This is a genomic window from Bradyrhizobium sp. B120 (assembly GCF_049075665.1).
Taxonomy (GTDB): domain Bacteria; phylum Pseudomonadota; class Alphaproteobacteria; order Rhizobiales; family Xanthobacteraceae; genus Bradyrhizobium.
The window spans coordinates 3,300,326-4,208,732 of sequence record NZ_CP185242.1; the positions used below are offsets into that span (position 1 = coordinate 3,300,326).

At 64.4% G+C, this 908,407-nt stretch carries 810 protein-coding genes, 3 tRNA genes and 6 pseudogenes (2 of these 819 cut by a window edge); 474 read left to right on the forward strand and 345 right to left on the reverse strand.

What is annotated here, in order from left to right:
* The 7 genes from urtA to ACOIX3_RS15010 all read left to right on the forward strand — a co-directional run.
* Positions 1–94, forward strand: the 3' portion of a protein-coding gene (gene urtA / locus ACOIX3_RS14980; protein ID WP_050400067.1) for an urea ABC transporter substrate-binding protein. Its footprint begins 1,169 nt before the window's first position; the window shows 94 of its 1,263 coding nt (coding positions 1,170–1,263); the start codon falls outside the window, past its left edge; the stop codon is at positions 92–94.
* Positions 95–266: 172 nt separating this feature from the next.
* Positions 267–1,193, forward strand: coding sequence for an urea ABC transporter permease subunit UrtB (gene urtB, locus ACOIX3_RS14985; RefSeq protein ID WP_420970578.1), 927 nt, complete (start codon positions 267–269; stop codon positions 1,191–1,193).
* Positions 1,194–1,210: 17 nt separating this feature from the next.
* A complete protein-coding gene (urtC, locus tag ACOIX3_RS14990) occupies positions 1,211–2,347 on the forward strand; it encodes an urea ABC transporter permease subunit UrtC (RefSeq protein WP_375780126.1) in 1,137 nt (378 codons plus the stop codon).
* Between the two features lie 12 nt (positions 2,348–2,359).
* Positions 2,360–3,115 (forward strand): urea ABC transporter ATP-binding protein UrtD, encoded by a 756-nt coding sequence (urtD, locus tag ACOIX3_RS14995; RefSeq protein WP_063695194.1) that lies wholly within the window; start codon positions 2,360–2,362, stop codon positions 3,113–3,115.
* Between the two features lie 11 nt (positions 3,116–3,126).
* Entirely contained in the window at positions 3,127–3,816 is a 690-nt protein-coding gene (gene urtE / locus ACOIX3_RS15000) for an urea ABC transporter ATP-binding subunit UrtE (protein WP_050400072.1), read from the forward strand.
* A 28-nt stretch (positions 3,817–3,844) separates the two neighbouring features.
* Positions 3,845–5,074, forward strand: a complete 1,230-nt coding sequence (gene fmdA / locus ACOIX3_RS15005) for a formamidase (RefSeq protein WP_420970579.1) — start codon at positions 3,845–3,847, stop codon at positions 5,072–5,074.
* A gap of 100 nt (positions 5,075–5,174) precedes the next feature.
* Positions 5,175–5,522, forward strand: coding sequence for an FmdB family zinc ribbon protein (locus ACOIX3_RS15010; RefSeq protein WP_173641971.1), 348 nt, complete (start codon positions 5,175–5,177; stop codon positions 5,520–5,522).
* A 15-nt stretch (positions 5,523–5,537) separates the two neighbouring features.
* Here ACOIX3_RS15010 and ACOIX3_RS15015 read toward each other — a convergent pair whose 3' ends face one another.
* The 5 genes from ACOIX3_RS15015 to ACOIX3_RS15035 form a co-directional block, all read right to left on the reverse strand.
* Positions 5,538–6,323, reverse strand: a complete 786-nt coding sequence (locus ACOIX3_RS15015; RefSeq protein WP_420970581.1) for an ABC transporter ATP-binding protein — start codon at positions 6,321–6,323, stop codon at positions 5,538–5,540.
* The gene (locus ACOIX3_RS15020; RefSeq protein ID WP_420970582.1) at positions 6,320–7,093 is read right to left on the reverse strand and encodes an ABC transporter permease; all 774 of its coding nucleotides are present in this window, start codon (positions 7,091–7,093) and stop codon (positions 6,320–6,322) included. The genes ACOIX3_RS15015 and ACOIX3_RS15020 overlap by 4 nt, the downstream gene beginning before the upstream one ends.
* 78 nt (positions 7,094–7,171) lie before the next feature.
* Complete coding sequence (locus tag ACOIX3_RS15025) at positions 7,172–8,116, reverse strand: ABC transporter substrate-binding protein (RefSeq protein ID WP_420970584.1); 945 nt, start codon at positions 8,114–8,116, stop codon at positions 7,172–7,174.
* A gap of 150 nt (positions 8,117–8,266) precedes the next feature.
* On the reverse strand, positions 8,267–9,010 hold the full coding sequence (gene hutC, locus ACOIX3_RS15030) for a histidine utilization repressor (protein ID WP_420970585.1): 744 nt from the start codon (positions 9,008–9,010) through the stop codon (positions 8,267–8,269).
* Positions 9,007–10,365, reverse strand: a complete 1,359-nt coding sequence (locus ACOIX3_RS15035) for a formimidoylglutamate deiminase (RefSeq protein ID WP_420970586.1) — start codon at positions 10,363–10,365, stop codon at positions 9,007–9,009. The genes hutC and ACOIX3_RS15035 overlap by 4 nt, the downstream gene beginning before the upstream one ends.
* Positions 10,366–10,455: 90 nt before the next feature.
* Between ACOIX3_RS15035 and hutI the strand changes: the two genes are divergently transcribed.
* Genes hutI through hutU form a run of 3 tightly spaced genes read left to right on the forward strand, consistent with a single transcriptional unit; the run spans position 10,456 to position 14,915 of the window.
* Positions 10,456–11,670, forward strand: a complete 1,215-nt coding sequence (gene hutI, locus ACOIX3_RS15040) for an imidazolonepropionase (protein WP_420970587.1) — start codon at positions 10,456–10,458, stop codon at positions 11,668–11,670.
* A complete protein-coding gene (gene hutH, locus ACOIX3_RS15045) occupies positions 11,667–13,226 on the forward strand; it encodes a histidine ammonia-lyase (RefSeq protein ID WP_420970588.1) in 1,560 nt (519 codons plus the stop codon). Before hutI ends, hutH begins: the two co-directional genes overlap by 4 nt.
* Before the next feature lie 18 nt (positions 13,227–13,244).
* Positions 13,245–14,915: a urocanate hydratase gene (hutU, locus tag ACOIX3_RS15050; RefSeq protein WP_420970589.1), complete on the forward strand. Its 1,671-nt coding sequence runs from the start codon at positions 13,245–13,247 to the stop codon at positions 14,913–14,915.
* A gap of 47 nt (positions 14,916–14,962) precedes the next feature.
* Here the strand turns inward: hutU and ACOIX3_RS15055 are convergent, their stop codons facing one another.
* Both ACOIX3_RS15055 and ACOIX3_RS15060 read right to left on the reverse strand, forming a co-directional pair.
* On the reverse strand, positions 14,963–16,165 hold the full coding sequence (locus ACOIX3_RS15055) for an ABC transporter substrate-binding protein (protein WP_420971737.1): 1,203 nt from the start codon (positions 16,163–16,165) through the stop codon (positions 14,963–14,965).
* 54 nt (positions 16,166–16,219) lie between these two features.
* On the reverse strand, positions 16,220–17,359 hold the full coding sequence (locus ACOIX3_RS15060; RefSeq protein ID WP_420970590.1) for an acyl-CoA dehydrogenase family protein: 1,140 nt from the start codon (positions 17,357–17,359) through the stop codon (positions 16,220–16,222).
* An 81-nt stretch (positions 17,360–17,440) separates the two neighbouring features.
* On the opposite strand from ACOIX3_RS15060, the gene ACOIX3_RS15065 reads away from it, so the two are divergent.
* The 4 genes from ACOIX3_RS15065 to ACOIX3_RS15080 are packed head-to-tail and all read left to right on the forward strand — an operon-like array spanning position 17,441 to position 22,623.
* The gene (locus ACOIX3_RS15065; RefSeq protein WP_420970591.1) at positions 17,441–18,307 is read left to right on the forward strand and encodes a FadR/GntR family transcriptional regulator; all 867 of its coding nucleotides are present in this window, start codon (positions 17,441–17,443) and stop codon (positions 18,305–18,307) included.
* Positions 18,308–18,366: 59 nt separating this feature from the next.
* Positions 18,367–19,176: an enoyl-CoA hydratase/isomerase family protein gene (locus ACOIX3_RS15070; protein WP_224924346.1), complete on the forward strand. Its 810-nt coding sequence runs from the start codon at positions 18,367–18,369 to the stop codon at positions 19,174–19,176.
* Between the two features lie 14 nt (positions 19,177–19,190).
* The gene (locus ACOIX3_RS15075) at positions 19,191–21,419 is read left to right on the forward strand and encodes an acyl-CoA dehydrogenase (RefSeq protein ID WP_420970592.1); all 2,229 of its coding nucleotides are present in this window, start codon (positions 19,191–19,193) and stop codon (positions 21,417–21,419) included.
* Positions 21,420–21,429: 10 nt separating this feature from the next.
* Entirely contained in the window at positions 21,430–22,623 is a 1,194-nt protein-coding gene (locus tag ACOIX3_RS15080) for a CaiB/BaiF CoA transferase family protein (protein WP_420970593.1), read from the forward strand.
* Positions 22,624–22,639: 16 nt separating this feature from the next.
* Here the strand turns inward: ACOIX3_RS15080 and ACOIX3_RS15085 are convergent, their stop codons facing one another.
* Complete coding sequence (locus ACOIX3_RS15085) at positions 22,640–23,134, reverse strand: MarR family winged helix-turn-helix transcriptional regulator (protein WP_420970594.1); 495 nt, start codon at positions 23,132–23,134, stop codon at positions 22,640–22,642.
* A 198-nt stretch (positions 23,135–23,332) separates the two neighbouring features.
* Here ACOIX3_RS15085 and ACOIX3_RS15090 point away from each other — a divergent pair, with 198 nt between their 5' ends.
* The 23 genes from ACOIX3_RS15090 (at position 23,333) to ACOIX3_RS15200 (ending at position 58,522) form a co-directional block, all read left to right on the forward strand.
* On the forward strand, positions 23,333–23,659 hold the full coding sequence (locus tag ACOIX3_RS15090; RefSeq protein ID WP_420970595.1) for a hypothetical protein: 327 nt from the start codon (positions 23,333–23,335) through the stop codon (positions 23,657–23,659).
* A 12-nt stretch (positions 23,660–23,671) separates the two neighbouring features.
* Positions 23,672–24,991, forward strand: coding sequence for a Rieske 2Fe-2S domain-containing protein (locus tag ACOIX3_RS15095; RefSeq protein WP_420970596.1), 1,320 nt, complete (start codon positions 23,672–23,674; stop codon positions 24,989–24,991).
* A gap of 12 nt (positions 24,992–25,003) precedes the next feature.
* Complete coding sequence (locus ACOIX3_RS15100) at positions 25,004–25,966, forward strand: PDR/VanB family oxidoreductase (protein WP_420970597.1); 963 nt, start codon at positions 25,004–25,006, stop codon at positions 25,964–25,966.
* 27 nt (positions 25,967–25,993) lie between these two features.
* The gene (locus ACOIX3_RS15105; RefSeq protein ID WP_420970598.1) at positions 25,994–27,217 is read left to right on the forward strand and encodes an ABC transporter substrate-binding protein; all 1,224 of its coding nucleotides are present in this window, start codon (positions 25,994–25,996) and stop codon (positions 27,215–27,217) included.
* A 53-nt stretch (positions 27,218–27,270) separates the two neighbouring features.
* Positions 27,271–28,554, forward strand: coding sequence for a CaiB/BaiF CoA transferase family protein (locus ACOIX3_RS15110; protein WP_420970599.1), 1,284 nt, complete (start codon positions 27,271–27,273; stop codon positions 28,552–28,554).
* On the forward strand, positions 28,551–29,747 hold the full coding sequence (locus tag ACOIX3_RS15115; protein ID WP_420970600.1) for a thiolase C-terminal domain-containing protein: 1,197 nt from the start codon (positions 28,551–28,553) through the stop codon (positions 29,745–29,747). Before ACOIX3_RS15110 ends, ACOIX3_RS15115 begins: the two co-directional genes overlap by 4 nt.
* Positions 29,744–30,193 carry a Zn-ribbon domain-containing OB-fold protein gene (locus ACOIX3_RS15120; RefSeq protein ID WP_420970601.1) on the forward strand — a complete coding sequence of 150 codons (450 nt, stop codon included), beginning with the start codon at positions 29,744–29,746 and terminating at the stop codon, positions 30,191–30,193. The genes ACOIX3_RS15115 and ACOIX3_RS15120 overlap by 4 nt, the downstream gene beginning before the upstream one ends.
* A gap of 274 nt (positions 30,194–30,467) precedes the next feature.
* Positions 30,468–31,622 (forward strand): transporter substrate-binding domain-containing protein, encoded by a 1,155-nt coding sequence (locus ACOIX3_RS15125; protein WP_420970602.1) that lies wholly within the window; start codon positions 30,468–30,470, stop codon positions 31,620–31,622.
* Positions 31,619–32,260 carry an ANTAR domain-containing response regulator gene (locus ACOIX3_RS15130; RefSeq protein WP_092125390.1) on the forward strand — a complete coding sequence of 214 codons (642 nt, stop codon included), beginning with the start codon at positions 31,619–31,621 and terminating at the stop codon, positions 32,258–32,260. The genes ACOIX3_RS15125 and ACOIX3_RS15130 overlap by 4 nt, the downstream gene beginning before the upstream one ends.
* Positions 32,261–32,388: 128 nt before the next feature.
* On the forward strand, positions 32,389–33,639 hold the full coding sequence (locus ACOIX3_RS15135; protein ID WP_420970603.1) for a transporter substrate-binding domain-containing protein: 1,251 nt from the start codon (positions 32,389–32,391) through the stop codon (positions 33,637–33,639).
* A gap of 123 nt (positions 33,640–33,762) precedes the next feature.
* Entirely contained in the window at positions 33,763–34,632 is an 870-nt protein-coding gene (urtB, locus tag ACOIX3_RS15140; protein ID WP_420970604.1) for an urea ABC transporter permease subunit UrtB, read from the forward strand.
* Positions 34,633–34,648: 16 nt separating this feature from the next.
* Positions 34,649–35,788 carry an urea ABC transporter permease subunit UrtC gene (gene urtC, locus ACOIX3_RS15145; RefSeq protein WP_420970606.1) on the forward strand — a complete coding sequence of 380 codons (1,140 nt, stop codon included), beginning with the start codon at positions 34,649–34,651 and terminating at the stop codon, positions 35,786–35,788.
* Positions 35,785–36,537: an urea ABC transporter ATP-binding protein UrtD gene (gene urtD / locus ACOIX3_RS15150; RefSeq protein ID WP_420970607.1), complete on the forward strand. Its 753-nt coding sequence runs from the start codon at positions 35,785–35,787 to the stop codon at positions 36,535–36,537. Before urtC (ACOIX3_RS15145) ends, urtD (ACOIX3_RS15150) begins: the two co-directional genes overlap by 4 nt.
* The gene (gene urtE, locus ACOIX3_RS15155) at positions 36,530–37,222 is read left to right on the forward strand and encodes an urea ABC transporter ATP-binding subunit UrtE (protein WP_298367995.1); all 693 of its coding nucleotides are present in this window, start codon (positions 36,530–36,532) and stop codon (positions 37,220–37,222) included. Before urtD (ACOIX3_RS15150) ends, urtE (ACOIX3_RS15155) begins: the two co-directional genes overlap by 8 nt.
* Before the next feature lie 32 nt (positions 37,223–37,254).
* Positions 37,255–38,292 (forward strand): aliphatic amidase, encoded by a 1,038-nt coding sequence (locus ACOIX3_RS15160; protein ID WP_092125395.1) that lies wholly within the window; start codon positions 37,255–37,257, stop codon positions 38,290–38,292.
* Between the two features lie 80 nt (positions 38,293–38,372).
* On the forward strand, positions 38,373–39,707 hold the full coding sequence (locus ACOIX3_RS15165) for a purine-cytosine permease family protein (RefSeq protein WP_420970608.1): 1,335 nt from the start codon (positions 38,373–38,375) through the stop codon (positions 39,705–39,707).
* Positions 39,708–39,741: 34 nt separating this feature from the next.
* The gene (locus tag ACOIX3_RS15170; RefSeq protein ID WP_420970609.1) at positions 39,742–40,761 is read left to right on the forward strand and encodes an alpha/beta fold hydrolase; all 1,020 of its coding nucleotides are present in this window, start codon (positions 39,742–39,744) and stop codon (positions 40,759–40,761) included.
* A 49-nt stretch (positions 40,762–40,810) separates the two neighbouring features.
* Positions 40,811–41,623 (forward strand): CbbQ/NirQ/NorQ/GpvN family protein, encoded by an 813-nt coding sequence (locus ACOIX3_RS15175; RefSeq protein ID WP_420970610.1) that lies wholly within the window; start codon positions 40,811–40,813, stop codon positions 41,621–41,623.
* Positions 41,624–41,637: 14 nt separating this feature from the next.
* On the forward strand, positions 41,638–43,926 hold the full coding sequence (locus tag ACOIX3_RS15180) for a nitric oxide reductase activation protein NorD (protein ID WP_420970611.1): 2,289 nt from the start codon (positions 41,638–41,640) through the stop codon (positions 43,924–43,926).
* A 207-nt stretch (positions 43,927–44,133) separates the two neighbouring features.
* A complete protein-coding gene (locus ACOIX3_RS15185) occupies positions 44,134–44,808 on the forward strand; it encodes a TonB C-terminal domain-containing protein (protein ID WP_420970612.1) in 675 nt (224 codons plus the stop codon).
* Between the two features lie 10 nt (positions 44,809–44,818).
* Positions 44,819–45,322 carry an RNA polymerase sigma factor gene (locus ACOIX3_RS15190; protein ID WP_420970614.1) on the forward strand — a complete coding sequence of 168 codons (504 nt, stop codon included), beginning with the start codon at positions 44,819–44,821 and terminating at the stop codon, positions 45,320–45,322.
* Between the two features lie 94 nt (positions 45,323–45,416).
* The gene (locus ACOIX3_RS15195; protein WP_420970615.1) at positions 45,417–46,412 is read left to right on the forward strand and encodes a FecR family protein; all 996 of its coding nucleotides are present in this window, start codon (positions 45,417–45,419) and stop codon (positions 46,410–46,412) included.
* 143 nt (positions 46,413–46,555) lie between these two features.
* The gene (locus tag ACOIX3_RS15200; protein ID WP_420970617.1) at positions 46,556–58,522 is read left to right on the forward strand and encodes a filamentous haemagglutinin family protein; all 11,967 of its coding nucleotides are present in this window, start codon (positions 46,556–46,558) and stop codon (positions 58,520–58,522) included.
* A 382-nt stretch (positions 58,523–58,904) separates the two neighbouring features.
* Here the strand turns inward: ACOIX3_RS15200 and ACOIX3_RS15205 are convergent, their stop codons facing one another.
* Both ACOIX3_RS15205 and ACOIX3_RS15210 read right to left on the reverse strand, forming a co-directional pair.
* On the reverse strand, positions 58,905–59,492 hold the full coding sequence (locus ACOIX3_RS15205) for an ANTAR domain-containing response regulator (protein WP_420970618.1): 588 nt from the start codon (positions 59,490–59,492) through the stop codon (positions 58,905–58,907).
* Complete coding sequence (locus ACOIX3_RS15210) at positions 59,489–60,652, reverse strand: transporter substrate-binding domain-containing protein (RefSeq protein ID WP_420970620.1); 1,164 nt, start codon at positions 60,650–60,652, stop codon at positions 59,489–59,491. Before ACOIX3_RS15210 ends, ACOIX3_RS15205 begins: the two co-directional genes overlap by 4 nt.
* Before the next feature lie 418 nt (positions 60,653–61,070).
* Between ACOIX3_RS15210 and ACOIX3_RS15215 the strand changes: the two genes are divergently transcribed.
* The 9 genes from ACOIX3_RS15215 to ACOIX3_RS15255 all read left to right on the forward strand — a co-directional run bounded on the left by ACOIX3_RS15215 (position 61,071) and on the right by ACOIX3_RS15255 (position 70,470).
* Positions 61,071–62,471: an amidase gene (locus ACOIX3_RS15215; protein ID WP_420970621.1), complete on the forward strand. Its 1,401-nt coding sequence runs from the start codon at positions 61,071–61,073 to the stop codon at positions 62,469–62,471.
* 17 nt (positions 62,472–62,488) lie between these two features.
* Positions 62,489–63,484, forward strand: coding sequence for an acetamidase/formamidase family protein (locus tag ACOIX3_RS15220; protein ID WP_420970622.1), 996 nt, complete (start codon positions 62,489–62,491; stop codon positions 63,482–63,484).
* Between the two features lie 55 nt (positions 63,485–63,539).
* A complete protein-coding gene (locus tag ACOIX3_RS15225; protein ID WP_420970623.1) occupies positions 63,540–64,754 on the forward strand; it encodes an urea ABC transporter substrate-binding protein in 1,215 nt (404 codons plus the stop codon).
* A 94-nt stretch (positions 64,755–64,848) separates the two neighbouring features.
* Positions 64,849–65,715: an ABC transporter permease subunit gene (locus tag ACOIX3_RS15230; protein WP_092125405.1), complete on the forward strand. Its 867-nt coding sequence runs from the start codon at positions 64,849–64,851 to the stop codon at positions 65,713–65,715.
* A gap of 13 nt (positions 65,716–65,728) precedes the next feature.
* Positions 65,729–66,802 (forward strand): branched-chain amino acid ABC transporter permease, encoded by a 1,074-nt coding sequence (locus ACOIX3_RS15235; protein WP_420970625.1) that lies wholly within the window; start codon positions 65,729–65,731, stop codon positions 66,800–66,802.
* A 3-nt stretch (positions 66,803–66,805) separates the two neighbouring features.
* A complete protein-coding gene (locus ACOIX3_RS15240) occupies positions 66,806–67,525 on the forward strand; it encodes an ATP-binding cassette domain-containing protein (RefSeq protein WP_420970626.1) in 720 nt (239 codons plus the stop codon).
* Positions 67,515–68,225, forward strand: a complete 711-nt coding sequence (locus tag ACOIX3_RS15245) for an ABC transporter ATP-binding protein (RefSeq protein WP_420970628.1) — start codon at positions 67,515–67,517, stop codon at positions 68,223–68,225. Before ACOIX3_RS15240 ends, ACOIX3_RS15245 begins: the two co-directional genes overlap by 11 nt.
* 63 nt (positions 68,226–68,288) lie before the next feature.
* Positions 68,289–69,050, forward strand: coding sequence for an SDR family NAD(P)-dependent oxidoreductase (locus ACOIX3_RS15250; RefSeq protein WP_420970629.1), 762 nt, complete (start codon positions 68,289–68,291; stop codon positions 69,048–69,050).
* 16 nt (positions 69,051–69,066) lie between these two features.
* On the forward strand, positions 69,067–70,470 hold the full coding sequence (locus ACOIX3_RS15255) for an amidase (RefSeq protein WP_420970630.1): 1,404 nt from the start codon (positions 69,067–69,069) through the stop codon (positions 70,468–70,470).
* A 33-nt stretch (positions 70,471–70,503) separates the two neighbouring features.
* On the opposite strand, the gene ACOIX3_RS15260 is transcribed toward ACOIX3_RS15255, so the two are convergent.
* Positions 70,504–71,706 (reverse strand): serine hydrolase domain-containing protein, encoded by a 1,203-nt coding sequence (locus ACOIX3_RS15260; RefSeq protein ID WP_420970632.1) that lies wholly within the window; start codon positions 71,704–71,706, stop codon positions 70,504–70,506.
* Between the two features lie 223 nt (positions 71,707–71,929).
* Between ACOIX3_RS15260 and ACOIX3_RS15265 the strand changes: the two genes are divergently transcribed.
* Positions 71,930–72,604 carry a response regulator transcription factor gene (locus ACOIX3_RS15265; RefSeq protein WP_420970633.1) on the forward strand — a complete coding sequence of 225 codons (675 nt, stop codon included), beginning with the start codon at positions 71,930–71,932 and terminating at the stop codon, positions 72,602–72,604.
* A gap of 1,056 nt (positions 72,605–73,660) precedes the next feature.
* On the opposite strand, the gene ACOIX3_RS15270 is transcribed toward ACOIX3_RS15265, so the two are convergent.
* Positions 73,661–74,587 (reverse strand): D-alanyl-D-alanine carboxypeptidase family protein, encoded by a 927-nt coding sequence (locus ACOIX3_RS15270; RefSeq protein WP_420970634.1) that lies wholly within the window; start codon positions 74,585–74,587, stop codon positions 73,661–73,663.
* A 491-nt stretch (positions 74,588–75,078) separates the two neighbouring features.
* Between ACOIX3_RS15270 and ACOIX3_RS15275 the strand changes: the two genes are divergently transcribed.
* From ACOIX3_RS15275 to ACOIX3_RS15320, 10 genes are all read left to right on the forward strand, one after another.
* Positions 75,079–76,656 carry a gamma-glutamyltransferase family protein gene (locus tag ACOIX3_RS15275; protein ID WP_420970635.1) on the forward strand — a complete coding sequence of 526 codons (1,578 nt, stop codon included), beginning with the start codon at positions 75,079–75,081 and terminating at the stop codon, positions 76,654–76,656.
* 175 nt (positions 76,657–76,831) lie between these two features.
* On the forward strand, positions 76,832–78,499 hold the full coding sequence (locus tag ACOIX3_RS15280) for an amidohydrolase (protein WP_420970636.1): 1,668 nt from the start codon (positions 76,832–76,834) through the stop codon (positions 78,497–78,499).
* Positions 78,499–79,587 (forward strand): CobW family GTP-binding protein, encoded by a 1,089-nt coding sequence (locus ACOIX3_RS15285; RefSeq protein WP_420970637.1) that lies wholly within the window; start codon positions 78,499–78,501, stop codon positions 79,585–79,587. Before ACOIX3_RS15280 ends, ACOIX3_RS15285 begins: the two co-directional genes overlap by 1 nt.
* A 46-nt stretch (positions 79,588–79,633) precedes the next feature.
* On the forward strand, positions 79,634–80,947 hold the full coding sequence (locus ACOIX3_RS15290; protein WP_420970638.1) for an ABC transporter substrate-binding protein: 1,314 nt from the start codon (positions 79,634–79,636) through the stop codon (positions 80,945–80,947).
* Position 80,948: 1 nt separating this feature from the next.
* The gene (locus ACOIX3_RS15295) at positions 80,949–81,680 is read left to right on the forward strand and encodes an ABC transporter ATP-binding protein (RefSeq protein WP_420970639.1); all 732 of its coding nucleotides are present in this window, start codon (positions 80,949–80,951) and stop codon (positions 81,678–81,680) included.
* A complete protein-coding gene (locus ACOIX3_RS15300; RefSeq protein ID WP_173642024.1) occupies positions 81,667–82,365 on the forward strand; it encodes an ABC transporter ATP-binding protein in 699 nt (232 codons plus the stop codon). The genes ACOIX3_RS15295 and ACOIX3_RS15300 overlap by 14 nt, the downstream gene beginning before the upstream one ends.
* Positions 82,366–82,381: 16 nt before the next feature.
* Positions 82,382–83,248: a branched-chain amino acid ABC transporter permease gene (locus tag ACOIX3_RS15305; protein WP_097676476.1), complete on the forward strand. Its 867-nt coding sequence runs from the start codon at positions 82,382–82,384 to the stop codon at positions 83,246–83,248.
* A gap of 5 nt (positions 83,249–83,253) precedes the next feature.
* Positions 83,254–84,273, forward strand: a complete 1,020-nt coding sequence (locus ACOIX3_RS15310) for a branched-chain amino acid ABC transporter permease (protein WP_420970640.1) — start codon at positions 83,254–83,256, stop codon at positions 84,271–84,273.
* A gap of 65 nt (positions 84,274–84,338) precedes the next feature.
* The gene (locus ACOIX3_RS15315) at positions 84,339–86,363 is read left to right on the forward strand and encodes a tyramine oxidase (RefSeq protein WP_420970641.1); all 2,025 of its coding nucleotides are present in this window, start codon (positions 84,339–84,341) and stop codon (positions 86,361–86,363) included.
* A gap of 26 nt (positions 86,364–86,389) precedes the next feature.
* On the forward strand, positions 86,390–86,677 hold the full coding sequence (locus ACOIX3_RS15320; protein ID WP_420970642.1) for a hypothetical protein: 288 nt from the start codon (positions 86,390–86,392) through the stop codon (positions 86,675–86,677).
* Here ACOIX3_RS15320 and ACOIX3_RS15325 read toward each other — a convergent pair.
* The 3 genes from ACOIX3_RS15325 to ACOIX3_RS15335 form a co-directional block, all read right to left on the reverse strand.
* A complete protein-coding gene (locus tag ACOIX3_RS15325; protein WP_420970644.1) occupies positions 86,663–88,015 on the reverse strand; it encodes an aminotransferase class III-fold pyridoxal phosphate-dependent enzyme in 1,353 nt (450 codons plus the stop codon). The genes ACOIX3_RS15320 and ACOIX3_RS15325 overlap by 15 nt on opposite strands.
* A gap of 62 nt (positions 88,016–88,077) precedes the next feature.
* Entirely contained in the window at positions 88,078–88,743 is a 666-nt protein-coding gene (locus ACOIX3_RS15330; protein ID WP_420970645.1) for an HAD family hydrolase, read from the reverse strand.
* Entirely contained in the window at positions 88,740–90,002 is a 1,263-nt protein-coding gene (locus ACOIX3_RS15335) for a Tm-1-like ATP-binding domain-containing protein (RefSeq protein WP_420970646.1), read from the reverse strand. The genes ACOIX3_RS15330 and ACOIX3_RS15335 overlap by 4 nt, the downstream gene beginning before the upstream one ends.
* 218 nt (positions 90,003–90,220) lie before the next feature.
* On the opposite strand from ACOIX3_RS15335, the gene ACOIX3_RS15340 reads away from it, so the two are divergent.
* From ACOIX3_RS15340 to ACOIX3_RS15360, 5 genes are all read left to right on the forward strand, one after another.
* The gene (locus tag ACOIX3_RS15340; RefSeq protein WP_420970647.1) at positions 90,221–91,705 is read left to right on the forward strand and encodes an aldehyde dehydrogenase; all 1,485 of its coding nucleotides are present in this window, start codon (positions 90,221–90,223) and stop codon (positions 91,703–91,705) included.
* Complete coding sequence (locus ACOIX3_RS15345) at positions 91,702–93,090, forward strand: transaminase (RefSeq protein WP_420970648.1); 1,389 nt, start codon at positions 91,702–91,704, stop codon at positions 93,088–93,090. Before ACOIX3_RS15340 ends, ACOIX3_RS15345 begins: the two co-directional genes overlap by 4 nt.
* Positions 93,090–93,887 (forward strand): SDR family oxidoreductase, encoded by a 798-nt coding sequence (locus ACOIX3_RS15350; RefSeq protein WP_420970649.1) that lies wholly within the window; start codon positions 93,090–93,092, stop codon positions 93,885–93,887. The genes ACOIX3_RS15345 and ACOIX3_RS15350 overlap by 1 nt, the downstream gene beginning before the upstream one ends.
* 53 nt (positions 93,888–93,940) lie before the next feature.
* Positions 93,941–94,711, forward strand: coding sequence for an SDR family NAD(P)-dependent oxidoreductase (locus tag ACOIX3_RS15355; protein WP_420970650.1), 771 nt, complete (start codon positions 93,941–93,943; stop codon positions 94,709–94,711).
* 98 nt (positions 94,712–94,809) lie between these two features.
* Positions 94,810–95,070: a hypothetical protein gene (locus ACOIX3_RS15360; protein ID WP_420970651.1), complete on the forward strand. Its 261-nt coding sequence runs from the start codon at positions 94,810–94,812 to the stop codon at positions 95,068–95,070.
* A gap of 179 nt (positions 95,071–95,249) precedes the next feature.
* On the opposite strand, the gene ACOIX3_RS15365 is transcribed toward ACOIX3_RS15360, so the two are convergent.
* A complete protein-coding gene (locus ACOIX3_RS15365) occupies positions 95,250–95,621 on the reverse strand; it encodes a hypothetical protein (protein ID WP_420970652.1) in 372 nt (123 codons plus the stop codon).
* A gap of 331 nt (positions 95,622–95,952) precedes the next feature.
* Between ACOIX3_RS15365 and ACOIX3_RS15370 the strand changes: the two genes are divergently transcribed.
* On the forward strand, positions 95,953–96,501 hold the full coding sequence (locus ACOIX3_RS15370; protein WP_420970653.1) for a hypothetical protein: 549 nt from the start codon (positions 95,953–95,955) through the stop codon (positions 96,499–96,501).
* 293 nt (positions 96,502–96,794) lie between these two features.
* Positions 96,795–97,352: a DUF3617 domain-containing protein gene (locus tag ACOIX3_RS15375; RefSeq protein ID WP_420970654.1), complete on the forward strand. Its 558-nt coding sequence runs from the start codon at positions 96,795–96,797 to the stop codon at positions 97,350–97,352.
* A 27-nt stretch (positions 97,353–97,379) separates the two neighbouring features.
* Here the strand turns inward: ACOIX3_RS15375 and ACOIX3_RS15380 are convergent, their stop codons facing one another.
* Positions 97,380–97,823 (reverse strand): hypothetical protein, encoded by a 444-nt coding sequence (locus ACOIX3_RS15380; RefSeq protein WP_420970655.1) that lies wholly within the window; start codon positions 97,821–97,823, stop codon positions 97,380–97,382.
* A gap of 235 nt (positions 97,824–98,058) precedes the next feature.
* On the opposite strand from ACOIX3_RS15380, the gene ACOIX3_RS15385 reads away from it, so the two are divergent.
* The gene (locus ACOIX3_RS15385) at positions 98,059–109,734 is read left to right on the forward strand and encodes a DUF5801 repeats-in-toxin domain-containing protein (RefSeq protein ID WP_420970656.1); all 11,676 of its coding nucleotides are present in this window, start codon (positions 98,059–98,061) and stop codon (positions 109,732–109,734) included.
* 20 nt (positions 109,735–109,754) lie between these two features.
* On the opposite strand, the gene ACOIX3_RS15390 is transcribed toward ACOIX3_RS15385, so the two are convergent.
* From ACOIX3_RS15390 to ACOIX3_RS15415, 6 genes are all read right to left on the reverse strand, one after another.
* On the reverse strand, positions 109,755–110,768 hold the full coding sequence (locus ACOIX3_RS15390) for a transglutaminase-like cysteine peptidase (protein ID WP_420970658.1): 1,014 nt from the start codon (positions 110,766–110,768) through the stop codon (positions 109,755–109,757).
* A gap of 220 nt (positions 110,769–110,988) precedes the next feature.
* The gene (locus ACOIX3_RS15395) at positions 110,989–112,239 is read right to left on the reverse strand and encodes an HlyD family type I secretion periplasmic adaptor subunit (protein ID WP_097672650.1); all 1,251 of its coding nucleotides are present in this window, start codon (positions 112,237–112,239) and stop codon (positions 110,989–110,991) included.
* Between the two features lie 12 nt (positions 112,240–112,251).
* Positions 112,252–114,378 (reverse strand): type I secretion system permease/ATPase, encoded by a 2,127-nt coding sequence (locus ACOIX3_RS15400; protein ID WP_420970659.1) that lies wholly within the window; start codon positions 114,376–114,378, stop codon positions 112,252–112,254.
* Between the two features lie 292 nt (positions 114,379–114,670).
* Positions 114,671–116,389, reverse strand: coding sequence for a TolC family outer membrane protein (locus tag ACOIX3_RS15405; protein ID WP_420970660.1), 1,719 nt, complete (start codon positions 116,387–116,389; stop codon positions 114,671–114,673).
* 249 nt (positions 116,390–116,638) lie between these two features.
* Positions 116,639–117,148, reverse strand: coding sequence for a hypothetical protein (locus ACOIX3_RS15410; RefSeq protein ID WP_420970661.1), 510 nt, complete (start codon positions 117,146–117,148; stop codon positions 116,639–116,641).
* A 112-nt stretch (positions 117,149–117,260) separates the two neighbouring features.
* Positions 117,261–117,797, reverse strand: a complete 537-nt coding sequence (locus ACOIX3_RS15415) for an NYN domain-containing protein (RefSeq protein WP_420970662.1) — start codon at positions 117,795–117,797, stop codon at positions 117,261–117,263.
* On the opposite strand from ACOIX3_RS15415, the gene ACOIX3_RS15420 reads away from it, so the two are divergent.
* The 18 genes from ACOIX3_RS15420 to ACOIX3_RS15505 all read left to right on the forward strand — a co-directional run bounded on the left by ACOIX3_RS15420 (position 117,687) and on the right by ACOIX3_RS15505 (position 133,440).
* Positions 117,687–118,367: a hypothetical protein gene (locus ACOIX3_RS15420; protein ID WP_420971992.1), complete on the forward strand. Its 681-nt coding sequence runs from the start codon at positions 117,687–117,689 to the stop codon at positions 118,365–118,367. The genes ACOIX3_RS15415 and ACOIX3_RS15420 overlap by 111 nt on opposite strands.
* A complete protein-coding gene (locus ACOIX3_RS15425; protein ID WP_420970663.1) occupies positions 118,364–118,960 on the forward strand; it encodes a hypothetical protein in 597 nt (198 codons plus the stop codon). Before ACOIX3_RS15420 ends, ACOIX3_RS15425 begins: the two co-directional genes overlap by 4 nt.
* A 373-nt stretch (positions 118,961–119,333) precedes the next feature.
* Positions 119,334–119,549: a hypothetical protein gene (locus ACOIX3_RS15430; protein WP_342722790.1), complete on the forward strand. Its 216-nt coding sequence runs from the start codon at positions 119,334–119,336 to the stop codon at positions 119,547–119,549.
* A gap of 92 nt (positions 119,550–119,641) precedes the next feature.
* The gene (locus ACOIX3_RS15435; protein WP_176532236.1) at positions 119,642–119,857 is read left to right on the forward strand and encodes a hypothetical protein; all 216 of its coding nucleotides are present in this window, start codon (positions 119,642–119,644) and stop codon (positions 119,855–119,857) included.
* A 68-nt stretch (positions 119,858–119,925) separates the two neighbouring features.
* Positions 119,926–120,432 (forward strand): A24 family peptidase, encoded by a 507-nt coding sequence (locus ACOIX3_RS15440; protein WP_420970665.1) that lies wholly within the window; start codon positions 119,926–119,928, stop codon positions 120,430–120,432.
* A 1-nt stretch (position 120,433) separates the two neighbouring features.
* Entirely contained in the window at positions 120,434–121,399 is a 966-nt protein-coding gene (gene cpaB, locus ACOIX3_RS15445; RefSeq protein ID WP_420970666.1) for a Flp pilus assembly protein CpaB, read from the forward strand.
* An 11-nt stretch (positions 121,400–121,410) separates the two neighbouring features.
* Positions 121,411–122,601, forward strand: a complete 1,191-nt coding sequence (locus ACOIX3_RS15450; protein ID WP_420970667.1) for an AAA family ATPase — start codon at positions 121,411–121,413, stop codon at positions 122,599–122,601.
* A complete protein-coding gene (locus ACOIX3_RS15455; protein WP_420970669.1) occupies positions 122,598–124,043 on the forward strand; it encodes a CpaF family protein in 1,446 nt (481 codons plus the stop codon). Before ACOIX3_RS15450 ends, ACOIX3_RS15455 begins: the two co-directional genes overlap by 4 nt.
* Complete coding sequence (locus ACOIX3_RS15460; protein WP_420970670.1) at positions 124,043–124,969, forward strand: type II secretion system F family protein; 927 nt, start codon at positions 124,043–124,045, stop codon at positions 124,967–124,969. The genes ACOIX3_RS15455 and ACOIX3_RS15460 overlap by 1 nt, the downstream gene beginning before the upstream one ends.
* Positions 124,966–125,871: a type II secretion system F family protein gene (locus ACOIX3_RS15465; protein ID WP_420970671.1), complete on the forward strand. Its 906-nt coding sequence runs from the start codon at positions 124,966–124,968 to the stop codon at positions 125,869–125,871. Before ACOIX3_RS15460 ends, ACOIX3_RS15465 begins: the two co-directional genes overlap by 4 nt.
* An 18-nt stretch (positions 125,872–125,889) precedes the next feature.
* The gene (locus tag ACOIX3_RS15470) at positions 125,890–126,528 is read left to right on the forward strand and encodes a methyltransferase family protein (protein WP_420970673.1); all 639 of its coding nucleotides are present in this window, start codon (positions 125,890–125,892) and stop codon (positions 126,526–126,528) included.
* A gap of 6 nt (positions 126,529–126,534) precedes the next feature.
* Positions 126,535–127,008 carry a hypothetical protein gene (locus tag ACOIX3_RS15475; RefSeq protein WP_420970674.1) on the forward strand — a complete coding sequence of 158 codons (474 nt, stop codon included), beginning with the start codon at positions 126,535–126,537 and terminating at the stop codon, positions 127,006–127,008.
* A gap of 8 nt (positions 127,009–127,016) precedes the next feature.
* The gene (locus ACOIX3_RS15480) at positions 127,017–128,333 is read left to right on the forward strand and encodes a pilus assembly protein TadG-related protein (protein ID WP_420970676.1); all 1,317 of its coding nucleotides are present in this window, start codon (positions 127,017–127,019) and stop codon (positions 128,331–128,333) included.
* Entirely contained in the window at positions 128,333–128,743 is a 411-nt protein-coding gene (locus tag ACOIX3_RS15485; RefSeq protein WP_420970677.1) for a TadE/TadG family type IV pilus assembly protein, read from the forward strand. The genes ACOIX3_RS15480 and ACOIX3_RS15485 overlap by 1 nt, the downstream gene beginning before the upstream one ends.
* A 413-nt stretch (positions 128,744–129,156) precedes the next feature.
* A complete protein-coding gene (locus ACOIX3_RS15490; protein WP_420970678.1) occupies positions 129,157–130,890 on the forward strand; it encodes a type II and III secretion system protein family protein in 1,734 nt (577 codons plus the stop codon).
* 12 nt (positions 130,891–130,902) lie between these two features.
* On the forward strand, positions 130,903–131,295 hold the full coding sequence (locus tag ACOIX3_RS15495; RefSeq protein ID WP_420970679.1) for a hypothetical protein: 393 nt from the start codon (positions 130,903–130,905) through the stop codon (positions 131,293–131,295).
* A 173-nt stretch (positions 131,296–131,468) separates the two neighbouring features.
* Complete coding sequence (locus ACOIX3_RS15500; protein WP_420970680.1) at positions 131,469–132,005, forward strand: tetratricopeptide repeat protein; 537 nt, start codon at positions 131,469–131,471, stop codon at positions 132,003–132,005.
* 238 nt (positions 132,006–132,243) lie between these two features.
* Positions 132,244–133,440, forward strand: coding sequence for a glycosyltransferase family 87 protein (locus tag ACOIX3_RS15505; protein ID WP_420970681.1), 1,197 nt, complete (start codon positions 132,244–132,246; stop codon positions 133,438–133,440).
* Positions 133,441–133,550: 110 nt separating this feature from the next.
* Here the strand turns inward: ACOIX3_RS15505 and ACOIX3_RS15510 are convergent, their stop codons facing one another.
* The 3 genes from ACOIX3_RS15510 to ACOIX3_RS15520 form a co-directional block, all read right to left on the reverse strand.
* Positions 133,551–134,642: an acyltransferase family protein gene (locus ACOIX3_RS15510; RefSeq protein WP_420970682.1), complete on the reverse strand. Its 1,092-nt coding sequence runs from the start codon at positions 134,640–134,642 to the stop codon at positions 133,551–133,553.
* A gap of 316 nt (positions 134,643–134,958) precedes the next feature.
* The gene (locus ACOIX3_RS15515; protein WP_420970683.1) at positions 134,959–136,140 is read right to left on the reverse strand and encodes a hypothetical protein; all 1,182 of its coding nucleotides are present in this window, start codon (positions 136,138–136,140) and stop codon (positions 134,959–134,961) included.
* 240 nt (positions 136,141–136,380) lie between these two features.
* Positions 136,381–136,647 (reverse strand): hypothetical protein, encoded by a 267-nt coding sequence (locus tag ACOIX3_RS15520; RefSeq protein ID WP_092125468.1) that lies wholly within the window; start codon positions 136,645–136,647, stop codon positions 136,381–136,383.
* A 346-nt stretch (positions 136,648–136,993) separates the two neighbouring features.
* Between ACOIX3_RS15520 and dinB the strand changes: the two genes are divergently transcribed.
* Positions 136,994–138,241 carry a DNA polymerase IV gene (dinB, locus tag ACOIX3_RS15525; protein WP_420970684.1) on the forward strand — a complete coding sequence of 416 codons (1,248 nt, stop codon included), beginning with the start codon at positions 136,994–136,996 and terminating at the stop codon, positions 138,239–138,241.
* A gap of 114 nt (positions 138,242–138,355) precedes the next feature.
* A complete protein-coding gene (locus ACOIX3_RS15530; RefSeq protein WP_420970685.1) occupies positions 138,356–138,565 on the forward strand; it encodes a hypothetical protein in 210 nt (69 codons plus the stop codon).
* 44 nt (positions 138,566–138,609) lie between these two features.
* Here the strand turns inward: ACOIX3_RS15530 and ACOIX3_RS15535 are convergent, their stop codons facing one another.
* The gene (locus ACOIX3_RS15535; RefSeq protein ID WP_420970686.1) at positions 138,610–139,596 is read right to left on the reverse strand and encodes an SGNH/GDSL hydrolase family protein; all 987 of its coding nucleotides are present in this window, start codon (positions 139,594–139,596) and stop codon (positions 138,610–138,612) included.
* 13 nt (positions 139,597–139,609) lie between these two features.
* Here ACOIX3_RS15535 and ACOIX3_RS15540 point away from each other — a divergent pair, with 13 nt between their 5' ends.
* The 4 genes from ACOIX3_RS15540 (at position 139,610) to ACOIX3_RS15555 (ending at position 145,321) form a co-directional block, all read left to right on the forward strand.
* A complete protein-coding gene (locus tag ACOIX3_RS15540) occupies positions 139,610–140,482 on the forward strand; it encodes a hypothetical protein (protein WP_420970688.1) in 873 nt (290 codons plus the stop codon).
* Between the two features lie 494 nt (positions 140,483–140,976).
* A complete protein-coding gene (locus ACOIX3_RS15545; protein WP_420970689.1) occupies positions 140,977–142,569 on the forward strand; it encodes a polysaccharide biosynthesis/export family protein in 1,593 nt (530 codons plus the stop codon).
* Positions 142,570–143,054: 485 nt separating this feature from the next.
* Complete coding sequence (locus tag ACOIX3_RS15550; RefSeq protein WP_420970690.1) at positions 143,055–144,056, forward strand: GNAT family N-acetyltransferase; 1,002 nt, start codon at positions 143,055–143,057, stop codon at positions 144,054–144,056.
* 20 nt (positions 144,057–144,076) lie between these two features.
* Entirely contained in the window at positions 144,077–145,321 is a 1,245-nt protein-coding gene (locus ACOIX3_RS15555; RefSeq protein ID WP_420970691.1) for a hypothetical protein, read from the forward strand.
* A gap of 47 nt (positions 145,322–145,368) precedes the next feature.
* Here ACOIX3_RS15555 and ACOIX3_RS15560 read toward each other — a convergent pair whose 3' ends face one another.
* From ACOIX3_RS15560 to ACOIX3_RS15595, 8 genes are all read right to left on the reverse strand, one after another.
* A complete protein-coding gene (locus tag ACOIX3_RS15560) occupies positions 145,369–146,703 on the reverse strand; it encodes a hypothetical protein (RefSeq protein ID WP_420970692.1) in 1,335 nt (444 codons plus the stop codon).
* Positions 146,694–147,971: a glycosyltransferase family 4 protein gene (locus tag ACOIX3_RS15565; protein WP_420970693.1), complete on the reverse strand. Its 1,278-nt coding sequence runs from the start codon at positions 147,969–147,971 to the stop codon at positions 146,694–146,696. Before ACOIX3_RS15565 ends, ACOIX3_RS15560 begins: the two co-directional genes overlap by 10 nt.
* A gap of 15 nt (positions 147,972–147,986) precedes the next feature.
* Complete coding sequence (locus tag ACOIX3_RS15570) at positions 147,987–148,745, reverse strand: hypothetical protein (RefSeq protein ID WP_420970694.1); 759 nt, start codon at positions 148,743–148,745, stop codon at positions 147,987–147,989.
* Positions 148,732–150,702 (reverse strand): hypothetical protein, encoded by a 1,971-nt coding sequence (locus ACOIX3_RS15575; protein WP_420970695.1) that lies wholly within the window; start codon positions 150,700–150,702, stop codon positions 148,732–148,734. The genes ACOIX3_RS15570 and ACOIX3_RS15575 overlap by 14 nt, the downstream gene beginning before the upstream one ends.
* Entirely contained in the window at positions 150,699–151,853 is a 1,155-nt protein-coding gene (locus ACOIX3_RS15580; RefSeq protein WP_420970696.1) for a glycosyltransferase family 4 protein, read from the reverse strand. The genes ACOIX3_RS15575 and ACOIX3_RS15580 overlap by 4 nt, the downstream gene beginning before the upstream one ends.
* 46 nt (positions 151,854–151,899) lie before the next feature.
* Entirely contained in the window at positions 151,900–152,691 is a 792-nt protein-coding gene (locus tag ACOIX3_RS15585; RefSeq protein ID WP_420970697.1) for a glycosyltransferase family 2 protein, read from the reverse strand.
* Positions 152,688–153,917, reverse strand: coding sequence for an NAD(P)-binding domain-containing protein (locus tag ACOIX3_RS15590; protein ID WP_420970698.1), 1,230 nt, complete (start codon positions 153,915–153,917; stop codon positions 152,688–152,690). Before ACOIX3_RS15590 ends, ACOIX3_RS15585 begins: the two co-directional genes overlap by 4 nt.
* A 255-nt stretch (positions 153,918–154,172) precedes the next feature.
* Positions 154,173–155,726, reverse strand: coding sequence for a glucosamine inositolphosphorylceramide transferase family protein (locus ACOIX3_RS15595; RefSeq protein WP_420970699.1), 1,554 nt, complete (start codon positions 155,724–155,726; stop codon positions 154,173–154,175).
* 210 nt (positions 155,727–155,936) lie between these two features.
* Between ACOIX3_RS15595 and ACOIX3_RS15600 the strand changes: the two genes are divergently transcribed.
* Entirely contained in the window at positions 155,937–157,073 is a 1,137-nt protein-coding gene (locus ACOIX3_RS15600) for a GNAT family N-acetyltransferase (protein ID WP_420970700.1), read from the forward strand.
* 13 nt (positions 157,074–157,086) lie between these two features.
* Here ACOIX3_RS15600 and ACOIX3_RS15605 read toward each other — a convergent pair whose 3' ends face one another.
* A complete protein-coding gene (locus ACOIX3_RS15605) occupies positions 157,087–158,298 on the reverse strand; it encodes an FAD-dependent oxidoreductase (RefSeq protein ID WP_420970701.1) in 1,212 nt (403 codons plus the stop codon).
* A gap of 170 nt (positions 158,299–158,468) precedes the next feature.
* Between ACOIX3_RS15605 and ACOIX3_RS15610 the strand changes: the two genes are divergently transcribed.
* The 6 genes from ACOIX3_RS15610 to ACOIX3_RS15635 all read left to right on the forward strand — a co-directional run bounded on the left by ACOIX3_RS15610 (position 158,469) and on the right by ACOIX3_RS15635 (position 168,543).
* Positions 158,469–159,728, forward strand: a complete 1,260-nt coding sequence (locus ACOIX3_RS15610; RefSeq protein ID WP_420970702.1) for a glycoside hydrolase 5 family protein — start codon at positions 158,469–158,471, stop codon at positions 159,726–159,728.
* Positions 159,725–160,729 (forward strand): glycosyltransferase family 2 protein, encoded by a 1,005-nt coding sequence (locus tag ACOIX3_RS15615; protein WP_420970703.1) that lies wholly within the window; start codon positions 159,725–159,727, stop codon positions 160,727–160,729. The genes ACOIX3_RS15610 and ACOIX3_RS15615 overlap by 4 nt, the downstream gene beginning before the upstream one ends.
* Before the next feature lie 56 nt (positions 160,730–160,785).
* Complete coding sequence (gene galE, locus ACOIX3_RS15620; protein WP_420971738.1) at positions 160,786–161,796, forward strand: UDP-glucose 4-epimerase GalE; 1,011 nt, start codon at positions 160,786–160,788, stop codon at positions 161,794–161,796.
* A gap of 389 nt (positions 161,797–162,185) precedes the next feature.
* Positions 162,186–164,294: a family 16 glycosylhydrolase gene (locus tag ACOIX3_RS15625; RefSeq protein WP_420970704.1), complete on the forward strand. Its 2,109-nt coding sequence runs from the start codon at positions 162,186–162,188 to the stop codon at positions 164,292–164,294.
* 159 nt (positions 164,295–164,453) lie between these two features.
* Positions 164,454–167,129 carry a type I secretion system permease/ATPase gene (locus ACOIX3_RS15630; protein WP_420970706.1) on the forward strand — a complete coding sequence of 892 codons (2,676 nt, stop codon included), beginning with the start codon at positions 164,454–164,456 and terminating at the stop codon, positions 167,127–167,129.
* On the forward strand, positions 167,116–168,543 hold the full coding sequence (locus ACOIX3_RS15635; RefSeq protein ID WP_420970707.1) for an HlyD family type I secretion periplasmic adaptor subunit: 1,428 nt from the start codon (positions 167,116–167,118) through the stop codon (positions 168,541–168,543). The genes ACOIX3_RS15630 and ACOIX3_RS15635 overlap by 14 nt, the downstream gene beginning before the upstream one ends.
* 115 nt (positions 168,544–168,658) lie before the next feature.
* Here the strand turns inward: ACOIX3_RS15635 and ACOIX3_RS15640 are convergent, their stop codons facing one another.
* Positions 168,659–169,582: a LuxR C-terminal-related transcriptional regulator gene (locus ACOIX3_RS15640; RefSeq protein ID WP_420970708.1), complete on the reverse strand. Its 924-nt coding sequence runs from the start codon at positions 169,580–169,582 to the stop codon at positions 168,659–168,661.
* 512 nt (positions 169,583–170,094) lie between these two features.
* On the opposite strand from ACOIX3_RS15640, the gene ACOIX3_RS15645 reads away from it, so the two are divergent.
* The 6 genes from ACOIX3_RS15645 (at position 170,095) to ACOIX3_RS15670 (ending at position 176,329) form a co-directional block, all read left to right on the forward strand.
* A complete protein-coding gene (locus ACOIX3_RS15645) occupies positions 170,095–170,748 on the forward strand; it encodes a LuxR C-terminal-related transcriptional regulator (protein WP_420970709.1) in 654 nt (217 codons plus the stop codon).
* Positions 170,749–171,191: 443 nt separating this feature from the next.
* Entirely contained in the window at positions 171,192–172,142 is a 951-nt protein-coding gene (locus ACOIX3_RS15650) for a PDR/VanB family oxidoreductase (protein ID WP_420970710.1), read from the forward strand.
* 18 nt (positions 172,143–172,160) lie between these two features.
* Positions 172,161–173,501 (forward strand): aromatic ring-hydroxylating dioxygenase subunit alpha, encoded by a 1,341-nt coding sequence (locus ACOIX3_RS15655; RefSeq protein WP_420970711.1) that lies wholly within the window; start codon positions 172,161–172,163, stop codon positions 173,499–173,501.
* Positions 173,498–173,974: an aromatic-ring-hydroxylating dioxygenase subunit beta gene (locus ACOIX3_RS15660; RefSeq protein ID WP_420970712.1), complete on the forward strand. Its 477-nt coding sequence runs from the start codon at positions 173,498–173,500 to the stop codon at positions 173,972–173,974. The genes ACOIX3_RS15655 and ACOIX3_RS15660 overlap by 4 nt, the downstream gene beginning before the upstream one ends.
* Before the next feature lie 7 nt (positions 173,975–173,981).
* Complete coding sequence (locus tag ACOIX3_RS15665; protein ID WP_420970713.1) at positions 173,982–175,598, forward strand: ATP-dependent acyl-CoA ligase; 1,617 nt, start codon at positions 173,982–173,984, stop codon at positions 175,596–175,598.
* Positions 175,599–175,600: 2 nt separating this feature from the next.
* Positions 175,601–176,329 (forward strand): SDR family NAD(P)-dependent oxidoreductase, encoded by a 729-nt coding sequence (locus ACOIX3_RS15670; protein ID WP_420970714.1) that lies wholly within the window; start codon positions 175,601–175,603, stop codon positions 176,327–176,329.
* 10 nt (positions 176,330–176,339) lie between these two features.
* On the opposite strand, the gene ACOIX3_RS15675 is transcribed toward ACOIX3_RS15670, so the two are convergent.
* Genes ACOIX3_RS15675 through ACOIX3_RS15690 form a run of 4 tightly spaced genes read right to left on the reverse strand, consistent with a single transcriptional unit; the run spans position 176,340 to position 181,051 of the window.
* Positions 176,340–176,822 carry a MarR family winged helix-turn-helix transcriptional regulator gene (locus ACOIX3_RS15675; protein ID WP_420970715.1) on the reverse strand — a complete coding sequence of 161 codons (483 nt, stop codon included), beginning with the start codon at positions 176,820–176,822 and terminating at the stop codon, positions 176,340–176,342.
* Positions 176,822–177,319 carry a MarR family winged helix-turn-helix transcriptional regulator gene (locus ACOIX3_RS15680; RefSeq protein ID WP_420970716.1) on the reverse strand — a complete coding sequence of 166 codons (498 nt, stop codon included), beginning with the start codon at positions 177,317–177,319 and terminating at the stop codon, positions 176,822–176,824. The genes ACOIX3_RS15675 and ACOIX3_RS15680 overlap by 1 nt, the downstream gene beginning before the upstream one ends.
* Positions 177,316–178,881 carry an indolepyruvate oxidoreductase subunit beta family protein gene (locus ACOIX3_RS15685; protein ID WP_420970717.1) on the reverse strand — a complete coding sequence of 522 codons (1,566 nt, stop codon included), beginning with the start codon at positions 178,879–178,881 and terminating at the stop codon, positions 177,316–177,318. Before ACOIX3_RS15685 ends, ACOIX3_RS15680 begins: the two co-directional genes overlap by 4 nt.
* 10 nt (positions 178,882–178,891) lie before the next feature.
* A complete protein-coding gene (locus ACOIX3_RS15690; RefSeq protein WP_420970718.1) occupies positions 178,892–181,051 on the reverse strand; it encodes a thiamine pyrophosphate-dependent enzyme in 2,160 nt (719 codons plus the stop codon).
* Positions 181,052–181,168: 117 nt separating this feature from the next.
* On the opposite strand from ACOIX3_RS15690, the gene ACOIX3_RS15695 reads away from it, so the two are divergent.
* The 5 genes from ACOIX3_RS15695 to ACOIX3_RS15715 all read left to right on the forward strand — a co-directional run bounded on the left by ACOIX3_RS15695 (position 181,169) and on the right by ACOIX3_RS15715 (position 185,619).
* On the forward strand, positions 181,169–182,188 hold the full coding sequence (locus ACOIX3_RS15695; protein ID WP_420970719.1) for a carbon-nitrogen hydrolase family protein: 1,020 nt from the start codon (positions 181,169–181,171) through the stop codon (positions 182,186–182,188).
* A gap of 203 nt (positions 182,189–182,391) precedes the next feature.
* A complete protein-coding gene (locus ACOIX3_RS15700; RefSeq protein ID WP_420970720.1) occupies positions 182,392–183,498 on the forward strand; it encodes a cupin domain-containing protein in 1,107 nt (368 codons plus the stop codon).
* A gap of 44 nt (positions 183,499–183,542) precedes the next feature.
* Complete coding sequence (locus ACOIX3_RS15705; RefSeq protein ID WP_420970721.1) at positions 183,543–184,451, forward strand: fumarylacetoacetate hydrolase family protein; 909 nt, start codon at positions 183,543–183,545, stop codon at positions 184,449–184,451.
* Complete coding sequence (locus ACOIX3_RS15710; RefSeq protein ID WP_420970722.1) at positions 184,451–184,882, forward strand: acyl-CoA thioesterase; 432 nt, start codon at positions 184,451–184,453, stop codon at positions 184,880–184,882. The genes ACOIX3_RS15705 and ACOIX3_RS15710 overlap by 1 nt, the downstream gene beginning before the upstream one ends.
* On the forward strand, positions 184,879–185,619 hold the full coding sequence (locus tag ACOIX3_RS15715) for a hypothetical protein (RefSeq protein ID WP_420970723.1): 741 nt from the start codon (positions 184,879–184,881) through the stop codon (positions 185,617–185,619). Before ACOIX3_RS15710 ends, ACOIX3_RS15715 begins: the two co-directional genes overlap by 4 nt.
* A 30-nt stretch (positions 185,620–185,649) precedes the next feature.
* Here the strand turns inward: ACOIX3_RS15715 and ACOIX3_RS15720 are convergent, their stop codons facing one another.
* Complete coding sequence (locus tag ACOIX3_RS15720) at positions 185,650–186,231, reverse strand: TetR/AcrR family transcriptional regulator (RefSeq protein WP_420970724.1); 582 nt, start codon at positions 186,229–186,231, stop codon at positions 185,650–185,652.
* Positions 186,232–186,479: 248 nt separating this feature from the next.
* Here ACOIX3_RS15720 and ACOIX3_RS15725 point away from each other — a divergent pair, with 248 nt between their 5' ends.
* Positions 186,480–187,670, forward strand: a complete 1,191-nt coding sequence (locus ACOIX3_RS15725) for an alpha/beta fold hydrolase (protein ID WP_420970725.1) — start codon at positions 186,480–186,482, stop codon at positions 187,668–187,670.
* 82 nt (positions 187,671–187,752) lie between these two features.
* Here the strand turns inward: ACOIX3_RS15725 and ACOIX3_RS15730 are convergent, their stop codons facing one another.
* Genes ACOIX3_RS15730 through ACOIX3_RS15745 form a run of 4 tightly spaced genes read right to left on the reverse strand, consistent with a single transcriptional unit; the run spans position 187,753 to position 192,466 of the window.
* A complete protein-coding gene (locus ACOIX3_RS15730; RefSeq protein WP_420970726.1) occupies positions 187,753–188,466 on the reverse strand; it encodes an ABC transporter ATP-binding protein in 714 nt (237 codons plus the stop codon).
* On the reverse strand, positions 188,463–190,232 hold the full coding sequence (locus ACOIX3_RS15735; RefSeq protein ID WP_420970728.1) for an ABC transporter permease subunit: 1,770 nt from the start codon (positions 190,230–190,232) through the stop codon (positions 188,463–188,465). Before ACOIX3_RS15735 ends, ACOIX3_RS15730 begins: the two co-directional genes overlap by 4 nt.
* Positions 190,229–191,272, reverse strand: coding sequence for a branched-chain amino acid ABC transporter permease (locus ACOIX3_RS15740; RefSeq protein WP_420970729.1), 1,044 nt, complete (start codon positions 191,270–191,272; stop codon positions 190,229–190,231). Before ACOIX3_RS15740 ends, ACOIX3_RS15735 begins: the two co-directional genes overlap by 4 nt.
* Positions 191,273–191,314: 42 nt before the next feature.
* A complete protein-coding gene (locus tag ACOIX3_RS15745; protein ID WP_420970730.1) occupies positions 191,315–192,466 on the reverse strand; it encodes an ABC transporter substrate-binding protein in 1,152 nt (383 codons plus the stop codon).
* A gap of 628 nt (positions 192,467–193,094) precedes the next feature.
* Between ACOIX3_RS15745 and ACOIX3_RS15750 the strand changes: the two genes are divergently transcribed.
* The 5 genes from ACOIX3_RS15750 to ACOIX3_RS15770 all read left to right on the forward strand — a co-directional run bounded on the left by ACOIX3_RS15750 (position 193,095) and on the right by ACOIX3_RS15770 (position 198,462).
* On the forward strand, positions 193,095–193,877 hold the full coding sequence (locus ACOIX3_RS15750) for an aspartate/glutamate racemase family protein (protein WP_420970731.1): 783 nt from the start codon (positions 193,095–193,097) through the stop codon (positions 193,875–193,877).
* Positions 193,878–194,013: 136 nt separating this feature from the next.
* Positions 194,014–195,192: a thiolase family protein gene (locus tag ACOIX3_RS15755; RefSeq protein ID WP_420970733.1), complete on the forward strand. Its 1,179-nt coding sequence runs from the start codon at positions 194,014–194,016 to the stop codon at positions 195,190–195,192.
* The gene (locus ACOIX3_RS15760) at positions 195,189–196,430 is read left to right on the forward strand and encodes an SDR family NAD(P)-dependent oxidoreductase (RefSeq protein WP_420970734.1); all 1,242 of its coding nucleotides are present in this window, start codon (positions 195,189–195,191) and stop codon (positions 196,428–196,430) included. Before ACOIX3_RS15755 ends, ACOIX3_RS15760 begins: the two co-directional genes overlap by 4 nt.
* A 34-nt stretch (positions 196,431–196,464) precedes the next feature.
* Positions 196,465–197,247 (forward strand): cyclase family protein, encoded by a 783-nt coding sequence (locus ACOIX3_RS15765; RefSeq protein ID WP_420970735.1) that lies wholly within the window; start codon positions 196,465–196,467, stop codon positions 197,245–197,247.
* Between the two features lie 57 nt (positions 197,248–197,304).
* A complete protein-coding gene (locus ACOIX3_RS15770; RefSeq protein WP_420970736.1) occupies positions 197,305–198,462 on the forward strand; it encodes an ABC transporter substrate-binding protein in 1,158 nt (385 codons plus the stop codon).
* A gap of 195 nt (positions 198,463–198,657) precedes the next feature.
* Here ACOIX3_RS15770 and ACOIX3_RS15775 read toward each other — a convergent pair whose 3' ends face one another.
* Positions 198,658–199,164: a MarR family winged helix-turn-helix transcriptional regulator gene (locus tag ACOIX3_RS15775; RefSeq protein ID WP_420970737.1), complete on the reverse strand. Its 507-nt coding sequence runs from the start codon at positions 199,162–199,164 to the stop codon at positions 198,658–198,660.
* Positions 199,165–199,434: 270 nt separating this feature from the next.
* Between ACOIX3_RS15775 and ACOIX3_RS15780 the strand changes: the two are divergent.
* The 3 genes and pseudogenes from ACOIX3_RS15780 to ACOIX3_RS15790 all read left to right on the forward strand — a co-directional run.
* Positions 199,435–199,756: pseudogene (locus ACOIX3_RS15780) on the forward strand (GMC oxidoreductase); the annotation flags it as partial.
* Between the two features lie 256 nt (positions 199,757–200,012).
* Positions 200,013–200,711: a type 1 glutamine amidotransferase domain-containing protein gene (locus ACOIX3_RS15785; protein WP_420970738.1), complete on the forward strand. Its 699-nt coding sequence runs from the start codon at positions 200,013–200,015 to the stop codon at positions 200,709–200,711.
* A gap of 196 nt (positions 200,712–200,907) precedes the next feature.
* Positions 200,908–201,879: an alpha/beta fold hydrolase gene (locus tag ACOIX3_RS15790; protein ID WP_420970739.1), complete on the forward strand. Its 972-nt coding sequence runs from the start codon at positions 200,908–200,910 to the stop codon at positions 201,877–201,879.
* Positions 201,880–201,954: 75 nt separating this feature from the next.
* Here the strand turns inward: ACOIX3_RS15790 and ACOIX3_RS15795 are convergent, their stop codons facing one another.
* Entirely contained in the window at positions 201,955–202,902 is a 948-nt protein-coding gene (locus ACOIX3_RS15795; RefSeq protein WP_420970740.1) for a GlxA family transcriptional regulator, read from the reverse strand.
* A gap of 723 nt (positions 202,903–203,625) precedes the next feature.
* On the opposite strand from ACOIX3_RS15795, the gene ACOIX3_RS15800 reads away from it, so the two are divergent.
* From ACOIX3_RS15800 to ACOIX3_RS15810, 3 genes are all read left to right on the forward strand, one after another.
* Positions 203,626–203,766: a hypothetical protein gene (locus tag ACOIX3_RS15800; RefSeq protein ID WP_420970741.1), complete on the forward strand. Its 141-nt coding sequence runs from the start codon at positions 203,626–203,628 to the stop codon at positions 203,764–203,766.
* 192 nt (positions 203,767–203,958) lie between these two features.
* Complete coding sequence (locus ACOIX3_RS15805) at positions 203,959–204,798, forward strand: methyltransferase domain-containing protein (protein ID WP_420970742.1); 840 nt, start codon at positions 203,959–203,961, stop codon at positions 204,796–204,798.
* The gene (locus ACOIX3_RS15810; protein ID WP_420970743.1) at positions 204,795–205,364 is read left to right on the forward strand and encodes an acyltransferase; all 570 of its coding nucleotides are present in this window, start codon (positions 204,795–204,797) and stop codon (positions 205,362–205,364) included. The genes ACOIX3_RS15805 and ACOIX3_RS15810 overlap by 4 nt, the downstream gene beginning before the upstream one ends.
* Positions 205,365–205,552: 188 nt before the next feature.
* Here the strand turns inward: ACOIX3_RS15810 and ACOIX3_RS15815 are convergent, their stop codons facing one another.
* Both ACOIX3_RS15815 and ACOIX3_RS15820 read right to left on the reverse strand, forming a co-directional pair.
* A complete protein-coding gene (locus ACOIX3_RS15815) occupies positions 205,553–205,975 on the reverse strand; it encodes an SseB family protein (RefSeq protein ID WP_420970744.1) in 423 nt (140 codons plus the stop codon).
* Between the two features lie 98 nt (positions 205,976–206,073).
* Positions 206,074–207,954, reverse strand: coding sequence for a sigma-54-dependent Fis family transcriptional regulator (locus ACOIX3_RS15820; protein ID WP_420970745.1), 1,881 nt, complete (start codon positions 207,952–207,954; stop codon positions 206,074–206,076).
* Between the two features lie 333 nt (positions 207,955–208,287).
* Here ACOIX3_RS15820 and ACOIX3_RS15825 point away from each other — a divergent pair, with 333 nt between their 5' ends.
* The 10 genes from ACOIX3_RS15825 to groL all read left to right on the forward strand — a co-directional run bounded on the left by ACOIX3_RS15825 (position 208,288) and on the right by groL (position 218,168).
* Positions 208,288–209,331, forward strand: a complete 1,044-nt coding sequence (locus ACOIX3_RS15825) for an NAD(P)-dependent alcohol dehydrogenase (RefSeq protein ID WP_420970746.1) — start codon at positions 208,288–208,290, stop codon at positions 209,329–209,331.
* Positions 209,332–209,346: 15 nt separating this feature from the next.
* Positions 209,347–209,760, forward strand: coding sequence for a hypothetical protein (locus ACOIX3_RS15830; RefSeq protein ID WP_420970747.1), 414 nt, complete (start codon positions 209,347–209,349; stop codon positions 209,758–209,760).
* Positions 209,761–209,822: 62 nt separating this feature from the next.
* On the forward strand, positions 209,823–209,990 hold the full coding sequence (locus ACOIX3_RS15835; protein ID WP_420970748.1) for a hypothetical protein: 168 nt from the start codon (positions 209,823–209,825) through the stop codon (positions 209,988–209,990).
* Between the two features lie 151 nt (positions 209,991–210,141).
* Positions 210,142–211,812, forward strand: a complete 1,671-nt coding sequence (locus ACOIX3_RS15840) for an aromatic/alkene/methane monooxygenase hydroxylase/oxygenase subunit alpha (protein WP_420970749.1) — start codon at positions 210,142–210,144, stop codon at positions 211,810–211,812.
* A 100-nt stretch (positions 211,813–211,912) separates the two neighbouring features.
* Entirely contained in the window at positions 211,913–212,953 is a 1,041-nt protein-coding gene (locus ACOIX3_RS15845; RefSeq protein WP_420970750.1) for an NADH:ubiquinone reductase (Na(+)-transporting) subunit F, read from the forward strand.
* Between the two features lie 49 nt (positions 212,954–213,002).
* On the forward strand, positions 213,003–214,106 hold the full coding sequence (locus ACOIX3_RS15850) for an aromatic/alkene monooxygenase hydroxylase subunit beta (protein ID WP_420970752.1): 1,104 nt from the start codon (positions 213,003–213,005) through the stop codon (positions 214,104–214,106).
* A 47-nt stretch (positions 214,107–214,153) separates the two neighbouring features.
* A complete protein-coding gene (locus ACOIX3_RS15855; RefSeq protein WP_420970754.1) occupies positions 214,154–214,510 on the forward strand; it encodes an MmoB/DmpM family protein in 357 nt (118 codons plus the stop codon).
* Positions 214,511–214,623: 113 nt separating this feature from the next.
* Positions 214,624–215,667 carry an amidohydrolase family protein gene (locus ACOIX3_RS15860; protein ID WP_420970755.1) on the forward strand — a complete coding sequence of 348 codons (1,044 nt, stop codon included), beginning with the start codon at positions 214,624–214,626 and terminating at the stop codon, positions 215,665–215,667.
* A 5-nt stretch (positions 215,668–215,672) separates the two neighbouring features.
* Positions 215,673–216,473, forward strand: coding sequence for a metal-sulfur cluster assembly factor (locus ACOIX3_RS15865; protein WP_420970757.1), 801 nt, complete (start codon positions 215,673–215,675; stop codon positions 216,471–216,473).
* Between the two features lie 66 nt (positions 216,474–216,539).
* The gene (gene groL, locus ACOIX3_RS15870) at positions 216,540–218,168 is read left to right on the forward strand and encodes a chaperonin GroEL (protein WP_420970758.1); all 1,629 of its coding nucleotides are present in this window, start codon (positions 216,540–216,542) and stop codon (positions 218,166–218,168) included.
* Positions 218,169–218,265: 97 nt separating this feature from the next.
* On the opposite strand, the gene ACOIX3_RS15875 is transcribed toward groL, so the two are convergent.
* From ACOIX3_RS15875 to ACOIX3_RS15910, 8 genes are all read right to left on the reverse strand, one after another.
* Positions 218,266–220,191, reverse strand: coding sequence for a sigma-54-dependent Fis family transcriptional regulator (locus ACOIX3_RS15875; RefSeq protein WP_420970760.1), 1,926 nt, complete (start codon positions 220,189–220,191; stop codon positions 218,266–218,268).
* 961 nt (positions 220,192–221,152) lie between these two features.
* Positions 221,153–222,343 (reverse strand): epoxide hydrolase family protein, encoded by a 1,191-nt coding sequence (locus ACOIX3_RS15880; protein WP_420970762.1) that lies wholly within the window; start codon positions 222,341–222,343, stop codon positions 221,153–221,155.
* Between the two features lie 145 nt (positions 222,344–222,488).
* On the reverse strand, positions 222,489–223,133 hold the full coding sequence (locus ACOIX3_RS15885; protein ID WP_420970764.1) for a flavin reductase family protein: 645 nt from the start codon (positions 223,131–223,133) through the stop codon (positions 222,489–222,491).
* 3 nt (positions 223,134–223,136) lie between these two features.
* On the reverse strand, positions 223,137–223,898 hold the full coding sequence (locus ACOIX3_RS15890; protein ID WP_420970766.1) for an enoyl-CoA hydratase/isomerase family protein: 762 nt from the start codon (positions 223,896–223,898) through the stop codon (positions 223,137–223,139).
* A 2-nt stretch (positions 223,899–223,900) separates the two neighbouring features.
* Complete coding sequence (locus tag ACOIX3_RS15895) at positions 223,901–224,359, reverse strand: acyl-CoA thioesterase (RefSeq protein ID WP_420970768.1); 459 nt, start codon at positions 224,357–224,359, stop codon at positions 223,901–223,903.
* A 10-nt stretch (positions 224,360–224,369) separates the two neighbouring features.
* Complete coding sequence (locus ACOIX3_RS15900; protein ID WP_420970770.1) at positions 224,370–225,149, reverse strand: citryl-CoA lyase; 780 nt, start codon at positions 225,147–225,149, stop codon at positions 224,370–224,372.
* 10 nt (positions 225,150–225,159) lie between these two features.
* Positions 225,160–226,695: an AMP-binding protein gene (locus ACOIX3_RS15905; protein WP_420970772.1), complete on the reverse strand. Its 1,536-nt coding sequence runs from the start codon at positions 226,693–226,695 to the stop codon at positions 225,160–225,162.
* Between the two features lie 17 nt (positions 226,696–226,712).
* On the reverse strand, positions 226,713–227,858 hold the full coding sequence (locus ACOIX3_RS15910) for an acyl-CoA dehydrogenase family protein (protein WP_420970773.1): 1,146 nt from the start codon (positions 227,856–227,858) through the stop codon (positions 226,713–226,715).
* Between the two features lie 80 nt (positions 227,859–227,938).
* Between ACOIX3_RS15910 and ACOIX3_RS15915 the strand changes: the two genes are divergently transcribed.
* The 14 genes from ACOIX3_RS15915 to ACOIX3_RS15980 all read left to right on the forward strand — a co-directional run bounded on the left by ACOIX3_RS15915 (position 227,939) and on the right by ACOIX3_RS15980 (position 239,186).
* Entirely contained in the window at positions 227,939–228,979 is a 1,041-nt protein-coding gene (locus ACOIX3_RS15915) for a LacI family DNA-binding transcriptional regulator (protein ID WP_223973561.1), read from the forward strand.
* A 79-nt stretch (positions 228,980–229,058) separates the two neighbouring features.
* Positions 229,059–230,186 carry an ABC transporter substrate-binding protein gene (locus ACOIX3_RS15920; protein ID WP_420970776.1) on the forward strand — a complete coding sequence of 376 codons (1,128 nt, stop codon included), beginning with the start codon at positions 229,059–229,061 and terminating at the stop codon, positions 230,184–230,186.
* 23 nt (positions 230,187–230,209) lie between these two features.
* Positions 230,210–231,082 (forward strand): branched-chain amino acid ABC transporter permease, encoded by an 873-nt coding sequence (locus tag ACOIX3_RS15925; RefSeq protein ID WP_420970777.1) that lies wholly within the window; start codon positions 230,210–230,212, stop codon positions 231,080–231,082.
* A 12-nt stretch (positions 231,083–231,094) separates the two neighbouring features.
* Complete coding sequence (locus ACOIX3_RS15930; protein WP_223973555.1) at positions 231,095–231,973, forward strand: branched-chain amino acid ABC transporter permease; 879 nt, start codon at positions 231,095–231,097, stop codon at positions 231,971–231,973.
* A 10-nt stretch (positions 231,974–231,983) separates the two neighbouring features.
* On the forward strand, positions 231,984–232,748 hold the full coding sequence (locus ACOIX3_RS15935; RefSeq protein WP_420970778.1) for an ABC transporter ATP-binding protein: 765 nt from the start codon (positions 231,984–231,986) through the stop codon (positions 232,746–232,748).
* Complete coding sequence (locus ACOIX3_RS15940; protein ID WP_420970779.1) at positions 232,745–233,458, forward strand: ABC transporter ATP-binding protein; 714 nt, start codon at positions 232,745–232,747, stop codon at positions 233,456–233,458. The genes ACOIX3_RS15935 and ACOIX3_RS15940 overlap by 4 nt, the downstream gene beginning before the upstream one ends.
* Positions 233,459–233,486: 28 nt before the next feature.
* Positions 233,487–233,879, forward strand: coding sequence for a RidA family protein (locus ACOIX3_RS15945; RefSeq protein WP_420970780.1), 393 nt, complete (start codon positions 233,487–233,489; stop codon positions 233,877–233,879).
* Between the two features lie 46 nt (positions 233,880–233,925).
* Positions 233,926–234,870, forward strand: a complete 945-nt coding sequence (locus tag ACOIX3_RS15950) for an ABC transporter substrate-binding protein (RefSeq protein ID WP_420970781.1) — start codon at positions 233,926–233,928, stop codon at positions 234,868–234,870.
* Between the two features lie 22 nt (positions 234,871–234,892).
* The gene (locus ACOIX3_RS15955; RefSeq protein ID WP_420970782.1) at positions 234,893–235,672 is read left to right on the forward strand and encodes an ABC transporter ATP-binding protein; all 780 of its coding nucleotides are present in this window, start codon (positions 234,893–234,895) and stop codon (positions 235,670–235,672) included.
* Positions 235,665–236,441: an ABC transporter permease gene (locus tag ACOIX3_RS15960; RefSeq protein WP_420970783.1), complete on the forward strand. Its 777-nt coding sequence runs from the start codon at positions 235,665–235,667 to the stop codon at positions 236,439–236,441. The genes ACOIX3_RS15955 and ACOIX3_RS15960 overlap by 8 nt, the downstream gene beginning before the upstream one ends.
* A complete protein-coding gene (locus tag ACOIX3_RS15965; protein ID WP_420970784.1) occupies positions 236,438–237,256 on the forward strand; it encodes an ABC transporter permease in 819 nt (272 codons plus the stop codon). Before ACOIX3_RS15960 ends, ACOIX3_RS15965 begins: the two co-directional genes overlap by 4 nt.
* 12 nt (positions 237,257–237,268) lie before the next feature.
* Positions 237,269–238,063, forward strand: a complete 795-nt coding sequence (locus tag ACOIX3_RS15970) for an enoyl-CoA hydratase/isomerase family protein (RefSeq protein WP_420970785.1) — start codon at positions 237,269–237,271, stop codon at positions 238,061–238,063.
* A 74-nt stretch (positions 238,064–238,137) separates the two neighbouring features.
* A complete protein-coding gene (locus ACOIX3_RS15975) occupies positions 238,138–238,470 on the forward strand; it encodes a RidA family protein (protein WP_420970786.1) in 333 nt (110 codons plus the stop codon).
* A gap of 542 nt (positions 238,471–239,012) precedes the next feature.
* Positions 239,013–239,186 (forward strand): hypothetical protein, encoded by a 174-nt coding sequence (locus ACOIX3_RS15980; RefSeq protein ID WP_342722703.1) that lies wholly within the window; start codon positions 239,013–239,015, stop codon positions 239,184–239,186.
* 273 nt (positions 239,187–239,459) lie between these two features.
* Here the strand turns inward: ACOIX3_RS15980 and ACOIX3_RS15985 are convergent, their stop codons facing one another.
* From ACOIX3_RS15985 to ACOIX3_RS15995, 3 genes are read right to left on the reverse strand one after another with little or no spacing between them, the layout of a single operon-like run.
* On the reverse strand, positions 239,460–242,348 hold the full coding sequence (locus ACOIX3_RS15985; RefSeq protein WP_420970787.1) for an NHLP bacteriocin export ABC transporter permease/ATPase subunit: 2,889 nt from the start codon (positions 242,346–242,348) through the stop codon (positions 239,460–239,462).
* Positions 242,345–244,546 carry an NHLP family bacteriocin export ABC transporter peptidase/permease/ATPase subunit gene (locus ACOIX3_RS15990; RefSeq protein WP_420970788.1) on the reverse strand — a complete coding sequence of 734 codons (2,202 nt, stop codon included), beginning with the start codon at positions 244,544–244,546 and terminating at the stop codon, positions 242,345–242,347. The genes ACOIX3_RS15985 and ACOIX3_RS15990 overlap by 4 nt, the downstream gene beginning before the upstream one ends.
* A complete protein-coding gene (locus ACOIX3_RS15995; protein WP_420970789.1) occupies positions 244,539–245,849 on the reverse strand; it encodes an NHLP bacteriocin system secretion protein in 1,311 nt (436 codons plus the stop codon). Before ACOIX3_RS15995 ends, ACOIX3_RS15990 begins: the two co-directional genes overlap by 8 nt.
* A gap of 106 nt (positions 245,850–245,955) precedes the next feature.
* Between ACOIX3_RS15995 and ACOIX3_RS16000 the strand changes: the two genes are divergently transcribed.
* The 3 genes from ACOIX3_RS16000 (at position 245,956) to ACOIX3_RS16010 (ending at position 248,523) form a co-directional block, all read left to right on the forward strand.
* Positions 245,956–246,483 (forward strand): hypothetical protein, encoded by a 528-nt coding sequence (locus tag ACOIX3_RS16000; RefSeq protein ID WP_420970790.1) that lies wholly within the window; start codon positions 245,956–245,958, stop codon positions 246,481–246,483.
* A 376-nt stretch (positions 246,484–246,859) separates the two neighbouring features.
* Complete coding sequence (locus tag ACOIX3_RS16005; protein ID WP_420970791.1) at positions 246,860–247,090, forward strand: hypothetical protein; 231 nt, start codon at positions 246,860–246,862, stop codon at positions 247,088–247,090.
* Positions 247,091–248,043: 953 nt separating this feature from the next.
* Positions 248,044–248,523, forward strand: coding sequence for a Crp/Fnr family transcriptional regulator (locus ACOIX3_RS16010; protein WP_420970792.1), 480 nt, complete (start codon positions 248,044–248,046; stop codon positions 248,521–248,523).
* Positions 248,524–248,928: 405 nt separating this feature from the next.
* On the opposite strand, the gene ACOIX3_RS16015 is transcribed toward ACOIX3_RS16010, so the two are convergent.
* Positions 248,929–249,108, reverse strand: coding sequence for a hypothetical protein (locus tag ACOIX3_RS16015; protein WP_342722695.1), 180 nt, complete (start codon positions 249,106–249,108; stop codon positions 248,929–248,931).
* A gap of 352 nt (positions 249,109–249,460) precedes the next feature.
* Here ACOIX3_RS16015 and ACOIX3_RS16020 point away from each other — a divergent pair, with 352 nt between their 5' ends.
* Complete coding sequence (locus ACOIX3_RS16020) at positions 249,461–250,126, forward strand: invasion associated locus B family protein (protein WP_420970793.1); 666 nt, start codon at positions 249,461–249,463, stop codon at positions 250,124–250,126.
* 355 nt (positions 250,127–250,481) lie between these two features.
* Positions 250,482–262,211 carry a hypothetical protein gene (locus ACOIX3_RS16025; protein ID WP_420970794.1) on the forward strand — a complete coding sequence of 3,910 codons (11,730 nt, stop codon included), beginning with the start codon at positions 250,482–250,484 and terminating at the stop codon, positions 262,209–262,211.
* Positions 262,212–262,324: 113 nt separating this feature from the next.
* Here ACOIX3_RS16025 and ACOIX3_RS16030 read toward each other — a convergent pair whose 3' ends face one another.
* Entirely contained in the window at positions 262,325–263,059 is a 735-nt protein-coding gene (locus ACOIX3_RS16030; protein WP_420970795.1) for a transglycosylase SLT domain-containing protein, read from the reverse strand.
* 331 nt (positions 263,060–263,390) lie between these two features.
* Here ACOIX3_RS16030 and ACOIX3_RS16035 point away from each other — a divergent pair, with 331 nt between their 5' ends.
* Positions 263,391–267,356, forward strand: a complete 3,966-nt coding sequence (locus tag ACOIX3_RS16035) for an autotransporter outer membrane beta-barrel domain-containing protein (protein ID WP_420970796.1) — start codon at positions 263,391–263,393, stop codon at positions 267,354–267,356.
* Between the two features lie 157 nt (positions 267,357–267,513).
* Here ACOIX3_RS16035 and ACOIX3_RS16040 read toward each other — a convergent pair whose 3' ends face one another.
* The 7 genes from ACOIX3_RS16040 to ACOIX3_RS16070 form a co-directional block, all read right to left on the reverse strand.
* Positions 267,514–267,792 carry a hypothetical protein gene (locus ACOIX3_RS16040; RefSeq protein ID WP_342722678.1) on the reverse strand — a complete coding sequence of 93 codons (279 nt, stop codon included), beginning with the start codon at positions 267,790–267,792 and terminating at the stop codon, positions 267,514–267,516.
* A complete protein-coding gene (locus ACOIX3_RS16045) occupies positions 267,776–269,419 on the reverse strand; it encodes a recombinase family protein (protein ID WP_420970797.1) in 1,644 nt (547 codons plus the stop codon). The genes ACOIX3_RS16040 and ACOIX3_RS16045 overlap by 17 nt, the downstream gene beginning before the upstream one ends.
* A gap of 950 nt (positions 269,420–270,369) precedes the next feature.
* Complete coding sequence (locus ACOIX3_RS16050; RefSeq protein WP_420970798.1) at positions 270,370–271,263, reverse strand: 3'-5' exonuclease; 894 nt, start codon at positions 271,261–271,263, stop codon at positions 270,370–270,372.
* 282 nt (positions 271,264–271,545) lie between these two features.
* Positions 271,546–272,754, reverse strand: coding sequence for a group II intron reverse transcriptase/maturase (locus ACOIX3_RS16055; RefSeq protein WP_420965995.1), 1,209 nt, complete (start codon positions 272,752–272,754; stop codon positions 271,546–271,548).
* A complete protein-coding gene (locus ACOIX3_RS16060; protein WP_420970799.1) occupies positions 272,678–274,414 on the reverse strand; it encodes a recombinase family protein in 1,737 nt (578 codons plus the stop codon). The genes ACOIX3_RS16055 and ACOIX3_RS16060 overlap by 77 nt, the downstream gene beginning before the upstream one ends.
* Before the next feature lie 140 nt (positions 274,415–274,554).
* The gene (locus tag ACOIX3_RS16065) at positions 274,555–274,806 is read right to left on the reverse strand and encodes a ribbon-helix-helix protein, CopG family (protein ID WP_420969517.1); all 252 of its coding nucleotides are present in this window, start codon (positions 274,804–274,806) and stop codon (positions 274,555–274,557) included.
* Between the two features lie 172 nt (positions 274,807–274,978).
* Positions 274,979–275,635 (reverse strand): reverse transcriptase domain-containing protein, encoded by a 657-nt coding sequence (locus tag ACOIX3_RS16070; RefSeq protein WP_420970801.1) that lies wholly within the window; start codon positions 275,633–275,635, stop codon positions 274,979–274,981.
* A 759-nt stretch (positions 275,636–276,394) separates the two neighbouring features.
* Between ACOIX3_RS16070 and ACOIX3_RS16075 the strand changes: the two genes are divergently transcribed.
* The 7 genes from ACOIX3_RS16075 (at position 276,395) to ACOIX3_RS16105 (ending at position 296,646) form a co-directional block, all read left to right on the forward strand.
* Positions 276,395–276,604 (forward strand): hypothetical protein, encoded by a 210-nt coding sequence (locus tag ACOIX3_RS16075; protein ID WP_420970802.1) that lies wholly within the window; start codon positions 276,395–276,397, stop codon positions 276,602–276,604.
* Between the two features lie 397 nt (positions 276,605–277,001).
* Complete coding sequence (locus ACOIX3_RS16080; RefSeq protein WP_420970803.1) at positions 277,002–279,128, forward strand: type I secretion system permease/ATPase; 2,127 nt, start codon at positions 277,002–277,004, stop codon at positions 279,126–279,128.
* Positions 279,115–280,572 carry an HlyD family type I secretion periplasmic adaptor subunit gene (locus ACOIX3_RS16085; RefSeq protein WP_420970805.1) on the forward strand — a complete coding sequence of 486 codons (1,458 nt, stop codon included), beginning with the start codon at positions 279,115–279,117 and terminating at the stop codon, positions 280,570–280,572. The genes ACOIX3_RS16080 and ACOIX3_RS16085 overlap by 14 nt, the downstream gene beginning before the upstream one ends.
* A 76-nt stretch (positions 280,573–280,648) precedes the next feature.
* The gene (locus ACOIX3_RS16090) at positions 280,649–281,914 is read left to right on the forward strand and encodes a hypothetical protein (RefSeq protein ID WP_420970807.1); all 1,266 of its coding nucleotides are present in this window, start codon (positions 280,649–280,651) and stop codon (positions 281,912–281,914) included.
* Entirely contained in the window at positions 281,914–294,426 is a 12,513-nt protein-coding gene (locus ACOIX3_RS16095) for a calcium-binding protein (protein ID WP_420970809.1), read from the forward strand. The genes ACOIX3_RS16090 and ACOIX3_RS16095 overlap by 1 nt, the downstream gene beginning before the upstream one ends.
* A 191-nt stretch (positions 294,427–294,617) precedes the next feature.
* Positions 294,618–294,800 (forward strand): hypothetical protein, encoded by a 183-nt coding sequence (locus ACOIX3_RS16100; RefSeq protein WP_420970810.1) that lies wholly within the window; start codon positions 294,618–294,620, stop codon positions 294,798–294,800.
* 649 nt (positions 294,801–295,449) lie between these two features.
* Positions 295,450–296,646 carry a DUF932 domain-containing protein gene (locus ACOIX3_RS16105; RefSeq protein WP_420970811.1) on the forward strand — a complete coding sequence of 399 codons (1,197 nt, stop codon included), beginning with the start codon at positions 295,450–295,452 and terminating at the stop codon, positions 296,644–296,646.
* A 377-nt stretch (positions 296,647–297,023) separates the two neighbouring features.
* On the opposite strand, the gene ACOIX3_RS16110 is transcribed toward ACOIX3_RS16105, so the two are convergent.
* Both ACOIX3_RS16110 and ACOIX3_RS16115 read right to left on the reverse strand, forming a co-directional pair.
* Positions 297,024–298,220 carry a thiolase C-terminal domain-containing protein gene (locus ACOIX3_RS16110; RefSeq protein ID WP_420970812.1) on the reverse strand — a complete coding sequence of 399 codons (1,197 nt, stop codon included), beginning with the start codon at positions 298,218–298,220 and terminating at the stop codon, positions 297,024–297,026.
* A gap of 11 nt (positions 298,221–298,231) precedes the next feature.
* Entirely contained in the window at positions 298,232–299,791 is a 1,560-nt protein-coding gene (locus tag ACOIX3_RS16115) for a class I adenylate-forming enzyme family protein (RefSeq protein WP_420970813.1), read from the reverse strand.
* A gap of 125 nt (positions 299,792–299,916) precedes the next feature.
* Between ACOIX3_RS16115 and ACOIX3_RS16120 the strand changes: the two genes are divergently transcribed.
* The 3 genes from ACOIX3_RS16120 (at position 299,917) to ACOIX3_RS16130 (ending at position 302,367) form a co-directional block, all read left to right on the forward strand.
* The gene (locus tag ACOIX3_RS16120; RefSeq protein ID WP_420970814.1) at positions 299,917–300,549 is read left to right on the forward strand and encodes a TetR/AcrR family transcriptional regulator; all 633 of its coding nucleotides are present in this window, start codon (positions 299,917–299,919) and stop codon (positions 300,547–300,549) included.
* 280 nt (positions 300,550–300,829) lie between these two features.
* The gene (locus tag ACOIX3_RS16125) at positions 300,830–301,360 is read left to right on the forward strand and encodes a cupin domain-containing protein (protein ID WP_420970815.1); all 531 of its coding nucleotides are present in this window, start codon (positions 300,830–300,832) and stop codon (positions 301,358–301,360) included.
* Positions 301,357–302,367: a fumarylacetoacetate hydrolase family protein gene (locus tag ACOIX3_RS16130; RefSeq protein WP_420970816.1), complete on the forward strand. Its 1,011-nt coding sequence runs from the start codon at positions 301,357–301,359 to the stop codon at positions 302,365–302,367. The genes ACOIX3_RS16125 and ACOIX3_RS16130 overlap by 4 nt, the downstream gene beginning before the upstream one ends.
* A gap of 209 nt (positions 302,368–302,576) precedes the next feature.
* On the opposite strand, the gene ACOIX3_RS16135 is transcribed toward ACOIX3_RS16130, so the two are convergent.
* Positions 302,577–302,741 carry a hypothetical protein gene (locus ACOIX3_RS16135; RefSeq protein WP_420970817.1) on the reverse strand — a complete coding sequence of 55 codons (165 nt, stop codon included), beginning with the start codon at positions 302,739–302,741 and terminating at the stop codon, positions 302,577–302,579.
* Here ACOIX3_RS16135 and ACOIX3_RS16140 point away from each other — a divergent pair.
* The 11 genes from ACOIX3_RS16140 (at position 302,736) to rlxS (ending at position 313,922) form a co-directional block, all read left to right on the forward strand.
* On the forward strand, positions 302,736–304,379 hold the full coding sequence (locus tag ACOIX3_RS16140; protein ID WP_420970818.1) for a carbohydrate porin: 1,644 nt from the start codon (positions 302,736–302,738) through the stop codon (positions 304,377–304,379). The two genes, ACOIX3_RS16135 and ACOIX3_RS16140, sit on opposite strands and share 6 nt — an antisense overlap.
* A 233-nt stretch (positions 304,380–304,612) precedes the next feature.
* Positions 304,613–305,335 carry an autoinducer binding domain-containing protein gene (locus ACOIX3_RS16145; RefSeq protein ID WP_420970820.1) on the forward strand — a complete coding sequence of 241 codons (723 nt, stop codon included), beginning with the start codon at positions 304,613–304,615 and terminating at the stop codon, positions 305,333–305,335.
* Positions 305,336–305,544: 209 nt separating this feature from the next.
* Positions 305,545–306,183 (forward strand): acyl-homoserine-lactone synthase, encoded by a 639-nt coding sequence (locus ACOIX3_RS16150; RefSeq protein ID WP_342722658.1) that lies wholly within the window; start codon positions 305,545–305,547, stop codon positions 306,181–306,183.
* 155 nt (positions 306,184–306,338) lie between these two features.
* Positions 306,339–306,785 carry a hypothetical protein gene (locus ACOIX3_RS16155; RefSeq protein ID WP_342722657.1) on the forward strand — a complete coding sequence of 149 codons (447 nt, stop codon included), beginning with the start codon at positions 306,339–306,341 and terminating at the stop codon, positions 306,783–306,785.
* A 362-nt stretch (positions 306,786–307,147) separates the two neighbouring features.
* Positions 307,148–307,294, forward strand: a complete 147-nt coding sequence (locus tag ACOIX3_RS16160; RefSeq protein WP_342722656.1) for a hypothetical protein — start codon at positions 307,148–307,150, stop codon at positions 307,292–307,294.
* A gap of 119 nt (positions 307,295–307,413) precedes the next feature.
* Positions 307,414–307,923 carry a thermonuclease family protein gene (locus ACOIX3_RS16165; protein WP_420970822.1) on the forward strand — a complete coding sequence of 170 codons (510 nt, stop codon included), beginning with the start codon at positions 307,414–307,416 and terminating at the stop codon, positions 307,921–307,923.
* Between the two features lie 681 nt (positions 307,924–308,604).
* Positions 308,605–309,414, forward strand: coding sequence for a DNA -binding domain-containing protein (locus tag ACOIX3_RS16170; protein WP_420970824.1), 810 nt, complete (start codon positions 308,605–308,607; stop codon positions 309,412–309,414).
* A 158-nt stretch (positions 309,415–309,572) separates the two neighbouring features.
* Positions 309,573–309,791 (forward strand): helix-turn-helix domain-containing protein, encoded by a 219-nt coding sequence (locus ACOIX3_RS16175; RefSeq protein WP_420970826.1) that lies wholly within the window; start codon positions 309,573–309,575, stop codon positions 309,789–309,791.
* Positions 309,792–309,831: 40 nt separating this feature from the next.
* Entirely contained in the window at positions 309,832–310,320 is a 489-nt protein-coding gene (locus tag ACOIX3_RS16180) for a S26 family signal peptidase (protein WP_420970828.1), read from the forward strand.
* A 739-nt stretch (positions 310,321–311,059) separates the two neighbouring features.
* Positions 311,060–311,371, forward strand: coding sequence for a DUF736 domain-containing protein (locus tag ACOIX3_RS16185; RefSeq protein ID WP_420970830.1), 312 nt, complete (start codon positions 311,060–311,062; stop codon positions 311,369–311,371).
* 586 nt (positions 311,372–311,957) lie between these two features.
* Positions 311,958–313,922, forward strand: coding sequence for a relaxase/mobilization nuclease RlxS (gene rlxS / locus ACOIX3_RS16190; protein WP_420970832.1), 1,965 nt, complete (start codon positions 311,958–311,960; stop codon positions 313,920–313,922).
* A gap of 10 nt (positions 313,923–313,932) precedes the next feature.
* Here rlxS and ACOIX3_RS16195 read toward each other — a convergent pair whose 3' ends face one another.
* Positions 313,933–314,523, reverse strand: a complete 591-nt coding sequence (locus ACOIX3_RS16195; RefSeq protein WP_342722649.1) for an RES family NAD+ phosphorylase — start codon at positions 314,521–314,523, stop codon at positions 313,933–313,935.
* Positions 314,520–315,185, reverse strand: coding sequence for a hypothetical protein (locus ACOIX3_RS16200; protein ID WP_342722648.1), 666 nt, complete (start codon positions 315,183–315,185; stop codon positions 314,520–314,522). The genes ACOIX3_RS16195 and ACOIX3_RS16200 overlap by 4 nt, the downstream gene beginning before the upstream one ends.
* A 557-nt stretch (positions 315,186–315,742) precedes the next feature.
* Here ACOIX3_RS16200 and ACOIX3_RS16205 point away from each other — a divergent pair.
* From ACOIX3_RS16205 to ACOIX3_RS16260, 12 genes are read left to right on the forward strand one after another with little or no spacing between them, the layout of a single operon-like run.
* Positions 315,743–317,770 carry a conjugal transfer protein TraG gene (locus ACOIX3_RS16205; protein WP_342722647.1) on the forward strand — a complete coding sequence of 676 codons (2,028 nt, stop codon included), beginning with the start codon at positions 315,743–315,745 and terminating at the stop codon, positions 317,768–317,770.
* 12 nt (positions 317,771–317,782) lie between these two features.
* Positions 317,783–318,340, forward strand: coding sequence for a CopG family transcriptional regulator (locus tag ACOIX3_RS16210; protein WP_420970835.1), 558 nt, complete (start codon positions 317,783–317,785; stop codon positions 318,338–318,340).
* A complete protein-coding gene (gene trbB, locus ACOIX3_RS16215; protein ID WP_420970837.1) occupies positions 318,333–319,316 on the forward strand; it encodes a P-type conjugative transfer ATPase TrbB in 984 nt (327 codons plus the stop codon). The genes ACOIX3_RS16210 and trbB overlap by 8 nt, the downstream gene beginning before the upstream one ends.
* A 19-nt stretch (positions 319,317–319,335) precedes the next feature.
* Positions 319,336–319,695 carry a TrbC/VirB2 family protein gene (locus ACOIX3_RS16220; RefSeq protein ID WP_420970839.1) on the forward strand — a complete coding sequence of 120 codons (360 nt, stop codon included), beginning with the start codon at positions 319,336–319,338 and terminating at the stop codon, positions 319,693–319,695.
* Positions 319,695–319,952 carry a VirB3 family type IV secretion system protein gene (locus ACOIX3_RS16225; protein WP_342722644.1) on the forward strand — a complete coding sequence of 86 codons (258 nt, stop codon included), beginning with the start codon at positions 319,695–319,697 and terminating at the stop codon, positions 319,950–319,952. Before ACOIX3_RS16220 ends, ACOIX3_RS16225 begins: the two co-directional genes overlap by 1 nt.
* Positions 319,946–322,531 carry a conjugal transfer protein TrbE gene (gene trbE, locus ACOIX3_RS16230; RefSeq protein WP_420971739.1) on the forward strand — a complete coding sequence of 862 codons (2,586 nt, stop codon included), beginning with the start codon at positions 319,946–319,948 and terminating at the stop codon, positions 322,529–322,531. Before ACOIX3_RS16225 ends, trbE begins: the two co-directional genes overlap by 7 nt.
* 26 nt (positions 322,532–322,557) lie before the next feature.
* The gene (trbJ, locus tag ACOIX3_RS16235) at positions 322,558–323,310 is read left to right on the forward strand and encodes a P-type conjugative transfer protein TrbJ (protein ID WP_342722643.1); all 753 of its coding nucleotides are present in this window, start codon (positions 322,558–322,560) and stop codon (positions 323,308–323,310) included.
* An 11-nt stretch (positions 323,311–323,321) separates the two neighbouring features.
* Positions 323,322–324,476, forward strand: a complete 1,155-nt coding sequence (gene trbL, locus ACOIX3_RS16240) for a P-type conjugative transfer protein TrbL (RefSeq protein WP_342722642.1) — start codon at positions 323,322–323,324, stop codon at positions 324,474–324,476.
* Between the two features lie 3 nt (positions 324,477–324,479).
* Positions 324,480–325,184: a conjugal transfer protein TrbF gene (trbF, locus tag ACOIX3_RS16245; protein ID WP_342722641.1), complete on the forward strand. Its 705-nt coding sequence runs from the start codon at positions 324,480–324,482 to the stop codon at positions 325,182–325,184.
* Positions 325,181–326,206: a P-type conjugative transfer protein TrbG gene (trbG, locus tag ACOIX3_RS16250; protein ID WP_420970842.1), complete on the forward strand. Its 1,026-nt coding sequence runs from the start codon at positions 325,181–325,183 to the stop codon at positions 326,204–326,206. Before trbF ends, trbG begins: the two co-directional genes overlap by 4 nt.
* Positions 326,203–327,492 carry a TrbI/VirB10 family protein gene (locus ACOIX3_RS16255; RefSeq protein WP_342722639.1) on the forward strand — a complete coding sequence of 430 codons (1,290 nt, stop codon included), beginning with the start codon at positions 326,203–326,205 and terminating at the stop codon, positions 327,490–327,492. The genes trbG and ACOIX3_RS16255 overlap by 4 nt, the downstream gene beginning before the upstream one ends.
* A gap of 3 nt (positions 327,493–327,495) precedes the next feature.
* Positions 327,496–327,732, forward strand: coding sequence for a DUF2274 domain-containing protein (locus tag ACOIX3_RS16260; protein ID WP_342722638.1), 237 nt, complete (start codon positions 327,496–327,498; stop codon positions 327,730–327,732).
* Position 327,733: 1 nt separating this feature from the next.
* Here ACOIX3_RS16260 and ACOIX3_RS16265 read toward each other — a convergent pair whose 3' ends face one another.
* Positions 327,734–328,834: a site-specific integrase gene (locus tag ACOIX3_RS16265; RefSeq protein WP_342722637.1), complete on the reverse strand. Its 1,101-nt coding sequence runs from the start codon at positions 328,832–328,834 to the stop codon at positions 327,734–327,736.
* A gap of 170 nt (positions 328,835–329,004) precedes the next feature.
* Between ACOIX3_RS16265 and dusA the strand changes: the two genes are divergently transcribed.
* Positions 329,005–329,964, forward strand: a complete 960-nt coding sequence (gene dusA, locus ACOIX3_RS16270) for a tRNA dihydrouridine(20/20a) synthase DusA (RefSeq protein WP_420970845.1) — start codon at positions 329,005–329,007, stop codon at positions 329,962–329,964.
* A 9-nt stretch (positions 329,965–329,973) separates the two neighbouring features.
* Here the strand turns inward: dusA and ACOIX3_RS16275 are convergent, their stop codons facing one another.
* The 5 genes from ACOIX3_RS16275 to ACOIX3_RS16295 form a co-directional block, all read right to left on the reverse strand.
* Entirely contained in the window at positions 329,974–330,870 is an 897-nt protein-coding gene (locus ACOIX3_RS16275) for a LysR family transcriptional regulator (protein WP_420970847.1), read from the reverse strand.
* 186 nt (positions 330,871–331,056) lie between these two features.
* The gene (locus ACOIX3_RS16280) at positions 331,057–332,235 is read right to left on the reverse strand and encodes a muconate/chloromuconate family cycloisomerase (protein WP_420970849.1); all 1,179 of its coding nucleotides are present in this window, start codon (positions 332,233–332,235) and stop codon (positions 331,057–331,059) included.
* Between the two features lie 68 nt (positions 332,236–332,303).
* Positions 332,304–333,173: an intradiol ring-cleavage dioxygenase gene (locus ACOIX3_RS16285; protein ID WP_176532048.1), complete on the reverse strand. Its 870-nt coding sequence runs from the start codon at positions 333,171–333,173 to the stop codon at positions 332,304–332,306.
* A gap of 72 nt (positions 333,174–333,245) precedes the next feature.
* The gene (locus ACOIX3_RS16290) at positions 333,246–333,770 is read right to left on the reverse strand and encodes a flavin reductase family protein (RefSeq protein ID WP_420970851.1); all 525 of its coding nucleotides are present in this window, start codon (positions 333,768–333,770) and stop codon (positions 333,246–333,248) included.
* A complete protein-coding gene (locus tag ACOIX3_RS16295; RefSeq protein ID WP_420970853.1) occupies positions 333,767–334,333 on the reverse strand; it encodes an FAD synthetase in 567 nt (188 codons plus the stop codon). Before ACOIX3_RS16295 ends, ACOIX3_RS16290 begins: the two co-directional genes overlap by 4 nt.
* A gap of 310 nt (positions 334,334–334,643) precedes the next feature.
* Here ACOIX3_RS16295 and ACOIX3_RS16300 point away from each other — a divergent pair, with 310 nt between their 5' ends.
* Positions 334,644–336,221, forward strand: a complete 1,578-nt coding sequence (locus ACOIX3_RS16300; protein ID WP_420970855.1) for a 4-hydroxyphenylacetate 3-hydroxylase N-terminal domain-containing protein — start codon at positions 334,644–334,646, stop codon at positions 336,219–336,221.
* A 108-nt stretch (positions 336,222–336,329) separates the two neighbouring features.
* Positions 336,330–336,620 (forward strand): muconolactone Delta-isomerase, encoded by a 291-nt coding sequence (catC, locus tag ACOIX3_RS16305; RefSeq protein WP_420970857.1) that lies wholly within the window; start codon positions 336,330–336,332, stop codon positions 336,618–336,620.
* Positions 336,621–336,622: 2 nt separating this feature from the next.
* On the opposite strand, the gene ACOIX3_RS16310 is transcribed toward catC, so the two are convergent.
* The 3 genes from ACOIX3_RS16310 to ACOIX3_RS16320 form a co-directional block, all read right to left on the reverse strand.
* The gene (locus tag ACOIX3_RS16310; RefSeq protein ID WP_420970859.1) at positions 336,623–337,213 is read right to left on the reverse strand and encodes a TIGR02281 family clan AA aspartic protease; all 591 of its coding nucleotides are present in this window, start codon (positions 337,211–337,213) and stop codon (positions 336,623–336,625) included.
* Between the two features lie 25 nt (positions 337,214–337,238).
* Positions 337,239–337,442 carry a DUF1289 domain-containing protein gene (locus ACOIX3_RS16315; protein WP_212315231.1) on the reverse strand — a complete coding sequence of 68 codons (204 nt, stop codon included), beginning with the start codon at positions 337,440–337,442 and terminating at the stop codon, positions 337,239–337,241.
* Between the two features lie 148 nt (positions 337,443–337,590).
* Complete coding sequence (locus tag ACOIX3_RS16320) at positions 337,591–339,195, reverse strand: sensor histidine kinase (RefSeq protein WP_420970861.1); 1,605 nt, start codon at positions 339,193–339,195, stop codon at positions 337,591–337,593.
* 520 nt (positions 339,196–339,715) lie between these two features.
* Between ACOIX3_RS16320 and ACOIX3_RS16325 the strand changes: the two genes are divergently transcribed.
* Positions 339,716–340,534 (forward strand): hypothetical protein, encoded by an 819-nt coding sequence (locus ACOIX3_RS16325; RefSeq protein WP_420970863.1) that lies wholly within the window; start codon positions 339,716–339,718, stop codon positions 340,532–340,534.
* Positions 340,535–340,950: 416 nt separating this feature from the next.
* On the opposite strand, the gene ACOIX3_RS16330 is transcribed toward ACOIX3_RS16325, so the two are convergent.
* Both ACOIX3_RS16330 and ACOIX3_RS16335 read right to left on the reverse strand, forming a co-directional pair.
* The gene (locus tag ACOIX3_RS16330) at positions 340,951–341,832 is read right to left on the reverse strand and encodes a hypothetical protein (protein ID WP_420970864.1); all 882 of its coding nucleotides are present in this window, start codon (positions 341,830–341,832) and stop codon (positions 340,951–340,953) included.
* Between the two features lie 357 nt (positions 341,833–342,189).
* Entirely contained in the window at positions 342,190–343,062 is an 873-nt protein-coding gene (locus tag ACOIX3_RS16335) for an NAD(P)-dependent oxidoreductase (protein WP_420970866.1), read from the reverse strand.
* A 201-nt stretch (positions 343,063–343,263) separates the two neighbouring features.
* On the opposite strand from ACOIX3_RS16335, the gene ACOIX3_RS16340 reads away from it, so the two are divergent.
* The 6 genes from ACOIX3_RS16340 to ACOIX3_RS16365 all read left to right on the forward strand — a co-directional run bounded on the left by ACOIX3_RS16340 (position 343,264) and on the right by ACOIX3_RS16365 (position 348,543).
* Positions 343,264–343,701: a VOC family protein gene (locus tag ACOIX3_RS16340; protein ID WP_420970868.1), complete on the forward strand. Its 438-nt coding sequence runs from the start codon at positions 343,264–343,266 to the stop codon at positions 343,699–343,701.
* 108 nt (positions 343,702–343,809) lie between these two features.
* A complete protein-coding gene (locus tag ACOIX3_RS16345) occupies positions 343,810–344,940 on the forward strand; it encodes a P-loop NTPase (protein ID WP_420970870.1) in 1,131 nt (376 codons plus the stop codon).
* Between the two features lie 209 nt (positions 344,941–345,149).
* Positions 345,150–345,386: a hypothetical protein gene (locus ACOIX3_RS16350; RefSeq protein ID WP_212315494.1), complete on the forward strand. Its 237-nt coding sequence runs from the start codon at positions 345,150–345,152 to the stop codon at positions 345,384–345,386.
* Positions 345,387–345,707: 321 nt separating this feature from the next.
* Positions 345,708–346,796, forward strand: a complete 1,089-nt coding sequence (locus ACOIX3_RS16355; RefSeq protein ID WP_097672506.1) for a TRAP transporter substrate-binding protein — start codon at positions 345,708–345,710, stop codon at positions 346,794–346,796.
* Between the two features lie 245 nt (positions 346,797–347,041).
* Positions 347,042–348,130, forward strand: coding sequence for a TRAP transporter substrate-binding protein (locus ACOIX3_RS16360; RefSeq protein WP_092125553.1), 1,089 nt, complete (start codon positions 347,042–347,044; stop codon positions 348,128–348,130).
* Between the two features lie 83 nt (positions 348,131–348,213).
* Entirely contained in the window at positions 348,214–348,543 is a 330-nt protein-coding gene (locus ACOIX3_RS16365) for a hypothetical protein (RefSeq protein ID WP_420970872.1), read from the forward strand.
* A gap of 51 nt (positions 348,544–348,594) precedes the next feature.
* Here ACOIX3_RS16365 and ACOIX3_RS16370 read toward each other — a convergent pair whose 3' ends face one another.
* The 4 genes from ACOIX3_RS16370 to ACOIX3_RS16385 all read right to left on the reverse strand — a co-directional run bounded on the left by ACOIX3_RS16370 (position 348,595) and on the right by ACOIX3_RS16385 (position 355,339).
* Positions 348,595–348,927, reverse strand: a complete 333-nt coding sequence (locus ACOIX3_RS16370; protein ID WP_420970873.1) for a hypothetical protein — start codon at positions 348,925–348,927, stop codon at positions 348,595–348,597.
* A gap of 303 nt (positions 348,928–349,230) precedes the next feature.
* A complete protein-coding gene (locus ACOIX3_RS16375) occupies positions 349,231–350,769 on the reverse strand; it encodes an efflux transporter outer membrane subunit (protein WP_420970874.1) in 1,539 nt (512 codons plus the stop codon).
* 56 nt (positions 350,770–350,825) lie between these two features.
* Positions 350,826–354,083: an efflux RND transporter permease subunit gene (locus ACOIX3_RS16380; protein WP_420970875.1), complete on the reverse strand. Its 3,258-nt coding sequence runs from the start codon at positions 354,081–354,083 to the stop codon at positions 350,826–350,828.
* A gap of 56 nt (positions 354,084–354,139) precedes the next feature.
* On the reverse strand, positions 354,140–355,339 hold the full coding sequence (locus ACOIX3_RS16385; RefSeq protein WP_420970876.1) for an efflux RND transporter periplasmic adaptor subunit: 1,200 nt from the start codon (positions 355,337–355,339) through the stop codon (positions 354,140–354,142).
* Between the two features lie 390 nt (positions 355,340–355,729).
* Here ACOIX3_RS16385 and ACOIX3_RS16390 point away from each other — a divergent pair, with 390 nt between their 5' ends.
* The gene (locus ACOIX3_RS16390) at positions 355,730–356,404 is read left to right on the forward strand and encodes a response regulator (protein ID WP_092125557.1); all 675 of its coding nucleotides are present in this window, start codon (positions 355,730–355,732) and stop codon (positions 356,402–356,404) included.
* A gap of 2 nt (positions 356,405–356,406) precedes the next feature.
* On the forward strand, positions 356,407–357,741 hold the full coding sequence (locus ACOIX3_RS16395; RefSeq protein WP_420970877.1) for a sensor histidine kinase: 1,335 nt from the start codon (positions 356,407–356,409) through the stop codon (positions 357,739–357,741).
* A 31-nt stretch (positions 357,742–357,772) separates the two neighbouring features.
* Here the strand turns inward: ACOIX3_RS16395 and ACOIX3_RS16400 are convergent, their stop codons facing one another.
* The 6 genes from ACOIX3_RS16400 to ACOIX3_RS16425 all read right to left on the reverse strand — a co-directional run bounded on the left by ACOIX3_RS16400 (position 357,773) and on the right by ACOIX3_RS16425 (position 364,469).
* Positions 357,773–359,077, reverse strand: coding sequence for a M20/M25/M40 family metallo-hydrolase (locus ACOIX3_RS16400; protein WP_420971740.1), 1,305 nt, complete (start codon positions 359,075–359,077; stop codon positions 357,773–357,775).
* Positions 359,078–359,303: 226 nt separating this feature from the next.
* A complete protein-coding gene (locus tag ACOIX3_RS16405) occupies positions 359,304–360,908 on the reverse strand; it encodes a TRAP transporter large permease (RefSeq protein WP_229170963.1) in 1,605 nt (534 codons plus the stop codon).
* The gene (locus ACOIX3_RS16410; protein ID WP_092127299.1) at positions 360,905–361,444 is read right to left on the reverse strand and encodes a TRAP transporter small permease subunit; all 540 of its coding nucleotides are present in this window, start codon (positions 361,442–361,444) and stop codon (positions 360,905–360,907) included. Before ACOIX3_RS16410 ends, ACOIX3_RS16405 begins: the two co-directional genes overlap by 4 nt.
* Before the next feature lie 349 nt (positions 361,445–361,793).
* Positions 361,794–362,828, reverse strand: coding sequence for a GTP 3',8-cyclase MoaA (moaA, locus tag ACOIX3_RS16415; RefSeq protein ID WP_050400281.1), 1,035 nt, complete (start codon positions 362,826–362,828; stop codon positions 361,794–361,796).
* Positions 362,829–363,141: 313 nt separating this feature from the next.
* Positions 363,142–363,627, reverse strand: coding sequence for a hypothetical protein (locus ACOIX3_RS16420; RefSeq protein WP_420970878.1), 486 nt, complete (start codon positions 363,625–363,627; stop codon positions 363,142–363,144).
* Between the two features lie 161 nt (positions 363,628–363,788).
* Positions 363,789–364,469 carry an HAD hydrolase-like protein gene (locus ACOIX3_RS16425; protein WP_375780405.1) on the reverse strand — a complete coding sequence of 227 codons (681 nt, stop codon included), beginning with the start codon at positions 364,467–364,469 and terminating at the stop codon, positions 363,789–363,791.
* Between the two features lie 136 nt (positions 364,470–364,605).
* On the opposite strand from ACOIX3_RS16425, the gene ACOIX3_RS16430 reads away from it, so the two are divergent.
* The 7 genes from ACOIX3_RS16430 to ACOIX3_RS16460 all read left to right on the forward strand — a co-directional run bounded on the left by ACOIX3_RS16430 (position 364,606) and on the right by ACOIX3_RS16460 (position 370,386).
* Positions 364,606–365,376, forward strand: coding sequence for an SDR family NAD(P)-dependent oxidoreductase (locus ACOIX3_RS16430; RefSeq protein WP_420970879.1), 771 nt, complete (start codon positions 364,606–364,608; stop codon positions 365,374–365,376).
* 107 nt (positions 365,377–365,483) lie between these two features.
* Positions 365,484–366,182, forward strand: a complete 699-nt coding sequence (rpiA, locus tag ACOIX3_RS16435; protein WP_420970880.1) for a ribose-5-phosphate isomerase RpiA — start codon at positions 365,484–365,486, stop codon at positions 366,180–366,182.
* A 23-nt stretch (positions 366,183–366,205) separates the two neighbouring features.
* On the forward strand, positions 366,206–366,739 hold the full coding sequence (locus tag ACOIX3_RS16440) for a DUF2059 domain-containing protein (protein ID WP_212315199.1): 534 nt from the start codon (positions 366,206–366,208) through the stop codon (positions 366,737–366,739).
* Between the two features lie 82 nt (positions 366,740–366,821).
* Entirely contained in the window at positions 366,822–368,207 is a 1,386-nt protein-coding gene (gene gor, locus ACOIX3_RS16445; protein ID WP_420970882.1) for a glutathione-disulfide reductase, read from the forward strand.
* 46 nt (positions 368,208–368,253) lie between these two features.
* Entirely contained in the window at positions 368,254–369,339 is a 1,086-nt protein-coding gene (locus tag ACOIX3_RS16450; RefSeq protein ID WP_420970883.1) for an alpha/beta hydrolase family protein, read from the forward strand.
* Positions 369,340–369,765: 426 nt separating this feature from the next.
* Positions 369,766–369,975 (forward strand): DUF2934 domain-containing protein, encoded by a 210-nt coding sequence (locus ACOIX3_RS16455; protein ID WP_420970884.1) that lies wholly within the window; start codon positions 369,766–369,768, stop codon positions 369,973–369,975.
* 57 nt (positions 369,976–370,032) lie between these two features.
* The gene (locus ACOIX3_RS16460; protein ID WP_420970885.1) at positions 370,033–370,386 is read left to right on the forward strand and encodes a cupin domain-containing protein; all 354 of its coding nucleotides are present in this window, start codon (positions 370,033–370,035) and stop codon (positions 370,384–370,386) included.
* Positions 370,387–371,300: 914 nt separating this feature from the next.
* On the opposite strand, the gene ACOIX3_RS16465 is transcribed toward ACOIX3_RS16460, so the two are convergent.
* On the reverse strand, positions 371,301–372,227 hold the full coding sequence (locus ACOIX3_RS16465; RefSeq protein WP_420970886.1) for an alpha/beta fold hydrolase: 927 nt from the start codon (positions 372,225–372,227) through the stop codon (positions 371,301–371,303).
* Between the two features lie 146 nt (positions 372,228–372,373).
* Between ACOIX3_RS16465 and ACOIX3_RS16470 the strand changes: the two genes are divergently transcribed.
* The 4 genes from ACOIX3_RS16470 (at position 372,374) to ACOIX3_RS16485 (ending at position 377,149) form a co-directional block, all read left to right on the forward strand.
* Complete coding sequence (locus tag ACOIX3_RS16470; protein WP_092127197.1) at positions 372,374–373,762, forward strand: class II 3-deoxy-7-phosphoheptulonate synthase; 1,389 nt, start codon at positions 372,374–372,376, stop codon at positions 373,760–373,762.
* Between the two features lie 43 nt (positions 373,763–373,805).
* On the forward strand, positions 373,806–374,165 hold the full coding sequence (locus ACOIX3_RS16475; RefSeq protein ID WP_229170836.1) for a diacylglycerol kinase: 360 nt from the start codon (positions 373,806–373,808) through the stop codon (positions 374,163–374,165).
* Positions 374,162–375,307, forward strand: a complete 1,146-nt coding sequence (locus tag ACOIX3_RS16480) for an NAD(P)/FAD-dependent oxidoreductase (protein WP_420970887.1) — start codon at positions 374,162–374,164, stop codon at positions 375,305–375,307. Before ACOIX3_RS16475 ends, ACOIX3_RS16480 begins: the two co-directional genes overlap by 4 nt.
* A gap of 90 nt (positions 375,308–375,397) precedes the next feature.
* The gene (locus tag ACOIX3_RS16485; RefSeq protein ID WP_420970888.1) at positions 375,398–377,149 is read left to right on the forward strand and encodes an NAD+ synthase; all 1,752 of its coding nucleotides are present in this window, start codon (positions 375,398–375,400) and stop codon (positions 377,147–377,149) included.
* A 3-nt stretch (positions 377,150–377,152) separates the two neighbouring features.
* Here ACOIX3_RS16485 and ACOIX3_RS16490 read toward each other — a convergent pair whose 3' ends face one another.
* On the reverse strand, positions 377,153–378,295 hold the full coding sequence (locus ACOIX3_RS16490) for a DUF2865 domain-containing protein (RefSeq protein ID WP_420970889.1): 1,143 nt from the start codon (positions 378,293–378,295) through the stop codon (positions 377,153–377,155).
* A 143-nt stretch (positions 378,296–378,438) separates the two neighbouring features.
* Positions 378,439–378,747 (reverse strand): hypothetical protein, encoded by a 309-nt coding sequence (locus ACOIX3_RS16495; RefSeq protein WP_420970890.1) that lies wholly within the window; start codon positions 378,745–378,747, stop codon positions 378,439–378,441.
* 295 nt (positions 378,748–379,042) lie between these two features.
* On the opposite strand from ACOIX3_RS16495, the gene cysS reads away from it, so the two are divergent.
* From cysS to ACOIX3_RS16515, 4 genes are all read left to right on the forward strand, one after another.
* Entirely contained in the window at positions 379,043–380,458 is a 1,416-nt protein-coding gene (gene cysS, locus ACOIX3_RS16500; RefSeq protein ID WP_420970891.1) for a cysteine--tRNA ligase, read from the forward strand.
* Entirely contained in the window at positions 380,455–380,961 is a 507-nt protein-coding gene (locus tag ACOIX3_RS16505; protein ID WP_420970892.1) for a GNAT family N-acetyltransferase, read from the forward strand. Before cysS ends, ACOIX3_RS16505 begins: the two co-directional genes overlap by 4 nt.
* Positions 380,958–382,556: a citramalate synthase gene (gene cimA / locus ACOIX3_RS16510; protein WP_420970893.1), complete on the forward strand. Its 1,599-nt coding sequence runs from the start codon at positions 380,958–380,960 to the stop codon at positions 382,554–382,556. Before ACOIX3_RS16505 ends, cimA begins: the two co-directional genes overlap by 4 nt.
* A gap of 127 nt (positions 382,557–382,683) precedes the next feature.
* Positions 382,684–383,061, forward strand: coding sequence for a VOC family protein (locus ACOIX3_RS16515; protein WP_420970895.1), 378 nt, complete (start codon positions 382,684–382,686; stop codon positions 383,059–383,061).
* A 157-nt stretch (positions 383,062–383,218) separates the two neighbouring features.
* Here the strand turns inward: ACOIX3_RS16515 and ACOIX3_RS16520 are convergent, their stop codons facing one another.
* A complete protein-coding gene (locus ACOIX3_RS16520) occupies positions 383,219–383,824 on the reverse strand; it encodes a TIGR00730 family Rossman fold protein (RefSeq protein WP_420970896.1) in 606 nt (201 codons plus the stop codon).
* 213 nt (positions 383,825–384,037) lie between these two features.
* On the opposite strand from ACOIX3_RS16520, the gene ACOIX3_RS16525 reads away from it, so the two are divergent.
* The 4 genes from ACOIX3_RS16525 (at position 384,038) to ACOIX3_RS16540 (ending at position 388,816) form a co-directional block, all read left to right on the forward strand.
* The gene (locus ACOIX3_RS16525) at positions 384,038–386,026 is read left to right on the forward strand and encodes an ABCB family ABC transporter ATP-binding protein/permease (protein ID WP_420970897.1); all 1,989 of its coding nucleotides are present in this window, start codon (positions 384,038–384,040) and stop codon (positions 386,024–386,026) included.
* Positions 386,027–386,077: 51 nt separating this feature from the next.
* Positions 386,078–386,776, forward strand: a complete 699-nt coding sequence (locus ACOIX3_RS16530) for a phosphatidylserine decarboxylase (RefSeq protein ID WP_092127222.1) — start codon at positions 386,078–386,080, stop codon at positions 386,774–386,776.
* A 180-nt stretch (positions 386,777–386,956) separates the two neighbouring features.
* Positions 386,957–387,835 (forward strand): CDP-diacylglycerol--serine O-phosphatidyltransferase, encoded by an 879-nt coding sequence (pssA, locus tag ACOIX3_RS16535; protein ID WP_420970898.1) that lies wholly within the window; start codon positions 386,957–386,959, stop codon positions 387,833–387,835.
* Between the two features lie 345 nt (positions 387,836–388,180).
* Complete coding sequence (locus ACOIX3_RS16540) at positions 388,181–388,816, forward strand: RraA family protein (RefSeq protein ID WP_420971741.1); 636 nt, start codon at positions 388,181–388,183, stop codon at positions 388,814–388,816.
* 120 nt (positions 388,817–388,936) lie between these two features.
* Here the strand turns inward: ACOIX3_RS16540 and ACOIX3_RS16545 are convergent, their stop codons facing one another.
* The 3 genes from ACOIX3_RS16545 to ACOIX3_RS16555 form a co-directional block, all read right to left on the reverse strand.
* Entirely contained in the window at positions 388,937–389,557 is a 621-nt protein-coding gene (locus ACOIX3_RS16545) for a TerC family protein (protein ID WP_420970899.1), read from the reverse strand.
* Between the two features lie 233 nt (positions 389,558–389,790).
* Positions 389,791–390,138 carry a hypothetical protein gene (locus tag ACOIX3_RS16550; protein ID WP_420970900.1) on the reverse strand — a complete coding sequence of 116 codons (348 nt, stop codon included), beginning with the start codon at positions 390,136–390,138 and terminating at the stop codon, positions 389,791–389,793.
* Positions 390,139–390,182: 44 nt separating this feature from the next.
* Complete coding sequence (locus ACOIX3_RS16555) at positions 390,183–390,347, reverse strand: hypothetical protein (RefSeq protein ID WP_420970901.1); 165 nt, start codon at positions 390,345–390,347, stop codon at positions 390,183–390,185.
* Positions 390,348–390,393: 46 nt separating this feature from the next.
* Between ACOIX3_RS16555 and ACOIX3_RS16560 the strand changes: the two genes are divergently transcribed.
* On the forward strand, positions 390,394–391,221 hold the full coding sequence (locus ACOIX3_RS16560; protein ID WP_420971742.1) for an SDR family NAD(P)-dependent oxidoreductase: 828 nt from the start codon (positions 390,394–390,396) through the stop codon (positions 391,219–391,221).
* Here ACOIX3_RS16560 and ACOIX3_RS16565 read toward each other — a convergent pair.
* On the reverse strand, positions 391,199–392,653 hold the full coding sequence (locus ACOIX3_RS16565) for a PLP-dependent aminotransferase family protein (RefSeq protein WP_420970902.1): 1,455 nt from the start codon (positions 392,651–392,653) through the stop codon (positions 391,199–391,201). The genes ACOIX3_RS16560 and ACOIX3_RS16565 overlap by 23 nt on opposite strands.
* A gap of 88 nt (positions 392,654–392,741) precedes the next feature.
* Between ACOIX3_RS16565 and ACOIX3_RS16570 the strand changes: the two genes are divergently transcribed.
* Together ACOIX3_RS16570 and ACOIX3_RS16575 are read left to right on the forward strand one after the other, a co-directional pair.
* Complete coding sequence (locus ACOIX3_RS16570; RefSeq protein ID WP_420970903.1) at positions 392,742–393,149, forward strand: cupin domain-containing protein; 408 nt, start codon at positions 392,742–392,744, stop codon at positions 393,147–393,149.
* The gene (locus ACOIX3_RS16575) at positions 393,146–393,607 is read left to right on the forward strand and encodes a carboxymuconolactone decarboxylase family protein (RefSeq protein ID WP_420970904.1); all 462 of its coding nucleotides are present in this window, start codon (positions 393,146–393,148) and stop codon (positions 393,605–393,607) included. The genes ACOIX3_RS16570 and ACOIX3_RS16575 overlap by 4 nt, the downstream gene beginning before the upstream one ends.
* Here ACOIX3_RS16575 and ACOIX3_RS16580 read toward each other — a convergent pair.
* The 6 genes from ACOIX3_RS16580 to ACOIX3_RS16605 form a co-directional block, all read right to left on the reverse strand.
* Positions 393,604–394,521 carry a DMT family transporter gene (locus ACOIX3_RS16580; RefSeq protein ID WP_420970905.1) on the reverse strand — a complete coding sequence of 306 codons (918 nt, stop codon included), beginning with the start codon at positions 394,519–394,521 and terminating at the stop codon, positions 393,604–393,606. The genes ACOIX3_RS16575 and ACOIX3_RS16580 overlap by 4 nt on opposite strands.
* 81 nt (positions 394,522–394,602) lie before the next feature.
* Positions 394,603–395,154: a GrpB family protein gene (locus ACOIX3_RS16585; RefSeq protein ID WP_420970906.1), complete on the reverse strand. Its 552-nt coding sequence runs from the start codon at positions 395,152–395,154 to the stop codon at positions 394,603–394,605.
* 57 nt (positions 395,155–395,211) lie between these two features.
* Positions 395,212–395,808 carry a DUF2889 domain-containing protein gene (locus tag ACOIX3_RS16590; RefSeq protein WP_420970907.1) on the reverse strand — a complete coding sequence of 199 codons (597 nt, stop codon included), beginning with the start codon at positions 395,806–395,808 and terminating at the stop codon, positions 395,212–395,214.
* Between the two features lie 127 nt (positions 395,809–395,935).
* A complete protein-coding gene (locus ACOIX3_RS16595; RefSeq protein ID WP_420970908.1) occupies positions 395,936–396,805 on the reverse strand; it encodes a dienelactone hydrolase family protein in 870 nt (289 codons plus the stop codon).
* A 174-nt stretch (positions 396,806–396,979) separates the two neighbouring features.
* Complete coding sequence (locus ACOIX3_RS16600; RefSeq protein WP_420970909.1) at positions 396,980–398,536, reverse strand: acyl-CoA synthetase; 1,557 nt, start codon at positions 398,534–398,536, stop codon at positions 396,980–396,982.
* On the reverse strand, positions 398,466–399,311 hold the full coding sequence (locus ACOIX3_RS16605) for a TetR/AcrR family transcriptional regulator (protein ID WP_420970910.1): 846 nt from the start codon (positions 399,309–399,311) through the stop codon (positions 398,466–398,468). Before ACOIX3_RS16605 ends, ACOIX3_RS16600 begins: the two co-directional genes overlap by 71 nt.
* A gap of 42 nt (positions 399,312–399,353) precedes the next feature.
* Between ACOIX3_RS16605 and ACOIX3_RS16610 the strand changes: the two genes are divergently transcribed.
* The 5 genes from ACOIX3_RS16610 to ACOIX3_RS16630 all read left to right on the forward strand — a co-directional run bounded on the left by ACOIX3_RS16610 (position 399,354) and on the right by ACOIX3_RS16630 (position 403,650).
* Complete coding sequence (locus ACOIX3_RS16610; protein WP_420970911.1) at positions 399,354–400,538, forward strand: lipid-transfer protein; 1,185 nt, start codon at positions 399,354–399,356, stop codon at positions 400,536–400,538.
* 8 nt (positions 400,539–400,546) lie between these two features.
* On the forward strand, positions 400,547–400,978 hold the full coding sequence (locus tag ACOIX3_RS16615) for a MaoC family dehydratase N-terminal domain-containing protein (RefSeq protein ID WP_420970912.1): 432 nt from the start codon (positions 400,547–400,549) through the stop codon (positions 400,976–400,978).
* The gene (locus tag ACOIX3_RS16620) at positions 400,975–401,382 is read left to right on the forward strand and encodes a MaoC family dehydratase (protein WP_420970913.1); all 408 of its coding nucleotides are present in this window, start codon (positions 400,975–400,977) and stop codon (positions 401,380–401,382) included. Before ACOIX3_RS16615 ends, ACOIX3_RS16620 begins: the two co-directional genes overlap by 4 nt.
* Before the next feature lie 221 nt (positions 401,383–401,603).
* Positions 401,604–402,431: an SDR family NAD(P)-dependent oxidoreductase gene (locus tag ACOIX3_RS16625; RefSeq protein WP_420970914.1), complete on the forward strand. Its 828-nt coding sequence runs from the start codon at positions 401,604–401,606 to the stop codon at positions 402,429–402,431.
* A 73-nt stretch (positions 402,432–402,504) separates the two neighbouring features.
* Positions 402,505–403,650 (forward strand): acyl-CoA dehydrogenase family protein, encoded by a 1,146-nt coding sequence (locus ACOIX3_RS16630; RefSeq protein ID WP_420971743.1) that lies wholly within the window; start codon positions 402,505–402,507, stop codon positions 403,648–403,650.
* Positions 403,651–403,674: 24 nt separating this feature from the next.
* Here ACOIX3_RS16630 and ACOIX3_RS16635 read toward each other — a convergent pair whose 3' ends face one another.
* Positions 403,675–405,165 (reverse strand): methyl-accepting chemotaxis protein, encoded by a 1,491-nt coding sequence (locus ACOIX3_RS16635; RefSeq protein WP_420970915.1) that lies wholly within the window; start codon positions 405,163–405,165, stop codon positions 403,675–403,677.
* A gap of 863 nt (positions 405,166–406,028) precedes the next feature.
* Between ACOIX3_RS16635 and ACOIX3_RS16640 the strand changes: the two genes are divergently transcribed.
* Both ACOIX3_RS16640 and ACOIX3_RS16645 read left to right on the forward strand, forming a co-directional pair.
* Positions 406,029–407,693, forward strand: a complete 1,665-nt coding sequence (locus ACOIX3_RS16640) for a thiamine pyrophosphate-binding protein (RefSeq protein ID WP_420970916.1) — start codon at positions 406,029–406,031, stop codon at positions 407,691–407,693.
* Positions 407,693–408,964, forward strand: coding sequence for an NAD(P)/FAD-dependent oxidoreductase (locus ACOIX3_RS16645; RefSeq protein WP_420970917.1), 1,272 nt, complete (start codon positions 407,693–407,695; stop codon positions 408,962–408,964). Before ACOIX3_RS16640 ends, ACOIX3_RS16645 begins: the two co-directional genes overlap by 1 nt.
* A 23-nt stretch (positions 408,965–408,987) precedes the next feature.
* On the opposite strand, the gene ACOIX3_RS16650 is transcribed toward ACOIX3_RS16645, so the two are convergent.
* The gene (locus ACOIX3_RS16650) at positions 408,988–409,221 is read right to left on the reverse strand and encodes a hypothetical protein (protein WP_420970918.1); all 234 of its coding nucleotides are present in this window, start codon (positions 409,219–409,221) and stop codon (positions 408,988–408,990) included.
* Positions 409,222–409,837: 616 nt separating this feature from the next.
* On the reverse strand, positions 409,838–410,818 hold the full coding sequence (locus ACOIX3_RS16655; protein ID WP_420970919.1) for an NADPH:quinone oxidoreductase family protein: 981 nt from the start codon (positions 410,816–410,818) through the stop codon (positions 409,838–409,840).
* Positions 410,819–411,090: 272 nt separating this feature from the next.
* Between ACOIX3_RS16655 and ACOIX3_RS16660 the strand changes: the two genes are divergently transcribed.
* The 7 genes from ACOIX3_RS16660 to ACOIX3_RS16690 all read left to right on the forward strand — a co-directional run bounded on the left by ACOIX3_RS16660 (position 411,091) and on the right by ACOIX3_RS16690 (position 419,610).
* The gene (locus ACOIX3_RS16660) at positions 411,091–411,864 is read left to right on the forward strand and encodes a motility protein A (RefSeq protein ID WP_029078588.1); all 774 of its coding nucleotides are present in this window, start codon (positions 411,091–411,093) and stop codon (positions 411,862–411,864) included.
* A gap of 28 nt (positions 411,865–411,892) precedes the next feature.
* A complete protein-coding gene (locus tag ACOIX3_RS16665; protein WP_097672457.1) occupies positions 411,893–412,723 on the forward strand; it encodes an OmpA/MotB family protein in 831 nt (276 codons plus the stop codon).
* A gap of 111 nt (positions 412,724–412,834) precedes the next feature.
* The gene (locus ACOIX3_RS16670) at positions 412,835–414,769 is read left to right on the forward strand and encodes a potassium transporter Kup (protein WP_420970920.1); all 1,935 of its coding nucleotides are present in this window, start codon (positions 412,835–412,837) and stop codon (positions 414,767–414,769) included.
* Positions 414,770–414,923: 154 nt separating this feature from the next.
* On the forward strand, positions 414,924–416,849 hold the full coding sequence (locus tag ACOIX3_RS16675) for a potassium transporter Kup (protein ID WP_420970921.1): 1,926 nt from the start codon (positions 414,924–414,926) through the stop codon (positions 416,847–416,849).
* A 137-nt stretch (positions 416,850–416,986) separates the two neighbouring features.
* On the forward strand, positions 416,987–417,316 hold the full coding sequence (locus tag ACOIX3_RS16680; protein WP_420970922.1) for a rhodanese-like domain-containing protein: 330 nt from the start codon (positions 416,987–416,989) through the stop codon (positions 417,314–417,316).
* Between the two features lie 8 nt (positions 417,317–417,324).
* Entirely contained in the window at positions 417,325–418,494 is a 1,170-nt protein-coding gene (locus tag ACOIX3_RS16685) for an aminotransferase (RefSeq protein ID WP_420970924.1), read from the forward strand.
* Between the two features lie 6 nt (positions 418,495–418,500).
* A complete protein-coding gene (locus ACOIX3_RS16690) occupies positions 418,501–419,610 on the forward strand; it encodes a polyamine ABC transporter substrate-binding protein (RefSeq protein WP_420970925.1) in 1,110 nt (369 codons plus the stop codon).
* A 130-nt stretch (positions 419,611–419,740) separates the two neighbouring features.
* Here the strand turns inward: ACOIX3_RS16690 and ACOIX3_RS16695 are convergent, their stop codons facing one another.
* The 7 genes from ACOIX3_RS16695 to ACOIX3_RS16725 all read right to left on the reverse strand — a co-directional run bounded on the left by ACOIX3_RS16695 (position 419,741) and on the right by ACOIX3_RS16725 (position 425,468).
* Complete coding sequence (locus tag ACOIX3_RS16695; protein WP_420970926.1) at positions 419,741–420,676, reverse strand: lipid A biosynthesis lauroyl acyltransferase; 936 nt, start codon at positions 420,674–420,676, stop codon at positions 419,741–419,743.
* 17 nt (positions 420,677–420,693) lie between these two features.
* Positions 420,694–421,971 carry a beta-ketoacyl-ACP synthase gene (locus ACOIX3_RS16700; protein ID WP_420970927.1) on the reverse strand — a complete coding sequence of 426 codons (1,278 nt, stop codon included), beginning with the start codon at positions 421,969–421,971 and terminating at the stop codon, positions 420,694–420,696.
* Between the two features lie 27 nt (positions 421,972–421,998).
* Positions 421,999–423,183, reverse strand: a complete 1,185-nt coding sequence (locus ACOIX3_RS16705; protein ID WP_420970928.1) for a beta-ketoacyl-ACP synthase — start codon at positions 423,181–423,183, stop codon at positions 421,999–422,001.
* Positions 423,176–423,652: a 3-hydroxyacyl-ACP dehydratase FabZ family protein gene (locus ACOIX3_RS16710; protein ID WP_420970929.1), complete on the reverse strand. Its 477-nt coding sequence runs from the start codon at positions 423,650–423,652 to the stop codon at positions 423,176–423,178. The genes ACOIX3_RS16705 and ACOIX3_RS16710 overlap by 8 nt, the downstream gene beginning before the upstream one ends.
* A gap of 9 nt (positions 423,653–423,661) precedes the next feature.
* Positions 423,662–423,961, reverse strand: a complete 300-nt coding sequence (locus ACOIX3_RS16715) for an acyl carrier protein (protein WP_021081038.1) — start codon at positions 423,959–423,961, stop codon at positions 423,662–423,664.
* A gap of 181 nt (positions 423,962–424,142) precedes the next feature.
* Positions 424,143–424,538: a hypothetical protein gene (locus ACOIX3_RS16720; RefSeq protein ID WP_420970930.1), complete on the reverse strand. Its 396-nt coding sequence runs from the start codon at positions 424,536–424,538 to the stop codon at positions 424,143–424,145.
* Between the two features lie 48 nt (positions 424,539–424,586).
* Positions 424,587–425,468, reverse strand: coding sequence for an ion channel (locus ACOIX3_RS16725; RefSeq protein WP_420970931.1), 882 nt, complete (start codon positions 425,466–425,468; stop codon positions 424,587–424,589).
* Positions 425,469–425,555: 87 nt separating this feature from the next.
* Here ACOIX3_RS16725 and ACOIX3_RS16730 point away from each other — a divergent pair, with 87 nt between their 5' ends.
* Positions 425,556–426,182 (forward strand): ParB-like protein, encoded by a 627-nt coding sequence (locus tag ACOIX3_RS16730; RefSeq protein ID WP_420970932.1) that lies wholly within the window; start codon positions 425,556–425,558, stop codon positions 426,180–426,182.
* Here the strand turns inward: ACOIX3_RS16730 and ACOIX3_RS16735 are convergent.
* From ACOIX3_RS16735 to ACOIX3_RS16745, 3 genes are all read right to left on the reverse strand, one after another.
* On the reverse strand, positions 426,143–426,655 hold the full coding sequence (locus tag ACOIX3_RS16735) for an MgtC/SapB family protein (RefSeq protein ID WP_420970933.1): 513 nt from the start codon (positions 426,653–426,655) through the stop codon (positions 426,143–426,145). The two genes, ACOIX3_RS16730 and ACOIX3_RS16735, sit on opposite strands and share 40 nt — an antisense overlap.
* A gap of 8 nt (positions 426,656–426,663) precedes the next feature.
* A complete protein-coding gene (locus tag ACOIX3_RS16740; protein ID WP_342722564.1) occupies positions 426,664–427,242 on the reverse strand; it encodes a peroxidase-related enzyme in 579 nt (192 codons plus the stop codon).
* Between the two features lie 98 nt (positions 427,243–427,340).
* A complete protein-coding gene (locus ACOIX3_RS16745) occupies positions 427,341–429,086 on the reverse strand; it encodes an ATP-binding protein (protein WP_212315113.1) in 1,746 nt (581 codons plus the stop codon).
* A gap of 514 nt (positions 429,087–429,600) precedes the next feature.
* Here ACOIX3_RS16745 and ACOIX3_RS16750 point away from each other — a divergent pair.
* The 8 genes and pseudogenes from ACOIX3_RS16750 to ACOIX3_RS16785 form a co-directional block, all read left to right on the forward strand.
* Positions 429,601–431,376, forward strand: a pseudogene (locus ACOIX3_RS16750) (putative bifunctional diguanylate cyclase/phosphodiesterase); the annotation flags it as partial.
* 95 nt (positions 431,377–431,471) lie between these two features.
* Complete coding sequence (locus ACOIX3_RS16755; RefSeq protein ID WP_420970934.1) at positions 431,472–431,657, forward strand: hypothetical protein; 186 nt, start codon at positions 431,472–431,474, stop codon at positions 431,655–431,657.
* 161 nt (positions 431,658–431,818) lie between these two features.
* Positions 431,819–432,775: a catechol 2,3-dioxygenase gene (locus ACOIX3_RS16760; RefSeq protein WP_420970935.1), complete on the forward strand. Its 957-nt coding sequence runs from the start codon at positions 431,819–431,821 to the stop codon at positions 432,773–432,775.
* Between the two features lie 156 nt (positions 432,776–432,931).
* Positions 432,932–433,402, forward strand: a complete 471-nt coding sequence (locus ACOIX3_RS16765; protein ID WP_420970936.1) for a DUF1801 domain-containing protein — start codon at positions 432,932–432,934, stop codon at positions 433,400–433,402.
* 222 nt (positions 433,403–433,624) lie between these two features.
* Positions 433,625–434,902 carry a sulfite dehydrogenase gene (gene soxC, locus ACOIX3_RS16770; protein WP_420970937.1) on the forward strand — a complete coding sequence of 426 codons (1,278 nt, stop codon included), beginning with the start codon at positions 433,625–433,627 and terminating at the stop codon, positions 434,900–434,902.
* A 16-nt stretch (positions 434,903–434,918) separates the two neighbouring features.
* The gene (locus tag ACOIX3_RS16775) at positions 434,919–435,434 is read left to right on the forward strand and encodes a c-type cytochrome (RefSeq protein WP_420971744.1); all 516 of its coding nucleotides are present in this window, start codon (positions 434,919–434,921) and stop codon (positions 435,432–435,434) included.
* 191 nt (positions 435,435–435,625) lie between these two features.
* Positions 435,626–435,931 (forward strand): BA14K family protein, encoded by a 306-nt coding sequence (locus ACOIX3_RS16780; protein ID WP_420970938.1) that lies wholly within the window; start codon positions 435,626–435,628, stop codon positions 435,929–435,931.
* 159 nt (positions 435,932–436,090) lie between these two features.
* Entirely contained in the window at positions 436,091–437,578 is a 1,488-nt protein-coding gene (locus ACOIX3_RS16785; protein WP_420971745.1) for an amino acid permease, read from the forward strand.
* A gap of 235 nt (positions 437,579–437,813) precedes the next feature.
* Here the strand turns inward: ACOIX3_RS16785 and ACOIX3_RS16790 are convergent, their stop codons facing one another.
* Positions 437,814–437,939, reverse strand: coding sequence for a hypothetical protein (locus tag ACOIX3_RS16790; protein ID WP_420970939.1), 126 nt, complete (start codon positions 437,937–437,939; stop codon positions 437,814–437,816).
* 145 nt (positions 437,940–438,084) lie between these two features.
* Here ACOIX3_RS16790 and ggt point away from each other — a divergent pair, with 145 nt between their 5' ends.
* Entirely contained in the window at positions 438,085–439,791 is a 1,707-nt protein-coding gene (ggt, locus tag ACOIX3_RS16795) for a gamma-glutamyltransferase (protein WP_420970940.1), read from the forward strand.
* Between the two features lie 65 nt (positions 439,792–439,856).
* On the opposite strand, the gene ACOIX3_RS16800 is transcribed toward ggt, so the two are convergent.
* The gene (locus ACOIX3_RS16800) at positions 439,857–440,285 is read right to left on the reverse strand and encodes a hypothetical protein (protein ID WP_420970941.1); all 429 of its coding nucleotides are present in this window, start codon (positions 440,283–440,285) and stop codon (positions 439,857–439,859) included.
* 473 nt (positions 440,286–440,758) lie between these two features.
* On the opposite strand from ACOIX3_RS16800, the gene ACOIX3_RS16805 reads away from it, so the two are divergent.
* The 4 genes from ACOIX3_RS16805 (at position 440,759) to ACOIX3_RS16820 (ending at position 444,478) form a co-directional block, all read left to right on the forward strand.
* Positions 440,759–443,236: a penicillin-binding protein 1A gene (locus ACOIX3_RS16805; RefSeq protein ID WP_420970942.1), complete on the forward strand. Its 2,478-nt coding sequence runs from the start codon at positions 440,759–440,761 to the stop codon at positions 443,234–443,236.
* Positions 443,237–443,332: 96 nt separating this feature from the next.
* Positions 443,333–443,623, forward strand: coding sequence for a hypothetical protein (locus ACOIX3_RS16810; protein ID WP_420970944.1), 291 nt, complete (start codon positions 443,333–443,335; stop codon positions 443,621–443,623).
* Positions 443,624–443,814: 191 nt separating this feature from the next.
* Positions 443,815–443,888, forward strand: a tRNA-Gln gene (locus ACOIX3_RS16815).
* Between the two features lie 182 nt (positions 443,889–444,070).
* Positions 444,071–444,478, forward strand: a complete 408-nt coding sequence (locus tag ACOIX3_RS16820) for a GNAT family N-acetyltransferase (protein ID WP_420970945.1) — start codon at positions 444,071–444,073, stop codon at positions 444,476–444,478.
* A 22-nt stretch (positions 444,479–444,500) separates the two neighbouring features.
* On the opposite strand, the gene ACOIX3_RS16825 is transcribed toward ACOIX3_RS16820, so the two are convergent.
* The 3 genes from ACOIX3_RS16825 to ACOIX3_RS16835 are packed head-to-tail and all read right to left on the reverse strand — an operon-like array spanning position 444,501 to position 449,432.
* A complete protein-coding gene (locus ACOIX3_RS16825; RefSeq protein ID WP_420970946.1) occupies positions 444,501–445,061 on the reverse strand; it encodes an invasion associated locus B family protein in 561 nt (186 codons plus the stop codon).
* A 58-nt stretch (positions 445,062–445,119) separates the two neighbouring features.
* Positions 445,120–448,266, reverse strand: coding sequence for an efflux RND transporter permease subunit (locus tag ACOIX3_RS16830; protein ID WP_420970947.1), 3,147 nt, complete (start codon positions 448,264–448,266; stop codon positions 445,120–445,122).
* The gene (locus ACOIX3_RS16835) at positions 448,263–449,432 is read right to left on the reverse strand and encodes an efflux RND transporter periplasmic adaptor subunit (protein WP_420970948.1); all 1,170 of its coding nucleotides are present in this window, start codon (positions 449,430–449,432) and stop codon (positions 448,263–448,265) included. Before ACOIX3_RS16835 ends, ACOIX3_RS16830 begins: the two co-directional genes overlap by 4 nt.
* A 182-nt stretch (positions 449,433–449,614) precedes the next feature.
* On the opposite strand from ACOIX3_RS16835, the gene ACOIX3_RS16840 reads away from it, so the two are divergent.
* The 7 genes from ACOIX3_RS16840 to ACOIX3_RS16870 all read left to right on the forward strand — a co-directional run bounded on the left by ACOIX3_RS16840 (position 449,615) and on the right by ACOIX3_RS16870 (position 456,252).
* Positions 449,615–450,076, forward strand: a complete 462-nt coding sequence (locus tag ACOIX3_RS16840; protein WP_212315079.1) for a MarR family winged helix-turn-helix transcriptional regulator — start codon at positions 449,615–449,617, stop codon at positions 450,074–450,076.
* A 127-nt stretch (positions 450,077–450,203) separates the two neighbouring features.
* Positions 450,204–450,443 carry a hypothetical protein gene (locus ACOIX3_RS16845; RefSeq protein ID WP_420970949.1) on the forward strand — a complete coding sequence of 80 codons (240 nt, stop codon included), beginning with the start codon at positions 450,204–450,206 and terminating at the stop codon, positions 450,441–450,443.
* A 227-nt stretch (positions 450,444–450,670) separates the two neighbouring features.
* Positions 450,671–453,229, forward strand: a complete 2,559-nt coding sequence (locus tag ACOIX3_RS16850) for a TonB-dependent receptor (RefSeq protein ID WP_420970950.1) — start codon at positions 450,671–450,673, stop codon at positions 453,227–453,229.
* 20 nt (positions 453,230–453,249) lie between these two features.
* A complete protein-coding gene (locus ACOIX3_RS16855; protein WP_420970952.1) occupies positions 453,250–453,939 on the forward strand; it encodes a Fe2+-dependent dioxygenase in 690 nt (229 codons plus the stop codon).
* A gap of 3 nt (positions 453,940–453,942) precedes the next feature.
* Complete coding sequence (gene exbB, locus ACOIX3_RS16860) at positions 453,943–454,977, forward strand: tonB-system energizer ExbB (protein ID WP_420970953.1); 1,035 nt, start codon at positions 453,943–453,945, stop codon at positions 454,975–454,977.
* 3 nt (positions 454,978–454,980) lie between these two features.
* On the forward strand, positions 454,981–455,445 hold the full coding sequence (exbD, locus tag ACOIX3_RS16865) for a TonB system transport protein ExbD (protein WP_420970954.1): 465 nt from the start codon (positions 454,981–454,983) through the stop codon (positions 455,443–455,445).
* A 12-nt stretch (positions 455,446–455,457) separates the two neighbouring features.
* The gene (locus ACOIX3_RS16870) at positions 455,458–456,252 is read left to right on the forward strand and encodes an energy transducer TonB family protein (RefSeq protein ID WP_420970955.1); all 795 of its coding nucleotides are present in this window, start codon (positions 455,458–455,460) and stop codon (positions 456,250–456,252) included.
* Positions 456,253–456,365: 113 nt separating this feature from the next.
* On the opposite strand, the gene ACOIX3_RS16875 is transcribed toward ACOIX3_RS16870, so the two are convergent.
* The 4 genes from ACOIX3_RS16875 to ACOIX3_RS16890 all read right to left on the reverse strand — a co-directional run bounded on the left by ACOIX3_RS16875 (position 456,366) and on the right by ACOIX3_RS16890 (position 459,991).
* Positions 456,366–457,559, reverse strand: a complete 1,194-nt coding sequence (locus ACOIX3_RS16875) for an ABC transporter substrate-binding protein (RefSeq protein WP_420971746.1) — start codon at positions 457,557–457,559, stop codon at positions 456,366–456,368.
* A 253-nt stretch (positions 457,560–457,812) separates the two neighbouring features.
* A complete protein-coding gene (locus ACOIX3_RS16880; protein WP_420971747.1) occupies positions 457,813–458,220 on the reverse strand; it encodes a hypothetical protein in 408 nt (135 codons plus the stop codon).
* Between the two features lie 101 nt (positions 458,221–458,321).
* Positions 458,322–459,002, reverse strand: coding sequence for a site-2 protease family protein (locus ACOIX3_RS16885; RefSeq protein ID WP_420970956.1), 681 nt, complete (start codon positions 459,000–459,002; stop codon positions 458,322–458,324).
* Positions 459,003–459,088: 86 nt separating this feature from the next.
* Positions 459,089–459,991 carry a DMT family transporter gene (locus ACOIX3_RS16890; protein WP_420970957.1) on the reverse strand — a complete coding sequence of 301 codons (903 nt, stop codon included), beginning with the start codon at positions 459,989–459,991 and terminating at the stop codon, positions 459,089–459,091.
* Between the two features lie 94 nt (positions 459,992–460,085).
* Between ACOIX3_RS16890 and ACOIX3_RS16895 the strand changes: the two genes are divergently transcribed.
* Positions 460,086–460,955 carry a LysR substrate-binding domain-containing protein gene (locus ACOIX3_RS16895; protein ID WP_420970958.1) on the forward strand — a complete coding sequence of 290 codons (870 nt, stop codon included), beginning with the start codon at positions 460,086–460,088 and terminating at the stop codon, positions 460,953–460,955.
* On the opposite strand, the gene ACOIX3_RS16900 is transcribed toward ACOIX3_RS16895, so the two are convergent.
* The 4 genes from ACOIX3_RS16900 to ACOIX3_RS16915 all read right to left on the reverse strand — a co-directional run bounded on the left by ACOIX3_RS16900 (position 460,952) and on the right by ACOIX3_RS16915 (position 465,654).
* On the reverse strand, positions 460,952–461,698 hold the full coding sequence (locus tag ACOIX3_RS16900; RefSeq protein ID WP_420970959.1) for an SDR family NAD(P)-dependent oxidoreductase: 747 nt from the start codon (positions 461,696–461,698) through the stop codon (positions 460,952–460,954). The genes ACOIX3_RS16895 and ACOIX3_RS16900 overlap by 4 nt on opposite strands.
* Before the next feature lie 25 nt (positions 461,699–461,723).
* The gene (locus ACOIX3_RS16905) at positions 461,724–462,455 is read right to left on the reverse strand and encodes an SDR family oxidoreductase (RefSeq protein WP_420970960.1); all 732 of its coding nucleotides are present in this window, start codon (positions 462,453–462,455) and stop codon (positions 461,724–461,726) included.
* 118 nt (positions 462,456–462,573) lie between these two features.
* Positions 462,574–464,412: an IlvD/Edd family dehydratase gene (locus ACOIX3_RS16910; RefSeq protein WP_420970961.1), complete on the reverse strand. Its 1,839-nt coding sequence runs from the start codon at positions 464,410–464,412 to the stop codon at positions 462,574–462,576.
* A gap of 213 nt (positions 464,413–464,625) precedes the next feature.
* The gene (locus tag ACOIX3_RS16915) at positions 464,626–465,654 is read right to left on the reverse strand and encodes a LacI family DNA-binding transcriptional regulator (RefSeq protein WP_420970962.1); all 1,029 of its coding nucleotides are present in this window, start codon (positions 465,652–465,654) and stop codon (positions 464,626–464,628) included.
* Positions 465,655–465,860: 206 nt separating this feature from the next.
* On the opposite strand from ACOIX3_RS16915, the gene ACOIX3_RS16920 reads away from it, so the two are divergent.
* From ACOIX3_RS16920 to ACOIX3_RS16990, 15 genes are all read left to right on the forward strand, one after another.
* Entirely contained in the window at positions 465,861–466,928 is a 1,068-nt protein-coding gene (locus tag ACOIX3_RS16920) for an ABC transporter ATP-binding protein (protein WP_420970964.1), read from the forward strand.
* 78 nt (positions 466,929–467,006) lie between these two features.
* Positions 467,007–468,326, forward strand: coding sequence for an ABC transporter substrate-binding protein (locus ACOIX3_RS16925; RefSeq protein ID WP_420970965.1), 1,320 nt, complete (start codon positions 467,007–467,009; stop codon positions 468,324–468,326).
* Positions 468,327–468,435: 109 nt separating this feature from the next.
* Positions 468,436–469,395, forward strand: coding sequence for a carbohydrate ABC transporter permease (locus tag ACOIX3_RS16930; protein ID WP_212315055.1), 960 nt, complete (start codon positions 468,436–468,438; stop codon positions 469,393–469,395).
* Positions 469,388–470,311, forward strand: a complete 924-nt coding sequence (locus ACOIX3_RS16935; protein WP_420970966.1) for a carbohydrate ABC transporter permease — start codon at positions 469,388–469,390, stop codon at positions 470,309–470,311. The genes ACOIX3_RS16930 and ACOIX3_RS16935 overlap by 8 nt, the downstream gene beginning before the upstream one ends.
* A gap of 52 nt (positions 470,312–470,363) precedes the next feature.
* Complete coding sequence (denD, locus tag ACOIX3_RS16940; RefSeq protein ID WP_420970967.1) at positions 470,364–471,350, forward strand: D-erythronate dehydrogenase; 987 nt, start codon at positions 470,364–470,366, stop codon at positions 471,348–471,350.
* Positions 471,351–471,376: 26 nt separating this feature from the next.
* Positions 471,377–472,333, forward strand: coding sequence for a sugar kinase (locus tag ACOIX3_RS16945; protein ID WP_420970968.1), 957 nt, complete (start codon positions 471,377–471,379; stop codon positions 472,331–472,333).
* Positions 472,330–472,980: a bifunctional 4-hydroxy-2-oxoglutarate aldolase/2-dehydro-3-deoxy-phosphogluconate aldolase gene (eda, locus tag ACOIX3_RS16950; protein WP_420970969.1), complete on the forward strand. Its 651-nt coding sequence runs from the start codon at positions 472,330–472,332 to the stop codon at positions 472,978–472,980. Before ACOIX3_RS16945 ends, eda begins: the two co-directional genes overlap by 4 nt.
* Positions 472,981–473,117: 137 nt before the next feature.
* Positions 473,118–474,290, forward strand: coding sequence for an acetyl-CoA acetyltransferase (locus ACOIX3_RS16955; protein ID WP_092113065.1), 1,173 nt, complete (start codon positions 473,118–473,120; stop codon positions 474,288–474,290).
* Position 474,291: 1 nt separating this feature from the next.
* Positions 474,292–475,824 (forward strand): class I adenylate-forming enzyme family protein, encoded by a 1,533-nt coding sequence (locus ACOIX3_RS16960; protein WP_420970970.1) that lies wholly within the window; start codon positions 474,292–474,294, stop codon positions 475,822–475,824.
* Positions 475,825–475,916: 92 nt separating this feature from the next.
* Positions 475,917–476,117 carry a hypothetical protein gene (locus ACOIX3_RS16965; RefSeq protein ID WP_420970971.1) on the forward strand — a complete coding sequence of 67 codons (201 nt, stop codon included), beginning with the start codon at positions 475,917–475,919 and terminating at the stop codon, positions 476,115–476,117.
* 264 nt (positions 476,118–476,381) lie between these two features.
* The gene (locus ACOIX3_RS16970; RefSeq protein WP_420970972.1) at positions 476,382–477,581 is read left to right on the forward strand and encodes a CaiB/BaiF CoA transferase family protein; all 1,200 of its coding nucleotides are present in this window, start codon (positions 476,382–476,384) and stop codon (positions 477,579–477,581) included.
* Between the two features lie 11 nt (positions 477,582–477,592).
* Positions 477,593–478,759, forward strand: coding sequence for an acyl-CoA dehydrogenase family protein (locus ACOIX3_RS16975; protein WP_420970973.1), 1,167 nt, complete (start codon positions 477,593–477,595; stop codon positions 478,757–478,759).
* A gap of 134 nt (positions 478,760–478,893) precedes the next feature.
* Positions 478,894–480,030, forward strand: a complete 1,137-nt coding sequence (locus ACOIX3_RS16980; RefSeq protein WP_420970974.1) for a thiolase family protein — start codon at positions 478,894–478,896, stop codon at positions 480,028–480,030.
* Complete coding sequence (locus ACOIX3_RS16985) at positions 480,027–480,386, forward strand: Zn-ribbon domain-containing OB-fold protein (protein ID WP_420970975.1); 360 nt, start codon at positions 480,027–480,029, stop codon at positions 480,384–480,386. Before ACOIX3_RS16980 ends, ACOIX3_RS16985 begins: the two co-directional genes overlap by 4 nt.
* Before the next feature lie 475 nt (positions 480,387–480,861).
* Positions 480,862–481,389 (forward strand): carboxymuconolactone decarboxylase family protein, encoded by a 528-nt coding sequence (locus ACOIX3_RS16990; protein ID WP_420970977.1) that lies wholly within the window; start codon positions 480,862–480,864, stop codon positions 481,387–481,389.
* 220 nt (positions 481,390–481,609) lie between these two features.
* Here the strand turns inward: ACOIX3_RS16990 and glsA are convergent, their stop codons facing one another.
* Entirely contained in the window at positions 481,610–483,469 is a 1,860-nt protein-coding gene (gene glsA / locus ACOIX3_RS16995; protein WP_420970978.1) for a glutaminase A, read from the reverse strand.
* 282 nt (positions 483,470–483,751) lie between these two features.
* On the reverse strand, positions 483,752–483,973 hold the full coding sequence (locus tag ACOIX3_RS17000; RefSeq protein ID WP_092113090.1) for an acetyl-CoA carboxylase biotin carboxyl carrier protein subunit: 222 nt from the start codon (positions 483,971–483,973) through the stop codon (positions 483,752–483,754).
* A gap of 130 nt (positions 483,974–484,103) precedes the next feature.
* Between ACOIX3_RS17000 and ACOIX3_RS17005 the strand changes: the two genes are divergently transcribed.
* Together ACOIX3_RS17005 and ACOIX3_RS17010 are read left to right on the forward strand one after the other, a co-directional pair.
* On the forward strand, positions 484,104–485,078 hold the full coding sequence (locus tag ACOIX3_RS17005; RefSeq protein ID WP_212315040.1) for an IclR family transcriptional regulator: 975 nt from the start codon (positions 484,104–484,106) through the stop codon (positions 485,076–485,078).
* Complete coding sequence (locus tag ACOIX3_RS17010) at positions 485,008–486,567, forward strand: acyl-CoA carboxylase subunit beta (RefSeq protein WP_420970979.1); 1,560 nt, start codon at positions 485,008–485,010, stop codon at positions 486,565–486,567. The genes ACOIX3_RS17005 and ACOIX3_RS17010 overlap by 71 nt, the downstream gene beginning before the upstream one ends.
* Before the next feature lie 128 nt (positions 486,568–486,695).
* Here ACOIX3_RS17010 and ACOIX3_RS17015 read toward each other — a convergent pair whose 3' ends face one another.
* Positions 486,696–487,859, reverse strand: a complete 1,164-nt coding sequence (locus tag ACOIX3_RS17015; protein ID WP_420970980.1) for a patatin-like phospholipase family protein — start codon at positions 487,857–487,859, stop codon at positions 486,696–486,698.
* A gap of 240 nt (positions 487,860–488,099) precedes the next feature.
* On the opposite strand from ACOIX3_RS17015, the gene ACOIX3_RS17020 reads away from it, so the two are divergent.
* On the forward strand, positions 488,100–488,882 hold the full coding sequence (locus tag ACOIX3_RS17020) for an acetoacetate decarboxylase (protein ID WP_420970981.1): 783 nt from the start codon (positions 488,100–488,102) through the stop codon (positions 488,880–488,882).
* A gap of 17 nt (positions 488,883–488,899) precedes the next feature.
* Here the strand turns inward: ACOIX3_RS17020 and ACOIX3_RS17025 are convergent, their stop codons facing one another.
* The 3 genes from ACOIX3_RS17025 to ACOIX3_RS17035 all read right to left on the reverse strand — a co-directional run bounded on the left by ACOIX3_RS17025 (position 488,900) and on the right by ACOIX3_RS17035 (position 492,726).
* Positions 488,900–490,204, reverse strand: a complete 1,305-nt coding sequence (locus ACOIX3_RS17025; RefSeq protein ID WP_420970983.1) for an MFS transporter — start codon at positions 490,202–490,204, stop codon at positions 488,900–488,902.
* A 120-nt stretch (positions 490,205–490,324) separates the two neighbouring features.
* Positions 490,325–491,521 (reverse strand): acetyl-CoA C-acyltransferase, encoded by a 1,197-nt coding sequence (locus tag ACOIX3_RS17030; RefSeq protein WP_420970984.1) that lies wholly within the window; start codon positions 491,519–491,521, stop codon positions 490,325–490,327.
* A 1,037-nt stretch (positions 491,522–492,558) separates the two neighbouring features.
* The gene (locus ACOIX3_RS17035) at positions 492,559–492,726 is read right to left on the reverse strand and encodes a hypothetical protein (protein ID WP_420970985.1); all 168 of its coding nucleotides are present in this window, start codon (positions 492,724–492,726) and stop codon (positions 492,559–492,561) included.
* Positions 492,727–493,014: 288 nt separating this feature from the next.
* On the opposite strand from ACOIX3_RS17035, the gene ACOIX3_RS17040 reads away from it, so the two are divergent.
* Complete coding sequence (locus ACOIX3_RS17040; protein WP_420970986.1) at positions 493,015–494,277, forward strand: MFS transporter; 1,263 nt, start codon at positions 493,015–493,017, stop codon at positions 494,275–494,277.
* 103 nt (positions 494,278–494,380) lie between these two features.
* On the opposite strand, the gene ACOIX3_RS17045 is transcribed toward ACOIX3_RS17040, so the two are convergent.
* Both ACOIX3_RS17045 and ACOIX3_RS17050 read right to left on the reverse strand, forming a co-directional pair.
* Positions 494,381–496,660: an FdhF/YdeP family oxidoreductase gene (locus ACOIX3_RS17045; RefSeq protein WP_420970987.1), complete on the reverse strand. Its 2,280-nt coding sequence runs from the start codon at positions 496,658–496,660 to the stop codon at positions 494,381–494,383.
* Positions 496,661–496,950: 290 nt separating this feature from the next.
* Entirely contained in the window at positions 496,951–497,721 is a 771-nt protein-coding gene (locus tag ACOIX3_RS17050; protein WP_420970988.1) for an enoyl-CoA hydratase, read from the reverse strand.
* Between the two features lie 137 nt (positions 497,722–497,858).
* Between ACOIX3_RS17050 and ACOIX3_RS17055 the strand changes: the two genes are divergently transcribed.
* On the forward strand, positions 497,859–498,398 hold the full coding sequence (locus ACOIX3_RS17055; RefSeq protein ID WP_420970989.1) for a PaaI family thioesterase: 540 nt from the start codon (positions 497,859–497,861) through the stop codon (positions 498,396–498,398).
* Between the two features lie 60 nt (positions 498,399–498,458).
* Positions 498,459–499,073: a TetR/AcrR family transcriptional regulator gene (locus tag ACOIX3_RS17060; protein ID WP_420970990.1), complete on the forward strand. Its 615-nt coding sequence runs from the start codon at positions 498,459–498,461 to the stop codon at positions 499,071–499,073.
* A 153-nt stretch (positions 499,074–499,226) separates the two neighbouring features.
* On the opposite strand, the gene ACOIX3_RS17065 is transcribed toward ACOIX3_RS17060, so the two are convergent.
* On the reverse strand, positions 499,227–499,739 hold the full coding sequence (locus ACOIX3_RS17065; protein WP_420970991.1) for a ParB N-terminal domain-containing protein: 513 nt from the start codon (positions 499,737–499,739) through the stop codon (positions 499,227–499,229).
* Between the two features lie 114 nt (positions 499,740–499,853).
* Complete coding sequence (locus ACOIX3_RS17070) at positions 499,854–500,771, reverse strand: LysR family transcriptional regulator (protein ID WP_420970992.1); 918 nt, start codon at positions 500,769–500,771, stop codon at positions 499,854–499,856.
* Between the two features lie 120 nt (positions 500,772–500,891).
* On the opposite strand from ACOIX3_RS17070, the gene ACOIX3_RS17075 reads away from it, so the two are divergent.
* The 9 genes from ACOIX3_RS17075 to ACOIX3_RS17115 all read left to right on the forward strand — a co-directional run bounded on the left by ACOIX3_RS17075 (position 500,892) and on the right by ACOIX3_RS17115 (position 510,919).
* Entirely contained in the window at positions 500,892–502,388 is a 1,497-nt protein-coding gene (locus ACOIX3_RS17075; protein ID WP_420970994.1) for a CoA-acylating methylmalonate-semialdehyde dehydrogenase, read from the forward strand.
* A gap of 22 nt (positions 502,389–502,410) precedes the next feature.
* A complete protein-coding gene (locus tag ACOIX3_RS17080; RefSeq protein ID WP_342722513.1) occupies positions 502,411–503,556 on the forward strand; it encodes an isobutyryl-CoA dehydrogenase in 1,146 nt (381 codons plus the stop codon).
* Complete coding sequence (locus ACOIX3_RS17085) at positions 503,553–504,635, forward strand: enoyl-CoA hydratase/isomerase family protein (protein WP_420970995.1); 1,083 nt, start codon at positions 503,553–503,555, stop codon at positions 504,633–504,635. The genes ACOIX3_RS17080 and ACOIX3_RS17085 overlap by 4 nt, the downstream gene beginning before the upstream one ends.
* A 25-nt stretch (positions 504,636–504,660) precedes the next feature.
* Positions 504,661–505,548: a 3-hydroxyisobutyrate dehydrogenase gene (mmsB, locus tag ACOIX3_RS17090; protein ID WP_420970996.1), complete on the forward strand. Its 888-nt coding sequence runs from the start codon at positions 504,661–504,663 to the stop codon at positions 505,546–505,548.
* 151 nt (positions 505,549–505,699) lie between these two features.
* On the forward strand, positions 505,700–507,424 hold the full coding sequence (locus ACOIX3_RS17095) for an AMP-binding protein (RefSeq protein ID WP_420970997.1): 1,725 nt from the start codon (positions 505,700–505,702) through the stop codon (positions 507,422–507,424).
* A 13-nt stretch (positions 507,425–507,437) separates the two neighbouring features.
* Positions 507,438–507,917, forward strand: a complete 480-nt coding sequence (locus ACOIX3_RS17100; RefSeq protein ID WP_244063774.1) for a MaoC family dehydratase — start codon at positions 507,438–507,440, stop codon at positions 507,915–507,917.
* 277 nt (positions 507,918–508,194) lie between these two features.
* Positions 508,195–508,341 (forward strand): hypothetical protein, encoded by a 147-nt coding sequence (locus ACOIX3_RS17105; RefSeq protein ID WP_171947537.1) that lies wholly within the window; start codon positions 508,195–508,197, stop codon positions 508,339–508,341.
* Between the two features lie 274 nt (positions 508,342–508,615).
* Positions 508,616–509,533, forward strand: coding sequence for an SDR family NAD(P)-dependent oxidoreductase (locus ACOIX3_RS17110; RefSeq protein WP_212317975.1), 918 nt, complete (start codon positions 508,616–508,618; stop codon positions 509,531–509,533).
* 210 nt (positions 509,534–509,743) lie between these two features.
* On the forward strand, positions 509,744–510,919 hold the full coding sequence (locus tag ACOIX3_RS17115) for a TIGR03862 family flavoprotein (RefSeq protein WP_420971748.1): 1,176 nt from the start codon (positions 509,744–509,746) through the stop codon (positions 510,917–510,919).
* Positions 510,920–511,010: 91 nt separating this feature from the next.
* On the opposite strand, the gene ACOIX3_RS17120 is transcribed toward ACOIX3_RS17115, so the two are convergent.
* Positions 511,011–512,228 (reverse strand): MFS transporter, encoded by a 1,218-nt coding sequence (locus ACOIX3_RS17120; RefSeq protein WP_420970998.1) that lies wholly within the window; start codon positions 512,226–512,228, stop codon positions 511,011–511,013.
* A 92-nt stretch (positions 512,229–512,320) separates the two neighbouring features.
* Here ACOIX3_RS17120 and ACOIX3_RS17125 point away from each other — a divergent pair, with 92 nt between their 5' ends.
* Positions 512,321–513,223 carry a LysR family transcriptional regulator gene (locus ACOIX3_RS17125; protein ID WP_420970999.1) on the forward strand — a complete coding sequence of 301 codons (903 nt, stop codon included), beginning with the start codon at positions 512,321–512,323 and terminating at the stop codon, positions 513,221–513,223.
* 103 nt (positions 513,224–513,326) lie between these two features.
* Here the strand turns inward: ACOIX3_RS17125 and ACOIX3_RS17130 are convergent, their stop codons facing one another.
* The 3 genes from ACOIX3_RS17130 to ACOIX3_RS17140 form a co-directional block, all read right to left on the reverse strand.
* Positions 513,327–514,406: an alanine racemase gene (locus ACOIX3_RS17130; protein ID WP_420971001.1), complete on the reverse strand. Its 1,080-nt coding sequence runs from the start codon at positions 514,404–514,406 to the stop codon at positions 513,327–513,329.
* 127 nt (positions 514,407–514,533) lie between these two features.
* Positions 514,534–516,348: an ABC-F family ATP-binding cassette domain-containing protein gene (locus ACOIX3_RS17135; protein ID WP_420971002.1), complete on the reverse strand. Its 1,815-nt coding sequence runs from the start codon at positions 516,346–516,348 to the stop codon at positions 514,534–514,536.
* Between the two features lie 5 nt (positions 516,349–516,353).
* Positions 516,354–516,851: a YaiI/YqxD family protein gene (locus ACOIX3_RS17140; RefSeq protein WP_420971003.1), complete on the reverse strand. Its 498-nt coding sequence runs from the start codon at positions 516,849–516,851 to the stop codon at positions 516,354–516,356.
* 137 nt (positions 516,852–516,988) lie between these two features.
* Between ACOIX3_RS17140 and ACOIX3_RS17145 the strand changes: the two genes are divergently transcribed.
* Positions 516,989–517,792 (forward strand): hypothetical protein, encoded by an 804-nt coding sequence (locus ACOIX3_RS17145; RefSeq protein ID WP_420971004.1) that lies wholly within the window; start codon positions 516,989–516,991, stop codon positions 517,790–517,792.
* Positions 517,793–518,056: 264 nt separating this feature from the next.
* Here the strand turns inward: ACOIX3_RS17145 and ACOIX3_RS17150 are convergent, their stop codons facing one another.
* Entirely contained in the window at positions 518,057–520,429 is a 2,373-nt protein-coding gene (locus ACOIX3_RS17150) for a xanthine dehydrogenase family protein molybdopterin-binding subunit (RefSeq protein ID WP_420971005.1), read from the reverse strand.
* Positions 520,430–520,641: 212 nt separating this feature from the next.
* Between ACOIX3_RS17150 and ACOIX3_RS17155 the strand changes: the two genes are divergently transcribed.
* The gene (locus ACOIX3_RS17155; protein ID WP_420971007.1) at positions 520,642–521,685 is read left to right on the forward strand and encodes a Ppx/GppA phosphatase family protein; all 1,044 of its coding nucleotides are present in this window, start codon (positions 520,642–520,644) and stop codon (positions 521,683–521,685) included.
* 166 nt (positions 521,686–521,851) lie between these two features.
* Positions 521,852–522,544: an RlmE family RNA methyltransferase gene (locus tag ACOIX3_RS17160; RefSeq protein ID WP_420971008.1), complete on the forward strand. Its 693-nt coding sequence runs from the start codon at positions 521,852–521,854 to the stop codon at positions 522,542–522,544.
* A 525-nt stretch (positions 522,545–523,069) separates the two neighbouring features.
* On the opposite strand, the gene ACOIX3_RS17165 is transcribed toward ACOIX3_RS17160, so the two are convergent.
* On the reverse strand, positions 523,070–524,557 hold the full coding sequence (locus ACOIX3_RS17165; protein ID WP_420971009.1) for a DHA2 family efflux MFS transporter permease subunit: 1,488 nt from the start codon (positions 524,555–524,557) through the stop codon (positions 523,070–523,072).
* A 141-nt stretch (positions 524,558–524,698) separates the two neighbouring features.
* On the opposite strand from ACOIX3_RS17165, the gene ACOIX3_RS17170 reads away from it, so the two are divergent.
* The 5 genes from ACOIX3_RS17170 to ACOIX3_RS17190 all read left to right on the forward strand — a co-directional run bounded on the left by ACOIX3_RS17170 (position 524,699) and on the right by ACOIX3_RS17190 (position 528,740).
* Positions 524,699–524,944 (forward strand): hypothetical protein, encoded by a 246-nt coding sequence (locus ACOIX3_RS17170; RefSeq protein ID WP_420971010.1) that lies wholly within the window; start codon positions 524,699–524,701, stop codon positions 524,942–524,944.
* A gap of 201 nt (positions 524,945–525,145) precedes the next feature.
* Positions 525,146–526,636 (forward strand): IMP dehydrogenase, encoded by a 1,491-nt coding sequence (guaB, locus tag ACOIX3_RS17175; RefSeq protein ID WP_342722498.1) that lies wholly within the window; start codon positions 525,146–525,148, stop codon positions 526,634–526,636.
* Positions 526,637–526,708: 72 nt separating this feature from the next.
* Positions 526,709–527,134 carry a GFA family protein gene (locus ACOIX3_RS17180; RefSeq protein WP_342710938.1) on the forward strand — a complete coding sequence of 142 codons (426 nt, stop codon included), beginning with the start codon at positions 526,709–526,711 and terminating at the stop codon, positions 527,132–527,134.
* Between the two features lie 198 nt (positions 527,135–527,332).
* Positions 527,333–528,355 carry an NADP-dependent oxidoreductase gene (locus ACOIX3_RS17185; RefSeq protein WP_420971011.1) on the forward strand — a complete coding sequence of 341 codons (1,023 nt, stop codon included), beginning with the start codon at positions 527,333–527,335 and terminating at the stop codon, positions 528,353–528,355.
* A 52-nt stretch (positions 528,356–528,407) separates the two neighbouring features.
* Positions 528,408–528,740 (forward strand): hypothetical protein, encoded by a 333-nt coding sequence (locus ACOIX3_RS17190; RefSeq protein WP_420971012.1) that lies wholly within the window; start codon positions 528,408–528,410, stop codon positions 528,738–528,740.
* Positions 528,741–528,746: 6 nt separating this feature from the next.
* Here the strand turns inward: ACOIX3_RS17190 and ACOIX3_RS17195 are convergent, their stop codons facing one another.
* Positions 528,747–529,583, reverse strand: coding sequence for a metallophosphoesterase family protein (locus tag ACOIX3_RS17195; RefSeq protein WP_420971013.1), 837 nt, complete (start codon positions 529,581–529,583; stop codon positions 528,747–528,749).
* A gap of 126 nt (positions 529,584–529,709) precedes the next feature.
* Complete coding sequence (locus ACOIX3_RS17200) at positions 529,710–530,147, reverse strand: hypothetical protein (RefSeq protein WP_420971014.1); 438 nt, start codon at positions 530,145–530,147, stop codon at positions 529,710–529,712.
* Between the two features lie 157 nt (positions 530,148–530,304).
* On the opposite strand from ACOIX3_RS17200, the gene ACOIX3_RS17205 reads away from it, so the two are divergent.
* The gene (locus ACOIX3_RS17205; protein WP_420971015.1) at positions 530,305–530,727 is read left to right on the forward strand and encodes an MAPEG family protein; all 423 of its coding nucleotides are present in this window, start codon (positions 530,305–530,307) and stop codon (positions 530,725–530,727) included.
* Positions 530,728–530,749: 22 nt separating this feature from the next.
* A complete protein-coding gene (locus ACOIX3_RS17210; protein WP_420971016.1) occupies positions 530,750–532,048 on the forward strand; it encodes an RsmB/NOP family class I SAM-dependent RNA methyltransferase in 1,299 nt (432 codons plus the stop codon).
* A gap of 139 nt (positions 532,049–532,187) precedes the next feature.
* On the opposite strand, the gene ACOIX3_RS17215 is transcribed toward ACOIX3_RS17210, so the two are convergent.
* Positions 532,188–533,462 (reverse strand): MFS transporter, encoded by a 1,275-nt coding sequence (locus ACOIX3_RS17215; protein ID WP_420971018.1) that lies wholly within the window; start codon positions 533,460–533,462, stop codon positions 532,188–532,190.
* A 114-nt stretch (positions 533,463–533,576) separates the two neighbouring features.
* Here ACOIX3_RS17215 and ACOIX3_RS17220 point away from each other — a divergent pair, with 114 nt between their 5' ends.
* A complete protein-coding gene (locus tag ACOIX3_RS17220) occupies positions 533,577–534,029 on the forward strand; it encodes a winged helix-turn-helix transcriptional regulator (RefSeq protein ID WP_420971019.1) in 453 nt (150 codons plus the stop codon).
* Between the two features lie 153 nt (positions 534,030–534,182).
* Here ACOIX3_RS17220 and ACOIX3_RS17225 read toward each other — a convergent pair whose 3' ends face one another.
* Both ACOIX3_RS17225 and ACOIX3_RS17230 read right to left on the reverse strand, forming a co-directional pair.
* Entirely contained in the window at positions 534,183–534,515 is a 333-nt protein-coding gene (locus tag ACOIX3_RS17225) for a DHCW motif cupin fold protein (protein WP_420971020.1), read from the reverse strand.
* Positions 534,516–534,642: 127 nt separating this feature from the next.
* Complete coding sequence (locus ACOIX3_RS17230; protein ID WP_420971021.1) at positions 534,643–535,014, reverse strand: nuclear transport factor 2 family protein; 372 nt, start codon at positions 535,012–535,014, stop codon at positions 534,643–534,645.
* A gap of 137 nt (positions 535,015–535,151) precedes the next feature.
* On the opposite strand from ACOIX3_RS17230, the gene guaA reads away from it, so the two are divergent.
* Both guaA and ACOIX3_RS17240 read left to right on the forward strand, forming a co-directional pair.
* Positions 535,152–536,750: a glutamine-hydrolyzing GMP synthase gene (gene guaA, locus ACOIX3_RS17235; RefSeq protein ID WP_420971022.1), complete on the forward strand. Its 1,599-nt coding sequence runs from the start codon at positions 535,152–535,154 to the stop codon at positions 536,748–536,750.
* A gap of 88 nt (positions 536,751–536,838) precedes the next feature.
* Positions 536,839–537,741 (forward strand): HNH endonuclease, encoded by a 903-nt coding sequence (locus ACOIX3_RS17240; RefSeq protein ID WP_420971023.1) that lies wholly within the window; start codon positions 536,839–536,841, stop codon positions 537,739–537,741.
* A gap of 148 nt (positions 537,742–537,889) precedes the next feature.
* On the opposite strand, the gene ACOIX3_RS17245 is transcribed toward ACOIX3_RS17240, so the two are convergent.
* Entirely contained in the window at positions 537,890–538,489 is a 600-nt protein-coding gene (locus ACOIX3_RS17245) for an NADPH-dependent F420 reductase (RefSeq protein WP_420971024.1), read from the reverse strand.
* Positions 538,490–538,529: 40 nt separating this feature from the next.
* Positions 538,530–539,264: an SDR family NAD(P)-dependent oxidoreductase gene (locus ACOIX3_RS17250; RefSeq protein WP_420971749.1), complete on the reverse strand. Its 735-nt coding sequence runs from the start codon at positions 539,262–539,264 to the stop codon at positions 538,530–538,532.
* 289 nt (positions 539,265–539,553) lie between these two features.
* Here ACOIX3_RS17250 and ACOIX3_RS17255 point away from each other — a divergent pair, with 289 nt between their 5' ends.
* Complete coding sequence (locus ACOIX3_RS17255) at positions 539,554–540,450, forward strand: LysR family transcriptional regulator (RefSeq protein ID WP_420971026.1); 897 nt, start codon at positions 539,554–539,556, stop codon at positions 540,448–540,450.
* A gap of 225 nt (positions 540,451–540,675) precedes the next feature.
* Here the strand turns inward: ACOIX3_RS17255 and ACOIX3_RS17260 are convergent, their stop codons facing one another.
* Positions 540,676–540,912 (reverse strand): hypothetical protein, encoded by a 237-nt coding sequence (locus tag ACOIX3_RS17260; protein WP_420971028.1) that lies wholly within the window; start codon positions 540,910–540,912, stop codon positions 540,676–540,678.
* Between the two features lie 226 nt (positions 540,913–541,138).
* The gene (locus ACOIX3_RS17265) at positions 541,139–541,777 is read right to left on the reverse strand and encodes a glutathione S-transferase family protein (protein WP_420971030.1); all 639 of its coding nucleotides are present in this window, start codon (positions 541,775–541,777) and stop codon (positions 541,139–541,141) included.
* 366 nt (positions 541,778–542,143) lie between these two features.
* Here ACOIX3_RS17265 and ACOIX3_RS17270 point away from each other — a divergent pair, with 366 nt between their 5' ends.
* Together ACOIX3_RS17270 and ACOIX3_RS17275 are read left to right on the forward strand one after the other, a co-directional pair.
* A complete protein-coding gene (locus ACOIX3_RS17270; protein ID WP_420971031.1) occupies positions 542,144–542,617 on the forward strand; it encodes a VOC family protein in 474 nt (157 codons plus the stop codon).
* A 187-nt stretch (positions 542,618–542,804) separates the two neighbouring features.
* Positions 542,805–544,067, forward strand: a complete 1,263-nt coding sequence (locus ACOIX3_RS17275; RefSeq protein ID WP_420971033.1) for a serine hydrolase domain-containing protein — start codon at positions 542,805–542,807, stop codon at positions 544,065–544,067.
* A 7-nt stretch (positions 544,068–544,074) separates the two neighbouring features.
* Here the strand turns inward: ACOIX3_RS17275 and ACOIX3_RS17280 are convergent, their stop codons facing one another.
* The 4 genes from ACOIX3_RS17280 to ACOIX3_RS17295 all read right to left on the reverse strand — a co-directional run bounded on the left by ACOIX3_RS17280 (position 544,075) and on the right by ACOIX3_RS17295 (position 546,950).
* Complete coding sequence (locus ACOIX3_RS17280) at positions 544,075–544,572, reverse strand: peptide deformylase (protein ID WP_420971035.1); 498 nt, start codon at positions 544,570–544,572, stop codon at positions 544,075–544,077.
* Between the two features lie 69 nt (positions 544,573–544,641).
* Positions 544,642–545,514 (reverse strand): bifunctional helix-turn-helix transcriptional regulator/GNAT family N-acetyltransferase, encoded by an 873-nt coding sequence (locus ACOIX3_RS17285; RefSeq protein WP_420971036.1) that lies wholly within the window; start codon positions 545,512–545,514, stop codon positions 544,642–544,644.
* Between the two features lie 72 nt (positions 545,515–545,586).
* Positions 545,587–546,447, reverse strand: a complete 861-nt coding sequence (locus ACOIX3_RS17290; RefSeq protein WP_420971037.1) for a DMT family transporter — start codon at positions 546,445–546,447, stop codon at positions 545,587–545,589.
* Entirely contained in the window at positions 546,444–546,950 is a 507-nt protein-coding gene (locus tag ACOIX3_RS17295) for a MarR family winged helix-turn-helix transcriptional regulator (protein WP_420971038.1), read from the reverse strand. Before ACOIX3_RS17295 ends, ACOIX3_RS17290 begins: the two co-directional genes overlap by 4 nt.
* A gap of 213 nt (positions 546,951–547,163) precedes the next feature.
* Between ACOIX3_RS17295 and ACOIX3_RS17300 the strand changes: the two genes are divergently transcribed.
* Positions 547,164–547,961, forward strand: coding sequence for a DUF899 domain-containing protein (locus tag ACOIX3_RS17300; RefSeq protein WP_420971039.1), 798 nt, complete (start codon positions 547,164–547,166; stop codon positions 547,959–547,961).
* Between the two features lie 42 nt (positions 547,962–548,003).
* On the opposite strand, the gene ACOIX3_RS17305 is transcribed toward ACOIX3_RS17300, so the two are convergent.
* Complete coding sequence (locus ACOIX3_RS17305) at positions 548,004–548,906, reverse strand: LysR family transcriptional regulator (RefSeq protein WP_420971040.1); 903 nt, start codon at positions 548,904–548,906, stop codon at positions 548,004–548,006.
* Between the two features lie 99 nt (positions 548,907–549,005).
* On the opposite strand from ACOIX3_RS17305, the gene ACOIX3_RS17310 reads away from it, so the two are divergent.
* The 3 genes from ACOIX3_RS17310 (at position 549,006) to ACOIX3_RS17320 (ending at position 552,272) form a co-directional block, all read left to right on the forward strand.
* Positions 549,006–549,563, forward strand: a complete 558-nt coding sequence (locus ACOIX3_RS17310) for a GNAT family N-acetyltransferase (protein ID WP_420971041.1) — start codon at positions 549,006–549,008, stop codon at positions 549,561–549,563.
* Complete coding sequence (locus ACOIX3_RS17315) at positions 549,560–550,738, forward strand: MFS transporter (protein WP_420971043.1); 1,179 nt, start codon at positions 549,560–549,562, stop codon at positions 550,736–550,738. The genes ACOIX3_RS17310 and ACOIX3_RS17315 overlap by 4 nt, the downstream gene beginning before the upstream one ends.
* 70 nt (positions 550,739–550,808) lie before the next feature.
* The gene (locus tag ACOIX3_RS17320; protein ID WP_420971044.1) at positions 550,809–552,272 is read left to right on the forward strand and encodes a M20/M25/M40 family metallo-hydrolase; all 1,464 of its coding nucleotides are present in this window, start codon (positions 550,809–550,811) and stop codon (positions 552,270–552,272) included.
* Between the two features lie 3 nt (positions 552,273–552,275).
* Here ACOIX3_RS17320 and ACOIX3_RS17325 read toward each other — a convergent pair whose 3' ends face one another.
* A complete protein-coding gene (locus ACOIX3_RS17325) occupies positions 552,276–552,785 on the reverse strand; it encodes a DUF1993 domain-containing protein (protein WP_420971045.1) in 510 nt (169 codons plus the stop codon).
* A 20-nt stretch (positions 552,786–552,805) separates the two neighbouring features.
* A complete protein-coding gene (locus ACOIX3_RS17330) occupies positions 552,806–554,242 on the reverse strand; it encodes an MFS transporter (protein ID WP_420971046.1) in 1,437 nt (478 codons plus the stop codon).
* 123 nt (positions 554,243–554,365) lie between these two features.
* On the opposite strand from ACOIX3_RS17330, the gene ACOIX3_RS17335 reads away from it, so the two are divergent.
* The gene (locus ACOIX3_RS17335) at positions 554,366–555,277 is read left to right on the forward strand and encodes a LysR family transcriptional regulator (protein ID WP_420971047.1); all 912 of its coding nucleotides are present in this window, start codon (positions 554,366–554,368) and stop codon (positions 555,275–555,277) included.
* A gap of 27 nt (positions 555,278–555,304) precedes the next feature.
* On the opposite strand, the gene ACOIX3_RS17340 is transcribed toward ACOIX3_RS17335, so the two are convergent.
* Entirely contained in the window at positions 555,305–556,216 is a 912-nt protein-coding gene (locus ACOIX3_RS17340) for a LysR family transcriptional regulator (RefSeq protein ID WP_420971048.1), read from the reverse strand.
* Positions 556,217–556,430: 214 nt separating this feature from the next.
* On the opposite strand from ACOIX3_RS17340, the gene ACOIX3_RS17345 reads away from it, so the two are divergent.
* A complete protein-coding gene (locus ACOIX3_RS17345; protein WP_420971049.1) occupies positions 556,431–557,948 on the forward strand; it encodes an MFS transporter in 1,518 nt (505 codons plus the stop codon).
* Between the two features lie 48 nt (positions 557,949–557,996).
* Here ACOIX3_RS17345 and ACOIX3_RS17350 read toward each other — a convergent pair whose 3' ends face one another.
* Together ACOIX3_RS17350 and ACOIX3_RS17355 are read right to left on the reverse strand one after the other, a co-directional pair.
* Positions 557,997–558,416, reverse strand: a complete 420-nt coding sequence (locus tag ACOIX3_RS17350) for a cupin domain-containing protein (RefSeq protein ID WP_420971051.1) — start codon at positions 558,414–558,416, stop codon at positions 557,997–557,999.
* Positions 558,417–558,502: 86 nt separating this feature from the next.
* On the reverse strand, positions 558,503–558,904 hold the full coding sequence (locus ACOIX3_RS17355) for an Ohr family peroxiredoxin (protein WP_420971052.1): 402 nt from the start codon (positions 558,902–558,904) through the stop codon (positions 558,503–558,505).
* 147 nt (positions 558,905–559,051) lie between these two features.
* Here ACOIX3_RS17355 and ACOIX3_RS17360 point away from each other — a divergent pair, with 147 nt between their 5' ends.
* Positions 559,052–559,519 (forward strand): MarR family winged helix-turn-helix transcriptional regulator, encoded by a 468-nt coding sequence (locus ACOIX3_RS17360; protein ID WP_229170234.1) that lies wholly within the window; start codon positions 559,052–559,054, stop codon positions 559,517–559,519.
* A 196-nt stretch (positions 559,520–559,715) separates the two neighbouring features.
* Complete coding sequence (locus ACOIX3_RS17365) at positions 559,716–560,156, forward strand: EF-hand domain-containing protein (protein WP_420971053.1); 441 nt, start codon at positions 559,716–559,718, stop codon at positions 560,154–560,156.
* Positions 560,157–560,163: 7 nt separating this feature from the next.
* Here the strand turns inward: ACOIX3_RS17365 and ACOIX3_RS17370 are convergent, their stop codons facing one another.
* The gene (locus ACOIX3_RS17370) at positions 560,164–561,507 is read right to left on the reverse strand and encodes an ATP-binding protein (protein WP_420971054.1); all 1,344 of its coding nucleotides are present in this window, start codon (positions 561,505–561,507) and stop codon (positions 560,164–560,166) included.
* Complete coding sequence (locus ACOIX3_RS17375) at positions 561,504–562,226, reverse strand: response regulator (RefSeq protein ID WP_420971055.1); 723 nt, start codon at positions 562,224–562,226, stop codon at positions 561,504–561,506. Before ACOIX3_RS17375 ends, ACOIX3_RS17370 begins: the two co-directional genes overlap by 4 nt.
* Positions 562,227–562,514: 288 nt before the next feature.
* Here ACOIX3_RS17375 and bamA point away from each other — a divergent pair, with 288 nt between their 5' ends.
* Positions 562,515–565,052, forward strand: coding sequence for an outer membrane protein assembly factor BamA (gene bamA / locus ACOIX3_RS17380; protein WP_420971056.1), 2,538 nt, complete (start codon positions 562,515–562,517; stop codon positions 565,050–565,052).
* 127 nt (positions 565,053–565,179) lie between these two features.
* Here bamA and ACOIX3_RS17385 read toward each other — a convergent pair.
* Positions 565,180–565,254: transfer RNA gene (locus ACOIX3_RS17385), tRNA-Cys, on the reverse strand.
* 24 nt (positions 565,255–565,278) lie between these two features.
* Positions 565,279–566,619: an RtcB family protein gene (locus ACOIX3_RS17390; protein ID WP_420971057.1), complete on the reverse strand. Its 1,341-nt coding sequence runs from the start codon at positions 566,617–566,619 to the stop codon at positions 565,279–565,281.
* 134 nt (positions 566,620–566,753) lie between these two features.
* Here ACOIX3_RS17390 and ACOIX3_RS17395 point away from each other — a divergent pair, with 134 nt between their 5' ends.
* The 5 genes from ACOIX3_RS17395 to ACOIX3_RS17415 all read left to right on the forward strand — a co-directional run bounded on the left by ACOIX3_RS17395 (position 566,754) and on the right by ACOIX3_RS17415 (position 571,351).
* Complete coding sequence (locus ACOIX3_RS17395) at positions 566,754–567,095, forward strand: hypothetical protein (RefSeq protein ID WP_420971058.1); 342 nt, start codon at positions 566,754–566,756, stop codon at positions 567,093–567,095.
* Positions 567,096–567,148: 53 nt separating this feature from the next.
* Complete coding sequence (locus tag ACOIX3_RS17400; RefSeq protein WP_420971059.1) at positions 567,149–568,099, forward strand: DUF2167 domain-containing protein; 951 nt, start codon at positions 567,149–567,151, stop codon at positions 568,097–568,099.
* Positions 568,096–568,821 carry a site-2 protease family protein gene (locus tag ACOIX3_RS17405; protein ID WP_420971060.1) on the forward strand — a complete coding sequence of 242 codons (726 nt, stop codon included), beginning with the start codon at positions 568,096–568,098 and terminating at the stop codon, positions 568,819–568,821. Before ACOIX3_RS17400 ends, ACOIX3_RS17405 begins: the two co-directional genes overlap by 4 nt.
* A 10-nt stretch (positions 568,822–568,831) precedes the next feature.
* On the forward strand, positions 568,832–570,004 hold the full coding sequence (locus ACOIX3_RS17410) for an ABC transporter substrate-binding protein (protein ID WP_420971061.1): 1,173 nt from the start codon (positions 568,832–568,834) through the stop codon (positions 570,002–570,004).
* A 129-nt stretch (positions 570,005–570,133) separates the two neighbouring features.
* Positions 570,134–571,351: an MFS transporter gene (locus tag ACOIX3_RS17415; protein ID WP_420971062.1), complete on the forward strand. Its 1,218-nt coding sequence runs from the start codon at positions 570,134–570,136 to the stop codon at positions 571,349–571,351.
* 28 nt (positions 571,352–571,379) lie between these two features.
* Here ACOIX3_RS17415 and ACOIX3_RS17420 read toward each other — a convergent pair whose 3' ends face one another.
* Together ACOIX3_RS17420 and ACOIX3_RS17425 are read right to left on the reverse strand one after the other, a co-directional pair.
* Positions 571,380–572,024 carry a glutaminyl-peptide cyclotransferase gene (locus ACOIX3_RS17420; protein WP_420971063.1) on the reverse strand — a complete coding sequence of 215 codons (645 nt, stop codon included), beginning with the start codon at positions 572,022–572,024 and terminating at the stop codon, positions 571,380–571,382.
* Positions 572,025–572,112: 88 nt separating this feature from the next.
* Complete coding sequence (locus ACOIX3_RS17425) at positions 572,113–573,333, reverse strand: helix-turn-helix domain-containing protein (RefSeq protein WP_420971064.1); 1,221 nt, start codon at positions 573,331–573,333, stop codon at positions 572,113–572,115.
* A 152-nt stretch (positions 573,334–573,485) separates the two neighbouring features.
* Between ACOIX3_RS17425 and ACOIX3_RS17430 the strand changes: the two genes are divergently transcribed.
* On the forward strand, positions 573,486–573,674 hold the full coding sequence (locus tag ACOIX3_RS17430) for a hypothetical protein (RefSeq protein WP_420971750.1): 189 nt from the start codon (positions 573,486–573,488) through the stop codon (positions 573,672–573,674).
* Between the two features lie 5 nt (positions 573,675–573,679).
* Here ACOIX3_RS17430 and ACOIX3_RS17435 read toward each other — a convergent pair whose 3' ends face one another.
* Positions 573,680–574,771 carry an adenylate/guanylate cyclase domain-containing protein gene (locus ACOIX3_RS17435; protein ID WP_420971065.1) on the reverse strand — a complete coding sequence of 364 codons (1,092 nt, stop codon included), beginning with the start codon at positions 574,769–574,771 and terminating at the stop codon, positions 573,680–573,682.
* 77 nt (positions 574,772–574,848) lie between these two features.
* Here ACOIX3_RS17435 and ACOIX3_RS17440 point away from each other — a divergent pair, with 77 nt between their 5' ends.
* Positions 574,849–575,301: an SRPBCC family protein gene (locus ACOIX3_RS17440; protein WP_420971066.1), complete on the forward strand. Its 453-nt coding sequence runs from the start codon at positions 574,849–574,851 to the stop codon at positions 575,299–575,301.
* Positions 575,302–575,333: 32 nt separating this feature from the next.
* Here ACOIX3_RS17440 and ACOIX3_RS17445 read toward each other — a convergent pair whose 3' ends face one another.
* Together ACOIX3_RS17445 and ACOIX3_RS17450 are read right to left on the reverse strand one after the other, a co-directional pair.
* Positions 575,334–575,813, reverse strand: coding sequence for a Dps family protein (locus tag ACOIX3_RS17445; RefSeq protein ID WP_420971067.1), 480 nt, complete (start codon positions 575,811–575,813; stop codon positions 575,334–575,336).
* 41 nt (positions 575,814–575,854) lie between these two features.
* Positions 575,855–576,496, reverse strand: coding sequence for an HD domain-containing protein (locus tag ACOIX3_RS17450; RefSeq protein WP_420971068.1), 642 nt, complete (start codon positions 576,494–576,496; stop codon positions 575,855–575,857).
* 211 nt (positions 576,497–576,707) lie between these two features.
* Between ACOIX3_RS17450 and ACOIX3_RS17455 the strand changes: the two genes are divergently transcribed.
* Together ACOIX3_RS17455 and ACOIX3_RS17460 are read left to right on the forward strand one after the other, a co-directional pair.
* Positions 576,708–577,673 (forward strand): GlxA family transcriptional regulator, encoded by a 966-nt coding sequence (locus ACOIX3_RS17455; protein WP_420971069.1) that lies wholly within the window; start codon positions 576,708–576,710, stop codon positions 577,671–577,673.
* An 83-nt stretch (positions 577,674–577,756) separates the two neighbouring features.
* A complete protein-coding gene (locus ACOIX3_RS17460) occupies positions 577,757–578,323 on the forward strand; it encodes a histidine phosphatase family protein (protein ID WP_420971070.1) in 567 nt (188 codons plus the stop codon).
* Positions 578,324–578,344: 21 nt separating this feature from the next.
* Here ACOIX3_RS17460 and ACOIX3_RS17465 read toward each other — a convergent pair whose 3' ends face one another.
* Positions 578,345–578,698: an MmcQ/YjbR family DNA-binding protein gene (locus ACOIX3_RS17465; protein ID WP_420971071.1), complete on the reverse strand. Its 354-nt coding sequence runs from the start codon at positions 578,696–578,698 to the stop codon at positions 578,345–578,347.
* 199 nt (positions 578,699–578,897) lie between these two features.
* Between ACOIX3_RS17465 and ACOIX3_RS17470 the strand changes: the two genes are divergently transcribed.
* The 3 genes from ACOIX3_RS17470 to ACOIX3_RS17480 all read left to right on the forward strand — a co-directional run bounded on the left by ACOIX3_RS17470 (position 578,898) and on the right by ACOIX3_RS17480 (position 581,009).
* Positions 578,898–579,518, forward strand: coding sequence for a PadR family transcriptional regulator (locus tag ACOIX3_RS17470; RefSeq protein ID WP_420971751.1), 621 nt, complete (start codon positions 578,898–578,900; stop codon positions 579,516–579,518).
* A gap of 23 nt (positions 579,519–579,541) precedes the next feature.
* Complete coding sequence (locus ACOIX3_RS17475; RefSeq protein WP_420971072.1) at positions 579,542–580,192, forward strand: O-methyltransferase; 651 nt, start codon at positions 579,542–579,544, stop codon at positions 580,190–580,192.
* Positions 580,193–580,313: 121 nt separating this feature from the next.
* A complete protein-coding gene (locus ACOIX3_RS17480) occupies positions 580,314–581,009 on the forward strand; it encodes a GNAT family N-acetyltransferase (RefSeq protein ID WP_420971073.1) in 696 nt (231 codons plus the stop codon).
* 42 nt (positions 581,010–581,051) lie between these two features.
* On the opposite strand, the gene ACOIX3_RS17485 is transcribed toward ACOIX3_RS17480, so the two are convergent.
* From ACOIX3_RS17485 to ACOIX3_RS17500, 4 genes are all read right to left on the reverse strand, one after another.
* Positions 581,052–582,938, reverse strand: a complete 1,887-nt coding sequence (locus ACOIX3_RS17485; RefSeq protein ID WP_420971074.1) for a right-handed parallel beta-helix repeat-containing protein — start codon at positions 582,936–582,938, stop codon at positions 581,052–581,054.
* Between the two features lie 242 nt (positions 582,939–583,180).
* The gene (locus ACOIX3_RS17490; protein WP_420971075.1) at positions 583,181–584,506 is read right to left on the reverse strand and encodes a TROVE domain-containing protein; all 1,326 of its coding nucleotides are present in this window, start codon (positions 584,504–584,506) and stop codon (positions 583,181–583,183) included.
* 322 nt (positions 584,507–584,828) lie between these two features.
* A tRNA-OTHER gene (locus ACOIX3_RS17495) sits at positions 584,829–584,902 on the reverse strand.
* Between the two features lie 846 nt (positions 584,903–585,748).
* Positions 585,749–586,690, reverse strand: a complete 942-nt coding sequence (locus tag ACOIX3_RS17500) for a LysR family transcriptional regulator (protein WP_420971076.1) — start codon at positions 586,688–586,690, stop codon at positions 585,749–585,751.
* 96 nt (positions 586,691–586,786) lie between these two features.
* Between ACOIX3_RS17500 and ACOIX3_RS17505 the strand changes: the two genes are divergently transcribed.
* Together ACOIX3_RS17505 and ACOIX3_RS17510 are read left to right on the forward strand one after the other, a co-directional pair.
* A complete protein-coding gene (locus ACOIX3_RS17505) occupies positions 586,787–588,010 on the forward strand; it encodes a CynX/NimT family MFS transporter (RefSeq protein ID WP_420971077.1) in 1,224 nt (407 codons plus the stop codon).
* 63 nt (positions 588,011–588,073) lie between these two features.
* Positions 588,074–588,418, forward strand: a complete 345-nt coding sequence (locus tag ACOIX3_RS17510) for a Lin0512 family protein (protein WP_420971078.1) — start codon at positions 588,074–588,076, stop codon at positions 588,416–588,418.
* Between the two features lie 31 nt (positions 588,419–588,449).
* Here the strand turns inward: ACOIX3_RS17510 and ACOIX3_RS17515 are convergent, their stop codons facing one another.
* Positions 588,450–589,319 carry an SDR family oxidoreductase gene (locus ACOIX3_RS17515; RefSeq protein ID WP_420971079.1) on the reverse strand — a complete coding sequence of 290 codons (870 nt, stop codon included), beginning with the start codon at positions 589,317–589,319 and terminating at the stop codon, positions 588,450–588,452.
* Positions 589,320–589,398: 79 nt separating this feature from the next.
* On the opposite strand from ACOIX3_RS17515, the gene ACOIX3_RS17520 reads away from it, so the two are divergent.
* On the forward strand, positions 589,399–590,103 hold the full coding sequence (locus ACOIX3_RS17520) for a glutathione S-transferase family protein (protein WP_420971080.1): 705 nt from the start codon (positions 589,399–589,401) through the stop codon (positions 590,101–590,103).
* On the opposite strand, the gene ACOIX3_RS17525 is transcribed toward ACOIX3_RS17520, so the two are convergent.
* A complete protein-coding gene (locus tag ACOIX3_RS17525) occupies positions 590,100–590,654 on the reverse strand; it encodes a disulfide bond formation protein B (protein WP_420971081.1) in 555 nt (184 codons plus the stop codon). The genes ACOIX3_RS17520 and ACOIX3_RS17525 overlap by 4 nt on opposite strands.
* Before the next feature lie 8 nt (positions 590,655–590,662).
* Entirely contained in the window at positions 590,663–590,821 is a 159-nt protein-coding gene (locus tag ACOIX3_RS17530) for a DUF5993 family protein (protein WP_420971082.1), read from the reverse strand.
* A gap of 143 nt (positions 590,822–590,964) precedes the next feature.
* On the opposite strand from ACOIX3_RS17530, the gene ACOIX3_RS17535 reads away from it, so the two are divergent.
* Complete coding sequence (locus ACOIX3_RS17535) at positions 590,965–592,293, forward strand: dicarboxylate/amino acid:cation symporter (RefSeq protein ID WP_420971083.1); 1,329 nt, start codon at positions 590,965–590,967, stop codon at positions 592,291–592,293.
* Between the two features lie 547 nt (positions 592,294–592,840).
* Here the strand turns inward: ACOIX3_RS17535 and ACOIX3_RS17540 are convergent.
* Complete coding sequence (locus tag ACOIX3_RS17540; protein ID WP_420971084.1) at positions 592,841–593,209, reverse strand: winged helix-turn-helix transcriptional regulator; 369 nt, start codon at positions 593,207–593,209, stop codon at positions 592,841–592,843.
* A gap of 136 nt (positions 593,210–593,345) precedes the next feature.
* On the opposite strand from ACOIX3_RS17540, the gene ACOIX3_RS17545 reads away from it, so the two are divergent.
* Genes ACOIX3_RS17545 through ACOIX3_RS17555 form a run of 3 tightly spaced genes read left to right on the forward strand, consistent with a single transcriptional unit; the run spans position 593,346 to position 595,246 of the window.
* Positions 593,346–594,227 carry an SDR family oxidoreductase gene (locus ACOIX3_RS17545; protein ID WP_420971085.1) on the forward strand — a complete coding sequence of 294 codons (882 nt, stop codon included), beginning with the start codon at positions 593,346–593,348 and terminating at the stop codon, positions 594,225–594,227.
* 10 nt (positions 594,228–594,237) lie between these two features.
* Positions 594,238–594,546, forward strand: a complete 309-nt coding sequence (locus ACOIX3_RS17550; protein WP_420971087.1) for a hypothetical protein — start codon at positions 594,238–594,240, stop codon at positions 594,544–594,546.
* Between the two features lie 58 nt (positions 594,547–594,604).
* A complete protein-coding gene (locus tag ACOIX3_RS17555) occupies positions 594,605–595,246 on the forward strand; it encodes a glutathione S-transferase family protein (RefSeq protein ID WP_420971088.1) in 642 nt (213 codons plus the stop codon).
* 45 nt (positions 595,247–595,291) lie between these two features.
* Here ACOIX3_RS17555 and ACOIX3_RS17560 read toward each other — a convergent pair whose 3' ends face one another.
* The 3 genes from ACOIX3_RS17560 to ACOIX3_RS17570 form a co-directional block, all read right to left on the reverse strand.
* Positions 595,292–595,873, reverse strand: a complete 582-nt coding sequence (locus tag ACOIX3_RS17560) for a TetR/AcrR family transcriptional regulator (RefSeq protein WP_420971090.1) — start codon at positions 595,871–595,873, stop codon at positions 595,292–595,294.
* Positions 595,874–595,920: 47 nt separating this feature from the next.
* Positions 595,921–597,387, reverse strand: coding sequence for an amidase family protein (locus tag ACOIX3_RS17565; protein WP_420971091.1), 1,467 nt, complete (start codon positions 597,385–597,387; stop codon positions 595,921–595,923).
* 214 nt (positions 597,388–597,601) lie between these two features.
* Positions 597,602–599,155, reverse strand: a complete 1,554-nt coding sequence (locus tag ACOIX3_RS17570; protein WP_420971092.1) for a winged helix-turn-helix domain-containing protein — start codon at positions 599,153–599,155, stop codon at positions 597,602–597,604.
* A gap of 164 nt (positions 599,156–599,319) precedes the next feature.
* Here ACOIX3_RS17570 and ACOIX3_RS17575 point away from each other — a divergent pair, with 164 nt between their 5' ends.
* From ACOIX3_RS17575 to ACOIX3_RS17590, 4 genes are all read left to right on the forward strand, one after another.
* Positions 599,320–600,360 (forward strand): alpha/beta fold hydrolase, encoded by a 1,041-nt coding sequence (locus ACOIX3_RS17575; protein ID WP_420971093.1) that lies wholly within the window; start codon positions 599,320–599,322, stop codon positions 600,358–600,360.
* Positions 600,361–600,439: 79 nt separating this feature from the next.
* Positions 600,440–600,949 (forward strand): cytochrome P460 family protein, encoded by a 510-nt coding sequence (locus ACOIX3_RS17580; protein ID WP_420971095.1) that lies wholly within the window; start codon positions 600,440–600,442, stop codon positions 600,947–600,949.
* A gap of 96 nt (positions 600,950–601,045) precedes the next feature.
* Positions 601,046–601,414, forward strand: a complete 369-nt coding sequence (locus ACOIX3_RS17585) for an ArsC family reductase (protein WP_420971096.1) — start codon at positions 601,046–601,048, stop codon at positions 601,412–601,414.
* 29 nt (positions 601,415–601,443) lie between these two features.
* Complete coding sequence (locus ACOIX3_RS17590) at positions 601,444–601,758, forward strand: YrhB domain-containing protein (protein WP_420971097.1); 315 nt, start codon at positions 601,444–601,446, stop codon at positions 601,756–601,758.
* Between the two features lie 138 nt (positions 601,759–601,896).
* Here the strand turns inward: ACOIX3_RS17590 and ACOIX3_RS17595 are convergent, their stop codons facing one another.
* Positions 601,897–602,514, reverse strand: a complete 618-nt coding sequence (locus ACOIX3_RS17595; RefSeq protein WP_420971098.1) for a hypothetical protein — start codon at positions 602,512–602,514, stop codon at positions 601,897–601,899.
* Between the two features lie 3 nt (positions 602,515–602,517).
* Positions 602,518–603,120 (reverse strand): PAS domain-containing protein, encoded by a 603-nt coding sequence (locus ACOIX3_RS17600; RefSeq protein WP_420971099.1) that lies wholly within the window; start codon positions 603,118–603,120, stop codon positions 602,518–602,520.
* A gap of 339 nt (positions 603,121–603,459) precedes the next feature.
* On the opposite strand from ACOIX3_RS17600, the gene ACOIX3_RS17605 reads away from it, so the two are divergent.
* From ACOIX3_RS17605 to ACOIX3_RS17635, 7 genes are all read left to right on the forward strand, one after another.
* Positions 603,460–604,215, forward strand: a complete 756-nt coding sequence (locus ACOIX3_RS17605; RefSeq protein ID WP_024581422.1) for an ABC transporter ATP-binding protein — start codon at positions 603,460–603,462, stop codon at positions 604,213–604,215.
* Positions 604,208–604,951 carry an ABC transporter ATP-binding protein gene (locus ACOIX3_RS17610; RefSeq protein ID WP_420971101.1) on the forward strand — a complete coding sequence of 248 codons (744 nt, stop codon included), beginning with the start codon at positions 604,208–604,210 and terminating at the stop codon, positions 604,949–604,951. Before ACOIX3_RS17605 ends, ACOIX3_RS17610 begins: the two co-directional genes overlap by 8 nt.
* Before the next feature lie 42 nt (positions 604,952–604,993).
* A complete protein-coding gene (locus ACOIX3_RS17615; protein WP_420971102.1) occupies positions 604,994–606,214 on the forward strand; it encodes an ABC transporter substrate-binding protein in 1,221 nt (406 codons plus the stop codon).
* A 64-nt stretch (positions 606,215–606,278) separates the two neighbouring features.
* Positions 606,279–607,142: a branched-chain amino acid ABC transporter permease gene (locus ACOIX3_RS17620; protein WP_050406473.1), complete on the forward strand. Its 864-nt coding sequence runs from the start codon at positions 606,279–606,281 to the stop codon at positions 607,140–607,142.
* 1 nt (position 607,143) lies between these two features.
* Positions 607,144–608,112 carry a branched-chain amino acid ABC transporter permease gene (locus tag ACOIX3_RS17625; RefSeq protein WP_212317806.1) on the forward strand — a complete coding sequence of 323 codons (969 nt, stop codon included), beginning with the start codon at positions 607,144–607,146 and terminating at the stop codon, positions 608,110–608,112.
* Between the two features lie 144 nt (positions 608,113–608,256).
* Complete coding sequence (locus tag ACOIX3_RS17630; protein ID WP_420971103.1) at positions 608,257–608,901, forward strand: DUF47 domain-containing protein; 645 nt, start codon at positions 608,257–608,259, stop codon at positions 608,899–608,901.
* Positions 608,902–608,914: 13 nt separating this feature from the next.
* Positions 608,915–609,919, forward strand: a complete 1,005-nt coding sequence (locus tag ACOIX3_RS17635; RefSeq protein ID WP_420971104.1) for an inorganic phosphate transporter — start codon at positions 608,915–608,917, stop codon at positions 609,917–609,919.
* Between the two features lie 107 nt (positions 609,920–610,026).
* Here the strand turns inward: ACOIX3_RS17635 and ACOIX3_RS17640 are convergent, their stop codons facing one another.
* A complete protein-coding gene (locus tag ACOIX3_RS17640) occupies positions 610,027–610,914 on the reverse strand; it encodes a LysR family transcriptional regulator (protein WP_420971105.1) in 888 nt (295 codons plus the stop codon).
* Between the two features lie 113 nt (positions 610,915–611,027).
* On the opposite strand from ACOIX3_RS17640, the gene ACOIX3_RS17645 reads away from it, so the two are divergent.
* The 4 genes from ACOIX3_RS17645 to ACOIX3_RS17660 are packed head-to-tail and all read left to right on the forward strand — an operon-like array spanning position 611,028 to position 614,344.
* Positions 611,028–611,726, forward strand: a complete 699-nt coding sequence (locus ACOIX3_RS17645; protein WP_420971106.1) for an NADPH-dependent F420 reductase — start codon at positions 611,028–611,030, stop codon at positions 611,724–611,726.
* A 34-nt stretch (positions 611,727–611,760) separates the two neighbouring features.
* Positions 611,761–612,741, forward strand: a complete 981-nt coding sequence (locus ACOIX3_RS17650) for an MBL fold metallo-hydrolase (RefSeq protein ID WP_420971108.1) — start codon at positions 611,761–611,763, stop codon at positions 612,739–612,741.
* A gap of 60 nt (positions 612,742–612,801) precedes the next feature.
* On the forward strand, positions 612,802–613,461 hold the full coding sequence (locus tag ACOIX3_RS17655; protein ID WP_420971109.1) for a hypothetical protein: 660 nt from the start codon (positions 612,802–612,804) through the stop codon (positions 613,459–613,461).
* 43 nt (positions 613,462–613,504) lie between these two features.
* Entirely contained in the window at positions 613,505–614,344 is an 840-nt protein-coding gene (locus tag ACOIX3_RS17660; RefSeq protein ID WP_420971110.1) for a substrate-binding periplasmic protein, read from the forward strand.
* Positions 614,345–614,356: 12 nt separating this feature from the next.
* Here ACOIX3_RS17660 and sugE read toward each other — a convergent pair whose 3' ends face one another.
* Positions 614,357–614,671 carry a quaternary ammonium compound efflux SMR transporter SugE gene (gene sugE / locus ACOIX3_RS17665; RefSeq protein ID WP_420971111.1) on the reverse strand — a complete coding sequence of 105 codons (315 nt, stop codon included), beginning with the start codon at positions 614,669–614,671 and terminating at the stop codon, positions 614,357–614,359.
* Positions 614,672–614,827: 156 nt separating this feature from the next.
* Here sugE and ACOIX3_RS17670 point away from each other — a divergent pair, with 156 nt between their 5' ends.
* From ACOIX3_RS17670 to ACOIX3_RS17710, 9 genes are all read left to right on the forward strand, one after another.
* Positions 614,828–616,447 carry a peptide chain release factor 3 gene (locus ACOIX3_RS17670; RefSeq protein WP_420971112.1) on the forward strand — a complete coding sequence of 540 codons (1,620 nt, stop codon included), beginning with the start codon at positions 614,828–614,830 and terminating at the stop codon, positions 616,445–616,447.
* Between the two features lie 230 nt (positions 616,448–616,677).
* A complete protein-coding gene (locus tag ACOIX3_RS17675; protein WP_420971113.1) occupies positions 616,678–617,289 on the forward strand; it encodes a hypothetical protein in 612 nt (203 codons plus the stop codon).
* Between the two features lie 81 nt (positions 617,290–617,370).
* Entirely contained in the window at positions 617,371–617,955 is a 585-nt protein-coding gene (locus tag ACOIX3_RS17680; RefSeq protein WP_420971114.1) for an NnrU family protein, read from the forward strand.
* Positions 617,956–617,957: 2 nt separating this feature from the next.
* The gene (panB, locus tag ACOIX3_RS17685; RefSeq protein WP_420971115.1) at positions 617,958–618,779 is read left to right on the forward strand and encodes a 3-methyl-2-oxobutanoate hydroxymethyltransferase; all 822 of its coding nucleotides are present in this window, start codon (positions 617,958–617,960) and stop codon (positions 618,777–618,779) included.
* 10 nt (positions 618,780–618,789) lie between these two features.
* Positions 618,790–620,385, forward strand: a complete 1,596-nt coding sequence (locus ACOIX3_RS17690) for a class I adenylate-forming enzyme family protein (RefSeq protein ID WP_420971116.1) — start codon at positions 618,790–618,792, stop codon at positions 620,383–620,385.
* 157 nt (positions 620,386–620,542) lie between these two features.
* Positions 620,543–621,199, forward strand: a complete 657-nt coding sequence (locus ACOIX3_RS17695; protein ID WP_420971117.1) for a tetratricopeptide repeat protein — start codon at positions 620,543–620,545, stop codon at positions 621,197–621,199.
* Between the two features lie 39 nt (positions 621,200–621,238).
* Positions 621,239–621,796: a hypothetical protein gene (locus tag ACOIX3_RS17700; protein WP_420971118.1), complete on the forward strand. Its 558-nt coding sequence runs from the start codon at positions 621,239–621,241 to the stop codon at positions 621,794–621,796.
* Positions 621,797–621,947: 151 nt separating this feature from the next.
* A complete protein-coding gene (gene der, locus ACOIX3_RS17705) occupies positions 621,948–623,330 on the forward strand; it encodes a ribosome biogenesis GTPase Der (RefSeq protein WP_420971119.1) in 1,383 nt (460 codons plus the stop codon).
* 23 nt (positions 623,331–623,353) lie between these two features.
* Positions 623,354–624,571 carry a TCR/Tet family MFS transporter gene (locus ACOIX3_RS17710; RefSeq protein ID WP_420971120.1) on the forward strand — a complete coding sequence of 406 codons (1,218 nt, stop codon included), beginning with the start codon at positions 623,354–623,356 and terminating at the stop codon, positions 624,569–624,571.
* A gap of 83 nt (positions 624,572–624,654) precedes the next feature.
* Here the strand turns inward: ACOIX3_RS17710 and ACOIX3_RS17715 are convergent, their stop codons facing one another.
* Positions 624,655–625,047 carry a YybH family protein gene (locus tag ACOIX3_RS17715; protein WP_420971121.1) on the reverse strand — a complete coding sequence of 131 codons (393 nt, stop codon included), beginning with the start codon at positions 625,045–625,047 and terminating at the stop codon, positions 624,655–624,657.
* Positions 625,048–625,251: 204 nt separating this feature from the next.
* Between ACOIX3_RS17715 and ACOIX3_RS17720 the strand changes: the two genes are divergently transcribed.
* The 4 genes from ACOIX3_RS17720 to ACOIX3_RS17735 all read left to right on the forward strand — a co-directional run bounded on the left by ACOIX3_RS17720 (position 625,252) and on the right by ACOIX3_RS17735 (position 628,053).
* The gene (locus tag ACOIX3_RS17720) at positions 625,252–625,545 is read left to right on the forward strand and encodes a hypothetical protein (protein WP_420971122.1); all 294 of its coding nucleotides are present in this window, start codon (positions 625,252–625,254) and stop codon (positions 625,543–625,545) included.
* A 158-nt stretch (positions 625,546–625,703) separates the two neighbouring features.
* Entirely contained in the window at positions 625,704–626,378 is a 675-nt protein-coding gene (locus ACOIX3_RS17725) for a TetR/AcrR family transcriptional regulator (RefSeq protein WP_420971123.1), read from the forward strand.
* Positions 626,379–626,769: 391 nt separating this feature from the next.
* On the forward strand, positions 626,770–627,432 hold the full coding sequence (locus tag ACOIX3_RS17730) for a DUF3313 domain-containing protein (RefSeq protein WP_420971124.1): 663 nt from the start codon (positions 626,770–626,772) through the stop codon (positions 627,430–627,432).
* 51 nt (positions 627,433–627,483) lie between these two features.
* Positions 627,484–628,053 (forward strand): DUF2147 domain-containing protein, encoded by a 570-nt coding sequence (locus tag ACOIX3_RS17735; RefSeq protein WP_420971125.1) that lies wholly within the window; start codon positions 627,484–627,486, stop codon positions 628,051–628,053.
* Between the two features lie 128 nt (positions 628,054–628,181).
* Here ACOIX3_RS17735 and ACOIX3_RS17740 read toward each other — a convergent pair whose 3' ends face one another.
* The 15 genes from ACOIX3_RS17740 to ACOIX3_RS17810 form a co-directional block, all read right to left on the reverse strand.
* Positions 628,182–629,408 (reverse strand): ABC transporter substrate-binding protein, encoded by a 1,227-nt coding sequence (locus ACOIX3_RS17740; protein ID WP_212317769.1) that lies wholly within the window; start codon positions 629,406–629,408, stop codon positions 628,182–628,184.
* A 172-nt stretch (positions 629,409–629,580) separates the two neighbouring features.
* A complete protein-coding gene (locus ACOIX3_RS17745) occupies positions 629,581–630,717 on the reverse strand; it encodes a hypothetical protein (RefSeq protein ID WP_420971126.1) in 1,137 nt (378 codons plus the stop codon).
* A 190-nt stretch (positions 630,718–630,907) separates the two neighbouring features.
* Positions 630,908–631,648, reverse strand: coding sequence for an SDR family NAD(P)-dependent oxidoreductase (locus tag ACOIX3_RS17750; protein ID WP_420971127.1), 741 nt, complete (start codon positions 631,646–631,648; stop codon positions 630,908–630,910).
* 174 nt (positions 631,649–631,822) lie between these two features.
* Positions 631,823–633,388: an amidophosphoribosyltransferase gene (gene purF, locus ACOIX3_RS17755; protein WP_420971128.1), complete on the reverse strand. Its 1,566-nt coding sequence runs from the start codon at positions 633,386–633,388 to the stop codon at positions 631,823–631,825.
* A gap of 26 nt (positions 633,389–633,414) precedes the next feature.
* A complete protein-coding gene (locus ACOIX3_RS17760; protein ID WP_420971129.1) occupies positions 633,415–634,050 on the reverse strand; it encodes a CvpA family protein in 636 nt (211 codons plus the stop codon).
* Between the two features lie 170 nt (positions 634,051–634,220).
* Positions 634,221–635,702 carry a DNA repair protein RadA gene (gene radA, locus ACOIX3_RS17765; protein ID WP_420971131.1) on the reverse strand — a complete coding sequence of 494 codons (1,482 nt, stop codon included), beginning with the start codon at positions 635,700–635,702 and terminating at the stop codon, positions 634,221–634,223.
* A 78-nt stretch (positions 635,703–635,780) separates the two neighbouring features.
* Complete coding sequence (locus tag ACOIX3_RS17770; protein WP_420971132.1) at positions 635,781–636,452, reverse strand: HAD family hydrolase; 672 nt, start codon at positions 636,450–636,452, stop codon at positions 635,781–635,783.
* Between the two features lie 178 nt (positions 636,453–636,630).
* Positions 636,631–637,245: a hypothetical protein gene (locus ACOIX3_RS17775; RefSeq protein WP_420971134.1), complete on the reverse strand. Its 615-nt coding sequence runs from the start codon at positions 637,243–637,245 to the stop codon at positions 636,631–636,633.
* 156 nt (positions 637,246–637,401) lie between these two features.
* Positions 637,402–637,689: a hypothetical protein gene (locus ACOIX3_RS17780; protein WP_420971135.1), complete on the reverse strand. Its 288-nt coding sequence runs from the start codon at positions 637,687–637,689 to the stop codon at positions 637,402–637,404.
* A 439-nt stretch (positions 637,690–638,128) separates the two neighbouring features.
* The gene (locus ACOIX3_RS17785) at positions 638,129–638,854 is read right to left on the reverse strand and encodes a sulfite exporter TauE/SafE family protein (protein WP_420971136.1); all 726 of its coding nucleotides are present in this window, start codon (positions 638,852–638,854) and stop codon (positions 638,129–638,131) included.
* Positions 638,855–638,981: 127 nt separating this feature from the next.
* Positions 638,982–639,785: an outer membrane protein gene (locus ACOIX3_RS17790; protein WP_420971137.1), complete on the reverse strand. Its 804-nt coding sequence runs from the start codon at positions 639,783–639,785 to the stop codon at positions 638,982–638,984.
* Positions 639,786–640,106: 321 nt separating this feature from the next.
* On the reverse strand, positions 640,107–640,877 hold the full coding sequence (xth, locus tag ACOIX3_RS17795) for an exodeoxyribonuclease III (RefSeq protein WP_420971138.1): 771 nt from the start codon (positions 640,875–640,877) through the stop codon (positions 640,107–640,109).
* 24 nt (positions 640,878–640,901) lie between these two features.
* Positions 640,902–642,224, reverse strand: coding sequence for an alanine racemase (gene alr, locus ACOIX3_RS17800; protein WP_420971139.1), 1,323 nt, complete (start codon positions 642,222–642,224; stop codon positions 640,902–640,904).
* Between the two features lie 48 nt (positions 642,225–642,272).
* Positions 642,273–643,781 carry a replicative DNA helicase gene (locus tag ACOIX3_RS17805; protein WP_420971140.1) on the reverse strand — a complete coding sequence of 503 codons (1,509 nt, stop codon included), beginning with the start codon at positions 643,779–643,781 and terminating at the stop codon, positions 642,273–642,275.
* A gap of 280 nt (positions 643,782–644,061) precedes the next feature.
* Positions 644,062–644,184 (reverse strand): hypothetical protein, encoded by a 123-nt coding sequence (locus tag ACOIX3_RS17810; RefSeq protein WP_256437482.1) that lies wholly within the window; start codon positions 644,182–644,184, stop codon positions 644,062–644,064.
* On the opposite strand from ACOIX3_RS17810, the gene ACOIX3_RS17815 reads away from it, so the two are divergent.
* Entirely contained in the window at positions 644,183–644,551 is a 369-nt protein-coding gene (locus tag ACOIX3_RS17815) for a hypothetical protein (protein ID WP_420971141.1), read from the forward strand. The genes ACOIX3_RS17810 and ACOIX3_RS17815 overlap by 2 nt on opposite strands.
* 20 nt (positions 644,552–644,571) lie before the next feature.
* On the opposite strand, the gene ACOIX3_RS17820 is transcribed toward ACOIX3_RS17815, so the two are convergent.
* Positions 644,572–645,825 (reverse strand): class I SAM-dependent methyltransferase, encoded by a 1,254-nt coding sequence (locus ACOIX3_RS17820; protein ID WP_420971142.1) that lies wholly within the window; start codon positions 645,823–645,825, stop codon positions 644,572–644,574.
* Positions 645,826–646,083: 258 nt separating this feature from the next.
* Here ACOIX3_RS17820 and ACOIX3_RS17825 point away from each other — a divergent pair, with 258 nt between their 5' ends.
* The 3 genes from ACOIX3_RS17825 (at position 646,084) to ACOIX3_RS17835 (ending at position 648,146) form a co-directional block, all read left to right on the forward strand.
* Positions 646,084–646,989, forward strand: coding sequence for a hypothetical protein (locus ACOIX3_RS17825; RefSeq protein ID WP_420971143.1), 906 nt, complete (start codon positions 646,084–646,086; stop codon positions 646,987–646,989).
* Positions 646,990–647,082: 93 nt separating this feature from the next.
* The gene (locus ACOIX3_RS17830; protein ID WP_420971144.1) at positions 647,083–647,688 is read left to right on the forward strand and encodes a TetR/AcrR family transcriptional regulator; all 606 of its coding nucleotides are present in this window, start codon (positions 647,083–647,085) and stop codon (positions 647,686–647,688) included.
* A complete protein-coding gene (locus ACOIX3_RS17835) occupies positions 647,685–648,146 on the forward strand; it encodes a PaaI family thioesterase (protein ID WP_420971145.1) in 462 nt (153 codons plus the stop codon). The genes ACOIX3_RS17830 and ACOIX3_RS17835 overlap by 4 nt, the downstream gene beginning before the upstream one ends.
* A 39-nt stretch (positions 648,147–648,185) precedes the next feature.
* On the opposite strand, the gene rplI is transcribed toward ACOIX3_RS17835, so the two are convergent.
* The 4 genes from rplI to rpsF form a co-directional block, all read right to left on the reverse strand.
* Positions 648,186–648,788 carry a 50S ribosomal protein L9 gene (rplI, locus tag ACOIX3_RS17840; RefSeq protein ID WP_342722371.1) on the reverse strand — a complete coding sequence of 201 codons (603 nt, stop codon included), beginning with the start codon at positions 648,786–648,788 and terminating at the stop codon, positions 648,186–648,188.
* A gap of 51 nt (positions 648,789–648,839) precedes the next feature.
* Entirely contained in the window at positions 648,840–649,808 is a 969-nt protein-coding gene (locus ACOIX3_RS17845) for a hypothetical protein (RefSeq protein ID WP_420971146.1), read from the reverse strand.
* Between the two features lie 126 nt (positions 649,809–649,934).
* Entirely contained in the window at positions 649,935–650,174 is a 240-nt protein-coding gene (gene rpsR / locus ACOIX3_RS17850) for a 30S ribosomal protein S18 (RefSeq protein ID WP_016844287.1), read from the reverse strand.
* A 6-nt stretch (positions 650,175–650,180) separates the two neighbouring features.
* Entirely contained in the window at positions 650,181–650,648 is a 468-nt protein-coding gene (gene rpsF / locus ACOIX3_RS17855; RefSeq protein ID WP_092113431.1) for a 30S ribosomal protein S6, read from the reverse strand.
* Between the two features lie 364 nt (positions 650,649–651,012).
* Between rpsF and ACOIX3_RS17860 the strand changes: the two genes are divergently transcribed.
* The 9 genes from ACOIX3_RS17860 to gmk all read left to right on the forward strand — a co-directional run bounded on the left by ACOIX3_RS17860 (position 651,013) and on the right by gmk (position 659,814).
* A complete protein-coding gene (locus ACOIX3_RS17860) occupies positions 651,013–651,723 on the forward strand; it encodes a TetR/AcrR family transcriptional regulator C-terminal domain-containing protein (protein WP_420971147.1) in 711 nt (236 codons plus the stop codon).
* Positions 651,720–652,745 carry a fatty acid desaturase family protein gene (locus ACOIX3_RS17865; protein WP_420971148.1) on the forward strand — a complete coding sequence of 342 codons (1,026 nt, stop codon included), beginning with the start codon at positions 651,720–651,722 and terminating at the stop codon, positions 652,743–652,745. The genes ACOIX3_RS17860 and ACOIX3_RS17865 overlap by 4 nt, the downstream gene beginning before the upstream one ends.
* Positions 652,746–652,966: 221 nt before the next feature.
* Positions 652,967–653,920: an ACP S-malonyltransferase gene (gene fabD, locus ACOIX3_RS17870; RefSeq protein WP_420971150.1), complete on the forward strand. Its 954-nt coding sequence runs from the start codon at positions 652,967–652,969 to the stop codon at positions 653,918–653,920.
* A gap of 21 nt (positions 653,921–653,941) precedes the next feature.
* A complete protein-coding gene (gene fabG, locus ACOIX3_RS17875) occupies positions 653,942–654,679 on the forward strand; it encodes a 3-oxoacyl-[acyl-carrier-protein] reductase (protein ID WP_024581467.1) in 738 nt (245 codons plus the stop codon).
* A gap of 289 nt (positions 654,680–654,968) precedes the next feature.
* Positions 654,969–655,208, forward strand: coding sequence for an acyl carrier protein (locus ACOIX3_RS17880; RefSeq protein WP_002716125.1), 240 nt, complete (start codon positions 654,969–654,971; stop codon positions 655,206–655,208).
* Between the two features lie 96 nt (positions 655,209–655,304).
* Positions 655,305–656,570 carry a beta-ketoacyl-ACP synthase II gene (fabF, locus tag ACOIX3_RS17885; protein WP_420971151.1) on the forward strand — a complete coding sequence of 422 codons (1,266 nt, stop codon included), beginning with the start codon at positions 655,305–655,307 and terminating at the stop codon, positions 656,568–656,570.
* Between the two features lie 225 nt (positions 656,571–656,795).
* Positions 656,796–658,055: an endolytic transglycosylase MltG gene (mltG, locus tag ACOIX3_RS17890; protein ID WP_420971152.1), complete on the forward strand. Its 1,260-nt coding sequence runs from the start codon at positions 656,796–656,798 to the stop codon at positions 658,053–658,055.
* A 214-nt stretch (positions 658,056–658,269) separates the two neighbouring features.
* Positions 658,270–659,157 (forward strand): YicC/YloC family endoribonuclease, encoded by an 888-nt coding sequence (locus ACOIX3_RS17895; protein ID WP_420971154.1) that lies wholly within the window; start codon positions 658,270–658,272, stop codon positions 659,155–659,157.
* Between the two features lie 3 nt (positions 659,158–659,160).
* A complete protein-coding gene (gene gmk / locus ACOIX3_RS17900; protein WP_420971155.1) occupies positions 659,161–659,814 on the forward strand; it encodes a guanylate kinase in 654 nt (217 codons plus the stop codon).
* A 59-nt stretch (positions 659,815–659,873) separates the two neighbouring features.
* Here the strand turns inward: gmk and ACOIX3_RS17905 are convergent, their stop codons facing one another.
* The 8 genes from ACOIX3_RS17905 to lptF all read right to left on the reverse strand — a co-directional run bounded on the left by ACOIX3_RS17905 (position 659,874) and on the right by lptF (position 669,995).
* Positions 659,874–660,914, reverse strand: a complete 1,041-nt coding sequence (locus ACOIX3_RS17905) for a hypothetical protein (RefSeq protein WP_420971156.1) — start codon at positions 660,912–660,914, stop codon at positions 659,874–659,876.
* Positions 660,915–661,227: 313 nt separating this feature from the next.
* Positions 661,228–662,286 carry an alcohol dehydrogenase gene (locus ACOIX3_RS17910; protein WP_420971157.1) on the reverse strand — a complete coding sequence of 353 codons (1,059 nt, stop codon included), beginning with the start codon at positions 662,284–662,286 and terminating at the stop codon, positions 661,228–661,230.
* 19 nt (positions 662,287–662,305) lie between these two features.
* Entirely contained in the window at positions 662,306–663,160 is an 855-nt protein-coding gene (gene rsmA / locus ACOIX3_RS17915) for a 16S rRNA (adenine(1518)-N(6)/adenine(1519)-N(6))-dimethyltransferase RsmA (RefSeq protein WP_420971158.1), read from the reverse strand.
* Positions 663,161–664,162 carry a 4-hydroxythreonine-4-phosphate dehydrogenase PdxA gene (gene pdxA / locus ACOIX3_RS17920; RefSeq protein WP_420971160.1) on the reverse strand — a complete coding sequence of 334 codons (1,002 nt, stop codon included), beginning with the start codon at positions 664,160–664,162 and terminating at the stop codon, positions 663,161–663,163.
* 17 nt (positions 664,163–664,179) lie between these two features.
* Positions 664,180–665,127: a SurA N-terminal domain-containing protein gene (locus ACOIX3_RS17925; protein WP_420971162.1), complete on the reverse strand. Its 948-nt coding sequence runs from the start codon at positions 665,125–665,127 to the stop codon at positions 664,180–664,182.
* A gap of 112 nt (positions 665,128–665,239) precedes the next feature.
* On the reverse strand, positions 665,240–667,657 hold the full coding sequence (locus tag ACOIX3_RS17930; protein ID WP_420971164.1) for an LPS-assembly protein LptD: 2,418 nt from the start codon (positions 667,655–667,657) through the stop codon (positions 665,240–665,242).
* A gap of 77 nt (positions 667,658–667,734) precedes the next feature.
* Positions 667,735–668,832, reverse strand: coding sequence for an LPS export ABC transporter permease LptG (lptG, locus tag ACOIX3_RS17935; RefSeq protein ID WP_092113464.1), 1,098 nt, complete (start codon positions 668,830–668,832; stop codon positions 667,735–667,737).
* Positions 668,829–669,995 carry an LPS export ABC transporter permease LptF gene (gene lptF / locus ACOIX3_RS17940; protein WP_420971165.1) on the reverse strand — a complete coding sequence of 389 codons (1,167 nt, stop codon included), beginning with the start codon at positions 669,993–669,995 and terminating at the stop codon, positions 668,829–668,831. Before lptF ends, lptG begins: the two co-directional genes overlap by 4 nt.
* Positions 669,996–670,356: 361 nt before the next feature.
* Here lptF and ACOIX3_RS17945 point away from each other — a divergent pair, with 361 nt between their 5' ends.
* The 3 genes from ACOIX3_RS17945 (at position 670,357) to ACOIX3_RS17955 (ending at position 672,997) form a co-directional block, all read left to right on the forward strand.
* Complete coding sequence (locus ACOIX3_RS17945; RefSeq protein WP_420971166.1) at positions 670,357–671,859, forward strand: leucyl aminopeptidase; 1,503 nt, start codon at positions 670,357–670,359, stop codon at positions 671,857–671,859.
* An 18-nt stretch (positions 671,860–671,877) separates the two neighbouring features.
* Positions 671,878–672,330 carry a DNA polymerase III subunit chi gene (locus ACOIX3_RS17950; protein ID WP_420971168.1) on the forward strand — a complete coding sequence of 151 codons (453 nt, stop codon included), beginning with the start codon at positions 671,878–671,880 and terminating at the stop codon, positions 672,328–672,330.
* A gap of 115 nt (positions 672,331–672,445) precedes the next feature.
* Positions 672,446–672,997, forward strand: coding sequence for a hypothetical protein (locus ACOIX3_RS17955; RefSeq protein ID WP_420971169.1), 552 nt, complete (start codon positions 672,446–672,448; stop codon positions 672,995–672,997).
* A 189-nt stretch (positions 672,998–673,186) separates the two neighbouring features.
* On the opposite strand, the gene ACOIX3_RS17960 is transcribed toward ACOIX3_RS17955, so the two are convergent.
* The 3 genes from ACOIX3_RS17960 to ACOIX3_RS17970 all read right to left on the reverse strand — a co-directional run bounded on the left by ACOIX3_RS17960 (position 673,187) and on the right by ACOIX3_RS17970 (position 675,842).
* Positions 673,187–675,049 (reverse strand): ABC-F family ATP-binding cassette domain-containing protein, encoded by a 1,863-nt coding sequence (locus ACOIX3_RS17960; protein ID WP_420971171.1) that lies wholly within the window; start codon positions 675,047–675,049, stop codon positions 673,187–673,189.
* A gap of 119 nt (positions 675,050–675,168) precedes the next feature.
* Positions 675,169–675,339 carry a hypothetical protein gene (locus tag ACOIX3_RS17965; RefSeq protein ID WP_420971172.1) on the reverse strand — a complete coding sequence of 57 codons (171 nt, stop codon included), beginning with the start codon at positions 675,337–675,339 and terminating at the stop codon, positions 675,169–675,171.
* Positions 675,340–675,569: 230 nt separating this feature from the next.
* Complete coding sequence (locus ACOIX3_RS17970) at positions 675,570–675,842, reverse strand: sulfur globule protein precursor (protein ID WP_420971174.1); 273 nt, start codon at positions 675,840–675,842, stop codon at positions 675,570–675,572.
* 350 nt (positions 675,843–676,192) lie between these two features.
* Here ACOIX3_RS17970 and ndk point away from each other — a divergent pair, with 350 nt between their 5' ends.
* Positions 676,193–676,615 (forward strand): nucleoside-diphosphate kinase, encoded by a 423-nt coding sequence (gene ndk / locus ACOIX3_RS17975; RefSeq protein WP_050425938.1) that lies wholly within the window; start codon positions 676,193–676,195, stop codon positions 676,613–676,615.
* 110 nt (positions 676,616–676,725) lie between these two features.
* Entirely contained in the window at positions 676,726–677,565 is an 840-nt protein-coding gene (locus ACOIX3_RS17980) for a TerC family protein (protein ID WP_420971175.1), read from the forward strand.
* A 16-nt stretch (positions 677,566–677,581) separates the two neighbouring features.
* Here ACOIX3_RS17980 and ppx read toward each other — a convergent pair whose 3' ends face one another.
* The 4 genes from ppx to ACOIX3_RS18000 form a co-directional block, all read right to left on the reverse strand.
* Positions 677,582–679,084, reverse strand: a complete 1,503-nt coding sequence (ppx, locus tag ACOIX3_RS17985) for an exopolyphosphatase (RefSeq protein ID WP_420971176.1) — start codon at positions 679,082–679,084, stop codon at positions 677,582–677,584.
* Positions 679,085–679,096: 12 nt separating this feature from the next.
* The gene (locus tag ACOIX3_RS17990) at positions 679,097–681,301 is read right to left on the reverse strand and encodes an RNA degradosome polyphosphate kinase (protein WP_420971177.1); all 2,205 of its coding nucleotides are present in this window, start codon (positions 681,299–681,301) and stop codon (positions 679,097–679,099) included.
* Between the two features lie 132 nt (positions 681,302–681,433).
* Complete coding sequence (locus ACOIX3_RS17995) at positions 681,434–682,111, reverse strand: chromosomal replication initiator DnaA (protein WP_420971178.1); 678 nt, start codon at positions 682,109–682,111, stop codon at positions 681,434–681,436.
* 96 nt (positions 682,112–682,207) lie between these two features.
* Positions 682,208–682,750: a CDP-alcohol phosphatidyltransferase family protein gene (locus tag ACOIX3_RS18000; protein ID WP_092113493.1), complete on the reverse strand. Its 543-nt coding sequence runs from the start codon at positions 682,748–682,750 to the stop codon at positions 682,208–682,210.
* A gap of 160 nt (positions 682,751–682,910) precedes the next feature.
* Here ACOIX3_RS18000 and purM point away from each other — a divergent pair, with 160 nt between their 5' ends.
* Positions 682,911–683,996, forward strand: coding sequence for a phosphoribosylformylglycinamidine cyclo-ligase (gene purM / locus ACOIX3_RS18005; RefSeq protein ID WP_420971179.1), 1,086 nt, complete (start codon positions 682,911–682,913; stop codon positions 683,994–683,996).
* Positions 683,993–684,643, forward strand: a complete 651-nt coding sequence (gene purN / locus ACOIX3_RS18010) for a phosphoribosylglycinamide formyltransferase (RefSeq protein ID WP_420971180.1) — start codon at positions 683,993–683,995, stop codon at positions 684,641–684,643. Before purM ends, purN begins: the two co-directional genes overlap by 4 nt.
* Positions 684,644–684,732: 89 nt before the next feature.
* Here the strand turns inward: purN and ACOIX3_RS18015 are convergent, their stop codons facing one another.
* Both ACOIX3_RS18015 and rnd read right to left on the reverse strand, forming a co-directional pair.
* Complete coding sequence (locus tag ACOIX3_RS18015) at positions 684,733–684,936, reverse strand: cold-shock protein (RefSeq protein ID WP_021079877.1); 204 nt, start codon at positions 684,934–684,936, stop codon at positions 684,733–684,735.
* 352 nt (positions 684,937–685,288) lie between these two features.
* Positions 685,289–686,437: a ribonuclease D gene (gene rnd, locus ACOIX3_RS18020; protein ID WP_420971181.1), complete on the reverse strand. Its 1,149-nt coding sequence runs from the start codon at positions 686,435–686,437 to the stop codon at positions 685,289–685,291.
* Positions 686,438–687,265: 828 nt separating this feature from the next.
* Here rnd and ACOIX3_RS18025 point away from each other — a divergent pair.
* A complete protein-coding gene (locus tag ACOIX3_RS18025) occupies positions 687,266–688,453 on the forward strand; it encodes an OpgC domain-containing protein (RefSeq protein ID WP_420971182.1) in 1,188 nt (395 codons plus the stop codon).
* Positions 688,454–688,477: 24 nt separating this feature from the next.
* On the forward strand, positions 688,478–689,182 hold the full coding sequence (locus ACOIX3_RS18030) for a hypothetical protein (RefSeq protein WP_420971183.1): 705 nt from the start codon (positions 688,478–688,480) through the stop codon (positions 689,180–689,182).
* Here the strand turns inward: ACOIX3_RS18030 and ACOIX3_RS18035 are convergent.
* The 5 genes from ACOIX3_RS18035 to ACOIX3_RS18055 all read right to left on the reverse strand — a co-directional run bounded on the left by ACOIX3_RS18035 (position 689,176) and on the right by ACOIX3_RS18055 (position 694,808).
* Positions 689,176–690,330, reverse strand: a complete 1,155-nt coding sequence (locus tag ACOIX3_RS18035; RefSeq protein WP_420971184.1) for an acyltransferase family protein — start codon at positions 690,328–690,330, stop codon at positions 689,176–689,178. The two genes, ACOIX3_RS18030 and ACOIX3_RS18035, sit on opposite strands and share 7 nt — an antisense overlap.
* Positions 690,331–690,400: 70 nt before the next feature.
* Positions 690,401–691,624 carry a chromate efflux transporter gene (chrA, locus tag ACOIX3_RS18040; RefSeq protein ID WP_420971185.1) on the reverse strand — a complete coding sequence of 408 codons (1,224 nt, stop codon included), beginning with the start codon at positions 691,622–691,624 and terminating at the stop codon, positions 690,401–690,403.
* A gap of 101 nt (positions 691,625–691,725) precedes the next feature.
* A complete protein-coding gene (locus ACOIX3_RS18045) occupies positions 691,726–693,030 on the reverse strand; it encodes an SLC13 family permease (protein ID WP_420971186.1) in 1,305 nt (434 codons plus the stop codon).
* Between the two features lie 145 nt (positions 693,031–693,175).
* Complete coding sequence (locus tag ACOIX3_RS18050) at positions 693,176–693,568, reverse strand: VOC family protein (RefSeq protein ID WP_420971187.1); 393 nt, start codon at positions 693,566–693,568, stop codon at positions 693,176–693,178.
* A gap of 340 nt (positions 693,569–693,908) precedes the next feature.
* Positions 693,909–694,808 (reverse strand): LysR family transcriptional regulator, encoded by a 900-nt coding sequence (locus ACOIX3_RS18055; protein ID WP_420971752.1) that lies wholly within the window; start codon positions 694,806–694,808, stop codon positions 693,909–693,911.
* Positions 694,809–694,927: 119 nt separating this feature from the next.
* On the opposite strand from ACOIX3_RS18055, the gene ACOIX3_RS18060 reads away from it, so the two are divergent.
* Entirely contained in the window at positions 694,928–695,917 is a 990-nt protein-coding gene (locus tag ACOIX3_RS18060) for a zinc-dependent alcohol dehydrogenase family protein (RefSeq protein WP_420971188.1), read from the forward strand.
* Between the two features lie 113 nt (positions 695,918–696,030).
* On the opposite strand, the gene ACOIX3_RS18065 is transcribed toward ACOIX3_RS18060, so the two are convergent.
* Positions 696,031–697,503, reverse strand: coding sequence for a protein adenylyltransferase SelO (locus ACOIX3_RS18065; protein ID WP_420971189.1), 1,473 nt, complete (start codon positions 697,501–697,503; stop codon positions 696,031–696,033).
* A gap of 196 nt (positions 697,504–697,699) precedes the next feature.
* Here ACOIX3_RS18065 and aspS point away from each other — a divergent pair, with 196 nt between their 5' ends.
* Complete coding sequence (gene aspS / locus ACOIX3_RS18070; protein ID WP_420971190.1) at positions 697,700–699,475, forward strand: aspartate--tRNA ligase; 1,776 nt, start codon at positions 697,700–697,702, stop codon at positions 699,473–699,475.
* A gap of 120 nt (positions 699,476–699,595) precedes the next feature.
* Here the strand turns inward: aspS and ACOIX3_RS18075 are convergent, their stop codons facing one another.
* On the reverse strand, positions 699,596–701,593 hold the full coding sequence (locus ACOIX3_RS18075; RefSeq protein WP_420971191.1) for a hypothetical protein: 1,998 nt from the start codon (positions 701,591–701,593) through the stop codon (positions 699,596–699,598).
* A gap of 223 nt (positions 701,594–701,816) precedes the next feature.
* On the opposite strand from ACOIX3_RS18075, the gene ACOIX3_RS18080 reads away from it, so the two are divergent.
* Positions 701,817–704,126 carry an NADP-dependent malic enzyme gene (locus tag ACOIX3_RS18080; protein WP_420971192.1) on the forward strand — a complete coding sequence of 770 codons (2,310 nt, stop codon included), beginning with the start codon at positions 701,817–701,819 and terminating at the stop codon, positions 704,124–704,126.
* A gap of 199 nt (positions 704,127–704,325) precedes the next feature.
* Positions 704,326–704,778 carry a DoxX family protein gene (locus tag ACOIX3_RS18085; RefSeq protein ID WP_050401433.1) on the forward strand — a complete coding sequence of 151 codons (453 nt, stop codon included), beginning with the start codon at positions 704,326–704,328 and terminating at the stop codon, positions 704,776–704,778.
* A gap of 6 nt (positions 704,779–704,784) precedes the next feature.
* On the opposite strand, the gene ACOIX3_RS18090 is transcribed toward ACOIX3_RS18085, so the two are convergent.
* Positions 704,785–706,059: an MFS transporter gene (locus ACOIX3_RS18090; RefSeq protein WP_420971193.1), complete on the reverse strand. Its 1,275-nt coding sequence runs from the start codon at positions 706,057–706,059 to the stop codon at positions 704,785–704,787.
* Between the two features lie 213 nt (positions 706,060–706,272).
* Between ACOIX3_RS18090 and ACOIX3_RS18095 the strand changes: the two genes are divergently transcribed.
* Genes ACOIX3_RS18095 through ACOIX3_RS18105 form a run of 3 tightly spaced genes read left to right on the forward strand, consistent with a single transcriptional unit; the run spans position 706,273 to position 708,660 of the window.
* Complete coding sequence (locus ACOIX3_RS18095) at positions 706,273–707,316, forward strand: LacI family DNA-binding transcriptional regulator (RefSeq protein ID WP_420971194.1); 1,044 nt, start codon at positions 706,273–706,275, stop codon at positions 707,314–707,316.
* A 10-nt stretch (positions 707,317–707,326) separates the two neighbouring features.
* Positions 707,327–708,283: an alpha/beta hydrolase gene (locus ACOIX3_RS18100; RefSeq protein WP_420971195.1), complete on the forward strand. Its 957-nt coding sequence runs from the start codon at positions 707,327–707,329 to the stop codon at positions 708,281–708,283.
* Positions 708,280–708,660, forward strand: a complete 381-nt coding sequence (locus ACOIX3_RS18105) for a nuclear transport factor 2 family protein (protein ID WP_420971197.1) — start codon at positions 708,280–708,282, stop codon at positions 708,658–708,660. The genes ACOIX3_RS18100 and ACOIX3_RS18105 overlap by 4 nt, the downstream gene beginning before the upstream one ends.
* A gap of 15 nt (positions 708,661–708,675) precedes the next feature.
* Here the strand turns inward: ACOIX3_RS18105 and ACOIX3_RS18110 are convergent, their stop codons facing one another.
* The 4 genes from ACOIX3_RS18110 to ACOIX3_RS18125 form a co-directional block, all read right to left on the reverse strand.
* On the reverse strand, positions 708,676–709,233 hold the full coding sequence (locus tag ACOIX3_RS18110) for a dihydrofolate reductase (protein WP_420971198.1): 558 nt from the start codon (positions 709,231–709,233) through the stop codon (positions 708,676–708,678).
* A 17-nt stretch (positions 709,234–709,250) separates the two neighbouring features.
* Positions 709,251–710,240, reverse strand: coding sequence for a polysaccharide deacetylase family protein (locus tag ACOIX3_RS18115; RefSeq protein ID WP_420971199.1), 990 nt, complete (start codon positions 710,238–710,240; stop codon positions 709,251–709,253).
* 163 nt (positions 710,241–710,403) lie between these two features.
* Positions 710,404–710,973 carry a glutathione peroxidase gene (locus tag ACOIX3_RS18120; RefSeq protein WP_420971200.1) on the reverse strand — a complete coding sequence of 190 codons (570 nt, stop codon included), beginning with the start codon at positions 710,971–710,973 and terminating at the stop codon, positions 710,404–710,406.
* Positions 710,974–711,056: 83 nt separating this feature from the next.
* Positions 711,057–712,841, reverse strand: a complete 1,785-nt coding sequence (locus ACOIX3_RS18125) for a L,D-transpeptidase family protein (protein WP_420971202.1) — start codon at positions 712,839–712,841, stop codon at positions 711,057–711,059.
* A 222-nt stretch (positions 712,842–713,063) separates the two neighbouring features.
* Here ACOIX3_RS18125 and ACOIX3_RS18130 point away from each other — a divergent pair, with 222 nt between their 5' ends.
* Positions 713,064–713,624 carry a CreA family protein gene (locus ACOIX3_RS18130; RefSeq protein WP_420971203.1) on the forward strand — a complete coding sequence of 187 codons (561 nt, stop codon included), beginning with the start codon at positions 713,064–713,066 and terminating at the stop codon, positions 713,622–713,624.
* Between the two features lie 43 nt (positions 713,625–713,667).
* On the opposite strand, the gene ACOIX3_RS18135 is transcribed toward ACOIX3_RS18130, so the two are convergent.
* Positions 713,668–713,898, reverse strand: coding sequence for a hypothetical protein (locus ACOIX3_RS18135; protein ID WP_420971204.1), 231 nt, complete (start codon positions 713,896–713,898; stop codon positions 713,668–713,670).
* 425 nt (positions 713,899–714,323) lie between these two features.
* On the opposite strand from ACOIX3_RS18135, the gene ACOIX3_RS18140 reads away from it, so the two are divergent.
* Positions 714,324–714,482, forward strand: a complete 159-nt coding sequence (locus tag ACOIX3_RS18140; RefSeq protein ID WP_021079698.1) for a hypothetical protein — start codon at positions 714,324–714,326, stop codon at positions 714,480–714,482.
* Between the two features lie 39 nt (positions 714,483–714,521).
* On the forward strand, positions 714,522–714,917 hold the full coding sequence (locus ACOIX3_RS18145) for a hypothetical protein (protein ID WP_342722321.1): 396 nt from the start codon (positions 714,522–714,524) through the stop codon (positions 714,915–714,917).
* A gap of 55 nt (positions 714,918–714,972) precedes the next feature.
* Here the strand turns inward: ACOIX3_RS18145 and ACOIX3_RS18150 are convergent, their stop codons facing one another.
* Genes ACOIX3_RS18150 through ACOIX3_RS18160 form a run of 3 tightly spaced genes read right to left on the reverse strand, consistent with a single transcriptional unit; the run spans position 714,973 to position 716,924 of the window.
* Positions 714,973–715,215 carry a DUF6719 family protein gene (locus ACOIX3_RS18150; protein ID WP_420971205.1) on the reverse strand — a complete coding sequence of 81 codons (243 nt, stop codon included), beginning with the start codon at positions 715,213–715,215 and terminating at the stop codon, positions 714,973–714,975.
* A gap of 11 nt (positions 715,216–715,226) precedes the next feature.
* Positions 715,227–715,376, reverse strand: a complete 150-nt coding sequence (locus tag ACOIX3_RS18155; RefSeq protein ID WP_420971206.1) for a hypothetical protein — start codon at positions 715,374–715,376, stop codon at positions 715,227–715,229.
* Positions 715,377–715,421: 45 nt separating this feature from the next.
* Complete coding sequence (locus tag ACOIX3_RS18160) at positions 715,422–716,924, reverse strand: PLP-dependent aminotransferase family protein (protein ID WP_420971207.1); 1,503 nt, start codon at positions 716,922–716,924, stop codon at positions 715,422–715,424.
* A gap of 106 nt (positions 716,925–717,030) precedes the next feature.
* On the opposite strand from ACOIX3_RS18160, the gene ACOIX3_RS18165 reads away from it, so the two are divergent.
* Together ACOIX3_RS18165 and ACOIX3_RS18170 are read left to right on the forward strand one after the other, a co-directional pair.
* The gene (locus ACOIX3_RS18165) at positions 717,031–717,723 is read left to right on the forward strand and encodes a pyridoxamine 5'-phosphate oxidase family protein (protein WP_420971753.1); all 693 of its coding nucleotides are present in this window, start codon (positions 717,031–717,033) and stop codon (positions 717,721–717,723) included.
* A gap of 55 nt (positions 717,724–717,778) precedes the next feature.
* Positions 717,779–719,056, forward strand: coding sequence for an ArgE/DapE family deacylase (locus ACOIX3_RS18170; RefSeq protein ID WP_420971208.1), 1,278 nt, complete (start codon positions 717,779–717,781; stop codon positions 719,054–719,056).
* Positions 719,057–719,161: 105 nt separating this feature from the next.
* On the opposite strand, the gene ACOIX3_RS18175 is transcribed toward ACOIX3_RS18170, so the two are convergent.
* Positions 719,162–719,950, reverse strand: coding sequence for a cobalamin-binding protein (locus ACOIX3_RS18175; RefSeq protein ID WP_420971210.1), 789 nt, complete (start codon positions 719,948–719,950; stop codon positions 719,162–719,164).
* 182 nt (positions 719,951–720,132) lie between these two features.
* Between ACOIX3_RS18175 and ACOIX3_RS18180 the strand changes: the two genes are divergently transcribed.
* Positions 720,133–720,531 (forward strand): PaaI family thioesterase, encoded by a 399-nt coding sequence (locus ACOIX3_RS18180; protein WP_420971211.1) that lies wholly within the window; start codon positions 720,133–720,135, stop codon positions 720,529–720,531.
* A gap of 140 nt (positions 720,532–720,671) precedes the next feature.
* Positions 720,672–721,295 carry a GNAT family N-acetyltransferase gene (locus ACOIX3_RS18185; protein ID WP_342722315.1) on the forward strand — a complete coding sequence of 208 codons (624 nt, stop codon included), beginning with the start codon at positions 720,672–720,674 and terminating at the stop codon, positions 721,293–721,295.
* Between the two features lie 80 nt (positions 721,296–721,375).
* Here the strand turns inward: ACOIX3_RS18185 and ACOIX3_RS18190 are convergent, their stop codons facing one another.
* The 3 genes from ACOIX3_RS18190 to ACOIX3_RS18200 all read right to left on the reverse strand — a co-directional run bounded on the left by ACOIX3_RS18190 (position 721,376) and on the right by ACOIX3_RS18200 (position 722,773).
* Complete coding sequence (locus ACOIX3_RS18190) at positions 721,376–721,684, reverse strand: hypothetical protein (RefSeq protein WP_050401418.1); 309 nt, start codon at positions 721,682–721,684, stop codon at positions 721,376–721,378.
* A gap of 89 nt (positions 721,685–721,773) precedes the next feature.
* Positions 721,774–722,073 carry a putative quinol monooxygenase gene (locus ACOIX3_RS18195; RefSeq protein WP_420971212.1) on the reverse strand — a complete coding sequence of 100 codons (300 nt, stop codon included), beginning with the start codon at positions 722,071–722,073 and terminating at the stop codon, positions 721,774–721,776.
* A gap of 16 nt (positions 722,074–722,089) precedes the next feature.
* The gene (locus ACOIX3_RS18200) at positions 722,090–722,773 is read right to left on the reverse strand and encodes a DUF2161 domain-containing phosphodiesterase (protein WP_420971213.1); all 684 of its coding nucleotides are present in this window, start codon (positions 722,771–722,773) and stop codon (positions 722,090–722,092) included.
* 73 nt (positions 722,774–722,846) lie between these two features.
* Here ACOIX3_RS18200 and ACOIX3_RS18205 point away from each other — a divergent pair, with 73 nt between their 5' ends.
* Positions 722,847–723,254 carry a hypothetical protein gene (locus ACOIX3_RS18205; protein WP_420971214.1) on the forward strand — a complete coding sequence of 136 codons (408 nt, stop codon included), beginning with the start codon at positions 722,847–722,849 and terminating at the stop codon, positions 723,252–723,254.
* A 63-nt stretch (positions 723,255–723,317) separates the two neighbouring features.
* Here ACOIX3_RS18205 and ACOIX3_RS18210 read toward each other — a convergent pair whose 3' ends face one another.
* The 3 genes from ACOIX3_RS18210 to fabG (ACOIX3_RS18220) are packed head-to-tail and all read right to left on the reverse strand — an operon-like array spanning position 723,318 to position 724,507.
* Positions 723,318–723,527, reverse strand: coding sequence for a hypothetical protein (locus ACOIX3_RS18210; protein ID WP_420971215.1), 210 nt, complete (start codon positions 723,525–723,527; stop codon positions 723,318–723,320).
* Between the two features lie 41 nt (positions 723,528–723,568).
* Positions 723,569–723,769 carry a hypothetical protein gene (locus ACOIX3_RS18215; RefSeq protein ID WP_420971216.1) on the reverse strand — a complete coding sequence of 67 codons (201 nt, stop codon included), beginning with the start codon at positions 723,767–723,769 and terminating at the stop codon, positions 723,569–723,571.
* Positions 723,770–723,826: 57 nt separating this feature from the next.
* Entirely contained in the window at positions 723,827–724,507 is a 681-nt protein-coding gene (fabG, locus tag ACOIX3_RS18220) for a 3-oxoacyl-ACP reductase FabG (RefSeq protein ID WP_420971217.1), read from the reverse strand.
* 125 nt (positions 724,508–724,632) lie between these two features.
* On the opposite strand from fabG (ACOIX3_RS18220), the gene ACOIX3_RS18225 reads away from it, so the two are divergent.
* Both ACOIX3_RS18225 and ACOIX3_RS18230 read left to right on the forward strand, forming a co-directional pair.
* Complete coding sequence (locus ACOIX3_RS18225) at positions 724,633–725,352, forward strand: SGNH/GDSL hydrolase family protein (RefSeq protein ID WP_420971218.1); 720 nt, start codon at positions 724,633–724,635, stop codon at positions 725,350–725,352.
* Positions 725,353–725,486: 134 nt separating this feature from the next.
* Positions 725,487–725,693, forward strand: a complete 207-nt coding sequence (locus tag ACOIX3_RS18230) for a hypothetical protein (RefSeq protein WP_038375209.1) — start codon at positions 725,487–725,489, stop codon at positions 725,691–725,693.
* Between the two features lie 102 nt (positions 725,694–725,795).
* Here ACOIX3_RS18230 and ACOIX3_RS18235 read toward each other — a convergent pair whose 3' ends face one another.
* Positions 725,796–726,539 (reverse strand): tyrosine-protein phosphatase, encoded by a 744-nt coding sequence (locus tag ACOIX3_RS18235; RefSeq protein ID WP_420971220.1) that lies wholly within the window; start codon positions 726,537–726,539, stop codon positions 725,796–725,798.
* A gap of 141 nt (positions 726,540–726,680) precedes the next feature.
* On the opposite strand from ACOIX3_RS18235, the gene ACOIX3_RS18240 reads away from it, so the two are divergent.
* The gene (locus ACOIX3_RS18240) at positions 726,681–726,992 is read left to right on the forward strand and encodes an MliC family protein (RefSeq protein ID WP_420971221.1); all 312 of its coding nucleotides are present in this window, start codon (positions 726,681–726,683) and stop codon (positions 726,990–726,992) included.
* A 90-nt stretch (positions 726,993–727,082) separates the two neighbouring features.
* Here the strand turns inward: ACOIX3_RS18240 and ACOIX3_RS18245 are convergent, their stop codons facing one another.
* Positions 727,083–727,283 carry a DUF2735 domain-containing protein gene (locus ACOIX3_RS18245; protein WP_420971222.1) on the reverse strand — a complete coding sequence of 67 codons (201 nt, stop codon included), beginning with the start codon at positions 727,281–727,283 and terminating at the stop codon, positions 727,083–727,085.
* A 541-nt stretch (positions 727,284–727,824) separates the two neighbouring features.
* Between ACOIX3_RS18245 and ACOIX3_RS18250 the strand changes: the two genes are divergently transcribed.
* The 4 genes from ACOIX3_RS18250 to ACOIX3_RS18265 all read left to right on the forward strand — a co-directional run bounded on the left by ACOIX3_RS18250 (position 727,825) and on the right by ACOIX3_RS18265 (position 731,289).
* A complete protein-coding gene (locus ACOIX3_RS18250; RefSeq protein WP_342722307.1) occupies positions 727,825–728,859 on the forward strand; it encodes a glutamine synthetase beta-grasp domain-containing protein in 1,035 nt (344 codons plus the stop codon).
* Positions 728,860–729,041: 182 nt separating this feature from the next.
* A complete protein-coding gene (locus tag ACOIX3_RS18255; RefSeq protein ID WP_420971223.1) occupies positions 729,042–729,746 on the forward strand; it encodes a GrlR family regulatory protein in 705 nt (234 codons plus the stop codon).
* 5 nt (positions 729,747–729,751) lie between these two features.
* Positions 729,752–730,438 (forward strand): substrate-binding domain-containing protein, encoded by a 687-nt coding sequence (locus ACOIX3_RS18260; RefSeq protein WP_420971224.1) that lies wholly within the window; start codon positions 729,752–729,754, stop codon positions 730,436–730,438.
* Positions 730,439–730,470: 32 nt separating this feature from the next.
* Positions 730,471–731,289 (forward strand): tetratricopeptide repeat protein, encoded by an 819-nt coding sequence (locus tag ACOIX3_RS18265; RefSeq protein ID WP_420971225.1) that lies wholly within the window; start codon positions 730,471–730,473, stop codon positions 731,287–731,289.
* 374 nt (positions 731,290–731,663) lie between these two features.
* On the opposite strand, the gene ACOIX3_RS18270 is transcribed toward ACOIX3_RS18265, so the two are convergent.
* The 5 genes from ACOIX3_RS18270 to ACOIX3_RS18290 form a co-directional block, all read right to left on the reverse strand.
* On the reverse strand, positions 731,664–732,281 hold the full coding sequence (locus ACOIX3_RS18270) for an Isoquinoline 1-oxidoreductase subunit (RefSeq protein WP_420971226.1): 618 nt from the start codon (positions 732,279–732,281) through the stop codon (positions 731,664–731,666).
* 11 nt (positions 732,282–732,292) lie between these two features.
* Complete coding sequence (locus tag ACOIX3_RS18275) at positions 732,293–732,817, reverse strand: (2Fe-2S)-binding protein (protein WP_420971227.1); 525 nt, start codon at positions 732,815–732,817, stop codon at positions 732,293–732,295.
* On the reverse strand, positions 732,814–735,588 hold the full coding sequence (locus tag ACOIX3_RS18280) for a xanthine dehydrogenase family protein molybdopterin-binding subunit (protein ID WP_420971754.1): 2,775 nt from the start codon (positions 735,586–735,588) through the stop codon (positions 732,814–732,816). Before ACOIX3_RS18280 ends, ACOIX3_RS18275 begins: the two co-directional genes overlap by 4 nt.
* Positions 735,589–735,730: 142 nt before the next feature.
* Entirely contained in the window at positions 735,731–736,825 is a 1,095-nt protein-coding gene (locus ACOIX3_RS18285; protein ID WP_420971228.1) for a hypothetical protein, read from the reverse strand.
* Between the two features lie 277 nt (positions 736,826–737,102).
* Positions 737,103–737,546 (reverse strand): DMT family transporter, encoded by a 444-nt coding sequence (locus ACOIX3_RS18290; RefSeq protein ID WP_420971229.1) that lies wholly within the window; start codon positions 737,544–737,546, stop codon positions 737,103–737,105.
* Between the two features lie 160 nt (positions 737,547–737,706).
* Here ACOIX3_RS18290 and ACOIX3_RS18295 point away from each other — a divergent pair, with 160 nt between their 5' ends.
* Positions 737,707–739,329, forward strand: coding sequence for an ABC-F family ATP-binding cassette domain-containing protein (locus ACOIX3_RS18295; RefSeq protein WP_420971230.1), 1,623 nt, complete (start codon positions 737,707–737,709; stop codon positions 739,327–739,329).
* A 40-nt stretch (positions 739,330–739,369) separates the two neighbouring features.
* Here ACOIX3_RS18295 and ACOIX3_RS18300 read toward each other — a convergent pair whose 3' ends face one another.
* The 4 genes from ACOIX3_RS18300 to ACOIX3_RS18315 all read right to left on the reverse strand — a co-directional run bounded on the left by ACOIX3_RS18300 (position 739,370) and on the right by ACOIX3_RS18315 (position 742,041).
* Positions 739,370–739,906: an REP-associated tyrosine transposase gene (locus tag ACOIX3_RS18300; protein WP_420971231.1), complete on the reverse strand. Its 537-nt coding sequence runs from the start codon at positions 739,904–739,906 to the stop codon at positions 739,370–739,372.
* A 52-nt stretch (positions 739,907–739,958) separates the two neighbouring features.
* A complete protein-coding gene (locus ACOIX3_RS18305; RefSeq protein ID WP_420971232.1) occupies positions 739,959–740,591 on the reverse strand; it encodes a DapH/DapD/GlmU-related protein in 633 nt (210 codons plus the stop codon).
* A 78-nt stretch (positions 740,592–740,669) separates the two neighbouring features.
* Positions 740,670–741,644 carry a glycerophosphodiester phosphodiesterase family protein gene (locus ACOIX3_RS18310; RefSeq protein WP_420971233.1) on the reverse strand — a complete coding sequence of 325 codons (975 nt, stop codon included), beginning with the start codon at positions 741,642–741,644 and terminating at the stop codon, positions 740,670–740,672.
* A 100-nt stretch (positions 741,645–741,744) separates the two neighbouring features.
* Positions 741,745–742,041, reverse strand: coding sequence for a hypothetical protein (locus ACOIX3_RS18315; protein ID WP_420971234.1), 297 nt, complete (start codon positions 742,039–742,041; stop codon positions 741,745–741,747).
* A gap of 145 nt (positions 742,042–742,186) precedes the next feature.
* On the opposite strand from ACOIX3_RS18315, the gene ACOIX3_RS18320 reads away from it, so the two are divergent.
* Together ACOIX3_RS18320 and ACOIX3_RS18325 are read left to right on the forward strand one after the other, a co-directional pair.
* The gene (locus ACOIX3_RS18320; protein ID WP_092113589.1) at positions 742,187–742,483 is read left to right on the forward strand and encodes an HU family DNA-binding protein; all 297 of its coding nucleotides are present in this window, start codon (positions 742,187–742,189) and stop codon (positions 742,481–742,483) included.
* A 126-nt stretch (positions 742,484–742,609) separates the two neighbouring features.
* A complete protein-coding gene (locus tag ACOIX3_RS18325) occupies positions 742,610–743,485 on the forward strand; it encodes an MBL fold metallo-hydrolase (RefSeq protein ID WP_420971236.1) in 876 nt (291 codons plus the stop codon).
* A gap of 24 nt (positions 743,486–743,509) precedes the next feature.
* Here the strand turns inward: ACOIX3_RS18325 and ACOIX3_RS18330 are convergent, their stop codons facing one another.
* The 3 genes from ACOIX3_RS18330 to ACOIX3_RS18340 are packed head-to-tail and all read right to left on the reverse strand — an operon-like array spanning position 743,510 to position 744,778.
* Positions 743,510–743,701 carry a hypothetical protein gene (locus ACOIX3_RS18330; RefSeq protein ID WP_420971237.1) on the reverse strand — a complete coding sequence of 64 codons (192 nt, stop codon included), beginning with the start codon at positions 743,699–743,701 and terminating at the stop codon, positions 743,510–743,512.
* A gap of 52 nt (positions 743,702–743,753) precedes the next feature.
* Positions 743,754–744,056, reverse strand: a complete 303-nt coding sequence (locus tag ACOIX3_RS18335; protein WP_420971238.1) for a PilZ domain-containing protein — start codon at positions 744,054–744,056, stop codon at positions 743,754–743,756.
* An 8-nt stretch (positions 744,057–744,064) separates the two neighbouring features.
* Positions 744,065–744,778: a DUF2336 domain-containing protein gene (locus ACOIX3_RS18340; RefSeq protein WP_420971239.1), complete on the reverse strand. Its 714-nt coding sequence runs from the start codon at positions 744,776–744,778 to the stop codon at positions 744,065–744,067.
* Between ACOIX3_RS18340 and ACOIX3_RS18345 the strand changes: the two genes are divergently transcribed.
* From ACOIX3_RS18345 to ACOIX3_RS18355, 3 genes are all read left to right on the forward strand, one after another.
* On the forward strand, positions 744,768–745,130 hold the full coding sequence (locus ACOIX3_RS18345) for a hypothetical protein (RefSeq protein ID WP_420971240.1): 363 nt from the start codon (positions 744,768–744,770) through the stop codon (positions 745,128–745,130). The two genes, ACOIX3_RS18340 and ACOIX3_RS18345, sit on opposite strands and share 11 nt — an antisense overlap.
* 184 nt (positions 745,131–745,314) lie before the next feature.
* Complete coding sequence (locus tag ACOIX3_RS18350; protein ID WP_420971242.1) at positions 745,315–746,061, forward strand: helix-turn-helix domain-containing protein; 747 nt, start codon at positions 745,315–745,317, stop codon at positions 746,059–746,061.
* A 70-nt stretch (positions 746,062–746,131) separates the two neighbouring features.
* Positions 746,132–746,377 carry a hypothetical protein gene (locus tag ACOIX3_RS18355; RefSeq protein WP_420971243.1) on the forward strand — a complete coding sequence of 82 codons (246 nt, stop codon included), beginning with the start codon at positions 746,132–746,134 and terminating at the stop codon, positions 746,375–746,377.
* A gap of 103 nt (positions 746,378–746,480) precedes the next feature.
* Here the strand turns inward: ACOIX3_RS18355 and ACOIX3_RS18360 are convergent, their stop codons facing one another.
* The gene (locus ACOIX3_RS18360; RefSeq protein ID WP_420971244.1) at positions 746,481–746,729 is read right to left on the reverse strand and encodes a hypothetical protein; all 249 of its coding nucleotides are present in this window, start codon (positions 746,727–746,729) and stop codon (positions 746,481–746,483) included.
* A 150-nt stretch (positions 746,730–746,879) separates the two neighbouring features.
* On the opposite strand from ACOIX3_RS18360, the gene ACOIX3_RS18365 reads away from it, so the two are divergent.
* Positions 746,880–747,557: a nitroreductase gene (locus tag ACOIX3_RS18365; RefSeq protein WP_420971245.1), complete on the forward strand. Its 678-nt coding sequence runs from the start codon at positions 746,880–746,882 to the stop codon at positions 747,555–747,557.
* Positions 747,558–747,839: 282 nt separating this feature from the next.
* Entirely contained in the window at positions 747,840–749,003 is a 1,164-nt protein-coding gene (locus tag ACOIX3_RS18370; protein ID WP_420971246.1) for an acyl-CoA dehydrogenase family protein, read from the forward strand.
* 154 nt (positions 749,004–749,157) lie between these two features.
* Here the strand turns inward: ACOIX3_RS18370 and ACOIX3_RS18375 are convergent, their stop codons facing one another.
* Positions 749,158–751,239 carry a methyl-accepting chemotaxis protein gene (locus tag ACOIX3_RS18375; RefSeq protein ID WP_420971247.1) on the reverse strand — a complete coding sequence of 694 codons (2,082 nt, stop codon included), beginning with the start codon at positions 751,237–751,239 and terminating at the stop codon, positions 749,158–749,160.
* Between the two features lie 326 nt (positions 751,240–751,565).
* Complete coding sequence (locus ACOIX3_RS18380; protein ID WP_420971248.1) at positions 751,566–751,820, reverse strand: hypothetical protein; 255 nt, start codon at positions 751,818–751,820, stop codon at positions 751,566–751,568.
* 177 nt (positions 751,821–751,997) lie between these two features.
* Between ACOIX3_RS18380 and ACOIX3_RS18385 the strand changes: the two genes are divergently transcribed.
* Together ACOIX3_RS18385 and ACOIX3_RS18390 are read left to right on the forward strand one after the other, a co-directional pair.
* Positions 751,998–752,588, forward strand: coding sequence for an NADPH-dependent FMN reductase (locus ACOIX3_RS18385; RefSeq protein ID WP_420971250.1), 591 nt, complete (start codon positions 751,998–752,000; stop codon positions 752,586–752,588).
* A gap of 33 nt (positions 752,589–752,621) precedes the next feature.
* On the forward strand, positions 752,622–753,404 hold the full coding sequence (locus ACOIX3_RS18390; RefSeq protein ID WP_420971251.1) for an SDR family NAD(P)-dependent oxidoreductase: 783 nt from the start codon (positions 752,622–752,624) through the stop codon (positions 753,402–753,404).
* A gap of 12 nt (positions 753,405–753,416) precedes the next feature.
* Here the strand turns inward: ACOIX3_RS18390 and ACOIX3_RS18395 are convergent, their stop codons facing one another.
* Entirely contained in the window at positions 753,417–753,797 is a 381-nt protein-coding gene (locus ACOIX3_RS18395; protein ID WP_076860242.1) for a hypothetical protein, read from the reverse strand.
* Between the two features lie 176 nt (positions 753,798–753,973).
* Here ACOIX3_RS18395 and ACOIX3_RS18400 point away from each other — a divergent pair, with 176 nt between their 5' ends.
* Complete coding sequence (locus tag ACOIX3_RS18400; RefSeq protein ID WP_245452982.1) at positions 753,974–754,603, forward strand: L,D-transpeptidase; 630 nt, start codon at positions 753,974–753,976, stop codon at positions 754,601–754,603.
* A gap of 83 nt (positions 754,604–754,686) precedes the next feature.
* Here the strand turns inward: ACOIX3_RS18400 and ACOIX3_RS18405 are convergent, their stop codons facing one another.
* Positions 754,687–755,784 (reverse strand): hypothetical protein, encoded by a 1,098-nt coding sequence (locus tag ACOIX3_RS18405; RefSeq protein WP_420971252.1) that lies wholly within the window; start codon positions 755,782–755,784, stop codon positions 754,687–754,689.
* A 377-nt stretch (positions 755,785–756,161) separates the two neighbouring features.
* Here ACOIX3_RS18405 and ACOIX3_RS18410 point away from each other — a divergent pair, with 377 nt between their 5' ends.
* Both ACOIX3_RS18410 and ACOIX3_RS18415 read left to right on the forward strand, forming a co-directional pair.
* Positions 756,162–756,743 carry a septal ring lytic transglycosylase RlpA family protein gene (locus tag ACOIX3_RS18410; protein ID WP_420971254.1) on the forward strand — a complete coding sequence of 194 codons (582 nt, stop codon included), beginning with the start codon at positions 756,162–756,164 and terminating at the stop codon, positions 756,741–756,743.
* 411 nt (positions 756,744–757,154) lie between these two features.
* Positions 757,155–757,361, forward strand: a complete 207-nt coding sequence (locus ACOIX3_RS18415; protein WP_050401388.1) for a hypothetical protein — start codon at positions 757,155–757,157, stop codon at positions 757,359–757,361.
* A gap of 2 nt (positions 757,362–757,363) precedes the next feature.
* On the opposite strand, the gene ACOIX3_RS18420 is transcribed toward ACOIX3_RS18415, so the two are convergent.
* Positions 757,364–758,092, reverse strand: a complete 729-nt coding sequence (locus tag ACOIX3_RS18420; protein WP_420971255.1) for a class I SAM-dependent methyltransferase — start codon at positions 758,090–758,092, stop codon at positions 757,364–757,366.
* Between the two features lie 189 nt (positions 758,093–758,281).
* Between ACOIX3_RS18420 and ACOIX3_RS18425 the strand changes: the two genes are divergently transcribed.
* Together ACOIX3_RS18425 and ACOIX3_RS18430 are read left to right on the forward strand one after the other, a co-directional pair.
* A complete protein-coding gene (locus ACOIX3_RS18425; RefSeq protein ID WP_223967941.1) occupies positions 758,282–758,467 on the forward strand; it encodes a hypothetical protein in 186 nt (61 codons plus the stop codon).
* A 171-nt stretch (positions 758,468–758,638) separates the two neighbouring features.
* The gene (locus ACOIX3_RS18430) at positions 758,639–759,160 is read left to right on the forward strand and encodes a DUF1993 domain-containing protein (RefSeq protein ID WP_420971256.1); all 522 of its coding nucleotides are present in this window, start codon (positions 758,639–758,641) and stop codon (positions 759,158–759,160) included.
* 113 nt (positions 759,161–759,273) lie between these two features.
* Here the strand turns inward: ACOIX3_RS18430 and ACOIX3_RS18435 are convergent, their stop codons facing one another.
* From ACOIX3_RS18435 to ACOIX3_RS18470, 8 genes are all read right to left on the reverse strand, one after another.
* Positions 759,274–759,510 (reverse strand): hypothetical protein, encoded by a 237-nt coding sequence (locus tag ACOIX3_RS18435; RefSeq protein WP_092113629.1) that lies wholly within the window; start codon positions 759,508–759,510, stop codon positions 759,274–759,276.
* Positions 759,511–759,832: 322 nt separating this feature from the next.
* The gene (locus tag ACOIX3_RS18440) at positions 759,833–760,006 is read right to left on the reverse strand and encodes a hypothetical protein (protein ID WP_420971257.1); all 174 of its coding nucleotides are present in this window, start codon (positions 760,004–760,006) and stop codon (positions 759,833–759,835) included.
* 9 nt (positions 760,007–760,015) lie between these two features.
* On the reverse strand, positions 760,016–760,246 hold the full coding sequence (locus ACOIX3_RS18445; protein ID WP_420971258.1) for a DUF6894 family protein: 231 nt from the start codon (positions 760,244–760,246) through the stop codon (positions 760,016–760,018).
* Positions 760,247–760,386: 140 nt separating this feature from the next.
* The gene (locus ACOIX3_RS18450) at positions 760,387–760,731 is read right to left on the reverse strand and encodes a tRNA-binding protein (protein WP_420971259.1); all 345 of its coding nucleotides are present in this window, start codon (positions 760,729–760,731) and stop codon (positions 760,387–760,389) included.
* Between the two features lie 6 nt (positions 760,732–760,737).
* Positions 760,738–761,721 carry a M23 family metallopeptidase gene (locus ACOIX3_RS18455; protein ID WP_420971261.1) on the reverse strand — a complete coding sequence of 328 codons (984 nt, stop codon included), beginning with the start codon at positions 761,719–761,721 and terminating at the stop codon, positions 760,738–760,740.
* A 29-nt stretch (positions 761,722–761,750) separates the two neighbouring features.
* Positions 761,751–762,377: a LysE family translocator gene (locus ACOIX3_RS18460; protein ID WP_420971262.1), complete on the reverse strand. Its 627-nt coding sequence runs from the start codon at positions 762,375–762,377 to the stop codon at positions 761,751–761,753.
* Between the two features lie 17 nt (positions 762,378–762,394).
* Positions 762,395–763,252 (reverse strand): pyridoxal kinase PdxY, encoded by an 858-nt coding sequence (pdxY, locus tag ACOIX3_RS18465; protein ID WP_420971263.1) that lies wholly within the window; start codon positions 763,250–763,252, stop codon positions 762,395–762,397.
* Between the two features lie 10 nt (positions 763,253–763,262).
* Positions 763,263–763,436 carry a hypothetical protein gene (locus ACOIX3_RS18470; protein ID WP_016840760.1) on the reverse strand — a complete coding sequence of 58 codons (174 nt, stop codon included), beginning with the start codon at positions 763,434–763,436 and terminating at the stop codon, positions 763,263–763,265.
* Positions 763,437–764,091: 655 nt separating this feature from the next.
* Here ACOIX3_RS18470 and ACOIX3_RS18475 point away from each other — a divergent pair.
* Together ACOIX3_RS18475 and ACOIX3_RS18480 are read left to right on the forward strand one after the other, a co-directional pair.
* Positions 764,092–764,334, forward strand: coding sequence for a hypothetical protein (locus tag ACOIX3_RS18475; protein WP_420971265.1), 243 nt, complete (start codon positions 764,092–764,094; stop codon positions 764,332–764,334).
* A gap of 85 nt (positions 764,335–764,419) precedes the next feature.
* Positions 764,420–765,049 (forward strand): annotated as a pseudogene (locus ACOIX3_RS18480) (FMN-binding negative transcriptional regulator); the annotation flags it as partial.
* Between the two features lie 575 nt (positions 765,050–765,624).
* Here the strand turns inward: ACOIX3_RS18480 and ACOIX3_RS18485 are convergent.
* On the reverse strand, positions 765,625–766,425 hold the full coding sequence (locus tag ACOIX3_RS18485) for an alpha/beta fold hydrolase (RefSeq protein ID WP_420971266.1): 801 nt from the start codon (positions 766,423–766,425) through the stop codon (positions 765,625–765,627).
* A 103-nt stretch (positions 766,426–766,528) separates the two neighbouring features.
* Here ACOIX3_RS18485 and ACOIX3_RS18490 point away from each other — a divergent pair, with 103 nt between their 5' ends.
* The 4 genes from ACOIX3_RS18490 (at position 766,529) to ACOIX3_RS18505 (ending at position 770,603) form a co-directional block, all read left to right on the forward strand.
* Positions 766,529–767,467, forward strand: a complete 939-nt coding sequence (locus ACOIX3_RS18490) for a LysR family transcriptional regulator (protein ID WP_420971267.1) — start codon at positions 766,529–766,531, stop codon at positions 767,465–767,467.
* A gap of 461 nt (positions 767,468–767,928) precedes the next feature.
* On the forward strand, positions 767,929–768,678 hold the full coding sequence (locus tag ACOIX3_RS18495; protein ID WP_420971268.1) for an ROK family protein: 750 nt from the start codon (positions 767,929–767,931) through the stop codon (positions 768,676–768,678).
* A 128-nt stretch (positions 768,679–768,806) separates the two neighbouring features.
* Positions 768,807–769,067, forward strand: coding sequence for a PepSY domain-containing protein (locus ACOIX3_RS18500; protein ID WP_163159632.1), 261 nt, complete (start codon positions 768,807–768,809; stop codon positions 769,065–769,067).
* A gap of 252 nt (positions 769,068–769,319) precedes the next feature.
* Positions 769,320–770,603, forward strand: coding sequence for a cystathionine gamma-synthase family protein (locus tag ACOIX3_RS18505; protein ID WP_420971270.1), 1,284 nt, complete (start codon positions 769,320–769,322; stop codon positions 770,601–770,603).
* Positions 770,604–770,721: 118 nt separating this feature from the next.
* On the opposite strand, the gene ACOIX3_RS18510 is transcribed toward ACOIX3_RS18505, so the two are convergent.
* The 3 genes from ACOIX3_RS18510 to ACOIX3_RS18520 form a co-directional block, all read right to left on the reverse strand.
* Complete coding sequence (locus ACOIX3_RS18510; RefSeq protein WP_420971271.1) at positions 770,722–771,066, reverse strand: zinc ribbon domain-containing protein YjdM; 345 nt, start codon at positions 771,064–771,066, stop codon at positions 770,722–770,724.
* 124 nt (positions 771,067–771,190) lie between these two features.
* Positions 771,191–772,141 carry a LysR family transcriptional regulator gene (locus tag ACOIX3_RS18515; RefSeq protein ID WP_420971272.1) on the reverse strand — a complete coding sequence of 317 codons (951 nt, stop codon included), beginning with the start codon at positions 772,139–772,141 and terminating at the stop codon, positions 771,191–771,193.
* Positions 772,142–772,258: 117 nt separating this feature from the next.
* On the reverse strand, positions 772,259–772,399 hold the full coding sequence (locus ACOIX3_RS18520; protein ID WP_171947553.1) for a hypothetical protein: 141 nt from the start codon (positions 772,397–772,399) through the stop codon (positions 772,259–772,261).
* A 306-nt stretch (positions 772,400–772,705) separates the two neighbouring features.
* Between ACOIX3_RS18520 and ACOIX3_RS18525 the strand changes: the two genes are divergently transcribed.
* On the forward strand, positions 772,706–773,122 hold the full coding sequence (locus ACOIX3_RS18525) for a DoxX family protein (protein ID WP_420971273.1): 417 nt from the start codon (positions 772,706–772,708) through the stop codon (positions 773,120–773,122).
* Positions 773,123–773,185: 63 nt separating this feature from the next.
* On the opposite strand, the gene ACOIX3_RS18530 is transcribed toward ACOIX3_RS18525, so the two are convergent.
* Entirely contained in the window at positions 773,186–774,178 is a 993-nt protein-coding gene (locus ACOIX3_RS18530; RefSeq protein ID WP_420971274.1) for an LLM class flavin-dependent oxidoreductase, read from the reverse strand.
* 275 nt (positions 774,179–774,453) lie between these two features.
* Positions 774,454–775,314 carry a hypothetical protein gene (locus ACOIX3_RS18535; RefSeq protein WP_420971275.1) on the reverse strand — a complete coding sequence of 287 codons (861 nt, stop codon included), beginning with the start codon at positions 775,312–775,314 and terminating at the stop codon, positions 774,454–774,456.
* A 48-nt stretch (positions 775,315–775,362) separates the two neighbouring features.
* Between ACOIX3_RS18535 and ACOIX3_RS18540 the strand changes: the two genes are divergently transcribed.
* The 5 genes from ACOIX3_RS18540 to ACOIX3_RS18560 all read left to right on the forward strand — a co-directional run bounded on the left by ACOIX3_RS18540 (position 775,363) and on the right by ACOIX3_RS18560 (position 778,777).
* On the forward strand, positions 775,363–775,539 hold the full coding sequence (locus tag ACOIX3_RS18540; RefSeq protein ID WP_420971276.1) for a hypothetical protein: 177 nt from the start codon (positions 775,363–775,365) through the stop codon (positions 775,537–775,539).
* 34 nt (positions 775,540–775,573) lie between these two features.
* Complete coding sequence (locus ACOIX3_RS18545; protein WP_420971277.1) at positions 775,574–776,182, forward strand: hypothetical protein; 609 nt, start codon at positions 775,574–775,576, stop codon at positions 776,180–776,182.
* 238 nt (positions 776,183–776,420) lie between these two features.
* Positions 776,421–777,557: a metallophosphoesterase gene (locus ACOIX3_RS18550; RefSeq protein WP_420971755.1), complete on the forward strand. Its 1,137-nt coding sequence runs from the start codon at positions 776,421–776,423 to the stop codon at positions 777,555–777,557.
* Between the two features lie 389 nt (positions 777,558–777,946).
* Positions 777,947–778,216 (forward strand): DUF2312 domain-containing protein, encoded by a 270-nt coding sequence (locus ACOIX3_RS18555; RefSeq protein ID WP_420971278.1) that lies wholly within the window; start codon positions 777,947–777,949, stop codon positions 778,214–778,216.
* A 171-nt stretch (positions 778,217–778,387) separates the two neighbouring features.
* Positions 778,388–778,777, forward strand: a complete 390-nt coding sequence (locus ACOIX3_RS18560; protein ID WP_420971279.1) for a lysozyme inhibitor LprI family protein — start codon at positions 778,388–778,390, stop codon at positions 778,775–778,777.
* Positions 778,778–778,842: 65 nt separating this feature from the next.
* Here ACOIX3_RS18560 and ACOIX3_RS18565 read toward each other — a convergent pair whose 3' ends face one another.
* On the reverse strand, positions 778,843–779,028 hold the full coding sequence (locus tag ACOIX3_RS18565) for a hypothetical protein (protein WP_162136641.1): 186 nt from the start codon (positions 779,026–779,028) through the stop codon (positions 778,843–778,845).
* Between the two features lie 426 nt (positions 779,029–779,454).
* Here ACOIX3_RS18565 and panD point away from each other — a divergent pair, with 426 nt between their 5' ends.
* Positions 779,455–779,868, forward strand: coding sequence for an aspartate 1-decarboxylase (gene panD, locus ACOIX3_RS18570; RefSeq protein WP_420971280.1), 414 nt, complete (start codon positions 779,455–779,457; stop codon positions 779,866–779,868).
* 92 nt (positions 779,869–779,960) lie between these two features.
* Here the strand turns inward: panD and ACOIX3_RS18575 are convergent.
* The 5 genes and pseudogenes from ACOIX3_RS18575 to ACOIX3_RS18595 all read right to left on the reverse strand — a co-directional run.
* Positions 779,961–780,173 (reverse strand): annotated as a pseudogene (locus tag ACOIX3_RS18575) (DNA-directed RNA polymerase subunit alpha C-terminal domain-containing protein); the annotation flags it as partial.
* Positions 780,174–780,326: 153 nt separating this feature from the next.
* Positions 780,327–780,893 (reverse strand): annotated as a pseudogene (locus ACOIX3_RS18580) (GIY-YIG nuclease family protein); the annotation flags it as partial.
* A gap of 127 nt (positions 780,894–781,020) precedes the next feature.
* Positions 781,021–782,499 carry a P-loop ATPase, Sll1717 family gene (locus ACOIX3_RS18585; RefSeq protein ID WP_420971281.1) on the reverse strand — a complete coding sequence of 493 codons (1,479 nt, stop codon included), beginning with the start codon at positions 782,497–782,499 and terminating at the stop codon, positions 781,021–781,023.
* A gap of 26 nt (positions 782,500–782,525) precedes the next feature.
* Positions 782,526–783,308, reverse strand: a pseudogene (locus ACOIX3_RS18590) (IS5-like element ISBj2 family transposase).
* Between the two features lie 327 nt (positions 783,309–783,635).
* The gene (locus tag ACOIX3_RS18595; protein ID WP_420971282.1) at positions 783,636–787,409 is read right to left on the reverse strand and encodes a vitamin B12-dependent ribonucleotide reductase; all 3,774 of its coding nucleotides are present in this window, start codon (positions 787,407–787,409) and stop codon (positions 783,636–783,638) included.
* 818 nt (positions 787,410–788,227) lie between these two features.
* Here ACOIX3_RS18595 and ACOIX3_RS18600 point away from each other — a divergent pair.
* On the forward strand, positions 788,228–789,121 hold the full coding sequence (locus ACOIX3_RS18600) for a DMT family transporter (RefSeq protein ID WP_420971283.1): 894 nt from the start codon (positions 788,228–788,230) through the stop codon (positions 789,119–789,121).
* 6 nt (positions 789,122–789,127) lie between these two features.
* Here ACOIX3_RS18600 and ACOIX3_RS18605 read toward each other — a convergent pair whose 3' ends face one another.
* Both ACOIX3_RS18605 and ACOIX3_RS18610 read right to left on the reverse strand, forming a co-directional pair.
* Positions 789,128–791,365 carry a CHASE3 domain-containing protein gene (locus tag ACOIX3_RS18605; RefSeq protein ID WP_420971284.1) on the reverse strand — a complete coding sequence of 746 codons (2,238 nt, stop codon included), beginning with the start codon at positions 791,363–791,365 and terminating at the stop codon, positions 789,128–789,130.
* A gap of 19 nt (positions 791,366–791,384) precedes the next feature.
* Positions 791,385–791,789 carry a response regulator gene (locus ACOIX3_RS18610; RefSeq protein ID WP_342722252.1) on the reverse strand — a complete coding sequence of 135 codons (405 nt, stop codon included), beginning with the start codon at positions 791,787–791,789 and terminating at the stop codon, positions 791,385–791,387.
* Positions 791,790–791,969: 180 nt separating this feature from the next.
* On the opposite strand from ACOIX3_RS18610, the gene ACOIX3_RS18615 reads away from it, so the two are divergent.
* Positions 791,970–792,866, forward strand: coding sequence for a DMT family transporter (locus tag ACOIX3_RS18615; protein ID WP_420971285.1), 897 nt, complete (start codon positions 791,970–791,972; stop codon positions 792,864–792,866).
* A 126-nt stretch (positions 792,867–792,992) separates the two neighbouring features.
* Here ACOIX3_RS18615 and ACOIX3_RS18620 read toward each other — a convergent pair whose 3' ends face one another.
* On the reverse strand, positions 792,993–793,583 hold the full coding sequence (locus ACOIX3_RS18620; protein WP_420971286.1) for a BA14K family protein: 591 nt from the start codon (positions 793,581–793,583) through the stop codon (positions 792,993–792,995).
* Positions 793,584–793,848: 265 nt separating this feature from the next.
* Between ACOIX3_RS18620 and ACOIX3_RS18625 the strand changes: the two genes are divergently transcribed.
* On the forward strand, positions 793,849–794,259 hold the full coding sequence (locus ACOIX3_RS18625; protein ID WP_223967911.1) for an NADH:ubiquinone oxidoreductase subunit NDUFA12: 411 nt from the start codon (positions 793,849–793,851) through the stop codon (positions 794,257–794,259).
* Positions 794,260–794,638: 379 nt separating this feature from the next.
* Here the strand turns inward: ACOIX3_RS18625 and ACOIX3_RS18630 are convergent, their stop codons facing one another.
* A complete protein-coding gene (locus tag ACOIX3_RS18630) occupies positions 794,639–795,508 on the reverse strand; it encodes a LysR family transcriptional regulator (RefSeq protein WP_420971287.1) in 870 nt (289 codons plus the stop codon).
* Between the two features lie 201 nt (positions 795,509–795,709).
* On the opposite strand from ACOIX3_RS18630, the gene ACOIX3_RS18635 reads away from it, so the two are divergent.
* On the forward strand, positions 795,710–796,471 hold the full coding sequence (locus ACOIX3_RS18635; RefSeq protein ID WP_420971288.1) for a molybdate ABC transporter substrate-binding protein: 762 nt from the start codon (positions 795,710–795,712) through the stop codon (positions 796,469–796,471).
* A 42-nt stretch (positions 796,472–796,513) separates the two neighbouring features.
* Here ACOIX3_RS18635 and ACOIX3_RS18640 read toward each other — a convergent pair whose 3' ends face one another.
* A complete protein-coding gene (locus ACOIX3_RS18640; RefSeq protein ID WP_420971289.1) occupies positions 796,514–797,212 on the reverse strand; it encodes a DJ-1/PfpI family protein in 699 nt (232 codons plus the stop codon).
* Between the two features lie 129 nt (positions 797,213–797,341).
* Between ACOIX3_RS18640 and ACOIX3_RS18645 the strand changes: the two genes are divergently transcribed.
* Positions 797,342–798,280 carry a GlxA family transcriptional regulator gene (locus ACOIX3_RS18645; RefSeq protein ID WP_420971290.1) on the forward strand — a complete coding sequence of 313 codons (939 nt, stop codon included), beginning with the start codon at positions 797,342–797,344 and terminating at the stop codon, positions 798,278–798,280.
* 468 nt (positions 798,281–798,748) lie between these two features.
* Positions 798,749–798,967 (forward strand): hypothetical protein, encoded by a 219-nt coding sequence (locus tag ACOIX3_RS18650; RefSeq protein ID WP_420971291.1) that lies wholly within the window; start codon positions 798,749–798,751, stop codon positions 798,965–798,967.
* A gap of 229 nt (positions 798,968–799,196) precedes the next feature.
* On the opposite strand, the gene ACOIX3_RS18655 is transcribed toward ACOIX3_RS18650, so the two are convergent.
* The 4 genes from ACOIX3_RS18655 to ACOIX3_RS18670 form a co-directional block, all read right to left on the reverse strand.
* Positions 799,197–799,631, reverse strand: a complete 435-nt coding sequence (locus tag ACOIX3_RS18655) for a hypothetical protein (RefSeq protein ID WP_420971292.1) — start codon at positions 799,629–799,631, stop codon at positions 799,197–799,199.
* A gap of 123 nt (positions 799,632–799,754) precedes the next feature.
* Positions 799,755–800,978, reverse strand: a complete 1,224-nt coding sequence (locus ACOIX3_RS18660) for an SLC13 family permease (RefSeq protein ID WP_420971293.1) — start codon at positions 800,976–800,978, stop codon at positions 799,755–799,757.
* Positions 800,979–801,141: 163 nt separating this feature from the next.
* Complete coding sequence (locus ACOIX3_RS18665) at positions 801,142–802,083, reverse strand: alpha/beta hydrolase (RefSeq protein ID WP_420971295.1); 942 nt, start codon at positions 802,081–802,083, stop codon at positions 801,142–801,144.
* Positions 802,084–802,119: 36 nt separating this feature from the next.
* Positions 802,120–802,899, reverse strand: a complete 780-nt coding sequence (locus ACOIX3_RS18670) for an SDR family NAD(P)-dependent oxidoreductase (protein ID WP_420971297.1) — start codon at positions 802,897–802,899, stop codon at positions 802,120–802,122.
* A 258-nt stretch (positions 802,900–803,157) separates the two neighbouring features.
* Between ACOIX3_RS18670 and ACOIX3_RS18675 the strand changes: the two genes are divergently transcribed.
* On the forward strand, positions 803,158–804,183 hold the full coding sequence (locus ACOIX3_RS18675) for a DUF2155 domain-containing protein (RefSeq protein ID WP_420971298.1): 1,026 nt from the start codon (positions 803,158–803,160) through the stop codon (positions 804,181–804,183).
* A 138-nt stretch (positions 804,184–804,321) separates the two neighbouring features.
* Here ACOIX3_RS18675 and aat read toward each other — a convergent pair whose 3' ends face one another.
* Complete coding sequence (gene aat / locus ACOIX3_RS18680) at positions 804,322–805,002, reverse strand: leucyl/phenylalanyl-tRNA--protein transferase (protein ID WP_092113704.1); 681 nt, start codon at positions 805,000–805,002, stop codon at positions 804,322–804,324.
* A gap of 224 nt (positions 805,003–805,226) precedes the next feature.
* Between aat and ACOIX3_RS18685 the strand changes: the two genes are divergently transcribed.
* The 7 genes from ACOIX3_RS18685 (at position 805,227) to ACOIX3_RS18715 (ending at position 816,717) form a co-directional block, all read left to right on the forward strand.
* Entirely contained in the window at positions 805,227–806,672 is a 1,446-nt protein-coding gene (locus ACOIX3_RS18685) for a DASS family sodium-coupled anion symporter (protein ID WP_420971299.1), read from the forward strand.
* A 268-nt stretch (positions 806,673–806,940) separates the two neighbouring features.
* A complete protein-coding gene (locus tag ACOIX3_RS18690; protein WP_420971300.1) occupies positions 806,941–808,170 on the forward strand; it encodes an MdtA/MuxA family multidrug efflux RND transporter periplasmic adaptor subunit in 1,230 nt (409 codons plus the stop codon).
* Positions 808,167–811,274, forward strand: a complete 3,108-nt coding sequence (locus ACOIX3_RS18695) for an MdtB/MuxB family multidrug efflux RND transporter permease subunit (RefSeq protein ID WP_420971301.1) — start codon at positions 808,167–808,169, stop codon at positions 811,272–811,274. The genes ACOIX3_RS18690 and ACOIX3_RS18695 overlap by 4 nt, the downstream gene beginning before the upstream one ends.
* A gap of 3 nt (positions 811,275–811,277) precedes the next feature.
* On the forward strand, positions 811,278–814,562 hold the full coding sequence (locus ACOIX3_RS18700; protein ID WP_420971302.1) for an efflux RND transporter permease subunit: 3,285 nt from the start codon (positions 811,278–811,280) through the stop codon (positions 814,560–814,562).
* Entirely contained in the window at positions 814,563–816,047 is a 1,485-nt protein-coding gene (locus ACOIX3_RS18705) for an efflux transporter outer membrane subunit (protein ID WP_420971303.1), read from the forward strand.
* Between the two features lie 8 nt (positions 816,048–816,055).
* Positions 816,056–816,367 (forward strand): hypothetical protein, encoded by a 312-nt coding sequence (locus ACOIX3_RS18710; protein WP_420971304.1) that lies wholly within the window; start codon positions 816,056–816,058, stop codon positions 816,365–816,367.
* A gap of 11 nt (positions 816,368–816,378) precedes the next feature.
* Complete coding sequence (locus tag ACOIX3_RS18715) at positions 816,379–816,717, forward strand: BA14K family protein (protein WP_420971305.1); 339 nt, start codon at positions 816,379–816,381, stop codon at positions 816,715–816,717.
* Between the two features lie 24 nt (positions 816,718–816,741).
* Here ACOIX3_RS18715 and ACOIX3_RS18720 read toward each other — a convergent pair whose 3' ends face one another.
* The 12 genes from ACOIX3_RS18720 to ACOIX3_RS18775 form a co-directional block, all read right to left on the reverse strand.
* Positions 816,742–817,419: a hypothetical protein gene (locus ACOIX3_RS18720; RefSeq protein ID WP_420971306.1), complete on the reverse strand. Its 678-nt coding sequence runs from the start codon at positions 817,417–817,419 to the stop codon at positions 816,742–816,744.
* 325 nt (positions 817,420–817,744) lie between these two features.
* Positions 817,745–819,460, reverse strand: coding sequence for an adenylate/guanylate cyclase domain-containing protein (locus tag ACOIX3_RS18725; RefSeq protein ID WP_420971756.1), 1,716 nt, complete (start codon positions 819,458–819,460; stop codon positions 817,745–817,747).
* A gap of 404 nt (positions 819,461–819,864) precedes the next feature.
* On the reverse strand, positions 819,865–820,956 hold the full coding sequence (locus tag ACOIX3_RS18730) for a sensor histidine kinase (RefSeq protein ID WP_420971308.1): 1,092 nt from the start codon (positions 820,954–820,956) through the stop codon (positions 819,865–819,867).
* Positions 820,953–821,393 (reverse strand): response regulator, encoded by a 441-nt coding sequence (locus tag ACOIX3_RS18735; RefSeq protein WP_420971309.1) that lies wholly within the window; start codon positions 821,391–821,393, stop codon positions 820,953–820,955. The genes ACOIX3_RS18730 and ACOIX3_RS18735 overlap by 4 nt, the downstream gene beginning before the upstream one ends.
* Positions 821,390–822,928: a sensor histidine kinase gene (locus tag ACOIX3_RS18740; protein WP_420971310.1), complete on the reverse strand. Its 1,539-nt coding sequence runs from the start codon at positions 822,926–822,928 to the stop codon at positions 821,390–821,392. The genes ACOIX3_RS18735 and ACOIX3_RS18740 overlap by 4 nt, the downstream gene beginning before the upstream one ends.
* A 100-nt stretch (positions 822,929–823,028) precedes the next feature.
* A complete protein-coding gene (gene accC / locus ACOIX3_RS18745) occupies positions 823,029–824,387 on the reverse strand; it encodes an acetyl-CoA carboxylase biotin carboxylase subunit (protein ID WP_420971311.1) in 1,359 nt (452 codons plus the stop codon).
* A 24-nt stretch (positions 824,388–824,411) separates the two neighbouring features.
* Positions 824,412–824,909 (reverse strand): acetyl-CoA carboxylase biotin carboxyl carrier protein, encoded by a 498-nt coding sequence (gene accB, locus ACOIX3_RS18750; RefSeq protein ID WP_420971312.1) that lies wholly within the window; start codon positions 824,907–824,909, stop codon positions 824,412–824,414.
* Positions 824,910–824,961: 52 nt separating this feature from the next.
* Positions 824,962–825,423 (reverse strand): type II 3-dehydroquinate dehydratase, encoded by a 462-nt coding sequence (gene aroQ, locus ACOIX3_RS18755; protein ID WP_342711091.1) that lies wholly within the window; start codon positions 825,421–825,423, stop codon positions 824,962–824,964.
* A 298-nt stretch (positions 825,424–825,721) separates the two neighbouring features.
* Positions 825,722–826,534 carry a DUF1236 domain-containing protein gene (locus ACOIX3_RS18760; protein ID WP_420971313.1) on the reverse strand — a complete coding sequence of 271 codons (813 nt, stop codon included), beginning with the start codon at positions 826,532–826,534 and terminating at the stop codon, positions 825,722–825,724.
* Between the two features lie 124 nt (positions 826,535–826,658).
* Positions 826,659–827,603 carry a hypothetical protein gene (locus tag ACOIX3_RS18765; RefSeq protein WP_420971314.1) on the reverse strand — a complete coding sequence of 315 codons (945 nt, stop codon included), beginning with the start codon at positions 827,601–827,603 and terminating at the stop codon, positions 826,659–826,661.
* A gap of 134 nt (positions 827,604–827,737) precedes the next feature.
* On the reverse strand, positions 827,738–828,505 hold the full coding sequence (locus ACOIX3_RS18770; RefSeq protein WP_420971315.1) for a DsbA family protein: 768 nt from the start codon (positions 828,503–828,505) through the stop codon (positions 827,738–827,740).
* Between the two features lie 86 nt (positions 828,506–828,591).
* The gene (locus ACOIX3_RS18775) at positions 828,592–830,013 is read right to left on the reverse strand and encodes a M48 family metalloprotease (RefSeq protein WP_420971316.1); all 1,422 of its coding nucleotides are present in this window, start codon (positions 830,011–830,013) and stop codon (positions 828,592–828,594) included.
* 226 nt (positions 830,014–830,239) lie between these two features.
* Here ACOIX3_RS18775 and ACOIX3_RS18780 point away from each other — a divergent pair, with 226 nt between their 5' ends.
* Positions 830,240–831,427, forward strand: coding sequence for a pyridoxal phosphate-dependent aminotransferase (locus ACOIX3_RS18780; RefSeq protein ID WP_420971317.1), 1,188 nt, complete (start codon positions 830,240–830,242; stop codon positions 831,425–831,427).
* A gap of 185 nt (positions 831,428–831,612) precedes the next feature.
* The gene (locus tag ACOIX3_RS18785) at positions 831,613–832,947 is read left to right on the forward strand and encodes a dicarboxylate/amino acid:cation symporter (RefSeq protein ID WP_420971318.1); all 1,335 of its coding nucleotides are present in this window, start codon (positions 831,613–831,615) and stop codon (positions 832,945–832,947) included.
* A 103-nt stretch (positions 832,948–833,050) separates the two neighbouring features.
* Here the strand turns inward: ACOIX3_RS18785 and ACOIX3_RS18790 are convergent, their stop codons facing one another.
* Together ACOIX3_RS18790 and ACOIX3_RS18795 are read right to left on the reverse strand one after the other, a co-directional pair.
* Positions 833,051–834,283 carry an NAD(P)/FAD-dependent oxidoreductase gene (locus ACOIX3_RS18790; RefSeq protein ID WP_420971319.1) on the reverse strand — a complete coding sequence of 411 codons (1,233 nt, stop codon included), beginning with the start codon at positions 834,281–834,283 and terminating at the stop codon, positions 833,051–833,053.
* 106 nt (positions 834,284–834,389) lie between these two features.
* Entirely contained in the window at positions 834,390–837,593 is a 3,204-nt protein-coding gene (locus ACOIX3_RS18795) for an Rne/Rng family ribonuclease (protein ID WP_420971320.1), read from the reverse strand.
* A gap of 705 nt (positions 837,594–838,298) precedes the next feature.
* Here ACOIX3_RS18795 and ACOIX3_RS18800 point away from each other — a divergent pair.
* The 5 genes from ACOIX3_RS18800 to ACOIX3_RS18820 all read left to right on the forward strand — a co-directional run bounded on the left by ACOIX3_RS18800 (position 838,299) and on the right by ACOIX3_RS18820 (position 845,526).
* Entirely contained in the window at positions 838,299–839,624 is a 1,326-nt protein-coding gene (locus tag ACOIX3_RS18800) for an N-acetylmuramoyl-L-alanine amidase (protein WP_420971321.1), read from the forward strand.
* 269 nt (positions 839,625–839,893) lie between these two features.
* Positions 839,894–842,395, forward strand: a complete 2,502-nt coding sequence (locus tag ACOIX3_RS18805; RefSeq protein ID WP_420971322.1) for a penicillin-binding protein 1A — start codon at positions 839,894–839,896, stop codon at positions 842,393–842,395.
* Between the two features lie 106 nt (positions 842,396–842,501).
* A protein-coding gene (prfB, locus tag ACOIX3_RS18810) for a peptide chain release factor 2 (protein ID WP_223967877.1) occupies positions 842,502–843,633 on the forward strand; the annotation gives its coding sequence in 2 pieces (ribosomal slippage) (positions 842,502–842,570 and positions 842,572–843,633; 1,131 coding nt in all).
* 3 nt (positions 843,634–843,636) lie between these two features.
* Positions 843,637–844,506: an NAD(P)-dependent oxidoreductase gene (locus ACOIX3_RS18815; RefSeq protein ID WP_420971323.1), complete on the forward strand. Its 870-nt coding sequence runs from the start codon at positions 843,637–843,639 to the stop codon at positions 844,504–844,506.
* 84 nt (positions 844,507–844,590) lie between these two features.
* Positions 844,591–845,526, forward strand: a complete 936-nt coding sequence (locus ACOIX3_RS18820; protein WP_420971324.1) for a DMT family transporter — start codon at positions 844,591–844,593, stop codon at positions 845,524–845,526.
* Here the strand turns inward: ACOIX3_RS18820 and ACOIX3_RS18825 are convergent.
* Positions 845,486–847,639, reverse strand: a complete 2,154-nt coding sequence (locus ACOIX3_RS18825) for a carbamoyltransferase C-terminal domain-containing protein (RefSeq protein ID WP_420971325.1) — start codon at positions 847,637–847,639, stop codon at positions 845,486–845,488. The two genes, ACOIX3_RS18820 and ACOIX3_RS18825, sit on opposite strands and share 41 nt — an antisense overlap.
* 159 nt (positions 847,640–847,798) lie before the next feature.
* Here ACOIX3_RS18825 and ACOIX3_RS18830 point away from each other — a divergent pair, with 159 nt between their 5' ends.
* Positions 847,799–849,034, forward strand: a complete 1,236-nt coding sequence (locus ACOIX3_RS18830; RefSeq protein ID WP_420971326.1) for an ABC transporter substrate-binding protein — start codon at positions 847,799–847,801, stop codon at positions 849,032–849,034.
* A gap of 346 nt (positions 849,035–849,380) precedes the next feature.
* Here ACOIX3_RS18830 and ACOIX3_RS18835 read toward each other — a convergent pair whose 3' ends face one another.
* From ACOIX3_RS18835 to ACOIX3_RS18870, 8 genes are all read right to left on the reverse strand, one after another.
* Positions 849,381–850,418, reverse strand: a complete 1,038-nt coding sequence (locus tag ACOIX3_RS18835; RefSeq protein ID WP_420971327.1) for an AraC family transcriptional regulator — start codon at positions 850,416–850,418, stop codon at positions 849,381–849,383.
* A gap of 397 nt (positions 850,419–850,815) precedes the next feature.
* Positions 850,816–852,282: an MFS transporter gene (locus ACOIX3_RS18840; protein WP_420971329.1), complete on the reverse strand. Its 1,467-nt coding sequence runs from the start codon at positions 852,280–852,282 to the stop codon at positions 850,816–850,818.
* Positions 852,283–852,465: 183 nt separating this feature from the next.
* Complete coding sequence (locus ACOIX3_RS18845; protein ID WP_420971330.1) at positions 852,466–853,770, reverse strand: O-antigen ligase family protein; 1,305 nt, start codon at positions 853,768–853,770, stop codon at positions 852,466–852,468.
* A gap of 7 nt (positions 853,771–853,777) precedes the next feature.
* Positions 853,778–855,193 (reverse strand): glycosyltransferase family 4 protein, encoded by a 1,416-nt coding sequence (locus tag ACOIX3_RS18850; protein ID WP_420971331.1) that lies wholly within the window; start codon positions 855,191–855,193, stop codon positions 853,778–853,780.
* Positions 855,190–855,930, reverse strand: a complete 741-nt coding sequence (locus ACOIX3_RS18855; protein ID WP_420971332.1) for an ABC transporter ATP-binding protein — start codon at positions 855,928–855,930, stop codon at positions 855,190–855,192. The genes ACOIX3_RS18850 and ACOIX3_RS18855 overlap by 4 nt, the downstream gene beginning before the upstream one ends.
* Positions 855,931–855,933: 3 nt before the next feature.
* Entirely contained in the window at positions 855,934–857,874 is a 1,941-nt protein-coding gene (locus ACOIX3_RS18860; RefSeq protein ID WP_420971333.1) for a glycosyltransferase, read from the reverse strand.
* Between the two features lie 17 nt (positions 857,875–857,891).
* Positions 857,892–858,062, reverse strand: coding sequence for a hypothetical protein (locus ACOIX3_RS18865; RefSeq protein ID WP_420971334.1), 171 nt, complete (start codon positions 858,060–858,062; stop codon positions 857,892–857,894).
* Positions 858,063–858,347: 285 nt separating this feature from the next.
* Positions 858,348–858,782 carry a hypothetical protein gene (locus tag ACOIX3_RS18870; protein ID WP_420971335.1) on the reverse strand — a complete coding sequence of 145 codons (435 nt, stop codon included), beginning with the start codon at positions 858,780–858,782 and terminating at the stop codon, positions 858,348–858,350.
* 149 nt (positions 858,783–858,931) lie between these two features.
* On the opposite strand from ACOIX3_RS18870, the gene ACOIX3_RS18875 reads away from it, so the two are divergent.
* Together ACOIX3_RS18875 and ACOIX3_RS18880 are read left to right on the forward strand one after the other, a co-directional pair.
* Entirely contained in the window at positions 858,932–859,807 is an 876-nt protein-coding gene (locus ACOIX3_RS18875; RefSeq protein ID WP_420971336.1) for a DUF6502 family protein, read from the forward strand.
* A complete protein-coding gene (locus ACOIX3_RS18880) occupies positions 859,804–861,063 on the forward strand; it encodes a DUF5666 domain-containing protein (protein ID WP_420971337.1) in 1,260 nt (419 codons plus the stop codon). Before ACOIX3_RS18875 ends, ACOIX3_RS18880 begins: the two co-directional genes overlap by 4 nt.
* Positions 861,064–861,133: 70 nt before the next feature.
* On the opposite strand, the gene ACOIX3_RS18885 is transcribed toward ACOIX3_RS18880, so the two are convergent.
* Together ACOIX3_RS18885 and ACOIX3_RS18890 are read right to left on the reverse strand one after the other, a co-directional pair.
* Positions 861,134–862,477, reverse strand: a complete 1,344-nt coding sequence (locus ACOIX3_RS18885) for a peptidoglycan DD-metalloendopeptidase family protein (protein ID WP_420971338.1) — start codon at positions 862,475–862,477, stop codon at positions 861,134–861,136.
* Positions 862,478–862,576: 99 nt separating this feature from the next.
* Positions 862,577–863,311, reverse strand: a complete 735-nt coding sequence (locus ACOIX3_RS18890) for a peroxiredoxin (RefSeq protein ID WP_420971339.1) — start codon at positions 863,309–863,311, stop codon at positions 862,577–862,579.
* Positions 863,312–863,538: 227 nt separating this feature from the next.
* Between ACOIX3_RS18890 and ACOIX3_RS18895 the strand changes: the two genes are divergently transcribed.
* A complete protein-coding gene (locus tag ACOIX3_RS18895) occupies positions 863,539–867,243 on the forward strand; it encodes a DUF3971 domain-containing protein (protein WP_420971340.1) in 3,705 nt (1,234 codons plus the stop codon).
* A 224-nt stretch (positions 867,244–867,467) separates the two neighbouring features.
* Positions 867,468–869,213: a hypothetical protein gene (locus ACOIX3_RS18900; RefSeq protein WP_420971341.1), complete on the forward strand. Its 1,746-nt coding sequence runs from the start codon at positions 867,468–867,470 to the stop codon at positions 869,211–869,213.
* 83 nt (positions 869,214–869,296) lie between these two features.
* Here the strand turns inward: ACOIX3_RS18900 and ACOIX3_RS18905 are convergent, their stop codons facing one another.
* A complete protein-coding gene (locus ACOIX3_RS18905) occupies positions 869,297–870,544 on the reverse strand; it encodes an MFS transporter (RefSeq protein ID WP_420971342.1) in 1,248 nt (415 codons plus the stop codon).
* Positions 870,545–870,600: 56 nt separating this feature from the next.
* On the reverse strand, positions 870,601–871,854 hold the full coding sequence (gene tyrS, locus ACOIX3_RS18910) for a tyrosine--tRNA ligase (protein ID WP_420971343.1): 1,254 nt from the start codon (positions 871,852–871,854) through the stop codon (positions 870,601–870,603).
* Between the two features lie 152 nt (positions 871,855–872,006).
* Here tyrS and ACOIX3_RS18915 point away from each other — a divergent pair, with 152 nt between their 5' ends.
* From ACOIX3_RS18915 to ACOIX3_RS18925, 3 genes are all read left to right on the forward strand, one after another.
* Positions 872,007–873,110, forward strand: coding sequence for an anhydro-N-acetylmuramic acid kinase (locus ACOIX3_RS18915; protein WP_420971344.1), 1,104 nt, complete (start codon positions 872,007–872,009; stop codon positions 873,108–873,110).
* Positions 873,111–873,192: 82 nt separating this feature from the next.
* Positions 873,193–873,870, forward strand: a complete 678-nt coding sequence (locus ACOIX3_RS18920; RefSeq protein ID WP_420971345.1) for a glutathione S-transferase family protein — start codon at positions 873,193–873,195, stop codon at positions 873,868–873,870.
* A gap of 3 nt (positions 873,871–873,873) precedes the next feature.
* Positions 873,874–874,203 (forward strand): DMT family transporter, encoded by a 330-nt coding sequence (locus ACOIX3_RS18925; RefSeq protein WP_420971346.1) that lies wholly within the window; start codon positions 873,874–873,876, stop codon positions 874,201–874,203.
* Positions 874,204–874,316: 113 nt separating this feature from the next.
* Here the strand turns inward: ACOIX3_RS18925 and ACOIX3_RS18930 are convergent, their stop codons facing one another.
* Positions 874,317–874,964, reverse strand: a complete 648-nt coding sequence (locus ACOIX3_RS18930; RefSeq protein WP_016843213.1) for an alpha/beta hydrolase — start codon at positions 874,962–874,964, stop codon at positions 874,317–874,319.
* A gap of 473 nt (positions 874,965–875,437) precedes the next feature.
* On the opposite strand from ACOIX3_RS18930, the gene ACOIX3_RS18935 reads away from it, so the two are divergent.
* The 8 genes from ACOIX3_RS18935 (at position 875,438) to ACOIX3_RS18970 (ending at position 883,037) form a co-directional block, all read left to right on the forward strand.
* A complete protein-coding gene (locus tag ACOIX3_RS18935; protein ID WP_420971347.1) occupies positions 875,438–876,595 on the forward strand; it encodes a cysteine desulfurase family protein in 1,158 nt (385 codons plus the stop codon).
* 96 nt (positions 876,596–876,691) lie between these two features.
* Positions 876,692–878,188: a Fe-S cluster assembly protein SufB gene (gene sufB, locus ACOIX3_RS18940; protein ID WP_092113801.1), complete on the forward strand. Its 1,497-nt coding sequence runs from the start codon at positions 876,692–876,694 to the stop codon at positions 878,186–878,188.
* 57 nt (positions 878,189–878,245) lie between these two features.
* Positions 878,246–878,998 (forward strand): Fe-S cluster assembly ATPase SufC, encoded by a 753-nt coding sequence (gene sufC, locus ACOIX3_RS18945; RefSeq protein ID WP_420971350.1) that lies wholly within the window; start codon positions 878,246–878,248, stop codon positions 878,996–878,998.
* Positions 878,999–879,015: 17 nt separating this feature from the next.
* Positions 879,016–880,338: a Fe-S cluster assembly protein SufD gene (sufD, locus tag ACOIX3_RS18950; protein ID WP_420971351.1), complete on the forward strand. Its 1,323-nt coding sequence runs from the start codon at positions 879,016–879,018 to the stop codon at positions 880,336–880,338.
* Entirely contained in the window at positions 880,335–881,582 is a 1,248-nt protein-coding gene (locus tag ACOIX3_RS18955) for a cysteine desulfurase (RefSeq protein ID WP_420971352.1), read from the forward strand. Before sufD ends, ACOIX3_RS18955 begins: the two co-directional genes overlap by 4 nt.
* Positions 881,579–881,950 (forward strand): SUF system Fe-S cluster assembly protein, encoded by a 372-nt coding sequence (locus ACOIX3_RS18960; protein ID WP_420971353.1) that lies wholly within the window; start codon positions 881,579–881,581, stop codon positions 881,948–881,950. Before ACOIX3_RS18955 ends, ACOIX3_RS18960 begins: the two co-directional genes overlap by 4 nt.
* A 64-nt stretch (positions 881,951–882,014) precedes the next feature.
* Positions 882,015–882,404 carry a HesB/IscA family protein gene (locus ACOIX3_RS18965; RefSeq protein WP_212318024.1) on the forward strand — a complete coding sequence of 130 codons (390 nt, stop codon included), beginning with the start codon at positions 882,015–882,017 and terminating at the stop codon, positions 882,402–882,404.
* Between the two features lie 147 nt (positions 882,405–882,551).
* Positions 882,552–883,037 (forward strand): TfoX/Sxy family protein, encoded by a 486-nt coding sequence (locus tag ACOIX3_RS18970; RefSeq protein ID WP_420971354.1) that lies wholly within the window; start codon positions 882,552–882,554, stop codon positions 883,035–883,037.
* Positions 883,038–883,158: 121 nt separating this feature from the next.
* Here the strand turns inward: ACOIX3_RS18970 and ACOIX3_RS18975 are convergent, their stop codons facing one another.
* The 6 genes from ACOIX3_RS18975 to ACOIX3_RS19000 form a co-directional block, all read right to left on the reverse strand.
* Complete coding sequence (locus ACOIX3_RS18975) at positions 883,159–884,226, reverse strand: GGDEF domain-containing protein (protein ID WP_420971355.1); 1,068 nt, start codon at positions 884,224–884,226, stop codon at positions 883,159–883,161.
* A gap of 337 nt (positions 884,227–884,563) precedes the next feature.
* On the reverse strand, positions 884,564–886,057 hold the full coding sequence (locus ACOIX3_RS18980) for a DEAD/DEAH box helicase (RefSeq protein ID WP_420971356.1): 1,494 nt from the start codon (positions 886,055–886,057) through the stop codon (positions 884,564–884,566).
* A 372-nt stretch (positions 886,058–886,429) separates the two neighbouring features.
* Positions 886,430–890,302, reverse strand: a complete 3,873-nt coding sequence (locus ACOIX3_RS18985; RefSeq protein ID WP_420971357.1) for an autotransporter domain-containing protein — start codon at positions 890,300–890,302, stop codon at positions 886,430–886,432.
* Between the two features lie 193 nt (positions 890,303–890,495).
* Positions 890,496–891,320: a helix-turn-helix transcriptional regulator gene (locus ACOIX3_RS18990; protein WP_420971358.1), complete on the reverse strand. Its 825-nt coding sequence runs from the start codon at positions 891,318–891,320 to the stop codon at positions 890,496–890,498.
* A gap of 187 nt (positions 891,321–891,507) precedes the next feature.
* A complete protein-coding gene (locus ACOIX3_RS18995; protein WP_420971359.1) occupies positions 891,508–892,122 on the reverse strand; it encodes a TetR/AcrR family transcriptional regulator in 615 nt (204 codons plus the stop codon).
* Between the two features lie 114 nt (positions 892,123–892,236).
* Positions 892,237–893,190, reverse strand: coding sequence for a helix-turn-helix transcriptional regulator (locus ACOIX3_RS19000; protein ID WP_420971360.1), 954 nt, complete (start codon positions 893,188–893,190; stop codon positions 892,237–892,239).
* A gap of 260 nt (positions 893,191–893,450) precedes the next feature.
* Between ACOIX3_RS19000 and ACOIX3_RS19005 the strand changes: the two genes are divergently transcribed.
* From ACOIX3_RS19005 to ACOIX3_RS19015, 3 genes are all read left to right on the forward strand, one after another.
* Positions 893,451–894,947 (forward strand): caspase family protein, encoded by a 1,497-nt coding sequence (locus tag ACOIX3_RS19005; protein ID WP_420971361.1) that lies wholly within the window; start codon positions 893,451–893,453, stop codon positions 894,945–894,947.
* 61 nt (positions 894,948–895,008) lie between these two features.
* A complete protein-coding gene (locus ACOIX3_RS19010; RefSeq protein WP_420971362.1) occupies positions 895,009–896,253 on the forward strand; it encodes an FAD-dependent oxidoreductase in 1,245 nt (414 codons plus the stop codon).
* 199 nt (positions 896,254–896,452) lie between these two features.
* Complete coding sequence (locus ACOIX3_RS19015) at positions 896,453–897,229, forward strand: outer membrane protein (RefSeq protein ID WP_420971363.1); 777 nt, start codon at positions 896,453–896,455, stop codon at positions 897,227–897,229.
* Positions 897,230–897,406: 177 nt separating this feature from the next.
* Here ACOIX3_RS19015 and ACOIX3_RS19020 read toward each other — a convergent pair whose 3' ends face one another.
* The 4 genes from ACOIX3_RS19020 to ACOIX3_RS19035 all read right to left on the reverse strand — a co-directional run bounded on the left by ACOIX3_RS19020 (position 897,407) and on the right by ACOIX3_RS19035 (position 901,953).
* The gene (locus ACOIX3_RS19020; protein ID WP_420971364.1) at positions 897,407–898,177 is read right to left on the reverse strand and encodes a glucose 1-dehydrogenase; all 771 of its coding nucleotides are present in this window, start codon (positions 898,175–898,177) and stop codon (positions 897,407–897,409) included.
* Between the two features lie 199 nt (positions 898,178–898,376).
* A complete protein-coding gene (locus ACOIX3_RS19025; RefSeq protein WP_420971365.1) occupies positions 898,377–899,168 on the reverse strand; it encodes an outer membrane protein in 792 nt (263 codons plus the stop codon).
* A 228-nt stretch (positions 899,169–899,396) separates the two neighbouring features.
* The gene (gene parE, locus ACOIX3_RS19030) at positions 899,397–901,457 is read right to left on the reverse strand and encodes a DNA topoisomerase IV subunit B (protein WP_420971367.1); all 2,061 of its coding nucleotides are present in this window, start codon (positions 901,455–901,457) and stop codon (positions 899,397–899,399) included.
* 127 nt (positions 901,458–901,584) lie between these two features.
* On the reverse strand, positions 901,585–901,953 hold the full coding sequence (locus ACOIX3_RS19035) for a hypothetical protein (RefSeq protein WP_176531595.1): 369 nt from the start codon (positions 901,951–901,953) through the stop codon (positions 901,585–901,587).
* A gap of 188 nt (positions 901,954–902,141) precedes the next feature.
* Between ACOIX3_RS19035 and ACOIX3_RS19040 the strand changes: the two genes are divergently transcribed.
* The 7 genes from ACOIX3_RS19040 to ACOIX3_RS19070 all read left to right on the forward strand — a co-directional run.
* Positions 902,142–902,672, forward strand: coding sequence for a DedA family protein (locus ACOIX3_RS19040; protein ID WP_420971369.1), 531 nt, complete (start codon positions 902,142–902,144; stop codon positions 902,670–902,672).
* Positions 902,673–902,825: 153 nt separating this feature from the next.
* Complete coding sequence (locus ACOIX3_RS19045; protein WP_420971371.1) at positions 902,826–903,815, forward strand: MBL fold metallo-hydrolase; 990 nt, start codon at positions 902,826–902,828, stop codon at positions 903,813–903,815.
* 220 nt (positions 903,816–904,035) lie between these two features.
* The gene (locus tag ACOIX3_RS19050) at positions 904,036–904,710 is read left to right on the forward strand and encodes an FMN-binding negative transcriptional regulator (RefSeq protein WP_420971372.1); all 675 of its coding nucleotides are present in this window, start codon (positions 904,036–904,038) and stop codon (positions 904,708–904,710) included.
* Positions 904,707–905,753: an N-acetyl-gamma-glutamyl-phosphate reductase gene (gene argC / locus ACOIX3_RS19055; protein ID WP_420971374.1), complete on the forward strand. Its 1,047-nt coding sequence runs from the start codon at positions 904,707–904,709 to the stop codon at positions 905,751–905,753. Before ACOIX3_RS19050 ends, argC (ACOIX3_RS19055) begins: the two co-directional genes overlap by 4 nt.
* A 121-nt stretch (positions 905,754–905,874) precedes the next feature.
* Positions 905,875–906,855, forward strand: coding sequence for an N-acetyl-gamma-glutamyl-phosphate reductase (gene argC, locus ACOIX3_RS19060; protein ID WP_420971376.1), 981 nt, complete (start codon positions 905,875–905,877; stop codon positions 906,853–906,855).
* A gap of 16 nt (positions 906,856–906,871) precedes the next feature.
* On the forward strand, positions 906,872–907,465 hold the full coding sequence (locus tag ACOIX3_RS19065) for a class I SAM-dependent methyltransferase (protein ID WP_420971378.1): 594 nt from the start codon (positions 906,872–906,874) through the stop codon (positions 907,463–907,465).
* A gap of 153 nt (positions 907,466–907,618) precedes the next feature.
* Positions 907,619–908,407, forward strand: partial view of a toll/interleukin-1 receptor domain-containing protein gene (locus ACOIX3_RS19070; protein WP_420971379.1) — the 5' portion only. It continues 810 nt past the right edge of the window; 789 of the gene's 1,599 nt are visible here — the first part of the coding sequence; its start codon is at positions 907,619–907,621; its stop codon lies beyond the right edge, outside the window.

The following is a 908,407-nucleotide window of genomic DNA, read 5'->3' on the forward strand; positions in this document are numbered from 1 at the left end:
CGTCGGACGCGCCAAGGCCGATGGCCAGTATGAGCTGATCTACGAGACCGCCGATCTCGTCGAGCCGGATCCGTTCCCCAAGGGCTACCAGTGAGCCAGTAGCCCTCATGAGCGGAGCGATATGCGGGGCCGTCCCGGGTATCGCACCCGTTCAGCCGGGCTACGAAGCTCCACAACGCATCGCGGCGTGGACGTCATCGTCCACGCCACGGAACGAGCGTCGCTTGACCGGCGGCGCGCGCCCCTTGGAATGACGGAGAACCACGATGTTCGGTGACTATTCGATCGGTGATCTCGGCGCCATCCTTGCAATGCAGGGATTTGCCGGGCTCATCCTGTTCTCCGTTTATGTGCTGATGGCGCTGGGGCTTGCCATCATCTTCGGCCAGATGGGCGTCATCAACATGGCCCATGGCGAGTTCATGATCCTCGGGGCCTACGTCACCTGGATGACGTCGAACGCCGTGCAACACGTCGCGCCCTGGCTGTTCCCCGGCTACTTCTTCATCGCGATGATCCTGGCGTTCATCGCCTCAGGCGCGCTCGGCATGCTGGTCGAATGGGCGTTGATCCGCCATCTCTACAAGCGGCCGCTCGATACGCTGCTGGCGACCTGGGGCCTCAGCCTGATCCTGCAGCAGGCCTATCGCTCGATCTTCGGCGCACGCGAGGTCGGCGTCGAGTTGCCGGAATGGATGATGGGCTCCTGGCAGGCGACCGACTCGATCCAGATCCCGATCAACGGCATGTTCGTGATGGCGCTGACCATGCTGATCACGATCGCGGTCGCCTATGTGCTGTTCTGGTCGAGCTGGGGCAAGCAGGTGCGCGCCGTGGTGCAGAACCGCGTGATGGCAGGCGCCGTCGGCATCAATACCGAGAAGGTCGACCGTTACACCTTTGGTCTGGGCTGCGGCATCGCCGGCGTCGCAGGCTCGGCCTTCACCATGATCGGCTCGACCGGGCCGACCGCCGGCCAGCTCTACATCGTCGACACCTTCCTGGTCGTCGTGTTCGGCGGCGCCGCCTCGCTGTTCGGCACCATCGCCTCCGCCTTCTCGATCTCGCAGACCCAGTCGACGCTGGAATTCTTCCTGTCGGGATCGATGGCCAAGGTGATCACGCTGTTGACCATCGTCGCGATCTTGATGGTGCGTCCGCAGGGGCTCTTCGCGCTCAAGGTCCGCAAATAAGAACAAGCAGGCAGGTCATGGTCATCAACTCGCGCTTTTTCAATCGCTCCGAACTGCTCGGCTTCCTTGCGCTCGCGGTGCTGCTGCTTCTCATCCTGCCGCTGTCGCTGGATATCTTCCGCCTCAACCTGGTCGCCAAATACCTGACCTACGCCTTCGTCGGCATCGGCCTTGTGCTGTGCTGGGGCTATGGCGGCATCCTGAGCCTGGGGCAGGGCGTGTTCTTCGGCCTCGGCGGCTACTGCATGGCGATGTACCTCAAGCTCGAGGCGTCGAGTGTCGCGAACACCAAGATCCAGTCGACGCCGGGTATTCCAGACTTCATGGACTGGAACCAGATCACGCAGCTTCCGCTGTTCTGGAAGCCGTTCCACAGCTTTCCGGTCACGGTACTGGCGATCTTGCTGGTCCCCGCCTTGTTCGCGCTGATCATTGGCGCCGCGATGTTCAAGCGCCGGGTCGGCGGCGTGTACTTTGCGATCATCACGCAGGCGATCGCCGCGATCCTCACCATTCTGATCGTGGGGCAGCAGGGCTACACTGGCGGCATCAACGGCATCACGGATCTGCGCACGCTGCACGGCTGGGACATCCGCACCGATCACGCCAAGTTCATTCTGTATTTCGTCGAGGTTGTGCTGCTGTTCGGATGCATCGTTGCCGCGCAATTCATCCGGCTGACAAAACTCGGGCGCATCCTGGTGGCGATGAGGGAGCAGGAGGATCGCGTGCGCTTCTCCGGTTACAGCGTTGCCAATTTCAAGATCTTCGCCTTCTGTGCCGCGGCGGTGTTCGCTGCGATCGGCGGCGCCATGTTCACGCTCGAGGTCGGCTTCATGTCGCCGTCCTTCGTCGGCATCGTGCCGTCGATCGAAATGGTGATCTACACCGCGGTCGGCGGCCGGATGTCGATCTTCGGCGCGGTCTGGGGCGCGCTGCTGGTCAATTTCGCCAAGACCAGCCTCTCGGAATCCTTCCCGCAGCTCTGGCTGTTCGGCCTCGGCGCGCTGTTCATCGCGGTCGTGCTGGCCTTCCCGAACGGGCTCTCCGGCATCTGGGCGGACCATATCCAGCCCCGCATCGATCGCCTGTTCGCATCACGCAAATCGAAATCGGCGGCCGGCCTGATCGCCGACGGCGCACCGGCCGAGTGAGGAGGGACCATCATGCTCGTCGGCCATCAGCCCAAGGATTTCCTGCTCGCGGTCTCCGGACTCACCGTGTCCTTTGACGGCTTCAAGGCGGTGAACGATCTCTCCTTCTATGTCGAGGAGAACGAGATCCGCGTCATCATCGGCCCGAACGGCGCCGGCAAGACCACTGTGCTCGATCTGATCTGCGGCAAGACCCGGGCCACGTCAGGCTCGATCCAGTTCCGCGGCCAGGAGCTGACCCGGCTGCGCGAGAACGAGATCGTGCAGGCCGGCGTCGGCCGTAAGTTCCAGACGCCGTCGGTGTTCGAGGACCTCACCGTGTTCGAGAACCTCGAGATCTCCTACCCGCGGGGCCGCACCGTGTTCGGCTCGCTGACCTTCCAGCGCGATGACGCGGTCAAGCAGCGGGTCGAGGAGGTCGCCGAGATGATCTTCCTGAAGGACCGCCTCAACACCTATGCCGACCAGCTCAGCCATGGCCAGAAGCAGTGGCTCGAGATCGGCATGCTGCTGATCCAGGATCCGGATCTCTTGATGCTCGACGAGCCGGTTGCCGGCATGAGCGTCTCCGAGCGCGCCAAGACCGCCGAGCTGCTCAACCGCATCATCAAGGACCGCTCGGTGCTGGTGATCGAGCACGACATGAAATTCGTCGAGGACATCGCGCACAAGGTCACAGTGCTGCATCAGGGACAGATCCTGTCCGAGGGGACGATGGAGCACGTCAAGAACGATCCCAAGGTGATCGAAGTTTATCTCGGCCATTAAGGAACACCGCGATGCTGGCAATCAATGATCTTCACGTCGCCTATGGCCAGAGCGAGGTGCTGCACGGCCTCAACGTCTCGGTCGCGCCCAACGAGATCGTTGCGATCATGGGCCGCAACGGCATGGGCAAGACCACGCTGATGAAGTCGCTGATGGGCATCCTGCCAGCCAAGAGCGGCAAGGTGACCATGGACGGCACCGAGCTCGGCGCGATGAAGAGCTACGAGCGGGTGGCGAAGGGGCTCGCTTACGTGCCGCAAGGCCGCATGATCTTCTCCACCATGACGGTGAAAGAGAATATCGAGACCGGGCTTGTGGTGTCCGGCGGCTCCGAAGTGCCCGGCGATATCTACGAGTTGTTCCCGGTGCTGCTCGAGATGAAGGGCCGCCGCGGCGGCAATCTCTCCGGCGGACAGCAGCAGCAGCTCGCGATCGCGCGCGCACTGGCGACCAAGCCGAAGGTGCTGCTGCTCGACGAGCCGACCGAAGGCATCCAGCCGTCGATCATCAAGGACATGGCGCGCACCCTGAAACGGATCCGCGACGAGCGGGGGCTGTCGATCGTTGTCTCCGAGCAGGTTCTCAGCTTCGCGCTCGACATCGCCGACCGCGTGCTGGTCATCGAGAACGGCGAGATCGTCCGCGACGATCCGCGCGCCAGCGTCGATGCTGCGCAGATTTCCAAGTACCTGTCCGTCTAACTATCAGTAACCCAAGGGGAGCATCTCGATGCCTGATACACTGATCAAGGTCGATCTCAGCAAGTCGGCCTATGAAAACGACAAGATTCACAACCGCTGGCATCCGGAGGTTCCGATCGTCGAGTGGGTCAGCCCGGGCGACGACTTCATCATCGAGACCGTCGACTGGACCGGCGGCTTCATCAAGAACAACGATTCCGCCGATGACGTGCGCGACATCGATCTGTCGATCGTGCATTTCCTCTCGGGTCCGATCGGCGTCAAGGGCGCCGAGCCCGGCGATCTCCTCGTCGTCGACCTGCTCGACGTCGGTCCCTTGAAGGAGAGCCTGTGGGGCTTCAACGGCTTCTTCTCCAAGCAGAATGGCGGCGGCTTCCTCACCGACCATTTCCCGCTGGCGCAGAAGTCGATCTGGGACATCAAGGGTCTCTACACGTCGTCGCGTCACATCCCGGGCGTGAACTTCGCCGGCCTGATCCATCCCGGCCTGATCGGCTGTCTGCCCGACGCCAAGATGCTAGCGGCCTGGAATGCGCGCGAAGCCGAGCTGATCGCGACCAATCCCACCCGCGTGCCCGGTCTCGCCAATCCGCCGTTCGCGCCGACCGCGCATGCCGGCCAGGCCAAGGGCGACGTCAAGGCCAAGATCGGTCTTGAGGGCGCCCGCACCGTGCCGCCGCGCGAGCATGGCGGCAATTGCGACATCAAGGATCTGTCGCGCGGCTCGAAGATCTACTTCCCGGTCTATGTGCCGGGCGGCGGGCTCTCGATGGGCGATTTGCATTTCAGCCAGGGCGACGGCGAGATCACCTTCTGCGGCGCCATCGAGATGGCCGGCTGGCTGCACATCAAGATCGACATCATCAAGGACGGCGTCTCGAAATACGGCATCAAGAACCCCGTGTTCAAGCCGTCGCCGATCACGCCGAACTACAAGGACTATCTGATCTTCGAGGGCATCTCGGTCGACGAGGCGGGCAAGCAGCACTATCTCGACGTCCACATCGCCTATCGCCAGGCCTGCCTCAACGCAATCGAGTATCTGAAGAAGTTCGGTTACTCCGGCGCCCAGGCCTATTCGATCCTCGGCACTGCACCGTGCCAGGGGCACATCTCAGGCGTGGTCGACGTGCCCAACGCCTGCGCCACACTGTGGCTGCCGACGGAGATCTTCGACTTCGACGTCATGCCGTCGTCGGCGGGACCGATCAAGCACATCAAGGGCGACGTGCAGATGCCGATCTCGCCAGACAAGTGATCCTTTAGGTGATCCCTGCGCGAAGGGTGCGGGACGGCTGCGTATTGGCCGCCCCGCATCCATCGCCGGATGTCACAACGACTGCGCAAGGATTAAGGAAATGCCGATCTACGAATATCTCTGCAACGATTGCGGCCCGTTCACCGACATGCGGCCGATGGCGGAATGCGACCTGCCGCAGGACTGCCCGCAATGCGAGACGACGTCGCCGCGCGTGATCCTCACCGCCCCGGCGTTCTTCTGCATGCCCTCTGACAAGCGCAAGGCGCACGCCACCAACGAGCAGAGCCGGCACGCGCCGAAGACGCTCGATCAGTACAAGGCCGCGCACGGCCCGGGCTGCGGCTGCTGCTCCACGGGAAAGAAGAAGCCGGCACGGTTGATGACCAAGACCAAGAGCGGCGCGAAAGGTTTCCCGACCGCGCGTCCCTGGATGATTAGCCACTGACGGCGTGGCTGACCATCAAGCCTGTTCGGCGACCTTCAGGGCCTCGGTGCGGATCTCCTCGACGAGCCGCTCCTTCAACGCGACGAATTCGGGCGTGGTCTTGATCTTGTAGGAACGGGGATGCGGCAGGTCGACCGTGATCTCGGCCTTGATGCGGCCGGGACGCGCGCTCATCACGATGACGCGGCTGCCGAGGAAGATCGCTTCCTCGATGTCGTGGGTGACGAACAGCACCGTCTTCTGGTCGCGCTCCCAGATCCCGAGCAGCATCTCCTGCATCAATGCCCGCGTCTGGTTATCGAGCGCGCCGAACGGTTCGTCGAGCAGCAGGATCTTCGGATCATTGGCCAGCGCGCGGGCGATCGCGGTGCGCTGCTGCATGCCGCCCGACAGCTGTTTGGGCCAGTGGTTCTCGAAGCCGGATAGCCCGACCCGGCGAATGAAGGCGTCGGCGATGTCATGGCGCCCTAGCTGCGGAACGCCGCGCTCGCGCAGGCCGAAGGCGATGTTCTCCCGCACGGTCAGCCACGGAAACAGGGTGTAGGACTGAAACACCATGCCGCGATCGGCGCCGGGGCCCGTCACCTCGCGGCCATCGAGCGTGACGCGTCCGCTGGTCGGACGGTCGAGCCCGGCGATGATCCGGAGCAGGGTGGACTTTCCGCAGCCGGAGGGCCCGAGGATGGTGACGAAGTCATTGTCGCCGACATCGAGCGTGGTCGGCTCGAGCGCCCTTGTCGGCGCGTGGCCTGCGCGGGCGGGGAAGGTTCGCGAGACCTGATCGATCCTGAGCGCGGTCATGCGAGCTTCCACGGGAACAGCCAGGCGTTGAACGCCTTGAACAGGAAATCGGAGATCAGGCCGATCAGCCCGATGACGATGATGCCGAAGATGATCTGGCCGGTGTTGAGCAGCGCCTGGCTGTCGGTGATCATGTGCCCGATGCCGGACGATGAGCCGATCAGTTCGGCCACGATGACGTAGGTCCAGGCCCAGCCCAGCACCAACCTGAGGATCTCTGCGATCTCAGGCGCCGCGGAAGGCAGCAGCACGCGGCGAATGACGCCGCTGTCGCGGGCGCCGAGCGTGTAGGCGGCCTCGACCAGGTCGCGCCGCGTCGCGCCGACGGTCACGGCCACCATCAGGATGATCTGAAACACCGCACCGATGAAGATCACCAGCAGCTTTTGCAGCTCGCCGATGCCCGCCCACAGGATCAACAACGGGATGAAGGCGGATGCCGGCAGATAGCGTGCAAAGGACACGAACGGTTCGAGAAAGGCCTCGACCGGCTTGTAGGCTCCCATCAGCACGCCGATCGGCACCGCGATGACGGCGGCAAGGGCAAAGCCGCCGATGACGCGCCAGATCGTCATCCCGATGTCGAACAGGAAGCCTTGCTTGGCGAGCAGCTCATAGCCTTCCTGCACCATGGTGAGCGGGTTGGCGAGGAATGTCTTCGACACATGGCCGCCGAACGTCGCCCAGGACCAGAGGGCGACGAACAGCACGAAGAAGGCGAGGCCGTAGATCACGCGCTGCTTCGATGTTGTGGGCTCAAGGGGACGCATCAATTGATCCGGGCGTATCTCATGCGCCAATCCCGCCCGGCTTGTCGCGGGGCGGGACCGGCCGAAATGATGGCTGCATTACTTGATGAAGCTGGCGTCGTAGATGTCCTCGACCTTCGGCGCGGCCTTGATGATGCCGACCTCGAGCAGGAGTTCCGCAGCATCCTTGTTGAAGGTGAGGAAGTCGCCGGCGAAGAATTTCTGATTGGCGGCCTTGTCCTGCCAGCGCAGGTACTTTGCCGAGTTGCCGAACTGCTCGCCGGACTGCTTCACGTCCGCGCCCATGATCTCATAGGCCTTGGCCTGATCCTTGGCGATCATGTCGAGCGCCTCGAAATAGCTGTCAGCCAGCGCCTGGGCCGCCTTCGGATTGTCGGTCAGGAATTTCGGGGTGCAGCCGAACGTGTCCATCACGATCGGATAGTCGAGCGTGGTTGCGATGATCTTGCCCTTGTCGGGGGCGGCGCGCACGGTCGACAGATAAGGCTCGTAAGTCATCGCGGCATCGTTCTGGCCGGAGACGAAAGCCTGCGCCGCGGCGGCCGGCTCCAGATTCACGACGGTGACGTCCTTCACCGTGAGGCCGTTCTTCTTCAGCATCCAGGCCAGCGCGAAATAGGGCGAGGTGCCCGGCGCCGATGCCGCGACGGTCTTGCCCTTCAGATCCTTGATCGCGGCGACGTCGTTGCGCACGGCCATGCCGTCGGCGCCGTAGCTCTTGTCGAGCTGGAAGATCTGCTTGGTCGCGACGCCATTGGCGTTCCAGGAGATCCAGGTCTCCACTGTCGTTGCCGCGCACTGGATGTCGCCCGAGGCGATCGCGAGATGCCGGTCCTTCTGCGGAATCTTCTTCAAGGTGACGTCGAGGCCGTTCTTCTTGAAGATGCCGGCCTCCCTGGCGAGCGTCAGCGGCGCGAAGCCAGTCCAACCGGAGATGCCGACGCCGACCTTGACGTCATCCGCGAACGCGGCGGTAGACGCGAGCAAAGCTGCGATTGCGGGCAATAGCTTGAACGAACGCATGATTGTCGATCCCTTGAACGATGGATTGAACCTTGTTGATGTCTTCACGTCAGTGATGTCTTCACGTCAGTCGCGGCGGATTGCCGCATGAAGCATGTCAGTGGACGGTGGCCCATGATGCATTGCATGAAATATGCCGCGCAAGCCGTCTCAGCCTCCCTTGAAGCGAGCGACCAGCCGATGCGTGTCGCCAGGATAGTGCAACCGCACCGCCGTCACCGTGCGCGCGCTGCGCCAGGTGAAGCGGTCGATCACAAGGCAGGGCGCACCGACCGCGATGGCGAGCGCCTTTGCCGTGCGATCGTCCGCAATAACCGCGCTGATCGTATGTTCGGCCTCGGTCCACGGCACGTGATGCAGCAGCCATGATCCCGGCGGTTCGCGGGCAAAATCCGCCGTCGCGGCCTCCGGAACCGTGGAGAGGTCGATCAGCCGGTCTTCGACCGCAAACGGCACGTTGTCGGCGCTGTGCCGGCAGGCGATCGCGATCACCTTGCCGGCCGTGCTCACGCCGAGCCGGGCACGATCGGCCGCGGTCGCGGTACGACGGCGGCAATCGATCAGCTGATAGCCGTAGCGGCGGCCGAGCGCGGTGATCTCGGCACGCATGTCGGCGATCTTGAGCACCGCCGACAGATGCTGCGGACGACGCACGAATGAGCCCGCACGCCGGCGCCGCTCGATCAGGTCGGCCTGCGCCAGCTCCGACAGCGCCTTGTTGACCGTCATCCGCGAGCAGCGATAACGCGCCATCAATTGGTGCTCGAAGGGGATGCGGTGGCCCGGGGGCCATTCGCCGGTCAGGATCCGAGTCTCGATGTCGAGCCTGATCCGCTTGTAGAGCGTCGGCTTGACCGCTGCGGCAGGGCGGGTCCGATCGGAGGCGAGGCTCATGCGACGAGCCTCCGGACGCTGGCATTGAACCGCTCGCGCGCCTTGTCGCGCAACCGGTGCCGGCCGCTAGTGACGACCTTGCCGCCGCCGGCCCAGACGCAGTCGATAGCGTCGCTTCCCGCCGCAAACAGCCAGCCGTCGAGAACGGCATCGCCCGACCGTCCCGCCAGAGATGGGTGCGCGGTATCGAGGCTGACGATATCGGCGCGCGCGCCGGGTACGAGGCCGGCGTTGGGCTGCGCCAGAGCTTGCGCGCCGCCCGCGAGCGCGTGATCGAACAGGGCACGGCCGGTGGATGCACCGGGTTGTCCGGAGAGCACGTTGCGCTCGCGATGCTTGAGCCGCTGGCCGTATTCGAGTTGACGAAGCTCGTCGGCGACGCCGACCAACACGTTGGAATCGGTTCCGATGCCGAACCGGCCACCCGCGGCGAGGAACTCGCGCGCCGAAAAGATGCCGTCGCCGAGGCTGGCTTCGGTCACCGGGCAGAGGCCGGCAACCGCGCCGCTACCGGCGAGCGCAGCGACTTCCCGATCCGTCATGTGGGTCGCGTGAATCAGGCACCAGCGACGATCGACGGGCGCATGTTCGAGCAGCCACTCGACCGGTCGCTGCCTCGACCAGGCAAGGCAATCCTCCACCTCGCGCACCTGCTCGGCGGCGTGGATGTGGATCGGGTCGGTGCCGGCAAGTGGAATGATTGCGGCGAGCTCATCCGGCGCCACAGCGCGCAGGCTGTGCGGAGCGATGCCGATGTTGGCACCGGGGAGTGTTCGGATTGCCTCGCGCGAGGCCGCCATCAGCGCGGCGAACTGATCGACCGAGCAGATGAAGCGGCGCTGCCCGGCATGCGGCGCTGCGCCGCCGAACGTGCCGTGTGCGTAGAAGCTCGGCAGCAGCGTGAGCCCGATGCCGGAAGCCTCAGTCGCCTCCGCAATACGCACAGCCATTTCGGCGGGGTTGGCGTAGGGCGAGCCGTCGCGATCATGGTGGAGATAATGGAACTCGCCGACGCGGGTAAAGCCCCGCTCGAGCATCTCGACATAGAGCAGGGTCGCAACGGCCGCGACGTCGTCCGGCGTCATCGTCAGCGCAAAGCGATACATCGTCTCGCGCCAGGTCCAGAACGTGTCGGTCGTATCGCCGCGCAGTTCGGCAAGGCCGGCCATGCCGCGCTGAAACGCGTGGCTGTGCAGGCTCGCCAATCCCGGAACCGCCAATTGGTGACGCTCATCGCCGGTGGCGGGGGGCACGCCTGCCGTGACCGAGGCGATCGCACCGTCGGCGACCACGACCTGCACGTCATTGGCCCAGCCCGAAGGCAGCAGCGCGAATGCGAAATGCAGTCGTGTCATTTCATTTTTCCACGCCGGCTGGACAGAACCGGCACACGATTATATGTCTAGACATATAAGTCAAGCATCCCACCTCGAAGGGACGATCGCATGGCAGAGCGTTTCGACCGCATCTGGCACAACGCCCGGCTCGCCACGATGCGCGGCGACCGCGCAGATCTCGGTGAGATCGAGCCGGGCCTGATCGCGGCGCGCGACGGCCGCATTGTGTATGCCGGCACGCAGTCGGATTTTCCTGTGGACGCGGACGCCGTGGAGCGGATCGATTGCGGCGGCCGCTGGATCACGCCCGGCCTGGTCGATTGCCACACGCATCTCGTCTTTGGCGGCAATCGCGCGCACGAATTCGAGCTTCGCCTGAAAGGTGCGAGCTACGAGGAGATCGCGCGCGCAGGCGGCGGCATCGTCTCAACCGTTGCCGCAACGCGCAGCGCGACCGAGGCCGAGCTTGTCGCCGGCGCACTGCCGCGGCTGGACGCGCTGATCGGCGAGGGCGCAACCACCGTCGAGATCAAGTCCGGCTATGGCCTCAATGCCGAGACCGAGATGCGGCAGCTTGCGGCGGCACGCAGCCTCGGCCGTTTGCGGCAGGTTGCGATCCGCACATCTTTTTTAGGTGCTCACGCTTTGCCGCCCGAAGCCGATGGCGACAAGGACCGCTACATCGATCTGGTCTCCAACGAGATGATGCCGGCGGTGGCCAAGGCCGGCCTTGCCGATGCCGTCGACGGCTTCATGGAGGGCATCGCATTTTCCGGCGAGCAGACCGCTCGGGTGTTCGCGGCGGCGCATGCGCTCGGATTGCCCGTGAAGCTGCATGCGGATCAGTTGTCGAATCTCGGCGGTGCCGCGCTCGCCGCAAAATTCTCCGCGCTATCGGCCGATCATCTCGAGCACACCGATGAAGCCGGTGCTGTCGCGATGGCCAAGGCCGGCACGGTCGCGGTGCTGCTGCCCGGTGCGTTCTATTTCATTCGCGAAACGCAGAAGCCGCCGGTCGAGCTGTTCCGCAGCCACGGCGTGAACATGGCGCTGGCGACCGACTGCAATCCCGGCAGCTCGCCGCTGACCTCGCTTCTGCTTACGATGAACATGGGCGCAACGTTGTTCCGGATGACGGTCGCCGAATGCCTTGCCGGGGTGACGCGGGAAGGGGCACGCGCGCTCGGCCTGCTCGCCGAGACCGGGACGTTAGAGGCCGGCAAATGGTGCGATCTGGCGATCTGGGACATCGAGCGCCCCGCCGAGCTGGTCTATCGCATCGGCTTCAATCCGCTGCACCGGCGAGTGTGGAGGGGCCAATGAGCGATCCGGATGTCCCCATTGTCGTGAAGCCCGGAGCGGTCGGCCTCGACGTCCTGGCGCGCGTGCTCGTCGGCGCGCCGATTGTGCTCGATCCATCGTTCTGGCCGCGCGTCGAGGCGGCCGCAGAGATCGTAGCGAAAGCGGCGCAGACCAACGTGCCCGCGTACGGCATCAATACCGGTTTCGGGAAGCTGGCCTCGACGCGGATCGCCCCCGACCAGACGGCGTTGCTTCAACGCAACCTGATCCTGTCGCATTGCTGCGGCGTAGGCCCGGCCACGCCTGAGCCGATCGTGCGCCTGATGATGGCGTTGAAAGTGATTTCGCTCGGCCGCGGCGCGTCGGGTGTGCGCCGCGACGTCATTGAGCAATTGCAGGGCATGCTGGTGCGCGGCGTCACTCCGCTGGTGCCGCAGCAGGGGTCGGTCGGCGCCTCCGGCGATCTGGCGCCGCTCGCCCATATGACCGCCGTCATGATCGGGGAGGGGCAGGCACTCCTTGATGGCAAGATCGTGCCGGGTCGTGATGCGCTTGCCGCTGCCGGCCTCGCCCCGTTGACGCTCGGCCCCAAGGAGGGACTCGCGCTGATCAACGGCACGCAGTTTTCGACGGCCTATGCGATTTCCGGCCTGCTGCGCGCGCATCGTCTGGCGTGTGCTGCACTGGTGACCGGTGCGCTGTCGGTCGACGCGGCGATGGCTTCGACCGTGCCATTCCGTCCCGAAATCCAGTCGTTGCGCGGCCATGATGGGCAGATCGCCGCGGCTGCTGCCTTGACTGCATTGCTCGACGGCAGCGACATCAGGCAATCGCATCTCGAAGGCGACGAGCGTGTGCAGGACCCTTATTGCCTGCGCTGCCAGCCGCAAGTTGCGGGCGCCGTGCTCGACCTGCTCGTGCACGCCGCGCGCGTGCTGACCATTGAAGCCAATGCCGTGACGGATAACCCGCTGGTCCTGGTCGATACAGGCGAGATCGTCTCAGGCGGCAATTTTCATGCTGAGCCGGTGGCGTTCGCCGCCGACCAGATCGCGCTGGTGCTCTCGGAAATCGGCGCGACCAGCGAGCGCCGGATCGCGACCCTGGTCGACCCCGCTTTGAACTTCGGCCTGCCGCCGTTCCTGACACCCGAGCCCGGCATCAATTCCGGGTTCATGATTGCCGAGGTGACGGCGGCGGCGCTTTATGCCGAGAACAAGCAGCGCGCGATGCCGTGCTCGATCGATTCCACGCCGACCAGCGCTAATCAGGAGGATCACGTCTCGATGGCCGCGCACGCCGCGCGCCGGCTGTCCGACATGGCCGACAATCTTGCCGCCATCCTCGGCATCGAGCTTCTGGTCGCTGCGCAAGGCATCACGCTGCGTGCGCCGCATGCGACCAGCGCGCCACTCGCTGCGGTGATCGCCGCGTTGCGCGAACATGTTCCGGCGCTCGCCGCAGACCGTTACATGGCCGATGATCTTGCGCGGGCTGCGTCGCTGATCGAAGCCGACGCGTTGCCGGCCGCTGCGATCGCGGTCCTTTCGTCCGATCCGTTTCCAAAACTTGCTTAGCCGACAGGGACATCCGTCATGAACCGCCGATTGGATAACGAACGTATCATCCGTGCTCCCCGCGGCACCGACATCAGCGCGAAGAGCTGGCAGACCGAAGCGCCGCTGCGCATGCTGATGAACAATCTGGATCCTGACGTCGCCGAGCGTCCGAGCGAGCTTGTGGTCTATGGCGGCATCGGCCGCGCGGCGCGCGACTGGGAGAGCTTTGACCGGATTGCCGCCTCGTTGCGCAAGCTCGAAGGCGACCAGACGCTCCTGGTACAGTCCGGCAAGCCGGTCGGCATCTTCCGCACCCATGCGGATGCGCCGCGCGTCCTGATCGCGAATTCGAATCTGGTGCCGCATTGGGCGACGCTCGATCATTTCAACGAACTCGACCGCCTGGGCCTGATGATGTTCGGCCAGATGACGGCGGGCTCCTGGATCTATATCGGCAGCCAGGGCATCGTGCAGGGGACCTACGAGACGTTCGTCGAGGTCGGCCGCCGGCATTATGGCGGCAGCCTCGCCGGAAAATGGATTCTCACGGCGGGCCTCGGCGGCATGGGTGGCGCCCAGCCGCTGGCCGCGACCATGGCCGGCGCCTCGATGCTCGCCGTCGAATGCCAGCCGAGCCGCATCGAGATGCGGCTGCGCACGGGCTACCTCGACCGTCAGGCGACGACGCTCGATGACGCGCTGGCAATCATCGCCGACGCGGCCAAGACCCATAAGCCGGTGTCGGTGGGCCTGCTCGGCAATGCGGCCGAGATCTTTCCCGAGCTAGTGCGCCGCGGCGTGCGGCCGGACATCGTGACCGATCAGACCAGCGCGCATGATCCGATCAACGGTTACCTGCCGAAGGGATGGACGCTCGCCGATTGGGAAGCGCGGCGCGCCGCCGATCCGAAGACGGTCGAGACGGCGGCCAAGACCTCGATGGTCGATCACGTGCAGGCCATGCTGGATTTCCACGCGCAGGGAATCCCGACGCTCGACTACGGCAACAACATCCGCCAGATGGCCAAGGACATGGGCCTGAAGCAGGCGTTCGACTTTCCGGGTTTCGTTCCGGCCTATATTCGTCCGCTGTTCTGCCGCGGCGTCGGGCCATTCCGCTGGGCGGCGCTATCAGGTGATCCCGAGGACATCTTCAAGACCGATGCCAAGGTCAAGGAGCTGATGCCCAACGATGGCCATTTGCACAACTGGCTCGACATGGCGAAGGCGCGCATCAAGTTTCAGGGGCTGCCGGCGCGGATTTGCTGGGTCGGTCTCGGCGACCGCCATCGCCTAGGCCTTGCCTTCAACGAGATGGTGGCGCGCGGCGAGCTCAGGGCGCCGATCGTGATCGGCCGCGATCATCTTGACAGCGGGTCGGTGGCGAGCCCGAACCGCGAGACCGAGGCGATGCGCGACGGCTCCGATGCAGTGTCCGATTGGCCGCTGCTCAACGCGCTGCTCAACTGTGCGAGCGGCGCCACCTGGGTGTCGCTGCACCATGGCGGCGGCGTCGGTATCGGCTATTCGCAACACGCCGGCATGGTGATCGTCGCGGACGGCACGCCGGAGGCGGCGCGCCGGCTCGAACGCGTGCTGTGGAACGACCCGGCGACGGGGGTCATGCGCCACGCCGACGCCGGCTATGAAACCGCGATCGAATGCGCCCAGGCCAACGCCCTCGATCTACCGAGCCTGCGCGCGTGAGATGACGTTGGCGAGAAGCCACTGATGACGGTTCTCGCCAACCCGGCTCAATCGGCCGACAGCGGCTCGCCGGTCAGCGACCAGCTCTCGCCGTCAAACGTCGCGATCCGCAAGGTTCTGAACGGCGTGTAGTCACCGGGCCGGGTGCTGATCGAGACGCCCGGCAGCATCATCGGTAGCCGCTCGCCGCCGAGCGACGTCGCCTGCTTGACCAGGTTCTCGCGGGTCAGGTCGTCGCCGCATTTGCGCAAGGCGAGCTCCACGGCGTGCACGTTCATATAGGCAACCAGCACGGAATAGTCGTCCGGATTGGCCGAAGCTGCGTACGTCTTCAGGAAATCCTTGTAGGCCTTGACCTCGTCGTCATTGGCCCAGGCCGGGTCGCCCGGCTGCTTGAGGAATTGCGTGGTGACCAGGCCCTTCGATGCTTCGAGGCCCGCGGGCTTCAGGATGGTCTCGACCGAAGCCGTGGAGCCGCCGATCACGTGCAGCGGTTTCCAGCCGAGCTCGTAGACCTTGCGGATCGACTGCGCGGCGGCCTTCGACGACGACTGCTCGATCAGCGTGTCGACCCCGGCGGCCTTCAGCTGGACGATCTGCGAGTCGATCGTCGGGTCGGCAAGTTCGTAGGAGGCCTGGGCGACGATCAGCTCGGCCTTCGGACCGAGACCGGCGCGGAGGCCCTTGAGATAGTCCTTGCCGTAGTCGTCATTCTGGTAGAGCACGCCGATCCTGGCGTCGGGCTTGGTGCGCAGGATGTATTTGGCGACGACGCGGCCTTCGGTTTCGAAGTCCGGATAGAGCGGGATTGTCCACGGGAACGTCTTGGGATCGTTGAAACGGCGTCCGCCGGCGGTGATGAAGAGCTGCGGCACCTGCTTGCCGTTGAGGTATTTCTGGATCGCGACGTTGGGCGCAGTGCCAATCGTACCGACCTCGGCCAGAATGCCGACGTCCTCGATCAGCTTGCGCGATTGCTCGACCGCTTTCGGCGCGCTGTAGGCATTGTCGAGCTGGGTGAAGTTGATCTTGCGGCCATTGATGCCGCCCTTCGTATTCAGCATCTCGAAATAGCCGACCACGGCGCGCCCGGCGCCAGCGCCGAAGGCGGAGGCGGGGCCGCTCAGCGGCGTCGATTGGCCGAGCTTGATCTCGGTATCGCTGGCGCCGGGTCCATAGGTCTTCTGTGCGTAGGCAGGCGCCGCCAGCAGGGCTGACAGCGCGACGGCCGCCAACGCCCGGTCGATGATGTGGTTCAAGGTCGTTCCTCCCTGTAATTCGTTTCTTGTTGCAATCAATCTGCGCTAGCGCAGCAGCTCGCGGGCGATCACCACGCGCTGGATCTGGTTGGTGCCTTCGAAAATCTGGGTCAGCTTGGCGTCGCGCATCATGCGTTCGACCGGGTAGTCCATGGTGTAGCCGTAGCCGCCGAAGATCTGGACCGCGTCGGTCGTGACCTTCATGGCCATGTCGCTGCCGACGCATTTGGCCATGCTGGCAAGCACGTTCAGCCGCTTCCAGTCGCCGGCATCGCCGGCGCGGGCGCATTCGTAGACCAGCGCACGGGCGGCCTCGATCTGCATCGCCATGTCGGCGAGCATGAACTGCACGCCCTGGAATTCGGCGATCGGCTGCTTGAACTGCTTGCGTTCCTTGGCGTAGGCGATGCTCGCATCGAGCGCGCCCTGGGCGAGGCCGACCGACTGTGCACCGATGGTCGGCCGGTTGAGGTCGAGCGCGCGCATCGACGCGCGAAAGCCCTTGCCTTCCTCGCCGACGAGGTTTTCGGCCGGGACCCGGACATTGTCGAAAAAGATCGGGGTGTTGGGGGCGCCGCGAAAGCCCATCTTGCGCTCGTGGCGGCCGAACGTAATGCCCGGCATCTTTTTCGGCTCGACGATGAAGGCGCTGATGCCGTCGGCGCCGGCGCCGTCACTGGTCCGCGCCATCACCACGATGTAGTCGGCGACGACGCCGTAGCTGCACCACTGTTTGCGGCCGTTCAGGACATAGCTGTCGCCGTCCTTGCGGGCGCGGGTGTTGAGCGCGGCGACGTCGGAGCCGGCCTGCGGCTCCGAGATCGCGATCGCCGTGACCACGCCGCCCTGGGCGATGATCGGCAAATATTTCTGGCGTTGCTCTTCCGAGCCGAAATGCAGCAACGGCATGATGAACATGGTGTTGAGCGCCGCGATCGATGCGCAGGCAGGCGAGACCTTCGAGATTTCCTCGCGCGCGATGCAGGCCATGGTCAGGTTGCCGTTCGGGCCGCCATAGCGCTCCGGCACCCAGAGCTGCATCAATCCCATCTCGCCGAACAGCTTGACCAGCTCGAGCGGGAAGCGGTCGGTCTCGTCGATTTCGGCGGCGATCGGCGCCACATGCCTGGCGACCATCTTGCGCACGTTGTCGCGGAAGGCGACCTGCTCCTCGGAAAAACTCATACGGGCTCCCGTTTGTTTTCTTTGCCGGAAGCCAAAAAAGGGGCTTCCATTGAATAGGTGATCCATTTAATAATTCACCGCATGAGCACCAAGTCAAGCCCTCGCGCGCCGCAGCGCTCCCGCACCGCCTCGCCGAACCGGCGGGAGCGGGCCACCGATCTCCGCGCCGCCGCCACCGCGGCCGCGCCGACATTCAAGCCGATCCACACCAGGCGCACGTTCGAGGAGATCTGCGAGCGGATTCGCGAGCAGCTGGCGCTCGGCGTGCTGAAGCCCGGCGACAAGCTGCCGGCCGAGCGCGAACTCGCCCAGCAGCTCGGGGTCAGCCGAAATGTGCTGCGGGAGGCGCTGCGCAGCCTGGAGATGGCCGGCGTGCTGCGGCTGCAGAAGGGCGTCAAGGGCGGCGCCTTCATCCAGCAGGGCGACACCCGGCGCATGAACGAGGTCATGCGCGACATGCTGAGCCTCGGGACGATATCCGTGCGGGAATTGTCGGAGGCGCGGGTCCACGTCCTCGACCTCGTGGTGCAGCTAGCGTGTGCAAATGCGCGGCGCGCCGACCTCGATGCGCTGGAAGCCAATATCGAGCGAACGGAACTTGCCACGAAGGAAGGCAGGCTGCTCGATCGGGTCGAATGCTCGCGCGAGTTCTACAAGCTGCTGGCTGCGTCGACCGGCAACAAGGTAATCGCGATGATCGTGGACTCGGTCACCGAGATCCACATGCGCTTCGTCTACGCCAAGGTCGCCTCGAGCGGGGTCGCGATGGCGCGGCTGGCCGAGAAGCGGCGGCAGTTCCTGGCGGCGCTGAGCGAGCGAGACGTGGCGCTGGCGAGCCGGCTGCTGCGGTCGCACCTCGAATCCGTGCAGCGCATGCTGGAGCAGGATCCGGGAGCCATGTCGCTTCACGTCGCATTGGCCGACGTGCAGCCCGGGATGCGCCGGTAGCGCGCGCCAACCCTGCCGGAAAATCAACAACTCAGACAGCAACAACAATGGAGGCAAACGTGTCCAACTACGCCAAGTATGAATGCCTGACGGTCGAGGTCGCGGACAAGGTCGCGACCGTGACCTTGAATCGCCCGCAGGCGCGCAATGCCATCAATCAGAAGCTGATCCGCGAGCTGCGGACCATCTGGGACGACCTCGCCGACGATCACGCCGTCAATGCCGTGGTGCTGACCGGCGCCGGAGATTTCTTCAGCGTCGGCGGTGACGTGAAGGCGATGTCCGAGCGGCCGGGCGGCGACGTGCTCGAAGAGGGCGAAGTGCACGACCCCATGATCAGCCGCCGCGGGGTGACCCGCCAGCTCGAGCTCGACAAGCCGATCATCGCGGCGATCAACGGCGACGCCATCGGCCTTGCCGCGACCCATGCGCTGCTCTGCGACATCACCGTGATGGCCGAGGATGCGCGGATCGGCGACACCCACGTCTCGCGTGTCGGCCTGGTCGCAGGCGACGGCGGAACGGTGATCTGGCCGCTGCTGGTCGGCATCAACAAGGCCAAGGAATTCTTGATCCGCGGCACGCTGCTGAAGGGCAAGGAAGCGGAGCGGATCGGGCTGGTCAACCATGTCGCGCCGCGCGCCGAGGTGTTGGCCAAGGCCCGCGAGATCGCGGTCGAGCTCGCCAACGGTCCGACCTGGGCCATTCGCTGGACCAAGCTGTCGATCAACCAGATCGTCAAGGAGCGCGTGAACATGCTGCTGGAGGCCTCGATGGCGCTGGAGCAGGTGACATTCGAGACCGCCGACCACAAGGAGGCGACGATGTCGTTCAAGGAGAAGCGCAAGCCGAGGTTCGGCCAAGCATAGTTCGGGGCTGGGCCGTGGCCGTGACGGAAGCGTCGAATGACGATGTCGCAGGGATGCTGCGCCACTCCTTGCGCGGATTCCTCGACGAGCATTGGCGTCCGCGCGGCGCAACGGCATCGTCCTCGCCGGCCGAGGTGTCGGCGATTTGGCGCAAGCTGGTCGGGCAGGGCGTCGCCGCACTTGGTGCAGAGGAGGGCGAAGGCGGGCTCGCCGAGATCTTCGTCGTCATGGCGGAGCTCGGCCGCGCCGGGTGTCCGGCGCCGATGTGGTCTGCGGCGCTCGCCAATCTTGCGATCTCCGGATCGCAGGTCGACGTCGTGGTGGATCTGCTGGAGCGGCTGCACTCCGGGAAGGCGATCGTCGCCTTCTCGTTCGGCGCGCTGGACCCCGACCCTGGCACGGGCGCGATCGAGGTCACGGACCTCAGGGCAACGGGTGTGCTCCGCTTCGTCGAGGCTGCGGGAGCCGCCACGCATCTTCTGGTCGCGCTCGATCAAGCCCATCTTGCACTGATCGATCTTGGCGGTCCCGGTGTCGAATGCGTCGCGATCCGAGCGATGGGAGCGTGGGGGCTCTCCGAGATCAGGCTGAACGCCGCGCCGCTCATGCCCATTCCGGTCGGGACGGTCGATCTGGACGATCTCCGCATCAAGGGCAGAGCGGGGTTGACCGCGCGCGCTTACGGCGCGGCGCGGCGTGCGTTTGAGCTGGCCGTGGACTACGCCAAGGAGCGGCACCAGTTCGGACAACCGATCGGCAAATTCCAGGCCATCCAGCACAAACTGGCAAACTGTCTGATCGCGCTCGAAGGCGTCAGGCTGATCATCGAGCACACCGCCAGACTGCATGATGGCGGCAGCGACGACTGGCGCTACTTCGCCGATTGCGCGTCGGCGTTCTCCGGCAATGCGCTGCGGCAGGTCTCGCTGGAGACCCAGCATACATTCGGTGCGATCGGCTATGCCGAGGAGCACGAGGCGCCGATCCATTTCAAGCGCGTGCACCTCGATACGATCGCGCTCGGCGGCGCCTCGGATGCGAAGCACCGGCTGGCCGCACGACTGCTGGATGTAGGCGGCGCCGGGCTGCCGCAATATGACCTCGGGCCCGCCGGAAATGCGTTTCGCGAGCAGGTCCGGCTCTGGCTCGCGCAAAACTGGACTGGAGGCACAAAGCAGGCGTTCGACCAGAGGCCGTTCGCCAAGCGCGAGTTCGATGCGAGCTTCGCCCGAACGATCGGCGAGACCGGATGGATTGGTCTCGGCTGGCCGGAGCAGTTCGGCGGCCAGGCCCGCTCTCCGCTGGAGCAGATCGCGTTCATGGAGACGATGGAGCGGGGCGAGGCCCCACGGATCGGCGCGGCGATCCAGGCCAACGCGCTGATGATGTTCGGCACCTCAGAGCAGCAGCGGAAGTACTTGCCGGAGATCCTGCGCGGCGAAGCCATGCACGGCATGGGTTACAGCGAGCCGCAGGCGGGCTCGGACCTCGCGGCGCTGCGCACCAGTGCGATCAGGGACGGCGATCGCTGGGTGATCAACGGTCAGAAGATCTGGACCACCACCTGGTGGGGCAAATACATGTTCCTCGCCGCGCGGACCGACAAGGACGCCAAGCCGCCGCATGCCGGCATCAGCATGTTCATCGTGCCGATGGATGCGCCCGGCATCACCATCCGTCCATCCGTCACCATGTATGACGGCACGTTTGCCAACATCTTCTACGACAATGTCCGCATTCCCGCCGAGAACCTTATTGGCGAGGTCAATGGCGGCTGGAAGGTGCTGACCGGCGCGCTGGCCTTCGAGCGAGGGCTGGTCGGCGGCGGGATCGTCCTGAAGGTCGCGCACGCCTTCGAACAGCTGCGTTCGCATGTCATCGGCGATCGGTCCCTGGCCGATAACCCGATCGTCCGCGACAGGATGGCGACGCTGGCATCCGAGATCGAGATCGGCCGTCAGTTGATGATGCATTGTGCCGAGCTTGCCGCCGATGGCGTGACGCCGCCGGAATATGGCGCGATCAGCAAGGTGTTCTCCGGAGAGCTGATGGAGCGTTTCGGTGAGGCCGCGCTCGACATTCTCGGGATGCGCGCCGCGCTGTCCGAACAGATGCCGGGCGCGATCGACAACGGCCGCTTCGAGCAAAACCTGCGGCATTCGTTGATGTGGGTCATCAGCATCGGGACCAACGAGATTCAGCGCAGCCTGATCGCGCAACGCGCGCTCGGGCTGCCGAGATAGGAGAGATCGGATGCAGAAGGATGGCGACAGGGCGCCGCTCGCCGGGGTGCGGGTGCTGGACTTTTCCATCATGGTGGCGGGGCCCTATTGCGCGCGATTGCTCGCCGACGTCGGGGCCGAGGTCATCAAGATCGAGCCGCCGGAAGGCGACGACATGCGGCTGCGGACGCCGCTGCGCGAAGGCCACAGCACCTATTTCGGCCAGCTCAATGCTGGCAAGCGCAGCCTGGCGCTGGACCTGAAGAACGCCGATGCCATCAAGCTCGTGCATCGCATGGTCGCGGAGGCGGACATTCTCGTTGAGAATTTCCGTCCGGGAGTGATGGAGCGGCTCGGCCTCGGCTATGACGCGCTTCGCGAAATCAACCCGCGCCTGATCTATTGCTCGATCTCGGGCTATGGCCAGTCGGGCCCCGCCGCCGAGCGCGCGGCCTACGCCATGATCGTGCACGCCGAAAGTGGATTCGATCAGTCTCTGGCGCGCTACGCCGGTGACCGGGAACGTCCCGCGGCAGGAGCGATCTTCGTGGCCGACATCCTCGGCGGCATCTTCGGCTATTCCGCGATCCAGACCGCGATGGTCCAGCGCGAACGCACCGGGAAGGGGCAGCGCGTCGATGTGGCGTTGATGGACTGCATGCTGAACTTGCTGGTCTATGAGCTCCAGGAAGCCCAATTCCCGATCAGCGCGCCGCGTCCGACCTATGGGCCGGTGCGTACGCGCGATGGCGATATCCTGATCGCCCCGGTCACGCCGCGCAATTTTGCCGCGCTGTGCGAGGTCACCGGGCAGGACGAGCTGGCGAGCGATCCGCGCTTCACAAGCATTCCGGCGCGCGGTGCCAACTGGACCGCCATGATGCAGGTGATCGAGCAATGGACCGAGCGTCACACCGTCGCTGAATGCATCGCGGCGCTCGATCGCGCCGGCGTTCCCTGCGCCGAGTACCGGACGCCGGGCGCGGCGCTGACCGATGCCCATCTGCGTCAACGGGGCGTGTTCGGGACGGTCTCGGATGGCGCCGGCGAATTCGTCGGCGTCAACGCGCCATGGCAGATGTCCGGGGCCGATATCTCGATCGGAAGTCACGTTCCCGGGATCGGCGCGCAGCGCGACGATGTGCTGTCGCGGATCCTCGGATTGTCGCCGGAGGCGATCGCGGCGCTCTCCGCAGTGGGCACGTTTGGGAAGGCGCCGGCCTAAGCGGGCGCCGGCGATCTCAGGTGTCGGACGGAGCGTCCGGTGGCGGAGCCTTCGCGATCGCGAGCAGGCATTTCAGGAAATGCGCGCGGTCTTCCTTGCGCAGGGGTGCCAGCATGATGTTTTGCAGCTCAGCGGCGGCGGGGATAACGGCGAGAAGCGCTTCCTCCCCCTTGGCGGTGATCTGCACCTGGAGTGAGCGGCGGTCGTCCGGATTGTTCTTCTTCGAGACCAGCCGGCGCGCGACCATCCGCTTCAGCATCTCGCTGAGCGTGTTGCGGTCGCAGCTGATCCGGTCCGCCAGCACCGAGGGGGTGAGAGGACCCAATTGGTAAAGCGCCATCAGCACGCCGAACTGCCGCGGCGTGATGTCGCTCTGGCGCGTCATGCTTTGATAGAGCCCGTCGTAGCGGGCCTCCAGCAGCCGCAGCAAAAATCCGACGCCGCCTTCGAGTTGCCAGTCGCGCGCAATGTCCATCGCCGAACTCGTCTTCATACCCTTGTCGGCTGCCATGCCGTCGTTGGACTCCGATTTTTCGAATTCGCGTTAGCCGTTAGCAGCTTGGCCTGACGTCCTCAACCCTGCGGTGAACCGCACCCCGGCCTGTTCCCCGGTACGATGCAACTGCTCTCGGCCCTTGTCAGCCATTCGGCAATGTAGTACGTATACGTATCAAATGCGATGCCTAGACATCGTTCAGGGAGGTTGAACTTGGACCTGCGTGAGCTGCTGTCGATTCCCTATTTGCTCGAGGCCGAGGCGGTCGAAACCGAGCCGGGGCAGTGGCGGGTTCGCCTTGCCTATCCGGAGCTGCCGGGATGCACGGCGGAAGCCGCCGTCGTCGAGGACGCATTGCGGGAGCTCGAGCGGCGCCGCATCGAATTGATCGTCGGCCTCGTGGAGGAAGGCAAGCGGCCTCCCATTCCACGCAAGCCGCTCACCGCATCCGATCCGCTTTGGACCGCTCAGGACCTCGGACTGTCTGACCGCGTCGCCGCGCTTCTCGGCGGCGCGGCGGCAACGACTACACGCAATTGAGGAGGCAAACGCATGCTGTCGCGCGAAGACAATGAACGCCTGGTGAGGGTCGGTAAGGGCACGCCGCTCGGCGACCTGTTTCGGCTGTACTGGATTCCCTTCCTGCCCTCGGCCGACCTCACCAGGGATGGACAGCCGAAGCGCATCCGGCTGCTCGGCGAGGATCTGGTCGCCTTCCGCGACACCGAGGGGCGCGTCGGGCTGGTCGACCAGGCCTGCCCGCATCGCGGCGCGCCGCTGATCTTCGCACGCAACGAGGATTGCGGACTGCGCTGCGTCTATCATGGCTGGAAGTTCGACGTCAGCGGCGCCGTGACGGACATGCCGGCCGAGCCGGTGCGCAGCCGCCTCAAGGAGCGGGTCCGGATCAAGGCCTATCCCTGCAAGGAGCGCAACGGAATGATCTGGACCTATATGGGTCCCGACCAGGCCGAGCTTCCGCCGCTGCCGAACCTCGAATGGAATCTGGTGCCGGCCGAGCAGGTGCACATCTCGGTTCGCGTTCAGGAGTGCAACTGGCTGCAGGCGGTCGAAGGCGAGATCGACTCGGCGCACGCGCCGCTGCTGCACGGGCGGCTCGACGCCCAGGGCACGACCAGCGCCTGGATCCAGAAGCGCGACCTGCGGCCGACCTTCGAATGCATCAAGCAAGATTTCGGCATGAGCATCGCCGCGCGGCGCAATTACGATGCCAACACGCTGTACTGGCGGGTCAACCAGTTCATGCTGCCGTTCTATACGCTGGTGCCCCCGCTGTCGCCGTTCCCGGATCTGAGCGGGCACGCCTGGGTGCCGATCGATGACGAGAACACGCTCTGCATCATGTTCTCCTATCATCCGTCGGAACCGCTGCTGGAGAAAACGCGGCAGGTGTTCGCCGAAGGCCACAAGGGCCGCGAGAGTGGTCATGCCAGCAGCCACGCGCTGGTCCAGCATCCGGTGACGGTGCCGTATGCCGGCTATTGGACCAAATACAATCCGCAGAACGGCTTTCAATTCGACTACGAGGCGCAGCGGACCACCTGGTTCTCGGGCCTGCCGGGGCTGTGGGTGCAGGACGGCGCCTGCCAGAGCGGCGTCTCGCCGATCTTCGATCGCACCAAGGAGACGCTGTGCTCGAGCGATACCGGAATTGCGATGACGCGGCGCTTCATTCTGGAGGCGCTCGGCGCGTATCGCGATCACGCGATCAAGCCGAAGGGTGTCACGGACCCCGACGTGTTCATGGTGCGGGCGGTCTCGCTGCGGCTGCCGCCGGAGGATTCCTGGGTCGATGTCGGCGCGCCGTTCATGCGGGCGAAGCTCGGCGCCGATTTCGGGTACGAGTTGTGAGCGTATCCCGCCATGGTTGACGTGACGCAGGACGTGCTGGTCAAGCGCATCGGCTACGAGGCCGAGCGGATCAATTCCTACGAGTTGGTCGCCCGGATCGGCGGCGAGCTGCCGCCGTTCACGGCCGGCAGCCATATCGACCTGCATCTGCCGAACGGCATGATCCGCAGCTATTCGCTGGTCAACGACCAGCGCGAGCGGCGCCGCTATGTGATCGCCGTCAACAAGGATGCTGAGAGCCGGGGTGGCTCCAGCTTCGTCCACGACTCCGTGAAGGTCGGGGACATCATGACAATCTCCGGCCCGCGCAGCAATTTCGCGCTGCACGAACAGGCAGAGCATTCGGTCCTGATCGCCGGCGGCATCGGCATCACGCCATTGCTATCGATGATCCGGCGGCTGGAGGCGCTCGGACGCCGCTGGGAGCTGTTCTATGCCGCGAGGACGCGCGCGGCCGCCGCATTCCTCGACGAGCTCGGCCCATTCCGATCCGACCTTCGCTCCAGGATACATCTCGATTTCGACGATGAGCGATTGGGGCGTCTGTTCGACCTGCCGGCAATTGTCGGAAACGCACCGGCCCACGCGCATCTTTATTGCTGCGGTCCGGTGCCCATGCTCGCGGCATTCGAGGCGGCGACGGCCGATCGGCCGTCCGATCACGTGCATGTCGAATACTTCCAGGCGCGGGAAGCGCCCGCAACCGAGGGCGGCTTCGACGTCAAGCTCGCGCGAAGCAATCGCACGATCGCGGTCGAGCCCGGCAAAACGATCCTCGATGCGTTGCTGGATGCCGGCATCACCGCGAACTACGCCTGCACCGAGGGAGTCTGCGGCACCTGCGAGACGCGCGTGCTCGAGGGCACGCCCGACCATCGCGACCAGTTTCTGAGCAAGGAAGAGCAAGCGGCGAACACGAGCGTCATGATCTGCTGTTCGGGCGCCAAGTCCCGCACGCTCGTGCTCGATCTCTAGAACAACAACAGACGACGGGTGGAAACAATGAAGTATCTTTCGCGTATTGCCGGAGTGGCCCTGCTGGCCGTTTGCGCCGGTTCGCCCGCGTCGGCCGACGCAGCGCGCGCCCTCAAGATCGGCGTGCTCAACGACGCGTCGGGTCCTTACTCGGACAATGCCGGCGAAGGTTCGGTGACGGCGGCCAAAATGGCCGCCGAAGACTTCATGCAGCTTCATCCGGACTTCAAGGTCGAGATCGTCTCTGCCGACCACCAGAACAAGGCGGACGTCGGCGCGGCAATCGCGCGGCGCTGGATCGATCAGGAGAAAGCCGATGCGGTCGCCGACGTGCCGAACTCGGCCGTCGGGCTCGCCGTCAACGAGGTCGTGCGCGGCACCAAGGCGGCGCTGATTGCATCGAGCGCGGCGTCCTCCGACCTGACCGGGAAATACTGCTCGCCGAACACGATCCAGTGGACATTCGACACCTGGGCGGCCTCGCACACCATCGGTACCTATCTCGTGCGTCACGGCGGCAGGAAATGGTACTTCATCGCGACCGACAATGCGCTCGGCAAGTCGATGGTGCGCGACGGCACGGCGGTGATCGGCGCCGGCGGCGGCGCCGTTCTCGGGTCGGTCAATGTGCCGATCAACAATGCGGACTATGCCTCGTTCATCCTGCAGGCTGAGAGCTCCGGCGCCGATGTGATCGCGTTCGCGACCGCCGGCGGCGACACGGTCAGCCTGATCAAGCAATCCGCCGAGTTCGGGCTGAAGCAGAGCGGACGCAGCTTCGCGGCGCTGTTGACCACCACCAACGATGTCGAGTCGAGCGGCCTTGCGGTCGGGGAGGGGTTGATCATCACCCAGCCGTTCTACTGGGACCTCAACGATGCCAGCCGTGCCTGGTCGGCGAGGTTCAGCGCGCGTCAGCACGGCCAATCGCCGACCGCGTTTCACGCCGGCGTCTATTCTTCGGTGTTGGCCTATTTGAACGCGGCGCTGGCTGCGGGAACCAATGACGCGCCGGCGGTGATCCGGAAGTTGAAGGAGAAGCCGATCGACGACGCCTTGTTCGGGCCGGTCGTGGTGCGCGCGGACGGCCGCGCCATTCACAACATGTACATCTTCAAAGTGAAGAGCCCGAACGCGTCGAAGAGCAAGTGGGACCTGCTGGAGCAGGTCGGCGTGCTGTCCGGGCCGGAGGCGTTTCGGCCGCTCGACCAGGGCGGATGCTCGCTCGCCGAGCCGCCGAAGAGCAATTGACGACGACGGCCGCGACCTTCGGATCAACACTTCTCAAACTGACGGACCTCCCGATGCTTGATCAGCTTGAAGCCGACTTCCCCGAGCACACGCCACGCCCTGCCGATGCGCCAAGGGCGCTCGAGGGGGTCCGGTTGATCGATTTCTCGCATTTCATTGCGGGACCGTTTGCGACCATGATCCTCGCCGACATGGGCGCCGAGGTGATCAAGGTCGAAGCGCCCGGCCGGGGCGACGATTTGCGCCGCTATCCTCCCGTGCATCCCGATCTCAGGCACGGTGCGCCGTTCCTCTGGACCAACCGCAACAAGCGCAGCATTGCCCTCGATCTCAAATCGCCTGAAGGCCTGAAGGTCGCGCGCGAGCTGATCGCGACGGCAGACGTCCTTGTCGAGAACTTTTCGGCCAGCGTGATGGCGCGGCTGGGACTCGATTATGAGAGCTGCCGCAAGATCAAGCCCGAGATCATCTATTGCTCGGTGTCGGCCTATGGCCGCGACGGGGCGTTTTCGGACCGGCTCGGCTTCGATCCGATCGCGCAGGTCGAGAGCGGTTTTGTCTCCATGAACGGCTATGCCGATCGCGAGGGCGTGCGCGCATTGTCGCCGGTGATGGACATCAGCACCGCGATGATGGCAAGCAATGCGATCCTGGGTGCGTTGTTCGCGCGCGAGCGGAGCGGGCAGGGCCAGGCCATCGAGGTCTCGTTGTTCGAGAATGCTGTCCTGATGACCGGCTATGCGACTATGCAGTCGCTGTTCAACAATGCTGATCCGAAGCGAAGCGGCAACACCAGTCCGGATACGTGTCCGTCGGGTGTGTTTCAGGCCAGCGATTGCGCCTTCTATATCAATTGCGGCAACGACAAGATCTTTCAGCGCCTGATGGCGCAGGTTCTCGAGCGCGAGGATCTTGCGGCGGCCGAGATTTATGCAACCGGCCCGGATCGAATCCGCCGGCGCGAGGACCTGTTCGCGATCCTTGGCGACGCCTTTGCGCAGCAGCCTTGGTCGCATTGGCAATCGCGGATGCGGGCGGCGGGGGTGCCCTGCGGTCAGGTGCGCACCGTCGGCGAGGCGATCCGCTCCCCGGAGGCAAGGGAGCGCGGGATCGTCACCCGGATTCCGCACGAGACGCTGGGGTGGGTGCCGAACGTGAACCTGCCGATCCGCTATTCGCGCACTCCGATCGTCGATCCCGTCGCAGCACCGGCTGTCGGGCAGCACACCGAAGTCGTACTGCGCGAGTTGCTCAACTACGATGAGGCCGAGATCGCGCGCCTTGCCGCAAATGGGGCTTTCGGCAGCCAGCCCTCGCGACAGGATGCCAAGCCGTGACGGCGCGCGCGCGAGACGAGCGGACGCTGCGGGGCCGTGTGGCCGTGATCGGGATCGGTGAAACCGAATATTGTCGCCACGGCGCTTCTCCCGACCCGGAATTCAAGCTTGCGCTGAAAGCCATTCTAGCGGCTTGCGAGGATGCCGGGCTCGATCCCCGCGAGATCGACGGGTTCTCGTCCTACAGCGACGATCGCAGCGAGGCCTCGCGGCTGGCCGCGGCGCTGGGGACGCATCGATTGCGTTCCGCCACCATGCAATGGGGCGGAGGCGGTGGCGGTTGCTGTGCTGCGGTTGCCAACGCGGCGGCCGCGATCGTCGCGGGCCTCGCGGATTGTGTGGTGGTGTTCCGCTCGCTGGCGCAGGGCCAATATGGCCGGTTCGGACAGGCGGGCGGCATCCACACGGTTTCAGGCGAACGGTCCTATTTGATGCCTTATGGCGTGCTGGCGCCGCCGCAGCGCTTTGCCATGCGGGTGCAGCGCTACATGCACGAGCATGGCGTGCGGCAAGAGGCGTTGCGCGCGGTTGCGCTCGCCTCCTATCACCATGCCCAGGCCAACCCGCGTGCCGTGATGCACGGCAAGCCGCTGGACGCCGAGAAATACGATGCCTCGCGCTGGATCGTGGAGCCGTTCCATCTCTACGATTGCTGCATGGAAAATGACGGCGCGGCGGCATTGCTGCTGGTATCGGCGGAGCGCGCCGCAGAATTCCGGAATAAGCCGGCCTATCTGCTCGGTGCCGCCTTCGGATCCGGACATCGCGCCGCAGCGACAGCGCACAACGCGCCGCTCTACGCCACGGCGAGCTTCGACACCGTTGCCCCTGATCTCTACCGCATGGCCGGAGTAGGGCCGTCCGATGTCGGTGTGGTCCAGGCCTACGAGAATTTCACCGGCGGTGTCGTGATGGCGCTGGCGGAGCACGGCTTCTTCAAGCCTGAGGAGGTCAACGAGTTCCTGACCGTCGAAAACCTGATCGCGCCGTCCGGGCGGCTGCCGCTCAACACCAGCGGCGGCAACCTCGCCGAATGCTACATGCACGGTTTTGAGCTCGTGCTGGAAGCGGTTCGCCAGGTGCGCGGCACCTCGACGAGCCAGGCGCGACGCAGCGACGTCGCAATGGTCATCGGAGGTCCGATGGTCTCGCCCGCGAGCAACCTCATCTTGGGTTCGGAGTCCACCTTATGAGCAAGCCGAGCACGCGCTATCTCCCGGCAGGCCTGCCGATCCCGGTCGCGGAGCCCGACGGCCTGTCCGCGCCCTATTGGGAAGGATTGCGTCAGGGCAAGCTATTGGTGCAACGCTGCGGCCGCTGCAACACGTGGCAGTTTGGACCCGAATGGCTCTGCCACCGCTGCCACGCCTTCGATCCGGCATGGACGGTGATCGAGCCGCGTGGCCGGATCTACAGCTGGGAACGTGCGTGGCATCCGTCGCATGCGGCGCTGAGAGGACATGGACCTTACATCGCGGTGCTAGTCGAACTGCCGCATGCCGGCGGCATTCGCATGGTCGGCAATCTGCTCGGCGATCCCGAACAGGCGGTTGCAATCGGCGCCGATGTCGAAGGGGTCTTCGAGCATCACCCGGAGTCGGATCCGCCTTACGCCTTGCTGCAATGGCGCCGGGCGTAGGTTTCCCCGGAGTTACTATCGATCCCTGCGCCTGATACGGGCAATCGATCGCGCATCTACCGGAGATAGACGGTCCGTGGACCGCTGCACCTTTGATCATTTGCGGGTGACATCTGGTTTGCCTGCTTTCGCGTCAGCGCCGCTGACAGGATGAGCTGCCTGGGTCCTTGTCTCGCGGCAGATGACATGCAATCTTCCGCCCCCGGCAATGCTGTTCGAGAGCAACAAGAACAATAATCCCTCTCGTCCCTCCAATTCTGTCGAGGGCCTGATCATGTCGAACCTTACCCAAGCGACCTCCGCTCCATGGCGGATAGGCGTGCTGTTCTCGCGAACCGGCTTCATGTCGGTGATCGAGGAGACCCAGTATCAGGGCACGCAGCTTGCGATCGAGGAGGTGAACGAGGCGGGCGGGGTCTGCGGCCGCGAGCTGGTTCCCGTCGCCTACGACCCCGGCTCGGATTCGGCCGCCTATGGCCACTACGCCAAACGGTTGATGGTGGAGGATCAGGTCAGCACTATATTCGGCTGCTACACCTCGTCGAGCCGCAAGGCGGTGCTGCCGGTGGTCGAACGGCTGAACGGCCTGCTTTGGTACCCGACGCTCTATGAGGGTTTCGAGGCGTCGCCGAACGTCATCTACACCGGCGCCTCGCCGAATCAGAACAGCCTCGCGCTGTGCCGCTATTTGATGGATACGTTCGGAACACGATTCTATTTCGTGGGGTCGGACTACATCTATCCGCGCGAGTCCAACCGGGTGATGCGGGAACTGCTGAGGAGCAACGGCGGCTCGGTGGTTGGTGAGCGCTACGTCAATGTCTACGCGCGCTGGCAGGACTTTGTCCCGATCATCCAGGACATCAAGCGGGTCAGGCCCGACGTGATCTTCTCGACCGTCGTGGGGGAGGGCACGGTGTTCCTTTATCAGGCCTACGCGAATGTCGGGCTCGATCCAAAGCAAGTGCCGATCGCCAGCCTGACCACGACGGAAGCCGAAATCGCTGCCATGGGCTTCGACGTCGGCGAAGGACACGTCACCGCGGCATCCTATTTCCAGGGCGTCGAGGGCAGCGCCAACAGCGCGTTTGTGCAGCGCTTCAAGAAGCGGTTCGGCGCCGATATCTCGACCAACATGTGCGCAGAGGCATCCTATTTCCAGCTGCATCTGTTTGCGAAGGCGCTCGAGCAGGTCAATTCGCTCGACACGGAAGTGCTCCGCTCCATGGTGTTCGGCACCAGCTTTGATGCACCGCAAGGTGCCGTCACCGTCAACCCGATGTCGGGCCACACCGATCTGTGGACACGCATCGGGCGCGCCAACCGCCAGGGACAGTTCGATGTGGTCAGCCAGTCGAAGGAGCCGGTGCATGCGGATCCGTTCCTGATCGGGTATGGTCGTGCAACGCAAACAGGAAGCGTCCAATGAACGAGCAGTCGCGTAAGCCGTCGCTGAGCCGAGACGTCGGCGGACGCAAGACCATGGTTCAGGAACTTGCCGATCTGTCGGCCGTCGTGGTTGCGCCGGTCGACGATCAGGTCGGCATGTTGTTGCGCGAATTGCAGCGGTTCAGGATGCGGGTGCGTCAGGTCTGGCCGATGCCGGAGAGCGTGCCGGCCGATGCCGACGTGGTGTACTGCGAATATTCACCGGATCTGGCGCGGCGCCTGCCGTGGATTCCCGGCGATGCGCGTTCCGCGCTGGTCGTGATCCTGCCGGCGACGGAGGCCGTTCACGCCGATGCGCTGTGTCATGCAACGCCCAACGCCGTTCTGCCGCGGCCGTTCACGCAGAATGCAGTGTTGTCCAGCCTCGTTCTGGCGCGCAGCCAGTTCAGCTACGAACGGCGGCTTCGCAGCAAGATCGAGAAGCTCGACGACAATCTGCGTTCGATGCGCACGGTGGAACGCGCCAAGGCCATCCTAATGGCGACGCGCCAGATGCCGGAAACCGAAGCCTATGGCTTCATCAGACGACAGGCGATGGATCGTCGCGTGTCGGCAAGTGCAGTTGCCGCGGCGATTGTTGACTCGTTCGAACTGCTTGGCTACGATCATCAACAGTAAGCCCCAATAGCGGGGCCGGCGGCGACAGAGCCGCCTTCGACACAACCGGCAACAAAGCCCTCCCAATGCTCGCGTAAGCGCGCATCGGGAGGGCTTTTTGTTTTTTCAGTCCTGAAGGGAGCTTAAGGATGAGCATTTCACGGCGGACTTTGCTGAGGAATACCGTGGCGCTTGGCGCATTTGCCGGCGCCGGACTGCCGCATATCTGGATCAAGAACGCCGACCTCGCTTACGCCGCGGGCGGCGAGATCAAGGTCGGCGTGCTGTTCTCGCTGACGGGAACGACCGCGATCATCGAGGAATCGCTCAACAAGGCGACGCTGCTTGCGATCGAGGAGATCAACGCCGCCGGCGGCATCAAGGGCAGCAAGATCGTTCCGATCGTCGAGGATCCCGCGTCGGATCCGGCGACGTTCTCGGAGAAGGCCCGCAAGCTCGTCGTCGGCGACAAATGCGTCAGCGTGTTTGGCTCCTATACCTCGGCGAGCCGCAAGGCTGTGCTCCCGGTCTTCGAGCGGCAGAACAACCTCTATTGGTATCCGACGCTCTATGAGGGTCGCGAGTGCTCGAAGAACGTCATCTACACCGGCGCCGTGCCGAACCAGCAGCAGGACGAGTTCGTGCCCTGGCTGGTCAAGAAGTTCGGCAAGAAGTTCTATCTGATCGGCTCCAACTACATCTATCCGAAAGAAGAGAACAACTACTGCAAGAAGCTGCTCGAGAAGCTCGGCGGCGAGGTCGTGGCGGAAGAATATGTGCCGCTCGGCCATTCCGAATTCTCCTCCGTCATCAACAAGATCCGCTCGACGCAGCCGAACGTGATCTTCTCCACCGTGGTCGGCGATTCCGTGGTCGCACTGCATCGTCAGTACAAGGCGGCCGGCCTCGATCCCGAGAAGATGCCGATGGCGAGCCTGACGACCTCCGAAAACGAGGTCGCGGCGATGGGTGGAGAGGCCGCCGCCGGTCACTTCACCTCGGCGCCGTACTTCATGGTGCACAAGTCGCCTGAGAACGAGAAATTCGTCGAGGCCTACAAGAAGCGCTGGGGCGCCGACAAGGTGACGCATTTCGTCTCCGAGGCCTGCTACTTCCAGACCTATCTGTTCAAGCAGGCGGTCGAGAAGCTTGCGACCAGCGACCTCACGCCGCCGAACATCCGCGACGCGGTCAAGGGCCAGGAAGTGATCGCGCCGCAGGGCAAGGTCCGGATCGAGTCGGAGAATCTGCACACCTGGCTGTGGCCCAAGATCGCGCAGGCGAAGTCGAACGGCCAGTTCGAGATTCTGGTCGAGGCCAAGGATTGGCTGAAGCCGGTGCCTTACGCGGCCTATCCGGGACAGTCCTGCACCGAGAAGGGGCTGGTCGAGAAGAGCTGACGGGAGCTGACGACGGCCGTCGGCGTGCGGCGCCGGCGGCCGGCTTCCGGCAACGAAAGCGGCCTCTCGCACCCATGCGGAGGGCGCAGGGCGCCCAAACCAACATCGAAAGCGGATCCCGACGTGGACCAACTCATCGAACAAATCGTCACAGGCCTCAGCATCGGGTCGATCCTGCTGCTGGTGGCGCTGGGACTGTCCATCATCTACGGCTCGATGGGCATCATCAATCTCGCCCATGGCGAGTTCGTGATGCTCGGCGCTTACGCCGCCTGGGTGTTCCACACCTATCTCGGGCTCGGCCTGCTGGCGAGCCTGGTTCCGATCTTCCTGGTGGTTGCCGCGTTCGGCTGGGTCATCGAACGCTACGTCCTGAGCCTGCTCAACAACCGGCCGCTCGATACGATCCTCGCCACCTGGGGCGTCGGCATCATGCTGCAACAGGCGGTGCGGCTGATGGTCGGCAGCGAGTTGCGCTACGTGCAGCTGCCGCCGGCGCTGGCCGACAGCATGGACCTGTTCGGCATCCCGATATCGTCGTATCGGGTGTTCCTGTTCGTCGTGTCGATCGCGCTGTTCGGGGCGACCTGGTTGCTCATGAACCGCACCACGGTCGGGATGAAGCTGCGTGCCATCATCCAGGACCGTTCGGTCGCCGCCTCGTTCGGCATCAACGCCAAGCGTGTCTATGCGCTGACCTTCGCCTATGGCGCGGGACTTGCCGGACTTGCCGGCGCGCTGGTGTCGCCGCTCAAAAGCGTGTCGCCCGACATGGGCACCGGCTACGTGGTCGACGCCTTTATGGTGGTCGTGCTCGGCGGCGTGCAGAGCCTCGCCGGCACCGTGGCGAGCGCCTTCATCCTCGGTGAGCTCTCCGGCGGCATCGCCTTCCTGCAGAACGACACGGTGGCCAAGACGATCGTCCTGCTCGCCATCGTCGTGCTCATCCGTTTCCGCCCCGAGGGGCTTTTCACCGCACGCGTGCGGGCCTGAGACAGATCGCTCATATATGCCGTCGAATGCTCCCAACTCCAGCGGATTGCAGCGCCTGATCGCGCAACTTGCACCGTTGCTGATCGTTTCCGCGCTGGTGTTCGCGCTCCCGGTGCTGCTCAACAATGACTTCCTGCTCAACAAGGTCGCGCGCTATCTGGTGCTGGGCATCCTCACGATATCGCTCGGGCTGTCCTGGGGCTTCGGCGGCATCCTGAATCTCGGTCAGGCGATGAGCTTCGGGCTCGGCTCCTACGCGATGGCGATGGCGCTGAAGCTCAAGACCGTGCCGGTGCATACGGGGGCGAGCGGACTGCCGGACTTCATGGTCTGGAACAATGTCCAGCATTTGCCATGGTTCTGGGTGCCGTTCCGGTCGCTCAGCTTCGCCATCGCTGCAGGCCTGATCGTGCCGGCGCTGGTTGCGGCGGCGCTCGGCTGGTTCATGTTCCGGGGACGGGTCACCGGCGTTTACGTCTCGATCATCACGCTGGCCACCATGGTGGTGATCAATCTCGTGATCATCGACCAGCAGAGCTACACCGGCGGCTTCAACGGCATCACCGATCTCGCCCAGCTCGAGCTCTTCGGCGTCGCGTTCGATGCCTACGGCCGCGCGACCTACTACCTCGTCGCCGGATGTGTGCTGCTCAGTCTGCTGGTTGCCTTTGCCTTCACCAAGTCCCGAGCCGGCCTGATCGTGCAGGCGATCCGCGACCACGAGAGCCGGGTGCGCTACTTCGGCTACGATGTCGCGCTCTACCAGATCTTCGTGTTCGCGCTGTCGGCTGCGATCGCGGGCCTCGCCGGCATGCTCTACACGGTGGTGATGGAGTTTGCCTCGCCGACCTTCCTCGGCGTGCAGCTCTCGCTCTCGGTGGTGGTGTGGTGCGCGGTCGGCGGCAGGCAGAGCCTGGTCGGTGCGTTCCTCGGCGCGGTGCTGGTCGCGGGCATGCAGGGCGCGCTGTCGGAATCCGCGGCGTTCCTCGAAACCTGGACGCTGGTGATGGGCGCGCTGTTCGTGCTCGTGGTCCTTTTCCTGCCCAAAGGGCTTGCCGGTCTCGCGCAGGCCACCTGGCGCTGGGTTGCCCTGCGCAGACAGGCCGCCAGCGGCGCGGTTGCACGAGGTGTCAGCCAGACGGAGGGCAGCACATGAGCTCCCATCTCGATCTCCGCGACGTCTCGGTCAGCTTCAACGGTTTCAAGGCGCTCAATTCGCTCAACATGAGCGTGCGCAAGGGCGAGCTGCGCTGCCTGATCGGGCCGAACGGCGCAGGCAAGACCACGGCGCTGGACATCATCTGCGGCAAGGTCAAGCCGAGCGCCGGCACCGTCAGCTTTGACGGCACCGCGCTGCAGGAGCTCGAGGAATACGAGATCGCCCGCGCCGGCGTCGGCCGCAAGTTCCAGGTGCCGAGCGTATTCCGCGAGCTCTCGGTCAGCGACAATCTCGAAGTGGCGCGGGCGCGCCGCACCTCCGTGTTCGGCAATCTGCGCTGGAACATCGGCAATGCCCGGCGCGACGACATCGAACGTCTCGCCGAACTGGTCGGGCTCACCGAACAGCTCGACCGACCGGCCGCGTATCTGTCGCACGGCCAGACCCAGTGGCTGGAGATCGGCATGCTGGTCGCCCAGGACGCCGAGCTGATCCTGATGGACGAGCCGACCGCCGGTATGACGGCGCAGGAAACCCGCAAGACCGCCGAACTGTTCGTACGGCTGAAGGGCAAGCACACGCTGATCGTGGTCGAGCACGACATGGGCTTCGTCAAGGCGATCGGCGACATCATCTCGGTGATGCATATGGGCCAGATGCTGGCCGAGGGCACCGCAGCGGAGGTGGAGGCGCATCCGGAAGTGCGCCGCGCCTATCTCGGATCGGGAGGCATCAGCCATGCTTGAGCTGACCGACGTCGACGCGTTCTATGGCAACAGCCGCGCCCTGCAGGGCATCAACCTGATGGTCGGCAACGGCGAATTCCTGTCGGTGCTGGGCCGCAACGGCGTCGGCAAGACCACGCTGATGCGCAGCATCCTCGGCCTGATGGACCGGTGCACCGGACGGCTGTCGCTCGACGGCGCCGACATCTCGCCGTTGCGGACCTATCAGCGCGCCAAGGCCGGCATCGCCTATGTGCCGCAGGGCCGCGGCATCCTGCCGCGCTTCACGGTGCGGGAGAATTTGACGCTCGGGACCTTCGCGGCGAAATCGGCCAACGGCATCGAGGAGTGGGTGCTCGAGCTGTTTCCGGTGCTCAAGGATTTTCTCAACCGCTACGGCGGCAATCTCTCCGGCGGTCAGCAACAGCAGCTTGCGATCGCACGCGCGCTGCTTGCCCAGCCCAAGGTCATCCTGCTGGACGAGCCGACCGAGGGCATCCAGCCGAACATCGTCGAGCAGATCGAGGACGTGATCGTCAAGCTCAATCGCGAGCGCGGCATCACGGTCGTGCTGGTCGAACAGAATGTCGCGTTCGCGCGGCGCGCGTCTCACCGCTTCGCGTTACTCGAAAAGGGACGCGTCGTCGCCAAGGGCGCGATCGGTGAGCTCACCGATGATCTCATCCAGCTGCACATGGCCGTGTAGCGGGAATTATCGTTCAGAAAGGGAGTCGAGACATGTTGCATGGAGATATATCGAGCAGCAAGGACACGGTCGGCGTCGCCGTGGTCAACTACAAGATGCCGCGTCTGCACACCAAGGCCGAGGTGCTGGATAACGCGCGCAACATCGCCAAGATGGTCGAGGGCATGAAGCTCGGTCTACCGGGCATGGATCTCGTGATCTTCCCGGAATACTCGACCCACGGCATCATGTACGACTCCAAGGAGATGTACGAGACCGCTTCGTCAGTGCCGGGCGAGGAAACCCGCATCTTCGCCGACGCCTGCCGCAAGGCGAAGGTTTGGGGCGTGTTCTCGCTGACCGGCGAGCGCCATGAGGAGCACCCCAACAAGGCGCCGTACAACACGCTGATCCTGATGAACGACAAGGGCGAGATCGTCCAGAAGTATCGCAAGATCATGCCGTGGGTGCCGATCGAGGGCTGGTACCCCGGCGATTGCACCTATGTCTCGGAAGGGCCGAAGGGCCTGAAGATCAGCCTGATCATCTGCGATGACGGAAACTATCCGGAGATCTGGCGTGACTGCGCGATGCGCGGCGCCGAGTTGATCGTCCGCTGCCAGGGCTACATGTATCCGGCCAAGGAGCAGCAGATCCAGATCTCGAAATCGATGGCCTGGGCCAACAACTGCTACGTCGCGGTCGCCAACGCCTCCGGCTTCGACGGCGTCTATTCCTACTTCGGCCACTCCGCGCTCATCGGCTTCGACGGCCGGACGCTCGGCGAATGCGGCACCGAGGAGAACGGCATCCAGTACGCCCAGCTCTCAGTGTCACTGATCCGCGATGCCCGCCGTAACATGCAGTCGCAGAACCATCTCTTCAAGCTGATGCACCGCGGTTATACCGGCCTGATCAACTCCGGAGAGGGCGATCGCGGCCACGCGGTCTGTCCGTACACCTTCTACAAGAACTGGATCACGGACCCCGAAGGTACGCGCGAGATGGTTGAAGCCATGACGCGTCCGACCGTCGGGACCGACGAGTGTCCGATCGAGGGCATTCCGAATCAGAAAGTCGCACATCGTTGATTGGAAAGCCGAGCTGTGCCGGCGCGATCATTCGCGCCGGCGCGGTTCTGAAACTGTTGCAGCGGGAAACGGGGGTTACCATGAGCAGCGAAGCGAATAGCGGACTGGTGCATCAGACCGAGGGGCAGATCGACGAGCTTCTCGGTCACGAATTCGAGCACGAGCCGGTGCCGATCAGCGCCCGGCGCAGCGCCTTCTCGGTCACCATGGTGTGGCTGGGCTTTCCGATGATCATCACCGGCGCAATGACGGGATCGTTGCTGGTGCTGGGGATGGGCTTCAAGAATGCCTTGGTGGCCATGATCATCGGCAATCTGATCATGTTCGCCTATGTGGGCGCGCTCGGCCTGATCGGCACCAGGCGCGGCATGAACTTCGCGCTGATCGCGAGCATTGTGTTCGGAAAGAAGGGTTATGTGCTGGCGTCGGGCCTGCTGTCGACCTTGCTGCTCGGCTGGTACGCGGTACAGACCGGCATCACCGGCGCATTGATCTCCTCGACCTACGGCCTCAATTATGTGGCGATGACCATCGTCGCGGGCGTGCTCTATATCGGAATCACCTTCGTTGGCGTGAAGGGGTTGCACTATATCGGGCTGGCGTCGGTGCCGCTCTTTGTCGTCCTCGGCCTCTGGGTCGCGGCCGATGCTGCCTCGACCACGACGGCAGCGGCGATCTTCGGCTATGCCGGCAATAATGGCGTCGCCAGCATGTCGATGGGCGTCGGCCTCACGGTGGTGCTTGCGCTGTTCATCGACGCCGGCACGGTGACTGCGGACTTCAACCGCTGGGCGCCGAGTCCAGGGGCGTCCTTGTTTGCCACGTTCAGCGCGTTTCCGTTCGCCAATCTGGTGGCGATGCTGGTCGGCGGCGTGATGACGGCTGCGCTTGCTGTACCGAACGCCAACCCGTTCGGTGTCGACAACATGTTCGGCTACATGAACGGCAAGCAGCTCACCTGGCTCAGCATCCTCGCCTTCGTCTTCCTCTACGCCAATCTCGGCTCGGTCTGCTCGCACTGCCTTTACAATGCAGCCACCGGCTGGTCCCGTATCCTCGGCACCAACATGCGGCTGATGGCCGTGATACTCGGCGCCATCGGCATCGTGGTTGCCGCGGGCAACGTCTGGGCGTTCTTCATCCAGTGGCTGTCGCTGCTCGGCATCCTCGTGCCGCCGATCGGCGCGATCATTCTGGTCGATCAGTATCTGTTACGCACTGGGTCGCGTGCGGACGTCGACTGGCGCGCCAAGCCGTTCATCGCCTGGGGCATCGGGTCGCTATGCGCCTTTGCAGTTGAAAATCTGATGCCGTGGCTGTCCACTGCGATATCAGCCGCGCTGGTCGCCGGCATCGTGTACGGGGCGATCGCGCGGGTGGAATCTTCCACCGAAAAGGTGGCGCGTCCCGCATAAGCGACAAGCTCGATCAAGCAAAAAGGATACATCAATGAGCGTCGACTATCAGATCTATGATCTCGGCAATCTGACCTTGCAGCGCGGCGCGACCCTCCGCGACTGCAAGCTCGCCTACAAGACGTTTGGCCAGCTCAACGCGGCCAAGGACAACGTGATCGTCTATCCGACCTGGTACTCCGGCCAGCACTACGACAATGAGTGGCTGATCGGACCGGGCATGGCGCTCGATCCGGCGAAGTACTTTATCATCATTCCCAATATGCTGGGCAACGGCCTGTCGTCGTCGCCGAGCAACACGCCGGAGCCGTATAACGGGCCGCGTTTTCCGCAGGTGACGGCCTATGACAATGTCCGCGCGCAGCACCGGCTGGTGACCGAGAAATTCGGCATCAAGCACATCCGTCTGGTCGTCGGCTGGTCGATGGGCGCGTTGCAGACGTTCCATTGGGGCGCGCTCTATCCCGATATGATGGATCTGCTGGCGCCGTTCTGCGGCTCGGCCAAATGCTCGCGCCACAACTACGTGTTCCTCGAAGGCGTGAAAGCCGCACTGACCGCGGATGCGGCGTGGAAGGAGGGCTGGTACACCGACAAGCCGGCCCGCGGCCTGCGCGCTGCCGCGCGGGTCTATGCCGGCTGGGGCTTTTCGCAGGCCTTCTACCGCGAGCAGCTCGACATTAAGACGATGGGCTATTCCTCGCTGGAAGATTTCCTGGTGGCATTCTGGGAAGGTTTCTTCCTGCCGAAGGACCCGAACAATTTGCTCACCATGCTGTGGACCTGGCAGAATGGCGATATCAGCGCTAACGAGATCTACAACGGCGATTTCAAGGCTGCGCTGAAGGCGATCAAGGCCAAGGCCTATGTCATGCCGGGGCAGACCGATCTCTACTTCCCGCCTGAGGACAGCGAGAACGAGGTCGCGAACATGCCGAACGCCAAGTTCGTGCCGGTGCCGTCGATCTGGGGCCACTTCGCGGGCGGGCCGGGGACCAATCCGGTCGATGTCGCCTTCATCGATACCAAGCTCAAGGAACTGCTCGCATCGTGAGTTCAATCGGTTGCGAACGGCTGCCTGCGCGATCATGGGAGGCGTGAGCTTGTCCAATCCCGCTTTGCTGCTCGACCAGTACCGCATCCGCCAGGAGCCGTATTACCGGCCGCTCAAGGATGAGGTCGAACTGTTCGGTGCAGCCTATGCGAACCGCATGCCGGTGATGCTGAAAGGCCCCACCGGCTGCGGCAAGACCCGCTTCATCGAATACATGGCCTGGCGGCTCGGCCGCCCGCTCATCACGGTCGCCTGTCACGAGGACATGACGGCGGCGGATCTGGTGGGACGCTGGCTGCTCGATGCGGAGGGTACGGTGTGGAGCGATGGGCCGCTGACGACGGCCGTGCGTCTCGGCGCGATCTGCTACCTCGACGAGATCGTCGAGGCACGTCAGGACACCACGGTCGTGATCCATCCCCTGACCGACGATCGGCGTGTGCTGCCGCTGGAAAAGCGTGGCGAGCTAATCCACGCGCATTCCGATTTCCAGCTCGTGATCTCCTACAATCCGGGCTACCAGAGCGCGATCAAGGACCTCAAGGAATCCACCAAGCAGCGCTTTGCGGCGCTGGATTTCGGGTATCCCGACCGGCCGGTCGAAACCGAGGTGGTGTCGCGCGAGGCCGGCATCGAACCCAATCTCGCCGATCTCCTGGTGAGGATCGCCCAGCACAGCCGCAATTTGAAGGGCCAGGGTCTCGACGAAGGCGCTTCGACCCGGATGCTGGTCAATGCCGGCCGCTTGATCGGATGCGGCATCAGCCTCGAAAAGGCGTGCGAGACCACGATCGTCGTTCCCCTGACCGATGATGCGGACACCAGGAACACGTTGCGTGACGTGATTTCGGCCTCTGCGTAGACGGAAGCTCGGCGGTGGCGGTCGCGCAAATCAGTTCGCTCGATGGCTTCCGGTCCGGGCGCCGGCTTGCGGCGCTCCTGCGCGGCCACGATGAGATTGCCGTGGCGGTGCAGGCGGCGCGGGTCGCCTTGCACCGGATGGGGGCGTTCGATCGTCTGGCGGCCTGGGACGAGGCGGTGCACGACCTGTTCGAGGCCAACCTCGGCCAGGCGGTGGTTCTGGGCTTCCTAAGACTATCGGAGCAATGGCAGGCGCTGCGATCGGCCGATGATCTGATCGCGATCGGACGCGCCGCAGGCGATATCGGCCGCAGCGCCGGAAGCCGCGCTGCCCATGCCTTGCTGATAGAATTGTCCAAAGTGCTGCCGCGGCTTGCGGGCGCTGGAGAACTCGCCGCCGTGCTTGCCGCGCTTGGCCAACTCGCAGATGCAGGCCCGGAATCGGTGGGCCTTGCGATCGGCCGGCTGGAGCCGCTGCTCGCGCATGCGGGTGCCGACGATTTTTCCGCCTGGGTTTCGGCCGGCTTGCGCGCAAGCGGCGGCCGCGCATCGCGCCGGCGCGCCTATTTCGCGCTCGACGATCCGCTCTCGCTGCGGCTGTTCGCGGTCGGCAGGACCGGCGATGATTTTGCACGGCTGGAGAAGCGCCTCGCCGCAACCACGCTTGCCCTATGGAACAGGAAGCCGCGTTTCCGCAAGCTTGCCGTTGCGCCGACGCCGGTGCCGCGGCGTGCCTCGCTCGCTGCCGGCATCATCGGGCTCCCTGAGACCTTTCCCGGTTTCGCGGGCGACGGGGCGGACAGCATCTATCTCGCCGCGGTCGCGCATGCCGGCGCGCATCTCGTGCACTCCACCGTCTGCTTTCCGATGGGACGGCTGAAGGCGCTGCAGGTTGCGCTGGTCTCGCTGATCGAGGATGCCAGAGTCGAGACGCTGGCGCTTCGCGAGATGCCCGGGCTGCGCCGGCTGTGGTTGCCGTTTCACAGTGCAACGCCAACAAGCCAGGCAACTGCCGCCGGACTGATGATGCGGTTGGCGCGGGCGCTGATCGATCCGGACTATCAGGATCCGGATGCGTGGGTGACCAAGGGGCGGACGCTGTTTGCCGAAGCCGCCGACCGTTGGATTGATCCTGCCATCAGCCGCGAGATCGGCGGGCTGCTCGGCAACGACATCGGGCAGATGCGGTTGCAGTTCAACGCCAGGAGTTACGTCGTCGAGCCGGCCTATCGCGATGACAATCTGGCGCTGTGGGATTTTGGCGATCAGCCGGACAGCCCGGCCGAGACGATCGAACTTGCGGTCGATTCCGTACGAATCGAGCGCCGCGACGACCCCGATGGGCAGTCCACCGACAACGACGCAAAGCCCGACGAGACACTGCGCGCGAAGGCCGCAGCGGTGACCCTGCTGGACGGATTTCCGGTCGCAACCTACCCGGAATGGGACTATGCGACGCGCACCGAGCGGGCGGACTGGACCACGATCCTGGAGGCTGATGCCGCGGTTTCGGCGCAGCCGTTCGACCCTTCGACGGATACCGAGGCGATGCGCTGGATCACCGAGTTGACCCGCGACGCTTCGATCGGCCGCCGTATCAGACACAAGGGCCAGCGCGACGGTGACGCGCTCGACATCGACGCGGCGATCGCGCTGACGATCGAGCGCCGCGCCGGCAGCATCAGCGAGCCGAGGGTCTACCAGCGCGATGCGCCGGGACCGCGTGATCTCGCCGTTTTGCTGCTGCTCGATCTGTCGCAATCGACCGCCGACCGCGATCGTCGCGGCCGGACGGTGCTCGACGTCGAGCGCAAGGCCGCCGCGATCATGGCGACGGCGGTCGAGGCCGCCAATGACGCGATCGCGGTGCACGGCTTCAGCTCCGACGGCCGCGAGCGCGTGCGCTATCTCCGCATCAAGGGCTTCGAGGAGCCGATGGACGCCGTCGTGCGTTCGCGTCTCGCGGGCCTTGGCAGCAGCCATTCCACCCGGCTCGGTGCCGCGTTGCGCCACGCCGGGGGCTACCTCGCGGGGCGACGTGCGTTCCGCAAGGTGTTGCTGGTCCTGACCGACGGCGAGCCGTCCGACGTCGACGTGCCCGATCCGCAATATCTGGTCGAGGACGCGCGCCGTGCCGCTCAGCAGCTGCGGCGGCGCGGCACCGATATTTTTGCCTTCGGCATCGGTGAGGACAGATTTCCCCAGCTCGATCGCATTTTCGGCGAGCGCCATGCGCTCCGCGTGCCGCGTATCGAGGTTTTGCCGCAACGGGTGATGCAGCTTTATGCGGAACTGAAGAAATAGGCTGCCGCCGCCGCGAGCGGGCTCGGATCCCATTCCATGAGCCTACGCACCGCTGTCACACTTCGACGCTAACGTTGCAGATTGGACACAGTCGCCCGCCCCGGGGAAACAATCGACGCGGATACGATGAGCATTGGATATCTTTCGAGGGGCTTGGCAGGGCGCCCCTCAGACGCTCGTCGATTGTGCGTTTTGATCTGCCTCTGCATGCTGGGCGCGTGCAGCAATGTCGCGATGGGGCAGGAGAGTCCGAGCGCTGCTGGGCCGCGCCTCACCTTCGATATTCCGGCGCAACCCCTGACATCCGCACTGGAAAGTTATGGCGCCACGTCGCGGCGTGAGGTGCTCTACGATGCGCGGCTTGCGACTGGCCGACTCTCAGGCGAGGTGAGGGGCATCTTCGCGCCTTCTGAAGCCCTGCAGATATTGCTCGATGGCACCGGCCTTGTCGGCCGCCTGACGTCGGAGAACGCAGTGGTGATCGTGCCCTCGTCTCCGGCCGCGGGGCAGCCGACGACGCCCGACGTCGATGCGCGAAAAGGTGACCCAGTCATTCGCGCCCGTTACTATGCCGTGGTGCAGGAGCGCGTTCGCGACGCTTTCTGCAGGGATACTTTGCTGCGGCCCGGCCGCTATCGGATCGCCGTGCAGTTCTGGATCGCGCCAACGGGATCCGTGCAACAGACCAGGCTTCTGAGCAAGACGGGCGATGAGCGTGTCGACAGTGCGATCGAGACGACGCTTCGCGGATTGAGAATGAACGAGGTGCCGCCGCCCGGCATCTCGCAACCCCTCACGATGGTCGTTGCGGCGCGTCCGTCGGAACGGACGCAGGACTGCGCCGGGATCGACGCAATTCGGACCAGCGGTGGGGTGAATTGAGCGTGCCGGAATGAGCGACGCAACCCGGACAATGCTGCGCAGCTTCCTGGCTGCCCGTTACGACGATCTCAAGCTGCGGCTAAGCCGCCGTCTCGGATCGGCGGAGCTTGCCGGCGATGCGTTGCAGGACACCTATGTGCGTCTCGGGCGGGCCGAGGTGGCGGGGTCGGTGCAAAGCCCGGCAGCCTATCTGTTCCGCATGGCCTTTAACGTCGCAATCGACCGACAGCGGGCCGAGAAACGGCGTCTGGCCCGCAATGAGGTTCAGGATCTGCTTCATATTGTGGACGACGCGCCCGGGCCGGGCCAAATCACGGAGGCTCGCTTCGAGATCGAGGCCCTGGAGAAGGCGATCGCAGAACTGACACCGCGCCGCCGGGTCATCCTGCTGGCCGCGCGGCTTCAGGGAATGCCGCAGCTGGAAATCGCCAGCCGGCTGGGGGTCTCGTTGCGCCTGGTTGAGAAGGAACTCCGCCTCGCTCAGGAACACTGCGCGCTGAAACTGGGAAAATAGTTGTGCGGTTGATGGCTATCGCGAACGTCAAGTGGATAGGCGGACAGTTCGGCCGCGGCGGCTGCCATTTGCGCGCGCGGCGAGGCAAGTCCGCATGACGTACGAAGGCGGCAAATCGACGATAGGGCTCGGCGCGATGGAGCGGGAGGCACATGCCTGGGTGAGGCGCTTGACGTCCGGAGACGCGACAATCGAGGACGCCGAGGCGTTCCAGCTGTGGCGCCAGCAGAGCGCTGCCCATGCGACGGCTTTTGCGAAGGCAAGCAAGCTTTGGGAAACGGTTGGCAACGCCGGCCATAACCTCCGGTATGACCCCGCGTCGCTGGGCGTGTTGCTTGACCGCGAAGCAAAGCGCGTGATGACCCGCAGGCTGGTGCTCGGCGGCGGGCTTGCAACCGCCGCCGCCGCCGTCGGAGCGGTGACGCTGCGGCCCCCGCTCGAGCTCTGGCCGTCATGGTCCGAGCTTGCGGCCGACTACCGGACCGGTACGGGAGAGCAGCGCAAGCTCGCATTGAACGACAATGTGTCGATCAACCTCGACACGCGAACCAGCATCGCGCTACGCCCAGACCATGGCGACACGAGCCGCATCGAGCTGATCACGGGACAGGCATCGATCGCGACGGCCCAGCAGCAGTCCCGACCGGTGACAGTGATCGCGTCCAGCGGTCAAACGGTGGCAACGCAAGCCTCGTTCGACGTGCGCTACCTCGGAGCCGAGGTGCGCGTCACCTGTCTCGGCGGCGAAGTTCGCGTCGAGCATCAGGGAAACGCCCGTACCGTTCGTGAAAGGCAGCAGATCGCCTATGACGAGAGGCGCATCAGCGACATCGTCGCGATCGATCCGGCCGTCGAGGCGGCCTGGCAAGAGGGATTGCTGATCTTCCGTTACACGCCCCTGCCCAAGGTCGTGGAGGAGGTGAACCGGTACCGGTCGGGCCGGATCTTCGTCGTCAACGCCGAGCTGAACGCCCATCTGATCAACGGCCGCTTCCATATCGATCGGATCGACGAGGTTCTCCTGCAGCTCGAACAAGCCTTTGGCGTGAAAGCCAAAACGCTTCCCGGCGGCATTGTGCTGCTCAGCTGAGGAGGCTCGAGCGGCTTGCAAAAAATTTCGCATCCGGCGTGCGGGTCGGCCCATTCGGGATCGTCACAGCCGCAAGGGTCTCGGTGCTGGCGCTGAGACGCGAAATCTTCGGCTGTCGTCGCCCGGCGCAAGAAAGCGATTCCATGGTTCCCCGCCTCTCCAGGTCTCTCACGCGCGCGACGGTTCGCACCGCATTGTTCGGCAGCGTCAGCGTCGTGGCACTTCTCGCCAACACGCCGGTGGTCGCGCGCCCGTTTGGATCGAGCTGGACGGTGTCGCCGTCAGCCGCGGCGATGGCAGCGTCGCAGTCGGCAGCGCAGGACGCGGCAGCAGCCGCCAAGCAAGGCCAGGATGCGATGGCGCGGGCCACGCGCGCCATCCAGGCGATTCAGGGCCTGCAGAACGCAGCGCGCGCCGCGGCGCAGACCTCGCAGCGTTCGGTGACGCTGCCGCAGGTCGCCGTGCCCAACGGACTTGCGACCGGCGGCCTGCAGGTAGCGCCGGGATGGCAGGGCGCGAATACGCCGACGCAGGCGATCGATGCCGCCGGCCAGACCCAGGTCGGCATCGCGCAGACCAGGGCGCAGGCGATCCTCAACTGGAATTCATTCAACGTCGGCGCGCGCACCACGCTGACCTTCGACCAGCAAGGCAATGCGAACTGGGTGGCGCTCAACCGCGTCGTCGGGAGCACGGCGCCGAGCCAGATTCTCGGCAACATCAAGGCGGACGGCTCGGTCTATGTGATCAACCAGAACGGCATCATCTTCGGCGGCGCGAGCCAGGTGAATGTCGGTTCGCTGATCGCCTCGACCGCCAATATCACCGACACCCAGTTCCTGCGCAACGGCATCCACTCGCAGCAGGCGAGTGGCCAATACGTGCCGAGCTTCACCGATGCCCGCGGCGCGGTGAGGGTCGAGGCCGGCGCGCTGATCTCGACCAACGCACCGTCCTCGGTGACGCAGGGGGGCGGCTTCGTGCTGCTGATGGGAACCGAGGTCAGCAATGCCGGCTCGATCAGCGCGCCGCGAGGCCAGGTGCAGCTCGCAGCCGGCAACGACTTTCTGCTGCGGCCGGGTTACAGCACGGATGCCAACCAGGCCTCGACCACACGCGGCAACGAAATCTCGCCGATCGTGCGCGATGCGATCGCGGCGGTCGGCAATTCCGGCCTGATCTTCGCCCAGCAAGGCGACATCACGCTTGCGGGCCGCAGCATCACCCAGGACGGGGTGCTGGTCGCCACGACCTCGGTTAACACCCGCGGCACGATCCATCTCCTGAACGCAGCGTCCGATGCCTCGGGCAGCATCACGCTCGCCAGTGGCAGCCTGACCGCGATCCTGCCCGAGCTCGACAGCAGCGACACCGCGCTCGACAGCCAACGCAGCCAGCTGGTCGCCGATTCCAAGGCCTTCACCCACGCCCCGGTCGCCAACGCCCAGTTCGACAATCTTTCCCAGCTCGCCGACCGGCTCGACCAGGGACGTATCGAGATCGTCAGCGGCGGTACTGTAAATTTCAAGGACGGCTCGACCACGCAGGCGCAAGGCGGCCAGGTGGCGGTCAGCGCCGGCCGCCGCGTCTTCGCCGAGAGCGGATCGATCGTCGACGTCTCGGGCGTGCGCGGCGTGCTGCTGCCGATGTCGACCAATAACCTCCTGATCAACGTGCAAGGCAATGAGCTGCGCGACTCGCCCGTCAATCGTGACCAGGGCTATCTGAAGAACGCGGACGTCTGGATCGACGCGCGCGATCTGGTGCTGGTGCCGGCCGGCACCGGCGGCTATGCGACCGACCGCTACTATACACCGGGTGGCCTGCTCGAGGTCTCGGGATATCTCGCCAATACCGCCCACCGGATCGGCGAATGGGCCGCGGTCGGCGGCACCGTCACGCTGGCGGCGCAGGAAGTCGTCGCGCAGAGGGGGGCGGTGTTCGACGTCTCCGGCGGCTCGATCAGCTATCAGGGTGGCTACATCCGCACCACCAATTTCCTTGGCGCGGACGGCCGTCTCTACAGCGTCAACCAGGCACGCGCCGATATGCAGTTCTACGGCTTCGGCGCGGGTTTCATTCGCGAGCACAAGCTCGGTGGCAAGGTTGCGCCGAATCTGACCGAGGTCTGGACCAGCCCGTTCGGCAAGGGCCGCGTGACCACGCGCTGGGAGGACGGCTACACCATCGGCCGTGACGCCGGCTCTCTCGTCCTGTCGACGCCGACGGCAGTGTTCGAAGCTGATATCGTCGCTGATGTCGTTACCGGCTCACGCCAGACGACGGCGCGGCCGGACGGCACCACCGACGGCTACAAGCTGTCCCAGAATGTCGCGCCGCTCCAGGGCAAGCTCGCGCTCGGTGGCTATTCGGGGCTTGGTCTCACCGATGCATCCGCGGCGCGGGTCGTGTTCGGCCGAACCCCGGAGATCACCGCTGGGCTGAACGTCGCGTCGATCCTGCCCGACGATCGCGTTGGGACTGCATTGTTCAATTCCGACGCGCTCAATGCCGCGAGGCTTGGCGGTCTCAACGTTGCGAGCAGCAAGGACATCCTCGTCGAGGCGCCGCTCGAGCTTGCTCCTGGTGCGCAAGTGACCTTCGCGGCGCCGCATGTCGAACTCGGCGCCAATGTCACGGCGCATGGTGGCAGCGTGATGCTGACCAACCTCATGCATGCCGTGCTCGGCCAGGGCCAGAACGAGCAATGGTGGGCGCTGCGCGACGCCGACGGAAAGTCGCAGGTGACGGTCGGCGAGAACGTCACCGTCGATCTCAGCGGATTGTGGAGCAACGCGCTGACCGGAGCCGACGTATCCGGTCAGGCGCATGTCGATGGCGGCAACTTCACCGTCTCGACGACCGGCGGCGTCACGCTCGCGAACGCGTCGCTGATCGATGCGTCCTCGGGTGGCGCCATCCTGGTGACCGGCAAGACGAAAGGCGGCAAGGGCGGCAATGTCAGCCTCGTGGCCAATGACTATTCGCATCTGGCCTGGACGCAGTTCTTCACCAACCCGCTCATCCTCGACGGCACGATCCGCGCCTATGGCTTCACCGGCGGCGGAACACTGACGCTCAACGCGGGCCAGCAGATCGTGATCGGCAAGGCCGTGGCCGATGCGCTGCTGCTCGATCCCGCGCTCTTCCAGTCCGGTTTCACCGCCTACAACATCAGCAGCAACACCGGCATCGCGATCGGCGAGGGCACGCGCGTGGACGCCGCGGTGCCGGTCTATCGCTTCACGCAAGGCAGCTTCTCCGCGCCCAGCGGGAGCCTCGTTGCCGATGCTGCCGAGCTGTGGACGCCACCGCGCTTTGCCGTCAATTCGTTCACCCATAGCACCACGCAGCGCGCTGGCGCCGATGTGACGTTCTGGAGTCTGCATGATTTCACGCTGGCCAAGGGCGCGTCCATCAACGTCGATCCCGGGCGTTCGGTCTCGATCTTCGCCAACCGCCAGACGGTGATCGACGGTGCGATCACGGCACCGGCCGGCAATATCCTGATCACGAGCCTGCAGGATGCGCCCGGCGACACCCGCTACAATCTGGGCTACGGCGAGTTCGGCCTGACGCGTTCGTTCTGGATCGGCGATGACGCGGTGCTGGATGTCTCGGCACGCGACGCCGTCGGGCGTGACGATCGCGGGGTCTCCTATTCTGCCGTGCCGGACGGCGGTACGATCCGGATCGGCGGCACCGGCGCACTGGACCCCAAATATCCCGTCGTCAGCGATGCCTTCGTGATCGTTCGCCCGGGTGCGTTGATCGACGCGTCGGGCACCTCGGCGGTGGTCGATGTCCAAAGCGGCAACAGCTATGTCCCGACGCCTGCCGCGAGCGATGGCGGGACGATCTCGCTCTATTCCAGCTTCGGCATGGCGCTCGACGGCACCTTGCGCGCGGCGTCAGGCGGCAGCGGCGCGTCCGGCGGCGCGCTGAACCTGACCATGTCATGGCGCGGCTATATCGTCGGCCAGCCCGACTCCAGCTCGCCCTATGCCAGCAGCGAACTACCGCCGGAATTCCAGAGGTCGCGCGATATCACGCTCGTGCAGAACGCTACGGGCAGTGGCTTGAGCGCCAGTCTGTCGCCCGGCCAGGCCGATCCGGCGCTGCAATTCGGACGGACGGTGATTGGCGTCAACCAGGTCGAGAAGGGCGGCTTCGGCTCGCTCGCGCTCTTTACCCGCGATCTTCTCATCTTCGACGGCAATGTGGATCTCAGCCTGTCGCGTAGCCTTCGGCTGTCGAGCGGCGTCATCGCATCGGCGCCGGAGACGCCAAACAGCACGATCCGTCTGTCGGCGCCCTATGTCCGGCTTGATGGCGTCTACAACAGCGAAGATGCACAGACCGCGGTCGGCTATTCGCCCGGGATCAACAATCTTCGCGTCCGGAATCCGGCGGTGGGCGGAAGTTTCACGGTCGCAGGCGACCTGATCGATGTGTACGGGCCGGTCCAGTTCGGAGCCACCGGCGATCAGGGCAGCGGAGCCGTGGACCTCGGATCCGGTCGGCCGATCAGCCTGCCATTCGACGCTCGCGGTTTTCATCAGGTCGCTCTGCACAGCAGCGGCGACATCCGGTTCGGCACCGGCGGGCTCGATGTCGAGAATCTCGCACTGACCGCGGACCAGATCTATCCGTTGAGCGGCGCGGTCGCCGTCATCAAGGTTGGGCTTCGTCCGAGCGGGACTTTTTCCGCCTATGATCCCGACGCGGATCTCATCATTCGGCGCAACGACGACGCAACCCCGGCGGTCCCTGCGTCGGTGTTCGGCGATCTGGTTTTAATTGCAGCCAATATCGATCAGGGCGGCGTTATACGCGCGCCGCTGGGGCGCATCTGGTTCAATAATTATACTGGAATCGTTGTCAACAACGCGCCGTCCAATGCGCGCGTCACCTTCCGCAGCGGCAGCATCACCTCAGCGAGTGCGGCAGGCCTGGTCATTCCTTTTGGCGGGACCTCGGACGGGATCGCCTATCAGGGCGCGGACGGCACGCTGCGCAATCTGGCGGCCGTGTCTTATGACGACCACGCGAGCAACGTCTTGATTGCAGCCGGTATCTCGATCAACGCCGCATCGGTCGTCGGCGAGGCCGGAGCCGTGCTCGATCTCACCGGCGGCGGCACACTCGCCGGCGCGGGCTTCATCTCCGGTCGTGGCGGCTCGGTCGATGTGCTGAAGACCGCGCTCGTCAATGCCAATCCGGTCAACAGCTACAGCAGCGCCGGCAACAAGGTCTATGCGATCGTACCGGGTTCCGCGGTGGACTACGCGCCGGTGATCGCAACAATTGGCGCCGGCGATCCCGTGATCGGCCAGCAGATCACGCTTCCCTCCGGCGTGCCGGGAGTGCCGGCGGGCACCTACACGCTGCTGCCTTCAGGCTATGCGCTGGTGCCCGGTGGCTATCGCGTCGAGCTCGGCGCGACCGGAACGACCGTGATGCCTCCCGTGGCTGCCGGCAATGGTTCCGTCGTCACGTCGGGCTTTCTCGGCATCGCCAATACCGGAATCAAGGATACGCTGCCGACGCGGGTCATCCTGTCCTCCGGCCAGACCACGCGGCTTTATTCGCAATACAACGAGACCAGCTATGCCGATTTTGAGCGCGCGCAGGCGGCCACATTCGGCGGCTTCCGGCCTCGTTTGCCGGAGGACGGCAAGGTGCTTGAAATCAGTCTTCTGCCGCCGGTCGACGGCGGCAGCTCGCTGTCCTTCGCCGGCACCGCATTGTTCGATGGCGCCAAAGGCGGCATTGACGGCACGCTGATCATCAAGCCGTCGCTCTCGCCGTTGGGCGCTGCCGTGCTCGACATCGCGGCACCGGGGGCTGTGCCGATCGCCGGGCACACGACGGTTTCGAGCGACGACATCAATGCCTTCAAGGCACCGACGCTCATGCTGGGCGGCACGAGTACTTTCTTTTCGGAAGGTCCCGGAGACGGCGCCAAGATCTATTTCAGCGGGGTCACAACCGAAGCCGTTAACCTGCTCGATGGCGCCAGCATCCGCGCGGGCCAGGTGTTCCTGGTCGGCAAGGCCGTCAACATAGCGGGTGGCGCGACCATCGATACACGTGGGCTGAACAACAACGCCGTCGATTCGACGCTCGGTTATGTCTATTCCAACATCGCGCCGTATTCGACGGCCACGCCCGATGGCAGTCCGGCCGTGCTCGCGGTCGCCAATGGCTGGTTCCAGTTCCTGAATGCGGTTGGACCGGGCAAGATCAACATCGCGAGCGGCGCCTCGCTGCTCACCGATGGCAGCATCGTGCTGGCCGGGCCGGGCGGGCTCACCATGGGCGACGTCAATTTCGCCGCGCGCTATCTCAATGTAACGCAGGAGCAGGTCAATGTCGGCACTGAGGCCGCGCTTGCTGCCGCGCAGGCCGCAGGCCAACTGCCATCGGGATGGAACCTGACCCAGGCGGTGCTCGACAAGCTACTGCGGCCGTCGACCAGCGCGGGCAGCCCCGCGCTCGAGCAACTCGTCATCACTGCGAGTGGCTCTTTCAATCTGATCGGCAACGTCGACCTGGATGCCACGCGCCAGGGCGGCTCCTCCTCCGATCCGCTCAAACTCGTTCTCAATACGCCGGCCGTCTACGGTCTTGGCTCGAGCAGCGAGACCGCGAGCATCACCGCTGATACGTTGATCTGGAATGGCATCCGCAGCGGCAGCGGCTCGACGTCCAGCCCCTACGGCAGCCAGGCGCCCGCAGCCGTCCTGCCGGGCGGGCCCGGCACGGGATCGGGGCATCTCGCCATCACGGCCAACGAGATCCTGTTCGGCTACGACGCTGCGCACAGCAGGCCGACCGACGGCGCAACGTTGAACCGTCTCATCCTCGGCTTTTCGGACGTCACGCTGACGGCGGCGAAACGCGTCACTTCGAACAGCGATGGCACGCTGAAGGTGGGACTCAGCCAGGACAATAACGGCGCGCTGCAGGGCGGCGCGCTGACCATCGCGACCCCGCTGATCACGGCGAGCGGCGGGGCCAAGCTCGACGTCAGCGCGGGCGCAGCCTTGCGTCTGGTCGCTCCGGCGGGGAGCGCGCCGGCGAATACGCGCGGCGTGACGGATCTCGGCGGCACGCTCTCTTTCACCGGCGACAGCGTGTTCGTCGACACCGCGTTCGCGTTACCCTCCGGCAAGCTAACGCTGAATGCGACGCACGACGTCGTGCTTGGCGGAAGCGCGACGCTCGACCTGTCGGGCCGCGGCATCGCCTTCTTCGACGTCACCAAGTTCAGTTGGGGCGGCGATCTCATCCTGAGTTCCACGAGCGGCAATATCGTCCAGAACGCCGGCTCGGTGATCGATGTCTCGGCGGTCAACAATGCGGCGGGCTCGATCTCGGCCAAGGCGATCGACGCCGCGCATGGGCAGGTCGCGTTCGACGGCACGCTCAAGGGATCGTCGACGGGTGATTACGACAGTGGCCAGTTCACGGTCGCGGCGCAGAATTTCGGTGATTTTGCCGCCTTGAATGCCAAGCTGAATGATGTCGGTTTCTTCGGCGCCCGCAGCTTCGATCTCCGCCAGGGCAGCCTTGTCATTGGCGATGGTGTCAAGGCGCGCTATGTGGCGGTCTCGGTCGATCAGGGCAGTCTCACGGTCGCGGGGCGGATCGACGCGAGCGGGGCGAAGCCCGGCACCATCCGCCTGTCCGCCCACGACGATCTCAGACTCACCTCGAATGCCGTGCTCGATGTCCATGGCAATGTGCTGCAGATCGACTCCTACGGCGCGCCGATCGAGGCCAATAACACGGCGCATGTCGAGCTCACCGCCACACACGGCACCATAACGCTGGCCGCAGGCGCGACCATCGACATGGGCTCGCCGGACGGCGTGGCGCGCGGCAAACTCGAGCTCAACGCGCCGCGCCACGGCGGCACCGGCGGGGACGGCGCCGGCGCCAACGATATCGCGATCGATGCGCGCGGCTCGCTCAACATCCGCGGCGCGAGCAGTATCGCGTTGAACGGCTTCCGCACCTACGACCTGCCAGGCGGCAGCATCATCGATCAGGCCTATCTCGACGGCCTGCACGGCGACAGCACGGCGTTCATCAATGCGGCGCTGCAGAACAGCGATCTGCAGAGCCGTCTCGCCGGTCTCACTGCCTACGGCTCGGCCTTCCACCTGCGGCCCGGCGTAGCGATAACGTCAGACGGCGATCTCTCGACCAAAGGCGATCTGGATTTCTCCGGCTATCGCTACGGGCCGAATGCCAATCCGGCCGTGCGGGGCTCGGGCGAGCCCGGCGCGCTCGTCGTCCGCGCCGCCAACGATCTCAAGATCAACGGCAGCATCAATGACGGCTTTGCGCCGCCGCCGGCGTCACCCGATGCCGTGACCGTGCTCGTCTCCGGCACCTTGTCGGACGTCTACACGGTCAGGACGAACGGGGTCGTGCTCGGCAGCGGCTCGACGATTTCGAGCGATGGCTCCATCAACATGGAGCTTAACCTCGTCGGCGGAAGTGTCGGGCAAAGCCCGGACGCCGCAAATCCGCTTCCCGTCGCGATCAAATTGGCGGAGGACTTCACGGTGAGGGGACCCCCCACGCCAGCAAGGAAGGTGAATGGCGGGCGTATCATCACGCCGGACCAGATTTACAACCCGGGTGATACGATTCCCGTTGGAACGGTGTTTCCGGCCGGCACTGTTTTCGAAAAAGGTCTCTATTTCACCGGAAGAGTTTTCATCAATGCATTCATCAGTCTGGTGCTTGAGCCTGTTAAGCTGCCGCCGGGGACCAGCCTTACCCTCTTTGGAGGTTACACGTTCACGGCCGATACGCCGCTTCCCAAGGGCACGGTGCTGCCGGCGGGCATGACGAACGTCAATCTGCTCGGACCGGGCGATCGCCAGATCTGGGCGACTTCGTCGATGCTCGATCCGGGAACGCAGTCCTGGTCGATGCGGCTCGTCGGCGGCGCCGATCTCGCCAGCGCCGACAGCCGCGCGCTGCAGACGGTCAGTGCGCTCGCCGGTTCGGGCAACGTGGTGTTGAACGATCCGTTCAGCGTCACGATCAACAAGCCGTCCTCACCGGGCGTCAGCGTCGTCCGCACCGGCACTGGTAATCTCGAAATTCTCGCCGGCGGCGACTACGACCAGCAATCGCCGTTCGGGGTCTATACCGCAGGCACCGCGATCAGGACGACCGGCACGGCGGAGAATGATCCCTACAATGTCGACCGGGGCACTTTGGCCGACGGCACGGTGCTGGGATCGGCCAATGCCGGCTATGAAGCGACCCTCGGCTCGCAGCGAATGTACTACCCCGAACATGGCGGCGATTTCCTGCTGGTGGCGCAAGGAGACTTGAACGGCACGCTGACGAAGGGAGCAACCCAGATCGGGTCCTGGCTGTGGCGCCAGGGCGGCTCGGAGATTGGTCAGCGGACCGCCTGGGGCGTCAACTTCGGCAGCTATACGCTCGATCAAGTCCGTGACCCGAGCATCTTGTCTTTGGGACTATCGGCGTTCTCAGGCCTCGGCACTCTCGGCGGCGGCAACGTCACGTTGCAGGCCGGCGGCACGATCGGCGACGTGGGCCGGGGTCTGGTCATTGCCGTCGGCGGCAGCGGTCGCGTGATGGTCGATGGCTCCCTGGTGCAGACCGGCGGCGGCACAATGTCGGTGAGGGCCGGCTCTGTCGGCACCGGCGGCAATCAGTTCGTCAATCTGCGCGGGGCGATGGATGTCGCGACAGGGGATTTCGGCAGCCTCGTCGCAACCAACGACCGCAATGCCAGTGGGGTGGATCCGCGGCCGATCAACCCGCTGACCTCCTATTCGATGACCAAGCTCGCCGGCGGAGATTTCGCTCCGGGCGACAGCGTGATCAACATTCGTGCGCGCGGGGACCTGGCCGCGGGAACCATCCTTGATCCGGGCCGTGTCGGCCTCACCAACCTGACGGCAGCCGACAACGGCAACGCGGCCGGCCGGGGCGCGAGCTGGTTCACGCTGTGGACGGGGGGGACCGCGGTCAACGAGTTCGCGGCGGGCGGTTCGCTTGCACCGGGAAGCGCTTCGCCGTATTTCCGCTTCCTGCCTTCGATCATGCGCGCGGTCGCCGCCAACGGCAGCATCTACAATCCAGCCGACGGGACGCTGCTGCCGTCGGAGGACGGCGTGCTGGAGGTACTCGCGCAAGGATCGATCTTTGGCGACACGATCCTGATGGGTCCGTCAATGGCGCCGCCGTCGACGCTCGCTACGCCGTTCCGGCCCGGTTGGGCGATCCTGAACGGTCCAATTGGACTGACCGTCGCGGCTTCCAATTATTGGGGTGGCAATGCCGTGAGCGACGGTGGCAGCTCACTGGCCGTGTACGCCTACGATGCCGGCGGGTATCCCTTCGTCTTTGATGCAAACACGGTCAAGGACAGGGCGCTGTCGTACGACGGCAATCTGTCACGCATCTATGCCGTGAGTGGCGACATCTCCGCAATCACCTATGGGCAGATCGCTACGGTGCGCCAGACGATTGGCGGCATCGACGTTAGCAATACCTACTATCAGGCAGGCGGACCGCTGCGGATGCTCGCGGGCGGTGACATCGTCAACACCAAGGGCTTCATCCTCCACAACGATCCCAACGATGTGTCGACCATTGCGGCTGGCGGCAGCGTCATTTACGCCGGCTGGCCCGGGGTCGACTTCGCCGCGAACAGGGGCTGGGCGATCGCCGGACCGGGCACCTTCGAAATCACAGCGGCGAAGAACATCTACCAGGGATCGATCGCGACGGTCGAAAGCATCGGAGCACTGGTCGCCGGCGACAGCCGACCGGGCGCAAGTGTCGTGATGCAGGCCGGTGTCGGAGCGGGTGAAGTCGGTGTCGGACAGGTCGACTGGACCGGCTTTGCCAGGCTCTATCTCGATCCGGACAGTCTCGCAGCCGCCGGTCCGCTCGCCGACCAGCACGGCAAGGTGGCGAAGACCTACGGGGACGAGCTCTATGCCTGGCTGACGGAGCGCTTCGGCTATAGCGGGGCGAAGGCCGATGCGCTCGGCTACTTCCTCGCGCTGCCGGGCGAGCAGCAGCGCATCTTCCTGCGGCAGGTCTACTATGCCGAGCTGACCGCGGGCGGGCGCGAATACAACGAGGTCGGCGGCCTGCGCGCGGGCTCCTATCTGCGCGGGCGGGAGGCGGTCGCGGCGCTGTTCCCGAACCAGTCCGCCTATCGCGGCGACATCACGATCTTCACTGCGGCAACCGGCACGCCCGGCGCGGCGAACTTCGCGATCACGAGCGGCTTTGTACACACCGATTTCGGCGGCGACATCCAGTTCCTGACGCCGGGCGGCGGCGTCACGATCGGCACCGAAGGGTTGCTGCCGGGCGCCGATGCCGGCCTCATCACGCAAGGCGCGGGCAACATCCAGATCTATTCGCAGAACAGCGTACTGATGGGCCTGTCGCGCATCATGACCACGTTCGGCGGCAATATCGTGATCTGGTCGGCGGAGGGCGACATCAATGCCGGTCGCGGCGCCAAGACGACGGTGATCTATACGCCGCCCAAGCGCGCCTACGACAACTACGGAAACGTCACGATATCGCCGGTGGTGCCGTCCAGCGGTGCCGGCATCGCAACGTTGCAGCCGATCCCGGAGGTGGCGCGCGGAACCGTCGATCTGATTGCGCCGCTCGGCACCGTCGATGCGGGCGAAGCCGGAATCCGCGCGTCGAGCTTCGTCAACATCGCCGCCTTGCATATCGTCAACGCCGCCAACATTCAGGCCCAGGGTGGCGTCATCGGCGTGCCGCAGGTGCAGGCGCCCAACATGGGTGCCCTGAGCGAGGCCTCGAACACGGCGGGCGCCGCTGCCAAGCAGGCGGCCGTGCCGCCGCCGCAGACGAACGAGCAGCCTTCCGTCATCATCGTCGAAGTGCTCGGCTATGGTGGGGGCGACGGCAGCGATGAACCAAAACGGCGCGGCAACGACAAGCAAAGCCAATACGACCCGAACAGCGCCTTTCAATTGATCGGCGACGGCCAATTGACCGCGGAGCAGATGAAGAAGCTGACGCCGGACGAGCGCCGACAGGTCGCGAACTAACGGCAGCCCGCGTGGCGCGCGGGTGATGACACCGCGTAGTGTGACGCCTTCAATCGAGAACCATCCTCTTCGTCGTCCCTGCGAAAGCAGGGACCCATAACCACAAATGCTAATTGTCGGGCGATGCTGGAACGACAGGTCCCTTCAACAAGGTCCGCCGCGGAGTATGGGTGGTCCCTCCCGCGCGCAATTGCGCACCAAGCAGGGACGGCGCGTTGGAGGAGCCGCAGACTCACATCACGATTTCGGAATAATGGAAGAGTACCGCTGATTTGCCCGACGAGTCAAGTTGCCGTGTCGAGCGCCGGCCGTTGTCGGCTACTTTGCATGGGGTTGTTTTCGATATTTTGGCAGCCCGCCTCCCAAGGGAGAGGTGCGCTTCTCAGCCCGCCGCGCGGGGCAGGGAGCCGTTTGCCGTGATCTCGGCCGAGAGCTCTTCGATGGTCTTGCGCTGCTCCATGGCGGCTCGCCGGATCAGCGCGAAGGCGGCCGGCTCGGCCAGCGCGTGCGTATGCATGACCTGAAGGACCGCGGCGAGCACGACGCGGCGGGATCGAAGACGCTGTTCGAGTTTGAGCACCTGCTGCTTCAGCTCGTTGGTGCGCTCGCTTCGCTCGAAGGCGAGGACCAGCGCGGCATAGATGCCGGCCGAGCGCAGCGGCTTGACCAGGAACGAGGCCGGATCGAGGTCGAGCACCAGCTTCAGGCGGCTCGGCGTCTCGGTGCCGAGCAGGGCGATGACCGGGCTTCGTCCAAGCGCCGCGCGCTGCGCCGGTGCGGCGAGCGGCAGGAATTCGTCGTCGATCAGCGTCACGTCCGGCCGGCAGTCGATCTTGGCGACGCCGTCCCATGTCACGATGTCGATCCCGAGGCGCTCGAACTGGCGCCTGACGATGGTGGCGTCGCGCTCGTCCTTGATGGCGACGAGCGCCTTGCGCCCGCGCAGCGAAAATGACGACGGCTTGCTCATTTCACAACCCGCAAATGGGGCGCATTCGGCAACGTTCCATCCCTTGCGGGGCCGGCGGCGATGTCGAGCTGCGTCAGATAGGGATCCGGTTTAACCGGAGCTTCAGCTTCCCAGAAGATGTCAAACTGTCCGTCGGCGTTGGAGACGGCGAGCCGCGGCGTCAGGACGCAGTGGTTGTTGCTGCCGTCGATCCAGACCGGGCCTTGTGGCGAATTGTAGCGATGGCCGGCCGCGGCGCGCCGCACCTCGCCGATATCGGATGTGCCGGCACGTTGCAGCGCGCGGGCCAGCAGATAGACCGCGACATAGGCGGATTGCCCGTCCACCGACGGGCTGCTGTGCTCGCCGTGACGCGCCTTCCAGCGCGCGACGAAGGCCTGGTTCTCGGGCAGCCGGATGCTTTCGAAATAGGCCGACGACGTGATGCAGCCGGCCGATGCGGGACCTGCGATCTTGAGCTCGGGCTCACACAGGCTGCAGCTCAGCATCGGGATGTCGAGACCTGCCGCGGCGGTCGCCGCATGAAACGCGCGGATGAAGTCATAGCTCGAACTGCCGACCAGCGTGTTGAACACAACCGGCGGCCGGCGCCGCACGATTTCGTCGACGATATGCGTGACCGCGCTTTCACCGAGCTCGAGCAGGCGTTCCGCAAGAATCCGTCCCCGCGCCGCCGTCACCAGCTCGCGGGTGACGCGATTGGTTTCCCAGGTCCAGACATAGTTGGAGCCGACGCAGAAGATCTCGCGCGACAGATTGTCGAGCACATAGCGCACCAGCGGCAGCACATTGTGATTGGGCGAGGCACCGACATAGATGACGTTATCGGAGCATTCGAACCCCTCGTAGCGTGCCGGATACCACAGCAGGCGGTCGGTGCGCTCGACGATCGGAAGCACCTGTTTGCGCGAGGCCGAGGTGTAGCAGCCGATGATGTGCTCGACCCCGACATTGCGAATGAGGTCGTCGCAGACCGTATGATATTCCGAAATGATGCCGCGGGGATCGCGGACATGCGCTGATATCGCAAAGTCGAACTCGTCTTGCTCGTTGATCTCGTCGACCGCCATCATGGCGCTCTTCAGGATCTCGCGCCCCATGGCCTGATAGGGCCCGTGCTGCGAGCAGATGATGCCAACGGGAATGGACGGCTTTGTCATCGACGACTTTCAGTGCACTTCATGTAGGAAACCATCTTCGCAGAGGCCGGCGCAAGTGGTCGTGCCGATTTGCTGCGCATGCACCTTGAAATTTGTGCAGCCAGCCTCGTTGACAACGCGCTGCACACCTCCTTAGAATTTTCTCCTACAGGGCTTCCTGTCGAACCTTGCGTGCGTCGATTTGGCCGATGACGTCCCGATCGCCGCGCAGAGTGCTCCGTTCGATCCCGGACCCACGCGATAGTTCATAGCCGCGGCATTTGGGCCATTCGTCACCTTCGTTTTGGAGGGGCGGGTGGCTTTTTGCTTTTGCCGCCAAACAAATTGGCGACACATCCGTGTCGCCAAGCCGGAGGCGCATGCGCGGTGATGGGCAGTGCCTGCGCTTGCGTCGTGCCAAGTGCGGGGATGAGACACGATGCCGACAACGGAACTTCACTATCTCGGGCTCATCGAGGTCGGGCAGCAAATCCAGGCCAAAAAGCTCTCGCCGGTCGAAGTGACGAGAGCGATGCTCGGGCGGATCGAGCAGCTCGACGGCCAGCTCAAGAGCTATGCCCATGTGATGGGCGATGCAGCGCTTGCTGACGCCGCGGCAGCCGAAAAGGAGATCGCCTCCGGCAAGATCAAGGGGCCGCTGCACGGCGTGCCGATCGCCGTCAAGGATTTGTGCTGGGTCAAGGGTGCGCCGGCCGCGCACGGCATGACCATTCATCGCGAGTTCCGTCCGAGTGAGGATGCCACCGTGGTCGCGCGGCTGAAGGATGCCGGCGCTGTTATCCTCGGCAAGCTGCAGCAGACCGAGGGCGCCTATGCCGATCATCACCCGAAGATCGATCCGCCGAAGAATCCCTGGAATGCCGATCTGTGGTCCGGCGCCTCGTCGAGCGGTTCCGGCGTCGCCACCGCGGCGGGGCTTTGCTTCGGATCGCTGGGAACCGATACCGGCGGGTCGATCCGCTTTCCCTCAGCTGCCAATGGCATCACCGGGCTGAAGCCGACCTGGGGCCGTGTCAGCCGTTACGGCGCTTTCGAACTCGCCGCAACGCTGGATCACATCGGTCCGATGGCGCGCAGCGCGGCCGATTGCGGCGCGATGCTCGCCGTGATCGCGGGTCAGGATCCCAAGGACACCACGTCCGTGCCGTTGGCCGTTCCGGACTATCTCGCCGGCCTGTCGGGAGATTTGCGCGGCGTGACGATCGGCGTCGATCGGCGCTGGACCAGCGAGGGCACCGACGAGGCTGCCGGCAAGGTGCTCAGCGAAGGCCTGCGTGTTGCCGCTGATCTCGGTGCGAAGATCAAGGAGATCACGTTCCCCGATCCGAAAGCCGTGATCGAGGACTGGTTCCCGCTCTGCGGCATCGAAGTGGCCGTCGCGCACGAAGAGACCTATCCGGCGCGCAAGGACGAATACGGTCCAGCGCTCGCGGGCCTGCTCGATCTCGGCCGGGCGCAGTCCGGCATGGACTATCAGAAGATCGTGCTGCGGCGCGAGGCGTTTCGCGGCGCGGTGCGGCTGTTGTTCGACACGGTCGATCTCATCGCGGTTCCCGCCCAGGCGTTCGCTGCGCCGACATTGGCCAAGATGGCGGCGCTCGGCGAGGACCCGTCGCTGATTATCGGGCTGCTGCGCTTCACCTGTCCGTTCGACATGACCGGCAGCCCGACCGTGACGCTTCCCGGCGGCTTCGCGCCGAACGGCGGTCCGGTCGCCTTCCAGTTTGTCGGCCGTCATTTCGACGAGGCAAGTCTCGTCCGTGCCGGCGATGCCTTCCAGAGCGTCACCGACTGGCACAAGCGCCATCCCGCGATCTGAGTTGAGGAGCCGTTCGCATGACCGAAGACTGGTTGAAGAGTTCCATCATGGCCAAGCGCGCTGTCGCCAAGGGCGCGACCGGCACGACCCATAGTTTGACGATCGAGCAACAGGGCAGCTTCCATTACGTCTATGGACCCTATGCCAAGCCGACCCTGTCGATCGATCCGGGCGGGGTGGTCGTCGTCGAGACCGAGGATGCCTTCGGCGGCGTGCTCACCAGCGAAAGCGACAGCCCCACGGCGAAGCTGAACTTCCCCTACCTGAACCCGCAATGCGGGCCGATCGCGGTGAAGGGCGCCAAGAAAGGCGATTGCCTCGCCGTCTATATCCGCGACGTCGAGACCCGCGGCGCGCAGCCGGCAGGCACCACCTGCATCATTCCGGAGTTCGGCGGCCTAGTCGGCACCGCATCGACGGCGTTGCTCAATCCGCCGCTGCCGGAGCGCGTCAAGAAGCTGCATGTCGACCGCAACGGCGTGCGCTGGAACGACAAGATCACGCTGCCCTATGAGCCGTTCATCGGCACCATCGGCGTGTCGCCCGAGATCGAGGCGATTTCCTCGCTGCAGCCTGACTATCACGGCGGCAACATGGACCTGCCCGACGTCGCACCCGGCTCGATCATCTATTTTCCAGTGCATACCGAAGGTGGGCTGCTCTATGTCGGCGACTGTCACGCCACGCAGGGCGATGGCGAGCTCTCGGGCGTCGCGCTCGAGCAGCGCGCCACCGTGACGTTGCAGATCGATCTGATCAAGAACTGGAGCTTCGCCTGGCCGCGGCTCGAGACGCGCGACTTCATCATGACGATTGGCAGTGCACGGCCGCTCGAAGACGCGGCGCGGATCGCCTATCGTGAGCTCGTGCGGTGGATGAGTGCCGACTACGGCTTCGACGAGATCGACGCCTACATGCTGCTCAGCCAGGCCGGCCGCATGCGGCTCGGCAACATGGTCGACCCCAAATACACGATGGGGGCGTCGATCCTGAAGAATTACCTCAAGGCGTGACGTCCAACATCTTTCAACAAGGAACATCGCGATGAATTCGGGGCGTATATTTGGAATGGCTTTGCTTGGTGCCGTGCTCGGGACGGCAGTCATTGGTGCTGCTCGGGCGGCCGACCCGCCGTTGAAGGTTGGCTTGCTGGAGGACGTCTCCGGCGACCTTGCATTCATGGGCATGCCGAAGCTGCATGGATCGCAGCTCGCGGTCGAGGAGATCAACAAGAGCGGCGGCATTCTCGGCCGCCAGATCGAGCTGATTCACCTTGATCCCCAAGGTGACAATGCCCGCTATCAGGAGTTCGGCCGAAGGCTGCTCAACCGCGACAAGGTCGACGTGCTGATCGGCGGCATCACCTCGGCATCGCGCGAGGCGCTGCGTCCGATCGTCGATCGCACCACCACGCCGTACTTCTACACCAACCAGTATGAAGGCGGCGTCTGCGATGCTTCCATGGTCAGCATGGGCGCGGTGCCGGAGCAGCAGTTCTCGACGCTGATCCCCTGGATGGTCCAGAAGTTCGGCAAGAAGGTCTATGTCATCGCGGCAGATTATAATTTCGGCCAGATCTCGGCGGAGTGGAACCGCAAGATCATGAAGGACCTCGGCGGCGAGGTCGTGGGCGAGGAGTTCATCCCGCTCGGCGTGTCGCAATTCGCGCAGACGATCCAGAACATCCAGAAGGCGAAGCCGGATTGGCTGCTGACGATCAACGTCGGCGCCGCGCAGGACTCGTTCTTCGAGCAGGCGGCCGCCGCCAACCTCAATCTGCCGATGGGGTCTTCGATCAAGGTCATGCTCGGCTTCGAGCACAAGCGGTTCAAGCCGCCGGCGCTCAACAACATGCATGCGACCGCCAACTGGTTCGAGGAGATCGACACGCCCGAAGCCAACGACTTCAAGAAGCGCTGGCACGCCAAGTTCCCCGACGAGCTCTATATCAACGACATGGGCTACAATGCCTATAACGCGCTCTACATGTACAAGGCGCTGGTCGAGAAGGCGAAGTCGACCAAGCTCGAGGACATGCGCAAGGTGATCGCGACCGGTGATGCCTGCATCGACGCACCCGAGGGCAAGGTCTGCATCGATCCGAAGAGCCAGCATACGTCGCACCGCATGCGCCTGATCTCGGTCGGGCCGAAGCATGAGGTGACGGTCGAGAAGGACTACGGAACGATCCAGCCATACTGGCTCGGCGAGATCGGCTGCGACCTCACCAAGAAGAACGACAAGGATCAGTACACGCCGAGTCATCTTCCCAGCAAATCGTGATGCAAGCGGGCACGAATCTTGCTCGTGTCTTGCATCACGGCTTTGAAGCGAACCGGCGCCGCAATGATGCGGCGCCGTGATCACGGAGAGCGGAATGTCGGCTGAACTCTTCTCGGTATTCTATCAGTTCGCCGACGTCTTCGCGTTCCTGATCCTGTCGGCGGCGGGCCTTGCCATCGTGTTCGGCATGATGGGCGTCATCAACATGGCGCATGGCGAGTTCATCATGTGCGGGGCCTATGTGACGGTCGGGCTCGTGAATCTCGGTGTGCCGCTGCCGATCGCCCAGATTTTGGCCGCGCTGACCGCGGGGATCATCGGCATGATCGTCGAGTACCTGATCGTGCGGCGCTTTTACAAGCGCCCGCTCGACTCGCTGCTGGCAACCTGGGGCCTCAGCCTGATCGTGACGCAGTCGATGCTGCTGATTGTCGGGTCCGCGGTGCGCGGCATCGGTACGCCGGAAGGAAGCTTTGCGATCGGCGGCTACACGTTCTCGACCTATCGCCTCGTGCTGTTCGGCTGTGCGGTGGCGGTGCTGGCCGGGCTCTACATCATCTTCATGAAGACGCGCTTTGGCGTGATCGCGCGGGCCACGATGCAGAACGCGGCAATGGCCAAGGCGCTCGGCGCGCGCACCGGGCGAATCTATTCGATCAGCTTCGGCATCGGCACGGCGCTCGCGGGGCTCTGCGGTGCGCTGTATGCGCCGACCATGACGCTGATCCCGACCATGGGCGCGACTTTCGTGGTCGAGAGCTTTGTCACCGTCGTGATCGGCGGCGCCAATGTCCTGCTCGGAACCGCACCGGCGGCGGTGTTCCTGGCCATGATTAGGATGGCGTTGAATGCGAGCTACGGGCAGATCATCGGGCAGATCGGCATGCTGTTTGCCGTCATCCTGATCATACGGGTGCTGCCTGAAGGGCTATCCAGCGTGCTGGTTCGTCGTGGGCGCTAGACGGGAAGTTCTGATGTTCAAGCTGCTCGACGGTCCGCAGACGCTCGGACGCGGAAAGATCTTCTGGTCCTGCTTCCTTGCCGTGTTGGCCGGGGCGCTGATCTATCCGCTGTTCGCCGACTCCTATGATGTCGGCAACTTTGCCTACTTCCTGATCTGGATCTTCATGGCGCTCGGCCTCTGCCTGATGTGGGGCTACGGCGGCATGCTATCGTTTGGCCAAACCTTCTTCTTCGGCATCGCAGGCTACGGCTACGGCGTGCTCGCCATCAACATGGGCGGGGGAACGGCCACCATCGCCGCGCTCGTGCTCTCGGTTGTCATCGCGATGATGGCGGCGGGGGTCCTCGGCTATTTTATGATCTGGGGTGGGATCAGCGGGATTTTCTTCGGCATCGTGACGCTGTCGGCAACGCTGGTGCTGGCTTTCTTCCTCGGGCAGACGGCCGGGCCGGAATGGCATATCGGTCCGGCGCGGCTGAACGGCTTCAACGGCATGAAGGGAATGGACCCGCTCACGGTCGGCAGCTTCGATGTTGAGGGATCGGCGCTCTATTACCTCATGATCGCATTGATCGTGATCGTCTACATCGCGCTGCGCATGTTGGTGAACTCGAGCGTCGGCAATGTGATCGTGGCGACGCGGGAGAACCCGCAGCGCGCCGAGATGCTCGGCTACGACGTCCGCAAGTATCAGCTGCTGACATTCGTGATCGGCAGCGGTCTCGCAGGCCTCAGCGGCGCGCTCTACACGTCCTGGGGGCAGTTCATCACGCCGTCCAGCATCGGTCTGCCCGCGGCCGCGATGCCGATCGTGTGGGTCGCGTTCTCCGGGCGCAATGATCTGACCGCGACCCTGGTCGGGTCGTTCCTGCTGCTGTTCGGCTTCCAGACCATCACGGTCTACAGCCAGCAGGCGGCGCTGGTGCTGATGGGCGTGCTCCTGCTCGCCACCGTGATGCTGGCGCCGCAAGGCTTTGTGCTTGGTATCGGCAAGCTCGTCGTCGGCTGGTGGTCCAGGCGCCGGCGGCGCGACGAGGCTCCCGCGCTGGCGGATGCCGGCCGTCTGCAATCGGATGAGACCTGAACCATGGCGCTGGTCGATGTGAAAGGCGTCTCCAAGCGCTTCGGTGGATTGACCGCCGTCTCCGACGTCGACCTGACGGTCAATGCCGGCGAGGTCCATTGCCTGATTGGTCCCAACGGGGCCGGGAAGAGCACGCTGTTCAAGCTGATCGTCGGCCTTTATCCGCCGACCACGGGCAGCATCTTCTTCGACTCCATCGATATCACCGCCGAGCGGCCCTACGCGCGAGTGCAGCGTGGCATGAGCATCAAGATGCAGGCGCCGAGCGTGTTCAAGGAATTGCCGGTGCGGCAGAACATCCAGATCGCGCTGCAGGAACGTCTCTCGGGCGCGGAATGCCGGGCTGAGGAGGAGCGGCTGCTGGCGCTGCTCAATCTGGCCGAGGACTCTGGCAAGCTCGCCGGTGCGCTGTCGCACGGCCAGCAGCAATGGCTGGAGATCGGGATGGCGTTGGCATTGCAGCCGCAGCTTCTGTTGCTGGACGAGCCGACCGCCGGCATGTCGCCGGAAGAGACCTACAAGACCGGCGAGCTGATCAAGTCGTTCAATGCCGAGGGCATGACGGTTCTGGTCGTCGAGCACGACATGGCGTTCGTGCGTCAGGTCGCCCAGCGCGTCACCGTTCTGCATCTTGGCAAGATCTTCGCGCGCGGCAATCTGGAAGCCATCCTTGAAGACGAGAAGGTCGCGGAAATCTATTTGGGTAAGACCCATGCCCACTGATCGCATCCTGGACGTATCGGGACTTTGGGCGGGCTACGGGGCGACGCCGATCCTGCAGGGCGTCAGCATGCAGGTTGCGCGCGGCGAGATCGTCGGCGTGATCGGCCGCAACGGCGTCGGCAAGTCGACCCTGATGCGCTGCCTGATCGGGCTGCTGCAGAGCTGGCGTGGCACCATCACCTTCATGGATCAGGATGTCACGCAGCTCGAGGCCGATGCGCGGGCGCGCGCCGGCTTCGGCTACATCCCGCAGGGCCGCGACGTGTTTCCGCAAATGAGTGTCGAGGAGAACTTGCAGGTCGGCGAGCTGATCGGCGGACCCGACGGAAAGAAGCTGCCGGAGGTGGTCTATACGTATTTTCCGCGCCTGAAAGAGCGTCGGCGCCAGATCGCGGGCACCATGTCGGGCGGCGAGCAGCAGCAGCTTGCAATCGGCCGCGCGCTGATCGGCAATCCCTCCTTGATGATCCTCGACGAGCCGTCCGAGGGCGTCCAGCCCTCGATCGTGCAGCACATCTGCGAGGCGCTGCAATCGTTCCGCACCGAGCTTGGGACGACGATCATCTTCGTCGAGCAGAACCTCGACACCATCCTGGCGATCGCCCAGCGCTGCTACATCATGGAAAAGGGCAAGATCACGCGATCGCTGGCCGGCGAGGAGGTCAACGCGGACAATGTTCGCGCGCAGCTGCTGCTTTGATCGGCCACGCCATGTGGTGAGGAAGTGCGCGTTCAACAATCGATAACAACGGAGGGAATGGATATGGATCTGGGACTCAAGGGAGCAAAGGTTCTCGTGACCGGCAGCACCAAGGGAATCGGGCGCGCGATCGCCGACACGTTCGCGGCCGAGGGTGCCAATGTCGGCATCTGCGCGCGCAACCAGGCTGATGTCGACGCCGCGGTCGCCGCGATCAAGGCCAAGGGCGTCGCGGCATTCGGCGGTGCGGTCGACGTCTCGAACGGACCGGCACTCAAGGCCTGGGTCGCCGACATGGCGTCGAAGCTCGGCGGCATCGATGTCGTGGTCGCCAATGTCAGCGCGCTGTCGATCGGGCAGGACGAGCAGAGCTGGGAGAAGGAATTCTCCACCGACATGATGGGGACGGTGCGCCTCGTCAATGCGGCGATGCCGTATCTCGAGAAGAGCGCGGCGGCGGCGATCGTCACCATCGCCAGCGTATCGGGACGCGAGGTCGATTTCGCCAGCGGTCCTTACGGGACGTTCAAGGCCGCGATCATCCACTACACGCAGGGCCTTGCCTTCCAGCTTGCGGCCAAGGGCATCCGGGCCAATTCGGTGTCGCCGGGCAACACCTATTTCGAGGGCGGCGTCTGGAACATGATCAAGGACGGCAATCCCGAACTGTACAAGACCGCGCTGGCGCTCAACCCGACCGGCCGCATGGGTACGCCGCAGGAGATGGCGAATGCTGCGGTGTTCCTGGCGAGCAGGGCGGCGAGCTTCATCACGGGGACCAATCTCGTCGTGGACGGCGCCTTGACGCGCGGTGTTCAGTTCTAGCCGGGGCGACAACGACATGTCAGCGGATCCATTGCACTACAAGTCCATCACCGAGATCTCCGGGCTCATGCGCCGTGGCGAGGTGAAGGCCTCGGAGATCACGGAGGCGATCCTCGGCCGGATCGCGAAGCTCGATGGGCAGTTTCACGGCTACGCGCTCGTCCTTGCGGAGCGGGCCATGGCGCAGGCCAAGCAGCGTGATGCCGAGATCGCCAAAGGCATCTGGCGCGGCCCGCTGCACGGCGTTCCGATCGGGCTGAAGGACCTCTGCTACACGTCGTTCGCGCCGACCGCCGGCGGCACCACGATCCATGCGAAGTTCGTGCCGTCGTTCAGCGCCACGATCGTGGACCGCCTCGAAGTCGCCGGTGCGGTGACGCTCGGCAAGCTCAAGATGACGGAGGGCGCCTATACCAGCCACCATCCGGCCGTTCAGGCCCCGCTCAATCCGTGGAATGTGAACTACTGGGTCGGCTCCTCTTCGAGCGGATCGGGCGTCGCGACGTCGGCGGGGCTCTGCTACGGCTCGATCGGCAGCGACACCGGCGGCTCGATCAGGTTTCCGTCGGCGACCTGCGGCCTGACCGGCATCAAGCCGACCTGGGGCCGCGTCAGCCGATACGGGGTCTTCCCGTTGGCGGACTCGCTCGATCACGTCGGACCGATGTGCCGCAGCGCTGCCGACGCCGCGGCAATGCTCGGCGTCATCGCCGGCGCGGACGCCAACGATCCGACCGCCTTGCGGGCGCCGGTGCCGAACTATCTGGCCGGCGCAGGCCGGAGCATCCGGGGCTTGAGGATCGGCGTCGATCGCAGGTACACCCAGGAGGGGATCGATCGGCAGGTCGTCGCCGCCCTGGTGCAGGCCGAGCGCACGCTGGCCGATCTCGGCGCCGACATCCGCGAGGTGCATTTCCCGCCCTATCAGAAGCTGGTCAGCCAGTGGATTGCGATGTGCTCGGTGGAAACGGCTGAGGCGCATCTGGACACCTACCCGTCGCGGAAGTCGGAATATGGTCCGGACCTCGCGCAGCTGATCGAGCAGGGCAGGGCGACGAGCGGCGTCGATATCGCCGCGATCCATCACGAGCGGCTGAAGTTCGCAGGCAGCCTCGCTGCGATGTTCGAGGATATCGATCTCCTGTTGATCCCCACGATGCCGGTACCGATCCCGACGCTCATCAAGATGAGCGAGTACGGCGCCGATCCCAACGTCCTCTTGAACATTCTGCGCTTCACGGCGGTGTTCGACTTCTCGGGCAGCCCGACCATCACGCTGCCGATGGGCATGGCGTCGGACCAGATGCCGCTCAGCATGCAGCTGGTCGGTCCGCATCTCTCCGAAGACGTGCTGGTCCGCGCCGGCGCCGCATTCCAGTCGGTGACGGACTGGCATACGCGGCGGCCGCCGATCGATTAGCGCGTCGTCGTTGACTCCCGCCGTCGCGCCCCGTCAGGCCTCGCCGGCAAGCCTGGCTGCGATCGCGCGATAGCCGCGCATCCACATGTGATCGAGATCGAGGTCCATTGGCAGCGGTTGCGAGGAGACGCGCGCGATCACGGTCTCGCTCTCCGGATCGATGTAGATCCACTGGCCATGGATGCCGACCGCGGCGAACGGGGTTTCGTTGCGATCAATCGTGTACCACTTGTTGCGGTAGTTGCCGTTCGGAAACACCTTGGTCAGGTCGCCGCGCGACCAGGCCTCGGCATTGCCGTTCTGCCTGATGTCGTCGACCCACCAGCCCGGTACGACCTGCCGTCCGTTGCTGATGCCGTGGTTGCGCATCATCTCGCCGAAACGGGCGAGATCGCGCAGTGTCGCGCAGATGCCGCCGGCGACGCGCGCCGCGCCGCGCGAGTCGACGGCGATGTAGGCGTCGTGCTCGGCGCCCATCGGTTGCCACAGATAGTGCGCGAGAATCTTCGCGTAGGACATGCCGCAGGCGCGCTCATAGACCCAGCCGAGCACGTCGGTGTTGGTCGAGACGTAGTGGAAGGTCTGCCCGTGCGGCGTACCGTTCGGCCGCAGGGTGCGCAGATAGTCGCGTAGGTTGGTCGGCGGCACGGTCGGGTCGGGCGGCTCCCAGCCGGTCGAGCGCCGGTAGTTCATGACGTCGCCGTCGCGCGCCATATAATCCTCGTCGAAGCGGATGCCGACGCTCATGTCGAGCAGGTGCCGCACCGTGCAGCCGCCGCCATAGACCGATCCCTCCATCTCCGGGATGTAGCGCGTCACCGGCGCGTCGGGATCGAGCTTGCCGTGATCGGCCAGGATGCCGCCAAGCGTTCCCGCGACCGACTTGCTGACCGAGAAGATCAGATGCGGGGTGTCCGGCGTCAGGCCGTGGGCATACCATTCGAAAGCGACCTGTCCGCGATGCGACACGACGATGCCGTCGGTGTGGCTTGCGCGCAGGGCCTGGCCGACGCCGACCGTCTCGCCGCGCGGGTTAACGAAGCTGACGTCGTCGAGATAGCGCGGCGCAAAGGATAGCGGGGCCGGCGTCGAGGCGCGCGCGATGTTGGCGGTGGGCAGCAGTTCGCGGACATTGCGGAATGCCCACTCGCTGAAGGGATGCTGACGCCAGTTGGCGAGCGTGACTTGTTCGTCGGCCGACGACGGGAAGGCGGCCATGATGCGACGCGAATTCATTGTGGATCCAATAATGATACCGGGGACGTGCAGAAGTTCCGTATCGGTCGCGCCGCTTGCAATCAACCGGATGGTGGAGGGGGGCATCGGGTTACTCCGGCGTAACCGTTTCCGGGATGTGGGCTTGGCCCGCAAATTGCTTGACTATGCCCCGCGTCTGTCTCAGCGTGCCGAGCATGCGACGCGCAGACGTTCGCCATCGGGAAACATCGGGAGGTAGGTCATGATCGCGCTTCTGGGCCGACCGGATCCGGCAACCACACAGGCCATCCAGTTCGCGCGCGGGATTCTCGAAGGGTCGGCGACTGCGTTCTACGAAGTCGACGGCAATTTGACCCTCAACCGCTTCGTGCTCTCTAGCAACGTTCCGCCGAGCTTCCACGACCAGTATCTTGCCGGCATGAACCGGCTCGATCCGTTGCATCCGCGCTCCGCGAGCAACCGGCCGATTGCCCGGCTGAGCGTCGCCCTTGACCAATGCGCGTCCCTGGAGGCGGCGACCTACCGTGCGTTCGCCGGCCAATGCGGCGTCGCCGACATGATCGAGTTCTTCTTCCGCCGCAACGACCGGATCGTGGCCGGAATGAGCGTGCTCTGGGCGCCGGGCTGCACGATTCCCGACGGCAGCATGCACATTGCCGAGAAGATCCACGACTACCTCGAGTTCAACCTGACCAGCCGCCTGTCCCCGAATCCCGACGAGCCGGCGCGCTACGGACTGACCTCGCGCGAGATGGAAGTGGTCGAGCTGTTGTGCTGCGGCCGCACCAACCGCGAGATCGGCGAGTGTCTGAGCATCGGTCTTGCGACGGTGAAGACGCATCTGATCCATATCTTCGAGAAACTCGGCGTCGAGACTCGCTCCGCCGTCGTGGCGCTGATGTCGCGGCCGCATTAGGGCGCGGCTGTTTCCTCCCCGTCGTCCCTGCGAAAGCAGGGACCCATAACCACAGGGTCGTGTTGTTAAAGGGGGCCGTGGCCCCAGCGTCGCGCAACAATCACCTTCAGTGGTTATGGGTCCCGGCTCAAGGCCGGGACGACACTGAGTTTGTTGCACCGCTTGTGAGGCAAACTTCCGCATTCTCGCGACATGATTGTCCGAGCTTTGCATCTCATCTCGCCCTCTCTTGATCAGAGGGCGCAGGGAAAGCCGGGTGCCGATCGCACCCATGGGCCCCGAGCAAAAGGTAGAAAGCTCGGGGGTAGGACCACAGGTGTAACCGGAAACAACCCGGCTTTCCCTGCGCGATGGCTTACGGCTTACTTCGTGCTCTCCCCGGCGAGACTGGGCTTGGTTGTCACCGCCTTCACAAGACGCTCGCGCGTTCTGCGAGAGGACACCTACCACTAGGGCGTCAGGACCACACGACTTCACCGTCCGTCTCGTGCGCACTCGTCAGTTGCGCAATCAACGTCCACCGCATCTCACCGCAACACCCGTGACGACGCGCAGCACCCCTCGATCGGGTGAGATGCGTCAACCATACACTGAGTTGCTGTTCCGATAAACCGAATTATTTTGATGGCGAGGGGTTGACACGTTTTTGCTGAGTTGCCCGTCGGGGTAGTTTGTCGCATCCCGAATGGGGCGGGACCGTCGCTCCGTGGGCCGAAGCGGCGATCCCTGATCGCGCGATGTGCATGGTCGGGGTGTGGGGTTGACGTCGGCCAATCCGCACGACTGAGGACATAGTAAAATCGACAGTTGCGCGCGACAATTGCCATTCTGAACTAGCTCTGAGTAACAGATCTCTGGTGAGCAGACTCGGCAGCGCAAAGGTAGTAGCGCGGCGCAGCAATTGCGGTTCCTGGTGGATGAAATTCAGGGGAGAGGCGTAACGTCATAGCTGGAGGCTGGCCGCTACAGTCTCCAAAGCCGCCGTGAGCCCCAGCTCACCCCCTGAGTTGGGGCTCGCCGGAGCGCACATTCGAAGCGCGGCGACAGGCGCGTCGATCACAGGCGCGAGCTGATTTTCGTTGTCGCGGGCTTCGTCGCTGCGTTTGACTTTGCTCGCGTTTTCACGCCATGCCTTGAAGATGCTGCAATTCGGGTGTGTCGCTTGCCGATCAGCCTGGCGTGGCTCGGTGCTGAACGATGAGCTACGTATTCCTGGCCGTCGACTGGTCCGAGATGCGCTGGGTCTCCATTCAAATATGGACGTCCAATTCCGAACTGCTTTTCGTGTTCGTCGATCCATTTCCATAATCGCTTGGTCTCGATTACGCGCTCGTCCTTGCTCCCGCCGTTCATGCTGATGACGTCTGCGGCGAGCCCGTGACCATAGCCTCCTCGCGAACTGCCACCGTGATAGGACTTGTCATTCGCGGCCTTCAGCCCGCTTGCGATTGATTGGCGATAGTCATCTCGGAATCCGCTTGTGATCCCAGGCGCCAGTCCGGCCTGTTCCGCTGCATGGAGCAAATAGAACAGCTTTCCCTTGAAGGCTCGATCCATCCCTCCGATTACGTAATCCATCAGAGGCATGCCGGCTTTATCTGCTGCGTTGGGGTCCTTCCATCCGAAGTCATTTTCGACCCGCTTGGGGATGCTGCGAGTGACGGTGATCTGTTTTCCCTTCCGCTTGATCGTTACGTCCTTTTTCTCGTACACGACGATCCAGTCGGTCTTCGGCGCTCGCGTGTAAAGTGCTCCAAGGAACCGGTCGATGCATGCCTCGGCAACAAAGCACTCGTCCAGGACCAGGACCGTATCGACATTGTCAGGAGCGGCCTTGAGCGAGTCGACAGCGTTGGCCGTCTGAGATGCTTGCTCGGATTGCTTCTCGGTTTCCGTCGTAGGCAGAGCCTCGGGGCTCGCTCTGTCCGCACCTTGTGGCGCGCGCCGAGCATCGGCTCGAGCCGACGGTTCGGATGCTGTCACCTGTGGGCCCGACTCTTCCGTGGGCGACGCCGCGTGCACATCGCGAACGACAACACCGCATGACAGTGTGATCAGAGGGGCGGCAATGCGTAACCAACCAGCCCCGCAACCGAACTGATTTCGCCTGGTGCCATGAACCTCTTTGCGAGATGACATCCGCATTGAAAATCAAACATGAGCCAAACTGACCATGACAGCGTGCCATCGCGCTCTGAGCTTGGCAACCAGTTAACCACCGCAGAGTTAGCCGGCGAACACGCAACTACTCCGATAGGCCAAATCATTCCTCACGGACAGGTTTGTGCGTTGCCGTCGGATTAATCCGCCGCGTCCGGAAAGCGTCCGGCGAGACAAACCTCGCCTGTATTCACCGATCCACCGTTAGGTGGATTGCCGCTCGCCGCGCAGCCGGCCGAGACTCCGTCAAGGACCGGTGTCGTTTTCGACAATGTTGGCGAGCGGCTGCCGCTCACAGCATTTGAGGATCCGACATGCGTGATTTCATGGCCATCGGCCGCTCGGTGGCGGTTGCGGAGCGTGGCATGGCCGCGACCTCGCACCCGCAGGCGACGCTTGCCGCGGTCGAGATGTTGAAGGCCGGTGGCAATGCCGTCGATGCCGCCGTGGCGGCGGTGGCGGTGCAGGGCATCGTCGAGCCGCAGATGACCGGGATCGGCGGCGACTGCTTTGCGCTGTATTCGCCGAAGGCCGGCGAGCCGATCGCACTGAACGGCTCGGGCCGCACGCCCGCCGGCACCGATGCAGGAAAATTTGCCGGCAGCGGCGCGCGCGACATTCCGCCGACCGCGCCTGAGGCTGTGACCGTGCCGGGCGCCATCGACGCGTGGTGCAGGCTGGTCACCGATCACGGCATCAGGTCGCTGGAGGAGATCTTCCGGCCGGCGATCGCGGCGGCCGAGCAGGGCTTTTGCGTGACACCGCGCGTCGCGGAAGACTGGCGCCGGTTCCGGGCGCGGATCGAGATCGACGCCAATGCGGCTGCGCAGTTCCTTCCGGGCGGCAAGGCGCCTGAGGTCGGCGACATCCGCACGCAGCCTGCACTTGGCCGGACCCTGCGCCGGATCGCGCAGCGCGGGCGCGAGGCGTTCTACGCAGGCGAGGCCGCCGAAGAGATGGCCGGCATCTTGCGCGGGCTCGGCGGCGCCCACAGCACTGAGGATTTCGCGGCGCAGACCTCGGACTACGTGCAGCCGATCTCGGCACGTTACCATGATCACGACGTGATCGAGTGTCCGCCGAATGGGCAGGGCCTGGCGGCGCTGATGATCCTGCGGACACTTGCCGGCTTCGATGTCGGCGCGCTGGCGCAGGCCGATCGCATCCATCTGCTCGCCGAAGCGACCAAGGCCGCCTACCGCACGCGCGACGCCTTCTTCTGCGATCCCGCCGCCGGCAAGGTCGATCCGGCCGCATTCCTTGCCGACGATTATATCGGGAGGATCCGCAGCAAGATCGACATGCGCCGCGCGTCCGCGCCCGCGGCTTGGGACGATATCGAGCATCGCGACACCGTCTACGTCACGGTGGTCGACCGCGACCTCAACGCCGTCTCGCTGATCAACTCGCTGTTCTATCCGTTCGGCAGCGGCATCTACGCGCCGAAGTCCGGCGTCCTGCTGCACAACCGCGGCTGGAGCTTTCGCGCCCGGCCCGGACATCCCAATTCGCTCGGACCACGCAAGCGCCCGATGCACACCATCATCCCGGGCCTGCTGCGCAAGGACGGCAAGACCGTGATGTCGTTCGGGGTGATGGGCGGGCACTACCAGGCCGCCGGCCATGCCAATCTGCTGTCGAACATCTTCGACATGAAGATGGACATCCAGGCGGCGGCCGAGGCACCGCGCTCCTTTGCCTTCGACGGCGCGTTGTCGCTGGAGACGACGATATCGCCAGCGATCCGCGACGAGCTGCGCGCCCGCGGCCACGATGCCCGCTTCTCCGAGGAGCCGATCGGCGGCTGCCAGGCGATCCGCATCGACCATGGGCGCGGCGTTCTGCTCGGCGCCTCCGACCACCGCAAGGACGGGCTGGCGCTGGGCTACTGAGAGGGCCGCCTGCCCGCATTGCGGCAGGCGGCGGAGCATCCACCGGACGGTGGATTGTTCCAAATGCCGACATGTCGAACGTTTGGCCGATCATGCCGGCGCCATGCGCGGTTTCGCCGCTGTGCACCGCGAAAGGCTGATCGCTGCAGGCTTTCCCAATCGAGAAGTGCTCCGTATGAACAGGACATTCGCCGACACGGTCTTCCGCAACGGCCGGATCTACACGTCGAACCGGGAGCTGCCCTGGGCGACATGCGCGGCGGTCAAGGCCGGCCGCTTCATCGCGGTGGGTGAGGAACGCGACGTCGCGTCGCTCATCGGCGAGGGGACCAAGATCGTCGATCTCGGTGGACGCATGGCGATGCCGGGGATCGTCGACATCCACAATCACATCATGATGGGCGGGCAGGCCGATCTCTACGAGCTGCGCTTCTCCAACGCCGACAGCGTACCGAGGATCGCCGAGACATTGCACAAGGCGGCCTCAGTGGCTGCGCCCGGCACCTGGATCGTCGGTGGGCAGTTCGGCAACAATCTCCTGAACGAGATGAACACCGCGGAGTCCTGCGCGCTGCTGGATGCGGCGTGCCTCGGACATCCGGTCGTGCTGCGCGACGACACCTACCACAATCGCTGGGCGAGCTCGGCGGCGCTGCGGCTGGCCGGCGTGCAGGCCGATTCCGCCGATCCGACCGACGGCGAGATCGGCCGCGACCTCAAGACCGGGACGCTGACCGGGATCATGATCGAGGCCGCCTCGGGCCTGGTCGAACGGGCGCTCGCGGCCTCCGGTCACTACACGGCCGAGATGGATCGTGCGGCAGTAGCGCGCTCGATCTCCGTCCTGAACACGTATGGCGTCACCGCCTTCATCGACGCCGCCAGTATGCAGCCGATCATGGCGGCGCTGAAGGGACTTGATGATCGCGGCGAGCTGACCGCCTGGGCGGTCTGCGCGATGCCGGTGGTCGAGCCGGGCTTCATGTTCGGCAAGGCCGGCGAGGAGCTGTTTGCGCTGCGCGAGCAGTATCGCGGCGCGCATGTGAAGCCGGACTATGTGAAGGTGTTCCTCGACGGCGTGCCCGGCGCCAAGACCGCGGCGTTCCACGAGCCCTATCTGGCCGATCCCGTACGCGGCTGCTGCTTCCGCGGATCGACCATGCTGACCGTACCCGACCTGATCCGCTGGCTCGGGCGCTGCGAGAAGCTTGGCCTTGCCGCGAAGATCCATTGCGCGGGCGATGCCGCGGTGACGCAGGCGCTCGACGCGATCGATGTCGTGCGCAGCTTCAACGGGGCGACCGATCTGGTGCACCAGATCGCGCATGCGAGCTACATCGCGCCCGATGACATCAAGCGCTTCGCCGAGCTCGGCGTCGCGGCCGATCTGTCGCCGATCATCTGGTATCCGACCATCTTCCTCGAGGCGCACAAGGCCGCGATGGGCGAGGAGCGCGCGCAGCGCTTCTGGCCGAACAAGGACCTGAAGGCAGCCGGCGCGTTGATGGCCGGCGGCTCGGACTGGCCGGTGATCCCGATCCCCGATCCCTGGCAGGGCATCGAAGGCATGGTGACCCGGCAGAATCCAACCGGGGATTTTCCCGGCAAGTCGCTGTGGGCCGAGCAGGCGCTCGATCTCGCCACCGTGATCGACATCTACACCATCGATGCCGCGCGCGCGGCCGGCCTCGGCCAGTCGATCGGCTCGATCGAAGTGGGTAAATCCGCCGATCTGATCGTGCTCGACCAGATGATCTTCGACATCCCGCCGGACCAGCTTGCCGACACGCGGGTCGAGATGACCTTCTTCGAAGGCCGCAAGGTCTACCAGCGGGGTGCGTGATGATTGCTGTGGATCAGATTCCGGTCACGGTGCTCACCGGCTTCCTCGGCAGCGGCAAGACCACGGTGCTGAACCATCTGCTGCGCCAGCCGGAGCTCAATGGCGTCGTCGCCATCATCAACGAGTTCGGCGAGGTGCCGCTGGATCATCTGCTGGTCGAGAGCAGCGAGGATCGTCTCGCGCTGCTCGACAATGGCTGCATCTGTTGCTCGGTGCGCGAGGACCTGATCGAGACGCTGGCCGATCTCGCTGCCCGCCGCTCCACTAGGGCGATCCCGCCGTTCCACCGTGTGCTGGTCGAGACCACCGGGCTCGCCGATCCCGTGCCGGTGCTGCACACGCTGATGACGGCGCCCGATGTCGTCGACCGCTATCGGATCGACGGCGTGGTCGCGACCGTCGATGCCGTCAACGGCGCGCGCACCCTCCAGACGCACGTTGAGGCCGTCAGACAGATCGCGGTCGCCGACCGGCTGCTGGTGACCAAGACCGACCTTGCCAGCGACGATGCGCTTGCGCGGCTCGATGCGCGGCTCGCTGCGATCAACCCGGTCGCGACGCGCACGCACGTGCGGAACGGGATGGTGGACCCGGCAAAGGTTCTCGATGCCGGCCTGTTCGATCCGTCGGCCCGCTCCGCCGATGTCGTGCGCTGGTTCGATCTGGCATCGCAGGCGGCGAACGCGCCGCATCATCACGCGGAGCACGATTGCGATGGCGCAGATTGCGGTCGTCACAGCCACCATGCGCATGACACTGATGTATCGTCCTACAGCCTGATCATCGACGAGCCGATCCAGCGCGACGCCTTTGCACGCTGGCTCGATTATGTCGCGGCGCTCAAGGGCGAGGACCTGCTGCGCTTCAAGGCGATCGTGCATGTCGCCGAACAGCCTGATGCGCCGGTCGTGGTGCATGGCGTGCAGCACGTGTTCCATCCGCCGATCACGTTACGGGGCTGGCCGTCGGCGGACCGACGCTCGCGGCTGGTCTTCATCGTGCGCGGCATCCCGCGCCAGATCATCGAAAACACATTGTGCAAATTTGCCGCGGTGAGCCGCACGGCGATCCAGCGGTCGGCGGCGTGAGCCCGAGATCGAACAATTTCATCATTGGTTATGGAGGGAGAGGGACATGACTGAGACAAAGAATGACAGGACGTCCGGCCGGCTCGACCGGCGCACACTGCTGAAGGCGGCCGGCGCCACCGGCCTCGCATCGGCGATGAACGTGCCGCTGGTCAACGTTGCGCGGGCCGCCGGCAACACCATCAAGATCGGCTGGGTCGGATGCCTCTCCGGCGTCCGCGCGCCGTTTGCCGAGCCCGACACCTGGATCCATGAACGTATCAAGGCCCGGCTCAAGGACGGCCTGAAGATCGGCGGCAAGACCTGGCAGATCGAGTTTGTCTTCAAGGACAATCAGTCCGATCCGAACCGTTCGTCGGTGGTCGCGAGCGAACTGGTGCTGCGGGAGAAGTGCGACCTGATCCTGATCGAGGATGGCGACGCGCAGGCCCCGGTGCAGGAGCTCGCCGATGCTCGCGGCATTCCGTCGATTTCGACCATGGTGCCGTGGCAGGGCTGGATGTTCCCGCGCAAGTCGACGCCCGACAAGGGCTTCCCCTACAGCTACCATTTCTTCTGGGGTGCCGACGATGTCGTGAAGAATTTCCTCGGCATGTGGCAGTCGGTCGACACCAACAAGAAGGTCGGCACGCTCTACATCGACAATCCCGCGGGCCAGGCGTTCTCCGACCCGAAGGTCGGTCTGCCCGGCGGCATTGCGGGGGCGGGCTACCAGGAATTCTCCGCCGGAAAATTCCAGATCGCTACCGATGACTTCACCAACCAGGTGTCGTCGTTCAAGAGCAACGGCGTCGATATCGTGTCCGGCTTCACCTACGGCAATCACTGGGTGACGCTGTGGAACCAGGCGGCGCAGGCCGGCTTCAAACCACAGATCTGCACGGTGGCGGCGGCATTCCTGTTCCCGAGCGCGGTGAACGCGCTCGGCGATCGCGGCGACGGCATGTCGACCGAGGTGTGGTGGACGCCTGCCTATCCGTTCAAGTCGTCGTTGACCGGGCAGAGCGCCGCCGAGCTCGCCGCGGAATGGGAGAAGACGACGGGCAAGCAATGGACCCAGCCGATCGGCTACGCCCATGCCCTGTGGGAGGTCGCGCTGGCGGCATTGCAGAACAGCGACCCGAAGGACAAGAACTCGCTGCGCGATGCCATAGCGGGTCTCGACATGGAGACGGTGGTCGGACCGGTGAAGTTCAAGGGAACGCCGATCAAGAACGTCGCGGTGACGTCGTTGTCGGGCGGCCAATGGCGCAAGACCAAGGGCGGCAAGGCGAAATACGAGCTCTTGATCGTGCACAACGGGACGGCGCCGTTCATCCCGAAGCAGGCCGATCTCCAGCTGCTCTCCAAGCTGGCCTGAGATGGCACCGCTTCTGCGCGTCAGCGGCCTCTCGAAGCGTTTCGGCGAGATCGTGGTCGCCGACAACGTCAGCTTCGAGCTGGCGCGCGGCGAATGCCTCGGCGTGATCGGCCCGAACGGCGCCGGCAAGAGCTCGCTGTTGAACCTGATCGTCGGCCTGCTTACGGCCGACGGCGGTTCGATCACGCTCGACGACAAGGAGATATCAGGCCTGCCGCCGCATCGCCGGGCGCGGATGGGGCTCGGGCGCGCGTTCCAGATCCCGCAGCCGTTTCCACATCTGTCGGTTTACGAGAACGCGCTGGTCGCGGCGTCCTACGGTGCGGGTCTGTATGGCGAGGCGGCATCGAGCTGGACGATGGAGGTGTTGCAGCGCACCGGGCTCGACGCCAAGGCGGACAAGCTCGCGGGCGCCTTGCCGCTGATCGATCGCAAGCGGCTGGAATTCGCCAAGGCGCTGGCCTCGAAGCCCAAACTGATCTTGCTCGACGAGATTGCCGCTGGGCTGACCGAGCCCGAGGTCGAGCGCCTCGTTGCCATCATCAAGTCGGTGAAGGCAGATCACGCCATGATCTGGATCGAGCACATTCCGCACGCGCTGCGCGCGGTGTCGGATCGGATCATGGTGCTCGATTTCGGCCGCAAGGTGCTGGAAGGACCTCCGGCCGAGGTGATGGACAGCGCCGTGGTGCGCGAGATCTACATGGGATTGAAGGCCGATGGCGTTGCTTGATGTGAACGGCCTGCAGATCTTCTACGGCGATCTCCAGGCCGTGTTCGACATGAACTTCACCGTCGCGGACGGCGAAGCGGTGGCGCTGGTCGGCGCCAACGGCGCCGGCAAGTCGACGTTCCTGAAAGCGCTGGTCGGGCTCAACGAGGAGCGGCGCGGGGCGGTGCATTTCGACGGCATCGACATCTCGCAGATGCCGGCCGAGCAGGTGTCGCGGCTCGGGCTCATCATGGTGCCCGAAGGGCGCCTGCTGTTCGATTCGCTGACCATCGAGGAGAACCTGCTGATGGGCAGCGTCAACCGGCGCAAGGGCAGCTGGACCTTGCGCCGGGTGTTCGACTTGTTCCCGATCCTGGAGGAGCGGCGGCGGATGTTTCCGGGCCAGCTCTCCGGCGGCCAGCAGCAGATGGCGGCGATCGGCCGCGCGCTGATGTCGAACCCGCGGCTGTTGTTGTGCGACGAGATCTCGCTCGGGCTCGCGCCCGTCGTGGTCGAGCAGATCTACCGCTCCTTTGCCGACATCCGCCGCGAGGGCACCGCCGTCGTGCTGGTCGAGCAGGACGTCAAGCGCGCGCTCGCCACCTCCGAACGAATCTACTGCCTGTTGAAGGGGCGGGTGTCGCTGACCGGCCCGGCGCAAGGATTGCAGCCGGAGCAGCTGACGCACGCCTATTTCGGTAACTAGCCAGGATTGGCACGACATGATCTGGGTTGAGACATTGATCAACGGAGCCCTGCTGGGCGGGCTCTACGGCCTGCTCGGAATCGGGCTCGCTCTGGTGTTCGGCGTGATGCGCGTCGTCAACATCGCGCATGGCGAGTTCATGGTGCTGAGCGCGTTCTGCGCCGTGCTGCTTTCCAACCTGTTTCCGCAGGTCTCGCCGCTCTTGATGCTGATCCCGGTGATCGCACTGTCCTTTGCGGTCGGCTGGCTCTACCAGGCCGCCATTGTCAACCGGGTCGTGACATCGCCCGATCCGCTGTCGCCGTTGCTGCTCACCTTCGGCGTCTCGGTGATCCTGCGTAACGTCATGGTCGAGATATTCGGGGCCGACGTGCGCAGCCTCCAGGTCGGCGAGCTCTCGCGCGCCAGCCTCGAGATCGCCGGCCTCAACATCGGCATCATGCCGCTGCTCACGCTGGTGCTGGCGGCGCTGCTGTTCATGGCGCTGCAGCTGGTGCTGCGCCACACCGAGTTCGGCCGGATCGTGCGTGCCACTGCCGACCGCCGCGACATCGTCCGGCTGTCCGGGGTCAAGCCGGATCGGGTCTATAATTATGTCATGGGCCTGTCGCTCGCGCTCGGCGCGATCGGCGGCGTGCTGCTCGCGGTGCGGTCGAGCTTTACGCCGTTCTCGGGCGCCGAGCGGCTCTTGATCGCCTTCGAGGTCGTGGTGCTGGGCGGGCTCGGCTCGTTCTGGGGCGCGCTGCTCGGCGGCATCGCGCTCGGCATGGCGCAACTGATCGGGCTGAAGATCGATCCGAATGCGGGGCTGCTCTACGCACACCTGCTGTTCTTCATCATGCTGCTGATCCGTCCGTCGGGTCTCGTGTCGAGCAGGGTATGACGCTGATGCCGACACGGACAATTCTCCTCGCCTGTGCCATCGTGCTGGTCGCCGTCATCGCCGGCGCGCCCTTCGTGCTGAACGAGGGCATCCTGCGGCTCGCGACCGAGTGCCTGCTGCTGCTGACGATGGCGCAGATGTGGAACCTGCTGGCGGGCTATGCCGGGCTGGTGTCGCTCGGCCATCAGGTCTTCATCGCCTTCGGCGCCTATGCGCTGTTCCTGACCTCCGGCTGGCTCGAGGTGACCCCGATCTGGGTGCTGCCGGTGGCGCCGCTGGTGGCCGCGGCCGTCGCGGCGATCATCGCCTTTCCGCTGTTTCGTTTGCGCGACGCCTATTTCTCGATCGCGATGTGGGTGTTCGCCGAGATCATCGGCGCCTTCACGATGAAATCGCAGGCCGTCGGCGGCACCTCGGGCGTGCCGCTCGCCACCAGCAAGCTGATCGATTTCGACTGGTTCGAGCCGACCATGTTTTGGCTCGCGGGCGGCCTGACGCTGGTCACCATCATGGCGCTGTACAAGATGATGACCTCGAGCTTCGGGCTCGGGCTGATGAGCGTGCGCGACAATGATCTCGCCGCGATGAGCGTCGGCGTCGATGTTCGCCACAACCGCTTCATCGCCTTCGTGCTCTCGGCGGCGGGATGCGGGCTTGCGGGTGCGCTGAGCTTCATGGGCAATTTGTTCATCGCGCCGCTGGCGGCCTTCGACGTCAATTGGTCGGTCTACATGATGTTCATCGTGATCATCGGCGGCATCGGAACGCTGGAAGGCCCGATCCTCGGCGTCATCATCTTCTTCGGCCTGCGCGAATTGATGACCGGGCCGCTCGGCCTGTCCGGCGGCTGGTATCTGGTCGGGCTCGGCATCATTGCCGTCGTCGTGATGATCGTGGCGCCGCGCGGCATCTGGCCGGCCTTGCGCGATCGCCTCGGCGTAAGGCTGCTCGACGTCCACCGTGCCGCGCCACGGCCGGCCGCGGCCACCATCCTGCCGGGCGCATCGGAACGGGCTACCGGATGAGGCGGGCCTTCACGCCGTCATCATTGCTTGTATTCTGACCGTTCTGGCTTTGCGTGGAGGGTGTGATGGCTCTGATATTCCGGGGATGCGGATCGGCATTGGCCGGCCTGGTTGCGATGACGATGGCGGCGCCGCTGCCGGCGCAGGCCGAGCGCAGGATGTGGCCGCAGGCGGCCGCGACGCACCCGATGGACGGGCTGACAACGGACGAAATCCGTTCGGTCACCGAGATTCTCCGCGGCGCCGGCAAGCTCGACGATGCGACGCGGGTCGTCTCCATGACGGTCGACGAGGACCCCAAGGACGAAGTGCGGGCGTGGAAGCCCGGACAACCCTTCGCGCGGCGGGCGAATGCGACGCTGCTGAGCGGTGGATATCTCTACGAAGCGCATATTGATCTGGCCGCGCGCAGCCTGCTCGGCTGGGACGAGATCAGGGATCATGAGGCCGCGCTGACCATCGACGAGCTGATGTCTGCCGGTGATCTGCCGAAGCAGGACCCGCGCTGGATTGCCGCGATGGCCAAGCGCGGCATCACCGACTTCCGCAACGTCATGTGCCTGCCGCTGACGGTGGGGCCGGTGAGCGACCCGGCCCTGAAAGGCCGCCGCCTGCTCAACGTGCCCTGCGTCGACACCACCGGCGCCGGCAACAATCTCTGGGGCAAGCCGATCGAGAACCTGGTCGCCCAGGTCGATCTCAAGAGCAGGACGGTGCTGTCGGTGACCGATCTCGGCGTGCTGCCGCCACCGGCGCAGACGCCCTCGCATGCCTATGCCGACTCCGGAAAATACCGTAAGCCGCCGAAGCCGATCGAGATCACCGCGCCCGAGGGCACCAATGTGAAGGTGGAGGGCGGCCAGGTCCGCTGGGACAATTGGTCGTTCCATGTCCGTCTCGAGCCGCGCGTCGGCGCGGTGCTGTCGCTGATCCGCTACGACGACCACGGCACGTTCCGCGACATCGCCTATCAGATTTCGGCGAGCGAGATGTTCGTGCCCTATATGGATCCGGCGCCGACCTGGTCGTTCCGCGCCTATATGGATATCGGCGAATACGGTTTTGGTGTGCTCTCCAGCGAATTGCAGCGCGGCATCGATTGCCCCGAAGGCGCGCATTTCCTCGATCTGACGATCTCGGACACCAAGGGCGCGCCCGTCGTCTCCAAGGGCGCGGTCTGCATCTTCGAGCGCCCGACCGGCGATCCGATCTGGCGCCACAGCGAGCTCATCAACAACACCGCCGAGGTGCGGCCGAACAATGAGCTGGTGGTGCGGATGGCGCCGGTGGTCGGCAATTACGACTATCTGGTGGACTACGTGTTCGACCGCGCCGGCAACATCGACGTGCGGCTCGGCGCCTATGGCATCGATGCGACCAAGGGCGTCGCGAGCCGGACCTTGAGCGATCCGACGGCGAAGCAGGATACGGCCTACGGGACGCTGGTCGACGAGCGGCTGCTGGCCGTCAATCACGATCACTACATGACGTTCCGGATCGACATGGACGTCGACGGCACCTCGAACCGGCTGGTCGAGGACCACTTCAGCGTCCGCCGGCTGGATGAGGGCCAGCGCAAGAGCCTCTGGCAGGTTGACACCAGGCCGGTCGCGACCGAAGGGCCGATCACGACGCCGCTGAGCGCGGCGCAGTTCAGGATCGAAAGTACCGGCAAGACCAACAGCCGCGGCTACCGCACCAGCTATCAGCTGATGCCCGGACACTCCGACGTCTCGTTGCTCGCCAAGGACGATCCGATCCAGCTGCGCGCAGGCTTCAGCGCCTACACGCTATGGACCTCGGCCTACGCCAGGGACGAGAGATATGCCGCAGGCATGTACCCGAATGAGAATCCTGAGGTCGATGGCTTGCCGAAATGGACCGCCGCAAAGCGGCCGATCGAGGATCGCGACCTCGTGCTGTGGTACACGGTCGGCTTCCGCCACGTGCCACGCGCCGAGGATTGGCCGGTCATGCCGGGCCTTTGGCATGGCTTCCGGCTCCGTCCGTTCAACTTCTTCGATCGCAATCCCGCGCTCGACGTGCCGCCGATGGTGAATGCCAAGGATACCACCAAGGACACCAAATGAGTGGCCGCGTGCTTCGCACGGGAGCGGTGGCCGGCGCGCTGCTGGTGTTGTTGGCCGCGCAACCAGCCGCGCACGGCGCGACGGCGGAAAGCGGCGCTGACGATGCGTCCTTGCTCTATTTGAGCAGCGGCGACTGGCAGCGCCAATCCACGCCGCACAAGGTCGCGCTCGCGGCCGACTTCATGCGGATCTTCTGCACCGATCAGAGAATGTCGGCGGCATCGCTCGCCGATTGCCTCGACCGCGACAAGGCGGATGGCGCGCTGTTCGAGCGTGCCATGGCCTGTGTCAGTGCGCTGTCAGCCGGCCGCTGAGAGGCCGGCGTCGATCCCTTCGGCGATCGCCTTCACATCCAATGCGGTGAGGATCAGGGGCGGGGACAGGATCAGGTTGTTGCCCGAGACGCGCAGCATCACGCCGGCCTCGTAGGCGCTATCTGCCACCTTCGCCATCGTCTTCTTGTCGGCGGGCTTCTTGCTGTCGCGATCGGCGACCAGCTCGAGCGCGGCCATCAGGCCCTTGCCCCTGACGTCGCCGACCAGCTGGTGCTTGGCCTTGAGCGCGGCCAGCGCATGCGCAAGGTCCTCACCGCGCGCGGCGGCATTCTCGTCAAGCTTGAGGCGGCGGGTCTCGGCGAGCGCGGCAAGGCCCGCGGCGCAGCCGACCGGATGGCCCGAATAGGTGTAGCCATGGCCGATCGAACCGAACGCGGTCGTATCAGTCTCGAAGGTTTCCGCGACCTGCTCGCCGATCAGCGTCGCGCCGAGCGGGAAATAGCCCGAGGTGATCGCCTTGGCCATCGTCATCATGTCAGGCTTGACGCCCCATAGCCGCGAACCCGACCACGCGCCGGTGCGTCCGAACCCGGTGACGACCTCGTCGGCGATCATCAGGATGCCGTGCCGGTCGCAGATCTCGCGCGCCAGCTTCATGAAGCTGTCCGGCGGCACGATCACGCCGCCGGCCCCTAACACCGGCTCCATGATGAAGGCCGCGATGGTGTCGCCGCCCTGGAACGCGATCTCCTCCTCCATCGCCGCCGCGCACAGCTGCGCGAGCCTGGCGGGATCGGTCTCGTTGAAGGGATTGCGATAGGTCGACGGCGCCGGGATATGGAATACGCCGGGTAGCATCGGCTCATAGTTGCGGCGGAAATTGGCGTTGCCGTTGACGGAGGCGCCGCCGAAATGCGTGCCGTGATAGCCCTTCTTCAGCGCCAGGAACTTGGTGCGGTCGGCCTGGCCCTTGATCTTCCAGTATTGCCGCGCAAGCCGCAGCGCGGTCTCGACCGAATCCGATCCGCCCGACGTGAAGAAGGCGCGAACCATGCCTTCCGGCTTGAACCATTCAGTGAGCTCGTAGGCGAGCTCGATCGAGGGACCGCTCGAAGTGCCGCGGAAGCCGGAATAGTATGGCAGCGCGCTGAGCTGGTCTGCGATCGCCTTCTTGATCGGATCGCAGCTGTAGCCGAGATTGACGTTCCACAGGCCGCCGACCGCATCGATCACGGTGTTGCCGTCGATGTCGGTGACGTGGACGCCTTCGCCCTTCATCACGATCCGCGGCGGCTGCGCCCGCATCTCGGCGGGATGGGCCATCGGGTGCCAGATCGGCTTGGCGTTGTTCTCAACCAGGAAGTTTCTGTCACGCATGATCGCTCTCTGTCGTTAACGCGCTTTCTTCATGCGAACCGGCCACTTCGCTCGAAAACGCTCTAGTCGAATTGCAGCCCGAAATGCCGCAGCGCTTCGCCGTAGGACGCGGCTGGATTGCGCACGTCAAACAGCACCGTGCGCATGTTGCACGCGGCGGCGCCGGTGGTGTTGCGACGCTGGTCGTCGACGAAGACGCAATCTTCTGCCTCCAGCGCCAATTCGTCCAGCACGCTTTGATAGGCGCGCCGATCGGGTTTCAGGATCCCGGTATGGGTCGCGTCGACGATGGTGTCGAAGCGTTTGAGGATGGAGAGGCGGGTGCGGAACTCCGCACCATAGAACAGGTCGAGCTCGTTCGAGAGGATCGCAAGCCGGAACCCGGCGTCAGCGGCGAGGGTGATCGCGCGCACCGCCTCGGGCCGGATCACGGTGTCGGGATCGGCGCCGCGCGCGCGCTTCACGAAGGTCTCCATGTCGCGCCAGTCCTCGCCGACCATGCGCCCGACCTCGCGGCTGCGGGTCAGCCAGTAGTCGCGTTCGGAAATCTCGCCGCGCTGCATCGCAGCCCAGAGCGGATCGCTGTCGGGAGCGAATGGTCCGAGCCATTTCAGCGTGCACGGAGCGAGCCCGAGCGCGCGCTCGGTCAGGTCATGGGTCTCGAACAAGGTCTTCGAGATCACACCGCCGAAATCGAGCACCAGCGCCTTCGCGAGCGGTCGCGTCATGCGGCAACCGTTCCGCGGCCGGGGCGAACAATGCCGGCTGCGACCCATCGGTCGAAGATACCGAGCACCGTTTCATTGAATGTCGCGCTGTTGATGTGATCCTTGATCTCGTGCAACTCGACCGGCGGCCGGACCGCCGACCGCATCGCGTCGACAAAGGCCGCGAGGGCGTCGGGATCGTGCAAGGCTTCGCCTTCGCGGTCCCATTGCTGGATGCCGCCGGCGGGCAGCACAAAGGCGACGGGTGCGCTGGCGCCGGCGAGCTTCTCCGCAATCGCGTGGGCGATCCGGCGGCGATCGGCCGCTCCCGAAGTCGCCGACGCGAGCAGCCGGTTGTGTGCGTGGAACGGCCGATCCGACAGCTCGCTCGGAATCCCAAGCCATGCCGGGAAGTCGACCATGTCGACCGCCCCGGGGGCGACGATTTGCGGAATGCCGGCTCTGCCCGCATTCTCCAGCCGGTCGGCGCCTGAATTGACCACCGAGCCGGTGAGCTGATTGGCGACCTCCTGCAGGCTGAGGTCCAGCACCGCAGCAAAGCCGCCCTGGGCTGCGATCGACTCCATGGCACGGCCACCCATGCCTGTGGTGTGGAAGACGACCACCTCGTAGCCGCGCTGCTCGAGCTGCGGCTTGAGCTCCACCATGTAGCGCAGGCAGCTCTTGCCGAGCGAGGTGATCGCAACGACCGGACGGTCCCGGCTCGGCTTGATTGCGCTCTTCGCCGCGCCGACGATCGCGCCGCAGGCCTGCGACAGCACGGCGGTGCAGGTGCCGTTGAGGCCATAGAGGCCGCCGGCCCACAGGATCATCATCAGATCGGCGGCGACGCGCTCGGGCGGGATCAGATGCGAAAAGGCGACGGTCGAGACGATCAGCTTCGGCAGGCCGAGCGGCAGCGCCTGTGCGACGTCGAGCGCAAGGTCGGTTCCCATCGTGCCGCCGATCGCGATCACGCCGTCGATGGCATCGCGCGCCGCGAGCTCGCGCGCCAGATTAGCGGCGCCAATCGCCATCAGCGACATCGCGGAGTTTTCGTCGCCGCTCGATGCGATCGCCGCGATCGTGGTCTGCGCAGCGGAGGCCACCGCGTGCTTGTCATGTGCGGGTTGATACGGCGGATCGCCGAGCACGCTGATGTCCATCATGATCGTGCTGCCACCGGCGCGCGCGATGCACGCGCTCATGAACAGCAGTTCGTCGGCCTTGGTGTCTCCAGTGCCGATCAGAAGAATACGGGGCTGCGTGATCTCGGGCATGACCTTCGGCTCGCCGGCGGCGTGAGGGATGTGGACGAGTTGGTTTGCACCCAGCGGGCAGGGCGTTCGGCCATCGTGCGATCACGCTATGAGGGCGCTGGCCGCGGCGACATCCACCTATCGGTTGATTGCTGCCAAAGCCTTGATTTGGCGAGGATTGCACCATGCCAGCGGTCTCCGGTCGGGAGCCGCTTTTGTCACCGTCACAATGATCCCGCATGCAGCAAGCCCAGATCGATCTGTTACGCTCGGCCGCAATTCCGGCCCAGCAGCTCTTCATCGGCGGCCGGCCGGCGCAGCCGGTTGGCGAGGCACGGCTCGATGTGGTGTCGCCGATCGACGGCAAGGTGCTGACGACCATTGCAGACGGCGATGCGGCCGATGTCGACCTTGCGGTCAAACGGGCGCGGCAGGCCTTCGAGCAGGGAAGCTGGTCGCGTGCGGCACCGGCGCAGCGCAAGAAGGTGCTGCTGCAGTTCGCCGATCTGATCGAGCAGCACACGCTTGAGATCGCGGTACTCGGCGTGCGCGACAACGGCACCGAGATCGGCATGGCCTACAAGGCCGAACCGCTGTCGGCCGCCGGCACCGTCAGGTACTACGCCGAGGCGATCGACAAGGTGTATGGCGAGATCGCGCCGACCTCAGGTGACGTGCTCGGACTCGTGCATCGCGAACCGCTTGGCGTCGTCGGCGTCATCGTGCCGTGGAATTTCCCGCTGATGATCGGGGCGTGGAAGATCGGTCCCGCACTCGCCGCCGGAAACTCGGTCGTGGTCAAGCCGCCGGAGCTTGCGTCGCTGACGCTGCTGCGGCTTGCCGAGCTTGCGACCGAGGCGGGCCTGCCGGACGGCGTGCTCAACGTCGTCACCGGCCGCGGCGCATCGGCCGGCGAGGCGCTCGCGCTGCATATGGATGTCGATGTGCTCGCCTTCACCGGCTCGGGCGCGGTCGGCCGGCGGCTGCTGGAATGTTCGGCGCGGTCGAATCTGAAGCGGGTCCATCTCGAGCTTGGCGGCAAGTCGCCCAATATCGTCTTCGCGGATGTGCCCGACATCAAGCATGCGGCCAAGGTGTCCGCGAATGGCATCTTCAGGAATTCGGGCCAGGTCTGCGTGGCCGGTTCGCGGCTGCTGGTGCAGTCCGCGATCTATGATCGCTTCATGGATGCGCTGCTCGATGCCACTGCCAAGCTCCGTGTCGGCGATCCCCTCGATGTGACGTCGGATATCGGCGCTATCTCGAGCCAGGCTCAGTTGCGCAAGAACCTGGATGCGGTTGCCCGCGCGGAAGCGCAGGGTGCGAAGCGGTTGATCGGCGGCGAGCAGATCCGCATCGAGAGCGGCGGCAACTTCATGTCGCCCGCGATCCTCACCGAGGTGACGCCATCGATGGAGGTCTGGCGCGAGGAGGTGTTCGGCCCGGTGCTGGCGGTCACGCGGTTCGACGGCGAGGAGGACGCCACAGCTCTCGCCAACGCGACGCCCTATGGGCTTGCATCTGCGGTGTGGACCGGAAGTCTGTCAACGGCGCATCGCATGGTGCGCGCCATCAAGGCCGGCGTCGTGCACGTCAATGCCTATGGCGGCGCCGATATCACGGTGCCGCTCGGCGGCTTCAAGCAATCCGGCTTCGGACGCGACAAGTCGCTCCACGCCCTCGACGCCTATACCGACCTCAAGACCGCCTGGATCGCGCTATGACATCAGCAACGGCCGAACGTGCGGGCATTCTGAACCGATTGCTCGATGCCGAACAGGAACGTTTCCGGGCACTTCATCCGCGCTCGGCGGCGGCCTGGCAGGACGGCCGGCAACACTACCTTTATGGCGGCCCGTCGCACTGGATGCGGCGCTGGGCTGGCGGTTTTCCGATCTATGCCGATGCGGCGCATGGCGCGCATATCAGGGACATCGACGGCCGCGACTATATCGATTTCTGCCTCGGCGACACCGGCGGCATGTGTGGGCACGCGCCGGAGGCGGTGACGGAAGCCGCGCTGCATCAGCTCAAGCGTGGCGCGACCATGATGCTCCCGACGGGGGACAGCCTTTGGGTCGGCGCCGAGTTGTCGCGTCGCTTCGGCCCGAAATACTGGACCTTGACGACGTCGGCGACCGACGCCAACCGCGCCGCGATCCGCATCTCGCGCATGATCACCGGGCGGCGCAAGGTGCTGGTGTTCTCCGGCTGCTATCATGGCGGCGTCGAGGAGGCGCATGTCGAGATCCGCGACGGCCGCGTCGGCTTGCGCAACATGATCCATCCCAACGGCATCGATCATGACGCCGTGAGCCGGGTGGTCGAGTTCAACGATGTCGCAGGCCTGGAGGCGGCGCTGGAGCAGGGCGATGTCGCCTGCGTGCTGACCGAGCCGCTGATGACGAATTTCGGCATGATCCCGGTCGACCCCGGTTTCCACCAGGCCCTGCGCGACCTGACCCGCCGCGCCGGTACTGTGCTCATCATCGACGAGACCCATACGCTGTCCTGCGGGCCGGGCGGCTATACTGAGGGCCACGGGCTCGAGCCGGACATCTTCGTCGCCGGCAAGGCGATCGCAGGTGGCATCCCCGCCGGCGTGTTCGGTCTCAGCGAGCAGATTGCCGAGCGGCTCTGGAAAATCGTGCCCCACGTCAACCCGCGTGAGCGGCAGTCGGCGCATCTCGGTTTCGGCGGCACGCTTGCCGGCAACGCGCTGACGGTCGCGACCATGCGCGCGGTGCTGGAGAAGGTGCTGACCTCAGCGAATTACGAGCGGATGATCGGAACCGCGACCTGGCTCGCGCAGGAGGCGCGCCGGCTGATCGAGGCGGCCGGGCTGCCCTGGCACGTCACGCAGATCGGCGCACGTGCCGAGATCATGTTCATGCCACAACCGCCACGCAGCGGCGCCGACGTCATTGCGGGCCGGCAACCCGATCTCGAGACCTTGCTGCATGCGTTCTACATGAACGAGGGCATTCTGGTGACGCCGTTCCACACCATGCTGCTGATGTGTCCGGCGACGTCGGGGCGGGACGTCGACAAGCACACGGCGGTGTTCGCGCAGTTCATCGATTTGCTGCGCGGCGCGGGAGCAATCTGATGCAGGCGCTTCCGTTCAATCTCGACGGCCGGGTCGCCATCGTCACCGGCGGCGGCCGCGGGATCGGTGCGGCCATTGTCAGGCGCCTTGCGCAGGCCGGCGCGACCGTTGTCATCGCCAACCGGACGCTCGATGTGGCCGAGGCACTGGCGCGCGAACTCGCCGACGACGGACGAACCGCGCATTGCGTGCCGTTCGACCGGCTCGATCGCAGCAGTCTGCGTGCGATGATTGACGATGTCGCCGCCAAATTCGGCCGGCTCGATATCGTCGTGCACAATGCCGGTGGTTGTCCGTGGGCCTCGCTCGAGGAGCTCGATGAAGCCAAGCTCGACGAGACACTGGTGCTGAATCTCAACGCCAGCATCTGGCTCGCACAGGGCGCTATTCCCCATATGCGCGCCAACCGGTTCGGACGCGTTCTCGTGACATCGTCGGTCTCGGCGCGCGTCGCGATGGGCGGCGGCGCGCATTACTCCGCGGCGAAAGCCGGTGTCAACGCGTTCATCCGCGGTACCGCCTTCGAGCTCGCGCGCGACGGCATCACGGTCAATGGCGTCGAAGCCGGCTTCATCGAGAAGCCGGGGCGGGGCACCATGAGCGCGCCGGAGAACAAGGCAAAGCTCGAGCGCTTCATTCCGATGGGGCACATGGGGAGCGCGGACGACATCGCCTGCGCGATGCTCTATCTCGCCTCCGCCGAGGCCAAATATGTCACGGGGCAGACCATCGTCGTCGACGGCGGCTCGACGCTGCCGGAGACCGGATTTGCCGTCGAACGGCAGTGGGGACTCTAGATGAGCATGATCTCTTCGGAAAACCGGCTTCCACTTTTCCGGATCATGGTCTGATGCCGCGGCTGGACGGAAAGACCGCGCTGGTGACGGGCGCAGCCACAGGGATCGGCCGGGCCACGGCTTCACTGCTGGCATTGAGCGGCGCGCGTGTCGTGCTGTTCGGGCTCGGTGAGGCCGAGTTGCAAGCGGCGGCGGCGGAGTGCGGCGGGCAGGCGGTCCACGGCGATGTCACGCGTCCGGACGACATTGCCAAAGCCGTCGCCGCCTGCGGCGCATGGCTCGACATCGTCGTCAACGCCGCCGGCCTGATCGTGCCGGATCAGCCCGCCAGCGTCTCCGACGAGGTCTGGGCCAGGACGCTCGATGTCAACCTCACGGGGACCATGCGGGTCTGCCGGGCATCCCTGCCGCTGCTTCGGCAGCGCGGCGGCGCGATCGTCAACATAGCCTCGGTTGCCGCGTTCAATGCCAGTCCGGACAGCGCAAGCTACGCCGCCAGCAAGGCGGCCGTCGTCGCCTATACGCGCTCACTGGCCTATGCCCACGGCGTCGACGGCATCCGCGCCAATGCCGTGGCGCCCGGCTGGGTGCGGACGCCGATGAGCGCCTATGAAATGCAGCTGCTCGCGGACCAGAATGGCACCACCGCCGAGACCGAGTTTCGCGGCGTCGAGCGGCGGATCGCCTTGGGACGGATGGCCGAGCCCGCCGAGATCGCGGCATGCTGCCTGTTCCTGGCTTCCGACGAGGCGTCCTTCGTGACCGGTGCGGTGCTGGTCGCCGATGGCGGCGGCCGCTCGCCGACGCAAAACCGCGCCGTGTAGACGGCCGGTTGGCGTCGCGGCGCGGGCGGCCGGCACCTTGATAAGGACCGGTGGATTTGGCACTCTCGCGTCGTCACGTCATTCGATCGAGGGGCGTTATGAACAAGTCATTTTCTGTGATCATTGCCGCGGCCGCTTCAATCGTCGTTCTGTCATCGACGGCGGCGCGATGCGGCGACTATCCGTTTGGGGATCCGCCGTACCGGCTGGACTACGTGCAGGAGCCTCAGATCGAATCGGGCTGCTGGAAGTGGAATTGGCAGCAATATCAGTGGCAGGACCACTGCCCGGTCTACGTCCATCCGAAGGCTTATATGTTCTCGCGATCGTCGCGCGTCGTGCTCCGCACCAAGGGCTGAGGAGCGGCCGGCTTCATGACGTGCTTCGTGTCGCCCCAGTCGGGGTGGCGCGGAGCGCGCAGTAAACCGGGCCGAATCGCTGTCGCGCTGGACCGTCTTGTTTGCGTACGAGCCCCGCGCAAGCGCGGAGCGCTTGTCGCGAGGGAAGGGCGCTTCGCGGTTTTCCGGATCAGCTTTGATCAGTGCGCGATGGCGCAGGCCACCTGATGGTGCTTGCCGAAGTTGAGCAGCGCGTTTTCCCGGAAGCCGTCGAGCCAGATGCCGCGGCCGGCATAGCGATATCCGACGCCCATCGGCACCAGCCGCACATGGACCCCGCCATGGCCGGTCAGCAGCGAGGCCGTGACGACTTCGCCCTCGACCGACACGGCGCGCGGGCAGAGTGGATATTGATGGCCGTTCTCGCAGGTGAAGACGATCTCGGAGCAGGTGCCGACCGGTGCTTTGGTGACCAAGCCGAGGTCAGCGGCCGCCGCCGGCCGGGAAGCGCCTGATAGCGTTGCGCCCAAGGCCAACATGCCCGCGACCATGTAGCAAATCCGAATACGCATCAGTGCCCCCTCGTCCAGCGATAGGCTAAGTAATTGAGCAAAAATATCTCGCGCTAAATGAGCAAAAAAAACCTCCAAGGTCAAACCGCTCCACCCGGTGCAGCACGGCGGATTGGGTCAATCACCTCAGGGATTGAGCGTTAGGTGTTGCAAGTTTGCTTCAGTGGAACGGAATTAAGTCGAAGACTGTCCGGCTGCGACAACGTGCCTTTACTGGCCACAATTGGCCTGCAAGTGGTGAGGGGTAGTTGAGTCGTTTCGCAGCGACTGCTTCAAGCGCCTGGCCGGATCGCATCGCGAACGGGTTTCGGGGCGAACATCGGGGGTGGGAATGAACTTCCGTGGTGCCATTGCAGGTTCGCTACTGACCTTGACGATCGTCCCTGCGGCTCACGCGCAGACGCCATCTCCTCAACCGGTGAACGGCCGGGCAGCGGCGGCTCAGCCCGCTCAAGGCGATCAATCGTTCTCCGGCCCGAGCTTTCGCAAGGGCCTGTGGCGCTTCATCCGAACGCTCGACGTCGTGAAGAGCGCGAACAGGAACTTCAAGTACCGGGTGGTGAACGCGGAAACGACGCGCTGCGTCGACCCGACTTTCGCCATGAAGGCTACCTTCTCACCAGACCCGGTCGGAAGCTGCGTCTCGGACAAGCCTGAAAAGGTTGGCAATCAATACACCTTCGGGCACCGATGCGACTACATGGGCGCGGTCAGCACCGTGATTACAGTGCGCAGCGACGAGGCCTACACCGAGCTGAACGAGGTCAGCACCGGCGAGCATCCGAGGACCGACACGGTGGTCGCGACGCGGATCGGCGACTGCGACGATGGCGGCGTTGCCAACACCGCGAAATCCGCTGCGGCGCGTTTGCAGCAATAGCCCTTGATCAGCCGAGGCAGCTTGCCAGCATCAGGCTCCTCGGAGGCTGGGGCTTGGGCCCGGTTCGCGACGGGCTCCCGGGGGGGGCGGACCGTATTTTTCCGGAGAGGGTTTTCCGCAGCCGGCCTTGATCGTGCTTCGCGCCGGGTCGAGTCTTGACTGCGGAGAACTCCAACCAAAAGGGCGAGTGTTTACTCGACCTTAACGTGAAGTGTTCTGGAATGAAGTGAGGTGGGGCGTGGTTCAAGTAAAGTCACGCGATGCGTATCGTGCAGCCGACAAGGATTCAACGAATGACTTCGCGTGAGGGCTTCGGGCAGTCGAAGGTCTTCGCATGCACGCTTGGCGTCGTGGCCGCCCTTGCCGTGTCCTTGCTCGCTTCCCACGGCGCGGCGGCCGAGGAGAGCTTCAGCGGGCCGACCTTCCGGAAAGGGATGTGGCGATTCACGCGGACGCTGGAATTGGTCTCGCCCTCGAACGTCCGGCAAAAATTGCTCGAGCGCGAAATGACGCGCTGCGTCGACCCGACCCAGGCGATGAAGGCGACATTCTCATCGCCGTCGATCGGAAATTGCCATTCTTCAAGGCCGGAGAAGATCAGCAACAGGTACGTCTTCTCCAACCGGTGCGACTACATGGGGCCGGTCAGCACCGTGATCACGGTGCTGAGCGACGAGGCTTATACCGAGGTCAACGAAGTCCACGGCCAGGCGCCGCGGATGGACCGGGTGGTCGCCCGCCGGATCAGCGATTGTCACGAGGACAGGGCGCAGCTTGGCCAGCCGGCCACCGCGCCGAGCGAGGTCTCGCACGATGTCGAGCAGGAAACGGCTGAAGGCGAGCCGCTCTAGGGCGGTGCTCGGGCCTGCAGCGGGCCGTCAGATCTTTTGCTGGTTGCCTGGGCCACTCACCTTGACGGTGATCTTCTGAATTTCGGTGCGGCCGCCCTGATACTTGACCTCGAGGGTCAAGGCGTCGTCGCCCAGGAATTCGGGCGGCGCCTTGTAGAAGGCGACATAGGCGGGCACCTCGAGCGCCAGGCAGGCCTTGTAATTGGTGGCCTTGGCCTTCGCTGATTTCACCACGACCTTCCCGGCGGTGGGTGGGCTGACCAGCCGGATGGTTGGCAGCGGTCCCGACGTGCAGTCAGGCAGCACGTTGAGGTAGAGGCCGATCTGGGTGTCCCGGTTGGCCAGGGCCTGAACCTGGCGCTCGACCGTGGTCTCGCGCGGGACGGGTGGTTGCGGGGCTTGCGCGGCCACTGCGCCGAAGGAGTCCCAAATCAAGACGGCGGCACAAGCCAGAACAAGAATCACTCGCATCGAGCGCTCCAAATAGCCGGCGAGAACGAACCGGGCCGGGCAAATACTGGCTTTCGACCGAGTCAAACGGGCTAAGCCGTTGTTCTTGCAGCCCCGACCTGTCCGATCTTTACCACACTCGCAGGGAAAGCATTGATTAACCAAATACATTTCTTGACCGAGGTGAGGGTTAACAATAGCCTAAAGCTAAATTTTTCTACAATTTTTCCTCTAATCGCATTTTGCGGAGTTGATAATGCAGGGTTCGTTTCAGGTCGCTCAGGCTACCGGCACCGGCAATTCCACCAATTCGGCTCCCGTACGAGTTTACAAGCTGACGAAGCCACTGACCGATCAGGCGGTGGTCGTCAATCTTGGATACGACCAGAAAGCGAAGGTCGACTTCTCGTCGATCGCGAACGAGAAGATCACGCTGGTTCATATTGGCGAAAAGCTGATCATCCTGTTCGACAACCAGTCGACCGTCACGGTTGAGCCGTTCTTCGACTCCCGCGCGGATGGGCAGAACAACGTCACCATCGAGATAGCGCCTGGCCGCGACGTCTCGGTGCAAGAGTTTGCAAGCCTGTTTCCGATCGGCACGGACTCCTCCGTGTTGCCGGCGGCCGACAATGGCGGCAACTCGAATGGTAACGCGCAGGCGAGCGGTGCGAACTTCAGTCCGTTTGCGGTTGATCCGCTCGGCCCCGTGGGCACCAATACATTGGCGGGGAACGAAGAGCTGCCGGGCTTCACGATCACGCTGCCGACCGGCTTTGTGCTCAACGGGATCCCTCCGGGCCCGACCATTTCCGGCGGTCTCGTACCGCAGCTGATCGTCGACGAGAGCTTCCTGACTGCTGCGACCAACCACGGCGTGGCCGGCTCGGGACAGGGTCCGGCAGGGGTAACGGTTGCGACTGTGCAGGTGTCGTTTAACGTCACTGTGCCGGGCGGCGAGCAATCGCTGACCTATGCGCTGTCCATCAGTTCACCGCACGCCGACTCCGGTCTGATCGATTCCGGGACCGGTCAGCACGTGCTGCTGACGGTCAACGCGGCCGGCGTTGTCGAAGGACGCACCGCCATCGGTGGCGATCTCGTCTTCACGGTGGCAGTTGATGCTACGGGTCACGTGACGCTGACGGATCTGCGTGCCGTTCATGAGTTGACGCCCGGCGACTTCAATGAAGGGATTTCGCTGGCGTCCGGCCTGGTCACGCTGACCGCGACGGTGACGGACAATTTCGGCCAGTCCGCTACCGCATCCACTGATGTCGGTTCGCATCTGACGATTCTCGATGATGGTCCGCTCGCGATCAATGCGAGTCTGGTTGGGACGGTCGATGAAGATTCCCTTCCCGGCGCGCTTGCGCCGGGCGAGGTCGCCGGTGCACCGGCGACGGCGAGCGGCAACGTGTCGGCGCTGTTCGTATCGGGTGCAGATGCGCCGCTGAGCTTCTCCTTCACCGCGAGCCTTGCCAGTCTCACGGCGGAGAATCTGTCGTCCGGCGGTGTTGCGCTGAGCTATGCGGTGAGCGGCGTCGGCAGTGGCACCGAGACGCTGACGGCGAAGGCTGGCGCCACGACGGTGTTCACGCTGACGCTGAACGAGACCACGGGTGCCTACACCTTCACGCTCGATGCGCATCTCGACCATCCCGCCGCAAATGGCGAGAACAATCTTCTGATCGGGCTTGGCTCGGTGATCAGGGCGACGGATGCCGATGGCGACAGCGTCGTGGCGACCGGATCGCTGGCGATCACCGTGATCGACGACATCCCGGTTGCGACCGCGACGGTGCTGAGCGGCACGGTCGACGAAGACTCGCTGCCTGGCGCGCTGGCGCCGGGTGAGGTTGCTGCCGCGCCGGCTTCGGCGATCGGCAACGTCTCGGCGCTGTTCTTTGCCGGCGCGGACACCCCGCTGCATTACTCGTTTGCGACCAGCACGGCCAGCCTGACGGCGCAAGGCCTCAGCTCCGGCGGCGTCGCGCTGACCTATGCGGTGACGATCGTCGCCGGCGTCGAGACGCTGACCGCGACGGCGGGTGGCACCACGGTGTTCACGCTGACGCTGAACGAGACCACCGGCGCCTATACGTTCACGCTGGATGCGCATCTCGACCATGCGGCGCCGCCGGCAGGTACCGCGGTGGAGAACACGCTGGCGATCAACTTCGGTTCGATGATCCTGGCGACGGACTCCGACGGCGACACGGTTGCGGCCTCGGCGGCATCTTCGCTGGCGATCACTGTGATCGACGACATCCCGGTCGCGATAGGGAAGGCGCTGAGCGGCACGGTCGACGAGGACTCGCTGCCTGGCGCGCTGGCGCCGGGTGAGGTTGCTGCCGCGCCGGCTTCGGCGATCGGCAACGTGTCGGCGCTGTTCTTTGCCGGTGCGGATACCCCGCTGCACTACTCCTTCTCCTCGGATACTTCGAGCCTGACGGCGCAGGGCCTGACCTCGGGCGGCGTGGCGCTTACCTATGCGGTGACCATTGTCGCCGGCGTCGAGACGCTGACCGCGACGGCGGGCGGCACCACGGTGTTCACGCTGACGCTGAACGAGACCACCGGTGCCTACACCTTCACGCTGGATGCGCATCTCGACCACGCGGCGCCGCCGGCCGGCACCGCGGTTGAGAACACACTGGCGATCAACTTCGGTGCGGTGATCCAGGCGACCGACTCCGACGGCGACACGGTTGCGGCCTCGGCGGCATCTTCGCTGGCGATCACCGTGATCGACGACATCCCGGTTGCGACGGCGACGGTGCTGAGCGGCACCGTCGATGAGGACTCGCTGCCTGGCGCGCTGGCGCCGGGTGAAGTTGCGGCTGCGCCGGCTGCGGCGAACGGCAACGTCTCGGCGCTGTTCTTTGCCGGTGCGGATACCCCGCTGCACTACTCCTTCTCCTCGGATACTTCGAGCCTGACGGCGCAGGGCCTGACCTCGGGCGGCGTGGCGCTGACCTATGCGGTGACCATTGTCGCCGGCGTCGAGACGCTGACCGCGACGGCGGGCGGCACCACGGTGTTCACGCTGACGCTGAACGAGACCACGGGTGCCTACACCTTCACGCTGGATGCGCATCTTGATCATGCTGCGCCGCCGGCAGGTACGGCGGTAGAGAACACGCTGGCGATCGACTTCGGTGCGGTGATCCAGGCGACGGATTCGGACGGCGATACGGTGACCGCCTCGGCGGCATCTTCGCTGGCGATCACTGTCATCGACGACATCCCGGTTGCGACTGCGACGGTGCTGAGCGGCACGGTGGATGAAGATTCGCTGCCTGGCGCGCTGGCGCCGGGTGAAGTTGCGGCTGCGCCGGCTGCGGCGAACGGCAACGTGTCGGCGCTGTTCTTTGCCGGCGCGGACACCCCGCTGCACTACTCGTTCTCCTCGGATACTTCGAGCCTGACGGCGCAGGGCCTGACCTCGGGCGGCGTGGCGCTGACCTATGCGGTGACCATTGTCGCCGGCGTCGAGACGCTGACCGCGACGGCCGGCGGCACCACGGTGTTCACGCTGACGCTGAACGAGACCACCGGTGCCTACACCTTCACGCTGGATGCGCATCTCGACCACGCGGCGCCGCCAGCCGGTACGGCGGTGGAGAACACGCTGGCGATCGACTTCGGTGCGGTGATCCAGGCGACGGATTCGGACGGCGATACCGTGACCGCCTCGGCGGCGACGTCGCTGGCGATCACCGTGATCGACGACATCCCGGTTGCGACCGCGACGGTGCTGAGCGGCACGGTGGATGAAGATTCGCTGCCTGGCGCGCTGGCGCCGGGTGAGGTGGCGGCCGCGCCGGCTTCGGCGAACGGCAACGTCTCGGCGCTGTTCTTTGCCGGAGCGGATACCCCGCTGCACTACTCCTTCTCCTCGGATACTTCGAGCCTGACGGCGCAGGGCCTGAGCTCGGGCGGCGTGGCGCTGACCTATGCGGTGACCATTGTCGCCGGCGTCGAGACGCTGACGGCAACGGCGGGCGGCACCACGGTGTTCACGCTGACGCTGAACGAGACCACCGGTGCCTACACCTTCACGCTCGATGCCCACCTCGACCATGCGGCGCCGCCGGTCGGTACGGCGGTGGAGAACACGCTGGCGATCGACTTCGGTGCGGTGATCCAGGCGACGGATTCGGACGGCGATACCGTGACCGCCTCGGCGGCGACGTCGCTGGCGATCACCGTGATCGACGACATCCCGGTTGCGACCGCGACGGTGCTGAGCGGCACGGTCGACGAGGACTCGCTGCCCGGCGCGCTGGCGCCGGGTGAGGTTGCGGCTGCGCCGGCTGCGGCGAACGGCAACGTCTCGGCACTGTTCTTTGCTGGGGCGGACACCCCGCTGCACTACTCCTTCTCCTCGGATACTTCGAGCCTGACGGCGCAGGGCCTGACCTCGGGCGGCGTGGCGCTGACCTATGCGGTGACGATCGTCGCCGGCGTCGAGACGCTGACCGCAACGGCCGGCGGCACCACGGTGTTTACGCTGACGCTGAACGAGACCACGGGTGCCTATACGTTTACGCTGGATGCGCATCTCGACCACGCTGCGCCGCCAGCCGGCACGGCGGTTGAGAACACGCTGGCGATCGACTTCGGTGCGGTGATCCAGGCGACCGACTCGGACGGCGACACGGTGACCGCCTCGGCGGCGACGTCGCTGGCGATCACGGTCATCGACGACATCCCGGTTGCGACTGCGACGGTGCTGAGCGGCACGGTGGATGAGGACTCGCTGCCTGGCGCGCTGGCGCCGGGTGAGGTGGCGGCCGCGCCGGCTTCGGCGAACGGCAACGTCTCGGCGCTGTTCTTTGCCGGAGCGGATACCCCGCTGCACTACTCCTTCTCCTCGGATACTTCGAGCCTGACGGCGCAGGGCCTGAGCTCGGGCGGCGTGGCGCTGACCTATGCGGTGACCATTGTCGCCGGCGTCGAGACGCTGACGGCAACGGCGGGCGGCACCACGGTGTTCACGCTGACGCTGAACGAGACCACCGGTGCCTACACCTTCACGCTCGATGCCCACCTCGACCATGCGGCGCCGCCGGTCGGTACGGCGGTGGAGAACACGCTGGCGATCGACTTCGGTGCGGTGATCCAGGCGACGGATTCGGACGGCGATACCGTGACCGCCTCGGCGGCGACGTCGCTGGCGATCACCGTGATCGACGACATCCCGGTTGCGACCGCGACGGTGCTGAGCGGCACGGTCGACGAGGACTCGCTGCCCGGCGCGCTGGCGCCGGGTGAGGTTGCGGCTGCGCCGGCTGCGGCGAACGGCAACGTCTCGGCACTGTTCTTTGCTGGGGCGGACACCCCGCTGCACTACTCCTTCTCCTCGGATACTTCGAGCCTGACGGCGCAGGGCCTGACCTCGGGCGGCGTGGCGCTGACCTATGCGGTGACGATCGTCGCCGGCGTCGAGACGCTGACCGCAACGGCCGGCGGCACCACGGTGTTCACGCTGACGCTGAACGAGACCACGGGTGCCTATACGTTTACGCTGGATGCGCATCTTGACCATGCGGCGCCGCCAGCCGGCACGGCGGTGGAGAACACGCTGGCGATCGACTTCGGTGCGGTGATCCAGGCGACCGACTCGGACGGCGACACGGTGACCGCCTCGGCGGCGACGTCGCTGGCGATCACCGTGATCGACGACATCCCGGTTGCGACTGCGACGGTGCTGAGCGGCACGGTGGATGAGGACTCGCTGCCTGGCGCGCTGGCGCCGGGTGAGGTGGCGGCTGCGCCGGCTTCGGCGAACGGCAACGTCTCGGCGCTGTTCTTTGCCGGTGCGGACACCCCGCTGCACTACTCCTTCTCCTCGGATACTTCGAGCCTGACGGCGCAGGGCCTGACCTCGGGCGGCGTGGCGCTGACCTATGCGGTGACGATTGTCGGCGGCGTCGAGACGCTGACCGCGACAGCGGGCGGCACCACGGTGTTTACGCTGACGCTGAACGAGACCACCGGTGCCTACACCTTCACGCTCGACGCGCATCTCGACCATGCGGCGCCGCCGGCCGGCACGGCGGTTGAGAACACACTCGCGATCAACTTCGGTTCGATGATCCTGGCGACTGACTCGGACGGCGACACGGTTGCGGCCTCGGCGGCATCGTCGCTGGCGATCACTGTCATCGACGACATCCCGGTTGCGACGGCGACGGTGCTGAGCGGCACGGTCGATGAGGACTCGCTGCCTGGCGCGCTGGCGCCGGGTGAAGTTGCGGCTGCGCCGGCTGCGGCGAACGGCAACGTCTCGGCACTGTTCTTTGCTGGGGCGGACACCCCGCTGCACTACTCGTTTGCGGCCAGCACGGCCAGCCTGACGGCGCAGGGCCTGACGTCGGGCGGCGTGGCGCTGACCTATGCGGTGACGATTGTCGGCGGCGTCGAGACGCTGACCGCGACGGCGGGCGGCACCACGGTGTTCACGCTGACGCTGAACGAGACCACCGGTGCTTACACCTTCACGCTCGACGCGCATCTCGACCATGCGGCGCCGCCGGCCGGCACCGCGGTTGAGAACACACTCGCGATCAACTTCGGTGCGGTGATCCTGGCGACCGACTCCGACGGCGACACGGTTGCGGCCTCGGCGGCATCGTCGCTGGCGATCACTGTCATCGACGACATCCCGGTTGCGACGGCGACGGTGCTGAGCGGCACGGTCGATGAGGACTCGCTGCCTGGCGCGCTGGCGCCGGGTGAAGTTGCGGCTGCGCCGGCTGCGGCGAACGGCAACGTCTCGGCACTGTTCTTTGCTGGGGCGGACACCCCGCTGCACTACTCGTTTGCGGCCAGCACGGCCAGCCTGACGGCGCAGGGCCTGACGTCGGGCGGCGTGGCGCTGACCTATGCGGTGACGATTGTCGGCGGCGTCGAGACGCTGACCGCGACGGCGGGCGGCACTACGGTGTTCACGCTGACGCTGAACGAGACCACCGGTGCTTACACCTTCACGCTGGATGCGCATCTCGACCACGCGGCGCCGCCGGCCGGCACCGCGGTTGAGAACACACTCGCGATCAACTTCGGTTCGATGATCCTGGCGACCGACTCCGACGGCGACACGGTAGCGGCCTCGGCGGCATCTTCGCTGGCGATCACCGTGATCGACGACATTCCGGTCGCGACCGCGACGGTGCTGAGCGGCACGGTGGACGAGGACTCGCTGCCTGGCGCGCTGGCGCCGGGTGAAGTTGCTGCCGCGCCGGCTGCGGCGAGCGGCAATGTGTCCACGCTGTTCTTCGCCGGTGCGGACACTCCGCTGCACTACTCGTTTGCGGCCAGCACGGCCAGCCTGACGGCCCAAGGCCTCAGCTCCGGCGGCGTCGCGCTGACCTATGCGGTGACGATTGCCGGCGGCGTCGAGACGCTGACCGCGACGGCGGGCGGCACCACGGTGTTCACGCTGACGCTGAACGAGACCACCGGTGCTTACACCTTCACGCTCGATGCCCATCTCGACCATGCGGCGCCGCCGGCCGGCACGGCGGTGGAGAACACACTCGCGATCAACTTCGGTTCGATGATCCTGGCGACCGACTCCGACGGCGACACGGTTGCGGCCTCGGCGGCATCTTCGCTGGCGATCACCGTGATCGACGACATTCCGGTCGCGACCGCGACGGTGCTGAGCGGCACGGTGGACGAGGACTCGCTGCCTGGCGCGCTGGCGCCGGGTGAGGTGGCGGCTGCGCCGGCTGCGGCGAGCGGCAGCGTCTCGGCGCTGTTCTTCGCCGGTGCGGACACCCCGCTGCACTACTCGTTTGCGGCCAGCACGGCCAGCCTGACGGCCCAAGGCCTCAGCTCCGGCGGCGTGGCGCTGACCTATGCGGTGACGATTGCCGGCGGCGTCGAGACGCTGACGGCGACGGCGGGCGGCACCACGGTGTTCACGCTGACGCTGAACGAGACCACCGGTGCCTACACCTTCACGCTCGATGCCCATATTGACCATGCGGCGCCGCCGGCCGGCACGGCGGTGGAGAACACGCTGGCGATCAACTTCGGTTCGATGATCCTGGCGACCGACTCGGACGGCGACACGGTTGCGGCCTCGGCGGCATCTTCGCTGGCGATCACCGTGATCGACGACATTCCGGTCGCGACCGCGACGGTGCTGAGCGGCACGGTGGACGAGGACTCGCTGCCTGGCGCGCTGGCGCCGGGTGAGGTGGCGGCTGCGCCGGCTTCGGCGAACGGCAACGTCTCGGCGCTGTTCTTTGCCGGAGCGGATACCCCGCTGCACTACTCCTTCTCCTCGGATACTTCGAGCCTGACGGCGCAGGGCCTGAGCTCGGGCGGCGTGGCGCTGACCTATGCGGTGACCATTGTCGCCGGCGTCGAGACGCTGACGGCAACGGCGGGCGGCACCACGGTGTTCACGCTGACGCTGAACGAGACCACCGGTGCCTACACCTTCACGCTCGATGCCCACCTCGACCATGCGGCGCCGCCGGTCGGTACGGCGGTGGAGAACACGCTGGCGATCGACTTCGGTGCGGTGATCCAGGCGACGGATTCGGACGGCGATACCGTGACCGCCTCGGCGGCGACGTCGCTGGCGATCACCGTGATCGACGACATCCCGGTTGCGACCGCGACGGTGCTGAGCGGCACGGTCGACGAGGACTCGCTGCCCGGCGCGCTGGCGCCGGGTGAGGTTGCGGCTGCGCCGGCTGCGGCGAACGGCAACGTCTCGGCACTGTTCTTTGCTGGGGCGGACACCCCGCTGCACTACTCCTTCTCCTCGGATACTTCGAGCCTGACGGCGCAGGGCCTGACCTCGGGCGGCGTGGCGCTGACCTATGCGGTGACGATCGTCGCCGGCGTCGAGACGCTGACCGCAACGGCCGGCGGCACCACGGTGTTCACGCTGACGCTGAACGAGACCACCGGTGCTTACACCTTCACGCTCGACGCGCATCTCGACCATGCGGCGCCGCCGGCCGGCACCGCGGTTGAGAACACACTCGCGATCAACTTCGGTTCGATGATCCTGGCGACCGACTCGGACGGCGACACGGTTGCTGCCTCGGCGGCATCTTCGCTGGCGATCACGGTCATCGACGACATCCCGGTTGCGACGGCGACGGTGCTGAGCGGCACGGTGGACGAGGACTCGCTGCCTGGCGCGCTGGCGCCGGGTGAGGTGGCGGCTGCGCCGGCTGCGGCGAGCGGCAGCGTCTCGGCGCTGTTCTTCGCCGGTGCGGACACCCCGCTGCACTACTCGTTTGCGGCCAGCACGGCCAGCCTGACGGCCCAAGGCCTGACGTCGGGCGGCGTCGCGCTGACCTATGCGGTGACGATCGCCGGCGGCGTCGAGACGCTGACGGCAACGGCCGGCGGCACCACGGTGTTCACGCTGACGCTGAACGAGACCACCGGTGCCTACACCTTCACGCTGGATGCGCATCTTGATCATGCGGCGCCGCCAGCCGGTACCGCGGTGGAGAACACGCTGGCGATCAACTTCGGTTCGATGATCCGGGCGACCGATTCCGACGGCGACACCGTTGCGGCCTCGGCGGCATCTTCGCTGGCGATCACTGTGATCGACGACATTCCGGTCGCGACCGCGACGGTGCTGAGCGGCACGGTCGACGAGGACTCGTTGCCTGGCGCACTGGCGCCGGGTGAGGTGGCGGCTGCGCCGGCTGCGGCGAACGGCAACGTGTCGGCGCTGTTCTTCGCCGGTGCGGATACCCCGCTGCACTACTCGTTTGCGACCAGCACGGCCAGCCTGACGGCGCAAGGCCTGACCTCGGGCGGCGTGGCGCTGACCTATGCGGTGACGATTGTGGCCGGCGTCGAGACGCTGACGGCGACGGCAGGCGGCACCACAGTGTTCACGCTGACGCTGAACGAGACCACGGGCGCGTATACGTTTACGCTGGATGCGCATCTCGACCACGCCGCGCCGCCGGTGGGTACGGCGGTGGAGAACACGCTGGCGATCAACTTCGGTTCGATGATCCAGGCAACCGACTCCGACGGCGACACGGTGACCGCGTCGGCGGCGACGTCGCTGGCGATCACGGTCATCGACGATGTGCCGTTAATCAACGGCATCCAAAACGCCATCATGCCGAGCGTGAACAATACAGACGCCCATGGCACGTGGCAGCCTTGGTTTGGTGCAGACGGACTCAATGCGACCACGGCGATCGGGATTACGATGGGGACCGCGCCCGCCGGCGAGACCTACACCGTGACTGACACGGGCACCCACAACGCGGCGGGCGACGAGGTTTTCGCAGTCAAAGTCACGAGTGCGACCAACGCCTACACGTTCTACGAGTACGTCCACTACGACTCATCCAGCCATACGTCGGAAATGTTCGCCTATTCGAACCAGGCGGATGCGCAGGCCGGGCTAGGAAATAATGAGTTCTTCACGCTCTCGATGGCGGCGAATGGCACGTACGATTTCCACCTCGTATCGAACGCTCTGCAGACGTTCGCGCCGTTCAATTTCACGACGCTTCCGCCTGGCAACAGCGACTATGCGACCATTACCAATGGCGTGTTCACGCCTCACGGCGGCAATGACAGCCTTGCTGGCAACAGCATTCTGATCGATGGATACACCAGCGCGATCGGTGGCGGAAATCCGGACGTCGGCAACAAAGTCTTTATCAATAACGGCGGAGGCGGCGGCCTCGGCGTGAACAACGGAAACCTCGACACGGGCGAGACGGTCTTCTTCCAGTTCAACAACATCGCTGGAGATTCCGCCCGGGTCGGCGACCAGAGCTCGGTTACGATCGGTATCGGCAAGAGCAACGGAACGCTCGAGGCGTTCCTGATCACAATCAAGGACGATTCCGGCGCCGTTATCGCTTCGGAACTCATCCAGCAGACCGACGGTACGTCCATTGTCGTGGATGCAGCGCATTGGGGGACCGCCAATGGCGCCGTCGACAGCATCGGCAACTTTGCCGCATTCGGGCGGATCGACATCGAAAACGTCGGCGGCTCGATCCAGTTCTATAACGGGACCTTCCACAACTTCACGGGTGCCGACAGCAAGCTGCTCGTCACCAGCATCAGCGGAGCTGAGCAGATCGGCAGTACGACCCTGACATTTGCCCCGACCATCACTGACGGCGATGGCGACACGGCCCACAGCGCCACCGATCTCTCGGTCTCGCTGGTAGGCACGGCCAACGGCGCGGGCGGGTACAATCTGACCGGCACGGCTGCCGCAGAGGTCCTGGTCGCGAGCTCGCACGCCGACGTACTTGTTGGGGGAGCCGGCGGTGGCGACACGGTCGACTACAGCAATTCGACTGCGGGTGTGACTGTCAACCTGGCGGCTTCAACGGCAAGTGGAGGGTACGCCGCCGGTGACAGCATCAGTGGATTTGAAAATGTCTTCGGTTCGTCGTTCGCCGATACACTCACTGCGGCGAGCACCGGAAGTATCCTCGATGGCGGCGCGAATAGCACCGGCGGCACGGATGTGCTGAACGGAGGCGCAGGCAACGACATCCTGATTGCCAGCCGCGCCGGCGTCGATATCCTGAACGGCAATGGCGGCGACGACACCTATGTCCTGCAGGGCAAGGTCGGCGCAGCTGCGGTCACGATGGACTTCGGCGTGGCGGGCACCGACTCGATTGTGGTCGACGTGGCCAGCCAGAATCTCACGATCAGCAACGCGGCGCTCATCAATGCTGCGACTCAGTTCAATTCCGGAGCTGGAGCACCCACGAATGGGGGCGTGGCCTGGCAGGAAAGCAGCAGCGGAGACAAGTTCTACTACGACACCACCAATCATAATCTGTGGTACTCAGCGGCCGGAAACGGGTCGGATCAGGTCCAACTCGCGCACATGTCGACAGGTATTCCTGCTGCCACGGTCGCTGGCGCCATCCACGTCGCTTAGGCCGAGGAGCAGATTACGGGTCACAGCAGCAGGGGTAGTCCAGGCAACTGGGTGCCGCTGCTGCTGAAGTCTTCCACGCCGGTCCATTCGGCATCCGCCGCATTGGCGGCGGCCGGTGCCGCGTCGAGCTCGTCGCCCAACGGAAGCCGCTTGGCGTAGGGGGCGGCAAACAGCTGAACGCCGCGCTCGTTGATCGCAAACATCGGCGTGAAGTTGTCGAGGTCGCCGTCGTCAATCAGATCGGAGCGGCGGCTGTCCAGGATCAGCCAATGGCCGTCCAGCCGCGCCGCCAGCACGGCATGATCCTGGCGGATGGCGCGATCGCGGCCGAGCACCAGGCGCAGCTCCTCGCGCGGGAAGCCGGCTTCGCTGAGCGCGATGTATTTTGCGATCGCGTAGTCCTCGCAATCACCCTTGCCGGTCGCGAAGGTGGCAAGCGGAGCGGTCCAGCGGTCGGCCTCGCCATGCTGGGCGAAGTCGGTCACATAGCGGATCGCCTGATTGACGGCGCGGTTGGCCTCATCGAGCCGGTCGCGGCCGGATCTGGATTTGACCGCGTTGATCAGGCGAAGGAATTGGGCGGCATTGGGCGGGCAGCCGGCGGCGTTCTCCCGGCAATGCTCGAGGACGGTCTGCTCTCTCGCGAGATCCGATTCGAGGCCGCGCCATTTGCGCCACAGGCCGTTTTCCGGTGCGCGGAAGGTGAACAGGCCGAACGGCTCGGCGCCAACAGGCGGCAGCGGCTTGGCCGCGGGCAACGCGTCGGTCGCCGTATTCAGCGGCGCGAGCGAGGCGGTGCGAATGGCGTTCGGACCACGGCCGCGCTGCCGGTCGAGCTTGGCCAGCACGTCGGTGATGGTGAAGAAGGTGGCAGGCGGGCGGTTCGCTGCGGCATCCGAGGCCGGCGCGAGCTCGCCGGCGGGATTGCCGAGAGAAAGCTCGTCCGCGGCAAACGCGGATGACGCTGCGCAAAGACTTATTGAAAATGCGGCCACGGCCACGACCGCCGACGAGGCAATCTTCAGCGACTTCATAATGACGTCCCCAATGTCGGGGACCGTCAACGTCTGTGCGTCGATCTGCGTCCCCGCTGTTATCGGGACGCAGACTGGCGCCTCGGCCGCTTAAGCGGGGTTAAGTGGAGGGGGCCGCTGCCTGGATTGTCGGGAAGGCGGTCAATCCAGGGTTTGCCGGTTCGTTCGAAATTGAACGACCGCAGGTCATGATCGGTTAACCACGCGCTCCGGCGCCCGATCAGCGTTCGCGCAGGGCCTCGTCACGCAGCAGCCGAGCGGGCTTGACGATATAGTCCAGCACGGACTTCTCGCCGGTCAGGACTTCGACCGTGGTCACCATTCCCGGAATGATCGGCAGCGGATGCTGCTCGCTGCCGAGATGGTTCTTATCGGTGCGCACCATGACCCGATAGAAGGTCTCCTGACGTTCGGTCCTTTCCGCCTTGTCGTCGACGATCGTATCGGCGCTGATGCGTTCGACCTTGCCCTTGAGCGACCCATAGACCGAGGAATCATAGGCGCTGATCTTCACCACCGCGTCCTGGTTGGGGCGGATAAAGGCGATGTCCTGGGGACGAATCCGGCCTTCGACCAGCAGCGTGTCGTCCAGAGGCACGATATCCATGAGGTTGGCGCCGGGCGCCACGACGGCGCCGATGGTGCTGACGTTCAGTTTGTTGACGATGCCGTGGACCGGCGCCTTCAGGTCGGTGCGGCGCACCCGGTCCTGGGCGGACTTGATGTTCTCGTCGAGGACGGCGAGGTCGCCGCGCGATTTGGCCAGATCCTCGTCGGCCTGCGAGCGGAACGACGCGGTGATGTTCGCGATCTTCGATTGCGCCTCGGCCAGCTGTCCCTTCATGTCGGTAGCCTGCCGGTCAAGCCGCAGCATCTCGATCTCGGGCACGACCTTCTGCTCATAGAGCTTGCGGGTCAGGGTCTGCTCGCGCTCCAGGAGCTTCAGGGAGCCGGTGAGGCGAGTGACCTGCTGATTGAGGACGTCGATGTCCTGCGCGACCTTCTGGGCCCGCATCTTGAACACGCTGGCCTCGGTCGCGACGGCGGCGGGAACCACCTTGTCGACCTCGTCGGGAAAGGTGATCTCGCTTCGTCCGCGCGCCTCGGCCTCGAGGCGGGCTACCCGCGCCGCCGCCGCCGCGCGGCGCTCGCGGATTTCGCCGAATTCGGAGGCGAACTTCGTGTCTTCGATGCGCATCAGGGACTGGCCCTGTTGAACGATGTCGCCTTCCCGCACCAGGATGTCGCCGACGATTCCGCCTTCGAGCGATTGCACCACCTGCATCTGCCGCGACGGCACGACGCGCCCGCTGCCGCGCTTGACCTCGTCGAGCACGGCAAAATGCGCCCAGGTCACGAACGTCGCGAGCAGCGCGCAGGACGTCCACAGCAGCATGCGAGAGGTGCGGGGCGTGCGCAGCAGCGCCGCGGACCGGATATCATTTGCAAACGCAAAATCGGAAGACGCCATAATATTTTCTCGTTATGCAGATTTCGGCTGGATCGTGTTCTCGGGCGCCGGAGCCGTGGACGCGGGCTTTCCTTGCAGAAGGGCAAGCACCTTGTCGCGCGGGCCGTCGGCAACCAGGCGGCCGTTGTCGAACAGCAGCAGGCGATCGACCATGTTCAGCAGTGACAGACGATGGGTCGAAATGATGATGGTCATCCGCTCGTCGCGGAATCCCTTGAGCCGCTCGAGGAACTCCTGCTCGCTGCGAATATCGAAGTGCGCGGTCGGCTCATCGAGGAAGAGCACGCGCGGCTTGCGGATCAGGACGCGGGCGAGCCCGATCGCCTGCTTCTGGCCGCCCGACAGGCTGCGGCCGCCTTCCGAGATGGGCATGTCATATCCCATCGGGTGGCCGGCGATGAAGCTCTCGACGCCGGAGAGCCGCGCGGCGAGCAGGATTTCCTCGTCGGTCGCCTCCGGCTTGCCGAGGGCGATGTTGTCGCGCAGCTTGCCGTAGAACAGGTCGGTGTCCTGCATCGCAAAGCCGATGCCGGCGCGCAGGTCCGAAGGATCGTATTGGCGCGAGTCGACGCCGTCGACCAGGATGCGGCCTTCCTTCGGCTCGTAGAACCCGAGCAGCAACCGCCCGACCGTGGTCTTGCCGGATCCTACCCGGCCGATGATGCCGACCCTTTCTCCGCCCTCGATCTTGAAGCTGACCTTTTCGAGGGCGTTGCCCGGCGCGTTGGGGTAGGCGAACGAGACGTTCTCGAAGGCGACCTTGCCGTCGTCGATCCGCCTTGCGACATAGGATCGGGTCGGCGATCGCTCGCGCTCGAACGACATGATGCGGTCGATTGCCTTGAGGGACGTTAGCGTCTGCGTTCCCTTGGTGATCACGGAGGCGATGCCGGCGATCGGCGCCAGAATGCGGCCGGCGAGCATGTTTGCGGCGACCAGCGCGCCGACGCTCAGCTTGCCGTCGAGGATCAGGAAAATGCCGACGATGACAAGGAGCAGGCTCGTGATCTGCTGGGCCGTGCTCGCGCTCGTCAGCGACATCGACGACCAGAAGTGAACGTCCTCGCCCGAGCGGGCGGTCGCCGCGACCGAGCGTTCCCACAAGGTCTGCATGCGGGCCTCGGCGCCGGTCGCGCGGACGGTTTCCAGACTGGACAGGGATTCGACCAGCACGCCGTGCCGGGCCGCGGATTCGGCCTGCAAGCGCTTCATGGCGCGATCGAGCGGGCGCTGCAGCAGGAAGCCGATCAGCATGACGAGCGGCAGCATGATTAGCGGGATCCAGGCCAGCGGTCCGGCGATCATGAACAGCACGCCGACAAACAGGATGGCAAACAGCAGGTCCGTCGCCGAAACCACGCTTCCGGACGTGAAGAATTCGCGCACCGAGTCGAAGTCCCGGAGCTGATTGGCGATGATCCCGACGGAGGTCGGCCGTTGCGCCAACTTCACGGCCATCACATGCTCGAAGATGTTGGCGGCGAGCACGACGTCGATGGTCTTGCCGGTCACGTCGATCATGCGGCTGCGGACCATGCGGAAGATGAAATCGAAGACGATGCCGAGCCCCATGCCGATCGAGAGCGCGATCAGGGAGGGAATCGCTCCGTTGGGGATGACGCGGTCATAGACGCTCATCGTGAACAGCGGCGTCGCCAGCGCGAGGATGTTGGTCAGAAAGGCGGCGATCGCGATGTGTCCGTAACTGCGCCAGTGCGTCTTCACCACCGACCAGAACCAGTGGTTCTTGGGAATGTCTCCTGCGGCGACGACGCGCGCATCGGCCTGCGCGGCGCTTCGCACCAGGAATGCGTAGCCGGTATAGTCCGCAGCGATCGAAGCAACTTCTCCGACGCGCGGGGCGTTCGGCGTGGCCGGATCAACAAACTTGATGGTCTTGTTCGCTGCGTCCACGCCGAGGAGGATGAGCGCGGAGCCGTTCTTCATGATGAGGACGGCCGGCAAGACCATCGCGGGAATGTCCGAAATGTCGCGCTTGACGGCCTCGGTTTCCAGACCCGCGCGTCTGGCTGCACGGTCATAGAGCGAAACGGACAGGCGTCCGTCCGTGATCGGAAGTCCGCCGAGCAGCGCTGCGCGGCTGACGGCGCGGCCATGATGGGCGGCGAGATACGTCAACGATGCGGTGAGGGGATCGTCGCCGAGTGCGCTCGGCCGACTTGCCGCGGCAGGCTTTGAAGTTGAGTCATCCGACGGGGGGCGGACGGCGTCAGCCGCCGCGCTGGGGGTCCGAAATAACAACTGAAACCTCGACAACCAAAATGGAAATGCAGAAATCGCGTTCGATGATTTGGTGCAGGCTACAACAAATGGCGAACAAAATCAGCGAAACTTGCTTTAAGTATTAATACGGAATCGAAAGGGCCCCGTTTGGGGCCCTTTCTGAAGTCCTGATGTTGGTTGGCCGCTGCTATTGAGCGGAACTCGGGAAGGCCGACAGGAGCCAGTGGGGCTTTGTCGACGCATAGGAACTCGCATTCGCCGTGACCGACGGATCCGCGTAGATGACATTCGGGCCGTCCGCAGCGCTCTTTTGCTGCTGCATCCATTCCGCGGAGCCGGGCACGGCGGCGGTCGTGGTCGAGCCGGTGAAGCGATCGGCAAAGCCGACATCCTTCGCCTGAGCGGCCGCATAGCCCTCCTTGTAGCCCTTGGCGGGGCGGACCGAGGCGGCGGGAGCCGGGACGGCGACATGCAGCGGTTCGGGGCCGGTTTGCGGCAGGTTCACGCGGAGGGTGGGGAACGAGTAGCGCGGCAGGCCAATCGAAAGCATGTCGGTGGGCGCTGCGTCGACCGGCGGCGGAGCCTTCAGATACTCGATCAAGGTCCCCATCGCGGCCAGCAGCTGATAGTCGGCGAACACGACGACGCCGCGGGCGGAGGTGAGCGAGACCGATGCGTTGAAGAATTGATTCTGCGCGTTCAGCAGATCGATCAGGGAGCGCTGGCCGAGTTCGTATTCCTTCTGGAAGGCCGCGATGGTCTTCCGGTCCGCTTCTAGCTGACGCGCCAGAGCGGCAATACGTGTGGCCGTAATCGTACGGGCATTCCATGCCTTATCGATCGATTCATAGGCGTCGCGCTGCAGGCGCGCGTGGCGCATGGTGGCTTCGGTAAAGCGCTCGGCCTTCTCCGACCGATTCCAGGCATCCTGGCCGCCGCGGAAGATGTCCCACGACATCACCACCTTGCCACTGTAGTCCTCATGCGTAATGGCGGGAGTTCCGGTGGCCGCCACGTAGGGGAACGAGTTGTCGTAGTGGGTTGCCCGTCCCTCGAGATAGAACTTCGGGCCGAACGATCCGTCCGTGGCCTTGAACGCATGCTTGGCGGCGTCGGCGTCCGACTGCGCAGCCGCGATCGTCGAATTGAAGCGAAGGGTGGTCGCCAGCGCCTCATCGCGGCTGTGCGGCAGACCTGCGAGAGGGCTGGGGAAGCGAACATTGATCGGCTCAAGGCCGACGACCTTGCGGTACTTCGCCCTGGCGTCATCGAGGCTGCGCTGGAATTCGGCGAGTGCCGCACGTGCGCTCTCGACGCGCTCCCGCGCCTGCTCCAGGTCGCCTTCGCCGGCCCGGCCGCCCGAGAAGCGGGAGTTCACGTTTGAAAAGATCTTCTCGTGATTGGCGACGTTTTGCTGGGCAAGGCTCACCAGCCGCATGTAGCGCACGACGTCGATGTAGCCTTCGGCGGCGTCGAGGGCCAACAGCTCGGTCCTTTCCTTGACGCGGGAGGCTGCCGCATTCACGCGCGCGGTCTGGCGCCAGACATCGTAGATCGACGAGAAGCCGTCCCAGAGCAGCTGGCGAACGACCACCGATTCCTGGCTGCCATTGCGCCACGGTCCTGCACCCACGGTCGGTGCCGACTGAATGGATGGGGTGATGAAGCCTGGCGGCTGATCGAACTTTTCCGGTCCGTAGCTGGCGTCGACGCGGACTTGCGGCAGCAGCGTGCTCTGAGTCTGCCTCAGCTCGCTTTCCGTCGCCCGCCGGTTCGCGGAAGCTTCGCCAACGCCCGGGTTGGTCTGCATTGCCTGGCGCAAGGCATCGTTAATAGAAAAAACCTCGGCACATGCTGGCGTTGCCGCCAGGCAGAGGCACGCGATGACCGTGTATGCCGATTTCATAATCCCCGCCCCTACACACAAAAATTATTACGTAGAATCTACCGAAAGCTAACAGCGGACGGTTCCGTAACCTATGACATTTCAGCCACACAGCCGGTCTAAGTGGGGGCGGCGGGAAGGGGTGTCGGCGTCGGAAATATTTGGATTTTTATTAAAATTCAAATATTTGGCTGCCGCTCAGTGACCATCCGGGATGATACCGGTCAGCAACACCGGCGACCGGAACAGAAAAGGTCAGTTAAGTCCGTCTTAACGGCCGGCAGCGCCCTCCTGCTCATGGCAGGTCGCCAGATAGGTTGCAACGAAGGGCGGGGCCTTGGCGTCGGGCGCGGGGCCTCCCAGGTGGCTCGTCAGCTTGTAGAGCGACTTGCTGGCAAAATAGAACCGGAAGATCTCGGCCGTGGACTCGTCGATGCGGGTCGCAAAAATCGACGCAGCCGTACGGTGCGCGGCCGCAAAGACAAAGGTAGTGAGCTTGGCTGCCTTGCCTTCCGTCGGGACGGACGTGCCCCAAGTGACCGAGAAGGTTTCGCCATCGATCACGACGGATGGCCGGACCGTGTCCAGATCGTCATCGATCCACTGAACGTCACTGCCTTTGCCGGAGGGGCCAACCTCAACCCGTTTGCCTCGTGGTGTGTCACAGGTGAACCTCGAGGGTCCAGCTATCGCCGCGCTTGTCGTCGCCAGCAACAACAAGACGCAGCCGACCGACCTCCACATTGGCTTTCCCTCTGCAGTTGCGTTGGTTGGAATCATACTGCTGTCCCGGCGCGGCCTGCGCAACTCGGTGATGTACGGATGCGCTCGGCCCGGCCGCGCTCGCGTTCCGGCCGATCTCCGGCCGCGATGTCGGAAAGCGCCCGCAACGTCACTCCGGCGCTATCGGATGCGCTGGACGCTCGATCGATGGCCTGAGGCTCTCGAGTTCAACGAAGGCGTCGGCGTGCCTGCGAAGCTCGTCGGCGACCATCGGAGGCTTCGTTCGAATGCTGGAAACGACGGTGACGCGCACGCCCATCCGCCTGACCGCTTCGACAACGGCTCGCAAGTCGCCATCGCCAGAGAACACGAACGCGTGGTCGATGCGGTGCGCTATTTCCATTGCATCGACCGCGAGCTCGATGCCGATGCTGCGCTTCATTCGCCGCCGTCCGTCGCCGTCGTCGTGTTGCTTGGCTGACTTTCGCCTCACCGCATATCCGTTGTAATCGAGCCAATCCACCAGCGGCCGAAGGCTGCTGAACTCGTCGTCGTCCCTCACGACCGTGTAGAAATAGGCGCGGACGATTTGCCCATGCTTGCCGAACTCTGTGAGCAATCGCCGGAAGTCGACTTCAAAGCCGAGGCTCTTGACCGTCGTGTGCAGATTCGCACCATCGATGAAAAGTGCAATGCGATCGGTCATCTGAAGCCCCATGACGCCGGATCAGTCGCTGTACGCTTTGGTTCTGCAAATATCTCGAGCGCATGCTGGACGCTCAAATTGAAATGTCTGATCCTAGAGCAAGGACTCGGCGGGGATGAAGCAGAATTTTCGACACCGGCGGGTGCCATGGTGATGGTGCGCCTATTGATAAGACAATGGTGCAGCGCGGCCTGCGGTGTCGACGAGTTGCCGCGCCGCTGCGTGAGAGGCGGCGACTATTGCGTCACCAACAAAACTATATCTAAAATCAATCGGGTGTACCGGCGCCATTTCGTGCCGATGCGATATTTCGAGATACCACTTTTTTGCAGATACAGGTTTTCACCGATACCAGTTTCGCCGGAGGGGAGAGGACGGCTTTGCGTCCCCGCATTGCGCAGGCAGTTTGTTATTGCTGGCGGGTGCGGATGCGCGGCGGTGCGTCGATTGCGCCATCGCAACAAGTCGCGTGCCCTCATCGATAACGAACCGTCGCGATCGACCCGCTGCTTGATGCGATGTTCGTATCAGCAGAGGGCAGGTAGGGCGCGCGATGGGGGCTTGCCGTGACCGACACAACAATCGGGCGCTCGATCGAGGGGCGGGCCAGGGACGATTGGCCAAGGCGCGCGAGATGCCTGGTTGCCCTCTCGCTCTGCATTCTGCTGTCCTGTTGCGGGGCCGCTCGCCAGGCCATCGAAAAGGAGGCGGGACCGGCAACGGAGACCGCAACAGAGCCGGCGACGGAGACGACCACGGCACCGGAAACGGCACCGGCGGCGGTAACCGTCAACCTGAGCGGCGCACTCGCGGAATGCCGGAACGCCTTTCCTGATCAGATCGCGCAAGCGGTGGCGCGGGCGTCGTGCGTGATCAAGGCAACCGAGCTCGTCCGGCCGCTGTTGCCGTTTCCTGAGCTGCTCGATCGGGAGAATGCCCTGCGCAAAGCGTTGGCAGAGCAGGTTCAAGCGCGAGCCATGTCGCTGCTCGAGCGAAACGTCCAGATCCAGAAGTTGCATTCGCAGCTCCTCGACGAAGAGCGCAGCAGGCTGCCGGCCACGCCGGCCGACGCGAGCAAGACGCCGGCGGCGGTCACGCAATGGCGCCAATCCAACCCGGAGAGCTGCGGCCGGCTCGGAGGGGATTCCGGGACCTGTTACTGAGACGAGAGCGCAAGGCTGCGAACGACAGTCGGCGGGTGCCTCGTGGAACCGGATTGTGACGCCGTCACTCCAGGCGTCGTTCGCGCGACAACTTGTCCGGTGCCCCCTTTGGATGCGGTCACCGTATTCGCACGGAGCGGCTAGAATGAAATGTCGAGAAATGCAGAAAACCCTATAATTTAAGGTGTTTCGTGCATTGTCATCGAAGCGTCGCTCCCGCGGAGAGGCCTCAGCAGCTACGCCAGTAGGGTTAATAAACGATTACCAATCGACAGATTTCTCGCAACGCATTATAAGAAAATCCTAGTTGGCACTGGATTTTGCCCCCCGCCAACATATTGCGTAAATTTACTCATAAAAGGGATATTTTCCTATGTTGAAGCTGTACATCCAGACCACCGAAGCCTTCAAGCGTCTGCGCACGGATGCGGCCGGCGTTGTGTCGTTCGAATACGTGATCGTCGCCGCTTGCATCGTCGCGGCCGTCTCTGCCGCGTTCGGCACCGGTACCGCCAGCGGCATCGGCTCGGTTCTGAGCGCCTCGATCACCACGATCGCCGGCAAGGTCGCGACCGCAGTCTCCGCTTAACTCCGGATGTTTGAATGCTGTTGGCAGATTCCGTCTGTCAACAGCGGTCAACCGGATTGCGATGTGTGCAAGCCTTAAGGAGGCTTTCTCCTATGTTGCAGTCGTACATCAAGATCACCGAAGGGTTGAGGCACCTGCGCACGGACAAGGACGGCGTTGTGTCGTTCGAGTACGTGATCGTCGCCGCCTGTATCGTCGCCGCCGTTTCCGCGGCGTTCGGTACGGGTACCGCCAGCGGCATCGGCAGTGTTCTGCTCGCCTCGATCACTTCGATCGGCACCGCGGTTTCCAACGCGGTTAGCGCTTAAGCCCAGAGTTCGGGCTCCGGAGGGGGGCATTATTTTGTGCCCCCCGCCTTTTCTGAGGCGTTTATTTCATGAATTGGATTGCGTCCACGACCTCGTGTCTGGAAATCGCATTGTTGTTCTATGTCGCAACGATCGATATCGCGACACGGTTGATCCGAAACGAAATTTGTCTGGCGCTGGCGCTCCTTGGGATCGTCGGCCAATTGGCCAGTCCGATGCAGATCGGCCAGTCGCTGATCGTTGCCGCAATCCTGTTCCTGGCGCTTTTCGTGATCTATCTGCGGGGAGCGATCGGCGGTGGCGACGTCAAGTTGCTGGTTGCCCTGGCGATCGGTCTGCCGCTGACCGGCGTGATTGAACTGTTGACGGCAACTGCACTGGCCGGCGGCGTTCTGGCCGCGGTGCATCTGATGATGCGTCGTCTGCCACAACCGAAGCTGGCGCCCGCCGGATCGTCGTTGGTGCGCCGGGTCTACGCGGTCGAGCGCTGGCGTCATTTGCGACATGCACCGCTGCCCTACGGGGTCGCCATCGCATGCGGCGGTATCTGGGCCATTTTGAGCAAAGGAATTTGACATGTCGTCCGCTCTCCGCGTCTCGATCATCATGGTGCTGCTCCTTGCGGCTACGGCGCTCGGGCTCATCGCCTATAGCCTGAACCAGCCGAAAGACTCTGTCGTTGCGCAGGCGGTCGAAGAAAAGCCTGTGCCTGCGGCTGCGACGGTCGGCTACTTTGTGACGACACGTTCGTTGTCGAAAGGGACGTTGGCGCGGGACGAGGATTTCGCCGTGCGCCAGACGGCACCGAATCGTGTCCCCGCGGGGGCGATCCTCGAAACGCCTGACTCCAAGGCCGGCCTTCCCGGTTCGCTGGTTCGCAAGTTCGTCGACGCCGGCAGCGTCATTACCCTGGACGACATCCTGCGTCCGAAGGATCGCGGCTTCCTTGCCAGCGTCCTGGCGCCCGACAGCCGCGCCATCAGCATCAAGGTCGACGAGGAGACCGGTGTGTCCGGTCTGATCAGGCCGGGTGACAATGTCGACGTGGTGCTGACCCAGGTGTTCGAGAAGGCGGCTCCGGTGAAGCGAGCCGTCAGCGAGACCGTTCTATCCAACGTGCGCGTGATCGCGATCGACCAGGAGATTGCGCAAGGCGGGCGTCCAATCACCAATGCTGTCCCGGGCAAGACGGCGCAAACCGTCTCGCTGGAGCTCAAGCCGGATCAGGTCAAGAAAATTTCCGTCGCAAAGCAGCTCGGAACGCTGTCGCTCGTCATCCGCGCTGCGGCCGAGCAGTGGGACAAGAACGACACAGGTGCAACGTCGAGCTGCGATGTGTCGCCGGAGCTGGCGCGCCAAAGCGCAGTTGCCGGCCAGAGCACGACGGTCGCGATCTATACCGGTAGCGAGGTCAAGCAATACTCGGTCAGGAAACAGGATTTGGACGACGACGCGAGTGCGGGCTGCGACGGCGGGTCCGGAGCCGACATCCCGACGACAGCGGCGGCGGCTGACGTCGGCAAGGGGCTGGAGAAACGTTGATGAGTGTAAACATGGCAATGGTCGAACCACCGGAAGAGACGACGTCCCTTGTTGCGCGCAACCGTATCGTCTGCTTCGTGAACGACGAGTTGAGCGCTGCGGCTCTTCGCAAGGGTCTCGACGGCAGCAATCTTGTGATTAGGCGTGGCACCATCCGCCATGCGACACGGATGCTCGAGACCGACACCGATCTGTATGCGCTGGTGACCGACATCAGCGGGCTGGATGACCCCTTCACTGAGCTGGAACGCCTCGCCAGTGTCTGTCCGCCCGATGTGAAGGTGGCCCTGATCGGCGACAACCGGGAGATCACCTTTTACCGCGAGCTGATGGAGATCGGCCTTACCGAGTATCTTCCGACCCCGATCACCCGCGACATCGTGCTCGACCAGCTGCGTCCGAAACTGATCGGCGACGCCGCGCCGGCCCAGACTGACCGCGGCGGGCATGTGGTCTCGATTTGCGGCGCGCAGGGCGGCGCCGGAGCCACCAGCATCGCGATCAACCTCGCACTGCAACTGGCCGAAACCACCAAGGCGAAGGTGGCGCTGCTCGACCTGCATCTGCAGGGCGGCGAGACCGCGGTGATGTTGGGCGTTCGCCCCGGTCCGGGACTGCGAATTGCCCTCGAGAATCCGATGCGAGCCGACACGCTGTTCCTCGAGCGGGCGGCGATCGAGGTGAACGATCGCGTTGTCCTGATTTCGGGCGATGAGGATCTCGATGCCAAGCTCGACATTACAGAAGCCGGCGTCCGCCACGTGCTGGGTCTGCTCAGGCAACGGTTCAACTACGTCGTTGTCGACGTGCCGGTGCCGTTCCCGGCATCGATCTATCCGGTCATTCAGATGTCCCGTCATGTGCTGGTGCTGCTGGAGGCCGAAGTGACGGGTCTGCGGAACGCCCACGCGCTCCGTAACGCCGTCACCAACATCGCGGGCAAGGACCGCGTCTTTACCTTGCTCAATCGTGCCGACCGCGCCGGCGGCCTGCCCAGGGCGACGATCGTCAAGGCCCTGGGCGCGGAGCCGGACATGGTGATCCCCGATCTCGGCAAGGGAATGACCCAGGCGGTCAACCTCGGCGTTCCGGCCCTGAAGCACGTATCCGGGCTGCGGCGTCACCTCGCCCCGATCGTGCGGGAGATCACCGGCGTCGGCCCCAAGCAAAAGGCCGCGTGGAAGAGGTGGCTCGGGCTATGAAAAAGTTCGGCAGGCGCGCAGACGAAATGCCGGTGCGGATGCCCGGCGCGGTGCTGGTCACGCCGTCGGCGGTACCAAGCGTGCAACCGGCTCCGCCGGCCTTACCGCCGGAGGAATCAAGCGTGGCGCCACCGGCGTCCAGCCTGTTCGTAGCGGCGCCCAGGTATGACGAGCCCGCCGCGCATCATCCGGTGATGTCGGCGTCACTCCGTGAACGGGTCATCGAGCAGATCGAGCCGGCGGTGGCCACCACGGTCTCCCGCGACGTCCTGCGGCGGCAGATCGAGGAAATCATCCACGGCATCGCCAACCAGGAGCGGCTGGAGCTGTCGGGCCGCGAGCAGCTGTTCCTGGCGGAGGAAATCGCCGACGACATGACCGGCTACGGGCCGCTGCGTCCGCTGCTGCTCGACGAGACGATCAACGACATCATGATCAATGGGCCGAACAACGTCTATGTCGAGCGGGCCGGCAAGCTCGAGCGGGTCGCGGTCCGGTTTCGCGACAATGATCACATCGCTTCCGTCGCACAGAAGATTGCTTCACAGGTCGGTCGGCGTGTCGACGAGTCCAGCCCAATGGTGGACTGCCGTCTCCATGACGGCAGCCGCGTCAACATCATCCTGCCGCCGCTGGCGATCCACAGCCCATGCATCTCGATCCGAAAATTTCCGAACCGGCGTCTGAACATCGCCGGGATGATCGCAAACGGCTCGATGACGCCCGCGCTGGGGCAGTTGCTGGAGATCGCCTCCCGCTGCCGGCTCAATGTCCTGGTCTCCGGCGGCACCGGTTCCGGCAAGACGACGCTGCTGAATGCCTTGAGCCAGTTCATCGACAACAGCGAGCGCATCGTCACGATCGAGGACGCGGCGGAGCTGCAGCTTCAGCAGCCGCATGTGATCAGCCTTGAGACCCGGCCCCCGAGCCTGGAAGGCACCGGACAGGTGACGCAACGCGATCTCCTGTGGAACGCGCTGCGTATGCGGCCGGACCGCATCGTCGTGGGCGAGGTGCGCGGCGCCGAGGCATTCGACATGCTGCAGGCGATGAACACCGGCCATGATGGATCGATCTCCACCGTGCATGCCAACAGCACGCGCGATGCTCTGACCCGCGTGGAGAACATGGTGCAGATGGGGCAGGTCAATCTGCCGTCGCGCGCAATCCGATCGCAGATCGTGGCCGCGCTGGATCTTATCGTGCAGGTCGAGCGCATGCGGGACGGCCAGCGCCGCATCATACAGATCAGCGAGGTGATCGGCCTGGAAGGCGAAGTGATCACCACCAACGACATCGCGCTGTTCGAGTACAAGGACGAGGACGTTCACGGACGGATATCGGGCACCTACCGCTCCACCAACGCGGTTCCGAAGTTCAAGAGCCGCCTCGTCTATTACGGGCTCGATCGGGCCTGGGCAGATGCGATGAGGCAGATCTGATGTCGACGCCCTTGATGATCGTCCTGCTGCTTCTGCTGTGTGCTGGGGCAAACACCCTTTGGCTCGACTCACGACAGAGGCGAATGGATCGCCAGCTCGAGATTGCGTTGCCGACGGCTGAAGCGGCGACCCTGGTTTCCATCCGTCGTGCGGCGAAGACGTCGCGTTGGCATATGTTCCATCGCATCGCCAACTACCGTGCCGACGCGGTGTACATGATGCGTCCGATTTACGTGCTGCTTGCAGGAGGAATGGCAGGGGCGGCAATCATCTATGTCAACGGGTTCCTGAAGTTTCCGGGCCTCTATGTGGGCATTGCCGCCGCGGGCGTCGCCATCCTGGTCGTGCGCGGGCTGTTCGGATGGCAGCGACACCGCTTTGCGAATCAACTGTTCCAGCAACTTCCAGACGCGGTCCAGCTGGTGACGAGCACTGTCCGGTCCGGATTGCCCGTCCACGAAGCATTTCGCACCATCGCCCGCGAGATGCCGCAACCGACATCCGGGCAGTTTGCCATCGTCTGCAGCGAACTGAATACGGGCCGGTCGCCCGAGGAGGCAGTGGAAGCCGTCTATCAGCGAACGCAGGTGCCCGAGTATGCGATGTTTGCGGTGACCCTTGCGGTGCAATTGAAGACCGGCGGCAGCCTGGCGGAAACGCTGCAAACGCTGGGCGAGACCGTGAGCCAGCGCGTTGCGCTGGCGGCCCGTGCGAAGGCCTTGGCGGGAGAGGTCATCTTTTCATCGCGTGCGCTCACCGGCGCGCCGGTCGTTATCGGCGGGCTGCTTTACATGATCAATCCGCGGTCGATCGATCTGCTGTTGTTCGATCCGCAAGGCAACGTGCTTCTCGCTTATGCGGCTTGCTCGGTCCTGATCGGGCATTTCGTGATCCGTTGGATGGTCAGAAGGGAAACCACCCTATGACGGCTGTTCTCGGTTTTGCCACTCTTGCCGTTGCACTCGCGGCTGGGACCTTCCTGCTGATCATTCGCGAGATGCATCTCCGCGCCCTAAACACGCGTGTCTCGAATGCCGTGCTGGGCATCTCCGATCGATCGAACTCGGGGGACCTGATCGGTTGGCTTTCATCGGTCGGCACGCGCTACAGGCGTTTCTACGCCCAGGAAAATCTCGACCAACTGAAGATGGTTCTTTCGTCGGCTGGGTTCAATCACTATCGAACCCTGCCGATCTGGATCGGCTTCAAGACGGTCAGCACATTCGTGTTGCCGATCGCAGCTTTCGCCATTGCGCAGATTCTTGGACGACCGCTCAGCGACGTGTTGATCTTCACGCTGATTGGCGTGGCGTTTGGAATCATGGTTCCGCGTCTGATCTTGCTGGTCGTGAAGCGACGCTTCGATGCGGCGATCCGGCTCGGCACGCCCGACACCATCGATCTACTTGTCGTTTGCAGCGAAGCCGGCATGGGCCTGGAGAGCGCGATTGAGCGTGTGGCGGACGAGATGCGGGAGTCCAATCCCGCCATCAGCCACGTGCTGCGCGGTCTCCTCGACGATCTGCGGATCTTGCCGAACCGTGCCGAAGCGTTCGAGAAACTCGCTTCCACGTCGGAGGGGCTCCGTCGCTTCGGCACCATGGTCAGTCAAAGCCTGCAATATGGCACGCCGCTGAGCCAGGCCCTGCGCAGCATCGCAGTCGACTTGCGCCGGGAACGCATCACCAAGCTCGAGGAGCGCGCGCACAAATTGGGCGCCAAGCTCACCGTTCCGATGGTGTTGTTTTTGCTTCCGGCGATGTTCGTCATTCTGGGCGGAAGCCCGTTCCTTCATCTGATTCGTACATTCGCCGACCTGGGTAAGTAAGCCATGAGTGCAAGTGCAATGAGCCTTTCGACGAACCTGGCCTACGATCGGCTCACCCGAATGCTGGGCAGCGGCTGGTTCCTCCTGTTGGCGCTTGCCGTGTCATTCAAGCTCGCGACACCGGCGGGGGAGCCGTGGCCGTCGCTCGTGTCGAACTTCTTTGTCGCGGTGTTCTACCTGATGCTGGCGCTCCTGATCCTGATCCGGGGGCCTGCAAAGGCGCAGGCCGAAGGGTTGCTGCCGAGGATTGCCGCGTTCGTCGGCACATACTGGCCGTGGACGATCACGTTTTTCGAGAAGACCGAAGGCACAGTGCCGAATCTGTTGTCTACGGCTTTCGTGCTGACCGGCATGATCATGATCCTCGTCACTGTCCGCCATCTCGGACGGTCGTTCAGCCTGGTGCCGCAGGCGCGTTCGGTGGTGCAGACCGGACCGTACAGGTGGATCAAGCACCCGCTCTATCTGTCGGAAGAGATCGTGTTCGTCGGCGTTGTGTTGCAGCATCTGAGCTGGATGACCGTCGCCTTGCTGTTCCTGCATATCTGCATCCAGGTCTGGCGAATTCATTACGAAGAAGACGTGCTTCGGCGTACTCTTCCTGAATATTCCAGCTACGAGGCCTCGCGCTGGAGGTTGATTCCCTATGTCTGGTGAGTTGCCATGCAGAGCTGGACCAGGCGCGTGAGCGGCAAGCGTTCCCTGATCGCGGATCAACGCGGCGCCGTCGCGTTCGAGATGCTGTTCGTCTTCCTTTTCCTGTTCCTGGTTATTCTGCTGCCGCTTGCCGACCTGGCGCTGGCCGGCTTTCAATACATCCAGGCGTCCGCGGCGCTGCGCGGGTTCGGGCAATTGATCCAGTACTCGCCGCCGGGCGACGTCACGAACGCGTCCAGTTGGGCATCGGCGGCGCTCGCCAAGGCCGATTCCCGATATCCGATCCCCAGCATCACCCTGATTTGCGGCGACAGCAATGCTGTCTGCTCGTCGTCGAACTCGGATCCCTCCCAGCCGAAATACTACGTGTATTCAACCACGATCACGTTCGCGCCGATGGTGTTGAGGTCGGTCATGTGCACCAGCACCAATACCAATCCGTGTTCGTTCACGCTGACCTATTCGGAGCGGTTTCAATGAGGTGTTCCATGCGTGACATGCTCCGTTGCCGTCGAGGTTCGGCCGCGTTTGCAACCGTTCTCGCGTTGATCCCGTTGATCGGAATCATGGCACTCGGCGGCGAGGCCGGGTCGTGGTACGCCATCCAGCAGCGCGCCCAGGGGGCGGCTGATGCGGCGGCCTATTCGGGGGCCCTGCGGATGGTCTGCGACATCGCGCAGCAACCTGGCGTCACCTGCAACAATTCACAAACATACGATTACCGCGGCAAGCAGGCCGCAGCCCAGAATACGTTCTGCAATTCCGGCGACACCAGCTATCCCGGCTCCAAATGCGTGCCGGTAAGCGGTATCACGCAGAGCGTCCAGATCGCTTCCCTGACGTCGTGGAACGGGACCGCTGGAACTTACGTTCAGGCCACTGTCAGCCAGCAGCAGCCGGCACGTTTGGCTCAGCTGCTCGGCATGTCGACGGTCAATATCGCTGCGACGGCGGTCGCCAAACTTGATAGTTTGTCGAAGCCCCCATGCGTTCTGGCAATCACGGGCTCTGTTACCTTCCAGGGCTCCCCGACCGTCACGTCGCCCACCTGCGGCATTTCGTCGAACAGCAGTGCGTCAAACGCGATCGGGTTCGTCGGCAATTCAGGCATCTCGGTGAATGCGCCGAGCTACACGGTCGGCGGCTGTTCCCAGACGGGAGGAAGCCAGTGCACGGGCGTGCTAACCTATCAGCAGCCGATCCCCGATCCACTCAGCGCGGTGGCGACCGCGATTGGAGCGTTGAAGCTGTCGGCTTTTTCGAAAGGGGCGTGCAGCTCAACACCCACATCGTATGAGACGGGCTCCTGTTACAATGCGGGCAACAGCGTGTCGTTATCCGGCACGTTGAGTGGCACGTACTATTTTACGGGGAACGTCAAGATCAATGGCAGTCCAACCATAACGGGAACGGCCACGCTGATTTTTTTCGGAGGAGGATCGCTCACCATCACCGGCAACCCGACGATCACATTGACGGCGATGAACTCCCCCGCGGGCCCATTGTCAGCAACGGTGCTGGCTCTGATGAGGAAACTTCTGATCTATGATGATGAGGCCTATTCGAACAAGGGCGTCAACATCAGTGGCACCTCCGCCAGCTATTTCGATGGCACGGTTTATATCCCGAATACGCCCGTCACGTATGGCGGCAACAGCTCTGGTGCGCCCAGTTCCGGCTGCTACCAGGTCATAGCCTACGCGGTGTCGTTTACCGGCAATACGAAGCTGGACAACTCCGGATGCGTTGGCGGTACCGGATCGGCAGCAGAACCCAACGTTCAGACCGTGCGCTTGGTGCAGTGATGAGAAAACTCGACCAGCGCGGGGCGGCGGCTTTCGAGTTTTGTCTCATTGCCGTGCCCTTGTTCACCCTGATCTTCGCCATCTTCGATTTCGGGCGCTACACGATCACGATGCAGTCGTTGCGCATCCTTGCGGATTCTGCTGCTCGCGCAAACATGCTCACCTGCTACACGCCAGCGGTGCTGGCGTCCAATTCACCGTCCACCTGCACCGGAGACTATTTGACGACCGCACAGAAGCAGACAACTGCGCCCTTCCTGTATGGCGCCGGTCTCACGCCTACGGTGACCACGACCGCGGGGACCTCTGCGCTGACGGTGACCGTGTCCCTGACAGGCTTCGCCCCGCTGATGCCGATATGGGGCACGTCCCTAAACTCGCCGAGCGCATCGACCCAGATTCCCTTCTGAGCAGACCCGAATCGTTTGCGGGCTGATTGGACTGTCCGGAGCCCGGCAGCCGGCGGAGCTGCGTCGGCAGGTCGGACATACCCCAACCGGGCTATGGAAGTGGTGCGCGCTGGCAACATCGGGGAGTTTTCTCCGGGGTTGCAGGAGCCGGGCGGACCTCTTTCCTTGCAATCAAGGCGCGCGGCGGGGGATGATCCGGAAGCCGCCATTTGCGGCCCGGCGGGTGGGGATGAACTCGGACTGAGCTGCGTTTTTGGTTCGGTTCGGCACGCCGGGGAATGAGAATTCGCAAGTAACTATTTGTAGTCGGACAGACTGTAAGCTCTACGGCGTGATGGACGAACTGGAGTGATCGGGAAGCCGAGGCCGTAGGTTTACGGGGGTCGCCGCGGAGGCGCGGCGAAGGGGATGGCATGATGGGAAGTCGCGTTTCGGATGGTGCGGGACGTAGGCTGGTCGCCTTCAGCGCGATGGCGCTTGGCGCCGCTGTTGCCCTGATTCATTCCGCCGATCCCGTAGCGGCCGCCGAGCGGCGGGCGCCGCCGTCGTCCAGCGGCGTCTTCGTCAGCGAGATGAGCGACGTCCAGCGCGTCAGGGTGACCATCAACAAGTCGCGGACGTTCAGGGTCGACACGGCGTTTTCCTCGATCGTCGCCGGTTCGCCCGATATCGCCGACGTGAAGTCGCTGAGCGACCACCTGATCTACGTCCAGGGCAAGAAGACCGGCACCACCAACGTCATCCTGTTCGACAGCTCGATGAAGCAGATCGGGATTCTCGATGTCGAGGTCACGCTCGATATCGGCAATCTGCAGCAGAATGTCCAGACCGGCACCGGTGCGCGCGGCATTCGCGTGTCCGCGTCGGAAGGCCAGGTGGTGCTGAGCGGAACGGCTCCCGATGCGGTCACCGCGGAGCGTGCGATGACGATTGCCCAGGGCAGCGTTCCAAAGGACGGCATCGTCGTCAACGCGATGAGCGTCGCTGCGCCGCAGCAGGTGATGCTCGAGGTACGCTTCCTCGAGGTCAACCGCGCGGCGGGACGCGACCTCGGCGTGAACCTTATGGCGGCCAATGCTAATGGCACCAATGTCGCGAATACAGGATTGGGCGGTGTCACCAGGGCGGGCCGGGTTCCAATCGGCGGGAATTCGATAAACAGCAATGGGAATGTGACTACTAACACGATCCAAACCACGAACGGGACTGTGAATACCCTCGGAAACAGCACCTCCACAACTACAACCAGCAGCAACAATGTGGGGGCCTATCCGACTGGCAGTCTCCCGCTGCTTGGAACGATCGGAACACTCGCCACCTCTGCCGGCGGCGTAGCTGCGCCTCCGTTCGGAAGCCTGTTGACAAGCATTCTTCGAACCAGCAACGGCAGTTCGGTGGACCTGCTGATTACTGCACTGGAAACCAAAGGACTGGCCCGCCGACTGGCGGAGCCGAATTTGACCACGCTGTCCGGCGATGCTGCGCGCTTCCTGGCAGGCGGCGAGTTCCCGGTGCCCGTCGCCTCGTCGCCGGTCCCGGGCGCACTGCCAACGGTGAGCATCGACTACAAGAAGTTCGGCGTCGAGCTGGCCTTCGTACCCACCGTGCTCTCGCGCGGCGTGATCAATCTCCGTGTCGAGCCCTCAGTCAGCGAGCTCGATTTCGGGAACGCGGTGACAATCGCCGGCACGTCGATTCCGGCACTGACCCGCCGCGACGCGCGCACCACGGTCGAGTTGCGCGACGGTCAGAGCTTTGCCATCGCCGGCCTGTTGCAGACCCGCAACCAGCAGGACGTCTCGCAACTGCCCTGGATCGGCTCGGTGCCGGTGATTGGAGCCTTGTTCAGCAGCAAGTCCTACCAGCAGCAGGAAACCGACCTGGTCATCATCGTGACGCCGCGCCTCGTCGCGCCGGCTGTGCCCGGCCAGCAGCTGGCATCGCCGCTCGACTCGCGCCTGCCGGCCAACGACGTCGATTTCTTCCTCAATGGCCAGATGGAAGTTCGCAAGCGCTACGACGACTATGTCAATTCCGGCGGCGAGGTGAAGGGACCCTATGGCCACATCATCGCGCCCAACGCGGTCGTGCGCGCTCCACCACCGGCGGTCGTTGTCGACCAGCCGGTCGTGAAGACCCTGAACTAGAGGAGGCGAGAGATGACTGTCCGATATCTGGCTCTGCTCGCCCCCGTGCTGCTCGGCGGCTGCTACGGCGTTTACGGGCATGACGAGATGGACCGCTACGTCCAGCGTTCCGACACCATCACGATGAGCGCCGGCAATGCCAAGGAGGTCAACGCCGTCACCCACACGATCCACCCGTGGCCGGCCTATGTCGGCGATCGCAGGATCGCGTATGACGCGCGGCGGACGGGTGAGGCGGTGAAGCGTTACGGCACCACGTCGCGGCCGGTCGATCAGCTTCCGGACATGGGCGCTCCGACCACAGCGATGGGCCAGCCGCCGCCCGTCACCACGATTCAGAATGTCAACGCAACCGGATTGGGCGCGGGGACCGGTGGCTCGGTGGCCGTCGGGGTGGGCAAGTAAGATCCTTGCACCGTTGGCCAGATGCCGGGGCAGGGACCCTGAACGGGAATACGACGTAGGTTTCTGGCGCTGACCTTGTGTTTCGGTCGTGCCGTCCGTTTTTCGTAGGTAGTTTCGAGATGATGTTTCGAATGGGGCAAGAGATGCGCTGGACGTGGGGAACGGGGCGAGCATTGCATCGTCTCGCGCCAGCGTTGATCTGTTGCTGCTTGGCGACAGGACTTGCCGGCTGTGACTACACGACGCGCGAAGCCGCGATCGTCGCTCCGGTGGATCCGCCGGGCGGCGATCCCGTGCAGGAGCCGACCGACGTCAAATACTATCCCTCCGACGAGCCGGTGCGGATGGGGCTCGAGCACTACAACCGCGGCAACTACGGTATTTCCCAGCGCTATTTCAAGGATGCGGTCGAGAAGGCGCCCAAGGACGTCACGGCCTGGGTCGGGCTTGCCGCGAGCTATGACAAATTGCGCCGCTTCGATCTCGCCGATCAGGCCTACGCGCAGGCGATCCGGATTGGCGGCGAGACCGTCCAGATCCTGAACGATCAGGGCTATTCTCTCATGCTGCGCGGCAATCTGAACGGCGCGCGGCGCAAGTTCGAGAAGGCGTATTCGCTCGATCCGGGCAACCCGGTCATCGCCAACAATCTCGAGCTTCTCAACGGCAGCCGGCAGTTCATCGAACGGCCGCCGAACAATCAGCCGTAGGCTGACAGCCGCACGACGGTCGCCCGATTTTCATGATATTTCCGGACCCGGGCAGCGCGGATCACGGCAACATCGGCGATGCCTATGCGAGCGATTGCTGACGATCCCACCTCGGGATGCCGCAGGAACTGTCCTCAAAGTCTGCAGGGCTCTCCGTTAACTAACGGGCACCCGATCCATTGCCGCGCCAGAAAGTGCAATGGTAGATTGCGGTCTTTGACGAGATCGCGCGATTTTCATGACCTGGGTTATTTCGCACGAGGACGGCGAAGATAGAGCGCAGGCGATCGCCTGTCTCATCCTGCTCAGTATGACGATACTGGCCTTGGCCCTGATGTTTATCAGCGGAGCCGGTCATCCAGGCATCGACTTCTCATGTTTTTGGGCCGCCGGCTCCATGGCTCTAAAGGGCCATGCTGCGACCGCCTATGATTGGGGCCAACTGCGTCAGATGCTCGTTCAGATGCAGCCGGCGGATCATGCGCCGTATTCCTACGACCAAATGCCGGTTCCGTTCTTCTATCCTCCGGTGTTTTTTCTGGTTCTGGCGCCCTTGGCGCTGTTGCCCTTTACAGCTGCCTACTGGATCTGGAGCGCGGCAAAGCTGTTTTGCTGGCTGTTGGTGGTCTACTCCATTCGGCCGCGTTCAGGCGCGCTGCTGCTGGCATTGGCAGCACCGCCCGTCGTCTACGATTTTCTTTCCGGCCAAAGCTCGCTGCTTGCGGCAGCGCTGCTGGGGGGCGCCCTGCTGCTATTGGACAGGCGCCCGATCATCAGTGGTTTCTTGATCGCGCTTCTCATCTTCAAGCCTCAATACGGCGTTCTTCTCCCCCTCGTACTGATCGCCACTGGGCGTTGGAGCGTTGTCCTAACGGCCTCCCTGATGGCGTCCGCTCTGCTGCTGCTGTCCGGGACCATCTTCGGCTGGGATACGTTCACGGGATTTCGTGAAGCAGCGACCTTCGCGACGACGCAGTTCCATCTCACCGGCGCGCTGCCGTGGTACAAGTTGCAGAGCATCTATGGCCTGTTTCGCCTTGCCGGCTTTGGCTACGGGTTGGCCATGTCGCTGCAGATCCTTGTCGCGTCGGCCTGCGCGGTCTGGGTGCTGATGACGTGGCGGCGCGATGTAAGCTTCGCCGTCAAGGCCGCCTGCCTGCTTGCGGCAACGCCTCTGATTTCCCCCTACTTCGCCATCTACGATATGCAGGTCCTGGTCGTCGCGTTGGTCTTCCTCATGAGCGATGACCAGATCACGCTGCCATCAAGGCGGTCCTTCCGATTCGGCGTCGGCATTATCTTCGCGCTGGGATATATATTCCCGTTCGCGCTTGTGCCCGTGGGTCCGTTCATGTGCGCCGCATTGATCGCGGTGATCTGGATGAGATTGCGGCAACTCGACGCCAGCGGGGCAATTCCGGTTCGTGCTTCCTGATCCGGATCGGGTCGTCAACGGTCACAGCGAGAACGGAGTGATACCGTCTCGTGCCGCTGACCCGTGACGGTCGTTATGCGGCGCTTCGCCGGTTGGCATCCGATAGTTGTCTAAGACGCTCGCGTCACCACCGGCCTCCAAGCAATTGGCGATCCTCGGAGCAGGGCGGAAATCGACCGCTCGACGGTTCGGTAGAACAAAAGGCCGAATAGGTTCGAGAGCAGCAGCGCCAGCAACACGAAGAACACCGCAGTCACCGGCGTGATCGGGAACGTCATTTTAAGTGCCGCGACGATGAAGATGTGGAACAGGTACGTGCTGTACGATGCGTCGCCCATTGCCTCGGCAGCGGCTTCAAACCCCCCACCCGATACGGGCGCAGCGAATGCGCACGCCGCAACAGCCAATGCGCCAGCTATCCAGACCGAGATGACTTCCGGGAAGGGCAGGCGCGGCGGGATCCGCAAAACGATGTTCACGAGGATCTGTGTCGCAAGTAGCGCCGCCGCGACCAATAGCGGATAGCGGACAACAAAATGGTCGGCGAAGTTTCGTCTCAGCACGCCGATAGCCATGCCAACCAAGAACAGTAAGATGATCGGATCGGAGAAAAACGTGAATACGGTCTGAGCCGGCGTATAGTCGGAGAGCGGCTTTACCGATGCTCCCCCGGCGACAATCACACAAAACAGCAAAAACAGTCCGATCAAACCGATCCGTCGAGGCAAGACCAAAGCGATGGCGAACAAGGCGTAGAAGGACATTTCGTAGTTGAGCGTCCAGCCCTGTCCGAGCACCGGCTGCATGTCGACACCGAGACCATTCGGATAAGGGATGAAGGTCAGCGAACTAACAAGTTCCACTGCTGAAGGCTTTCGAGCGAGCGGAGAAACCTGATAGAGCGCGAACGCGGTAAGCGTGGCGATCCAATAGGCTGGCACGATCCGGACAAGTCTGCGTCCGGCAAAACGTAGCGCGTTATGCAAGCTGCCGAAATCATCGTAAGAAATGGTAACCATGATGAACCCGCTGATGACAAAGAATGTCGTCACCCCAAGTCCACCAATGCTGAAGCCTACAGGTCTAAACCACTCGGGCAGCATGTGATGATCGACGATCACCTCCAGAGCATGACTCAAGACGACCAGCGAGGCGGCAATTCCGCGTAGCGCCTGGATGTGATGGTTTCTCGAGATGATCATGGGTTTTGCTTCGCATCCGGCCCGCCGCTCTGAACGGCCTGGTTTCTGGCAACACGGAACAGACGTCCGGAGACACTATGCCCCCAGTCGCGTTGCTCGATGCGAGCCCATAGGAGGTAGTACTTCGGAGCCGTTGTGCACGATCATCTCCGGAAAGCCGCTAGCGCGGCGCGACACCGCCGCTTCGGATTGGCTGTCGCCAAGTTTCGTCGGCACGTCGCCATCTGGTAGACGGATGGCGCCGCCGAACTTGCGGGCGAGACGTTCAGCAACATCATGCCACCCCGCACCGGGAGCAAACACCGGGAGGAGGCCGCTAATTCGCCATCAACACGGCATCGACGCGGCGGCTGTTTCGTGTGCTGATGATGATGGCGCCGTTGCGGATCGCAAATCTCGCGCCGACCAGTCGTGGCGCCTTCTCCGTCAGCGGCGACGGCAACGGAATCATTCCGCCGGTGACGGGATCGCCGACGTTGATCGGCGGTCCGCCGGCACCGGCTGAAGGGGCAGCCTTGATGTATTCCCTGATCAGCTGAATCTCTTCTCGCGAGAGGTTGAGTGCAGCCTGTTCGCTCCTGGCCTCAGCGGCCTTCTTGTCCGCCTCAAGCTTGTCTTGCGCTTCGTCCTGCTGGGCGGCCTCGCGTTTCGCGGCGTCCTGTTCGAGTCGTACGAGACGTTCCCTCAACGGGACCAGCTCCCGCCGCAGGGTGGCGTTGTCCGACTTCAACGACGAGATCTGGCCGAGTGCAATCGCTGCGGCAACGCACGCAACGACCGAGATCAGGCTGAGGCACGCAACGGCCAGCCCCGTCATTCCAGCGCCACTGACCGCTTTCCGATCCGGCACGTCGCTCTCGGAACGCCGCCGCCGCGCCCGGGTAAATCCCGGCATGCCGGTGCCGAGGAGTTTTACGAGTCGCGAGAATCGGGAATCGTTTTGGTCCGGCTCGTGAATGGAGCCAAATGCCGGCTCGGGGACGATCGGGGGGAGCGCGGGCAGGTCGGGGGATGCGGTTGAGCGGCTGGTGCTCGAGGTCGTGCGATCGGCAAGGCTTTCTTGCATCAGGCGAGGGATTTGCCGATCAATCGCGTCGGGCCGTTCGACAACCGCATCTCTGGTCGCATCGCGCGGATCGGCAGCGACGGTCTCCACGCGCTCCGCTTGTCGTTCGCTCGGCTCCTGTTCACCGACCTCTTGCTCGCCTAGCTCCTGCTCGCCGAGCTCCTGCTGGTTGAGCTCCTGTTCGATCCGGGACGCTTCGAGCTCGCGCCACAGCGCGAGACCGGAGTCCGTGATCTGCAGCCCGGCCTCATTGATCGAAGCCCATCCGGATTGGAAGACGTCGGCGTCGCCAAGCTCCGACGATCGCTTCAGCTTCGTGGCTGCATCGCCCGCGGCGATCATGCGCTTGACTTCGCGGCTGACCTCTTCAAGCGGAATCCGTTGCTCGGGTCTTGCGGCCAGCACGCTCAAGATCGCCAGATTGAACCTCATGTGGCGCCTCTCGATGCCCCGGCAACCGGTCGTGCAGCCGCTCCGCTCCCGTGCCGGCGATGTGCGAACCGCGGACGAGGCCGAAGCGGATCAATCATGCCGGCGCGAACGTCCGTCACTCGGAGAGCCAGGCAAGTGTAGCGGCTCCCTCAGAGGCAAACAATGCGCCTTCCGGCGCACGACAGATGGATAAGCCTGTCTGCGGACAAGACGCGTTGGGATCACGTCCGCTGAAGCGCCTCAGAGGAACTCGCGAAGCCTCGAGAGCTCGATCACGTGCTCGGGCGACAGCACATCCGGCACGAGGGGAGGCTGCGACGTGGTCCGGATCTCGTAGAGATGCCGGGTCTTCTCGGGCTTGCCCATGAAGTCCCGGATGCATTGGTCGAGCGTTCCGTTGACGATCATATAGGGCGCGCGATCCTCTCGCCTGGAATTGCCGAGAGAAGGCCATTTGTAAAGCGAGGCCGCAGCCTGGAAGTCCACCTGATGAGAGTGGTCGGTCATGCCTTGATCTCTACCCGAAAAAGCCTGTTCGTCAAACAACGCCGGCTCATGAGCGAGCTGGCGCAGCGGGACGCGACAGCCGCGCGTCGTGATCTCGTCTTCGGCAGAGAATGCCCGTGGATGTCGAGCGACCTCCCAACCGCCTTGCGATGATTCCTTCGAGAGCGACCGGCAACCCGCTTCGATGCCCGGCGCGGCAGCCCGCCCAACGTTCGCTGGCAGACCGCCGGCCGCCCGCGGCCACTCCTGGTGGACCGGATTCGAATATGTTCTTGTTTTGTTCTGTTGGCTAATGTAGCGTCCAGGGACGAGCAATTTTGGTCAGGTCAGGGATGAACGCCTTGAGATGGCAGCCGCAGCCACCATCCTTCACGCGGACCTGGATGCGTTTTACGCGTCGGTCGAGCAGTTGCTTGAGCCGTCGCTGCAAGGCAAGCCGATCGCCGTCGGAGGCGGGGTTGTGCTTGCCGCGTCCTATGAGGCCAAGGCCTTCGGGGTGTATGGCGGCATGTCGGGACGGGAAGCGCGCCGGCTCTGCCCGCAACTGATATTCGTCGGCGGCCACTTCAGCGATTACCAACGGCTGGGTGACGCAGCCATCGAGGTGATCGGCGACTTCACCCCGCTCGTCGAGCGCATTTCGATCGACGAGGCGTTTGCCGACGTGGCCGGCTGCACGCATCTGTTCGGAACGCCCGCCGAAATAGCCGCGGCGATCCGGCGGCGTGTGCGCACGGAGCTCGGCCTTGCGATTTCGGTCGGCGTCGCCCGCACCAAGCATCTGGCAAAGATCGCCTCGCAGGTCGCAAAGCCCGACGGGCTTGTCGTCGTCGATCCCGACGCCGAGCTCGGATTCCTGCATGAACTGCCGGTTGAGTTGATGTGGGGAGTAGGGCCGGTCACCAGGACACGGCTGGACGCGATCGGCGTCTCGACGATCGGTCAACTCGCCAAATTGTCGGAGCGGTCGCTGACGCGGCTGCTCGGTCCGGCGGCGGGCGAGAAACTCGCCGCGCTGGCCTGGAATCGCGATCCGCGACAGCTCACGCCGCATCGGCGCGCGCGATCGGCAGGAGCACAATCGGCGCTTGGCCGAAAGCCCGCGATCGAGCAGGTCATTCGGCCGACGCTGCTTCATCTCGCCGACCGCGTCGCCACGCGGCTCCGGGCGAAATCCCGGCCTGGACGAACCGTGACGGTGCGCGTTCGCTTCGCCGACCTGAAATCGGTGACGCGCTCGATGACGCTCGATGCGCCCGTGTGCACGACGGTGATCCTCGCCAGCCTCGCCGAGAAGCTGGTGCGCGCCACGCTTGCTGACCACCCAAGCGAGAAAATCATTTCGTTGCTGGCAATCTCGGTGTCGCATCTCGAGGAGCATTGGGATCTTGCGCTCGAGCTTCCGCTCGGACTCGCCGATCAAGCGCTTCGCCCTGGAAGTCCGATCGGGATCGCCCGCTGGGCCGCGGACTGTGCCATCGACAAGGTCCGCGATCGTTTTGGCTGGGATGCGATCGGATACGGTTCGGCAGCGCTGGAGGTCGTTCGTTCGGTGCCCGACGACTTCCGCAAGCTGGCCGAGAAGGAGCTCTAACGCTTCGCCGGTTCACCGGCTTGTCATTGCATTAAGAAAACGCAATCCGGAATCGCGGGCTTGTGAGTGGTGGCGTGGCGCGCCCGGTCTATCCTGAGCACGCGGAGGAGAGCCATGAAATTCAGCTCCGAACTGATCCAGACGATGCGCGACGCGCTGGAGACGGTGATGGCAAGCGTGCCGGCCGATCAATCCGTGTTCGGTCTCAAGGCGGCCGTTGCCGAATCCATCTTGCGGGCGGCGGCGCACGGCCAGACGTCGTTCGACGGGCTCGTGGCGTCGGCGTCCGATCAGCTGCAATCGATCATCTCGATGCTGACCTAGCAGACCGGGTCGCACCTCAGCGTCATTGATGGCTCCCGCGCAGCCTACGATGAACCAATGCCTTGCTTTGCGATCCTGGTCAGGGCTTCGTATCCGGATGGCGTCAGGTGCAGGAGATCGCTCTTGTAGTTGGCACACGGCGTTGTTCGTCCGCATGCGATGTCGGAGGCATCGATCGTTCTGATCCCGAGTTCCCGGCTTCTCCTGCTGAGCTCGGCATTGACGGATCCGATGTTCTCGGCTGCGCCCTTCATCTGGTCGCCTCGCGGAAGAATCTGGATGGAGAAAATCTTGCCGTTCGGCCAAAGCGACCTGATCTCGTCAAACAGCTTTTGATAGGAGTCCATCACGCCGCACGGTTTATCGAGATAGATGTTGTTGGTTCCGACCAGCACGATGATGGACTTCGGCTTGATTTTTCGCAGCCGCTCACGTTCGTGTTCGATGAACCAGAGCGTGTTCTGAATCCTGTCGCGTCCGACGCCGAGGTTGGCTACCGGCCCGGCGCCGAGCGAGGCTGATAGTTCCCTCGGCCACGCCTCGACCAGCGAGTCGCCAAGCAGGACCGTCGAGACATCGCCGGACAGGCCCGACACATTTCTCTCATATTTGCGCAAGGCGTCGGCATTGTCCGGCATCGCGGCCGTTACGGCGAATTGCGCATCGGTTTTATCGCATGCAGCTCGCGAGCTTTGCGCGCGTCCCTCCGATGGTAGACAGAGCGCCGCGACAATTGATAACGTCGCCGCGACATAGACGCTTGATGTCGTTGACGCGGTGTTGCGGGGTTCTCGATCAAGCGTTTTCGACGTCATTGCGCGGTTCCATCTGAGGGCAGTTAATCTGATGTCGCTGAGCATTTCGATCCTGGGACAGTCAAACAGCATCCTGAAGGCAGGCTTTTTCCAGAAATTTCTGGACGCCGATGACACAATTGAAGTGACATCGGCAGGAAGGATCGGTGCATCTCCGTCCTTGCTCGGTCCGTACTTCGCCCAGGGCGACTTCTTCAAAGGCTCGGAGTTCTGCATTGTCGATACATGCGTGATCGATTTTTCGCTGCTTTCCGCCAATGCGATCGATTACTACGATGTTGTGAGGTGGGTCGAGTGGATCGGGCATTCCGCCAAACGCGCCAATTGCGAGCCGGTTTTCGTCTGCATACCGGTGAGCGACATCAACGCATCAAGAACGATCATCTCCGCCTGCATTTCCGTCTGCCAGAAGCAGGACTGGTACTATCTTGATGTCAGGGATGTCATTGCCGCGGTCGTCAAGTCCAAGAACGTAGACGCGAAGGAACTCTATGCCGACGGCAGTCATCCGGCCGAGTTCTTGTCGGGCGTGATAGCGACACACCTTGGCAATTTCTTGACTAAGATAAGGACGGCCGAGACCGCGAAGTGCAAACGCACGTTTGCATTCACGGCTTACGAACGCGTGCCGCTCAAGGATCAAATTGCGGGCACACCGGTGGAGTATTCGTCGAGGCTGATCGCGTTTTCGGGCGTCCGGCTGGAACGCGGCGAGACGTACCCGATCCACATCGGGTCGGATTCATCCATCCGCGGCCTCATGGTGAACTCGGCAGCCTGCAAGAGCGTGCTGTCGATCGAGGGAGACAGAACCTTCCACAAGAACCTGCGTCTCAAGCCCTATCACCCGACAAATTTCGAGGCGCGGCTCATTCCGATCTGCAGGCCCATTCGAGACCATCAGGGAATGGTCAGGCTATCGTTGACGAACCAGGATGTCTCCATGAGCGATGTGACGCTGCACAGCTCGAAGGAGGGGAATGACGAGGGCTTCATCGAAGTTGCCGATCTCGTCGTCGAGCGAGGATACGACCTGGTGACCTACACCACCACGCGACCCGCCGATCCGGCCTCCATCAGATGGACACTTGATATCGCTTAGCGACAGATGCGAGCGTATCGCGCGTGAGCGGATCGATGCGCGACGGCAAAGGCGGAAAAGCGCGCTCGCCGTTAATGCAAGGCGGCGCCAACGACCGGTTTGCGAAACCTGGCAGTTCTTGCCCCTAAACTTTGGACGTGCCGGTTCCCGGACGCGACCAAGCGGGCTAGGGAGATCAAGACGGCTGCAGACGGCCAATTTGCCCGGCAGAGGTCGTTGCTCAACCAACGTCATATCGGTTCCCGTCCCACGAGTTGGTCGTCCGCTTGGGGCAAGCGGTCATTCGCTCAAAAGGGGTGCCCACAATGGGATAGTTGTGCGTCCCCCGCCCAGGGGTCACGATAGCGGTGTCTTTGCTCGTGATAGTGCTGTTTTTGGCGCCACGCTCGCATTCAGCGACCTGGCCGCCATCAACGAACGCGAAAGCCGCGTGTATGGTTGTGCAAGATAAGTCCGAGCCGACCCGGCTCGTGCCGCTCCGCTCTCGAAGGAGAATGACAGCTGTCCTTGCCATCGTCAGCCTCGCCGTGGTGGGGGTGGCTGCGGGCAAGAACTGGGGAGCCGTCGAGATATTCTCGCATGCTGTGACGCAGAAGGCGTTTGCTGCGCTCGGTACACGGTCCGACAAGCCATCTCCGACGCCGGCAAAAGTGGCCGCGGTCACGACGTCGGATTCGTCAAGCGCGCCGTCGATGACGGCGGTCGTACCAAGCGACACCCCTGCTTCCGCGATCGCTGAACGCTCCAAGATGCTCAGCCCGGCGCGGGACGCGCAGGCCGGAGACCTGTGCGCCATCGGCGACAAGCTCACGATCGCCTTCTACGAGCGCGTCGACGCCGAAGAGGACAAGTGGGGGCGGTCGTCGAGCTCGGCCCTGCGCGGTCTCGTGCAGCGTCCGGAACTGAGCGGCCCATACACGGTTCAGGAGGATGGCACGATTTCGGTACCCTTGCTTGGCACCATTCGGGTTGCCGACCGGTCAACCCAGCAGGTTCGTACCGATTTGGCGGAAAGCTTCGATCGGTTGCTCGGCCGCAAGGGAGTGGTCAACATTCTGTCGAACGAGCGTTCACCGATCTACGTGCTCGGGCCTGTCAAGAATCCCGGCTCGTACAAGTTCGTATCCGGCATGACGGTGCTGCACGCAATGGCGCTGGCGGGCGGGCTCGATCGGGGCTCCTCGGAGCCGTGGCAGAAGATCGAAGCGGTACGGGAAATCCTGAAGCGCAGTGCGTCGGCTGATGCGATGCTGAAGCTGCTGGCGCGCGCAGCGGTGCTGAAAGCCGAACGCGACGGCGCCGAACCCAAGATTCCGCTTCGGTTGATCGAACTGGTGGGAGCGACTGAAGCCGCCAACCTTGTCCGCGAACAGGGCGATCGGCGCAAGACCATCGCCACCGCCCGCACGAACCGTGAGCGCGCGCTTCAGACCGCGCTGGAATCGGCCAAGCAGGATGTTGTTGTGTATGGTCGCTTGGAATCACTCGACGAGCTCGTCAAGCTGCGCCAGGAGCGGGTCAACAGCATGCGCGCGCTCGCGGACCGCAATGTCATCAGCGCAACGGTCTTGAATCAGGTTCAGAGCGAGTTGACCGATGCCGAGCAGCGTCGGCGAGACGCGCTCAATCAGTATGCAACGGCCAAACAGCGCCTTGCGACGCTTGAGGCCGAAGGATTTCGGATCCAGGCCGATGTCAGGAACGACCTGGAGCTTGAGATCGAGGCCATCGAACGCCAGCTCGCGGACAATGAGCGCGACTTCAACATGAGCGAAGGCGTCCTCAGCACGCTGCCCGCGACCCGTGCCCAGTTCACGAAAGAGGCAAGCCGGATCACCTATCAGGTCGTGCGGCAAACGCCGACCGGGCCGGTGGGTATCGAGTCTCTCGGGATGACCGTGCTGCAACCAGGCGATCTCGTGAACATCATCGTGAACGACGGCGACGCGAAGACCCAGGCAAATTCGACCCAGGCCAATTCGCCAGCCCCAGCTGCGGCACCAGCCGATCGGCCGTCCGTTGGGCGAGCGACCAACCGGCAGGAGATCGGCCGAGCGGTTGCGGATCAGGCGACCGGTCCGAATTGATGCCCGGCAGGACATCACCCGGCGCAGCGTTCCGCCTGAAATTCCCGCCGGATATCCCAGAGGGCTACCCCCATCTAGGTGGGTTTCGTTTGCCATGGGTAGCCAGGGATAACACCTTCACATCTCGCACCCGGGAGATGAAGGTTTCTGCGGTGAGAACCATTCCGGGCCGTTCTCCGGGATCGCCGCCGTAGCCGCTGGAGTATTGGGATCGACATATGGCAGCAAGTCATGATGTCTCGGTCGTCGAACCGGAACCCAATCGCGCGGCTTCGGTCGAGCAAACCGGGCGCCATGATTCGCCCATCGAGGTCCGCATTGAATCCTTGCAGGATATTGCGAGCCTTGAGAGCTCCTGGAAGGAGCTCGAAGCGCGCGCGACGCATTCGTTCTATCTGTCCTGGCTCTGGGTCGGTACGTGGCTCAAGCATCTGCCGCGCGGTGCACAACCGCATGTTCTGATCGCGCGGATGTCCGGGCGAACCGTGGGGCTGGCGATCGTTTGCCGGCGGACGGTATGGAGCTTCGGACCGCACGATCGGGCGCGCTGGCTGCTCAACGAAACCGGAGACGCTCGCTTCGATCGACTGTTCATCGAGTATAACGGCATCGTTGCCGAGCGGGCTTTGGCTGCTCCCGTCGTGGCGGCATGCCTTGAGGCCCTTGCGCACAGCTTGAGCGCCTCCGACGAGCTCGTGCTCTCAGGCATCGATCTGGATTTCGAGGGCGTCGCGTCGGGTGTGGCCGGCCGGGCCGGGCTCTTGACCGAAGTGAGGGAAGCAGACGTTGCGCGCTGGGTCGACTTCAGCAAGATCGGCGCGAAGAACGGGAGTTACCGCGCCTCCTTAGGCCGCAGCACGCGCCAGGCCATCAACCGCGCCGCGAGGCTGTATGCCGAACGTGGCCCCATCGAGTTTCGAATCATGGAGACGACATCGGAGGCGCTTGCCGCGTTCGATGTGCTGGCCGGCTTTCATCAATCGCGATGGGGATCCAAGGGATCGTTCGTCAATCCCGGCTTCCGTCCGTTTCATGAAGAACTGATTGCACGCGGAGTCCCTGGCGGTGCCATCCGCATCTCGCGGACGTTGGTTGCAGGACAGACGATCGGCGTGTTGTACAATTTCGTGCACGAGGGCCATGTCCTGAATTACCAGAGCGGCTTTCTCTACGAGCCTGACGGCCGGCTGAAGCCCGGCCTGGTCAGCCATGTGCTGTCGATCGAGGACAGCATCTCGCGCGGTGAACGCGGCTACGATTTCCTGGCCGGCTTCTCCCGGCACAAGTGCCAGCTTGCCAATGCCGAGCACGCAATGACGTGGATCGTGCTGGGCGCCGACACCCTGGAGCGCCGCCTCGAAGAGAGGCTCCGGCGCGCCAGGCAGGCGCTGGGACGGCTGCTGCGAAAGCAGGCGAGCGGACCAACAGCGGCTGTTTCAACGGGAAATGGCGCTGGCTGCTCGGCTCCGGCCGTTCAAGGGCCGTGAACGGCTTCGCCAGACATGGCGTGTCCCGCTGGCTGGGACGAAATCCGGCACAGGAGGCCGTGACAGAAGATGTGGCTCCGACGGCGGTGGTGCTGGGCGGCGGCACCAACGGCCTGTCACTGGTGCGCAGTCTGGCCCAAGCGGGGATTCGTCCGGTCGTTGTCGTCGACACCAAGGTCGATATTGCATCGACGTCGCGATATGCGCGGCGAGCCGTGGTTTCAGGCTTTGAGGGAGAGGGATTCGTCACTGAGCTGCTCCGGCTGCGGGCAGAGATGCCTCACGGTGGCGTATTGTTCTTTGCGGATGACCGTCCGCTTCTGACGGTGTCGCGGTATCGTGACTCCGTGGCCCCGTGGTTCAGTTTCGAGCTGCCGTCGCATCAGCTGCTTGCCGACTTGACCTTGAAGGAACGATTTTTCCGGCTGGCACAAGACGGCGGCTTTCCGGTTCCAGCAACCCATTTGGTAAGGAGCCGCGGTGACCTCAGCGTCTTGCAGGGGCTTCGGCTTCCACTGTGTGTGAAGCCCAACGGCCGTTCTCCCGCCTATGATGCTTCATTTCAGAAGGCCTATCGTGTCGAGACCCTGGCCGACGCGCGAGCGCTCTGCGAGCGGGTGCTGGACGTCGTGGGGGAGGTGATTGTTCAGGAGTGGATCGAGGGTCCGAACGATTCGATCTATTTTTGCCTGTGTTATGTGGGGCCGGGAGCTCCGGTCTGCTTTACGGGCCGCAAAGGCCGCTCGTTTCCGCCGCAGACCGGCTGGACCGCGAGTTGCTGGGCAGCGCCGGAGGTGGCGGAGGAGCTGGAGCATCTGACGATCCGCTTCTTCCGCTCCGTGGGGCTGACCAACGGCTTTGCCAGCATGGAATACCGACGCGACGTGCGTGACGGAAGCTTTCGGTTTGTCGAGCCGACCGTTGGCCGAACCGATCTGCAGGTGGAACTGTCAGCCGTTTGCGGCATCAATCTCTGTCATATCGCCTATTGCGACGCTGCGCGGCAACCGCGCCCGGCATTGAACCTCGATCCGACCCATGTCTGGCGCGATGAGTTCAGGGATTTCCTCGCGGCGCGAATGCTCGGCACCGACTGCTCCTATCCGCCGAAGCACCGGATTCACAACGCCTACTGGCGCTGGGACGATCCGGCCCCGGCTTTGCTGGAGGTCGCGCAAACCGCAAAGAACCTCCTGCACCGTGCGGCCGCGCGTGTTCTCAAGACCGGAGCGATTTCGGCGTCAGGGACGAACCGCGCAGGCTGATCGTCTCGGCGATACGCTGCGGATGGCGATGTCTCCAGAGGATATCCTCAGGTCTGGAACGGGGATGAGGTCGGGCCTTGCAGCACGGGGTCGGTGCCGGCAACCAACTTCGCGGCCGACGTCAACCAGAGGGCTGCGCATACGCCCTCGATGCTGACGGCCAGCGTCCAGCCCACGACCAGGCCCTGGAGGCCACCGAGCCTTGCTCCAAGGATGGCAAGGCATAGCTCCAACAATCCGCCGAGCGCAAACCAGGGAGCTGCCTTGAGCATCCTGTCGGTCAGCCGCGCGAGCGTGCAGGCGTGGAATTTCAGCGTTGATCCAAGCAGGCTGAATCCGAGCAGGCTGAGGCTCGAACCGGCGATCCTGGGATAGGTCGGATTGAAGACTGCCAGGATCTGCTGCGAGTAGGTGAAGATGAAGATGGCGCACGCCAGCGAGAACAGCAGCGATGCCGTCAGCGACACGAGGATGTCGTGCCTGGATTGCTTCGGGCTTGCCCTGACGACGGGAAACAGCACCATCGCCATGGCTGCCGGAATCAAGGAGGCGACCGAGACCAGCATCCATATCGCCACGAACGCGGCATTGGTGGTCGGCGACAGCAGCACCAGCACGAGATACGGCATGACGAGGGCCGGCGTCAGCAATGCGACGTCGAGTGCGTAATGGTCGCGGACCCGGCGGCGGTGCATGTGGAGCAGTTTGAAATCGGGGGCGCCGACGAGATGGCGCGCGCCGCCCCTCGTCAGGAGATCGACGCCGATCCAGGATGCCAGCAACCCGGCGACCCAGGTCCAGAGCAGCGCGGTCGGGGAGGTGAAGCCGAGGGCGGCTACCGCGGCGAGCAGCATCAGCTTGAATACGGCGAACAGGACCAGGCGGATCGTCTTGCTGCTGCTTCGGAGAATGCCGACGAATGCCTGATCGCCCATGATGGTGAGATTGCTGAGGCCGCAGCCGATGACGAAGGCCAGGCCCGCGGACCAATCATCGATTGATCCGGTCGAACCCATGAGGAGTGTCTGCCCGACGAAAAACAGCACGGCCAACCCGACCGCCATGGCCGCGCCGACCGAAGCTGCCGCCGTGACGAGCCCGGGTTCCTTGCCGGGATGCCGAACGAGCTCGCCCGTGAGCAAGGTCCCGAGCCCACCTTCGCCGAGCAGGGTGACGAGGCTCATCATGGACAGCAGGCCTGAAGCAACGCCCATCGCGTCCGGCGGAAGCAGCCGGGCGGCGAGCCACCAATAGGCAAAACCAAGACCAGCCGTTGCCACCGTCCCGGTCGCCAGTGCGCCGGAATTCATGACGAGGGCGGCGCTCTTCTGCAGTGATTGGTGCAGTCGCGAGATGGCCGCTCGGACGAAGCCTATCGGCATGATGGCCTTCCCGGATCCTGGTAGGCAGCCATCGCGACTGCAGCGGGAGCCGCGCGCAGTACATCCCGATAGAGCTGCTCGATCCGGGACACGACGGCTTTGGCCTTGAGGCGTCCCACCCGGGCCAGGCTTGTCGCCTCGAGGCGGGCCAGCAAGGCACGGTCGTCCAGCAGCGCCTGCATCGCGCCGGCGAGGGCCGGCGCGTCGCCGGGCGCTACGAGAAGTCCTGTCTCGCCGTGATCGACCAGATCGGGCATGCCGCCGATATCTGTTGCGACGACGGCCTTGCCGCACGCCATCGCTTCCATGATCACGGTTGCACACGCCTCCGGGCCGGTCGACGGCAACACGCCGAACAGGCACCGCCGCCAGGCGTGCATGATGGCGGAATGCGGCCATGCGCTGAAGCTGCGAACGTTCGGCGGGAATTCGGTCGGCGTATCGGCGAGGCGGCGTCCAATCATGACAAGCGGTGGCGGCCGGTTCAGTCCGGCATAGGCCTTGAGCAGGACGTCGATGCCCTTCAGACGCATCATGTCGCCGACGAACAGAATGAAATCACCGTCCGGTAGTTCGCGCAGGCAGGAGTCTTCCGGACCAGGCACTTCGACATCGTCCGGCACGAAGTTGGGGATGACCTCGTAAGGCGCGCTGCCGCGGGTGAGCCCGGTGTGATGGGCGACGGCGTGGCTCACCGCAATGAAGCGGTCCACGATGCGACGGGCAGCGAAGCTCGATGCCCAGTTGCCGAGGGTGGTCGCGGTCGCCTTCGCCGCGCCATAGTGCCGGGTCGCGCACGGCAGGCACTTCGCCGGCGCCGGCCCGCTGCACAGCTGAGCCCCGAGATGCATCAGATTTTTCTTGGCGCAAACCAGGCCATAGTCGTGCAGCGTCACCACGAAGCGGGCCCCGCTGAGCGCCCTGAGCGGCAGCAGGGATGCATAGATCCAGTTGTGGGCGTGGACGACATCCGGTCGCTCCCGGTCGATCAGCCGCTTCAGGCCGAGTGCCAGTTCGGGATCCGGGAAGGGCGGCGCGTGCTGACGCTCGGGATCGGCATGGAGTTTCGACAGGCGCTGCAGCGTGCCGCGCAACCGGTGGACTCGAACGGCGCCGTCCAGCTCGGTCTCCGGTGATCCCTGGCGCATCAACGTCCCAACACTCACGTCGTGGCCCCGCTGCGCCAGTGCCGCGCCGAGATTGCGGACATGACGTTCCTCGCCCCCGATCACCGGGGGATAGAACTGGGACAGCAGCAGGATGCGCATGACCGAGCCTCCGCCTCAGCTAGCCGGCACCAGCGCCGAGACTTTGCGATAGAGCTTGTTGTCGGCCGGCCGGTAGAGCCGGGCCTCGGCCTTCTGCTGGACAGCGAGGATGGGGACAGGAACCTTCCGCACCCACGTGTCGCCCGGGGCAATCGTCAGCGAGCGGAAGACCGCGAATGGTTTCCCGTCGAGGGTGACTTCGAGGTCGTATTGGTGCGCTTCGGCTTCTGCGCTGCGCACGCCGACGACGAGTTGGCCCGGATCGCCTTGAGCCGGCGGCAGCATCCAGAACTCGGTATATTTGAACTGCCGCTCGACTGCCTGATCGTGGATCGCCAGGGCGTAGGCTCCCGTCGCCACGAGCATCGCCAATGCGATCGCAGCTGCTTGCCAGGGCGGTATTCGCAGTGAACCCAGCCTGGCGCTCGGGGTTGAGATGTTAATGTCGCTGGGAGCCAGCCGCATCGCGGCTGTTGTCACCGCCAGGTACCAGAACGCCCAGCCAAGCGGCGTGAGCGCGCCCAGCACGTTGAGCACAAAGCCTCCGACGACGGTGAGGGCGAGGCTCGCGCCAACCGAATAGGCGAGGTGTTCCGACAGCGACGTGGTCCTGATGCCCATCGCGCGCAGCACCGTATGGCCGGAAATGAGGAGAGCCATGGGCGCGCCGAGAACGGTGCGCGGGAGCATGCTGTCGCTGGCCGCAACCACCGCCACCGTCGCTCCTGCCCACAGGCAGGCGCCGAGCAGGTCCCGCTTGTCAGGGCTCGCCATGCAGTCCTCTCACGTCGTAGATGACAAGAAAACCGTTGTCGTAGGTGCGCGTGACGCCCTTGACGTCGTTGAACTTCAGCAGTTCGGCAGCCCAGAGCCGCGTTCCCGGCTGCGACTCCCAAGGCTCGAAGTAAAAGCCGAGCACCGGCGGTGCGGTCGTCAGGCGGAGATCCGCCAGCAGGAAATCAATGTCGCTCCTGGCCAGTGCGTAGAAATCATCGGATCCGAGCTTTTCACCCCGAAACGCACGAGCAGCATAGATGCCCTCTTTGATCTTGATTCTCACGTCCTGCCGGCCGTAGCCGGCAAGCAGCAGGCGATTGACCCGGTCGGCCGTGAAGCGGTTGCCGGGCCCGAGCCATTCCTTGGTCCAGAGTGACGTCTCGATGCCCATGCGCTCGATGGATTGCGCGTCCGCCGCCACCTTGTAGGGTCCACGGATCGGCTCGAGTGCAGCCGCCGTCACCCCGCCCATCACGATGACCGCCAGCGCGGCCGATGGTGCGACGCGGCGCCATCCGCGCGGCGCGCGGCCCTGCCAGAAATGGATGATGCCAACCGCGACGACCAGTCCGACGCCGATGAACACGAACGTTCCCATCCGGTTGCCGATTTGCCACCCGTTGACGGTCAAGCGGAATGCAACCGAGACAGGAAACCCGCAGGCCAGCAAAGTGAGCAGCACAACGCGGCTGTCACGCCAGCGCCGCCCGAGAACATCGTGGATTGGACGCCAGCCTGAGTGCAATTTGATCGGCGCGGTCAGAGCCAGCGATCGAAAGAAACCCGTCGCCAATCCGAGCGCCAGCAGCAGGATCGCAACCAACGTGGTCGATCGCATGCCGAGGGGCTGGGTGGGCGCGCCGAGATGTTCCGACGGCGGAATACCGGTGCCGAATATCCTTCCCAGCAGTGTCTTGAAGCCGGTTTCGACCACAGGGCCGACGTAACCGGTGAAAGAATATCCGCTGGCCATTACCCACAGGAGAGGGAGGAGGATGGCGATCAGCGCCGTGATCCCCATGGCGATCCTCGCCTCGAGCCCGAGTGAGACGTCGCGCCGCACAGCCTCCAGGGCCGCCAGCATTCCGAGGTAGATGGCGGCAAAGGCTGCCGTCAGGTGATGTGTGACCGCAAGACTCGCCAACAGCAGCGCGATCAGGCCGAGCGCGCTCAACCTTGGTCGTCCGGCGAGATCCTTCGATGCAGCCTCCACCGCGAGGATCAATATGCACAGCACGAAGCCGAGGGTCTCGTAGGAAAAGGCCGACTCGAACACCACGAAAGTCGAGCAGCCCATGTAGGTCAGGCAAGCGATCGCCGCGATACGCGGAGACCCGGTGATCCTCTCGTAGAACAGAAACAGGGCCGCGACGAGCGTGCCTTTCAGGATCGCCAACAGGAGGGTCGCAGCGGCAAACAACGGCAAGCCGGTTAGATTGGTGATCGCCGTCGTCACGATTTCCAGCGCGGGATACGCCGGCCCGATCGGCAGCAGCGGGTTGGACAGGAACAGCCGGCGGCCGGTCGCGAGGTCTTCCGCCGCGGCCCAGTGCAGGAACTCATCGTGGTGCGCGAAGCCCGTCGGCGAATAGACGATCTTGAAGTAGAACAGGGCCTCGGCAAGCAGGAGCAGGAGAAGAAGCCGCTCGCTCCGGGCCACGTTCGGCCACGAGATGCGCAGGCCGGCCGGGACGACCAGCAGGACAACACCGGCCCAGAACAGCAGCGATGCCGCCGCCTCGGCGCGCCGCCCGGCTCCGTGCCCGGCCACAATCAGGAGTAGGGCCGTTGCGGCCACCATGCAGAGCGCCGCGATCCACCCGGAGTTCGCGGGATCTGGCGTTGGATCGACCCTGTTGCCGCGCAGGTCAGGGCCGATCATGGCAAGGATGGATTGCATCCAGGACCGCGCCGGCGTGATTGCGATTTCGGCGTTGGGATGAGCGCGTGTCATCCGACCCGCGCTCTCGTCGCGGGTCGCAAGCCCCGTGCACCGTCGTGCGCCAGACTGACCGTCGCCCGGTTACCCGACACATCACGATAGACGTCACTCAGCGCTTCCGCGCAGGCGTCCCAATCCGGCAATGCCAGATCGGGGATCTCTCGCGGGGCTTCGAGTTCCTCGGCCATGGCCGCGGCGATTTCGCCCGGGCTTGCATCGCGCGGAAGCGCGCAGCACAGGCCCTTGGTCGCGAGCTCCCGCAGCCCCGACGTGTCGCTGACGAGGACGGGCCGACGCAGCGACAGCGCTTCCATCACGGCGACGGGATGTGCCTCGTAGTCGCTCAGCAACACGAACAGGCCGGCGCTCGCCAGGAGGTCGGCCATTCTCTGGCGTTCGGATCCCGGGATGCCCGCAATGGTGACCCGATCGTCAAGACCAAGCGTGCTGACGAGCCGACGCAGTGCGCCCTCATAGGGCCCGGTTCCGACGATGCGCAGGCGCGCGTTCGGTATCCTCCGGATCAACTCCGGCAGGGCCGCAATCACCCGGTGATGGCCCTTGTAGCGCTCCAGTCTGCCGCTCGAGACGATCAAGTAGGGATCGACCTTGACGCCAGGGCTGGCGGCCGGCATCGCGGCGCCGTTTGGGACGACCACAAACCGTTCGCGAGGAATGCCCATTCGCGTGCTGAAGAAGTTGGCCTCGAATTCGGAGACGCCGATCAGCCGCGCGGCCTTCGCCACCAGCGGGCGCAGCAGCGCACGCTGCGTGCTGCGCACGGCGTTCCGCAGCCGCGAGGAATGCCCGCCGCTATGGAAGGTCAGGACGAACGGGCCTCCGGTGCGGACGGCTGCGAGCAGCCCGATCGGGCTCACAAAAGTGTTGTAACCTTGAAAGTGGATCAGATCCCATGTGCCGCGGCGGATCGCGGTATAGACCTGCGGCGCCACGTAGAGATCCAATTCCCGCGGCCAGGCCGGCACGCGCCGCACGCACATGCCGCGGACGTTCTCCTCAATCGGCAACTTTCCGGAGGGATCGGTCGTGAGCACGTCGACCGAGTAGCCGCGCGCGACCAGGCGCGGACCGACCTCCTGGATGTGGGTTTCGATACCGCCGACGAAGGGGTAGCAGCGCGCGGACACCATCAGGATACGCATTCGGCTTCCCCACCGTCATCGTGGACGTGCGTCCCGCTCGTATCGGCTATGGATAGCCATAGGCAACCAGCGAGACCGGAGAACGGACCTTCTCGCGCAGGATCGTCTTGAGGACGCGCCAGCCGTCCGGAATGGCGCGCAAATTGCTCAAGCCGCTGATGCGCGGAGCTTCGAAGCTCGCGACCTCGACGATGTTCAGCTCATTCTTCAGAGCCCGCACGTTGATGAGGGTCTCGATCTCGAAGCCGTCGCAGTCGCAATTGAGTGTTGGGACGTGCTTGGTCCAGAACGCCATGTATCCGTAACACAGGTCGGAGAACGAGCCGCCGTAGAGCATTCGCACCAACATGGTGAGGGCCCAATTGCCCAGCATCCGGAACGTCGACATATCGTCGGTCCCGGCGCCCTGGAGGAAGCGCGAGCCCTTGACCAGATCCGCGCCGGCGATCAAGGCGCCGACAAAGACGATCGCTTCCTCCGGAACCATCGAGCCGTCGGCATCGATCATGACGATGATATCGCCCGTGGCGGCCCGGAAGCCGGCCTGCAGCGCGGCGCCCTTGCCGTGGCGCGGCTCCATCACGACCTTCACGTCCTCGCGCAGGCCACGCGCTACAGCGACCGTGTCGTCCGTCGAGCGCCCGTCCACGATAATCACCTCGTGCGCCCATGTCGGGATACGCGGCAGAAGCCAAGGGAGGTTCTTTGCTTCATTGAGCGTCGGGACGACGAAGCTCACGCGCGGCATCATCAACGGCCGACCCAGCGCGAGATTGATCGCGTCAGCCGCCGGTACCTTGCTGATGTGGGAGAGAATGTTGGGGACAGGAGCGTTCATGGTGACACCGTGCGATCAAATGGCCGGACCTGGAGCGCAGGTCGCGAGCGTACAAGTATGCTTGACAAGTATTGTGCAAGAGCCCGAGCGGGGTGATAGGTCCCGTATACGAACCGACACACCGGGCCGAAGCTGTTTGCTGCGGCGGGACCGATAAAATGCAAGCCTGGTACCGAGGTCTCGTAATGTGACGAAAGTTGCGGCGCCCCCTCGACCAGGCGGATGTGACGCAGCAGCGATGGGTTCAGAAAGCCGAGCCGGCTTAGATCGATCTTGTAGCCGGTTGCGAAGATCACATGGTCGGTCTCAAGCGCCGGCCGACCGGCATTGACCAGGTTGAGCTGAAGCTTGCCGTTGCGGATCTCGGTGCTCTGGATCGAGGTACCGAGCCACATGGGCACCTTTCCGACAACGCGGTCCTTCACGAAGGCACCGCCCAAGGGACCGAGCGCCTTGGGATTGGCGAGCCGGATACGACGTTCCTCCGACAACATCTGGATGAGCTGGGGATACTTCGCGCAGGCCGTGAGGGCCCAACCCGGGCCGATGCCGCTCAATGGCGCGACCAGCCGCTCGACGGAAGTGCGGTTGCGCGGCCGGTTGGCGAATCGCAGTTGCTGTGCGCGCGTAACCAGTGAAACCGGGATTCCCCGTTCGTGGAGCAGCGCGGCGAGGTCCGTCGCGGACGATCCGGATCCGACCACGGTGACGTCCTTGCCGTCCAACGATTCAAGTGAGCCGTAGTCGCCGCTGTGCGAGCACAGCTCGGCAGGCAAATGTGCGGCGTTCTGCGGCAGATGCTTGAACGGATGCAGGCCGACTGCCACCACGACGCGCCGCGCGTTGACCGTCTCGCCGTCGTCAAAGCTGGCACGAAGCCCGCCGCCGACGGCCTCCAGTGCCGTGAGAGTCTTGCTCTCCACGGCCGGCACATACCGCATCCGGAAGGCTTCGGCGTACTCGATGAACCGCTCGCGTGTCAGCGGTGTCAGAACGTCATGATAGGGCAGGGCGCGTTCGGTGCAGAACGACTTCACCGTGAACTCCGATGCGGGATCGGAAAGACACGACGCCCAGGGATAGGATTTCAACAGCATGCCGCGGGGCATGTTGTTCTTCCAGGACGCCATTGGCTCACCAAAGATCCGGTGCTCCACACCGCGTGCGCGCAAGTGCGCAGCCAGCGACAAGCCGTAGGGGCCGGCTCCTATGACGGCCACATCCACGGATGTGCTCGATCGGCCCATATGCGCACCTCCCGCACGGAATAAAAAGGTAGATGAAATGAAAAAGACATCGGGAGATTGAAACGCGGAAACTCTCTCCTTGCGACCCTCTTCCAGCAAGCCTGGCGCCAAAGATCGCTGATGGTGCTTCGCAGTGGAAGCGCGATAGATGATTAGCTCTTTGTAGTTATCGGTTTGTGCCACTGCGGAAATGGTTCTGCTCGACCGACGTCGCCAGCAATGATTTCCTGTCTCTTACGCCAAGCCAGCCGGCATCGATGACCGTGCCGGTCGCCGTTCCGCGGCCACCGCAACGCCGGGTGACAACGGCTCGTAGGAGGCCGTGACCTCCCGCAATCCCGTGGTGCGACCGAACATATCGATCACCTCGAGACCGGACCTGCGGTTGTAGGTGTGGCAGCCGAAGCCTGCTGCTCGAATGACACCGACCGGGGTCTGAGAAAATCCCGACAGCCGGAGCGCATCGATCCGGCACAGTGTTATTGCATCGCCATAGCCGCGCATGCAGTTCTGCACCGGACGCAGAACCTGCCCGCCGTGCTCGATGAAGGCGCCTGCAGGGCGGCTGAGCGAGGCATCAATCAGGATGGGGTTGGCGGCGTGAGGCATCCAGGGGGCGGTCAAGCTCTCCGCGCGGTAGATATCGAGGACGTCCCATGACGTGGACCTCCATCGCCTGGGGCTGACGAAAAACCAGCAACGGCCGTTGCGAAACAGCGGCGTGCAGTCGTAGGCCTCGATGCGGTCGATGAGGCAGGCTTCCCGGGCCCACCGGTGGGGGAATTCGATTGCCCGATAGAGGCTGACGTTGCTCGCCTCACCGGATTCCGGGATCATCCAGATCTGTCCATCCCGTTCGAACACGAACGGATAGGAGAGATGATGCGGCTCCTCCAGGACGATCCGCGGCTCGCCGGCCGTGCCGTCACGATTTGCCCCTACGACCGCAATGCATCCCCGCTTCTTCCTGAAGGAGTACTGCTCGACAAAGATGAAATCCTGTCCCTGGTGGGTGAACGGAAACGGGTCGGCAAGGTAGCTGCCGGCGTCCCCGGCGAGCACCTGGAAGGCGGCGTTGCCCTTGTCGAGCAGGCTTGTCCCTCCGTCGAGGCGCCAGCCGACGCCCCACATCTTGCCGCCTCTTGCGATGATATTCAGGAGGCTGATGGCTTTCGATGCCATCCTGCCGCTCGCCCATATGAGGGCCGCGGGAGGCGGGCCCGGAGGTCCGGTCGTCCGCGGGCGGGCGACATCGCATGCGGCCGGCCGGCCTTCCTCGCGCAAGGCCTTGAGAATCAGCAGGACGGCGCATGAGAGGGTGCCGTCCAGGGTCGCCGCGAGCACGTTGCGGTCCGCGCTGGCGGGGCATGCCTTCCAGGGGGCCCAGGGGCTCGCTGTATCGTGCAGCTCGATGAGCAGGTCCTCACCGTCCGCCAACGCTGCCAGGGCTCCGATTTCGCCGGGCACGCCGTTGAAGAGGGGTGTCAGCACGCGCCGTACGGAGGTGGCTGGCTCCTCGCCGCTGAGATTGACCACGACATCGGGCGCAGTGGTCGAAGGCGCGAGGGCCCGGAGTGCTGCCGGGACGGAATCCGTAGCGCCGTCTCCACGGACGCGGTAGACGAGCCGCTCCAGCTCGAGCAGCGTGCGGCAGCTCAGCGGCAGCGGATGGCGATCCGATCCGAAGCTGCACGAGATCTCGTTGCCTGGGTCTTCGGCAAGTGCCTCCGCCAGCCAAAGATGCCAGCGCAGCAGCCGCGACGGATCAAGATGCAGGCCAACGCGCATTCACACCCCGAGCCCGTTCAATTGTTCGCCTGCCGCGACTGCGGGACGGCCGATGCTGGAATCCAGCGGCCTGTGCTGTCGACGGCACACGGCCAGGCCACGGTGATCGGCTGCAAAATTATGCCCAAACCGTGCCCGGATGTGTGATGTCAGACGGGGTAATCCTTCGGCGATGTTGCGCTCAGCCGGTCGGGAGCGTCATTTGGACGCATGAATGTGGGCTGGCAGCGGGCGAAGAATGGGCTGATTTCAGCATACACCTGCGCTCCGAGTGCCGAACTCTGTCGGACGTGGGACGATCTCGTCGCGCGTGTCGATGGCAACGCATTCATGCATCCCGCGGCGTTGCTGGCGGCCGCCGAAACCGGGTTTGCCAAGATCCACGTCCTGGTTGCCTGGGACGAGGAGGTGGAGCCGCGCTGTCCGGTGGGATTCTGGGCGCTGTGCGAGAAGCGCAATCTGCCGACGGCGCCGGCATTCCTGGAAGCACTCCCCTACAATTACGCGTTCACCTCGAATGCGGTGATCGACAACGCTCGCGCCGACGAGGTGGTAGCGGCATTGTTCGACGCGATCAGGCGTGACGTCCAACTGCCCAAGATCATCAAGTTGCGCTCCTTCGAAGCTGACCCGGTTGTCTATCCGGCGATGCTCCGGCAGCTCGAGGGCATGGGGCGATATCGGGAGCTTGTTCGTGCGGAACGCCCGTTTGCGGACCAGAGCTCAGGGGTCAAGAAATCGGGATCGACCCGCAAGAAGCTGCGCCAGGATTGGAATCGGCTCGCCGCGACTGGAAGGGTGGAGATTGTGAACGGCCGGACGCCGGCCGAAACCGAAGCCGGGTTCGAGGTGTTTCTCGCGCTCGAGGCGGCAAGCTGGAAGGGCAAGGAGGGAACGGCGCTGCTTTGCGACGCCGGTGATGCACGCTTTGCCCGCCAACTCATCCGAAATCTCGCGGCGCACGATCTGGCCTCGGTCGCCCTGCTGCGCGTCGATGGTGCCGCGATCGCGGCACAAGTCCTGATTTACAGCGGCCGCCAAGCCTATACGTGGAAGACCGCATTCGACGCGTGCTTCGCGGGCTTTTCGCCGGGGGCTGTGCTGATCAGCAAGATCACGGAAGAGCTACTCGAATCCGCTCAGGCCGTTACAATCGACTCTTGCTCGTCTGGGGATGGAATCATGTCGCAGCTGTGGACCGGCCGACGAACCATGGTCGACACGCTGATCGATGTTCGTATGCGCAACCCGGTTGCGTTCGCAATGGAAGTGGCGGAGCACCAGGGCTATCAGCAATTTTGCAACGTCCGCGGCCGGATTTGGCATGCGTTCCGGCATTCCCGGTAGAGAGCGCAGCGGCTCAGGTGCGATCCCGCAGGCGCTGCGTCCATCCCTCCGGCACGAACTGATTTCCGTCGGAGAGCACGCCGATCTTGCAAGCGGCGGAGATTGCAGCGCCGACGAAGAAGCGCAGCCTGCGCTGAATGCTCCAACTGATGCCTTCCTCGATGGACATCGACCGCAGCTGGTAGGCCCACGACGTGGAGGTTTCGTCGTAGGCGCGCTTGACCGGATCATCGTAGAACTGATTGATCTTGTCCGCGGCCATGCCGGGGCTTGCGAGCCAATTCGGAATGTGGACGTTGCACAGCCGTTCGACGTCGGTGAAGACCTTGCCGGCGCCATTGCCGGCGGCCGGGCAGGAGCTCGCATAGGCGTCTCCGACCAGGACGATACCCGCTTGGCGATGGCCCAGGCTGACATAGAGGTCTGCGGGGCGGATCTTGACCGGCCCGACGACCTCGATGTCCCCGATCAGGCGGCGCAAGTTCGGCATCAAGGCGAACAGGCCGCGCGCGGGATTGTGGCGCATCTCCCGTAGCCATGGATCGTCCATGGTCCGATAGACCATCAGGTTCGCCCGCATCGACGTTCCGATCGGGAAAAGCGTGAGGTAAGCCATCCGGTCGCGGGCGCGCTCCGGGTAGTAGGTCAGGGCCGCGAAGTCGAATGGCTTTGCCGGATGGGGCTTGATGTCGAAGGCAAGAGTAATCGAATGGCAGGGGCTCGTGACCGCGCGTTCGATGCCGAGCTGATCCTTGAGTGCGACGCTCAATCCGTTGGCCAGGACGACGAGTCGCGCCGTGATGACGCTGCCATTCGACAGCGAGATCTCCTGATGGTCGTCGCCGGTGGTGATGCGAATTGCCTTCGCAACGACGTTCGACACTTCAGGCGGAACGGCGCCGCGCATGACGTTGACCAGGTCGTCGTACAGGATCCCGTACTGTCCACCCGGGCGTTTATCGATCACGCGCCCGAAGCGGGCGATCCAGGCCTTGCCATCACGGGTCGCCCCGTCGAACGTCGCCGCCGACAGGGCAATGCCGTCGAGACCGGTCTTATGCAGGATCGCGACTTGCCCGCGATCGAGCTTTTCGCATCGCAGTTCCGGCGGATATACCGGATGCGGATCGATGAGCGTGGTCGGGATGCCCGCACGCCCCAATATCGCTGCGGTGGTCGAGCCGGCAAGGCCTGCGCCAATCACCGCCACGTCGGTGTCCGTCATGGCGCATCATCCATACTGCTGCATCTCAGGTCGCCATGCTTGAGCCGGAGCCCGTCGATTGCCGTCGCTGGACGACACTCTAGAGAAAACGCCGCGCCAGGGCACGACGCCGAAGGGAGTAATCCTTCGGGGAAGTTGCGTTCGGCCGTGGGCGATAGTCACGTGGAGAAATGAATGTTCGCTGGAAACGGGCGAAAGACGGGCTGCACAACATCGGACTTTGCGTCCTGGTGGTTGCTTCGCTCGCTGCTCCAGCAGTCGTGAGCGCAGCGGATGGTCCGGCGGTCGACGGACCGTCGCCAACGTCCTTCATCAAGGCTCAGGGAACGCGCTTCACGGCTAACGGAAAACCGTTCTTCGTGGCCGGCGTGAACAACCACTATCTCACCTTCGGGTCGCAGCAAGAGGTCACCCGCGTTCTCGATGACGCGGTGGCGATGGGCGCCAACGTGGTCCGCACCTTCCTTCAGCCCGTGATCGGATCGCTCGACGGGAGCATGGTGACGATCTGGCAGTGGCGGGTCGAGGCCGACGCAAGCGATCTCGGCGTCAAGGGGACCTATCTGCTTTATTGGGACGATCGCGAAGGCGGGATGGCCTTCAATGACGGCGCGAACGGGATGCAGAAGGTTGATTTCCTGATCGCCGAGGCCGGCAAGCGTCACCTCAAGCTGATCGTCGCCTTCCTGGACTTCTGGGCCTATACCGGCGGCGCCCAGCAGATGCGGGCCTGGTATGGAAGCCAGGACAAGTCCGGATTCTTCTTTCGCGACCGGCGCACGCGGCGCGACTACATGAGCTGGGTTCGCCACGTCGTGCAGCGCGTCAATTCGTTGAGCGGGATTTCCTACCGCGACGATCCGACCATCATGGCCTGGGAATTGATGAACGAGGGCAATGCCAGCCCGGAGAGCTTGCGGTTGGCCTGGACCGCCGAGATGTCCGCCTACGTCAAGTTCCTCGATCCCAATCATCTGGTCAGCTCGGGGCACGCCAATGTCTCCGACAAATTGTCGGACCTTTCGATCTCGACGCTCGATTTCGGGACCTGGCACGGTTACCCGCTGTTCTACAATCAGACGGTTCAGCAATTCGGCGACAACATCACCGAATTCTGCCAGCTCGCGGCGCGCGCCAACAAGCCCGTCCTCCTCGAGGAGTTCGGCTACGCCCGCTCCAATCCGGATGCTGCCGCAGCCTACGCCGGATGGCTCGACAAGATCGGGCACGATCCCAATTGCGCCGGCTGGGTGGTCTGGCGGCTGGTGTCGCGTCAGGACAGCGGGCGCTTTCCCGTCGACGAGCATGACCAGTTCGATATCCGCAATGACGGAAGCGCGATCTGGAACGTCTTCAAGGCGGCGACCGCGCGGGCGAAGCAATCTCGCGAGACCAGCGGCGCCTCGGACAGCGGATGGAAGACGCCATGATCGACGCATCCGTGGTGATCTGCGCGCACACGCTCGACCGCTGGAGCCAGCTGCAGCGCGCCGTCGCGTCCGTCCGCGCCCAGACACGTGCTCCCCGGGAGATCATCCTGGTGGTCGACAACAACGAAGCCTTGCGCGCGCGTGCCGCGCGGGAGATCAGCGGCGTCACCGTTCTTGCGAACGCCGGTCAACCCGGCCTGTCGGGTGGACGCATGACGGGGGCGGAGCACGCCACGGCGTCGGTCATCGCTTTTCTGGATGACGATGCTGCTGCCGACCCGTGCTGGCTTGAGGACCTGCTGGAAGCCTACCAGGATCCAGCGGTGCTGGGGGCGGGGGGACCGGTGCTGCCATCGTGGCAGGCACCGCCGCCTTCCTGGTTTCCAGCCGAATTCGGCTGGGTCGTCGGCTGCACCTATGCCGGCATGGATGTGCAGGACGGGCGCATCCGCAACCCGATCGGCGCCAACATGTCGGTGCGTGCCGACGTGCTGCGGCGCGTCGGCGGCTTCACCTCGGATCTCGGACGCCGCAAGCTCGGATTTTCCGTCAGCGGTCGCGCGAGATTCGGCGGCAAGGCCGAGAGCTGCGAAGAGACCGAATTGTGCATCCGGGCCTCGCGTCTGTATCCCGGCGGTTACTTTGCATATCGGCAGCGGGCGCGGGTGCATCACGTCGTGCCGGCCAAGCGTGCCACCTGGACGTACTTCGTCCACCGCTGCCTGATCGAGGGCACCGCCAAGGCGGTATTGAGGAATATCGCGGGGTCCGGCGACGGGCTGAAGACCGAGCGGCGCTACGTTCGCGAAGTCCTGCCGCGCGCCGTGGCGAGCGAACTCATGGCGGCCATGCGCGGCAAATTCGCCGCCGCGCGGCGGGCCGGAGCGATCATGGCCGGCTTCAGCCTTACCGCGTTTGCTTACGCCACGACACGTCTCGGCGGAATGGCCGAAGCCTTGTCACAGCAACTGTCGTCGCGCGCGCAGATCCGGAGATCCTAGCCCGGCGCCATGGCGGCGTTGCGCGGAAAGTCTGTTGGACCGAAACGGTGACTGACATGATCTTGTTGACCGGAGGCGCTGGCTATATCGGCACTCACGTCTGCATCGCGCTGCTGGATGCGGGATTCGATGTCGTGGTGGTCGACAATCTTTGCAACAGCAACCGAGCCTCTCTCGATCGCGTCGAATCGATATGCCGACGACCGCTAGCGTTTCGTTGGGTCGACATCCGGGATGAGGAAGCCGTCTACGACATACTTCGTACCCATGGCGTGACCGCGGTGATCCATCTTGCGGGGCTGAAGGCCGTCGGCGATTCCAACGTCCATCCGATGACCTATTACGACAACAATGTCGTGGGAACGATGCGGCTGGTGTCGGCAATGAAACGGGCGAAGGTCAAGACGCTTGTCTTCAGTTCGTCCGCGACCGTTTATGGCATGCCCGCCTATCTGCCGCTCGACGAAGGGCATCCCCTGGCGCCGACCAACCCATATGGTCGCACCAAGCTCTTCATCGAGGAAATGCTCAAGGATCTTTATCGCTCGGAGGACGATTGGCGCATCGGCATCCTGCGCTATTTCAATCCGGCTGGCGCGCACGAGAGTGGCCTGATCGGCGAAGATCCGATCGGCGTTCCGAACAATCTGGTGCCGCTGGTGGCGCAAGTCGCGATTGGAAAGCGAGCGAAGCTTCGGATCTGGGGCGACGATTACGACACGCCGGACGGCACCGGCATCCGCGATTTCATTCATGTCGTCGATCTGGCAGCCGGCCATCTCAGCGTCCTGCGCCACCTCGAGCAGCCCGGGGTGTTCACGGTCAATCTGGGAACGGGAAGCGGCAGCAGCGTTCTGGAGGTGGTGCGCGCATTCGAGGCCGCGAGCGGCCGGCCCATTCCGTATGAGATCGGAGAGCGCCGGACCGGCGATGTCGCGGTTTGTTGTGCCGATCCGACATTTGCGAAACAGACGTTGCATTGGAAATCGGCGAAGTCGTTGGCGCAGATGTGCGCGGATCATTGGCACTGGCAGCTGAAGAACCCCGACGGATACCGCCACATCTAATTTCGTGAGCGGTCCCGACGTGTCACCGCACGCGTGACGACCTGGACGATGGCGATTCGGTCGGGACGTCAAAACCCCTGTCGCAAGTCCCCTGAGAATTTAATCCCAATCGAAATATGGCTCGAGCGCAACGCTTTTCCTGAATGAGGCGTGGCACGGCGCAAAAGGTCTGTGTGAAGTTCAATTTGAAACCATTTTTCGCCATACTTGATCTTTAGCCAACCGACTAGCAGTCGAGGGGGCGTACCTCGAAATCTCCACTGCGTTGGAATGTGCCCGCGCCATCACGCGCGGCGGGCATGCGGTATGTCGCGCGATTCGCGGCAGTGGAATGGTCGCGCAATTCGCGACAGTGGAATTCTTCGTTCACTTTTTGGAAGGAACATGGAATGGCCCTGGCCGCGCCAGCAGGTTTTACGTCGAGCAATCTCGTTTACGAGGAGAATTTCTCCGGCACGACGCTCGACAGTTATTGGCATCCCTACATCACGAGCCGCGCCGCAAACGGCTGGCCGTGGAATAGCAATGGATCAGGCAGCGGGCCGGGCGGCCCGTTGGATGTCGATTATGATATGCCGAGCCAGGTGACCGTGAACAACGGGATCCTGGATCTCACAGCGATCAGGCAGCCTGTCAGCGGCATCAATGGTGGCACGCCTCAGACATTTCCGGTCACGTCCGGCGCCGTCAGCAGCTATGGCAAGTTCGAATTTGATGGCGGCTACCTTCAGATCAGCATGAAGGCGCCGAGCGGCGACGGTGCATGGCCGGGGCTTTGGCTGTTGCCTGGCGCGGGATCGAGCGGCGGCGACAATTTCGAGATCGATATGCAGGAGGGGGGATATACCGGTTCGGGGCCGGCAAACCAGGCCTTCGCCTGGCACCTTCACACGCCCTCCGGGACGGTCGGCGGTGTTATCGACACCGGCATCGACCTGACGGCCGGCTTCCATACCTACGGCATCAATTGGGTGCCGGGCAAATCCATCACCTGGTATCTCGACGGAAAGCAGATGGCGCAGGTGACCAGCGCACAGGTGCCGATTCCGAACGAGCCGATGGAATTGATCATGAGCAATCAGGTCGCGAATTCCAACGCGGCCGGCTGGCATACGGCGTTCGATAGTTCGACCCCGTCGACGATGCAGATGCAGATCGACCAGATCCAGCTCTATCAGGCGGCCGGGGGCGGCGACACCGTCACGGGTGCGAACGTCACTCCTTCGACCCCCACCCAGCCGACTACGCCACCGGTCCAACCGGCGGTGACCCAGGCTACGGCCTCGCCTGGGACAGGAACCGAGCACGTGGGCGATACTGCGACATTCACGCTCGGCTTCAACGAAGTCGTGAATGTGACCGGCACGCCGACGCTGTCGCTCAATGACGGAAGCGTTGCCACCTATGTCAGCGGTTCGGGGACCAGCACGCTCACCTTCCGAACGACCGTCGCACCGACCGATACTGCGACGTCGGCACTTGCGATCACCGGGGTCAACCTTCCGGGTACTGCGAGCATCAAGGACGCCAGCGGTGTCGCCGCCAGTCTTGCCGGCGCGGTGAAGACGTTCGCCGGTCTCCAGGTCGATCCGACGACCGCCACGCCGCCGACTCAGCCGACCACGCCCCCGATCCAACCGGCAGTCAACCAGGTTGCAGCTTCGCCGGGGACGGGGATCGAGCACGTGGGCGATACCGCGACATTCACGCTCGGTTTCAATGAATCCGTGAATGTGACCGGCACGCCGACCCTGTCGCTCAATGACGGAAGCACCGCCACCTATGTCAGCGGCTCGGGAAGCAGCACGCTCACCTTCCGGACCACGGTCGCGTCGACCGATACGGCGACTTCGGCACTTGCCATCACCGGGGTCAACCTGCCGGGCACGGCGAGCATCAAGGACGCCAGCGGCGTCGCGGCCAATCTTGCCGGCGCGGTGAAGACGTTCGCCGGTCTCCAGGTCGATCCGACGCCCGTCGCGCCGGTGCTCGCGATCGCGGATACCTCGCTGTGGGTGAACGGAAGAGGCGGGACCGTCGACCTCGGAGTCAAGGTCACAACCGCCGATTCCAACGACGCTGTGACCGTGAACATTCAGGGGCTACCGAAGTACGAGACCATCACCGACAACCTTGATGGCCGTACATACAAAGGAAGCAACATCACGCTCACTGCTGCGCAGGTCGACAGCGGATTGACGTTGCAGTCGAATTACCGGGGTGGCGGTCATCCGGTCGCCACGCTCACGCTCACGGCAAGCGGAAAGGACCCGACGACGGGCTCCGTCACGACATCTACGTCGCAGAGCATCACGGTGACAGATCCTCGTCCTGCGACGACCACACACACGGCCTCGTCCGCGGATCGAAGCTTCGCGCTGCTGAACCAGTGCATGGCAGGTCACCACGGCCGCGGCGGTCAGGGGCAACTCGTTGCGGCCGACGCGCAGGGCGGGGGCTGGAACGAACAATCGCTTCTGACCAAGCCGCACCATTGATGCGGCTGCTCAGCCGGCAGCGTTTCCACGCCCATCGGTGGCGTGGAAACGAGGCCGGCGGTGCCGGCGGCTGGGTGCGATACCGTGTCGTCCTTTGTGAATGCATGAAAGGGAATTGTTGAAGTCGGTCCCGTGACCGCAGAACGATAGAGCTGACAAATGGCGATCCAGAATGGAAATGCCGATGCCGCAGATTTCGGGCTCCGAGCCCTGGTCTTGTTCTTGCGGCTTCATGGTGTGAAAGCCGAATCCGACAAGATCCGCGATGTTTGCGGGAGTGGGACGATCGGTATCCGCGCAATGCTTCGTTGCGCCGGTGAATTCAATCTCAAGGCACGCTCGTGGACGACGGATTGGACGCGGCTTGCGAATATCCGCTTGCCGGGAATCGCCGCGCTGCAGGATGGCGGATTCTTGCTGCTCGGAAAGGTCGACGGCAACGAAGCGCTTGTGCTGCATCCTTCCTCGCCGCATCCGAGGCGCATCACGCGCGCTGAATTCGAGGCAATCTGGGACGGTCGTCTGATCTCGACCGATGCACGGCACGTCGCGCAGCGGGCGTTTCATCTGCTCGCCGGCCTGGGCGTCCGCGGGCGCAATGTGCTGCGGAACCTGCGCGAAAGCCTGGTGCGGTACGTCCGTGAGCACCGGATGCTGGCGCGCTGGTCCGGTCGACGCGACGCTGCCGCTGAAGCGAGCTCAATTGCGCGCGGCGACGGCGATGATGAATCGGGGGCGATGGCGCTGGCGGTCCTGCTGCGCTGCCATGGAATCGCGGCCGACCCGGATCAAATTCGACATCGGACCGGCACGGACCGCCTCGGCGTGACCGACATCATACGTTGTGCCAGGAATTTTGGGCTGAAGGCCCGACTGCAAAGGACGGACTGGAATCGGCTCGCCGTGACGCCGCTGCCGGGGATCGCCGTGTTGCGCGACGGAGGATTCCTGATTCTCGGCAAGATCGTCGACGACAAGCTCCTGGTTCAGCGTCCATTGCTCCCGCAGCCTCAGATGGTCGACCAAGCCGAACTTGAGGCGATGTGGGATGGCGACATCATCCTGATGACGCGGCGGGCTGCCCTGACCGACACCGCCCGGCGCTTTGATATCGGCTGGTTCGTCGGCGCAGTCCACAAGTATCGCCGCTTGCTCAGCGAGGTGCTGGTCGCCTCTTTCTTCCTTCAGATCTTTGCCCTCGTATCGCCGCTGTTCTTCCAGGTGGTCATCGACAAGGTGCTGGTGCATCGCGGCATGAGCACGCTCGACGTGCTGGTCACGGGCCTTGTCGTACTGACCGTCCTCGAGACCATTCTCGGTACGCTGCGCGTCCATCTGTTCGCGCACACGACCAACCGGATCGACGTGGAGTTGGGTGCGCGGTTGTTCCACCACTTGATGGCACTGCCGATCGCATACTTCCAGACGCGCCGCGTCGGCGATTCCGTCGCGCGTGTCCGCGAGCTCGAGAATATTCGTCAGTTCCTGACGAGCTCGGCGCTGACGCTGGTGATCGATCTGGTGTTCACCTTCGTGTTTCTTGCGGTGATGTTCTACTACTCGACGTCGCTGTCGTTGATCGTGCTGGCATCGTTTCCGTTCTATATCGGTATCTCAGCGGGCGTGGCGCCGCTGTTCCGCCGGCGTCTCGACGAGAAGTTCGATCGCGGCGCCGAGAACCAGGCATTTCTGGTCGAGAGCGTCACCGGCGTCGAAACGCTGAAGGCGATGGCGGTCGAGCCACAAATGCAGCGTCGCTGGGAGGAGCAGCTCGCCGCCTATGTGGCCGCGAGCTTCCGCGTGCTGAGCTTGAACAATACGGCGAGCCAATCGGTCCAGATGATCAACAAGCTGGTCGCCGCCGCAACCCTGTACTTCGGGGCCCGCCTCGTGGTCGATGGTGCGCTGACGGTCGGCGAACTCGTCGCATTCAACATGCTGGCGGTACGCGTGAGCATGCCGGTATTGCGGCTTGCGCAGATCTGGCAGGATTTCCATCAGGCCCGGCTGTCGATCGATCGTCTTGGCGACATCCTCAACACCATTCCCGAGCCGAGCTCCGGTCCCGGCCGGGCTGCGCTGCCGGAGATCCGTGGCCAGGTCACATTCGAGCATGCGACGTTCCGCTATCGCATCGACGGTCCCGAAGTGCTGCACGACGTATCGTTCAGCGTCGATCCCGGCCAGGTCATTGGTATCGTGGGCTCCTCCGGCTCGGGCAAGAGCACCATCACGAAGCTGATCCAGCGTCTCTACGTTCCGGAAAGCGGCCGTGTGCTTGTCGATGGCGTCGATCTTGCGATGGTCGATCTCGCCTGGCTGCGGCGTCAGATCGGCGTCGTGTTGCAGGAGAACGTGCTTTTCAATCGCTCGATTCGCGACAATATCGCGCTCGCTGATCCGGCGATGCCGATCGAGCGCGTCATCGCGGCCGCCTCGCTCGCCGGCGCCCACGACTTCATCCTGGAGCTGCCCGAAGGGTATGACACGGTCGTGGGGGAGCGCGGCAGCAGCCTTTCCGGCGGACAGCGTCAGCGGATCGCGATTGCCCGGGCGCTGGTCACCGATCCACGCATCCTCATCTTCGATGAGGCGACCAGCGCGCTCGATTATGAAAGCGAGCGCGCGATCCAGCAGAACATGAAGCGGATTTCCGCCGGCCGGACCGTTTTCGTGATCGCGCATCGGCTGTCTACGGTACGTCACGCCGACCGGATCATCGCGGTCGAGCACGGCCGCCTCGTCGAGGACGGCGATCATGATCAGTTGATCCGCTCGAATGGACGGTACGCGAGACTGCACCAGCTACAGGCGGGCATTCATGACGCTCGCTAGCCGAAACATCATTCCGTTTCCCAAGGCCGAGGTTCGCCGCCGCGAGCAAGAGATCGCGTTTCTTCCGGCGGCCCTCGAAATCACCGAATCGCCGCCGTCACCGATCGGACGCGCGATCGGGGCGAGCATTATCGCGGCTTTTTGCCTCGCGCTGGCATGGGCGTGGTTTGGGCACGTCGATATCGTCGCAACCGCGACCGGCAAGATCGTGCCGGGCGGGCGCACCAAGCTGATCCAGCCGTTCGAGACGGGCGTCGTGCGCGCCATCCATGTGCGCGACGGGCAGAGCGTCAAGGCCGGTGAAGTCCTGATCGAATTGGATCCGACGATGACCGGGGCGGATCAGGAGCGCTACCGGAGCGATCTCCTGGCCGCGGAACTCGAAGTGGCGCGGCTTCGCGCGGCGCTTGCTGGCGATCCGCTCGCGGCATTCCAGCCGCCGCAGGGTGCAAGTGCCGCTGATATCGATCTGCATCGTCAGTTTCTGATCAGTCAGCGCGCCGAGCAGCAAGCCAAGCTTGCCGAGATTGAGCGCCAGCAAGGCCAGAAGGAGGCGGAACGAGCGACCATTGCGGTGAATGTCGCGAAGATCCAGGCGACGATACCCGTGCTCACGGAGCGGGTCGAAATCCGGAAAACGCTTCTCGACAAGGCGCTCGGCTCGAAGGTCACTTATCTTTCGGAGTATCAGGACCTGGTCGGCCTTCAGCAGGATCTCATCGTGCAGCAGAGCCGGCTGCGCGAAGCCGACGCCGCCATGGCCTTGCTGAAGGAAACGAGGGAAAGGTCCGACGCGGAATATCGGCGGACCACCTACGATGCGCTCGCAAAGGCGGAGCAGAAGGCCAAGAGCGCCGCGCAGGAGGTGGTGAAGGCGGAGCAGCGGACGAAGTTTCAGCAGTTGACCGCGCCGGTCGACGGCGTCGTGCAGCAACTCGCTGTGCATACGGTGGGCGGCGTGGTCTCGCCCGCTCAAGCGCTGGCGGTGGTGGTGCCGAGCGACAGCCACCTCGAGATCGAAGCCATGCTCTCCAATCGCGATATCGGATTTGTCCATCCGGGACAGAGGGCGGCGATCAAGGTCGATACGTTCAATTTTACCCGTTACGGGCTCCTCGATGGAGAGGTTCTCAGCGTGTCGTCGGATGCCATTACCCGCGACAGGGCGCAGGGCGGGTCGAATGACCGGACGCCGGGAGGCGCGCAGGGCGGCAGTGAGCCGAGAGGACAGGAGCTGGAGTATGCTGCGCGCGTGTCTCTCGACCGTACGCAGATGCAGGTGGAGGACAAGCTGGTCAAGCTCGGTCCCGGCATGGCGGTGACGGTCGAGATCAAGACGGGTCGGCGCCGGATCATCAGTTACGTGCTCTCGCCGCTGGCAACGCACCAGCAGGAAGCGTTGCGAGAACGATAGACAAGCCGGCTGCCTCTGCGGGCAGCCCGGCATCGGACATCGCACATCGCATCCGTTTGCGCGGAATGGAGTCCACGCGATATCCCGCCGGGGTGACCCGGCGGGACGGCTTCAGCTATTTTCGAAGCCGGATCGCCCCGTCGATCTTTGAGCTCATGCCGTTGCGGGTGTGGCCGTTCGTAAGAGGCACTTCAAAATAGTTCGCGCCGTGGTCGATCGCGCCGAGTGGCGCCGGCCGGCTCGCTCTCGCGATCTTGGGAATTTCCCGCTTGGGCGGAAGGGGCCGCTCGGCATCGATGGTCTGATGCGCAGACCCGCTGCCGTTCGGCCAGGCCACAGGTCGATGGTGCAAGCCCCAGATCGCTGCCTGTGTTCTGTTCTGAACCCGGATCTTGCGAAGGATCGCCTTGATGTGAACCTTCACCGTGGCTTCGGCAATGTTGATCTTGCGGGCAATGCACTTGTTGGAATCGCCTTCGATCAGGCACTGCAGAATCGAGATTTCCCGCGGCGAAAGTTGCCGGGCGAGCCCGTCTTCCGCCTGCGCGGCGACGGGATCGTCATCATTGGGTGCGGGCGTATCGTCTGCGTCGCGCTCTTCGGCATCGAGTGTGGACGTCAGGAATGCAGGCGGGAAGACCATCCCACCCATCATGACGAGTTCGATGGACTTGATGAACACGTCGCAATTCATCACGTCGATGAAGTAGCCGGTGGCACCGGCCCGAAGTGCCGCAGCCAGGTCGCTCACACGATATTGATCGGCGACGACGGCGACGCGTCCATCCGCGTGACGTCGTTTGAAGGAATCGATTTGCTCGATTGTCGGGCGAAAATCGTCGCCGGTGTGAACAATAAGGAGCAGCAATGCCTGACTGGCGGTGGTCTTCTGGAGCGCATCGTCGCCAAACAGATCGTCGGCATCGGATATCGAAGTCAGGACTTGAAAGCTCTCTGAATTCAGAATTCTGGCAAGACCTTCCTTACGAAGACTATTTTCGCCAACAAGCACAATAGCAAAAGGATATCGCCGTCTCATGGAAACTCTCCCGGACGCTACAATGAAACCATGGGCTGGTCGGTTGAAACCGGCTCATTTTGTTGATGATCACCCAGCTAAAAAGGACCACGTATGAAAAAATGCTTCCTCGGACTTGACCGAACGAATCGACGAAACTGAGGACGAAAAAGTCCAGAGCCCACTTCTAAATATTTACGAATGTTAGATGCTAATCCCCAATATCCCTATATACCGTTGGTTATAGACATTTGTTTCAGACGTCGTCGGCTGTTTCAGATGTCGACCGTCATAGGAAAGCCGGTGGTTTGATGGTCGCGCGCGCCGGGCACCGTTGACGAACACTCGCTTTGGGTGAGTCGGCTCTGCGCTGCGATCACGCGTTGCTGAAAATATGCCTGTTGGCATGCTCAGGCAGTAAATTCACGGGCTTCCGCGACAACAAAACCTTACGAAGAAGCTTCGTATTAGAGTAGCTTATTAGTCAATTGGGCGCCGAGCTGAACTGGAGGGACTGAAGGTCGGTCGTAAAAATGGATTTTAGTCGTGTGGTGATTGCTAGCAGATATCCGGTTGTTTTATTGGGTCTGAATTGCCTGCTCGAAGCAGAACGTGATTTCAAGGTGGTCGCTCGTTGCAATGACACTGCGAGCTGTTTCGAAGCAGTACGGGGTCTAGCGCCCGATATAGCCATTCTGGACATGTCGATGCCTGACATTCTTGAGCAGGCAATGATCGACATTGGAAAGTCCGGGATGCCTGCTGTGCGCCTCGTCTTTCTCGCTACCTCCGTCGAGGATCGCGATCTCGCGACGCTGGCCGCAGCCGGAGCTTACGGCGTGATTCTCCACGACGAAGAGCCTGAGACTCTCATGCAAACATTGCGGCAGGTCGCGGACGGTCAGCGGATGCTGCCGCCGCCCTCGTGCGAGGACGCGATCTCCCGTGCGCAAACCGCGATGCCGGAGAAATATCTTGCGATACTGACGGAGCGTGAGCGGCAGATCATGAGCCTGGTGTCGGAGGGCCTGTCGAACAAGGAGATCGGCCGCCGTCTGAAGGTGGCTGACGGCACCATCAAGGTTCATCTGCACCACATCTTCCGCAAGCTCGAGATCAGCAACAGGACAATTCTGGCGACGCTCGCCGTCTCCTATGCAGGGCCAGGCGGCTCTCCATCCAGCTGACACCGGGCCCTGTGAAGGGCGGTCATATGCGGCGGCGACGAAGGCCTATCGATCGCGGTCGTTGATTTGACAGAAGGGTGCGGCCCTCCGTCCTTGCCGCTGAAACGATCGCCGCCGGTCCTCACCATCGCTTGAACGCTGATGCATCGATGACGATCACCCGCGATGGTCGACCGGTTCGGCCGCCCGCATAATCCAGACACATTGCTACCCAGACGAACCCGAGCGCGACCGCGCGCACGTGTCGTGCGCAGCTTGCGGTTTTCTCGGGCCAGGGACCGGAGGCGTCTTGCCCGCCGAATGGATCGCGCGAGCGACGATCGCTGCGGATCACCTGCCTGGTACCGGCCCGTCCTGTTGCGGTTTCCCCGCCGCAGCGACGATTGACAGGCAATTATTACATGTATAAAAATATGCAAATTCATATAATATGAGATGCCCGAATGGACGCGCATCCGCTCAAGCTCAGAGTGCAGTCGATCGTTGCGGAGACGCCTGTCATTCGCAGCGTCGTGTTCGGCGTGGAGGGCGGTGCCGTGCCGGCGTGGCAAGCGGGCGCGCACATTCGCGTGTTGCTGCCGGGCGGGGGAGACCGGCCGTATTCCCTGATGGCATTGCCGGACCTGCCTGAAGGCGCCGTTGCGCTGGGGGTGCTACGTGAGGAGACGTCGACCGGCGGCTCGCAGTTCATGCACGCACTTCAGATCGGCGACGTCGTCAGCGCGACCGCGCCGGTCAACAATTTCGGTCTTCATGCGGGCGCCGCGCCGGCGTTGCTGTTTGCCGGCGGCATCGGGGTCACGCCGATCCTGTCCATGGCGGCGGTGCTGAAGGCGCAGGGGACCTGGTTTCGCCTGCACTATGCCGGACGAATGCCCGGGCTGCTGGCGTTCCTGCCGCAGTTGCAGGCGATCTGTTCGGAGGGCCTGGCGGTTCACTACGACAGCGATGCGTCCCGTCTCGATATCGCGGCTGCGCTCGGCGATGCGCCCGCAGATGCCCACGTCTATGTCTGCGGGCCCGCCGGCATGATTGACGCGGTGAAGGCAGCGGCGCTCGCCAGCGGCATCCCGGCAGACCGCATCCATTTCGAGCTGTTCAAGGCGGAGCAGTCCGGCTCCCCGAACCGGCCGTTCGAGGTCGAGCTCAAGTCGACCGGGCAGATCATCACGGTCGCGACCGATCAGAGCATCATCGAGGCGCTGGAAGCGGCGGGGCTCGACGTGCTCTATGATTGCCGGCGGGGCGATTGCGGCATCTGCCAGTGCGGCGTGATCGCAGGCGTACCCGATCATCGTGACGTCATTCTCAGCGACGACGAGAAGGCGTCCAACAAGGTCATGCAGATCTGCGTGTCGCGTGCGAAGTCGGACCGGCTGGTGTTGGATCTCTGAGAGGAGGCAAGAGGCGCCATGGCGAAATACGGAAAGAATGCCCGCGCAATCGGCGGGCTCGTGCGCGACGCCGAGGTGCATCGCGACGTCTATATCGATCCCGAGGTCTTCGAGCTCGAGATGGAGCATCTGTTTCCCAACAGCTGGATCTATGTCGGGCATGCCAGCCAGTTGTCGAAGGCCGGCGATTTCATCACCGCCAATATCGGCCGGCAGCCGGTGGTGGCCAGCCGCCATACCGATGGTTCGATCCACCTGTTCTACAATCGCTGTCCGCACAAGGGCGTCAAGATCGCCTCCGAGCCGTGCGGCAATACCGGAAAGTTCTTCCGCTGTCCCTACCATGCCTGGTCGTTCAAGACCGACGGCTCGCTGCTGGCGATCCCGCTGAAGAAGGGCTACGAGGGCACCGGATTTGCCGACACCCAGGCGAGCGGCGGGCTGTCGCGGATCAGGAACGTCGTCGTCTACCGCGATTTCATCTTCGCGCGCCTGAGCGAAAACGGCGTCGGCTTCGAAGACTATTTCGGTGAAAGCCTCTCGACCATCGACAACATGGTCGACCGCTCGCCGCAGGGGAAGCTGGCCGTCGAGGCCACGCCGATCCGCTACATGCACACCTGCAATTGGAAGATGCTGGTCGAGAACCAGACCGACACCTGCCATCCCATGGTGGCGCATGAGAGCTCGGCCGGCACCGCCATCAAGGTCTGGCAACGCGAGCAGGGCGATTCCACGGAGAAGCCGATGGCGGTGCAGCTCTATGGCCCGTTTATGAGCCCGTACGAGTTCTACGAGCAGAGCGGCATCCGGATCTGGCCCAACGGTCATGGCCATACCGGCGTCGCCAATTCCATCCATTCGAACTATTCGGATGTCGAAGGTTATCTCGACCAGATGGTCGCGGCCTATGGCGAGAAGCGGGCCCACGAGATTCTGGGAGAGGTCCGGCACAACACCGTCTATTTCCCGAACATCATGGTGAAGGGCGCGGTGCAGATCCTGCGCAATTTCATCCCGATCGCGGTGGACCGGACGCTGGTGGAGAGCTGGGTCTATCGTCTGGTCGGGGCGCCCGATAAGCTCTACGAGCGGGCGCTGATGTACAATCGCTTCATCAACGCACCGACCTCGATCGTCGGCCACGACGATCTTGAAATGTATGAGCGGGCCCAGGAAGGGCTGAAGTCGAACGGCAATCAGTGGGTCAACCTGCGCCGGCTCTACGAGAGCAACGAAGCGCCTGACGTCACCGTGGTCATCAACGGCACGTCGGAGCGCCAGATGCGCAACCAGTTTCATGCCTGGGCCAAATTCATGACCATGGACATGGACCAGCCCGGCGAGGCCGCCGAATGATCAGCGAAAAGACCATCACCGATTTCATCTATCGGGAAGCCGACCTGCTCGACACCATGCAATGGCAGGCGTGGCTCGACCTGTTCCACCCGGATGGGCGCTACTGGATGCCGCTGGAATGGCAGCAGCAGGACCCGGTGCTGCAGCCGTCGCTGATGTACGAGGATCTGATGCTGATGAAGGTGCGCATCGAGCGACTGGCCGGCGAGCGCACCTTCAGCCAGAAGCCGAAGAGCCGCTGCCATCATTTGCTTCAGGCGCCGCAGATCCTCGTGTGCGATCCGGCGGCCGGCCTATTCAAGGCAAAGACGTCCTATACCTACACCGAGACGCGCGGCGACACGCTGGAGCGCTTTTCGGGCTGGGCGTCGCACGATCTGGTTCAAGTCGGCGATGACCTCAAGATCAAGCTCAAGCGCATCGATCTCGTGAATTTCGACGCGCCGTTCGGCAATATCCAGCTTTTCATGTGAGTGCGCCTTGACCACAGCGACCACCGTCTACGCCCGCTTTCGCGAGATCGCCCTCGAACGGGGTGAAGCCGGCTTTCTCAACGTGCTGCCCGAGACGGCCGAGATCTACGGCATCGCGGCCGGGGAGATCTCGTACCGTGCCATGTCGGAGCGGGTGGAGCGCTGGCGCACGGCGTTCGCTGACCGCGGCTACGGCAGAGGCCATCGGGTCGGGCTGTTGCTGCAGAACCGGCCGGTGTTCGTCGAGCTGTGGTTCGCGCTGAACGCGCTTGGCGTTTCCGTGGTGCCGATCAACCCCGATCTGCGGGTCAGCGAGCTCGAATACATCATCGCGCATTCCGAGATGAATGCCGCATTCGTCCTCGCCAAACGTCGGGGCGAGGTCGAGACGGCGGCGCGGCAGGCCGAGCGGCCGATTCCGGTTGCGACCGACAGCGGCGAAATTCCAGCCCCGTTCGGCGGCGCGCGGCCGGCGAACGCCGGCGACGGTTCGAGCGAATGCGCGCTGCTCTATACCTCGGGAACGACCGGCCAGCCCAAGGGCTGCGTGCTGACCAACACCTACTTTCTGTATTCCGGAGACTGGTATCGCGATGTCGGCGGCTTGATCGATCTCAGGAACGATGGCGAGCGCATGATCACGCCGCTGCCGCTGTTTCACATGAACGCGATGGCGGTGTCACTGATGGCGATGCTGTCGGTCGGCGGCAGCCTGACGATGCTCGATCGCTTCCATCCGCGCAGCTGGTGGAAATCGGTGCGCGACAGCCGGGCGACCTGCCTGCATTATCTCGGCGTCATGCCTTCGATGCTGATGAGCGCGCCGCCGACGAATGAAGATCGTGCGCACACCGTGCGGTTCGGCTTCGGCGCCGGCGTCGACAGGCTGCTGCACGCGCCGTTCGAAGAGCGCTTCGGCTTCCCGCTGCTCGAGGCCTGGGCGATGACCGAGCCCGGAAGCGGCGGCGTGATCGCCGCCCATGTCGAGCCGCGCAAGGTCGGCACGAGCTGTTTCGGACGTCCGGCGCGCGAGGTCGAAGTTCGGATCGTCGACGACGGCGGCAACGATGCGACGGCGGGAACGCCGGGCGAGCTCTTGGTGCGGCGGGCAGGGGATGATCCCCGCTACGGCTTCTTCAAGGAGTACCTGAAGAACAGCGAGGCCACCGCCGAGGCCTGGAAGGACGGCTGGCTCCATACCGGCGATATCGTGTCGCGCGATGCCGATGGCGATCTGCATTTCGTCGATCGCAAGAAGAACGTGATCCGCCGCTCCGGCGAGAACATCGCCGCGGTCGAGGTCGAATCCGTCCTCAACCGCCATCCGGCGATCCGGCAGGCCGCGGTCGCGGCGACGCCCGATCAGGTGCGCGGCGACGAGGTCGCGGCGGTCATCATCGCGGAGAATGCGGGGGCCGACCGCGCGCTGGCCGAGGACATCGTGCGCTGGAGCCTCGAGCAGATGGCCTATTACAAGGCGCCGGGCTGGATCTCGTTCGTCGACCAGCTTCCGCTCACCGCGACCGAGAAGATCCAGCGCGGCGGATTGAAGGAGTTCGTCGCGAAACTGATGCGCGATGGCGCGTTCTTCGATCTTCGCGACCTCAAGCGGCGGCAGGAGTGATCATGAGCCAGACCCGCACCACACTCATCACCGGAGGCAATTCCGGGATCGGCGATGCGCTGGCGAAAAAGCTCGTCGGCGAGGGGCAGCGGGTCGTCTCGGTCGGCCTCGAGAAGCCGGACTGGACCCACGATCTGCTCACCGCCTATCGCGCGGATTTGACCAGCATGGCCGAGACGAGGGCGATCGCCGAGGAGATCTGCCGCGACCATGCGGTCGATGGCCTCGTGCACAATGCCGGTGTTATCCTGCCGAACCTGCTGGCCGATGCCAAGCCGGAAGACATCCTGACGCTGGCGCAGTTGCATCTGGGCGCACCGATGCTGCTGACCCAGGCGGCGATGGAGGGGATGCGATCACGACGGTTCGGCCGGATCGTGTTCGTGAGCTCGCGCGCGGCGATGGGCGCGCCTACGCGCTCGGCCTATTCGGCGACCAAGGCCGGCGTGCACGGCATGGCGCGGACGTGGGCGCTGGAGCTGGCGTCGAGCGGGATCACGGTGAACGTGGTCGCACCGGGGCCGATCCTGACCGACAATTTCTGGGGCGTCGTCCCGAAGGACTCCGAGCAGCAGGAGCGGATGGCGCGCAACGTTCCGGTCGGGCGGCTCGGCTCACGCGAGGACGTGGCGCACGCGATCGGCTTCTTCCTCGACGAGCGTTCGGACTTCGTGACCGGGCAGGTGCTCTACGTCTGCGGCGGCACCAGCCTTGCCGGCCTCAGTCCCTGATCATACGGGATCAGATCTGGTTCTGGCGGATGTTCTCGACCATCCTGGCCAGCACGCGGGCGCACACCTCGATCTCGTCGGGATCGATACCCACGGTCAGCCGGTCGTAATTGTTCTCCATGATCGGCCAGATCTTCCGGAGCAGGGCCTCACCGTCCGCCGTCAATCCGACGACGCGGCGACGCTGGTCTTCCTCGGCGATCTCGCGCTTGACGAGACCCGATGACACCATCGACTCGACCATGCGGCTCGCGGTCGACTGCTCGGTGACGGCCAGAACGGCGATCTCGTTGACCGTTAGGGTCTTGTAGATGAACAGGACCGACAACGTCCGGAACACGACGTTGTTGATGTTGTGCTCGCTGAGATCGCGGTTCTGATCCAGGTTCCAGCGATTGGCGAGCCGGTTGAAGAGATAGGGAATGTAGCTTTGCAGCTGGTCGCGTGTCCGCGGTGGACCGGATTTCCATCTGCTCCTGGAGTCTTTGGCCATTATGTCTTGCGACCCTGCTTCTTGCTTTCGCTGCCAAGTCTTGAGGAGAGCGACCGCAGCACCGACAGTGCAGCCTCCAGCTCCGGGGCGGGGATACTTTCAAGCCGTTCGCTGAGGTGCCGCTTGTGCACGTCGGCCGCCTTCCTGAACAGTGCTTCGCCCTTCGGCGTCAGGCGCACGATGAACGACCGGCGGTCTTCGCTCGACATTTCCTTGCTGATCAGGTCGTCAGCCAGCAGGCGCTGCACCAGGCCCGAGACGTTGCCGCCGGATACTTTCAGGTTCTGCGACAACTGTCCGAGCGCCATTCCGTCCCTGTAGCGATCGAGCTGAGCCAGCACGTCGAACTTTGCCAGCGACAGCCCGAATTCCGAGCTCAGCATGGAATTCAGCGACGCAAACAGCTCGCCATGCAGCGACAGCAGTTGCAGCCACAGCCGGGTTTCAATCTGCCCGAACACGGGAGCCGTGCTCTCCTTGAGTGCTGCCGGCATCATGCAAAACTCTTGATGGTCTGGATCACGCCGTCGAGCTCCTTGCCCTCGCTGTCCTTCAGCGCGGCTTCCCGCAACCGGCGCGCCCAGTCGGCAGCATCGTCGCGCGGTGCGACCAGTCTGATCGCGGCCAGCGTCTTGTCGAATTTCGACAGGCCGCGGCTGTGGGTGTCGGAATAGCCTTTGACGAGGCGCCGGCATTGCAGGATTTCGACGCCCAACTGATAGTTCGCTCGCACCGCCTCCGTCGCGGCGTTGAGCCATTGGTCCCGATGGGCAGTCTCGACGGCGTGACGCAGCGAGCGGCGGCGGATGCCGCGAAGTCCGCCGACCACATAGAGCGCGAGGAACCAGGGCAGCGAGTAGGTCCGCACCCGGCGTCCCTTGTTGACGCGACGGTCGAGCCAGCCGAGCAGGCCCGGCCTGCCGCCAAGCCAGCGGCCAAAGCCCACCGGCAGCATGCCCATCACCTCTTCCATGCGGGGATGCATGAACTCGGTGGTCTGCAGCACCTGATCCTCGGACAATTCGAGCTCGCCCTCGATCCGCGCACGGCGGCTGGACCTGGTCTTGAGGTCGGCAACGCGGATGACGTCATCATAGGCCATGGCGTTGGCGAGATATTTTGCGGCGGCCCGGGTGAAGGCAAAATTGCGCTCGGCGCCACCGGAGCTGCGATCGGCGGCGTGGAGCTTGCCGAGGATGTCGAGATATTCGCCGCCATAGGCGACATCCTGGAAATCGACGACCTTCTTCAGCCCGGCGCGGCCGATGGCCTGCGCGGCCGCGGGCAACTCCTGCGACAGCCGGGCGGCGAGGCCGGCAAGACGAGGATCCAGCGCAGCCGCAGAGGGAGCGGTGTCGGCCGCCTCCGATTGCGCCGGCGGCGCCGGGGCCGGGGATTTCGACCGCACCCGGTCGAACGCCGCCTCGAACGCGCGAACGCTGGCCTGTGCGCCTTTGTCGCCGGCGCGGATGACGTCGAGATAGCTCTCGCGGCCAAAACTCAGCACGCCGGCGGCTGCGAGCGCGCCGAACATCGCGGCCGAGATCACGCTGCCATTGGCGATCGCCAGCGCGTTCATGTCGAAGATGATCTCGTTCTTGGCGGCAATTCCGATGGCGCCGGTCACCGCGCCCCCGTCGGCAATGCCGTTGCCCGGCGCGATCTTCTCGCCGATCGCAAATGTCCGGTGATTGGATGCGATCAGCGTGGTGCGGTCCGGCGTCACCAGGCCGCGCAGGATCGAGCGGCCGGCCTCCATGAATTCCGCCGCCATCACCACGTCGACATCGCCGGGCGTCGGCATCAGCGACAGGATCGGCTTGCGGCCATCGAGCGGCGGCATCGCCTCGATGTAGTAGATCGTGGCGCCGGTGCGCTGGGCGACGCCGGGCACCGATGTCGACTGCGCGACCCAGCCATGGTTTTCGGCGAGCTGGACGATCCAGTCGGTGAGGACACCGCCGCCCTGGCCGCCCATCGCGACGATCGCGATCGAGATCGGCCGCTCGGTCGCATCACCTGCGGCAGGAAGCGCCAGCTGGACCGTCTCGTCTCTCATGACAAGGCTCTCATGCCAAAGCCTCGAGCGCCGGACGCCGGCGATCACGCCGCCGTTGCAGCCAGCCGATCACGGCCATGGCGACCTTCGACTTGAACTTGTCCCAGCCGCTCGGATTGTGAATGACGTCCGCGCGATAGAACGAGGGGCACAGCACGGCTGCGTCCGCGACCTCGCCGCAATTGCCGCACCCGACGCAGGAATTGTCGATGGCCGCAACGGGATCGTCGCGCAAGGGATCGTCGAGCTGCTTGACCGAGAGCGACGGGCAGCCCGAGAGACGGATGCAGGCGTGGTCGCCGGTGCAGACGTCCTCGTCGACGCCGAAGCGTTCCTTGACGGTGCGAACGCCGTCCTTGATCGCCTTGCTGATCTGCGGCTTCACGCGGCGCTGCTTGTTCAGCATGCATTCGGAGGACGCGACGATGACCTTCGGGCCTTCCTCCTTGGTCGTCAGCGCTTCCTTCAGCGTGTCGCGCATCCGCCCGACATCGTAGGTGCGGTCGATCTGCCGGACCCATTGCCCGCCGATGCCCTTCACCGCCTGCACGATCGAGTTGTTGGTGTTGCGCCGCTTGCTCGTCGCGCGCGACGACAGGATGTCCTGACCGCCGGTCGCCGAGGTGTAGTAATTGTCGACGATGATGAAGACACCGTCATGCTTGTTGAAGACGGCGTTGCCGATGCCGCTGGTCAGCCCGTTGTGCCAGAACCCGCCGTCACCCATCACGGCGATCGAGCGCTTGTCGGCCTTGACGTTGAAGGCCGAGGTCGAGGCGGGTCCAAGGCCAAAGCCCATGGTCGTCGCGCCGATGTTGAACGGCGGCAGGATCGAGAACAGGTGGCAGCCGATGTCGGCCGAGACGTGGTGCTCGCCGAGCTCGCTCTCGACGAGCTTCATCGCGGCGAAGATCGGCCGCTCCGGACAGCCGGTGCAAAGCCCGGGCGGACGCGCCGGCACGACGTGCTTCAGCTTCTCTATCTCAGGGCGGTTAAGCACGGAGCTCGCGTCGGGCGCCGGCGGGCGATTGCCGAGCAGCCGCGGCTCGGTCTTCTCGATGAATTCTCTGATGCCGCCGAGCAGCACCTGCGCGGTATAGTCGCCGCCCATCGGCAGCACGTCCTTGCCGTGGATGCGCGCCTGGATATCCCTGCGGCGCAGCACCGTGTTGATCGCCTGCTCCAGATATTCCGGCTGGCCTTCCTCGACGATCAGGACGGCGTCCTTGTCGAGGCAGAACTCGGCGACCTCGGTGTCGATCACGGGGTAGGTGACGTTCATGACGTAAAGCGGAACCTGCGTGTTGCCATAGGCATCCGACAGCCCGAGATATTGCAGTGCGCGGATGACGTTGTTGTACATCCCGCCCTGCATGATGATGCCGACCTTGCCTTGCTTCGGCCCCATCCATTCATTCAGCTTGTTGTCGCGGACGAAGTTGATGGCCGCGGGCATCCGTGTCTTGATCTTCTCCTGCTCATGCTCGTAGGCGGCCGGCGGCAGCACGATGCGGCCGACGTCGCGCTTCGGATTGTTCAGGGCGTCCTTGATGGTGTGGGCTGGCCTGACATTGTCCTTGCAGGCAAAGCTGCCGTGCATGTGACAGGCGCGGACGCGCACCTCCAGCATGACGGGGGTGTTGGAGACCTCCGAGAGCTCAAAACCCTTCTCGATCAGGTTGACGATGCATTCATGGTCAGGCCGCGGATCCAGCAGCCAGATCTGCGATTTCATCGCAAAGGCATGGGTGCGCTCCTGCATGATCGAGGAGCCTTCGCCGTAATCCTCGCCGACGATGATCATCGTGCCGCCGGTGACGCCGCCGGAGGCGAGGTTGGCCAGCGCGTCGGAGGCAACATTGGTGCCGACCGTCGACTTCCACGCGACCGCGCCGCGCAGCGGATACATCACGGAAGCCGACAGCATCGCCGCCGCCGCCGCTTCATTGGCTGAGCTCTGGAACACGACGCCGAGATCGTCGAGCACATCCTTGGCGTCGGCCAGCACATCCATCAAATGCGAGATCGGCGAGCCCTGATAGCCGCCGACATAGGCGACGCCCGATTGCAGAAGTGCCTTGGTGATGGCGAGGATGCCTTCGCCGCGGAAGGTGTCGCCGTCGCCGAGCCGGAGATCCTCGACTTCGCGAGCAAAAGACCGTTCAGCCATTGCACCCTCCAGAAATATGCGATAGCATACGTTTACATGTAAAGTAAGTCAAACGCTGCGCCCCGCCATGGGCTTTGCTCCAGGCGGCGATCATGAGCCGGCGACAGGGTAGGGCCCATGCTGAAGCTGCCGCGCTTTAGAGCCGCCGCCGTCCAGGCTTCACCTGTATATCTCAACGCCAGCGCGACCGCCGACAAGGCCGCCTCACTGGTGCGTGAGGCGGCGGCGAACGGCGCGCGGCTGGTCGCATTCCCCGAAGTGTTCGTGCCCGGCTATCCCTATTGGAACTGGATCACCGATCCCGTCACCGGCAGCGCCTGGTTCGAGAAGCTCGTCAAGGCGTCGGTGCTGGTGCCGGATCCCGAGGTCGACGTCGTCCGGAAGGCGGCGCGCGATGCCGGGTGCTACGTCGTACTCGGCGTCAACGAGCGCAGCCCGGTGTCGCTCGGCGCAATCTACAACACGCTGGTCTTTATCGGTCCGGACGGAACGCTGCTCGGCAAGCACCGCAAGCTGGTGCCGACCTGGGCAGAGAAGCTGACCTGGACCGGCGGCGACGGGTCGAGCCTGCGCGTCTATGACACCGAGATCGGACGCCTCGGCGGGCTCGCCTGCGGCGAGAACACCAACACGCTCGCGCGCTTCGCGCTGCTCGGGCAGGGCGAGCTGGTTCACGTCGCGAGCTACATCTCGCTGCCCGTCGCGCCGCCGGACTACGACATGGCGGAGGCGATCAAGCTGCGCGCCATTGCCCATTCCTTCGAGGGAAAGATCTTCACGATCGTTTCTTGCTCGACCGTCTCGGAAGAGATCATCGCGGCGATGGAGACCGTCGTTCCCGACGCGCGGGCGCGCCTGCAGCGCAAGTCGAGCGCATTCTCCGGCGTGATCGGGCCGGACGGCCGTCTCGTCGGCGAGCCACTGATCGACGATGAAGGCATCGTCTATGCCGATATCGACCTCGAGCGCTGCATACAGCCGAAGCAGATGCATGACATCGTCGGGCACTACAACCGGTTCGACATCTTCGATCTGCGGGTCAATCGCCGTCCGCAGGCGCCGCTCGGCCTTTCGGAAGGCGCGGCCGATGCCGCGGAGCAGGCGGACTTCGTCTCAATTCCAGGCAGGACGGAATGATGGGACGTATCGATCCAACGAAGCCTCTTCACCGTCGTCCTGGCGAAAGCCAGGACCCATTACCCCGAATGGTCGTTGTCGAGCGATCCGGGGCCGCGATCCCTTTCACAACCACATGCGGTGGCTATGGGTCCTGGCCTTCGCCAGGACGACGGCTGTGGGCGTGGCGACAGGACGTCATGAGATAAGACTTGGAGGACAGGATGGGTGAAAACGTCATCGGCCGGGCCAATGTCGAGGATACTCCGGAGCTCAAGGCCTATTACAAGGACCTCGAGAAGTTCGAAGCCGCCGCACTGTGGACGGTCGCCAACAAGATCGAGCCGTGGCAGCCGCAGTCGGCATCCGTTCCGGTGCTTTGGCGCTACAGCGATCTGCGTGAGCACGTGCTGCGTTCGGTGGAGCTGGTTTCGCCGGAGAAGGCGGGACGGCGGGTTATCTATCTCAACAATCCCGGTCGCCGTGACGTGTCGGCCGCGGTCGGTTGGCTCTATTCGGGCTTGCAGGTGATGCACCCGGGCGAAGTGGCGTCGGCCCATGCGCATTCGGCCTCCGCCCTCCGCTTCATCATGGAAGGCGAGGGCGCCTACACCATTGTCGATGGTCACAAGATGACGCTCGGCGCGCGGGATTTCGTGCTGACGCCGAACGGCACCTGGCACGAGCATGGCGTCGAGGCAAACGGCTCGGTCTGCATCTGGCAGGATGGGCTCGACATTCCGCTCGTCAATGCGCTGGAGGCGAATTTCTTCGTCGTGCACCCGAAGATCCAGCAGGAGGAGTCGGGCTATCCCGTCGACGACATGACCAAGACCTGGGGCAATCCGGGCCTTCGGCCGGCGGGCTCGCGATGGTCGAACGGTTATTCACCGATGTTCAAATATGAGTGGGAGCCGACTTACGAGTCGTTGCGGAAGTATGCCGCCGCGACCGATGGATCGCCCTATGACGGCATCCTGATGAACTATGTCAATCCGATCACCGGCGGGCATGTGATGCAGACCATCGGCGCCAGCATGCAGCTGCTGCGAGCGGGCGAGACCACCAAATCGCACCGCCACACCGGAAGCTTCGTCTACCAGGTCGCCAAGGGACACGGCTATTCCGTGATCGGCGGCAAGCGGTTCGAGTGGCAGGAGCGCGACATCTTCTGCGTTCCGTCCTGGGCCTGGCATGAGCACGGCAACGCCTCGGCGAGCGAGGACGCCTGCCTGTTCTGCTTCAATGATCTGCCTGTCATCGAAGGGCTCGGTCTCTACCGCGAAGAGGCCTATGGCGACAATGCCGGCCACCAGCCGGTCGCGGCCTGACGTTTCCCCGCAGAATTCAACCCGAATAATCGGATCTAGCTTTCATGCGTCTTGTCACCTACACCTTGGGCTCAAGCGGCGCCCGTCTTGGAGCCCTCGTCAATGGACTGGTCGTCGATGTCGAGCACCTTGGTGCGTCCAGCGGTGTGACATGGCCGGGTGATATGCTGTCGTTCATCGACAACAGCGTGACCCTACTGCCCGCGCTCGAGGATGCACTGGAGGACGCCAATGGCCGGTTCCCAGCCGGCTCGGCGGTTGCGGTCGAGGATGTGAAGCTGCAAGCGCCGATCCCGCGCCCGCGCAAGAACATCTTCGGGATCGGGCTGAACTATCGCGCGCATGTCGCGGAGTCCTCCAAGAGCCTCGACACCGACAAGGATCTGCCGAAGCAGCCGGTCGTGTTCTCCAAGCCGCCGACCGCCGTGATCGGGCCGGGAGCCGCGATCCAGCACAATGCCAGCATGACTAAGCAACTCGACTGGGAGGTCGAGCTTGCCGTCATCATCGGCAAGACCGCGACGCGCATCCCGGTCGAGAAGGCGATGGACCACGTGTTCGGCTATTCCGTGATGATCGACATTTCCGCACGCGACAATCGCCGCGCCGGGCAGTGGATCTTTTCCAAGGGCATGGACACCTACGCGCCGTTCGGCCCGTGCATCGTGACCGCGGATGAGATTCCCGATCCGCATGATCTCAGGCTGTGGCTGACCAAGAACGGCGTCATGAAGCAGGACTCCAACACCAAATACATGATCTTCGATATTCCGGTCCTGATCGCCGACATCTCGTCCGGCATGACGCTCGAGCCGGGCGATATCATCGCGACCGGAACGCCCGAAGGCGTCGGCGCCGGCATGAACCCGCAGGAATGGCTGTGGCCCGGCGATGTGGTCGAGGCCGGTGTCGACGGCGTCGGCGTCATCCGGCACCCCGTCGTTGCGATCTGATGACGTCGTTCTCGTTCGATCGTGAGCTGAGGTTCGGGGACTGCGATCCATCGGGGATCGCCTATTTCCCGTCCTACCTGAATATCCTCAACGGCGTGGTCGAGGAGTTCTGGGCCACGATCGGGTTTCCCTGGCCGGAGTTGATCACGGTCCGCAGGATAGGGACCCCGACCGTGCATCTGGCTTGCGACTTTTCGCGGCCGTCGAAGTTCGGCGATCGCCTGACGTTTGGCCTCTGCATCGTCAAGGTCGGCCGCGCCTCGCTCCATCTGGCGCACGTCGTGACGGCCGCAGATGGCGTGCGCTGGCGCGCGCGCCAGATCCTTGCCGCGACGTCGCTGGTCGATCATCACGCGATCCCATGGCCCGACGACGTTCGTGCGGCTCTCATCTCGCATCTGCAAGCCGGCGAGGAGAGGGCTGCATCATGATCTCGCTGTTCATGACGTTCTCCGATCCGAAAGGCGAGCGGCGAATTCACGCGGACGATCTTGCGGCTGCGGCCGCCATGGTGGGGTCCACTCCGGGGATCGCCGAAGGCTTGCTGTTTACGCCGCTGGAGCAATCGGTCGATCATCCCTACAAGGCCGACGGGCGAGGGCCGGTATTTGCGCTGCAACTGCGTTTTCCGAACCTCTTTGCATGCGAGGCCGCGATGGATCGCGGCGGCGTGCTCGCAGATCTTGCGGCAGGTCGCGGACTGCCGAGCCTGGCCGGATTGGACGTGATGCATCAGGCGATGGTGACGCGCGCCTTTCCGGTCGACGACGCCGCGCATGCGAAAGGCACGGTCACGCCGTGCAGCTACCTCGTGCATTACCCCGGGCCGGCCGACGACATGAATGCCTGGAATTTGCACTACCTGGAGCATCATCCGTCGATCATGCGGACCTTCCCCGACGTCCGCCAGATCGAGATCTACACGCGCATCGATTGGGTCGACCGGCTGCCGTCGCAGCGGGTCGCGTACATGCAGCGCAACAGGCTGATGTTCGACAGCCCGCAAGCCCTTGCGCGCGCGCTGAGCTCCGACGTGATCAAGCGCATGCGCGCAGACTTCGTCCGGTTTCCGCCGTTCGCGGGCGGCAACAAGCATTATCCGATGCTGACGAGGATCGTCCCGGCAAGGAAGACGAGTGAGATGGGCGAGGGCGGAACGCCGCGATGATGGCACCGTAGCGAGAACACTGGACCCCGATCACAGCTCGGGGGCAGCCCACCTCTGGACACTGACATCCGCCAGCGCCTCGAATATAGCCGGCGTGCGTTCCAGGCGTGCGATCGTTCGCGCGCCTTCGAGGGCGGCTACCAATGCGGCTGCGGTAGAGGATGCGCGCGCGGGAGCGAAACCGCACCCTCTGAAATGCTCCGCGACAATCTCGGTCGAGTCAACAAATCCGCGCGCGACCCGCTTGGTCAGCTCGGCGTCGAGCGCGGGCAGCTCATTCGCCAGATTCTGCATCAGACATCCGTACTGGAAATCTGAGGCGACCATTTCGGCCGCGAACGTGCTGAAAATCCGATGCACGAAATTCAGGGCATCGCCGGCCGTATTCGCCGAGATATTCCGCAATACCGCAATTCTAGCCGCGACGTAATGATCGATTGCTTCCTCTGCGAGCTGTGCCTTGCCGCGTGGAAAGTGAAAGTAGAACGATCCTTTGGGCGCACCGCTTTCTGCAATGATCTGGGTCAATCCAGTCGCCGTGTAGCCTTGGATGCGGAACAGTCGTTCGGCGGTGGCAATCGCGCGAGCGCGAGCGTCAGTCTTACGTGGCATGCCGCGAACGTAACACCTTTCGCTTGACGCTACTATGGCGATTGCCATACTATGGTGATCACCATAGTAGGAAATCCGATGATGCCCCTCGGCCAAGCGCCTGCACGCGGACGGTGCGTTCCGTCATGAGTCATCCATTTGGTTTCAAGCCATCGGCGTCCCGACGAGCCGTCCTGGCGATGGGCGCGGCCGGCCTGGTTGCGGCCTCGCTTCGACCGGCCCGCGCAAACCCCATAGGAGGAACTGATTTGATCACATCAGCATATGGCGATGGAACGCTTCCCAAGGGGGTCCGCTCGCGCATGATCCATGGGGTCAACGGGCTCGATGTCCATATTCTCGAGGCCGGTTACGAAAGCCCCGGCCGTCCGCTCGCGCTGCTTCTGCACGGCTTTCCGGATTTGGCATACGGCTGGCGACACCTGCTCCCGCTGCTTGCTGACGCCGGGTACCATGTGGTGGCGCCCGACCAGCGAGGCTTTGGCCGCACCACCGGTTGGGTGAACGGCTATGACGCCCCGCTACAACCGTTCAGCCTCTTGAACATGACGCGTGACGCCCTCGGATTGGTTTCGGCGTTGGGGTATCGGCGCACGGCCATGCTCGTCGGGCACGACTTCGGCTCGCCCGTGGCGGCCTATTGTACGCTGGCGCGACCTGACGTCTTTCCCTCGGTGGTGCTGATGAGCGCACCGTTCCCCGGTCCGCCGGCGTTTCCGTTCAACACTGCGGACAGCGAGGCATCGTCGGTCCAGCCGAACACTGAAAATCAAAAGTTGGCGGCCGCGCTGGCGGCGCTCGATCCGCCGAGAGAGCATTACCAACAATATTTGAGCACACGGGGGGCGAACGATGACATGTGGCACCCCCCTCAGGGTTTACATGCGTTTCTTCGTGCATTCTTCCACGTCAAGAGCGCTGACTGGCCGGGAAACAAGCCGCATCCGTTGAAGGCGCGAACCGCCGTCGAACTTGCACAAATGCCGACCTATTACGTCATGGATCTCGGCAAGACGATGCCCCAGACCGTCGCTCCATTCCACCCTTCCGCCGCCGAGGTCCAGGCCTGCAAATGGCTCACCGAGCCGGAACTTGGCGTGTACACCGAGGAGTATGGCCGCACCGGGTTTCAAGGCGCCCTGCAGGCTTATCGCGTCTATTCCGATCCCGACCTGAACGCTGAGTTGCGCCTGTTTTCGGGCAAGACGATCGATGTCCCGTCGCTCTTCATCGGCGGGACGAGCGATTGGGGCACCTATGCGGCGCCGGGCGCGGTCGATGTTATGAGGACGAAGGCGGCGACGCGGATGGGCGGCATCGAACTGATCGACGGCGCCGGTCACTGGATCCAGCAGGAGCAGCCGGCTCGGCTCAGCATGCTCCTGCTCGCCTTCATCAAGCAGGTGGGTGCGCGTAGCGCCGAGCCGACAAGCCATTGATGTTGCTGTGGCCGGCTACTGTGCATGGGGTTGTTTTCGATGTTTTTGGTGTACGGCTCGCCGGGACCGACCCAAACCGGTCTCAGTGTCCGCCGAGATAGGCCGTGATCAGCCTGGGATCGTGGATCAGATCCTTGGCAGGGCCGGACTGCACGATCTCGCCGGTCTCCAGCACGTAACCATAATCGGCGGTCTCGAGCGCGGCGCGGGCGTTCTGCTCGACCAGCAGGATGGACACGCCGAGGTCGCGCAAGGAGGCGATGGTGCGAAAGATCTCGCGCACGATCAGCGGCGCGAGGCCGAGACTGGGCTCGTCCAGCATCAGGAGCGCGGGCTTGGCCATCAGCGCGCGCCCGAGCGCGAGCATCTGGCGTTCGCCGCCGGACAGCGTGCCTGCGGCCTGGCGTTGTCGTTCCCTGAGCCGGGGAAAGCGATCATAGACCTCATCCAGCGTCTGTCGGACACCGGAGCGGTCGCGCAGGCTGTAGGAGCCGAGCAGGAGGTTGTCGGCAACCGACATATCGGAGAACAGCTCGCGCTTCTCCGGAACGAGGCAGAGCCTGCGCTCGACGCGATCCTCGACGGACATCTTACCGAGATCGCTGCCGCGGAACGCCATGCGGCCACGCGATCCGAGCAGCCCGATGGCGGCCATCAGCAGCGTGGTCTTGCCGGCGCCGTTCGGACCGATCACGGTGACGATCTGGCCCTCGTCGACCGACAGCGAGACGTTACGCACGGCCTCGACGTTGTCGTAGCAGACGGTGACGTCGGTCATGGAAAACATCTCGCTCACGCAACGCCCCCGAGATAGGCCTCTTGCACCCGCTCGTCGCTGCGGATCGCGCTCGGGACGCCCTCGCAAAGCTTGGAGCCGAAATCGAGCACCACGATGCGGTCGACCAGCGACATCACGAACTCCATGTCGTGCTCGACGATGAGGATAGTGAGGTGATCCGCGCGCAGCGATCGGAGCAGCTCCGCCAATCTCAGCTTTTCCTGGCGGCGCAGGCCTGCCGCCGGCTCGTCCAGCACCAGGAGGGCAGGATCCGCGGCGAGCGCGCGTGCGATCTCCAGGATGCGCTGGTTGCCGAGCGGAAGATTGCCGGCAAGCTCGAACGGCTTGTCGCCAAGCCCGACGCGCTCGAGCTGCATCAGCGCCTCGTGCCGGGCGCTGGCTTCCTCGCGCTGGTTGAGGCGAAAGGCGCCGGCGAACAGGCCGGTGCGGGTTCGGCTGTAGGTGCCGAGCATGACGTTCTCCAGCAGGCTCATGCGCGGCCGCAGCTTGACATGCTGGAAGGTCCGGGCGACGCCGGCCTTGGCGATGCGGGATTGCGGATCGCGCGTGATCAGGCGCCCGGCAAAGACGATTTCGCCCTTGTTGACCCGCAGCGCGCCGGTCAGGCAGTTGAACATCGTGCTCTTGCCGGCGCCGTTCGGGCCGATGACGGCAAGTATCTCGCCGGACCGCACCTCGAAGCTGACATTGTTGACCGCGACGAGGCCGCCGAACCGGCGCTCGGCGCCGTCGACCTTGAGAAGAAGCTCGCCCGGTGCCGGCTGCGGACGGCGCGGCAGCGGCGGTGCCGGGTGCGGCCGCTCGCGCCTGGTCTTCGGCAGATAGCGCGCAATGGAGGGGACGATGCCTTGCCGCGCCCATTGCAGGAACAGGATGAACAGCGCGGAGAAGGCGACGATCTCGAGCTGACCGGATGCGCCCTTGGCGATCAGCGGCAGATAATCCTGCACGCTGTTCTTGAGCAGCGTCACGATGGCGGCGCCGACCACACCGCCGAGCAGGCTGCCGGCGCCGCCGACCATCGTCATCATCAGATATTCGATGCCCATGCTGGCATCGAACGGACCCGGGCTGATGAAGCGGCTCATATGCGCGTAAAGCCATCCGGACAGCGAGGCCAGGAACGCCGCGATCACGAAGGTCACGAGCTTGATCCGGAAGGCGTTGATGCCGAGGCTCTCGACCAGCGTATTGCCGCCGCGCAGCGCCCGCATGGCGCGGCCGAGCCGCGAGTCCAAGAGATTGTAGCCGAGCAGGAGCACCAGGGCGACGATGCCCCAGATCAGATAATAGATCTGTGCGCTGGAGACGAGCGCGAACGAGCCGAGGCTGATCGGCGGGATCGACGAGATGCCGTTGAAGCGGCCGAGCCCCTCGACATTGCCGAACAGGAAGCCGATCGCAAGGCCCCATGCGACGGTCGAGAGCGAGAGGAAATGACCCTGCAAGCGCAAGGTGGCGACGCCGAGGATGGCCGCGACGCCGCAGGTCAGCGCCACTCCGAACAGCAGGCCGAGCCAGGGCGATTGCCCGTTCAGGGCGGAGACCCACGCCGTCGCATAGGCCGCGATGCCGACGAACGCAGCCTGTCCGAACGACACGATGCCGCCGACGCCGGTGAGGAGCGCAAGGCCGATGGCGACCAGCGAATAGATCCCGATATAGTTCATCAGCGTGACGCTGAACGGGCTCAGCACGAGCGGCGCGAGCGCGAGGCACGCCAGTGCTGCTACGGCTGCGAGCTGCACATGAAGGCGCGTCATTCCTCGATCTCCTCCTCGGAATGCAGCGAGGCGAGGGATCGCCAGATCAGAACCGGGATCAGCAGCGAGAACACGATCACGTCCTTCAAGGCACTGCTCTGGAAGGATGCGAAGCTTTCGAGGATGCCGACCCCGACCGCGCCGATCGCAGCACCAGGATAGCTGGTCATGCCGCCGACGATGGCGCCGACGAACGCCTTGAGCCCGATCAGGAAGCCGGAATCGTAGAACACGGTATTCACCGGCGCGATCAGGATGCCGGATACGCCGGCCATCAGCGAGCCCAGCAGATAGGCGATAGTGCCGGCCCGCGCCGGCCGGATCCCCATCAGTCGGGAGCCGGTCCGGTTCACCGCGGTGGCGCGGAGCGATTTGCCGACCAGCGTGAAGTCGAAGAAGAGATAGAGGAGACCGCTGAAGACCAGTGCGGCGAGCACGATCAGCATGGTCTGGCCCGAGATCAGGACCCCGGCGAACTCCGTCGATAACGACGTCAGTGGTTCGGTCCGGACGCCCTCGGGGCCGAAGAACAGCAGGCCGAGGCCGACCAGCGCGAAATGCAGCGCTACCGAGACCGTCAGCAGCAGCAGCACCGTGCCGTCGGCGATCGGGCGGAACACGATCCGGTCAAGCAGAGGGGCGATCGGCGTGATCAGCATCAGTGCGAGCACGAGCCGGACCGCGAGCGGCGGATCCAAGCGCGTGGTGAGCCAGGCGATGCCGACCACCGCCAACGGAACGGCGAGATAGAACAGAAGCGCGCGTGGCAGCAGGCGAAGCTCGCCCGTGCGAATGAGCGAAATGATCTCGATCAGGGTCGCAAGGCACGCCAGCACCACGACCAGCGCGCCGGTCCCTGGAAAACGCTTGGCATCGAGGGCCGCAAGCGTCAGCGCGGTGAAGGCGGCGATGTCGCCGAAGGGAATGAAGATGACCCGCGTCACCGTGAAGATGAGCACGGTTCCGATCGCCACCAGCGCGTAGACCGCGCCGGTGGCGATCCCGTCGATCGCAAGGATGGCCGCGATGTCGCTCGTCATTGAGACGCCGTTCCCCCGTTCTGACCGCCGGCCATCTTTCGTCTATGGCGCGTACTTCCAGGCGCCGCCGGTCAGGCGGACCACCACCAGCGAGCGCTCGTCGACGCCGGTGACCGCACCGGGCTTGAAGTTGTAGACGGCATGCACGCCGGGCAGTTCCTTGGTGCTGAGGATGGCGTCTCGCAGCGCCGTGCGGAATTCCGTCGTCCCGGGCTTCGCGGTCTTCAGCGCCCGCTCGGCGGCGTTGGCAAAGATCAGCCAGGCGTCGAACGAGTAGGCGGAGAATCCGTCGGTGGTCGGAATGTTGTGGGTCTTCTGGTAGATCGCGCGGAAATCGAGTGCGATTTTCTTGGCAAAGTGGTCGTCCGGAAGCTGCTCGGCCACGATCACGGGGCCGGCGGAGACCTGAATGCCCTCGGCGGCCTTGCCACCCACGGTGACGAAGTCCGGATTGACCAGCGCCACAGTGCCGTAGGTGTTGCCCTTGAAGCCGCGCTCGGAGAGCGTGATGAGCGGCAGCGCGCCTTGCGTACCGGAGCCACCGATCAGCACTGCGTCGGGACGAGCAGCCATGACCTTGAGAATCTGCGCGGTCACCGAGGTATCGGTGCGAGCATAGCGCTCGTTGGTCTGGACCTTGATGTCGTCAGTGGGCTCGGCGGCCTTGGCCCCGTTGTAGACGAGGTCGCCCCACGCATCGGAGAAGCCGATATAGCCGATGTTCTTCATGCCGTCGCGCTTCATCCGGTCGGCGACGATCTTGACCAGCAGCGAAGCCGGCTGCGGCACCGCGACGACCCATTGCTCCGGCGAGTCCGGAAGCTTGCCGACCGGTGAGATCGAGATCATCGGCACCTTCAATTCGCTGGCGACGGCCGCCATGGCGATGGTCGAAGGGGTCGTCGCGGTACCGATCAGCAAATCGACCTTCTCTTCTTCCACGAGCTTGCGCGCGTTGCGCGTCGCGGCCGACGGATCAGAACCGTCGTCGAGCTGGATCAGGCGGATGGTCTCGCCGTTGATCGTCTTCTTGTATTCATAGGCGGCATTGATGCCGCGCCCATAGGGGATGCCGATCGACGCGCCGTTGCCGCTCAGCGAGGTGACAAAGCCGATCGTGATGTCGGCTTGCGCAGCCGGTGCTGCGAAGACGCCGGCGACAAGTGCGAGTAAGCCCAGGGTCTTCTGCCGCATTTGCGTTGTCCTCCGTTGATGCTGGATACGATTGTCTGGCAGCCGGGCAGGAGCCCGAACTGTGCACGAACCGATTGAAGGCATTGCTGCAGCGCCAGACGCCGGGCGCGGCGAGAGGGAAGTTCGCTTGGCCGGGACGTCAGCGGCCATGGCGAGGTGTGCCGCTCGAATAGCGGGCGGGTGTGCGGCAACCGGCGTGCATCTGTCGAAAAGAATGAAAGCGAATGCCGCAGCCGCGATGCGCGACGGGCGATGTTGCTGCCGGCCCTCCAGGCCCGACGCTAGTCCACGCGATTGAGTTTCTCAAAATCGGTGCCCTGCAACATCATCGTTATTGGCCACCGGCAGCAGCCGATGGTCGATTACTTAAAGCCTAAAGTATTTTCCGTGGCGTAGTCAACACGTGTCGCGGGGCTGTCAGAAAAAAATGTTGCTGCATACAATTCCGTCAGAGTGCGCCACTTCCTTCATCTCTTCGTCCCGAAAAATGGGCCTTCCGGTCGCGCTGGAGAGACCTCGTCGGCGGGCTCCATGCTGCGCATTTGACGGGTCAATTAGTTTATGGTTGAAATATCTCCGTCGGCAGGCCGACGGCCGATGCTCCCGTCACCGTTTGAGGAGAAGGGCGATGCGCATCTTCTGGCAGAGTTTCGTCGATGCGAGCGTGAACGCGCCCTACATGGCGCGGCTGTCGGAGTACCTCAACACGATCGCCGCGCCCGGCTCGACGGTCCACGTCGAGGGCATTTCACCGCCGGATCGGGAGTTCGGCCGGCTTGCCGAACTGCGCTGCGCGGTTCAGGCGATCGACAACGGCATCGCGGCCGAGGAGGGCGGGTTCGACGCCTTCGTGATGGGCCACTTCCAGGATCCGGGACTTTATGAACTCCGCGCGACGCTCGACATTCCCGTGATCGGGACCGGCGAGGCGACGCTGCTTGCGGCCTCGCAACTCGGCCGGCGCCTCGGCCTCGTGACGCTCGATCCGGTCTTCGAGGTCTGGCACTACGAGCAGGCTGAACGTTACGGCCTCGGTGATCGCGTCGTCCACGTGACCGGCCTCGGTTGCAAGCCGGAGGATTTCGCTAGCGCGTTCGCGGGCGATCAGGCGGCCCACGCCCGGATGATCGAGGATTTCCTGGCCTGCGCCCTGCCGCTGGTCGAGCGCGGAGCCGACGTCGTGATCCCTGCCGGTGTGCTGCCGAGCCTCTTGATCGGGCGAGAGCACGGTCTGAAGGTTGGGCATGCGCCGGTCGTGAACTGCGCCGCGGTGGCGTTGAAGAGCGCCGAGATGTGGGTGCAGCTCAGGCAGCTCAACGGCACCGAGCCGAGCCGCGGGCCGAGCTTCAAGCGAGCTAGTGCCCAAGCACGTGACGATTTCCGGGCGATGCTCGCGCGCAACAAGCGTTAGCGCCCGAACAGCCGACCAGCTCTGGAGAGCCAGACGTGACGAGACGCGAGAAGGTGACCCTGTTCGAATACGACTCGTGGCAGTATCGATGTGTAGCTGGAAATGATTTGAGGCGGGCAGGCAAGGCAGGCGGCTGGTGAAGAATTCGTTGCGCACACCGTATGACGGCATCGTGATGGCGGCTCCCGTCACGATCCCCTACGCGCGCTACTCCATCGAGAGCGCGCAATGGTGGATCGGCCGTGCGCTGAGCGCGCTGGTCGCGCGGGCCGGCATCAAGGCCTCCGATATCGACGGCCTGTGCGTCTCCAGCTTCACCATGGGGACCGACAGCGGGATCGGACTGACCCAGCATTTCGGGCTGTGCGTCAGATGGCTGGACACCATCCCGCTCGGTGGCGCCAGCGCCATCGCGGCATTGCGCAAGGCGGCGCGCGCGGTGCAGGCACACGATGCCGACATCGTGGCTTGCGTGGCCGGCGATACCAACCACGTCGATTCCTTCCGCCTGACGCTCGAGAATTTCTCGCGCTTCAACCAGGACGCGGTCTATCCTTACGGCGCAGGCGGCGCCAATGCGAGCTTCGCGCTGATCGCGCGCAACTATATGCGGACTTATGGCGTCACGCGCGAGGACGTCGGCAGGATCGCAGTCGCCCAGCGCGCCAACGCGCTGCGCAACCCGCATGCGCTGATGAAGATGCCGCTGACGATCGAGCAGTATCTGACGGCCCGTCCCATTTCCGACCCCATTCATCTGTTCGATTGCGTCATGCCGTGCGCCGGCGCCGAGGCCTTCCTTGTGATGCGGGACGAGACCGCGGCATCGCTTGGCTTGCCGGCGGCACGGCTGCTGTCGACGATCGAGCGGCACAACGCCTTCGCCGACGATCCGATGCAGGTGCGCGGCGGCTGGGCGATGGATGTCGGTGAACTCTACGCCATGGCCGGCGTGAAGCCTGACGATCTCGATATCGTCCAGACCTATGATGATTATCCAATCATCACGATGATGCAGTTCGAGGATCTCGGCTTCTGCAACAAGGGTGAAGGCGCGGCCTTCGTTCGTCAGCACGATCTGACGGTTGACGGCGATTTTCCGCACAACACCTCGGGCGGCCAGCTCTCGGCAGGGCAGGCCGGCGCCGCCGGCGCCTATCTCGGGCTCGTCGAGGGATTGCGGCAGGTCCTGGGCGAAGCCGGCCCCACGCAGGTGAAGGATGCCAAGCTCGGTTTGGCCTCGGGCTTCGGCATGATCAACTATGACCGCGGCCTGGCCTCGGGCGCCGTGATCTTTGCGGGGCCCGCGCGATGATCGATCCGATCGAGCCACCCCGACGCAAGAACCCGCTGCTGCGGACGCGACTTCCCGCATCGCCGCCGCGGGCGCGCAGCAGGACATCGCACGGGTTCACGCGCGCCGCCGCCGAAGGCCGCTTCATGCTGCAGCGCTGCGAGGCCTGCGGCGCTTTTGCCTATCCGGCGCGCGAGGCGTGCCCCGCCTGCCTGTCGGCCGGCCTCGCGTTCGTCGATGCACCGCGCCGCGGCGCGCTGCTGGCCGAGACGACGGCGCGGGTGCCGAGCGACGTCTATTTCCGCGAGCGGGCGCCCTGGCGCATTGGGCTCGTCAAGATGGACTGCGGTCCGACGATGGTGGCCCATCTGCATGGCGACTGTATTGAGGGCGCGCCCGTCCTGATGTCGTTTCAGCTCGACAAGAGCGGTCAGGCGGTGGCCTTTGCCCGACCCGAGGGGGAGACGCCCAACATGGCAGACGACAGGCAGTGGCGGGAAATGACGGCCGATCCGAAATTCCGGCGTGTGCTCGTAACCAACGGCCGCAGCCTGATCGGCCAGGAGGCCGTTGCAGCGCTGAAGGCCGCGGGCGCGAAGACGGTGTTCGTGGGCGTTGCCGAACCATGGCGGCCGTTTGCCGGCGAGCAGCTGTTGCGCGGACAGCAGGGGATCGAACTCGTGACGCTCGACGCGGCTGACGAAAAGTCGGCGACCGATCTTGCGGCCGACATCGGCGGCAAGGTCGATATCCTCGTCAACACGACGGAATATGTGCGGCCTGGTGGCCTGCTCGACCGCAGGGGCACGAGCATCGCGCGGGACGAGATCGACCAGGCCTATCTCGGCTTCATCAACCTCGCGCAGGCCTTCGGTCCCGCGATGCGGATGCGGGGTGCGGACGGCGTCAACAGCAGTGCCGCCTGGGTCAATATCCTGTCGGTCCATGCGCTGGCGAACTGGCCCGCTTTCGGCGCCTATTCGGCATCGCAGGCTGCCTGCCTGTCGCTGTCGCATTGTCTGCGCGCGGAACTCAGGCCCGGCGGCGTCAAGCTGCTGAACCTGTTCACGGGGCCGGTCGACAACGAGTGGTTCCAGACTGTGCCGCCGCCCAAGGTGGCGCCGCGCGCTGTTGCACAGGCGATCGTGTCCGGGCTCAGGGGCGGGCTCGAGGAGATGTATGTCGGAGACGTCGCCGAGGAAATCAGGCAGCGTCTTGCCGCCAATCCGAAAGCGGTCGAGCGCGAGCTCGACAAATAAGATCAGGATTTCAACCAAGCGGGAGGACGTGACGATGCAAAGCAAGAATCTCCTTGAGCTCGCAGGTGCGGTCTCGTCCGGCGCGGTGCGCGTCGTCGATCTGACCTTCACGCTCAGTCCGGATTTTCCGGTCATCGTGCTGCCGCCGGAGTTCGGCCAGGCAGCTCCGGTCCGGATCCAGGAGATTTCGCGCTATGACGGTCGCGGTCTGGCCTGGTACTGGAACAACGTGACGTTCGGTGAGCACACCGGCACGCATTTCGACGCGCCGATTCACTGGTTCACCGGCAAGGACCTGCCGAACAACGCCGTCGATACGATGCCCGCCAAGGACATGATCGCTCCGGCGTGCGTGATCGACTGCTCGGCCGGCGCAGCGCAGGATCCGGATTTCCTGCTGACCGTTCCGATCGTCGAGGCCTGGGAGGCGAAGCACGGACGGATTCCCGAGCGGAACTGGGTTCTGCTGCGGACCGACTGGTCGAAGAAGGGCTGGCGCGACTACGCCAACCTCAGGGATGACGGTGCACACACACCGGGCCCGAACGCGGCCGTCATGAAATGGCTGGTGGAGGAGCGCGGTATCATCGGCTTCGGCACCGAGACGATCGGCACCGACGCGGGGCAGGCCGGCCATTTCGAGCCGCCTTATCCGGCGCATCACTTCCTGCACGGCGCCGGCCGGTATGGCCTTCAGTGTCTTTGCAACCTCGATCAGCTTCCCGCCACCGGCGCCGTCATTGTGGCTTCGCCCTTGAAGATCCAGAACGGTTCCGGCAGCCCGCTGCGCGTGATCGCGTTGGTGTCGGCGAGCTGATGCGAGCGGATGGCGCTTGCCCGATAGAATAAACGCAAATCAAGAAAGACAGGTGCCATGATCTCGATGAAGACCTTGCTGGCTTCGGCCGCGCTGCTTGTCGCCGTTCCGCAGGTCGGGCAGGCGGAGATCCTCGTCGGATTCGTCACCGGCCTCAGCGGGCCGGTGTCGTCGATCGGGATTCCGAACGCAAAAGGATTAGCGGCGGGCGAAGCCTATATCGGCGAAGTCGGCGGTGAGAAGCTCCGCGTCATTCAACTCGACGACGCTTCCGATCCCACGGCGTCGGCGCGCAATGCGCGCAAGCTCGTCGAGCAGGAGAAGGTCGACATTCTCATCGGTACGTCGGGTGCGCCGCAGACGCTGGCGATGGCGACGGCCGCGATCGAAATGAAGATTCCAATGATAGCGGTGTCGCCGATCGCGGCGGTGCCGCCCGGCGAAGGCGGGCCCTGGGTCGTGCAGACGCCGCAACCGACGCCGCTTCTCGTTCAGGGCATCGTCGATCACATGAAGGCGCGAGGGTTGAAGACCGTCGCGTTCATCGGGTTCTCGGATGCCTTTGGCGATCTCATGTACGATTCGCTGTCGCAAAGCGCCAAGGCGGCTGACATCAAGGTGATCGCCAACGAGCGATACGCCCGATCGGATTCGTCGGTGACCGCCCAGGTGCTGCGCGCGTTGGCGGCACGCCCCGACGCCATCATGCTCGGCGGCACGGGAACGCCGGGTGCGCTGCCGGTGATCGCCTTGTCCGAGCGTGGCTACAAGGGGCCGCTCTACGGCAACCACGGGCTCATCAGCGCCGATTTCCTGCGGCTCGCCGGCAAGGCCGCCAACGGAATCATCTGCCCGACCGGGCCGGTGACCGCGGCCGAGCAGCTTCCAGCCAGCAATCCGATCCAGAAGGTTGCCCTGGCGTTCCGCGCGGCCTTCGAGAAGGCGAATGGCGAGGCGCCGACCGACTCGTTCTCATCCTATTCCTTCGACGGCTGGCTGGTGTTCGTCGATGCGGCCAAGCGCGCGATGGCGACCGGCGCCAAGCCGGGCTCGCCGGAATTCCGCGTAGCCCTTCGCGAGGCGCTGTTCAGCACCAAAGAGCTGGCCGGGACGCAGGGCGTCTACTCCTACACGCCGGCGGATCGGCACGGCGTCGATGCGCGTGCGCGGGTCCTGGTTCAGATCGAGGACGGGAAGTACAAGTTGCTGCCTTGATTGGGCGGCGGGATGGCGTCGCAGGCGCCGGCCGGCATTCTCCTCCCACGCGTCGTCCCTGCGAAAGCAGGGACCCATACTCCGCGGCCCGAATTGTGAACGGACTCGTCGTTCCACGATTGCACAACAATGACTAGCTGTGGTTATGGGTCCCGGCCTTCGCCGGGACGACACCGAATATGTGGCTCGGGTCAGCTATGGCTTCTGCATCGAGTCTTTGACGGCGCCCTTGAGCTCGTCGAGCTCGCTGGTCAATCCATCAAGCCGGTCAGCCGGGAATCCTGCCAGCAGCTCGACCAGCCATGAGCCGTGGCTCTTGGCCATGCGCCGGAAGGCCTTGCGGCCCTCGACGGTCATGCAAACGATCTGCACGCGCCGATCCAGATTGGAGGGCGTGCGGGTGATGTAGCCGTCCTCGACCAGGCGATCGACGATGGGTGTGAGGTTTCCGGCGGAGACCATCAGGCGCTTCGGCAGCTCTCCCAGCACCAGTCCACTCGGCTCACGGTCAAGCTGGGCCAGAACGTCGAAGCGCGGCATCGTGAAATCGAATTCCTCGCGGAACCGGCGCCGCAGCTCGCCTTCGATCAGGGTTGTGCAGGCAAGCAGCCGAAGCCAAAGCCGTGTCTGAGCCCGGTACTCGGCCTCCTGATCAACCCCGCTCTTGGGCGAAACAGGTGGGGACTCCTTCGCGACTGCCAAATCAGATCTCCTGCGGCATCCGGGCCCGCTGAACGCGACGACCTCGATGTCGCCCACAAGATAGTTCGTGCCAAAAGTAAATTCAAGGCTCGTTCAATGCGCGGCGAAGCTGCTTGGCGATGTACGCAATTTGCAGCCGGTGGCGCGCCGAAGCGCGCTCTCCGCGGTTTTCCAACGAGCGCCTTTGCGATTCTTGGGCCAGCGTTGTTCCTTTATAGTTAAAATAAATACGAGCGTCTGCCGAGATGGAACGAGCCTTTGCAGCCGAAGGCCATTCGTATTTCCGAGGCGCCTTCGCTGGCGCATCTGATCAAGCGGCGCGCTCTGCCGAAGCCCGGCGTGGAGAGTGATGTCGATGCGCTCGCCGACTATGTCGGCGCGATCTCGAAGACATCCCTCGGGAACGGCAAAGATGGGCGCCTCCGGCGACCCGATGGCAGTCGTCTCGGAACAGCTTCTGGTGCGTGGGGTCGAAGGCCTTCGTGTCGCCGACGCCTCAATCATGCCGCGGCTCGTCTCCGGAAATACCAACGCACCGACGATGATGATCGGCGAGCGGGCAGCTCGCTTCATCCTGGATGGGCGGACTTGACGAGCGCATCCTGAGACAGTTGGGGTCCGTGTCGCCGAGCGCGCGGACGAATACGCCGCGGTCGAAGCAGGTGTCGGCGCATCCGCGCGCGCAGCCCGGAGCTGTCCGGCGCGGCCACGGCCGACGGACGTTTGCAAATGCCAAGGTTGGGTTTGTCCTAAAACCTTGCATATATGACATTTGAGCAATGACCTGACGGGCCTACATCGACATCCAAGAGACGCCGGCAAGCGGCAGCCCTCTCGGAGAAAATGTCATGACCACTGCTAAAAAGATCCTGTTTATCATCTCAAGCTCCGAAACGGCTTTCTGGCTGTCGGAAGTCACGCATCCCTATTGGCATATGATCGAGCGCGGCGTCGAGGTGGACTTTGCCAGTCCGGAGGGCGGCAAGGTCATCTACGATCCCTACAGCGATCCCTATTTCGAGCATTCCGTCGAACGTGAAGATATCGTCAGCAAGGGCTTCCTGTCGGACAAGGCGCTCGTCGCGAAGTTTGAGACGACCTTGAAGCTCAAGGAGGTCGACCTGGATTCCTATGATGCGGTCCATGTGGCCGGCGGTCGGGGCGCGACTTTCGATCTCTACCCGAACAAGGACGTCGCGAAGATCCTCGAGCATTTCTGGAAAAAGGACAAGATCGTAGCCGCCATCTGTCACGGCGCCGTCGCTCTGGGCAATATTCCAGAACAGATTCGTGGCCGACGTACGACCGGGTACACGCTTGAAGCCGATCTCGCGTTACAGAAGATGTTCGGCGCCAGCTTCGAGATTCCGTACTATCCGCAGAAGGTCCTCGAGGAGGTTTCGATATATTCGCGCCTCGGCAACGACGACCCCTACGTCATCAGGGATGGCAAGTTGCTCACGGGACAGAACCAGCAGTCGGCTTCGGAATATTCCATCGTTCTGCTCAGCATGCTGACCGGCGGAAGCCCCGTCTCGTCAGCTTAGCAATACCGAGCGATGCCATCGTCGCCGTTCTGCCACGGCGGATGCATGTCGCGCCCGTCGTGGCGGCGCGGTGGGCCGTTCGGCATGTCTATCCCGAACCGCACGTCATTCAAATCAGCGAAGTCGTCGAGATCGAATCCAGTCGCGGCTGAATCTGTCCATGCCTCGAAAGATCCCCCATCAGAAAGAAATGAAAATGAAGACCCTCACGCTTCCGTCGATCAGACGCTTCGCCTTTATTTCAGCTGCCCTGACAGCAACGTCGATGGCGTGGGATGCCGCAGTCGCAAGCCCTGTCAGGACTGTGAGCGCCGCCGCGGCGTTCACCCATCAGACCGCACCGACCCAATACGTTGATGCAGGTGGCATCCGCTTCGCTTACCGTCGTTTCGGAAAGCATGGTGGCCTGCCGATGGTTTTCTTCCAGCACTTCGCCGGCACGATGGACAATTGGGACCCGAAGATCGTCGATGGATTTGCCGCCCAACGTGATGTGATCCTGTTTGACAATGCAGGAGTAGCCAGCTCAGGCGGGAGGGTCCCGACCAACATTGAAGGGATGGCCAGGGATGCAATTTCCTTCCTGTCCGCGCTACATGTGACCAAGATGGATCTTCTGGGCTTTTCGATGGGGAGTCTTGTTTCGCAGGAAATCGCGGTCCAGCGTCCTGAGCTTGTCCACCGCATGGTGTTGGTCGGAAGTTCTCCGCGCGGTGGTGTCGGAATGGCGTCGCTGACGCCGGAATTCCAGGCAATGCTCGCAAAAAAGCGCGAGGTGCCGGATGAGCTTTTGTTGGAAAGCCTTTTCACACCTTCTGCGTCGAGCCAGGCCGCTGGCCGGCAGTTCCTGACGCGATTGCGCGCACGCAGACTGGGTCGTGATCCCGATGTGAACGAGAAAGTTGCCCCGGCCCAGGCCGCCGCCCTGGCCGCATGGGGCGCTCCGCGAGAAGATGCCTACACCTATCTCGCCGCAATCAAGCAGCCGGTCCTGCTGATCGATGGAAACCGTGACGTGGTCTTCTACACGGTGAACGCATTTAATCTTGAGCAGCATCTCTCAAATGCGCAGTTGATCATCTACCCGGATTCTGGCCACGGTCCGCAGTACCGATACCCAGATCGATTTTTGAGAGATACCAACACGTTCTTCAGTGAGGTCGACTAAAACGACGCGAATTGGAGACATGGCGATACGCCATCAGCGGACAGACAAAGCAAACGTCAAACCCAGTAGGCGGCGTCACTCGATCACGGCTGCGGCCCGAGCATTGCGCCGGATAGCCTGGGGAGGTTGGCCGAAGGCACGAAGGAAGGCCTGACGCATTCGCTCTCGGTCGGCGAAACCGGTGTGTTGAGCGACGACGTCGATCTGATGCTGACCCTCTTCGATCATCAACCGCGCGGCTTCGACGCGGAGGCTCTCCACAGCCCTTGCGGGCGATTGCCCGGTTTCGGCATGAAACGCCCGACTGAACTGTCGCGGACTCAGTCGCGCGGCATCCGCGAGCTCAGGGACCGTCAAAGGCGTATGTAGGTTCTTCTTGGCATAGGCGAGGGCGCTTTGAATGCGATCTGACTTCGGTTCCAACTCAAGTAACGCAGAGTATTGTGACTGGCCGCCTGACCGTCGGTGATAGACCACCAGCTTCTTTGCAACCATCCGTGCAAGCTCGGCTCCAAGATCCTGCTCGATCATAGCCAACGCCAAGTCTATGCCAGCGGACATGCCGGCCGAAGTCCATATCGGGCCATCATGGATGAATATCCGGTCCTGCTCGATTTTTGCCTTTGGAAACTGGTCCTGAAGCGCGCGAGCGTAGATCCAATGAGTTGTGGCGCGGCGGCCGTCCAGTAATCCCGCTTCCGCCAAAACGAACGCGCCGCTGCAGATCGAAGCGATTCGACGACAACGCTCTACCGAATCTTGAACGAAGCTGATCATGCCGGGCGTAGCCGGCACGATCTCGCCGCCGCCGCCGACGATCATCGTGTCGTATGGCGTATCGTCGAAGGCTTCGGATCCGATGCTCAGGCCGATCGAGGTTTGAGTTAAGCCGCCGCTCTCGGACAGGAAGTGAACGTCGTACACCGGTTTTCCAGCTTGCTGGTTCGCAACCTCAAAAGCTGAGACCGCGGCAAATGCCATCACTTGGTAGCCTGGAAATATAATGAAGCCGACGCGGCGCATGGTTACCTCAAGTGAGGTCCTAAATCATTGCACATGTGGCGTTTGAGAAGCGGCGATACAAGCCTGGACCTCACGAAGAACTGGCGACGTCTACCAGTTCCGCGGGTCGACGCAGTTTCACTCAGCGCCAGACACCACTGCTCGGCGGCGGACCTCTTGCCACCTGTTGGACATATCTGATGACAAAGCTTCGCGGACTTCTTGCCTTTTCCTCTTCATTGCTCGCACGAGGCCGAAGTCGTTGAGCAGCCGCTCGTGACCTCCAGGTAGACAACGGGGCCGGCGCTACAGCCGGTCCTGGGATTCATGAGACGAGCCGGTCCGGTCCAAAGCGACGAAGCGGGATGAGAAGCTGCCGGCGCACTGATACTCGGCGGCGAACATTCGGATTGTCCTGGCGATTTGCTACGCGGCGGGATGGGCCTTTTGAGTGCGCTGCCGTGTAGCAAAATTGTGGCAACGTATGGCTTGAAAATCAGACCAGCCCACGAATGAGCTGAAAAAGGCGCTGAATATCACTATAGAGGGCAGTGCCGTCATTGTTCGGTTGGATCGATAAAGAGAATTAAGTGACTGAAAACAAATATAAATTTTCCGTGGCCCCGATGATGGATTGGAGCGAGGGTTTAGGTTTTTCAATCGATTAGAGGGCCGCGTGTGCACGGCGTGTGCACTTGGAGATCAAGAAAAGTCTGCTGAGAGCAAGTTGCGCGCGATGGCATCGTGCGGCTCACGATACGCACCTATGATCCCGACGGGGCCGCCGAGACGATTTCAAACAACCTGCAGGATTGGCAGCAATGGGCGGCGATCGCCGCCTCCGGCCGAAGCCGCGTGCAGCAGACCTATAGCAAGGCCTCGTAATGGGCCCAGTTTACCGATCTCGTGGCGCGGATTGAGCCGTGCTAGAGCGTTTTCGAGCGAAGTGGGTGCCGTTTCGCGCAAAGAAAATGCGCCGAAACCAGAGTCTGGAGCCCCGTTCCGATTCCATCGGAACGGAAAAGGCTCTAGAGGGTGCAGAGTGCCCGCCGGTGGGCGGGCGATCGGGCCGAGATGATGTCTGCAAGTGACTTGATCCATCAACTGAAATGGGTGGCCGACGGGCTTGCCGTGCCGCTGTTCAGGTTGCGGCCGCGGCCGTTCGGGCCGGGCTATCAGACGGTCAAGCGCGACACGATTACTGCGGCCATCGACGCGGGCTTGCTTCAGGCAGGGAAGGAGCTTCCACCGGGCTACGGCGTCGCCATGGACGAGCGCGTGGTGGAATATCCCTGGGTCTATGGCCGATTGAACAATGTCGGCAAGATGCTGGACGCGGGATCGACCTTCAACCACGACTTCCTGCTGCAGCGTTCGCCGCTGCGCGGCGCGGATCTCACCATCATGACACTGGCGCCCGAGCGGCGGTGCTATTGGCATGACGGCTACTCCTACGTGTTCGGCGATCTCCGCAAGACGATGTTCGGCGATCAGGTCTTCGACACCGTCGCCAGCATTTCGACGATCGAGCACATCGGCCTTGATAATCAGATGCTGTACACGGGCGATCCACGTGACGCCGAGACCGATCGGGACGGCTTTGTTCCGGCGGTGCAGGAGTTCAAGCGCATTCTCAAGCCCGGCGGCACCTGCCTGATCTCGGTGCCGTTCGGCAAACGCGAGAATCTCGGTTGGTATCAGGTGTTCGATCTTGCGATGATCGAGCGGATCATCGAGGCGTTCGGTGCGACGTCTCACCATGTCGACTATTTCGGCTATTCGCGACAAGGCTGGTCGCGCCAGAGCGCCGAGGCGCTCGCCGACGCTACTGTTTTCGACATCCACACCGGCAAGGGGCAGGGCAACGACCTTGCGGCGTCGTCGCGCGCCGTCGCGTGCCTGCAGTTGACGGCATGAATCTCGATTATCTGATCCAGCGTCTGCTCGGTCGCGCGACGTGCCGCTTGCAGCCAGACGCGGCGCTCGGCCGCCATGCCAGGATCAGAAACATCCGCGGCGATTCCGGCAAGATCGTCGTCGGCCGCAACAGCCGCATCCTGGGCGAACTCCTGACCTTTGCGCATGGCGGGGAGATCAAGATCGGCGAATGGTGCTACGTCGGCGAGGGAACCCGGATCTGGTCGGCCGCCTCGATCGAGATCGGCAATCGCGTTCTGATCTCGCATTCGGCGAATGTTTTCGACAATCTCACGCATCCGCTGCGCGCGACGGAGCGGCACCGGCAGGTCCAGCAGATTTTCACGCGCGGACATCCGAGCGATATCTCGCTTGACGAGAGCCCGGTGAAGATCTGCGATGACGCCTGGATCGGCGCGGGCGCGATGGTCTTGCGCGGCGTGACGGTTAGGCAGGGCGCCATCGTCGCGGCCGGCGCGGTCGTGACCAAGGATGTCGCGCCGTTTACGATCGTGGCGGGCAATCCGGCCGTGCTGGTGAGGGAGCTCGGCCCCGATGAACGGTGAGCGCCAGTTTACCACCTGGGAGGATGCGGTGGTCTGGCCGCGCAATCAGCCGGAGCAGCGCCAGCTCGTGCTCGACGCGTTCTACGACGATCCGCTGGTTGGCGATGCCGAGCGCTACTTCCAGAGCTCCGAGTGGCAGGCGGTCGCCACGCTGCGCGGCGGTACGATCATTGCGACCGCCACCGTTCTTATCGCGCGATCTTCATCGATAGGTCAAAGATCTTGCCACTCACAAGGAGAGCGATCTCGGTAGCCGGCAGCGGCTTCTGGCATTCCGACAACGGATTGAGCCAGAAATTGGAGTCAGGCAACATCTCGAACAGATTGCGCGCGGTGGCGCCAAGGCACACTTCGGGCTCCTTTATGTAGTCGTAGATTCGCTTCTTCGAGGTAAAGGCAGGAAGCCATCTCATATTCTGAAAGTCGACCGTTGCAATATTGATCTCTTCTTGAAACTTCAGCGAACGGCGCCGTCCGGGCTTCATCGGTGCTTCCGGCGTCAGAACATAGAGTTCGGTCTCCAGCAATGTGCGATAGAATGCCGGAATAATGCCGGCATCGCGTGCCGCGGCTTGCATAAGGGCTTCGAGACTGTTGTCCGGTTCAAACATCACGATTCTCCCAATTGAACGCGAAGAGGAACAGGACGCCATCGCGTTCATTTAAAGCCAGATCGCGCCGGCGTCATGGAGCCCTCGCGGCGATTGTACTAATCCTGTTTGCCGCGCAGGGCTCGATAGATCGTATTGCGCGAAACGCCGAGGCGGCGCGCGGTCTTGCTGATGTTGTTGCCTGTTTCGGCGTAGGCCGTCAGCACATGCGAACGCTGGATCTCGTGCAGATTGGGTTTGAGACTGCCGCCGCCGGCTGCCTTACCAGCCAGGCGCTCGCCGCCCGAATGCACGAGAACCGATTCGACCGAGGCCTCGTCGATCAAGTCGCCCGGTTCGGCCAGGGACAATCGGGACAGGATATTGCGCAGTTCGCGGATGTTTCCGTCCCAGTCCAGCTCGGCCAAACGTTCGATCGCCCCATCGGTCAGATCCATCAAGGGATCAACTTGCTGGATCAGGTGGCGGGCAATTTCGGCGAAGTCGGAGCGCTCGCGTAATGGCGGCAACGTCACCTCAAGCATATTGAGCCGAAACAGCAGATCGGACCGGAATCGGCCTTTGGCGATTGAGTCGTCGAGATTGGCATTCGTGGCCGATACCAGAAGAACGTCGACCTGGCGTTTGGTGCCGCCGACCGGACGCACCGTCCAATCGTCGAGAAAGCGCAGCAGCACGGCTTGTAACGTGACCGGCATATCGCCGATCTCGTCGAGGAACAGCGTGCCGCCATCCGCCTCCTTGAATAGCCCGATGGCTCCGCCCTTCTTGGCGCCCGTGAACGCACCCTCGGCATAGCCAAACAGCTCGGCCTCGACCAGGCTGTCGGGAAGCGCCGCGCAATTGACCGGAACGAAGGCGCCGCTGCGGCCGCTGGCGACATGGGCGTGGCGGGCGAGCTGCTCCTTGCCGGTGCCCGTTTCGCCGCGGATCAGGATCGGCATCTTCCGGACGGCCGCGATGCCGACCTGCTGGACCACGGAGGCGATCGTGGGATCGGCGGACACGAATTGCGTGGCGCCCCCCTTGGGTGCCGGCGGCCGGGGCCGCGAGACGGCCTGAATCATCGAGAACTGACGCGCATTCTCGATCGTTGCGACAAACTGGCTGCCGACCTCGTCTTGCAGGCGTTGGCGTTCCTTTTGCCGCCCTTCATCGACAAAGACGCTGAACTTGGTGCGAAACACGTCGGCGAAGCGCCGCCCCGGCGACGCGGGCAGGCCATGCAGCAGGACACTTGCGGCGCGGTTCGCCGCAAGGATGCGGCCCTCGTTGTCGACTGCGAGCAGGCCCGCGCTCAGGGTGTGGAGATATTCGCCGCGGTTGTGGAAGGCGATCAGGATGTTGCCGCGGTGATATTCGCGGAACAGGCCGTTCTCGATCTGGGTCGCCGCCATCGCCACCAGCGCCTGGGTGTGAGCCTGGCGCGACATGCAATCCGATGACGCATCCAGGATCCCCGCGAGTTCACCGTCGGGCGCGAAGATCGGAGCTGCGATGCATGTGAGGTTGCTGTAGCGCGGGAAGAAGTGCTCGCGCCCATGAACGACGATAGCCCGCTTGAGATAGGCCGCCGTGCCGAGGCCGTTGGTGCCGCAGCTGGCCTCGCTCCACACCGTGCCAGGCCGGATACTGGCGGCGTCGGAGGTGTCGCTGAAGCTCGAATCCGAGATGATATCGAGCAGCAGTCCGTCGGCGTTCGCAAACGCGATCATGAAGTTCGAGCCGGCGATCTGCTGATGCAGGGTGTGCATTTCCGCGAGCGCCAGGCCGCGGATCAGTGAGCAGCGCTGCTGCTCCTGGCGCAGCACGGCGCTGCTCACGAGTTCGGGAGACGAAGGACGCAAGGTATCAAGTCCTAGCGAAATACAGCGCATCCAGCTGTCGTAGATGTCGGCGGACAGAAGTTCGGCCGGCAGTGCGCCGCGCCGCTCAAGCGTCATCCAAGCACTGTCCATGCGTCGGCCGGATGTCAGCATTCTGGCTCCTCCCGGAGTGCGGCTTGGCGATTTCCTCTTGGTTGCGTCGCTCGGCTCGTGCCGTTCGCGCGACGCAGTTTTGACGATCATAGATCAAGCAGTCGAAAATCCAAATTTCCGTGCAGTCGTTATCGCGCTCATCGAACTGTTCCGACTCGGAACAGTTGCACGCAAAGCTTGCTCCGAGGCGGATCGGCGCGCGCGCGCCGGCGATCGCAAGAACGATAGGAAGATCAGGCCTTTGTTCGCTTGGCACAGCCCTTGCTGACTTCTTCGGCGGGATGGCGATCGCATCCGATCGACAGAATAAAAAATTTTCGGGAGGCGTTTTCAATGAAAGCGGCGGTGCTTCATGAGTTCGACGAGAAGCTGACGGCGAAGGAGTTCGTCAGGTTCGAAGACGTGACCGATCCGAAGATCTCGCGCCCGATGGACGTGATCGTGCGCATCGGCGGCGCCGGCGTCTGCCGCACGGACCTGCATATCGTCGAAGGCATCTGGCGCAGCAAGGTCGACGTCAAGTTGCCTTACATAATGGGTCACGAGAACGCCGGCTGGGTCGAAGCGATCGGGCCGGGGGTCGAAGGGGTCAAGGTTGGCGACAGCGTGATCTGCCATCCGCTGGTGACCAGCGGGCATTGTCTGGCATGCCGCCGCGGCGACGACATGCACGCGTTGGACAGCTCGTTCCCCGGTATCAACGCCAATGGCGGCTATGCGCAATATCTGCTGACCGGTCAGCGCTCCCTGATCAAGCTGCCGAAGTCGCTCGCGCCAAAGGATGTTGCTCCCTACACCGACGCCGGCCTCACGGCCTATCGCGCCGCCAAGAAGGCATCCCGCCATCTGCTGCCGGGCGAATATGTCGCCGTGATCGGCGCGGGCGGGCTAGGCCATATCGGCATCCAGGTTCTGGCTGCGCTCTGCGCGGCAGAGATCATCGTGATCGATCGCGCCGCAGACTCGCTCGAGCTCGCCAAGAAGTGCGGCGCGCATCATCTCGTGAACGCCGACGGCAACGAGGTCGAAGCCGTTCTGGCGCTGACGGGTGGGCGTGGCGCAGAAGCCGTGATCGACTTCGTCGGGGAGGGCGAGGCCGTCGCCAGAGGCCTGTCGATGACGGCGAACGCCGGCTCCTACTACATCGTAGGCTATGGCGGGAAGATCGATATCCCGACCATCGACATGATCACCTCGGAGAAGACGATCGTCGGCAATCTGGTCGGCACCTATGCCGAACTGGTCGAGCTGATGGCGCTCGCGGATCGCGGCCTCGTAGAACTCCACACCAGGGAATACCGGCTCAGCCAGGCCAACGAGGCGCTTCATGATCTGCATCATGGACGCATCCATGGCCGCGCGGTGCTGATCCCCTAGGGCATGTGCCGCGAGATGCAGAACATCAGTCCGGATCGTGGAGCGAAAGTGGCGCGAGTGACAGACGACAGCCCGCCAAGGCCGCAGATCACCGCCGGGGAAGCGGCCGAACTGCGGCGCGCCCGCGATCGGATGATCGCTCGGGACAAGGTGATCGATGAGATGGTCGATAACAACGAGCGGCAGATCACCAACGAACACGCCCGCGGCGGTGCCGAAATCGAGCTCGCCTGCGCCGTGCGTGGCGCGGCGCGGGCCGAAGCCGGGCCTGAAGCGCATGAGGAGCTGGAACGGGCGATCGCACGGCTGGAGGTGCTCCGGGAGGAGCATCGGCGCCTGCTGGCCGAGCGCGAGTGGCTCAACACGTCGCTGCGCGAGATCGACGACGGTCCGTCGCCCGGCGAACACAAACGTTCGGGGCACGCATGACAAGCGAGGCGACCATGATTGCATCAGAAGACCAGAGGCAAATACCGTCTCCGCAACCGGTCATGAGCGAGGAAGACAGGTCGAAGGACGCCTTCTTCATCCAGCTCGCCGAGATCGCGGAGGCGATGATCGCCGCTCACGGCAAGGATTTCGCCACGGGCGCACTGGTTCTCTCGGCGAAATTCGTCGCCGAAGGAAAACCTCTCATCAAACCCGCCAGCGGAGGGTGACGAGGAACGACGAAGTCAGCAGATCGATCAATCCATTTAACGGACTCAAAGTGAGTTTTGCCGCCGAGGACTTCACGGAACGAACCAGAGGTTTTGATCTCTGACAAAAGCGAGAATGCCGGAAGCAACGCAACGTTCAAAGGAGCTGGAAATGACTGCAAGTCTGACACTGAACAAGATAACCGCGCAGAAGGGCATCAGCATCGCTGAAGCGGCTAACCGCGTCGCGGACCTTGGCTGGACGCCAAGCTACGTGCAGGAGGCGATGACCTTCCCGACCGACTACAAGATCTCGAAGACGCCGCGTGACCCGATGAGGCAGGTGCTGCGGTCTTACTTTCCGATGCAGGAGGAGAAGGACAACCGCGTCTACGGCGCGCTGGATGCCGCATTGCGCGGCGACATGTTCCGCAACGTCGAGCCGCGCTGGGTCGAGTGGATGAAGCTGTTCCTGGCGATCATCCCGTTCCCGGAGATCTCGGCGGCGCGCTCGATGGCGATGGTCGGGCGGCTGGCGCCCGGCGAGGAACTCCGCACCGGCTTCACCATGCAGATGGTCGACGAGTTCCGCCACTCGACGATCCAGATGAACCTCAAGAAGTGGTACATGGAGAACTATATCGATCCCGCCGGGTTCGATATCACCGAAGCCGCGTTCGGCAAGTGCTATGCGACCACGATTGGCCGCCAGTTTGCCGAAGGCTTCCTGACCGGTGACGCGATCACCGCCGCCAACGTCTACCTGACCGTGGTCGCGGAGACCGCCTTCACCAACACCCTGTTCGTGGCGATGCCCTCGGAAGCCGCCCGTAACGGCGACTACGCGCTGCCGACCGTGTTCCTGTCGGTTCAGTCGGACGAATCCCGCCATATCGGCAACGGCCACTCGATGCTGATGGCGATGATCAACGATCCGTCGAACCATCAATTGCTGGAACGTGACCTGAAATACGCCTTCTGGCAGAACCACGCGATCGTCGACGCCGCGATCGGCACCTTCATCGAGTACGGCACGACCAACCGCGACAAGAACAAGGAGTCCTACGCGGAGCTCTGGCATCGCTGGATCTACGAGGACTACTACCGGACCTACATGTTGCCGCTCGAGAAGTACGGCATCAAGATCCACCACGACGACGTCGCGGCCGCCTGGGACCGGATCGTCAAGAAGAACTACGTTCACAAGACCGCGCAGTTCTTCACGGTCGGCTGGTCGGTGAACTTCTGGCGCATCGAGGCCCAGACCGAGCGCGACTTCGAGTGGTTCGAGCACAAATATCCGGGTTGGTACGCCGAATTCGGCGACTTCTGGAAGTGGCACGCCAAGCTCAGCGTGCCCGGCGAGACCAACATCCTGTTCAACAGCGATGTGGGCTACGTGTACCCGCACCGGTGCTGGAGCTGCATGGTGCCGTGCCTGATCCGCGAAGACTTCGTTTGCGACGAGGTCGACGGCAAGATCTACACCTATTGCTCGGAAGGGTGCCGCTGGACCCACAAGGTGGCATTCGCCGCCGAATATGAGGGGCGGGCGACGCCGGCGATGGGCCGCTTCAGCGGCCGCCGCGAATGGGAAGATTGCTACCACGGCTGGGATGTCGCCGACGCGATCAAGGATCTCGGTTTTGTCCGGCCTGACGGCAAGACCATGATCGCACAGCCGCATCTGCGCTTCGACGCCAAGGACATGTGGACGCTCGATCACGTGCGCGGCCACACGCTGGGCAGTCCGTTGCGCGGCTTCCGGGCGCTCTCGCCGGCGGAACGCGAGGTCGCGACGGCCGAGTATCGCAAGGGCTTCAAGATCAACCCCTGCCACTAAGCGTGACGACGGGAGGGGCCGCGTTTCGCGGTCCCTCCTGCCGGCGGCCGGCGAAGGTCCGGCCGTTCTGTTCAATTGCGGTGACGACAAGGCGGGGACGATGACGGACGTGGTGGTTCATAAGGTTCGTTTCGAGCCGGTAGGCATCGAGATGGAAGTGGAAGAGGGCGAGACGGTGCTCGACGCGGCGTTTCGCCAGGGCATCTCGCTGATGCATGGCTGCAAGGAAGGCCAGTGCGGGAGCTGCAAGTCCAGGCTGGTCGACGGCGACATCGAGTTGCTGAAATATTCGACCTTTGCCTTGCCGGATTACGAAAGCGAGACCGGCCACGTGCTGCTGTGCCGGACGCATGTCTACAGCGACATCAGCGTCGAGCTGCTCAACTATGACGAGGACCTGCTCAGCCGCTCGATTGCGGTGAAGGCGTTTGACGGCCGCGTGGCCGATGTGACGGCGCTGACGTCCGACATCAGGCTACTGGAGATCGACATCGACAAACCGATGAAGTTCTGGGCCGGCCAGTATGTCGATCTGACGCTGGAGGATGGCACCATCACGCGCGCCTTCTCGATGGCGAACCCGCCGTCTGAAGCAACCCGTCTCCGCTTTATCATCAAGAAATACCCGAACGGCGCGTTCTCGGCCCAACTCGACGGGAAACTCGGCGTCGGGGATGCGGTGACCGCCAAGGGACCTTACGGCACCTGCTTCCGGCGCGAGGAGCGGCCGGGACCGATGCTGCTGATCGGCGGCGGTTCGGGCATGTCGCCGCTGTGGTCGATCCTGGCCGATCACATCGGCAGCGGCGAGCAGCGGCCGGTGCGGTTCTTCTACGGCGCGCGCACCCGTGCCGACCTGTTCTATCTCGAGGAGCTCGCGGCGATTGCCGCGCGGCTCGACGATTTCAAATTCGTGCCGGCGCTATCGCATGCCGAGGCGAGCGATGGCTGGGACGGCGAGACCGGGCTGATCCACGAGGTAGTGCAGCGCCATCTGCGCCAGGAGAAATTGAGCGGTGCCATCGACGCATATGCGTGCGGGCCGACGCCGATGATCGACGCGGTACTACCCATCCTGCAAATGAATGGCGTCGAACCGGAGCACATCTACTTCGACAAGTTTACGCCGGCGGTGCGATGACGGCGTTCAAAAGTTCGTCGCAGAACAGAATGGCAAAAGGGAGTGAGATATGAGCGCACAGACAAGCAGAGCAGCAGCAGCCAAACCCGTCGCGATCGCCAAATCCGGCGCAGCGGGGACAGCGGTCTTCCCAGGTTCCGATAGCCGCAAGTACAACTACTTCGAGCCCAAGGGTCGCAAAGCCACCCATTACGAGGATATGACGGTCGACGTGCAGCCCGATCCGGAGCGCTATCTGCTGCAGGATTGGATCATCTCCTTCCCCGACGGAACGCCGACCTATTCCAAGGACTGGACAGCCGCCAAGAGCTCGAACTGGCACAAGTTCAGAGCCGTCGATCAGGAATGGGAGCGTACGCACTACCAGCGGCAGTCGACGATCTGCGGTATGGTGCAGAACACCATCGAGAACGGCCGGAAGTCCGGCGCGCCGACTCGCTTCGACCCCGCCTGGGTCAAGATCCTGCAGAACCACCTTGGCGCCTACAAGCATGCCGAGTTCGGCCTCGGGACGTCGACCATGCAGGCGCAGCGCTACGGCTATACGCAGATGGTCAACAACGCGATCCTGACCAACTCGTCCTACAAGCTCCGTTTCGCCCAAGACATCACGCTCTATCTGAGCGAGATCGGCCTCGATCTTCCCGGCTTCGACATCACCGCAGGCAAGAAGCACTGGCTTGAAGATCCGATCTGGCAGGGTGTGCGCAAGTCGGTCGAATCCGTGATGGGCTCGAACGATTATCTGGAGCAATATTTTGCTACCAACGTGGTGTTCGAGCCGCTGGTCGGCGAATTGTTCCGCTCGGGCTTCCTGATGCAGGCGGCCTCCGCGCAGAACGACTTCATCACGCCGGCCGTCGTTTCCGCGGCTGAGGCCGACTACGAACGCAACCTCGCCAACACCGTCGAGCTGTTCCACATCCTCGGCACCGATCCGACCTACGCGGCGCAGAACGTCGCGCTGTTCAACAGGTGGCTGGTCAAGCACGCCGATCTCGCGCTCGACGCCGCCAACCATCTGCAGCCGATCTGGTCGCAGCCACGTGTCAAGGTCGCGGCATACGCCGATGCCCTGGCCCACGCCAAGAACCGCATCAAAGGGATCGCTGCCGAGCTCGGCCTGACGGTGCCGGTCAACATCGCCTCGTAACCGGCCCGTTAAACGTCAGTCACAACCCATTCCTTCAGGAGATCGACATGCTGCACGAGAATGACAACATCTTCAAATCGATGAAAGACATCACGTTCGAGGACACGGTGTCCCATCAATGCGGCGTCACCATGAATGACAGCGTCGAGGCGCGCGCCATCGCCGAAGTCATGGGCCGTCACGAGCATATCAAGGTGACCTACATGCCGGCGATGATCCGTATCGATGGCGACGGCAAGATGGAATTCAAGATGGACGAGATTTCCGAAGAGCTCGGCCGGGTCATGACCCCGCATTTGTTCGAGATCTCGACCTCGACGCATTACGGCCGCATGGTCATGATCGACGACAACACCGTCATGCTGTTCGGCGACATGAACGAGATGATGAAATACATCGTCTGACGGCTGCCTGCGACCAGGCCCCGGTCGGCGCGAAGCCGGCCAGGGCCATCAGACGGCATCAATCGCCGCGCGTCATAACAACAGACAAATCCAGCCGGATCGGGAGGAACGCCATGTACAGGACGGCCAAGGGTGAAGAGATTTTCGTCATCGACGGACACACCCATTTCTGGGACGGAAGTCCGGCAAACCAGAAGAACATCCACGGCAAGCAGTTCATCGAGTGCTTCTATGCCTATCACTCGAATCTGAGCCCGCCCTCGGAGAAATGGGACAAGGAGAAGTTCGAGAAATACGACGCCAAGACGATGTTCGACGACCTGTTCGTCACCGGCTATGACGACATGGCGATCCTGCAGCCGACCTATCTCACCGACTTCTACAAGAACGGCTTCAATACCACCGAGCGAAATTCGGCGATGAAGAAGAGCCACCCGGATCGCTTCATCCTGAACGGCGCGTTCGATCCGCGAGACGGCAGCAAGGGCATCGAGGAGCTTCACGCGCTGTCGGATAAGCACAAACTCAAGGGCGTCAAGCTCTACACCGCGGAATGGCGTGGTGAATCCAAGGGTTACAAGCTGACCGACAAGGCGTCCTACCAGTATCTCGAGGCGGCGCAGAAGCTCGGGATCAAGAACATCCACGTCCACAAGGGCCCGACCATCATCCCGTTGAACCGGGATGCGTTCGATGTTGCCGACATCGACGATGTCGCCACCTCGTTCCAGAATCTGAACTTCATCGTCGAGCACTGCGGCCTGCCGCGGCTGGATGATTTCTGCTGGATCGCTACCCAGGAAACCAACGTCTATGCCGGTCTCGCGGTCGCCTTACCGTTCATCCATTCGCGGCCGGGATATTTTGCCCACGTTATCTCCGAGCTGTTGTTCTGGCTCGGTCCGGACAAGATCCTGTACGGCAGCGATTACGGCATCTGGACCCCGAAATGGCTGATCGACAAGTTCATGGCGTTCGAAATTCCGGACGACGTCACCAAGGAGACCGGCTCGGTGCTGTCGATGGAGGCCAAGACCAAGATCCTCGGCCTCAACGCGGCGCGCATCTACGGCATCGATGTCGAGGCGCAGAAGAAGAAGATCCGGGCCGGCGGCGGTTACGCGCATCTGCCCGAAGCCGTTCATGCGCCAAGGTGATGGCCATGACGGGTGGCGATGACGAGGCGGTGCGGCCGATAGGCCGTTCGTCGGATGACAGGCAGGCCCAGATATGGGCCTGCCTGCAGACCGTGATGGATCCAGAGCTCGACGAGTCCGTGGTCGAGCTGAATTTCGTGACCAGGGCCGACGTGGATTCAAAGGACCGGATTCACATCGAGTTTCGCTTGCCGACCTATTGGTGCGCCGCCAATTTTTCCTTCCTGATGGCGGACGACATGCGCCAGGCGGTCAGCCGGCTCGATTGGGTCAAGGGCGTCCACGTGGTGCTTGGCGAGCACATGTATGCCGACAAGATCAATGCGGGCCTCGCCGAGGGGCGTTCGTTCCAGGAGACGTTCGGCGCCGAGGCCGACGGCAATCTGGACGAACTGCGTCAGACCTTCCTGGTCAAGGCCTTCCAGCGGCGGCAGGTCGCGCTGCTCAGTCATCTCATGGCGTTGGGGCTGACCCCGCGAGAGATCGTTAGCCTGACATTGGCGGAACTCGGCAACATGCTGCTGGATGATGCCGGTGCGAAGCTGGTTGGGCGCTATCTCGAGCGCCGCGCCGTCGTCGGCCCGGTCCGCGCAAATACGTCGGCCTTTGTCGATGCCGGGGGAGCGCGGCTGGAGGCCGATGGCGTGCCCGGTTACGTCTCGAGGCTGCGGCGGGTCTGCGTCAACGCCGAATTCAACGGCGCGTTGTGCCGTGGCCTGCTTGCGGCGCGTTTCGATCTCGAAACGCCGTTCGTGCCGAGATCGAAGACGAGGGCTGCATCGCCAGGTGCAGGTCCGGTGCCGTGATGTGCAAGCGCAGCGACAAGACCGAGTCCAAATCAGACCACCTCAAGGCTATGTCGGGGAGTTGAGATGCCGAAGATCATGATGCACGATGAAGCGGCGCGGGCCGCATTGGGCCGGGGTGTCGCCAAGCTCGCGAAGGCGGTGCGCGGAACGCTTGGTCCGAAGGGCATGAATGCGATCATGGACCGACCGATCGGTACGCCGATCGTGTCGCGCGATGGCGTCAGCATTGCCAGCGAGATCGAGCTCGAATGCCCGTTTGAGAACATGGGCGCGCAGGTGCTACGGGAGGTTTCGGCGCGCACTAATGAGGTGGCAGGGGATGGAACCACCACGGCCACGGTGCTCGCCGACGTCTTGGTACAGGAAGGCCTGAAATGTCTCGCGGCGGGGGCTAACCCGGTCGAACTGGTCGAGGGGCTGGAGCTGGCGGTTGGCGAAACCATCACGGCATTGCGGCGGTCGGCGAAGCCCCTCCAGGGCTCCGCCGGCCTGCGTGCCGTCGCCGGGATCGCCGCCAACGACTCTGCGCTCGGCGACATGGTCGCCGAGGCCTTCGAGCGTGCCGGCAATCACGGGATCGTGGCGGTGGAATATGGCAGCACCGTCGAGACGACGTTGGAAATCGTCGAAGGCATGGCGTTCGACCGCGGCTATCTCTCGCATCACATGGTGACCGATGTCGAGAAAATGCAGGTGGTGCTCGACAACCCCTTCATCCTGATGACCGATCTCAAGATCCAGACCGGCGAACAATTGGCCGGCGTGATCTCGCTCATCGAGAGGAGCGGAAGGCCTTTGCTGATCATCGCAGAGGAGGTGGTGCCCGCCGTCATCATGCAGTTGCTGGCGCGCCGGGAGAAGGCCAATTTCAAGGTCGCGGCGATCCATCCGCCGGAGTTCGGACATTGGCGCAAGGCGATGCTCGAGGACATCGCGATCACGACGGGGGGCCGCGTCATCTCCGCCGATCTCGGCGGCAGGCTGGAGAAGGCGGAGCTGCACGACCTCGGATCTGCGCGCCAGGTACGGATTTCCGCCTCGAAGACCCTGATTACCGCGGGCGCCGGCGACCAGAGGACCATCGCGGCGCGACGCGAGCAGGTGTTGCGCCAATACGATGCCGCGCCCGAAAATATCGAACGGGACAAGTTCCAGGAACGCATCGCGAAACTGTCGGGCGGCACAGCGATGATTCTCGCGGGCGGTGCGACGCCGGTCGAGCAGAAGCGCCGGACCCAGCTGATCGAGGATGCAATCAATGCGACGAGGGCGGCGATCGAAGAGGGCATCGTGCCGGGCGGCGGCGTTGCGCTGCTGCGGATCGCTGCGCGGCTCGATGAGCTGGTCCATCGTCTGGACGGTGGCGCCAGGCAGGGCGCGGAGCTCCTGCAGCGTGCGCTCAGCCGGCCGCTCTTCTACATTGCGGCGAATGCCGGCCTGAACGGCGAGGCGGAGGTCGCGAAAATCACCACGGCAAGCAATGGCCACGGACTCGACGCACGCAACGGCTCGCAGGTTGATCTCGTCGAAGCCGGGATCATTGATCCCGTCAAGGTTTGCTACAGCGCGGTTCGCAATGCGGCGTCGGTGGCCGGTTTGATTCTGACGACGCAGACCTTGATCGCCAAAAAGCCGGATGACTACGATCCGACCGCGGGGCCGGCGCGTGGCGGCGGCGCCGAGCTGCTTTGATCGGAGCGGATTGCCGGTCCATTGTGACCGGCGTTCGTTTGGAGACGGCGGATGCCGCGAGGCGCGCAGCATCTGCGGAGTCAGCACACCCAAAGTGTCATTCGGGCTTCTTCTGTCCGAGCGCGCGGTAGATGGTATTTCTGGAGACGCCAAGACGCCGTGCAGTTTCGCTGACGTTGCCGGAAGTCTCGGCATACGCCTCGAGGATCCGCGCCCGATGAATGTCGTGGAGCGATCCGGCCTCGTTCCCGTGACGTTGAGCGACAGCGGCGGCGCCGCCGTCGTTGGTCAAACCGTTCGCAGCCGCGAGGGTGAAACGCGCCAGCACGTTGCGGAGCTCGCGGATATTGCCGGGCCAGGGACGCCCGGCGAGACGCGCAACGTCCGCCGGTGTGATTTCGCAGGTCGGATCGATCGTATCGAGCAGATGGCGAACGATGGCGTCAAAGTCGTCGCGATCGCGCAGTCGCGGCAACGTCACCTCGAGCGTGTTGAGCCGGTAGAGCAAGTCGGATCGGAATCCGCCTTCGGCGATGGCCTTGTCGAGCCTGGCGTTCGTTGCGGAGATGAGGAACACGTCAACCTTGGATCTGACGCCGCCGACCGGGCGCACGGTCCAGTCGTCGAGCAGCCGCAGAAGCACGGCCTGCAGCGCCACTGGCATGTCGCCGATCTCGTCGAGGAACAACGTGCCGCCGTCGGCCTCCTTGACCAGCCCGACGGCACCGCCGCGCCGCGCCCCGGTGAATGCACCCTCGGCATAGCCGAACAGCTCGGTCTCGATCAGGCTTTCGGGGAGGGCGGCGCAATTAACGGGAACGAATGCACCAGCCCGCCCACTTGCCCGATGCGCGTGGCGGGCAAGCTGTTCCTTGCCGGTTCCGGTCTCACCGCGGATCAGGATCGGCATCTTGCGCGCCGCTGCGGTCTCAACTTGACGGACGATGGCGCTTACCACGGGATCGCGGGCGACGAAGCCGGTAGCGGTGCCATGAAGGTGCCGCGGCGCCGGCCGTAAATCGCCTACGGCGGACGGCAAGCTCCCGGGCGTGCGGCGTTCGGGATCCAGTCTCGATTTCGAAGCGTCGCGAGGTGTGATGAGTTGGCGCTGTCGCGCATGCAGAACCACGATAGCGCCGATGCCGGAGCGCTCGTTCTCAACGAAATTGAAGCTCGCGTTTGGAAGCAACTCCCTCAGCTTGCTTGGCCATTCCGCGAAGGGAACCATCTTCAGAAAACGGGTTGGCGCGTCGCCTTGAATGCTGTGTTGGTCACGCCGAAGAGCTTTCAAGGCGCGTTCGGTGGCGTGGAGGATCGTCCCACGGCGGTCGAGCACGATGAACTCGTCGTTGAACCATTGCGATCTCTTGGCGAGAAAGTGGCACAACAATTCCTCATGTTCTTGCCGCACTGATTGCGCCAGAACGCTTTCCACATGATGGCCGACCGCGACAGCTAAAGCGAGACTTTGCGGATTAAAGGTGCTCGCGGGGCCCGAAATGTCCACCACGCCAAGCAGTTCGCCGTCGCTCGGATCGTGAACCGGAACGGCAGCGCAGGTCCACCGCTGGACCTGCGAACAGAAATGCTCCGCACCGCGGATCTGCACCGGCTTCGATTCCGCTATCGCAGCGCCAATCGCGTTGGTGCCGATGTCGGCCTCACTCCAACATCCTCCGTGTTCGAGATGAACTGCACGGCCGGCGTCGATGACCCTGTCGTCGCCCTGCGTGTCGATGATCAGCCCACCGGGATCAGTGAGGATCATGATTGAATGTGCGTCACGCAGGAATGTCTTCGAATTCTCAAGCGCGCACCGGGCCGCATGACGGAGCGAGGCGTGTTTGGAGCGATGGCGAAACAATTCGGCGTCGCCGACGAGTGGCGCACGCGCACGGTCGATGGTGACATGATGGTTCCTGGATCTCTGCCACGAAGCTGCGACCGAAGATCTCAAATCGGACGACAACGCTCCGCGCTCAACGAACTTCTCCCACGCCGCCAGCACTTCTCGTTGGTCCATCCCAGCTTCTCCGAGCTGAAAAGCGGCCAGCCGCGGTCGTGACGGGCCATTCGATCATCACCTGTGTGCGGGGACTGCTTGTCGCAACTGCCGTTTCGATCATGCAAGGCGCAACGGCTGAGGCGGTCCAGGCTGCCCGCATCGATCCCATGCCCGTCGCACCCGCTGCGAAGCCGGATGCGCCGCGCGATCAAACAACCCCTTCGGCTTGCCATTCCCCAACGTTCCGGGCTCTTCTCTCGAGCCCGTTCACGAGCCTAGCGTATACTTTTTGAATAGTTCTAGCAAAGGTGGCGGTTCGAAGTTTTGATATGCCGCGATGGAACCGGTCAAGTAGCGGGTTCAGATATGTGCTCCGCTACAGCGATCGACTTACCGGGGGGCGGCTGGCTCGGTCTATCCAAGAATCAGGGCAAGTGCTCGTTTGACTGGTGCGGCGCAGCATCGGCAAGTCTGCGGCGCTGTCCTGGGCATCCATGCGGCCGGTAGCCATGGCTATTCGACGCCGCTCTGTGATCGAGCGTGGAGGCGACCCAGTGTATCCAATTGGGAGACTACGGCAGCAATCGGAATCGCTTTTGACAACAACTCGGATGCGGGCCCCGAGAGCCAGGTTAGTCAAATTTCAATTTGCAGCGAATGTCGGGACCGGTGCTTGCGCCTCCGTGATTTGAACCTGGGCGTTGCCGTCTCACGCGAATTGAATTCGTGCTGCTATTTGATCTCGCTCGGCGACACTTCCTCAAATTAGCTCAAACGGGCTCATGATGGATTTGGAGCGAGAGTTCAAGTTTTTCAATTGATTAGAAGGCAGCGTGTGCACGATGTGTGCACCGGCAGTTCAAGAAAAATCCTATCACCGCTAGCACGAGCAGGCCTTGACCACTCAGGTTGGCGGAGGAGTCGAGTGGGCGGTCTGCGGAGCGGGTTGGCTTCGAAGATGGTTTCGTCAGTACGCGACTTAGCCTCGGAACGTTGCGAAGGCCTGCCACATCTCCCGCGCAAAAACCTCGGGCTGCTCGAACGCGGCGAAGTGTCCGCCTTTGTCTGCCTTGTTCCAGTAGAACAACCTGGACCAGGCGGCCTCCGCCCAGGAGCGCGGAGCGAGAAAGGTCTCGCCCGGGAAGATGGTTGCTCCCATCGGAAGGTCGATTGGTTCTGACGACGCACGCGAGTTCGAGAAGAAGCTATTCTCCCGGATCGTGCTTCCGACGCCTTCCCAGTAGAGACGCGCACTCGATGTACCGGTGCCAGTGAACCAGTACAGGGAGATGTCGTCGAGCATCTGATCGCGGGTGAGGGCGTCCTCCGGAAGGCCGCGATTGTCTGTCCACTCCCAGAATTTTTCGTACATCCACATCGCCAGCGCCAGCGGCGAATCGTGCAGCGCATAGCCGATCGTTTGCGGCCGCGTGTTCATCTGGTCGGCGTAGCCAGCCATCTGATTAAGATAGTGCTCGATGTTGTCCAGTGCTTGCTGTTCTTCCCTGGTCGGCCGCACCGGTGCCGACTTCGGCACCACCAGCGGCAAGTTGACATGGGCGGCGAGTAGACCCGGAGGGCGTTGGCTGGCCATGGCGTGGGTGATGGCCGAGCCCCAGTCTCCTCCCTGCGCGACCCAGCGCTCAAATCCGAGCCGCTCGCGCATCAGCACCGCCCAGGTTCGCGCGATGCGACCCGGATTCCAGCCCGGCTCGGTGGGTTTGTCGGAGAAGCCGTAGCCAGGGATCGACGGCACGACCACGTGGAACGCGTCCGCGGCGCGTCCGCCGAACCGTGTCGGGTCGGTCAGGCGGTCGATGACATCGAGAAATTCCACAACCGAGCCCGGCCATCCATGAGTGAGAACGATCGGAAGGGCCTGCGGATGCGGCGAGCGGGCATCAATGAAATGGATGCCGACGCCGTCGATGCGCGTGCGGAACTGCGGAAAGCGATTGAGGCGCGCCTCGAATTGTCGCCAGTCGTAGTCATGCAGCCAGTAATCGATCAGCGACTTTGCGGCAGAGAGCGGCACACCTTGCGACCAGTCACGCACGGTCTCCCGATCTGGCCATCTGATGAGGGTGAGCCGCAACCGCAGATCGTCGATGGCGGCTTGCGGAACATGGACCTCGAAGGGCGCGAGGCTGTCAGGCGCGGGCGGCAGCACCAGCGCCGGGCGTGCGTCTGGACCGGCCGCGGGAAACGATCGCGCGTCGGGCAGGAGGGCGGAGGTAGACATATCAAACTCCAGGTGATCCCGCCGGATAGACAACTCGGCGGGTTGATGGTGAGAGCGAATCCTGTGGCGACTGCTAGTCCGGCCGGACCATTTCGAACATGGTGTCGGCGGTCATTTCGAAATAATCGCCGCGCCGGCCGGCGCGCGCGATCGGGCGCGCGAGTTCGGTGAGATAGACGCCGTCCCTGATGAAGGCCTTGTCGATGTGGACAGCGACGACTTCGCCGAGCGTCAGCCAGGCCTCCGCCGGTTCACCCATCGTCCCCTTGAGCCGGATGATGTCCGTGACCCTGCACTCGAACGACACCGGGCTTTCGGCCACGCGCGGTACGCTGACGAACCTGCTCGGCGCTCGCGTCAGTCCGGCAATCGCGAACTCGTCGACCTCCCGGCTGACATGGAGCGCCGTCGCATTCATCCGCCGTGCCAGATCCATGGTTGCGAGGTTCCAGCAGAACTCCCCGGTGTCCTGGGCGTTAGCGACGGTGTCTTTCCAGCCGGTCGAAGAGAAGCCAATGAGCGCCGGGGTGTAGCAAAAGGCGTTGAAGAAGCTGTACGGCGCGAGGTTGACGTTGCCCTTTGCGTCACGCGAGGAAATCCAGCCGATCGGTCGCGGCGCGACGATGGCGTTGAAGGGATCGTGCTTCAGCCCGTGCCCCTTCGACGGCTCGTAGAAGTGGATGTCCCGCGACGCGGCGCGGGTTGCCGTGGGCTCCATGGTTCACACGTCCTGCCAGAATTGATCGTAGCTCGGCTTGCGCCGCTCGTCGAAGGATCGCAATCCTTCGCGCCACTCGGCCGACGGAACATCCGCGGGCGAAAGCAGGACGCGCGCCCAATCCGTCTCACCGTGATGGGCGAGGTTACGTTTCGCGGCAGCGATGGCGCCCGGTGGTGCCGACTGCACGATACCAAGCGCGAGATCGATCGCGCCTGAAACGACGTCGCCCGTCGGCACCAGGCGATTGGCCAGCCCCCAGTCGACGGCCTGCGCAGCACTCAGCCGGCGGCGCGTCAGTATCAGTTCGGCCGCACGCCTCGTACCCACCACGCGGTGGAGACGCGCCAGCGCGGTGTTGGGGATGACGCCGTGGCCCAATTCCGGCAGAGCGAAATAGCTCTCCGTTCCCGTGACGACGAGATCACAGCAGAGCGTCAGCTCGAATCCGCCGCCGAGCGCGCCGCCTTGTACCGCCGCGATGGTCGGACGCTTCTCCTCGGCCAGGGCGCGAAACAGCAGGGCAGGATCGGTCGGATCGGAAGCGCCGCTCATCCATCCGGCCTTCAGATCGTCGATGTTGGCGCCCGCGCAGAACACCGGACCGTTCGCCGCGATCACGATGGCCCGCGCCTTCTCGGCGCGCGCCCGCGCGATCAGCTCGAGCAGTATCGCGACCGAAGCCCTGGACAGGGCATTGCGTCGCTGCGGCTCGTTCAGGGTGAGAATGGCGACGTCGCCGTTGCGGCTGTAGAGCACCGGCATGGTCAGGCTCTTGCGGATTTGGAGGGGGCGCCGAGGAGGTGCCGGCGGATGTCGTCCGGAACGGCATGCGGCTTCCCGGCCTGGAGCAGCACGCAGGAGGCCGTAGCAGAGGCTACGCATGCCCCGGCGCGGAAGACGCCTTGCAGGACCTCGAAGGAGGAGCGGCCGATAGAGGTGACCGTCGAGCCGATGTTGACCTCACCCGGATAGAAGACCTCACTGTGGAATTCGATGGTCAGCCGTCCGACCACGACGTTGAGGCCGTCCATGAGGCGGCTGATCGCGGGCTCCGCGAACAGCTCCATGCGGCCGCCTTCGAGGAAGCTGGCGATCGCCGCGTTGTTGACGTGCCGGAACTGATCGGTGTCGGCATTGCGCAGCTTTTCCAGGCTCCAGAACCGGAAGTGCTCCGGCGCGAGCCGTGGCATTGAAGGGGGGCGTGAAACCGGGTCCTCGTGCATCGGGCACTCCTCACTCGCGCGGGCGGGAGTGTTCGGTGGCCTCGTGCTCGATCCGGTAATAGATCTCCTCGGCCATCGGCTGACGCATTTCTTCGATGATGTGCCCGACGAGCCCGACTGCGCGAGCTGCCACGGCGAGGCCGCGGCACATCTTCCAGGGCAGCTTGAACTCCGAGGCGATGGCTGCCATCGCGCCGGTGACGTTGAGGGGCAGTGGTCGGCCATATTGCCGGCTTGCCTCCGCGCCGATGTTCTCCATCAGCTCCACATAGCGGCCCGCAAAGCCGGTTTCGTACGCGACCTTGAACAGGGCTGGAGTTCGCGGATCGATCGGCTTGTGGAAGGGGTGGCCGACACCTGGAATGATCTCACGGCGGCTCCTGCGAGCGCTGACAATGTCGGCCGCCAATTGCTTCAGATCGACAGACGCCTGCGGGTCGGGCAAGGCCTCCTGGAGCATCTTCGCCGCGTTATCCAGCGAGCCGACGAACACGGAGCCGAGCCCCAACAGTCCAGCGGCGACCGAGGCCTGCACGGCTTCCGGCGCCCCGCAATAGGTCATGCGTGTGGCGAGGGAGGAGGGTGTGATTCCATGCTCGACCAGGATCACCATCATGGCATTGAACATGCGCGCTTCATTCGCGTCCGGAAGACGGGCGAAGATCTCGAGGAAGGCCATCTGGCCAAAATCGACGACACCGACGATCTCGGAGCAGAGATCGAGCCCGTGGACCTTGATCTGCGTGGGAGTCGCCCAGGCGATGTCGGATTTGATCTCGTGGCGTTTCATGTCAACCTCGTCAGGTGATGGGAGCGGAGCTGAGCAGCCGGGAGGCGTGCTCCCTCAGCGCCGCCTTGCGGATCTTGATGCCGTTCGGGCCGTCGATGACCGGAAACGCGTCGACCTGAACGATGCGACGCGGGACCTTGTAGTTGGCGATGCCTTCGCGGCAGTAGGCGAGCAGCTCGGTCTCGCCGAGTTCACGGTCGGAGCGAATAAAGGCGACCGCTACGTCGCCTTCGCCCTCGAGGCGCACGCCGACGACCTGCGCGGCAGACACCTCCGGATGCCGGCAGAGAAAGCTCTCGATCTCGCCGGGATCGACCAGATAGCCGCGCAGGCGGAGGCCGTCGCCGATGCGCGACAGGAAAACGAAAGCGTCCTCGTCCGCATAGGCGAAATCGCCGGTTCGATACCAGCCGTCGGAGGTGAACGCCTGCGCGGTTGCGGCCTCGTTGTTCAGATAGCAGGGCATCACATTGTAGCCGCGGATCTGCAATTCGCCGGTTGCGCCGGATGCCACCGGCGTTGCTGTGTCAGGCTCGACGATGCGCAAAGCCATCTCGCCGGACAGCAAACGGCCGCCGGGCAGCGACCTGGCCTCGATCGGTTCGGAGGGCGAGCGCGCGGCCATGAGAGCAAAACCTTCGGACGAGCCGTAGACGCTGACGAGGCGCAATCCCCATTTGCTTTCGGCGGTCCTCATCACGCGGTCGGTCAGGCCGGCAAAATCGGCAAAACCTCCGGCGCGCAGCGTCGAGAGTTTCGCCGCGGGCACGTTGAAGACGGCATCCAGCAGCCCGTCGGAGCCGAACACATGGGTTGCCGCATGTCGCTCGATCGCCGACGCGGCTTCGGCGGCCTTGAAGACCGGAAGCAGAACGCAGGCGCCGCCACCCGCCAGCGTGGCGATGGCCTGGACGAATCCCAGCACGCCATAGAGCGGCAATGCGCACAGCGTAGTGTCGCCGGAATGGATGTCGAATGCGGAAGCGACGATATGCGCGTGGTTGCGGCAGCTATGCTGGTCGTGAACGGCGAGCTTCGGCGCACCGGTTGTTCCGGAAGTGCTGAACGTGCACAGCAGGTCCTGCGGCCGGCCCCCAGCTTCCACATGGCCATCGGCACCCGGATGGAAACGGCCCGGGTCGGCTATCTCGATGACGTGGGCGAGCGTAGGGACCTCGCCCTGGATATCACGCACGATCTGCGCGAAGGCCACATCGAGGAAGCTGCTCGCAGCCACGACCGCCTTCGCACGGGACAATGCAATCACATGGAGCGCTTCGGCGCGACGGTATCTCGTGCTGATCGGAACCACCAGAATTCCCTGATGCGCGGCGGCAAACAGGAATTGCAACCAGGTCGGGCCATCAGGGAGCCACAGCGCGATCACGTCGCCGCGCGTCAAGCCGAGGCTATGCAGAAACGCTGCGGCGCGCTTCGACGTCTCGGCCAGTTCCCGGCGCGTAGCGACATAGTCGCCGAGATAAATCGCCGGCGCTTCGACATCGTTATCGAGCAGCCCGAAAAACGGGCTTGGCGCGCCAATCATTGTAATCCCCCTGCGTGTCAGTTTGAGAGAGCCTGGCGAGCGATCTGAATTCGCTGCATCTCGGATGTGCCTTCGCCCAGGCGGAATGCGCGGGCATCCCGATAGAATCGCTCGATGGGGAGCTCGCACATGTAACCCATCCCGCCGAAGATCTGGAGGCAGCGATCGACGACGCGGCATCCCATCTCGCTGGCGTATAATTTGGCCCTGGACACGGCGATCCGCGACGACGAATCTTCCTGGTCGCACAAGGCGGCGGCACGATAGATCAGTGCCCGTGTCGCTTCGATCTCGACGTCATTGTCCGCGATCATGAACTGGATGGCCTGATGGCTCGCAAGCTGCGAGCCGAAGGCGCGACGCTCCTTCGCATAGGCGATCGACATGTCATGCGCGCGTTGCGCCAGTCCCAGCGACCGGCAGGCAGAAAGGATCCTGTCGTGGTTGATCGAGGCCATCATGACCATGAAGCCGTCGCCGGGACGCCCGAGAACGTCCGCATCCGGAACGAAACAGTCCTCGAGCGAGAAGCCGTTCAGATGATAGCCGTGCCACCCCATCTTCTTGTAGCGCGTCATGCCGACGAGCCCCGGATTGCTGCGCTTGACGATGAACGTGGTCAGGCGCCCTTTGAGGGAAGCGGAGTGATCGCTGACCGCCAGCACGATCACGTGGTCGCAAGTCTCGACGTTGGAGATGAACTGCTTGGCCCCCTCGAGGCGCCAGCCGCCGTCGACCTTCACTGCCCTGGTTCGAATGCTGCTCAAATCCGACCCGGCATCCGGCTCGGTGAGGGCGTACGTCATCGTCACGCGACCGGACGCGAGATCGGGAAGGATGCGGGCGCGCTGCTCCTCATTGAGGTGGATCAGCGAGAGCGGCAGGAACCCGACCACCTCGGACAGCGGAACGGAGGTGTGGGTGACCTCTTCCAGGATTCCGACCTGTGCCGCGACCGGAAGGCCGTAACCGCCGAGCTCGGGCGGGAGGTTGAAGCCATAGATCCCGAGCTCTGCGGCCTCGCTGCGCAGTTTGGCCAGCAAGTCCGGAGACACGTCGTCGTCGGTCTCAATCTGCTGTTCGAGCGGCTCCAGACGGTCGCGGACAAATCCCCGCACCGTCTGGCGGAGCATCGTCATCTCATGCGAGGCAAGGTCAATCATGGAAAGCTCCGAAAACGATTTCGTAAATAACCTAGACGCCGGCGAGCTCCTGTGTCAAGTGTTGGCAGCAAGAGGCTGGAATGAAGCAGCGGATCAACATCGTAGAACTTGCCCGGCATTTGGGGTTGGCTGTGTCGACGGTCTCCAAGGCCATCAATGACCGCGGCGACGTGAGCGATGCGACGAAGCGGCGCGTGCTGGAAGCGGCGGAGAAGTTTGGCTTTTCTCCGGATCCGGCGGGGCGGCGGCTTCGCACGCAAACGTCCGAGACGATCGGCTTCGTGCTGTCGCCGCCGCAGACCCATTTTGCGCATCCGTTCTTCCTGGATCTGCTGATGGGGATCGACCAGAATCTCAGTCAGACCCCGTTTCAGCTCATCATCGTCGCAGGTCGAACGCTGGAGACGGAGCTCGATAGCTTCCGCCGCCTGGTCGAGCGGCAGCGGGTCGATGGCGTGATGTTCGGCCGCACGCGTCGCGACGACCCCCGGATCCGCTATCTCCAGGAGCGCAACGTGCCGTTTGTCGCGCTGGGCCGCAGCGAGACCGGCAAGCCGTTTCCCTTCGTGGATATCGACCGAACGGTCGCCGGCCGCAACGGAACGGCGCGTTTCATAGGGTTTGGACATCGCCGGATCGGGTTGTTGAGCACGCCGGGATACCTCATGATCAGCCATCTGCTGCAGGAAGGCTATCGCGCGGCCTTGAAGGCGGCGAAGCTGCCGTTCGATGCCGATCTCGTGGTCGAGACTGGCACCAGCGAGGAGGAGGGGCTGAACGGCGCCCGTCGGCTCCTTGCGCTGAGCGATCCGCCGACGGCGATCATGTGCGGTCACGACCTGATCGCCACCGGCGCGATGCAAGCGATCGCGGAGACGGGCAGGCGCCCAGGCGTCGATATTCCGGTGATCGGGTGCGACAACCACCCGCTCGGGCCCTATCTGAACCCGCCCCTGACCACGTTCTCCGCGCCGACATTCGAGGCAGGGCGCCGCATGGTCGATCTGCTTCTGGCCCTCATGGACGGCCGTTCGGCCAAGGAATTGCAGGAAATCTGGTCGCCCGAGCTGATTCTGCGCTCGTCTCACGGCAGCCAACTGGTCGCGGCCGGCGAAATCTGAAAGCTGACATCTGTCGCTTGACAAGCCGGGTTGCTGCGAACTAGTTTACGAAATCGTTTTCGTAAATCGGGAGTTTGCGATGTGGCCTCTGCGGAAAGTCGCGGTTCTTGCGTTTTCGATGCTTGTTGCGCTCGCCGGGCGGGCCTCAGCCGGGGATATTCGCATCGGGGCGATCTTCCCCCTGAGCGGCGCAAACGCCGATTACGGCGATCTCTACATGGGGGCGACTGAGCTTGCGGTCTCGCATCTCAACGACACAAAAGCCCTCGGCGGGAGGCTATCGATCGCCTACGAGGACAGCCAGGCGCTCCCGCAGCAGGGCGTGATCGCCATGAACAAGCTCGTGAACGTCGAGAAGGTGAGCTACGTGCTCTCGGCGTTCACCGGCGTGTCCAAGGCGATCTCGACCACCGCGACGCGGAGCCGCACGGTTGCCGTCAATGGCGGCGGGGTCGGGCCCGACCTTGCCGAGCTTGGTGAGTATTTCTGGAACGTCATCCCGCTCGCCAATTTCGAGGTGCGGGCAATGGCGCCCTATTTGGTGCGGAAGCGGGGATTGAAGCGGTTTGTCCTCGTCTATGTCGACGACCCGCTTGGCCAATCGATCAAGCGCGAACTCGAATCCAGCCTGCCTTCGCTCGGCGCAACCTTGGCCGAGGCGCTGTCGGTGCCGTCCAATGCCCAACAATTCAGCGGAGTGGCGGCGCGGGTGCGCGATGCCAAGCCGGACGTCGTCTACATCGCCTCGTTCGGCGCGCAGCAATCGCAGATCATCAAGCAGTTGCGCGACAACGGCGTCACGCAACAGCTCGCCAGCTACTCGGGGTTTGCGATCCCTGCCATCGCCAGCCTTCCCGAAGCGAAAGGGGCGCTGTTCACGACGCAGCGGATCGACTGGAATTCCGACGATCCGGTGACAAGGCGCTTCACGCGGGAGTACCAGGCCAGGACCAGCCGGGCGCCGACCGCTTACGCCGCGAACTACTACAATGCCGTGCTCCTCTACGGGACCTTGGCGTCGGCCTTGCAGAAGGCTGGCTTGCCGATCACGGGCGAAAATCTCCTGACGAAGCGGCGCGAGATCGGCGCGTTCGATCTGGTCGGCGGGCGTGTCACCTTCGAGAAGGACGGCACGATCCGATCGGCTATGCAGATCAACGAAGTGGCTGGCGAGCCGACCGTCGTCGAGACCGTTGCGGTTCACTAGCTCTGGCGCCGGTGCGAGGACCCATGCTGCTACTCCAGCTCATCATCAACGGGATTCAGGTCGGGGCGCTCTACGGCCTGACCGCGGTCGGCTTCTCGCTGATCTTCGGGGCCACGAAGATCTTCCACTTTGCTCACGGCGCGAGTTTCGCGATCAGTGCCTACGTATTCTATTATCTCTACGGGGTTCTCCTGGTCTGGTGGCCGTTCGCGATCCTCGCGACCTGCATCGTGGTCGTGCTGTTCGGAGTTGTTCTGGACCGCTATGTCTACGGGCCGATCCAGAGCACCGACGGATCGTTCTTCACGATCTTCGTCGGCTCCTTCGGCGTCGCCGTCGTCATTCAGAACCTGATCGGGACCGTATTCGGGCGCGGCTTCATTTCGGTGCCTTCGGCATTGAGCAGGAGCGTCGAGACATTGCCTGGGCTCTACGTGGCGCCGACTGCAGGGATTGCCGTCGTCACCGCGGTGGTGTGTTTCGTCGCGCTCCAGCTCTTTCTCGGCAGAACCAATATCGGGATCGCGCTTCGGGCTCTGTCCGAGAGCCCCGCGCTGGTGCGGACGTTTGGGTTGAATCCGAAGGCGGTGTCGACATGCGCGTTCGCGCTCGGCTCGCTGCTCGTGGTTCCCGCCGCGGTGCTCACCAGCATGACCTCGGGGCTGAATGCGGCAATCGGCGGCCGCGTGATGCTGATCAGCGTCGCCGCGACCATCGTTGGCGGCGTCGGCAGCCTGCGCGGAGCAGCCTGCGCGGGGCTGTTGCTGGGCATTGCGGAGAACCTGGCGCTGTGGCGGTTCGATCCGCAGTGGAGCGAGGCGGTCACGTTCCTCATCCTGTTCGCGTTCATCGTGCTGCGTCCGTCGGGCTTCTTCGGCCGCGTCGTGACTAGCTGAAGGATCTGTGTCGTGATCGCTTATCTCGTAAACCTTGCAACGCTGGTCTGCATCAACGCCATTCTGGCGATCACTCTGAATTTCATCATGGGATATGCAGGTATCTTCTCGCTGGCCCATGCGGTGTTTTTCGGCGTCGGCGCGTATGTCGCGGCATTCATTGCCTTGCAGTGGACGGACGCGCTGCTGCTTCAACTGCCGGCCGCGATGCTCATCGCCGGAACGATCTCGGCGGCGCTTGCCCTGCCTGCCCTGAGGGTGCGGGGCGACTACTTCGTGGCGGCCTCGCTCGGTTTCCAGGTTCTCGCCGCAACGGTGTTCTCGGAGTGGAAGTCCGTCACGGGCGGTATCGGCGGCCTGGTCGGCATCCCGCCAGCGAGTATCGCAGGACACGCGTTCAGCGATCCCGTCCAGTTCCTCGGCCTCGCCGGCGTGACATTGGCCCTGGTGGTCGTGCTGACCAGAGCGATCGTCCGTTCGAGCTTCGGCCGCAGCCTCAAGGCCATCAGGGACAGCGAATCGGCCGCGCTGGCGTTCGGCAAGAATGTCGCGCTGATCAAGACGCTCTCAGTGTTCTACTCGACCGCGGTCTGCGCCGTGGCGGGCGTTTTGTATGCCGACTATCTCAGCTTCATCAATGTCGAGAGCTTCACCATCGATGCCTCGACGCTGTTCATGGCGATGGTGATCGTCGGCGGCATCGGAACCGTGTGGGGACCGATCGTCGGCGCGGTTCTTCTCACGTTGCTGCCAGCCGCCTTGACCTATCTGCCGTTCCTCCCCCGCACCGAAATCGGATCCGTGCAGCAGATGGTCTATGGGCTGGCGATGGTCCTGCTGATGATCTTCAAGCCGGACGGCCTCATGGGCGCAAAGCGAGGGGAGGCCTGAGGTGCTGCAAGTGTCGAAAGCTCCAGGCTCCCCGGCGACGCTTCTCGAGATCGCCAATCTCACCAAGAGTTTCGACGGCGTGAAGGCGGTCGAGGATGTCTCGCTGCGTCTGCGCGAAGGGATCATCACCACGCTGGTCGGCCCGAACGGGGCAGGCAAGACCACGCTCTTCAACCTGATCACCGGACATCTGCGGCCGACCTCGGGCGACATCCGCTGGCAGGACGAATCGATCGTAGGTACCGCACCGTGGAAGATCGCGCGCCTCGGCGTCGCCCGGACCTTCCAGGATCTGCGCCTGTTCTCGCACATGACGGTGTTCGAGAACGTGCTTACGGTGATGGAGAAGAGCGCCTGGTTCTGGCAATCCGAGGCCGGCAGCGGCGGGGAGCGCCACCAGCGCGTCCACGAGATCCTCGAGGCGACCGGCTTGCAGCACAAGGCCGGCGTGCGCGCGAACGATCTCGCTTATGCGGAGCGCAAGTTCCTCAGCATGGCGCGGATCATGGCCACGAAGGCCAAAATGTGGCTTCTCGACGAACCGGCATCCGGGCTCGATCCGAGATCCTACGAGCGCTTCGTGACGCTGCTGCGCGGCGAGGTTCGCCGCGGCATCACGATCTGCATCATCGAGCACAACCTCGAGATCGTCGTCAGCATCTCCGACCGGATCAGCTTCCTCGATCAGGGGCGGCTTCTCGCCGATGGCGAACCCGAGGAGATTCTCGGAAATCCGGAGTTGTCATCCATCTATTTCGGCGAGCGCAACTCATGACCGATGCTCTCATGAGCGTTGACAATCTCCGCGTCGGCTACGGCGGCCGCGTCGTCCTCGACGATATCAGCCTTCAGATCCGAAAGAACGAGGTGCTTTGCCTGGTCGGTCACAACGGCGCCGGCAAGTCGACCTTGATGAATGCGCTGTTCGGCGTGGTCACACGCCAGGGCGGCGAGATCTCGGTGGACGGCCAGCGCCTGCATCAACCGGAACCGAAGAAGATGGCGGCCCTGGGCATTGGCCTTGTGCCCGAAGGCCGCGGAATTTTTCCGGGCCTCACCGTCGATGAAATCTTCCAGCTCGCGATGTGGGCAACCGGCGTGCCGCAGCGGGAACGGCCCGAGCGGATCGAGTGGGTGATGTCGATCCTGCCCCGCATCAAGACATTCCACGCCCGCCGCGCGGGCACGCTGTCGGGTGGACAGCAGCAGATGGTCAGCATCGCGCGCGCCCTGCTGAGCCGTCCCCGCTGCCTCCTGATGGACGAGCCGTCGATCGGACTGGCGCCGAAGCTGTTCCAGGACCTGCTCCAGCCCATCCGGCAACTTCAGCAGCAGCTCGGGCTGTCGATCCTGCTAGTAGAGCAGAATGTGAAAGAAGCGTTCAAGATATCCGATCGCGTGCTGGTGATGCGCTCCGGCGCGATCATCCACGAGACCAGTCCCGAAGCATTGGCGGACAACAAGGTCCTGATGCAGTTCTACTGAACTGAAGACCGACATCGAAGGCAGCACCATGCAGCAGAGTATCGTATTCGCAAACAGTGAGCGGCTGCGTCCGCCCGCTGGTCATTATTCCCACACCTGCACGGCCGCCGGCCTCGTGTTCGTATCCGGGCAGCTTCCGGTCGACGTGAATGGCAGGCCAATGACCGACCGGCCGTTCGCGCAGCAAGCCGAGCAGGTGCTCGCCAATATCGATGCCTGCCTGGAAGCTGCCGCGACCGACCGAAGCCGGCTCGTCCAGGTGCGCATCTACGTGACCGACATGAACTCCTGGCCGGCCTTCAACCAGATCTATGCCGATTGGATCGGCGACATCCGGCCCGCGAGGGTGGTTGCCGGCGTGGCGTCCCTTCATTTCGGATTGCTGGTGGAGATCGAAGCCGTCGCGCTTGCTTCGGCCTGAACGGCAGGCGCACTCGACAGCAATAACGCACAACACGGAGGAAAGCATGATGCCCACGCGGCGCTCCATGATACTCGGCTTGCTCGGCACGGCCGCAGTCCAACCATCGCGTGTCTTCGCGCAAGGTGGCGCAGCACCGATCAAGATCCGCGTCGCTTCGGTGGTCTCGTCGGCCTGGCTTCCGCTCTGGGTTGCGAAGGACAAGGGCATCTTTCTGGAAAAGGGGCTCGACGTCGAAATCATGTCGGTCCAGAACCTCTCCACGACGATCGGTGCGCTCGGTCGCCAGCTGGACATTTCGGGTGCCACCGCAATCGATATCGTGAAGGCGGCAGCCAGCGGCCTCGATGTCGTCGGCGTGTGCGGCAATACGCTTGAGACCGCCGCCAACCGGCAGATGCGCCTCATCGCCGGCAAGCAATCCGGCGTCACCTCGATCGGCCAGCTAATCGGCAAGACGATCGGGACGCCGTCGATCAACGGCGTCGTCCACATCGCAACTCTGCTTGCGCTCAAGCGCGGCGGGGTGGATGCGAAAGGCGTTCGCTTCATCGAGATGATGTTCCCGAACATGGTGGACCAGCTCAAGGCGCAACGTATCGACGCAGTCGAAGAGGTTGAGCCGTTCGTCAGCGCGCTCAACAAGGCGGGCCACGTCGACCTTGGCGATCCGATGCTACAGGTCGGCGATCCCGTTACGCTGACCAGTTGGATGGCGAACGGCACCTGGGCGCGGGCCAATCCCGAAGCGATCGCGCGGTATGTCGCCGCCCTCGAAGAGGCGAGAGCAAATATCGCAGCTCACGAGGTCGAAGCGCGCGAGGTCCTCGCCAAATGGACCCGGCTGCCGAAGGACGTGATTGAGAGCATAGTGCTGCCGACGTACAGCACAGCTCTGACGGCAACGCACATCTCGGCGTGGATCGAGGCGATGCGGGAGACCGGGCAACTCTCCGCAGAATTGAACCCATCCAGCCTCGTGCTGAAGTGACCCCGGACGGCTGGCGGCGATCATGACAACCCAACCCAGTTTTCAGTGCGAGAGCCTTTGCATCGATCTGCCCGGTGCGCCGGGCGTTCGCCGCATCATTGAGGATCTCGATCTAGAGGTCAGACGAGGCGAGTTCGTCTCGATCCTCGGCGGCTCCGGCACTGGAAAGACCACCCTTTTGCGGACGCTGGCCGGGCTGACGCCCTACAGCTCCGGTCGTGCCGCTTACGAGGGACGGGAGGTCCGATCACCGGTGCCCGGCATGGCCATGGTGTTCCAGGACTACGGGCACGCCCTGTTGATGTGGCGAACCGTGCGAAGAAACGTCGCGCTCGGCGTGGAAGGGCGCCTGCGCGACGCTGAGCTCGATAACAAGGTTCGGAATGCCATCCGCATGGTCGGCCTTGACCGGTTCAAGGATGAATACCCGTGGCGGCTGTCGGGCGGCATGCAGCAGCGGGTGCAGATCGCCCGGGCGCTTGCCATGGAGCCGAGCGCGCTGTTGATGGACGAGCCGTTCGGCGCGCTGGACGCGATGACGAAGGCCTCGCTCCAGGACCAGCTTCTGGCGGTCCAGGCCGAAACCGGCGCGACCGTGCTGTTCGTAACCCATGATATCGAGGAGGCGATCTATCTCAGCGATACGATCATTCTCCTGAAAGGCAGTCCGGCCCACATCGCGCGGCGCATCCGGGTCGACCTGCCGCGGCCGCGCGACCAGATCGAGACCAAGGAGCTTCCCGAATATCTGCAGCTGCGTCATCAGCTCTACGAGGCCTTTCGCCATGAGATCCATGCTTAGACGCTCAAGGGGCGTGCTCAATCCGTCTGCGCTCGCGACCGCCTTGGTTCTTCTCGTCGCGTGGGAAGTCGGCGTCAGGACCGCCGCGACCCGGTTCGAATTCCTGCCGGCGCCGACGGAGATCGCCCAGGAGCTCTATGGCGCGATCCGATCCGGCCAGCTCATTGCCGATTCCGTGCACACCGTCGCCTGCGCGCTGGCCGGATGGGCGATCGCGAGCGTGCTTGGCGCGGCCATCGGGCTCGCACTCGCGTTCTCGCCGATCGTCCATCGCTTCTTCGGCGCGTCGCTCGAGTTGCTCCGGCCCTTGCCGGCCGTTGCGTTCGTTCCGGTTGCGGTTCTGCTGTTCGGTTTCACCGTCACCACGGAAATCGCCGTGATCGTGTTCGCGAGCGTATGGCCGGTCATCGTCAACGCCGTCGCCGGGGCGAAGGCCATCCACCCGAGGCTCCTCGATACGGCCGCGACGCTGCATTTGTCGCGAACACAGCGGCTCGGCAAAGTCATCCTTCCCGCGGTATTGCCATCGACCATGATCGGCGCACGTGTCGCGCTTGGTCTCGCACTCGTCGTCGCTGTCATCGCGGAGATGGTCGGCAATCCGGCGGGGCTCGGCTGGGGGCTGGTGACGGCGCAGGAAGCTCTCCAGCCGGGCCTGATGTTTGGCTATCTGCTTGCGACCGGTACGCTCGGTGTTCTCCTCAACGCGTGCCTGCGGCTGACCTTCGCGCGGTTGTTCCCCGGCATTCGGGAGCTTCAACAATCATGACCGCAACCAACGCGCCCGCGCAGGCCGTCGCCGGTGGCAGAGGGCGCCGCTGGGCCTTCCACGCAGCCAACAACGCATGGTTGGCGCTGCAAGGACTGTTGCCGCTGATCACCTTGCTGTTGCTCTGGCAGGCGCTGGGCGATCCGCGTTCGCCGTATTTTCCACCTCCGTCGACATGGGCGACCGCCCTGATCGACCGGACAACCGCGGGAGATCTTGTTCCTGCGGTGCTGGCAACGTTCCAGTCGGTCGCCGTGGCCCTTGTTCTTGCCATGGCACTGGGCGTCGGTATCGGCGGGCTGATCGGCGCGTCGCCGGCTCTGGCGCGCTGCCTCGGGCCGACGCTGGAATTCCTGCGCACGTTGCCGCCGCCCACCATCGTGCCGGTGGCGGCCTTGATCATCGGCGTCAATGAAGAGATGAAGCTGTTCGTGATCGTATTCGCGGCGCTCTGGCCGGTTCTGCTCAACACTACCTCGGGGGTGCGGTCGTTGCATCCGACATTGCTCGAAGCTGCGCGATCCCTCCATCTCGGTGTGATCGCGCGGGTGACCAAGATTTTCCTGCCGGCGCTGCTGCCGTCGATCCTGACGGGCGTACGCGTCGCCGCGCCGCTGGCGATCATCGTATCGCTGCTCGCGGAGATGCTGACACTGATGCCGGGGCTCGGTGCCCTGCTGCTGATGGCGCAGCGCAACTTCAACGCGGCCGAGGTCTTCAGCCTGCTGGCGGTCGTCGGCTCGTTCGGCTTCATCATCAATGCGGCGCTCGCCGCCTTCGAATCCTGGGCCTTGATGCCTCAGGGGCGGTCTTAAAGGAGACAGATCATGTCCATCGACTTTGAACGAAGGGGGGCCGTCGCCCTCGTCACGATCAATCGGCCCGACGCCATGAATGCTGTCGACGTCGAGCATGATCGCGCGCTCGTCGAGGTCTGGAAGGATTTCGAGGCGGACGCGAATTTGCTGGTCGCTGTCCTGACGGGCGCGGGCGGCCGCGCGTTCTGTTCCGGGGGCGATCTGAGGACGTATATGCCGTGGCGCCGCGAGCGCGCCCTGCATGGCGCGGAAAGCACCATCAGTTTCGGCGGCATGACGCTCGCTGGCGAGATCACCAAGCCGGTCATCGCCGCGATTCAGGGCCATTGCATCGCCGGCGGGCTGGAACTGGCGATGGCGTGCGATATTCGCGTCTGCACGCCGGACTCGCGGTTTGGCCTGGCGGAGGTGCGGTGGGGTGTGCTGCCGGGCGGCGGCGGTACCCAGCGGCTGCCGCGGCTCGTCCCCGTGGGCTGCGCCCTCGAGATGATCCTGACCGGGGAGCCGATCGATGCGCAGCGCGCCGAGCGGATCGGTCTCGTGAACCGCGTGGTCGCTGCCGACGCACTACTCGATAGCGCCTTTGCGGTCGCCAAGCGCATTGCGGCGAACGGGCCGCTCGCAGTCAAGGCCGCGAAGCGAGCCGTCCAGCTCGGATTGGATGGCTCGTTGGAGGAAGGGCTAGTTTTGGAAGGTGCGCTGCAAAAGCAATTGCTTCAAACGGCCGATGCGGAAGAGGGGCTTCGTGCCTTCGCCGAACGGCGGCCTCCCGCCTTCGCCAACGCCACACCAGCCGAAAAGTAAGGCTCACAGAGGAAAGGTTCAGTCTCATGTCGACAACACACGAAAACAGACCGCGATTTTCGCCGGCCCGCCGCGTGCCGCTCGGACCGAGTGGAGATCTGCTGTTCCTGTCAGGGAGCCTTTGCGTCGATGAGGACGCACGCGATAACATCGAGCTCCAGACCCGCCGGATATTCGAGCGCATGGAGCGCGTGCTGGGCAAACATGGTGCCTCGCTGTCAGATATCGTGAAGACCACAGCCTTTCTGGCCGACCTCGCCGACTATGACGGCTTCAACCGGGCTCGCGTCGAAATATTCATGGACGCCAGAGAGCCGCCGGCCAGCACCGCCATCGGAGCCGGGTCGCTCCTCGGTATCGGTACGCGCGTGGAGATCGAGGCGATGGCATTCGTGCCGTCGCGCTGACGCACCGAGACCAAGCGTGAAGGCGGAGCGGGGGCGGCTTCGCGATTCGAACGTTCGTTGGGCTCATGGGACAGGGGTTATGGACGAGCCTTTCCCTGATTGGCTCTGATCGGACGCCGATTGCTTGAGTTAGCTCAAACCTGCTCATGATGGATTGGAGTGAGAGTTTAGGTTTTTCAATCGGTTAGAAGGTGGCGTGTTCACGACGTGTGCACCGCGGCATCAAGAAGAATCTCATCACAGCCAATGTGAGCAGGCCATCTGAACTGGGCTTGGGGCGGCGTGAGGTGGGCGATGTCATGGCACAACTTTCAGGGGGCAGGGCGAGCGCGGACGACGATCGGCCTCGGTTCTTGGAAAGCGGAAACGTCACGCCTCTTACTGGACATTCACGCAATTGCGTTCGTCGAACTCAAGAACGAAAAACTCCTGCCGCGGCGCAAACCATGCGTGACGTGGATCACGGCGACTAGCTGGATGACCTCGTATGCGTGTGATCACGGCTTGAGGGGATGGCCCCTCCCGAAAACAGGAGAATGGCTATGAACAAGTTCGACCATGAAATGTCGATGGAAGCCCTCGATCGTGTGGTCGGCGGTGCGGACGGTGACGGCAATGGCACCGGCACGGGTAACGGGGGGCACGGCCTGGTTCGCGGAATCAAGCAGGTCATCGGCGTGGTGGAAGGCATCGTCAAATCAATTTGGCCCTTCTGATCTTCGCCGGGATCGGCGCTGTCACGCGATCGGCATGCACGACGCTGTTTGGTGAATCAAAGACTTGCTGCGCGGCGATTGCGCAGCAAGTTGCCGCGCGTCATCTTTTCCCACAGCCGACGTTGACAGAACCTGTGAGTTGGTCGCCTCTCGCGACCATGGCACTCTGGTCACGACGACATGACGTCATATCCGAGATGCCCTGTGCTCGCAGCCGTAAGGGCATAGGACTGAATGGAGGGAGTGTGGTAAGCAGGCCGATCGGCCAATTGGCTAGACCACAAGCTGTCTCCGCGCGAACTCTGCAAATGGGCCGGTGCCACTCGTCAGCTCGTCATAGCTTCCCGATTGCACGATCTTGCCACCGACCAGCATCACGATCCTATCCGCGTGGCGGATTGTGCTCAGCCGATGAGCAATAACAATCCGCGTGACATTCAGCCGCTCCAGCGAGGCTCCGACGATCGCCTGGGTCTGGTTGTCGAGCGCGCTCGTTGCTTCGTCAAAAAGCAGGATGCGTGGCGAACGTGCCAGCGCGCGGGCGATGAGGACCCTCTGGCGCTGTCCACCCGAGAGCGTATTGATGCCTTCCGCAACGAGCGTGTGCATACCCATCGGCATCTGCCGAATATCGGCATCGAGCGCCGCGAGCCGCGCGGCCTCCCAGGCTTTGTCCAGCGTCAGGTCGACGCCGCCGCAAATGTTTTCGTATAGACTGCCCGTTGCCAGCTTGGTGTCTTGCAGCACAACGCCGAGCTGGCGGCGCACGTCGTTGGTCTCAATCGTGTTCAGCGCCTTGCCGTCATAGAAGATCGTCCCGGCTTCCGGTCGTTCGAAATCCAGCAGCAATCGCAACAGCGATGATTTTCCGCTGCCCGAAGGGCCGACAATTGCCACATACTCTCCCCTCGAAACACGCAAGGTAATGTTATCAAGAACCGTAGGTCCAGCCTCGATATAGCGGAAGGTGACGCCGGAAAACTCGATCTCGCCTATCAGCTCGCCTGCGGGCCGCCGATCTTCGGCGATCTCGGGGGCAGTGGAGAGAATCGGCTTCATCCTGGTGAGATGGGGGATGACCACCAGCGATTCGCTCATGCTCGAGGCAAAGTTGCCGATCGCTGCCGTGGTCTGTCCGAACGCGGAGAGGAAACCGAGAAAGGCGCCGAGATTGGCCAGGAGCTGACTGTTGGTGCGCGAGGCGACCGCAAAAATGATCAACGCGGCCAGAAGAGGGAAGGCCGTCTCGAACACGACCAGAACGTTGGCTGCTAGCTGCGAGGCGATGAAGTAGCGCTTCTGAACGGCGAACTGTCCCGACCATCGCGCCAGTGCGCGATTTGCGGCGTTTGCCACGCGAAGCTTGCTGACGCCAGCGATCAGTTGCAGCACAAAACCGCTGACCTTGCCTTGCAGATTGAAGTGCTTGCTTTCGTAGTGGATTCGCACGGCGCTGGTCGCGACGATTGCGGTCGCCCGGAGCGCGATCAGCAGGAGCGCGATGCTGCCGAGCCTGAGGTCATAGTAGAGCATCAGCCCAATACTGAACATTCCGAACAGGGCCGATGTGAAGCCGCGTAAGGTCCGTCCGGTAACGATCTGGCGCATCGCCTCAATGCCCATCGAACGGTCGACCAGATCCCCGGTCGTATAGTTGCGAAACAGCGACGCCGGTAACCTAAGCAGTCGATCGATGAGGGCGGCCTGGAGCTTGTAATCGAGAAGGCCTTCGAGCCTGAGCGTGACCAGTCCCTGCATTCCCTGCAGTCCGGCTATCGCGATCGCGGTGACAGAGAGCGCTGCCGCGCAAACGACGAGCTGGTCGATCTCTGTGCGGGGAATCACGGAATTGACCAGCAGATTCGTCAGCAGCGGCGGTATCAGCGATAGCAACCCGATGGCAATGATCGCGAGGGCCATGCGGACCATGCTGGCGGACAGGCCTCCGGCCGCGAATGACAGCAGATCACGATAGCGAAGCGGGTGCGCGGGCAGGGCCTTGTAGAAGCTGACGGCTTCCGGCGCGAGAGCGTTTGCAATCGAGCTACTGACCGGCTGCCGCCATCTCCGCTTCGGATCGATCATCTTGTAACCGCCGCGCCGGTCACGGATCAGAGCGACCGGGTCGCTTTCGGGCCCATGCCACCCCAGCAGGGGGCCGGCATCGGAGCTCCACCAGCGATCGCGCAGCTGGACGCGGCGAATTCGTAACCGCGATGCGCGCGCGATCCGTAGGATGTCGCTGAAATTCTGGCCTGCGGGATGCGTTCGGCTCGCATGAATGATGGAGCTTCCCGATGCGTCTGCAACGAGGCGGCAACTGGCGAGCAGGGGGTCGCTGGCATCCAGCTCGACCCGCGCCCGACCGGTTGGTGCGGTGACAACTTCGGACAGACGCTCAAGGGCATCCAGCGTCCGCGCACGGATCAGTTCGGCTCGCCGGGCGAGTTGCTGCCGTTCAGACGACCTTTCATGTCGAAGCCGCCGCTCCAGACTGGCGGCAATCGCGACATGGAAGCGGTCGAGGGCCGACCAGACCAGAGGCAATTCAGGCGCGGTCGGCTCCGCCATGATCATGGCGCCACTTTCGCCGGCTTCCAGCCAGACCTCCGCAGTGAGCGGAATGAAGGGACCTCCGGCCGCGAGCTCGAGGTCGAGATCCAATATCTTTGCGCTTCCTGCTTCGATGCGGGCCCACACGATGCTTCGCCTCGGGCCGCGGCAACGTTCGCCCGGATGCAGTTCTCTCGCTTCGCCACCGATCAGTTCGGAAGCGTCGTCCGATCGGGCCGAGCCGGCCGCGAGCGAGGACAGCCGGGCGATCCAGCCGGACATGCGATCCGTGGCGATCTCGTTTCGCGGGATCGTGGTGATTTCCGCGTCAGGGCCCCCGACTGCGACGATCTGCAGCCGTATCGCTGACCGTTCACACGCCGTGTGCAGGTCCAGTAAGACTTCACCAATTTCACATCGAAGCAGGTGATGTCGGACGCCGTCTGTCTCCACGGCGAAGATATCGACATGACCGGCGCTCACCTCCAGTGCCTGGTCGCGCTCGTTGAGGAGAATGGGATGCCGCGGATCGATCGCCGCGCGGCGAGCGGCGGGGGCCGCAGTTGGCCTCGCGGTCACAACCTCATTCCTGGTGTCGGGGTTATTCATTCGCTTGTCACCAGCCTTGCGTAGGCGCCCTGGAGCGCGACAAGCTGTTCGTGGGTGCCGCGTTCCACGATCCGCCCATGCTCCAGCACGATGATTTCGTCGCAATCGCGCACCGTGCTCAGGCGATGTGCGATGATGATGCAGGTGCAGCCTCGGCGCCGCAGGTTGTCGTCGATGACCTTTTCCGTGATCGGATCGAGGGCGGCCATTGCTTCGTCCAGGACGAGAATCGACGGATTGCAGACCAAGGCCCGGGCGATCTCGATACGCTGGCGTTGCCCTCCGCTGAAATTTCCTCCGCCCTCATTGATGTGGCAGTCGTAGTTTCCGGGGCGCGTTGCCAAGTCGTGATGGATCAACGCATCCCGCGCAGCGGCGGTCAAGTCGCGCTCATCCACCGTCGAATCCCAAAGGGTCAGATTGTCGCGCGCGGTCCCCTCGAACAGAAATATGTCCTGATCTACATAGGAGACGGAATTTGCGAATTCCTGGGGTGGAAGGTCCGCCAGCTTCCATTGATCGAAGAGAATTTCTCCCGCCCACGGCTCGTACAGCCCGCAGATCAATCTGCCGAGCGTCGATTTTCCGCTACCGGATACGCCGACAAGCGCCACGCGCGATCCCGCAGGGATCGCCAGCGACAGATCGGCCAGCAGTGGCGGTTCCAGAACCGAATAGCCGAAGCTGATGTTGCGAAGCTCGACCCTGCCGGCAAGCTTTGGTGGAACATTATCGATGACGTTGCCGAGCGGCGTGGGCCGGAGTGGGTATTTGCGAATATCCTCGAGCCGCTCGAGCGCTCCCTTGATGGTCTGCAGGCCGCCGAAATAGTTGACGAGATTCTCGAATGGTTCCGAGAAGTTCGCTGCGAGGGATTGGAATGCAACCAGGCTGCCAAGCGTCAGCGAGCCTTCGATAACCCTCAAACCACCGAGCCCCAGGATCGCGGCGACCATCAACCCGGAGAGCAGCGTCGGCATCATGTCCAAGAGGATGGCCGATGCACCGAGCCTCTGTTCGGCGTTGAGATTGTTGGCCTGAAGGCCCGCCCATTTGCCAAACGCATCATCCTCGAGGCCGCTCGCCTTGATGGTTTCGATGGTGCGCACCAGGCCCACCGTGGCACCCAGAAGCTTGCCCCGTTCAACCGTGAGCCGGTAGCTGAGCTCCTGCCGTCGTGTCCCAATTAGACGAAGCAGGAGAAGGTTCAGGAAGGCGATCGCGATGCACAGCACCGTCAGGCTGACGTCATAGACCGCCATCGCGCCGGCAAATAGAAGCACCGACGTCAAGCTGAGTGCGTTCATCGCAATGCCGCCGGACAAGAGGCGCGCGATTTGCTCGTTTGACGCGACGCGGCTGGCGACGTCCCCGGCATGACGCTGGGTAAAGAATTCCAGCGGCAGCGCCATCACACGCCAGAGGAAGCGGCTGGTCATGACAACAGAGAGCTTGGCCTGCAACCGTAACAACACGGACTGACGAACCGCGACCATCACCGCGCGACAGGCCGCCGTTAGCGCCATTCCGATCAGGAGCGGCATGAGCCAGCCATTGTTGTGCTGGACCAGAATGTCGTCGACAAAAATCTTGGAAAAGCCTGCGGCAAGGATATTGGGAACGACGAGCACGATACTCACGATCACCAGCAGGACAACCGCCGCTCTTGAATGACGCAACTCTTGCAACAGCAGCCCGATCCCGTTGGGCTTGCTGCCGACCATTTTGAACTCTTCACCGCGCTCGAAGACCAGCACCACCCCGGTGAAGGCAAGATCGAGCTCGGCCAAGCTGATGCGTCTGCGGCCGCTCGCAGGATCGTTGATATAGGCATGCCGGCCCTTGATGCCCTCCAGGACCACAAAATGATTGAAGTTCCAGTGGATGATGCAGGGCGTCGGAAGCTCGGCCAGGGCGGGCGGCTCGACGCTATACCCCCTTGCAATAAGGCCATAGCGCCGCGCCGCCCTGACAATATTGCTGGCCTTGCTTCCGTCGCGCGATACGCCGCAGGCAATGCGGAGTTGCTCCAGGGGAATCCAGGCGCCGTGATAGGCGAGAATGATCGCGAGCGCCGCAGCGCCGCATTCGACCGCCTCCATCTGCAGGACGACGGGGGTCCGCTTCACCTGCTTGCGCAGCAGTCCCGATAGGCGACCGTGCCGCGTGTTTTCCGACGTGGGAGGGGACTTATCCATCAATTCCCGTGACGTGCCTGATCAAGGGGATCACCAGATCGAGCGGCCGTTGCCGCCGAGTTGTGATTTCCGCGCGCGCCAGGGTTCCGCTCGTCAAATGAGTGGTAGGCCCATTACCCACGGCCCAGCGATAGCCCGTCGCGGTGGAGTCATCCTCCTGAAGAGCCACCTCAGCGACATATGGCGCGCCGTTGTGGGAGAAGCGGGACACCAGGCTTTCATTGTGCAGCGCCGCGCTGATGCCCTGAGGCGTCATCGGGAAGTCAGAGACTCTCAAGACCGTGCCCAGCATCATGCCAAACTCTTCGCGTTTGACCATGCTAGGCTCGAGATGAACCTGCATTCCCGGCTTGATCTGCTTGCCATGTTCAGCCGGGATATAGACGATGGCCTGGAGCTTGCCGCCTTCGCTTTCGATCTGGACCACGGGCATCCCGACCGAGAGTACCGAACCGGGAGAGATCTTCACTTCGAGGACACGGCCTTCCATCGGACTGAGGACTTGCGTATTCTGGCTCAACTGCTCCGCGGCCGCATTCACCTGCCGGCGCGCTTCGTTCAGGGTGAATTCGGATTGCTGAATGTCGCGTTCGCGCTGTGTCTCCAGGTCCGTCTTCTGCGCCCTGAGCTTGAGAATCTCATTCTGCGCGTCGAGGCGGCGTTGCTGCGCATCGCTCAGTTCCTGGCGCCGGTCCTCCAGACTGCGTCGCGTCGTGTAACCCTTCGCGAGCAGCCCTTCGAGGTTCTTGACATCGACCGACAGATAATCGACGCGCTGGCCGGTCGCCTTGATGACTTGCTCGAGTGCGGCTTCGAGTTTCTCGAAATTCTGGCTCTTGGCGGTGAGCTCGGCTGCGACCTTCGACTTGAGGTCGGTATATTCGCGCTGGCGCTCGCGGAATACTTCGACCGCCGCCTTGTGCTTCTGCTCAATGTCAGTTTGAACGATCTGAGCGATCGGCTGACCAAGGTCGACGTGGTCGCCGACCGTGACGGCAACGGACTGCAGCCGGCCAGCAGCGGCCGAGACCGCGTCGACCACCTTGCCACCATTGCTGATCAGGATTCCCTCGCCGGAGACGCGGGTGGGCACGCGCCCGAAAATGCCCCACACGACCGCGGCCACCACCGCAACGAGGAAAACGACCGTGATAATCCAGTCCGCAGGCCTGGTGATGACGACGAGCTGATCAAGCTGTTCAGGCGAGGCCGCGTGGTCGAGTGCCGTCGCCCGAAATGCCCGTTGCGGCTCGGAGGTTGCACTCCTATTCTCCGGTTGTCCGAGCGTTTCCGAGGTCGTCATATCAGCACGCAAAGGACTGAATTGATTGAATGAATATGCCGGCATCTTCGCATAGATCAGACGTGGTCACAACAACGGCCGGCGCGAAATCGGTGCCGAGGCTCGAATGCGCACGCTGAGCGGCAGGGCAACGCGGTTGTTTGCAGCGCACGCGCAGCAGGCCGTGCTCGTGACGAGTGTAGCGCTGGGTTTGCTATGGTCCCCTGGCTCACGGGCCGGGGTCCTTTCCGAGAGCGATCGCAAGCAGGCGGAAAGCTTGAAGCCGTTGTTTGCGAATCTGATGAGTGATCTCGTCGAGACCGTCAAGCGCTCGGACGTACCGAACGGGGACATCGTCTGTGTCAACTCCACGATCCGCGAGCTTCTGCAGATTTCCGACGAACTCGCCAGTTACGAATATCTGATCACGATGGAGAAGGATTTGACCGACGTCGGCGACGACAGTCCGTTGAGAGGTGTCATCAAGTTTGCGGTCGATAAAACCAACGTCATTCTGACCGGCGAGAGAAAGCGGCTGGTTCAGTTGTCCGAGCAATGTAACAAGAATCCGGTCGGGTTTGGAAAGGCGCAGGAGGCGTTGAGAGTCATCGACACGACGACCGGAATCCTGAACTCCATTCGCGGTCGCCTGTAACGCGCCACGCATTTGCTGACGCCGAAGGCGGGATCTGCCGGCGGGGCCGTGGTCCCGCATGTGCGCGCTCCTTCGTGTTTTCCGCCAGATGTCCGGGACGGACCGTCCCTTCGTGAACTCCGCGTAGCAAAATAGATCTGCCATTCAGATCGGGCGTGATCTGCCTCACGGGGCGCGATTGCGCGCGATGACGGGCCGGGTTTGATGCGCGACGTTTGCTTCGCCCCCTGGAGCCCGCTCGGCTCAGAACTGCCGGCTTGATTGCAGTGGGGTTCAGCGAAGTGACAATCCTCACGGAAGCCTCCGGGCAGCAGAGACATGCTGCACACTGGTTACGGGATGGTCCCGCACCATGAACACAGCAAGGAGGACTGAGATGACACGTAACGTGAACGACAATGCAGCCACCCGCGAGCTTTCCATCGACGAACTCGACGCGGTGGCCGGCGGCAAGTGGAGCTGGGGAGATTTCGCCAAGTCGCTTTTGGGCGGAGGAGTGACGGGCGGCATGGGTGGCGCGGCGGTTGGCGGCATCGGCGCCCTACCCGGTGCCATTGGCGGCGGGCTTCTCGCTGGGATCGGGTACTGCATCAGCCAGATCTTCTGAGCACCCCGTCCGACCAAAGCGAGACCCGGGCCCGCATCACGGGTTTCGCTTTGGCGGCGGGCAGGAGCTCAGCAGGCAGAAGCCCAACAGATGAGAGGAGCGTACCATGCAGAAAATTCGTGAGTTGACTCGAGACGAGCTCGATTCCGCGTGCGGTGGAAGCCGCAATAATGGCGGAACCGGCGGCTCGGCTGTTTCCGATTTCATAAATTGGCTTTTGGGCCAACTTCACATTCCCACCTCGTCGGGAGGACCCATTCGGAGCTAGCTCAAGCCTGGCTCGTGCCTTGGGCTAGCGGAAAGGGATCAATCGATGCGAGGTCCAGAAACGAGGACCTCGCATTTTTTTTCCGTGCTAGTGCGGCAAGTCGATCGTTCACCGCTGCACCTCAATCGGCAACAGCATCGACGATACCGCTGAAAGTGCGGGTCAGCATCGCCCGTGCAGGCTGCGTGATCAAGGTCACAGCGAGCTGGTCGTCGATGCGGCAAGCTGCACCTGGATGGCAAGGATCATCCGTTCACCGTAGACAGATGGAGATGACGATGATGAGTGCATACCAGAATGAGCATCAGACGGTCCGTCCGTTGTCCGATGAGGAATTTGAAACCGTGACCGGCGGTTGCTTTGGAATTCCGGTTTCGGACGGTCATGGAGGCGTGATCTATGTTTCTCCGACGCTCGGGCGTGGTCCGCGGCTGCCGACCGGCACTGGACCGACCTTTCCTACGAGTGGTCCGTTCGGACCGTTTCCGGTGTAATCAACGAGCAGGTGCATATCAGAGCCGGCGTCCCCAACGAGGCCGGCTCTGTAGTCGGGCATGAACCGGGACAGCGAAGCGGGCCCGCGCGATCGCGCTGGCTAAGTTTTCGCTTCGTCTGAACCCGCGGACGCCGTGCTCACTCGAGCCGCTGGGCTTGCTGCTACCGGGAGTAGCAGTATAGTAGCGCGATGGCTGTCAACTCTCCCGAATTGAAAGCTTTCCTGCTTGCCACGCCTTTTTTCGGAGGGCTGTCAGATCCGAGCCTCGATCTGTTGATCTCAATGCTTGTCGAGCGCCGTTTCGACGTCGGCGCGATGATCGTGGCCGAAGGAGAGCCGGGGCGTTCAATGTTTGTTGTTCACTCCGGCGAGCTCATGGTAAGCAAGCTTGGGCGTGCGGGGCGCTCAATTCGGATGGCAAGTCTTGAGCCCGGCGATTTCTTTGGCGAGATGACGCTCATCGAAATGCAGAATCGTTCGGCTTCCGTCGTCGCGCAAAGCCCAACTGTCCTGTATGAGCTCACGGCGCGAAACCTTTACATGTACTGCAAGGCAGACATCCACGCCTATGTCCTCGTGATACAGAATATCAGCCGCGAGCTTTGTCGGAGGCTCCGCCGCGCCGATGATCGGATTGCCGAGCTGTTGGTGCATCAGGCGGAGCAATAGCTTGTTGTCTTGAGATTTGATCAGGCCCGAAAGTTTTGACATTGTTGCTTCCAAGCGCCTGCAAGTGTCCCGCGCTCCAAAGAGCGCAAGGACGCGCCGAGCCGAAAAGGCGAACCGCCGCTACAGTAACGACATCCTCCCAAGGCGGTTCACACCGTCCATTTTGCGACTACTCTGGCAAGCCCGCTTCACGCAATGCGGTTGCGATCCTCGGTCCCGCGTCTAGAGAAAATAGTTCTCGACGGGGTGCTGGCAGAGTGTGCCAAGCCTTGCGAGCCAATTACTCCACGGCACAAGCCGCGGAGGAGGCACGGGTGGTTACGTCGATATCGGTTCTCTAGAGAACCGAACCGTAACGTAACCACTGTAACCATGGGCATGGGGGCCACAATGTGGCTCGTTACCTTAGCCGGGCGGAAGGTAACCGCCGGGCTGTAGCTGCTTTACCATCGCGAGATTCTTGTCGATCGCCGCCAGCAGCTTGTCGAACGCATTTGCAGGAACACTGACCGGGCTGGTCGGCTTGCCGCCCGAAACGACTCCCAGTTCGTCGGCCGACAGCTCACGAATGCTCGTCATCTTCATCTGCCTTCCCTCTGTTGCCGGCGGCTCCATTGCGACCGGTGTGGGAAAGATACGAACTCCAAGCGACGGTCACTGTGACGTGCGTCACAATTGACCAAGCCAGCGCCTGCTGGTTTCGCGGCAGAGTGAGTGCCCTATTTGCCGCGCCTCGGGCATGGCAAAAGGTACGCGGCAGGTAGGGCAGACGACTGCCGGACCATGTTGGACGAGCTTGGCAGTCCGGCTTGCCGCCGAGCGGGCCGTCGATCGTTTCGACGCTCCGCTACTCGCTGGCTGCGATTTCTTTGTTTACGTCACGCCGCCCGCATGTAGATTTTCTGCATTGGTCGATAATTTTTAATGGGGAGCTTGGATGCGTTCGTTTCCAGCAATGCGCGTCATTCTGTTTGCCGCGCTCCTGGCGGTCGCAGCGCAATTGAGTGCCGCCCAACAAACTCGCGCCCAGGCTCCCGCACTGCCGCAGCCCACGCGACCGGCTGCGCCGCGGCCGCCGGCGCAACCTTCGGCAGTTCCCGGGGCCCCGGCTGCTTCACCGCAGCCAACTCCGAGCGAAGCTTCACCCGTGAGTTCGCTGCCGCAGAATACGACCGCAACTTTCGGCGATTGGGTGATGCGCTGTAGCCGCATCGATAGCGGCAGCACGACGAATTGCGAGGTTGCGCAGACCTTGCAGGTCCAGGGGCAGGGACCGATTGCCGAGATCGCATTCGGTCGTCCGCCCGGCAATCCATCTGCCGGAATGAGGATCGTGGTCCTGCTACCGAACAATGTGACGTTCGCCGGGCCCGTTCAGATGTCGGTCGACGAAAAAGACAAGGCGGTGGACCTCACATATCGGCGTTGCCTGCCGTCCGGCTGTTTCGCCGATACCGAGACGCGTGACGACATTCTTGTGAAATGGCGCGCTCAAACCGGCCGCGGCCGTCTTGCCTTCAAGGATGGCAGCAATCGTGACCTCACACTGCCGTTCTCGTTTCGCGGGCTGGCGCAAGCGTTGGACGCGATGGCGAAGCCGTAGCTGATCCATTTTGGGAACTTGAATGGCCTAAAAGCCACACCGGATGGCCAAACGTGTCTGTCCGTGACGAATTGCGACCTGCTCAGTTGCAGATTATCAGGTTCGCGCGTAGCAATTGTTTCGTTAATTTTCGATGATCGGCTGCAGGTATCCAAGGCGCAGCCGATAGCAAAGTGCCTTTGCCACTCACGACCGTACGACCAAGGTAATTTTATTCGAGGGTAACGTGCGCAACCCAACAGTTTGGGGAGCGGGTACGTCCACGCAAAACTATATTAGCATTCATGTCCCGTGGACGTCGACGCCGCGTAAACTGAAGTTCCGTTGGTCCTTGCCCTTGCGCATTTTGTGCGCGTTGGCGCTGCTGCTCTTCACCGTCATCGATGCGCCGTCGCCTGCATTGGCAGCTTGCCAACAGGATACGCCGGTTGGCGGAACGACCACCTGCTCCGGTGCGCCGGCGACTTTCCCGAATGGCGGCGCCGGCCCGGCCGGCGGAAACACGACGCTCGACGTCAACAATCTCGCAGGAAACATCGCGCCCAATGGCGGCACCGCGAGTGCCAACATATCGGTCGGCGGTGGGAAAGCATCTAACGGAACGAGCCTGCCGATTCACGGGACGAACGGTTCCGGCGGATCGAGTGCGCCAGACGTTGCGGTGAATTTCGTAGGCCCCGGGGCCGGCTTTCAGGCGACTAGCACAAATGCAGCCGGCATCGTGGCGCAAAGCGTCGGGCAAGCTGGAGGCGATGGCGGAACCGGCTTCGGCGCGTTGGTCTTGCTCGTGCCGGTTCCCGGTATCGGCGGCAATGGTGGCTCGGGTGGCGACGGCGGCAATGTCACCATCACGACGACCGGCGCCGGATTGATTTCGACAGTAGGCACCAATGCCCACGGCATCCTGGGCCTCAGCGCCGGCGGTGCCGGCGGCGCAGGCGGCAATGGTGACACCTTCGGCTCAGTCGGCGTCGGCGGCGACGGCAAGAACGGCGGAGCGCCGAAATCAGTCACGATCAATAATGTGCTCGACATCGCAACACACGGCGCGGGCGCGGCCGGAATCTGGGCGCAAAGCGTCGGCGCTGCCGGTGGCGCGGCCGGCTCCGCGGATGGTCTCAATATTGCCGGCATCGGCGGCTCGGGCGCAGCCGCCTCTGACGGCGGGACGGTCAAGGTTACGACCGGCGGCACGATCACGACGGTGGGCGACAATGCGTTCGGCATTTTCGCACAGAGCATCGGCGGCTTTGCCGGCTCGGGCGGCGGATCGATCGGTGCGCTTTCATTCGGTGGCAGTTCCTCGAGCGCAGGTAAGGGCGGTTCGGTCTCCGTCACGACAACAAATGGATCGATCGGCACCAATGGAACGGGTGCATCGGCGATCTACGCGCAGAGCGTCGGCGGTGGTGGCGGCGCGGGCGGCAACGGTGGCGGCGTTGTCGGCTTCGGCGGCGGCGGTTCGACCGGCGGTGCCGGCGGCAACGTCTTTGTCAGCAACAGCGCCACGCTCACCGTTATCGGAAATCAGTCGACAGGCATCTTTGCGCAGTCGGTCGGCGGGGGCGGCGGCACCGGCGGCGTCGGCGTCGGCTTCATAGGCGGCGGCGGCAATGGTGGCGGTGGTAACAATGGCGGAACGGTCGAGGTCCACAATTTCGGCGCCATGATGCTGACGGGAACCGGCTCCTACACCAATGCTTCGAACTCGACGACGGCGGCCGGCATCTTCGCACAGTCGATCGGCGGCGGCGGCGGTGATGGCGGCTTCGCGCTTGGCGCATTGGGCCTCGGTGGTCGCGGCGGCGCTGCCGGCGACGCCATGAAGGTCACGGTCGATAACAACGCCAACATTTCCCAGAACTGCACGTCCTGTATCGCCGCCGATGCGATCTTTGCGCAGTCGATCGGCGGCGGCGGCGGTAATGGCGGCGGGTCGGTCGGTGTCTTCGCGATCGGCGGTGCCGGCGGCGGCGGCGGTTCGGGCGGCGAGGTCGTCGTCGGGTCGAACAACGCCACGCTGGTGACGCATGGCGATTTCTCGCGCGGCATTCTCGCGCAATCGATCGGAGGCGGCGGCGGCAACGGCGGCTTCGGCGCGGGCCTGATCTCGCTGGGCGGCGATGGCGCCGGCGGCGGCATCGGCAGCGCCGTCACGGTCACTGCGAGCGGCTCGATTCATACTTTTGGCGCCAATTCGGAAGGCATTCTCGCGCAGTCCATCGGCGGCGGTGGTGGCAGCGGCGGTGGCGCGGCCGGGCTTGCGGCGCTTGGCGGCAAGGGCGGTGCGGGCGTCAGCGGCAGCGCGGTCACTGTCACCAATTCGGCGACCATCATCACGGAGAAGGATTTCTCGACCGGCATCACGGCGCAATCGATCGGCGGTGGCGGCGGCAACGGTGGGTTCGGCGCGGCAGCGCTGTTCTCGGTTGGTGGTTCCGGCGGTTCAGGCGGTAGCAGCGGCGGCGTCGTCACCGTGACGAACAGCGGATCGATCACGACCGGTGGTAATGACGCGGCCGGCATCCTGGCGCAGTCGGTCGGCGGCGGCGGCGGCAATGGTGCCGGTGCGGTCTCCGCAGGCATCTTTATCGGCAATGGCATTGGCGGCAGCGGCGGCGCCGGTGGCAACGCCAACAATGTCTGTGTCAACGCCAATGCAGCCTGCAACGCTATCGGTGCGATCTCGGCAAGTGACATTACTACCAGTGGCGCCCGCTCGTCGGGCATCGTCGCACAATCGATCGGCGGCGGTGGCGGCAACGGCGGATATGCAGTCGCCGTCTCGGTGGGTGTGTTCGGGAGTGAGTCTTTCGCGCTGGGCGGCAAGGGCGGACCTGGCGGCACCTCCGGCAACGTGTTCGTCGGCGCCAATGGCAGCATCACGACGCATGGCGTGAGCTCCAACGGCATTCTCGCGCAATCGATTGGTGGTGGCGGTGGCGATGGCGGATTTGCGGTCTCAGCGACCGGCGGTGCCACCTTCGCCTCTGTTGGATTGGCGTTCGGCGGCAATGGCGGTCATGGCAACGACGCCGCAGCGGTGACCGTTTACAGCACGGCCAACATTACGACGACCAACGACCTCTCCAACGGCATCTTCGCGCAGTCGATCGGAGGCGGCGGCGGCAATGGCGGCTTCTCGATTGCAGGCGCCGCAACCAATGGCGTCGCGGTTGCATTGGACAAGAGCGGCAGCGGGGCCAATGGCGCTGACGGTAAGGCCGTCACCGTGACCAGCATCGGCAACATCTCGACTGGCGTCTCTGGCGGCGCCGGCGCCGGATCGAACGGCATCCTCGCGCAGTCGATCGGTGGGGGCGGCGGCAATGGCGGATTTGCCGGTGCGTTCAGCGGTGCGGGCCTCGCCAGCGTCAATCTTTCGTTCGCGTCGAGCGGCGGCACGGGCGGCGCCGGCGGCATGGTGACCGTCAACAACAACAGCGCTGCCACGGCAAGCAATACGATCGAAACCTGGCAGGCCAACTCGAACGGCATCCTTGCCCAGTCGGTTGGTGGCAAGGGTGGCAATGGCGGCTTCTCGTTGTCGGGCGGCGGTGCCGGCTATGGTGCGGTCAGCGTCGGCCTCGGCGGCGATGGCGGCTCCGGCAGTAACTCCGATGTCGTCACGGTCACGAGCTATGGCGCGGTCACGACCCATGGCGATCATTCGGATGCGATCGCCGCGCAATCGATCGGCGGTGGCGGCGGCAATGCCGGCTTTGCGATCGCAGCTTCCGGGTCCGGAATGGCGAGCGCCGGCATCAGCCTCGGGGGCACCGGAGGTGCTGGCTCCGACGCCAACACGGCCAAGATCGCGTCGACCGGGGCGATCACGACGTCGGGTCTCTCTTCAAATGGCCTGGTGGCGCAGTCGATCGGCGGCGGTGGCGGCAATGGCGGCTTCGCGATTGCGGCCTCCGGCTCTGAAAATGGCGCGCTCTCGCTCGCGTTCGGTGGCGCTGGCGGCAGCGGCGGCACCGCAGGTCTCGCCAGCATCGACTCGATCGGCAATATCACCACCGGCGGTGCGCAGTCCGCAGGCATTCTCGCACAATCGATCGGCGGCGGTGGCGGCAATGGCGGCTTCGCCGTCAGCGGCACGCTCACGGTGAGCAGCGGCGGCTCGGCGTCGTTTGCGTTCGGTGGCGACGGCGGCGCCGGCTCGAAGGCGGGCGCCGTTCACGTCGGAAGCACCGGCGACATCTTCACGTCGGGGCCGAGCTCGGATGGTATTCTCGCGCAGTCGATCGGCGGCTCTGGCGGCAATGGCGGTTTCTCCGGCTCGTTGGCACTCGCCAGCGGTGCTGCGATCGCGAGCGCGGTCGGCGGCAACGGCGGCTCGTGCACCGGAGGGGGACAATGTAATTCCGGTGGCGCGGTCGATGTGACGAGCACAGGCAACATCACGACCACGAAAGACAGCTCGATGGGCATCTATGCCCAGTCGGTCGGCGGCGGTGGCGGCAATGGCGGCTTCTCCTTGGCCGCTTCGGCGACCATGGACTACAACTCGGTCGGCAAGTCCAAGGGTGGCACTGGCGGCACTGGAGGCACCGGCGGCACGGTGACGGTCACCAGCATTGGCGAGGTGCACACGCAGGGCAGTGAATCGACCGGTATCTTCGCGCAGTCCCTGGGTGGCGGCGGCGGCAACGGCGGCTTCGCGATCGGTGCATCGCTGTCTTACAGCGGTTCGACTGACCTGAACTCAGTCGGCGGCAATGGTGGCACCGGGAACAATTCGAGCAAGGTTACGGTCACGACGCAACAGACGTCGGGGACCGACCTGACCGGCCTTTCGGTGAAAACCGAGAAGGACAATTCGGTCGGCATCCTGGCGCAGTCGATCGGCGGCGGCGGCGGCAATGGCGGCTTTTCGATCGGCGTCAGTCTGTCGGCGGGCTCAGACGCCGCCGACAACACGGTCGGCGGCAGCGGTGGCGCGGGTGGCAGCTCCGGCACGGCCGGCATCCTGATGGTCGATGTCACCAGCCACGGTGCTATCAGCACTGCAGGCCGGAATTCCAGCGGCATCGTTGCGCAGTCGATCGGTGGTGGTGGCGGCAATGGCGGCTTCGCGATTGCTGCGACGGCGACCGTGTCGGACTCGAAGGGATCGGCACAGGCGATCGGAGGCAAGGGCGGCGCCAGCAACAATACCAGCGGCGACGTTCACGTCACCAATGTCGGGAACATCACCACCGGCGGCGATCTGTCATTTGGCATTCTCGCACAGTCGATCGGGGGCGGCGGTGGCAATGGCGGGTTTGCGATCGCGGGATCGCTCTCGACCAATGGCGCCGGCGTGACCAACGCGACGGGCGGCGATGGCGGCGGCGGCAATGCGGCAGGCAACGTCCTCGTCAAGTCGGATGGCAGCATACTCACCACCGGCAATGGCTCCGGCGGCATCGTCGCGCAGTCGATCGGCGGCGGTGGCGGCAGCGGCGGCTTCTCCGGTGGTATTGCGCTTGGTCTCGGCGGCGATGGCACCACCAACACCATGGGCGGCAAGGGCGGCCCTGGTTCGGACGGCGGAACGGTCACGGTTCAATCGGGGCTGAACGGCTCCGGATCGCTCATCCTGACACTCGGCGACAACGCGGCCGGCATCACCGCGCAATCGATCGGCGGTGGCGGCGGCAATGGCGGCTTCAGTGTCGGCACCGCGTTCAGCTCGAGCGACAAAAGCTCGACCAACACCGTTGGCGGTTCGGGCGGCAACGGTGGCATGGGCAAGGATGTCACGGTCACCAATGCCGCACAGATCATCACGACTGGCTTGCTGTCTCACGGCATTCTCGCTCAGTCGATCGGCGGCGGCGGTGGCAATGGCGGTTTTGCGGTGAGCGGCTCCCTCTCTGTTGGAACCGACTCGGCGGCGAGCACGACGGGCGGCGGCGCAGGCACCGGCCAGAAGGCGGGCAGTGTGACCGTGACGAATTCCGGGGCGATCTCCGTCGGCACGCTGGGTCCGCGTGACGGCACGATCGCTATTCTGGCGCAGTCGATCGGTGGCGGCGGCGGCACCGGCGGTTTCGCCGGTGGCGTGTCGGTCAGCTCGAACGGCAAGGCGATCAACAACACGACGGGCGGCAATGGCGGCAGCGGTGCGGACGCTAACACCGTCACGGTCACGAACAGCGCCGCATTGTCGGCGAATGGCGCAAATGCCGGCGGCATCGTCGCACAGTCGATTGGTGGCGGCGGCGGCAATGGCGGGTTCTCCCTGGGGGCTGCGGCCTCGTCAGCCAAGGGCGTGAACCAGGGCGTCGGCGGCCAAGGCGGTTCAGCGGGCCTCGCGATGGCCGTCGAAGTCGACAACAATGTTGGGGGCACGATCGACACCAAGGGCGCGTTTGCCCATGGCATCGAAGCCCAATCGATCGGCGGCGGCGGCGGTAATGGCGGCTTCTCGATTGGCGCCGGCCTGTCGTTGAATGGCGATGCTCAATCCACCGTTGGTGGCGGCGGCGCAGGCGCCGGCAGCACCGGCGGCACGGTTACCGTCAAGAATTTCGACACCATCACCACCGACGGCTTCAACGCGCACGGCATCTTCGCGGAATCGATCGGCGGCGGCGGCGGCTCCGGCGGCTTCTCGGTCAGCGCTTCGGTCAGCGCCAACGGCTCCGCGCTCGACAACTCGGTCGGCGGCAATGGCGCCGGCGGCGGCAACGCCATGCTGGTGACGGTCGAGAACTCCGCTAGGATCGTGACCAAGCAGGACAGCTCGATCGGCATCCTGGCACAGTCGATCGGCGGCGGCGGCGGCAGCGGCGCGTTCGGAATCTCGGCGGCGGGATCGACCGCGAATGCCGGCAGCCAGAGCGTTGGCGGCAATGGCGGCACGGCCGGCATCGGCGGCGACGTCACCGTGAACAACCACGCAGGCGGCGTCATCATGACGTCGGGCATGTACTCCTACGGCATCGAGGCGCAATCGATCGGCGGTGGCGGCGGCAACGGCGCGTTTTCGATCGGTGCCGCGGCCTCGCTGAACAACGACTCGAATGCGAAGGTCGGCGGCGGAGCCGGAGGGGCGGCTGGCGGCGCCGGTGTCGTCACCGTCACCAACGACGCCAATATTGGCACGACCGGAAAAGGCGCGCTCGGCATCTTCGCGCAGTCGGTCGGTGGCGGCGGCGGCGCCGGCGGCTTCGCGATCGGCGCCAGCGTCAGCGCTAGCGGTGCGAGCCTCGGCAGCACGCTCGGCGGTTCAGGCGCCGGCGGCGGTGCTGGCAACTCGGTGAACGTCACAAACACCGCGCAGATCGCGACCACCGGCACCAGCGCGACCGGCATCTTTGCGCAATCGGTTGGCGGCGGCGGCGGTAATGGCGGTTTTGCGATCGGCGGGGGCGTCTCGCAGGCGAAGTCGGCCAGCTCCTCCGTCGGCGGTTCAGGTGGCGGCGGAGGCATCGGTCTTGACGTCACCGTCACCAACACGTCGACCGGGCTCATCTTCACTGACGGTGCGATGGCCCACGGCATCCAGGCACAGTCGATCGGCGGTGGTGGCGGCAACGGCGGATTTGCAGTCGACGGCACGCTCAATCTCGGCGGCGACGCGAGTTCGACCGTCGGTGGCGGCGCGGGCGGTGGCGGCGGCCTCGCCAGCGCGGTGAAGGTCACCAATGACGGTCAGATCATTACCAACGGCGCCGCATCGATTGGCGTCTTTGCGCAATCGGTGGGCGGGGGCGGTGGTTCGGGCGGTTTCGCCGGCGCGTTCAACGTCGGCAATGGATCGACTCTCACCAACACGGTCGGTGGCTCGGGCGCCGGTGCCGGCAATGGTGGCCAGGTCACGGTCGATAACACCGGTCTGATCCACACCACGAACGATCGCTCGATCGGTGTGCTCGCGCAGTCGATCGGCGGCGGCGGCGGTAATGGCGGCTTCTCGCTGGCCGCCTCGGGATCGGGCGGCAACAGCACGACCACAAGCATCGGCGGTGGTGGCGGTGGCGGAGGCTCGGCCGATCTCGTGTCGGTGACCAATTCGGGTCAGATCGTGACCGAAGGCAAGCTGTCCTACGGCATCTATGCGCAGTCGGTCGGTGGTGGCGGCGGTAATGGCGGCTTCACTGTGGCCGGCACACTCGCGAGCGGCTCGGGTGGCATGGTGTCGAACGTTGGTGGCGGCGGAGGCAACGGCGGCAATGGCGGCGCGGTCACGGTCACCAACACCGGCATCATCGTCGTCAAGGGCGCAGGCTCGGTCGGCGTGCTCGCGCAATCGATCGGCGGCGGTGGCGGTTCGGGCGGATTTGCCGGCGCGCTCAGCCTCACCGGCGGTGGCGGCGGCCAGATGTCGAACAATGTCGGCGGCCATGGTGGTAACGGTGGCGACGGCGGCGATGTAACCGTCAAGAGCACAGGCAGCATCCAGACACTGGCCGACGATTCGGTCAGCGTGCTGGCACAATCGATTGGGGGTGGCGGCGGCAACTCGGCCTGGGCGATCTCGGCACAGAACGGCGGCGCGCTTGGCGCAGAAGTAAATGTCGGCGGCTCTTCGAACGGAGCGGGTGGCGCCAAGGGCAAGGTGATCGTCGACGTCAGCGGCGGTGTGCTGCTCACCTCGGGCGCGCTGTCCTACGGCATGCTGGCACAATCGATCGGCGGCGGCGGCGGCAATGGTGCGATCTCGGTGCCGGATCCGCTGACGACGATGGGCGGTGGCATCACCGCGATGGTCGGCGCCACGGGCGGCATCAGCGGCAACGGCAATCTTCTGACCACCACCAATGCCAATCCAACGACGACGACAGGCGAAGGCGCAATTGGTCTGATCGGTCAGTCGGTCGGCGGTGGCGGCGGCGCGGACGGCGCCACCGGAGATATTTCCGTTGGTACCGGTGTCGGTGCGCTCAAGGCGATCGCCGGCGGGACCAGCACCAATGGCGGCTCGGGTGCCGCGGTCGCATTCAGTAATACCGGGAACATCATGACCTCGGGCAATCTGGCGGCCGGCGCGGTGGTGCAGTCGATCGGCGGTGGCGGCGGCAACGCGGTCCTGGCATTCGGCGTGGTGACTGGAACGCCGCTGGGGATTGCCCTTACGGCGGGAGGTTCGGAAGGCGCCGTCGGCAATGGCGGGACGGTCAATCTGCCGAGCTTCACGGGGGCTGTCGCAACGTCGGGTGCGCTCGCCGCCGGCCTGATGGCGCAGTCGATCGGTGGTGGCGGCGGCTATGTTGGCTTCACGACACCAACCGGCACCAGCGTGGGCGCCAACGGCGTCAGCTTCGCTGTGGGCGGCCTCGGCGGCGCGGGCGGTCTTGCTCAATCGGTGACCTCCAACGCGACGCAGACTGTCTCGACGAGCGGTGTCGGTTCAGTCGGCTTGCTCGGCCAGTCGATCGGTGGCGGCGGTGGCTTTGCCGGCTTCTGGAGCGGCGGCAGCCAGAACCCCGCGGTCTCGAGCTTCGTCATCGGTGCGAGCGGCGGCGCCGGCGGCAAGGGCGACGCGGTCAATATGGGCGCAGGCGGCTCGGTGTTCACGACCGGCACGGGGGCGATCGGTGTGCTCGGGCAGTCGATCGGCGGCGGCGGCGGCGTCGCCGAAGCCTTCGGCGTTGGCTCGTCGGGAGGCGTCAAGATCGGCGCCGGTGGCGGCGCGGCGGGCGATGGCGGCGCGGTCACGATCGCCACGCAACTGGTCTCAACGACCGGCAACGGCGCCCACGCTGTCGTCGCGCAGTCGATCGGCGGCGGCGGCGGTTTGCAGATGGCCTTTGGCTCGGATGGCACAGCGACCGCTTCGGCAGTCACCGGCGGCGCGGGCGGCGGTGGCGGCAATGGCGGCAACGTCAGCGTGACCACGAATGGCGCGATCACGACGACCGGCGCCGGTGCACACGGCATCATCGCGCAGTCGATTGCGGGCGGCGGCGGCATCGTCGGTGGCGGCGCGTTCGCAAATGCGCCCGGCTCGAGCGGACCGTTCGCCGGCAGCGTCGGTGGGGCAGGCGTCGCGGGCGCGGTGACCATCAACGCACAAGCGAATGTTGTCGTGACCGGTGCCGGTTCGACCGCGATCTACGCACAGTCGGTCAACGCTCTGGGTGTCGGCGGCAACATCGGCATCACGCTCGGCAACGCCGGGCTCGGCACCGCTCAGTCCGTGCTCGGCAGCGGCGACGGTGCAACGACGACCAACGCGGTGACCTTTGTCGGCGGCGCAAACAATACGCTGACGAACTTCGCACTGCTTGCGACGATGGCTGGTATCAACGGCACCGCGGTGAGGGGCGGGATCGGCAACGAGGCGATCACGAGTTTCGGTCACATGATCGGATCGATCGACCTCGGTACCGGCACGAACTCGATCGACAACAAGCCCTACAACAACAGCCCGTCGCTGATGGCCGGTGTGTTCGACGCCGGTGCCGTGATCAATCTCGGCGGACCTGCGGCCGGCAACGTCCTGACCAACGAAGGCCTGCTCTCGCCGGGCGCCTTGTTCAACGTCTTGACCACCAACCTGAACGGAAACTTCGTGCAGACCACAGCTGGTTCCTGCGGTGCCTTCGGCCTGCCGACCAGCACCTGCGGGTATTTCGGCGTCGATCTGGATCTGAAGTCTGCCACCGCGGATCGGCTGAACGCGACGGGAACGGCGAATGTCTCTGGCGCTGTCGTGGTCAATATCGGCAATGCGGGTGACGCGACACCGGGCACCAATACACTGACGATCGTTTCGGCTGCCGGGGGCGAGACCCATCCAAACCTGGTTGCGCAGGCTCAACAGACCGCTGTTGCGCAGTACTCGCTGGTCTATCCGAATGCGACTGATATTGATCTGAAATACTCGATTGACTACTCGCCCTCCGGCTTGACCCAGAATCAGCATTCTGTCGGCAACGCAGTCAACGCGATCCAGACAGCGCATGTACAGACCTTCCGTCCGATCGCGGCGGCATTGTTCTATCAGCCGACCGTGGACGTGCTGGGTGCGGTGTACGACACGTTGTCGGGCGAAGGCGTGGCCGCAGTCGAGCAGACCGCGATCTCGGCCAACGACATGTTCCACTCGTCGATCCTGAGCCAGGCCCGGTTCTGGATGTTCGACAATGACCGGAACGATGCCAACAGCCTGACCTTCTATGACGGGGGTCGGATGAGCTACGCGGCGGCGCCCGGCAACGGCTTCCCGAACTACGCGAAATCTCCGGGCCAGCGGACCTGGCGAATCTGGACGACGCTGAACGGAGGCGACTGGCGCTATTCGGGCAATCCGACGATCGGTACGGCCGCTACGTCATCGGCGGGCGGTGGATTCACCAGCGGTCTCGACTATCAGTTCGATCCGACCCTGATGGCAGGTGTCGCGGTCGGATATGGCAAGGCGTGGGTCAAGATACCCGGGCGCGATACCAATGACAGCGTCGAGGGCAGCCACATCGCAGGCTATGCTGCGAAGCGCTTCGACAACGCCTATGTCATGGGCTCGCTCGGCCTGGAATACTTCACCAATACCGAGAGCCGCTTCGCAGCTATCCCGGGCACGGTGTTGCCGCCGCTATTCGGGTCGTCAGTTGCGGCAATTCCGGGATTTGCCGAACATCTGCTCGGGACCTTCAACAGCTACTCCATCAGCGGCATGTTCGAGGGCGGCTACAAGTACCGCTTCGGCGACTACAATGTGACGCCGCTGGCCGGCCTGAATTTCACGTCGTACTGGATGAATGGCTTCACCGAGAACAACAACGGTGCGCCGAGTTTCATTGGCCTGTCGTTCGCGAGCCGTAACGTCAACTCCGTCCCGACCTTCATCGGCGCACAGCTCGATACCACCCAGTTGCTGGCGAATGGCGGCTCGCTCTACGCTTGGGCGCGTTCCACCTGGGTTCACGAATTCCTGCCGCACCGGACCGTGAACCCGTCGTTCATCGCGGCGCCGGGATTTGACTTCGTCATCGATGGTGCGCTGGCTCCGACTGATCTGGCTCGCATCAATCTCGGCGCGAAGGTCGCGCTCGATCGGAACGTCTCGGTGTCGGCCGATGTGAGAGCAGACCTGTACCGGACGCCGAGCATCGCGGGCTTCATCGGAGCCAAGGTCTCCTGGTGATGAGCCGTTCTGCGGGAGCTTTGTGACGCCTTCCAGCCCCTATTGGTTTCCAAGCCCTATCGCGGGTGCGGAGTTTGCGGCGAGGCGCTCGTGCGCGGCATGCCACCTCTGGCTCAACTCCCATCGTTTGCCGCAAGCTTCTGAAATTGACGTTTCATCTCGTTGACCTTCGCAATGTATGCCGCGACGAGGTGGTCGCCGCATCGTTCGCCCGGGGCAGATCGGAAACCGCGGCGCACGAAGGCCCGTCCGGGGCCGGTGCCGCAGAGATGGATGAGCGCGGCGAGATCCTGCTTCTGCCGAGGACTGGCGGCGTTCTCGGGTGTGGCAGCGAGAACCCTGGCGACGTTGCGGTCCAGGTATATCGCTGCGAGCTCCGTGGCGTGACCCGGCAGCGTGCGAACATAGAGGCCATTGAACCAGCAGTCCGTGGTGACGACCGCATGCTGGCGAACGCAATAGCTATTCGCCTCCGCGAACGCCGGGTCTGTCATCTGATACAGGCCGACGGCGCTCGAGGCGGGCTTGTATATCGCGAGCGGATTCCAGGTCAGTCGCCAGCGCCAATAGGTGCGCGCCACCGGATTGCCGGAGCTCTCGGTCTGGGCCAGCGCGGCCAGGAGCTCGGGTGCGAGGATGTCGGTGGAAGAGGAACGGAAGTGTGCTCCGTACTGCCGCCACGTGTCTGCCGGCTCCTTGTCCAGCGCCGTGCCGACGAAAAAGAACAGCTCGGTTGGCTTGCGGACGATCTGATAGGAGACGTTGGCCAGCGGAAGGAGCGCGACAAGCACCGCACTGACGACCGCAGCCCGCATCGCGGCCGGCATCGCTTCAAGCTTCCGCCACATCTTTCGCGCGGCGGGTCGGCTGCAGGCCAGCCGAATGGCTGGGGTCCAGCCTTGCCGAGCGCGCCTCTTGCGAGCGATTGGTTTGGTGACGGGCAACGAGGACACGGGATCGTCAGCCTTTAAGGAACTTCACGCAGCAGGAGCGGAACGGTCGAATGCGGCGAGGAGCTGCCGTCTCGGATTTGCCTGGGTGCGGCTCGTTGCCGCGGGCCTTTGTTTGAAGCGCCAACCCACACTGAAATAGAAAGATTGCCAATGTCCTGACGGCTAGCCCGGAGCGGGCGTTGCGCCCGTCGAGCAGCTCCGACACCGTGCCTATCCCCAGTTTTTCTTGGACGGGCAGTATCATACCGCGCCACTGGCCGGGTCGCGGCCGACACTGGCGCGACAGCGGGAAGGTGACATCTCCCGCAACCTCCGATACAGAGGGTTCGGGGGATGGGGAATGCGTCGTCACTGGTTGACCGGCTTTTCTGTTGCCGCGGCCTTCGGTGTTCAACTGAGTTCAGCTGCGGCAACTGACCTTTGGGAAATCGGCTTCTCGTCGTCTCACGGCAGCGGTCAGTTTCTGATCAATCCGGCAAATTTTGTGATTCCGGTATCGGTCGGATCGCCGAGCTCGTTCTCTATTATCGGGACCAGCATCAGCGTCGACGGCGGCGGCCTTCTGGGCCAGGTCCAGTTCGGTAACGGCAGCGCCTCGGCAGGCTCGTGCACGCCGGCCGAATGCAATGTGACGTTTTCCTCGACGCCGAACGTCGTTCCTGGCTTCGGGACGTATATTCCGCTTTTGCAGCTGAATTTCGAGCGCATCTGGGTCGACTGGAGCTCGCCCGGTCAAAAACAGATCCAGATGTTCTTCAGCACCAATCCCAATACGCCGAGCTTCAACTGGAACGATGTCGCTACAGCGACGCGGCAAGTGATATCGGTTCAACCAGGATGGCTGGCGACACCCGCCAACAGCAATTGGAATAACGCCGCCAACTGGACGGTGGGATCGGTCCCGACCGCGACCGATATTGCGCAATTCGGGGCGTCGGCCACAAGGGCAATCGACATCAATCAGGCAACGCAGGTCGGTGGGCTGCACTTCTTAAATGGCGCAGCTGCGTTCACGTTCAATATCTCCGGTGGAGCCGGCGGGCCGGCCTCGTTGCTGATTGGCGGTAGCGGTATCGACAATCAGTCGGGCAATCACCCGGGCTTTGTGGTCAGTGGTGCGTCCGGCAATTTGGGCACCCTTCAGTTCGCCAATTCCGCCGGAGCTGGCGATGCGATCATCACGACCAATGCCTTCGGCAGGACGCTGTTCACCGATACCAGCACTGGCGGGACCGCGCAGCTCGTCACCAATGCGGGCGGTACGGTCGATATCTCCGGATTGACGTCGAGCGGCCTGAGCGTCGGCTCGATCGCGGGGGCCGGTAATTATGTCCTTGGTACGAAGAACCTGACAACTGGATCGCTCAACACGGACACGGAAGTTTCCGGCACCATTTCCGGTAATGGGGGCAGCCTGACGAAAGTTGGAGGCGGTGTGCTCACCTTGTCTGGCGCCAATAGCTATTCCGGAGGTACAGAGCTCGATGGCGGCGCTCTTGTGGTTGGTAACGATCATGCGCTCGGGTCTGGCGATGTCACGATGGCGGCCGGCACGAGAATCCTGTTTGCTGCAGGCGACCACACCATCAGCAATAATTTCAAGCTCGCCGGCGATCCGACCTTCACGGTTGCTCCAGGGACGATGACCACCGTTTCTGGCGTGATCAGCGACGCGCCGGGACCTCCCATCGTGCCGGGAGACGTCGTGGTCAATGGCGGAGGCACCTTGGTCCTCTCCGGCCACAACACCTATTCCGGCGGCACGACGATCTGCGGTGCATCCGGTGGAGCGGCTTGTGGCGCGTCCGCCGGCCCCAGCACGCTGCAGCTTGGGGTCGACACCGTGTTCAACACGCCGGGACAGCCAAGCTCGGGTATCGCATCATCGGCCATCGGCACCGGCACCTTGACCTTCGACGGCGGCAGGCTTCAGGCGCTGGCTGGCATCAGCGAGCGCACGGTCGGCAATGCAGTGCAAATCACCGCCAACGGCGGCACGATCGATTCAGGCTCGGGGTTCTTCCGCTTCACCGGCAACATCAGTGACGCACCGGGGTCGAGCGGCGGGACGCTTATCATCGAGAGCACTGGCGTTGGCATCGAGCGACAGGTGATCTTCGCCGGGAATAACAGTTATTCCGGAATCACCTATATCGACTCGGGGACCCTGATTGCCAATTCAATCACGGCGCTGTCCTCCAATTCGGCGTTTCAGGTGAACGCGGGCGCAACGCTGACCCTGAGCGGCTTCAACAACAGCATTGCCTCGCTTGCGAACGGTGCCGCCGGCGGTGGCGTGGTGCAAAACGCAAGCGCTTCCGGCCTTGCGACACTGACGATCACGGGCGCGAAGGGTGGCACGGATACTTTCTCCGGCGTGCTGCGGGACGGCGTCGGAGGCGAGGGCGGCGCAGCGGGTCCCAAGCTAGCGATCGTCAAGAACGGCAGCAGCACACAGGTCTTGTCCGGCATCAACCAATACACCGGAACGACCACGGTGAATGGTGGCGTGCTTGAAGTGGACGGCTCGATCGCATCGTCCAGCATGACGACGGTCAATGCACTTGGCCAACTGACGGGTACCGGCACGGTTGGCAATACGGCAATTGCAGCAAGCGGCACATTTGCACCGGGAGGCCCCGCGCCGGGCAGCTCGATGACGGTCAATGGCAGTCTCGCGTTGCAGTCGGGCGCCCAGTATCTGGTCTTCCTCAGCCCGACGACGTCGTCGTTCGCCCAGGTGACGGGGACCGCGACGCTGGGTGGCGCGACGGTGAATGCGCGCTACGCCAACGGAAGCTACGTCTCGAAGCGCTACACGATCCTGAGTGCTGCGGGTGGAGTGAACGGCACGTTTGGCCCTTTGGTGAACACCAATCTCCCGTCCAACTTCAAGGCCAGCCTGAGCTATGACGCCAACACGGCCTATCTCGATCTCGCGCTCAACTTTGCGCCGCCGGCTACACCGAATTTCGGCTCCGGACTTACCATCAACCAGCAGAATGTCGCCAACACGCTGGTCAATTACTTCAATCGTACCGGCAGTATTCCGATCGTATTCGGCGGACTGACGCCGGCCGGCTTGACGCAAGTGTCCGGCGAAAGCGCCATGGGCTCGCAGCAGACCACCTTCGACGCCATGAAACTGTTCATGGGATTGCTGACCGATCCCTTCGTGTCGGGGCGCACCGATGCTGCCGGCACCGGCGGCAGCCCGGGCAACGCGGAGGAAGGCCTCTCTTATGCTGCGAAGGGCCACGATGCGGATGAGCGCTCCGCCTGTGCGGCGGTGTACACGAAGGCGCCGCCGATCGCGCAGACCTTCGCGCAACGCTGGAGCATCTGGACCGCCGGCTATGGTGGTTCGCAGTTTACCTCTGGAGATCCGCGAGTCCTCGGCTCCAACGACTCCCGCAGCAGCGTCTACGGCACGGCGGTCGGTGCGGACTATCGCTTCTCGCCCGATACCATTGCCGGATTTGCGGTGGCCGGCGGAGGCACGAGCTTCGGTGTCAGTAGCCTTGGGACTAGCCTTGGGACCGGCCGCTCTGATCTGTTCCAGGCGGGGGCTTTCGTCCGGCACAATGCCGGTCCCGCCTACCTTGTTGGCGCGATTGCCTATGGCTGGCAGGACATGACGACCGACCGCACGGTGACGGCCGCTGGAGTGGATCGGCTGCGCGCCGAGTTCAACGCAAATGCTTGGAGCGGCCGGCTCGAGGGCGGCTATCGTCTTGTTGCACCCGTTGCCGGTGGTGTCGGCATCACACCTTACGCGGCAGGCCAATTCACGACGTTCGATCTGCCCGCCTATGCGGAAAGGGTTGTCTCGGGGCTCTCGAGCTTTGCGCTGAACTATGCGGCCAAGAGTGTAACCGACGCGCGGACCGAGCTCGGATTGCGCACCGACAAATCCTTTGCCGTGCAAGACGGCATTTTCACATTGCGCGGCCGCGCGGCCTGGGCCCACGACTTCAATCCGGATCGTTCGATTGCTGCGACATTCCAGACGCTGCCCGGCACGAGTTTCGTGGTGAACGGCGCCGCGATGGCGTCCGACGCCGCACTCGTCACCGGTTCGGCAGAAGTGAGTTGGACCAGCGGCTGGTCGGCCGCGGCAACGTTCGAGGGAGAATTCTCGAATGTGACGCGCTCATATGCCGGCAAGGGCGTTGTCCGTTACGCATGGTGAGCGCGGCTGGCCCGATGCCTCGGTCAAGCAACCAGGTATTGGCTCCGACGTCGGTCGGCTGCAATTTGGAGCGGTTTGCCAACTTCTTTGGTGAACCTTGCGGCCGCTGCCACTTCCTGCCTCTGCTTGGAACGAATTTGCGCGCGCGGCTAGTACCTTAACGAGCTTCCTTGGCGGCCGCATCTGCCTGCCGACCAGGCTGGCCCTCAACCGATACGGCCGCCACGATCGATCGAAACTCGCTCAGCATTTCTGGCTGATTGGCATCGAGGTAATCCACGACGCTGGAGCGTCCAAGGAGGGTGGAGACATAGCGGGTCGCGATCCCAAAGACCATGTCGCCGCAATAGATAGAGGTTGCACATGAGGTTAGGAAAACTCTGCCAAGGTTAGTCTCGGAGCCCTCATTTTGCGCTCGATCAGTGGCGCGCGCCATCTGACTTTCTTGCGGAGCGATTTGTTGTTTGTGCCGGTAGCTGACTGGGCTTGTGGAAAGAGGTTGGGAAGGTCGCGCTTTCATTTTGCTTTGCCAGAGGGAGAGCGCTAATCCTGCCGCATTCTTCTCGCGATGCACGCAGCCTGCCGTAGAGAGCGGCCATGACGGCCTCAAGGCTGTCGAGCCGCATTCGACTGAAGAGACGGTCCGACACGCGTAGCTTCTTTCTGTCCTTCGTCAACGGAAGCGCAGCGGTTGGGAGAAGGAAATAGTCGCGAATGCGGCTATTGCCACTGTCCATCCGAATCAAAAGCGTAAGTTCGGCCTTATGGTATTTGAGCTTCCGTACCTCCCATCGGCGCGACCTGGTGTCACCGTCCGAAACGGCGCGCGCCACTGCTACCGATACAGTCAATCCTCCGGAAATCGTAACGAGGTACAGTTCGTGCAAGAACGAGGCGTTCACGCCGCGCCCCCTAAGATTGATGATGATATCATCGACCACCGAGCAGATCGTGCGATCAATTTCGACGGCGATCTCCATAAAGCGGTACCGATTGCCGGGCCTGTAGCCAACAAGTTCATAGGCTCTCATGAGCGAGCCAAATCTCTTTGTGTATACAGCGGGGTGACGCACGCCCTTTGCCGCTTGGATGATGTGCACTGACAATCGGCCCTTTCGTCGCAGGAGAGCCGCCAAACGATCAAGCAACTGCTGATCGGTTTCCTTCTTGTTGTTTGCGACTTCAGCGAGCCGCTTTCGTGTCCGGGCGAAAAGACGCGCATCAACGATGCCTTCGAAAGCGTTGTCGTGGCGTATCCACATTTCAGGCGGGTTGTCGACACGTCGCCCGGCAAGCTTCATTGAGCTGCGATTGAAAACGATATGACCCAAATAAATCTCATTCGCGAGGAGGTTGCTGACGGTCAGGGCGGTCCATCGTTTTCCGCCGGGACTCAATAAGCCTTCAGCGTTGAGCCCCTCCGCAATTTGCGTCCTATTTTTCCGGTGGATCACGAACGACGAGAAGATGCGACGGACGATCTTGACCTCCGAGTTAGGCCCTCGGACGAGAACGACCCGTTCAGATTTCAAGTTCTTCTGCTGGCCGCGCTCCAGTGCGCCCTTATGCTTGCCGTTTGCATCGACGAGCATCCGACGCAGCCCGTAGGGTGCCGCTCCGCCCCGCCAATATCCTCGGTCGACGATATTCGACTGGCCCATAAATGTATTTCGCGACAGGTCCCGGCTGAAGCCAGCAGCTCCCGCGCGCTTCAGGTTCTTGAGTATCACCGACGACAGGCTGCCATCGTTCTCGAATTCTTCAGAGCAATAGTGAACCGATATTCCCGCCCGTGTGCAGATGAACTCGTAGAAGGCGCTTTCGTCAGTGTCTTGAAAACGCCCCCAACGGCTAATGTCGAAGACGAGGACACAATCAAAATCCGACCGTCCACTGTCGACGTCATCGATGAGTTCCTGCAAACCTTTACGGCGGGCAATGGTAAGACCGCTGCGTCCTGGATCAGAATAGGTACGGACGATTTCCATACCTCGGCGTGCTGCGTAGACAGCGATGGCGGCTACCTGAATTTCGATCGAGTATTTTTGGGGATCGGACGACATCCGCACGTATTGCGCTGCACGAAGCGTCGGAGGCGATTGCTGATGTGCTTGGACGGCGGTGGTACCTACCGGCCTTCGCCCGCGCGGCAGCGTTGCACGTTCTCTGACCTTCGGAGAAGATGATCGTGGCCTGGGCACCGTCGAAGACCTGCGATATCGATGCAACCGTGCACGCCGCAGGTCGGCAACGCCGGCAATGCCCACATGGTTCCTTGGAAAGCCGGGACGAGCAGCCTTATCCCTGCGGTCTCATTCCCAAGCGTTGGCCGCAAATGCTGCCATACGTGCCCACGACCCCACCAAGTCCATATCCGGCGTTTGATCTCTCCGCTTACTCGTCAGCCGTGACGTCCGTCCAGTTAGCAAGTCGTCTGCACCATTCCGCCAACCCGTCTCGATTGGCATGTGATTGGCGGTGAAGGGGGAGCCGCGGGCGCCGGTGTATTGACGACCACGGTGGGCGAATCGACGAATTGCTGTCCTCGAAAGGCAAATGTTGGCATCTTCCCGTCGGATGGGCCGCATTGATAAGTGAGCGTGTACCAAGTAACCGGTCCGGGCATAAGGTCTGCGACAAGACCGCCGGAATGGCTTTCGCTATCGAGAACCTGATAGGGGCCGGCACACGCCTGTGAAGCTTGCTGTAAGCAGCCAGAAGACGAAGCGTAGCATTTCGCCGTGCTTACTGGTTTGCCCGATGGGCCGTTAAAAGTGGGACCCGCAGTCTCCATACATCCCGGCAAACTCGTGGTCGCAGCCAGCAGCAAACACGCCGCAGCGATACTCAAAAGCCTCATTCTCTATTTCTCCCCAGCAATGGCGACATTAGTCGCAACCAGAGGGTGAGATCAACGCTGATGTGACTAAAGTCTTAGAGACGTGCAGGATGGGTGACGGATGATCAGCATCGCTGATCCAACCGCAGTTTCCCGGCTGACGCGCGGGGGCGTTCAGATTCTCGCCGAAAAGCGATCGAACGCGGTCAGGATCTGGGTCCGGATTTCGGCGTCCCGTTGATAGATCGTTTCCTGCAGATACGCGATCTCGGCAGCCTGATTGCCATCATCGACATCGATGTACCAGGACCGCGGCCTGCCATCGGCACCGTCGCTCCAGCGGTAGCCGCGGCGCTTGAGCTCGTCCTTGAGCTCGAAGGGCGACTGCTCGGCCCAGACCCTGATTGTCCTGCGTCGGGCGCGCTCGAGCAGCACCGAGAGCACAGTGCGATCGAGCTCGGGCAGGGTCATTGCCAGGATCTCAAGCAGTGCCTGGCAATCGTCGACCGCCCGGTGCGCCTCATGAAACAGTCCGGCCTTCACCAAGAGATAGGACAGGCGCGATCCCTCGAAGCCGTGGCGGCGCCATTCGACCTCGCTGACCGAGCAGGCCCAGGCCTTGTGCACGAACAGGGGCGCGTAACGCTCCATGAACTTGCGATCGAAACCAGCATTGTGGGCGATGACGACGGCCGCATCGGACGCGAACGCGTTGATGCGCTCCTCGTCGAGGCTGTAGCCCGCGACCATCTCGTCGGTGATGCCGGTCAGTGCGGTGATCTCGGCGGGAATTGCGATCGACGGTTGGTTGAAACAGCTGAAGGTGTCGGTCACCCGGCCGATCCTTCCGTCGGCCAGATAGCTGAACTTGACCATCCCGAGCTCGATGATCTCGTCTTTGGCCGTATCGAGGCCTGTGGTTTCGACGTCGAGCAGGATCGCAGTCTTCTCCGGCTGTCCGTCACCCGGTGTGAATTCGACACGTGGAACCAGCCGGCGCAGCACCCGGTAGTCGGGCGACTGCTCCAGCATGCCGGCGATCTCGGCGAGGGTCGGTTGAACGGTCATATCGGGGTGCCGATGCGATAGAGGCGTTGTGATATGCGGCCGGCAAGCTTACCCGATCGGATCGGACTCGGCATCGCAGCGCCTGTGGATAGGTCGCCGGCTCGCGGGCAGCGGCAGAGGGAGGGTCTTGCTGGAACTGGCCTTGCGATGGAGCGCAGTTTGCGCGCCGCCGGATGCGGCCGGGCTCTCGTGGACCGTGCCGCTTCGCGTCACGGTAGGGTAGGCGCGAGACACCTCGAAGAGGATATCCCTACGCCTCCCCCCAAACCGTGCGGGCACTTTTCAATGCACACGGCTTTCCGTACGCGCATGCTCTCGACCGGAGACGGCTGCACGGCATGACGGGCACAGGACAATGGTCTTGCGCCGCCAACCGGACCGTTTCCAGACCGTCAGCGATCCGCTTCGCAGGTCACCTAGGCGACGGAGATGATGCATCTCGAATGGTCCCGTCGAATCGCTGCACGCTTCGCATTCGCGAGCGTTAAGTCGATTGATCAGATCATTTGGGCTTTTGACCCACCACGCACCTGCCGTGACGTTGTCGATAGTCGGACTTGTCCAGTAGGCTCGGGTGAGATGTTTCAGTCTCCACAGCTTGATGCTGCGAAGCTTACCACGGACCACGGAGCTAACCTCGTAGTCCGTGCCTTTCCACAGACGCGCCATGGTTCTTGCTCTCGTCGTCCGATGCCGCATCGCCAGCGTCTTCACAAGACTGCGGAACACGACAAGCTCCAGCAATCCCAAGGCGCTCTTGATGTCGTCGGCAAACGAGTGGTAGTTCGCAAACCCACGGAACTCTGAGTTATAGGCGAGGACGGTTGCAACGTCGCTGGTTACCAGGAACTGCTCGCGCGGACTGCCGGTCTTCTTGGCGAGATCGCCATAGCCGTGTTGCTTGCAGAACTTGGTGACTTCCTTGCGCGGCACCCGCAGGCTGACATTGCCGGTGGTCGGCCGACGCATCACGCGCCATGTCCGTCCAGCCGGTCCCTTGCGGCCGGATTTTCGTCCAGCCCCGTAGGATGTGTATGTCGAGATGCGATAGCTCAGGAAGGTCACTCCCTTTGAAGCGGCGTGAACCCCACTTTTCTCGGGCGACACGGCGAGCTTCAAGGTCTCCGTCAGGAATCGTTCGACGCAAGCCATGATCTCACTCGCTTCCCGCTTGCTCCCGATCACGCCGATGAGGAAGTCGTCGGCATAGCGGCAGTAGCGGAGCCTTTTGAAGTTGGGGTCCATCGGATCGACGGAAGGCACTTTCCGTCGCTCCTTATTGATGGCTTTGATCTCCGCAAATGCAGCATCGATCTCGGCCCGATCCGTGCCTTCGGCACGGAGCCGTTCAATCTTCCGGCGGAGACTGAGGACGCGCCGTTCCAACGCCACGTAGCGCGGGAATGGACGTCGCTCACGGCCTTTGTCGAAGTCCGCCTTCATCATCTGCATGTGCTGGTCCAGCTCGTGCAGATAGATGTTGGCGAGCAAGGGCGAGACGGCTCCTCGAACGCAAAAGGTAACTTTGCGTAGCCGGCAGTGCAGCGTCCGCACTGCCGGCTGGCGGGCCGTCCCCCGGTGCCATGGGCAAAGGGATGCAGTGCCGGATGATGATCTTGTCGTCGCCGACGAGGATTTCCTTGACGAGAAGCCGCAGGACGCGCTGGCGTTCCAATACGTCGAGGGTTCCCGCCGACGACCGCAGTCGCGTAAGGAACGTGGCCAGCGTTTCAGCGAGGCGCAGGTAGGCTGCACGGTCGACTGACTGGTCGACGACCGCCTGCAGTTCGGCGTTGTCGGCTTGTTCGCGCCGCCGCAAGTTCGGCATGCGCTCGCGCAGTTCGTCCAGCGAGAGAAGGCCGTCCTGATAGGCGGTGAGCAAGCGATCGATGCTCTTGCGGATGCGAACGAGATCGCGGCGGAGAGCCTCCTCACGGCGTTTGGTCGGGTCGGCTTCTCGCGCCGCTGCGAGCCGTCGGTCGAGTTCGTTATGGATGAGTTCGGGATCTTCGAGCAGCCGCACGATTTCCGCCCAAACAACCCCGTCCAGAAGATCCTGACGCACTGGACGGTTGCTGCAAACGGGGCCGGATAGTTGCCGCCAAGCGTCTGAGCCGAGACATCGATAATAGTGGATCGCGCGTGCGCTCGATCGCGTCGATGTGCGATAGAGAGCGTAGCCGCACTTGGCGCAGCTTACGAGACCTTGCACGACGCTGGGCGTGACGGTCCGCCGCGGCGCATGAGTCTTGTTGGTCTCGAGCCGCTCCTGCGCGAGCGCAAAGGTCTCTTCGCTGACGATCGGCGGCACGGCGATCGTGATCCAATCCCCTCGCGGCTGCTCGTGGCTGGCGCTGTTGCGAGTGGCAATGCCGCCACGCATCCGTATTGGCCGCGTGATCCGTTGGCGCGGTGCAAGCGTCGTCTTACCAAAGCAGGCTTGGCCTTTGTACGCCGGATTTCGCAGCATTCCCCAAACCGTCGAGCGCTCCCACCGACCGCGTCGCTTGCAGGTGGGGATTGCCTGTTCGTTCAAGAGGCGAGCGATGGCGCCGATGCTGAGCCCCTGAACGGTGTATAGTTCGAACATCCACCGTACAATGCGAGCCTGCTCTTCGTCGATCTGGTAGTACGCAGCCGAGTGATCTGTCTTGCGGATAAAACGATACCCGAACGGAGCGCCGCTCAGTACGCTGACTTCGCCCTGACGAGCGCGATGTCGTTTGCCGCGGCGCGAGCGCTCCAGAATCTGGGCTCGTTCATATTCCGCGATCATTCCCTGGAACTGCACGAGCAATTCGTCCTCAGGCGTCGAACCGCGCGGCGCGCGCACAAACAGGGTCTCGACGCCGGCGCGGGCGAGCTCCTCGATCAAGAGAATCTGGTGCGCGTATCGTCTGCTCAACCGGTCGGGCGCATAGATGAGGACGGCCTCGATCAGCCCCTCGGCAGCAAGATCGCGCACCCGCTCAAGGCCGGGACGGATTAGGTTCGCCCCACTATAGCCGTCGTCCTCGAAGACCCACTCCTTCGGCACTTCGAATTGCCGCGCGCGGGCGAACGCAACCAGCGCCGCCGTCTGACTGGCGATCGTGTTCTCCTCCCTTTGTTTGTCCGACGATACACGAGCGTAAATTGCTGCCGTCTTCATCGTCTGCTCCCGTCACCTTTGCGCTGCCCACCACCCGGACCCGATCAGGAACCAGAATGTCGTAAGCCTGTTCGAGCTTGGCAGCGAGCAGCCGATCGAATGCGAACTCTAGATGGATGGCACGACGTATCGGTCGCTGCTCAACCATGCCTGCGCTTCACCACCAGGAAAGCCGCCACGGCCTGCCTGACGACCTCGCTTGTCGTGACGCCGCGCGCTGTTGCGTGAGCACGCAGACCGCGCGCGAGGCTTTCCGGCATTTTGAGCGTGATCGTAACCGAGTTCTCGGCCGCCAACGGCGGCGCACCCGCTCGCGCCAGTTCGAGGTAGCGATAGGCTTGTCGTCGCGACAAGCCAAACGTGCGCGATAAAGCCACAGTGGCCTCCGCCATGCCGATCTCGTCCGCGAGCAAGCGCCGCGCGGCTCTCAGTCGTTCGGCCTTTTGCACTCGCGTCGAACGAATCATCTGACATGTGGGTATTACCTTTTGCGTCTCAAATCAACCACGCACCGTCCACGCCAGCCCACAATCGCCCGTTCGAAGCGGAAGTTATCTTTTGCGTTCAGGGAGCCACAACGCCGCCCTGCGGCGTGCCACTGTAAGTGCGTCCATAGACCCAATCTTCCATGTAGCCTGCTTTGAGCATTCCTTCGATCAGACCAATGAACTTATCGTCATCGATCCGCTTCCTTAGAAGCCCAAGCAGGATGTCATGGTCGATGTTGTCGAAGAACCCACGCACATCCACTTCGACCAGCCACTTGCAGCCCGTCCAACTTTTCTTGATGAGCTTGAGTGCGGTGTGACAGGATCGCCCCGGGCGGAACCCATGTGATTCGTTGAGGAACACAGGTTCATAGATCGCTTCGAGTAGAATCCTGACCGCCTCCTGAACGAGCCGGTCTTCCACCGTGGGGATACCCAGCGGTCGTGTCTTGCCGTTGTCCTTCGGGATATAAACCCGCCGGACTGGCCGGAAGCGATAAGTGCCATCTGCCACGCGCCTGGCGATGTCGGCGAGCTTCTCCAGCGACATGCCGTCGAAGGTCTTGCCGTCTACACCGGGCGTCAGAGCTCCCTTGTTGCGGGAGACCTTTTCGTAGGCCCACTCGAAGAGATGCGGACATCTCATCAGGCGGTGAAGGCCATTTACGCGCTTACCCGACCGCGACAAAGTCGGCAGTGATTCAATTCTTCTCTGGATGGTACCGGCCTGCATCAGCAGAACCTCTCCGTCGAAGAATCTCTTCTACGCATACTGCACATGCCGTTATTCGCGGCATCGTCCTTCCCCCGATCGGAGGCGCTTTCGGTCCGGTCGCCCGGCCTTATACGCATGATCGTCCGCCTCGCGGCGGCTGTCCCGGCCGTTACGCCGGGCATTTGGGTACTATGACGGCTCCGTCGCCATACAGGTCCTCGAAAGAACCTGTTGCAGGCGATCCCGTAGTTGCGTGTGCGGGGAGTTGCGGTGTGTTTAGGTGTCCCATTCGTCTCCTTGACCCACGGATGGTGGTCGTCCCACGCGGACTGGTGGCAGTTCGCACTGGCCGGTGCGATCTGCCCCGCGTGGCGTAGCGTGTCAGCCGCGTTCGCTACTGCCAGCCCTTTGGCGACTGGAAACTGGGATTCAGGCAATACAGCTTTCACCATGCACACCTTACTTTGTGCTCTCCACCGGGCTGCGGCGCCCGATTTCAAGACGTTTCCCGGCATGCTCTGGTCCCGTTCTCCTTTCGGAGTCTCAGTCGCTTCCGACACCGGTAAGCCGGGCAAGTAAGAGCCATAACCAGCAGGCTCCATTCTTTCGAACACTCCCTTCTTCTCCACGCCTCAACGGCGCACGCCTTGCGGCTTCGATCCCTCGCGCCGACCAGCTTGCGCTCCGATCACAAAATTCGGAAAATAAGAAATAAAACTCGACGAGACACCCAACTCACTCGTATCATCATGGCTCGATGCAGGTGAGGTGGCCGCAATGGCAGATCAGCAGGCCAGGTCTTCGGACCTCGTAGAAATCGCTCGCAGAAGCGGTGAGTTTCGCAAGCATTATGGTGTCGTGCTCGGAGCATTTCTGTACCTCAGCTCGATCAGCGCGGCGCGGCCGCGGTCGATCTGGTGGAGCGGTGTGCTGACGGCGCTGATCGGCGCGGTGGCCTTATGGATCAAGGGCCAAGGCAACGGCTAGCAACAGAGACCTTGGGAAGTGATCTCCTGCACAAGCGGGAAGTTGCTGCCGCGACAAAGGTACACTTCTTTGCATTGCGGTGTTCTCGCATGTGCTTGGGAAGCACAATTCAAAGAAACCATGACGGCTGGCTTGGTTTGAAAACATCTTCACGCGCAAGGTCTTCCACGCAAGAATCGAAGCGCAGGCTGCGCGTCGATCGTCGTGAGTCGACCTGCCGCACGCTATTGCAGGCTGCGGATGCGGAGAGTTTTGTGAAATTCTTCTCTTTCGATTCTCTGCATTGCGTGCGATGCGAGTTCCAATTCTTGGTCACTTGTTTCGCCATATTTCTATTTTACGGGCGAGAAAAGAAGTGTAATAGTCCAGCCACACGACTCTGGGTGGTATGGGGATTATGGAAGCGATAAGTCCGGATTCGGGCCTGCAATGTCTCGCGCTCCTTCTCCGGTTCCACCAGATCTCGGTCGATCCCGCACAGATCGCACATCAGTTCGCCGGCCGCGCCATCGGCGTTGCCGAGATGCTGCGTTGTGCGAAGGAGTTGAAGCTCCGGGCCCGCGCAGTCAAGGAGACCTGGACAGGTCTGACGCGTTTGCCGTTGCCGGCGATCATTCAGCGGCGAGACGAGAGCTTTGTCATTATCGGCAAAATCACCGAGGACGATGTTCTCATCCAGGATCCGCTTGAGCGGCGGCCGCAGGCCCTCAAGCGCGCCGACTTCGAGGCAAGCTGGAACGGCTCCGTCGTCCTGATGACGCGGCGCGCCTCGCTCGCCGATCTCGCGCGCCGCTTCGACATCACCTGGTTCCTGCAGGCGATGCATAAATACCGGCGGCTACTGGCTGAAGTCCTGGTCGCGTCGTTCTTTCTGCAGCTGTTCGCGCTCGTCACGCCGCTGTTCTTCCAGGTCGTCACCGACAAGGTGCTCACCCACCGGGGATTCACGACGCTGGACGTCCTGGTCGTCGGTCTCATTGCAGTTTCCATCTTCGAGACGGTTCTCGGCGCGCTGCGGACCTATGTGTTCTCCCACACCACCAACCGGATCGACGTCGAGCTCGGCGCGCGCCTGTTCCGGCACCTGATCGCATTGCCGATCGGCTATTTCGAGGCCCGGAGGGCAGGCGACTCGGTGGCGCGCGTGCGGGAGCTGGAGAACATCCGCAACTTCCTCACCAGTTCGGCGCTGACCTTGGTGATCGATCTTGCCTTCACCTTCGTATTCCTCGCGGTGATGTTTTACTACTCGCCGCTGCTGGCCTGGATCGTCGTTGGCTCGTTTCCGTTCTACATCGCGCTGTCGGCCGGCGTTACCCCGATCTTCCGGCAACGGCTCGAGCGGAAGTTCGACCGCGGCGCCGAGAACCAGGCGTTCCTGGTCGAGAGCGTCAGCGGGATCCAGACCCTGAAGGCGATGGCGATCGAGCCGCAGATGCAGCGGCGCTGGGAAGAGCAGCTCGCCGGATATGTCGGCTCCAGCTTCGACGTCCTGTCGCTCGGCAACTGGACCAGCCAGTGCGTTCAGTTCATCAGCAAGATCGTCACGGCATTGACGCTCTATTTCGGGGCCCATCTGGTCATCGAGGGCCAGCTGACCGTCGGCGAGTTGATTGCCTTCAACATGCTTGCCGGGCGGGTCGCCCAGCCGGTGCTGCGGCTGGCGCAGTTGTGGCAGGATTTCCATCAGGCGCGGGTCTCGATTGCGCGGCTCGGCGACATCCTCAATACGACGCCCGAGCCGACATTCGACGCCGCGCGCGCCGCGCTTCCGCCGATCCAGGGCCATGTCACGTTCGAGCACATCGACTTCCGCTATCGCATCGATGCGCCGCTTGCCCTGCACGACGTCTCGCTCAAGGTCGCGGCCGGCCAGGTGATCGGCATCGTCGGGCCGTCCGGCTCGGGAAAGTCGACCCTCACCAAGCTGTTGCAGCGACTTTATGTGCCGGAAGCCGGCCGCGTCCTGATCGACGGCATCGACCTGACGGTCGCCGACGTCGCCTGGCTGCGGCGGCAGGTCGGTTCCGTTCTGCAAGAGAATGTGCTCTTCAACCGCTCGATCCGGGACAACATTGCCTTGGCCGATCCCGGCATGCCGATGGAGCGGATCATTGCCGCGGCCGAGCTCGCCGGCGCCCATGAATTCATCCTCGGGCTGCCCGACGGTTACAACACTGTCGTGGGCGAGCGCGGCGCAAGCCTGTCGGGCGGGCAGCGGCAGCGGATCGCCATCGCGCGGGCGCTGGTCACCAATCCGAGAATCCTGATCCTCGACGAGGCGACCAGCGCGCTCGACTATGAGAGCGAAAGCATCATCCAGCGCAACATGCGGCGGATTTCCGCCGGACGTACCGTCTTCATCATCGCGCACCGGCTGTCGGCGGTCCGCCAGGCCGACCGGATCATCACCATCGAGGCCGGGCGGCTGGTCGAGGACGGCACCCACGACGAGCTGATCAAGCAGGCCGGCCGTTACGCGACGCTTCACCAGATCCAGGCGGGGCTCCATGTCGTCGGCTGACCCGTCCCCCACGAGCCCGGCGACGGCAGACGTCGTGCCGTTCCGCCGACCACGCGCCGACACGGCACGGCAGTTCCTCCCGGCCGCGCTCGAGATCATCGAGACGCCGGCCTCGCCCGTCGGGCGGGCGATCGGCGGCACCATCATCCTGTTCTTTGCCATTGCGATCGGCTGGGCGAGCTTCGGCCATGTCGACATCATCGCCACCGCGCAAGGCAAGATCGTCCCGACCGGACGGACGAAAACCATCCAGCCGCTCGAGACGGGGACCGTGTCGGCCATTCACGTCCGCGATGGCGATCAGGTCGCGGCCGGGCAGATCCTGATCGAACTCGATCGCACCGTCACCCAGGCCGAGCAGCGGCGGGTGTCGCAGGATCTGATCCTGGCGGAGCTCGATGTTGCGCGGCTTGGCGCACTCCGGGACAATTTCGATCGATTGGACGGCGTGCGGGAGATTGCTGCGCCGGCCGGGGCTTCGGAGCGCGATCTGACGCGGACCCGGGCGGCGATGCAGGCGCAAGCCGCCGAGCAAACCGCCAAGATGGCGTCGATCAGTCACCAGATCGAGCAGAAGCGCGCCGAGGCGGATTCGATTGCTGCGACGATCGCCAAGATCGATGCCTCGCTGCCGCTGGTCGAGCAGACCGCAAAGATCCGCCGGGACGCGATGCAGATCCAGTACGGCAATCAGATCGCTTACCTCGACGCGCAAGCTCGGATGCTTGACCAGCAGAACGAGCGGGTGGTTCAAAGTCGCAAGCTGGTGGAAATTGAAGCCGCGCGGCAGGCGCTGGAGCAGCAGCTCGGTCAGACCAAATCGGGCTTCGAGCGGCAAGTCCTGAGTGATCTCTCCGACGCCCAGAAGAAGGCCGAGGAGTTCGCCCAGGACCTGGTCAAGGCCGAGCGCAAGATGAACGAGCAGGTTCTGCGCTCGCCAATCGATGGGACAGTCCAGCAGCTGGCGCTGCATACGATCGGTGGCGTGGTGACGCCGGCGCAGCAATTGATGATCATCGTGCCGGCCGACAGCCGCCTGGAGGCCGAAGCGATGATCCCGAACCGGGATATCGGCTTCGTCACCGCGGGGCAGTCCGCGGAGGTGAAGATCGATACGTTCAATTTCACGCGGTACGGCTTGCTGCAGGGAAAGGTCGTAAGTGTGTCACAGGACGCCATCGTCAAGGACAAGCCGGCCGATCCGTCCGGCGCGACGAAGAAGGGCGGGGCGCTCTCGGAGTCGAGCGAGCCGGACGGGCAGCAGCTCGTCTACTCGGCGCGCATTGCGCTCGACGGGACGAAGATGCAGATCGACGACCGGCTCGTCAGCCTCGCACCCGGCATGGCGGTAACGGTCGAGATCAAGACCGGGACACGCCGCATCATCGAATATCTGATGTCGCCGGTGCTGCGCTACAAGAGCGAAAGCTTGAGGGAACGGTGATGCTTTCGCAGTCTTGGCCGAGAGAGGACGAAGCAGGCTCATCCACGAGAGTGAGAATGTTCGCGGCGGTGACAACATGAGGTGGGTCGTCGGTGCAATTGTCGTGGTCGCTCTGCTCGTGATCGGCACCGGGCTTGCACTTGTGATTGGAGAGGTGCAGGCCCTTCGCCGCCTTTTCGGCGGCGGTGCGAGCTTTACGAAGTCGGTCGAAGTCAAATCTCCCGGCCAAGATCGCGCAACGTATTATCGCTTGAAAGTGAAGCTCGCCTACAAGGGTGAGCCGCTCGATTTCGATATCGTGGTGGGCTGCCATGTCGCTATCACGACCTACAAGGACAACGATCGGACGGTCGAGGTCGGCATTGCGCCGATGGCGTATGGCCTGAAGATGAAGGATGGGCGCGGCGTGGTGGTTCGCCCGCCCGAGGCGTGTAACGGCGAGACCACGGAGAACGGCAAGGTTCCGAAGGCGCTGTTGCCGTTGGTCGCCACATACGAAAAGGCTGACGCGCCTTGGTTTGGCGTCGCGTATGCGTCGGAAGATGCGTACGACAGCCCTCGGTCCGAGCTGAAATTCTTCGATGCCACCATCAGCAAGGCGACGCGCGAGGAATGGCTGGAATGGCGTCGGACCGAAGCGCCGAAGAACTTCCTGACTTATGAACTGCTAGGCATGAACGAAAAGGATCGATGGGAGAACCCGCGCTGGCAGCCCGGCTACCGCGTCATGGGGTCGATCTGCACTGGAATTTCGCGGGTAAAGCTGCCGGAGTCCGTAAGCGAAGCCATTCGCCAGTACTGGCCTGCCAGCAAGCCCGACTATTGGTATCCGAATGGAGATGCGGGGCGCGCACTTTATGCTGCAGGTGACTTCTATGGGAAAAAGGTGCTCTTCGACGGCAATCCTCTCCGCGAATACTTTCCCACGGAGGCATATTTTTTTCCCGGGCTGCCGCGCCACAAGCCCGGTGCGCTGATCTTCTACACCGGGCACGTCGTGGGCGACGTCTATCCTGCAAGCTCCGATCTGTCGTTGAATCGGCTCGACGATGCCGGACACCTGCCGGCTGAAATCGAGGCGAAGCCGAGAAAGAGCCACGCCGACGTCAGCGTGCGTCCTGAGCTCAAAGGGTTCGCTTTCTGCGACGTCGTCTTGAACATCGCCGGCCTGCCATCCGTAATCAGTAATTTCGGCAATCCCAATGCAAATCGAATCAATGGTCAGCAAATCAATGAAGAGCTGAACCGGGTAACCGGTGACTTCGGTTACGCATTCGAACGCGATCAATATATCTACTTCCGCGAGCGCTACTCGCTGGTGAGTGTTTTTGGGGGGCTATAATGAGCACGAACAATCTGGACCCGATTGCGTTCGCGGCCGCATTGGCGGAAATCGTCTATCATCGGGCTACGCAAGATCGTCCACTAGCATATGGCGATCTCGGTGCAGCTGCCATTCCCCTGGAAACCACTCCTGTTGGGCTTAAGGCGAGCGATGACGGCACGAGCTTCTACAGCCCTCGGGGGTTTGTCGGTCAAGTCGTCGCAAAGGATAATGTCCTTTACGTCGTAATTCGCGGCACCGATCTTTCGGCGAGCTTCGTGGATGGCTTCAAGGCGGGCCTTTTCGGAGGTCTCAACCAAACTGCTCCTTTCCAAGATCCGGGGCAGCAAATCGATCCCGGCGATATCGCAGATGACCTTCTGTTGGGGGTGGGGACGACGAGGCAAACGCAACTCGACGATGCGCTAGCGTTGACAGAGGCTGTAAAGCAACTCGCCGCAACTCAAGGCAAGCAAGTCATCGTCGTAGGCCAGTCCCTGGGCGGAGGACTGGCTGGTCTCGTCTCGGCAATCGAGAACGTCAAGGGGTACGTATTTGACCCAGCGCCATTCGAGAACCAGCTATACATCGTCGCGGAACTGCGGGCACTTGCTGGATCCGGACTTAATCTTGGGCAGATTCCGTCGACGTCGTTCATAGACAACCCCCTGAGTCTGCCGATCCCGACTGACTCGACGCTTCTTGCGGCGGCTGCGACGTTAGCTGCTGAGATTGTGGGCCTGCTCCCGTTCGGGAAGTTGGCGGTGATCGCGTCGCAGGCAGCGTACCTGTTGGGGTTAGGGAACTCCGCGTCGGACATCCTCAATTATTTTGAGAACGTGTTCAACATACAGAACCAATTCAACGCGAACTTGTCGGACAAGCTGACAGTCACCGCGGTCACAGGCGAATTTTTGTCGAGTGGGGCGCTGGGCGGCGCCTTTAGCAGAGCCGGCGCCAAGTTTCCGGTCGACCGCGACTCGATCGACGTCGGAGTGTCGCCGTCCATCCTTACCGACGACACGGCTGTTTCCCTGCACAGCCCTACACTGATTAGTCTCCTGCTTCGCACTCGCGCCTCGGACTCAGCCGGCAAGAAGTTCGAGGATCTTCTCAAGGGCGACGAGGAGTTGCGGTACTCGTTTTTCGAAAAGCCGGGGATCAGCGGCCCGATCGAAGGGGACCGGCCGGATACAACCGGCGGCGAATACGGTTACAGCGGCGTCAAATCTGGTGGAGCCGCTCCGGGCATTCTCTACCGGGAATTGTGGCGGACCGTTGGGGTCACCGACGGGTTCTACGACAAGTTTTACGCTCGCTTTGGGACATGGCTGTCGAAAGGGGCCGTTGCGCAAGGCTTGAACCCAACGGCGCAGACAGACCAATTGTCGCTGCATTCCGGTGTTGTGAAGCTCGGCTTGCAAGTTGTTCGCGACGCGCTGGGCAAAGGCGATGGCGGAACTATTGGCGATGTCGGTCTCAATGTTTTTGGGGCTGGAGATGCCAACGGCCCGTCCGCTGGATATGTGCGGATCAATCTCAGCGATATTCATCCGAATAACGTTGATCCAACTCTAGGTCTGGTCGAAACGCTGCCTAACAGTTCTCTATCCCAGGAATACGGGGTTCGAGACATCAACGTTTTTATTGAGCAGAAGGCCGAAGGCCAGTTTGGCGTAAGCCCGAACTCCCTGGATTTGAGCTATCTAACGAGCATTCTCGGAGCCACTCAAGCAGAGATCCTGAACGGAACCAAATCGTTGCGGATGCATTGGGGCGCCTTGGTCGTTCAAGCGGGAGATGGGACCCCCCTCAATTACGATGCGAAACAAGCGGACGGTTCGAACGGCGCAGACGTTTCGCAGGTTATTATCGGCGGAGCCGCGGGAGATAATATAAAGGGCTCAAGCCAGAGCGATTACATCGTCGAAGGGAATGGTGACAATACCATCGATGGCGGCGGAGGGAATGACATCATCATTGGAGGTTGGGGTCGGGACACCCTTAATGCGGGCGGAAATACGAGCGCTTCTGATTCGATTATATTCTTCGGTGGTCGAGGAGTAGATGCGGCGGTTTACGGAAATGGCGCGAGTGGGGTCCAGCTAACGCTGGCGGCTGCCGAACTCCCGCAGGGCAGCCAAAAGACGGGCCTCGATGTTGCCGTCGGAAGCCAAGGACGACATGACACATTGATCGATGTTGAGAAGGTCAAGTTGTCCGACGGAGCTGATACCGTTCGCGTCAATCCTGGTGCGTCGAAGGGCCTCAAGGCGGTACGGGAAGTGGACGCAGGGGAGCAGCAGGACGGCACGATGGATGTGCTGGATCTCACTGCCCTCGGGAGGTCCGGCAATTTCGAAAACAACAAGATCAGCGGCACCAACACGGTCTTCAAGAACTTCGAAGATCTGAAGGTTGGAGGAGCGGACAAGGTCTCGGTCAACTTGAAAGGACCGGACGCTGCGTCCTGGAAGCAGGTTGACTTCGTCAACACTCAAGGAATCATCGATAGCGATGTAAGAGGCCTCACGATCAACTTCGGCAATGCCAATGGCAACGTCGTGAAAGGCGTCGGTTACGGGACGATCATCAACTACGGAACCGGCTCGGGCAATATCTACCTCCTGGGCACCAACAACGTCCTCGTCAACGGGTTCGATGCCAACGACATCATCGCCAATGGCGACGATATCCTGCACGGCGGGATCGGCTCTTCGAATTCGGAGACCGGCTGGGTCACCAATGCCATGAACAACATCCGATATGGCATCAATGTCGTCGGTGATCTCGTTATTCGCAATTCAATGGGGCAATCGACCTATGTCTCGAACTACAAGGGCGGGCCCGGCGTTCCGTTCAGCGAACAGACGGCCGGCATCTTCATCGGGATTGGCAAGATATGGGTCGAGAGGCTGATGGAGCTGAGCCGGCCGTTCAATGACACGATCGGCCCGACGTTGAAGGCGGGCAATGCACTGTTCTATACGATGACCGGTATGAAGGCGTTTCCCGCCGATCCGCTGGTCCTCGATCTCAATGGCGACGGATTCAACCTGACCGCGGTCAGCTCGGCGGCGCCGATGTTCGACGTGTTTGGCACGGGCTTCTCGGTCCGTACCGGGTGGGTACAGCCCACGGATGGCATCCTTGCCATCGACAAGAATGGCAACGGCAATATCGACGACGTGAGCGAGTTGATCGGCGGTGAAAGCGGGAACGGCTTCGCCACGCTGGCACAATACGACACCAATGACGATGGCGTGATCGACGCCAATGATGCCGTCTATTCGCAGCTCCGGGTCTGGCAGGATGCCAATGGCAACGCCGTCGTCGATCCGGGGGAGCTGAAGACGCTGTCCGATCTCGGCATCGCATCGATCAATGTATCCTCGACCGCGCAGAACGGGATGAGTGCGGCCGGCAATTCGATCGAGGCGACCGGCACTTTCACCTGGGCAAACGGCACGACCGGATCGGTCGGTGACGTCGTGTTGACGACCGATCCGTTCCATAGCGAGTACAAGGGCGACAAGTCGGTGAGCGCCGCCGCTGCCGCCAAACCTGATCTCAAGGGCTATGGCACGCTGACCGATCTTCACGTGGCGATGACGCTCGATCCGACCTTGATCGATGTCGTCAACGCCACCTTGCCGCTTCTGACCACCCCCAATCTTCCCGCGCTAAGGGAGGCCGTCCAGCCGATTCTCGACGCCTGGGCGCGTGCGGTGAAGCTTCCCGACGCCAATGGCGTTCTGCAGGTCCGCGATCCGTCGACCGGTCATCAGGACATGCTGCTGCTGATGAAGTCCGATCCGTTCGGCCACGTGACGGTGCTCGACTTCATCTATTCGTACATCAACGGCAAGGGCCACCTGGTTTATGGCTTTGTCAGCGGCGCCCCCGTCAAGGACGCGGCCGGCAGCGTGATTGAGGAGCCGTCATATCAGCAGGTCCTGAATTCTCCGCTTCCGGCAGAAGCATCCTGGCAAACTGTAAAGGCCGATCAGTTCGGGTTCATCGAGCGCTTTACCGGGCAGCCCGTTCCGACATTCAGCACGGACACGCCACAGGCGCGGCAGGCGGCGCTTGCGTCACTGTCTTCATTCGTGACCGCGGGGTGGACCGCGATCAGCCTCGAGGCCGTGCGCATCTCGATGCAGAGCTCGCTGGCGCAGTTCTTCCCGGGCATCGTCTACGATACGGCATCGAACAGCTTCCACGCGACGACGGATCAGCAGCTGACGCCGATGTATCAGGCGATCTTCCGTGCCGCGCCGGCGGATGCGGGAGCGACGGCGTGGCTTGCGAACTGGAAGCCGATCATCGACGTCGTGCTCGGCGATTTCGCAAGGGGTGAAGGCCTCACGGTGAACTACGCCTATGAGTTCACCAGCATGGTCCGCGCCTATGAGAGCGTCGGGCTGCCGCTCAGCATCGAGCAGGCAGCCGAGACGCTCGGCGTGCCTGCCGGCCAGATCGTCGAAGGCGGCAGTGTGATCAATGGTGCCACCGATAATCCCTACATCTACTACCTGCATGGCGGCGACCAGACGGTTACGACGTCGAGCGGAGCCCCCGACAATTTCGTGATGGGCGGCACGTTCGGGCACGTCGTCATCAATGCCGATCGCGGCGGCGGCGGGGAGGACGATCTGCTGCGGTTCACCAACGTCAAGTCGACTGATGTGACCGCGGTTCGCGACGGCATCGATCTGGTTCTGTCTGTCAACGGGACCAACGAGCAGATCAGGATTGTCGGGGAGTTCGTGGGCATCAAGCCGTCGCTCACCGGCGGCAATATGAACGACAAGATGGGCGTCCAGCAGATCGCCTTCTCGGACGGCGTCGTCTGGGACAAGCCGGACATTTCATGGGCGACCTGGCATCCGAACCCGACGGCCACAAGCATTGTCGGGACGATGGATATGGACATTCTCGACGGAGGTCAGGGAACCGACCAGTATCTGTCGGGTGGGGACGGCGGTGACGTCTACATCTGGGGCCGCGGATCCGGCCACGATACGGTCGACGACCGGATGGGTTGGATCCTGAACACAGCGCCGGACTACGTCAAATTCGGGCCGGGGATCACACTGTCCGACCTGACCTGGTCGCGCCAGACGGATTCGCCCGACCTCACGATTTCGATCAAGGGTGCGAGCGATACCCTGACGATCCTCAACCAGTTCGCGCCGGACTACGGCGTGCTCGGGCCGATGTGGCTCAACCGGATCGAGGAGTTCACCTTCGATGACGGCACCACGCTGAGCTGGGAAAACGTGATCCAGCTGATGGATCAGGAGTCCTACGGCAAGCCCGCCATCTATGGCTTCAGTTATGCCGACACGCTGGACGGTGGCCCCGGCGTCCACTGGCTGTCCGGCGGCAACGAGAACGACACCTATCTGTTCGACTTCGGCTACAATTACGACGTCGTCCACGATGGCACGACCAACATTCTCGGCAATCCGAACGACACGATCAAGTTCGGTGAGTCGGTCCGGCCGCAGGATGTGACGTTTTCGCAGCTCGCGGGCACCAAGGATCTCGTGATCACGCTCTCCGACGGCTCGGTCATGGTCGTCGCGGGCGAGTTCTCGATCGATATTTTCGCAATTTCGTGGAACCGAATCGAGAACTTCCAGTTCGCGGACGGCACCGTCATCACCTTCGATCAGCTGCGCCAGCAGCTACTCAACAATCAGGAGATATCAGGCAGCGCCGTCGTGCTCGGAACCGATTTGACCGATACGATCGATGGCGGTCCCGGCAACCAGTATCTGGCGGGAGGGTCGAGCGACGACACCTACATGTTCGGTCACGGCTCCGGCCATGACACGATCGACGATCAGGGAGGTGTCGTCAGCTTCAAGTCCGACGTGGGCGCCGGCGATCTCGTATGGTCCAAGCTCGGCAACGACCTTCTGATCAAGATCAAGGGATCGAACGATTCCCTGACCATCCTCGGCGAGTTCGGCGGCATTTACGGGGATTACAGTATTTCGGCCTTCAACTTCGCCGACGGGACCAGCCTGTCCCGCGGCGACGTTTATGCCCGGCTGTATCAAGGGGGAGCCGACAGCGACAGTTTCAACACCATCCAGCCGGATATCCACACCGGTCTCGGCCATCCGCTGATCCATGGCGGCGCCGGCGACGATGTGATCACCGGGGCTGGCGGCGACACCATCCAGTTCAACGTCGGCGACGGGCGCGATGTCGTTGCCGATCCGCAATTCTACTACGGCGGCCAGAACACGATCAGTTTCGGCGCCGACATCACGCCGGACATGGTCCAGATCCATCAGCTCGGCACGAGCATGATCTTCACCTTCACCGGGACCAATGACCGGATTGCCTATATCGATGACCAGGGGCTCGGATTTCCGCTCGCCAATATCGTGTTCGCCAACGGCACGACCTGGAGCACGGCCGATATCCAGTCGCACCTGCTGGCAGGCGTCAGCCTGACCGCAAGCCAGGTCGGCGGCGGTATCGAATACGACTACAATCTGTCGCAAGGCTATGCGAGCGTGGTGCCGTCATCCGGGCAGTCCGGCGTCATCACCGTTCGTGTCTCCGGCATCCTGCCCGCAGACGTCGACCTGCAGCGCGTCAGATTCCCGGATACGCCGACCGACGAAGGCGCCGGCATCCTGCTTTCGGCCAAGGGCTCGACGTCGGGCGGCCTCCTGATCGACAATCCGTCGGCCAATCTGCTTCCGTTCGATCAGCTCGTGTTCGACGACGGCACGGTCTGGACCCGCGCGCAGGTGCAGCAGATGCTGCTGGACCAGGCTGCCGCAACACCGGGCAATCACATCATCTACGGCTTTGCCGGCAACGATGTCATCACGTCGGGCCCGGGCGATGACGTGCTCGAAGGGACCAATGGCAACGACACCTATGTCTACCGGCGCGGCGACGGATCCGACAAGATCATTGTGAACAACGCCGCCGGCTGGGGGTACGTCAACACGCTCTCGCTGCCGGACATCGCATCGACCGAAGTCTCGTTGCTGCGCTGGCCGGGCAACGGGCGCGATGACCTCGTCGTTCAGATCGACGGGCTGAATGGCGGCCCGCAGGGCCAGGTCATCATTTCCGGCGAGTTCAACTACGGTTCGACCAGCGCCTTCGGCACCCATGTGAACCGCGCCGACGCGCCGATCCAGCAGATCGTGTTCGCGGACGGTGTGGTCTGGAGCGAGACCGACATCGAGGCAAAGCTGCTCGCCCAGGAGCAGGCGCAGGTTGCGCCGGGAGGCGCCGTCTACGGCTTCGATGGCGCAGACACGTTGTACGCCGGGACCGGCGTACGCACCCTCGTCGGTGGCCTCGGCAGCGATACCTATGTCTGGACGGCCGGCGATGGCCCGACCTTCATTTCGGATCAGGGCAGCGTGGCCCTCGCGCTCGGCGTCGAGACCAATACGCTCGATATCAAGGGGGTGGCGCCATCCGCCGTCACGATTGCGCGCAGTCCGGATCCGAACGCGAACGACCTTGTCTTGATGATAGCGGGGCAAGCCCCGATCGTGCTGAAGGGGCAGACCGCCGCGAGCACGACCAACGTTGTGGCGCGCGTTTCTTTTGACGATGGAACCGTTTGGGATTGGACCGATCTGCTGCTGCGTGCCGATGGAGGTGTCCCGACGACGCCGGATGGCGTCACGGCGCGAGTTTTCGACGGGTCGGCGAGCACCCTGTCGGGAACGAGCAGCGACGACACCTACTTCTGGGGAGGCGGCCACGGCGATGCCACCATCGCCGAGGGCAATTATCAGATCTGGCAGAAGGCCGACGTGGTGCGTCTGGTTGGCCTGAATGCGGCTGATGTGGATCTTGGTATTCGCAGGAAGGATGGACACACGGACCTTGCGATCGTCAACCGAGCGACCGGAGAGACGCTGACCGTCGTCGGGCATTTCAACAGCGCTTCGGATGATGGAAGCAACATGTGGTCCGGCGGAGGGACCGGCATCGAGAGGTTGATCTTTGCCGATGGGACGATCTGGAACACCCGGCAGATCCTCGAACATTCGGGCTATATGCTCGCCCCTGGAGATACCACCGTCTACAACCTTGACCTCAGCGATCACGCGCTTCCGATTTACGCGGCTCCCGGAGCGACGCTGATCGGACGAGGCGAGCAGCCCAACACGTACATCTGGCGTCCGGGTGCCGGCAGTGTGATTATTCAGCATCTGAGTTGGGACGCGAAACTGAATACGCTGCGACTTCAGGGCGTAGCAGCGACTGATGTCAGATTTGAATACACGGCAAACGAGCTGGTCGTCCGCAATGTCGCGACCGGAGACACCATTAAGGTACCTTCTCAGGTCCCCGACTACGGCGCCGCGGGCGGGATCGATCGTGTTGTGCTCGACGACGGAACCGCATTCGACCTTTCGCGGAGCATATATTTTGGGCGGGGCTCAGGTGCGGCCAATCTGAATCTCTATGGCTCGGTTGCGACGGTCCAGCTCGGTGCCGGGATCACCGCGCAGGACGTCTATTTCCAGAACGATGCGTCCGGCAATCTGATGATCAAGTTCAGGGGTGACTCCGCCGACAGCATCACGCTGCGCGGTGACCTGCACCATCAGACTTGGGGCGTATCGAGCACCATTCAGCAGCTGAAGTTCAGCGACGGATCGGTGCTCGGCCTCGGCCAGCCAGCTCCCGATCAGGGGCAGCCCTTTACATTCACCTGGTTTGGTAGTGCATCCGTCACCAATGTCGAGGGCAGCAGCTACGGGGTCAATATCTTCGAGGTGGCTCCAGGCGGAGATCACATTACGTTCGGCTATTTCAGCAGCGGCAATGTGATCGATTTTGGTCCCGGCGATGGCCAGGCAGACGTTTCGCTGAACAGCGGCCAGGGAGTCATAAACCTGGATGCCTTGCCATCAGGTGTATCGCTCTGGACCATCGGCAACGACCTGTTTATCGGTTTGGGGTCTGGCGGCTACATCCTGACGATCCATAGCTATCTCAACAATGCCAATGGCATCACGGCGGTCAAGTTCGCTGACGGAACGGTGTGGGACCGCCAGGCGATCGCTTCGCAAGCGGTCATTCGCGGTACCGCCGGCAACGATTTTATCGATCTTCCGAGTAATGGGGCAACTGTCGTGGCCGGTCAGGGCGACGACACACTCAGCGTTTCCGGTAGCGGATCGGACCGCATCGTATTTGCGAAGGGAGACGGCCACGATACGCTGACCAATTCCGGTTCAGGCTCCAGCCGCGACGACACGCTCGTCCTGACGGACATCAATCCGTCAGACATTCGCCTGACCCGTAACGGTGAGGTCCTGACACTTGCGGTGCTGTCGACAGGGGACACGTTCACGGCGAGATATCAATTCTGGGGCGACGGCAGCCAGATTTTGGGCTTGAGTCATATCCAGTTTGCCGATGGAACGATCTGGGATCGTGCAACGATTGCATCGAATGCATTGGTCGTCGGTACGCCCGGAAACGACAATATCGATGCTCCGACCAATGGCGCGACGATCGACCTCGGCCTCGGCGATGACAGGGTCAATCTCAGCGGGACCGGCGCAGACCGCGTCTTGTTCGCGAAGGGCGATGGGCACGACATGCTGGACAACAGTGGCAGCGGTTACCAGCGCAACGACACGCTGGAATTGACTGACATCCTGCCCTCCGAGGTTGTACTGACAAGGTCGGACTCTCAGCTCCTTATTCAGGTGCCATCAACGGGTGACAGCGTCGTCGTGCGTTGGCAATTCTACAGTGACGGGAGTTCGGTCTACGGCATCAACTACATCAAGTTCGCCGACGGGACGATCTGGGATCGGTCGACGATCGCGGTCAATGCCCCGGTCCGCGGAACGGCTGGTAACGACTCTATCAATGCGCCCGCCGATGCTGCGACGATCATCGCAGGGTTGGGGGATGACACGGTCACCTTGACTGGAACGGGTGCGGATCGCATCGTCTTTGCGAAGGGTGATGGGCACGATACCCTGAACAACAGTGGCAGTGGCTATCAGCGCGACGATACGCTCGACCTCACGGACATCCTTCCATCGGAAGTCCAGTTGAATCGATCAGGCGATCAGATGATTGTCAAGGTGCCGGCGACCGGCGACAGCGTGACGGTGCTCTACCAGTTCTACAATGGTGGCAGCTCGGTCTATGGCATCAACAGGATCAAATTTGCCGACGGGACGATCTGGGATCGCACGACGATCAATCAGAACGCGGTTGTGTTCGTGCCTGGATACGAGATTGTGCTTGGCTCCGGCAACCAGCTGGTGAACGGTGACGGCAAGCAGCACAGGTACGTCTATTCCACCATCGGTGGCAACGATGTCATCAATGATGCAAATAGCCAGTCGACGCTGGCGATGCAGGACATTGCCTCGACCGGAGTCACGCTGTCGCGGGATCACGACAGCTGGGATCTGGTGCTGACGGTGACCTCGACCGGCAAGACCGTGACGATCAAGAACGAGTTCTCGCCTTACGCAGGCGGCCTCGGTGTCGGCTTCTCCGACGGAGTCAGCTGGACCACAGACCAGATCGAGCAGAAGCTGCTCGATCTGGAGAGTGCCACCAATGGCGGGTCGATCTACGGCTATGACGGTCGCAACGATACTTTGGTGGCCGGGCTCGGGGAAAAGTACCTGAACGGCAAGGACGGTACCGACACCTATGTCTATACCTCGGCCGGCGGCAATGATGTGGTCGAAGACAATGGCGGCACGCTTGTCATGCAGGACATCGCTTCAAGTGGAGTGACGCTGTCGCGGACTCTCGACAGCTGGGATCTGGTGCTGACGGTGACATCGACCGGCAAAACCGTGACGATCAAGAACGAGTTTTCGCCATACAACAACGGCCTCGGCGTCAATTTCTCCGACGGCAACTGGACCAGAGATCAGATCGAGCAGAAGTTGCTGGACCAAGCAAGCGCCGCCAATGGCGGATCAATCTATGGCTTTGACGGTCGCAACGACACGCTGGTGGCCGGGCTCGGCGACAAGTACCTGAACGGCAAGGATGGGACTGACACCTACGTCTACACGTCGGCCGGCGGCAACGATGTGATCGAGGACAATGGCGGCACGCTGGTGATGCAGGACATCGCCTCGACCGGAGTGACGCTGTCGAGGGATCGCGACAGCTGGGATCTGGTGCTGACGGTGACTTCGACCGGCAAGACCGTGATGATCAAGAACGAGTTCTCGCCTTACAACAGCGGTCTCGGCGTCAATTTCACCGATGGCAGTTGGACCAGGGACCAGATCGAGCAGGAGTTGCTGGACCAGGCGAGTGCGGCCAACGGCGGGTCGATCTACGGTTTTGACGGCCGCAACGATACGTTGGTGGCCGGGCTCGGCGACAAGTACCTGAACGGTAAGGACGGTGTTGACACCTATGTCTACACCTCGGCCGGCGGCAACGATGTGGTCGACGACAATGGCGGCACACTTGTGATGCAGGACCTTGCGTCGGCCGGAGTAACGCTTTCGCGCAATCTCGATAGCTGGGATCTGGTGCTGACGGTGACCTCGACCGGCAAGACCGTGACGATCAAGAACGAGTTTTCGCCTTACAACAGCGGTCTCGGCGTCAATTTCTCCGATGGGAGTTGGACCAGGGACCAGATCGAGCAGAAGTTGCTGGACCAGGCGAGTGCGGCCAATGGCGGGTCGATCTACGGCTTTGACGGCCGCAACGATACGTTGGTGGCTGGCCTCGGTGACAAGTACCTGAACGGCAAGGACGGTACTGACACCTATATCTACACCTCGGCCGGCGGCAACGATGTGGTCGATGACAACGGCGGCTCGCTTGTCATGCAGGATATCGCTTCCAGCGGCGTGACGCTGTCGAGCAATCCGGCCAATTACGACGTGACAATAGCCGTCACCGCGACCGGCAAGACCGTCACGCTGAAAAGCGAGTTGTCGCCGTACAACAATGGTCTTGGCATCAGCTTCTCCGACGGCGTCAGCTGGACTAGGGATCAGGTCAGGGGTGCCGCCTCAACCTTTACCTGGGTGGGATCGACCTCCAATGCGACCCTGACCGGAAATGCCTATGGCACGAACGTCTTCCAGTTTGGGGGCGGTACGGAAACGGCAAATGGAGGAGCAAGGAGCAATTTCTACCAGGTGTCGTCCGGCACCGGGCAGGCGGCGATCAACCTTCCGACCGCAACGGGCTCCAGGAACGAGCTCGATTTCGTTGGCGGGATCAACGACGACCAGCTCTGGTTCGAGCGGTCAGGCGACAATCTGTCCGTCGATCTCCTTGGCACCAACACAAGTGTCACCATCAACGGCTGGTTCTCCGGCGCCGGCTCGCAGCTGCAGGAGATCACCGCCGGCGGCCTGAAGATCGACAGTCAGGTGTCGCAGCTCGTCCAGGCGATGGCGACCTACGCTGCAGCAAATCCAGGCTTCGATCCGACCAGTTCAAGCGTCCACACTGTGCCGAACGACGCGAGCCTGCAAAGCACGATGTCTGCGGCTTGGCACGCATAACACTGGGTGAATGGTCGCCCTCGGAATGTCTAGCGGGCGCGGTAGCCGTTTGTGGCGCCGCGCCCGACGGCGAGGCACAGCAATCCGGCAACGTTACCTGCCATTGTCGTCTCGCTCAGAACCCGCACTCTTGTCCTGGCGCGCAGACTCACCGTAACTCGAGCGACTGCATCTTGACTGGAGTGTTGCGGATGAATCGGTCGAATGGGCTGCCGGATAATGGATACGCGCTAATAGTCGATGGCCAGGTGAAGACGGAGTTCATGACGAGGGAGGGCGCCGAGGCCGGCGCGAGAGATCTGAAGCGCCGCTTTCCGGTATTGCAGATCCCGCTGTATGACGCCGAGGCGAAACAAGCCGAGGAGCTCGCTTAATGGGCTGATCCTCCGAGTTGGCGCAGCTGATAGCCTTAACCCTGCACATGCCCCTCTGACGTGCCCGCTGCTGCGGGCCGGGCTTTCGTGGACCGTGCCGCTTCGCGTCACCGCCTTGCGGGTTGGACTCCGAGCGTAACACGATGTGTGTCGCTCGCCGGAGCTAGTCGCTTGCGGCCCCGCCATCATTGCATGCCGGCGTTGCTATCACTGTCCCGCTCGGGTGCCTTATTAATCGGTCTCGCGGCTGCAGTCGGCCCGTGCGCCGACGGGAGGCGGAGCTATGCTGACACTCCTGCGGATGCAGTTTTTGATACTCTCACTCTTGCCTCGTGTTTCAGCTCTGCCGGGTGCCAGGCATTCTCACTCTTGGGATCTAAGGGGCGTTGCCCCTCGCGCACGCCAGGGTAAAGCGCCGGCTGAGACCGGCGCCGCCCCGGGCGGTCTCCCCGGTCTTCCGCGCTTTCTCTTATCCGCAACATTCGAAATCCTGCACGGGCTTGTGCAGACCCGCTCTTCGAGCGGCCCTGTCGGGCGGGCGATTCCCCTCCGCCCGGGTCGCCCTGGCACTTGCTACCCCCGGTCTCGCCGACGGGCAGGGTTGCAGCGCAGCGCTGCGCTTCAACCTCAGCCCAATAGGAGAATGACCATGAACATGATGAGCCTGTCCCCGAGCGAACAGGGTGCGCCCGGAGGTTTCCGCGTGGACGTGTCGCGCGGCCAGCGGATTGGCCGCGTGTCGTCGGAATGGTTTGTACGCCCGGATGACGAGCGGTTCTTGAGTTTGCAGGACCTTCACGCGGCGGTCCGAGGCCGTGCCGAGCACGCGCGGGCGCGCACCGTTGAAAGCAGGGCCATCCGGGTGGAGGCGAACCGGGAGAACTCCGAACGGCTGGCCCTGACGGTCCCGGGACGTGACGAGCCTGTGGCCCCGACACATTGGAGCTTTGGCCAGTTATGCACGCTGGTTCGCGCGCCGACATCCTACCTGCGGCGACTACCCGCGGCTTTGTCAGCCGTCAACCTGCAACATGGCTTGCTCTCGCATCGCGCCGAGCTCGTGAAAACACTGGAGGCCGATGATGGACGCGTCGAGCTTCGTGCTCTGACTGGGCCGGACTATGGCCGTATCTGGGACCATGAACTGGTCGCTACGGTGATGAAGATCGTGGGCAACGGCACAGGTGACACGCGGTGGAAGGTGCCGGGCGTGTTGGATTGGTCGACCATGACCCATAATCCCCTTGTGGAAGTGACTAAGGACACGACCACGCTCTACGCCAGCGACCGCGACGTATTTCTGTTTCTGGTCGACGACACGAACCCAATCGAGGCGGGACGCTTGCGTGATGGATCGCCGGACTTGTACTTTCGAGGCTTCTACTGCTGGAACAGCGAAGTCGGCAGCAAGAGGCTTGGGATCGCGAGCTTCTACCTCAGAGCCGTCTGCATGAATCGCAATCTCTGGGGCGTGGAGAACTTCGAGGAAATCACGATCCGACATTCAAAATTCGCCGCGCAACGCTTTGCGCATGAAGCGGCGCCCGCGCTGTCAAACTTTGCCAGTTCGTCGCCCGCGCCATTCGTCGCAGGGATCAAGGCTGCCCGGGAGCGGATCGTTGCTCGCACTGACGAAGACCGGGGGAGCTTTCTACGCAGAGCCGGGTTTTCCAGATCCGAAACGTCGAAAATCATCAAGACTGTCCTGGGCGAGGAAAATCGCAAGCCGGAAAGTATTTTTGATTTCGTGCAGGGCATTACCGCCATTGCTCGCGGCGAGACGCATCAGGATGCGCGGCTTGAACTGGAAGGCAAGGCAAAGCGGTTGATGGAACGCGCATTCTGACGGCATGAGCTGCGCAATCAGTACCCGGCTGCGCGGCCGTTTCACGTCAAGCCCGTTGCATCGTCGCCGATCCGGCTAGCCCGATCGGCGACGATGACGCGTCTCCGCGTCCGGCGCTCGCCGGGCCTCCGGCCCGGCTCGCGGCTCAACAGTGTCACACCATTTAGACCGGAGTTCATCTATCAACCGCGGCGCATGTCTCTCTCAACCGTCGATGAAGGGCGCTTGAGGAGATCCGCCGCCCGACACCGCGATCACTCGCGCCGCGACGCGGTCTTCGTCAATCTCAATGTTTGGAAAACAGAGGAGGCGTCTCAACCCTAATGCGCGGAGCTCCGCGATGTCGGCCGCGCATGACGATGAGTTAGCTATGCAGATCACACCTGCGAACAATTTTGCAGGATGTGCACCAAACCGGCGCTGCCCAAGCCGGCGTTTTGTTGCAGTCCGGTGCGAGCACCTTCGACCTGGCGTCGACCGGCAATGCCGCGAAGTTGCCACGTGAGCTCTGCGATCTGGGCTAGTCCTGTAGCCCCGAGCGGATGGCCCTTCGACAACAGGCCGCCGGACGGATTCACGACTATGTCTCCTCCATAGCTGCCACGGCCTTCGAGGATGAATCGCTCAATCTCGCTTTCAGAGCAAAAGCCAAGAGCTGAATACATCAGTGCCTCGTTGCTGGTGAAACAGTCGTGCAGCTCGACGACGTCAATGTCTTCCGGTCCAACCCCGGCATTCTCATAGGCCTTATCTGCAGCGTCTCGACCGAGTGCACGGAACATAATATCCAGTGGATCACCTGCAAAATGTTCGCTGCGATCGCTTATCCATCCAGATCCGATAACGCGCACACTCGTCCGCAACCCGTGCCGCGCTGCGAACCGGGGCCCACACAGGAGTACCGCTGCCGCTCCACAGCTTGGCGGGCAAGCGAACAGCTTGCGGAGGCCTCGAAAGAGCAATGGGCTCGCCAAAACTGCATCTTCCTGCAATGGCGTTCGAAACAACGCGTAGGGGTTGGCTGCGGCGTGACGGCGAGCCTTAACCGCAATCTTGGCCAAGGCTCGATCGCCGACGCCGCAACGTTGCTGCAGCAACTCGATCTGACAGCCAAAGAGCTGGATCGCCGGTGGTTTGGTGCGGTCATCGACGGTCAGCTCCATGATTTCCGCCACACGGGCGAGGTGCGGGCCAATTGGATTGGGTCGATCGCCGAATACGAGGTCCAACGCGCCAGGAGCCATTTGCTCGAACCCCAGGGCAAGGATGCATGCGTCCGGCTGATTGCGGACCGCATCGACTGCAAGCGCAAATGCGGTTGAGCCACTGGCACAATTGTTGTTCACGTTGATGATCGGGATTCCTGTTGCGCCCAGGTGACCGAGCGCGGCTTGGCCAGCGCAACTGTCACCGTACACGTAACCCGCATAGGCCCGTTGAACATCGGCGTACACGATACCGGCATCGTCCAGTGCGGCGCGCACGGCTCCGGCACCCATAAGATCGTAACTTTGATTTTGACCGGGTTTGGCGAAGGGGATCATGCCAACCCCCGCGATCAGGACATCAGTCATGCTGCTCCACCTCAATTCACTGCACGTGCGTGCCCGTGCCAATAGGCTGCCCTCAGCTCAGTCTTGAGGACCTTCCCGGCCGCGCTGCGCGGCAGATCATCGACAAAATCCACGCTCTTGGGTGCCTTGACCCCGCCGAGGGTTTGTTTCACCAGGGCGATCAGCTCCGCCTCCGTCACCTTGGCCGCAGGCTTAAGCTGAACCACAGCCTTGACGGCCTCGCCCCATTTGTCGTCGGGGATCCCGATGACCGAGCATTCCTGGACGGCCGGGTGGCTGGTCAGAATTTGCTCGATTTCATTGGGGAAGATGTTGAAGCCCCCCGAAATGATCATGTCCTTCTTGCGGTCGACAATCGTGATGTAGCCATGCTCGTCCATCACCCCGATATCGCCGGTGTGATGCCAGCCAAACCGGCGGATGGAGGCAGTCGACTCCGCGTCCTTGTAGTAACCGGGCGTAACGAGAGGCCCGCGCACGCAGATTTCTCCGGGTCTACCGCGGGGCAGTTCTGCTCCGTCGTCGTTGAGAATGGAGACCTCGTTCCACACGCCGGGGCGTCCGACGCTATGCAGGCGATTGAAGTCGATTTCACCTTTGGCGTTGAGATAGTCCCATGGCGCTTTGAGGCAGATCGCGGCTGGACATTCGGCCTGACCGAAGGTTTCGGACAACACCGGCCCGAAGACTCTTAGGGCCTCCTTCAGCTTCTCCAGCGAGGAGGGCGCTGCTGCCACCAGCAGATGCTGGAGCGATCTATAGTCGTGCCGGCCAAACTCGGGATGAGCCAGCACCATGTAGAGAACCGTCGGCGGCAGGAAGAGATGGGTGATGCGGTGCTCCTGAATCGCCTCGAGAATGGCGCCGGGATCGGCCTTTGCCATGATGACGTTGCATCCACCCCGACTAAAATGAAGACAGCCGAGAATGCCGGCCGAATGCGTCATCGGAGCCACCACAAGATGCCGCGCATCGTCGTAGTAACCGAAGTGGCTCATGAAATTTCTGAACATCGCCGCGATGTTGCCGTGAGTAACCATCACCCCCTTCGGCCGGCCCGTTGTTCCGCCGGTTGGGAAGATCGCGAGCAGGTCATCCGGTGTGTATTCGCCGCTGATGACGCCAGCGTGGTTCTGGCTCGTCCAGGTCTCGAGCGAAGGACCTAGGACGCTATCGGCATCGAGGCAGACTGTGCCGCGCAGCTCAGGGGCTTCCGCAAGGATGCGTTGCACGTCTTCTTCATGAGCCTGGCTGAAGAACAGCAGCTCACCATCGAAGCGCCGCAGCAGGTCAGCGTTAACGGCTGCAGGGTTGCGGGGGTTAAGCGGGAGCCAAATTGCTTCGGCGCGCATCAGTCCGATCAGGGTCACGAACGCGGTGCTGCTATTGGGCGCCAGGATACCTATCTTGGCGCCTTCGCCAAATCCATGCCCTCGAATTGCGGCGGCGATCAGCTGTACGCGACGAGCAGCCTCTCGATAGGTCAGGATTTCGCCGCTGGCGAGATCGTGGAAGGCAACGGCGTCGGGGTAGTAGGCAACGCCCTGATCGAAGTGATCGATGATCCGCATGGGGGCTCGCTTCGAGAATGGTACGACTAGCGATATATTGGTACCAGATCGAGCTTGTCAACTTGGCCCTGGGTCGATCGCGGAATATCGCGCTATATCGGGAGACCTGCTGAGGAGAGATGAAAATGAGCCCAAGTCCGCGCCGGAGCGAGGACCGACAGCACCGGCGCCACGAGAAGATCCTCGATGATCTCGAGGAAATTTTCCTTACCGAAGGTTTTCAGACGCCGACCGTTGCCGATCTGTGCGCGCGACTGCGCTGTTCAAAGCGCTCCCTGTACGAAATCGCTCCCAACAAGCCCGAGCTGTTTTTGGTGGTCTTGCGGCGGCTGCTTGATCGGATCCGCCGACGCGGCATGCGCGCGGCTCTCGAGAATGGAGATCCACAGGCTCGTATCCTTGCTTATCTGCAGCCTGGCGTCAGCGAGAGCTCCCGAGCGACGCAGCAGTTTAATGAAGAGTTGCGAGCCTTTGAGCCCGCGCGGCGGATGCTTGAAGAGCATCAACGCGAGCGGGTCGCGGTGCTGCGCGATCTCATTGAAGACGGCATCCGTAAGGGGCATTTCCAGCCGCTGCACGCTCATCTGGCCGCCGAGGTCTATTTCGCGGCGGCGAGACTCATCAATCAGCCTGAGGTCCTTGCTGCAGCGGGACTCACCATGAGCGAGGCCTTCGCCGAGCTCCCGGATCTGCTCTTCCAGGGCCTGTTCAAGCGCGACAACGCGGCGCCTCGGGGCGAGACGCCAAGGAAGCGCTAGCTTCGATATTATCAAGCCAAAGCCGGCAAATAGAAGCGGCGGGTACCGACTCAACGGCTTCCGAGCGCCATCGCCGCCACACGCCTCTCTGCAAAACTTGCGCGGGCTACTTGACAAACGGGTCGGTACGAAAATAAGACTAATCGTACCAAAACGGCCTTTGGCGGAACAAGCTGGCGCTGATGGGGAGGCGGAATGGTGCAGCCGGCCGACGCGTTGTCGTTACGGTCAACTGCGCGGACATCTCCCTTCAGGCGTCTTGCCAATAAGAGGAGATTCCATGCGACGCCTCATTGTCGGAAATGATCGGGACGGAAGGTCAGATGTGCTGACCATCGACGATCTTTCAACGTTGCCCCAACTTGGCTTCAACGTGTTTGCCCGCGATCTCTGGATCACGCGCGAGACGCCAGTCGATCTTTCTTCCTCGCTGGATCCCACGATTGGGGTACCGATGCGGCACGAGCCGCCGGACGGGGGCACCATTTTCCGCATCGTCCGTATGAGGCCCAACGCGGAGCGGCAGTCAGCCGCGGACGTGGAGGCGATGCATCACGCCATTCAAAGCGTGCACGTGCCGTCCCAGGAACAGCTGGCGACCGCGAAACATAGCACGATGCACAAGACCGATACCCTCAACTATTTCATGGTGGCCTCGGGCCGTGTGTGGATGCTGACCGAAGGACAGGATGTTCTTCTCGAAGCCGGCGACGTAGTCGTGCAGAACGGCGGCATGCATGGGTGGCGCAACGATGGCCCTGACGATTGCGTCCTTGTCGGAGTGCTCGTCGATGGAAGGAGCCCGACATGAGGCTTGTCACCTTCAGTGCCTGGAGCACTCAATCAGTCGGAGCTCTCCTGTCTGATGATCGTATTGTCGACCTGACGGCGTTGACCAAAACGGACCCACAGGGCCGGTGGTTTCAGTCAATGCAGGACATGATTGAGGCCGGCCCTGAAGCGCTCCGGCTCGCAGAAGAGATCGTCAGCGATCCACCGCGATCGGCCATTGTGCCGTCGGCCGAAGCGCACCTGTTAGCTCCGTTGCCGAAACCGGTTCGCATGCGCGACTGCAACCTCTTTACCGAGCATGTCGAACGGTTCTATGAGCGCAAGCACCAGCTTGAGGCAGAGGCTGCCGCTGGTTCAGAGCAGGCCGCGGCGCAACTCGCCGTAGCCAAACGGCTACGGTTTGATCTGCTGCTCAAGCGCTTGACGTACTACACGGTCGATCCCCTGTCCGTGTCGGGCCATGATGAGGACATTCATTGGCCAGCCTATTCAAAGATCGCTGATTTCGAACTGGAATGGGCTGTGGTCATCGGAAATCGCGGCAGGGACATTCCGCTCGAAGCGGCGGCGGACCACATCTTCGGCTACACGATCTTTAACGATTGGAGCGCCCGAGATGAGCAACTGGTCCACATGGAGATGGGGATCGGACCTGCCGGCGGGAAGGATTTCGACGGGGCCAAGACGCTTGGGCCGTGCATCGCCACTCCCGACGAATTTCGTAACTTATCCGACGTGCGGATGATCGCACGCGTCAACGGCGAGGAATGGACCAATCGGTCCTCGCGGAATATGCGCTTCACCTTTGAACAGGCGATCGTGGAGATGAGCCGCTCGCGCACGATCTACCCTGGCGACATTTTTGCTTCAGGCACGGTTCTCGGAGGCAGCGCAGTCGACCACGGCCGCTCGCTCAAGGACGGAGACGTCGTCGAGCTCGAGGTCGAGAGCATCGGAGTGCTGCGCAACCGCGTGCGAATGTCAGACGGTCAGTCCGATCGTTCGCGGCGCCCTGAGCGGGGATAATGAGCAGGTGAGGGGAGTCGAAATCGACGGATTGATCAGCGAGGGAACGGCGAACTCCATGATGGGGCCCCGGACCTGCGGCACATCGATTTAATGTAGGCACGTCCGCTCGATCTCGCGATCCAGGCGGGCTCCAAAGCACGAGTAGAGCTGCGGTGCGTCGCGATTGCCGGCGAGGCCGCAGGCGCTGTACCGGACGCCGCGACTAATCAGCAAGACAAAACGATCAGCTCTCCGACGGTGATTCCGACGGCGAGGAGGGCTGTTCGTTTGTCTGCTTCGGGGGAAGGCACCCAGCCTGGTGATATCCGGGCAATGACTGCTTCGAAACGGTTGGAAAGAAAAACATCATCAAAAGGGAGGAGAAAATGCATCGAAACCACGTCGTCCTCAGCATTCGAGGAGCCCAGACGATTGCCGGAAACGGTTTCCGCCAGCTTCGGAGGAGACTTATTGGCTCGGCCGGCCTTGGCTTGGCATTGCTTGTCATCGGTGAAGCGGCTGCTCGAGCGCAGCCCATCGAGGCAGATGCAAAGCCCGTCGCATCGGTCACCCAAAAGCAAAGGAAGGTTGCAAGCGCTCAAAGGATGGGAGGGGCAGACCATGCCGTATCGCAGCAGGACAATGCGCCGATTGCCAAGGGATCCAATCCGAAGCTAGTTGATTCAGCAACGGAACGCGAGCGGTTGAATGAGTTGAATAAGCGCTACGGGGTAAAGGGCTGGAACATTCCATTTCCCTCTTATAGCGATTCTCTTCTGCGTGACGAAGGCGGCTGGCGTTCGGCATTGGCGTCGGCAGGTTTTGGCCTGCAGACCTACAATCTGGCCATCTTTGAATCGAATATGCTGAATACGCCGCGCCAGGTCCCAGGCTACTTTCCGCCCTGCGTCTCACGTTATTCCCAGGTAACCGGCGCATTGTGTGCCGGCAATCAGACCTATTTCGGTCAACGCCCAAGCTACATCAACGAGACCATCGCCTGGCTGACCTACGATCTGAGCCGTTGGGGTGTGCCGGACGGGCAACTGATGGTGGCTGGACAGTACAGTACCGGCAACGATGTTGGATACGTTCCCAATGTTCTCCAGCTCTATCAGCTGGCCTGGTATCAGACGCTCCTCGACAAGAGGCTGGAGATCAAGTTCGGCTACGTCACCAACACGACGGAGTTCATCGGGACCTTCGTTGGGTCGAATCTCGCCAATACGTTTGGTCCGAGTGGCTCGATCCCGGTGCAACTGGGCCTATCGATTTTGCCGACCCCAAGCTTCAGAACAACGTGGCACATCACCGACACGATCTACAATCAGGCTGCGGTGCAGCGAAGCCTTCCGATCAACAGTGTCACCGGTAATGTAGTGTTTGACGAAACACTCACGAACCCTTCAGGGTTCAACTGGAACGGGCCAATAGGAACCGGCGAACTCTTGATCGACGAGTTCGGCTACAAGCGGCCGGCGAGTCCGGGAAATCCACAAGCCTGGCTCCGGTTCGACGTCCTCTACAATAACTCCACATTCCGTGACTTTTCGCATCTTCCTGCCAATCCGTTCGCAACACACGCGGGCAATTTCGGTGTAACGTTTCTTGCCGACGGACAACTGTGGCAACAGGATCCGTCGTCACCTCTGACGGCGCATCGCGGCATCTATGCGGGCATGTCGGTCATGTACGCGCCGCCCGAGACGACGGGCATCTCTCAATACTATGAGGGCCGAGCGTATTGGATCGGACCATTGGATAACCGCCCAACGGACATGCTCTCGGTTGTCATGGCTCGAAACGTCGTAAGCCACTATCTGGCGGACGCCACCAATCAGTTCTCAAGCCTTACCGGAGCCTTTGCTGCTCGAACCTCCAATTCGGTCACGGCGACATACACTGCGCATCTGATGCCCGGGCTCTGGGGGACGATCGGGGTGGGCTACACGGACCATCCAAGTCTTGCGTACTTCAAGGCCGAGGGGCCCTCTCTCAACTTTCTCGCTTCTCTGCTCGTGAACATGTAGCAGCACATCTCTAGAGGCCATCGACTGGATCGCGAGATCTCGGGGTCCAATCGATGGAGAATGTCGGCACTGTGTGGCCAAGCCGGGGCGGGAACTATTGAGGCAGTCCTGACGTGGAGTCGAGTGAGCGCGATCTCTTGGCGGCCGGCGTTGTCCGGTAGCCAAGGCCGCTTGCTGCCTGCCGGTGGCGTGTCTCGTGTCTCAGCTGGTGACCTGACCGGGCCGGTGACTCAATGATGACAGCGGTGGATCGGCTATTTCAGGAGTTCGTCGATGCTATCTGGACGGTAGACGACGAGCAGGGGTTCGAGAAGGTCGCGCGACGCGTGACCTTGCGGCTGGGATTCCGATGGTTCGCTTATCTGCAGATCACCAACCATGCGCCGATGCTTGTCTCATCCTATCCGAAGGCGTGGACCGGGCGATACTTCGAACTTGGTTATCAGAGACTCGATCCCGTCGTGCGTCGGGCGCGTTCTGAAAATGAAATCTTCTGCTGGGGTGATGGTGCACCAAAGCCTGCTGGAACAAAGCAGCAGCGCAGCTTCTTCGATGAGGCGATGACGTTTGGGATCAGGTCTGGCGTCACTGTCCCGATTAGAGGCGGTTACGGACAGATGGCGGCGTTCACCATGGCGACCGACGAAGCCGCCGCCTCAACGAGCCGGCTTGTCGCGGGTTCTGAGACTGCCGTTCACCTTGTTGGGCTCTACTTTCATGCCCACGCAGCCGCACGCCTGCGGATGCCCGCGCGGGGGAGCGCCACTCTTACCCAGCGCGAGCGTCAATGTCTTGCCTGGGTCGCACGGGGCAAGACCGTCGCGGATATCGCCGTCCTCGTTCAGATTTCACCCCGTACGGTGGTGTTCCATCTGGAGAACGCCCGGCGCAAGCTGGACGCCGCAACGATCGCTCAATGCGTGGGTGAAGCGCTGCGCCGCGGATTATTACCCTGACTTCACCGCGAGCGTTGGGATCGCGACCCACAATGAAGCAAGCCTCCTCGTCACTTGAGGAAGGGCATCTTCGATTGCCGAAATTGGCCTATTCTTGATAGGGGTAGATCTAGCTTCGCCTGTATCGGTGTTAGACCTGCAAGATTCGACAGGCGCGCGGTCCGTCCGCCTATGGCTTTGTGACCCCTGTTCTCAACCAGGAGGTCATCATGCAAGTCGTTGTTCTCCGCCATCATCAGTTCGGGCATCATCTCGATCTGCTTGCCGCAATGTTTCGCCTGCGCCGGCGCGTGTTCAAGGATCGTCTCGATTGGACAGTGTCCGTATCGGGCGAGTTCGAGATCGACGTCTATGACGCCCTTAACCCGACCTATCTGCTGATTGCGACCGAGAGCCGGGACGTCGTGGCATCCGTTCGGCTGCTGCCGACCACGGGGCCCACCATGTTGTCGGATACGTTTCCGTGTCTGCTCGGAGGCCAGCCGGCACCGCGGAACGAGCAGATTCTCGAAAGCTCGCGGTTTTGCGTCGATACCACCCGCGCTCCGGAGCCGACGGTGGGCGGGCTCAATCGCACGACGTTCTTGCTGTTTGCGGCCATGATCGAGGGCATGCGAGCGGCCCGAGCGGATGCGATCGCAACCGTCACCGACGTGCGCATGGAGCGCATTCTCAGGCGCGCGGGGTGGCCGCTGGAACGGATCGCACCCGCGCAGCGAATCGGCCAAACCATGGCGCTAGCGGGTTTCCTGCGGAATTCCGATGCTGCGCTAGCCGCGATGTATCGACATGCGGCCGTCGAAGGCCCCGTGCTTCGGGAAGAGCCGCTGCCTCTCGCGGCCGCCTGACTACGGCTTTCCGTCATCTATCGGCGATCCGGTCCATTTCTCAAATCAAAGCGATGCTGGCAGATCCACGGCAAAGTCGTCTGGTCCTGATCAATTCCGGGCGTAGCAAGTCCGGGACAGCGTCGATCGAATGCGCTGAGACCCGGCGGGAGAGCATGGCGCTCCTGCCGGCGGTGTTCGAGGTTTTTGGGGTCACGGCCGACGTCGTCGGTGAGCACGAACCGTCGTGGGTCAGCCAGTTTCCGGGTCTTGCCACGGTACCCGGGGCTGATCCTCTGGAACTCTGGCGCAATGACAGCTTCATTGCGAGCCTGACATCCACAGCTACGAACGTGCTCTTTGTTGCGGGAGCGTGGCTGGAAGAGGACGTGCTCATCGCCGCGCTCGAGGGTACAAGGCTCGGTTACGACGTGCGAGTGCTTGCGGATATTTCCCTCATCCGCAGGGAGCGCGAGCACCCGCTTGTTCTTGGTCGCCTGGCGCTGCACGGAATTCTGACGACGACGATTCGCCAAACCATGTTTGAATGGGCGGTCTGCCTTGGTTGTCCGAGCGCAATAGGGAAGGTGCGGCAGCTTCTGGACAGTCCGGAAAGCGAGTGATCCTGAGCGCGTCCGCTCACAGATGGCGTGATTGACGCGCGACGCGATCAAAACGGTCGCATCCGTTCCCAACCTCTCGACCGAGATCCCGTCGCGGCCGCGGCGAAGAGCTGAGCGTGCCCGATCATGTCCCGCGAAGAGCCTGCACGCTCCCAGCTGCTGGGAGGGCGCTAAGCATTTGCTTATTGGCGACTGAGCCTGCCGATTCGACTTCGGTAGGCCCCCACCGCAGTCGTTTGGCGGAAGTCCCCGAGTCGTGAATCAAACCCTAACGCCACAAGAAATAAGCTTGCGGCGCCAGCGCAGCGACTCAGACTATGAATCCGGCTCGATCCACGGAAGGAATTGGACGGAGCCGGCCCATGCCAAATGCATTCAGCATCTTTGTTGACGGCGGCGCCATGGTGAAGCGGTGCGTTGCGCAGTTTGTGGTCGGAGGCGCGACGCTGACTGCGACGCTCGTGATGCTGGTGCGGGTTGTTTCCTCGCTGACGGTTGGTGGGCCGTAGGCCGCGGCCGGGACATGTGGAAACCGGCCATCCGAGAAGATCGCGTCAGGGCAGACCCTGCCGGAGCGAAGTTGAACCGGGTTTCGAGGCCAAGGCAACTTGCAAGCCGCGCCTTCGCGTTGCTCGTCATCGTCGCGACACCGGTCGATCGGGCGCGCGCCGGCGACGTCGCCGGGCAGGCGAGCGTGATCGATGGCGACACCATCGAAATCCATGGCAGACGCGTGCGTCTCTACGGGATCGACGCGCCGGAGCACGACCAGCTCTGCCGCGATCCGCACGGCGGCCATTATCGCTGCGGGCAGGTGGCCGCAAACGCGCTGGGCACGTTCATCGGCGGGCAGGCCGTGGCCTGTGTGGAGGTCGACCGCGACCGGTACGGGCGGTCGGTCGCGGTCTGCAGCGCCGGCAAGGTCGATCTTGCGGACTGGCTGGTGCGCGGCGGGCTTGCGATCGACTGGCCGCGCTACAGCAAGGGTGACTACGCGCCTGCCGAAGCCGAGGCGCGCGGCAAGCAAAGGGGCATGTGGAGCGGACAATTCGTCGTGCCCTGGCGCTACCGTCAATGCATCGGCGCTGGAGGCCGGCCGAACGCCTGCTCAGTCGAAGGGGCGGGCGGGGAGCGATAGCGCGCAGCCGTCACGGGCAGACCGGCGGGACGGTTGCTAACGGCGACTGTCGCAGGAAGGGTCCGGATAGCCGGATCAAACGAAACCGGACCCATGTGCATCAATCCAGTGGCTGCTCGTACCATGTGCACATGGGGCCGGCCTGATCGTCGCCCCGGCCTCGGAAGAGCATCTTGCGATGCGTCCGGTCTCACCACGCCATGATCGGCGCAACTGGCGATGCCGCGGCGGCGTGAGCGCGGAAGAACCGCGCTTACTTCTTCATCTTCTTGGTTTTCTTGGCGACCTTTTTGGTCGCTTTCGCCGTCTTCTTCGCCTTCTTCGCTTTCTTGGCCATGTCGTCCTCGTGGTTTGGTTGGCTCGACGAATGTGCACACGCCGTGAACCGGTGCGCGCACCATCAAGCTAATATGAAACTAGCAAGATTGATACCACGTCGGGTTAACGCGTTGCCTTGAGCGTCGCGGACTGATCAGCGATGCGGTGCGCTTTGCTCTGGCTCTGCGGACGCGCCGATGCTGTGATCGGTCGCCGACGACAGCTTGCGGATTCGTCGGCCGCTCAATGGCTGCTCAAGCGTGCCTTGCGTTTGGCTGGTCGAGGCGAGGGGGCCGCCCTCTTGCCGCAATCGGTGGGAACGATCAAAAGCGCAACCTCAAGGCGTGGTGGACCCTCTTGAACATGTCGCATCACAGGCGAGCTCGGTGCGGCGGCGGCGAAGCGGCTTCCGGTCAGGCCCGCTTCGACGCGGCCGACTGGGCGTGGGAGTTCCTGAGGCGTAACGCCGACTATGCCGCAGACTGGCGATGCTGCGTTCCGAAGCATCTTCCATGCCTCACGCTGACCGATGGCACGCGGTTGTTGCGGCTGCCGCGCCGGTTCCCGCACGCCGAAAAATGGGGTCTGTTGGCCTTCGCGGATCCTGCGCTCGCCGCGCGCCAGGCGCCGGTGTTGTGGCATGCGCGTGCGTTGAAACGCGTGGTGCGGCTGAGGGCATTGCCGCCGCGCCAGGGCGGCGAGGAACCAACGAATGTGCTCGCCGACTTCAAGGTGGAGCGCCATGCGGTGATCGACGCTGACGGCGTGCCGCTCGTGCTGATGAAGGGCAGGGGTGTTCATGTCGCGGTCGAGCTCCATGGCCTTCCGGTTCTCACCGGCAGGTTCCGACCGGTATTCGAACTCGAAAGCCTGTCGGAGCTTGCGGCCCAGATCGAACTCATGAAGCGCCTGCAGCGCTTCATGGCGAGCGAGACGCCGCCGCCCGAAACCTCTTCGTTTGGCGGCGACGAGCGGCTTCGCCAGGCGCTGCTCGCGCTCGACGAAAGCCTCAGCGGCAAGACCTATCGGCAGATCGCGACCACGATTTTTGGCGCGAAGCTGGTCGCCGACGAATGGCAAGGACCGAGCCAGTTTCTGAAGGACCGGACACGCCGGCTGGTCGCCAAGGGTACCGAGCTGATGAAGGGCGGATATCGCGATCTTCTCGGCTGAACGGGCGGCACCGCCTCTCGCTGGACGAGACCTGCCCGCACGGGGTGGCAAACCGCCCCGGTTGATCTTCGCCACTCGGATTCCCGCGCAATCTGACGACGCTTCTCCTCGCATCCCGTGCCTTACGCGGGCTCTCGCGAGAAGGAGTGCCGGACAACATGACGAAAATCGAAGACAAGCAGCCTGACAAGCCGTTCCTGAATACGACGGAGGCGGCCGCCTGGCTCAGGCTCACCAAGAACACGCTGGAGAAAATGCGCGTGCAAGGGCGCGGGCCCGCCTACCGGAAGCACGGCCGCTACGTCCGCTATCACATCGAGGACCTCGTGGAATTCTCGCAGGCCAGCAAGCGGAGGTCGACCTCAGATGCGGATTGATCCACGCCGTCGCCTCAAGAGAAACACGACCCTCGCAACGATGTGCGGCGGCATCGTCACGCTGTTCGTTGCCTTTGCCGACCGGGCGCCGTGCCTGATCTACAACGCGTCCGGCAGCGCGCCGCTCGGCTTCTACTATCTCGAGCCGCGCCTGCCGGTGCGGGGGGAGCTCGCGGTGCTGAGGCCGCCGCCTTCGGTCGAACTCCTGATTGTCGCGCACGAGATCGCGCCGCCGGCGGTACCGCTGCTCAAGCAGGTGGTGGCGGTCCGAGGCGACGAGGTTTGCCGCTCAAAGGACCCGACCGACGCGATTACGATTGGCGGAAAGGTCATTGCCGACGTGCAGGAGAAGGACCACGCGGGCCGGCCGTTGCCGTCCTGGGAGGGCTGCATGCGGCTCGTCGACGGGGAGTATTTTCTGCTGCAGCCGCATCCTCTCTCGTTCGATTCCAGGTATTTCGGGCCGGTCTTGCGGTGCGACATCCTCGGCGTAGCGCGTCCGCTCTGGACGTGGAACCCGGACATCTGAATGGCGGGTGACGATAGGCGCTCGTCCAGACGAGGGCGTGCGCCGTTTCCGGCGGTCTCCCAGGTCGTCCGCGCTGTTTTGCATTGTCCAATCGCAAGCACTCTCGCTGACGCTTGTTCAGACCCGGCCGCGCGCGGTGGCGCGCGGCCCGCTCGATCGATGCAAAATCGCCTTGCCTTAAGTCTGTTCTTCGGGTCAGGGGCCGATCCATCTGTCCAGCATCTTTCTGCGAAGCGGGGCGATCAGGCGGGACGCTTCGATCGTGTCATGACGTCACGCTTCGAAGAGCGCGCTATGGCGGATCGTTTGGCGATGCCATTGGTTCCTTGTGCAATATGCGATTGGGCGCCATGCTCGCCAGACTCCGCCCTGCTTACGATTGATGCGCAGATGCCGGAATTCTGTCGGATCGATTCCGTGCCCTTGTGTGCCGGTACCGGACGCCGCGATAATTCTGGTCGGTTCCGTCATGGGCTCGCGTCCAACGCAGTCTCGATTGGGCTGATCAAGCCCGGAGGACGGCAAGGGCCTCGATCGCCTTCCCGCAACAGCTCGCGCCTGCTTTTTTCCCCTGCCGCGAAGCGGCGGCATTCCTCGCGGGAAGACAAAAAAGCAGGCTTTTCGCCGTCCTCCGCTGGCGCTGCGGGCCTTGGGGCTGCGGGCCGATCGCTCCCCGGGCAAGGGATCGCCATCGAGGCTGCGATGGACGCGGCCCGAGCAAAAACAGACGGAGATGATTATGGCGACCATCGGCACTTTCACCGCATCGGACAACGGCTACGCCGGCTCGATCAAGACGCTGACGCTCAACATCAAGGCCAAGCTCGTCGCATCCGAGAAGGACAACGACAAGGCTCCCGACTACCGCATCTTCGCAGGCTCCACCGAGTTCGGCGCCGCCTGGAAGAAGACCGCTCGCGACAGCGAGCGCGAATACCTCTCGGTCAAGCTCGACGATCCGAGCTTCCCGGCTCCGATCTACGCCTCGTTGGTGAAGGTCGAAGGTGAGGAGGGTTTCAGCCTGATCTGGTCGCGCCGCAGCGGCGACTGACCGGCCGGAATCTTCGGCCCCGCCTCCTCGGAGGCGGGGCCCTTTTTGCGTTTCTTGCGCCGCGTCGGGAAGGAGTAGACGAGCGTTTTGCGTACAGAAGGCGCTTCGCCGCCGGCTGAGATACGATCGGCCGGCCGGATTTTCCGCGCGGCGTTCTGCGCTGATCTCTCCGGATTTCGGGTCGCGTTGGACTCCCGTTTTCGATCTCCGCACGTGCTGTTTCGCCAGTCTAGCTAGCGGCCGCAGCACGAGCGGGACTGCTCGCCGCGCCCGAATTGCTGCTCGCGCGATGACCGAAATCCAACTCCTGGCGCCACTTGCCCCTCAGGCCCCGTGGCGATTTGAGCAAAGCGGGAGCCAACAGGGCCGAGGACTGAGCAGGGTGGGGCGTAAGGCAAGATTAAAGCACTGGCGCTCGACGAGCTCCAAGTCCTTGCCTGCACATCCAGGGGTTGGTGATACGGCGCAACACGATGACGCCATTTGGGCTTCAAGCCAATGCCGGTGCGCGTCATTCGCGTCTGCGACTTGGCGAAGGCTCGTTGGCTTCACATATCCGCGGTCTTCTTGAGCGGGAGCCCGCGCCATGCATGGTGTCGATGACGACGAACCCAAACCGAAGCTCGGCAGGATCGGCAACCGCAAGGCCAGGAAGCCGGCCGGATATCTTCGGCGCGTTCGGCAGGCTGCAGAACGCACCGGTCACGGGGCTCACCGCGAGTCGAAATTCTCGGGCGGCCGGATCGGCCGCGGATACGCGCAAGGTGCGGTGTTTGCCGGGCGCGGCCGGAGCAAGGGGCAGCGCCGGGTCGTGGTCAAGGCGCGGATCGTGCGCATCAAGGCCGGCGACACCGGCGCCGTGCGGGCGCATCTGCGCTATGTGCAACGCGACGGCGTGACGCGAACAGGTCAGCCGGGCGAACTCTATGATGCAGCGAACGACCGTGCCGACGGCAAGGCGTTCACTGAACGCAGCGCCGCCGACCGCCACCAGTTTCGCTTCATCATGGCACCGGAGGACAGCGCGGAGGTCTCCGATCTGAGGCCTTTCATCCGTGACCTGATGCGGCAGATGGAGAGCGACCTCGACACCAGGCTCGAGTGGGTCGCAGCGGATCATTTCAATACGGGCCATCCGCATAGCCATGTTGTGCTCCGCGGCAGAGATGAAGCGGGGCATGATCTCGTGATCGCGCGGGACTATATCGCCCACGGCCTTCGGGCGCGGGCGTCTGATCTGGTTACCCGCGAGCTTGGTCCCGAAACCGAGCTCGAGGCTGCGCGCAAGCTTCAGCAGGAGGTTACCGCCGAGCGATTCACGCGGCTTGACCGGGCTATCCTGCGTGATGTCCGGGATGGAGTCCTTGATACAAAGTCCGCGCGGGATCCGGTCTGGCACACGATGCGGATGGGCCGGCTGCGGATGCTCGAGCGGATGGGATTGGCGGGAGAAAACAATCCCGGTCGGTGGCGCGTTGACCCTGAGCTCGAGCCGAAGCTCAGGCGGATGGGCGAGCGTGGCGACATCATCAAGACCATGCATCGCGAGCTAAGTGCGGCGGGAATTTCGCGGGCGGCAGGAAGCTATGCGATCTTCGATCCACGGAGCGAAGGCCAGCGCCTGATCGGGCGGGTCATTGGCGAAGGGTTTGCGGACGAGCTAACGGAACGCCGCTATGTGGTGATCGATGGGGTCGACGGGCGGACGCACTATGCCGAGGTCGGTGCTCTCGGCGCCAACGAAGAGCTGCCCGCGCGGAGCACGATTCTGGAGCTTAGGCCGCGTTCGGCGGAGCGCCGCCCGGTGGATCGAACAATCGCTGAAGTGGCCGCGGCCAATGCCGGTCTTTACAGCGAGCACCTGCACCGCGAGTTGGACCCCCAGGCGTCGGCCGAATATATCGGAACCCATGTCCGGCGACTGGAGGCGATGCGCAGGCAGGGTGCGGTGAGCCGTCTTGCCGATGGCGACTGGAAGGTCGGCGAGGATTATCTCGATCGGGCGCTTCGGTACGAGGAACAGCAGCGCTCGCGCAATCCGATACGCGTTGCGGTGCTGTCGTGGCGAAGGCTCGAAGAGCTGCCGCAGGCGGTCGGTGCGACCTGGCTCGATCGAAAGCTTCTTGCAAAGGAATCCGAGGGGCTCGCGCCGACCGGCTTCGGCGCGGAGGTGGAGACGGCCTTGCGCGCGAGACGGCAATGGCTGATCGAACAAGGGCTCGCGCGGGAGGAAGGAGGGCGGGTGCGCTATGCGCGGAACATGCTGCATACCCTTGAGGAGCGCGAGCTGGCGAGGACCGCGGCGGACATTTCCGCTCGCACCGGGCTCGAATATCGCAACGTCAGGTCTGGCGACAGCCTCGGCGGCGTCTACAAGCGGATGCTAACGCTCAATAGCGGACGATACGCGCTGATCGAGCAGTCGCGCGAATTTGTCCTGGTGCCCTGGCGGCCGGTTCTGGAACGCGCGCGCGGGCAAGTCGTCAGCGGCAGCGTTGGCGGAGACGGCATTTCGTGGTCGATCGGACTGAAGCGAGGCATCGGACGCTAGTGCGGAGTGGTTAGCCGGGTGCAAGTCCGACCCTGTATCGTTGCGCAAGGCGCCAGAACCAGTCCTGATCGAGGTTGGTCTGTCGATCGATTTCTTTGACCGAGCTGCGTGCGCGATCAAACAGCGCATAGCAAAGGCCTTCGTCGTCGTGGCGGGCGTAATAGGCGATGCCGTCGGGATTGAGCGGATGGCCGAAAAGCGCCTTCGACCAGGCCTGCGGTACGTCGTAAGGCAGCCCACCATGCACCACCTCGGCGGTCGCGCCGAGAATAGCGAGCGAGGGGCCGGCCAGTCTGATCAGCGAAAGATCTGCTGCAATTTCGAGGCGAGCGTAGGCCTTGCGGCTGAGCATGCTGGTATCGAGCAGGGTCCGTCCCGGCACGCGGAGGAACGTTTCTGCGAAAGCGCCAAAAGGCTCCCGGGCCGCATAGAGAACGCCATAGCTCCCGTCGGGAGCGTTCAGCCGGCCGAGACGCGAGGCGTCGAAAAAGATCGGATCGTACGCGGCGGTGTAGAACCGATGAACGACCGTGCCCGCCCGCAGCCGGACCTGGCGGGGACGGCGGCGATCCAGATCGTCCGGCGGCAGTGGAGCCGTCACGCGCCTTGCTGAGCCATGCGCCGGGCGGCCTCGACCACAAGTTCAACCTTGCCTTCCCTCAGAAGATCGATCGGCTTGCGGCCACCCAGCCGGTCGTCAGACTGGGCCAGGAAATTCAGGACGGTCCAGGGGTTGTTGGTTGGCAGCGCCTCCTGGACGAGCTTGAGACCCTCGACGACAGTGCCGTCGATGTTGAACTGAAGGGTCGGAAAGCTCCGGTGGTTGCTGGGACCGGGAACGGCAAGGAGGCTGCCTTCCTGCACGCGCTTGTCGACAGCCTGCCGGGAGATTCCCCGCAGGAGCGTTCTGACCTGGTCCAGATCATACGCGCCGCCGGATCGCCGAAGATCCTCCTGCGCGATGCGGACGCCCTCGAGAACGGCGAGCGCGCGGGCATCGGGCGCGAAGGCGTCCTTGTTGACGACCGCGGTTCTCCTTGCAGCCTCGGAGAAATACCGGAACGCCTGACCCGTCAGTTGCTTGTTTCGCTCATGCACCTTCTGCAGTGCAGTCGCGCTCTTGGAAACAATCGCAACCTGCGCGTCAGCGGGAAGCGCGAGGCTCTTCAGAGCGGCGGGCTTCTGCTTAAGTACCATCATCACGCCGTCCTCGTGGACGGACAGATCCTCGGTACCCGAGGGCTTTGACTGTGCTTTGGACATGAGCTGAACTCCGCCTTGAATATCGGGATAATATGCAACTTTGTCAACTTTGACAAAATATAACAATGGTATTTTGGTAGTCTAAACTGAACCGGTTGTGGATTCCCGGCTCCATTCTCCGCAAATCATGCGGAGAATGGAGCCGCCAATCTCCGCACGGGCTCGTGGCGCGAGATCGGATGGCGACTTGGGCAGTCCGTCGCGCAGCGATATTGGTTTCGTCGACGCGCACCCTTTTCAGGCTGACGGTCGATGCGACCATCGACGTTGAAAGCACAAGCGGCCTTCGTTCGATGCGCTCACTCGCTGCGGCGTGCGCGTGTGCGATGAGCAATCCGGGCGAGGTCAGACCAGTGATCCAATTTGGTCAAGCGGTTCACCTTCAATTGAGGAGTTTCCTCAACCACGCTGAGACTGCCGCAGCAACGATCTTGCTTCGATGGGTTTGATCGACCCGGATCTCGTTGCCGGCGGCGATTTTTATTCAGGTTGAACGCGAGGCGCCATCCCGCTTTTCATCTCGCCGCGCTCGTTGCGAGCGTCGAGTGGGGCGGCAAATGTTTCCAACAAGAATCTATGTCGGCCAGATCACGGTCGTCCTCGGTATCGTCGTCGCGTCGACATGGGGAGCGACGCAATGGACGGCGGCAGCGCTCGGATTTCAGGCGCGGCTTGGCGCAACGTGGTTCGCCATTGGCGGCTATCCGGTCTATCTGCCCTGGCGATTGTTCGAATGGTGGTTCGCCTATGAGGCCTATGCGCCAGAGATATTTGAGGAGGGCGGGGCTATCGCTGCGGCTGGCGGCATTGCGGGCGCGCTGTTTGCAGTCGTCAATTCGGTGTGGCGGGCGCGGCAAAACCAGTTGGTCACGACCTACGGCTCCGCGCGTTGGGCAAATCGGAAGGAAATCCGCGCTGCCGGCCTGTTCGCCGGCAGGGGTGTGTTCCTCGGACGATTTGAAGATCACTATCTGCGTCACGACGGACCCGAGCACGTCATGTGCTTTGCACCGACACGGTCCGGCAAGGGCGTGGGGCTGGTGCTTCCGACGTTGCTGTCCTGGACTTCATCGGCGGTCGTGCATGACATCAAGGGCGAAAACTGGGAGCTGACGTCCGGCTGGCGCTCAACCTTCTCGCATTGCCTGCTGTTCAATCCGACCGATCCAAGAAGCGCGCGCTACAATCCACTGCTCGAGGTGCGCAAAGGTGCGGCCGAAGTCCGCGATGTCCAGAACATTGCCGATATCCTGGTCGATCCGGAAGGGGCACTGGAGCGCCGAAGCCACTGGGAAAAGACCAGCCACTCGCTGCTCGTCGGCGTCATCCTCCACGTCCTTTATGCAGAGCAACAAAAGACGCTGACGCGCGTCACTGAGATCCTGGCCGATCCAGCGCAGTCCTTTGAAAAGACGCTGCGGATCATGCTGGCCACCAACCATCTCGGAACGGAGGCCGAGCCGAAGGTCCATCCCGTCGTCGCCGCGACCGCGCGCGAGCTCCTCAACAAATCTGAAAATGAGCGTTCCGGCGTGCTGTCCACCGCCGTGAGTTTCCTTGGCCTCTATCGCGATCCGGTCGTGAGCCGGAATACCGAGAGCTGCGACTGGCGTATCGCCGATCTCGTCACCGCGGAGAAGCCGGTCACGCTCTATCTGGTCGTGCCGCCGTCGGACATCAGCCGCACCAAGCCGCTGATCCGGCTGATCCTCAATCAGATTGGCCGCCGGTTGACCGAGTCCCTGAACATCAAGGCAGGCGACGCCAAGCATCGCCAACTCCTTCTTATGCTGGATGAGTTTCCAGCGCTCGGCCGGCTTGATTTCTTCGAGAGCGCGCTCGCCTTCATGGCCGGCTACGGCATCCGGGCCTATCTGATCGCGCAGTCGCTCAATCAAATCGCCAAGGCCTATGGCGAGAACAATGCGATCCTGGACAATTGCCATGTTCGTATCGCCTTTGCCGCCAATGACGAGCGCACGGCGAAGCGCATTTCAGATGCGCTCGGCACCGCAACCGAACTACGGGCACAGAGGAACTATGCCGGTCACCGGCTCGCGCCCTGGCTCGGTCACGTCATGGTCAGCCGCCAGGAAACTGCTCGGCCGCTGCTCACGCCCGGCGAAGTGATGCAGCTGCCGCCCGATCAGGCCATCGTGCTTGTCTCGGGGCTGGCGCCGGTTCGGGCTCGTAAGCTCAGGCACTATGACGATGCGAATTTTGTGACGCGCTTGCGTCCGTCGCCGCACCTCGCTGCTGGCGCATATCGCGACCGCCCGGCCGCACGTGCCAGCGATTGGGGTCGCCAGATCCGGACGGTCGATCTCCGGTTGGCAACGCTTCCATACCGCGACCTCATGCAGGCGGGTGCGGAGGAAGGTGGGCTCAAGCAGCAACTGCCGCTGTTCGAGGAGGTCCATCCTCAAGCCGAGGCGACGCGGTTTACCGAGGAGCGGCTGCTCGACGACGACGCAGATGCCGCGGCGGATCGCAACCAGATGCAGCGCGCGGCGAACGCCTCCAGCGCTATCCGCAGCGCTCACGCCGTCACGCGCGATGACGACGATCTTCTTCCTGCATTCTGAAGGACACTCCCAATGAAACCAAAACTATCCGCCTATGTCTCCGATAGCGTGGCGCAGCGGCTCGAGCTCGCGGCCAGGCGGCCCGGCACCAACAAGTCGGCGATCGTCGACGCCGCCCTCGACCGCTTTCTCAATCCTGAGCGGGACGCGAGCGGGGACGCGGCCCTGATCCGCCGGCTCGACCGGATGAGCCGGCAGCTCGATCGCGCGGACCGTGATCTCTCGATCATGGCAGAAACCTTTGCACTGTTCGTTCGCTACTACCTGACGATCACGCCGCCGCTGCCGGCCGGAGACCAGGATGCCGCGCGTGCGCTGGGGCGCGAGCGGTTCGAGATGTTCGTCGCGCAGGTCGGCAAGCGGATCGCCTCCGGCGGCCGGCTCGTGGCCGACGTCATGGAACAGGTCTCGACGTCAAATCCGGATCTGTTCATGCGGCATCTGGAGGAGGGCGCGCCGCTCGGCGCCGGAAAGGCACAGACCACAACAACAGAATCCCGCTCGCACCACGCGACGGGCCAGCGGCCGGAGCCGTCTCCGGCGGGGCGAGAGGAGGCCGGCCATGTCTGACCTTCTCTCGCCCGAAACCCGCGAGCGCCGCCGCGGGATGTTGCGGACCGCGATGGGACCGGCGATCGCGCTGGCCCTGGAAGAGGCCGAGGTCGTCGAGGTGATCGTCAACCCCGACGGCAGGCTTTGGCTCGAGCGGCATCGGTCTGGACGCGCGGATACCGGCGTCATTCTGACGCCGCAGGAATCGGAGCGGATCATCCGTCTGGTCGCAAGCCACGTTCGGGCCGAGGCGAGTGCATCCTTCCCGATCATCTCGGCCGAGCTTCCCGAAACCGGTGAAAGGTTCGAAGGCGTGCTGCCGCCGGTCTCGCTTGCGCCGTGCTTTGCCATCCGCAAGCCCGCAACGACGACTTTTCTTCTCTCCGACTACGTCAGGACGCAGATTGCCTCGCCCCTGATGGCCAAGGTGTTGGCGGCGGCGGTCGTCGAGGGCCGTAGCATCCTGGTTGCGGGCGGCACCGGATCGGGCAAGACGACACTTGCCAATGCGCTGCTGGCGGAGATTGCGCTCCTTGATGAGCGCATCGTCATCATCGAGGACACCCGCGAGCTGCGCTGTGAGGCCAAGGATGTCGTCACGCTCCGCACCAAGCCGGGCGTCGCGAGCCTCGCCGATCTCGTGCGCTCCACGCTTCGCCTGCGCCCCGATCGCATCATCGTCGGCGAGGTGAGGGGCGCCGAAGCCCTCGACATGCTGAAGGCCTGGAATACCGGACATCCCGGCGGGATCGCCACGGTTCACGCCAACTCGGCGCGCGCTGCGCTCTATCGGATCGAGCAATTGATCCAGGAGGCGGTAGCCACCGTGCCGCGCCGCCTCATCGCCGAGGCGATCGACCTTGTCGTTTTCATCAGGGGACGGGGCCCCGCGCGCCGGATCGAGGCGGTCGCCGAGCTCAAGGGCCTTGATCCTTCCGGCGATTACCTCCTGGAGACCCCGCCTGGGCTTCCAAACACTTCCCATCGTCCCTGACCCGCACGGAGAGTACAACATGGCTGTTTTGACGCGTTCAACGGCGCGCTTCCGCTTTCGTCGAGCTCACAGGCGCTTCTTCATCGGGTTCGGAGCAGGCGTCACATGCGTACTCCTCTCCGCTTCGGTCGCACACGCCGCAGGCTCAGGCATGCCGTGGGAGGCGCCGCTTGAGCGCATCCTGGAGTCGGTGCAGGGACCGGTCGCCAAGATCGTCGCTGTGATCATCATCACGGTGACCGGCATTTCGCTCGCCTTCGGTGACACCTCAGGTGGGTTCCGCAAGTTGGTCCAGGTCGTCTTTGGCCTCTCCATCGCCTTCGCGGCAAGCTCCTTCTTCCTGTCGTTCTTCTCCTTCGGCGGCGGAGCACTGATCTGATGCGTCCCGATGGCTTCGAACTCGTGCTTCACCGCTCGTTGACCGCGCCCATTCTGATCGGTGGCGCGCCGCGCTCCGCGGCCATCCTGATCGGCACCTTGTCGGCGGTGCTGGCGCTTGGCCTGCGGCTTTGGCTCGCAGGCGTCGTGCTCTGGATCGTCGGTCACACCATCTCGGTGTGGCTCGCCAGGCGCGATCCCGCCTTTGTCGAGGTCGCAATCCGTCACACCAAGCACAAGGGGTGGCTCGCATGCTGAATTTGAGAGAATTCCGTTCCCATGCCTATCGTCTGGCCGACTGGCTGCCTTGGGCATGCCTCATCGCGCCCGGCGTGATCCTGAACAAGGACGGCAGCTTTCAACGCACCATGCGCTACCGGGGCCCGGATCTCGATAGTGCGACCGAGGCCGAGCTCATGAGCGTGGTCTCGCGGGTGAACAACGTTCTGAAGCGCTTTGGCTCGGGCTGGGCGCTATTCTTCGACGCCACGCGGATTCCGGCGTCGGAATATCCGCGCTCACGCTTTCCCGACGCGGTGTCGTGGCTTGTCGATGAGGAACGGCGGGCCGCCTTCGAAAGTGCGTCCGAGGCATCGTGGGACGATCCGTCACGTCCGCGCGGTCAGCATTTTGAGAGCGTGCTTCACCTCACTTTGATGTATTTGCCGCCGGCCGAGCGCGTGTCGCGGCTGGAAGGATTGTTCCTCGAGCGTTCGCGAGACAACCGGGGCGTGGGGTCGTCACGGCGTAGGCGGCATAGGCAGCAGGCTTCCGCGCCTCGGCATGAGGCCGCCCGGCCGGATGAATCGGTCTCCACGACTGCTCGTAAAGCTGGTCAGCCTCGGTCATCGCGGGAGCACAGCTATCGCGATCATCTCGAGCGCTTTGTCCAGGAGACGGACCGGGCGATCGATCTCTTGTCTTCGGTCCTTCCCGAGATCCGGCCGCTCGATGACGGGGAGACACTGACCTACCTGCATAGCTGCGTCTCGACCAAGCGGCACCCGGTCGCCGTGCCTGAGATTCCGGCCTATCTGGATTGTTTTCTGAGCGACGAACCGCTGACCGGTGGATTGTCGCCGGCGATCGGCCGAAGCCACCTTCGTGCGCTGACCGTGCTCGGCTTCCCGCACGTGACCTTTCCTGGGTTGCTGGATGAGCTGAACCGGCTCGGCGTTGCCTACCGCTGGGCCACGCGATTTCTGCCACTCGACCGCACGCAGGCGCATGCTTCGCTATCTCGGTATCGCCGCCAATGGTTTGCCAAGCGCAAATCACTGGGAGCGATCGTGAAGGAGGTCATGTTCAACGAACAGGCCGCGCTCGTGGACACGGACGCCAGCAACAAGGCGGCTGACGCGGACACCGCGTTGACCGAGCTCGGCGACGATCTCGTGGCATTCGGTTACATCACGACGACCGTCACTGTCAGCGACGAGGACGCGCGTGCCGCCGACGACAAGATCCGCCTCGTCGAACGCGTGATCAACAGCCGGGGCTTCACCACGATCCGGGAAAGCGTCAATGCGGTCGAGGCATGGCTCGGCGGTTTGCCGGGGCAGGCCTATGCGAATATTCGCCAACCCATCGTGCACACGCTCAATCTGGCTCACATGTGCCCGTTGTCGGACGTGTGGGCCGGACCGGCGCGATGCGAGCATCTCGATGGGCCGCCACTTCTGATCGCCAAGACCAAGGGGGCGACGCCGTTCCGGCTCTCGCTGCACGCCGGCGACGTCGGGCATTCCATCGTCGTCGGCCCGACTGGCGCCGGCAAGTCGGTGTTGCTGTCGATGCTGGCCTTCCAGTTTCGGCGCTATCCGAATGCCCAGCTGATCATATTCGACAAGGGCCGTTCCGCTCGCGCCACGACCCTTGCGCTGTCGGGTGCGTGGTACGAGCTCGGGGCCAAGGGTGGCATCGCGTTCCAGCCGCTCAAGGATGTAGCCGAGGAGGGCGCGCGGCTCTGGGCGCTCGACTGGCTCTGCGGCGTGCTTGCCCACGAGCGCGTCAGCGTGACGCCCGAGGTCAAGGAGACCCTCTGGTCGGCGCTCAAGAGCCTCGGTACGGCGCCGGTCTCCCAGCGCACGATGACGGGGCTTGTGGCCTTGCTCGCACGAGACGCCCTGCGTCAGGCGCTTCAGCCTTATACGCTGGAGGGACCTTACGGTCGTTTCCTCGATGCGGACGCCGACCGCCTTTCGAGTGCCGACGTCCTGACTTTCGAAATGGAAGAGCTGATGGCGCTGCCGGTGCTGGTCGCACCCGTGCTCACCTATCTCTTCCACACTCTGGAGGCGCGTTTCGATGGGCGCCCGACCTTGCTGGTGCTCGATGAAGCCTGGGTCTTCCTTGACGATCCATTGTTCTCGAGCCGGATTCGTGAATGGCTGAAGACGTTGCGCAAGAAGAATGTGGCGGTGGTGTTTGCCACTCAATCGCTTGCCGATATCGCGGAGAGCGAGATTGCGCCCGCGATCATCGAGTCCTGTCCGAGCCGGATATTCCTGCCCAATCCCCGTGCCCTTGAGCCGACCCAGACCGAAACCTATCGGCGCTTCGGCCTGAACGACACGCAAGTGCGCCTGATCGCCGAGGCCTTTCCCAAGCGCGACTACTACCTGCAGTCGCGTGCCGGCAACCGCCTGTTCGAACTTGGTCTTGGACCGGCCGCGCTTGCGCTCGTCGGGGCGTCCTCGCCGGAGGATCAGCGCGCCATTGACGAGGTCTTAGCCCGCTCGGGCCCCTACCATTTTGCCGAGCGCTATTTCGCTGAACGCGATCTGCACTGGGCCGCCAATCTGATCAGCACCTTTGAACAGGCCCACAGGGCCTGACCCGACCTCAATCTTTGGAGTTTCCTATGCTCGAAAGTATCGGCCGCTTATCTGCGCGTACAACTACAAGAATCTTCGTGACCGTAGCACTATCTATAGTCGTCGCCGTGAATGGATCGCGACGGGTTGGGGCATTCGATATCGTGTTCGACCCCTCAAACTACGGCCAGAATCTTCTGACTGCCGCTCGCACGTTGGAGCAGATCAACAACCAGGTCAGGAGCCTCGAAAATCAGGCCCAGTCGCTTCTCAATCAGGCCAAGCATCTGGCGAGCCTTCCGACCAGCGTCGTCGGTCAGCTGACCTCGACGATCAGTCAGATGAACAGCCTGATCGCTCAAGCGAAAGGCATTTCGTTCGACGTTCAGAGGACGCAGCAGGATTTTGCGCAGCTCTATCCTCGTCAGTATGGCGCCGCGACAACGTCGGACAGGATGGTGCTGGATGCAACCGCACGCTGGAACAACAGCTATGAGGGGCTCAAGCAGGCGCTGACGATGCAGTCGGCCATCGTCAGTAACCTGGACCAGGACGGCCAGACGCTTCGCACGCTGATGACTAATTCGTCAGCCGCGGTCGGCTCCTTGCAGGCCCAGCAGTCCGGCAACGAGTTGCTGGCTCTACAGATCAAGCAAGCAATGCAGATGCAGACGCTGCTGGCGACCCAGGCCCGCGCCGACACGTTGAGGGCGGCCGAGGAGCGCGCATCCGCGGCGGCCGCCCAGGAGCGCTTCATCCGCTTCATCGGCGATGGCCATGCCTACGCCGGCGGCAGATAGGAGAGGGCGCCATGGCTGATCTCTCCGTCATCGATCGCTTCACCGAGACTTTCTCGCGCTATATCGACTCGGGCTTTGGTCTTCTGTCGGGCGAAGTTTCGTTCCTGAGTTCGACACTCGTCGTCATCGATCTCACGCTTGCCGGACTTGCCTGGAGCATGCGGGCCGACGACCAGATCCTGGTGACGCTTGCCAAGAAGATCCTCTACGTCGGTGCGTTCGCCTTCATCATCGGCAACTTCAAGAGCCTTGCCAACATCATCTTCAACTCGTTTTCGGGAATCGGCCTGAAAGCGTCAGGCGGCACATTGAGCGCGGCTGATTTGGCCCGGCCGGGCTTCGTTGCCGCCGCCGGGTTTACTGCAGCGCATCCGCTTCTGGAAGAGGTGAGCCAGTTTTCCGGCCTCGATGTGCTGACGAACCTGCCAACGATCCTGATCATCTTGTTCTGCTGGATCGTGATCGTGCTCGCGTTCTTCGTGCTGTCGGTTCAGCTCTTCGTCACGCTGATCGAGTTCAAGCTGACGACACTTGCGAGCTTCATCCTCGTGCCGTTCGCGCTTTGGGGCAAGACTGCATTCCTCGCCGAAAAGACGCTCGGCAATGTCGTAGCCTCCGGCGTCAAGGTGATGATGCTGGCGATCATTGTCGGCATCGGTTCGACCATCTTCGGTCAACTCGCAAGCACGCTGACGCGACCGGTCGATATTGCGTCGGCCATGAGCTTGCTGCTTGCGGCGCTCTCCCTGTTTGGACTTGGAATCTTTGGTCCGGGCATTGCCGCCGGCCTTGTGTCGGGTGCGCCTCAATTGGGGGCCGGGTCTGCGGCGGGTACAGTCGCTGGTGCGGCTGCTGTTGCGATCGGAGGCGGCGCGGTTGCTGTGGGCGGGCTCCGCATGGCCGCGAGTGGGTCGATGACAGCGGTCCGTTCCGCGGCGTCGCTGGGCGGAGCATCGTCGGTCGGCGGCGGTGCAGCACATGCTGCCGCTGCCGAGCCGTCTGCGGTCGGAAGCGTCGGAGCAGCGAGCGGGGCCGCGGCCCCCGGCTCTTCGCGCGTTGCGGCCTCGGCACTGCACGCCCGGGAGGCAGCGCAGATTGCTGCCCATACCCTGAAGGATGGGGACAAGGGCGGTCATTCCTCGGGTCCGAAGCTCGGGGAGGACTGACACATGGCCGGTCATCCCTTTCAACGCGTATCCGTTCGCTACGGAGAGACGCCAGAGCCCGTGACGCCCTACCAGAAAGCGGGCCAGGTCTGGGACGAGCGGCTGGGGTCCGCGCGAGTTCAGGCGAGCAATTGGCGGCTCGCGGCGCTGGGCATCACCGCTGTGTCCGGTGTTCTCGGGTTAGCGCTGCTCACCGTGATCGCCCGCTCAGGCGTCGTCCCCTATGTGGTCGAAGTCGACCGGTTGGGCGAGGTCCGCGCCGTCGGACCTGCGATGGAAGCGTATCAGCCCTCGGATGCGCAGATCGCGCACTTTCTGGCGCGGTTCATCGAGAACGTTCGTTCGTTGTCGATCGACCCCGTGATTGTCCGCACGAATTGGCTGCGGGCCTACGACTTCGTCACCGATCGCGGCGCGCAAGCCCTGAACGACTACGCGCGAGAAACCGATCCGTTCGCGAAAATCGGCTCGAGGACCGTCACCGCCGAAGTTACCTCGGTGGTGCGTGCATCCGGCGACAGCTTCGAAATCCGCTGGAAGGAGAACGCTTTCGAGAACGGCACGATCGCCAGGACCGAGCGATTCACTGGTCTCGTCACCACGGTTCTCAAACCGCCGGCGGACGCCGAGACGCTGCGCAAGAATCCGCTCGGCCTCTACGTTCATTCCCTCAACTGGTCGCGCGACCTCATCGGAGACGCCAAATGAATTCTGCTGCCACAACCAAGCTCGCGTCGGCCAGCGTCCTGGTCCTGTCGCTTGTGCTCTGCGGATGCGCCACAAAGCTCAACCTCGAAGCACCTTATGATGAGCTGACATTCGAGCAAGCGCTCCCGGAGGCAGATCCGCCGAAGCCCGTCGAAATTGTCGAGGCGCCCAAGGTCCTGCCATTGCCTGGCCAGCTCAAGCCCTATCCGAAGAAGGGCGCCAAGGAAGAAAAGGTGCCGCCTGAGCAGGCGATTGCCAAGGCGAACAAGGCTGCGCGGATGGAGCCGACCCGGGCCGGTTACATCAACGCGATTCAGGTCTATCCGTGGACTGAAGGGGCCCTCTATCGGCTCTATGCCAGCCCCGAGAAGGTCTCGACTATCGCGCTTCAGCCTGGTGAGGAACTGATCGACGTCTCCACGGGCGACACCGTTCGATGGGTGGTCGGCGATACCTCGAGCGGTCAGGGTAGCAGCCGGCGGGTCCATATCCTCGTCAAACCGACGCTTCCGGATGTCCAGACCAATCTGGTGATCCTGACCGACCGGCGCGCCTACCATCTAGAGCTCGTCTCGACCAAGCAGACCTATATGGCTTCGATCTCCTGGACATATCCGACGGATACTCTGGTTGCCCTTCACAAGCAGAACGCGACCGCCCAGGCAAACGAGGAACGGGTCGCCGATCGCGGCGTTCGGCTCGACAGCCTTAACTTCCGCTACCGCATCGAAGGCGATGATCCGCCATGGCGACCCCTGCGGGCGTTCGACGATGGCCGCAAGGTCTTCATCCAGATGCCATCAGGCCTGTCGCAGGGCGAGGCGCCGCCCTTGTTTGTTGCAGGCGCCGACGGTCGTCCAAATCTTGTGAACTATCGCGTCGGGGGCACCTACTACGTTGTTGACCGCATGTTTGGCGCCGCCGAGCTCCGTCTGGGCGAGGATCCCCAGCGCATCGTCCGGATCATCCGCATTGATGCGCGGCCGGTGTCGCAAGCCGTCAACGCCGGGAGTGCCTCATGACAAGCGGGGTGGATCGGGAGCCGCCGGAGCCTCTGGAGCTGCGGGCACGGCCGCGGCCTATTCGCCGGTTGAACACGCGCGCACTCATGATCGGATGCGCGGTCGCTGCATTGTTCATTGCCGGTGCGACGATCTTGGCGCTCCGGCCGCTGCGGTCATTGAAGCAGGCGGACCGGCCAGAGCTATACAACACAGACCGGAAGCAAACAGCGGAGGGGCTGAGCAAGCTGCCCAAATCTTACGAAGAGCTATCGCCGTCAACGCCGCGGCTTGGACCGCCATCTCCGGGCGATATCGGCCGGGCTTTTGCCGAGAATGAAAAGAAAGTCGGCACCGCGTCATCATCGGATCCAGGCTTCCGCACCAACCCGGAAGAGGATGCCGAGAGAGCCGAACGCATTCGCCAGGTGCGTGTCGCGCAACAGGCAAGGGAGTCGGGCCTGTTCTTCCGTCTGTCGGAAAAGCAGGACAAGCGCAGACGCGCTGATGTTACGGAAGTGGCCGTCAGCCCACCGTCCTCCTTCCGGCCACAGGCAGCCGATCCTGGGCCGTCCGCGGCTGAGCTCGCGAAAGCTGCGCGGGCGATGCTCGATCGGTCAGACGAGATCGTGCCCTCGTCGCAGGCGCGAAAGCTCGCCTTTGTGGGAGCGAAAGCTGACACCGAGACCATTAATCCGCATGCGCTTCTGCCGGCGCCCTCCACCTACGCCGTGATGGCGGGGACGATTATACCAGCGAGCCTGGTCACGGGGCTGAACTCGGATTTGCCCGGCGCCACGATCGCTCAGGTCACGGAGAACGTCTACGACACCGTGACGGGCGAGCATCTGCTCGTGCCACAGGGGACGCGGCTCATCGGCAAATACGATAGCGTGGTAGCCTTCGGCCAGAAGCGGGCGCTTGTCGTCTGGACGCGCCTAGTCCTGCCGAATGGCAATTCCATGGTGATCGAGAACCTTCCAGCTACTGATGTTGCGGGCTACGCCGGGCTCGAGGATGAGGTGGACTTCCATACCTGGCAACTGCTCAAGGGCGTGGCCTTGGCGACACTGATCGGAGTAGGGACGCAATTATCGATCGGTCATGACGAGAGCGATCTCGTGAAGGCACTGCGGGAAAGCACGCAGCAGACGACCAATCGTGCTGGTCAACGACTGGTGGAACGCCAGCTCGACGTGCAGCCGACGATCACGGTGCGACCGGGATGGCCGCTGCGGGTGATTGTTTCGAAGGATCTGGTATTGAAACCCTACCGGGATGTTCAGGCAGTGGCTAAGGGTAGGTGAGAGATGAAGCTCGCGAAGCTGCCCGACCGAACTCCGGTGAAAATGAATCTCGTACTTGCGCCAAGCCTAGCCAAGCACCTACGTGAGTACGCCGATTTCTATGCGCAGACGTACGGCACACGAGAGGAAATTGCGGATTTGATTCCGTTTATGCTGCAAGCATTTATCGACACCGACGCGGCATTCAAGAAAATGAGAATCGGCGGTGCCAGCTCTTCGCAGGCCGAACGACAATCCTGATCTACGCCTGTACGGTATCTAGTGTCCGGAGGTACTCTTCCAGAGTTGGCTGTGGCTTAGTTTGCAGCTTGTGAAGCTCTTCGGGCCTCAATTTCGTGTAGCGCCGCAACGTGCGCCAATCTTTGTGACCGGTGACCAGCGCGACCTTTTCGATCGTGAGCCCAGCTTCGAACAAGCGGCTTGTACCTTCGTGCCGCAGGTCGTGAAAATGCAGATCCTCGATCTTCAACTCGTCGCAGGCGCGCGTAAATGCCGCGCTTACTGACTTGTGATTATACGGGAATACGCGCCCCTGTCCTTTGGTGATGATGCGCTGCTGGAGCATGATTTCCCAGGCGTCATAGCCGGTCAGATTGAGAAGCGGGACTTTCTGATTGTTACCATCCTTCTTTCTCGGATCCTTGCGGTCCATGATCGTGAGAATCCGCTTCGCCATGTCGACGTCCGGCCAGTCAGGCCGGCAAATCTCCTCTTGCCGCATTGTGGTTGCAACGGCGTATCGGACGATGCGGCCCATCGGGATGACCTGTCGCGGATTGCTCTCGAAATATTCGATGAGCTCGTCGAGCTCATCTTGAGTGGGACGTCGATCTCGCTCATCGGACTTTCCGACGAGACCTAAATGCTTCAACGCGAAACGTGCCAAGCGCACCTCTTCGGCAGAAATTTCGATTCCGTGAACAGCTGCTGCATGCGTTGCGATGGTTCTGATGAACGACATATCGATTGCAAGGGTAGCTGGGCCGGCACCTTCCTTCGCGCGTTTCCTGCCGTATTCGATCAACCTCTCACGGTCGAGACGGGGAAGCTTTACGGTTCCGAGATCCTCCTTCAGAGCCTCCAGGACAGCCGCCTTGGATCGGCGGGGAGGACGACCGACTTCGAGCATGTCTTCGATATGAAGATCGATGATGTCGCCGAAGGTTTTGGCCTTTACAGCGGCTCGGGGCCTGGGTGACCCGCAGCGATCGATATTGCGCTCAATGTCGAGCGCCCATTCCTCGCCATCCTTACGGCGACGGAAGGTCTCCGCCACATAGCGGTTCTTGCGGCGGACCTGGACACGCCAACTCCCGGACGGCAACTGAGTGAAACTGGCCACGGTCGTGTGCACTCCCCAAATCGTGTGCGCTACGTGTGCACTGGCAGGTCAAAACGGGTACAAACGTGTGCAAATTCGGCTAGTTTGGAGTGCACACGTTCGTGTTTCATCCCATTGAAGCATAAGGTAAATCATTGAAATCGCAAGATTATCGCTTTTCCGTGGCCCCGATGATGGACTGGACTGACCGGCACTGCCGGGTCTTCCATCGCCTGATGTCGCGGCGGGCGCGGCTCTATACGGAGATGCTGACGACCGGCGCCATCATCCACGGCGACCGGGCGCGGTTGCTCGGCATCGATGCCAGCGAGCATCCGGTGGCGCTGCAGCTCGGCGGTTCCGACCCGCATGATCTCGCGACCGCCGCGCAGATCGGCGAGGACTTCGGCTATGACGAGATCAATCTCAATGTCGGCTGTCCGTCCGATCGGGTGAAGGACGGCCGCTTCGGCGCCTGCCTGATGGCCGAGCCCGCGCTGGTCGCCGAGGGCGTTGCGGCGATGAAGCGCGCGGTGAAGATTCCCGTCACGGTGAAGTGCCGGATCGGCATCGACGACCAGGATCCGGAAATCGCGCTCGATACGTTGGCGCGCGGTGTGATCGCCGCGGGCGCGGATGCGCTCGTCGTGCATGCGCGCAAGGCCTGGCTCAACGGATTGTCGCCGAAGGAGAACCGCGACATCCCGCCGCTCGACTATGATCGCGTCTATCGCCTCAAGGCGGCGCTGCCGGAGGTGCCCATCATCATCAACGGCGGCATCACGAGTATCGCCGAAGCGAAGCAGCATCTGGCGCATGTCGATGGCGCGATGCTGGGGCGGGCGGCCTATCAGGAGCCGTGGCGGCTGCTGTCAGTCGATTCCGAGCTGTTCGGTGAAACGCCGCCGTACGCCACGATGAAGGACGTGTTCGCGGCGATGCTGCCCTATATCGAGCGGCAACTGGCTGAAGGCACGCGACTGCATTCGATCACGCGCCATTTCGTCGGCGCCTTCCACGGCGTCCCCGGTGCGCGCGCGTTCCGCAGGCATCTCGCGGAGAACGGCGTTCGGCCGGGCGCCGGGACCGACGTGCTGCGCGAGGCGATCGCGCGCGTCGACGACCGCCCGCTTGCGTCGGTCGCGGCCTGACGGCGCCGGTTATTGCTTGCGCTGACGCCGCACGACGTCTTGTGCGATTTTCAGGAAGTTGAAGAGGTGCGGCATCCGGTTGTCGCGCCGGTAGTTCAGCGACAGCGCGGTGCCGGGATTATGTCCCTCATAGGCGCGATAGGCGACGCCGGGGCGTTCCGCCTGTGAGACGGATTGTGGCACCAGCGCGATGCCGACGCCAACCGACACCAGGCTGATTGCGGTCTGATAGTCCTGGGCCAGTACCTGCGATTTCGGAATGAAGCCCTCTTCGAGGCAGATATTGAGGATGTGGTCGGCGAAGCTCGGGCGCGGCTTGCGCGGATAGAGGATGAATGTCTCGGCCTTCAGCGCAGCCAGCCGCGTGACCTGCTGCTCGAGTAGCGGCGAGGTGTCTGATAGCGCGAGGATCAACGGCTCCTGCAGCAGTGGCTCCGACTTCAATTCCTCGTCGTCGAGCGAAGGGCGGGCGACGGCGATATCGATCTCGCGCTGGATCACCGCGCGCTTCTGCTCGGCGTTGTTCATCGCGGACAGCGCGAGCTCGACGTCGGGATAGGCCGAGCGAAACGCCTTGATCACGTTAGGCAGCACGCCATAGGTCGCCGATCCGACGAAGGCGACACGCAGGTGCCCCGAAAAGCCTTCCCCGATCCGCTTGATCTCGCGGTGCGTGCGGTCAAGCCGCTCCAGCACATCGCGCGCACGCTCCAGCAGAACGCTGCCGGCCTGGGTCAGCCGGATCTGGCTTCGGCTCCGGTCGATGAGCACGACGCCGAGATCGCTCTCCAGCTGCGCAATCTGCCGGCTGAGCGGCGGCTGGGCGATCGCGAGCCGTGATGCGGCGCGGCCGAAATGCAATTCCTCGGCGACGGCGACGAAGTAGACCAGTCGCCTCAGATCCATGACGTCGTCGCGATCGGTCACGGTCAGCCGAACGTTTGTCCGCGCGCTTCCGCGGAAGCTGCGGGAAAGGCCTGCCGGGTTTGATATCGCGTGGTCATCTGCGCATGATCGAAACTGTGGTTCCGGCCGGAAGACTGAGGGGGCATCCCTGGATTGTCAATTATCCGCCTGGCCGACGCCATCTCGCTAATCCTTCCGGGCGAAGGCACGGATCTTGTCCTCGTCGACCTCGACGCCAAGGCCCGGGCCATCGGGCACGCAGATCTCGAACGCGTCGAACCTGATCGGGTTGACGACGAGATCCTCCACGAGGATCCGCGGACCGAAATGCTCGCTTCCCCATTCGAGCCGGGGCAGGGTGGCGAATGCGGCGAGATGCGCGGCCGCGCCGATGCTGCTCTCCAGCAGGCAGCCGCCGTAGAGCTCGAGGCCGTGCGCGCCGGCGACCGCGGCGGCACGCTTAATTTCAAACAGGCCGCCGCTCTTCACGAGCTTCAGCGAATAGACGCTGCCGCAACCCATCGTGGCGACGCGGGCGATTTCCTCCTTGGTGAAGGCCGCTTCGTCGACCAGCAATGGAATGGAGGTGCGCGCCGCGACACGCGCCATGGCTTCCAGCTGCAGCGCCGACACCGGCTGCTCGACCAGCGCGACGTCCAGCTCCTCCAGCGCGGGCATGAAGCGGATGCATTCGGCTTCGGTCCAGCCCTGGTTGACATCGACGATCAGGCGAACCTCGTCGCCGAGGCCGGCGCGCAGCGTCTGCAACCGCTTCAGATCGGCCGGTGGGCGGTTGAAGCCGAACTTGATCTTGAACTGACGATGTTCGCGGCGGCGCAGCTTCTCCTTTGCTTCCTCCAGCTCCTGGCCGCTGTCGCCGGAGGCCAGCGCCCAGATCACTTCCATGCGCTGGCGAACCGCACCCCCGAGCAGCGCGCTGGCTGGGAGGCCGAGGGTCTTGCCGGCGGCGTCGAGCAGGGCGGATTCGATCGCGCCCTTGGCTGCGAAATTGCGGGTCGCGGCCTTGCTCATGCGCAAGGCATTGGCTTCGAAGGCGAGGGCAGGCTGCCCGAGCAGCGCCGGCGCGAGGTAATTCGTGACCGCAGCCTTGATCGATTCCACGCTCTCCTCGGCCCAGCGCGGCCCGCCGAGCGTCGAGGCTTCGCCGATACCCGTCACGCCGTTATCGAGCAGGACACGCACCAGCACGTAGCCCTGATGCGTGACTTCCGTGTTCGAAAGCTTGTGCCGCCGGCGGGTCGGCGCTTCCACGATGGTGGCGCGGATACTGCGGATCGCAGTGTCTCTTGCGAAGTTCCGCACTGGCTCCACGGGCTCGGCGATTTCGATCACGGCACGACTCATATGTCCTCGCAGGTCAGTTCAAAGTGAACCCTGCCGGGCTTTCCCGGCCCGGCAGGGCGTAGTGCGGATCATTCGGCCGCGACAAGGCGCTCGACCGCTGCCTTCTTGAGCTTGAAGTCGAAATCGAGAACGAGGTCGGTGTCGGCGCCGGCCGGCGCCTTGGCGAACTTGCCGATCAGGCTCTGCTTCACGGCGAACACCGAGTCGTTGTCGAGATACTTGGTCTCGGAATCGTAGATCTGCGAGATCAGCGATTGATAGCCGTCCTTCGAGAGCATGAAGTGGATGTGGCCCGGACGCCAGGGATGGTGACCCATGTATTTCAGGAGCTCGCCGCCGGCGCCGTCATAGGGGATCGGGTAGGGCTCGGGGCGGAGCGCCACGAAGGCGTATTCGCCGTTGGCATCGGTCGTGAACCGTCCACGAAGATTATAGGCTGGCTGCTCGGGGTCTTGCAGGTCATAGAGCCCGTTCGGCGCGTCTTCCCAGACGTCGATGGTGACGCCCTCGATCGGCCGGCCCGCGGTGTCGCTGATCCGCCCGCTGACCTTGACGGTCTGTGCATTGTCGAACGTCTTCTTGATGATGGAGGCGCCCTTGGGCAGCACCGGCGGGTTCTCCCGATAGAACGGCCCGAGCACGGTGGACTCGCTCTCGCCATCGGTGACCCTGTGGTCGAGCATGTCGACCAGCACCTCGACGCCAAGAATGTCGGCGATCAGGATGAACTCGTTGCGCTTCTCGTCCGAGATGTCGCCGGCGCGGCGCAGGAATTCGCAGGCGGCGAACCACTCGGCGAAGGTCAGGTCGACCTCCTTGCAGAACGCGTGCATGTGGCGAATCAGGCTCGTCATGATCTGACGGTTGCGATCAGGAATGTCGTTCGAGAGCGCGGCGATCACGTGGTCGGTGATGGTGTCCTTGTTGACGTTCAGCATGGTCGTTTCCTCCTTTTCTTGCAGTTTGGATCAAACTTGCATCCCCGTTTTCGGGAATATCTTCTGGCGGTCTCACCAGATAAATTCGTAGGCAGCATTCTCCAGCGTCGCGGGCGCGGGGTGCGGGTCGGCAAGGCCGCCGAAGCGGCCGCGGCAGAACAGCAGCGGCTTTTTGCCGGGTTCCAGCGCCATCTCGCGGACATGGCCGAGGAAGATGGTGTGGTCGCCTGCGACGATCTCATCGGCAAGATCGGTCACGAAATACGCCGCTGCGTTCGCGATGACGGGCAATTCGTTGCGGCGCTCGAAGACGTCGCAGAGTTCGAGCTTGGGCCTGCCCGCGAAATGCCAGGCAAGATCCTCCATTCCCTCAGCCAGAATGCTGACCGCGAAGCGGCCGGTGTTCTGGATGTTGCAGAGCATCTTCGCGCTTTTCGCGATCGAGATCGCGACCAGCGGCGGATCGAGCGACACCGACATGAAGGCATTGGCCGTCATGCCATGGTCGCGTCCCTCGCAATGCGTGGTGATGATGGTGACGCCGGTGCCGAATTGGCCACAGGCGTTGCGCAGCTCGCGCGGATCGATGGCGGTCATGGGTTGATGACCTCGAGTTGGACCAAACCGGATCGGTTGGCTGGCGACGCGGTCACGATGTCCCGCCAGTTTTCCAACGCCGACGCGGCGGTTGCAAGGCCGGATCGCCGCAGCGAGCGGATCCGGCTGCTGGAGACGATCTCGCCATTGCCGCAGCGCACCGGCGGCAGGATGCGCGTGTCGAAGTGTTGCCGCAGCAGCTGCGCGGTGCCGCCCTTGCAGGATCCGAAGCGGAAATCCTCGCCGACGATCACTTCACAGGGTTGCAGACGCTGCAACTCGGCGAGGAAATCGGCCGCGCTGCGGCGGACGTAGATCTCATTGAAATCGGCGACGATGACATGGTCAGGTGCAAATGTTGCGATGCGCTCGAGCTTCTCGCGGAGCGAAATCAACGGCTCGGCCTGGCCGAAATACACCTTCGGCGGTGGATCAAAGGTGTAGACCACGGCCGGAACGCCGCGGCGTCGCGCTGCCGCAATGGTCTGCCGGAGCAGTTCCTGATGGCCGCGGTGAACGCCGTCGAACGCGCCAATGGTCACGACGCAGGCGTCGAGGGTCAATTCTCCATCGCGATGGAAAGCGACAGCGCTGCTGTCAAAACCCTTGACCACGGCTCGCTCCCTTCCGTGCTGCGCGGTGTTGCATCAGCTCCGGTGCTGCGTCGGCCGGACGATCATTGCCGTCTGGTCCGCGTATCCAAGTCATAGCCCGAGCCGCCGCGGTTCGCGCGGTATGGTGTGATACCTTTCGCCCGCTCCGGGTGAGCGCGTAGCTTTTCCGCCGATGTCACGCCGACCAAGAGCGTGACGGGATGGTCCGGGCCGGTGTGGCAACGCCCGCCGGTCTAACGACACAAGCGGAGGAGAACCCATGACTACAGCAGCTGCCCTGCGGGCCGATGTGCCTGCGTCAACCACCAGCGTCTATACCGGCGCGGAATTCCTGGACAGCATCCAGGATGGCCGGGAGATCTACATCTACGGCGAGCGCGTCAAGAACGTCACCCAGCATCCCGCGTTCCGCAACTCGGCGCGGATGGTGGCGCGCTGGTACGACCGCTTTCACGAGAAGAAGGATCAGATCGGCGTCCTGACCGACACCGGCTCCGGACAGTTGACCCATCCGTTCTTCCTGGGCTCGCGCACGGCTGATGACCTGATCAAAGGCCGCGACGCGATTGCCGAATTGCAGAAGGTTGCGTATGGCTGGATGGGCCGCTCGCCGGACTACAAGGCGGCGTTCCTCGGGACCTTGGGCGCGAATTCGGGCTTCTATGGCGAATACGCCGGCAATGCGAAGAAATGGTATGCCCGGACCCAGGAACGGCTCGACTTCTGGAATCACGCCATCGTCAATCCGCCGATCGATCGCGACCGGGCGATCGAGGACGTGCGCGACGTCTTCATGCATGTCGAGAAGGAGACCGACGCCGGACTGATCGTGTCGGGCGCGAAGGTGGTTGCGACCGGCTCGGCGCTGACGCACTACAATTTCATCGCCCACTATGGCATCCCGATCAAGGACAAGTCGTTTGCGCTGATCTTCACGGCGCCGATGGACGCCAAGGGCGTCAAGCTGATTGCCCGCTCGTCCTACGAATTCACGGCGGCTGCGACCGGCTCGCCGTTCGACTATCCGCTGTCCAGCCGCTTCGACGAGAACGACTCGATCCTCGTTTTCGACAAGGTGCTGGTGCCCTGGGAGAACGTCTTCATCTATGGCGACGTCGACAAGATCAACCAGTTCTTCCCGGCGTCCGGCTTCATCCCGCGCTTCACGCTGCATGGCGTGACGCGGCTCGCGGTCAAGCTCGACTTCATCGCCGGCCTGTTCTCGATGGCGGTGGAGGCGACCGGATCGAAGGATTTCCGCGGCGTGCAGACGGCGGTGGGCGAGGTGATCGCCTGGCGCAATCTGTTCCACGGCATTTCGGATGCGATGGTGAAATCGCCGATCGCCTGGCAGGGGACCGAGGGTTACAATCTGCCCAACCTGAACTACGGGCTGGCCTATCGCGTGTTCGCACCGATGGCTTATCCGCGGATCAAGGAGCTGATCGAGCGTCATGTCGCGAGCGGCCTGATCTACCTGCCGTCAAGTTCGGCCGACCTCGAGAGCGAGGCGATCAGGCCCTATCTTGACCGCTTCGTGCGCGGCTCCAACGGTTATGCCGCGATCGACCGGATCAAGCTGCTCAAGTTGCTCTGGGACGCGATCGGCTCCGAGTTCGGCGGCCGGCACGAGCTCTACGAGCGCAACTATGCGGGCAATTACGAGAACCTTCGCGTCGAGACGCTGATGGCCGCGAGCGCGACCGGCGACCTCGGCGCCATGCAGGATTTCGTGCGCAATTGCATGAGCGACTACGACGTCTCGGGTTGGACGGCGAAGGATCTGATCAATCCGGATGACATCAACCTCGTCAGCCGCGGTCTGGTGCAGGGCTGACGACAGGATTGTCGATCTGATAGAGAGAGATGGAGTCGCCGCGATCTCGCGGCGGCTCCGATCCGTTTCGCGTTACCGCCTCATCGCCTGCAAGGAGAGTCGATCATCATGCTGTTTCACGTCGAAATGGACGTGCGGATTCCGCACGATCTCCCAGCCGAAAAGGTCGATGCACTGAAGCAGGCGGAACGCGTCCGTGCCATGGAGCTGCAACGCACCGGCGCCTGGCGCCATCTGTGGCGGGTGGCCGGACGCTACGCCAATGTCAGCATCTTCGATGTGTCCGGCGCGCAGGAATTGCACGACATCCTGTCCAGCCTGCCGCTGTTTCCGTTCATGGAGATACAGGTCAGGCCGCTATGCCGGCATCCGTCGTCGATCCACGACGACGACCGCTAGGGCTAGTCGACAACCGTGCGCGGGCGGCGGTGACGGGCCGGGGGGCTGATGCTGCCGGTGACGTCGGGGTATCCGGTGAGGCTCAGCGTGTCGGAGCGGACACCCCAGCTTTCGAGCCGGTCGAGGAAGCTCATGCCGAGCAGGTTGGTCTTCATCTGCCCGCGTTGCACCACCAGCGCCGGCACCGATTTCTCGACCAGCTTGCCGACCGCGAGACGATCGAGCGTCAGCCGCGCCGCCTTGGTGTGACCGCCGGCGGTCTCCAGGTCGACATTGTATTCGAGCATGTCGGTCGGCAGCCCGATCGCCTTGGCGGTTTCCCAGGTCAGCACGACCGAGGTCGCGCCGGTGTCGATCACCATCGGCGCGCTGATGCCGTTGATCTTGGCGCGGAACGCGAACTCGCCGCCTTGGCTGCGCGCAATCTGCACCGCGGGAGCGGGGGCAGGGGCGGATGCCGGCGCGGCGATGCTGCGGCCGAATATCTGGGTCAGATTCTGTCTGGCGCGCGCGATCTGGTCGGGATCGCCGTACGTGACAACGGCGCCCGCGGTTGCCATCAGCAGTACGATGACAAGGAGGATGCGGGTCACAGTACGGCTCCGGTCGCTCCGGTGGTCACGCGCGCTTCGGACGCGGCTCCATGCGCTCGAGCCCAGCCTCGGCCATCCGCGCCGGCAATGTCGTCATGACAGACAGCCGCTCCGCGCGGTCCATCTTGTGCCAGCGTGCGATCTCCGGGAGCGTGCGACCACAGCCGAAGCAGAGCTTCGTCCTGGGGTCGATCATGCAGACTGCGATACACGGCGTTTCTGAGCTCATTGTTCAACTGTTGAACCGTTTCAGCCGCCGGTGCAAGTCGGTCGAATCGGGCTGCGCCATCACGCCCCGGCTTTTTGTCGCAAGCATGGTATTGGCGCGAACGCCTCGGATTCATTGGCAGCGAAAACCGCGTCACCCGCGACATGCTCTACAATCCGGTGCCGGCACTCATGATGGACTTGCGGCGCACACGTTTCCGGTCGGCGCCCATCGAGGGCTCGGCGGGCTCCGGCTGCATCGGCGGCGCTTCTTCCGTCATCGGCGCCAGCGCGCTCATCACCCGCTCCGGCGGCAAGGTCACGATCACCTCGGTGCCGATGCGCAGCTTCGATTTCAGCGTGAAGGTGCCGCCATGCATGTCGATCAGGCTTTTGGCGATCGGCAGTCCAAGGCCCGCGCCTTGTTCCGCCGACTTGATCGAGTTGGAGCCCTGGCCGAACGAGGCCAGCACGACCGGGATCTCGTCCTCGGCGATGCCGCTTCCGGTGTCCTTGACGCTCAGATATTGCCCGCCCGACGCGGTCCAGCCGACCTTCAGCCAGATCTCGCCGCCCTGCGGGGTGAACTTGATCGAGTTGGAGAGCAGGTTGAGCACGACCTGGCGGATGGCGCGCTCGTCGCCCCAGATCCGGGGCATGCCATGCTCGAACACCTCGTGGATGGTGATACCGCGGCTGGAGGCGCGCAGCTTCAGCAGATGGTGGCAGTCGGCGACGACGTGCACCAGCGCCACGGCCTCTTCGTTCAGCTCGTAACGGCCGGCTTCGATGCGCGACAGATCGAGAATCTCGTTGATGAGATTGAGCAGGTGCACGCCGGAATTGTGGATGTCGGCGGAATATTCCTTGTAGACCGGCACCGCATGCGCACCAAAGATCTCGCTCTTCATCACCTCGGAGAAGCCGAGGATCGCGTTGAGCGGGGTGCGCAGCTCGTGGCTCATCTGGGCCAGGAAGCGCGACTTGGCGACGTTGGCGGATTCGGCGCGGTGCCGCGCCTCATCGGAGATCGCCTTGGCCTGTTCCAGTTCGCCGATCAGCGCGTCCTTTTCGGCGCGGGCCTCCAGCGTCGCCAGCGTGGTCGAATGCAGGCGGTGCGCGAGCAGTGCGAAATAGCCCTCGGCGGCAAGCGCGAGCAGCGCCAGCACGTAATTGTCGAACGCGCCGTTGAGCGCGAGGTCGAGCGCAATCCCGACCGTCACCGGAACGGTCGCCGCGAGTGCTGCGATCGGCAGGCTCGCCGCCAGCATGCTGGAGACCGCGATCACCAGCAGCATCAGGAACATCATCAGCGTGTTGGAGGAGAGATCGCGCCCGGCGGGGTGGATCAGGATCGCGGTCCAGCACAGGCCATACAGCAGGTCGAGCAGCACGAAGCGGGTCCGCCATTTTCGGGTCACCGCGACCGAAGTCGGTTCGGCGAGGAAGCGGGCGCAGCTGCGGATGATGGCGAGATGGACGCCGAGGATGCCGACCGTCCAGGCGCCGGCCACGATCGGCTTCATCCAGAGGCCAAACAGGACGCCGGTTGCCACCACGAGCAGCATCACGACATAGGATGCCGAGATCCGGGTCTGGGCATATTGCCGGAGCAGTTCGGCGTCGAACGCCGGGCGGGTTCCACTGGTTGACGTTAACCGATCCCGCGCCTCGCGCACCCGCTGTGCTGCGACGCGCCGGCTGTTGACCGGCACCGTCACCTGAGGTCCTGCCGGAAGTTGTACAACTTCAGGCTTTTCTGCGGGATTACTCATCAACAACACAAATCCTGCGCGCGAACCGCGCGCGCCTTTTGCATTGTCTATCTGTGACGCTAATTCATTAAGCGTTACCTTAAAGAGCTAAAGAAAGGCGTTAACCGGAGGTTAAATTAACTTTTGCGCGGTGCGGCGGACCTTTGCCCGTAGGGCAAAAGCGCCTGACTGAGCGGAAATAAGGATAGTGGTGTTGATGGCAATCGCACTACTTAAGAGGGCGCTCTTGTGCAAAAGCTTGCCAACTGGCCCGACCAGGTTCTCCTTGCGTACCGCCCTCTGGCGAACAACTCGTACCGAACGACCTCGTAAGCCATGCCATTTTGACTGCTGGCGCTCTGGAACGAACCTCTCTTGAAGCGCACAAGGTATGAGGTTTGCAGGAACCATTTTTGCTGCAGAACCTGTTTCCCTTCACTAGCGTAGAGGAATGAACTTAGACCACTTTACTCCGAACCGCCTCGGTCCCGAATGGCGAAACTACTGCATCTACTCGGATCGCTATCTACCCGAAAGCGCGATGAGCGCCGAACATGTAATCCCTCGTTCGCTCGGCGGTTCGGGGGCGACGGTCATTCGATGCAGCAAGGCTATCAATTCGCGACTTGGCCATGAGATAGATGGGAAGCTCGCGAATGATGCGCTGATCATGTTTGGCCGTCGTGACGCGGATGCACGCGGAAACAGTCGCCAAAGGCCGGAGGCGTTGCTGAAGCGAACAACCGCTTGGAAGGGCGGCGAACCGACTGGAAATGCTCAACCGCGGTACAACATAGAAGTCCCAGGCGGAAACCAATCGGCCACGGTGTACGATACGCGGACAGGAAAGTATCTTCCTCCGACCGTGTTTAACGACACTGGCTTCGTTTTCACCATGAACATAGACAGCGAAGTGCGATCAAAATTTCTCGCCAAGACCCTATTGGGTATGGGGTGGAAGCTATTCGGCGAGTCCTTTCTTGCGACCGAGCCGATAGATTCGCTACGGTGGAAAATCGGTACTAGCGGCAGCCCTGGCACGTCACTCTATTATCTCGATCAATTTACAATTGGTGAAAATAGCCCTGTGAAGAACGCTTTTCAGTGTCTTCAAGATCAGGTGACGCGTCCTAATCGAACCACCGCTTTGGTTCGTCACACCGAATTCGGCGTCGAATGGAGTGTGAGTTGTGTCGGCCATTTTGTCGGATCGTTGATTTATCCAACACGACGATGGCTTCTTCCAGATGGTTTCGCTCTGAACAGTGGGCTGCGTGTGACCGTCGCTCGCGACCGTTTACTCTTTGAGAGCGTTGAACCTTTCTCAGCACCTTGGGCTGGTGTTGGCGAATGTTATTGAAGAGATTGCGGCGGCTGTGCCTTCATTTCGCCGGGCGGGTTCTCAAGCCCGGCAAACGCAGACCCAAGCCATCCGCTGGGTGAGGAGTTTCGGGGGCAATGACCGCCGGAGAGCCCACCGATGCGGGGCGAGGGGCGCCTACATCATTTCGGGATAATGGAAGTGTGCCCCTGATTTGCCCGACATGTCAAGTTGACAGACCGAATGCCGGTGGCCGGCTAGCTACTTTGCATGGGGTTGTTTTCGATATTTGGGCGGCGTGACTTTAAAAGGGGAATTCTCCTTCGCGAGACGTCGCCGCATGGTAGGTGACCCGCCGTTGCAGGTCACCGTAGCCGCATGCATAGAGCTAAACCAACGCTGCAACCGCGCCAGCAGGCTCGACTTATCCCAGCGCTTGCCGCCACAGTGGCGTGTTAGTTGGAAGCCCGACCAATGCCCACTATGTGCTCCCGCAGCACAAGTTTGCCCGGAGGGATCAGCCCATCGTCGATACTGATCGGGATCGGCACAGGATTTTGGTCGATCTCGCGGATGAACGGCGTTTGGTGGTGGGCGGTTGGATCGGTAGGGAATGTATAGTCGATACAACCGACCACAAATAGCGGGATCGTCTTGTTGTCTACCCCCAAGCCGCGCGCGACTTCCTCTTTCGAGAGGTGGGTACCCACGCTATATTCGCCAATACCTATGTTCTTAGGAAATTGTTCATTTGGAAATAGCGTGTGTCCTAGCGTTTGCCCTGGCTGTCTAGTCGGTTCATCGCAGAGCTTGGCTTGCTCATCTAGCAATGAGTCTCTGGCAGTGAGCAGCTTGACATAAGGCCAAACCCTTAGCGCCGGAGTATTGCCGACGTTGGTTATGACGAAAGCGATTGGAGCGTCTACGCTTTCTCTTTTGGCTAAAAGACCAGCGCCACCTACCGCCATGCTGTCGATACGTATCCAAGCGCGTTGTCCAGCAACGAGAGCTGCCTTGGTCGCGTCGGCAGTATCTTTGAGTGGACCATAGGCTTTCCTCATTTCGTCAAGTTGGCCTCCAAAAGTCCACCACGCCAAGGCGGTGAACAGAGCGGTAACAAACAATAGGAACAGGGTGGCTAAATCAATCGCCCGCTTTACCTTGTCGACCTTCTCGGGTTTGTTGTGCCTTGCAGTGTAGCTCTCACCAAAGGATTTGATTGCGGCAGCAATGTCGGTGGCGTTCTTATGGTTCAGAGCTTGTTGCCGTTGGCCTTCGGACTCCACTGATCTGTCTATGGTCTCTTCAATTTCTGCTTTCCAAGAGGATGGCAACATAGCTTTTGAGTCCATCAATCGCAGGTTGATTCGCTATTGTAGCCAGTTGCTCGTTGAAAACACTATTCAGATAGCTCTTTCCTTAAACCGTATTGCTCGTTCTTGAGCCTGTCACTCTCGACGTAGAGGGACTCGACCTTATCCAGCATTCGTCGAAGCAAGAGCTCCGCCGATGCGGAGGGGATGCCGGTGCTATGGAGCTGTGGGAAGTGAGAGAAGTTGCTGCGACACAGGGAGTCTGTGAAAATAGGCACAGCTTCGTTTGTTGACTAGAAGTTAAATCAGCACTTGACCGGTGTCCGCAGACGGGCGGCGCGCGGTCGGGCCGCGCGTCGCCTTTGGTTCCGAACGCGGATATCAGCGTTGCAGTCGCGCCAGCAGGCTCGACGTATCCCAGCGCTTGCCGCCCATCTTCTCGACCTCGGCATAGAACTGGTCGACCAGCGCGGTCGCCGGCAAAGTGGCGCCGTTGCGGCGGGCTTCCGCCAGCGCGATCGAGAGGTCCTTGCGCATCCACTCGACCGCGAAGCCGAAATCGTACTTGCCCTCGCTCATGGTCTTGTAGCGGTTTTCCATCTGCCAGGACTGCGCTGCACCCTTGGAGATGGTTTCGATCACGGCGGCGACGTCGAGGCCACTCTTCTTGGCGAAGTGGATGCCCTCGGACAGGCCCTGCACGAGGCCTGCGATGCATATCTGGTTGACCATCTTGGTCAGCTGGCCGGCGCCCGCCGGTCCGAGCAATTTGCACATCCGCGCATAGGCGCCGGTGATAACAGGCTCGGCGCCCGCATAGGCGTCTGCGCTGCCGCCGCACATCACCGTCAGCACGCCGTTCTCGGCGCCGGCCTGGCCGCCCGACACCGGCGCGTCGACGAACTTGAAGCCGGCCTTGGTGGCGGCGGCATCGAGCTCGCGGGCGACCTCGGCGGAGGCGGTGGTGTGGTCGACGAAGATCGCGCCCTGCTTCATGCCGGCAAAGGCGCCGTCGGCGCCGATCGTGACCGCGCGCAGGTCGTTGTCGTTGCCGACGCAGCACATCACGAAATCCTGGCCTTCGGCGGCGGCCTTCGGGGTCGGCGCCGTCTTGCCGCCGAACTTGTCGGCCCATTCCTTCGCCTTCGCCGCGGTCCGGTTGTAAACGGTGACCTCATGGCCGCCCTTTTTCACGAGGTGTCCCGCCATCGGGAAACCCATTACGCCGAGACCGAGGAAAGCGACTTTAGCCATGTCTGTTACCTTGTGATTTGCCGTGGTGATCGCCCTTGAGACCACCGGAAAACGTCGCGGCCGGCAGGGCATTCCGTCCATGGAAGGAGCCGCACCATACCCCCTGCGCAGCGGAGGGCAACGGCTTCGTTGGATGGCAGACCCCGGTTTTGTGCTAGGATCGGCCCACCAAAGAACCTCACAAAAAAGGGAGTGTCTCGCATGGGCATGAGCGTCGGTGTGCTCGATCATTTCAATATCCGGACCCGGAATCTCGCCGCCACGGTGCGGTTCTATGAGGACGTTCTAGGCCTGGAAAAGGGTGCGCGGCCGAACTTCGCGTTCCCCGGTGCGTGGATGTACAGCGAGGGCAAGGCGGTCGTGCATCTGGTCGATATTTCCGCGACCGACGAGGCGCAGAAGCCTGACTCCGGCGTCGTCCATCACGTCGCCTTCGCCAGCCAGGGCTTTGACGGGATGCGGCAGCGGCTGCAGTCCAAGGGTATGGAATTCGACTCGCGCCAGGTTCCAGGCGGCGATCTCTGGCAGATCTTCGTCAACGACCCCAACGGGGTCATGATCGAGCTGAACTACGAGGCCGCCAAGGAGGGCGGCGCTGCAGCGCCGGCCGAGCGACGGGACGACGTCGGAGCGAGGTAGCCTTTTGCGCTGCAACGCTTTATTGGGTCGTCTCCTGGGCGTGATCCGGAAAAGTGTGAAGCGGTTTTCCGACAAGATCACGCCCCGCTAAGGAGCAGGAGATACGCGGTGAGCGTGACGCAGCAACAGGTTCTCGATTGTCTTGCCAAGGTGATGTCGCCGCGCGGCACAGCCTTGACCAACGCCAATGTGCTGTCGGCGATCACGGTCACCGACGGCAAGGTGTTCTTCTCGATCAATGTCGATGCCGCAGAAGCCCGCGCCTGGGAGAGCGTGCGTGCGCAGGCCGAGAACGCCGTGCGCGCCATTCCTGGCGTCAGCGTCGCGATGATCGCGCTGACTGCGGAGCGCAAGGCGGGTGGTGCGGCGCCTGCGCCGCGGCCGGCCGGCGGTGTCCCGCCTGCGTCCGCGCACCGTCATCCGCACCCGCCTGGTGCGCAATCGCCGATGGCCCGGCAGGCCGAGATCCCCGGCATCTCTGCCGTCATCGCGGTTGCCTCCGGCAAGGGCGGGGTCGGCAAGTCGACCACGGCACTCAACCTCGCGCTCGGTCTGCGCGACATCGGCCTGCGCGTCGGGCTGCTCGACGCCGACATCTACGGCCCATCGGTGCCGCGGCTCACCGGCATCCGCGAGAAGCCGCAGCTCAACGACGACAAGAAGATGATCCCGCTGCAGCGCTTCGGCCTGTCGATCATGTCGATCGGCTTCCTGGTCGAGGAGGACACCGCGATGATCTGGCGCGGGCCGATGGTGATGTCGGCGATCACCCAGATGCTGCGCGACGTCGTCTGGGGCACACTCGATGTGCTGGTCGTCGACATGCCGCCCGGCACCGGCGACGCCCAGCTCACGCTGGCGCAGAACGTCCCGCTCAAGGGCGCCGTCATCATCTCGACGCCGCAGGACCTCTCGCTGATCGACGCGCGGCGGGGCCTTGCAATGTTCAAGAAGGTCAATGTGCCGGTGCTCGGCATTGTCGAGAACATGAGCTATTTCCAGTGCCCGCATTGCGGCACGCGCTCGGACATCTTCGGCCATGGCGGCGCCCGCCACGAGGCCGAGAAGCTCGGGGTGCCGTTCCTCGGCGAGATCCCGCTGCATATTGCCATCCGCGCTGCCTCCGATTCCGGCAACCCGGTGGTCGAGAGCGAACCGGACGGCCCGCACGCGGCGATCTACCGCGCGATCGGCAGCAAGGTCCGTGAGCAGCTGCAAGACGTGATCGCCGCCGCCTGAGCCCGCGCTGCTGTCCCGGTCAGCCGGTGCGCCTCAAAGGCCGGGATCCCGGCGGCCTTTCTTCACAGGCCTGTCGCCCATGGACGATTGCTGAATCGCGTCCGGCCTGTATGTTTGTCGGGTACTGGCCGAATCGTACCACCGTTCCGTCAATTGAAGGCGGGCACGGGCAGCCGTAATGCGGGAGGGGCCGTGAGGCGACCAGCGACATGGCAGCATCACGCGAAGCAAACAAACAACGCCGCAAGCATCTGACGCGGGAGAAGCGCGAAGAGGCCTCCCGGGCGGCGTTCAACCTTGCGAAGAAATCCGACTCGATCGGCGAGGCCGCGATCGCGATCGCCAAGACATTTGGCGTCAGCAAGACGACCGCGCAAAGCTGGATTCGGCGTGGGCGGCATTTGGCCGATAAAGCCAAGAAGGCGCGTGAGGCGACACGGCGCTGATGGCCTCGGGAGCCCGGTGGCTGAGTGCCGGCCGGCCCGCACGCGGCGATTTACCGCGTGACCGGGACACGGCCCGCGAGCCGCGGCAAGCCGTCGTCGCCGCAGCCTGCGCCGGCATTTTCCGGCAAATTTCCCGCGTCATCAGACTTTCGTTTAATTGGTGCGGTCATGCCATTGTCGCGTTTCCGTGAGGCCGTCTTCCGTGTTAAAGGGCCGACCCAGAGCGCCTCGGCGGGCGTTTGCAAGTGGTCTGCTTGCAAGCCTCCTGCCGGAGAACTGCTTGCGGTCACCGGGAAACGCCCCTCAAGGAGAAGCCTTACGATGAAGCGTCGTGATTTTTTGAAAGTGTCTGCGGCCGGTGCTGCCGCGACGGCGGTTGCCGCGCCGGCGATTGCGCAGTCCTCGCCTGAAATCAAATGGCGCCTGACCTCGAGCTTCCCGAAGTCGCTGGACACCATCTATGGCGGTGCCGACCAGGTGGCGAAGTATGTCGCCGAAATGACCGACAACAAGTTCCAGATCCAGGTGTTCGCGGCGGGTGAGATCGTCCCCGGCCTGCAGGCGCTGGACGCGACCTCCAACGGCACGGTCGAGATGTGCCACACCGTGTCCTACTACTATGTCGGCAAGGACCCGACCTTTGCGATCTACGCGTCGGTGCCGTTCGGCCTCAACGCCCGCATGCAGAACTCCTGGTGGTACCAGGGCGGCGGCGAGGCGCTCGGCAACGAGTTCTTCAAGAAGTTCGGCGTGATCGGCTTCCCCTGCGGCAACACCGGCACCCAGATGGGCGGCTGGTTCCGCAAGGAGATCAAGACGGTCGCCGATCTCTCCGGCCTCAAATTCCGCATCGGCGGCATCGCCGGCCAGGTGCTGCAGAAGGTCGGCGTGGTGCCGCAGCAGCTCGCCGGCGGCGACATCTATCCGGCGCTGGAGAAGGGCACCATCGACGCCGCCGAGTGGGTCGGTCCCTATGACGACGAGAAGCTCGGCTTCCAGAAAGTCGCCAAGTACTACTACTACCCGGGCTTCTGGGAAGGCGGTCCGACGGTGCACGCCTACTGCAACCTCGAAAAGTGGAACGCGCTGCCGAAGAACTACCAGGCGATCCTGACCAACGCGACTGCCAACGCCAACACCTGGATGGCTGCGCGTTACGACATGCAGAACCCCTCGGCGCTGAAGCGGCTGGTTGCCGGCGGCACGCAGCTGCGTCCGTTTACCAACGAAGTGCTCGAGGCCTGCCTCAAGGCGACCAACGAGCTGTGGGGTGAAATCTCGGCCAAGAATGCCGACTTCAAGAAGTCGATCGACGCCATGCAGGCGTACCGTTCCGACCAGTATCTGTGGTGGCAGGTCGCCGAATACACCTTCGACAGCTTCATGATCCGCTCGCGCACGCGCGGCTAACAGCGCTTCGAGCGTTCGCGACAAGAGAACGCGCCCAAAGCTTCGACTTAAGTAGCCCGGCCCCCGCAAGGAGGCCGGGTTTTTTGCGTCTGGCGTTCGCCGAGGGGATGTTCCATGCTCGCGTCCGAAGCCTCGGCACGAAGGCGGCGCGTGATCGGTCACCGGTCATGGCGGCAAAGAAACGCAGCGCGACGATCGCAAGCCGTCGACGCTCGGACAACACAATCACACAGGGTGGGAAGCAAATGAAGCGCAGAGATTTCATCAAGGTCACGGGTCTAGGTGTCGCAGGCGCGGCAACGGTCGCAGCTCCCGCGATCGCGCAGTCGATGCCGGAGCTCAAATGGCGCCTGACGACGAGCTGGCCGAAGTCGCTCGACACGCTGCACGGCGGCGCCGAACTGATGGCCAAGGCGGTGGGGGAAGCCACCGACAACAAGTTCCAGATCCAGACCTTTGCCGCCGGCGAGATCGTGCCCGGCCTGCAGGTGCTCGACGCCGTGCAGAACGGCACGGTCGAGATGGGGCACACCGCGCCCTATTACTATTTCGGCAAGGACCCGACCTTCACCTTCGGCTCCTCGGTGCCGTTCGGGCCCAACATGCGGCTCAATCAGGCCTGGTTCATGCTGGGCGGCGGCAAGGAGCTGCTCAACGAGTTCTATAAGAGCTACAACGTCACCTCGCTGCTCGCCGGCAACACCGGCTGCCAGATGGGTGGTTGGTTCCGCAAGGAGATCAACAGCGTCGACGATCTCAAGGGCCTCAAATTCCGCATCGGCGGCTTTGCCGGACGGGTGATGCAGAAACTCGGCGCGGTGCCGCAGCAACTCGCCGGCGGCGACATCTATCCGGCGCTGGAAAAGGGCACCATCGATGCGGCCGAGTGGGTCGGTCCCTACGACGACGAGAAGCTCGGCTTCTACAAGGTCGCGCCGAACTACTACTTCCCCGGCTGGTGGGAAGGCGGCCCGATGCTGGTGGCGATGATTAACCTCGACAAGTGGAACGCGCTGCCGAAGCACTATCAGTTCGTGCTCGAGCAGGCCGGCCATCTCGCCAACAACTGGATGATGGCGCGCTACGACCAGGCCAACCCGCTCGCACTGAAGAAGCTGCTCGCGGCCGGCACCAAGCTGCGCCCGTTCCCGTCTGCGGTGATGGAAGCGTCCTTCAAGGCCGCCAAGGAGCTGCATGCCGAGGTTTCGGCGACCAACGCCAATTTCAAGAAGGTCTATGACTCGCTGACGACGTTCTCCAACAACGGCTATCAGTGGTTCCAGGTCGCCGAAGTCGGCTACGACAATTTCATGGCACGCCACTCGCAGGCCTGACGCCACTGACCTCCAGTGCAAGCAAAACCCCGGGCAGAGCTCCGGGGTTTTTTGCTGGGAGCCGGCGAGGGGCAGCCAAATGAATGCTTTTCGGCACGATTCGTGCTAGCGTTGCTCAGGAGCGTGAATCAGGGCGCCATATGCGTTTCCTCGGTCTTATCCTGCGGACGTTGTTTCTGACCCTTGTGGTGGTCATCACGGCTCGCGTCGCAAGTCCGCAAAACGAAACCATCTGGTCGGCCTACGAGACGCCATCGGATTTGGTTCGCATCATCCTCGGCGCCGCGGTCTGCCTCTTCGTCGCCGTCCAGATCTTCAGGTATTCCAGAGATCCCGCGGATATGCGCAGGTGGGTCGTGATCGGCGGCGCCGCGGTGCCGTTGGCGCTGGTATGCGCGGTCGTCATCTGGTAGGCGCCGTCGCTGATCGCGGCGGCCCAGCAATCATCGTGCAAGCCCCGTCGATCAAAATGGAAACGGCAATGAGCGCACGGGAACGCGGCTCTCGAAGTTCAATCCGATGGCCGGTCCGCTGCGGTAATGGCCGTTATAGTGCCCTCCATTTGGGCAGTAACTCGGATCCTGGCGCTCCTGATCGTCGATTGTCCGGCGATAGCCTCGCTGCTGATAGCGCGTCTGCCAGCAGTGGCAGTATTGATCACACGCGAGCCGTACCTGAACGATGCTTGCCGGGCCTTGCGGCGACAGCCGCGTGACCTGAACAGGCGCCGCGCAGGCAACCGACGCCGTCATGGCACTGGCCGCAGCGATGAGAAGCAGACGCGTTGTATTTTTCATAGGGGTCTCATCGGGCCGAACAGCGTGAATTCCGGAAGCTAACTCAATTGCGGAAGCGTGCCGCTATTTCCTCGGCGATCGCTTTGGCGGCGATGCTGGAGGCGTTGATACGGCAGTCGGCGTCGTGCGAACCACCGGGTTCTTCTGCTCGGTGGGACCGCCGAGATTGCTTGGCTTTTTTGGACCGCCGACCGCGCTTTGTGCAGCCGCGGATCCCGCAGAGACCGCAACGAGAATTGCCGCCAGGATGAGCATGTTTTTCATTCGTCGGTTCCTCCAGTCAGTAGACTCGTACGGCGCTTCTCAGCGGGCAGGCGGCCGGTTTTCGCTGACGCGCTGCGGGGTGGCGGCGGGCAAATCCTCCAAGGCACATTTGCGCCAGTCGTCGGATGCGCAGTTGGTCGGCCAGCCGCCGCCAAGCGCCATGAAAAGCGCAGCGCTGTCCGAGAGGCGCGTCGCCTGGGCCTGCACGCGGACCACTGCCGCCGTCAGATAGACCTGCTGGGCATTGAGCACGACCACCTGATTGACCTGCCCGAGAGCAAGCTGCTTCTGAATGATGTCGAGGCTGGCTTTGGCGGCGAGCTCAGCCCTGACGGCAGCCTGCAAGGCGCGCGCGTCGGCCTGCAGGCTGCGCAAGGCGTCGGCGACGTTCTGCATTGCCGTGACGACGGCCTGGCGATAGAGCGCATCCGCCTGGTCCACCGCGGCCTCCGCGGCCTTCTGCTTGTGGTAGAGCGTCAGGCCGTCGAACAGCGGCTGCGTCGCGCTCGCCGCGATGACGTAGAAGCTGGTCCCCGGCGTGAACAATTCGGCGAGGCTGAAGCCGGCGGCGCCGGCGTTGCCGGTGATCGTGATGTTGGGCAGCCGCGCCGCGATCGACACACCGACCTGGGCGTTCGCCGAGTGCAGCAGCGCTTCCGCGGCTCTGACGTCCGGACGCTGGGCAATCATCTTGCTCGGCAGGCTCACCGGCAAGTGTGCGGGCAGCGCCAGGTGGTCGAGCGTGAACTTCTGCAGGATTTCGTCCGCCGAGAATTGCCCGGCCAGCGACGTCAGCAGGTCGCGTTGAACCGCGAGCTGCTTTTCCAGCGGCGGCAGCAGTTGCTCGGACTGGGCCAGCGCGGCCTCCTGCGCCAGCACGTCGACCTGGGCGGCGCCGCCGGCGTTGAACTGGTTCTTCACGATCTCCAGAATGCCGCGTTCGATCTTCACGACGCGCTGGATCGCGGCAATCTGGCCGCGAAGCGATGCTTCCTGGATCGCCGCGGTGACGACGTTGGCGGTCAGCGTGAGGTAGGCCGCTTCCAGCTGGAACAGTTGCTGCTCGGAGATCGCGTCGAGACTCTCGACCGCGCGAACATTCTGGCCCCAGATGTCCGGCACGAAGCTGACGTTCAATTGCGCGGTATGAAGCGAAAATACCGAGGGCGACTGGCCGCCCGGGCCCGAACTCGATGCGCCGGAAATCTGCTGCTGGGCGGGCGTGTAATTTGCGCCGAGCTGCGGGAAGAACAGCCCGCGCTGGGCCAGCGCGTTGTATTGCGCGATCCTGATCGACGCCTCGGCCGCCTGCAAAGACGGGTTGTGCTCGACCGACATCTTGATCAACTCGTCGAGCGGCTTTGAGCGAAATGCCGTCCACCACCGCAGCGATACGTCCTCTCCGCTGACGAAGTGCTGCTTGGGCACGCTGGGGCCCCCGGCACTCGAGCTCGGGGAGGCCAGCTTCTCCGGCGTGTAGCGATCGACGTCGGGGGCGGCCGGCGGCACGAAATTCGGGCCGACGGCGCAGCTTGCCAGCAACAGCCCGGCGGCGCCGGCGCCAAGCGTCGGACGCATGGCGCGCCCTCCGCACCGCGCGAGCGCGGCAACAATCCTTACGGCGATTGTGGACATCAGGCGCCCCCTTCATGCGCCGCTTCGGGCGGTGCCGTGGCAGCCGCCTGGTCGGGAGAGGCGACAGGCTCGCGCGACAGGAAGATCTTGCGCAGCGCAGGCGCCACGATCAGCAGCAGCAGCGGGCCGATGAACATGCCGCCGACCACCACGGTCGCGAGTGGCCGCTGCACCTGGCTGCCGATGCCATGCGACAGTGCCGCCGGGAACAGGCCGACGCCGGCGGAGAGGGCAGTCATCAGCATCGGCCGCATGCGCTGCTCGGCGCCGTTGAACACCGCCTCCGCGATGCTCATGCCCGAAGCCCGCAATTCGCGGAAATAGGTGATGTTGAGGATGCCGTCCATGACGGCGACGCCGAACAGCGAAATGAAGCCGATCGCGGCCGAGATCGAGAAATCGAGCCCGGCAAGGTACAGCGCGATCAGGCCGCCGCCGACCGCGAACGGTATGCCGGCCAGCGCCAGCAGGCTGTCGCGCAGCGAGTTGAACAGGCTGTAGAGCAGCACGAAGATCAGCAGCAGCGTCACCGGCACCACGATCATCAGGCGCGCTTTGGCGGCTTCGAGATTGTCGAATTCGCCGGACCAGATCATCCGGTAGCCGGTCGGAAGCTGCACCGCTTCGGCGACGCGCGTCTGTGCTTCCGCCACCGTGCTGCCGAGATCGCGGCCGCGCACGCTGAACTTGATCGGGATGTAGCGCTGGCTGCGCTCGCGGTAGATGAACGACGCGCCGGTATCGAGCGAGATGTCGGCAAGCTCGCTCAACGGGATGTAGGCGTTGGTGCCGGATGGCGTCTGGTAGGCCACCTTGATCTCGCGCACCTCGTCGATGCTCTGGCGGAATTTTGGATCGAGCCGCACCACCACGCCGAACTGGCGGTCGCCTTCCAGCACCGTCGTCGCGCTGGTGCCGCCGAGCGCGGCCTGGACCACGGTCGTCACGTCGCCGGTATTGAGACCGTAGCGCGCGGTCTTCTCGCGGTTCACCTTGATATTGAGGTTGGGCTGCCCGACCAGGTGGAAGATGCCGAGATCGGCGACGCCGCGGATCTTGGCCATCTCCTGCGAGACCTTGGTCGCGAGCTGTTCGAGCACGGCGAGGTTGGGGCCGATGATCTTGACCGAGTTTGCGCCCTTGACGCCCGACAGCGCCTCCTCGACGTTGTCCTGGATGTATTGCGAGAAGTTGAAGGTGACGCCGGGCAGTTCCTCGTCGAACTCCCGCTGCAGTTCCTCGGTGAGCTTCTCCTTGGTCAGGCCGGGCGGCCACTGGTCGAACGGCTTGATCGGCGCGAACAGCTCGACATTCGAAAATGGAGAGGCGTCGCTGCCATTGTCGGGGCGTCCGTGCTGCGACACCACCGTGATGATCTCAGGGTGGCGCAACAGGATCTCGCGCATCTTGCGGGTCGGCTCGGTGCCGGCATCGAGCGACATGGTCGGCGGCATCGAGGCGCGGATCCAGAAATTGCCTTCCTCGAGCGCGGGCAGGAATTCGCTGCCGAGCCGGCTCGCGGCAAGGCCGCTCAATCCGAGGAAGATGACGCCGGCCGCGACCGCGACCCGCAGATGCGTCAGCGACCAGCGCAGCACCGGCGTGTAGGCCTTGCGCAGCGAGCGCACGATGATGGTTTCGGTTTCCTCGATATGCCGCGGCAGCAGCAGCGATGCCAGCACCGGCGTCACGGTGAATGTCGCCAGCAGCGCGCCGGCGAGCGCGTAGCCGTAGGTTCGCGCCATCGGTCCGAAGATCTGGCCTTCGACGCCCTGCATGGTGAACAGCGGCACGAACGCGGTGACCGTGATGGCCGCGGTGAAGAACACCGCCTTGTCGACCTGCAATGCGCTGACGAAAATCATGCGCAGCCGCTCGGTCCAGCCCGGCGTGGGCTGGCCGTTGCGCGTCGTGGGATCGCCACCCCAGTATCCCTCGGCGAGGTTCTGCAGCACCCGCAGCCGGTTCTCTGGACTGGACTGGAAGTTGCGGAAGATGTTCTCCATCATGATGACGGCGGAATCGACGATGATCCCGAAGTCGACGGCGCCGAGCGACAGCAAATTGGCGTCCTCGCCCTGCAGCACCAGGATGATGATCGCGAAGAACAGCGCGAATGGGATGTTGGCGCTGACGATCAGCGCGCTTCTGAGGTCGCCGAGGAAGACCCACTGGATCACGAACACCAGCAGGCAGCCGAACATCAAATTGTGCAGCACCGTGTGGGTCGTGACGCTGACCAGCGAGGTGCGGTCGTAATAGGGGACCACCTTGACGCCGGCGGGCAGGGTGCCATCGCTGTTGATCTTGGCGACTTCCTCCTCGACCTTCGGCACGATGTCGTTGGTGTGCTGGGTGCGTCCCATCACCACGATCGCCGCAGCGACGTCGTCGTTCCTGTCCTTGCCGGCGATGCCGAGCCGCGGCACATAGCCGACCGAGACCTTGGCGACGTCCTTGATCTGGATCGGCAGCCCGTTGGATTGGGTCAGGACGACGTTCTCGATGTCCCGGACCCGGTAGCCCTTGGTGATATCGTCATCGCCGCCTGAGTTGATCAGGCCGATGCCGCGGATGTTGACGGATTGCTGGCCGATCGCGATCTCGCGACCGCCGACATTGATGTTCGCGTTGCCGAGCGCGCTGATCAGCTGCGGCACGGTGATGTTGTAGGCTTCGAGCTTGGCGAGATCGGCGTCGACATTGAACTGCTTGGTGGTGCCGCCCCAGGCATTGATCTGCACCACGCCTGGAAGCGTCATCAGCCGGCGGGCGACGACGTAATCCTGCAATGTCCTGAGATTGGTCAGGCCGAAATTCGGCGGACCGACGAGCTGGTAGCGATAGATCTCGCCGACCAGGCTGGACTGCTGGATCTGCGGAATCTGGTTGCCGGGGAGCTGGACATTCTGTGTGAGGTTGTTGGTGGCCTGCGAGAGCGCGAAGTAATAATCGACGCCGTATTTGAAGGTGACCCGCACGAACGACAGGCCGTAGAACGAGGTCGAGCGGATATTGACCACGCCCGGCGTCGAGTACAGCCCGACCTCCATCGGGATCGTATAGTACTTCTCCATTTCCTCGGCGGAGAGGCCGGCGGCCTGGGCCGTGATCTCGAGGATGACGGGCGCCGGGTTCGGATAGGCCTCGATGTTCAGCTTGGTGAACGCGGCGAATCCGGCGGCGCAGAACACGGCGAGGCCGAGCACGATGACGGCACTTCGGGTCAGACCGAATTGAAGGAGGCTCTTGATCAAGGTGCTGCACTTACTCTTGAGCGGACGAGGGCGCGGTCAGCGTTGCGGCTGGCGCGCTAGCCGGTGGCCGCGTTGGCGAACTTGTTGCTGAGGAAGATTGCGCCGGTGGAGGCGACCTTCTCGCCGGCTGCGAGGCCGCTGAGGATCTGCCGCCAGCCGTCCTGCTCCATACCGATCGTCACGGTGCGGCGGTCGAACTTGCGGCCGTCGGTCGTGACCCACACCGTCATCGTGCCGTCGCCCTCGCGCACGATGGCGTCGAGCGGAACGCTCACCGACAGCTTTGGCGGCTCGGTTTCGATGGTGAAGCTCGCCAGCATGCCGGCGCGCAGCTTGTGCTGGGGATCATCGATCACTGAACGCACCAGCTGGCGGTGCGAGTTCGGATCGATGTTGAGGCCGAGCGTCGTCACGCGGCCGCGAAACACCTCGTTCGGATAGGCCGGCACCCGGACCTCGACCGGTTGGCCGATCCGGTAGGCGGGGGCATCGGTCTCGATCACATTGGCGACCATCCACATCGTCGAGATGTCGGCCAGCGAATAGGGCGCCGGTGCGTTGCCGGGCTGCACAAAGAGTCCCGGCGCGGCATTGCGCGCAATGATCCGGCCGGAGATCGGGCTCGGTACCACCAGGATGGAATCGACCTTGCGGTCGGCGACGATGCGGTCGATCTCGGCGTCGGTCTTGCCGAAGATGCGCACCGCGTCGCGCCCGGCCTTGTAGTTGCCCTCGGCGGTCTGCTGGTCCGACGTCGCCTGGTCGACGTCCTTTTGCGCGCCGCCGCCGGTCTTCAGCAGCTGCCTGACCCGCGCCAGCGTCCTGGTCTGCAGTTCGAGCACGCCGGCCGCGGCGAGCAGCGACGACTCGGCCTGCAGCAGATCGGGGCTGTCGATCGTGAACAGCCTGTCGCCCTTCGCAACCTCGTCACCGACATTGAGCGGCGTGTCGACGATCCTGCCGGGATTTGAGGTAAACGCCTGCACCAGCATGTTCTGGTTGAAGTCGATCGAGCCGACCGCGTTCTTCAAGGTCCGGAACGAACGCTGCTCCGCGGCCATGGTCTTCAGGGAAGCCGCCTGCTTGTCGCTCAGCGCGACGTATTGCTGCTCGACGTTGACGTCCTGCGGCGCGGTCTCCTGCGCGGCCTTGGCGTTCACGACACCATCGGCGCGCGTCGTGAGCCACGCGCCGGCGAGAAGCGCCGCCAGCACCGGCATCGCCGCAAAGCCCATATACTTCATTCGAAATGACATCGCCCGCCGCCAATACTGCATGAAAGTCCCGCGCGAGAGACGAGGTCCTGCCGCATGGTGGGCCGTCGTCGATCTCCCGGTGAGAGCAGATGAACGATTATCAGGCCTAGCTGACGCCAGCCTTACATTTGCCCTTTTCAAGAGCGCGCCCGGCGCGCGAATTTGATTGCGGCGGGGGCCGGTTTATCTATTTTGCATGGGAATCGGAGCCGCGGCACATAGCCAAAATATAGCGCGGTTAGCGGCAATCCGGGCGTTGTGCTTAAATGCGTATCGTTTGCACGACGGGATTGCTCAACGCGCGATCTGTTGCGGAATGGTCGCTTGGCTGGCGCATCGCAACAAGGTGTGCAATCGGAAGACCGATCGAATGAAAACAGGACTGCTGCGATGCGCCTTCTGATCGTCGAGGACAATCTCGAGCTCTCGCGACTGCTGGCGAGCGGGCTGGTGGCGGCGGGATATGAGTCCGATATCGTCAACAGCGTTGCCGAGGCGCGTGATGCGCTGCGCAGCGTCACCTATGCTGCCATGATCCTCGATCTCGGTCTGCCTGACGGTGATGGCCTGTCGGTGCTGTCGGAGCTGCGCCGCAAGACCGACCCGTTGCCGGTCCTGGTGCTGACCGCGCGCAACGGCCTGCAGGATCGGGTCAACGGCCTGCGCAGCGGCGCGGACGATTATCTAGCGAAGCCGTTCGCGCTGGAAGAGCTGGTGGCGCGGCTCGAAGCCATCCTGCGCCGGCCCGGCCAGCTGCTCGGCTCATCGCTGAAGCTCGCCAATCTGGTCTACGACACCGAGAGCAAGCAGGTGTTCGTCGACGGTGCTCCGCACGTCTTCTCCGCGCGTGAAACCTCGGTGCTCGAAATCCTGCTGCGGCGGCAGGGACGGGTGGTGCCGAAGAAGAATGTCGAGGACCACATCTTCGGTCTGTCGGGCGAGGTCGCCTCGAATGCGGTCGAGGTCTACGTGTCGCGGCTGCGCAAGCTGCTCACCGAGCACCGCGCCAAAGTCATCATCCACACCATTCGCGGCGTCGGCTATCTGATGGCGGAGGAGAAATAGGGGTGTTCCGCTTCACGTCGCTGACCTCGCGGATCGTGTTCCTGCACATCGTGGCGGTCGCGGTCGCCGCGATCTTCCTGCCGCTGCTGCTGCTGTGGTTGCTCAACTCGGAGATCAACCAGCTGCATCGCGAAGCGATGCGCGATCAGGCCGCCGATCTCGGCCAGAACCTCGTGGTTGATTCCGCCGGCAAGGTACAGCTCAACCTGCCGGACAGCCTGAGGGGGCTCTATTCCGACGCCTATGGCCGCTATCGCTACGACATCTACGACGCGGACGACAATCTGCTGTTTTCGTCGCATCGCGGAGCGCCGCGGCTGCCGGCCTTGGCCGACCGGATTTCCGGCGCCAGCGCCACCAAGCTCGTCGGCGGCCAGACGCTGCGCATCCAGGTCGCCGAGGACCTGTCGCACCGCGACGTCATCATCGATGACATCGTTTCCAACTTCTTCCGGCGGGTCGGCTGGATCACCATCCCGATCCTCCTGATCCTGCTGGCCACCGACATCCTGATCTTCCGCCGCGCCGTGATTCCGCTGCTGCGGGCTTCGGAGGAGGCCAGGAGCATCGGACCGGCCAGGACCGACATCCGTCTGCCGACGGAGGGGATTCCGAGCGAAATCCTGCCGCTCGTGACCGCAGTCAACCAGGCCTTCGATCGTCTGGAGGACGGGTTTCACGTGCAGCGCCAGTTCACCGCCGATGCCGCGCATCAGCTGCGCACTCCGCTTGCGATCCTGCGGACCCGGATCGAGACGCTGGATGTAGCCAGGGGGACCAAGGAGCTGCATGCCGACATCGAGAGCATGAGCCGTATCGTCAGCCAGCTGCTCGAGATCGCCGAGCTCGATACGCTGGTGCTGGACCCCGGCGAAACCGCGGATCTGCGCGCCGTATGCGCCGAGGTGGTCGGCTCGATCGCGCCCTATGCGCTGGCGCAGCAGAAAGACATCGCGCTGCGCGGCACAGATGGTCCGGTGCGGGTCAAGGGCAATGCCGAGATGCTGCAGCGCGCGATCTTCAATCTGGCGGAGAACGCCATCAAGTACACCGCAGACGCGACCTCGGTCGATGTCGAGGTGCACGAGGACGGTTCGGTGCAGGTGCGCGACTGCGGGCCGGGGATTGCGCCGGCCGAGCAGGGCCTGGTGTTCCAGCGCTTCTGGCGCGGCGATCGTCAGCGCCAGCGCACGGACGGGGCGGGGCTCGGGCTTTCGATCGTCCGCGGCGTCGTCGACGACCACGACGCGACGATCAAGGTAGAAAACCTGCCGTCCGGCGGTGCCCAGTTTACGCTGAGCTTCCGCCTCGCCAAGGCAGAGCCGGCAACCGCGTGAGAGGCTCGGCCTGCGGCACCTGTCGGCCGGCTTACTTCAGCTTGCCGTCGGACAGGTCCATGATGATGCGGGTGGTCAAATACAGGCGCGGCACGATGCTGTTGATCTGCACGTACTCGGCATCGTTGGAGTGTGCGCCGAAGCCAGAGAGGCCCATGCCTTCAACCACGGCGCCCTTGGTCTTGAGGGCGGCAAACGCAGCGTCGGTGCCGCCGCCCGTGGCCCGCTCGGCCACGTTCAGCGGCATGCCCAGGTGCTGATAGATCGTCTTGCCGTGGCCGGCCACGCGGCGCGAGGCGTCGTTGGCTTCGAGCGGCGGGCGGCGCACCTCGAACTTCACGTCCACCTTGGAATCGGGCAGCAGACGGTTCTTGATCTTGTCCTGCAGCGCCGTCTCGAGTTCGTCGAAGTCGGACACCTTCAGCGCGCGCGCATCGGCCTGGGCGGTGGCTTCGGCGGGGATCACGTTGCGGTTGGTGCCGGACTTGGAGACCGTCCAGTTCAGTTTCAGGCCCTGCTCGGGCTTCGACAGGTCCTTCATCTGCAGCACCTGGTGCGACAGCTCATAGAGCGCGTTGACGCCGCCTTCGGGCCTGGCGCCCGCATGCGACGACTTGCCATGCACCGTGAGGTAGGCCGAGCCGATGCCGCTGGTGGCGAGGCGAAGCGTGCCGCTGGCGTCGCTGCCTTCGAACGAGAACACGGCATCCTGCTCCGCGGCGACGCGGGTGATGGTGCTGCGCCAGCCGGGCGAAGAGATCTCCTCGTCGCCATTGATGAGCACCGTGAGCGTGCCGTAATCTCTGAAGTTCAGCTTCTGCAGCAGCGCCACGCTGTGGATGATGGTGGCGATGCCCTGCTTGTCGTCGGCGATGCCGAGGCCGTAAGCCTTGTCGCCATCGACGCGGAAGGGCTGATCCTTCAGCATGCCCTTGAGATACACCGTGTCCATATGCGCGATCAGCATGATTTTCGCGCTGCCCGTGCCCTTGAAGACGGCCTGCACGGCCGGGCCGATCTTCTCCGGCGTGTCGTCCAGCCGGTAGATGTCGGTGGTCTGCAGGATGTCCACCGCGCCGCCGAGCTCTTTGAGCTGGCCGGCGATGCGCGCGGCGATCTGGTTGAGACCTTCGATGTCCTTGCTGCCGGATTCGATCTGCACGAGGTCGCGCAGGGTGTCGAGCAGCGGCTGCTGCTCCTGTTGCGCCAGTGCGCGAATGTCGGCCGCCGGCGCCGCGTCTGCCACGGCAGCGGCAAACGCCAGGCTGAGAGTTGCCAGGCTGAGGGATGCGACGAGCGGGCGAACGAACGAGCGGGCGGGATGCGATTGGGGCATGGGCGGCAGTCTGTGAGTTGGAGGACGATCCGTATCCACCGCGTCTTCACAGGACTCGACGCCGCCGTCAACGGTTCCAGCGTGCCCCGCTTTCGCAAGAGCGTTTTCGAGCGAAGTGGACACCGGTTCGCGTAAAGAAAACGCGTCAAAACAAGAATCTAGAGCTTCGGTTCTGATTCAATCAGAACCGAAAATGCTCTAGGCACGCTGAAGAAGCTGGGGCCGGCTACTGCTTCGGTTGCCCGAAATCGAGCGGCGGCAGCTCGATCTGCGGCACCTCGATCTTGACCTTGTTGAGGTCGACATCGAGCGGCTTGTCGAGCAGTCCGGTGACGACGACCGGGAATGCGATCACCAGCGCCACCATGATCGCCTGCAACCCGATCCAGGGCATAGCGCCCCAATAGATGTCGGAGCTCTTCACTTCCTTCGGTGCCACGCCGCGCAGATAGAACAGCGCGAAGCCGAACGGCGGATGCAGGAACGAGGTCTGCATGTTGACGCAGAGCATCACGCCGAACCAGATCAACGCGGCGTCGGGGCCGACCACCGGCGCCAGCACCTTCTGCGCGATCGGCGCGATCATCGGCAGGATGATGAAGGCGATCTCGAAGAAGTCGAGGAAGAACGCCAGGAAGAAGATGAAGAGGTTGATGAAGATCAGGAAGCCCCAGACGCCGCCGGGCAGCGAGGTCAGAAGGTGCTCGAGCCAGACGCCGCCGGAGACGCCGAGGAACACCACCGAGAAGCAGGTCGAGCCGATCAGGATGAAGGTGACCATGCAGGTGATGCGCATGGTCGTCTCGTAGCCCTGCTTGATCAGGTCGCGCAGGTCCGGGATCTTGACGGCCTCGAGGCAGATCCAGACCACCGCGAGATAGGTGATCGCGAAGGCGAGCCTGAAGATCAGGTTCTCGCTGTAGAGCATCGCAATGATGGTGCCGATGCCGCCGGCGATCACGCCGACGATCAGCACCTTGCGGCCGGTCGCGCTGAAATCCTTGTGGTGGATCGCGGCGAGCACGATGGCGCCGACCGCGCCCATGGCACCGGCCTCGGTCGGGGTCGCAAGGCCCATCATCATGGTGCCGAGCACGACGAAGATCAGCACCGCGGAGGGGATGATGCCGAGCAGGCACTTCTTCCACAGCGCCCAGCCGGTCAGCGTGCGGGCGTCGATCGGCACGGCGGGCACATGGCTCGGCTTGAAGATGCCGAGCAGGAAGGTGTAGCCGGCGAACAGCAGGATCTGGAACACCGACGGGCCCCAGGCGCCGAGATACATGTCGCCGACCGACTTGCCGAGCTGGTCGGCGAGCACGATCAGGACGAGCGAGGGAGGGACAAGTTGCGTGATGGTGCCGGAGGCGGCGAGCACGCCCGTGATGTAGCGGATGTTGTAGCCGTAGCGGATCATCACCGGCATCGAGATCAGCGCCATCGCGATCACCTGCGCCGCCACCGTGCCGGTGATGGCGCCGAGGATGAAGCCGACGATGATCACGGAATAGCCGAGGCCGCCGCGGATCGGGCCGAACAGCTGGCCCATCGAATCCAGCATGTCCTCGGCGAGCCCGCATCTCTCCAATATCGCGCCCATGAAGGTGAAGAACGGGATCGCGAGCAGGAGCTCGTTGGACAGCACGCTGCCGAAGATGCGGCCCGGGATCGCCTGCAGGAAGTTGAGGTCGAAGAAGCCGAGATAGATCGAGAGAAACCCGAACGACAGGCCGACCGCGGCGAGCGTGAACGCCACCGGATAGCCGATCAGCATCGCAATGATCAGGCCGCCGAACATCAGTGGCGGCATCATCTCCAGCGTAATGGTCATTGCGTCGGCCTCTCGTACTTCGCGTCGATCGTCACATAGCCCTGCAGCGCGGCGATCCGCTTGATCACCTCGGAGACGCCTTGCAACGCGAGCATCACGAAGCCGGACGGGATAACGAATTTGATCGGCCAGCGCAGCAGACCGCCGGCATTGCCGCTCATCTCGCCGACCGCGTAGGCCTGGTGGAAGAACGGCCAGGACAGATAGGCGAGCAGCAGACAGGAGGGGATCAGGAAGAACAGGGTGCCGATCAAGTCGAGCCAGAGCTGGCCTCGTTCGGACAGCATCAGATAGAGGATCTCGACGCGGACATGCTCATTGCGTTTGAAGGTGTAGGAGGCGCCGAACATCACGAGGATCGCAAACATGTACCACTGCGCCTCGAGCCAGCCGTTCGAGGAGTAGCTGAACGCGTAGCGGATCATGGCATTGCCGGCACTGACCAGGCAGGCGAGCAGGACGAGGAGGTTGCAGACGTATCCGATCTTCTCGTTCAGTCGGTCGATGGCCTGACTGAGTGCCAACAATGGGCGCATCACGATCTCCACGGCTGCGCGATCTGCGCGCCGAATATCTTTTCAAGCATCATCTGGCCGCCGCACGCACGCGCACGGAGCCACGGCTCACCTTCAGGAGCAGTTGCAAACGTTCATCCTCCCCCGAAATCCGCTTCCGCCGTTGTTCGTTGCTCTTGGCTGCCGGATCGTCGGCGGCGAGCCGACAGGGGGCAGCGGCCTGTCCGGCCGGGCGAGCGTGAAAGCCGTGGCACCAAATCAGCGCCGTCGAACGCCGTCAATCGGAAAATGGGCAAATTGACGGCGCGGCAAATCGTTGTCCCGCCTTGGTAATCGGGGGACGGCGCAGGCGTCGGCAGCGGGCTCTGAACTAGCCGCCGGTGACGCTCATATGGCGGCTGACGCTCGGGCGATTGTGGCGGCGGTCGATGATGAAATCGTGCCCCTTCGGCTTCAGCCCGATCGCCCGGTCGATGGCTGCCGACAGCAGATCGTTGTCGTCGGAGGCGCGCAGCGGCCGGCGCAGGTCGGAGGCGTCCTCATGGCCGAGGCAGGTGTGCAGCGTGCCGGTGCAGGTGATCCGCACCCGGTTGCAGGATTCGCAGAAATTGTGGGTCATCGGCGTGATGAAGCCGAGCTTGCCGCCGGTCTCGGCGACCCGGACATAGCGGGCAGGGCCGCCGGTGTCGTCGGCAAGGTCGGTCAGCGTGTAGTGCTTCTCGAGCCGCGCGCGCAGCAGCGACAGCGGAACGTACTGATCGATGCGGCCCTCGCCGATGTCGCCCATCGGCATCACCTCGATCAAGGTCAGGCCCATTCCCTTGCCATGCGCCCATTCCATCAGCGCGGGAATCTCGTCCTCGTTCATGTTCTTCAGCGCGACCGCGTTGATCTTGACCGCAAGCCCGGCCGATCGCGCCGCCTCGATGCCCGACAGCACCTTGTCGATGTCGCCCCAGCGGGTGATGGCCCGGAACTTTACGGGGTCGAGCGTGTCGAGCGAGACGTTGACACGGCGCACGCCGCAATCGGCCAGCTCCTGCGCGAAGCGCGCGAGCTGCGAACCGTTGGTGGTCAGCGTCAATTCGTCGAGCGCGCCGGTCGAAAGATGGCGCGACAGCGAACGCACCAGGCCCATCACATTGCGGCGGACCAGCGGCTCGCCGCCGGTGAGGCGGATCTTGCGCACGCCCTTGGCAACGAAGGCCGAGCACAGGCGGTCGAGCTCTTCCAGAGTCAGCAGATCGGCCTTCGGCAGGAAGGTCATGTCTTCCGACATGCAGTAGAAGCAGCGCAGGTCGCAGCGATCGGTGACGGAGACGCGCAGGTAACGGATCGTCCGGCCGAACGGATCGGTCATCGGACGAAACAGCGTGTCGGAATGCGCCTGCGTGGATCCGTTCATTCAACCCAAGCCTTTAAGCCAAGCCTTCAAGGCGAGACCCTAACTCAAGACCTCAACTCAAGTCTTGAAATGTGTCCCAGCGTGCGGAGCCGAACTCGGCTCCAGGCCCTCAATCTATGCATGTTGGCGCGCCGTCACAATGCGTCCCTAAGGATGATCCGCAACATGCAAAGCTGATCGCGCGCGATAGGTGAGACGGATCGCGCGATGCATGATCGCAATCGCCGATGTGTCTCCACGAAATACAAAAACCCGGCTTTGGGCCGGGTTCTTGTGCAGTGCAATCTCGATCAGACGCGCGCAGCGTTGCGCGTCAGCGTGTCGGCGCGGCGGCCGGCGGCGCGGCCGCGCTCGGAGCAGGGAACGCCGCGTCCGGAGCTGCGCCAGGAGCCGCAGCGGCAGCCGGCTTCGATTTCTTCTTTTTCGGCCGCATCGCCTTGTGCCCGCGCGGCGGCGGGCCGGCGGGTTGCAGCTCGGCGAACACCGGGCTCGGATCGAGCGTGGTGGTGGCCGGGCTGGTGAAGTCGCCCGGCGAGCGGGTGACCGTCACCGGCACTGTCGCCGGCTGGAACTTTGGCATGTTGAAGGTGACGGTGAAGTTGGCCTCCGGCGCCGGGATCGACACCGAACAGGGCGTCTTGCAACCCGGCCCGATCGAGGTCACGGCGTCGGCGCCTTGCGGGGCCGAATCCAGCTGCACCTGCATCGGCGGCGGTGCCGACTTGAACGAATCCAATGAGAACGACGAGCAGCCGGCCAGGCTCAGCCCGGCGGCCGCAATCACGATGATACGACGCATGATCCACACTCTTACTGCGGCAATCAGCCACAATCCCCGGCCCGACCATAGGAGCGTCGGAACAGAGGTGCAACAGGGGGAGGTCTGTTCGTTAAAGGATGGTTAATGGAAAATTCGCATGGCAAAATATTGCCAAGTAATATCAATATGTTGCAGAAATCTTATGCGGCGCCGAGGCTGGCGACGGCGTCCGGCAGATCGCGCATGTGGCTGATCAGCCGGTCCGGCTTCAGCTCGGTCATCGGGACGTCGGTGTAGCCGAAATCGACGCCGATCACCGGAACGCTGGCGCGGCGGGCGACCCCAACATCGGGACCGGCATCGCCCACCATGATGGCGCCGGGCAGCTTTCCGCCGGCGCGGGCGACCGTTTCGCGCAGGAACGCCGGATCGGGCTTGGCGACGCCGAATGTGTCCTGGCCGCAGATCGCGGCAAAGCGCGGCGTCAAACCCAGCCGGTCGAGCAGCAGCTTCGACAGCCATTCCAGCTTGTTGGTGCAGACCGCGAAGCGATGGCCCTTGGCCGCGAGCCGGTCGAGTGCGGCTTCGAGCCCGTCGAACGGGCGCGAGCCGTCGGCGATGTGCTCGGCGTAATAGTCGATGAAATCCTTGGTCAGGCGATCGAGGTCGGCGAGGCTGACCACGCGCCCGTCCACCTCGAGCCCGCGCTCGAGCAGCTTGCGCGCGCCGGCGCCGATCATGTTGCGGGCGGCCGACAGCGGCACCGGCCGCAGACCCTCGCGGTCGAGCACATAATTCAGCGCGCTGATCAGGTCAGGCGCGGTGTCGACCAGCGTGCCGTCGAGATCGAACACGATGATGGGGGGAGAGGACGCGGACATCTGTTTCTGGCTATCGGGCAGCGCGGCACGATGCAAGAGAAGATGCTAGTGTCGCGCAAAAAACGGAGGCTCGGATGCGGAACCTGCCGGAAAAGCCGCGTTTGTCACCGGTGCGGCCAGCGGAATCGGACTGGCGATGGCAACCGCGTTCGCGCGCGAGGGCATGAAGGTGATGCTCGCCGACATCGAAGGTGGCGCGCTCGACAAGGCCGTCGAAACGCTGCGCGTCGGCGGCGCGGACGTCCATGGCGTGGTCTGCGACGTCGCCGATCCCACAAGCGTCGACCGCGCGGCACAGGCATCGTTCCGCACCTTCGGCAACGTCCATGTCGTCTGCAACAATGCCGGTGTCGCAGGTGGCGGCGGCATCGACCAGATCTCGGTTGATGATTGGCGCTGGGTGATCGACGTCAACCTGATGGGCGTCGTGCACGGCATCAGGAGCTTCCTGCCGCACATCCGCGCGCACGGCGAGGGCGGCCATATCGTCAACACCGCGTCGATGGCCGGCATGAATGCCGGGCTCGGCGTCAGCCCGTATTCGGCGACCAAATTCGCCGTCGTCAGCCTGTCCGAAGGGCTTTCGGCGCAATTGAAGCCGCTCGGGATCGGCGTCAGCGTGCTCTGTCCGAGCTACGTGCGGACCCGGATCGGCGAGAGCGGGCGCAACCGCCCCGAGCGCTACGGACCGCGCCGCCAGCTTGATCCAGCGAGCCCGATGGCCGCCGTCGTCGCCGAGATCGCGCGCCGCCTGGAGGCCGGTCTCGATCCGGCCTCGGTCGCGGCCCGCGTGGTACGCGCGATTCACGACGACCAGCTCTACGTTTTCACCCATCCCGGGATGCGGGCCGAGGTCGAGGACCGTTTTGCGGCGATTTTGGCCGCGATGGATGCCGTTTCGGCCTAAAGACGGCCCCGGATGGCGCTATTCCTGCCCGTGAATCGAGGCTAGATATGCGCCCGCCGGGCCGCCCGATGGCGCGCCCGTAACGGACAATCGAGGGGCTATCGGCCGTGGACATGGACGCACTGAAACGCCAGGCGGCGGCGCGCGCGCTCGAAGAGGTGCGCGACGGCATGAAGCTCGGGCTCGGCACCGGGTCGACCGCCAAGCATTTCGTCGAGCTGCTCGGCGAGAAGGTCCGCGCCGGCATGAAGGTGATCGGCGTGCCGACTTCGGAGGCGACCCGGGCGGACGCGATCCGCTGCGGCGTCCCGCTGACCACGCTGGACGAGGTCGATCACCTCGACCTCACCATCGACGGCGCCGACGAGATCGACCCCGCGCTCAATCTGATCAAGGGCGGCGGCGGCGCGCTGCTGCGCGAGAAGATCGTGGCGGCCGCCAGCGATCGCATGATCGTGATCGCCGACGATAGCAAATGGGTCGAGGTGCTCGGCCGCTTTCCGCTGCCGGTCGAGGTGATCCCGTTCGGGCTCGCCGCGACCCAGGCCGCGATGGCGCGGGCGTTCGCCGAGGCCGGCGTGTCCGGCCAAATGATCATCCGTAAGGGCAAGGACGGTCACGCTTTTGTCACCGATGGCGGCCACTGGATCGTCGATGCCCATCTCGGCCGGATCGGCGACCCGCCGCATCTCGCCGGTTTGCTCAGCGTGATCCCGGGCGTGGTTGAACATGGTCTGTTCATCGGGCTCGGCAGCGTCGCCGTTTTGGCCGGCGCACAGGGAATTCGGGTTGTTGAACGGCGCTAACGCCGCAAGCAAGGAGACTTGGAATGAAGCGTTTTTCGGGACTTTTGTCGGCGGTGGCCCTCGCGGCTGGCCTCGCGCTCGCGGCCGCACCGGCCATGGCGCAGCAGCAGCTGCCCCCCATGCCCAAGGTCAAGCAGTCGACCCCCGCGGCGATTGCGGCTGCCAAGGAAATCCTGACGATGAAGAACGTGGCGGTGATGTATTCCGGCGCCGTTCCGGGCATCATCGAGAAGACCAAGACCGGTCTGCTGCAGCAGTACCTGAACTACCAGAAGGATCTCGACGAGGTGGCGCTGGTCGTCGCCAAGCAGTTCGCGGGCGGCGAGAAGGAGATCGGCGAAGGCATGGCGCAGATCTACGCGGCCGAGTTCACCGAGCAGGAGCTCAAGGACCTCGTGACGTTCTACAAGACCCCGCTCGGTCAGAAACTTTTGACCGCGGAGCCCACGGCAATCAACGGATCGCTGCAATATATGCAGCAGTGGGCGCAGCAGTTCGGCGTGATCGTCAACGGCCAGTTCAAGGCCGAGATGAAGAAGCGCGGCAAGGACATCTAAGAGCGTCTTCGAGCGCTCTGATGCGCTCCGTGTGACCTCGCCCCGCTTGCGGGGCGAGGGACAAGAAACAGAGGTTGCTGCCATGGCCGAGTTTGACGTCGACCTGTTTGTCATCGGTGGTGGTTCGGGCGGCGTTCGTGCCGCCCGCATCGCCGCCAATTATGGCGCGAAGGTCATGGTCGCCGAAGAGTACCGGATGGGCGGCACCTGCGTGATCCGCGGCTGCGTGCCGAAGAAGCTGTTCGTGATCGGCAGCCACGTCCACCAGGAGATCGAGGATGCGGTCGGCTTCGGCTGGAGCATCGGCCAGGTCTCGTTCGATTGGGCGACGCTCGTCGCCAACAAGGACAAGGAGATCGCCCGGCTCGAGGGCGCCTACACCACCAATGTCGAGAAATCGGGCGCCAGGATCGTCAAGACCCGCGCGGTGCTCGAGGATGCCCACACCATCCGCCTGGCCACCGGCGAGACGGTGACGGCGAAATACATCCTGATCGCGACCGGCGGCGCGCCCAATCACGGGCCGGCCGTTCCCGGCATCGAGCACGTGATCTCCTCCAACGAGGCGTTTCACCTGAAGGAGCTGCCGAAGCGGATCGTGATCCAGGGCGGCGGCTACATCGCGCTGGAATTCGCCGGCATCTTCGCCGGCTACGGCTCCGACGTAACCGTGGTCTATCGCGGCGACAACATCCTGCGCGGTTTCGACGAGGACGTGCGCAAGCATGTCCGCACCGAGATGGAGAAGCGCGGCATCACCATCATCACCGGCTCTACGGTGGTGAAGGTCGACAAGCACGGCCGCGATTTCACCACGCATCTGTCGAACGGCTCGAGCATCGCCTCCGACCAGGTGATGTTCGCGATCGGCCGCCATCCCAATGTCAGGGGTCTCGGGCTCGAGGCGGCCGGCGTCGCCATCAATCCCGCCAATGGCGGCATCCAGGTCGACGGCTGGTCGAAGACCTCGGTCGACAACATCTACGCGGTCGGCGACGTCACCCACCGCACCAATCTGACCCCGGTCGCGATCCGCGAGGGCCATGCCTTCGCCGACACCGTGTTCGGCAAGCGCCCGGTGCAGGTCGACCATGCGACGATCCCGACCGCGGTGTTCTCGCAGCCGGAGGTCGGCACCGTCGGCCTCACCGAAGAAGAGGCGCGGGCGCAGTACAGCCACGTCGACATCTACAAGACCGATTTCCGCCCGATCAAGGCGACGATGTCCGGCCGCGACACCCGTGTGCTGATGAAGCTCGTGGTCGACGGTTCGAGCGACCGCGTGCTCGGCTGCCACATCGTCGGCGATGCCGCCGCGGAAACGATCCAGGCGATCGCGATCGCCGTGAAGATGAAGGCGACCAAGGCCGATTTCGACGCCACCGTCGCGCTGCACCCGACCTCGGCGGAGGAACTGGTGACGATGCGGACGCCAACCGCGCGCCACGTGCGCCAGGCCGCGGAGTAGGGCGCGCCACCCGGGGTGATCCTGCGTCCCGGAGGGAGAGACTCCGATGAGGTTTCTGGCGCTCTTGCTGATCTTGCTCGCGGCGCCGGATAATGCATTTGCCGAGGACGCCGTATTCAAGGTCGGTGTCACCACGCGCGAGTTCGTTCCGGCCGAGCCGTACGATTGGCGCGGCGCCGGCGCGCACATGCTCCGCGCCGTGATTTGGTATCCGGCTGCGGCCGATGCGCACGAGCAGCCGCAATGGATCGGACCACGCCTCGTCCCGCTCGTCAGCACTGGACGCGCCGCGCCTGATGCGACGCCGGCAGAGGGGCCGCCGCGTCCGCTCGTTCTGTTGTCCGATGGCTTCGGCGGCCTCGCGACCGATCTCGCCTGGCTCGGCGCGGGGCTTGCGGCGCACGGCTTCATCGCCGTTGCGGTCAATCACCCCGGCAACAATCGATCCGAGGACAGGACTGTCGACGGTTATGCGCTGAAGTGGCTGCGCGCCGTCGACCTCAGCCGGGTCATTGACGCCGTGCGCACCGACCGGACCTTCGGCGACCGGATCGACCCGGCGCGGATCGGCGCTGTCGGCCATTCCTACGGCGGCTACACCGTCATCGCCATCGCTGGCGGCATCACCGATCCGGAGCGGACCCAGGCTTTCTGCCGCTCGCCCGCCGCTGACGCGTTGTGCACGTCGCAGCCTGGCGCGACGGAGCTGCGCCAGAAGAGCGTGATACGCCTGACCACCGATCCCGATTTCCGGCAGCGCTACAGCCTTGGTGGCCAATCCTATCGCGACGAGCGCGTTCGCGCCGTGTTCGCGATGGCGCCGGGGCCGGTGCCGGCCTTCACGCCGGAGAGCCTTGGCGCCATATCGATCCCGGTCGCGATCGTCGCGGGAAGCGCCGACGAGATCACGCCGCCGGCCTCGGGCGCCGAGGCGCTCGGCAAGGCTATTCCCCATGCGACGCTGAAGCTGTTTCCGTACGCGGGCCATTTCGTCTTCTTCGACACCTGTACCGCGGTAGGGCGTCTGGTGATCGGGGCTGTCTGCCGCGATCCCGATGGCGTCGACCGCGACGCGGTCCATGCCGAGACGATCGGCCTTGCGCTCGATTTCTTCACCGCAAACTTGCGCTGAGCGGCGGCCTGGTGAGGACGGAGAGCGAGCCCCTGCCTGACAGCGCAACGCCGCCCGCTTAAAATACATGCGAGCGGCGCTGTCTCTAGCCCCAGGAAGGTTGGCAAAATCCTGATGTGTTTAGGTCTGCGGGAGGGGCGCAAAGGTTTCATACCTCTGAAGGGGTAGGTTGCTTCCACAAGACCGGCGCGCTGCCAGCGCCCGCATTTGGTGCCGGGGAACTAGGGCACCCTTGTTGACGTGCATAGGCCGCACTTCGCGCGCGCTCAGATCAAATCCAACTTCCGGCAAATGGCCTGCGCCGCGAGGCTTGTGCACAGATGGCGCGCCATGGACAGCGCGGTGATCTCGCGCGCCTTGGAACCTTGCGCTATGCTGGCAGTTCCACTCCAAACAGTTTGATGTCTCAAATTGAGGGAGCCGCCCATGAGAGGCCCAACCGAGCAGGAGATTCGGACCCGCGCCTACGAATTGTGGAAGGATGCCGGCGAACCGCCGGGCCAGATGGATCAGCTCTGGTACAAGGCCGAACGGGAACTGCTGGCGCGCAGGGCCGCCAACGGCGAAGCGCCTTGCGATATCAACGGGCACAACGGGCCGACAACGTATCCGGAGAAGTTGAGGGGCGTGCATTGAGTGTGTCGCGCGGCTGAGCTAACGAGCCCGGCAGACTGGCCCGGACCCGGAGGCGTCATGAGCGACGCGATCGATCTTTCGCAAAAACTATCGACGTTCTCCGACCACTGGTCGCCGCGCACCGTCGCGCAATTCAACGCCTGCGACGTCATGGTGGTGAAGGTGCAGGGCGAGTTCGTCTGGCACAAGCATGACGACACCGACGACTTCTTCCTCGTGCTGAAAGGCGTGCTCGACATCGAGCTGCGCGATCGCACGGTGACGCTGCACCCCGGCCAGATGTACATCGTGCCGAAGGGCGTCGAGCATCGACCCGTCGCGCGGGAGGAGGTGCATCTGCTGCTGATCGAGCCGACGGGCACGCCGAATACGGGTGACGTGGCGACGGCGGCGCCGCGGAAGGTGGTGTGAGACTGGTAGGATGGGTAGAGCGAAGCGATACCCATCATTGTGACTGCGCACCCGGGTTGATGGGTTTCGCTTCGCTCTACCCATTCTACGGCTCTGCGCGACACCCGACAGAACAACCCGCCAGACCCACTAATTCGGCGCGACGGTCGTTTCGTTTTTTCGGAATTTTCTCTTGACGCGCGCCCCAACTCAGATGTTCAATTGGCCCGTCTCACCCGATCGAGGGGCGCTGCGCATCGTCAGGAGTGTTGCGGTGAGATGCGGTGGACGCCGGGCATGCGCGAGACGACATGCATGCGAGGCGGACGGCGAAATCGTGTGGTCCTGACGCCCTAGCGGCAGGTGTCTCGTCGCGAGATGCGAAAGCGTTTTGCGAAGGCGGTGACAAGCAAGCCCAGTCTCACCGGGGAGAGCACGTATAAGCCGTAACCCATCGCGCAGGGAAAGCCGGGATGTTTCCGGTTACACCTGTGGTCCGACCTCCGGTGCTTTTTATTTGCACCGGACCCATGGGTGCGATCGGCACCCGGCTTTCCCTGCGCCCTCTGTTTGGAGAGAGCGCGAAACGAAGAGCAGAACTCGGACGGATCGTGTCGCGAGAATGCGGATGCGCGTGCAAGTCCATCCCCGTCATCCTGAGGTGCGAGCCTCTTCGGCGAGCCTCGAAGGATCGACGGCCACCAGCGGGGCCGTGCATCCTTCGAGGCTCGCTGCGCTCGCACCTCAGGATGACGGGTTTGACCGTAGCCAATGTTGCGCGAGAACCATCCTCATCGTCGTCCTGGCGAAGGCCAGGACCCATTACCCCAAGTGTTCGTTGTTGCTCGACGCTGGGGCCGCGATCCCGTTCACAAGCAAATTCGGTGGTTATGGGTCCCTGCTTTCGCAGGGACGACGGCGGTGAGAGTTCGGTGCTAGCCCTCCGCCTCGAGCCACTCCGCGGCGCCGCGCCAGAGGGCGTCGCGGTGCTCGCTGCGGAAGAAGCCGAAATGGCCGATCGCTTTCGCGCCGGCATCGGCGGGGCGGATCGAGATGATCTCCGGCGTGATCGACGTGAAGGCGGAGCACAGCAGCTCGACTGCCGGCCGCGTTGCCCAGGTGTCGTCGGTGATCGCGAGCGCGCGAAGCTTGCCCTTGAACTTCGGAAAATTTTCGCGCGCAACGAGCGTGGCATCGTCGAGCAGATAGCGCTCGCGCATCACCCAGCCGCGCCATTGCTCGAATACGCCCCGCGGCAGGTCCGTGCCGAGCCCGGCCCAAGCGGGCACATAGCCGAGCGTGCGCGCCAGCGGCAGGCCGATGCCGTTCATGAAGGCGACGACGCGGTAGCGCTCGGGCGAGGCCATCAGCTTCCAGGTGGCGGCCTGCGAGGCAACCAGCAGCGCGCGCGGAATTTCATCGTTGTTGGCAAGGAGCCCGAGCGCCTGGCCGCCGAAGGAGTGGCCGACATAGGCGAAGGGGAGGTCGCTATAGCGATAGCGCATCCAGTTCACGGCCGCGGTGGTGTCGAGCGCGGCCCAGTCCGCCATCGTGGCCTTGAAGCCGGCCAGCGACTTCGGCTTGTTGAGCCCGGTCGCCGCCATCGGCCTCGAGTCGCCGGTGCCGCGGTAGTCGTAGGTCAGGACCGCCGCGCCGCGGCGGGCGAGGTAGCCGGCAAAGCCGCGATAGACCTTCCGCGGAACGGCGGTCGCCGAGTTGATCAGGACGGCGTGGCGCTTCCTGCCGCGCGGCAGGAACAGCGTCGCGGCGAGCGGATAGCCGTCGGCGGCCGGCACGACGATGTCGTCGCTAAAAACGTCGTCCAGTGTGGCGGGGGCTGCGGCAATTTCCCTGGCATTCATGGTATGGTCCAGCAAATGCGAATTCGTATTTTCCTGCAAGAGTTTGACGGGATTGCGGGAATCCTTCTAGCGGCGGAGCGGGCGGCTGTGTATAAGCCGACCTTTCCCGTCGATTAAGTCGCGGTTTTTGCTCAGGAGTTGACCTCATGTCCGAGCGGTGGACACCCGATAGCTGGCGCGCCAAGAAGGTGCTGCAGGTGCCCGATTATCCCGATGCCAAGGCATTGGCCGATGTCGAGGCCCAGCTTGCGACCTTTCCGCCGCTGGTGTTCGCGGGCGAGGCGCGCAACCTGAAGAAGGCGCTGGGGCGGGTCTCTGCCGGCGAGGCCTTCCTGCTGCAGGGCGGCGACTGCGCTGAGAGCTTTGCCGAGCACGGCGCCAACAACATCCGCGATTTCTTCCGCGTGCTGCTGCAGATGGCCGTGGTCATGACCTATGCCGGCGCGCTGCCGGTGGTGAAGGTCGGCCGCATCGCAGGGCAATTTGCAAAACCGCGCTCGTCGCCGACCGAGAAGCAGGGTGATGTCGAGCTGCCGAGCTATCGCGGCGACATCGTCAACGACATCGCCTTCACGCCGGAAGCGCGGATTCCGGATCCGCAGCGCCAGCTGATGGCCTACCGCCAATCCGCGGCGACGCTGAACCTGCTGCGCGCGTTCGCGACCGGCGGCTTTGCCAATCTCGGCAGCGTGCATCAGTGGATGCTCGGCTTCCTGAAGGATTCGCCGCAGTCGCGCCGCTACAAGGAGCTGGCCGACCGCATCTCGGACGCGCTGAACTTTATGCGCGCCTGCGGCCTCGATCTCGAGAGCCATCCGGAGCTGCGCGCCACCGATTTCTACACCAGCCACGAGGCGCTCTTGCTCGGCTACGAGCAGGCGATGACGCGGGTCGATTCCACCACCGGCGACTGGTACGCGACCTCCGGCCACATGATCTGGATCGGCGACCGCACCCGGCAGCTCGATCACGGCCATGTCGAATATTTCCGCGGCATCAAGAACCCGATCGGCCTGAAGTGCGGTCCGTCGTTGAAGCCGGACGAGCTGCTGAAGCTGATCGACGTGCTCAACCCCGACAACGAGCCGGGACGCCTGACGCTGATCAACCGCTTCGGCGCCGACAAGGTCGGCGACCATCTGCCCGGCCTGATCCGCGCCGTGCAGCGGGAAGGGCGCAAGGTGGTGTGGTCGTGCGATCCGATGCACGGCAACACCATCACCTCGACCTCGGGCTACAAGACGCGGCCGTTCGACCGCGTGCTGTCGGAGGTGAAGGCGTTCTTCCAGATCCATGCCGCCGAGGGCACCCATGCCGGCGGCGTGCATCTGGAGATGACCGGGCAGGACGTCACCGAGTGCATCGGCGGCGCGCGCGCCATCACCGATGAGGATCTCAACGACCGCTACCACACGGTCTGCGATCCCCGCCTCAACGCCGAACAGTCGATCGACATGGCCTTCCTGATCGCCGAGCTCTTGAAGCAGGAGCGCGCGGGCAAGGTCAAACCGATGCCGGCTGCCGCGGGGTTGTGATTTGGGGCAGGTGACTTGAGGGCGGTGACTTGAGGGCAGTGACTTGCTGAGGTTCTGGCGAGCCACCATCAACTCGCGCAACGGGCTGGCCTTCGCCATTCGCTCGGAGCAGGCGATTCGTGAGGAGGTGGTGGCACTGGTGCTGTCGGTGCCGCTGGCTTGGCTGGTCGGCGCCACCGTGATGCGGCGGGTCGAGCTGGTCGCAACCGTGGTGCTGGTGCTGGTGATCGAGCTGCTCAACACCGCGATCGAGAAGCTCGCCGATCGCCTGACGATGGATCACGATCCGCAGATCGGGCGGGTCAAGGACATGGGCTCCGCCGCCGTCGGCGTCGCGCTCGTGATGGCCGGGCTGTTCTGGCTGTTTGCCCTCGCCGAACGCCTCGGTGCGTTCTCGTCGTGAGCGCCGACAAGCCGATCAAGCTTGCGGTGATCGGACGTGGACTGATCGGGTCGGCGGCCGCGCGGCATCTGAGCAAGATGGGCCATGACGTCGCGCTGATCGGGCCCGATGAGCCGGCGGATTTTGCGCAGCACAGCGGCGTGTTCGGCAGCCACTATGATGAGGGCCGCATCACGCGGGTCTACGATCCGCAGCCATTCTGGCGGCAGATGAATCGCGCGGCGATCGCGCGCTATGGCGAGATCGCAGCGGAAAGCGGTGTCGAATTCTACCGCGAAGCCGGCGCGCTTCACGTCGGCGATCGCGAGACCACCGATGTCGCATCGGTCGGCAAAGTCTGCGCCGACGAGGGGATTTTTTGTGAAGCCTATCAGGATGCGGCGCTCGCGGAGCGATTTCCGTTCCTGAAATCGACGGCGGTAATGCTGGGCTATTTCGAGCCGCGCAATGCCGGGTACATCTCACCGCGCCGCCTGGTCCGGGCGCAGACGATCGCGGCGGAGCGCGCAGGCGCCCGGATCATCGATGAGCCGGCGCTGGGGATTTCGGAAAGCGGTTCCGGCGTGACGATCCGGACGCGATCGGGCACCATCGAGGCCGAGCGTGTGCTGGTCGCGGCCGGCGGGCATACCCAATCGCTGCTCGGCCGATCGTTGGGCTTTACGGTCTATGCGCGCACCGCGGCGCTGTTTCGGCTCGGTGCGGCGGAGGCGCAGCGACTGGCCGGCATGCCGTCGATGCGCTGTCTCGGGCCCAAGGGCGACAATCCCTACATTCTGCCGCCGGTCCTTTATCCGGATGGCCAGAGCTGGTTGAAGCTCGGCGGCGATCCGGTCGATCGTGCGCTCGAGAGTGAGGCTGAGATCAAGGACTGGTTCCGATCGGGCGGATCGGTTGACGTCGCGGATCGACTGCAAAGCCAGATCCTTGACCGTATTCGGGGCCTCAAATTCGTGGAACGCCGCGTCGTGCCCTGCATGACCACCTTCGGCGCCACCGGCTTGCCCAGCATCGGACCGCTTTCCGAGCGGGTCACGGTCGCATTCGGCTGTTATGGCAAGAGCGCGAAATGTTCGGACGAATTGGGCCGGCTGGGTGGCATGGCGCTGCTCGGCGAGGTGAGGGCAGAGCTTGCCCCCTGACCGGCGCCTCAGATCCCAGTGCGATTTCTGCAATCGCACCATGATCGGACGACCATTGCAGTTTGCCATTGTGCGGGACAACATAAAGCTATGAGCGAACAACAGATCAAGATCACCCTGGCGCAACTCAATCCGACGGTCGGTGACGTCGCCGGCAACGCCGTGAAGGCACGCGCCGCGCGCGACAAAGCGAAAGCTGACGGCGCCGACCTCGTGGTGCTGTCGGAGCTGTTCATCGCCGGCTATCCGCCGGAGGATCTGGTGCTCAAGCCGGCGTTCCAGTCGGCCTGCCGCGCCGCGATCGAGGAACTGGCGCGCGAGACCAAGGACGGCGGCCCGGCGATGCTGATCGGCACGCCCTGGGTCGAGGACGGCAAGCTCTACAATGCCTGCGCGCTGCTCGACGGCGGCCGCATCGCCGCGCTGCGCTTCAAGGCCAATTTGCCGAATTACGGTGTGTTCGACGAGAAGCGGCTGTTCGCGCGCGGCCCGGCATCGGGCCCGGTGACGGTGCGCGGCGTGCGCATCGGCGTGCCGATCTGCGAGGACATCTGGCTCGAGGAATCCGAGGACTACGAAAACGTCGTCGAGTGCCTGGCCGAGACCGGCGCCGAGATCCTGATCGTGCCGAACGGCTCGCCCTATGCCCGCGACAAGACCGATCTGCGGCTGTCGATCGTGGTGGCGCGCGTCACCGAGAGCGGGCTGCCGCTGATCTATCTCAATGAGATGGGCGGTCAGGACGAGCTGATCTTCGACGGTGCCTCGTTCGCGCTCAATGCCGACCTCTCCGTCGCAGCGCAGCTTCCGGCGTTCGAGGAGAACATCACGACGCTGACCTGGCGCAAGACCGCAGATGGCTGGCGCTGCAATGGACCGATCACGGCGCAGCTCGAGGGCGACAAGGCCGACTACGCGGCTTGCGTGCTCGGCCTGCGCGACTACGTTCGCAAGAACGGTTTTCCCGGCGTGCTGCTCGGCGTCTCCGGCGGCATCGACTCGGCGCTGTGTGCCGCGATCGCGGTCGATGCGCTCGGCGCCGACAAGGTGCGCGGCGTGATGCTGCCGTTCCGCTACACCGCGCAGGTGTCGCTCGACGATGCCGCCAAGCTCGCCGCGGCGCTCGGCATCCGCTACGAGATACTGCCGATCGCGGACGCCGTGAACGGGTTCGAGACAATTCTGGCACCGGTGTTCAAAGGGCTGGAGCGCGACATCACCGAGGAAAACTTGCAGGCGCGCGCCCGCGGCACGCTCTTGATGGCGATCTCCAACAAGACCGGCGCCATGGTGGTGACGACGGGCAACAAGTCGGAAATGTCGGTCGGCTACGCCACGCTGTACGGCGACATGAACGGCGGCTTCAACCCGATCAAGGACATCTACAAGACCGAGGTGTTCCGCCTCTCGAGCCTGCGTAACGAATGGAAACCGGACGGCGCGCTCGGGCCGTCGGGCGAGGTGATCCCGGTCAACATCATCATCCGGCCGCCGACCGCCGAATTGCGCGAGAACCAGACCGACCAGGATTCGCTGCCGCCCTACGAGGTGCTGGATGCGATCCTCGAGCGACTGGTGGAGCGCGAGGAGCCGCTTGCGACCATCATCGAGGCCGGCTTCGACCGCGATGTGGTAACGCGCGTCGATCGCCTGCTCAACATCGCCGAATACAAGCGGCGGCAGGCGGCACCGGGGGTGAAGGTGACGCGGAAGAATTTCGGCCGCGACCGCCGCTATCCCATCACCAACCGCTTCCGCGATTTCGGCAAGGCGCTGCCGGCGCCTGACGAGACGCTGGTGACGCGCGGCTCGCGCGCGTCGGCGGAAGCGTTCGAAGGGTGAGCCTTACTGCTTCTTCGGGATGAAGGTCGGGCCGACCGTGCGGATCTGGCCGTCGCTTGCGGGCGCGGTGGCGTCGCTGGCGGCCGGCTGCTGCGGTTGAGCCGCCGCGGCGGCGGGCGCGCCCTTCTTGCCGGCGGCGGCCTTGGTCTGGGCGCGCTGCTGCATCTTCCGCGCGCTCTCCTCGGTGACGATGATGTCGCCCTGCTGCGCGGCGGACGCCTGGTCGTCGACGGCCTTCAACGCCTCCGCCCAGCTCTGGCCGGCTGCCTTGCAGGAGCAGGACGGATTGAACTCGGTGCGGTACTTGAAGGCGTTCGGCAGCGACGAGTAGGACTGGCCGTTGATCGAGACCGCCTGGTTGATGTCTTCGCCGGGATTGCGGTAGGCGAACAGGCTGGCCTCCGCGGCCGGGCACTGCGCCTTGCAGACTTGCTCATCGGCGGCAAAGCGCGCCTGACTGGTCGCGAACGAGATCGGGAAATAGGCGCCGTCGCAGGTGCGCACGCAGACGGTGCGGAAGGTGCCGGACTGCCCGCCATATTGGGCGTCGGGCGGGGGCAGCGGATTGGGATTGCCGCCACCGCCGCCGCCGAACAGGTTCTCGATGAAATTGCCGGGTCCGCGCGCGGCCGCCGCGTATTGCGGGCCGCAATTGTTCTGCGCCAGCGCGGTCAACACCGAGCGGCGCTGGTTCTCGCGATCGGCGCCGCCGAGCCCGCCGGTGCGCAACCGTTCGAGATTTCCGGTCATCTGGTCGAGATTGGCGCGCATCTGCTGGATCTGGTTGTTGACCGGTCCGCACTGCGCCGAGTTGTTGTTGAAGAGCGACAAGAATCCGGAGCTGTCGCAGCCCATCCGCCGGGCCTGCGCCGTCACGCGATCGAGCTCGCCCTGCTGCCGGGTTGCCGCGTCCTGATAGCGGCGGATCTGCTCGTCCTTGGCCGGATCGCCGCCGCCACGATCGATCGCCGCCAGCTGGCCTTCGAGCCGGGCGCACATCGGGTTGGCCTGCGCGCCCTGGGGGGCCGGGCCGGGCGGGCCCGGGGGCACCTGCGCGAGGGCATCCGCGGCGGGCAGGGCGATGCCGGCCAACACGGCGCAAGCCAAGAACCAACGGGAGAAGCGAGAACGGGAGCTATTGGGCATATCCGGCCATTAAAACGACGCCGCGCCGCGATCAACGCCAATGCGCGCAGGCAAGGCCGCTGCAATAGCCGTTTCTCGGGGCAGCGTCACGTCGTTTCCGGGGCGCCGGTGTGGCAATAACCCCGTTTGTCCAGCGGCTTGGCTCAGCGCTGGCAGGTGATGGCGACATATTCGCCGCAGCTATTGCCAGTGCAGGTCTCGTTGGCGGCGTGGGGAACCGCACCGGTGATCTCGTCGGGATCGACGCGGCGGTAACTGGTGGCCTGCGCAAAATCGCGTGACCGGCAGTAGGCGCGGGCGGCGGACGCACCGCAGCGGTCGCCGTGAGCCAGGCACTGGTCGATACCGTATCCGTCGGCCTGGTTGGCGACGATGAAAACGCGGCTGTCGGCCAAGGCGGCCGAGGAGACAAGGAGGAATGTGCAGGCAATCAATGCTGAAATGGGCCGCATGGTGCACCAGTGAAAATGGCGGGGAATCCGCTGGCCCTCCCGTACGCCCAATTCCTTAATAATGATTAACCAAGAGGGCGTTGGCGTGATTTCGGTGCGGTGGGCGCTGCATAACGCCCGAAAACTGCCCCTTGACGCGATAACGGGGCCGTGAGACACGATGGAACCATGAACGGCCACCTCGCCATCTGCAGCATTTGCCGCGAGATTATGAGCTAGCGATTCGCTGGCTGAGGCCGTCTTTTCTCAATCACCCTGAGATCACTGGACGCCCGGCCGCAAGGGATGGGTACCCATGGATTTGCGCCTTTACGATACGCTGACCCGGGAGAAGCGGCCCTTCGTGCCGCTGGATGCCAATAACGTCCGCATGTATGCCTGCGGACCGACGGTCTACGACTTCGCCCATATCGGCAATGGCCGTGCCGCGATCGTGTTTGACGTGCTGTTCCGTGCGCTGCGCCATCGCTACGGCGCCGGCCACGTCACCTATGTCCGCAACATCACCGACGTCGACGACAAGATCAACGTCCGCGCCGCGCGGGACTATCCCGGCGTGCCCCTGAACGAGGCGATCCGCAAGGTCACCGAGCTGACCTATCAGCAGTACCAGGACGACGTCGCCGCGCTCGGCTGCTTGGCCCCGACCGTGCAGCCGCGTGCCACCGAGCACATCCCGGAGATGCGTGCGATCATCGAGAAGCTGGTCGCCGGCGGCTTTGCCTATGTCGCCGAGGATCATGTGCTGTTCTCGCCGCAGGCGATGAACGCGGCTAACTCCACGCTGCCGCGCTACGGCGCGCTGTCGAAGCGCTCGCTCGACGAGATGATCGCGGGCGCGCGCGTCGATGTTGCGCCCTACAAGCGGGACAACACCGACTTCGTGCTGTGGAAGCCGTCGAAGCCGGGCGAGCCGTCCTGGCCGTCGCCGGCAGGCATTGCGGTGGAGGGGCGGCCCGGCTGGCACATCGAGTGCTCGGCGATGGCCTGGAAGCATCTCGGCGAAAAGTTCGACATCCATGGCGGCGGCATCGACCTGGTGTTTCCGCACCATGAGAACGAGCTCGCGCAGACTTGCTGCGCGTTCCACACCGACCGGATGGCCAATGTCTGGATGCACAACGGCTTCCTGCAGATCGAAAGCGAGAAGATGTCGAAGTCGCTCGGCAACTTCTTCACGATCCGCGATCTGCTGGCCGATTGGCCGGGTGAGGTGCTGCGGCTCAGCATGCTCCGGACGCATTACCGCTCGCCGCTCGACTGGACGCTGAAGAGCGCGGAAGAAGCCGCAAGGACGCTCGACGACTGGTATGCGGTCGCGGCCGACGCCGAGTACGGAACGCCGTCGCCGGCGCTGGTCGAGGCGCTCTACGACGACCTCAACACGGCGCAGGCCATGGCCGTGCTGCACAGCTTGCGGAATGCTGCCGCGACCAATGAAGCGAGCCGCAAGGAATTTGCCGGCTCGCTGCGGCTGCTCGGCTTCCTCGCCGAGAGCGCGGCGTCGTGGAAGGGCCGCAAGGAGCAGGCCAGCGGCGTCGATGCCGCCGCGGTCGAGGCGCTGATCGCCGAGCGCACCGCGGCGCGTGCGCGCAAGGACTTCAAGGAATCCGATCGGATCCGCGATCAGCTCGCGGCGATGGGCGTGGCGATCAAGGACGGCAAGGATGCCGAAGGAAAGCCGATCACGACCTGGGAGGTTGCGCGATGAGCCGATCCGCACCCGCGTTGCGCCCGTATCTGCCTGACGATGCGCCGCTGCTGGCGGCGATCTTCGCGGCGTCGATCATGGACCTGACCGGCGACGATTACAGCGAGGCGCAGCAGGAAGCCTGGGCGATGGCCGCCGACGACGAGGAGGCCTTCGGCAAGAAGCTCGCCGGGCAGCTGACCCTGATCGCGACCTTGCAGGGCGCGCCAGTCGGCTTCGCCTCGCTGAAGGGGGCCGATTATATCGACATGCTCTATGTGCATCCGAGCGCGGTCGGGCAGGGTGCAGGCAGTGCGCTGTGCGATGCGCTGGAGAGGATCGCGAGTGCCCGCGGCACCAAGGCTCTCAAGGTCGATGCCAGCGACACCGCGCTCGAATTCTTCCGCAAGCGCGGCTACGTCGCGCAGCAGCGCAATACGGTCACCGTCAACGACGAATGGCTCGCCAACACCACGATGCAGAAGACGCTCGACGGCGTTGCCGCGCCCGGAGGCCACGCATGAGCCGCGAGCGCCTCTATCTGTTCGACACCACGCTGCGCGACGGTGCGCAGACCAACGGCGTCGACTTCACGCTGCAGGACAAGCAGGTGATATCAGGCATGCTCGACGCGCTCGGCATCGACTATGTCGAGGGCGGTTATCCCGGCGCCAATCCGACCGACACCGAGTTCTTCAGCAAGAAGCCTGCGTTCGACCACGCGCGCTTCACGGCGTTCGGCATGACGCGGCGGCCGGGTCGCTCGGCCTCCAACGATCCTGGGCTCGCCGCCATCCTCGAGGCCAAGGCGGACGCGATTTGCTTCGTGGCAAAATCCTCGGCCTACCAGGTCCGCGTCGCGCTCGAAACCACCAACGAGGAGAACCTCGCTTCGATCCGCGACAGCGTCGCGGCTGCCAAGGCGCTCGGCCGCGAGGTGATGGTCGACTGCGAGCACTTCTTCGACGGCTACAAGGAGGACCGCGACTATGCGCTGGCCTGCGCCATTGCGGCCTATGAGGCGGGGGCGCGCTGGGTGGTGCTGTGCGACACCAACGGCGGCACCATGCCGCACGAGATCGAGACCATCGTCGCTGACGTCGTTAAGCAGGTGCCCGGCGCCCATGTCGGCATTCATGCCCATAACGACACCGAGCAAGCGGTGGCCAATTCGCTCGCAGCGGTGCGCGCCGGCGCACGGCAGATCCAGGGCACGCTCAACGGCCTCGGCGAGCGCTGCGGCAACGCCAATCTCTGCTCGCTGATCCCGACCTTGAAGCTGAAGCAGGAGTTTGCCGACAAATTCGAGATCGGCGTCACCACGGAGAAGATGGCGACGCTGATGAAGGTATCGCGGACGCTCGACGACATGCTGAACCGCGCGCCGAACCGCCATGCGGCCTACGTCGGCGAAAGCGCCTTCGTCACCAAGACCGGCATCCATGCCTCCGCGGTCATGAAGGATCCGCAGACCTATGAGCACGTGCTGCCGGATTCCGTCGGCAACCACCGCAAGGTGCTGGTATCGGATCAGGCCGGCCGCTCCAACGTGATGGCCGAGCTCGACCGCGCCGGCATCGTCTATGACAAGGGCGATCCGCGGCTGACGCGGCTGGTCGAAGAGCTGAAGGAGCGCGAGGCCGCGGGCTTTGCCTATGAATCGGCGAACGCCTCGTTCGACCTCCTGGCGCGCCGCACGCTTGGCAAGGTGCCGGAATATTTCAAGGTCGAGCAGTTCGACGTCAATGTCGAGCAGCGTTACAACGCCAACGGCCAGCGCGTCACGGTGGCGCTCGCGGTGGTGAAGGTCGATGTCGACGGCGAGCGGTTGATCTCGGCCGCCGAGGGCAACGGCCCGGTGAATGCGCTCGACGTGGCGCTGCGCAAGGACCTCGGCAAGTACCAGAAATACATCGATGGCCTGAAGCTGATCGACTACCGCGTGCGTATCCTCAATGGCGGCACCGAGGCGGTCACGCGCGTGCTGATCGAAAGCGAGGACGAGACCGGCGAGAGCTGGACCACGGTCGGCGTCTCGCCCAATATCATCGACGCCTCGTTCCAGGCGCTGATGGATTCGGTGTTCTACAAGCTGGTGAAGTCGGGCGCGCAGGCTTAAGGCGGCTGCGAAGGAAACTGGCGTCGTCATTGCGAGCGAAGCGAAGCAATCCACCTTTCCGCGCGCAAGGATGCATGGATTGCTTCGTCGCTTCGCTCCTCGCAATGACGGGAGGACGGAGGGCAGCATGATCGACCACGTCTCCATCGGCGTCCGCGATCTCGAGCGCGCCGCGCGGTTCTATGAGCCGACGCTGGCCGCACTTGGCCTGAGCCGCCTCGTCACGCGGCCGGCGACGATCGGTTTCGGCAAGGCCTATCCCGAATTCTGGATCAATCTGCGCGCCGCGATGGCGCAGGTCGCGCATGAGAGCGGCAGCCATATCTGCCTGCGCGCGAAAACCACCGCCGAGGTCGATGCCTTCCACGCCGCCGCGCTGGCATCCGGCGGCGCATCCGATGGCGCCCCGGGCCTGCGCCCCCACGACCGCGTGCGCTATTACGCCGCCTTCATCCTCGACCCCGACGGCAACCGCATCGAGGCCGTGACGTTTCCGAGCGAGTAGGGCTTCGGTGAAGCTGCTGAACCCGTCATCCTGAGGTGCGAGCGAAGCGAGCCTCGAAGGATGAATCGGGCACCAGCCGGGGCCGTGCATACTTCGAGGCGGCCGCTGCGCGGCCTCCTCAGCATGACGGTGATGGAGCTGAAAGCGCGGTGAACGCCTACAGCCGCCGCGCCACTTCGGGGGCGAGCTCCTTCGCGGCCGCCGGCTTGCCGGCCACCGCCGAACGCAGCCGCGGCAAGATGTCGTCGACGCGGTCGGCCATCAGCACGTTGATCGGCAGCGTCGCGCGGATGAACTCGGTCGTGCGCATGTGGCTCAGCAGCGAGAGCAGGGGTTCCCAGAAGTTGTCGATGTTGGCGAGCAGGATGGGCTTGGAGTGACGGCCGAGCTGCTGCCAGGTCAGCTGCTCGACCAGCTCCTCCAGCGTGCCGATGCCGCCGGGCAGCGCGACGAACGCATCCGAGCGCTCGAACATCAGCCGCTTGCGCTCATGCATGTCGGGGGTGACGATCATCTCCTGAACCGAGGTCAGCGCATTCTCGCGCGCCCGCAGGAATTCCGGAATGATGCCGGTGACGGAGCCGCCGTGATCGAGGGTGGATTTCGCGACCGCGCCCATCAGGCCGATCGAGCCGCCGCCGTAGACCAGGCGCACGTTGTTTTCGGCAAACGCCTTGCCGAGCGCGACGGCAGCTTCGATGAAGCGGGGATTGTTACCGGGGCCGGAGCCGCAATAAACACAGACAGTCTTGATTTGGTTCATACGATCCTTGTGGCACTGCAGCGTAAACAGGGTCAAGACTCGCATATGGGCATTGAGGGCCAAAAAATCCCGTAAATTCCCGCGAATCATGAACAATTTTCGTCATAAGCCTGTACGCCACGTTGAAACGATCTATATGACGGGCACAATGGCAAATCGTGGAAAAGATGTGGCCGCGGACCGCCGCGCCGTGACGGCAAGAGCGGGCTCCTGATGGTGCCGCCGCAACAGACTGTGACCGCGGCCGACCAGCCCACGGCCACGACGCCCGCCGCCGAGAGGGGAACGCTGCTCGGCACCCTCGTTCATCTCTGGCCCTATATCTGGCCCGGCGATCGCGCCGATTTGAAGATGCGCGTGATCTGGTCGGTGGTGCTGCTGCTGTTCGCCAAGCTCGCGACGCTGTCGGTTCCGTTCACCTTCAAATGGGCGATCGATGCGCTGAACGGCACGGGTTCGGCGCCGGTCGCGACCTCGAACTGGATGGTCTGGCTGATCGCCTCGCCGGTGCTGATGACGATCAGCTACGGCGCGGTGCGCATCATCATGGCGGTGCTGACGCAGTGGCGCGACGGCATCTTCGCCCGCGTCGCGATGCACGCGGTGCGGCGGCTCGCCTACATCACCTTCGTGCACATGCACGAGCTGTCGCTGCGCTTCCATCTCGAGCGCAAGACCGGCGGCCTGACCCGCGTGCTGGAGCGCGGCCGGTCCGGCATCGAGACCATCGTGCGGATGGTGATCCTGCAGCTGATCCCGACCATCGTCGAGGTCGCGCTGCTGGCGGCGGTGCTGCTCTGGCAGTTCGACTGGCGCTACGTGCTCGCGGTGCTGATCACGGTCGTCGTGTTCATGTACTACACCTACATTGCGACCGAATGGCGGATCGAGATCCGCCGCAAGATGAACGATTCCGATACCGAGGCGAACACCAAGGCGATCGACTCGCTGCTCAACTACGAGACGGTGAAGTATTTCGGCGCCGAGGAGCGCGAGGCAAGGCGCTACGACCGCTCGATGGAGCGCTACGAGCAGGCCAGCGTGAAGACCTATACTTCGCTCGCCGTGCTCAACACCGGGCAGGCGATCATCTTCACCGCCGGCCTGACCGCGACCATGCTGATGTGTGCGTTCGGCATCCGCAACGGCACCCACACCGTCGGCGATTTCGTGCTGATCAATTCGATGATGATCCAGCTCTACCAGCCGCTGAACTTCATGGGCATGGTGTATCGCGAGATCAAGCAGGCGATCATCGACATCGAGAAGATGTTCGACGTGCTGGCGCGCGATCCCGAGGTGAAGGACGTGCCGGGCGCCAAGCCGCTCGTGGTGTCCACAGGCAGCGTGCGCTTCGAGGATGTCCGCTTCTCCTATGAGCCCGACCGGCAAATCCTGAAAGGCCTGAGCTTCGAGGTGCCGGCCGGCAAGACGGTCGCGATCGTCGGTCCTTCCGGCGCCGGCAAGTCGACGATCTCGCGGCTCTTGTTCCGGCTCTACGATGTCTCGGGCGGCCGCATCCTGATCGACGGCCAGGACATCAAGAACGTGACGCAGACCTCGCTGCGGTCGGCGATCGGCATGGTGCCGCAGGACACCGTGCTGTTCAACGACACCATCCGCTACAACATCCGCTATGGCCGCTGGGATGCCGGCGACGACGAGGTCGAGGAGGCGGCGCGGCTGGCGCAGATCGACGGCTTCATCCGGATGTCGCCGCAGGGCTACGAGACGCAGGTCGGCGAGCGCGGCTTGAAGCTCTCCGGCGGCGAGAAGCAGCGCGTCGCGATCGCGCGCACGGTGCTGAAGGCGCCACCGATCCTGGTGCTCGACGAGGCGACGTCGGCGCTCGACAGCCACACCGAGCACGAGATCCAGGGCGCGCTGGAGCGGGTCTCACGCAACCGTACCTCGCTGGTGATCGCGCACCGGCTCTCGACCATCGTCGGCGCCGACGAGATCATCGTGCTGGACCAGGGCCGGATCGCCGAGCGCGGCACCCATGCGCGGCTTTTGGCCTCGGATGGCCTCTACGCCAGCATGTGGAACCGGCAGCGCGAGGCCGAGGAGGCCCGCGAACGGCTCGCCCAGGTCGACGACGACGGCAGTGCACCGAATCGCCTGCCGCCCGTGGCCACCGATTCCCCTGATGATTCCACCCCCGTTGCAGGTGAGAAACCCTTGCCGACCGCCGCGGAATAGTCGATTTAGGGCCTCTCCCGCCGCAGGGGCGGGGTACCACAGCGAGCTCTGATGTCGATCGCCAATTCCATCCGCGCGCAGATCCCGCCGATCCACCCCGAGGGCTATCCGTTCATCGGTGGCTTCGCCCTGGCGAGCCTGATCCTGTTCTGGATCTGGACCCCGCTGGGCTGGATCGGGACGCTGCTCACGGTCTGGTGCGCGCTGTTCTTCCGCGATCCCGTGCGCGTGACGCCACTGCGCGACGGCATCGTGGTGTCGCCGGCCGATGGCCGCGTCTCCATGGTGGTGCAGGCGCTGCCGCCGGCCGAGCTCGGCCTCGGCGACAAGCCGCTGCCGCGGGTCTCGGTGTTCATGAGCGTGTTCAACTGCCATGTGAACCGCAGCCCGGTGGCCGGCCGCATCGACCGCATCGCCTACCGGCCCGGCGCCTTCATCAATGCCGAGCTCGACAAGGCGAGCGAGGACAATGAGCGCAACTCGCTGGTGATCTCGGGCGCCAACGGCCGCATCGGCGTGGTCCAGATCGCCGGCCTCGTGGCGCGCCGCATCGTCTGCTTCGTCAAGGAAGGCCAGTCGATCGGCGCCGGCGAGCGCTTCGGGCTGATCCGCTTCGGCTCGCGGCTCGACGTCTACCTGCCCGAGGGCACCAAGGCGCTGGTGTCGGAAGGCCAGACCGCGGTGGCCGGCGAGACCATTTTGGCGGATTTCCGCAACGCCGACCCCGGCCGCACCTACCGCGCCGATTAACGCTGTTTCTGCAGGCTGGAGCTCCCGTTCCGCTCGGAATCGGAACGGGAGCTCCAGATTTCCATTTTGACGCGTTTTCTTAACGCGAACCGGTATCCACTTCGCTGGAAAACGCTTTAACCAGCTGGTTCCGGCGCCAATGGCGGAGCCGGGCCATGCTTGCTATATTGCAAGGCCATGATGCCTTTTGATCCCAACTCCACCGAGTCTCGCCGCCGCCGGTTCCGCCCGATCCCGGTGCGGATGCTCGTGCCCAACATGATCACGCTGCTGGCGATCTGCGCCGGCCTGACCGCGATCCGGCTGTCGACGGAAGGGCGGATGGAGCTGGCGGTCGCCGCCATCGTGTTCGCCGCGATCCTCGACGGCATCGACGGGCGCGTCGCGCGTATGATCAAGGGCCAGTCGAAATTCGGCGCCGAGCTCGACAGCCTCGCCGATTTCGTCAATTTCGGCGTGGCGCCGGGCTTGATCCTGTATTTCTGGCAATTGCACGAATTGAACAATGGCGGCTGGATCGCCGCGATGGTGTTCGCGATCTCCGGCGGCCTGCGGCTGGCGCGCTTCAATGCCTCGATCGACGACCCGAACAAGCCGGCCTTCGCCGCCAATTACTTCACGGGCGTGCCGGCGCCGGCCGGCGCGATCACCGTGCTGCTGCCGATCTATCTCGCCTTCCTCGGCGTGCCGATGCCGCCGGCGACGTTGACGGCGTTCTACACGCTCTTGATCGCCTTCCTGATGGTGTCGCGGCTGCCGGTGTTCTCCGGCAAGACCGTGAAGATGCGCGTGCCGCCGGAGATGGTGCTGCCGGTGTTCGTGTCGGTGGTGTTCTTCGTCGCGCTGCTGATCGGCTATCCCTGGCACATCCTGTCGGCGGGCTCGGTCGCCTATTTGATCAGCCTGCCCTGGGGCTGGAAGTCCTACCGCGATCAGGAGCGCCAGCTTGCGGCACAGACGCAAGGGGCGAGCGCGCCGGTGGCGGCATCGCCTGCGGCTCCCTATGCAGCGCCGGTCGCGGATGCTGACAACGACGATCGTCCGACGCATCTGCATTGAGGCTCTGTGTAATCCGTCATCCCCGCGCAAAGGCTTCGCCTTTGTCGCTGGAGGAGCGCGCAGCGCGTCTCGAAGGATGCACGGCCACAATCGGGCCGTCGACCCTTCGAGACGGCCGCTGCGCGGCCTCCTCAGGGTGACGGTGATGCAGTTGTTTCGTTCCAGCAAATATCTGCCATGAGCGTGGCTCGGTTGGGTTCGCCTGCGATCTCGGCTATAGGCTGAGACGGCCCAGCGAACGCCAAAAATCAGGAGAGAAACGCCGTGACATCCGCTTCCGCCCCGCTGCCTGCGTCCGTCCTCGAGGCGTTGGCGCGCTATGACACGCCGACGATCTGCAATGCGATGGAGATCGTCGCGCCGGAGCGCCGTCTGATCGGCTACACCGTGAAGCCGCTGGTCTGCCCGTTCCCGTCCTTGCCGCCGATCGTCGGCTATGCGCGCACGGTTGCGATCCGCTCGGTGCTGAAGTCCGGGCTGTCGGCCGAGGAGCAGTCGAAGCGCCGCATTGAATATTATGAATATGTCGGCACCGGCTTCGGTCCGCGCATCTCCGTGATCCAGGACATCGACGGTCCCGACGTCGGCTACGGCGCATTCTGGGGCGAGGTGCAGAGCGCCGTGCACAAGGCGCTCGGCTGCCTCGGCGTCATCACCGACGGCTCGATCCGCGACATCCCGCAATGGGCGCCGGGCTTCCAGGCGCTGGCCGGCTCGATCGGCCCGTCGCACGCCTGGGTGCATGCCGAAAGTTTTGGCGGCGAGGTCCGCGTCGCCGGCATGACGGTGCGCTCCGACGACCTGATCCACGCCGACAGCCACGGTGCGATCGTGATCCCCTACGAGATCGCGGCGAAGTTGCCCGAGGCCGCCGAATTGTGCGGCCGCCGCGAGACCCCGATCCTGGACATCGCGCGTTCGAAGGACTTCTCGCTCGAGAAGCTGAAGGAAGCGCTGAAACGTTCGGCGGAAATCCACTGACGCTGGATAAGCGCGATCGGCCGCCGCGACAGAACTGCGCTCCCTCTCCCGCTTGCGGGGGAGGGCTGGGGTGGGGGCTCTCTCCACGAGTCATATCGTGGAGAGAGCCCCCACCCGCCGTCAAGCCGGCGCGACCTTCGCGATCTCGGACGCGCCGCGAATGGTCATGTCGACGGCGACATAGAGGATCACGGCGAGGCCGACATAGGCGATCCAGCGGTGGTTCTGCAGCAGTTTGGCGATGAAGGTGGCGGCCGCGCCCATCATCGCGATCGAGAGCGCAAGGCCGAACACCAGCACGATCGGCTGCTCGCGCGCCGCGCCGGCGACCGCCAGCACGTTGTCGAGCGACATCGAGACGTCGGCGATGATGATCTGCGTCGTGGCCTGCCACAGCGTCTTGCGCTGGCCCTCCGCGCCATCGGCGGTGTGTTCGGCCGCGGTCTCGTGCGCGGTGGCGCGCAGCTCGCGCCACATCTTCCAGCACACCCACAGCAGCAGGATGCCGCCGGCCAGCAGCAAGCCGACGATCTGCATCAATTGCGTGGTGAGCAGGGCGAACATGATGCGCAGCAGCGTCGCAGCGGCGATGCCGATCAGGATCGCCTTGCCGCGTTGCTGCGCCGGCAGGCCGGCCGCGGCAAGGCCGATCACGACCGCGTTGTCGCCGGCCAGCACGAGGTCGATGACGACGACTTGCAGCAACGCGCTGAGGGCGTCGAGTGAAAACAGTTCGGACATGAGCAATGCTCCCCTTGAGGTCGGGGAGTGGACCATTTCGACGAAACGGGATGTTGCCGTCACGCGGACGGCAAAATCCACCGGTGACGCCGGTCGGCGTCGCGGGTCGAAGCAGGGCCACTCCAACTGAGTTCCAGTCCGACATCGCAGCTTGTGGCTGCCAGAGGGGCCCGGCCTGGGATTTACGGTCAAAGCGCGATGAAATCAGATCGGATTGTCATCGCGCTTTGCTCTTATTTGAGCATGATCTTCGCGGCCTGTTCCTCGAAGAACAGCGCCGCCTGATCCGGCTCGCCGAGGATCGCCGCCGCACACCCCATCAAGGTGAATGCTCCGGCAAAATCCCACAGCGTCGGGTTCGCCACGCTTGCACGCGTACGGATCACGCGCGCCGCAAGCGCGGCGATGGCTGCCTCTGCGAACAACACCAGGCTGAGCGCGGGCAGCACGAGTGCGGGCTCAACCAGACGAACCGTCAGGACAATCGGCAGCGCGGTCAGCACCGCGAATAGCAGGAGCATGCCGAACGGCCCCGGTGAAGGAGCCTTCCGCGAGAACCTGTCTGGAATGGTCGAGGACATTCCGATTCTTGCCGACCCTTGCCTTGTCGTTCATCCCGACGATATCAGAGTGCATTCACATTGACGCGCGGCGCGGCGCCGCGCGACGGCAGGCCGCGCGACAGATTGTACATCTCGTGGCCGTCGAGGAGGGCCGTGGGCAGGCATTTCGGTGCCGTTTTGGGGCTGATCGCGCCGCGACATGCCATGGCAAAGTCCACGCTGCGCATTTATCTTTGGCTACAGCGCTGGGCGAACGAGCGAAGGGCGATGTCCATGAATATGGCAGGCAAGACCGTGCTGATCACCGGTTCCACCGATGGCGTCGGCCGCTACGTGGCGATGAAGCTGGCGTCTGCCGGCGCCCGGGTCCTGATCCACGGCCGCGATACCAAGCGGGCGCAGGTCCTCGCCGACGAGATCAAGCGGGTCTCCGGCCGTGAGCCGATGTTCTATCAGGCCGATCTGTCCTCACTCGCCGAGGTCCGCGAGTTCGCCCAGCTGGTGCTCGACGACCAGGAGCGCCTCGATGTGTTGGTTTGCAACGCCGGCATCGGCTCGCAGAACGACGGGCCGGCACGGCAGACCAGCAAGGACGGCCACGAGCTGCGCTTCGCGGTGAACTATCTCGCCGGCTTCCTGCTCGCGCATCTCTTGCTGCCGCGGCTGAAGGCGAGCACGCCGGCGCGCATCGTCAACGTCGCATCGCTCGGCCAGCACCCGATCGATTTCGACGACGTGATGATCACCAGGAACTACAACGGCGCCCGCGCCTATGCGCAGAGCAAGCTGTCGCAGATCATGTTCACCATCGATCTTGCCGCCGAGCTCGAAGGAAGCGGCGTCACCGTCAATTCGCTGCATCCGGCGACCTACATGAACACCACGATGGTGCGCGCTAGCGGTGCCACGCCGATCTCGACCGTCGAGCAGGGCGGCGACGCCATCCTGCGCCTGGTCCAGGACGACGATGTCGCGGGCAGGAGCGGGCTGTTCTTCGACGGCAAGCGCGAGGCGCGCGCCCATGCCCAGGCCTATGACGCCGAGGCGCGCAAGCGGCTCAAGGCGTTGAGCCTTGCGCTCACCGGGCTGCGGATTTCCTGACGCGGCGCGACGCAGGCGCGCCTTGAGTGCGACCTTGGGCACGGATCGCTTCGAACAGGCGCTTGCAGGCGGCCTGAATCCCGCGATCGGGCACGGTTGCGATGCCGAGCAGCAAACCGGGCTGCGCGCGTTTCGGTGCGAGATACCAGGGCGAGAGCGGGGCGGGCGCCAGCCCATGCGCCAGCACCTGCCGCGCAATCGCTACATCGTCGGCGTTGTCGGGCAGCGCCAGCATGACCGCGAGGCCGGCAACCCGCACATCGTTGCTCCACGGTCGCAGCGCAGCCGTCAGCGCGTCGCGGCGCTCGCCATGGGTCCGCTTGGTACGCCGGAGATGGCGGATGTAGTGGCCGTCGCGCATGAACTCGGCGGTGGAGAGTTGCACGGCTGGTCCCGGAGCAGGGGCAAGGCATGTCGCGACATCGGCGAACTGCGCCGCCAATTGTTCGGGCGCAACCAGGAATCCAAGCCGCAGCGTCGGCGAGATGGTCTTGCTGAAGGAGCCGAGATGGATCACGCGGCCGGCACGGTCGAGCGAGGCAAGCGCGGGCGCGGCGCGGCCATCGAGCTGCAACTCGCCGAGATAGTCGTCCTCGATGATCCAGGCGCCGGTTTGCGCGGCCCAATCGAGCAGTTGCGCGCGACGCTTCGCTGACAATGGCGGCCCGAGCGGCGCCTGCTGTCCCGGCGTCACAACCGCGAGCGCCGCGTCGGGCGCGTGCCTGAGGCCGTGGTCGACATCGAGGCCGTCGCCGTCGACAGGGATCGGGACCAGGTCCAGCCGGGCGAGCTCGAGCCCTTTTCGGGTCAATGGAAATCCCGGATCTTCTATCCATGCGCGGCGGCCTTCGAGGCCGAGCACGCGCAACGCGAGGCCAAGTCCGCCGGTGAAGCCAGAGGTGATGACGATCTGCGCAGGCGAGCATTCGAGCCCGCGCGCGATCGCGAGGTGCGCTGCGATCTCGCGCCGCAATTCGAGCTCGCCGCGCGGATCGATGGTGCGGGTCACCGCGCTCAATTCCGCCCGAACGGCGCGCGCGCGGATTCGCGCCAGCAGCTTCGCAGGAAGAGCGTCCTGCGCGGGGACACCCATCCGGAAGTGTCCCTGACCGCTCAGGTCATGGAACATCTCCACGACCGATCCGGGAGCGATCGGCGCATCGGGTTTTGCCGTCCTCCGCGGCCGCCCGGCGACGGTGGTGCCGTTCGCCTTCGACGACACGATGTGCTGGGCGTCCGCCAGTTTGTCGTAGGCCGCCCGCACGGTGCCGCGCGCAACGCCGAGCTGCGCGGCGAGGTCGAGCCACGACGGCAGCCGGGCGCCCGGCACCAGCACGCCATTGTCGATCGCCGCCGCAATCGCCTTGCGGTTCTGCTCCGAAAGCGGCGTCCTTGCCGAGCGGTCGAGCGCGATGGGAAGCGGGTTGGGCATGGCCCGTGGTACACCAATTAGGTTCATTCTTGGTGCTTCTTTTCAGGCCCGCGCGTCCGCATTTTTCCGACAGCAATGGAGGCACCTGATGAAGATTCTATGGACGACGCTGCTGGCCTGCGCCGCGCTTGCGACCCCCGCTGTGGCGCAATCGGTAACGCCGAAATTCGAGCACGCCATCACCAATATTCCCGGCAAGTCGCTGATCGCGGTCGAGGTCGATTTCCCGCCGAGCGAGCCCTCGGCGCCGCACCATCACGCCAAGTCGGCGTTTCTCTATGTCTACGTCCTCCAGGGCGCGATCGAGAGCCAGCTGGAGGGCGAGGCCGCGCACACCTATCGGGCCGGCGACAGCTTCTTTGAGCCGCCCGGCGCGCACCACGTGCTCGGGCGCAACGCCAGCGCGACCGAGCCGGCCAAGATCCTTGCGGTGTTCGTCGTCGACAGCAACGACAAGGCGCTGACCGTCTTCGACAAGGAAGGACACAAGCCGTGAGCATGCGGATCGATTACAACAAGGTCGCGCCGGCGGGCATCAAGGCGCTCGGTGGCGTCTATGGCTACCTCACGCAATGCGCCCTCCCGGCAGCGCTGATCGAGCTGGTCTATCTGCGCATCTCGCAGATCAACGGTTGCGCCTATTGTCTCGACATGCATACGCACTCGTTGCAGAAAATGGGCGTTGCGACCGAGAAGCTGGCGCTGCTTCAGGCCTGGCGCGAAGCGGAGGTTCTGTTCGACGCCGAGGAGCGCGCGGCGCTGGCCTGGGCCGAAACCGTCACGCGCGTCGCAGAAACCGCGGTCCCGGATGCGGATTACCAGGCCGCCCGCGCGGTGTTCAACGAGAAGCAGCTGGTCGACCTGACCATCGCGATCGGCCTGATGAACACCTACAACCGGATCGCAATCGGCTTCCGCAATCCGCCGCAGGCCGTTCGCGAGCACACGAGCTAGCTCTGACGCTGTGCCAGATAGAACCCGGCCAAGACGGTGACCAATCCGGCCGCCTGCAAGGTCGTCGGCGGCTCGCCGATCAGCAGCCATCCCAGCAGCAAGGTCAGCACCGGCACGGTCGCGGGAAACACGGCCGCGCGGGCAACTCCGAGCCGCTGGATCGACAGTGCGAACAAATACATGGCTGCGGGCCCGGCCAGGATGCCCTGGGCGACGGCTTGCAGCGCATTCTCGTGCAGGCCGATGGCCGCATCGCGCGCCAGCCCGCCAAAGGCGACATACAGTGGAAACAGCGAGAGCGACAGCACGCTGATGACAGTCGCCACCGAGAACGCAGACACCCGCCAATAGCGCACCAGCGTGGCGAAGCCTGCAAACATCAATCCGGTCGTGACGAAGATCAAATCGCCCGTCACGGCGCTCAATCCCATATGGCCGATCGACTCGCTGCCGATCACGGCAAGCCCGATCACGATGACGACGGCGCCGGCGACCCGAGAGGGTGAGATCTGTTCCTTCAGCAGGACGACCGCGAGAAACAGTCCGCCCAGCGTTGCGCAAGAAGGCTGGATCACGCTGCCATGCCCGAGGGGCACGAACACGAAGCCGGCATAGCTGATGAGCGACATCACCGGCCCGCCCAGCATCATCAGCGCCATGCCGCGGCCCCACCCGATGCCGCAGAGGTCTTTCAGGCCGGCGCGCACAACGAGCGGAATGAACACGATGCCCGACCACAGAAACCGATGCATCAAGAGGTCCACAGGCGTGAACCCGACTTTCAGGCCGTGCCGGGTCGCCACGAAGCCGAGAGCCCAGCACAGCGCCGCGCCGAGACCGCATGCGACCCCGAGCAGAATGGCTTTTTTATCGGGAAGGGCTGCCGTCTTGAGGTCGGCCGCATGTTTGTCCATGCCGGACGACTACGTGAGCTGCCAAGACGGATCAACCCATCGCGATGCAGGGCTGACTGGCGCAATAGCGGTCCGCTGGTGCTATTGGTCTCGTGCTGCTGCGCGCCATGCGCGCGCCTTGGCTGTGGTCTCCTCGACGAAAGCATCCTTGCCGGTCCGATAGGCTTCGATGTCGTCTTTTGAGGAGGCGGCGAGGGCCCGCTTGATCTCGGCATAGGCGCGTGCCGCCTCGCCGTGTGCGCGCAGATAGTCGCGAAACACCAGGCGTGCTTCCCAACGCGGATGGGACGGCTCCATCATATGCAGATGGTGGGTCCACGGACCCGGGGGTCCCTTGCGGAAGAACAGCTCGCCGGGGATCCACGACGCGTATTCGGGCATGTAGACATAGCCGAGCGCCTCAAGCGGCTCGATGCAGCGTTGCCTGGCCTCTTCGAGGCTGCGCACGCCAACCAGCAGGTCGATGATGGGTTTCGACGGGAGACCCGGAACGGCCGTGCTGCCGACATGCTCAATGGCCAAGGTGGACGCGCCGAGAGCTTGCGCGATCCGCGTGCGCTCCTGCGCGAACAAGGCGGGCCAGTTGGGGTCATAGTCGGAGACGACGATCGACCCGGCGCCGTATTTCTCCACGTTGACCCCCTGATCGTTCCCTACAGAGTATCACCCAGGCAGCGGCCGTGGCGTCGCTCACGAACCCTGCTTCACCTCAACGGGCTTCGTCGCAAACTGCGGAAATGTCTCGGCCACGACAGGTCCATCGAGCCGCCACGAATAGCAGCCGCCGACGAAGAACGGTGGCTCGGTGGCGCCCTGCTGGTGATCGAGCGCGCCGCGGCCCTGCGGGTCCTTGCCGGAGGTCGCGGTCTGGAACAGCGTCGTCACCGCGGGGCCCAGCAACTCGGCGAGATGGGTGCAGGTCTCCAGCCTGCCGATCTTGCGGCGGACCAGCTCGCGCCAGCCCTTGCCGATGCGTTCGCCGACCAGGCGCTGCAAGATGCCTTCGACGTCGAGGCAGGACGGGTAGGGCGTCGAGGCCATCGTGGTGCCGGTCTCGCGGATCGTGAAACTGTCGTCGACCGCGAGCCGCAGCCTGATGTCGTGCACGGGATCGTCGGGCTGCTGCAGCCCGCGATGCTTGTCCTGCCGCGCATAGGGCTTGGTGTCGACCAGCCGCGCCTCGACTTCCCACAGCCCGTCGTCACGGAGATAACCGAGACATTCGACGGAGCGGCGGTGCATCAGGCGGCGAGGCTTGCCGTCGGCGTTGGTATCGGGTGCGGACATCGGAACTCGCTGGATTGAAGCTAGAACCGATCCAACCGGTCGTATGTGCCGATGTCAACGCGCACTGGTGAATGGCGTCATGAATCCCTGTCATTCCGGGGCAATGCGTGAGCATCGAACCCGGAATCTAGCGTCCGCTCTGCAAGCTTTCCGTCAAGAAGTTGCGAACCGCCTCGGTTGCCTGTCGTGCTGCCTCGGCGTTGTATTCGATCCAATGCCCAAACGCCATGCGGCCTGGATTCATCGCAGGACGATCAAAACCATGAACGGCGTTCGGAAGGCTGATCAATTTGACGGCCGTTGCACTTGCGGGTCGCAAATTCATCATTGTGCGGCAAACCGACTGCTTCGACCAATCGTCATCCTCTCCGTTCAGGATCAACAACGGTTCTGCGGTGTCCAGGCTTGATCCGTAGCAGGGATAAAACGCGATGCCGGCTTTGAAATCGAGCCCTGGAGGAATTTCAAAGATTTGAGTATCGCGCTTCCTAAGCGCTGCAAGTGTCGCAACGCCCCCGGCAGAAAAACCCAATAGAGCAACGTGGTCCTTGTCCACATAGGGCTGCTTGCTGAAGAAGGACAAGGCACCGAATGCGTCCTGCATGCGATAGGCCGCCGTGTCGGTATCGCAGGTATCCTTCAGACCTCTCGTCGTAAAGCTGTCGACGACCAGAACAGCGTATCCCCACGACGTGAGTGCGTCAGGCCAGAAATTATGCGCAAGGTGAGGATCGAATAAAGATCCTAACCCCGCGCAGCCATGCAGCACGATGACGGCAGGAAACGGTCCCGGCCCGTCCGGCCTTTGGATATACCCTTGGACCAATCGTGGCGCCGGCGGGAAGATGGGTATGCCCTCGACGATATTTTGCCGCGCACCGAGCGTGGCTCGCAAGAATTGCGCGCCATCGAATTGAACAAGCTCGGCCGCGGCCGCCGAGCCTGCCGCGCTGCACGACAAGAAAATGGTGACGATAAGAGTGCGCAGCGGATGCATAGGGCGATCTTCACATTTGACCGGAAGTTATGAAAGCCCCTCGACTTTTTGCTCAGGAAAGCGTGACGGCGCGGGCGCGTCCGCATCACACTACGACAGGTTCGCCGTTAGCTGGCTTGCCCTTGCTCAACTCGCGTCAATCAGGCTATGGCTGCGCCCTGATGGGGGCGCGCCTCAGCTCACGCGCCGCTCCCGGTTCTCCCAATACGGCTTGCGCAGCTCGCGCTTCAGGATCTTGCCGGCGCCGGAGAGCGGGAGCGGAGTTGCCGTGATGTCGACGCTGCGCGGGCATTTGTAGCCGGCGATCAGTGCCTTGCAGTGATCCATCAGCTCTTCCGGTGTGGCGTCGGCGCCGCTCTTCATCACCACGACGGCGTGGACCTGCTCGCCCCAGCGCTCGCTCGGGATTCCGATCACGGCGCATTGCGCCACCGCCGGGTGCTGCGCCAGCGCGTTCTCGACCTCGGCCGAATAGACGTTCTCGCCGCCGGAGATGATCATGTCCTTGACGCGGTCGACGACGTAGACGAAGCCGTCCTCGTCCATGTAGCCGCCGTCGCCGGTGTGCATCCAGCCGTCGATCACGGCGCGCGCGGTCTCCTCGGGCCGCTCCCAATAGCCCATCATCACCATATCGCCGCGCACCGCGATCTCGCCAACGGTGCCGAGCGGCACGACCTTGTCTTCCGCATCGACGATCTTGACCTCGGCGCCAAGCGTCGCGCGGCCGGCGCCGCGGTGCCGGCCCTTGGCGCGGCCGTCGCCGATATGTTCCTTCCAGTGCAGCAGTGTCGCGATCGGCGACAGCTCGGTCATGCCATAGGCCTGAGTGAACTCGACATGCGGCAGCGCCTTCATGGCGCGCATCATCACGGCGTCGCTGATCACGGAGGCGCCGTAGGAGATCCGCTTCAGCGACGAGAGGTCGTAAGTGCCGAGCGTCGGGTGATCGACGAACATCTGGATCATGGTCGGCACCAGCAGCACGTCGGTGATGCGCTCCTTCTGCACGGCACTTGCGACGCCGTCGGGCGTAAAGCCCTGGATCACGACATTGGAGCCGCCGGACAGCAGCACCGAATACATCGCCGCACCATTGGCGAGATGAAACATCGGCGCCGCATGCAGGTAGATCGAGGTGCCCGGCCACAGGCCTTCGCCGAGTGCGTTCAGCGCATTGGCCATCAGATTGCCGTGGCTCAGCATCACACCCTTGGAGCGGCCGGTGGTGCCGCCGGTGTAGAAGATGCCGGCGAGGTCGTCGCGGGTGCGCATCGCGTCCGGAATGGGCTCGCTGCGCGCGATCAGTGTCTCGTAGTTCTCCATGCCCGCAGGCGTCTCGCCTTCGTCGGAATAGATCAACTTCAATCCGGGGAGGGCGTTCGCCAGCGTCGTGCCGACCGGCGCGAACGCCCTGTCGACGAACAGGATCGTGGCGCGGCAGTCGCGCAGCGCGTCCTCGTTCTCGATCGGCGACCAGCGGATGTTGAGCGGCACGATCACGGCGCCGGCCCAGCCGACGGCGAGGTACAGCTCGAGATAGCGGTCGGAGTTCAGCGACAGGATCGCGACGCGGTCGCCGTTGCCGGCGCCAAGCGAGCAGATCGCTGAGGCGAGGCGGGCGACGCGGGTGCCGACCTCGCGCCAGCTGCGCCGCCGCTCACCGCAGACGACCGCGAGCCCGTTTGGATTGACCTGCAGTGCCCGCCGCAGCCCGTGTGTGATGTTCACTCCCGTCCTCCCTTGATGCGTTTCCCACGTTTCGCTTGCGAGGCGGTTTGCCCGCCTTCTCTGCAGCCGGAACGGCTGCTTTGCGCATTGATGTCGTGGCAATCCCCTCGGTGAGGCGGATCGCGAATTCCTCGGCGACGGCGTGTCCGGTCAGCTCACCGCCGGGTTGAAACCAGTGGCCGATCCAGTTCAGCGAGCCGGCGATGGCGAACGCCGCGAGCTTCGGGTCGCAGGGTTTCACCGAACCGTCCGCGATGCCGGCAGCGATATAGTCGCGGAAGGCGCGGTCGATCCGCCGCTTCGCGGTCTGCACGATCTTGCGGTTATGCTCGCTGAGATCGCGAAGATCGAACCGGACCAGGCTCTTGCCGTAGTCCGTCGTCATCAGTTCGGCATAGCGGATGGTGAGCTTGCGCAGCTTGTCGAGGCCACTGCCGCTGCCGGCCGAGGTCTCGGCAATGCAGTCGTCGACCAGCTCGTGGCCGATCGACCAGCACTCGAACAGGATCTCGTCCTTGCCGCGGAAATAATTATAGAGCGCGGGCTTGGTGATGTTGAGCCGCTTGGCGACGTCATTCAGCGTGGCGCGGTGATAGCCCTGTTCGAGGAACAGTTGCACGGCGGCGCGCAGCACGGCTTCGCGCTTCTCGTCGCGGGCGCGGCGCCGGCTCTCGAACGGCAGCCAGGGCGACTCGGTGTTGGAAAGGGGGAAGCGGGCGTCCATCGCGTGGCTGTTGTCGCATTGACTCCGGAAGGTCGCCCGTATATTACCCATGGGTAACAAATAGTCCAGTGGGTATTTCCGGGAGGACACGCGATGACGTCACGCACCTATGTTGCCGGGGTCGGCATGATCCCGTTCGTCAAGCCCGGCGCCAATGCGCCGTACCATGTGATGGGCGCCGAAGCCGCGAAGCTCGCGCTCGCTGACGCCGGGCTCGATTACGGCCGTGTGCAGCAGGCCTATGTCGGTTATGTCTATGGCGACTCCACCTGCGGGCAGCGCGCGCTTTATCCGGTCGGCATGACCGGCATCCCGATCGTCAACGTCAACAACAACTGCTCGACCGGTTCGACCGCGCTGTTCCTGGCGCGGCAGGCGATCGAGTCGGGCGCGGCCGATTGCGTGATGGCGCTCGGCTTCGAGCAGATGAAGCCCGGCGCGTTAGGGGCCGTGTTCACCGACCGTCCCAGCGCGTTCGACGATTTCGATGCGGCCGCCGACAAGCTGGTCGACGCCCCCGGCGTGCCGCTGGCGCTGCGCTATTTCGGCGGTGCGGGTTTGAGCCACATGAAGAAGTACGGCACGCCGCTGTCTGCGTTTGCAAAAGTGCGCGCCAAGGCGAGCCGTCACGCCAAGAACAACCCGCTGGCGCTGTTCCGCAAGGAAGTGACCGCCGACGACGTGATGAACGACCAGGTGATCTGGCCCGGCGTGATGACGCGGTTGATGGCGTGCCCGCCGACTTGCGGCGGCGCCGCAGCGATCCTGGTCTCGGAGAAGTTCGCCGACCAGCACGGCCTCAACAAGAGCGTCCGCATCGCCGCGCAGGCGATGACGACCGACACGCCCTCGACCTTCGGTGCGTCCGACATGATGCAGGTGGTCGGCTACGACATGGCGCGCGATGCCGCGAGCAAGGTCTATGAGGCCGCCGGCATCGGCCCCAACGATCTCGACGTCGTCGAGCTGCATGACTGCTTCGCCCATAACGAGCTGATCACCTATGAAGGGCTCGGCCTGTGCGGCGAGGGCGAGGCCGCGAAATTCATCGATGACGGCGACAATACCTATGGCGGTAGGATCGTCACCAATCCGTCCGGCGGCCTGCTCTCGAAGGGCCATCCGCTCGGCGCCACCGGCCTCGCGCAGTGCTATGAGCTGACCCGGCAGCTGCGCGGCACGGCGGCTGCGACGCAAGTGGAAGGCGCGGGGCTCGGGCTGCAGCACAATCTCGGCCTCGGCGGCGCCTGCGTCGTGACGCTCTACGAACGCACCTGAGGCCGCCCATGGTCGATCAATCCGCCGTTGGGCGCGCGTTTACGCCCGTGACCGCGCGCGTCGAGCCGGGGCGCCTGCGCTTCTTCCTCGACACGCTCGGCGAGAGCAATGCGGTCTATCGCGACGGGGCAACGGCGCCGGTGCCGCCGACCTATCTGTTCTGTCTGGAGATGATGGACGCGGCCGAGCCGTTCGAGTTCCTGACCGCGCTCGGCATCGATCTCGCCCGCGTGCTGCATGGCGAGCAGCGCTTCGACTATCACGCCCCCGTGGTGGTCGGCGACACCCTGACGTTCCGGCCGCGCGTGACCAGCGTGACCGAGAAGAAGGGCGGGGCGATGACGCTGATCGTGGTCGAGACCGCGGTCACCAACCAGGCCGGCGTGCATGTCGCCGATACCTCGCGCACCATCGTGGTGCGCAATGCGAGGCCGTCATGAGCAGCAGCACTCCGTCGGTCGGCGACCGCATCGTCCACAAGGCATTTCCGCCGATCACCCGCCATCGCCTCGCGCTGTACTGCGGCGCCTCCGGCGATCACAACCCGATCCATGTCGACATCGACTTCGCGAAGGCGGCGGGATTCCCGGACGTGTTCGCGCACGGCATGCTCGTGATGGGCTATCTCGGCCAGGCGTTGACGGACGCGGTCAGCCCGTCGCGCATCCGCTCGTTCTCGACCCGCTTTGCCGCGATCACCCAGCTCGGCGCCGCGTTAACCTGCGAGGGCACGGTGACCGAGCTGATCGAGCAGGGCGGCGAGAAACGCGCGAAACTCGCGCTCACCACCAAGGATCAGAACGGCGAGATCAAGCTCGCGGGGGAAGCGGTTATCGCGCTGTAGGGTGGTGACCTGTCGCCACGAAGAAACTGCGCTCCCTCGCCCCGCGCTTGCGGGGAGAGGGGTGGGGTGAGGGGCTGTCTCCGCACACACGGTGACAACAGGAGTCGCGGAAGCTCCCCCTCACCCGGAACGCATCTGACGATGCGTTCCGGCCTCTCCCCGCAAGCGGGGCGAGGCGGAGCCGAGCCCGCGGAAAATGATGTTGTTCTAGGGAGAATCTGATGTCGAAACTGCAAGGCAAAGTCGCGCTCGTCTCAGGCTCCGGCCGCGGCATCGGGCGCGCGATTGCGCTGAAGCTCGCGCGCGAGGGCGCGAAGGTCGTGGTCAACGACCTCGACGCCGAGCCGGGCAATGCCGTCGTCGCCGAGATCAAGGCCATGGGCGGCGAGGCGATCGCGGTCAACGGCAGCGTGGTCGAGACCGGCTTTGCCGATCGCTTCGTGGGTGCGGCCATCGAAACATTCGGCGGCCTCGACATCATCGTCAACAATGCCGGCTACACCTGGGACTCGACGATCCAGAAGATGTCGGACGAGCAGTTCCAGGCGATGCTCGACGTCCATCTCGTCGCGCCGTTCCGGATTCTGCGCGCGGCATCGGAGCCGATCCGGGTGATGGCGAAAAGGGAGGCCGAGGCCGGCCGCGAGGTGTTCCGCAAGGTCGTCAACATCTCCTCGATCGCCGGCCTCTACGGCAATGCCGGGCAGGCGAGCTATTCTTCGGCGAAGGCGTCGTTGATCGGGCTGACGCGCACGATGTGCAAGGAGTGGGGCCGCTACAAGGTCAACGTCAATTGCGTGGCGTTCGGCCTGATCAACACCCGCCTGACCCAGCCGATCGAGACCCAGCAGAAGACCATCGACGTCGCCGGCCGCGACATCAAGGTCGGCGTCCAGCCGCAGATGCTGGAGGCGATGGGCCGGATGATCCCACTCGGCCGCGGCGGCACCCCGGAAGAGGCGGCCGACGCGGTCTATCTGTTCTGCGCTCCGGAATCGAACTACATCAGTGGTCAGGTGATCGTCGCCGGTGGCGGCCTTCTGATCTGACCATAGCGTTTTCGAGCGAAGTGGACGCCGGTTCGCGTCAAGAAAACGCGTCAAAAATCACGATGGGGGAATGATGCACTACCGATCGTCCTGGATGACCGAGGAGCTGGACACCTTCCGTGACCAGTTCCGCAAATTCCTCGCCAAGGATCTTTTGCCGCACGCCGAGAAATGGCGCGAGCAGAAGCTGGTCGACCGCTCCGCCTGGCGCGCGCTCGGCGAGATGGGCGCACTGCTGCCGAGCGTGCCGGAGGCCTATGGCGGCTTGGGCGCCAGCTTCGCCTATGATGCCGCCGTGCTCGATGACCTCGAGAGCACGGTGCCGGAGCTGACCACCGGCGTCTCCGTACACAGCGCGATCGTCGCCCACTACATCGTCAACTACGGCTCCGAGGAGCAGAAAAAGCGCTGGCTGCCGAAGATGGCGTCGGGCGAGATGGTCGGCGCCATCGCGATGACCGAACCCGGCACCGGCTCTGACCTGCAAGCCGTCAAGACCACGGCGAAGAAGCAGGGCAATTCCTACGTCATCAACGGCCAGAAGACATTCATTACCAACGGCCAGGCTGCGGACCTTGTGATCGTCGTCGCGCGTACCGGTGCTCCGGGCGCGAAAGGCATCTCGCTGATCGTCGTTGAAACCGCAGGCGCGGAGGGCTACCGGCGCGGCCGCAACCTCGACAAGATCGGCCTGCACGCCTCGGATACGTCCGAGCTGTTCTTCGACAATGTCACGGTGCCGCCGGAAAACCTGCTCGGCAATGAGGAGGGCAACGGCTTCGTCCAGCTGATGCAGCAATTGCCGCAGGAACGGCTGTCGCTTGCGATCGGCGCGGTCGCCTCGATGGAGCGCGCGGTGAAGATCACCGCCGAATACACCAAGCAGCGCACCGCCTTCGGCAAGCCGCTGATCGAATTCCAGAACACCGCGTTTACGCTCGCCGAGCGCAAGACCGAGGCGATGATCGCCCGCGTGTTCGTCGACTGGTGCGTCGACCGCCTTGTCGCCGGCGATCTCGACACCGTGACAGCGTCGATGGCGAAATGGTGGTGCTCGCAGAAGCAGGTCGAGACCGCCGACGAATGCCTGCAGCTGCATGGCGGCTACGGCTACATGCAGGAATACCCGATCTCGCGGATGTTCATCGATTCCCGCATCCAGAAGATCTATGGCGGCACCAACGAGATCATGAAGGTTTTGATCGCGCGCTCGCTGTAGGGCAAGCGCGCGACCTCGGCCGCATTACATCGCGCGCACGTTCTTCAGGAATTTGTCGACCTGAACTTCCAGCTCGGACGCGTTGCTGGCGAGTTCTCCGGAGGCCGCCAAAACGTTCTCTGCGGCCTTGCTGGCATCGTCGATCGCCTTGGTCGTTCCGTTGATGTTGGCGGTGACCTCCTTGGTGGCCGCGGCCTGTTCCTCGACGGCGCTGGCGATCACGGTCGAGATCTCGCTGATCTGGACGATGACGTGCGAGATCGCCTTCAGCGCCGTGGCTGTGTTGCCGGTCGCGGCCTGCATCTCGTTGATCTGCGCCGAAATGTCTTCGGTGGCCTTGGCGGTCTGGTTGGCCAGCGCCTTCACCTCGGAGGCGACGACGGCAAATCCGCGTCCGGCCTCGCCGGCACGCGCGGACTCGATCGTGGCGTTGAGTGCGAGCAAGTTGGTCTGGCCGGCGATCTGGCTGATCAGCGCGACCACGTCGCCGATCTTCTGCGCCATGGTCACGAGGCCCGCGACCAGTCTGTCGGATTTCTCGGCTTCCTCGACCGCCATGCGGGCGATGCGGCTCGCTTCGGCCACCTGGCGGCTGATTTCGTTGACCGAGGACGACAGCTCTTCGGACGCGGACGCCGCACTCGCCGAGCGCTGATTGACGAATTCGGCTGTTGTCGTCAGCGATCGCGCGGTGCCCTGCATTTGCGTCGAGGCCGATGCCAGCATCCCTGCAAGGCCCTTCACGTCCTTTTCGAAATCGTCGGCGAGCTTCACGTTGCCAGTGACAACCGACCAGCTCAGCATCGCGCCAGTATAGTTGCCGCGCTTGTCGGTCAGCCCGGAAACCCGCAGGTCGAGCGTTTCCGGACCGAGCTTGATCTTGGCCGCGTGCGGCAGATTCTTGGGATCGCCGACGATGCGACGCTGATGCGCCGGGTTCTTGTGGAAGATGTCGAACGAGTTGCCGAGGATCTTGTCCGGCTCCACCGGAAGCAAATGCTTCACGGTGTCGAGCGTCTTGAGACTGGTCTGGTTGATGTAGGTGATGTTGAACTCGGTATCGCACATCATGATGTTGATCGGCATGTTGTCGAGCATCTGCAACAGCCGCTCGGTCTGGGTTTCAAGCCGCGCCTTCTCGGTCGCGAGTTCCCAGGTCAGCATCGGCCCGGTGTAGCGGCCGCGTGAATTGGTCATCGCCGTTACGGTGAGATCGAGTGTCTCGCCGCCGATGGTGATGCGCGCCCTGTGCGGCAAATTCTTCGGATCGGACAAGAGCCGGCGCTGATGCTGCGGGTTCTTGTGAAAGATGTCGATCGATTGTCCGATCAGCGCGTCGACCTTCACCGGCAGAACATGCTCGATCTTCTTCAGATTCTGCCGCGTCGACTCGTTGATGTAGGTGATCCTGAAATTGTCCAGCTCGCAGAGCATGACACTGATCGGCATATCGTCGAACAGCCGGTAAGAACTGTCCGAGCCGATCACGCTTGCGACGCTCTTCATCCCCAACATGCATTGCCTCCAGCATTGATATAAATTGGTGAACGCAAAACGACGCACCTGATCGGCAGCAGAACGCCTTCCGCCGCGGGACGGCGGGCAGGTGCGATGCACGATTTACAATCTGTGACTGTACGAAACCGTAGGCGATTCGAGTTCCATCAAGAAGTGCATGCAGTGTGCCGCGCACGATCGCGCAAGACCGACCGCGCGATGCGTGCAATGAGTGCAACCGATATCGACGCGCAAGACGGCGATTTGCCGCGAAATCCGCGCCATCCTGCATCGAATGGTGCGAAGCGACCGATCGCTGCACCGTAGTCTTACGGAAGCACCCACGCGCGCTTCGAATGATTGTTATCGTGCATATGACGCGATGGTTCATGCAGTTTGTGCCACGCTGTTGTCACGCGAGCCGCGCGCCGTCGGTCTTTGCGATGCGTGCGGATCATCTCTCCCGCATGCGCGCTGCTGCGGCGGTCGGTGCCGCGTGATGACCGCGAGGCTGCCGCATCGCCGATGATGTTGCTGTTGAAAGAAACACGCACTGGTTGATCCGGGCGCCGCGGTACCGGATCGAACTTGCCGGCCGGCGACGGAACATGTCATCCGCACGCTGACGGCATGGGCGCTCTGAAATCGGCGGAGGGTTACCTGCCTGCTCTCCAGCCGAGCCGCGACGATCCCGCCGGCGATCGTCCGCTCTGCGGAAATCGATGACGAAAGGGCGATGCCCATTGCCTATCGCATGGCTTGACCCCGCTTCGCCCGCGAGAGGCGGCTTCGGCCTTGCGCCATAATCCCGTCTATCATACCCCCGTCGGACCACGTTCCGCGCGAGCCGCGAGCGCGCGCCAATGCCGCAGGGAGCCCTCATGACCAAAAGCAACGCCCGCACCGGAGGCCAGATCCTGATCGACCAGTTGGTCGCGCAAGGGGTGGAGCGCGTCACCTGCGTGCCGGGCGAGAGCTATCTGGCGGCGCTCGATGCCCTGCATGACAGCCCGATCGACGTCGTGATCTGCCGCGCCGAGGGTGGTGCGGCGATGATGGCGGAGGCCTATGGCAAGCTCACCGGGCGTCCCGGCATCTGCTTCGTCACCCGCGGCCCGGGCTCGACCAACGCCGCGCACGGCGTGCACATCGCGATGCAGGATTCCACCCCGATGATCCTGTTCGTCGGCCAGGTCGACACCGGCATGCGCGAGCGCGAGGCGTTCCAGGAGCTCGACTATAAGGCGGTGTTCGGCACCATGGCGAAATGGGCGGTCGAGATCGATCGTCCGGACCGCATTCCGGAGCTGGTCGCGCGCGCCTTCCGCGTCGCGCTGCAGGGCCGCCCCGGTCCGGTCGTGATCTCGCTGCCGGAGAACATGCTGACTGAAACCGCAGCGGTTGCCGACGCGCCGAAGGTCGAGCCTGCGGTCACCTGGCCGGCGCCGTCGGATCTCGAGCGTCTCGGCAGCATGCTCGCCGGCGCCAAGGCGCCGATCGTGGTGCTCGGCGGCTCGGCCTGGACACAAGAGGCTGCCAGGAGCATTGCGCGCTTTGCCGAGCGCTTCGACTTGCCGGTCGCGACCTCGTTCCGCCGCGCCTCGCTGTTCGACGCCGACCACTCGCATTATGCCGGCGATCTCGGCATCGGCCCGAGCCCGAAGCTCAGGGATCGCTTCACCGGCGCCGACGTCATTCTCCTGATCGGCGGCCGCATGTCGGAGATGCCGTCCTCGTCCTACACGCTGCTCGACATTCCGGTGCCGAGCCAGAAGCTCATTCACGTGCATCCGGGCTCCGAAGAGCTCGGCCGCGTCTACCAGCCGGCGCTGGCGATCCAGGCGACGCCTGCGGCCTTCGCTGCCGCGGTCGAGAGCATGAAGCCCGCAGCCGCGCCCGCCTGGAAGGGCGAGGCGGCCAAGGCGCACGCGGATTATCTTGCCTGGACCGAGAAGCCGCGCGAGCTGCCGGGCCATTTCCAATACGGCGAGGTCGTGACCTGGCTGCGCGATCGGCTGCCGAAGGATGCGATCGTCTGCAACGGCGCCGGCAATTACGCCGGCTGGATTCATCGCCACCATCGCTTCCACACTTTCGCAGCCCAGCTCGCGCCGACCTCAGGCTCGATGGGCTACGGCGTGCCGGCGGCCGTGATGGCCAAGCGGCAGCATCCGGATCGCGTCGTCGTCGCATTCGCCGGCGACGGCTGCTTCCTGATGAACGGGCAGGAGTTCGCCACCGCCGTGCAGTATGACGCGCCGCTGATCGTCGTCGTCATCGACAACGCGCAATACGGCACCATCCGCATGCATCAGGAGCGCGACTATCCCGGCCGTGTCGTCGGTACCCAGCTCAAGAACCCGGACTTCGCGCTCTATGCCAAGGCGTTCGGCGGGCATGGCGAGCGGGTCGAGCGCACCGAAGACTTCGCGCCGGCGTTCGAGCGGGCGCTGGCGTCCGGCAAGCCCGCGATCCTGCACTGCCTGGTCGATCAGCGCGCGCTGTCGGTCGGCAAGGATTTTGTGCCCGAGCGCGTGGCGCAGTAATGCCTGAGTCCACCGGCCGTCATGTTGCGATCATCGGCGCCGGCGCGGTCGGCGTGATCTCGGCCATCGAGGCGCTGCGCGCGGGTCACCGAGTCACGCTGATCGACCCGGGCGAGCCCGGCGGCACCCAGGCCGCGAGCTACGGCAATGCCGGCTGGCTGTCGTCGCATTCGGTGATCCCGCCGGCCGAGCCGGGCACCTGGAAGAAGGTGCCAGGCTATCTGATGGATCCGCTCGGGCCGCTTGCGATCCGCTGGTCGTATCTCCCAAAAGCCTTGCCGTGGCTGGTCAAGTATCTGCTGGCGAGCCGGACCGAGGCGCAGGTCGAGGCCACCGCTCGCGCGATGCGCGATCTGCTCAAGGACGCGCCGCTGCTGCACCGGCAACTCGCCGAGGAAGCCGGCGTGGGCGAGCTGATCGAGCGGCGCGGGGTGATGCATGTGTTTCCCTCGCGCGCGCCGTTCGACCGCGACCTCGGCTGGCGCATCCGCAAGCGCGTCGGCATCGAATGGCTGGAGCTCGATGAAGACGAGATGCGCCAGCGCGAGCCCGATCTGCATCCACGCTACAAGTTCGGCGTGGTGGTGGAGGAGGCCGGCCGCTGCCGCGATCCCGGCGCCTACGTCGCAGCGCTTGCCGCGCACGCGATCGCGAGCGGCGCCGAGCGCGTCGCCGCCAAGGCCACAGGTCTCAAGCTCGCGGGCGACAGGCTGGTCGCCGTGGTCACCGAGCGTGGCGAGATCGCCTGCGATGCGGCGGTCGTCGCCGCCGGTGCGCGCTCGAAGCAGCTGACCGCATCGATCGGCGATCCGCTGCCGCTCGAGACCGAGCGCGGCTATCACGTCATGATCGAGAATCCGGAATCCGGGCCGCGCAATTCGATGATGGCCTCGGACGCCAAGATGGTGGTCAACTGGACCGACAAAGGCCTGCGCGCCGCTGGCACCGTGGAGATCGCGGGGCTCGACGCCGAGCCGAACTGGAAGCGCGCCGAGATCCTGCGCCAGCATCTGCTCAGTATGTTCCCGAAACTGCCGAAGGACATTCCACCTTCGCGGATCAAGACCTGGTTCGGCCATCGCCCGAGCATGCCCGACGGGCGGCCCTGCATCGGCCACAGCCGCGCCTCGCGCGACGTGGTCTATGCGTTCGGCCATGGCCATGTCGGCCTGGTCGGCTCGGCCCGCACCGGTCGGCTGGTCGCGCAACTGCTGAGCGGCAAGGCGCCGGAGATTCCGCTGCAGCCGTTCGCGCCGTCACGCTTCCTGTAGGACGCCGCGGGGACACACAGACCTCAATTCTCGCCGGCCCAGGCCGTGATCGCAGCCGGCGCGATCACGCGTCTCGGCGTGTGCGGATTGATCGTTCCGGCGCTGACGTCTTGAGTCTGATCGAGCAGGGTGCGCGCAAACGCCTTGGCGGCCTGCTCGGTCGTGAAGGTGCGGGTCTGGCGCGCGCAGCGGTGGTGTCCGGCGTCAGGGCTTCTTACGGCGAACGAGACGTACCAGATGGCCTTGTCCGTCTTCATCGCGCGTCTCCGGCGGCGGTGCTCCGCCTGCGCGATCGGGACGTCGTGCTCGACGCTCGATATGCAAAAAGTGCCAAGATGAACGATCCTGAAATTCAACAGATGACGGCTAAATTCCTCTCGGTGGACAGGCAACGCGCCAGGATCGGCGCGTCTGCCGATACTGGCGAGATACTACCTTTCAACCAAGGGGTGCAATAATAATGCGCCGCTGCGGCGTTGGTTCCTGCGATCCAATAGGAGTGTTGGGACTACGCCGGTGACACAAGCCGGTCCATGCCGCACTAGACGGCTTCGCCTTCCCTGCCAGACGCGGCGATGGCCTTCTCGACTTCCGCTGCGAGGGCCGCACGATGTTCGGCGAGCTTGGTGAACAATTCGCGCTTCTGTATGTCCGTGGCCAGGTCCCGGATGACAATTCATGTCGCGAGAACGCGGAAACATGACTCACAGACCGTGCAACAATTTCGGTGTCGTCCCCGCCTTGAGCCGGGACCCATAACCACGAATGCGAATTGGATTGCAGAGCTGTGGCCACAGCTCATCTCAGCAACACAACTCTGTGGTTATAGGTCCCTGCTTTCGCAGGGAAGATGGGACGATAGCGGTGCCTCTCTCACGATCCGATCCGCACCACCATCTTGCCCAGCGCCGCGCGGGTCTGCATCGTCGTGAACGCCGCGCGGAAATCTTCAAGCTCGAACACCTTGCCGACCACAGGCGTCAGTCGGCCGTCGTTCAGCCATGCCGACAATTGCGTCATCACGCGCGCCTGCGCCTCGGGTTCGCGGCGCGCGATCTGGGCGGCGTCGACGCCGATCAGGAGGCCGCCCTTCAGAAGCGGCAGATTGAACGGCAGAGCGGGGATCTGGCCTGCCGCAAAGCCGACCACGACATGGCGGCCGTTCCAGGCGATCGAGCGGAACGCCTGCAGCGAGACCTCGCCGCCGACCGGATCGAAGATCACGTCGGGACCATGGCCGCCGGTTGCGTCCTTCAGCGCATCGCGCCAATCGGGCTTGGTGTAGTCGACGACGGCATCGGCGCCGAAGCTTGCGGCGAAGTTGCGCTTCTCGTCGGTCGAGGCGGCGGCGATGACGCGCGCGCCGAGCAGCTTGCCGACCTGGATCGCGGCGATGCCGGTGCCGCCGGCGGCACCCAGCACCAGCAGCTGCTCGCCGGCCTTGAGCGAGCCGCGCTCGGCGAGTGCATACAGCGCGGTGAGGTAGTTGGTGCGGAAGGCCGCGGCGGCCTCCATCGACAGGCCGTCGGGCATGACCTCGACGGCGGCAGGCGGCACCACGATGTACTCGGCCAGCGCGCCCGAGCGCGCCGCGCCCATCACCCGCATGCCCGGCGTGATGCCGGCGACGTCGCTCGCGGCTTCATCGACCACGCCGGCAAATTCCGCACCCGGCGTAAAGGGCAGGGCATCCTTGGTCTGGTAGCGGCCCTCGACCTTCAGCCCATCGACGAAGCCGATGCTCGCGGCGTGGACCCGGACGCGGATCTGTCCGGGGCCGGGTTCGGGCGTGGTGATCTGCTTCAGCCCGATCTGATCGATGGGTGCGTATTGCTCGACGACGACCGCCTTCATCCTGTCTCGCTCGCTTGTTCGTTTCCTCTGGTCGAACCTATCCCATGTCCGTTGTTCTACGGGGAGGTCTTTTGCGCATGCAGCGACGGCGTCCCATGCGGAAAGCCAACATCTTCAACGACATCGCGAAAAGGCAGACGTTTACCCGTTGTTATCCCTACCAAATTCGGTAACGCGTCCTTAATGGCGTTAACGTTAGGGTTTTCCACGCGGCCCGCACTGGGCTGCGCGCCGTCCAGGACGGGCAGGTAGCGTACGCGTTGGAGTCTCCTATGGATATCATGACTGGCGCCGGGCTGTTGGCTGGCATCATCGTCATCGCGGTGATGATGTTCATGGGCGGCGACCTGCACATGTTCATCTCCGAACATGCCATGATCATCATCTTCGGCGGCTCGATCGCGGCGACGATGATCCGCTTTCCGCTCGGCGTGATGCTGCACGGGCTGCCGCTCGGCGCCAAGTTTGCCTTCACGATGAGCCGGCTGTCGGCCCGCGACCTCGTCGACGAGCTCGCCCGCATCGCCGAGATCGCCCGCAAGCAGGGCCCGGTCGGCCTGGAGAAGGTCGAGACCGACGAGCCGTTCCTCGCCAAGGGCATCCGCTACGTCGCCGACGGTTACGACCTCGAATTCATCCGCGACAACATGGAGCGCGACCGCGACAATTTCCTGATGCACCTCGACGAGGGCAGCAAGATCTATCGCGCGATCGGCGACTGCGCGCCGGCCTTCGGCATGATCGGCACGCTGATCGGCATGGTGCAGATGTTCGCCAACATGACCGACCCCTCCAAGCTCGGCCCGTTCATGGCGACCGCGCTGCTCGCGACGCTGTACGGCGCGCTGGTGGCCAACCTGTTCTGTCTTCCGATCGCCGACAAGCTGCACGGCAAGCTGCTCGACGAGGAGACCAACCGCACGCTGATCATCGACGGCATCCTGATGATCCGCGATTCCAAGAGCCCGGCGCTGGTGCGCGAGATGCTGCTGGCCTATCTGCCGGAGAAGCATCGCAACGAGGAAGGCGAGCCGGTTCCGGCTTGACCGGCTGGCGCTTTCGGGAAACGCAGCGATGGCCAAGAAAAAGCGCGGCGACGCCCATACCGGAGGTCACGGCTGGTTCGTGACCTTCGCCGACCTGATGGGCCTGATGATGAGCTTCTTCGTGATGCTCGTCGCGTTCTCCACCATGGACAACAACAAGCTGAAGATCGTCGCGGGCTCGATGCGCGACGCCTTCGGCGTGCAGACCAATGTGCGCTATTCCGGCATCGTCGAGTCCGACGGCCTGCCGACCCGGCCGAAGCTCAAGAATGTCGAGCACATCTCGCCGGAAGAGTCCTCCGCCAATCCGACGCCGGACGAGAAGGAGCGCAGCCAGATCAACGGCGCGCGGCTGAAGATCGACCGCGAATTCGCGCTCGCCTCCGCCTCGCTGCGCCAGGCGCTGCAGGACATGCCGGAGCTGACCGAGATTTCCAAGAACATCATGTTCGAGGAGACCAAGGAGGGGCTCAACCTCGAGATCGTCGATCAGGACGGCCGCTCGATGTTCGCCGACGGCTCCAGGGAGCCGTATGAGCGCACCCGCCGGCTGATCCAGAAGCTCGCCGCGCCGCTGAAGGCGACGCCGCTGCGGATCGCGATCGTGGGGCATACAGCCGCAGGCTTCGTGCCGGCGCGCAGCGATTACGACGCCTTCGACCTGTCCGCGGACCGCGCCAATGCGGTGCGGCAGATCCTGGAACGGGAAGGGCTGCCGCCGTCCCACATCTTCGCGGTTTCCGGCAAGGCCGACGGCCAGCCGCTGTTTCCCGACGATCCGACGCTGCCGGCGAACCGTCGCGTGACCATCACGTTGATGCGGGAAAATCCGCCATTGCCGCCGGATCTGAAGCCGTAGCTCCGGGTTACCATGCTACCGTCGCTGGCCGTGCTGCTTGGTTGACAGGCGGGGCGGAAGCGTCGATAGCCGCGCGGATCAAATCAACCGATCGGGCGTTCCAACCTCGCCATGGCTGTCAGCGTCTCATCCACCGAAGCCCAGGAAACCCAAGGCGCGGGCCAAGGAACAGGTCAAGGCAAGGGCCAAGGCACCTCCGGCTTCTGGGCCCTGACACTGGGCAGCATCGGCGTGGTGTTCGGCGATATCGGAACTTCGCCGCTCTACGCATTCCGCGAGGCGGTCGGCGGCGCCGCGCACGGCCAGCCGGTGACCCGCATCATGGTGCTGGGCGTGCTCAGCCTGATTCTGTGGGCGCTGTTCACCGTCGTCACCGCCAAATACGTCCTGCTGCTGCTGCGCGCCGACAACAATGGTGAGGGCGGCACGCTGTCGCTGATGGCGCTCGGCCAGCGCGCGATCGGACGGCGCAGCTGGCCGCTGCTCGCGCTCGGCGTGGTCGGCGCCTCGATGTTCATCGGCGATTCCATGATCACGCCGGCGATCTCGGTGCTGTCGGCGGTCGAAGGCCTCAAGCTCGCCACGCCGCATCTCGAGCACTACGTGGTGCCGCTGACGATCCTGATCCTCGTGCTGCTGTTCTCGGTGCAGCGCACCGGCACCGCGCGTGTCGCCTCCGCCTTCGGGCCGGTGATGGTGGTGTGGTTCGCCTCGCTCGCGGTGATGGGGCTGCTCCACATCATGGACGATCCGTCGGTGCTGGCGGCGATCAATCCGTATTACGCGATCCAGTTCCTGCTGACCCACGGCACCGTCGGCCTGGTGACCTTGGGCGCGGTGTTCCTCGCGGTGACCGGCGGCGAGGCGCTCTACGCCGACCTCGGGCATTTCGGCCGCAAGCCGATCCAGTCCGGCTGGTTGTTCTTCGTGCTGCCCTCGCTGCTGCTGAATTATTTCGGGCAGGGCGCGCTGGTGCTGTCCGATCCGGCCGCGATCGAGAACTCGTTCTATCGCATGGTGCCGGAGGTGCTGCTGCTGCCGCTGATCGGGCTCGCCACTGCTGCCACCGTGATCGCGAGCCAGGCCGTCATTACCGGCGCCTATTCGCTGATCAGCCAGGCGGTGCAGCTTGGGCTCTTGCCGCGCTTCGAGGTCCGCTACACCTCGGAGACCCATGCCGGCCAGATCTACCTGCCGCGGGTCAACCGGTTGCTGCTGATCGGCGTGCTGCTGCTGGTGCTGCTGTTCCGCACCTCGAGCGGGCTCGCCTCGGCCTACGGCATCGCCGTCTCCACCACCATGGTCGCCGACGGCATCATGGGCTTCATCGTGATCTGGAAGCTGTGGAACTGGCGCGTGGCGTCGGCCGCCGCGTTGATCCTGCCGTTCGTGATCGTGGACATGACCTTCTTCAGCGCCAATCTCCTGAAGCTGTTCGAGGGCGCGTGGGTGCCGCTGCTGTTCGGCGTCGTGATGGCGACGATGATCTGGACCTGGCGTCGCGGCGCTGCAATCCTGATCGCCAAGACCCGCCGCATCGAGGTGCCGCTGCGCGACCTGATCCACAGCCTGGAGAAGCGGCCGCCGCATATCGTCAAGGGCACCGCGGTGTTCCTGACCAGCGATCCCAGCTTCGTGCCGACCGCGCTCTTACACAATCTCAAGCACAACAAGGTGCTGCACGAGCACAATGTGATCCTGACCATCGAGACCGCACCGACACCGCGCGTCGACCTGTCGGAGCGCGTCACCATGGAGAAGGTCAGCGACAAGTTCACCGCGGTGCGGCTGCGCTTCGGCTACATGGAATCGCCGAACGTGCCGAAGGCGCTCGCGGTCGCGCGCAAGCTCGGCTGGCAGTTCGACATCATGTCGACATCGTTCTTCGTGTCGCGCCGGTCGCTGAAGCCGTCCGCCCAGTCCGGGATGCCGCAGTGGCAGGACCACCTGTTCATCGCGATGAGCCGGTCCGCCAACGATGCCACCGACTATTTCCAGATTCCGACCGGCCGGGTCGTTGAAGTGGGTACTCAGGTAACTATTTGATGCGGCAGCGGATTCGACAGTTGAAAAGCCGTGATCTATGCGTGATATGCATGGCGGAGGCCTGAATCCGGGCTAACCTATGCATTCCTGCCGGGAGTATAGGCCTGCGACCCGGCATTGTGCAGTGCGGCAGAAGACAGAGGCGCAGCTTCCCATGTCATCCGAGAGTGCGATCACCGCGGCGGAAACGCCCGCGGCAAGCGGCCATGGCGAGGCGCATTCAACCGCCACCTTCAAGGCGCTGATGCTCGGCAGCATCGGTGTTGTCTATGGCGACATCGGTACCAGCCCGCTGTATGCGCTGCGCGAAGCCGTCGTCGCGGCTGCCGGTGGCGAGGGCGCCGTGACGGCGCATGCGGTGCTCGGCGTGCTCAGCCTGATCCTGTGGGCGCTGATCGTGGTCGTCACGCTCAAATATGTCGTGATCCTGCTGCGTGCCGACAACAATGGCGAGGGCGGGACGCTGGCGCTGATGGCGTTGGCGCAACGCGCGGTCACCAGGGGCGGAGCCGCGATCGTGCTGCTCGGCATCATCAGCGGCGCGCTGTTCTATGGCGACGCCGTCATCACGCCGGCGCTCTCGGTGCTGTCGGCGATCGAAGGCATCAAGCTCGTCACCTCGACATTCGATCCCTATGTCGTCCCGCTCACGGTGGTGATCCTGGTCGTCCTGTTCGCGGTGCAGTCGCGCGGCACCGCGCGCGTCGCCGCGTTCTTCGGCCCGGTGATGTGCGTGTGGTTCGCCGTGATCGCGATCGCGGCGCTGCCGCAGATCGTGCGGCACCCCGAGGTGCTGTACGCGTTCAACCCGATCCTTGCGGTGTCGTTCATGCTGCATCACGGTGTGATCGGCTTCATCACGCTCGGTGCGGTCTTCCTCGCGGTGACCGGCGCGGAGGCGCTCTATGCCGACCTCGGTCACTTCGGCAAACGCCCGATCCAGACCGCGTGGCTGTTCATCGTGCTGCCGTCGCTGGCGCTGAACTATCTCGGGCAGGGCGCGCTGCTGATTGGCGATCCCAAGGGCATCGAAAACCCGTTCTTCCTGATGTTCCCGGACTGGGCGCTGATCCCGATGGTCGCGCTTGCCACCATGGCGACCGTGATCGCGAGCCAGGCCGTCATCACCGGCGCCTACTCGCTGACCCGGCAGGCGATCCAGCTCGGCCTGATGCCGCGGTTCGAAATCCGCCACACGTCGGAGGCGCATTCCGGCCAGATCTACATGCCGCGCATCAACCGGTTCCTGTTCATCGCGGTCATCGTGCTGGTGCTGATGTTCCGCTCGTCGAGCGCGCTGGCCTCGGCCTACGGCATCTCGGTGACCGGCACCATGGTGGTGACGGCAATGATGGGCTTCGTGGTGATCTGGAGGGTCTGGCGCTGGTCGCCGATCGCTGCCGCCGCGCTGGTTGCGCCATTCCTGTTCCTGGACATCACGTTTTTGGCCGCCAATCTCCTCAAGGTGTTCGAAGGTGGCTGGGTGCCGCTTGCGCTCGGCGGGGTCATGATCGTGGTGATGTACACCTGGCGGCGCGGCAGCCGGCTGTTGTTCGAGAAGTCGCGCAAGCTGGAATTCCCGCTTGCCGATCTCGTCGCGATGCTGGAGAAGCGGCCGCCGCAGCGCGTCTCCGGGACGGCTGTGTTCCTGACCAGCGATCCCGTCAGCGCGCCGACCGCGCTGATGCACAGCCTCAAGCACTACAAGGTGCTGCACGAGAAGAACGTCATCCTGACCATCGAGACCGCGCCGACGCCGCGCATCGATCCGTCCGAGCGGGTGCGGATGGAGCAGCTGACCGAGACTTTCTCCAAAGTGACGCTGAAGTTCGGTTTCATGGAGCAGCCGAACGTGCCGAAGACGCTGGCGATCGCCCGCAAGCTCGGCTGGCAATTCGACATCATGTCGACCTCGTTCTTCCTGTCCCGCCGCGCACTAAAGCCGGCGGTGCATTCGGGCATGCCGAGCTGGCAGGACCATCTGTTCATCGCGCTGAGCCGCTCCTCGAACGATGCCACCGATTATTTCCAGATACCGACCGGGCGGGTGGTCGAGGTCGGCACACAGGTCACGATCTAGGGTCCACGATCCAGCGTTTCTGCGCGGCATCTAACCCGTTTCGGGTGCTTGATTTTCTCCGCGCGAGAGGCGACTTTGCGGCCCGGACCGGCGAGCCGTGCGACGCTCGCCCAAGCTGATGTCGGGAGGATATTTCCGTGGCGGACCACAAGGTGGAAGATTTGTTTCCGGACGAGGTGTCGAAAGGCATAGCGGAAGGCCGCTATCTGCTGGTCGACGTTCGCGAGCCTAACGAGGTCGCCGTCGAGGCCTATACCGATGGCGTCGTGGTGCCGCTATCGACGTTCGATCCATCAGCGATTCCCGATCCGCAGGGCAAGCAGGTGGTGTTCGCCTGCCGCTCCGGCAAGCGCTCGGTGACGGCCTCGCTGGCGGCCCAGGCCGCGGGCCTGCCCTACGACAAGCATCTGGCGGGCGGCATCATCGGCTGGAAGGCGGCGGGACTGCCCACCAAGACCGGCGGCTGATCCCTGACATGACCTCCATGAACAAGGTCTTCGCGGACCTTCCCGTCACGATCTTCGAGGCGATGTCGCAGGCTGCGCGCGACAACAACGCCATCAATCTCGGCCAAGGCTTTCCCGACGATCCCGGACCGGAGGACATCCGCCGCGCCGCCGCGGACGCGTCCATCAACGGCTACAACCAATATCCGTCGATGATGGGCATACCGGAACTCCGTCAGGCGATCGCGTCGCATTACGGCCACTGGCACGGGCTCAAGCTCGACCCGATGACCGAGGTGATGGTCACCTCCGGCGGCACCGAGGCGCTGACGTCCTCGATCCTGTCCGTGGTCGAGCCCGGCGACGAGGTGGTGTGCTTCCAGCCGGTCTATGATTCCTATCTGCCGATCATCCGCCAGGCCGGTGGCATTCCGCGGCTGCTGCGGCTCGAGCCGCCGGAGTGGCGGTTGAACGAAGAAATGCTGCGCAGCGTCTTCAACCACAAGACCAAGGCGGTGCTGTTCAACAATCCGCTCAACCCCGCGGCCGTGGTCTATCCGCGCGAGGATCTCGAACTGCTGGCGCGGTACTGCCAGGAGTTCGACGTAGTCGCGATCTGCGACGAGGTCTGGGAGCACGTCGTGTTCGACGGCCGCGAGCATATCCCGCTGATCACGATCCCGGGCATGCGCGACCGCACCATCAAGGTCGGCAGCGCCGGCAAGATCTTCTCGTTGACCGGATGGAAGATCGGCTTCGTCTGCGCCGCGCCGCCGCTGCTGCGCGTCGCTGCGAAGGTGCACCAGTTCCTCACCTTCACGACGGCGCCCAATCTGCAGGCGGCGGTGGCGTACGGCCTCAGCAAGCCGGACGATTATTTCTTCGACATGCGCAAGGACATGGCGCGCAGCCGCGACCGCCTCACCAAGGGGCTCGAGAGCATCGGCTTTCCGGTGCTGAAGTCGCAGGGGACTTACTTCCTCACCGTCGATCTGTCGCCGCTTGGTCTGAATGAGACCGACGCGGAGTTCTGCTGGCGAATTGTGCAGGATTACAAGGTCGCGGCTATTCCAGTGTCGGCGTTTTACGAGCAGGATGCGGTGACGTCGGTCGTGCGTTTCTGCTTTGCCAAGAAGGACTCGACGCTCGACACCGCGCTGGAGCGGCTGTCCGACGCAGTGCATCGTCGCAAGAGGTAGACCAGAATGCAGAAGCAGAGCCGTCGTCTCGTCAACCTTGTCGGTGCGATCGCCACGGTTCTGTTGTTCGCTGCCTCCGCCAGCGCGGAGGAGCGCACGGTCAACTTCTACAACTGGTCGAACTACATGGCGCCGGGAGTCCTCGAGGATTTCACCAAGGAAACCGGCATCAAAGTCGTCTACGACACGTTCGACGCCAACGAGACGCTGGAGACGCGGCTGCTCGCGGGCAAGTCAGGCTACGACGTCGTGGTGCCGACCGGCTATTTCCTGCAACGCCAGATCACCGCGAAGGTGTTCCTCAAGCTCGACAAGTCGAAGCTGCCGAACCTCGCCAATGCGTGGCCCGTGGTGACCGGTCAGCTCGCGACCTACGATCCCGGCAACAATTACGGCGCCAACTACATGTGGGGCACCACGGGCATCGGCTACAATGTCAAGATGGCGGAGAAGATCCTCGGGCCCGATGCCAGGATCGACAGCTGGGACATGGTGTTCAAGCCGGAGAATCTCGCCAAGTTCAAGGATTGCGGCATCCACATGCTGGATTCCGCCGACGACATCCTGCCGGCGGCGCTGAGCTATCTCGGTCTGGATCCGAACTCGACCAAACAGGCTGACTTGGAGAAGGCCGCCGATCTCGTCATCAAGATCCGGCCTTATGTGCGCAAATTCCATTCATCCGAATATCTCAGCGCGCTGGCCTCGGGTGAGATCTGCTTTGTGGTCGGATGGTCGGGCGACATCATGCAGGCGCGCAGCCGCGCGGCCGAAGCCAAGACCGACGTCGAGATCGGCTACACGATCCCGAAGGAGGGCGCGCAGATGTTCTTCGACAATCTCGCGATTCCGGCGGACGCAAAGAACGTCGCCGAGGCCTATGAGCTGATCGACTACCTCTACCGTCCTGACGTTGCAGCAAAGAACTCGAACTTCCTGTCCTATGCCAATGGCAATCTGGCGAGCCAGAAGCTGATCGATCCAAAGATCTTCAACGACAAGAACATCTATCCCGACGAGGCGATGCAGAAGAAGCTGTTCGTGATCACGGCGCGCGATCCGGCGACGCAGCGGATCATCAATCGGCTGTGGACGCGCGTGAAGACCGGGAAGTGACGCGAAGCGCCACGGCTGTATGAGCCGTCATTGCGAGCGCAGCGAAGCAATCCATCTCGCCGCGATCGTTGAAGCGTGGACTGCTTCGTCGCTTTGCCCCTCGCAATGACGCGGAGAAAGCGTTGAACTCTTACCGCCAGCGCCGGTGCAGCCAGAGCCACTGATCCGGATATTCGCGGACCCAGCCCTCGACGATGTCGGTGATCGCCTGCATCGTGCCCTGGATATCGATCTGGCCGGATGCGTCGAACACCGGCCTCACTTCCTCGGTGACCTCGCCGCGGAAGCGACCGTCGGGCAGGCGGATGATGCGGGTACCGTGGATCGGGCAGTCGATCTGCCGGCGCAGGCGCGCCAGCAGCGGGTTCGCGGTGGTCTTGCGGCCGAAGAAGGTGACGGGAACGCCGTTGGTCAAATACTGGTCGACCAGCATCGCGACGTGCTGGCCGTTCTTCAGCGCCTGCGCCAGCTTGAGCGGCGCGTCGCGGCCGGCCGGGACCAGCGTGCCCAGATTGACTGCGCGGATGCGTTCGATGGCGCGATCGGCGGCTTCGATGTTCGGCCGCCGGAACAGGATCGTGGCATCGAGCCCGTGCGCCGCCGCGGCAATCGGAGAGAGCTCCCAGTTGCCGAGATGTGCGGCAAAGAACAAGGCCGGCTTGCCGTCGTCACGCAACTGGTCGAACAGCTGCTTGCTGCGCGCCGAGAATTCGACGCGACCCGGCTTGTCGGGATTCCGGGGATCGTGGTCCCAGATGCGGTCGATGTGCGCGAACTCAGCGCCGATGCGGCCGAGGTTGTGCCAGACGCCGGTAAGGATCTCTTCGATCTCCTGCGGTGACTTTTCCGGGAAGGCGGCCGTGAGATTCTCGCGGCCGATGCGATCCTCGCGCAGCCGGCGGCCGATGAAATGCGCGGCGCGGCCGAAGAACCGCGCGGTCTTCTCCGGATCGAAATAGCGCGTGGTGCGCAGCAGGCCGATCGTCAGCCCGCCGATCGCCGCATCGGTCACAGGTTTTGCGGCATCACGCAGATGCGCGCGGGCGCGAAGGAGCAGGCGTTTCATCTGATGAGGCGAGGGCGCTAGGCCGGCTCGCGTGTCAGGATCAGCGAAGCGTTCTGCCCGCCGAACCCGAACGAGTTCGACATCACGGCGGTCACCTTGGCGTCGCGCGCCTTGTTGCCGACCACGTCGAACGGGATCGCGGGATCGGGCACCTCGTAATTGATCGTCGGCGGAATCCGCTGATGCTCGAGCGTGAGTAGCGAGAAGATCGCCTCGACCGCACCGGCTGCCGAGATGGTGTGGCCGACCATCGATTTGTTCGACGACACCGGAATGTTTTTGGTGTGCTCGCCGAACACCGCCGCGGTCGCAAGATATTCCATCTTGTCGTTTTCCGGCGTCGAGGTGCCGTGCGCGTTGATGTGGTCGATTTGCTCGGGCTCCATGCCCGCGTCAGCAAGCGTCTTGCGCACGCAGCCGATCGCCGGCTTGCCGTCCGGGGCAGAGCGGGTGCGATGGAAGGAGTCGGTGAGCTCGCCGCAGCCGGCGACGACGCCCAGGATGCGCGCGCCGCGCGCCATCGCAGCGTCGTAGCTCTCGAGCACCAGTGCGCCGGCGCCTTCGGCCATCACGAAGCCGTCGCGGTTCTTCGAGAACGGCTTTGAGGCGGCTTGCGGCGGATCGTTCTGGGTGGAGAGCGCCGACAGCAGCGAGAAGCGCACCAGGGCTTCCGGATTGACCGAGCCGTCGGTTGCGACGCACAGCGTTGCATCGGTTTCGCCGCGGCGGATCGCCTCGACGCCGAGCTGGATCGCGGTCGCACCGGACGCGCAAGCCGTCGAGAGCGAAATCGGCGACCCCTTGGTGCCGAAGGTCTCGGCGAGGTTGAGCGCGACCGAACCGAAGGTGAAGCGCCGGTGGAAGTGCGTAAACTTGCCGCCGCTGCAGGTCGCCAGATAGTCGATGATGCCAAAGTCCTTGGTCGGAACCTCGCGCGCGACCTCAAGCCGCTGCGGCCACTCGGTCTCGATCGGCGCGACCGCCAGAAACAGCGGGCCGGGGAAGTCGCCCTTGCTGCCGATGCCGGACTGCTCCAGCGCTTCCTCGGTCGCGATCTCCGCCAGGCGCTGCGACAGGCTGGTCGAGGAGAACGGATCGACGGTGACGAAATCGACGGCGCCGGCCATCGTCGTCTTCAGACTGTCGAGCGGGAAGCGCGTCACCGTCTTGATGCCGGACTCGCCCGCGCTGAGGCGCTTCCAATTGTCGGTCTTGCCGCCGCCGAGCGACGTCACGATTCCCATGCCGGTCACGACGACGATCGGTCGGCCGAATTTATCGCGTGGTGCTGTCATGGTGTCCCCGTCGGTGCTTGCGCCGAATTACTTGACGGCCTCGACCAGTGCCATGCCTTCGCCCTGCCAGTGGCCGACCCCCAACACGACAATCTGGGTTGGCGCTTCGGTCTTTTCAACCTCCAGCCCGGTCGGGTCGTTGGCCGGATAGAGCGCGCCGCGGGAAATCGACAATGCGGCCAGCGCGAGCCCGAGCGGGAACTGCGCCTCCATGGTGTGTCCAAAGGTCGTTCCGGTGGCACGCACGGCAAGGCCGGGGTGTTGACCGAGGAATTCGCGCTCCTCGGCGGTCGCAGGCTCGGCACCGGTCGCGCCGGTGATCAGCATCGCGTTGTCGTTGCTGACCCCGAGCTGCGGCCACATCGCCTGCAGCGATTTCGTCACTGCGCCGGGCTGCTTGCGCTTGGCAAGATCGGCGACCACCTTGGTCAGCTTGGCGTACGGCTTGGCGCCGCGCGCTTCGGCGTGCTCGCGCGACTCCATCACCAGGAAGGCGCCGGCAGAGCCGATGGCGAATCCCGGGTTGTTTCGGCGGGCCCAGACCGACGCGTATTGATCCTTGAGCGCGAAGTCGCCGAACGAATAGAGCATCAAGAGGTCGCCGCGATCGCCATTATGGGCCGCGCCGACCAGCGCGATGTCGCTCTGTCCGGCCCCGATGCGTGCGACCGCGATCCGCGCGGCGTCGATGCTCGAGGCTTCCTCGCCCATGAAGGTGCGCGACGTCCCGCACACGCCGTGAACGATCGCGATGTTGCCGGCAAGCAGGTTGGAGAGCTGCGCCAGGAACAGTGTCGGGCGCAACTCGTTCATCAGCTTTTCGTTGAGGGCGGCAGGCGGCAGCTTGCCCTGCGCATCGGCGTTCATGATCGCCAGGTCGACACTGAGGTCACGCTCGCCGCCACCGGCTGCGATGATCATGTCCATCCGCGACAGGATTTCCTGATTGCCTTTGACGCCGGCGGAATCAAGCGCCAGCCCGGCGGCGTAGGTGCCGATCCGCTGCCACGTCTCCATCTGACGCTGATCGCCCTTTTTCGGGATCTGGGCGTCGAAGCTGACGGGGGCGATCGGATGGATCACGTACGGCGCGAGGCGCTTCTCGTCGGCATTGACGCGCCTTTCGCCGAGCGCCTCCCAATGCGCATCCAGCCCCTCGCCAAGCGAGGAGAGCAGGCCGACGCCGGTGATCCAGACTTCCTTCTCAGCCATTACAAATTGCCTGCAGCGGAAACCCGATCTTGTTGGCGAGCGCATCCATGTGCACACGCAAGTCCGGGCTGGGGAAGGGGATATGACGGAAGGTCAGTTCGGCGTTGCACTTGAGCTCCTTGCCGACGCGGACCTTCGCCGAGGTCACGGTGAAGCCTGAACCTTCGTGTTCGATCTTGGCTTCGATCGTCAGTACCGAGCCGGGGCTGACGAAGCCACGCATCTTGGCTTCCTTGACCATGGCGAGGAAGGGCATGCGCTCGAACCTGGTCAGACCGAGGATCAGCCAGCCCGAGCTCTGGGCCATTGCTTCGGTGAGCAACACGCCGGGCATGATCGGGTAGCCCGGGAAGTGCCCGGAGAACACAGAGTGGCTGTCCGGCGGGACATCGGCCTCGACGACAATGGTCTTTGCGTCGAGGTTGAGGTCGACAATCCGATCGATCAGCTGAAAAGTTTCAAGCTGCATGATGGGCGATTACGAGGCTGAGCCCGTGCCCGCGTTCTTGGCCGCAACCAGCTCGTCGATGCGGTCGGCGAGATTCTGCAACACGAAGTACTGCTCCGTCGTGGCCTTGCCGTCGTTGACCTCCTGGGTCCATTTCTCAAGCGGCATCTTGATCCCGAAGGCCTTGTCGATGGCAAAGGCGATGTCGAGGAAGTCGAGGCTGTCGATTCCCAGATCGTCGATCGCGTGGCTCTCCGGCTTGATCGTATCGCGCGGGATGTCGCAGGTCTCCGCGATAATGTTGGCGATCTGCTCGAATGTGGAGGACATCATTAAGCCTTTGATATATTGAAGGTAATTCCGGGTCGGCTCGGAGGAGGCGGGCGCGGTGCCCCGGATTGCCTGATTGCTGCTGCCGGAGTCGTGTGCCCGTATATCGGAGCAGGGCCGTTAGTTCAATGGAGCTTGGCCGGCCTGGCGAGGACGGTTTTTGGGTACGGTTCCGGCCTGCCTAGCTGCGCGGCATCACCGTAATCTTCGCGCAATCCCGGCGTCCCATCAGCACGCAATCCTGGGTCTTGCGTAAATCGGCGATGCTCATGGCGAGCCAGATACCGATCGCGGTGAGCGCCACGGTGAAGGCGAAGGCGGCGATGTTGGCAAGCATGCGCTGGCGGAAATCGTCCGGCTCCTCGCGCGGCTTCTCATAGCGGGAGAGGTCGTTGGCGACGGAAGCAGGAACGACGGAAGCGGGCCGGGTCGATCGGGCCGCCTCCTCGCGCTTGCCGGGCGGCTGCGCCAAGGTACGCGGCCGGAATTTCAGCACCACGTGCTCGTCATCCGAGGAAATTGGCCGCTGCGTCTTCACTGTTGTCAGTCCGGTCGCGTCGCCGCTTATGTTTAGCATGTTCGCTGCGCTTCACACCTAAAATCTTGATGCGCGCAGAGGTGGTATTTATCCTTCGATGGTCTCGTGGAACCGACTGTAGTCGATCCGCAGGCGGCCGTCGTCGGTCGCCTGCAGGATCTCGGCATAGCGATGGCCGAAGCGGATGTCGGAATGTTCGTACGATTTTCGCGCATGCACAGTTTGCGCTGCAACGTCGTCAAGGCCCGACACGAAGAGGCCGAGCCCGGCATTGACGGCGTTGAGCTCCGCGGCGTCGAGACCGCAGAGCGGGCTGTCCTGGTCGATGACATGAAACAGGGTCCAGCTCAGCGCGAGCGCCGGGCTTTCACTGCGCAGGAGCGGCAGTTCGTAGAACCGGCGGTATGGCATGCCTTCCTTGCTGACGCCGTTCTTGAACAGCCACAGCCGCGCGGTGGCATTGGCGATGATGTTGTGCCGCTCGTTGGCAAGGCGGATCATCAACGTGAGCTGGCCCTCATGGTCCGAGATCACGGGATTGTCGGCGAACAGCAGGCGCGCGCTCGGCCGCGAGAAGCGGGCGAAGATCAGCCCGGTCATCAGCGACATCGAGAAGATGCCGGTGAAGAGTTCGATGGTGGCGATGAAGTGCCCGTAATGCGTCTGCGGGTGCATGTCGCCATAGCCCGCGGTCGAAAGTGTCTCGATGCTGAAATAGAGGTAGTCGATGTATTGGCCGTCAGGCACGTTGGCGATCGGATAATCGCCAAGCCAATACATCAAGGCGAAGACGGCGTTGAAGGTGATGAACACCAATGCTGCACCGCCAATAAAGGCGGGCCACGATGCCGTCATGCAGCGATGGCTGATGTCCGCCCAGAAACTGAGCTCCAACCCTTCGGTCACGACCTCGCGGTTGCCGAAACGGATCGTGCGTGCCTTCACGCGTTCGCTTGCTCTCAGTGCCATTCCGACGAACCGGCTCTTCCGCCTGCCTGTGACATCATGTCATAATGGAACCCATTCCGGAGTGCCGGTCAAACGGGAGTACAAATCATGGCCCATACGCGCGAGCCCTACGTCAAACCGGTCCCGATCATGTCGCTGCGACCGACCCAGATGACGGTCGGCATGCAGGAGGTGAAGGAGAAGCGGAAGCGCTGGCGCGAGCACAGTTCGGACAAGAAGCGCGCCGAACTTTTGGGCAAGCACATGATCCCGGTGGTCCATGGACCGGACGATCGCTACTACGTGGTCGACCATCATCACATGGCGCGGGCGCTGCACGAGGAGGGCGTCAAGGACATCCTGGTCACGGTGATCGGCGATCTCACCATGGTCGAACGCGACGTGTTCTGGGGCGTGATGGACAACAAGCGCTGGGTCTATCCCTATAATGCAAAGGGCGAGCGCTGCCATTTCAGGGACATTCCGAAATCGATCAAGGATCTCAAGGACGATCCGTTCCGCAGCCTCGCCGGCGAGATGCGCCGGGCCGGCGGCTTTGCCAAGGACACGACGCCGTTCAGCGAATTCCTGTGGGCCGACTTCCTGCGCCGCCACATCCCGCGCAAGACCGTGGAGAACAATTTCGCCAAGGCGCTGGAGAAGGGGTTGGCGCTGGGCCGTGGCAAGGACGCGGTCTATTTGCCCGGATGGTGCGGGCCGGCATCTGACGACTGACCGGGCGTAGCCTCCGGTCTGTGCGGGTCCTCCTTGCCGCCGAGCGCGTGGTGCAGCCACCGCTCGGTCCGCTTGCCGAAGGTCAGCAGCAGGAATGCCAGCACGAGCGCGGTGATGACGATCGGCCAGTGTCCGGCGCCGCAGACGATCCCGACGCAGGCGGCGAAGAACGCACATGCCGCGCTGGTCAGGCCGCGGACCTGAAAGCGGTCGCCTTGGCGAACGATCACGCCGGCGCCGAGAAAGCCGATGCCGGTCAGCACGCCCTGGATCACGCGGCTCACGGCATCGGTGAAATGGCCGGGCTCGACGGCCTGCAATGCCAGCAGCACGACCGTAGCCGTCGACAGGCTGACGAGACCCAGGGTCTTCAGCCCGATCGGCTTGCCGCGCAGGTCGCGGTCGAGTCCGATCGCGCCACCGGCAAGCGTGGCCGCGCCGAGACGCAGGATGATCTCGCTCCAGTCTACCAAGGCGTCCTCTATTTCGGCTGCCGGCCGAGCATGTAGAACTCGGCGTTTGGCCGCATGCCGGTGACGTTCGCAAGCCGGTTCGAGAGCGCGAAGAAGGCCGCGACCGCGGCAATATCCCAGACGTCGTCGTCGCTGAAGCCGTGGGTCGCGAGCGCGGCGAAGTCCGCCTCCGCGACCTCCTCGGCCGCGCGGCTGACCTTCATGGCGAAATCGAGCATCGCGCGCTGCCGCGGCGTGATGTCGGCCTTGCGGTAGTTGATCGCGATCTGATCGGCGATCTCGGGGTTCTTGGCGCGGATGCGCAGGATCGCGCCATGGGCGATCACGCAATACTGGCACTGGTTGGCGGCGCTGGTCGCCACCACGATCATCTCGCGCTCGGCTTTGGAGAGGCCGGAGTCCTTTTCCATCAGCGCGTCGTGATAGGCGAAGAAGGCGCGAAACTCGTCGGGGCGGTAGGCCAGCGTGAGGAATACGTTCGGCACGAAGCCGGACTTCTCCTGCACCGCCAGGATGCGGGTGCGGATATCCTCGGGGAGCTTGTCGAGAGCGGGCGTCGGGAAGCGTTTTGCGGTCGGCTGCGTCATGAGATGGTTCCGGCGTGCCGCGGGGACGCGGCGTCACGCGAAACCATAGTGGATGACGGCTTGGGCGCAAGGCGCATCGGCGCCCTGCCATAATGACGTCAGCGTAGCGGCTTCTTCAGGAGCGAGAAGCGGTCCGGATCGAGGCCCAGTGACGGCTGCAGCATCGGCGCCTCGGCGGGCGCCACGGTGCGCGGCGGTGCGGGAGGGTTGAAGTTGGCCTCGCTCTGCGTGTCGCGATGCGAGGTGGCGCCGCGCCAGCGCTCCAGCACGGCGCTGACGAAATGCATGTCATGGCCGGCGGTGACCGACGGCACCGTTGCGATGGTGGCTTCGCCGCGCGGCAGCTGGTGCGGCGGCACCTCCTTGAAGCGCAGCCGGGTCGGCAGCGCCACGCCTTCGCCGAACGCCAGCACTTCGCGGGTGCCGAGCGAAGGCACGAACGACAGCAGATTGGCTGCGGCATCCGACACTGCGGAGCGCAGCAGCGCCTGGTCGCGGTCGTTGGCGAGGCGCATCGTGAACAGCGTGTTGCACTGGGAGATGATGGTCGCGTCGAGCTCGGCCGGACGCTGGGTGATCAGGCCGAGATAGACGCCGTATTTGCGGCCTTCCTTGGCGATGCGCGACACCGCCTTGCGGGTCGGCCCGAAGCCGATGTTGCGGTCCGCGGAGGCGTAGCGGTGCGCTTCCTCGCAGACGAACAGCATCGGCGAGACGCCGTCGCTCCACAGCCCGAAATCGAACGCCATGCGGCACAGCACCGACACCACGGAATCGACGACTTCGGCCGGGAAGCCCGCGAGCTGCATGATGGTCATCGGCTTGCCGTTGGCGGGCAGGCGGAACAGATGGCTGATCACCTCGGCCATGGTGTCGCCGCCGACATTGGCATTGTCGAACATGAAGGCGTAGCGCGGATCGTTGCGCACCGCGTCGATGCGCGAGATCAGCTTGTGATAGATGATGCGCGAGGAGCGGTTCTCGAGCTTGCCCATGCGCTCGTCGATCAGCGAGATCAGGTCGACGAGGCGATAGGGCACCGGCGTATCGACGGTGTAGCCGACCTGCTTGGGGTCGACCCGCTTCAGCCCGAGACCGACCCGGTCGGAGTTCTGGTACTGGGTGTAGATGCCCTTCGCCATCGGGATCACTTCGGCGAGGATGTCGAGCTCTTCGGGCACGCCGGGCCGGCCGCCGAACAGCACGTCGACGATCTCTTCGAAGTTGAACAGCCAGAACGGCAGCTTCAGGTTTCGCGGGTTGAGCACCTGCGCGCGCTCGCCGAAGCAGCGGCCGTATTCGTTGTGCACGTCGAGCAGGAAGATGCGCAGGTTCGGCCGCGACTTCAGGATCTCGTTGAGCAGCAGCGACACGCCGGTGGATTTGCCGACGCCGGTCGAGCCGAGCACCGCGAAGTGCTTGGAGAGCATTTCCTCGACGTCGACATAGGCGATAACCGAACGATCCTGCTGCAGCGTTCCGACATTGATCTGGTCCGAGCCGCTCGGCGCATAGACCGTGCGCAGCTCCTGGTTGGTGATCAGGTCGGTGCTGTCGCCGATGGTCGGATAGTGGGTGACACCGCGCTGGAATTTCGGGCGGTCGCCGCCGAGGATTTCGCCGAGCAGGTCGACCGAGGCGGTCGCCATGTATTCGTCCGACGCCGCCAGGTTCTCGCACGACACTTCGGTGATCATGGCGACGATGACCGAGCTCGCACAGCGGATACTGACGAACCGGCCGACCGTCGCGCGCATTTCTGAAAGCTGTATCTGGCCGCCCGTCAGCAACCCAACCCGGGCCTGCGAGCCGCGCACAGAGATCACACGTCCAAAGGATGTCACAGTTCCAGCCTGGCTCGTTCGCAAAATCTAAATGTCCGGACCAATATGCGCGCCCGGGTTTGGAAAAACCGTTAAATCGCCGAGGTTGCGCATCGGCTAAATCTACACCTTCCCGGTGACGATTTGTTTCTATCGTGCAGCGAGATTGCGCTTGGTCGCGCCCATCGGCGGCGAAATCGTCGCTTTCCGGCACAGCCGGGTTTGTTTCGCGGCTTTTCCGTTAAGGCGGGATTCACCATCTTCGAGGAGTGCATCGGCAGCTCCGTAGGTTTACGGAGGTTTCGGCGCGATGTGTTACGCCGTGTCTCCAGGTATCGTGTAACCGATTGCTAACTGCGAGTTGTAACGACCTTTCCATCAGTACTGCGTAACGATGCCGCGCCCGGGAGAGATCAGCGTGCGCATCGAACACCGCAATTCATCATCAGGAAATGCCGACGCCGGCTCGACCAAGGGGCTGGCGTTCTGTGCCGGCCTGCTCGTCGGCAGCCTGTTCGGAAGCGTGACCGCGCAGTGGAGCGAGCGCGAAGGCCTGTTGATGGCGGCCTTCGCGATCATGGCCGTGATCGTCTTCCTGTTGCTGAAGCGGCATGAAATCTCCGACGCGCGGCTCGCCACCGAACGTCGCAATCTCACGACCGCCGTGGACAACATTCCGCAGGGGCTCGTGCTCTACGATGCGTCGGCGCGCATCATCATCTGCAACCGTCCCTACATCGAGATGTTCGGGCTTTCGCCCGATGTGGCGAAGCCCGGCTGCACCATGCAGCGGCTGATCGCGCACCGGCAGGAGACCGGCTCGTTCGATGGCGACGTCGACGAATTCTGCGATGCCATTATCCGCAATGTGAAGCTTGGCCGTGGGACGCGTCAGCTGACCGAGGCGCCGGGCGGGCGCGCGATCGAGATCGTCAACAAGCCGCTGCCGGAGGGCGGCTGGGTGGCGACCATCGAGGACGTCACCGAGCGGACGCGCACCGAGAACAAGATCGCGCATATGGCGCACTATGATGCGCTCACCGATCTGCCCAACCGCCTGCTGTTTCGTCAGCGCCTCGAGCAGGCGCTGAAGGCGATCGGACCCGACGAACAGATCGCGGTCATGTATATCGACATCGACGAGTTCAAGAGCGTCAACGACGCGCTCGGCCATCAGATCGGCGACGAGCTGCTGAGGGTCATCGCCGAACGCCTGCGCTCCTGCGTCGGGGGGGCCGACGTCGCGGCGCGGCTCGGCGGCGACGAGTTTGCCGTGATCCAGACTGCGGTCCGCGATCAGACCGAGACCATGCAGCTCCTGGCCGCGATCTATCAGACCATCCGCCAGCCGGTCGATTGCAGCGGGCACCTGATCACGACCGACGCCAGCATCGGCATCGCGGTCGCGCCCGCCGACGGCCTCGACCTCGATCAACTGCTGCGCAACGCCGACCTCGCGCTCTATGGCGCGAAGAGCGACGGCCGCCGCACCTACCGGTTCTTCGAAGCCGGCATGGATGCGCGCGCCAAGGCGCGGCGCAGCCTCGAGCTGGAATTGCGCCAGGCCATCGCCGACGGCAGCTTCGAGCTGCACTATCAGCCGTTGCTTCATCTCGAGGACGGCCGGGTCAGCTGCTGCGAGGCACTGGTGCGCTGGCGGCATCCCGAACGCGGCACCATCTCGCCGGCAGATTTCATCCCGGTCGCCGAGGATACCGGCCTGATCAACGATCTCGGGCACTGGGTGCTCAATACCGCGTGCCGGGAAGCCGTGAACTGGCCGGATCACATCAACGTCGCGGTCAACGTGTCTCCGATCCAGTTCAAGAGCCAGACGCTGGCGCTGAACGTCGCCGCCGCGCTCGCAGCGTCGGGGCTCGCGCCCTCGCGGCTCGAGCTCGAGATCACCGAAGCCGTGCTGATCCGCGACGACGAGGCCGCGCTCGATATCCTGCATCAGCTGCGCGAGCTCGGCGTCCGGATCGCGCTCGACGATTTCGGCACCGGCTATTCGTCGCTGAGCTATCTGCAGCGCTTCCCGTTCGACAAGATCAAGATCGATCGCGCCTTCATCAAGGATCTCGCCGGGACCGGCGCGTCGTCCACCATCGTCCAGGCCGTCGTGAACATTGCTGCAGCAAGCGACATGACCACGACCGCCGAAGGCGTCGAGACCGAGCAGCAGCGCAACCTGCTCCGCAGCCTCGGCTGCACCGAGATGCAGGGCTTTCTGTTCAGCCGGCCGGTACCGGATGTCGAAATCCGCAAACTGCTGTCGTCGCATCGCGAGAGGGCCGTCTCGGTCGCCTGACCGCCGCCCCCGGCCGCTTTCGACATGTGATTTCAGCCACGGAATGCCGCGCGAGCGCCGGCCATCTTGTCGATACGCAACAAGAGGGCTCCGCCATGTACATTCTCGTGAACGCGCTTCTCGTTCTGGCGATCGCATTCTTCTTCTTCCTGCCGATGACCGATCGCCGCACGGCGCGGATGAAGCTCTGCATGGTGTGCGCGCTCGCCGTTGCGCTGACGGTGTCCGCGACCCTATCCCGGCCGCACCGTCCGGCACCGGTGATGGTGTCGAAGGGCTAGGCACGGACGCTGGCCTCAACGGCTGCCGCAGTTTCCGGGATCAACATTTTGTTGACGGGACCTAATCCTTTGTACACTAGTACAAATCGACGCACCGAAGCTCGCGCGCCAGAGCGGCAAGCCGTCGATCGGGCGTCGTCGTCGTGGAAGGAGCCCGCCCCATGCAGCCGGAACCGATCTTCGATCTCGCGCATCTCGGGCACATGGAGCTGCTGACGCCAAAGCCCGACGAGAGCCTGAAGTTCTTCGTCGATGTCATGGGCATGACGGTCAGCGGCCGGAAGGGCGAGTCGGTCTATCTGCGCGGCTGGGACGATTACGAGCGCTACTCGCTGAAGCTGACCGCATCGAACACCTCCGGCATGGAGCACATGGCGCTGCGGGCCCGCAGCGCGCAGGCGCTCGAGCGCCGCGTCGCCGCGCTCAAGGGCTCGGGCTTCGACATCGGCTGGATCGATGCCGACATGGGGCAGGGACCGGCATTCCGCTGCCGCGATCCCGACGGCCACGTCATCGAGCTCTATTACGAGACCGAATGGTACGAGGCGCCGGCCGAGCTGAAGCCCGCGTTGAAGAACCAGGCGCAGCGCTTTCCGGCGCGCGGCGTCAACGTCCGCCGGCTCGACCATCTCAACTGCCTCGCGGTCGACATCAAGGCCAATCGCCTGTTCTTTGAAGCCTACCTGGGGTGCCGCACCACCGAGCAGATCGTGCTCAACGACGGCACCGAAGCGGCGATGTGGATGACGATGTCGAACAAGAGCTACGACTTCGCCTATACCCGCGATCATTACGGCCAGATGGGCCGCTTCCATCACGTCACCTACGCGCTCGACAGCCGCGAGGAGATCCTGCGCGCGGCGGATATTTTTCTCGAGAACGGCGTGCATATCGAAACCGGACCGCACAAGCATGCGATCCAGCAGACGTTCTTTCTCTATGTCTACGAGCCCGGCGGCAATCGGGTCGAGGTCGCCAATGCCGGAGCCCGCTTGATCCTCGCGCCGGACTGGAAGCCGATCGTGTGGACCGAGGAGGAGCGCAAGAAGGGCCAGGCCTGGGGCTTGAAGACGATCGAATCGTTTCACACCCACGGTACGCCGCCGGTGATCGACTAGATGCCCGGCCGCCGCAAGCAAACTGACCCCGCGCGTCGATACGTCGCCTCGAACACGCGCGGTCGGACGACAACATGGATGCGTAGCCGATATAATCCGCTTGGAGAGGGCGGGCGCTGCGTTGCGCGGGGCGCGTGAACGGTGAGAACAGGTACAATGGCTGGCAGGACGCCCAAGACGTCGGCGAAGAGCGCAAGGACGGGAGCTGCGAAGCGTGGCGCCGCAAAGCCGCGCCTGCTCGCAGGCGGCAATCCGCAGATCGCAAAGGGGTATGGTGACGCTCCGGTGCAAGCCTTTATCGCGGCGATGCCGGGGTGGAAGCGCGACGTCGGACGCAAGCTTGACGCGCTCATCGTGCGTACCATCCCCGGCGTGCACAAGGCGGTGAAATGGAACTCGCCGCTCTACGGCATCGAAGGCGATGGCTGGTTCCTCGGCATCCATGTCTTCACGCGCTATGTCAAAGTGGCGTTCTTTCGCGGCGCATCGCTGCATCCGGTGCCGCCGGGCGAGTCCAAGCAGCAGCACACGCGTTATCTCGATATTCATGAGAACGACGAGCTCGACGAAGCCCAGTTCACCGCCTGGGTGAAGCAAGCCAGTCAATTGCCCGGCGAACGGATGTGAGTGGCCATGCAGGTCAGGACCGGCGGGCAATGGCCACGACGCGCCGTCGATGCAGCTCTGCGCGCGCAAGCGTTGCCTCGCCGCGGGCGTTTGGTGTTAGGCTGCACTGAAGCACGATGAATCGGCATGGTGCTTCAGGTTGTTGTTCTGGCATGATCCTTTCGGAAAACCGCTTCGCACTTTTCTGGATCAATGCTCTGATAGCGTCAGAGGAAAACGTCGATGAGCGAACACACGACGGACAAGCGCGCGCGAGAGGCGTCTCGCAGGCGATTCCTTCAGGCGGGCGCAGCACTGGCCGGTGGCTCCGCGATCGCGGGAGTTGCCGGTTCTACCGCGCTTGCCGAACAGGGGAATAATCTTCCGCCCAACGTGCCGGAATGGATGAAAGCGCCCGGCGATCCGATGGGAAGCCAGCCCTATGGCACGCCGTCGGTTCACGAGAAGGGCGTGGTCAAGAACATCTCGAAGACGTTGCCGCAATATATCTCCGCGTCGGGCCGCACGCCGTTGCAGGAGCTCGACGGCATCATCACGCCGAACGGTCTGTTCTACGAGCGCCATCATGGCGGCGTGCCGACCATCGATCCGGCCGAGCACCGGCTGATGTTGCACGGCATGGTCGATCGCCCGCTGGTGTTCACGATGGAGGACATCCGCCGCTTTCCGTCGCAGTCGCGCATCCACTTCATCGAGTGCTCCGGCAATCCTGTCTACACCAAGCCCTACGGCAAGACGGCCTCCGACCTCGTCGGCCTCCTGAGCTGCGCGGAATGGACCGGCGTGCCGCTGAAGACGGTGCTGGACGAAGCAGGCCTGCAGGCGGGCGCCAAATGGATCGTCGCCGAAGGCGCCGACGCCGCCGCGTTGACGCGCTCGATTCCGATTGAGAAGTGCCTCGACGACGCCATGCTGGTCTACAGCCAGAACGGCGAGCGGCTGCGTCCGCAGCAGGGCTATCCGCTGCGCCTGTTGCTGCCGGGCTTCGAGGGCAACATGAACGTGAAATGGCTGCGCCGGCTCAAGGTCGTCGCCGAGCCGGCCTATTCGCGCGAGGAGACCTCGAAATACACCGACCCGATGCCCGATGGCACGTCGCGCGAATTCACCTTCTACATGGAGGCCAAGTCGATCATCACGCGGCCGTCCGGCGGTCAGAAGCTGACCACGCACGGCTTTCACGAGATCACCGGGATAGCCTGGAGCGGCCACGGCAAGGTCAAGAGCGTCGAGATCTCGCTCGACGAAGGCAAGAGCTGGCAACAGGCCGAGCTGCAGGAGCCGGTGCTGACGCGCGCGCTCACGCGCTTCCGCTTGCCCTGGCACTGGGACGGCACCCCCACAGTGATCCAGAGCCGAGCCATCGACGAGACCGGCTACGTGCAGCCGACGCTGGCGGAATTGGTGGCGGTGCGCGGTCTCAACTCGTTCTACCATAACAACGCGATCTGGCCCTGGCGCATCGATGCGAATGGCGAGGTGACCAATGGCCAGGCGTAATCTGAAGACCGCCGCGATGGTGAGTGCGATCGCGATGCTCGGCGTCGCTGTTCATGCCGAGGAGCGCTACGGCATCGGCCGCGAGGCGACGCCGGCGGAGATCGCCGGCTGGAACATCGATATCGGCCGTGACGGCGCGGCGTTGCCGCCGGGCAGCGGTAGCGTCGAGCGCGGCCGCATCGTGTTCAGCGAGCAATGCGCGGCGTGCCATGGCGACAGCGGGCAGGGCGGCGTCGGTGACCGCCTGGTCGGCGGACAGGGCACGCTGGCGAGCCCAAAGCCGATCCGCACCGTCGGCAGCTACTGGCCCTATGCCTCGACCTTGTTCGACTATATCCGCCGCGCGATGCCGCAGAACGCTCCGCAGTCGCTGAGCAATGAAGATGTCTACGCGGTGTCCGCCTACATCCTCAGCCTCAACGGCATCGTCCCCGCCAATGCGGTGCTCGATGCGAAGTCGCTCGCCGCCGTCAAAATGCCGAACCGCGACGGGTTCGTCTCCGACCCGCGGCCTGACGTGCATAATCGGTGAAGCGCGGGCCGGGCGGCCGTCGCGCGCTGCGGTCGTCGTGCCGCGCCGGCGGCTGCCTCGCGGCATTGTGACCTGGCGATCCCTGCATCGGGACCTTGGCCGTCACCACATCGGATCTAGGCACAGGGACGGCGCTGCCGCCCTTGCGCAGTTTCTTGGACAAATTTCAATTGATCCATCGGAGAGGTCCTATGGCCGGACTCAAGGCCGTTGCAGCCGCTGTGCTGCTCGTGGGAATGACGTTCACGCCAGTCTCGGCCCAGATGTCGGAGCCGGCGCTTTTCGACGCGCAGAATCCGGGGCGGAGCGCGATCAACGGCGGCGCCCTGACGCCGTGGGGCGAGGCCCAGCAGGCGGCGCAGCGCGGCGGCAACCCGGCGAATGCCTATGGGGCCATACCGGCGGCGCCGTCCTCGTCTTGCGCACGCTACCATTCGTTCGATCCTGCGTCCGGCACCTTCCTTGGCCGCGACGGTCGCCGCCATTCCTGCCAATAGGGCCCTGCGCCGCGCTTGGCCGTCGTTCTTGGCGGTGGATAAGCGCGTCGGGCGCTGCGCTGCGCCCGAACGCCCGGACGTCGGGCGCGTTATAGTCCGCTGATCGTGTCGGGCCCCGCCGGGCCCGAGCGGCGGAGGGCAGCTGGCGTGACAGACACCCTGGCCGGTTTCTGGGACCGAAAGTCGACCGCGGAGTTGCTGCGGGAAGCGGCGCGTGCCGATGGCGATGCGGAGACGCCGGTCTTCAAGCGCTCGCTCTCGGCGTTGCAGCTGGTGACGCTCGGCATCGGCGGCATCATCGGTGCCGGCATCTTCGTGCTGACGGGGCATGCGGCGGCCGCCAATGCCGGACCCGCCGTCACGCTTTCCTTCCTGCTTGGCGCCGTCGCCTGCGCCTTCGCCGGCCTGTGCTACGCCGAGATGGCGTCGACGGTGCCGATCTGCGGCAGCGCCTACACGTACGCTTATGCCACGCTCGGCGAGCTGATCGCCTGGATCATCGGCTGGGACCTGATCCTCGAATATGCGGTCGGCGCGATCGCGGTCTCGGTCGGATGGTCCGGCTATTTCGTCAGCTTCATGCGCGATTTCGGCATCAACCTGCCGCAGCAATTCACCTCGGCGCCGCTCGCCTACGACGCCAACAGCGGTGCGTGGTCGTCGACCGGCGCGGTCATCAACATCCCGGCGATGGCGATCATCGCTTTCGTCACCGCGCTGCTCGTGGTCGGCATCCGCGAGTCCGCGCGCTTCACCAGCTTCGTCGTCGTGGTCAAGCTCGTCGTCATCGCATTGTTTCTCGCCGCCGCAGCCTCTTCGGTATCGCTGGCGAACTGGGTGACGGCGGGCAATCCGTCAGGCGCGCTGATCCCGCCGAACGCCGGTCCCGGTGCATTCGGCTGGTCCGGCGTGGTCCGCGGCGCGGCGGTGGTGTTCTTCGCCTATATCGGCTTCGACGCGATCTCGACCGCCGCGCAGGAGGCGAAGACGCCAGAGCGCGACATGCCGATCGGCATTCTCGGCTCGCTCGTCATCTGCGCCGCGCTCTATGTCGCGGTCGGCTTCGTGCTGACCGGCATCGTACCGTACGACAAGCTCAGCGTGCCCGATCCGATTGCCGTCGGCATCGATGCGGTCGGGATCGGCTGGCTCGGTCCCTTCATCAAGCTCGGCATCCTGTTCGGGCTGACGTCGGTGATCCTCATCATGCTGCTGGCCCAGCCGCGGATCTTCCGCGCCATGGCGCATGACGGGCTGCTGCCGGGCATCGCCGCAAGAATCCATCCGCGCTTCCAGACGCCCTATGTCTCGACCATCTTTGCCGGCAGCGTCGCTGCAATTCTCGGCGGGCTGCTGCCGATCGGGCTGGTCGGAGAGCTCGTCTCGATCGGCACGTTGTTCGCATTCACCGTGGTCTCGATCGGAACGCTGGTGCTGCGTCTGCGCGATCCGGACTTGCCGCGTCCGTTCAAGGCGCCTGCGATCTGGCTGGTGGCGCCAGCTGCCGCGGGAACGTCGCTGTTCCTGATGTTCGGCCTGCCGCTCGACACCTGGATCAGGCTCGCGGTGTGGCTCGTGATCGGGCTCGTGATCTATGCGGCCTACGGCCGACGCCACAGCCGGCTGCGGGCGAGGGGCGGGGTGTAAGCGCGGCGAGGATTCGCCTTGTGCGGGATACTGCAAGCCCGTCTCCGCCAAGAATCTCTCGTGAGACTGTCGTCCCTGCGATAGCAGGGACCCATACGCCGCGGCGGGTGTTGTGGATGGGATTCGTTATTCCAGCGTAGCAAACCGATCAACATTCGTGGTTATGGGTCCCTGCTTTCGCAGGGGCGACACCGAATATGTTGCGGCATTGAAAGTCAAACGTCCGCGGCCGGGTTCACTCGATCGCGTGTAGCGCGCGGCGGATCGCTGCGAAGATCGCCTCGATCTTGTTCTCGGTCATGATTAGGGGCGGTGAGATCAATGTATCGGCGGCGCGCGCGTAGGGCCGATGGGAAGTCAAGCCCGTTGCGGCGCGCGACGAGCCTATAGTGCGCGGGCGCGCGGCCTGCTACACTTGCTCGCTCCGATAGAAGGAACATACGCCGCACCCAAACGGCGCAATCGGGGGAACTCCAATGCGAAATCCACAAACGGGCGCGCGATGGATGGTCGCGGCCATTGTCGCGATCGGCCTCACGACGTCAGCTCCTGGCCACGCCGCGTCGGTTGCGCCGGTCGCCGCCGAGAACGGCATGGTGGTATCCGCGCAGCATCTCGCGACGCAGGTCGGCATCGAGGTGTTGAAGCGGGGCGGCAACGCGGTCGACGCCGCGGTTGCGGTCGGTTACGCGCTCGCGGTGGCCTATCCCGCCGCCGGCAATCTCGGTGGCGGCGGGTTCATGACCATCCAGCTTGCCGACGGCCGCAAGACCTTCCTCGACTTCCGCGAGACGGCGCCGAAGGGCGTCACCGCCAACATGTATCTCGACAAGGACGGCAACGTCGTTCCCGGCCTGTCGACCAAGGGGCATCTCGCGGTCGGCGTGCCGGGCTCGGTGGCCGGCATGGAATATGCGCGCGAGAAATACGGCACGATGAAACGCGCGGACGTCATCGCGCCGGCGCTGCAGCTCGCCGAGGACGGCTTCGTGCTCGACCAGGGCGACGTCAGCATGCTGCAGACCTCGACCAAGGACTTTCAGGACGATCCGGCCTCGGGCGCGATCTTCCTCAACAACGGCAAGCCGTTCCAGGTCGGCGAGCGGCTGACGCAGCACGAGCTCGCTGAAACGCTGCGCGAGATCAGCAAGCGCGGCACCGACGGATTCTACAAGGGCTGGGTGGGGGCGGCGATCGTCGCCTCGAGCCAGGCCGGCAAGGGCCTGCTCACGCAGGAGGATCTCGACGATTACAAGGTTCGCGAGCTCGCGCCGGTCGAATGCGACTATCGCGGCTACCACGTGGTCTCGGCGCCGCCGCCGAGCTCGGGTGGCGTGGTGATCTGCGAGATCCTGAACATCCTCGAGGGCTACCCGCTGAAGGAGCTCGGCTACCATTCCGCGCAGGCGGTGCACTACCAGATCGAGGCGATGCGCCACGCTTATGTCGATCGCAACAGCTATCTCGGCGACCCTGACTTCGTGAAGAATCCGCTCGAGCGTTTGCTCGACAAGAACTACGCCGCGAAGATCCGCGCCGTGATCGACCCGGCCAAGGCAGGCGTCTCCAAGGACATCAAGCCAGGCGTTCCGCCGCACGAGGGCAGCAACACCACGCACTATTCGATTGCCGACAAGGACGGCAACGCGGTGTCGGTGACCTACACGCTCAACGACTGGTTCGGCGCCAAGGTGACCGCGGCCAAGACCGGCGTGCTGCTGAACGACGAGATGGACGACTTCACCGCCAAGGTCGGCGTGCCGAACCTCTACGGCCTGGTGCAGGGGGAGGCCAATTCCATCGTCCCGGGCAAGCGTCCGCTATCCTCGATGAGCCCGACCATCGTCACCAGGGACGGCAAGCCGGTCATGGTGGTGGGGACTCCGGGCGGCAGCCGCATCATCACCGCCGTGCTGCTGACGATGATCAACGCCATCGACTACGGCATGAACGCGCAGGAAGCCGTGGACATGCCGCGCTTCCACCAGCAATGGCTTCCGGAGGCGACCAACCTCGAGGACTTCACGCTATCGCCGGACACGCGGAAGATCTTGGAAGGCATGGGCCACAAGTTCGGGCCGCCACAGCCTGCCAATCACCTCGCGGTCATCATCGTCGGGGCGCCGTCGCTGGACGGCAAGCCGGTCGGCAGCAACCGCTTCTATGGGGCGAACGATCCACGCCGCAATTCGGGGCTTGCCGCCGGCTACTGATTGCCGTCGCGCGCTCGCGTGGAGACGGCCGAGCAGGGAGCACCGTTTGCAAAACCGGTGGTGGGTCAGGCGACGGCCGTCGACCTGCCGTCGTCGTGCCCGCTCGTGAGCAGCAGGCGCCGGCGGATCGCATCCTCGACCAGGGCCAACGATTGCCTGGCTTCACGCGCCTCGGCTTCGGCGGCCTGGGCCCGGAACTCGGCGGCGTCGAGCTGCTCCTGCTGGGACTCGATACGCCGCCGGGCCTCCTCGAGCGCCCGGGACGCATCCCTCAGCTTGCGCTCGGTGGCGGCGATGATTTCGAGCTGCGCCTGTTCGGCAGCCTCGGCGCGCGCTTCGCCGGCGCGGGCCCGGTCCTCGATGCTGCGGAACAGATCCGCCGCCTGATAGACCAGGTCCAAGGCTTCGGTGCCCATCGCCGATGAGGGAGGTCTCGGAAATCCGAGGACATTCGGGTCGGCCGCAAAAGGCCGTCTAAATCCGCGCAGTGCCATGCAAACCAGCCCTCGCGAGTCGCGTGTATGACAACAACTTGCGGTAGTTATGGTTAACAAACCATTAATCCTGTCCGCCCGCCGGCACTGTCCACCGGTTTCTGACGACACAGCACCTCGAACGGCAGCCGGGTAGTGCAAGCGCCCGGTCCGGCCTGCGCTTTTCTTTCGCTACCGGCTCACCGCGCAAGCGCAGCGCTTGGGGACCGGTGCGCCGTCGGCCGAGCGCGCCGGCGAATCGAGGGACGGAGGGCTTGAGGTCGATGCGGTCCTGCGGGGCGTCCGAAGGGCGGGGAGAGGCTGATTTGGCTGCGCGCGCGAGCCGGGCTCTATGGCATAAGTTTGACGCCTGGCGCGCTTTAATTCTCCTGTGTTGAATTGCAGGTCCATGGTGCGACCGATATACCGGGCGGCCTAAGTGGCACGCAGCGCACTCAGAACGAGCGACGTATTCGCCACGGAAAATCTGGTCGATGAAATTTCTGTTGCGGTTCTTCGGGTTCCTGTTCACCGCAGGAACCATCCTGTTCCTGGCTGGTCTCGCCGCGGTCGCAGGGCTGTTCTGGCATTTTTCCAAGGACCTGCCCGACTATTCGCAGCTCCAGAACTACGAGCCGCCGGTGATGACCCGCGTGCACGCGGCCGACGGATCGCTGCTGGGCGAATTCGCCAAGGAGCGCCGACTCTATCTGCCGATCCAGGCCGTGCCGAAGCTCGTGATCAACGCGTTCCTCGCGGCCGAGGACAAGAATTTCTACGAGCACGGCGGCATCGACTATACCGGCATGGCGCGCGCCGGCGTCTCCTACATCCAGAACTTCGGCTCCAACCGCCGTCCGCAGGGTGCTTCCACGATCACCCAGCAGGTCGCCAAGAACTTCCTGTTGACCAACGAGGTGTCGTTCACCCGCAAGATCAAGGAAGCCCTGCTGGCGATGCGCATCGAGCGGGCCTATTCCAAGGACAAGATCCTCGAGCTCTATCTCAACGAAATCTACCTCGGCCTGGGCGCCTACGGCATCGCGGCGGCGTCGCTGGTCTATTTCGACAAGTCGGTCAACGAACTGACGGTCTCGGAAGCGGCCTATCTGGCGGCGTTGCCGAAAATGCCGGCCAGCCTGCATCCGGTGCGCAACCGTGCGCGCGCCATCGAGCGGCGCAACTACGTGATCGACCGCCTCCAAGAGAACGGCTGGATCACCGCTGCCGACGCCGACAAGGCGCGCAAGGATCCGCTGACCGTCACCAACCGCAGCAACGGCGCGCACACCTTCGCCGGTGAATATTTCTCCGAAGAGGTCCGCCGTGACATCTTCGAGCGCTACGGCGAGAAGAAGCTCTATGAAGGCGGCCTGTCGGTGCGCACCACGCTCGACCCCAAGGTCCAGGTGATGGCGCGTAAGGCCATGGTGGCGGGGCTCGTGAACTATGACGAGCAGCAGGGCTATCGCGGCGCGATCCAGAAGCTCGACCTCACCAGCGACTGGGGCGTCCCGCTCGCCGAGATCAAGTCGCTCTCGGACATCTCGCCGTGGCGGATGGCGGTGGTGCTGGAGAGCAACGACCAGTCGGCGCGGATCGGCTTCCAGCCGGGCCGCGAGCTTGGCGGCGCCGTCAGCAAGCAGCGCGAGACCGGCATCATCACGATGGACGGCGTGCGCTGGGCCAGGACCAAGGGCAAGACGCCGACCGCGGTCTCGCAGGTGCTGCAGCCCGGCGACGTGATCTACGCCGACCCGCTGTTCAAGGACGGCAAGGCCGTCGAAGGCCAGTACCGGCTGCGCCAGATCCCCGAACTGTCGGGCGCGATGGTGGCGATGGATCCGCACACCGGACGTGTGCTCGCGATGGTCGGCGGCTTCTCATTCGACCAGAGCCAGTTCAACCGCGCGACGCAGGCCTATCGGCAGCCCGGCTCGACCTTCAAGCCGATCGTCTATTCGACGGCGCTCGACAATGGCTACACCGGATCGACCGTGATGATCGACGGCCCGATCGAGATCGACCAGGGGCAGGGCAATATCTGGCGGCCGGAAAACTTCTCCACCGGCAAATATCAGGGCCAGGTCACGCTGCGCAACGCGCTGCGCCTGTCGCTCAACACCGTGACGGTGCGGCTGGCGCAGGAAATCGGCATGCCTGTGATCGGCGAGTATGCCAAGCGCTTCGGCGTCTATGACGAGCTGCCGAACTATCTCGCCTATGCGCTCGGCGCCGGCGAGACCACGGTGATGCGGATGGCCACGGCCTATTCGATGATCGCCAATGGCGGCGTCCGCGTGAAGCCGACCCTGATCGACCGCATCCAGGACCGCTACGGCCACACCATCTTCCGGCACGACCAGCGCGACTGCCGCGGCTGCGACGCGCCGGAAGGCTGGAAGAACCAGCCCGAGCCGCAGCTCGTCGACCGCCGTGAGCGGGTGCTCGATGCGATGACCGCCTACCAGATCACCTCGCTGATGGAGGGCGTGATTCAGGCCGGTACCGGCACCGCGCTGAAGGACGTCGGCAAGCCGCTCGCCGGCAAGACCGGCACCTCGAACGAGGCCAAGGACCTCTGGTTCGTCGGCTTCTCGCCGGACCTCGTGGTCGGTCTCTATGTCGGCTACGACAAGCCGCGCTCGCTCGGCCGCAACGCGCAGGCCGGCCACACCGCGGCGCCGATCGCGCGCGACTTCCTGAAGCTCGCGCTGGCCGACAAGCCCGCCACCCCGTTCAAGCAGCCGGTCGGCATCCGGCTGGTGCTGGTCGATGCCAAGACCGGCCTGCGCGCCACGCCTGGTCAGAACCGGGGCGCCGTGCTCGAAGCCTTCAAGCCGGGCCAGGCTCCGCCATATTATGATCCGACGCTGGTCGCCGGCACCGACGTGATCGACGGGACCCAGCAGGCAATCCCGCCGGACGCGGGCCGTGCGGTCATGCAGTCTAGTCCAAGCGGGCTGTATTGAACCCCGTCGCAGGGAACTGAATCCATTCAGTCTCGTGCACCGCCGCGGCAACGTGGCGGTGCGGCGCTTTGTTCAGGGCGCATCACGCCGCCGTGGTTGAACGTGCCGCTCGCGGCGCCGACCCAAATAGAGACCTCGACCGGAGACGTTTCCTTCGCGTCCGCGCGTGTTGAGCCGTGGATCGCGATGATCAAGGCGCTGCTTGTCGTAGTAAGGCTGATCTGGACCGTTCTCGTGGTTGGGGCCGCAACCCTGATTGGCGCGGTCCTTGGATGGGCGTGGCACGGCTGGATTGGTGCCATCGCGCTCGGCACTGCAGGATTTGGCCTTGGAGCCCTGCTTGCGGCCTGCCCCGAAGTGCTGCTTGAACTGCTCGCTGAAATGTAACGCCACTGGCCGAACGCTGATCGCTCGTCCTGGCCGCGATTTTCACGCCCATTCCCCGCCATCAATGCTTGCCAAGCGTGGGACCAAGCAGGTAGAAGGTCGCACTCGCGCGGGCGCTGATTTGGCAGGCGAACCCGCTGCACCGAGATGTCCAGTCATCCAACTAAGTTGTTGATACCACGGACAATTCTTGGGGAATGGTGTAACGGTAGCACAACAGACTCTGACTCTGTTTGTCTTGGTTCGAATCCAGGTTCCCCAGCCAATCTGCCTCGGTGGCGCGATCATCCTCCAAATCCCGATGACTTGCCGGGCCCGGCTGCGCCTGATGCGGGACCGGTCGTGACGCGATGCGTAACGTCACGGCATCGAGGGTGGATCAGCGCGGCGTAATCCACCATGGTCTCGCGACTGTGGTGCAGCCTGTTGCGACAGAGGTTTAAGGTGATGGACGAAATTCTTTATGCCCGCGAGCCGTCGATCGGCGTCGACGAGTTCATCGAGGTGCTGCGCCAGTCGGGCCTCGGCGAGCGGCGGCCGCTGGCGGATGCCGACCGCATGGCGCGCATGATCGCCAATGCGAACCTGATCGTGACGGCGCGGAAGGCGCACCGGCTCGTCGGCGTCTCGCGCGCGCTGACCGATTTCGCCTATTGCTGCTATTTGTCGGACCTTGCGGTCGATCGAGACTTTCAGGGGCATGGCATCGGCAAGCGCCTGATCGCGGAAACCCGGCGCCACGCCGGACCTGAATCGATGTGCCTGTTGCTGTCGGCGCCCGACTCGATCGGGTTCTACAAGTCCATCGGCATGCCGCAGTCGGACAACGCGTTTCTCTACAAGCGCGAGCGATAGCGCTAGGGCTGCCTGCGCCGACCTACTTGATCTTGTCGTACACCGTCGCGAAGTCTGCGAGCGGCATCGGGATGCTGATGGTTTCCTTGCCGAGATTCTGGAACGACACCTTGAGCTGCTTGCCTGTCTTCAGCTGGGTCAGGACGTCGGCCGCGATCGGCGCATTGATGTAGCAGCCGCGCGCCTCGCAGGTCTGGATCGGCACATCGACGGCCTTGCCGTCGTCGACCTGCAGCTTGGCGCCGACGGGCAGGTTCAACCCGAGCGGAAGCTGGATCAGCGCAACTGGCGCGCGGGTGTCGCCGGGAACGCGGATATTGACCAGCACGATGAGCTGGCCGGTCTTGGTGAGTACCGCGGTCTGCTCCATCGCGCATTCGAGCGGCGCGTCGCGGCTCGCGCTGGTGCAGCGCGCGACCCAGCCCGAATTGTTGGGGGATGCGGCATCGGCTTGCGGAGCGGCGGGAGCAGCTGTCGGAACGGGCGCGGGCGCGTTCTTGCCCTTGGGGGCCTGGGCGTGGCCGAGGCCGGCCAGGCCGAACGCGGTGAACAGGACGAAGAGCGACTTTGCGACAATCTTCACGGTACCGGCTCCGAAATGAACATCTTTCGGGTGTGCCGGTATGCGGGCAAAAGTCAAGTCACTCGGCGGCCTGCTTGACCGACCGATCCTCGCCATCGTCGGCATCGTGGTCGGCGCGCGGCGAGCGGCCCCAATTCGCAAACGCGTTGGAGAGCCGGTCGAGATAGAGATAAACCACCGGCGTCGTGAACAATGTCAGCGCCTGGCTGACGATCAGGCCGCCGACCATCGCGTAGCCGAGCGGCTGGCGGATTTCGGAGCCGGTGCCGGTGCCGAGCATCAGCGGCACGCCGCCGAGCATCGCGGCCATCGTCGTCATCATGATCGGGCGGAAGCGGAGCAGGGCGGCCTGGCGGATCGCCGCCACCGGCTCCATGTGCTGATCGCGCTCCGCGGCGATCGCGAAGTCGACCATCATGATGCCGTTCTTCTTCACGATGCCGATCAGCAGGATGATGCCGATCAGCGCGATCAGCGAGAAGTCGAAGCCGGCGGCCATCAGGATCGCCAGCGCGCCGACGCCGGCCGAGGGCAGCGTCGACAGAATGGTGATCGGATGGATGTAGCTCTCGTAGAGAATGCCGAGGATCAGGTAGACGACCACGAGCGCCGCCAGGATCAACAGCGGCACGGTCGACAGCGATTGCTGGAACGCCTGCGCGGTGCCCTGGAAGCTTGAGCTCAGGGTCGGCGGCGCGCCAAGGTCGATCATTGCCTTCTGCACCGCATCCGTCGCCTGGCCGAGCGCGACACCCTGTGCCAGGTTGAACGAGATGGTGATCGCCGGGAACTGGCCCTGGTGGCTGATCGACAGCGGCCGCACCGGAACGGTGGTCCATTTCGCAAAGGTCGAGAGCGGCACCTGTTCGCCGGTCAGCGGCGACTTGATGTAGATGTTGTTGAGCGTGTCGATCGAGCCCTGCAGCTCCGGCAGCACCTCGAGGATGACGTGGTAGCTGTTGAGCTGGGTGAAGTACTGCGTCACCTGGCGCTGGCCGAACGCGTCATAGAGCGTGTCGTCGATCAGCTGCGGCTGAATGCCATAGCGCGAGGCGGTGTCGCGGTTGATCTTGAGCTCGACCGTGGTGCCGTTGGTCTGCTGGTCGGTGGCGACGTCGCGCAGCTGTGGCAGCGTCTGCATCTTGCCGAGGATCTTCGGCGCCCATTCGTTCAGCTCGGCGAGGTTGGCATCCTGCAGCGTGAACTCGAACTGGGTGCGGGTCGGGCGGCCGCCGAGGCGAACGTCCTGCGCGGCCTGCATGAACAGCCGGGCACCGAGCACCTTCTCCAGCTTCGGCCGCAGGCGGGCGATGATCTGCTGCGCGTTGGCATCGCGCTCGTTCAGCGGCTTGAGCGTGATGAACATGTTGCCGTTGTTGCCGGCTCGGCCGCTGCCGCCGATCGCCATCGCCACCGTCGCCACGCCGGGATCCTGCATGACGATCTTGCTGAGCTGCTCCTGCTTCCCCTTCATCTCAGCGAACGAGATGTCCTGGCTGGCCTCCGAGGTCGCGGTGATCAGGCCGACGTCCTGCTGCGGGAAGAAGCCCTTCGGGATGATGACGAACATGTAGATCGACAGCGCCAGCGTCGCGAAGAAGATCATCAGAGTCGTGAACTTCCAGCGCAGCGCGAGGTCGAGCCCGCTCTGATAGCCGCGCAGCATGGCGTCGAACCCGCGCTCGCTGAGCTTGTAGAGACGACCGTGCCGTTCCTCATTGTGGGCGCGCAGGAAGCGCGAGGCCATCATCGGCGTCAGCGTCAGCGACACGAACATCGAGACGAAGATGGTCATCGCCAGCACCACCGCGAATTCGCGGAACAGGCGGCCGATGATGCCGCCCATCAGCAGCAGCGGGATCAGCACCGCGACCAGCGAGATGCTGATCGAGACGATGGTGAAGCCGATTTCCTTGGAACCCTTGAAGGCGGCGGCCATCGGCCGCTCGCCTTCCTCGATGTAGCGGCTGATGTTCTCCAGCATCACGATGGCGTCGTCGACCACGAAGCCGACCGCGATCGTCAGCGCCATCAGCGACAGATTGTCGAGCGTGTAGCCGAATATCCACATCAGCGCGCAGGCGCCCAGCAGCGCCAGGGGCACGGTCACCGCCGGGATGACGGTGGCCCAGAAGCTGCGCAGGAAGGCAAAGATCACCATCACGACCAGGAAGATGGTCAGGAGCAGGGTGAACTGGACGTCCTCCACCGCGGCGCGAATCGTGGTCGTGCGGTCGCTGATGACCTCGATCTTGACCGCCGGCGGAATTGCCGCCACCAGCCGGGGCAGCGCCGCCTTGATCTTGTCGACAGTGTCGATGACGTTGGCGCCGGGCTGCTTGAAGACGACGAGGAACACACCGCGCTTGCCGTTGGCCCAGGCGGCCTGCTTGGCATCCTCAGGTCCGGTCACGGCCTTGCCGATGTCACGGATGCGCAGCGGCCCGCCATTGCGGTAGGCGATGATGACGTCGTTCCACGGGTCCGCCGTGAGCAACTGGTCGTTGGCGTAGATGGTGTAGGCGCGGGTGGCGCCGTCGATATTGCCCTTGGGGCTGTCGACAGTTGCGATGTTGATCGCGGCGCGGACGTCCTCCAGCGACAGGCCCTTCGCGACCAGCTTGGCCGGGTCGATCTGGACGCGAACCGACGGCTTCTGCTGGCCGCCGATGATGACCTGCGCGACGCCGGAAATCTGGCTGATCTGCTGGGCAAGCTGGGCGTCGACGGAATCGCTGACCGTGGTCAGCGGCAGCGTGTCCGATGTCGCCGACAGCAGCATGATCGGCGCGTCCGCCGGGTTGACCTTGCGATAGGTCGGCGGCGAGGGAAGGTTTTTCGGCAACTGGCCGCTGGCGGCGTTGATGGCGGCCTGCACGTCGTTGGCGGCGCCGTCGATTGAGCGGTTGAGGTCGAACTGGATCGTGACCGACGCCGTTCCCAGATAGCTCGTCGAGGTCATCTGCGCGATGCCGGGGATCTGCGCGAACTGGCGCTCCAGCGGCTGGGCGACCGAACTCGCCATGGTCTCCGGGCTGCCGCCCGGCAGCGTCGCGGTGATCTGGATGGTCGGGAAGTCGACCTGCGGCAGCGGCGCGACCGGCAGCAGCGGATAGGCGACAAGGCCGACGAACAGGATGCCGGCCATCAGCAGCGAGGTGCCGATGGGGAAGCGAATGAATGGTGCGGAAATTCCGTCGCTCATTCCTGCGTAACCTTCGACTGGGACTGGTCCGTGCTCGCCACCGCCGTCGTCACCAGGGTCCCCGGCGAGACCTTGTACTGGCCCGCGGTGATCACCTGCTGTCCCGGCGACAAGCCATCCTCGATCACCGACTTGCCGTCGATCGACTGGCTGACCTTGAGCTTGCGAAGCTCGGCCTTGTTCTCCTGATTGACTGAATACGCGTACAGGCCTTCGGTGCCATGCTGCACCGCGTCATCCGGGACGACGGTGGCATCCTTCAAGGTTCTGACCAGAAGCCGGGTCGAGACCGACTGGCCCGGCCACAGTGCATGGTCCTTGTTATCAAACACCGCCTTCAGCCGGACAGTCCCGCTCGTGGTGTCGACCTGATTGTTGATCAGCGCCAGGGTTCCGGTGGACAGCACCCGCTTGCCGTCGGTGGTCAGGGCAATCGTCTTGGGCGGCGCCACCGCCAGTGCCGCCTTGATATCTGGCAGCTGGTCTTCCGGCGCGGTGAAGATCACCGTGATCGGCTCGATCTGGGTGATCGTCACGATGCCGGTCGCCGCCGAGGCGTTGACGATGTTGCCGACATCGACCAGTCGCAGGCCGACGATCCCGTCGATCGGCGACTTCACGGTGGCGTAGTCGACCTGGGTCTGGGCATTGAAGATGGCAGCGTCGTCGGCCGCGATCTGGGCCGTGAGCTGGGCCACGGTGGAGCGCTGGGTGTCGAGCTGCTGGCGCGTCGCGAACTCGCCGAGCTTGGTGTAGCGCTGCAGGTCGAGATTGGCGTTGGCGATATTGGCCTCGTCCTGCGCCTTCTTGGCCTTGGCCTGGTCGAGCGTCGCCTGATAGGGCCGCGGATCGATCTCGACCAGCGTGTCGCCCGCCTTGACGAACTGGCCTTCCTTGAACGCGATCCTGGTGATTTGGCCGTCGACCCGGGTGCGGACCTGGACGGTGTTGAATGCCTGCACCGTGCCGAGGCCGGTCAGGTAGACCGGGAAGTCGGCCTTCTCGACCGGCGCGATCTTGACCGGCACAGCCGGGCGCTGGGCGGAACGCTTTTGCGCGGCTTCTGCCGCCAGCTGATTGTCCGTGTGCTTCTGCCAGCCGAAATAACCGGCCCCGCCGACCGCAGCGATCACTAAAACCCAACCGATGGTGCGTGACTTTGACATGCGGACTCTTGGGTTCAACGTAACAATAAAGGGTGATCGAAACGGTTCACAGAGCTTGCGGATATAATATGCGTGCACTTAATGTGTAAACACACCAAGGCTTGAGAATCCTAAACATTTGGAAAGGTTTAGGCCAGAAACGAGCAGAAATATTCCGTCTGGGAAACCCACCGAGGACCCCTATGTCGCTCGATCTCAAACGCCAGTTCATTGCGCAACTCGTCGAGAGTTCCCGGCTGCTGCGCAACTATATCGATCATCGCGCCAAGGCGCGAGGCACCACGCGGGCACAGTGGATCGTGCTGTTCCGCCTGCGCGAGCAGGAAGGACTGTCCCAGGTCGACCTTGCCGACGTGCTCGAGTTGCAGCCGATCTCGTTGGTGCGGCTGCTTGACCGGCTCGTCGAACACGGTCTGCTCGAACGCCGTCCCGATCCCCGGGATCGCCGCGCCAATCGGCTGTTCCTGACCAAGAGCGGGCGCCGTCTCGTCGACGATCTCGACAGTCTGCGCGATGCGATCGCCGGCGACGTGCTCCGTGACGTATCGGACAAACATGTCGAGAGCGGACTGGCCACGCTGCGCGAGGTCAAGGATCGCATCAAGGCGCTCGGCGAGGATGCCGCGCACATCGCCGCGAAATAGCGCGCGTCTCGTCGCGTCCAGACCTGCTCTTCATCCGTTCACCTGATGCAGCTTACGCGACACGGTTGAAACGCCGCGGGATGTCGTTCATATCGCGCAGCGACGATGCGACAGGATGAGGGCAGCGATGGATGAGTTGAATGGGCGCATGATGGCGTGCCAGATCCTGGTCACCGGGTTGATCGCGCGCGTGGCCAACGAGCAGCGTGACCCGCTGCGTTTTCTCACGGACTTCCGCGACGAGATCAAAGCGGTCGTCGACGGCGTCAATATCGCCGGCCTCGAGAACAGCGACCGCGTGCGGCAGGTCGCGCAACGGACCATCGATGAGCTGTTCTCGCTGATGAAGCCACGAAGCGCCGAGTGATTGGGTAGGTGCGTTGGCACCAATTTAGAACGACTATTAGAACACTTAAAAACTAGAGTTTAGAACGATTTCAAACCACAGATTAGAATCGCTTTGATTTGGGGCGATTCAAGCCAAGTGTGGCGCTGATCGCATTGATAAAAAAAGTCGCGCTCGATAACCGAAAGAGACAGTTCGTCGCACGGTGATTTCGCGAACGGACTTGCTTTTCTGGGGGCGTGCAAGACATGAGCAATGTGAAGGCGCCGAGATCGCTGCGCTTCGATGCGGCGATCGGTTCGGCTGATGATACCGGTTATTCCGCCACGAAGGTCTCCGCTGTCGCGAGCCTGATTGCGGTGGCGTCGTTTTCGGGGGCTGAAGCGCAGCAATCCAACCTGCCGCCGGTGAATGTCGATGCCCCGGTCGCGCGTCCGCGGCCCGTCACGTCAAAGCCCACATCGGACCAGGTCCGCGCCCGCAACGCGCTGCGCCGCGCTGCGCGCCGCAGCAATCAGCAGGCCCAGCAGGCGCCGGTGCCGTTTCCCAACGCCGGCGGTCTTCCCGCTGACCGCGACCGCTACGCGGATCCGGCCGCGCCGTACAAGGGCGACCGTTTGCAGGCATCCGGAAAGTATCCCGAGCCGATCCTGAACACGCCGAAGTCGGTCACGGTGCTGACCAAGGATGTGCTCGAAGACAAGAACGCCACCTCGCTAAAATCGGCGATCCTGTCGACCGCCGGTGTCACGCTCGGCACGGGCGAGGGCGGCAACGCATTCGGCGACCGCTTCTTCATCCGCGGCTTCGACGCGCGCAACGATATCTTCATCGACGGCGTACGCGACGCCGGCGTCAGCGTCCGCGAGAACTTCTTCACCGAGCAGGTCGAGATCCTGCGCGGCCCGGGCTCGTCCTTTGCAGGCCGCGGCACCACCGGCGGCGCGATCAACATCGTCACCAAGCAGGCGACGACGGAGAACAGCTTCTACAACATGGACACCTCGTTCGGCACCGATCGCACCAAGCGGGTGACGCTCGATGTCAACCAGGTGATCAGCCCGACGCTGGCGATCCGCGCCGGCGGCCTGTTCCAGGATGCCGGCGTCGCCGGCCGCAGCTATGTCACCGACAATCGCGACGGCGCATTCGTGGCCGGAACGTGGAAGCCGGTCGATGCGGTGAAGATCAGCGGCAACTACATCCACACCGAGCTCACCGGCATCCCGGACTTCGGCGTGCCGTACTACCGGCCGAGCACCGCGAGCACGGCCGGCGGCCCGTTCCCGGACTTCGGCGTCAACCGCAATAATTTCTACGGCTTCGTCAATCGCGACTTCTTCAGGACCGGGCAGGACATCGGCACGATCAATGCCGAGGTGCAGATCACGCCGGACCTGACGATCAGCAACAAGATCCGGGAATCGCGCTCGACCCAGAACTACATCGGCACGCTGCCGGAATCGCCGACGCTCGCCCCCGGCGCGCCGTTCACGAGCTATACGCTCACGACCAACCCGCAAAGCCGCTACCAGGTCACCGACGTGTTCGCCAACCAGACCGAGGCGACCTACAAGTCGGTGGACGGTCTTGGGTTCAAGCACACCACGACGGCCGGCGTCGAATACGACAACGAGCGGTCTTCGATCGACAGCTACACCGGCCTGGCCTCCGAGATCACGACCGGCACATCGTCGTTCACGGGGAGCGGCTCGCTCTCCGGCGTCAGTGTCTTCAACCCGGTCAACACCAATCAGCCGTTCGGAATCCCGTCGCTCATGGGACGACCGACCAAGATCGGTATCGACACCGTGAGCGGATACGTGATGGATTCCGCCAACTACAACGACTTCGTCATTCTCAATGGCGGCGTCCGTTACGACGACTACAAGATCAACACGTCCGCGTTCGCGACGAATGGCACGCTCGGTCAGCAGTCCGCCGAATTCGGGATGCCGAACTTCAACGTTGGTCTCACGCTGAAGCCGCTGCCGAACGGCAGCGTCTACGCGGCGTACGCGACCTCGTCCAACCCTGTCGGCGCCGAGTTCGACGGCACCAGCACCGCCTATGGCGGCATCAACCCCAACCTTGCCGGCGGCAACACCCAGATCTTCGGGCCGGAAAAGAACAAGGCCATCGAGGTCGGCACCAAGTGGGAGCTGTTTGATCGCCACTTGCTGGTGACGGCGGCGCTGTTCCAGACCGAGAAGGAAAACGCGCGCGAAGCGCAGAACGTCAACAACGCAGCCGCGGCTTCAGCGCTCGGATGCTCCTATCCAACCGGAACGACCGGCAACATCTCCTGTATCACGGCCGGCGCCGCCTATCGCATCCGCGGCATCGATCTCGGCGTCGGCGGCAAGATCACCGACAAATGGAGTGTGTTCGGCGGCCTCGTGCTGATGCAGTCGGAAGTCACGAAGTCGCTGGCACCGCCGGCCAACACGGTTTTGTATGGGACGTCTAACGTCGGCCTGCCGCTCGCCAACGTCGCGCATCAGTCGTTCAGCATGTTGACGAAGTACCAGCTCACCGACATGTGGGAGCTGGGCGGGCAGGCGGTGTATCGCTCGAAGGTCTATGGCGGCACGCTGCTGGCGGCCAACCAGGGCACGTCGATCCCGAGCTACTGGCGCTTCGACGCCTTTGCCGAGGCCAAGATCGACAAGCACTGGACCATGAAGCTGTTCGTCAACAACATCTTCGACAAGCGCTACTACGACGCGCTGTACCAGAGCGCAGCACCGTTCGTGCTGGAAGCGCCGGGACGCGCTGCGTATCTGGTTGTGTCTGCGCGTTACTGACAGAGGCTTCGCGGCACAACATGCTGGTCTGTATTCCCGACGTATTGAGCAAGGCTGATGTGGCGGGCGTCCGCCGCATCATGGATGCCAGCGCTTGGGAGGACGGCCGCTCGACCGCGGGGGCTGCGTCCGCGTTGGTCAAGCGCAACGAGCAGCTGCCGCCCGACAGCGAAGTCGCGCGGCAGCTCGGCAACCGGATCCTGTCGGCGCTGTCGGCAAGCCCGCGCTTCATCTCGGCGGCGATCCCGCTGAGAATCTTTCCACCCTTGTTCAACCGCTATGCCGCCAGCGACGGGCACCATTTCGGCCTGCATGTCGACAATGCAGTGCGGGGCGACAGGCTGACGGGCATGCGGATCCGCACCGACCTGTCGGTCACGCTGTTTTTATCGGAGCCGGAAGACTATGATGGCGGCGAGCTCGTCATCGAGGACCTCTACGGATCCCATGAAATCAAGCTGCCGGCAGGCGATCTCGTCGTTTATCCTGCGTCCAGCTTGCATCTGGTCACGCCGGTCACGCGGGGAGTGCGGGTAGCGTCTTTTTTCTGGCTGCAGAGCATGGTACGGGATGCTCACGCGCGCAGCCTGATCTTTGATCTCGATACTGCGATCCAGGCTCTGGTGGAGCGGCTGGGCCGCGATGACCCTGAAACGGTCAAATTGACCGGGATTTATCACAACCTGATCCGCCACTGGGCTGAAGTGTAACTGATGATGACATTCAAGTTCCCCGCTGCATCCGCCATGATCGCCTCGCTGGCGATGCTGATGCTGGCTGCGCCGTCTTCGGCGCAGCAGCAGACGGCGCCTGCAGCGCAGCCCGCGCCCGTGACCCGAGCCCAGTCCGCACCCGTGGCCCAACCGCCGGCTGCCGCTCCTGCTGCGACCGCCCAGACCGCGCCGGTGGCCCAGCCGGCGCCGCAGGCCCAGGCCGCGCCGGCACCTGCCGCAGCAGCTCCCGCACCGACCGCACTCGATGTGTCGCCGGCCGCGTCTGCGAACGGCGACGGCAAGGTGCTGAAGTCGACCAGCACCGGCCTGCACGAATTGTCGCCGTGGAACATGTTCCTGAACGCCGACATCATCGTGAAGGCGGTGATGCTCGGTCTCGCTTTCGCCTCGCTGGTGACCTGGACGGTGTTCATCGCCAAGATGGTCGAGCTGACCGTGGCGCAGAGCAAGCTGCGCGGCGCGCTCGCCAAGATCGCTGAATCGCGGTCGCTGGCGGAAGCGCAGTTCGCACTTGGCGCCAAGGGCAGCGTGCTGTCGTCGTTCATTGCGGCTGCGATGCGCGAGGGACGCCTGTCGGCGGGCATCTCCAGCGATGCCGGCATCAAGGAGCGCGCCGCATCGAGCTTTGCCGAGATCGTGCGCGCCGAAGCCCGCAAGATCCGCGTCGGCATGGGCCTGCTTGCGACCATCGGCGCGACGTCGCCCTTCGTCGGCCTGTTCGGCACCGTCTGGGGCATCATGAACAGCTTCATCGGCATTTCGAAGTCGCAGACGACGAACCTTGCGGTGGTGGCGCCGGGCATCGCGGAAGCGCTGCTCGCAACCGCGATCGGCCTCGTCGCGGCGATCCCCGCCGTCATCATCTACAACCATTTCTCGCGCGTCACGAAGGTCTATCTCGAGCTCGTCAACCGCGCCTCGGGCGCGGCGGGAAGGCTCCTGTCGCGCGATCTCGATCGCACCCATGGCGAGGTTCCGCGCACCGCGCACCCGCGCGCCGCGGCGGCGGAGTAGGCGATGGCAGTCTCGCTCTCCGAGAACGATGGCGACGACGATTTCGCGGAATCCCACGAGATCAACGTCACGCCGTTCATCGACGTGATGCTGGTGCTGCTGATCATCTTCATGGTGGCGGCGCCGCTCTCGACCGTCGACCTGCCGATCGATCTGCCGACCTCCAGCGCAACGCCGCAGAAGAAGCCGGACAAGCCGACCTATCTCAGCATCAAGCCCGACCTGACGCTGGCGATCGGCGAGAACGCGGTGAAGCGGGCCGACCTGGTCAATTCGCTCGATGCGGTGCCGGACATGAGCAGGGACAAATACGTGTTCCTGCGGGCCGATCGCATGGTGCCCTATGGCGAGCTGATGGGCGTGATGGAGCTGCTGCGCTCCGGCGGCTACACGCATGTCAAGCTGGTCACGCTCGAGGGCGTGCCCGGAGCGCCCGCGGCGGCGCAGGCCGAGCCGGCCAAACCCTGACGGCGAACAGCGATGTCCACCAACCCCGATCTTGACCTGCGGACGTCGAAGCGGCTCTGGGTGATCGCCGCGGTGACGGCGGTCGGGCTGCATCTGGGCGGCGCGGCGCTGGCGCTGGCGAATTTGCGCGGCGACGACGGTGACGAGGGGCTTGGCGCTGCCGGCGCGGAATACGCCGTCGAGCTTGCCTCTCCTGACGTGCCCGATGATGCAGCACCGCCCGGCGCGCCGGCTGACGAGCAGCAGGCCGTGCAGGAGATGGCGCAGCAGAAGGCAGAGGTGAAGGACACCGACCTGCCTCAGGCCAAGCCGCTGGAGGCCGACGACCCCGATCGCATCGTGACGGAGGACACTGCCAAGAAGCAGAAGGAGGACGAGGCAAAGGTCGCCAAGGTCGAGACCAACGCCCAGGAAGCGCAGCAAGCCTCAGAGGCGGCCGCGCCAACCAAGCTGGAGGACGCGCGTCAGTCGGAGACAACGAAGGCGCCCAACCCCGGGATCGGCAAGGACAAGCTCGCGCTGACGGCCAAATGGGGCAAGAAGATCAGCGCCTATCTCGACCTGCATAAGAAATTCCCGGAGAACGGCAAGGCCAAGGAGGGCAAGGTGAAGCTTGCCCTGGTGCTCAATCGTCTCGGCAAGGTGTTGTCCGTTGCCGTGATGGAAACGTCGGGAGACGCCGCGTTCGACGACGCCGCGATCTCGATGGTCCACCGTTCCGATCCGGTGCCCGCGCCGCCGGCCGGACTGACCGAGGACCAGTTCTCCTTCACTCTTCCCGTCACATTCAACAAGCCGAAGTCGTAGCCGCCGTCATTCCGGGGCGCGACAAAGTCGCGAGCCCGGAATCCATTGTGCCGCGTGCTCGGCGGATCGATGAACTCCGGGCGCTCGTGTCGCGCGGCCCGGAATGAAGCGGCTCAGCTCTTCTTCACCAGCGGGCAGGCGCTCTTCTCGAGCGGCAGGAAGGCTTCATCCGCGGGGATGGTCGCTACCAGCTTGTAATAGTCCCACGGATACTTCGACTCCGACGGCTTCTTCACCTCGAACAGATAGGCGGGGTGGATCTTGCGGCCGTCGATCCGGATCGACCCCTTGCCGAACAGCGGATCGTCGGTCGGCAGCTCCTTCATCTTGGCGACGACGGCGCGGCCATCATGCGGATTGCCGCCGAGCGCTTCCAATGCCTTGAAGTAATGGATCAGCGAGGAATAGACGCCGGCCTGCACCATGGTCGGCGGGTTCTTCTTGAAGCGCTCCATGAAACGCTTGGTGAAGGCGCGGGTCTGATCGTTCATGTCCCAGTAGAACGTCTCGGTGAAGTTCAGGCCCTGTGCGACGTTGAGGCCGAGCGCGTTGATGTCGGTAATGAACAGCAGCATGCCCGCAAGCCTCTGGCCGCCCGAGACGATGCCGAATTCGGCGGCCTGCTTGATCGCGTTGGTGGTGTCGCCGCCGGCATTGGCAAGACCGACGATCTTGGCCTTCGAGCTTTGCGCCTGCAGCAGGAAGGACGAGAAGTCTGCGTTGTTGAGCGGATGCTTGACGCTGCCGAGCACTTTGCCGCCATTCGCAGTGACGACCGCTGAAGTGTCTCGCTCGAGTGCCTGGCCGAACGCATAGTCCGCGGTGAGGAAGAACCAGCTGTCGCCGCCGGATTTCACCAGCGCCTTGCCGGTGCCGTTGGCGAGCATGTAGGTGTCGTAGACCCAGTGCACCGTGTTCGGTGAGCACTGCGCGCCCGTGAGGTCGGACGAGGCGGAGCCGGAGTTCAGGTTGACGACGTTCTTCTCCTTGGCGAGGTTGGCGATCGCGAGCCCGACATTGGAGGCCGCGAGATCGACGAACACGTCGACCTTCTCGACATCGATCCATTGCTTGCCGATGTTGACCGCGACGTCGGGCTTGTTCTGGTGATCGGCCGAGATCAGGTCGATCTTCCAGCCCTTGGCCAGCAGCCCGGAATCCTCGATCGCCATCTGCGCCGCCACCGTCGAGCCGGGACCGCCGATGTCCTGATAGAGCCCGGACTGATCGCCGAGGGCGCCGACCTTGGCGACCTTGTCCATCGTCTGCGCCGACGCGCTGCCGGCGAACACGAGGCTCGTGGTCATGACCAAGGCTGTCATGACTTGGGCTGTCTTGATCGAGGCTGCAATGGAACGCTTCATCTTCCCTCCAGTATGATTTTTGTTTTTGAGTTCCTCATTATGCCCGCCATCGGGCGTATCGCCTAGGGCACAGGCGCGATCGATTGCGCGCGATATTCCACGCTGCGGCGATTGAGCGGCCAGTGACGCGCGACGCGACGACGCAGCGTGCGCGCGTCGATGATGAGAGTGGGGATGGGTTGAAGCGCGGTCCGCGCTATTTCCAGTAGTAGCGGATCGCGACGTAGACCACGACGAGGCAGGCGAAGATCAGCGCCACCGGCATCGGACGCTTGGCGTTCGGAGCAGACGCGGCCGCCTTCTTGGCGGGCAGGCGGCGGAACGCGGTGACATTCCCGGTGTCGGCGGCCGGTTCGCGCGAGCGTGCCGGAACCTCGGGTGCTTTGCCGGCGCCGCCCATCTCGGCGTAGTAGGTGCGATACATCTCCTGGATCGTCGCCTCGCTGGCGTCGGCGTCGCTCATCTGGTCCAGCAGCCTCTTGTAGATGGCCAGGAAATTCTGCGCCTCTGGCTGCAGCGCCGAGGCGCCGTTCAGTTTCGCCATCATCTTCCAGGTTGCAAAGTCGGCTCGCGCGCGGGTGTCGGCGCGTCGTGCAATCAGCATATCGGCGGCTTTGATCACCATGGCCTCGAAGCGTTCCCGTCCCTGAGCATGAATAGGAAGATTGGTTCCAATATTCCGATCGGTTCATGCGCAAATCAAGGCTATGTGTTTCCGGTGATGAGGAGAAGGGCGTTCCCAACATAGCCGGTCAGAGTTCGTAGTATCGTTGAAATAACATCAAGATTTAGGCCGACCTGCCTGCCGATCACCGGCAGCAGGATCAATAGCCCGATCAGGATCAGCATGCCGTAGGGCTCCAGCCGGGCGAGCGGGATCGCCAGCGGCCGCGGCAACAGCCCGACTGCGACCCGGCCGCCATCCAGCGGCGGGATCGGCATCATGTTGAAGATCGCAAGCACGATGTTGATCCTGAACGCGTTTACCAGATTATCCGAGGTCCATTGTGCCGCATCGGCCGGAACCAATGGCACCGCGTGGAATGCCAGCGCCGCCGCGGTCGCCAGGATGATGTTGGTGACCGGGCCGGCCAGCGCCACCCACACCATGTCGAGCTTGGGATGATTGAGCTTGCGGAAGTTCACCGGCACCGGCTTGGCGTAGCCGAACAGGAACGGTGAATGCCCGAAATACAGTACGGCGGGCAGGATCAGCGTGCCGAACGGATCGATATGCTTCAGCGGGTTGAAGCTGACGCGGCCGAGCTTCCAGGCGGTGTCGTCGCCGAGCCGGTGCGCGACGAAGCCGTGTGCCGCCTCGTGGAACGTGATGGCGATCACCAGCGGCAGCACCCAGACGGAGACGTCGTAGAGGGAAATGTTCAATGGCGTGCCGCCTCGCGTTCGCGCTTGCACCGGACCCTGAGGCTAGCACGGATTCGCTGACGGCTTTGCGGGCGACTGGCCGCGGGTCAGTTTGTGTCCGGCGCGACCACGCGTGCCAGTTGCGGCTGGGTCGTCGCGATCCAGATGCCGGCGAACACCGTGACGATGCCGGCCATCAGATTCCAGCTCAGCGGCTCGCCGAGCAGCGCCGCGGCGACCAGCGATGCGGCGATCGGATTGACGGTGACTGAGATCGCCACCCGGGTCGGCGTCGTCCGCTCCAGCGCGAAAGCCCAGAGATAGAAGGTGAGCGCTGCGCCGAACGCGCCGAGATAGGTCGCGCCGAACCATTGCGGCGCACCGAACTCGGCAACCGGCGCGAAACTGCCGCGCAGCATCGAGGCGGCAATGAGCACCATCGCCCCGGCCGCCATGGCGAGGGTGGTGAAGGGGATTGGACCGGAACGGCGGATATAGGGCTTCGACCAGATGCTGTAGAGCGCCATGCAGAGCGCGGCTGCGACCATCAACAGATCGCCGCGCCAGGCGCCGGGCGGGGCTGTGGCGAGGCCGGAGAGCAGCGCCATCGAGACACCCAGGATCGTCACCAGCACGCCTGTGGTCTTTCGCGCCGTGAGCGGCTCGGCACCGAGCGCGGCGCCGACCAGCATCGTCAACAGCGGCAGCGTCGAGAGCGCGAGCGCACCGCGGGCGGCCGTCGTGAAGATCAGCGAGACGTTGAACAGGATCGGAAACGCCGCAAAGAACAGCAGGCCGAGGCCGGCGACACCAGGCCAGTCGCGCCGCGGCGGCCAGCTTCCACGTTGCAGCAGCGCCAGCGGCAGCAGCAGCAGGACGCCGATGCCGAAGCGGAACGCGCCGATTGCCAGCGGATCGATGGCGCCGACCAGAAACCGCGTTGCCCCGATCGAGGTTCCGCCGAGCGCGCTCGACGCGACCGCGGCCAACACCCCCCCGATCTCGCCCATCCCGCTCCGACCCCTCTGTTTTACTTGCGCAATCTAGGGAAGGGTCGATAATCAGTGAATGGAATAAATTTGATCAGCTAAATCACGGATTATGATGAGTTCGCCCGTCCTGGACCCGGATCTCCTGCAGGCCTTTGTCGCGGTGGCGGACCATCGCTCCTTCACCCGCGCCGCTGCGGCGCTGAACCGGACCCAATCCGCCATCAGCATGCAGGTGAAGCGGCTGGAAGAGCGGCTGCAGGCCGAGCTGTTTCACCGCAGCACATCCAGTGTCGATCTGAGCGCGGCCGGCGAGGGGCTAATCGGTTACGCCCGCCGCATTCTGAGCCTCAACGCGGAGGCGGTCGGGCGGGTACGCGAGCACGGCATCGACGGACGAGTGCGGCTTGGCGTGATGGACGACTACGGGACGCTGATCATCCCGCCGCTGCTCAAGGATTTCGTCGCCAACTATCCGTTGATCCAAGTCGAGATGGAGACCGGGCTGACATCGTCGATGACGGACCGGCTCGGCGAAGCCTTTGACCTCGTGATCGCGATGCATCCCGAGGGGCGCGGCGAGGGTGAGTTGCTGCGCGCCGAGCAGGCGGTGTGGGCCGCGAGCGCCACGCATCGTGTCGAGGAGCTCGACCCGCTGCCGGTTGCGCTCTATCCGCAGGGCTGCCTGTTCCGGAGTTGGGCGATGCAGGCGCTCGACGAAGCGGACCGGCCGTGGCGGCTCGCCTTTGTCAGCCACAGCCTGTCCGCGGTCGAGGCGATCGCGGCGCAGGGCCTTGCCGTGACGGTTGTGAAGTCGGGGACCTGTCCGCCGACGTTGCGGCGCCTGACCGCGCGCGACGGCATGCCGCGGCTGCCGCGCGCAGAGATCCGGTTGCATCGCGCGCCGAATCTCGCGCGCGCCGCGTCGTTGCTGGCCGACCACCTCGTCACGGCGCTTCGGCAGCCAGCGAAGCGAGGGAGTTAGTAGGTCGCCCGGCCGCCGGAGATGTCGAACACGGCGCCGGTCGAGAATGCGCAATCCTCAGAGGCCAGCCACGCCACCATCGCGGCGAGCTCCTCGACCTGCACGAAGCGGGCTTTCGGAATCTTCGACAGCATGAAGTCGATGTGCGCTTGCGTCATCTGGTCGAAGATCGCGGTCTTGGCCGCGGCCGGCGTCACCGCGTTGACCAGGATGTCGTGCTGCGCGAGCTCCTTGCCGAGCGATTTGGTGAGCGCGATCAGGCCGGCTTTCGACGACGAATAATGCGCGGCGTTCGGATTGCCTTCCTTGCCGGCGACCGAGGCGATGTTGACGATGCGGCCGTATTTCTCGCCGATCATGGTCGGCACGATCGCCTTGCAGCAGATGAAGGGACCCTCGAGATTGATGCGCATCACCCTGCGCCAATCGTCGAGATCGGTTTCCCATACCGGCTTGTTGGCTCCGGTGATGCCGGCGTTGTTGACGAGAATGTCGATCTTGCCGAATGCCCGCAGTGTCTGATCGCGCGCGGCGTCGACGGCGGCGGGATCGGTGACGTCAGTCTTGATTGCGATCACGTTCTCGCCGATCGCCCTGGCGGTCTTCTCTGCCAGCGGCTGGTCGAAATCCCAGATCGCGACTTTGGCGCCGGATGCGACGAAGCGCTCGGTGATGGCGCGGCCGAACCCTTGCGCGCCGCCGGTGACAACGGCGCAACGGCCGTTGAGATCGATCTTGTTCATGCAAAATGCCTTTGATCGGGAAACGTCAGAGCATAAAGCCGCCGTCGACGACCATGTCGACGCCGGTGGTGAACGCGGCTTCGTCGCTCGCGAGATAGACCGCCATGGCCGCGATTTCCTCGGCCGTGCCGAGCCGGCCCATCTTCTGGCGGGCGACGAACTTTTCGCGTCCGTCCGGGCCGGCGGCAGCGGCGCGATCAAGCATCGAAGGCGTTTCCACGGTGCCCGGGCAGATGCTGTTGCAGCGGATACCCTGGGTGATGAAGTCGAGCGCGACCGCGCGAGTGAGCAGCGAAACTGCCGCCTTCGACGCGCTGTAGACGTAACGGTTGGCCGGCGGCCGCAACGCCGCGCAGGACGAAATGTTGACGATGCTGCCGCCGCCGCCCGCCAGCATCGCAGGCAGGAACGCCTTGATGGTCCGGTGCATCGATTTGACGTTGAGATCGAACGAGAAGTCGAAGTCCTCGTCGGAGCACTCCAGAATGGTGCCGTGGTGCACGAAGCCCGCCGCATTGAGCAGGATATCGATCTTGCCGACACGCTTGGCGAAGCTGTTGACCTCGGCGGTATTGCGAACGTCGAGCCGGGCGGTCTCGGCGACGCCGTCCTTGCCGAGGCTGGCGATGCCGCTCTCATTGATGTCGGTGGCGATCACGGTCGCGCCTTCACGCGCGAATGCGATCGCGCATGCGCGCCCGATGCCGGCCGCCGCGGCGGTGACGACGGCGCGCTTTCCGTTCAGTCGATTGGACATGCGTTTCTTCCTTCGGTTCTCGTATGTTTTTGCTGTCATGCGCGGGCTTGACCCGCGCATCCATCTTTCGAAGAGCGATGGATTGCCGGGTCAAGCCCGGCAATGACGGTCTCGCAGATCAGTGATTATCCCGCGCCACGCCGACCTTGCCGGCGATGTCGTGGTAGCGCGTCGCGAGTTCGAGGCAGGCGCCGGTGGCGTGCTGACCGACGGTTTGCCGGTAGAGCTCCTGCCACGGCGTCTGGTTGGCCGGGTGCGGGAAGCCGCCCTTGGCCTTCAGCTCGGCGCGGCGGGTGCGCAGCTCATCCTCCGAGATCATGATGTTGGCGCTGCCCTTGTTGAGGTCGATGCGCACCTTGTCGCCGGTCTTGAGGATCGCGAGCCCGCCGTCGGCGGCGGCCTCCGGCGAGGCGTTGAGGATCGACGGCGAGCCCGAGGTGCCGGACTGCCTTCCATCGCCGATGCAGGGCAGGGACAGGATGCCGCGTTTGATCAGCGCCGCCGGCGGCTGCATGTTCACGACCTCGGCGCCGCCGGGGTAGCCGATCGGGCCGGTGCCGCGGACGAACAGAACGCAGTGCTCGTCGATGTCGAGCGCGGGATCCTCGATCCGCGCGTGGTAGTCCTCCGGGCCCTCGAACACGATGGCGCGGCCCTCGAAGGCGTTGAGGTCCTTCGGGTTGGACAGATAGCGGTCGCGGAACTCCTTCGAGATCACGCTGGTCTTCATGATCGCGGAATCAAACAGATTGCCGCGCAAGACCAGGAAGCCGGCGTCCTTCACCAGCGGCTTGTCGTAGCCCCAGATCACGTCGCCGTCGGGCGTCGGCGCTTCCTTGCAATTCTCGCCCATGGTGCGGCCGTTGACGGTGAGGGCGCCCTCATGGATGCGCTTGTGCTTGATCAGCTCGCGCACCACCGACGGCACGCCGCCGGCGCGGTGATATTCCTCGCCGAGATAGAAGCCGGCCGGCTGCATGTTGACCAGCAGCGGCACGTCATGGCCGTATTTCTGCCAGTCGTCGATCGACAGCTCGACGCCGACATGGCGCGCCAACGCATTGATGTGGATCGGCGCATTGGTCGAGCCGCCGATCGCGGAGTTGACCACGATGCAGTTCTCGAACGCCTCGCGGGTCAGGAAGTCCGACGGCTTCAAATCTTCCCAGACCATGTCGACGATACGTTTTCCCGTCTCGTAGGCGATCTGGCCGCGCTCGCGATAGGGCGCGGGGATCGCTGCGCAGCCCGGCAGCGAGAAGCCGAGCGCTTCCGCGAGCGAGTTCATCGTCGAGGCGGTGCCCATGGTGTTGCAATGGCCGACCGACGGCGCCGAGGAGGCCACGATCTCGATGAACTGCTCATAGTCGATCTCGCCCGCAGCGAGCCGCTCGCGCGCCTTCCACACCACCGTGCCGGAGCCGGTGCGCTGGCCCTCGTGCCAGCCGTTCAGCATCGGGCCGCCCGACAGCACGATCGAAGGCAGGTTGACGGTCGCCGCCGCCATCATGCAGGCCGGGGTGGTCTTGTCGCAGCCGGTGGTCAGCACCACGCCATCGAGCGGATAGCCGAACAGGATCTCGACCAGGCCGAGATAGGCAAGATTGCGGTCGAGCGCCGCGGTCGGGCGCTTGCCGGTCTCCTGGATCGGATGGGTCGGAAACTCCATGGCGATACCGCCGGCGGCGCGGATGCCCTCACGGACGCGGTGCGCGAGCTCGAGGTGATGCCGGTTGCAGGGCGACAGGTCGTTGCCGGTCTGGGCGATGCCGATGATCGGCTTGCCGGACTGCAATTCCTCGCGGGTCAGGCCGTAGTTCAGGTAGCGCTCCAGATAGAGCGCGGTCATGCCCGGATTGTGCGGGTTGTCGAACCATTCCTGGGAGCGGAGCCTGCGGCCCTTGCCCTTGTTGGTCTCGCCTGCGGCGCTATGCCCGTTGGTGTGGGGTTTTGTCATTGGTTTCTCCCGCAATGCAAACTCTTGATGGGCCCATTCAAGGGCTCTGGTTCAACGTTGTTCTACCTTGCGCAAATCGTCGCGCATTACAAACCTCGACGATCACGCACGGGTGTTTCGGTGGATGGATTGGACCTTAGTCGAAGGGACTTGGTTGCGCTACCATTTTGTCATTTTTTGCGTCTCTTGTGACGGGCTCGTGTTGGGTGGATGTCAGCTGCGTCGTGCCGAACTTTGCCGTTCCATGACACTGAAGCCGAGATCGACGATGGGCTCGGCGGGCCGGCGTCCTTCGAGCGTCTCGATCACCATCACGGCAGCGTTTCTGCCCATTTCGTAGCGATTGGTCCGCACGCTGGTCAGCGTCGGCTCGCTCGACGCCATGAATTCGAGGTCGTTGAAGCCGACGATCGCCATCTGCTCCGGCACCGCCATGTGACGGCGCTTGCATTCGAACAGCGCGCCGAGCGCCAGGTCGTCATTGACGCAGAATACCGCGTCGATGTCGGGCGTCTTGGCGAGCAGGTCGGCAAATAGCGTCCCGCCCAATGTCACCGAAGTTGGAATCGCCGTCGTGACGATGAGCTGCGGATCGAACAGCGCGGCCTCGGTCATTGCGGCGCGATAGCCGTCGAGCCGCCGCTGCACCCGCGGATCCATTCGCGCGCCGAGGAAGCCGATCCGCCGGTTGCCCTGTGCGAGAAGGTGGGCGATTGCGGCTTTTGCCGCGTCAAAATGCGAGAATCCGATCATCATGTCGATCGGGGAGGGCCCGACTTCCATGATCTGCACGATCGGGCAATCGACCGTTTCCATGATGCGGCGGGAATCGGCGGTCTGGTTGATGCCGGTGATGATCAGCCCGGCCGGCTTCTGTGCCAGAAAAAGACGCAGCAGGCGCTCCTCCTGCAGGATGCTGTAGCGGGTGTTGGCAAGCTGAATGCTGTAGCGGCTGCCGTCGAGCGCGTCATAGATGCCGCGCAGCACGTCGGCGAACACGTTGTTCGTCAGCGACGGGATCAGGACACCGATCACCTCGGTGCGCTGCGACGCAAGCGCGCGTGCGGCGAGATTGGGCACGTAACCGAGCTCTTTTGCCGCACTTTCGACCCGGGCGCGCTTGCCGGCCGAGAGTGCATCCGGATTCCTGAAGAAACGCGAGGCCGTAATCGGACTGACGCCGGCAAGCTTCGCGACTTCGGCGAGCCGGATCTTGCCTGGCGTGAGGTGCTTTCGGGCCATTTGCCGCTCATATCACGACGTTCGTCGCAGACAAACCGATATTGACAGCGCTACCAAGCGATTGCTAATCGAACGATTGCCAAAACCGGATAAACTGCGGACAATAACGCAAGTCCAACAGAGCCGCGCACCCAGCGTGGCCGGAACAAAACAGAGCGGTGGCGGCACTCGTCGTACGCCGTCGGGAACTTGAGGGAGGGAAGTGGATGTCGTCGGTCCAGATTCGCGACGTGCGGAAGTCGTTCGGCAATTTTGAAGTCCTGCACGGCGTGTCGATCCCGATCGAGGACGGCGAGTTCGTCGTTCTGGTCGGCCCCTCCGGCTGCGGCAAGTCGACCCTGCTGCGCATGCTGGCCGGACTTGAGAACATCACCTCCGGGACGATCTCGGTCGGCGACCGGGTCGTCAACAATGTCCAGCCCAAAGAGCGCGACATTGCGATGGTGTTCCAGAACTACGCGCTCTACCCGCACATGACAGTCGCCGACAATATGGGCTTCTCGCTGAAGCTGCGCGGCGCCAAGCCCGAGGAAATCTCGAGCGGGGTCAAGCGCGCCGCGGAAATCCTCGCGCTGACGCCGCTGCTCGAGCGCTATCCGCGCCAGCTCTCCGGCGGCCAGCGCCAGCGTGTCGCGATGGGCCGCGCCATCGTGCGCGATCCGCAGGTGTTCCTGTTCGACGAACCGCTGTCGAACCTCGACGCCAAGCTGCGCGTCGCCATGCGCACCGAGATCAAGGAATTGCATCAGCGGCTGAAGACCACGACCGTCTACGTCACCCACGACCAGATCGAGGCCATGACCATGGCCGACAAGATCGTGGTGATGCATGACGGCATCGTCGAGCAGATGGGCTCGCCGCTCGAACTCTACGACAAGCCGGAGAACCAGTTCGTGGCCGGTTTCATCGGCTCGCCGGCGATGAACTTCCTCAAGGGCAAGGTCAAGGTGAACGGCGCGGCCTATTTCGAGGGACCGAACGGCGTCAAGCTGCCGCTGAAATCGGCGCCGGCCAATTCCGACGGCCAACCCGCGGTCTACGGCGTGCGGCCCGAGCATTTCACCATCGCCGATGACGGCGCCGAAGCCGAGATCGTGGTGGTCGAGCCGACCGGCTCGGAGACCCAGGTGTTCGCCAAGCTCGGCGGCGAGCAGGTTGTCGCCGTGTTCCGCGAGCGCCATCAGTTCAACCCGGGCGACAAGGTTCGGCTCAAGCCGGATCCGGCGCTGGTCCATCTGTTCGACGATTCGACGGGGAAACGACTGAATAGCTGACCGACTGATCGATCTGAATGGCCGACCAACAGGCCAGATCAAAAACAAGAAAAACACAGTCATTTGGGAGGAAGGACGATGCACGATTTTACTCGCCGCTCGCTACTTCAGGGCGGCACCGCGCTGGCCGCAACCGGGATGCTGACCGGGCCGGCGCTGTTGGACTTCGCCAAGGCCTGGGCGCAGAGCGCGCCCTGGAAGGCGGAGCCCGGCGCCAAGCTCACCGTGATGCGCTGGAAGCGCTTCGTGCCCGCGGAAGACGATGCCTTCAATGCCATGGTGGCGGCCTTCAAGGCGGCAACCGGCACCGAGATGAACGTGTTCAGCGAGTCCTTCGAGGACGTGCAGCCGAAGGCTTCGGTCGCCGCCAACACCGGCTCGGGTCTCGACCTCGCCTGGGGCCTGCACACACTGCCGCAGCTGTTCCCGACCAAGGTCCTCAAGATGAACGACGTTGCCGATTATCTCGGCAAAAAATACGGCGGCTGGACCGAGGCCGCGGCCAAGACCTGCAAGCAGGGCGATGACTGGCTCGGCATTCCCGTCGCGACCATCGGCGGCTATCTGACCTATCGCAAGTCGGCGGTCGAGAAGGCCGGCTTCAAGCAGGTGCCGTCCGACTTCCCGGCCTATCTCGAACTCTGCAAGGCACTGAAGGCGAACAACACGCCGGCCGGCTTCGCGCTCGGCCACGCCACCGGCGACGCCAATGCCTGGGTGCACAACATCCTCTGGGGCTTCAACGGCTGGACCGTCGACAAGGACGACAAGGTCATCATCAACTCGCCGGAGACGATGAAGGCGCTGGAGTACGCCAAGGCGCTGTCGGATACCTTCATTCCCGGTGTCGCATCCTGGAACGACTCCTCCAACAACAAGGCGTTCCTGTCCGGCGAATTGTATCTGACCTCGAACGGCATCTCGATCTACGTCGCGGCCAAGGACGACCCGAGCAAGAAGGAGCTCGCCGAAGACATCGACCACGCGCTGTGGCCGGTCGGCCCGATCGGCAAGCCGACCGAGCTGCAGCTCGCGGTTCCGATCCTCGCCTTCAACTTCTGCAAATATCCGAATGCGGCTAAGGCCTTCATCGCCTTCATGCTGGAGAAGGAGAATTTCGAGAAGTGGCTGTCGGGCGCGCGGGGTTACCTCACCCACACGCTCAACGCCTACGATACCGCGCCGGTCTGGACCGCCGACCCGAAGAACGCGGTGTTCGGCCAGGCCTCGAAGCGCGCGCTGCCGGCCTCCGGCATCGGCACGCCCGGCGAGAAGGCGGCGACCGCGATCGCCGACTTCATCGTGGTCGACATGTTCGCGAACTACTGCACCGGCGCCAAGGACGGCAAGACCGCGATGGCGGAGGCCGAGCGGCAGTTGAAGCGGATTTATCGCTGATGTGATGGCCGCGGGCGGCGGACGACCGCCGCCCGGGCCATCATTGGAATGCCATCACTGGAATATTGCGTAGTCATGCTCAATCCTTTGAGCAATCGGGACATCGCCTATGGCTGACATCGCCCTTGCGCCGCGACGCGCGAAGACTGAAATCCGCGAAGCGACCGCCTGGGATCAGCTGCGCCACAACAAGAACTGGCTCGGCTTCTGGTTCATGGTGCCGGCGATGGCGTTCCTGATCTTCTTCCTGGCCTATCCGCTGGGCCTCGGGATCTGGCTGTCCTTCACTGACACTCGCATCGGCCGCGTCGGACATTTCATCGGCACCGAGAACTATGAGTGGCTGTGGGACGATTCCATCTTCTGGCTGTCGGTGTTCAACACGCTGCTCTACACCTCCGTCGCGAGCGCGGTGAAATTCGCGGTCGGGCTCTATCTCGCGCTGCTGCTCAACGAGCGCATGCCGTTCAAGGCGCTGCTGCGCGCCGCGGTGCTGATCCCGTTCATCGTGCCGACCGTGCTGTCGGCGCTGGCGTTCTGGTGGATCTTCGATTCGCAGTTCTCGATCATCTCCTGGTCGCTGAAGCATCTCGGCCTGATCACCCAGAACATCAATTTCCTCGGCGACACCACCTGGGCCCGCATCTGCGTGATCTTCGCCAATATCTGGCGCGGCGTGCCGTTCGTCGCGATCACGCTGCTGGCAGGCCTGCAAACCGTGCAGCCCTCGCTCTACGAGGCGGCGACGCTCGACGGCGCCTCGCGCTGGCAGATGTTCCGCTTCATCACCTATCCCTTGCTGACGCCGATCATCGCGGTCGTGATGACGTTCTCGGTGCTGTTCACCTTCACCGATTTCCAGCTGATCTGGGCGATGACCCGCGGCGGCCCGGTCAACGCCACCCATCTGATGGCGACGCTGTCCTACCAGCGCGCGATCATCGCCGGACAATTGGGCGAGGGGGCCGCGATCTCGAGCGCCATGATCCCGTTCCTGCTCGCCGCGATCATGGTGTCCTGGTTCGGCCTGCAGCGCAGGAAGTGGCAGCAGGGAGAAAGCAATGACTGACCTTCCTGCCCCCAAGGTCGATCTCAAGTCCATCCTGTCGACGCCGGCGCGCGTCGACAACAGCGAGGGCATGAGCTATTTGCAGTCGGTGCCGCGGCGGATCGTGACGCTCTACATTCCGCTGTCGATCATCGTCATCATCCTGCTGTTCCCGTTCTATTGGATGGGGCTGACCGCGATCAAGCCGGACGACCAGCTGCTCGACCTCGACAGGTACAATCCGTTCTGGACCTGGAATCCGACCTTCAAGCACATCCACAAGCTGCTGTTCGAGAGCTACTATCCGCACTGGCTCTGGAACACGATGTATGTGGCTGTTGGTGCCACCGTGCTGTCGATCATCGCGAGCGTGCTCGCGGCCTATGCGATCGTGCGGCTGCGCTACAAGGGCGCCAACGTCGTCGGCGGCCTGATCTTCCTGGCCTATCTGGTGCCGCCGTCGATCCTGTTCATTCCGCTCGCCACCGTCGTGTTCCAGTACGGCCTGTTCGACTCGCCGATGGCGCTGATCCTGACCTACCCGACGATCCTGATCCCGTTCTCGACCTGGCTTCTGATGGGCTATTTCAAGACCATCCCGTTCGAGCTCGAGGAGTGCGCGCTGATCGACGGCGCCAGCCGCTGGCAGATCCTGATCAAGATCGTGCTGCCGCTTGCCATTCCCGGCCTGATCTCCGCCTTCATCTTCTGCTTCACGCTGTGCTGGAACGAGTTCATCTACGCGCTGACGTTCCTGCAATCGACCCCGAACAAGACCGTGCCGGTCGCCATCGTCAACGAATTCGTTGACGGTGACATCTATCGCTGGGGTTCCCTGATGGCAGGGGCGCTATGCGGCTCGCTGCCGCTGGTTATTCTTTACGCCTTCTTCGTTGAGCATTATGTCTCGGCGATGACGGGTGCCGTGAAGGAATAAGCGCGCAAGGCCCGCAGCTGAATTCGAAGAAGAGAAGAAAAGGAGCAGGGTCGTGCACATTCTGATTCTGGGCGCCGCCGGCATGGTCGGCCGCAAGCTGACCGAGCGTTTGCTGCGCGAGGGCCGCCTCGGCAAGCAGGACATCAGCAGGATGACCTTGCAGGACGTGGTTGCGCCGGCCAAGCCCGCCAACGCCGCGATCCCGGTCAATGTCGTCGCATCCGATTTCGCCGATGCCGGCGCCGCGGCGCCCCTGATCGCCGAGCGCCCGGACGTGATCTTCCATCTCGCCGCGATCGTCTCGGGCGAGGCGGAGGCCGAGTTCGACAAGGGCTACCGGATCAATCTCGACGGCACCCGCTATCTGATCGACGCGATCCGCGCCGTCGGCGGCGGCTACAAGCCGCGGCTGGTGTTCACCTCCTCGATCGCGGTGTTCGGCGCGCCGTTCCCCGAGAAGATCGGTGACGAGTTCTTCCATACGCCGCTGACGAGCTACGGCACGCAGAAGTCGATCTGCGAGCTCTTGATCAACGATTACACCCGCAAGGGCCTGCTCGACGGGATCTCGATCCGCCTGCCGACGATCTGCGTGCGTCCGGGCAAGCCGAACAAGGCGGCGTCCGGCTTCTTCTCCAACATCATCCGCGAGCCGTTGGCGGGCGAGGAGGCGGTCCTGCCGGTGTCCGAGGACGTGCGGCACTGGCACGCCTCGCCGAAATCGGCGGTCGGCTTCCTGGTCCATGCCGGTACCATGGATCTCCATGCGATCGGGCCGCGGCGCAATCTCAGCATGCCCGGGATGTCCGTCAGCGTCGGCGACCAGATCGCCTCGCTGGAGCGCGTCGCCGGCAAGAACGTCACCGCGCGCATCAAGCGGGTGCCCGATCCGACGATCATCGGCATCGTCTCCGGCTGGCCGCGCGATTTCGTCACCGACCGCGCGCTGAAGCTCGGCTTCACCACGGCCGAAAAGACGTTCGACGACATTATCCGCATCCACATCGAGGACGAGCTGGGCGGCAAGTTCGCCGCTTAGCTCCGCTCAGGCACGCGGGTCTTGGTATGACCAGGGTCGCCAGCATCGGCGAATGCATGATCGAGCTGCGCCAGGCTCCGGGCGGCCAGCCCGGAGGCCTGTATTCGCGCTCCTATGGCGGCGACACGCTCAACACCGCCGTCTATCTGTCCCGGCTCGGCGTCCACATCGACTACATCACGGCGCTCGGCGATGATGCGCTCAGCGATGAGATGATCGCGGGCTGGGCGAGCGAAGGCATCGGCACCAAGCATGTCTCGCGATTGGCAGGCAAGCTGCCCGGGCTCTACCTGATCCAGACCGACGACAAAGGCGAGCGGCGCTTCTTCCACTGGCGCGACAGCGCCGCTGCGCGCGAGCTGATGGATCTGCCCGAGACGGACGACATCCTGAACTCGCTGGCGACGTACGACATCGTCTATCTCTCGGCGATCACGCTCTCGATCCTGCGCGAGGACGGACGGGACCGCCTGATGGCGGCGCTGAAGCGCGCGCGGCTGCTGGGCACGCGCTTCGCGTTCGACACCAATTTCCGCGCCCGCGGTTGGCCGGACCTGGCCCTTGCGCGAAAAGTCTTCAGCAGCGCATTCGAGACCGCCGATATCGTGCTGGCCTCGACCGAAGATCTGGCTCCGCTCTATCCCGGCGAGAGCAACACGGCGCTGCTTGCCGGCATCTCCAGCCCCGAGGTCGTGCTGAAGCTGGCCGAGCCCGCTTGCATCGTGCGGTCGGCCGGCGGAACGCGCGAGGTGCGGGCGGAGCCGCTGCCGAAGCCGGTGGTCGATACCACGGCGGCCGGCGACAGTTTTGCCGCGGCCTATCTCGCCGCGCGGCTCGGCGGCGCCGAGCCCGAGGAGGCGGCGCGCGCCGGCCATCGTCTGGCCGGGGTCGTGGTGTGCTATCCCGGTGCGATCATTCCGCGCTACGCCATGCCGCCGAAGAAGGCGCCTCGTCCCCCACCATCCCGCAAGGCCTCGCTATGACAACGACATCGAAGCAGGACCAGATCGCCGAACTGATCCGCCAGGCCACCGTGATCCCGGTGCTGACCATCGAGCGGCTGGCCGACGCGGTCCCGCTCGCCAAGGCGCTGGTCGCGGGCGGCGTGCGGACGCTCGAGGTGACGCTGCGCACGGCGGTGGCGGTCGATGCGGCCAAGGCCATCATTGCCGAGGTGCCCGATGCGGTGGTCGGGATCGGCACGATCCTCAATGCCGACGATCTGGCGCGCGCCGAGGCGCTCGGCGCCAAATTCGGCATCAGCCCTGGCGCGACGCCCGAACTGTTGAAGGCGGTCGCTGCCAGCGGGCTGCCTTTCGCGCCGGGGATCGCGACCGCTTCCGAACTGATGCAGGCACTGGCGCACGGCTTCGACGTCGTCAAATTCTTCCCCGCCGAGCAGGCCGGCGGTATCAAGGCACTGCGGGCCTTGGCTGGTCCATTCCCGAACGTCAGGGTCTGCCCGACCGGCGGCATCGGCGAGGCCAACGCGGCGACCTGGCTCGCCGAGCCCAATGTGCTGGCGGTCGGTGGTTCCTGGCTGTGCCCGGCGGCCGACATCCGCGCCGGCAACTGGGCGGGCATAACCGCCATGTGCGCGAAGGCGATGAAAACGCTGAAAGCCGGCTAGAACTCCGTTCCGATAGGAACGGCGTTCTAGCTTCTGGTTTTGACGCGTTTTCTTTACGCGAACCGGTATCCACTTCGCTCGAAAACGCTCTCGGGATACGCTACATAACTCCCGAACAGGCACAGGGAGATACGGCCATGACAGCAGCCAGCATTGTGGGTTGGGCGCACACGCCATTCGGAAAGTTTGACGCGGAGACCGTCGAGGGCCTCGTCGTCAAGGTCGCCAACGAGGCGCTCGCCGATGCCGGCATTGCCGCGTCCGACGTCGACGAGATCATGCTCGGCCATTTCAACGCCGGCTTCTCGCCGCAGGACTTTACGGCGTCACTGGTGCTGCAGGCCAATCCGGCGCTGCGCTTCAAGCCGACCACCCGCGTCGAGAACGCCTGCGCCACCGGATCGGCCGCGGTGCATCAGGGCATCCGCGCCATCGAGGCGGGCGCCGCGAAGATCGTGCTCGTCGTCGGCGTCGAGCAGATGACGAAGACGCCGGGCCCGGAGATCGGCAAGAACCTGCTGAAGGCATCGTATCTGCCTGAGGATGGCGACACGGTCGGCGGCTTCGCCGGCGTGTTCGGCAAGATCGCGCAGGCCTATTTCCAGAAATACGGCGACCAGTCGGATGCGCTGGCGATGATCGCCGCCAAGAACCACAAGAACGGCGTCGCCAACCCCTATGCGCAGATGCGCAAGGATTTCGGCTTCGAGTTCTGCCGCGCCGAGAGCGACAAGAACCCGTTCGTCGCCGGTCCCTTGAAGCGCACCGATTGCTCGCTGGTGTCGGACGGCGCCGCCGCGCTGGTGCTGACCGATGCCGAGACCGCCAAGACCATGGGCAAGGCGGTGAACATCCGCGCCACCGCCCATGCGCAGGATTTCCTGCCGATGTCCAAGCGCGACATCCTGCAGTTCGAAGGCTGCACTATTGCCTGGCAGCGCGCGCTGCAGAAGGCCGGCCTGCAGCTCTCCGATCTGTCCTTCGTCGAGACCCACGACTGCTTCACGGTCGCCGAGCTGATCGAATATGAAGCGATGGGCCTGACCCCGAAGGGGCAGGGCGCGCGCGCGATCATGGAGGGCTGGACCCAGAAGGACGGCAAGCTGCCGGTCAATCCGTCCGGCGGCCTCAAGGCCAAGGGCCATCCGATCGGCGCCACCGGCGTCTCCATGCACGTGATGAGCGCGATGCAGCTCACAGGGCAGGCGCCCGAGGGCATGCAGCTCAAGAACCCGCAGATCGGCGGCATCTTCAACATGGGCGGCGCTGCGGTCGCCAACTACGTCTCGATCCTCGAGCCGGCGAAGTAGCTTGAACGTTGCCGAATGGCTGGCGGCGACGGCACGGGCACGTCCCGACGCGCCGGCGTTGCTGACCGGGTTCGATCTCGACGCGGACTATGTAACCTTTGCCCGCCGCGCCGCCTCGATCGGGGCGGCGCTGGCACGCGATCACGGCATTGCCGCCGGCGACCGCATCGCGCTGTTTGCCGGCAATTGCACGCAATATCTTGAATGCCTCTATGGCATCTGGTGGATCGGCGCCGCCGCGATTCCGATCAACGCCAAGCTGCACGGCCGCGAGGCGGCGTGGATCTGCGGCAATGGCGGCGCCAAACTGGCTTTCGTGTCGGACGACACGATCGGTGCGCTGACCGAAGCGAGGGACGACTGCCCCGCCGGCATGACCATGCTGTCGGTCGACAGCGATGCCTACAACACGATGCGAAGCGGCGAGGGCGCGCCAACGCCATTGCCGCGCGAAAGCAACGATCTTGCCTGGCTGTTCTACACCTCTGGCACCACGGGTCGACCCAAGGGCGTGATGCTCAGCCACGGCAATCTGGTTGCGATGTCGCTGTGCTATCTCGCCGACGTCGATCCTGCGACGCCGCACGATGCCTCGCTCTATGCGGCGCCGATCTCGCATGGTGCGGGCCTCTACAATTTCCCGCATGTCCGGATGGGCGGCCGGCACGTCGTTCCTGAAACCGGCGGCTTCGATCCGGACGAGGTGCTCAACCTCGGCCGCCAGCTCGACAATGTCGTGATGTTCGCGGCACCCACCATGGTGCGCCGCCTGGTCGATGCCGCCAAGAAGCGCGGCGAGAACGGCGAGGGACTGCGCACCATCATCTATGGCGGCGGGCCGATGTACACGGCCGACATCACCGATGCGATGGCGACCATGGGGCAGCGCTTCGTGCAGATCTACGGCCAGGGCGAGTCGCCGATGACGATCACGGCGCTATCGCGCGATTGGCATCGCGCGAGCAATCATCCGCGCTATCTGGAACGGCTCGCGTCGGTCGGCACCGCGCAGAGCGTCGTCACCGTGCGCATCACCGGCAAGGATGGCAAGCCGCTGCCCGCGGGCGAGACCGGCGAGATCGAGGTCAAGGGCTTAACCGTGATGCTCGGCTACTGGAACAATCCGAAGGCCAATGCCGAGACGCTGAAGGACGGCTGGCTGCGCACCGGCGATGTCGGCCGCCTCGATGCCGACGGCTTCCTGACGCTGTCCGACCGTTCCAAGGACGTGATTATCTCCGGCGGCACCAACATCTATCCGCGCGAGGTCGAGGAAGCGCTGTTGACGCATCCTGACGTCCGCGAGGTTTCGGCGATCGGTGTGCCAGATCCGGAATGGGGCGAGATCGTCGTCGCCTGCGTCGTGCTGGAGGACGGTGCCACCGCCGACGACGGCAGGCTCGACGCGCATTGCCTGGCCTCGATCGCCCGCTTCAAGCGGCCCAAGCGCTATGTCTATCTCGATGCCCTGCCGAAGAACAATTATGGCAAGGTGCTGAAGACCGCGCTGCGGGAGATGATGGCCAAAGGATAGGCCAAAGGGATCGGCCAAGGAATCTGCAAAGGGATAGGCCGCGGCCTCCCGTCGCGCTAAGCTGCTCGCGCCTGTCACCGGGAGAACGGACCATGGGAATCGAGACGTCTCTGTCGCTTTCGGAAGTCAACGATCGCATTGCAATCCTCCGGGACAATATCAGGCAGCTGATCGAGCAGGCCGCGGGTGCCGCGGGCGCCGAAGTCGAGGAGCGCATCGCCGAGCGGCTCGAGCAGCAGAACGCGGAACTGGAAAGGCTCCTGAAGGCGCGCGAGACGATGACCGGGCAGTAACCGGCATCGGGCCGGCGGTGGGCGTCGTCTTGCTCGCCCTGCGTTCCGCCGCGCGGAAACGATCCGGCCGCCGCCGCGCATACGCCCATACGCCCGGCGCAGCTTGATCTCGGCGAACAGCTCCCGTTAGTAGGCATGATCCGGAAAAGTGCAAAGCGGCTTTCCGGAAAAGCTCATGCTTAAAAGACGCCAAGCGCGATGACGCTCGCCTGATCTCATCACGCTTTAGCTGCGTAACCAGAACATCCGGGAGCGAACAGGACGATGGGACCACTGCAGGGTATCAAGGTCGTCGACATGACGACCGTGCTGATGGGGCCCTATGCCACCCAGATGCTCGGCGACTACGGCGCCGACGTCATCAAGGTGGAATCGCCTGATGGCGACGTGACGCGGCAGATCGGTCCGACACGGCATCCCGGCATGGGACCGGTGTTTCTCAACACCAACCGCAGCAAGCGTTCGGTCTGCCTCGACCTCAAAAAGCCGGCGGGACGCGAGGCCGTGCTGCGGCTGATCGCGCAGGCCGATGTGCTGGTCTACAATGTGCGCCCGCAGGCGATGGCGCGGCTGCAGCTCGGCTACGACGTCGTCGCCAAGGTCAATCCGCGGCTGATCTATGCGGGCGTGTTCGGCTTCGGCCAGGAGGGGCCGTATGCCGCAAAGCCCGCCTATGACGATTTGATCCAGGGCGCCACCGCGCTGCCGGCGCTGATGGCGCAGACCTCGGACGGCGTGCCGCGCTACGTGCCGAACGCGCTGGTCGATCGCATCGTCGGCCTCACCGCGGTCGGTGCGATCTGCGCGAGCCTCGTGCACCGCGACCGCACCGGGCAGGGCCAGCGCGTCGACATTCCGATGTTCGAGACCATGGCTGGCTTCGTGATGGGCGACCATATGGGCGGGCTGACCTACGATCCACCGCTCGACAAGGGCGGCTATGCGCGGCATCTGTCGCCGGACCGGCGGCCGTACAAGACGCTGGACGGCTATATCTGCGTGATCGTCTACAACGACAAGCAGTGGGAGAACTTCTTCAAGGCGACCGGCCGAGAGGATCTGCGCAGCGATCCGAAATTCGCGACCTTTGCCGGCCGCGCCACCAACATCGATGTCGTCTACGCCGAGCTTGCGCGCATCCTGCAGACCAAGACCACCGCCGAGTGGAACGAGATTCTCGAGAAGGCCGACGTGCCCGTGATGCCGATGCATGATCTCGAGAGCCTGCTGGAAGACCCGCATATGGTCGCGACCGGCGTGTTCCCCGTGGTCGATCACCCGACCGAGGGCCGCATCCGCAGCATGACGCCGTCGGCGCGCTGGTCGGAGACCAAGGTCGAGCCGAGCCGGCTGGCGCCCAGGCTCGGCGAGCACAGCGCGGAGATTTTGCGCGAGGCGGGTTTCTCGACCGATGAGATCGCGGCGATGGTGCGCGACGGCGCGGCCAAAGTGGTGAAGGCATAGGAGCACGACAGATGGATTTCGCACTCTCCGCCAACCAGGAATCGATCCGCGACGCCGTCGCCAAGATCTGCACCCGCTTTGACGAGGCCTACTGGCTGAAGAAGGACAAGGAGGGCGGCTACCCGGCCGACTTCCACCGCGCGCTGGCCGATGCTGGCTGGCTCGGCATCTGCATCCCCGAGGAATATGGCGGCTCTGGGCTCGGCATCACCGATGCCGCGATCATGATGCGCACGATCTCCGAGTCCGGCGCCGGCATGTCCGGCGCGTCCGCCGTGCACATGAACGTGTTCGGGCTCAATCCGGTGGTGGTGTTCGGCACCAAGGAGCAGTGCCAGCGCATGCTGCCGCCGATCATCGACGGCCGCGACAAGTCCTGCTTTGCGGTGACCGAGCCCAACACCGGCCTCAACACCACGCAGCTCAAGACCCGCGCCGTGCGCCAGGGCGACAAATACATCGTCAACGGCCAGAAGGTGTGGATCTCGACCGCGCAGGTCGCCAACAAGATCCTGCTGCTCGCGCGCACCACGCCGCTGGAGGAGGTGAAGAGCGCGACCCACGGCCTCAGCCTGTTCTACACCGATTTCGATCGCAAGCGCGTCACCGTGCACGAGATCGAGAAGATGGGCCGCAAGCCGGTCGACTCCAACGAGCTGTTCTTCGAGAATTTCGAGATCCCGGTCGAGGACCGCATCGGCGAGGAAGGCCGCGGGTTCGAATACATCCTGCACGGCATGAACCCCGAGCGCATCCTGATCGCGGCCGAAGCCGTCGGCCTCGGCCAGATCGCGCTGAAGCGGGCGTCGGAGTATGCCAAGGGCCGCATCGTGTTCAATCGCCCGATCGGCATGAACCAGGGAATCCAGCATCCGCTGGCGAAGTGCTGGATGGAGCTCGAGGCTGCCTGGCTGATGGTGCTGCGCGCCGGCTGGCAATACGACCAGAACCTGCCGTGCGGCCCGGCCGCAAACGCGGCAAAGTATCTCGCGGCGGAAGCCGGCTTCCATGCCTGCGAGCAGGCAGTGATGACGCACGGCGGCTTCGGCTACGCCAAGGAGTATCACGTCGAGCGCTATTTCAGGGAATCGCTGATCCCGCGCATCGCGCCGATCAGCCCGCAGCTCATCCTCAGCTTCATCGGCGAGAAGGTGCTCGGCCTTCCGAAGTCGTATTGATGGTTGGGAATTTCCACAGCGTCATTCCGGGATGCGCCGTCAGGCGCAGGCCCGGAATCCATAACCACGATCGTGAGTATGGATTCCGGGCTCGCGCTACGCGCGCCCCGGAATGACGACGAGGAGTTAGCACCATGAGCTTCGTCACCGGCGTTGGCCTCACATCCTTCGGCAAGCATGAGGGCCTGTCCTCGCTCGACCTGATGAGCAAGGCGGCCGAGCTTGCGATCTCCGATGCCGGGCTGAAGCGAGCCGACATCGACGGCATCCTGTGCGGCTACTCTACGGTCTCGCCGCACATCATGCTGGCCACCGTGTTCGCCGAGCACTTCGGCATTCGCCCGTCCTACGCCCATGCCGTGCAGGTCGGCGGCGCCACGGGCCTCGCGATGACCATGCTGGCGCATCACCTCGTCGACGCGGGTGTGGCAAAACACGTGCTGGTGGTCGGCGGCGAGAACCGGCTGACCGGACAGAGCCGCGACGCCTCGATCCAGGCGTTGGCCCAGGTCGGCCATCCCGATTACGAGGTGACGCTGGGGCCGACGATCCCGGCCTATTACGGCCTGGTTGCGACGCGTTACATGCATGAGTACGGGCTCACGCAGGAAGACCTCGCCGAGTTCGCGGTGCTGATGCGCAAGCACGCGCTGATGCATCCCGGCGCCCAATTCCACGAGCCGATCACGGTTGCCGATGTGATGGCCTCGAAGCCGGTAGCGATGCCGCTTAAGCTGTTGGATTGCTGTCCGGTGTCCGACGGCGGTGCGGCCTGCGTGATCAGCCGCGAGCCGTCCGGCGCGCGGCAGGTTCGCATCCGCGGCTGCGCCCAGGCGCACACCCATCAACACGTCACGGCCGCGCCCGCGCTGAACGAGCTGGGTGCGGAGATCTCGATCGCGAAGGCGAAAGAGGTGTCGGGCGTTGCGATATCGGACGTGAGTTACGCGGCGGTCTACGACAGCTTCACGATCACGCTCGCGATGCTGCTGGAAGATCTCGGCCTCGCCAAGCGCGGCGAGGCCGCAGCGCGGGTGCGCGCCGGCTATTTCAATCAGGATGGCGAGATGCCGCTCAACACCCATGGCGGCCTGCTCAGCTATGGCCATTGCGGCGTCGGCGGCGCGATGGCGCATCTGGTCGAAACCCATCTGCAGATGACCGGCCGCGCCGACAATCGCCAGGTACGCGACGCCTCGGTCGCACTGCTGCATGGCGATGGCGGCGTGCTGTCGTCGCATGTCAGCATGTTCCTGGAGCGTGTGCGATGAGTGGAGCGATCGCTGACTGGACCAAGGGCGCGGAAGCCATCGTCTACCAGACCTGCAACGCCTGCGGCGCGCGGCAATATTTCCGCCGCAGCTTCTGCGCCACATGCGGCTCGCCTGATCTTGCCGAGCATCGCGCCAGCGGAGCAGGGACGGTGTATGCGACGTCACTGGTCTGCCGCGCTGCGACGCCGGAGACCCGGGCGCACGTGCCCTACAACATCCTGCTCGTGGACGCCGACGAGGGCTTTCGCATGATGGCGCACGGCGACAACGACCTCGCCATCGGCGACAAGGTTTCGGCGCGCTTCACGCAATTTGCGGGACGGCTGGTTCCGTATTTCGCAAAGGCAAAATGAGGGGCTGAACGAACCGGTCAGAACGCAAGACCAGGCTGAATTGGTTCGCTCCTGCCCCTCATAGTTTACGGATAGCTTGTTTGGGCATGATCTTTCGGAAAACCGCTACACACTTTTCCGGATCATGCCTCAGTGCCAATAAAAGACAAAGCTGGCGATGACGAGCATCGCCGTCACCGCCAGCATTTGCGCAAGCGCTTCCGAGGCCGCCCTCTTGGTGGCTTCCTTCATGCGTTTCCCCTAGACTCGGGCGTGACTCATCGTTGCGCAAATTGCGCGAACGACGGCCAGATTTTGTACTCGGAACACCCCGCGTCGAGCATTCGCTTTTGATGAGTCCCCACTCAGCGAATATCGACTGTGTCAGGGTTGTATGGGAATGCGGCGGCAATTTGACTCGCGCGTGTTGCTCCTGCGACGGCCGGCGGATACTGTTTCGGAACCCGACAGAAACGACAGAGATCAAGGTTAGGAAATGGCCCGTATCGACTACTCCGATCCCGCGAAGGCAAGCCCGCGCACCCGCGAGATCCTCGACAAGAACCGCAACGCCAACATCTTTCGCATGATGGCGCATTCGCCTGCTTACTTTGAGCAGTACTGCCGGCTCGGCGGCGCGATCCGCCACAAGGGCGAACTCGATCCGATCGTGCGCGAGCTCGCGATCACGCGCACCGGCATTCTCTGCGAGGCGCCTTACGAGATCGTCGCGCACAAGCGCATCGGCAAGAATGTCGGTGTCACCGACGAGCAGAATGCGGCGCTGGAGAACTGGCAGTCGGCGAGCTGCTTCGACGAGGTGCAGCGCGCGGCGCTGACCTTCACCGACGAGATCGTCAAGCTGAAGAAGCCGACAGATGCGACCTTCAAGGCGATCGCGGCGCTGCTGACACCCGCCGCGCTGATCGAGCTGCAGCTCTCGGTCGGCTTCTACATCATGACGTCGAAGTTTCTCGAGACGTTCGAGATCGACATGCAGCCGGTGACGGAAGTGGTGAGCTAGGCGCGAGCTGCGCTTTCCTGCCTCGCCCCGCGCCTGTCCCGCCGAAGCCTTGGCGAAGGCGGATGCGGGGAGAGGCCGGAGCGCATGCACCCTCCGATGTCATGGCCGGGCTCGACCCGGCCATCCACGTCTTTCCTCACGGTCAGCACCAAGACGTGGATGCCCGGGTCAAGCCCGGGCATGACGAGTTCCACAAATCCCCGCGCTGCGTGACAGAGACCTACCCCGACGTCAGCAGATCCACCTTCGCATTCGCCACGATCAGCCGCTCGGCGAGGATCTGCGCGAGGTTGCGCATGATCCGCTCGCCGGCGCGCGGGTGCTGCTCGCGGAAGCGCTCGAAATCCTTGATCGCGACCTCGTAGGCAGTCGCCGACATGTCGGCGAGCACGTCGGCCGAGCGCTTCGTCTCGAGCAGCGCCATCTCGCCGAACGCCATGCCGGCGGTCAGCGTCGCGAGCCGAATGCCGTCGGGCAGGGTGACGTGGACCACGCCGCTTCGCAGGAAGAACAGCGAGGTCGCCTCACTGTCCGCGGCGATGATCTTTTCATTCGGCTGGTAGGTCCTGACCGTGCAGAGCGTGGTGAGATCGGCGATCTCAGCCTCGCTCAATCCGGCGAGCAGCGGCTGTTCGGACAGTTCTGTCGTCTCGAGGAAGTCGATCGAGCCGCCATAGCGATAGACGATCTGATCCTCGGCCCATTCGATCGCGGTGTCGAGCAGATAGAAATCCCTGATGTTGCCGAGCCGGTTGGTCCACTCGCTGATCGTGGTCCATTCGCGCGAGGTCCGCTTGATGCCGGAGAGGATCACGGTGACGCCAAGCTCGGCGAGTTCCTGAAAGGCCTCCGCCACCAGCCGGGCGCCGGCGCGGGTCGTCGCGGTGACGCGGCGCAGGTCAAAGATCACGAACTCCGGCCGCGGGCTGCCGGCGAGGCGACGCGAGACATAGTCGACATTGGAGAGCGACAGCGTGCCGACCAGCTCGATCACGCGCACCTCCTGGAAGTGCTTTGCCAGGATCTCCTGCTCCTGCGGCCGGCGCACCCGGCGCGACGGATTCTTGCCGATGTTGTAGTCGGCGATGATGCTGTGGCGGGCGTCGTCGCTGCGATTCAGCATGTGCAGGTCGTAATGCGCCGACAGCGCCTCGCAGACCTTGATGCCGCGCACGCTGTTGCCGTGCTTGTCGAGCTTTGGCGAGTAGCTGCCGAGCCCGAGCCGGGCCGGCAGTGCCGCCAGAATGCCGCCGCCGACCCCGCTCTTGGCGGGGATGCCGACGCGGTAGATCCATTCGCCGGCGTAGTCGTACATCCCCGACGAGGTCATCACCGACAGCGTGCGCGCGATCGCGTAGGGCGTCACCACCTGCTCGCCGGTCAGCGGATTGATGCCGCGGTTGGCCAGCGTCGCCGCCATCACGGCGGTATCGCGCGCGGTGACGAGGATGGCGCATTGCCGGAAATAGACGTCGAGCACCGCAGGCACGTTCTCGGTGATCACGCTGTTGGTGCGCAGGAGATAGCCGATCGCCCGGTTGCGATCGCCGGTGGCGCTCTCGGAGGCGTAGACCGCCTGGTCGACATCGAGCTCGCGGCCGGCGAAGCGGCCGAGCGCCTGGCGGATGTAGTCGAATGCGCCGTCGCCCTTGTCGGCATGGAGCAGGCCGGAGCAGGCGATTGCGCCGGCATTGACCATCGCGTTGAACGGATGGTTCTCGGCATTGAGCCGGATCGAGTTGAAGGGATCGCCGGACGGCTCGACGCCGATCACGCTCTCCACCCGTTCGGCGCCGAGCGTGTCGAGCGCCAGCGCGAACACGAACGGTTTTGACATCGACTGGATGGTGAAGGGCACCCTGGTGTCGCCGACCTCATAGATATGGCCGTCGAGCGTCGCGAGGCTGATGCCAAAATGGGCAGGGTCGGCCTTGCCGAGCTCGGGGATGTAGTCGGCCACCGCGCCGCCGGCCTCCGGCAGGAAGTTGGCGTAACAAGCGTGCAGAAACCGCAGCAGCGGCGGCTTCGAGCTGGACCAGGCCGTGGTGGTGGCGGTGACGGGAGGAGGCGATCGTTTCATCGCCTCCTGTTGTGCAACGCAATCAGGGCGCGCGCAACCGAGCGCGCATCGACATCAGCCGGGTGATGAGCCGAGCAGGCGCGAACCGGCGGCTATCGGTTTTCGAACAGATGTTCACAAAACGAGCGGTTGCTCGGCGATTGTATCGCCATACGAAACTTTCTGGTTGAGAATGTTTCGAAAGCGAAACAGCATGCGACGCCGTGCGGCTCCCAAAGGAACCACCGCCGATCACATGACATCTGGGAATTTGGTCCGAGTCGAGCGGCTTGACGGCCGCGCTCAGGTCTCGACGATCGCGACGGCCTGGCCTTCGGCGATGACGTCGTCAATCCTGACCAAAATCGACTTGATTTTGCCTGCCGTCGTCGACGTGACCGGGATCTCCATCTTCATCGCTTCGACGAACGCGATCTCGTCGCCATCGCCGATATTGCTGCCGGCCTCGACAGGAAGCGCGCAAACGCGCCCGGCAACTTCGGTCACAACCTTGATCTCTGGCATTCCACTCTCCGATACCGTCTTGCGGAAATTTCATCCGGCGAACGGCTTTTTGTTGTGGCGGCAGATTGCCTGAGGTAGCTTCATCTGCAAGTGGAATTTTATTCCGCAAGACGGAATGGAGCCAAAACAAATGGGACGGCGCTCGGAACGGCTTAGCCGGCAGGGAATGCTCGCCAGCGAGACTGGCGATGGCGATGTCATCCAGGTGGTGTCGCGCGCGTTTGATGTGTTGCGGTGCTTCGAAGGACACGAAGCCCGGCTCGGCAATCTCGAAATCTCGAACCGCTGCGGCCTGCCGCGTTCGACGGTGTCGCGATTGACGCACACGCTGACGCGGATGGGACAGCTCGTCTATCTGCCGCGCGACCAGAAATATCGCATCGGCCCGAGTGCGGTCGCGATGAGCACGTCGATGATGAAGGGGTTGCAGCTCCGCAATTTGATCCGGCTGCGGTTGCAGGATGTCGCGGATCAGTTGCCCGGCACCGTGGGCTTCGTCATCCCCGACCGTTTTCAGCTGGTCTATCTGGAGTTCGCCCGTGCGGCGAACGCGCTCGGCCTGCATGAGGCCACCGGCAGCCGCATCTCGATGGCGACCACTGCCGCCGGTCACGCCTACACGGCGGCGCTCGATCCCGCGATCGGCGATGCGCTAATATCGGAGATGGAAGGCGAGTTGCCGGACAGCGCCAAGATGTTGACGCCGCGCATCGCGGCCAACCGCCGCCACTTGCAGGAGCACGGCTACGTCGTCGCCTGCGGCCTGTGGAGCCCGCACATCAACGGCGTCGCGGTGCCGCTGTGGTCACCGCAATACCAGACCTATGTGGTCACCACGATCGGCCTGCTCTCGGCGATGTATGACGAGCAGCGGCTGCATCGCGAGGTCGCGCCGCTGATGGTCGACCTCGCCGCCGCGGTCGGCAGCCTGCTCGAAGGCGCCGACGGCGACATCTTCAGCAATCGGATCGAACGCAAGTCACTTCCGGTGGCCGCCCATAACAACAACAAAATCATCAAGACGGAGGCAATGAATGAACTGGAAGCCGGAACTCGACGACCTCGCCCGGCGCGAAGCGTTCGCGCGGGAGATGGGAGGCGTTGACAAGGTCAAGCGGCAACGCGACCAGGGCCGGCTCACGGTTCGTGAGCGTATCGACAAGCTCGTCGACCAGAACAGCTTCCACGAGGTCGGTGCCATCTCCGGCATCGCCGAATACGACGAGAGCAACGAACTCAAGCATCTGACGCCGGCGAACTGCGTGTTCGGCCGCGCCAGGGTCGACGGCCGCACCGTGGTCGTGGTCGGCGACGATTTCACCGTGCGCGGCGGCTCGGCCGATGCATCGATTTCCGCAAAGCCGTTGATGGCGGAGGAGATGGCGCACGACTTCCGCCTGCCGATCGTCCGCGTGATCGAGGGCTCGGGCGGCGGCGGCTCGGTGAAGACGATCGAGACCAGGGGCGCGGCCAATCTGCCCGGCGGTGTCGGCGGCACGCGCTGGTACTGGTACACGACCGCCAATCTGGCGCGCGTGCCGGTGGTCGGGCTCGGGCTCGGCTCGGTCGCAGGCCTTGGCGCGGCACGGCTGGCGGCCACGCACTACTCTGTCATGACCAAGAGCTCCGCGATGTTCGTCGCCGGCCCGCCGGTGGTGAAGCGCCTGGGTCAGGATCTGACCAAGCAGGAGCTCGGCGGCGCCGACATTCAGACCCGCGCCGGCGCGATCGATCAGGCCGTCGAGACGGAGGAGGAGGCGTTCGACTATGCACGGCGCTTCCTGTCCTATCTGCCGGCGTCGGTCTACGATCTGCCGCCGACCATTCCCTGCACCGACGATCCGGAACGTGCCGAGGAATCGCTGTTGAAGGCCGTGCCGCGCAACCGCAAGCAGGTCTACAAGATGCGGCCGATCATCGATGCCGTCGTCGACAAGGGCTCGTTCTTCGAGGTCGCCAGCAATTTCGGCCGGCCTGTGATCACCGGACTGGCGCGGATCGAGGGCAGGGCGGTGCTGCTGCTCGCCAGCGATCCCTTCCACTACGGCGGCTCGTGGACCGCGGACGCCTGCCAGAAGGTGATCCGCTGGGTCGACTTCGCCGAGACCTTCCATCTGCCGGTGGTCTATCTGATGGATTGCCCCGGCTTCATGATCGGGCTCGAGGCCGAGAAGTCGGCGACCATCCGTCACGGCGTGCGGGCGATGGCGGCGGTCAACCAGAGCACCGTGCCCTGGTGCACGATCATCATCCGCAACGCCTTCGGCGTCGCCGGCGTGGTGCATCAGCCGGCCAACCGGTTCTCGATGCGCTATGCCTGGCCGTCGGCCTATTGGGGCTCGCTGCCGCTCGAGGGTGGCATCGAGGCTGCCTATCGCGCCGAGATCGATGCGGCCAGTGATCCCGCGGCCAAGCTGCGCGAGATCGAGGATCGCCTCAACAAGCTGCGCTCGCCGTTCCGCTCGGCCGAGAAGTTCTGGGTCGAGGAGGTGATCGATCCGCGCAAGACGCGCTCGCTGCTCTGCGAGTTCGCGCGTCTCGCCGAGCCGATCCGCAAGGCCGGGCCGCCGAGCAACATGTCGACGCGGCCGTAAGGCCGCCGCCGCGAACCACCGTGTCATGCGCGGGCTTGACCCGCGCATCCATCGTCCGCAACGGCGGACGAGTAAGTCATGCCAAGCGGGATGGATTGCCGGGTCGAGCCCGGCAATGACGACCTTATCTACTCCGCTTCCCGATGCACGTCGTGGATCACGATGCCCATGCCGTTCTCGGGCATCTTGATCCATTCGCGCCGCTTCAGCGAGCGCTTGGTGTCCTCGTGTCCGCTCGCCCAATGCTCGCGCATCGAGGTGCCGGAGAATTCGTGGTCCTTGGCGTCGCCCTCATAGGCCTTCTGCTGATAGATCAGCTGCAGCAGCGTGATCCCCGGCAGCCGAGCGTTCGCCTTCTTGAGCTGGCGCTCTTCTTCCGACAGCTGGTCGTCGGGGATTTTTCCCAGCGCGTTGTGCAGGGCGGTGCGCAGATTGTAGGTCTTGCGGTAGACGTCGGTGTTGTAGCGGGTGCGCGACGAATACATGATGTCCTTGTGGCGGGCCATCACGTCCTGGATGTCGCGCGGTAGCGTGCCGCGTGCGGAGAACAGGTCGACCTGGAACACCAGCGAGTTGGCGTTGTCTTCCTGATCAAGCAGATGCTGCAGCGGCGTGTTGGAGACGATGCCGCCGTCCCAGAAGTGATCGGTCCCGACCTTCACCATCGGCAGCGCCGGCGGCAGTGCGCCGCTCGCCATGATGTGCTCGGGGATGATCTCGTCATGGGCATTGTCGAAATAGATGAAGTTGCCGGACAGCACGTTCACCGCGCCGACCGCAAAGCGCATCTTCTTGGAATTGATGCGGTCGAAATCGACCAGCTCGAGCAGCGATTCACGCAAGGGCGTGGTGTCGTAATAGCTCGTGGCGGTGCGCGCGCCGGCCGGGCTGAGCCACGGATTGCTCTGATGCGGGGTGAAGAAGCCGGGCTGTCCGAGCGTCGTCGTCAGCCATGAGCTGGTGAAATTGCGCGCCTTGCGAAAGATGTCGCCGTCCGGCGTGTAGTGCCAGATCTTGCGGGAGGTGATGCGATCCCAAAACGTGTGCAGCCGCTCCAGCCGCTTCTCGGGCGGATTGCCGGCGATGATCGCCGAGTTGATCGCACCGATCGAGACGCCGCAGACCCAGTCGGGCTCGATACTGGATTCATGCAGCGCCTGATAGACGCCGGCCTGATAGGCGCCGAGGGCGCCGCCGCCCTGCAGAACCAGCGCCACGCGATCGCATCCTTCGGGACGCCAGCCGGGCGTCGCGTGATCGATATCGTCGACATGAGGGGACCGCGCGTCCATATCAGACACTCCAAAAATTGCGGCGAGAATTCAGGGTGCCGATGACGCCGTGATGACAAGTGCCGCGCCGGCGCACGGCGCATCCGCCATGCCCGCCTGCATGGTTAGCATTGGCCTGATCAGCGACACGCGGGTCATGCAAGCGTAACCGCGGTCATGCCCGTGACGGAAATCCCTCATATCGCTGTCAATCTCGGCCGCTAGCCTCCGCCCAATGTTTCCGAACAGGGGGTTATTGCGATGCGCAGGGAAGATCTGCTCAAGCTTCCGTCCATGCCGGCTGCTGGTCCGAGCTATCCCGCCGGACCCTACCGCTTCATCGATCGCGAATTCCTCGTCATCACGTATGAGACCGATCCTGAATTGATCCGCGCCGGCCTGCCTGAGCCGCTGGAGCCGATCGAGCAGGCGATCGTGCATTACGAATGGATCAAGATGCCCGACAGCTCCGGCTTCGGCAGCTACACCGAGTCCGGCCTCGTGATCCCCGCGCGGCTGCATGGCGAAGAAGTCAACTTCGTCTGCCAGATGTATCTCGACGATGATCCACCTATCGCGGCCGGCCGCGAGATCTGGGGCTTTCCGAAGAAGTACGCCCATCCCAAGCTCGAGATCGTCAAGGACACCCTGACCGGCACCCTGGAATATGCCGGCCAGCTCGTTGCGATGGGCACGATGGGCTACAAGCACGAGAGCATGGCGGGCAATGGCGACATCACCCGCGCCACGCTGTCGAAGACGCAAGTCAATCTGAAGATGATCCCCGGCGTCGACGGTCATCTCGAGATCTGCCAGCTCGTTGCGATCAACCTGACCGACATCGTCGTCAAGGGATCGTGGATCGGGCCGGGCCGCCTGCATCTGGTGCCGCACGTCAACGCACCGGTCGCGGATTTCCCGGTCAAGCGCGTCGTCGGCGCGCATCATTACATCGCCGATTTGACGCTGCCGTTCGGCCGCGTCGTGCACGACTACAACAAGGACGTCGCAGAGGCGGCACCGACCGGTCTCGCCGCGGAGTAGCACGCAGCGAGGCCCGATCAGGCCGCGACCGGCTTCGCCTCCGGCGCGACCTTGGGCTGCGGCCGCGAGATCGCCAGCACACTCAGCGCGGCGATTACGCAGAGCGCGCCGGCGATGAAGAAGGCCGGCAGATAGCTTGCATAGAGCGTGCGCGACAGCCCGGCCCCGAACGCGGCGGCGCCGGCGCCGAGCTGGTGGCCGGCGAAGATCCAGCCGAACACCAGATTGGCGCGCTCAGCGCCGAAGCGCTGCGCGGTCAGGCGCACCGTCGGCGGCACGGTCGCGATCCAGTCGAGCCCGTAGAACATCGCAAACAGCGACAGGCCGTAGAACGTGAAGTCGGAGTACGGCAGATACAGCAGCGACAGCCCGCGCAGGCCGTAGTACCAGAACAGCAGCTTGCGATTGTCGAAGCGGTCCGACAGCCAGCCCGAGATGATGGTGCCGAAGAAATCGAAGATGCCCATCGCCGCGAGCAGGCTCGCGGCCTGTACCTGCGGGATGCCGTAGTCGAGGCACATCGGGATCAGGTGGACCTGGACGAGGCCGTTGGTCGAGGCGCCGCAGACGAAGAAGGTCGCGAACAGGATCCAGAACACCGACGACTTCGAGGAGTCGCGCAGCGTGCCGAGCGCGGCCGCCATGATCGGCGCATTGGCCGGCGGCGGCGCGGGCAGGGGCGCGGTGCCTTCGTCGCCGAACGGGCGCAGGCCGACGTCGCTCGGCCGGTCGCGCATCACCATCAGCACGGCAAAGGCGGCGACGCCGAGCATGACGCAGACGAGGCCGAGCGCGACACGCCAGCCGTAACGCTCGGTGATGGTCGCGAGCAGCGGCAGGAAGGCGAGCTGTCCGGTCGCGACGCTCGCAGTGAGCATGCCGATCACGAGGCCGCGTCGCGCCACGAACCAGCGCGTCGCGATCGTCGCGCCGAGCACCAGCGCGGTCATGCCGGTGCCGATCCCGATCACCACGCCCCACAACAGGACGAGCTGCCACACCTGCGTCATGGCGAGCGAGGCCAACAGTCCCGACACCACGATCAATTGCGCCGCCAGCGTCACATTGCGCAGGCCGTAGCGGTTCATCAGCGCGGCGGCGAATGGCGCCATCAGCCCGAACAGGATGAAGCGGATCGACAGCGCGGAGGAGATCTCGGCGGTGGACCAGCCGAATTCCTTCTGCAGCGGCACGATGAAGACACCGGGTGCGCCGACGGTGCCGGCCGAGATCAGCGCAGCCAGGAAGGTCACGGCGACCATCACCCAGCCGTAATGGATGTTGCGGCGGGCGAGGGCGGAAGCAAGCCAGTTCGAGATCATTGGGCCCCGGATGAAATACAATGAGGGTTCTATTCGTGATGCACAATATGCCACGAGGGAGCTATGGCTAAAATGCCAAAGTTCCCTCGTTTTCGGACTCGGAGGTGGGGCCGTTTTAAACTAGTGCGTGACCCGCTCGACGGCGATCGCGGTGGCTTCGCCGCCGCCGATGCACAGGGCCGCGACGCCGCGCTTCAGATTCTGCGCCTCCAGCGCGTGCAGCAGGGTCACGATCAGCCGTGCGCCGGTGGCGCCGATCGGATGGCCGAGCGCGCAGGCGCCGCCGTTGATGTTCAGCCGGTCACGCGGAATGCCGAGGTCGCGCTGCGCCGCCATCGCCACCACCGCGAACGCCTCGTTGATCTCGAACAGGTCGACATCGCCGACGCTCCAGCCGACCTTGTCGAGCAGCTTTCTGATCGCCGGGATCGGCGCGGTGGTGAACCATTGCGGCTCCTGGCTGTGGGTGGCGTGGCCCTTGATCTCGGCCAGAACAGGCAGGCCGTCGCGGTCGGCGAGCGAGCGCCGCGCCAGGATCAGCGCCGCGGCGCCGTCGGCATTGGCCGAGGAGGCGGCCGGTGTGATGGTGCCGTTGGCGCGGAACGCCGGCTTCAGGCCGGGGATTTTTGCCGGATCGACCTTCAGCGGGTGCTCGTCATTGGCGATGATGCGCGGACCAGCCTTCTCCGTGAGCGTGATCGGCGCGATCTCCGCCTTGAAGGCGCCGCCCTCGACCGCTTTGCGGGCGCGGCTTAGCGTCTCCATCGCATAGGTGTCCTGGTCGGCGCGGGTGAACTGATAGGCTTCCGCGGTGGCCTCGCCGAAATCGCCCATCGAGCGGCCGGTCTCATAGGCGTCCTCGAGCCCGTCCATCATCATGTGGTCGATGATGCGGTCGTGGCCGGCGCGATAGCCGCCGCGCGCCTTCTGCAAGAGATACGGCGCGTTGCTCATGCTCTCCATGCCGCCGGACAGCACGATCTCGGCCGAGCCGGCCTTGATGATGTCGTGCGCCAGCATGGTCGCCTTCATGCCGGAACCGCAGACCTTGTTGACGGTGGTGGCGCCGGTGGCATCCGGAAGCCCGGCGCCGCGCGCGGCCTGACGGGCGGGGGCCTGGCCCTGGCCGGCGGGCAGCACGTTGCCCATGAACACCTCGTCGATGCGCTCGGGCGCAAGCTTAGCGCGCTCCAGCGCCGCGCCGATCACGTGCGAACCGAGCTTGTGCGCCGCGAGCGGCGTGAGCTCGCCCATGAAGCGGCCAAGTGGGGTGCGGGCGGCGGAGAGGATGACGACGGGATCGGTGCTGGTTGCCATGGCAGGATTCCCTTCAATGCCGGGGATTTGATTGGATTATTATCATCATATGATGCGATGCAAAAAATGCAACTCCACGTCCTATGACAAAATGTCGTGTTCGCATGAGTTGGAGTGGCCGGGATAGTTCCGCAATCACCACCGTCGTCCTGGCCAAAGCCGGGACGACGCCGAATGTGTGGCGCGGTCCTTATCCACAATCGTCGTCCCTGCGAAAGCAGGGACCCATAACCACAGGGTCGTGTTGTTAGAGAGGGGTGTGGCCCCAGCGTCGCGCAACAAATCCCATTTGGGGTAATGGGTCCTGGCTTTCGCCAGGACGACGATGAGGATGGGTTCTCGCGCGATACGACGTACCGTCATTGCGTACCTGATCTCGGTGTCATCGCCAGGCTCGACCGGGCGATCCAGTATTCCAGAGACGTTGGTGCTCGAATCGAGAAGCCGCGGCGTACTGGATCGCCCGCATGCGCGGGCGATGACAGTTGTAATGGGGATACAGCTTCGCGCTCTCGCGACATGATTTGCCCGAGCTTTGCTTTTCATTCCGGCCTCTCTTGAACAGAGGGCGCAGGGAAAGCCGGGTGCCGATCGCACCCATGGGCCCCGAGCAATGGGTAGAAAGCTCGGGGGTAGGACCACAGGTGTAACCGGAGCAATCCGGCTTTCCCTGCGCGATGGGTTACGGCTTACTTCGTGCTCTCCCCGGCGAGACTGGGCTTGCTTGTCACCGCCTTCGCAAAACGCTTGCGCGTCTTGCGAGAGGACACCTGCCGCTAGGGCGTCAGGACCACACGACTTCACCGTCCGCATCATGCGCACTCGTCAGCTGCGCAATCCGCGTCCACCGCATCTCGACCCACGTTCGTGACGATCGCGAAGCGCCCCTCGATTGGGCGAGACGGGCGAACCATACACCGAGTTGATTTTCTGATAAAGCGAAATATTTTTATGCAAGGGGCTTGCGCCGTCGGGCAACTCAGTGATTGAGAATTTCCCTGTGGAGGTGGCGCGTCCCGGATGGCCCGCGACGTGACCTAGTCCGACCGCCAGGCGCCGAGCAAGAACCGCCGCTTCGGTGTCGAGCCTGCCTGCTTCTGCACGTCGGGCAGGTCGACGGCGTAACGCTTCATCAATAGCTTGATGGCGATCCCGATGATCACAAAGGGCGTCACGTAGATCGCGAAAACTTCGAAGGCTGTCATGGCGTCCTCCGCGATTTCGGCGGAGGCATGTTAGCACATTCATCCTGCGGGGCGGAGGGGGCCGATTCGGCGGCCGCAGGGGGCTGGGCAGTGCAACGCGGTTGCCGCCGATGCCCACGCGCATGGCTGCATGCGGCGGCTTCGATTGACACCGACAGGCTCGGCGCTACGCTCGCGGAACAGGACGTTTTCCCAAGAGAATCAACGGCCGGGATCTAAAAATCCGGATTCAAGACCCAGAAGAACCAAGAAAAGGGCAGGACACGCCGTGACACGCGTCATCGCGTCTTGAGCGGGACCACGCGGACTTCCGCGCTCGCGCCATTTCGCATCCGTAGCTATCGCTTTCAATGGCCGTCCGACCTGCTCACCTCCTGGGCGTTCGAGGTCGAGACGCTGGTGCTCGGCTGGTACATCATGGTCGAGACCGGCTCGGTGCTGCTGCTGACCGTGATGGCCTCGTTGCAATATGTCGGAACGCTGGTCGCGCCCGTCGTCGGCATGATCGGCGACCGCATGGGGCATCGCGATCTGCTCGCCGTGATGCGCTTTGCCTACACGGCGCTCGCCGGGATCATCATGATTCTGGCGCTATCAGGCCATCTGGCGCCGCTGAATGTCATGATCATCGTCGCGCTGATGGGCGTGATCCGTCCGTCGGACCTCGGCGTGCGCGGCGCGCTGCTGGCCGACATCATGCCGCCGGCGCAGATGGTCGGCGCCATCAGCCTGGCGCGCACGACGCAGGACTCGGCGCGCATCGCCGGCGCACTGAGCGGAGCGGGATTGTTCGCGGCGCTCGGCATCGGCTACGTCTATGTCGGGATCGCGAGCTTCTATTTCGTTGCCGCGGTGCTGATGCTCTGCATGGGCCGGCCGGCACAAGTGCACGGCGCGGCCGATCAATCGGCAAGCGACTTGCCCGGTTCGGCGCTGCTGCGCGACCTCAAGGAGGGCATCGTCTATGCCTGGAGCGGCCCCGGCATGCGCGCGGCGCTCTGCGTCGCGTTCCTCGCCAACCTCACCGCGTTTCCGCTCACCAACGGCCTGCTGCCTTTCGTCGCGCGCGACATCTTCCATACCGACCAGACCGGCCTCGGCTATCTCTCGGCGAGTTTCGCATTCGGCTCGCTGATCGGCTCGATTACGCTCAGCATGGCGGGCGGCGTGCGCATCGCGCGGCTTTTGATCGGCGCGACGCTCGCCTGGTATGCGATGCTGCTGGTGTTCGTCGAGCTCAGGACCATGCCGGTGGCGATGGCCTGCCTGGTGCTGGCCGGCATTGCGCAGAGCATGTCGATGATCTCCGCCGCCGTGATGCTGATGCGCAACGCCAGCGCCCATCTGCGCGGCCGCGTGATGGGCGTGCGCATGATGGTGATCTACGGTCTGCCGCTCGGCCTGCTCGCGGCCGGCAGCCTGATCGACCTGATCGGCTACACCGCAACCGGCACGCTGCTCGCCGCCGCCGGCTTCATCGCGATGCTGGCGATCGCGCTGCACTGGCGGGCCGATCTGTGGCCGGTGCATGCGCCGGCCAATGCAAGGTGACCAGTGCGCGTAGCCCGGATGGAGCGAAGCGCAATCCGGGAAGTCCTATCCGCGGATAGCGCGCCCCGGATTTCGTTTCGCTCCATCCGGGCTACGAAGGCCGCTACGCAGCCTGAGCCGCCCGCCGAATATGCACCGGCACCGACTTGTACGACGGCGTGCCGCTCTCCTTGTCCTGATAGTCGAGCGGCACGAGGCCGTTCGCTTCGGGATAGTAGGCGGCGACCGAGCCGCGGGCGATGTCGTAGACGATCGCGGTCAGCGTGAGGCGGCGCGGCGCGCCCGAGGGCAGCGCGGTCTCGATCTCGACGAGATCGCCATGGGCGAGGCCGCGCGCGGTGAGGTCGGCCTCGTTGGCGAACAGGACGTCGCGCCGCCCGAACACGCCGCGATAGCGGTCGTTCAGTCCATAGATCGTGGTGTTGTACTGGTCGTGGCTGCGGATGGTAGCGAGCTTGAGGATGGTCTCATCGGTCAAGACCGGGTCCTCTTCGAGGCCGTCGAAGATCAGGAATTCGGCCTTGCCCGATGGCGTGGTCCATTTGCGTTCGGTCGGCGGCAGCGGCAGGCGGAAGCCGCCGGGAATCCGAATCCGCGCGTTGTAATCCCTAAAATCGGGGAAGACGCCTTCGATCGCATCGCGGATGCGGTCGTAATCGGCGATCAGCTCAGTCCACGGCACCTTGCTTGCCGGCAAGGTCGCCATCGCGATGCCGGCAACGATCGCCGATTCCGAAAGCAGGTTTTCGGAGGCCGGGGTCAGCTTGCCGCGCGAGGCGTGCACCATCGACATCGAATCCTCGACGGTGACGACCTGCGGGCCCGAGGCCTGGATGTCGCGCTCGGTGCGGCCCAGCACCGGCAGGATGATCGACTGCTTGCCGACCAGGAGATGCGAGCGGTTCAGCTTGGTGCCGAGATGGACGGCAAGCTCGAGCTTGCGCATGCCGGCCGCACAACGCTCGGGATCGGGCAGCGCGATGGCAAAATTGCCGCCGAGGCAGATCAGCACTTTCGACCTTCCGTCGTCGATCGCCTCCATCGCGGCGACCGCATCATGGCCGTGATGGCGCGGCGGCTTGAAGCCGAAGGTGCGCTCGATGCCCTCGAACATCGGGATGTTGGGCTTCTCGGTGATGCCGACGGTGCGGTTGCCCTGCACGTTGGAGTGGCCGCGCAGAGGGCAGATGCCTGCGCCCGGCTTGCCGTAATTGCCCTTCAGAAGCAGCAGGTTTGCGATCTGCTGGACATTGTCGGTGCCGCGGCTGTGCTGGGTGATGCCCATGCCGTAGGTGACGATGGTGGCATTGGACTTTGCGTAGGCGGCGGCGACCTCGCCGAGCTGGGCGCGGCTGAAGCCGGAGACGGTCTCGATCGCATCCCACGGCGTGGCGCGCAGATCGGCGGCGAATGCGGCAAAACCGTTGGTGTGCTCGGCAATGAAGGCGTGGTCGAGCACGTCGTGCGTCGCGTCGTCCTTCTCGATCAGCGCCTTCATGACGCCTTTCAGCACCGCGGCGTCGGCGCCGACTTTCGGCTGGTAATAGGTCGAGGCGATCCGCGTCGAGCCAAGGGTCGCCATCTCGATCGGGTCTTGCGGATCGGCAAAGCGCTCCAGCGCGCGTTCGCGCAGCGGATTGAACACGATGATCGGCACGCCGCGGCGCGAAACCTCCCACAACGTGCCCATCATGCGCGGATGGTTGGTGCCGGGGTTGTGGCCCATCGCGATGATCAGCTCGCAATGGTCGAAATCGTCCAGCGACACCGTGCCCTTGCCGATGCCGATCGATTGCGGCAGCCCGACGCTGGTCGCCTCGTGACACATGTTCGAGCAGTCGGGGAAATTGTTGCTGCCGTATTCGCGCGCGAAGATCTGGAACAGGAACGCGGCCTCGTTCGAGGCGCGGCCAGAAGTGTAGAATTCGGCCATGCCGGGATCAGGCAGGCTGCGCAGGCTCGCGCCGATCCGCGCGAAGGCGTTATCCCATGCGATCGGCTGGTAGGTGTCGGACGCCTCGTCATAGGCGAGGGGCTCGGTCAGCCGGCCCTCGTTCTCCAGATGGAAGTCGCTCCAGGTCAGCAGCTCGGTGACGGTATGGTCGGCGAAGAATTGAGGCGTGACGCGCTTGCTGGTCGCCTCCCAGGTCACGGCCTTGGCGCCGTTCTCGCAGAACTGGAAGGTGGAGGTGTGCTCCTTGTCCGGCCAGGCGCAGCCCGGACAGTCGAATCCGTCGGGCTTGTTGGTGCGGAGCAGCGTGATCGGCGCCTCGACCAGATCCATCTGGTCGCGCACCGCGATCGCGGTGGCCTTGAGGGCGCCCCAGCCGCCAGCCGGAGCATTGTAGGGGCGGATACCGGGAACGTCGCGCTTTTGGACCATATGTCCTCCTGCAGCTCTTGAGTTCTGACCTCGTGCGTCTGTCCCGAATTGATTGTTTTGTTGGCCGCGCGCGCGGCGATCCGCGAGAGAGCGTGTTCCGATCGACGTTCTCGATCCGAAACACCAAGCTCACGATGGAGGTTAGACTAATCCGCTGAGGCTCGTGGTCAACAGTCTGTCAGGTTGGTCTCGTAGCCCGGATGAAGCGAAGCGCAATCCGGGGCGATTCCACCCGCGGATGATGTGTCCCGGATTTCGCTGCGCTCCATCCGGGCTACAAGGTGTCGTTGTTACCGCTTCCGATCCAAGAATCCCTGCAACAGCCGTTGCGGCTCGCCGGTCTGGAAGGATTTTCCGAACACGCCGACGCTGAGGTTGACCGACTCGGTCAGCGGCAGCTCTTCCCATTGCCGCAGCAGGTCCTTCTGGATCCGCAGCGCCTCGGGGCCGCATTCCAGCAGAGCCTTGACGGTGTGCTCGACGGCCTCATCGAGGCCGCCGGGTTTTGCCACCGTGTCGACCAGGCCCCAGGCGAGCGCGGTGGGGGCGTCGATGTTCTCCGCTGTCATCATCAGCCAACGGGCGCGGCCCCAGCCGATCAGGCGCGGCAGCAAAGCGGCGTGGATCACCGAGGGGATGCCGACGCGCACCTCGGGCATCCCGAACATCGCATCATGCGCCGCGACCCTGACGTCGCACGCGGCCGCGACCTCGAGCCCGCCGCCGAGGCACCAGCCGGGCAGGCGGGCGATGACAGGCGCGGGGAATTTGCGTACGGCCTCGCAGAGGTCGCGCAGACGGCTGATGAACGCTTCCGCCGAGGTCTGGTCGAGCGTCGCCATCTCCTTGATGTCGGCGCCGCCGATCATGCTGCGCTCGCTTTCGCCGGCCAGGATCACCGCGCGGACACTGCGATCAGCGGCGAGGTGCTCAAAGCCTTCGCGCACGCCGTTGGTCACCGCGGAACTGACGATGTTCAGCTTGCCGGCGTTGCAGATCGTGAGGCGGACGACGCCTCTGGTGTCGCGGTCGATGCCGCAGTGGGGATTGAGCATGTCCATGGAAAAGTCCCGGCGCAGGAATTGAACGACTTGGGCCATGTCCCGGACAAAGCCTGTCTCTGTCAAGACACTGGCCGGCAGTTGCGTCAGGGGACGCGGATATATAGAATTATACATATCATATAAATGGAGCCGTCATGACCGCCGCCGAGACATCACACCTGCATTCGCCCGAACTGACGCGCACGCGCGTGGTCGAATGGCAGGCGCCCGGGCCGGTCGCCAGGGCGGCGATGCCGATGTCCGGCATCGCGGCGATGCGTGCGATCCGCGACGGCTCCTTGCCGCCGCCGCCGATGGCAAAACTGATCGGCTTCCGCGTGGCCGTCGTCGACGAGGGGCGGATCGTGATGGAACTCGAGCCGCATGAGAGCCTGGAGAACACCATCGGCCTCTTGCACGGTGCGACCGCCGCGGCGCTGCTCGATACCGCGATGGGCTGTGCGATCTCGACCATGCTGCCGGCAGGGCAGACCTCGGTGACGCTGGACCTCAAGCTGACCTATCTGCGCCCGCTCTCGGCGCGCTCCGGAACCATCTCGGCCGAGGGCAAGGTGATCAAGCTCGGCCGCCAGACCAGCTACACCGAGGGCCTCGTCCGCGACGGCAAGGGCAATCTTGCGGTGCACGCGACTGCGACATTTTCCATGCTCGGCGGGGAACCAAAAGCGAAATAACTGCAGCATTCCGGGCGCAAATCTGTTATTGTATGATTAGAAACATTCCATGAGAGCGGCATGCGCTATTCGAAAGAACACAAGCAGGAGACCCACGCGCGGATCGTGAAGAAGGCCGCGACGCGGCTGCGCGAGAGGGGCGCCCATGGCATCGGCGTCGCCGACCTGATGAAGGACGCCGGCCTGACTCATGGCGGCTTCTACGCGCATTTCGATTCACGCGAGGCGCTGGTGATCGAGGCCTTCAACTACGCCATGGACCGCGCCAACGAGCGCTGGCGCAAGGTCACGGCAGAGGTGCCGCCGGAGAAGCGGCTTGCGACCATCGTCGACGGCTACCTGTCGGCGGTGCATCGCGACGATCCCGGCCAGGGCTGCGCGGTGCCGGCGCTCGGCGCCGAGATCGCCCGCGAAAGCCTGAAGACCCGCAAGGCCTTTGCGCTCAAGCTCGACCAGATGATCGATATGATCACCGACCAGATCCAGGACATGCCGCGCAAGACCGCGCGCAAGCAGGCGATGGCCACGCTCGCGACCATGCTGGGCACCATCGTGATGTCGCGGATCGCAGGCAGCGGCGAAATGTCCGACGAGATCCTGAGCGCCGGCCGCGAGGCGGTGCTGGGGCGGGCGGCGGCTGCGAAGGCGCCGGCGAAGAAGACCAAGGTGAATTAGGCGAGTTCCTGCGACGAGGCGCCGGATCTCCCCGGTTTAGTTTTCGTCGGCAACGAAGACATGAGGCACCCTTTGGAAGGCCTCAGCCCTGCGAGGCTTCCGGAGTGATGGCCCTTCGCATGCTCCGTCCGACCCTGACGGCCGAGGCGGTAATCAATAACGACCACCATCGCGCTTTTGTTGTGTGAGCCATTCCGACAGCGTCCTCGTTTTTGATCCTGGATCGCCCGAGGACCCTCGTCTGATGCTCGTTCCCGAGCGAGCCGACCGAGGCTTGGCTGATTCAGTTTCAACGATCGCGTCTGCGGAAGCCGACGATCTCTCGGCAGCTTCTCTCTCGAGGCGCAGCTTCTTCAGTCGCGCCATTTTGTCCCGCTCGGCCTCTGTCTCAGCTCCGTCGGACAACAGCGTCTTGTGGTGAGCGGTCTCTGCTGAACCCCAGACTCCGATGATGGTTGTCTCGCCAAGCGCCTTGCAGGCCTCGAGCCGATGCAACCCCTCGAGCAAAACCAGGCGGCCCTCATCAGGCCGAACGAGAATGGGGACTTGTTGCCCAACTTCCAGAATGCTCGCCGCGATTTCTTGAACGAGCTCAGGCCTGAGGGTTTTCCGTTTCTTAACGGGCACGTAAATCTGATCGATGGGAAGACTTTCCGGGTCGGGCACAGCGTTACTCCCTACTCAGGATCCGTCCAAAATGCGGTTTAAGGATGAAGCGCCACACTGCCAAGGCATTTCTCAAAAGGCATTTCTCAAACTGAGCTCGAGGGCCAGCGCTGGTCAGGTCGCCCCGGCGAACAGCGCGCGCTCGGCTTCCACCGTCTCGTAGATGTAATCCGCCACCGCGCGGATGCGGGCGAGGTCCTTGCTGTCGGCGTGCATCAACAGCCAGAAGGTGCGCGAGATCCGCACCTCGTCGCGCAGCACCGGTTGCAATTCGGGGTGGGTGGTCGCCATGAAGTGCGGCAGCACGGCGATGCCGAAACCGGCGATGGTGGCGTTGAGCTGCGCGATCAGGTTGGCGCTGCGGAATTTGGCCGAGATCTTCGGCGAGACCAGCGGCAGATAGTCCAGTTCCGGCGTGAACAGCAGTTCCTCGATGTAGCCGACGAAGCGGTGCTTCGGCAGGTCGCCGCGCGCGGCAATCCTTGGGGCCTGCGCCAGATAGCCGGGTGCGGCATAAAGCCCGAGCGTGTAGTCGAGCAGCTTGCGGCCGACGATGCGGCCTTCCTTCGGCATGGTCAGGCTGATCGCGATGTCGGCCTCGCGCTTGGAGAGCGAGAACAGCCGCGCGGTGGCGACCAGCTGCAGATCGAGATCGGGATACCGCTCGGTGAACTTGACCAGCCGCGAAGCCAAAAAGTGGCTGCCGAAGCCGTCCGGCGCGCCGATCCGCACCGTGCCGGTGAGGTGGGCGCGCGAGCCGCCGACCGCTTCCTGGTTGGCGACGATGGTCGATTCCATCGCCTCCGCGCTGTCGGCGACGCGCTGGCCGGCCTCGGTCAGCAGGTAGCCGGTCTTGCGGCGATCAAACAGTTTTGCGGAGAGGTGGCCTTCCAGCCGGTCGACACGCCGGATCACTGTGGCATGATCGACGCCGAGCTGCTTGGCGGCAGCCGACACCGACCCGCCGCGCACGATGGCAAGCACGAAGCGGAAGTCGTCCCAGTCGATCGTGTCGCCGCCTTGATCCTGCATTTCCGCACATCTATGGTGCAATTTATCGGACTTGAATCCTATAAAATGCAGGGTCATTAGGGTTTGTAAAGCGATCTCGCCGCGAGGAGCGGCGATTCACGTCTTCAAGGGAGGATATTCATGCGCTCGATCGGACATTTCATCGGTGGCAAGGAGGTCAAGGGCACCTCGGGCCGTACGGCTGACGTCTTCGAGCCGATGACCGGCGACGTCCAGGCCAAGGTGGCGCTGGCCTCCAAGGCCGAAGTTCGCGCCGCAGTGGAGAACGCCCGCGCCGCGCAGCCCGAATGGGCCGCCACCAACCCGCAGCGCCGCGCCCGCGTCATGATGAAATTCGTCGAGCTGGTGCAGCGCGACTATGACAAGCTCGCCGAGCTGCTGGCGCGCGAGCATGGCAAGACCGTTCCCGACGCCAAGGGCGACATCCAGCGCGGCCTCGAAGTCGCTGAGTTCGCCTGCGGCATCCCGCATCTGATGAAGGGCGAGTACACCGAAGGCGCCGGCCCCGGCATCGACATCTATTCGATGCGCCAGCCGCTCGGCGTGGTCGCCGGCATCACGCCGTTCAACTTCCCGGCGATGATTCCGATGTGGAAGTTCGCGCCCGCGATCGCCTGCGGCAATGCCTTCATCCTCAAGCCGTCGGAGCGCGATCCGGGCGTGCCGATGATGCTTGCCGAACTGATGATCGAAGCGGGCTTGCCGGCCGGCATCCTCAACGTCGTCAACGGCGACAAGGAAGCGGTCGACGCCATCCTCGACGATCCCGACGTCAAGGCCATCGGCTTCGTCGGCTCGACCCCGATCGCGCAGTACATCTACGAGCGCGCCGCGCAGACCGGCAAGCGCTGCCAGTGCTTCGGCGGCGCCAAGAACCACGCCATCATCATGCCGGACGCCGACATGGACCAGGCAGTCGATGCGCTGATCGGCGCCGGCTACGGCTCGGCCGGCGAGCGCTGCATGGCAGTGTCGGTTGCGGTGCCCGTCGGCAAGACCACCGCCGACCGGCTGATGGAAAAGCTGATCCCGCGCGTCGAGTCGCTCAAGATCGGCACCTCGGTCGATCCGTCGGCCGATTACGGTCCGCTGGTGACCCGCGAGGCGGTCGAGAAGGTCAAGAGCTACATCGACATCGGCGTCAAGGAAGGCGCGACGCTGGCGGTCGACGGCCGCGGCTTCAAGATGCAGGGCTACGAGAACGGCTTCTATCTCGGCGGTTCGCTGTTCGACAACGTCACCAAGGACATGCGGATCTACAAGGAAGAGATTTTTGGCCCGGTGCTCTCGGTGGTGCGCGCCAAGGATTATCACGAAGCGCTGGCGCTGCCGTCCGACCACGACTATGGCAACGGCGTTGCGATCTTCACCCGTGACGGCGACGCGGCGCGCGACTTCGCGGCCAAGGTCAATGTCGGCATGGTCGGCGTCAACGTGCCGATCCCGGTGCCGATCGCCTACTACACCTTCGGCGGCTGGAAGAAGTCCGGCTTCGGCGATCTCAACCAGCACGGCCCTGACTCGGTTCGCTTCTACACCAAGACCAAGACGGTGACCTCGCGTTGGCCGTCCGGCGTCAAGGACGGCGCGGAGTTCTCGATCCCGACGATGAAGTAAGTCCGTTCAGGGCGAGGCAATGATGCAGTTCGCTCTCAACGAGGACCAGATCGCAGTTCGCGACATGGCGCGGGCGTTTGCGGCGGAGAAGATCGCGCCGCACGCGCTCGAATGGGACGAGAAGAAGCACTTTCCGGTGGACGTGATGCGCGAGGCAGCAGGCCTCGGCATCGGCGGCATCTACATCAAGGACGATGTCGGCGGCTCGGCGATGACGCGGTTCGACGCGGCGCTGATCTTCGAGGCGCTGGCGACGGGCTGTCCGACCACGTCCGCCTTCATCTCGATCCACAACATGGCGTCCTGGATGATCGATGCCTATGGCAACGACACCCAGCGCCACCGGTGGCTGCCGAAGCTCTGCACCATGGAGCTGCTCGCGAGCTACTGCCTGACCGAGCCGGGCGCCGGCTCCGATGCCGCTGCGCTGCGCACCCGCGCGGTGCGTGACGGCGACCATTACGTCCTCAACGGCCAGAAGCAGTTCATCTCCGGCGCCGGCAGCACTGACCTTCTGGTCGCGATGGTGCGCACCGGCGGCGATGGGCCCGGCGGCGTCTCGACGATCGTCGTCGACGGCAAGACGCCGGGCGTGTCGTTCGGCGCCAATGAGCGCAAGATGGGCTGGAATGCGCAACCGACCCGCGCGGTCGTATTCGAGAATGCGCGCGTGCCGGTCGAAAACCGGCTGGGCGAGGAGGGCATCGGCTTCAAGATCGCGATGGCCGGTCTCGACGGCGGCCGTCTCAACATCGCGGCATGCTCGCTCGGCGGTGCGCAGACGGCGCTCGACAAGGCGCTGGCCTACATGAAGGACCGCAAGGCCTTCGGCAAGCGGCTCGACGAATTCCAGGCGCTGCAGTTCAAGATCGCCGACATGGCAACCGAGCTCGAAGCCGCACGCACCTTCCTGTGGCGCGCAGCCGCGGCGCTCGACCGCAAGGATGCTGACGCGTCCATGCTGTGCGCGATGGCGAAACGGTTCGGCACCGATGTCGGTTTCGAGGTCGCCAACCAGGCGCTGCAACTGCACGGCGGTTACGGTTATCTCAGCGAATACGGCGTCGAGAAGATCGTGCGCGATCTGCGCGTGCATCAGATCCTCGAAGGCACCAATGAAATCATGCGGCTGATCGTGTCGCGCAAATTGATCGAGGGCGCGCGATGAATGATGTGGCCGCTGCCGAAGGCGACCTGATTGCGCGCAAGGAAGAGGCGGCCGGCATCATCCGGCTCAACCGGCCGAAGGCGATTAATGCCGTGACATTGGAGATGTTCCACGACATCGACAGGGCGCTCGACGCGTTCGAGGCCGATCCCGATGTCGCGGTCATCGTGCTGGAAGGCGCCGGCGAGCGCGGCCTCTGCGCCGGCGGCGATATCCGCGCGCTCTGGGAAAGCTCGAAGGTCAAGGGCGACCTCGGCAAGATCCTGTGGCGCGACGAGTACATCCTCAACGCGCGGATCAAGAAATTTCCAAAGCCGTACGTCGCCTTCATGGACGGCATCGTGATGGGCGGCGGCGTAGGCCTGTCGGCGCACAGCCGGCACCGCGTGGTGACCGAGCGGACCAAGCTCGCGATGCCGGAAGTCGGGCTCGGCTTCTTCCCTGACGTCGGCGGCACCTATCTTCTGTCGCGTTCGCCGGGCGAGATCGGCACCTATTTCGGGCTGACCGGCACCACCATGAACGGACCCGATGCGATCTACGCGAAATTCGCCGATGCAGTGGTGCCGAGCGCCAAGCTCCCGGCGCTGCGCGAGGCGCTGACCAAGGTTGCGCCGGGCACGACGTCCACCGAAATCGACCGGCTGATCGCAGGTTTTGCCACCGGCGAGAAATCCGGCCCCGTCGCCGCGCTACAGGCCAAAATCGACGGCTGGTTCGCGCGCGGACGGATGGAAGACATCGTCGCTGCGCTGAAAGCCGACGGCTCCGATCTCGCGCAAGCCACGCTGAAGACGCTCAGCGAGAAATCGCCGCGCGGCATGGTGGTGACGCTGAAGCTGCTGCGGCTGGCGCGGGCGACCGAGACGCTCGAAGAATGCCTGGTGCGCGAATATCGCGCGGCGCTCGAAGTGTTTGCCAGCGACGATTTCCGCGAGGGCGTGCGCGCCGCCGTGATCGACAAGGACCGCGATCCGAAGTGGTCGCCCGCTCAAATCGAGGACGTGACGGCAGAGATGCTGGCGCCTTACTTCGCCGAGATCGGCGCCGACGAACTGAAATTTCCTGACAGCAAATAGAAACGTCGCAAGTGGAGGACTTCCCATGGCAAACGTCGCATTCATCGGGCTCGGCAATATGGGCGGGCCGATGGCGGCCAATCTGGTCAAGGCCGGCCACAAGGTGACCGCGTTCGATCTGGTCGCGGCATCCCGCGATCAGGCCAAGAGCGATGGCGCCGCGATCGCCGAGAGCGGCGTCGGCGCGGTGAAGGGCGCCGATGTCGTGATCACGATGCTGCCGGCCGGCAAGCATGTGCTCGGCGTCTGGAACGAGGTGCTGCCGGCGATGGCCAAGGGCACGCTGATCATCGATTGCTCGACCATCGACGTCGAGAGCGCCAAGCAGGCGCATGCGCTTGCCGCCAAGCACGGCATCGCCTCGGTCGATGCGCCGGTTTCCGGCGGCACCGGCGGCGCCAAGGGCGCGACACTGACCTTCATGTGCGGTGGTGAGACGAAAGCCTTCGCGGCGGCGCAGCCGATGCTGGCCAACATGGGCAAGAAGATCGTGCATTGTGGCGGCGGCGGTGCCGGGCAGGCGGCCAAGATCTGCAACAACATGATCCTCGGCATTTCCATGATCGCGGTCGGCGAGGCCTTCGTGCTCGCCGAAAAGCTCGGCCTGTCGCATCAGGCGCTGTTCGACGTCGCCTCGACCTCGTCGGGGCAGTGCTGGTCGCTGACCACCTATTGCCCGGTTCCCGGTCCAGTGCCGACCTCGCCGGCCAACAACGATTACAAGCCGGGTTTCGCCTCCAACCTGATGGTGAAAGACCTGACGCTGGCGCAGGACGCCGCCACTGCCGCCGGCGCGGTGACGCCGCTCGGCAAGCATGCGCAGGAGCTCTATAAGACCTTCGACGCGTCGGGCCACGGCGGGGTCGACTTTTCCGGAATTATCCAGCACGTTCGGAGCCTCGCTGGGAAATAGCGGCCTTCCACTTGTAGCCCGGATGGAGCGCAGCGAAATCCGGGACAGCTTCGTCAGTTGGCGCGACCGGCCCCGGATTACGCTGCGCTCCATCCGGGCTACGATTGAATGCCACGCTGGTCGCTAGCGTGAAATTCGACGGGTTCGGACGATGACCACATTTCAGGACGCACGCGCCTTTCTGCTCAAGCACCGCTCCGACTACGACACGGCGGTGAAGGGATTTCGCTGGCCGGATCCCGTGCCGTTCAACTGGGCGCTCGACTGGTTCGACGCTGAACTCGCACACAATGCCGACAGCCGCGACCGGCCGGCGCTGTGGATCGTCGATGCCGCCAGCAGCAACGAGACCAAGCTGTCGTTCGCCGAGCTGTCACGCCGCTCCAACCAGGTCGCGAACTTCCTGCGCGCGCAGGGGCTGAAGCGCGGCGATCATCTGCTGCTGCTGCTCGGCAATGTGGTGCCGCTGTGGGAGACCATGCTGGCGGCGATGAAGCTCGGCGTGGTCGTGATCCCCGCGACCACGTTGTTGACGGCGGACGAATTGCGTGACCGGCTGGATCGCGGCAAGGCGAAGGCGGTGGTTGCGACGCAGGATCAGGTCGCGAAGTTCGCAGGCCTCGGCGGCGAAACGCTGGTGCGCATCGTGGCCGGTGCGACGCAGACCCACGAGGGCTGGTTGCCGTTCGAGGATGCCGCCAAGGCGTCGGATGCCTTCGCGCCTGATGGCCCGACCAAGGCCGACGACCCGATGCTGCTGTATTTCACCTCGGGCACCACGGCAAAGCCGAAGCTGGTGCGGCACAGCCAGCGCAGCTATCCGGTCGGCCATCTCTCGACGATGTACTGGATCGGCCTGCAGCCCGGCGACATTCATCTCAACATCTCCTCGCCCGGCTGGGCCAAGCACGCCTGGAGCTGCTTCTTCGCGCCATGGAATGCCGGCGCGACGATCTTCATCGCCAACCAGCCGCGCTTCGAGGCCAAAGGACTGCTCTCGATCATCGGCCGCTGCGGCGTCACCACGCTGTGTGCGCCGCCGACGGTGTGGCGGATGTTCATCCAGGAGCAACTGTCGGACTTCAAGGTGAGCCTGCGTGAAGTGTGCGGCGCCGGCGAGCCGCTCAATCCTGAGATCATCGACCAGGCCAAATCGGCCTGGGGCCTCACCATCCGCGACGGCTACGGCCAGACCGAGACCACGGCGCTGGCCGGCAACTCGCCGGGGCAGAAGGTGAAGGTCGGCTCGATGGGCCGGCCGCTGCCGGGCTATCGCGTGCAGGTGACCGACAATGACGGCCATGCCGCCAAGGAGGGCGAAGTGACGCTGTTGCTCGGCGCTGAACGGCCGGCGGGCCTGATGCAGGGCTACCAGGGCGACGACGGCAGACTGATCGGCACCGGCGGCGCAATTTATCGCAGCGGCGATGTCGTGTTCACCGACGACGAGGGCTATCTGACCTTCGTCGGCCGCACCGATGATGTGTTCAAATCCTCCGACTACCGCATCTCGCCGTTCGAATTGGAGAGCGTCCTGCTCGAGCACGACGCGGTGGCGGAAGCCGCCGTGGTGCCGAGCCCGGACCCGATCCGGCTGGCGGTCCCCAAGGCCTATGTGCTGCTGGTCTCCGGCGTCGAGCGCACCCCGGAGACGGCGCTGTCGATCTTCAAGCATTTGCACACGCGGCTCGCACCGTTTAAACGCATCCGCAAGCTCGAGCTGGTTACCGAACTGCCAAAGACGATTTCTGGAAAGATCCGTCGGGTGCAGTTGCGCCGGCTCGAACATGACGATGTCAGAAGCGATGCGTTGCGCGGAACCGAGTTCCGCGAGGAAGAATTTCCGGAGCTGCAGAAGGTGCGGACCTCCGGTTAGCGGAGGTTAGCCAATGAACGAAGTCTGGAAGAAGCCGCCGGTGTCGCTGGAAACCTACCAGGGCATGGTCGGCAAGGAGATCGGCGTGTCCTCGTGGCACCTGCTGGATCAGGGCCGCATCGACACCTATGCCGACGTGATCGAGGATCACCAGTTCATCCATGTCGATCCCGAGCGTGCGAAGCAGGAGACCGCCTTCGGCACCACGATCGCCCATGGCTTCCTGACGATGTCGCTGCTGTCGATCATGTCCTACGAGGTGATGCCGGTGCTCGAGGGCACTGCGATGGGCGTTAATTACGGCTTCGACAAGCTGCGCTTCATCTCGCCGGTGCGCTCGGGCAAGCGCGTCCGCGGCCGCTTCGTGCTGGCCGAAGCCACGCTGCGCAAGCCGAAGGAACTGCTGTCGCGCACCAACGTCACGGTCGAGATCGAGGGCGAAGAGAAGCCCGCGTTGGTCGCCGACTGGCTCGGCCTGATCTATTTCAGCTAGAGCGTTTTCCAACGAAGTGGACACCGGTTCGCGTGAAGAAAACGCTCCGAACAAGAATCTAGAGCCTCCGTTCCGATTCAAGCGGAACGGGAGAGGCTCTAGCAGATAGTTGAGTAGCTCCACCTTTCCCGCAAGCGGGAGAGGTGGAGCGAGCCGGCCTCGACCCGCCTTCACGGGTTGTGCGTCGCACCGCTGATCCACATAGCGCATTGACGGCTTTGATCCCTGGTGTCCATCATGCTCCCGTTGAGGCGGTGCGGTCCCGGGAGTGGCAGCCATGGTGCAGAACATCGTCGCCGGACTTGTCGTGGTCGGTTTGATTGTGATTGGCTCGCTGAGCTACGCCCAGGAGCATCACGAGTGCTGGAGCGGGCACCTGCTCAAAAGCCTGAAACCCTGCGGATCTATGACCCCTTCCGTATAGCGCGCCCGGTGGCCGCTTGGGGTTTGGCCTGCTTGCGTCTTGGCCGGGCTTGACCCCGCGATCCATCGCTGCTCAAAAGTCTCCACCTTTTCATGCCGCTCGGGCACTCACCCTCTCCCCTTGTGGGAGAGGGTGGCGCGATCGAGCGGAGCGAGATGGAGCCGGGTGAGGGGTTTCTCTCCGCGTGCTCATCCGTGGAGAGAACCCCTCATCCGGCGCTTCGCGCCACCTTCTCCCACAAGGGGAGAAGGGAAGTCAGAGCAGGAATTACGGCATGGCAATCAGGTTTGACGGACGCGTCGCTATCGTCACCGGCGCGGGCAACGGTCTCGGGCGGGCGCATGCGCTGGGGCTCGCCAGCCGCGGCGCCAAGGTCGTGGTCAACGATTTCGGCGGCGCGCGCGACGGCACCGGCGGCTCGCTGTCGCCGGCCGAGACCGTGGTCGAGGAGATCCGCAAGGCCGGCGGCACCGCGATGGCCGACGGCGCCGACGTCTCGAACTTCGAGCAGGTCACCGCGATGGTCGAGCGCGCCACCAAGGAGTGGGGCAGCGTCGATCTGCTCTGCGCCAATGCCGGCATCCTGCGCGACAAGTCGTTCACCAAGCTCGAGGTCGCCGACTGGGCCAAGGTGCTCGACGTGCATCTCACCGGCACCTTCTATTGCTGCAAGGCGGTGTGGGCCGGCATGCGTGAGCGCAACTACGGCCGCATCGTGCTGACGACCTCGTCGTCCGGCCTGTTCGGCAATTTCGGCCAGGCCAATTACGGCGCAGCGAAGGCCGGCATGGTCGGCCTGATGAACGTGCTCGCCGAAGAGGGCCGCAAGAACAATATCAAGGTCAACACCGTCTCGCCGACGGCGGCGACCCGGATGACCGAGGAGCTGCTGCCGCCGCAGGCGCTGGCGCTGATGAAGCCGGAAGCGATCACGCCGGCGGTGGAGTTTCTGCTCTCGGAGGATGCGCCGACCCGCACCATCATGGGCGCCGGTGCCGGCTCGTTCGCGGTGATCCGCGTGCTGGAGACCGAAGGCGTCAACCTGCCGCAATCGGAATGGACGCCCGACGGCGTTGCCGCGCACTTCAACGCGATCAGCGACATGTCGACCGCGAAAGCGCTCCAGGGCGCGTTCGAGCAGACGCAGAAATACGTCGCCCAGGCCGCGGCGCGGGCCGGGATCAAGCTGTAAGCCGTCATTCCGGGGCGTCGCGCAGCGACGAGCCCAGAATCCATAACCACCATCGTGAGTATGGATTCCCCGATGCGCAATTGCGCATCTGTGGCCTGCGCCTTGCGGCGCACCCCGGAATGACACCTTCCTTTTGGCTCGATACGGGCTCAGCGCATGTCTGCCAGCCAACACAATGTCGCCGTCATCGGAGCCGGTCCCGCCGGCCTGATGGCGGCGGAAACCCTTGCGGCGGGCGGCGCACAGGTCACCGTCTACGACGCGATGCCGTCGGCCGGCCGCAAGTTCCTGATGGCCGGGCGCGGCGGGCTCAATCTCACCCATAGCGAGCCGCTGCCCGATTTCCTCGCGCGCTATCGTGAGGCGATGCAGCACCTCAAGCCAGTGGTCGAGGCGTTTCCGCCCGACGCGCTGCGCGCCTGGAGTGCGGCGCTAGGGCAGCCGACCTTCATCGGCACCAGCGGCCGCGTGTTTCCAAAAGTGTTCAAGGCATCGCCGTTGCTGCGTGCCTGGCTGCGGCGGCTCGATGCCGCGGGTGTTGCGTTTGCGTTCCGGCATCGCTGGATTGGGTGGGACGACAGCGGCGGATTGTTGTTTGCAACGCCGGATGGTCCGCGCGTGGTCAATGCCGACGCGTCGGTGCTTGCGCTCGGCGGCGCAAGCTGGCCGCGGCTTGGCTCCGACGGGACGTGGACGGTGACCGTTGCAGCGAAGGGCATCGCCGTCGCACCGATGCGGCCGGCCAATTCCGGCTTCACGGTCGCGTGGTCGGATGTCTTCCGTGATCGCTTCGAAGGGCAGCCGCTGAAGGGCATCGCATTGACGATTGGTCCGCACACGGTGCGCGGCGAGGCCGTCGTCACCCGCGCGGGCATCGAAGGTGGCGCCATCTACGCCTTGTCGGCGGAATTGCGCGAGGCGGTGCTGGGTATCGGGCAGGCGACATTGACGATCGCGCTGCGGCCGGACCTCGACGCCGCCGCGCTGACCACCCGCCTGTCCGGGACGCGCGGCAAGCAGTCGTTCGCGAATTTCCTGCGCAAGGCGGCGCAGCTCTCTCCTGTCGGCATCGGCCTGATGCAGGAGACAACGATTGCGTCTGGCCGGCCACTGGCATCGTTCTCGCCGGCAGAGCTCGCGCAGCTGATCAACGCGATTCCGGTGCAGCTCACGGGCGTCGCGCCGATCGATCGCGCGATCTCGACCGCGGGCGGGATCGCTTTCAGCGAGTTGGACGCGTATTTCATGCTGCGCAAATTGCCCGGTGTCTTCGCCGCCGGAGAGATGCTCGACTGGGAGGCTCCGACCGGCGGCTATCTGTTGCAGGCGTCGTTTGCGACCGGTCTCGCCGCCGGGAAGGGGGCGTTGCGATGGCTCAATCCGTAGGATGGGTAGAGCGAAGCGAAACCCATCATGTCTCCTCGCGGAAGAAAGTTGATGGGTTTCGCTGCGCTCTACCCATCCTACACGGTGCGACTCACTCTGAACCGGTCTTGGTCGCCAGGTCGGTGATGAACCCGAGCACGCCGAACGTGGCGGCCACCGCGCACACTGCCGTCCAGCCACCGTAACTCCACGCGGCGGACGCCGCCGCTGCACCGACCGCGCCGCCGATGAAGAACAGCGCCACGAACAGGCCGTTGATCCGGCCGCGCGCCTCCGGCTGCAACAGATTGACGGCGCGGCGGCCGAGCGTCTGGTCGGTGGTGATGCCGAAATCGAGCAGCACGGCGCCGACGCCAAGCAGCGAAAGGGCCGCGATCCGCGACTCGATCGTGCCGGCCCAGGCGCACAGCACGAGCGCGCCGGCGATGAGGAGGTGCGAGACAATCAGCAACGGCCGCGCGAAACCTCGGTCGCCCCAGCGGCCGGCGATCGGAGTTGCCGCCGCTCCTGCAACGCCGATCAGCGCGAACAGCGCGATGCCCTTGGCATCGAGCTTGAACGGCGCTTCCGGCAGCCGCAGCGCGACAGCCGCCCAGAACGCGGTGAACGATGCCATCACCAGCGCCGCGGTCCAGGAACGAACGCGCAGCACCGGCTCCTCGCGCAGCAATCTTGGGAATGAACGCAGCAGCCCGCCGTAGCTGACCTTCGCCGCAGGCTGCAGCGTCGGCAGATAGCGCGCCAGCGCGCAACCGAGCACGGTCATCAGGACAGCCGAAGTGAGGTAGTAGCCGCGCCAGTTCCAGCTGTCCGCGATCAGGCTCGCCAGCGGCCGCGACAGCAGGATGCCGATCATCAACCCGCTCATGACATCGCCGATCGCCTGTCCGCGGCGCTCCGGCGGCATCATCGAGGCGACCAGCGGCACCACCATCTGGATCGCGGCGCAGGACGCGCCGAGGATGAAGGTGGCGGCTAACAAAATCAGCGGCGTCGGCGCCATCGCGGTGCCGATCGCGGCCACGATGGCGCAGCCGAGTGTGCGCAGGATCAGCCGCTTGTTCTCGACGAGGTCGACCAGCGGCACCAGCAGCAACAGCCCGAGTGCGTAGCCGAGCAGGGTCAGCGTCGAGATCAGGCCGGCCTCCAGCGCGGTCATGTCGAGCGATCGGCCCATCAGGCCAACCAGGATCTGCGGCGCAAACAGATTGGTGACGACGGTGCCGGTCGTGATTGCGCCGATCCAGATCAGGGGACGCACGGAGACGGCGCGCGCCGGGGAGAGCTTGGTGGCTTCGGAAATCGTCATGGGACCTCGCGATGGAGTGGCGAGACCCCTTTAGGGGATCGGTGTAATATGCTACAATTCAAATAAGTTGATGAAGAATATGCGAGTTTGTTATGAACACCCATGACCTTGTGGCGTTCGTCGCCGTGGTGGAGACCGGATCGATCGTCGCGGCCTCAGCCCGGCTGAACCTGACCCAGCCCGGCGTGACACGGCGGATCCAGAATCTCGAGGAGATGCTGGGTGCGCAGCTGCTCGACCGGCTGTCGAAGCCGCTGAAGCCAACGGCTGCGGGGATCGAGGCCTATGAGCAGGGCCGTCGCGTGCTGCGCATGCTCGACGACCTCAAGTCAGGCGTCGCCAATGACGGGGTGGTGCGCGGCGAGTTCAGGCTCGGCCTGACGCCGTTTCTGTCGGAGGCCGGGCTCACCGGTCCGCTCGATGCGGTGCGCGGTGAATTCCCTTCGCTTGCGGTGCGCGTCGTCTCGGGCTGGTCACCCAACCACATGGAGCGGGTCAGCCGCAACGAGCTCGACGCCGCGGCAATCTGCCTGCCCGACGGCACCGCGCCGCCCGACGATCTCGCGGCCTCCGATCTCGGTGCGCAGCCGGTGGTGTTCGTCGTCGCGCGCGACATGAAGACGCCGAAATTCGTCGACCTCGAATGGCTGTCGCGGACCGGGTGGGTGATCAACCAGGACGGTTGCGGCTTCCGCCAGACGCTGAAGCGCCATTTCGACGCGGCGCATCTGCCGTTCACCATCGCGGTCGAGGCGCTCGACAGCGAACTGCGCCTGTCGCTGGTGGCGCGCGGTCTCGGCATCGGCCTGGTCACGCCGGTGGCGCTGAAGCGAAGTCCGATCCGCAGCCGGCTCAAGACCGTGAAGATCGCAGATTTCAATCCGGCGGTGCGCGCCTGGATCGTGCATCGTCCGCCCGCCGGCCGCCTGGCGCGGCCGATCGAGGTGTTTCGCGATGCGCTGGACAGTGAGCTGCAGGCGCTCATTCGCGGGTAGATTCGTAGGATGGGTAGAGCGAAGCGAAACCCACCGACATCGATCCGCGCGGAAGCATGATGGGTTTCGCTGCGCTCTACCCATCCTACAGATTGCGCTCAGATCAGCGCAGCTTGCCCCGCGCCGTCACCGGCAGCGCGCCGATGATCTCGTCGCCGCGCACCATCACCACCTCGTCCATCATGTTGACGACGACGCAGACGTGGTTGGGCACGACCCGCACCACGTCGCCGACATTCGGTCGCGTGTTGCTGCGGGATAGGTCGAGGAAGCCGTGCTCTTCGGCGAAGCGCGCGATCTTGGCCTCGGGATGTTCGAGGATCAGGCCGTGGCCTTCGAGGCCGCCGGTGTCCGAGGTCAGCGTCTTCGAGCCGGCATCGAGGATGCCGCGCTCGGGGCCGGCGCGGCTGACCACGGTGGAATAGATGTGCAGCGCGCAATCGTCCCAGCCGGCGACGCCGGCTGCGACCTGCATGCGGTCGTTGTAGATATAGGTGCCGAAGCGGTGCTCGGTGCCGCCCTTCAATTTGCCGAGATTGACGAGGTTCGGCGTGCCGCCGGTCGAGACGATGGTCGCATCGAGGCCGTGGGCGCGTACGCCGGCCAGCGCCTCGTCGTAGAATTTCTGCGCGTCCGCCCAGCCGGTCTCGGTCGGGTACAGCATGAAGCCGGCGAAGCTCAGGCCCTTCGAGGCTGCGATCTCGCGCGCCAGCGCGATTGCCTCGGCCGGGGTCTCGACGCCGGCGCGCTTGCGCCCGGTGTCGCATTCGACCACGACCGAGAGCGGACGCTCCGAGGCGGCTGCCGCCTTCGGCAGATCGCCGATCACGACGGAATTATCCGCCGCGACGGTGACGTTGGCCTTGCCTTGCAGGGCGCCGAGCCGCGCCATCTTCTCGTCGCCGAGCAGATTGTAGCTGATCAGGATGTCGTCGATGCCGCTATCGGCCATGATCTCGGCCTCGCCGAGCTTCTGGCAGGTGATGCCCTTGGCGCCCGCCTTGATCTGCAGCTGCGCCAGCATCGGATTCTTGTGCGTTTTGATGTGCGGCCGGTTGGCGACACCGGCCTCGTCGCAGGCCTTCTGGATGCGGGCGATGTTGCGCTCGACCCGGTCCATGTCGATCACGGCGCAGGGCGTGCCGTATTCCTTGGCGATCTTGGCGGCGAGGGGCGTGGTCATCGGGTCAACTCCGGTTCAGCATTTCCGTCATTGCGAGGAGCGCAGCGACGAAGCAATCCATCTCTCCGCAAATGTGGGGAGATGGATTGCTTCGCTTCGCTCGCAATGACGTCAAGAATTATCGGGTTCATGCCTGCTCGATCTCTTCGCGGAGCACCTCTAACTCGAGCCAGCGGTCCTCGGCGGCGGCGAGCTCGTCCTGCGCCTTGGCGATCGCGGCCGAGGCGGCGTCGAATTTTTTGCGATCCTTCGCGTAGAGGTCGGGATCGTCGAGCAGCTTCTGCTGCTTTGCGATCTCGGCGCGCAACTTGTCGATCGTCTTCGGCAGCGTCTCCAGCGCGTGCTTCTCGTTGAAGCTGAGCCGGCGCCTGGGTGCCGCTTCGGACGCGGCGGCCCTGGCTTCCTTCTTTTCCTCGATCGCGGCGTCCGCCTTCACCGTCTCGCGCTTCACGTCGGCGCCACGCTGCGCCAGCATGTCGGAATAGCCGCCGGCATATTCGATCCAGCGCCCCTGGCCTTCGGGCACGATCACCGACGTCACCACGCGGTCGAGGAAGTCGCGGTCGTGGCTGATCAGGATCACCGTGCCGTCGTAATCGCCGAGCATGTCCTCGAGCACGTCGAGGGTTTCGAGATCGAGGTCGTTGGTCGGCTCGTCCAGGATCAAAAGGTTCGACGGCTTGGCCAGCGCGCGCGCCAGCATCAGGCGGCCGCGCTCGCCGCCGGAGAGGGCCTCCAGCGGGGTGCCACGCTGCTCCTGCGCGAACAGGAAGTCCTTCATGTAGCCGATGACGTGCTTCGACTTGTCGCCGACCATGACGTGATCGCCGCGGCCGCCGGTGAGTGCTTCGGCCAAGGTCAGCTTCGGATCGAGGCTTTCACGATGCTGGTCCAGCGTCGCCATCTCGATATTGGCCCCGAGCCGCACCGAGCCGGAGTCGGGCGGATCGTTGCCGATCAAGAGATGCACGAGTGTGGTCTTGCCGGCGCCGTTCGGGCCGACGATGCCGACGCGGTCGCCGCGCTGGATCCGGGTCGAGAAGGTATCGACGATCTTACGCTCGCCATACGCCTTCACGATGCTCTTGGCCTCGATCACGAGGCGGCCGGATTTCTCGGCCTCGGCGGCGGCGAGCGTGGCATTGCCGGTGGCGCCGCGGTAGTCGCGGCGCTGGTCGCGCAGCGCAAAGAGATTGCCGAGCCGCTTGACGTTGCGCTTGCGGCGGCCGGACACGCCGTAGCGCAGCCAGTGCTCCTCGTTGACGATCTTGCGGTCGAGCTTGTGCTGCTCGCGTTCTTCCTCCGCCAGCACCTCGTCGCGCCAGGCCTCGAAGGCGCCGAAGCCGCGCTCGATCTGCCGGATCTGGCCGCGGTCGAGCCAGGCGGTGGTGCGCGACAGGTTGGTGAGGAAGCGGCGGTCGTGGCTGATCAGGACCAGCGCGCAACGGCGGCTCTCCAATTCGCCTTCGAGCCATTCGATGGTCGGCAAATCGAGATGGTTGGTCGGCTCGTCCAGCAGCAGGATGTCGGGCGAGGGCGCCAGCACGCGTGCCAGCGCCGCGCGGCGCGCCTCACCGCCGGAGACGTGCGCCGGATCTTCCTCGCCGCTGAGGCCGAGCTGTTCGAGCAGATAGCGCGCCTGGTAATGGTCGTCGCCGGGACCAAGGCCCGCCTCGACATAGGCCAGTGTCGTCTTGTGGTCGCCGAAATCCGGCTCCTGCGGCAGATAGCGGATGGTGGCGCCGGGCTGCACGAAACGGCTGCCCGCATCAGGCTCGACCAGGCCGGCCGCGATGCGCAGCAAGGTCGACTTGCCGGAGCCGTTGCGGCCGATCAGGCAGACGCGTTCGCCCGCGGAGACCGACAGCTCGACGCCTGACAGTAGCGGCGTGCCGCCAAAAGTCAGGCGGATGTCCTTGAGCTGGATGAGCGGTGGGGCCATCGCGGCTAATTCCCGTTTGCCGGCGCCTGCTCGGCGCGGCGGCGCTGGATGCGGCGGATGGTCTGGTCGAGCATCGACAGGAAATTCGAGCGGTCGCGCGGTGAGTATGATTTCGGCCCGCCGGTGATCTCACCCGACGAGCGCAGATCGGTCATCAGATTGCGCACCGCGAGCGTCATGCCGATCGATTGTTCGGTGAACGGCTTGCCGTTCGGCGCGATCACCTCGGCGCCGGCCTTGACGCAGCGGCTCGCCAGCGGAATGTCCGCTGTGATCACGACGTCGCCCTCATGCGCGCGTTCCGCGATCCAGTCGTCGGCGGCATCCATGCCGGAACCGGCGGCGATGCGCTCGATCAGGGGATCCTGCGGCACGCGGATGAAATTGCCTGCGACCACGCTGACGGGCACGCCGAGTCGGATCGCGACGCGGTAGATTTCGTCCTTCACCGGGCAGGCGTCGGCGTCGACATAGATGCGGGTTTGGACAGGGGTTTCAGTCATCGATCCGGTGGTTGGCAGGCGCGGCCTGCGTGTACTCCATGGTGCGGAAAATTGCGAGCAAAACGAGAGGCTTGCCATGCCTTTTCGTTCGATTACCATTGTCACCAGAAAAACAACGGAAATAAGGGAAAACCCCCATGAACTCGCAGACCGGATCGCAGGCCTACCGCGTCTCGGCGTACAACACCTCGAAACTGTCGGAGAACAAGATCCACGACGACACGGTGGCGCGGAAGTTCGGCTTTTCCGGCGGACTCGTCCCCGGCGTCGATGTGATGGCCTACATGATGCACCTGCCGGTCGAAAAGTGGGGCCGCGATTTCCTGGAACGTGGCCTGATCGAGGCGCGCTTCGTGAAGCCGGTCTATGACGGCGAGATCGCCGAATTGACCGGCCGGGAGACCGGCAATGGGCTCACCATTGAGCTCACCAGCCGCGGCGAGCTTTGCGCCACCGGGACCGCGTCGCTGCCGGCTTCAGTGCCGAAACTTGTGCTCGACGATTACAAGCAGGTCGCGGCCGTCGCCGAACGCAAGCCGGTCAGCGCCTCATCCTATGAAGAGGGCAAGTGGCTCGGCACCATCCCGCGCGATTGGTCCGGCGACGCCGCGACGGAATATCTCGCCGATATCCGCGAGACCGACCCGATTTATTTGCGCGAAGGTCTCGGCCATCCCGGCCTGCTGCCGCGGGTGATGAACAAGGTCCTGGTCGACAATGCGATCCTAGGGCCGTGGATCCATGTCGGCACCCGCATGCAATTGCTGTCGGCGGGCAAGATCGGCGACGAGCTGACCGCGCGCGCCAAGGTGACCGGCAATTACGACAAGAAGGGCCATCGCTTCGTCGAGCTCGACGCGCTGGTGCTCGGCAACGGCGTGCCGCTCGCGCATTGCCACCACATCGCCATCACCCAGCCGCGCGAGCAGGCCGCGGCGTAGGGGGCTCCGTCATTGCCGGGCTTGACCCGGCAATCCATCGTCTTCCCAAGAGTCGTTTCAAGTCGATGGATGCCCGGGTCAAGCCCGGGCATGACGAACGTGAGGTGGGGCGAGCTCTCGCATCGCCCTCAACTGTCATACCCCGCGCATGCGGGGTATCCAGTACGCCGCGGCCTCTCGGTTCTATCGCTGACGTCTCTGGAATACTGGATCACCCGCTTGCGCGGGTGATGACAGTGGTGCGTGATGGTGCGGCGGCGGCCCTTACGCCGCCTTCGCCTTGGCGTCCTGGATCGCGCGCCAGACGCGTTCGGGCGTTAGCGGCATGTTGATGTGCTTGATGCCGTACTCCGACAGCGCGTCGACCACGGCGTTGACGATGCAGACGAGGCTGCCGGCGCAGCCGGCCTCGCCGCAGCCCTTGGTGCCGAGCGGATTGGACTTCGCCGGCGAGGGGTGATCGCCGACCAGCATCGACGGCACGTCGCCGGCACGCGGCAGCGCGTAGTCCATGAACGAGCCGGTGATCGGCTGGCCCGAGCCGTCGTAGCTGACTTCCTCCATCAGCGCCTGGCCGATGCCCTGCGCGACGCCGCCGTGCAGCTGGCCGGCGACGATCATCGGGTTGACCACGGTGCCGAAATCGTTGACCGCCGAGTAGCGCACGATCCGCGTCACGCCGGTGTCGGCATCGATCTCGACCTCGGCGACGTGGCAGCCGTTCGGGAACGTCGACGCCGTCTCCTTGGTGGCGTGATCGACGTCGAGCGTCTCCGGCGTGCCCTCGGGCATCTTGCTGTCGCGCATCCGCTCGGCGAGCTCCATGATGCCGATCGAGCGATCGGTGCCGGCGATGGTGAAGCGGCCCTGGCCGAATTCGATGTCGGCCTCGGAGGCTTCCAGCATGTGCGCGGCCGCCTTCTTACCCTTCTCCACCACGAGCGCGGAAGCCTCGACGATCGCCTGGCCGGTCGCGGTGATCGAGCGCGAGCCGCCGGTGCCGTTGCCGAAGCGCACCAGGTCGCTGTCGCCCTGTTCGAGCGTGATCTTCTCGAAGGGAACGCCTAACTGCTCGGACAGCACCTGCGCGAACGGCGTGGCGTGGCCCTGGCCGTAATCGAGCGTGCCGGTGGTGAGCTTCACCGATCCATCCGGCTCGAAGGTGATCTTGCCGAGCTCGCCTGACGGCGGTGCGGTGACCTCGAGATAGGAGCCGACGGCGATGCCGCGCAGCTTGCCGCTCTTCCTGCTCTCCTTCTTGCGCTTGGCGAAGTTCTCGTAGTCGGAGATTTCGAGCGCTTTCTGGAACACGCCGGCGAAATCGCCGCTGTCATAGGTGACGCCGGAGGCCGCCAGGAACGGTAGCTGCGAGGGCTTGATGAAGTTGCGCTTGCGCAGCGTGAAGCGGTTGATGCCCATCTCGTCGGCGGCGGCGTCGATCAGCCGCTCCATGTAGTAGTTGGCCTCGGGCCGGCCGGCGCCGCGATAGGCGCCCATCAGCGTGGTGTTGGTCACGACCGTCTTGATGTCGACACCGAGCAGCGGCGTTTTGTAGACGCTGGCGAGATTCTTGCCGGTGTTGAGCGACAACGGGCCCGGCGCGACGCCGGTGATGTAGGCGCCGAGATTGCCGTAGCCGGAGAGCCGCACCGCGAGGAACTTGCCGTCGGCATCGAGCGCGAGTTCGGCATGGATCAGCTGCGCGCGGCCCTGGCTATCGGACAGGAAGCTGGTCGAGCGCTCGTCCAGCCACTTCACCGGGCGGCCGAGCTGGCGCGCCGCATGCGCGATGCAGGTGTATTCGGGATAGTTGAGGTTCTTCATCCCGAACGAACCGCCGACATTGCCGGTGAGGATGCGGACCTTGTCGGCCGGCACGTTGAGCAGGCGCGCCAGGATCGCCTTGTTGCCGGAGACGCCCTGGGTCGGCACCTGCAGGGTGAAGCGTTCGGTTTTCTTGTCGTAATGCGCGAGCGCGACGCGCGGCTCCATCGAGACCACGGCGACGCGGGTGTTGACGATGTCGAGTTTTGTGACGTGCGCGGCGCCGGCGAACGCGGCCTCGATCTTGGCCGTGTCGCCATAGTGATAGTCCAGCGCGACGTTATCGGGGATGTCGTCGTAGAGCTGCGGCGCGCCGGGCTTGGTCGCTTCGGCCGCGTCCGTCACCGCCGGCAGCGGTTCGATGTCGACCTCGACGGCTTCGGCGGCATCGCGGGCCTGCGCCGCGGTTTCCGCGACCACGAAAGCCACGGGATCGCCGACGAAGCGCACCTTGTCGGTCACGAGCGCGGGGCGGTTGGTCTGCTTGAGCGGCGAGCCGTCGCGGTTCTTCAGCGGCAGGCCGCAGGTGAAGGGGTTGTAGCCCGCGGCCGCCAGGTCGGCGCCGGTCCAGACGCCGAGCACGCCCGGCATCGCGTTGGCGGCTTCCGTATCGATCTCCTTGATGATGCCGTGGGCGTGGGAGGAGCGGACCATCCAGCAATAAGCCTGGCCGGGCAGGGAGAAATCGTCGGTGTATTTGCCCTTGCCGCGCACCAGGGTGTCGTCCTCCTTTCGTCGAACAGGCTGTCCGACACCGTATTTTTGCAGTGCGATAGCGTTTTCGAGGGAGGCGGGCGGCGTATGATCTTGCATCGAAAATGACCTGAAATGCCCGGATTTGCTGGAGTTTGGGGGCGCAGACGAGATAACGCACGCCCCCCTTAACGACAACGCCCGATTGGGCATGGACCCAATGTGAACGGAGTTTGCGTAGGGCTTTGACGCTGCTAAAGTTTCCGTGAACGGACAATTATTCGGCGGGCCCAAGGATTGCCCTTGGGGTCCTGCGGAAAGACAGTGTTTTGATGAATGACTATGTGCGGCTTTGTGACGGCCCTCCGGCCGGCGAAGCCCCGTCAGGGCTGATTGCGGCGGCCGCGGAAAGCGGCGTCTACGCCGCGCTCGACCTCGGCACCAACAATTGCCGGCTGTTGATCGCCTGTCCCACCGGCGACGGGTTCCGCGTGGTCGATTCCTTCTCGCGGATCATCCGGCTCGGCGAGGGCATCGCCGCGACCGGCTCGATCAGCGAGGCCGCGATCGAGCGGGCGATCGCCGCGCTCGCCATTTGCAGCGACAAGATCCGCTATCGCAAGGCCCGCCGGCTGCGGCTGATCGCCACCGAGGCCTGCCGCGCCGCAGGCAATGCCGAAAGCTTTCGCGCGCGCGTCGCAGCCGAGACCGGCATCGAGCTCGAGGTGATCAATCGCGAGACCGAGGCAACGCTCGCCGTGATCGGCTGCTCGCCGCTGCTCGATCCGAAGGGGCGCGGCGCCATCCTGTTCGACATCGGCGGCGGCTCGACCGAGCTGGTGCGGATCGAGCGCGATCCCGGCGTGCCCGATGCGCCGCCGCGCATCAAGGCGTGGATGTCGATCCCGCTCGGCGTCGTCACGCTGGCCGAACATTTCGGCGGCAAGAACGTCACCAGGGACATGTATGCGCGGATGATCGATGAGGTCGCCCGCCACGTCGCGCCGTTCGCGGCCGAGCACGGCAAGGATCTGCGCGACATGCACATGCTCGGCACCTCGGGCACCGTGACCACGCTCGCCGGCGTGTTCCTCAATCTGTCGCGCTACGATCGCCGTCGCATCGACGGCATCTGGATGAACGATGGCGACGTGTCAGCGACGATCCAGAAGCTGCTCGGCATGAGCTACGAGGCGCGGGTCAACAACAACTGCATCAGCGTCGAGCGGGCCGACCTCGTGCTGGCCGGCTGCGCGATCCTCGACGCAATACGCAACGCGTTCCCGATGCCGCGGCTTCGCGTCGCTGATCGCGGCCTGCGCGAGGGCATGCTGGTCGAGATGATGCGCGAGGACGGCGCGCTGCGGGTGTGCTAGAGCTGCCCTAGCCTCGCCCCGCTCGCGGGGAGAGGCCGGATTGCATGTCAATGCAATCCGGGTGAGGGGGACTCTCCACGGGCGCATCTCTCATCCTCATTGCGGAAGCGGCCCCTCACCCCAACCCTCTCCCCGCAAGAGCGGGGCGAGGGAGTAGAGAAGCAATATGGCGAAAGACACCACCGGGCGGCTGCACGTCACGGTCAAGAGCGGCGGCAAGCGAAAACTGTCGTCAAAACTCTGGCTCGAGCGCCAGCTTAACGATCCCTACGTCGCCAAGGCCAAGGCGTTGGGCTACCGCTCGCGCGCGGCGTTCAAGCTGCTCGAGATCGACGACAAATACCGCCTGCTCAAGCCGGGCATGACGGTCGTCGACCTCGGCGCTGCGCCCGGCGGCTGGAGCCAGATTGCGGCCAAGCGCACCGGTGCCGCCGACGGCAAGGGCAAGGTGGTCGCGATCGATCTGCTCGAGATGGGCGAGATCCCCGGCGTCACCTTTGCGCAGCTCGACTTCCTCGACCACGACGCGCCCGAAAAACTGATCGCGATGATGGGCGGCCGCGCCGATTTCGTGATGTCCGATATGGCTGCCAACACCACGGGCCATCGCAAGACCGATCAGCTGCGCATCATCGGCCTGGTCGAGACTGCCGCGCATTTTGCCGGGGAGGTGCTCAACCCCGGCGGCGCGTTCCTGGCAAAAGTGTTCCAGAGCGGCGCCGACGCCGAGCTGGTGGGGCAGCTGAAGCGCGATTTCGCCAGCGTGCGTCACGTCAAGCCGTCCGCCAGCCGGCAGGATTCCTCCGAGCGCTATGTGCTGGCGACGGGGTTTCGTGGACAGCAGCAGCCGTCATCGTAGAGATTGTCATTGACGGAGGGAGACCGGACTCACCCCAGCCGCTGATCTCGCGCGCGGCAGGACATTTCAGTGCGACCGGTTGGAACCTTGGCGCCTGGCCGGAGTCGACTCCATTGCTCCCGGCCAATGCCCCCCCAAGCCCACCGGGAGAAAACCCCCACCGGGTTGGCGGCCTTGGTGCAGCGTCGGGTTTCGCGCACTGGGGCCGTTTCTTGCAGGGCTGGAAAATCTGATATCGAAGGCGCATATCTCTCATATGGCGACCATTGTTCAATGCAATTGCGGCGCTGAGTACAGACGCACTGAAGAGAAGTTCTTGGTGCCGCATACGGGTGACGCGATCTGCACGGTCTGCGGAGCTGCGCTGGAATCGTGGCTGGAAGCGACCCACGTTCCCACATACGAACTTATTGAACGTCCGGATCGAGGACAGCCAGACGGGATGACCGGCCACCCCTAAGGGCCTGGCCGTGACCGGACGGCGGCTTGCAGTGTCCGTGCTTCGGAAACGGCTCGTTCGATCAACTAGCCGAGCCGCTGATCCCTGGCGTTCTGCGTATCCTCGGTCGCTGCCTTGACGGCGTCAGCGGCGGCGCGCTTCTCGGCGCCCTTGCGGCTCGAGATATCGATCGCCTTGCGGCCGGCGATTTCGTTGCCGGCATCGGCCGGCATTTGCCAGAAGAACCAGGCGGAGGCCGCCGAGATCAACGACACCACGATGAACGCCGGTCCAAACACGTCGGCGGACAGCTCGGTCTGGTGATGCAGCGCCAGGGTCGTTTCGACCGAGAACGCGCCGACCGCGACGCCCGCGGACACTGCGAGCTGCTGGTTGACGCTGACGAGGGTGGTGGCGCGGCTCATCTGCGGCGCCTCGACCTCGGCATAGGCCACGGTGTTGATCGCGGTGAATTGCAGCGAGCGGAAGAAGCCGCCGACCACCAGGATGGTGAAGATCAGCATCAGCGGCGTCGAGATCGTGAACAGGGCGCAGGCAGCGAGGAAGGCCGAGCTGACCACCGCGTTGACGGTCATCATGTTGCGGAATCCGAAGGCCTTGATGATGCGCGCCGCCAGCGTCTTCATGCCCATGGCGCCGACCGCGGAGGCAAAGGTGACGAGACCGGACTGGAAGGGCGACAGGCCGAAGCCGACCTGCATCAGCAGCGGCAGCAGGAACGGCAGCGCGCCGATGCCGAGCCGGAACATGAAGCCGCCGACGATCGACGCCCGCATAGTCGGCAGCCGCAGCAAGCCGAAATCGAGCACCGGCGAACCGGTGCGCCGCGCATGGATGACGTAGAGCGTCATCGACACCGTGCCGACCCCGACCAGGGCGGCGACGATCGGCCACGGCAACAGGTTGAGGCCCGCGACCGAAAGCCCGAAGGCGATGCCGGCGAGGCCGACGCCGGCCAGCACCAGCCCCACCAGATCGAAGCGTTCGGGATCCTCGCTCTTGATCGGGTCGATATATTTCAGCGCCAGGAAGATGCCGAGCAGCCCGATCGGGATGTTGATCAGGAAGATCCAGTGCCAGGAGAAATAGGTGGTGATGAAGCCGCCGAGCGGCGGCCCGATCACCGGGCCGACCAGCGCCGGCACCGTCACCCAGGCCATCGCGTTGACCAGCGCGCTCTTGTCGACCGAGCGCAGCAGCACCAGCCGCCCGACCGGGGTCATCATCGCGCCGCCGAGGCCCTGCAGGATGCGGGCGAACACGAAATCGGTCACCGAGGAGGACAGCGCGCAGCCGATCGAGCCCAGCATGAACACGGCGACGGCGCCGGCAAACACAATGCGGGCGCCGAAGCGGTCCGCGGTCCAGCCGCTGGCCGGGATGAACACCGCGAGCGACAGCAGATAGGACGTGATCGCAAGCTTCAGCGTCAGGGGGCTGGTGCCGATATCGGCGGCGATCGCCGGCAGCGAGGTCGCGATCACCGTGGAATCCATGTTTTCCATGAAAAGCGCGGTCGCGACGATGAGCGGGATCAGGCGTTGCTTGTTCATCAAAATAGGACAGCTTTGCTGAAAAAGGCGGGCGAGGGGGCCATATCATCCTGCCCCGGACCACGCTATTGCGGAACCGGGCAAACGCCCTAAATCCTGCGTGACGCTGCTATGCATCCGCCAGCGTTAGGGGTCCGTGCCGTGATGTACGTCCTTGCCGCTCTGCTGCCGCCGATCGGGCTGCTCCTGAACGGACAGCCGTTTTCGGCCATCTTCAATCTGGTCCTGATCGTGTTTTGCGCGATTTTCGGGCTGTTTTTCCACGTCTTGCTGCTGGTGCCGTCGGCCCATGCGGTGATCGCGGTTCACATGAAGCGCGAGGACCGGCGCCACCGCGAGGTGGTCGAGGCGATCCGCCGGCACGGGCCGCCGCACGGATATCGCTAAGCTGGCTACCGGGCCCGTGAACCGGCCCGTAAAAAGCCTGTGCATGGCTGGCAAACACTTTGATTCGTCATGCCGCCATGCTATCGACCAGCGTCAACCCCACCGATGGGCGCCGATTCGACGGTGACGCAGCGAGCGTCGCCGCAGGTAGCGTTCATCCGTAAGACCCTCGCGGCTGAGGCCGCAGATAAGGAGTTGGCAATGGCCACGGGATTTCAGGCTATCCGCGAAGCCTACACGTTCGACGATGTGCTTCTGAAGCCCGGTCTGTCCGACGTTCTCCCCTCGGAAGTCGATATTCGCTCGCGGGTCACACGCGCGATCCAGCTCAACATCCCGATCATGGCGTCCGCGATGGACACCGTCACCGAGGCGCGGATGGCGATTGCGATGGCGCAGGCTGGCGGCCTCGGCGTCATCCATCGCAATTTCGACCCCGAAGGCCAGGCTGCTCAGGTGCGGCTGGTCAAGAAATTCGAATCCGGCATGGTGGTGAATCCGCTCACCATCGGTCCTGAAGCCACGCTGTCGGACGCGCTGACGCTGATGAAGGATCACGGCATCTCCGGCATCCCGGTCGTGACCGGTGCGGGCAAGAACGTGCCGGGCAAGCTGGTCGGCATCCTGACCAACCGCGACGTGCGCTTCGCAACCGATCCGCGGCAAAAGGTTTCGGAGCTGATGACGCACGAGAACCTCGTCACGGTGCGCGAGGGCGTCAGCCAGGACGAGGCGAAGCGGATGCTGCACCAGCACCGCATCGAAAAGCTGGTCGTGGTCGACGACCAATATCGCTGCGTCGGCCTGATCACCGTGAAGGACATGGAAAAGGCGGTCGCCCATCCGCTGGCCTGCAAGGATGCGCAGGGCCGGCTGCGTGTCGCCGCCGCCACCACCGTCGGCGAGACCGGCTATGAGCGCACCGAGCGGCTGATCGATGCCGGCGTCGACGTCGTCGTGGTCGACACCGCGCATGGTCACTCGCGGCATGTGCTCAATGCCGTCAACCGCATCAAGCGGCTCTCCAACGCCGTTCAGGTCGTGGCAGGCAACGTCGCGACCGAGGGCGGCGCGCAGGCGCTGATCGATGCGGGCGCCGACTGCATCAAGGTCGGCATCGGCCCGGGCTCGATCTGCACCACGCGCATCGTCGCCGGCGTCGGCGTGCCGCAGCTCACCGCGATCATGGATGCGGTGGCGGCAGCAAAGAAGGCCGACGTGCCCGTGATCGCCGACGGCGGCATCAAATATTCCGGCGACCTTGCCAAGGCGCTGGCCGCCGGCGCCGACATCGCGATGGTCGGCTCGCTGCTCGCCGGCACCGATGAGACGCCAGGCGAAGTGTTCCTGTGGCAGGGCCGCTCCTACAAGGCCTATCGCGGCATGGGCTCTGTCGGCGCGATGGCGCGCGGCTCGGCCGACCGCTACTTCCAGCAGGACATCAAGGACACGCTGAAGCTCGTGCCCGAGGGCATCGAGGGCCAGGTGCCCTACAAGGGCCCGGTCGGCAACGTGATGCACCAGCTCGCCGGCGGTCTCAGAGCGGCGATGGGTTATGTCGGTGCGAAGGACATCAAGGATTTCCATGAGAAGGCCGAGTTCGTCCGCATCACCGGCGCGGGCCTGCGCGAGAGCCACGTCCACGACGTCACCATCACGCGCGAAGCCCCGAACTATCCGGGCGGGGTGTAAGCACCTCGTTCGTCATTCCGGGTCGGTCCACGGGGCCGATCCCGGAATCTCTTGACAGGGGACCCAGGCGATATGGTGAGCGACACGAACGTTCGGGCCGGCCAGTGCCATTGCGGCGCGGTGCGCTTCGAGGCGACGCTCAGCGACGGTTTCAATTCGATCCGCCGCTGCACCTGCTCTTACTGCCGGATGCGCGGCGCCGTCGTCGTCATGGCGGAGATGGGTGGGATCAAGTTCCTGCAGGGCGAGGAGGCGCTGACGAGCTACCGCTTCCACACCGGATCGGCACAGCACTTCTTCTGTTCTCGCTGCGGAATCTACACGCATCATCAGCGGCGATCGAACCAGAGCCTGTATGCCGTCAACGTGGCGTGCCTCGACGGTGTAAGCCCATTCGATTTCCCTGAGGTGCCTGTCATGGATGGCGTCAATCATACCAACGACACCGGCAAGCCAACGCGTCGCGCAGGCACCCTCCGTTTCATCCCGGCCGACTAACGATCGCGCGGAAGCCGGGCGGACTGCCCCGCAATGACGGATCTGCCGGGCGGCATGCTTCCGGCATGACGGCCGTCATTTCAAACAACATTTCAAACAAGCGCGCGCGAAAGAGCAAATCCATCTCCCTTGCGGGGAGCTGGATTGCGTGACTACGTGTGCGCCACCAACCAATCACCCCCAAAGAGGAAAATCCCTATGTCCCAAGGAAAGCGCATTGTTCTGGCCTCGCGCCCGCATGGCGAGCCCACGCCGGCCAACTTCCGGCTCGAGGACTACACGCCGCCGACACCGGGCGCGGGCGAGGTGCTGCTGCGCACCATCTGGCTGTCGCTCGATCCCTATATGCGCGGCCGCATGGCCGACGGTCCGTCCTATGCCGCACCGGTGCCGGTCGGCGGCGTGATGGAGGGCGGTACAGTGAGCGAGGTGATCGCGTCCAACAATTCCGCCTTTGCCAAGGGCGATATCGTGCTGTCGCGCGCGGGCTGGCAGACGCATGCGCTGTCCGACGGCAAGGGGCTCGCCAAGATTGATCCGAAGATCGCGCCGATCTCGACCGCGGTCGGCGTGCTCGGCATGCCCGGCATGACCGCCTATACGGGGCTGCTCGAGATCGGCAAGCCCCAGGCGGGCGAGACGGTGGTGGTTGCCGCCGCGTCCGGCGCTGTCGGCTCGGCGGTCGGGCAGATCGCGAAGATCAAGGGCGCGCGGGCGATCGGCATTGCCGGCGGCAAGGACAAATGCGCCTACGTCAAGAACGAGCTCGGCTTCGACGAGTGCCTCGATCATCGCGATCCCAATCTTGCGGCGAAGCTGAAGGAAGCCTGCCCGAAGGGCATCGACGTTTATTTCGAGAATGTCGGCGGCGCGGTGTTCGACGCGGTGTTTCCGCTGCTCAATGCGTTCGCGCGGATTCCGGTCTGCGGCCTGATCGCGCATTACAACGACACCGAGGCGCACGCCCCGAAATGGGCCGGCGCGATGATGCGCAACATCCTGACCAAGCGGCTGACCTTCCGCGGCTTCATCGTCAGCGACTTCGCCGCGATGCATGGCGACTTCCTGCGCGACATGTCGCAGTGGGTGCGCGAGGGCAAGGTCAAGTACAAGGAGTTCGTGACCGAGGGCCTGGACAGCGCGCCGGAGGCCTTCATGGGCCTGCTCAAGGGCGCCAATTTCGGCAAGCAGCTGGTCCGGATCGGGCCGGATAAGGCCTGAGTTAAGGCCCGGAATCTCCCATTCCGCGCAACAAAGTATCAAAAACGCCACAATGGCGGGCTTTTGGGGGCTCTTCGGCCCCCATTTGCTTGACGGGGACCCTGAGCAGTTGATTCAATATGGCTATATTTCAGGTGTAGCCATGGTTTTTGAAGCTATTGTTTCCGGGGTCATTCTCCTCGCACTCGGCTATTGGGCGACGATGTTCGTCATGGGCCGCCGCGACGACGTCTTGCATGGAAAATTTGTCGAGGACGAGCCGGGCGCCGAGCCGGTCCGCTTCGTGCCGCGTGCGCAGCCGGCGGCGGCACAGCCGAACAAGGACTCGCTGCAGGCGCTGCTGACCGTCATCAAGCAAGATCTGCACGACGCGGCACGGAGCTGAGACGGCTCACGCCGGCTGCTTGCCGAGCAGCATGTCCAGGTCGACATCGACCTGACCCTTGGCCCTGACGTGGCGGACCTCAAAGCTGTCCGGCTGGAAGCGGTACTCGACCAGACCGGTTTCCTTGATGCCGATCACTTCCTGTCGCGCATCTGAGATGATGAAGCCGGCCGAGGGCGCCCAGATCTGCCTGACATGCTCGAACGTGTAGTCGCGGCGCTGGTGCACATGGCCGCTGCCGACCAGGCGCCAATCGACCTTGCCGAACATCTCGATCAGGCGGCGGCGCGCCGGCTGCGGCACGAAACGGATCGCGGTCTCGACGCGTTCGGCATCGTAGGGCACGTCGAGATACAGCGGCTTGTGCAGGAACAGCGCGACGGGCCTGCCGACGGCCTTGTCGAGCGCCGAGGCGAGCCAGTCGAATTGCGCGGCCTCGCTGTCGAGGCCGGTGTTCATGATCAGCGAATTGAGGCCGATGAAGCACCAGCCGGCGGCGTCGAAATGCCAGCGATCCTCGCCGAGCACCGAGGTGAAGGCGCGGCGCGTCTCTTCAGTCGGCAGTTGCGCCGGGACCGGGCCGACCGCGGTCGGATTGTCGCCGATGTCGTGATTGCCCGGCAGATAGAGGCAATCCACCGGCAGCGCGCTGTGCAGTTCCTTGGCGAACACCAGATCGTCGCGGCTGGTCGGCCCATCGAACGCGACGTCGCCCGAGTTGAGCACGAGATCGGGACGCGTCGCGTCGATGTGTTCGCTGACGCGATGAAAGTTGTCAACGAGCGGCTTGAAGCGGCGCGTGAGGTGGGTGTCGGAGATTTGGGTCAGGCGAAACTGGGCCATGCATCGATCCTTTCGGCCGAATTATAGCGTCGGCGCGAAGTCGGAACGATGACGATTTCAGCGTGTTCTTCGCTGCTCTGTTTGATGCGTTGTTTGATGTCTTGTTTGATCCGGCGGCCCAGGCCGCTAGATCGCAAGCTGCTTGTCCGCGCGGATGGGCAGGGCAGGCGGGCCGCCGCGACCTCCGAGCAGCCCGGTGTTCGGCGGGTTTGTTCCCGTCACGGCCTGCGATGTGTTGAGCCCGAAATAGGCAAGCGCATCGTGCCCCATATCGTAGGCCGCATAGCCGAGCAGGCTGAGCACCAGCGCCGTGGCGAGGCCGTGCCTGAGGATATCGCGCGTCGAGCGATAGCCGCTGCGGAAATAAACCGAGAGCAGGATGGCGACCAGCAGCGCAGCGGCGACGCCGGCGAGCCCAGACAGCACCATGCCGAGCCCGCCATCCGCCGCGTCGTCGAACCAGCCGATGCCGGGGTCGATCGCCTTCAATAGGGAGGTGAGGAGATCGCCGAGGCTCGCGGCCGCCAGGGCCGCGCCGTCCAGGATAGAGGTGATGACGCTCATCGCGTCATACGTGGGGAACTGAAACCGCCATTATTCCTGGGAGTTGGTCACCCGGGCTCGGATCGTGGTTCAACGGGTTACCGCGGACGATTCATTGTGTTGCGCGGCCGTGGCGGCTAAGAGGGCGGCCGGGCGCCCGGCTTAAGGGAGATTCTTGATGTCGGTTCAAATGGTTCTGTTGCCGGTCTTCATCCAGATTGGCCTCACCTTCGCGCTGCTGTTTGTGATGGCGACGGCACGGACGAGGACGCTGGCGAGCGGTGAGACCAAGATGGCCGATATCGCGCTGCGCCAGCCGAACTGGCCGGAGCGCGCCACCCAGGTCGCCAACTGCTTTGCCAACCAGTTCGAGCTGCCGGTGCTGTTCTATGTCCTGATCGCCATTGCGCTGCCGCTGCGCCGTGCCGATCTGTTCATCGTGCTGATGTCCTGGGTTTTCGTGGTGACCCGGTTTGCCCATGCCGGGATATTCGTCACCTCCAACGACGTGCGGCCGCGCTCGCTCGCCTGGTTCGCCGGCGTGCTGGTGCTGGCGGCGATGTGGCTGTATTTCGCGCTCAAGCTCCTGCTGCTGATTTGATGCGCCCAACCGAAAGAGATCGATGACCCCCGCTGCCCGGCTTTCCGCCGCGATCGAGCTGATCGCTACCATCGACGCACAGCGCATTCCCGCCGCGAAAGCGCTGAAGGAATGGGGCACCGCGCGCCGCTATGCCGGCTCCGGTGATCGCGCCGCGATCTCCGGCCTGATCTGGGACGTGCTGCGCCGGCAATCCTCCGCGGCCTGGCTGATGGACGATGGCAGCGCCCGGTCGCGGGTGCTCGGCATGCTCAAGCTCGAGCGCGGCATGGACATCCCGACGATCTCGGCGCTGTGCGACGGCGGCCGCTTTGCGCCGGATCCGCTGACCACAGCCGAGGAGGCTGCCTTGGCCTCGCGTTCGCTTGCGGATGCGCCGGCGCATGTCGCGGGCGACTATCCGGACTGGCTCGATCCGTATCTGGCAAAAGTGTTCGGCGAGGACCGCGCCGCGGAAGCGACCGCGATGGCGAGCCGCGCGCCGCTCGATCTGCGCGTCAACACGCTGCGCGGCAAGCGCGAGAAGGTGCTGCCGCGGCTGTCGTATCTGGGTGCGAAGGAAACGCCGTGGTCGCCGCTCGGCCTGCGCATCGAGCTCGGCGCCGACGCGCGCAATCCCGGCATCCATGCCGAGGAGGATTTCATCAAGGGCGCCATCGAAGTCCAGGACGAGGGCTCGCAGCTTGCCGCGATGTTCTCGGCGGCCAAGCCCGGCGAGCAGGTGATCGATCTCTGCGCCGGCGCCGGCGGCAAGACGCTGGCGGTGGCCGCGATGATGGACGGCAAGGGCCGGCTGATCGCGACCGACAGCGACAAGCGCCAGCTCGTGCCGATCCATGAGCGGCTGTCGCGCGCCGGCGTGCACAATTGCGATGTGCGCACGCCGCGCGGTGAGGAGGAGGTGCTGTCCGACATCAAGGCCTCCGCCGATCTCGTGCTGATCGACGCGCCGTGCACCGGCACCGGCACCTGGCGCCGCAATCCCGACGCCAAATGGCGGATGCGCCCCGGCGCGCTCGAGGTGCGGCTGAAGGACCAGGCCGAGGTGCTGGCGCGCGCCGCGCCGCTGGTGAAATCCGGCGGCCGGATCGCCTACATCACCTGCTCGGTGCTGGCCGAGGAGAACGGCGAGCAGGTCAAGGCGTTCATCGCGCGGCATCCGGAGTTTTCGGTGCAGCCGCCCGAGCAGACCGCATCGGTCTTGTGGGACAAGGCCGAGCAATTCGCGGAAGCCGCGTTGCAATCGCCGGAGGGCCTGCTGATGACGCCGCGCCGGACCGGCACGGACGGGTTCTTCGTCTCGGTGCTGAAGAAGGCGTGAGGCTTTCTCCGCCGTCATTGCGAGGAGCTCGCGACAAAATTGCAAAGCAATTTTGCGCTGAAGCGACGAAGCAATCCATGGCTCCGCACATGCGGCACGATGGATTGCTTCGCTTCGCTCGCAATGACGGGCGTGTCTGCTACGCTTCGGAGCACACGCCCGCCGGCACCGGCGCCTTGCTCACCACGATGACCCAGTACAGCAATGCGCAGGCGCTGATCGCAGCGCCGAGCGCGCAGACACCGAGCCAGCCGGCGGCGGCATAGGCCATCGTCGAAGCGATCGCGCCGAGCCCGCTGCCGACCGAGTAGAACACCATGTAGACGCCGATCAGGCGGCTCGACGCTTCGGGGCGGGCAGCGACGATCAGGCTCTGGTTGGTGACATGGACGGCTTGCACCGCGAAGTCGATCATGACGACGCCTGCGAGCACCAGCCACAGGGAAGAACGCAGGCAGGCGATCGGTGCCCAGCCGGCGAGCATCAGCAGCAGCGACAATCCGGTGGTGCGCTGGCCCCAGCCGCGATCGGCGAGGCGGCCTGAATTGCGCGCCGCCAGCGCGCCGGCAAGGCCGGCAATGCCGAGCATGCCGATCGCGGTGTGCGACAGCGACAGCGGCGGCGCGGCGAGCGGCAGCACGACCGAGCTCCAGAACGCGCTGAAGCTTGCGAAAATCAGCAACGCGAACACGGCGCGCTCGCGCAGCACCGGCTCCTCGGCGAACAGCGCGGCCGTCGAGCGCAGCAGCTTGGCATAGGATGATCCGGTCAACGCCCGCGGCGGCTGCCGCGGCAGCACATAGGCGAGCAGTGCGGCCATTGCGAGCATCAGCACCGCCGAGGTCAGGTAGACCATGCGCCATCCGCCGATATCGGCGAGCGTGCCCGACGCAAAACGAGCCAGCAGGATACCCGACACGACGCCGCTTTGAATGGTGCCGATGGTCTGGCCGCGCTCGGCCGGCGAGGCCGATGTCGCGGCAAAGGCGACGATCACCTGGATGACGACGGCGAGCAACCCGACCAGCGCCATTCCGCAAAACAGCACGACCGCGTTCGGCGCGGCGCCGACCACGACGAGCGCGACCGCGGACAGCATGATCTGGCCGACGATCAGCTTGCGGCGGTCCCAGAGGTCGCCGAGTGGCACGATCAGCATCAGGCCGAACGCGAGTCCGACCTGGGTCAGCGTCACCACGATGCCGATCGCGGCGGGGGTGATGCCGAGATCCTGCGCCATGGTGTCGAGCAGCGGCTGGGCGGAATAGATGTTGGCAACACTCAGCCCGCAGGCGACCGCAAACAGCAGCACGACCGCGGGCGACAGCACGCCTGCCTTGCTGTCGCGGGCCTTGCCGTCCGTCTTGTGATCGCCCGTGGCCGGTCCGGCCTCCGTCATGGTCTGGTTCGTCATCTTGGTTCCGCTGCAATTCGCAATCTGGTCTTATAATGAGACCAGTTGCATCGCGGTCTGTCTAGTCCTATTTTAAGACCAGTTCGGAATCGTGATCGAGGAGGGTGAAACGCGATGCAGCGGACCGGATTTGCAAAGGCGGAATGCCCGGTGGCCCGCGCGCTGGATGCGATCGGCGACTGGTGGTCGTTGTTGATCGTGCGCGACGCGTTTGACGGCCTGCGCCGCTTCGGCGACTTCCAGAAGAACCTCGGCATCGCCAAGGGCATGCTGACGGCGCGGCTGCGCAAGCTGGTCGACACCGGCGTGCTCGAGCAGGTCGCGGCGTCAGACGGCAGCGCCTACCTCGAATATGTGCTGACGAAGCGGGGACACGACCTGTTCCCGATCGTGGTCTCCTTGCGGCAATGGGGCGAGGCGCATCTCTATGCGCGGGGCGAGACGCATTCCGTGCTGCTCGACCAGGCCGGGCAGGCCGTCGGGCAACTCGTGCTGCCGTCGAAGAATGGCAAGCCTCTGAGCTGGTCGGATACGAAGGTAAGGAAGGTTGCGGCGCGGAGGCGGTGAGTGCGTGACTCTCTCCACGTCATTGCGAGGAGCGAAGCGACGAAGCAATCCATGTCTCGGCAAGCGGCGCTATGGATTGCTTCGCGGAGCCTGTCATCCGGCGGCGCTTCGCGCCGACCGGGTGGCTCGCAATGACGGGGGGACTACGTCAGTTCAATCCACGATAAACAGCGTCGCACCCGTCGCGGTCGACGAACGGTGCGCGGCGTCGCCGAAATCGGAGACCTGGTAGCTCATGCCCGGCCGCAACGTGAATTTGCGGCCGTCGCGCAGCTCGGTGTCGAGCTCACCCTTGACCACAAACAGCACATGGCCGCGATCGCACCAGTGATCGGCGAGGTAGCCCGGCGAGTACTCGACCATCCGCACCCGCAGCTCGCCGATATCGAGCGTGCGCCACAACGCTTGCCCGGTCTCGCCGGGGTGCACGGTGGGTTCGACCTGGCTCCAGTCGGTGACGGTGAAGGGCAGGGTCGGGATTTTCATGGGCGTGGTCCTGATCCAGATGCCGGTGCGTAGGGTGGGTTAGCGTTAGCGTAACCCACCATCTTTTTCGTCGTGCAACTCGGTGGGTTACGCCTACGGCTAACCCACCCTACGATTCGACGGTAGCTCAACCCACCAGATGGTTCGCCGAGCCCTGCCTGATCTTGCCCTCGGCGTCACACCGCAGATACTCGCAGATCTTCTTGCCGCGCTCATTCTGGTAGAACACGACGACGCTGTCGGGCGAGACATAGAGGTCGATCAGCTCGAAATGCAGCTCGGGTAGTTTGGCCAGCGCGGCGCTCCAATAGGCGCGCAGCTGCGCCTTGCCGCGCACCGTGCCTGACGCGCCGAAGCCGAGCGCCGGGATCCGGTCCGAGGTCATCTCGGTATCCTCCGAATACATCGCCAGCACGCGCTCGAGGTCGCGCGCGTTCCACGCGGCGACCCAGTCGCGGCCGAGGGCTGCGAGGCGGGACGGTTCGTGAAAATCTGGCATTGGTTTCCTCCCATTGGTTATTGGCCAAATTAGGTCAATAGTACTGACCTATATCGATTTGTCCATGCCCAAAGAAGAATGTGGGCGCCCCGCGCTGCGCGGTTGCGGGGGCGGGCGGTGTCGCGTATCTGCTTGCCATGACAGCCCAGCACACAGCCAATAACTCGTCGGCGCCCACGGTGGCCTCGGCGCATGACAAGATTCTGATTGTCGATTTCGGCAGCCAGGTGACGCAACTGATCGCCCGCCGCGTCCGCGAGATGGGCGTCTATTCCGAGATCGTGCCGTTCCAGAAGGCGGAGGCCGCCTTCAAGGAGATGAAGCCGAAGGCGGTGATCCTCTCCGGCGGCCCGGAATCTGTGCATGAAACCGGCTCGCCGCGCGCCCCGCAGCTGATCTTCGAGTCCGGCGTTCCCGTGCTCGGCATCTGCTACGGCCAGATGACTCTGGCCGCCCAACTCGGCGGCGAGGTCGAGGGCGGGCATCATCGCGAATTCGGCCGCGCCGATGTCGAGGTCAAGACCGACAGCCAACTGTTCGACGGCGTCTGGGGCCACGGCGAAAAGCACCAGGTGTGGATGAGCCATGGCGACCGCATCACCAAGATGCCGCCCGGCTTCTCGGTGGCCGGCACCTCGCCGAACGCGCCGTTCGCGATCATCCAGGACGAGAAACGGAAGTACTACGGCCTGATGTTCCATCCCGAGGTGGTGCACACGCCGGATGGCGCAAAGCTGTTGCGCAACTTCGTGCGCAAGGTCGCAGGCCTGACCGGCGACTGGACCATGCGCGCCTTCCGCGAGGAGGCGATCGAGAAGATCCGCGCCCAGGTCGGCCAGGGCAAGGTGATCTGCGGCCTGTCCGGCGGCGTCGATTCCGCCGTCGCCGCGGTGCTGATCCATGAGGCGATCGGCGACCAGCTCACCTGCGTCTTCGTCGATCACGGCCTGTTGCGGCTCGACGAGGCCAAGACCGTCGTCGACCTGTTCCGCAACCACTACAACATTCCGCTGGTCCATGTGGACGCGTCGAAAGAGTTTTTGGGCGAGCTCGAAGGCGTCACCGATCCCGAGGTGAAGCGCAAGACCATCGGGCGGCTGTTCATCGACGTGTTCGAGGCGGAGGCGAAAAAAATCGGCGGCGCCGCATTCCTGGCGCAGGGCACGCTCTATCCTGATGTGATCGAGAGCGTCTCCTTCACCGGCGGCCCCTCGGTGACGATCAAGTCGCACCACAACGTCGGCGGCCTGCCGGCCCGCATGAACATGAAGCTGGTCGAGCCGCTGCGCGAATTGTTCAAGGACGAGGTGCGCGTGCTCGGCCGCGAGCTCGGCCTGCCCGAAGTCTTCGTCGGCCGCCACCCGTTCCCGGGCCCGGGCCTTGCCATCCGCTGCCCCGGCGACATCACCAGGGAAAAGCTCGACATCCTGCGCAACGCGGACGCGGTCTATATCGACCAGATCCGCAAGCACGGCCTCTATGATGCGATCTGGCAGGCTTTTGCGGTGCTGCTGCCGGTCAAGACCGTCGGCGTGATGGGCGACGGCCGCACCTACGAATACGTCGTCGGCCTCCGCGCCGTCACCTCGACCGACGGCATGACCGCCGACTTCTACCAGTTCGACATGAAATTCCTGGGCGAAACCGCGACGCGCATCATCAACGAGGTGAAGGGCGTGAACCGGGTGGTGTACGACGTGACGAGCAAGCCGCCGGGGACGATCGAGTGGGAGTGAGGGGCTCGGGAAAGCCAATCCCATGATGACTTCCTGGAGCGTTGTCACGAAGACCAAATAGATTCGGGGAGGTCGGGCCGAAGCAGCTATGGGATTTGGCGTATTCATTCATCGGTCGGACTCTATTTACGACGATAGTCCTGCGGAAAAGTATCAGTTCCCCAGCCAGTATTTGAGCCGCGTCGAGGCCTGTGTCGGTAGCTGGATTGTCTACTACGAGCCAAGCAAAGTGGCCGAGACAAAAGGTTACTTTGCGTTCGCCAAGGTTCGTCAAGTTATCCCCGATCCCGGCATTTCCGGGATGTACCTCGCGCTGATCGAGCCAGGAACCTATCTCGACTTCGCAAATCCGGTCCCCTTCAACGGTGCAACGGGACCGGTGGAGCGAGGTGTCCTTAATGACCAGGGACGCATTTCCGGACGGGCCCAATCTGCGGTTCGTCCACTCTCGCCTGAAGATTTTGCCAGAATTGTCGGACTGGGCTTCGAGGAAGATGCACCTCTGTTGCCGCGTTCCGATAATGACGTGCCATCGCTCGATATTGGCGAAGGAGCGCAAGCGCCCTTCATATATGACCAGCAACGCGACCGCGTGAGCGTTACGATGTCGAGGATTATGCGCGACCGGGTCTTTCGTCGTGTGGTTCTGCGCGCCTACGACGAACGGTGCGCGATCACGGGACTAAAGCTGATCAATGGGAGGGGGCGCGCGGAAGTCGCTGCCGCACACATTCGGCCAGTGGAGGCGAGCGGGCCGGATATTGTTAGCAACGGGATCGCGCTCTCAGGGACGGCGCATTGGATGTTCGATCGCGGCTTGATCAGCTTGGCTGACAATATGGAGATATTGATCTCGCGGCAGACCAATGATCCGCAAGGCATACGATCGATAATTAACAAATCAGGACACGCGCTTGCACCGCAGCGCGTGTCCGATCGACCGCATCCACATTTCCTGAGATGGCATCGTGAGCATTGCTTCAAGCAGTGATGAGCTTACAGGCAATTGGCAGTCGTAGCCCGGATGAGCGAAGCGATATCCGGGGTATTTATATCCGCGTGCTGCGCGGTGTCCCGCATATCGCTGCGCTCATGCGGGCTACTCGTTTCTCGGGCCAAATCACACGCCCGTAGATCGCTCACTGCTCCTTCTTGAACAAATCCTGGAAGATCAGCGGGCCCCAAACGCGGCCGCGTGCGTGCACCAGCGCGCCACCCTCGTTGAGCTTTCCCAGCTTGACCGGCGCGAACCCGAGTTGTTTGGCCAGGGCCGCCACGGGAGCGATCGCGTCTTCGTCGTCACCAGACAGAAAGATCACCCGGTGGCCGCCCTCGACGATCGGATCGGCAGCCAGCTTGGCCGCAATCAGATGATTGAAACCTTTCACGAGCTTGGCGCCGGTGAACGCCTTCGCGACGAAGGCGGAGGACAGCAGGCCGTCCAGCTCCTCAAGGGGTACTAACGCGTTCATCGCGTCGATGACCGTCTTGCCTTTCCAGCTCGGCAGGGCCCTCGCAACCTCGCGATGCTCCCCGAACGGGACCGCGAGGATGATTGTGTCGGCCTCGAGTGCATCCCGCAGTGGCTTGGCGACGACCGTGGGTCCAATCGCCCGAGCCTGCGGCGCCAACGCCTCGGGCGGCCGGCGGCTCGCGACGGCCACCTCGATGTTCTTACGGGCGAAGGCGAGGGCCAGCGCCTGGCCTACTGCACCGAATCCTACAATCGCATAGCTCATGATGTTTCTCCGAACCGTGTTGATATTGCTTCCCGGCCTTTCAGATCGCCGAGAATCCGCCATCGACAGACAACTCCACCCCATTCACGAAGCTCGAATCGTCTGACGCGAGAAACAGCGCGGCGGCCGCGATTTCCTCGGGACGACCCATCTTTCCCCGTGGGATCAGGGACTCGAACATCCGCTTCGCCTCCTCGGTGAGAACTTGGTCCTGCATCGGCGTGGCGATCGGCCCCGGGCTCAGCACGTTCACCCGGATATTCCTGGCCTTCAGTTCGTTGAGCCAGGTGCGCGCGAATGAGCGCAACGCCGCCTTGCTCGCCGCATACACGCCGTAGCCAGGAAAACCTTTCACCGAAGCAACTGACCCGGTCATGAAGATCGATCCGCCATCGTTGAGCAGCGGCAACGCCTTCTGAACCGTGAACAGCGTGCCGCGCGTATTCAGGCCGAAGGTCGCATCGAAATGCTGCTCGCTGATCTCGCCAAGCGGGACGGCTTCGCCGATGCCGGCGCTCGCGTACAGGACGTCGATCCTGCCCTTTTGCCGCTTGACCGTGTCGAACAGGCGGTCGAGGTCGTCGAGATTGGCTGCGTCGCCGCGCACGCCGGTCACGTTCCGGCCGATCAGCCTGACGGCATCGTCGAGCGCCTCCTGCCTTCGGCCCGTGATGAAGACATAGGCGCCTTCTTCAACGAACCGCCTTGCGCTCGCCAGCGCCATGCCGCTCGATCCACCCGTGATGACTGCAACCTTACCGTCAAGCTTTCCCATGACTTCTCCTTCAGACTCCGTCTTTGGTCGTTCGGGGAGGCTCCCCGAGAACCTCGAGATGGGTCCGCCGGCGTCAGGCGTTGAGTGCGGAAGCGCGCACATCGGTGGTGCGAAATCGATCCGGCCGGACGACGCCGCCGGCCGCGACGATCGGCGTCTGCCGTTCGGAATTGGGCCGCGCCTGTCGGCATGGGCTATGATAACTGCCCGTGCTACCCACATACGGGATGCTCTTTGACGTATTGGACACGGGCTTTGGAAGGCACACCCCGCGGTGCCGGATCGCACCATGATCGACTGGGATGACGTTCGCTACTTTCTGGCCGTCGCGCGCGGAGGCTCGGTGCGGGCTGCCGCGGAGCGCCTCGGTGTGAACCACTCGACCGTGCTGCGACGCATCGCCCAGCTCGAGGAACGCCTCGGGGTGCACATGTTCGAGAAGCTGCCTTCGGGCTACCGCCTGACGGCTGCGGGCGAGGAGGTGCTCGCGTTCGCGGAGCAGATGGAAGCGTCGTCGCACCTGCTGGAGACGCGCGTCTTCGGGCGCGACCAGAGCGTGCGCGGGCTTCTGCGGGTGACGCTGGCACCGCCGCTTGCGACACACCTGCTCATGCCGGATTTCGCCGAGTTCGCGCGTCTGCATCCGGACATCGAGATGGAAATCCTGTCGTCCGGCGAGCTGGCAAATCTGACCAACCGAGAGGCCGACCTCGCGATCCGCGTCGTCTACGACCGCAAAACCCTGCCGCTCAATCTTCACGGCCTGAAGGGACCGGAGCTGTTCGGCGGCGTTTACATGTCCCGCGATCGACTGGCCGCGTGGCGCGCGGGCGCGCCTGATCCCATCCGGTGGATCGTCATCAGCATTCATGGAATTCCGGATTGGGCCAGCGAGGGTGAGGTGCGGACCACGGGGGTTCCATTCAGGACCACGGACGCCGAGGCGCAGATCGTTGCTGTGCGGCAAGGGCTCGGGATCACGACACTGCCGTGCTTCGTCGGCGATGCCGACCCCCTGTTGGTGAGGGTGCCGGGCACCGGCCTGCACATGTACGGAACGCTCTGGCTTCTCACACAGGGCGAGACACGCAAGACGAAGCGCGTGCGGCTCTTCACGGAGTTCGTATCCCGCCGGCTCGCTGCGTATGCGCCGCTTCTCGCGGGACTGTCCATCTCGCGCGACTGACGCCCGGCAGGTCGGCGACGGGAGTTGACGAGGCGTAATCCACCGCATCGTCAAGTGATCAGAGCCCGGATGAGCGCAGATCCGGGACTCCTCCATCAGTCCGTAAGGCGGGTTAGGCGATCGCTGACCCGCTCTACGAGCTGGTGTTTCGCTATCTGTCGCGATCGCGTATCGAGCCGGTTCAGCAGCCAACAGCAGCTCGACCGTTCGGTGCGCGCGGCGCGATCAATACGGTCCCGGCTCGCAGGGGACATTGCCGCCGGTCCAGGGCGCAGTCGCGAATGAACCGACACGCGGGGCTGGAACGCAGGCGCGACCATCGACATAGACGGGCTCAGCCGGCGCGGCGGCGTTGGCTTCGGCAACATGTCTGGAAACGGCGTGTGTTTCACGCGCGATCGCCGGCGACGCGATCATGGCAACCGCGATGAAAGCAGCCGACAACAGTTTGACGTTCGTCATTGAGTGTCTCCGTTTTGTTTAGGGGGCCAAGGAGTCTGGCCTCGTCAGGTAGATGTGCGCAGGGCGGGCGCACTTAAATGCAATCCTTGCTCACGCCGGCTCAACGCTGCGTGAGGGGTTCGAAGCGATCGTGATCGCTTGTGCCGGAACTGTATTTCGGTGTGACAGTGCTGAGAAACTGCGCGAGGGCCGGTCCCGCGTGTCGCAAACCTCAGCCGGTCGGTTGTTAGCGCGTGTTGATCGCCAGCTGAGCCTCGAAAGCCCGCTTGTACGCCGGCCGCGCTTCGCCGCGGGCGACGTAGGCGGAGAGGTTCGGATATTCGTCGAGAATGCCCGACATTCTCAGCCTGAGCAGCACCGACACCATCATCAAGTCGCCTGCGCTGAACGCGCCGTCGAGCCAGTCGGCATCGCCGAGGCGGGCGGCGAGCTGCTTCAGCCGGTCGCGGACGCGATCCATGACCAGAGGCATGCGCTCCTTAGACCACGGCTTATCGCTCTCCAGAATTCTGGCGGTTGCGAGTTCGAGGATCGGTGGTTCCACCGTGTTGACCGCGGCAAACATCCAGGTGATGGCGCGGGCGCGGGCATTGGCATCATCAGGCAGCAGGCCCGCATGACGCTCGGCGATATGGAGCACGATCGATCCGGTCTCGAACAGCGCGAGATCACGTTCCTGATAGGTCGGAATCTGGCCGAACGGATGCAGCGCCAGATGTGCCGGCTCCTTCATCGCCTGGAATGAAACGAGACGAACCGCGTAACGCTGGCCCACTTCTTCCAGCGCCCAGCGAACGCGCGTATCGCGCGCCAGTCCCTTGCCACCATCGGGTGACCGTTCGAAGGCGGTGATGGTGGGGGTCATCGGTTCTCTCCATGTCCTTGCCTGGTCCCGAGGACGGACGAGCGGCACGCGCCCCGACAGCCGATCCTGGAATCTTTTGGCCGGTTGTAGCCCGGATGTAGCGAAGCGTAATCCGGGGTTCTCGCCTCTGGCAGGACCGGTCCCGGATTTCGCTGCGCTCCATCCGGGCTACAGGCTCGGGGGAGGTCGTTTCCGGGAGCAACTGTGATCCTACCCCGCGCTTTCGGTTCCCGTCGCGGCAACGTGGACGCATGCGGCTGAGATCAGCGGAACGCATGATCCCGCAAATTATTTTCATACGCCTGTCGCCGTGCTGTCGGCTGGCGTCTTCGCCAAGCGTCCTTCGTATAAACCAGGAGACTGCAAATGACCGATCTCGTCACATGCCTTTGGTTCGATCAGGGCCAGGCGCGCGCTGCGGCGGAATTCTATGCTGCGACGTTTCCCGACAGCCATGTCGATGCGGGGCACGTCTCGCCGATACCTGGCATCGGGCAGGGTGATGAACTGACGGTGGAGTTCACTGTGCTCGGCCGCCGCTTCGTCGGGCTGAATGGCGGCTCCAACTATACGCCGAACGAGGCGGTCAGCTTCATGGTGCTCACCGACAGCCAGGAGGAGACCGATCGTTACTGGAATGCGGTCACTTCGAACGGCGGCAAGGAATTGCCGTGCGGCTGGTGCCGGGATCGCTGGGGATTTACCTGGCAGATCACGCCGCGGCGGCTGCTCGAGCTCGTCAACGGATCCGATCGCGCCATCGGAAAGCGCGCGATGGAGGCGATGATGACGATGAAGAAGATCGACATCGCCGCGATCGAGCGTGCGGCGGCGGGGTAATCCGCTTGGTGGAATGATTTGGCCCGGACTCGACAGTCATGTGTCGGATCAAGCTGGCGGCGCGGTCGCGCAACTATTCGCGCTGCAGCCCGCGCTCGCCGCGCCGGTCACCCCGGCGCAAACGCGGGATGTGCCCCTTGCCACTGCGTGATACGGATTTCGCATCGCAGCTCTGGAGCCCGCCTTGATGTCCGTCGCAGCCGCCGCCAATCAGCAACAGAATCCCACCGCCGCCGAGTCCGATCCCGAGACGCTGGGCTGGATGCAGGGCTTTCCGCCGCCGCAGGACAAGACGATCACATTCCAGGACGGCTCGTTCCGCAGCTTCCCCGAATTGCGCTGGGCCTGGAGCAATATCCGCCAGCTGGTGCCGACCGTGAATGTCTGGCGCGGGGCGGGGCCGGCGTCGGTGCTGCCGCGCGCAGATCACGACATCGGCGCCTCCGCGTCGGTGACGATGGACGGCCGCCCGCAGACCTTCGCGCGCATGCTCGAGGAGAGCTATGCCGACGGCATCGCCGTGCTGCACCGGGGCAAACTGATCTACGAGCACTATTTCGGCGCGTTGAAGCCGCACAAGCCGCATATCGCGATGTCGGTGACGAAGTCGTTCACCGGCGTGCTCGCAGGCATGCTGGTCGCCGAGGGCAAGATCGATCCGCAGGCGCCGGTCACCGACTATGTGCCGGAGCTGAAGCCAAGCGCGTTCGGCGATGCGCGTGTGCACGAGGTGATGGATATGACTACGGGCCTCAAATACACCGAGGTCTATACCGACAAGAATTCCGACGTGTGGGGGCTGCGGCGCGCCAACGGCATGGCGCCGATCCCGGCAGGCTATGAGGGGGCGACCAACATCTTCGATTTCCTTCGCGCGCAGCAGAAGCAGGGCGAGCACGGCAAGGCCTTCGCCTACAAGACCGTCAATACCGACGTGCTCGCCTTCATCTGCCGGCGCGCCAGCGGCATGAGCTTGTCGGACCTGCTCTCCGAACGGATCTGGGCGCCGATGGGCGCGGAGGAGGACGCGCATTATCACGTCGATCGCATCGGCACCGAAAGCGGCGGCGGCGGGCTGTCCACCACGCTGCGCGATCTCGCCCGCTTCGGCGAGACGATCCGCAATCACGGCCGCTTCAACGGCCGCCAGATCGTGCCGTCCACGGTCGTCGAGGACATCGCGCGCGGCGGCGATCCCGAAAAATTCAAGCCGGCCGGGTACACCACACTGCCGGGCGCCTCCTACCGCAATCAGTGGTGGGTGACGCACAATGCGCACGGCGCCTACATGGCGCGTGGCGTGCACGGCCAGGGCATCTATATCGATCCGAAGGCCGAGATGGTGATCGCGCGCTACGCCTCGCATCACGCCGCCGGCAACGCCGCGAACGACCCGGTGACGCTGCCGGCCTATATGGCGCTGGCGAAGGATTTGATGGCGGGAGGGTAAGGTCGGCTCACGCGCGCGACAGCTTCTCATATCGCTTGATCAGGCGCTCCCGCTTCAGGCGGGACAAGCGCCTGATCCAGAACACGCCATCGAGCTGATCGATCTCGTGCTGATGGCACACCGCGCGGAGCCCGTCCGATTCCTCGGTCTGCATGTTGCCGTCGGTGTCCTGATAGCGGATGCGGACCCGCGCGTGGCGCTCGACTTCGTCGTTGACGCCGGGCATCGAGACGCTGCCCTCCTTGTGCAGGATCATCTCGGGCGAGCTCCAGATGATCTCCGGATTGACATAGGTCCGCGGCCCTTCGCCCGCGTCGAGTTCGAGCACCACGACCCGTAGCGACACGCCGATATGCGGCGCCGTGATGCCGATGCCGGGTGCCGCATGCATGGTCTCGAGCAGGTCGGCCGCCACTTCGCGCAGCGCGTCGTCGAACAGATCGACCGGCTTAGCCGGGAGCGCAAGCCGAGGATCGGGATAGCGGACGATGGGGCGGATGGTCATGGGAGCGTCATAGGCCAGCGCAGGACGCCGGACAACACGCGGATGCAGATGCCGCGTGCGGCGCGCCGCTCAGAGATGCTTTTCGAAGAACAAATCGGGGTAGGGGTCGTCGTTGAAGCGTGGAATCTCGGTCCAGCCGCTCCGGCGGTAGAGCTGGCCGGCCTCCGCCAGCGCGCTGTTGGTGTCGAGCCGCAGCACCGCGATGCCGAGCTCGCGCGCGGCGCGCTCGCTGGCGTCCATCAGGCGGCGGCCGAGGCCGAGGCCACGCGCAGCTGGTGCGACCCACAGCCGCTTGATCTCCGCGAACTCACTGCTGCTGCCCTTCAGCCCGACGCAGCCGATCGGCAGGCCGTCCGACAGCGCCACGATGAAGCTGCCGCGCGGGCGCACCATGTCCTTGGCATCGGGATCACGCGACAGCTTGACGTCAAATCCCTGTTTGAAGCGCCGCGCCAGCTCGGCGTAATATTCGCCGAGGCAGTAGCGCGCCTCGTCGCTGCGTGGGTCCATCTCGTTCAGCGCGGTGCCGTCGCGTCCGAGCGCCGAGGCGATCAAATCCATCGCCGTCAGCAGCGCTTCGCGCTGGGAGTGGTGGGCGATGAAGTCCTTGGCCTGCCGGTTGGAGATCGCCTCATAGGCGTTGAACTCGCGCTTGCCTGCCGCCGTCAGCTTTGCGACGCGGCGGCGCGCATCGTCGTGATGCGCCGTGGTCTCGATCAGCCCTTCGTCCTCGAGGTTGCGCAACAGCCGGCTCATCAGGCCGGAATCGAGGCCGAGATAATCCCTGATGTCGCCGACGTCGGTGCGGCCGTGCCCGATCGCGTTCAGCACCCGCGCCGCCCCGAGCGGCCGGCCGCGGCCGAGGAACGAGGTGTCGAGCGCGCCGACGGCGGAGGTCACGGCACGGTTGAAGCGGCGGACGCGGGAAACGGGGTCAAGCATATGTCTGACTTTAGTCAGATATTTTCACCTCGTCAATTGCGATGGCTGCGCGGCCGGACAGGCCAACTGAAATCAGGCCCGCGCCAGCACCAGCACATTGCCGGCAAGGATCGCGGCGGCGCCGGCGAGCACCGGCCAGCCCAGCACGAGATGCTCGAACCGCGCCGACAGCACCAGCGCAACGAGCGGAACCAGTGCCAGCGTATAGGCGGCGCGGCCGGGGCCGAGCCGGCGTACCAGCTCGAAATAGAGCATGAAGGTAATGCAGGACGCGGCGACCGCGAGATAGAGAAAGCTCGCCACGTAGGAGGGCGAGATGTCGGCCGCGAAGCGCGTGCCGGTCACGACGGCCCAGAGCGCGCTCGCCGCCGCGCCGACGAATGCGCCCCAGGCCAGCACGGAGACGACGGGCAGTCCGGCGCGCTGGTTGCGTGCGCCGACCGTCGTCCCGGCACCGGTCGCGATCGCCGCTGTGAGCGCCCAGGCCAGACCTGCGAGCGGCGCGGCGCCATGCGCGGTGGCGCCGGGCAGGAAGATGATCGCAAGGCCAAGGATGCCGCACAGCGCGCCCCACACGAAGCTCGGGGAGATCGTGACGCCGAGCGCGGCCCGCGCGATCACGGCCGCGAACAGCGACGATGTCGACAGCACCAGCGCCGCAAGTCCGCTCGGCATCCGCGCGGTCGCTTGATAGAAGGCAATGAAGGCAACAGCGAAGAACAGCAGACCCTGCAACGCGACGGCCAGCCGGTCCTTGCGCGGGATCGCGAGCGGCACGCCGCGCAGCCGGCCATAGCCGAGCAGGATGAGGCCCGCGAGCACCATGCGCAGCGCGACCGACCACGGTGCCGGTGTGACGCCGGCCTGCATCGCGGTGGCCAGTGCGCCGCCGCCCCACAGCAGCGCGGTCAGCGCGAACAGCACGGCCGTCATGGCGTTGCGGCGTCGTCGAGCAGCACGCGCCAGCCGCCCGCGTCGATCCGCGAACTTTCTCCCTCGAGCCGGGTGAGCGCGGAATCGAGTGATGTCCGCTCGCTGTCCGACAGGCGCGCAAGCAGCCGTGCCTCGATCGCGCTGCCCAATGCGGCGATGCGGTTGAACGCGGTTCGCCCGCTGCGGGTGATGCTGACCGCGGCGAAGCGGCGGTCGGTCTTGCCCGGCCGCCGCATCGCGAAGCCGAGCTCTGTGAGCTGGCCGATGCCGCGGCTGACCGCGAACGGGTCGAGCGCGCAGGCGCGGCCGATCTCGGAGGCGTTGGCCGCGTCGCGCTCGGCGATCACGGCGAGGATGCGCCAGCCGGCCTGGCTCAGTCCGAACGTCTCGCTGTAAAAACTCTCCAGCGGGCGGGCGACCTGCGCCGCGACGAGGAACAGGCGATAGGGCAGCCAGGCGCTGAGCTTCAGGCCATCGTCGGCCGCGGGGGCAGCTTGTTTCATGGCCGGAGGCTCGCACACATGCTTGCAAAGTGCAAGTATCTTGCAAGGAGATCGAGGCCATCGGAGCGCATGCGCGAATATCCCGACACACTTGTCACTCCCACAATCCGCTCCCGCCGCGCCAGATTGCGGCATGGCCAATGACGAACGGCCTCGGCGCGGGAACCGCGCCGTGGTCGCGGAGTTCGTCCAATTCGAAAGATGGAGATCATCATGAGCAGACCGGCTGAAAACGATCGCGGCGGAGTGGCGGCAATGCAAACCCCGCCCGTGGTGTCGCGGGAGGCGTGGGAGGCGGCGCGTCTGGAGATGCTGGTGAAGGAAAAGGCGCAGCTGCGAGCGCGCGACGCACTAGCCGCCGAACGGCGGCGGATGCCGTGGATGGCGGTCGAGAAGGCCTATGTCTTCGAGGGACCGAACGGCAAGGCGAGCCTGCTCGATTTGTTCGAAGGCCGCCGGCAGCTGATCATCTACCGCGCGTTCTTCGAGCCTGGCGTGTTCGGCTGGCCGGATCACGCCTGCCGCGGTTGCTCACTCGGCGCCGATCAGGTCGGCCATCTCTCGCATCTGAACCAACGCGACACCACGCTGGCCTACGCCTCGCGCGCACCCCAGGCCGACATCGCGCGGCTGAAGGCACGGATGGAGTGGGAGATGCCGTGGTACACGATCACCGATAGCTTTGATGCCGACTTCGGCGTCGCCGAATGGCATGGCCACAACGTGTTCGTCCGCGACGGCGAGCGGATCTTCCGCACCTATCTCGTCAACAGCCGCGGCGACGAGGCGATGGGCACGGTGTGGAGCTATCTCGACATCACGCCGTTCGGCCGCCAGGAGCTCTGGGAGGACTCGCCCAAGGGTTATCCGCAGGGCCCGACCTACAAATGGTGGAACTGGCACGACAATTACGAGGCCGAAGCCGCGCCGAACGCGAAGTGGGCGGCCGTGACCGACGCCGGCGAGGCCGCGTTCCGCAAGATCGCGGAGCAGGAACGCAAGGCCACTTGATGGGGTGGAGCAGGGAGGACGCGTAGCGTCCTCCCTGGCGCTCTAGCGGCCGTCGCCCTTCGCGGTCGAGAGTGCCTTCAGCGCCGACAGCGTCTGCCGCAGTCCGCGGTCGAGTCGCTTGTCGCGCCGGATCACGACGGCGAGCCGTCGGTGGAGCTTTGGCGACAGCGACCGGACGATCAGGTCGCGCTGCTTGCTCTTGGCAGGCACGGCCATGCCCGGCAGGATCGCGCAACCGAGACCGGCGCGCACCATCTCCTTGATCGCCTCAACGCTGCCGAGCGACATCAAGGGCTTCAGCGACACGCCGCCGCGCGCCAGCCATTCGTCCGCGGTGCGCCTTGTGTTGCCGCCGGGCTCGAACAGCAGAACCGGCCTGGTCGCCAGCACCTCCGGCGTGATGCGTGCGGGCAGCTTCATGTCGTGCGGCGCGATCAGCACGAATTCGTCGTTCATGACGGGGGTGATCTCGAAGCTGCGCCCCGACACCGGCAGCGTGACGAGCCCGATGTCGATCGTGTTGTCCTCGACCGCCCGCGCGATCTCCGCGGTGTTCCCGGTCGTGACCGTGATCTCGAGCGAGGGCAGTGCGGCGCGCAGCTCCTTCAGGATCGGCGGCAGCAGGAAGATGCAGGCGGTCGCACCGGTGCCGAGCCGTACGCGGCCTGCCGTTCCCGTGGTCTGCTGCGCGACGGCGTCGACCGCCGATGCCACCGCCGCGCTGATCTGCTGCGCGTGCGAGAGCAACGCGACACCGGCGGCCGTCGGCCTGGCGCGTCGTCCGACCCGCTCGATCAAGGTCGCACTCAGGCTCTTCTCGAGCTGGCGCACCTGCAGGCTCACCGCCGGCTGGGTGAGCTGCAGCCGCTCGGCCGCGGCGGAGAAGCTGCCGCAATCGATCACGACGGCGAAGCTTTCGAGATAGTCGAGGTTGAGGTTCTTCATCAAAGCATCTCTTATGCAACGCATAACCAACCAAAGCTTCACTTATATAACGCGAGGGCGCATGCTCGGGCAATGTTGACGGCTCGGGTGAGAGACGGAATGACGGCAGGCAGCAACGGCGTCGTGGTTCGCGACGCAGTAGACGAGGACATGATTGGCGTGCAGGGTATCTACGCCCATCACGTGCTCAACGGACTGGCGACCTTCGAGGAGGTGCCGCCGACGGTGGACGAGATGCGCAGCCGCCGGAACGCGGTGGCGGCGGCGGGGCTGCCGTATCTGGTGGCTGTAGTTGACGGACGGGTGGCCGGCTATTGCTATGCGACAGCGTATCGGCCGCGGCCGGCCTATCGGCACACCATCGAAGACTCGGTCTATGTATCCGACGGGCTGCACGGCCGCGGTATCGGCGTGGCGCTGCTTCAGGGCTTGATTGCGCGCACCGAAGCGGGGCCGTGGCGGCAGATGCTGGCCGTGATCGGCAACAGCGGCAACGCCGGATCGATCGCGCTGCACCGTCGCATGGGCTTCGAGATGGTCGGGACGCTAAGATCGGTCGGCTTCAAGCTCGGGCAATGGGTCGACACCGTGCTGATGCAGCGGCCGCTCGGGCCGGGCGCTTCCACGCTTCCTGCGGAGAGGGAATTGCCACGGTGATTGCCCGCCGCGTCGTGGCCGCCCTCGGGCTGGCTCAACTGATCTCGTGGGGCGCCACCTACTATTTGATCGGCGGCTTCGGCGAGCAGATCGCCGCGGATCTCGGCTGGGGGCGTGACATCGTCTACGGCGGCTTCGCCGCGGCGCTGCTGGTGATGGGCGTGGCGTCACCGCTTGCGGGGAGGTGGGTGGATAGAAGCGGCGGCCGGGAGGTCATGGTCGCAGGCGCCGTGATCAACGCGCTCGGCTGCGCCGGTCTCGCGGTCTCGCATCAGATCTCGACCTATTTCGCATCCTGGATCGTGCTCGGCGTCGGCATGCGGCTGACGCTGTATGATGCGGCATTCGCGGCGCTGGCCCGGATCGGCGGACCGGAGGCACGCCGCGCGATGTCCGGGATCACCTTGCTCGGCGGATTGGCGGCAACCGTGTTCTGGCCGCTCGGCCACACACTCTCGGAACAGTTCGGTTGGCGCGTTGCGGTGCTGGTCTATGCCGGGCTCGCACTGCTGACGGTCCCGCTGCATCTGCTGATCCCGAACAAGCGGTTTGCCGGCGTGCCGAGCTCCACGGCGCCGGCATCCAAGCAACCACGCGCCGCCAGCCGCCGGCAGCTTGCGACGGCAGGCGCCCTCTATGCCGTCATCATGACCGGCGCGAACTTCCTGAATGCCGGAATGTCCGCGCACATGATCGCGGTGCTCGCCGGCCTCGGGCTCACCGTCACGGTGGCGGTGTGGATCGCGACGCTTCGGGGCATTGGGCAATCCGCCGCGCGTCTCTGCGAGGTCCTGTTCGGTGCACGGCTCGATCCGCTCGCGCTCAATTTGATGGCCTGCCTGATCATGCCGCTGTCGTTCATCGCCGGACTGTTCAGCGGAACGGCGAAGGAGATGGGGATCGCCTTCGCGCTGCTCTACGGCGCCTGCAACGGCATTCTGACCATCACCAGGGGAACGCTGCCGCTGATTCTGTTCGATCATCGCAGCTATGGCACGTTGGTCGGCCGGCTCATCGTTCCGAGCTTCATCATGCCCGCGGCGGCGCCGCTGGTCTATGCAGTCGTGATCGACCGGTACGGCGATGCCAGCGCGCTCTATCTCTCCACCGGCCTTGCCGTGACGACGTTGCTCGCGGCTGCGATGCTGAAGGTGATGTTCCCCAGAACTTCTTGAGCTCAAGGACTCGCTGCGGTGAGCGGCGCAAGTTATCCTGCTTCAAAACCAGATAAGGGAGAAGAAGAGCATGGTGCCGTCGACCAAGACCCGCGTTGCTACGTTAGCCCTTGCCGCGCTACTGTCCTGTGCCGGAGTGGGACAGGCTCGCGCCGAGCAGCCGGGCGACCGAACGGTGGCGCTGCTCAAGAAACTGATCTCCTTCGACACCTCGAACGGTCCGGGCGATACGCGGGCGCTCGCCGAATATCTGAAGTCGCAATTTGCGCCGCTCGGCGCCGAGGTGGATATCTTCGTCGCCCCGAACGGCAAGGCCGCGCATTTCATCGCGCGGCTGCGCGGCGACGGCTCGCGGAAGCCGGTGCTGCTGGCCGCACATGCCGATGTCGTTCCGGTCGAGCGCGAGAAATGGACCGTGGAGCCGTTCGCCGGCGTCGAGAAGGACGGCTTCGTCTACGGGCGCGGCGCGATGGACTTCAAGGGCGGCCTCGCCGTCTTCGCCAGTGCGGTGATGCGGCTTGCGGAGGAGAAGACGCCGCTGTCGCGCGATGTGATCTTCCTGGCCGAGGCCGACGAGGAGCAGGGGCAGTACAGCACGGTGTGGCTGGCGAAGAACCATTGGGACAAGATCGACGCGGAGTTCGCGCTGAACGAAGGTGGCTATGTGCTGCAGGAGCGCGACGGCTCGGTGCGCCAGATCAATGTCACGACGGCGGAGAAGCTGTCGGCGACGTTCGCGCTGAAGGCGACCGGTCCGTCCGGTCATTCCTCACGACCATTCCCGGCAGGCGCGATGGCCAATGATCGCCTGATCGCGGCGCTGGCCAAGCTCGCGGTGCATGATCCGGCCGTCAAGCTGGTGCCGGCGACCGAAGCCTATTTCAAGGCGTTGCTTCCGATCAGTTCGGAACAGACGGCAGCCGATATCAAGCAGCTATTGGCCGCCAAGGACCAGGGCGATCTCGACGCGGCCGGAAAGAAACTGGTCGCCGACAATCCCAAGGACAGCCTGCTGCTGCACGCGCTGCTGCGCGACACCATGGTCATCACCATGATCGACGCCGGCATCCAGCCCAACGTCATCCCCGGCGACGCCAAGGCGGTCGTGAACACGCGGCTGCTGCCGGGCACCACAACGGATCAGATGATCGAGGAGATCAAGCGTGCGATTGGCGATCCCGGCATCGACGTCAGCATCGTGACGTCGCTGTCGCAACCGGATGCACGGGATGCTTACCTGATGCGCTCGAAGATCCCGGCGTCACCCATCAATACCGAGCTCTATGCGGCGCTGGATCGCAACGCGAAGCGGGTCTGGAAGGACGCCGTCCTGGTGCCTTCGATGTTCGAAGCCGGGACCGACGCCATCGCCTGGCGCGAGCGCAACGTGCCGGTCTACGGCATCTATCCCTATCCGCTCGACGACGACATCCTGAGCCGGATGCATGGCAACGACGAACGGATCGGCGTCGAGGCCATCAAGCAGGGGGCGGAGTGGGTCTACACCACGCTTCGCGAGGTCGCGAAGAAATAGGGCTCAGGTCGAGAGGTAGTTGCCGAGATAGTCACGCTTGCCGAGCGGCACGCCGCGATGGCGCAGGATGGCGTAGGCGGTCGTGACGTGGAAGAACAGGCTCGGCAGCGCGAAACCGTACAGATAGCGCGCTGCCGGCATCGGCGGGAGGCCGAACGGCAACGTGACGATACGTTCCGCCGCTTGGTCGAAGGCCCGAACCGGGACCGTGTCGATGTAGTCGAGCGTTCGCGAGATCCGGGCATAGGCCTCGGCGAGGCTCTGTTCGTCATCGGCAAAGGGTGGTGGCTCGAGGCCCGCGAGCCGCCCGGCGGCGCCCTTGGCGTGATCGCTGGCCCGTTGCACCTGGCCAACCAGCGTCAGCATGTCGGGCGCCAGCCGTGCCGCGAGCATGGCGTCGGGATCGAGACCGCGTTCGCGGGCATGAGTCTCGCCCTTGCGCAGCAGATCGGCAAGCGCGTCGAGCATCTGCCGGAACACCGGAACCGAGGCGTCGTACATCGGGGCGTTCATGGAATTGTCCTCGTCTGAACTCAAGCCGCCGGCTCGCGCGGCAGCCACAGCGATAGCCAGCCGCCGAGCGCCAGCAGCGCGACATTGCAGCCGAGCGCGACCGTGAAGGCGTGGGCGTAATCGTCAGCCTGCGGGCGCGGCCCGAGCAGGCTGTAGAAGACGCCGCCGATCACAGCGACGCCGAGTGCGGCGCCGATCTGGAAGGTCGAGATCATCATCCCCGATGCCAGCCCGGCGTGGCGCGGATCGATGCTGCCGATCACGGCCTTGATGACCGACGGCATCACGGTGCCGAAGCCGAGCCCGCCGCAGATCAGGCCGAATTCAAGGCTTTGGGGGAGTGCGCCACTGACCGACAGCATCACGACACCGAAGCCGATGACCTGGAGCGCGAAGCCGAGCGTCAGCGTGCGCGCGCCGAGCCATTGCATCACCAGCGACGACACCAGCGAACTCACGAAGAAGCCGGTGGCAAAGGGCAGGGTGGCGAGGCCGGCCGCCAGCGGTGAAAAATGCAGCCCGCTTTGCAGATAGACCGCAAAGGTCAGGTAGAACGACGACAGCATGTAGAACGCAAGCGCCATCACCAGCCCAATGACGAAATCGCTGTTGCGCAGCAGATGCAGCGCGACCAGCGGGTCGCCGCCACGTGCGGACAGGCGCGCCTCGAAGCGGACGAAAGCGGCGAGCATCAGCGGAGAGGCCAGCAGCATCGCGATGATCCAGGCCGGCCAGCCGGATTCCCTTCCCTCGATCAGCGGAAAGACCAGGAAGCCCAGCGTAAGCGACAGCAGGATGACGCCGCCGATGTCGAGCCGTTGGGCATGCTCGGCACGCGAGTCGGCGAGGAACAACAATCCGCCGATGAAGGCGGCGAGGCCGATCGGCACGTTGATGAGGAAGATTGCCTGCCAGGCCAGTCCGAACGGATGGGCCGAGACCAGGACGCCGCCGAGCACCTGGCCGCAGATGTTGGCAAGACCGAACGTCGCGCCGTAGAAGCCGAGCGCGCGGCCCTGTTCGGCCGCCGGAAACAGCACGCGGATCGAGGCGAGCACCTGCGGCGCCATCACGGTCGCGGTGAGGCCTTGCAGGATCCGCCCGGCAATCAGCACGTCCGGCGACCACGCAATGCCGCACAGCACCGATGCGATCGTGAAACCGGCAACGCCGGTCAGGAACATGCGCCGGCGGCCGAGCAGGTCGCCGAGCCGGCCGCCCGTGATCAGAAATACCGCGTAGGTCGCGGCATAGGCCGAGATCACGAACTGCACCTCGCTCGGCGTCGCGCCGAGATTGTCGCGAATGGCTGGCAGCGCGAGGTTGACGACGTTGAAGTCGAGGATCGGCAGGAAGGCGCCGGTGAGCAGCACGGGCAGCGCCAGCCATCGCCGCGGGTCGACCGTTGCCGGCCCTATGTCGTGCAATTGCAACGTCTCGGTGGTCTCGCTTGTCACCTGCCGGCTCCTCTGCGTTGCCGGCGCGGCACACGAACTGCGCCGGCCGGTCGAACTTTCGGGAAGATGGCCTGTCCGCTTGTGATAAGATATTCGCCAGCCATACGAACCGAGTTTGCAAAAATGAACAGCCCACTCGACTGGAGTGATCTTCGCCTCGTCCTCGCCGTCGCGCGGGAAGGCAGCCTGTCCGGGGCGGCGCGCAGACTGGGTGTCACGCATTCGACGGTGTTTCGTCGCTTGGGCACGATCGAAACAGCGATCGGAACGCGCCTGTTCGAGCGCTTCCGCGATGGTTACGCGCCGACACCGGCCGGCGAGACCGCGGCGGCGTCGGCGGCGCGGCTCGAGGACGAAGTGCTCGCACTCGAGCGCAGGTTGGCGGGACAGGACTTGAGGCCGTCAGGCCCGGTGCGGATCACGACGACGGATACGCTCGGCGCGGTGCTGATACGGCATCTGCCCGCAATGCGCGCTGCGCATCCGGAGATCCAGCCGGAAATCATCATCTCCAACGTGATGGCGAACCTGACGCGCCGCGAGGCCGAGATCGCGATCCGGCCGACGCCGGCGCCGTCCGAGTTGCTGGTCGGGCGGCGCGTCGCCGATATTGCCCACGCGGTCTACGGATCGCGGGCCTATCTCGCCCGGCGTGACGACAAGGATCTGTCGGCGCACGACTGGGTCGGGCTCGACGATGCGCTGGCAGGAACCGTCATCGCCGGCTGGATGCGCGAGAACCTGCGCTCGGCGCGGTTCGCTTGCCGCGTCGATGCGCTTCCGGCGCTGCGCGATGCCGCGGCTGCGGGACTTGGGCTGGCGTTGCTTCCCTGCTATGTCGGCGATCTCGTGCCCGCGCTGCGCCGCCTGACACCCAAGGCGCTCGCCGAGCCGCGATCGGCGCTGTGGCTGTTGACGCATGACGATCTCAAGCGCACCGCACGGATCCGCGCCACCCTCGATTTTCTTGCCAAGGCGCTCGCATCGGAGCGCGCGCTGTTCGAGGGAAAGCGAGCCGGCCACACGCGGCGATAGCCGACAGGCATGATCGGGCGGTCTCGGTCAGGACCCGAGCGCCGCGGCGACCGCTCGCGTGCTGCTGGCTGCGTTGCCTGTGCTCACCGGCGGACGATGATGCTCGCGAAAGGCGCTTGCCAGCGTTTTCAGCGCTGCACGTGATCTTGAGTCCGACAAGGTCGACAGCAGCATGATTTCGGACGGCGGCAGTGCGGGGAGGCCGAATTTCCTGCTCACCTCGATTGTGCCGGGCGGGGCAACGCGGCATGAGAATACCGAGATGGCGAGGCCGGCCGCGACCGCCTCGGCGACGGCGAAGGCGCCGCAACCAAGGAAGGTCTCTGTCCACGTCAGTCCCGCCGCGTCGAGTGCATGCGTGGCAGTGTTGAGGATGCCGCAGGACGGTGATGAGGCTGCCAATCGAAACGGCTCTCCGGCGCGATGGACGAAATCCGGCGTGGCGAACCAGCCGAAATGGTCCGGTCCCAGAACGTCGCCGTCGCGCCGGTCGTCCTCCCGAAACACGATCACGGCATCAATGGCTCCGCGATCGAAGGCACTGAGCAGGTCGCGGGCATCGTCGAGCCGCACCTCGATCGTCAGTGCCGGGTCATGCGCATTCAGCCGCGCCAGCAAGGTGGGAAGCTCGGGCGCCCCGACATGGGTTGCGATTCCCAGCGAGAAACGGCGTCGCGCTGACGACAATCCGGCGACCGCACGGTCGTGCGCGGCAAGGAACGCGCGAGCTGATTCGAGGAACACCGCGCCCTGCGCCGACAGGCGCACCAGCCGCGGTGTTCGCTCGACCAGTTTCTGGCCGACCCGGTCCTCAAGCCGTTTCAACTTCACGCTGATCGCGCCTTGCGTGGTGCCGAGCGCGGCGGCTGCGCGGGTAAAGCTCTGCAACTCGGCAATCGTCACGAACGCCTTGACGGCATCGACATCGAGTGTGGTCATGTCAGTCATCCGGAATTGTTGTCTCTGAAATATCTAGTCATCCAATTCACCAATGCTCAAGCCATGACTAGCTTTGCGTTGTGAAGCGCCGTGGCCACCCGATTCCTGCCGCTGCAGCCTCAATACATCGTGAGTCGATCGACCGACGCTGCTGCCAGCACCCTGGCAACAGCGTGCGGTATGCCGTTGGCTTGCCACAACAAAAGGCCTGATCATGTCGACTGAACTAAGCCGCCGCGGCGCCATCGTACTGTCCGCCGTATGCCTTGCCTGCCTGATGTTTGGATTGGAGATCTCCAGCATTCCGGCGATCCTGCCGACGCTGGAGCGGGTGCTGCATGCCGACTTCAAGGCGCTGCAATGGATCATGAACGCCTACACGATCGCGGTGACCACGGTGCTGATGGCGATCGGGACGGTGGCGGACCGCTACGGGCGCAAGCGCATCTTCCTGGTCGCGATCGCGGCGTTCGGCATCACCTCGCTGATCTGCGGCGTCGCCTCGAGCGTCGAAATGCTGATCATCGCCCGGTTGCTGCAGGGGCTGAGCGGCGGCGCGCTGCTGATCTGCCAGATCGCCGTGCTGTCGCACGAATTCCAGGGCGGCCGGTTGCGCGCCGTTGCCTGGGGCTGGTGGGGCGTGATCTTCGGCATCGGCCTCGGCTTCGGCCCGATCATCGGCGGTGCCGTGGTCGCGCTGCTGAGCTGGGAATGGGTATTCCTGGTCCACGTGCTGTTCGCCGCCGTCGCCTTCGTGCTCACGATCGGCGGCGTGCATGAATCGAAGGATCCGAAGGCGAGCAGCCTCGATGTCGCCGGCATCGTGACGATGTCGCTCGCGGTGTTCTGCCTCGCCTTCTACATCACGCAGGGGCCGGATCTGGGCTTCGTCAGCCCGAAGGGGCTCGCGATCCTCGGTGTCTCCGCGCTGAGCTTCATCGCATTCCTCGTTGCCGAGAGAATCAGCCGGCGGCCGATGTTCGACTTCTCGGTGTTTCGGATCCCGGCGTTCTCAGGCTCGATCGTCGGCTCGGCCGCGATGAACCTCAGCTACTGGCCGTTCATGATCTATCTGCCGATCTGGTTTCACGCCGGCCTCGGCTATGACAGCGTGTCCGCCGGCCTTGCGCTGCTCGCCTACACGCTGCCGACGCTGGTGATGCCGCCCTTCGCCGAGCGTCTGTCGCTGCGCTACCAGCCGGGGCTGATCATTCCGGCGGGACTGTTCACCATCGGCATCGGATTCATGCTGATGAAGTTCGGCAGCGCCGCCGCACAGCCCGACTGGCTGACGATGCTGCCGGGCTGCCTGATCGCCGGCATCGGCCTCGGCATCACCAACACGCCGGTCACCAACACGACGACGGGCTCGGTCTCGAGCGACCGCGCCGGCATGGCCTCCGGCATCGACATGAGCGCGCGCATGGTCTCGCTTTCGGTCAACATCGCCCTGATGGGTTTCATCCTGGCGAGCGGCGTGCTGGCGCATCTGAAGGCCGTGCTGCCCGCGCTGGATGGCGCGCAGCTCCGCAGCATCGCGGAACGGATCGCGGCAGGCGATGCCGCATCCGCGCCGGAGCTGACCGGCCCTGTCGTGCACCAGGCGCTGGCGAGCGGCTTTGGCTGGGTGATGCTCTATGGCGGCATCGGCGTGTGGATCATGGCTGCCATCAGCTTCCTGATCTTCAACGCGCGGCCGGTGCGGCAGGCCGAAGCTCAGGGCACCAAGTGAAGCTGATGTCGCCGCGTCCGCCCCAGGACAGGGGCGGGCAGGCGGCATTCACTTCACGAGGGTCAGCAGCGGCTTGTCTTTCTCGACGATATAGGTCGCAAGCTCGCTGGCGGTGACGCTGCCGACGTTCTTTGCCGCATGGATCGTGCCGGCGGGGATGAACAGCACGTCGCCCGCCTTCAGGGTTGCCGGTGGTCTGCCGTCGACATCGTATACGAGCGTCCCGGCGAGCACATAGATAATCTCTTCGCCGGGATGCGTGTGGCGGCGGAAGGCCTTGCCGGGCGCGAGGTCGACACGCACCTGGACGGCTTCGCGTCCGGGCGCGCTGAGGTCATGGCGCTGCAAATCGGTTCGCGTGAACCCGGCCGGCTGCTGCGCCTGGGCCGTCGGTATCGTCAGGAAACTTCCGGCGAGCAGGGCCGCTCTTGCGAGCAGGCGCGTCGCCGTTATCAGCTTGCTGGTCATCTTGAACTCCGGGGTTGTCTTCTCGACTTGTCCGACCGCGAACCGGCAGGCGGCCGGTCCGCGTCGGAGGTCGTCATGCGATGGTCTCAAACGAGGGTGGTGGTAACGTCGATGTTGCCGTGGACCGCCTTGGAGTAAGGGCAGATGCCGTGCGCGGCTTCGATCAGCTCCTGCGCAATCTCACGCTCGACGCCGGGAACGCGGACGTTGAGGCGCGCGCTCAGGAAGAAGGAGCTACCGGCCTGGTTCAGATCGATCTCGGCGTCGACCTCGGGCTCGCTCGCGAGCTTGACCTTGCGCTGTCCGGCGGCAAGCTGGATCGCGCCGATGTAGCAGGCCGACCAGGCGGCGGCGAACAGGTTCTCGGCGGCGGGGTGCGGCTGCGGCAGCTTGACGTCGAGGAAGCCGTCGCGCGAGCGGGCGGCGCCGTTCGGGCCGGCGGTGACGTGGGTCTTTCCGGTGACGAGAACCTTTGCATTGGCGGTCATGGCGAGCTCCTTTGGTTGAATATAAATCGTATCCGATCTAATCGGATGCGAGTTGAAATAGACCTCGCGTTTGACCATGTCAAGCACTTCCGATTTAATCGGATACGATTTATATTAGCCGAGACTTCACAAACTCCGGAGACGCCCGTGACCCGCACCGCCAAGGCCGAGACCAAAGGCCGAAAACTCTCGAATTTTCTGTGCTTTGCGGTCTATTCGGCCAATCTGGCCTTTGGCCGCGCCTACAAGCCGATCCTCGACGCGGTCGGCCTGACCTACACCCAGTACATTGCCATGATTGCGCTGTCGGAGGCCGACGAGCAGACCGTGAGCGCGCTCGGCGAGAAGCTGTTCCTGGAATCCAACACGCTGACGCCGATCCTCAAGAAGCTGGAGCAGAGCGGTTACATCAGCCGCGTCCGCGATCCCGCCGATGAGCGGCAGGTGCGCGTGAGCCTGACGGCGGCAGGCCGGCGCCTGCTCGACAAGGAGATCAACGCGTCGCTGGTCGACGCCACCGGGCTCGGCGACGAATTTCCGATCGTGCAGAAGAGCGTGGTCAGGCTGCGCGATAACCTGCTGCACCACACGCGCGGCGATTCGAAGAAGGGCTGATGCTTTGGCAAAGGCGCGCTGGTAGCCCACGACGTGCCGCCGGACCAAATTGTAACGGGCCGTATCCGCGCCGCGCCGTTCCGCATTTTCGCCACGGCGCAACCGGCAACTCCGCTCCGCTTCGGGATGACGCGGAGGAGAGTTCAGCTTGCGCAGAATGTTGCCATCCGTCTGCGGGATGATCGCGACGGCGAGTTTGTTTTGGACGCCAGGGCCGTTCGCGGTGGCGCAACCGGCTTCACCGGATCGAGCACAGCCTTCGCCGCGCGCGGGCGATCGTTCGCCGGCGGTCGCGGCCGAGATCTGGGACGCCAATCATGATGGCGTTTACACCTGCGACGAGTGGAAAGCCTATCTCGGGCGGCTGTTCGATCGCGCCGACCGCAATCACGACGGAAATCTTACCCCGCCGGAGTTCGAGGGCGTTCGTCGCGTCGGCAGCGCGCTCGCCGATGCGGATTTCGGTTACTTCGACGAGAACCAGGACGGCAGGATTACCCGCCGCGAGTTCGTCGAGAAGCCGAACGAGTTCATCCTGCAGAACGACAAGAACGGCGACTGCCGCGTCACGCCGGAGGAGCTCAAGGGGTCGCCGACCGAGGAGAAGAAGCCTGGCGGCCGGGGCAAGCGATCCTGAGTTCGATCTAGCCGGACACCAGCTCCGGAAGCTTGGCGTGAGCCGGGCTTGTCCCGCTTCGATCCGATCCAAGATGCATGGACCCCGGCAATCTGATCCGGACAAGCAGGCCGTGTGGTGCATTGTCGTGCAAGGACAGCTCGCCGCCATGGCCGCACACCATGGCCTGAGCGATCGAAAGGCCGAGTCCGAAGCCGCTTTTCTCGTCCATCGTGCGGGCCTCGTCGCCGCGGACGAAGGGCTTCAACATCTCGGCCCGGCGGTGCTCCGGAATCCCCGGGCCGTCGTCCGATACGTCGATGGTGGCGTGGTCGGTCGAAGCGGTCAGCCGGATATCGACCTCGCTGTCGAACCGCAGGGCATTCTCCACCAGGTTCGTCACGGTCCGGCTGATATCGCTGGGGCGGATCAACAGCGAAGCCCTGAGCGGGCCGTGGTAGCGCACGACATGGCCGCAATCGGAGAACTGCTCGCTGATCGTCTGCAGCAGGGCGGCCACGTTCACCAGGGTCGGCTTCGCCGCGCTGCCGCCGCTCAGGAATGACAGCACCGATTCCAACATGGCCTGCATCTGGTCGAGGTCGTGCAGGGTCTCCGCGCGCTGGGCGTCGTTCTCGATGTATTCGGATCTGAGCCGCAGCCGGGTGATCGGCGTTCGCAAATCGTGACTGATGGCGGCGAGCATGCGCGTGCGGTCATTCATCAGCGTGGTGATGCGTTCGCGCATCCGATTGAGCGCGACCGCGGCGGCGCGGATCTCCTCCGGGCCGGTCTCGGCAAGCGGAGCGGCCGCCTGGCTGATGCTGAAATTCTCGGCGGCGCGGGCAAATGCCGAGAGCGGAGCACTGAGCGCGCGGCCGGCCCACACGCCGAGCAGCGTGACGCTGACGAACAGGAACAGGAATGTGGTGACCCAGAACACGCCGAAGAAGGGCGGCATTTTCGCCGGGCCGATCGTCGCTTCGAACAGGGCCCCGTCCGGCAACCGTACCGCCGCCGGCGTGGTCTTCGACGCAAACTCATCGACATCGTCGACGCCTGATATCTCGGAAGAAGCATCGCCGGACAAGCCTGGAGCTGCGTCGCGCAATGTGAAGTGCAGCCGGGGAAACGCCCGGTCGGCCGCCTGCAACAGTGTCGCGCGCTCGGCCGCAGGGGTCGCGGCCAGAAGCTTCGCAACCAGCTGGAACTGATGGATCGGCCTGTCCGCAAACGATTTCGGTTTCTGGCTGGTGAAATAAAGCCCGATCAGCGCATGGATCAACACCAGCGAAAACAGGACCAGCGCGGCGATCTGGCCGCTGATCCGCCGGAAGCTGAAGAGCGCGGCAATCCTGCGGGTCCAGCTCATGCGTCCTCCACATGCGGCGTGAAGATGTAGCCGCCGGTGCGCACCGTCCTGACCACCGACGGTCCTTCGCCGGTATCGAGCTTGCGGCGAAGCCGGCTGACGAGCACGTCGATGCTGCGCCCGAACGGGCTGGCCGGCCGGCTGCGCGTCATGGTCAGGAGGCCATCCCGCGTCAGGATTCGGCCCGGCCGCTCGCAGAAGGCCTGCAGCAGGTCGAACTCGGCGCTCGTCAGCGGGACCTGGGCGCCGTCGGGATCGCGCAGTTCGCGCAGGCGAAGATCGATGGTCCAATCCTGGAAGCGCAGGCGCGCGGCGCTCTGGCCGGAGCGTCCGGCAAGACCGGCCTGGGCCTGGCGGCGCAGCACCGCGTTGATCCGCGCCAGCAGCTCGCGCGGATTGAAGGGTTTGGCGAGATAGTCGTCCGCCCCCATCTCGAGCCCGAGGATCCGGTCGAGGTCCTCGCCCTTCGCCGTGAGCATGATGATTGGAATCGTCGAGTCGCTGCGAAGGCGCCGGCACAGCGTCAGCCCGTCCTCTCCCGGCAGCATCAGGTCGAGCACAACGAGATCGAGGGAGTGTCCGGCAAGGTAACGATCCATTTCCTTGCCGTTCGAGGCGGTGGCCACCAGGCACGATTGGTCGCGCAGGTAGCGGGCAATCAAGTCTCTGGTCGGCAGATCGTCCTCGACGACCAGGATTTTTGGCGTATGTGCGAGCATGGTTTGCGACTGGGCCTCGTCATCAGGGCATTTGCGCGCATTGCAGCGCGCTGGCTTAGCCACCAATCGACCAGCATGCGCATCGCTTGTGGGCGGCATTGCGCCTTTTCGTAAGCATAGTGTTTCTGAACTGTAAGCGGCGCGCGCGGCCGGAAACAAAACCGGGACCGGGGCTGCGTCGTACAGCGCTCACAGTCTCCAATCACTGGAAATAATCCCGCAATCCAGCAGCCACACCGCAGCCATCACCATCCCGTCACAACGGGTGACTGGTTCGCGAGGTGTGGAATGAAGATGTGGCGGAGCTTTGTCGCAGCGCTTGTGCTGACGGGATTTTCGATCCCGGCGACGTCGGTGAACCGGCCAGTGACTTGGCCGATGACCTGGCTGTTGGTGGCACCGGCGGCGGCCCAATCGGTCGACGCGCTCGCGATCGAAGGCAACCGGCGGGTCGAGGCGGAGACCATCCGCTCCTATTTCAGGCCGGGGCCGGGCGGTCATCTCGATCAGGCTGCGATCGATGACGGGCTCAAGGAGCTGGTCGGGACCGGGTTGTTCAAGGACGTCAAGATCGATCACGCGGGTGGGCGGATCGTCGTCTCGGTCGTCGAGAACCCGGTGATCGACCGTGTCGCGTTCGAGGGCAACAAGAAGGTCAAGGACGAGCAGCTCTCGGCCGAGGTGCAGTCCAAGCCGCGAGGCACGCTGTCGCGGCCGATGGTGCAGTCGGACGCGCTGCGGATCGCGGAGATCTACCGTCACTCCGGCCGCTACGATGTGCGCGTCACGCCTGAGATCATCGAGCGCTCGAACAACCGCGTCGACCTCGTCTTCACCGTCGACGAGGGCGCCAAGACCGGCGTCAAGACCATCGAGTTCATGGGAAACAACGCCTTCACGGCCGCGCGCCTGAAGGACGTGATCAAGACTCACGAGACGAACTTCCTGAGCTTTCTCGGCAGCGCCAACATCTATGACCCCGACCGTGTCGAGGCCGACCGCGACCTGATCCGCCGCTTTTACCTGAAGCATGGCTATGCGGACGTGCAGGTGGTGGCCGCGCTCGCCGAATATGACCGCGAGAGCAAGGGCTTTCAGGTCACCTTCAAGATCGATGAGGGGCAGCAGTACCGCGTTGCGACGGTAAGTTTCCGCTCGAGCATTGCCGGCTTCGATCCCAGCATCCTGCGCTCGCTTTCACGGGTCAGCGAAGGCTCGCTCTACAATGTCGAGGCGATCGAGAAGTCGGTCGAGGACATGCAGATTGAAGCGTCGCGCCGCGGCTACGCCTTCGCGGTGGTCCGTCCGGACGGCGAGCGGAATTTCGAGGCCCACACGGTGGGAATCATGTTCCGTGTGGAGGAGGGGCCACGCACCTATATCGAGCGGATCGACATTCGCGGCAACGGCCGCACGCGCGATTACGTGATCCGGCGCGAGTTCGATCTCTCCGAGGGCGATGCGTATAACCGTGCGCTGGTCGATCGTGCCGAGCGGCGGCTGAAGAATCTGGACTACTTCAAGACGGTCAAGATCACCACCGAGCCCGGCTCGTCGAGCGATCGCGTGGTCCTGATCGTCGATCTGGAGGAGAAGTCGACCGGCGACTTCTCGGTCTCGGGCGGTTACTCGACGACCGACGGCGCGCTCGCCGAGGTCAGCGTCTCCGAACGCAATTTGCTCGGCCGCGGCCTGTTCGCGAAGGCGACGGTCAGCTACGGCCAGTATTCGCGCGGCCTGTCGCTGTCCTTTGTCGAGCCGTATTTGCTCGACTACCGTGTCGCGCTCGGGCTCGATGCCTATTACAAGGAGCAACTGCCGACCGACTACACGACCTATGGCGTGAAGACGATCGGGGTCTCGCCGCGGCTGGGTCTCGCCTTGCGCGAGGACCTGACGCTCCAGCTGCGCTATTCGCTCTATCAGCAGGAAATCTCGCTCGATAGCGCCTACAACAACTGCAACAACAATGCCGCCAACACATCGCTCGCGTTCAATCCGACGCCTGCTTACATCAAGGATGTGCTTGGCGGCGTCGATCCGACCAACTCGGTCTCGTCAGGGCTCTATGGATATGGTTGTTACGGCGACGGCGAATCCACCTTGCCGGTGCGCAAGGAGCTGGCTGCGGGCGCGACCTGGACCTCGCAGGTCGGCTATACGCTGACCTACAACACGCTCGACAACACCAAGAACCCGACCGACGGCCTGCTGATCGACTTCAAGCAGGATTTTGCCGGCGTCGGCGGCGACGTGACGTATCTGAAGAGCGCGATCGATGCGAAATACTACACGCCGCTGGTGTCCGATCTCATCGGCCTGATCCATCTGCAGGGCGGCGTGCTCACCAAGATCGGCGACAACGATCTGCGCATGCTGGATCATTTCCAGATGGGCCCGAACCTCGTGCGCGGCTTTGCCACCAACGGCATCGGGCCTCGTGACATCACTTATGCGAGTCTCGGGGCGGTCGGCGATGCGCTCGGCGGCACCAAATATTGGGGTGCGTCGATGGAGCTGCAGATGCCGTTCTGGTTCCTGCCCTCGGAAGTTGGGTTGAAGGGGGCGGTCTATGCCGATGCCGGCTCGCTCTGGGGCTACGAAGGACCGACGTCGTGGACCGTGACCGGCGAGGTCAACACGCCGGCGTGCCCGACCTGCGGCTTGCAGTACGACGACAACAACGTGGTGCGAACTTCGGTGGGCGTCGGTCTGATCTGGGCATCGCCGTTCGGGCCGCTGCGCTTCGACTATGCGGTGCCGATCACCAAGGGCAAATACGACATCGTGCAGGAGTTCAGGTTCGGCGGCGGGACGTCGTTCTGAGTTGGCAAGCGTGCCACTTGCCGGCGAGCCGGCGGAGTGACGGCACTTGCTTGTCTGGGGGATGGCCCGGGGATCGCTCGACGGGCGCGATCAGGTTAGCGTTCGGGGCGAACGCAGGCAACATTGCTGGAGGTGCGGGCCGGAATCGAACCGGCTCATGGCGGTTTTGCAGACCGCAGCGTTCCCATTTCGCCACCGCACCCGAGCGAGGCGCGTACGCCTCGCTTTAGTCCTTGAACGGATCGAACTCGCCTTCACCCGCCATGGCCACGGCAAACGGCCGCAGTGTGTGCAGCACCTTCACCGTTCCGGCATGCCGGGCAAGCACCTCCGGCAGCCGCCGATAGGCCATCGGGCTTTCATCGAGATCGGCGCCAACCAGCGTGACGCCGCGCTCGTTGAGCCAGCGGTCCATCTCCTCGCGCGTGAAGCGGCGCTTGGCTTCGTTGCGGCCGAACAGCCGCCCGGCGCCGTGCACCGTCGAGTAGAGCGAGGCCTTGGCCTCCGGACTGTCGACGCCCTCGAGAATGACGGCATCATCGCCCATCGACCCGCCGACAAAGCCCCGCTGTCCAGGGAACGCCGGCGTTGCGCCCTTGCGCACCACCCACAAATCCTTGCCGTCATGCGTTTCGCGCCAGGCATAGTTGTGGTGGTTGTGCACGGCATCGGTGACCTTGCCGCCGATGATCTGGCGGACACGATCCACGACCCACTCGCGGCCCGCATAGGAATAGCGCCCGGCGAGCTGCATCGCGGCGATGTAGCGGCGCCCGAGCTCGGAATCCTCGTCGACGATGGCGGGCGGGACATTCATCCCGTCCTTGCCGCCGGCGGCCTTGAGGTAGCGGGTCGCGCTGGTGTGCCCGAGCCCGCGGCTTCCGAAGTGAACGCCGATCCAGACGAAGCCGGCCTCGTCGCGCATCAGGTCGACATAGTGGTTGCCGGAGCCGACCGTGCCGAGCTGGCCGATCGCCTTCTGCCGGTAAGCCTCCATGTCGCTTTCGCGCCAGGCGTCGCCATCGTCGAACAGCGCGTGCTCGACCTTCTCGATGTTCTTCCGGCCGATGCCAAAGGAGATCACCTTGGCAACGTCGCGAATGATGGTCGGGACGGTCGCACGGATGTCGTCGAAGCGCACATCGAGCCGCGCGGCCATGTTGCCGCAGCCGATGTCGAAGCCGACGCCGGAGATGCTGATCTGCTTCTCGTAGGCGATCACGCCGCCGACGGGCTGGGCATAGCCGAGATGGCCATCCGCGCAGATCACGCCGGACACGACGTTGCCGACCGCCATGCAGTTACGCATCTGCTTGATGGTCGCCGGATCATGCTCGCCGAACACCTTCAGCGGCGCGTTCTTGAACCGCTCCTCCTGCGGGCGCAGCATCGCAATCTCCGCCGAGGCCGCATCGGCCTCGCGCGCAAGCTTCTCCTTGCGCGCGGCATCGCGATACAGACACCAGGCCGGCTGGCCGCGGCCTTCGCCGACGCGGGAATCCGGATCGATGCCCGCAGCGAGGCAGAGTTCGCGGGCGCGCTCCTGGTAGGGATCAGGTCGTCGCATTGTGTTGGCTCCTGCTGAAGCTGGACCGACCGCGTGCATTCCACGCGGCCATTCGGCATTGTCGCTGCCGGAGTTCGGCCAAACCGCGCGTGGGCAACAAAAAACCCTCCGAAGCGGTTGGCTCGGGAGGGTCCGTGAAGTACGGATTGTCGATCGCGCCTAAGCGAGACCGCTCCCATGAACCGGGCATGCACAGACGATCGGCCGTAGACTGGCTGACAGTCGGCGGATCCGTTCGTATCCTTGCTGCGGTTTCGGTTGCATCGCTTCGCTCGCATTGGTTCGCGAACATAGCGCTCGCGAGGGCCGCCGAAATACGCCTGCAACCTCTGAATGTCAAGTGGCGTGCGGAGGCGGTTGATGTGATCGCGCCGCGCTTTCATGACGTGAAGCGATTCCGCATTCGGGCGGCGCGGCCGGCGGTACTGGAGCAGGGCGGTGTCGACGCTTTGGAAAAGCGACGATCCCTTATGTAGTTTGTCGTCTAACACTGCTATTTAGGGTTGTTACCGGACACCCGGTCCAATTCATGATCAAGAGGGGCGCGCTTGTGCAAAAGGTGATTTCCATCGCTGCCATCATGGTGGCGGTTCTGTTCGCGGCGCTACCTGCATTCGGGCAGGGCTCGCCGCCAAGTGAAGCCGCACGAAAAGCCGAACTGGTGGCCGCCTGGCAGGCTGCGAGCCAGGCCGGCACCGCTGGTCCCGCAGACGTGACGCTGATCGATCAGGCCAAGCTGAAGCTGCCGGAGGGATATTTCTTCGTCCCGAAGACCGAGGGGACACGCGTGTTGCGGGCGCTTGGCAATCTCGTCAACGATGCGACCTTTGTCGGCCTCGTCGTCGGCACGCGCAAGAACGATCAGTGGATCGTGGTCATTCGCTACGTCAAGGAAGGCTACATCAAGGATGACGATGCGAAGAACTGGAACGCCGACGAGCTCTTGAGCAGCATCAAGGAAGGCGTGGAGGAGAGTAACAAGGATCGCGTCGCGCGCGGCTTCCCCGAGTTGGAAGTGGCCGGATGGATCCAGCCACCGGTCTATGATGCCGCGACGCACCGCCTGGTGTGGTCGATGCTGGGCAAGGACAAGGGGCAGCCCGATAACCTGCCCAAGGGCGTCAACTTCAACACCTATGCGCTCGGACGAGACGGCTACTTTAGCCTGAACCTGCTGTCGCAGTCCGATCGCATCGAAAGCGAAAAGCCGGTCGCGCGGGAACTGCTCGCCGACCTTTCCTACAATGACGGCAAGCGTTACGAGGATTTCAGCGCCGGCACCGATCGCGTTGCCGCCTACGGCCTCGCTGCGCTGATCGGTGGGGTTGCCGCCAAGAAGCTCGGGCTGCTGGCGATCGCGACGGCCTTCGTCCTGAAATTCGCCAAGGTGATCCTGATCGCCGTTGCGGCATTCGGCGCCGGCATCATGAAGTTCTTCCGTCGCAAGCCGCGCACCGATGTGGGCGGTGATGTGACGTGAAGGCGCTGCTGCTCCTGCTTCTCTCGGGTCTCAAATGGGGCAAGCTGGCTGCCAGCGGCGGCAGCATGCTGCTGTCGCTCGTGGTCTATGCGACGATATGGGGCTGGCGCTACGCCGCGGGCTTCATTGCATTGTTGTTTGCGCATGAGATGGGGCACTACGTTGCCGCGCGGCAACGCGGCCTCGATGTTGGAGCGCCGGCTTTCATTCCGTTCATGGGCGCCTTTATCGCACTGAAGGACCATCCGGAGGATGTCGAGACCGAGGCCTATGTCGCAATCGCAGGTCCCGTGGCCGGAACGGTCGCGGCGCTGGCGGTCTATCTATGGGCACGATCCGAAGACAGCGGTCTTCTGTTGGCGATCGCCTATTCGGGCCTGTTCCTCAATCTGTTCAATCTGCTGCCGGTGTCGCCGCTCGACGGCGGCAGGGTGACGGCGGTGCTCAGTCCCCGGATCTGGTTCGTCGGGGTGCCGATCCTTCTGGCGTTGATGCTTTACCGGCCGAGCCCGATGCTGCTGATCGTCGCGATCCTTGCCGCGCCCCAGTTGCTGCGGGCGTGGCGATACGATCCCCATGCTCCAGAGAACATCGCCTATTACGGCGTTCCGCTTCAGACCAAGCTCGAATATGGCGCCGCTTATCTCGGACTTGCGGCGCTGCTTGCGATCATGACCTATGACGTGCACGAGATGTTGAGTCGGATCGGCCATCCGGCATGACAGGAGCAAGATGCGTATGCCGCTACGATCGATCATCTGCATGGCGTGGGTGCTTCTCCTCGGCTTCGCGGGCGTCGGTTCGCCGCGCGCTGCCGAATCAGGCGGACCTATCCGCGTCGGCGCGGTGCTGCCGTTCTCCGGTGGCGTCGAGCTGTACGGCGAGCAGGCCAGGCTCGGGCTCGATCTCGCCGCCAAGGATATCAACGCGGCGGGCGGCATTCTCGGCCGGCCTGTTGAGATCATCTATGCCGACGACAAGACGCGGCCCGAGGCCGCCGCTGAGGCCATGCGTTCGCTGGTCGAGAAGGACGGCGTGCTGGCGGTGGTCGGTCCGATCACCTCGCGCAATCTGAATGCGCTGGTGCCGCTCGCCGAGAGTTCGAAGACGCCGCTGCTCTACGCCACCAATTACGAGGGCGGCAAATGCAGCCGCTATCTGTTCTCGTTCGGCGCGGTGCCGAACCAGGAGCTCGGCCAGCTGCTGCCCTACATGACACAGACCTATGGCAACACGTATTTCCTGCTCGGCGCCGACCGGGTCTGGCCGCATCAGATGTTCGGAATCGCGCAGCCCTTGATCGAGCAACTCGGCGGCAAGGTGGTCGGGACGAAGTACACGCTGGGGACCGAGACTGATTTTTCTCCGCTGATCAAGGAGGTCGCCGCGAGCAAGGCTAAGGTGCTGCTGTTCGCGCTGAAGGGCGACGGGATGGACTTCATCCGGCAGGCCGACGAGGCCGGATTGCTGAAGGAGATCACCGTCGCTTTCCTCGGACTGTCCGAGGTCGATCTCGGCATCTTCCGCGGCAAGGGCCAGAGCATGGTGACGGTGGTGCCGGCGGTCGCGGCGAGCGAGGATCCGGCCGTGAAGGCGTTCGTCGCGAAAGCGCGTGCCGCAGCGAAGCCGGGCGTCGCAGTGTCGAACTACGTGATGACGCACTACAACACCCTGATCGCACTCAAGGCGGCGGCCGAGAAGGCCGGCAAGCTCGACAAGGAGGCCATCATCGACGCGATGGCGGGCCTCGCCATTGCATCTCCGACCGGGCCGGTGACGCTCGGCTGGGATCATCACGCGGCGATGAACATGTTCATCGCCAAGACGCAAGGTACCGAGCTGGTGCAGGTCCGGCCGCTCGGCGAGATCGCGCCGCAGCCCGGCTGCAGTTTGGCTGGTCGGTGACACTCTGCCGGGTGTGAGCCTTGAAGGCCGCCACGCTCGCAAAAAAGTGAGCCAGGGCGGTCGTCCGCTGTCGGTTCCACCCCGGTTCGTTCGTCTTTCAGCCAGAACGCACTGCATGGGAGTTCTGGAATGACCAATTCGACCTATCGCTGGGTGATCGTCGCGGCCGGCGGCCTGCTTGGCTGCGTCGCGATCGGCGGCATGTTTTCGCTGCCGGTGTTCCTGCAGCCGATGGCGCGGGAGACCGGCTGGTCGGTGACAGGCATCTCCAGCGCGATGACGATCGGCTTCCTCGCGATGGCCTTCACCAGCATGATCTGGGGCACGCTGTCCGACCGTTTCGGGCCGCTCCCGGTGGTGCTGACCGGATCGGTCGTGCTGGCGGCAAGCCTCGCGCTGGCAAGCCAGGCACCATCGCTGCTGGCATTTCAGTTTCTCTTCGGCGCGCTGGTCGGCGCGGCAACGGCCGCGATCTTCGCCCCGATGATGGCCTGCGTTACCGGCTGGTTCGACACCCATCGCAGTCTTGCCGTCTCGCTGGTGTCGGCCGGCATGGGCATGGCGCCGATGACGATGTCGCCGCTCGCCGCCTGGCTGATCTCCCACCACGACTGGCGGACGTCGATGCTGATCGTCTCGGGCGTGGTCGGCGCGATCATGATCCCGGTCTCGTTCCTGGTGCGACGCCCGCCGGCGCTGCAAGGTGGCCACGCTGAAGCGGCGAGCACGAATGCTGAGCCGTCGATGTCGCTGGCGCAGGCGCTGCGCTCGCCGCAATTCATCATCCTGATCGCGACCAATTTCTTCTGCTGCGCCACCCATTCCGGGCCGATCATCCATACGGTGAGCTATGCGGTCACCTGCGGCATTCCGATGGTCGCGGCGGTGACGATCTACAGCGTGGAGGGGCTCGCCGGCATGGGTGGCCGCATCGCCTTCGGCCTGCTCGGCGACCGTTTCGGCGCCAAGCGCGTGCTGGTGCTGGGCCTGCTGGCGCAGGCATTCGGCGCGCTCGGTTATGTCTTCGTGCGCGAGCTGGCCGCATTCTACGCCGTCGCAGCGATCTTCGGCTTCATCTATGCCGGCACCATGCCGCTGTATTCCGTGCTGATCCGCGAGAATTTCCCGCTCCGCATGATGGGCACCGTGATCGGCGGCTCCGCGATGGCCGGCAGCCTCGGCATGGCGACCGGACCCTTGGCCGGCGGCCTGATCTACGACACCTTTGCGAGCTATACGTGGCTCTATGTCGGCTCCTGGGCCGTCGGCCTCAGCGCGTTCCTGATCATGATGACGTTCCGGCCGATACCGGCGGCGCGGCCAACGGCGGTGCCTGCGCCGGCGTAAGTCCGGTGCGCGCGTGAAGTCATCTGCTTCACGCGCGGCTGCGCTTCGGCCGCCGGATGGCGCGCACCTTGTTGTTGGTCGAGCCGCTGCCGCAGAAGAACCGGTCCTTGCCGTCGGACTCGAGCCCGGAGACGAACACGCCCTGCGGCATCTCGAGCCGTTCCATCACCTCGCCGCTCTGCGGATCGATGCGCCTGACGTCGCTCTGGTCCTCTTCCCAGGTGCCATGCCAGAGTTCGCCATCGACCCAGGAGACGCCGGTGACGAACCGGTTGCTTTCGATGGTGCGCAAAACCTTGCCGGTTTCCGGATCGACCTGAACGATCATGCGGTCGCGATACTGGCCGACCCACAGCGAGCCCTCCGCCCAGGCAAGCCCGGAGTCGCGGCCGCCGCCGGGCGAGGGGATCGTCGACACCACGCGTCCGCTGTTCGGCTCGATCTTCAGGATGCGGTCCTCGGCGATCTGATAGAGGTGCTTGCCGTCGAAGGCGGTGCCGGCATGGGCCGCGATGTCGAGGGTACGGGTGGTATTGCCGCTGTCGGGATCGAAGGCGACCAACCGGCCACCGGCCGCGAACCAGACCTGCTCGCCGTCGAAGCTGACGCCGCCCACGCTCTCGACGCCCTCGAAGGCATATTCCCGGATGATCTCGGCCTCGGACTTCTTCATGCGGCGCTCCTGGTTGTTGTTTTGACGCGCTTTCTTGACGCGAACCGGTATCCACTTCGCTCGAAAACGCGCTGATTGCTGCCTGATGCTAGCCGTTCGGCAGCGGGGCAGGGAGTAACAACGTCGTCGTGAATCCCGGCACCGGGGGTGTCAACCAGCGCCTTGCGCGGGCGCGGCCGACCGACTGCACCTTGCCCGTGGCGGCCAGGGCGTCGAGCGCGCGCTGCACGGTGCGCTGGCTCGCGCCCAGCGCCATCGATAGCGCCGAGCTCGACCAGGCCTCGCCGTCGGCGAGGAAGGCCAGCACCGCCGCGTGCTCCTCCTCGACCGGCAGCGCCAGCACGGTGACCTCGCGGCGGCCATGCGGCTCCAGCACGAAGCCGTCGGGCGTCGCGCTGAGATCGGCGAGCGGCAGCAAGGCCCGGCGCAGCCGTCCGATCTCGACCCGCAGCCGCGCCCGGTGCGATTCATCGGCATGCTTGCCGCGAAACGCGCGTGCGATCAGTGTGGCGCGCGACACGTCCTGCGGCCACGCTTCGCCGAGCGCGCGGGCGAGCGCGAACAGCACCGGCCGCCGCGTCAGCGAGACCGTGGTCCGGGAATCACGCACGACGTAGCGGCAGGCATCGACGACGAGTGCCTTCGATCCCATCAGGGCCTCGACCTCCTCGAGCAGCAGCGGGCGCTCGTGGCCGCGCGCGATCAGGCGTGCCGCCGGCGTAGCGAGCAGGTTCGCGGTGCTTTCGACCTCGGCCGCAAGCTCGGCGATGCCGGCGCGGCGTGCGGCATCCTTTGCGCGTGCCAGCGCCTCGCGCGCCGGCTTGGTCCGCAGCCGTCGCATCGCGATCCCGGCGACGACCAGCTCATGTCCGACCCGCAGCGCCGGCGGGAAGGGCGCCGGGTCGAGGTCTTCAAGCATGCGTTCGGCCGCATCGAGGCTCCCGATCAAGAGCAGGCGGCGGATTTCGAGATAGCCGGCATGGGCGGCGTTGAGCGCGTCACCACGCGCCGCGAGCGTTGCGCGCGCTGCCGCGAGGCTCTTGCTGGGAAAGGAAAGGTCGCGCGACACCAGCGCGATCTCGGCTTCGGCCACCACGCAGCGCGCACGCGCGATGGCTTCACGCGGACCGAAGGCGCGGCCCGCGCGCCGCAACAGCTCCTTGGCGCGGGTGAAATCGCCGAGCCGGGCCATCGCGATGCCGCGCAGCGCCAGCGCCGGCGCATCGTCGCGCAGGGCCACCCGTTTCAGTGCGCCGAGGGGATCACCCGCCGCGAGCGCGCGCGCCGCAGCGGTAATCAGCGAGTCCATTCGAATCCCGACACACTTGTCACTCTCGCCCTCCGAGGCCCGGTCCTAACCTAGCACATGACGACATGGATCATCTCCAGAGAGATCGAATGATGACCGGAATCGAGACACATGAGGATTGGTTGAAAGGCCGCATCAGTGGCCGCGGTGCCATGTTCGCGCGCTGGCTGTCGCTGGCGGCGGCGCCGACCTTCGCCGTGATGGCGCTGGTGGGTGCGCTGGCGCCGGCCGACATGATCTGCGGCGCGATGCAGGGACCGCTCTCGCTGCAGGGCATGGTCCCGATGTACGCGCTGATGAGCGCATTTCATCTGGCGCCGTGGTTGCGCCTGTTCCGATGACCGGCTCATCCCTCCGGCAGGGTGAAGACCGCGCAAGGCCGTGCGATGCCGCGCAGCTCATGGGTGCCGAGCGCGACCAGCGGCATCTCGGTCTCGGCGGCGAGCGCGCCCGAGACCAGCACGGTCTGCTCCAGCGGCTTGCACAGGCCCTCCAGCCGGCTGACCAGATTGACCGCGGCGCCGATCGCGGTGAAGTCGAGGCGGTCGGCGGCGCCGATATTGCCCCAGTGCACCTCACCGAGATGCAGCGCCACGCCGAATGGCAGCGGCGGCAGGCCCTGTTTGCGTCGTTCAGTATCGAGATGCGCCATGCCGACGCGGGCCGCCGATACCGCGCGCAATGCCGCCTCGCATGCGCTGCGCGCGCTGGTCGTGACCGGAAAGATCGCGAGCAGCCCGTCGCCGATGAATTTCAGCACCTCGCCGCCGAAGGCGTGGATCGCGCCGGCGATGCGGTCGAACCAGGCGTCGAGCGCCGCGATCACCTCGGCAGGAGGATGGCTTTCGGAGAGCGCGGTGAAGCCGCGCAGATCGGCAAACAAGAGCGCCGCCCGGATGGTTTCACCGGTGTTGCGCCGCAACGGCGATGCCAGGACGCGCGCCGCGCTGCGCCGGCCGAGATAGGCCTCCAGCGCCGCAGTCAATGTCGCGCGCGCGGCGAGCGCGGAGAGCGGTGCAGCCGTGAAGCGCGCCGCCTCGCGCAACTGATCCGCCTCGGCCGGCGTGAAGGCGCGGGTCCCGATCCAGCCGAGGGTCGGGCCATCCGGCCGCGTTCCAATCGTGTCCTCATGGATCGGGCCGGGCGCGAGGCTATTGAGCCAGCGCCGGCCGGCATCGCCGGATCCGATCATAGCGGGCATGGCAAAGGGTTGTTCCGGCGCGAAGCCGAGCGCCTCGATCACCTCGCCATCGCCGGCGCGCCACAGCCAGGTGCGCCTTGCAATCAGCGGGTGCGGAACTTCGAGCGTCAGGGCGCCGCCAACAAGCGGCAGGCCATCTGTGATAAGATGGCTACCCAGGTCCGCCAGCAACCGGTTGGCGCCTGCGGTCTCGGCTGCGGCGTCGACCAGCCAGCTCAGAGTCGAGGACAATTGCATCGCCCCATCATGGGGTTGATGCGCCACCCTTGTCACGAATTATCCCTGAAGACCCACCGTCAATGGAGAGTGAAGCGATGACTGAAGCTTTCATCGTTCAACGCGAGATCCAGATCGCGGCCCCGCCCGCAACCGTGTTCGCCTTCCTGACCGATCCGCAGAAGATCGTGAGCTGGATGGGGCTCGAGGCCGAGACCGAGCTGCATCCCGGCGGGCTCTATCTGCTCAAGGGCCTCGGCAATGACCGCGACCGCGCTGCACGCGGCGCATTTCGCGAGGTCGTGCCGGTGCATCGTCTTGCCTACAGCTTCGGCTGGGAGGGCGGCGCCGAGGTCCCTCCGGGATCGAGCCTGATCGAGATCGACCTGATCAACAAGGACAGCGGCACGCTGTTGCGGATGACCCATAGCGGCCTGCCGAACGCCGAGCAGTGCGCGAGCCATAGCAGGGGTTGGACGCACTACCTTGCCAGGCTCGCGCTCGCGGCAGCGGGGCGAGCTCCAGGCCCCGACCGCGGTCCGCACGACTGAACCCGCACGCTGGTGCGGTTCAGTCGGTTCGCTCATTTGACGTCGAGCGTCGCGCGCAACATCCAGGCGTGCTTCTCGTGTGCGGTGGTGCGGACGTTGAGCATGTCCATCGTCGCCTGATCGCCGGCGGACTCGGCAACTGTGAAGGCATCGCGGATGGTCCTCACGGCCGTCTCGTTGTCGTGGAGCAGCTCGGCCACCATCGCCTCCGAGTCGAGGCTGGCATAGCCGTCCTTGATCGCCGTGAGCCTGGCGAACGCGGAATAGGTTTGCGGCACCAGTTCGCCGAGGGCGCGGATGCGCTCGGCGATATCATCGAGCGCCTGCCATACCTCGCGATATTGCCCTTCGAACAGCGTGTGCAGGGCCTGGAACGTCGGACCCGTGACGTTCCAGTGGTAGCCATGCGTTTTCAGGTAGAGCGCGTAGGTGTCGGCGAGAACCGTCGAGAGCGCCGCCGCGATATTCGCCCGCTCGGCCTCGGCGAAGCCGGTGTTGACGGCGATGGTCATGGTTTTCTCCTTCGCGGTTCGGATCGAAATTCGGCGCGCGGTCATGTCGGCCATTTCGAGCCGAGGATGATCGAGCAGAAGTTCACCCGTGTGTAGTTCATGTCCTTCAGCGCCAGCACGTCGGCCTTGACGTTGCCGAAGGTGGTCAGCGGCTTCTTGATGGTGCCGGCCGCGAAATGATCGATGATGTTCTCCTTGAAGTTCGCCTCGCGCGGATGATGCGCGCAGACATGGTCGCGGTGCTCGTGCGAGAAATCGTCATAGGCGATGCCGAGCACGTCCATCTCGACGCCGGCGGTGACCAGCGCGATGGTCGGACGCATATGCTCGGGGATGCCGGGCGTGGTGTGCAGCGCGATCGAGGCCCAGACGTCCTCGATGTCGCGTTCCGCGACGCCGTAACCCCTAAGGAAGTCGCGTGCGGCGTTGGCGCCGTCGACCTCGAAGCGCAGATCGGGGCTCGCATGCTCAGTGGTGAGGCCCATGTCGTGGAACATGGCGCCGACATAGAGCAACTCGGGATCGAACTTCAGCTTGCGGCGATTGCCGGTCAGCGCGCCCCAGAAGAACACGCGGCGGCTGTGGTTGTAGAGCAGGTCGTCCTCGGTATCGCGCACCAGCTGGGTCGCGGCGCGGGCCATGGCGCTGTCGGGTACACGGATGCCGGCGATGATCTCGGTCATTTCAAGACGCTCCTCGATATGGCAAGACGATGTCGTGGCGTGCGAACACGCGGGGCGCGCGCCGGCGCTCGTCTCTGTGCTGGGTTCGGATCGCCTGGTGGCGTGATCCGTGGTGTGTTTGTCGCCCGTCTTGGCTTGATCCCGCAACGCTCGTGCGCCGCCGGATCGGGCCAACGAGACATCGTTTCGCGCCAGCGGGCAGGGAGAAGGCATGGCGGTTCAGAAGGTGGCGATCGCGATTCACGAAGGGGTTCAGGCGCTCGATGTCGCCGGTCCCGTCGACGTGTTCGCGGAGACCAACGGCTTCGTCGCTGATGGCGACGGCTATGAGACGGTGCTGGTCGGCGCCAGCCGCGAACCGCTGCGCGCATCGAACGGCATGAAGATATCGGCCGATCTCAGTTTCGATGAGGCAGAAGACAAATTCGACATCCTGCTGGTTGCCGGTGGGCCGGTCTTGCCCGATGCCGAGCCGGATCCGGCGCTGACGCAGTGGCTGCGCGGGGCGCCCGCGCGCGCCGAGCTCTACGGTTCGATTTGCACCGGCGCCTTCGCGCTCGGCCATGCCGGGCTGCTCGACGGGCACAAGGTGACGACGCATTGGCAGAACGCGCAGCATCTGGCGGCGTGCTTTCCTGATGCCGAGGTGATCTTCGACCGGATCTACATTCGCGACGGCAGACTGATGACCTCGGCCGGCGTGACCGCGGGCATCGATCTCGGTCTCGCGCTGGTCGCCGAGCGTCATGGGCCGCAGGTCGCGGTCGCGGTGGCCAAACGGCTGGTCGTGGTGGCGCAACGCCAGGGCGGGCAATCGCAATTCAGCCCCTATCTCACCGCGCCGGTCGACGAGGATTCGCCGATTGCGCGCGCGCAGGCGCATGTCATGCATCGTGTCGGCGAGCGCCACACGCTGCAATCGCTGGCCGAGGCCGTCAGCATGAGCGTGCGTAATTTCGGCCGCGCCTTCGCCCAGGAGACCGGTATCACACCGCATGAATTCGTCGAACGCGCGCGGGTCGACGCCGCGCGCCGGCTGCTCGAGGGCTCGGACCGGCCGCTGAAGGCGGTGGCGTTCGACTGCGGCTTCGGCTCGGCCGACCGCATGCGCATCGTGTTCACCGAGCGGCTCGGCGTGTCGCCCGCGCAGTACCGCTCGAGTTTTCGCAAATTGTGACGCCGTTCATGGAGCGGAACATGCCGCCGGCGTAGGATCGATATTGCCCTTGCCAGCAAGACATCTTCCCCGGGGAGGACGCCATGGACGCGCTCACGCTCTTCATCATCCGTCACGCCGAAAAGCCCGATGATGGCTGGCCGGGGCCCGGCTTCACCGCGAACGGTGTGTCCGATACCGAGTCGCTTGTCCTGCGCGGCTGGCAACGCGCCGGCGCATGGACCGCGTTGTTTGGCACCGACCTCGCCAAGGACGACTATGCCAAGCCTGACGCGATCTATGCCGCGACGCCCGGCACCACGCCGAACCGGGGGCCGAGCAGCCGTCCCGCCGAGACGATCTTGCCGCTAGCGGCGCGTCTTGGCGCGACGCCCAACGAAGATTTTGCCAAAGGTCATGAGCCGGCGCTGATCAAGGCGCTGCTGACGCTGAACGGCGTCGTGCTGCTGTGCTGGGAGCACAAGGCGATCATCGCCGACGTCCTGCCGTTGATACCAGTCAGCAGGGGCAAGCCGCCCACCAAATGGGACGCCAGCCGGTTCGACGTCGTACTGCGCTTCCACCGCGCCAAGGGCGAAGACAGGTTCGCCTTCAAGGAGTTGTTTCCGAAATTGCTGTCCGGCGATTCCGACAAGCCGCTGGACGGCTGAACAGCATCACGGCCGCGCCGATCAGTCGAGCCCGAGCGCCTTGCGCGATTTCCGCGTCAGCTTGGCTGCGATCAGCGCATGCGCCTGGTCGAGATAGGCCTTGAGCTCGGCGTCGGACAGGGCGTCGTTGCCGATCAATTGCACCCATTTGGCACGCGCCAGATACGGCGCCGGCCGCGCCAGCTCCTGCTCGATCAGAAGCTCATAGGCCATGTTCGAGGTCTTGAACATGAAGCCGCCGCTGCTCGCGACGAAGCCGCCGGCCAGCGCGAACATCTTGCCGCCGACCTTGAACACCGACGTGCCTTCCCACTGCACCACCTTGGTGGCGGCGGGCAGGCGCAGGCAATGAGCTTCGAAGGTCTTTGGGCGCATGAGTCGGAGGGCTGGAGGACTTCAAAGCCATAGGGCAGCCGCGCGAAGACAGGCAAGCCCGGCGTGAACCGGCAATGCCGGGCCCGTCCCAGCCGTCGCTTCGTCCCCGGGATCTCACGAAAACGTGGGTTGTCGCTGTTTCATCTGTAGATATATCGTAAGATATGTTTTCAGTAAGGAATGACCAATGAGACGATCGATGTTTGGCGGCCGGGACGATGAAGGATTCCGGTTTGGGTTTTTTGCCATGGGCCGGCACGGCCGGGGCGGCCATCGCTTTGGCCGCGGCGGACATGGCTTCTTCGGGCGGGGTGGCGGCGGCGACTTCCCGGGATCGCGGCGGCTCTCGTCGCAGGACCTGCAGCTCGTCATCCTGGCGTTGCTCGGCGAGCAGCCGGCGCATGGCTACGAGCTGATCAAGAAAATCGAGGAGCGGTCGGACGGCTTCTACAGCCCGAGCCCGGGCGTGATCTACCCGGCGCTGACCTTCCTCGAGGAGATCGGCCATGCCAGCGTCACCCAGGATGCGGCGCGCAAGCTCTACAGCATCACCGAGCAGGGCAAGGCGCATCTCGCCGAGAACCGCGCCACCGCTGACACCATCCTCCAGGCGCTGTCGCGGATCGGCGGCCGCATGGAGGAGGTGCGCGAAGCCTTCGCCGGCGTGAGCGATCTCGATGGCGAATCCTCCGACGACGTGCACCGCGCCCGCCACGCCCTGAAGAGCGCGCTGCGCCAGAAGCGCGGCTGCGATGCCGCCGAGGCGCGCCGCATCGCGAAAATCCTCGACCGCGCCGTCGCTGAAATCCTGCAACAATGACGCAATCGCAAGGGAGACCCTTCATGTACAACGCTGAACCGCACAGCGCGATTACTGACGCCCGCGTCGCTACCGTCATCGCGCGCTTGCAGGCCACGCGCCTCAGGCCGGCCGCCGGCGGTCCGCGCGGCAATCCGACGATGAGCCGCGATCCCCTCGACTATGCAGAGCAGGGCTTCTCGATTCATCCCGAGCAGGGCGAATTGATCTATCTGTTGTGCCGCGGCCTGCGCGCCAAACGCGTCGCGGAGTTCGCGACGTCGGTCGGAATGTCGACGCTGTATTTCGCCGCCGCGATGCGTGACAATGGCGGCGGCACCGTGATCGGCTCGGAGATCGTGCCGGCCAAGGTCGCAACCGCGAAGCGCAATCTCGCCGAGGCCGGCCTGGCCGATTACGCCGAGATCCGCGAGGGCGATGCCCGCAAGACGCTGCGCGATCTCGGTGGTCCCGTGGACTTCATCCTGATCGACGGCTGGCCGGGCGAGAAGGGACCGACGCTCGCCCGCCAGGTGATCGAGATCGTTGCTCCGCAGCTTCGTGTCGGCGGCTACGTCATGAACGACAATGCCGAGGCGGATTTCCTGGAGTTCGTGCGCGATCCCAAGAATGGCTTCGTGTCGATCACGCTGCCGCTCAAGGGCGGCACCGAACTCTGCCTGAAGGTGGGGTAAGGATCGGTTCGGGACGGCGAAATCCTGCTGGCGTGATTGTGAGCCGCAACGACATCACGCCGCGCTGGATTTTGTCGGCGCTTCTTGCTCTGTTCGAGGAAAATCAGGAGCGAAGCGCCGTATGTCCGAAGTCCCGCCGATCCATCCGCTTGATCGCCCAATCTGGAGCGCGCTGACCACGCGGCAACGCGACCTTGCGGAAAGCGGCGCCGACGCACGGCGCTTTCCGGTCGCAATCGCGCCCTTTGCCGACGTGGTCGACATGTCGCCCAATAGTTTTGCCGCGCTCGGTGCGCTGTTGTCGGGGCCTGACATCGCGGTGCTGTTCACGCCCGATCCTGTCCCTGTGCCGCCGGAGTTCAAGGTGCTGCTGGCCGAGACTGGCGAGCAGATGATCGGCACACCGGCGGAGTTTTCTCTGCCCGGCGTCGAGATCGTCACGCTCGGCGCTGCCGACGTTCCCGCGATGATGGCGCTGACGGACATGACAAAACCCGGACCGTTCAGCGCGCGGACGCATGAGCTCGGCACCTTCCTCGGCATTCGCGTTGGCGGCGAGCTGGTCGCGATGACCGGGGAACGGATGAAGCCTGGGAACTACACCGAGATGACCGCAGTCTGCGTTCATCCGGACCATCGCGGCCGCGGCTATGCGCAGACGCTGCTGTCGGCGGTCGGCCGCCAGATTGTGGCGCGGGGCGAAATTCCGTTCCTGCACGTCTTCACCAGCAACGTCTCGGCGATCGCGCTCTACCGCCGCCAAGGTATGGAGATCCGCCGCCGTCTGTACATCACGGTGCTGCAGAAGCGGGGGTAGGGCAAAGTCCGGGAATGATGCCCTGAGCGGCGTCGCGCTTGCTCACGCCAGCCTGTTGCCGGCAAGATGCACCGTGCGCTTGTCGCAGCTGGGATCGATCGCGACGGCATTGGTCGCGATCCGGCCGTGTGCGGCGACGTTGTTGCTGATCTCGACGTTTCTGGACCGGCCGACGTAGATCGCGCTGGCGGGCTTGATGTGGAAGAAGTCGCCGGCCCCGAACACGCCGCCGCGCAGAAATGTCTGGCCGATCACATTGCCGGCGATTTTGACGCCGTCGGCGTTGCTGACGAAGATCGCGTAGATAAAGGAATCGTCGATGTGATTGCCTTCGATGATGACGCGCCGGTTCTGGAAATTGTCCTGAAATCCCCTGGCGCCTTCCGGCGGCACCATGCCGACATAGATGGTGCCGAGCGTGCCGCTGCCGCTGGTCAGCTCATTGGCGCCGTTGACGCAGTGGCTGAAGCGGTTGTTGCGAAACACGAGGTTCTCGGCAAATCCTGACTCCGACCAGAAGCCGATGTCGCTGCCGGCCTGCAGCGCGACCCCGGTCGAGAACGTGAACTGGCAGTTCTCGACGATGGCATTCGGCGCCTTCATCAGCACGCGGCCGCAGGCGTGGAAATTGCAGCGCAGCACGGTGGCGCCGGATCCGATGTGCGTCAGCGAGGTGATGGAATCGCCGGTCTTGAGCGGCAGGTCCTGCTGCAGCACCACGTCGTAGATCAGGTCCGGCTGGGTGGTCGGGCTCCGGTTCTTCCAGAGCTGGGCGATCTTGACCTTCAGCTCGGGCGCGTGGCGCTTGGTCAATTGCTCGACCTTGCCGCGTCCCAGCGAGCGAAACGTCGCATGGTCGCAGCTCTCGATATCGTCGCCGGCCGCAAGGCCGACATCCCATTTCGGGCTGAGCAGAAACCGTCGTGGCGCGGTCTTCGCCACGACGTAGTAGTAGAAGCCGTGCACGTTGATGGCATCGTCGGAGGTGTTGGCGAAACTGCAGTCCTCCATGGTTGGACCGCGCGCGACTGCGGTGAAGTGCGAACCGTCGGAATTGGTCGAGATCAGGCGGTCGGTCGTCGCGCCCTTTGGCCGGGGTCCCGGAACGACCGAGACCTTCTGCAGCATCATCGAGCCTTCGCCGCCATTCTCGATGATGCCCATGCCCGGCGAAGCCAGCAGCTTCAGGTCGATCAGGCTCGTGGCGAAGCTGGAGTCCACGGCGATGGCGGCCGCACCGCTGTTTGCGATGGTGACGACGTCACCGACCGTGATCGGCAGCTGACTCGGGAAACGATCGTTCGCGCTCCATTGCAGATGCACCTTGATCAGACCGTCGCTGAGCCGTGTGGCATGGGCCGGGGAGAGGAAATCCCTGGCGCCGGTCTTCAGCGCCCGGTTGCGGCGGTCCATCACCTTGAAGAAGCCATCGGTGAAAGCGGCCAGCAGCGCCGCATCATCCGGATAGCCGGGATCGACCTTCACCGTGATGTCGACCGCCTGCTTGTCGAAGGCGGTGATTGTTCCCTGGGTGAAGGGCAGCGGATCGTAGTCGATGGTGAGATCGCGGATGGTGAGGCGGTTGCAACCGGAGATCACGAAGGTCCCGCTGCGTGCCGTGTTGATCAGCTGCGCGCCATTGCCGTTGAGCTCGAAGCCGTGCAATTGCCGGAACGCGAGCGGCCGCTTGATCCGGTAGCTGGCGTTCTTCTCCAGATTGAGGGCGATGTGAGTTGGTCCTGCCTTGCTCGCATCAGCCGAGGCCTTGGCGATGGCGGCCAGCGCCTTGGCAAAGGCCGCGTCGGCGTCGCCGCCGGAGGAGGCCGTGAAGGTCGCCATGTCAAACGTGGCCGCGCCCGCAACGGTCGTCTGTTCGGCACGGCTTTCGCTGCCGAGCAGCGGGCTCGCTGCGGCAAACGAGGCAAGCATGAGCGCTCGCCTGCGGCTGATCGGCATGGGCACACGACTCTCTCTGGAACCGCGGTTGATTGCGCACATTGTCTGCCGGCGGAGATGAACCGCAGCGAAATGACGGGGAGTTGGCGTGACGGCTCTCGACCTCGTGATGGGAGATCGCCGCCGGGCGATCACAAAGATATTGGTTGCCGCTCGTGAAAAGACCCGGGCGCGCTGTGGTGCGCGCGTCCGGGTCCGTTGTTGTGTGACGCAGGTCAGTGCGTCGTCTGTTCCGACGCTGCGATCCAGGCGATCACGGCCTCGGAGAAGCCGTCGACCCGCGTCCACGGGCCGTGTCCGACCCCGTGCTGGTAGGACGCCACGTTGACCATGTAGCCGTGCCCCTTGGGCGCGGGCACCTGGTCGTGGCTCTGCTCGTCGGTGAAGACGATCAGGCGATCGCCCTTGCGGTCGATCTCCGTCACCGCCTTGCCGAGATACGTCCCACCGTGCGGCTGCGAGCCGATGATCGCATCGCGCAGCGCGAAGCCGCGGCGCGGCGGCAGCTTCACGAGTTCATTGCTGAACGTGAAGATCTCCACCTCGTCGCAGACCTCGCGGGCGAGGATCGCAAGTCCGCAGGCCGCTTCCGCCCGCGTCATTTCAGACTGGGCCGAGAGCGGCGTGAACATCGATCCCGACACGTCGATCAGAAGCCGCGTGCGGCCGTCCAGCCGCGCGTAGTCCTTGACCGACTTCAGCATCGCGGCCTCGAGCTCGGGCTCGAAGTCCGGCGCATAACGTGCCGCCGTGATGAAGCGGTAGGGCAGGATACGATCCGTCCGCATCGCCTCAATCGCGTCCGCAATGGTCCGGCGCGGCACCTCCGCCTTCTGCATCAGGCGCAGGTTGCGCAGCAGCGCCAGCCCGCCGAGCCTGTTCTCGGCGATCAGCCGCTCGAAAGTCTCACGCTTGTCCTTGCCGGACGAGAGCGAAACCTCCCAGGTGTCGGGCGAGGCCAGCTCGCCGTCGACGAGCTGCTTCCACACCTTCTCCTGTGCGGCGTCGTTCGGCTTGGCGTGAACCAGGAACAGCACGTCCTTGATCCGCACCGCGCCGTCGCGATCGTACTTCGCGAGCTGGTAGGCGTCGAACCTGGTGAGCGCCCGCGCCAGCCCCTTCTTGATCTGCGCCGAGACCGGCTGACACTTGCGCTGCTGCTGCGGGCCGAGCGCATCCGCCCAGTAGATCGCAAGCAGCTCGGTCATCTCGTCCGGCCGCTGGATCACGCGAGCCAACGTGTCGGCGACCAGCGTGCGGTGCGTCGCGTGCCGCGCCATCTCGCGGACCACGAGCAACGGCGCATGCCGCAGCTTCATGGTCTCGCGGGCGGCGATGGCAAGCTCCGCCACGCGCGCAGGCTCGACCTTCGGCACCAGCGCCTTGATGCGATCGGCGATCGCGACGCCGTCCTCGTAGAACTGGTTCTCCCACAGGAGGCAGTTCAGCAGCGCGCGCCGCAGCTCCATCTCGGGCGTGAAGCGCTTGCCGCGCGCCCCCTCAAGGGTGAAGGCGCGCATGATCTTGTTGATCGTGGCCATGATGGCCTCCTTTCTGGGTGAGTATGGATTGGAAGGTGGTGCCGGGGAACGGGCGAGAGCTGAACCGCCCTTGCGGGCTTTACGTGCTCTACCACTGAGCTACGGACTTGCGCCCGGGAGGAGTCGAACCTCCGACAGCGAAGTAACAGCACTCTTCACCACCGGCTGTCGGAACGACGTCCGAGCAAACGGAAAGCGTTTGCGAGGACGCCATGCCAACGATCGAGGACCACGACCCGGGAACAGGCGATTGCTGAGACCCCAGCCGGCAGCTTACCCTGCCGATCGGGAAGCGCTCTACCGCTGAGCTACCGGCGCACATGACGCCGGGCGGGATTCGAACCCGCGACCTCTCGTTTCACAGACGATGTAACAGCGACCTTCACCACCGGTCGTGGAGGGGGGGGGGCGGGGAACAAGCGATGCTGTTGCTGCCCTTGCGGGCGAACCGCCTTTCGGCGTGCGGGCCTCGAACCCGCTCGGCGCCGGAGCGCCTTACCACGAAGTAACAGACATCTTCACCACCGCCAGACCGGCGCGTTGCACCGGCCATTGATGGGTACGCTGGGGAATAGGCGATATCGGTTTTGAGCAGTGACGCAACACGGATCCGTCCTTGCGGAGCGAAACCGTGCCGGGCCGCGTGCGATTCCCTGCGCAGGGCCGCATCCCGGTGCGTGCGTCAAAGGCGGGGGTCGAACCCGCTTTCACCACGCGAAGTATCCGACATCTTCACCACCAGCGTCGGTTGAGCCGCAAGATGCGGCAAACCGAATTGAAAATTTCGTCGCGGCGCTCTCGACGCGCCGCCGTTTGCGAACTCCTCGGAGTTCACTCTGCCATCGGTGTCCGGCTCATCGCCTTGTTCCCTCCGGCAGGCCCCGCGCGCTTGGGCACGCGCGTTGCCGCGCGAGCCCCGGGATCCGGGTCTCCCGTTCCGGCTTGCGCCGGGCAGTTCAGATGAGCCGTGCTTCGGACAACAAAAAACCCTCCGGAGCGGCTGGCTCGGGAGGGTCCGTTTAAGGCGGACTGTCGACCTCGCATTATGCGAGATCGCTCCCATGAGCCGGGCACACGCTATCGATCAGCCGAAGGCCGTTCGATAGTCTGCGGAATTTTTCAAATCCGTAATGCATCATCGTGCTCATGTTTGATCGCGAGCGACAGTGCTCGCGAAGGTTGCGGGACATACGCCTCGTCATGGTCGATGTCAACAAGGGAAATGATCGCGCGGAGAGAACTTCAGCGCTGCTTGCGTGCTCTTGTCTTGCGCGCGGGCGCGCCGCCTTGCGCGGCGATCCGCGTCAACGCATCCGCGAATGCACGCGCCGCGGGGCCGAGCGGCTCATCGAGTCGGTGCGCGAGATAGGCCTCCATCGCAAGCGCGGCGTTGCGGCCGAGTGCGCCGGTTTCGACCCGCACCAGGCGGCGGTCACCGAGGTCGCGCGCGACCTGCCAGAGCGGCAGCCGGCCCCAGCCGAGCCCGGTCAGGATCATGGCATGCTTGGTGTCCTGATTGCTCACCCTGCAAATCTGCGGCGAGAGCACGCCGAAGCTGCGGCCTTCCGACAGCGGCGTCGGATCCGACAGCACGATCTGCAGATGATCGGCAAGGTCGGCGACGCTCTTGCGGCCGCGGCGCGCGAGCGGATGGCTTGCGGAGGCGACGGCGATGATCTGCACGGCGCAGATCGCATCGAGCGCGAGGCGGGGATCGCGAAAATCCTCGCCGACGGTGACGGCGAGCGCGCTGCGCCGTTCCGTCAATGCGGCGATCGGCCCGCCCATCGGTTCGACCGCGAGCCGCACGCTCACCGACGGATAGGCTGAGCGCATTTCCGTCAGCGCCGTGCCGACCGAGGCGATCGGAAACAGCGTGTCGACCACCAGCGAGAGCTCCGATTCCACTCCTTCGCCGAGGCCGTGCGCGCGCGCTCGCATCGCATCGACGCGGAGCAGCAGGTCGCGGGCGTTGCCGAGCAGCGCCTTGCCTTCCGCCGTCAGCGCCGGGCGATGGCCGGAGCGGTCGAACAGCATGAGACCAAGCTCAGCCTCGAGATTGGCGATGGCATGGCTGACCGCGGACTGCACCCGCGCCAGTTTCGTCGCGGCGGCGCGAAAGCTGCCGCTCTCGGCGATGGTGACGAAGACCCGGATCTGGTCGAGCGTGAGGTTATCGAGCATGATCTATGAAATCGATCGACTGGATGCAAAACATATCACTCCTGTCGATGATCGGGAAACGCTATCTGTGGTGGCTTGAACCGGACGGGTGGACGCATGACGATCGAGACGGCCGTGGTGCAGCAGAGCGAGGCGAAGCGATGGGCGACGGTCGCCGTCGTGACCGGTTGCGGGATCGGCGCCGCGCTCCAGGTCGGCAAGGTGCCGATTGCCGCGGCGATGCTGCAACAAGACCTCGGCATCGACCTCGCTGCGGTCGGAACCATCGCCGGCATCTTTGCGGTGCTCGGGCTGATCGGGAGCGTTCCGGCGGGCGTCGTGATCGCCGCGGTCGGCGCGCGCAGGGTGCTGCTGTGCGGGCTTGCGGCGATCACGCTCGGCGCGGCGTCGGGCGCGCTCGCGCCGCAACTTGCGGTGCTGCTGGGATCGCGCCTGCTGGAGGGGCTTGGCTTCCTGCTGGTGATGGTGGCATCGCCCGCACTGCTGGATCGCGTCGTCGATGTCAGCGCGCGCGACGTCACCATGGCGGTGTGGAGTTGCGTGATGCCGTTCGGGATCGCGCTGGCGCTGGTCGCGGGGCCGATGTTCGACGGCTGGCGCGCGATCTGGTGGGCCAGTGCCGCCTTTGCCGCGCTGCTGTTCGTGCTTGCCGGCGTCGTCGCGCCCGACGCGGCATCGCGGACCGGCCCGGCGCGTGCAGGCTTGATGCAAGAGGCCACCGCGCTGGCGCGGCGCCGCACGCCGGCGCTTCTGATGGTGCTGTTCGGGCTCTACAGCCTGATGTTCTTTGCGGTGTTCAGCTTCCTGCCGATCCTTTTGACCGAACGGCTCGGCGTCTCCAGCCAGAGTGCCGGCGGGCTCAGTGCGCTGGCCGCGGCCGCCAACGTCCTCGGCAATCTCGCCGCCGGCAATCTGCTCGCGCGCGGCGTGAGCCGGACTGGGTTGATCGCAGTTGCGGCAGTCGTGATGGGCGCGTCCGCACTCGGCATCTTCCTTCCCTTGCTCGGCGGCTCGGGCGCCTTCATTCTGTGCCTGCTGTTTTCCGCGACCGGCGGCCTGATCCCAGCGACGTTGCTGGCGACCGCACCCGCGGCCGCGCGTTCGGCGGCGATGGTGCCGGTCATGATGGGCCTGTTGATGACGGGCAGCAATTTCGGCCAGGTGACCGCACCGATCGCAGTCGGCGCGGTCGTCTCGGCGTGGGGCTGGAGCGCGGCCTGCGTCATGGTGGTTGCGGCGGCGATCCTCGCCGGTCTTGCGGCATGGCTGCTGGCGCGCGGCGATCACAACAACGTCAGCGAGGCGAGGGACCCGGCTTGACGCCGCGCACGCCGGGGGCGAAGGAGTGAAGGTCTCTCACGCCAACGACAACAGGAAAGCTTCATGACACGCGTGCGCTGTATCACCGAAATGGGCATGGGCGTCGACGTCCACGGTCGAGATGCGACCAAGGCTGCCAAGCGTGCGGTCTCGGATGCAATCCGCCATTCCAGCCTCGGCTTCTTCCGCATGCTCGGCAAGACCGCCAATGACATGTTCGTCGACGTCACGATCGCCGTGCCGAATCCCGAAGCGGTCGATATCGAAGCCGTCGCCAAGGAATTGCCCTATGGCACCAAGACCGTGAAGGCGATCGCGGGCGGGCTCGAGATTCCGTCCGATGTGGGCAACGACCCGATCCTGATCGCGAACGCCGCGGTCATCGTCAGCTTCGACGACGGCAAGTAATCGAGGGAGCGGCGGGCGGCATATGCGTGCGTCATTCGTCGCCCTTGAAGTAGTCGGGCTTGCCGGTGGTCCAAGTCTCGCCCCAATGCTGGCCGCCGCCGTCGACGGTCAGCGTCTCGCCGGTGATGAATTTGCCGGAGGGCGCGGCGAGGTAGACCGCGGCTTCCGCGATGTCCCAGGGCGTGCCCGGACGCATCATCGGGTTGGAGCGCTGATAGGCGGCGCGCGCCGCCTCGCTGTAGACGTTCCAGCCCTCGGTCTCGATCGCGCCGGGCGCAATGCAATTGATGCGGATATTCAGCGGCGCCCATTCGACCGCGAGTGCGCGCGACAGGCCGATCACGCCGGAGCGCGCCGCGATCGTGTGGGCGATGCCGTAGAGGCCGTGCGTCGTGACCACGACGATATTGACGATGCTGCCGGGATGCTTGCGGTCGCGCCAGCGCTGCGCCGCGGCCTGCATCATGTACCAGGTGCCGTTGAGGTTGGTGTTGATGACCGCGTTCCAGCCCTTGATCGAGAAATCGATCGCGGCTTGCGGGAATTGGCCGCCGGCGCTGTTGACGAGATGATCGATCCGGCCATGCGCGGTCCACAGCGTGTCGAACATCGCGTTGACCGCGTCGGGATCTCTGATGTCGGCGACATGCGCCGACGCCTTCAAGCCCCTACGGCCGAGACGATCGACCAGCGCATCGAGCTTGGCGGCATTGCGTCCCACGATCACGACATGCGCGCCGAGCCGGGCGAACAGCCACGTGATGGCGCGGCCGATGCCGCCGGCGGCGCCGGATACGACAACAAGCTGCCCGGCCAACGCGTCTGCCGCAAACACGGTCGGATGTGCCGCGAGTTCGTCGTCGGAAGGGCCGAGCGTTGCGTCCGTCTGTTGATCGTTCATGGCCGGTTGCAGACCTTGCGGCTTTCAATGAGCTCCGTACATTAGCCGTGCAAAGCAACAACCTGCAAAGAATGTCGACATGACCGATCTGTCAGCCTTTCCCATCACAAAACGCTGGCCCGCCCAGCATCCCGACCGCCTGCAGCTCTATTCGCTGCCGACGCCGAACGGCGTGAAGGTCTCGATCATGCTCGAGGAGATCGGGCTGCCCTACGAGGTCCATCTCGTCGACTTCAACACGGACGACCAGAAGACGGCGGAGTTCCTGTCGCTGAACCCGAACGGCAAGATCCCGGCGATCCTCGATCCCAACGGTCCCGGCGGCAAACCGCTGCCGCTGTTCGAGTCCGGCGCGATCCTGCAATATCTCGCCGAGAAGACCGGCAAGCTGTTGCCGGCGGATGCCGCGCGCCGCTACCAGGCGATCCAGTGGGTGCACTTCCAGATGGGCGGCATCGGGCCGATGTTCGGCCAGGTCGGGTTCTTCCACAAATTCGCCGGCAAGGACTATGAGGACAAGCGGCCGCTGCAGCGCTATGTCGCCGAGTCCGCGCGCCTGCTCGGCGTGATGGAGACGCATCTCGCCGGGCGGCAATGGTTCATGGACGATGAATACAGCATCGCCGACATCTCGATGCTCGGCTGGGTGCGCAATCTGATCGGCTTCTACGGCGCGCGCGAGCTCGTCGAATTCGACCAGTTCAAGGACGTCGCGGCCTGGCTCGAGCGCGGTCTCAAGCGGCCGGCGGTGGAGCGCGGGTTGAATATTCCGAAGCGGCTCTAACTCGCCTGCTTCAGCAGCTCATACACGATCGGATTGTCGGCGCATGCGGCAAAGCCGCATTCCAGCAGGGTGGACAGCACATTCAGCGCCGTCAGCCCGACCACCAGCCACACCGCACCTTGTGCGAATTTGCCGGGCGAAGTGCCCGGCGCCGCGGGGTGCTCGAACTGGCGGTCGAACAGCAGCATGGCGGCGAGCAGGACGATCGCGGCGATGAAGCCGATCAGCGCCCACGTATAATAATGATAGCCGAGCAGCGCGGACCCATAGCCGGCGTCGCCGGGGAGGATGTGCAGCAGGACCTGCCGGGTCGAGACCGAGGCGCCGAGGACGGCCGTCAGCAGTGACAGGGCATAATGGCTCGGCCGCGGTCCGAAGCGGATGTTCAGGATCGGTCCGATCGCCAGCAGGGCGAAAAGGATGCGCTGCAACAAACACAGCGGGCAGGGCAGCTCGTGCAGCAGCAGCTGCGCCGCAAAAGCTGCGGCCAGCAACAGCGCGAGGCCATAGAGCGCGAGGGCATTGAGGGTCACGGCCCGGGTGTCGGTCATGGCTCGCCTCAGAACGACAGCGTGAGACGGTCGGTGGCGTGGTGCAGCAAGGTCGCGACGCAGGCGACCAGGATCACCGCGAACAATCCGATCGCGACCGGACGCGGGCCGCGCCAGGCCACCAGCATGGCGATGCTGATGGCGAGAAACAGTACCGTGAATTCCATCTCAGCCTCCGGATGCGAGCCGGCCGTAGTCTATGACAGATTCGTGTGCGCGCGCGGCGGGTGCGAATGGCCATTGTCGCTTGCGCGCGGCTCCGCCAAGATGGCAACACTCGTTGTGTTAAATCCTAGCCCCGGGACATCTCATGGCCACAGACGCGATCCAGCCCGCCGTCCATCACAAACATCAGCCCTGGTACAAGATCCTCTACATCCAGGTGTTGATCGCGATCGCCGCCGGCGTCTTGATCGGTCATTTCTATCCCGGCCTCGGCAAGCAGTTGAAGCCGCTCGGCGACGGCTTCATCGCGCTGATCAAGATGATGATTGCGCCGGTGATCTTCTGCACCGTGGTGCACGGCATCTCCTCGATGGGCGACCTCAAGCGCGTCGGCCGGGTCGGGCTGAAGGCGCTGATCTATTTCGAGGCGGTGTCGACGGTCGCGCTCGCGGTCGGCTTGCTGATCGGCGAACTGCTGCAGCCCGGTCGCGGCTTCAACATTGACCCCTCCACGATCGATCCGAAATCGGTCTCCACCTACGTCACGCAGGCGAAGGAGCAGGGCATCGTCGCCCATTTGATGGCGATCATCCCCGACAGCTTCTTCGGCGCGCTGGCGCGCGGCGACCTGCTGCAGGTGCTGCTGATCTCGATCCTCTCGGGGTTTGCCATTGCCTTGATGGGCAAGCCCGGCGAGCCGATCGCCGAGGCGATCGACAAGGCGTCCAAGATGTTCTTCGGCATCATCCGGATGATCGTCCGCGTCGCGCCGCTCGGCGCGTTCGGCGCGATGGCCTTCACGGTCGGCGCCTACGGCCTCGGCTCGCTGGTGAATCTGGCGGCGCTGATCGGCACGTTCTATCTCACCAGCGTGCTGTTCGTGCTGATCGTGCTGGGCGCGATCGCGCGGCTGGCGGGGTTTTCGATCATCCGCTTCATCGCCTATATCAAGGACGAGCTCCTGATCGTGCTCGGCACCTCGTCGTCGGAGACGGTGCTGCCGCAGATGATCCAGAAGATGGAGCATCTCGGCGCCTCGCGTTCGGTGGTCGGCCTCGTGGTGCCGACCGGCTACAGCTTCAATCTCGACGGCACCAACATCTACATGACGCTGGCGACGCTGTTCCTGGCGCAGGCCACCAACACCCATCTGACGATCTGGCAGGAGCTCGGCATCCTCGGCATCGCCATGATCACCTCGAAGGGCGCCTCCGGCGTCACCGGCGCCGGCTTCATCACGCTGGCCGCGACGCTGTCGATCGTGCCCGACATTCCGATCCAGTCGATCGCCATCCTGGTCGGCATCGACAAGTTCATGAGCGAGTGCCGCGCGCTCACCAATCTGATCGGCAACGGCGTTGCCTGCGTCGTGATCAGCCTCTCCGAGGGCGAGCTCGACAAGGACGCGCTGCACGAGACGATGGCGCATCCGCTCGAGCTCGGCGAGGCGCTCGAGCCGGGCGGGACGGGCTAGAGCAACATGAAGTTATGGAGCCGTCGCAGGGGGCGCTGCCAAAATATCGAAAACAACCCCATGCAAAGTAGCCGGCGGCGGCCGGCGTTCAACCAGGCAACTTGACACGTCGGGCAACTCAGGGATAATCTTCTAATATTCCGAAATTGCGCAAATGTCCCTCGCGCCAAGGCTGTCGCATGTGGCAGTTGCGGGCTTCTGCAACTGAGGCTTCCACGTCGCAGCCGGGAGAGGGAACGCGCCGTATTCGCGGCCGCAGCCTGGGTCGTGAACCCATAACGTGAGCAGGGCCCGCACGTCAGGATGACGAGTATGCGCCAAGCCTTGAGTGCATCATACGCCACATTGCCTCCCCACCTTGCGGAAGGCTGCTTGTGGCCCGGTTGAGACATGCGGTCGAGCTCTGGGAATGTCGGCTCGCCGGGGTAGATCGGAAGTCATCGGCGGACGATCAATACGACGCGAATGATCCTTCCCGGACACGCCGCCTATGCGGAGAGTTTCACGGCGTGCAGCGCCCCTTTTATTTTTGCCCTTTCCGGCGCGGTCAGGCCGCAAGTTCCTCGGTCTCTCTGCCGAGATGCCCCGCACTCCAGCCCCGGATCGCGTCGACGACCGGAATGAAGCTCTGGCCCTTGCGGGTCAGGCGGTACTCGACCTTCGGCGGTACAGTGCCGAAGTCCTTGCGGTCGATCAGGCCGCTCGCGGCCAGCGCCTTGAGCTCGCGCGACAGCACGCGCGGTGCGATCTCGGCGCTGCCGGCAAGGCCGCGCAGCAGGCCGGACCTAATCTCGCCGTAGCGGCGCGGCCCATCCTTGAGGTCCCACATGATCCGCAGTTTGTATTTGCCGCTGATCAGCTTCTGGAACGCGGCGACGGGACAGTGATGACCGCGCGACTCTTTCCGGTTCGGCATGACAGAGATCTCCGTCGAGGCCGGCATCTAACGCCGAACCGCCGCGAACGTCCATAGTATCATTTTTGTCCATACTTGCACTGTCGCTACCTACGTGCCTAACTCGCATTCAGTTGCGGAGCGGAAAGGAAACCGCGTGATCCTTGTCACAGGCGCGACTGGATTGAACGGTGGCGCACTCGTGCGCTTGTTGTCTGCGCGCGGAGTTCCGGTCCGCGCGTTGGTCCGCGATGCCGCAAGAGCCGCGGCGCTGGCCGCCCTGCCGCACGTTGAAATCGCCGTCGGCGACATGGCCAGGTCGGAGACGCTCGCCGCGCCGCTCAAGGGGGTGACGCGCGCGATGCTGATCTCGTCGTCGGTGCCGACGATGACCGAGGTGCAATCGACCTTTATCGACGCTGCGAAAAAGGCTGGCGTCCGTCATGTCATCAAGCTGTCCGGCATCATTCCCGACCTGAAGTCGGCGTTCCGCTTTGGGCGGATGCACGGCGAGATAGAGAAATATCTCGAAAACTCCGGCCTCGCGTTCACGCATCTGCGTGCCGGCGAGTTCATGCATTCCTATTTCCGGCAGGTGCCGATGATCCTCGGCAAGGGTGCGCTGTTCCTGCCGATGGAAGACGCGAGGATCGCCTCCGTCGACATCGACGATATCGCGGCAGTCGCCGCCGCTGTGCTCACCGGATCGGGACACGAAGGCAAGATCTATCCTCTGACCGGCCCGGAGGCCCTGACAATGACCGAGGTTGCGCAAAGGCTGTCGGTCGTCGCCGGCAAACCGGTCAAATACATCAACGTGCCGCCGGAGGACGCCAAACGCGCCCAGCTAGCCGCCGGCGTGCCGCCCTACCTTGTTGACGCGCTGGGCGAACTGTTCGCCGAGCGGCGCAAGGGCGGCGAGTCACACGTCTGGCCGACGATCGCCGCGGTGTTTAAGATGAAGCCGACGTCGTTCGACCAGTTCGCAGCGAAGCATGCGGCGATCTTTCGCGGCGAGCAACCGGCGCCGCGATTGTGAAAGGTATGAGATGAAGCAGTTCCTGATCCGTTATCGCCGCACGACCGCAACCGCCGAAGCCTGGCACGAGGACATCAAGCGCTTCATCGCGCAGATCGAGGCCGATCCGGAATTGCACGGACGGATCTCCTACCGGTGCATGAAGGTGCGCGACAGCGACGAATATATGCACCTTGCGACGCCAACGGACGACGCCGCAGTCAAGGCGCTGCAAAGCCGCGACTGGTTCAAGCGCTATACCGAGCAGACCCGCGCGGCCGCAGGCGGCTCGGTCGAGGTGCTGCCGCTCGAGATCGTCGCCGAGACCGCTCCCGCGTAACGAAGAAATAGCGCCGCCGCCGGGTTTATCGGTACACGGCCTCCAGGAATGCTCAACTATGCTCACCGTCTATGGCGAAGGTCGTGGCTTCCGCGTTGTTTGGCTGCTCGAGGAATTAGGATTGGCTTATCGGCTGCGCCCGGTCGATCTGCTCGCAGCCGAGATTGATCGCGATTTCCTCGCGATCAATCCCGCGGGCTTCATTCCCGCACTGCAGGACGGAGAGACGATCATGGTCGAATCGATCGCCATTCTTGAGTACCTGCTCGCTCGCCACGGCTCAGGCTCGCTTGCCGTCGCCCCGGACGATCCCGCCTTCGCTTCCTATCTGCAATTTCTCCATTTGGGTGAGGCCGGGCTCGCCGGGCCGATGAACGCCGTCATTGTCGGTCGCCAACTGGCGCCCGAAGCCGAGCGGGATGCCCGGGTTACCTGCTGGGCGCTCGAGACCTTCGAGAGCCGGCTGGGGTTGGTTATCCGCCGCCTCGCGGATTGCCCCTATCTCGCCGGCGACCGATTCACTGCTGCCGATATTTCGGTGAGCTACGCCCTCCTGCTCGGCATGCGAACCGGCAACTACGTCCCCGGTCCGACCGAGCGGGACTATCTCGCCCGCACGACGGCGCGTCCTGCCTATCTCCGAGCGATGGAAAGCTGCCAGGCCACCAAGGCTTGGGCCGCGAGATCACCGGGATTGTAGCGCTCGCTTCATCGGAGCGGCCAAGCCTCTCCGTTCTTTCCGACCCTAAGGTGAGGGAGTTCGCGCCAACTGCAATGCGGCCTCAACGCCGCCATCCAGGATCTGTTGCGCTTCATTAGCGTCGGGCACGGCCCGCGCAAACTGCAGGGTGCCCACCATGAGCCCGAAGATGGCCGTCGCGCGCCGGTGTTTTTCTACAGAATCTGTGCCGGGAAGTAGCGCGGCCAAAGTCGCAACGTACCTTCGCAGCGCCTTCTCGTAATCCTGCCTGATGGACAGGGGCTGGCGGGCGATTTCCGGAAGCAACGCCGCGGAGGGGCAACCGTCCGCAGGGGCTTCGAGGTGAGCGCGGTTCAGGTATCTACGAACCGCGCCTTCAAGGTCGAGGCCCTTGAGCTGATCTTCATCAAGGCAATGCTGCTGACCGCCCAGTGCCAGTGCCAGCGCCTCGCGAACAAGCACCTCCTTGGACTGGAAATGCGGAGAGAAAGCCCCTTTGGTCAGGCCGGCCTCGCCCATAATCGCCGCAATCCCTGTCGCGGAGATGCCGTCCCGGCGCATGCACTTCGATGCCACATCGACAATGTGCCGTCTCGTCGACAACTTGTGACCTTTCTCGAAACGCATCTTCTGCCAACTCCACAAATGTCCAGCAGCCACCACGGCTCACGGCGCTAGATCGCGATCGGCTCGGTACCCAAAACGCCTTCGATCTTACGAGCAAGGACCAAAAGCGTCCGGTCGCTACCTACCGAAGCGTCGACTTCAAGGCCAAACGGCAGCCCAGCGCGAGAGCGGCCGACGGGAAGACTGATACCCGGCAGCCCCACGCTGCTCGCCGACACGGTATGGTTCGCCAAGGCGAGGTAACTGACGTCCTGCCCCGCAACACTGACGGTCGCCTGCTGTTCGATCAAGGGCGCGGTGCATGGTGTGGTCGGTTGCAGAATGACCTGCGCTCCCTCAGCGACGAACGCCTTGTCGAGACGGCGCTGGATTTCAGGCCGGCTCACGTTGAGCGCAGTCTGATAGGCCTCCGCCGAGACAGCGCCCGCACCGCCCGGCAGGACGATGTGCCCCCATGCTTCCCGAAGTTGGGGCTTAAGCCCGTCGTAGATCGCCTCGAACGTGGTCGGAACGTCGTGACGACGAAGGAAATCCGAAATCGCGCCCATCGTCTCGTGAGCGAAGATGCCCCATGTGGCGGTTTGGATGAGGGCGTTGAAATCGTCACCAAGGTCGACCTCAACAACCTCGGCGCCGGCGTCCCGTAGCTGCCGAACCACCTCGCGGAACCGGACCTCAACCTCAGAGTCCACCAGATCGAGGAACTGTCGGGGCGCGAAGGCCAGTCGAGCTCCCTTCAGATCGTTGCCGTCGTCGGAGAACTCGGCCGTTTGTTCGCCCGTCACGACCTGATCCAGCAAAATGCAGTCCTCGACGCTTCGGGCGAATGCACCCGTCGTGTCGAGCGTATGGGAGATCGGAGCCACGCCGTTGCGCGGCCAACGTCCGGTCGTTGGCTTGAATCCCACGACCCCACAAAAGGATGCGGGCACCCGGATCGACCCGACGGTGTCACCGCCCAACGACGCGGGAACGAGGCCTGCGGCCACAGCTGCGGCGGAGCCGCTCGAGGAGCCGCCCGAAACGCGATCTCGTGCGTGCGGATTCTTCACCTGGCCGTAACGTGCGTTGTGACCGGTCAAGCCGTAAGACATCTCGACGAGGTTGTTCTTCCCGAAGAGCAAGGCACCCGCTGCCTTGATGGCGCGGACAGCGTCCGCATCTTCGCGCGGCACAAAGCGAGCGAGGCTTTCGAGACCAAGGCTCGTAGGCAGCCCTTTCGTCAAATAACTGTCTTTCACCCCGAGCGGCACACCCAGCAGCGGAGCCGCCGATCCGGCGGCTCGTGCTTTGTCCGCGTCTCTCGCGGCCGCCAACACGGCCGTCTCGTCGATGGTGATGAAGGCGTTGAGTTCGGCAAGCGTTCGGGCACGAAGCAGAAGCGCCGCTGTGTACGCTTCGGACGTGATATGGCCTTCACGAATGGCTGCTGCAGCCGCTGCGAGTCCCAGCGAGGAGGGATCCAAGAATTCTCGCGGTTCGCTACGACTTGAAGTGGTGCTGGTGTCGTTCATGGAGACCTCGCAAAGAGCCTGCTTGCGGCATTCCTCAGCCGCCCAACAGCGGCTCAGCTCGATGCCATTACGGTCATAATACTAAACTACGATCGTAATTCAATAACGGTCTCTGCTTTTTCTGGACACATGAGCGTGAGGTGTTGACAGGGTGGTGAGCCGTCAATCATCGGACGAAGACGTCCGCTTTGGTCGTCGCATCCTCCGAGCGGCGTCAGTCCGGGACGCCGGCCGCCTTGAGGGTTTCACGATAGGTCGCGGACATCGATTCCACCGGGAATGGAATTCGCGACAGGAATCCGGAAATCGAAAACTCCGGATCGACCTTGAGCAGTTCGCGCGCGATCTGGGTCGCGCGCTCGTTGTCGCCGGTCTTGACCAGCGCCACGATCAAGACGCGCAGCGCCACCGCGAAGCGGCGGTTCTGTGCCAGCGCCTTGTCGGCCCACATCACCGCTTCGGCAAAATTGTTATCGAGCACCGCGCAGATCGCCAGCGCCGCGGAGGCGAACCAGCCACGCGGGTCGCGTGGGTTGAGCCGCTGCGCGCGTTCGATCATCGCCCGGCCGATCTGCTGATTGCCGCGCATCGCCTCGATCCAGCCGCAGAGGACGAGCGCCATCGCCGAATTCGGGTTGATCGCCAGCGACCGCTCGAACAAGTCGCACGCGGGTTCGATCTCGTCGGCCATGTTCCAGATCGCGAACGCCGCCATCCACAGCACCTGCGGGTCACCCGGCGCGAGCTCGACCGCGCGCCAGGCCTGCGCGACCGCACGTTCCCGGTAGGAATCGTTCGGCTTCAGCCAACCCTGAACATGGCGCATCGCATGGCAATAGGCCGACGCCGCCAGCGCCGGCGCGTAAGCCGGATCGAGCGCCAGCGCCTGGTCGAGGCAATCGAGCGCGGCAACCATGCTTTCGGGCGTGAACTCGTAGCGCAGGCTGTAGGCGCGCAGCAGCAGATCGTAGGCATCGAGCCTGCCCGGTGGCGCCGCCCGTACGCGCTCGGCTTCCGCGACCAGCAAGGTCGGCTCGATCGCGCCGACCACATTCTCGGTGATACGGTCCTGCAGGTCGAACACGTCGGTCGCCGCGCCGTCGAAGCGGTCGGCCCACAGATGCGAGCCCGAGACGGCGTCGATCAACTGGCCGGTGATGCGCAGGCGGTCGCCGCCGCGGCGGACGCTGCCTTCGAGCACATAGCCGACGCCGAGATCGCGCCCGACCTGGCGGATGTCGACCGCCTTGCCCTTGTAGGTGAAGGCGGAGTTGCGCGCGATCACGGTGAGGCGGCTGCACCGCGCCAGCGCGGTGGTGATGTCCTCGGCGATCCCGTCGGCGAAATAATCCTGCTCGGGGTCGCCGCTCATATTGGTGAAGGGCAAGACCGCGATCGACGGACCCTCGCTCGGCCGTGGCGGGACAACCTTGTCCGTAACCGAATGATCGGGCGCGCTGTGCTCCCGGACATCGCCGACAAAGCGGAGGCCTTTGCGGGGCAGGGTGCGGATCAGCCGTTGCTCCTCGCCATTGTCGCCGATCGCGGTCCGTGCCGCGTTGACCCGGCTGGAGAGCGTCGCTTCCGAGACGATCCGCCCGTGCCAGACGGCCGCCAGCACCTCGTCGCGGCTGACGACGCGGTCACGGGCGCGGATCAGGAACTCGAGCAGGTCGAAGACCTGCGGCTCGACGGCCACCAGCGTATCGCCGCGGCGCAGCTCCCGGCGCCCGGAATCGAGGGTCAAGTCGTTGAAATAGTAGGTCAAATCGAAGGGTCCGGTGGCCGGCGGCTGAATGCGGGGCGGAACCTAGCACAGGCGGCGTGGGGCCAAAATCACGACGGTCTGAAGGACAAATCCACGTCCTCTGAAAGCGGACAGGGTCGGCGTCTGCGATAGTCAGTCCCGACACCAGACTTAAGGAGATCGCCATGTCCCAATCCATCAATCAGCAACGCCGCCGTTTCCTCGGCATCGCCGGCGGGATCCTCGCCGTTTCCAGGCTCGGCTTCATCGGATCGGCCGAGGCGCAGACCAAGGCGACGCTGCCGGCGGTCAAGGCCGGTAGCCACACCACGATCGGTCCGGTCAAGCAGATCAATGCCGGCGTGCTCGATACCGGTTACGTCGAAATGGGCCCGGCGTCGGGTCCGGCAGTCATCCTGCTGCACGGCTGGCCCTACGACATCCACAGCTACGCCGACGTCGCGCCGGCGCTGGCCGAGGCCGGCTATCGCGTGATCGTGCCGCATCTGCGCGGCTATGGCACCACGCGCTTCCTCTCCAGCGATACGATGCGCAGCGGCCAGCCGGTCGCGGTCGCCGCCGACATCATTGCGCTGATGGACGCCTTGAAGATCGAGAAGGCCGTGCTCGGCGGCTATGATTGGGGTGCGCGCACCGCCAACATCATGGCGGTGCTCTGGCCCGAGCGCTGCAAGGCCATGGTGTCGGTTAGCGGCTATCTGATCGGCAGCCAGGCGGCCGGCAAGATGCCGCTGCCGCCGAAGGCCGAGCTGCAATGGTGGTACCAGTTCTATTTCGCGACCGAGCGTGGCCGCGAGGGCTATGCCAAGAACCGGCACGACTTCAACAAGCTGATCTGGCAGCTCGCTTCGCCGCAGTGGAAGTTCGACGACGCTACCTACGACCGCAGCGCCACGGCGTTCGAGAATCCCGACCATGTCGATATCGTGATCCACAACTATCGCTGGCGGCTGGGTCTCGCCGAGGGTGAGGCGAAGTACGATGCCTTCGAGAAGACGCTGGCCCAGGCGCCCGTGATCGCGATCCCGACCATCACGATGGAGGGCGATGCCAACGGCGCGCCGCATCCGGAGCCCGCGGCCTATGCGAAGAAGTTCTCCGGGCATTACGAGCATCGCCAGCTGCCCGGCGGTATCGGTCACAATCTGCCGCAGGAAGCGCCGCAGGCCTTCACCCAGGCCATCATTGACGTCAGCAAGGTCTAGAGCGTTTTCGAGCGAAGTGGATACCGGTTCGCGTGAAGAAAACGCGTCAAACAAGAATCGAGAGCGCGGACAAGGAATCATGAAACAGGGTGTGAAATGGGCAGCTGCCGCGATCGCGGCAGCCTGCATCAGTGCGTCATTGCCGTTTGCCGTCGGACACGCCGACGATGCGGCGCTGGTATCGCCGATCTTCGGCGTGAAAATTCCGGACGGCTATCGCGACTGGAAGCTGATCGCGGTCGGCGAGGAGACCGGGCTCGACGAACTGCGCAGCGTGCTCGGCAACGCGACCGCCGTGAAGGCCTATCAGGACGGTGCCGCGCGATTCCCCGACGGCACCGTGCTGGTCAAGCTCGCCTGGAAGCGCAAGCCGGTTGCGGGCCTCAACGGCGCGTTCGTCACGGGGCCGGCGACCACCGTCCAGGTCATGGTCAAGGACTCCGCCAAATATGCTTCGACCGGCGGCTGGGGCTTCGGCCGCTTCATCGACGGCAAGCCGGTCGATGCCGCCCAGCACGAGACCTGCTTCGCCTGCCACGAGGCCCATGCCAGCGATCACGATTTCGTCTTCACGCATTACGCGCATTGAGCAGCAAGTTCGGTGTGGAGACCGGCACGGTCCGATCTGGCGCTATGATGGCGGCAAGGCTAGTTTCCCCGCAGCAATCGCATGCGGGGAACGGCCTTGACCATCACCATCTACGGCATCAAGAACTGCGACACCATGAAGAAGGCGCGCGCCTGGCTCGACGATCACGGTGTCGGCTACGACTTCCACGACTACAAGGCCGCCGGGATCGGCAAGGACAAGCTCAAGCAGTGGAGCGACGAGGTCGGCTGGGAGACGCTGCTCAATCGCGCCGGCACGACCTTCAAGAAGCTGCCCGATGCCGACAAGGAAGGGTTGAACGAGCGCAAGGCGCTGGCGCTGATGGCCGAGCAGCCGTCGATGATCAAGCGTCCGGTGCTCGATCTCGGGGGCAAGCGCGTCGTCGGCTTCAAGCCGGATATCTATGCCAAGGAAGTGCCGACCAAGGCACGCAAGAAGAGCTGACGCGTTCTGCAACTGATGAGACACCGACCATGGACTTCGATAAGGCGGCAGCACTTGCAAACGCTTGGGTAGATATCCTTTGCGAGGGAGAGGCGCGGATTGTGCGTGAGGCCACAATCGCGAAACCATATGGCTGGATATTCTTCTACCAATCCAAAGAATTCCTCGATGATGGCAAACCCTTAGCCCAGCTCGCCGGGAACGCTCCGATCATCGTGAACAGAGACACGTGTGAATTGCGCCTAACGGGAACGGCAAAACCGCTTGAACACTATTTGGCTGAGTACGAGAAAACGCTCGCCCCAATCTCACTTCAACGAGCGCCGCAGCTTCCGACTTGGTAAGCACATCCGAATCTAGACGAACGGCCTGGCGGCGCAGCCGCTTTTGGCCCAGCCCGACATTTGCTGCGATTGCACAAAGGCGGTCGATGTCGAGGCGAACCGGACATCGGCGAAGGTTTATGAGTATGCGTGCTGGACCTAGATCAGCTCGACTGAATCCTGGCTCGCCGGGTGATCTGCGGGCACGAACCTGCGATCGATCACGGCGCGAACCGTGACGACAGGCACGGCCTTCGCCTTGACGCCCATCAGATTGTGCAGCCGAAATCCGCCCTCGATGCTGATCGCCTTGTAGGAGCCGATGATGTGCTCGACGGTGTCGCCGCGTCCGAACGGCAGCAGCAGCCGTTCATAGGACACGTCCTTGCCGTCCGCGTCGGTGACCTCCGCAACCGTGTAGGTCGGACGCTTGCGCGCGAGGCAAGCGCGATAGGACAGGATCACGCCGGCGTAGCGCTCCGGGCCGATCGCGTCATCGAGGTAGCGGTTGGTGCGCAGCCGCGGCTCGACGTGCTCGTTGCCGTAGGCGCTCGTCAGCCGGGCGCCTTCCTGCGTGATCAGGAAGCGTGCGGTCTCGCCGCTGCCGACCACGTCAAAACCCATCATGTCGGCGCGCTCGTCGGCGGTGCCGTCGGTGTGGAAATCGCACAGCAGGGGAAGGGCGTCCGGCATGCGCCGCGCGCGCAGCCAGGCGTTCAGCAGCACCCGCTGCGTGATCGATTTGACCACCGATGGATCGGCGCTTCTGAACGGCATGGGCTAGCTGAACTCAAGCACATCCCCGGGCGGGATGCGGCCGGGGGCACGGTGGAACAGGTCGCGGTCGATGATCGCGCACAGTCTGAAGTTCGGCAGCGTGTCGTTGCCGCGCATCAGATTGCGGATCTCGAAACTGCCGCTCTCGCTGATCGTCTTCAGCGAGGCGACAAGATGCGTGACGGCGCCGTCGTTCGAGAACGGCAGCAGCAACCGTTCATAGGCCACGACGTGACCGTAGATGTCGTCGATATCGGTGATGGTGTAGGCGGGCAGCCGCCGCGCGATGCATGCGTGGTAGACCGGCATCACGACCGGCGCGAGCCGCGGTCCGAGATAGTCGTCGAGCAGGCGGCCCTTGCCGCTGTGTCCGTAGGCGGTGGCCATCCGCGTGCCGTCGCTCTCGATCGTCAGTTGCGGCGGCTCGACTGCCGCGTCGACGGTGAAGAACACGATGTCGGGCAGATCTTCCTCGATCCGCTCCGGCTGGAATTCATCGATCCGCGGGATGGTTTGGCCACGGGCATAAAGTCGCAGCCACGTGTTGAGGAAATCACGTTGCCGGATCGACTTGATGACCGAGGAATTGGCGCTCTCGAAATGCAAGGCTCTGGCCGTCCAGAATACAATGGCGGGAGCTTCGGCGAGAGGCGGAAATATTCTATGAAAAGGAAAGACCGGAGCAAAACACCCTTAATGATGGCTTTCCGAGGCGCAAAGCGCGCGCAAAGGCCATTCGACTAAGGATCAACCGGAACTGGTCGTGCCAATACTGCACTGCACAGCTTTCCACCTTGCGTAACCGCCACAGATGACGGCATATTCCGGCCCGGAGGCGACAGGCCCCCGGACGGTTTCCAAGACGTACGGACAACCTGTCGAACACGAAAAAGGCTGGCCACGCGGGCGACGGGCTTCGCGGCGATGGCGTATGGGGGAATCTATTTGGCCGATGAGTTCATTCTCGAAACCAGCGGATTGACCAAGGAATTCGCGGGTTTCTTTGCCGTTCGCGACGTTGCGCTGAAGGTGCGTCGCGGCAGTATCCATGCGTTGATCGGGCCGAACGGCGCCGGCAAGACGACCTGTTTCAATCTGCTGACCAAATTCCTGAAGCCGACGGGCGGGCAGATTCGCTACAAGGGCCAGGACATCACCGCGATGCCGCCGGCCGACGTGGCGCGGCTCGGGCTGGTGCGCTCGTTCCAGATCTCGGCGGTATTTCCGCATCTGACCGCGCTGGAAAACGTCCGCGTGGCGCTGCAGCGCCAGCACGGTTCGTCATTCGATTTCTGGCGCTCCAAGACCGTGCTCGACCGCTTCAATCCGCGCGCGCATGAACTGCTGAACGACGTCGGCTTGAGCGAATTCGCCAACACGCCGGCGGTCGAGATGCCGTACGGCCGCAAGCGCGCACTCGAAATTGCAACGACGCTCGCGCTCGACCCCGAGATGATGCTGCTCGACGAACCGATGGCCGGCATGGGCCACGAGGACATCGACAAGATCGCGGCACTGATCAAGCGGATCTCCGCCAAATACACCATCCTGATGGTCGAACATAACCTCTCGGTGGTGGCCAACCTCTCCGACATCATCACCGTGCTGACGCGCGGGCAGGTGCTGGCGGAGGGCAACTACGCCGACCTCTCCAAGGACGAGCGCGTGAAGGAAGCCTATCTGGGAGCGGGTCATGGCTGAGGCAAAATTGGCGGAGAAGCCGGTGGCTGCGGTCGGCGCCGAGGTGCTGACGGTCAGCGATCTGCAGGCCTGGTACGGCGAATCGCACATTCTTCACGGGATCAATTTCAACGTGAAGGCGGGCGAGGTGGTGACGCTGCTCGGCCGCAACGGCGCGGGCAAGACCACGACGCTGAAGTCGATCATGGGCGTCATCGGCAAGCGCTCCGGCTCGATCCGTTTCGACAACAAGGAGATCATCCGCACGACCTCCGACCGCATCGCGCGGCTCGGCATCGCATTCTGTCCCGAAGAGCGCGGCATTTTCGCCAGCCTCGACGTGCGCGAGAATTTGCTGCTGCCGCCGGTGGTGCGCCCGGGCGGCCTGCCGCTCGACCAGATCTTCACGCTATTTCCCAACCTGAAGGAGCGGCTCAGCAGCCAGGGCACCAAGCTCTCGGGCGGCGAGCAGCAGATGCTGGCGATTGCGCGCATCCTGCGCACCGGCGCGCGCTTCCTGATGCTGGACGAGCCGACCGAAGGGTTGGCGCCGGTCATCATTCAGCAGATCGGGCACACCATTGCGCGCCTGAAGTCGCAGGGATTCACCATCCTGTTGGTCGAACAGAATTTCCGCTTCGCCTCGACCGTTGCCGACCGCTACTACATCGTCGAGCACGGCAAGGTGATCGACGGCTTCGCCAATTCGGAGCTGTCGGCCAACATGGACAAGCTGCATACCTATCTCGGCGTTTGAAATCGCCGGAGCCAGAAAATTTAAGAACTGAGGGAATACGCCATGAGGAATACGATTTCAGCACTTCTGCTTGGCACCGCGATGGTGCTCTCCGTCGCAGGCGTCGCCTCCGCTGACGACAAGACAGTGAAGATCGGCGTGTTGTCGGATCAGTCCGGCCTCTATGCCGACCTTGCCGGCCCCGGCTCGACGCTGGCGGCGCAAATGGCGATCGAGGACTCCGGCCTCAAGGCCAAGGGCTGGACCATCGACCTGATCTCCGGCGATCACCAGAACAAGCCCGATATCGGCACCACCATCGCCCGCCAGTGGTTCGACGTCGACAAGGTCGACACCATCGTCGACGTTCCGAATTCCGGCGTCGCGCTCGCGGTTAACAACGTCGTGAAGGAGAAGAACGGCGTCTACATCAATTCGGGCGCTGCGACTTCGGACCTCTCCAACGCGCAGTGCACGCCGAACACGGTTCACTGGACCTACGACACCTACATGCTGGCGCACGCCACCGGCCAGGCGCTCGTGAAGGCGGGCGGGGACACCTGGTTCTTCCTGACCGCGGACTACGCGTTCGGCGCGGCGCTGGAGCGCGACACCACCGCCGTCATCACCGCCAATGGCGGCAAGGTGGTCGGCGGCGTCAAGCATCCGCTCAACACCGCTGACTTCTCGTCGTTCCTGCTGCAGGCGCAGGCTTCCAAGGCCAAGATCATCGGTCTCGCCAACGCCGGCGGCGACACCACCAACTCGATCAAGCAGGCTGCCGAGTTCGGCATCGTCAAGGGCGGCCAGAAGCTCGCGGCGCTGCTGCTGTTCCTCACCGACGTCAAGGCGATCGGGCTCGAGACCGCGCAGGGCCTCAACTTCACCGAGACGTTCTACTGGGACCTCAACGACAACACCCGCGCGTTCTCGAAGCGCTTCTCCGAGAAGATGAAGAGTGGCGCTCCTCCGACCATGGTGCAGGCCGGCGTCTACGCAGGCCTGCTGCATTACTTCAAGGCGCTGGAAGCGCTCGGCGGCAATCCGCATGACGGCGCCAAGGTGGTCGCGAAGATGAAGACGATCCCGACCGACGATCCGCTGTTCGGCAAGGGCGAGGTCGAGGCCAATGGCCGCGTCACCCACGACGCCTATCTGTTCGAAGTGAAGAAGCCCTCGGAGTCCAAGGGGCCCTGGGACTTCTACAAGCTGGTCGGCACCGTGCCGGGCGACCAGGCCTTCACGCCGCTCGACAAGAGCACCTGTGCGCTCCTGAAGAAGTAACGATCATGTCCGCCGGCCATGGGCGTGGCCGGCGGGCTTCATCTATCCAGCGAAAGCTCATTCGATGCAGGCTCTCTACGCACAGCTTCTGGTGGGACTGATCAACGGCTCGTTCTACGCGCTGCTCAGTCTGGGGCTCGCCGTCATCTTCGGCATGCTCAACATCATCAATTTCGCGCACGGCGCGCTCTACATGATGGGCGCCTTCGTGGCGTATTTCCTGCTCAACCTGGGCGGCATCAACTACTGGTGGGCGCTGCTCATCGCACCTGTCATCGTCGGCATCTTCGGCATGATCCTCGAGCGGACCATGCTGCAATGGCTCGCCGGCCTCGACCATCTCTACGGACTGCTGCTGACGTTCGGCATCGCGCTGATCGTTCAGGGCGTGTTCCAGAACTATTTCGGCTCCTCGGGCCTGCCTTACTCGATCCCGGATCAGCTCAAGGGCGGCGTCAATCTCGGCTTCATGTTCCTGCCGATCTATCGCGGCTGGGTCGTGATCTTCTCGCTGGTGGTGTGCCTTGCCACCTGGTTCCTGATCGAGAAGACGCAGCTCGGCGCTTACTTGCGCGCGGCCACCGAGAATCCGACGCTGGTGCGGGCCTTCGGCATCAACGTGCCGCGCATGATCACGCTGACCTACGGGCTCGGCGTCGGTCTCGCCGCGCTCGCCGGCGTGCTGTCGGCGCCGATCAACCAGGTCCGCCCGCTGATGGGCGCCGATCTCATCATCGTGGTGTTCGCGGTGGTCGTGATCGGCGGCATGGGCTCGATCATGGGCTCGATCATCACCGGCTTCGCGCTCGGCGTGATCGAGGGACTGACCAAGTATTTTTATCCCGAGGCCTCCAACACCGTGGTGTTTGTCCTGATGGTGGTGGTGTTGCTGGTGAAGCCAACGGGACTGACGGGACGGGCGGCTTGATATGTCAGCATTGACCGACGATACACTTCCGGTGACGCCGCGCGCGATGCGCGACGAGATGATCGTATTCGCCGTGATGGCGGTGCTGCTGGCCGTGGTGCCGTTCACGGGGATCTATCCCTTCTTCGTGATGCAGGCGCTGTGCTTTGCGCTGCTCGCCTGCGCCTTCAACCTGTTGATCGGCTATGGCGGCCTGCTGTCGTTCGGCCACGCCATGTTCCTCGGCACCGCGGGCTACGTCTCGGCGCATGCGCTGAAGGTGTGGGGGCTGCCGCCGGAGCTCGGCATCGTGGCCGGCACCGCCGCGGCGGCCTTGCTCGGCCTCGTCACCGGCTTCATCTCGATCCGCCGCCAAGGCATCTACTTCTCGATGATCACGCTGGCGCTGTCGCAGCTGCTCTACTTCATCTATCTGCAGGCGCCGTTCACCCATGGTGAAGACGGCATCCAGGGTATCCCGCAGGGGCACCTGTTCGGGATCTTCGACCTGTCGAAGCCGACGGTGCTCTACTACGTCGTGCTGGCCGGCTTCCTTGCCGGCTTCCTTTTGATCTACCGCACGATCAACTCGCCGTTCGGCGAGGTGCTGAAGTCGATCCGCGAGAACGAGCCGCGCGCGATCTCGCTCGGCTACAAGACCGACCAGTACAAGATGCTGGCCTACATCCTGTCGGGAACGCTGGCGGGCTTTGCCGGCTCGCTGAAGGTGTTCGTGGCGCAGAACGCCTCGCTCACCGACGTGCACTGGTCGATGTCCGGCGAAATCGTGCTGATGACGCTGGTCGGCGGCCTCGGCACCATCTTCGGCCCGGTGGTCGGCGCATTCGTGATCATCGCCATGCAGCAATATCTCGCCGGTTTCGGCCAGTGGGTGACGGTGATCCAGGGCGTGATCTTCGTGGCCTGCGTGCTGCTGTTCCGGCGCGGCCTGGTCGGCGAGCTGGCCCACCTGCTGCGGCGGTCGCTGTAGGGCAGGGCTCGCGATTTGCTGCCGAGTTAGCGGTGGACGACCGCCCGCTCAGGCGGCCGTTACAGGTGTTTTCCCCGCCAGATACTCTATGACAGTTCTGTGACAGTCGCTAAAAGGGCTGTCCCGGAATGATGGAATTGAGACATGCTGCGCTGGTTTCGCGCCTTTCTGCCCAAGGAAGAGCGATTTTTCGACCTGTTCGCCCGCCACGCCCAGACCTCCGTGCAGTGCGCGTTGGCGCTGCAGGACATGCTGAAGGGTGGCGAGGAGACCCCGGTCTTCTGCCAGCGCGTCAACCAGTTCGAGAACGACGCCGATAGCGTCACCCGCGAGGTCCTGACCGCGGTTCGCCGCACCTTCATCACCCCGTTCGACCGCGGCGACATCAAGAACCTGATCACCGCGATGGACGACGCGGTCGACCAGATGCAGGCGACCGCGAAGGCCGTCATGCTGTTCGAGGTGCGCGAGTTCGAGCCGCCGATGCGCGAGATGGGCGGCCTGATCGTCGAATGCGCCAACCTCGTCGGCCGCGCGCTGCCTCTGCTGCAGGCGATCGGCCACAACGTCTCGATGCTGACCCAGATCACCGAAGAGCTGACCAAGCTCGAGGGCCGGGTCGACGATCTCCAGGATATCGGGCTCAGGGAGCTGTTCCTGAAGCACCGCGACGCCAACGCCATGGACTTCATCGTCGGCGCGGAGATCTACGATCATCTCGAGAAGGTGGCCGACCGCTTCGACGACGTCGCCAACGAGATCAATTCCATCGTCATCGAGCAAGTGTAGTCGGGGCCATCACGTGGACGCCACGCTGGGTCTTCCGGTCCTGACCATCCTGATCGCGGTCGCGCTGCTGTTCGACTTCCTGAACGGCCTGCACGATGCCGCGAACTCGATTGCGACCATCGTCTCGACCCGCGTGCTGCGGCCGCAATATGCGGTGTTTTGGGCGGCATTCTTCAACTTCATCGCCTTCGCGGTGTTCGGCCTGCACGTCGCCAACACCATCGGCACCGGGATCATCGAGCCGTCGGTGGTGGACGCCACCGTGATCTTCGCCGCGCTGGTCGGCGCGATCGTGTGGAACGTGATCACCTGGGCGCTCGGCATTCCCTCGTCGAGCTCGCATGCGCTGATCGGCGGCCTGGTCGGCGCCGGCATGGCGAAGGCGGGTATTTCGGCGGCGGTGTGGAGCGGGCTGACCAAGACCTTGCTCGCCATCGTGCTGTCGCCGCTGGTCGGCTTCCTGCTGGCGCTGGTGCTGGTTGCGATCGTGTCCTGGCTCTCGGTGCGCTCGACGCCGTTCGCGGTCGATCGCGCCTTCCGGATCCTGCAATTCGCCTCGGCATCGCTCTATTCGCTCGGCCATGGCGGCAACGACGCGCAGAAGACCATGGGCATCATCGCCGTGCTGCTCTACTCGCAGGGCCATCTCGGCGACACCTTCGAAATTCCGTTCTGGGTGGTGCTGGCCTGCCAGAGTGCGATGGCGCTGGGCACGCTGATGGGCGGCTGGCGGATCGTGCGCACCATGGGGCTGCGGATCACCAAGCTGACGCCGATGCAGGGCTTTTGCGCCGAGACCGGCGGCGCCGCCACGCTGTTCATCGCGACCTATCTCGGGGTGCCGGTATCGACCACCCACACCATCACCGGCGCCATCGTCGGCGTCGGCGCCGCGCGCCGGCTGTCCGCCGTGCGCTGGAACGTGGCGAGCTCGATCGTCTACGCTTGGGTGATCACGATCCCGGCCTCGGCCGCGGTCGCCGCTGCGACCTATTGGGCGGTGCAGGTTCTGAAGTAGCGTTTTCGAGCGAAGTGGAAGCCGGTTCGCGTCAAGAAAACGCGTCCAAAATAAGCAATCAGCCGACGGGCTATCGCGGTTGCCGACGCGCACATGCAGGAACAATATTAGCCCAACTCGCTGACCACGGCGGAAATGAAGCTTTTCAGCTTCGGAGTCTGCTGGCGGTCGGGATGGTAGATCACGTGAATGGGACGTGACGGCGGTTCGTAGTCAGGCAGCACTTTGGTGAGATGTCCGGAGCGCAAGCCTTCGCGCGCCAGATCCTCGGCGATGAATGCGATGCCGAACCCGTTCAAGGCGGCGACGAGGAGCGCCTTGGCGTCATTCACCAGCAAGCGATGCTTGACCTCGACCGTGTAGGTTTCCTCGTCGCGCACGAAGCGCCAGGTATTGGCAATCGGCCCGGAAGTCGACGCATACGCCAGGCACTCGTGTGCATCGAGATCGAACGGCGTTGCAGGAACACCTCTTTCGCGCAGGTAGTCGGGTGATGCACAGGTGACGAGACGAAAAGGCGCAAGCTCGCGAGCCATGAAGCTGGAGTCCGCGAGCGGGCCGATACGGAACACCGCCTCGAACTCCTCCTCGACCAAGTCAACGAAGCGATCGCTGAGCACAAGATCGACCTCCACCCTGGGGTACTGCCTCAAGTAGCGTGCGATGACCGGCGTCAGGCTTTGTGCGCCAAACGACAACGGCGCATTGACCCGCAGGCGCCCGCGGGGAGCTCCCCTTGCCTCGTCGGCGAGGGAATCCGCCCAGTCGGCATCCGCCAATACCAGCTTGCAGCGGTCGTAGTACGCCTTGCCGATGTCCGTCAGGCTCTGGCGGCGAGTCGTGCGGTTGAGCAGGCGCGTGCCCAGCCGGGTTTCCAGCCATGTCACGTGCTTGGCGATCATCTGCGGCGACATGCGCAGAGCGCTGGCGGCCGCAGCGAAGGAACCGACCTCCGCCGCCTTGACGAAGGCCGCCATGCTGGCGAGGCGATCCATTCCCTACTCCTGGTAGTGACACCCTTGTGCGGAGCGCTGTTTATACCCGAATTGAAAGCCAATAGGTAGGTTGCGACTGGTCCTTGGGGGCCAATGCGAGAAAGACCGTTGTCATGACCAAAATCGGGATTATCGGATCCGGCAATATCGGCGGTGCGCTGACGAAGCTGTTCAGCAAAGCCGGGCACGAGGTCGCCATCGCCAACTCGCGCGGGCCGGATTCGCTTGCGGACCTGGCTCGGGAGACCGGTGCTCGGCCCGCGACGATTGCGGAGGTGGTGCGGGGAAGTGAGATCGTGGTGGTGGCGGTGCCGATGCGACGCGTCAGCGAACTCCCGTCGGACCTATTTGCGGATGCGCCCGCCAACCTGATCGTTATCGACACAAGCAACTATTATCCGCGGCAGCGGGATGGCCGCATCGAGCAGCTCGAGGCGGGAATGACCGAAAGCGGCTGGGTCCAGCGACAGCTCGGGCGCCCAGTTGTCAAGGCGTTCAACTCAATCATCGCCGGGCACCTGCTGAACAAGGGCAGGCCTGCTGGAGGTGTCGGCCGGGTCGCGCTGGCGGTCGCGGGCGACGATGCACAAGCCAAAGCGACGGTCATGCGGCTTGTCGAAGAGATCGGATTTGATGCGGTCGACGCCGGCACGATCGAGCAGTCCTGGCGCCAGCAGCCCGGCTCACCCGGATACTTGAAGGATTATGACGCCGCCGGCGTTCGCCGAGCGCTGGCCGAAGCGGCGGGGGTGCGCACGCCTGACTGGCAGGCGACGCCGAACAGTCCGGGCACATTCGCGTCGCCGGCTTAACCGTCGTCACGAGGAGTTGGTGGAAAGCGGTTCAATGCGCACATTGATGTCGCGTCGCGCGTTTGCTGCGGCAGCAGGAGCGCTTGCGTTTCTGGGCACCGGATCGAAGTGCGCCACTGCGCAAGTGGCTGATCCTCGTCCGCCGACGGTCGATACGTCCAATCCGAAGGAGGTCGCGGACGGCGTGTGGGTTGTGTCGGATAACCGCGTTTGGCTCGTGCCGAACATCGGCATCATTGTCGGCAAGGTCGCGGCCCTGGTGGTCGATTGCGGGCTCGGGCCTGCGAACGGCGAGAAGGTCCTGGAGCTTGCCCGTAGACTTGCCGGTCCGCGCCGGCTGATGCTGACCCTTACGCATTTTCATCCGGAGCACGGCTACGGCGCGCAGGTGTTCCGGCGCGACGCCACGATCCTGTACAACCGCATCCAGCGTGACGAGCTGGCGGAGAAGGGCGCGCGCTACATCGAACTTTTCCGGAAGACGCAGAGTGCCGCCGCGGCAGCGGCCCTTGATGGGACGACCATCGTCATGCCCGATGTCATCTACGACGGACCGCGAACGGAGGTCGATCTCGGCGGCCGGATCGTGGAGCTGCACAGCGTTGGTACGGCGCATACGCGCGGTGACCAGATCGTCTTTCTGCCCAAAGAGCGGATCCTGTTCGCAGGCGACCTGATCGAGGAACGCATGTTCCCGATCTTTCCGTGGTTTCCGCCGCTGGACACCGATCTCGATGGAGCACGCTGGATGCAGGTCCTGAGCAACTTGCAACGGTTCGATCCCGACTTGATCGTGCCCGGCCATGGCGATCCCGGCACGATCGACATCGCCCTCGGTCTCGCGTCCCACATCGATAGCGTGAGCCGAAGGGTCAGGGCGTTGCGGCAAGCGGGAAAGGCCGCCGACGCGATCCTTCGCGAGGCCAAGCCGGACATCGTCTCCGCCTATCCCCGCTGGGAGCATCCGGGCCTCATTGACTGGGAAATCAGCTACTACGCGGCACAGCCGGCCTGAGCGCGGCGCGCGCTCGGCCGGCCCGCCCGAGGCCGCGCAGGCCGACATGGAAACATCATCATGCTTGAACGTCGTCATTTCGTTGGAGCCGTGCTCGGCTCGATGTTCATCTCCGATCCGGCCGCCGCGCAGACGCCGGCAGCCAAGGCGGGCGGTTCGGCGCAGCTCGAGCTTGGCAACGCGGCCTTGTCCGCGGTCCCCGCCGCCCAACGCCTGAACGAGCTCGGGCCGGAAAACGCTGCCATGGCGGCATGCGCAGGTTTGTGGGATGTCACGGAGACGGTGTGGGACAAACCGGGCGGCGATCCAGTCACCACCACCGGGCTCGTCGCCGAGCGCCGCATGATCGGGGCCTACCTTCAGGAGGTCATCCGTCCGGCGTCGGACACGTCGAGCCGGGACATCAAGCGCATTGACTATCTGAGCTTCCAACGCGTCGAAGGCCGGTGGAAATACGTGTCGATCGAGATGCGGGCGCCAGTTGGCATCATGCCCGCCTACAGTTTCGATCGCGGCGACGGGAAGAGCGTGGTGCTCGCCCACGATTCCTTCGCGATCGCTGGCGGCGGGTCCGATGTAGCGGGGCAGATGCTCCGCATGAACACCGTTGTCACCCGCGACGGGCCTGACCGCGACGTCAAGAACCAGCACTTCATCCTGTCTGACGGCGCCGGCACGGTCTGGCTTGCGCACCGTTACGCCTATGCACGTAGAGCGTGAAGCCGACCGACCCTGATCACCTTGAACGACATGGAGCGCTCGCATGGCATCCTGGACAAGTACACTGCTGGCCGCCTTGCTGGTCGCAATACCGGCGACGGGCCGCGCCGCCGACATCCCCGCGCCGCCGCCCGGCGCGAGCAGCCGGATCGATGCGATCCGGCAACGAGGGACGCTGCGGGTCGCGGTGCTTGACGAGTTTCCCTGGCTGATCAAGAGCTCCTCGGCCGACGCCGCGCCTTTCCATGGCCCTGCCTGGCGATTGGCCGAGGAATATGCCCGCCGGCTTGGCGTCAGGATCGAGACGACGCCCGTCACTTCCGACGACAAGGTCTCGATCCTGGCGAGTGGCGCGGTCGACGTCTCCATCGCTCCGCTCCTGGTGACGCCGGAGCGCGAGGCCGTCGCGGACATGATCCCTTACTCTGCCTCGGCGCACTGCGTGTTCGGTCTGGCCGACAATCCCAGGGTGGCGGCGGCCGCCCGGCTCGACGATCTCGATCAATCCCCGGTGACGATCGGTTTCATCGTCGGCACACCACAAGGAGCTTGGCTGCAGAAGCGGCTTGTCCGGGCCGCGCGCGACGGCGTTCCCGGGAACCTCACCGACCTCGCGACGGTCGAGGTTCTGGCGCACCGCGCCGACGTGGCGCCGATCGACAAGTTCTTCTTCCGCGACCTGCAGAGGAAGGTGCCCGGGCTTGCGTCGGTGCCGAAGGACTGCCTGGCGAGCGAGGAGCTGCCGGTCTCGATCGGCATGGCGATCGACAAGGGCCAGCCAGCGTTCCTTGATTGGCTGCGAGCGGTCGCGGCGCGCATCAAACCTGATGTGGACGCCGAGATGGCGAAAGCCGCCCAAGAAACCGTCCAGGCAGGTCCGTGAGCCGATACGTCCTCACGCCACGAGCTTCAGCCCGACGATGCCGGACACGATCAGCCCGATGCTGGCCAGCCGCATCGCGGTCGCGGGTTCGCCGAGCAGGATGATGCCGAGCGCCGCGGTGCCGACCGCGCCGATCCCGGTCCAGACCGCATAGGCGGTTCCAATCGGCAGCGTCTTCAGCGCGATGCCGAGCAGGATGATGCTGCCGGCCATCGCCGCCAGCGTCAGCACCGACGGCACCAGCCGCGAAAAACCCTCGGTATATTTCAGCCCGATCGCCCAGCCGATCTCGAGCAGGCCTGCGGTGAACAGAATGGCCCAAGCCATAACGAACCCTCCGGATAAGGCAGGGTCGTCCCCGCAGATGGTATGGTGAGGAGAAGGTCGTCCTTCCAGTGCCTATATGTGGGTGGTGCGGCCATCCCGCATTGCGACAAAACGCCCTTGATTGCGCCCGTTTTCCCTGCCAAACGCTGCCCCGCCATGTCTGATACCGCTGTTTCGACCGAATCGCCGTCCCGCTCGCTGCTTTCAGAGGAAGTGGCGAGGCGGCGCACCTTTGCGATCATCTCGCACCCGGACGCCGGCAAGACCACGCTGACGGAAAAGCTGCTGCTGTTCGGCGGCGCCATCAACCTCGCGGGCCAGGTCAAGGCCAAGGGTGAGCGGCGCAACACGCGCTCGGACTGGATGAAGATCGAGCGCGAGCGCGGCATCTCGGTCGTCACCTCGGTGATGACCTTCGAGTTCAACGACCTCGTGTTCAACCTCCTGGACACGCCGGGCCACGAGGACTTTTCGGAAGATACTTACCGCACGCTGACCGCGGTCGATTCCGCTGTCATGGTGATCGACGCTGCCAAGGGCATCGAGGCGCGCACCCGAAAACTGTTCGAGGTGTGCCGGTTGCGCGACATCCCGATCATCACCTTCATCAACAAGATGGACCGCGAGAGCCGCGACACGTTCGAGCTTCTCGACGAGATCGAGAAGACGCTGGCGCTCGACACCACGCCGATGACCTGGCCGGTCGGCCGCGGCCGCGACTTCCTCGGCACCTACGACGTCGTCAATGGCGGCGTGCGGCTGCTCGAGGGCGGCGGCGCCAAGACCGGCGCCACCGAGCAGATCGACATCGCCGATCTCGGCAAGCGCAACCCCAATCTCGACGTCGCCGAGGTCAGGGATGAGCTCGCGCTGGCCTCGGAAGCCTGCAAGCCGTTCGAGCTCGCGGCATTTCGCGAGGGCCATCTGACGCCGGTCTATTTCGGCAGCGCGCTGCGCAATTTCGGCGTCGGCGACTTGCTCGAGGGGCTCGGCAAGTTCGCGCCGGCGCCGCGCGCGCAGGATTCCGATCTGCGCAAGGTCGAGGCGGCGGAGCCGCGCATGAGCGCCTTCGTGTTCAAGATCCAGGCCAACATGGATCCGAACCACCGCGACCGCATCGCCTTCGCCCGGCTGTGCTCGGGCAAGCTCAGCCGCGGCATGAAGGCCAAGCTGGTCCGAACCGGCAAGAACATGAGCCTGTCGAGCCCGCAATTCTTCTTCGCGCAGGATCGCTCGGTGGCGGACGAGGCCTTTGCCGGCGACGTCGTCGGCATTCCCAACCACGGCACCTTGCGGATCGGCGACACCCTGACCGAGGGCGAGGATCTGACCTTCGTCGGCGTGCCGAGCTTCGCGCCGGAAATCGTCCGCCGCGTCCGCCTCACCGATGCGATGAAGGCGAAGAAGTTGAAGGAAGCGTTGCAGCAGATGTCGGAGGAGGGCGTCGTGCAGGTGTTCCGTCCGCGCGACGGCGCGCCGGCGCTGGTCGGCGTGGTCGGTCCGCTGCAGCTCGACGTGCTGAAGGCGCGGCTGGATGCGGAATATTCGCTGCCGGTCGAGTTCGAGATCTCTGAATTCTCGCTGGCGCGCTGGATCTCGTCCGACGACCGCAAGAAGCTGGAGGCCTTCGTCGCCGCCAACAATTCCGGCATCGCCGACGACGTCGACGGCGATCCCGTGTTCATGGCCAAGAACGAGTTCTATCTCGGCTACACCCGCGAGCGCGCCGAGGGCATCACCTTCTCCAACGTCAAGGACGTGAAGAAGAAGGCGTAGCGCCGAATACGTAGCGCCGCATCCTCAGTGTCGTCCCCCGGCTTGACCGGGGGACCCAGTACGCCGCGGCTTCTCGATCGATCACTGCGGCCTCTGGAATACTGGATCGCCCGGTCGAGCCGGGCGAAGACAGCGGGGTTGTGGCGAGCGCAAGGAATTGAACGCCGCCCCGCTTGCTCCGGTCCCGCCGCGGTACCATTTTCCCCGGAGCGCATCCCGGGTCCACCTACATGCTCCGACGCGTCGTCATCTACCTCGCTTGTGCCGTGCTGGCCTTTGCCTTCGCGGGCGCTGCCTCTGCACAGCAGCGGCAGCAGACCAACCCAGCGCCGTTCGCACACACGCCTTGCAGCGTGCTCGACGAGGGGCCTTGCATCCCGTCCTATTGCAGCGTGCTCAATCACGGGCCGTGCTTTCCCGAGATGGATTATCCGTACGGCGAAAATCTCCAGCTCACGATCCTGACCGTGCCGCCCGAGGGCCAGGCCGAGAAGTACCGCAAGCCGGATCATGATCTCGATACCATCGGCGATCTGTTCGCCGCGCTGCGTTCCTGCTGGGCGCCGCCGCCGGCGGACGACGCGCGCGCGGGCATGCAGATGTCGGTGCGCTTCAGCTTCAAGCGCTCGGGCGAGATGATCGGCACGCCGCGGCTGACGTTTTCGACGCGGGGCATCCCGGCCGACACCCGCACGACCTACCTCAACGCGATCAATGCCTCGCTCGACGCCTGCCTGCCGTTGAAATTCACCGGCGGGCTCGGCGGCGCGCTGGCCGGCCGCCCGATCATGATCCGCTATGTCGACAATCGCGAGCTGGCCAAGCCGGCCGGCAATCAATGATCCGCGACCCGGCGTGGCGCATTGCGTCCCGCCCGGCGAAGATGTTACGCGAAGGCAGCAATCAATTGGGGGAGGAACATCGTGGGACTGCTCGTCATGATCCTGGGTCTCGTGCTGTTCCTCGGCATCCACGTGCTGACCAGCCTGCGCGAACTGCGCGCCGGCATCGTCAACGCGATGGGCGAGGGCGCCTACAAGGGCGTCTATTCGCTGGTGTCATTCGCCGGGCTCGCGCTGATCATCTGGGGCTTCGCCCACTACCGCGCGACCGGCTGGATCGACGTCTGGACGCCGCCGACCGCGTTCAAGCACATCGCGGTGGCGCTGATGCTGCCGGCCGTGATCCTGGTGGTGGCGGCCTATATCCGCGGCCGCATCTACACCACGCTGAAGCATCCGATGCTGGCGGGCGTCAAGCTGTGGGCGTTCGCGCATCTGCTCGCCAATGGCGACCTCGGCTCGATCATCCTGTTCGGCTCGTTTCTCGGCTGGGCGGTCTATGACCGCATTTCACTGAAGCGCCGCGCGGATGCCGGCGGGCCGCCGATCCCGGTGGGCGGCCCGACCAACGACCTGATCGCGATTGCGGTCGGTGTCATCGTCTATCTGGCGCTGGCGTTTGCGTTCCACCCGGTCGTGATCGGCGTGCCTGTCATGGGAGCCTGACTATGTCTGTTCAATCCGCCATCAAGCGCAAGACCGCGCCCGATCTCCGCGCCCGCAAGAATGGCGAACCGATCGTGATGCTGACGTCGTATCACGCGCACACCGCGGCACTGGTCGACCGCCACTGCGACGCGATCCTGGTCGGCGATTCCCTCGGCAACGTGATGCACGGCTTCGAGACCACGGTGCCTGTTACCCTCGACATGATGATCCTGCAGGGCCGCGCGGTGATGCGCGGCTCGCAAGCAGCGCTGGTCGTGGTCGACATGCCGTTTGGCTCCTACGAGGAATCGAAAGAGCAGGCGTTCCGGTCGGCGGTGCGGATCATGAAGGAGACGCTGTGCGGCGCGGTCAAGCTCGAGGGCGGCGCGCGGATGGCGGAGACGGTGGCGTTCCTGTCCGAGCGCGGCATTCCCGTGATGGGCCATATCGGCCTGACGCCGCAATCGATCAACACGCTCGGCTCGTTCCGCGCGCAGGGCCGCGAGGAGGAGAATTGGGCGCCGATCGAGAACGACGCCAAGGCGATTGCGGAAGCGGGCGCCTTCTCGATCGTGGTCGAGGCGGTCGCCGAGCCGCTGGCGCGCAAGATCACGCAGTCGATCGCCGTTCCCACCATCGGCATCGGCGCCAGTGCAGCCTGCGACGGCCAGGTGCTGGTGCTGGAGGACATGCTCGGCCTGTCGCCGCGTGCGCCGAAATTCGTACGCCGCTACGGCAATCTCGGCCCCGCGATCGAGGAAGCGATCGCGGGCTATGCGCGCGACGTGAAGAGCCGCGCCTTTCCCGGGCCCGAGCACGTCTACGGCATGAAGAAGAGCTGACGAGGCGCGCATGGACTGGTCGCAACACGCACTTCCGCCCATGCGGCTCGAGCCGCGCTTCGGCGACCGCGTCGTGCCGGTCTTCGCCGAGCGGCCCGCCAGCCTGTGGGCGATGATCGCGGACGCCGTCGCGCAGAACGGCGACGGCGAGGCGCTGGTCTGCGGCGCGACGCGCCTGAGTTGGCGTGAGGTCGCCGAGCAATCCGCGAAGGTCGCGGCGGGCTTTGCAAAGCTCGGTCTCGCGCCGGGCGATCGCGTCGCGATCCTACTCGGCAACCGCATCGAGTTCGTGCTGACGATGTTCGCCGCCGCCCATGCTGGCCTGGTCACGGTGCTGCTCTCGACGCGCCAGCAGAAGCCCGAGATCGCCTATGTGCTGAACGATTGCGGCGCGAAGCTGCTGGTCCATGAGGCCGCGCTTGCCGACCGTATCCCCGACGCCGCCGACATTCCCGGTCTCGCGCATCGCATCTCGGTCAGCGACGACGGCGCATCGCAATTCGCTGCCTTGCGCGACAATGCTCCGGCGCAAGCGCCCGCGGAGGTGAGGGAAGAGGACACCGCGATGATCCTCTACACCTCGGGCACCACAGGCCGGCCGAAGGGCGCGATGCTCGCCCATTGCAACATCATCCACTCCTCGATGGTGTTCGCGTCCTGCCTGAAGCTGACCAAGGCCGATCGCTCGATCGCTGCCGTGCCGCTCGCGCATGTCACCGGCGCGGTCGCCAACGTCACCACCATGGCGCGCTCTGCCGGTGCGCTGATCATCATGCCGGAGTTCAAGGCGTCGGAATATCTGAAGGTCGCGGCGCGCGAGCGCGTCACCTACACCGTGATGGTGCCGGCGATGTACAATCTCTGCCTGATGCAGTCGGATTTCGACAGCTACGACCTGTCGAGCTGGCGCATCGGCGGGTTCGGCGGCGCGCCGATGCCGGTCGCGACCATCGAAAAGCTCGATGCCAAGATACCCGGGCTCAAGCTCGCCAATTGCTATGGCGCGACCGAGACCACGTCGCCCTCGACCTTGATGCCGGGTGAATTGACCGCGGCGCATATCGACAGTGTCGGCCTGCCGTGCCCCGGCGCCGAGATCATCGTGATGGGCGCCGATGGCCGCGAGGTGCCGCGCGGCGAGATCGGCGAGCTCTGGATCCGCAGCGCGTCCGTCATCAAGGGCTACTGGAACAATCCGCAGGCGACCGCCGAGAGTTTCACCGCCGGCTTCTGGCATTCCGGCGATCTCGGCTCGGTCGATGCCGACAACTTCGTCCGCGTGTTCGACCGCCAGAAGGACATGATCAACCGCGGCGGCCTGAAGATCTATTCCGCCGAGGTCGAGTCCGTCCTGGCCAGCCATCCGGCCGTGGTCGAGAGCGCGATCATCGCAAAACCGTGCCCGGTGCTCGGCGAGCGCGTCCACGCCGTGATCGTGACCCGCACGGCGGTGAATGCGGAGGGCCTGCGCGCCTGGTGCGCCGAGCGTCTCTCCGACTACAAGGTGCCGGAGACGATGGCCCTGACATCGGAGCCGCTGCCGCGCAACGCCAATGGCAAGGTGATCAAGCGCCAGCTCAGGGAGAGCCTTCCGCCAGGGGCGTAGGCCGGCCCATGGCAAACTTCCCCGGTTAACGCTTTGATCCGCCTCGCTTTGCCTTGCCTCCGCCACACCGTTAGGGTAACGCCGCCGCGATGTGGGGATCAGGTAGGGGCCACGCTCCACCGAGATTCGCGGTCCCGAGGGGATGGGATAGCCTTAAGTGTCTGAATTATTTGACGAAGTCGACGAGGAAGTCCGTCGCGATCAGCTCAAGAAGCTGTGGGACAAGTACTCGCTTTTCATCATCGCGCTGGCGATCCTGGTGGTCGCGGGCGTCGGTGGCTGGCGTGGCTACCAATATCTCGAGGGCAAGAAGGCCGCCGAGGCCGGTGCGGCGTTCGACCGCGCCGTCGAACTGTCGGACCAGAACAAGCACGCCGAGGCCGAGGCCGCGTTTGCCGACCTGATCACCAAGGCGCCGTCCGGCTACCGCAATCTGGCGCGGCTGCGCATGGCCGCCGAGGTCGCGACCCGCGATCAGCCGGCCGCCGCGAAACTCTATGACGAGATCGCAGCCGACCGCAGCGTCGGCGGACCCGATCAGGATTTGGCGCGGATTCGTGCCGCGCAGATGGTGATGGACACCACGACCTATCCGAACATGGTGCAACGGCTCGAAGCGACGGCAACGTCGAAGGACTCGACGTTTCGCCACTCCGCGCGCGAGCTGCTGGCGCTGTCGGCCTGGCGCGCCAACGATGCCACCGCCGCGCGGCAGTGGCTCGACCAGATTGCCAATGACGGCGAGACGCCGCCGAGCCTGCGTTCGCGCGCCGAAGCGCTGCAGGCGCTGTTGCCGCCGGTCGCGAAGAGCTGACTTGGCGCGCGAAACCCGAGTTTGAGTGAGAGATCGACCATGCGCCGCTCACAACGCCTGATCGCAGCCGCAGTTCTGACAGCGCTTTGCAGCGTGCTGGCCGGCTGCGGCGGTGGCGGCATGTCCAATTTCGACCCGAGCGACCTGCTCGACTTCCTCGACACCAAGAAGAAGCTGGCCGGCGACCGCAAGCCGGTGTTTCCGGAAGGCGTGCCCGGCCTCGAGCAGGGCGTGCCGAAGGAATTGTACAAGGGCTCGCAGCAGGAGCAGCTCGACCAGCAGAACGCCGCGGCAGCGGCCGCCGCCCAGCCGGCTCCGCCGCCCGAGCCGCCGAAGGGCGCCAAGAAGCACTCCAAGCGGGCCGCGCCGGCCGCGGATCAGGCGGCTGCTCCCGACGCCGCGGCGCCGGACGAGGGCGCGCCTGCCGCGCTGCCGCCCGAGCCGAAGCCGAAGAAGATCGTCCGCCGCCGCACCACCGCGCCGCCCGCCGACGACCAGCAGGCGCAGCCTGCGGCACCGGCGCAGCAGACCCAGACCAGTCAACAATCCGGCGGCTCGTTCCCCGCGCCGCTACCGAGCGGTGGATTTAGCCGCTAGCACGATCCGGAAAAGTGCGAAGCGGTTTTCCGGAAAGATCATGCTAAAATTAGAACCTAAAGCGCGATGACGATTTCACCCAATCTCATCGCGCTTTAGGCTCCTGCTTCAATTCATTGACGCGCGCCACGCCGCGGCGCCTGGATAATCCATGTCTTTTACCATCGCAATTATCGGCCGGCCCAATGTCGGAAAGTCGACGCTGTTCAACAGGCTGGTCGGCCAGAAGCTCGCGCTGGTGGACGACGAGCCCGGCGTGACCCGCGATCGCCGCGAGGGCCAGGCCCGGCTCTACGATCTCGACTTCACCATCATCGACACCGCGGGGCTCGATGAGGGCGCCAAGGGCTCGCTGACGGCGCGGATGCAGGAGCAGACCGAAACCGCGATCGCGCTCGCCGACGCCCTGATGTTCGTGATCGACGCCCGTGTCGGCCTGACGCCGACCGATCGCGCCTTCGCCGACTTCGCCCGCAAGGCCAACAAGCCGGTGCTGCTGGTCGCCAACAAGGCCGAGGGCAAGCACGGCGAGATCGGCGCGATGGAATCCTACGCCCTCGGCCTCGGCGATCCCGTGCAGATCTCGGCCGAGCACGGCGAGGGCATGGGCGACCTCCACGAGGCGCTGAGCGCGCTGGTGCCCGCGACACCAGAGGAAGACGACGAGGGCGAGGACGACGAGGACATCTCGGAGGAGGAGGCCGCGCAGCGCCCGATCCGGGTCGCCATCGTCGGCCGGCCCAACGCCGGCAAGTCGACGCTGATCAACCATCTGCTCGGCGAGGAGCGGCTGCTGACCAGCCCCGAGGCCGGCACCACGCGCGATTCCATCGCGGTCGAGATCACCTGGCAGGGCCGCCAGTTCCGCGTGTTCGATACCGCCGGCCTGCGCCGCCGCTCGCGGATCGAGGAGAAGCTGGAGAAGCTCTCGGTCGCCGACGCGTTGCGCGCGGTGCGCTTCGCCGAAGTCGTCGTGATGATGATGGACTCGCAGAACAAGTTCGAGGAGCAGGATCTGCGCATCGCCGACCTGATCGAGCGCGAGGGCCGCGCCATCGTGCTCGCGGTCAATAAATGGGACCTCGTCGAGCGCAAGCCCAACCAGATCTCGCAGCTGCGCATCGATGCCGACCACTGGCTGCCGCAGGTCAAGGGGGCGCCGATCGTCGCCGTCTCCGGCCTGATGGGCGAGGGCATCGACCGCCTGATGATTGCGATCCAGGAGGCCTATGCGGTCTGGAACCGGCGCTTGCCGACTGCGGGGCTCAATCGCTGGTTCGAGCAGGCGATCCAGGCCAGCCCGCCGCCGGCCGTCTCGGGCCGCCGGCTGAAGCTGAACTACATCACGCAAGTCAAGGCGCGCCCGCCGAGCTTCGTGTTGTTCTGCTCGCGCGCCGACGCGATCCCGAGATCCTATCTGCGCTACCTCACCAACTCGCTGCGCGAGACCTTCGATCTGCCGGGCACGCCGATCCGGATCACGCTGCGCGAGAAGGCCAATCCGTTCGCTCACAAGCGCAAGCGGCCGTCGTGAGCGGAGAGGCGGGAGCTGACGCGATGTCGGTACCGCAGGCACGCAGCGGCGCCGTGATCTTCATCTTCATCACGCTGCTGCTCGACATGCTCGCGCTCGGGATCATCATCCCGATCCTGCCCAAGCTGATCGAGGGCTTCGTCAACAACGACACCGCGAACGCGGCACGCATCTTCGGCGTGTTCGGCTCGATCTGGGCCTTGATGCAGTTCGTCTGCTCGCCGATCCTGGGCGCGCTGTCCGATCGCTTCGGCCGCCGGCCGGTGGTGCTGCTGTCGAATTTCGGCCTTGCCGCGGACTATGTGCTGATGGCGCTGGCGCCGAACCTGATCTGGCTGTTCGTCGGGCGGGCGATCTCGGGCATTACCTCGTCGAGCGTCTCGACCGTGTTCGCCTATATCGCCGACGTCACTGCGCCGGAGCAGCGCGCTGCGATGTTCGGCAAGATCGGCGTCGCGTTCGGCGCGGGCTTTATCCTGGGACCGGCGCTGGGCGGCCTGCTCGGCGAGATCGACCCGCGGCTGCCGTTCTGGGCGGCGGCGGGTTTGAGCTTCGTCAACGGCCTCTATGGCCTGTTCATCCTGCCGGAATCGCTGCCGGTCGAGCGGCGTGCGCCGTTCAAATGGAAGAGCGCGAACCCGATCGGCGCGCTGCATTTCCTGCGCGCGAACCGGACGCTGGCCGGCCTGTCGCTGGCGACGTTCTTCGGCCAGCTCGCGCATGTCGTGCTGCCCTCGGTGTTCGTGCTCTACGCCACCTATCGCTATGGCTGGGACACCGGCACCGTCGGCGCGACGCTCGCCCTCGTCGGCCTCTGCGGCATGATCGTGCAGGGCGCGGCGATCGGCCCGATCGTGCAGCGCATCGGCGAGCGCAACGCGTTGTTCCTCGGCCTCGTCTGCGGCGCCCTGGGCTTCGTGATCTTCGGCGCGGCGCCGACCGGGCAGCTGTTCTGGATCGGCATTCCCGTAATGGCGTTCTGGGGCATCTCGGGTGCCGCGACGCAGGCCCTGACGACGCGGCTCGTCGCCGCCGATCAACAAGGCCAGTTGCAGGGCGCGACATCGAGCGTGCAGAGCATGTCGGAATTGATCGACCCGTTCCTGTTCACGCTGACCTTCGCCTACTTCATCGGCGACAACGTGCCGGTGAAGCTGCCCGGTGCGCCGTTCTATCTGGCCGGCGCGCTGCTGCTGCTCGCGCTCGCCATCGCCTGGCGCGCAACGGCGAAGAGAGCGTAGGGCGGGTAAGCGAAGCGTAACCCGCCGCATTCGTGCAGCGCTGAAAGTCGGTGGGTTACGGCTTCGCCTAACCCACCTACATCCTAATCAGTCGCCGGCACCGAATGGTGCTCGTGCGTGATTCGCCAGTCGCCACCAACTTTGCGCAGTCCGATCGTGAGCCGGAACTGGAAAGTGTCGTCGAGCGGGCCGCATCGCATCACTACAACGGCGAACGCGACGTCATCGCCGGCCGTGATCGCGATGTCCTCGATATCGAAGGCGTATGAGGAACGCTGACAGCCGAAGAACAAATCCCAAGTCTTCCTGTATTCATCAAGTCCGCGTGATTGGAACGGCGGCGGCACGTCGAACATCACGATGTCCTGATCGTGATGGGCGAGGACGCCCGCATAGTCGTGTCTGCGGACGGCGTCCGCCCAGGCTTCGATGATTGTTTTGACTTCGGTTTCTGCCGTGTGGCTCTGCTGTGTCATTGCTCGTGTGCTCCGAGTGCTGGCTGATCGATGCTTCGAGGACGAATGCGAGGGCACCGATCCGACACGCCGATGCGTCCGGGCCGGATCTTGCGGATTGCGTCATTTCGCCTGTTTACAAACCATCTGGTTGGTTTGTATAAGATGGACACTGATGAAGATGCGTGCCTCGTTCCCGGAGGCCGCCTCGGCAGGAGGAGCGTGGTGGACGACGAGGCCGTTGATATCTGCGATGAGTTGACCCGCTTCAGCGACGCGCAGGCGGCGCTGCTGACGTCGCGCGGCCTGGTTTATCTCACCGACCTGAAGCTCGATGGCAACAGGCACGGCACGATCGTCGCCGCCAGTCATGCCGACGCGGAATCTGTTGCCCGCCGGCGTGGCCGGGGAGAGAAGGTCATCGGGCGAATGGCTCACGGCTTCCTTCACGGCCTGCGCCGCCGCCTGCTGCAAACGGTGCGCGGCACCGGGAGCTGGTGTGCGCGAGCGACCGGGTAGCGCGATGATTGATTCCTTGAAGTGATGTGTGACCCGGAGCCGGCATTGGCTTTCCGGGACGTCGTTTGCGCTGCGAGGCGAGCTCCGATCCAGCGCTTGAGATTGACTGATGCCGCTGAGATACTGTGATCTCACGCGACTCCTTCCTGAGTAATTCCATGGATAATCCTTCCCGCTCCGAACGCTCCCGCAACGCCGCTCTCGACGCCGCGATCACCATCGTGACGCGCGATGGTCCGGGGCGCCTGACGCTGGACGCGATTGCGCGCGAGAGCGGGCTCAGCAAGGGCGGCGTGATGCATCAGTTCCGCACCAAGGAAGCGGTGCTGCGCGCTCTGCTCGAGCAGCAGATGGCGCATTTCGAGGAGTTCTCGAGCCGCTACCTCGAACAGGCGCGCCAGACCACGGATCAGCCCGAACTGGCGGCGCAGATCGCAACGCTCAGGGAAGCGATCTCGACGCCGCGCGCCGGGGCGTTCGCACTGCTGGCTGCGATGAACGAGAATCCCGAATTGATGGCGATGCCGCGCGATGTCGACATCAAGAAGGTCGCGCTGATGAAGGCCGAGGCGCGCGATCCGGATCTCGCGCTGCTGCGCTGGGCGGCGGCGCGGGGGCTGCTGTTGAGTTCGTTGTTCGGCCTGTCGTCGCTGACCGACGCCGAGCGCGACCGCCTGTTCGAGCGATTGCTCGACGACAGCAAGTGGACTGCGATCGAGCAGGGCGCGCCGGCGGCCGCAAAGCCATCCAAGGCGACGGCGACACGCGCGGCATCGCCGCGGCCTGCCGGTGCACGGGCCGCAAAGCCGGCATCGGCGCGCAAGCGCGGCTGAATCTCCGGCGCTCTCCGAAAGCACAACGCCGCCCAAGCGGAATATGGATCGCTTGGCGGCGTTGGATCGTCACCGGGTCCCTGAAATCCCCCGGCAATTGGTGCGTTAGCACGAGAGATATTGTGGGTTTGTGACAACGCGAGACCGCCATTCGCGAAGCGGCCGCACCAGCTCCCACGGCAAATCGATCGCCGCATTTTTCTGACGCGTTTCCTGCGATTGCAACTTTACAAACCAACTGGTCGGTTTTATAGTTGTTGCACTGAGGCAAGATCTGGCGGCGCCGTGAGGGCGAGCCAGATCGGCAGTGACGGCCGCAGCCGCACTTCAGCCCCGGACGCGGCTGCGGCCAAGCTGCTCTTCCGCTTTAGGATCGGATGAGGAGATTGGAATGGAGAGCTCGATCGCCGCGCGCGGTCTGGGAGCGATGGCGCTTTGCGTCCTCGCCGGAGGATGTGCCGCCGTCACGCCGGTGGCTTATTCGGAGGTGGCATCAACGGCCTATATGACGCCGGATACGTCCGACTCGTCGGGGCGTGTGCCGTATCGCTATGCGCCGCCGGTCGATTGGCGGAGCTACAACAAGGTGATGCTTGATCCGGTCGTGATCTATCGCGGCGCGGATCATCAGTTCGGCGACATGTCCGAGAAGGACAAGGAGACGCTCGCCGCCTATATGCAGACCCGCTTTGCCGACAAACTGCGCGGCCGCTTCACGCTGGTGAATACGCGCGGGCCGAATACGTTTCGCGTGCGGCTGACGCTGACCGGCGCGGTCGCCAACACGCCGGTGCTCGGCACGCTGTCGCGTTTCGATATGGCCGGTGCGATCTATAACGGCGTGCAGGCCGCGCGTGACGGCGAGGGCACGATGACCGGCTCGGTGATCTATGCCGTCGAGATGTTCGACAGTGCGACCGCGCGCCTGCTCGGCGCTTACGTCAGCAAGCAATATCCCAACGCCTACGACATCAAGGCCAGCGTCGGCGATCTCGCCGCCGCTACCGCCGGCATCGACAAGGGTGCCGATGCCTTCATGGCGCAACTGAAGTGAGGCGCGCGTCGCGCCTGCCGCAACCATCCCGACAATGAAAGGTGCTGTCGAATGAATTACATGGTTCGCCTGTTCTTGCGCAGCCTGGTCGCCGCCATTCTGATGAGCTCAACCGGTCATGCCGAAGTGATCGCATCGAGCGATCCGAGTGGCACATGGCTCACCGAAGATGGACGCGCACGCATCCGCCTCGAGCGCTGCGGCACCACGCGCGACCGCATCTGCGGCTTCATCGTGTGGATGAAGGATCCGCTCGACCCTCGCGGCCAGCCGTTCCGCGACGGCTTCAATCCCGATCCCGACAAGCGAACGCGCGCGTTGCTCGGCCACCAGCTGATCCTGGGATTGAAGCTGTCGCCGGAGGGCCGGTTCGACGGCGACATCTACAATGCCGAGGACGGCAAGTCCTATTCGGTCTCGCTGTGGCGCGACGCGTCCGATCGGCTCAAGCTCAAGGGATGCCTGATCAGGTTCCTGTGCCAGACCCAGACCTGGACGCAGACGTTCGACGTTCAGCCCGGACAGCTCGTCGGCCTGACCGGCGACGCGGGCGGCCCGCGTGCCGACAGGGAATGGGCATCGCTGCCGACGCCGGCGAAGGCAAAATCGGCGGCGAAGTGAAGAAGAGTAGGGCGGGTTAGCCGACTACGTCCGCCGTATTTCAACGAGCGAAGGCGGAAGGCGTAACCCGCCGACTTCGTGCCGTGGAAAAGATGGTGGGTTACGCTTCGCTAACCCACCCTACGCAATCACTTCTTCACCAGCGGACAATCGCTGGCCTCGAGCGGCTTGGCGGCGTCTTCCGGCGAGATGGTGGCGATCAGCTTGTAATAGTCCCAGGGATATTTCGACTCTTCCGGCTTTTTCACCTCGAACAGATAGGCCGGGATGATGCGGCGGCCATCGATCCGCAACGGACCCTTGCCGAACAGCGGATCGTCGGTCGGGATCTCCTTCATCTTGGCCACGACCTTGGCGCCGTCATGCGGATTGCCGCCCATCGCGTCGAGTGCTTTCAGATAATGCAGCACGCCGGCATAGACGCCGGCCACCGTCATCGAGGGCATCGAGCCCTTGGGCGAGACCTTCTGGAAGCGCTTCGACCAGGCGCGGGTCTGGTCGTTCATGTCCCAGTAGAACGACTCGGTGAAGGTCAGGCCCTGGGCGATCTTCAAGCCCAGCGCATGCACGTCGTTGACGAACAGCAACAGCGCCGCGAGCTTCTGTCCGCCCGCGGTGATGCCGAATTCGGACGCCTGCTTGATCGCGTTGGTGGTGTCGCCGCCGGCATTGGCAAGGCCGATGATCTTGGCCTTGGAGGCCTGCGCCTGCAGCAGGAACGAGGAGAAGTCCGCGGTGTTGAGCGGATGCTTGACGCCGCCGAGCACCTTGCCGCCGTTGGCGGTCACGACCGCGGAAGTGTCGCGCTCCAGCGCATGGCCGAAGGCGTAGTCGGCGGTGAGGAAGAACCAAGTGTCGCCGCCCGCCTTGGTCAGCGCCTTGCCGGTGCCGTTGGCGAGCATGTAGGTGTCGAACGTGTAGGAGATCGTGTTGGCGTTGCAGGCCTTGCCGGTCAGATCGGCGGTCGCCGCGCCCGAGTTGAGCACGATCGAGTTCTTTTCCTTGGCAAGGTTGCTCACCGCCAGCGCGACGCCGGAGTTCGGCGTATCGGTGATGATGTCGACCTTCTCGTTGTCGATCCAGTTGCGCGCGATGTTGACGCCGACGTCGGGCTTGTTCTGGTGGTCGCCGCTGACCACCTCGATCTTCCAGCCCTTGGCGCGCAGGCCGGAATCTTCCACCGCCATGTTGGCCGCGGCCACCGAATTGGGCCCGCCGATGTCGGCATAGAGGCCGGACATATCGTTCAGCACGCCGATCTTGACGTTCTTGTCCTGAGCAAAGGCAGGCGTAGCAAGGCCGAGTGCAGCGCAAGCGAGAAGCACGGCGTGGCGCCGTGCGAGCGTCGTCGTCATGAGACATTCCCTCCACTGTCAATTTTTTCCGGGGCGGCCCTCTTGTGGAGCCTTGTGCCGGTCGTTCGGGTTCCCGCTTACCCTTTCCTTCGGCGAGCGGCAATCCGCATAAAGCCGGATGAACTGCGTCGAAGCGTCATGCTTCAATCAGAACCGAAGCTCTGGGTGCCGCTTATTTGAGCGCATCCGAGGTCAGCTTGAATTTCTGGATCCGCTTGCCCTCGACCTCGCCGGTGTAGACGTTGCCCTTCTGGTCCACCGCCATGACGTGGAGCAGGGCGAACTGTCCGGCATTGCGGCCGCTATGTCCGAAGGTGCCGACCACGCTGCCGTCGTCGCGCTTCAGCACGCGGATCTCGTTGTTGGCGCCGTCGGCGTTGAGCAGATAGGTCTGCTTCGGATCGGGCCACAGCGCGAGATCGAACACCGCGCCGTCGCCGCGGGTGTTCTTCTCGTAGAACCATTCCTTCACGAAGGTGCCGTTCTTCTTGAACACCTGGATGCGGTCCTGGCTGCGGTCGCAGACATAGACCAGCCCGTCATTGGCGATCTTGATGCAATGCACGGGATTGCCGAACTGCTCCTGCACCGCGGCGCTTGGATCATAAGGCGGCTGCTTGTCATCGGTGGGCAGCTTGCCGTAGCCGCCCCAGTGCCGCTTGTAGGCCAGCGTGGTGGCGTCGAACACGATGACGCGGCGGTTGCCATAGCCGTCGGCGATGTAGAGCTCGTTGGCATCCTTGTCGATCGCCATCTCGGCCGGGCGGCCGAGCTGGGTGGTGTCGTTGCTGTTGGTGCGGGCTGCGATCTTGCCGATCTGGCCGAGGAACTTGCCGTCGAGCGAAAACTTCAGGATCGCGCTGTCGTCGTCGGCGTTGCCGCCGATCCAGACGAAGCCGCGCTCGTCGACCTCGATGCCGTGCTCGCGGCCGACCCATTGATAGCCGTCGCCGGGGCCGCCCCAGGCCCGCAACAGATTGCCGTCGACATCGAATTCGAGCACCGGCGGCGCAGCCACGCAGCATTTCGCGCGCGGCGGGGTGAGGCTCGCCGCCTTCTCGCCATCGGTCAGCGAGCGCGGCCGGTGCACCACCCAGATGTGCCCCTGCCAGTCGACGGTGATGCCGCCGACCTGGCCGATGATCCAGTTGTTCGGCAGCTGCTTGGGCCACGAGGCGTCGACCGCGAAGGTCGGGACGTCACCGGCCCTGGCGGGCGTTGGTTGAGCAAAAAGGGCTGATGATGCGATGCCGGCGGAGAGAAACAATCCGGACAGAATGGAGCGCGCGCGATTGAACGTCGGCGTCATGATGCCTCCCGAGATTTTTTCTTGGCGGGGCGTCCCGCTTGAGGGGGGCAGTCAATCGCGGGGAGGGGGCGGAGTCAATTGCAAGGAGGTGCGTAGCCCGGATGGAGCGAAGCGAAATCCGGGGCAGTCTCTCCGCGGACAGACGCTTCCCGGATTACGCTTCGCTTCATCCGGGCTACGGTTCGTCAACCTAAGCCGGCGGCTGGAAGCTCCGCAGCGTGCGCGCCTTGTAGTCGTAGAGCTTGCCGGTTTCGGTCCACTCCGGCGAACACATCGGCACGACGAATTCGGCGGCCATGTCGGGCGTATCCAGCGTCATCGGGTCTTCGCCGGGAAACACCTGCGCGCGCATCCGGGTGCGGATCGGGCCCGGGCTGAACAGGTTGACGCGCAGCGCCGTGTTGGCGGTCTCGTTGGCCCAGGAGCGCACCAGCGTGTCGAGGGCGGCCTTCGAGGCGGCATAGGGGCCGAGATAGGCATTGGCCTTGTGCGCCACGCCTGACGTGACGAACACCGCACGGCCGGCGTCGGATTGGCGCAGCAGCGGGTCCATGCAGCGGATCAGCTGGAAATTCGCCGTGACGTTGATCGCGAACACGTCGTTCCACGGCTTCAATTCGATGTGGCCGAGCGGCGAGGAGGGACCGGCGGTGCCGGCATTGCCGACGAGGATGTCGAGCTTGCCGTGGCGCTCATGCAGCGCGAGCCCGAGCCGCGCGATACCGTCGTAATCGGTCAGCGAGAGCGGCACCAAGGTGGCGCTGCCGCCGTCCTTGCGGATCTCGTCGTCGAGCTCTTCCAGCCCGCCCTGGGTCCGCGCCACCGCCACGACATGCGCGCCGGCCTTGGCCAGCGCGACGGATGTCGCATAGCCGATGCCGCGCGAGGCGCCGGTCACGAGGGCAATACGGGAGGCGAGGGGTTTTGTCATGGAAGGGACTCTAACAAATCGTCGTCCCTGCGAAAGCAGGGACCCATACGCCGTGACGGCGATGATGGAAGTAAGTGTTCGTGTCTAATACTGCCCCAGCCTCATGGGCCGGTGGTTATGAGTCCCTGCTCCGGAGCGCAAACGCGCCCTAGGCAGGGACGACAGCGGATGTGGCTAACTCGCCTCGGCCAGCAGCGAGAGCTGCCGTGGCGGGGCCTCGGTTTCGTTCTGGTCGGTGAGGTGGGTCGGATAGGCGCCGGTGAAGCAATGGTCGGCGAATCTCGGATTGGCCGGATCGCGCCCTTCATAGCCCATCGCGCGATACATGCCGTCGATCGACAGGAAGGCGAGCGAGTCGGCACCGATGATGTCGCGCATCTCCTCGAGCGAATGGGTCGCCGCCAAGAGGCCGCCGCGGTCCGGCAGATCGATGCCGTAATAGTCGGGATAGAGGATCGGCGGCGAGGCGAGGCGGAAATGCACCTCGCGGGCGCCGGCATCGCGCATCATGCGCACGATCTTCTTCGAGGTGGTGCCGCGCACCAGCGAGTCGTCGATCAGGATGATGCGCTTGCCTTCGATCGCGGCGCGGTTGGCCGAATGCTTCATGCGCACGCCGAGCTCGCGCACGGTCTGGGTCGGCTGGATGAAGGTGCGGCCGACATAGTGGTTGCGGATGATGCCGAGCTCGAACGGCACGCCGGAATACTGGCTGTAGCCGACCGCGGCGGGCACGCCGGAATCCGGCACTGGCACCACGACGTCGACCTCGGGATGGCTCTCGCGCGCGAGCTGGGCGCCGAACGCCTTGCGCACGTCGTACACCGAGCGGCCGCCGACGATCGAATCCGGGCGCGCGAAATAGATGTACTCGAAGATGCAGGGCCGCGCCGGCTTCGGCGGGAACGGCTTGTGGCTGTGCGCGCCGCGCTCGTCGAACACGATGATCTCGCCGGGCTCGATGTCGCGGACATATTTCGCGCCGATCATGTCGAGCGCGCAGGTCTCCGAGGTCAGGATCGGATGGCCGTCGAGATCGCCGAGCACCAGCGGACGGATGCCGAGCGGATCGCGGGCGCCGACCAGCTTCTTGTTGGTCAGCGCGACCAGCGCATAGGCGCCCTCGATCGCGCGCAACGCCTCGATGAAGCGGTCGATGAAGCGCGCGCGCTTCGACTGTGCCACGAGATGCAGGATCACCTCGGTGTCGGTGGTCGACTGCATCAACGCACCGCCCTTGACCAGCTCGCTGCGCAAGGTCAGGCCGTTGGTCAGGTTGCCGTTGTGGCCGACCGCAAAACCGCCGGCATTGAGCTCGGCGAACAGCGGCTGCACGTTGCGCAGGCCTGTGCCGCCGGTGGTGGGGTAGCGGACATGGCCGACCGCGGCATTGCCGGGCAGGCGGTCGATCACCTCGCGGCGGGAGAAGGCGTCGCCGACCAGGCCGAGGCGGCGTTCACTGTGGAAGCGGGCGCCGTCGAAGGAGACGATGCCGGCGGCCTCCTGGCCACGGTGTTGCAGGGCGTGCAGGCCGAGCGCGGTAATCGCCGCGGATTCGGGATGGCCGAAGACGCCGAACACGCCGCATTCCTCGCGGAGCGTGTCGCCATCGAGATCGGGGTGGTATCTGAAATCGTTGTCCCGGAGAGGGTCTTGTCGAAGATGGTCCTGCATTTCGATCGGGCCCAAATCGAGATCCATTTGGGCGGCGTGATCGGAAGGGGTTTGCATCTCGTTCATCGCCTCTCGTAAGGGGCCCAAATAAGTTATCGGCCCGCGGGTTTCTCGATCAGCTTTTTCAAGCTGTCACGCGCAGGTTTGCTATAGCCATCGCCCGACGTCGGCGTTGCCTGATCGTTGGTATCAGCCGCAGAATCGTCGTCCGGCTTATTCTTCTTGAACTTCTTTAAGATGGTGTTCTCGGGGTCGTCAGGCAAGAGCGCCATCAGCCAATCCCCGGTTCCCTGCAGCACCACCCGGGACTTCGCGCCGGTGACCCAATCGGGCCGCTGCTTGTCCGGAACCAGCCAGGTGAAGAACATGAACGCCACGACCACGATCAGGAGGCCGCGGGCGAGCCCGAACAGGAAGCCGAGGGTGCGGTCGAGTGCGCCGATCCGGGAATCCAGGATCATGTCCGAGATCCGCACGGTGATGATCGAGACCACGATCAGCGTGCCGATGAAGACGCCGGCCACCACGACCACGGCCGCGACCGTGTCGTTATTGAAGTAAGTTTTGGCGGTCGGCAGCAGCTTCGAGAAAGCATACAGCGTGACCAGGGCTGCGGCGCCCCAGGCCGCGATCGACAGGATCTCGCGCATGAAGCCGCGCACCATGGCAAGCAGGCCCGAGATCAGCATCACGCCGAGCAGGACGAGATCAAGTATCGTTATGGGCATCGGCTGGTCAGGTCCGCTGGTACGTTTGGGTCCGCTGTTAAGGGCTCGCGAATCGGCAAAGTCGGTGCCGTCCTAACTGAGGCGCATCGGGGGCATTCGGCAAGGCCGCAACACCACTAGTCCCGCGCGGCGGATGTATAGCGGCGGGGGGCTGATACGTCACGCCCGCTTTAGCTGGTCTCGCGACGGAATCGGGCCGGTGTGGCATTTTTCTCAGCCGCATCAGCGCCCCTGGAGCTATCCTGGTCGTCCCTCGGTGCGGCCCGGCCGCCTCGGGGTGTCCCGCGCGCGGCAATTTCGGCGACCAGCGTGGTCAGATTACCGACGCTGTTCAGCGCAAGCCCGCTATCGCCGCCGCCATCGCCGCGGGCCGATTCGGGCAGGATGGCGCGGCCGAAGCCGAGCTTGAGGGCCTCTTTCAGCCGGGCCGGGGTCTGCGCCACCGGGCGGATCGCGCCGGACAGCGAAATTTCGCCGAAATAGACCGCATCGGTCGGCAAGGGCGCATTCACCAGCGAGGAGACCAGCGCGGCGGCAGCTGCGAGGTCCGCGGCCGGCTCCTGGATGCGCAGGCCGCCCGCGACATTGAGATAGACGTCATGTCCGGACAATTTGACGCCGCAATGCGCCTCAAGCACCGCCAGCACCATCGACAGCCGGCTCGGGTCCCAGCCGACCACGGCGCGGCGCGGCGTACCGAGCGAGGTCGGCGCCACCAGCGCCTGCAACTCGACCAGCACCGGGCGGGTGCCCTCGATGCCGGCGAACACCGCGGTACCGGGGCTGCCGAGCTCGCGTTCGGAGAGGAACAATTCCGAGGGATTGGTGACCTCGCGCAGGCCGAGCCCGGTCATCTCGAACACGCCGATCTCGTCGGTCGCGCCGAACCGGTTCTTCGCCGATCGCAGGATGCGGAACTGCTGCGAGCCTTCGCCTTCGAACGACAGCACCGCATCGACCATGTGCTCGACCACGCGGGGGCCGGCGATCTGGCCGTCCTTGGTCACATGCCCGACCAGGATGATCGTTGCACCCGTTTTCTTGGCGAAGCGAATGAGGGCCTGCGCCGAGGCGCGGACCTGGGTCACCGTGCCCGGCGCGGATTCGACCGTGTCGGTCCACATGGTCTGGATCGAATCGATCACGATCAGCCGCGGCACCGCGCCTTCCGACAGCGTCGAGACGATGTCCTCGACCGAGGTTTCGGACGCCAGCTGCACCGGCGCGTCCGCGAGCCCGAGCCGCTCGGCGCGCAGCCGCACCTGCGCGACCGCCTCTTCGCCCGAGATATAGACCGCGCGGTGGCCGGCGCGCGCCATCATGGAGGTGGCCTGGGTCAGCAGCGTGGATTTTCCGATGCCGGGATCGCCGCCGACCAGCAGCACCGAGCCGCGGACGAAGCCGCCGCCGGTGACACGGTCGAGCTCGGCCATGCCCGACGACAGCCGCGGCGCGTCCTGGGTTTTGCCGGACAGCGATTCCAGCGCGAACGTCCGCCCCTTGCGCTTGCTGCGGATCGAGACCGGCACCGAGCCCGTGGTGTCTTCCTCGGCCAGCGTGTTCCACTCGCCGCAGGAGTCGCACTTGCCCTGCCAGCGATTATACGCCGCGCCGCAGTTCTGGCAGACGAAGGAGAGGGTTGATTTGGCCATGGAGCAGGTGAGTCGCGTGGTCGACGATGCACGGCTGCTTAGCACGGAAAGCCTGATACGAGCGACATGCTCGATCGATCACCTCGACATCTGGAAGAATTGCCGGGCGATGTGCTCGACCTCGCGCCACGAATTCGCCAGATGCACCGCGCCCGCCGAACGCAGCGCTGCATGGTGACCGTCGCGGATATGGCTCGCGGCGCACAGGCCGATCGCCGTCATGCCGGCTGCGACCGCCGCCCTGATGCCGCCGGCGCTGTCCTCGATGACCAGGCATTCGCCGGGCTTTGCGCCGAGCTTCCCGGCGGCAAGCAGGAAGATATCCGGGTGCGGCTTGCCGCGCGCGACCATGTCGGCGCTGAAGACGCGGCCGTCGAATTCCGCTTCCAGTCCGAGCAGCGAAAGGCACAATTGCAGGCGGTCCAGCGAGCTCGATGAGGCAATGCAGCGCGGGATGTCGGAGAATTTTCGGATGAAGTCGGTGGCGCCGCCGACCTCCTTGAGGTCGGTTCGGAACCGGTCCAGCGTGGCGCGCTTGAGCGCGCTGGAGAAGTCGGCGGGCAGGGGCCGCCCGATCGCCGCCTCGATTTCGGTCATCACGTCGGTCCACCGTTTGCCGGAGTAGCGCGTGAGCGCCTGATCGAGCGTGGTGGCGTGTCCGAGATCGCTGACGGTCTCCGCCAGCACGGTGTTGGCGATGGCCTCGCTGTCGGCGATCACGCCGTCGAAATCGAAGATCAAAGCGCCCACGATCGCAGCTCCCCAAGCAGACGACGAAGTCCTAGCAGGACCCGGCCGCCACGCAGGCAACACGTTCTGTTGCAGAACATCTCAGTGCCGCGCGCCGCGCCGGAATGGATAGAACAGCAGCGTCACTGGCCGCCAGGATGCTGTCCATGATCGGAGGGCGCCTGACGGCACCACGGAATCAGCGCGAGAACACCCGCGTTCCGGCCGGCCATCGCGGCTTGTCTCCCACCGGGCTGGCGCCGATCTCCCATCCGACGCCGCCCCAGAGCACGTCGACGGCACCGAGCTCTCCTCCGATATCGCGGACGTAAAACACGTTCGGCTTGGCGTTGGTCTCCAGAGGGCCGCCGTTGCCGTTGGGCTGCTGCTTCAACGCGCACCACACGTCGGCCAGCCTGCTCTCGTGGCTCTGACCGAGCTTGGCGAGGATGTCGTTGTCGCTTGCGGCGGCGCTCAGCACAAAGGTTTGCAACGATGCGCCGCCGGCATCGTCCTCGACCTTGTCGGTGAAGCGGCGCGCGAAGGTCGCACCCAACCAGGAGATTTTCACCGGCGCGCTCGACGCGATGTCCTCCTTGAAATGTTCCCGTGCGACGAACTTTTCAACGTGAGGAATAGCCGAGGTCGATGACGGATCGGACGGTTCCTCGGTTTTCGGCCGCAGCGAGCACGCCACGCGCTCAATGGCAGCAGCCGAACCCGGTTGGCCCGGTTTCGTATCGTCGGCGGCGACGCTCAAGGCTTGTGCTGTGAGAAAGAAGGCCAATGACAGCGTGAGGCTTAACTGGCGCATCTTGTTGTCCCCGAGTCCGCTGTGTTCGCGGAGACAAGGTAAACCGCATCTTGCAGATGTAAATTAAAGATCGGGTTTCTGGTTAAGGATAAAAAGTGAATTCAACTACAACGCGAATTTGAATCAAATGCGCGGCTGCCTGATCGGCGGCCGCATTCAAGCGCGGATGTCCCACCCCGACAGCAGCAGCGGCGAATTCCCGCGCGGCGCCAAACCCGTCGGCAGAGCCCGGCAGCATCGTGCCTGCGCGCGCAGCGGATCGGTCCAGCTCCAGCGAACGCGCCAGGACGGATTGTTCGTGTAGGCCGGAATTCGCCAGACCCAGATCGTCTCGTAGACGCTGTCACCGAGGTGTTCGACATCGGGCCTTGCTGTCGGCCAGAAGGCCGCACCGGCCACAGCGAACGTGACGGCCGCCGCAGTCGTGATCATCATCTTGCGCATCGCGCGTCTGCCTTTCCCGCCTGTCGTAGGTTCTGACAACCCGCGACTTCCAATTCTTCGACTTGCGATCCCGAGTCCGTCACGCCGACATCAGGCACCGAGGTGCGCGCTCGATTGCGCTCCATGTGTCGCCTGACTCTCGGGATTCGCATCCGGGTCGTCGATCAACCCCGTGATGCCTGCTGGAGCAAATTTCTTGTCCGCAAACGGTCGAGTGCAAGTAATGAAGTTGTCATAAACGCAGTCGCCGGATGGAGGCAATCCGGATAACAACGGGAGGCGAGCGCTAAACAAGGCTCTTTCGGCGTACACCCCACGAGGTGCGCAGAGCGCTCCGTAGAATTACGATATCCCTGCGAGGATAGTCGTGTTCGTCGCGTCGAAATCCATTTGCGCAAGGCTTGGTCGCGCGGAGTCGATGTGAGTCGTGTCAGGAATCCTACGGCGCCATTGCCGACCACAGCAGCGACACGCCCGCCGCCAGCATGATGCCGTCCATGATCAGGCGGAACGATTCCGGCTTCATTTGCAGCACGAAGCGTTTGGCGATGAAGGCACCGGCCATCAGCGAGGCGCCGGCGATCAGGCCCTTCAGCGCGATGTCCGATGTCAGCGCGCCGAACCGCTCGAAGGTCACCGACTTGCTGACATAGAGCCCGAGCGAGCTTGCCGCTTCGGTGGCGAGGAACGCGCCCTTGCTGAGGCCGTAAAACAAAAACAGCGGCACGCTGAGCGGACCGGTCGACGCCACGATGCCGGTGAGATAGCCGATCAGCGCGCCGCCGATCATCAGATGCCAGAGATTGGCTTTCAGTCGGTGCTGCGCCAGCCAGTGCCGCACCGGGACCATGGCGATCAGGAACACGCCGATCGCGATGTCGACCGCGCGCGAAGGCAAAGCGAGCAGGGTGCGCGCGCCAAGCGCTGCGGCCGGAATGCCCGTGATCGAATAGGCGGCGCAGGCGCGCCAGTCGACCTCGCGCCACCAGGCCAGGATGCGCGACAGATTGGCCATCACGGCCGCGACCGCCATGATCGGCACCGCCTGCTTCGGCCCGTATTGATAGACCAACACCGGCATCAGCATGATCGACGAGCCGGTGCCGACGATGCCTGAGATGGTGCCGGCGAGGAGGCCGACGATGAGGACGAACAGGAAGCCCACGCGCGCTCCGCGACGAGATCCCGAGCCACGCCGGATGCGTGTCTCGAAAGCGAAGGCTCAGTGTGACCTCAGGGTTCGAGATGGCGCAAGGGCGCCTTGAACCAGGGACGTGTCGTCGCGCGCAGCGTCAGTACTTCGCGACGACCGGACCGCCGAAGCGGTAGTTGACGCGCACCGTCACCATGTCGACGTCCTGGCGGATGCGTTCGTCATGGTTGAGCTGGGCGACGAACACCGGATCGTAGGTCATGCGGACGCTGTTGGTTCCCATGAACAGGTGGTCGTATTCGATCGCCAGCGACCAGTTGTGTGCGATCGCATATTCGGCGCCGGCGCCGATCGCGCCGCCCCAGCGCGTCTCGCTGCCGCGGTCGGCGATGAAGCCGACCGGTACGCCCGGCCCGAATGCCGGCGTGATGAAGCTCTCGTAGCGATCGCGCACGACGGCCGCGCCGCCCTTGGCGTACAGCAGGAAGGCGCCCCAGGAATAGCCGATCTGTCCGGTGAACAGGCCGATGGCATCGATCTTTGAGCGGTTGGCGAAGCCCGCAAACAGCGGGGCTGTGGACGGGTTCGAGCCGGAAAGGTCGGCCCAATTGCCCTGCGCTTCGACGCCGTACACCCAGGCCGCCTGCTGCCAGCGATAACCGATCTGGCCGCCGGCGGTCGCCCCGCTCGGGGTGTGGCAACCTTCCGAGCCGGTGAAATTCACGACGCCAAGCGCCGGATTGGTGATGACGAAGGGCACGACGTCCCAGCACTTCCGGCTCCAGCCGCCGCCGCCATTGGCGCCGAGGTAGAAGCCGCTCCAGTCATTGGCGGCGGCGACGATCGGGGGCGCCTTGGTGTACGGGCGAGCGGCGAGGTCGGCAGCGGACGCGCTTGCAATGCCGAGCATGAGCATGGATGCGGCGACGAAATATGTCTTCATGGGCAGACCCAATGCATGAATCAAATCGATGCCAGACTAGTCGATTTGCACCACCTCCGGCTGTACCCGGTCCGCCACATCCGGCCGTATTCGCGCGCGTCGATGGGCTCCCGTGTCGCGAGAATGCGGATGTTTGACTCGCAACCAGCGCCACACATTCAGTGTCGTCCCTGCGAAAGCAGGGACCCATAACCACGAATGGTTGTTGGTGCACGATGTCGGAACGACGAGTCTCTTCAACAACATCGGCCGCGGAGTATGGGTCCCTGCTTTCGCAGGGACGACAGATCGATTGGGGCTCAAGCGCGACACGCAAAGACATCACCTCAGAACCACCCACGCCGGCGCATGATCGCTGGCGCCTTCCTCGCCGCGGATGTCGCGGTCGACGCCGGCTTTCGCGAGCCGCGCCGCCACGTCGGGGCTTAGCAGCAGGTGATCGAGCCGGAGGCCTGCATCGCGCGGCCAGCGCTGGCGCTTGTAGTCCCAGAAGGTGAACATCTGACGATCCGGGTGCAGCGTGCGGAGCGCATCGCACCAGCCCTGATCGACCAGCGCCTTGAACGCGGCGCGGCTCTTCGGCTGGATCAGCGCATCCTTGTCCCAGGAGCGGGTCGGATAGATGTCGAGCGGCGTCGGCGCGACGTTGTAGTCGCCGGCGAGCACCACGGGGACCTGCTGCTTGAGCAGCTTGGCGGCGTGGGCGCGCAGCCGCTTGAACCAGGCCAGCTTGTAGTCGAATTTCGGGCCGGGCTGCGGATTGCCGTTCGGAAGGTAAAGGCTGGTCACGACGATGCCGCGCACCGCGGCCTCGATGTAGCGCGCCTCATGGTCGTCGCGGTCGCCGGGCAGGGCGGTGCGGATCAAGACCGGCTCGGCCTTGCGCGCGAGGATGGCGACGCCGTTCCAGGTCTTCTGTCCCTGCCACACCGCGCCGTAACCGGCTTTCTCGAGCGCTGCCGCGGGAAATTCGGCGTCGCTGGCTTTCAACTCCTGCAGGCTGACGACGTCGGGCCTGGCGGATTTCAGCCAGCGCAGCAGGTTCGGCAGCCGACGGTTGACGTTGTTGATGTTGAAGGTCGCGATCTTCATGCGCAATCGCGAACCTCGATCGCGTCAGGTAGACGGTGCGGTTGGCGCGGCGGCAGGTAATGGTGGCGGCGCAGGCGCTGCTGTTGGCAAAGCAGGAGGCGCTGCTTGCGCCTCCGCCGGCTCGCTCTTCGCGGCGACGGCGTCGCTTCTTTCGGCGGCCGGGTCGGTTGTCGCGGCGACGGCATCGCCGCCCTTGTAGATGCGCACGAAGCGGCGGCCGAGGCTGGTCAGCACCTCGTAGCCGATGGTGCCGAAATGATGCGCGACCTCGTCGACCGTAATGCCTTCGCCGATCAGCGTCACCATGTGGCCGCGTCGCACGGCATTCTTGTCGAGGTCGGTGACGTCGACCGCGATCAAATCCATCGAGACGCGGCCGGCGATCGGGCAACGCTTGCCGGCGACCACGACCTCGGCGCCGCGGGTGCCGTCATTGGCGCTGGCGGCGCGGAAATAGCCGTCCGCATACCCCGCGGAGACGATCGCGAGCCGGGTCGGCCGGCGCGCGGTCCAGGTGCCGCCATAGCCGACGGTCTCGCCGCGATCGATGTTGCGGATCTGCACGATGCGCGCCTTGAGGTCGACCACCTGCTGCATCGGGTTGTCGGCCTCCGGCGTCGGGTTGACGCCATAGAGCGCGCAGCCCGGCCGCACCATCTCGAACTGGAATTGCGCGCCGAGGAACACGCCGGAGGAGTTGGCGAGCGAGGCCGGCACGCCGGTGAACAGGCTCGCGATCTCGCGGAAGCTCGCAAGCTGTTTGGCGTTGGCGGGATTGTTGAGCAGTTCGGCGGAGACGAGGTGGCTCATCACCAGCGTGATGCCGTGATCGCCGGCATTGATCCGCGGGATGATGCCCTGTGCTTCGCTGACCGTCAGCCCGAGCCGGTTCATGCCGGTATCGATATGGATGGCGGCGCCGCCGGACCAGCCGGAGCGACGGCAGAACACGTCCCATTCGGCGAGCTCGTTGAGATCGCCGATGACAGGCTTGCAGTCGATCTTGGCGTAGGCGTCGCCGGTCTGCTGGAAGAAACCGCCGAGCGCATACACGGTCGCCTGCGGAACGGCCGCGCGCACCACGGCGGCCTCCTCGACGGTGGCGACGAAGAAGGTCTTGCAGCCGGCCTTGGCCAGCGCCCGCGACACCTGCTCGGCGCCGCAGCCATAGGCGTTGGCCTTGACCACGGCGGCGCATTCCGCCGGGACCGCGGTCTTCTCGAGCTTGCGCCAATTGGCGATGACGGCGTCGAGGTCGACGGTCAGGATGCCGGTGGCGGTCGGATGGGCCGCCAGCAAACTGGCTTCGGGCGTTAGCTGCGATTTCGCGTCGGTCACGATGTTCATGGCTCAGTTGTACAAGCGGGGCGGGCCGCCTTCAACTGTGCGCGGCCATTAGTAGGAGGGGGGACGATCCGGGACCAGTCCGTCCGATGCGAGATCGCCGAACCGGGTGACGCTGGCTTCGAAGTGCAGCTCGACGGTGCCGGTCGGACCGTGACGCTGCTTGCCGATGATGACTTCGGCCTTGCCGAGCGCGCGCTCCATTTCAGCTTGCCAGGTCGCGTGCTCCGGGGTGCCGGGCCGTGGTTCCTTGTTCGCGAGATAGTATTCCTCGCGGTACACGAACATCACGACGTCGGCGTCCTGCTCGATCGAGCCGGATTCGCGCAGGTCCGAAAGCTGGGGCCGCTTGTCGTCGCGGTTTTCGACCTGGCGCGAGAGCTGCGACAGCGCGATCACGGGGACGTTGAGCTCCTTCGCCAGCGCTTTCAAATTGGTGGTGATCTCGGTGATTTCCTGCACGCGGTTGTCGTTGCCGCGCTTGCCCGAGCCCTGCAACAGCTGGATGTAGTCGATCACGATCAGGTCGAGACCCTTCTGCCGCTTGAGGCGGCGGGCGCGCGCGGTGAGCTGCGAGATCGACAGACCACCGGTTTCGTCGACGTAGAACGGCAGCGACTGCAACTCGATCGAGCAGTCGCGGATCTTCTCGAAATCGAGCTCGGAGATACCGCCGCGCCGGATATGGCTGGAGGGAATGCCGGTGCGTTCGGCGAGAATACGGGTGGCGAGCTGTTCGCCGCTCATTTCGCAGGAGAAGAAGCCGACCGCGCCGCCGTTCACCGCCTTGGTGGTGCCGTCGGCCTGCACCTCGGGGACATAGGCCCTGGCAATGTTGTAGGCGATGTTGGTGGCGAGCGAGGTCTTGCCCATGCCGGGACGGCCGGCGAGCACGATCAGGTCGCTTGGCTGCAATCCGCCCATCTTGGTGTCGAGGTCGCGCAGTCCCGTCGAAATGCCGGACAGTTTGCCGTCGCGCTGGAACGCCTTGGCCGCCATGTCGACGGCGACCGTGAGTGCATCCGCAAAGCGTTGGAAGCCACCATCGTAGCGGCCGGTTTCGGCGAGGCCGTAGAGCTGCCGTTCGGCGTCCTCGATCTGCGCGCGCGGGGCAAAATCGACCGGTGCGTCGTAGGCGACGTTGACGATCTCCTCGCCGATCTGGATCAGGTTGCGGCGCAGGCTGAGATCATAGACGGTACGCCCGTAGTCCTGCGCGTTGATGATGGTGGTCGCTTCGGCGGCGAGGCGAGCGAGGTATTGGCTGACCGTCATGCCGCCGAGGTCCAGCTCGGCAGGCAGGAACGTCTTCAAGGTCACGGGATTGGCGACCTTGCCCATCCGGATCAGACTGCTGGCCGTTTCATAAATCTGCTGGTGGATGGCTTCGAAGAAGTGCTTCGCCTCCAGGAAATCGGAGACCCGGTAGAAGGCGTCGTTGTTGACCAGTATCGCGCCCAGCAGCCCCTGTTCCGCTTCGATGTTGTGCGGCGCGCTCCGATAGGTCGGGGACGCGGCGTCGGGCGCGAGCTTGTGAACGTTCGAATCAATCAAGGCCATGGACGAGCTTATTCTTCTGATTTCGTCGTTACTGAGATTTTCGGCTGTGGGGCCGCGATCAAGCGCCAGCCCGGCACGAAGCGAAAGGACGGATGTTTCTTATGCACGATTCACACAACGCAATGTGTGAATCCGCCACGGCCGGATGCATTCCGCTTGACGGGGATTCGGTCGAAAACCGCCGGTCAACGATGTCGTCGGCAAAAATCTGACGCGGCCTGAACCTTTTTCCGGGCTGCCGCGCCCAACCAGCTGCGAGGTCGGTGCTGGCCTCGGTTCCTCAGACCAGGATGAGGAAAGCCAGCGCGATCAAGGCGGCGGCCACGCCGGTTGCGATCAAGGCGTAGTCGGTCACGAGGTCGCGTTGCGGGTCCAACATCGTCTGGTGCGGTTCTCGGGTCATGCCGGACCACTACGACAGCCCGGAACGGACCTCTGTGAAGCAGATCACACCTGTCGCAATTTCTTTGCGGCAGGCTCGCGGGAACGACCCGGCGGATTCCGGGTTGTCTTCGCTCAGGGAAGATACGGTGACGATGGCTCGAGGGTTTCAGACAGCGCGACTTGGACTTGGTCTTGGGCTTGCCCGGGCAGGCGGCATCGACCGCGGCTGGCTGGCGTCGCTCGTTGAGGCCATGGAGCAGGCGGCGCGTCCGGAGGTCCAGAACGTTCCTTGCGACGTCGGCCTGATTTCAGCCGCTGCAGCCCACCTCGCGCGTCCGGCGCCGACCTTCGACCATTGCGGCTCGGCCTACAGCCTGCGCAACTAGCAATCCCGGTTCTTGCAGACCTATTCGCCGGCGAGTTGCAGCCGGGGTTTTGCAGCGCCGGCTTCCTTGAGCCGGAGGCGGCCTTCCTCGCGGCCGATGTAATCGCGGGTCATCGGCACGATGCCTTGGCGCTTGGTCAGCTGCAGCTGGAAGTTCATCATGTTCTGCACCCGGAACGACATCTCCGAGGCCGCCAGATAGAATTCCCACATCCGGGCAAAGGTCTCGTCGTAGAGCCGCACAGCCTCCTCGCGCCGCGCCATGAAGCGGTCGCGCCACGCCTTCAGGGTCTCCGCATAGTGCAGCCGCAGGATCTCCATGTCGCAGATCAGCAGCCCGGCCTTCTCGATCGCCGGCATGACCTCGGAAAGCGCCGGAATGTAACCGCCGGGGAAGATGTATTTCCGAATCCAGGGGCTCGTGACGTCGGGACCGGTCGAGCGGCCGATCGAGTGCAGCAGCATGACACCGTCATCGCTCAGGAGCTCGACGCAGCGCTTGAAGAAGGTTTCGTAAAAGGCGACCCCGACATGCTCGAACATGCCGACCGAGACGATGCGGTCGAACGGGCCGGGGATGTCGCGGTAGTCCTGCAACAGGAAGCGCGCCGAATGCGCCAGGTTCTTCTCCGCCGCCCGGGCGTTGGCGATCTGCAACTGCTCGGTCGACAGCGTGACGCCGGTGACGTCGGCGCCGCTCATCTCGGCGAGATAAAGCCCCAGTCCGCCCCAGCCGGAACCGATGTCGAGGACGCGGTGGCCGGGCTGGATCAGGAGTTTTGCGGCAAGGTGGCGCTTCTTGGCGAGCTGGGCGTCGTCCAGCGTCGCGTCCGGCGCCTCGAAATAGGCGCAGCTATATTGCTTGTCGGCGTCGAGGAAGAGGGAATAGAGCCGGCCGTCGAGGTCGTAATGGCGGGCGACATTGCTCCGCGACCGGCCGCGCACATTGAGCTGCTGGGCGCGCCGCCCGAGGAAACGAACCCAGGCCTGCATCCTGGCAAAGTTCGGCAACATGGCCGCCTGGCCCATCAGGACAGCCAGCACATCGGCGATGCTGCCTTGCTCCACCACGAAGGTGCCGTCCATGAAGGCTTCGCCGAGGTAAAGCTCGGGATCGACCAGAACGCGCAGTTCGGCGGCCCTGGTCATGAACCGTGCGGCGACGGGAATGCCCGTGCCGTCACCACAGGTAAATTTGGCGCCGCTCGCGGTCGTGAACGTGATCGAACCGCGGCGGATGAAGCGCCCCAAGAAAAATCGCAACAATCGGTCCATCGAAGCACCAACGGAACGGCAAGCTGCACACTGACACCACCGGAGCTGATCACTCCAATGTGTCCCCAACCCAAACATAGGCAGGGAATTGGATCGCGCTATTGCGTTGTGGTCAAAGCCGATATTCCAAAATGTGACAATTGCGTGGATGCGGCATGCGCGCGCTTCCATTCGCGCGATAATCGGATAAAAGGTGACCGCCGCGGCCGATCCATGAGGCGCAGGCGGCGATTTTTCCGGAATCTGGAGAGTTAAGGAATGTTGAGCCGAGCCCTCAGTCTGGCGACGGTGACGCTTCTGATTGGCTGCCTGTCGGCCGTATCAGCGCAAGCGCAAAACCTCGAGGCCGGCAAAAGCCCCTCCCAGATCTTCGCCAACACCTGCACGGCCTGCCACAAGAGCCCGCGCGGTCTCTTGAAGACCGTGCCGGCCGGCTCGCTGCCGGGCTTCCTGCGCCAGCATTACACGACGTCGAGCGACATGGCCGGGGTGCTGGCGTCCTATCTGATTTCGAACGGCGCCAACGACCCGCGCTACCAGGCCAAGGATCAGCCCAAGGGGGCCAAGGGCCGGGAGGCAAACCAGTCTCCGGAGCAGCCGGCCGAGCGCCCGTCTCGCCGGCAGCATCAGGGTGCCGCGCCGCAGGAAGGGGCCAAGGAGGCCGCGAAGCCCGACGCCGACGGTTTGAATCCCGAAGCACGTCCCGCCCACCGCGGCCGGCGCATGGCGCGCCCGAGCGAGACGCCGGATGGTGCCAAGCCGGATGACGGCCAGACCCCGCAGGCCGCGGGCGAGGGCAAACCGGCGCGCCAGAAGCACGGCCGTCGCGGTAAGCCGGTCGAGGAGCCGAAATCCGACGAGGCCCCCAAGGGGGAGGCGGCGGGCGACGAGCCCAAATCCCAGACCGCCATCAAGCGCGAAGACAAGGGTGAGGCGGAGAAGCCGGCGAAGCCTGCCGGCCAGCCCGACACGGCTGCCGTGCGATCGGACCCGGTTCCGGAGGTCACACCCGCGGCTCCCGTCGCTCCCCCTGCGCCCGAGCCGGCCGCTGCCCCATCGCCCGCGCCGGCGCCCGCCGCGCCCCCGGTAACCGCGGCCGCGCCGCCTCCGCCGCCCCCGACGACACCGGGCTCCGGTCCGCCGGAAGCGCCGACCTCGAAGTAATCGCCAACGCCGGGCCGTGAGGTCCGGCGTTATCATTTGACTGCCACTAGAGTATAACTCTAGAGTATTGATCTAGTCAGGAAGGGAGCAGCAGTGAGTACGGCACGCGACGATCTCTTGGCGGCGGGATTGGCGGTGTTCGACCGCGACGGGTTCGAGGGCGCGACGGTGGCCGAAATCCGCTCCCGTGCCCGCGCGTCCAACGGCAGCTTCTTCCACTTCTTCACCTCGAAGAAGGAGCTCGCCGGAACCCTGTTCCTGGAGATCCTGCAGGCCTACCACGCCGCGATCATCACCGCGGTCAACGACACGCACGGCGCCCGTGAGGGCGTTGCGCGGCTGATCCGCGCCCATCTCGATTGGGTCGTGACCAACAGGCGCGAGGCGCGCTTCCTGTTCGAGATTTCGCGCAGCGAGTGGAGCGAGGAGGTGCGCGGCGCGCAGCGCACCGAGAACTCGCGGCTCACCGATGGCATCGAGCGCTGGCGCGCGCCGCTGCTCGCGCGCGGCGAGTTGCTGCCGATGAGCGCTGTGCTGTTCTTCAGCCAGATCATCGGGCCGGCGCAGATCTTTTGCCGCGCCTATCTGTCGGGCCGCCATCCCGGTGACCCGCGTGAGCAGGTCGAGACGCTGATCGCCTGCGCGATCCGCGCGGTGGTGGCGCCAGGTGCGCCGGAGCGAGCAGGAGGAACGTCATGAACGAGACCGATCCGGACTTTGCGCCGATCGCGACGCGGATTCGCGACAATGTCGGCCGTCAGGGCTTCATGGGACTTGTCGGTGCTGAAGTGGCCGAGCTGTCGCGCGGCGCGTGCACGCTCGCGGTCGACCGCCGGCCGGAGCTGCTGCAGCAGCAAGGCCTGTTTCACGGCGGGGTGACGGCGTTCCTGGTCGACAACGCCACCACGATCGCGGCGGCGACGTCGCGCGGACAGCCGGCGCTGACGGCCGAGTACAAGCTGAACCTGCTGTCGCCGGCATCGGGCGATCGCCTGATCTGCCGGGCGCGCGTGATCAAGCCCGGACGCCAGGTCGCCGTCGTCGCGGCCGACGTGTTCTGCGTCATCGACGGCAAGGAGAAGCACACCGCGACGGCACTCGCGTCGATCGCGATGCTCGACGATCAGGCGGCGGCACGAATCCAAAGCCCGGCCTGATGGGGCCGGGCTTCAGTCGGTGGAGGGACGAAGAGACGCTTACTTCTCTTCGGCAGCCGGAGCCGGCGCGGCCTCGTCGTCGTGCTGCGCTTCCGGATCGAAGAATTCGCCGGCGGCAGCGAGCGCTTCGGCGGCAGCGTCCTGGTCTTCCTGACGGGTCGAGATGTCCTCGCCGCGCTTGATCCGATCGGCCTCTTCGGCGGAACGGGCGACCGTCACGGTGACGCTGGTCTCGACCTCGGGGTGGACGGCGATGGTCACCTTCTGCGCGCCGATCACCTTGATCGGCGAGTCGAGCCAGACCTGCGGACGGGCAACCGTGATGCCGTCGGCAGCCAGCGCAACGACGATGTCGCGCACCGTGACCGAGCCGAACAGCTGGCCGGACTCGGAGGCCTGGCGGATGATGATGATGTCGCGGCCGTCGATCTTCTCGGCGACCACGGCGGCTTCGCCCTTGGCCTTGATGTTGTTGGCCTCGAGCTCGGCCTTCATGCCGTCATACTTGGCGCGGTTCGCTTCGGTGGCGCGCAGCGCCTTGCCGCGCTTCAGCAAGAAGTTGCGGGCGAACCCGTCCTTGACGCGCACGACTTCGCCCATCTGACCAAGCTTGGCAACGCGTTCCAGCAGAATGACTTCCATTTTCGTTCTCCTTTAGAGGCTAAGTATCGGGTTGAGTGGTTGGATCGAATGTCAGGCCGCAGGCAAAGGCGGCGGTCTGGTTTGCAGATAGCGCTGGCGCAGTCCGAACACGGCGTCCGCAATGCCGAGCGCGAAGATCGCCACGATCGGCCAGCCGAACATGACGACGACAACGTAGATGCCGCCGAGCCAGAAGCCGCGATTGGCGAGCGTCAGCGTCAGCGTGTGCAGCACGGCGAAGCCGACCAGCGCATAGGCGATCACCAGCGCCGCGGTGACGATCTGCGCCAGCACCGCAAGCATGCCGCCGACGAAGCAGATGGCCACCGCCACCGACAGAGCGACCAGCGTCATCGCGGGGAGCGCGGTGGTGCGGAAATCCGGCCACGGTCGATTCAGCCGCCCGGAGGTTTGTGCGATCTTGCCGGCGAGCCACAGGCTCAGCGTCAGCGTGACCATCGCGAGGATCGTTGCCGCGAGGGGCGCGAGGATCACCAGCGCGTCGACCAATCGTTCGATCTCAGCACTGGGCAGCCCTTCGCCGGCGCTCAGCACCTTCAGCAGGCCACGCCGCAAAGCACCGGTGACGGTGTCGGCATCCGAGCCGAGCGTGAGCAGCGCGGCGGTCGTGGTGATGATGGCGAAGGCCGCGATCCAGAGCAGGATACGGCCGACGGGATACCATTCGAGCGCAGGCGGCTGCTGGGTGGCGGTGTCAGCGGCTGCGCCCGCGATCGGCCGGCCGAGCAGCGCGAGGTGGCCGAGCCACCAGCCGGGCAGGGCGACCATCATGGCAAACGCGATGCAATAGGGAAGTCCGAAGAGCGTGCCGAGAACGGAAGCGGCAGCGACGCCGCCGATGGCCGCAGCAAGCGGTCCCCAGGCGAGTGCCGACACCATCAGCGGCAGCGGCGCAAGAAAGTACAGCAGCAACGAGATCAGCGCGCCCGAACTGATCGAGGCGAACATCAGCGCCGACGCGGCGCCGGCTGCAAGTGCAACAATGAGGATCGCGATCATCAGCTGTCCCGCTCCTTTCGAGCGGTTAGAGGCACTCTGTCGAGAACCCCAACCATCGGCGACCGGACGACCCGGAAGCCTTATGAGAATGAGCGGCCGGCGGCGCGTGCCGCCGGCCGGACACGGTTAGCGAATAACGTAGGGCAGCAGGCCGAGGAAGCGCGCGCGCTTGATGGCGCGGGCGAGCTCACGCTGCTTCTTGGCGGACACGGCCGTGATGCGGCTCGGCACGATCTTGCCGCGCTCGGAGACGTAACGCATCAGCAGCTTGGAATCCTTGTAGTCGATCTTCGGCGCATTCGCGCCCGTGAACGGGCAGGACTTGCGACGACGGAAAAACGGACGGCGGGCACCAGCATCAGCCATGATTCATTACTCCTCGGTCGCAGCTTCTTCTTCGCGCGGACGGCGCGGGCCACGATCGCCGCGGAAGCCGCCGCCATCGCGATCACCACGGAAGCCGCCTTCGCGGTCGCCGCGGAAGCCACCGCCACGGTCATCGCGCTCGCGGTCACGGTCGGCCTTGCGCATCATCGCGGACGGGCCTTCCTCGTGCTCTTCGACGCGCACGGTGAGATAGCGGATGACGTCTTCGCTGATCCGCTCCTGGCGCTCGATCTCGGTGACGACAGCCGACGGTGCGTCGATGTTCATCAGCACGAAATGCGCCTTGCGATTCTTGTTCATGCGGTAGGTGAGGGAGCGCACGCCCCAGCTCTCGGTCTTGGTGACCTTGCCGCCGCCCTGTTCGACGATACCCGTCATCTGGGCCGTCAGTTCATCCACCTGTTGGGTGCTCGCATCCTGACGCGCGAGAAAAACATGCTCATAAAGAGGCATGGTTGTCCTTTCCTGTGTTGGCGCGGGTTCCGGCGACAAGCCCTTCGAGACCTTCGGAAAGGACTCGAGCTGCTCAGAAGGCGGGAGCACGGGACGACGGGCCGACTGGCCCTGCCACATCAAAATCGCCACATCAAAATGAAAGGGTGAATTTGCTGAGACCGTCCGTTCAGCTCCCGGCCGGAGCCCACGAATGGGGCGCTTTATACGGATTTTGGCCGCGAAGGCAAGGGTCGGTAGAGGGTTCTTGGCCCCCGGATTTGCGACGGGTCGTAGCCCTCCCGGCCGTTCGGCGCAACTTCGCGCAGTTCCGGGTTGATTTCTTTGTTTGTACATCATACAAATATCTCAGGGAGGATGATCGATGGGTTCGGAGACCGCCAGCGGCATGCCTGCGCCCGATCCGAAGCACGCGGTCCGCGCGACACGGTCGGCGGGGCGCAAGATGCGCTCGCTGTTGCTCGATGCCGCCAGCCGCCTGTTCAAGGAGCGCGGGCTCTCGGGCACGTCGATCTCCGATATCGCCGCAGCGGCAGACGCCTTTCCGAGCCAGATCACCTATTACTTCCGCACCAAGGAGGCGCTGTTCGTCGAAGCCGCCAGCCGCGACATGCTTTATCTCGCGCGCGCGACCGAGCAGGCCGCCCTGAAGGCCCACACGCCACGGGATTACACGCGCGCCTTGGCCGAGACGGTGACCGCGACCGACACGGTCGCCTTCTTCGCCGAGGCCTTGACCTTGACGCGGCGGCGGCAGGATCTCGCGCCTCTAGTCGAGCGCACCATCGAGCGTCTGCACAGCGAAGGCGCGCGCGCCTATGCGGACCAGGTCGAGCGACATGGCTGGCGCTCGCTGCGCGCGCCCGAGGAGAGTTCGCGGCGCTTCTGGGCGATTGCGATCGGCGTGATCGTCGAAGGTTTTGCGATGGGCCGCGGCGCCGAGGAGATGTGCCGCGAGTTGCTGCGCGCGCTCGGCGAGCAGGCGACATCGACGTCGGCCAATGATGGATCGCGGCTGCGCCTGGTCGGCGATCGCGATCATTCACCCTCAACGGACGGGGAGACAAGCTCATGACTGCGCTGCGCATGCGTGCCCGCGATTTCCTCACCGAGGACGAACTGGTCAAGGTCCGGCAACGCACGACGTGGAAGGGCGCAGCGCTGATCGTGCACGCCTGGGCGCTGATCCTGGGCGCGATCGCTCTGGTTGCGTGGTGGCCCAATCCGCTGACCTATCTGCTGGCGGTTGCGATCATCGGCTCGCGCCAGCTCGGGCTCGCCATCCTGATGCATGACGGTGCGCATGGCTGTCTCTCGGCGAACGAGAAGACCAATCTCACGCTGAGCCAGTGGTTCTGCGCCTATCCGATCTTCGCGGAGACCCGCGGCTATCGCCGCTATCATTTGCAGCATCACGCGCGGACGCAGCAGGAGGATGATCCGGATCTGGTGCTGTCCGCGCCGTTTCCGATCACGAAGATGAGCTACCGCCGGAAATTCCTCCGCGATATCACCGGGCAGACCGGCTACCAGCAGCGCAAGGCGCAACTGCTCAATGCGATCGGGCCGAAAGAGTGGCCGTTATCGCAGCGCGCCGCCAACTTCTGGGAGAAGCTCGGGCCGCAATGCGTCACCAACGCGCTGCTGTTCGCAGGACTTGCCGCCGCGGGCGTGTGGTGGGCCTATCCGCTGTTGTGGCTGGTGCCGTTGCTGACCTGGATGATGGTGATCACGCGGATCCGCAACATCGCCGAACATGCCGTCGTGCCCGACAGCGCCGACCCCTTGCGCAACACCCGCACCACGCGGGCCAATGTCCTCGAGCGGCTGTTCATCGCGCCGTATTACGTGAACTACCACCTCGAGCATCACCTGCTGTTCTACGTGCCCTGCTACAACCTGCCGCGCGTCCACCGCATCCTGAGCGGAAGCCGCTATGCCGACCGGATGGAAGTCCAGCCGGGCTATGCCGCCGTGCTGCGGCTGGCGACCGCCAAGCCCGATCGGGAAGACCGCCCGGGCCAACTGGTCAACAGCGCGCGCCGGGCGCGGGCCGGCGCCGAGGTTAACGCCGACCAGAATGCCGGCGGATTCTAGCCGGAGCCGGCCCCCGGCATCCCCAGGGTTCCGCGCGCGCGGCTTGACATCGCGCCCCCCATCAGTGTCTTACGGCCCGGTCCGAGGCCGGTTGCAAGACTTGGTTGCAGGGAATTGGTCCGGACCCGCTGTGGCGCGTTTCGCGCGACGGGATACCGTTTTCCCCTGCGGCAGGCGCGGCGCTTGCGCGGGGATCACGCTCAACAAGGTAGGGAGCGCCGATGACGGCAGCATTCACATTTCCCGGGCAGGGCTCGCAGGCGGTTGGCATGGGCAAGGCCCTGGCCGACGCCTTTCCGATCGCCAAGGCCGTGTTCGACGAGGTCGATTCCGCGCTGGGCGAGAAGCTGACCGCGATCATCTGGGATGGTCCGGGCGAGACATTGCAGCTGACGGAAAATGCCCAGCCGGCGCTGATGGCGGTCTCGATCGCCACGTTGCGCGTGCTCGAGAGCGAAGCCGGCTTCTCGGTCGGCCGCAACGCGGCCTTCGTTGCCGGGCACTCGCTCGGCGAGTATTCGGCGCTTGCCGCCGCCGGCAGCCTGACGGTCAGCGACACCGCGCGGCTGCTGCGCACCCGCGGGCTCGCCATGCAGAAGGCGGTGCCGGTCGGCGCCGGTGCGATGGCGGCGCTGCTCGGCCTCGACTACGAGGCGGCGGTCGCAATCGCCAATGAGGCGGCGCGGGGCCAGGTCTGCCAGGCCGCCAACGACAATGGTGGTGGCCAGGTGGTGGTCTCCGGGGACAAGGCGGCCGTCGACCGCGCAGTCGAGATCGCCAAGACCAAGGGCGCCAAGCGGGCCATGCTGCTGCCGGTGTCGGCGCCGTTCCACTGCAAGCTGATGCAGCCGGCGGCCGATGCGATGGCCGAGGCGCTGGCCGGCGTCACCATCAAGGCGCCCGCGGCGCCGCTGGTCTCCAACGTGCTGGCTTCCGCCATCACCGATCCCGACGAGATCCGCCGCCGCCTGGTCGAGCAGGTCACGGGGACGGTTCGCTGGCGCGAGTCGGTTGCCTATATGGCAGGCCAGGGCGTGACGCGGTTCTTCGAGATCGGCGCCGGCAAGGTGCTGAGCGGCCTCGTCAAGCGCATCGCCGATGGCGCGGTCGGCGTGTCCGTCGGCGGCCCGAACGATATCGCTGCAGCCAAGGACGCGCTGGCAGCTTCGGCGTAAAGCAGCCGGAAGGAGAATTCGATGTTTGATCTGACTGGCAAGACGGCGCTCGTGACGGGCGCAACCGGCGGCATCGGCGGCGCGATCGCGCAGGCGCTGCATGCACAGGGCGCGACGGTCGCGATTTCGGGGACGCGGCGCGAGGTGCTGGACGGCTTCGCGGCCAAGCTCGGCGAGCGCGTTCATGTGCTGCCGTGCAATCTCTCCAGCAAGGATGACGTCGAGGCGCTGGTGCCGGCGGCGGAAGCTGCTATGGGGCAGGTCGACATCCTGATCGCGAATGCCGGCATCACCCGCGACAACCTGTTCGTGCAGCTGCGCGACGAGGATTGGGACGACGTGATCGCGGTCAACCTGACCGCGACATTCCGCCTGGCGCGCGCGGCGACCAAATTGATGATGCGCAAGCGCTTCGGCCGCATCATTGCGATCACCTCGATCGTCGGCGTCACCGGCAATCCGGGGCAAGGCAACTACACCGCGTCGAAGGCCGGCATCATCGGCCTGATCAAGACGCTGGGCGCCGAATACGCCAAGCGCGGCGTGACCGCGAACTGCATCGCGCCGGGCTTCATCAAGACGCCGATGACGGACGCGCTCAACGACAAGCAGCGCGAGACCATCCTGGCGAAGGTTCCTGCGGCGCGGCTCGGAACGCCCGAGGATATCGCTGCGGCAGCCGTCTATCTGGCCTCGAACGAGGCCGCCTACGTCACCGGACAGACGATTCACGTCAACGGCGGCATGGCTATGATTTGAGCTGGTTGCTGGCTCTCGCAATGCGGCGAAAAGCCGTTTTCGGGAGCCGGTTCAGGCGTGTAGTCAAGGCTTTGGAAGTATGATAGCTGAACCCCCCATGGATGGGCAAAGAACGCCATTGCAGGATTTTGAAACCCTGTATATTGGCGTGGCGACGCCTGCCGTTCGCCGGGGCTTTAGTCGGCTACGACCGGGCCGAATCAAGACTATGCGCGACTGAGTAATCGAGACGACCACGATGGCTCGTATCGTCTTGGGGTCGGGTCCAATGGAACAACGAGGTTGAACGATGAGTGAGATTGGCGAGCGGGTTAAGAAGATTGTGGTCGAGCACCTTGGTGTCGAACCCGAGAAGGTGGTCGATAGCGCGAGCTTCATCGATGACCTCGGCGCCGACAGCCTCGACACCGTCGAGCTCGTGATGGCTTTCGAAGAAGAATTCGGTTGCGAGATTCCCGACGACGCCGCGGAGACGATTCTGACCGTGGGCGACGCGACCAAGTTTCTCGAGAAGAACGCGAAGAGCTGACGCCGATCGCGAAGTTGACGGGGCCGGACGGACCGTGTTCGAGCGGTCCCCCGGCTTCTTATTATTAGCCGCGCATTGCTGGCCGGAGACGTTGAAATGAGACGAGTTGTCGTCACGGGGCTGGGCATGGTTACACCGCTCGGCTGCGGCGTTGACGCAACTTGGGCGCGCATCCTCGCCGGCGACAGCGGCGGCAAGAAGATCGACACCTTCGAAGTGTCCGACCTGCCGAGCCAGGTCGCCTGCTACATTCCGCGCGGCGACGGCTCCAACGGCACCTTCAATCCGGATCAGTGGATGGAGCCGAAGGACCAGCGCAAGGTCGACGACTTCATCCTTTACGCGATGTGCGCGGCCAGGCAGGCGCTCGACGACGCCGACTGGCATCCGAAGTCCGATGAGGACCAGTTCGCGACCGGCACGATGATCGGCTCCGGCATCGGTGGCCTCACCGGGATTGCCGAGACCGCGGTGCTGCTCAAGGAACGTGGACCGCGCAGGGTCTCTCCCTTCTTCATTCCGGGCCGCCTGATCAATCTGGCGTCCGGCTACGTCTCGATCGAGCACGGCCTGAAGGGCCCCAATCATTCGGTCGTCACGGCCTGCTCGACCGGCGCCCACGCCGTCGGTGACGCGGCGCGGCTGATCGCGCTCGGCGACGCCGACGTGATGCTCGCAGGTGGCGCCGAATCGCCGATCTCCCGCATCGGCATCGCAGGCTTCTGCGCGGCGCGTGCGCTGTCCACCGGCTTCAACGACACGCCGGAAAAGGCATCGCGGCCCTACGACAAGGATCGCGACGGCTTCGTGATGGGCGAGGGTGCCGGCGTCCTCGTGCTCGAGGAATACGAGCACGCCAAACAGCGTGGTGCGAAGATCTATGCCGAGGTCACCGGCTACGGCCTGTCGGGCGATGCCTTCCACATCACCTCGCCGCCGCCGGACGGCAATGGCGGCTTCCGCAGCATGAGCATGGCGCTGAAGCGCGCCGGCCTCGTCGCATCGGATCTCGACTACATCAATGCGCACGGCACCTCGACGCAGGTCGGCGACGAGATCGAGCTCGGCGCGGTCGAGCGTCTGCTCGGCAATGCGGCTTCGAAGGTCTCGATGTCGTCGACCAAATCGGCGACCGGACATCTGCTCGGCGCGGCCGGTGCGATCGAGGCGATCTTCGCGGTGCTGGCGATTCGCGATAACGTGGTGCCGCCGACCATCAATCTCGACAATCCGTCGGTGCAAACGGCGATCGATCTTGTGCCGCATACGTCGCGCAAGCGTGACGTGAATGTGGCGCTGTCCAATTCCTTCGGTTTCGGTGGCACAAACGCCTCCGTGATCGTGCAGCGCGTGACCAATTAGTAGGTCGTTAGAGCGTTTTCGAGCGAAGTGGGTACCGGTTCGCGTGAAGAAAACGCATCAAAATAAGAATCTCAAGTCCCGTTCCGATGCGATCGGAATGGGACTTTAGAACTAGTCCACCGTTTTGCCGTATTCCGCGGTGACTCCTAATAGCGGGCGCATGCTATTGGCAGGGCAGGGGTTTGTCCGGCCACGATTCAACCGGCAGGATATTGGTTTGCATCGATGAGTGAGAGGCCGCCCATTTCACCACGGAGTCCACGTGCCGCGCTGGAGCCCGAGCAGGTTCCGCCGCCGCCCAAGCGCTCGGATCGTGCCCGCAATCCCTTCGTGATCGTCGGCAATGCCATCTTCACCATCCTGATCATCCTGATGATCGGCGCCGGCGCCACCTACTACTACGGCAAGCAGACGCTGGAATCGCCGGGGCCGCTGCAGGAAGACAAGATCGTCAACATCCCCGCGCGCGCCGGCAAGCGAGACATCGCCGACGTGCTGTCGCGCGAGGGCGTCATCAACGTCAATCCGTGGGTCTTCATCGGCAGCGTGTTTGCGCTGAAGGCGAGCTCCGATCTCAAGCCAGGCGAATATTCGTTCCAGAAGAGCGCCAGCCTGCGCGACGTCATCGCCACCATCGTCGACGGCAAGGTGGTGCAGCACGCCATCACGATCCCGGAAGGTCTGACCTCGGAGCAGATCGTGACGCGGCTCACCGACAACGACATCTTCACCGGCTCGGTGCGCGAGATTCCGCGCGAGGGCACGCTGTTGCCGGAGACCTACAAATTCCCGCGCGGCACCACGCGCGACCAGGTGATCCAGCGCTTGCAGCAGGCGCAGAAGCGCGTGCTCGCCGAGATCTGGGAACGCCGCAACACCGATTCGCCGCTGAAATCGCCGGACCAGCTGGTGACGCTGGCCTCGATCGTCGAGAAGGAAACCGGCCGCGCCGACGAGCGCAGCCGTGTCGCCGCCGTGTTCGTCAACCGCCTGCGGCAGAGGATGAAGCTGCAGTCCGACCCGACCATCATCTACGGATTGGTGGGCGGCAAGGGAACGCTGGGGCGTCCGATCAAGCGCAGCGAGATCACGCAGCCGTCGCCCTACAACACCTATGTGATCGACGGCCTGCCGCCGGGACCGATCGCCAATCCCGGCCGCGCCTCGCTGGAGGCGACCGCCAATCCGGCGCGTACCCGCGATCTGTTCTTCGTTGCCGACGGAACCGGCGGCCACGCCTTTACCGAAACCTACGACCAGCACGCCAAGAACGTCGCCAAGCTGCGCGCGTCGGAAAAGCAGATCCAGAACGACACCGTCGAGCCCGCGGATGATCCGGCGCCTGCCGCCGCGGCGCCCGGCGCGGCCGACACCAATCCCACGGCGACCACGCCGGCGAAGCCCACCAATCAGAAGAAGCCGCCGCGCAGCGGTCGCCAGGGCGCAGCCCAGCAGACCACTTCGCCGCCCGTCGTGCAGCGCTAAAGCGCGATGCGATCATCGCGCCTTAGCTTCTTGTTCGAGCATAGTCTTTCGGAAATCCGCTTCACGCTTTTCCGGACCATGCCGTAGCTCTGCATTTCCCGAGGGTGGACGTAATTCCACTTTCACGGAATCCGTTCTAAGGTCGCACCGGCTGCCCACGAGTCTCGTTGTCTCCGGGTGAGTCCCATATCCTTCTGTTGGAGAGTTTCACGCGATGGCGCTATCGAGCATGACCGGCTTTGCCCGAAGCCATGGCGCGAGCGGTCCCTATACGTTCGAGTGGGAGCTGAAGTCCGTCAACGCCAAGGGCTTCGACCTGCGATTGCGGCTGCCGCCGGGCTGGGACGAACTGGAAGCCCTCGCCAAGAAGCGGGCTGGCGAGTTGCTGTCGCGCGGCACGGTCTACGCCAATCTCAGCGTCAAGCGCACCGATTCGGCGCAGACCATCCGGATCAACGAGGACGTGCTGGCCGCGATCGTGAAGGTCGCAGGCGAGCTCGCGCAGCGGATCGACGCGGTGGCGCCGAGCATCGACGGATTGCTCGGCATCAAGGGCGTCATCGAGGTGGTCGAGCCTGACAACAACGAGGACGAGGACAAGGCGGCGCGCGAGGCGGCGGCGAAGGCCTTCGAGCAGGCGCTCGCCAGCCTCGTCGAGATGCGCCGGCGCGAGGGCGATGCGCTGGGCCAGATCCTGATGCAGCGCATGGACGAGATCGAGCGGCTCGCCAGGCGCGCCGAGACGGCTCCCGGCCGCAAGCCCGAGGCGATCAAGGCGCGGCTTGCCGAGCAGATCGCAGCACTGCTGGAGACCTCCGATCGCTTCGATGCCGACCGGTTGAGCCAGGAGGCGATCCTGATCGCCACCAAGGCCGATATCCGCGAGGAGCTCGACCGCATCGCCTCGCACATCGCCCAGGCGCGCGAGATGATCGGCAAGGGCGGCCCGGTCGGGCGGCGGCTCGACTTCCTCGCCCAGGAGTTCAATCGCGAGGTCAACACCTGCTGCTCGAAGTCGAACGACGTCGAGCTGACCAATACCGGGCTTGAAATGAAGAACGTGGTCGAGCAATTCCGCGAACAGGTCCAGAATCTGGAGTGAACGATGACGGCGCAGGGTTTTGACGGCGTTGAGCGGCGCGGACTGATGTTCGTCCTGTCGTCGCCCTCGGGCGCCGGCAAGACGACGCTGTCGCGCATGCTGATCGAGCGGATGCCGGGCTTGAAGATGTCGGTGTCGGCGACCACGCGGCCGAAGCGGCCGGGCGAGGTCGAGGGGCGCGACTATTTCTTCGTCGACAAGACCAAATTCGAGGCGATGGCCAAGCAGGGCGAACTGCTGGAATGGGCCACCGTGTTCGACAACCGCTACGGCACGCCGCGCGCGCCGGTCGAGGCCGCGCTTGCGGCCGGCGAGGACGTGCTGTTCGACATCGACTGGCAGGGCACCCAGCAGTTGCGCGAGAAGGCGCGCGCCGACGTGGTCAGCGTCTTTATCCTGCCGCCGTCAGCCGACGATCTCGAGAAGCGGCTGCACACCCGCGCGCAGGATTCCGTAGAGGTCATCCGCGGGCGGATGAACCGCGCCACCCATGAGCTGAGCCACTGGGCGGAATACGACTACATCGTCGTCAACCAGAACGTCGACGACGCCTTTGCCGAGGTGCAGTCGATCCTGAAGGCCGAGCGTCTCAAGCGAGAGCGCCGCACCGGCCTCACCGAATTCGTGCGCGGCCTGCAGCGTCAGCTCGAGAAGTAGCGGGTTGCGGACGTGACGCGATCGCATCACGTCCGATTGCAATCTTTCCCGAGCGGACCCTAGTTCGCCGCGCTGCGCGCCAGCCGCTGCAGCATCGCCGCGATCTGCTTATTGTCCTGCTCGGTTTGATCCGGCTCGCGCAGCGTCTCGCGGCGAGCGACCGGCGTCTCGGCGCGGCGCGGAACCGGTGTCTCTGACCGGCGCGGCGTCGCCTCCGGCAAGCGCAGCGGACGGTCGCGGCTGACCACGGCCATCGGCGGTGCCGGCTCGGTGTGGAGTGAATCCCAGGGCGCACGCCATTCGTCGCTGATCTCGTAGGGCGGCGTACGCGTTCGGGTCAGCCGGAACACCAGCGCGCTGACCAGGCCCGCCAGCGCCAGTGCGCCGATCATCACGACCAGCAGCATCTGCGTCGAGGAGGAAGACTTCTCGGTGGACGCCTCCGCTGTCACGGGGGCGGCTGGTGCCGGCGCGGCCGTCTGTTGCGGCGTCGCGTCGGCCTGTGCGACCACGGTCGGCTGCTCTGCGGCGTGCCGGGTTCCGTTGGTTCCGGCCATGCTCGATGCATCCAGCCATCTGGCGTTCACCTCCGACGCTTGGGCGTTGGCGCCAGTCGGCGCGGCGGACGCCGCTGGGGCGGTCGTCGCAGTCGCGGCCTGACCGGCGTCTGCGCTCGCGACCGGCGCGGCTGCGGCCTGCGGCGAGGGCCATTCGGCATGCGCGTCGGCAACGGATTTGCGCATGGCCGCCGGCTGGGGCGCCGGAGGGGTCTGCGGCGGCGCTGCATCGGCGGTTGCCGCGGTGTCGGGCGCGGCGGCCGCGGGCGGCTGCTGCGCTGTTGCGGTCTTGGCGACGGTCTTGATCTTGGCGTCACCGAGATACCAGCACTGCTTCTTGGTGCTGCGGTCGAGGTGGTAGAACCAGTGGCTCCCCGCAGGCGCGGTTCCCTTCGGCGCGGACAGACAGCTATCCGCGGTCTTCGCATTCGCCGTATTGCTGCTCGCCGTATTGGCGGCGGTCTGGGCCATGGCCGTGAAGTTGGCAGCGGCCAACATGCTGACGGCAAGCGCCGCAGCGAATTTCGCTGAACGATTTGACATACGCGTCCCCGGTATTTCTTTTTTACGCAAACGCTGGTGACGCCAATCTCGGTAAAGAGTTGGGTCGCAATGCGCCGCAAATCCGGAACGGGTAGGGCTTAATTGAGGCTCGCGTCGCACCGCAATTGCGGCGGGCGGAAGGCTGGAACGCGGGCTGAATGATCGCTCGGTCGGCTGTCAGGTTCCGCAGCACCAAAGCGCGCATTGCTGCTGCGAGACCGTTGCGTCCCGCCGGCGATCGCGACGCCAGCGGGACGTCATGTCCGAGCATGATCTTTTCGGAAAACCGCTACGCACTTTTCCGGATCATGCTTTAGTTCTTCAGGACGATGCGTCCGACGACCTTGCCGGCGCGCAGCTCGTCGATCCATTTCTGGACGTCGGCCATCGGCTCTTCCTTCATCGGCGTCGGCTTGATCTTGCCGGCCCGGGCGAGCGCCATCAGCTCCTGGCCCTCGGCCAGCGTGCCCACCATGAAGCCTTCGATGGTCATGCGCTTGTAGACCCATTGCACCATCGGCAGCGTGAACTGGCCGCCCATCAGGCCGGACACCACGATCTTGCCGCCGCGTGCGACAGTCGACACCGCGAACGCCATCGACTTCTCGTTGCCGGCGAAGTCGACGACGCCGTCGAAGCCGCCGTCGCTCTCCTTCAGCATGCGCTTGACGACATCGGGCTCCGCAGGATCGTAGGCCGCCGCCGCGCCATTCTTCAGCGCGGCCTCGCGCGCCGCGGGGCTGAGATCGGCAACCGCGATCGGCTGCTTGAACATCGCCTGCGCGAACGACAGGCCCATCATGCCGACGCCGCCGAGACCGACCAGGAGCAGATTGCGCTGGCGCGGACGATCGACCAGGCGCTTCAGCGCGCCGTAGGCAGTGACGCCGGAGCACATCAGCGTCGCGGCCTGATTGACCGGCAGCGGATCGTAATCGAGCAGGTATTTCGCGTCGGGCACCAGCACGTGGGTGGCGAAGCCGCCGTCGATCGAGACGCCGAGGAAGCGCTGCTTGGCGCAGAGATTCTCGTCGCCGGCGAGACAGTCGCGGCACTGGCCGCAGCCGATCCAGGGGAAGACCGCCTTCTTCGTTCCGACCAGATCCTTCGGCGCATCGGGACCGACCTCGTCGACGACGCCCGCGATCTCATGGCCGAGTGTGAAGGGCAGGGTCATGCCGCGGGTGGTGTCGAGCTTCTTGCCGCCGCCGAGATCGGCGTAGCCGTCCTGGATGTGGAGATCGGAATGACAGAGGCCGCAGCGCTCGATGCGTACGAGCACTTCGCGTCCCTGCGGCTTGGGCGTGTCCACGATGGTTTCGCACAGCGGTGCGTCGAATTTCACGAGGGATTGGCGAACCATACGCGCCATTACGTTTTCTCCTGATGTTCTATTTTGTGGACCGTATATCGGCCAATTCCCTGGCCATGGCAACAAAGCCCGCGACCGGAATGGTTTCGGCGCGTCGCGTCGCGTCGACATCGGCTGCGGCAGCAAGCCGCGCCGGATCGACCGACAGCGACTTCAGGCTCTGGCGCAGCATCTTGCGGCGCTGGCCGAAGGCGGCGGCCGCGACCTGCTCGAGCATGCGGCGGTCGCACGGCTCCGGCGCGGCGCGCGGGATCAATCTTACCACCGAGGAGGTCACCTTCGGCTGCGGCACGAAGGCTGCGGGCGAAATGTCGAACAGGCTCTTGGTTTCGGCGCGCCAGTTGGCGAGCACCGCGAGCCTGCCATAGGCTTCCTCGTCCTCACGGGCGACGATGCGCTCGGCGACCTCGCGCTGAAACATCAACACCATGGTGTCGTACCAGGGCGGCCACGGCTCGATCGACAGCCAGTCGACCAGCAGCTGGGTTGCGATGTTGTAGGGCAGGTTGGCGACGATCTTGGCCTTGCCGCCATCGAGCAGGGGACGCGGATCAAAGTGCTGCGCGTCGCCATGCACGATCTCGATGCGGCCGGGATAACGCTTGACGATGTAGTCGAGCGCATCGATCGCGCGCTCGTCGCGCTCGATGGCGATGACGCGCTTGGCCCCCATCGCAAGCAGTGCGCGCGTCAGCCCGCCGGGGCCGGGCCCGACCTCGATCACGGTGGCGTCTTCCAGCGGGCCCGCCGCGCGGGCAATGCGTGCGGTGAGATTGAGGTCGAGCAGGAAATTCTGGCCGAGCGATTTGCGCGCCGACAGCGAATGCTCGCGAATGATGTCGCGCAGCGGTGGCAGATCGTCGATCGCGCTCACTTAGCTTGATGCCGCGGCCATGCGCGCGGCGAGCCGGAGTGCGGCGATCAGGCTCGAAGGATTGGCCTTGCCGGTGCCGGCGATATCGAACGCGGTGCCGTGATCGGGCGAAGTCCGGATGAAGGGCAGGCCCAGCGTGACGTTGACGGCGTCCTCGAACGCGACGGTCTTGATCGGGATCAGCGCCTGGTCGTGATACATGCAGAGTGCGCAGTCATAGGTCTTGCGCGCGGCTGCGTGGAACATGGTGTCGGCCGGCAACGGGCCTCGGGCGGCAATTCCTTCGCGGCGCAGGATGTCGACCGCGGGCGCGACGATCTCGATGTCTTCCATGCCGAGCGTGCCGTCTTCGCCGGCATGTGGGTTGAGGCCGGCGACTGCAAGCCGCGGCGAGGCGAGGCCAAACCGCGCCTTCATGTCGGCGACCAATATCCGCGCGGTCGAGACGATCAGGTCGGTCGACAATTGCGCCAGCGCCTCGCGGACCGACACATGGATCGTCACCGGGACGACGGCAAGCGCCGGCGACCACAGCATCATCACCGGCTGCGGCGCGGGCCCGCCCCGGGCGGCAAGCTCGGCGAGGAATTCGGTGTGGCCGGGATGGCGGAAGCCGGCGCGGTACAGCACGTTCTTGGCGATCGGATTGGTGACGATGGCGCTGGCCTTGCCCGAGGCAACATCGGCGACGGCCTGACGGATCGACGCCAGCGCGGCATCGGCGCTGGTCTCGTCGGGCTTGCCCGGTCGCGCGGTCGCCGCCTTGCCGGTCGCAACGACGGGCAGGGCCCGTGCAAATGCCGCGAAGGCCTCCTCGGCGCTGACTTCGGCAAGCTCGACGGCAAGCCCGAGCGTCTTGGCGCGCTCGGCCAGGGCGGCGCGGTCACCGAGCAGATAGAACGGCGGAAGATCGAGTTCGCGGCGGCGCAGCCACGCGGCGAGCGTGATGTCGGGGCCGATGCCTGCGGGCTCGCCGGATGTCAGTGCGAGAGGTTGAGCCATGCGTCAACGATAGTCGATCATCGCCCGCCTGGATATTCGATCATCGCGGCTTTCCGGACTTCCTGCAGGTAGGCCTTCGACTTCGCCTCGTACTTCTGCACGTACATCTTGTCCCGCATCTCACGCTTCTTCGGCGTGTCCACGGTGGTTGCCTTCCGGCCGCAGAGGGCGACCATTTCGACGCCCTGCTTGGTGAGTTCGGGAGGGGTGAGGTGGCCGACCGGGGTCTTGTCCAGGATGTCGCGCAGCGACTGCGGCAGGTCGGCCGACGTCTTGACGACGATCTCGCGGATCGCGGCGTTGCGCATCGACTTGAAGAAGGTGTTGGCTTCCTCGCAGGAGGTCACGCGCTCGCGCAGGGTGTCGGCTTCCTTGCGGCGGTTCTCGAATTCGGATTGCGGGGAGCCGCGCGGCACGATCAGAACGACCGGCTGCATCCGGTATTCGAACGCTTCGGCGTCGGGCGCCTCGCCGGTCTCCTTGACCGCGGTGGCGACGTCCTTTTCGCCGACCTGCAGGCTTTCCTTGAAGCGGCCGCGGACCAGGCTGGTCCAGACCATGTCGGCCCTGATGCGCTGCTTGAGCGTATCGGGGCGGATGCCTTTGCTCTCGAGGACCTTGGTCAGCTGGTCGTTGTTCAGCCGCATCCGTTGCGCCATGCCGCCATAGGATTGCTCGATATCGTTGGCGGTGGGATCGACGCCGAATTTCTTGGCTTCCTTGATCTTCAGCTTCTCGTCGATCAGGTCGTCGAGGATGGCCTTTCGATCGGGATTCTTGCCGCCGGTCAGGCCGTTCAGCTTGGCGCGCTGCTCGATGTCGAAATTGGTGATGGGTTCGCCATTGACCATCACGGCGATGGTCTGGGCATGCAGTCGCGCCGCGCCCCCGAACAGGAGAAAGAGAGCCAGCAGGGAACTCAACACCAGCGAATGGCAGCGCGTTGGCAGGCTAGCGGTCGTCATTGTGGTCATGTCAGCCGTTTAAACCAATTCAAGCCGGGGCCACAGGCCCGCGGGCAATACAAGCCCCCAATTCAAGCCCCCAATACAAACGCCTTGGCAGGCCCCTCGCTCGCTACTGCATGCCAGCCGAACTGCTGGTCGTGGAGGTCTGGGCGATGGTCCGCAGCCCGATCTGGAACATGAACGCGTGGCTGAGCACGGGCGGCTGCGAGCCTGCCTGATAGGTATAGGACGTGATGTAGTTGGCAGCCAGCACGAAGCAGTCGTCCACATAGCCCGCGCCGACGGCATACTGGTTGATCTTGTTCGCTTCAAGGTCCCAGCGCGCCGCACCCTGAACCACCCAGTTCGACGCCACCTTGACCGATCCGCTGGTGAGGATGCCCTCGCGGCGGGTCAGGTAACCGAGTTCCGGCTGCGCCGCATAATCGCCGTAGGTCACGGCGATCGACCAGCGGTCGAAATTCGCGCTCGCCGTGGCCTCGAACCGGTTGATGTTCCAGGTCGCTTCATCCATCCGCGAGCGGACGCTGAAGGTGTAGGTGCGGTTCGGCGAATAGGCGAGGCTCGCGACATAGTCCGAGCGCGGGTTCTGCAGGCCGGAATCGATGCCGGTGTTGGTGACATCGGCGACCGCGAACGAGTTCATCCCGAACATCTGGTAGGACTGTCCGAACATCCCCTTGATGCTGCCGCCGCGGTCGAACTGCGTGGTGGCCTGCACGCCGACATTGGCGCGGCTGCCGCCCTCGACGCGGTCATAGCCGGAGAACTTGTCGACCGCGAACAGGTTGCTGGTGTCGAATACCAGGCTCTGCGCGTCCTCGTTCGGAAGCTTGCCGGCATTGGGTTCGTTGGGCCGGATGATGACTTGCGCGATCGGCTCGACGGTGGTCGTGCCCCACGGCTGCACATTGATGAAGGGGTAGCGGTATTCGAGGCCGACGGTCGGCATGAAGCGGACCGTCTGGGTATCGCCGACCGGCAGGAAGTTGGACACGCCGGGCTGATTCGAGATGTCGGCGTTGATCGCATCGGCGCGGACGCTGGCGAACGGCGTCCAGATCTGGCCGAGCGGGTCGGTGTAGGACTTGCGCCACTGCGCCTCGGCCGTCAGCCTTGTGTAGGTGCCCGGCATGCCGCGCAGCAGGCACTGCGAGGGCAACCGCGCCATCGGATCGGCGGAGGCGGTCGTGCACAGGCTGTTGGTGTTGGCGGTCGTCGTGATCGGGTCGAACACCGCGGTTTCGCGGGTCAGGTTGACGAAGTTCATCTTGTAGCTGAACTCGCCGCCCAGGATGTTGTTGTTGATCACGTTGTTGTAGTCGATGACGGGCGCGACCACCGGGACCTGGTTCTGGTTACCCGAGTAGCTGAGATAGTAGATCGCGCGCGCGTCGAAGAAGCTGCGGTTGCCGACGCCGGTCAGATAGAGCTGCGAGATCGCTTCCGTCGGCAGCGACAGGAACGATCCGAACGGATCCTTGTACTGGGCGAGCCGGTAGTCGGACATGAAGAAGTAGTCGGACAGCACGACGCCGTCCCAGCCCCAGACCCATTTGTCGTTCAGCGCGAACTGGCCCTTGGTGTCGACGCCCCAGCGGAAGTCGCGGTCGCCCGGCTGGCCAGTAAACTTGCCCCGATCGAGCTGGTCGATGCCGTAAAGCCGGATCTGATAGGCGCCGTCCGCGAAGCGCTGACGGAATTCGGTCTGCAGCAACACACCCTGCTTCGAGGTGATGCGCGGACTGAAGGTCGCGTCCATGTCGGGCGCGATCGCCCAATAATACGGGATTTCGACGCCGTAGCCGAACGCCGTGTAGCTGGTGAAGCCCGGCATCAGGAAGCCGCTCTTGCGCTTCACGGTCGGATCGGGCGTCGAGAAGTAGGGCAGATACGCCATCGGAACGCCGAAGAATTCGAGCTGGGCGTTCTCGAAATACAGCATCTTCTCGGTCTGATTATGGATGATGCGCGCGCCCTTGACCTGCCAGAGCGGCGGCTTCTTCGGATCATCCTTACAGGGTGCGCAGGCGGTATAAACGCCGTTGTCGAACACCGTGTAATTGCCGCTGGACCGATCGGCGCGGGTCGCCGCCATGCGGGTCTGGTCTTCGGTGTCGACGCGCAGCGAATCGACAAACCCGTCGCGGTAGTCGTCGCTGAGATCCAGGATGTTGGCGTAGGTGATCTTGCCTTCCGCATCGGTCATGCGGATGTTGCCTTCGGCATGAAGACGCTTGGTCTTCTGGTCGTAGATGACCTTGTCGGCCTCGACGCTGGTGCCGTTGTAGAACATCTGGACGTTGCCGACGGCCGAGATGCGGCTGTTGTTGTAGTCGTAATCGACCTCGGTCGCCTGAACGAGCATCTGCCCGTCATTCTTGGCCGGCGGGCGGACCGGCTTCGGCGGACGCGGATTGTAGGTGAATGCCTGCGCGGCAGCCGGCGTCGACGCGACGACGTCGAGCGCGCTGACCGCGACGAACGCGGCAAGGAGAGCAGAAATCGAAACGCCAAACGCGGCCATGCGGCTCCGTTGACGGCGCAGGGCACTGCGCCGCCCGGATACAGGCGACCTCAACTGGCGGGCGGCGACGGTAGCCACTACCCGTCCTCCTGGTACAGCAAGGCTAAGAAGCCGGTGAGGCTACCCACAACGACAGGCAACCACGCCGCAGCGATGGGATGCATCAACTCAGCCTTGCTCAAATCTTCAGTTACTTTCGACAGGACGTAGAGCAGAAAGCCTGCGCCCACGCCACTCAAAACCATCTTCTGCACGCCGCCCATCCGGAAGAAGCGGAGGCTCACAGAAGCCGCCAACATCACCATCGCAGCCAGCAAAAATGGCTGCGCGATAAGCTTGTGATACTGCAAGCGATAGCCAGCCGTCGCGAACCCTGAGCTCTCCGACGAACGGATGTAGTTCGGCAGTTGCCAAAAGGACACAGTTTCGGGGGTGGAGAAACTGTTGCGCACCTGTGCAGGGGTCAGGGTGGTGGTCAGGTAGAAGGTGTCCTGGTCCACCGGAGCCTTATCGAGGGTGTATCGGCGTACTCCCGTGAACGCCCAGCGGCCTTCTTCGAGCGTCGCTTCGCGGGCCTCGATTCGTTCCTTGAACTGCAGCGCCGTATCGAATCGGAACACGGTGAGGCCGGTCAGCCGAATGCCTTGCTGCTCGCTGCGAGCTGCATTGATGATCGCCTGACCTTCGTCGTTGATCTGGTTGAGCCAGAAACCGGACGCGTCCTGGATGCCGCCGCCGGGCGCCGAGCCGAACAGCTCGGCCTCCATCCGTTTGGAGAGCTCGCGCAGATTGGCCGACACCGGATTGTAGGCGGTGGTCGCGAAGATGCCGAGCACGATCGCACTGACCAGCGCCGGCGAGATGAATTGCCAAGCCGACACGCCGGCAGCGCGTGCCACGACGAGCTCCAGCCGCCGCGACAGCGCGAGATAGCAGGTCATCGCGCCGATCAGCACGCAGAACGGCATCAGTTTCTCGAGCAGCTGCGGCACGCGGAACAGCGAGGTCTCCGCGACCGTGATCGCGGAGGCCCCGACCAGGCTCGACGTCTTGCGCACCATCTCGATGTAGTCGACCAGCACGAGCAGCACGAAGATGCCCGCGAACACACCCACCGCCGCGACCACGAAGCGGCCGGCGAAATAACGCCCGAGCGTATTTGTCACCATGCTCATGCGGTGGCGGGCCTCCGGAAGAGGCGCGCAATGCGCTCGTTGTTCCTGTTGATGATTTCCATCAATGCTGCCGGCGGTTCGACGACCACGCCGCCGACGATCATCCAGATCCCGACGCCGATGCCGGCGAACAGCATCAGGTATTGCACCAGGGCAGCCAGCGGCGTCTTCACCGCCATGACGGAGCAGGCGAATCCGACCATGCGCAGGCCGAACACCGCGAAGACCGAGCCGCCGATCGAGAAATTGCGGCTTTGGCGCGTGGTGCGCGGCGCGCCGAGGAAGGCAAAGGTGAGGGCCGCGAACGCGAACGGATAGATCGGCGCCATGAAGCGATCATGCAGCTCCGCAAAGAACTGGCCCGACAGCTGCTGATAGGTCTGGTCGCTCTCGTCCGGCCACATCAGTTCCCAGAGGTAGCGCTCGCGAATTCCGAGCGTGACGTCGCGGCCCTGCGAGAATTTCGACATGTCGAAGGCGTAGCGCTGAAATACCACCAGGGTCGGATCGCGCTTGCCGACTTCGAATCGCTCGAGATTGCCGTCCTCCAGCACGAGATATGAGCCGCTCTCGTTCTTCAGCACGGTGCCGTGGTCGGCGACGATGGTGACGCGCTGCTCCGGATCGCGGCGATCGTCGACGAACACGCCGCCCAGCACGCCGCCGGGCAGGCGCTCGCGGATGCGAATCGTCAGGTTCTGATCGAGCTGGGCGAAGCGGCCGGGCTGCAGGATGTTGGTCAGCACGTCGGCGGTGATCTCGGCATCCCACTGCTTGATTCGGCGCATGCCGTCGGGGGCAAGATAGGCGCCGATGAAGGCGACCAGCGCCGCCACCACGCAGGTGGCGAAGAAGAACGGCCGGAACAGCCGGAACGGCGAGAAGCCCGCCGCGTTCATGACGATGATCTCGGAATCGGTCGCGAGCTTATTCAGCGTGTGCGAGATCGCGATCATCAGCGCGATCGGGGCGATGATCAGGACCAGGGCAGGGATCACGAGGCCGGTGATGCCGAGGAAGGTGACGATGGTCTGACCCTGGCTGGTCATCAGGTCGATGCCGCGCAACGCCTGGGTAATCCAGATCACGCCGGTAAGGCTGACCAGGACAAGCGCAAACGACGCCAGCGTCGTCTTGAAGATGTACTTGTCGATCGACCCCATCGCTACCGCACGGCCCCCTTGGCGCAACCAAACGCACGGCTTTCGACCAATCCCGTCAACCCGGGTTCCCCTATGGTCGAGCCGCGGACTCGTCCGGCTCACTCTCTGTTCACAATCTCACTACCATCCCTTTGATCCGTCAACAAAATGGCCGGGCCAAGGCACGCTTAATTTATGGTTAATTAATCGCTTTTGTGGCCTTCCGGCCACTCCGGCGCTTGGCAGCGGCGCAGCCGACAGGTCATAGTGTGCCACAAGCCCGGTCCGGGTCGCTCCGGACCGCCATCGCAATGCTCACCCCCGCGTGCCGGAAGGGCCGCCTCAGGCCCGAGCAACACCCTGAGTTCTGGAGGATTTTCCTATGTCCGACGCCGTCAAGGTCGGCTTCGTCCCGTTCTCCGCGTCCGCCCGCGGCATTCTGGTCGCCTTTTGCGACGAGCAATTGAAGCTGGGAGCCGCCACCCGGAAGGCGCTGGGAGCTGCCGCCGAGACCGTCAAGCGGGCCGCGGCCGCCAATCAGTTCAAGGGCAAGAGCGGGGCGGCGCTGGACATCCTGGCGCCGGAAGGAATCAAGGTCGACCGGCTGATCGTGGTCGGCACCGGCAAGGCGGCCGACCTCAAGGAGAAGGATCTTCTCAAATTCGGCGGCGTGGTGGCCGGCAAGCTCAACGCCGGCAGCGGTGCGATGACCGTCCTCGCGGAACTGCCCGATGCCGCGATGACAGCCGTCCAGGCGGCGACCATCGCCACCGGCATCCGCCTGCGCGCCTACAAGTTCGACCGCTACAAGACCAAGAAGAAGGACGGCGAGGACGGCGCCGTGCGCGCCGATGTCTCGATCGCGGTCGACGACGTCGCTTCTGCCAGGAAGGCGTTTGCGCCCGAATCGTCCATCGTGGACGGCGTGAACCTGGCGCGTGAGCTCGTCAACGAGCCGCCGAACGTGCTGTACCCGGAAGAGTTCGCGCGCCGCGCCAGCCAGCTGCGCAAGCTCGGCGTCACCGTCGAGGTGCTCGACGTCAAGGCGATGACCAAGCTCGGCATGGGCGCGCTGCTCGGCGTCGGGCAGGGCTCGGAACGGCCCAGCCGCACCGTGATCATGCGCTGGAACGGCGGCAAGAAGAGCGAGGCGCCGGTCGCATTCGTCGGCAAGGGCGTCTGCTTCGACACCGGCGGTATCTCCATCAAGTCGGCCGGCGGCATGGAGGATATGAAGGGTGACATGGGCGGTGCGGCTTGCGTGGTCGGGCTGATGCACGCGCTCGCGGCGCGCAAGGCCCGCGTCAATGCGGTCGGCGCCATCGGCCTCGTCGAGAACATGCCCGACGGCAACGCGCAGCGTCCGGGCGACATCGTCACCTCGATGTCCGGCCAGACCATCGAAATCATCAACACCGACGCCGAGGGGCGCCTCGTGCTCGCCGACGTGCTCTGGTACGTCGCCAAGAAGTGCAAGCCGAAATTCATGGTCGATCTTGCAACGTTGACCGGCGCGATCATGGTCGCGCTCGGCACCGATTACGCCGGCCTGTTCTCCAACAATGACGAACTCGCCGAGCGCCTCGCCAAGGTCGGCCTCGAGACCGGAGAGAAAGTGTGGCGCATGCCGCTCGGTCCGGAATACGACAAGCAGATCGACTCGCAATTCGCCGACATGAAGAACACCGGCGGGCGCAATGGCGGCTCGATCACGGCCGCGCAATTCCTGCAGCGCTTCGTCGACGGCACGCCCTGGGCCCATCTCGACATCGCCGGCACCGCGATGGGCGCGCCGAAGACCGAGATCAATCAGAGCTGGGGCTCCGGTTACGGTGTCCGGCTACTCGAGCGGCTCGTCTCCGAATATTATGAAGCCAAGAAGTAATAGAGTGTCGGCCGGCGCATGACCGAGGTTCTGTTCTACCATCTGCAGAACATGACGCTGGAGAGCGTGCTGCCGCCGCTGCTCGAGAAGTCGCTCGAGCGCGGCTGGCGGGTGGTCGTGCAATCGACGTCGCAGGAGCGCGCCGAGACGCTCGACGCGCATTTGTGGACCTACAGCGACGATTCGTTCCTGCCGCATGCGAGCGCGCGGGTGGCCGACGCCCAGGACCAGCCGATCATCCTGTCGGTCGAGGAAGGCAATCCGAACCGGGCCAATGTCCGGTTCCTGGTCGACAACGCGTCGCTCCCGGACGACTGCGACAGCTACGAGCGCCTGGTCCTGGTGTTCAACGGCGACGACCCCGACGCGGTGGCTTCGGCACGGGAGAGCTGGACCGCCTGCAAGGCGCGCGGCTTCGAGGTCACCTATTGGCAGACCGACGAGCGGGGACGCTGGCAGCGGCGCCAATAGCGATATCGATGAATTAATGATAATTCGACGTTTCTTGAGGCGGGTCTTGGGGCGGGCCACGGTCATGCCGCAAAGTGATGTTCGGACAAGCCCTTAGGTAGAGGGGTTAGGAGCCTTGTCGATCGTGCGTGATGGAACATTCAGTCGGAAGTCGCTGCTGGCGTTGCTGGTACTTGCACCTGGCCTTGCCGGCTGCTCGAGCGCGTCCGACATCTTTTCGCGTGACGCGGATTGGTTCTCGCGGCCCGGCCGGGTGTTCATCCGCAACATCTCGATCGAATCGCCGCCGCTGACGCCGGACAAGCCGGTAACCAATGACGATCTCGTCAGTGCCGATGGAGGCTGTCCCGGCATGGCGCCGCCGGCGGGTGCCACTGACGCGAACGCGCAGGCTGGCGGTGCGCCACCGCCGCAGCCGACCGGCGGCAGTGTTGCGCTTGGTCACACCGAATGCGACGTCGTGCGCGGCATCGGCGCCCCCGACAGCGTCAACCTGTCCAGCGGGCCCGGCGGCGAGCGCGTCGCGGTCGTGACCTGGTCGCGCGGCGCGCGCGCCGGTATCTATACGTTCTCCTCAGGACGCCTGACGTCGGTCGAGCGCGGCCCGGATGCTGCGCCGGAGCCGAAGCCCGCGAAGCCGAAGAAGAAAAAGACCTCGCACGGCTAGGGCAAATACGCCGGCCGCGGCAGGTCTATGCCTCCCTCCACACGTCGTCCCTGCGAAAGCAGGGACCCATACTCTGCGGCGGATATGGTTAAGGGGACTCGTCGTTCCGTGATCGCGCAATAATGAGCATCGGTGGTTATGGGTCCCTGCTTTCGCAGGGACGACACCGAAAATGCCGGCGGATCAAATCTAGTTCGCGGCTTCGTCGAGTTCGGCGCTCGCTTCCAGCCATTCTTCCTCGGCGCGTTGCAGCGCGCTCTCGGCGCCGGCGCGCGCCTTGGTCAGCTGTGCGGCCTGCTTGGGATCGCGGGTGAAAATATCGGGCAGCGCGAGCGCGGTATCGATCTTGGCGATGATGCCGTTGATGCGCTCGATCTCGCTCTCGGCCTGCGCGACCCGCTGCCTCGGTGAAGCGCGCCTTTCATTGCGGTTGCGTTCCGGCTTTGCCGGCTCCTTGACGCGCTCACGCGGCGCCGGCCGGCTGTCATTGGAAGACAGGATCATGCGGCGATATTCGTCGAGATCGCCGTCATATGCGGTCACGGTCTGGTTGGCGACGACCCACAGACGATCGGCGCAGGCCTCGATCAGATAGCGATCGTGCGAGACCATCATGATGGCGCCGGGGAATTCGTTGATCGCCTCTGCCAGCGTCGCGCGGCTGTCGATGTCGAGATGGTTGGTCGGCTCGTCCAGGATGATCATGTTGGGGGCGTAGAACGTCGCAAGCCCAAGCAGCAGCCGCGCCTTCTCGCCCCCCGACAGGCTCTTCACCAACGTGTCGCCGGCCTTGCCGGAGAAGCCGATCGCGCCGACGCGGCCGCGCACCTTGCTCTCCGGCGCCTCGGGCATCAGCTTGCGGATGTGATCATAGGGCGAGCCGTCGAGGTTGAGCTCGTCGACCTGGTGCTGAGCGAAATAGCCGACCGATAATTTATCGGCCCGCGTGATCTTGCCCGCGAACGGCGCGAGCTTGCCTGCCAGCAGCTTGACCAGCGTCGACTTGCCGTTGCCGTTCGAACCGAGGAGCGCGATGCGGTCGTCGGGATCGACGCGCAGCGTGACACGATTGAGCACGGGCTTGCCCGGCTCGTAGCCGACCGAGACGTCGTCGACCGCGATGATCGGCGGCGACAGCAGCTTCTCCGGTGCCGGAAAGGAGATCTCGCGAACGTCCTGGGTCACCAGCGCGGTGATCGGCTTCATCCGCTCCAGCATCTTGACGCGCGACTGCGCCTGCCGCGCCTTGGAGGCCTTGGCCTTGAAGCGGTCGACGAAGTCCTGCAGGCGCTTGCGCTCATCGGCCTGCCGCTTGGCGTGCTTGGCGTCGAGCAATTCGCGCGCGGCACGCTGTTCCTCGAACGAGGAGTAGGTCCCCTTGTAGAGCGTGAGCTTGCCGCGATCGAGGTGCAGGATCTGATCGACCGAGGTGTCGAGGAGATCGCGGTCGTGGCTGATCACGATCACCGTGCGCGGATAGTTGGCGAGGTGGTTCTCGAGCCACAACGTGCCCTCGAGATCGAGATAGTTGGTCGGTTCGTCCAGCAGCAGCAGATCGGGTGCGGAGAACAGCGTCGCCGCCAGCGCGACGCGCATGCGCCAGCCGCCGGAGAATTCCGCGCACGGCCGTGCCTGGTCTGATGTCGAGAAGCCGAGGCCGGAGAGGATCGCCGCGGCACGGGCCGGGGCGGAGTGGGCGTCGATATCGACCAGCCGGGTCTGGATCTCGGCGATCCGATGCGGGTCGTGCGCGGTCTCAGCCTCGCCCAGCAGCGCGTCGCGCTCGAGGTCGGCCTTCAGCACGACATTGATCAGGCTTTCAGGCCCGTCGGGTGCTTCCTGCGCGAGGCTGCCGATCCGCCAGCGCGGCGGAAGCGCGATACTGCCGCTCTCGGTCGGGAGCTCGCCCCGGATAGCATGAAACAGCGTCGACTTGCCGACACCGTTACGGCCGACAAATCCGACGCGTGCGCCGGGCACGATTTGCACAGAACTGTGATCAATCAACAGCCGCCCGGCGATCCGGACTGAAATGTCAGTGATGGAGAGCATGCAGCGTTGTCACCGGACCCGCTGCCAAACGCAACCCGTCTGTTTGTAAAATCTCTCCGTACGGCTGTTGCAAAAACGCAATGGGCTGCTGGTGAGCCCACAATACCTGATGGTGATATCTAGTGGCGCTCGTTGTCCCGGCGTTGCATCTCCTCGAGGAGCTGCTGCAGGCGGGACGACAATGCGGGTTCTGGCCGCATGCTTTGCTGGAGTCGCTCACCCACGGCATCGCAGATGTAACGGCAGGTCTTGCGATCAATCTGATCGGGATCGTTGTCGGTCTGGGTCATTGTCATTGGCATTTCTCTTGGAATGTCTCTTGGCGAGTTCCACCTCGCTGTTTCGTAAGTCCTTGCCATGACAAGTCGCGACCCCCGAATTTGGTTTCGGTTCCGCCTTACTCTCGCCTTGAGGTAGTGAGGCGCATCGTGCGGCCGGGTTCCCTGGCGGGCATAAAAAAAGCCCCGGCGCAAGGCCGGGGCGAAAGCAAGTCAGGGGAGTAGTCGACAGAACGGATGGATCAGTAGCAGCGATTGACCAGGCGCCAGCGGGGACCCCACGGGGTCGGGACGACGCGGCGCACGTAGCAACCGCCACCGCCGTAGCCGTATCCATAGCCGCCGTAGTAGGCCGGACCTCCGACGATGACGCGCGGGCCGCCCCACCAGCCGTGGTGCCATCCACCGTGCCAGCCGCCGTGCCAACCACCCCAGGCCGAGGCGGAGGTCGGGGCGAGTGCGGCGGCACCGAGCGAAATTGCGGCAACGGCAGCGAGCGATAATTTGCGTAACATGATCGTCTCCTCGAGCTATGGGCGCGGATGACGCGCCCGCGGTGACATCGTTTCCCGAGACGTCCTGTGAGGCTTGCGGATGGGGGGCCAGCAAGGCGTCCGATCGGTGCTGAGCCTAGGCGGCTGCGGCTGAACGGCAGCGGCACGGCGCTGTCAGAATGGGTTCACCTAAGTGAAATCGCGGTAAGTTGGCCGAGCCTGTCTCTGTCCGGAGAGCGCCCGGACGACGGTTTTTGTCGTGAAAATCCATCAAAACTAAAGGCTAACGCGTCACAGGGTCGCTTGCCGTTACCCCATCGCGCCGATATAAGCCCCGGCAACTCCCAGCCACCGTTTACAAGGACGAAATCATGGCGATTGAACGCACCTTTTCGATCATCAAGCCCGATGCCACCGAGCGCAACCTGACCGGCGCGGTCAACGCGGTGATCGAGAAGGCGGGCCTGCGGGTCGTGGCGCAGAAGCGCATCCAGATGACCCGCGGCCAGGCCGAAACCTTCTATGCCGTCCACAAGGCGCGCCCGTTCTTCGGCGAACTGGTCGACTTCATGACCTCCGGCCCCGTGGTGGTCCAGGTGCTGGAAGGCGAGGGCGCCATCCTGAAGTATCGCGACGTGATGGGCGCGACCGATCCGTCGAAGGCCGCCGAAGGCACCATCCGCAAGCTCTATGCGAAGTCGATCGGCGAGAATTCGGTGCACGGTTCGGATGCGCCGGAGACCGCGGTGATCGAGATCGCGCAGTTCTTCGCCGGCAACGAGATCGTCGGCTAAGGCCGAACAACAGAAAGTGACGCGGTCTCCTGGGGAGACCGCGTCGACGTGAACTGGGAGCGGCGGACCACCGCCGCCAGGGGCGGCCGCAAGGCCGAATAGGACTCGCTGTGGACTGGCTGTGGCAGATCTTTGATCCGGCGTACATCGGCGCGTTCTTCACCGAGTTCAAGAACGAGATGGCGACCCCGACCTTCTGGGTCGCCGTCGGCAAGATCATCTGGATCAACGTCCTGCTGTCGGGCGACAATGCGCTCGTGATCGCGCTGGCCTGCCGTGGCCTCGCGCCGCGTCAGCGCCTGTGGGGCATGATTCTCGGCGCCGCCGCGGCGGTGCTGCTGCGCGTCATCTTCACCGGCATCGTCGCCAGCCTGATGGCGCTTCCCTACCTGAAGCTGGTTGGTGGACTGGCGCTGATCGTGATCGCCGCCAAGCTCCTTGTGCCGGAGCAGGAGGACGAAGACAGCGTGAATACGGCCTCGCATCTGTGGGCCGCGGTTCAGATCGTCGTGGTCGCCGACATCGTGATGAGCCTCGACAATGTGATCGCGGTCGCCGCTGCCGCCAATGGCAGCGTGCCGCTGCTGGTGCTCGGCCTTGCGATCAGCGTTCCCCTGATCGTTGCCGGTGCGGCGCTGATCATGGCGCTGCTCACCAAACTGCCGATCCTGGTCTGGGCCGGCGCCGCACTGCTCGGCTGGATCGCGGGCGACGTCATCGCGACCGATCCGGCCGTGCATCCCAAGCTGGATGCGCTGTTCGCCGGACCGCTCGGTGCCAGGCTCGATTCCTGGCTGACCTCGGTCGGCATGTCGCCGCAATTCGCGCATGGCGGCAACGGCGGCGAGATCACGCTCGCCGTGCTCGGCATCGTCGTGGTGCTGGTCATCGGATCGCTCTGGCGCCGTCACACGCTCCGGAAAGCCAAGCACGCTGCCAAGGCGGCGTGAGGGGGCGGCGTGAAGCCTAGCGCCGCACGATCGAGCCGGCGCGCCCGAGCAGCCGCGCCAGTTGCTTGAAGCGGCTGCCGACGCGATCGGCGACCAGATCCACCATCCGATGCTCGAACACCAGCATCAGCTTGCGGCCCTGGGTGCGGAAATGCGTTGCCGGCAGCACGCCGGTGCGCGCCGCCGTGATCAGATGTGCGACACGGAACGCGGCGCCGAGCACACGCGCGCGCTCGTCCATCGCCGGCGTCACCAGCGCGCGGATTTGCGGCGGCGGCTCGTTCTCCTCGCTGAGGCCGGCGTAGCGATAGAACACGGACAGCGCGACAAAGGCGCGGCCCTGATGCGTGATCGAGCCGAAATTGCCGTTCATGATCAGGCTGAGGGTTTCCTCGCCGCGATGATCGGGATGCACGCGCCAGCCGATGTCGGAGAGCAGGCAGGCGACGTGACGCAGCCTGCGGTCTTCCTCGGTCTCGCGCAGCCTGACGACGCGCACCAGCCGGTCGGTCCACGCCGTCAGCTCCTGGGCGTGGCGGGCCGAGCGCGACAGCAATTCGTTGAGGTTTTGGGCGGCGCAGACCAGGCCATCCTTGGCGCGCTCGGCCTGCGGCAGCATCTCGTAGAGCAGACCCTCGCGCACGCCGAAGGTCGAGAACACGATGGTCTTCGGCTGGGCGGCGCGGATGATGTATTCGAGCACGAGCGCGGCGTAGGCCAATAGCGGCCGCCGCGCATCTGCGACGGATTCGATATTGGCCAGCATGTTGGTGGCTGCAAGCCGCCGCAGCCGTTGCGCGAAGTCGAGCGCGTCCGCCGCCGGAATCGAATAGCCGTGCATCACCTTGAGCGGGTAGCCGCTCTGGATGATGTGGATGCGCGCCAGCGCGCGCCAGGTGCCGCCGACCGCGTAGAAGGTGCGGCCGCGGCCGGTCTTGAGCTGGGCGACCCCGAGCAGCTCGTTCTTGACGATGCGTTCGGCGCGCTTGAGCGATTTGTTCGAGAGGTCCTGCAGCGCAAGGCTGCCGAGCGGCAGCGTCACGCCGCTGCGCACGCGGTTGCCCCTGACGTCGATCAGTTCGAGCGAGCCGCCGCCGAGATCGCCGACGATGCCGTTCGGATTGTGCACGCCGGACACGACGCCGAGCGCAGACAGCTTCGCTTCACGCGGTCCGGTGAGGATTTCGATCTTGGCGCCGCAGATGCGCTCGGCCTGGGCGATGAAGTCGGGACCGTTCTTGGCGTCGCGGCAGGCCGCGGTCGCAATCGCGTAGACGCGGCCGACCTGCTGGATCCGGCACAGCGCGCGAAAGCGACGCAGCGCGGTGAGCGCCTTGTTGACCGCATCGGTTGCGAGCAGGCCGGTGCTCTGCACCTCGCGTCCGAGCCCGCACAGCGCCTTCTCGTTGAAGATGGTGACGAGGCTGCGCGCCATCGCCTCGTAAACCACGAGACGAACCGAGTTCGAGCCGATATCGATCACAGCGACGCTGGAAGCGCGCTTCCGCGGCCGCTTCACCGTAAGGCCCCCTTAAGACGATGGCTGCTGACGCTCGTTACGACGCGTGAGACGGCGCGGTGAAGATTCCTTGAGAGACTTACCACGGCCGGACAGACTCGGATTTGTCATGAAATAGTCATGTAGATTGAACGGCTCTTCGCCTTTCGCGGCCTTCATACGCGTTGAGGACCCATCCGGCAACAATTGCCAGCTCTGCTCGGTGTCCTTCAGGTTCGCGACCATGATCTGTTCGAGAACCTGCTGATGCACCGTCGGATTTTGCAGCGGACAGAGCACCTCGACGCGGCGGTCGAGGTTGCGCGGCATCATGTCGGCCGACGAGATATACACAGCAGCTTTTGCGCTGGGCAGGCCCTGGCCCATGCCGAAGCAATAGATCCGGCCGTGTTCCAGGAATCGGCCGATCACCGATTTGACGCGGATGTTCTCTGACAATCCCGGCAGCCCCGGCCGCAGGCAGCAGATGCCGCGCACCACGAGCTCGATCGAGACGCCGGCCTGCGAGGCCTCGTACAGCGCATCGATGATGTCAGGGTCGACCAGCGCGTTCATCTTCATCCAGATCGCGCCGGACCGGCCATGCTTGACGTGAGCGATCTCGCCGTGGATGTGCTCGATGATCCGCTTGCGCAATGTCAGCGGCGAGACCGCCATCTTCTCGATGTCGCTCGGCTCGGCATAGCCGGTGATGTAGTTGAACACCCGCGCGACGTCGCGGCCGATGATCGGGTCCGACGTGAAGTAGGAGACGTCAGTGTAGATGCGGGCGGTGACCGGATGATAGTTGCCGGTGCCGGTGTGCACATAGGTGGTGAGATTGCCGCCCTCGCGGCGCACCACCATCGACAGCTTGGCGTGGGTCTTCAGTTCGATGAAGCCGTAGACGACCTGCACGCCGGCGCGTTCGAGGTCGCGCGCCCAGCGGATATTGGCCTCCTCGTCGAACCGCGCCTTCAATTCGATCAGCGCGGTCACCGACTTGCCGGCTTCGGCGGCGTCCGCCAGCGCGCGCACGATCGGCGAGTTGTTCGAGGTGCGATAGAGCGTCTGCTTGATCGCGACCACGTCGGGATCGCGCGCCGCCTGCTGCAGGAACTGGACGACGACGTCGAAGGATTCGTAGGGGTGGTGGACCACGAGGTCCTTCTGGCGGATCGCGGCGAAGATATCGCCGCCATGGTCGCGCACGCGCTCGGGATGGCGCGGCACATAGGGCGGGAATTCGAGGTCGGGGCGATTGAGGCGGGTGAGCTGCGACAGCTCGTTCATCGCGAGCACGCCGTCGACCAGGATCACTTCATCGTCCGCGGCCGACAACGCGTGCTGCACGAAGACGCGCAGCTCTTCGGGCATCGTGGCCTCGATCTCGAGCCGGATCACCGATCCGCGCCGGCGGCGCTTGAGTGCGGTCTCGAACAGGCGAACGAGGTCTTCGGCCTCTTCCTCGATTTCGAGTTCGGAGTCCCTGATGATGCGGAATGCGCCCTGGCCCTTGACGGTGTAGCCGGGGAACAGGCGGCCGATGAACAGACCGGTCGCCTGCTCGAGCGTGATTAGCCGCGCCGGCGCGCCTTCCTTGGTCGAGGGAATGCGGATGAAGCGGTCGATCTTGCCGGGCATGCGGATCAGCGCGTTCATCGGCTTGCCGTCGGCGATCCGCGACAATTGCAGCGCGACCGTGAAGCCGAGGTTCGGGATGAACGGGAACGGATGCGCCGGGTCGATCGCGAGCGGGGTCAGCAGCGGGAAGATGTTGTGGAGGAAGTGATCCTCGATCCAGGTGCGTTCGGATTTGGTGACGTCGCGCCCGTCGACCAGCTGGATGCCGACCTTGGACAGGAGCTCGCGCAGGTCGCTCCAGATCGCCTGCTGGTCGGAGGCGAGTTGCGACACGGTCTTGTTGATCATCACGAGTTGCTCGGCCGGCAGCAGGCCGTCCGGGCTGCGCTCGGCAATGCCCTCGCGGACCTGGGCCTTGATGCCGGCGACGCGGACCATGAAGAACTCGTCGAGGTTATTCGCCGAAATCGACAGGAAGCGGACCCGCTCCAGCAGGGGGTGGCCGAGATTGACCGATTCCTCGAGCACCCGGCGGTTGAAGTGCAGCCAGGACAGCTCTCGGTTGATGAATCGCTCGGGGCTGGTCGCGACCGCGGGGACGGGCGGGAGCTCCGCCTCTTTCTCTTTGATTTCAGGTGCTTGTGCCGAGTCCATCAAGTGCTGGTCCAATTCGGGGCAGGGGGCCGGAGCGGTCTAGCCGAGGGCCGCACAGAACATGTGATATTGCGATGACGTTTCGATGACATTGATGTTCCGTTGGCCTGCGCCGTCAAGCCGCGGGGACCGTCAGGCATCGCGCAGCAGCTCCGCCGCCAACGCCCGGGTCACCGGCCGGCCCAGCCGCAGTGCCTCGGTGTCGAGCAGCTCGACCGCCTGGCGGACGGCGGTGTAGGACCGCTCGATCCGGTTGGTCAGGTAGCTCACGAGCGGCTCGTCCACGCTCATCTGGCGGTCGGCGCAGAACTTGACGATCAGGCCGCGGAACAGCTGGTCGTCGGGCGGCAGCAGCGTCACCGTCGGCACCGCGCGGAGCCGCGAGCGCAGATCGCGGAGCTCGATTTCGAACGCCGACGGCGGCACCCGCGCCGTGATCAGCACGAAGGCATCGTCCTGGCGCGCGAGATTCATCAGATGGAACATTGCGCGCTCGTCGAAATCCGACGGCCTGAGGTCCTCGACCACCAGCGCGCCGGTCGCAAGCGCCGTCGGCACCGTGTCGGCGGTCAGGGCATGCGCCGCGGTCGAGCGCGCGCCGGCGATCTCGGCCCAGATCGCGGCGAGGTGGCTTTTGCCGGAGCCTTCGGGCCCGACCAGCAGCATGATTCGGTTCGGCCAGTCGGGCCAGCCGTCGATCAGCGCCAGCGCCGCCTCATTGGCGGGCCCCTCGAGGAAATCGTCGCGGGTCAGCTTCTCCTCGTGCGGCAGGGCCAAGGCCAATTGACGAGGTTGAACGCTACCGGCCACGCAAATCTCCAAACCACTTCATTCTAGCATGAACCCTGCGCAAACGCTTCGCGCTTGTCGCAGGACAAACCGGTTTCCACTTTTCGGGATCGTGCGCTACCGAGCCTCGATCGTGCTCATGTGCCGCACCCACTCCACGAGATAGAGGGACACCGAACCCAAAGTAAAGATCGTGACCAGACCCATCAGGATCAGGTCGTAGGGGTGCGGCTGAAAGCCGAAGCCGAGCGAGGCGAGCACCAGAGCCGCGAACGCGACCTGTGCCACCGTGTTCAGCTTCGACACCATCAACGGCTTCATCTCGACCGGCTTGTCGAACAACCATGACACAATCACGGCGGAGACGATCATGATGTCGCGCGACACCACGAGAATCACGATCCAGCGCGGCACCGCGCCCCAGATTCCGAGCGCGACATAGATCGACACCAGCAGCGCCTTGTCGGCGAGCGGGTCGAGCAGGGCGCCGAGCTCGCTCGCCATGTTGAAGCGCTTGGCAAGGAAACCGTCGACCGCATCCGAGACGCCGGCGATCACGAAGATCGCGAACGCGATCTCCATCTGGCTCGAGACGATGGCCCAGACGATCACCGGCACCAGGATGATGCGGCCGAGGGTGATGATATTCGGAATGCTCAACTTGAATCGCTTCCCGGCTAGAAGCCTGATTTTACTCGATATCCGGCTCTTTTGCGCGGCGGCCGGGTGTTATCTACATAGTATCGCAGCAGCATCGCCGCGAGCCATTGCGCGGGGGCGGAATTCCTCGTAACCAGCCCCTTATCATCTGGAATTGGGCATGACCGAGCGCAAAAACGGGCTCACTTACGCGGATTCGGGTGTCGATATCGACGCCGGCAATCGTCTGGTCGATCTGATCAAGCCGATGGTGCGGGCCACCGCACGGCCCGGCGCGGACGCCGAGATCGGCGGATTCGGCGGGCTGTTCGACCTCAAAGCCGCCGGCTTCAAGGATCCGGTCCTGGTGGCCGCGACCGATGGCGTCGGCACCAAGCTGAAGATCGCGATCGAGACCGGCATCCACAACGGCATCGGCATCGACCTGGTCGCGATGTCGGTCAACGACCTCGTCGTGCAGGGCGCGGAACCGCTGTTCTTCCTCGACTATTTCGCCTGCGGCAAGCTCCACCCGGAAGCCACCGCGCAGATCGTCGCGGGGATTGCCGAGGGCTGCCGCGAATCCGGCTGCGCGCTGATCGGCGGCGAGACCGCCGAGATGCCCGGCCTCTACAAGGACGGCGATTACGACCTCGGCGGTTTTGCGGTCGGCGCGGCCGAGCGCGGAACCCTGCTGCCGACCGGGGATATCGCGGCGGGCGATGCCGTGATCGGCCTGGCGTCCTCGGGCGTGCACTCCAACGGCTATTCGCTGGTGCGCAAGATCGTCGAGCAGTCCGGGGTTGGCTATGATGCGCCGGCGCCGTTCGCACCGGTCATGACGCTCGGTGCGGCGCTGCTGACGCCGACCAAGCTCTATGTGAAATCCTGCCTGCGCGCGATCCGCGAGACCGGCGCGGTGAAGGGGCTCGCCCACATCACCGGCGGCGGCTTCACCGACAACATTCCGCGCGTGCTGCCGAAGCATCTCGGCGTCGGCATCGATCTGGCGTGGCTGCCGGTGCTGCCGGTGTTCAAATGGCTGGCCGAGCAGGGCGGCATCGCCGAGCTCGAGCTGTTGCGCACCTTCAACTGCGGCATCGGCATGATAGCGATCGTCAAGGCCGATGCGGTCGATGCGGTGACCGAGGCCTTCACCGCCGGCGGCGAGACCGTGACGCTGCTCGGTGAGGTGATCGAGGCCAAGGGGGCGCATGAGCACGAGCATCGCGTGGTCTATCACGGTCATCTCGATCTCTCGCAATGAAGCGCCGGGTTGCCATCCTGATTTCCGGCCGCGGCTCCAACATGGCCGCGCTGATCGAGGCTGCGAAGGCTGCGGATTTTCCGGCCGAAATCGTCGCCGTGATCTCCAACCGTCCTAATGCTCCCGGGCTCGAGAAGGCGGCCGCGAGCGGCATTCCGACCGTCGTCATCGAGAGCAAGCCGTTCGGCAAGGACCGCGCCGGCTTCGAGGCGGTGCTGCAACGGGCGCTCGACGACAGCCAAGTCGAGCTGATCTGCCTCGGCGGCTTCATGCGGCTGTTCACTGCCGAATTCGTCCGGCACTGGTACGGGCGGATGCTCAACATCCATCCGTCGCTGCTGCCCTGCTTTCCCGGCCTCGATCCGCACGGCCAAGCCTTGCGTGCAGGGGTCAAGCTGTCCGGCGCGACGGTGCATTTCGTGATCCCGGAGACCGACGCCGGACCGATCGTGATGCAGGGTGCGGTCACCGTGGCTGACGACGACACGCCGGAGACGCTCGCCGCACGCGTGATCACCATCGAGCATCGCATCTATCCGGAGGCGCTGCGGCTGCTGGCGAGCGACCGGCTCAAGCTCGAAGGCGACGTCTGCAGGACGCAAGGCAGCGCGGCAACCGACAGCACGCTGATCGCGCCGGCGCCCTAGCACGCGGTGGCACGAGAGGTCACCGAGAACAATCCCCCGGGTGATGCGGCCGGGGGAAGCGTCCGGATGAATTCCGCTAGCTGCGGCGTTCAGTGAACCTTGAGGTTCTCTGCCGACGCCTTGCCGCGGTTCTCCACCAGTTCGTACTCGACGGTCTGGTTCTCGTTCAATGTGCTGAGACCTGCGCGTTCGACCGCCGAGATGTGGACGAACACGTCCTTGTCGCCGACGGCCGGCTTGATGAACCCGTAGCCTTTGGTCGGGTTGAACCATTTGACGGTACCCTTCGGCATCGTCTCTCTCCCAGTCTAGACATAAAAAAGACGCGGCCACGTTTTCCACGTGCCACGCCACAAGCGGGCTTTCCGCTGTCTGTTCAATTTCCGGGTCTCTATATCCAAGGTCTTCAAGTCCGAAGTTTCGCCTCTCGAAGCCTTGGCTATCAACGTCGTGAAACGCACAGTCGAACGGCCGCAATCCGATTGTGAAGGGATTGCAACACGAAAATTGCGCCTTAGCAAGCGCGCTGGTTTTGCGTGACGCAACCTCAGCCTGTGCCGGCTGGACTCTGGCGCGGCGCGTTCGGCCACTGGCCGACGGGTCGAAGGCGCCGGAACTTCGCGTGCACCGCGCGAACTTCGTGCGCTAGCCCCGATCCACCCGCACCACGCGGCCCTTGTCGATCGCGAGCGCGAGCTGGCCGTGCTTGAGCTTGAGCGCCGCCTCGCCGAACAATTCGCGCCGCCAGCCGTGCAGGGCACCGACTTCGGCCTCATCGCTGGCCGCGATCTGCTCGAGGTCGTCGACGGTGGCGATCACCTTGCTGGCGACGCCGTGGCGCTCCGAGGTCATGCGCAGCAGCACCTTCAGCAGCTCGACGGTCGCAGCCCCATTGGAATTGTTTCTCGGTTTTTCCAGCTTGGGGAGCGTGGCCTGGTCGCGGGCCAGCCCGCGCTGCACCGCGGCGATGATGTCGGCACCCCATTTCGAGCGCTCGAAACCCTTCGGCAGCGAACGCAGATTGCCGAGCTTCTCCAGTGATGTCGGTGCATGGGTGGCGATGTCGCCGACCGCATCGTCCTTGAGCACGCGCGAGCGCGGCACGTCGCGGCTCTGCGCCTCCTGCTCGCGCCAGGCGGCAACCTCGATCAGGACCGCGAGCTCGCGCGGCTTGCGGACGCGGGTCTTGAGCCGCTCCCAGGCACGCTCGGGATGGAAGTCGTACGTCTTCGGCGAGGTCAGGATTTCCATTTCCTCGCTGACCCAGTCGCTGCGGTCGCGCTTCCTCAAGTCGGCGTCGAGCGCCGCGAACACTTCGCGCAGATGGGTCACGTCCGAGACGGCGTAATGCAGTTGCTCCTCGCTCAGCGGGCGGCGCGACCAGTCGGTGAAGCGATGGGTCTTGTCGGGGCGGTGGCCGGTGACGCGATCGACCAGCTGATCATAGGCGATGCTGTCGCCATAGCCGAGCACCATGGCCGCGACCTGGGTATCGAAGATCGGATGCGGGATCGTGCCGGACAGGTGCCAGACGATTTCGATGTCCTGCCGCGCGGCATGAAACACCTTCAGCACGGCCTCGTTCGACATCAGATCGAAGAGCGGCTTGAGGTCGATGCCGGGCGCCAGCGCGTCGACCACGACGGCTTCATCTGCGCTCGCCATCTGCACGACGCAGAGCAGGGGATAGTAGGTCGTCTCCCGCAGGAACTCGGTGTCGACGGTGATGACCTTGTGTTGGGCGAGCCGGTCGCAGGCGGCGGCGAGGTCGGAGGTCGTGCTAATCAGATCCATGAACAGTCCATGACGGCTTGACCACACGCGTTCTGCCGAAAGGGCAGTTATGTCAAGGGTCTTGCAGGGATTTTGGCCCTGCGCGGGGTGGGGGACACGGCATTTTTGAAGTGATTGGGCGCGATTCGCGGGCGTTTTCGGCCCGGTCGTGCCGGGAATTCGGCCGTCTTCCCGGCGAACCCCATCTTCGGTGTCATCGCCCGGCTTGACCGGGCATGACGAACATGGACTGAGCGCCATAGGCGATAGCCCACTGTCGCCGGGGCGCATTACCAAAATATCGAAAACAACCCCATGCACCGTAGCCGACAGCCAGCGGTGTTCGACATGGCAACTTGACACGTCGGGCAACTCAGCGATATTTTTCCATTATTCCGAAATCGTGCCTTGGCGAGTCATACCGAGAAACCCTGCAGGAGGTCGCGGCCTTCGCGCAGCGACACGCCCGACTTCCTCCGCTTGTCATTCCCCGGTGCGCAATCGCGCACCTGAGCAGCCGCGGCGTTGGGTGCGCCTCTGACCGAATGCGCCGGGTCGGCCCGACCCAAGCGTCCAAGTTCATCACCGGGTGCCGCCGAACATACCCCGCGAGTCGCGATGCTTTGTCAGCCTCCACTCCGCCCGACGAATGCGGCTCACCCGGCAAACGTCAAGCATGCGGGTGCGGCACTTGGACGGTGATCTCACGCGGGAGTATAACGATGTCCATGATCTTCGCCTGTCGACCCGGATTTGCCGTCGGCTAACGCATTCGAGCCTGACGCGAATCAAGACTCCGACCGGTGCAGCTATCGCGATCTCAGAAGCAGCCGAGTGAGGGTCGTCCCGATGGATCTCCACCACGCGCACCAGATTGAGGAAGCGGTCGAACGCGATGTTCGGCTCGACCTGTTCAGAGGGCTCGGGTTGTGGATGATATTTCTGGATCACATCCCCAATGACGGAGCCATCGGCTGGATTACGCTGCGCAACTACGGCTTCAGCGACGCTGCGGAGTTCTTCGTTTTCATCTCGGGTTACCTTGCCGGTTTCATATACGGCCCGATCATCGCTTCAGGTTTCTTGCTGTCCGCAGCGAAGCGGCTGTGGACGCGGGCCGCGCATATCTACGTGGCGCATATCATGCTGTTCCTGATCTTCACGGCCCAGGTCGCGAGAACCTCGCGGCGGCTCGACAATCCGATGTATGAAAACGAGTTCAACGTTTTCAATTTTCTGCAGCATCCGGATATCCTGATCGGGCAGGCACTCACCCTGCGATACAAGCCCGTGGATCTCGACGTGCTACCGCTGTTCATTGTCTTGCTGCTCGCGTCCCCGCTGGTCATCTGGGCCTTGGTGCGTCGTCCCAACCTCACCTTACTGGCTTCGATTGTTCTCTACGTGCTGGCGCGATGGTTTGATTGGAACATCGCCTCCTATCCACCGGGTACAACGTGGTACTTCAATCCATTTTGCTGGCAGTTGCTGTTTGTCTTCGGCCAGTGGTGTGGGGTGGGCGGCGCATTGTCTCAGATCGCCGGACTCATCCAGTCGCGGATCGTCGCAGCGGTAGCGATTGCCTGGCTGATCTTTGCGTTCCTGATCGTGATGACGTGGCATTTCCATGCGCTGGAGATGTTCATACCGGGATGGATGATGAAGTTCATCTACCCGATCGACAAGACGGATCTGGATATGTTGCGCTTGACCCACTTCCTCGCGCTCGCGGTCGTTGTCCATGGCCTGATTCCGCGGGACTGGCCGCCGCTGAAATCCCGATCATTGCGTCCACTAACTTTATGCGGCGAGCATTCGCTTCCGATCTTTTGCCTCGGGGTCTTGCTTTCGTTCTCCGCCCATTGGGTCTTGACCCAATACAGCGGCGCGGTCATCGCACAGCTCGTGGTGAGCGCGGCCGGAATCGCGATCATGATCGCCGCGGCGTGGCTGTTGCACCGCGCCGACGACATCCCGAATTTGTTCGTCGATGTGACAAATGCAGAGCTTCGACGGAAGATTGGGCGACCGAACTAGATTAATAAGCAACAAGGAGCCGCCGTGATCGCGACGCCGCCTGGGGCTGTTACCAGCGAGCTGTTTCAAATCGCCTCTGATGTCCCGGAGTATCGCCGCGATGCCGTGCTCGACGACATCAACAGCATCATCGACACGAACTGGCTGACGGAGGAGAGATTCTGGTCGCGCCAGCATTCCCCGTTCAAGGCCGACCACGGCATTGTCCTGCTCCACCACGGCGGCGCATGCGTGGCTTACATGATCGTGCAGCGCCTGGCTGTTGCCGGCGCCTCGGTGATTTATCTTTCGGGCACCGCAGTCAGAGACACCTATCGTGGCAGCGGCTTTTTCAAGCGGATGTTCGATACCGCAATGAGTGCGGAGTTCGGTGATCCGGCGGCGCCGGCAGAATTCTGCCTGTGCTGGCGGACGCGAAATCCCGTCATCTACGTCTTGGGTCGCGCGCAATGCCGAAGCGTGGTGCCGGCCATTCCGGCCGGTACACACGCAGTCGATCTCGACGAGCTCTGTCTCAGCCTCGCTGCCACCCTGTACCCCCGTCAGGCTATCGAGAAGCCGACGATGGCGATGCGGGGCGCCTATGGCCAGCTGCGCTATCGCGATGAGCCGACGACCCAGACCTCGTCGGATGTTGACCGCTGGTTCGCGCAGACCATTCCCGACAGCGCCGACGCCGTGTTCTGCGCCGGATGGGCGAGCAATCGCTGGTCTCGGCGCAATCAGTGATTGGCGATTTGCCCGGCTTCGACCGGCGCGGCGATGTGGCCCGGATTGATCCGGGCTTCGTTCGCGCGAATGCGCGACGGCCATCCGTGCCGTGAGGCCAGCATCGTGAGCCTGTCCCTGACGAGATAATGCGCCGGGCTTTCGAGAAAGCGCCAGACGAACCACGCCAGCGCGACCATGCCGGCCACCACGAGCGCGGTCGAGAGCGCGTCCGGCGTTGGCGTCATCAGGAGCAGGATCACGTAGCCGAGCTGAAGGTGCAGCAGATAGAGCGGATAGGTGATGCCGCCCACAGCCCTGACCAGGCTGTCCGGCAGCGGCACCGACTTGATGCGGGTGGCGGCGAACACGATGCCGAGCGAGACGATGCAGATCACGGTGACGACGCGCGGATCGAAGCTGCCATGGGTGTGGACGCCGAGCCGCTCCAGCTTGTGCACGGCCTGGAACGTCGCGGTGCCCATCGCCAGTGTCAGCAGGCTGTAGAGCCTGGTGTCGCGCCGTCCGCGGTAATGTTCATAGATCAGCAGCCCGACGGCGAAGAAGCCGCTGTCGTCGGCCATGAACAGCTTCTCGAACAGCGGAACGTCCAGCGTCAGCTCGTTGGCAAAGGTGATGGCGATCCACGCCAGGATGATGGTGTCGATCTTCCGCGGGAAAATGCCCCAGGCCAGAAACAGCGCGACCCAGACGTAGAACACGACCTCGATCACCAGCGACCAGTAGGCGTCGTCCATATAGGGCTGACCGAGCATCGGCGCTGCGATGAACAGGTTTGCCAGCCATTGTCCCCAGGTCACATGGAAATAGGTGTGGCCCAGCAGCAGCGTGGTGAGGAAGGTCAGCGTCATGCAGATGACGAAGGTCGGATAGATTCGGCTGAAGCGGGCGATCGCGAAACCGACCGGCGTGCGGCCTTCGGCCGAATAGGCGATGACGAAGCCGCTGATGGCGAAGAACACGGGGACGCCGAGGAAGCCGTACTGCGCGACCGGGGCGAGGTAGGGCAACGCCACCTTCTGAACGCCGTGCGATGCCGTGCCCCAGAAGCCGTAATGGTACAGGATCACGGCGCCGACCGCGGCGAGCCGCAGCAGGTCAAGCACGGGAACCCGGGTCGCATCCGGTTGTTTGGGTAGGCTCGGCATGCGCCTTCAATGATGGCGGCGAGGCATGAAGGCGTTCTTAATCCGGCCGGCCGAACGCCCGGGCGGCTGTTCACGATTGCAGGAGGCCGGTGGCGATGCCGGCCGCCGCGCTGAGGACGACCACCACGAGCGGCGGCGCGCGCCATGCCGTGAGCAGGACGAAGCCTGATAGCGCGATGCCGAAATCGAGCGGACGCTGTACGCTGCTGGTCCAGACCGGGTCGTAGAGCGCGGCACCGAGGATGCCGACCACGGCGGCATTGACGCCGCGCATCATCGCCTGCGCCGCCGGGCGCTTGCGGAAGCCATCCCAGAACGGCAGTGCTGCGAGCAGGATGAGAAGTCCCGGCAGGAAGATGCCGGCGAGGCCTGTGACCACGCCCGGCACGCCGCCGATCACGGCGCCGAGATAGGCGGCGAAGGTGAACAGCGGGCCCGGCACGGCCTGCGCGGCGCCGTAGCCGGTCAGGAATGCATCGTTGCCGATCCAGCCCGGCGTCACCACCGCTTCGCGCAGCAGCGGCAGCACGACATGGCCGCCTCCGAACACCAGCGCGCCGGAACGGTAGAAGGCCTCGAACAGGCCGAGGCCGGGCCATGCGCGGGCGAGCAGCGGTAACCCGACCAACAGGGCAAGGAACAGGATCAGTGCGCAGAGGCCGACGCGGCGCGACACCGGCATCGCGATGTGCGTGACGCCGTCGGCTGCTTGTGCGCGGCAGAACCACAGCCCGGCGACGGCGCCGAGCACGATGGCGCCGATCTGCGCAATCGACGAGGAACTCGTGAGGATGACGAGTGTTGCGACCGTTGCAATCGATGCGCGTTCGCGATCGGGACAGAGCGAGCGCGCCATGCCCCAGACCGCTTGGGCGACGATCGCCACCGCGACCAGCTTGAGGCCATGCACCAGGCCCGCGCCGGCCGGGCCGCTCAATCCGCCGGCGCCGAAGGCAAACAGCACGAGCGCAATCGCCGAGGGCAGCGTGAAGCCGGTCCAGGCCGCCAGCGCGCCGAGATAGCCGGCGCGCATCAGGCCGAGTGAAAAGCCGACCTGGCTGCTCGCCGGGCCCGGCAGGAATTGGCAGAGCGCCACCAGATCCGCATAGGCCTGCTCGTCAAGCCAGCGCCTGCGGGTGACGAACTCGTCGCGGAAATAGCCGATATGCGCGATCGGACCGCCGAAGCAGGTCACGCCGAGCTTGAGGAAAATGAACAGCACCTCGAGAGGCGAGTGCGCTGACCTCGCGGTGGAGGGCGATGTGCCGGAGTGCTGGACGTCGGTATCGTTCAAGCGTCGTCAATTCCTTGGGCTTGCGTCCCACGTCAGGACCCATCAGGGCAAGCATATCGTCATTCGATGACGCCTCGGCGCGATATTTGTCGCGACGACCGTCAGCCGATCCAGCCGAGCAGCCGGAACCAGACGAGATAGAGCGGCGCCAGTACGACGAAGGAGATCAGGCCGACGACGAGGCACATCTTGACCGCCGCGCTGGTCGGCACGCGCGCCATGCCGGCGGCAACCACGATCGGCGCGGCCTGATATGGCAACAGCGGCGTCGCGTAGGCGAACACCTGCGACATCAGCACGGTGGGAAGGCTGAGGCCGGTGTGTGCGGCGAGCGAGGCGGCCAGCGGCGTGAATACGGCGGGGACGCCGTTGGCGGTGACGATGAAATTGAGCAGGCTGGCGAGCCCGATCATCGAGGCGAAATCCGCCGCCGGCCGCGCGGGATCGAGCGGCAGATGCGGAATGATGAGACCGCCGATCGCGGTGCCGAGTCCGGACCATGCGACGACGGCGGCGAGCCCGAGAATGCCTCCGAGATAGATGCAGGTGCGGACATTGACGCCGGCGGCGAATTCCTCGCCGTTGAGGAAGCCGACGCGAGGCAGCAGGCAGAGGCAGGCGGAGACCAGCCCGACCCAGGCCGGGCGGATGCCGTGCAGAGAGTCCGTCATCCAGAACGCGAGCGTCGCAAGCAGGATGATCGAGAGCCGCCATTCGGCCGCGCTCATCGGTGTCGCCTCGGCGCTGCCCTCGATCGGCTTGGGCGATGCCGGAAACAGCCACACCAGGCAACCGATCAGCACGACGCCCTTGAGGATGCCGATCACGGGCGCATGCAGCACGAGATACGACATGTAGTCGAAGTGCACGCCATAGGCGCGCTCGGCGGCGCCCGTCATGATCAGGTTCGGCACGTTCGCAGGCAGGATCGATGCCGACAGCTGATAGGTGCCGAAGCCGACCGCAAGCGCGAGCGCGGCGCGACCCGGCGATCCCTCCGCCAAGCCGGCGCGATCGGCCAGCGCCAGGATGATCGGCATCAAGAGCGCGATGCGGCCCATGTTCGAGGGCATCACGAAGGCGAGCGCATAGGTCAGCAGGATCACGCCGGCCACCATGCGAAACCAGGAGCCGTTGAGATGGTCTGCGAGCAGCCGGGCGATCCGGTCGGCCAGTCCCACCTTGCGGATCGCGGTGCCGATGACGAAGCCGCCGAGCACCAGCCAGAACGCTTCCGACTGGAAGCCGGAGAACAGCACGTCCGGCGGCGCCGCGCGGAATACCGCCACCGCCGCGAAGAACAGCAGCGCGGTGAGAAATTCCGGCAGCAGGCTGGTGGCCCAGAGCAGGATGGCGATCGCGGCAAACCAGCCGGGATGGATCAGCGACGAGGCGGTCTCGGTCATAACGGGAAATCAGGGGAACGAGGGCAGGATGGCGCGACCATAGCACCGCGCAGCCCGGCTGCGTGGCCGTGATCGGGCAAGGCTGACGTGTCCGGATGGCGGGACGACCGGCGCGCAGCGCGAAGTCGCGTCGCGTGATGCGGCGTTACGCGAAACGCCGATGGCAGACGGCTTCGATACGATTGCCGTCGGGGTCGCGCAGAAAGGCGCCGTAGTAGTGGGGATGATATTCGGGACGCAGACCCGGCGCACCCTCGTCCGATCCTCCTGCCGAAAGCCCGGCACGCCAGAAAGCGTCAACCTGCTCCCGGAATTGCGCCTTGAAGCACCAATGCCGCCCGTAGGCTGCTTCGGGCACCGGTCCGGGGCGGATCAGCAAATAGGTCAGGTCAGGATGATCGGCGTCGCAGCGCTCGCCGTAGCTGATCCACGTCTCGCCGCTGCTCATCTTGGTGACGGCGAGCGCTGCCATCACGGCGTCGTAGAAGGGCTCGGCAGCGCGTATGTTGGATACGGTGATGGAGACGTGGTCCAACATCAACGATCTCCTGCATTGACGACGACGGCCCGAGCAGGGCGCATGTTGACCACATACCGATCCGCGCGCCGCGTCGGGCGCGTCACTCGTAGCGCATGTTCTTCGACGGCCGCCGTGCCGCCGGCATCGCCAGCACGACGAGACACAGCGCGATCATCGCCAGTCCCATGAATTCGAATGCAAATGCGTCCACGGGCCATTCTCCCCCATTAGAAACAGTTAGACTTGTTGGGGGAGCGTTGACGCGCTGTTAAGCCTTATGGTTACCGCCGCGAGGCTCCCGGCATGGTGCAGGGTGAGTTAACGCTCACGACGGGCATCGTGGAACAACGCCTTCGCACTACGCCACGAGCTTCGGCAGCGCGGCCGAGAGCGCGTCGACCGCAAGCCGGACCTTCAGCGGCAGTCGCGGGGTCGGCAGCCACAGCGCATGGCAGTCGTAGGGAAGCTCACCCTCGTTGCCGAGAACGCGGACCAGCGCGCCGCGCTCGAGGCGTTCGCGCACCAGCCAGGAGGGCAGCCACACCAGTCCCATGCCGCGTGCCGCGGCGTCGGCGATGGCCTCGAGATCGTCGAGCCTGAGCCGCCCGGCGGGCCAGACCTCGCGCGGCTTCTGGCCGTCACGCGGGAACAGCCACGGCCGCGCGCGCCCAAGCCGGCGATAGACGATCGCCTGATGCTGGCCGAGCTCGTCGAGCGTGCGCGGCCTGCCGTTGGCCTTCAAATACGCGCGCGAGCCGCACACCACCATGCGCTGGCACGCGATGCGCCGCGCGATCACGCCGGACTGCTCGTCGAGGTCGCCGGTCCTGATTGCAAAATCGTAGCCGCCCTCCATCAGGTCGGTGACCGGATCGCCGAACGAGAGATCGAGCTCCAGCGCAGGATATTTCTGCGCCAGCCTGAGGAGCAGCGGCGCCACGCAGTGCCGGCCGAGCAGCGCCGGCATCGTCACCTTGAGCCGTCCGCGCGGTTCGGACAACTGATCGGCCGCGAGCGCGTCGGCGGCATCCGCTTCGGCGAGTACCGCGCGGCAGCGCTCGTAATAGGCTTGCCCGAACTCGGTCAGGCTCTGACGCCGCGTGGTGCGGTGGATCAGGCGGACGCCGAGCCGCTCCTCGAGGAAGCGGACATGCTTGCCGACCATCGGGCCGGACATTTCGAGCGCGTCGGCGGCGGCCGCGAAGGAGCCGAGATCGACCGCCCTGAGAAACACGGCCATGCTGGTCAGGCGGTCCATCATTCGAAACCCTCGGTTTTGACTGTTCAGTCTGCGGGATGATTTATCCGCAGAACTGGCGTCGGCATAGCTCATTCAATTGAACTGTTTTGCAATTCAGCTGCTTTGGAGTGTTGCCGATGGCTCGCGTGGTTCGTTTTCATCAACATGGTGGTCCCGAGGTGCTGCGCATCGAGGACGTTGCGATCGCGCCGCCGGCGCGCGGCGAGATCCGGATCCGGATCAAGGCGCTCGGACTGAACCGCGCCGAGGCGTTGATGCGAACGGGGACCTATATCGAGACGCCGGCGCTGCCGTCCGGCCTCGGCCTCGAGGCGGCCGGGCTTGTCGAAGCGATCGGCGAGGGGGGCGGCGGCTTCGCGCTTGGGGATGCCGTCAGCATCGTGCCGCCGATCTCGATGGCGCGCTGGCCGGCCTATGGCGAGCTCGCGACGTTCCCGGCCGAGCTGGTCGTCAAGCATCCGCCGGCGCTGGGTTTTCAGGAGGCCGCCGCGGCGTGGATGCAATACCTCACGGCCTATGGTGCCCTGATCGATGTTGCGACGCTTGGGCGGAGCGAGTTCGTCGTGATCACGGCAGCATCGAGCAGCGTCGGGCTCGCCGCGATCCAGATCGCCAATCGTGTCGGTGCGATCCCGATCGCGGTGACGCGGACCTCAGCCAAGGCGCAGGCCCTGCGCGATGCCGGCGCTGCGCATGTGATCGCGTCCGCGGAGGAAGATTTGCAATCGAGGCTGGAGCAGATCGCAGGGCCGAACGGCGTCCGCGTGGTGCTCGACCCGGTCGGCGGCCCCGTCTTCGTGCCGCTGACGGCAGCGATGGCGCATGGCGGCATCCTGATCGAGTACGGCGGGCTCAGCGAGGCGCCGACGCCGTTTCCGCTGTTCACGGTGCTGAGCAAGAGCCTGATCCTGCGCGGCTACCGCGTGCACGAGATCGTCCAGGATCCGGCGCGGCTTGCGGCGGCGAAAGCGTTCATCCTCGACGGGTTGGCCGACGGCGCGCTGAAGCCGATCATCGCGCGGACATTTCCGTTCGAGCAGATCGTCGCGGCGCACCGGTATCTGGAGTCGAACGTGCAGTTCGGGAAGATCGTGGTGACGGTGTGAGGCGGAGCGGATGCTTCGCAGCGTCATTGCGAGCGGAGCGAAGCAATCCATCGGCCCGCATGCGCGGATGGTGGATTGCTTCGTCGCTTTGCTCCTCGCAATGACGAGGGTGGTCACGTCCCGCAGAACGTCTGCGTCACCATCTGCTCGGGCAGCGGCGGATCGGCGTAGGCCGCGAATTGCGGCTGGTCCTCGTACGGCTTCGCCAGCACCGCCAGCAATTCCTCGAACGGCGCGTAATCGTCGCTGTTGACGGCCGCCTGGATCACCGCCTCGATCCGGTGGTTGCGCGGGATGAAGGCCGGGTTGACGGCACCCATCGCGGCCTTGCGCTCGGCCGGCGTCTCGCTCTCCAGGGCGAGGCGGGCGCGCCAGCGGCCGGCCCATTCGTCGAACGCTGCGGGATCGGTGAACTGCGCACGGACGTCGGCGGCGTCGCCGCTCGCTGCCTCGCCGAGATGGCGGAAGGTCAGCGTGAAGTCGGCCGCGTTCCTGGCCATCGCGTCGAGCAGATCCTGGATCAGTGCTTCGTCACCGTCGCGTGCGGTGAACAGGCCGACCTTGGCGCGCAGCCCGGCCTGATAGGCCGCGGTGAATTTTTCCGGAAATTCGCCGAGGATCACTTGCGCCTGCTCGATGGCCTTCTCCTGCTCGCTGTCGAACAGCGGCAGCAGGCACTCGGCGAGCCGGGTCAGATTCCACAGCGCGATGCGCGGCTGGTTGGCATAGGCGTAGCGGCCCATCTCGTCGATCGAGGAGAACACCTGCGCCGGATTGTAGGCGTCGAGGAAGGCGCAGGGACCGTAGTCGATGGTCTCGCCCGAGATCGAAGAGTTGTCGGTGTTCATCACGCCGTGGATGAAGCCGACCAGCAGCCAGCGCGCGACCAGCGCAGCCTGCCGCGCCACGACGCCGGCGAGCAGCGCGTGATAGGGCTGGGCGGCATCCTTCAGCTCGGGATAGTGCCTGGCGATGACATGGTCGGCCAGCGCACGCACGCCGTCGGTGTCGCCGCGGGCGGCGAAGAACTGGAAGGTGCCGACCCGGATGTGGCTCGCGGCGACGCGAGTCAGGACTGCCCCCGGCAGCGCCGTCTCGCGCATCACGGGCTCGCCGGTGACGACGGCCGCGAGCGAACGCGTGGTCGGGATGCCCAAGGCGAACATCGCCTCGCTGACGATGTATTCGCGCAGCACCGGGCCGAGCGCGGCGCGGCCGTCGCCGCGGCGGGAGAACGGGGTCGGGCCACTGCCCTTGAGCTGGATGTCGCGGCGGACGCCGTCGCTGTCGATGACCTCGCCGAGCAGGATGGCGCGGCCGTCGCCGAGCTGGGGAACAAAGTGCCCGAACTGGTGGCCGGCATAGGCCATGGCGATCGGGTCGGCGCCGTCAGGCAGCCGCTTGCCCGCGAGGATTTCGGCGCCCTCGGGTGTCGACAACAGGTCCGGATCCAGCCCGAGCTGGACCGCGAGCGGCCGGTTCAGCTTGATCAGCCGGGGGGCGGCCACCGGGGTCGGCGCGACACGGACGAAAAAGTTCGCCGGCAGCGCCGAATAGGTGTTCTGGAACGGGAAATGGATGGTCATATCGGGAAGATAGGCCTGCGGGCCGAATAGGCAAACGCCAGGTGCCCGATCGCCGCAAAATGTGCGGTTTCGGGGCAAAACCAGCCGTTCCCTTGGTTGCCGCACCCGGCCTCGTCGGGTAAACCCTCCGCAACTTCGGACAGGGCATTTTGGCCCTGTCGCGATTCGACCCTCCGACATCAGTTTTGGAACGAATATGCATCGCTACCGGTCACACACATGCGGCGCGCTCCGAGAGAGCGATATCGACCAGACGGCCAGGCTGTCAGGCTGGGTCCATCGCGTCCGGGACCATGGCGGCGTGCTGTTCGTCGATCTGCGCGACCATTACGGCATCACCCAGTGTGTGGCCGATCCGGACTCGCCGGCGTTCGCCGAGGTCGAGAAGTTCCGCTCGGAATGGGTGGTCCGGATCGACGGCAAGGTGCGCCGCCGTCCCGCCGGCACCGATAATCCCGAATTGCCGACCGGCCTGATCGAAATCTACATCAAGGAGATCGAGGTGCTTGGCCCGGCGGCCGAGCTGCCGCTGCCGGTGTTCGGCGAGCAGGAATATCCTGAGGACATCAGGCTCAAGTACCGCTTCCTCGACCTGCGTCGCGAGAAGCTGCACCAGAACATCATGACCCGCGGCGCGGTGGTCGATTCCATGCGCAAGCGGATGAAGGAGCAGGGCTTCTTCGAATTCCAGACCCCGATCCTGACGGCGTCGTCGCCGGAGGGCGCGCGCGACTTCCTGGTGCCGTCGCGCATCCATCCCGGCAAGTTCTACGCGCTGCCGCAGGCGCCGCAGCAGTACAAGCAGCTCTTGATGATGTCGGGCTTCGACCGCTACTTCCAGATCGCGCCATGCTTCCGCGACGAGGACCCGCGCGCCGACCGCCTGCCGGGCGAGTTCTATCAGCTCGACGTCGAGATGAGTTTTGTCACCCAGGACGACGTGTTCGCGGCGATGGAGCCTGTCATCACCGGCGTCTTTGAAGACTTTGCCAAGGGCAAGCCCGTCACCAAGAACTGGCCGCGGATTCCGTTTGCCGAAGCGGTGCGCAAATACGGCTCCGACAAGCCCGATCTGCGCAACAAGATCGTGATGCAGGAAGTCTCCGAGCACTTCCGCGGCTCCGGCTTCAAGGTGTTCGCGCGGATGCTGGAAGACCCGAAGAACCAGGTCTGGGCGATCCCCGGCACCGGCGGCGGCAGCCGCGCGTTCTGCGACCGCATGAACTCGTGGGCGCAGGGCGAGGGACAGCCCGGCCTCGGCTACATCATGTGGCGCGAGGGCGGCGAGGGCGCAGGTCCGCTTGCGAACAACATCGGCCCCGAACGCACCGCTGCGATCCGCGACCAGCTCGGCCTCAAGGAGGGTGATGCTGCGTTCTTCGTCGCCGGCGATCCAGAAAAATTCTGGAAGTTCGCAGGCCTCGCGCGCACCAAGCTCGGCGAGGAATTGAACCTGATCGACAAGGACCGGTTCGAGCTCGCCTGGATCGTCGACTTCCCGATGTACGAGTATGACGAGGAGAACAAGAAGGTCGACTTCTCGCACAACCCGTTCTCGATGCCGCAGGGCGGTCTCGACGCGCTGAAGTCGCAGGACCCGCTGACGATCAAGGCGTTCCAGTACGACATCGCCTGCAACGGCTACGAGATCGCCTCCGGCGGCATCCGCAACCACAAGCCGGAAGCGATGGTGAAGGCGTTCGAGATCGCGGGTTATGGCGAGCAGGAGGTCGTCGACCGCTTCGGCGGCATGTACCGTGCGTTCCAGTACGGCGCACCGCCGCATGGCGGCATGGCGGCCGGCCTCGACCGCATCGTGATGCTGCTCTGCGGCACCAACAATCTGCGCGAGATCTCGCTGTTCCCGATGAACCAGCAGGCCATGGACCTGTTGATGGGCGCGCCGTCGGAAGCCTCGCCGAAGCAGCTCAAGGAGCTGCACATCCGGACCAACCTGCCGGCGAAGGGGTAGGTGGGAGGAGAGGTGCGTAGCCCGGATGGAGCGAAGCAACTCCGGGGCAGTCTCTCCAATTGCGGCACTGTTCCCGGATTGCGCTTCGCTTCATCCGGGCTACGGGATGGAGCGAGCGCGTCACAACCCCGTCGAGGCCTCGATCCGGAATTGCGCCAGCGCCGACTGCGGATCGGTCTTGAGCAGTTGCATCAGCTGAAGCGCCGGCGCTTTCGCGCGTGGCGTCAGCTTGATGACCAGCGTCTGTCCCGGCGTCTCGATGAACTGGCTGATGGCGGTGACGAGCGCCGTGACATCGGCGCTGCCTCCGCTGACCGCTTCGCCCTGCGCCTTGATGGTGCTGAGGACGGCGTTGCGCGCCTCGTCGCGGCTGACATTCTGGGTGCGCGCGAATTGGGCGATGGCGAGATCGATGACGCCGAGGTCGTGGACGGCAAGTTCAATCGTGCCGGCCTCGATCTGCGCCGCCGCGCCCAGGGATTCCGCGGCGCTGGTCGAGAATGCCTCGCGCGGCACGTTGGCGAGCGTGACCTTCGCCGACGCGTTCAACAGGCCCGCCATGTCGAGCTTGACCGGCTCGAGCGCGAACGAGCGTGACGCCTCGGTCCAGACCGCGCCGAGATCGGCGTCGACGGCCATCCGGTCGATCCCGGCGGCGACGAGCGCCTGTTGGCGCGGATCGGCCGCATCCAGCGGCGCTGCCATCTTCGCGACCAGCCGCAGCTTGCTTGGGATCGTTCCGACGAACTGGCCCCAGTCGAGGCTGAAGACGTCGATGTTGACCGGCTTGCCGGTGGCCTTGTAGGGCGACGTGACACCCTTGATCTCGACACCCTCGATCATCGGCAACAGCGCCAGCGCCTGTTCTGGCGACGGCTTCTGCGCCGTGAACTGTACCGACAGCCGCATGAAGTTGACGACATCGAGCGACTTCAGCGCGAAACGTCCGACCTTGAACGGGCCGTTCTCGGCATTGCCATCAAGTCCCTCGACCGCAAGTTCGCCGATCTTGCCGTGCTCGAAGTTGAAGCGCATCGAGGCAAGCTTGAGCGGGCCTTTCGGCGTCTCGACCGAGAACCCGTGCATCTCTGCATTTCCGATGACGGCACCCGAATAGAGGCCGGCGATTTTTTCCAGCAGTTCGCGCGCCTGGGCCGGAGACGGCGGCGGACTGCCGGGTGGCGGGATCATCGCCATCAATGCCGGCAGTTGCATCCGCGACGGGTTGATCCTGACGTCGTCGATGATCATGCCATCGATCCGCATGTTGAGGGGAGGCGTGGTCGTGGTGGTGATCACGTAGGGGCCCGCGGAAACGTGCCCCTGAACCCGGTACTCGTGGTCGTCGTTGGCTTTGGCCGGATCGAATATCGCCGCCATCGCGCCGACGTCGATATCGGTCGCGACCATATTCGCAAGATCGCCGGTCGTCTTGATCGCCTTGCCCGCCGCCTGCGAGTTGATCGTGAACGCAACCTTGTCGATCTTGTTGGTGCCGATCTTGCCGTTCTTCATGTTTTCGATGGCAAGGCCCGAATAGGCGAATTCGCCACCGGCGCCGTCGCCGACATGTGCGGCGGCGCTGAAGGTCATCGTTCCGGTCAAGGTGGGCGCGGTCACCGACGATGCGTTGATGCTCGCGAGCTGGGTGAATGCGAACCGGTACAGTTCGAAGATCGACGACGAGGCCGGAAGCTGGGGCAGGCCGGCCGGACCGGAATAGTCCTTCACCGTGATCCGCGGCGCCTTGTAGGTCAGGGTGGCGATGGTCGGCGTCGGCCCCGTCGCGCCGATCTCGACATCATTGAATGCGATATTGTCAGCGGAGATCCGGCCCGCGTCGGTTTGACCGAGGCCCGTCATGGTGAGGCTGGCAATCTTGACGTTGACCGGGGATTGCGTCCCCGACTCGGCGACAATATCCGAAATCGTCAGGGTGCGGCTCTTGGTGTCGAACGCGATCTTGCCGTGGCTCGCCTTGGCGCCGGCGGCACGGACCTGCTCGAAGGCGGCCTCGACGTCGCGCGTGACCCGGCGCTGGGCATAGAAGTCGAGACCGAAGTAGCCGCCAGCCGCGACGACTGCGACGGCGACCAGGCCGAGCAGAATTTTCTTCATTCGGTCAACTCCGGATCATCAAGGGAAAAAAATTGCCAACCGGCGGTCGGAAGGTGCAGCATCGACGAACGGGCCCGCCCGGGCCTGTTGACGGGGATAGTATCCGATGTTGCATCCAAGCGGCGGGACATGCTTCACATCCGGCTCGATTTGCCGGACAACTGACTTTTGCCTGGATTAGCACAGAAACAAGAAATTTGGGCCGGAAACGCGGGAAGCACGCATGTCGTCATCGTCTGAAGAACTCCATAACGCCGCGCTCGCCTATCACCGGCTGCCGCGGCCGGGCAAGCTCGAGATCCAGGCGATCAAGCCGCTCGCCAACCAGCGCGACCTGGCGCTGGCCTATTCGCCGGGCGTGGCCGCCGCGTGCACGGAGATCGCCAAGAACCCGGCCGAGGCGGCGACGCTGACCGCCCGCGCCAATCTGGTGGCGGTGGTCTCGAACGGCACGGCGGTGCTCGGGCTCGGCAATATCGGCCCGTTGGCCTCCAAGCCCGTCATGGAAGGCAAGGCGGTGCTGTTCAAGAAATTTGCCGGCATCGACGTGTTCGACATCGAGATCAATGCCAATACGATCGAGCGCGTGGTGGAGACCGTCGCGGCGCTGGAGCCGACCTTCGGCGGCATCAATCTGGAAGACATCCGCGGGCCGGAGTGCTTCGAGATCGAGGCGCAGCTCAAGGAGCGCATGAAGATCCCGGTGTTCCACGACGACCAGCATGGCACCGCCATCATCGTCGCGGCCGCGATCGTCAACGCGCTGCTGCTGAACGGCAAGAAGCTGCCTGACGTCAAGATCGTCTGCTCGGGCGCAGGCGCGGCGGCGATCGCCACGCTCAACCTGCTCGTGTCGATGGGCGCGCAGCGCAAGAACATCTGGGTCTGCGACATCGACGGCGTCGTCTATGAGGGCCGCAACACCACGATGGACCGTTGGAAGGCGGTCTATGTCCAGAAGACCGACGCGCGCGTGCTGGCCGATGTCATTCCGGGCGCGGACATCTTCATCGGACTGTCGGCGCCGGGCGTGCTGAAGCCGGAGATGGTCAAGCAGATGGGGGATGGGCCGCTGGTGATGGCGCTTGCCAATCCGGTGCCGGAGATCATGCCGGAAGAGGCGCGCGCGGCGCGTCCCGACGCGATGATCTGCACCGGCCGGTCGGACTATCCGAACCAGGTCAACAACGTGCTGTGCTTCCCCTTCATCTTCCGCGGCGCACTCGACGTCGGCGCCACCGCGATCAACGAGACGATGAAGCATGCCGCGGTGGAAGCGATTGCGCAGCTCGCGCGCGATCCGCCGTCGGATGCGGTGGCCCATGGTTTCGACACCGGCGAGACGCAGGGGTTCGGCCCGGGCTCGCTGATCCCGAGCCCGTTCGATCCGCGCCTGATCCTGCGCATCGCACCGGCCGTCGCCAAGGCCGCGATCGAGTCCGGCGTCGCGACCCGGCCGATCACCAATTTCGACGAATATGCCGCGAGCCTCGAACGTTTCGCGTTCCGCTCCGGCCTCACCATGAAGCCGGTGTTCGCCAAGGCGAAGACCCAGCCGGTGCGCGTGATCTACGCCGAAGGCGAGGACGAGCGCGTGCTGCGCGCGACCCAGGTGGTGCTCGAGGAAAAGCTGGCGCGGCCGATCCTGGTCGGCCGTCCGTCCGTGGTCGAAACCAGGATCAAGCGCTTCGGCCTGTCGATCAAGGCCGGCCGCGATTTCGACCTGGTCAATCCCGAGGACGATCCGCGCTACCGTTCCTACGTGCAGTCCTACATCGACGTCGCCGGCCGGCGCGGCGTGACGCCGGAGGCCGCGCGAACGGTGGTCCGCACCAACAACACGGTGATCGCGGCGCTGGCGGTATCGCGCGGCGAGGCCGACGCCATGCTGTGCGGCGTCGAGGGCCGCTACATGAGCCATCTGCGCCATGTCCGCGAGATCATCGGCTTCCTGCCGGGGGTCAGCGACTATGCCGCGCTGGCACTGATGATCACCTCCACCGGCGCCCATTTCCTCGCCGACACCCAGGTGCGGCCGAATCCGAGCGCGGAGGAACTGGCGGAAGTCGCCTCGCTCGCGGCGATCCACGTCCAGCGCTTCGCCTTCAAGCCGAAGGTCGCCTTCGTGTCACATTCCGACTTCGGCAGCTATGATACGGACTCCTCGCGCAAGATGCGGCGGGCCACCCAGCTCTTGAAGGAAAAGCATCCGGAGATCGAGGCCGACGGCGAAATGCAGGGCGACACCGCGCTGTCGGCGGTCGCGCGCAAGCTCGTCCTGCCGCAGTCGCGGCTGGAAGGCGAGGCCAACATCCTGATCATGCCGAACCTCGATGCCGCCAACATCGCCTACCAGATGATCAAGTCGCTGGCCAACGCGTTGCCGGTGGGGCCGATTCTGATCGGTCCGGCGCGTCCGGCGCACATCCTCACCCCCGGCGTGACGGCGCGCGGCATCCTCAACATGACCGCGGTTGCCGCGGTCGAGGCCCAGGAGCGCGCCGGCCGCGCGCAGCCGACGCTGTTCGGCTGAGCAAGAGTTGTTTTCAGCATGATCTCCGCGCAAACGCATGGCGTTTGTCGCGGGGGAAAACCGCTAGGCACTTTGCGCTAGCGCGGCCCTTCGGGTCCGGATCATGCTCGATACGGATTCGATTTGATCGAAGCAGGCGGGGCGGCCATACTCGCTCCGCCTGCTTCGTCCGATTTCTGCCATCCAGTGAGGCCGACCCATGCCAGCGTTCATCACCTTCGGGCGCATTCTGTTCGCCGTGCTGTTCCTCTATTCGGGGGCGAGCAAGCTGTTCGGCATCCAGGCGACGGCGGATCTGCTCACGGCCAAGGTGACGATCCCGGCCATCGTCGCGCCCTATACGCAGCAGATCGAGACCTTCGTCGGCATGCCGTTCATGCAGCTGCTGGCGATCACGATCGGCGGCTTCGAGATCATCGCGGGGCTGATGATCGCGGTGAACGTGCTGGCAAGGTTCTTCGCGATCCTGCTGATCATCTTCGTGTGCTTCACGACCTTCTATTTCCATGATTTCTGGAATCAGCCGGCGCCCGACAACGCCAAGACCCTGATTGACGCGCTGAAGAACCTGTCGCTGATCGGCGCGCTGTTCATCATCGCCGGCTACGGCCGCGGCCCGCGCCGCGACGACCCGGCGTATGGGGATGTGTAGGGCGGCTTACGACGATGCCGCCGCGGTGAGGCCGGAGGCCTCGGCTGGGCCGGTCCGGTACCGGCCGATCGAGATGAATAGCAGGGCAGGGATGATCTGCAGCGCCGCCAGCAGCATCAGCGGAATGTCGGAGCCTCCGAAGGTCGCGCTCAACTGGGCGAAGGCGACGGGCCCGATCGCTGCGCCGAGGAAGAAGGCGAACAGGAACCAGCCGAAGATCCGCGACACCGCAGCCGTGCCGAAATAGCGGCTGGCGAGATACGGCATCAGATCGGTGTCGCCGCCGATCGCAAGGCCGCTGAGGACAGCCGCGACGATGATCAGCGCCGGTATCGACGTCGTGGCATAGGTCATGGCGCAGATGCTGGTGAGCGCCAGCGCAACGATGCCGACGAACGGCGCGTGCACCCGGTCGAGCAGATAGCCAAAGCCGATTCGTCCGAACAGAACGGCGATGCCCGAGGCGGCCTGGACCGTCGCGACATCGGCAAGGCTCATCCCGGCCTTCTTGGTCAGGATGTAAACGATGTTGGGCGCGATGGCGTAGAACGACATGCCCATGACGGCAAAGCAGATCGCAAGTTTCCAGAACACGGCGGTTCGGACGATCTCGCCGACCGTCTTGCCGTCATCGGCCGGTGCGCTTGCACCGGGCGCCTGAGCGCTGCTCGCGCCATCGGGCAGCAGGCCGAACGGCTTTGGGCTGTCCTTGACCAGCAGCGCCACCAGCGGCAGGCAGATCACGAGTTCGAACGCAGCCATCGCAACCAGCGCAAACGACCAGCCGTGCGTCGAGATCAGCCGGTGTGCGAGGATCGGGATCACGAACGACCCGAGTGCCTGTCCGCTCGCCGCGATGCCGAGCGCCAGCCCCCGCTTGCGATTGAACCACAGCGCGACGGCGCGGGCATAGGAGACGACGTTGGTGCCGGCGCTGACGATGCCGATCAGGGCGAAGGCAAGGTAGAACTGCAAGAGCGAGCCGTCGATCCGGCTCAGCACCAGCACCGATGCGGCAAACAGCGCGATGCTGGTGATTGCAAATCTGCGTGAGCCCCAGCGGTCGAGGAGCCAGCCGCAAAACGGGTAGGCGACCATTTGCAGCAACAGGAAGATCGACGCGGCCTTGGCGACCTCGGGCTGGCTCCAGCCGAAATCCTTGGCCATCGCGCCGGCGAGCAGCGCAAAGCCTGCGGCGAAGAAGGGCAGCGAGCCAAAAGCGATGCCGACGCCCGAGCCGGCGACGACATTCCAACCAGGAAAGTAGGGTGTGTTGCGCATCGTTCGTCCCCGTCCTGAATACTGAAATCAATTTCATCATCAGGGCATCTGACGCGTATTGCGTCAAGGGGCTACGCTGCTTGATAAATGGGCGGGGCAAACGAATCCATATAATGCACGTAAATTCAATAAATTATGCAGAGATTGCGGGTCCATTGACTTTGCCGGTCCGCCGGCCTACTCGTATCCATGATGAAATAGATATCAGAATCCATGGTCGCGATCCGAAGCAAACCCCCGAGCGGCGTTTCAAGGCTGGCAGAGGTCGCCGATCTCGCCAGGGTGTCGCCGGCGACCGTGTCGCGGGCGTTCAACGCGCCGAACCTGCTCAACGAAGCGACGCTGAAACGGGTCAACGCCGCAGCCGCAGAGCTCAACTACATTCCCGATGGCCTGGCGCGATCTTTGCGCCGAAACCGCAGCATGGTGATCGGCGCCGTGGTGCCCGCGCTTCGCCACGCTTACTTTGCGAGCACCGTCGAGGGCTTGCAGTCCGAGATCGCGAGGCACGGCTACACGCTGCTGCTGGCGACGTCCGATTTCGACGAAAAGGCCGAACTCGCTGCGGTCCGATCGATGATCCGGCAAGGCGTCGATGGAGTTGTGCTGGTCGGCATGCAGCACGATCCGGCGTTGCTGCCGCTGCTCAATGACCTCGGCAAGCCGTTCATCGTCACCTGGTCGTATGACACCACCGTCGCGTCGGTCGGGTTCGATCATCGCAAGGCGATCCAGCCGGTCGTCAATCATCTGCTCGACCTCGGCCATCGCGACGTCGTTGCCATCATGGCGTTCCTGAACGTCAGCGACCGCGAGCGCGATCGCCTGGCCGGCATCGAGGACGCATTCGACGGTCGCGGCGCCGCGTTTCCACGCGACCGCGTGATCTTCGCCGGGGGTAGCGGGCTGCAGGACGGCCGCAATGCGTTCCGGACCGCGCAGGCGCGTTTTCCCGAGGCGACCGCGGTGATTTGTGCCAACGACCTGCTCGCCGCGGGCGCGATGATGGAATGCACCTCGCGCGGCCTGTCGGTGCCGCACGATGTGTCCGTCGTCGGCTATGGCGACCTCGACATTGCGGCAGCCATGACGCCGGCGATCACGACGGTCAGGACGCCCGCTGCCGAGATGGGGCGGATGGCCGCCAACAGCCTGCTGGCGAAGCTCGCCGGAGCCGACGGCGTGGAGCACATCGAACTGGCTACCGAACTGATCGTTCGTGGCAGCACCGGTCCGGCCCGGCCGGCTCGAATGTGAGGAGGATTTTGTGATCGCCATTTCGTCCAGGCCACCGGCCGACGCGCTCTATCTCGACAAGGTCCACGACGTCGCGTTCACGCCCGACGTCATTTATGGCGTCGGCGGGATCGGCTACGTCGCGGGGCAGGGACCCGCGCGCTACCGCGACCTCAAGCTCGACGTCTACCGTCCCGTCGGTGACGGTAACGTGCCGCGACCAGCGCTCATCCTCGCGTTCGGCGGCGCATTCCATCGTGGCACCAAGGGCGTGGAAGTGTTCGAGGGCGAGAATCCGAGCACGGCGATGGCGGAGTATTGCCGCGAATTCGCGCGCCGCGGCTATGTCTGCTTCTCGATCGACTACCGGCTGATGCAGGAGGCGCCCGATCCCGGCGTCACGCCGTTCCTGTTGCCGGGCCAGCCGCAAAATACCGACCGTATCGACTTCGTCCGCAACATCCTCGGCCTGCCGCCATGCACGTCGCAAATGATGGCCGACACGCTGGAAGCGGCGACCGACGACATGACGAAGGCGATCAACTTCGTGCGCAACCGCTCGCAGGCCTATGGCGTCGACGTCACGCGGATCGCGTGCGGAGGCTTCTCGGCGGGCGCGGCGATCGCGCTCAATGCGGCATTTGCGGAGCGCGCGCCGGTTGCTGCCGTCGTCGCGTTGTCCGGCCGCATCGCCGGGCCGACGATGGATTTCCATCTCACCGACGGTGCGATCGCGCCGGCTGCCCTGGTGTTCCACGGCGAACGCGACCTTCCGGTCATCCTCGACGGGATCAGTGAGATGCGCGTGCATTTCGACCGCGTTGGAGTCGCCAATCAGTTCGTGAACGTGGCCGGTGCCGATCACTTCTATCAGCGTGACGCGACAGTGCTCCGCGCCGACGGAAGCGCATGCGACGTCGAGACGATGATTGCGGAATTCCTCCACGACCGGCTTCACCTCGCGAATGCGGTCAAGGCTGCGGCATGACGTCCGATCGCAAGGTGACCATTGCGACGCTCGAAGCGTTCGCCGACGCCTGGAATCGTCATGCGATCGACGATTTGATGTCGTTCATGACCGACGATTGCGTGTTCGAGGCCAATGCGGGACCCGACGTATCGGGCACGGTGTTTCGCGGCAGGGACGAGGTGCGGCGCGGATTCATGAGGGCATGGCAGCTGTTTCCGGATGCACGCTGGAACGATGCCAGGCATTTCATCTCCGGCGACCGCGGTTGTTCGGAGTGGATTTTCACCGGCACCGGCGTTGACGGCAGGCCGGTCGAAGTCGCAGGTTGCGATATTTTCCAGTTCAAGGGCGACAGGATTGCCGTGAAGAACTCGTTCCGCAAGCAGCGCAGCTGATGCTATCCGCCACGATCAACCAACCCGCCGCCATGGCGTCACGCTGACATCCTGCGCGGCGTCGATCAGCTGCGGCGCGCCGGCGTGAAGGCCGTGCGCCGACAGCACCTGCTGCGGGGTGTGGGCAGGGACGCCTGGAAAACACGGCTCGCCGTCGGGGATGCGCACCTTGGGTGCGACCGAGAGCCAGAATGTGTCGTAGCGGTCCATGAACATGCCGAACACGCCGGGGCCGCCGATGATCGCGACCATGCCCGAGGTCACGCCGGCCTCGCGGCTCGCGGTCTCGAACGCGCAGCCGGCGGGATTCCACAACAGCGCCTTCGGATTGTCCGGGTCGGGTGCGATGGCCGCGACCTTGCCGGTCACGATCAGGCGGCGCCGTTTCGGCGCGTTCGGCTGCTCTTCCTGGGAGTGGCGGCCATGGACGACGAGGTCGGCGCGGTCGAGGGCTGCGGTGAAGAACCGCTTGTCGCCCTCGATCTTGAGATCATTGGGCATGACATTGCGCGCATTGGCCAGCCGGCCATCGGCGGAGACGATGACGAAACCCTCGATACGCAACGCAGACACCAGGATGATCGCCGGCGCTATTGCTGATCGACCGTGGTGACGACGCTGTTCACCGGCCGCGAGCTCACGGTCGGCAGCTTGACGTCCTTGGCGAGCTCCTGCTCGTATTGCGGCAGCACGGTCGCCGGGAATTTGGCGCGCATCGCCACCACCTTGTAGCCGCCGGCCTTGAGCTGCGTCAGCAGCGTCGGCAGGGCTTCCGCGGTGTGCTTCTGGAAGTCGTGCATCAGGATGATGCCCTTGCCGAGCTTGGCGAGCTTCTTCATCACGGTGTCGATCACCTGTTGCGAGTTCTTCGACTTGAAGTCGAAGGAGTCGAGATCGCAGGAGAAGATCGCAATGTTGCGGTTGCCGAGATAGGTGACCATCTCCGGCGGATGCTGCAGCGCCGGGAAGCGGAAGAACGGCGAGGGTGACGTCTCGAGCGCCCACTTGACCGCGGCCAGGCCGCGCTCGATCTCGTCCTTCTTCTGATCCTCGGTCAGCTTCTTGTTGTTCAGATTCTCGTGCGACCAGGTATGCGAGCCGACGGTGTGGCCGGCGGCATAGACCTGGCGCAGGATCTCCGGGTGGTAAGTGGCGTGCTTGCCGATCGGGAAGAAGATGCCCGTGGTGCATTCATCGGCGAGCGCCTTCAGCACCGCCGGCGTGTTGGCCGGCCACGGACCGTCGTCGAAGGTCAGCACCACCTCATGGTCGCGCAGGAAGTCGAGCTGCTTGAAATGCTCGAAGCCGAAACCTGGACCGCCGGTGGTGTCGATCTCGACGGTGCGGGCGACGCCGAGCGCATTCGGATTGTTGCAGGCGGCGCGTGCCGGCTGCGGCGGTTGCTTCGGCGGCACTTGAGCGGCCGCCGCGGCGGGCGCCGGTGCAGCGGCGGCGGGTGCTGGAACTGCGGCCGCCGGTGCCGCGGCGGCGCCTTTGGCGGGCGGCGTCTGCGACCAAGCTGCGCTCGACGCGAGCAACGATACGGTCCCTGCGAAAATCAGACCTGCCGCAATGCGCATGGCGTGTTCCCTGCTGATCGCGCTCCCGGTGCCGGCACTGCCGCAACCAAGGCCGCTTCACCCCCAACTGATCGTACCCTAGTCACAGTGCCGGCGCCAAGGCAATGAACGTGGCGACCTCGTGCCCAAAATCCCAGTTAATTCCGGGGATTATCGTGGCTTCTCAGGCCGCCGCCAGTGCCCGTGCGATCCCGGTCTTGATGCGCGTGTCGTCCGGCGTGACCGACTCAGGGAAGACGTCGGCGATATAGCCGTCGCGGCCGATCAGGTATTTGTGGAAATTCCAGCGCGGCACGTCCTTGGGCCGTGCCTCCGCCGCCCACCGGTAGAACGGATGCGCGTTTGCGCCCTTGACCACGGCTTTCGCCGCGATCGGGAAGGTGACGCCGTATTGATGCTGCGCAGTCTCGGCGATCTCGGTCGGGCCGCCGGGTTCCTGGCCGCCGAAATCATTGGAGGGCACGCCGATGATGACGAAGCCGCGGTCGCGGAATTCGGTCCACAATTGCTGCAGGCCGGCATATTGCGGCGTGAAGCCACAGAGCGAGGCCGTGTTCACGATCATCAGCGGATGGCCGGCATAGTCCGCAAGGCGAATGTCGCCGCCAGCGAGTGCCGGAAAGGAGAAGGCATAGGCGGTGATCCGGCTCATCGCCGGCTGCTCCGCATGCAGCGCACGGGATCCCGCGGCCGCGGCGAAGGCCGCCACGATCAGTGTCCTGCGGTCCATCATGGTCTCGTCCCCGGAACAGATGTCACTGACATCATAATCCAGCGGGCAGGCGCAGGCCTTCAAGAAGGCGTTATAGGTCGCGTTTAGCGCAGCGGCAGGATGAAGTCGGTGCCTTCGCCGGTTTCGCCCTGGTTCACGCCCAAGTCCGAGACGATGATCGATCCGCCGGTGCCGAGCGCTTCGTTGATCCGCGCCATCACGTCGGCCGGGATCGAGATGCGGTCGAGCGCCTCGGCCGGGGTGTCGGTCGCCGGCTGCGGCTTGACCTCGGCCGGCGCTGCGGTCGCCACTTTGCGACGATGCGAGGCACGCTCCTCGACGTCGATGCGTGCGGCGTTGCGGGTCGGCAGCGTCACCACCGACCAGCGCAGCAGGTTCGCATCGGTCTTGTCGGCTTCCGCGGTGAACACATGCGTGCCGAGCGGCCGGTCGCTTGCCGCGATCGTCACCGGCACCTCGAACAGCGGCGCAAAGTTCTGCCGCACATAGAGCTTGGAATCCTTGCGGCTGATGAACACCGCGATCTGTCCGGCGCGCTTCGATATGTCGATCTTGGCAACGCCCGGCAGCCGTGCGGGATCCTTGGCCGCATCCTGGTTGGCGTCCGCCGCAGTCGCCGCCTCGGCGGGCTTGACCGCATCCGCCGCCTTGGCTGCGTCCTTGGCCGCGTCAGTCTTGGCGGCATCAGACTTGGCGGCATCAGTCTTGGCCGCGTCCGTCTTCGATGTGTCCGTCTTTTGCGCCTCGGCAACGCCGGGCTTGGCGGCGTCTGCCTTCGGCTCATCGGCCTTGGCTTCAGCCTTCACCGGGTCGCTTGCGGACACCTCGGACTTCGGCGTGTCGGTGCTGCCGGTGACTTCGCCGACGGTCTTGTCGTCGGTGGCGACGCTGCTGTCGCCAGCGGCGGCATTGGTCTCGGCCGGCTTGTCGGCCGCGGCAGCGTCGGTCGTCGTCGCCTCGGACTTGTCAGCCGCGATCTTCTCCGCAATGGCGTCGCGTGCAGAGGAGGAGGCATCGGACATCGTCGCCGACGCGCTCGCCGACGGCATCGCGCCGCTGGCGTCGGCGGTGTGGGTGTTGTCGCGCAGTGACGCGGCGGCGGCATGGCCGACACTGGTGCGCAAGTCGAGACTGGATTGCTTGTCCGCACCCTTGTCGCTCTTCACGCCGAGCGGCGCATCCATCTTCAGGACTTCATCGGCAACCGGCTGCTGCGGGACGACCTTCTGCGTGACCAGCAGCGGATGCGAAAAACTCTCCGGCGAGATCGTGCCCGGCGTGACGAACACGCGGGCGCCCATCCGCGTCCAGTTGTACATCTTGACCGCAAACGACATCGGCATGCGGATGCAGCCATGCGAGGCCGGATAGCCGGGCAGCACACCGGCGTGCATGGCGATGCCCGACCAGGTGATGCGCTGCATGTACGGCATCGGCGCGCCGCTGTAGATGTTGGACTGATGGTACTTCTGCTTCTGGATGACGCTGAAGACACCCATCGGGGTCGAATGCCCCTTCATGCCCGTCGATACCGGGCTCTCGGCGTAGAGGCCGTTGGCGTCGTAGATGCTGACCCGCTGCTGGTCGATCGAGACCGAGACGATCAGGGGACCCTGCGGCTTGCGGCCGGCCTCCTTCTCGATCGCCGGATTCTTCTTGGCTGTGCTGCGCTTCGGCTTCGGCCGCGGCTGCTGCGGCGGCATCGGCTCGACATCGCCGTAATAGCCGGAGTCACGGTTCCAGTAGAACAGGGCTGCATCGGCCTGCGAGGAGGCGGCCACGGTGCCGGCCGCCGTCAGAATTGCAAGCTGCCAGAACCGCCCATTCGCAGAATCAAAAATCGAAATCCGACGTCCGCTTGCGCGCATATTCCGAATCCCAGTCCAAACTATCTGTTGGTTGTCGCAGACGCCGAACGCGTTCACCAGCGCAAGCGATCTAACCCTTCCGTGAGGGGCGATTTTTCGACGAAAGAGTAGCAAAAAAGCCTCACAGGAGGTTAAAGCGCCCGGTTTGATCACCGAACTGTCAGCGCCTTCCTGTGCGGCGTTTGCGCACTACATAGGCGGGACCCACCCGCGGAGACCTCAATGACATCGAGAAATGTGAGCTTGTGTGACGTGCGATTGTTGTCTCGATGGGGCTGCGCGGCGCTGCTGATGTTGCTGGCTTTGGGGCAGGCGGTTCCAGCAGCCGCGGCTGATGAGCCGGACCTGATCTTTCGCCGCTCGACGGTGTTCAAATGGGTAAGCCCCAACGACAAGCTCGCGACCTATGGCGTCGACGACCCCGAGGTCGACGGCGTCGCCTGTCACTTCACGGTGCCGGAGAAGGGCGGCTTCAAGGGCTGGCTCGGCCTTGCCGAGGAAGTCTCCGATATCTCGCTGGCTTGCCGGCAGATCGGGCCGATCCGCTTCAAGAACAAGCTCAGCCAGGGCGACGACATGTTCAGCAAGCGGCGGTCGCTGTTCTTCAAGCGGATGCAGATCGTGCGCGGCTGCGACGCCAAGCGCAACGTGCTGGTCTACATGGTCTATTCCGACAAGCTGATCGAGGGCTCGCCGAAGAACTCGACGTCGTCGGTGCCGATCATGCCTTGGGGCGCGGCCGACAGCACCGCCGTGCAGAAGTGCGGCGAGTTCATTCAATAGCAGAAGCAGGGGCTTGGCCCGGGCGGCTGAGGCGGCGGACGAGCTAGCGTTTGGTTTGCCCGAACTGCTTCGCGCCGATGCTGAGGCCTGGCTTGACCTTCGGGTCGTGGCAGCCGACGAGGCGGACCAGCTTCTGCTGCGCGCACTCATTGTCGCCCATCACATAGGCGCCCTGCTGCGGCATCGCGGCCTTCATCTGTTGCTGTTGGCCGGATTTGCTGCTGGCCGCGGATTGATTGCCAACACCGATGTTGCCATTGCCCACGACTGACATCCTTCGTTGGATCGGGAATCACCTCAACGTGCCACCGCCGAGAAGGTTGCACGGCGCCCAGATGAGTCGGCCGAACCACACGTCGGTTCACGCCGCCCCTGCTGTGCTGCATCCTGTCTCAGCAGAGGAAAGTTAAGAAAGCGCGGTAGCCCGCTCAATTTGCACGCATAATCCGCGGACAGAGTGCAATTGCCCGGGCAGCTCCCGACGCGCGAAATGTTGAACACGCGCATGGGCGGCGTACTGTCACTGATAACATTGGCGTTTTCCGGCCAATGTTTCGTGGGCTGCCCGCCGACGAAACAATTCTCCGGCCGACGAAACCATTTTCAGCTTGTTCCGCAGAACTCCCGAAACCGCAGATCGTTATCAATCCGTCAACACGACGGCGCCGGACGCCGAACAGGAATGACGGAGACTGTCAGATGCGGACCATGAGCCTGATCCTCGCCTTCGCTTTCGTGATGGCCGGTTCGTCGATGGCTGGTACCCCGGACAATGGTTTGCCCGGGATCGGCACCTTCTCCTACAACGGCTCGCCGGTCGTCACCTCGGCCCCGATGGTGGTAGCGCAGGCCAACTGAGCGCGACGCGACAAACAGAACTGCCGGTAAAGGCTCCCCATGTTGCTCCGTATCTGTTCCGCCGCGATCCTGGCATCGCTCGCCCTCGTAGGTTCCGCGCAGGCCCAATCCCAACTTCCGCTCGACTCGATACAGATCCGGTCGCTGTACCGGGTGCCCGAACCGCGCGACGAGTTCGTGCGCCAATGCGCGCCGCATATGCTCGGGCGCTGGGCGCATCCCGAGGCGGTGTGCGGATGCCTGCATGACCATGCTGCCGCGACGGTGGACGATCCTGATCTGCGCCAGGCGCTGCTGCGCGGCATCAGCGAGACCGGCGTACCCACCATCGAGACCGATTGGGTGCCGCCGTCCAAGCAAAACGAGATTGGCCCGACCTTCACCAAGATCGCCAAGCCGACGCTGCAATGCATGTTCGAGCCGATCTCGAACTGAGCAGCGTGTTGCCGAATGCAATGATGGATGAGGCGCCTCGCGACAGCGGGGCGCTTTATTTTTTGGCGAGGCGCGGCACGCAGTTTTGGGTCCGCACCACGCCGTTCTGGCTCAGCTTGGCGCCGATCACCTGCTTGATCTGCCCGGCCGGGCAGGAGCCGTCATCGACCAGGACGCGCTGACCGACCCGGAGGTCGACGATGTCGGCTTCGCGCATGACGGTCTGTGCGGAAGCGGACTGAATGATCGCGACAAGTGCTGCGGCGCTGACCAGCGCGACCAATCCAATGCGCGGCATCGCAGCCTCCTTCACTTGTTCTGAATCTTGACCCCGTCGGGGCCGACATTGATCTGCAGGCCCTCGGGCTGCTTGTTCGCCTGATACAGATTGTAGCCGAGCATTCCTGCGATCACGACCAGCGCACCGATCACGAGATACAGGACGTTGCGATTGGGCATCCGGTATCTCCGTAGGCGGACACTGACTGAACGCGGCGACCTTAGTCAGGTGACTGCGATTCTCCTAGAGCGCTGCGGCTTGACGGATATCTTGCGCGTCGCGCGCAGCGCAGTGAGCGTTGTCTTCGCCAGTTGTTCCGCCGACGCGACGAGTTGCGGAACCGGATGGCCGGAAAATCCCAACACGAAGCCGGGCAGTGGCCGTGCGCGATGATAGGTCTCGGCGAGCAGCCAGCCGCCGACGCCGGCAGCCGTCTTGGCCTGCGCGGCAACCAGCGGATCGGTTAAGGGATCGAGCCGCGCCACCAGATGCAGGCCTTGCGACGGCACGGGAACCGTGAGTTCGCCCTCGGATGCGCGAGTGAGTGTCGACGCCAGCACGTCGCGCGCCTCGCGATAAAGTTTGCGCGATTTGCGCAGGTTCGCGGCGAAGGCGCCGGAGTTCAGCATGTCGGCGACCGCGCCTTCCATCAGGGTGCCGGGAAAGCGATCGAGCGCGGCGCGCGCCGCCGTCACCGGACCGATCAAGGCCTCGGGCAGCGCGCAGTAACCGATCCGCAATCCCGGAAACAGCGTCTTCGCAAACGTGCCCATGTAGATCACGCGGCGCAGATGATCGATGCCGGCGAGCGACAGCAGCGGCGCGCCGTCATAGCGGAACTCGCTGTCGTAATCGTCTTCGAACACGAAGGCGCCGGCGTCGCGGGCCCAGTCGAGCAGCTCGAGCCGGCGCGGCATCGCCATCTGCACGCCGAGCGGAAACTGGTGCGACGGCGTGACATAGGCGGCGCGCGCCGCGGGAGCGGATACGCGTCCTCTGTCGATGCGCATGCCGGAGCCATCGACCGGCACCGACACCGGGCGATAGCCGCAATGCTCGATCGCGCGCCGCGCCGCCGGATAGCCGGGGTCCTCGCACCAGACCTGGTCGCCGGGCTTGAGGATTGCGCCAAGCACGATGCGCAGCGCATGCAGCGTGCCCGAGGCCAGCATGATCTGGTCGGGATCGCAGCGCAGCCCGCGCGCCGACAGCAGATGGTCCGAGATCGCGGCGCGCAACTCGCTGCTGCCGCGGGGATCGCCGTAATGCAGATGCTCGGAGCCAAAGGCGCGCAGCCTGCGGCCGGCAAAGGCGCGGAAGCGCTGCAGCGCGCGCTCATCGATATGGGTGCAGCCGAGCGATAGCGCATTGTGCTGCGGCGGCTCGATCTCGATCTTCGCGCGTCGCGGCGCGGTGGCCTGCGCCGGAATGCGCGCGGCGACGAAGGTGCCGGAGCCCGTGGTCGCCACCGCAAAGCCGTCGGCGATCAGCCGCTCATAGGCCGTGGTGATAGCGTTGCGGCGGAAGCCGGTCTGTTTGGCCAGCGCGCGCGACGGCGGCAGCGGCTCGCCCGGCTTGACGAGGCCGCCGACGATGGTGTGGCACAGCGCCTGATAGAGCCGCTGCTGCGAGGCCGCCCCCTGCGTGACATGCGGGCCGGAGAGGTCGAGCGGCAGCTCGGGCTTGCGCGCCGCGGGCTTGCGGGAATTGGTCGGAATTTTTCGCATGGAATTGGCACTATCGCAGACCAAATGGGCCGCTACAACTCTGGACAGATTCCAGATTTCGAAAGGCACTGCCGTGACCGAAGGCGCGTCCACTCCGTCCTACCCCATGTCGTCCCGCAACCGGGTCAAGCGCCGCCATGACCGCGGCTTCTACGACCACGCCACCGTGCACAAGATCCTGGACGCCTCGATGCTGTGCCACGTCTCCTACGTGATCGACGGCCAGCCCTATTGCACGCCGACCTTCTTCTGGCGCGAGGGCACCAAGCTCTATTGGCACGGCTCGAGCGCGAGCCGGATGCTGGAGAACCAGTCGGAAGGGCAGCGGGTGTGCCTGACGGTCGCCCATCTCGACAGCCTGGTGCTGGCGCGCTGCGGCTTCAACCATTCGGCCGACTATCGCGCGGTGATGGCGTTCGGGTCAGCCTATCTCGTCACCGATCCCGAGGAGAAGGAGCGCGCCATCGTTGCGATGGTTGACCGCTTCTTTCCCGAGCGCACCGCAAGCCTGCGCGCCAGCAACAAGCAGGAAATCAAGGCGACCTCGTTCATCGCGATGGAGATCGAGGAGGCCTCGGCAAAGGTGCGCGCCAAGGGCGTCGCCGATGATGATGAGGATTACGAGTTGCCGATCTATGCCGAGCGCATTCCGGTGCGCACCGTGCTCGGCGCGCCCGAGCCGTGCCCGCGGCTGCTCGACGGCGTGACGCGGCCTGCGACGCTCGATGGCTATTCGGAAGGCCGTCTGCTCGAAGATGCATTGCGGGATGCCTATTTTGCGCAATACCCCGAGGGGTGAAATCGGGTTACGGTGCGGCTCCCGCCTTTTCTGATGTCCCCCATGGAGCTGCCGAATGACTGCCGAGACGCAACAACGAATCCTTAGCGCCGTAGACGAGGGATTCGATGCGCAGCTTGCGACGACGCAGGCCTTTGTCGCGATCCCCTCGACCCGCGGTGCCGAGGGGCCGTGCCAGGACATGATCGGCGATCTCCTGCGCGAGCGCGGCTATGAGGTCGACGACTGGCACATCAATCTCGACGAGCTGAAGGATCTGCGCGGTTTCGGCCCGATCGAGCATGATTTCTCCAAGGCGCGCACGGTGGTCGGCACCTATCGCCCGGCCACCAATGCCGGCAAATCGCTGATCCTGCAGGGCCACTGCGACGTGGTGCCGACCGGTCCGCTCGAGATGTGGGAGACGCCGCCGTTCTCGCCGGTCATCAAGGACGGCAGGATGTATGGCCGCGGTGCCTGCGACATGAAGTCCGGCACCATTGCCGCGCTCTACGCGCTGGATGCGATCAAGCAGGCCGGCCTGAAGCCGACGGCGCGGATTCACTTCCAGTCTGTGATCGAGGAGGAGAGCACCGGCGTCGGCGCGCTCTCGACCTTGCAGCGCGGCTATCGCGCCGATGCCTGCTTCATCCCCGAGCCGACCAACGGCAAGATGATCCGCTCGCAGGTCGGGGTGATCTGGTTCCGCCTGAAGGTGCGCGGCTTCCCGGTGCATGTGTTCGAGGCCGGCGCGGGCTCGAACGCGATCATGGCGGCGTACCACCTGGTGCATGCGCTGGAGAAGCTCGAGATCGCCTGGAACGAGCGCGCCAAGGCCGACCGCCATTTCAAGGACGTCAATCATCCGATCAACTTCAACCCGGGCATCATCAAGGGCGGCGACTGGGCCTCCAGCGTGCCGGCCTGGTGCGACGTCGACTGCCGCATCGCGGTGCTGCCGGGCTGGTCGATCGCCGAGTGCCAGAAGGAGATTCTGGCCTGCGTCTCGGCCGCGGCGCGCGACCATCGCTTCCTCTCCAACAACCCGCCGCAGGTGGAATGGTCGGGCTTCCTGTCGGAAGGCTATGAGCTGGTGAACTCCGAGGCGCCGGAAGCCGCGTTCGCCAAGGCGCACCAGGTCGTCTATGGCGGAGCGGTGGAAGACCGCGCCTTCACCGCGCTGACCGACACGCGTTTCTACGGCCTGAACCACGACATCCCGAGCCTCTGCTTCGGCGCCAGTGGTGCGGCGATGCACGGCTTCAACGAGTATGTCGAACTGGACTCGCTGCGGCAGTCGACCAAGGCTACCGCGCTGTTCATCGCGGAATGGTGCGGGGTGGAGAAGGCGTAGCTGCCCGTTTGCGTCATTGCGAGCGAAGCGAAGCAATCCATTTCACCACGTGCGGAACCATGGATTGCTTCGTCGCTTCGCTCCTCGCAATGACGGCGGAGAGATTCAGGCGCGCTCCGCCCATAACGCCTTGACGATCGCATCGAGCCCATCCGTCAACGCGGCGGGGCCGGGCTGCAGAATGATCGCTGACTTGATCTCGACGATGCGGTCGTTGCGCACGGCCGGAATATCGCTCCAGCCCGCGCGTGTGCGGATGCGGTCGAGCACGACCTTCTTGCCGCACCAGGATGCGAGGATCACATCGGGCATCGCCTCGCGCACGGCGTCCGGCGTGACGATGCGATCCTTGGCGGCCTTGTGCGCCCGCAGATGCGGCAGCGCATCCTCGCCGCCGGCGATCTCGATCAGTTCGGACACCCAGCCGATGCCGCTGATCAGCGGATCGTCCCATTCCTCGAAATAGACCTTTGGCCGCGGCCCCGGACGCGGCGTTGCCGCGATCGCGGCCAGCCGTTGCTCGAGCCCTTGCGCGAGTTGCCCGGCGCGCTCGGCGGCACCGACCATCGCACCCAAAGTGCGGATCATCGCAAGGATCCCGGCGACATCGCGCTGGTTGAAGACATGGACGGCGACACCGGCACGCACGAGATCGGCGACGATGTCGGCCTGCAGATCGGAGAAGGCGAGCACCAGATCGGGATCGAGCGCCAGGATCTTTGGAATGTCGGCGGAGATGAACGCCGACACCCGCGGTTTTTCGCGGCGCACCTGCGGTGGCCGCACCGCATAGCCGGAGACGCCGACGATGCGGTCTTGCTCGCCGAGCAGATATAACGTCTCGACCGTCTCTTCGGTCAGGCAGACGATCCGGCGGGGAGGGAAGTCGCGCATCGCGGACGGTATGCAGACTCGCCAAGGATTGTCACGGCGGCCATGACGTCATCCGTTCGATTACCTCGCACGTCATTGCCGGGCTTGACCCGGCAATCCATCATGCAGAGGAAGCTTCTCGCGAGAACGATGGATACGCGGGTCAAGCCCGCGTATGACGCCAGAAAAGCCGGAGGAACCTGATGACGCCGCTCGAAAAGATCCAGTCGATGAAGATGCCGTTTGCGGAACTGAAGGGCGTCACCTTCACCGAGGCCGGCCCGGATCGCGTGGTCGCGAAGATGCTGGTACGGCCGGACCTTTGCACCCTCCGCAACACCATCCACGGCGGCGCGGTGATGGCCCTCGCGGACTCCGTCGGCGCCGCCGCCACCGTGATCAACCTGCCCGAGGACGCCAAGGGCACCACGACGCTGGAGAGCAAGACCAATTTCATCGGCAGCGCCAAGGAGGGGACCACCGTGATCGCGACGGCGACCCCGGTCCATCGGGGCCGGCGGACTCAGGTCTGGCAGACCAGGCTGGAGACCGAGGACGGCAAACTGGTCGCGGTGGTTACGCAAACGCAATTGGTATTATGATGAGGCGATGATGTGATTTGTCGATCACATCATTGTTTACTTAAATGAATCTAGACACTTGAATTATATGGTGCGGCGCACAATATAGCGACCACTAGGGACTCGACGCCTCCTCGAGGGCTACCAAGAGGAGTTATGAAATGAACTATGATTCTATCCGTCCGACGTCCGCCAAGGGCACTGTGCGGACGTTGAGCCAGCAGGAGGAGCTTCCTCTGCTGCGCGATCACCTGTTGCGACTGGACCGTACCAGCCGCCACGATCGTTTTCATGGCTTCATCGACGACAGTTTCATCCGCCGCTATGCCGAGCGCTGCGCCAATGACGGCACCGTCATCATCGCCTATTTCGAGGATGGCGTGGTCCGCGGCGCGGCCGAGCTGCATCCGCCGGAGCAGTCACCGGATGCACAGCCGGAAATCGCCTTCAGCGTGGAGCGGTCAGTGCGGCGCAAGGGCGTCGGCAGCACCCTGTTCCGCAAGCTGATCGCCGAGGCGCATGCCAAGGGCTACGGCAGCCTGCGCATCACCACGGGCGCGCAGAACGATGCGATGCGTGCGCTCGCCACCAAGTTCGGTGCGCAGCTGACCTTCCGTCACGGTGAGTCCACCGGCAGCATCGACCTGACTGAGCAGAACCAGGGCGAACCGGCGCCGGCCGCTGCACCGGTTACGCCGGTCGAGGCCGCGCGCGCGATCGTCGACATGAACCGGGCCTACTGGCGAATGGTGATGCAGATGTCCGGCTGGGGCCGGGCGGCTTGAGCCGAGACCTACGTCAAATACAAAAAGGGCAATCCGTTCAGCGGATTGCCCTTTTTCTTTGAGTAGCCGGATGTTGTATTTCAGGTGCCGGTGCGCTTCGCGGGCGCGAGACGGCGGACCACGCGGCGCTCGACCACGACCGAGCGCTGCGCGCCCTGTTCGCCGGCGATCACGCGGGTTGCCGTGCCGGTGCGGGCGCTGACGCGCGCGGTCTTCTTCACCTCGGCCAGCACCTCTTCATAGGGCAGCCCCATCAGCGACGACGCGATCTCGGCCTGGGCCTCCACGTCATCGGTGATGCCGATGGCGGCGAAGATTGCCTCCTCCAGCGTCGGCGGGTCATGCCGCACGCGCCGGGTGCCATACTTGGTATTCCAGTCTCCGCTCATCGCCGCCTCATCTTTGAATCGCGGGAGATACGTAAGGTCCCCAATGTTGCATTGCAATATGAATATGAGATGGCAATCCAGCCATGCAGCTAGAGTCTCTCAATCTTGTGAGCGTCATAAAGTTCGATGGTGGTCGCAGCGGCCGCAAGGGATTGCAGGGAGCGGACGAAATCGCGCGAGGCGGGGACCGCAAAATGCGCCGCCAGCGCGGCGCGGTCGGCCCATTGCTCGAAAAACACCAGCCTGAGCGGATTCTCGCAGTCGACCTGGACCGAATGCGAGATGCAGCCGGGCTCGGTGCGCGAGCGATGGACATGTTCGAGGCTCAGCCGCCGCACCTCGTCGAACGAGTCGGGGCGGGCGGTGACGCTGCCGGTGACGACAATCATGATTTCCCCCAGTCCGTTACGGGGCGGCTTCCGCCCCTGACGCATTGATCGGTTGCTGCGGCCAGCGCTTCAGCGCGGCACGGCCGGCATCGGTCAGCACATAGATGCCGCGCTCGGCGCGATCGAACCAGCCGTAGACATTATGCTGCAGGATCTTGCCGGCGTCGGGAATCTCGGCGCGGAGGTCGCGCACCCGCCGGGGCCCGTCCGACAGCGCACAGGCGCAGGCCAGCGCCTGCTGCCGGTACGCGGTCATGATCGGCGCGCGCGTCGATCCGCCCATAGCTGGATCGCCCTTGCGCTTCCGGTGCTCGGTGATCAGGCGCGAGCGCTTCTTCGGATTGCGGCGCGGTGCCGCAGTCGGCGGCGGCACCAGCACCTCGACGTCGCCGCGGTCGGTGACGCCGAGCATGCCGAAGCCGAGCCGCCGGCACAGATTGCGATACCGCGCGTCGCTCTCGCGGCCCTTGCCGCGGGCCGAGACCTTGGCCGCGATCCACACCTCATCGGCCGCCGCGGCGCGATCGACCGCCTGCAGGATCAGTTCGAGATTGAAGGCGAGCTTCAGTTCGCCGATCACCACGACAGGCGGGTCGCCGCCGCTCAGTGCCACGAGGTCGCAGCCGCCGATCTCGCCCTTCACCGTGAAGCCGAGCTTTTCGAGGAAGCGTTTGACGGGCAGATAAAGCGTGGTTTCCAACAGGCAGGCTCCTGCGGCATCCCGCCGCGACTCAGGTGCCAGCATAGCGCGGAATGGCACCGATTGAGGGCCGATGGAATTTGCCCAAAGCGCGGCCAGGCGGCTATTATTGGGCTGGACAGGGCGCGACCATTTCATGATCCGGAACGGCCTCTATCACATCACCGTCGAATTTCTCGATGGCGTCTCTGGCGGCAACCAGGGCGTCATGGTGCTGCGCGACGGCCAGATGCGCGGCGGCGACTCGTTCTTCTTCGCCCATGGCAGCTACACCGCGGCCGACGGCAAGTGGAAGGGCGAGGTCACCAACGAGGAGCATTCGCCGACCTATGGCGAGCGCCCGGTGTGGGAACGCAAGGTGGTCACCATCGGCTTTACCGGCACCTACACCGACGAGACCGCCGAGGGCGACGGCATGGCGCTGGCCGGCAAGCAGAGCATCCGCTTCAGGTCGAAGCTGCGGCTGTTGGTTGCTGACTGACGTGCGATGTAGGCCGGTTCGCCTGCAAGGGCAGAATCCGGTTTCGGTCGGTGCTGGGCGCCGCTAGCTGATTAGGCGATCGTACTCTGCGTGAGAGCCGATCCAGAACCAGAGATATCCCTCGTATGTTTCGACCGCGAGCGCGCGGTAACGCAAGCCAATCCGAGCCGACCAAAGCCGCCCAATTTTCTTGAATTGGAGGGACGGATGGCGTGGGTCGCGCTTCAACAATGCAAAGTTGGCGTCTGCAAGCTTCCGAATTTGAGCGGGCAATCGCTCCTACGCGGCCCAAAACCTCGGTGAGGCGGCGTGCTTCACAAATCGCGCGTTTGCCGGGCACGATGCGCTGCCAAGGCTTCGTCTGCCAGGGCATCAAGCTTTCCGGCTTTTGCGTCCCGCTCGATCGCCGCATCGAAACGCTCGGCATCGAATGTTTCAAACCAGGCGCGAAAGCGGGCCAGCTCGCGAGGAGCCAGCCGTTCGACAGCCTTTTCGATGTCTTCGGCAGTGGTCATGCCAGTTATTTAGCATCGGTCGGATGGAGCGAAAGGGCTCGGGACAAGGCGAGGCGTCTAAACCCGCCCGTTGACCGGCAGCAGTGCGCCGGTGACTGCGCTAGCCGCATCGCTGGCGAGGAACAGGATGATCTCGGCGAGTTCCTTCGGCGTCACCCATTTCGAGATGTCGGCCTTCGGCATAGCGGCGCGATTGGCGGCGGTGTCGATGATCGAAGGCAGCACGGCATTGACCGTGACCTTGCCCTTGAGCTCCGCGGCGAGCGACTCGGTGAGGCGGTGGACGCCGGCCTTCGAGGCCGCATAGGGGCCCATGCCGGACGCCGCCTGCAAGGCGCCGAGTGCGCCGATATTGATGATCCGTCCGGCGCCCGATTTGATGAGATGCGGGATCGCGGCATGCGACGTGTTGAAGGCGGTCATCACGTTCATGGCGTACATGCGCTGCCAGGTCGCGGGATCGCCGTCGCTCACCGCCTCGAAGGTAAAGCCGCCTGCGATATTGATCAGCCCGTCGAGCCGGCCGAAATGCGCCGCCGCTTTGTCAATCGCAGCCGTCGCCTGCGCGGTGTCGGTGAGGTCGACGCCGCCGAGCTCGATACGATCGGCCGTCGCGGCAAGCTGTGAGGCCGCATGGTCTATGCCGGCAACGCGCGCGCCACGCGCCAGGGCTTCTTCGGCGACCACCTTGCCGAGCGCGCCGAGCGCGCCGGTGATGACGATGGCTTTTCCGTTCATGGCGCTCTCCGTATTCGCAAGCAGGCTGAATGCTCACTATGATCAGGCAGATTTCATTTGCAATGCAGGGCCGTTTTGCGGCGAGATATACAACGTGAGATGGCACTAGCTAGCGAGTATTTCAAATGGTTGATAATTTGATGTTTGCCGACCTGCCTGCCGATGTCATCGGCTTCAAATACAAATTGCCGTGCCTGGCCAAGGCAATCGCCAAGGGCGGTCCGATCAAGATCGTCGCGATGGGATCGTCGTCGACAGCCGGCAGAGCGGACGTCCTGCCATATCCCTATTGGCTGGAAATGTACCTGCGGAACGATCAGGCGACCAACGGCAATGCACGGATCGACGTTATCAATCGCGGCCGAGGCGGCGAGGAGGCCGACAAGGAGTTCGATCGCTTTCAGGAGGACATCTTCGAACTCGAGCCGACATTGGTGATCTGGCAGGTCGGAACGAACGCAGTCTTCCACCGGCAGGACTACAACATCGATGCCGTTGCGCAAAAGATCAAAGCAGGACTCGATCTGCTGTGTGCCGATCGGACCAAGATGGACGTGATGCTGATCGATCCGCAATATGTAACGGCCATGCTGAAGGATGATAAGGCGGAGCTCTCGGAAGACATGGTGAGGCTGATCTCGCAAAAAGCTGAGCTCAAGGGTGTCAGCGTTTTTCACCGCTGGGCGCTGATGCGGCATTGGCACGTGCATAACAACATCTCGTTCGAGCGCATGATCGATCCGACCGATCCGGACCAACTGCACCAGAGCGACGCAAGCACGCAGCGACTCGCCCGTGGGCTGTGCGACACGATCTTGAAAGCGGCCAAGGACGCCGGATCCTGACGGGTCGCGCGCGCGCTTCACTACGTAAGACTACGGAGGTGGGCCGGTTGGATAAAATTTGCGGCACTTCCGTAAGTCGTTTTCAGAACCCTTTCCTTAGAAGCGGAACTCTAGCCAAGGTAGGGGTTATGCGAATGGGAAATCTTCCGGATCACGGTTTACCGCTCGTTCAGCTTAAGGAGCAGCGGCGCGATCTCGTGGTGGCGTTACAAAACCGCAACGGACCAGTGGGCAGCTGGGAGCTGATGCAGATCGCGGCGATTCAGCAGGCGATCTCGGCATTCGAGGATGTGATTGCCGATCTCGACGCGGAGCTCGAGCTCGAGGCCGCGGCGGCCTGAGGACTTTTTTCAGACTGGCCGCGTTTTCTTCACGCGAACCGGTGTCCATCCCGCATCACGTGCGGGACAGGCTTCACACGAAAACGCTCTCGCGTAAATTGATCAGGCCTGTAGATAGCGGCCTTCAAGCGCCTTGCGCTCGGCCTGGCCGAGCCCGAGGCCGTCGCGGAAATAGCCGTCGAGGCTGCCATAGTCGGCATCGATCGCCTCGAACGCCGCCTCCAGAAACGCCGCGCGTACGGTGCCGAGCACCTGCTTGACGTCATCGGGCAGCTCGGTGCTGTGGGCCGGGTCGCGCTTGTAGAACTGGTTGGTCAGGAGATAGTCGTCCGCGATCACCTGATCGGAAACGCCGAGCGCGTGCAGGATCAGCGCGCAGGCAAAGCCGGTGCGATCCTTGCCTGCGGTGCAGTGGATCACCAGCGGCGCACGGTTCTCGAGCAGATGGGCGAACAGCGTGCGATAGCGCGGCGTGTTGTCCTGCACATAGCCGCGGTAGGAATCCCGCATTACATCGATCGCGTCGGCTTCCATGAGCTGACGTTGGCTGGCGATCGCGCGCAGCGAAGCAACCACCGTCGGCTCGACCGGAAGCGAATGCACGGTAACGTCGGTCATGCTGCACAGCGCCTCGGCGCGCTCGGCGACGCCGCGGAAATCGAATGCGCTCTTGACGCCGAGGCCGCGCACCACGGTGACGTCCTGCTCGGTGAGATACGCCAGATGGTTGGAGCGGAAGATCTGCCGCCAGCGCACCGTTCGGCCGTCACGCGTCTGGTAGCCGCCCAGATCGCGAAAATTGCTGGCGCCGGCGAGGTTGAGGTGACGGGCAGGGGCTTCTGACATCGGGCGGGCCTGTTGCAGCTGATGAGGTCTTGGCGCAAAAAACTTGGCGCAGAAAACTTGGCGCAGAAAACTTGGCGCAGGAATCCTGGCGCAGGAGTGTCGGCGCAGACAGGTCTATAACCGGCCTCTCGGGGGGAGAATATGACTTATCGCGGAGGCGCCATCCTGGTCGGCGCAATTCTTTTCGGGATTTTTGGTTCCTCGGCAGCGCCGGCGCAGTCCGCCTTCCGGAATTATCACTGTGCCGACGGTACGCAATTCATTGCCGCGTTCTTCAACGGGGACACCCGCGCGCATCTGCAACTCGACGGCAAGGCGGTGACATTGACGAAGCGTCTGTCGCTGACTGGCACGCGCTACAGAGGCAGCGGTGTCACGCTTGAGATCACCCGGGCCGGATTGACCAGGCTGCGGCATGCGAAGCGGCCGGTGACGGCCTGCGAGCTGGCATGAAAAAAGGGCCGAAACGCTTCGTTCCGACCCTTTCCTACTGTTCTGCTGCTGTCTGACGTTTTTGCGTCACGCCTCTCCGTTGCGTCAGCATCAGTGATCGCGGCTCGGCTTGGCGTCGTCGATCGCCGCCTGATGGTACCAGCTCTCGCTACAGGCCGAGGTCTCGACCTCTGCGGCCAGCTCGCGCACCGTCCGCGTCTCGCCGTAGCGGCGTCCGCCGAGAGCCGCGCGGCCCCCAACCGGGAATTGATAGATCGTTGCCGATCCCTGATTTTGGCCCGTCGTGATCATGTCAAAGTCTCCTATGGCCGGAGCGAGCCTCCATGGTGCGCCCGACTCATTCGTGTGTCGTTACCGTCATTTTGATATCGGCCTGGGTCCGACAGGGTGCAAGTTGACCAAGAAACAGTCATTCTCTGTCTAATTCGTGTGCAAATCCCGGTTTGCATCCTGCGAGGCAGGATGCAGCTGACCAACGCTTGAGCCGAGCTGATGGTTGCTCGGCGCCCGATGGCTGGACACGAACTGTCACATAGCTCTGCCGCCGCATTAATCGGCTGCCGATGCCGTAGCTGAATTTGCTGCAGAAACGAGCGGCGGAGGGCGTTGAGAGAAGATTTTGGCTGACCGTGACGCATGCCAGCTGCGCTGCTTTGTCGCAGCTAAAAATGCGATGTCCGCTGTGGACATCCGCGGGCCCGGCGGGTGCCGCAGTGCAGCGACTGGCATTTTAATTGCTTAGTAAGAGCCGGCCGATGGTGGCCGGGTACGCGTGCGGCGGCCGACTGGCTTTCGGTTCCTCACGGTTTTGCATCATCAACAGAGAGGTTCAATGACCAAGTACAAGCTCGAGTATATCTGGCTCGACGGATATACGCCGACGCCGAGCCTGCGCGGTAAGACGCAGATCAAGGAATTCGCGTCGTTCCCGACCCTCGAACAGCTCCCGCTGTGGGGCTTTGACGGTTCGTCCACCCAGCAGGCTGAAGGCCACAGCTCTGACTGCGTGCTGAAGCCGGTCGCCTGCTATCCCGACGCCGCGCGCGAGAACGGCGTGCTGGTGATGTGCGAAGTCATGATGCCCGACGGCAAGACGCCGCATGTCTCGAACAAGCGCGCCACCGTTCTGGATGACGAAGGCGCCTGGTTCGGCTTCGAGCAGGAATACTTCTTCTACAAGGACGGCCGTCCGCTTGGCTTCCCGTCCGAAGGTTATCCCGCGCCGCAGGGCCCGTACTACACCGGCGTCGGCTATTCGAACGTCGGCAGCGTCGCCCGCAAGATCGTGGAAGAGCATCTCAATCTCTGCCTCGCCGCCGGCATCAACCACGAAGGCATCAACGCCGAAGTGGCGAAGGGCCAGTGGGAATTCCAGATCTTCGGCAAGGGCTCCAAGACCGCTGCTGACCAGATGTGGATGGCCCGCTATCTGATGCTGCGCCTCACCGAGAGCTACGGCATCGATATCGAATTCCATTGCAAGCCGCTCGGCGACACCGACTGGAACGGCTCGGGCATGCACGCCAACTTCTCGACCAAGTACATGCGCGAAGTCGGCGGCAAGGAGTATTTCGAGAGCCTGATGAAGGCGTTCGACAAGAACCTGATGGACCACATCGCCGTCTACGGGCCGGACAACGACAAGCGTCTGACCGGCAAGCACGAGACCGCGCCGTGGAACAAGTTCAGCTATGGCGTGGCTGACCGTGGTGCGTCGATCCGCGTGCCGCACTCCTTCGTCAACAATGGCTACAAGGGCTATCTGGAAGACCGCCGCCCGAACTCGCAAGGCGACCCCTACCAGATCGCTTCGCAGATCCTGAAGACGATCTCCGAGGTTCCGACCGGCGCCAAGGCTGCGGCTTAAGCAGCTATCGGACCCGGATGGAGCCATCCGGTACCGCAATCGGGTCCGCCAGGGCGACTGCCCTGGCGGACCTTTGCTTTTTAACGACAGTGTTTGCGGCGGGCTCGCCGCCGAAAGCGGTTTCGCTGCGTTATGAACCGCGCTAGACAACGGTTATATCTTGGCTGCCGGGGACACGGCGCTTGTTTGAAGGCTTTTACAAGGTCCGGTTCGAGCTGGGCGGCGCCGTCGGCCGCAGCGTGATGTATGTCGGCGACGGCAAGATGCTCGGCGGCAACTCGGCCTTTGCCCATATCGGCACCTACGAGAAGACCGGCGACGAGGTCGCGGTCGAGATCCAGACCGTCCGCCACAACCCCGATCCGACCTACCGTGCGATGGCGGGCACCGATGACGCGACGCTGCTCGCCAAGGGCGGGCCCGACGGCGAGCTCTATCGTTTCAGGGGTGAGCTGAAGGAATTGCCGGGCGTGCCGTTTCAGTCGGTGATGACGCCGATCACCGAGGATGAGGTCCCGATCGCCGGCGGGGTCGGCGAGGGCGGCATCATCAACGGGCTCTATTCGATCCACATCCAGCTGCTTGACGGTGTCGACGGCAGCCTCACCGGCGTGATGCTGCTGAATAACGGCCGCATCCTTGGCGGCGATGCGTTCTTCTACTACCTCGGCACCTACACGTCAGAGAAAGGCCGCTGGAAGGGGCAGATCCTCAATCAGGAACACACCTCGGCGATGGGCGAGAACCCGGTCTTCGGCGGCCATGAGGTCGGCATCGGCTTTGCCGGTACCTGCGACGCGGAGGGCGCCGTGCTCGAAGCGACGGCGCTCGCCGGCAAGCGCAGCCTTCGCCTCAAGGCCACGCTCAAGCTGATGCGGCGGGCGTAAGCGGGATGGACAATTCGGTTCGAGTGCTCTCGACGCTGGCGCTGAAGGGCGCGGTCGCGCGCCTTGCCGCGGCTTATCAGACAGCGAGCGGTGTGCGGATCGATGCCGATTTCGCGCCGACGCTGGCGCTACTCGAACGCCTGCGCGGCGGCGAGGCCGCCGACCTCGTGATCCTGACCCGCGAGGGCCTCGACGAGATGATCGGCGAGAGCCGCGTTGCGCGGGAAAGCGTTGCCGATCTCGCGCGCTCCTATGTCGGCGTCGCCGTGAAGGCGGGCGCCGCGCACCCCGACATTGCGAGCGAAGCCGCATTGCGCGCAGCGCTGCTCGGCGCGCGGGCGGTGGCCTATTCGCGGCTCGGCGCCAGCGGCATCCTGTTCGCACAGCTGATCGCGCGTCTCGGCATTGCCGAGGCGATCAACGCCCGCGCGGTGATCATTCCGGCGGGCTTTACCGCGGAAAGGCTCATCACCGGCGAAGCCGACCTAGCGATCCAGCAGATCAGCGAGTTGAAGCAGATCGATGGCATCGAAGTCGTCGGGCCAATTCCCTTAGGCCTGCAGACGCCGGCGGTGTTTTCCGCGGGCCGCATGGTCGCCTCAGCGCACGCAGTCGCCGCCGATCATTTGCTGAGTTACCTCGCGTCTGCCGAGGTCGCGCCGGTGCTGCGCGAGACCGGGCTCGAGCCTTGAATTTGCCTGCACCGCGACGCAACCTGCTGGGCATGTTCAGACCTCTCCATGCAATCGTCCTTGCCTTGGCGCTGGCCGCACCTGTGCTAGCCCACGCGCAATCGGCCGACCTGGTGCTGTGCGACCGGCTCGCCGCCGATCCCACCGATCCCGACAAGCCGGCCGACGTGAAGGGCGTGCCAGAGATCGCGTCGCCTGATATCGCGACCGCGATCAAATATTGTGCGGTGGCGGCAAAATCGTCGCGCCGCGCGATGTACGAGCTCGGCCGCGCCTATGCCGCCAACCGGCAGGCCGCGGAAGCAATGTCGGCCTGGCGCAAGGCGGCCGACAAGGGCTCGACATCGGCGATGGTCGAGCTCGGCGTGCTCTACGGCAATGGCACCGGCGTCGCCAAAGACGAGGCGCAGGCGCGCAAATTGTTCGAGCGCGCGGCGCAGGCCGGCAACGCGCGCGGCGTCAGCAATCTCGCTGCCCTCGGCGGCAGCGTGGCGTCCGACCCGGCACGCGCGCGCGAATTGCTCGCCAAGTCTGCCGAAACCAATGCGGAGGCGCAGTACCAGCTCGGGATGATGCTGGCCGACGGCAAGGGCGGCGCGCAGGACGATGCCGGCGCGCGGGCGTTGTTCGAGAAGGCGGCTGCGCAGAACCATCCGGGCGCGCTGGAGCGGATGGGCGCCTTCGCGCAGGCCGGCCGCGGCGGTCCGAAGGATAGCGATGCGGCAAAAGCCTATTACGAACGGGCGGCAGCGCTCGGCGATGAGGATGCCAAGAAGGCGCTGGAGCGCGCCCGCTGTCCCTACGTGATCAAGGACAAGCGCGGCAATGCCGTGACCAACCTCTGCTTCTAGTCGGACAGGAACGCTCGCGGGTGATTGCTCAGCTTGCTCAGTGTCATCACCCGCGCATGCGGGTGATCCAGTATTCCAGAGTCCGCAGTGCTTGAGGCGAGAGGCTGCGGCGTTCTGGATGCGTACGCGGGGCATGGCACGGGAGAGAGATGTGAGTCCGCGGCTCCTCCAATATGTCGTCCCTGCGAAAGCAGGGACCCATACGCCGCGGCGTACCTTGTTGAAGGGGCTCGTCGTTCCAGCATCGCCCCACAATTGGCATTTGTGGTTATGGGTCCCTGCTTTCGCAGGGACGACGATGAGGACGGTTCGCAATTCAAGGCGTCTGCGGTTGGGCTGGTTCAACCAGGATCACATACTTTGATCCCGCTCACTCATGGCGCAGGGCAGGCCGCGCCGGTCTTCACCCAGGCCTCGACCAAAGCGCCGGCCTCTGCCTGCGTGCCCGGCGCCGGCGAGCGGCCGAAGCCGGGATGCCAGGCCCAGCCCACCAGCGTGTCCTTGCCGATATGCTCGATCAGATCCTCGACCTTGCGGCCGCCATTGCGTGCGGGGTCGCGGATCTGCGCGCAGATCTCGCCGACGGTTTTCCCTACCCACGCCATCTCGCGCGGCGCGAGGTGCCATTCCGGGTGACCCGGCACGCGGCCGGGATCGAAATTGGCGTGCTGGTGGCAGATCGAGCAGCGCATCGCGTTGCTGCCATGGCCATCGGCACCGCGCGTCACCGGCGGCTGATGCACGCGGCTGATATCGCCCTGCCGCGGGCTGTCGCCGGCGGGATGGCAGTTGGTGCAGCGCGGATGCGTCAACACCTTGCCAAGCTCGGTGAAGATCGCCGCGGAGCGCTGCTCGACATTCTCTATACCGGCAAAGCTTTCCGGCGAGGCGAGGGCGTGGCTTGCGCTCTCCGACGCCGCATAGCCGGCGCACAGGCTGGTCGCGAGCGCCGTCAGCACTGCAAGGATCCGAAACCGCGTTTCCGATGTCATCGCGCGCGGGCTCACTTGTTGGCGGTCAGATAGCGTTTGGCATCGGCGAGGATCACGTCGCGCACCGCCTGATGATATTTGATGTAGCCGGTGCAGCGGCACAGATGGCCATCGAGCGCGTCGGCAATGACGGTTTCGAGCTGGTCCCGCGCCACTGGCTCTCTTGCCAGAAGTTCGAGCAGCACCTGGCCCTCATTGAGGAAGCCGGCCGTGCAATAGCCGCACTGGAACGCAAAATGCTCGATGAAGGCCCGCTGCAACGCGGAGAGCTCGCCGTCCTTGGCATGGCCCTCGACGGTGCGGATCGCCTTGCCGTCGAAATTGGCCGCCGGCACCACACAGGTCGGAGTGGTGTAGCTCGTGCCGTCGGGGTTATCGATGATGACGGCGCAGCTCAGGCATTGCGCGGCGCCGCAGCCGAATTTGGTGCCGGTCATGCCGAGCATTTCCCGAAGGAAATCGTTCATCGAGAGGTCGTCGCGGATCTCGATCGGGCCGTGCTTCCGGCCGTTGATGGTGAGGTTGAGCGTCGTCACGCAAGCGCTCCCTTGAGCAGGCTCGTTGTGACCGGCAATGAGCGGAAGCGATGGCCGGTGGCATCGTTGATGGCGTTGAGCAGCGCCGGCACGATCGGGATCATCACCACCTCAGCCATGCCCTTCGGCGGTTCGTCCGGCGTCAGCGGCGGCAGCATCTCGATCTCGAGATTGTGCAGTGGCAGATCGGAGCCGCGCGCGATCAGGTACTGGCCGAGATTCCATTGTCCGTTGCCCGGGCCGCCTTCGAACGGCGGCAGGGTTTCGAGCAGCGCGTAGCCGACGCCCATGGCAAATCCGCCGTGCGACTGGCCAAGCACCACTTCAGGCGCCAGCGCCTGGCCGCATTCGAACACGCTGTAGGCCTTGGCGATGCGCAGGATGCCGGTCGCGCGTTCGATCTCGACACGGACCAGCGTACCGCACATCGAGGTGTAGGCGGTGCCGATCCGGTTATTATCGGTCGGCGGGAATTTCACGCTGACGCGGTCGATCCGCTCGAACCGGCCGCGGCCGCGGCGGATCGCGAGTGCGTCGATCTCGGCGCGGTATTGCTCGCCGAACAGCGGGAAGCGCGCGCGCGACCAGGCCCAGCGCGAGAAGCTGTGCGCCACCGCGCCGGTGACGAAGCCGCGCGCATGCGCGGTCGCAGCAAGCTTTGGCAGCGACAGCGGCGCGAGATCATCGAGTGCGAGCTGGCCGTCGTTCCAACGCGCTTTGTCCCATTGCCGGGCGCGCGGATCGGTCTTGCCGATGTGCCAGAGCTCGAGCGCCGCCGGCCACAGGCCGAAGCGGAAGATGACGCGGGCGGCTTCGGCCGACGAATGCGTGCCGACATGGGCGCCGATCGAGGCACTGGTGGCCGAGCTGATCGCGGGGACCCAGCGCGGGTTCTTCTCGGCGAGATCCTGGGTCTTCTGATCCATCGTGTAGGGATCACCCGAGGTGACGAGCCCGAGCGCGTCGTAGCTATCGACCCGGGAGACGGCGACCTCGTCGGCGACGACGCCGAGATGGCCGGCAACGCGGTTGGCAAGCGCGGTGCCGATGCCGTTGCCCATCTCGACGTGATCGCAGAAGATCGCGATCCGTCCCTCGGGATCGATCTCGACCCGGCCGAGCGAGCAATCCGCGCCCGCGCCGTAATCCTTGGTGACGCAGGCAACTCCGGTGCCGACCAGCCGTCCTTCCGATGCCTTCTCCTTGAACGCGGCGCGCTGCTGCCAGATCGGATGCTTTTCGAGCTTGTCGAGGATGTCTGACGTGCGCACCGACACGACGTAGGGGTTGCCGGTCATGGTCCGGCCGTTCTGCTTCAGCGCATTGTTGCGGCGGAACGCGATCGGGTCGGCCTTGAGTTCGCTGGCGGCCTCGTCGATCAGGACCTCCAGCGCGGTCATGGTCTGCAGCGTGCCGTAGCCGCGCATCGAGCCCGCGGTGACGCCGCGCGAATGCAGCGCCACGGTGGTGACGTCGACCTTCGGGACGTCGTAGATGCCGATCGCCGCGGTGGCGGCGACTGTCGCGACATTGGCGGAGAAGTTGGCGAGCCCGCCGCCGTCGAGCACATGGTCGGCGGCGAATGCCGTGATCTTGCCGCTGGCGCGATCGATGCCGATCCGCGAGCGCATCTTGATCGGGTGGCGTTTGATGCCGCCCTGGAACTGCTGGTAGCGATCCTGCGCGAGCCGCACCGGCCGCCCCGGGAAGAACATCGCCGCCAGCGCCACGTAAAGCACGAACGGGGTGTGATCGCGGCCGCCGAAGCCGCCGCCGACATGGGCGAACTGCGCGTTGATGTGCGAGGGGCGGAAAGGCGGGCGGGCCTTGCCGAGCAGATGCGCGATCGACTCGGTCGCCTCATAGGGCGACTGCACGCCGAGCACCAGTTCGAGATTGCCGCTGTTGTCGCTGTACCAGGCGAGCCCGCTCTCCGGCTCGAGGAACATCGGATCGACCGACTGGGTCTCGAACTCGCGGTCTAGCACGAGCTGTGACGGATCGTCCTTGCCGAGCTGGGCGCGGATCGCTTCGCCATGGATCGCGGCCTTGGCGTAGTCGGCCTTGGTCTCCTTGGCGAGCGGCAGCCAGACCGGCAGCGCCGCGTTCTGGATGCGGCTCGGCGAGACCCAGCCGGCCTGGATCGGCGAATAGACGTCGGGCGCCTCTGGCGTGGCGCCGGCCACGCGGGTGAAGCGATAGGCGCCGTAGTTCGGCAGGATCACCGGGCCGGTTTCGTCGCCAAACTTGACGAAGCCGACATCGCGCAGCGCGAGGCGTGCGCGGTCGAAGGCGTCGAACTGCTCGAAGATCAGCAGCGCGACCGGCTGTCCGAGATAGAGCGGCGTCGTGCCGACCGGGCAGAACAGATCGCCGGTGTAGAACTCCGGCACCCGCGTGCCGATCCGGTCGAGATCGGCCGACGTCACGACGACCGAGGGCTTCGCCGGACCATCGAGCCGGGCGAGGTCCATGCCGGCATAAACATGCGTGGCGTCGTTGGCGCGGACCAGGATGGCGTGCGAGGTGGTCGCAGGCCAGCCCGGCATGTCGGCGGCGCGAAAGTCGGAGGCGTAGAGCTTTGCGCCGGTGACCTTGGCCACCCCGTCGACCCGGCCGGCGCCCTTGGCCGCCGGATTGAAATGGCCGCGCCCGGGAAGCGTCTCGCGGCTCGCGAAGGCCGGTTCCTTCGCAAGCGCCAGATGCGACAGGCTGACCGAGATGCCGCCTGCCGACAACCACTTCACGAAGTCGCGTCGCGAGGGCCGCATGGTCTGATCTCTCATCAACGCTTCGGCGGCGTATCGCGCCGCGGTTTATGAATTGACAAAATGCACGCTACAGTGTTGCGGCAAAGCGAGCGCAAGCGCAATGCCGCAATAGGTCGTAGCCTTCTCACTTGTAGATCTGGCCTCACTTGAGGTCGGCGATGGTGGCCGGTCCCGGCCCCGGGGTGATCAGGGTCGGCCACTGCTTGGAACCGAACGGCACCAGCGGCGGCAGGAAGGTCGTCATGCCGCGCTTCTTGGTCTCGGCGATGATCGCCTCGCGCGCATCGCCCCCCATCAGCTCAAAGTCCATCAAATGGTAGCTGCCGAAGAACAGCGCGCCCACCGAGCGATCGGCGATGATCCGGGTCAGCGACTCCAGCATGTCCGACGGCGTGGTGGTGAAGGAAATCGTCTCGATCAGCATCAGGCGGCTGTTGATGGCGTCAGGCCCGAAGAACTGCGCCAGCACGCTGAAGATCACGTTGTTCTGCCGCGCGACGTAGATCGTGTTGCTCGCGCCATAGGTCTTGTCCCAGTCGGCGCCGAGCTCGGTCTTCCAGTCGGCCATGACGGTCATCCAGTGCGCGACCTGGGTCTGCGCGGCCCAGGTGACGTTCCTGGCGAGCAGCGGCGCCTGCTTCTTGCCGAACGCCTCGAGCGTCGCGAAGGGGATCGCGCCGGCGGTGAGGCATTCGTCCATGAAGGCGATATTGTTCTTGAGGATGGCACGGTTGTTGTCGCGCCAGTCCGCCTGCATCGGCGTGGCATCGAGCCCGTCGAGCGCCGATTGCATCCGGCTGCGATAGGCCTGCATCGAGCCGCGCCACGCCTTGTCGTCGGGATTGTCGACATAGGGGCCGACCACCTCGGCCAGCGCCATCGTGCTGTGGCCGACCGACTTGAGCAGTTGATAGACGACCGGCACCTGCGGCGCTTCGGTCGGCGGCTTGCCCGGCCGGTACAGGATCAGGCGGCCGCCGGCGCCGGAGAACAGGCCGAGGATGACCGGATGCTTGTCGAGGATGTTCTTCTGGAAGATCCGCGCCGCATCGCCATAGAGCTCGAACATGCCGGTGTTGAGCGCGAGCACGTCCTTGGTCGCGATATCGGCCGGCGTGGAGGTGGTCTTGCCTGAGATCGGCGCCATGTAGTCGGGCAGCGACTGGGCCGGCGCCGCGCTACCGCTGCCGAGCAGCAATGCTAGCGCAGCGACGACCAAACGGAAACGATGGGTCATGTTGTGCTCCTCGCAACCTTCGACTCACGCCGAAGCCCGGGATGCGGCCTCTCGACGCTGGCGGGATGCGCAATTCTTTTGACGCAAATGAACAGGGAGGGTCGGTCCCGCATGACGCAACACGACGAGGGCGGGTGCTTACAGCTAAGCGACGAATCGGCGGGTGTCCACACCCGGAGACTACCCGGTTGGTTGCGTCATAACGTCATTCGACGCCGGACTCAGCGGAGCTTTCTCATTCAGGGAATCAATCGCATCGACCGGCTTGTCGATGGCCTCAATCCTTGATCAGAAGCACGCCGCCGATGATCAGCGCGATGCCGGCCAGTCGTGAAATCGACACCGGATGCTGCGCCAACCCGAACGCGCCAAAATGGTCCATCGCGATGCCCGCGGTCATCTGACCCGCCACCACCAGCGCCAGCAAGGTCGCGGCGCCGAGCGACGGCAATAGCAGGATCATCAGCAGGATGAAGACGCCGCCGAGGATGCCGCCGCTCCAGGCCCACCACGGCACGGCCGAGACCAGTTTCCAGGATGGCACCGGCTCCCGCGTCGCGACCAGCACGACCGCCATCGTCACGAAACCGCCGAGATAGCTGACGAGCCCGGCCCAGGCCGGCGAGTTCAGGGCGGACCGGAGGTTGCCGTTCAGGACCTGTTGAACAGCCACGGCGATGCCGGCGCCGAGCGCGAGCAGATAGAGAAGCCAGACTTGCATGTGACGCCCCAGAAGCGGTCGCTGAAGAGCTTCATGTCATATTCCATTGGCAACGCTCGTGGCATGCATGGGGCACGGCGCGAAACCCCAAGGAATGGGCTTCCACCCACGTCCCAGATCGAATAAGAGGCCGCAAACCCTCAGTTCCCAGTATGAGAGCATGATCCGCCTCGATAACGTCTCCAAGCAAGTCGGCCACCAGATCCTCTTCATCGAAGCCTCCGCGGCGCTCCAGAAGGGCGAGAAGATCGGCCTCGTCGGCCCGAACGGCTCCGGCAAGACCTCGCTGTTCCGGATGATCTCGGGCCAGGAAGTTCCCGATGAAGGCCAGGTCTCGCTCGATCGCGGCATCTCGATCGGCTATTTCAGCCAGGATGTCGGCGAAATGTCCGGCCGCAGCGCGGTTGCCGAGGTGATGGACGGGGCCGGACCCGTCAGCGTCGTGGCAGCCGAGCTTCGGGAACTCGAGGCCGCGATGGCCGACCCCGACAAGGCCGATGAGATGGACGACATCATCGCGCGCTATGGCGAGGTGCAGCATCAGTTCGAGGAGCTCGACGGCTACGCGCTCGACGGCCGTGCGCGCGAGGCGCTCTCCGGTCTCGGCTTCAGCCAGGAGATGATGGACGGCGACGTCGGCAAGCTCTCCGGCGGCTGGAAGATGCGCGTGGCGCTGGCGCGTATTCTTCTGATGCGTCCCGACGTCATGCTGCTCGACGAGCCGAGCAACCATCTCGATCTCGAAAGCCTGATCTGGCTGGAGCAGTTCCTGAAGGGCTATGAGGGTGCGCTGCTGATGACCTCGCATGACCGCGAGTTCATCAACCGCATCATCAACAAGGTGGTCGAGATCGACGGCGGCCAGCTCACCAGCTATTCCGGCAACTACGAGTTCTACGAACAGCAGCGCGCGCTCTCCGACAAGCAGCAGCAGGCGCAGTTCGAGCGGCAGCAGGCGATGCTCGCCAAGGAGATCAAGTTCATCGAGCGGTTCAAGGCGCGCGCCTCGCACGCAGCTCAAGTGCAGAGCCGCGTCAAGAAGCTCGACAAGATCGAGCGGGTCGAGCCGCCGCGGCGGCGGCAGACCGTGGCGTTCGAATTCCAGCCGGCGCCGCGTTCGGGCGAGGACGTCGTCAGCCTGAAGAATGTCCACAAGGCTTATGGCAGCAAGCGCATCTATGACGGCTTTGACTTCATGATCCGCCGCCGGGAGCGCTGGTGCGTGATGGGCATCAACGGCGCCGGCAAGTCGACGCTGCTGAAGCTGGTCGCCGGTTCAACCGAGCCCGACGACGGCGCGGTCGCGGTCGGCGGCAGCGTCAAGATGGGCTATTTCGCCCAGCACGCGATGGACCTGCTCGACGGCGAGCGCACCGTGTTCCAGTCGCTGGAGGACGCATTTCCGCAGGCCGGGCAGGGCTCGCTCCGCGCGCTCGCCGGCTGCTTCGGCTTCTCGGGTGACGATGTCGAGAAGAAATGCCGGGTGCTCTCGGGCGGCGAGAAGGCGCGGCTGGTGATGGCCAAGATGCTGTTCGATCCGCCGAACTTCCTGGTGCTGGACGAGCCGACCAACCATCTCGATCTCGCCACCAAGGAGATGCTGATATCAGCGCTCTCCGAGTTCGAGGGCACCATGCTGTTCGTCTCCCATGACCGGCACTTCCTCGCCGCGCTCTCCAACCGCGTGCTCGAGCTGACGCCGGAAGGTATCCATCAGTTTGGCGGCGGCTACACCGAATACGTCGCGCGCACCGGACAGGAAGCGCCGGGATTGCGGAGTTAGTACTGCTTCGTAGCCCGGATGTAGCGAAGCGAAATCCGGGTCAGTCCTTCCGCTCGCCAAAGTCGTCGTTGTCTATCGCTCCGCTGCCGCCCCAATCGGACGGCAGTATGCCCTTGCGAATGTATCGATGAAGCGATGAGTGCGGCCAGTTCGCAGGCGACGAGGCCAGCCGGTGCTTGGCGGGATTGTAATGGACGTAGTCGATGCAACGCTCGAGGTCGCGCTCGTTGCGGATGGTGTGTTCCCAAAAGCGTCGTTGCCAGAGGGCATACTCGCCACGGTGGTTGGCTGAGAGTGGCACGCCGACGGCAACCAGTCCGCGCGTAAAGTGACTCTTGATCTGCCGCCACCGATCCGAGAAGTCGGCATCGCCGGATGGCAGTGTCATGACCGCGTGCAGGTGCTCTGGCAGGATCACAACGGCGTCTAATGTGAACGGCTTTTTGCCGCGCGTTGCGCGAAATGCTGCGCGCAACAGTCCGACATGCTCGACAAGCAGCGACGACGTTCGATCCTCTAACGTGACCGTAAAGAAGAACGTGCCGCCGGGTATGAAGTTACGTCGATATTGCACCATGCGGATAGATTACCCCGGATTTCGCTTCGCTTCATCCGGGCTACGGGGTTTGCTAAGCCCGCCACCGCGCGCAAAACGCCTCGACGTCGCCGGACTGAAATTCCGGTAGCCGTTCCCAGATGGTTTCGGCCGGCCAATTCCACCAGGCGATCTGCGACAGCTCGGCCGCGATCTTGCGGTTGAACCGCTCCTTGATCGGCCGGGCCGGCACGCCGCCAACGATGGTGTAGGGGGCGACATCGCGCGTGACCACCGCGCCGGCCGCGAGCACTGCACCATCTCCGACGGTGACGCCGGGCAGCACGATCACGCCATGGCCGATCCAGACGTCGTTTCCGATCACGACGCGGTCGGCGCGCCGATCGCTGAAGAAGCTGTGATCGCGCTCGGCGGAGGCGCAGTAGTATTCAGGGCAGTAGGTGAAGCGATGTTGCGAGGGACGCTCGACCGGGTGATTGGGCGCGCCGATCCGGACTTGCGCCGCGATCGCGCAGAACCGGCCGATTTGGGCATCGGCGACCATGCAGCCGCTGCCGAGGTAGGAGTAATCGCCGAGCTCGGTGTATTCGATTGCGGTGTCGCCGAGGACTTCACAGCAACGGCCGACCTCGACCTCCCGCAGCTTGACCGTCGGCTCGATGACGGTTTCGGCAAGCTTAGGGCGGGAAGGCTTCGGTTCGGTCATAAGGTTTGTCCTCGATGCGGCGAGCGGCGGCTTCAGTCGCACGATTTCTATGACGGCGAGATGACGCAGGCGCTGGATCTACCGACCGGTGAGGCGGGCGATGGTCTCGATCTCGTTGGTCCAGATGCCGCCGGAATAGTTCTCGGGCAGGCGCCGGAATAGCTCGGCATCGTCGACCCCGGTCGAGAATTCGCCGCTCTGATAGGGGCCGAGCACGAACACCACGCTGTTTGCCGCCGCCATGCGGTTGAGGAAACGGTCCGGCCATCCCCACAGCCACGGCGCGTAGTTGATCGGCACCAGCACGATGGCGTTGCGGCAGGCATCCGGCACGATGCCGGTCCAGCCATAGCCGAGATAGCGAACGAGGCAGCTCTTGATCGCTGCGCGCGAGATCGTCCGCGTCCCCGGCGCAAGACGCCGGATCGCCTCGATCGGATCGTCGCCGCCATAGACCATGATCCGCGTGCGTCGCTCGGTGGGAAGCCGATTCAAGACCGCCGCGAGCTTCTCGCCCTCGGAGGGATCGCGGCTCTTGACGTTGATCAGGAACCGGCGATCCGGAAAGGTCGTGAGCACCTCGTCCAGCGACGGCATCGAGCCGGTGCCCTTGCCGCGGAATGGAAAGGTCTTGCCGCCATCGGCGGTGTAGCCATAGCCGATATCGAGCATCTTCAGCCGTGCCATCGGCTGTTCGCGGGTGACGCCCTGGCCGTCGGTCCGGCAATCGACCGTCCAGTCGTGAAACACCGCGAATTCGCCGTCGGTCGTCGGATGGACGTCGAGCTCGACAATATCGGCGCCGCGATCGAAGCTCGCCTGCATCGAGCGGATCGTGTTCTCGAGATAGTCATGGGTTGGCGGCAGCATGCGCGCCGCGGTGCAGGTGTCGTTCCTGAGGTCGCGTTCGTCGAAGCGTTGCGCCATGCCGCGATGGGCGAGGAGCACCGGCTTGCCGCCGGCGTGGGTTGCGAGAAGACTGGAGTTGTTGAGGTAGACGCCGGCGGTGATGGCAACGATCGCCGCTGCCGCGTATTTCAATTTCCTGCCCAAGCTATACGTTTCCCTGCTGGATGGTTGCTCCGGGTAGGAGGCGTTTTGGGTCGATTTGCGGCGGCCTAATCCTTCAAGCCGTCGACTGCGGCAATCGACCTCACCATCGCATCCCTGAGCGCCGCGCTGTGAAGTTGTGGGTCGCACCGGGATGGACCACGACATCGATCTTGCTGCCGGCAGCGATCGAGCGGCGGGCGACGTCCTGGCACCGTTCTGGCGATACTTCCTCGTCGTCTATCACGGCGAGCGGGTAAGGCGATGGTGGTTCGCAGTTTGCTGCCGCGGCCTGGTTCTTGAACTCGTCGACAACGGCAATCGCCTTGTTGAGCAAGTCCGTGCGTGGAATCAAGGCGCTAGCCGGGTCGAGAAATATACACCGCAGATTGTTGCGCATGCTTGCGTTTCAGGCGTCGATAGGTTCTAAGCCCGGTGACTTCATGACCGTTGGCATGAACAAGAAGCGCGCTGCGTGGCTTTACCACATTCTGGACAGAGTTACATCGTAGCTCGCGCGCCCCCCAAATTCAGAGGATTTCAGCATGGCCAAGATGACGAAGAATCAATTGATCGACGCGATTGCCGAGGGCACGCAGATCTCGAAGAACGACGTGAGGACCGTCATCGAACATATGGCGACTGTTGGCTACAAGGAGCTGAACGAATCCGGTGAGTTCGTCATTCCTGGCTTTGTGAAAATGTCTGTCGTGCATAAGCCTGCCACGGAAGCTCGCAGTGGTGTAAATCCTTTCACGAAAGAGCCGATGGAATTTGCAGCGAAGCCGGCCAGCAAGTCGGTCAAGGCGTCACCTCTCAAGGTCGCCAAGGACGCTGTTTAAAGACTACGGTTTGCGGCAAGCCACGCGCGCAAGCAATGCAACGGCGTATGGCCTGCCGCGCTGTGTCCGGCTTGTCCGGCTCGGCATCGCCCGCTACGCTTCACTGAAAAGTGGGAGCGAAGCGGCATGAAGCAGATCAGGATCGGCGACATCACGATCGACGCTGTGGTCGAGCGCGAGGGGCCGTGGCGGCGGCCGCAGGATTTCTTCCCGACCTATGACGACGATGTGTTCAAGCATCACTTGAAGACGATGGAGCCGGAGGTCTTCGATGCCGCACGCGGCATGATGTTGATCACCTATCAGACCTTCGTGGTGCGGACGCCGCGCTACACCATCCTGGTCGACACCTGCACCGGCGAGGACAAGGGCCACCCGCCGCCGTTCGACTTTCCGGGCAAGGAGCGCTGGCGCAACGAGCTGTTCGCGCTTGGCATCTCCTATGAGCAGATCGACTACGTGTTCTGCACCCATCTGCATATCGATCACACCGGCTGGAACACCACGCTGCGCGACGGCCGCTGGGTGCCGACTTTCCCGAATGCGAAATACGTCTTCCACAAGGGCGAGTATGCCGCCTGGGAGGCCGAGAACGCCAAGGGCGCCAACCCGCCCGGCACGGTGTTTCGCGACAATTGCCTGCCGATCGTCGAAGCCGGGCAGGCGCTCCTGGTCGACGACGACTATGCGCTCGACGACACCGTCACGCTGACGCCGACGCCAGGCCATTCGCCCTGCCATTGCTGCGTCAACATCTTCTCGAAGGGGCAGCGCGCGGTGGTCGCCGGCGATCTGATGCACCACGCGATCCAGTGCCGCGAGCCGGACTGGTCGGCCAAGCCGGATTGGGACCCGAAGCAATCGGCGGTCTCGCGGCGAAAGTTCTTTGCCTCCGTTGCCGGGACCGACACGCTGATCCTGCCGATCCATTTTCCGGCGCCGACGGTCGGCCTGATCAAGGCGGACGGCGATCGCTTCGACTATCGCTTCAAGCGCGAGTAGGGCGCGGCAGTCGGCTGCTCGAGGTCACCGCGCCGTGCTGGTTGGGCGCGGAACCTGGGTCAGGAACCGCTCGAGATCGCTGCAGAGGCGATGGGCGAGCTCCTCGTCGATCTCGAACGCCGCGACGCTGCCGGCACAGTCGATTGCGATGGTGCCGCGCAATGGTGCGGCGGAGATCGCCGATACCGCGATGCTTGTTGCTCTCTGCATGGTCATGTCGTCAACTCCCCCTCGGGCCGGATGCCGCCAATCCTCATTTCGGCAAGTCTCACTTTGGAATGACGGCGCGTCCCTTTCGCTTACGTTCTTCGATGAATCTCACGCCGATCTCGGTGCCGTCGACACGCACCAGTTCACAGCGACGGAACGCCAGTCCCCGCGAGGACAAGACCAGGAAAAACTCCTGGGCCTTCAGCACATCAAGCGTTCCGTCGACCTCGAGCCGGGCACCACTTTGCGAGACGTCGAGCAGGATGCAGCTTCGCCGCCACGTGCCGTCGACCCCCATGAGATTGACGGGATGGCGCGTCTCAAGCTTGACGCGCTCCGCCCTGCGGTCACCATACGCCATCACGACACTCACACGGCCTGAACGGGTTTCGCAGCGAGGCCCGCATCGATCGCGGCGCGGATCGCGTCCCGAAACTCGGGGCGTGCAAGCTTGAGCAGCCGGGTCCGTTGGCGCGGCGTGGATTGCTTGATGAGGTCGGCAAGAACGCGGTGAGGCAGATCCTCGCGCGAGACCAACGCGGCTGCGATGTCCCCGTCGCGCTCGGCGGCATCGACCATCATGGCAAGGCCCGCGCTTGTCATGTCCGCGCCGGGATTGCTTGCGAGCGCGCGAAGCACATTGCTGTCGCCGCGCATCAGCAGAATGTCCGTGAGCTCCTGGTTGACCGCCTTGCGTCCTGCGATGGCGCAGAGATGTCCCTCCGCCCGCATCCAGGCAATGTCGATCAGATCAGCGTCCGGAATGCACGCGCAGTTTCGCAGGATCGGCGCGGCGACATCGGCATCGTCATGGTTAGCGAGGCGACGGGCGAGCTCCCGCGGCACCAGGTGCAAGTCGGCGAGCGAGCGGCTGAGCGTGGTCAGGGTGCGCAGCTCGACGCTCTCAATCAGACGGATCAGGATGTCGTCGAACAGCCCGACCTGATGCTCGCTGAGGCGGTGAGCGTCGTTGAGAAACAGGCCGGCCACCTCCTGCAGCATGCGCGTGCGGAGGTCTGCGGAACCGGCTCTCAAGACATCGTCGAGCTTGGCAATCAGATCAGGCGAGGCAATGGCTGTCATTGCGGTCCCTAAAATGTTCCGCGACGGGGAACAGCATCGTTCCCAACGTCAATCTGCTCCCCGAATCTTTAATAGGGGTATAGAAATTGATGCGGAGGTTGATCCCAGCGGTGGATATCCCGGCAAACACTATCGATATTCGGCAGCAGCGCGGTTTTGCCAGATTGTCGGGTTCGACGAGCGGACCGCATTTTTGCTGATTGAGCTCATTGGACGATTCGTATTTTGTGCACGGAATTTATCGATGCGGCCGGCGCGCTGTGCGCAGCGCCGCGTGCAAATTTTAGAGACCATTTCACAGGAGCAGTCATTTGACGGCGCCATTGCTGGTGCCGAGAGTCTTTCGTTTTGACGATGTTGATGCATTCCGGAGTTCGATCCGAGATCTGGATGTTGATTTCACGCCACTTGCGCGGAAGATTTCGGCCGAGCAGGTCATCCTGAGTTTGCCGGGATGCGAGCTCAACTACACGCAGTCGTTCCCGCGGATCGTCGATGCGCAGCTTGCGCGGCAGACCACCGCGGTCGGCTTCACGATGGATGACGGCGTTCCGATGCGGTTCAACGGCGTCGAGCGCGATCGTGCGGTGATCGTGCTTGGCGGCGGCGGCGCGTTCTATACTTCCGTGGAGGAGACGCCCCGCCAATATGTCTCGATGATGTTCACGCCCGAGATTGTCGACCGTGGCTGGCCGAGTGCCGGGCTCCATTTCAGCATTCACGAGATCTCTCAACGCGCGCAGGATCGGCTGCGCGAGGTGGTGAGGCAGGTTCTGCTCGTCACGTCGGACCAGGTCACGATTGCGGAGTTCGCGACGGGCGCGTCGATCAAGGAGACGCTGCTCGCCGCAATCGATAACGCGTTCGCCGAGATCGTGCCGGCCAAGTGGGCGACGCGGGCCAACACGACGCGCCAGTTCAAGGTCTTCAACGACGCGCGCGCCATTCTGGCCGGCGACGTGGCTCACCCGATCTACAGCGGCGAACTCGCCAGGCAGATTGGCGTGTCGGTGCGCACGCTGCACGACGCGATCCAGCGCTACCGGGGCATCAGCCTGCATCGCTATCTGCGGCTGCGCCGGCTCTGGCTGGTCCGCCAGCAACTGCTCGCCGGTGCGCCCAGCGTCAAGGCCTGTGCGCTGGCCTACGGGTTCTGGCACCTCAGCGATTTTTCGCGGAGCTACCGGTCGCAGTTCGGGGAAGCGCCATCGGAGACGCTGGCGGCCTCGCGCCGTGCTGGCGTCGCGCCCGCCGATCCGTCTGGCGCCGGACACGAATCGTAACAATCCGCCTGAACGAAATGTTAACGGCCGCCGAGGAATCTATTGGTACGATTCCACCAGAGGCGGGCTGATGCATCCCCGACGATTTGCGCGTGTTCGTCCGACAGGATGTGTATCCAGCGTGGTCAAGCTCCTGCTCGAACCGAAGGCGCCGCTGATCGAATGCCGGCTGGTGGACTATTCCGCCGGCGGGGCCTGCCTGGAATTCTCCAAGCCGGTCCAGTTGCCCGAGCGTTTCGAGATGTTTCACGGCAACACCCGGAAGCGTTGCCGGCGGGTCTGGAGCAAGGGCGTCCGGGTCGGCGTCTCGTTCTGAGGGCGCCGATCAACAGCGGTTCGGGCCGCGCCCTGCGCGACCCGATTGAGTCCCGATGAAGTCTGTCCCGATTGAGGGGGCTAAATTAGCGCCGGCGAGGGGCTCAGGCGCCGCTCTGGCACTTCTTCATGAACGAGTTCTTGGCCGCGCCGGCGAGCTTCTTGCCGTCGGAGCCCACCGCCTTGGTCTCGCAGGTGTCCATCGTGCACTTCTTCATGAACGAGGTCTTGGCCGCGCCGGCCAGCGGCTTGCCGTCCTTGCCGACGGCCTTCGTCTCGCAGGAGACGTCCTGTGCAAATGCCGAACCGGCGGCGAGGGTCGCGATCACGGCCGCCAAGAAAATCCGCTTCATCTGGGTTCTCCCTAAACCAAACCAGTGGCCGGATTGGATATCGGATTCTTGGCCCGATCAAGTTCCCACAGCCGAATTTGTCTATAAAATACCCGGATAGCTGCGAGAAAATTCCGTGTGCAGCGCGGAACAAAATGGGGGAAACGCGGAATGGAATTCGAGACGCTGGTACAGACACGCAAAAGCGTGCGCGGGTTCAAGAAGCAGCCGGTGTCCCGGGCGACCGTCGAGGAGATCATCGAGGTGGCCAAGCGCGCGCCGTCCTCGATGAACACCCAGCCCTGGCACGTCCATGTCCTGACCGGGGCGCCGCTAGAGGAAGTGCGCCGCCGCAACATGGAGGAGATGATCGCCGGCGCCAAGGCCAAGCGCGACATCATCAGCCATGGTGAGTACCAGGGCGTGCACCGCGGCCGTCAGGTCGACATCGCCAAGAAGCTGTTCGGCGCCATGGGCATTGCCCGCGACGACAAGCCGATGCGGCAGGATTGGGTGCTGCGCGGCTTCCGTCAGTTCGACGCCCCGGTCTCGCTGGTGCTGGCCTATGACCGGATCCTTGATCCCGGCGCGGTCTGCCATTTCGACCTCGGCGCGCTCTGCTACGGCATCGTGCTGGCAGCCTGGGATCGCGGCCTCGGCAGCGTGATCAACGGCCAGGGCATCATGCGCTCCGACATCGTACGCGAGGTCGCCAATATCCCGGAAGACCAGGTCATCATGACCTGCGTCGCGATGGGTTATCCCGACGACAGTTTTGCCGCCAACGCGGTGCGGTCGGACCGCGAGTCGAACAGCGATTTTGTCCGCTATGTCGGCTTTGCCGACTAGGCAGGCCGCGACCAGTGCGGAGGTGTGGCAGCGTCGGCGATCTGAGCACTGATCGTCGATCGCTTGCTTGCAGCCAATCACCTTGTGCTGCGTATCGATTGCTCGATGCGCCCGAGCGTCCGGCGCAATTGCGCACGCGCTGACCGCGCCGCGGGATATTGAATTCCGCACCATGAAACCCTCGCGCGACAGTGAGCGTGCGCGCGCGTTTCCGCTATTTGTGCCGACAAAAAATGCGCTACTGGTTTTGTGAAGCGAAACAGCACAGGCGAGGAATCCCAGATGAGCGATGATGAACAGACAGCCATGATCCGCGAGACCGTCGCGAGATTCGTCGATCGCGAACTCATCCCGCTCGAGCCGCAATATCTGAAATCGAAACTACCCGGCAGCGATCATCCCGAGCTCACCTCCGAGCAGCGCAAGCGGCTGCGCGATGTCTCGAAGGAACTTGGCCTCTGGGGCCTCGATGCGCCCGAGGATCTCGGCGGCCACGATCTGCCGACGCGCACGATGGCCGCGGTGCATGAAGAGCTCGGCCGCAGCTGCGTGCCGTTCGTGCTGCCGCCGGACTCGCCGAACCTGCGCATGCTGCAGGCGGTCGGCACCGAGGCGCAGAAGAAGAAATATCTGCAGCCCTATATCGAGGGCCGGATGACGTCGGCGATCGCGATCTCCGAGCCCGGCGCCGGCGGCGATCCCGCGGGCATGAAGACGCGCGCGGTGCTCGATGGCGAGCAGTGGGTGCTGAACGGCCGCAAGATCTGGATCAGCAATGCGCGCGCCGCCGACTTCATCATCGTGATGGCGCGCGTCGGCAACGACCAGCGCCAGGGCGGCATCACCTCCTTCATCGTCGAGAAGGGCACGGCGGGCTTCATCATCGAGCGTGAGATCCCGATGGTCGGCGGCGGCTCGACCTATGAGATCGTGTTCGAGGACTGCCGCATCCCGAAGGACTCGGTGCTGGGCGAGGTCGGCAAGGGCTACGCGCCGATGCAGCTGCGGCTGCGCACGCGGCGGCTCGAGATGGGATCGACCTGCGTCGGCATCACCAAGCGCGCGCTCGACATGATGTGCGAGCACGCCAAGCAGCGCGAGACGTTCGGCGTGAAGCTCGCCGAGCGCCAGGCGATCCAGTGGTGGATCGCCGACATCTCCACGCGCATGCATGCCTGCCGGCTGATGGTGCGCGAGGCCGCCGACAAGACCGATCGTGGCGAGGACATCCGCCATGAGGCCTCGATGATCAAGGTGTTTGCAACCGAGATGGCCTATGACGCCTGCGACCACGCCATGCAGACCCTCGGCGCACTCGGCGTGACGCTGGAGTTGCCGCTGAACGCGCTCTGGCAGAAGGCCCGCCTGATGCGGGTCTACGAAGGCCCGAGCGAGGTCCATCGCCAGGCGATCGCCCGCCGCGTGCTCGGCCTGCGGGGCGGTTAGAGGGCCGACGAGCCTCAACCAGTACCGTCATTGCGAGCGCAAGCGAAGCAATCCATCGCGCCGCAACTGGGGGCGTGGATTGCTTCGTCGCTGTCGCTCCTCGCAATGACGCGGACAGAGCTCTGTCGCTCGGTGATCGCGGCGTGCCCGTCGCTTACGCCGCGCGCACGTCGGAGAGGAAGCGGTTGACCTGGCCGGCGAGGTCCTTGGACTGCGTCGAGAGCTGCTCGGCCGCGCCCAACACCTGGGTTGCCGCCGCGCCGGTGTCGTCGGCGGCGCGCTGCACGCCGGAGATGTTGGAATTGACCTCCTGGGTGCCGCGCGCGGCTTCCTGAACGCTGCGCGAGATCTCCTTGGTCGCCGAGCCCTGTTCTTCGATCGCGGCGGCAATCGCAGTGCCGATCTGGTCGATCTCGGTGATGACGTCGACGACGCTCCGGATCGCCGTCACGGTCTCGTCGCTTGCGGTCTGGATCGCGGTGATCTGCTCGGAAATCTCCGTGGTGGCCTTCGCGGTCTGGCCGGCGAGCGACTTCACTTCCGAAGCGACGACGGCAAAGCCGCGGCCAGCCTCGCCGGCGCGGGCCGCCTCGATGGTTGCGTTGAGCGCGAGCAGGTTTGTCTGCGCCGCGATGCTCTGGATCAGCGTCACGACGTCGCCGATCTTCTGGGCGCCCTCGGCCAGCGAGCGCGCGGTGTCGCCGGTGCGCCTTGCATGGTCGACAGCGCGCGCGGCGATCTCGGTCGAGGTCGCGACCTGGCGGGCGATCTCCGAGATCGAGGAGGTCAGTTCCTCGGTCGCGCTCGCCACCGTCTGCACATTGGTCGAGGTCTGATCGGACGCCGCGGCGACGACCGCGGCCTGACGGTTGGTGGCGGAGGCGGTGGCCGACATCGATTGCGCGGTGTCCTCCATCACCGATGACGCCGCGGACAATCCGCCGACCAGTTCGGTGACCTTGGCTTCGAAGGCGCGGGTCAGATCGTCGAGCGCGCGGGCGCGGCGCATCTTGACGTCGTTCTCGGCTTCCTTCTCGGACGCGAGGCGATCGGCCTCGATCCTGTTGTCCTTGAACACCTGCACGGCGGCGGCCATCGCGCCGATCTCGTCGTTGCGCGCGGCACCAGGGATCGCCTCGGCGACGTCGCCCGCGGCGAGGCGAGACATCCGGCCGGTGAGGGCGGCGATCGGGTTGAGGATGCGGCGGCGGACCACGACGATGAGGCCGGCGCTGACGGCAATGACCGCGAGCAGCCCGGTCAGTGCGATCACGAAGCTGAAGCGCGCCGACGAATAGGCGCTCGCAAGCACCTGCTCGGCATTCTCGTAGAATGCCTCGCGTACGGTGATGATAGCGGCGAGGCCGATCTGCGATTCCGGATAGTAGGTGTCGAGATCCACCTCATACTTGCCGGACACGGCGCCTTCCTTGGCAAGCTTCAGCGCCTTGCCGAAGCGCTCGACATAGTCGGCCTGCATCTTGCCGAGCGCCGTCATGACGTTGGCGGGCGTTGCCGGATTGTTGCGCAATTCCTGCAAGGTCGAGAGGATCTGCTCGGTGCGGCCGGTCGAGCGATACAGTTCCAGCTTCTCCTGATCGGTCGCGACGCGCTTGGCGCCGACCAGCGCCTTGTGCAGGCTGGCATTGAGGCCGCCGGTGTCGCGCAGCATCCAGGCAACGTTGGCGTAGCTGGCCTGGCGATAGGCATTGCCGTCCAGGCCGGCGAGGCGGCGCACCTGCTCGTCGAGCAGCGTGGTGACACCGGCGTTGAACACGGAATTGTCGGCGACGATCTTGCCGGCGGCCGCACGGCGGGCATCGGCTGGCCCTGCGATTGCGGTCGCGATAGCGTCGCGCAGCCCGCCAAACTTCAGCTTCAGCGCGTCGATCTCGCGCGCGATGGCCTCGCCATCGTCGAGCGATCCCGGCAAGGTGGCGCGCACCTGGTTGACCTTGGCCAGCGCGCCGTCGGTCAACTGACGCTGGCGGTCGAGTTCGGCGATCTGCTTCGGATCGATCGTGCCGCCTGCGAGCAGCAGGTTGGTGGCGTAGCCACGCTCGGGGTTCATGTAGCGCGGGATATCGCCGACGGCGCGGACGATCTCGAGCCGGCTCTGCGCGGTCGAAACCTTGTCCATGGTCTGGTACTTGGTGGCCGCGACATAGGCCGCCAGGCCACCGCCGACCGCGGACAACGAGACGATCGCGGCCGTCAGGAGAGTACCGATTTTCATGGGATGCGCGCCATTTCTTGACGAAAGAGGGAAGGCCTCAACCGTACCGGGTGCGCATTAAGCTTGGGTTTATGATGCGGGAGCCGCGTGTGGCACGGCGTACATCCCCGATCGTCGTCCCTGCGGAAGCAGGGACCCATAACCACAGGGTCGTGTTGTTAGAGAGGGCTGTGGCCCCGGCGTCGTGCAACAATCACCTTCGGTGGTTATGGGTTCTGGCTTTCGCCAGGACGACACCGGATGTGTGGCGGTCCCGCCCAGTCCGCATTGTCCGAAAGTCGAGCGCGCCGGGTCGCTCGGCAGCGTGTGGCGGCACGGGGTGACGGTCAGCGCTCGTCGTCGTCAGCGCCCTTGGTCGCGGCGCGGTGCTGGGTCGCGCCGCCGGTGCCGGCCTCGCCGCAGGGAAGCTGGTTCCAGGTGCCGTCGGCGGCCTGCTGGTAGGCCTGACAGCCGGTCGAATTGGTTGTGGTGGCGGCTTTTTCGTCGGCCTTCTGCCGCTCGGCACTCTTCGCCAGCGCTGGCGTGGCAATGGCAGCGATGGCCGCGAGCGAGCCTGCGAAGACCAGCTTTGCGATCCGCATGTCGGGTTCTCCTTCTCGAAGCGAATGCATATCCAGAAAACAAATCTGGCGATTTTTGGCCGCGGCGGGCGACCTGCGACGAATTGCTTAATGCCGGGAAAACGCCCCGGAATGCCCGTTAATATCTGCGCGCCGGCCGCAGGACGGCTGTCGCAGCGCCGTGGTAGGATCGCCATCATGACCCACCGCATTCTCGTTCTCTACGGCTCCTATCGTTCGGATCGCATGGGCATCCGCCTGGCGCACTTCGTCGTCGACGGCCTGCGTGCGCGCGGCAACGATGTCGAACTGATCGACGCCAAGGAGGTCGGCCTGCCAATGCTCGACCGGATGTACAAGGAACATCCCAAGGGCCAGGCGCCGGCCGTGCTCGAAACGCTCGCCGGAAAGATCCGCGACGCCGACGGCTTCCTGTTCGTCACCGGCGAATACAATTGGGGCATGCAGCCCGGGCTGAAGAACCTGACCGATCATTTCCTCGAGGAATGGTTCTGGCGTCCGGCGGCGATCGCGAGCTACTCGGCCGGGCGATTCGCCGGTGCGCGCGCCGCGACCGCCTGGCACGGCACGCTGTCGGAGATGGGCATGGTGGTGGTGTCGAGCACGATCAGCGCAGGCCCGATCGCGCAAACCCTGTCCGCCGAAGGCAAGCCGATCGGCGAGGGCGGCAAGTCGCTCGAACGCGCCTTTCCACGCTTTGCCGACGACTTCATTTGGTGGATCGAAGCTGCCAAGGCACAGCGGGCGCGCAAGGCGCCGCCATACTGAGCACCGGGCTGCACGTCCTCGGAGATCGGCATCATGAGCCTCTTCACATCGCCCTTCGATCCCGCGCGCGAGGCCGCCTTGGTGACCGGCGCCGGCAACGGCATCGGCCGCGCCATCGCGCAGGCCCTGGTCGGCGAAGGTGTGCGCACGGTGTTCGCCGATCTGCACGAGGACAGGGTCATGGCCGCCATCAAGGCCGCTCCGCGTCCAGAGCTTGCCGTGCACTGGGTCGGCGATCTCGCGCAACGTGCGGCGTGCGACGCCCTGCTGGCACATGCGCAAGCCACGGTCGGGCAGGTGACGCATTTCGTCCACAGCGCTTCGCCGCCGCGCCGCGAGGCCGATCACGCGATGGCGGTCGATGAAGAGACCTGGCGGCAGATGCACGCGGTCAATCTCGATGCCGGCTTTCATCTGTCACGCGAACTGGCGCGCAAGCTGATCGCGGCGAAGCGGCCTGGCTCGTTCCTGCTGCTCACCTCGCTGCACGCGGGCACGCCGCGCAATCTGCCGCATTACTCGACGGCGAAGGCCGGCATGGCAATGCTGGTGAAGGAGCTGGCCAAGAGCTGGGGCCGCTACGGCATCCGCGTCAATGCGCTGGTGCCCGGTGCGATCGCGGCCGGCGGCTTCGTCGCCGATCCCGCGCTGGCCAAGCACATTCCGCTCGGGCGGCTTGGCCAGGCGGACGATCTCGCACCGATGGCGCTCGCGGTGCTGTCGCACAGACTCTCCAGCTACGTCACCGGCGCATCGATCGTGGTCGACGGCGGCCTGTCGCTGACCAACTGGTTCGCGCCGCCGGAGTTCGATTGAGATCGAAGTTTACTACTTGGTCCTGATGTAGCCCGCCAGCCGCGTCTTCTGGTCCTGGCACCAGGTCGTCATGCTGCCGGCGCGGCGCTGGTCGAGGTCGGTGGTCTGGGTCGCGATCGCGACTTCGGTCATCAGGTCGTCGGCCTGCTTCTCGCCCATCTTGCCGCCGGTATGCATGAAGGCGATCGCCTTGCGCACCTGCTCGGTGGTGCCGTCGGGCAGGTGCATGTCCTGCGCGCGCTGCACGAGGTCCTGATAGACGAGATCGGTGCCGGGGCACTCGACCTTGGCGGCGAAGGCCTGCAGCACCATGGTGACATAGGCCGCACGCGGATCGGCGTGGGCCGGTGTTGCCGCGACAATCAGGCCGCCGATCAGCAGAGCGTAACGCATCGAATTCCTCCCGATGTTTTGGATATTTTGCCGCGAGGCTAGCGTCCGCGGGAACCGACTGCAACCGGAAGGACACACTTGCCGAAGGAACCGATCAAACAGCCGTGTTCCAATCTGCGCTGCCACGATTTCAGCACGATTTCGGCAGCAAGTGCCACAACTTGACGCAGGGGAGAATGATCGTGTCGAAGTTGGGGCTTGCCGCGGTGCTGATGGGTTCGCTCGCACTTGGCGGCTGCATGCAGGCGACGTTGTCGCCGGTGACGGATGCCGCGATGACGCCGCGCGATCGGCAATTGCTGGCGCATCCGCCCTATGCGGACGCCAAGATTCCGGATCAGTTCCAGCGCCACATTGTCGATTACACGCGGAAGGAGCAGCCGGGCTCGATCCTGGTCGATACCGACGCGCGCTACCTCTATTACGTGCTGCCCGGCGGCAAGGCGATCCGCTACGGCGTCGCCGTCGGCGAGGAGGCCATGGCCTTCTCCGGTGTGGCCACCGTCGGCCGTCTGGCGGAGTGGCCCGATTGGGTTCCGACCAAGGACATCCAGGAGCGGCTCGGGCCGTATCCGGCGCGTGTCGCCGGCGGACCGGCCAATCCGCTCGGTGCCCGGGGCATCTACCTCTACCAAGGCAACAAGGACACGCTCTACCGCATCCACGGCACCAACCAGCCCGAATATATCGGGCAAGCGATCTCGTCGGGCTGCATCCGCATGAACAACGCTGACGTGATCGATCTCTACCAGCACGTCAAGCCCGGCGCGACCGTGGTCGTGCTGCCCCCGGGACAGAGCGCGTAATTCGCTGTTGAGACACAAAAAGGGCACCGATCGCGTCAGCGTGATCGGTGCCCTTTCGTTTGCCCGCTTGCGTTGGCAGACCGTCAGCGCAGCGGCATCGGCGGCCGAACCACGGGGCCGTTATCATCGGCTTCGACAACAGAGGACTGCTGCGGCTGAACCGGCCGCGGTGCTACCGTCTGCGGTGCGGCCGCAACGGGCGCCGGCAGCGGGGCCGCTGATGCGGCCGGTGGCGGCGGGATGTAGGCCTGTGCCGGCGGGTAGGCCTGGGTCGGCGGGTACGATCGGCGCACTGGCGGTGAAGCAACAGCTGTGCGTGGCGCCGCAGGCGGCGGCGTGATCGCGGCGCGCGGGCGCGGCGCGACCGGCCGCGGTTCGACGGCCCTGGTCTCGGTCGTCCTTGCGACCCGTTGCGTCAACTGATCCTGGCCCGCCTTCAGCTGATCGATACTGGTCTTGAGCTGCTCGATCTGCTGTCCCATCGACGCGAGATCGCGCGCCATCGACTGCAGCAATTGCGTTTGGTCAGGCGCGGCCGCGGCGGCAGCCGGCGCTGCCGGGGTAGCGGGAGCGACCGGCGCCACTGCGGCGGCCGGAGCGGGCGCGGCGGTCGCGACGTCCTGTGGGGCAGCCGCCGGAGCAGCCTCAGCCGGCTGATCGGCGGCAGCCGCCTGCGCGGGCGGGCTGGCCTGGTCGGCAGCGGGAGCGGCCTTGCCTGGCAGCAGCGACGTCAGGGCCTCGACCTGGGGCACGTACTCCGCCACCACCTGCTTGACGCGGTGCCCGTAGTGTTGCCACGCCGCGGTGCCCATGGCGCCGACGATCGCGAACACGAACCAGAAGGCGCGGATCGCCCATTTGTTGGTCGGACGTGGCACACGCTCCAGCCTGATGTCGTCCAGCCTGCCGTCATGGCTTGCGGCGCCGTACTCCGGCGCGGCCGGCGGCGCCGTCACTGGTATCGGCGTCACCGGTGGCACCGAGACGACCGTAGCGGCGGGCGCGACCTGTGGCGTGGAAGAGGGGGCGAGGCTCGGGCCGAACCAAGGCTCGCGTTGCCCCGCCGCTCCCTTGGCGGCGGGTGCCGGCGCGGCGGCGGCATTGTCCGGGCGGGTTGCAGTGAAGCTAGGTTCGATCGCGAAAATATCGTGCGGATCTGCGTCTTTCAGTGTCGATTGCATGGCGGTCCCCGTTTCAGTCCAAGGTCAACCGCAAATGGGCGGCCGGCAATTTGAGCTCTGTATCGACCCCTGGCCCTGACCCCACGACTCCAGTCCGGTTTGACCAAAGCAAGGCGAGAGGGTGGAGAGGTTGGGGAGTTTCGGGAACCGATGCTGGGAGCCGGGGGCAGGCGCCCGCCCAGGCGCACGGGGAAGCTCCGTGATCGCGTTTCCGGCTGAATCTCCCTGGTTGTGTGGCGCATCCACCACACCCGAGGGGAAATCGGCTCGCCTGCGGCGCGTCCGACCGCGCTCCGCCACCGTTCCGCCCCGATTGGATTCGGCCATGCGGGTGTTGGATTTTCGGCTTGGGCTGGGGCGCGAGTTGGGGATGCAACATGTCACGCGACGATGCAGTCATTTCGTACGTCGACGTCAAACGCAGCGCGCGCGGTGTAGCGCCCGTAATTGCATGGGCTCGTGCGCGAAAGCCGCTGCGGCTCTGCGCCATCGTGATCGGCGCCGCGTCGCTTGCGGCCTGTGCGCAGTCCTCCGTCGTCAGCCAGCGCTCGCAAGCGCTCGCGAGTCGGCCAGCATCGCTCGAGCCGACCCGGGCTGCGTCATCGGCGACGCGCACACATGTCGCAACCGCGCGCAAGCACTCGCCGTACGCCTCACGCAAGGGCGGCGAGACCAGGATCGCGTCGCAGGGCGTCGCGAGCTTCTACAGCGAAGGGCAGGAGACCGCGAGCGGCGAGAAGTTCAACGCACACGAGTTGACCGCCGCGCATCCGACCTTGCCGTTCGGCACCAGGCTGCGCGTGACCGACGTCAAGACCGGCCGCTCGGTCACCGTGCGCGTCAACGACCGCGGACCCTACGTTCCCGGGCGCATCGTCGACGTCTCGTATTCTGCCGCACAGTCGCTCGGCATGATCGGCAAGGGCGTCGCGAATGTCCGGCTCGACGTGGTGCAGTGAGCGGCGTCGTAAGCGAGGTTCGGGATTTTTTGCCGGACGGATCGGGAAAAAGTCCCGGCGTTGCGCGCGCTTTAATCCTGTTGTCCGAAAGCTAGCCGCAAATAGAATTGTCGCCGCTACTTCCCGCGCTCTGCTTTTCCAGGCGCGTGGATTTCAACCCAATGAACCTTCCCCGCCTTGGCGTCCCACCGAGGCGGGGTTTTTCTTTGAGGCATGTGCGCTGAGTGCGTTCACAGGGTGGGCCTGAGCCGTCTGCGGCAAGACCACATGCTGGATATGCCGACCTTGATGGGTAAGTTGAGCTAGCCGCGACCGCACGTTGCGCTCGGCCGCATCCGGCGCCTGTGCTTCCACCAAATTGTCATGCTCCCGGCGAATTGCGGCCCAACGCCGCTGCCAACACACCGCCGAATGGATGATGTCGGCGAGGGACAAGCATTGGCCTACAAGATGATCGCAGAACGCGAGAACGAAACGGTCAGGATCGAGCGGGAGAGCACCTTCATCATCATTGCCAAGGCCAAGGTCTGGGCGAGCGAGGGATGGCAGGTGGTGATCACCGACAAGGACGGAAAATCATACCCGCCCGAGGAATTCGACAAGCTGCTCGCGGCTTAGTGCTAGCGCTGCGCTGACACCAGCATCATCATCGGTCGCTCCAGTTCATCGGCCAGTTCGGGCATAGCCTTGATCTGCTCCCGCGTCGGGGAGAATTCCTCGACATGGCGAAGCGTGAAGCCGGCGCCGATCAACGCATTGAGCGTGGTGCCGATGGTGCGGTGATATTTCAGCACGCCTTTCACATACCAGTCGGTCCGGCGTTCGCCTTCGATGAAGTAGCGGTTGACCGGCCAGGTCTTGCGGCCGACCTGGTCCTGTCCCCAGCCGGGATGGGTGGCCGCCATGTAGATCGGATGCTCGATGGTGAAGACCAGATGCCCGTCCGGGACGAGCGTGCGGTACAGCATGCGCGCCAGGCGATCGAAGTCCCTGATGTAGTGGAAGGTGAGGGCGCTGTAGGCGAGGTCGAACGTCGCCTTCGGCAGCTCCAGCGTTTCGAGGTCGGCGATCTCATAGGCGATGGCCGGATCCTGCGTCATCGCCGTGGCGCGTGCGATCATGTTCTGCGAGAGGTCGACGCCGAGCACGCCCGAGGCGCCTTGCTCGCGCATCCAGCGCGACACCCAGCCGAAGCCGCAGCCGAGATCGACCACACGCTTGCCGGTGATGTTGGGCAGCATGGCGCGGATCGCTGGCCATTCGGGCGCCCCGAGCAGTCCGCGGACCTGCCGCGGCAGCTGGCTGTAGCCGGCGAAGAAGCCAGGATCTTCATAGATGTTCTGCGCCATGGTCCGGCAACTCGGGAGGGAGCGGGGTCCGCCTCTCTGTATCCGCCGACGCGGCGCGGGGGAACCATTGATTCCGTCGCGCCGGCCGGGATGCTGGAACCAGACACGACGTTCGGCCGTTTTGAAGTCAGTCCGCGGGACGCGCGGTCATGCCTGTCCCTGCGGCGTCGGACAGCGGAGGAGAGTGTCATGATAGCCGAGATGCAGATCCACACCATCGCGCGGCAGATGCTGGAGAAGCACGGCCTGCAGGCGATTGCCGAGGCGGCGCAGAACGCCGTCGCCTGCGAGAGCAAGGGCGAGACCGAAGAGGCCCGCGAGTGGCGCCATATCGAGGACGCCATGAAGATGATGCGCGGACCGCATCAGAGCTGACCGCGGGGAGCCCGCGATGCCTGACCGAATGATCCGGCGCTGGGCGCTGGACCATTCGACTTGCGAATCCCCAAGGTTTGCGAATCCCCAAGGCCGCTTGCCTTCGCTGGAAATTCCGGGAACTCTGTTCCGGCAAGCATCAGACAAATTTTCTATCTGGGGGAATTCGCCATGACCTTTTCGCTCTACGACGCGACCGTTGCCAACTATCTGCAGATCCTCGGCGCCACCTCGGGCTTTCTCGACAAGAGCCTGGCGCATTTCAAGGCGAACGGCATCGATCCGGCCGAGATCGTCGAGACCCGGTTGTTTCCGGACATGTTGCCGTTCCGCTTTCAGGTGGTCTCGCTCGCGCATCATTCCCGCGGCGCGATGGAGGCCGCGAAGAGCGGCGTGTTCGTCCCGCCGTCCGGCAAGCCCGATCTGGATTACGCCGCACTGCAGGCGCTGGTGACGGACGCGCACAGCGAATTGTCGGCGCTGACGCCGGACGCGGTCAACGCGCTGCTCGGGCGCGAAGTGATGTTCAAGCTCGGCGAGCGGTCGATGCCGTTCACGGCCGAGGGATTCCTGATGTCGTTCTCGCTGCCGAACTTCTTCTTCCACTCGACCACGGCCTACGACATCCTTCGCCACAAGGGCGCGCCGCTCGGCAAACGTGACTTCATTGGCCGGTTGAACATGAAGAAGTGATCGGACCGCGCGCCGACTGGTCTTGCTGAGGCGGCAACATCAGCCGCTGTGTGCAGCAAGATCAGGACCGCGCGCGGATGGGCGCGGTCAACAGAGTCCAAAGCCTGCCGGCGCTAGCCCGCCCTGCGCCAGTGTGGCACGGGATCGAGCGGCGTCCGGTAGAGCTCGCGCCGGTCGATGTCGGTGACGCGCACGGCGCAGCCGCGTGCCTTCAACTCCGGCTTGACCTGCGACAGCTCGTTGGCGAGCTGATCGGCGCGATCGGAGGCAAGGCTGATGTCTTCGAGGATGATCGTTCCTTGATTCCGGAACTCGTCCCCCACCACGAGATCGAAGGTGTAGTACGGCATCCGAAGTTCTCCGTTTCGGTTTGCATCACAGGGTAACACTGAGTCGTGCGTTCCCTAAGATGCATCGCGCACAATCGTCGGGCGATCGGCGCAAAAACGATGTGCAACGCTCCACACACGATGAACGACTAGACGCGCAGCACGGCGAAGGAGTCCTGTCATCCAGCTCACCGCCATGGCGTTAAGATTTGATTAAAACTGTCGTCGCAAGCTTGGGACCAGGTGGAATTGCGGCGGAACCGGACTCCGGGAACCGGCAGCCGCAGGAGAAGGCCGGTGGCGTAACGCCCATCGGCCTTTTCTCGTCGCTCAAGCCCTCGGACTAGTCGCGCAGCGTGGTCTGCCGCCTGGCGCGGCATTTCGGACCCGGCCCGCGCATGTAATACAGCTCGGGGCGATAGGGGTTGATGACACCCTCGATCAGCGCGACGCAGCGCTGAGCGAGGCGGGTGAAGTGGCGCCGCAAGGGCCGCAGGGCGTGTTCCATCGAATTCATGGCATGCCCTCAGTGGAATTCGCCAAGAATGGCGGTGAACGGCAGCTCGAAGATCTCGGTCCCGATATCGTCGGTGACGTGGACCGCCCAGTTGCGCCAGTCTTCCACACTCGGTGTCATGACAAAGCTGCGCGCGAGCTGCTCCGCATGCACCCGCACCTCCGAAAAATCCATCGCGGCGCCGATGCGATCCAGGATGACGTGCTTGTCGTCGGAGCAGTGAAAGAAAACTGCAGACATCTTCCGATTCCCATGCCGAAGCGATTCTCGTGCGCTGGAATAGCAGCGCACGCGGGCACTTAGAATCCGGGTGATCCCCCATCGGTAAACTACGGGGAATCCAGACGATTTGAATCACGCGGCCGTGATCGTAGGCGACGTCAGTAGATCGGCTCGCCAACCGCAACCTCGCTGCGCGGGCCGAGCACGATCACCTGGCCGCCGGCATCCTTGGCGCCGAGGATCAGCAGTTCCGAGGTGAAACCGGCGATGTTCTTCGGCCCGAGATTGCAGACGCAGACGACCAGCGAGCCGATCAGCGCCGCCGGCTCATAATTCGTGATCTGCGCGCTCGACCACATGATCCGCCCGGCGCCGACATCGACGCCGACCTTGTAGGAGGGATTGCGGGCCCGCGGAAACGGCTGCACCTCGACCACCTTGCCGATCCGGATGTCGAGGCGGGCGAAGTCGTCATATGTGGCTTGCGGCTTGAGCGGAGACATCTGCCCTCATGGTTTGCGCGAGCGGCCGGCGAACAGGTCCGTATCGAAGGTCTGGGGATTGACGGGATCGTAGCGCGACCAGTCCATCGACGGGTCGCTGCCGTAGCGCGCCTGCCACGCCGCATCCGTCTTGAGCGCCCCGATGACGGCGGGGCGAATCTCGAAATGCAGCAATTTGCGCGGGCCAATCTCGCCGATCTTGTCCTGCTTCCTGATCTTGGCGCCGACCGCAACCGGCTGGCCGTTGGCGCCGACGATGCGGCCGAGCTGGGCATAGCGGCTGAAGACGACGTGCCCGTTGGGATAGATGTGCTTCACCACGACATAACGCCCGCAGTGCCCAATGTTGAGAGCATCAACCGAGGCCTGGTCATCCTGCTCGACCCGGATCACGACGCCATCATCCATCGCGGTCACCGGCGCACCTTCGTTGTCCGAGGTCATGTCGACGCCGGGATGAAAGTCCGTCGTGCCGCATCCGCAAGGTGGTTCCTTGGCAGCTGTGGCGGGAGCGGCCTTGGGGGTCTGGAATTCATTGACCAGCAGCCCGGGCCCCTGTTGGCCAGTATACAGATGGATCACGAACAGCGTCAGGCCGCTGCCGAGCGGCACTTCGCGCGGCAGGAATGCGCGCACCACATCCTGGATGAAGACGAGCGCCTCCGCACCCTTCGCCGAGCGCACCTTGATGCAGCGCGAGGCCTGAACGCCGTCGATCTGATCCGGCGTGAACCCCAGCATCCGCATGGTCGTCGCGACCGACTGCACTGCACAGGTTTCCTCATAGGAGACCAGCGTGACCTCGAGCCGGTACGGCTTCGCGCCGTTGAGGTCGACACCGGTCTTGGGCCGCGGCTGCGCCAGCAACTCGTCGAGGTCGGCGGTCTTGTAGCGGGCGTAATCGAACGCCAGCACGGGGGCGGCGAACAGCGCCGCGAGCCCGCCGACGAGCAACGCCGTGAGATGTGTTTTCAGCCGAGCCCCGATCATGTCACGCCCCCTCCGAGATCCCGCGCGGCTCAGCGTTCCTGAAACGCGAGACGGATGCCGAGCGCGATGTAGATCGTGCCGACCACGCGGCCCTGCCACTGCCCGATGCGGCGATTCCGCCGGATCCATGGGCTGATCTGGCCGGCGGCGAGCGCGAGCAGCGAGGTGTAGGCCGCGCTCATCGCGACGAAGATCAGGCCCAGCGTCGCGAACTGCGCCACAGCGGAGCCGTGGCCGGGATGGACGAACTGCGGCAGGAAGGCGAGGAAAAACAGCGCGGTCTTCGGGTTGAGCATCTCCGCCCAAATCGCCTGCCGGAATGCGCGCCTGGGATCGACGGGCTGCGCCGCCGGCAAATGCAGGTCGTCATTCTTCTCGAACAGGGCGCGGGCGCCGAGCACGATCAGGTAGATCACTCCGGCATATTTGACGATCGAGAACGCGAGCGCCGAGGTCATCAGCACGGCCGACAGGCCGAATGTCGCCATCGCGGTGTGGACGAGGTCGCCGAGCGCGATGCCGAACCCGGTCGCGACGCCGACTCGCGGCCCGCCGGTGACCGAACGCGCGAGCACCAGCAGCACGGCCGGCCCCGGGATCAGGAACAGGCCGAGCACGACGGCGGCGCAGGTGAGGAGGGTGGTGATGTCGATCATGAAACGGGTTCCGAATGTCAGGATGCAGGGATGGCAAACGGCGCGAAGCGCGGCTGCGGATCAAGCATCAGCTCGGCGCTTTCGACAATGCGCATTTCCTCGGTTCCTCTCTGCGCTGTGCGCACCAGCACGCCGTGGATGCCTGACGCGGCGTGGCTGAGCGCCTCCGGCGTCGCCAGGCCACGCACGCGGGCGGCGACGAACAGCGCGGCGAACAGGTCGCCGGTGCCGGACGGGCTGATCGGCACGCGCGGGGTGCGCACGCGCCACGCTCCCGTGCGCTCGATCGCCAGCGTCTCGATCTCATTGTGGGGCGTGCCGGCAAGCTCGGCGCTGGTGATGACGATGGTTGCAGGCCCCCGCGCCATCAGCGCGCGAGCCTGCGCGATGACGCCATCGGTCGTCGTCACGCGCGCGCCGCAGAGGAATTCAAACTCGAAATGGTTGGGCGTGATGATGTCGGCCAGCGGACAGAGCTGGTCGCGCACCAGCGGCGGGATGTCCGATCGCACGAACATGCCGCGATCACGGTCGCCGAGCACGGGATCGCAGCAATAGAGCAGGGCCGGGTTCTCCGCTTTCGCACGGGTGACGAAGTCGGCGATATCAATCGCGATGTCGGCCGAGCCGAGATAGCCCGACAGGATCATCCGGGCGCTTTCGACCGCGCCGCGCTCCTCGATGCCGCGCAAGAGGTCGGCGACCAGCTGCACGTCGAGCACCCGTCCGCGGATGGTCGGATAGCCGGGCCGGTTGCTCAGCAGCGTGGTCGGCACGGCGACGACGTCGATGCCGTGCAGCTGGATCGGAAAGGTGGCCGCGCTGTTACCGACATGGCCCCAGGCGACCTGTGACTGGATCGAGATGACGGTCATGTCGTCCGCATCAACCGAACAGCGCAGCGTAGATGACGTAGAGCCAGCCCAGGATACCGTGGATGATCGCCCACAGGATCGAATGGTTCTTGGTGTAGGAGATCGCAATCGCCAGCGCCGAGCCGAACCCCACGCCGTATTTCGCGCCCTCGACGCGGACGCCGTAATATCGATTGCCGTTCATGGTGATCCTTCCAGCGAGAGGGCGCGATTGGTGGCAGCGTAACCCGCGAGTTGGCGCGAGTTCAACGGCGGATTGGGATATCGCGGATCGCTATGACGGCGATGCAACGGCCTCGTCTGTCTCCATTCGTCGTCCCTGCGAAAGCAGGGACCCATAACCACAGGATTGGGTTGTCGAAGAAGGCTGTGGCCCCAGCGCTGCGAGGCAATTGGTATTCGTGGTTATGGGTCCCGGGTCGCGCTTCGCTTGCCCGGGACGACACCGGATGTGTTGCACGTTCGCTGAGACAAACATCTACATTCTCGCGACATGACTTGTCCGAGTCTTGCCTCTCGTTTCGCCGCTCTGGAAACAGAGGGTGCAGGGAAAGCCTCAAGCGGAATGTTTTCCTATAGCCGGACCGACGCGTCTTGCCGAGTTTGCCGTCGGGTTGTTTTGTCGCAGCTCTCGCAACCGCGGTTGCGGCCGGTCGGGTCTCCGGTCCCGGCGGTCACGCTCCGATCAATCGAATGTGTCGAACCGAGCCGCAGCACGGGAAAATTCGCTGCGTCGTCGCGGAATAATCCGGTGGCCCCGCCCGTCATGGTTTCAGCGAAAACGCTTCAGCAGGCCGGCGAGATGGTCCCACCCTGTTGAATCCAGCAGGAGAAGTTCGATGACGACGATCAAACACGTCGCGGCGGGCCTGGTTGCGCTCGCCATGCTGACGACATCGGCCATGGCGCGCGAAGTCCCGGCCGGCCCATCCGCGTTCGTAAAGGGACATACCGCGGCCGCCGGCCGCTGGGGCGGCGGGCCGCCGCGCATGGCCGTGCCGCGCTACGGGGAGTTCGAGACGCTGCCCCGGGATCAGCCGGGCGGCGTCTGCGATCACGGCGACAATGCCATGATCTGCTGAGCCGGACGGTGCATGGCGGTGATCTCCGGCAAAAGTTGCGCTAGCTTCGCTGGGTCGTCTCCCTCCAGCCGCGAGCGCCGCCGCCATGCACATCCTCCGTCCCCAATTTCGCATCGAGGACGACCACGCGCTGGCCCTTGCGGCGGCGCGCGGCTTCGGCGCCATCGTCGCCGCCGATGCGCGCGGCCCGCGGGCGTCTCATGTGCCGTTCGTGATCGCGCGGCGCGACGATCGCGTGATCGTGCAGATCCATCTCACCGCGAAAAACCCGCTGGTCGAACTCGCCGACGGCGTCAGGCGTTTCCTGCTGATCGTCTCCGGCGACGACGCCTATATCTCGAACGATTGGTACGTCTCGCGCGATAACGTCTCCACCTGGCTCTACGAGGCGGTGCATTTGTCCGGCGTCGCGCATCTGCGCGATCACGGGGAGAACCGCGGCCATGGCGACGCGCTGCTCGCGGCCTCCGAGGCGCGGCTGCCGAAGCAGCCCTGGGACCTCACGCAGATGGAGCCCGGCAAGCGCGAACAGATGCTGGCGGGGATCCGGGTGATCGACCTCGTTGTCGATGAGATCGAGGGCCAGTCGAAGCTCAACCAGCACAAGAGCGATGCGGACTATGTCGCGCTCGTCAACCGGCTCGCGCATGCGGGGGAGACCTCGAGCCACAGGCTTGCGGAGAAGATGCGCACGCTGCGGCCGGGGCTTGAATATATGGACGCGCGCGCGTGGGTGGCCGGCAAGGCTGATCGATCCGGCGAGGTGCCGGCCGAGCAAGGGACGACGACATCAGGTGACGAGAAGTCAACGCTCAGTCTTCAATCCGGAAATCATCTGGTTCGAAATGGAGATGGTGCTGGTTTGCCACCTGCGAAGCCCATCCGGACTCAAGAGCAGCTTGCGCCGTTGGCGCGACAAGTCGCTTCAAATCAGGAGTTGATGGAGCGATTTCGCAATGTGGTCGGCTCGAACGATCGGGAGCGCGGCTTGGCAATAATAGACGACATCTGGGCGTTCTCGAAGACCATCGATCCAACGATCTCGCATTCCGAGGCGACCCGCATGACTCTCGTGTTGCTGAAGATTGTCGAGCCAAGCGTAGGGCGGGTTAGCGAAGCGTAACCCGTCGCGGTGGTGCTGCGGACAGAGGGCGGATTACGCTTGCGCTAATCGCCCTACAAAGTCGATCGGCATCGATGTCGCAAACGCGTTGTTAAGGTTTGCGCCGTGCCGATTTGTTCGATTCCGATTCGTTCTTTGCGAACAAAATGGAGTCGGATGGAGAACGATTAGGGTGCGCCCCGCAGGAAGCTCGCGACTTCATCGTTGAATCGATCCGCCTGTTCGACATTGAGAATGTGAACTCCGGGCAGCAGAACGAGCTTTGCATTGGTGATGGTCGCCGCGATCTCTTTGCTGTGACTGGCCCGCGTGACGGTGTCGCTCTCACCGCCGATAACCAAGGTCGGCGCTGCGATCAGCGAGATTACCCGGCGAAGATCGACATCGCGCAGGGCGGCGTAACAGCCGGCGAGGCCGCGCGGCGGCGTGGTGCGCACCATGTTGCGGAATTCGTCGACAATCGCGTTCGGCGCAGCCAGCATCGTGGCGGGAAACCAGTTGCGCATGAACCCCTCAGCGATTCCGTCCATGTTGCTCGCGGCCAGCACGGCGCGGATCTGGTCGTCGAACGGCAGCTCTGACGCAAGATAGGACGCGGTGTTCGAGAGGATCAGGCGATAGATGCGTTCAGGCGCGAAGATACCAAGCCACTGCCCGATGAACCCGCCGAGCGACAGGCCGAGGAAATGTGCGCGATCGATCCCGAGGGCGTCGAGCAGTTCGACCACATCGCGGCCAAGCCGGTCCATCGAATAGGCGCCCGCAGGCGCGTCTGAACCGCCGTGACCGCGGGTGTCGTAGCGGAGCAGGCGAAAGAACCGGCTGAGGGCCGGCACGGAGCGATCCCACATGTGCAGGTTGGTGGCGATCGAGTTCGATAGCGCGAGCACCGGCCGATTGTCGGGACCATCGATCCGGTACGCAATCCGGCAGCCGTCCCCCGTCGTGAAGTGTCGATCGCCGCTCATTTCGTCAGTCCCTTCTGCTGGAGGAATCCGGCGACCAGGCTAGGGCTCGCGCTCGCCAGATAAAATTACTAAGATCGATCTATCTCTGTAGGATTTGTGGACAATGGACTGGATCAAGCTCCACGACTTGCGCTGCTTCGACGCGGTCGCGGCCAAGGGAAGCTTCCAGGCTGCGGGCGCCGCCCTGAACCGCTCGCACCCATCGGTGTTCGCGGCGGTCGCCCGCCTCGAGCAGCAGCTCGGCCTCACGCTGTTCGATCGCAGCGGATACCGCGTCGGGCTGACGGAGGCAGGGCGAACGTTTCACGAGCGCACGCGGCTGACGCTGCGCGAACTCGATCTGCTGCAGACCTATGCGGACCAACTCGTCAGCGGGGAAGAGGTCGTGCTGCGTGTCGTCATCGGCGACCTCTGCCCGCGGCCGCCCGTCCTGCAAATGCTCTCGGGGTTCTTTGCCCGGTATCCCAACACACGCCTGCATCTGGAATATGAGGCGGTCGGAGGACCGCTCGAGCGCTTGATCGATGATAACGCCGACCTCGTGTTTCATCGCGCGGATCCGTCCGATCCGCGCTTCGAACAAATCGAACTCTCAACCACGGCCATGGTGCCGGTTGTCGCTCCCGGGTTTCTGCCGTTCGCGTGGACGAAGAAGATCACGCCGGAGCAGATGCGTCCCTTCACGCAGTGCGTGATCCGTGACACGGCGCGGCGACCGTCGTCGGAAAGCTTCTTCCTGATCGAGGGCGCCCATCGTTGTACCGTGCCGGACCAGATGATGAAGAAGGAGCTGATCCTGCATCGTCTCGCCTGGGGCCATCTGCCGGCGTGGCTGATCGAGGATGAGCTCAGGGACGGCCGACTGATCAGCATCGCGGGACCCAATTTTCCGGGCCGTGAGGAACGTCTGGCGGCGATCCGCCATCGGCAGCATGCGCACGGGCCGGTCGCGGAAGCACTTTGGCTTCACCTTGAAGGTTGGCAGCTCGCGCGGCGCGCAGCGCGGCGCGGCAAACGGCTCCGCGCAAAGCGTCGCCGATGATGCGCGCGCCGTAAGGTGTCGGCACGACGTTATCGAGAGATGTCGGATTACGCTCGCGCTGATCCGCCGTACGAAATGCATCCGCGGCAAGTTATGCAAACGTGTTGTTAAGAATCGCTCCGCGTTGAGTTTTCGATTCCGATTCGTTCCTCGCGAACAAACTGGAGTCGGATGGGGAACGCGGCTGTCATGCGATTCGTCGCTTGATAGGTGAAGCGATTGCACGTAGAGCGCCCAAAGCGCGCCGAGATATTCCGTGTCGAGAGCAATTATCCCATCGCGGTACAATATCAGCTGCCCGGATGCTGCAAATGCACACGCCCTGTTAAGGCTTGGGTTGCGCCGATTTTCTCGATTCCGATTCGTTCTTCGCGAACAAACTGGAGTCAGATGCAGAACGGGGCTGTGGCGCGCGACGGGTTTCTCTGCTCCACTGCACGCGCGCAAGAGAGAGCGGATTGATGGCCAAGAAGACAAACAAGAAAGCCGGCAAGACGACAGCGAGGAAGATGACGAAGCCCGCGTCGCGGCGGACGGTGCTGGCGATCGACATCGGCGGCACGCATGTGAAGGTCATGACCGACAAGGCGCGCATCAAGCGCGAATTCGAGTCAGGTCCAACGCTGTCCGCGACCGAGATGGTGCGGCAGGTCAAGGCGCTGACCAGGGACTGGTCCTATGACGTGATCTCGATCGGCTATCCCGGACCGGTGGTTCACAACCGTCCGCTGACGGAGCCGCACAATCTCGGCCGCGGCTGGGCCGGCTTCGATTTTCACGGCGCGTTCGGTCGGCCGGTGAAGGTGGTCAACGATGCGCTGATGCAGGCGATCGGCAGCTATCAGGGCGGGCGGATGCTGTTCCTCGGTCTCGGCACCGGGCTTGGCTCGGCGATGATCGTGGAGGGGGTTTACGAGCCGATGGAGCTCGGTCATTTGCCCTATCGCAAGGACGGGACGTTCGAGGACCATGTCGGCGCCGCCGGCCTCGAGCGGCGCGGCCGGAAGAAATGGCGCAAGAGCGTCGACGATGTCATCGCGCGGCTGTCGGCGGCGCTGGAGCCCGACTACATCGTGCTCGGCGGCGGCAATGCCGACAAGGTCGACAACCCGCCGCCGAATGTGAGGTTCGGCGACAACGCCAACGCATTCGAGGGTGGTTTCCGGATGTGGAAGAAGGCAACGCGTAAGTCGCGCAGCGCGCGTCGGTGAAACTGGAACTGCCACCAAATTGCCGCAACTGCCGAAGTTTCGCTGCTCCGTGGCCGCTGTTCCTGGAACTGATAGGGTGCGCCGCTCGTTTTATGCGGCATGACATCCCGTTCCATGAGGAGTGACTGATGCGAAGCTTTATTATTCCGGCCATTGCGGCGTTGGCGATCGGCGCAGCGACGCCGGCGATGGCTTATGATTCCGGCAGCCAGATCTCGATGGAGGCAGCCCTCGACGTTGCGACCAATCTCGGCATCGTGACGGTGTCCAACACCAAGTTCCTCGGCGACGAGTGGGAAGTCGAGGGCCGTGACCGGCTTGGCCGCTGGATGCAGGTTGATGTCGATGCGCGGACCGGCGAGGTGCGCAATGTCGATCGCAGCTGGTAGCCGTATTCACCGCTGCGTGAGCAGCGCGCGCCGGCGATCGGTCCTGATGTCGTCGGCTAAGTGACATCACGCACGCACGATGTGGATGACGGTTTTCGGACGGCCGGCGGAGCAGAGCGCACGCCGGCCGTTCGTTATCCAGGGTGTTCGAGGCAGTGTTTTGGCGGAATGGCACAAAGGTGGAGTATGCTTGCGGCAGATTCTTAAGGGCCTGCCGCACATGCGATGGTCCCTCGAACAAGGAGACTGGCCGTGGTCAAACCGTTTCCGTCCAGAACCCACATCGGCAATCACCTGCTGCATCCGGAAACCCAGATGCTGAACTACGGCTACGACCCGCAGCTGTCGGAGGGCGCCGTCAAGCCGCCGGTATTTTTGACCTCGACCTTCGTGTTCCGGACCGCCGAGGACGGCAAGGACTTTTTCGATTTCGTCGCGGGCCGGCGCGAGCCTCCGGAAGGCATGGGAGCGGGGCTGGTCTATTCGCGCTTCAATCATCCGAACAGCGAGATCGTCGAGGACCGGCTCGCGATCTATGAGCGCACCGAGAGCTGCGCGCTGTTCTCCTCCGGGATGTCGGCGATCTCGACCACGGTGCTGGCTTTCGCGCGGCCCGGCGACGTCATTCTGCATTCGCAGCCGCTCTATGGCGGCACGGAGACGCTGTTCAGCAGGACGCTGGCGGGTTTTTCGATCGGCGCGGTTGGCTTTGCCGACGGCCTCGACGAGAGCATCGTCCGCGCTGCCGCCGACGAGGCCATGAAGAAAGGCCGCGTCGCGATGATCTTCATCGAGACGCCAGCCAATCCGACCAACGGCCAGGTCGATATCGCGCTCACAAGGCGCGTCGCCGACGCGATCGGCAAGGCGCAGGGCTTTACCCCGATCATCGCCTGCGACAACACGCTGCTGGGGCCGGTGTTTCAGCGGCCGATCGAGCACGGCGCCGACCTCTCGCTGTACTCGCTGACCAAATATGTCGGCGGCCATTCCGATCTGATCGCGGGCGCAGCGCTCGGCTCGAAGAAGCTGATGAAGGACGTCAAGGCGCTGCGCGGCGCGATCGGCACCCAGCTCGATCCGCATTCCTGCTGGATGATCAGCCGTTCGCTGGAAACGCTCAGCCTGCGCATGGAAAAGGCCGACCGCAATGCGCACATCGTCGCCGACTATCTGCGCGACCATCCCAAGGTGGCGCAGGTGCAATATCTCGGCCATCACGACGCGGCGTCTCCTGCCGGGCGTGTGTTCGCAAGCCAAAGCTCTGGCGCCGGCTCGACCTTCTCGTTCGACATCGTCGGCGGGCAGGCGGCGGCGGAGAAATTCCTCAACAGCTTGCAGATCTTCAAGCTCGCGGTGAGCCTCGGCGGCACCGAGTCGCTCGCGAGCCTGCCGGCCACGATGACGCATTCCGGCGTGCCGGCCGACATCAGGAAGAAGATCGGGGTGCTGGATACGACGATCCGGCTCTCGATCGGGATCGAGCATCCGTCCGATCTGGTCGCCGACATCGCGCAGGCGTTAAGCAGGGTGTGAGCGTGGCGGACGGGCAGAGCGAAGCGAAACCCGTCAACTTTGTATCCGCGGCGCCAACGATGGGTATCGCTGCGCTCCGCCCATCCTGCGGGCTACCAGATTTTCCGGAGAGAGCTGGCTAGGCCTTCTTCACGAACTCGGATTTCAGGTTCATCGCGCCGATGCCATCGATCTTGCAGGCGATGTTGTGTCCATCGCTCCCCTCGGTGAGGCGGATGTTCCGGACCTTGGTGCCACCCTTGACGACCGATGACGAGCCCTTGACCTTGAGATCCTTGATCACGATCACGCTGTCGCCGTCCGCCAGCGGATTGCCGTGCGCATCACGCACGCCTGCCTCCTGCGAGACTACTGCGGTCGCATCGCCGCTCCATTCATGGGCGCGTTCCGGGCAGACCCACAGAGCCGCGTCCTGATAGGCATGCTCGGAATTGCAGTTCGGACAGTTCATGGCCGCGTCCATCGTTGAGATCGTCTCCGTCGTGACGGGCGCACCGTAGGGGCACACGCGGGCAAAGCAACAAAAAACCGTCGCGTGTGCGGCTGAGCGGCAAGCGCGCAGGACGGACCAGCCAGGTTTGAGCCGGCTAAATCTGCGCCTTGAGCGCGGTGGCCAGGAAATCGATGGTGGCGCGGACGCCGGGCAACATGCCGCGCCGCGACGGAAACACGAGATGGATGATGCCTTCCTTGGCGCTCCAGTCCGGCAGAACGCGGACCAGCTTGCCTTCGCTGAGGGCGGCCTGACATTGCAGCTCGGGCAGCAGCGCGATGCCGAGCCCGGCCTCGGCCGCGTGAATGAGGATGGTGAAGTCACCCGCGGAAATCTTCGGTTCGACGGCGACTGAGGCCTTTTGCCCGCGCGGGCCTGACAGCTCCCATGTGCGCAGGCCCTGCGTTTCCGTGGCATCGAGGATCGGCAGCCCGGCAAGATCGCCGGCCGCCTTCGGCGCGCCGTGCGCCTTGAGCAAGGCCGGGCTCGCGACCAGCAGCCTCCGGCTGGTCCCGATCCGGCGCATCTGCATCTCGCTGTCGGTATCGAGGCTGTCGCGGATGCGAATGGCGACGTCGACCTGCTCCTCGATCAAATTGATCGGCCGGTTGGTGATGAGGAATTGCGCCCTCAGCCGCGGATACTTGGCGAACAGCTCGGGCAATTTCGGCGCCAGCGCGCGCTGCACGCCGACCGGGCAGCCGATGCGGACGAGGCCCTGCGGCTCGGATTTCATCCTGAGCGCGACTTCATCGACGGCCTCCGCGGCGTCGACCACGGTCTGCGCATGCCGGTAGACGTCGCGGCCGATCGCCGTGATGCTCAGCCGGCGGGTCGAGCGTTCGATCAGGCGAACGCCGAGCTGCTCCTCCAGCAGCGCGACATGGCGGCTGATCCTGGACTTCGGCAGGCGGAGCGCGCGTGCCGCGGCCGAAAACCCCTCGTGCTTGACCACTGCCGCGAAGAAATAGAGGTCGTTGAAGTCCCGCATGAAAGGCGCTGCCAGGTCAATTCCGCCCGCATCGGGCGGGACCAGATCATTCATCCGCATCATAGTTCCCTTCGATTTTCAACGTCGAATCGCCGCCTGTCGACCGGAAAGCCGTTCGACAGGCAGCGCGGCGGAGGCCTGTATGGCGGGCCAGGGGCCTCGCGAGCTGCCTCACCAGCCGTCGTCGAGGCTGGTCTTCGGCGTTGCGATGTCGCCGTCGTCCTCGTCGTCGTCCCGGATCGCCGGCGTGAGGCAGGCGTGCTGGAAGCTGCGCAGGGCCTTGATCAGGTTGTTCATCAGGATATCGCACATGGTCCGTCTCCTTCGATGCAGGGGATCATAGGCGCGACCGACCAGCCGCATTAGCCGGTGTTTGTCAGACGGAGCGTTCCACAGACTGAACGACGCCGCGTGATCCGGATTCCGGAGCGGGGATGCCCCAGCCGCATGCCGCGCGATCGTTCTTCTGGTGGAACGATCCGTCTGAAACTGGCCGACTAATCGATCGGCGGCGGCGGGGCGATAACAGGGACGAAGCGGACAGCAACACGGTTCGCGACCGGCGAGACCACGGACGGTGGGGCGCCGAATTCATCCACGCAACAAAGGATCACGACCATGAGCGCTACCAAATATCTTCCCTTCGCCGGCCGACTTCTGATCGGCCTCCCGTTCGCTATGAGCGGCCTCAGCAAGCTCGGCGCGTATGCGGCCACCACTGGTCTGATCAGTGCCGTCGGCCTGCCGTTTCCTCCGCTCGCCTTTGCGGTGGCGGTCGTCGTCGAGCTCGGCGGCGGCCTGCTGCTGATTGCCGGCTATCAGGCCCGCGCCGTGGGGCTGGCACTGGCAGTGTTCTCGATCGCAACCGCGGTCGCGTTCCACAGCAATTTCGCCGACCAGAACCAGATGATCCACTTCCTGAAGAACGTGATGATGGCGGGTGGATTGCTGCAGATCGCAGCGTTCGGCGCCGGCGCGCTCAGCCTCGACAACCGCGCCAGCCATGCCGTGCCGCAAGCCGTCGCTGCGCATTAAGCCGAATGCGAACCAGCAACCGCTGCCGCGCCAGAAGCGGCAGCGGTCGGCTGCGTGATGAGGTCAGGCGCTTTTGAGTCCGCCGGCCTCGGCGATCAGCTCGAACGATCGCAGCCGCTTCTGGTGATCGTAGACGTCGGACACGATCATCAATTCGTCGGCGCCGGTCTCCGCGACCAGCGCATCGATGCCGGCGCGCACCGTCGCGGGCGAGCCGATGATGGTGCGGGCGAGCATCCGCATCGCCTGGACTTTTTCAGATGGCGACCAGTAGGTCTCGATGTCGTCGATCGGCGGCTGGCTCAAGCCGCGCGCGCCGCGGAAGATGTTGGTGAACGACATCTGCTGCGTGGTGGCGAGCCGCCGCGCTTCCGCGTCGGTGTCGGCGGCGATGATGTTGACACCGACCATGGTATAGGGCTGCTGGAGCTGCTCCGACGGCTTGAAGCGCGCGCGATAGATCTGCAGCGCCTGGATCAGCAGCTCGGGGGCAAAGTGCGAGGCGAAGGCGTAGGGCAGGCCGAGCTCGCCGGCCAGCATCGCGCCAAAATTGCTCGATCCGAGAATCCACAGCGGCACGTCGGTGCCGGCCGCCGGCACGGCCTGGATGCGCTGGTTGGGCCCGGCTGCGGCGAGGAAGGCCTGCACCTCGAGCACGTCCTGCGGAAAGTTCTCGGCGGATTCTGGCGTCCGGCGCAGCGCGCGCAGGGTAAGCTGATCGGTGCCGGGCGCGCGGCCGAGGCCGAGGTCGATGCGATCAGGAAACAGCCGCGCCAGCGTGCCGAACTGTTCGGCGATGACGTAGGGCGCGTGGTTCGGCAGCATGATGCCGCCGGCGCCGACCCGGATGGTCTTGGTGCCCGCCGCGATATGCCCGATCACGACCGACGTCGCCGCGCTCGCGATGCCGGCCATGTTGTGGTGCTCCGCCACCCAGATCCGGCGATAGCCCAGCGCCTCGGCATGCACGGCGACATCGCGCGCGTTATAGAGCGCGCCGCGCGCGTCGGTCTCTTCGGTGACGCGGACGAGATCGAGAATGGAGAGGGCGGCCACGGGAGCTCCGGAACTAGAGGAGGGTGCGCAACGGACGCGGCCGGTGGTATCAGGCTGTGTCCACGGTGGGTGCGAAACGGCTGGGCTGCCGTTTCATGCAGATGCATATGGATACGGTCGCCATGCGGGTCAATCCGCCTGATCCGACCGAGGTGCGCTGAAGCGGCAAAGCTGCCCGTCCCAAAATATCGAAAACAACCCCATGCAAAGTAGCAGTGGCTGCGAGGACAGGAGAAGCGACTTGACGCGTCGGGCAACTCAACAGTACGCTTCCATTATTCCGAAATTGTGCAAGTGCCCGCCATTCGACCGCCGCTGCCGGAAAATCGTCGCGTCAGCCCCCAGACGATCGCAGCCGTCGCTGCCGTCGCGAGCAGATGCTTCAAGGTGTGTCCGCTGACGAAGCCGAGGGTGTCTGCGATCTGGTGGTCGAGCACCTCAGTGATCTTGGCCACGACGTACAACCCCATCGCAGCGGCGAAGGCGAGGCGCTCAGTGCGCGGCGCGCGATAGATCGACTGCCACAGCGGAATCAGAATCAGCGGGAGCACCTGTAGCAACAGGTACGGTCGCAGGTCGCCCGCGCCGTGTCGGTCGGTATAAACCCACCATGCGACGCTGGCGACGGCGAAAAGCCCGAGCACGATCGCTTCGATGTTCGCCGTCAATCCCGGGTTCGTCTTCGACCCCGGCCGGGTGTCGCCGCGGACGCCGACGAGCAGGCCGGCGCCGGCGAGCGCGATCGGCAGCATGTCCCAGGTCAGCCGGCCATTGCCGGGGGCAAGGTGAAAGAAGGCGGAGCCGAAGGCGGTCAGGAACAGGCCGATCAGGAACAGGCGATAGCCCGGCCATCCGGCGCGCAGCCGATCGCTGTTGCGGTGAGGGCGCAGCGCCAGCCAGCCCCAGATCGCGACCAGCGCGAAGCCCGCGTTCGAGAAGACATCGGCGGCGTGGGGGACGCCTGATAGGGTCGAGTGGTCGGCGAAATCGTTGTAGTTGGCCGGCTGCGCGATGCGTCCGTGCAGCGCGAATGCCGCAAGGATGCCGATCGTGATGATCGTCGGGGTGACTTTCATCCACGGTCTCGCGGGCCGCTCGGACCCGGTCGATCCGTCCATCCGGAAGGTCGTCTGCATCGTCGGCTCCCAGCACAAATGAACATTGTTCAATAATAGATCAAGAAAATGAGCGATGTTCAAGTTCTATTTTGCGCTTTGATCGCCGTCGATGGCGAGGTGCGCTCCGCCGAGTTGCGAGCAAAGGCCGCGCGTTGCGCTGCCCTTGTGATTCTCGTCGGCGTTGCGGCGGAAGGATTGCGCCCGACGACCCACGCTCCACATTTCAGTAGATTGATCGGCTGACGGTGCAGAAGGCGGACTGTCGAAGGGCAAACCGATGAGGCTCGCGGATTTCGTCCCCAAGAGAAGACAGTCATGGCGAAAACAGTCTTGGGCCGACATTGCCCGATTGGCAGTGGTTCAATTTTGTGGCGAGGCCCTTGGGTGGCTCGGCATTCTTCTGATCTTTTTGGCAGGTAGCATCAGCATCTACGCAGGACTGGCCGCACTTTTATGTTGTGCGCTGGTTCCGACGCTGCTTCTGCGGCGAGAATTCAGACGGGACATCGAGGCTCTCGATGATCCCAACGACAATCCCCGCGCGAACCGGTTGATCGCCAACGCTTCCTCCGGTGCCTCAATCAGAAGGCATCGGAGCGCACTTGGCCAGGCTGCCCCGCGTCCGGATAGTCGTGTGACCCGCGCGCTCGGCGCTTTGGAAGATATGGCATTTCGATTTGTGGTCGAACTTTCCAAATCCGTCGCAATCGTCATTGCCCTGACGGTTGGGATGGCCTTTGCGGCTGAAATGGTCGCGTTCGCTCTATCCGACCGGGATGTAAGTGGGGCCTTTGGTTCGGGTCTGGCCGGAGTCGCTGGCGGCCTGTTTGGCCTGGTCCTCGCCGTCGTGATCGTCCTCAGGCGAATTGCTGATATCGAGGATTGATCGGGCGCTTGTGCCGGGAAGGTCGGCCGGTAGCCCGCATGAGCCAACGGGTCGCCCGAACGCGCGCCCGATGACAGGCTCCGCGATATGCGCGGTCGGTTGGGTGCCACGCAGGGCGTTTCAGCGCCGCGCAATCTGCCGAAAATGTGCTGATCGGCGCCTTACGCCGGTGGCCGATCCACCCTACCTTCGCTGAGCACCCACCGCATAGCCCACCGATCCGATCCGGAGCGAACCTATTCCCCAACTCATCTTCGGCCTGACCAGTCTCTTGATCCTGGCCCGCTTCATCTGGCCGCTCGACTGGCCGCTAACGGCAAAGATTGTCGCAGCGTTGCTGGTGCTGGTCGCCTTGCAGTTTCACCGCTGGAACAGATGGTCGTCGGGATCGGAATTCTCGCCGGAGTTTCCGCGTCCGGTGGTCGTGCTGTTCAACTGGGCGTTCGGTGCGGTCATGCTGCTTGCGCTGCTGCAGCTGGCGCTCGACGCAGGACTGCTGGTCGCAGCCCTGATCCATGGCGGCTTCGTCGGCGCGCCTGACGGCGTCCGCTACGCTTTGGCTGCGCTGGCGGCCGCAGCCGCCGCGATCGGCGTCCATCAGGCGATGCGCATTCCGCCGCTGAAGGATGTCGAGGTCGAGATCCGCGGGCTGCCGCGCCAGTTCGACGGCTACACCATCCTGCACCTGACCGATCTGCACATCAGCCGGCTGTTTCCTGCGGCATGGGCGCGCGAGGTCGTCGCGCGATCGAACAAGCTCGGCGTGGACCTGATCGCGATTACCGGCGATCTGATCGACGGCACCATCGATGCCCGGCGCAAGGACATCGAGCCGTTGCGGGATCTTGTGGCCGCCGATGGCGTCTACGTGATCTCGGGCAACCACGAATATATCTTCGGCTATGACGCCTGGATGGCGCACTACGACGCGCTGGGCCTGCGATCGCTCGAGAACAGGCACATCGTGCTCGAACGCGGCGGCGGCCGCCTCGTGATCGCGGGGATTACCGACCGCGCGTCGCGCCGCAGGAAGCATCCCGTCCGCGACCTTGCCGCGGTGCTCGACGGCGCTCCCAAGGGCGCGCCCGTCGTCCTGCTCGACCACCAGCCGAGCGACGCACGCAACGCAGCTCGGCTCGGCGTCGCGCTGCAACTCTCCGGACACACCCATGGCGGATTGATCTGGGGCATCGACCGCCTGGCCGCGCCCGCCAACGCCGGCTTCGTCTCGGGCCGCTACGACGTCGACGGCATGACGCTCTACGTCAACAACGGCACCGCGCTCTGGCCGGGTTTTGCCTTGCGGCTCGGCCGCCCGTCCGAATTGACGCGGATCACGTTGCGGGTGGCTGGCGACGGGATGAAGTTGGCTTGAATCGATTTGGCCGCAGGTTCGATTCACCTCTCCCCAGTGGGGAGAGGTCGATTTGCGCAGCAAATCGGGTGAGGGGCCGCAGCTCCAACGAGAGACCGTAACCCCTCACCCGGCGCTGCGCCAAAGCCGAAGCTTCGCTTCGGCGTTCTCTCCGTGGACGGCCGCCGCAGGCGGCCTATGCCTCTCCCAAGGGAGAGGTGAACTTCCGACGCCGCTCCAACTCAACCTAATCTCATCATGCCATAAGTGATTTGTTCCGCATCCGATGCTGCGAGCGCATCGTCGTCACAAAAATACCTCAGCTATGAACGCGCCGCAGCGGTCGCGTGCTTAAGATATTGGTCATCTCTTTGCTTTCATTTTCACGACCTCATTCAGCAGGAGGCACCATGTCTGACATCACCATTCCCGGCGGAAAAATTCGTTCCTTCGTCGAGCGGATCGAGAACCTTGACACTGAAATGGCGGAACTCAGCGAGCAGAAGAAGGAAGTCTTCTCGGAAGCGAAGGGCGAAGGTTTCGACGTGAAGATCCTCAGGGAGATCATCAAGCTGCGCAAGCAGGACCAGGACGAACGCGACGAGCGTGAATCCCTGCTCGACCTCTACATGCGCGCGATGGAAACCGCGCCGGCAGAGAAGGAAGCGAAGGCGGCGTGAAGTCGGGGGCGCATCGTATGCGTAGGGCGGGTTAGCGAAGCGTAACCCGCCGCGACTGTTGCGAGCGGCATGGCGGATTACGCCTTTGGCTAATCCGCCCTACGCTTGCTTTCGTTCCGAACAGCGACGATGGTTGTCCGGAACTGCGCGTGGGGTAATTTGGACGTGGTCATGCTTTCGCGAAGGCTTGTCATTGTTGCAGCTACGCTCGTGCTCGCGACCTTGCCGGTGCGCGCGCAGCAAAACAACGAGTATGACGCGTGCATGGACAAGGCCGAAGGGATGTCAACGAAGATGCTCGCGTGCGGCAAGGCCGCAATCGAGAAGTGGGACATCAGGCTCAACGCCGCTTATCAAGCGCTGCTCGCAAAGTCGAAGGGCGAGGCTCACGCGCAATTGCAGACCGAGCAGCGGGCCTGGTTGAAGCATCATCTGGGTGAAACCCATCGCCTCGCCGCGGACCCCAACAACGGGTCCGTCGCGTTCCTCGACTCCCAGGCGTTCGAATTAAAAGACATCGCCGACCGCACGCTGCTTCTTGAAAAGCGCGCCAGCCAGTAGCCCGCATGACGTGGCTACGGGCCATCGGTGAACGTGACGAGGCGCGCGACGAAGCGTTGCGAAAGTCAGGCGCGAGGCTCCAGTTGCTCGCCATTGAAAATATGGAGCATCCCGGCAAATCCGGGATGATCGGCCTCCACGACGTAACGCACCGCACCGGCTCGCGTCGTGAAAACTGAAACGATAATGCCAGGATACTCATAACCGGCACGCTTCCTGACGAGATCGCCGACTTTGAAAGACTGGGACATTGTTCCTCGTCAAGTTGCGAGCGGGCAGTGCTGAATCACTCAGGCGAGCTGCCATCATAGCAGGTCACAACGGCCGGTCGCTGAGCATCAAAGCGAGTAGGGCGGGTTAGCGAAGCGTAACCCGCCGCGGTGTTGCCAGCGAAGCGGCGGATTACGCCTTCGGCTAATCCGCCCTACGCTTGCTCATGCTCGCTGCCAGCCAATCAATGGCAAGATAATGTCATGCTCCCTGAAGGCCGAATTGCAGTTCGATTATTTCAAGGTGCTGCGACAAGCAGTCTAATCCGACCAGCGCAATCGGCGATCTCAGAACAAACCTACCGACGCAAGGACACACCCGGTCGCGCGACACGTATTGACCGGGAGCCGCACGGTCCCTATTGGCGGACGCGGAGAATGCCGACGCAACGATACGGGATGGGCTCGATGCAAGTGACTTTGATGAAGGGCAAGATTCATCGCGCGCGTGTCACCGAAGCGGACTTGCACTACGAGGGATCGATCTCGATCGACCGCAACCTGATCGAGGCCGCAGGCTTCCTGATCAACGAACGCGTCGACATCTACAACATCGATACCGGCGCGCGGTTCTCGACCTATGTGATCGAGGCACCCGCAGGCTCCGGCACCATCGGCCTCAACGGCGCCGCCGCGCGCCTCGCCATGGCGGGCGACAAGGTCATCATCGTCGCCTATGCCGGCTTCGATGCCGAGGAGGCGCGCAGGTTTCGCCCGCCCGTGGTGATGGTGGACGAGAGGAACCGGCGGGTGGAGGCGGGTGAGGTTTCGTCTGGTGGTGTGCTGGCAGAGGCGCAGGTTGAATTCGCCAGCGTCGTTTAACAAGGATGGGTGGCGAAGCGTAGCCCGCCGAGACTGTTGCGAGCGAAATGGCCGATTTCGCCTTCGGCTAATCCGTCCTACGCTCTTGCGGGTCAATCTGTCGAAGCTGGCCAGTGGGCGAGGTCCATGCCAAGACTCAAGCCGTCCAAGTTGAGCAGGGCTTTGATCTCATCGAGAGTCTTGCGACCGAAATACGGCAGCTTCGCCATTTCGTCTTCGGAAAACTGAACTAACGCTCCCACGGAGAGGATGCCGGCATTCTTGAGGAAATTTGTGGATCGAACCGACAACTCGAGTTCGTCGACAGGACAGAGCAGTCTTTCGGCTTGCAGCGAAAGGTAATCGAGGTTCGTCGGTGGCCACGCCGGTAGTGTCTGACCGAGAGAATGGCCGAGTTCTCTCATGAGTTCCATGATCTGGAGCAAGGAAAGGCGCCCGAAGTTCGGTACTCGCAGCAGATCGGCTTGGCTCTTCTGCACTAAATCACCGACGAAGCGGATGCCAGCCTCCTTCAAGCTCTGGGAGGCAATGACGGGCATGTCGAAGCGATCCAGATCTCGATAGAGATGAATTGTTGCCGGAAGCACGGGCTGTGGACGTGAGGGGAAGACCAGCGTTTGGGATCGACCGAATTCGTATTCGTTGGCACGTAGAAACTCGGTCGCCGAGCTGCGCTCATCGTCGTCGAGCAGGGCCGAAAGAGCGTCACGCGCTACGCTGAAACTACAAGCAACAATCTCGCGACCTTTCTGCCAGTGTCCGTCCTTGTCGTACATCCGGAGGTCTTGGTGATCGCGCAGAAGGCGCCGAGCATCGTGCTCTATCCTTCCTCCCTCGGAAACCCATACATAGTAGAGAAGCCGCCAATCGGCGACGCTTCCGTATTTCGTTCGCCTGAGGCGCTTTTCCTGCCGATCGATGTTGATCGTCGTGCCGATTTTCATAACGCGATGGGTTAACGAGCCCGCGATGTAGACGTAGCCAGGTGCGTAGTAGCGGTCACGAAAGGTTTCGGACCAGTTCATCTAACGCTCGGGTATGGAGTGATTACGGTAGCCTAACCTGTAAACTTGCTGCACAGGATGGTGGATTGCCCCTTCGGCTAATCCCTCTCTCGTGGTCGCCGCGATGTACGCCGCCTTAGTTGGCCAGTTAGTCCTCATCCGCATCGGCCTTTCCCTGCACCAAATTCAAGGCATCCCGGTACAGAAACGGCACCCAATAGGTCGGCTCATCTCGTGTACCGCGTTCTTCGAACATACCGAGTTCGACAAGTTTCTTGGCTTCGGCGATGGCCTTATCGCGTGAAAGGGACCACAAGGCTGATAGGCTCTCTGGCGTCTGCTCAGCTTTCTGTCCTTCCAGTTTGGATATAAACCGACGTTCGCTAGGATATTCGGCATAAAGGTATTGGTTTAGGCGCGCCCCAGAAACGGTCGGCAGTGCGATCTTGAAAACCGAACGATCAAACAGTTGGTCACCGTGCGTGGCCGCGCCACCGTTTTCGAGCCTCCTAATCTCTTCATCCCGAATACAGTTCAGCAAATGGATGACTTCTCTGGGAGCCGTCTTTCCGGTGCCATCCGCACAACGTGTTATCAGCCACTTGAAGGTGGGCGCTTTCTGGGGACCTTGCTCAACTTGCTTTGGAAAAAATCGATAGAAGAGCGCCTCCTGCGCTGTTGCATCCTGCAAGACCGCGCCGACGTCAATCTGAAACTCTTTCACAAGTGCATCATTCTTCAAGAGTCGCCGCATGATCAAGTTTAGCAGCGCGGGCTGCGGCCAATCCAAGATCACATATCTGATCAGATGGCTCGCTTCGCGTAGTCCCTGTTCAGTAATTCTTTTCCAGATGTCCTCACGCAGGAATATCTTCAAAGAGACTTGGCCAAGGTTACGAATGTCAGCGTATGCTCTGATCAGTGCACGTAGCGCATTCGCCTCAAGCTCGTGATTTTCTACAAAGGCGACGTCAAGCCTATCCAATAAGACCCAAACCTTCAGATTTGCTTCTTCCAATGCTTCGTTTAGAGTCGAGAACAAACTATCGATGGACGCGAATCCTTTTGCCCTCAAATCGGCCGACGGCTCCTTCAGTACAATTTTCCCCGTGATCCCGGTTGGCATCTGAGTTGCTGGATCAAAGGTCAAGCCACCCTCGATCTGCTCGGCAGCAACAATTCGTCTGGTGTATTCGTGCACGGTTCGCAGGAGCCCTCTGAGGCTAAACTCTCTTTCGAGAAATTTTGCTCCTTCCAGGGCGCTGTATACCGTCTCGACCTTTGCGCCGCGCACGTCGTACTCACGCAGTTGTTGCGCGATGATCGCTAGCGCGTAGAGCTTCCACAACGCGATGAATTCATTTTCGGTTGTCGGCGGGTCTGCCACGAGGTCCTTGAAGACAGTCGCCCCGCGTGGGTTTTCAGCTGCTACCAGCAAAATCCCACTGTCGAAAAAGCTGCCAACCTTCGTCATCAAGAGGGAGTATATGGCGCTCTTTCCCGCTCCCTTTTCGCCGCGAACAATATCGATGTCTCCTTTCGCGACCTTTCCCCATTGGTTGGTCTCGACGAAATAACTAGCAATCTCGTTGACTTCGTCTTCGGCTACCTGAACACCGAAAGACATCTGCTTCAGCAAATTAGGGTTGAGACTCAATTGAGCCAATATGCGACGAGAGCGGCGAGATGAACAGCGGCCAAAAAATTACGGCCGAGCTTGTCATATCGCGTGGCGATGCGCCGGAAGTCCTTGAGCCTGCAAAAGCAGCGTTCGATGACATTTCGTCCTTTGTAGGCGCGTTTGTTGAAGCGATGGATGACGACACGGTTAGATTTATTGGGGATTACGGGCTTGGCGCCGCGACGAATGATTTCGCCGCGAAGCTTGTCGCCATCATACCCTTTGTCGGCGAGGAGCACGCTCATGGGTGGCGCGAGCGCCAGGACATCGGGAGCCGCAGCGATATCGGCATACTGGCCTGGAGTCAGATGCAGGACGACCGGCCGGCAGAGCGGATCGCTCAGCGCATGGATTTTTGTCGTGCGGCCTCCGCGCGAGCGGCCGATTGCTTGATTGTGCTCCCCCCTTTTCCGCCGGAGGCACACCGGTGAGCTTTAATCGAGGTCGAGTCGAGCGACAGTACGACGCCGTCTTCGCCAGGTTTGGCCAGCGCTTCGAAGATTGCGCACCATCGTCCTCGCTTGGCCCAGCGATTGAAGCGATTGTAGATCGTCGTGTAAGGGCCGTATTCACGTGGACAATCACGCCATCGTGCACCCGATTGCAACATGTGAATGATGCCGCTGACGATGCGTCGGTCGTCGTCCCGATCCGGCCCCGTCAGTCCCCTCGGCAGATGCGGTTCGATACGCGCCCATTGCCTGTCGTTCAGCCAAAACAAACCATCGCGCATTCTCTCGCCCCCGAATCAACACGTAGGCAAGAGAATCACGTGTCGCTATTTAGGTACAGACCCTAATTCGATTCATACAGTTAGCCTGTCTAAGCTGAACAACTCTACGATGTGAACTGCAACGCTGGCGACGCACTGAGATTGGGCCGTAGTTGTACGCGGGAGGGACGTAAAGCGGCCCAAACAGGCGGCGGCGCGTTTCGATCGTCCTGCAGCAACATCTAGAGTTTAGGTTATGCCGGCTGAAATCGTACTATTCTACAGTAGATCGCTCTATAAAAAAGGGCCGCTCGTTTGAGCGACCCTCTCACTGACCATCGAAGGAGCGTTGCTGCTGCTGCAGCGCAATTCACGAACACCCCGTCGTGCTGCCGCACGTATCGCACTTCATGCAGGTCCCATTCCGCACCAGCGTGAAGTTGCCGCACTCCGAGCACATCTCGCCTTCGTAGCCCTTGGCCTTGGCTTCGGCGCGACGCTCCGCCTTGGACGGGGCGGCGGCTGCGGCGGTGCCGGGCTTGCTCCAGTTCAGCGCCTCGAGCTTCTCGGTCGGCGAGAGGTCGTGGCTGACTTCCTGCTTCAGGGCGACCGCGCCTTCGATGGTGTCGGAGACGCCGCGGGCGGTGGCGCCGTGCGGAGCCAGCGCGGTGACGCGGCTGCCGCCGGCGGGCGCGTTGTCGGCGTTGCCGCTGACGGCGGCGGAGCCGCCGCGCATGACGACGAGGTTGTCGGTGCGCGACCGGGTCAGGCCCTTCGACACGTACTTGGTCGCCTGGTGGGCGGGGGCCTCATCCGGCTCCTTGCCTTCCTCGACGCCCTTGCCGAGCGCGTCGAAGCCAGACTCGTTCGGATCGACATGGGCGAGGTCGAAGCGGCTCATATAGCTCACCGCGAGCTCGCGGAAGACATAGTCGAGGATCGAGGTCGCGTACTTGATCGAGTCGTTGCCCTGCACCGGACCCGCGGGCTCGAAGCGGGTGAAGGTGAAGGCGTCGACATATTCTTCCAGCGGCACGCCATATTGCAGGCCGAGCGAGACCGCGATCGCAAAATTGTTGATGAAGGAGCGCAATGCCGCGCCTTCCTTGTGCATGTCGATGAAGATCTCGCCGAGCCGGCCGTCGTCATATTCGCCGGTACGGAGATAGACCTTGTGGCCGCCGACAACAGCCTTCTGGGTGTAACCCTTGCGGCGATCGGGCATCTTCTCGCGCTCGCGCATCACGATGATGCGCTCGACCAGCTTCTCGACGATCTTCTCCGAGACCTGGGCGGCACGCGCCGCCATCGGCTTCTCGTAGAGCGCTTCCACCGCATCGTCCTCGTCCTCATCGTCGGAGATGAGCTGCGAGTTGAGCGGCTGCGATAGCTTGGAGCCGTCGCGGTACAGCGCGTTGGCCTTCAGTGCCAGCTTCCACGACAACAAATAGGCGGACTTGCAGTCCTCCACCGTGGCGTCGTTCGGCATGTTGATGGTCTTGGAGATCGCGCCCGAAATGAACGGCTGCGAGGCCGCCATCATCCGGATGTGGCTCTCGACCGAGAGGTAACGCTTGCCGATCTTGCCACAGGGGTTGGCGCAGTCGAACACAGGGTAGTGTTCGGCCTTGAGGTGAGGAGCGCCTTCGACCGTCATCGCGCCGCAGATGTGGACGTTGGCGGCCTCGATCTCGCGCTTGGAGAAGCCGACCGCAGTGAGCAGGTCGAAGCCCGGCGCAGCAATGGCTTCCGCGCCGATGCCGAGCGTGTCGCGGATGAAGTCCTCGCCAAAGGTCCACTTGTTGAAGGCGAACTTGATGTCGAACGCGGTCGGCAGCGCCTTTTCCACCTTGGCAATGGCTTCGTCGGTGAAGCCCTTGGCCTTCAGCGTCGTGGCGTTGATCCCAGGCGCATTCGACAGCGAGCCGTGGCCGACAGCGTAGGCCTCGATCTCCGCGATATCAGCTTCGCGATAGCCGAGCGCGCGCAAGGCCGCCGGCACCGCCTGGTTGATGATCTTGAAGTAGCCGCCGCCGGCGAGCTTCTTGAACTTCACCAGCGCAAAATCAGGCTCGATGCCGGTGGTGTCGCAATCCATCACCAGGCCAATGGTGCCGGTCGGCGCCACCACGGTGGTCTGGGCGTTGCGGTAGCCGTTGACCTCGCCGAGCGCCAGCGCGTCGTCCCACGCCAGCTTGGCATGCGCGACGATGTCGGCCTGCGGGCAGGACTCGTGGTCGAGCGCCACCGGATTGACGGCAAGCGCCTCATAGCCGCGGCTTTCACCGTGGGCGGCGCGGCGGTGATTGCGGATCACGCGCAGCATGTGGGCCGCGTTCTTCTTGTAGCCCGGGAAGGTGCCCAATTCCGCGGCCATCTCGGCCGACGTCTTGTAGGAGATGCCGGTCATCACAGCGGTCAGCGCGCCGCAGAGCGAACGGCCTTCCTTGGAGTCATAGGGCAGGCCCATGGTCATCAGCAGGCCGCCGATGTTGGCGAAGCCGAGACCGAGGGTGCGGAACTCGTAGGAGAGCTCGGCGATCGCCTTCGACGGGAACTGGGCCATCATGACGGAGATTTCGAGCACGATGGTCCAGAGCCGGCAGAGATGCTCGTAGGACTCGATGTCGAACCGCTTGGTGGTCGAGCTGTAGAACGTCAGCAAATTGGCCGAAGCGAGGTTGCACGCCGTGTCGTCCAGGAACATGTATTCCGAGCACGGATTGGACGCGCGGATGTCGCCGGACGCCTTGCAGGTGTGCCAGTCGTTCATCGTGGTGTTGAAGTGCAGGCCGGGATCGGCGGAGGCCCAGGCGGCGTAACCGATCTTCTCCCAGAGATCGCGCGCCTTCAGCGTCTTCGTCACCTTCTTGGTGGTGCGGCCGATCAGGTTCCAGTCGCCGTCGGTCTCGACTGCGCGGAGGAAATCATCCTTCAGCGATACCGAGTTGTTGGAGTTCTGGCCGGAGACGGTCAGGTACGCCTCGGAATCCCAGTCGGTGTCGTAGATGTCGAACGAGATGTCCTTGTAGCCCTGCTTGGCGAACTGGATGACGCGCTTGATGTAGTTGTCGGGCACGAGGTTGTGGCGCGCGAGCTTGATCTCGCGGCGCAGCGCCGGGTTCTTCTCGGGATCGAAGCAGTCGTCGCCACTGCCTTCGCAGTTGACGCAGGCCTTCATCACGGCCTTGAGGTGCTTCTGGTTGATCTTGGAGCCGGTGACGAGGGCTGCGACCTTCTGCTCCTCCTTCACCTTCCAGTCGATATAGGTCTCGATATCGGGATGATCGGCATCGACCACGACCATCTTGGCGGCGCGGCGGGTGGTGCCGCCCGACTTGATCGCGCCCGCGGCACGGTCGCCGATCTTGAGGAAGCTCATCAGGCCGGACGAGCGGCCGCCGCCGGAGAGCTTTTCGCCTTCGCCGCGCAGGCTCGAGAAGTTGGAGCCGGTGCCGGAGCCGTACTTGAACAGGCGCGCCTCGCGCACCCAGAGGTCCATGATGCCGCCCTCGTTGACGAGGTCGTCGCCGACGCCCTGGATGAAGCACGCATGCGGCTGCGGATGCTCATAAGCCGACTTCGACTTGGTGAGCTTGCCGGTCTTCCAGTCGACATAGTAGTGGCCCTGGCCGGGACCATCGACGCCATAGGCCCAATGAAGCCCGGTGTTGAACCACTGCGGCGAGTTCGGCGCGACCATCTGCTTGGCGAGCTGGAAGCGCAGCTCGTCGAAGAAGGCGAGGGCATCTTCTTCAGTCGAGAAGTAGCCGCCCTTCCAGCCCCAATAGGTCCAGCAGCCGGCGAGGCGATCGAACACCTGCTTGGCGCTGGTTTCACCGACGATGCGCTCGTTCTCGGGCAGGGTGGCGAGCGCGTCGGTGTCGGGCACCGAGCGCCACAGCCACGACGGCACGGTCTCTTCCTCGACCTTCTTCAGGCGCGCGGCAACGCCGGCCTTGCGGAAATACTTCTGCGCCAGCACGTCGGAGGCGACCTGCGACCAGAACTCCGGAACCTCGACGTTCTCGGCGCGGAACACGACCGAGCCGTCCGGGTTGCGGATCTCAGATGTGGTCAGGCGGAAATTGATCCCGGCATAGGGAGATTGTCCGCTGGTGGTGTTGCGTCGTTGGATCTGCATGGTCGAGCCCCGTCTCTTCTTCTGCCCGGCCCCACGTTATTCGCAGGTTGCCGGAATGTTATCCGTTCGCGGACTTTGGGAGAACGCGTCAGCACGCCTCCCGTCATCCGCAGCTCAGCCGGTGGATCCGGCCTGTTTTCTCTTCAACCGTCCGGCGCCGGTTTGACCCGACCCAGCGGCGGCATGGTCCCGCGGCGGCGCCCGACTGGTCGGGTCCTCCGGGTCATGCATTCAACGCCCCAAACGCTCACGCGACACGTCACGCGTACGCTTCTTGCGGGCCGGTTCCGGCCTCTGTTTCCGGGTCCTTCTCGGCCCGTTCTGTCGATCCTACGGCGGCCCAAAATCAGGGCAGACAAGCCCTTCACCCGCGGCCCGAAGGCCTGGCGGAGTGGTCATTTTGGAACCCTTGTGGGAGCGACCGGCGGGGACCCAAACACACTCGCGCCGAACAGGTTGAAAGCTAGGCCATGTCCGTTGCGCCCGTCAAGAACTAGTACGAGTTTCTGAATCAAACACTAAATATGGTGGACGGAGGGGGATAACAGGGGTCAGTGCCGCGCCTGTGATCGAGCCAACTATCGGTGAGTCCTCAGGGATTCCCAAGCCAAAAAAATTCCTATCGCCTGTGGATTGGAGGTTCGCCCCGCTGTTCACAGGCGAAGTTTTTATTCGCGGTGGCGGATTGAATTTTGGGGACTCACGTAGCCCTACGGGCAAAGTAAGGATCAGGCATGTCAGGGGCGTGATGGTCGGGCGACAAAATCGCGGGCAAGCTGCGGCCGACTCACATCCTCGTCACACCCTTGCCGGGTTCCATGACAGACCAGAAGCCTTCCGCGCGGCCGCGCCTTGCGCCCGCCGGCCTGATGTTCCTCGCCATCACCTCGGTGGGCTGGGGGTTCAACTGGCCGTCCACCAAGTTCCTGCTCAGCGAGCTGCCGCCGCTGACCTTGCGCGGCATCACCGGCGTGATCGGCGCCGTGCTGCTGGCTGTGCTGGCGCTGCTCCGCGCCCAGAGCCTGCATGTCGAAGCCCGGCTGTGGCCGCGCCTCGTGCTGTATGCGGCGCTCAACGTCTCCGGCTGGATGGTGCTGATGGGGCTCGCGCTGTTGTGGCTGCCGGCGAGCGAGACCGCGCTGATTGCCTACACCATGCCGGTGTGGGCTTCGCTGCTGGCCTGGCCGGTGCTCGGCGAGCGGCCGACGTGGCTTCGGACCATTGCGCTCGTGATGGCATTCGCGGGCCTTGCCGCGATCATGGGCGGCAACGGCATCACTGCGAGCAAGGATAAGCTGCCGGGAATCATCATGGCGCTCGGCGGCGCGTTCGGCTTTGCGCTCGGCACGGTGCTGGCAAAGAAATACCCGCTGGTGATGCCGCCGATCCCGGCCGCGGCCTGGCAGATCGGCCTCGGCTGCGTGCCTATCGCGATCATCGGCCTCATGATCGAGACCACGCATCTCGATCGGATCACGACGGTCGGCTGGTGGCTCCTGGTCTATTCGACGCTGATCCAGTTCTGCGTCGCCTATGTCGCATGGTTTGCCGCGCTCGCCCGGCTGCCAGCGTCGGTCGCAGCGATCGGCACCATGGCGGTGCCTGTGATCGGCGTGATTGCCTCCGCGGTCGCGCTGCACGAGCCGCTCGGGCCGACCCAGATCACCGCGCTGCTGTTCACGCTGGCCGGCGTCGCGCTGGCGACGCGGTAGCTCGCATTACTCACCCAACGCCTGCTGCAGCATGCTGGCGAGCTGCGCCTTGCGATAGGGCTTTGCCAGCAGCAGCACGCCTTCGTCGAGGCGGCCGTGATGCACGATCGCGTTCTCGGTATAGCCCGAGGTGTAGAGCACCTTCATGCCGGGGCGACGCTTGGCGACCTCGTCGGCGAGCTGCCGGCCGTTCATGCCGCCGGGCATGATGACGTCGGTGAACAGGAGATCGAACTTCTCGCCCTTGTCGACCAGTGCCAGCGCGGCGCGGGCGTCGGGCACGGCAATGGTCTTGTAGCCGAGGGCGCCGAGCTGCGTGACCACGTAGTTGCGCACCAGCTGGTCGTCTTCCACGACCAGGATGACTTCGCTGCCGCGCCGCGGCGGCTCCGGCGCAGGCGCCTCCACCTCGACCTGGCCGCGGGCAGGCGGCAGATAAAGCTTGATCGTGGTGCCGTGGCCTTCCTCGCTGTAGATCTTGATGTGGCCGCCGGACTGCTTGACGAAGCCGTAGACCATGCTCATGCCGAGGCCGGAGCCCTTGCCGACCTCCTTGGTGGTGAAGAACGGCTCGAAAACCTTGTCCTGCACCGCGTGCGACATGCCGGTGCCGGTGTCGCTGACCGCGAGCAGCACGTAACGGCCCGGCGTGATGTCGGGATTAACAGCCGCATAGCCGTCGTCGAGCACGATGTTGCTGGTCTCGAACAACAGCTTGCCGCCGTTCGGCATCGCGTCGCGCGCATTGATCGCCATGTTGAGCAGCGAATTGGCAAGCTGCGACGGATCGATATGGACGCTGGCGACATCGGGCGCGAGCACCTGATCGATCTCGATCTGCTCGCCCAGTGTCGGCCGCAGCAGCTTGGCGATATCGACCACGGTGCCGTTGATGTCGACGGTGCGCGGCTCCAGCGGCTGGCGGCGGGCGAAGGCGAGCAGATGCTGGATCAGCTCACGGCAGCGCTCGGCGGCGCGGTCGATCAGCTCGGCGGTTTGCGCAAGCTTCGGCTGGCTGCGCAGGCTGTCGACCAGCGTCTCGGTGGTGCCGGTGATGACCGTCAGCATGTTGTTGAAGTCGTGTGCGACGCCGCCGGTCAGCTTGCCGATGGCGTCGAGCTTCTGCGCCTGCTGCAGCTTGTGCTCGGTTTCGCGCGAAGCGGTGATGTCGTGATAGATCAGCGCCGCACCGGTGATGGTGCTGTCGCCGTCGCGCAACGGCCGGCCCGACACCACGAGGTGAATCTCCGGCGCGCCGCGCACCGGCCGGGCGACGAATTCCAGACCGTCGAATTCCTCGCCGCGCAGCGCCTTGGCCGAGGGCATGTCGTTGGCCAGCATCGGCGTGACGCCGTCGGCCTGGAACACGTTGCTCATGGCGCGCAGCTGCCGGACCGTCATGCCAGGCTTGTAGCGCAGCATCTTCTCGGCGGCCGGGTTCGAGAGCAGCACGGTGCCGCCGCCGTCGATCACCAGCACCGCCTCCGCCATGCTGCGGAACGTGGTTTCCATCACCGAGGTCGAGCGGCGGAGCTCTTCGAGCGCGGTGCCGAGATCCTTGGTGCGTTCGGCCACCTTGCCCTCGAGCGACAGATTGGTCGCCTTGGTCGCGCTGAGCGCACCCTGCAGTTCGCGGCTGGCGCGCCGGGCCGCCAGCGTCAGCGCGACCGCGAGCAGCAGGATCATCACCACGCCGGCAAGGTCGACCGCCAGCAACAGCCGGCCATTGGTCTTCGACTGTTCGGTGCGAATCCCGAGCAGGCGGCGCTCTTCAGTGACCAGGCGGTCGAGCGCCGCACCGACCTGGTCCATCAGCGCGCGGCTCTCGCCCGCGGAGATCAGCGCCGCCGCGCCGGCGGTGTCGCCCGCCGTGCGCAACCTGATCAGTTCGGCACCGAGCGCAATGGCGCGCGCGACGTCTGCCCTGGTGCCCGTGATCAGCCGCGCTTCCTCCGGGGCCGACTTCACCGCAGCCATCAAATCGTCGAAGGCGGCGGTGAGGGTGGTGCTCTGCTGGCGAAACTCGTCGGCGAAGGAGGCGTCGCCCGTCAGCGCGAAGCCGCGCGCCGCGCTCTCGACGCCGCGCGGCAGCGAACGCGCATCCGAAATGCGCTTGAGGATGCCGAGTGCGTGATCGACCGAATCAATCTCGCTGCGCGACTTGACATCCAGCCCGATCGACGCCGCGCTGATGACGAGGAGGATCGCAAGGCCGCTGCCGAGGATGAGACGCTGGGAAGCCATCGACGATTAGTACGAGCAATTATTTGGAAAGACGAGCAGAAGGAGCGGACTTCGCAAGACATTCGTTAACGGCGGCAACCAGCGCCTGCGGGGTGAACGGCTTGCGCAGGCAGGCCGACGCGCCGAGCTCGATCGTCATCCGCAGGAAATCCGGCGCACGGTCGGCATTGGCGAAGGCATAGCCGGACATCGCGATCACGGGAATATGCGGCGCGCGCTCGTGGAAGACGCGGATCGCCTCGAAACCGCGCATATGCGGCATGAAGACGTCGACCAGCATGACGTCGAACGACGCCTTGTCCAGCGCGCGCATGCCCGCTTCACCGCCATCCGCGACGGTGACGTCGAAGCCCTGGCGCTGCAAACACACCTCGATGGCGACGCACACCATCGGGTCGTCATCGACCACGAGAACGCTCGGCACGATGCATCCTCTTCCTGCGGCCTTGCGTGCCGTCGACTCGCTTGGCCCGTCTGCCGATTAAGGCGGAACCTAGACGGAAAGTCTGTATCATAGAATGCATATGCTGTTTGCTGACAAGCAGATTTCCAGCTAGCCCTGACACCATCACTTGTATTTGTCCGCCTACATTACGACGGGTCCATGACCGCAGTTCCAGTCGCCGGCCGCGCCCCGCTGTCACCGCTCGGCCTCGCATTCCTGGTGGTCGCTTCGACCGGCTGGGGTCTCAACTTCCCGATCATGAAGTTCCTGCTCACGGAGTGGCCGCCGCTGTCCTCGCGCGGGCTCTGCGGCGTGGTCGGCGCGATCGCGCTCGCTCTGGTGGCGGTTGCGCGCGGACAACCGCTGCGCGTCCCTGACGGCATGTGGTTGCGCCTTGCGCTGGTGTCGACGCTTTCGATCGGCGGCTGGGTCGCGTCGATGGGCCTGGCGCTGATCTGGCTGCGGGCCAGCGAGGCGGCCGTGCTCGGGATATCGATCCCGGTGTGGGTCGCGCTGGTGGCCTGGCCGGTGCTCGGTGAGCGCGTGTCGCTGCCGCGTGCGCTCGCGCTTGGCGTGGCGCTCGCCGGCATCGCTGTGCTGATCGGCGGTGGCGGTCTCGACGCAAGCCTCGGCAAGGTGCCGGGCCTCCTGTTCGCGCTCGCCGGCGCGCTCTGCGTCGGGCTTGGCACGGTGCTGACCAAGTTCTTCAAGCTCGCAATGCCGCCGCTGTCGCTTGCGGCCTGGCAGCTCGCGATCGGCTGCGTGCCGATCGCGATCGCCGGCGTCCTGATCGAGCAGCCGCAGCTTGCGGCGCTGTCGCAGTTCGGCTGGGCGTCGATGCTCTACATGACGCTGATCCAATTCTGCCTTTGCTATGTCTGCTGGTTCGCGGCGCTGGAGCGGCTGCCCGCGGCGACCGCGTCGATCGGTACGCTGCTGGTGCCCGTCGTCGGCGTGCTGGCGGCCGCGGCCATGCTGCGCGAGCCGCTCAGCACGAGCGACATCGCGGCACTGGTGGTGACGTTCGCAGCCGTCGCGGTGGCGCTGCGGACATAAAAAAGGGCGGCGTTGCCGCCGCCCTTTAGCTTCTGGGCATGATCTCCGCGCAAACGCGTGCCGCGTTTGTCGCGAGGGAAAACCGCTTTCACACTTTCCGGATCACGCCCTCAGGCATCGAGGCCGTTATGGGCAGGGGTGCCGCAGGCCGTCAAAGCCGAGATAGGTGCCCGAACCCGGGTCGTAGGACCTGTAGCGCTGCGCGCAATAGCTCGCGTCGCCGCCTGGCGCGGCTTCCACGGCGACAGGCGCGCTGTCGTCGTAATAGCCGTAGCTGTCGTCATAGTAGCTGGGGCCGTAGCCGTAATAGCCGGAGCCGTAATACGCACCCGAGGCGAGGGCCCCGCCGACCGCTGCACCAGCCACTGCGCCGGGCCAGAACCCGTTGCCGCCACGGTGATAGCCGCCGTGCCAGCCGCCACCGCCGCCGCCGCGCCAACCACCGCCGCCGCCACCGGCCCACTGGCCGCCGCCGCCACCGCCGTGCCAGCCGCCGCCACCGCCCATCGCAGCACCACGGCCGCCGCCAAAGCCACCACCGCCGCCGCCGACATGGCCACCACCGCCACCGCCACCGCCGCCGCCGCGCGCACCACCGCCACCGCCCATCGCGCCCATCTGTGCGGCAGACTGGGCGAACGAAACGGTCGGCGCCACAGCCAACGGCAGCGCAAGCGCCAGCGCCGCGGCGGTGCTCAGAACCTTCATATTGATCATCTTGGACTCCATCAAATCGGACAATGTCTAACCATCTCTGTGGTCGGACGTTCCCGCGTTCCACATTGATTGTCCGTCATCTTTGCTTGACCGGCGGCGCATGTATGGCGGGTGAACAAAACTCCTCGTGACCGCGTCATTTGGTCGCCAAAGGGCCCGCAACCCGGGGTCTATTCCGGGAGTGCCGGGCTACCTTGGGGGCGGCTGGACATTTGGAGATTCAGGTGGCATCAGAGCCGGACTGCCTCGAACCGACCGGCCACGCATGAAACAATTCCTGCTGAAATTCTTCACCTGGTGGAACGGCCAGACCTTTGGCACGCAATTTTGGACCTCGCGCTACGGCGAGCTGGTCGGCGAGGACGAACAGGGCAATCGCTATTACCGGACCAAGGGCGGCGAGATCGATCCGACGCTGCATTTCGAGCGCCGCTGGGTGATCTATAACGGCTATGCCGAGGCGTCCCGGATCCCGGCCGGCTGGCACGGCTGGCTGCATCACACGGTTGATGTGCCCCCGACCGAGGAAAAGTACGCGCCGCGGGAATGGGAAAAGCCGCATCTGCCGAACATGACCGGCACCGCGCAGGCCTACCGTCCGTCCGGCTCGACGCTGGCGAGCGGCCGCCGCCCCAAGGCGACCGGCGACTATCACGCCTGGACGCCGGGAAGCTGAACTTCACGCATTGTTGTTTCTGCCACGCGCGTGCGTAACGCCGCGTGCAGCGCACGCGTGCCTGTGGCAGCGCACGCGCGCCTGTGGACAACGGTAACAGCGGGGACAGGTGGGCCGCGGCCGATGTTGCCCGCTTGCGCTGTGCGCGTCTTCGCGGCTCAATGAAGCCATCTTACGGAGATGGGAGACCATCGCGTCGGATCGGGCTCCAGATCGCGACTGTCCCGATAAGCAGCGGCCTCCGAGTTGGATGCGGCCGGGAGATAGGCCCCCGGTGCAGATGTCCTGAAATCGCCCGCAAATGTGAGGCTACCGTGAGACAGGAAGGGCCGCTCGGGAAACCGGGCGGCCTTTTTCTTTCGCAGGCCGGCTGAAGGCGTCAGGGCGCCCCCTTGCTTTGGGCAAACGGCCTCGCAACGTCGCGAACGCAATCGGCAAACGCTTGCGCGACCGGGCTCAGCATTCGGCCCTTCAGGGCGAAAATCGCCGTCGGCAGATGCCATCGCGGCAATGCGACGGGCAACGCCTTGAGCAGAGCAGCTCCGGGGCCGAATCGTAGCGCCGAGCCCGGAACGAGCGTGAGGTAGCGCCCGGCGGCGAGCAGGCTGATGCGCAGGTGTAGCGAGTTACTGAAGATCGTTGCGGTGGGGATCGGCAGGTTCGCGGCACGGAATGCTTCGACGAAGGGTGAGCCCGGTTCCGCTTCCAGCGTCGACAGGATCCATGGTGCGTCGACGAGCTCAGACAGTGTCAGCTTGCGGCGGCGCGACCAGGAGCTTTGCGGGCCGGCGACGACGGCCAGCGGCTCGTAGAACAGCGGCTGCATGTCGAGGTCGGAGTCCGGCGTCTCCGTCAGCAGCCGCGAGATCACGATTTCGCATTGACGCTCCCGGAGCAGGTTGAACTGATGGAGCGCGGTGCCTTGCTCCAGCCTGACGCGCAGACGCGGCAGTCGTTTTGACAGCCGCTCGATGGCTGCCGGCACGAGGCCGGCGGCCCACACCTCGGTGCAGGCAATGCGCAGCTCGCCCGCCTGGGGATCGGCGAGAAACGCGATCTCCTCGACGCTTTGCCGAAGTTCGTCGAATACCGCGGTGCCGCGCTTGAGCAGCGCCTTGCCGAACAGCGTCGGCTCGACGCCGCGAGCCGTGCGGTCGAGCAGTGTCGCGCCGAGCATGTGTTCGAGATTGGCGATCGTGCGCGAGATCACTGGCCGCGAGATCGCCAGCCGCTCGGCAGCCTTCGCCATGCTGCTCTCCTCGACCACCGTCATGAAGACGTGGAGGTCGCGAGGCTTGAGAAAACGTCCAACCCTGTCGGCCCAGCGCATATGACGTACCTAAAAAGCTACCGGCCTGTCGAATAATCGATCTTGTGGATACTCCCGTTTTCACGCTGACTCCAGCTCCGGGCCTGAAGTCTTGGCCCGGATCCGCTCGATACGCAGGAGATGGTGATGGGGCACATTCGCGTCGCAGCCACGGCATTTGTATTGGCAATGGGCGCCACGGCCTGCGGTGCGGCCGAGGTCGCCGTTCTCAGCACGCCGACCATGAAGGGTGCCTTCAATGACCTTGCGCCGGCGTTCACGCGCGCAACCGGCCATACGCTTGTCCTGACCTTCGAAGGCGTGCCGGTGCTCAAGCGGCAGATCGAAGCGGGCGAGAAGTTCGATGCCGCCGTCTTGCTGCCAGCGGCGCTCGATGATCTGGCCCGGCTGGGCAAGATCGCCGCGGGTTCGCGATCGGACTTCGCTCGTACGGCTGCCGGTGTGGCGATCCGCGCGGGTGCGCCGAAGCCTCAGGTCGCCTCCGTCGATGACCTCAAGCGAGCGCTGCTGGCGGCGAGAACGATCGCTTATTCGAGCGACAGCGTAAGCGGAAGCTACTTTCTTCACTTGCTCGATCGCCTCGGAATTGAAGGCGAAGTGAAGCCGAGGCTCCTGGCTGTCACTGGGCGGAGCCCGGTAGATGCCGTCGCGCGCGGCGAAGCCGAGCTCACGGTGATTACCGTGCCGAACATCGTCGGTGTCGAGGGCGTTGCGCTCGCAGGGGTGCTACCAGACGAGCTGCAGAACTACACCACGTTCAGCGTCGGCATCAGCGCCGGCGCCGGCGAGCCGAAGGCCGCCGAGCAGTTGATCGCATTCCTGCACTCGCCGGCGGCGGTTGCTGCGATACGGAGCAGGGGATTGGAGCCCGTTGTCCCCTGAAGCTCTGCGCTCGCGGCCGACGGCAATCGTCGCGAGGAATGATCAGGACGCCCCGTGGCCGAGCCGTGCCGCGGCACGGCTCATCAATTCGCCGCGGCGCGCGTGTGCCGGTCCCATCCGCTCCTTCATGAAGGCGAGGATCTCGGCCGGCGCGGTATCGGGCGAGCCGGCATTGAACGGCGGGGCCGGGTTGTATTCGAGCCTGAGCTGGATCGCTTCCGCGGTCTTGCGGTCGACCAACTCGGACACCAGCGTCAGCGCGAAATCGATGCCGGCGGTGACGCCGCCGCCGGTGAAACGGTTGCGGTCGACGCAGACGCGCGTCTTGGTCGGGATGGCGCCGAAGCCCGCCAGGAAATCGATCGCACTCCAATGCGTGGTGGCGCGATAGCCCTGCAGCAGACCGGCGGCGCCGAGCACCAGGGAGCCCGTGCAGACCGACGTGACGTATTTCGCTCCCTCGGCCTGCTTGCGCAGGAAGGCGAGCATCTCCTCGTCGCCGACCATGTCGTCGGTGCCGAACCCGCCGGGCACGCAGATCACGTCGAGCTGCGGGCAGTCGGCAAAGGTCGTGGTCGGCGTCAGGACCATGACGGAGTCGGTCGGAACGGGTTCGATCCGTTTCCAGATCAGATGCACCTTGGCGCCGGGCACCGAGGAGAACACCTGCAGCGGGCCGGTCAGGTCGAGCTGGGTCACCTTCGGGAAGACGAGCAATCCAATCTGCAGGGGTTCGGACATCGGAGGTCTCCAAATAGCGCTTGACGGAACCACGATGCCATGATGGCCTCTTGTCCAAAATGGCGTAATTCCCTCATTTTCGGACGTCGACGCCATCTCCGGGGATTCAGCATTGCGAGGATTTGGCAGATGATCGGCATCCTGATCTTTCCCGACTTCCAGCTGCTCGATGCGGCCGGCCCGATCGCGGCGTTCGAGATCGCGGCGCGCTTCGCCAACAACCCGCCTGATATCAAGACGATCGCGGTGAAGGCCGGGCCGGTGCGCTCTTCGTCCGGCGTCGAGATGCTGGCGCGCGGCTTCAAGCCGTCGGCGGCGATCACGACGCTGATCATCGCGGGCGGCAACGGCGTGCGCACGCCGGCGGCCTGTCCGACCACGCTGTCATTCGTGCGGCGGATGGCGAGCCGCGGCATCCGCGTCGCCAGCGTCTGCTCGGGCGCCTATGTGTTGGCCGAGGCCGGCCTGCTCGACGGCCGCCGCGCCACCACGCATTGGCAGCGCACGCCGCATTTCGTGAAGACCTATCCGAAGGTCAAGCTCGAGCCGGACCAGATCTTCGTCCGCGACGGCAATATCTGGAGCTCGGCCGGCATCACCGCCGGCATCGATCTCGCGCTCGCCATGATCACCGAAGACTACGGCGACGAGGTCGCGCAGAAAACCGCGCGGCAGCTCGTGCTGTACCATCGGCGCAGCGGCGGGCAGTCGCAGTTTTCCTCGCTCTTGGAATTGAAGGCGCCGAACGGCCGGTTCGGGCCGCTGCTCGCCTGGGCGCGTGAGCATCTCGACGCGCCGCTGACGGTCGAGGACCTCGCCGACAAGGCCGGGATGAGCTCGCGGCATTTTACCCGCGCCTTCATCGCGGAGACCGGCACCACGCCGTCGAAGGCGGTCGAACGGTTGAGGATCGAAGTCGCGCGGCAGCGCGTGCAGTCGTCGGGCGAGGCGATCGAACGCGTCGCGGAGATCACCGGCTTTCGCGATCCGGAGCGGATGCGCCGTGCCTTCATCCGCGCCTTCGGCCAGCCGCCGCAATCGCTGCGCCGGGCATCGCGCGCGGGGTAGGTCGTGGACGTGCGGAAGCTCCCGGTATTGTGGCGCTAACGCCACAGGCGGATTATGCAATGAGAATGTACACCAGCGCAGCGGCAAGCAATGCCGCCCAAACCAGCGATGTGCGGAAATAGAGTAGGTCTCGGTCCATGCGGACGAGCCTAGGCAACTCGGCTGACACAAGCCTTACAGGCCTGAATTTGGCTTTCCGGCGCGATTGCAACAGGTGAAAATCGGGGCGCCTTATCGTATGCCAGTGAGCATTACAGCGGCGAATAGTGCAGCGCCGATGAAGCGAACTCAGCTGCCGATGAGGGACCGTCGCCAAACTCGCAGGCGCTGCCGGCAGCGGCAATTTGAGTTTGGGACAAGCTCGTTGTCCGATCTCACGCGATCCATGCTGCCGTTGCACTGATGAACCGGCGCGACGGTTCCCGTGACCCACATTAGGTGGGCGTTGGGGACCCGAGGAGGTTCTACATGACAAAGCATCGAACGATTACCGGGTTCGTGGCCGTCGTGCTGCTGGCTGTCACTGCAACCGCCGCGACGATCAGGTCGCATCTGCCCCGGACCGACGGCGTGGTCGTCTCCGACGCGGACGCGCTCCCGGCCAAGGATTTCAGCGACCGTTGGTCCCCGATTTCAGCTTTGCCTCCGGCTACGGACATGGCCGAGCGCGCATCTGACGTGCGTTGAATAGGTCCGGCCCATTCGCGGACACGCCGCGCGCAGAGATTGGCGCAGCACAAACGCCCCGCCGAAGGCGGGGCAAGATGTTGAACAACCTGATCTCAAACGACTTGGTCTTGAAAAGAACTAACGGTTCCGCCGCGCCGGACTAGCGCAGCCATTCACCTACACAGGATCAGCACACACGCTGAAAATCCAGGGATGGCCGAGCACGAAACCTGCCCGAGCCGAAATATCAGTTGCTCAATGTGTCGGTCGCGATCTTCTTCTTGAGTGCTTCGCAGGTATTCCTGACCTCCGTGGTCATCAACGAGACGGCTTCGATCTGCAGGAAGAAACGCTTGCCCTGATCGCGGTAACCCGCGGCGAACTCCTTGATTTCCGCGATCATGTCGTGGACACCCGCCACCATGACCTCGCAGTTCTTGGCGGCCAATTGCAGTTCCGATCCGAGGGCCTCGATCTCCTTCACCGCCGCTTCGTATTCGCGCACGACCGCCTCGGCCGATAGCTTGCCCACCTCGTTGACGCCGTTGCGGTGTTCGACGTAGTCCGGCATCGGTGAGAGCGGCCGAATGTTGCTGCGTGGTCGATGCGAATTCACCGTGTCGATTTCGCCCTCCGTCGTTTCCAACGGGGCGCGGGCGAGGACTTCTGCACTAACACTCATGCGAACGCTCCATAAGTTGTTACGGCGAATGGAGTTTAGCAATGTCAACGGATTTGTCTCGCTTTTCCACAAGTTTGAGACAGTCCAATTGTGCGCCGCAACACGGCGAGTTCCGCATTTGCATCAATGCGGCGCGTCGGGATGCCAGCCGAGCAGGGCCAGCATCACGAAGAAGCCGACGACGTAGGCCACCATGATCGGCCAGCCCTGGGTGATCCAGCGGACCACCGACTTGGCTTCCGGATACATGTTGGACACGGCAACACCCGCGGACGAACCGAACCAGACCATCGATCCGCCAAATCCGACCGCGTAGGCGAGAAAGCCCCAGTCGTAGCCGCCTTGCTTCAGTGCCAGTGCGGTCAGGGGAATGTTGTCGAAGACCGACGAGACGAAGCCGAGCCCGAGCGCGGTCTGCCATGATGCGGCCGGCAGCTTCTCCACCGGCATCATCGAGGCCGCCGTGACCAGCGCGAGCAGGAACACGGTGCCCTTGAGCGTCTCGGGCATCACCGACCAGTCCGGCCGCCGCAGCAGCGAGGTGACGAGGATCGCGGTCCAGACCGCGAGCCCGAGCACGGGCAGCGCGTCGAGCAGCGCCGGGAATTTCAGATTGGCGGTCACATTGGCCGAAAGCGCGGCGAGCAGGATCACTGCGACGATCGCAACCCGCGGCCAATCGATCGCGAGACCGGACGGCGCTTTCTTCACGATCGGGGAATAGCGGTGCTGCTGCAGCGAGGCCGGCACCGCAAAAACCAGCATCGCCACGATGGCCGCGACATAGGCGTCGACGACGGTGAGCGGGCTGACGCCGTCGATCCACATCATCGTGGTCGTGGTGTCGCCGACGACGCTGCCGGCGCCGCCGGCATTCGATGCCGCAACGATGGCCGCGAGGTAGCCGATGTGGACGCGGCCGCGGAACACGTGGCGGGCGACGGTGCCGCCGATCAGCGCCGCCGCGATATTGTCGAGGAAAGCTGACAGCACGAACACGATCACCAGCAGGATCAGTCCGCCCTTCCAGTCGTCGGGCAGCAGCGCCGGCATCTCGTCCGGGATTCGGCTCTCCTCGAAATGCCGCGACAGCAGCGCAAATCCCATCAACAGCAGGAACAGGTTCGCGAGCGTGACCCACTCATGCTCCATGTGGTGCACGAGACCTGGCAGGCCCGCGCCGAATTTCGCAAAGCCTGTGAATATCAGCTTGTAGGCGACGATCGCGGCAAGGCCGGTCAACGCCACGGCGAGCGTATGGTGATGGAGGATCGCGACGCCGAGCAGCGTCAGCGCGAACAGGATGAAATCGAGCGGGATACCGTAGACGAGGATGGGCGTGAGCAAGACGATCTCGATGGCTGGAGTGCCCGGTGGCGTAAAGCGCGTCCGGCCGCACTATCGCGCGGCGCGGGGAACTTCAAGGCGCGCTAACGCCGCAAGCTTCGCTTCCCATCCGCTCTGAGCCTCGAGGGGCGACGCTGCAAGCGCGTCGCCCCCGATCCGATCGCTAGCCCAGCGTCTTCAGCCAGGCGCTGATTTCGGTCACCGCGACATTGGCCTGGTTGAGCAGCTTGCCCATGGTGAAGAAGCCATGGAACTGGCCGGGGCAATGCCGGTAGGTCACAGGTACGCCGGCGTCCTTGAGGAATGTCGCGTACTCGTCGCCTTCGTCGCGCAGCGGATCGGCGCCGGCGGTCAGCACATAGGCCGGCGGCAATCCGGCAAAGCTTTTCGCGCGCGCGGGCGAGGCGCGCCAGTCGCTGTTGTCGGCATCGCCGAGATAATGGTCGCCGAACCAGCCGATCACCGAATGCGTCAACAGGATGCTGGTCTCGGGCTCGCGATGCGAGGGATGTTTTCGCGAGAAATCGGTTGCGGGATAGACGAGCAGCTGGGCCGCGAGCTTCGGTCCGCTGTCGCGGGCGGTGAGGGCAACGACCGCCGCGAGGTTGCCGCCGGCGCTGTCGCCGCCGACGATCAGGCGCGACGCATCGATGCCGAGATCCGCAGCGTTGGCGGCGACCCATCTGGTCGCGGTGACGGCGTCGTCCACCGCGGCCGGGAAGCGGTGCTCGGGCGCTAGCCGGTAGTCGACGGAGATCACGATCAGTTCGCCCTCATGGGCAAGCTTCTGGCAAACCACCTCATGGGTATCGAGATCGCCGATCACCCAGCCGCCGCCGTGGAAGAACACCAGGCACGGTGCGAGCCCGTCGGTCTTGCGCAGCGTCTTCGGCGTGTAGATGCGGGCCGGGATGGCGCCGTGCGGCGCCGGGATCGCAAGCGGCTTGCTCGATTCAAGCGCGGGCGGCTCGGGATTGGAGACGACGCGGGCGGCGCGATAATATTCGCGCGCTTCCGGTGCGGTCAGCGATTCATAGGCGGGGCGGCCGGCCTCCTGGAAGGCCTTGTAGACGGCGGCGGCATCGGGATCGAGAACGACGGGCATAGGCAACGAACCTTCTTGTGATGCTGAACTGAACTGTCAGGCGGCGGTGCGGCCGCCGTCGACGGTGTAGGCGGAGCCGGAGACGTAGCTCGCCTCGTCGGAAGCGAGGAAAGCGACGATCGAGGCGACCTCGCTCGCGAGGCCGAGCCGGCGCGCCGGGATGCGGTCGACGATCTTCTCGACCGGCGGCGGCGCGTTGCCACCGGAACGTCCCTGCAGGATGGTGCTCAGCATCCGGCTCTCGATCATGCCGGGACAGACGCAATTGACGCGCACGCCGGTGCCGCTGCATTCCCAGGCCGCGCTCTTGGTCAGTCCGATCACCGCATGCTTGCTGGCGCTGTAGACCGCGATCATCGGCGATCCCATCAGGCCCGCGATCGAGGCGGTGTTGATGATGCTGCCCTTGTTCTGCTTCAGCATGACCGGCAGCACATGCTTCATGCCGAGGAAGACGCCGACGACATTGACGTCGAGCACCCGGCGAAAGCTCTCCAGCGAATATTCCGGGATCGGCCTGATGTCGCCCTCGATGCCGGCGTTGTTGTAGAAGGCGTCGATGGTGCCGAAGCGGTCGACGGCGGCGCGGACATAGTCCCTGACCTCGTCCTCATCGGTGACGTCGGCGGCGATCGCGAGAGCCTCGGCCGAGGCGGGCAGATCCTTGATGGCGGCTTTGAGGTCGGCCTCCTTGCGGTCGACTGCGACAATCCGCGCCCCGCGTTCGGCAAGCAGTTGCAGCGTGGCGGTTCCGATGACGCCGGCAGCCCCGGTGACGACGGCAACCCGGCCGTCGAGCCTGATGCGATCTGGCATGTTTGGGTTTCCTCTGGCTGGTCCGGTTCGATCCGGATTTTCTCAGGTTTTCGCGCGGTGCCGCGCGCCTTCAGCGTGAGGACTATCACACGTGTTCCCGGAGGTGACCAGAGGCTGAACCGGGCTTGGCCGGCGAGCCGGGGACGGGCGTCCGCGCGCCCTTTCCCCGCCGTATTCGGCGTGTTAACCGGTGGCCTGCGAGCGGCCGATATCAAGGTAAACTGTCGCGAGCCCGATTCGCCCTTTAAAGCCCGCGAGATGCTTCGAACCATTGCCCTGACTGGCTTTGCGGCCTTGGTTGCCGCCTCAACCATCTCGCTTGCGCCGCCCGCGCGCGCGCAGATCGGAACGATTTTCTCCGATCCCGCGCCGCGTCCGCCCGGCTCGATTCCGCGTGGCCAGGTGGCGCCGCCCAGCGATGACGACGAGGAAGTGCCGGAATTGCCGCGCGGCCGCCTGTTGCCGACCCAGCCGCGGGCATTGCCGCCCGGCCAGGCGGTGCCGCCGCCCGGCAGCGTGCAGTCGCAGCCTTTGGCGCCGCCGCCAGGCAGCACCGTCGCTCCGCCCGGCGTTGCCGTGCAGCCGCCGCAGCCCGGCGGGCCCGCCGTTGCCAACACGCCGCCCGGCGCCAATCCGCTGCCGGGCCTGCCGCCGGGGCAGCGTCAGCCCAAGGGGACGCCCCAGGGTGCTCCGCAGGGCACTCCACAAGGCACCCCGCCGCAGACGCCTGCCGCGTTGCAGCCGGGCGATGAGGTCGTGCAGGAGCCGCCGTCGACCAAGATCACCAACAAGAAGGCGAGCTTCTCCGGCCTGGACAAGATCACCGGACGCATCATCAATTTCGACGAGGACATCGGCGAGACCGTACAGTTCGGCGCGCTGCGGGTGAAGACCGATGCCTGCTACACGCGGCCGTCGACGGAAGCCGCCAACACCGACGCCTTTGTCGAGGTCGACGAGATCACGCTGCAGCGCGAGGTGAAGCGGATCTTCTCCGGCTGGATGTTCGCGGCGAGCCCGGGCCTGCATGGCGTCGAGCATCCGATCTACGACATCTGGCTGACCGACTGCAAAGGGCCGGACCAGACCATCGTGACCGCCGCGCCCGATCCGCCGAAGGCGCCGACGCCGCCTCCGCCGCCGGCCCAGAAGCGCGCGCCGCCGAAGCAGGCCGCGCCGCGCCCGCCGCCGCAACCGCTGCCGCAATACCAGCAGCAGCCGCCACCTCCGCCGCCCCAGCAGCAGCGGCCGGGCGGATTGTTCGGCGGATTGTTCGGAAACTAGGCGCGGTCTCGTACCCCGGACGCAGCGCAGCGCCAAGCGATGCGCTGCTGAGCCGCGGCCTACCTTCCGACGAGTTGAGATGGGTCCCGGCTCTGCGGAGCAGCGTTGCACGCTGCACCGCGTCCGGGACATGAGGCCTTAATTGCGCGCGGCGATGATCGCCAGCGCGTCGGCACCCTTGACCGGCTGCGTGGCATCGAGCTTGCGGAATTCCGCGGGCGCGCCAGCGATCGCCTTGTCGAGCAGCGCGCGATAACGGCGGCGCGAAATCTCCACCGCGCCGAACGTCTTCAGATGCTCGGTCACATATTGCGTGTCGAGCAGTTCGAACCCGCCCGCGATCAGCCGCGCCACCAGATGCACCAATGCTACCTTCGATGCATCGCGCGTGGTGTGAAACATGCTCTCGCCGAAGAAGGCGCGGCCGAGGCTGACGCCGTAGAGGCCGCCGACCAGGTTGTCGTCCTGCCAGACCTCGACGCTGTGGCAATGGCCTGACGCGTGCAGCCCGACATAGAGGTCGCGGATCCGCTTGTTGATCCAGGTGTCGTCGCGGCCGGGCTGCGGCGCCGCGCAACCGGCGATCACGGCCTTGAACGCGGTATCGACGGTGACGGTGAACACGTCCGAGCGCACGGTGCGCGCCAGGCGGGAGGCGACACGGAAGCCGTCGAACGGAATCACGCCGCGCAATTCCGGCTCGACCCAGAACAGGGTCGGATCGTCGGCGCTCTCCGCCATCGGGAAGATGCCGCAGGCATAGGCGCGCAGCAGCACCTCGGGCGTGATCTCGGAGGAGGCGGAGTCGCGTGAGGTCATGTCGGCGAAGATAGCAAAGCGCGGGCCGTCTTGCGATGGGGCCTGCCACGGGGTCGCGACGTGTTGACGAAACGCGCCGGTTCCTCCACAAGCCGCGCCATTCCGCCGCAGTTTCCCGAGACGGACTGCGCGGCCATGCTACATTGTCATAAAAAGATGGCGCCGCCGCCCGGGACATGGCGGCTCGCGCGCCTGACAATCAACACGGGTGAGGGGGACGCTGCATGAAATCGTCATGGCGGACGTTTGCGCCGCTGCTGGTCTGGCTGGTGATCTATCTGGTCCCGGTGCCGTCAGGGCTGAACGCCAATCAGTGGCACTATTTTGCGGTGTTCGCCGCGGTGATCACTGGGCTGATCCTCGAATCGATGCCGGTCGGTGCGGTCGGCCTGATCGGCCTCACGGTCGCCGGGGTCGGCGGCTATGTCGAACCCGACCCGAACAAGTCGCTGCGCTGGATGCTCGCCGGCTTTTCCGAGAGCACGGTATGGCTGATCGTCGGCGCCTTCGTGTTTTCGATCGGCTATCGCAAGAGCGGGCTCGGCCGCCGGCTGGCGCTGCTCCTGGTGCGCGGGCTCGGCCGCCGCACCATCGGGCTCGGCTATGCGGTGGCGTTCTCCGATCTGGTGCTGGCGCCGGCGACGCCCTCCAACACCGCGCGCTCGGGCGGCACCATCTATCCGATCGTCAGCAACATCCCGCGCATCTACGGCTCCGAGCCCGGTCCGACCGCGGGCAAGATCGGCACCTTCGTGATGTGGACGGCGTTTGCGACCACGGCAGTCACCAGCTCGCTGTTTCTGACCGCGCTGGCGCCGAACGCCGCCGCGCTCTCGATCGCCAAGAAGCTCGTCAATATCGAGGTCGGCTGGTCGCAATGGTTCATCGGCTTCGCGCCGCTCGGCATCCTTCTGCTGCTGCTGGTGCCGCTGCTGAGCTACGCCGTCTGCCGGCCGGAGATCAAGGAAAGCCCGGAGATCGTGACCTGGAGCGAGGGCGAACTCGCCAAGATGGGGCCGCCGTCGCGGCACGAATGGATCATGGCGGTGCTCGTGGTGCTCGCGATGTTCCTGTGGATCTGCGGCTCCAATCCCAATATCAGCGTGCCGCTGCTCGGCTCGAACTTCATCAACGCGACCACGGTGGTGTTCGTCGTGATCTCGCTCATGCTGCTCACAGGCGTGATCGCATTCGAGGACATCGTCGCGGAGAAGAGCGCGTGGGAGGTATTTTTCTATTTCACCTCGCTGCTCACGCTGTCGTCGGGTCTCAACGAGATCGGCTTCATCAAATGGGTGGCCGAGGGTTATGCGAAACCGCTCTCCGGCACGTCGCCGCTGGTCGGAATGATCTTGCTCGTCACATTCTTCTTCTGGATCCACTATTTCTTCTCGAGCATCACCTCGCATACCGCCGCCGTGCTGCCGGTGGTGCTCGCCGTCGGCTCCAGCATTCCCGGCCTGTCGGTGCAGACCCTGATGCTGCTGTGCGTCTATTCGCTCGGGCTGATGGGGGTGATCTCGCCTTACGCCACCGGGCCGGCGCCGATGTATTACGGCAGCGGCTATATCGGCAAAAGCGACTTCTGGAAGTTCGGGCTGATCTTCGGCGTAATCTACTTTGCCGGATTGTTGCTGATCGTGTTGCCCTGGCTACAGATGATCGGGTAAAATAGCCACAATCCAGCGAGAAACAGCGGCCGATCGGGAAGGAGGACTTTCCTTTCCGATTCTTAACGCGCTTTGTCTGACGGAAGCGTCCAAAATGCTTCCTCGAATGTGGCGCGCGCGGATTTCAGGGGACACATAGAGCCGCACCGGCTCATTCGTGTTTCTTCGTGGGCAAGTTATGGACCAGCATATCAAAGACCCGTCTATCGTGGCGCCCGAGCAAACCAGGCGGCCATCGCGCTGGCGAGGGTTTCTGACGGGGTGTGTCGTGCTGGCGGTGCTTGCCGGCATCGTCTGGTGGACGCGGCAGCAGGCCGCGCCGCCGCAGGCCGGCGGCGGGCGCAACGCCGGGCCGATGTCGATCGTGCCGGAGGCCGTCGGCAAGGGCGATATCGGCGTCAGCCTCAATGCGCTCGGCACCGTGACGTCGCTCGCGACCGTGACGATCCGTAGCCAGATCAGCGGCTATCTGATGAAGATCGATTTCAAGGAGGGCGACGAGGTCAAGAAGGGTGACCTGATCGCCGAGATCGATTCGCGTCCCTATGAGGCGACGCTGGCGCAGGCCAAGGGCACTCTGGCGCGCGACGAGGCGCAGCTGAAGGGCGCCCAGGTCGATCTCACGCGCTACCAGAACCTCGCCACGCAGAACGCCGTGCCGCATCAGACGCTCGATACCCAGGTCGCGCTGGTCGCGCAGTATCAGGGCACGGTCGAGGCCGACCGCGCGTCGGTGAAATCGGCCGAAGTGAATCTGCAATATTGTCGCATCGTCTCGCCGATCAACGGGCGGGTCGGACTGCGCCAGGTCGACCTCGGCAACTATGTGACGGCGGGCGACAGCAACGGCCTTGTCGTGATCACGCAGCTCGAGCCGATCAGCGTGCTGTTCACGCTGCCGGAAGACAATCTGCAGGCGGTCGCGAAGCGGTTGAAGGAGGGCGCGGTGCTGCCGACGGCGGCCTATGACCGCAGCGGCGCCAACAAGCTCGCCGAGGGATCGCTGCAGACCTTCGACAGCCAGATCGATGCGACCACCGGCACGATCAAGCTGCGCGCCCAGTTCGAGAACGACAAGCGCACGCTGTATCCGAACCAGTTCGTCAACATCCGCCTGCTGCTCGACACCCACAAGGATGCCACGACGATGTCGACCGCCGGCATCCAGCGCGGTGTCCCCGGCACCTTCGTCTATCTCGTCAACGCCGACAGCACCGTCTCGGTACGGCCGGTCAAGATCGGCGTCACCGACGGCGACCGTGTCGAGGTACTCTCGGGGCTTGTGCCCGGCGATCGCGTCGTGATCGACGGCGCCGACAAGCTGCGCGAGGGCGCCAAGGTGGTGGTGCGCTCCGCCGCCGATGCCGCGAGCCCGGCCGGCGCGGCCAAGGGGACGGCAAGCGGTGCGGCGAATGGGGCCGCGAAGGGAGGTGGCGCTGCTCCCGACAAGGCGGGAGGCGGCGACCGTAAGGGTTCCGCGGACGGGCAGACGAAATGAACCCGTCGCGGCCATTCATCCTGCGGCCGGTGGCGACGACCCTGATGATGATCGCCATCATGCTGTCGGGCATGCTGGCGTTCAGATTCCTGCCGGTTGCGGCGCTGCCGGAAGTCGACTATCCGACCATCCAAGTGCAGACCTTCTATCCGGGCGCCAGCCCCGACGTGATGACGTCGTCGGTGACGGCGCCGCTCGAGGTGCAGTTCGGCCAGATGCCGAACCTGAACCAGATGAGCTCGGTGAGTTCGGCCGGTTCGTCCGTGATCACGTTGCAGTTCGGCCTGTCGATCTCGCTCGACGTCGCCGAGCAGGAGGTGCAGGCCGCGATCAACGCCGCGGGCAATCTGTTGCCGTCGGACCTGCCGGCGCCGCCGATCTACGCCAAGGTCAATCCGGCTGACGCGCCGATCCTCACCCTCGGCCTGACCTCGAAGACCATGCCGCTGACGCAGGTGCAGGACTTCGTCGACACCCGGCTGGCGCAGAAGATCTCGCAGCTGCCCGGTGTCGGCCTCGTCAGCATCAGCGGCGGCCAGCGGCCCGCGGTGCGCATCCAGGCCGACATCCGCAAGCTCGCGGCCTATGGGCTGAACATCGACGATCTCCGCACCACGCTCGGCAACGCCAACGTCAACACGCCGAAGGGCAATTTCGACGGCGCGATGCGCGCCTACACCATCAACGCGAACGACCAGATCCGCAATGCCAGCGATTACCGCTCGCTGATCATCGCCTACAAGAACGGTTCGCCGGTTCGCCTCAGCGACGTCGGCAACGTCGTCGACGGCGCGCAGAACGACAAGCTCGGCGCCTGGATGAACGAGACGCAGGCGATCATCCTCAACATCCAGCGCCAGCCCGGCGCCAACGTGATCTCGGTGGTCCAGGGCATCAAGGACCTGTTGCCGCAGCTGCAGGCGACGCTGCCGGCTGCGATCGACCTCAACATCCTGACCGACCGGACCGTGACGATCCGGGCCTCGGTCCGCGACGTCGAATACGAGCTGGCGCTCGCGGTGATCCTGGTCGTGCTGGTGATCTTCGTGTTCCTGCGCTCGACCCGCGCCACGCTGATCCCCAGCCTTTCGGTGCCGCTGTCGCTGGTCGGCACGCTGGGGGCGATGTATCTGTTCGGCTTCAGCCTGAACAATCTGTCGCTGATGGCGCTGACGATCGCGACCGGCTTCGTGGTCGACGACGCCATCGTCGTGATCGAGAACATCTCGCGCTACATCGAGGAGGGCGAATCGCCGCTCGAGGCGGCGCTGCGCGGCTCCGAGCAGATCGGCTTCACCATCATCTCGCTGACGGTGTCGCTAATCGCGGTGCTGATCCCGCTGCTGTTCATGGGCGACGTGGTCGGCCGCCTGTTCCGCGAATTCGCCATCACGCTGTCGGTCACGATCCTGATCTCCGCCGTGGTGTCGCTGACATTGGTGCCGATGGCCTGCGCGAAACTCCTGAAGCCGGAGAGCATGACGCGCGAGAACACCTTCCAGCGGCTCAGCCGCGAAGGGTTCGACCATGTCATCGCGATCTACGCCCGGATGCTCAACTGGGTGCTGGATCGCCAGACGTTCGTTCTGCTGATCGCGCTCGCCACGTTTGGTCTCACGGCGCTGCTCTACGTCGTCATCCCCAAGGGCTTCTTTCCGGTGCAGGACACCGGCGTGATCCAGGCGATCTCGGAGGCGCCGCAATCGGTGTCCTATGCGGCGATGGCCGAGCGGCAGCAGCGGCTCGCCAGCGCGATCCTCAGGGATCCCGACGTCGAGAGCCTGTCGTCGTTCATCGGCGTCGACGGCACCAACACCACGCTCAACAGCGGCCGCATCCTGATCAATTTGAAGCCGCACGAGCAGCGCAAGGCCGGCGTTTCGACGGTGATGGACCGGATCAAGGCGAGCACCGCTGATCTGACCGGCATCACGCTCTACATGCAGCCGGTCCAGGACCTCACCATCGAAGGCACGGTGAGCCGGACGCAGTATCAGTTCATCCTGCAGGACGCCGATCCGAACGAGCTTGCGGAATGGACGCCGAAGCTGGTCGACAAGCTCAGGGAATTGCCGGAGCTCAGCGACGTTACCAGCGACATCTCCGCGCAGGGGCTTTCGGTATTCGTCGACATCGACCGCGACCTGGCCGCGCGCTTCGGCATCACGCCGGCAACGATCGACAACGCGCTGTACGATTCCTACGGCCAGCGCATCGTCTCCACCGTGTTCACCAATTCGAACCAGTACCGCGTCATCCTCGAGGCCGATCCGTCGCTGCAGAACTCGCTGGATTCGCTGTCGTCGATCTATCTGCCGTCATCGGTGGGCTCGACGCCGGTGCCGCTATCGGTGATGGCCAGGATGCGGGTGGAGACCGCGCCGCTGCAGGTCTCGCATCTCGGCCAGTTTCCGTCGGCAACCGTCTCGTTCAACCTGGCCCCGGGCGCCTCACTCGGCGGCGCGGTCACCGCGATCAAGCAGGCGCAGGCCGAAATCAACCAGCCGCTCGGCATGATCACGAGCTTCCAGGGCGCGGCACTGGCGTTCCAGTCCTCGCTCTCCAACCAGCTGTTCCTGATCCTCGCTGCGATCATCACGGTCTATATCGTGCTGGGCGTGCTCTATGAGAGCTTCATCCATCCGCTGACGATCCTGTCGACGCTGCCTTCCGCCGGCATCGGCGCATTGCTGGCGCTGATGATGGCCGGCCAGGACCTCACCATCATCGCGATCATCGGCATCATCCTGTTGATCGGCATCGTGAAGAAGAATGCGATCATGATGATCGACTTCGCGCTCGATGCCGAGCGCAACGAGGGCAAGCCGCCGCGGGAGGCGATCTACCAGGCCTGCCTACTGCGGTTCCGGCCGATCATCATGACGACGATGGCTGCCGTGCTCGGCGCGCTGCCGCTGATGCTCGGCAGCGGCGCCGGCTCCGAGCTGCGGCATCCGCTCGGCATCTCGATCGTCGGCGGCCTGCTGGTGAGCCAGATGCTGACCCTGTTCACGACGCCGGTGATCTATCTCTGGTTCGATCGCCTGGCGCTGCGGTTTGCCGGGCGGGCGGACGAGGTCGGCGAGGCGAGCGGGTCGCGTTGAGCCATGGATCCGTCAACGCCCTTCATCCGCCGGCCGGTCGCAACCACGCTGTTGACGTTCGGGCTTGCGGCGGCCGGCCTTGTCGCGTTCTTCAAGCTGCCGGTGTCGCCGCTGCCGCAGGTGGATTTTCCGACCATCTCGGTGCAGGCGACGCTGCCCGGCGCCAGCCCGCAGGACGTCGCGACCACGGTCGCAAGCCCGCTTGAGCGGCACCTTGGCCAGATCGCCGATGTCACGGAGATGACGTCGTCGAGCTCGGTCGGCTCGACCCGGATCACGCTGCAGTTCGGGTTGAACCGCGACATCAACGGCGCCGCGCGGGACGTGCAGGCCGCGATCAATGCGGCGCGGGCCGATCTGCCGACCAGCCTGCGCAGCAATCCGACCTACCGCAAGGTCAACCCGGCGGACGCGCCGATCCTGATCCTGACGCTGACGTCGGACACGCTGACCCGCGGCGCTCTCTATGATGCCGCCTCCACGGTGCTGGCGCAGAAGCTGTCGCAGGTCGAGGGCATCGGCGAGGTCGTGGTCGGCGGCAGCTCGCTGCCCGCCGTGCGCGTCGATCTGATCCCGCAGGCGCTCTACAAATACGGCATCGGGCTCGAAGACGTCCGCGCGGCGCTATCCAGCGCCAACGCCCACAGCCCCAAGGGCGGCATCGATGTCGGCGACCAGCGCTACCAGGTCTACGCCAACGACCAGGCCAACAAGGCCGATGACTACAGATCGCTGATCGTGGCCTATCGCAATGGCGCGCCGGTTCACCTCTCCGACGTCGGCGAGGTGGCCGACGGCGTCGAGAACCTGCGCAATGCCGGGCTCGCCAACGGCAAGCCGGCGGTGCTGCTCATCCTCTACCGCCAGCCGAACGCCAACATCATCTCGACCGTTGATCTGGTGAAGGGGTTGATGCCGCAATTGCAGGCCTCGATTTCGCCGGCGATCGACATTGGCTTGGCGGTGGATCGCTCGACAACCATCCGCACCTCGCTCCGCGACGTCGAACGAACGCTGGTTCTGGCGGTGATGCTCGTCATCATCGTGGTGTTCGCGTTCCTGCGCAATTTGCGCGCCACCTTGATTCCGGTGGTGGCGGTCTCGGTGTCGCTGGTGGCGACCTTCGGGGCGATGTACCTGATCGGCTACAGCCTCGACAATCTGTCGCTGATGGCGCTGACGGTGGCGACCGGCTTCGTGGTCGACGACGCCATCGTCGTGCTGGAGAACGTCACCCGCTACATCGAGGAGGGCCTGAGCCCGCTCGAGGCGGCGCTGAAGGGCGCCAACGAGGTCGGCTTCACCGTGCTGTCGATGAGCATCTCGCTGATCGCGGTGTTCATCCCGATCCTGCTGATGGCCGGCATCGTCGGGCGGCTGTTCCGCGAATTCGCGATGACGATCTCGATCTCGATCCTGATCTCGCTCGCGGTCTCGCTGGCGACCACGCCGATGATGTGCGCCGTGCTGCTCAAGCCGGACAGCGGCGGCCACGGCCGGCTCTATTGGGCCAGCGAGCGCTTCTTCGAGACGATGCTGAATTTCTACCGCAGGACATTGACCGCGGCGCTAGAGCATCCGGTGTCGGTGATGCTGATCCTGGCGGCGGTGTTCGGCCTCAACTTCTATCTCTACGACGTGATCCCGAAGGGCTTCTTCCCGCAGCAGGACACCGGGCGGCTGGTCGGCTCGATCCAGGCCGACCAGAGCGTGTCGTTCCAACTGATGCAGCAGAAGCTCGCGCAGTTCGTCGGCATCATCCAGAAGGATCCGGCGGTGGAGACGGTGGTCGGCTTCACCGGCGGCGGCCAGACCAATTCCGGCTTCGTGTTCGTCTCGCTGCGTCCGCTCGACCAGCGCAAGATCGGCGCCGACGGCGTGATCTCACGGCTGCGCCGCGAGATGGCGGTGGTGCCCGGCGCGAGCCTGTTCCTGCAGGCGGTGCAGGATATCAGGGTCGGGGGCAGGGCCTCGAACGCGCAGTATCAATACACGCTGCAGGGCTCGACGCTGGAGGAGCTCAATGACTGGACGCCGAAGATCGCGGCGGCCTTGCAGCGCGATCCGAACCTTGCCGACGTCAACAGCGACCAGCAGAACAAGGGGCTGGAATCCGACCTTGTGATCGACCGCGACGCCGCGGCCCGGCTCGGCATCACCGTCAGCCAGATCGACAACACCCTCTACGATGCCTTCGGCCAGCGTCAGGTGTCGACGATCTATGTCGCGCGCAACCAGTACCACGTCATCATGGAGGTCGCGCCGCGCTACTGGCAGAACCCCGAGACGCTGAAGGACGTCTATATCAGCACGTCGGGCGGATCGGTCGGCGGCTCGCAATCGACCAACGCGGTGGCCGGCACCGTGGTGACCTCGGGAACCTCGAGCGCGGCCAGTTCGGCCAATGCCCAGGCCGCGCGCAACCAGGCCACCAATTCGATCGGCTCGACCGGGAAGGGCGTGGCCTCGACCGGGTCGGCCGTCTCGACCAACAGCGAGACCATGATCCCGCTGTCGGCGGTGGCGGCGTTCAAGCAGGGCGCGACGCCGCTCGCGGTCAACCATCAGGGCCTGCTGGTCGCCAACACCATCTCGTTCAACCTGCCGCCGAACGTGTCGTTGAGCACCGCGGTCGGCAGCATCGAGGCGACCATGAACCGGATCGGCGTCCCGGCCACGATCCGAGGCACCTTCCAGGGCTCCGCCAAGGCGTTCCAGGATTCGCTCAGCAACCAGCCGTTCCTGATCCTGGCCGCGATCGTCACGATCTACATCGTGCTGGGCGTGCTCTATGAGAGCTACGTCCATCCGCTGACCATCTTGTCCACACTGCCCTCGGCAGGTGTGGGTGCCTTGCTGGCGCTGATGGCATTCAAGACCGAGTTCAGTATCATGGCGCTGATCGGCGTTATTCTGCTGATCGGCATTGTGAAGAAGAACGCCATCATGATGATCGACTTTGCGCTGGACGCGGAACGCAGGCGCGGGCTGGAGCCGCTCGAGGCGATCAAGGAGGCATGCCTGCTGCGCTTCCGTCCCATCATGATGACGACGATGGCCGCGCTGCTCGGCGCCGTGCCGCTCGCCATCGGGATGGGCGACGGCGGCGAGCTGCGGCAGCCGCTCGGCATCGCCATCGTCGGCGGCCTGATCCTGAGCCAGGTCCTGACGCTCTACACGACGCCGGTGATCTACCTCTATCTCGACCGGTTCCGCTTGTGGGCCCTGCGCGTCCGCCGCGGCGGCGCCGTGCCGATGCCGGGCTCCTCACTTCAACCGGGCGAGTAAATGCCGACAGGTGCAGCGTTGCATAGTCTTCGAATCTTGCGGAAGCCGGTCCGGTTTCGGCGCGTGGCGGCGTTCGGCGGCCTCGGCCTTGGTCTGAGCCTTGGCCTGACCGGCTGCATTCCCGGGGTGGAGAAGCCCGAGCTCAGTCTCGAAGTGCCGGCGAGCTATCGCGCCGCCGCCAAGGGCGATGCCGACGCCGCCGTTCCGGCGCTCGCCTGGTGGCGCGGCTTCCGCTCTCCCGAGCTGACCGGGTTGATGGAATCCGCGCAGCAATACAATCTCGATATCGCGGTGGCGATCGCCCAGATCGTGCAGGCCGACGCGCAGGCCGGCGTGTCCGGCGCCGCGCTGCTGCCGTCGATCTCGGGATCGGCGAATGCGGAGCGTCAGCGTGTGGCCACGGGATCCAGTTCATCGCTCGCTGGGGGCAGCACGTTCTCGCAGTACAGTCTGGGGCTCAGCGCGAGCTACATCGTCGACTTCTGGGGCAAGAACCGCGCGACGCTGTCGGCGTCGGAGGAGAGCGCGACGGTTGCCCGCTACAATCGCGAAGTGGTCGCGCTGACCACGATGGCGACGGTGGCCAACACCTATTTCCAGGTGCTGGCGGCGCAGGACCAGATCAAGGCCACCCGGCGCAATCTGGCGGCGGCCGAGCGCATCCTGGCTTTGATCAAGTCGCAATTCGCCGGCGGCACCGCCTCGCAACTCGACCTGTCGCAGCAGGAGGCGCTGGTCGCCACGCAGCGCGCGGCGATCCCGCCGCTCGAGGTGACGCTGGGACAGAACACCGCCGCGCTCGCGCTGCTGGTGGCGCGCGCGCCGGCCGATTTCGCGGTGCGCGGCGGCAGCACCACGCAGATCTCGGTGCCGCGCATCACGCCGGGGATGCCGTCGGAACTGCTCTACCAGCGGCCCGACGTCCGGCAGGCCGAGGCGCAGCTCGCGGCCTCCAATTTCAGCGTCGACGCGGCGCGCGCGGCGTTCTTCCCGCAGATCCAGTTGACCGGCACCACGGGCTTCCAGAGCGCGGCGCTCGCCTCGCTGTTCGCGCCGGGCGCCTGGTACTATACGCTCGCGGCCGGGCTGACCCAGCCGCTGTTCGACGGCTTCCTGCTGGAGAGCCAGCTCAAGCTCGCCAAGGGCCAGCAATTGCAAAACCTGCAGGCCTATCGCAAGGCGGTGCTTTCGGCCTTTGCCGATGTCGAAAAGGCTCTGATCGCGTTGCAGAAGTATACGCTGCAGGAGCGCTTGCAGTCCGACGTGGTGGCGAGCTCGCGCAAGGCGTTCGAGGTTTCCGAGACGCAGCTGCGCGGCGGTACGGTCAATCTCATCACGGTGCTGCAGACGCAGCAGACGCTGTTCACGGCCGAACTCAATTTGGTGTCGGTGCGGCTCAACAAGCTGCTGGCGGCGAGCAGCCTGTTCCAGGCGCTGGGTGGCGGCTGGACACCCGCCGGCACGCTCGCGGCGGCAGTGCCATGAGGTTGGTCATGCAGCGGTTCGTCACACCCCTCGTCGTTACCCTCGTCGTCGCACTCGGTGCGCCGACCGGCATAGCCCGTGCGCAACAGCGGCCACCGAACAGTATTCCGCTCGCCTTCGGCATGAGCGCCGACCAGGCCAGCCGGTCGCTCGGCGTTCCCCTGAACTATGTTCGTGGCACGCCGGGCAATGAATTGTTCGTCGCGTTGCCCAATGTCAGGGGCAGCGTGCTGTCGCGGCGCAGCGACGGCCTCTATCTGCAATTCGGCAAGGGACGCCTGATCGCCTGGAAGGGCGACTGGGGGACCATTCCGCAATGAGGGCCCTAGCCATGACCGCCATCAGAGCACTGATCGCCTGCGCCGCCATCGCGCTCGGCACGGCCGCTGTCTCAGCTCAAGACTTGGCGCCGCAACGGCCGCTGCGTTATGGCAGCACCGGCGGTGCGTATTTCGACGGCAGGAACGACGACCGCGACTTCCGCAGCAACGGCTCCTTTCCGGGCAGCTTCGCCGCCGATCCCTTCAGTGCAGGCTTCGGCGCGGCGGGTCTGTTCGGCTCGACGCCGTATCACTCCGCGCGGCCTTATCCGTCGCAGGTGATCTTCGGCGCGCCATGCCAGGATTGCCGTCCGCATCGCACGCGACGGCACCGCGATCGGCCTGATTGAGAGGCTGGGGAAGCGGAACGCGCTTTAGCTCTTGCTCAGAAGGTCGTCGATGATGCGCAGCTTCATCCGGCCGGCCTTGTCGATGATCTCCCGGCGCAGCGCGTCCTTTTCCATTTCATATTGCTCGTGCGGGACGCGGTGGCCGCCGCTCGCGGTCATTCCGAATTCCTGGAGCAGGGCGTTGTGCCGCGCCTCCCACGCGATCACATGCTCGGTCATGAGCTGCGTCACCGCCGGAAGGAAGCCGGGATGGCCAGCCAGGCCGCATGTTTCCGTGGTCTGCGGATCCTCCGCCAGCATGATCACGTTCCACTCGTCGTAGCCGATCAGATCCAGCTGCGCGTAGAGAAACGCTCCGTGCGGCCCATCCCAGATCTTGTGGTCGATGACCAGGAACGGCAACGCACGGCAGTAGCCGTGGCGCGCCGTCATGTCACGGTTGAAACTCTCTGTGCGCTCCTGCAGCCGTTGGTTGGCCGCAGCAAACACGGCGAGGCGATTGTCCGCCGCAGGCACGATGCTGGCTGCGTCGTCGGGCACGAACCCCGCATCGCGCAGCATCGGCCCGATCCGCGGATCTTCCCACTGCCTCCTGTGAAAGGCGGGTGCCGCGCCGTCGGCGCCCGGTGCCGGACGCACGGGCTCCTTGAGATCGCCCGCGGTCGCCTGCTTCTTTCCAAAAACCACCCTGCGCTCGAACATCGTGCCGTTCCTGCCAAGCTGGGGGAAAAGCATCGCAAGCAATGCCCAGATTTGTCTTAATCCGGTCAGGGCAGGCGGTTGCGATCGAACAACAGGGTGACGCGACCGTTAACGCCGACGCGAAAATTCGATCAGTCCGCCGGCGGCAGCGGCCTAGGCCGTGAACCCATAAATCGGCCGAGCTGACGGCTCGCGAGAGTCCGCTAGGTCCCGGTAACGATCAAAATTCCGCATCGCAGCGAAAATGGCGTGATGGGCCAATTGCGGAATTGGCTCGCCACGGTCGTAACGATCTCGAGACACCCAAAACGTAGCTGGCGCGTGGCTATTCCGGCAATCCGGCGCGTCGCAGGCCTTCCGCATATCTGGCAAGATCGTCGGGGCGGCGCAGCGGTACGTGATCGGTCAATCTGGATACTTTGAACGCAGGATCGATTTCCAGCATTCGCTTCGCCGCTTTGTGGGCCCGCTCCAGTTGACCGGAATTTCCGGCGCTGGTCGCGATAATTCTAATGGCGGGCAAGAAGTTCGGATCTTCCCGCGAGGCTTTCTCAGCCCACAAGACGGACTCGTCATATCGGCCGGCGACAAAATGGGCGAGCGCCGTAGCCGTCTGCATCGAGTAGAGACTGGGGTCGAGCGGGCTCAACCGCATGGCGTGAGCCAAATGCTCGATCGCTGTTTCCGGGTCTCCGCGGAATGCCTTGAGCAGGCCGCCGAATTGCCACGCGGAGGAGAGATGCGGATTGAGCGCAAGCGCCCGTTCAATCAGGTCAGCGCCTTCCTCCGGTTCGAAAACTACCCGCGCGAGAGCGTACCCGGCCCGGGACAGAACTGCCGCGTCGTCTCTTCCCAGTTCCACGGCCCGCCGGGCCTGCTTGGCGGTCTCGGCCGATTCCATCGCAACATCGGCCATCCAGCCGTTTGCTTTTCGTAAGGTAAAGCACCGCGCCAACATCGCGTGTGCCAGTGCAAAATTGGCGTCGATCTCAATGGCCTTGTAGAAGAGCCGAAGCGCTTCCTCGTTCTCGTCCTTGGTTGCGCCTTCGACGACCGCCAGCCCGCGAAGGTAGTAATCATAGGCATCCAACTTTTCGGTCGGCTTTCGCTTGGAGCGTTCGATCTCGGCCTGGTCGAGCTTGGGTGCAATCGCGGCAACCACGCTCATGGTAATCCTGTCCTGAAGATCGAACACATCTTCAAGCGATCCGTCGAACTTGTCGGCCCACAGATGCGCGCCGCTCGCGGCATCGATCAACTGCCCGGTTATCCTGACCCTTCCTCCCGCCTTGCGGATGCTGCCTTCGAGCACATAACGAACGCCGAGCTCCTGGCCGACCTTCTTGATGTCGACCGCTTTGCCCTTAAAGGTGAAGCTCGAGTTGCGCGCGATGACGAACAGCGACTTGAAGCGCGACAATGCAGTGATGATGTCCTCGACGATTCCGTCTGCGAAGTATTCCTGCTCCGGATCGCCGCTCATGTTCTGAAATGGCAGGACGGCGATGGAGGGTTTGTCCGGGAGCGGCAGTGCGCTGTCGCTGCCGGGCGCTGCCGCGAAACTCGCTGTGTCCGCCGTCGTCGCTCCCTTCGAGGTGACGGCATAAGCCCTGACCGCTTCCTCGATGTTCTTGACCTGCCGGGCGCCAAGGTCGGTGAACGCCAGGGGCAGAATTTTTCTGACCTGATCATAGGCAACGCTGGAGATGCAGGTACCGCCGGCGCTGGCGATGGCTTGCAGCCGCGCGGCGATGTTGACGCCATCGCCAAACAGATCACCTCCTTTGACCATGACATCGCCGACATGGATTCCGATCCGGAAATTGATGTGACGCTCAGGTGGCAGGGGGGCATTGGCTCCGGCCAGCGCGGCCTGCGCCTCGACCGCACATTGGATCGCATCAACGGCGCTGCTGAACTCGGCCAGCACGCTGTCGCCTGCGGTGTTGGCGATCCGGCCGCGATGGGACGCAATCAACTCGTCGAGAATGGCGCGCCGCTCTGTCAAATCCCTGAAGGTGCTGACCTCGTCGGCCCCCATCAGGCGGCTATATCCCTCGACATCGGCCGCAAAAATCGCGACCAGCCTGCGCTCAGCGTCGATGGGTTTGGCCAAGATGCGCTCCCTGTTCCGGCTCGCAGCCTATCGCGCGATGGAGTGTCATGACACTTCAAACATCGAGGTGACCCCGGGATGAGGGGCGAGCTGCCATGTCCGAGAGGGGGATCGCGACAGGATCGGGCCAGCAGCCGGTCCGGCAGTGTCCGTTATGCCGCCGGAAGCGGAAGTAAGTTCAGAGCATTAGCAGGACCGCAACCGGCCATTGCGGGTTGTGGTGGCGCCGCCGGAGACGTGATTCACGCTCCAAAACAGGAGCCTCGAATCCTGCGCTGCGAACTCAGCGACCACGAATGGACCGCCGTCAAACCGAATGATTCCACGCTCTAACTGGCAGCGACGCTTGTCGATTTCGCCGCTGCCGGCGTGACGCGGGCAAACCGCACCACGAAGCGGGTGCCCTTGTGGCCGGGGTCGCGCTCGACGCTGGCGTCGAGCTTGACGGCCATCGCCGCGACGATGCGCTGGCCCATGCCGGTGCCGCGTGGATCAGCCTTGTCGGAGAAACCCACGCCTTCGTCGCTGATCGCAAGCTGCAAATCGTCCGCGTGCGGCTTCAGCTCGACATGGATCGGGCCGGCGCCGTCGGGATAGGCGTATTTCACGGCGTTCATCACCAGCTCGTTGACGATGATGCCGATCGCGACCGCGCGGTCGGGATCGATCTCGACCGGGTCGGCTTTCAGCGTCAGCCGCGACATCTTGTTGCCTTCGGCCGATCGCCTGAGATCCTCGAGCAGCGCCTCCAGATACTGGTTGAGCATCACCGTCTTGAAGTCGTGCGAGGTGTAGAGGCGACGATGCACCTGCGCGACGGCGGCGACACGGCCCATCGCATTGGTCAGCGCCGCCTTGACATCCTGCTGGGTCGAGGAATTGGCCTGCAGATGCAGCAGCGAGGCAATGATCTGCAACGAATTGCCGACGCGATGGTTGACCTCGCGCAGCAGAACCTCGCGCTCGGCGGCGAGCGCGGCGTAGCGGTCGCGCGAGGCGTGCACCTCGGCCTCGGCCTCGTCGCGCGCCTTCTGGATCGCGGCGCGCCGGACCGCGCCGTTCACCGCGACCTGGAGCAGGGGGATGAATTCGCCCCTGACGTCCTTGACCAGATAGTCCGCCGCGCCGGCCTTCAGCGCGGTGACGGCAATCGCCGAATCCTGCGAGGCGGTGACGAACACCACCGGCGGTGCGTCCGCAATCTTGAGCATCTGCTCCAGCGTCTCCAGCCCGTCGAGGCCGGGCATGTACTGGTCGAGCGCGACGACGTCGATGCCGCCCTGGGCGAGCCGCTCGAGGCCTTCCTGGCCGCTTGCGGCGTGCACCACCTTGTAGCCCGCGCGCGTCAGCCCGCGCTCGACCAGGCGCGCCAGCGCCGCGTCGTCGTCGATATAGAGCAGTGTCGGCGTTGCGCTGGTCATAGGGAAGCTGGCGGCACCTGAATCACGGAAAAGAACAGGCCAAGCTGGCGAATGGCGTTGGCAAAGCTTTCGTAGTTCACCGGCTTGGTGATGTAGACATTGCAACCGAGTTCGTAGCAACGCTTGATCTCCTGGGAGTCGTCGGTGGTGGTCAGCACGACCACCGGCGTCGCCTTGAGATGCTTGTTCTCCTTGACCCGCTTCAGAATATCGATGCCGGTCATGTCGGGCAGATTGAGATCAAGCAGGATGAGCAGGGCCTGGCCCTTGCGCTCGACCGCGCTGCCATCCTTGCCGAACAGGTAGCTCACGGCCTCTGTACCGTTGGTGAACGGGATGATCTCATTGTTGACACCTGAGCGCCGGATATTCCGCTCAATCAGGCGGGCATGGCCCTCGTCGTCCTCGATCATGATGATGGTGACTGGATCGCTCATGATTCCTTATCCCGGTTCTTGCCTGAGTTCTTGCCTGACCATTTGATAGGCAGCGTGATCGTGAACGTGCTGCCGTTGTGAAGTTCCGATGCTACCGACATGGTGCCGCCCAGTCTGCGCACAAGTGCGCGGACATGGGCAAGCCCGATGCCCTGACCGGGCTTGTCCTGGGTTCCGGCACGGCGGAACAGATCGAAGATGCGCTGGTGGTCCTTCGGATCGATGCCGCGGCCATTGTCCGCGACCTCGAAGATCGCAAAGCCCAGCTTGGTGCGGCCCTCGATCGAGATTTCGCCGGGGACGCCGTCCTTGAGGTACTTGAGCGCATTGTCGATCAGGTTGGAGAAGATTTGCTCCAGCGCGAGGCGGTCGCTGACGAGATTCGGCAAAGCGCCGACCTCGACGGTCGCATTGGCCTCGGCCGCCTGATGCGCGACCGTCTTGACGATGCCGTCGATCAGCTCGCGGAGATCGATCCGCTCCGGCTTGAACTCGCGGCGGCCCTCGCGGGTGAGATTGAGGATCGCGCTGATCAGGCGGTCCATCTTGGCGATCGACGATTTGATGAAGCCGAGCGATTCGTTGAAATCGTCGGATAGCTGCTTGTCGGAGCCTTCGAGCTCGGGCTCGGCCACGTCGGTCGCGTCTTCCATCGCCGGCGCCAGCGATGCGGTGCGATTGAGCGTGGCGATGCGCTTGAAGATGTCGCCGCGCAATTCCTCCAGCTCGCTGGTGAAGCCCATGATGTTGACCAGCGGCGAGCGCAGGTCGTGGCTGACGATGTAGGCGAAGCGCTGGATTTCCTCGTTGGCCTCGCGCAGGTCGGCGGTCCGCTCGTCGACGATGGTTTCGAGATTGACGTAGTTGTCGCGCAGCCTGGCCTCGGCCTCGTCGCGCGCCCGCGAGGATTGCCGCAGCAGCACGAGCGAGAGGGCGGCGAGCGCCAGCACCATGCAGGAGCCGGCGATGGTGACCGAGGAGGCGAGCACCTGGGTCCTGTCCGCGGTCGCGGTGCGCGCCGCCAGCAGCCGATCCTCCTCGGTGCGCATGTCGCGGCCGATCTGAGCGATCGCCTCCAATGCATCCGGCGACGTGCCCTTGCGCAGGATGTCGACGCTGGTCGCGGCATCGTTGTTGTTGGCGCGCTCGATGCTGAGGGCGAACTCGGCCAGCCGCTGCTCGACGGCGACCTTGAGCTTCGCGGCATTGGCGACCTGCGCCGGATTATCGACGGTCATCATCTGGAGATGGCCGAGCGCGGCCGGGAGCGCCGCCGCGGCCGACTGGTACTCGGACAGGTACTGTGGTGCTAACGTCAGCAGATACGCCCTGGTCGCGCTTTCGGCGCGCCTGACGTCAAGCAGCAGGCTGGCAACCTGGCCCTCCACCTCGACCGTGTGGACGACCAAGGCGTTGTCCTCGCGCGCCTTGTTGACCAGCAGGACGGATGCCACGCTGACCGCGACCAGCACGAAAAATCCCGCCGAGAGCAGCAGGATCTGTAACGTGGACCGGCGTCGTGAAACTGGTGTCACGACGGTCTCTTCGCGAGAGTGGGATTCAATGCGTCCCCGTGGAAAGCCAACAACCCTTTAGTACGTTTGAGCGGGGCGCTGGGTTCCACAAAGTTCCAAACTATTTCGGGGCGTCGGATGGCTGGCCGGCGAGGTACTGCTCCAGCCAATGGATGTGATAGTCGCCCTCGATGATGTCGGGCTCGCGCACCAGTGCGCGGAACAGCGGCAGCGTCGTCTCGATGCCGTCGACCACCATCTCGTCCAGCGCCCGGCGCAGCCGCATCAGGCATTCGCCGCGGGTCTTGCCGTGCACGATCAGCTTGCCGACCAGCGAGTCGTAATAGGGCGGAATCACGTAGCCCTGATAGACGGCGGAATCGATCCGGACGCCGAGACCGCCGGGCGCATGGAATTGCGTGATCCGTCCGGGCGAGGGACGGAAGGTCTGCGGGTTCTCCGCATTGATGCGGCACTCGATGGCGTGGCCGATGATCGCGATGTCGCTTTGCTTGGCCGGAAGCTCGCCGCCGGCGGCGATCCGGATCTGCTCGAGCACCAGATCGATATCCGTGATGCTTTCGGTGACGGGATGCTCGACCTGGATGCGCGTGTTCATTTCGATGAAATAGAACTCGCCGTCCTCGTAGAGGAATTCGATGGTGCCGACGCCGAGATACTTCATGTCCCGCATCGCCTTGGCGCAGGTCTCGCCGATTCTGGCGCGCGCCGCTGCGCCAAGCACGGGCGAGGGGCCTTCCTCCCAGACCTTCTGGTGACGGCGCTGCAGCGAGCAGTCACGCTCACCGAGATGGATGGCGCCGCCGCGGCCGTCGCCGAGAATCTGGATCTCGATGTGGCGCGGCTTCTGCAGGTATTTTTCCAGATAGACCGAGGCGTCGCCGAACGCCGACTTGGCTTCGTTGGCCGCGGTCGTCAGCGCCAGCGCGAGGTCGGCCTCGGTGTGCGCGACCTTCATGCCGCGGCCGCCGCCGCCGGCCGCCGCCTTCACCAGCACCGGGAAGCCGATCTCCCTGGCGATCGCCATGGCATCGTCGTCCGGCGTCACTGCGCCGTCCGAGCCGGGCACCACGGGGATGCCGAGGCGCTTGGCGGTCTTCTTGGCCTCGATCTTGTCGCCCATCAGGCGGATGTGCTCGGCCTTCGGCCCGATAAAACCCAGATTGTGGTCGGCGAGGATCTCGGCGAAGCGCGCATTCTCGGACAGGAAGCCGTAGCCGGGATGCACGGCGTCGGCGCCGGTGATCTCGCAGGCGGCCAGCAGCGCCGGGATGTTGAGATAGGAATCCTTCGACGGCGGCGGCCCGATGCACACGCTCTCGTCGGCGAGCCGCACATGCATGGCGTCGGCGTCGGCGGTGGAATGCACCGCGACGGTGGAGATGCCGAGCTCCTTGCAGGCCCGGAGCACGCGAAGCGCGATCTCGCCGCGATTGGCTATGAGGATCTTGTCGAACATCGCAGCGCCTGACGTTGACGGAAGCTATTCAATGATGACGAGCGGCTCGCCGAATTCGACCGGCTGGCCGTCCTCGACGAGGATCTGGGTCACCGTGCCCGCGCGCGGCGACGGGATCTGGTTCATCGTCTTCATCGCCTCGATGATCAGAAGGGTCTGGCCGGCCGTGACCTTGCTGCCGACTTCAATGAACGGCTTGGCGCCAGGTTCCGGCGACCAATAGGCGGTGCCGACCATCGGCGAGGGCACGACGCCCGGGTGTTTTGCCATGTCGGTGGCGGCAGCAACGGCGGCAGCCGGAACGGCCACCGGGGCGGCAACCGAATGCACGGCTGACGGCACGGAGGCGGCGATGCTGATATTGCGCGCGACCCGGACGCGCAGGCCGGCGCGCTCGATCTCGATCTCGGTGAGGTTGGTCTCGGCAAGCAGCAGCGCGAGCTCGCGGATGAGGACGCTGTCGTCGTTCTTGGAGTCGTTCTTGGACTTTGCGGCTGATTTGTCGTCTGGCTGTCGCGCCATGTTGTTTGATCCGAAATCTCTGTCTGGTGACGGGGAACGTCAGGATTGACGATTAAGTCTTTGCCTTCGCACCGATCCTGGTGGCGAGGCCGATGATCGCAAGCCGGTAGCCGTCGATGCCGAAGCCGCAAAGTGACGCGAAGGCGGCTTTAGCAGTGAACGAGTGGTCCCGGAAGCTCTCGCGGGCGTGGATGTTGCTGACATGGACTTCGACGGCGGGGATCTTGACCGCGACCAGCGCGTCATGCAGCGCGATCGAGGTATGGGAGTAGCCGCCAGCGTTGATGATGATGCCGACCGCCTTCTTGGCGTGGGCCTCATGGATGAAGTCGATCAATTCGCCCTCGCGGTTGGACTGCCGGCAATCGGCGGTCAACCCGAACTGCCGCGCGGTGTCCGCGCACAGCTTCTCGACGTCGGCGAGGGTGGCATGGCCGTACGTCTCCGGCTCGCGCGTCCCCAACAGGTTGAGGTTCGGGCCGTTCAGCACATAGATCGTTCCGGCAGCAGCCATTTTCAGGGGTTCCGAAGGGGAAAGTGCGCCGGGTTATAGGTAACAACCGGCCGCAGGGGAAGTCTTTAGGTGAAATCGGAACCTCTTCAACAGCTTCCTCCGCCCTGTTAGATAGCTGCCGTAACCTACGGAAATTGCTGATTAACCAAATCTGGCGGAAGGCGCGCCGGGGATGTGCTCCGGCCAGCCATCCACTGGCGACTGCGGGGTGCAACCGCATGCAAAACCCCGCCCCTGAGGGGGCGGGGTTGAGATCGAGGCGAGGGCCCATCAAGGCACCCTCGCGCCGAGGCCGAGGTCAGCCCTCGATGATGTAGACGATCTCGTGGGTCTCCGGCTGCACGATGATGTAGCGGCCGTGGACCAGGATGAACTCGTAACCGCGCCACTGCGGGTAGATCGTCACCACGCGCTCCGGCACCGGGTAGAAGTGCACGTCAGTCGGGACGCGGGTGCCGACGGCCACGTTGAAGTTCACATTGGTGACTTCGGTGACGTGCTCCGACTTGATCGCCGTCGAGATCTGGGTGCGCTTCTCGGCCGGCGGCGCCGCGGTGGCCGACGTCGCCGCGTTGCCGGTCGTGGTCTGGGTGCGGCTGGTGTCGTTGGTCTGGGCGCGGTTGGTGTCGGTCGGGCTCTTGGTCTGAGCGTTCTGGTTGGTGGTGGCGCCGCTCTTCTCGCGGCTCTCGGCGGCGTTGTTCATCTTGCCGCTCTTGTCATGCTCCTCGGCCTTCATGTTGCCGCTCTTGTCGCGGCCTTCGGCCTTCATGTCCTTCGGGCCTTCCTTCGAACCTTCCTTGGCGCCCTTGGTCGCATCGTTCTCCGAGCTCATGCTCTTCGACTTCTGCGTGTTCTCCTGTGCACCCTTGGTGGCGGGGCCGGACTTTTCGGACTCGGCGCCCTTCATGCCTGGCGAGTCATCCTTCATGCCGCCCGTATCGCGCTGCATGGTGCCCGACGATGCGCCACCGGACGGTGCAGAGTGCTGCACGGTCGCGCCACCGCCGGCCCCGGATTCCTTGTTGGCGCCGCCGGCGCCCTGTGCATTCGCAAATCCGGTACCGGCAATCAAAGCCGCCGCAGCGACCGAAATCAGAAAGCGGTTAGACATCTTATTCTCCTCGTTATTCAGCATTGCCCGCGCCGACAACGGGAGAGGATGTGCGATGTTCCTATTGATTAGCGGTTCCCCGCAGTTTGTTTCTTGTGTGAATGCGCGATGAACGATTTGCGTTTCAACCGCAGGCCCAGTCGAACTCCATGCTTGCAAGATCGAGCTGGCCGTTGCCGCCGCCGAAATTGAATCCGCCGAAATGCTCTTCGATCTCGAGATAGGTCGCGCTGTATTTCGGCGTCCACTGGTTCGGAAACATCGTGCCGCCGAGATGGTTGCGGCCGTGTAACCGCTCGAGACCGCGTGCATTGCCTTGCTCGCCGTAAGGCGCGATATAGTCGCCCAGCTCGCCCTTGTGCAGCAGATGATCGCGCGGCGGCTTGCCGACATTGGGATCGTCGTCGCGCAGCGCAAGGCCGATGCCGTAGGCGTGGTGCCCGGCCTCGGGGATGCCGCCGAACAGGCGGTACCAGTATGTCTTCTCCAGCGCGTCGTTGCGGGTGCGGCCGACGTTGACGTCGAACGCCGTGCGCGCCGCGCCCTTCACGAGCCAGCGCGGCGGCGAACTGGCTTCCAGCAACGGATTGCCGGCGAGCTCCGGCGGCCGGCAGAGCGGCCCTGCGAACTCGGTCTCCGTGAGCCAGATCGCCACAAAATTGTGGTCGATGATGTCCTTCATCCGAAACTCCATCGGATGACGGTTCTGCCGATAGGCGAAGTAGGGCAGCAGATTGGGATCGGATGGACGCGCGATGGTCTCTGCCGCGAGATATTGCGCGACCGCGTCGATCTCGTCGGGTTCGTCATATTGCTGATCGGCGAACATGGCGAGCGCGACATAGGCGTCACCCTTGGCGCGATACTGCGCCGGGACGTGCAGCGTGAAGCAGTGCTGCATCGGAAAGCCGTCATGGGGACTGAGCGGCCATTGCTCGGTGCGAATGCCCGATGGCAGGCCGTAGCACCAGCCGTGATCATGGTCGGTGCCACGCTGTGGCGCGGTCTTCAGCAGCGTGAGATCGTAGCCAAGGGTTGGTGGAGCAAGGGTTGGCAGGGCCAGGGGCATGGCGCGCGGCTTCCGTTGTTGGTGATGCCCCTTGGTTGCAGCCAGCGCGGAAGCGGTTCGGTGCCGCAAACAAAAAAATCCGGCTGCCCGGCAGCCGGATTTTTCTGGATGGATGAGCGCTGTCGAAGCGACGATCAGCAGGTCGCCTTGCCGCAGCGGGCAAGGCCGATCTTCTCCTTGAGACCCTCGACGCCGACCGCTCCGATCACGACCTGCTTGCCGATCACGTAGCTCGGCGTGCCGTTCATGCCCATGGATTCAGCGAGGCGGAAGTTCTCCTCGATGGTCGCCTTGACCTCGGGGCTTGCCATGTCCTTCTCGAGCTTGGTCATGTCGAGACCGACCTCCTTGGCGACCGCCAGCGCGCGCGCCTTGTCGGCGGCGCCGCGGCCGCCCAAGAGCTTCTGGTGAAACTCGAGATACTTCTTGCCGGTCGGATCCTGCATCCGCACGGCGACCGCGACCTGCGCGGCCTCGACCGAGCCCTGGCTCAGCACCGGGAATTCCTTCAGCACGACCTTGAGCTTCGGATCCGACTTCATCAGGTCGAGCATGTCAGACATCGCGCGCTTGCAGTAGCCGCAATTGTAATCGAAGAACTCGACGAAGGTGACGTCGCCGTCCTTGTTGCCGAGCATGACGCCGCGCGGCGAGTTGAAGATCGTGTCGGCGTTCTTGGTGACGCTCTGCTCATGCTTCTCGGCTTCGGCGGCAGCCTGCCGCTTGCTGAGCTCGTTCATCGCCTCCTCGAGCACCTCGGGATGCGCGATCAGGTAGTTGCGCACGATGGTCTCGATGTCGCCGCGCTGGGTGTCGTTGAAGCTCTGCGCGGACGCAGTCAGCGGCGCGGCGCAAATGCCGAGCGCGAGCAGGGCAGGGGCGAGAAAACGAAGCGCTGGCATGGCAAAATCCTTGTTCGAGGTGGCCCGAAATACGGCAGGGCCGCGGGCCGGTTTCGGTGATCGTTGTATGGAACTACGGTTTATTTCTAGTTGTTTTTCTGACCCGGCATCGGCTTGGCGCTCACAATGTCGTCAGCTTTGACCCAGCCGGGTGTGCCGATCGCGAACCGCGTCTTGGCGCGCGATGCCAGTTCGCGGGCGGTCTTGTTGTCGCCCCGCAGATAGGCGGCCTGCGCCGAGGCAAGGTCGGCCTGGGCATAGTCGCCCTTGCGGCCATAGGCCATCGCGAGCTGGGTATAGCCGAGCGGCGCCTCCGGCTCGCGCGCCACGGCGTTGCGCAGCATGCTGATCGCATCGTCGGTGTAGGCCTTGTTGTCGGAGGCGACCAGCGCCTGGCCGAGCAGCATCTCGATCAGCGGCGAGCTGCCGGAGAGCTGCACCGCGCGGCGCAACGGCGCGATGGCCTCCGCCGGCCGGCCGCCTTCGAGCAGCGCCTGGCCGCGTAATTCGTAGAAATAGGGATTGTTGGGCTGGACCTGGATCAAGCCGTCGATCTGGGCGATCGCCGAACGCAGATCGCCGTGCAGATAGGTGGTGATCGCGCGCGCATAGCGCGCCGGGAGGCTGGTGTTGGACAGCGGATAGCGGCGGTAGACCGTGTCCTGCCGTTCCATGAAGCCCGAGATCTTGGCGCGCATCATGTCGTGACGCATCTGCAGCGCCGGATCGTCCTTCTTGTCCCAATAGGGGCTCGAGCGCGCCAGGTCCTGCAGCGCGGAGACGCGGTCGACCGGCATCGGATGCGATTGCAGATAGGGGTCGGCGCCGCGCGCGGCGAACAGGCTCTCGTCGGTGAAGCGCTTGAACGTCTCGTACATGCCCTTGGCGGACTGGCCGGTCGCGTTCAGGAACTTGACGCCGGCGCGGTCGGCGTTTTCCTCCTGTTGGCGCTGGTAGGAGAGCAGCGTGCGCTGAATGACCGACTGCGGCGCCGAGATCGCGGCGGCACCGGCGCTGGAGAGGCCGTTTCCAACGCCGCCGCCCGCAGCGCCTGCGGCCAGCGCACCGACGCCGAGCAGCATCGCGATGATCATCTGGGTCTGCGCCTGCGCCAGCTGCTCGCGCATCTTGGCAAGATGACCGCCGGCCAGATGGCCGGTCTCGTGCGCCAGCACGCCGATGATCTGGTTCGGCGTCTCCGATTGCAGCAGCGCGCCGTAATTGACGAAGATGCGGCGGCCGTCGGCGACGAAGGCGTTGAACGAGCCTTCGTTGATGATCACGATCTGGATGTTCTGCTTCTCCAGACCAGCGGCGCGCAGGATCGGCCTGGTATACTCGCGCAGCAGCTGCTCGGACTCGGTGTCGCGCAGCACCGGCGGGCCCTTCTGCTGGGCTCGCGCAGGGACGACGGGACCAACGGCGAGCGCAATCGCGGTCAGCAATGCGGTGAGCTTGAACGCCGTCGGCTTGGGGGTCTTGGCGCGAAGAGCGAGGCGGAACGGCATGGGCGATCTATCGGCGATGTCTGGCCGCGCGGCGGCAAGGTCCGGTTCCCGACCCGACCGGGGCAGGCGCGTTGCACAGTCTGTTGTTTTTGCAGTTCTTCTTCACGCGAACCGGGTATGCACTTGGCCTGAAAGCGTTATAAGGAGCCACCGAATGCGGCCAGTCTGGGGCGGTCGCCGGTATCGGAACCCGAATTCGGCAGCGGCCGTGCAGTAGCAGAAATCCATGCGTGAAGCGACAGCGAGAGACCGTGTGAGCAGCCTTGTGACAGCATCCGGCCGGAGCGATGTTCCGCCGTTCATGGTGATGGATGTGATGGCCGCCGCGGCGCGAATCGAGGCCGCGGGCGGCCATGTCATCCACATGGAGGTGGGGCAGCCCGCCGAAGGCGCGCCGAAGCCGGCGATCGCCGCCGCGCAGGCCGCGCTTGCCGGCGGGCGGATCGACTACACCTCGGCGCTCGGCATCCCCAGTCTGCGCGCGCGCATCGCCCGGCATTACCGCGACACCTATGGCTGCGCGATCGATGCCGAGCGCATCATCGTCACCACGGGCTCGTCGGGCGGGTTCATCCTGGCGTTTCTCGCGATGTTCGAGCCGGGCGACCGGGTCGCCGTCACCGTGCCGGGCTATCCGCCTTACCGGCACATCCTGACCGCGCTCGGCTGTGAGCCCGTGCTGATCGAGACCTCCGGCGACACCCGCCATGCGCTGACCGGGGAGGCGCTGCTGGCCGCCCATCGCAAGGCGCCGCTGAAGGGCGTGCTGGTCGGCAGCCCTGCGAATCCGACCGGCACGATGATGTCGCGCGAGGCGCTGTCGAGCCTGATGGCCGCCGCGGACAGCGCGGGCATCCGCTTCATCTCCGACGAGATCTATCACGGTCTCGACTACGCATTTCCTGCGGTGACGGCGGCGGAGCTGTCGCCGAACGCGCTCGTGATCAACTCGTTCTCGAAGTACTTCTGCATGACCGGCTGGCGCGTCGGCTGGATGGTGGTGCCCGACGTGCTGGTGCGGCCGATCGAGCGGCTGCAGCAGAACCTGTCGATCTCGGTGCCGACCTTGTCGCAAATCGCCGCCGAGGCGGCCTTCGAGGGTCGCGAGGAGATGGAGGCGATCAAGCGCGGCTATCAGGAGAACCGCCGCATCCTGATCGAGGGCCTGCCCAAGGCCGGGCTGACCAAGTTCCTGCCCGCCGACGGCGCGTTCTATCTCTACGCCGACGTCTCCGACTTCACCGCCGACAGTTTCGCCTTCGCCAGCGAAATGCTCGAGAAGGCGCATGTCGCAGCGACGCCGGGCGTCGATTTCGATCCGATCCACGGCCGCGCCTTCATCCGATTTTCCTATGCGCGTTCCGCGGCGGAGATGCAGGAAGCAGTTGCGCGGATCGCGCATTGGCTTAAATAGCCCGCAATCTTCAAGAGCCCTCGGTCTTGTCGGTTTGATCGGTTTCGCAAGCGCTGGCCCCGGTTTCGGCGGAGCAGCACGCGACAGATCGCCGCGGATAAACGGCAGGGCCGACACAGTTCCATTTGACTTGAACGGCCAAGTTGATCTTGGCTATTTCCGCCATTTCTGAGGGGGAGTGACACATGGCAGCGGCAACCGTTGCCACGGCTTCACCGGCGTCTGCCGGTAGCAAGCCGTGGTACAAGATTCTCTATGTTCAGGTTCTGATCGCGATCGTGCTCGGCGCGCTGGTTGGCGCGTTCTGGCCGTCGCTTGCCACCAACGAGTGGATCAAGGCGCTCGGCGACGGCTTCATCAAGCTGATCAAGATGGTGATCGCGCCGATCATCTTCTGCACCGTGGTGTCCGGCATCGCCCATATCCAGGATGCCAAGAAGGTCGGCCGCATCGGCGTCAAGGCGCTGGTCTATTTCGAGATCGTCTCGACCTTCGCGCTGGTGCTCGGATTGCTGATCGGCAATATCGTCAAACCAGGCGCGGGCTTCGGCAATGCGGCGGCGAACGCGCAGGCGGTTGCCGGCTACGCCAAGCAGGCGGAGGCGCAGAAGAGCGTCGACTTCGTGCTGCACATCATTCCGGACACCGTCGTCGGCGCCTTCGCGCAGGGCGAGATCCTGCAGGTGCTGCTGTTCTCGGTGCTGTTCGGCTTCGCGATCATGGGCCTCGGCGAGCGCGGCCACACCATCCGCTCGTTCATCGACGACGCCGCGCATGCGGTGTTCGGCGTGATCTCGATCGTGATGCGGGCGGCGCCGATCGGTGCGTTCGGCGCGATGGCCTTCACCATCGGCAAGTTCGGCACCGGCGCGATCCTTAATCTGATGGGGCTGATCGCGACGTTCTATCTGACCGCCGCGCTGTTCGTCCTCGTGGTGCTCGGCATCATCGCGCGGATCGCCGGGTTCTCGATCTTCAGGTTCCTGGCCTACATCAAGGATGAACTCCTGATCGTGCTCGGCACCTCGTCCTCCGAGAGCGCGCTGCCGTCATTGATGGAGAAGCTCGAACGTCTCGGCTGCTCGAAGTCGGTGGTCGGCCTCGTGGTGCCCACGGGCTATTCGTTCAACCTCGACGGCACCAACATCTACATGACGCTGGCGACGTTGTTCATCGCGCAGGCGCTGGGCTACGACCTCTCGTTCAGCCAGCAGCTCACGATCCTGGTGGTGGCGATGCTGACCTCGAAGGGCGCCTCCGGCATTACCGGCGCGGGCTTCATCACGCTGGCGGCGACGCTTGCGGTGGTCGACCCGCGGCTGGTGCCGGGCATGGCGATCGTGCTCGGCATCGACAAGTTCATGAGCGAGTGCCGCGCGCTGACCAATCTGTGCGGCAACGGCGTCGCCTGCGTGATCGTCGCCTGGTGGGAGGGCGAGCTCGACCGCGACAAGCTCAATGCCAACCTTTCCCGGCAGATCGACCCGACCGACATGGAGACCGCGCTGACGACGGACTAGAGCATGATCCGGAAAAGTGTGAAGCGGTTTTCCGAGAAGATCATGCTCAAACAAGAATCCAAGGCGCGATGAGGACTCATCGCGCTTTGGTTCGCGTTCGGAGTCAGAACCGGTCCATCCGATACGGCGAGGTGTCCACCGAGGATGCCTCGCCGTTCATCGTTTCGGCCAGCACCCGCGCCGTCGCCGGGCCGAGCGTGAAGCCCTGATGGCCGTGACCGAAATTCACCCACAGCCCGCGATGGCGCGGCGCCGGCCCGAGCACCGGCAGCATGTCGGTGGTGCAGGGGCGGGTGCCGAACCACGGCTCGGGCTCGACGCGGCTGCCGATCTCGATCAGCTCGCGTGCCGCCGCTTCGGCGTAGCCAAGCTGGATCGGCGTCGCCGGCGCGTCGGGGCTGGTCAGCTCCGCGCCGGTCGTGATGCGGATCCCCTTGGCCATCGGCGCCATCGCATATCCATTCGCGGTGTCGACCAGCGGCAGGTCGAGCGAGCGGCCGCCCTGATAGTGCATATGGTAGCCGCGCTTGCGCACCAGCGGGATGCGGTAGCCGAACTTGCGCAGCAATTGCGGTGACCACGGCCCGAGCGTCACGACGACATGGGCGGCATCGATCCGGCCGCCGGTGGTGTCGACCGACCAGCCGGTTGCGGTCTCCGCCAACGTCTGCGCGTCGCCGCGCAGCAGCGTTCCCCCGAGACGCTCGAACAATCCGGCATAGGCCGAGACCAGACCACCGGGGTCCGACACGGTCCAGGGCCCGAGCCAGTGAATGGCGCCGGGCAGGTCGTCGCGCAGCAATGGCTCCGCCCTGGCGAGCTCGCTGCCGTCAAGCACGCGAAACTGAACGCCGAAGTCACGCTGGTTCTCTTCGGCGACGGCGATCGCCTGCTCCAGGGCCGCCGGGTCGCGATGCAGCAGGCGATAGCCGGCGCGGCGGATCAGATTGTCGGCATGCGCATCGCGGATCAGCGTGTCGTGCTCCGCCGTGGCGTAGGCGATCAGGCGCGCCCAGGCGATGGTGGCTTCGCGGTGCCGTTCGGGGGTCGAGTTCCACCAATAACGCAGCAGCGGACCGGCGTGCTGCGGCAGCGAGGCTAGGCGATAGCGCACATCGTTGGTGCGTCCCATCGCGATCCTGGCGAGCGTGGCCGGATCGCGCGGCATCGGATAGGGCCGCACCGCCTCGCTCTGAATGATGCCGGCATTGCCGTAGCTGGTTTCGCGGCCCGGTTCCTTGCGGTCGACGAGCGTCACCGACCAGCCGCGGCGTTGCAGGTGCAGCGCCGTGCTGACGCCCACCATGCCGCCGCCAAGAACCATCGCGCTTTGCATTGGGATCCGTCTCCGTCAGGCTCCGTCACGCCGGCGTCTGACGAACGGATGGCCTGTCCAATAAAAACGCCCGGCGTGAACCGGGCGTTTTGACTTCCAGGTGGCGCTAGTTGCCGCCGCCGCCGAAGCGGCGTGACCACCAGCCCTTGCGGGCCGGAGCCTCGGCCGTGGCGGCGTCCGGTGCGGACTGCGCGGCAGAGGCTGCGGATTCGGGGGCAGGTTGCTCCGCCGGGCTCTGAGCCAGCGCCGGTGTTGTCTCAGGTTGCGAGCTCGATGCGAAGCTGACCTTTTCGCGCACCGTCGAGCGGCGCCGCTGCGCGCGGTCGTTTTCGGCCGTGTCCTCGGCGGCAGGTGCTGCAACGGGTTCGGGCTCGGGCGCTGCCGCGATCGCCTCAACCGGCGCGGCCTCGATCGGCTGCCATTCCGCCGGCTGCGCAAACAGCTCGGGCTGCGCGAGCGAGGGGGCCGGCTCCGCGTCGTGGCTATCGAAATCGGCAACCGCGTCCGTGGCTTCAGGTGCCGCCACCGGGCTCAGCTCATCGGAGATCGATCCGGCGAGACCGTCATCCGGTCCGCCAGTGCCGCGCCGCCGGCGGCCGCCACGGCGTCCGCGGCGCCGCGGGCGGCGATCGCCGTTGGCGGCCTGGTCGTCGCGGGCAGCGCCCTGCGCTTCGTCGCCTTCGTCCTCATCGCCTTCGGCTTCGCCCGCGGCAACCACCTCGGTGCCATCGGGCAGGACATGCATCAGATCGCCGTCCTCGCGCGGCGGCTGAGCACCGTCACGCGGCTCGTTGGCGCCACCACGGCCGCGGCGCCGACGGCGGCGCTTGCGGCGCTGGCCGTCGCTTTCGCCGTCAGCGGCGCCGGCTTCCTCGCCGGCCGCCCGGTCGTCGACGAGCCCTTCGGTCTCGTCGGTCTCGATCTCGGCCTCGTATTCGAACAGTTCTTCCTCGTCATCCGGCTCGTCGACCTGCGCCGGCGCAGCGGCAGCTTGCGCGGCAAGCAGCGCCTTGGCGGCTTCGAGCGTATGCACCTGCTCGCCGCGATCGATGATGTAGGATTGCTGGCCGTGCACCGTGGCGTCGGCGACGACCGACAGCGAGACGCGGAAGGATTCCTCGAGGTCGCGCAGATGGCCGCGCTTGTGGTTGAGCACGTAGAGCGCAACGTCGGTGCGGGTGCGGACCACAAGATTGTGGGTGGCGCCCTTCATCAGGATTTCCTCGATGCCGCGCAAGAGCTGCAGCGCCACCGACGAAACCGAACGGACGTGGCCGCTTCCGCCGCATTGCGGGCAGGGCTCGGTCGAGCTCTCCAGCACGCTGGCGCGGATGCGCTGGCGCGACATCTCCAGGAGGCCGAAATGCGAAATGCGGCCGACCTGGATCCGCGCACGGTCCTGGCGCAGGCAGTCCGACAGCTTGCGCTCGACCGCGCGGTTGTTGCGCTTCTCGTCCATGTCGATGAAGTCGATGACGATCAGGCCCGCGAGGTCGCGCAAACGCAATTGACGCGCGACTTCTTCCGCGGCTTCCAGATTGGTCTTGAGTGCGGTGTCCTCGATATGGTGCTCGCGTGTCGCGCGACCGGAGTTGACGTCGATCGAGACCAGCGCCTCGGTCTGGTTGATCACGATGTAGCCGCCGGAGCGCAACTGCACGGTCGGCGAGAACATCGCGTCGAGCTGGCTTTCGACGCCCATGCGCGAGAACAGCGGCTGGCCGTCGCGATATTGCTTCACCGCGCGCACATTGGCCGGCATCAGCATCTTCATGAAGTCGCGCGCTTCGCGGTAGCCGGCATCGCCCGCCACCTGAATCTCGTCGATCTCCTTGTTGTAGAGGTCGCGCAGCGAGCGCTTGATCAGCGAGCCTTCCTCGTAGACCAGGGTCGGCGCCTGCGACTTCAGCGTCAGGTCGCGCACCGTCTCCCACATCCGGATCAGGTACTCGAAGTCGCGCTTGATTTCCGGCTTGCTGCGGGAGGCGCCGGCGGTGCGCAGGATGATCCCCATGCCCTCGGGCACGTCGAGGTCCTGCACCACTTCCTTCAGCCGCGAGCGGTCCTGGGCCGAGGTGATCTTGCGGCTGATGCCGCCGCCACGCGCGGTGTTGGGCATCAGCACGGCATAACGGCCGGCGAGCGACAGATAGGTGGTCAGTGCGGCGCCCTTGTTGCCGCGCTCTTCCTTGACGACCTGCACCAGCATCACCTGCCGGCGTTTGATCACTTCCTGGATCTTGTACTGGCGACGGGGGCGGAACGCGCGCTCCGGAACCTCCTCGAGCACGTCGTCGCCGCCGACGGACTCGACGACATCCTCTTCCTCGCCTTCCTCGCCGTCATCCTCGTCATCGTCTTCGCCGGCATCGTCGCCATGCCGAGCCTCGGGCGCGGCTCCGTCCGCAAGCGTTGCGTATTCGGCGACGCCGTGCTCATCGGCCGCGGCGTGGACTTCGTCGGCAGCCACATGCGGCGCGTCGTCGGCATGCGCGGCGTTTTCCGCGACCTGCTCCTCATGGGCCCGCTCGGGCTCATGATTGACCTCGGCGGTCTCGACGAATTCCGGCGCGGCCGACGCAATGGAGGCTTCGACCACTGCGACGACGGGGTCGGACAGGTCGCCGGCGGCTGGCGCCTCGCTCGTTACCGGAGCGTGGTCGTGATCGTGCGCATGATCGTGGTCATGGTGGTCATGATCGTGATCATCGTGGCCATGATCGTCGTGACCATGGTCATGGTGATGCTCATGGTCATGATCGTGGTGATGCCCGTGGTCGTCGTGATGCGCATGATCATGCGCCTCATGCTCGTGACCCTCATAGGCGGCCACCCCGTGCTCGTGATGCCCGGCATCGACGGGATGTTCGTGAGCCTCGGTCGCCGGCAGCGCCTGCGCGTCGCCTGCACCTTCGATCACCTCGCTCTGGACGCGGTCGCCATGACCGCGGCGGCGGGCATTGCGATGGCGCGACCGGCGGCGATGGCCGCGGTTCTCGTGCTCTTCCTCGGCCTCGCGATGGGCGCGCTCGTCGGCTTCGATCAGCGCCTGACGGTCGGCGACCGGGATCTGGTAGTAGTCGGGATGGATTTCGCTGAAGGCGAGGAAGCCGTGCCGGTTGCCGCCATACTCGATGAAGGCAGCCTGCAGCGACGGCTCTACGCGCGTGACCTTGGCGAGGTAAATGTTGCCGCGCAGTTGCTTGCGCTGGGCGGTCTCGAAATCAAACTCTTCGACGCGATTGCCACGGACCACGACGACCCGGGTTTCTTCCGGGTGGGTGGCATCGATCAACATCTTGTTGGGCATTTTGGAGCTCTTGACGGCGGCGGGCGCGGATCATGGCAGGCGCAAATTGCGCCGCCCGGTGACGCGACGGTCCACCTGATTCGGGGGTGAGGGGAAGGCCAAAACGCGTCTCGCGGCGCAGCGCCGGACGGGAACCCACCGGGATGATGCGACGGGCGAAGCTTTCACCTCGCGTCAGCGCGATCATTCGGGGGATCCTGGTCGGCAATGCAGTCTGGCGCATTAAGCGTCGGCCCGTCTAAACATGTTGGCGGCGAAAATTACCGCCGTATCTTTTGCTGAAGGCCCCGCCTGGCGCCGAAGCGCCTGCCGGCCATCGCATATCGAGGCCCCAAGGGGCCGGATAATCGGTTACGCCGTGTCTCAAACCGTCCCTCTGGCGAGGGAGTGTGTCTGGGACCGGACGCCGCTCAGGCTTGAATCCGCCTCTCCGTGTCAGCCGCGCGCGGCGCTGGCTGGGGAGGGACCGGAAAAACACGGCGGGATCTTCGACTTGGAAGGTTCCACCGCTGCACCAAGAGGCTGAACGTGACACAACCGGGAGTACTAGCCGTCAGCACTCCGTACATACGTGGATTGCCCGCCGCGTGCAAGGGAAGCGTCACGCGGCCGCAACACTCGGCTCTTTTCGCCCGCGCGTCATTAGGGTGCGATTAACCGTGTGGTTCTAATGCGGTAAGAAGCAGCTGGGAGGCTCCGAATCGAGTGGAGAACCGCGCAAAACATCTTGTTTTCCTGGGATGCGGGCTGTTGTGCGCTGCAGCATTGGCGCTTGGCGTAGCCAGTGCCCCGAGCGCGGCCGAGGCCCCACCGGACAGCCAGTCGGGGCCGGCCGCAAGTGCCTCCGCCGCTAGCGCTCCGAATTTCCCGGTCGCATCCGGCGCCAGGCTCGCCGGCGACGACAAGCAGACCCGATTCATCCTCGATCTCGACCGCAAGATCGAATTTCGCGCTTTCCCATTGGCCGATCCCTACCGTGTCGTGGTCGATATCCCGCAGGTCAATTTCCAGCTCGCTGCCGGCACCGGCTCGGCGGCGCGGGGATTGGTGAAGGCGTTCCGCTATGGCCTCGTGATGCCGGGCGGCTCCCGGATCGTGTTCGACATGACCGGCCCGGTGAAGATCGCCAATTCCTATGTGCTCGATGCCGCCAACGGCCAGCCGCCGCGGCTGGTGCTGGATTTCGAGCAGGTCGATCGCACCAGCTTCGTGCAGTCGCTCGCGCCGGAGAGCCGGCCCGAATTGAAGCCGTCGATTTCCGAAGCCACCACGGCGACCATTCCGGCCGTCACCACGGCCGCGCTGCCGCCGGTTGCTGTCACCGACTCGCGCCCGCTGATCGTGATCGATCCGGGGCATGGCGGCATCGACAACGGCACCCAGTCCGGCGACCAGACCGAGAAGAACCTGGTGCTGGGCTTTGGCCTCGCTTTGCGCGACCGGATCGAGAAGTCGGGCAAATACCGCGTGGTCATGACCCGGTCCGACGACACCTTCATCCCGCTCAACGACCGGGTGAAGATTGCGCGCTCGCAATCCGCGGCGCTGTTTGTCTCGATCCACGCCGACGCCTTGCCGCGCCGCGAGGGCGACGCCCAGGGCGCCACGATCTACACCGTGTCGGACAAGGCATCCGACGCCGAGGCCGAGCGGCTGGCGGAAGCGGAGAACAAGGCCGACGCGATCGCCGGCGTGAACCTGACCGACGAGCCGACCGAGGTCGCCGACATCCTGATCGACCTGGCGCAGCGCGAGACCAAGACCTTCTCCAACCGTTTCGCCCGACTGCTGATGGACGAGATGAAGTCCACGGTGCGGATGCACAAGCATCCGCTGAAATCGGCTGGCTTCCGGGTGCTGAAGGCGCCCGACGTGCCGTCCGTTCTGGTCGAGATCGGCTATGTCTCCAACAAGGGCGACCTCGAGCATCTGGTCTCCGAGAACTGGCGCAACAAGGCCGTCGGATCGATGGTCCAGGCGATCGACACGTTCTTCTCCAAACGGCTGGCAACCGCCGGACCGGCAAAGTGAAATTGGCCGCCTGAAAAGCCGGGGCCGTGGCCCGGAAGCCCTAGTTTGGCCACAGCGGCGACGTTATAGACAAAGGACCGCAGGTCCGCAGAATCGACCATATTGTCCGGCGGCTTTTGTTTATTCGCGTGCGCAAGGCGGCTCGCTGGGCCAAGGCTTCGATGTAAAGGCCGGCCTCGCTATGTGAGCCTTCGTTGTGTGAGGCTTCGCACTTTTGGACAGGCGCTTCTGACGATTGGGCGCCGGAGGGTAGGAACGGAACGTCGATAATGCGCCTGCTCGTGCGGTTCATGGGTTTCTTGTTCGCCGCCGGAACCGTCGTGTTCCTGGTCGGTGTCGCCGCCGTCGCCGGCGCCATCTGGCATTTCTCCAAGGATCTGCCCGACTACTCGCAGCTCCAGGACTATGAGCCGCCGGTGATGACCCGCGTGCACGCCGCCGACGGCGCGCTGCTCGGCGAATACTCCAAGGAGCGCCGGCTTTATCTACCGATCCAGGCGGTGCCGAAGCTCGTGATCAACGCGTTCCTCGCCGCCGAGGACAAGAACTTCTACGAGCACGGCGGCATCGACTATCAGGGCATGGCGCGCGCTGCGATCCTCTACGCGCAGAACTACGGCTCCAACCGTCGCCCGCAGGGTGCCTCGACCATCACCCAGCAGGTCGCGAAGAACTTCCTGCTGACGAACGAGGTCTCGTTCGCGCGCAAGATCAAGGAAGCCTTGCTGGCGATGCGCATCGAGCGTGCCTATTCCAAGGATCGCATCCTCGAGCTGTACCTCAACGAAATCTATCTCGGGCTCGGCGCCTACGGCATCGCGGCCGCGTCGCTGGTCTACTTCGACAAGTCGGTCAACGAGTTGACGATCGCCGAAGCGTCCTATCTCGCATCGCTGCCGAAGGCGCCGGCCGCGCTGCATCCGGTCCGCAACCGTGACCGCGCGATCGAGCGCCGCAACTATGTGATCGACCGCCTGCTGGAGAACGGCTGGATCAAGCAGGCCGACGCCGACAAGGCGCGCAAGGACCCGCTCAACGTCACCAGCCGCTCGAACGGCGCGCACATCTTCGCCGGCGAATATTTCGCCGAGGAAGTCCGCCGCGACATCTTTGAGCGCTACGGCGAAAAGAAGCTCTACGAGGGCGGCCTGTCGGTTCGCACCACGCTGGATCCCAAGATCCAGGTGATGGCGCGCAAGACCATGGTCGCCGGCCTCGTCAACTACGACGAGGCGCAGGGCTGGCGCGGGGCGGTGCACAAGCTCGACGTCTCCGGCGACTGGGGCGTCAAGCTTGCCGACGTCAAATCGCTCTCCGACATCTCGCCGTGGCGGATGGCGGTCGTGCTGGAGACCAGCGATCAGTCGGCGCGGATCGGCTTCCAGCCCGGCCGCGAGCTCGGCGGCGCGGTCAGCAAGGAGCGGCAGACCGGCATCATCACGATGGACGGCGTGCGCTGGGCCAAGAGCAAGGGCAAGGCGCCGACGGCGGTTTCGCAGGTGCTGCAGCCCGGCGACGTGATCTATGCCGACCCGCTGGTGACCAAGGAGGGCACGGCGGTCGAGGGCCAGTACCGGCTGCGGCAATTGCCTGAGGTCTCCGGCGCCATGGTGGCGATGGATCCGTGGACCGGCCGCGTGCTCGCGATGGTCGGCGGCTTCTCGTTCGACCAGAGCCAGTTCAACCGCGCGACGCAGGCCTACCGGCAGCCCGGCTCGTCGTTCAAGCCGATCGTGTACTCGTCGGCGCTAGACAACGGCTATACGCCGTCGACCACCGTGATCGATGCGCCGATCGAGATCGATCAGGGGCAGGGCGCCGGCGTGTGGCGTCCGGAGAACTATTCGACCGGCAAGTATTACGGCCCGACCACGCTGCGCAACGCGCTACAGCGCTCGCTCAACACCGTGACGGTGCGGCTCGCGCAGGACATCGGCATGCCGCTGGTCGGCGAGTATGCAAAACGCTTCGGCGTTTATGACGAACTGCCGAACTATTTGTCGTATGCGCTGGGTGCCGGCGAGACGACGGTCATGCGCATGGTCACGGCGTATTCGATGTTCGCCAATGGCGGCCGTCGTGTGAAGCCGACGCTGATCGATCGCATCCAGGACCGCTACGGCCATACCATCTTCAAGCACGACACCCGCGAATGCCGCGGCTGCGACGCGCCGGGCGGCTGGAAGAGCCAGCCGGAGCCGCAGCTCGTCGACCGCCGCGAGCAGGTGCTCGATCCGATGACCGCCTACCAGATCACCGAGATGATGGAAGGCGTGGTCCAGCGCGGCACCGCGACCGTCGTCAAGGAGGTCGGCAAGCCGATCGCCGGCAAGACCGGCACCACCAATGACGAGAAGGACGTCTGGTTCGTCGGCTTCTCGCCGGACCTCGCGGTCGGCGTCTATATGGGTTACGACAAGCCGCGCAATCTCGGTCGCACCGCCACCGGCGGTCACGTGGCCGCGCCGATCGCTCGCGACTTCCTCAAGCTTGCGCTCGCCGACAAGCCGCCGACCCCGTTCAAGGTTCCGGCCGGCATCAAGCTGATCCGCGTCGACGCCAAGACCGGCATGCGGGCCGGCCCTGGCGATAGCGGCAATACCATCCTCGAAGCCTTCAAGCCGGGCACCGCGCCGCCGGACAACTACTCGGTGATCGGTGTCGCCGATGCCGATGGCCGCGGCCCTGCGCCCGGCCCGCAGCCGTCGCAGAGTGGCGGACAGCCCGACGGCGGCTTCTTCATGCGGCCGGGAACCGGGGGGTTGTACTAGCGGTCGTTTCGGCCGAATCGCCGGGATAGCGTGGCCAAGCCGATTGCGCTTTGCCGCGCCGGTCGTTACATCCCCGGCAAGCTTTTTCACCAACACCTGAAAGACCATGCGCGCGGAAATCGAACGCCTTGTTGAAGAGATCAAGCAGTCAGTCGGGCTGCTGAGGAGGCATCTTTGACGTCGAACAATCGACGGCACGCCTCGCTGAGCTGAACAAGCTCGCTGAAGATCCCAATCTCTGGAACGATCCGCAGAAGGCCCAACGGCTGATGCAGGAGCGTACCTCGCTGGAGGACTCGCTCTCGGGCATCGGCAAGGTCGAGCGCGAGCTCGAGGACAATATCGGCATGATCGAGCTCGGCGAGGCTGAGAACGATGCCGCCGTGGTCGCCGAGGCCGAGAAGGCGCTCAAGGATCTCAAGAAGGAGGTCGCGCGGCGTGAGCTGGAAGCGCTGCTCTCGGGCGAGGCCGACAAGTTCGATTCCTATCTCGAAGTGCATGCCGGCGCCGGCGGCACCGAGAGCCAGGACTGGGCGCAGATGCTGCTGCGCATGTACACGCGCTGGGCGGAGAAGCACGGCTTCAAGATCGAATTCCTCGAGGAGCAGCAGGGTGAAGAGGCCGGCATCAAGTCCGCCACCATCCAGATCTCCGGCCACAACGCCTATGGCTGGCTGAAGACCGAGGCCGGCGTGCATCGCCTGGTGCGCATCTCGCCGTTCGATTCCAACGCGCGGCGGCACACCTCGTTTTCGTCGGTGCAGATTTTCCCGGTCATCGACGACTCGATCAAGATCGAGATCAAGGAGTCCGATGTCCGCACCGACACCATGCGATCGGGCGGCGCCGGCGGTCAGCACGTCAACAAGACCGAGTCGGCGGTGCGCCTGACGCACATCCCGACCGGCATCGCGGTGGTCTGCCAGGCCGGCCGCTCCCAGCACAAGAACCGGGCGCAGGCCTGGGACATGCTGCGCGCGCGGCTTTACGAGATCGAGCTGAAGAAGCGCGAGGAGCAGGCCGCTGCCGATCAGGCCGCCAAGACCGATATCGGCTGGGGTCACCAGATCCGCTCTTACGTGTTGCAGCCCTACCAGATGGTGAAGGATTTGCGCACCGGCGTGCAGACCTCCGACACCTCGGGGGTGCTCGACGGCGATCTCGATGAATTCATGGCGGCAACGCTGGCGCAGCGTGCCTTCGGCACCGGGCCCGGCTCCGTCGAGGATGTGGATTAGCCCATGACACGCGTCGCTTTCATCGGATTGGGACGCATGGGCCACGGCATGGCCGGCCGTTACCTCGATGCCGGCTTCACCGTCGCGGTATGGAACCGGAGCAAGGCCAAGGCCGAGGATCTGATCGCGCGCGGCGCGCTGTGGGCGACTTCGCCGGAGGATGCCGCGATCGATGCCGATGCCGTCGTGACGATGGTCGCCGACGACGAGGCATCGCGCGCGGTCTGGCTGACCCGGGACGGCGCCGCCGCCACCATGAAGGCCGGCACGCTCGCGATCGAATGCTCCACGGTTTCGTATCAGCACACGCTGGATATGGCGCGCGAGCTCGACAGCCGCGGCCTGATCTACATCGATTGCCCGGTCACCGGGCTCCCCGAAGCGGCGGCCGCGGGCAAGCTGACGCTGCTGGTGGGCGCCGATGCCGCTGATCTCGAGAAGGCACGGCCGTTCCTCGCGCCGATCGGCAGCACGATCCGCCATTTCGGCGCGGTCGGCACCGGCACCGTGTTCAAGCTGATCAACAATCTGATCGGCGCGGTGCAGATCGCAAGCCTCGCCGAGGGCGTTGCGATCGCCGAGCAGGCCGGCCTCGACATGCAATTGGTCGCCGAGGCGCTGGCGACCGGCGCGATCGCGAGCCCGCAGATCATCCGCCACAGCAAGCGGATGATCGACCGTAATTTCTCCGGCGCATCCTTCACGGCGGCGCTGCGCCACAAGGATGCCGACTACGCGGTGCGGCTTGCCGAGACGCTGCTGCCCGGCGTGCCCGTCAGCCGCGCCGCGCTCAACGCCTACGACAAGGCCAAGGCCCACGCGCCCGATGGCGACGAAGGCCAGATGATCGAGATCGTGTCGCGGCCGAAATAGGCAGAGCCGCCATTCACGGAAATCGGGTGGTCATCGCCGCCGCGCCCGGCTAGGCATCTGCGCCAGCGCAGATGAGTGCCCGCCATGCCTTCCGCCGACAACAGGATCGATCGCCGCGACTGGGGGCTGCTTCTCTTTCTGTCGGTGCTGTGGGGCGGCTCGTTCTTCTTCAACGGCGTGATCCTGCGCGAATTGCCGCCGCTGACCTTGGTGCTACTGCGCGTCGTGCTCGGCGCGCTCATCCTGCTGCCGCTGCTGCGGGCCCGGAAGATCGAATTCCCGCGCGGCCTGGCCGGCTGGGCGCCGTTCGCCGCGATGGGGCTGTTCAACAACGCGCTGCCGTTCTCGCTGATCGTGTTCGGTCAAACCTATATTCCGAGCGGGCTGGCCTCGATCCTCAATGCGACGACGCCGCTGTTTGCGGTGGTCGTGATGGCGGTGGCCGGCGAGGAGCGGCTGCAGGCGCGCCGCGTGGCGGGCGTGGTGGTCGGGCTGATCGGGGTCGCGATCCTGCATGGTGATGCGCTCGGCTTCGAGAGCCGGCAGGGCATCGGCATCCTGCTGTGCCTCGCCGGCGCCTTCAGCTACGGCATCGCGGCGCTGGTCGGGCGGCGGCTGCCGCAGCGCGTGCCGCCCTTGGGCACGGCGACGTTCCAGATGATGGCCTCCAGCGTGATGATGGCGGTCGTCGCCGGTGTGGCCGAGCGACCCTGGCTGCTGCCGATGCCGCATCCGACCACGTGGCTCGCCGTGCTCGGGCTCGCGGCGCTTTCGACGGCGCTGGCCTACATCGTGTTCTTTCAGATCCTGCAGCGCTCCGGCGCGACAAACGTGATGCTGGTGACGCTGCTGCTTCCGGTCACCGCGATGCTGCTCGGATATCTCGTGCTCGGCGAGCCGGTCGCGCCGCGCGAGGTGATCGGCGCGCTCGTGATCGCCAGCGCACTGCTCCTGATCGACGGGCGCGTCTTGATCTGGTTCAGCCGCGCGCCTGCTTCCACGCCGCATACCAGCCGGTGAAGCGTCCGCTGTCGCGCTCGCCGCCGTGCCAGGCGGCATAAGTCGTGCCGTCGTCGGCGACCAGCACCACGGCATCGAGCCCCCTGGAGCGGCGCAGCGTGTCCATCGCTTGCGCCGGCGTCTGCGCGATCGGCCCCGCGACATTGAACGACGTGTTGACCGACATCTCGACGCCGATATGGCGGCCGAGCGCCTTCAGATAGGCATGGGTGAGGGGATCGTCGGCCTCGCGCACGATCTGGATGCGGCCGGTGCCGTCGGCATGCACCACGGCGGGAATCTTCGCGCGCGCCTCCGGCTTCGAATGCGCCGTCAGCACCATGTAATTGTAGGCGTTGTAGTCGGCGTCGGATGCGCCGTCTTCCAGCTCGAAATAGTCGCGCGCGGCCTGCAGCGTCGCCATCGGCGCCAGTGGCCGGATCGCTTCGCGATACTTCACGCGCTCGTTGAGCCGCTCGCGCACCTCGGGATCGCAGGGATTGGCGAGGATCGAGCGATGGCCGAGCGCGCGCGGGCCGGTTTCCGCTGCGCCCTGATAGATCGCGATCACGCCGCCTTGCGCCACCATGGAAGCCATCAGATCGGCAACCGCATCGCGTCCTTCCGACGTCGCGACATTGCCGATCTCGGTGGAGGCGACGTCGTCGGCGCGCAGCGCCGCGGTGATGTCGGCGTTCGAGGGCGGCAGGCCGCAATAGAATGCGTGCGACAACGGCGCACCGCGCGCAGCGCCCGCCATATGCGCGAACAGCCAGGCCGCTCCGATCGGCACACCGGGATCGCCGGGCACCGGCGGCACCCACATATGCAGCCGCGTCTTGCGCTGCTGCGCGCGTTCGAACCACGCTTCGTCAAAGTGCTCGAGCAGCCGCATATTGCCGAGCGCATTCAGCGCCACGCCGCCGGTCAGCACCAGGCGGTCGGTGCCGGTGATGCGCAGCAGATGATCGATGACATGGATCATCGCGTCCTCGAATACCAATTGCGTCGCGGCCGCCTTGTCGACGCGGTCCTTGGTGTCGGCGCGGTGATTGATATCCTCGACGCGCAGCACGGCGTCCGGATTCCAGAGCTGGTCGGGCCGTAGCGGCGGACCGAGAATATCGATCAGCGGCTGATGATAGGGAGTGTCGGCGGGGTCGGCGTACCAATTGGCCATCGCGCGATTGAGCTGCACGCTGCCATTGGGCCCGAGCTGCAGCACCGCCTTGAGGCGCCGATAATAGGGATTGGTGGCGCGGTTCATGTCGCCCCAGGCGGCGGCGCCCATGTAGCGGCCCTCGCTGGAGAGCCAGGTCCAGCCGCCCTGGCTCGACGAGATCACGGTGTAGAAGGCGCCGAGCGAATCGAACAGGCTCTCATTGCAATAGAGCCGCTTCATCTCGCCGTTCTCGGCGACATAGAGCGAAATCGAGCCGACGTCGCCGGTGCCGTCGAGCACCGCAATCGCGACACGCTCGCGCACATCGGCGAACGGCGATGCGGTGAATGAGTACCAGGCGTGATTGTCGTGATGCGGCATGCAGATCAGCGGCAGCTGTTCGCCAAGCCCGTACGTCCTGCCCAGCTTGCGCGAGATGCGCCGCACCTGGTCCATCTGGCGCAAGTTGATCGCCGGCGCGATCGGCGCGCGCAGCAGTTTGATGCTGGCCGGCGCTTCCTCGAGCGAGGTGCGGATCAGCATCGCCAGCAGGGCCGGATAGTCCCACGTGGTGACGAAGGCCGCGATGTCGCCGATGTCGCGGCCCATCCGTTGCAGCACCTTGCGCATGTCGTCGAGCGCGTGTTGCGGAAACTCATTGGTGTGTTTGTTTCCGGAAAAGCGCTCTTCCTCGTTGTTGACGATCAGGCGCGGTCCGTCCTTCTGGGTGACCTCGACCAGCGCGACGCCGGTGTTGTGCGTGCCGGGGCAGGCCAGGCCGGCGATGTAGACGGTCTCGCCGCGCTGCAGCCTTTCGCGGATCGAGGCGATCGTGCGCTGCGCGAACTCGCCATTGGCCTTGTGCAGGCCACGCTTCGCCAACGCACGTTCGCTGAGGCGGCGCGTGATCTCATAGCCCGCGGCCGCAATACGCGGATGCCGCGGACCGGTACGAATGTCCGGTTTACGCAATCAGAACGCCTCGACTCGTGATCCCCAGATCGACTTCAATCATAAATAGCGCCGGGCAACAATGCCGTTTCGCCCAACGGAAAAACCCAGCGCTTGCCAGCACATGCGTCTCTTGCGAGACTTGCCGTCAAAACCACGACAAAAATCGGGGAGAAAACGATGCCGGCTCGTTCTGGATATATTGGCGCGATCGTGGCCTTCGCAAGTGCCGCATTGATCACGACCTCGGCCACCGCGCAGAAGAAATACGACCCCGGCGCAAGTGATGGCGAAATCAAGATCGGCAACATCATGCCGTATAGCGGCCCGGCGTCGTCCTACGGCGTGATCGGCAAGACCGAGACCGCGTTCTTCAAGATGATCAACGAGCAGGGCGGCATCAATGGCCGCAAGATCACCTTCATCAGCTACGACGATGCCTATTCGCCGCCGAAAGCCATCGAGCAGGCGCGCAAGCTGGTCGAGAGCGACGAGGTGCTGCTGATCTTCCAGGCACTCGGCACGCCGTCGAATTCGGCAATCATGAAATACATGAATGCCAAGAAGGTGCCGCAATTGTTCGTCGCCTCCGGCGGCACCAAATTCGGCGACCCCAAGAACTTCCCCTGGACGATGGGCTTTCAGCCCAACTACCAGAGCGAGGGGCGCATCTATGCGAAATACATTCGCGACAAATTCCCCGACAGCAAGATCGCGGTGTTCTGGCAGAATGACGACGCCGGCAAGGATCAGTTCAAGGGCCTGAAGGACGGGCTCGGCGACAGAGCGGGCATGATCATCGCCGACAAGTCCTACGAGGTCTCCGATCCTTCGATCGATTCGCAGATCGTCGCGCTGCACGATTCCGGCGCCGACATCTTCTTCTCCTGGGCGGCGCCGAAGGGATCGGCGCAGGCGATCCGCAAGGTGGGCGAGCTCGGCTGGAAGCCGAAGTTCTTCCTCGCCAACACCGCGACCACGGTCGCCTCGGTGCTGAAGCCGGCGGGGCTCGAATATGCCAAGGGCATCATCTCGACCCAGTACCTGAAGGATCCGACCGACCCAACCTGGGACAAGGACCCCGCGGTCGTGAAGTGGCGCGGCTTTATGGACAAATACTATCCCGAGGGGGACAAGGCCAATTTCAACAACGTCTATGGCTATGTGCAGTCGGAGGCCATGGTGCAGGTCTTGAAGCAATGCGGCGACAATCTCACGCGCGAGAACGTCATGAAGCAGGCCGCCAGTTTGAAGAACTTCCACTCCGACCTGATGCTGCCGGGCATCATGGTCAACACCTCGCCCGACGACTACTACCCGATCGAGCAGATGCAGTTGATGCGGTTCAACGGCGAAGCCTGGGAGCTGTTCGGCGACGTCATCACGGGTGAGGTCGGGCACGACGCGACGCGGTAGGGCGATTGGGGGGAGGCGTTGCTCGCGCCGCAATACCACTGTCGTCCCTGCCTAGTGCGCAATTGCGCACGGGAGCAGGGACCCATACGCCGCGGCGGATATTGTTGAAGGGAATCGTCGTTCCAGCATCAGGCAACAATCAGCATTTGTAGTTATGGGTCCCTGCTTTCGCAGGGACGACGCTGAATGTGTTTGCGCGGCTCGCGAGCGATACTTCACCATTCTCGCGGCACTACGTGTCCGAGCGTTGCTTTTCACTCCGCCCTCTCTCGAACAGAGGGTGCAGGGAAAGCCAGGTGCCGATCGCACCATGGGCCCTCCGGCGGAGTCTCCGTCAACGGCCCGGTCATGCCGTTTCGGTTCTGCCCTGGAATTGCGACGGGTTCTTTCCGGTCCATCGTATGAACGCCCGGCGGAAATTGGCGCCGTCGCTATAACCGAGGCGGCTTGCGATCTCTTCATGGGTCAGGCGCGTTTCGCGCAGATACTTGATCGCCAAAATCTTGCGGACCTCGGCGACGATGTCGCGGTAGGAGGTCTGCTCGGCATCGAGTTTGCGGCGCAGCCGGCGTGGACTGAGGGACAGCGAGTCCGACATCGCCTCAAGGCTCGGGAATTGGCCGGGTGACCGCAAGAGGTTCTGGCGGACGGCAGCCGCGCAGTCGTCGGCTTCATCAATGTCTCCGAGCAATCGCGCGCACGCTTCATGAGCCATGGCGTGGGTCACGCGATCCGCCAGCGCGATCGGTTCATCAAGCAACGCCGCATCGTATCGAAGCTGGTTGATTGGCTGATCGAACATCACCGGACATTGAAAGACACGCGCATAGGCTGCGGCATGGGCAGGGGGCGGACAGACGATATCGACGCGGGACAAGCGGAACGCCTGATGCAAGTCCCGGAGAATCGTCAGGTGCGCGGCAAGGCCGAATTCCAATGCAAAGCGATAGAGATCGCTCAGCGTGTCCTGCGAGATGACGACGACCGTCGGATGGCAGGCGGTGCCGCCGTCCTCGGAGTAGCTCGTGTGGGTCACGCCGCCGATGACGGGACTGTACTTGCGGGAGAACTCGATGGCGTCCCGGCGGCTTCGGCTGCTTTGCAGCGCATAGCCGTACATGCCGTAAGCGGTGATATGCATGCGCTGACCTGCATTCAGCGCGATAGAAGGATTGCGAGACCACCGCAGGGCATTGCGAAACACGGCAATGACCTGACGGTAGGAAATTCGCAAGGCGACCTTCTCGAGATCGCGCGGTTCGAGACCGCTTCCCTCAAGGGCCTGGTCGGGGCCAATTTGCTCTTCGGCCAACGCCTCGACGATAGCAATGATACGTTGCGGCAAGTAAATGCGCTGATCGAAGTCGGGAAGTGCTATCGGCATCAATGAATCTCGACGTGAGCGAGCCGATTCAATGATTCCGATGGATTGCTGTGGTGAGCAGCGGCCTCGGCAAGTCGGCAACTCCATTTGACCAGGCAGGAAATCGGGGACGATATCTCCGTCTACCCGCTTTGCATTGGTGATCCACGAGGTATCTGACATATCCGATCAGATCGCGTTGCTGTTCATCGTCAAGCTGCGCATAGGCCGCGAGCAGGCTCGAGCAACGAGCGAGCTGAGTAACGCTGTGCTTGACGCGCTCAAGCGATGTAGAGCTTCCTGAAATGTGGTTGTCCATCGCCTTTTTCGTTTCCGCAATTGGCATACAAGATGGCAGGGGCACCATAAGCGGCTCCGCGCCGGGCGAATTGGGCTTCGACCGGCGCGGATCGGTCCTTCATCCGGTGACCGCGGCGACCTGGGAGGGGGTGGCTGCCGGCGCCTCCTGCCGGACCCTGAACATCAGGACCATCAACGCGCTGACGAAGGCGGCCGCGCCGCCGATCATCAGTCCGTACGGGGCGGATCCCGTCGCTTCCTTCACATAGCCGAAGACGGTCGGACCCACGAAGCCGCCCAACGCCCCCAGGGAATTGACCGCCGCAATTCCCGCCGCCAGAACGCCGGGTTTGAGCAGGGTTGGCGGAATCGTCCAGAACACCGGCGTCAGGGCCGAACTTCCGATCGCAAAGATCGAGACGAAAATCAGCAATACTGCGATGTGGCTGGCAGCCAGACCTGCGCCGGTCAAGCCGATGCCAACGAGGGCGAAGCAGAGTGCCAGATGAAGCTTGCGCTCGCGGCGGCGATCCGAGCTGCGGGCCACGGCCAGCATGCCGACGATGCCGAAGATTGGCGGGATCGAGAGCAGCCAACCGGTCGTTGTGTTGTCGTAGCCGAACTTGGCGACGATGCCGGGCAGGAACAGGCCGGCAGAATAGCCGGCAGCCTGGCTGAGGAAATAGACGAACGAAAGCTGCAGGATCAGCGGATTGAGCATCGCCGTCAGGAAACCGCCATGGCCAGCCGAGTGTTCGGTTGCGGCCGCCTCGTTACGCAGACTGTCGATGATCCAGTCCCGTTCGTCGTCCGCGAGCCACCTCACGCCGTTGGGGAAGTCGGGCAACACGATCAGCGTGGCAAGTCCCAGAATGACTGACGGCAACGCTTCGTAGATGAACAGCCATTGCCATCCGGTCAGGCCATGGCTCTCGATGTTGAGGAGGAAGCCCGACAGCGGCGCACCGATGAACGCCGACAATGGAATCCCGACCATGAAGAAGCCGACGATCCGCGCGCGATAGACCTTGGGAAACCACATCGTGAGGTAAAAGATGATGCCGGGATAGAACCCGGCTTCCGCCAGGCCGAGCAGGAAGCGAAGCACGAGGAAGACCCGCTCGTTCGACGTTCCGGTCACAGCCGCGATCTGCGGAATGAAGGCGAAAGCCCCCGACACGATGCCCCATGAGATCATGATGCGCGCGATCCAACGCCGCGCGCCGAAGCGCTGCAGCAATATGTTGGAGGGGACCTCCACCAGAAAATAGCCGAGGAAAAAGACGCCGGCTCCCAACCCGAAGGCGGCATCGGACATCTTGAGATCGGCAACCATGGACACATGCGCAAAGGCGACGTTGGTGCGATCCAGAAACGCAATTAGGTAACACAGCATCAAGAACGGAATCAGCCGCCATGTGATCTTGCGTATGGTGCGGCGCTCGAGTTCGCTCATCATGACCCTCCCTTTTTTCCACTGTTCGCTTTGCTTGGAGAGGGTTGGGAGCGTTCCACGCGAACAGCATGCGGGGCCGTCGGAGACGGCGCTGCATTTGCTGCGTTGGACGGGCGCCGCGAAGCACACGTGGGCATGATGCCCGAGTGCGTGACGCGACTCGGCCGTTCGCTCAGGGTGAGTTCTGTCCCGCTCGCGTTTCTTGTTTCTGAAACACTAGCGAGAGGCGGCGGGCGGAAAAGGTCCGATTGGACCGCTTATGGCGTCATTTTTGACTGGAAGCGCCAAGGTGGGGCGCTGAAATGCGTAGCTTCACTGCGCCGCGTCGCGGCCCTTGAGCAGCTTCTCCGGCCGGCGGGCGCGCAGCGCCATGCCGCCGGCGACGCCGACGCCGATCACATACATCCAGCCTTCGTGAAAATCGGACAGATGCGAGTTCAGCAGCGAGCTCGTGATGTTCTGCACGACGATGGCGAGGCCGATCCAGGTCGCGAGATCGCGGCCGGCGAACAGGCGGATGTGGCTGATCCACATCGCGTACAGCAGCAGGATGCCAACGAGCCCCCACTGGATCGCGACATTGAAGGTCTGGTTGTGCGGGTTGTTGATCACCTCGGTTTCCAGGCCGGTTTTCCCGGCTGCATCCAGCTTAAACAGGTGCCTGATCGAGCCAGTGCCGTGCCCAAATAGCGGCGCCTCGGTGATAAATTTCACCGACTTCCGCCAATAGGTCAGGCGCTGCGCGGTGGAGGCGATCCCGGACGTATCGTGCGCGCGATACTCGACGCCGACGTCGGCGATGCGCTGGCGCAGATAGGGTGACGTCGTCCACACCAGCAGGCTCGCCAGCGCGACAGCGGCGAACAGCAGCCGGGTGGCGCGGCGGGACAGATGCAGCGAGGCGAACAGGATCAGCAAGACCGGCATGGTGACCAGCGCGGTCCGCGCCGAGACGACGTAGAGCATGTTGACGACGAACAGCAGGATCAGCACGATGGCGCCGGCCGCGATGCGCCATTGCCGGGCCCGCAGCGCCGTCAACGCCGGCAGCATCAGCACGAAGGCGCACAGCACGAATTCCTGGCTCTGGTCGAGGTAGTTCTTGACTGGCACGCCGTCGGACGCCGTGTGCGCGAGCTTGAGCTGCGGCAGCGCCAGCACGATCCAGGATAGGATCATCAGCAGCGTGCACGACGTCAGGAAAGCCAAGAACACCCAGAGCCCGCGCTGCGAGCGCTGGAAATAGCCGAGCAGGAACGGCAGCAGCAGCAGCTTGCCGAGCGGCTTGATGCCTTGCAGCCGTTCGGCCCAGCCGGTCTCCGACCATGCGACGCCGAGCACCGCGAGCGCGACCAGCGCGATCGGCAATGCGAGGGCCGGCTGCGCGAGGTCGAGAATGAACTGCTCCCAGTCGATGGTCGGGATCACGGCGACGAGCCACAGCAGCATGAAGACGGCAAGCGCCGTCGTCGACCACGGCAGCGAGGCCGCTGCGAGCACGATCAGGATGTCGGTCGTGCGGACATAGGCGATTGAGCCGGAGCAGGCACGAGCGCGATCGCGCCATCGCAGTGTGGGCTCGGCGCCGCCGCCGAACGCGTGGGATTCGGTGGTCATGATCGGCTTACACGGTGGCGCCGTTGAATGCGGCGATCGCAGGAGACGGCGCCGGCACGGCGGCCACGGCGTCCGCGACGACCCGATGGTACAGCAGGTCGCGCGCCTGGGTGTGGTGGCCGAAGCGTTCGGCGAGCTGGGTCCGCTGCGCGCGGATCTTGTTGCGCCATTGCTCTTGCTCGGCCAGGACCCGCGTCACCGAGGCGCCGATCGACTCGATCGAGAACGGGTCGAAATAATCGGCGAGCTCACCCGCGACCTCATGGAACACGGCGATGTCGGAGCACAGCACCGGCGTGTTGACGGCCAGCGCCTCGATGATCGGGACGCCAAAGCCTTCGGCGAGGCTCGGCATGATCAGGCCATGGGAATCGGCGATCAGGGCCGCCTTCTCGTGCTCCTCGACATAGCCGGAAAAGCGGACGTTGGGCGGCGCATTGCGGGTCAGGCTGGGGGCGCCGGTGTAGCCGATCACGACGAGATCGGCCTGCGGCAATTTGCGGAAGGCGCGGATGACCGCAGCGAGGTTCTTGCGCGGCTCGGCGGAGACGATCACGACGAAGTACGGCCGTCCGCCCGGCGCACCGGTCGCCGGCAGCGCCTGTGCATCGAACCTGGTGCGGGGGTAGACCACCCGCGCCGGCAGATGCGCGAACTGCGGCAGCAAAGCGCGGAACCGGCCCAGGCTGTAGTTCGAGACGAAGGCGAGCTCGTCGGCCTGCTGCAGGCTGGTGAACAGGCGCGACAGGAACAGCCGGGTCGCGACGTCGCTGAGCTTGAGGTCGGTGAGCGGCAGCAGGTCGTGCACGACGCAGATCACCTTGGCGCCGCGCTTGCGCTGGATCGCGACCCGCGTCGGCGTATCGACGAGGATGATGTCGTAGCCGCGGGCATCGACCCGCGGCGGCGGCAGCCGCAGCAGCGCCGAGGTGTCCTGATAGCTGTAGAAGCCGGGCTCGAGCAGGAAGTCGCCGAACAGCCTGAGATGACGCAAATCGGTCGGGATGTATTCGAGGCCGTCGGCATGGTTCTCGATCAGGCTGACGCCGGCCGGCAGCAGATGGACCGCGCGCAGGAAGCTGACCGCGAATTCCAGCGAGGTCGCGGCGCGCAGCTTGCTGCGGAACCAGTCGACGGTGCGGCGCAGGCCACCGCTGCTGCGCATGACCGGCGCATTCATGTCGGCCTCGTCGAGGAAACGATAGAGCGCGAGCAGCTCGATCAGCCGCGATCCGTCGGGCAGCAACCTGGTGCGTTGCTGGCGCTGGCGCAGCTTGCGATAGCGGCGGGTGGTCTCGACCAGCAAGGTCAGCTCGTGGCCGTCACCGGCCAGCGAGCGGATCAATTCACGCGTGAAATGGAAGATGCCGCGCTTGTGGTTGGGTTCGCCGAGCGCCTCGCTGACGACCAGGATCTTTGTCATGCGGTTATTTCTCTGAGCTCGAGGTGATGCGGGACGGGCGGATCCAGCGCAACGCTGCTGGTGATGCGGCCGTGATCGAGATTGATGATGCGGTTGCAGGTCCGGCGCAGCAGCCCCTGGTCGTGGGAGGCGATGATCACGATCGCCGCGGCCTCGACCATCTTGCGCAGCCGCTGCTCGGCCTTGGCCGAGAAGTTCTCGTCGACCACGCTGAGCCATTCGTCGAGCAGCAGGATATCGGCGGGAAAGGCGGTCGCGGTCGCGAACAGCACGCGCATCAGCATGCCCGACGAGAACATGCGCAGCGGCAGCCGCTGCATGCGCGCCTCCAGCTCCGTGAACGCCCAGATCTCGTCCAGGATCGCCGGCGTCGGCTTGCGTCCTGAGATCCGCAGCAGCAGGTTGATATTGTCGGCCGCGACGAAGTCGAGATTGACGCCGGCGCCGAGGCCAAGCAGCGGCACGATGTTGCCGGAAATCGCGACCTCGCCGCTGGTTGCCGGAAACACGCCGGCGATCAGCCGCAGCAAAGTGGACTTGCCGGAGCCGTTCGGCCCGGCGAGGCCGATGCGGGCGCCGGCCTTCGCCTCGATCGAGATATTGTCGACCGCGCGGATGGTGCGCATCTCGCTGGTCTGGCGGAACAGGCGGCCGAGCAGGCGGCGCTTCAGCGAGAAGTCGTAGGCGCCGTACAACGGATAATCGAGGCAGACGTCGCGGAGGTCGATGCTTGCCATGTGCTAGATCCAGAATGCCGCTTTGCGCAACCGAGCGACCGTCACGGTCGCCGCGACCGCGAGCGCGGCAAGGCAGGCCAGCACGTAGATCAGGCTCGTCGTCGCGACATGGCCCGATGCCAGCGGGTCGCGCCAGACCGCGAACAGATGGGTGAGCGGATTAAGCCGCATCACGGTAGAGCCGCGATCGATCATCTCAGGCGTCCAGATGATCGGCGAGGCCAGGAAGGCCAGCGTCAGCGAGGACTCGATGATCGGCTTGATGTCACGGTAGCGCGTCGCCAGCGCGCCGAGCACGAGGCTGGCGCCGAGCGTGCAGATGACGAACAGGACGAGGCCGGGCAGGGCGGCGATGGCGCCGCCGACATCCCGCGGCGTCAGCGCGAGCCACAGGACCAGCGGCACGACCGCATTGTGAGCCGCGAACAGCGCCTGCCGGAAGGTACATTGCAACAGGAAGATCACCGGCGGCAGCGCGCGATCCTTGATCAGGCTGGCCGAGCCCTGCAGCGCGGTGGTGGCGTCGAGCACGACGCTGTTGAGGAAGGTCCACGCGGTGAGGCTCGCCGCCAGCATCGGCAGCCGCGCCACCGCGCTGGCGTTGGAGAGGTGACCGATGACCGAGCCGAGCACGGCCACCATGATCGCCATCTGGATCGACATCCAGAAGGGTCCAAGGAGGGAGCGGACGTAGCGATGGCGGACGTCTGACCAGGCCAGCGCTGCCGCGATCTGGATCGCGCCGACGAGACCGGCCGTTCGGGGGCGCGGGGCTGGGGCTAGTGACCCTGCGTCCTTTGCGGCGGCCTCTTCGGTCACGACCTTGCGGTACACCGTCTCCACTCCCTCCTTGAAGGCTGCGGTTGAGTATTTCGTGATCGCGCGATGGCGCGCGGCCTGCCCCATGCGGCGGCGCCGCTCGGGATCGTTGATCAACGTCTCGATGGCGTCGGCAAGCGCTGTGGGATCGCCGGGCGGCACCGTGATGGCCTCGAGGCCGTCGCGGGCGACATGCGGAACGCCGGTGTCGAGCGCGGTGTTGACGATCGGACGGCACGCCGCCATCGCCTCGAGCTGGGCCAGCCCGAAGGTCTCCGCATTGGTCACCGACGGCATTACAAAGACGTCGGCGATACGCATCAGCTTGACGCGTTCGCTCTCGGACACCGAGCCGAGCAGGCGGACGCGATCCTGCAGGCCGTAGTCGCGGATCAGCTGCTCGAGATGCTCGCGCTCACGGCCTTCGCCGACGATCCAGACCTCGAAATTGCGGGCGTGGGCGGCGCGCACCAGCACGTCAAAACCCTTGTAAGGCACCAGCCGGCCGCAGGCGAGGACGAGGCGGCCGCGGGCGTTGACGTCGTCGGCTTGTGCGGCGGGCCGGTCATACTTCTCGACATCGACGCCGAACGGAACTGCGTGGCACTTGTCGGCAAATTCCTGCAGCAGCGGCGTGGTTTCGATCAGCACCGGATCGGAGACGATGATCGCGGCGGCGCGGCGCAAGGTTCGCCGCATCATCGGCTCGACCAGAAAGCGCAAGGCCGCGTGCGAGACGATATCGGCGTGCCAGTGCACGACCAGCGGACGCGCGCGGCCGAGCCCGAATGCGAACACCAGGTCGGCGAGCGGGAAGGGGGCGTGCAGCGCCAGCAGATCGTGCTCGGCGATGCGGCGCCACAGCCGCCACGGATAGGTCGGCGCGGCCGGCAGCGACAGCACGTCGCCGAACGAGTGCACGCGCTCGACCGCAACGTCATTGACCACGATCTGTCGCTCGCCGCCTGCGCGCGAGCAGACCAGCACGGCGGCGTCGAACGTGTCCTTCAGGGAGGCGCAGATGTCGCGGATCACGGTCAGCGTGCCGCCGAACAAATCGGGGTAGTAGACCTTGAAGATGTGGAGCACCGACGGACGCCGGGCCGGCGCGTTCAGACCAATCATGGGCGGCTCGATCCGGATCATGCGACGAACAGGGCGACGATGAACGGCAGCGCCAACGCTGCGGCGAACACCAGCGAGCGCAGCAGCGCCGGAAACACCGGCTCGATCGGGCCGCAGGCGGCCTGCGGCGTGAAGCGGAGTGTAGTGACGGCGAACCGACCGGATTCGTGGGCCGAACGAAGAGACATTGCGTCGGATTCCCTGCTGAATGGATTCTGGATACGTGGGAAAAATTCACACGTCAATGGCATCGGACTAAAATGTGGGATTATGTCCCACGTATGGCGGTGGATAACTTTTTCGGCAGGAGACATCGGAGCGCATGGCGGCGCGCTCGCGCCGTGACGGCGCGAGGCGTCGTGAGATGTCGTCATGGCCGGGCTTGTCCCGGCCATCCACGTCTTTCTGGTCGGCGGTGCTGAAGACGTGGATGCCCGGGACAAGCCCGGGCATGACGAGTCCTGAGGGAAACGTCAGGCCGGCTCGGCGGTGCTGCCGGCCGTCGATAGCTGCAACTGGCGCCTGATGGCGGGGATGTCGAAATGGATCCGCTCGGGCAGCATCGCGGCTGCGGGCCGCTGCAGATCCTGCTCGATGACGACACGCTTGCCGCCATCTGATGTCAGCGCGATCGAGATCGAGTTCGCGCGTGGCTCGGCGATGAGGCCGGCATGCGCGCGGCAGGCATATTCGCCGGCGCGCAAGCCGTCGAAACCGAAGGCGAGCAGGCGGCCATAGATGTACAGCGCGAGCAGGTCGGTTTCGTCGAAGCGGCGCGGCGAACCGGGCGCCACGCCCGGCAGGCAGGGATAGCCGCCCGCCATCACCGTCGACACGAACGCCTCGTAGGGAACCTGGGCGATCCGGCAGGCTTCCGCGATCGCAAGGTCGAATCGGGCAGGCGTCATGGAGCGGTCCGTAGCGATATCGGCGCCCGCAGGCCGCGCCGTGTCCGAGGTTACTTTTGTTTCCCATAAGTGGGAAAATGTCACACGTCAAGCAAGGTGGGCAAAACGGTGGGATTGTGTCCCACGCGGCGGACGGCTAAAAGTTAGGCATGAATGCCAAGCCCCCGAAGCCGAAGCCGGGATCGTCTGCGCCGATCGCGGCCGCGAAGCTGCACGCGCCGCTGGCGCGGATGCTGCGCCCGCTGGTGCGGCTTTGCGTCCGCGGCGGCATGACATTTCCGGCGCTGACCCAGCTGCTGCGCGAGCTCTATGTCAACGTCGCCGAGCACGACTTCGCGCTCGAGGGCAAGGAGCAGACCGACAGCCGCGTCAGTCTCTTGACGGGCATCCACCGCAAGGAGGTGGCGCGGCTGCGCGGCGCGGGCGCGCCGGTCAATGCGGTGCCGGCGACGTTGTCGCGCACCAGTGCGATCATCGCGCGCTGGCTGGCCGCGCCCGAATTCACCGACGCGAAGGGCGATCCGCTGCCGTTGCCGCGCACCGCCGATGGCGGCGCGCCGTCGTTCGAGACGCTGGTCGAATCGATCACCAAGGACGTGCGGCCGCGCGCCGTGCTCGACGAATGGCTCGACCGCAAGCTCGTCACCATCAATGACGACGACGAGATCATGCTGGTCGAGGAGGCCTTCGTCCCGCATGGCGACGACGATCGCAAATGGCACTATCTCGGCCGCAACCTGCACGACCATGTCGCCGCCGCCGAGATGAACGTGTCGTCGGCGACACCGCGCTTCCTCGAACGCGCGGTACATTACGACGGGCTGTCGGCCAAACTGGCAAAACGGCTCGAGGGGCGCTCGCGCGAGCTCGCGATGGAGGCGCTGAAGGTCGCCAACCGCGAGGCCAACCGTGCCTTGGCCAAGGACAAGGGCGGCGACTACCGTTGGAATTTCGGCATCTACATCTATCGCGAGGGCCCCGACGGCCCGGTCGATGACGATGGCGACGAAGGCGGTGCGGCATGAAAAGCCCGCCCGTCATTTCCCGCCGTACGCTGCTGATCGGCTTCTGGCTCGCCGGAACCTCGCTCGCGGGCGCGCAGGTCAAGAAGCGCGGCAACGATCAGGGCATCGGCGGCACCGGGATCACCGGCTCCGATCAGGGCATCGGTGGCACCGGCATCGTCGGCGTGATCCAGCGGTTCGGCTCGATCTACGTCAATGGCGAGCGCGTTGCCTATGCGGCCGACGTGCCGGTCCGGATCGACGGCGAGGCGGCGACCGCCAAAGCGCTGCGGATCGGCCAGCTCGCGCGCGTGGTGGCAGAGCGCGATGCCGGCGGCACGCTGTCGACCAAGCGGATCGACGTGGCGAGCGAAGTGACCGGGCCGGTCGAGCAAATGAAATCGGGCGAGCTGACGGTGCTCGGCCAGAAGGTCGCCTGGAGTGGCCGCGAGAGCTGGCTGAAGGTCGGCGCGCATGTCGCCGTGTTCGGGCTGCGCCGCACCGACGGCGTCGTCGTCGCCAGTCTCGTGCAGGAGCGCCATGACAGCGCTGCGCGCGTCGCGGGACCGCTCGAGCGCGACCGCGCAGGTAGCTTGCGGATCGGTGAACTCAAGCTCAGCGGCGTCGATGCGGCCTTGGCCGGTCAGCGCGTGCAGGCCGAAGGGCATGTCGCCCAGGGTGTGATGCAGGTCTCGCGCAGCCGCGCCGACGACTTCTCCGATCTCACCGGCGCCAAGCGGCTGTTGATCGAGGCCTATGTGCGGCGGGTCGGCAATGACCTGCAGCTCGGCTCCGGCTTCGTCGCGCGCGACAACTCACGCTTTTCGCCAGCGGCCGATACGCGCGTGGTCGTCAACGCGCAGCTGTCGGGGACGCGCGAGCTGCGCGTCGAGTCGGTGCAATCGGTCACCAGATTCCCGGGCTCGTCGGTGCGGAGCCCCGGCACGCCGGGCCGCGGCTCCGGCGGCGGTGGCTCCGGGCCGGGACATGGGTCCGGACCAGGCGGGCGCGGCGCGCCTGGTGGTGGCGGCCCCGGTGGTACCGGACCAAGTGGCAGCCCTGGTGGGCCGTCTGGTGCGCCCGGCGGCGGGCCGCCGGGTGGTGGCGGTCCCGCGCCTGATCCCCTGAATGGCGGAACGACCGGCCCGGGCCCGGGTGGCTTTGGCTCGCCCAGCGGACCATTCGGCCCCGGTGGCGGCGGTGGTCCGTTCGGGCCCGGCGGCGGATTCGGTGGCGGCGGGCCGCCCGGCGGCATGGGCGGTGGCGGCCGTCGCTGATCCGGCAAAACAAAACCGGCGCGGGCTTGGGCCAGCGCCGGTTTCAAATACGCGGAGCGATTTGGGGGTATTAGCCCGCGCTGAGCCGGACGCCGGCGCGGAGGAATTTCTGCGGATCGACCGCTTCGCCGTCGATCCGGGTCTCGTAGTGCAGATGCGGACCGGTGGAGCGGCCGGTCGAACCGACGGCGCCGATCACCTGGCCGATCTTGACGTATTCACCGACCTTGACGCCGATCTCGGAGAGATGGCCGTAGCGGGTCGAGAGGCCATTGCCGTGATCGACCTCGACCATCCGGCCGTAGCCGCCGGCCCAGCCCGCCGACACCACCTTGCCGTTGGCGGTGACGCGCACCGGATCGCCCTGCGCGGCGCGGAAGTCGAGCCCGGTGTGCATTGCCGGACGGCCGAGGAAGGGATCGGAGCGAACACCGAAGCCGCTGGTGAATTCGACCTCGCCGACAACGGGCTTGCGGTAAGGCACCAGCGCCAGCGTCTGGTTCAGGCGCTGCATCTGCGCGCGGTTGATGTTGATGCGATAGAGCTGGCGCTCGAACGCGCCGGCGTCGGGCGTGAGCTTCACCGGCACATAGGGGCCGCCCATGCCGGAGCGCGGCGTCGCGGCTTCGAGCTGAGCCATGTTGAGGCCGAGATCGGAGATCACGCCGCGCATCCGGCGCACCCGCGATTCGATGCCGTCCTCGACCGAGGAGAGCGCGGCGACCTGGCGCCGCTCGACCTGGTCGAGCGAGGTTTGCAGACGGACCAGGACGTTGTCGACGCCCTGCGCTTTGGCGAACTGGTTCGGCTGCGCCTTGGCGATCAGCGGCGCGCGCGATTCCAGCCGCGCCTCGCGATCCGGCGGCGCCACGAAGATCACGGTGTCGCTGATCGGGGAGGGCTTCGGCGTGCCGGATGACGGCGCGGCGTCGGCGCGGCCCTGCGGCCTGATCGATCCGGTGGTCGCAACGTCAGGCATCGCGCCGAGCGCGGTGGCGCGCGATTCCAGCGCCGACTGCCGCTTCATGATCTGGTCGAGCTTCTGGTCGAATTGCTCCTGATCGAGCAGCTGGCGGCTGGTGGTGCGGTCGACCTTGGCGCGCAGCTCCGAGATGCGGTCCTCATAGGCGTATTGCATCTCGGCCTGGCGCGCGATCAGCCGGGTCAGGACGTCGTCACGGAAGGCGAAATAGGTCGCGGTTGCTGCCGACCACATCCCGAGCAGGACCACGGTGCCGACCGCGATCCAGAACACCACCGGCCCGAACCGGACCTGCTTGCCGGCATGGACCAGCGTATAGCCCTCGCCGGAGGCCGCCACCGCTGCCTGTTGAGCGACCGGACGGCGCGCCGGCGTCCGGCCATGGTCCTGAGGATGATGGTGTTTCTGGTGGTGTCCGGACCGGCTCGACATCGGTACTCCCGCGGCCGGTCGGACCAAGCTCCGTACGGCTAATTTGCGGGGCCGATTTGAGCTCGCCATGGTTAATTTTCAGGAAACGGAACCTCTCCGTCAGAGCGATCGGGCGGCCTCCAATACCGCTTCGGCGTGGCCGTCGACCTTCACATGGCGCCAGATGCGGGCGACTTTTCCACTGGAATCGACCAGAACCGTGGTGCGAATAATTCCCATGAAGGTCCTGCCATACATGGATTTTTCGCCCCAAGCGCCATACGCCTCCAGCATCTGATGGGCCGGGTCAGAGACCAGCGGCACGGACAGCTGGTGTTTGTTTCGAAATGACTCCTGCGCCTTAACCGTATCGGCGGAAATGCCCACCACCTCGGCACCTGAAGCGGCGAACTCATTCTTGAGCCGGGTGAAGTCGATCGCCTCCCTGGTGCAGCCCGGGGTGTCGGCGCGGGGATAGAAGAACAGCACCAGCTTCTTGCCGGCAAAATCCCGCAGCGAGACGCTGCTTCCGCCGTCGCGCGGCAGATCGAATCCAGGCGCCGCGGCACCCTCAGTGAGTGTGACGGCGGACGACTTGGTCACGGTTGCGGCCGGCTCAGCCTTTAACGGTTTCGATGTGGCCTTGTGCGAGGCTTTACCTGGAACACCTGCTGCGGTCTTTGAGGTGGTCTTGGCCTTCGCCTTCGTTGCTTTCTTGGGCGCGGCCTTCTTCGCAACCGTTGTGCGGGTTTTCATCGCGGACTTCCCAGTGCTTGCGCCTGCGGCGCGCGCAACCTTTGTTGCGACCCGCTTTCCGGTTGTGTTGGAGGATTTCTTGCGCGTTTTCTTGGACATACGCCTTCCTTTCGTCGCTTTCCGAAGCTCAACCATTGGGGTATTGCGGGTCTCATTCGCAGCGGCCGGATTCGCATCGGCCGCTGGGCAAGTTTGATGGCCACGGAGTATGGTGACAAGGAATTCGACGCGTTACCCGTCCGCTTGCTGAATTGGCTTTTGATTGGTTGGTTTGGCCCGTTCCGGGGCCATCGGCGAGTAACATGATTAGGCGAGGATAGGCGGCGATGCCGGCAAGGGAGCGCTCGATAACAGTCGACGGGCGTCCCGATGGCGGCGATCAGCTTCGCCGTCAGCACCGAGAGGCAATGGCAAGGAACAAGTCGCCGCAGGGTCCAAATCCGCGCGCCGGGACTGACTTCTCGCAATGGGAAGACGACGCTGCGTGGGACGAGCAGGATGAGGCGGCGGGCAACCGTGCGCGGCAATTGCTGGCGCGTTCCAACACCAACCTGCATCGTTTCACCGATTTCTGCTCCGGCATGCAGCGCTGGCTGCATCGCGAACGGTGGATCCGCCGCATCGGGTTGGTGCTCGTGGTGCTGGTCGTGATGTTCGCGACCTGCTTCGGCGCATTGTGGTGGCGGCTTGGCGCCGGTCCGATCAATCTCGATCTGGCGACGCCATGGCTTGCCGCGGCGATCGAGGAGAATATCGGCCACGGCAACACGGTCGAGGTCGGCGGAACGCAGATCGAGCGTGCCGGCCGGGTCAGGATCGCGGTGCGCATCCGTGACATCATCGTCCGCGACCGCGACCACGCGGTCGTTGCCAGCGCGCCGAAAGCCGAAGTGCGCTTGTCCGGAACGGCATTGCTGATGGGCCAGTTGCGGGCGGAGAGCCTCAATCTGGTCGATGCGGAACTGTCGGTGCGCATCACGCCCGACGGCAATGTCACCGTGTCCGCCGGTGACACCGCAAAACCGCTCGCCACCGGCGTTGCATCCAAGCGGGAGGCGGGGCTGCCGCCGACATTCCCGCGGCCGGCGACCGGTGCGCCGCCGCCGCCGGTTGCCTTGCCTCCAGTTGCCTCCGCACCCTCGGCGGCCGCACCCGATTCGGCCCAGAGCGGGCTGCTCGCCGGCCTCGACTGGCTCGACAGCCTCAGCATGACCGGCCTCGACGGTCAGAACCTCAACGAGATCGGCCTGAAGAACGGCAATCTCGTCGTCGACGACCAGCAGCGCGGCAACAAATGGAGCTTTGAGAATATCAGCCTGAGCCTGCGGCGCCCGAGCGGCGGCGGGGTTGCGCTCAGCTTCGGCGAGGACGGCGCAAAGCCCTGGTCGGTCCGCGTCCTGATTGGACCGCAGCAGAATGGCGTGCGCTCGGTCGACATCAAGGCCGACAAGGTTTCCACGCGGAACATCCTGCTCGCGATGCGGACCAAGGATCTCACCTACACCGCCGACCTGCCGCTGTCGGGCGAGATGAAGGGCGAGCTCGGCCGCGACGGCCTGCCGACCTATTTCCGCGGCAAGCTCAATGTCGGCGCCGGCAACATCATCGACACCGACACGCCCGACTACCCGATGCCGGTCGATTCGGCCGAGATGAGCGTCGAATGGGATTCGGGGCGCCGCGTGCTGCTGGCGCCGATCAAGATCGTCTCGGGCGCCAACCGCATCACGCTGCTCGGCCATCTCGAGCCGCCGAACGACAATGTCACCGACTGGCAGGCGGGCCTGTCCGGCGGCACCATCGTGCTGGCCGGCGCCGACAAGGATGAGCCGCCGCTGATCTTCAACCGCATCAACATCGGTTTCCGGTTCGACACCGAGAAGAAGCGGGTGCTGCTGACCCAGGCCGATATCAGCAATGGTGAAATCGGCGTCGCCGGCACCGGCAGCATCGACTATTCGGGCGAGCCGCGGTTGCAGCTCGGCTTCGCCGGCACGCCGATGTCGGCCTCCGCCCTGAAGCGGATGTGGCCGATCATCATCGTTCCCGAGGTGCGTGAATGGGTGCTCGAGCGGATCGACCGCGGCACGCTCCAGCGCATCGATGTCGGCGTCAATTCGCCGGTGCACAATCTGTCGCGCAAGGGACCGCCGATCCCGGATGACGGCCTCTCGGTCAACATCGTCGCTTCGGGTGTCACGGTGCGTCCGGTGGACAAGATGCCCGCGGTGCATGATGCGGATCTGAAGGCCAGGGTGACCGGCCGCACCGCGACCGTGACCATCAACCAGGGCATCGCCGACACGCCGGCCGGCCGCAAGATCACGCTGTCGGATTTCAGCTTCGAGGTGCCCGACATGGCGCCGAAACCGTCGCCGTCGAAGGTCAAGTTCCGGGTCGACTGTCCGGTGCCGGCCGCCGCCGAAATCCTCGCGTCCGACCGGCTCAGCGATCTCTCCGGTCCGCCGATCGATCCCAACGCCAGCAAGGGCAACGTCACCGCCACGATCAATCTCGGTATGCCGGTGACGGGCGGGCTGACCAAGGCCGACACGCAATATTCCGTCACCGCCGACATCTCCGGCGTTGCCGTCGACAAGCTGGTCATGAACCAGAAGCTCGAGGCCAACACGCTGAAGGTGATTGCGAGCAACGCCGGCTTCCAGGTCAAGGGCGACGTCAAGATCAACGGGCAGGCGGCCTCGCTCGACTATCGCAAGCCGGCCGATGGCGACGCCGACGTCAAGCTGCAGGCGACGCTGGATGACGCAAGCCGCGCGCGGCTCGGGCTTGACCTCGGCCCCGCGGTCTCAGGCGCGATCCCGATCAAGCTGAGCGGCAAGATCGGCAGCGGCGACAATCCGGCCACCAAGATGGGTGTCGAGGCCGACCTGACCCAGCTCAAGCTCGACAACATCCTGCCGGGCTGGGTCAAGGCGCAGGGCAGGGCCGGCAAGGCGACCTTCAACGTGGTGCCGAAGGGGCAGTCGACGCGGTTCGAGGATATCTCGATCGAAGGCAGCGGCGTCTCGATCAAGGGCGCGCTCGAGGTCGACCAGAACGGCGACCTGATGAATGCGAACTTCCCGACCTATGCGCCGTCGGACGGCGACAAGACATCGCTGCGCGCCGATCGCGGTCCCGACGGCGTGATCAAGGTGACGATGCGCGGCGACGTGTTCGATGGCCGCGGCTTCCTGAAATCGGCGATCTCCGGCCGCGATAGCGATCCCAAGAGCAAGACCAAGACCACCGATTTCGATGTCGATCTGAAGCTCGGCGCGGTGGCCGGGTTCAACGGCGAGGCGCTGCGCGGCGTCGACGCCAAGATCTCGCGCCGCAACGGGTTCTTCAAGGCGTTCACGCTGAGCGGCAGGGTCGGCCGCGATACTCCCGTCAGCGTCGATATGCGCGGCCGCCAGCAGGGCCGCGAGGTGATCTACCTGCAGACCGGCGACGCCGGCGCGTTCCTGCGCTTCATCGACACCTACTCGAAGGTGGTGGGCGGCCAGCTCACGCTGGCGATGGAGCCGCCGATCCCCGAGCCGAGCCCGAGGGAAGGACTCATCAACATCACCGGCTTCTCGGTGAAGGGCGAAACACAGCTCGACCGCGCCGTCGCCGGCGGGCCGGTCAGCACCCAGAACGGCATCGGGTTCGACGCGCTGCGCGCCGAGTTCACGCGCCAAAGCGGCCAGCTCTCGATCCGCAACGGCGTGGTCAAGGGACCGAGCATCGGCGCGACGATCGAAGGCAGCATCGACTATCTCGGCAACCAGGTACGGATGAACGGCACCTTCATTCCGATGTACGGGTTGAACAACATGTTCGGCCAGATCCCGTTCTTCGGGATTTTCCTCGGCGCCGGCAGCAATGAAGGCCTGATCGGCGTGACCTATGAAGTGGTCGGCACGCCCAGCCAGCCGGTGCTGCGCGTCAACCCGATCTCGGCGCTGGCGCCGGGCCTGACGCGAAAAATCTTCGAGTTCAAGCAGTACGGCCCGAACGACCTGCCGACGACGAACAACTAGCGCGTCAGCAGATTCCTTCGGCGGCAGCCGAGGGCCCGGACGAGATTGCCGGGCATCACCGACTGAATCATCCATCGCGACGAGCGTGATACCGCAGTGGACATGCGGTCGATTGTCGCACGCCCGTAACAGTCCGCCCGCAGATTGCGCGCGCTGGCCGCCGACATGGAGGGCGGCTACGCGCCCCTCGTTTTCTGAGAAAATCTTACATTGGGAGAAAAGCAATGATCGCCAAAGGATTGCGCCCGCCTGTGGGGCTTCCGCTGTCTCGGCCGGTTTTTGCGTTGACGCTGCTCGCCTCCACGGCGCTCGCCAGCAGTCTTGCGCACGCCGACGGCGACGACGTTCATTTCCGGCCGGGTCATCTGTTGTTGAGCCGTGCGGTGTTCGTCAACAACGCCGTCACCATCACGCCCGGCGTGACACAATTGCCGCCGAACTGCGTGTCGCCCAATTGCGTGACCGCCACGGCTGATGGCACCTATCCGACGGTGTTCAACAACGACGGCGTCGACGGCTCGTTCGGCCTGACTGCGAAGATCCTGCTCGACGAACTGCGTCTCGACGGCAGGCACGTGCAGTCGCTCGAGGTGCCGAACAGCGCCCAGCGCGGTGTGTCCCAAAACAAGGACCAGATGGTCACCAGCTTCTCGTCAAAATCCGAGCTGGCGCTCAATCTGTCGCTCGATCATCGCAGCGTGACCTTCATGGGCTATCTCGCTCCGATCGGCGCCCTCGACGTATCGAACTCCAATACGCCTGACGTCATCGATCCGACCAATCCGGTGCCCGGCACTTATTATCGCCTGGTCGCTGAAGTCGACGAGAACGGTCGCTTCCATTTCACCAAGGTCAACGGCTATAGCGGCAACAACGGCCGCGCTGCAATCTTCAACGATCGGCATGGCGCCGGCGTGTTCTACACCGCCGGCAACGCGGGCAATGGCGGCAACCCGCAGCCTGCGGGCGTCATCACGGGTGCCGGCATGCAGATCGCGAGAGAGGCCGACGCGCCGCTCGCCCGGCAGGCTGATCCGGGCGGACCTTTCCCGCTCGGCAGCTTCAACATCACCGAACTCGGCCAGAAGGCTGACAAGATCGGCAAGGACACCAATTTCCGCGGCCTCACCGTGTTCAACAATGTGATCTACACGACCAAGGGCAGCGGCGGTAACGGCGTCAACACCGTCTACTTCATCGACACCACCGGCAACGGCAGCCCGAAGGCGTGCCCGAATGGCGTCGGCCTGCCGGCTCCGTCTGCGTCGCTGCCGACAACGCAGATCTTCTACGATGGTTCGAAGTTGGCGACGCAGGGCGTCACGCCGTACAACATGTGCGTGCTGAGCGGTTTCCCGACTGCGCTCAAGAGCACAACCTCGTTCCCGTTCGGCATCTGGTTCGCCGACGCGAACACGCTCTACGTCGCCGACGAAGGCAACGGCACCGCGACGTTCGACCCGGCATCGAACAGCTATACCGCTGCCAAGGCGCAGACATCAGCCGGATTGCAGAAGTGGGTGTTCGACAGCACGGCCGGTGCGTGGAAGCAGGCCTACACCTTGCAGGCGGGACTTGACCTCGGTGTCCCCTACACGGTGCAGGGCTATCCGACCGGCAACAATGCCGCGACCGGCAAGCCGTGGTCGCCGGCGACCGACGGCCTGCGCAACATCACCGGCCGCGTCAATCGCGACGGCAGCGTGTCGATCTGGGCGATCACCTCAACGGTGAGCGGCAGCGGCGACCAGGGTGCCGATCCGAACAAGCTTGTGATGATCACGGACAAGCTTTCCGCAACCACGCTCCCGGCCGGCGAGCATTTCGTCACGCTGCGCACCGCGAACTCCGGCGAGGCGCTGCGTGGCGTGTCCTTCACGCCGGGCACCGGTGATGGCCGGGAGGAGGCCCATGACCGCGGCTCCTGCGGCCGCGACCACCGCGCCGACGATTGCCGCGATATCGACTGAGCGAAAGACGTCGTAGCCTTCGGCCTCTCCCCATGTGCCTGTGGGGAGAGGCTGTCGACCAGCCAAATTCATGAGCCCTTGGCTCAGCGCCGCAGCGCCGGCACCACCAGGAACGGGATCAGGCCGAGCACGACGTTGACGAGCGCGAAGGCGATCAGCGGATTGTAGCTGTGGGTCCAGTCATGGATCAGGCCACCGCCCCAGGAGCCGAGCGCCGAGCCGAGGCCGCTGCCGATCATGATCGTGCCGTAGATCGTGCCGACGCGCTCGCCGCGGAAGATCTTCAGCGCGGTCGCAGTGATCAGCGGGCCGCGCGAGCCGATCATGCTGCCGAAGGAGATGATGAAGCCGGTCAGCAGCCAGTAGTTCGGATACCACTGCAACAGCCAGAGCAGGATGATGCCGAGGATCGAGACACCGTAGCTGAATAGCACGCTGGGACGGCGGCCGATGATGCCGTCGAGCGTGGACACGCCGAGCATGCCGACGAACAACGCAACGCCGGAGAAGCCCCAAGCGGTGGCGGCCTGTAGCGGCGGGAAGCCGACATCGATCAGGTAGGCGACGATCTGCGCCGTCAACGCATACATCGCAACCGCCGTGAAGAAGAAGGTGGAGAACAGCGCCCAGAAGGCATGGTGGCGCATCGCGGCCAGCAGCGTCCAGCCTTCCTCGGCAAGGCCAGCTTGCGCCTTCCTGACGATGTGCGGCGATCCGCCGGCGAGCAGCCGCCACGGCAGGAACACCAGCGGGACAAGCAGGCCAAGCGCACCGATGCCGAACACCTGATAGGCCTCGCGCCAGCCGATCCGGTCGATCAGCACCTGCGACAGCGGCAGCAGCACCAGGAGGCCGGCGCCGGTCGCCGAATACATCACGGCCATCGCGGTCGGCAGCCGCGGCCCGAACCAGCGGCCGAGCAGGATCGAGTTCGAGACGTTGCCGATCAGCGCGGTGCCGAAGCCGACGCAGAGGCCGACGCTGAGCTGGAATTGCCAGAGTGCTTGCGCGCGTGAGGCGATCAGGAATGCGCAGCCGAGCAGCGACAGGCCCAGCGCATAGACCACGCGCGGACCCGAGCGGTCGAACAGGCGTCCAACCAGCGGCGCGGTGAGGCCGCTGGCGAGCCAGGTCAGCGAATAGACCGACACGACAGAGGCGCGGTCCCAGCCGAAATTTTCCGAGATCGGTTTGAGGAAGACCGTGAAGCTGTCGCTGAGACCGCGCCCGAGCACCGATAGCACGAAGCAGAGCGCGAGCACGTTCAGCGCGACGCGCGACTGTTTCGCCGGCCTTGCAAGCGTGTCGTTCGGAGGCGTGGTCTGGTCCATCAGAAAAGAGGGAGCGCGCTTTCGGCACCCCCTGCAACCGTCAAATACGAATGCGCCTATGCAGGCCTCAGCAGGACGTGCCGCTTCTTGCCGAGCGACAATTTGACGACGCCTTCCGGCGTGAGATTGGCCGGCGTCAGCAGCATCTTCTCGTCGGTGACCGCAACATCGTTGACGCGCAGTCCGCCGCCCTTGATCTGCCGCCGCGCTTCGCCGTTGGAGGCGACGAGCTCGGCCTTGACGAAGGCGGCGAGTACGCCGACGCCGGCTTCCAATTCGCCGCGCGGAATTTCCACCGTCGGCAGGGTTTCGGCCAGCGCGCCTTCCTCGAAGGTGCGGCGTGCAGTCTCGGCGGCTTCATTGGCCGCGTCGCGGCCATGGAGCAGGGCGGCGGCCTCGGTCGCCAGCACCTTCTTGGCTTCGTTGATTTCGCTGCCACCGAGCGCTGCGAGCTTGTTGATCTCGCTCATCGGCAGGATCGTGAACAGCTTGAGGAATTTGACGACGTCGGCATCCTCGACGTTGCGCCAGTATTGCCAGAAGTCGTACGGCGAGAACTGGTCGGCGTTGAGCCACACCGCGCCCTTGGCGGTCTTGCCCATCTTGTCGCCGGAGGCGGTGGTGAGCAGCGGCGTGGTCAGCGCGAACAGTTGCGGCGAGCCCATGCGGCGGCCGAGATCGACGCCATTGACGATGTTGCCCCACTGGTCGGAGCCGCCCATCTGCAGCCGGCAGCCGGCGCGGCGCGACAGCTCGACGAAGTCGTAGGCCTGGCAAACCATGTAGTTGAATTCGATGAAGCTCATCTCCTGCTCGCGCTCGAGCCGGAGCCGCACCGAGTCCATCGTCAGCATGCGGTTGACCGAGAAATGCCGGCCGATGTCGCGCAGCATCTCGATCCAGTTCAATTTGGTCAGCCACTCGGCGTTGTCGAGCATGATGGCGTCGGAAGGCCCATTGCCATAGCGCAGCACCTTGGCGAATACACCGCGGATCGAGGCCTTGTTGGCTTCGATCTCCGCGACCGTGCGCATCGCGCGCGTCTCGTCCTTGCCGGAGGGGTCGCCGACCATCGTGGTGCCGCCGCCCATCAATGTTATCGGCTTGTTGCCGCTCTGCTGCAGCCAGTACAGCATCATCATGGTGAGGAAGTTGCCGATGTGCAGCGACGGCGCGGTGCAGTCATAGCCGACATAGGCGGTCGCCTCGCCCTTCGCGGCAAGCGCGTCGAGGCCCTCGAAATCGGAGCACTGGTGGACGAAGCCGCGTTCCTGTAGAGTGTTCAGGAAATCCGATTTAAATGCAGTCATTTGTCGGCGAGCCAGATCATTCTTGTTTTACGGTTTTTGCATCTATTTGCGGAACCTTGACGCATGAGGCTGCCGCAGGCGGACGCGCAGTGGCATTATAGGATGTACTTGTTTGAGACAAGCCGGGGGTTCCCGGCTGGGGCGCTTCCACAATGATGTTAACGGCACTCGGTCTGATGAGCGGGACCTCGCTCGACGGGGTCGACGTGGCACTGATCGAGACCGACGGCCGCCAGATCAAGGCCTTCGGGCCGACGGGCTATCGCCCCTACACCGAAAGCGAGCGGAACTTGCTGCGCCAGGCGCTGACCGAGGCTGTCCATCTGACACAGCGCGACGCCCGGCCGGGGATCTTGCGGCAGGCCGAGCAGGCCGTCACGTCAGCCCATGCCGGGGCGGTCGCCAGCTTCATGGCGCAGACCCGGATCTCCGCCCAGGACATCGACATCGTCGGGTTCCATGGCCAGACCGTGCTGCATCGCCCCGAGCGAAGGTTGACGGTCCAGATCGGCGATGCCCTGGCGCTCGCCAAAGCGATCCACATTCCGGTGATGCATGATTTCCGTGCCGCCGACGTCGAGGCCGGCGGGCAGGGCGCGCCGCTCGTGCCGGTCTACCACCGCGCGCTGGCGCAATCGCTGAACCGGGAGGGGCCGACCGTCGTGGTCAATATCGGCGGCGTCTCCAACATCACCTATATCGACGGCACCGATACGCTGATCGCCTGCGACACCGGGCCGGGCAACGCGCTGCTCGACGACTTCATGTTCCGCCAGATGCATCAGCCGTACGACACCGCGGGCAAGTTCGCCGCGCTGGGCAAACCGGACGAAGCCTGGATCGCACAGGCCTTGAGGCTGCCGTTCTTCTCGGTTCCGCCGCCGAAATCGCTCGACCGCAACGACTTTGCCGGCCTGAAGCTCGGCGCGGTGGCGCCGGCCGATGGCGCCGCGACATTGACCGCTTTCACGGCGGCTGCGATCGCCCGCGTGGTGCCGCTGCTGCCGAAGGTGCCGAAGAGCTGGATCATCTGCGGCGGCGGCGCCTCCAACCTCACCATGCTGCGGATGCTGCGCGAGCGCCTGGCGCCGGCGCTCGTCGAGCCGGCCGAGGCGCTCGGCTGGGCGGCGGACGCGATCGAGGCACAGGCCTTCGGCTTCCTCGCCGCGCGCGGCATGAAGGGTCTGCCGCTGAGCTACCCCGCCACCACGGGGGTGCCGATCCCGATGACCGGGGGCATCATCGCGCGACCGTGATTTAGATGCAAATGCATCTACCTTGACAGTTCCATGCCGCAGCATTTAATTCGATGCAGTTGCATTGAACACGAGGTTCGTCATGGCCGCCCTGAAGCTGATCAGCCACAAGCTCTGTCCCTATGTGCAACGCGCGGTGATCGCGCTGCACGAGAAGGGCGTGCCGTTCGAGCGGATCGACATCGATCTCGCCAACAAGCCGGACTGGTTCCTGAAGATCTCGCCGCTCGGCAAGGTGCCGGTGCTGGTCGTGACCGGTGACGACGGCAGGGAGGTCGCGCTGTTCGAGAGCAACGTGATCTGCGAGTACATCGAGGAGACGCAAGGCGGCGCGAAGCTGCATCCGCAGGATGCGCTCACCCGCGCCGAGCATCGCGCCTGGATGGAGTTCGGCTCGGCCATTCTCGGCGACCTCTGGGGGCTCGAGACTGCAACCGATGCCGCGACCTTCGAGAGCAAGCGACAGGCGGTCGCCGCAAAATTCGCGCGCGTCGAGGCTGCGCTCGGCGCGGGTCCGTTCTTCGCGGGCGACAGGTTCAGTCTGGTGGATGCGGTGTTCGCGCCGGTCTTCCGCTACTTCGATCTGTTCGACCAGCTGACCGATCTCGCTGTTTTCACCCACACGCCAAAAGTTCGCGCGTGGCGTAGTGCGCTGGCGCAGCGGCCGAGCGTGCGCAGCGCCGTTTCACCTGAATATCCCGCGCTGCTGCATGCGTTCCTGGTCGGCCATCGCGCGCACATGCTGAAGCTTGCCGCGTAAGCCATGTCGCACTCCATTGCCTGGATCGCGCTGGTCGTCGCCGGTCTTCTCGACGTCGGCTGGGCCATCTCGATGAAATATGCCGAAGGCTACACGCGCCTCGGCTGGACGCTGGTCTCGCTGCTGCTGCTCGCAGCGTTCGTGTTCCTGCTCGGGCGCGCGTTGCAGGTGCTCGGCGTCGGCGTCGCCTACACGGTATGGACCGGCATCGGCGCGGTCGGCACGCTGACCATGGGCGTGCTGCTGTTCAACGAAGCCGTGAACCCGATGAAGGTGGCCGGGATCGCGCTTGTGCTGGTCGGCATCGCGGCGCTGAAATTCGCGCCGGAGTAGGCCAGTGCCGTAGCCCGGATGGAGCGAAGCGCAATCCGGGATCAGTTGTGCCACTAGTGAGAGCTGTCCCGGATTTCGCTGCGCTTCATCCGGGCTACGGCAGCGGTCTTTGCTCAGCGCACGTTGGCGAGGCGCATGTCGAGATAGCCGGTCACCGTCTCCATCAGCGGCTCGAGCTTGCCGTCGAAGAAATGGTTGGCGCCGGGGATGACCTGCTGGTCGATCACGATGCCCTTCTGGGTCTTCAGCTTCTCGACCAGCGTGTTGACGTCCTTGGGCGGCACCACCGCATCCTTGTCGCCGTGCACGATCAGGCCTGACGACGGGCAGGGCGCGAGGAACGAGAAGTCGTAGAGATTGGCGGGCGGCGCGATCGAGATGAAGCCCTCGACCTCGGGCCGGCGCATCAGAAGCTGCATGCCGATCCATGCGCCGAACGAGAAGCCCGCAACCCAGCAGGCGCGCGCCTCCGGATTGATCGCCTGCGCCCAGTCGAGCGCGCTCGCGGCATCGGACAATTCGCCGGTGCCGTGATCGAACGAGCCCTGGCTGCGGCCGACGCCACGGAAGTTGAAGCGCAGCACCGAGAAGCCGCGATGCGCGAACGCGTAATAGCACTGGTAGACGATCTGATGGTTCATCGTGCCGTGGAACTGCGGATGCGGATGCAGGATCATCGCAATCGGTGCGTTCTTCTGCTTGGCCGGATGGTAGCGGCCTTCGAGACGGCCAGCAGGGCCGGTGAAAATGACTTCAGGCATTGTGTTCCCTTGATTGACGCGTTCCCTTGATTGACGTCGATCAATCAACCGGTTGGAGCCATCTTCGGCGACGGGCGCGAGCAGAGCGGCTCATGATGAAATCAGCGCAGGCGCCGCCGGGCGGCACGCTGGAAGGCCTTCTAGCATGACGCAAGGGGCAAAAATCAAGGAAATTGTGCCGCTTGGCAGAGGCTAATCCGCTCCGTGACGCACGCGTAGCCGGCGCGTCGGCGGCGATCCGGATCGACACGCCGAATTGCTCGTTGGCTACCTGTAGTTTTGGTTTGTCATATTGCTATCGCGCGCGGCACGCAGGCGCAAAGAACTGCCATGTCTTGCCAGGCAACACGGCGGGACTCCCGGCGGGCGTGAAAAATCTCTGGCGTTGGTGACTCTGATCTGGTCTCGCTGCCCGACTGTCGTTATGTCGCAATGGAAGGCCGCAACCACGGTGGTTGCCGCGGACAAGCTCGATGGCCGATCGTGTCTATCTCGACTGGAATGCCACCACGCCGCTTCGCCAGGAGGCGAAGGCGGCGATGGCCGCTGCATGGGAATTGAGCGGCAACCCGTCCTCGGTGCACAGCGAGGGACGCCGTGCGCGCCGGCTGGTCGAGGACGCCCGCAATGCGGTGGCGAATGCAGTCGGCGGCCGGCCGCAGGATGTCGTGTTTCTCTCCGGCGGGACCGAAGCCAATGCGCTCGCATTGACGCCGGGATTGCGCCGCGGCGCGGGTGCGCCGGTCAGCCGGCTGCTGGTCTCCGCGATCGAGCATGCGTCTGTCCTCGCGGGCGGACGGTTCGCGCGTGAGGCGACCCTCGCGATCAATGTCACGCGCGCCGGGGTGATCGATCTCGATCATCTGCGTGCGCTGCTGGCCGATGGTGCGCCCGCACTGGTCTCGGTGATGCTGGCGAACAATGAGACCGGCGCCATCCAGCCGGTGGCTGACGTCGCCGAGATCGTCCACGCGGCCGGTGGCCTGCTGCATGTCGACGCGATCCAGGCGTTCGGGAAGATCCCGTTCGATCTCGCCTCGACCCGGGCCGATCTGGTGACGCTGTCGGCGCACAAAATCGGTGGACCGAAGGGCGCAGGCGCACTGGTGCTTGCCGAAGGCATCGAAGGGCTGGAGGCGTTCTTGCGCGGCGGCGGGCAGGAGCTCGGGCGACGGGCAGGGACCGAGAACGTCGCGGGGATTGCAGGCTTTGGTGCGGCCGCGAAGGCCGCGATGGTGGCGCTAAAGGTCGATGCCGCCCGCGTCAGGGGATTGCGCGACCGGCTCGAGCACGGGCTGCGGCAGACGCCGGACGTGGTGGTGTTCTCCGATGACGTAAAGCGGTTGCCAAATACCGTTCTGTTCACCGCGCCCGGCATGAAGGCCGAAACGGCGGTCATCGGATTCGACCTGGCGGGGGTAGCGGTCTCCTCCGGTTCCGCCTGCTCGTCGGGCAAAGTCCAGCCCTCCCACGTCCTGGAGGCAATGGGATACCGTCCAGAGGTGTCCCAGGGAGCGGTGCGGCTCAGTCTTGGCTGGTCTACCACGGAGACAGACGTGGATTTGACCCTCAAGGCTTGGCGAAAGCTCGCCGATACCTTAGTTAAGGGAGAGCGACGAAACACAGCTTGAACAGTTCTAAGCGGGTGATTTCGTCTTCAAAGCATCGTAAGAGACTTCGGAACTTGAGATCCACCGCGGTCCTTGAAACCGCGAGCGGAGGATTGAATGCCTGCTGTACAAGAGACGGTCGAGCGCGTCCGGCGCATCGACGTCGACCAGTATCGTTATGGATTTGAGACGCTGATCGAGTCCGACAAGGCCCCGAAAGGCCTGTCGGAAGACACCGTCCGCTTCATTTCCGCAAAGAAGAATGAACCGGCCTGGATGCTGGAATGGCGTCTGGAGGCGTATCGCCGCTGGCTGACCATGACCGAGCCGACCTGGGCGCGCGTCAACTATCCGAAGATCGACTATCAGGATCTTTATTATTACTCGGCGCCGAAGCCGAAGAAGACGCTGTCCTCGATCGACGAGATCGATCCGGAAATCCTCAAGACCTATGAGAAGCTCGGCATTCCGCTCCGCGAAGTCGCCGTTCTCGAGGGCGTCGAGCCGCCGCCCGGTGGCCCGCCGTCGGCCAATCGCAAGATCGCGGTCGATGCCGTGTTCGATTCGGTGTCGGTCGCGACCACCTTCCAGAAGGAGCTGAAGGCGGCCGGCGTGATCTTCATGCCGATCTCGGAGGCGATCCGCGAGCATCCCGAGCTGGTGCAGAAATATCTCGGCACCGTGGTGCCGACCTCCGACAACTACTTCGCGACGCTGAACTCGGCGGTGTTCTCCGACGGCTCGTTCGTCTACGTGCCGCCGGGCGTGCGCTGCCCGATGGAGCTGTCGACCTATTTCCGCATCAACGAGCGCAACACCGGCCAGTTCGAGCGCACGCTGATCATCGCCGACAAGGGCTCCTACGTCTCCTATCTCGAAGGCTGCACTGCGCCGCAGCGCGACGAGAACCAGCTGCATGCGGCTGTGGTCGAGCTCGTCACGCTCGATGACGCCGAGATCAAGTATTCGACGGTGCAGAACTGGTATCCCGGCAATTCGGAAGGCAAGGGCGGCATCTACAATTTCGTCACCAAGCGTGGCGACTGCCGCGGCCGGAATTCCAAGATCTCCTGGACCCAGGTCGAAACCGGTTCGGCGATCACCTGGAAGTACCCGAGCTGCATCCTGCGCGGCGATAATTCGAGCGGCGAGTTCTACTCGATCGCGATCTCGAACGGTTTCCAGCAGGTCGACTCTGGCACCAAGATGATCCACCTCGGCAAGAACACGTCGAGCCGGATCATCTCCAAGGGCATCGCCGCCGGCAAGTCGCAGAACACCTATCGCGGCCTCGTCAGCGCGCACCGCAAAGCCACCGGCGCCCGCAACTACACCGCCTGCGACTCGCTCCTGATCGGCGACAAATGCGGCGCGCACACCGTGCCCTATGTCGAGGCCAAGAATTCCTCGGCGACGTTCGAGCATGAGGCGACGACGTCGAAGATTTCCGAGGACGTGCTGTTCTACTGCATCCAGCGCGGGCTCTCGCAGGAAGAAGCCGTCGGCCTCGTCGTCAACGGTTTCGTGAAGGACGTGCTGCAGCAACTGCCGATGGAGTTCGCGGTGGAAGCGCAGAAGCTGATCTCGATCAGCCTTGAAGGTTCGGTTGGCTAATCCATCCCGCTAACGGCGCGGCCGACGCGCCCCGGGGTGATGCTCAGGAAAAATCAGATGTCTCTGCTTGAAGTGAAAGATCTGCAGGTTCGTGTCGAGGAACGCGAAATCCTCCACGGGCTGTCGCTGACAGTGAATCCGGGCCAGGTGCACGCGATCATGGGGCCGAACGGCTCCGGCAAATCGACGCTGTCCCACGTCATCGCGGGCAAGCCGGGCTATGAGGTGACCGGCGGCCAGATCCTGTACAAGGGCGAGGACCTTCTGGAGATGGCGCCCAATGAGCGCGCCGCCAAGGGCGTGTTCCTGGCGTTCCAGTATCCGGTCGAGATCCCCGGCGTGACCACCTGGAACTTCCTGCATGCGGCGCTCAACGCCCAGCGCAAGGCGCGCGGCGAGGAGGAGATCTCGTCGCCGGCCTTCCTCAAGAAGGTCCGCGAGGTCGCCAAGTCGCTCAACATTCCGCAGGACATGCTGAAGCGCGGCGTCAATGTCGGCTTCTCCGGCGGTGAGAAGAAGCGCAACGAGATCCTGCAGATGGCGCTGTTCGAGCCGGCCGTCTGCATCCTCGACGAAATGGATTCCGGCCTCGACATCGACGCGCTGCGGATCGCCGCCGACGGCGTCAACGCACTGCGCTCGCCGGAGCGCGCGATGGTCGTCATCACCCACTATCAGCGGCTGCTCAACTACATCGTGCCCGATGTCGTGCACGTGATGTCGAAGGGCCGGGTGGTGAAGAGCGGCGGCAAGGAACTGGCGCTGGAGCTGGAAGAGTCCGGCTACGCGCAGTTCGAAGACGCTGCCTGACAAATGCGGGTTCTCAGATGAACGTTGTTGCAAAGACCGAGACCGGGCGTGCGCTGGGCGATGCTTTCGCCGTCGCGCGCGACCGTCTGCCGGGCAAGGGCAAGATCGCCGATCAGCGCCGCGAGGCGTTCGAGGCCTATGAGCGCCTTGGCCTGCCGCATCGCCGGATCGAAGACTGGAAATACACCGACCTGCGCGCGCTGATGCGCGAGGTGCTGCCGCTGGCCCCTGCGCCGGATGCGGCGGCCCTGAGTCGCGCCGCTGCTGCGGTCAAGCTGCGGGCGATCGACAGTGTGCGCCGCCTGGTGCTGGTCGATGGCGCGTTCGCGCCCGACCTCTCCGACCTCGGCAATCTCGATAAGGGTCTGAGCATCCGCCCGCTGCGCGAGGTGCTCGATGCCGGCGAGGACGCGCTTTCCGCGCAGGCCTTTGCGTCAGACACGTCCAATCCGATGATTGCGCTGAACGGCGCGATGGCGACCGATGGCGTCGTCATCGACATCGCCAACGGGACGGTGCTGGCCCAACCGCTGCACATCGTCCACGTCGCCTCCGGCGTGACGCCGGCTGCGATGTTCACCCGTTCGCTGCTCCGGCTCGGCCGCGATACCGGCGTAACGCTGGTGGAGAGCTATCTCGCCGGCGAGGGCGCCAAGGCCTACCAGACCCATGATGGGCTGATTGTCGCGATCGGCGACAATGCGCGGCTCGATCACGTGCGTCTGGTCGAAGACAGCGTCGATGCCTTCAACATTTCCTCGGCGACCGTGACGCTCGGCGCGCACGCCCACTTCAACACGTTTGGTCTGACCTCGGGCGGTCATGTCAGCCGCTATCAGCTGACGATTACTTGCGCCGGTGAGGGCTCCAAGGTCGAGACCAACGGCGTCAATCTGATCAACGGCAAGCAGCACGCCGACACCACGCTGTTCATGGATCACGCGGTGCCGCATTGCGACAGCCGCGAGATCTTCCGTGCCGTCGTCGACGACCGTGCCCATTCCGTCTTCCAGGGCCGCATCATCGTCCGTCCCGACGCCCAGAAGACCGACGCCAAGATGATGACCCGGGCGCTGCTGCTGTCCGACGACGCGGAAGCCGACAACAAGCCCGAGCTCGAGATCTTCGCCGACGACGTCACCTGCGGTCATGGTGCGACCACCGGCGCGCTCGACGAGAGCCTGCTGTTCTACATGCGTGCACGCGGACTGCCCGAGAAGGAAGCGCAGGCGCTTCTGATCCAGGCCTTTGTCGGCGAGGCGATCGAGACGATTGCCAGCGACGCGTTGCGCGAGGTCGCAATTGCCACCGCGCAGCGCTGGCTTCAGGCGAGGGCGTGAGCATGCACAAGGCGGTCGCCAACGGTTCTTACGACGTCGCCCTGGTGCGGCAGGATTTCCCGGCGCTCGCCCTGCAGATCTACGGCAAGCCGCTGGTCTATCTCGACAACGCGGCTTCGGCGCAGAAGCCCAATGCGGTGCTCGACCGCATGACCGAGGCCTACAAGAGCGAATACGCCAACGTGCATCGCGGCCTGCATTACCTCGCCAATGCCGCGACGGAGGCCTATGAGGGCGCCCGCGGCAAGGTCGCGCAGTTCATCAACGCCCGCCGCACTGAAGAGATCGTCTTCACCCGCAACGTCACCGAGGCGATCAACCTGGTGGCATCGTCCTGGGGCGGGGTGAACATTGGGGAGGGCGACGAGATCGTCCTCTCGATCATGGAGCACCACTCCAACATCGTGCCGTGGCACTTCCTCAGGGAACGCCATGGTGCCGTGATCAAGTGGGCGCCGGTCGACGATGAAGGCAATTTCCTGATCGAGGAGTTCGAGAAGCTCCTGACCCCGCGCACCAAGATCGTCGCGATCACCCAGATGTCGAACGCGCTCGGCACCCTGGTTCCGGTCAAGGAGGTGGTCCGGCTGGCGCACGCCCGCGGCATTCCGGTGCTGGTGGATGGCGCGCAAGGCGCGGTGCATCTGCCGATCGACGTCCAGGACCTCGATTGCGATTTTTACGCCTTCACCGGCCACAAGGTGTACGGGCCGACCGGCATCGGCGCGCTCTACGCCAAGCATGAGCATCTCGTGGCGATGCGGCCATTCAACGGCGGCGGCGAGATGATCCGCGAAGTGGCCAAGGACTGGGTCACCTATGGCGATCCGCCGCACAAGTTCGAGGCCGGGACGCCGCCGATCGTCGAGGCGATCGGGCTCGGTGCTGCGATCGACTACGTCAATTCGATCGGCAAGGAGCGCATTGCCGCGCATGAGCACGAGCTGCTGACCTATGCGCAGGACCGTTTGCGCGAGATCAACTCGCTGCGCGTGATCGGAACCGCCCGCAACAAGGGTCCGGTGATCTCCTTCGAGATGAAGGGCGCGCATCCCCACGATGTCGCGACCGTGATCGACCGGCAGGGCATCGCGGTGCGTGCCGGCACCCATTGCGTGATGCCGCTTTTAGAGCGGTTCAACGTCACGGCCACCTGCCGCGCATCCTTCGGGATGTATAATACAAGGGAAGAAGTCGACCATCTGGCGCAAGCGCTGATCAAGGCGCGGGAATTGTTCGCATGACCGATACAGCCGAAGTCAAGACGGCCACCATGGAAACCACCTCGGCGCTGCCGGCGGAGGAAACCGAGCGCATGAGCGGCGAGATCGTCGCGGCGCTGAAGACGGTGTTCGACCCGGAAATCCCGGCCGACATCTACGAGCTCGGCCTGATCTACAAGGTCGACCTCAAGGATGACCGCGCCGTCGACATCCTGATGACGTTGACCACCCCGAACTGCCCGGCCGCCGGCGAGTTGCCGCAAATGGTTGAGAACGCGGTTGCCAGCGTTCCCGGCGTCGGCGTCGTCAACGTCAACCTGGTGTGGGATCCGGCCTGGACGCCGGACCGGATGTCGGACGAGGCGCGCCTCGTCCTCAATATGTGGTGATGCGTTAGAGGATTGAGCCTAAGCTCGAGATTGAATTGCCGCTGGGACTGACCACATGAGTGACATGACACAAGCCTCACCGACCCCAGCCAAGCCGAAGCGGCCGCGCCCGCAGGTCATGAGACTGACCGATGCCGCGGCGGAGCGGATCACCGAGCTGACCCAGCGCGCCGATTCCGAGATCGTCGGCCTGCGAGTCGGCATCAAGAACGGCGGCTGCGCCGGGCAGTCCTACACCGTCGAATACGCCCACGAGATCCGTCCGACCGACGAAGTGGTCGAGGACAAGGGCGTGAAGATCCTGGTCGATCCGAAGGCCGTGCTGTTCCTGCTCGGCACCGAGATGGACTACGTGGCCGACAGGATGCAGGCTCAGTTCGTGTTCAATAATCCGAACCAGGTCTCCGCCTGCGGTTGCGGCGAATCGGTGCAGCTCAAGCCGGCGACGGTCTGATCGCCGTCGCCCCGGGCCGGGCGCGCAACATGCGCGCTCCAAAGGCCGGCAATCGATAACCACCCTTGTTGCGGGTCGACGCGGTCGTCGACCATACTGCTTGCCATGCGCGCGGCATGCGGACGCGCGTCGAGCAAGGGTGGATACATGGACCGCGAATTCCTGACCGATCTGTTCGCCGATTTCGGCCCGGTCACGCTGCGCCGGATGTTCTCCGGCTACGGCATCTCCGCTGACGGCACCAATTTCGCGCTCGCGCTGCGCGCCGGGCTCTACTTCCGCGCTGACGAAGAGACCATCCCGCAATTCGAGGCCGAAGGCTGCGGACCGTTCCAGTATCAGACGCGCGCCAAGACGGTGACGGTGAACTCCTACTGGCAGCTGCCGGCGCGGCTGTTCGACGATGCCGAGGAGCTCGCGGTCTGGGCCCGCCTGGCGCTCGGCGCCGCCCAGCGCGCCGCGCTGCGCAAGCGGCCGAGGAAACGACCGGCCGCACCGAAGTCGAAGACGCCGGTGAAGAAGGCCGCGGCAAAGAAGGCTGCAGGCAAGAAAACCGCGGTGAAGAAGGCGGCTGCGACGTCCGCCAAGAAGAAGCGCGTCGAAAGGAAGCGGCCCTCGTCGAGCGGCCGCTGACTGAATCGATCCGCGTCATTGCGAGGAGCGTAGCGACGAAGCGATCCATCTACCCGCATTGCGGATAGACGGATTGCTTCGCTACGCTCGCAATGACGGTGCGGACAAGGACGCGGACCGGTCACGCCACCCGGGTCTGGGTCTCGGCGCTGTATTCCGGATCGGCTTCGCAGATCACGCGGTTGCGGCCGGCGCGCTTGGCGCCGTAGAGGCAGGCATCGGCGCGCTCGATCAGGGAATCCGTGTCGTCGGCCGGCTTCAGCATGGAGACACCGACCGAGATCGTGACCCGGCCGAGGATCTCGCCGGTCGACTTCTTCTTCAGTTCCTTGGCCATCACGGCGCGGCGGATGTGGTCGGCGACCGTCAGCGCCTGGCGCAGCGCGGTGTTCGGCAGCACCACCGCGAATTCCTCGCCGCCGTAGCGGGCGGTGATGTCCTGGCCCTTGATGGTTTGCTTCAGCGTTTGCGCCACCAGTCGCAGCACCTGATCGCCGGTGAGGTGGCCGTAGGAATCGTTGAACGACTTGAAGTGATCGATGTCGAACATCAGCAGCGACAGCGGCTCGCCGCTGGCGAGCGCAGCCTGCACCGCCATGTCGATCGAGCGGTCGAAATACTTCCGATTGCCGAGGCCGGTGAGCGGATCGGTCAGGCTCTCGGCGCGGATCGCCTCGAGGCTGTGTTGCAGATCGCTGATCTCCGACTTCGACAGTGCGAGCCGGTTCTCCAATGCCTGATTGGTCTCGCGCATCTCGCGCGTCGATTTGGCCAGCCCCTCGACGATGATCTTGATCTGGTCGCGGGTGGTCGCGGTCGAGAGCCGGTCGCTGGCGCCGACGAGGCTCGCGTCGTAGGTCGCGGACACGCCGAGCGCATCGGTGATCAGCCGCATGACGGCATCGATCTCGCCGATGACGCGCGCGCCGACCTTGTCGATGCGGTCCGAGGTCTTGATGTGCGAGAGGTAGGTTTCGTAGATCTGCTCGAGATCGGATTCAGAGAGCTTGCCGCTGCGCGCCAGCGTCTCGTTGATGACCTTGTTGAGCGGTGCGTTGTATCCGGTCGCGTAGACGTACCAGATTTCGTAGTTGCGCGGCACGGCGGTCTGGCGAAGCGAGCGAATCTGACCAAGCGCGACTTCGGCAAAGGCCAACGTACGTTCGTGTTCGTCCAGCAGCTTGACCACTGTCACGTCCTCAATGCACGCAATGCCGGTCATGCCCGGCAGCAATAACTAAATTATTGGCGCGAGGGTACGGGACGAGAATGAAGGCAAGGTAAATGGTGGAACTACGGGGATTTCGCCGCGACTAATGTCGTAAGAGCCCGATTCCGTCGCAGATCGAGCCCGGCTTTGGCGAGCCTTTCGCTGCGCGCCATTGCGCTGCCGCTTGCGCGCCATTGCGCTGCGAAAACGGCGCGCATTTGCTTCAAACGCGAGCGATCAGTGTGGGCGTGGGCCGCCGGCGGCGACACGGACTCCGCAGGATACCGCCGCTGGTGCGGCGGCATCGGAGCCGGCCTTAGGCGCGTGCGCGCACAGGTCGCAGCAGGAAGGCGGGCAGGTGCGAATGATCGGCGGGCTCATGGTCCACCTCGCGCTGCGGCCGCGATGGCTCGGCGCGCCCGATCGACGGCACGTGCGACGGGGTGGCCCGTGGCGCGGTGCCGCGGCCGTGGCGCGGTTCGCGCTCCGGCTTGGCTGCGCGCTCCTGGCGGGGCTCCTGGTCCTGACGCGGCTCGCGTTCACCCTGACGCGCTTCGCGTTCACCGTGACGCGACTCGCGCTCACGTCGCGGCTTGCGGCCGCCACGAGCGCCGTCCCGCGAACCTTCGCGGCTGCGCGAGCGGCGCGGCGCACCGTCCTCGTCGGAGGCCTCGCTGTGAACGGTGAAGTCGCCCTCGGCGCGCGGGATCGGCTGGCCGATCAGCTTCTCGATCGCCGTCATCGACTTGCTGTCGAGCGAGGTGACGATGGAGATCGCGGTACCGGTCCGCCCGGCGCGGCCGGTGCGGCCGATGCGGTGGACGTAATCGTCGGGGTGGTGGGGTACGTCGAAATTGAAGACGTGGCTCACCGCGGGAATGTCGAGGCCGCGGGCGGCGACGTCGGAGGCGACGAGCAGCGGAATCTCACCCTTGCGAAATTGATCCAGCGCCGCGGTGCGGGCGGACTGGTCCATGTCGCCGTGCAGGGCGCCGACACTGAAGCCATGCTTCTGGAGTGATTTGTGAAGGACGGCGACTTCGCGCTTGCGATTGCAGAAGATAATCGCGTTGTTGAGGTCCTTGGCGTCGCGCAGCAGGCGGCGGAGGATCTCGCGCTTGTCATGCGCTTCGCGACCGGCCGGGACCTGCAATTGCGTCACGGTGACGGCGGTGGTCGCGGGTTTGGAGACTTCGATCCGGGCCGGATTGTGCAGGAAGGCCTCGGTGATGCGGCTGATCTCAGGCGGCATCGTCGCGGTGAAGAACAGGGTCTGCCGCGTGAACGGGACGAGCTTGCAGATGCGTTCGATGTCGGGAATGAAGCCCATGTCGAGCATGCGGTCGGCTTCGTCGATCACCAGCAACTCGACGCCGGTGAGCAGCAATCCGCCGCGTTCGGTGTGGTCGAGCAGGCGGCCGGGCGTAGCGATCAGGACGTCGACGCCGCGCATTAGCTTGGAGTCCTGGTCGCCGAACGAGACGCCGCCGATCAGCAGCGCCACGTTCAGTTTCTGACCGGCGCCGTATTTGTCGAACTGCTCCTTCACCTGCGCAGCTAGTTCGCGGGTCGGCTCGAGGATCAGGGTGCGCGGCATGCGTGCCCGCGCGCGGCCCTTCTCGAGCAGGGTGAGCATCGGGAGAACGAAGGCAGCGGTCTTGCCGGTGCCGGTCTGGGCAATGCCGAGCACGTCGCGCCGGGCGAGGACGTGCGGGATTGCCTGTTCCTGGATGGGAGTGGGGGTGGTGTAACCGGTAGCCGCAACTGCGGCGAGGACCTTATCGGACAGGCCTAGATTGGAAAAAGACATTGAGCCTCTGGTCGAAACCGCCGTTCGGCATCGCAGGTAAAAGGCTGTCGCGTTCGGCCCCGAAACGGCTCGCTTTTCTATAAAGCTCGGGGGCTCTGGCTAACGCTGACGGACGGCAAACCTGACGAATCGCGTTTCGATCCGAGGGCCGCGTTGCCCGCAACATAGGGGCGCAAGCGGTAAAGTCAATCTTGGAACCAGCCGGATGGCCGAAAAAGCTTAATGTTTTCGCCAAAATAACCGTCGTTTCCGTCATTTGGCGGTCAAATGAATCACCGGCTCGCTATCTGACGGCGGGGCCCCGGCGAGGGGCGTTCGCGCTGCTTTCCCCTTAAATCCGCCGCAGCGGGCCCCGCCGCGGCGCGGGCTGCCCTACCAGGCATAACGGACCGCGCCCTTGCCGGCATAGGAGCGGGTCACGTTGGAGAATTCGCCCTCGAAGCTTGCGAGCGCCGACCAGCCGTTGGCCCATTTCAGTTCGGCGGAGGCGGTGGTGAGGGCGGAATCGGCGGCCTGGGCTGCGCCGCTCACGACGAAGCTCGCGCCGGGCAGGGTCTGGAAGGTCGCGGCGATGCTGCGGTCGGGGTTGAAATCATGCGCCCAGGCGGCACGGCCGCGCAGCGTCAGGACCGCATTGGAGAGCGCAAAGGATTTGTCGGCGCGCAGGCCGAGCTCGCTGCGGCTGTCGGTAACGCTCTTCGCGTTGTAGGCCAGCGCAAAGGTGTTGGCGCCGACGATGGCCTGCTCGGCGTAACCCGGCAGCTGGAAGGTCGTGAACTGGCCGGCGGCATAGGGCGTGATGCCGACGCCGCCGATCCACGGCGCAACGAGGCGATAGCCGCCTTCGGCGCGGCCCGACCAGGCGTTGGCTTTGAATTCGGCGCGCAGGCGATCGAGACCCCCGACCGTCACGGTGCGGTCGGTGGTAATGTCCTGCCAGCCATAGGCCAGCGCACCGGCGAGATACGCCGCGCCGATAGTGTGCCGGACGAAGGCGCCGGCCTGGAACAGATCGGAGCGTCCGCCGCCGCCATTGGCGACGCTGAAATTGGTGCCGCCGCCGGCGAGCGCGAAACCGGCGATCGTGTTCGGCGAGAAGCGGTAGTCGGCGCCGATGGCGGTGCCGAACGCCTGGCTTGTGGTGTTGTTCGAGCCGAGCGCCGCGTTGCCGTCGGTGGTCTGGGAGCCGCCGTAGGCCGCCGCCCACACGCTCCAGCGTGGGTCATAGCTCTCGGCGATCGGCGCCTTGCGATAGATCGCGGCGGCGGCGTCGCTGGTCGAACGCTTCGCTGCATAGGCCAGGGAATAGTCGTCGGCGTAAGCCATGGCGCCGGCCGGCGTCGCCGTCGGACCACGACCGTCGACGAAGGGATCGAGCATCGTACCCATGAACTGGTTCATGGCGTTGAAGGTGGTCTGCTGCGATCCGGCTGCGGTCTCGCCGGAGAGCTGGGTCAGGCCGTTCACGAGGTTGTCGCCCGACACCTTGAAGATCGCGCTGAACGCATTGGAGAGGTTGGCGCCGCCGAGCAGGCCGTTGTCGATCGCACCGGCGACGGTCCTGTGGTTGATGCCGGCATTGGCCGGCAGGATCGGGGAGAGCATGCCGGGATCGACCGACAGCAGCACATCGTTGCCGACATAGCTCAGTACCGGATTGCGGGCGAGGTTGTTGGCGAGCAGCAGGGTTGCCGAGCCGAACGTGCCGCTCAGCGTTCCCGCATTGACGATCGTGTAGGTGGTCTTTTTCGTAATCCGCTCGAGCGGATCGACCACCACGTTGCCGCTAAGGTTGGCGGTGCCGGTCACGATCGTCTTGTCGCTGATCGTATTGGTGAGCTGCACCAGATAGGTCGCCGCCGCGGTCATGGTCAGGCTCGCCATCGTGATCGTCCCCGGCGAATTGCCGGGCGACAGCGTGCCGCTGATGACAGCGTTACCGATGGTGCCGTTGCCGCCGAGCGTGCCGGTCGGGCCGACCGTGACGCTGGCGTTCGGCATCGCGCCGTTGAGGATGAACACGCTGTCGACGTTGACCATCCCGGCAAAGTTCGAGTTGCTGCCGGTAAAGCTCCAGTTCGAGCCTGCAAGAATCCCGAAATTGGCGAAGCCGCTGCCGAGTTTCGACAGGTCGAAACTCGACGCGGTCGTGCCGCCGAACTGCACGATACTGGTCCCGCTGCCGACGATGTTGCCGTTGAACACAGCGCCGGACTGGACTTGCAGCACGTCGTTGGTGCCGCCGAACTGCACGGCGGTGCCGCCGGTGCCGGTGATGGTGCCGTTGGCGATCAGCGTCGTGGTGCCGCCCGACGTCACGATGCCGGTGGTGCCGGTGACGAAGGTGCCGGTCGTAATGAAGATGTTGCCGGGGGTCGAACGCGAGGCCGAGATGCCGATGCCGGTGCTCTGCACGCCGGCCAGCGCATCGATCTTGATGTCGCCGAGACCGTCGCGTTGGGCGAAGATGCCGTAGCTGCCGGCGGCCTTGCCGTTCGCAATCACGTTGCCTTCGGCACGCAGCGCCAGCGTTGCGGAATTGTCGGCGCCGTTGACCATAACGCCGCTGATGCCGATCGCCGCTGCGCTCGTCGAGGTGGCGCTCACGGTCCCCTTGGTGATGAGGTCGATGCCGCCGAGCCCCGCGGTCTCGGCAGCGCGCCTGGTATCGCCGCGGGTCAGCGCGACACCGGTCGCGGCACCGTCCGAGATGGCGGTCACGTCGCCATTGGCGCGAACGGTCATGGTGCCGGTGTTGATGTTGGTCGGAGAAAAGCTGGTGGCTGAGGCGCTGATTCCGGTGGCGGTGCTGCCGGGGCCGGTCGCGGTCGCCGTCACGGCACCGTCGGTGGTCAGCCGCGTCGCGGCCAGATTGTATTGTCCCATGCTGATGCCGATGACCTTCGACGCGATGTCGCTGACCGAGGTTGCCGTCACGGCGCCGTGCAGGTTGAAGTCGACCGGGACCACGCCGCTGGCGCCGAGGGACGCTCCGATCACGTTTGCCACGTAGCCGGACCGTGACATGCCGGTGACCGTGATCGAACCGTTGGCGTTCAGCACCGCCGAGCCGTTGCTGGACGTGCTTCCGAGCCCGGCGGACAGACCGGCGACGGTGCCACCGGCCGAAGGAAGGGTGGAAGCCCTGGTGTCGAAGGTTCCGGAAAGATCGCCATTGATGGTCGCGGTGTTGGTGCCGCCGGCGGCGGAAAAGCTGACCGACGCCAGGGTGCCGAAGAAGGACGTATCGGGGCCGCTTCCCCTGGCGATATTGCCGTCCACGACGAGGCTGTTGTTGGCGCCCCCGGCGGCGTAAACGGACAGCGTCCCGCCCGTGATGCCGCGCGTTCGGACCGTCGTGGTGCCGGTGCCGTAGTTCCATAGGCTGACGTCGCCACTAACGTCCTGATTGAGCTTCACCGTGAACGCGCTGGTGTTGGCCGAATTGTTGCCTTCGAGGCGGATGCCCCCAGTGACGCTCGCATTGGTGGTGAGGTCGACGGTGCCGACGCCGCCGTTCTGGAGATAAATGCCGCCGGTGACTGCGCCGTTGGTCGTGACGGAAAGATTGCGCGCAGAATGAAGGATCTGTCCCATCCGGACGAAGATTCCGCGGCTGCCATTGGTTGCGTCCCCGCTGACTGCGCCTGTCGCGATCGTGACGTCGGACTGGCTGCCGTCGGTCAGGACGTAGATTCCCAAGCTGGCCACGATCTGGCTTCCGACCGTGTTGATGTTGACGCTGGCGTTCGGTCCGCTGCCCGCGACCTGGATCCCGCTGCCGCCCCTGATCGTGCCGGCGCTCTGCGTAATGGAGACCGGTCCGTTTCCGATCGAGGCATTGATCGCGGACCCGTACACGCCGGCGGTGACGTCGGCCGACCCCGTGTAGGTGATCGTGCCTTGGGCGCTGAGCACGACGCCGTCGTAAAAGGATGATGCGGTGATCCCGGCAGGGTCGTTGTGATTGAAAGTCAGGTTGCCGCCGCTGATCGCCGCTGCGCCGCCGGTAATTCCGGCGCCGGCGTTGACGGTAACCGTGAGATCGTTTGAGAAACGCGTGACGTTAAGGCGCCCGCCGGCCGGGTTGGCGGCGTCGCAGAGGACGTTGTTTGACGTGGCTATGGTGCCGCTGAGGCCCTGGCAGGCCGCCTGCGCTTCGGTCGCGGCGGCCAGCGCGATCAATGATGCCGAGCCGAGCAGCGCGCCGCGCCACATCGTCAGCCTGCCGCCGATGCCGATCATCACCTTGCCCCACGCCCCATTGTATCTGCACGTTTCTGGCGCAACGGTCGTGCGCTGTCTTCTCAGTGCGCGCATACCGTCGATCCAAAGCGCACCCGCCGCGGAAATGAGCGCAGGTGTGGCCGCTTGGCACCATGCGGCACGGGCCGCGTCGGATCGGCGCGAGCGCAGTGCCGCCACGCAGCGCCTCGTCCTACTGCCCCGCAGCCCGGTACTCGCCCGGCGTCAGGCCTTCGGATGCGCTGAAGATCCGGTAGAAAGTGGCCAGGCTGCCAAACCCGCAGGCGAGGGCGATATCGGCGATCGGCCGCGGCGGCTTTTCACAAAGCAGCCTGCGGCTCTCGTTCAGGCGCTCGGCTGTGACGGTCTGCGAAAAGCTCGCCCCCGTCGCTTCGAACAGGACGTGCAGGTAGCGGACCGAGACGCCGAGCATCTCGGCCACCATCCCCGGCGACAGCGCCGGCTTCGCGAGATGGCGCGTGATCAGGCGGCGCGCCAGGCTCAGTCGGCCGACGCGCAGCGCCTGCTGGGCGCGGCGGCTGCCCGGCCTGATCGCGCCGCGCTCGATCAACGCGAGCTCCGCCACGATCTTGACCAGCGCGGGAATGCTCGCGGTCTCACCGGCCTCGGTGGCCTCCTTGAAATCGGCAAGGCAGGCTTCGAGCAACGGCGCCCAGCCGCGATTGCTTGCCGTCGGTGAACTCCGACGCGCAAGCGCGGGAGTTTGATCGACGCATAGCTCTCCGGCATCGGGGGCAAGAGCGCGAGCCGCGCCGGTGGATGGCGTTTCCGGGCTGTGATCCATTTGCTTGCTGCGCATCATGCATGACCTCTCGCTCTGCATCAGAGCGCGCGTCGCCGGTAGGGAAATTGGCTGTGCCGCGTCCGGGCGAAGCGCCAGCGCGGTTCTGACGAAATCGCCGGAAATTATCTTCTCAATGCGCGCAGGCAGATCACTTCGGTTCGGCCGACGCGCGCCACGATCGGCCGGGTCGTCGGCTTGTCCCATGTCAGCCATTCGAGACGTCTCCAAAGGTCTTGCGATGCAATATCGTATATTTCACATAGTCATGTAAAATATGAAATAGCTAACAAGCGGCAAAACTTATCCACGGCCCGGCGAAATGGTCCGGCCGGTCGCTTGTGGTTGACAGTCGGGAGGGTTTGCTGATGGGCGACGGCCGTGCGCGGGCCGTCGTTGCGGACTACTTCCGCTTCGGCATCACGGCGCAGCCGTAGAGCACCATCGCGCACATCTGGCGATAGCGGGCCGAGAAGTCGTCACGGGCGATCGGCGGCAGCGCCTGGTTGACGGCACGCGCGCCGTCCGCAAGGGCCTGCGCGATCTGCGCCGGCTTGAACGCGCCGTTCAGCTTCAGCAGCCGTGCGGCCTGCAACTCGATCACCAGTCTCTCCAGATCGGCCTGGAACGAGACGGCGGATTTGATCATCAAATCGCGGCAGCGCTTGAAGGCCTCGGCATTGAGCTCGACGGTGTGCGGCGAATGGGTGAGGCGGCGCCGCGTCTCGCCGTAGCGGACGTCGAGGATCGTCGCAAAAATATCCAGCGCGCCGCCGCCCTTCGCGCGCACGGACCGGCCGGCCTCCAGCGCGAGCGCAACGTCCTCGACGTGGCGCCAGGCGATGACGGCGCGAAACGCCTCTTCCTTGTTGCTGAAGTAGTAATACAGCGCGCGCTGCGTGAAGCCGCAGGCCTTCGCCAGCCCGACCATCGACAGCCCGCTATAGCCGTAGTCGAGAAAAGCCTGATTGACCTGCGCCAGCAGGTCGGGTCCAGGCTTGATCATCTTCTTCGACATCAGGATTCCGGGGATGACGAGGAGGGCGTGTGACGCCGGGAATCCCGATTACGGGCATCACGGCGCTTTAGCAACCCGCAACTGCCCGGTGTCCCGGCCGGTTCGGATCGAGGTTCAGGCCACCCGTGCCCGGTAATCGCCCGGCGTCATCGATTCGGACGCATTGAAGAGGCGGTAGAATGTCGCGAGGCTCTCGAAGCCGCAGGCAAACGCCACCTCGGCGATCGTCTGGCCGGATCGCTCGCGGAGCAGGCGGCGGCTTTGCGCGAGCCGAAGCGCGGTGACGGTCTCGGAGAAAGTCTTCTCCGTTTCCTCGAACAGGATGTGCAGGTGACGCACCGAGATGCCGAGCAGGCCGGCGATCAGGCTTGGCGTCAGCGCCGCATCCGCGAGATGCCGCCGGATCAGGCGGCGGGCCAGCGACAGATGCGCGCTTCGCAGGGCCTGCTGCGCGAGCCGGCTCTTCGGCCGCATGATGCCGCGCTCGATCAGCGCGATATGGGCGAGCGCCTGCACCATCGGGGCCGTATCCGTCGCGGTGGCGTCATGGCCTTCGATGAGGTCGCGGAAGCAGGATTCCAGCAGCGGCTGCAGCGCGGTCTCATCCTGCACGGGCCTTGGGACCAATTCGCCGAGCTCGGCGCCCGCCGGGACGATGTTCGCCACCGGGATCTTGATGATGCGCAAATGGAAGCCGTCATCGTGCAGCGGGGCTGTGCGATAGGGCAGGTCCGAATAGCTGGTCGCGAACATGCCGTCGCGCACCGCGAATTCATCGAGCCGCGCGCCGCCGAACCAGCCGCCGCCGCCGAGCTGCTGGTAGATGCACAGGCTGTCGCTGCGCGCGTCGGCGATGTCGCCGGCGCGCCGCTCGACGCGGTAGGGCGAGGCCCGCAGCTCGACCAGCCCGGCATCGCCGAGCTGGCGCAGCGAGAACTCGCCGAAGAAGTCGCGGCGGTGCTCGGGTTCGAGTTCCGCTGTGACGCCGAACAACCCCTTGGCGCGCACCTCGCGCCAATAGTCGAAGCGATCGCGGGGATCGACCTGCTCAGTGGACCATGTGTACACGGGAATGCCCCTGGAGTGCCCTTGGGACGTGCGGAGAGCTCGCGCCGGATGGAAGCCGGAATCTATCACGCGGGCCGTAAAAAGAAACTTGACCGAAGGTGGACGGGACGCCCCATGGTAGCCAAGAGGGCGCCAAGGGGGTGCCAAGGCGGTGGTCGCGGCGGCCGTCCGGCGTCGGCCTTGAACCGGCCAAACGGCTGATCCGACTATTAGGCGGCGGTCGCACGAGCGGCGCACTTGTCGTGCAGGCGGGAATTGGGATGAAGAGCTGGCTTTCGAGACTTTCAGCGACCCTGTTGGCGGTCGCATGTGTTGCGTCGGCGGCGCCCGCCCAGGCTGAAAAGCGCGTGGCGCTGGTGATCGGCAACAATGATTACAGAAACGTGCCCAAGCTGCAGAAGGCGGTCAACGACGCCCGCACCATGGGCGACACCCTGAAGCAGCTCGGTTTCAACGTCATGGTGGCCGAGAATTTGAACCGGCAGGCGTTCTCCGAGACGCTGCTCGCCTTCGACCGCGCCGTGGAACCCGGCGACACCGCGTTCTTCTTCTATGCCGGCCACGGCTTCGAGATCGCGGGCCAGAATTTCCTGCTGCCGACCGACGTGCCGGCCGCCACCGAAGGGCAGGAAGAGCTGGTGCGCGACGCTTCGGTTCTCGCCGACCGCATCATCGAGCGATTGCAGAACAAGAAGGCGCGGACCTCGATCCTGGTGTTCGACGCCTGCCGCAACAATCCGTTCGAGCGCGCCGGGACGCGCGCGGTTGCCGGCGGCGGTGGCCTCGCGCCGATGACGCAGCTGCCCGAAGGCGTGTTCTCGGTGTTTTCGGCGGGGCCGCGCCAGACCGCGCTCGACCGTCTCTCGAACGACGACGCCAACCCCAATTCGGTGTTCACGCGAACCTTTGCCAGGGAGCTGCTGCAGCCCGGTGAAAACCTGGTGCAGGTTGCGCAGCGTACGCGGCGCCTGGTCAGCGAGATCGCCGAGACCGTGAAGCACAAGCAGATCCCGGTCTATTTCGACCAGATGGTCGACGACGTCTTCCTGAACGGGATCGCGAAGGCGCAGGCCGAGGCGGCCAAGCCGTCGGCTCCGCCGCAGCAGGTGGCCGCGTTGCCGCCGGTCTCGGTGCCGAAGCTGCCGAAGGACGATTCCATCAACGCGCCGATCGCGAGCTTCTCGCGGCACAATGGCGGCTGGACCGTCGTGTTCTCGATCGCCGATCCGACGCTCGGCATCTCCTGGCGGTTCGGCGATAGCGGCGACTTCCGCGAAACCGGCTTCATGGACACGCTCGATCCGCGCACGCGCAAGCGGATGCCCAATCCATCGATCGAGCTGCCGGCCGATGCGCCGGCGGCCACGATCGAGCTTCGCTATGTCGATACCCAGGGTGAGATGCAGGGGCCGTTCCCGATCAAGTTCGATCCCGACGCTGCGCTGATCCGCGACCAGCGCAAGATCCTCGACATGACCGCGACGAGCTGGCTGTCGTTCCGCGAGTTCAACGGGCTGCTCGTCTACTACACGCATCTGATGTCCTATCGCTGTGCGATCCGCGAGGTGCGGATCGGCATCGACACCGCGGTGCCGGACAAGGTGTTGAAGATGCCGGCCTGCAATTCGCGCGATCCGAGCGCAATCCCGTCCGACGCGCAGCCCTATCTGAAGCTCGCGCCGCAGACCAAGTCGGTTTCGGTGGAGCTGACCTACCGCGACGGCAGCGTGTCGGAAATCAAGACGTTCAGGCGATAGCACAGCATCCTTGTCGTCCGATCTGCGTTACAGTCGGCGAGGCAGCGATAAGGACGGCATCATGGATGCAGGCAATCCGGCAGCGCCGAAGACGCGTCAGATGAAGGTGCGCTGCTGCGTCGTCGGCGGCGGGCCGGCCGGCATGATGCTCGGCTATCTGCTCGGGCGCGCCGGCGTTGATGTCGTGGTGCTGGAGAAGCACGCCGACTTCTTCCGCGACTTCCGCGGCGACACCGTGCATCCGTCGACCCTGCAGGTGATGGACGAGCTCGGTCTGATCGACGGCTTCCTGAAGCTGCCGCACCAGGACATCCAGAGGCTCGACGGCATGTTCGGCGGCACCTCGGTGCGGATCGCCGACCTCAGCCGCCTCAGCGTCAAATATCCCTTCATCGCGATGATGCCGCAGTGGGACTTCCTCAATTTCCTGCGCGAGAGCGGCAAGCGTTTCCCCTCGCTCAAGGTCTTGATGAGCGCCGAGGCGACCGACCTGATCCGGCGCGGCGACGCAGTTGCGGGCGTCCACGTGAACACGCCCGATGGCCCGATCGAGATCGAAGCCGATCTCACCATCGGCTGCGACGGCCGCCATTCGATCGTGCGCGAGCGCGCCGGCCTCGACGTCGAGGAGATCGGCGCGCCGATGGACGTGCTGTGGTTTCGCGTCGGGCGGCGCCGGGACGAGACCGAGAATTTGTTCGCCCGCATCGACCACGGCAAGATGATGGTGACGTTCGATCGCGGCGACTATTGGCAATGCGCCTATGTGATCGCCAAGGGACAATACGAGGCTGTGAAGGCGAGGGGATTGCCGGCGCTGCTCGACGACGTGCTGCGGCTCGCGCCGATCCTCAAGGCCGGCATTGCCGACGTGAAGAGTTTTGACGACGTCAAGCTGCTCACGGTTGCGATCAATCGCCTGACCCGCTGGACCCGTCCCGGCCTGCTCTGTATCGGCGACGCCGCGCACGCGATGTCGCCGATCGGCGGCGTCGGCGTCAACCTCGCGGTGCAGGACGCGGTCGCGACCGCCAACATCCTAGCGGCCAATCTCACGCAAGGCTGTCCGCCGGAGGACGAGCTCGACGCCGTGCGGCGTCGCCGCGAATTCCCGGTCCGGGTGACGCAACGCATGCAGGTGATCGCGCAGAACAACCTCATCAGCGCTGCGCTGAAGGGCGGCGATCAACCGGTGCCGTTCGCGTTGCGGTTGATCACCGCGATGCCCTGGCTGCAAGGGCTGACGGCGCGTCTTGTCGCGATCGGGGTGCGGCCGGAGCACGTCCATTCGCCGGCGGCGCGCTGACGGGCGTCGCGCGCACGGAAGGAATTTATCAAGGATAACAGCTGCTTAAAGGAGCCGTTAGAAGTTGCGTGATTGCAACAGGCAGACATGATTCGAAACCGGCAGACACTGATTCTGCGCGACCGGTTCCCGCGGTTTGCTTTTGGTAAGGGTCTCTCTGGGAAAGCTCGTCTCCATCAGACAATCTGGGGATGCCACCATGTCTCATGCCAAATTCATTGCCGCGCTGACCGTGACCACGGCGCTCGGTGTCGGTGCTGCATCGGCCGCCGACCTTGCCGCCCGTCCGTACACCAAGGCGCCGGCCTATGTGGAGACGGTCTACAACTGGTCCGGCTTCTACCTCGGCGGCCATCTCGGCGGCGCCTGGACCAACGAGCAGTGGGTCAACAGCGCGAACACGACGGTGTTCGGCGATCTCGCGCCCGGCCAGGGCTTTCGGCAACGCGGCTCGGGCTTCATGGGTGGCGGTCAGATCGGCTACAACTGGCAGGCCAACAACTTCGTGTTCGGCGTCGAGGGCACGATCTCCGGGCTCGACAATTCCGGCCGCGTCACCAACACGGTGTTCGGCGTCGGCCGCGACGATCAATTCAGCTGGCGCTCGAACGTCATGGCAACGATCGTCGGTCGTGCCGGCTACGCGATCCAGAACAATCTGCTCTATTTCAAGGGCGGCTATGCCGGCGTGAACAACCGCCTGTCCGTCGTCGACAACCTTCCGCCGGCAACCGGCTCCGGCAGCCAGACCCATTGGGCCAGCGGCTGGACGATCGGCGCCGGCTGGGAATACGGCATCACCCGCAACTGGACCATCGGCGTCGAATACAACTACGCGGCCTTCGAGCGCCAGACCTATCAGCTCGCGGGCACCGCAGCGGGCACCTACACGTTCGACGCCAAGCCGCGCGACATCCAATGGGCGGTGGTGCGCGTGAACTACAAGTTCGACGCGCCGGTCATCGCGCGCTACTGAACTCTAGAGCCCTATCCCGTTCCGACTGAATCGGAACGGGGCTCTAGATTCTAGTTTTGACGCGTTTTCTTCACGCGAACCGGTAGCCACTTCGCTCGAAAACGCTTTAATGAGGCGAACAGGATGCAGGAGCCCCGGCAAATGCCGGGGCTCTTGTGTTTCATGGATCCTGTGGTTTCAGGCCATCACCGAATAGCCGCCGTCGACGGGGATCGCGGTGCCGGTGACGAAGTCCGACGCCGGCGAGGCCAGGAACACGGCGATCCCTGAGAAGTCGTCGATGGCTCCCCAGCGGGCCGCCGGCGTGCGTGCGAGTACGCGCTCGTGCAGGCCTGCGACCTGCTGGCGCGCGCCCTTCGTCAGATCGGTGTCGATCCAGCCCGGGAGGATGGCGTTGACCTGGATGTTGTCGGGGGCCCAGGCGTTGGCGCAGGCGCGGGTGTACTGGACGATTCCGCCCTTGCTCGCGGCATAGGCCGCAGCGAAGCTCGCGCCGAAGATCGACATCATCGAGCCGATATTGATGATCTTGCCGTGGCCCGAGGCCTTGAGCGCCGGATAGGCCGCCTTCGAGCACAGGAAGGCGCTGGTGAGGTTGGTGTCGATCACCTTGCTCCACTCGTCGAGCTCGAGCTCGTGCGGCGGCTTGCGGATGCTCATGCCGGCATTGTTGACGAGGATGTCGATCCGGCCGAGCTCGCCCGTGACCCGCTCGACCATCGCCGCGACCGCGGCCTTGTCGGTCACGTCGGTTGCCACCGCGATCGCCTTGACGCCACGCTTGCCGAGGTCCTCGACGGCGGCCTTCGATTTGGCCTCGTTGCGGCCGACCACGGCAACCGCCGCGCCGGCATCCGCCAGGCCGCGCGCCATGCCAAGCCCGATGCCGCCATTGCCGCCGGTGACGATCGCGACCCGGCCCGAGAGATCAAACTGTCCGTTTCTCATTGTTGTTGTCCGCTGTGGTTTGAATCCGGTCGCGAGAGTGCCCGATCGTCAGGGCGCTGACCAGATCGGGCGCGGCCGGTCGGCCCTGCGCCAAGAGGCGTGCGCGCGAGATCGTTCTCGACAGCGTTCGGGCAACAAAAAAGCCCCGGACAATGCCGGGGCTTTTCGTCTGCCATGTCAGCAGGGATCAGTATTCAGCTCAGTACTTGGCAACAACCGGACCGGTCCAGTTGAAGCGGTAGACCAGCGAGGTGCTGATGGTCTGGACGAACGGCTTGAAGGTGATGTCGCGGCCGTTCGAGATGTTCGTCACGTCGGCGAGTTCCGAGATGTTCTTGTTGTCGTAGTAGGCAGCGCGGTACTCGGTCTTCATGAACCAGCCCGGCGCGGTGATGCCGAAGATGTTCAGGTTGTTCTCGACGCCGCCGCCGACGAACCAGCCGCTACGATCGAAGCCGTTGGTGTGCAGGCCCGACGGGAGAGCGGTCGCGGTGTTGAACAGCGTGGTGCCCTTCCAGTGCGAGCTGGAGTAACCGGCGTTGACGTAGGACAGAACGTTCGGAGCGACCAGATAGCCGAGGCGCGCACCGGCAGCCCAGCTGTAGTCGTTCTTGATGTTGCCGGCGACGAACGGACCCTGATCCTGGATCGTGCCCTTCAGGCTGCCGAACTGACCGTCGGCGAACACGCCGAGAACCCAGCTGTTGGCGGTCTGCCAGTCGTAACCGGCACCGACGGTGCCGAACCAGCCATCGCCACCCTGGCGCTGGTTGAAGCCGAGGATCGACGCGCCCGTGGTGGTCGACTGGACACCGGTGTCAGCGTCCCAGACGCCGCCGCCGCCACCGCCGAAGATGTAGAAGCCGGTCCAGCTCGGCGCCACCGCGATCGGGGCAGGAGCCTTGGTGTAGGGGCGGGCGGCCAGATCGGCAGCCGACGCGGAACCCGTCATCGCAGCAACCGCGGTCAGAGCGAGCAAAATCTTCTTCATATCCAAATCCTCGACTTTAGCGTTCGATCGGGTCGCTGACGGGGGCGCGATGGCACCGATTCCCGAAACTCATGTCAGGACTATACGTGGTTCCGCCGGAAATGCTGTTGCGGGTGAGACACAACCGCCCGAAAACGAAACCGCAGGCACTCTCCGAAAACGCGAATGAAAACGGCCGCCCCGATCGAGGGGCGGCCGGAAAATCATTTCAAATCAGCTGGTTGGAGCCTAAACGTCAAGCAAATCGTCGCTCGCGAATTCGGCCTTGTCGGAGATGAAGGCAAAGCGGGCTTCCGCCTTGGTGCCCATCAGGCGCTCGACCGAGTCGGCGGTGCCCTCACGATCGTCGGCAAGCAGCACCACGCGCAGCAGCGTGCGCTTGGCCGGATCCATCGTGGTCTCCTTCAGCTGCGCCGGCATCATCTCGCCGAGGCCTTTGAAGCGATTCACCTCGACCTTGGCGTTGGCGTTGAATTCGCTCTTGAGCAACTCTTCCTTGTGGGCGTCGTCGCGGGCGTAAACCGACTTGGTGCCGTGCTTCAATTTGTAGAGCGGCGGCACCGCCAGATAGAGATGTCCCTCGTCGATCAACCGCGGCATCTGCCGGTAGAAGAAGGTGATCAGGAGCGATGCGATGTGCGCGCCGTCGACGTCGGCGTCGGTCATGATGATGATGCGCTGATAGCGCAAATCCTCTTCGCGGTAGTGCGCGAGCGTGCCGCTGCCGATCGCCTGCACGAGATCGGAGAGCTGCGCGTTGGCGGTCAGCTTGTCCTTGCCGGCAGAGGCGACGTTGAGGATCTTGCCGCGCAGCGGCAGCACGGCCTGGGTCTTGCGATCGCGTGCCTGCTTGGCGCTGCCGCCGGCCGAGTCGCCTTCGACGATGAAGAGTTCGGAGCCTTCGGTGCCGGCATCGGAGCAATCCGCGAGCTTGCCGGGAAGGCGCAGCTTCTTGCCGGCGGTCTTGCGCGCGGTTTCCTTTTCCTGGCGGCGGCGCAGCCGTTCCTCGGCGCGATCGATCACGAAGTCGAGCAGCCGGTTGGCCTGGTTCGGATTGCCTGACAGCCAGTGGTCGAACGGATCCTTCATCGCCTGTTCGACGATGCGCTGCGCTTCGGCGGTGGCGAGGCGATCCTTGGTTTGGCCCTGGAATTCAGGCTCGCGCACGAACACCGAGAGCATGACGGCCGCGCCCACCATCACGTCTTCCGAAGTGATGGAGGCCGCGCGCTTGCCCTGACCGGCGCGCTCGGCGTGGTCCTTCAAGCCGCGCAGCAATGCGCTGCGCAGGCCCGATTCATGCGTGCCGCCATCGGGCGTCGGCACCGTGTTGGTGTAGGACGACAGGAAGCCATCGGCATCGGCCGTCCAGGCCACCGCCCATTCGCAGGCGCCATGCGCGCCGCTGCGGCCGGATTTGCCGGAGAAGATATCCTGATGCACCAGCGTGTCGGCATGGATCGCCGCGGCCAGATAGTCCTTCAGGCCGCCAGGGAAGTGAAACTTGGCTTCCGCCGGGACGTCTTCGACGCCTTTCAACAGCTCTTGGTCGCAGCGCCAGCGGATCTCGACGCCGCCGAACAGATACGCTTTCGAGCGCGTCATCTTGAACAGACGCTGCGGCTTGAACGCCGCCTTGGCGCCGAAAATATCGGTGTCCGGTTTGAAGCGGATGCGCGTGCCGCGGCGGTTGTTGATCTTGCCGAGGTCTTCGAGCTTGCCCTTGGGATGGCCGCGCTCGAAGGTCATGCGGTGCAACTGCCCGCTGCGCGCGACCTCGACCTCGAGCCGTGAGGAGAGGGCGTTGACCACGGAGACGCCGACGCCGTGCAGGCCGCCCGAGGTCTCGTAGACCTTGGAGTCGAACTTGCCGCCCGAATGCAGCGTGCACATGATGACTTCGAGCGCCGACTTCTTCGGGAATTTCGGATGCGGATCGACCGGGATGCCGCGGCCATTGTCGGTCACGGTCAGGAAGCCGTCGGTGGTCAACTCCACGTCGATGAAGGTGGCGTGGCCGGCGAGGGCCTCGTCCATGCAGTTGTCGATCACCTCGGCGAACAGATGGTGCAGCGCCTTCTCGTCGGTGCCGCCGATATACATGCCGGGCCGCCGGCGGACCGGTTCCAGCCCTTCCAGCACCTCGATATCGGCCGCCGTGTAGCCGGCTTCGGCACTTCCCGCGGGCCGTGAAGCAGCCTTCGCCGGGGTGCGTCCCTTCGGCTCCGGGGCCCCGAACAGATCGTCGGCAGATTTACTTTTGGCGTTCGATTTCAGTGGTTTGGTCATGGTTCTTCAAGTGGCACGCCGGTCACGGCGCAGCGAATCGGTTGCTCTGACTATGCCACGGATGGGCTGCCAAATGGGGGCGGCCGCGCCGTGAGGGCCCGGCCGCCTGTTAGATAGGAGCCTGCGATTACGCCCGCGAGGTGCGGAATACAACGACCGTGAACAGGGCCATGGCGGCGACCACCATCAGCGATCCCACGATCGGCGCCGCCTCGAACGCCGGACCCTTCAGCAACACTGCGGCCACGCCGGCCGGAAACAGGATGCCGCCGACGATATGCAGCCAGCCCTGGATCCTGGCGAGCAACATGGTTCCTGCCGCCGGCACCAGCCGGTAGTACAGGCCGAACAGGAACAGCAGCACGCCGCCGACGAGATTTAGATGGGCATGCGCCGGCCCCAACGTGAAGTCGTGCTGGATACCCATAACGATGCCCGCGAGCATTCCGAACAACAAGACGAGAACGCCGACGCACATCATCAGTGACCCGATCATCAAGTGATTCCTTCTTCTTATGAGGGAGGTGCCAGCCAGCCCGGACCGCAGGGGCGTTACCGGAAATCACGTTTGATCCCCGCCTTTGTGACTTGATGTCACGCAATGGGCTGGCTTACCTGTTCTTAGGCTGTGTGCCGCTACAAAGGTTCATTCAGTTTTCAACGCAGCCGAGGGCACTCGACGAGATGGAAGACTTTGCGCGGGCCCTGGCCGAATTCGTCCGCCATCACCAGGCCTGGGCCGCTCCGATCGTCATGCTGCTGGCATTCGCTGAATCGCTCGCCTTCATCTCGTTGCTGGTGCCCGCCTGGGGTGCGCTGGTCGCGATCGGCGCCCTGATCGGCGTCAGCGGGATCAGTTTCTGGCCAATCTGGATCGCAGGCGGCATCGGGGCCGCACTCGGCGACTGGGTCTCCTACTGGTTCGGCTATCGCTACAAAGAGAAGGTCGCGCAGATGTGGCCGCTGTCGCGCTATCCGGAGATCCTGCCGCGCGGCGAGGCCTTCGTGAAGACCTGGGGCGTGCCCAGCATCTTCATCGGCCGCTTCTTCGGCCCGCTGCGCGCCTCGGTGCCGCTTGCGGCCGGCATATTCGAGATGTCGTACTGGCAATTCCAGATCGCCAATTTCGTCTCTGCGCTGGTCTGGTCGGCAGCGCTGCTGCTGTTCGGCGACGTCATCGGCCAGGTCGTCGAGTGGATGTGGCGGGCGGTGTAACGACTTCAGGAATATCGCGACGATGCAGGGGTTAGGCGGAAGAACAATTGCTTGCACAACCGTCTTCGCACGACTGTCAAAACGCTGAGCAAAACTCACCGCGGCAGACGCGGCTCCGCCGGGCGCAGCATTGTTACACTGGGAGGACATCAGATGGACTTGACACGACGCCACGCTCTCGCAGGCGCTGCCGGCATCGCCGCCGCACCGTTGCTGCCTGCCGTTCCTGCGGTAGCCGCCGCGCCCGTCGCCGACAAGCAGGCGCCGGGCTTCTATCGCTACAAGGTCGGCGACATCCTCGTCACCGCGGTGTCGGACGGCAAGAACGTCTTCAAGCTGGAAGATTCCTTCATCCCGAATGCGAAGCGGGACGATATCAACGCGGCGCTGGAGAAGGCCTTCATGCCGCGCGACTTGGTGTCGATCTGGTACGCACCGCTGGTGCTCAACACCGGCGGCAAGCTGGTCGTGATCGACACCGGCAATGGCGCGCTGGCGAAAGCCAGCACAAAGGGCGCCAGTGGCCAGTTCGCCGACAATTTCGCCGCAGCCGGCTTCGATCCGAAGAATGTCGACATGGTCGTGATCTCGCACTTCCATACCGACCACGTGAACGGCCTGCTGACGGCGGAGGGCACGCCGGCGTTCCCGAATGCCGAAGTGCTGGTGCCGGCGACCGAATGGAAGTTCTGGATGGACGACGGCGAGATGAGCCGGGCGCCGGCCGGCCGCATGCAGGGCCTGTTCAAGAACAACCGCAATATCTTCGAGGCCGGCCTGAAGAAGAAGGTCACGCCCTACGAGTGGGGCAAGGAGATCGCGCCGGGGCTGACCTCGGTCGAGACCGTCGGCCACACCCCGGGCCACACCTCTTACGTGCTGGCTTCGGGGGCGGACAAGGTCTTCATCCAGTCCGACGTCACCAACAATCCGAACCTGTTCGCGGCCAATCCCGGCTGGCATGCGTTCTTCGACCAGGACGGCGACGTGGCGGAGAGGACCCGCCGCCGGATCTACGACATGGTGGTCGCGGAACGGCTCCAGGTGCAGGGCTATCACTATCCGTTCCCGGGCCTCGGCAATGTGGTCAAGGACGGCAACGGCTACCGCGTCGTGCCGGCGCCGTGGAATCCGTCGATCTGAGCGGTTTTCCTTGACGCAAAACGGGCGCGGCTTTATAGCCGCGCCCATGATCAACGCCGCGACCATCATCATCGCCCGCCGCCGCCGCATTCTCGCGGTATGGGCGGTCGCTCGCGTTTAAGACCATCGCCTCTGCCGCCGGATCTCATCCCGCGGCGCTCTCCTGAAAAAGACACGCGGTTCGATCTGGCGGCTCCTTCGTCATGCAGGAGCTTCGACCATGTATACGCCACCGCCCTTCAAGCCTGACCGCGCCGCGAGCCTTGCGTTCGCGGAAGCGCGCGGTTTCGGCATCGTCTGCGCGTGCGACGGCGGCAAGCCGATCGCCTCCGCGCTGCCGTTCTATTTGAGCTACGCCGCCGACGGCACTCCGCGGGCGCTGTTTCATGTTGCCCGTCACAATCCGCTGGTAAAGCTGGCGCACGGGGGCCCCTGGCTGCTGGCCGTCACCGGCGCGGATGCCTATGTGTCGCCGGACTGGTATGTGTCGCCCGATCAAGTGCCGACCTGGCTTTACCAGGCCGTGCATCTGACCGGGCCGGTGCGGACCCTGTCGGACGAGGAACTTGCCGTTCAGATCGACGTGCTGAGCGCCAAGTTCGAGGACCGGCTGCTGCCGAAAAAGCCGTGGGTGTCGGGCAAGATGACCGCCGCGCGGCTGGAAGTAATGAAGAAGGCCATCGTGGGCTTCGAGATGACGGTGGAAGAGGTGGAGGGCAGCTTCAAGCTGAACCAGCACAAGTCTGAAACCGATTTCGCGGCGGTCGGCAACACGCTCGCATTGCAGGCCGAAGCCGGTGCCCGGGACATCGCGGCTTTGATGCGCGATGTGCGCCCGCAGGCTTTCGCAACGACACAAGCCGAGATGACTACGCTTCCGAGGAGCGAGCAATGACGAAGAAGAAAATCGGAATTTTGGGCGCGTCCGGCTACACCGGCGCCGACGCGGTGCGCCTGTTGGCGCGGCACCCGAATGCTGAAATCACCGCGCTTACCGCCAACACCCATGCCGGTAAGGCGATGAGCGAGGTGTTTCCTCACTTCTTCATGCTCGACCTGCCAAAACTCGTGGAATGGGAAAAAGTCGACTGGACGCGGCTCGATGCCGCGTTCTGCGGACTGCCGCATGGGACGACGCAAGAGATCATCGCCGCGGTGCTGAAGGCCAATCCCGGAATCAAGATCCTCGATATGTCCGCGGATTTCCGGCTGCGCAACAAAGACAGCTACGCGCAATGGTACGGCCATGAGCACCGGGCGCTCGAATTGCAGGACGAGGCCGTCTATGGGCTGACCGAACTCTATCGGGAGAAGGTCACGGCCGCGCGGCTGGTGGCCTGTCCCGGCTGCTATCCGACGGCGGTGCTGCTGGCGCTTGTTCCGCTGGCGAAGGCAAAGCTGATCGACGTCGACGATATCATCATCGACGCTAAGTCGGGCGTCACCGGCGCCGGACGCGGACTGAAACAGAACACGCTGTTCAGCGAGGCCGGCGAAGGGTTGTCGCCCTATTCGATCGGAAGCCATCGACACTCGGCGGAGATCGAGCAGGAGATCGGCGCAGCCGCTGGCTCGGCTGTGACAGTGAACTTCACCCCGCATCTCATTCCGATGGCGCGGGGTGAGTTCTGCACATCCTATGTCAAGCTCAATGGGGCTACGCCGGACGATCTGCGCGCCGAGCTGGAAAAGGCCTACGCCAACGAGCCGTTCGTATATGTGACGAAGAAGGGCGTGCTGCCACAGACGCAGAACGTGCGCGGTTCGAATTACGTTCAGATCGGCGTCGTCGCCGACCGGATCAAGAACCGCGCCATCGTGCTCTCGACGCTCGATAATCTTGTGAAGGGTTCGGCCGGACAGGCGATCCAGAATATGAATCTGATGTTCGGCTTGCCCGAAACCACCGGGCTGGAGCAGATCGCGCTGTTTCCGTGAGCGGGGGTTGTTGTCGTGGACGAGGACGCGCTCAATCTAACGATAACAGCCCCGGATTGGCGGCGCAGATGCGGCCAGATGTGTTAGCAAACGAAACGAACGAACTCGAAAGGAGCATGCCATGACCGTCACCGAGACCAACCAGCCGAAAACCAAGAGCGGTGCGACCAAGGCAACCGTGTTCGTCGACGGGGCGTCCGGCACCACCGGCCTCGGCATCCAGGAGCGGCTGAACGCGATCGGCGACGTCGCGGTGAAGCACATCGCCGACGACAAGCGGAAGGACGCGGGCGCCAAGCGTGCGCTGATGGAGGAGGTGGATCTCGTGATCCTCTGCCTGCCTGACGAGGCCGCCAAGGAGACGGTGGCGCTGATCGACACGATGGGCAATTCGGCGCCGAAGGTGCTCGATGCCTCGACCGCCTATCGCGTCGCGCCCGACTGGGCCTACGGTTTCGCGGAGCTCGCGCCCGACCAGGCCGACAAGATCCGCACCGCGCGGAAGGTCTCCAATCCGGGCTGCTATCCGACCGGTGCGATCGCGTTGCTGCGGCCGATCGTCGATGCCGGCCTGCTGCCTGCGGATTATCCCGTCACTGTCAACGCGGTGAGCGGCTATTCGGGCGGTGGCAAGTCGATGATCGCGAGCTTCGAGGACGGCTCGGCGCCGGCCTTCCACCTCTACGGACTCGGCTTCGAGCACAAGCACGTGCCGGAGATGCAGCTCTATTCGCATCTGACGCGGCGGCCGCTCTTCGTCCCGTCGGTCGGTAACTACCGGCAAGGCATGCTGGTCTCGGTGCCGCTGCAACTCGATGCGCTGCCGGGCAAGCCTGATGGTGCCGACCTGCAGGCTGTGCTGGCGAAGTGGTATGCCGGCAGCAAACACGTTTTGGCGATGCCGCTGCAAAACGAAGCGGCGAAGGATGGGCGGATCGAGCCGGAAGCGCTCAACGAGACCAACCAGCTCGAGCTTTATGTGTTCGCCAGCGACAAGCACCGCCAGGCGGTACTGGTCGCCCGGCTCGACAATCTGGGCAAGGGCGCCTCGGGTGCCGCGGTGCAGAACATGCGGCTGATGCTCGGGCTTTCCGACAGCTGACGGCGAGGGGCGCATCGTGGACGACGCCACGCTGCAATTCTACCGGCGCAATGCCGAGGCCTATGCCGGGTGGGCGAAAGCGCCGTCCGCCCGGCTGATAGCTTTTCTCAAGCTGCTGCCGCCGGGCGGCGCGATCCTCGAACTCGGCTGCGGTGCCGGCAATCATGCCGCGGTCATGCTTGCCGAAGGCTTCGTGCTGCGCGCCACCGACGGTTCACCCGAGATGGCTGACGTCGCGGCACGGCGCATCAACCATCCCGTCGAGGCGATGCTGTTCGATGAGCTCGAGGACCTGGAGGCCTATGACGGCGTCTGGGCCAGCGCCTGCCTGCTGCATGTGCCGCGCGACGAGTTGGCCGGCATCCTCAGTCGCATCCATCGCGCGCTGAAACCCGGCGGCATTTTCTACGCGAGCTACAAGATCGGCCATGGCGATGGCCGCGACAGCATCGGCCGCTACTACAATTATCCCGCGGCCGACTGGCTGGCGGCAACCTACGCCGCGTCAGGGGCGTGGGTCCAGGTCTCGTCCGACACCAGCGAGATCAAGAGCTTTGACGAGGCGCCCGCGACGATGCTGCATGTCGTGGTGCGGAAGGGCGCGGCGTAACCCTCGTCATTTTCCAGCCTCCGGTTCCACGGTGGCGCCGTGGCAGATTTGCAGCCTCCGATAGACATCGCACGCCTATTGCGATATGATGTTCGTTTTCAGAACCATAGGTAGTACGCATTCTAAAGCTGCATTTTTGGAGGCTGGACTCATATGTACGAGGAACAGTTTCACATCCCGCCCGGTCCTGACGATCCGGTTCAAATATTTGTTTCATACGCGCACGACGACAACAGCGTGCCGCCCGGGCTGGAACCGGAGAAGGGGTTTGTGGCGGTCCTGATCAGCCACCTTGAATATATTCTCACGCGGCGAGGCCATCCGAGGCCGAAGATCTGGTGGGATCAGCGACGCATCGACAAGGCGGATCGCTTCGACAATATCATTCAAGAAGCGATCAAGCGGTCATCGCTGCTGCTGGTCGTGATGTCGACGAACTGGCTGTCCCGACCCTGGTGTCGCAGGGAACTGGAATTGTTCGCCAAGCGGCAGGACAGCACTGAACACATGGTTCTTGTTCGCGCCAACCATGTCGAGCCGGCCGAGCATCCCGGTGAATTGCAGAATATTCAGGGGTACGACTTCTTCAGCCTCGACGATTGGCGAGAGCCTGGCAATGAACGCTTCTTCGTTGATCAGGGCGAGATCTGCGACAAGCTGTTCACCAAGCATGTCTCCGAGCTTGGAAGCGTCGTCTGGCGCAGGGCGAGCAACGTTCGAAGGAAGATCGTCCCGCCACAGCCACCGCCGCCGCTTGCGCCGGCGAGCGGGGCCAAGATCAGTCCCCTCCGGGAACCGCGAACGATCTATCTCGCCAAACCTGCTCCGGATACGGCGGTGGTCTATGACCGTATTGCCAACGATCTCATGCGCGAGGGGTACCAGGTCGTACCGCCGATCGGCGAGAATATTCCAGCGGAATCGGCGGCGCGGGCGCTTCAG

What these genes read in the sequence shown, in the direction of transcription:
- urtB (WP_420970578.1), top strand. Translation starts at nt 267, where the DNA reads ATGTTCGGTGACTATTCGATCGGTGATCTCGGCGCCATCCTTGCAATG.
- urtC (WP_375780126.1), top strand. Translation starts at nt 1,211, where the DNA reads ATGGTCATCAACTCGCGCTTTTTCAATCGCTCCGAACTGCTCGGCTTC.
- urtD (WP_063695194.1), top strand. Translation starts at nt 2,360, where the DNA reads ATGCTCGTCGGCCATCAGCCCAAGGATTTCCTGCTCGCGGTCTCCGGA.
- urtE (WP_050400072.1), top strand. Translation starts at nt 3,127, where the DNA reads ATGCTGGCAATCAATGATCTTCACGTCGCCTATGGCCAGAGCGAGGTG.
- fmdA (WP_420970579.1), top strand. Translation starts at nt 3,845, where the DNA reads ATGCCTGATACACTGATCAAGGTCGATCTCAGCAAGTCGGCCTATGAA.
- ACOIX3_RS15010 (WP_173641971.1), top strand. Translation starts at nt 5,175, where the DNA reads ATGCCGATCTACGAATATCTCTGCAACGATTGCGGCCCGTTCACCGAC.
- ACOIX3_RS15015 (WP_420970581.1), bottom strand. Translation starts at nt 6,323, where the DNA reads ATGACCGCGCTCAGGATCGATCAGGTCTCGCGAACCTTCCCCGCCCGC.
- ACOIX3_RS15020 (WP_420970582.1), bottom strand. Translation starts at nt 7,093, where the DNA reads ATGCGTCCCCTTGAGCCCACAACATCGAAGCAGCGCGTGATCTACGGC.
- ACOIX3_RS15025 (WP_420970584.1), bottom strand. Translation starts at nt 8,116, where the DNA reads ATGCGTTCGTTCAAGCTATTGCCCGCAATCGCAGCTTTGCTCGCGTCT.
- hutC (WP_420970585.1), bottom strand. Translation starts at nt 9,010, where the DNA reads ATGAGCCTCGCCTCCGATCGGACCCGCCCTGCCGCAGCGGTCAAGCCG.
- ACOIX3_RS15035 (WP_420970586.1), bottom strand. Translation starts at nt 10,365, where the DNA reads ATGACACGACTGCATTTCGCATTCGCGCTGCTGCCTTCGGGCTGGGCC.
- hutI (WP_420970587.1), top strand. Translation starts at nt 10,456, where the DNA reads ATGGCAGAGCGTTTCGACCGCATCTGGCACAACGCCCGGCTCGCCACG.
- hutH (WP_420970588.1), top strand. Translation starts at nt 11,667, where the DNA reads ATGAGCGATCCGGATGTCCCCATTGTCGTGAAGCCCGGAGCGGTCGGC.
- hutU (WP_420970589.1), top strand. Translation starts at nt 13,245, where the DNA reads ATGAACCGCCGATTGGATAACGAACGTATCATCCGTGCTCCCCGCGGC.
- ACOIX3_RS15060 (WP_420970590.1), bottom strand. Translation starts at nt 17,359, where the DNA reads ATGAGTTTTTCCGAGGAGCAGGTCGCCTTCCGCGACAACGTGCGCAAG.
- ACOIX3_RS15065 (WP_420970591.1), top strand. Translation starts at nt 17,441, where the DNA reads ATGAGCACCAAGTCAAGCCCTCGCGCGCCGCAGCGCTCCCGCACCGCC.
- ACOIX3_RS15080 (WP_420970593.1), top strand. Translation starts at nt 21,430, where the DNA reads ATGCAGAAGGATGGCGACAGGGCGCCGCTCGCCGGGGTGCGGGTGCTG.
- ACOIX3_RS15085 (WP_420970594.1), bottom strand. Translation starts at nt 23,134, where the DNA reads ATGGCAGCCGACAAGGGTATGAAGACGAGTTCGGCGATGGACATTGCG.
- ACOIX3_RS15095 (WP_420970596.1), top strand. Translation starts at nt 23,672, where the DNA reads ATGCTGTCGCGCGAAGACAATGAACGCCTGGTGAGGGTCGGTAAGGGC.
- ACOIX3_RS15100 (WP_420970597.1), top strand. Translation starts at nt 25,004, where the DNA reads ATGGTTGACGTGACGCAGGACGTGCTGGTCAAGCGCATCGGCTACGAG.
- ACOIX3_RS15105 (WP_420970598.1), top strand. Translation starts at nt 25,994, where the DNA reads ATGAAGTATCTTTCGCGTATTGCCGGAGTGGCCCTGCTGGCCGTTTGC.
- ACOIX3_RS15110 (WP_420970599.1), top strand. Translation starts at nt 27,271, where the DNA reads ATGCTTGATCAGCTTGAAGCCGACTTCCCCGAGCACACGCCACGCCCT.
- ACOIX3_RS15120 (WP_420970601.1), top strand. Translation starts at nt 29,744, where the DNA reads ATGAGCAAGCCGAGCACGCGCTATCTCCCGGCAGGCCTGCCGATCCCG.
- ACOIX3_RS15125 (WP_420970602.1), top strand. Translation starts at nt 30,468, where the DNA reads ATGTCGAACCTTACCCAAGCGACCTCCGCTCCATGGCGGATAGGCGTG.
- ACOIX3_RS15130 (WP_092125390.1), top strand. Translation starts at nt 31,619, where the DNA reads ATGAACGAGCAGTCGCGTAAGCCGTCGCTGAGCCGAGACGTCGGCGGA.
- ACOIX3_RS15135 (WP_420970603.1), top strand. Translation starts at nt 32,389, where the DNA reads ATGAGCATTTCACGGCGGACTTTGCTGAGGAATACCGTGGCGCTTGGC.
- urtC (WP_420970606.1), top strand. Translation starts at nt 34,649, where the DNA reads ATGCCGTCGAATGCTCCCAACTCCAGCGGATTGCAGCGCCTGATCGCG.
- urtD (WP_420970607.1), top strand. Translation starts at nt 35,785, where the DNA reads ATGAGCTCCCATCTCGATCTCCGCGACGTCTCGGTCAGCTTCAACGGT.
- urtE (WP_298367995.1), top strand. Translation starts at nt 36,530, where the DNA reads ATGCTTGAGCTGACCGACGTCGACGCGTTCTATGGCAACAGCCGCGCC.
- ACOIX3_RS15160 (WP_092125395.1), top strand. Translation starts at nt 37,255, where the DNA reads ATGTTGCATGGAGATATATCGAGCAGCAAGGACACGGTCGGCGTCGCC.
- ACOIX3_RS15165 (WP_420970608.1), top strand. Translation starts at nt 38,373, where the DNA reads ATGAGCAGCGAAGCGAATAGCGGACTGGTGCATCAGACCGAGGGGCAG.
- ACOIX3_RS15170 (WP_420970609.1), top strand. Translation starts at nt 39,742, where the DNA reads ATGAGCGTCGACTATCAGATCTATGATCTCGGCAATCTGACCTTGCAG.
- ACOIX3_RS15185 (WP_420970612.1), top strand. Translation starts at nt 44,134, where the DNA reads ATGCTGGGCGCGTGCAGCAATGTCGCGATGGGGCAGGAGAGTCCGAGC.
- ACOIX3_RS15190 (WP_420970614.1), top strand. Translation starts at nt 44,819, where the DNA reads ATGAGCGACGCAACCCGGACAATGCTGCGCAGCTTCCTGGCTGCCCGT.
- ACOIX3_RS15195 (WP_420970615.1), top strand. Translation starts at nt 45,417, where the DNA reads ATGACGTACGAAGGCGGCAAATCGACGATAGGGCTCGGCGCGATGGAG.
- ACOIX3_RS15200 (WP_420970617.1), top strand. Translation starts at nt 46,556, where the DNA reads ATGGTTCCCCGCCTCTCCAGGTCTCTCACGCGCGCGACGGTTCGCACC.
- ACOIX3_RS15205 (WP_420970618.1), bottom strand. Translation starts at nt 59,492, where the DNA reads ATGAGCAAGCCGTCGTCATTTTCGCTGCGCGGGCGCAAGGCGCTCGTC.
- ACOIX3_RS15210 (WP_420970620.1), bottom strand. Translation starts at nt 60,652, where the DNA reads ATGACAAAGCCGTCCATTCCCGTTGGCATCATCTGCTCGCAGCACGGG.
- ACOIX3_RS15215 (WP_420970621.1), top strand. Translation starts at nt 61,071, where the DNA reads ATGCCGACAACGGAACTTCACTATCTCGGGCTCATCGAGGTCGGGCAG.
- ACOIX3_RS15220 (WP_420970622.1), top strand. Translation starts at nt 62,489, where the DNA reads ATGACCGAAGACTGGTTGAAGAGTTCCATCATGGCCAAGCGCGCTGTC.
- ACOIX3_RS15225 (WP_420970623.1), top strand. Translation starts at nt 63,540, where the DNA reads ATGGCTTTGCTTGGTGCCGTGCTCGGGACGGCAGTCATTGGTGCTGCT.
- ACOIX3_RS15230 (WP_092125405.1), top strand. Translation starts at nt 64,849, where the DNA reads ATGTCGGCTGAACTCTTCTCGGTATTCTATCAGTTCGCCGACGTCTTC.
- ACOIX3_RS15235 (WP_420970625.1), top strand. Translation starts at nt 65,729, where the DNA reads ATGTTCAAGCTGCTCGACGGTCCGCAGACGCTCGGACGCGGAAAGATC.
- ACOIX3_RS15240 (WP_420970626.1), top strand. Translation starts at nt 66,806, where the DNA reads ATGGCGCTGGTCGATGTGAAAGGCGTCTCCAAGCGCTTCGGTGGATTG.
- ACOIX3_RS15245 (WP_420970628.1), top strand. Translation starts at nt 67,515, where the DNA reads ATGCCCACTGATCGCATCCTGGACGTATCGGGACTTTGGGCGGGCTAC.
- ACOIX3_RS15250 (WP_420970629.1), top strand. Translation starts at nt 68,289, where the DNA reads ATGGATCTGGGACTCAAGGGAGCAAAGGTTCTCGTGACCGGCAGCACC.
- ACOIX3_RS15255 (WP_420970630.1), top strand. Translation starts at nt 69,067, where the DNA reads ATGTCAGCGGATCCATTGCACTACAAGTCCATCACCGAGATCTCCGGG.
- ACOIX3_RS15260 (WP_420970632.1), bottom strand. Translation starts at nt 71,706, where the DNA reads ATGAATTCGCGTCGCATCATGGCCGCCTTCCCGTCGTCGGCCGACGAA.
- ACOIX3_RS15265 (WP_420970633.1), top strand. Translation starts at nt 71,930, where the DNA reads ATGATCGCGCTTCTGGGCCGACCGGATCCGGCAACCACACAGGCCATC.
- ACOIX3_RS15275 (WP_420970635.1), top strand. Translation starts at nt 75,079, where the DNA reads ATGCGTGATTTCATGGCCATCGGCCGCTCGGTGGCGGTTGCGGAGCGT.
- ACOIX3_RS15280 (WP_420970636.1), top strand. Translation starts at nt 76,832, where the DNA reads ATGAACAGGACATTCGCCGACACGGTCTTCCGCAACGGCCGGATCTAC.
- ACOIX3_RS15285 (WP_420970637.1), top strand. Translation starts at nt 78,499, where the DNA reads ATGATTGCTGTGGATCAGATTCCGGTCACGGTGCTCACCGGCTTCCTC.
- ACOIX3_RS15290 (WP_420970638.1), top strand. Translation starts at nt 79,634, where the DNA reads ATGACTGAGACAAAGAATGACAGGACGTCCGGCCGGCTCGACCGGCGC.
- ACOIX3_RS15295 (WP_420970639.1), top strand. Translation starts at nt 80,949, where the DNA reads ATGGCACCGCTTCTGCGCGTCAGCGGCCTCTCGAAGCGTTTCGGCGAG.
- ACOIX3_RS15300 (WP_173642024.1), top strand. Translation starts at nt 81,667, where the DNA reads ATGGCGTTGCTTGATGTGAACGGCCTGCAGATCTTCTACGGCGATCTC.
- ACOIX3_RS15305 (WP_097676476.1), top strand. Translation starts at nt 82,382, where the DNA reads ATGATCTGGGTTGAGACATTGATCAACGGAGCCCTGCTGGGCGGGCTC.
- ACOIX3_RS15310 (WP_420970640.1), top strand. Translation starts at nt 83,254, where the DNA reads ATGCCGACACGGACAATTCTCCTCGCCTGTGCCATCGTGCTGGTCGCC.
- ACOIX3_RS15315 (WP_420970641.1), top strand. Translation starts at nt 84,339, where the DNA reads ATGGCTCTGATATTCCGGGGATGCGGATCGGCATTGGCCGGCCTGGTT.
- ACOIX3_RS15325 (WP_420970644.1), bottom strand. Translation starts at nt 88,015, where the DNA reads ATGCGTGACAGAAACTTCCTGGTTGAGAACAACGCCAAGCCGATCTGG.
- ACOIX3_RS15330 (WP_420970645.1), bottom strand. Translation starts at nt 88,743, where the DNA reads ATGACGCGACCGCTCGCGAAGGCGCTGGTGCTCGATTTCGGCGGTGTG.
- ACOIX3_RS15335 (WP_420970646.1), bottom strand. Translation starts at nt 90,002, where the DNA reads ATGCCCGAGATCACGCAGCCCCGTATTCTTCTGATCGGCACTGGAGAC.
- ACOIX3_RS15340 (WP_420970647.1), top strand. Translation starts at nt 90,221, where the DNA reads ATGCAGCAAGCCCAGATCGATCTGTTACGCTCGGCCGCAATTCCGGCC.
- ACOIX3_RS15345 (WP_420970648.1), top strand. Translation starts at nt 91,702, where the DNA reads ATGACATCAGCAACGGCCGAACGTGCGGGCATTCTGAACCGATTGCTC.
- ACOIX3_RS15350 (WP_420970649.1), top strand. Translation starts at nt 93,090, where the DNA reads ATGCAGGCGCTTCCGTTCAATCTCGACGGCCGGGTCGCCATCGTCACC.
- ACOIX3_RS15355 (WP_420970650.1), top strand. Translation starts at nt 93,941, where the DNA reads ATGCCGCGGCTGGACGGAAAGACCGCGCTGGTGACGGGCGCAGCCACA.
- ACOIX3_RS15360 (WP_420970651.1), top strand. Translation starts at nt 94,810, where the DNA reads ATGAACAAGTCATTTTCTGTGATCATTGCCGCGGCCGCTTCAATCGTC.
- ACOIX3_RS15365 (WP_420970652.1), bottom strand. Translation starts at nt 95,621, where the DNA reads ATGCGTATTCGGATTTGCTACATGGTCGCGGGCATGTTGGCCTTGGGC.
- ACOIX3_RS15370 (WP_420970653.1), top strand. Translation starts at nt 95,953, where the DNA reads ATGAACTTCCGTGGTGCCATTGCAGGTTCGCTACTGACCTTGACGATC.
- ACOIX3_RS15375 (WP_420970654.1), top strand. Translation starts at nt 96,795, where the DNA reads ATGACTTCGCGTGAGGGCTTCGGGCAGTCGAAGGTCTTCGCATGCACG.
- ACOIX3_RS15380 (WP_420970655.1), bottom strand. Translation starts at nt 97,823, where the DNA reads ATGCGAGTGATTCTTGTTCTGGCTTGTGCCGCCGTCTTGATTTGGGAC.
- ACOIX3_RS15385 (WP_420970656.1), top strand. Translation starts at nt 98,059, where the DNA reads ATGCAGGGTTCGTTTCAGGTCGCTCAGGCTACCGGCACCGGCAATTCC.
- ACOIX3_RS15390 (WP_420970658.1), bottom strand. Translation starts at nt 110,768, where the DNA reads ATGAAGTCGCTGAAGATTGCCTCGTCGGCGGTCGTGGCCGTGGCCGCA.
- ACOIX3_RS15395 (WP_097672650.1), bottom strand. Translation starts at nt 112,239, where the DNA reads ATGGCGTCTTCCGATTTTGCGTTTGCAAATGATATCCGGTCCGCGGCG.
- ACOIX3_RS15405 (WP_420970660.1), bottom strand. Translation starts at nt 116,389, where the DNA reads ATGAAATCGGCATACACGGTCATCGCGTGCCTCTGCCTGGCGGCAACG.
- ACOIX3_RS15410 (WP_420970661.1), bottom strand. Translation starts at nt 117,148, where the DNA reads ATGATTCCAACCAACGCAACTGCAGAGGGAAAGCCAATGTGGAGGTCG.
- ACOIX3_RS15420 (WP_420971992.1), top strand. Translation starts at nt 117,687, where the DNA reads ATGCTTGCCGAACTCTGTGAGCAATCGCCGGAAGTCGACTTCAAAGCC.
- ACOIX3_RS15415 (WP_420970662.1), bottom strand. Translation starts at nt 117,797, where the DNA reads ATGACCGATCGCATTGCACTTTTCATCGATGGTGCGAATCTGCACACG.
- ACOIX3_RS15430 (WP_342722790.1), top strand. Translation starts at nt 119,334, where the DNA reads ATGTTGAAGCTGTACATCCAGACCACCGAAGCCTTCAAGCGTCTGCGC.
- ACOIX3_RS15435 (WP_176532236.1), top strand. Translation starts at nt 119,642, where the DNA reads ATGTTGCAGTCGTACATCAAGATCACCGAAGGGTTGAGGCACCTGCGC.
- ACOIX3_RS15440 (WP_420970665.1), top strand. Translation starts at nt 119,926, where the DNA reads ATGAATTGGATTGCGTCCACGACCTCGTGTCTGGAAATCGCATTGTTG.
- cpaB (WP_420970666.1), top strand. Translation starts at nt 120,434, where the DNA reads ATGTCGTCCGCTCTCCGCGTCTCGATCATCATGGTGCTGCTCCTTGCG.
- ACOIX3_RS15450 (WP_420970667.1), top strand. Translation starts at nt 121,411, where the DNA reads ATGGCAATGGTCGAACCACCGGAAGAGACGACGTCCCTTGTTGCGCGC.
- ACOIX3_RS15455 (WP_420970669.1), top strand. Translation starts at nt 122,598, where the DNA reads ATGAAAAAGTTCGGCAGGCGCGCAGACGAAATGCCGGTGCGGATGCCC.
- ACOIX3_RS15460 (WP_420970670.1), top strand. Translation starts at nt 124,043, where the DNA reads ATGTCGACGCCCTTGATGATCGTCCTGCTGCTTCTGCTGTGTGCTGGG.
- ACOIX3_RS15465 (WP_420970671.1), top strand. Translation starts at nt 124,966, where the DNA reads ATGACGGCTGTTCTCGGTTTTGCCACTCTTGCCGTTGCACTCGCGGCT.
- ACOIX3_RS15470 (WP_420970673.1), top strand. Translation starts at nt 125,890, where the DNA reads ATGAGCCTTTCGACGAACCTGGCCTACGATCGGCTCACCCGAATGCTG.
- ACOIX3_RS15475 (WP_420970674.1), top strand. Translation starts at nt 126,535, where the DNA reads ATGCAGAGCTGGACCAGGCGCGTGAGCGGCAAGCGTTCCCTGATCGCG.
- ACOIX3_RS15480 (WP_420970676.1), top strand. Translation starts at nt 127,017, where the DNA reads ATGCGTGACATGCTCCGTTGCCGTCGAGGTTCGGCCGCGTTTGCAACC.
- ACOIX3_RS15485 (WP_420970677.1), top strand. Translation starts at nt 128,333, where the DNA reads ATGAGAAAACTCGACCAGCGCGGGGCGGCGGCTTTCGAGTTTTGTCTC.
- ACOIX3_RS15490 (WP_420970678.1), top strand. Translation starts at nt 129,157, where the DNA reads ATGATGGGAAGTCGCGTTTCGGATGGTGCGGGACGTAGGCTGGTCGCC.
- ACOIX3_RS15495 (WP_420970679.1), top strand. Translation starts at nt 130,903, where the DNA reads ATGACTGTCCGATATCTGGCTCTGCTCGCCCCCGTGCTGCTCGGCGGC.
- ACOIX3_RS15505 (WP_420970681.1), top strand. Translation starts at nt 132,244, where the DNA reads ATGACCTGGGTTATTTCGCACGAGGACGGCGAAGATAGAGCGCAGGCG.
- ACOIX3_RS15510 (WP_420970682.1), bottom strand. Translation starts at nt 134,642, where the DNA reads ATGATCATCTCGAGAAACCATCACATCCAGGCGCTACGCGGAATTGCC.
- ACOIX3_RS15515 (WP_420970683.1), bottom strand. Translation starts at nt 136,140, where the DNA reads ATGAGGTTCAATCTGGCGATCTTGAGCGTGCTGGCCGCAAGACCCGAG.
- ACOIX3_RS15520 (WP_092125468.1), bottom strand. Translation starts at nt 136,647, where the DNA reads ATGACCGACCACTCTCATCAGGTGGACTTCCAGGCTGCGGCCTCGCTT.
- dinB (WP_420970684.1), top strand. Translation starts at nt 136,994, where the DNA reads ATGGCAGCCGCAGCCACCATCCTTCACGCGGACCTGGATGCGTTTTAC.
- ACOIX3_RS15530 (WP_420970685.1), top strand. Translation starts at nt 138,356, where the DNA reads ATGAAATTCAGCTCCGAACTGATCCAGACGATGCGCGACGCGCTGGAG.
- ACOIX3_RS15535 (WP_420970686.1), bottom strand. Translation starts at nt 139,596, where the DNA reads ATGCAGAACTCCGAGCCTTTGAAGAAGTCGCCCTGGGCGAAGTACGGA.
- ACOIX3_RS15545 (WP_420970689.1), top strand. Translation starts at nt 140,977, where the DNA reads ATGACAGCTGTCCTTGCCATCGTCAGCCTCGCCGTGGTGGGGGTGGCT.
- ACOIX3_RS15560 (WP_420970692.1), bottom strand. Translation starts at nt 146,703, where the DNA reads ATGCCGATAGGCTTCGTCCGAGCGGCCATCTCGCGACTGCACCAATCA.
- ACOIX3_RS15565 (WP_420970693.1), bottom strand. Translation starts at nt 147,971, where the DNA reads ATGCGCATCCTGCTGCTGTCCCAGTTCTATCCCCCGGTGATCGGGGGC.
- ACOIX3_RS15570 (WP_420970694.1), bottom strand. Translation starts at nt 148,745, where the DNA reads ATGGCGAGCCCTGACAAGCGGGACCTGCTCGGCGCCTGCCTGTGGGCA.
- ACOIX3_RS15575 (WP_420970695.1), bottom strand. Translation starts at nt 150,702, where the DNA reads ATGACACGCGCTCATCCCAACGCCGAAATCGCAATCACGCCGGCGCGG.
- ACOIX3_RS15580 (WP_420970696.1), bottom strand. Translation starts at nt 151,853, where the DNA reads ATGCGTATCCTGATGGTGTCCGCGCGCTGCTACCCCTTCGTCGGCGGT.
- ACOIX3_RS15585 (WP_420970697.1), bottom strand. Translation starts at nt 152,691, where the DNA reads ATGAACGCTCCTGTCCCCAACATTCTCTCCCACATCAGCAAGGTACCG.
- ACOIX3_RS15595 (WP_420970699.1), bottom strand. Translation starts at nt 155,726, where the DNA reads ATGCGCGTTGGCCTGCATCTTGATCCGTCGCGGCTGCTGCGCTGGCAT.
- ACOIX3_RS15600 (WP_420970700.1), top strand. Translation starts at nt 155,937, where the DNA reads ATGAATGTGGGCTGGCAGCGGGCGAAGAATGGGCTGATTTCAGCATAC.
- ACOIX3_RS15605 (WP_420970701.1), bottom strand. Translation starts at nt 158,298, where the DNA reads ATGACGGACACCGACGTGGCGGTGATTGGCGCAGGCCTTGCCGGCTCG.
- ACOIX3_RS15610 (WP_420970702.1), top strand. Translation starts at nt 158,469, where the DNA reads ATGAATGTTCGCTGGAAACGGGCGAAAGACGGGCTGCACAACATCGGA.
- ACOIX3_RS15615 (WP_420970703.1), top strand. Translation starts at nt 159,725, where the DNA reads ATGATCGACGCATCCGTGGTGATCTGCGCGCACACGCTCGACCGCTGG.
- galE (WP_420971738.1), top strand. Translation starts at nt 160,786, where the DNA reads ATGATCTTGTTGACCGGAGGCGCTGGCTATATCGGCACTCACGTCTGC.
- ACOIX3_RS15625 (WP_420970704.1), top strand. Translation starts at nt 162,186, where the DNA reads ATGGCCCTGGCCGCGCCAGCAGGTTTTACGTCGAGCAATCTCGTTTAC.
- ACOIX3_RS15630 (WP_420970706.1), top strand. Translation starts at nt 164,454, where the DNA reads ATGGCGATCCAGAATGGAAATGCCGATGCCGCAGATTTCGGGCTCCGA.
- ACOIX3_RS15635 (WP_420970707.1), top strand. Translation starts at nt 167,116, where the DNA reads ATGACGCTCGCTAGCCGAAACATCATTCCGTTTCCCAAGGCCGAGGTT.
- ACOIX3_RS15640 (WP_420970708.1), bottom strand. Translation starts at nt 169,582, where the DNA reads ATGAGACGGCGATATCCTTTTGCTATTGTGCTTGTTGGCGAAAATAGT.
- ACOIX3_RS15645 (WP_420970709.1), top strand. Translation starts at nt 170,095, where the DNA reads ATGGATTTTAGTCGTGTGGTGATTGCTAGCAGATATCCGGTTGTTTTA.
- ACOIX3_RS15650 (WP_420970710.1), top strand. Translation starts at nt 171,192, where the DNA reads ATGGACGCGCATCCGCTCAAGCTCAGAGTGCAGTCGATCGTTGCGGAG.
- ACOIX3_RS15655 (WP_420970711.1), top strand. Translation starts at nt 172,161, where the DNA reads ATGGCGAAATACGGAAAGAATGCCCGCGCAATCGGCGGGCTCGTGCGC.
- ACOIX3_RS15660 (WP_420970712.1), top strand. Translation starts at nt 173,498, where the DNA reads ATGATCAGCGAAAAGACCATCACCGATTTCATCTATCGGGAAGCCGAC.
- ACOIX3_RS15670 (WP_420970714.1), top strand. Translation starts at nt 175,601, where the DNA reads ATGAGCCAGACCCGCACCACACTCATCACCGGAGGCAATTCCGGGATC.
- ACOIX3_RS15675 (WP_420970715.1), bottom strand. Translation starts at nt 176,822, where the DNA reads ATGGCCAAAGACTCCAGGAGCAGATGGAAATCCGGTCCACCGCGGACA.
- ACOIX3_RS15680 (WP_420970716.1), bottom strand. Translation starts at nt 177,319, where the DNA reads ATGATGCCGGCAGCACTCAAGGAGAGCACGGCTCCCGTGTTCGGGCAG.
- ACOIX3_RS15685 (WP_420970717.1), bottom strand. Translation starts at nt 178,881, where the DNA reads ATGAGAGACGAGACGGTCCAGCTGGCGCTTCCTGCCGCAGGTGATGCG.
- ACOIX3_RS15690 (WP_420970718.1), bottom strand. Translation starts at nt 181,051, where the DNA reads ATGGCTGAACGGTCTTTTGCTCGCGAAGTCGAGGATCTCCGGCTCGGC.
- ACOIX3_RS15695 (WP_420970719.1), top strand. Translation starts at nt 181,169, where the DNA reads ATGCTGAAGCTGCCGCGCTTTAGAGCCGCCGCCGTCCAGGCTTCACCT.
- ACOIX3_RS15700 (WP_420970720.1), top strand. Translation starts at nt 182,392, where the DNA reads ATGGGTGAAAACGTCATCGGCCGGGCCAATGTCGAGGATACTCCGGAG.
- ACOIX3_RS15705 (WP_420970721.1), top strand. Translation starts at nt 183,543, where the DNA reads ATGCGTCTTGTCACCTACACCTTGGGCTCAAGCGGCGCCCGTCTTGGA.
- ACOIX3_RS15710 (WP_420970722.1), top strand. Translation starts at nt 184,451, where the DNA reads ATGACGTCGTTCTCGTTCGATCGTGAGCTGAGGTTCGGGGACTGCGAT.
- ACOIX3_RS15715 (WP_420970723.1), top strand. Translation starts at nt 184,879, where the DNA reads ATGATCTCGCTGTTCATGACGTTCTCCGATCCGAAAGGCGAGCGGCGA.
- ACOIX3_RS15720 (WP_420970724.1), bottom strand. Translation starts at nt 186,231, where the DNA reads ATGCCACGTAAGACTGACGCTCGCGCTCGCGCGATTGCCACCGCCGAA.
- ACOIX3_RS15735 (WP_420970728.1), bottom strand. Translation starts at nt 190,232, where the DNA reads ATGACGCGCCTTCATGTGCAGCTCGCAGCCGTAGCAGCACTGGCGTGC.
- ACOIX3_RS15740 (WP_420970729.1), bottom strand. Translation starts at nt 191,272, where the DNA reads ATGACGAGCGACATCGCGGCCATCCTTGCGATCGACGGGATCGCCACC.
- ACOIX3_RS15745 (WP_420970730.1), bottom strand. Translation starts at nt 192,466, where the DNA reads ATGCGGCAGAAGACCCTGGGCTTACTCGCACTTGTCGCCGGCGTCTTC.
- ACOIX3_RS15750 (WP_420970731.1), top strand. Translation starts at nt 193,095, where the DNA reads ATGCGCATCTTCTGGCAGAGTTTCGTCGATGCGAGCGTGAACGCGCCC.
- ACOIX3_RS15760 (WP_420970734.1), top strand. Translation starts at nt 195,189, where the DNA reads ATGATCGATCCGATCGAGCCACCCCGACGCAAGAACCCGCTGCTGCGG.
- ACOIX3_RS15765 (WP_420970735.1), top strand. Translation starts at nt 196,465, where the DNA reads ATGCAAAGCAAGAATCTCCTTGAGCTCGCAGGTGCGGTCTCGTCCGGC.
- ACOIX3_RS15770 (WP_420970736.1), top strand. Translation starts at nt 197,305, where the DNA reads ATGATCTCGATGAAGACCTTGCTGGCTTCGGCCGCGCTGCTTGTCGCC.
- ACOIX3_RS15785 (WP_420970738.1), top strand. Translation starts at nt 200,013, where the DNA reads ATGACCACTGCTAAAAAGATCCTGTTTATCATCTCAAGCTCCGAAACG.
- ACOIX3_RS15790 (WP_420970739.1), top strand. Translation starts at nt 200,908, where the DNA reads ATGAAGACCCTCACGCTTCCGTCGATCAGACGCTTCGCCTTTATTTCA.
- ACOIX3_RS15795 (WP_420970740.1), bottom strand. Translation starts at nt 202,902, where the DNA reads ATGCGCCGCGTCGGCTTCATTATATTTCCAGGCTACCAAGTGATGGCA.
- ACOIX3_RS15805 (WP_420970742.1), top strand. Translation starts at nt 203,959, where the DNA reads ATGTCTGCAAGTGACTTGATCCATCAACTGAAATGGGTGGCCGACGGG.
- ACOIX3_RS15810 (WP_420970743.1), top strand. Translation starts at nt 204,795, where the DNA reads ATGAATCTCGATTATCTGATCCAGCGTCTGCTCGGTCGCGCGACGTGC.
- ACOIX3_RS15815 (WP_420970744.1), bottom strand. Translation starts at nt 205,975, where the DNA reads ATGTTTGAACCGGACAACAGTCTCGAAGCCCTTATGCAAGCCGCGGCA.
- ACOIX3_RS15820 (WP_420970745.1), bottom strand. Translation starts at nt 207,954, where the DNA reads ATGCTGACATCCGGCCGACGCATGGACAGTGCTTGGATGACGCTTGAG.
- ACOIX3_RS15825 (WP_420970746.1), top strand. Translation starts at nt 208,288, where the DNA reads ATGAAAGCGGCGGTGCTTCATGAGTTCGACGAGAAGCTGACGGCGAAG.
- ACOIX3_RS15830 (WP_420970747.1), top strand. Translation starts at nt 209,347, where the DNA reads ATGCAGAACATCAGTCCGGATCGTGGAGCGAAAGTGGCGCGAGTGACA.
- ACOIX3_RS15835 (WP_420970748.1), top strand. Translation starts at nt 209,823, where the DNA reads ATGAGCGAGGAAGACAGGTCGAAGGACGCCTTCTTCATCCAGCTCGCC.
- ACOIX3_RS15840 (WP_420970749.1), top strand. Translation starts at nt 210,142, where the DNA reads ATGACTGCAAGTCTGACACTGAACAAGATAACCGCGCAGAAGGGCATC.
- ACOIX3_RS15845 (WP_420970750.1), top strand. Translation starts at nt 211,913, where the DNA reads ATGACGGACGTGGTGGTTCATAAGGTTCGTTTCGAGCCGGTAGGCATC.
- ACOIX3_RS15850 (WP_420970752.1), top strand. Translation starts at nt 213,003, where the DNA reads ATGAGCGCACAGACAAGCAGAGCAGCAGCAGCCAAACCCGTCGCGATC.
- ACOIX3_RS15855 (WP_420970754.1), top strand. Translation starts at nt 214,154, where the DNA reads ATGCTGCACGAGAATGACAACATCTTCAAATCGATGAAAGACATCACG.
- ACOIX3_RS15860 (WP_420970755.1), top strand. Translation starts at nt 214,624, where the DNA reads ATGTACAGGACGGCCAAGGGTGAAGAGATTTTCGTCATCGACGGACAC.
- ACOIX3_RS15865 (WP_420970757.1), top strand. Translation starts at nt 215,673, where the DNA reads ATGACGGGTGGCGATGACGAGGCGGTGCGGCCGATAGGCCGTTCGTCG.
- groL (WP_420970758.1), top strand. Translation starts at nt 216,540, where the DNA reads ATGCCGAAGATCATGATGCACGATGAAGCGGCGCGGGCCGCATTGGGC.
- ACOIX3_RS15875 (WP_420970760.1), bottom strand. Translation starts at nt 220,191, where the DNA reads ATGGACCAACGAGAAGTGCTGGCGGCGTGGGAGAAGTTCGTTGAGCGC.
- ACOIX3_RS15885 (WP_420970764.1), bottom strand. Translation starts at nt 223,133, where the DNA reads ATGGAGCCCACGGCAACCCGCGCCGCGTCGCGGGACATCCACTTCTAC.
- ACOIX3_RS15890 (WP_420970766.1), bottom strand. Translation starts at nt 223,898, where the DNA reads ATGCCGGTGCTCTACAGCCGCAACGGCGACGTCGCCATTCTCACCCTG.
- ACOIX3_RS15895 (WP_420970768.1), bottom strand. Translation starts at nt 224,359, where the DNA reads ATGCACGAGGACCCGGTTTCACGCCCCCCTTCAATGCCACGGCTCGCG.
- ACOIX3_RS15900 (WP_420970770.1), bottom strand. Translation starts at nt 225,149, where the DNA reads ATGAAACGCCACGAGATCAAATCCGACATCGCCTGGGCGACTCCCACG.
- ACOIX3_RS15905 (WP_420970772.1), bottom strand. Translation starts at nt 226,695, where the DNA reads ATGATTGGCGCGCCAAGCCCGTTTTTCGGGCTGCTCGATAACGATGTC.
- ACOIX3_RS15910 (WP_420970773.1), bottom strand. Translation starts at nt 227,858, where the DNA reads ATGATTGACCTTGCCTCGCATGAGATGACGATGCTCCGCCAGACGGTG.
- ACOIX3_RS15915 (WP_223973561.1), top strand. Translation starts at nt 227,939, where the DNA reads ATGAAGCAGCGGATCAACATCGTAGAACTTGCCCGGCATTTGGGGTTG.
- ACOIX3_RS15920 (WP_420970776.1), top strand. Translation starts at nt 229,059, where the DNA reads ATGTGGCCTCTGCGGAAAGTCGCGGTTCTTGCGTTTTCGATGCTTGTT.
- ACOIX3_RS15925 (WP_420970777.1), top strand. Translation starts at nt 230,210, where the DNA reads ATGCTGCTACTCCAGCTCATCATCAACGGGATTCAGGTCGGGGCGCTC.
- ACOIX3_RS15940 (WP_420970779.1), top strand. Translation starts at nt 232,745, where the DNA reads ATGACCGATGCTCTCATGAGCGTTGACAATCTCCGCGTCGGCTACGGC.
- ACOIX3_RS15945 (WP_420970780.1), top strand. Translation starts at nt 233,487, where the DNA reads ATGCAGCAGAGTATCGTATTCGCAAACAGTGAGCGGCTGCGTCCGCCC.
- ACOIX3_RS15950 (WP_420970781.1), top strand. Translation starts at nt 233,926, where the DNA reads ATGATGCCCACGCGGCGCTCCATGATACTCGGCTTGCTCGGCACGGCC.
- ACOIX3_RS15955 (WP_420970782.1), top strand. Translation starts at nt 234,893, where the DNA reads ATGACAACCCAACCCAGTTTTCAGTGCGAGAGCCTTTGCATCGATCTG.
- ACOIX3_RS15960 (WP_420970783.1), top strand. Translation starts at nt 235,665, where the DNA reads ATGCTTAGACGCTCAAGGGGCGTGCTCAATCCGTCTGCGCTCGCGACC.
- ACOIX3_RS15965 (WP_420970784.1), top strand. Translation starts at nt 236,438, where the DNA reads ATGACCGCAACCAACGCGCCCGCGCAGGCCGTCGCCGGTGGCAGAGGG.
- ACOIX3_RS15970 (WP_420970785.1), top strand. Translation starts at nt 237,269, where the DNA reads ATGTCCATCGACTTTGAACGAAGGGGGGCCGTCGCCCTCGTCACGATC.
- ACOIX3_RS15980 (WP_342722703.1), top strand. Translation starts at nt 239,013, where the DNA reads ATGAACAAGTTCGACCATGAAATGTCGATGGAAGCCCTCGATCGTGTG.
- ACOIX3_RS15985 (WP_420970787.1), bottom strand. Translation starts at nt 242,348, where the DNA reads ATGAATAACCCCGACACCAGGAATGAGGTTGTGACCGCGAGGCCAACT.
- ACOIX3_RS15990 (WP_420970788.1), bottom strand. Translation starts at nt 244,546, where the DNA reads ATGGATAAGTCCCCTCCCACGTCGGAAAACACGCGGCACGGTCGCCTA.
- ACOIX3_RS15995 (WP_420970789.1), bottom strand. Translation starts at nt 245,849, where the DNA reads ATGACGACCTCGGAAACGCTCGGACAACCGGAGAATAGGAGTGCAACC.
- ACOIX3_RS16000 (WP_420970790.1), top strand. Translation starts at nt 245,956, where the DNA reads ATGCGCACGCTGAGCGGCAGGGCAACGCGGTTGTTTGCAGCGCACGCG.
- ACOIX3_RS16005 (WP_420970791.1), top strand. Translation starts at nt 246,860, where the DNA reads ATGACACGTAACGTGAACGACAATGCAGCCACCCGCGAGCTTTCCATC.
- ACOIX3_RS16010 (WP_420970792.1), top strand. Translation starts at nt 248,044, where the DNA reads ATGGCTGTCAACTCTCCCGAATTGAAAGCTTTCCTGCTTGCCACGCCT.
- ACOIX3_RS16015 (WP_342722695.1), bottom strand. Translation starts at nt 249,108, where the DNA reads ATGAAGATGACGAGCATTCGTGAGCTGTCGGCCGACGAACTGGGAGTC.
- ACOIX3_RS16020 (WP_420970793.1), top strand. Translation starts at nt 249,461, where the DNA reads ATGCGTTCGTTTCCAGCAATGCGCGTCATTCTGTTTGCCGCGCTCCTG.
- ACOIX3_RS16030 (WP_420970795.1), bottom strand. Translation starts at nt 263,059, where the DNA reads ATGTGGCGGAAGCTTGAAGCGATGCCGGCCGCGATGCGGGCTGCGGTC.
- ACOIX3_RS16040 (WP_342722678.1), bottom strand. Translation starts at nt 267,792, where the DNA reads ATGGCGCGCGCCACTGATCGAGCGCAAAATGAGGGCTCCGAGACTAAC.
- ACOIX3_RS16045 (WP_420970797.1), bottom strand. Translation starts at nt 269,419, where the DNA reads ATGTCGTCCGATCCCCAAAAATACTCGATCGAAATTCAGGTAGCCGCC.
- ACOIX3_RS16050 (WP_420970798.1), bottom strand. Translation starts at nt 271,263, where the DNA reads ATGACCGTTCAACCGACCCTCGCCGAGATCGCCGGCATGCTGGAGCAG.
- ACOIX3_RS16060 (WP_420970799.1), bottom strand. Translation starts at nt 274,414, where the DNA reads ATGAAGACGGCAGCAATTTACGCTCGTGTATCGTCGGACAAACAAAGG.
- ACOIX3_RS16065 (WP_420969517.1), bottom strand. Translation starts at nt 274,806, where the DNA reads ATGGCGGAGGCCACTGTGGCTTTATCGCGCACGTTTGGCTTGTCGCGA.
- ACOIX3_RS16070 (WP_420970801.1), bottom strand. Translation starts at nt 275,635, where the DNA reads ATGCAGGCCGGTACCATCCAGAGAAGAATTGAATCACTGCCGACTTTG.
- ACOIX3_RS16075 (WP_420970802.1), top strand. Translation starts at nt 276,395, where the DNA reads ATGGCAGATCAGCAGGCCAGGTCTTCGGACCTCGTAGAAATCGCTCGC.
- ACOIX3_RS16080 (WP_420970803.1), top strand. Translation starts at nt 277,002, where the DNA reads ATGGAAGCGATAAGTCCGGATTCGGGCCTGCAATGTCTCGCGCTCCTT.
- ACOIX3_RS16085 (WP_420970805.1), top strand. Translation starts at nt 279,115, where the DNA reads ATGTCGTCGGCTGACCCGTCCCCCACGAGCCCGGCGACGGCAGACGTC.
- ACOIX3_RS16090 (WP_420970807.1), top strand. Translation starts at nt 280,649, where the DNA reads ATGAGGTGGGTCGTCGGTGCAATTGTCGTGGTCGCTCTGCTCGTGATC.
- ACOIX3_RS16095 (WP_420970809.1), top strand. Translation starts at nt 281,914, where the DNA reads ATGAGCACGAACAATCTGGACCCGATTGCGTTCGCGGCCGCATTGGCG.
- ACOIX3_RS16100 (WP_420970810.1), top strand. Translation starts at nt 294,618, where the DNA reads ATGAATCGGTCGAATGGGCTGCCGGATAATGGATACGCGCTAATAGTC.
- ACOIX3_RS16105 (WP_420970811.1), top strand. Translation starts at nt 295,450, where the DNA reads ATGAACATGATGAGCCTGTCCCCGAGCGAACAGGGTGCGCCCGGAGGT.
- ACOIX3_RS16110 (WP_420970812.1), bottom strand. Translation starts at nt 298,220, where the DNA reads ATGACTGATGTCCTGATCGCGGGGGTTGGCATGATCCCCTTCGCCAAA.
- ACOIX3_RS16115 (WP_420970813.1), bottom strand. Translation starts at nt 299,791, where the DNA reads ATGCGGATCATCGATCACTTCGATCAGGGCGTTGCCTACTACCCCGAC.
- ACOIX3_RS16120 (WP_420970814.1), top strand. Translation starts at nt 299,917, where the DNA reads ATGAGCCCAAGTCCGCGCCGGAGCGAGGACCGACAGCACCGGCGCCAC.
- ACOIX3_RS16125 (WP_420970815.1), top strand. Translation starts at nt 300,830, where the DNA reads ATGCGACGCCTCATTGTCGGAAATGATCGGGACGGAAGGTCAGATGTG.
- ACOIX3_RS16130 (WP_420970816.1), top strand. Translation starts at nt 301,357, where the DNA reads ATGAGGCTTGTCACCTTCAGTGCCTGGAGCACTCAATCAGTCGGAGCT.
- ACOIX3_RS16140 (WP_420970818.1), top strand. Translation starts at nt 302,736, where the DNA reads ATGCATCGAAACCACGTCGTCCTCAGCATTCGAGGAGCCCAGACGATT.
- ACOIX3_RS16135 (WP_420970817.1), bottom strand. Translation starts at nt 302,741, where the DNA reads ATGCATTTTCTCCTCCCTTTTGATGATGTTTTTCTTTCCAACCGTTTC.
- ACOIX3_RS16145 (WP_420970820.1), top strand. Translation starts at nt 304,613, where the DNA reads ATGATGACAGCGGTGGATCGGCTATTTCAGGAGTTCGTCGATGCTATC.
- ACOIX3_RS16150 (WP_342722658.1), top strand. Translation starts at nt 305,545, where the DNA reads ATGCAAGTCGTTGTTCTCCGCCATCATCAGTTCGGGCATCATCTCGAT.
- ACOIX3_RS16155 (WP_342722657.1), top strand. Translation starts at nt 306,339, where the DNA reads ATGGCGCTCCTGCCGGCGGTGTTCGAGGTTTTTGGGGTCACGGCCGAC.
- ACOIX3_RS16160 (WP_342722656.1), top strand. Translation starts at nt 307,148, where the DNA reads ATGCCAAATGCATTCAGCATCTTTGTTGACGGCGGCGCCATGGTGAAG.
- ACOIX3_RS16170 (WP_420970824.1), top strand. Translation starts at nt 308,605, where the DNA reads ATGTCGCATCACAGGCGAGCTCGGTGCGGCGGCGGCGAAGCGGCTTCC.
- ACOIX3_RS16175 (WP_420970826.1), top strand. Translation starts at nt 309,573, where the DNA reads ATGACGAAAATCGAAGACAAGCAGCCTGACAAGCCGTTCCTGAATACG.
- ACOIX3_RS16180 (WP_420970828.1), top strand. Translation starts at nt 309,832, where the DNA reads ATGTGCGGCGGCATCGTCACGCTGTTCGTTGCCTTTGCCGACCGGGCG.
- ACOIX3_RS16185 (WP_420970830.1), top strand. Translation starts at nt 311,060, where the DNA reads ATGGCGACCATCGGCACTTTCACCGCATCGGACAACGGCTACGCCGGC.
- rlxS (WP_420970832.1), top strand. Translation starts at nt 311,958, where the DNA reads ATGCATGGTGTCGATGACGACGAACCCAAACCGAAGCTCGGCAGGATC.
- ACOIX3_RS16200 (WP_342722648.1), bottom strand. Translation starts at nt 315,185, where the DNA reads ATGTCCAAAGCACAGTCAAAGCCCTCGGGTACCGAGGATCTGTCCGTC.
- ACOIX3_RS16205 (WP_342722647.1), top strand. Translation starts at nt 315,743, where the DNA reads ATGTTTCCAACAAGAATCTATGTCGGCCAGATCACGGTCGTCCTCGGT.
- ACOIX3_RS16210 (WP_420970835.1), top strand. Translation starts at nt 317,783, where the DNA reads ATGAAACCAAAACTATCCGCCTATGTCTCCGATAGCGTGGCGCAGCGG.
- trbB (WP_420970837.1), top strand. Translation starts at nt 318,333, where the DNA reads ATGTCTGACCTTCTCTCGCCCGAAACCCGCGAGCGCCGCCGCGGGATG.
- ACOIX3_RS16220 (WP_420970839.1), top strand. Translation starts at nt 319,336, where the DNA reads ATGGCTGTTTTGACGCGTTCAACGGCGCGCTTCCGCTTTCGTCGAGCT.
- ACOIX3_RS16225 (WP_342722644.1), top strand. Translation starts at nt 319,695, where the DNA reads ATGCGTCCCGATGGCTTCGAACTCGTGCTTCACCGCTCGTTGACCGCG.
- trbE (WP_420971739.1), top strand. Translation starts at nt 319,946, where the DNA reads ATGCTGAATTTGAGAGAATTCCGTTCCCATGCCTATCGTCTGGCCGAC.
- trbJ (WP_342722643.1), top strand. Translation starts at nt 322,558, where the DNA reads ATGCTCGAAAGTATCGGCCGCTTATCTGCGCGTACAACTACAAGAATC.
- trbL (WP_342722642.1), top strand. Translation starts at nt 323,322, where the DNA reads ATGGCTGATCTCTCCGTCATCGATCGCTTCACCGAGACTTTCTCGCGC.
- trbF (WP_342722641.1), top strand. Translation starts at nt 324,480, where the DNA reads ATGGCCGGTCATCCCTTTCAACGCGTATCCGTTCGCTACGGAGAGACG.
- trbG (WP_420970842.1), top strand. Translation starts at nt 325,181, where the DNA reads ATGAATTCTGCTGCCACAACCAAGCTCGCGTCGGCCAGCGTCCTGGTC.
- ACOIX3_RS16255 (WP_342722639.1), top strand. Translation starts at nt 326,203, where the DNA reads ATGACAAGCGGGGTGGATCGGGAGCCGCCGGAGCCTCTGGAGCTGCGG.
- ACOIX3_RS16260 (WP_342722638.1), top strand. Translation starts at nt 327,496, where the DNA reads ATGAAGCTCGCGAAGCTGCCCGACCGAACTCCGGTGAAAATGAATCTC.
- dusA (WP_420970845.1), top strand. Translation starts at nt 329,005, where the DNA reads ATGATGGACTGGACTGACCGGCACTGCCGGGTCTTCCATCGCCTGATG.
- ACOIX3_RS16275 (WP_420970847.1), bottom strand. Translation starts at nt 330,870, where the DNA reads ATGGATCTGAGGCGACTGGTCTACTTCGTCGCCGTCGCCGAGGAATTG.
- ACOIX3_RS16280 (WP_420970849.1), bottom strand. Translation starts at nt 332,235, where the DNA reads ATGAGTCGTGCCGTGATCGAAATCGCCGAGCCCGTGGAGCCAGTGCGG.
- ACOIX3_RS16285 (WP_176532048.1), bottom strand. Translation starts at nt 333,173, where the DNA reads ATGCTGAACGTCAACAAGGACACCATCACCGACCACGTGATCGCCGCG.
- ACOIX3_RS16290 (WP_420970851.1), bottom strand. Translation starts at nt 333,770, where the DNA reads ATGACCGCCATCGATCCGCGCGAGCTGCGCAACGCCTGTGGCCAATTC.
- ACOIX3_RS16300 (WP_420970855.1), top strand. Translation starts at nt 334,644, where the DNA reads ATGACTACAGCAGCTGCCCTGCGGGCCGATGTGCCTGCGTCAACCACC.
- catC (WP_420970857.1), top strand. Translation starts at nt 336,330, where the DNA reads ATGCTGTTTCACGTCGAAATGGACGTGCGGATTCCGCACGATCTCCCA.
- ACOIX3_RS16315 (WP_212315231.1), bottom strand. Translation starts at nt 337,442, where the DNA reads ATGAGCTCAGAAACGCCGTGTATCGCAGTCTGCATGATCGACCCCAGG.
- ACOIX3_RS16320 (WP_420970861.1), bottom strand. Translation starts at nt 339,195, where the DNA reads ATGAGTAATCCCGCAGAAAAGCCTGAAGTTGTACAACTTCCGGCAGGA.
- ACOIX3_RS16325 (WP_420970863.1), top strand. Translation starts at nt 339,716, where the DNA reads ATGAGCGCCGAACATGTAATCCCTCGTTCGCTCGGCGGTTCGGGGGCG.
- ACOIX3_RS16330 (WP_420970864.1), bottom strand. Translation starts at nt 341,832, where the DNA reads ATGTTGCCATCCTCTTGGAAAGCAGAAATTGAAGAGACCATAGACAGA.
- ACOIX3_RS16335 (WP_420970866.1), bottom strand. Translation starts at nt 343,062, where the DNA reads ATGGCTAAAGTCGCTTTCCTCGGTCTCGGCGTAATGGGTTTCCCGATG.
- ACOIX3_RS16340 (WP_420970868.1), top strand. Translation starts at nt 343,264, where the DNA reads ATGGGCATGAGCGTCGGTGTGCTCGATCATTTCAATATCCGGACCCGG.
- ACOIX3_RS16350 (WP_212315494.1), top strand. Translation starts at nt 345,150, where the DNA reads ATGGCAGCATCACGCGAAGCAAACAAACAACGCCGCAAGCATCTGACG.
- ACOIX3_RS16355 (WP_097672506.1), top strand. Translation starts at nt 345,708, where the DNA reads ATGAAGCGTCGTGATTTTTTGAAAGTGTCTGCGGCCGGTGCTGCCGCG.
- ACOIX3_RS16360 (WP_092125553.1), top strand. Translation starts at nt 347,042, where the DNA reads ATGAAGCGCAGAGATTTCATCAAGGTCACGGGTCTAGGTGTCGCAGGC.
- ACOIX3_RS16365 (WP_420970872.1), top strand. Translation starts at nt 348,214, where the DNA reads ATGCTTTTCGGCACGATTCGTGCTAGCGTTGCTCAGGAGCGTGAATCA.
- ACOIX3_RS16370 (WP_420970873.1), bottom strand. Translation starts at nt 348,927, where the DNA reads ATGAAAAATACAACGCGTCTGCTTCTCATCGCTGCGGCCAGTGCCATG.
- ACOIX3_RS16375 (WP_420970874.1), bottom strand. Translation starts at nt 350,769, where the DNA reads ATGCGTCCGACGCTTGGCGCCGGCGCCGCCGGGCTGTTGCTGGCAAGC.
- ACOIX3_RS16385 (WP_420970876.1), bottom strand. Translation starts at nt 355,339, where the DNA reads ATGTCATTTCGAATGAAGTATATGGGCTTTGCGGCGATGCCGGTGCTG.
- ACOIX3_RS16390 (WP_092125557.1), top strand. Translation starts at nt 355,730, where the DNA reads ATGCGCCTTCTGATCGTCGAGGACAATCTCGAGCTCTCGCGACTGCTG.
- ACOIX3_RS16400 (WP_420971740.1), bottom strand. Translation starts at nt 359,077, where the DNA reads ATGCCCCAATCGCATCCCGCCCGCTCGTTCGTTCGCCCGCTCGTCGCA.
- ACOIX3_RS16405 (WP_229170963.1), bottom strand. Translation starts at nt 360,908, where the DNA reads ATGACCATTACGCTGGAGATGATGCCGCCACTGATGTTCGGCGGCCTG.
- ACOIX3_RS16410 (WP_092127299.1), bottom strand. Translation starts at nt 361,444, where the DNA reads ATGCGCCCATTGTTGGCACTCAGTCAGGCCATCGACCGACTGAACGAG.
- moaA (WP_050400281.1), bottom strand. Translation starts at nt 362,828, where the DNA reads ATGAACGGATCCACGCAGGCGCATTCCGACACGCTGTTTCGTCCGATG.
- ACOIX3_RS16420 (WP_420970878.1), bottom strand. Translation starts at nt 363,627, where the DNA reads ATGCGTCGTATCATCGTGATTGCGGCCGCCGGGCTGAGCCTGGCCGGC.
- ACOIX3_RS16425 (WP_375780405.1), bottom strand. Translation starts at nt 364,469, where the DNA reads ATGTCCGCGTCCTCTCCCCCCATCATCGTGTTCGATCTCGACGGCACG.
- ACOIX3_RS16430 (WP_420970879.1), top strand. Translation starts at nt 364,606, where the DNA reads ATGGCAACCGCGTTCGCGCGCGAGGGCATGAAGGTGATGCTCGCCGAC.
- ACOIX3_RS16440 (WP_212315199.1), top strand. Translation starts at nt 366,206, where the DNA reads ATGAAGCGTTTTTCGGGACTTTTGTCGGCGGTGGCCCTCGCGGCTGGC.
- gor (WP_420970882.1), top strand. Translation starts at nt 366,822, where the DNA reads ATGGCCGAGTTTGACGTCGACCTGTTTGTCATCGGTGGTGGTTCGGGC.
- ACOIX3_RS16450 (WP_420970883.1), top strand. Translation starts at nt 368,254, where the DNA reads ATGAGGTTTCTGGCGCTCTTGCTGATCTTGCTCGCGGCGCCGGATAAT.
- ACOIX3_RS16455 (WP_420970884.1), top strand. Translation starts at nt 369,766, where the DNA reads ATGAGAGGCCCAACCGAGCAGGAGATTCGGACCCGCGCCTACGAATTG.
- ACOIX3_RS16460 (WP_420970885.1), top strand. Translation starts at nt 370,033, where the DNA reads ATGAGCGACGCGATCGATCTTTCGCAAAAACTATCGACGTTCTCCGAC.
- ACOIX3_RS16465 (WP_420970886.1), bottom strand. Translation starts at nt 372,227, where the DNA reads ATGAATGCCAGGGAAATTGCCGCAGCCCCCGCCACACTGGACGACGTT.
- ACOIX3_RS16470 (WP_092127197.1), top strand. Translation starts at nt 372,374, where the DNA reads ATGTCCGAGCGGTGGACACCCGATAGCTGGCGCGCCAAGAAGGTGCTG.
- ACOIX3_RS16485 (WP_420970888.1), top strand. Translation starts at nt 375,398, where the DNA reads ATGAGCGAACAACAGATCAAGATCACCCTGGCGCAACTCAATCCGACG.
- ACOIX3_RS16490 (WP_420970889.1), bottom strand. Translation starts at nt 378,295, where the DNA reads ATGCCCAATAGCTCCCGTTCTCGCTTCTCCCGTTGGTTCTTGGCTTGC.
- ACOIX3_RS16495 (WP_420970890.1), bottom strand. Translation starts at nt 378,747, where the DNA reads ATGCGGCCCATTTCAGCATTGATTGCCTGCACATTCCTCCTTGTCTCC.
- cysS (WP_420970891.1), top strand. Translation starts at nt 379,043, where the DNA reads ATGGATTTGCGCCTTTACGATACGCTGACCCGGGAGAAGCGGCCCTTC.
- ACOIX3_RS16505 (WP_420970892.1), top strand. Translation starts at nt 380,455, where the DNA reads ATGAGCCGATCCGCACCCGCGTTGCGCCCGTATCTGCCTGACGATGCG.
- cimA (WP_420970893.1), top strand. Translation starts at nt 380,958, where the DNA reads ATGAGCCGCGAGCGCCTCTATCTGTTCGACACCACGCTGCGCGACGGT.
- ACOIX3_RS16515 (WP_420970895.1), top strand. Translation starts at nt 382,684, where the DNA reads ATGATCGACCACGTCTCCATCGGCGTCCGCGATCTCGAGCGCGCCGCG.
- ACOIX3_RS16520 (WP_420970896.1), bottom strand. Translation starts at nt 383,824, where the DNA reads ATGAACCAAATCAAGACTGTCTGTGTTTATTGCGGCTCCGGCCCCGGT.
- ACOIX3_RS16525 (WP_420970897.1), top strand. Translation starts at nt 384,038, where the DNA reads ATGGTGCCGCCGCAACAGACTGTGACCGCGGCCGACCAGCCCACGGCC.
- ACOIX3_RS16530 (WP_092127222.1), top strand. Translation starts at nt 386,078, where the DNA reads ATGTCGATCGCCAATTCCATCCGCGCGCAGATCCCGCCGATCCACCCC.
- pssA (WP_420970898.1), top strand. Translation starts at nt 386,957, where the DNA reads ATGCCTTTTGATCCCAACTCCACCGAGTCTCGCCGCCGCCGGTTCCGC.
- ACOIX3_RS16540 (WP_420971741.1), top strand. Translation starts at nt 388,181, where the DNA reads ATGGAGATCGTCGCGCCGGAGCGCCGTCTGATCGGCTACACCGTGAAG.
- ACOIX3_RS16545 (WP_420970899.1), bottom strand. Translation starts at nt 389,557, where the DNA reads ATGTCCGAACTGTTTTCACTCGACGCCCTCAGCGCGTTGCTGCAAGTC.
- ACOIX3_RS16550 (WP_420970900.1), bottom strand. Translation starts at nt 390,138, where the DNA reads ATGTCCTCGACCATTCCAGACAGGTTCTCGCGGAAGGCTCCTTCACCG.
- ACOIX3_RS16555 (WP_420970901.1), bottom strand. Translation starts at nt 390,347, where the DNA reads ATGCGCAGCGTGGACTTTGCCATGGCATGTCGCGGCGCGATCAGCCCC.
- ACOIX3_RS16560 (WP_420971742.1), top strand. Translation starts at nt 390,394, where the DNA reads ATGAATATGGCAGGCAAGACCGTGCTGATCACCGGTTCCACCGATGGC.
- ACOIX3_RS16565 (WP_420970902.1), bottom strand. Translation starts at nt 392,653, where the DNA reads ATGCCCAACCCGCTTCCCATCGCGCTCGACCGCTCGGCAAGGACGCCG.
- ACOIX3_RS16570 (WP_420970903.1), top strand. Translation starts at nt 392,742, where the DNA reads ATGAAGATTCTATGGACGACGCTGCTGGCCTGCGCCGCGCTTGCGACC.
- ACOIX3_RS16580 (WP_420970905.1), bottom strand. Translation starts at nt 394,521, where the DNA reads ATGGACAAACATGCGGCCGACCTCAAGACGGCAGCCCTTCCCGATAAA.
- ACOIX3_RS16590 (WP_420970907.1), bottom strand. Translation starts at nt 395,808, where the DNA reads ATGTCCGCACCCGATACCAACGCCGACGGCAAGCCTCGCCGCCTGATG.
- ACOIX3_RS16595 (WP_420970908.1), bottom strand. Translation starts at nt 396,805, where the DNA reads ATGCATCCGCTGCGCACTCTTATCGTCACCATTTTCTTGTCGTGCAGC.
- ACOIX3_RS16605 (WP_420970910.1), bottom strand. Translation starts at nt 399,311, where the DNA reads ATGGGTAATATACGGGCGACCTTCCGGAGTCAATGCGACAACAGCCAC.
- ACOIX3_RS16610 (WP_420970911.1), top strand. Translation starts at nt 399,354, where the DNA reads ATGACGTCACGCACCTATGTTGCCGGGGTCGGCATGATCCCGTTCGTC.
- ACOIX3_RS16615 (WP_420970912.1), top strand. Translation starts at nt 400,547, where the DNA reads ATGGTCGATCAATCCGCCGTTGGGCGCGCGTTTACGCCCGTGACCGCG.
- ACOIX3_RS16620 (WP_420970913.1), top strand. Translation starts at nt 400,975, where the DNA reads ATGAGCAGCAGCACTCCGTCGGTCGGCGACCGCATCGTCCACAAGGCA.
- ACOIX3_RS16625 (WP_420970914.1), top strand. Translation starts at nt 401,604, where the DNA reads ATGTCGAAACTGCAAGGCAAAGTCGCGCTCGTCTCAGGCTCCGGCCGC.
- ACOIX3_RS16630 (WP_420971743.1), top strand. Translation starts at nt 402,505, where the DNA reads ATGCACTACCGATCGTCCTGGATGACCGAGGAGCTGGACACCTTCCGT.
- ACOIX3_RS16635 (WP_420970915.1), bottom strand. Translation starts at nt 405,165, where the DNA reads ATGTTGGGGATGAAGAGCGTCGCAAGCGTGATCGGCTCGGACAGTTCT.
- ACOIX3_RS16640 (WP_420970916.1), top strand. Translation starts at nt 406,029, where the DNA reads ATGACCAAAAGCAACGCCCGCACCGGAGGCCAGATCCTGATCGACCAG.
- ACOIX3_RS16645 (WP_420970917.1), top strand. Translation starts at nt 407,693, where the DNA reads ATGCCTGAGTCCACCGGCCGTCATGTTGCGATCATCGGCGCCGGCGCG.
- ACOIX3_RS16650 (WP_420970918.1), bottom strand. Translation starts at nt 409,221, where the DNA reads ATGAAGACGGACAAGGCCATCTGGTACGTCTCGTTCGCCGTAAGAAGC.
- ACOIX3_RS16655 (WP_420970919.1), bottom strand. Translation starts at nt 410,818, where the DNA reads ATGAAGGCGGTCGTCGTCGAGCAATACGCACCCATCGATCAGATCGGG.
- ACOIX3_RS16660 (WP_029078588.1), top strand. Translation starts at nt 411,091, where the DNA reads ATGGATATCATGACTGGCGCCGGGCTGTTGGCTGGCATCATCGTCATC.
- ACOIX3_RS16665 (WP_097672457.1), top strand. Translation starts at nt 411,893, where the DNA reads ATGGCCAAGAAAAAGCGCGGCGACGCCCATACCGGAGGTCACGGCTGG.
- ACOIX3_RS16670 (WP_420970920.1), top strand. Translation starts at nt 412,835, where the DNA reads ATGGCTGTCAGCGTCTCATCCACCGAAGCCCAGGAAACCCAAGGCGCG.
- ACOIX3_RS16675 (WP_420970921.1), top strand. Translation starts at nt 414,924, where the DNA reads ATGTCATCCGAGAGTGCGATCACCGCGGCGGAAACGCCCGCGGCAAGC.
- ACOIX3_RS16685 (WP_420970924.1), top strand. Translation starts at nt 417,325, where the DNA reads ATGACCTCCATGAACAAGGTCTTCGCGGACCTTCCCGTCACGATCTTC.
- ACOIX3_RS16690 (WP_420970925.1), top strand. Translation starts at nt 418,501, where the DNA reads ATGCAGAAGCAGAGCCGTCGTCTCGTCAACCTTGTCGGTGCGATCGCC.
- ACOIX3_RS16695 (WP_420970926.1), bottom strand. Translation starts at nt 420,676, where the DNA reads ATGAAACGCCTGCTCCTTCGCGCCCGCGCGCATCTGCGTGATGCCGCA.
- ACOIX3_RS16700 (WP_420970927.1), bottom strand. Translation starts at nt 421,971, where the DNA reads ATGACAGCACCACGCGATAAATTCGGCCGACCGATCGTCGTCGTGACC.
- ACOIX3_RS16705 (WP_420970928.1), bottom strand. Translation starts at nt 423,183, where the DNA reads ATGGCTGAGAAGGAAGTCTGGATCACCGGCGTCGGCCTGCTCTCCTCG.
- ACOIX3_RS16710 (WP_420970929.1), bottom strand. Translation starts at nt 423,652, where the DNA reads ATGCAGCTTGAAACTTTTCAGCTGATCGATCGGATTGTCGACCTCAAC.
- ACOIX3_RS16715 (WP_021081038.1), bottom strand. Translation starts at nt 423,961, where the DNA reads ATGTCCTCCACATTCGAGCAGATCGCCAACATTATCGCGGAGACCTGC.
- ACOIX3_RS16720 (WP_420970930.1), bottom strand. Translation starts at nt 424,538, where the DNA reads ATGCTAAACATAAGCGGCGACGCGACCGGACTGACAACAGTGAAGACG.
- ACOIX3_RS16725 (WP_420970931.1), bottom strand. Translation starts at nt 425,468, where the DNA reads ATGGCACTGAGAGCAAGCGAACGCGTGAAGGCACGCACGATCCGTTTC.
- ACOIX3_RS16730 (WP_420970932.1), top strand. Translation starts at nt 425,556, where the DNA reads ATGGCCCATACGCGCGAGCCCTACGTCAAACCGGTCCCGATCATGTCG.
- ACOIX3_RS16740 (WP_342722564.1), bottom strand. Translation starts at nt 427,242, where the DNA reads ATGACGCAGCCGACCGCAAAACGCTTCCCGACGCCCGCTCTCGACAAG.
- ACOIX3_RS16755 (WP_420970934.1), top strand. Translation starts at nt 431,472, where the DNA reads ATGTACATTCTCGTGAACGCGCTTCTCGTTCTGGCGATCGCATTCTTC.
- ACOIX3_RS16760 (WP_420970935.1), top strand. Translation starts at nt 431,819, where the DNA reads ATGCAGCCGGAACCGATCTTCGATCTCGCGCATCTCGGGCACATGGAG.
- ACOIX3_RS16765 (WP_420970936.1), top strand. Translation starts at nt 432,932, where the DNA reads ATGGCTGGCAGGACGCCCAAGACGTCGGCGAAGAGCGCAAGGACGGGA.
- soxC (WP_420970937.1), top strand. Translation starts at nt 433,625, where the DNA reads ATGAGCGAACACACGACGGACAAGCGCGCGCGAGAGGCGTCTCGCAGG.
- ACOIX3_RS16775 (WP_420971744.1), top strand. Translation starts at nt 434,919, where the DNA reads ATGGTGAGTGCGATCGCGATGCTCGGCGTCGCTGTTCATGCCGAGGAG.
- ACOIX3_RS16780 (WP_420970938.1), top strand. Translation starts at nt 435,626, where the DNA reads ATGGCCGGACTCAAGGCCGTTGCAGCCGCTGTGCTGCTCGTGGGAATG.
- ggt (WP_420970940.1), top strand. Translation starts at nt 438,085, where the DNA reads ATGGTCGCGGCCATTGTCGCGATCGGCCTCACGACGTCAGCTCCTGGC.
- ACOIX3_RS16800 (WP_420970941.1), bottom strand. Translation starts at nt 440,285, where the DNA reads ATGGCACTGCGCGGATTTAGACGGCCTTTTGCGGCCGACCCGAATGTC.
- ACOIX3_RS16805 (WP_420970942.1), top strand. Translation starts at nt 440,759, where the DNA reads ATGAAATTTCTGTTGCGGTTCTTCGGGTTCCTGTTCACCGCAGGAACC.
- ACOIX3_RS16820 (WP_420970945.1), top strand. Translation starts at nt 444,071, where the DNA reads ATGGACGAAATTCTTTATGCCCGCGAGCCGTCGATCGGCGTCGACGAG.
- ACOIX3_RS16830 (WP_420970947.1), bottom strand. Translation starts at nt 448,266, where the DNA reads ATGAGCGACGGAATTTCCGCACCATTCATTCGCTTCCCCATCGGCACC.
- ACOIX3_RS16835 (WP_420970948.1), bottom strand. Translation starts at nt 449,432, where the DNA reads ATGTCAAAGTCACGCACCATCGGTTGGGTTTTAGTGATCGCTGCGGTC.
- ACOIX3_RS16840 (WP_212315079.1), top strand. Translation starts at nt 449,615, where the DNA reads ATGTCGCTCGATCTCAAACGCCAGTTCATTGCGCAACTCGTCGAGAGT.
- ACOIX3_RS16845 (WP_420970949.1), top strand. Translation starts at nt 450,204, where the DNA reads ATGGATGAGTTGAATGGGCGCATGATGGCGTGCCAGATCCTGGTCACC.
- ACOIX3_RS16850 (WP_420970950.1), top strand. Translation starts at nt 450,671, where the DNA reads ATGAGCAATGTGAAGGCGCCGAGATCGCTGCGCTTCGATGCGGCGATC.
- ACOIX3_RS16855 (WP_420970952.1), top strand. Translation starts at nt 453,250, where the DNA reads ATGCTGGTCTGTATTCCCGACGTATTGAGCAAGGCTGATGTGGCGGGC.
- exbB (WP_420970953.1), top strand. Translation starts at nt 453,943, where the DNA reads ATGATGACATTCAAGTTCCCCGCTGCATCCGCCATGATCGCCTCGCTG.
- exbD (WP_420970954.1), top strand. Translation starts at nt 454,981, where the DNA reads ATGGCAGTCTCGCTCTCCGAGAACGATGGCGACGACGATTTCGCGGAA.
- ACOIX3_RS16870 (WP_420970955.1), top strand. Translation starts at nt 455,458, where the DNA reads ATGTCCACCAACCCCGATCTTGACCTGCGGACGTCGAAGCGGCTCTGG.
- ACOIX3_RS16875 (WP_420971746.1), bottom strand. Translation starts at nt 457,559, where the DNA reads ATGACCACGAGCCTCGTGTTCGCCGGCAGCGCGTCGGCGCAGACGATG.
- ACOIX3_RS16880 (WP_420971747.1), bottom strand. Translation starts at nt 458,220, where the DNA reads ATGCTGATTGCACGACGCGCCGACACCCGCGCGCGAGCCGACTTTGCA.
- ACOIX3_RS16890 (WP_420970957.1), bottom strand. Translation starts at nt 459,991, where the DNA reads ATGGGCGAGATCGGGGGGGTGTTGGCCGCGGTCGCGTCGAGCGCGCTC.
- ACOIX3_RS16895 (WP_420970958.1), top strand. Translation starts at nt 460,086, where the DNA reads ATGAGTTCGCCCGTCCTGGACCCGGATCTCCTGCAGGCCTTTGTCGCG.
- ACOIX3_RS16900 (WP_420970959.1), bottom strand. Translation starts at nt 461,698, where the DNA reads ATGAACAAGATCGATCTCAACGGCCGTTGCGCCGTTGTCACCGGCGGC.
- ACOIX3_RS16905 (WP_420970960.1), bottom strand. Translation starts at nt 462,455, where the DNA reads ATGTCCAATCGACTGAACGGAAAGCGCGCCGTCGTCACCGCCGCGGCG.
- ACOIX3_RS16910 (WP_420970961.1), bottom strand. Translation starts at nt 464,412, where the DNA reads ATGACAAAACCCCACACCAACGGGCATAGCGCCGCAGGCGAGACCAAC.
- ACOIX3_RS16915 (WP_420970962.1), bottom strand. Translation starts at nt 465,654, where the DNA reads ATGGCCCGAAAGCACCTCACGCCAGGCAAGATCCGGCTCGCCGAAGTC.
- ACOIX3_RS16920 (WP_420970964.1), top strand. Translation starts at nt 465,861, where the DNA reads ATGTCGTCGGTCCAGATTCGCGACGTGCGGAAGTCGTTCGGCAATTTT.
- ACOIX3_RS16925 (WP_420970965.1), top strand. Translation starts at nt 467,007, where the DNA reads ATGCACGATTTTACTCGCCGCTCGCTACTTCAGGGCGGCACCGCGCTG.
- ACOIX3_RS16930 (WP_212315055.1), top strand. Translation starts at nt 468,436, where the DNA reads ATGGCTGACATCGCCCTTGCGCCGCGACGCGCGAAGACTGAAATCCGC.
- ACOIX3_RS16935 (WP_420970966.1), top strand. Translation starts at nt 469,388, where the DNA reads ATGACTGACCTTCCTGCCCCCAAGGTCGATCTCAAGTCCATCCTGTCG.
- ACOIX3_RS16945 (WP_420970968.1), top strand. Translation starts at nt 471,377, where the DNA reads ATGACCAGGGTCGCCAGCATCGGCGAATGCATGATCGAGCTGCGCCAG.
- eda (WP_420970969.1), top strand. Translation starts at nt 472,330, where the DNA reads ATGACAACGACATCGAAGCAGGACCAGATCGCCGAACTGATCCGCCAG.
- ACOIX3_RS16955 (WP_092113065.1), top strand. Translation starts at nt 473,118, where the DNA reads ATGACAGCAGCCAGCATTGTGGGTTGGGCGCACACGCCATTCGGAAAG.
- ACOIX3_RS16965 (WP_420970971.1), top strand. Translation starts at nt 475,917, where the DNA reads ATGGGAATCGAGACGTCTCTGTCGCTTTCGGAAGTCAACGATCGCATT.
- ACOIX3_RS16970 (WP_420970972.1), top strand. Translation starts at nt 476,382, where the DNA reads ATGGGACCACTGCAGGGTATCAAGGTCGTCGACATGACGACCGTGCTG.
- ACOIX3_RS16975 (WP_420970973.1), top strand. Translation starts at nt 477,593, where the DNA reads ATGGATTTCGCACTCTCCGCCAACCAGGAATCGATCCGCGACGCCGTC.
- ACOIX3_RS16980 (WP_420970974.1), top strand. Translation starts at nt 478,894, where the DNA reads ATGAGCTTCGTCACCGGCGTTGGCCTCACATCCTTCGGCAAGCATGAG.
- ACOIX3_RS16985 (WP_420970975.1), top strand. Translation starts at nt 480,027, where the DNA reads ATGAGTGGAGCGATCGCTGACTGGACCAAGGGCGCGGAAGCCATCGTC.
- ACOIX3_RS16990 (WP_420970977.1), top strand. Translation starts at nt 480,862, where the DNA reads ATGGCCCGTATCGACTACTCCGATCCCGCGAAGGCAAGCCCGCGCACC.
- glsA (WP_420970978.1), bottom strand. Translation starts at nt 483,469, where the DNA reads ATGAAACGATCGCCTCCTCCCGTCACCGCCACCACCACGGCCTGGTCC.
- ACOIX3_RS17000 (WP_092113090.1), bottom strand. Translation starts at nt 483,973, where the DNA reads ATGCCAGAGATCAAGGTTGTGACCGAAGTTGCCGGGCGCGTTTGCGCG.
- ACOIX3_RS17005 (WP_212315040.1), top strand. Translation starts at nt 484,104, where the DNA reads ATGGGACGGCGCTCGGAACGGCTTAGCCGGCAGGGAATGCTCGCCAGC.
- ACOIX3_RS17010 (WP_420970979.1), top strand. Translation starts at nt 485,008, where the DNA reads ATGAACTGGAAGCCGGAACTCGACGACCTCGCCCGGCGCGAAGCGTTC.
- ACOIX3_RS17015 (WP_420970980.1), bottom strand. Translation starts at nt 487,859, where the DNA reads ATGGACGCGCGGTCCCCTCATGTCGACGATATCGATCACGCGACGCCC.
- ACOIX3_RS17020 (WP_420970981.1), top strand. Translation starts at nt 488,100, where the DNA reads ATGCGCAGGGAAGATCTGCTCAAGCTTCCGTCCATGCCGGCTGCTGGT.
- ACOIX3_RS17025 (WP_420970983.1), bottom strand. Translation starts at nt 490,204, where the DNA reads ATGATCTCGAACTGGCTTGCTTCCGCCCTCGCCCGCCGCAACATCCAT.
- ACOIX3_RS17030 (WP_420970984.1), bottom strand. Translation starts at nt 491,521, where the DNA reads ATGGCAACCAGCACCGATCCCGTCGTCATCCTCTCCGCCGCCCGCACC.
- ACOIX3_RS17035 (WP_420970985.1), bottom strand. Translation starts at nt 492,726, where the DNA reads ATGACAGCCTTCGAAGTTTTCGCGATCTACGTGACGCCCTTTGTGATC.
- ACOIX3_RS17045 (WP_420970987.1), bottom strand. Translation starts at nt 496,660, where the DNA reads ATGGTCCAAAAGCGCGACGTTCCCGGTATCCGCCCCTACAATGCTCCG.
- ACOIX3_RS17050 (WP_420970988.1), bottom strand. Translation starts at nt 497,721, where the DNA reads ATGGACATGCTCAATCCCCACTGCGGCATCGACCGCGACACCAGAGGC.
- ACOIX3_RS17055 (WP_420970989.1), top strand. Translation starts at nt 497,859, where the DNA reads ATGACCGCCGCCGAGACATCACACCTGCATTCGCCCGAACTGACGCGC.
- ACOIX3_RS17060 (WP_420970990.1), top strand. Translation starts at nt 498,459, where the DNA reads ATGCGCTATTCGAAAGAACACAAGCAGGAGACCCACGCGCGGATCGTG.
- ACOIX3_RS17070 (WP_420970992.1), bottom strand. Translation starts at nt 500,771, where the DNA reads ATGCAGGATCAAGGCGGCGACACGATCGACTGGGACGACTTCCGCTTC.
- ACOIX3_RS17075 (WP_420970994.1), top strand. Translation starts at nt 500,892, where the DNA reads ATGCGCTCGATCGGACATTTCATCGGTGGCAAGGAGGTCAAGGGCACC.
- ACOIX3_RS17080 (WP_342722513.1), top strand. Translation starts at nt 502,411, where the DNA reads ATGCAGTTCGCTCTCAACGAGGACCAGATCGCAGTTCGCGACATGGCG.
- ACOIX3_RS17085 (WP_420970995.1), top strand. Translation starts at nt 503,553, where the DNA reads ATGAATGATGTGGCCGCTGCCGAAGGCGACCTGATTGCGCGCAAGGAA.
- mmsB (WP_420970996.1), top strand. Translation starts at nt 504,661, where the DNA reads ATGGCAAACGTCGCATTCATCGGGCTCGGCAATATGGGCGGGCCGATG.
- ACOIX3_RS17095 (WP_420970997.1), top strand. Translation starts at nt 505,700, where the DNA reads ATGACCACATTTCAGGACGCACGCGCCTTTCTGCTCAAGCACCGCTCC.
- ACOIX3_RS17100 (WP_244063774.1), top strand. Translation starts at nt 507,438, where the DNA reads ATGAACGAAGTCTGGAAGAAGCCGCCGGTGTCGCTGGAAACCTACCAG.
- ACOIX3_RS17105 (WP_171947537.1), top strand. Translation starts at nt 508,195, where the DNA reads ATGGTGCAGAACATCGTCGCCGGACTTGTCGTGGTCGGTTTGATTGTG.
- ACOIX3_RS17110 (WP_212317975.1), top strand. Translation starts at nt 508,616, where the DNA reads ATGGCAATCAGGTTTGACGGACGCGTCGCTATCGTCACCGGCGCGGGC.
- ACOIX3_RS17115 (WP_420971748.1), top strand. Translation starts at nt 509,744, where the DNA reads ATGGCGGCGGAAACCCTTGCGGCGGGCGGCGCACAGGTCACCGTCTAC.
- ACOIX3_RS17120 (WP_420970998.1), bottom strand. Translation starts at nt 512,228, where the DNA reads ATGACGATTTCCGAAGCCACCAAGCTCTCCCCGGCGCGCGCCGTCTCC.
- ACOIX3_RS17125 (WP_420970999.1), top strand. Translation starts at nt 512,321, where the DNA reads ATGAACACCCATGACCTTGTGGCGTTCGTCGCCGTGGTGGAGACCGGA.
- ACOIX3_RS17130 (WP_420971001.1), bottom strand. Translation starts at nt 514,406, where the DNA reads ATGACCACGCCCCTCGCCGCCAAGATCGCCAAGGAATACGGCACGCCC.
- ACOIX3_RS17135 (WP_420971002.1), bottom strand. Translation starts at nt 516,348, where the DNA reads ATGGCCCCACCGCTCATCCAGCTCAAGGACATCCGCCTGACTTTTGGC.
- ACOIX3_RS17140 (WP_420971003.1), bottom strand. Translation starts at nt 516,851, where the DNA reads ATGACTGAAACCCCTGTCCAAACCCGCATCTATGTCGACGCCGACGCC.
- ACOIX3_RS17145 (WP_420971004.1), top strand. Translation starts at nt 516,989, where the DNA reads ATGAACTCGCAGACCGGATCGCAGGCCTACCGCGTCTCGGCGTACAAC.
- ACOIX3_RS17150 (WP_420971005.1), bottom strand. Translation starts at nt 520,429, where the DNA reads ATGCAAGATCATACGCCGCCCGCCTCCCTCGAAAACGCTATCGCACTG.
- ACOIX3_RS17155 (WP_420971007.1), top strand. Translation starts at nt 520,642, where the DNA reads ATGAATGACTATGTGCGGCTTTGTGACGGCCCTCCGGCCGGCGAAGCC.
- ACOIX3_RS17160 (WP_420971008.1), top strand. Translation starts at nt 521,852, where the DNA reads ATGGCGAAAGACACCACCGGGCGGCTGCACGTCACGGTCAAGAGCGGC.
- ACOIX3_RS17165 (WP_420971009.1), bottom strand. Translation starts at nt 524,557, where the DNA reads ATGAACAAGCAACGCCTGATCCCGCTCATCGTCGCGACCGCGCTTTTC.
- guaB (WP_342722498.1), top strand. Translation starts at nt 525,146, where the DNA reads ATGGCCACGGGATTTCAGGCTATCCGCGAAGCCTACACGTTCGACGAT.
- ACOIX3_RS17180 (WP_342710938.1), top strand. Translation starts at nt 526,709, where the DNA reads ATGGTGAGCGACACGAACGTTCGGGCCGGCCAGTGCCATTGCGGCGCG.
- ACOIX3_RS17185 (WP_420971011.1), top strand. Translation starts at nt 527,333, where the DNA reads ATGTCCCAAGGAAAGCGCATTGTTCTGGCCTCGCGCCCGCATGGCGAG.
- ACOIX3_RS17190 (WP_420971012.1), top strand. Translation starts at nt 528,408, where the DNA reads ATGGCGGGCTTTTGGGGGCTCTTCGGCCCCCATTTGCTTGACGGGGAC.
- ACOIX3_RS17195 (WP_420971013.1), bottom strand. Translation starts at nt 529,583, where the DNA reads ATGGCCCAGTTTCGCCTGACCCAAATCTCCGACACCCACCTCACGCGC.
- ACOIX3_RS17200 (WP_420971014.1), bottom strand. Translation starts at nt 530,147, where the DNA reads ATGAGCGTCATCACCTCTATCCTGGACGGCGCGGCCCTGGCGGCCGCG.
- ACOIX3_RS17205 (WP_420971015.1), top strand. Translation starts at nt 530,305, where the DNA reads ATGTCGGTTCAAATGGTTCTGTTGCCGGTCTTCATCCAGATTGGCCTC.
- ACOIX3_RS17210 (WP_420971016.1), top strand. Translation starts at nt 530,750, where the DNA reads ATGACCCCCGCTGCCCGGCTTTCCGCCGCGATCGAGCTGATCGCTACC.
- ACOIX3_RS17215 (WP_420971018.1), bottom strand. Translation starts at nt 533,462, where the DNA reads ATGACGAACCAGACCATGACGGAGGCCGGACCGGCCACGGGCGATCAC.
- ACOIX3_RS17220 (WP_420971019.1), top strand. Translation starts at nt 533,577, where the DNA reads ATGCAGCGGACCGGATTTGCAAAGGCGGAATGCCCGGTGGCCCGCGCG.
- ACOIX3_RS17225 (WP_420971020.1), bottom strand. Translation starts at nt 534,515, where the DNA reads ATGAAAATCCCGACCCTGCCCTTCACCGTCACCGACTGGAGCCAGGTC.
- ACOIX3_RS17230 (WP_420971021.1), bottom strand. Translation starts at nt 535,014, where the DNA reads ATGCCAGATTTTCACGAACCGTCCCGCCTCGCAGCCCTCGGCCGCGAC.
- guaA (WP_420971022.1), top strand. Translation starts at nt 535,152, where the DNA reads ATGACAGCCCAGCACACAGCCAATAACTCGTCGGCGCCCACGGTGGCC.
- ACOIX3_RS17240 (WP_420971023.1), top strand. Translation starts at nt 536,839, where the DNA reads ATGGGATTTGGCGTATTCATTCATCGGTCGGACTCTATTTACGACGAT.
- ACOIX3_RS17245 (WP_420971024.1), bottom strand. Translation starts at nt 538,489, where the DNA reads ATGAGCTATGCGATTGTAGGATTCGGTGCAGTAGGCCAGGCGCTGGCC.
- ACOIX3_RS17250 (WP_420971749.1), bottom strand. Translation starts at nt 539,264, where the DNA reads ATGGGAAAGCTTGACGGTAAGGTTGCAGTCATCACGGGTGGATCGAGC.
- ACOIX3_RS17255 (WP_420971026.1), top strand. Translation starts at nt 539,554, where the DNA reads ATGATCGACTGGGATGACGTTCGCTACTTTCTGGCCGTCGCGCGCGGA.
- ACOIX3_RS17260 (WP_420971028.1), bottom strand. Translation starts at nt 540,912, where the DNA reads ATGACGAACGTCAAACTGTTGTCGGCTGCTTTCATCGCGGTTGCCATG.
- ACOIX3_RS17265 (WP_420971030.1), bottom strand. Translation starts at nt 541,777, where the DNA reads ATGACCCCCACCATCACCGCCTTCGAACGGTCACCCGATGGTGGCAAG.
- ACOIX3_RS17270 (WP_420971031.1), top strand. Translation starts at nt 542,144, where the DNA reads ATGACCGATCTCGTCACATGCCTTTGGTTCGATCAGGGCCAGGCGCGC.
- ACOIX3_RS17275 (WP_420971033.1), top strand. Translation starts at nt 542,805, where the DNA reads ATGTCCGTCGCAGCCGCCGCCAATCAGCAACAGAATCCCACCGCCGCC.
- ACOIX3_RS17280 (WP_420971035.1), bottom strand. Translation starts at nt 544,572, where the DNA reads ATGACCATCCGCCCCATCGTCCGCTATCCCGATCCTCGGCTTGCGCTC.
- ACOIX3_RS17285 (WP_420971036.1), bottom strand. Translation starts at nt 545,514, where the DNA reads ATGCTTGACCCCGTTTCCCGCGTCCGCCGCTTCAACCGTGCCGTGACC.
- ACOIX3_RS17290 (WP_420971037.1), bottom strand. Translation starts at nt 546,447, where the DNA reads ATGACGGCCGTGCTGTTCGCGCTGACCGCGCTGCTGTGGGGCGGCGGC.
- ACOIX3_RS17295 (WP_420971038.1), bottom strand. Translation starts at nt 546,950, where the DNA reads ATGAAACAAGCTGCCCCCGCGGCCGACGATGGCCTGAAGCTCAGCGCC.
- ACOIX3_RS17300 (WP_420971039.1), top strand. Translation starts at nt 547,164, where the DNA reads ATGAGCAGACCGGCTGAAAACGATCGCGGCGGAGTGGCGGCAATGCAA.
- ACOIX3_RS17305 (WP_420971040.1), bottom strand. Translation starts at nt 548,906, where the DNA reads ATGAAGAACCTCAACCTCGACTATCTCGAAAGCTTCGCCGTCGTGATC.
- ACOIX3_RS17310 (WP_420971041.1), top strand. Translation starts at nt 549,006, where the DNA reads ATGACGGCAGGCAGCAACGGCGTCGTGGTTCGCGACGCAGTAGACGAG.
- ACOIX3_RS17320 (WP_420971044.1), top strand. Translation starts at nt 550,809, where the DNA reads ATGGTGCCGTCGACCAAGACCCGCGTTGCTACGTTAGCCCTTGCCGCG.
- ACOIX3_RS17325 (WP_420971045.1), bottom strand. Translation starts at nt 552,785, where the DNA reads ATGAACGCCCCGATGTACGACGCCTCGGTTCCGGTGTTCCGGCAGATG.
- ACOIX3_RS17335 (WP_420971047.1), top strand. Translation starts at nt 554,366, where the DNA reads ATGAACAGCCCACTCGACTGGAGTGATCTTCGCCTCGTCCTCGCCGTC.
- ACOIX3_RS17340 (WP_420971048.1), bottom strand. Translation starts at nt 556,216, where the DNA reads ATGACCACACTCGATGTCGATGCCGTCAAGGCGTTCGTGACGATTGCC.
- ACOIX3_RS17345 (WP_420971049.1), top strand. Translation starts at nt 556,431, where the DNA reads ATGTCGACTGAACTAAGCCGCCGCGGCGCCATCGTACTGTCCGCCGTA.
- ACOIX3_RS17350 (WP_420971051.1), bottom strand. Translation starts at nt 558,416, where the DNA reads ATGACCAGCAAGCTGATAACGGCGACGCGCCTGCTCGCAAGAGCGGCC.
- ACOIX3_RS17355 (WP_420971052.1), bottom strand. Translation starts at nt 558,904, where the DNA reads ATGACCGCCAATGCAAAGGTTCTCGTCACCGGAAAGACCCACGTCACC.
- ACOIX3_RS17370 (WP_420971054.1), bottom strand. Translation starts at nt 561,507, where the DNA reads ATGAGCTGGACCCGCAGGATTGCCGCGCTCTTCAGCTTCCGGCGGATC.
- ACOIX3_RS17375 (WP_420971055.1), bottom strand. Translation starts at nt 562,226, where the DNA reads ATGCTCGCACATACGCCAAAAATCCTGGTCGTCGAGGACGATCTGCCG.
- bamA (WP_420971056.1), top strand. Translation starts at nt 562,515, where the DNA reads ATGAAGATGTGGCGGAGCTTTGTCGCAGCGCTTGTGCTGACGGGATTT.
- ACOIX3_RS17390 (WP_420971057.1), bottom strand. Translation starts at nt 566,619, where the DNA reads ATGCGACGACCTGATCCCTACCAGGAGCGCGCCCGCGAACTCTGCCTC.
- ACOIX3_RS17400 (WP_420971059.1), top strand. Translation starts at nt 567,149, where the DNA reads ATGATCAAGAGGGGCGCGCTTGTGCAAAAGGTGATTTCCATCGCTGCC.
- ACOIX3_RS17410 (WP_420971061.1), top strand. Translation starts at nt 568,832, where the DNA reads ATGCGTATGCCGCTACGATCGATCATCTGCATGGCGTGGGTGCTTCTC.
- ACOIX3_RS17415 (WP_420971062.1), top strand. Translation starts at nt 570,134, where the DNA reads ATGACCAATTCGACCTATCGCTGGGTGATCGTCGCGGCCGGCGGCCTG.
- ACOIX3_RS17420 (WP_420971063.1), bottom strand. Translation starts at nt 572,024, where the DNA reads ATGAAGAAGTCCGAGGCCGAGATCATCCGGGAATATGCCTTCGAGGGC.
- ACOIX3_RS17425 (WP_420971064.1), bottom strand. Translation starts at nt 573,333, where the DNA reads ATGGACTCGCTGATTACCGCTGCGGCGCGCGCGCTCGCGGCGGGTGAT.
- ACOIX3_RS17430 (WP_420971750.1), top strand. Translation starts at nt 573,486, where the DNA reads ATGTTCGCGCGCTGGCTGTCGCTGGCGGCGGCGCCGACCTTCGCCGTG.
- ACOIX3_RS17435 (WP_420971065.1), bottom strand. Translation starts at nt 574,771, where the DNA reads ATGCAATTGTCCTCGACTCTGAGCTGGCTGGTCGACGCCGCAGCCGAG.
- ACOIX3_RS17440 (WP_420971066.1), top strand. Translation starts at nt 574,849, where the DNA reads ATGACTGAAGCTTTCATCGTTCAACGCGAGATCCAGATCGCGGCCCCG.
- ACOIX3_RS17445 (WP_420971067.1), bottom strand. Translation starts at nt 575,813, where the DNA reads ATGACCATCGCCGTCAACACCGGCTTCGCCGAGGCCGAGCGGGCGAAT.
- ACOIX3_RS17450 (WP_420971068.1), bottom strand. Translation starts at nt 576,496, where the DNA reads ATGACCGAGATCATCGCCGGCATCCGTGTACCCGACAGCGCCATGGCC.
- ACOIX3_RS17455 (WP_420971069.1), top strand. Translation starts at nt 576,708, where the DNA reads ATGGCGGTTCAGAAGGTGGCGATCGCGATTCACGAAGGGGTTCAGGCG.
- ACOIX3_RS17460 (WP_420971070.1), top strand. Translation starts at nt 577,757, where the DNA reads ATGGACGCGCTCACGCTCTTCATCATCCGTCACGCCGAAAAGCCCGAT.
- ACOIX3_RS17465 (WP_420971071.1), bottom strand. Translation starts at nt 578,698, where the DNA reads ATGCGCCCAAAGACCTTCGAAGCTCATTGCCTGCGCCTGCCCGCCGCC.
- ACOIX3_RS17470 (WP_420971751.1), top strand. Translation starts at nt 578,898, where the DNA reads ATGTTTGGCGGCCGGGACGATGAAGGATTCCGGTTTGGGTTTTTTGCC.
- ACOIX3_RS17475 (WP_420971072.1), top strand. Translation starts at nt 579,542, where the DNA reads ATGTACAACGCTGAACCGCACAGCGCGATTACTGACGCCCGCGTCGCT.
- ACOIX3_RS17480 (WP_420971073.1), top strand. Translation starts at nt 580,314, where the DNA reads ATGTCCGAAGTCCCGCCGATCCATCCGCTTGATCGCCCAATCTGGAGC.
- ACOIX3_RS17485 (WP_420971074.1), bottom strand. Translation starts at nt 582,938, where the DNA reads ATGCTTGCCTCGTTTGCCGCAGCGAGCCCGCTGCTCGGCAGCGAAAGC.
- ACOIX3_RS17490 (WP_420971075.1), bottom strand. Translation starts at nt 584,506, where the DNA reads ATGGCCACGATCAACAAGATCATGCGCGCCTTCACCCTTGAGGGGGCG.
- ACOIX3_RS17500 (WP_420971076.1), bottom strand. Translation starts at nt 586,690, where the DNA reads ATGCTCGATAACCTCACGCTCGACCAGATCCGGGTCTTCGTCACCATC.
- ACOIX3_RS17505 (WP_420971077.1), top strand. Translation starts at nt 586,787, where the DNA reads ATGACGATCGAGACGGCCGTGGTGCAGCAGAGCGAGGCGAAGCGATGG.
- ACOIX3_RS17510 (WP_420971078.1), top strand. Translation starts at nt 588,074, where the DNA reads ATGACACGCGTGCGCTGTATCACCGAAATGGGCATGGGCGTCGACGTC.
- ACOIX3_RS17515 (WP_420971079.1), bottom strand. Translation starts at nt 589,319, where the DNA reads ATGAACGATCAACAGACGGACGCAACGCTCGGCCCTTCCGACGACGAA.
- ACOIX3_RS17520 (WP_420971080.1), top strand. Translation starts at nt 589,399, where the DNA reads ATGACCGATCTGTCAGCCTTTCCCATCACAAAACGCTGGCCCGCCCAG.
- ACOIX3_RS17525 (WP_420971081.1), bottom strand. Translation starts at nt 590,654, where the DNA reads ATGACCGACACCCGGGCCGTGACCCTCAATGCCCTCGCGCTCTATGGC.
- ACOIX3_RS17530 (WP_420971082.1), bottom strand. Translation starts at nt 590,821, where the DNA reads ATGGAATTCACGGTACTGTTTCTCGCCATCAGCATCGCCATGCTGGTG.
- ACOIX3_RS17535 (WP_420971083.1), top strand. Translation starts at nt 590,965, where the DNA reads ATGGCCACAGACGCGATCCAGCCCGCCGTCCATCACAAACATCAGCCC.
- ACOIX3_RS17540 (WP_420971084.1), bottom strand. Translation starts at nt 593,209, where the DNA reads ATGCCGAACCGGAAAGAGTCGCGCGGTCATCACTGTCCCGTCGCCGCG.
- ACOIX3_RS17550 (WP_420971087.1), top strand. Translation starts at nt 594,238, where the DNA reads ATGAAGCAGTTCCTGATCCGTTATCGCCGCACGACCGCAACCGCCGAA.
- ACOIX3_RS17555 (WP_420971088.1), top strand. Translation starts at nt 594,605, where the DNA reads ATGCTCACCGTCTATGGCGAAGGTCGTGGCTTCCGCGTTGTTTGGCTG.
- ACOIX3_RS17560 (WP_420971090.1), bottom strand. Translation starts at nt 595,873, where the DNA reads ATGCGTTTCGAGAAAGGTCACAAGTTGTCGACGAGACGGCACATTGTC.
- ACOIX3_RS17565 (WP_420971091.1), bottom strand. Translation starts at nt 597,387, where the DNA reads ATGAACGACACCAGCACCACTTCAAGTCGTAGCGAACCGCGAGAATTC.
- ACOIX3_RS17575 (WP_420971093.1), top strand. Translation starts at nt 599,320, where the DNA reads ATGTCCCAATCCATCAATCAGCAACGCCGCCGTTTCCTCGGCATCGCC.
- ACOIX3_RS17580 (WP_420971095.1), top strand. Translation starts at nt 600,440, where the DNA reads ATGAAACAGGGTGTGAAATGGGCAGCTGCCGCGATCGCGGCAGCCTGC.
- ACOIX3_RS17590 (WP_420971097.1), top strand. Translation starts at nt 601,444, where the DNA reads ATGGACTTCGATAAGGCGGCAGCACTTGCAAACGCTTGGGTAGATATC.
- ACOIX3_RS17595 (WP_420971098.1), bottom strand. Translation starts at nt 602,514, where the DNA reads ATGCCGTTCAGAAGCGCCGATCCATCGGTGGTCAAATCGATCACGCAG.
- ACOIX3_RS17610 (WP_420971101.1), top strand. Translation starts at nt 604,208, where the DNA reads ATGGCTGAGGCAAAATTGGCGGAGAAGCCGGTGGCTGCGGTCGGCGCC.
- ACOIX3_RS17615 (WP_420971102.1), top strand. Translation starts at nt 604,994, where the DNA reads ATGAGGAATACGATTTCAGCACTTCTGCTTGGCACCGCGATGGTGCTC.
- ACOIX3_RS17620 (WP_050406473.1), top strand. Translation starts at nt 606,279, where the DNA reads ATGCAGGCTCTCTACGCACAGCTTCTGGTGGGACTGATCAACGGCTCG.
- ACOIX3_RS17625 (WP_212317806.1), top strand. Translation starts at nt 607,144, where the DNA reads ATGTCAGCATTGACCGACGATACACTTCCGGTGACGCCGCGCGCGATG.
- ACOIX3_RS17630 (WP_420971103.1), top strand. Translation starts at nt 608,257, where the DNA reads ATGCTGCGCTGGTTTCGCGCCTTTCTGCCCAAGGAAGAGCGATTTTTC.
- ACOIX3_RS17640 (WP_420971105.1), bottom strand. Translation starts at nt 610,914, where the DNA reads ATGGATCGCCTCGCCAGCATGGCGGCCTTCGTCAAGGCGGCGGAGGTC.
- ACOIX3_RS17645 (WP_420971106.1), top strand. Translation starts at nt 611,028, where the DNA reads ATGACCAAAATCGGGATTATCGGATCCGGCAATATCGGCGGTGCGCTG.
- ACOIX3_RS17650 (WP_420971108.1), top strand. Translation starts at nt 611,761, where the DNA reads ATGCGCACATTGATGTCGCGTCGCGCGTTTGCTGCGGCAGCAGGAGCG.
- ACOIX3_RS17655 (WP_420971109.1), top strand. Translation starts at nt 612,802, where the DNA reads ATGCTTGAACGTCGTCATTTCGTTGGAGCCGTGCTCGGCTCGATGTTC.
- ACOIX3_RS17660 (WP_420971110.1), top strand. Translation starts at nt 613,505, where the DNA reads ATGGCATCCTGGACAAGTACACTGCTGGCCGCCTTGCTGGTCGCAATA.
- sugE (WP_420971111.1), bottom strand. Translation starts at nt 614,671, where the DNA reads ATGGCTTGGGCCATTCTGTTCACCGCAGGCCTGCTCGAGATCGGCTGG.
- ACOIX3_RS17670 (WP_420971112.1), top strand. Translation starts at nt 614,828, where the DNA reads ATGTCTGATACCGCTGTTTCGACCGAATCGCCGTCCCGCTCGCTGCTT.
- ACOIX3_RS17675 (WP_420971113.1), top strand. Translation starts at nt 616,678, where the DNA reads ATGCTCCGACGCGTCGTCATCTACCTCGCTTGTGCCGTGCTGGCCTTT.
- panB (WP_420971115.1), top strand. Translation starts at nt 617,958, where the DNA reads ATGTCTGTTCAATCCGCCATCAAGCGCAAGACCGCGCCCGATCTCCGC.
- ACOIX3_RS17690 (WP_420971116.1), top strand. Translation starts at nt 618,790, where the DNA reads ATGGACTGGTCGCAACACGCACTTCCGCCCATGCGGCTCGAGCCGCGC.
- ACOIX3_RS17700 (WP_420971118.1), top strand. Translation starts at nt 621,239, where the DNA reads ATGCGCCGCTCACAACGCCTGATCGCAGCCGCAGTTCTGACAGCGCTT.
- der (WP_420971119.1), top strand. Translation starts at nt 621,948, where the DNA reads ATGTCTTTTACCATCGCAATTATCGGCCGGCCCAATGTCGGAAAGTCG.
- ACOIX3_RS17710 (WP_420971120.1), top strand. Translation starts at nt 623,354, where the DNA reads ATGTCGGTACCGCAGGCACGCAGCGGCGCCGTGATCTTCATCTTCATC.
- ACOIX3_RS17715 (WP_420971121.1), bottom strand. Translation starts at nt 625,047, where the DNA reads ATGACACAGCAGAGCCACACGGCAGAAACCGAAGTCAAAACAATCATC.
- ACOIX3_RS17725 (WP_420971123.1), top strand. Translation starts at nt 625,704, where the DNA reads ATGGATAATCCTTCCCGCTCCGAACGCTCCCGCAACGCCGCTCTCGAC.
- ACOIX3_RS17730 (WP_420971124.1), top strand. Translation starts at nt 626,770, where the DNA reads ATGGAGAGCTCGATCGCCGCGCGCGGTCTGGGAGCGATGGCGCTTTGC.
- ACOIX3_RS17735 (WP_420971125.1), top strand. Translation starts at nt 627,484, where the DNA reads ATGAATTACATGGTTCGCCTGTTCTTGCGCAGCCTGGTCGCCGCCATT.
- ACOIX3_RS17740 (WP_212317769.1), bottom strand. Translation starts at nt 629,408, where the DNA reads ATGACGACGACGCTCGCACGGCGCCACGCCGTGCTTCTCGCTTGCGCT.
- ACOIX3_RS17745 (WP_420971126.1), bottom strand. Translation starts at nt 630,717, where the DNA reads ATGACGCCGACGTTCAATCGCGCGCGCTCCATTCTGTCCGGATTGTTT.
- ACOIX3_RS17750 (WP_420971127.1), bottom strand. Translation starts at nt 631,648, where the DNA reads ATGACAAAACCCCTCGCCTCCCGTATTGCCCTCGTGACCGGCGCCTCG.
- purF (WP_420971128.1), bottom strand. Translation starts at nt 633,388, where the DNA reads ATGAACGAGATGCAAACCCCTTCCGATCACGCCGCCCAAATGGATCTC.
- ACOIX3_RS17760 (WP_420971129.1), bottom strand. Translation starts at nt 634,050, where the DNA reads ATGCCCATAACGATACTTGATCTCGTCCTGCTCGGCGTGATGCTGATC.
- radA (WP_420971131.1), bottom strand. Translation starts at nt 635,702, where the DNA reads ATGGCCAAATCAACCCTCTCCTTCGTCTGCCAGAACTGCGGCGCGGCG.
- ACOIX3_RS17775 (WP_420971134.1), bottom strand. Translation starts at nt 637,245, where the DNA reads ATGCGCCAGTTAAGCCTCACGCTGTCATTGGCCTTCTTTCTCACAGCA.
- ACOIX3_RS17780 (WP_420971135.1), bottom strand. Translation starts at nt 637,689, where the DNA reads ATGCGCAAGATGATGATCACGACTGCGGCGGCCGTCACGTTCGCTGTG.
- ACOIX3_RS17790 (WP_420971137.1), bottom strand. Translation starts at nt 639,785, where the DNA reads ATGAAGACATATTTCGTCGCCGCATCCATGCTCATGCTCGGCATTGCA.
- xth (WP_420971138.1), bottom strand. Translation starts at nt 640,877, where the DNA reads ATGAAGATCGCGACCTTCAACATCAACAACGTCAACCGTCGGCTGCCG.
- alr (WP_420971139.1), bottom strand. Translation starts at nt 642,224, where the DNA reads ATGAACATCGTGACCGACGCGAAATCGCAGCTAACGCCCGAAGCCAGT.
- ACOIX3_RS17805 (WP_420971140.1), bottom strand. Translation starts at nt 643,781, where the DNA reads ATGGCCTTGATTGATTCGAACGTTCACAAGCTCGCGCCCGACGCCGCG.
- ACOIX3_RS17815 (WP_420971141.1), top strand. Translation starts at nt 644,183, where the DNA reads ATGCCGGACCACTACGACAGCCCGGAACGGACCTCTGTGAAGCAGATC.
- ACOIX3_RS17810 (WP_256437482.1), bottom strand. Translation starts at nt 644,184, where the DNA reads ATGACCCGAGAACCGCACCAGACGATGTTGGACCCGCAACGCGACCTC.
- ACOIX3_RS17820 (WP_420971142.1), bottom strand. Translation starts at nt 645,825, where the DNA reads ATGGACCGATTGTTGCGATTTTTCTTGGGGCGCTTCATCCGCCGCGGT.
- ACOIX3_RS17825 (WP_420971143.1), top strand. Translation starts at nt 646,084, where the DNA reads ATGTTGAGCCGAGCCCTCAGTCTGGCGACGGTGACGCTTCTGATTGGC.
- ACOIX3_RS17835 (WP_420971145.1), top strand. Translation starts at nt 647,685, where the DNA reads ATGAACGAGACCGATCCGGACTTTGCGCCGATCGCGACGCGGATTCGC.
- rplI (WP_342722371.1), bottom strand. Translation starts at nt 648,788, where the DNA reads ATGGAAGTCATTCTGCTGGAACGCGTTGCCAAGCTTGGTCAGATGGGC.
- ACOIX3_RS17845 (WP_420971146.1), bottom strand. Translation starts at nt 649,808, where the DNA reads ATGATCGCGATCCTCATTGTTGCACTTGCAGCCGGCGCCGCGTCGGCG.
- rpsR (WP_016844287.1), bottom strand. Translation starts at nt 650,174, where the DNA reads ATGGCTGATGCTGGTGCCCGCCGTCCGTTTTTCCGTCGTCGCAAGTCC.
- rpsF (WP_092113431.1), bottom strand. Translation starts at nt 650,648, where the DNA reads ATGCCTCTTTATGAGCATGTTTTTCTCGCGCGTCAGGATGCGAGCACC.
- ACOIX3_RS17860 (WP_420971147.1), top strand. Translation starts at nt 651,013, where the DNA reads ATGGGTTCGGAGACCGCCAGCGGCATGCCTGCGCCCGATCCGAAGCAC.
- ACOIX3_RS17865 (WP_420971148.1), top strand. Translation starts at nt 651,720, where the DNA reads ATGACTGCGCTGCGCATGCGTGCCCGCGATTTCCTCACCGAGGACGAA.
- fabD (WP_420971150.1), top strand. Translation starts at nt 652,967, where the DNA reads ATGACGGCAGCATTCACATTTCCCGGGCAGGGCTCGCAGGCGGTTGGC.
- fabG (WP_024581467.1), top strand. Translation starts at nt 653,942, where the DNA reads ATGTTTGATCTGACTGGCAAGACGGCGCTCGTGACGGGCGCAACCGGC.
- ACOIX3_RS17880 (WP_002716125.1), top strand. Translation starts at nt 654,969, where the DNA reads ATGAGTGAGATTGGCGAGCGGGTTAAGAAGATTGTGGTCGAGCACCTT.
- fabF (WP_420971151.1), top strand. Translation starts at nt 655,305, where the DNA reads ATGAGACGAGTTGTCGTCACGGGGCTGGGCATGGTTACACCGCTCGGC.
- mltG (WP_420971152.1), top strand. Translation starts at nt 656,796, where the DNA reads ATGAGTGAGAGGCCGCCCATTTCACCACGGAGTCCACGTGCCGCGCTG.
- ACOIX3_RS17895 (WP_420971154.1), top strand. Translation starts at nt 658,270, where the DNA reads ATGGCGCTATCGAGCATGACCGGCTTTGCCCGAAGCCATGGCGCGAGC.
- gmk (WP_420971155.1), top strand. Translation starts at nt 659,161, where the DNA reads ATGACGGCGCAGGGTTTTGACGGCGTTGAGCGGCGCGGACTGATGTTC.
- ACOIX3_RS17905 (WP_420971156.1), bottom strand. Translation starts at nt 660,914, where the DNA reads ATGTCAAATCGTTCAGCGAAATTCGCTGCGGCGCTTGCCGTCAGCATG.
- ACOIX3_RS17910 (WP_420971157.1), bottom strand. Translation starts at nt 662,286, where the DNA reads ATGGCGCGTATGGTTCGCCAATCCCTCGTGAAATTCGACGCACCGCTG.
- pdxA (WP_420971160.1), bottom strand. Translation starts at nt 664,162, where the DNA reads ATGGCTCAACCTCTCGCACTGACATCCGGCGAGCCCGCAGGCATCGGC.
- ACOIX3_RS17925 (WP_420971162.1), bottom strand. Translation starts at nt 665,127, where the DNA reads ATGACGACCGCTAGCCTGCCAACGCGCTGCCATTCGCTGGTGTTGAGT.
- ACOIX3_RS17930 (WP_420971164.1), bottom strand. Translation starts at nt 667,657, where the DNA reads ATGGCCGCGTTTGGCGTTTCGATTTCTGCTCTCCTTGCCGCGTTCGTC.
- lptG (WP_092113464.1), bottom strand. Translation starts at nt 668,832, where the DNA reads ATGAGCATGGTGACAAATACGCTCGGGCGTTATTTCGCCGGCCGCTTC.
- lptF (WP_420971165.1), bottom strand. Translation starts at nt 669,995, where the DNA reads ATGGGGTCGATCGACAAGTACATCTTCAAGACGACGCTGGCGTCGTTT.
- ACOIX3_RS17945 (WP_420971166.1), top strand. Translation starts at nt 670,357, where the DNA reads ATGTCCGACGCCGTCAAGGTCGGCTTCGTCCCGTTCTCCGCGTCCGCC.
- ACOIX3_RS17950 (WP_420971168.1), top strand. Translation starts at nt 671,878, where the DNA reads ATGACCGAGGTTCTGTTCTACCATCTGCAGAACATGACGCTGGAGAGC.
- ACOIX3_RS17960 (WP_420971171.1), bottom strand. Translation starts at nt 675,049, where the DNA reads ATGCTCTCCATCACTGACATTTCAGTCCGGATCGCCGGGCGGCTGTTG.
- ACOIX3_RS17965 (WP_420971172.1), bottom strand. Translation starts at nt 675,339, where the DNA reads ATGACCCAGACCGACAACGATCCCGATCAGATTGATCGCAAGACCTGC.
- ACOIX3_RS17970 (WP_420971174.1), bottom strand. Translation starts at nt 675,842, where the DNA reads ATGTTACGCAAATTATCGCTCGCTGCCGTTGCCGCAATTTCGCTCGGT.
- ndk (WP_050425938.1), top strand. Translation starts at nt 676,193, where the DNA reads ATGGCGATTGAACGCACCTTTTCGATCATCAAGCCCGATGCCACCGAG.
- ACOIX3_RS17990 (WP_420971177.1), bottom strand. Translation starts at nt 681,301, where the DNA reads ATGGACTCGGCACAAGCACCTGAAATCAAAGAGAAAGAGGCGGAGCTC.
- purM (WP_420971179.1), top strand. Translation starts at nt 682,911, where the DNA reads ATGACCGAGCGCAAAAACGGGCTCACTTACGCGGATTCGGGTGTCGAT.
- purN (WP_420971180.1), top strand. Translation starts at nt 683,993, where the DNA reads ATGAAGCGCCGGGTTGCCATCCTGATTTCCGGCCGCGGCTCCAACATG.
- ACOIX3_RS18015 (WP_021079877.1), bottom strand. Translation starts at nt 684,936, where the DNA reads ATGCCGAAGGGTACCGTCAAATGGTTCAACCCGACCAAAGGCTACGGG.
- rnd (WP_420971181.1), bottom strand. Translation starts at nt 686,437, where the DNA reads ATGGATCTGATTAGCACGACCTCCGACCTCGCCGCCGCCTGCGACCGG.
- ACOIX3_RS18025 (WP_420971182.1), top strand. Translation starts at nt 687,266, where the DNA reads ATGGATCTCCACCACGCGCACCAGATTGAGGAAGCGGTCGAACGCGAT.
- ACOIX3_RS18035 (WP_420971184.1), bottom strand. Translation starts at nt 690,330, where the DNA reads ATGCCGAGCCTACCCAAACAACCGGATGCGACCCGGGTTCCCGTGCTT.
- ACOIX3_RS18045 (WP_420971186.1), bottom strand. Translation starts at nt 693,030, where the DNA reads ATGACCGAGACCGCCTCGTCGCTGATCCATCCCGGCTGGTTTGCCGCG.
- ACOIX3_RS18050 (WP_420971187.1), bottom strand. Translation starts at nt 693,568, where the DNA reads ATGTTGGACCACGTCTCCATCACCGTATCCAACATACGCGCTGCCGAG.
- ACOIX3_RS18055 (WP_420971752.1), bottom strand. Translation starts at nt 694,808, where the DNA reads ATGGACCGCCTGACCAGCATGGCCGTGTTTCTCAGGGCGGTCGATCTC.
- ACOIX3_RS18060 (WP_420971188.1), top strand. Translation starts at nt 694,928, where the DNA reads ATGGCTCGCGTGGTTCGTTTTCATCAACATGGTGGTCCCGAGGTGCTG.
- ACOIX3_RS18065 (WP_420971189.1), bottom strand. Translation starts at nt 697,503, where the DNA reads ATGACCATCCATTTCCCGTTCCAGAACACCTATTCGGCGCTGCCGGCG.
- aspS (WP_420971190.1), top strand. Translation starts at nt 697,700, where the DNA reads ATGCATCGCTACCGGTCACACACATGCGGCGCGCTCCGAGAGAGCGAT.
- ACOIX3_RS18075 (WP_420971191.1), bottom strand. Translation starts at nt 701,593, where the DNA reads ATGAAGAAAATTCTGCTCGGCCTGGTCGCCGTCGCAGTCGTCGCGGCT.
- ACOIX3_RS18080 (WP_420971192.1), top strand. Translation starts at nt 701,817, where the DNA reads ATGTCGTCATCGTCTGAAGAACTCCATAACGCCGCGCTCGCCTATCAC.
- ACOIX3_RS18085 (WP_050401433.1), top strand. Translation starts at nt 704,326, where the DNA reads ATGCCAGCGTTCATCACCTTCGGGCGCATTCTGTTCGCCGTGCTGTTC.
- ACOIX3_RS18090 (WP_420971193.1), bottom strand. Translation starts at nt 706,059, where the DNA reads ATGCGCAACACACCCTACTTTCCTGGTTGGAATGTCGTCGCCGGCTCG.
- ACOIX3_RS18095 (WP_420971194.1), top strand. Translation starts at nt 706,273, where the DNA reads ATGGTCGCGATCCGAAGCAAACCCCCGAGCGGCGTTTCAAGGCTGGCA.
- ACOIX3_RS18105 (WP_420971197.1), top strand. Translation starts at nt 708,280, where the DNA reads ATGACGTCCGATCGCAAGGTGACCATTGCGACGCTCGAAGCGTTCGCC.
- ACOIX3_RS18115 (WP_420971199.1), bottom strand. Translation starts at nt 710,240, where the DNA reads ATGCGCATTGCGGCAGGTCTGATTTTCGCAGGGACCGTATCGTTGCTC.
- ACOIX3_RS18120 (WP_420971200.1), bottom strand. Translation starts at nt 710,973, where the DNA reads ATGATGGACCGCAGGACACTGATCGTGGCGGCCTTCGCCGCGGCCGCG.
- ACOIX3_RS18125 (WP_420971202.1), bottom strand. Translation starts at nt 712,841, where the DNA reads ATGCGCGCAAGCGGACGTCGGATTTCGATTTTTGATTCTGCGAATGGG.
- ACOIX3_RS18130 (WP_420971203.1), top strand. Translation starts at nt 713,064, where the DNA reads ATGACATCGAGAAATGTGAGCTTGTGTGACGTGCGATTGTTGTCTCGA.
- ACOIX3_RS18135 (WP_420971204.1), bottom strand. Translation starts at nt 713,898, where the DNA reads ATGTCAGTCGTGGGCAATGGCAACATCGGTGTTGGCAATCAATCCGCG.
- ACOIX3_RS18140 (WP_021079698.1), top strand. Translation starts at nt 714,324, where the DNA reads ATGCGGACCATGAGCCTGATCCTCGCCTTCGCTTTCGTGATGGCCGGT.
- ACOIX3_RS18145 (WP_342722321.1), top strand. Translation starts at nt 714,522, where the DNA reads ATGTTGCTCCGTATCTGTTCCGCCGCGATCCTGGCATCGCTCGCCCTC.
- ACOIX3_RS18150 (WP_420971205.1), bottom strand. Translation starts at nt 715,215, where the DNA reads ATGCCGCGCATTGGATTGGTCGCGCTGGTCAGCGCCGCAGCACTTGTC.
- ACOIX3_RS18155 (WP_420971206.1), bottom strand. Translation starts at nt 715,376, where the DNA reads ATGCCCAATCGCAACGTCCTGTATCTCGTGATCGGTGCGCTGGTCGTG.
- ACOIX3_RS18160 (WP_420971207.1), bottom strand. Translation starts at nt 716,924, where the DNA reads ATGCGAAAAATTCCGACCAATTCCCGCAAGCCCGCGGCGCGCAAGCCC.
- ACOIX3_RS18165 (WP_420971753.1), top strand. Translation starts at nt 717,031, where the DNA reads ATGTCGTCCCGCAACCGGGTCAAGCGCCGCCATGACCGCGGCTTCTAC.
- ACOIX3_RS18170 (WP_420971208.1), top strand. Translation starts at nt 717,779, where the DNA reads ATGACTGCCGAGACGCAACAACGAATCCTTAGCGCCGTAGACGAGGGA.
- ACOIX3_RS18175 (WP_420971210.1), bottom strand. Translation starts at nt 719,950, where the DNA reads ATGCGCGACTTCCCTCCCCGCCGGATCGTCTGCCTGACCGAAGAGACG.
- ACOIX3_RS18180 (WP_420971211.1), top strand. Translation starts at nt 720,133, where the DNA reads ATGACGCCGCTCGAAAAGATCCAGTCGATGAAGATGCCGTTTGCGGAA.
- ACOIX3_RS18185 (WP_342722315.1), top strand. Translation starts at nt 720,672, where the DNA reads ATGAACTATGATTCTATCCGTCCGACGTCCGCCAAGGGCACTGTGCGG.
- ACOIX3_RS18190 (WP_050401418.1), bottom strand. Translation starts at nt 721,684, where the DNA reads ATGAGCGGAGACTGGAATACCAAGTATGGCACCCGGCGCGTGCGGCAT.
- ACOIX3_RS18195 (WP_420971212.1), bottom strand. Translation starts at nt 722,073, where the DNA reads ATGATTGTCGTCACCGGCAGCGTCACCGCCCGCCCCGACTCGTTCGAC.
- ACOIX3_RS18205 (WP_420971214.1), top strand. Translation starts at nt 722,847, where the DNA reads ATGGAATTTGCCCAAAGCGCGGCCAGGCGGCTATTATTGGGCTGGACA.
- ACOIX3_RS18215 (WP_420971216.1), bottom strand. Translation starts at nt 723,769, where the DNA reads ATGACCACTGCCGAAGACATCGAAAAGGCTGTCGAACGGCTGGCTCCT.
- fabG (WP_420971217.1), bottom strand. Translation starts at nt 724,507, where the DNA reads ATGAACGGAAAAGCCATCGTCATCACCGGCGCGCTCGGCGCGCTCGGC.
- ACOIX3_RS18225 (WP_420971218.1), top strand. Translation starts at nt 724,633, where the DNA reads ATGGTTGATAATTTGATGTTTGCCGACCTGCCTGCCGATGTCATCGGC.
- ACOIX3_RS18230 (WP_038375209.1), top strand. Translation starts at nt 725,487, where the DNA reads ATGGGAAATCTTCCGGATCACGGTTTACCGCTCGTTCAGCTTAAGGAG.
- ACOIX3_RS18235 (WP_420971220.1), bottom strand. Translation starts at nt 726,539, where the DNA reads ATGTCAGAAGCCCCTGCCCGTCACCTCAACCTCGCCGGCGCCAGCAAT.
- ACOIX3_RS18240 (WP_420971221.1), top strand. Translation starts at nt 726,681, where the DNA reads ATGACTTATCGCGGAGGCGCCATCCTGGTCGGCGCAATTCTTTTCGGG.
- ACOIX3_RS18245 (WP_420971222.1), bottom strand. Translation starts at nt 727,283, where the DNA reads ATGATCACGACGGGCCAAAATCAGGGATCGGCAACGATCTATCAATTC.
- ACOIX3_RS18250 (WP_342722307.1), top strand. Translation starts at nt 727,825, where the DNA reads ATGACCAAGTACAAGCTCGAGTATATCTGGCTCGACGGATATACGCCG.
- ACOIX3_RS18260 (WP_420971224.1), top strand. Translation starts at nt 729,752, where the DNA reads ATGGACAATTCGGTTCGAGTGCTCTCGACGCTGGCGCTGAAGGGCGCG.
- ACOIX3_RS18265 (WP_420971225.1), top strand. Translation starts at nt 730,471, where the DNA reads ATGTTCAGACCTCTCCATGCAATCGTCCTTGCCTTGGCGCTGGCCGCA.
- ACOIX3_RS18270 (WP_420971226.1), bottom strand. Translation starts at nt 732,281, where the DNA reads ATGACATCGGAAACGCGGTTTCGGATCCTTGCAGTGCTGACGGCGCTC.
- ACOIX3_RS18280 (WP_420971754.1), bottom strand. Translation starts at nt 735,588, where the DNA reads ATGCGGCCCTCGCGACGCGACTTCGTGAAGTGGTTGTCGGCAGGCGGC.
- ACOIX3_RS18285 (WP_420971228.1), bottom strand. Translation starts at nt 736,825, where the DNA reads ATGACCCATCGTTTCCGTTTGGTCGTCGCTGCGCTAGCATTGCTGCTC.
- ACOIX3_RS18290 (WP_420971229.1), bottom strand. Translation starts at nt 737,546, where the DNA reads ATGCAAGTCTGGCTTCTCTATCTGCTCGCGCTCGGCGCCGGCATCGCC.
- ACOIX3_RS18295 (WP_420971230.1), top strand. Translation starts at nt 737,707, where the DNA reads ATGATCCGCCTCGATAACGTCTCCAAGCAAGTCGGCCACCAGATCCTC.
- ACOIX3_RS18300 (WP_420971231.1), bottom strand. Translation starts at nt 739,906, where the DNA reads ATGGTGCAATATCGACGTAACTTCATACCCGGCGGCACGTTCTTCTTT.
- ACOIX3_RS18305 (WP_420971232.1), bottom strand. Translation starts at nt 740,591, where the DNA reads ATGACCGAACCGAAGCCTTCCCGCCCTAAGCTTGCCGAAACCGTCATC.
- ACOIX3_RS18315 (WP_420971234.1), bottom strand. Translation starts at nt 742,041, where the DNA reads ATGCGCAACAATCTGCGGTGTATATTTCTCGACCCGGCTAGCGCCTTG.
- ACOIX3_RS18320 (WP_092113589.1), top strand. Translation starts at nt 742,187, where the DNA reads ATGGCCAAGATGACGAAGAATCAATTGATCGACGCGATTGCCGAGGGC.
- ACOIX3_RS18325 (WP_420971236.1), top strand. Translation starts at nt 742,610, where the DNA reads ATGAAGCAGATCAGGATCGGCGACATCACGATCGACGCTGTGGTCGAG.
- ACOIX3_RS18330 (WP_420971237.1), bottom strand. Translation starts at nt 743,701, where the DNA reads ATGACCATGCAGAGAGCAACAAGCATCGCGGTATCGGCGATCTCCGCC.
- ACOIX3_RS18335 (WP_420971238.1), bottom strand. Translation starts at nt 744,056, where the DNA reads ATGGCGTATGGTGACCGCAGGGCGGAGCGCGTCAAGCTTGAGACGCGC.
- ACOIX3_RS18345 (WP_420971240.1), top strand. Translation starts at nt 744,768, where the DNA reads ATGGCTGTCATTGCGGTCCCTAAAATGTTCCGCGACGGGGAACAGCAT.
- ACOIX3_RS18340 (WP_420971239.1), bottom strand. Translation starts at nt 744,778, where the DNA reads ATGACAGCCATTGCCTCGCCTGATCTGATTGCCAAGCTCGACGATGTC.
- ACOIX3_RS18350 (WP_420971242.1), top strand. Translation starts at nt 745,315, where the DNA reads ATGGATGACGGCGTTCCGATGCGGTTCAACGGCGTCGAGCGCGATCGT.
- ACOIX3_RS18355 (WP_420971243.1), top strand. Translation starts at nt 746,132, where the DNA reads ATGCATCCCCGACGATTTGCGCGTGTTCGTCCGACAGGATGTGTATCC.
- ACOIX3_RS18360 (WP_420971244.1), bottom strand. Translation starts at nt 746,729, where the DNA reads ATGAAGCGGATTTTCTTGGCGGCCGTGATCGCGACCCTCGCCGCCGGT.
- ACOIX3_RS18365 (WP_420971245.1), top strand. Translation starts at nt 746,880, where the DNA reads ATGGAATTCGAGACGCTGGTACAGACACGCAAAAGCGTGCGCGGGTTC.
- ACOIX3_RS18370 (WP_420971246.1), top strand. Translation starts at nt 747,840, where the DNA reads ATGAGCGATGATGAACAGACAGCCATGATCCGCGAGACCGTCGCGAGA.
- ACOIX3_RS18375 (WP_420971247.1), bottom strand. Translation starts at nt 751,239, where the DNA reads ATGAAAATCGGTACTCTCCTGACGGCCGCGATCGTCTCGTTGTCCGCG.
- ACOIX3_RS18380 (WP_420971248.1), bottom strand. Translation starts at nt 751,820, where the DNA reads ATGCGGATCGCAAAGCTGGTCTTCGCAGGCTCGCTCGCGGCCATCGCT.
- ACOIX3_RS18385 (WP_420971250.1), top strand. Translation starts at nt 751,998, where the DNA reads ATGACCCACCGCATTCTCGTTCTCTACGGCTCCTATCGTTCGGATCGC.
- ACOIX3_RS18390 (WP_420971251.1), top strand. Translation starts at nt 752,622, where the DNA reads ATGAGCCTCTTCACATCGCCCTTCGATCCCGCGCGCGAGGCCGCCTTG.
- ACOIX3_RS18395 (WP_076860242.1), bottom strand. Translation starts at nt 753,797, where the DNA reads ATGCGTTACGCTCTGCTGATCGGCGGCCTGATTGTCGCGGCAACACCG.
- ACOIX3_RS18400 (WP_245452982.1), top strand. Translation starts at nt 753,974, where the DNA reads ATGATCGTGTCGAAGTTGGGGCTTGCCGCGGTGCTGATGGGTTCGCTC.
- ACOIX3_RS18405 (WP_420971252.1), bottom strand. Translation starts at nt 755,784, where the DNA reads ATGCAATCGACACTGAAAGACGCAGATCCGCACGATATTTTCGCGATC.
- ACOIX3_RS18410 (WP_420971254.1), top strand. Translation starts at nt 756,162, where the DNA reads ATGTCACGCGACGATGCAGTCATTTCGTACGTCGACGTCAAACGCAGC.
- ACOIX3_RS18415 (WP_050401388.1), top strand. Translation starts at nt 757,155, where the DNA reads ATGGATGATGTCGGCGAGGGACAAGCATTGGCCTACAAGATGATCGCA.
- ACOIX3_RS18420 (WP_420971255.1), bottom strand. Translation starts at nt 758,092, where the DNA reads ATGGCGCAGAACATCTATGAAGATCCTGGCTTCTTCGCCGGCTACAGC.
- ACOIX3_RS18425 (WP_223967941.1), top strand. Translation starts at nt 758,282, where the DNA reads ATGATAGCCGAGATGCAGATCCACACCATCGCGCGGCAGATGCTGGAG.
- ACOIX3_RS18430 (WP_420971256.1), top strand. Translation starts at nt 758,639, where the DNA reads ATGACCTTTTCGCTCTACGACGCGACCGTTGCCAACTATCTGCAGATC.
- ACOIX3_RS18435 (WP_092113629.1), bottom strand. Translation starts at nt 759,510, where the DNA reads ATGCCGTACTACACCTTCGATCTCGTGGTGGGGGACGAGTTCCGGAAT.
- ACOIX3_RS18440 (WP_420971257.1), bottom strand. Translation starts at nt 760,006, where the DNA reads ATGAATTCGATGGAACACGCCCTGCGGCCCTTGCGGCGCCACTTCACC.
- ACOIX3_RS18445 (WP_420971258.1), bottom strand. Translation starts at nt 760,246, where the DNA reads ATGTCTGCAGTTTTCTTTCACTGCTCCGACGACAAGCACGTCATCCTG.
- ACOIX3_RS18450 (WP_420971259.1), bottom strand. Translation starts at nt 760,731, where the DNA reads ATGTCTCCGCTCAAGCCGCAAGCCACATATGACGACTTCGCCCGCCTC.
- ACOIX3_RS18455 (WP_420971261.1), bottom strand. Translation starts at nt 761,721, where the DNA reads ATGATCGGGGCTCGGCTGAAAACACATCTCACGGCGTTGCTCGTCGGC.
- ACOIX3_RS18460 (WP_420971262.1), bottom strand. Translation starts at nt 762,377, where the DNA reads ATGATCGACATCACCACCCTCCTCACCTGCGCCGCCGTCGTGCTCGGC.
- pdxY (WP_420971263.1), bottom strand. Translation starts at nt 763,252, where the DNA reads ATGACCGTCATCTCGATCCAGTCACAGGTCGCCTGGGGCCATGTCGGT.
- ACOIX3_RS18470 (WP_016840760.1), bottom strand. Translation starts at nt 763,436, where the DNA reads ATGAACGGCAATCGATATTACGGCGTCCGCGTCGAGGGCGCGAAATAC.
- ACOIX3_RS18475 (WP_420971265.1), top strand. Translation starts at nt 764,092, where the DNA reads ATGACGACGATCAAACACGTCGCGGCGGGCCTGGTTGCGCTCGCCATG.
- ACOIX3_RS18485 (WP_420971266.1), bottom strand. Translation starts at nt 766,425, where the DNA reads ATGAGCGGCGATCGACACTTCACGACGGGGGACGGCTGCCGGATTGCG.
- ACOIX3_RS18490 (WP_420971267.1), top strand. Translation starts at nt 766,529, where the DNA reads ATGGACTGGATCAAGCTCCACGACTTGCGCTGCTTCGACGCGGTCGCG.
- ACOIX3_RS18495 (WP_420971268.1), top strand. Translation starts at nt 767,929, where the DNA reads ATGGCCAAGAAGACAAACAAGAAAGCCGGCAAGACGACAGCGAGGAAG.
- ACOIX3_RS18500 (WP_163159632.1), top strand. Translation starts at nt 768,807, where the DNA reads ATGCGAAGCTTTATTATTCCGGCCATTGCGGCGTTGGCGATCGGCGCA.
- ACOIX3_RS18510 (WP_420971271.1), bottom strand. Translation starts at nt 771,066, where the DNA reads ATGGACGCGGCCATGAACTGTCCGAACTGCAATTCCGAGCATGCCTAT.
- ACOIX3_RS18515 (WP_420971272.1), bottom strand. Translation starts at nt 772,141, where the DNA reads ATGAATGATCTGGTCCCGCCCGATGCGGGCGGAATTGACCTGGCAGCG.
- ACOIX3_RS18520 (WP_171947553.1), bottom strand. Translation starts at nt 772,399, where the DNA reads ATGTGCGATATCCTGATGAACAACCTGATCAAGGCCCTGCGCAGCTTC.
- ACOIX3_RS18525 (WP_420971273.1), top strand. Translation starts at nt 772,706, where the DNA reads ATGAGCGCTACCAAATATCTTCCCTTCGCCGGCCGACTTCTGATCGGC.
- ACOIX3_RS18535 (WP_420971275.1), bottom strand. Translation starts at nt 775,314, where the DNA reads ATGCAGACGACCTTCCGGATGGACGGATCGACCGGGTCCGAGCGGCCC.
- ACOIX3_RS18540 (WP_420971276.1), top strand. Translation starts at nt 775,363, where the DNA reads ATGAGCGATGTTCAAGTTCTATTTTGCGCTTTGATCGCCGTCGATGGC.
- ACOIX3_RS18545 (WP_420971277.1), top strand. Translation starts at nt 775,574, where the DNA reads ATGAGGCTCGCGGATTTCGTCCCCAAGAGAAGACAGTCATGGCGAAAA.
- ACOIX3_RS18555 (WP_420971278.1), top strand. Translation starts at nt 777,947, where the DNA reads ATGTCTGACATCACCATTCCCGGCGGAAAAATTCGTTCCTTCGTCGAG.
- ACOIX3_RS18560 (WP_420971279.1), top strand. Translation starts at nt 778,388, where the DNA reads ATGCTTTCGCGAAGGCTTGTCATTGTTGCAGCTACGCTCGTGCTCGCG.
- ACOIX3_RS18565 (WP_162136641.1), bottom strand. Translation starts at nt 779,028, where the DNA reads ATGTCCCAGTCTTTCAAAGTCGGCGATCTCGTCAGGAAGCGTGCCGGT.
- panD (WP_420971280.1), top strand. Translation starts at nt 779,455, where the DNA reads ATGCAAGTGACTTTGATGAAGGGCAAGATTCATCGCGCGCGTGTCACC.
- ACOIX3_RS18585 (WP_420971281.1), bottom strand. Translation starts at nt 782,499, where the DNA reads ATGTCTTTCGGTGTTCAGGTAGCCGAAGACGAAGTCAACGAGATTGCT.
- ACOIX3_RS18595 (WP_420971282.1), bottom strand. Translation starts at nt 787,409, where the DNA reads ATGCAGATCCAACGACGCAACACCACCAGCGGACAATCTCCCTATGCC.
- ACOIX3_RS18600 (WP_420971283.1), top strand. Translation starts at nt 788,228, where the DNA reads ATGACAGACCAGAAGCCTTCCGCGCGGCCGCGCCTTGCGCCCGCCGGC.
- ACOIX3_RS18605 (WP_420971284.1), bottom strand. Translation starts at nt 791,365, where the DNA reads ATGGCTTCCCAGCGTCTCATCCTCGGCAGCGGCCTTGCGATCCTCCTC.
- ACOIX3_RS18615 (WP_420971285.1), top strand. Translation starts at nt 791,970, where the DNA reads ATGACCGCAGTTCCAGTCGCCGGCCGCGCCCCGCTGTCACCGCTCGGC.
- ACOIX3_RS18620 (WP_420971286.1), bottom strand. Translation starts at nt 793,583, where the DNA reads ATGATCAATATGAAGGTTCTGAGCACCGCCGCGGCGCTGGCGCTTGCG.
- ACOIX3_RS18625 (WP_223967911.1), top strand. Translation starts at nt 793,849, where the DNA reads ATGAAACAATTCCTGCTGAAATTCTTCACCTGGTGGAACGGCCAGACC.
- ACOIX3_RS18630 (WP_420971287.1), bottom strand. Translation starts at nt 795,508, where the DNA reads ATGGCGAAGGCTGCCGAGCGGCTGGCGATCTCGCGGCCAGTGATCTCG.
- ACOIX3_RS18635 (WP_420971288.1), top strand. Translation starts at nt 795,710, where the DNA reads ATGGTGATGGGGCACATTCGCGTCGCAGCCACGGCATTTGTATTGGCA.
- ACOIX3_RS18640 (WP_420971289.1), bottom strand. Translation starts at nt 797,212, where the DNA reads ATGTCCGAACCCCTGCAGATTGGATTGCTCGTCTTCCCGAAGGTGACC.
- ACOIX3_RS18645 (WP_420971290.1), top strand. Translation starts at nt 797,342, where the DNA reads ATGATCGGCATCCTGATCTTTCCCGACTTCCAGCTGCTCGATGCGGCC.
- ACOIX3_RS18650 (WP_420971291.1), top strand. Translation starts at nt 798,749, where the DNA reads ATGACAAAGCATCGAACGATTACCGGGTTCGTGGCCGTCGTGCTGCTG.
- ACOIX3_RS18655 (WP_420971292.1), bottom strand. Translation starts at nt 799,631, where the DNA reads ATGAGTGTTAGTGCAGAAGTCCTCGCCCGCGCCCCGTTGGAAACGACG.
- ACOIX3_RS18665 (WP_420971295.1), bottom strand. Translation starts at nt 802,083, where the DNA reads ATGCCCGTCGTTCTCGATCCCGATGCCGCCGCCGTCTACAAGGCCTTC.
- ACOIX3_RS18670 (WP_420971297.1), bottom strand. Translation starts at nt 802,899, where the DNA reads ATGCCAGATCGCATCAGGCTCGACGGCCGGGTTGCCGTCGTCACCGGG.
- ACOIX3_RS18675 (WP_420971298.1), top strand. Translation starts at nt 803,158, where the DNA reads ATGCTTCGAACCATTGCCCTGACTGGCTTTGCGGCCTTGGTTGCCGCC.
- aat (WP_092113704.1), bottom strand. Translation starts at nt 805,002, where the DNA reads ATGACCTCACGCGACTCCGCCTCCTCCGAGATCACGCCCGAGGTGCTG.
- ACOIX3_RS18685 (WP_420971299.1), top strand. Translation starts at nt 805,227, where the DNA reads ATGAAATCGTCATGGCGGACGTTTGCGCCGCTGCTGGTCTGGCTGGTG.
- ACOIX3_RS18695 (WP_420971301.1), top strand. Translation starts at nt 808,167, where the DNA reads ATGAACCCGTCGCGGCCATTCATCCTGCGGCCGGTGGCGACGACCCTG.
- ACOIX3_RS18700 (WP_420971302.1), top strand. Translation starts at nt 811,278, where the DNA reads ATGGATCCGTCAACGCCCTTCATCCGCCGGCCGGTCGCAACCACGCTG.
- ACOIX3_RS18705 (WP_420971303.1), top strand. Translation starts at nt 814,563, where the DNA reads ATGCCGACAGGTGCAGCGTTGCATAGTCTTCGAATCTTGCGGAAGCCG.
- ACOIX3_RS18710 (WP_420971304.1), top strand. Translation starts at nt 816,056, where the DNA reads ATGCAGCGGTTCGTCACACCCCTCGTCGTTACCCTCGTCGTCGCACTC.
- ACOIX3_RS18715 (WP_420971305.1), top strand. Translation starts at nt 816,379, where the DNA reads ATGACCGCCATCAGAGCACTGATCGCCTGCGCCGCCATCGCGCTCGGC.
- ACOIX3_RS18720 (WP_420971306.1), bottom strand. Translation starts at nt 817,419, where the DNA reads ATGTTCGAGCGCAGGGTGGTTTTTGGAAAGAAGCAGGCGACCGCGGGC.
- ACOIX3_RS18725 (WP_420971756.1), bottom strand. Translation starts at nt 819,460, where the DNA reads ATGGGGGCCGACGAGGTCAGCACCTTCAGGGATTTGACAGAGCGGCGC.
- ACOIX3_RS18730 (WP_420971308.1), bottom strand. Translation starts at nt 820,956, where the DNA reads ATGACCAGCGCAACGCCGACACTGCTCTATATCGACGACGACGCGGCG.
- ACOIX3_RS18735 (WP_420971309.1), bottom strand. Translation starts at nt 821,393, where the DNA reads ATGAGCGATCCAGTCACCATCATCATGATCGAGGACGACGAGGGCCAT.
- accC (WP_420971311.1), bottom strand. Translation starts at nt 824,387, where the DNA reads ATGTTCGACAAGATCCTCATAGCCAATCGCGGCGAGATCGCGCTTCGC.
- accB (WP_420971312.1), bottom strand. Translation starts at nt 824,909, where the DNA reads ATGGCGCGACAGCCAGACGACAAATCAGCCGCAAAGTCCAAGAACGAC.
- aroQ (WP_342711091.1), bottom strand. Translation starts at nt 825,423, where the DNA reads ATGGCTGCTGCCGGAACGATCTATGTGCTGAACGGCCCGAACCTCAAC.
- ACOIX3_RS18760 (WP_420971313.1), bottom strand. Translation starts at nt 826,534, where the DNA reads ATGTCTAACCGCTTTCTGATTTCGGTCGCTGCGGCGGCTTTGATTGCC.
- ACOIX3_RS18765 (WP_420971314.1), bottom strand. Translation starts at nt 827,603, where the DNA reads ATGCCCCTGGCCCTGCCAACCCTTGCTCCACCAACCCTTGGCTACGAT.
- ACOIX3_RS18770 (WP_420971315.1), bottom strand. Translation starts at nt 828,505, where the DNA reads ATGCCAGCGCTTCGTTTTCTCGCCCCTGCCCTGCTCGCGCTCGGCATT.
- ACOIX3_RS18775 (WP_420971316.1), bottom strand. Translation starts at nt 830,013, where the DNA reads ATGCCGTTCCGCCTCGCTCTTCGCGCCAAGACCCCCAAGCCGACGGCG.
- ACOIX3_RS18780 (WP_420971317.1), top strand. Translation starts at nt 830,240, where the DNA reads ATGCGTGAAGCGACAGCGAGAGACCGTGTGAGCAGCCTTGTGACAGCA.
- ACOIX3_RS18785 (WP_420971318.1), top strand. Translation starts at nt 831,613, where the DNA reads ATGGCAGCGGCAACCGTTGCCACGGCTTCACCGGCGTCTGCCGGTAGC.
- ACOIX3_RS18790 (WP_420971319.1), bottom strand. Translation starts at nt 834,283, where the DNA reads ATGCAAAGCGCGATGGTTCTTGGCGGCGGCATGGTGGGCGTCAGCACG.
- ACOIX3_RS18795 (WP_420971320.1), bottom strand. Translation starts at nt 837,593, where the DNA reads ATGCCCAACAAGATGTTGATCGATGCCACCCACCCGGAAGAAACCCGG.
- ACOIX3_RS18805 (WP_420971322.1), top strand. Translation starts at nt 839,894, where the DNA reads ATGCGCCTGCTCGTGCGGTTCATGGGTTTCTTGTTCGCCGCCGGAACC.
- ACOIX3_RS18815 (WP_420971323.1), top strand. Translation starts at nt 843,637, where the DNA reads ATGACACGCGTCGCTTTCATCGGATTGGGACGCATGGGCCACGGCATG.
- ACOIX3_RS18820 (WP_420971324.1), top strand. Translation starts at nt 844,591, where the DNA reads ATGCCTTCCGCCGACAACAGGATCGATCGCCGCGACTGGGGGCTGCTT.
- ACOIX3_RS18830 (WP_420971326.1), top strand. Translation starts at nt 847,799, where the DNA reads ATGCCGGCTCGTTCTGGATATATTGGCGCGATCGTGGCCTTCGCAAGT.
- ACOIX3_RS18835 (WP_420971327.1), bottom strand. Translation starts at nt 850,418, where the DNA reads ATGCCGATAGCACTTCCCGACTTCGATCAGCGCATTTACTTGCCGCAA.
- ACOIX3_RS18845 (WP_420971330.1), bottom strand. Translation starts at nt 853,770, where the DNA reads ATGACCACCGAATCCCACGCGTTCGGCGGCGGCGCCGAGCCCACACTG.
- ACOIX3_RS18850 (WP_420971331.1), bottom strand. Translation starts at nt 855,193, where the DNA reads ATGACAAAGATCCTGGTCGTCAGCGAGGCGCTCGGCGAACCCAACCAC.
- ACOIX3_RS18855 (WP_420971332.1), bottom strand. Translation starts at nt 855,930, where the DNA reads ATGGCAAGCATCGACCTCCGCGACGTCTGCCTCGATTATCCGTTGTAC.
- ACOIX3_RS18860 (WP_420971333.1), bottom strand. Translation starts at nt 857,874, where the DNA reads ATGATTGGTCTGAACGCGCCGGCCCGGCGTCCGTCGGTGCTCCACATC.
- ACOIX3_RS18865 (WP_420971334.1), bottom strand. Translation starts at nt 858,062, where the DNA reads ATGTCTCTTCGTTCGGCCCACGAATCCGGTCGGTTCGCCGTCACTACA.
- ACOIX3_RS18870 (WP_420971335.1), bottom strand. Translation starts at nt 858,782, where the DNA reads ATGACGCCTGCCCGATTCGACCTTGCGATCGCGGAAGCCTGCCGGATC.
- ACOIX3_RS18875 (WP_420971336.1), top strand. Translation starts at nt 858,932, where the DNA reads ATGAATGCCAAGCCCCCGAAGCCGAAGCCGGGATCGTCTGCGCCGATC.
- ACOIX3_RS18880 (WP_420971337.1), top strand. Translation starts at nt 859,804, where the DNA reads ATGAAAAGCCCGCCCGTCATTTCCCGCCGTACGCTGCTGATCGGCTTC.
- ACOIX3_RS18885 (WP_420971338.1), bottom strand. Translation starts at nt 862,477, where the DNA reads ATGTCGAGCCGGTCCGGACACCACCAGAAACACCATCATCCTCAGGAC.
- ACOIX3_RS18890 (WP_420971339.1), bottom strand. Translation starts at nt 863,311, where the DNA reads ATGTCCAAGAAAACGCGCAAGAAATCCTCCAACACAACCGGAAAGCGG.
- ACOIX3_RS18895 (WP_420971340.1), top strand. Translation starts at nt 863,539, where the DNA reads ATGCCGGCAAGGGAGCGCTCGATAACAGTCGACGGGCGTCCCGATGGC.
- ACOIX3_RS18900 (WP_420971341.1), top strand. Translation starts at nt 867,468, where the DNA reads ATGATCGCCAAAGGATTGCGCCCGCCTGTGGGGCTTCCGCTGTCTCGG.
- ACOIX3_RS18905 (WP_420971342.1), bottom strand. Translation starts at nt 870,544, where the DNA reads ATGGACCAGACCACGCCTCCGAACGACACGCTTGCAAGGCCGGCGAAA.
- tyrS (WP_420971343.1), bottom strand. Translation starts at nt 871,854, where the DNA reads ATGACTGCATTTAAATCGGATTTCCTGAACACTCTACAGGAACGCGGC.
- ACOIX3_RS18915 (WP_420971344.1), top strand. Translation starts at nt 872,007, where the DNA reads ATGATGTTAACGGCACTCGGTCTGATGAGCGGGACCTCGCTCGACGGG.
- ACOIX3_RS18920 (WP_420971345.1), top strand. Translation starts at nt 873,193, where the DNA reads ATGGCCGCCCTGAAGCTGATCAGCCACAAGCTCTGTCCCTATGTGCAA.
- ACOIX3_RS18925 (WP_420971346.1), top strand. Translation starts at nt 873,874, where the DNA reads ATGTCGCACTCCATTGCCTGGATCGCGCTGGTCGTCGCCGGTCTTCTC.
- ACOIX3_RS18930 (WP_016843213.1), bottom strand. Translation starts at nt 874,964, where the DNA reads ATGCCTGAAGTCATTTTCACCGGCCCTGCTGGCCGTCTCGAAGGCCGC.
- ACOIX3_RS18935 (WP_420971347.1), top strand. Translation starts at nt 875,438, where the DNA reads ATGGCCGATCGTGTCTATCTCGACTGGAATGCCACCACGCCGCTTCGC.
- sufB (WP_092113801.1), top strand. Translation starts at nt 876,692, where the DNA reads ATGCCTGCTGTACAAGAGACGGTCGAGCGCGTCCGGCGCATCGACGTC.
- sufC (WP_420971350.1), top strand. Translation starts at nt 878,246, where the DNA reads ATGTCTCTGCTTGAAGTGAAAGATCTGCAGGTTCGTGTCGAGGAACGC.
- sufD (WP_420971351.1), top strand. Translation starts at nt 879,016, where the DNA reads ATGAACGTTGTTGCAAAGACCGAGACCGGGCGTGCGCTGGGCGATGCT.
- ACOIX3_RS18960 (WP_420971353.1), top strand. Translation starts at nt 881,579, where the DNA reads ATGACCGATACAGCCGAAGTCAAGACGGCCACCATGGAAACCACCTCG.
- ACOIX3_RS18965 (WP_212318024.1), top strand. Translation starts at nt 882,015, where the DNA reads ATGACACAAGCCTCACCGACCCCAGCCAAGCCGAAGCGGCCGCGCCCG.
- ACOIX3_RS18970 (WP_420971354.1), top strand. Translation starts at nt 882,552, where the DNA reads ATGGACCGCGAATTCCTGACCGATCTGTTCGCCGATTTCGGCCCGGTC.
- ACOIX3_RS18980 (WP_420971356.1), bottom strand. Translation starts at nt 886,057, where the DNA reads ATGTCTTTTTCCAATCTAGGCCTGTCCGATAAGGTCCTCGCCGCAGTT.
- ACOIX3_RS18985 (WP_420971357.1), bottom strand. Translation starts at nt 890,302, where the DNA reads ATGATCGGCATCGGCGGCAGGCTGACGATGTGGCGCGGCGCGCTGCTC.
- ACOIX3_RS18990 (WP_420971358.1), bottom strand. Translation starts at nt 891,320, where the DNA reads ATGGCTGACATGGGACAAGCCGACGACCCGGCCGATCGTGGCGCGCGT.
- ACOIX3_RS18995 (WP_420971359.1), bottom strand. Translation starts at nt 892,122, where the DNA reads ATGTCGAAGAAGATGATCAAGCCTGGACCCGACCTGCTGGCGCAGGTC.
- ACOIX3_RS19005 (WP_420971361.1), top strand. Translation starts at nt 893,451, where the DNA reads ATGAAGAGCTGGCTTTCGAGACTTTCAGCGACCCTGTTGGCGGTCGCA.
- ACOIX3_RS19010 (WP_420971362.1), top strand. Translation starts at nt 895,009, where the DNA reads ATGGATGCAGGCAATCCGGCAGCGCCGAAGACGCGTCAGATGAAGGTG.
- ACOIX3_RS19015 (WP_420971363.1), top strand. Translation starts at nt 896,453, where the DNA reads ATGTCTCATGCCAAATTCATTGCCGCGCTGACCGTGACCACGGCGCTC.
- ACOIX3_RS19020 (WP_420971364.1), bottom strand. Translation starts at nt 898,177, where the DNA reads ATGAGAAACGGACAGTTTGATCTCTCGGGCCGGGTCGCGATCGTCACC.
- ACOIX3_RS19025 (WP_420971365.1), bottom strand. Translation starts at nt 899,168, where the DNA reads ATGAAGAAGATTTTGCTCGCTCTGACCGCGGTTGCTGCGATGACGGGT.
- parE (WP_420971367.1), bottom strand. Translation starts at nt 901,457, where the DNA reads ATGACCAAACCACTGAAATCGAACGCCAAAAGTAAATCTGCCGACGAT.
- ACOIX3_RS19035 (WP_176531595.1), bottom strand. Translation starts at nt 901,953, where the DNA reads ATGATCGGGTCACTGATGATGTGCGTCGGCGTTCTCGTCTTGTTGTTC.
- ACOIX3_RS19040 (WP_420971369.1), top strand. Translation starts at nt 902,142, where the DNA reads ATGGAAGACTTTGCGCGGGCCCTGGCCGAATTCGTCCGCCATCACCAG.
- ACOIX3_RS19045 (WP_420971371.1), top strand. Translation starts at nt 902,826, where the DNA reads ATGGACTTGACACGACGCCACGCTCTCGCAGGCGCTGCCGGCATCGCC.
- ACOIX3_RS19050 (WP_420971372.1), top strand. Translation starts at nt 904,036, where the DNA reads ATGTATACGCCACCGCCCTTCAAGCCTGACCGCGCCGCGAGCCTTGCG.
- argC (WP_420971374.1), top strand. Translation starts at nt 904,707, where the DNA reads ATGACGAAGAAGAAAATCGGAATTTTGGGCGCGTCCGGCTACACCGGC.
- argC (WP_420971376.1), top strand. Translation starts at nt 905,875, where the DNA reads ATGACCGTCACCGAGACCAACCAGCCGAAAACCAAGAGCGGTGCGACC.